A 918102-nucleotide genomic window follows, 5' to 3' on the forward strand; every position below is an offset into this window, starting at 1 on the left:
AAGCACTGGTCCGAAGAGGCTGGTCGATACTACGGCTGGCACCACCATGAAGGTCCCCACGGGTGCGACTGGGGGAACCATGACGGAGAATGCCCGTACTTGGTCAGCTTGGCCGGTCGCTAACGCACACCGTCACATCGGTGCAAATCCTGCGCATCGCGGCGTGTGTCGACCTGTACAGCGATACCTCCCGCCAACCTCTCAATCGACCCGGCTGCTACCCCAGGCAGCCGGAGCCCATCCGCCCCGATGGGCGGCTGCTACCACCCCAGCATCCGGTTAAAGCCCCAGGTCAGAAGCCCAATGACCCTCGATCTGACGCCCCTGGCAGACCTGTACAACCTACAGGTTGGTGGCCCTTCACAGATGAGCATGGGTAGGGGTCTTGCGCCACGGCCGGTGTCCGCCGGCGGCGAGCAGGGCGCGTAGGCGGTAGTTGTCGAAGTTCCGGAAGCCGCGGGCGACCCGGCGCATCGTCTCGATGACCCCGTTCACGGCCTCGGTGGGCCCGTTCGAGGCCCCGGCGGTGTCGAAGTAGGCCAGGATCGCGGCCTTCCACCGGCGTAAGGTCCGCCCGAGCCGGGCGATCTCCGGGATCGGGCAGGACGGGAAGGCGGCAAGGATCTCGGCGACCAGCCGGCGGCCGGTCTCGGGGCGGGCGTGGTAGACCGCGCGCAGCTTCTGGTAGCAATGCCAGGCAAGGGTGACCTCGTGGTGCGGGTCCCCGGCCTCGAGCTTGGTGTTGAGCCGGGTGATCTGTTTGGCGGTGAGGTGCTCGGCGCCGATCTGCAGGGTGCGGCGGATCCCGTAGAGCGGGTCCCCGGCCCGGCCCCGGTGGCCCAGAGTGTCCTGCTGCACCCGACGACGCACCTCGTCCACGACCTGCCCGCCGAGCTTGACCACATGGAAGGCGTCGAGAACGGTGATCGCCTCCGGGAGTTCGTCGCGGATGGCGTTGGCGTAACCGTGGAACGGATCCAGCGTCGCCGTGCGGATCCCGCTCGTGAACGCCGGCCCCTGCTCGGTGAGCCAGTCGCCGTAGGCCGCCCCCGTGCGCCCCTTGACCAGGTCCAGCAGTCGTGCCCGGGGCCGGCCGTCCTCGCCGCGGGAGTGGTCCACGATCCCGGTGACCAGCCCAGTGCCGGGTGGGCCCACGTGGCGCCAGACGTGCTCGTCCACGCCCAGGGCGTCCACCCCGGCCAGCCGATCCTCCGCGGCCAGCTGGGCCTCGATGACTGGAGTGATGGCGTCCCAGACGGTGTTCCAGGCGACCCCGAGCATCTCGGCCAGGGCGGAGACCGCGATGTCATGGCAGCGCAGCTGCGTCACCGCCCAAGCAATCGCGCGGGTGGTGAGCTTGGCCCGCGGCGCGGCCAGCTCGTGGACCTCACTGAACGTCACGACCTCGCAGGCGTCCTCCCGGCACCTGAAGATCCGCTTGCGCCACACCACCCGCACGGGCACCCCAGCGCAGGGCAGATCGTGGAGCACGACCTCCCGGCGGCCGTGGCCGGTGGCGAGCACCCCGCAGGACGGGCACCCCACCAGCGTCGGAGAAGTCTCCACCACCACGGTGAACGAGCGTGGTCCGCGTTCCACGGCCCTGACATGGACGTCGGGCAGGTCGAAGAGCGCGCACGCGGGCGCGCAGATAGCATGAGACACGTCGAGGCCTTCATGGATCGGGTTGCTTGGTCGCTACCCATCCTGGAGGCCTCGACCTCCACCCAGACCTCACAACACACCCCTCGAGACGCCCACGCGCACACCGCTACCCATGCTCATCTGTGAAGGGCCAGGTTGGTCCGTACCGGAATGCGGTGGAGTTCCGCTTCAACGTGTAGTCGCGTTCCGCCTCAACATCTGATTCGAGTGGCCGGATCTCCCTGTGGAGATCCGGGCACTTGATCTACGTGCGACCAGCAGGCGAGTCGCCGCAGCATGGGACTAGCGAAATGTTCGGCTGATCGCGCTGCCAGTCTGGAACAGGGTGATCCACACCAGGAACTTCTGGATGGGACGCAGCGGCCATGCGACAAGTCCTCGCCACCCTCGGCGTCGCGACCAAGACCTAGTGATCCGCAGCTGTGTGCCACCGATCGCGTTCGCCAAGGCGAATTCAGTCAGAACCGAATTGCTCTGCGCGACGTCGGGATAGCCGAAGCTCCATGCGATCCTGTCCGGTCGGTGAATTGCGATGAGCTCAACACTGCGTCGACGAAACTGAGGTTTGATCTTCACAGGCTTGCCGTCTGGATAGGTTGCGGGTGCCGTGCCCTCCCAGACCGTACCCGGCTTCGCTTCTTGACTGGTCTGGTCGAGAGTGCCGATGCTCGGCTCCCACTCGGGGATACGTGCGGGATCTGTGAGGAACGCCCACACTTCGTCCAGTGGTGCGGATATGAAACTCTCAGTCGTTCCCGTGGTCCGCCCCTTCACTTTCGCTGAGACGGGCATGGACTTCATAGAGGGCGAGTCAGCCCGATCGAGGCGTTCGATGAGCGCATCGGATGTCGTGCCAAGGCGGCCGAGGATACCGGTGATAAGGCCGCTGGGTTCTACGACGAGTTCCCGGAGAACGGCGGCAGCGTCGCCTGGCTTGCCTTTGCTGCTGGACTTCGCGATGAGGTCCCGAGCGCGACGAGTCCACTCGTACCCATCCGTCTCATGGAACACGATGCGCCCGGCCTCGGGGAACGACGCCTCGATGCCGAGTGAGGTCAGCTGTGCATCACGTTGTTCCTCCACGGCGAGACGGGCGCTATCAAGGTCGATACCCAGCTCGCGCAGTGCGCGGCCGGCGGATTGGTCGTTGATGACCAATGCGAGGAACAGGTGGTCGATGTCGGCTTCGCGGAGCCCGAGCCGGGATGCTTCCTTCATGGCGGCCAGGGAAAGCGCTTGGCTGGTCTGAGCGGCGCGGACGAGTCTGTTCATCTGTTCCTCCTGGGTGTCGAGATCGCGGGGTCAATTCTTTTGGAGTGCTTCTTGTGGGCGGCTTGTCGCGTCACTCCGAGCGCGTCGGCGATCTCCTGCCAACTCATGCCCGAACGCAACGCGGCCTCGACCTGCCGAAGTTCCAAGGTGTTCGCGAGCACGCGTAACGACGCTACGGCCCGCAATCCTGCTTTCGGGTCGCTGGTATCGGCTGCTACTGCTGCGATCCGTGGAGACTCCATGCCGTCAACCTATGTTGCTAAGTGACGAGTTGTCAACCTGGGTTGCTTCCTCGCTCGTCAGGCTTAGTATTCGCAGGGTCAGGAGAGGGACGACGCTTCGGGGGAGTCGCCGGGTTCTGAGAGGTTGGTATGTGCCGGAACTCGGTGGAGTTCCGGTTCAACGTGTAAGGGTCTTTTGTGGGCTTGGGGGCCTAGCTCTCTCAAACCGCAGATGCGCTACTTTGGGAGTGACCAATGATCTCGTTCTGGTTCTCTAGAAGTGACGTCGCCTGAGGGTGGTTCCTTGACCGACACCCTGGAGTTGAAATGAGCGAAACTAGCGACCTCTAATCGAAGGCCCACCGGGCCGGGCTGGAGGGTGCGCGTGATGGATGGGGAGTGATGTTCCGCTACGTGGTAACTATTTTCCTCACGTGTACTTTCCCTTTCCTCCTTTACGCTGTTGCTGCAAGCGTTAGAGTGTAGGTGGGAGAGGGGGTATTTTGAAGTCTGCGCGCAGGCTTATGTCGGCCTATATTGCCGCGGGGTCTGAGCTCGTCAGCAAGCCGGAGGAATCTAAGTTCTTGAATGGCGAGCGGAGCGGCAAATGAGCGCAGCGGATGGGATCAAACCGCTGAATTCACCTCACTTGTGAGGACAGTTTCGACGGTCGTGGCCATGTGCGCCACAGGCGCCGCACTTGCCAGCATTGGGCGGGACTTGGCAAGTTCGCTTGTCATGACCGGGGGTTCCACACCAGGAGCAGGTACGGGTTCCTGAAGTGCTCATAGGGGCTCCTAGAACTCGAAGGTGAGATGGATCTCCATCGTAGTGATCATCTCCCATGTACCAGAGAGTTGCTCGGTTCGAGGTTGACCGCAACGTGGTGGACGGCAGTAGCTGGCCATACTCGATCCTGCGCCTTGTGCTTCACGCTAAACGTCAACCCTGAGCTCCACCCTGGTTGGAGGCCAGTAGGTCCGCGACATCGACTTTCCGGGCTCCGCACCTCAAAACAGCGGCCAGGGCGCCGCCGGCGTTCGGCCTCCCCGGCTCGGAAACCGCCGGAGGGCGGACAACCGCTCGCCGCGTTCCGTGAGAGCGTCGATCTCGTCACTACGGAGCAGGTCCGTGAGCTGCCGCCCAGCTCTCCAGCGAGTCCCCCGAGAACCCGGCCGACGCCGTCGCGCTCCTCCTCGCTCAGCGCCTCACCGATCCATCCCTACAGCACGGTCCGCAGCTTGTCTTCCATATGGAAAGTCAGCCCGTGGTCCACCCTATTGCGGTGCCCGCTGGGCATGGCGAGGATGTGGGCCCCCTTGCAGTCGGCGTTGTTGACGAGCACGTCGAACTCCGCCATACGGCGCAGCGCAGGCGTGTCCTCGTGGGGCAGGACGAGCGTCCGCCCGTCCTCACCCTCCTCAACGTGTGAGGTCGGCGGGGAAGCAGGCCATCACCAGCCGTCCGACGTCGCGGGCGGTCGCGGTCAGGTCCTCTGCCGTACGGCGGATCGCTGTCGCCAAATCCTGGGGCCCGCGGCCAATGGGCACGATCGCGGTGATGCCCTCGTCGTAGAGGGTGTCCGCGTCTTGCCCCACGGAGCCGGCCAGGACGATCACCGGGATCGCACGGCCGGCTGCGCGCACGGCCTGGGCCACCCCGATCGGCACTTTCCCGGCCAAGGACTGGCCGTCGATGCGCCCCTCCCCGGTGATGACGAGGTCAGCGGTCTTCACGAGGTCGTGGAAACCCGCCGTCTCGAGGACGACGTCGATACCCGGCTTCAAGGTGGCCCCGATGAAGGCGTGCAGGCCACCGGCCAGACCCCCCGCCGCTCCCGCACCGGGGAGCGCATCGATCGCGACCCCGAGGTCTCGCTCGACGAGGCCCGCGAGATGGACCAGTCCGGTGTCCAGGCTCGCTACAGATGCAGGATCCGCCCCCTTCTGGGGGCCGAACACGTGGGCTGCGCCCTGCGATCCCGTGAGGGGGTTGCTGATGTCGCACATCACCTCCACATCGACGTCGCGGAGCCGGTCTCGTGCCGGGGTGGAGTCGATCCGCGCAATCCGGGTGAGGGTGTCGCCGGTCGGGACGAACTCCTCACCTACGGCGTCGAGGAACCGGACGCCGAGGGCCGCGGCGGCGCCCGTGCCGCCGTCCGTCGTGGCGCTCCCGCCGGCCCCGACGATGACTCTGCGCGCGCCAGCGGACACCGCGTCGAGGATCTGCTCGCCGACCCCGAACGTCGTGGCCCGTCCCGTGTCCTCGCGCCCGGAGGCGAGCGGGAGCCCGGCACATGAGGCTGTCTCCACCACCGCCACGTCCGGGTCGATCAGTCCGTAGTGGACGGGCACGCGTTCGCCGTAGAACACCCCGCAGACGGTTGCGGATCGCAAAACGCCCCCTGCGGCAGCGACGAAGGCCTCGACGGTGCCCTCCCCGCCGTCGGCGATGGGCACCACGAGGACCTCGGCATCGGTGACCGACGCGAGACCCGTCGCGATCGCGGAGCCCGCCTCCCGCGACGACAGGGCCCCCTTGAATGAGTCTGGGATGACGATGATGCGCTGCACGCGTGGATCTCCTAGGTCAGGTGACGGGATCAGATGAGGACGAGGCCGAGGATCCAGATGAACACGATGGAGGTGAGTCCCATCAGGAGCGTGACCATTGTCTGGGTGCGGTAACCCTGTGAGGCAGGGCGTGAGGAGCGAATCGGTGACAACTGATTGTTAGTGCCGGGAGGCGCTGACGGGGACGATGAATCGCTCCGGGTCTGGTGGAGGCTCTGATCCAACGGAAGGATGCAGAGCATGCCCGCACCACGGAAGTACCCCGACGAGCTCCGCGAACGCGCCACGCGGATGACCATCGAAGCCCGTCAAGACCCCGCCACGAGGTCTGGAGCGTTCCGCGGAGTCGGTGAGCAGCTCGGGATCAATCCCGAGACGCTGCGCAACTGGGTCCGCCAAGCCGAGATCGACCACGGCCACCGCCCCGGAATCACGACCAGCGAAGCCGCCCGGGTGGCCGAGCTGGAGAAGGAGAACCGTGAACTACGGCGGGCGAACGCGATCCTGCGCTCGGCGTCGGCTTTCTTCGCGGCGGATGCTCGAGACGCCCACAGCGCTGATCGTGGACTACATCGACGAACACAAGCACGAGTTCGGTGTCGAGCCGATCTGCGCCACGCTGTCCGCGGCAGGCACACAGATCGCACCGAGCACGTACTACGCGGCCAAGACGCGCCCTCCTTCAGTGCGTAGCCTGCGCGATGAGCAGGTGCTCGTGGAAATCCGGCGGGTGCATGAGGCCAACTACGGGGTCTACGGGGCCCGGAAGGTCCACGCGCAACTGCGGAGGGAGGGCCTGCAGGTGGCCAGGTGCACGGTGGAGCGGCTCATGCGAGCCGCAGGCCTGCGCGGGATCAGCCGCGCGAAGGGACCGAGGACCACGGTCCCAGGCCCCGGCCCGGATGAGCGTCAAGACCTGGTCCAGCGAGACTTCACCGCGGCGGCTCCGAACCAGCTGTGGGTCGCTGACATCACCTACTGCCGCACTTTCAGCGGATGGGTGTACGCCGCGTTCATCATCGACGTGTTCTCCCGACGGGTGCTGGGCTGGCAGCTGTCGAAGTCGCTGCGCACGGACCTGGCCCTGGACGCGTTGGAGATGGCGTTCTGGACGCGTCAGCGCGCAGGCCAAGACGTGGCCGGGCTACGGCATCACAGCGATAAAGGAGTCCAGTACGTCGCCGTGCGATACACCCAGCGGCTGGCCGAGGCCGGTGCAGTCGCCTCGGTCGGCTCGACGGGGGACTCGTATGACAATGCCCTCGCTGAGGCGTTCAACTCGCTGTTCAAGGCGGAGCTGATCCGGAACAAGGGGCCATTCAAGTCCATCGAGGACTTAGAGACCGCGGCCGCGGAGTACATCGACTGGTTCAACCATCGTCGTGTGCACGGCGAGATCGGGCTGGTCCCTCCGGTCGAGTTCGAGGACGTCTACCATCATGAGAATCTCGTGCCGGCGCCTGCCGGGGCGGCACTTGCGAGCCTCTAACAAACCCGGGGCGATTCACCTTGCCCGAGCTGGCCAAGCTCGGCCGAACACTGACGAAACGCGCAACCAACGTGCTGGCCTTCTTCGACCGACCGGGTGTCCCGCGTCAAGTAGTTGGCAGGTTTTCCTTGGTTTTGAATGTCGGGGTGGTGGGGTCGGCCAGGCCCAGGTGCACCTCCTTGGGCCGGTTCCATGAGACGGCCTCGTGGGGCCGGAGCTCGTTGTACTCGATCCGGTAGTCCTCGGCCCGCTCGGCGAGCACGATCGCGTCGTCTATCTCGTCCAGGTAGAGCCGCTCGTACTTCAGCGTGCCGAAGCCGCGTTCACGGGACCCGTTCTGCCCCGGGGTCTTCACTCGGGTACGCACGTGGTGTAGCTCGGGGTGGGCGGCGATGAAGGACTCGAAGCGGAAGGACCGGAACGGCCCGCCGTTGTCCGTCACGATGGTCACCACGGGCAACAGCTCACCGGTCTCGGGATCGACCGGGCAGGCCTCGACCAGCGGGTGACCGAACATAGCCTCGTAGTCGGCCAGGGCCAACTCGATCGCATCGATCGCGTCGTGCTGGTTCCCGGTGGGCGAAACGTGGAAGGGGTGCTCGTACTTGGACCAGTAGTCCCGGCACCCGGCCAGCCGCCGGGTCCCTCCGGTGGTGGTCTCGAACTCACTGAAGTCCAGCTGCCAGACTTGGTTCGGGCCTGAGGGCTTGGTGGCGAACGCGGCCTTGCGCCGCTCGGCCAGCTTCCGTCGCTCCCGTTGGTACTGCGCGGGCAGAATCAGCCCCTCGTCGCGCAGGATCCGCAGCACGGTCGCCTCGGAAACCACATGCCCGTCGTGGCGGACCATTGCCCAGATCTTCCGATGCCCCCACGCCGGATGGGCCAGCGCGTGCTTGACCACCAGTTCCCTGGCGGCCTGCCGTCCCGGTTGCGGCCACGGTCCCTTCACCGCCGTCCCGGTGCGGGCCTTGGCCTGCCAGCGGCGCCAGGTCCGCTCGGGCATGTCGAAGAGCTGGCAGAACCTCGCGGTCGACATGCCCGCTTCCACGCGGATCACCTCGAGGTCCTCGAAGGGCCCAGCCGGCCCTCCGCGGACTTCTTCCACACCCTGGCTTCCAGGTGTGCCTCGCCCAAGGCCTGGGTCAGCTCGGCGACCTCGGCCTCCAGCTGTTCCTCTCGGGAGGATGGTCCGGACCTGCCGGCCACCAGGGCGGTCTTGCCGGCTTCCAGGAACTCGGCCTTCCACCGTCCGATGGACTGCTCACTGACTTTCTCCTTGCGTGCCGCTTCGGCGATGGACATCTCGCCGGCCAGCACGCTCAGCACTATCCGGGTCTTCTTCTCCGCCGGAATCGAAGGTGGTCTACCCATGTCTGACTCTCCTTCAGGACCTACATAACGGCCCTGCCACTAAGTCTGACGCGCGACACGGGCACCAGCAACGGTCCGACAGAGGCGATCAACGGCCGGCTCGAACACCTCCGCGGCTCCGCCCTCGGGTTCCGCAACCTCACCCACTACATCGCCCGCAGCCTCCTCGAAGCAGGAGGCTTCAGACCCCACCTACACCCTCAAATGCGATGAGCCGGATTACGAGACTCGACACCCCGTATCATCCCAGGCCAGGAGCACCTTTCTCTATGACGCCCACCCGTCGAGACCACACCCCAGTGAAATCTCGAGGTCAGCGGGTGCTCGTGGTAGGGCCTGAACTGTGGTCCGTACACTCCTACTCATGGATGCGCTTGATATTGGACGGATCGTGGCCGGACTGGTGCTGCTGGTCTTGGGTGGGGAATTTTTGGTGCGTGGGGCGTCAGCACTGGCCGGACGTTTCGGGATTTCGTCATTGGTGATCGGTCTCACCGTAGTGTCAGCGGCGACGTCGGCACCCGAGTTCGCAGTGAGCGTCGGTGCTGTACTGCGTGATGAACCGGGGCTTGCCGTGGGCAATGCGGTTGGCAGCAACATCATTAATGTCCTGCTCATCCTGGGACTGTCCGCGCTGGTCGTTCCCCTCGCTGTAAAGCGGAGGCTGATCCGCTTTGACCTGCCCCTGATGGTCGTCTTGTCAGTTCTACTGCTCCTTGTGTCCCTGGATGGGAGGATCAGTGCGGTGGACGGGCTGATACTATTTTTCGGTGTGGTGGTCCACACCATAATGTCCGTGGTGGTTAGTCGGCGGGACGCCAAGACCGCGGTGAATGCCCGGGAAGGGACAGGAGATTCGGCAACCATCGATCCAGCCGACGAGGAAGGGGCTGCGCTAGGCGCCTCGGTCAGCAGGTCGCTCTTCTTTGTGCTGCTGGGGGTCGCGTTGCTGGTCGCCGGTGCCACGCTGCTCGTGGAAGGAGCAGTGAACATAGCCACCACGTTGGGCGTAAGCAGCCTCGTGGTCGGACTGACCGTTGTGGCTGTCGGGACATCGCTGCCCGAGCTGGCGACGTCCATCATTGCCGTGCGTCGCGGTGAACGGGACCTAGCGGTGGGCAACGTGGTCGGCAGCAATATCTTCAACATAGGGGTAGTGCTAGGACTAACCGCGCTCATCTCTCTTGAGGGCATTCCCGTATCCGGCGCCGCAGTGGCCTTCGATATCCCAGTAATGCTGGCGGCCGCAGTGGCACTACTGCCGATCGCGTTCACGGGCTTCGCGGTGGCGCGATGGGAGGGCGGCTTGTTCGTGGTTTTGTACGCCGCCTACACCGGATACCTTGTGCTGGCTGCCACAGCGCACGATGCACTGGAGGGATTCACCGTAGCCATGGCGTGGTTCGTGCTGCCGTTAATCGCACTGACGCTCATTTCCTTTACAGCCTACGAAATCGGGCTCCGCAAGGGACGCCGAGACCTGGACCAGACCACGACTTCGACGTAGACCGTCGAGTGCATTCGGCTGCTGGCTTCATTCAGGTCGTCGGCTGAATGTAAATCGGCAAGAGATGACTGTCGGTTGGTGGTGTCATAGCGTCGTAGCAACACTCCCGGTCCGTGGGGGCTCGAGGCGAGGAGGCCTGGGATGGTGCGGCGGCGACTCACGTTCACGGAGCGGATGGAGATCTCGACGGGATCGAAGGCCGGGTGGGGAGTCCGGAAGATCGCGTCTCACCTGGGTAGATGCCCTTCGGTGGTCTCCAGAGAGCTTCGACCGAACTCGACGAAGACGCGCGGCTATCAAGCCGTGACCGCGGACGTGAAAGCGCAACGCCAGCGCTCTCGCCCACAGGTCCGGAAAGTGGCAAAGGACCCGGTACTCGAGGCCCGCGTCAACGCCGACCTCGCAGCGTCATGGATGCCGAAGGGACTGGTGCACGTGTAGGTGACAGTTGTCTTCACGCCGGGTCTGCGGGCGTGTGGTCCATGATCAGCTCGTACTCGACGGGCGTCAATCGGCCCAGGCGCACCTGCCGGCGGCGGCGGTGGTAGGTCCGCTCGATCCAGGTGATGATCCCGGCCCGCAGCTCGTCCTGGGTGTCCCAGTCGCGTCGGTCCAGCACGTTCTTCTGCAGCAACGCGAAGAAGGACTCCATAGCCGCGTTGTCCCCGGCAGCACCGACCTGACCCATTGACCCGATCAGCCCGTGGGTGGTGAGGGCGTCCTGGAATAGGGCCGAGCGGAACTGGGCGGGTTCAACCGGTCGTTGCAACACCGTTCGTCGTGAGCGAGCTTAGCTGCTCGGCGAAGACCTCCGCTGGCGTCTTCCAGTCCAGGACCTTCCGGGGCCTGTTGTTCAGCGTGTACGCGACTGCTGCGAGGTCCTGGGCCGACCATCTCGACAGGTCCGTGCCCTTGGGGAAGTACTGCCGCAGCACCCCGTTCGTGTTCTCATTCGTCGGCCGCTGCCATGGTGAGTGCGGGTCAGCGAAGAACACTCTTGTGCCCGTGTCCATCGTGAACTGGACGTGCCCGGCCAGCTCCTTGCCCCGGTCCCACGTCAAGCTGCGCCGCAGCTGCTGCGGCACCGTCGCCATGGCCTTGATCAGGGCCGCGGTCATCGCCTCGGCCCCGTACCCGCCCAGCGAGGGCCCGTTCTTCACCGGCGGCAGCTCGCCCCAGCCGGCAAGACGGGGAAGATGGACCAGGATCGTGGCCCGGCTCTTGCGCTCGGTCAGAGTCCCGATCGCTGAACGCCCGGTCCCGATGATCAGGTCCCCTTCCCAGTGCCCGGGCACAGCACGATCAGCGGCCTCGGGTGGGCGCTTGCTGAACACGACATCCTCGGTGACATGTCCCTGGGGCTTGTTCCGGGTGCGTGCCCGCGGCTCGCGCAGAGCCCGCCCGGTACGCAGGCACGCGACGAGCTCACGTTTCAGAGCTCCCCGGCCTTCGATGAACAGCGACTGGTAGATCGCCTCGTGAGAGATCCGCATGGACTCATCATCCGGGAACTCCAGGCGCAGCCGGTGGCTGATCTGCTCCGGGCTCCACGCCGTGGACCACCGCCGGTCCGCCCGGCGCGGTTTCATCTTCCGCCCCTTGAAACCGGGCCCGACTGGTCCTGGTACGGCCACACCATCAGGGCCCAGGACCACCCCGTTCAGGCGTGCCTGGACGTAGTCATGCAGCCGCTGGTTCGTGGCCAGTTTCGCCGGCTTGGGCCGCCTGGCCGCCTCCTGTGCCTTCCACTGCGCCACCGTGGCCCGGTACTCCTTGCTCCCGGAACGTGTGGCGCAGTTACGGCGCAGTTCACGACTGATCGTGCCCGGGTCACGTCCCAGGGCACGCCCGATCTGGCGGACCCCGTGGCCCTGGGCGTGGAGGATCGCGATCTCTTCACGCTCAGCGAAGGACAGGTACCGGCCGGTGGGCTCGGCCAGGGACAGTGGGGCCATGCCGCCAGCGTGACGGAACCAGCGCGCCCCGACGGGCCAGGACACGCCCACACTCAGGGACGCCTCGACCGTGGTGACACCGGTGGCGATCACCCGCCAGAACTGGCGTTGGACCTCTCGTGAGGGCTGCGGCCTGCCAGGAGAGCGCATGGGGGCCCGCAAGGCCCGATCCGCTCTCCACTGACGCCGTGTCCCCTCGGGCACGTCACCGATCTTCCTCGCCCAGTCCTTGCTTGCCATCGCCCATGCCTCCAGTGATTCTGGGGGTGTTGCGACGACCGATTGAATCCACCCTGCGAGCCGCGGTCCGAGTGCACGATGCACCCGGCCACCGCATCGGTGCCTCCGCGGCGTGCCACGGCCTGCTCGAGGGCGTTCACGGCCAACGAGGCCTGCATACGCCCGGCCATGGAGTACCCCACGATCCGTCCGGCGTAGAGATCCTTGATCGCGCTTCAGGTAGAGCTTGCCCTCACTGGTGGGGTGCTCGGTGATGTCGGTCAGCCACAGCCGGTTCGGAGCTTCGGCAGAGAAGTCCCGGCGGACGTGGTCGTCGTGCACGGGTGGGCCTGGGCGGGTCCCGTTCTTGCCACGCTTGGCCCCGAACGCGCAGTGCCACCCGTTCTGGCGGCAGAGCCGCCAGGCAGTACGGGGGGCCATTCGCTCCCCGGCCGCCTCGGCATCGTCCCGCAGCAGCCGGTACCCGAACTCCGGATCGTTCAGGTGAGCGGCGTGCAGGGCGTTGGCCCGGTGGGCCTGCTCCACCTCAGAAACGGCGACGGGCTTCTCCCGCCAGCGGTAGTAGGGCTGGCGGGCGAGCTTGAGGACCCGCAAGGACACCGCGACCGGGATCTGGTCGGTGGCGAGCTCGGACACGAGCGGGTACATCATTTTTTCGGCTTACTTCGCCTGGGAGAGGTAGGCCGCGGCGCGGCGTAGGACTTCGTTCTCCTGCTCGAGGAGCCGGATCCTGCGGCGGGCTGCGCGGAGTTCTTCGGCCTCGGCCTTGGTGGTGCCTGGGATGTTGCCTGCTTCGATCTCGGCCTGGCGAATCCAGTTCGTCAGGCAGGACTCGGAGATGCCGAAGTCCTTCGCGATGTCTTTCAGATGGGTGCCGGGCTCACGGTTCTGCGCGACCCGGACGACATCATCGCGGAACTCTTTGGGGTAGGGGGCGGGCATGGTGCACATCCTTCCCTGTGGTGTGGGAACACCACAGATCGTATGTCACCTGTACGTGCGTCAGTCCCAAGCTTCTTGCCGAGCTTCGGCCACTCGTCGAGGATGACATTTCGGTCAACAGAGGGGCCTGGGGAAGCCGCGATACAGTCCGGTGTCTTCGGCGACTGTCTGCCTCGGCGCGGCACCGGGCCTCGGTGACCCGGTGCCACGCCGCCCTGCGTCTCAGCCGCCCAGGCGGTAGTGACGCTCGAGCGGGGTGCCGTTGACGGCCCGGTCGCCGAGCAGTCGGGCGCGGTAGATCAGCGGGTTGTGGCTGGCGAGCACCCGCGCATTGCGCCAATGCCGGTCCAGCCCACGCGTGCGCAGCGTCGCGGAGGCCCCGCCCACCTCGAACAGGCGGGTCGCCGCGTCGAGGGCGGCCCGTGCGATCACCTGCTGGGCGGCGTAGACGGCGGTGTACACCGCGTCCACCTCGGCCTCGGCCAGGGGCGCGCCCGCCGCCTCGGCCCGCAGCGCCCGATCCAGGGGCCCGACGACGGCGTCGAGCGCCGCCTGCGCCCCGAACGCGGCGGCCTCCAGCTCGCCCACCACCTGCAGCACCTGCGGATCGTCACCGGGCCGCCGGGCTGCCCCGTGGGAGAAGCCGCGCGTGCGTCCGGCCACATAGGCCGCCGCGTCGCGCACGACGGCGCGGGCGATGCCCGTCAGGCCCACCAGGTGGACGAACTGGAAGATCGCCTGCGAGGCGAAGATCGACGAACCGTCGTCCAAGGACTGGCCCACCGGCGTGAGCTCCTCCGGATCCACCACCACGTCCGTGAACTCCGTGGTCCCCGAGGCGGACAGCCGCTGACCGAATCCGTCCCAGTCGTCGTGCAGGGTCACCCCGGGGGCGTCCGAGCGCACGGTCGCCGCGCGCTCGGCGCCGTCCTCGTCCTCGACGACGACGATCGTCCAGTCCGCGTACAGCGTCCCGGTGGAATAGGCCTTGCGACCGTTGACCACCGCCGAGCCGTCCGGACGCGTCGTCAGGCGGGTCTCGTAGTGGCCGGTGCGGTTGCCGATCTCCGTGGTCGCGTTCGCGACCGTCTCGCCCGTGGCGAAGCGGTGCAGCCACCGCTCGCGGCGCGGCCCGGCCGGCGAACCGAGCACCGTCTCCACGTTCACCACGTGCACCCGCAGGGCCTGCAGCACGTTCGAGTCGGCCTCGGCGAGCTCCACGTACAGGCGCGCGGCCTCCGGGAACGTCAGGCCGGCCCCGCCCGCGTCCTCGGGCACGCGCAGCCCCGGGAAGCCGGCGGCGGCGAGGCGGTCCGTGGCCTCGCGATCGGTCACGCGTTCACGGTCCCGCTCGGCGGCGGTCTCGGCGAGCCAGGCGAACACGGGAGCCAGCCGTGCGCGGGCGGCGAGGAACTGGGGCCGGTCGGCCGGGTGCGCGGTGGTCGGCACCCCCGGGTCGGTGGTGCCGACGTCTGCGGGACGGGAGATCGTGTCGGTGCGGTCGGTGGTCGTCGTCATCTCACTGCTCCTTCGGGGCGGCGGGGGTCGAGGGGGACGGGGAGGCACTGTCGCGGGACGGATCGGCGCCGGCGGACGATGCGGTCTCGACCGCGTCCGCGCTGTGCGGGGCGGGGGTGCCGTGCAGCAGGCACTCCCCGATCTGGCGGCGGCGGTGCGGCAGGGGCGTGTGACTGGCCAGCACCCGGGCGTTGCGCCAGTGGCGGTCCAGTCCCGGGCCCGCGACGACGGCCGACGCCCCGGCGGTCTCGAACAGATCGGAGGTCAGGCGCAGCGTCAGGTCGGCCGCCACGGAGGACGCCGAGGCCGCGGCGACCCAGGCCTCCGTGTGGGCGGCCTCGAAGGCCTCCGCGGCGCCGTCGTCCGGGGACTCGCCCTCGGCCGCGCCGAGCGCGGGCGCCGCGCCGGCCGCGGCGGTGTACGCCGCCTCGAGGGCGGGGACCGCGCCGAGGACCACGGAGCGCAGCGCGCGGACCTGCGCGGCGGCGGCCCCGAGCTGGTGCTGCAGGACCGGGTCGTGGGCGGGGCTGGCGCTCGCGGCGTGCTGGTAGGAGCGGGAGCGGCGGCGGAGGATCTCGGCGAATTCGTCGAGCGCGCGCTGGGCGATGCCCGCCTGGGTGGCCGCGAGGATGAGCCACAGGAACGGGTAGCCGGGGGCGGCGGCGGGGCGCTCCAGGTCGAGGCGACGCCAGGCGGGGGCGGGCGCGTCGGTGTAGACGGTGGTGCCGGACGCCGTGCCGCGCTGGCCGATGCCGTCCCAGTCGTTGCGGGCCTCGACGCCCGGCCCGGTCACCTCGACGACGAGGGGCTGCAGCGCCCCGGCGTCGTCGTGGGCGGCGACCAGGGTCCAGTCCGCCAGCAGAGTGCCGGTGGAGTACTGCTTCGTGCCGGTCAGCAAGAACGCCGCCGGGTCGCGCGGGTCCCGGCGGGCCGTGACGCCCGGCAGGCCGGTCGCGGCCGGCGGGTCCACGAGTGCGTTGGCGAAGACCTTCCCGGCGGCCACCTCATCCAACCACCAGTCGGTCAGACGCGGGTGGACGTCGCGTGCGACCTGCTCCGTGAACATGAAGTGCCCGTGGAGGGCCTGGGGGAGGTTCGCGTCGGCCGCGGCGAGGTCCACGAGCAGGTCGAGGAGCTGCGTGAGGGTCGCGCCGGAGCCGCCGCGCTCCCGCGGCAGCCGGAGGGCGGTGAAGCCGGTCTCGGCGAGCAGGCGCACGGCCGCATGGGGCGCGACGGCCGTGTCCCGCCGCCTGGCCTCGTTCTCGGCGATCCGGGCGAAGACGGGGGCGAAGCGGGCTCGGAGTTCTGCGGTGTCGGGGGCGTCGGTGGCCGAGGCCGGCGCGGGACGGTCGAGGACGGGAATGGTCATGGGCGGTCCTTCCGTGTGCAGGTGAGCTGACCGTAGGCGTCCGCGCCGCGCTCGTCCCAGCCCGCCGTCGGGTGACGTCACGTGCCCGCCCCCACCATCGGGCGGCGGCATCGGCACCGCCGGCATGACGGGCACCGGCGGCAGGTCCGTCACAGCGGGTCACCCGGGCCCCGCCGGACCCGGAGGATCCGCCCGCCGGGACTTCCGACGCCACCGTCCAGGACAGAGCCGGCGAACGGCCGGTGCTCAGAACAGCGGCCAGGGCACCGCCGGCGTCAGCCCGCTCGGGGCAGGGAAGATCCCGTCGTCGAGCAACTGGGCACAGCGTTCGGCCAGGGCGTCGACTTCCTCGACACTGAGCAGCTCCGCCAGCCCCCGCCCCAGCTCACCGTCAAGCCCGTCGAGGACCCGGCCGACGCCGTCGCGCTCGTCCTCGCTCAGCTCCTCGCCGAGCCAGCCCCACAGCACGGTCCGCAGCTTGTCCGCCACATGGAACGTGAGCCCGTGGTCCACGCCGTGGCGGTGCCCGCCGGGCATGGTGAGGATGTGGGCGCCCTTGCGGTCGGCGTTGTTGACGATCAGGTCGAACACTGCCATGCGCCGCAGTGCCGGGGTGTCCTCATGGGCCAGGACGAGCCTCCGCCCCGCCTGGTCCTCGCCCTCCAGCACGGTCCGCCAACCGGCCGCGGGCACCTGGTCCGCCGGGAACAGGTCCACGGCGTCCTGGTCCGGATCCTGCTCCTGCCAGAGCTGCACCATGCCCTCGCCGAACGGGCCGTCACGCAGCCACGTGCGCGGCACGATGTCCCACCCCAGCGCCTCGGACACCAGGTGCGCGGCCACCTCGCGGCGGGCCAGGGTGCCGGCGGGGAAGTCCCAGAGCGGCGCCTCGCCCGCCACCGGCTTGTAGACCACCACCGTGTCCCCGATGCTGCTCAGGAACGTGGCGTTGGACGCCGTCGTGATGCGGCCGGTGAGCGTCAGCTCCCCGCCCACCAGGTCGTCGGCGCTCATCAGGCCTCGGGGAGGCCGCAGACGTGGCCGTCCGGGTCCATGGGGTGGCCGCAGTCCGAGCACATCGGACGCCCGGCGTCCACGACCTCCCGGGTGCGCCGGGTGAACGCGCGGGCGGCGCCCACCGGCATCCGCACCAGCACCGCCTCGGACTCCTGCTGGAGGAGCTGGTCGAACTCGTCCTCGACGAGAGGATGCACCTCCACGACCACCTGCGCCGTGCTGGGGTCCCAGCCGAGGCCGATGGCCCCGACCCGGAACCGCTCCTGCACGGGCTCCAACGGGTCGTTGTCCACGAGCTCGACGGGCGTACTGTCCGGGACGCTGTGGGGATTGCCGTCCAGGGCCATGAGCTCGTCGAGGATCTCGTCGATCTTCTCCGCCATGATGGCGGACTGCTCCTTCTCCAGGGCAACGCTCATCAGCCGCGACCCGGCTCGCACCTGCAGGTAGAACGTCCGGGCACCGGGGCGGCCGATCGTCCCGATGACCACTCGGTCCGGCCAGTCGAACTCATGGACATGGGCAGGCGCGTCACTCATGCGTCGATCCTAGGCGCCTGCCGGTCGCCGGCGTGGGTGCCCGCCGTCGTCGTCGGTGCGCCCGCCCCGCCGCCCACCGCGGCGTCGTCGGCCGGGGCGAGCGTCGCGAGCCAGGACAGGTCCCCGGCGTCGGTGTTGATGGCCAGGACGCGCGGCCGGCTGGGGCCGTAGCTCACGATGGACACGGAGGCGGGCCCCACCTCGAGCCGCTGGAACAGGTCCAGGTGCATGCCGAGCGCGTCGGCCAGGATCGACTTGATGACGTCCCCGTGGCTCACCGCCACCCACACCGCGCCCGGCCCGTGCTCGGCCTCGACCGCGGCGTCGTGCCGGCGGATCGCCGCCACCGCCCGGGCCTGCATCCCCGCCATGGACTCGCCGCCCGGGAAGACGACGGCGGACGGCTGGCTCTGCACCGTCGCCCATAGGGGCTCGGTGGCCAGGTCGCTGAGCTTCCGGCCCTGCCACTGGCCGTAGTCGCACTCGGTGAGATCGGCGTCGACCAGCGAGGGCGGCGCCGCCGGCTGGCGCTCGAGGATCGCGTGCGCGGTCTGCGCGCACCGCTCGAGGGGGCTGGCCACCACCGCGGCCACGGGCACGGCCGCGATCCGGTCCGCGGTGCGGGCCGCCTGGTCCCGGCCGTGGTCGTCCAGGCTGACCCCGGGGGTGCGGCCCGCCAGCAGTCCGGTCGCATTGGCCGTGGTGCGGCCGTGCCGCACGAGAAGTACCGTCGCCATCACTCCAGCCTAACGAAGGGGCTCCCCTGCCATACTTGTCCCATGACCATCACGCTGATGTTCGACCGTGCGGCCATCGCCCGCGCGGCACGGCAGCACGGTGTCGCTCGGCTGCAGGTCTTCGGCTCTGCTGCCGCGGGTGCGTTGCGGCCAAGCAGTGACGTCGACTTCCTCGTGGACTTCCTGCCCGGTCGGGCGGATGCCTTCGACGACTACACCGGACTGCAGCAGGAGCTCAGTCGGATCGTGAGTCGACCGGTGGACCTCGTGGTGCGCCGCGCCATCCGTAACCCCTACTTCCGGGCGAGCGCAGAGGAGCACGCGGAGGACGTCTATGTCCGGCAGGGGTGACGCCCACCTGTGGGACGCGCGGGAAGCCTGTTACTCGTCAGTCACTTTCATGGGCACACTGATCGAGGAAGAGTTCGCCGCCAGTGCACTGCACCGCTCTGCCGTAGAGCGTCAGCTGGAGATCCTGGGGGAGGCCCTGAACCGACTGCGGCGAGATGCGCCGGACCTCGCCCAGTGCATCGACGGCGTGGACCAGGCCGTAGGGATGAGGAACATTCTCGCTCACGAGTACGGCGTCGTGGACCATGCCATCGTGTGGTCGGTGGTGACCCGTCGGCTGCGACCCATGGCCGAGCAGCTGGATGCACAGCTCAGCGGCCAGTGAACCCTTACCCCATGCGCTTCACCCAGGCCGAGCTCCAGCAGTTCCGCGACCGCGCCGTCCCGGACCTGCTCCCGGACCCGTTGCGTCTCCTCTTCATCGGCATCAACCCGGGCCTGTGGACCACCGCCACCGGGGCCCACTTCGCCCGGCCCGGCAACCGGTACTACCCGGCGCTGCACCGGGCGGGGCTGATCTCCCACGTCTTCGACGCCTCCGCCGGCTACCAGCCCGAGGACCTCGCCGAGCTCCACGAGCGCGGCATCGGCGTCTCCAACCTCGTCCCGCGGGCCACCGCCCGCGCTGACGAGCTCACCCGGGAGGAGCTCGCCGCCGCCCCGGCCCGGCTGGACGCGCTGGTCGCCGCGCACGCCCCGACCGTCGTCGCCGTGCTGGGCGTGACCGCCTACCGCCAGGCGTTCGCGCAGCCCAAGGCGAAGCTGGGGGAGCAGGATTCGCCATGGCCGGGCACGCGGCTCTTCGTGGCGCCGAATCCGAGGGGCTCAATGCGCACGCGACCCTGGACTCGCTCGCCGAGGACTACCGGGCCATCGGGGAAGCGGCCGGGATCGTCCGCTGACCACCAGGCGTCAGCGCCTGTGTGGCAGGGTGGCTTCAGCCCCGCCCGGGGACGCACCGCCACAGAGGAGACGTCCATGACCGCCACCCTCGTCGCCTCCGCACTCGCCGGCGGCCATGGCCACCGCACGCTCTTCGACTCCCTCGACCTCACGGTCGCGCCGGGGGACGTCGTCGGCGTGGTGGGGGCCAACGGGGTGGGCAAGTCGACCCTGCTGCGCATCCTGGGCGGCGGCCTCGCCCCGCAGGCCGGCACGGTCAGCCTGGCCCCGGCGGACGCGTTCGTGGGCTGGCTGCCGCAGGAGCACGAGCGCGTGCCGGGGGAGACGGTGGCCGGGTACATCGCCCGCCGCACCGGCTGCGCCGCCGCGCAGGCGGAGATGGACGAGGCGGCCGAAGCCCTCGCGGATCCGGACGTCACCGACGCCGCCGCGGACCGCTACAACGCCGCCCTCACCCGCTGGCTCGCCTCCGGCGCCGCGGACCTGGACGAGCGCGTCCCCCAGGTCCTCGCCGACCTCGGCCTGGACATGGACGGCGACGCCGCCCAGCGCACCCTCATGACGTCGCTGTCCGGCGGGCAGGCGGCCCGCGTCGGCCTCGCGGCGCTGCTGCTGTCCCGCTTCGACGTCGTGCTTCTGGACGAGCCCACCAACGACCTCGACCTGGACGGCCTCGAACGCCTGGAGGCCTTCGTGCAGGAGCTGCGCGGCGGCGTCGTGCTGGTGAGCCACGACCGCGAGTTCCTGGCCCGCTGCGTCACCCGCGTCCTGGAGCTCGACCTCGCCCAGCGCACCAACCGCGTCTACGGCGGCGGCTACGAGGCCTACCTCGAGGAGCGGGCCACCCTGCGCCGCCAGGCCCGGGAGAAGTACGAAGAGTTCGCCGAGCAGAAGCAGGACCTCGTCTCCCGCGCCCGCACCCAGCGGGAGTGGTCCAGCCAGGGCGTGCGCAACGCGATGAAGAAGTCCCCGGACAACGACAAGCTGCGCCGCAAGGCCAACAGTGAGTTGAGCGAGAAGCAGGCCCAGAAGGTCCGGCAGATGGAGAGCCGCATCGCGCGCCTGGAGGAGGTGGAGGAGCCGCGCAAGGAATGGAGGCTGGAGTTCACCATCGGTGCGGCGCCGCGCTCCAGCTCCGTGGTCGCCACCCTCAACGACGCCGTGTTCCGGCAGGGCGGCTTCACGCTCGGCCCGGTGTCCCTCCAGGTGAACGCGGGGGAGCGGATCGGCATCACCGGGCCCAACGGGGCCGGCAAGTCAACCCTGCTGCGCGGGCTGCTCGGCCGCCAGGCCCCGGACGAGGGCATGGCCGCCCTGAGGTCCAGCGTGCAGATCGGGGAGATCGACCAGGCGCGCTCGCTGCTGGTCGGGACCGTCCCGCTCGCCGCGGTCTTCGAGGCGCTCGTGCCCGAGATGGCCTCCGGGGAGGTGCGCACCCTGCTGGCCAAGTTCGGCCTCAGGGCCGACCACGTGAACCGCCCCGTGGACGAGCTCTCGCCCGGCGAGCGCACCCGCGCCGGGCTGGCCCTGCTGCAGGCCCGCGGCGTGAACGTGCTCGTCCTGGACGAGCCCACCAACCACCTGGACCTGGAGGCCATCGAGCAGCTGGAGCAGGCCCTGGAGACCTACGACGGCGCACTGCTGCTGGTCACCCACGATCGACGCATGCTGGACACCGTCCGTACCGACCGCCGCTGGCAGGTCCAGGACGGGCGGGTGACGGAGCGCTGATGTCCCGGGCACGGCGGCCGCGGCGTGAGGCTGGTGGGCACCGTCACCCTTGCCCGAGATTCGGTTGTGTACGACCATGAGAGTTCCGTCCCCACCAACGAAAGGGCCCCAGACATGTCCCGCATCCTGATGATCCTCACCTCGCACGACCAGCTGGGCGACACCGGCCGCAAGACCGGGTTCTGGCTCGAGGAGTTCGCCTCGCCCTACTACGTCTTCACGGACGCCGGCCATGAGGTCACCCTCGCCTCGCCCCGCGGCGGCCAGCCGCCCATCGACCCGACGAGCTCGAAGCCGGAGATGCAGACCGAGGCCACTCGCCGGTTCGACCAGGACGAGGAGGCCAAGGCCGCCCTGGCCCATACCACGCCCCTGGCCCAGGTGGACGTGGACGGGTTCGACGCCGTCTTCTACCCGGGCGGTCACGGCCCGCTGTGGGACCTGGTGTCCGACGCCGACTCCACGCGGATCATCCTCGACAGTGACGCGGCCGGGCGCCCGCTCGGCCTCGTCTGCCACGCGCCCGGGATCCTGCACCCGATCACCGCCGCCGACGGCACCCCGTTCGTGCGCGGCCGTCAGGTCGCCGGCTTCACCAACGGCGAGGAGGACGCCGCCCAGCTGACGGACGTCGTCCCGTTCCTCGTCGAGGACTCGCTGATCGCCGCCGGCGCGGACTACCGCAAGGGCCCGGACGGGGAGAGCTTCGTGGTCACGGACGGCACCCTGGTGACCGGCCAGAACCCGGCCTCCTCCGCCGACACTGCCCGCCGCCTCCTGGACCTGCTCGCGCGCTGACTCTCCGCCGAGCCCGCCGTCCCGACCCCGAGGAGACCACGATGAGCACCCCCACCCGCACGCGCGAGATCCACCTCGCCTCCCGCCCCCACGGCGCCCCGACGCCGGAGAACTTCCGTCTCACGGAGGTCGAGCTCCCCGAGCTCGCCGAGGGCCAGGTCCTCGTGCGCAACACCGTGATGTCCGTGGACCCGTACATGCGCGGCCGCATGAACGACGTCGAGTCCTACGTGCCCCCGTTCCAGCTCGACGCCCCCCTCGACGGCGGCGCGGTGGGCACCGTGATCGCCTCGCGCCACGCGGACGTGCCGGAGGGCACGTCCGTGCTCCACGGCCTCGGCTGGCGCGAGCACGCCGTCCTCGACGGCGGCGCCGTCCAGGCCGTGGACACCTCCCAGTTCTCGGACAGCACCTACCTGGGCGTGCTGGGCATGACGGGTCTGACCGCCTACACCGGCCTCGTGCATGTGGCCGAGATGCAGGAGGGCGACGCCGTGTTCATCTCGGGCGCCGCGGGGGCCGTCGGCTCGGTCGCCGGCCAGATCGCCCGCCTGCTGGGCGCCTCGCGCGTGATCGGCTCGGCGGGCACGCCCGAGAAGGTGGCGCGGGTGAAGGAGCTGGGCTTCGACGCCGCGTTCGACTACCACGACGGCTCGCCCACCGATCTGCTGGCCGAGGCGGCGCCGGAGGGCATCGACGTCTACTTCGACAACGTGGGCGGCGACCACCTCGAGGCCGCCATCGCCGCCATGCGGGTCGACGGCCGCGTGGCGATGTGCGGCGCGATCGCCCAGTACAACTCGACGGAGCCGCCGGCCGCCCCGCGCAACCTCGCCCTGGCGATCGGCAAGCGACTGACCCTGCGCGGCTTCGTCCTGCAGAAGTACGCGTCGCAGGTCCGCCCCGAGTTCCTGGAGCGCGTGGGCCCGTGGGTCGCCGCCGGGACGATCCAGTGGGATGAGACCGTTCGGGAGGGTCTGGAGAACGCACCCCAGGCGTTCATCGACCTGCTCGAGGGCGCCAACACGGGGAAGATGCTCGTCCGGCTGTGACGAGCGACGGCGCACTCGGGGGCGGCATGGACACCTTCCGGCATCAGGGCCTGACCTTCGACGTCCGCGACGGCGGGCCGGCCGAGGGGGAGGTGGTCCTGCTGCTGCACGGCTTCCCGCAGGACGCCACGTCCTGGAGGCACGTCGAGCCGCTGCTGCACGCCGCGGGGCTGCGCACCCTCGCCCCGGATCAGCGCGGCTACTCCCCGGGGGCCGCTCCGCGGGCGACGGCGGCCTACCGCCTCCCGGCGCTCGTGGGGGACGCCGTCGCACTGGCGGACGCGGCGGGGGCGCGGCGCGTCCACATCGTCGGCCATGACTGGGGCGGCGCCGTCGCCTGGGCGCTGGCCACCGCCCACCCCGAGCGCGTCGCGTCCCTGACGGTCCTGTCCACGCCGCACCCGGCCGCCCTGGCCCGCGCCCTGCGCGGCCCGGACCAGCTGCGCCGCAGCTGGTACATCGCCGCCTTCCAGGCACCGGCCCTCCCCGAACGGATCCTCGCGCGACGGCTGGGCTCCCTGCTGCAGCGGGGGCAGGTCCCCGGGGCGGAGCACTACGCCCGCCGGTTCTCCACCCCGCAGAGCCTGCGCGGCCCGGTGAACTGGTATCGGGCGAACCCGGATCTGGTGACCACCACGCGCAACGCGCCCGTGTCGGTCCCCACCACGTATGTGTGGGGCACTCGGGATGCGGCCCTGGGGCCGCGGGCCGCCGAGCTCACGGCGGGGCAGGTGGCGGGGGAGTACCGGTTCGTGGCGCTCGACGCGGACCACTGGCTGCCTGAGCGCGAGGCGGACGCCGTCGCCCGGGCGATCCTGGACCGGGTGCGCTGACCCGCGCTCGGCGCGCGCGCCGCTCCCGCCGGCTCAGCGCGGCCCGACGGCCTCGGTGATCCGGTTCAGCAGATCCATGAGGACCTGGCGCTCGGTGGCGTCGAGGGGGATCCGGGTGAGGGCGTCCGCCGGGACCGTCCGGGCGGACGCCCGCAGCGCCCGTCCCTCGTCCGTCAGCCGCACCAGCACGCGCCGCTCGTCATGGAGGTCGCGCTCCCGCGTGACGAGCCCCATGCCGGCGAGGCGCCGCACCAGGGGTGTGATCGTCCCGTTGTCCATGCCGAGCCGGTCCCGCAGCGCGCCGACCCCCAGTGCGCCGGCGGCGTCCGACGTCGACGCCTCCGTCTCAGCCGAGGCGTCACTCTCCACCTGCCACAGGGTGAGCATCACGAGGTACTGCGGGTAGGTGAGGCCGAGGCGGGAGAGCAGGGGGCTGTAGCCGCGCGTGACGGCGCGCGTCGCCCGGTGCAGGGCGAAGCAGAGCTGGTCCTCGAGGGCGAGGCTGGGGGTCGGCGCGGCATCCATGGAAGCGATTCTAGTGGTCGCTGGGGAGCGACTTGGTTGCGCGCGACCTAACCGGGTGGCAGGCTGGAGCCGACTCGTCCCGCACGGGGCGGGCGGATGAAAGGACCTCCCATGGAGACCATCTACACCGCCGAGGCACTCAGCACCGGCGCCGGCCGCGACGGCCATGTCCGCACCACCGACGGGCGGGTCGACCTCGACCTCGCCGTGCCCACCGAGATGGGCGGCTCCGGCCAGGGCACCAACCCCGAGCAGCTGTTCGCCGCCGGCTACGCCGCGTGCTTCCACTCGGCCCTGCAGATGGTCGCCCGCGCCTCCCGTACCGACATCACCGACTCCTCCGTCGGCGCGCGCGTGGGCATCGGCCGCCAGGGTGAGGGCTTCGGCCTGGAGGTCACCCTCGAGGTCGTGCTGCCCCACGTCCCCGCGGACCAGGCCCGCGCCCTCATGGAGCAGGCGCATCAGGTGTGCCCCTATTCGAACGCCACCCGGGGCAACATCGACGTCGTCCTCGAGCTCGGGGAGGCGTGATGACGAAGCGCCGGCAGCCCGTCCCGCTCTCGCAGACCGCCGCCCGCCTCGGCCTCGGCGGATTCATGACTGCCGCGGGGATGTCCCACCTCACCGTGGCGCGCCGTGAGTTCCGCGCCCAGGTGCCCTCGTGGGTCCCGCTCCCGGCGGACCTCGTGGTGCTCGGATCCGGCGTGGCCGAGATCGGCCTCGGGGCCGCTCTGCTGGCGCTCCCCGGGCAGCGCCGCCTGACCGGCACCGCCCTGGCGGCCTTCTACACGGCGATCTACCCCGGGAACATCGGGCAGTACGCCGAGCGCAAGGACGGCTTCGGGCTGGACACGGACGGCCGCCGGCTGGCGCGGCTGTTCGGCCAGCCCGCCCTCATCGCGGCCGCCCTGTGGGCCGCGGGTATCCCTGAGCGGGAGCAGGGCGGGCGCCGCTGAGGTCGGCGTCCTCCGCCCGCCAGGTGCACCGGCAGGGCCCGGGTGAACGCCTCGTGGTGCTGGAACACCCCGCCGTGGCCGGAGTCCGGGACGGTGCCGGTCGTGCCGCTCACGCCCTCGAGCTCGAGGGCGACCACGCGGCACTGCTGCGCGAGGGCGTCCACGACTGCTCCCTCCCGTCCGCTCGCGGGCCCTCCCACGGGGCGTCGACCAGCGGCTACCGTCGGACCCATGACCGGTCCGCGCCCCCAGCACCCCATGCCCACCGATCCACCCCGGGAGGAGCGCGAGTTCGATCTCGTCCTGGTCGGCGCCACCGGCTTCGTCGGGCGGCTGACGGCCGCCCATCTTGCCCGGAGCGCCCCGGCAGGACTCCGCATCGCGCTCGCGGGCCGCAATGAGTCCAGGCTCGCCGACGTCCGCCGAACCCTGCCGGACGCGGCCGCGGACTGGCCGCTCGTCGTCGTCGACACCCTGGATGAGGTGGCGGTGCGCCGCCTGGCGCGGCGCACGCGCGCCGTCGTCACCACCGTGGGTCCCTACGCCGAATACGGCCGGCACCTGCTGGGCGCGTGCGCGGCCGCGGGCACGCACTACGCCGATCTCACGGGCGAGGTCCTGTTCGTGCGGGACATGATCGACCGCCACCACGCGATGGCGCAGGACACCGGGGCGCGGATCGTCACCTCCTGCGGGTTCGACTCCGTGCCCTCCGACCTGGGCGTGTTCCTGACCGCCCAGCGCGCCGCAGAGGACGGCGAGGGCACCCTCGAGGAGACCGTCCTGCACGTGCGCTCCATGCGGGGCGGGATGAGCGGCGGCACCGTGGACTCGATGCGCCGCCAGTTCGCCGAGATGGGTCAGGACAGGGAGCGGGCGGCCATCGTGGCGGACCCCTTCGGCCTCTCCCCGGACCGGGACGCCGAGCCGGACCGTCACGACGCCGGCCGACCCGCCTCGGGCGCCGCCGCGCCCACGGCGCAGGCCGCTGCGGGCCCGCTCGGCCGCCTGCGCCGCCTGGCGTCCGCCTCGCCCGTCCGCCGGGATGCCACGTCCGGCACCTGGCACGCCCCGTTCTTCATGGCCGGGTACAACACGCGCATCGTGCGCCGCAGCAACGCCCTGACCGACTGGTCCTACGGCCGCGGCCTCCGGTACCGCGAGGTCTCGGACACCGGCTCCGGCGCGCGCGGTGCACTCACCGCCGCCGCGCTGACCGCCGCGCTCGCGGGCGTCGCCGGGGGCATGCGGTTCGCGCCCACCCGGGCCCTCCTGGACCGCCGCCTGCCCAAGCCCGGCGAGGGCCCGTCCGAGGAGTCCATGGCCCGTGGCCGGTTCGTCATGGAGGTCGAGGCGACCACCACCACCGGCGCCCGCTACGTCACCCGCGTGGCCGCGGACAAGGACCCGGGCTACACGGGCACCGCGGTGATGCTGGGGGAGTCGGCGCTCGCCCTCGCCATGGAGGACGACGCTCTGCCGGACCGCGCCGGCGTCCTCACCCCCGCCACGGGGCTGGACCAGGCGCTGGTCGAGCGCCTGCGCGCCCACGGGTTCACCCTCACGACGGAACGCCGCGACGCCGGGTGAGCGGTCAGCGGGGCTCGTCGCCGCCGTCGTCGTCCGCCTCGATGGAGCGCACGACGCGCGGGGCCGTGATCAGCAGCAGCCCGCCCAGCATGTTCAGGGGGATGACCCACCACACCCAGCCCAGCCAGTCCAGGTAGGTGATGCCCTCGGCGCCGGACTGGATGGCGCCGAAGATGAGGATCGAGTCCATCACCGAGTGGAACAGCGAGCCGCCCGCCAGGACGACGGCGCCCGCCACCGAGGCGGCGATCGTGGCGCCGTCGCTGTCCGTCCCGGCCTGCATGCGGGTCATCAGCGTGATGGCCGTGCCCGCCAGGACCGCCAGCGCCGCCCCCTGCCAGCTGAACCCGATGTCCAGGAAATGGCGCGCCGACGTCGCCATGGTCTCGTGGAGCTTGGGGAAGGCCACCGTGACCAGCCCGATGGTCACCCACCCGCCCACCAGGTTGGTCAGCAGCGTCATGGACCACAGTCGCACGAGCTCCAGCATCGTGCCCCGGCCGGTGGTCACGGCCTTGATGGGGTAATAGAAGCCCTCGGTGAAGAGCTCCGAGTGCGCCAGGAAGAGCGCCACGAAGCCGATGGAGAAGGCCAGGCCGGCCAGCAGGTGGCTGTCCGTCTCGTGGAGGGTGAGCAGGTAGGCCAGCAGGCCGATGGTGATCTCCACGCCGCCGAGGAACCCGGTGGCCAGGAGCACGGGCCAGGAGCGGTGCAGGCGCTCCTCACCCTCCTGGACGGCCTCGTGGTGTGCCTTCTCGATGGGCTCTTCGACGTCCGTGTCCTGCCGGCCGTGGTCCGCGTGCTGCTCGCTCATCGGCCGATCATCCCACGCCGGCACTGCATGGGCCGGACGGCTGGGGCTGTAGACCCGATCTCGTGTCTCCGAAGCCATATAGCCTCCACCCATGGGTTACACGCAGGCGGAACTCCAGGCGTACCGGGACGCGACCGTCCCCGACCTCCTGCCGGACCCGCTGCGGCTGCTGTTCATCGGCATCAACCCGAGCCTGTGGTCCGCCGCCACCGGGGCGCACTTCGGCCGCCCCGGCAACCGCTTCTACCCGGCCCTGCACCGCGCCGGCCTGACCCGGCACCTCCTGGACGCCTCCGCGGGGTACCGGCCGCAGGACCACGCAGAACTCCACGAGCGCGGCATCGGGATCTCCAACCTCGTCCCGCGGGCCACCGCCCGGGCGGACGAGCTGACCCGTCAGGAGCTCAAGGCCGCCCCCGCGCGCCTGGACGCGATCGTGGCGGAGCACGCGCCCGCCGTCGTCGCGGTGCTGGGGGTGGGTCCCTACCGGCTGGCCACCGGCCAGCGCCGGGCGCAGGTCGGCGAGCAGGAGTCGCCATGGCCGGGCACCCGGCTGTTCGTGGCGCACAACCCCAGCGGCCTCAACGCGCACGCCACCGTGGACTCGCTGGGGGAGCAGTACCGCGAGATCGGACGGGCCGCGGGGATCGTCGACTGAGGGCGTGGGGCGCGGTCAGCGACGCCGACGCTCGCGCGGAGTGGGCAGCGGCTGGTTGTCCACGATGGTGCGCATGACGATGGTCGAGGTGACCTGCCCGACGCCCGGCAGCGCCGCGATCCGCTGATCCCGCAGGTCGGCGAAGTCCTCGATGTCCCGGGCGACGACGCGCAGCAGGTAGTCCGGGTCGCCGAACAGCCGCTCCGCGTGGCGCATCTCGGGGATCTGTGCCAGGGCCCGCTCGAACTCCGCCAGGGTGGCCGTGTCCTCGAGGTTCATGGTCACGTGCACGAGCGCCTCGAATCCCAGGCCGAGCGCCGCCGGGTCCACGTCCGCCCGGTAGCCGCGGATGGCGCCGGAGCGCTCGAGCTCCCGCACCCGCCGGCTCGTGGGGGCGCTCGTGAGGTTCACGCGCTCGGCGAGGTCGTTGATGCTGATGCGTCCCTCCCGCTGCAGGTGGGTCAGGATCTGGCGGTCGGTGGCGTCCATGCGCACCATTCTTGCGCGTTCTGTCCGGATGCCGCATGGAAGACGCGTCACGGGGCCGTCCGGGCCACGAGAACGACGGCGACCTGCGCACCCTCTGGGGGAGGGTTGCCGGGACCGACAAGGAGTCCCATGCCTCTCACCGCGCTCGTTCCCCTGCTCCCGCTGCTCGCGGGGGCCTTCGCCGTCCCGCAGTACCTGCCCCAGCTGCTGCGGGTGCGCCGCCTCGGCGCCGCGGCCGGCGTCTCCTGGTCCTGGGCTGCCCTCGCGGCCGTGAACAACCTGGCGTGGGCCGTCTACTTCGTGTGGTCCGGTGTGCCCTCCGGGCTGGTGGCCGTGCTCAGCTGCGCGCTCGTGGCGGGCCTGCTCACGCACGCCCTCACCCGCCTGGGCGGGGGCGTCGACCCTCGAGTCGTGGCCGGTGTGGCCGCGTGGGTGGTGGTCATGGCGCTCGCGGGCCTGCTGGGTGGACGCCTCGGGCTCGGCGCGGCCATGAACGTGGCGCTGATCGTCCAGGTGGCGCCCTCCGTGGTCACCGCGTGGCGCTCACGGGACGTCTCCGGCATCTCCGTGGGCACGTGGCTGCTGGTGATGGGCGAGCTGACCTGTTTCGGCCTCTTCGGCCTGGCCACGGGGGACCGCACCCTGCTGCTCCTGGGCGTGGTGGGGGACGCGGCCGGGCTGCTCATGCTCGCCCGCGTGGCGTGGGAGCGCGTGCGGCAGGAGCGGCCGACAGCGCATCCGGTGACGGCCCCGGTCCCCGTGACGGCCGGCATCCCGGGCTGATCGGCGCCGCGCGTCGGCGGTCCGGGGCGTTCCGGGGCCCGCCCCGAGCCGCAGCCACTGGACCCCGCCGACCATGGCCGAGTTCCGGCGGATCCCGAACCTCTTCGAGATCCTCAGCTGGGACTACTGGCGCCTGAACCACGGTGTGGAGCTCCCGGCTGACGCGCGGGCCCACCGGGACGCGTACCTCGCCTCGCCAGCGGGCCGGACGCACGTGCTCGCCGTCGTCGGGACGAAGTTGCGCGCGGCCGGCCGGAGCGCCGCCGAGGTGGAGGCGATGCCGGAGGAGCACCACCAGTTCCTCCGCTTCACCGCGGACGCGGCGCGGGAGCTGTACGCCGCCCACCCCGCCGTCGCGTACGTCTCCGTCTTCCAGAACTGGCTCAAGCCCGCCGGCGCGTCCTTCGACCACCTGCACAAGCAGCTCGTGGCCATCGACGAGCGCGGCGCCCAGAACGAGGCCGCCCTCGCCCGGCTGGCGGCGGAGCCGAACGTGTTCAACGACGTCGCCGTCAACGCGGCGCTCGATGCGGGCCTGGTGATCGCGGCCAACGACCATGCCGTGATGTTCGCCGGCTTCGGCCACCGCTACCCGACCGTGGAGGTGTGGTCCCGCAGCGCCGTCTCGGACCCGTGGGCCCTGCCGGAGGCCGAGCTGCGCGGCATGTCCGACCTGCTCCACGCCGCGCACGCCGCGACCGGGGCCGATGTGCCGTGCAACGAGGAGTGGCATACCCGCCCGGCCGGGCATGCTCCGGTACGCGGACTGACGGGTCGGCCCGCCCCGCCCGCTCCACGTGCCCCGCTCGCCTCCGTGAACGAGCCGCCACTTTCGGTCCCTTCCCGACGCCGGAGACGACGAAAAGTGGCGGCTCGTCCGAGGGGGGGGTGGTGCGGGTGGGGGACTCGTCGTGGTCGCCGGGTTCGGACGCCCCCGAACCATTCTGGTATGAGAAATGCGAGTATGATGACGGACATGGATCTCCCGCTCATCCCGGCGTACGGCCACTCCGTGGCGCAGGTCTCCGAGGCCGGGCGCCTCGAGTCCACGCGCACGGCCTGATCCTGTCGTGACCGACCCCAGCCCTGCCCCGCACCCGCCCGTCGGCGGCGCACCGGGAGGCCGCCCGCCCGGCCGTCCCCGCCGCAGCCCCCTGCGCGATTACACCGTCGTGCTGTGGTTCGTGGCCGCCGCCGTCGTCTCCCTGGTCCACCGCTGGGTGCCGGAGTCCACGTGGTTCATGGTCCACCTGGTGGTCCTCGGCGCGCTCACGCACTCGATGCTCGTGTGGAGCCGCCACTTCTCCCGCGCCCTGCTGAAGACCCGCCACGACGGGCGGGACGACCGCCGCCAGAACGCCCGCCTGCTCACGCTGCTGGTCGGCTCCGTCGCCGTGTTCGTCGGCGTCCCCACCTCCACCTGGCCGCTCGTCGTGGCGGGCGGGGCCGTCGTCGCGGCGGCGGTGCTCTGGCACGGCGCGAGCCTGCTGGCCCAGCTGCGCCGCGCCCTGCCCGGCCGGTTCCGCGGGACCATCCGCTACTACCTCGCCGCCGCGGCGTGGCTGCCCGTGGGCGTGACCTTCGGCGTGCTGCTGGCCCGGGGGCTGGGGGAGCAGTGGCACGCCCGCCTCCTCGTGGCGCACACGCTGACCATGCTCCTGGGCTGGGTGGGCCTGACGGTCGTCGGCACGCTCGTGACGTTCTGGCCCACGGTCCTGCGTGCCCGCATGGACGACCGCGCCGAGGGCGCCGCTGCCCGGGTGTTCGTGCCGCTGAACGTGGCCGTCGCCGTGATCGCGGCCGCCGCGCTCGCGGGCTGGACCGCCGTGGCCGTGACCGCGCTGGCGGTCTACCTCGTCCTGGTGCTGTGGTGGGGCCGCACCCTGCTCGCGCCGCTGCGCGCCAAGCCGCCGCGCGAGTTCGCGCCCGCCTCGATCGGCGCGGCCCTGGTCTGGTTCGTGGTCGCCGCCGCCCTGACGGGCTGGCTCGTGCTGACCTCCGACGACGGCTCGATCGCCCGGAACTACCCGGGCCTGGCCGTCTTCTGGGTGGGCGGATTCGTCCTCCAGCTGCTCACGGGCGCCCTGAGCTACCTGCTGCCCGCGGCCATCGGCGGCGGGCCCCGCGTCGTCCGCGCCTCGGCCCGCTGGTTCGACCGCTTCGCCGCGCTGCGCCTCACCGTGATCAACGGCGGCCTGCTGCTGTGGCTGCTGCCGCTGCCCAGCTGGGCGCGCGTGGTCCTCTCCTCCACGGTGATGCTCGCGTTCCTCGCGTTCGTCCTGCTCATGGTCCGGGGCATCCGCGCCGCCGTCGCCGAGCGCCGGCGGGCCGCGGCGGGGGAGCCGGCCGCCGCGTTCGAGCGGCCCCGCGCCCTCACCCGCGCGGGGCTCACGTCCGGCATCGCCGTGCTGGCGGTGGCGACCGCGCTCGGCCTCGCCGTCGCGCAGACGCTGGGCGCGTCCGGCGCCGCGGAGACGGGGACGAGCTCCGCCGTCGCCGCGACGGGCGAGACCGTGGAGGTGACCGTCCAGGCGAAGGACATGCGGTTCCTCCCGGACACCATCCACGCCGACGCCGGGGACCGCGTGGTCGTGACCGTGGAGAACGCGGACCCGGAGATGGTCCACGACCTCACCATCGCGGGCCAGACCACCCCGCGCCTGGACCCCGGTCAGTCCGCCGTGCTCGACCTCGGCGTGGTCGGCGCGTCCACGCAGGGGTGGTGCAGCATCGTCGGCCACCGGCAGCAGGGGATGGTGCTCGACCTCGTCGTCGCGGGCGCGGAGGGCGACGACGCCGGCCACGGCGCCCACCACGCGGCGGACGACCCGGCCGCGGACCCCGCCGCCGCGCGGACCGCCTACGACCCGCAGACCCCGCTCACCCGCACGGTGGACGCGACCGCGCCGGAGACCCCCGCGGAGGTCGACCACCGATTCACCATCACCACCCGCGACGAGGACGTGGAGGTCGCCCCGGGCGTGTGGCAGACGCGCTGGCCGTTCGAGGGCGGTCCCGACGGCGCCCCCGACCCCGGCGGCAGCCTCGGCCCCACGATCCGCGGCAAGGTGGGCGACACCTTCGAGGTGACGTTCGTGAACGAGGGCACGATGGCCCACTCGATCGACTTCCATGCCTCAGAGGTGGCCCCGGACGAGGCCATGCGCAGCATCGCCCCGGGCGAGCGCCTCGTCTACCGGTTCACGGCGAACCGCTCCGGGGCGTGGCTGTACCACTGCGGCACCATGCCCATGACCGCGCACATCGCCGCCGGCATGCACGGCGCGGTGATCATCGACCCGCCGGACCTCGAGCCCGTGGACCGCGAGTACGTGCTCGTGCAGTCCGAGGTCTATGTGCAGCCCGGCACAGGAGAGTCGGCCGACGCCGCCGCGCCCGTGGACGCCGCCGGCGCCCAGACCTGGGACCCGGACATGGTGGTGTGGAACGGGATCGCGGACCAATACGCGCAACGTCCGCTGACCGCGCGCACCGGCGAGCGCGTGCGCTTCTGGGTGGTGGCGGCCGGCCCGAACCAGGGCACGAGCTTCCACATCGTGGGCGCGCAGTTCGACACGGTCTACGCCGAGGGTGCCTACCGCCTCCGGCGGGGCCGGGACGCCTTCGGCACCGAGAACGGCGGGGCACAGGCGCTCGACGTCGCCGTCGCGCAGGGCGGCTTCGTCGAGACCGTGTTCGCCGAGCCGGGGCACTACGTGATGGTGGACCACGCCATGGTCAACGCCGAGCGCGGTGCCCGGGGGATCGTGGCCGTCACGGACTGAGCGTTCCCTGCGCACCCCCCGCGGGCCCGCGCGCGTGGTGCCGGCCCGCGGTCGGTAGCGTGGGGCCCATGGCCCTCCACCTGCAGCGGTACCGCGAGATCGCCCATGTCATGGCACGGAACGGCCTCATGGCCACGGCGGTGCAGGCGGGGCTGGGCCGCTGGCTGTCCCCCGAGGAGCGGGCGGTGCACCGCGGGATCGACGCCGGGGCGCGCCCCGAGCTCGTGGTCCGCACGTTCGAGGAGCTCGGCACCACCTTCGTCAAGCTCGGGCAGCTGATCTCCTCCCGGCCGGACCTGTTCCCGGAGTCCTACATCGCGGCGTTCGCCCGCCTGACGGACAACACCGCCGCCGTCCCGTTCGAGGCTGTGGCCCGCACGATCGAGGAGGACTTCGGCGCCGGCGTCGACGAGCTGTTCACCGAGTTCGACCGCCGCCCGCTGGCCACCGCCTCCGTGGGCCAGGTGCACGCGGCGCGGCTGCGGGACGGCCGCGACGTCGTCGTCAAGGTGCGCAAGCCCGGCGTGGTGGAGAAGGTGACCGCGGACCTGGAGATCCTGCGCACCCTCACCGGCAGGCTGACCCGCGCCTCGCACACCCTGGCCGACATGGACGTGCCGGCCATGGTGGACGAGTTCGACCGGTCGCTGCGCGCCGAGCTGGACTTCGTCGTGGAGGCCCGGGCGTGCGAGGAGATCGCCGCCGGCTTCACCGACACCCCCGGCGTGCGGTTCCCGTGGATCGACTGGGAGCTGACCACCTCCCGCGTGCTCACCATGCAGCGGCTGGCCGGGATGCGCGTGGACGACCTGCCCGCCCTGGACGCCGCCGGGATCGACCGCGAGGACCTCGCCTACCGCGCCGCCGACGTGCTGCTGCGCATGGTGTTCGAGCAGGGCGTGTTCCACGCGGACCCCCACGCCGGCAACCTGTTCATCGAGCCGGACGGGACCATCGGGTTCATCGACTTCGGCTCCGTGGGCCGCATCACCCCGGCCGTGCGGGACCGCTTCGGCGGGCTGGCCATGTCCCTGGCCCAGCAGGACGTGGACGGACTCGTGCGGGCGCTGCTGGAGATCGCCCCGCCGCGCCGGGCCGTGGACCGCCGCGTGCTCCGCTCCGAGGTCGCCCGGATCGTCATGCGCCTGGACGGGCGCGACCTGCAGGACATCCGCGTGCCGCAGCTGGTCTCCGAGATCTTCGCGATCGTCCGCCGGCACCGGCTGTCCATGCCGCCGGAGCTCGTGCAGCTGTTCCGCATGCTGATCATCGTGGACGGCCTCGGGCGCCGCCTGCACCCGGGCTTCGACTACACGCGGGTGCTGGACCCGTTCGTGCTGCGCCTGGTGGGGGAGCAGCTGGACCCCCGGAGGATCGCGGGCCGGTTCGGCCGCGCCACCCTCACCGCCGCCGAGCTGGGCCTGGACCTGCCCCGCTACCTGCGCACGCTCATGGAGCGCGTCGAGGACGGCGGGGTGGACATCAACGTGCGGACCAGCGAGCTGGAGCCCCTCGTCACGCGCGTCGAGCGCACCGGCGACCGCGTGGTGGCCGCCATGGTGGTGGCCGCCATGATCACGGGCGGCACCAACGTGCTCGTGGCCTACAAGGACCGGCTCGGCCCGTTCGCCGCGCCCGTGGTCGCCGCCGGCGGCGCCGCCCTCACCACCGGCAGCGCCTACCTGGCGTGGATCAGCCGGCCGCGGCGTCGGCCGCGCCGTTGAACAGCACCGGGCTCACACCCCGTAGGACCAGCCGTCCACCAGCCCGCGGGCGTAGGCGGCCTGGCCGAGGTGGATCGCGGCGTCGTCGATGATGCTCACGAGCCGCACCCCGCGGGTCACCGGGGGCGTGTAGGACGGGTCGACGACGTCGTCCAGCTCGTCGTCCGAGAGCGTGGCCACGTACGCTACGAGGGCCGCGACGCACGCCTCGAGGTGCGCGCCGAGCGCGGCGACGTCGGTGACGCGCAGCGCCCGGACGGCGTCGACGTCGTCCCCGAAGCCGAAGTCGTTCGACTCCCGGTCCACCCCGAGGCGCGCCGCCCAGTCTCCGGCGGCCCACACGGTCCGCTCGCCGCTGAGCGCGGAGGTCTGCACGTCCATCTGCCGGGCCGCGTGCCACAGCAGCCAGGCGATCGAGTTCGCGCGGTCCCCGGGCAGGGTGTGGGCGGCCTCGGGGGTGAGCCCGTCCAGCACGGGGCGGGCCAGGTCCAGGGGACGGCGGGCGGCGTCGGTCAGCAGAGCGCGGGTGTCCATGCCCCCATGCTCGCGCGCCGGCCGGGGGTCGGGCCAGCCCCCTTGCGGGGCGGGCACTAGGCTGGCCGGGTCCGCGGCGCCCGCACGTCCCCACGACGCCGGCCCGCGTCCGCCGTCCGGTGCCGCCGCCCCCACCCCGTCAGGAGTTCCCGCCGTGACCGACCAGCCCACCGCCGACGCCCTCCCGCTCTGCCCCGCGTGCGGTGAGGACTTCACGTACGAGTCCGGCGCCCTGCTGACCTGCCCGATGTGCGGACACGAGTGGTCCCCATCCGCTGACGGGGACGCCGCCGACGAGGCGGGCGCGGTCGCCGAGGTGCGCGACGCCGTCGGGAACGCGCTCGAGGACGGGTGTGACGTGACGATCGCCAAGGACCTCAAGGTGAAGGGTGGGGCCACCATCAAGTCCGGCACCAAGGTGCGTGGCATCCGCCTGCTGGAGTCGCCCGTGGACGGGCACGACATCAGCGCGAAGGTCCCCGGCCAGGGGCAGATGTACCTCAAGTCCTCCGTGGTGAAGCGGGCCTGATCGGAGCGCTCAGTCCCTGCCCGGGCGACGTCGGGCCTGCTTGACCTCGGACCGCTGCCGTTTGGCCTGCAGCCGTCGCCGCTGGGAGCCGCGGGTGGGCTTCGTCGCCCGCCGGGGGACCTCCGGCGTGAGCGCCTCCCGCAGCAGCGCGGCCAGACGCTCGCGGGCGGCCACCCGGTTGCGGCGCTGGGCGCGGTGCTCGGCGGCGTCCACCTGCAGCACGGTTCCCGCCAGGCGCGGGGCGAGGACGGCCAGGGCGCGGGCCCGCTGGGTGTCGGTGAGCGCCGTCGTCGTGCCGAGGTCCAGGCTCAGCTGGACCCGGGAATCGGCGGTGTTGACGCCCTGGCCGCCGGGGCCGGAGGCGTGGGAGAACCGCTCGGCGAGCTCGGCGGCGGGGACCGTCAGGCCGCGCGGCGCGCCGGGCCCGGGCGGGACACGCAGATCGCCCAGGTCAGCCATCCCGGCCGTCCTGCCGCCCGCTCATCCCGCGCCTCCCCCGTCCGCACCCGCCAGCAGGTCCGCGATCACCGCGCGGATCGAGGCCAGGTGGGGGATGACCGGACCCACGGTGACCCCGCCGGACGAGAGGGCCAGGCCGGGCGTGCCGGTCACCCCGGCGGCGCGGGCGTCCTCCGTGGCGGAGATCAGGGCCGGCTGGTGGTCGCCGGCCATGTCCTGGGCCCAGCGGTGCAGGTCCAGGCCGTCCACCTGCTGGGCCACGAGGGCCAGGTGCCGCGGGGTCACGTAGCCGGAGTTCTCCTCGCGCTGGGTCAGGAGGAACACCTGGACGAACTCCCAGAGCCGATCCTGCGCAGCGGCGGCCGCAGTGGCCGCGTGCTGGAGCACGAACACGTCCGGGTTCTCCGTGGTGGTGGCCAGGGGCCGGAACCGCACCGCCAGGGTCCCGGCGCGGACCTCCTCGGCCAGCAGGTCCTTGAGTGCGGTGAGGGCGAAGGCCTTCGAGGAGGGGCACTGCAGGTCGGCCCAGAAGGTCAGCGTGACGGGGGCGTCGGCGTCGCCGATCCGCTCCCCGTGCTGGTCCAGGCCGGCGGCGGTGGCGTCCAGATGGTCGGTGATCTCCTGCAGGGCCATGGGCCCCATTGTGCCCGCCGCGGCCTAGGCTGGCGGCCATGACCCAGACCACATCCGCCTCCGGCGCCCCCACCCGTCCGAGCCTCGAGCAGCTGCGGGACCTCGCCCCGTCCCTGTCCCGCTGGCTCGCCACCCAGGTGGAGGTGCGCCAGGTGCCCGGCGCGCAGGTGGCCGTGCGCCTCGGCGACGAGCTGGTGCTCTCCGAGGCGTTCGGCGAGGCGGACCAGGCCGTCGGGGAGGCGCTCACCACCGAGCACCTGTTCCGGGTGGCCAGCCACTCCAAGACCTTCACAGCGGTCGCCGTGCTGCAGCTCGTGGAGGCCGGCCGTCTCCGCCTGGACGACACCGTCGGCGACCTGCTCGAGGACTACGCGGACACCCCGCTGGCCGAGGCCACCGTCCGTGAGCTGCTCAGCCACACCTCCGGTGCGATCCGTGACGGCGTGGACGCCGACTTCTGGCAGCTGGACCGGCCCTTCCCGGACACCGAGGCCCTGCGGGAGGTGGTGGCCGAGCACGGCGCCACGTACGCCCCGCAGGAGCACTTCAAGTACTCGAACATCGGCTACGGCGTCCTGGGCGCGATCATCGAGCGCCTCACGGGCGCCGACGACGTCTCCCACGTGAGCACCGCGGTGCTCGAGCCGCTCGGCCTGGAGCGGACCAGCCCGGAGCTCGCCGACGCCCGGGACAGCGCCCCGGACGACGACGGCGCCGACGCGCCGCGCCTCGTCACCGGCCACTCGCGCCCGCACGGCCGGGACCGGGCCCGCGTCACCGTCGGCAACCCGACCACCGGCGCCCTGGCCGCGGCCACCGGGTTCGTCTCCACGGCGGAGGAGCTCAGCCGGTTCTTCGCCTCCCTCGCCCTGGGGCAGGGCGGGCTGCTCACCGACCGCGCTCTGCGCCTCATGCACCGGGCCGAGTCGAGCTTCCGGCGCGGGACCGGCACGGGCACGTACGGCCTCGGCCTGATCGGCATCACGGTGGGGGAGCGGCGTCTCGTGGGCCACTCCGGGGGCTTCCCGGGGCAGATCACCCGCACCCTCGTGGACCCGGACACGGCCCTCACCGTCTGCGTGCTCACCAACGCGGTGGACGGCCCCGCGGACGCGCTCGCCGTGGGCCTGGTGCAGCTGATCGACCTGCTCACCCGGCCCGCCGCGGACTGGCAGGCCCTGCCCGCCGGCGTCACCGAGGAGGACCTGCGGCGCCTGACCGGCCGCTACGGCAACCTCTGGGGCGAGACGGACATCGTGGCCGGCGGCGGCCGTCTGGTCATGCTCGACCCCGTCACCCCCGGACCGCTGGACGCGGCCCAGGAGCTGCGCGCCCTGGACGCCACCACGCTGCGCGTGGAGGACACGGACGGCTTCGGCGCCTCCGGCGAGCGGATCCCGTTCGAGGTCGACGACGACGGCCGGGTCACCCGGATGCGCGTCACCGGCGTCAGCAGCTGGCCCGAGGAACAGCACCGCGCCGGTGGCCGGGCCGACGGGAACTGACCCGCCGAGCACTCCCGTGTCCGGCTGCGGTCTACCGTAGGGGCATGGATCTCGTCGATCGGGGCGCACAGCCGCCCACGCCCGGACGGCTCGTCGTCGTGTGCGGACTGCCGGGCACCGGGAAGACGACCCTCGCCCGGGCCCTCGTGCGGGCGCGCGGCGGCGCCCACCTGCGGGTGGACGCCGTGGAGACGCCCTTCACGGCGGCGGGCGTCGACGTCGGGCCGCTCGGCTACGCCGCGGTGCGCGCGCTCGCGGCGGGCAACCTGCCACTGGGCACGGACGTCGTGGTGGACCTCGTGGACCCCCTTCCGGAGACCCGTCGTCTCTGGTCCTCGCTCGCAGCGGAGACGGGCGCGCCACTGACGGTCCTGGAGTGCGTCCTCCCGGGCGAGCCCGAGCACCGGCGGCGGGTCCAGGCCCGCGTCCCCGACCTCCCCGGACAGACCGTGCCCTCCTGGCCGGAGGTCGTCGGCCGGGAGTACGTGCCGTGGGACGAGGTCCGCGACGGGCCGCGCACCGAGGTGGAGACGACCGACGAAGGGCGTGCCCTGCGCGTCGCCCTGGAGGCCCTGCGATGAAGCGCCGCGCGCCGCTCCGCCGTGGGGGCGGCGACCCCCTCGACCTATCCACCGCCATCGTGGTGGTGACCGGCGCGAGTTCCGGCATCGGCGCGGCCTTCGCCCGGGCCCTGGCCGCCCGCGGTGCCGACCTGGTGCTCGTGGCCCGCCGCGCCGACCGCTTGGGGGCCCTGGCCGCGGACCTGCGGGCCGCCCACGGGGTCGCCGTCACCCCCGTGGCCCGGGACCTCGCCGCCCCCGACGCCGGCCGCGCCCTCCACACCGACCTCGCCGCCCGCGGTCTGCGTGTGACGGGCCTCGTGAACAACGCCGGGTTCGGCGCGTCCGGGCTGTTCACGGAGCAGCATCCGGACCGGCTGCAGGCGATGATCGCTCTGGACGTGGCCGCCGTCGTCGACCTCAGCCACGCCTTCCTGCCGGACCTGACCGCCGCGTCCGGCGGGTTCCTGGTGAACGTGGCGAGCGTGCTGGCGTACCAGCCCGCCCCGCGCATGGCCGTGTACGCGGCGGCCAAGGCGTTCGTGCTGAGCTTCACGGAGGCGCTGTGGGAGGAGCACCGGGCGACCGGGCCGCGCGTGCTGTGCGTGTCCCCGTCCAGCACGGACACGGAGTTCTTCGACGTCGCGGATCCGGACGGCATCTCCCGACGGCCACGAGCCGCCACGCCCGAGCGCGTGGTGGCCGCAGCGTTTGCGACACTGGAGCGGCGGAACCCGCCGCCGTCGATCGTCACGGACGACCGGTTCGTTCCCGTCCTCGCGCGCGCCCTGCCCCGCCGGGCGATGGTGCGCGCCGTGGGAGCGGTGCAGCGCGGGCTCAGCCGTCCGCGCGGCTGAGCAGCGCCACCAGGAAGTCCTCCGCCGGCGGGTGCAGCTGCCACGTGGAGAACCGGGCGTCCACGCGCCATCCGGTGGCCTCGGCGTCGGCGGCGAAGTCCTCGAACGGGTAGCCGCGGCCGGCGCCGAAGCCGGTGACCAGCCGACCGCCCGGGGCCAGGTGCGCCCGCATCCGCTCCAGGGCCGGTCGGCGCTCGGCCTCCGCGAGGAACGTGGGGACGTTGCCCGCGCACACGATCAGATCGAACGCCTCGGGGGTGCCGTCCTGGTCGGCGAGGGTGAACTCGGCCAGGTTCCCCACCTCCCAGCGCTGGGCCGGGAACCGCTCGCGCGCCACCGAGATCAGGTGCGGGTCCAGGTCCACGCCTGCCACCGAGTGGCCCAGCGCGGCCAGCCGGCCGCCGACCCGGCCGGTGCCGCAGCCGGCGTCCAGGATGCGGGCGCCGCGCTCGGCGAGGGCGTCCACCAGGCGGGCCTCGCCGTCGAGATCCCGGCCCATCTCCTCGAATCGATCCCACCGCTGCGCGTACCGGCGGGGGTGCTCCGGGTCCGCCCGGACCGCGGCGAGCCACACGTTCTCCTGCGGGGCGGGGACGGCGTCGGGCGTGGGGGCGGTGTGCGGGGTCATGCCAGTCAGTATGCGGGACGGCCCCGGCCGCCCGCCCCGCTACCGTGGACGCCCATGGAGCCCCTCTTCGGCGACGACGTCCTGGCCCGCCCCGCCGTGGCCCTGCCCGACGGCGCCCACCACCTCCCGGGGTTCCTCACCCTGGAGCAGCAGCGGTGGATCGTGGCCCGGTTCCACGAGTGGACGGCCGGGCCCGTGCCGCTGCGGGCCGCGCGGATCGGCGCGCACGAGATGAGCGTGCGCACCGTGTGCCTCGGCTGGCACTGGCGTCCCTACGCCTACTCCCGCGAGGCCGTGGACGTGAACGGCAACCGCGTCCTCGACGTGCCCGACTGGATGGTCCGCCTCGGCCGGTCCGCGCTCGCGGCGGCCACGGGGGACGAGGCGGCCACCGCGGCGTACACCCCGGACACCGCCCTGGTGAACCTCTACGAGGGCGACGCGCGGATGGGCATGCACCAGGACAAGGACGAGGTGTCCCGCACGCCCGTGGTGTCCCTGTCCATCGGGGACACGTGCCGCTTCCGGCTGGGGAACACCCGTACCCGCACGCGGCCCTGGCAGGACGTCGACCTGGCCTCGGGGGACCTGTTCGTCTTCGGCGGCCCCTCCCGCCTCGCGTATCACGGGGTGCCGAAGGTCTACCCGGGGACCGCGCCGGAAGGCTGCGGGCTGGCCTCCGGGCGGATCAACATCACCCTGCGGGAGACCGGCTTGGAGGGGTGAGCTGCTTGTTCAGAAGGACACGGTCGGCGGTCGCGGCCCGTCATACGCTGTGAGCATGACCACAGACAAGTCTGACCTTCAGGTGTTCCAGTCCGATGATGGACTGTTGGTGTGGGGACCTTCGGCCTCGATGGCGTTGTTCGACTCCAAGGCCGCGCGAACCGCGCGGCCTGTCCCACGTGACCTGCTGGGAAAAATGACTCTTGCAGCCGGTGTCATTGGTCTGGCACTCACAAGCGACGAGTACCGGGGCATCTACTTCCGACCCGACGATGAATCACTGGCATTCGCGCGCGAGCACGGAATCGACCTGAGGAACGTCACCAGTGGAGTCATGCGGGCCAAGGACATCGCCGGCGGCAAAGGCGGGGAGATTGCCAAGCATGTGGGCTTTGTCGCCGTTCCCCCCGATCCGACCCTCATGGTGCTGAGCGCCGTCCTGACAACGCAGATGTCGATCGTGGACCAGCTGGAGAAGATCCAGGACTACCTCAAAGAGATGGACCACAAGCTCGACCGCCTGATGAGGCAGCGGAAGCTCGAGGTCACAGGACTGCTCGGCGGGGTGGTCTTGGCCATCGACGAGGCAGAGACGGTCCAGTCCGCTACCGGGCACGTGTCCGAGGTCACGTGGTCCAAGGTGCAGGCCAACTCACTGGTGCTCCAGCAGATCCAGGCCGAGGCAGTCGCCCAGCTCGCTGCGATGGCGGACGAGATCATCGCGTGCAAGGACGACGTGGATGAGCTGGCTAAGGTTGTCCGCCGCGAGACGGAGGGCGTTCAGTTCTGGCTGGGTGTTCTGGCGCGAGCGGTTGCCACCCAGGACCGTCAACATCTTCTCGAACTGGCGCGTGTGGAGGGGCAGCACCCGGACCAACTGGAGGCACATAGACGTGGCCTCGTGGCGGCCCGGTCCCACCGCCTCGGCCGCATCACGGACGCGCTCCGACGCATTAACGAATCACTCGTCGGGGCCGGCACACTCACCAACTTCGGCTACGTTGCGAATCCGTTGTCCTCACGTGCTGTCACCCGTGGGTCTGAAGAGATCACCGGTCATGTCCTGACCTTCGCCGCCCATGCTGACGTCAATCTCGACGATCTGGGCCAGGTGGAGGGGAAGGCATGGCTGAGCGCGGTTCGCGGTCTCGCCGGGGATGTGAAGTCGGGCGTAGACGACACCGCATCGACCGCAGCCCGGCGTGTCGGACAGTTCAGCCGAGTCATCAAGACCGCAGGCGAGGAGCGTGCCCTGGCCCGCGCCGAGCGCATCCGCGCCCGCCGGGCCGCTGGTGCCGCCGTCGAGGATGCATCCGCCGATACGGATACGGAGGCCTGATCCGGCGCTGAGGTGCGGGGCGGGCTCACCGCCGGCCCCACACCCCGCCCTCCGTCTCAGCCCTCCCCGCGCGCGATCCGCACCGCGGACCGGATCATGGGGATCTGCAGCGGCAGCCGCCCGTAGGCGATGGCCTGCTTCGCCGCCGGGCGGTGCCGCCACCGCCACGCCATCCACATGTTGCCGGGCCACACGCCCACGAACAGGGCGGCGGCCGCGGCGCCTCCGGCCTGCCGCGTGGCCGGTGCCGCCAGCAGACCGGCCACGGCGAGTTCGGCCACCCCGGATCCGTACGTCCACGCACGGGCCGAGCCGGGCAGCGCCGGGGGGATGAGCTGGTCGAAGGGCTCGGGTCGCACGAAGTGCAGGACACCCATGCCGCCGAGGGCGGCGGCCATCACCGGGGCCTTCACGCGGCACCGCCCTCGGTGGAGGGGACCTCGATCGGCGGGACCATCATGGCGGGCCTGGGCCGCAGCGCCGGGACGTCCACCTCGATCATGGACGGCCCGCCCCGCTTGAGCGCCTTCTTCAGGGCCTTGTCGAAGCCCGTGGGACCGTCCACCTTCGTGTGGCGCAGGCCCACGGACTCGGCCAGCAGCGAGAAGTCCGGGGTCAGCAGGTCCACGGCCCGCTTCTTCGCCTTCCGCGCCTTCTGGATGTTGCGCAGCACGCCGTAGCCGCCGTCGTTGAACACCACCAGGACCACGTCCGGGGCTTCGGCCGCCAGCACGGCGAGCTCGCCCTGATGGACGGCCAGGCCGCCGTCGCCCACGATCGCCAGCACCGGGTCCTCGGGGCGTCCGACGCCGGCCCCGATCGCCATGGCCAGGCCCTGGCCGATGCCGCCGCCGGCGGCGAAGACGTTGTCCCGCGCGTCGTACACCTCGAGGAGCCGGTTGCCCCACGAGCTGCCGGGCACGGTGACGTCCCGGACGATGACGGCACGGCGGGGCAGGCGCCGGCGCATGGCGTCGCAGATCCCCGCGTAGGCGCCGATGTCCTTCCGGTGCGCCGCGCGCGCGGCGTGGGCGGCCCGGCGCACCCGCGTCGCCCAGCCGTCCTCGGTGGCGGTCTCCCCGAGCTCCTCCGTGAGGCCGGCGACGGCAGAGCGCGCGTCCGCCTGGAGGCCCACCGTGACGGGGAAGTTCTTGCCGATCACCTCGGCGTCCAGGTCGATCTGCACGTGCCGCTCCGGCAGCGGGAGGGCGAAGTTCTGCGTCTCGTTGCCGCGCAGGTGGGAGCCGATGGTCAGGAGGCAGTCCGCCTCCTCGTACAGAGGGAGCACCGCCTCGTCCGCGGGGAAGTTGCCGATCAGCAGGGGGTGGTCCTCCGGGACCGTGCCCCGGCCGTTGGTGCCCGTGAGCACGCCGGCGCCCCACGCCTCGGCGAGGGCCACCACGTCCGCTCCGGCCTGGCGAGCGCCGCCGCCGGCCCAGATGAGGGGACGGCGGGCCTCGCGCAGCGCCGCCGCGGCCCGCTCGATGTCCCGGCGGGCGCCCGTGCGCAGCGTCTCGGTCCGCTCGGTCGCCCTGTCCTGGTCGTCCGGCTTCGCCAGGTACTGCAGGTCGATGGGCCAGTCCACGCTCACCGGTCCGGAGGGGGCGGTGGCGGCCCGCTGCACGGCCTCGGTGAGCACGGCGCGGGCCTGGCGAGGGGTCTCCACCCGCAGGGCGTGGGCGCTGACGGCCTCGAGCATCTGCATCTGGCGCGGGACCTCGTGGTAGGCGCCCTTGCCCTCGCCGATCAGGTCCGCATTGATGTTGCCGGTGATGTGCAGGACCCGGCTGGAGGCGGCCATCGCCTCGAGCATGGAGCCGGCCGCGTTGCCCGCCCCCGTGCCCGTGGAGGTCAGCGCGACGCCGACCCCGCCCGTGGCGCGCGCGTAGCCGTCCGCGGCGTTGATCGCGGCGGCCTCGTGGCGCACGGGCACGAACCGCAGCTCGCGGTCCACGGCCTCCACCAGCGGGAGGTTGTGGATGCTGATCACGCCGAACGCCACGTCCACGCCGGCGTCCCGCATCACCTCCACGAGGACGTCGCCGCCGGTGCGCTCGTCCGGGACGAGGTCGCTCGTCGGGATCTCGTGGGCTTCGGTGCTGACATGGGACTTCTTCGCCATCATGGTCCTCTCGTTCCCGTGCGCCCGGATGCGGGCGGCGGCGCTGCCAGCCTAGGTTCACGGCCTCGGCCGGGTCGACGGGTCAGCCCCGTGCCCCCAGATCCTCCGCGACCGCGTCGGCCACGCGCGCGCCGGAGACCACGGCGCCCTGGATGGACGCGGTGTCCCGGTGGTCGCCGGCGGCGTAGACGCCCGGGGCCACCCCGGCGGGCCGGCGCAGCTGCAGGGGGACGGACTGCACGGGCAGGGCGTGGGCGACGTCGTCGCGCGCCAGCAGGTCCCACCCGGCGGCGTCCACACCCCAGATGCGGGCCGCGTGCAGGCGGGCGGCCTCATCCGTGACGCGGGCGGCGGCCGGGTCCAGCAGGGCCGTGGCCTGCACCAGCGGGGTCCCGTCCGGGGACAGGCCGGGCGCCACCGCACTCATCACGGCCGTGTGCACCAGCGGGCCGGAGCGGGTGCCGTCCACCGCCAGGAACCGCTCGTCCGGCGCGTTCGGGGCGCGGAACCACCACGTGGTCAGGCCGCGCGAGGGCACGTCCGCCTGACCCGTGACCGGGGCGAACGCCTCGGGTCCCACGGCCACCACGGCGGCCCGCGCGGTGAGCGCGCGCCCGTCCGCGGTGGCCACGCGGACGCCCGTGCCCTCCGGCGTCACCCGGTCCACGGCGACGCCGAGCTCCACCCGGGCGCCCGCGGCGCCGGCGCGGGCCGCCAGCTGGTCCGGCAGGGCCCGCACGCCGCGGGCGGGCACCCCCGGGGTGCCCAGGAGGAACATGCGCACCAGCAGCTGGACGAAGCGGTGCGAGGTGGTCAGGTGCGGGTCCGCGAGCACGCCCTGCAGGAACGGCTCGAGCACCGCCCGGCGCAGCGGCCCGGTCACGCCGGCCGCGTCCCACGCGGCGGTGAGCGGCGCGTCGTCGCCGTGCTTCGTCCGCCCCGGGGCGACGAGGGCGGGCCCCGCCCACCGCGCCAGTCCCGCGAGGGTCCGGGGCTCGAGAAGGCCGGTGCCGCGCGTCGTGCGCAGCATGCGGGCCACGGCGGCGGGCTCGCGCCGCGGATCGGCGAGCAGGGCCAGCCCGTCCGTGCCCCGCACGAGCACGCCAGCCCGGAACTGCTGGAGGTCAAGTGCCGCGAGGTCCGCGTGCTTCGGCAGGTCCGGGTAGGCGGGGTTGATCAGCTGGAAGCCCCGGTCCAGGACGAACCCGTCCACCGTCCGGGTGCGCTGCCGCCCGCCGACCTCGGCCTCCCGCTCCAGCACGAGCACGGACAGCCCGCGCTCGGCGAGGGTGCGGGCGGCCACCAGCCCGGCGAGGCCGGCTCCGACGACGATCACATCCTGATGCTCTGCCATGCGGCCAGTATGCCGGGGTCCTCCCCCGGCCGTCAGAGGCCGAGCGCCTCGCCGGGGGCCAGACGCACCGGTCCGCGCGCCGTGGCCACGTCCACGGCCTCTCCCTTCTGCGTCACGACGACGACGTCGGCCGCCGCCAGCTCGCCCGCCACCTCCCGGGCCACGGGCATCAGGTCCCGCCAGTCCTCCCCGCCGACCACGCGAGCCGCGTCCGAGGGGCAGATGGTCGTCCCCTCGCCGCGGTGGCGCAGCAGGGTGCGCATGGCGGCGGCGAGCCGCTCGCGCCGGCCCTGATCGGTGGGCTCCCACCACGGGTCCCCGCGCTCGCCGAGCGCCACCTTGGCGTCCTGGACGCGGAACCGGACGCCGTCGCCGCGGCTCTTCACCAGTCGCCGGGCCGTCATGAGCTCCTTGACCAGCTCCGCGTGCAGGGCCTCGGGGATGTGCGGGTCCGTGGCGCGCCACTTGCGGCCGTTCACGATGATGTGGTGCCCGTCGGGCGTCCTCTCGGGCCCGGGGCGGTCGGCAGTGGGGGTGTCCTGGTCCGTCATGGGGTCTCCTCGTCGGGGGTGGCAGGGGCGGGGGAGATGCGGCCGGGGTCGGAGGTCCCGGTGAGACGGTCCAGGGCGCGGCGCAGCTCCGGCCCCGCGTCCACGATCCGCACGTCGTTGCCGGTGCGCACGCCCTGGGTGGTGAACGCCCGCAGCACCGAGGCGATCACGGCGTCCTGGGCCTCGCGCGTCTCCATCTGGCGCGCCCCGGACCAGAAGCGCAGCTCGAGCTCCACCGTGGTCACGCCCACCGAGGTGAGCAGGGCCTGCGGCGCCGGGTCCGTGAGCACCGAGGGCAGGGCCGCCATGGTCTCCACGGCCACCGCGCGGGCGCGGTCCAGGTCCGTGGCGTCGTCGAGGTCCAGGGACACGGACGAGCGCACCGCGTTGAAGCCGGTCTGCACGGTGACCGCGTTCGAGTGCAGGATCTGGTTGGGCAGCAGCACGAGGCGCCCGTCGAAGGTCTTGATGCCGGTGGCGGACAGGCCCATCTCCACCACGGTGCCGGCGTGGTCGGCCACGGCGATCTGGTCGCCCACCCGGAAGCGGTCCCGGGCGAGGATCACCATGCCGGCGAACATGTTGCCCAGCACCGTCTGGAACGCGATGCCTGCCGCGATCGAGATGACACCGATCCCGCCGAAGACGTCCACGGGCTTGACGCTGGGGAAGACCACCGTGACGGCGGCGCCGAGGGCCAGGACGGTGAGGCCCCCCGCCACGAGGGAGCCGAACACGCGGGCGGCGCTGGGGCTGCGGCCGCCCCGCGTCAGCGCCCAGGTCACGCCGGAGCCCACGAGGCGCCCCAGGGCATAGCCGAGGACGGCGACGGCCAGGCCGACGCCGACCGCGGTCGGGGTGATCGGGGGCAGGTCCATCAGGCGTCCTCCAGACGTCGGGTCACGAGGGCACGCGTCCGCTCCAGGGCGGTGCGGTGCCGGTCCAGGGTCACGTCCTCGAGCTCGTCGAGGAGGGTCGCGAGCCGGCGCGGGATCTGCACGCCGCCCGCGCCGTAGTGCGCGATCTCCTCCACGCCCAGGGTCAGCAGCTCGGCCACGGTCGCCGGGCGGATCCGCAGCCGGGCCACGCCGTCGTCGTCGGCGACGTGCCGCGGGCGGTCGTGGCGGCGCACGGCCGTGCCGAGCACCCGGCGCAGCTCGAAGACCACCTGGGTGGCCGTCGTCGGATCGTTGATCCCGGGGGACAGGGCCCGCTCCGCCACGTCCACCAGCTGGCGGACGCCGAACCCCGGATCGTGGGTGGACCGCCGCTCGGCGGCCAGCACCACTGCATCCTCGACGGCGTCGCGGACGTCGTCGGTGACCTCGCCCCACACGCGGGCCAGCGGCGTCCCGGGCGCCAGGAACGCCCCCGGGGCGGGCAGGAGGTCGAGGTGCAGGTCCTTCTCGTGCGCCAGGGTCGTCAGGCGCTGCTCGTCCACCTCGACGACGTGGCCGTGGCGGTCGCCCACCCGGACGAGGGAGGGGGTGCCACGGGGCTCCCAGTCGGCCTGCTCGGGCAGCGTGTCCTCGTCCGGGAAGTACTCCGCCACAGCGGCGCACGTGGCGTCCCCGACCCGGCTGACGACCTGGGAGACCTGGATGAGGGACATGATCGTGCGGATGAACGCGGGGAACAGGATGAAGGCTGTGAGCACCAGGAGATAGGCCAGGGACACGGACAGCTGCGGCACGAACGCCTCGGCGTCGTCCGCCGCGCCGCGCACCTCCCGGAGCACCGTGAGCGCGTACACGAACGACGCCACGAAGACGCCGAGCGTCCACTGCGTGATGCGGGTGGACAGGAAATCCTGCAGGATCCGCGGGCTGAACTGGCTGGAGGCCAGCTGCATCACGACCATCGTGATCGAGAAGACCAGACCGGTCACGGAGATCATGGCGCTCGCGATGGTCCCCAGCACGCTGCGCGCCCCGGCCGGGCCGCCCGGGAAGGCGACCCCGATCTGGTGGTGGAGGGCGGCGTCGAGCAGGGGCAGGACGAAGCCGAGCGCCACTGCGGCGATCGTGACGAGGGCGGGGATCACCCAGAAGGGCTCGAAGAGGCGGCGCAGCGGGGACGCCCGGTGCACGGCATGGGGCTCCCGGACGACCGGCACCCGGGCGACGGCGTGGTTCATGGGGGACAGTCAACCAGGCGAGGCGTGGCCGAGGGCCGACGCGCCGCACGCACGGGCGGCAGACTGGGGGGATGCTCGTCCCCTCCCTCGACGCCCTGATGCGCATCCTCATCGTCACCCCGCTCATCTACCTGGCCGCGGTGGTCCTGCTGCGCGTCAGCGGCAAGCGGTCCCTCGCCAAGCTCAACGCCTTCGACCTGATCGTCACCGTGGCCCTCGGCTCCGTCCTGGCCAGCACCGTGACCTCCTCCAACACGGCCCTGCTCTCCGGAGTGGCCGGGTTCGGCCTGCTGCTCCTGCTGCAGATCCTGGTGTCCTGGCTGACCTCGCGACGCCACGTGACATCCTCCGTGGTGCGCTCCGAGCCCACGCTCGTGGTGCGTCACGGCGAGTTCCTCCCGGACGCCCTCGCCGAGGTGCGGCTCACCGAGGACGAGGTCCGCCAGGCGGTGCGCTTCCAGGGCGTCGGCGGCCTGGACCAGGTGGCGGCGGTCTGCCTGGAGTCCGACGGGTCCGTCTCCGTCATCACGGACTCGAGCGTGGGGGACGGCTCGGCGCTCACGGATGTGCGGGGGTGGCGGGCGGACTGACCCGCCGGCCGGTCGGACCCGCCGCTGCCCCGGGGCGCGCCCATGGGTAGGGTGAGCGGATGGAGACCGTCCCCGTCTCGCCCGAGCCCGCCGTCGACCTGCGCCCCGTGGCGGCCAAGGACGAGGAGTTCCTCTGGGGCTGGCTGCACGGGACGCCGGACCCGGAGTGGAAGCGCTGGGACGCCCCGTACTTCCACGCCGGGGACACGCCGGTCCCGGACCGGTCTGCGTTTGCCGTCACGCACGCCCGACACGTCGAGGACCGGCACCGGCGGATCGTCGCCGTGGACGGCGCCTCCGTGGGTCTGGTGACCCGGTACGAGGAGGCCCCCGCCGGCGGAGGCTGGTGGGAGCTGGGGATCTTGCTGTTCGACCCGTCACGCTGGGGGCGGGGGATCGGACGCCGTGCGCTGGCGGCGTGGACGGACGCGACCTTCGCGGAGACCGATGCGCACCTGATCACCCTGACCTCGTGGTCCGGCAACGAGCGCATGGTGGCCTGCGCCCAGCATGCGGGGTACACGTCCGTCGCCCGCGTCCCCGAGGCCCGCGCCTGGGACGGGCGGCGCTGGGACTCGGTCCGCCTGGGCCTGCTGCGCGCCGAGTGGCAGGCGGCCCGCACTCCCGCCGCCGACGACGCCGCCCCGCTCACGCCCCCGGATATCGCCTTCCGCGAGGGTGAGGTCCCGGCGGCCGAGGACCTTCGCCGGCTCTACGACGCGGTCGGCTGGAGCGCCTACACCCAGGACATGGAGACGCTCGCGGCGGGGGTCGCCGGGTCTTCCCGTGTGGTGACCGGGTGGGCGGGCGACGTCCTGGTGGGGCTGGCCCGGGTGGTCTCGGACGGCCACACCATCGCGTACCTGCAGGACCTGCTCGTGGACCCGGCGCACCAGCGGCGGGGGATCGCCTCGGAGCTGCTGCGCCGCGTGTTCGCCCCCTACGTCCATGTCCGCCAGCACGTGCTGATCACGGACGCCGAGCCCGGCCAGCGCGCCTTCTACGAGGCCGCCGGGTTCTGCGAGATCCGGGACGGCCGGTCCCCGGGTCGGGCGTTCGTGCGCTTCGCCGCCTGACGCGGCGGCGTCACGCCGTCTGCGCGGCCCCCGAGGCGGTGCCCGCCGTCCAGGTGCGGTAACCGCCGTCGAGGTTGCGGGCCCGGCGGCCGTGCGCGGCGAGGATGCGGGCGGCGATGTGCCCGCGCAGCCCCACGGCGCAGTGCACCACGAGCTCGCCCTCGGGGACGTCGGCGAGGCGGTCGCGGAGCTCGTCCACGGGGATGTTGACCGCACCCGGGATGGCCCCGGCCGCGAACTCCCCGGGGGAGCGCACGTCCACCACGGAGGCCCCGTCGGCGAGCGCGTCCTCCAGCTCGTGTCACTGCACGGTCTCGCTGACGCCGCCGGCCACGTTCTGGTCCACGTAGCCCAGCATGTTCACGGCGTCCTTGGCGGAGCCGAACGCCGGGGCGTAGGCGAGCTCGAGGTCGGCGAGGTCGGAGGCGGTGAGGCCGCCGGCGATCGCGGTGGCGATCACGTCGATCCGCTTGTCCACGCCCTCCTCGCCGACGCCCTGGGCGCCCAGGATCGCGTCCGTCTCCGGGTCCACGAGGAGCTTGAGCGCCATCGTGGCCGCCCCGGGGTAGTAGCCGGCGTGGGAGGCGGGGTGGGTGTGGATGATCCGGTGCGGGCGCCCGGCCGCGCCGAGCCGCAGGTCCACACCGCGCTCGCGCAGCCGCTCGTGCACCGGCGCGGCCATCTCGGGGTCCAGCGGCGCCATCACCTGAGAGGTCGCCTCCACGAGGGTCACCTGCAGGCCGCGGTGCACGAGGTTCTCGGCCGCCTCCACGCCGATGAACCCGCCGCCCACCACGACGGCGGTGCGCGCGTCCGCCACAGCGGCGGCCATCCGGTCGGTGTCCTCCACGTCCCGCAGGGGCAGGGCGCGCTCGATGCCCGGGATGGGCGGGAACACGGGCCGGGCGCCGGGGGAGAGGACGAGGTGGTCGTACCCGAGCTCCGTCTCCGCGCCCGCCGCCGTGCGGAGGGCGACGGTGCGGGCCGCGGCGTCGATCCCGGTGACCTCGGTGTCCACGAGCACGCGGATCCCGAAGCGGGCCGCGAGCGACTCGGGCGTCTGCAGCAGCAGGGAGGACCGCTCCTCGATCACGCCGCCCACGTCGTAGGGCAGGCCGCAGTTGGCGAAGGACACGTGGGCGCTGCGCTCGACCACGGTGATCTCGGCGGTCTCGTCCAGCCGACGCAGGCGCGTGGCGGTGGACATGCCGCCGGCCACGCCGCCGACGATCACATAGCGGGCGGGGGAGGCGGGGTGCGAGGTCTCGGTCATGTCTCCATCGTATACCCCGAGGGGTATCGACGTCGCGGGTGAGCGGCGTTCCCTCGCTCACTTCGCGTCGGCGTAGGACTCCGTCTGGGACACCGTCAACGGGAAGTCCACCGGCGCGGCGCCGAAGAGCAGCCGCCCCGCCTCCGCGGCGGCCTCCCGCACGACGCCGGCCACGGCCTCCGCCTCCTCCGCCGGCCCGTGCAGGACCACCTCGTCGTGCACGAAGAAGACCAGCTGCGTCCTCGCTCCGGCCGTCCGCAGACGCCGCCGGATCTCCCCCATCCAGCACAGGGCCCACTCGGCCGCGGTGCCCTGCACCACGTAGTTGCGGGTGAAGCGCCCGGCCGAGCGGCGCAGGGTGCCGGCCCGGGACTCCGCCTGGCGGGTGGAGCGGTCGGCGACGGCGCTGAGCCACCCCTCGTCCGCGGGCGGCGACCAGCGGCCCAGCCACGTCGACACGGGCCGTCCCGCCTCGCCGGCGGCGGCGGCCTGCTCCAGCAGGCCCAGGGCGTTCGGGTAGAGCCGACGCAGGTGCGGCAGCAGGGCGGCGGAGTCCCCGGTGGTGGCACCGTACATGGCCCCCAGGAGGGCCACCTTGGCGCGGGAGCGGTCGTCGAGGGCGGTGCCGGCCGAACGCCCCTGCTCCGCCACCTCGCGGTACAGGTCCGGGGTGGATCCCGCGGCGGCGAGGGCGGCGTCCTGCGCCATGGCCGCGAGGATCCGCGGCTCCACCTGGGAGGCGTCCGCCACGGTGAGGAGGTGGCCGTCGTCGGCCCGCACCGCGTCGCGCACCACCGCCGGCACCTGCATGGCCCCGCCGCCGTGGGCCGCCCACCGGCCGGTGACCACGCCGCCCACCAGGTAGGCGGCATGGAAGCGGCCGTCCCGCACCCAGGTGTCGAGCCAGTGCCAGCCGTTGGCGGTCCAGAGGCGGTAGAGCGCCTTGTACTCCAGAAGCGCGGCGATGCGCGCCGTCCGCGCCTCCGCCTCCGCTCCTCCGCGCGCGGCCCACGACTGCAGCTCGTGCTGGCGCGTGGAGTCCACCGTGACCCCGGCGGTCTGGAGGGCGCGCAGCAGGTCCTTCTGGGAGTCCGGGTTCAGCCCGGGGGCGCCGAGGTCGTCCGCCACCTGTTCGGCCAGTGCCTGCAGCCGTGCGGGCCGCTCACCCTCGGCCGGCCGGGGGCCCAGGCGTTCGGTCAGGCGTGCGTCGTGCAGGTCGGCGCGCCACGGCAGCCCCGCCCGGTGGATCTCGGCGGCCACGAGCGCACCCTGGGATTCCGCGGCCAGCAGCAGGCGGAGACGCGCCGGGTGGGCGGAGGAGGCCACGGCCCGGTGCTGGGCCGCGAGCTCCGCGGCCAGCCGGCGCACGTCGGGGGCGGCCTGCGCGGCGGGGGCGGGGAGCTCGAACATCGTCCCCTGCTGGAGGGCGGGCGCCGCCTCCCCGGCGGGGGCATCGCCCTCCGGCTCGTGCACGGCCAGCTCCACCGCCGGTCGGTACTCCACCGCCCCGGCCGCCGCGGCGCGCGTCAGGATGCGCTGACCGAGGGACAGGTCCCGGACGGCGTCCACGGGCACGCCCGCGCGCAGCCACCGCGGATACTCCTCGGCCACCGAGGCCAGCACCCAGCGCACGGCCCGCGCCTCCGTCCCGAGCCGTCGCGGGAGGTCGCGGACGACGTCGGATGCGGCCTCGCGCGGGAAGGTCACCGGGGTGGGCACCTCCGGCAGGCCCGCGGGCGCGTCCGGCTCCGCCGGGACCGCGCACCAGGTGCCGGAGCCGGCGTCGGGCGCGGGGCCGAGGACGATGTGCACCCGGCCATTGTCCCTGGTCCCCGGGATCAGTCCCGCGCGGTCTCCTCGGCCGTCGAGCGGTCCTCGATCCGGTCCCCGGCGATCCGGTCCATGACGAGGGCGATCGCACCGTCGCCGGTCACGTTGGTGGCGGTGCCGAAGGAGTCGATGGCGATGTAGGTGGCCACCATGAGCGCCACCATCGGCTCGGTGAACCCGAGCATGGTGGAGAGCAGGCCCGAGGCGGCGACGATCGCGCCGCCGGGGACGCCCGGGGCGGCCACCATGGTGATGCCGAGCATGAAGATGAAGCCCACCATGAGGGGCAGGTCCACCGTTCCCCCGGTGAGGAGGATGACGGCCGTGGAGAAGGCCACGATCTTCACGGTGGAGCCGGCCAGGTGGATCGTGGCGGCCAGCGGCACCACGAAGGAGGCGATCGGCTGCCGCACGCCGAGGGAGAGCACCTGCCGCAGCGTGACGGGGATGGTGGCCGCGGAGGAGGACGTGCCGAGCGCGGTGGCGTAGGCGGGGAGCATGGCCTTCAGGGCGTGGAAGGGGTTGCGCCTGCTGATCGCGCCGGCCACGAGGTATTGGAGCACGAGCAGGACGAGGGTCAGGGCGAAGACGATCAGGATGACGCCGAGGAAGGTCATGATCACCGTGAAGACCTCGCCGGCGGCCGCCATGGCCAGGAAGATGCCGAAGATGTAGAACGGCAGCAGCGGCACGATCAGGCCGGTGACCACGCGCTCGATGATCGTGCGCAGCTCCTCGAAGCCCTGCTGCATCACGCCCCGGGGGATGAGCGTCATGCCGATGCCCAGCACGAATGCCAGCAGCAGCGCGGTCATGACGCCGAACGGCGGGCCCATCTCGATCTCGAAGAACGGCGCGGCGGTGGCCTCGGAGGGGTCGGTGACGCCGGCGATCGAGCCCGGCGTGAGGATCCGGGGGAACAGGAGCGCGGCCACCGTCAGGCTGAGGAGGCCGCCGAGGAGCGTGGAGAGGTAGGCGATGCCGGCCGTGAGACCCAGCCACTTGCCGGCGCCGCGGCCGAGCTCGGCGATCGCGGGGGCGACGAGGGCCACGATCAGCACCGGGACGATGAACCCCAGGAAGGCGCTGAAGAGGGAGGTGAACGTCGCCGCCAGGCGCGCGAGCCAGTCGGGGGACACGAGGCCGACCGCCACACCCAGGGCGATGGCGACGAGGATGCGGGGCAGCAGCCCGAACCGGGGGCGACGGGCGGGTGAGGCGTCGTCGGCGTCGTGCGTCGACGACGCGGGGGAGACGGGGGGATGAGACGGGGGGACCGCGGAGGACATGCGCTCCACCTTAGGACCCGGTGGGGAGTGCCCCGGGTGGCGCTGCCGGCAAGGACGCGTCCGGGTTGCGCGATGCTCCAGGCGCCGTCCACACTCGGCGGACGGCGGCGCCCATCGGGGGACGCGCCGATCACACGAGACGGGAGCGCGGAGATGGCGGAGCAGCAGGGCACGGGGGACCGGTCGGTCCTCAAGGACAGGGTGACCGGACGGGTCGTGGGCATCAGCGTGGCCGCCGCTCTCGGCGGGTTCCTTTTCGGCTTCGACACCGCCGTCATCAACGGTGCCGTCGACGCCCTGGCGGGGGAGTTCGCGCTCGGCAAGGGCCTGACGGGCTTCGCCGTCGCCTCGGCGCTGCTCGGCTGCGCGCTCGGCGCGTGGTTCGCCGGACCGCTGGCCAACAAGCGCGGTCGCGTCCCGGTCATGGTCGTGGCCGCCGTCCTGTTCCTCGTCTCGGCCCTGGGGTCGGGCCTGGCCTTCGGCGTCGTGGACCTCATCCTCTGGCGCGTGGTGGGCGGCCTCGGCGTCGGCGCCGCCTCCGTGATCGCCCCCGCCTACATCGCCGAGGTGAGCCCCGCCCAGGTGCGCGGCCGGCTCGGGTCGATGCAGCAGCTGGCGATCGTGCTGGGCATCTTCGTGGCCCTGCTCTCCGATGCGATGTTCGCCGGCCTGGCCGGCGGCGCCTCCAACGAGTTCTGGCTCGGCCTCGAGGCGTGGCGTTGGATGTTCCTCGCGGAGGCCGTCCCCGCCATCGCCTACGGGCTGTTCTCCCTGCGTCTGCCGGAGTCCCCGCGCTTCCTCGTCGCCCGCGGCCGCCTCGACGAGGCCGCCCGCGTCCTGCACGACTTCACGGGTGTGGACCGGGTGAACCTGGTGATCGAGGACATCCGGCTCTCCGTGCAGTCGGAGCGCCGTGAGTCCCTGTCCGACCTGCGCGGCTCGGCCCTCGGCCTCAAGCCGATCGTGTGGGTCGGCATCCTGCTGTCCGTGTTCCAGCAGGCCGTGGGCATCAACGTGATCTTCTACTACTCCACGACCCTCTGGAAGTCCGTCGGGTTCGGCGAGTCGGACGCGTTGCTGATCACCGTGCTCACCTCCGTCACGAACATCGCGGTGACGATCGTGGCCATCATGCTCGTGGACAAGGTCGGGCGCCGGCCCATGCTCCTGGTCGGCTCCCTGGGCATGACCGTCTCGCTGGGGCTCATGGCCCTGTGCTTCTCCTTCTCCACGGTCACGGTGGCCGCCGACGGCATCGAGGCGGTGAGCCTGGGCGCCCCGTGGTCCACCCTCGCCCTGATCGCCGCCAACGCGTTCGTCGTCTTCTTCGGCGCCACGTGGGGCCCGCTGACCTGGGTCCTGCTGGGCGAGATGTTCCCCAACCGGATCCGCGCCAGCGCGCTCGCGGTGGCGGCCGCGGCCCAGTGGGCCGCGAACTTCGTCGTGTCCACCACGTTCCCGGCGCTGGCGGCGGTGGGCCTGACCTTCGCATATGGGCTGTACGCCCTGATGGCGTTGCTCTCGTTCCTGTTCGTGCGCACATACGTCGCCGAGACCAAAGGCAAGACCCTCGAGCAGATGAGCGACGCGGTGGAGGTCGCGCCGCGGCGTCGAGCCGCCGTGGCCCGCGAGGCAGGGGACGCCTGAGCGGCCCTGCCTGGACCACGACGTCGGCCCGCACGGGAGACGGCCCCGCGCCGCCTACCCTGGTGCGGTGACCTCACCGCAGCCGCACTTCACCCCCGCCCACGACGCCTCCCTCGCCTCCACCCGGGTGGGGGAGGGCCCGCGCCGCGTCGCCTTCCTGCACGGGCTCATGGGCCGGGGCCGCAACTTCACGGGGATCGCCAAGGACCTCGCGGACGACTTCACGTGCGAGCTGATCGACCTGCCGGACCACGGCCAGTCCCCGTGGACGGACCGCGTGGACTACCAGGAGATCGCGGACCGCGTGGCGGCGCACCTGCGGGCCGGGCTCGCCGCGGAGGGCCCCGTCCACCTCGTGGGCCACTCGATGGGCGGCAAGGTGTCCATGGCGCTCGCCCTGCGCCACCCGGACCTCGTGGACCGCCTCGTGGTGGTGGACATCGCCCCCCGCATGTCCGAGTCCGCTACGGACGAGTTCGTCCACCTGCTCGGGACCATGCGCCGCATGGACCTGGCCTCGTACGGCTCCCGTGCGGAGGCGGACGCGGCCATGGCCGAGCACGTCCACGACGAGCGCGTGCGCGGCTTCCTGCTGCAGAACCTCCGCCGGGAGTCGGGCCGGTTCTCCTGGCAGCCGAACATCGACATGCTCTTCGAGCACCTCGAGCAGGTGGGCCGCTTCCCCGACCCCGTGGTCCCCGAGGATCCGGAGCGCGTGTTCGACCGGCCCGTGCTGTGGCTCGGGGGTGCGGACTCCGACTACATCCGGGACGAGGACGTGCCGGGGATGAGGGCCCTGTTCCCGCGCGTCGTGCGGGTGACGGTGCGGGACGCGTCCCACTGGGTCCACGCGGACCAGCCGGAGGCGTTCGTCACCGCGCTGCGCACCTTCCTCACCGCGGACTGACGGCGCCGGCGTCAGTGCGCCAGGGTGTCCTTCTTCCCGCGCACGCGGTCCACCACCGCCATGATCCCCACCACGAGGGTGCCCCACAGCAGGCCCCACGCGGCGGAGGTGAGGGTCTCCACGAGCCAGGCGACGACGCCGCCGGCCGCCTCCACGGCGTGCACGACCTCGTGCTGGAGATCGTACGGCCAGGGCAGGCCCAGGGCGGAGAGCTCCATCAGCACGATGTGGCCGCCCACCCACAGCATCGCCACGGTGCCGATCGCGGTGATCACGCCGAGCACCACCGGCATGGCCTTGACCAGGCCGGCGCCGAACGAGCGGCCGCCCGAGGTGCGGGCGTTCTGATTCATGTGCAGGCCGATGTCGTCCATCTTCACGATCAGCGCCACGGCGCCGTAGACCACCACGGTGATCATCACGGCCACCACCGCCAGGATCGCGGCCTTGAGCCAGAAGGACTGGTCCGCCACCTCGTTCATGGAGATCACCATGATCTCCGCGGAGAGGATGAAGTCCGTGGTGATGGCCCCGCGCACCACCTTGTCCTCCGCCTCGGGGCCCTGCTCCACGGCCGGCGCCTCGTGCGACGCGTGGTGGCCGGTGAGCTTGCCCCACACCTTGTGCGCGCCCTCGTAGGAGAGGTACGTGCCGCCGGCGATCAGCAGCCACGGCAGCAGCCACGGGGCCAGCCAGTCGATGATCAGCAGCGCAGGCAGGATGAACACCAGCTTGTTTCGCAGCGAGCCCTTGGTGATGCGCCAGATCATGGGCAGCTCGCGCTTCGCTGCCGCGCCGGACATGTACTGCGGCGTCACCGCGGCGTCGTCCACCACCACGCCGGCGGCCTTCGCGCTCGCCTTGGCGGCACCGGCGGCGACGTCGTCCACGCTCGCCGCGGCCAGGCGCGCCAGGGCGGCGACGTCGTCGAGCAGGGCTACCAAACCACTCATGGGTGTGCTCCTCGGGGTGTGCGCTCCCGCGGCGGTCGCGGCGCGGTGTCGAGCATAACGGGACCAGCCCCGGCGGGTGCGCCCCGAGCGAGGGGTCCGGGCCCCGCGCGGCGGGCGTCTAGGGTGGGCTCTCGGGGCGCCCCGCCTCACAGACCCGAGCGTCCAGGAGAACCCCCCATGACCGTCGACGTCGGCCCCGCCCCCGGACGGACCCGTCCTGCTCCGCGCGGACCGGGTGGCCGCCGTGCCCTCGTGGGCCGCCCGGTGTTCGCCTCCGCGGCACTGCGCCGGGTGGTGTACGCCGTGGTATTCGAGGCGCTGGCGGTGCTCTTCACCACCGGCATCCTCGCGGCCCTGGGCAACGCCGGCGGCCCGTCCCTCATGGTGGCGGTGGTCTCCTCGACGGTGGCCCTCCTGTGGAACGTGCTGTTCAACACCCTGTTCGAGCGGTTCGAGCGCCGCGTGGGCGTCACCCACCGGCCGTGGTGGATGCGCGCGGCGCACGCCGTGGGCTTCGAGGGCGGCCTGCTGGTGTTCCTCGTGCCGGCCGTGGCCCTCGTGCTGGGCGTCGGGCTGGGGGAGGCCTTCCTGATCGAGGCCGGCCTGCTCGTGTTCTTCCTCGTCTACGCGGCCGTGTACGCCTACGCCTTCGACTCGGTGTTCGGGCTCCCCACCCAGTCCGTGCGGCCGCGCCCCGCGGCCGCCCGCTGACCGGGCCGTCCCGGTCCGGACGCGGGCGCCGTCGTCGGTTCAGAGGCCCAGGAACTCCCGGATGGCGGGCATCTCCCGCCGGGCCTGCGCCAGCCCCAGCTCGTGAGCGGCGGCCAGCTTCGCCACGGACCGCTCCCCGTTGGACACCGGCATGGTCTCGGGGACGAACAGGTAGGCGCTGCCCTCGCGCTCCATCTGGAACAGGCGCTCCCGCGTGGCGTTGTACCGCTCCCAGCGCGTGAGCAGCGCCTCGGCCACGGCGGGGTACTTCCGGAAGGCCCGCTGGTAGAACGCGGGGAAGCGCTCGGGCCCCTTGACGTAGGAGCGCTCGCGGGTCATCACCACGAACAGCCGCTCGAAGCCCGCCTCCTCGGCGGCGGTCACCGGGATGCCGCCGTCCACGCCGAGGGCGCCGTCCACGAACACCGTGCCCTCCGCGTGCACCGGGGGCATGAGGATGGGCATGGTCGAGGACGCCCGCACGCGCACCATGAGGTCCCGCAGGGTCCCCATGTCCTCGCGGGTCCACCAGCGGGTCTCGCCCGTGACCGCGTCGAAGCCGGCGAGCACCAGGCGCGCGGGGTTGGCCTCGAACGTGGCGAAGTCGTACGGCAGGTCCGCCTCCGGCAGGCCCGCGTGCTCGTAGATGTACTCCGCGTTGAACATGCCCTTGCCGCGCAGGAAGGTCCGCCAGTTGCCGAACCGCGGGTCGTCCGCGAAGTCCACGAACGCCTGCCGCGCGCGCTCGGGGGAACGGGCCAGGTAGTTCACGGAGTTGGAGGAGCCGGCGGAGATCCCCGCCACGAAGTCCACGTGCACGCCCGCGCGCAGCAGCTCGACCACCACGGCCGAGGTGTACGAGGCGCGCATGCCCCCGCCCTCGAACAGCAGTGCGGTGTCCGTGACGTTGGACGTCAGCGTCTCGTGCATCTCGTGTGGCCTCCCGTTCGCCCTGCGCCGAGTCCCGCGCGACACGCGCCCGCCCGGCCTCGCGCCATCCTAGGCTGTCCGCCATGGCCACCACCCACTTCCAGAGCACCCCCGTCCGCACCGTGGGCGAGCTGCCCGCGGTCGGCTCCGCCGCTCCCGCCTTCACCCTCACGGGACAGGACCTCGGGGCCGTCGGGCTCGCCGACCTGGCCGGGCGCACCGTGGTGCTGAACATCTTCCCGTCCCTGGACACCGGTGTGTGCGCGCAGTCCGTGCGCCGGTTCAACGAGGAGGCCGCCGGACTCGAGGGCACCTCCGTCCTCGCCGTGTCCGCCGACCTGCCGTTCGCCGCCGCCCGCTTCTGCTCGGCGGAGGGCATCGACGCCGTCACCCCCGCCTCCGTCTTCCGCTCGGACTTCGGCACGGACTACGGCGTGGAGCTCGCGGAGGGCCCCATGGCGGGGCTGCTCGCGCGCGCCGTCGTCGTGATCGACGCCGAGGGCCGCGTGGTGCACACCGAGCTGGAGGACGAGATCACCGCCGAGCCGGACTACGAGGCCGCCCTGGCCGCCGCGCGCGGCTGATCCCGGTGACCGGCGCCCCGTCCTCCTGGCCGCCCCCGGCCCCGCCGCCCGGGTGGCCGCAGCCCCCACGCCCGCGGCGACGCTCGCCGGTGACGGTCCTGATCAGCGTCCTCGGTGTGCTCGGCGCGGTGGTGCTGGCCGCGGGGCTGGCGCTGCTGGTCGCCGGGCGCATGGGGGATGTGGCCGCACGGCAGGGGACGGAGGCGGCGGCCCCCCGCGCGTCGAGCGAGGAGGTGCGGGCGCTCGCGGCCGGCCTCGAGGGTGCCCACGACGGCGTGGCCGTGGACTGGGACGGCGCGGTGGGGTCAGGCCCGGATCTCGCCGCCGGCGCCCGGGTGGACGACGCTCCGGGCGTGCTCCTCGTGGAGACCACGCTGGGCACCATGATGGGCACCGGGACCGGGATCGTGCTGTCCGAGGACGGGCTCGCGATCACCAACTACCACGTGGTGGAGGACTCCTCGGACGTCTTCGTCACCGTGGCGGACACGGGGCGGCGGTACACGGCCACGGTCCTGGGCAGGGACGCCGAGCACGACATCGCCGTCCTGGACGTGGAGGACGCCGCGGACCTGACCACCACGAGCGTGTCCCGGCAGCTCCCCGCCCGCGGAGACCAGGTGGCCGCCGTCGGGAACGGCTCCGGGCAGGGCCACCTGACGGCCGTGGGCGGCGAGGTGCTGCGGACCGACCAGTCGATCATGGCGGCCACCGAGGGGACGGACGACTTCGCCCGCCTCACCGGGCTCATCCAGACGGACGCGGACGTGGTCCCCGGCTACTCCGGCGGGCCGCTCGTGGACGCCGAGGGCCAGGTGGTGGGCGTGACCGTCGCCGCGAGCGAGGGGACCACCGCGGAGGAGGTGGACGGCTTCGCCATCCCCCTGGACGTGGCCTTCGACGTGGTGGCCCAGGTCCTCTCGGGGGAGGAGACGGACACCGTGAGCATCGGGGCGGACGGCTCGCTGGGGATCATGGTCTCCGGCTCGGGAGACGGCGTGGAGGTCCTCCGGGTGGACCCGGGCTCGGCCGGCGAGGAGATCGGCCTCGCGCCGGGCGACGTGATCACCGCCGTGGACGGCACGGAGGTGGGGGGCAATGCCTCGCGGATGTCCCGGCTGGTCAACGACCACAACGCGGGGGAGCGGATCGCCGTCGCGTGGCGGACCCCCGACGGGACCGAGCGTGAGGCCGAGGCGGTCCTCCAGGAGGCGCGCTACAACTGAGCCGCCGGCTTAGGCGAGCAGGTCGAGGGAGACCAGCATGACGGCGATCCCCGACAGCGCGCCCAGCAGCGCGGGGGTGCGTCCGCCGGCGCGCTGGGCCTCGGGGAGCAGGGCGTGCAGGCTCAGCGCCACCATGACGCCGGACACCAGGGCGTACACCGCACCGAGCACCGCGGGTGTCAGGAACGGGGCCAGCACCAGGTAGCCGACCAGGGCGCCCGCCGGCTCGGCGATGCCGGCCACGGCCGCCCACGTGAAGGCCCGGCGCCGCGAGCCCGTCGCCGTGCGCACGGGGACGGCGACGGCGATCCCCTCCGGGACGTTGTGCACCGCCATCGCGACGGCCAGGGCGAGCCCCACCGAGGGGTCCTCCAGCGCCCCGGCGAAGGTCACGAACCCCTCCGGCAGATTGTGGGCCGCGATCGCGACGGCGGTCACGGCACCGAGGCGGGCCATGCGTCGGGCGGCCACGCCCGTGCCGTCCGGGGCGGCCGGCCCGACGACGTCGCCCGGGACCGGGGGCGTGGGCTCCGGCACCAGGTGTTCCAGCAGCAGGTACGCCCCGGCTCCGGCCAGGAGCGCGGCGACCGCCGCGAGGCCCCCGGCCGAGCCCACCCCGGCGGCCAGCCCCTCACCCGCGGCGGGCATCATCTCCGCCAGGGAGACCGTCACCATCACTCCGGCGGCGAGCCCGAGGGCCACGGCCAGCCCGCGGCCGGAGATCGGCCGTCCGACGGCACCGAGGGCCCCGCCGAGGGCGGTCGAGGCCCCGGCGAGGGCGGTCAGTGACAGGGCCGTCCAGAACGGGTCCACGCGTCGGCCTCCTCCGGATCGGCGGTCGGCGCGGACAGGACGGTCCGCGGGGTCGTCCGCCATCCTAGGTGGACGGGCCGCCCCTGCCCGCCCCGACCACAGGAGCCCACCATGCCCCGCAGACCGTCCCCGCCCACCCGCCTGACCGGTCTCGCCGACCGCCTCGGCCTCCCCCTCGGCGCGGACCGCGCCGCCCCCGGCGAGGGGTTCGCCCTGCCGCGCGGGGCTGAGCCCGGACGCGCCGTCGTCGTGGGCTCGGGCCCCAACGGCCTGACCGCCGCCGCCCTGCTGGCCCGGGAGGGCTGGGAGGTGGACGTGTACGAACGGCACTGCGCGCCGGGCGGGGCGAGCGCCTCGGGCCCGGTGCTGGGGGAGGGGACCGTGGTGGACCTCGGTGCCGCCGCGCACCCGTTCGGCGTGGCGAGCCCGGTGTTCCGCGAGCTCGACCTCACCGGCCACGGACTGCGGTGGCTCCATCCGGAGCTGCCCATGGGGCATCCCCTGCCGGGCGGCCCCGCGGCGCTCCTGCACCGGGACCTGGACCGCACGGCCGAGGGCCTCGGCAGGGACGCCCGCGCGTGGCGGGCGGTGCACGGAGCCCTCGTGCGGCAGCCCGAGAAGCTCGTCGAGGACGTGCTCGGTCCCATGCTGCGGCCCTGGCCGCACCCCGTGGCCATGGCGCAGCTGGGCCTGCGCGCCCCGTGGCCGGCGGCGTGGACGGCCCGGGCCGCCTTCCGCACCGAGCAGGCCCGCGCCCTGTACACGGGCTCGGCCGTGCACGCGATCCTGCCCCCCGGCCGGCCCCTGACCAGCGCGTTCGGCGCCCTGTTCGGCGCGTTGGGCATGACCACCGGCTGGCCCGTCGCCGAGGGCGGCTCGGGTGCGATCGTCGCCGCGCTGGTCGCGGTGCTCGAGGACCACGGCGGCCGGCTGCACCTGGACCATGACGTGAGGGATCTGCGTGAGCTGCCCGCCGCGGACGCGGTCCTGCTGGACATGACGCCGCGCCAGGTGGCCGCACTGGCCGGGACGGACCTGCCCGCCGGCTACGCCCGGGCCCTGCGGCGCTGGCGCTACGGCGCGGCCGTGTCCAAGGTGGACTTCCTCCTGGACGGGCCCATCCCCTGGACGGATGCGGCCCTGACGGGCGCCGGCACGGTGCACCTCGGCGGCACGTCGGCGCAGATCCAGCACGCCGAGGCCGAGGCCGCCGCCGGCCGCATGCCCGAGCAGCCGTTCGTCATGCTCTGCCAGCAGCAGGCGGCGGACTCCTCGCGCGCCACGGGCGCGGCCGCGGGCCGCACCGTGGTGTGGTCCTACGCCCACGTCCCGCACGGCTGGGCCGGAGACGTGCGGCCGCTGATCGAGGAGCAGGTCGAGCGGTTCGCCCCCGGCTTCCGGGACCGGATCGTGCACGCCGAGGCCTCCCGGCCCGCCGACCTCGAGGCGTGGGACTCCAACCTGGTGGGCGGGGACATCGCCGGCGGTTCGATGGGCGGGCTGCAGCTGCTCCTGCGCCCTGCCCCGACCCCCGTGCCGCACCGCGCGGGCCGACCGGGCCTCTACCTGGCCTCCGCCTCCACGCCGCCCGGCGCCGGCGTCCACGGCATGGCCGGCGCCTGGGCCGTCCGCACCCTGCTGGCCGACCGCGTCGTCCGGTGAGAGCGCTTCAGGCGCCGTGCCCCAGAGGCCGGGCCTCGGAACGCCGCGCTGACGGGCTGCCGTGGCGGGGCGGGGAGGACGCGGCATGACACGCCCAGGGGGCGGCTTTCCGTTACACGGAGATACCCGCTACAGTGTGTCTCATCTCACGGAGTGGTCATGATCCACGCCACACCGGAGGTCGTCCCACGCAGGCGGATCCCCCTCCTGCCGGGTCGCCCTTGCACCTTCAGATGAACGGAAGATCCTTCCATGAAGCACACGAAGCTCTCCGCGGCCACGGCGCTCGCCTTCGGCTCCGCCCTCGTCCTGTCCGCCTGCGCCCCGGCCGGCCCGGCCTCCAACGACGGCGGCTCCTCGTCCGCCGCGAACGGCGGCTCCTCGTCCGCCGCGAACGGCGGCTCCTCCGCCGCTGAGGGCGGCTCCGCCTCGGGCGGCGCCGGCGAGGTGACCACGGGCGAGAACGGCCAGAAGCTCACCGCCCCCGTCGACGGCCCGGGGCTCGCCGACCTGGGCGACGTGCAGACCGAGGACGGCTCCATCGCGTACTCCGTGGGTGCCGACGAGTTCCTCTCCTACAACGGCCTCCAGGAGAACACGTACACCACGTACAACTCCGCCGTGGTGGACCGTCTGTTCTCGAGCTTCTGGTACTACGGCACCGACGGCACCCTGCTGCCCAACGAGGAGTTCGGCACGTACGAGAAGATCTCGGACGATCCGCTCACGGTGAAGTACACGATCGCCGAGGACGCGAAGTGGTCCGACGGCACCCCCGTGACCGCCGCGGACTACATCGTCCAGTGGGCCGTGGACAACCCGACCGTCCAGAACCCCGAGGGCGAGGCGGACCCGGAGACCGGTGACAAGCCGCCGCTGTTCGAGACGATCTCCACCGAGTTCGGCAAGCGCGTGCCCGAGGCCCCGGAGGGCGATCCCAAGGGCAAGGAGTTCACCATCACCTACGAGGAGCCCTACGCCGACTGGGAGATCCTCGTCTCCACCGCCCTGCCGGCCCACGTGATCGCCAAGGGCGCGGACATGGAGCTGGACGCCCTCGTGGAGGCGGCCAAGGCCAAGGATGTGGCGGCCCTGAAGCCGGCCGCCGAGTTCTGGAACAACGGCTGGGACTTCTCCCCGGGCGAGCTTCCCGAGCAGGACATGATCCCGTCCATGGGCCCGTACCGCATCAAGGACGGCAGCTGGCAGGCCGGCAACTCCATCACCCTGGAGGCCAACCCCGAGTACTGGGGCACGCCCGCCGCCACCAAGGAGCTGGTGATCAAGTTCGCCGCCCCGGAGACCCACGTGCAGGCGCTGCAGAACAAGGAGCTCGACGTCATCGAGCCCCAGGCCACCATCGACACCGTGAGCCAGCTGGACGGCCTGGGCGACCAGGTCAACGTCCAGAAGGGCGACGAGATGACCTGGGAGCACCTCGACTTCAACCGCGGCGAGGGCTCCGTGTTCGCGGACAGCCCGGAGCTGCGCGAGGCGTTCGCCCTGTGCGTGCCGCGCCAGCAGATCGTGGACAACCTGATCAAGCCGATCAACCCGGACGCGCAGGTCCTGAACGCCCGTGAGGTGTTCCCGTTCCAGGACAACTACCAGGAGGTCGTGGACGCGGCCTACCCGAAGGAGCTGGACCAGCCGAACCCGGAGAAGGCCAAGCAGCTCGTCGAGCAGTCCGGTGTGGACAAGCCCGTCGTGCGCCTCGGCTACCAGGCCGGCAACCAGCGTCGCACCGAGACCGTCGCGCTCATCAAGTCCGAGTGCGACAAGGCCGGCTTCGACATCCAGGACGCCAACAGCCAGGTGTTCTTCAAGGAGGTCATGCCGGCGGGCGACTACGATGTGGCGCTCTTCGCATGGGCGGGCTCCGGCCAGAAGGCCTCCGGCGCGAACATCTACCAGTCGGACGGCCAGCAGAACCAGCAGTCCTACTCCAACAAGACCGTCGACGAGGCGTGGGACAAGCTCTCCACCTCCCTCGACGAGAAGGAGCAGCTGGAGCAGACCAAGGCCATCGAGAAGGCCCTGTGGGAGGACTTCCAGGCCATCCCGCTGTACGCGCACCCGGGTGTGCTCGCCCACCAGGCGGACCTCGCCAACGTGCGCGCCACCTCCGTGCAGACCGGCGCCCTCTGGAACGTCGAGCAGTGGAAGCGCGTCGCCGAGTGACGATTGCCTGACCACTGATCGTGTGGCCGCCGGGACCCCCGGGTCCCGGCGGCCGTGCGTTGAGGACTGGGCCCGGCCGTCGCGGTCGGGCCCAGTCCCATGACGGAGCGAACTCCGACACTCCACCCACTTCCCAGTCCGCACGGAAGGCCACCCCCTGTTGTGCTGAAATTCATCCTGAGACGCCTGGGCAGCTCCCTGCTCGTCCTCTTCGGCGCGTCGATCCTCCTGTTCTTCCTCGTCGTCAACTCGGGCGACCCCCTCTCCGACCTCCGGGAGTCGCAGGCGAACAACCGCGATCAGCTGATCGCCACCCGCATCGCGAACATGGGGCTCGATCAGCCCTGGTACGTCCGGTACCTCGACTGGCTCAAGGGTCTGGGAGGCTACCTCGTGGGCCAGGGCACCCTGGGCATGAACCGCTCGGGGCAGCAGGTCGCCGACCTCCTGTCCAACGCCGCGAGCTCCACGCTGCGGCTCGTGGTCCTCGCCACCGTCCTGGCCATCATCATCGGCGTCGCCGTGGGCATCATCACCGCGATCCGCCAGTACTCCGGCCTCGACTACGCCGTGACGTTCCTGATCTTCCTGTTCTTCTCCCTGCCCGTCTTCTGGGCCGCCGTGCTGCTCAAGGAGTACATGGCCATCGGGTACAACAACTGGATCGCCGAACCGACCCTCAACTGGGGGCTCATCATCGGACTCGCGGTGATCCTGGGCCTCGCACTGCAGGCCGCCATGGGCGGTCCCCTGGCCCGCCGGGCGTTCACGTTCCTGGCCACCGCGGGCGTGATCGTGCTCGGGGCCTACCTGATGTTCGCGCTCGACATGTGGCGCAACCCCCGCATGGGCCCGATCGTCCAACTGGTGATCGGGCTGGCCGTGGCTGTCGGCGCCACCGCGCTCGTCACGGGCCTGCGCAACCGCTCCGTGCTGAAGGCGGGCCTCGTGACCGTGGCCCTGGGCATGGTGGGCTACTACGCCACCTACGGCATCCTGTACGCGAACCCCAACGGCTGGATCATCGCCGGCCTCGCCGTCATCACCGTGCTCGTGGGCGTCCTCGTGGGCCGTCTGCTGGGCGGCTTCTCCCAGGGGTCGGCCGTCACGGTCTCCGTGGTGACGGCGCTCGTCATGGGCACCGCCATCATCGCCGAGCACATGATGAACTATTGGCCCGCCCTCCTGCGGGTGAAGTCGCGCCCCATCTCCACGATCGGCTCCGAGACCCCCAATCTGAAGGCGGACTTCTGGGTCCTGTTCCTCGACAAGGGCACGCAGCTGCTGCTGCCGACCATCCTGCTGACCATCATCTCGGTCGCCACGTACTCGCGGTACACCCGCTCCTCCATGCTGGAGGTCTCCCGCCAGGACTACATGCGCACCGCCCGGGCCAAGGGCCTCGGCGAGCGGCAGGTCATCCTGAAGCACGCCTTCCGCAACTCCCTGATCCCGATCACCACCATCATGGCGTTCGACTTCGCCGGCCTGATCGGCGGCGCGGTCATCACCGAGCGCGTGTTCGGCTGGAAGGGCATGGGCGAGCTGTTCGCCACCGGCCTGAACCAGGTGGACCCCGCGCCGGTGATGGCGTTCTTCCTGGTGACCGGCACCGCGGCCGTCCTCATGAACCTCGTGGCGGACATCCTCTATGCCGTCCTCGACCCCCGGATTCGAGTGTGATCCCCGTGAGCTCCTCTGCACTGAACACCACGTCCGCCACGGACGCCACCACCGTCGTCGACCTCGCCGAGGCCGAGGACATCAAGCTCCGGGAGAACGCGGGCAAGTCCTACTCTCAGGGGGCGCTGGTCCGGAAGCGCTTCTTCCGGCACAAGGCGGCCATGGTCTCGTTGGTCGTGCTGATCCTCGTCACGATCCTGGCGTTCACCTCGATCGGCTTCGCCGGCATCCCGGGCTGGTGGGACAAGTCCTACACCTCGGCCGCCACCATCGTGAACGGGGGCAAGCCGACCCTCTCGCTCGTGCCGCAGTTCCTCGGCGGCGAGGGCCTGCGCTGGGGCGAGCACCCCTTCGGCCAGGAGTCCACGGGCAAGGACTACTTCGCGCTCGTCATGCGCGGCACGCAGCAGTCCATGATCATCGCGGCCATCGTGGGCCTGCTCTCCACCGTCATCGGTGCCGCCGTCGGCGCCATCTCCGCCTACTTCGGCGGGTGGGTGGACTCGGTGCTGATGCGCCTGACCGACCTGATCATCGTGATCCCGCTGCTGGTGCTGGCCGCCGTCCTGGGCCAGATGGCCTCGGGCCTCGAGCTGGGGATCATCCCGCTCGCCGTGGTGCTGGGCCTGGTCTCCTGGACCTCGCTGGCCCGCCTGGTGCGCGGTGAGATCCTCTCCCTGAGGGAGAAGGAGTTCGTGGCCGCGGCCGTGGCCATGGGCGCCAAGCCCGGGCGCATCATCGCCAAGCACCTGCTGCCGAACACCATCGGCGTGATCGTGGTCAACGCGACCTTCGCGATCGCGGGTGCCGTGCTCCTGGAGACCTCGCTCTCCTACCTGGGCTTCGGTGTGACGCCCCCGGACTCCTCCCTGGGCCTGCTGATCAGCCAGTACCAGAACGCGTTCACCACGCGTCCGTGGCTGTTCTGGTGGCCCGGCATGATGATCCTGGCGATCGCCCTGTCCGTGAACTTCCTCGGCGACGGCCTGCGCGACGCGTTCGACCCGCGCCAGTCCGGTGCCCACCGTCGCAAGCGCGGCTTCTTCAGCCGCCGTGCCGCCGCCACCGAGGCCGGCGCCACCACCGCGGGCGGCCTGGCCGCCGCGCCCACCGCCCGCGACGCGGGCTTGAACGACGCCCCGGTGGACGCGGACGGCCGCCCGAACCAGCCGCACAACACCAGCGGCTTCGGTGCCGGCGGCGGACAGGGAGGCCTGTGATGAACGCAAAGGCATTCGACGGGAAGGACCGTGACATGGTCGAGAACAACGCCGGCAGCCACGCCGCCTCCACCCCCGCGGCGGAGCAGGGCGGCCTCGTGCCGGGCCCGGTCACCGCGCCGCACCCGGTGACGGGGCCGGCCACCAGCGCGATCGGCGTGGTCCAGCGCCACGACGACCTCGGCGGCGATCCGATCCTGTCCTTCCGGGACGTGGACGTGCGCTTTGCCACCGAGTTCGGCTCGGTGCATGCGGTCAAGGGAGTCACGTTCGACGTCAAGCCCGGCGAGGTCGTCGCCCTGGTGGGCGAGTCCGGCTCGGGCAAGTCGGTCACCAGCTCCACGGCCATGGGCCTGCTGCCCCCCACGGCGGACATCACCGGTTCGGTGAAGCTCGCCGGCCGCGAGGTGCTCACCATGACCCCGGGCCAGCTGCGCGGAATCCGCGGCGACGACGTCGCCATGGTGTTCCAGGAGCCGATGACGGCGCTGAACCCGGTGCTGACGGTGGGCGACCAGCTCACCGAGGCGCTCCAGGTCCACGGCCTCGCCTACGGCACCGAGGCGGAGAAGCGCGCCGTCGAGCTGCTCACCATGGTGGGCATCCCCGACGCCGCGAGCCGCCTCAAGCAGTACCCGCACCAGTTCTCGGGCGGCCAGCGCCAGCGCATCGTGATCGCCATGGCCATCAGCTGCTCGCCCAAGGTGATCATCGCGGACGAGCCCACCACGGCGCTCGACGTCACGGTCCAGGCCGAGATCCTCGAGCTGCTCCGCTCCCTGAAGAACAAGATGAACACGGGCATCCTGCTCATCACGCACAACATGGGAGTGGTGGCGGACATGGCGGACCGCGTGTGCGTCATGCTCCACGGCGAGATGGTGGAGACCGGACCGGTGCACCAGGTGCTGCAGCACCCGCAGCACCCCTACACGCAGAAGCTGCTGGCGGCCGTGCCCCGCCTGGGCGCGGTCAAGGAGGTCGCCGAGCCGACGCCCGTGACGGCCACGCAGACCACGGCGAAGTACGCGATCGAGGCCGAGGACCTCTGCATCGAGTACAACCACCGCGGCAAGCGCAACCGTGTGGTGCACGACGTGAGCTTCTCGGTGGCCCCGGGCGAGATCCTGGGCCTTGTGGGCGAGTCCGGCTCGGGCAAGTCCACGATCGCCAAGTGCGTCCTCGGTCTGCTCCCGGTGGCCTCCGGCGCGCTGCGCATCTACGGCGACGACCTCGCCACGATGCGCGGGGCGGACCAGCGGGCGATGCGCAAGAGGGTGGGCGTGGTCTTCCAGGACCCGGCGGCCTCCCTCGACCCGCGCTTCCCCATCGGCGACGTCATCACCGAGCCGATGGTCGTGCACGGCGTGGGGGACCGGCGGTCCCGCCTGGCCCGCGCCGAGGAGCTGCTGGACGCGGTGAAGCTGCCGCGCTCGGTGGTCAACCGCTACCCGCACGAGCTCTCCGGCGGCCAGCGTCAGCGCGTGTCCATCGCGCGTGCGCTGACCCTCGACCCGGAGGTCCTGATCGCCGACGAGCCCACCTCGGCGCTCGACGTGTCCGTGCAGGCCGCCGTGCTCGACATGTTCGCCGAGCTCCAGCAGCGCTATGAGTTCGCGTGCCTCTTCGTGTCCCACGACCTCGCGGTGGTGGACATGCTGGCGCACAAGGTGCTCGTCCTCAAGGACGGCCGTCAGGTGGAGCAGGGACCGACCGGGGAGGTGCTCCACCATCCCCGGGAGGAGTACACCCGCCGGCTCCTGGCCGCGGCTCCCGTGCCGGACCCGGATCTGCAGGCCGAGCGCCGTCAGGAGCGTCGCGAGTTCCTCGCCTCGCTCGGCGAGGCCGCCTACTGACGGCCCCGCACCCCGCATCCCGACGGCGGCCCCGGCGCGTATGATCGTCCGGGGCCGCCGTCGTGCCGTGCCCGCACCCCTCCCCGAACCGGACAGGACCTCCATGACCTCGACCGACACCCGCCGCTCCGACCTGCGCAACGTGGCCATCGTGGCCCACGTGGACCACGGCAAGACCACCCTGGTGGACGCCATGCTCCGGCAGACCGGCGCCTTCTCGACCCACGGGGACGTCGCCGAGCGCGTCATGGACTCCGGGGACCTGGAGAAGGAGAAGGGCATCACGATCCTGGCCAAGAACACCACGGTCTTCTACTCGGGACCCTCCGCCCCCGAGGGCGAGACCGTGACCATCAACGTGATCGACACGCCCGGGCACGCCGACTTCGGCGGCGAGGTGGAGCGCGGCCTGTCCATGGTGGACGGCGTCGTCCTCCTCGTGGACGCCTCCGAGGGGCCGCTGCCGCAGACCCGCTTCGTCCTGCGCAAGGCGCTGGCCGCCAAGCTGCCCGTGGTGCTCGTGGTCAACAAGACCGACCGCCCGGACGCGCGCATCGACGGCGTCGTCTCCGACTCCATGGACCTGCTCCTGGGCCTGGCCTCGGACCTGGCCGAGGAGATCGAGGACCTGGACCTGGACTCCGTGCTGGACGTGCCCGTGGTGTACGCCTCCGGCAAGGCCGGCCGCGCCTCCCTGACCCAGCCCGCCGACGGCGGCCTGCCGGACTCCGAGGACCTGGAGCCGCTGTTCCAGGTCATCATGGACCGCGTCCCCGCCCCGCGCTACGACGAGTCCGAGGTCCTCCAGGCCCACGTCACCAACCTGGACGCCTCCCCGTTCCTGGGCCGTCTGGCCCTGCTGCGCATCTTCAACGGCACCCTCAAGAAGGGCCAGCAGGTGGCCTGGGCCCGCCAGGACGGCGAGCTGAAGACCGTGAAGATCACCGAGCTGCTCGCCACCAAGGGCCTCGAGCGCGTGCCCGCCGAGGAGGCGGGGCCGGGTGAGATCGTCGCCGTCGCCGGCATCGAGGACATCATGATCGGCGAGACCCTCACCGACCTGGAGAACCCCAGGCCGCTGCCGCTGATCACGGTGGACGACCCCGCCATCTCCATGACCGTGGGCATCAACACGTCCCCGCTGGCCGGCCGCGTCAAGGGCGCCAAGGTCACCGCCCGCCAGGTGAAGGACCGCCTGGACAAGGAGCTGATCGGCAACGTGTCCCTCAAGGTGCTCCCCACCGAGCGCCCGGACGCGTGGGAGGTGCAGGGCCGCGGCGAGCTGGCGCTGGCCATCCTCGTGGAGCAGATGCGCCGCGAGGGCTTCGAGCTGACCGTGGGCAAGCCGCAGGTGGTCACCAAGACGATCGACGGCAAGCTGCACGAGCCGATGGAGATGATGACCATCGACATCCCCGAGGAGTTCATGGGCGCGGTCACGCAGCTCATGGCCTCCCGCAAGGGGCGCATGCAGGAGATGTCCAACCACGGCACCGGCTGGATCCGCATGGACTTCCTGGTCCCGGCCCGCGGCCTGATCGGCTTCCGCACCCGCTTCCTCACGGACACGCGCGGCGCGGGCATCGCGGCCTCCTACGCGGCCGGCTACGAGCCGTGGACGGGCGAGATCGAGTACCGCACGAACGGCTCCCTCGTGGCGGACCGTGCGGGCACCGCCACGCCGTTCGCCATGATCAACCTGCAGGAGCGCGGCTCGTTCTTCATCCAGCCCGGCTCCGAGGTGTACGAGGGCATGATCGTCGGCGAGAACTCCCGCGCGGACGACATGGACGTGAACATCACCAAGGAGAAGAAGCTCACCAACATGCGTGCGGCCTCCTCCGACTCGTTCGAGGGCCTGACCCCGCCGCGCGTGCTGACCCTCGAGGAGTCCCTCGAGTTCGCCCGCGAGGACGAGTGCGTGGAGATCACCCCGGAGGACATCCGCATCCGCAAGGTCGTGCTGGACGCCAACGAGCGCCTCAAGGCTGCCCGTGCCCGCGCGCGGGCCTGAGCCGGTCCGTCCCCGGCACGCCACGACGGCGGCGCCCGCCCCCTCCGCGGGGGACGGCGCCGCCGTCGCGGCATCCACGCCCCCGACGGCACCCCGCCGCGGCCGCGGCGTGCTGCCCGGACTCATCCTCGGCGCCCTCGTCGGGGCCCTCGGCACCGTGACGCACCTGAACCTCGCCCCGGTGGCCGGCGCGGCCGTGCCGTGGGGCCTCGCGCTCGCCCTCCTGCTGGCGGGCTCCACCCAGCGGTGGTGGATGCGCGTCGCGGCCGCCTCCGGCGCGCACCCCGTACCGGCCGGCGGCGCCGTCGCGATCGGCGCGTTCACCGTGGTCCTGGCCCTGTACCGGCTGCCGGCCACCGACCGGCTCGGCCTGCCGTGGACCGCCCAGGTCGCGCAGGCCATGCCGACGGCGCTGCTCGCCTCGGTCGGCTGGGTCGTGGGCCTGCCCGTGCTCGGGGTCGTCCTGCTGGTGCTCGGCGCGCGGCGTCGTCGTCCGCGTCCCGCCCCGGGCGGCGGGGGCGGAGCGAGTACCCTGGGAGGAACCCCGAATCCCGTGCCCGTCAGAGAGGTGGATGGTCAGCCGTGACCTATGTGATCGCGTTGCCGTGTGTGGACGTCAAGGACAAGGCGTGCATCGACGAGTGCCCCGTGGACTGCATCTACGAGGGCGAGCGCTCCCTGTACATCCACCCGGACGAGTGCGTGGACTGCGGCGCGTGCGAGCCCGTGTGCCCGGTGGAGGCCATCTACTACGAGGACGACGTCCCGGAGGAGTGGGCCGACTACTACAAGGCGAACGTCGAGTTCTTCGACGACCTCGGCTCCCCGGGCGGCGCCGCCAAGCTGGGGCAGATCGCGAAGGACCACCCGCTGATCTCGGCGCTGCCGCCGCAGGGCGAGGGCGCCTGAGGCGCATGCTGACGCTGCCGGACTACCCCTGGGACACGCTCACCCCGTACCGGGAGCGCGCCGCGGCGCACCCCGAGGGCACGGTGGACCTGTCCATCGGCACCCCGGTGGACCCCACGCCCGCGCTGATCCGCGACGCGCTCACCTCCGCCGCGGACGCCCACGGCTACCCGACGACGCACGGCACCGACGCGCTGCGCCGCGCGGTGGCGGACTGGTTCGCCCGGCGTCGCGGGGTGGCCGGCCTGGATCCGCGGGCCGTCATCCCCACGGTGGGCTCGAAGGAGTTCATCGCGTGGCTGCCCACGCTGCTGGGGCTGGGGCCGGGCGACGTCGTGGTGTTCCCCGCCACCGCGTACCCCACCTACGCGATCGGCGCCCGGATCGCCGGGGCCGAGGCCGTGGCCGCGGACACCCTCGCCGATCTGGACGAGGACGTCCGGGCCCGCGTGCGCCTCGTGTGGACCAACTCCCCGGCGAACCCGACCGGCGCCGTCCTGGACACGCCCGCCCTGAAGGCGATCGTGGACGACGCCCGCGCGCTCGGCGCCGTGGTGTGCGGCGACGAGTGCTACGCCGAGCTCGGCTGGGACGACTGGGAGGGGCGCACGATCCCGTGCATCCTCGCACCGGAGGTCTCGGGGGGCGATCACACGGGGCTGCTGAGCGTCTACTCGCTCTCCAAGCAGTCCAACCTGGCCGGCTACCGCGCGGCGTTCGCCGCGGGGGACCCGGAGCTCGTGGCCGCGCTGGTCAACACGCGCAAGCACGCCGGCATGATCGTCCCGGCACCCGTGCAGCACGCCATGGTCGTGGCCCTGGCCGACGACGAGCACGTGGTCGCGCAGAAGGCGCTCTACCGCGCCCGTCGCGAGGCCCTGCTGCCGGCCCTGCGGGAGGCGGGGTGCGCCGTCGACCACTCCGAGGCCGGCCTCTACCTGTGGACGCGCCGCGCGGACCTCGACCCGGCCGCCGCCACGGAGCAGGACTCCTGGGACCTGCTGGGCGAGCTGGCGGACCTCGGGATCGTCGCCGGTCCCGGCGTGTTCTACGGCGAGGCGGGGCACGGCTACGTGCGCGTCGCACTGACCGCCTCCGACGAGGCGGTCGCGGCGGCGGCCCGGCGCCTGCGCGAGCGCGGCCCCCGGACCGACTGAGGCGTCGTCGCACCGCCCCCACCATGCCGCCCCGCCGGGCGTGACTTGGTAGCGTGGGCCGCAGTCGCTCCCGAGCGCGGGCTCCGCCATCCGCCGGTCCCGCCCGGACCCACCACCACAGGAAGACGAGGGAGACACCGTGACCGAGAACGAGTCCGCCCGGCTGACCGTCGGCGATCAGACCCTGGACCTCGGCGTCGAGCGCGCCGTGGCCGGCAACGACGGCATCAGCATCGCCCCGCTGCTCAAGGAGACCGGCAAGGTCACCTATGACCCGGGGTTCATGAACACGGCCAACGCCAAGTCCGCCATCACCTTCATCGACGGCGACCAGGGCATCCTGCGCTACCGCGGCTACGCGATCGAGGACCTGGCCGAGCACTCCACCTTCATGGACGTGGCCTACCTGCTGATCAACGGCGAGCTGCCGGACGCCCAGCAGTCGGAGGCGTGGGAGACGAACATCCTGCGCCACAACATGGTCCATGAGGACATCAAGTCGTTCTTCAACGGCTTCCCGCGGGATGCGCACCCCATGCCGGTGCTGTCCTCCTCCGTGTCCGCGCTGTCCACCTTCTACCCGGACTCGTTGGACCCGTTCGACGAGGAGCAGGTGCACATCTCCACCGTGCGCCTGATGGCGAAGCTGCCGGTGCTGGCGTCCTATGCCTTCAAGAAGTCCCTGGGCCAGCCCTTCATGTACCCGAAGAACGACCTGAACTACGTCGAGAACTTCATGCGGCTGTGCTTCGGCGTCCCCGCCGAGGACTACGAGATCGACCCGACCATGGCCAAGGCCCTGGACCTGCTGCTCATGCTGCACGCGGACCACGAGCAGAACTGCTCCACCTCCACGGTGCGCCTCGTGGGCTCGGCCCACGCCAACATGTTCGCCTCGGTCTCCGCCGGCATCAACGCCCTGTACGGCCCGCTGCACGGCGGCGCCAACGAGGCCGTCCTGAACATGCTCCGCCGGATCCAGGCCGAGGGCATGAAGCCCGAGGACTTCATGGAGAAGGTGAAGAACAAGGAGGACGGCGTCAAGCTGATGGGCTTCGGCCACCGGGTGTACAAGAACTACGACCCGCGCGCCAAGATCATCAAGAAGACCGCCGCGGACATCCTGGAGAAGCTCGGCGGCAACGACGAGCTGCTCGAGATCGCCCAGCGTCTCGAGGAGAAGGCCCTCGCGGACGACTACTTCGTGGAGCGCAAGCTCTACCCGAACGTGGACTTCTACACCGGCGTGATCTACAAGGCCATGGACTTCCCGGAGAAGATGTTCACCGTCCTCTTCGCGCTGGGTCGTCTGCCCGGCTGGATCGCCCAGTGGCGCGAGATGATCGAGGACCCCGCCACGAAGATCGGCCGCCCGCGCCAGATCTACGTGGGCCAGGACCTGCGCGAGTTCCCGCAGCGCTGATCCGCGCGCGGGGCACACGACGCCCCCGTCCCTCCGTCCGGAGGGTGCGGGGGCGTCGTCGTGTCCGGAGGGTCCGACGCCGGCGCGCAGATCGGTGGGCGCGCGGCCCTGCTCCGCGCCGACTGGTGAGGACACACCCTCTACGGGCCCGCCAGGGGGGCGGAGACGGTGTGTCCTCACCACGACGCGCCCGCGACGGGCACGGCGGTGCCTCCGCGGGACGGGGGGCGGGGACGTCAGTTCGCGTGCAGCGCGGCGTTCAGCTCCACGGTGCGGCCGCCGCGGGGGAGGGCCTCCACCGCGCCGGTGGCCGAGTTGCGGCGGAACAGCAGGTTCGGCACGCCGGAGAGCTCCACGGCCTTCACGGTGCGGGAGTCCTCGCCCGGGCGGACCACGGTCACCAGGGTGCCGGCGGTCACGTAGAGGCCGGCCTCCACCACGGAGTCGTCGCCGATCGAGATGCCGACGCCGGAGTTCGCCCCGAGCAGCACGTGCTCGCCGATCTCCACCCGCTGCTTCCCGCCGCCGGAGAGGGTGCCCATGATGGACACGCCCCCGCCGAGGTCGGAGCCGTCGCCCACCACCACGCCCGCGGAGATGCGCCCCTCGATCATCGAGTGGCCCAGCGTGCCGGCGTTGAAGTTCACGAACCCCTCGTGCATCACCGTGGTGCCCTCGGCCAGGTGGGCGCCGAGGCGCACGCGGTCGGCGTCGCCGATGCGCACGCCCGAGGGCACGACGTAGTCGGTCATGCGCGGGAACTTGTCGATCCCGTACACGTTCACGGTGCCGCGGGCGCGCAGCTTCGCGCGGGTCAGCTCGAAGCCGGCGACGGCGCAGGGGCCGACGTTGGTCCACACCACGTTGGTGAGCAGGCCGAAGACGCCGTCCAGGTTGAGCTCGTTCGGGCGGACCAGGCGGTGGGACAGGGCGTGCAGGCGCAGCCAGGCGTCCTCGGCGGAGGCGGGGGCGGCGTCGAGATCGGCCTCGACCTCGACGACCTCCTGGGAGGTGCCGCGGTCGGCGTCGTCGGCGGCGAGGCCGCGCAGGGTCTCGGCGAGGGACGCGTCCGCGGTGGCCAGGGGACCGGCCGCGGGCGCCGGGAACCACACGTCCAGGACGGCGCCGTCGGCGGCGCGGGTGGCCAGGCCGTGGCCGGAGACGAGGCGGGTGCTGGTGGTCTGAGAGGTCTCGGTCATGCACGTCAGCCTACCGACGCCGTCCCCGGAGCCCCGGGGCGCGCAGGCCGCGTCCGTAGGATGGACGCCATGACCGACGCCGTCGCCCCCGCCCTGCCCGACCTCGCCGACCCGGAGCTCGACGTCGCCGCGTTGACGGCGCTCCTGCTGGACATCCGCTCCGTCTCGGACGAGGAGGGTCCGCTCACCGATGCCGTGGAGGCGGCCCTGACCCCGCTGGACCGGCTGACGGTCCGCCGTTTCGGGGACGCCGTGGTGGCCCGCACGGACCTGGGTCTGGCCTCGCGCGTCGTGCTGGCCGGGCACCTGGACACCGTCCCGCTGCCCACCGTGCCCGGCTCACGCGGCACCGTCCCCAGCATGTGGGACGGGGATGTGCTGTACGGCCGCGGCGCCGTGGACATGAAGTCCGGCGTGGCCGTCCAGCTGGCCCTCGCGGGGCTCTTCGGGCACGACGCCGGCCCGCGCCCGGCGCACGACGTCACGTGGGTGTTCTACGACCACGAGGAGGTCGAGTCGGAGAAGTCGGGCCTGGGACGCGTGGCGCGGGAGGCCCCCGAGCTGCTCGAGGCGGACTTCGCGGTCCTGCTCGAGCCCACGGACGGCGTCGTCGAGGGCGGGTGCAACGGCACATGCCGCTACCGGGTGACGTTCTCCGGGGTCGCCGCCCACTCCGGCCGCGCGTGGCGCGGCGACAACGCGATCCACAAGCTCGGCGGGCTCCTGACGGTCCTGTCCCGCTACGAGCCGGCCACGGTGACGGTCGAGGGTCTGGACTACCGCGAGGGCCTGAACGCGATCCGCGTGTCCGGGGGCGTGGCCGGCAACGTCATCCCCGACGCGGCCGCCGTGGACGTCAACTACCGGTTCGCCCCGGACAAGACGCTCGAGGAGGCCCACGCCCACGTGCGCGAGGTCTTCGCCTCCGCCGGGGTGGACTGGGACTCGCAGGTGGAGGTCACCGACGCCTCCGCCGCCGCGCGGCCGGGCCTGGACCGCCCGGAGGCCGCGGGCTTCGTGGCGGCGGTGGGCGGGGAGCCCCAGCCCAAGTACGGCTGGACGGATGTGGCGCGGTTCTCCGCTCTCGGCGTCCCCGCGGTGAACTTCGGCCCGGGGGACGCGCTGCTGGCGCACACCGACGACGAGCACGTCACGCGCGCCGCCGTCGAGGCCTGCCGGGACGCCCTGCGGGTCTGGCTGCTGGGCTGACCGGACGGCGAAAGCCCGCCGTCCCCGGACTCCGGGGACGGCGGGCTCTGACGTGTGCGGGGAGGGTCAGGCCGCGGCCTTGCGCCCCACGGCCACCGCGGAGGGTCCAGCCGCCGGCTTCGTGCGGCCCGCCGTCCGGGAGGACAGGCGGCGGGAGAGCCGCGTGGCCACGAACGTCAGGATCATGTTGATGACGATGAAGATGACGGCGGCCACCACGAGGGTCTGCAGGATGTTGCCCTGGCCGGCGCCGAGCTGGCGCGCGTACTGCAGGAGCTCGAAGAACCCGATCAGGTAGCCCAGCGCGGAGTCCTTCAGGATCACCACGAACTGGCTCAGCAGCGAGGGGAGCATCGCCACGAGGGCCTGGGGCACCTCCACGAGGCGCAGCGACTGATTCGGCGTCATGCCGACGGCCGCGGCCGCCTCGCGCTGGCCCTTGGGCAGGGACCGGACGCCGGAGCGCACCAGCTCTGCGATGACCGCGCCGTTGTAGAGCGTCAGGGCCACGATCACGGCGTAGTACGGGCTGTCGGCCGCGTTGATGGCCCCGCTGCGGGCGACCAGGGCGAACGCCTGGTAGAAGAACACCATCATGATGAGCACGGGCACGGCGCGGAGGAACTCCACGATCACGCCCGCCACGGCTCGGACCGGCGCCAGCGGCGCGAGCCGCAGGAACCCGAACACGAGGCCGAACACCACGGAGGTCACCACGGCGATGCCCGCGGACTGGAGGGTGAACTGCAGGCCGGGCAGGTAGTAGTCCGACCACGCGGAGGCGTCCAGCGCGGCGGTCCACCGGCGCGGCTCGAGCTGGCCCCGCTCCTGGAGGCGCAGGAGCACGAGGGCCGCCCCGGCCAGCACGACGACGGCGGCCACGACGTTGGCGATCAGGATGCGCCGCCGGGCGGCGGGGCCCGGGGCGTCGAACAGGACGGATGCGCTCATCGGGCCACCGCCCACTTCTCGGAGGCCCACGTGGTCAGCAGGCCGATCGGGATGACGATCAGGCAGAAGCCGATCGCGAAGGTCAGGAAGATCGCCACCATGACGTCGGGGCGGAACTCGATCATGGTCTTCATGAGGCCGGAGGCCTCGGCCACGGAGGCGGCGGCCGCCACGGTGGTGTTCTTGGTCAGCGCGATGACCGTGTTCCCCAAGGGGGTGATGGCCCCGCGCAGGGCCTGCGGGAGGATGACGAGCCGCGCGGCCGGCAGGAAGCCCAGGCCGATCGCGCGGGCGGCCTCCGCCTGGCCGAGGGGCACCGTGTTGACGCCGGAGCGGACCGCCTCGCACATGAACGCGGCGTGGTACAGCGACAGCGCGATCACGGCGTAGATGAAGAAGTTGAGCTGGAAGTCGGGCGCGAAGGTGACCTTGAGCTGGCCCCACACGGCGAGCACGCCCAGGAGCATGAGGATGGTGAGCGGCGTGTTGCGCACCACGTGGACGTAGCCGGCGCCGAGGGCCCGCAGGGACGCCACGGGGGAGATGCGGCACAGGGCCAGCAGCACGCCCAGGACGAACGAGCCGATCGTGGCCAGGACGGCCAGACGGATGTTCATCCAGAACGCCTGGGGCACCTGGGAGCCGTACTGCTCGAGCAGGGTGGACAGGGATTCCATGTCGCTTCCGATGGTCGGTGGGATGTGCCGTCACCGCCGCGGCGGCGGCGACCCCGTGCGGGGCCGCCGCCGCCGGCGGGACGGGGGACGGGTCAGGAGCAGGACTCGAGCTCGGCGTCGTCGCCGGAGTTCAGCTCCTCGCTGTACTCGTAGCCGGTGCCCTCGGTGTTGGCCTGGAGGGCCTTCTCCCACTCGCCGGACTCCTTCATCTCGGAGATCGCGTCGTTGATCTCCTCGCACGTGTCGGAGCCCTTCGGGATGCCGACGCCGTAGCGCTCGGTGGTGAACGTGTTGCCCACCACCTTGAACTTGCCCTGATTGGCGTCCGTCGCAGCGAGGCCGGCGAGGATGATGTCGTCCGTGGTGACGGCGTCGACCTGGCCGGACTCGAGGTAGGTCACGCACTCGGCGTAGCCGCCCTGCTCCACGAGGTTCACGCCGGAGGCGAACTGGTCCTTGATCTTCTGGGCGGAGGTGGAGCCGGTGACCGAGCACAGGTTCTTGCCGTTGAGGGACTCGGGGCCGGTGATCGAGGTGTCGTCCGCGCGGACCAGGAGGTCCTGACCGGCCACGAAGTACGGGCCCGCGAAGCCCACGCGCTCCTTGCGGGCGTCGGTGATGGAGTAGGTGGCGAAGATCATGTCCACCTCGCCGTTCTCCAGGGCGTTCTCCCGGTTGGCGGAGGGGGTCTGGACCCAGGTGATCCTGTCCTCGGACACGCCCATCTTGTCGGCGACGTAGCGGGCGACGTCGGTGTCGAAGCCGGTGGGCTGGGCGTCCCCCTGGCGGAAGCCGAGGCCCGGCTGGTCGTACTTGATGCCGATGCGCAGGGTGTCCCCGCCGCCGGCCTGGGCGCTGCCGGAGGAGCCGGCCGCGGCGGAGGACTCGCCCGAGCCCCCGGAGGAGGACGGCGAGCAGGCGGAGAGGGACAGCGCCGCGGCGGCGGCCACGGCGGTCACGGAGAGGAACTTGCTGCGGATCATGGGGTGCTCCTGAGGACGGGGGTGGGGTGGGGTGCGGTGGACCGCGGGGGTCGGGGACGTCAGTGGACGAGGATCTTGCCCAGGAAGTCCTGGGCGCGCTCGTGCCGGGGGTTCGTGAAGAAGGACTCCGGGTCGGTGTCCTCGAGGACCTCGCCGTCGGCCATGAAGATGACACGGTCGCCGGCCTTGCGGGCGAAGCCCATCTCGTGCGTGACGACGACCATGGTCATGCCCTCCTTGGCGAGGCCCACCATGACGTCGAGCACCTCCTGGACCATCTCCGGGTCCAGCGCCGAGGTGGGCTCGTCGAACAGCAGGGCCTGCGGCTCCATGGCCAGCGCGCGGGCGATCGCGACGCGCTGCTGCTGGCCGCCGGAGAGCTGGGCGGGCATCTTCGTGGCCTGGTGGGCTACGCCCACGCGCTCGAGCAGCTCCATGGCATGACGCTCGGCCTCCGCCTTGGGCTTGCCCTTGACGCGGATGGGGCCGAGCGTGACGTTCTCGAGGATCGACTTGTGCGCGAAGAGGTTGAACGACTGGAAGACCATGCCCACCTCGGCGCGCAGCCGCGCCAGCTCGCGGCCCTCGGCGGGCAGCGGCTCACCGTGGATGAGGATGCGCCCGCCGTCGTCGTCGATGGTCTCGAGCCGGTTGATGGTCCGGCACAGCGTGGACTTGCCCGAGCCGGAGGGGCCCAGCACGATCGCGACCTGCCCGCGGGGGATCGCCAGGTCGATGTCCTTGAGCGCGTGGAACTCGCCGAAGTGCTTGTTCACGTGCTCGAGGCGGATGAGCGCGTCGGCGCCGGCCGGGGCGGCGGTCGAGCCGGTGTGGCCCGCCTCACCGGGGGGTGTGGTCTGCGTCATGGCGGGGAGCCTACCGCAGGCGGGGTCCGCCGTGCTTGCCGGTGACGGACCGCGCGGGCATGATCTCGGGCGGCTCGCCTAGGCTGGCGGCATGGCCACCGACGACTCCGCCGCCCCCGCCTCCACCGCCGGCCACGCCGGCGCGGACCGCCGCCGCGTGCACCGCGGCGGGCAGGTCCTCACGGGCCCCGCCGCCACGGCTCCGACCTTCGACCAGCTCCTGCTGGACGCGCGCGAGGCGCCCGCCGGGCAGGCCCGGGTGCCCTCCACCTCCTCCACGTCCGACGCGTGGCGCGTGCTGCGCATCCAGTCCGAGTTCGTGGAGGGGTTCGGCACCCTCGCCGACCTCGGTCCCGCCGTCTCCGTCTTCGGCTCCGCCCGCACGGGGGAGGGCACCGAGGAGTACGCCCTCGGCGTCGAGCTCGGCCGCCTCCTCGTGGCGGCGGGCTACGCCGTGATCACCGGCGGCGGCCCCGGCGCCATGGAGGCCGGCAACCGCGGCGCGCACGAGGCCGACGGCGTCTCGGTGGGCCTGGGGATCGAGCTGCCGTTCGAGACGGGGCTGAACCCCTACGTCGGCATCGGGGTCGACTTCCGCTACTTCTTCGCGCGCAAGGTCATGTTCCTGCGCTACGCCCAGGGGTTCGTGGTGCTGCCCGGGGGGTTCGGCACGCTGGACGAGCTGTTCGAGGCGCTCACCCTCGTACAGACCGGTACCGTCACCCGCTTCCCCGTGGTGCTCGTGGGCCGGGACTTCTGGGGACCGCTCGTGGACTGGATCCGCGGCACCCTCGCCGCCCGCGGGATGATCTCCCCGGAGGACGTCGACCTGCTCTGCGTCGTGGACACCGCCCAGGAGGCCGTGGACCGCATCCGCGCCACGTGCGGGGAGCCCCGCGCGTGACCACTCCCATCTGGATCGCCGCCGTCCTCGTCCTCGTCGTCGCCGTCGCCGCCCTGGCGGCCGCGGCCGTCGGCCGCGTGGCCCCCGCCCCGGGCGACCCGGCGGGGCGGGCGCCGGTGCACCCCGTCCTGCTGCCGCCCCGTCCGCGTGCCGCCGACGTCGACCGCGTGCGGCTGGCCACGACCGTCCCCGGATACCAGCGGGATCAGGTGGACGCCGTGCTCGCGCGCCTGCGCGAGGCTCTCGCGGAGGACGAGGGGCGCATCGCCGAGCTGGAGGACGAGCTGGCCCGCTGGGAGGGCGCCGACCGGGCCGATGGCACGCCCGCGGCGGATCCGCGATAAAATGGGTGTGCGACCGGTCACGTGCGCGCTGCGCGCGGGGGCCGGTCATACCGACGCGAGCGCCACCGACAGCACGTGTCAGCCGGGAACTCCATCAGAAGGGAAGTCACAGATGGCCGCCATGAAGCCCCGCACCGGGGACGGTCCCATGGAAGTGACCAAGGAGGGGCGCAGCCTCATCATGCGTGTCCCGATCGACGGCGGCGGACGCCTCGTCCTCGAGATCAACGCCGACGAGGCCAAGGAGCTCCAGCAGTGCCTCGAGGGCGTCACCCAGGGCTGACGCCCACGTCCTGACGCCGCGGCCCCGCACACCCTCCGGTGTGCGGGGCCGCGGCGCGTCCGGGGACGGGGCGTCCCGCCCGGGCGGCGGTCAGCGGCGGACGGCCAGCAGCACGCCCGTGCCCGTGGGGACCACCGCCGAGACCCACGCCTCGTCCTCGCGGACCAGCTTGTCCACGGCGCGGGCGGAGACCGTGGCGGGCTCGCGCACGGCGGCGCGCGGGACGCGGTCCGAGTCCAGGGCGTCCACCACCACGAGCAGACCCCCGGGGGCCAGCATGCGCGCGGCCTGCTCGACGTCGAACGCGCGGGAGGCGGGGTCGCCGTCCACCAGCACGAGCTCGTACGCGCCGGCGGTGAGGCGCGGCAGGACCAGGCGCGAGCGTCCCGTGATCATGCGCGTCCGGGACGAGGGCAGGCGGGCCTCGGAGAAGGCCTCGCGGGCCGCCCGCTGCGCCTCCGCGTCCGGGTCCATCGTGGTGAGGACGGTCCGCTCGGGCAGGCCCCGCATCAGGGCCAGGCCGGACACCCCCGCGCCCGTGCCGATCTCCACGACCGCCGACGGCGCGCGGGTGGCCGCCAGGACCGTCAGCAGGGCCGCGGTGCCCTCGCTGACGGCGCGCACGCCCTGCTCCGCGGACCGCTCGCGGGCGCGCAGGAGCACCTCGTCCTCGGCCGTGCGGGCCTCCGCCCACGCCCAGGCGGCGTGCTTGTCGGTGGGCTGGGGGTGCAGGGCGCTCATGAGGGGCTCCGGGGATCGGCGGGCCGGGGGGACGGGCGTCCCCTCGGGGGTCGGGGCCAGTGTACGGAGCGGGCGCGTCCGCGCGTCCGATCGTCAGCGCCCCAGGTTCCTCCCAGCCGGGCCGGTCATGATGGTCGAGGCCGCGACGCCGCGGCGCGTGTCCCCGCCGCGCCGTGCGCGGACGGTCGTGCCGCAGACCGTCGTGGGACCGGGAGGAGGCGTCATGGGGCACCGGCAGTGCGTGAGCCGCCTCGACGCCCATCTCGAGGGTGCCCTGCCGCGCCGCCTCGACCGCCGGGTGGAGCACCATCTGCGCCGCTGCCCGGAGTGCCGGGCCGTCGCGGACCAGCGGGCGCGGGTGCTCCTGGCCGCCCGCAGCATCCACTCCCGCCCGGCCGCCACCGCCGCCGTCATGCGCCCCCGCGGGGTCTCCGGCCGGCTGGTGGTGTCCGTCCTCGTCCTCACCCTCCTGGTCGGGGGCCTGCTCGCCGCCCTCTGGCTGGTCGGCGCGCCGGACCAGGGCCGGCAAGCGGCGGACGGGCCGGCGGGCGCCGGCCTGGAGGTGTCCCCGGCGGCCGCGGGGGAGGTGGAGGACGCCGTCGAGCACGTGGAGTGGCTCCGGGCGCACGGGTGGACGGCCCCGGCCCTGTACGCGGCGGGGCTGCGTCCGCTGTCCGTGGACGCGGCGCGCGAGGGGGAGACGGCCCGCGTCAGCGTGGCCTGGGGCCGCGGAGAACCCCTCGTCTCCGTCCGCGAGTGCCGTGGCGGGCAGGACCGCATGCGCACCGCCTGCGCGGAGCGCGGGGCCGTGGGCCTGGGGCCGGAGCGCACCCTGCCGGTGGGCGTGGCCTACCGCATCACGGAGGGCACGGACCGGCGGTGGACGGCCCTGCTGACCACTCCCGAGGCGGCGTACCGGGTGGACGCGGACGTGCCGCGCGGTCAGGCGGAGGCCCTGCTCACCCAGGTGGTGGTCGCGGAGCGCTCCGGACTCGCCGAGCCCCCGCACGAGGACGTCCTCGGCGAGCGGCTCGAGCGAGGCCTCGAGCGGCTCCTGGGGGAGGCCGGCGGCCCGACGGACTGAGGCGCGGTCGGGCCGGATCCTCTCTAGTAGAGTGCGGGGCGTGCTGGGAATCAACGGGTCTGAGCTGATCATCCTGATCGTCATCGCCCTCGTCGTGCTGGGACCCGAGAAGCTCCCCGAGTACACGCGGAGCCTGACGCAGTGGATCCGGCGCATGCGGGACATGGCCGAGGGCGCCAAGACCCAGTTCAAGGAGGAGACCGGCACGGACTTCGACGAGGTGGACTGGCGCAAGTACGACCCCCGTCAGTACGACCCCCGCCGGATCATCCGCGAGGCCCTCGCCGAGCCTGTCGGCGGGTCCTCGCCGGCCGCCCGCGCGCAGGAGCTCACGGGGGTCTCCGCCGAGGACGTCCACGGCGGCCTCACCCAGCAGGACCTGCGGGACATGGACCCGCGCACCCTCTTCCGCCGCCCCTCGGGGGATGGCAGCTCCGCGGCCCCGGCCGACGACGCCCCGGACACCTCGGCCGCCACCGCCCCCACCACGACGCCGGACGTCGCGACCTCCGTGTCGGCGGGGGGAGCCCTCGCGGGCGGGGCCGCTGCGGCCCTGCTGGCCTCCGGCCGCGCGCAGGACGTGCTCGACGTGCAGGAGCCCGAGGCGTCCCCGGCGGACCGCCCGTCCCCGGCGCCCGTGCGGGAGGACCGCACCGCGCCCGCCGGGCGGCCGCGCCGCCTGGAGACCGAGCCCCGCCCCCTGGACCTGCTCGGCCTGGCACCGGCGCCGTTCGACGTCGACGCCACCTGAAACGCCACGGCCGGCGGCCGCTCAGCGGGGACGGAGGGGCAGCCCGCGTCCCCGCAGGCTCTGCGATCGCACGGCCAGGCGCGCGGCGACGTCGGCCAGGGCGCGGGCGGCGGGGCTGTCGGGTGCGCCGAGCACCACCGGGTCCCCGGCGTCCCCGCCGCGGCGCAGCGCCGGGTCCAGCGGCACGCTCCCCAGCAGGGGGACGTCCGTGCCCAGCACCCCGGAGAGCCGCTTGGCGACCTCGGCGCCGCCGCCGGCGCCGAACACGTCCAGCACCGTGCCGTCCGGCAGGGTCATCGGGCCCATGTTCTCCACCACGCCGGCCACCGTCTGGCCGGTCTGCTCCGCCAGCTGACCCGCACGGGCGGCCACCTGGGCGGCCGCGTGCTGCGGGGTGGTGACCACCACGAGCTCGGAGGCCGGCAGCAGCTGCGCGGTGGAGATGGCGATGTCCCCGGTGCCCGGGGGCAGGTCCACGAGGAGCACGTCCAAGTCCCCCCAGTGCACGTCCGTCACGAACTGCTCGAGCGCCCGGTGCAGCATCGGGCCGCGCCAGGCCACCGGCCGGTCGGCGTCGAGGAACATCCCGATCGAGATGACCTTCACGCCCCGGCTGACCGGCGGCAGGATCAGCTCCCCCACCCGCGTGGGCGACCCGGAGATCCCCAGCAGGCCCGGGATGGAGTAGCCGTGCACGTCGGCGTCGATCAGGCCCACGGCGAGCCCGCGCGCGGCGAGCGCGACCGCGAGGTTGGCCGTGACGGAGGACTTGCCGACCCCGCCCTTGCCGGAGGCCACCGCGAGCACGCGGGTCAGCGAGTCCGGGCCGAAGGGGTTCGCCGGGCGGGAGGCACGCAGGGCCTCCTGCAGCGCGGCGCGCTCGGCGGGCGTCATCACCCCCAGGACCACCTCGGCCTCCACGACGCCGGGCACGCGGCGGGCCGCGGCGACGACGTCGGCCTGGATGGTCCCGCGCAGCGGGCACCCCTCGATGGTGAGCAGCACGGTCACCCGCACCGCCCCGGGGGCGGTCTCCTCGACCGCGCGCACCATGCCGAGCTCCGTGACGGGCCGCCGGATCTCCGGGTCCACGACGTCGTCGAGCGCCGCGAGGACCGCGCGGGCCAGGTCCGTGGTGACCTCCGGTCTCGGGAGTCCACGCGGGGCGGGGGCGCCGCTCATGCGTCCGGCCCCTCGCCGCGCGGCGCGGCGTGGGAGCCGCCGGGGGTGCCCTCCCCGGCCCGGTCGCGGGCGGCGGCCTCCTCGGCCGCCTCCTGCGCGGCGATGATCGCCAGGGTGGTGGTGCCCGTGTCCTCCGCCTCGGACCGCGTGCCGTCCCGGTCGCGGGACTTGGCCTTCTTCTTGGGCTTCTGCTTGGCCTTGGGGGCGGGCTCGGCCGCGGCCGGGCCGGCGGCCTCGGCGCGCAGCTCGGCCCGGACCTCCTCGCGGATCGCCTCCCGCAGCTCGTCGACCAGGTCCTCCTGCACGCCGCGCAGCTCGCCGCGCACGTAGTCGCGCGTGGCCACGTCCTGCAGCACGAGCCGCAGGCCGGAGATCTCCCGGGTGAGGTACTCGGTGTCCGCGAGGTTCCGCTCGGCGCGGTCGCGGTCCTCACGCAGGGCGACCTTGTCCCGGTCGTCCTGGCGGTTCTGCGCGAGCAGCAGCAGCGGAGCGGCGTAGGAGGCCTGGAGGGAGAGCATGAGGGTCAGCGCTGTGAAGCCCAACGCCGCGGAGTCGAAGCGCAGGTCCTCGGGGCCGTACGAGTTCCAGCCGACCCAGAACAGGCAGAACAGCGTCATCCACAGCAGGAACTGCGGGGTGCCCATGAAGCGGGCGATGCCCTCGGTCCACTCCCCGAAGGCGTCCGGGTTGGGGCTCAGCCGGGGGATCCGGCGCCGCCGCGCGCTCAGGGGTGTGTCCAGGCCGGTGGCCCGGGCCTCGCGGGGGTCACGGGGGGACGGGGACATGCTCACTCCTTCGGGACGGTCGGGGCGGGGTCAGGGGCGGGCCGGTGTCGCGCCATCGGGCTCGGGGGTCTCGTCCGGGTCCATGGCGCGCCAGTCCTCGGGGAGGATGTGGTCCAGCACGTCGTCCACGCTGACCGCGCCCACCACGCGGTGCTGGGCGTTGACCACCGGGATGGAGGTCAGGTTGTACGTGGCGAGCTCGCGGGTCACGTGGACCACGGAGTCCAGGTCGGACACCGGCTCGAGGTCCTTGTCCATGATGTTGCCGATCGCCTCGGGCGGCGGGTAGCGCAGCAGGCGCTGGAAGTGCACGACGCCCAGGTACCGCCCGGTGGGGGTCTCCAGCGGGGGGCGGGCCACGATCACCAGGGAGGCCAGGGCGGGGGAGATCTCCTGCTGGCGGATGGTGGCCATGGCCTCGGCCACCGTGGCCTCCGGGGGCAGGACCACGGGCACGGGCGTCATGACGGAGCCCACCGTGTCCTCCTCGTACTCCAGCAGCCGGCGCACGTCCTCCGCGTCCTCCGGCTCCATGAGCTCGAGCAGCAGCTCCTGCTGGGAGTCGGGCAGCTCGTGGAGGAGGTCCGCGGCGTCGTCGGGGTCCATCTCCTCGAGGACGTCCGCGGCGCGCTCGACGTCCAGGTGGGAGAGGATCTGGACCTGGTCGTCGTCGGGCAGCTCCTGGAGGACGTCGGCCAGGCGCTCGTCCTGGAGCTCGTTGGCCACCTCCACGCGACGCTTCTCCGTCATCTCGTGGAGCATGTCCGCGAGGTCGGCGGCCTTGAGGTCCTCATGGGCGGCCACGAAGCTCGTGGCGGCCTGCGGTGCGGAGGCCGTGCCCCAGAGGGCCTCGTCCCAGGCCACCAGCAGGTGTTCGCCCTTCGACCGGCCGAACGCGGTGCGGCCGGTGTCCCGGCGCACGTAGAGGTCGGAGACCAGCCAGTCGCCGTTGCGCTGACGCTCCAGGCCCAGGTCCTCGACGACGGCCTCGCCCGAGCCGTCCGTGAGGTGCACGCGCCGGTCGAAGAGGTCGCCGGCCACGGTCTGCTCCGCGCCGCGGCGGGAGAAGCGGCGCAGGTTGATCAGGCCGGTGGTGATGATCTGGCCCGAGTCCATCGACGTCACACGCGTCATGGGCACGAAGACGCGCTTCTTGCCGGGGACCTCGATGACGAGTCCGGTGGCGGCGGAACGGCCGGTGCGGCCGCGGTCGAGCACCACCACGTCCCGCAGGCGGCCGAGGCGGTCGCCGAGCGGGTCGAAGACGTCCAGGCCCAGCAGGCGGGCCACGAAGATCTTGGGGGAGTTCACCGGGCCAGCCTAGTGGCTGTGCCCCGCGCCTTCCGGGCCGGGCACAATGGGGTCATGTCCTTCATGATGACCTCCCCGTCCGGTCCTGCGGCCGGCGGCCTGCCCCAGGGCGAGCTGCTGGCCACCTACAGCACGTACGCGCAGGCGCGCGAGCAGGTGGACCGGCTGGCGGCCACGGACTTCCCCGTCAGCGCGGTCTCCATCGTCGGCAAGGACCTCCGGGTGGTGGAGCGGGTGCGCGGCCGCCTCGACTACGGGCAGGTGGCGCTCGGCGCTGCGCTGCGCGGGCTCCTGTTCGGCGCCCTGATCGGCGTCTTCCTGCTCATGTTCGACCCCAGCGGCGGCTGGATGCAGGTCCTCACCTCCGCCCTGCTGGGCGTGGCCGTGTGGATGATCTTCGGCGTCGTGGGCTTCGCCGCGCGCAAGGGCCGCCACGGGTTCGCCTCCACGCAGTACGTGGTCCCCGGCGGCTACGACCTGGTGGTGGCCTTCGAGCACGCCGCCCGGGCCCGCCAGGAGCTCGGCCTGACCGGCCGGCCCTCCGGGGTCGCGGACCAGGCGCCCGCTCCGGCCGTCGAGGACGGCGCTCCGGCGGAGCCGACCCCCGCCGTGCCCACGACGCCGATGCCCACGCAGGGCGGCTCCCACGCCGCCCCGGCACCCGGACAGGGACCGACGGATCCCGTCGACGCGTCGGCCTCCGCCGGTGCGACCGCGCCCGCCGACGCCGCCCCCACCGGCCTGGACCGCTCGTACGGCGTGTCGCTGCCGCCGGAGGAGGTCCAGCGGCTCATCGAGGCCCGTGGCGGCCGCCCCTCGCCCGTGCCCGGTCCCCAGGACGCCCCGCGCCCCGACCCGGACGCCCCGCAGCGCTGACCGAACCTCAGAGGGACCAGGAGCGCAGCCGGCGCAGCATGTCCCGCTTCTTGTCCGCGTGCCCGGCCATGCGCTCGAGGATGTCGGACAGGGCCTCCACGGCCTCGACGATGTAGGGGCCCTTGTTGAGCATGGCCGCCTCGGCGCGCTGGGCCATGGCGGCGTCGGTGATCTCCGCGCGCGAGGGCAGGCCGTCCTTGGCGAGCGACTCCAGCACCTGCGTCGCCCAGATGGCGGGCACGTGGGCGGCCTCGCACAGCCACAGGATCTCCTCCTGCAGCTCGGCCATCCGCTCGAACCCGGCCTCCACCGCGAGGTCGCCGCGCGCGATCATCACGCCCACGCCGTCCCAGCGCATCGCCTCCAGGAGCATGGCCGGCAGCCGCTCGAACGCCTCCACCGTCTCGATCTTCAGGGAGATCTCCACGTCCTGGGCGTCCTCGGCCTCGAGCGCGTCGATCAGCTGCGCCACGTCCTCCGCGGAGCGCACGAAGGACATGTTCACGACGTCCGCGTGGGCGGCGGCGAACGGCAGGCGGGAGCGGTCCTCCTCGGTCAGCGCCGGCAGGTCCAGGTACGTGTCCGGGAAGTTGACGCCCTTCTCGGCCTTGAGCTTCGCGCCGGAGGGTCCGGCCCCGATGACCGTCAGGGTGATGCGCTCGCCGTCGTTGGCGTCCACGCGTCCGGTGATCTTCCCGTCGTCGATCAGCACACGGTCTCCGGGGGACACGTCCCGGAACGCCTGGGGCAGGGAGCAGCCGATCACGTAGGGCGGCTCCGTGACCGCCGGCTGCGGCTCCATGGACCGGGTCAGCACGATCTGCTCGCCCCCGTGCACGCGCATGGCCCGTGCCGTGGTCGGCAGCTCCCCGGCCGTGAGCGTGCCGTGTGGGGTGTCCACCTCGGTGCCGGTGGCCCAGTAGACGGTCTTCTCGCACGTCAGGAGCACCCCCGCACCGGTGGCCGCCCGCACGGTCAGCACGCGGTCGGAGTCCCGCGCATCGGTGAGCATCGCCTGCTCGCCCGGGGCCAGCCGGCCCAGCACGTCCTCGGCCCCGGGGGCCAGGGGCACGACGACGGCGTCCTCGGCCTCAGGCGCGTCCGCCGCCCCCAGCCACACGCGGGAGGACACGAGCACCCGCCCGTCGACGTCGCGGCCGGGCTTGACCTTCCGCACCCGGGGGCCGGGCTCGAGCGGGCCGGTCCGGAGCTTGGGGCCCGCGAGGTCCATCGCCACCCGCGGGGCGGGGCGACCCTCGGCCGCGTCCGCTCGGACGTGGGCGATCATGCGCTCCCAGGCGGCCTCGTCGTCGTGCGCGCAGTTCACGCGGGCCAGGTCCATGCCCGCCGCGGCGAGGCGCCGGACCAGGTCCGGGTCGTCGGCGGCCTCCGAGGGCAGGGTGACCATGATGCGGGTGTCCCGCTCGGGGCGCACGGGGCCCAGCAGCTGCTCCGCCCGCTCCTCGAGGACGTCCCGGCCCGCGGCGGGGGTGAGGGGGGCCGCCTCCTCCGCGGGGGAGGGGACCGGGTCCCCGGGGCGGGGCGCGTGGCCGGCGAGCGCGTGCAGGGCCGTCAGGACGGCGTCCAGGTGGCCGAGCACGCCCGCCTCCATGCGGCCGAGCGAGGACAGCCCGACGGCGGAGAGCGCGTCCTGCAGGGGACGCAGGTCCTCCGCGCGCAGGGCCACGTAGTGCACGAGGTTCCGGGCGGAGGCCCGGTGGCGCTCGGCCACCCGGTCCAGGCGCGCGGACTGGTCCCGCTCGGCGCGCACGAGGCGGGCCCGGAGGGCCTCGACCTCCTCGATCAGGGCGTCGGGGGCGGGCGCGGTGTCGGCGAGGGAGGCCATGGACCCGACCCTAGCCAGCGGCCCGCCGGGGGACACGCCCTGGCGGGCCGCCGGCCGGGGAGGGGAGGCCTCAGCCCTGCAGGCGGGCCATCCAGGCCTCGATGTCCTCCGGCGTGCGGGGCAGGGCCGCGGAGAGGTTCTCGGCACCGTCCTCGGTGACCAGGACGTCGTCCTCGATGCGCACGCCGATGCCCCGGTACTCCTCGGGGACGGCGAGGTCCTCGGCCTTGAAGTACAGGCCCGGCTCGATGGTGAAGACCATGCCGGGCTCGAGCACGCCGTCCAGGTAGAGCTCCCGCTTCGCCTGGGCGCAGTCGTGCACGTCCAGGCCGAGGTGGTGGGAGGTGCCGTGCGGCATCCAGCGGCGGTGGTGCTGACCCTCCTCGGACAGCGCCTCCTCCGCGGACACCGGCAGCAGGCCCCACTCGTCCAGGTGCGCCACGAGCACGCGCATCGCCTCCGCGTGGATCTCCCGGAACCGGATGCCCGGGCGGACGATCGCGAAGGCAGCGTCGGCGGCCTCCAGCACGGCCCGGCAGATCCGGCGCTGCACGTCCGTGTAGGTCCCGTTCACCGGCAGGGTGCGGGTGATGTCCGCCGTGTAGAGCGAGTCGTCCTCCACGCCGGCGTCCAGCAGCAGCAGGTCCCCGTCCCGGACCTCGCCGGTGTTGCGGATCCAGTGCAGCACGGTGGCGTTGTTGCCGGCGGCGGCGATCGTGTCGTAGCCCAGGTCGTTGCCCTCCACACGGGCGCGGGCGAAGAAGGCGCCCTCCACCACGCGCTCGCCGCGGGCGTGGCCCACGGCGCGCGGCAGGGCGCGCACCACGTCCTCGAACCCGGCGATCGTGGCGGCCACGGAGGCCCGCATCCGCTCGACCTCCCACGCGTCCTTCACCAGGCGCAGCTCGGAGAGGGCCTCGGTGAGCGCGGCGTCCCCGGCCTCGGCGGCCTGCACGTCCACCTCCGCCTCCTGCCGTGCGCGCGCCACGAGGGCGTCCATGTCCTGGTCCGCCTCGCGCAGCAGGCGCACCCGCGTGGCCTCCAGGTCCTTGGTGACGGCCGTCTCGAGCTCCTCGAGGCCGGCGGTGCGCAGGCCCGTGCGCGCGGCCATCTCGGCCAGGGTGGGACGGGCCCCGACCCAGAACTCGCCCGCGCGGGGGTCGGAGTAGAACTGCTCGGAGTCCCGGCCGGCGAGGGGCCGGAAGTACAGGGTGGCGGCGTGGTCCGTGCCGTCGTCGCCGGTGGCGGCGTCCACGGGCTCGAGGACGAGCACGGCGTCCGGTTCGTGGTCCGCGCCGAGGCCCGTCAGGTGCGCGAAGGCCGAATGCGCCCGGAAACGGTAGTCCGTGTCGTTCGAGCGGACCTTCAGCCGGCCGGCGGGCACCACGATCCGCTCGCCGGGGAAGGCGGCCGAGACGGCGGCGCGACGGCGCGCGGCGTGCGGGGCCGAGGCGTCGGGGTCGGGCAGGGCGTCCGGGGCGGGGGCCCACTGCGAGCCCATGAAAGCACGGAACGCGTCCGAGGCGGGCTTCTGCGAGCGGTTCTCCACGCGCTCGGCCAGGGGTTGGGGCGAGACGGCGGGCGCGGTGGCGCCGCCCTCGGGGGAGAGGTCGTCGGGCTGCTGGGGCAGGGAGTCGGTCATGGCCCCCATGCTCTCACCGCCGCCGGTGCAGGCGCCGCCCCGTACGCTGGGGGCATGTCCGCGGCCCGCTACGACCTCCACACCCACTCCACCGAGTCGGACGGCACCGAGCCGCCCGCGGACGTGGTGCGCGCCGCCGCCCGCGCCGGACTGGACGGCCTCGCGCTCACGGACCACGACACCACCGCCGGCTGGGCCGCGGCGGCCGAGGCCGCGCGCGCCGAGGGCGTTCTCCTGGTGCCCGGCATGGAGATGTCCTGCATGGCCGCGGACGGCACCAGCGTGCACCTGCTCAGCTACCTGCACGACCCCGGGGATCCGGGCCTGCGCGCCGAGCTGGACACCTCCCGCGCGTCCCGGCTCACGCGCGCCCAGCGGATGACCGACCGCCTGGCCGAGGACTTCCCCATCACGTGGGACCTGGTGCGGGAACACGCGAGCGAGAACGCCACGATCGGCCGGCCGCACATCGCGGACGCCCTCGTCACCGCGGGGGTGGTGACGGACCGCTCCGCCGCGTTCGCCACGATCCTCACCGGCCGTTCCCGCTACTACGTCCCGCATCACGCCGCGGACCCGGTGGAGGCGGTGCGGCTGGTCCGCGCCGCCGGCGGGGTCCCGGTGTTCGCCCACCCCCGCGCGCTCATGCGTGGACGCGTGGTGGACCTGGAGGTGATGGAGGCGATGATCGAGGCGGGCCTCGCCGGCCTCGAGGCCGACCACCGGGACAACCCCGAGCCCGAGCGCACCTGGCTGCGCGAGCTCGCCGCCCGCCACGGCCTGTTCGTCACCGGCTCCTCCGACTACCACGGCACCGGCAAGCCCAACCTGATCGGCGAGTTCACCACCGACGCGGAGGTGCTGGCCGAGATCGAGCACCAGGCCACGGGCACGGCGGTCGTGCGCGGCTGACCGCGCGCGTCCCCCCGCCGGGACCCGGCACGACGACGGCGGCCCGTCCCCTCGCATCGAGGGGACGGGCCGCCGCGGCGTCGGGGGCCGGGGAGGGCTCAGCCGTCCAGGACCTCGCCGTTGCGGCGGCGGGTGCGCGAGCGACGACGGCGTCCGCCCTCGACCGGGGCCTGCTCCCGCGCGGGGGCCTCCGTGCGCTCCGTGCGGGGCGACCGCTCCTCACGCGGGGCGCGCTCCTCGCGAGGGGCGCGCTCACGGCGCTCCCCGCCGCGCTCGTTCCCCCGGCGGCCGCCACGGCCGCCCTCGCGCTCGCCGCGGCCGTCCCGGCGCCCGACGCGTCCGCCGTCGCGGGACCGGCCACCGCGGCCGCCGCGCTCGCGCTCCTTCGACTCGGGGCCGCCGAGGTCCTCGAGGAGCTCGGCGTCGAGGCCCTCGAGGGTGCGCTTCTCCTTCGGCAGCCGGCCCTTCGTGCCCTTCGGGATGCCGAGGTCCTCGAACAGGTGCGGGGAGGAGGAGTACGTCTCGCGAGGTTCCGGCTGGCCGAGGCCGAGGGCCTTGTCGATCAGGGACCAGCGCGGCATGTCCTCCCAGTCCACCAGGGTCACGGCGGTGCCCTTGTGGCCTGCGCGGCCGGTGCGGCCCACGCGGTGCACGTAGGTCTTCTCGTCCTCGGGGGCCTGGAAGTTGAACACGTGCGTGACGTCGTCGACGTCGATGCCGCGGGCGGCGACGTCGGTGGCCACGAGGATGTCCACCTTGCCGCTGCGGAACGCGCGGAGGGCCTGCTCGCGGGCGCCCTGGCCGAGGTCGCCGTGTAGGGGGCCGGCCGCGAAGCCGCGCTGGGTGAGCTCGTCCGCCACGCGGGCGGCGGTGCGCTTGGTGCGGGTGAACACGATGGTCCGGCCGCGGCCCTCGGCCTGCAGGGCGCGGGCCACGAGCTCGTCCTTGTCCATGTGGTGGGCGCGGTAGACGAGCTGACGGATGTCCTTCTTCGTCAGGCCCTCGTCCTCGGGGTCGTGCGCGCGGATGTGGGTGGGCCGGGTCATGTACCGGCGGGCCATCGCGACGACGGGACCGGGCATGGTGGCGGAGAAGAGCATGGTCTGACGGGCGGCGGGCACGGCGGACAGCAGGGTCTCGACGTCCGGGAGGAAGCCGAGGTCCAGCATCTCGTCGGCCTCGTCCAGCACCACGGTGGCCACGTGGTCCAGGCGCAGGTGCTTCTGCCGCATGAGGTCGATCAGGCGGCCGGGGGTGCCGACGACGATGTCGACGCCGCGCTGGAGCTCCTCGATCTGGGGCTCGTAGGCGCGGCCGCCGTAGATGGTGGCGATGCGCAGCGGGCGGTGCTTGGCGGCGGCCACGAGGTCGCCGGCCACCTGGACGGCGAGCTCGCGGGTGGGGGCCACGATCAGGGCCTGGGGGGCCCCGGCGCGGCCGTCGGCCTCGCGTTCGGCCCAGCCGTCCTCGCCCGGGCCCACGGCGCGCTGCAGCGCGGGGATGCCGAAGCCCAGGGTCTTGCCGGTGCCGGTCTTCGCGTGGCCGATGATGTCGTGGCCGCCGAGGGCCACGGGGAGGGTCATGGCCTGGATGGGGAAGGGGTGCTCGATGCCCTTCTCCGCCAGCGCGCGGACGATCGGCTCCTCGACGCCGAAGTCGGCGAAGGTCTGCTCGGGCTCGGCGGGGGCCGTCTCGGGGGTGACGGTGTCCGCGGCGACGTCGGCGACGTCCGGTTGGGTCTCGGGTGCGGGGGTGTTCTCGGTCATGGCGTCTCGCAGTTCGTCTCGTGCGCCGCGGCCTCCTCGAGGCCGTCCTCGGGCGAGCCGGGCGCGGTGGTGGAGAGCCGATCGCGGGGAACACGGGCGGGTCCGGGTCGGGCCCCGTGGAACCGGTCTGGGCCGCGGTGCGAGCGCGGGCCCGTGCCGGATCCGGCAGGTCGTGCGCCGTCGGCCGGAGTCGGCGGACGGCGAGGCGGGGTGATCAGATGCGACCGGTCATCCCGGGTCAGCGTGAGCTGTCCGGCCAGTCTACCCCCGAGGCGGTGACCGTCCCCGAGGCCACGTCCACGGCCTCGATCCGCACGGACACGTCCGTGCCGGGCTCCGCGCGGCCGGGCACGCGCAGCGCCACGGGCGGCTCGGTCAGCTGGACGTCCGTGCCGCGCTCTGTGGAGCGCACCGCGGATCCGGCCAAGACCGCGCCAACGTGCTCGGCCAGGACGGCGGCCTCCACGAGCTCCTCGGCGGCGCGGTCGGCCGCGGATGCGCGCCGGCCGGAGTCCGCCATCAGGGCGGGCAGCTCCGGGAGGGCGGCCCGTGCCCACTCCGGCGCCTCGGCGTCCGTGACGTGGGCGTGGCACAGGGCTAGGACGAACCGGTCCACGAGCCGGCGGAGAGGGGCGGTGGCGTGGGCGTACGGTGCGGCCAGGGCCGCCTGTTCGGGGTCCTCCGGCGGCGTGCGCAGGGCGGGGTCCTCCGCCCGCGCGTCGAACGCGGTGTACCCGGCGCCGCGGAAGAGGGAGGTGGCCGCGTGCATCACGGCCAGGCCCCGGGGGTCGGCCGGGTCCACCGAGCGCAGGTACGCCCCGTAGTCCGTGCCGGGCTCCCACGGCAGGCCGAGGGCGCGGGTGCGGGCGCGGAAGGCGTCCACCGCGTCCCGGTCCGGGGCGGGCATGGTGCGCAGGATCCCGACGCCGGCCTCCAGCATGATCTCCGCCGCCGCCATGCCGGTCATGAGGGACAGCTGGGCGTTGTGGTCCTCCGCGGGCAGGGGGACGCGGCGGGTGATCCGGTAACGGCCGTCCACCACCGCGATCTCCTGGTCCGGCATGCTCAGGGAGGCGCCGCCGCGCGCGGCCTCCTGCGCGGTGCGCCGCGCCCCGACCTCGGGGAGCAGGGCCAGGGAGGCGCGCACCTCCGCGGGCCAGTCGGCGGCGGCGGGGTCGGCGTCGTCGTCGAGGAACGCCTGGACCTCGGGGTAGGCCAGCTGGAGACGCGAGCGGACCCGGGCGCGGCTCAGGGCGGTGTCCGTGACCGTGCCGTCCTCGGCGAGCGTGAACGTCCAGACGAACGCCGGCCGGTCCTGCCCCGGGAGCAGGGACGCGGCGTCCTCGCTGAGCACGGCCGGGTGCAGGGGCACACGGCCGTCCGGCAGGTACACGGTCTGGCCGCGGCGGCGGGCCTCGGCGTCCACCGCGCCCTCGGGGGTCACGAACGCGGGGACGTCCGCGATCGCGTAGCGCACGGTCAGCCGCCCGGCTCCCGCCTCCTCGAGGTGTAGGGCCTGGTCCAGGTCCGTGGACCCGGCCGGGTCCACGGTCACGAACGGCACCGCCGTCAGGTCCTCGCGGTCGGGGTCCGTCGCGGCCTGCGACGGGACCACCGCCGCGGCGGCCTGCGCCTCGGCGAGCACCTCGGCGGGGAACTCCGCGGGCAGCTCGAGCTCGGTGCGCAGGGCGGCGAGACGGGCGCCGAGGGCGGCGTCCGCCTCACCGTGCACCGCGAGGGCGTGATGCGGCATGGGGGGCCGAGGTCAGACGGCGGCGAAGCCCAGGGGGCCGGACTTGCGGGCGCCGATCTCCACGAAGCCGATGCGGTCGCCCGGGACCACGACCTGGCGGCCCTTGGCGTCGGCCAGGGAGAGCACCGAGCCGTCGGCGATCGCGGCGTCCACGAGCGCGCGCACCTCCTCGGCGGTCTGCTCGCTCTCCAGGACGACCTCACGGCCGACATGCTGCACACCGATGCGGATCTCCATGGTCCTCACGTTCCTCTCGTGGGCGGGGTCTAGTGGTCAGCGGCCAGCCTACGGGAGGGGACCCGGGGGCGGGGCCGGGCGCGCACGCCGTTCACCCCGGGGCGTAACGGGGGTCTCAGCCCTCGACGGGGCGGTCCGGGATGGCCTCGAGGCCGCGCCACAGCACCTGCTCGACGGCCTCCGCGGTCTCCTGGGCCGTGGGGCGGCCGTCCTCGTGGACGTGGTCCGCCCAGTGGCGGGCGGCGCCCAGGACCATCTCGACGACGCCCCGCGCCACGACCTGCGCCAGCACGCCCTCCACCATGGTGTCGACGGAGAGGATCCGGGTGATCTGTGCCGCGATCGACTCCCGCACCGCCTCCACCCGGCATTGGACCTCGGGGTCGTGCTCGGCACCGGACTCGAAGATCAGGCGGTGCGAGCGCTCGGGCGTGTCCATGTAGGCGAACACCGCATGGACCGTGCTGTGGGAGCGCTCGCGGTTGTCGTCCGTGCGCTCGATCGCCGCGGTCAGCCGGCGGTCCAATTCGGCGACCTCCCCGTCCAGCAGGGCGAGGAACAGCTCGTGCTTGCCCGAGAAGTGCTGGTACAGCACGGGCTTGGACACCTGGGCGCGTTCGGCGATCTCGTCCATCGCCGCGCCGGTGTAGCCCTGCTCGGCGAACACGGCGCGGGCCACGTCCATCAGCTGGGCGCGGCGCTGCTCGCGCGGCATGCGGGGGGTGCGGGACACGGTCTCGGTCATGGTCAGGCGCTCCTGCGGGCGGCGTCGTCGTCTCCGGTCCCGTGGGCGGGGCAGCCGTCCGGCGGTGCGGTCTCGGCCCGCGCCGTCGCCGGTGCGGGGATCTCGAAGAGCACCTCGAGGGCGTGCTCGTACTCGTCCAGCCGGCCCTCGGCGGCGAGTTCGCGGGCGCGGACGCTGGGCGCGTGCAGGAGCTGGTTCACCATGCGGCGCAGGGCGAAGTGGACCTCCTCGGCGGCGGCCGTGCACCCGTGCCGGGTGCGCACCCGCTCCATCTCCCGGTCGAGGGCGGCGGTCGTGTGCCGGCGCAGGGCCTTGATCGCCTCGTCCGCGGTGCGGCCGCGGCGGGCGGCCGAGTACTCCGTCACGGCGCCCTCCACCAGCGCCCGGGCCTCCGCGACGGCGGCCTCCGCCTGCTCGGGCGCGGCCAGGCGCACCGACTCCAGGGTGATCAGGTCCACGCCGTCGAGCTCCGTGACGGCCGGGTCGAAGTCGCGGGACAGCGCGAGGTCCACCACGGTGAGCGGGCGGTCGGTCCCGGCGCGCAGCTCTGCCAGGCGCTCCGGGCTGATCTGCCGGTCTCCCCCGGAGGAGCCGATGATCACGTCCGCCTCCGCGGCCGCCCCCGCCACGTCCGCGCCGCCCAGGGCCAGGGCCCAGCCGCCGCGGTCGGCCACGAACTGGGCGGCCCGGCCCGAGGCGGAGTGGACGCCCACGGCCTCGGCCCCGCGCTCGGCGAGCTGGGCGAGCGTGGTGCCCGCGTACGCGCCCGTGCCGATCAGCAGGACGGCGGCGCCGGACCAGAACTCGCGGCGCGCGGCCTCGTCCATGAGCCCGCGCAGCTCCTCCGTGAGGTCGAGGGCCACCGAGACCACCGAGCGGCCCGTGGCGCCGAGCGCGGTGCGGGCCCCCACGTCCTTGGCGGTGCGCGTGGCGGACTCGAAGAGCCGCACAAGGGAGCCCGTGGCCGTGCCCTCGGCGCGGGCCTGGACGAGGGCGCGGCGCACCTGGCCGGCGATCTCCCGTTCGCCCACCACCGCGGAGTCCAGGCCGGCAGCCACCTCGAACAGGTGCCGGGCGGTGGCGTCGGCGTCGAGCACGCGGAAGGCGGAGCGGACGGACTCCGCGGGCAGCTCGCTGCGCTCGGCGATCGCGTCGACCAGCCGCTCACGGGCGGCGTCGACGTCCCCGTCGCGGGCCTCCGCGTAGACCTCCACGCGGTTGCACGTGGACAGCACGACGGCCCCGTCCGCCCGGTCGGCGGTCAGGGCGGCCCCGACGCCGGCGGCCCCCGCGCTCAGGCGGGCCACCGTGTCCAGGCTCAGGTCTTTGTGGGAGGCCACGAGGGAGAAGACAGTCACAGCGCCGTCCATCCTAGCGCCGTCGCGGGAGCGGTCGGGGGAGGTGACCTGCGGACTCCGGGTCCCGCCGCCACGCCGATGCCGCCCCGCGCCGCGATCGGTGGGAGAATGGGCCGCATGTCCGCTCAGACCACGTCCTCCGACGCGCCGACCGGCCTGCCGGCCGAGCACCCCCTGCGCACCGCCGACCCCGCCCGCTCCACCGCCCGGAGCCCGCTCGTCCGGGCCCTGCGGGGGCAGGAGCCCACCCGGAACCCCGTGTGGTTCATGCGGCAGGCGGGCCGTTCGCTGCCGGAGTACCGCCGCGTGCGCGAGGGGATCGGCATGCTCGAGTCGTGCCTCCAGCCGGAGCTCGCCGCCGAGATCACCCTCCAGCCCGTGCGCCGCCACGACGTGGACGCGGCCATCTTCTTCTCCGACATCGTGGTGCCCCTGCGCCTGGCGGGCGTGGACGTCGAGATCCAGCCCGGCGTCGGGCCCGTGCTGGGCCGCCCCGTGCGCACGGCCGAAGACGCCGCCGCCCTGCCTCCGCTCGAGGACGACGCACTGGACGTCATCCGCGAGGCCGTGACCCGCACGGTCGCCGAGCTCGGCGACCGCCCCCTGATCGGCTTCGCCGGAGCCCCGTTCACCCTGGCCGCCTACATGGTGGAGGGCCGCCCGTCCCGCGACCACATGGGCCCGCGCCGCATGATGCACGGGGATCCGGACACGTGGGCCGCCCTGGCCGGGTGGGCCGCCACGGTCTCCGGCCAGTTCCTGCGGGCCCAGCTCGAGGCGGGCGCGTCGGCCGCCCAGCTGTTCGACTCGTGGGCGGGTTCGCTCTCCGCGGAGGACTACCTCCGCCACGTCCAGCCGCACTCGGCGACGGCGTTCGCGCATGTGGCGGACATCGCCGGACCCGCCGTGGCGGACGGGGCCCCGCTGCTGCACTTCGGCACCGGCACGGGAGAGTTCCTGCACCACCTGCGCGACGCCGGCGCCACCGCGGTGGGCGTGGACCACCGCATCACCCTGGCGGAGGCGCACCGTCGACTCGCGGCGCACCCCGGCCCGGACGGCCGCGGCGCGGTACCGCTGCAGGGCAACATCGACCCCGCCCTGCTGGGCGCCCCGTGGCCGGTGCTCGAGGCGCACGTGCGCGACGTCGTCGCCTCCGGCACCGCCGCCCCGGGCCACGTGGTGAACCTCGCCCACGGCGTGCCGCCGGAGACCGATCCCGAGGTCCTGACCCGGGTGGTGGAGCTCATCCACGCCCTGCCCGTGGGGGAGGGGGGTCAGGCGTGACCGGCTCGGCCCTCGTGGTCGGCGGCGGGATCGCCGGCCTGCTCGCCGCCCGCCGGCTCCACGAGCAGGGCTGGGCGGTCACGCTGGCGGAGGCGACCTCCGTGCTGGGCGGCACGGTGTCCTCCCGGTTCCTGGACGTGCCGTCCGCGTCCGACTCGGGCACGCCGAAGACGCAGACCCTCGAGCTCGACGGCGGCGCCGAGTCCTACGCGGTGCGCGGCGCCGCGATGCAGGCCCTCGTGGACGAGCTGGGCCTGGACGAGCACGTGGTGGCCCCGGAGCCGCTGGGCTCGTGGCTGCACGGCCCGGACGGCGCCCACCCCGCGCCGCGCCTGGGCCTGGTGGGCATCCCCGGAGACCTGCACGCCCCCGACGTGGCGGCCGCCCTGAGCCCCGCGGGGCTGGAGCGGGCCCTCGAGGACGAGCGCGCCCCCATGGACCGCTGGGCGCGGGCGCTGGCCGAGGGCACGTCCGTCACCGTGGCGGAGCTGGTCTCGGACCGCCTCGGCGAGGAGGTCCTCCGGCGCCTCGTGAGCCCCGTGGTGGCCGGCGTGCACTCCGCCGACCCGGCCGTGGTGGACGTGGAGCGCGTGGCCCCGGGCCTGCTCCGCGCGGCCGTGGACGCGGGCTCGCTGTCCGCCGGCGTCGCCGCCCTGCGGGGCGGCGTCACCCCCGGGGCGGCCGTGGCCGGGATCGACGGCGGCATGGCCAAGGTCACTGGCCGGCTCGTGACCAGCCTGCGCGAGGCCGGCGTCACGGTGCTGCGCGGCGTGCGCGTGGCCGCCCTGTCCCGCATGGGCGAGGACGGGCGCTGGTGGGCGCAGATCTCCGACCGGGACGACGAGGTGGTGCGCGGCCTGGACGTGGACCGCGTGGTGCTCGCCGTGGACGGCGTCACCGCCTGGCACCTGCTGGCCCCGCTGAACCAGGACGTCCTGGATCCGGCCGCCGGCCCCCAGCTCGGCGAGGGGATCGCGCTGGCGGTCCTGGTGGTCGAGGCCCCCGGGCTCGACGACGCCCCGCGCGGCACCGGCGTCCTCGTGTCCCCGGGCACGGGGGTGCGCGCCAAGGCCCTCACCCACGCGACCGCCAAGTGGGCCTGGCTGCGCACGGTGGTGACCCGGCCCGGCCGGGACGGCGTGCCCCGCCATCCGCACCGCCATATGCTGCGCCTGTCCTACGGGCGGCAGGGCGGGGACGCGGACGAGCTGGGCTTCCGCAGCACGGACGAGCAGCTGCTGGCCGCGGCCCTCGAGGACGCCGCCGCGCTCACGGGCGTGCCGTTGGCGGAGGAGGACGTGCTGAACTCCACCGTGGTGCGCTGGCGCGCACCGATCCCGCCGCAGCACGGCCCGGACCGCGAGGCCATGGACGCCCTGGTCCGGTGGGCCACCGACGTGCCGGGGCTGGACCTGGTGGGCTCGTGGGTGCACGGCACCGGCCTGGCCGCCGTCGTGGCCGGCGTGGAGCGCACCGTGGGCCGCGGCGCGGGCCTCGCCGCCGCCGACTGACAGACACCCCGCATGACCGATCGAGAGAAGAGGAAGAGCACCATGGGCAAGGACAGGAACGCCGACCTCGTCGGCAAGGACTGGTTCACCACCTACACCGTGTTCGCCCGCCCGCAGGGCGAGCCGGGCTGGCTCGGGCTGGAGGGCCGGGACGTCAAGAAGGCCGTGAAGGAGTTCGACGACGTCGTGGCGGCCCTCGGCAAGGCCGGCGTCACCGTGCGCGGCGTCTACGACGTCTCGGGCATGCGCGAGGCCGGCGACGTGATGGTGTGGATGTACGCGCACACCCCGGAGGCGCTGCAGGCCGCCATCCGCGATCTGCGCCGTACGCGCCTGCTGGAGCGCACCCATCTGGTGCTCTCCGCGATGGGCTCGGACCGCATGGCGGAGTTCAACAAGGACCACATCCCCGCCTTCGCCATGGGCCGCAAGCCGCTGGACTGGCTGTGCTTCTACCCGTTCGTGCGCTCGTACGACTGGTACCTGCTCGACCCGAAGGAGCGCGCCCGCATGCTGCGCGAGCACGGCAAGCTGGGCCAGGACTTCCCCCAGGTGTGGGCCAACACCACGAGCGCCTTCGCGCTCAACGACTGGGAGTGGCTCCTGGGCCTCGAGGCCGCCGAGCTCAACGACCTGGTGGACATGATGCGCCACCTGCGCAACAACGAGACCCGCCTGCACGTGCGCGAGGAGGTCCCGTTCTACACGGGCCGCCGCCTCGAGACCGTCGAGCTGCCGGAGGTGCTGGCCTGATGAGCACCGAGCAGACCGTCCCGGTCCCCGTGCACCCCGTCCCCGAGGACGCCGTGCGTCCCGAGCACGCCCCCGAGGAGGCCGCCCCGGGCCTCGACTACGACGCCCGCGGCGTCATGGCCGCCAAGGACTACGACGCCGTGATCGTCGCGTCCTTCGGCGGGCCCGAGGGCCAGGAGGACGTGATCCCGTTCCTGCGCAACGTCACGCGCGGGCGCGGCATCCCGGACGAGCGCCTCGAGGAGGTGGCCACCCACTACCGCGCCAACGGGGGCGTGAGCCCCATCAACGCCCAGAACCGCGCGCTGATCGCCGCGCTGGAGGAGGAGTTCGCCTCCCGCGGCATCGACCTGCCCGTGTACTTCGGCAACCGCAACTGGGAGCCGTACCTGCCGGACACGCTCCAGCGGGCGTACGACGACGGCCACCGCCGGATCCTGACGGTCACCACGTCCGCCTACTCCTGCTACTCCTCCTGCCGCCAGTACCGCGAGGACATGGGCATGGCCCTGCGCTCCACCGGGTTGGAGGGGAAGCTGGACCTGGACAAGACCCGCCAGTACTTCAACCACCCCGGCTTCGTGGAGCCCTTCGCCGAGGGCCTGCGTTCGGACCTGATCTCGATCCGCGGCGAGGTGGGCGACGACGCCCGCCTCCACGTCCTGTTCGCCACGCACTCCATCCCCACCGCCGACGCCGAGGCGGCCGGCCCGCGCGGGCTGGCGGCGGACCTGCGTGAGCAGGCCGGCGGCGCCCCGGGCGAGGTCGAGGGCGCGGACGTCTACTCCGCCCAGCACCTCGACGTGATCCGCGAGATCATCGCCCGGGTGCCCGAGGCCGAGGGCGTCGACTGGTCCCTGGTGTACCAGTCCCGCTCCGGCGCCCCGCACGTGCCGTGGCTCGAACCGGACGTCAACGACGCCATGGAGGCCCTGGCCGGTCCGGACGCCCCTGCGGACGAGCAGGGTCGCCGGGTGGCGGGCTTCGTCGTCGTGCCGGTGGGCTTCGTCTCGGACCACATGGAGGTCCTGTGGGACCTGGACACCGAGGCGAAGGAGACTGCCGGCGAGCTCGGCGTGGCCTTCCGCCGCAGCCCCACCCCGGGCACGGACCCGCGGTTCGTGGCGGGCCTGGCCGACCTCGTCGAGGAGCGCCTGGGCCGCCGCGAGGGCCGTGCGTCGACCGGCTGCTTCCCGGCCTGGTACGACGTGTGCCGCCCGGACTGCTGCGTCAAGGTGATGCGGGACGGCTCCGTGCGACCCACCACCTCCGCGGTGGACGCCCCCGTGCGCGGCCTCGCCGAGCACGAGGCCGGCCAGGCCCAGGGCCCGGAGGGGGCCGACGCGCGGTGACCGCACAGGCGCAGCCCGGACCGGGCCCCGCGACCGCCGTCAGGGTGGGCACGCGGGGCTCGGCCCTGGCCACCACGCAGACCCGCCACGTGGCCGAGGCGCTCACCGAGCGCTCCGGCCTGGGCCACGAGCTCGTGGTCATCCGCACCGAGGGCGACGTCACCAAGGGCTCGCTCGCCTCGCTGGGGGGCACGGGCGTGTTCGCGTCCGCGCTGCGGGAGGCGGTGCTGGACGGACGCGTGGACATGGCGGTGCACTCGCTCAAGGACCTGCCCGCGGCCCAACCGCCGGGGCTGGAGATCGCCGCCGTGCCCCCGCGCGCGGACCTGCGGGACGCGCTGTGCGCCCGCGACGGCTTCACCCTGGCCACCCTCCCCGAGGGGGCGAAGGTGGGCACCGGCTCGCCGCGCCGCGTGGCGCAACTGAAGGCGCTGCGCCCGGACCTGGAGCTCGTGGACATCCGCGGCAACGTGCAGACGCGCCTGGCGCGCGTGCCCGGCCTCGAGCAGCACGACGACGGCGCGCCCGTCGCCGAGGGCGCCCCCCGCGGGGACCTCGACGCCGTGGTGCTCGCGTGCGCCGGACTCGACCGACTGGGCCTGCAGCACGTGATCACTGAGCGGATCGACCCCGAGGTGATGCTCCCGGCCCCCGGCCAGGGGGCGCTCGCGGTGGAGATCCGAGAGGAGGACGGGCCGCTGCTGGCGGAGTCGGTCCTGGACCCCGATTCGCATGCCGGCCGGCTGCGGGCCGCGCTCGAGCTGGTGGACGACCGGGACACGCACGTGGCCGTCACCGCCGAGCGGGCACTGCTGCTGCGCCTCGAGGCCGGCTGCGCCGCCCCGATCGGCGCCGTGACGCAGGTGGAGAAGGGCGTGGCCGAGGACGGCTCGCCCGCCCCGCGGATCGTGATGTCCGCGATGGTCGCCGCCATGGACGGCTCCCAGGTGCTGCGCCGGACTTCGTCCGTGCAGCTGGACGCCGTGCCCGCGGACGTGGCGGACGACCCGGCCGAGGCCGACGAGTGGCTCGAGGACACCCTGTTCCTGGCCGCCGGCGCGCTGGGCGTGCACCTGGCCGAGCAGTTCGTGGCCGAGGGCGCGGACCTGCTGCCGGGCACCGCCCGCGGGGCGGCGGAGGACGACCCGGAGCAGGTCACCTCGGACGTGCCCGGCACCGGCGTGGTCGGCGAGGAGCGGCCCGGACCCGCCGACGCCGGAGCCTGAGATGCGCCTGCTGCTGACCCGCCGCCCGGCCCAGGCGGGCGACCTCGAAGCGGGACTGCGGGCCATGACGGGACCGGACGGCGTCCCGTTCGAGGTCGGGTTCCTGCCGGCCACGGACACCGAGCTGCCCGACGACGACGGCCTCGCGCGCCTGCGCGGGGCCGTCGTCGCGCTCGGGGCCGGCGAGGTCGCGGTGCTGGTGGTGACCAGCCCGAACGGGGCCCGGGCCCTGGCGGCCGCCGGGTGGGACGGGAGTGTGCCCGCGGGTGTGCGGGTGGCCGCCACCGGGCCGGGGACCGTGCGGGTGCTGCGCGAGGTCGGCGTGCGAGGCGCGGTGTGGGTGCCGGAGGAGGACCGCTCCGCTGCGGGCATCCTGGCCGGGCTGCCGGGTCCGACGCGACCGGGGGACCGGCTGCTGCTCCCGCAGTCCGCGCGCGCCTCCGACGAGTTCGCCGTGAGGCTGCGGGAGCTCGGCTGGGCCGTGGACCGTGTGGCGGCCTACCGCACCGTGGCGTATCCGGGGGATCCCGCCCGACGGCTGCTGCCGGAGGACCCGGCCGGCGCGGATGTGGTCTCTCCGGCCGAGCTCGATGATCAGCCGGCGTCGACCGCCATCGTGCTCACCAGCCCCAGTGCGGTGGAGGAGCTGCTGGACACCGCGGCGGCGGAGATGCTGCGCTCGGGCGCGCTGCCGTGCATCGCGCTCGGGGCCCCCACGCGCCGGGCCATGGACGCGGCCGGCCTGCCCGTGGCCGCGCAGGCCACGACGCCGGACGCCCCCGGCGTCGCCGCGGCCGTCAGGCGGGCCATGGCCGCCTGACAGGAGGGGTCAGGCGGAGGCAGGACCGTCGTCGTCGGCGTCCGGAGCGACGACCGGGTGCGTGTGGTCCTCGTCCTCGGGCCGTGCGCCGAGCCCGCCGAGCACGTCCACCCGCGGTGGGCGCAGGATGGCCACGGACACGTTGTTGAAGCCCGTGTTCGCGAGCACGTGGGAGGCCTCTTCGTCCGTGAGGTCGTACGCATGCGCCAGCATGCGCACGTTCTCGGTGTAGAAGGCATGCAGGCGGTCGACGCCGCGGAGGAATTCGAGGGTGTTGGCCATGGGCCCACTGTGCCGGACGGAGGTGACGCGTGGGTGAACGTGTCAGCCGAGCACGCCGCGTTGCGCCAGGACGCCGACCCCCTGGACCGCCAGCACCACGCCGAGGATGCCGAGGATCCAGGCCGCGGTGGCGGCGCCGGAGAGGTTCGCCCAGCCGTCCACGCGGCGCAGCGCAGGGTCGATGCGCGCCGCTGCGGCCAGCCGCAGGCCCAGCAGGACGAGTGCCGGCAGCACCATGACGAGGCAGTATCCGGCCAGCAGTCCGACGGCGGCGCCCAGGGACGGTGCGTGGGCCGTGAGCAGTCCGATCGCGCCGAGGTAGGGCAGCATCGTGGCGACCTCGAGCGCCACGGCGGCCACCGCCACACCGACCACCGCCCCCGACGAGCCCGTGATCCGCTCGCGCCAGCCTCGGCGTCGGTGCGCGGCGGCGGACTCGGCCGTCCGCTCGGCCGAAGCACCGACCCGGGCGGCCCGGCGGGCGCGACGACGCGCGCCCCCGTCGGCGGGCTCGATCACGAAGCTCAGGACGAGCAGTCCCGCGCCGATCACGACCTGGGCGATGTACGCGGGGGTGGACTCCAGGGTGGCTCCGATCCCGTCGCCCGCTGTGGCGATGACGGCACCCGCGCCGAGGAGCACGGCGAGGCCGAGCAGGAAGTACAGAGCCGCGACGACGGCCAGGTAGAGGAGGAGGCGGCCGACCGGCGGGCGCCGTCCGGAGAGCAGGAGCCAGACCGGCACGATGAGCGTGCCGACGCTGGTGGAGTCGACGAGTGCGAGGAGCGCGAGCGTGCCGAGCAGGGCGACGGGCGTCATGGGTCCCCTCCGGAGGTCTGTGGCACGAGCGTGCCACGGACGACGTTAGCACGGGTGTGCCACGCACCGTAGGGTGGAGGGGTGACCCGTGCATTCGACCCCGAGGCGCGCCGCGCCGAACTCGCCGAGGCCGTGGGACGTGTCCTGCTCCGGGACGGGATTGGCGCGGTGTCCGTGCGCACGGTCGCTGCCGAGGCCGGCGTCGCGGTGGGATCCCTGCGCTATGTGTTCCCGAGCCGCACGGACCTGGTGGTCGGCGCGGCACGACACATGGTGGCGCAGTCCCGCGCGCGGCTGACGGCCCCGCGCCCGGGGACCACCGCGCGCGGGTACGCCGAGCAGCTGGCGCAGGGTCTGCTGCCGCTCATGGAGCAGACCCGCGCCGACCTGGAGATCAATGTCGCCCTCATCGCGGAGGCGCGAGCCGTGCCTGAGCTGCGGCCGGTGCGGGACGAGGTCCAGGCCGGGGTGCGGGAGGCCGTGGACGGGATCGTGCGACTGCTGCGCTGCGACCCGCCCGTGGCAGGTCCGATGACCGCGGCGGAGCATCACGCCGCGCTGCGGCTGCACGCGCTGCTGGACGGGCTCGCCCTCGGCCTGCTCCATCACGACGACGTCGGCCCGGGATGGCAGGCCCGGGCCGACGAGGCGTGGGGGGTGGTGCTCGCAGAACTCGACCGGATCGCGGCGGAGGCCGGGACCGTCAGCGGCGGCGGCGCTGCTTGAGCGAGACCTCCATGCTGCGGCCCTCCGTGCGGGTCTCCAGGTACGGCTGGTCGGCGACGAGCGTCGAGAGCTTCGCGTGGCCGAAGTCGCGCGGGTCGAAGTCCACGTGGGCGCGGGTCACGTGCTGGCCGATCAGGGAGAGCGAGGCCCAGCCGTCGTCGCCGGAGGTGGCGTTGACGGCCTTGACCAGTGCGGACTGGAGGTTGATGCGGGAGGCGGCCTCGTCGTCGTCCGCGCGCACGTCCGGGGGGGTGGGGTCCTCGGCGGGGGTGATGACCTCGTCCGACTCCACGTCCACCAGCACGGAGCCGCGGCCGGCGCCGCGGCCACGGCCGCGCACGGTGCGCTGCGGGGCGGCGGTGGCCTGGTCGGCCGGTGCGGCCGACTCGGCGGGACGGTCCGCGGCCGTGGCGTCATCGGTGATGGTCTCGGTGGACTCCGCGGGCTCGGTGGAGCGTGCGGCCGTCTTGGACTTGGACCGGCCGCCGGAGCGCCGGTTGCCCGTGGACGGGCCCTCCTTGGCCTCGCGGATGTCCTTGGGGGAGGGGTCGGCCTCGAGGGAGGGGGCCGGCTCGGCGTCGTCGACGTCGTCCGTGTGGGTGCCGAGCAGCTCGAGGTAGATGAACTGGTCCACGGCGTTGCGCAGGGAGGCGGGGGTCTTGCGGGCGCCCAGGCCGATCACGCGCTTGCCGGACTCGCGCAGGCGGGTGGCCAGGCGCGTGAAGTCGGAGTCGGAGGAGACCAGCGCGAACGCGTCCACGTTGCCCATCCAGAGCAGGTCCATCGCGTCGATGATCAGCGCCGAGTCCGAGGAGTTCTTGCCGATCGTGTACGCGAACTGCTGCACGGGCTGGATGGCGAGCTCGTTGAGCGCCTTCTTCCAGCCGTTGAGGTTCGTGGTGGTCCAGTCCCCGTAGGCGCGCTTGATGGTGGGCGTGCCGTACGTGGCCAGCTCCTCGAGGATCAGGCCGGCGTACTTGGGCGAGATGTTGTCGCAGTCCAGGAGCACGGCGATGCGCAGGGAGGCGGGGGTGGGTTCAGGCATGGGTCCCAGGGTACGCGGGTTGTAGGTTTGGATGGGAGTGATATTCTGCCGACCAGAGCGTGAAAATGAGGGAGTTGGAAAAGTTCGCTTTTCCAGAAGGGGCGTAGGTGTGACTGAAACTTCGTCGTTCTTCGAGGCCTATAACATCAGTGGCAACCCATTTGCATCGACAAACGCTGAGAATGAGGATCTCCTTTCGGAGTATTTTGTTGCCCCGCCGTATTTTGAGAGTGTAGTTGGTCTGGCGGAAACGCCGAAGTCCACCATTGTGTTTGCCCCGCGAGGTAGTGGAAAAACGGCCCAGCGCAAAATGATTGAAAATCGAGCCGCGTTGCCTGATTCCAATTTTGCTTGCATTAGCTACACCGACTTTACTGGTATCACCCCCGACACTGCTTCATTGGCGCAGCATAAATTGGCGATTTGTCGCCTCATGACGGTAGCCGCCCTGGGGCACATCGAAGCTCAGCCCGAGAGGGCCGACGGTCTTAGTAAGCACGAGAAGCTCGTTCTCACAACAGCATCGCAGCAGCTCCTCGGAGGGCTGAGCCAGAGCGAATTTCAGACTGCACTCGGTTCTGTGAAGTCACTCGGACAGAAGTGGAGTGATATCTGGAACAGGTACGGCGGCATCATGGCTGTAGTGGTTAACGCCGCTATGAAAAAGTTGGGCATGGATGACGTCAACATTGATGCCCCTGCGGGGTCGGAAGGCGCCCGGGGGGTTATTGATGGGCAGTATCTCTACAGTCAGCTGGCGAGCCTCTTTGCCACTCTCGGGTTTTCCGCGGTATATGTCCTTGTTGATAAGGTTGATGAGACCGTTTTCACGAACAATGATAAGAGCGCTACCTTTAATCTCATAAGTGCGTTGCTATTCGACCTGCCCACGCTCGAGCAGCCTGGGGTGGCGTATAAGTTTTTCCTGGGCGACTATCTCAAGATGGCGTTCCTTGATGGTGGTGGACGTGATGACCGAATTCTAGTTACGAACCTTCACTGGACTACCGACGAGCTCAGTACAATGCTATCTAGGCGCCTCATGGCGTACTCTGAGAACCAAGTAGATAGTTTTAATGCTTTTCTCGACAAGAATGTGGAGGTAGATCTCCACGAGTTGATTTGCCGCCTGAATCCTGAGTCCCCGCGGGATCTGATTAGGATGTGCGATCGAATTATTACGGAGCATACGCGTCGAGCGGGCTATCCAGTAACAATTGGTCGGTTTTCTATGCTGGCTGGCATTCACGAATTTAGCGCAAATTGGTGCGACAGTCGATTCAGCTCGATCATGAGCGAAATTCGCCGCGTGCCCCTTACCTCTTTTACAAACCGAGAACTTGCCAATAACACCTTTCGTATTGACGATACCTCGATGAGGAATAAAATCGCGAAGTGGGTTGACGCTGGTGCGGTATCTATCGTGGCCCAGCAGCCTGGAGTGCGACCCGGCCGCCCTAGTAATGTCTATGCGTTCGCCGACCCAAGGCTCGTGATCGCTAAAGAAGCTCGCGGCCGCCTGGCTGACTCGTTGAGCACTGGCGTCTTTGTGTGTCGCGAGTGCAATGAAATCGTGATCGCATCCGACGAAGCTGTTAAGTGTTTGTCATGTGGATCAGATTTCAATTCCTGGCATAGCCTCTGGGACTCTGTCACTCCTGGTGCGTGACAGGTCTCAACTGTGCGCGGCCACCTAGACTGGTCGGGTTCCCCAACCAGGAGTGTGTGACCCGTCATGTCCTTCCCGCTGCACCGTCCGCGCCGTCTGCGCCAGTCCGCCGCGATGCGCCGGCTGGTCGCCGAGACCCGCATCCACCCGAACCAGCTGATCCTGCCCGCCTTCATCAAGGAGGGCGTGAGCGAGCCGGTGGCCATCGAGTCCATGCCGGGCGTCGTCCAGCACACCGCGGACACCCTCAAGCGAGCCGCCGCGGAGGCGGCGGAGCTCGGCGTCGGCGGCATCATGCTCTTCGGCGTGCCCGCGCAGCGGGACGCCACCGGCTCCTGCTCCCTGGACCCCGAGGGCGTGCTGAACGGGGCCGTCCGGGACGTGAAGGGGGAGGTGGGGGACGCGCTCGTCGTGATGTCCGACCTCTGCCTGGACGAGTTCACCGACCACGGCCACTGCGGCGTGCTCCGCGAGGACGGGGCCGTGGACAACGACGCCACCCTGGAGATCTACGCGCAGATGGGCGTGGCGCAGGCCGAGGCCGGCGCGGACGTGCTCGGCCCCTCCGGGATGATGGACGGCCAGGTCCGCGTGATCCGCGAGGCCCTCGACGACGCCGGTCACCAGGACACCGCGATCCTCGCTTACGCCGCCAAGTACTCCTCCGCGTTCTACGGCCCGTTCCGCGACGCCGTCGACTCGGCACTGCAGGGCGACCGCAAGACCTACCAGATGGACCCCGCCAACCGGACCGAGGCGATCCACGAGGTCATGCTGGACCTCGAGGAGGGCGCGGACATGGTCATGGTCAAGCCGGCCATGAGCTACCTGGACGTGCTCCGCGAGGTCGCGGACCTGGCCGACGTCCCCGTCTCCGCGTACCAGATCTCCGGCGAGTACGCGATGATCGAGGCCGCCGCGGCCCACGGCTGGATCGACCGCAAGGCGTCCATCGTCGAGTCCGTGCTCTCCATCCGGCGCGCCGGCGCCGACACCGTGCTCACCTACTGGGCGGCCGAGCTCGCCCGCTGGATCAAGGAGGACTCGCTCTGATGACGACGACGACCAACGCCGCGGCCTTCGCGGCCGCCCAGCAGGTCATCCCCGGGGGCGTGGACTCGCCCGTGCGCGCGTTCGGCTCCGTGGGCGGCACGCCCCGGTTCATGGCCTCCGCGCGCGGGGCGTACCTGACCGACGTGGAGGGCGCCGAGTACGTGGACCTCGTGTGCTCGTGGGGCCCCATGCTGCTCGGCCACAACGACCCCCGCGTGGTCGAGGCCGTGCACGCCGCCGTGGACCGCGGCCTGTCCTTCGGCACCTCCGTGGAGGGGGAGACCGAGCTGGCCCGCCTGATCGCCTCCCGCGTGCCCGTGGAGCGCGTGCGCTTCGTGTCCACCGGCACCGAGGCCACCATGACCGCCCTGCGTCTGGCGCGCGGCGTGACCGGCCGGAACCTGATCGTGAAGTTCGCCGGCTGCTACCACGGCCACTCGGACGGCCTCCTCGCCGCCGCCGGCTCGGGCGTGGCCACGCAGGCCCTGCCCGGCTCGGCCGGCGTCACCGAGGCCGCGGCCTCCGAGACGATCGTGGTGGACTACAACGACCGCGCCGCCCTCGGGGCCGTCTTCGCCGAGAAGGGCGAGCGGATCGCCGCCGTCATCACCGAGGCCGTGCCCTGCAACATGGGCGTGGTGGAGCCCGCCGAGGGCTACAACGCGTTCCTGCGCGAGATCACCCGCCGGCACGGCGCGCTGCTGATCTGGGACGAGGTCCTCACCGGCTTCCGCGCCACCGCCACCGGCGGCTGGGGCCTGTCCGGGCAGCCCGAGGGCTGGACCCCGGACATCTGGTGCTTCGGCAAGGTGATCGGCGGCGGCATGCCCGCGGCCGCCCTGGCCGGCTCGGAGGAGATCATGAACCACCTGGCCCCGCTGGGCCCGGTGTACCAGGCAGGCACCCTCTCAGGGAACCCGGTGGCCATGGCCGCCGGCATCGCCACCCTGGGGGACGCGGACGAGTCCGTGTACGCCGCCGTGCAGCGCGCCTCCGACGCCCTGCGCGAGGGCGTGGTGTCGGCGTTCGATGCCGCGGGCCTGGACCACTCGATCCAGCGCGCCGGCACGCTGTTCTCCGTGGCGTTCGGCACGTCCGAGCGCGGCGTGCACGACTACGCCGACGCCCAGGGCCAGGAGGTCTTCCGCTACGCGCCGTTCTTCCAGTCCATGCTGGAGCAGGGCGTGTACCTGCCGCCCTCGGTGTTCGAGGCATGGTTCGTCTCCGCGGCCCACGACGACGCCGCGATCGGCCGCGTCCTCGACGCCCTGCCGGCCGCGGCACGCGCGGCGGCGGCCGCCACGCCGCAGGGCTGAGGCCCGGGCGGGCCGGCGCCCACCGGACCCACGACGACGGCGTCGTCACCTGCCGAGGTGACGTCGCCGTCGTCGCATGACCGCGCCGAGCTGCGGTGATACCGGGCTGATACCATTCTGCTCATGGCGATGACCCTGCGACTGACGGCGGATGACGAGAAGCTCCTGGCGGAGCTCGCCCAGGCCGAGGGTGTGAGCAAGCACGAGGCCACCCTCCGGGCCATCCGTGAAGCGGCCGAGCGCCGCGGGCACGAGACGGCGGTCGCGGCGGCATCGGCGGCCGCCCGTGAGCGCTACGCCGACCTTTTGGACCGTCTCGGACGATGACCGTCCACCTCACCACCGAGGACCTCCTCGCCCTGGCGGCCGACCTGAGGGTGGGGCCGCTGAGAGACCTCGGCCTGCTCGACAGCGCCGCCCACAGGCCCGCCAGCGTGGTGTACGGGCGGGAGGTCTATCCGGGGCTCGACGAGAAGGCTGCCGTCCTTCTCGAGTCCCTCGTCCGGAACCATCCGTTGGGAGACGGGAACAAGAGGCTCGGCTGGCTCGCCGTCGTCGTCTTCTACTCAGTGAACGGCGTCGTCCTCGACGCCCCCGACGACGATGCCTACGACCTGGTCGTCGGCGTCGCGGCGGGCGAACGGAGTGTGGCCGAGATCGGCGCCGCGCTGTCCGCCTGGCACTGACGCTGCCGATCCGTCCTGCCCAGCGGCTCAGGCAGGCGGCTCGACAGGCCAGGCGCGGGAGACCGTGGCCTGCGGGTCCTTGCGCCGCAGGTACTCCTCGAAGCTCTCCGCCTGCTCGGCCTTCCACCGGATCTGCTGGGCGTGGAGGTCGGGCAGGGGCATGTCCGCCTTCGGATGGCGCCGGACGAGCTCGTCCATGACCTGCACCGCTGCGAGCGCATCCGCGGCCGAGGTGTGCGCGTCCGTCAGGGACACGCCGTAGTGCTCGGAGACCGCGCCGAGGGTCCGCTTGCCCTTGCGGAAGCGGTCCAGCTGCTTGTCCACGACGAACGGGTCCACCACGGGCCGCGGCTCGAGCGGGGCGATCCCGTGGCGGCGGGCCTCGCGGTCCATCACGGTGAAGTCGTAGACGGCGTTGAAGGCCACCACCGGGATCCCCGCGACGAAGAGGTCACGCAGGGTCTCGGTGATCTCCGAGACGCCCTGCCGGGCGGGCATGCCCTCGGCCTGCGCCCTCTCCGTGGTGACCCCGTGCACGGCGGCGGCCTCCTCCGGGATGGGCACGCCGGGGTCCACGAGCCACTCCGCGGAGGAGACGGCGCGCCCCTGGGCGTCCACCATCACCACGGTGGCGGTGACGATCAGCGCCTGCTTCGGGTCGCGGCCGGTGGTCTCGAGGTCGAACCCCGCACGGATCTGCTGGTTCCAGGTCATGGCCTCCACCGTACCGACGGGCCGGACACGACAAGCCCGACCGGCCCTCGGCATCGCAGGATGGAGGCATGAGCACCCCGGAGCCGAACGCCGCCGCGCCCGTGCCCCCGGCGGGGCCGATCACCCTGGCCGAGGCGCTCGCGGCCCTGGCCGGTCGGATCCCGGCGGGGCGCGCGGTGTCCTACGGGGGACTGGCGGCCGTGCTGGGCGCGGGCGGGCCACGGCAGGCCGGCCGCGCGATGGCCGAGGCGGACCCGGGCACCCCGTGGTGGCGCGTGGTGCGCGCCGACGGCTCCCTCCCCGCCGACCTGGTGGGGCGGGCCGCGCCCCGGTGGGCGGACGAGGGGACGCCCCTGCGGGCCGGCGGGGTGCCGCGCGTCGACCTCTCCCGCGCCCGCTGGGAGCCCGACGACGCTGACCTGGCCGTCGCCGAGCACCTCGCCGCCCGTGTGGGGTGAGGCAGCCGCCTAACGTGTCCGGCCCGGTGGGAGGATGGGCGCATGACCGCACGGCCGACCCCGGACCCCACCCCGCGCGGCCCTGCCGCGCCCGCCTCAGGGGAGCACGGGCGCGCCGACGGACTCTCCGGCGAGGACCTGGCGCTCCTGATCGGGGAGCCGCCCGAGGAGCTCGCCCCCGCCGCGCCGGAGCACGCGCGCCTGGTCCGGGGGGAACGCTCCGCGGACACGCCGCTCGTCCTCACCGCCGAGCAGGAGGCCGTGGCCTCACTGTCGCCCGGTCACGGCGCCGTCCTGGTGCTGGGCGCCCCGGGCACGGGCCGCAGCACCGTGGCGGTGGAGCTGGCGGCGCGCCGGATCGAACAGGGCCTGGACCCCGAGGCGCTGCTGGTGCTGGCGCCCACGCGCGACGCCGCCGCGCGCCTGCGGGACGCCCTGACCGTCCGCCTGGCCGCCGCGGGCCACGGCACGCGAGCCGTCACGCCGGTGCGCACCTGGGCCGCCTACGCCTTCGACCTCATCCGCCGGGCCCGCGTCACCGGACCCCTGCGCCATCTGGCCCGGCCGCCGCGGCTGCTCTCCGGCGCGGAGCAGGACACGGTGATCGCCGAACTCCTGGACACGTACGCCGAGGGCCTGGCGGTGCCCCCGGCGTGGCCGGAGGAGATCGCCGAGGCCGTGGACACCCGCGGGTTCCGGCGCGAGGTCCGCGAGCTCGTGGACCGCATGAGCGAGTTCGGCGTCGAGCCCGGGCACCTGCAGGAACTGGGACGTCGCCACAGTCGTCCCGCCTGGACGGCGGCCGCCGAGCTGGTGCAGGACTACCGGGACCGGCTGGATCTGGGCATGGCCGAGGCCTTCGACGCGGCGGGCCTGATCTCGGCGGCCGTGCGGCTGCTGACCGAGCGCTTCCCGGAGGACCCCGAGCGGGACGCCGCCGCGGTGGCCTTCGCCGACGCCGAGCGCGCCCGGCTGCGCCTGGTGGTGGTGGACGACCTCCAGGAGGCCGGCCCGGCCGTGCACGACCTGCTCCGGCAGCTGGCCCGCGGCACGGACACCCTCCTGACCGCCTCCCCGGACACCACGGTGGAGGGCTTCCGCGGGGCCCGCCCGGACCTGGTGTCCCGGTACCCGGCCGTCCTCGACCCGGATCCCGTGCCCGGCGCACCGGCGGCCCCCGCCCTGGACGAGCGCATCCACGTCCTCACCCGTGGGCACCGGATGACGTCCGAGGTCCAGGAGGGCTACCTCCGCCTGGCCCGGCGTGTGCGCCAGCGGACGGTCGGCGTCGAGCGCACCCGCACCGCCACGGTGCCCGCCGGGGACGGCGGCCGGGTGCAGGCATGCCTCGTGCCCTCCCGTGCCCACGAGGACCAGCTGGTGCTCGAGCGGATCCTGCGCGTCCACCACGAGGAGGAGGTCCCGCTGGACGAGATCCTCGTGGTGGCCCGCTCCGGCGCGCGCGTGGCGGCCACCGCCCGGCACCTCGAGGCCGAGGGCGTGCCCGTGGTCCAGGACGCCGCGGGCGCCGTGCTCAAGGACGAGCCCGCCGTCGCGCCGCTGCTGACCCTGCTGCGCGCGGTCTCCGCGCAGGCGGAGGACGGCGAGGACGCGGCCGCGCTGGACGCGGACGAGGCCGTCGCGCTCCTGCGCGGTCGGTTCGGCATGGCCACCGCGCTGCACGTGCGCCGCCTGCGCCAGGACCTGCTGGCCGCCGAGCGCGCCCGCGGCGGAGCGCGCCCCTCGGACGAGCTGCTCGTGGCGGCGCTGGGAGACCCCTCCCTGGCCGGGGAGGAGAGGGACCGGCACCGGGCGCTGCGCCGCATCGCCTGGATGCACGGCGCCGGGCTCGCGGCGGCCCGGGAGCCGGGCGCCACCGCCGAGACCGTGCTGTGGGCGATGTGGGACGCCTCCGGCCGCGCCGACCACTGGCGCGCCACGGCCCTGGGTCGGGTGGAGGGCGCCGCCACGCGCCGCGAGGCCCGCCAGGCGGACGCGGACCTGGACGCCGTCGTCGCACTGTTCCGCGTGGCCGAGCGCTTCGTGGACCAGTTCCCGGGCGCGGCCCCGGCGGACTTCGCCGCGTACATGCAGTCCCAGGACCTGCCGATGGACTCCCTGGCCCGCCGGGCCGAGGGAGCCGACGCCGTCCACGTGCGCACGCCCGCCGCCGCGGCCGGCCGCCAGTGGCACACCGTGATCGTGGTGGGGCTGCAGGAGGGGCAGTGGCCCAACACCACCCTGCGCGGCCAGCTGCTCGGCGCCACGGACCTGGCGGACCTGCTCACCGCGCCCGAGGCCGCGGCGTGGCCCACCGACCACCGCACCCGCCTGGCCGAGGTCCGGCAGGACGAGCTGCGGATGCTCGCGGCGGCGGTGTCCCGCGCGCGGCACCGGGTGGTGGCCACGGCCGTGCGGAACGAGGACGAGTCGCCCTCGGACTTCCTGGACCTCCTGGACCCCGTGGCGGACCCGGCCGCGGGGCGGCCCCTCACCCCCGTCCCGCCACCGCTGACCGCTCCGGCCCTCGTGGCCCGGCTGCGGCGCCGCCTCGAGGTGCCGGACGAGCCCGCCGCGCTGGTGGGCCTGGAGGACCCGGCGGCCGCCGCGGGCCTGGCCGCCCTCGCCGCGGACGGGGTAGTGCCCGCCGACCCCGCGCACTGGTGGGGCCTGGCGGAGCTGTCCACCGCCGCCCCGCTGACGGACACCGCCACCGAGGCGGTGCGGCTCTCCCCCTCCCGCGCCCAGACGGCGCTCGAGAACCCCCTGAACTGGCTGCTGTACCACGTGGGCTCCCAGGCCGGCGGCACGCTCGCGCAGTCCGTGGGCACGCTCGTGCACTCCGTGGCCGAGCACCACCCCGACGGCGAGCCGGGCGCCGTCCGGGCCGAGCTGGAGCGCCGCCTGCCGGAGCTCGGCCTGCCGGACGGGTGGGCCGCGGACGTCGAGCACGCCCGCGCCCGCCGGCTGATGGAGGCCTACATCGGGTACTGGTCCGAGATGCGTGCGGCGGGCCGCCGACCGCTGGCCCAGGAGGTCGTGGTCCGTGCGTCGCTGCACTGGGACGACCTGGAGGTGGAGATCTCCGGAGTGATCGACCGGCTGGAGATGGACAGCCAGGGGCGCCCCTATGTCGTCGACCTCAAGACCGGCCGCCGTGCTCCCACCCAGGAGGAGCTGCTGCGCCTGCCGCAGCTGGCCGCGTACCAGGTGGCGCTGCGCGCCGAGGGCCTCGTCCGCCTCCTCGAGGCGGAGGAGACGGACCCCGCCCTGCGGGAGGCCCTCGCCGAGCTCGCCCGGCCGTCCTCACCGGGCGGGGCGGCGCTCGTCCAGCTCGGGGCCGGCACCCAGCGCACCAAGGTCCAGGAGCAGCCACCCCTGACGGACGAGGACGTGTGGGCGCTGCAGGACGTCTTCGCGGCGGCCCGCCGCACCGTGGGCCCCCGCTTCCTGGCCGTGCACGGGCCCGGGACGCGGTGCGCGCTCCCGTCCGTGTGCCCCCTCTGCTCCGAAGGAAGGCAGGTCACCGAGTGGCATCGCTGAGCTCCGAGGTCCCCGTCCCCGCCGCACCCGAGGTGGACGCCGCCGCCGTGGACGTGTCCGCCGCCGTGCACGCACCGGAGGACATCGCCGCGCGCCTGGGCGCGTTCCCGCCCACACCGGAGCAGGCGGAGGTCATCACCGCGCCGCTGACCCCCCGGCTCGTGGTGGCCGGCGCCGGCTCCGGCAAGACCGCCACCATGTCCGACCGCGTCGTGTGGCTCGTGGCCAACGGCTTCGTCCGCCCGGACCAGGTCCTCGGCGTGACCTTCACGCGCAAGGCCGCGGGCGAGCTCGCCCACCGAATCAACGCCAAGGTGGACGTCCTCCTGCGCTCCGGGCTGCCGATCCCCGGCTTCGAGGGACAGCCCGAGGACCTCGGGCGGGCCTCGGTGTCCACCTACCACTCGTACGCGCAGACGCTCGTGCGGGACCACGGCCTGCGGGTGGGGGTCGAGCCGGAGGCGGCCCTGATCGGCGAGGCGGACGCCCACCGGCTCATGGCCAGGGTGGCCGGGTCCCATCCGATCGTCGCCGACCGGCTCGGGGTCAGCCCCGCCACGCTCGTCTCCTCCGCCCTGCGGCTGGCCGGGGACCTGGCCGAGCACCTCGTCGAGCCCGGCCGCGTGCGCGCGTGGCTGCGCGAGCGGATCGCCGTGGGGGAGTCCCTCGAGCTGCCGCCGCGCATGAAGGAGCCCAGCGCGGAGATCCGCGCCTTCTTCACGGGCCTGGAGGACCGCATCCTCATGGCGGACCTCGTGGAGCGGTACACCGAGGCCAAGGCCGAGCGCGAGGTCATGGACTACGGCGACCTGCTCCGCCACGCCGCCCGCGTGGCGCGCACCGTCCCCGCGGCCGGCCGGATCGAGCGCGATCGCTTCCCCGTGGTGCTCCTGGACGAGTTCCAGGACACCTCCCACGCCCAGATGGAGATCTTCGCCGGCCTGTTCGGTCCCCAGGACACCGCCCTCGACGCCGAGGGGCTGGGCCACTGCGTCACCGCCGTGGGAGACCCCCACCAGTCCATCTACGGCTTCCGCGGCGCCTCCGCCGGGCAGCTCTTCTCCTTCCCCGGCGCGTTCCCGCGGCGCGGCGCGGGGGAGGACGGCCGTCCCGGCCGGGTGAACGCGGACGTCTCCCACCTCACCGTCGCCTGGCGCAACGACGCGGCCGTCCTGGCGCTCGCCAACCGCGTGGTAAAGCCCCTCAACGCCCACGCGGCCCAGGCCGGCCGGCCCGTCGAGCTCAAGACCCTGCGCACCCGCCCCGGGGCGGGGCCCGGGCAGGTGCGCGTGGACCGGCATGTGACCGCCGAGGAGGAGGCCGAGGCGCTCGTGGCCCGGCTCGCGGACCTCGGCCGGGACCCGGACACGGCCGGACTCAGCCGCGCCGTGCTGTGCCGGGCCCGCTCCCAGTTCGGGCCCGTCCTGGACGCCCTCGACGCCGCCGGCCTGCCGTACGAGGTCCTCGGGCTCTCCGGGCTGCTGTCCCTGCCCGAGGTCGCCGAGGTGCTCGCGGTCCTGCACGTGCTGGCCGACCCCGGACGCAACGACCACCTGGTGCGGATGCTCACCGGACCCCGGTTCCGGATCGGGCCCGCAGACCTGGAGCTGCTCCACGAGCGTGCCCGCTTCGTCAGCCGTCTGCGCCGCCGGGCCGCGGCCCACGAGCCGCTGCCGGGGCCCTCGGACGCCGCGCTGGCGGACGCGGACCCCGTCAGCGCCGAGGAGGACGCGGACGCGCCGGCCCTGCTCGAGGCGCTCGACTCCCTGCCAGGGGAGAGCACCGTGTGGACCGGCTCCCACGGCCGGCCCTTCTCCGCGGAGGGACTGCGGCGCCTGCGGGAGGCGAACGCCCAGCTGCGGCGCCTGTCCACCCGGGCGGCACTCGACCCCGCCGACCTGATCGCCGAGGTGGTCCGCGAGATCGGCCTGGACGTGGAGGTCACGCTGCGCCCCGGACCCTCGGCGGCGTCCGCCCGCCGGCATCTCGACGCGTTCCAGGACGCCGCCCGCGGCTTCGCGGCCGGCGAGGGAGCCGCCTCCGACCTGCCCGCGTTCCTCGCGTGGACCGCCTCCGTGGAGGAGCACGAGAAGGGGCTGGGGATCGACTCCTCGGACCCGGTGCCCGGCGTCGTCCAGGTGCTCACCGCGCACGCCTCCAAGGGGCTGGAGTGGGACGTGGTCGCCGTGCCGGGCCTCCAGGTCGGGACCTTCCCCTCGACCCGGGCGGACCGCTGGACGGGCGGCGGCACGGGCATGCTGCCGTGGCCCCTGCGCGGCGACCGCGGCTCCCTGCCCCAGTGGGAGGCGGACTGGGCCCAGGACCGCCGGGACTGGGTGCAGTCCGCCGGCACCGGGTACAGCAGCCAGGCCGCGGTGGCGGCCAACCCCGCGCCCTACCGCGAGGCGGTCGAGGAGCACGCCGCCCGGGAGGAGCGGCGACTGGCCTACGTGGCGTTCACCCGCGCCCGCAGCCGCCTCTGGCTGAGCACCTCCCACTGGAAGGGCACGGCCAAGAAGCCCGTGGACCCCTCGCCGTTCCTGGAGGAGGCGGCCGCCCTGGCCGACACCGTGCCGGGCGTCGTGCTCGGCCACGCCCCGGCCGAGGACGAGCTGGGCGAGGTCAACCCCGTGGCCGGCCGCACCCTGGCCGCGTGGTGGCCCTTCGATCCCCTCGACGGTCCGGAGGTCGTCGAGGTCGACCCCGAGGACCCGGAGGACGAAGCCGCATGGCGGCCCGTGCCCGCCCGGACCCGGCCTCGCCGCGCGCGGGTGGAGTCGGCCGCCCGGCAGGTGCGGGGGGCGGACTCCGCCGCGCTCGCCGAGGATCCCGACCTGGCACGGGAGGTGGATTGGGTGCTGCTGCGCCGCCGGGACGTCGCGGGCAGCGTGCCCGGGGTGGCGCTGCCCGAGCACCTCTCCGTCTCCCTCTACGGCGAGCTGGCCGCGGACCCGCAGGCCGTGGCCGAGCAGCTCCGCCGGCCCATGCCGCGGCCGCCGGCGCACGCCGCGCGTCGCGGCACCGCCTTCCACGCGTGGCTCGAGGAGCGCTTCGACGCCACGGGCCTGCTGGACCTGGACGAGCCCGACGACGCCGCGGACCGCTGGGTGGACGACGCGCTGGACCTCGGCGGGATGCAGGAGTGGTTCCTCGCCTCCCGGTGGGCGGACCGCAGGCCCGCGTTCGTGGAGACGGCGGTGGAGACCACGGTCGCGGGCATCACGCTCCGCGGGCGCATCGACGCCGTGTTCCGCTCCGGGGCGCGGGAGGGGATGCCGTTCGACCCCGAGGCGCACTGGGAGCTCGTCGACTGGAAGACCGGCCGGGTGCCCCGGGGGCGGGAGCTGGAGCGCAAGGCCCTGCAGCTGGCCGTGTACCGGCTGGCCTGGTCCCGCCTGCACCGCATCCCGCTCGAGCGGATCTCCGCGAGCTTCGTGTACGTGGCCGAGGGGCAGGAGCGCACCTTCGCAGACCTGCCGGGGGAGGCGGAGCTCGAGGCGATCGTGGCCGAGGCCCTCGACGGCGTCAGTCCCGGGGACGGACCACGGTGAGCGTGGTCGTCTCCCGGCCGGGCTCCTCCTCGTCGTCCTCCGCGAGGTCGCCGTCCTCCTGCTGCCAGTCGTCGTCCCAGCCGTCGTCCTCGGGGTCCGCGCCGGTCGGCACGGCGCCGGGAGCGGGGGACTCCGCCGCCCGCACCGCGTCCGCGAGCTCGGCCAGCAGCCCCTCCGCGTCGGCCACCATGTCCGCATCGTGCCGCTCCACGCCGCGCAGCAGCCACTGGCCGATCGCGAACTCCGCGAGCAGGGAGGCGCGGCGCAGCAGGTGGACGTCGCCGTCGTCGGCCGCCTCCTCCGCCACGCGCCGGGCGAGGTAGGCGTCCAGCACCCGCTCGGGGAAGTCGGGGTCCTCCGCCGCGGCGAGCCACGCGAAGTCCGTGGCCGGGTCGCCGACGTGCAGGTCCGTCCAGCCGGCCACGCCCACCACGCGGCCGCGCTCCACCAGGAGGGAGTCCTCGTGGAGGTCGCCGTGGACGGGCACGGGGGAGAACTGCCAGAGTTCGTCCTCCTCGAGCGCCTCCTCCCAGCGGCGCAGCAGAACCGGCGGCACCTTGCCCGTGGACGCCGCCTCGTCCAGGCCGGCCAGGTGCCGCTCCCGCACGTGGTCCGCGGTGTACACGGGCAGGTCCGTCTGCTCCACCACCGTCATCGGCAGCGTGTGGATCGCCGCGAGGATCCGGCCCAGGTCCTGCACGACCGGCTCGCCGAGGGTCACGATCTCCTCGAGGGGCACGGGGGCGCCGGGCAGGTCCTGGTGGACGAAGGTGCGCAGGCCGTCCACGCGCACGGCGCCCGCCACGGACGGCACGCGGAACGGCAGCCCCGCGCGCAGGTGGGCGTCGAACCCCGCCAGGACCTGCACCTCGGTCTCCAGGCGGATCCCCGCCTCGGCCGTGCGCGGGGAGCGCACGCGCCAGCGCTCGCCGGACGTGTCCACCACGACGGCGGTGGCGAAGTCGGCCGAGTCGTCCGGGCTGGGCTCCACGGCGGCGGGAGACAGTCCGGGCACGGCGGCGGCGGCGAGGGCGGCGAGGTGGAGGGGCTGACGGTGCACGGTCCCACCCTAGGCGTCGAACCCGGCGGACGCCCGGGGACTCACCGGCGCGCCCCGGTGGACGCCCCTGACGCCCGTCCGCGGATGCGCCTAGCGTGGGGGCATGCCCGAGCACCCCCGCCCAGCGACCCGCCCCGATCCGCGCCCCGCCGGCGGGGCCGCACCCCTGCCGCCCCTGCCCCTGCCGCTCGCCCGGGAGGCCGTGGACCGGGCGGGGCTGGAGCGGGAGGACCCCGGCCTCCTGGACCGGCTGTGGCAGGAGGCGGGCACCGGGGTGCTGCACCTGCGAGGGGGCCGCGCCCCCGTCCGGGACGGCGCTCTCGTGACCGTGCCGCCGGCCGGGCCCGTGCCGCCCGGGGCGGTCTTCCTGGGCCGGCGGGAGCGCGCGGACGGGGAGGCGTCGGCCGCCGTCGTCCTCGTGGCCCACGAGGACGGTGCGGGTGCCGGCAGCACCCCCGACACGGCTCCGGAGGGCCTGCCGACGGACGTGGCCTGGGTGGGCCTGAGGGACGTGGCCGCGGGGCTGTCCGACGCGGACGCCGGCCTGTTCACGGCCGCGGTGTCCGTCACCCACTGGCACGCCTCCCACGGGTTCTGCCCCCGCTGCGGCGGCCCCACCGCCGTGGAGTCCGCCGGCTGGGTGCGGCGCTGCACCGCGTGCTCCGTGCAGCACTTCCCGCGCACGGACCCGGCCGTGATCATGGCCGTCACCGACGACGACGACCGCCTCCTCCTCGGCTCCAACGCCGCCTGGCCCGCGGGCCGGCACTCGTGCCTGGCCGGCTTCGTGGAGCCGGGGGAGTCCCTCGAGCACGCCGTGGTCCGGGAGGTCGGGGAGGAGGCGGGGATCGTCGTCGTCGACCCCGTCTACCGGGGCTCCCAGCCGTGGCCGTTCCCGCGCTCGCTCATGGTGGGCTTCCGCGCCCGCGCCCCACGGGGGCAGACGGAGCGGGCCGACGGCGTCGAGATCCGCTCGCTGCGCTGGTTCAGCCGTACCGAGCTGGTGGCCGCCGTCCGGGACGGGGAGGTGACCCTGCCCGGGGCCGTGTCCATCGCGCGGGCGCTGATCGAGGATTGGTACGGTGGGACGCTGCCGGATGAGACGACGCTGATCTCGTGAGAGGAGGGGTGCACGCCCCATGAGCACTCCGGACGAGATCCTCCGCGGGCTCGACGCCGAACAGCGTCAGGCCGCCACCGCCCTGCACGGGCCGGTCTGCATCCTCGCGGGCGCGGGCACGGGCAAGACCCGTGCCATCACCCACCGGATCGCCTACGGCGTGGCCTCGGGCGTGTTCGACCCGCACCGCACCCTCGCCCTGACGTTCACCGCGCGCGCCGCCGCCGAGATGCGCACCCGCCTGCGGGACCTGGGCGTGGACGGCGTGCAGGCGCGCACGTTCCACTCCGCCGCCCTCCGCCAGCTGCAGTACTTCTGGCCGCAGGCGGTCGGCGGCCCCATGCCGAGCCTGATCGAGAACAAGGTCCGCCTGCTCACCGAGGTGGCCCAGCGCATGCGCATGACCGTGGACCGGGCCGGCCTGCGCGACCTCGCGGGGGAGATCGAGTGGGCGAAGGTGTCCCTCCACGCCCCCGAGGGCTACGCGGAGGCTGCCGCCGAGCGGGAGATGCCCGTCGGGTGGACGGCCACCACGGTCGCCCGGCTCTACGCCGGCTACGAGGAGGCCAAGACCGCCCGCAACATGATCGACTTCGAGGATGTCCTGCTGATCCTCGTGGGTGTGCTCACCTCCGAGCCGCGGATCGCCGCCACCGTGCGGGACCAGTACCGCGTGTTCGTGGTGGACGAGTACCAGGACGTCTCCCCGCTGCAGCACCGCCTGCTGGACCTGTGGCTCGGTGACCGCGCGGACCTGTGCGTGGTGGGCGACTCCTCCCAGACCATCTACTCGTTCACCGGCGCCACCTCCCGGTTCCTCACCGGATTCCGCGAGCGCCACCCGGAGGCCACCGTGGTCAAGCTGATCCGGGACTACCGCTCGAGCCCGCAGATCGTGGAGGCCGCCAACCGTCTCCTGGCGGACCGCACCCAGGCGGGCCTGCGGGACCGGACCCTGCCGCACTGGCCGGAGCCCCTGCAGCTGACCTCGCAGCGCCCGGCCGGGCCGGCGGTGGTGTTCGGGGAGTGCCAGGACGACGAGGCCGAGGCCGGCTGGGTGGCCCAGCGGATCGGCGAGCTCGTGGCCGAGGGCGTGGAGCCGGCGGAGATCGCGGTGCTGTTCCGCACCAACGGCCAGTCCGAGGCGTTCGAGACGGCGCTGTCCGCCGCGGGCATCGGATACCAGCTGCGCGGCGGTGAGCGGTTCTTCTCGCGCCGGGAGGTGCGGGACGGCATCCTGCAGCTGCGTGCCGCGGCCCGGGCCGCCCAGGACCTCACGGGCGAGGAGGTGGTCCAGCGGGCGCGGGACGTCCTCTCCTCGCTGGGCTACGCGGCCGAGCCCCCGTCAGCCTCGGGTGCCGCGCGGGAGCGGTGGGAGTCCCTGCACGCGCTGGTGAACCTCGCGGACCAGCTGGCCGGCGCGCGGGAGGACTTCACGCTCACGGACCTCGTGGCCGAGCTCGACGAGCGCGCCCAGGCCCAGCACGCCCCCACGGTGCAGGGCGTCACGCTGGCCTCCCTGCACTCGGCCAAGGGCCTCGAGTGGGACGCCGTGTTCCTCGTGGGCCTGTCCGAGGGGCTCATGCCCATCTCCTTCGCGGACACCCCCGCCGAGGTGGACGAGGAGCGCCGGCTGCTCTACGTGGGCATCACGCGCGCCCGGCAGCACCTGCACCTGACCTGGACGCTGGCCCGCGCCGGCGGCGGGCGGGCCCACCGTCGGCCCTCGCGCTTCCTGCGCGCGATCGACCCCACCCTCGGCGGCACCCGGGAGCACGCCCCCACCACGACGCCGGCCGCGCGCCGCCCTCGGCGCGGCGCCACGGTGGCCACGTGCCGCTCGTGCGGAAAGGCCCTCGAGACGGGCGCCGAGCGCAAGGTGGGCCGGTGCGTGGACTGTCCCGCGCAGTACGACGAGGCCGTGCTGGACTCCCTCAAGGACTGGCGCAGCGCCACCGCCAAGGCGGAGAAGGTGCCGGCGTTCGTGATCTTCACGGACGCCACCCTCGAGGTGATCGCCGAGACCATGCCGGCCACGCCCGTCGAGCTGATCAGGGTCAAGGGCGTCGGCAAGACGAAGCTGGACCGGTACGGTCCCGAGGTGCTCGAACTGCTGCACGGCACCGCCACGGCCTGAGCGGCCGCCGGCTCAGCCGGTGGCCGGCCACGGCAGCGCCCCCGCCCCGCACGCGCACCCCGGCCGCGGGGTCACCGGCCGGCGGGTGAGGCGCCCGGCCGGGTCCATGGCCAGGACGACCCCGTGGGCGTCCTGGACCCCGCGGAGCACGTCCGCCACGAGCACCGCCGCCCGCAGCGCGGCCACGGGGTCCGCCGACGCCGCCGCGTCGCCCGCGCCCTCGTCCCCGTCCGCCGGGTCCGGCTCGCACAGCACGCACCCCGGGACCACCACGCCCGTCCACGGCCCCACCCGGACCCCGTCCGCGCCGAGCCGGACGGGCAGCAGCGGGTGGTCGGCGGCGCGGGCCCGCGCGGCGAGCCCCGCCAGGTCCGGCACGTCCACCGCCACCGTCGTCTCGCCCAGCGGCCCCGGCCGGTGCGCGCGGTCCGCGTACACGTGCAGGCCGGGGAGCAGCTGGGCCAGCCGTGCCTCCAGGGCGAGCGCCCGCTCCCGCCCCAGGTCCGCCGCGAGCAGTCCGGTGCCCACGTCCCCGGGCCCCACCGGGGTCGGGTCCCACAGGGCGAGGGCCTCGACCGCGGCCGCCGCGGCGAGTCCGGCCACCGCCGCCCCCGCGCGCCCCAGCCCGGCCACCTGCAGCCGCCGCGGCCACGCCCCGGGCCCGGCCGTCACCGTGTGCGTCCCCGCCGATCCTGTCTCCGCCGTGCCTGTCCCTGTCATGGGCGTCCCCCTCCTCGTCCGTGTGCGCCCGCCGGCGCGCGGGGCGGCGCCCCGCACCACGCTCACACGTCCGCGGCCTCGGCGGGGGCGTCGTCCACAGGCGGACGGTCGGGACGGCGCGGCGCGGGGCGTCCGGGACAATGGGCGCATGGCCCCCACGCGCACCGCCGTCGACCTCGACTGGGAGGGCACCCCCGTGCGGCTCGTGCGCTCCGTCCGCCGGACCCGCACCGTCGCCGCGGTGTGGCGCGAGGGCCGGCTGCAGGTCAGCGTGCCCGCCCGCCTGTCCCCCGCGGAGGAGCGGCGGTGGATCGCCCGCATGATCCAGCGGGCACCGGCCGCGCCACGCCGTCCGGACCACGACGCCGCCCCGCCCTCGCCCCACGGCACCATCCCTCCGGCGCCCCGGGGAGGGGCGGACCCGGCGCTGGCCGCCCGGGCGGAGGCGATCGCGGCCGCGCACCTGGACGCAGCGGTCCCCGGGGGGCGCGTGCCGCGCCCGGTGTCCGTCACGTGGTCCGCGCGCCAGCGCCGGCGGTGGGGCTCCTGCACGCCCGCCCGCGGCACCATCCGCCTCTCCGCGCAGCTGCGGGGCATGCCCGACTGGGTGGTGGACGCCGTCCTGGGGCACGAGCTGGCGCACCTGGTGGAGTCCGGGCACGGTCCCCGCTTCCAGGCCCTCGTGGCGCGGCTGCCCCGCTACCGCGAGGCCATGGCGTTCCTGGCGGGCGTCACCCACGCCAGCTCCCGGGGCATCACCGCCGCTCACGCCCCCGCAGACGACGGCGTCGCCGCCCCCGCCGGCGCGTGGCCGGGCGGGGACGACGACGTCGTCGTGGAGTGAGGGGCGCTCAGGACTCCTTCGGCGCGTCCCCGTAGCCGCCGTCGAGGAGGCGGCGGAGCTCGTCGTCGAGGGCGTCCGTGGAGGCCTCCGCGGCCGAGCGGCGGCCGGCGTAGCCCGAGGGGTCGTCCAGGTCCTCGGCCGTGGGCTGGCGCTCGGGGGAGGTCCAGATGTCCTCGCGGTAGGCGGTGCCGTGCTCCGCCGTCACGTGCTCCCAGAAGGCGGCGGCCTCGCGCAGGCGCCGCGGGCGCAGCTCGAGACCCACGAGGGCCGCGAACGCCTCCTCGGCGGGACCGCCCGAGGCGCGGCGCCGGTTGATCGTCTCGCGCAGGGCCGCGGCGGACTCCAGCGGCTTCGCCGCCTCGGCCACCACGACGTCGACCCAGCCCTCCACGAGCGCGATCAGCAGCTCGAGCTGGTCGAGGGCGGCGCGCTGGGTGGCGTCCGGCTCGGCGATGAACGAGGAGCCGTCGAAGACGGCCTGCATGGACTCCGGGTCCATGGGGTCGACGGAGGCGGCGGCGCGTTCGATGCCCTCGGTGTCCAGGCGGATGCCCGCGGCGTACTGCTCGATGGCCGCGAAGAGGTCGCGCTCGAGCCACGGGGAGTGCAGGAACAGGCGCAGCCGGGCCACCTCGCGCAGGGCGAGGTAGAGGCGCAGCTGGTCGTCCGGGACGGAGAGGCCGTCCCCGAACTCCTCCACGTTCACGGGGATCATGGCGGGGCGATGGCCGGCCATCGGCAGCCCGATGTCGGTGCCGGAGAGCACCTCCTTGCCGAGCGTCCCCACGGCCCCGCCCAGCTGCAGGCCGAACATGGTGCCTCCCATGTTCTGCAGCATCGGCTGGAGGCCGCCGAGCAGGGACGCGTCCATGCCCTCCGGCAGCTGGCCGGGCAGCTGCTGCTCGATCGCGGCGGACATCGCCCGCGACAGGGACGTGGCCACGGGCTCGGTCACCCGGCGCCAGGCGTCGGCGGTGGCCTCCACCCACTCGGCCCGGGACCACGCCTGGCCCACCGCGCCGGTGGACTCGGTCTCGGTGACGCCGTCAAGCCACAGCTCGGCCAGGCGCAGGGCCTCGTCCACCTCCCTGCGCGCGAACGAGCCCACCGAGGGGTCCTCGCCGGCCACGGCCTGGCGGGCGGCCTGCTTCGCGAGCGTCCAGTTCACAGGGCCGTCGGACCCGGGGCCGGGGTTCATCATGGCCTGGAACTGGGCCATGGCCTGCTGCATCATCACCGGGTCCAGCCGGGAGGGGTCGAAGCCCATGCCGGGCATGCCGCCCATGCCTCCGGGGGTGCCCATGCCCTCCATGGCCTTGCGGATCTCGTCCGCGTCCGGGGCCTGGCCGCCGAACATCTGGCGGAGCATCTCCTCGAGCGGGTCGCGGCCGTCGTCGGGACCGGGGGTGCGCGGATCGTCAGTCATGCGCCCCAGCGTATCGGCGCACGCCCGGCGCCGCGCGGGTCGGACGGCCCGCAGGCGGAGCGGGTTCGCCCTCGGCGCAGGGCGGTCCCGTCCCGCCCGTGCCCGGACCGCCCCCGCTAGACTGGTCCGACCGCGGCGCCCGCGCCCCTCACGCCCGCGCGCCGCGGACATGGCCCCCCACCAGGACCACAGCAGGAAAGTCGGTGTCGCGTGCGCGCAATACCCCGTGTGTCTCGCCGCCGCCCGAGCGTGCCCGCCTCCGGGTGGCTCGCCGCCGGCTCCGCGGCCGCGGCCCTGCTCCTGCCCGCGCCCTACATCCTCGAGGGCCCCGGGCCGGCGATCGACGTCCTCGGCGAGCACGCCGGCCACCCGGTCATGACGGTCGACGGCGGCGCGCAGGATCCGGGGGAGGGGCGCCTGGACATGACCACCGTGCTCGTCTCGGGCCCGCCCGGCGGCACCACCACCGCGGCCGAGGTCGTCGCGGCGCTGGCCGATCCCACCACGGACGCGGTGCCGCGTGAGCTCGTCCATCCCACCGGGGTCAGCGCGGAGGAGGTCGGACGGGCCAACGAGGCCGCCATGACGAGCTCGCAGGACGTGGCCACCGTGGCCGCGCTGCGCTCGCTCGGGCGGGACGTGCCCGGCGAGCTGACGGTCCAGGCCTTCGCTCCGGAGAGCCCCGCGGCCGGAGTCCTGCGCGAGGGGGACGCGGTGCTGCGCGCGGGCGGCGAGCCGGTGCGGTCCGTCGACGACGTGCGGACCGCCGTCGAGGCCGCCGCCCCCGGCCCGGTGGCCCTGACCGTGCGCCGCGAGGGCCGCGAGCAGGACCTCGAGGTCCCCGTGGCGGCCGCCCCGGCCGGGTCCGAGCGGGCCTGGCAGATCGGGGTCCTGATGGACGAGCGGTTCGAGGTGCCCGTGGAGGTGGACTTCGCCCTCGAGGACGTGGGCGGCCCCTCGGCCGGCACGGTGTTCGCACTTGCCGTGATCGAACGGCTGACCCCCGGCGCCCTCACCGGCGGCGCGCACGTGGCCGTGACCGGCACGGTCACCGCCGACGGGCGGGTGGGCGCGATCGGCGGGCTCCCGCAGAAGGTGCGCGGGGCGGCCGACGCCGGCGCCACCGCCTTCCTGGCCCCCGCGGAGAACTGCGCGGAGCTCGTCGGCCGCGTGCCCGAGGGCATCGACGTCTACGCGGTGGACACCCTCGACACCGCCCGCCGCGCCCTCGAGGCGCTCGGGCGCGGACAGACCCCCGACGGCGTGCCGCCGTGCGGATGAGGCCGGCCCGCCCCTGCGGCCCGGCCCTGCAGACCCTGCGGTCCGTGACCCCACGGACCCCCGACGCGGAGGCCCCCCGTCTCCGCACCGCACCCCCGTCCGCGGGGGAGAACGAGGAGACACAGTGAGCTTCGGACAGTCCGGCGGGCCCTTCGGCGGGCCGCCTCGAGACCAGGGCCCCGGCGCAGGCGGCCCGTTCGGCGGGTTCGGCCCATGGGGCGGAGCCCCCGACGGCGGCGGAGGAGCCTCCGACGGCGGCGGGGGAGGCTCGTCCGCGCGCACCGCCCCGCGCGGGCCGGGCCGGCCCAGCGCCCTGCTGCTCACCGTCATCTCGGTGGCGGTCCTGACGGCCCTGTTCGTGCTGTTCACCCGCGTGTACACCGAGGTCCTCTGGTTCGACCAGCTCGGCTTCACCGAGGTGTTCTGGACCGAGGTCCTCACGAAGGCCGCCCTGTTCCTCGTGGCCGGAGCCCTCATGGCCCTGGCCGTGTGGCTGGCCATCCACCTGGCCTGGCGCCACCGGGCCGGGGAGGCCGGCCCCGAGGCGCGGGACTCCCTGAGCCGGGCCCAGCGCCAGCTCGAGCCGATGCGCCGTCTGGTGTTCGTGGCCGCCCCGATCATCCTGGGCCTGTTCGCCGGCTCGGCCGCCATGAACGGCTGGCAGACCGTCCAGCTGTTCCTGCACCAGGTGCCCTACGGCCGCACGGACCCGGAGTTCGGCCTGGACCTGATGTTCTTCATGGCCACGCTGCCGTTCCTGTCCATGGTGGTCGGCTACCTGATCTCCGTGGTGCTGATCGCGGGCCTGGCGGGCCTGGCGGTGCACTACCTGTACGGCTCCGTGGGGGTGCGGGAGGACGGCAGGCTGCACGTCGCCCGTCCCGCGCGCATCCACGTGGCCGTGACGGTGGGCCTGTTCCTGCTCCTCCAGGCCGTGACCTTCTGGCTCAACCGGTACCGCACCCTGCAGTCGCAGTCGGGCGGCTGGGCGGGCGCCATGTACACGGACGTCAACGCGGTGATCCCCACCTCGGCGATCCTCGCGGTCACGGCGGCGATCGTGGCCGTCCTGTTCGTGGTGGCCGCCTTCACCGGCCGCTTCCGGCTGCCGCTCGTGGGCACGGCGGTGCTGGTGATCACGGCGCTCGTGGTGGGCACGGCCTACCCGTACATCGTCCAGCAGTACCAGGTGAAGCCCTCCGAGCGGACCCTGGAGTCCGAGTACATCGCACGCAACATCGAGATGACGCGCGAGGCGTACGGCCTGGACGCCGTGCAGGTGGCCAACTACGAGGGCGCGACGGAGACCGAGGCGGGCGCCCTGGCGGGGGAGGAGGCCAACACGGCCAACGTGCGCCTCATGGACCCCAACCTGATCTCGCAGACGTTCGGCCAGCTGCAGCAGTTCCGCCCGTACTACGCCTTCCCGGGCACCCTGCACGTGGACCGCTACGAGGTGGACGGCCAGGTCCGGGACACGATCCTGGCGGCCCGCGACGTGAACGTGGACGACTCGCAGTCCTGGGTCAACCGGCACACCATCTACACGCACGGCTACGGCATGGTGGTGGCGGACGCCTCGGAGGTGGCCGCGGGCGGCCGTCCGCAGTGGCTGCTCTCCGAGATCCCGACGCGCGGACCCCTCGCCTCGGACCAGGACTACGAGCCCCGCATCTACTTCGGCCAGAACTCCCCGGCGTACTCCGTGGTCGGGGCGCCCGAGGGCGCCCCGCCGGTGGAGCGCGACCGCCCCCAGACCGCGGACTCCGAGGACGACACCGCCTACACCTTCCAGGGCGACGGCGGCCCCTCCGTCGGCGGCATCTTCAACCGCCTCGCGTACGCGGTGAAGTTCGGGGCCCCCGAGCTGGTGCTGTCCTCGGACGTCAACGAGGAGTCGCAGATCCTCTACGACCGCGACCCCATGGAGCGCGTGCGGAAGGTGGCCCCGTACCTGACGGTGGACACCTCGGCCTACCCGGCGATCGTGGACGGCCGCGTGAAGTGGATCGTGGACGCCTACACCACCTCGGACCAGTTCCCCTACTCCACGGCCGAGCAGCTGGGCGAGGCCACCCTGGACGCGCTGAGCCAGGGCCCGAACGCGGCCCTGCAGGGCCGGGTGAACTACATCCGCAACTCCGTGAAGGCCACCGTGGACGCCTACGACGGCTCCGTGGACCTCTACGCATGGGACACCGAGGACCCGCTGCTGCGGGCGTGGCAGGAGGTCTACCCGGCCTCCCTGCGCCCGTACACGGAGATGAGCGCCGCGCTCATGGACCACGTCCGCTACCCCGAGGACATGTTCAAGGTCCAGCGCGAGCTGCTGGGCCGGTACCACGTGACCGACCCGGACGACTTCTACGAGAACAACGACGCGTGGTCCGTGCCCTCGGACCCCACGCGGGACGACGACGTCAAGCAGCCCCCGTACTACATGACGCTGCAGATGCCCGGGCAGGAGGAGCCCGCCTTCTCCCTGACCAGCAACTACATCCCGCAGATCACGCAGAACGCCCAGCAGCGCAACGTGCTCTACGGGTTCCTGTCCGCGGCCGGTGACGCCGGCACGGGCGAGGACGGCGTGAAGGCGGAGGACTACGGCACGCTCCGTCTGCTCGAGCTGCCCCGCTCCACGACGGTGCCCGGCCCCGGCCAGGCGCAGGCGAACTTCGACTCGAACGCCACTGTCTCCCAGGAGCTGAACCTGCTGCGCCAGGGCGCCTCCGAGGTGCTCAACGGCAACATGATCACCCTGCCGGTGGCGGGCGGCATCCTGTACGTCCAGCCGGTGTACGTCCGGTCCTCGGGCGGCACCACCTACCCGACGCTGCGCAAGGTCCTCGTGTCCTTCGGCGACAAGGTGGGCTTCGCGGACACCCTGCAGGGCGCCCTGGACCAGGTGTTCGACGGCGACTCGGGGGCCGTCACCCCCGAGGAGGGCCAGGCCGGCGGCGAGAGCGGGCAGCCGGCCGAGCCGCAGGACACCGCCGAGCAGGAGCTGCAGTCCGCGCTGCAGGAGGCGCAGGACGCGCTGACGAAGGGCCAGGAGCGCCTGGCCGAGGGCGACTGGGCCGGCTACGGCGAGCAGCAGGACCGCCTCAACGAGGCCCTGCGCCGCGCCACGGCCGCGGATGACGCGCTCAACGGCGATGCCGGCGCGCCGGCCCCCGCGGAGGGCGCCCCGGCGCCGGCCGAGGGCGACGCAGCCCAGCCCGCTCCGCAGCCCGAGGGCTGAGCCGGCGGGCCGCACGCGACGGCGCCGAGCGGGGGAGCGATCCCCGGCCCGGCGCCGTCGTCGTCCGCGCAGGGGGTTCTGCGGCCTCGGTGACGAGCACATGGCCGTGTGATGACCGGCACGCGTCCATGATTTGGCGGGCGGGTGAGGGCCGTGTAGAGTCTTGTCCATCGCCGCGGGGTGGAGCAGTTCGGTAGCTCGCCGGGCTCATAACCCGGAGGTCGCAGGTTCAAATCCTGCCCCCGCAACGAGAACAAGGCCCCAGGACCTCGGTCCTGGGGCCTTCGTCGTGCCCGGCGCCTCCCTCGCGTCCGGGTCCGCGTGGGGGACTGCGCCGGAACGACGACGGGCCGGCACCTCCGCATGGCGGTGCCGGCCCGTCGTCGTGCGCGGGATGGTGGGGGTGGGGCCCGGTCGGCTCAGACCGAGGCGGGGGCGCGCCGCGCGGGGTCGGTCCGCACCAGCAGGACCGCCGCGGCGATCGCGGCCACCGCGATGGCGCCCCAGATGCCCACCACGGCCCACGAGAGGCCGGCGATCACCAGCAGCGGCACGAAGGACACGGCGGCGATCTCCACGGGCACCACGGGGATGTAGGCCACGCCGAACTGCTCCATGGTCCCGGACTTCAGCTTGGGGTCCACGATGCGCAGCATGGCCACGCCCGTGGCGACGGCGCCGGTGGCCCAGCCCCAGGTGAACAGCTGCTTCTCGAACCAGCCGTCCGTCATCACGCGCGGCGCCACCACGAGGCCGAGGAACAGGGACAGCGCCAGGCCCACCAGGAACAGGACCAGCAGCGGCTGCCAGAACTCCACGACCACCTGGGGGGCGATCGAGGCGATGCCGCAGACGATCAGGATGTCCGTGGCGGTGCCGGAGACGGAGTTCAGGGAGGGGGAGTCCAGAAACTTCGCGGTGCGGGTGGCCTGGAAGAGGACGCGGCCGATCAGGCCCAGCACGAACGCGACGGCGAAGGCGGGGATGATCAGCTCGGGGCCGTTCTCGCCCACCACGCGGGGCCACATGTCCTTGATCCACTCGACCACGCCGTACGCGGCGGCGCCGATCATGGCCACGATGCCCACCTGGAAGGCCAGCGACTCCACCGAGGCCGCGGAGAAGGTGTGCCGGCCGATCACGGGGCGCTCGGCGACCTGATCCAGCACGCCGGTGCGCAGGTCCTCCGGGATGGAGGTGAGACCCGCGTACTCCTTGGCGTGGCCGCGCTTGGCGCCGTGCTTGGCCTGGATGATGCCGCCCACCACGCCGATGATCATGCCGACGGTGGCGGAGGTGTAGGCCAGCGAGGCCACGGTCGGATCGCCGTTGGCCTCGTAGGCCTGGCCCACGGCGGCCGCGGAGCCGAATCCACCGGCCCACCCGGCGAAGAGCAGCACGGCGAACGAGTCGGGGGTGTCGAACAGCGGCTTCAGGACCAGCAGGGCCACGAGCGCGCCGATCGCCACCTGCGAGGCGTAGATCAGCACGCCGTAGGAGGCGAACGCACCCACCGGTCGGCCGATCTTGCGCACGTCGAAGTCGTCCGTCAACGCCAGGCAGACGAAGACGATCACGATCAGGATGGAGCCGTACGTGCCGAGCTGCGAGCTGAACGGCATGACGCCCAGGAACTGCGGGCCGAGGATCAGGCCGAGGATGCCCGCGATCACGGACGCGGGGATCATCAGGATCTGGAGCGGTGTGACGACGGCGCGGGCCAGCGTGCCGACGGCCAGCAGGGCGCCGATCAGGCCGGCGTCGACCAGCACGGACCAGGCCGTGAACTGTTCTTCCATGGGGTCTCCCGGGGTGCGAGGGGCACGCGCCGCCGTCCCTCTGGTGGGGTCGTGGCGCGCGGGTCCCCTCGGGACGCGAGGGGACCGGGGGACCCTAGCAGGGGGCGGTGTGGGCCGCCGAATCCGGGGTGGCCCGGGGCGGGACGCGCGACGGCGGCGTCGCCCCCGCGCAGGGGACGGCGCCGCCGTCGAGATGCCGCGGCGTCAGCTGACGCCGCGGTGGACCGGATCAGGCCTGGGTGCCGGTGCCGGTCTTCGTGCCGGACTGCTCGCCCGAGTAGTCGAGGGTCAGCTCATCGGAGCCGGCCTCGAGGGCGGCGGGGGCGCCGCCGGACTTCAGGGCCGCGAGGCGGGCCTCCACCTCGGTCTGCTCGCCGAGGTCCTCGAGGGACTCGAACTGGGAGTCCAGGGAGGACGCGGCGAGCTCCTGCTGGCCGCGCACCCGCGCCTCCTCGCGGCGGACCTTCTCCTCGTAGCGGGAGATCTCCGAGGTCGGATCCATGATGTCGATCGACTTCACGGCGTCCGCGACCTTGGTCTGGGCGTCGGCGGTGCGGGCGCGCGCGGTGAGCTCGTCGCGCTTGGACACCAGCTGCTGGCGCTTGACCTTCATCTGGTCCAGTCCGCTCTTGAGGCGGTCCACGATCTCGCGCTGCGAGGCGATCGTCGGCTCGGCGGTCTTCATCTGACGCTCGGCGTCCATCTGGCGCTCGATGGCGACCTTGGCGAGGTTGTCGAACTTGTCCGCGTTGGCGGCGTCGCCCTGGGAGCGGAAGTCGTCGGCCTTCTGGGAGGCGGCGAGGGCCTTCTGGCCCCAGCTGCGCGCGGCCTCCTCGTCCTCGCGGTAGTCCTCCTCCATCATGCGCAGGTTGCCGATGGTCTGCGCGACGGCCGCCTCGGCCTCCGCGATGTTGTTGGTGTAGTCCCGGACCATCTGGTCCAGCATCTTCTGGGGGTCCTCCGCCTTGTCCAGCATCGCGTTGATGTTGGCCTTGGCCAGGGTGCTGATACGGCCGAGGATGGACTGCTTGACCATGGTGTTCGCCTTTCGTGGGGGTGGTGATCGGTGTCGCCAGGCCGGTGACCTGCACGTCGTCGTCCCGCGGCGGGGTCCCGCCGGGGCCCCGGACGACGTCGGCCGTCCGGGCCGGTGCGCGCGGCACCGGTGGTCTGTGGTGGACGGGTCAGAAGCCTCCACCGCTGAAGTCGCCGAAGTCGCCGAAGTCGCCCCCACCGAGGCCACCGCCGTCGAAGCCGCCGAAGCCGCCGCCGCCCCAGTCGCCGCCGCTGTGGCCGCCACCGAGCATCGAGTTCATGAGGATGCCGCCGAGCAGCGCACCGCCGAGACCGCCGGCGAAGCCGCCGCCCATGCCGCCGCGCTGGACCACCACCGGACCTCCGAAGGGGGAGCCCCCGTAGCCGCCCATGCCGCCGTAGCCGCCCCCCATGCCGCCGTAGCCGAAGCCGGCCACGTCCTCCTGGGCGCGCTCGCTCGCCCGGTCCGCCAGCTGGGAGGCGCGCTGGGCGTGCTCGAGCGCGGCGACCGGATCGGACGAGCGCAGGGACATGGCGGTCTGCAGGGACCGGTCCGCCTCGGCCAGACGGGTGCGTGCCTCGGAGCCCACCGCGCCGCGGCGGGCGCCGATGAAGTCGGCGGTGCCGTCGATCTGCGCCTGAGCCTGGGAGATGGCCGCCGAGAGCATCTGCTCGGCCTGGCGGGCCTGCTCCCGCGCGTCGCGGACGCCGCTCAAGGGCGTGTTCAGCTGACGGTGCGCGGCCTCCAGGCGGTGGAGGAGGTCCAGCGGGTCCGGACGGCCGGACTGCAGCTCCGCGCGCACGGTGGACAGGGTCTGCCTCATGCCGCCCACGGGGCCGGCCAGTTCGGGGCTGCGGCCGGCGGCCAGGAGGGCCTCCGCCTCGGCCAGGTCCTGCTCCGACTGGGCGATGCCCGTCTGGACGTTGGCGGTGAGGGTGGACAGCGTCCCGCCGGCCTTGGCCACGGCCTCGGTGAGCGTCCGGACCTGCCCCAGCGCCTGCTCGGCGGCGCGCACGGCCAGGGCGGCCGTGGACCGGTCCCCGGACTCCAATGCCGTGCGGGCCTTGGCCTCCGCCGTCTTGACGAACTCGAGGCGCTCGCGCGCCTGCACGGCGTTGTCGTTCACCTCGGCCAGGGCGGAGTCCGCGTACCGGGCGTGCAGCTCCACGAGGTTCTCCTCCGCGCGTCGCACGGTGGTCTCGGCCTCGGGCAGGCGGCCCTCGAGCTCGGCGAGGGCCTCCGGAACGGAGTTCTCCAGGTCGCGGAGGGAGTCGAACTCCTTCTGGTGCACGGACAGCGCGGCGCCCACCTTGTCCGAGCGCGCGATGATCTCCTTCAGCCAGGCGCGCTGGTCCTCCTCGGTGTCCGGGATGTGGTCGTCCAGCTGGTGCTGCAGCTGGAAGGACGCCTTCATGTGCTCCTTGGCCGCGTCGATGTCCTCGCGGAACGTGCCCACGGCGCCCTCGCCGTAGGAGGCCATGGCGAAGCCCAGCTCCTGCTCGGAGGCGCGGATCGCGTCGTCGGCGGCCACCAGCTTGGCGCCGGCCCTGGTGCGCAGCTCCTCGACGCTGAGCGCGTCCAGCGGATCCTGCGGGCCCGCAGGGGCCTGCTCCGGCGCGGAGGCGTGCCCGTCCCCGCCCTTCTTCCTCCGGCTCCGGGCCACCAGGATGCCGCCGCCCACCGCGGCCGCCAGCGCCCCCGCGCCCAGGACGCCGGTGAGGGCGCCGCCGCCGTCTCCCGGGGCCTGGGCTGCGCCCGCGTCCCGCTGCTGTCCCGCGGCGCCGGGCAGCGTGCCGGCGGGCTCGTAGGTCTCGCCCGTGCGGCCGGCGCCGTCCATGCGGCCGTCCGCGGCGTCGTCGAGCCCCTCGACGGCGGCCACGGCGGGGGCGAGCCAGTCGTCCGTCTGACCCACCTGCTGGAACATCGGGTTGACGTAGGAGCCGTCGATGACGTCCTCGGCGGCGTCCAGGCGGTCGTTCGTGTTGAGCCCGTACCGGCGCTGCTCCACCTCGATCGCGAGGACGTTGTCGTTCGCGGCAAGGCCACGGGAGTTGGCGACGTCCTGCACGATCCCGCGGATGCCGTCCGGGTGCTCGTCGACGTACACCACGTACAGGTTCTGACCGGCCTGCGTGCGCAGGCGGGTGATGTCCTGGCTCAGCTGCTGCTCCTCGGCGGAGGAGAGCACCCCCGCCTCGTCCACCACGAACGTCCCCGGCGGCACGTCGACCACGGCGGACGCCCCCGGCGCCAGCACGAGCGCCGAGCCCACGGTGCCACCCACCAGGACGGCGCGGCTGAGCCGTGCGGGGGTCGCGCGTGCGGCGGGGTGGGCCATGGGGTGCTCCGATCGGTGACGTGGAGCGGGGCGGCGTCCGGTCGACCGGTGCGCCCCCCGCGGGATCCTGCGCCGAGTCTAGGTGGCGTCCGGCGTGGCGCACCAGGTCCGCACCACCGGACCTCGGGGCGCCGCGGTGGTCACGGATCGTCCGGCAGACGCCCAGCGAGCGTCCAGACAGCTCGGCCACGATGGGGGCGCACCCCGGGCCGTCGCCGGTCGGGGCCCGCCCCCCAGGGGAATCGGCCGCGACGGTCCTCCCCTCCGACCCGAATCGAGGAACCCCGTGGAGCAGTTCACCTCCTCCGGCGTCGTCCGCGGCGCCTCCGCCCGTCGTCCCCGTCGGCGTGCCGCCCGCGGCGTGCTGGCGGCCGCCGTCCTGACCCTCTCCGTGGCCGGGTGCGGCGTGGCCGGCGCGGGCCCGGACGCGTCCGCGCAGGGCAGCGCGTCCTCGACCTCGGCCGGACAGGGGTCGGGATCCGCCGCCGCGACCGTCGGCAGCCAGCCGGTCTCCGACAACGCCGTGGGGAAGGCGGCGGCCACGGCACTGCCCTCCGTGGTGACCATCTCCGCGACCTCCGGCCAGGGCTCCGGCTCGGGCTCGGGTTCGATCATCGACGACCAGGGCCACATCCTCACCAACACGCACGTGGTCACCCTGGGCGGGGCCACGGCGGACGCCGACATCACCGTGCGGACCGCGGACGGCGAGGTCTACGCCGCCACCGTGGTGGGCACGGACCCCGTGTCCGACCTGGCGGTCATCAAGGTGGACGCGCAGGGGCTGACGCCGATCGCCCTCGGCTCCTCGGCGGACCTCAGGGTGGGCGACGACGCCATCGCCATCGGTGCGCCGCTGGGCCTGCCGAACACCGTCACGGACGGCATCGTCTCCACCCTCGACCGGACGATCGCGGTCGCCTCGGCCGCCGCGCCCGAGGAGGCCGAGCCCTCCGCCGCCCCGGGCGGCGAGCGCTTCCGGTTCGAGGTCCCCGGCGCCCCCGCGACCACCCCGCAGCAGGACATCTACATCAACGTCCTGCAGACGGACGCGGCCATCAATCCCGGCAACTCCGGCGGCGCCCTCGTCAACGGCCGCGGCGAGCTGGTGGGCGTCAACGTGGCGATCGCCTCCGCCGGCGGCCCGGAGTCCGGGAACATCGGCGTGGGCTTCGCCATCCCGGTGGACTACGCCCGGCGGGTGGCCGAGGACCTGATCACGGAGGGGTCGGCGTCCCACGGCCAGCTCGGTGTGGCCGTGACGCCCCAGCCCGCGGACGTGCAGGGCGGCGACGAGGGCGCTCGCACCGTGTTCAGCGACGGCGCCCGGGTCGAGACCGTCACCGAGGGGTCCCCGGCGGCGGCCGCCGGCCTGGAGGAGGGGGACGTGATCACGGCCGTGGGCGACCGCACCGTCTCCGACACCGAGTCCCTCACCGCGGTGGTGCGGGAGCACCGCGCGCAGGACACCGTCACGGTGCACTACACCCGGGACGGCCAGGAGGCGTCCGCGGACGTCACCCTCGCAGCCATGGAGTCCGGTCGGTGACCGCCCACCACGCCGCCGCCGGGCCGCTGAGCATGCCGGCCGCCCTGGCGGCCGAGCACGGCTGGCGCACCGTCCTGGCCTTCGGCGCACATCCGGACGACCTCGACTTCGGGGCCGCCGCGACCCTCGCCGGGTTCGCCGCGGCGGGCCTGCGGGTGGAGCTGTGCGTGGTGACCGACGGGGACGCCGGCGGCTTCGACTCGGACGGGCCCGAGGCCATGACCGCGCGGCGGCACGCGGAGCAGCGGGCCGCCGCGGCCACCGTCGGCGCGGCCGAGGTGCACTTCCTGGGCGAGCGGGACGGCCACCTCGAGCCCGGCCACGACGTGCGCCGTCGGATCGTGGGGCTGATGCGGCGGGTGCGCCCCGACGTCGTGCTCAGCCCCCACCCGGAGCGGGACTGGGAGTCGATGCAGGCCGCCCACCCGGACCACCTGGCCTGCGGCGAGGCGGTGGTGCGGGCCGCGTACCCGGCCGTGGAGAACCCGTACGCGTACCCGGAGCTGGCCGCGGCCGGCCTGCCCGCGTTCCGGATCCGCCACCTCATGCTCTACGCGGCGCCGGCGGCCCGCCGGAACCTCGCCGTGGACGTGTCCGGTCTCGAGGACCTGAAGATCCGGGCCCTGGACGCGCACGTCTCCCAGCACCCGGACGCCCAGGGAATGCGGTCCGCCGTGCGGGCCATGATGCGGGAGCGCCACCGCACCGCGGCCGGCTCAGGCGCACCCGAGGGCTCGGCCGAGGCGTTCCATCTGGTCACCGTCAACGGCGAGGGGACCATCGCGGGCTTCTGAGCCGCTCCCGCCCCCCGCCTCCCGACGACGACGGGCCCCACCGCGGTGGGGCCCGTCGTCGTCGGGAGGGGCGGGTCAGTTCCCGGAGGGCTTGCCGCCGTACTGCGGCCCGAGGGTGGACGTCGGATGCAGGTCCAGGCCGAGCAGCACGTCCTCCGCGGTCGGCTCGTCGGAGCCGCCGGCGGGCTCCTCGGTCATGCTGACGGCCGCGAACCGGTCCAGCCCGCGGAAGGAGACGGGCTCGTCGAACTCGTCCGCGCGGTACGTGCCGAGGGAGGAGGGGGCCGATCCGTCCTGGGGGTAGATCCAGACCTGGTAGGTGCGGCCCTTCTCCAGTTGGGGCATCCCGTCCACCCGGACGAAGCCGCTGTTCTCCTCGGCGGAGAGGAAGCCCTGCATCACGCCGCCTCCGGTGGCCGGGTACTCACTCGTGGTGTAGAGGTCGTCCGCCTCGCGCACGCGGTGGGCGATGCCGTCCGCGGAGAACTGGCTCCATGCCGCGTAGACGCCCACGGCCAGCACGGCCAGGCCCAGCAGGGACAGCAGGGCGATCTTCACGGCGCGCAGGCGGTCCACGGGGTGGCGCGGGGCCCGCCGGTCCGCCACCAGGGCCAGACCCTCGTCCTGGGCGGGCAGTCGCGCGAGGAGCGTGTCCAGCAGGGCCGACGGCGGCTCGGCCACCACGTCCCGGAACGCCCACACCAGCGCGCGACGGCCGGCGTCGACGCGGGTCCGCCAGCGGGCCAGCTCGCCCGGGCCGCGGGTCTGCGCGGCCGCGGCGGCCGCGGTGTGGTCCGCGACGTCGAGGGTGTGCAGGGCCGAGAGGTCCGCGAGCTCCGCGCCCCGTCCGGCGTCCATGTCCTCGGCCACGGAGGAGCCCAGCGCAGGGCGGCCCGCGTCGGCGGGGGAGGCCGGCGTTCCGCCATCGGCGTGGGCCGTGCGACGCGCGGCCACCAGCTGCTGCACACCGTCCCGCAGCAGCGTGCGGGTCTCGTCCCGGGGACGGTCGAGCGCCTCGGCCACCTGCGCGTCCGTGAAGCCGCCCAGCCAGGCCAGGCGGACGGCCTCGAACGCGGCGGGGTCCACCGTCCCGACCAGCTCGGCCGGCGGCTCGGCGGGCCCGCCCACCCGGGACCGGGCGGCGTGGCGCCCGGAGGCGCGCAGGCGGCCCACCATGACGCGGTGGCCCAGGGCCCCGAGCCACGCGAACACACGGCGCTCGCGTTCGGCGGGGTCGTCCTGGTCGCTGAGGTCGAGCTCGGCCTCGCCGGCCTCCTCCCACGCCGTCAGGTACGTCTGCAGGGTGGCGTCCGCGGCGTCGTCCTCGGAGGGGGACATGGCGACGGCCATCCCGTGCACCCACGGCACGGTGGCGTCGTAGAACGCGGAGAACGCGGCCCGGTCGCCCCGGGCGCCGGCCTGCAGCAGGGCGTCGACGCCGGGGCGGTCCTCGGCCGGGGCGTCCGGGGTCGCGGCCTCGGGGGTCTCGTGGGGTTCGGGAGTCTGCATGGTGACCTCAGTGTAGGGAATCGGCGTCCACCGGCTGGGCGCCGGCGAAGCCGTGCTGACGCCACGCCTCGTAGAGCGCGATCGAGGCGGCGTTGGCGAGGTTGAGCGAGCGGCGGGACGGCTGCATGGGCAGTGCGGCGGTCTCGGTCACCCGCGGGTGGGCGAGGGCCTCGGGCGGCAGCCCGGTGGACTCACGCCCGAACAGGAGGATGTCGTCCGCGCGGTACTGCACGGCGTCGTGGCGGACCCGGCCGCGGGCGGTGAACGCGATCACCCGGCCCGGGCCCAGCGCCTCGAACGCGGCGTCCAGGTCCGGGTGGACGGTGACGACGGCCAGGTCGTGGTAGTCGAGTCCGGCCCGTCGCAGGTGCGCGTCCTCGAAGCCGAAGCCGAGCGGCTCCACGAGGTGCAGCTGCGCCCCCGTGATGGCGGCCAGGCGGATCGCGTTGCCCGTGTTGCCGGGGATCTCCGGGGTCAGGAAGAGCAGACGGAACCCCGGGGTCCCGGGGGCCGGCCCGGGCGCGGCGCGGTGGTGGGGGTTCTCGCGGGCGGCGGGGTTCTCGGGCACCCGTCCATGGTAGTTCGGTGTGCCCCCCGGACCGCTGAGGGGCCCGGCTCCTCCCGTCAGTGCAGGTGCTCGACGAGCGTCCGCAGCACCCGGCGGTCCACGACGAGGGGATCGGGACCGGTGCCGAGGAACAGCTGCAGCTCCCGCAGCAGCGCCTGGCCCGGCGCGGGCGGAGCCGTGAGCAGGTCCGTCTGGACCTCGGGACGGTCCGCCCCGCGGGCGTGGCGCACCACCGGGGCGTGCCGCGCGTCGCGGTCCGTCATGACCAGCACGAAACCGCCCACCGTGACCCCGGGCAGGGCGTGCTGCCACGCCTGCATGGCCGGACCGAGCAGCGGCGGCGCCACGGGGCGGGCCCGGGCTCCGGCCTGCAGGTCCCCACCGTCCCAGGTGTAGACCCCGTCCGGGACCATGACGGAGCCCACGAGGGCCAGCCGGCGACCGCACAGCACCGCGTGGTCCACGTCCAGGGAGCGGCCCCAGCGGCCGCCCAGGCGCAGGCCGGTGAGGATCCGGGCCGCCGGCAGCGCCTCCGGCAGCACCGAGGCGAGCAGCTGCAGGGTCCGCGCCTGCCGGAGGACGCGGTGCTCGTCCGGCAGCACGCCGCGCGGCCGCGGTGCGCCGTGCAGACGCTGGCTCGAGCGCACCAGGTCCAGCACCGAGGCGTCGTCCTCCCCCTCGCCCGGGGCCGGCTCGTAGACGACGTCGGCCGGCGAGGCGCCGCCCGCCCCGCCCCTCCGGCGGGGGGCGCGTCCGGCGTCGCCGGGGCGGGGTCCCCCGGGACGGCGGGGGGCCGGCTCCGACGGCAGGGACAGGTCGTAGCGGCGACGCGCCTCGGGGTCTCCGACCGCCTCCCAGGCGCGGACCACGGCGCGGAAGTCGCGGGCGTCCCCGCCGGCGTCGGGGTGGGTCCGGCGGGCGGCGGCGCGGTAGGCGCGGCGGAGCTCCTTCGCGGAGGCCGTCCGGGCCACGCCGAGCACCTCGTAGGCCGTGCGCGGGTCCCCGGCCGCCGCGCCCGGGCTCGTGTGCGGGGTCATGGGCCGGCCGGCCGGGGCGCGGTCCCGTCCCCGGTCCTCGACGGGTGCTCACTCAGAACGGGCATCCCGACACGGTAGCGCGGCCGGGGGCCGGCGGTGCGCCGGGTGGCGGGACGCGGTCCGTCCCAGCGCTGTGCACCGGCCGCATCCGGGAGTATGTTCTCCCTCCGTGCTCCCCTCCGCCGGCGGCCCCGCCCGCCTCGGCCGCCGCAGACTGCGTCCCGCCCAGCTGGAGGCCGCGTTCACCGCCACGAGCGCCACGACCGTCACCGGCCTGGGGGTGGTGGACACCCCCACGTTCTGGACGGGGTTCGGCCAGGCCGTGATCCTCGGGCTGATCAAGGTCGGCGGTCTCGGCGTCATGACCTTCACGGCGCTGCTGGGGCTGATCGTCCTGCACCGCATGGACCTGGCCCACCGCCTGGAGACCGCCGCGTCGACCCGCGCCCCGGGGCTGGGCGACCTGCGCTCGGTGCTGGCCACGGTGGTCGGGTTCTCCGCGCTCGTGGAGTCGCTCGTGGCCGTGGCCCTCACGCTGCGCCTCCTCCTCGGGTACGGCATGAGCCCCGGCAAGGCCCTCGCGAACGGGGTGTTCCATGCCGTGTCCGCGTTCAACAACGCCGGGTTCGCCCTGTTCTCCACCAACCTCATGGGCTTCGTCGGCGACCCCTTCGTGTGCCTGCCGATCGCCGCGGCGATCATCAGCGGCGGCCTGGGCCTGCCGGTGGTGGCCGCGCTCCGGCGACACGCCCGCCACCCCGAGCGGTGGTCGCTCACGGTGCGTCTCGTCCTGGTGGGGACGGCTGTGCTGCTCGCCGCGGGCACGGCCATGTACCTGCTGCTGGAGTGGGCCAACCCCGCGACCCTGGGCGCCCTGCCGCCCGCCGAGCGCGTCCTGGCGGCGTTCTTCCAGTCCGTCACCGTCCGCACCGCCGGGTTCAACTCCCTGGACTACGGGCGGATGCACCCCGTGACGCTGCTGGCCACGGACGCGCTCATGTTCATCGGCGCGGGCCCGGCGGGCACCGCCGGCGGCATCAAGATCACGACGGCGGGGGTCCTGTTCTTCATCGTCCTCACCGAGATCCGGGGCCAGGGCGCCGTCCACGCGTTCGGGCGGCGGCTCTCCCGCTCCACCCACCGCGAGGCCATCACCGTGGTCCTGCTCTCCGTGCTCGTGGTGGTGACGGCCACCGCGATGCTCATGGGGCTCAGTGCCTTCAGCACGGACCAGCTGGCGTTCGAGGCCGTCTCCGCGTTCGCCACGGTCGGCCTGTCCACCGGGATCACGGCCCAGCTGCCCCCGGCCGGGCAGACGGTCCTCATGGTCCTCATGCTCCTGGGGCGCGTCGGCCCGGCCACCGTGGCCGGCAGCCTCGCCCTCACCCCCCGCACCCGGCACGTCGAATACCCGAAGGAGAGGCCCCTCATCGGCTGATCACCCCCGTTCCCTGTTCCCCGCCGGCCGCCGCGGCGGCCGGCCCCGCACTCCCGTGGCCGTCCTCGGCCTGGGCCGGTTCGGCCGCGCCGTCGCCCTCGAGCTGATGGACTCCGGCGTCGAGGTCCTCGGCGTTGACGCGGACGAGCGCGCCGTCCAGGACCTCAACGGCCGGCTCACCCACGTCGTGCGGGCCGACGCCACGGACGAGGAGGCCCTGCGCCAGCTGTCCGTGCACGAGATGGAGCGCGTCGTCGTCGCGATCGGAGGGGACCTCGCCGACTCCATCCTGACCGTCTCCCTCATGATCCGGTTCGGGATCGACCACCTGTGGGCCAAGGCGAACGACGAGCGCCACGAGGAGATCCTCCGGCAGCTGGGGGTCGAGAACCTGATCCATCCCGAGCGGGACATGGGCCGGCGGGTGGCGCACCTCGTGAGCAACTCGGTCCAGGACTTCGTGGCCGTGGAGAACGGCTTCGCCATGGTCCGGGCCGCCGCCCCCCGCCGCTTCTACGGCCGCGACCTGCGCGGCCTGGGCCTGGCCGGGGAGGCCGGCGTGCGCGTCGCCGCGATGCGCGCCGGCGGGTCCTGGCGGTACCCGGCCGGACACGAGGTCGTCGGCCCCGAGGACACGCTCCTGCCGATCGGCTCCACCCGCGAGGTGGAGTCCTTCCTCGCCGAGGGCTGAGCCGGAGGGCGCAGGGCCCGCGCGCCGGCCGCCCTCCCTAGACTGGGGGGATGGCCCCGATCGACCGCGTGCCCCTGGACCACGCCGCCACCACGCCGGTGCGCCCGGCCGCGCTCGCGGCGTTCGCCGAGGCCGCCGCGCTGGCGGCCAACCCCGCCTCCCTCCACGCCGCCGGGCGCCGCGCCAAGCTGGTGCTCGAGCAGGCCCGCGAGCGCATCGCCGCGGCCGTGGGCGCCCACCCGTCCGAGGTGGTGTTCACCTCGGGCGGCACGGAGGCGGACAACCTGGCGGTGCAGGGGCTGTACCGGGCGACGCGCGGCGGGGACCTGGCGCGTACGCGGATCGTGCTGACGGGGATCGAGCACCACGCGGTCCTGGACGCGGTGGACTGGCTGGTGCGGCAGGAGGGTGCCGAGGCCGTGCTCGTGCCGGTCGACGCCGAGGGCCGGGTGGACCTGGCCGCGTGGGAGACGGTGCTGGCCCAGGCGCCGGAGCGGACGGCGCTGGCCACGCTCATGTGGGCCAACAACGAGGTGGGAACGGTGCAGCCGGTGCCCGAGGCCGCGCGCCTGGCCGCGGCCCACGGGGTGCCGTTCCACACGGACGCGGTGCAGGCCGTGGGGTCGCTGGACGTGGACGTCGCCGCCTCGGGGGCGGCCACGCTCGCACTGTCCGGCCACAAGCTCGGCGCGCCCGTCGGCGTGGGCGCGCTGCTGGTCCGTCGGGACGCCGTCCTCGAGCCGGTGACCCACGGCGGCGGGCAGGAGCGACGCCTGCGCCCCGGCACCGTGTCCGTGGCGCTGGCCGTCGCGCTCGCGGCCGCGGTCGAGGAGGCGGTGGCCGAACGCGCGGCCGAGGCGGAGCGCCTCGGTGCGCTTCGCGACCGGGTGCTGGCCGCCGTCGAGGGCCTGCCCGGGGTCCGCGTGACCGGGGCGCGTGACGTGGACCCGGTGACGGGGGAGCGCCTGCCGGCGGGGACGCGGCGTCTGCCGGGCAACGTGCACGTCACGGTGGACGGCCGCACCGCCGACGCCCTGCTGTTCGGCTTCGACACCGCGGGCGTCGACTCGTCGGCCGGGTCCGCCTGCACGGCCGGGGTCGCCGAGCCGTCCCACGTGCTCGAGGCCATGGGCCTGGGGGAGCGGGCCCGGTGGACGCAGCGCCTCACCCTGGGGCGCACCACCACCGAGGACGATGTCGAGAGCCTGCTCGCCGTGCTGCCGCAGGTGCTGCGGCCGGGCCGCTCGTCCGCCGGGCGAGGCGCGGAAGGGGAGGGTCGATGAGGGTCCTGGCCGCCATGAGCGGGGGAGTGGACTCCGCGGTCGCCGCCGCCCGGGCCGTGGACGCGGGGCACGACGTCGTCGGGGTGCACCTGGCGCTGTCGCGGATGCCCGGCACGCTGCGCACCGGGTCCCGGGGCTGCTGCACCATCGAGGACGCCTCGGACGCGTGGCGCGCGTGCGAGGTGCTCGGCATCCCCTTCTACACGTGGGACTTCTCCGAGCGGTTCCAGACGGACGTCGTCGAGGACTTCGTGGCCGAGTACGCCGCCGGCCGCACCCCCAACCCGTGCCTGCGCTGCAACGAGAAGATCAAGTTCGAGGCGCTGCTGGACAGGGCGATCGAGCTCGGGTTCGACGCGGTCGCCACCGGCCACTACGCGCGCGTGGACCGCGGACCGGACGGCCGGGTTCAGCTGCACCGCGCCGCCGACGACGCCAAGGACCAGTCCTACGTCCTCGCCGTGCTGCGCGAGGACCAGCTGGAGCACTGCCTCTTCCCCCTCGCGGACACCCCGTCGAAGGACCTGGTCCGCGCGGAGGCCGCGGAGCGGGGGCTGTCCGTGGCGCAGAAGCCCGACTCGCACGACATCTGCTTCATCCCCGACGGGGACACCCGCGGCTGGCTCGCCGAGCGCATCGCGCTGGAGCCGGGACCGATCGTGGACGCCGACGGCGTTGAGCTGGGCACGCACGCCGGCGCCCAGGCCTACACGGTGGGTCAGCGCAAGGGCCTGGCCATCGGCCGCCCGGCCCCGGACGGGAAGCCCCGGTTCGTGCTCGAGGTCCGCCCGAAGGAGAACACCGTGGTGGTCGGCGGGAGGGAGCTGCTCGATGTGGATCGCATCACGGCGATCCGCCCGTCCTGGGCCGGCGCCCCGCTGCCGGAGGACGCCACCGGCGCGTGGTTCGACTGCGATCTGCAGTTCCGCGCCCACGGGGAGATCGTCCCCGCTCGCGCGCGCGTCGTGCGCACCCCGGCCGACCGCACCTCCGCCGACCGGAGCCCCGCCGCCGAGGCGGGGGACGACGTCGTCGCCTGGGAGATCGAGCCGACGCACCCCCTGCGCGGGGTGGCGCCCGGCCAGTCCGCCGTGCTCTACCGGGACACGCGCGTGCTCGGCCAGGCCACCATCGACACCGCCCGCAACGCCCGCCTGGCCGCCGGGACCGGTGCGTAGGGTGAGGCCATGAGCCCGGACTACGACCCCCACGCCAGCTCCCTGGCCGGCACCGCCGACGCCGACGTCCTCGAGGAGCTCTACGCCATCCGCGGGAGCATCGACAACATCGACGCCTCCCTCGTGTACCTGCTGGCCGAGCGGTTCAAGTTCACCCAGCGGGTGGGCCGGCTCAAGGCGCGCCACGCCCTCCCGCCGTCCGACCCCGGGCGCGAGGCCGCGCAGATCGAGCGCCTCCAGGCCCTGGCCCGCGACGCCGACCTCGAGCCGGAGTTCGCCGAGAAGTTCCTGACCTTCATCATCGCCGAGGTCATCCGCCACCACCGGGCCATCGCCGCGGACAGGACGGGCGCAGACGCGGCCGACGCCGATGCCTGAGGCCGTCCTCCCGGAGAGGCCCCGTCCGCGCGCCCTCGGCGGCACCCCGTGGCGGGGGACGGACGCGGCCGAGGCCGTGACCACCGCCCTCGGCGAGCTGGGCGACGGACACCGGCCGCTGCTCCCGGAGCTGCCAGACCGCGGTCCGGGCGCCGACGCCGCGGGGCGGTCCGCGGCGCTGCTGGCCGAGCTGTCCGTGGACCTGCAGCCGCACGGGTGGCGCGTGAGCCCGCCGTCCGCCGTCGCCTCGGGCATGGACCGCCGCCGGGCGCAGTCCTTCTGGCGGGAGGACCTGCTGCGGTGGACGGACACCGCCGGCGCGGAGGGTCTGACCGCCGCGCCCCTGACGGTCCGGGTGCTGGGCCCGCTCAGCCTCCTCGGCTCCCTGTGGCTGCCCGGCGGGGAGCGCGTGCTGGTGGACTCGGGAGCGCGCCGGGACGTCGTCGGCTCCTACCGGGAGGGGCTGGCCTCCGCGGTCGACCGGTGGCGCTCGGCCACGGGCGCCGGGCAGGTGGGCGTGGTGGTGGACGAGCCGCTCGCCGCCGCCGTGCTCGCCGGAAAGCTGGCCACCGCCAGCGGCTACCGCACCGTGCGGTCGCTGCCCCGGGACGAGGCCCGCGCCGCCTGGCGGGACGCGCTCGCGGACCTGGCGGGAGTCGGTGCGAACTGGGTGTGGCTCGACCCGCACGCGGGGGAGGCCGACGTCGTCGACCTGGCGCTGCTGGCGGCCGAGTCCCTGCCGCCCTCCGCTGAGGACGACGCCGCCCCGCCCGTCCGCCTGACGGTGCCCGTGGGCGCCCTGGAGTCCGCCGCGCCGGGCGGGGACGGGCGCCTCCCCGCCGGATCGCCGGCCGCCACCCCGCGCGCGTGGGACGTGGTGGCGGGCTGGATCGACGCCGGCCGCGGCCTCGCCCTGCGCGGGGTGCGGCCGGCGGAGCTGCTGCGCACGTGGGACCGGCTGGGCCTGGACCCCGCCCTGGCCGCCGGCCTCGATCTGACCGTCGCCGGCCCGGCCACCGCCGCGGGCCTGCGGCGGCTGCGGCAGGACGCCGAGGAGCTGGAGGCGCGGGTCCGCGAGCTGCTCGGCTGAGCGCCGGGCGTCAGGGGACCTCGAGGACGTCCGGGCGGGGCGCCCCTGCCTCGGAGGCGAGGGTCACGAATCGATGACGAGATCCGCGGAACCCCGCGTCACGCGCCCCCGTCGGCCCCGTCGGGGACTACCATCCGGAGGTGTCCGGTCTGCCCGGACAGCCCTCCGTCCGGACGCGGGGGAGCGCCGTGCGGCCATGGAGGAGGAACACGGATGAGCAGGGCCAGGATCCTGGTGGTCGACGACGACGAGGCGCTCGCCGAGATGATCGGCATCGTGCTGCGCAGCGACGACTACGAGGTCTCGTTCGCCGCCGACGGCACGTCCGCCGTGCCCGCCTTCCGCTCGTCGCACCCCGACCTGGTGCTCCTGGACCTCATGCTCCCCGGCATCGACGGCCTCGAGGTCTGCCGTCAGATCCGCGCCGAGTCGGATGTGCCGATCGTCATGCTCACCGCGAAGTCGGACACCGAGGACGTGGTCCGCGGCCTGGAGTCCGGCGCCGACGACTACGTCCCCAAGCCCTTCAAGCCCGCCGAGCTCGTGGCCCGCGTGCGCGCGCGCCTGCGCGAGGGCGAGGTCCGCCCGGCCGAGAGCCTGCGCATCGGGGACGTGGAGATCGACGTCGCCGGCCATCAGGTGACCCGCGGCGGGGAGCCGATCGCCCTGACCCCCCTGGAGTTCGACCTCCTCGTGGCGCTCGCCCGGCGGCCCCGCCAGGTGTTCACCCGCGAGATGCTCCTGGAGGAGGTCTGGGGCTACCGTCACCAGGCGGACACGCGCCTCGTGAACGTGCACGTGCAGCGCCTTCGCTCCAAGGTCGAGCCGGATCCGGAGTCCCCCACGGTGGTGCTGACCGTCCGCGGCGTCGGCTACAAGGCCGGCCAGGGCTGAGGCGGTGACCGCCCCGCCCGACGCCCCTGCGCCGGCGGAGACGACGGCGCCAGCCGCTCCCGCCGCGGCCGCCCCGCCCGAGCCGTGGCACCGCCGGCTCCGCCGACGGTGGACGGGCTCGCTCCAGCTGCGCACCGCCGTCGTCGCGGGGCTGCTGTCGCTCCTGGCGAGCCTCGCGGTCTCCGGCCTGCTCACCCACCAGGTGGCGCAGGCCCTCTTCGACGCCCGCCACGCGCAGATCGAGGCGGAGGCCCGACGCGGCCTCTCGCTCGTGCAGGACACCTTCGCGTCCGCCGCCTCCACCGACGAGCAGACCACGGACGCGCTGGTGAGCCAGACCATGCGCGCCCTCGAGGGCGACACCGGCACCACCATCCGGCGGCGCTTCCACCTCGAGCCGCTGCCCGGCTCCGGCGCCACCTACGTGGGCACGGTCTCCTCCCAGGGCCTCGACCCGGACGTCATCCCCGAGGACCTGCGCGAGGCCGTGGCCTCCGGGCCCGGCGTCTTCGACGCCTCCGTCGCGCTGCCGAACGGGGGCGGCGCCACGCGACCGGGGCTCGTGTTCGCCACGCAGGTGGTGCTCCCGTCGGGCGCCTCGTACGCCCTCTACCTGGTGTACGACCTCTCGGACGTCCAGCAGTCCCTGGACTCGGTGCTCGGCGTGCTGCTGCTGTTCGGCAGCGGCTTCCTGGTGGTCAACGCCCTCGTGGCATGGTGGGCCTCGCGCAGCGTCGTCCGTCCGGTCCAGCAGGCCGCGACGGCGGCCGAGTCGCTCTCCGGGGGCAACCTCGCCGTGCGCATGCCGGTCCGCGGGGAGGACGAGATGGCCCGTCTGGGCACCTCGTTCAACCGGATGGCGGACAACATCCAGGAGCAGATCACCCAGCTGGCGCAGCTGTCCCGGATGCAGCAGCAGTTCGTGTCGGACGTCTCCCACGAGCTGCGCACGCCGTTGACCACGGTGCGCATGGCCGCCGACGTCCTCTACGGCTCGCGTGAGGACTTCGACCCGGTGAACCGCCGCTCCACCGAGCTCCTCTACCACCAGGTGGACCGCTTCCAGACGATGCTCGCGGACCTGCTGGAGATCACCCGGTTCGACGCCGGCGCCGCGCAGCTCGCCCTCGAGGACACGGACCTGCTCGAGCTCGCCCGGGACGTGGTCCTCACCGCCCAGCCCCTGGCCGAGCAGGCCGGCGTGCCGGTCTACCTCGTGCCGTTCGGCGCCGAGGACGGTGCGGGGCACCAGGCCAGCGTCGACCCGCGGCGGATCGAGCGCATCCTGCGCAACCTCGTGAACAACGCGATCGAGCACGCGGAGGGGGCGCCCGTCGACGTCCTCGTGGCCTCCGATCCCGAGGTGGTGTCCGTGGCGGTGGTGGATCGGGGCCTCGGCATGACTCCCGAGCAGGTCCAGCGCGTGTTCGACCGGTTCTGGCGCGCCGACCCCTCCCGGAAGCGGACCACGGGCGGCTCGGGACTGGGCCTGGCCATTGCCACGGAGGACACCCGGCTCCACGGCGGCCGCCTCGAGGCCTGGGGCGAGCTCGGTGTGGGCTCGGTGTTCATGGTCACGGTGCCCCGCATCCGGACCGCGGAGGAGGGCGGCGAGCCGGCGGCCGTGCGGCGCGCCGCGCTGCCCATCCCGCCGGAGTACGACCGCGCCGACCGCCGGCTGGCCACCGACCTGCACACCCCGGTGCCCGTGGACGACCAGGAGAAGCCGGCTCCTCGGCCGGCCCCCGCGGCGGGCGTCGTCGACCGCGTGCGTGAACAGGAGCTCGGATGACCCCTCCCGCCTCTCGTCCCGCCCTCCGTCGGGCCCGGTCCGTGGCGGCAGCCGTCCTAGCGCTGGCCCTGGCCCTGTCCGGCTGCGCCCAGGTGCCGCAGTCCTCGGCGGTGCGCAGCGGCGCCCCCCTGGACACCGGCGGCGGTCCGGAGAACGTGCCGCAGTTCCACCCGCCGGGCCCGGCGGAGGGCGCCTCCGCCGAGCAGGTGGTGCGGGGGTTCGTGCTGGCCGGGACGGCACCCGAAGACGGGTACGCGATCGCGCGGCAGCACCTGGCGGGCGAGGCCGTGGAGCGCTGGGACCCCGCCCGCACCACGGTCGTGTACTCCGGCGAGCCCACCCTGGTCCGGGGTCAGACCGAGGGGACGTGGGAGCTGCAGCTGGAGGTGGCCGCGGAGGTGGACGAGTACGGTCTGCGCACCGAGGCGCCGACCGGCACCACGCGCGGCTGGGAGGTCACCGTGGAGGAGGTGGCCGGCGAGCCGCGCATCACCTCCCTGCCGGACGGAACGCTGCTGTCCACCACGCAGTTCGCTCAGCTGTTCGCCCCCCAGACCCTGTACTTCTACGACCAGACCCGCACCTACGCGGTCCCGGACATCCGCTGGTTCGTCAACCGCCGCGGCACCGTCACCTCGCTCGCCCGCGCCCTGCTGCACGGCCCGGCGCCCTACCTCACGGGCGCCGTCGACACGGCATTCCCGCTGCGCACGGGCGGCGACCTCTCGAGCCCCTCCGTCCCGGTCTCCGAGGCCGGGGTCGCGACGGTCGACCTCGCCCCGGCCACCGCGGAGGGCGCGGACACCGAGCAGCTGTTCCGCATGCGCGAGCAGATGGAGCTCACCCTGACGGGCGTCGCGGGCGTGGACCGCGTGGAGGTGACGGTCGACGGACGCCCCCTGACGCCGGCGAGCGGCGGCACGGCGCCGCCGGCGGCGTTGACGGAGGCGTCCGTGGGCACGGTGCAGGTCGGCGTGGACGCCGCGACCGACGACCTGGTGCTGTTCCAGGGGCTGGCCGTCTCGCCCGCCGGGGGCGTCCCCGACGTCTCCGACCTGCGCCCCGTGGCGCCGACGATGGACCGGGACCGCACCCGTTTCGCCTTCCTGGACCCGTCCCGAACGGCGCTCCACCTCGCCGTCGCGGACGGCGGTCGGTCCACCGTGCTCCAGGGATCGGCCCTCACCTCTCCCAGCATGGACACGCACGGCTGGGCCTGGACGGTGGACCGCGGCGCCGACGCACGCGTCTACGCCGTGCCGGCGGACGCCTCCGGACCGCGGCGCGTGGTCAGCGTCCCGTGGCTCGAGGACGGGGAGAGCATCGTCGACCTGCACGTGGGCTTCAGCGGGACGCGGGCCGCCCTTGTCGTCGCCGACGGCAGCGGCGACCGCTCCCTGCGCGTCGCCGGGATCGTGCGCGGGGACGACGCCGTGCCCACCGCCCTCACGGAGCCGGTGCGGGTGCCCACCCAGGTGCCGCCCGACCTGGCGCTCTGGGCGGGCGAGGAGAGCATGGTGGTCACCCGCGTGGCGTCCGACGCGGAGGACCGGGTGCGGCCGGAGATCGTGTCCCTCGACGGGACCTCGCGTGTCCTGAACCCGCTGGCCGGGCTGCAGGGGATCTCCTCTGGCGACGACGGCGCGCTCTACGCCGAGACGCCGGACGACGTGTTCCTGCTCGTGGGCTCCTCGTGGCGCGCGCAGGAGCTCCAGCGGCCCGTCCGGGACCTGTCCTTCCCCGGCTGAGGCGCGCCCGTCCGCACGGCGGGGCGGCGCGGTCCTCGGTCCCGCCGCCTCCTGCACCGGCGACCGCCCCGCACAGAAGCGGTCCGCGGCGCACCCGGGCCTCCGTGCCGTGCTGGACTGCGGCCATGACAGGCACCGCCCGACCGGACCGGACCTCCCTGCTCGAGGGGATCGTGGACCTCGTGCTCCCCGCCGACTGCGCGGTGTGCGCCCGCCCCGGGACCCGGCTGTGCGCGGGGTGCGCGGCGGAGGTGGGGCGTCGGCTGGCCGTGCCCCGCCGGGCGGAGGAGGCGGCCCTGGCGCTGCCCCTGGGCCCGGACGGGACTCCGCTGCCGGTCACGGCGGCCGGGACGTACGCCGAGGAGCTGGCGACGGCGGTGCTCGCCTTCAAGGACCACCACGCCCTGGTGTTGCGCCCCCTGCTGGCCGACGCGCTCGCGCGCGCCGTCGCCGTGGCCCGGCTCGACCCGTCCGTGCCCCGGGCCGCGCACGCCCTGCTCGTGCCGGTGCCCGGCGGGGCGGCCGGGCACCGGAGGCGCGGCTACGACCCGCTCGGCGAGCTCACCGGTGCCCTGCCGCCGGCGTGGGTGCGGCGGGATCTCGTCGTGGCCCCACGGCTCGGCGTGCCGCGGCCGCCGTGGGCGGCCGGCGCAGCATCCGCCCACGCCGGTGCGGACGCGCGGCAGCGCCGGGGTCGGGACCGCGGCTGGCGGGCGCGCCCCGGGCGCGTGCGTCCGGGCACCCCCGTGCTCCTGGTGGACGACGTCCTCACCACGGGGGCGACCCTCGCTGCGCTGGCCGCCGCGGTGCGCGCGGCGGGAGCCGACCCGGTGGGCGCCGTGGTGCTCGCAGCCGTCGCACCCCCGCGTCACCCGCGCGGCGGGGCGGAGGGCTGAGGGCCCCGCCGGACCGTCCTGGTCCCCGGACGCGGAGCGGGGGTAGTGTGCCGGGCACGGAGCACGCGCCAGCTGCTCCCGTCCCGCCCACGGCCGGAAGGAGGATCGCCCCCTCTCACCCGGACCGCCCGCGCGGTGGTCCCGAGGACGGGGACCGCGACCTCCCGGCCCGCACGCGGGGCCCGAGTGAGTCGGATTCAGGAGGACACCATGACTCTGGACGTCAGCTACATCGCCCGAGGCCTCACCCTCACGGACCGCTTCCGTGACCACGTGGAGGAGCGCCGGGAGCGGATCGAACAGCTCGCGGAGGGCGCGGACACCCTCGAGGTCAAGGTCACCAAGTCCTCGCACCACCGCCACTCGGAGGAGACCGTGCGCGTGGAGCTCACCGTGCGCGGCGCCCGCGAGGTGGTGCGCTCCGAGGCGGACGCGGACGACAAGCTCGCGGCGTTCGACGCGGCGTCGGCGCGCCTGGCCGAGCGGCTGCGCCGGATGCGCGACCGCCGCAAGGACCGCCGCCACGGCAAGGGGAGCCCGGGATCGCGCGGCGCTGCCGAGGTGGCCTTCGTCCCGCCGCTGCCGGCCACCGGGGAGGACCTCGAGGCCAGCGCCCAGGAGGCCTCCGGCGTGCCGGCCAGCGGCACCCCCGTGAGCATCCGGGCCAAGTCCTTCCCCGCCACCCCCATGACGGTGGACCAGGCCGTGGACGCCATGGAGCTCGTGGGCCACGACTTCTACCTCTTCCAGGACGCGGAGACGTCCACCCCGTCCGTGGTGTACCGCCGCCGCGGCTGGAGCTACGGCGTCCTCACCCTCGACCCGGACCTGCCGGCGGACCACGGGGCGTCGGCCGGCGTCGCGGAGCGACCGTACCGGGCGGAGGCCGACGCGGATGCATGAGGCGTGAGCGGCACGTCCGCACACGGCGGGGCGGCGTCGTCCGGGCAGCACCCGGGCGACGCCGCCCCCGTGTGGTCCGCCTCGCGCGCCCGCCGCGTGGTGCTCGCCGCCCAGGGGCTGGCCGGACCGCGGCCGGCCGCCTCGGCGCGCCGCGTGCGGTCCGTCATGGACCGCCTGGGCGTCGTGCAGATCGACTCGGTGAACGTCCTGGCGCGCGCCCACCTCATGCCGTTCCACGCCCGGCTCGACGGCGTGGACCCGGCCGACGTCGACCGGCTCGTCTCGGCGCGGCCCCACCGATACACGGAGGCCTGGGCGCACGAGGCGTCGATCGTCCCCGCCGAGCGCAGATCCGCGCTCGTGGCCCTGCAGTCGCGCACGTGGCCGCTGGCCGCGGACCTCCCCGAGGACGAGCTGCGGGCGGCCCGGCAGCAGGTCCTGGCCCTGCTGGACCGCCACGGACCGCTCACGGCCCGGGAGGTCGAGGCCCGGGGCGTGGACGCGGGAGCGCGAGAGCAGGGCTGGGGATGGAACCGGTCCCGCGGCAAGCGCGTGCTGGAGCACCTGTTCGCCACCGGGGAGGTGGTGGCCGCCGGACGCACCGCCTCCTTCGAGCGGCGCTACGCGCTGCCCTCCCTGCTGTGGCCCGAGGGGCGCGGCGGGCTGACGCCGGTCCCGACGGATCCCCGTGCCGCGGGCGACCCCGCGCTGGCGGCGGCGCTCCCGCTGACCGCCGTTGCGGTGCGGGCCCTCGGGGTGGCCTCGACGGCGGCCGTGGCCGACTACCACCGGCTGCCCGTCACGCTCACGGCGCGGGCCCTGGGGGTGCTGCGGGACCGGGGGGAGGCCGCGCCCGTGCGGGTGCGGCTGGGTCCCGGCCGGCCGGTGCAGGCCTGGGCCGACCCGCGGGCGCGCACGCCGCGCACGGCCGAGGCCGTGGCGCTCGTGAACCCGTTCGACCCGCTCGTGTTCCACCGGCCCCGGGTCGAGCGGCTGTTCGGAGTGCGGTACCGGATCGGCATCTACACCCCGGCCGCCCGCCGCGACCGCGGCTACTACCCCCTGCTGCTCCTGCAGGGTGAGCGGCTCACCGCACAGGCCGACCTCACGGCGGACCGCCGCGCGGACCCGCCCGTCCTGCGGGTGCGCGGCGCCTGGGCGGAGGACCCGGCCGCGGTGCCCGGGCCTCGGGGCGCCGCTCCCACGGTGGAGGGGGTGGCCGCCGCGCTGGCGGCTGAGCTGCGGCGCCTGGCGTGCTGGGCCGGGCTGGCCGGCGTCGTGGTGGACGCGGACGCCCCCGGGGACCTCGTGGCACCCCTGCGCGCGCACCGGCGCGACGACGGCCCCGGGTGACCGGACCGTAGACTGTGCGGACGACCGCGTACCGGACCGGGCGGCCGCCGTCGTGCGCGACCTGAGCCCGGGCCTCACCGCAAGGGAGCAGAGAACCAGTGCCTTCGATCATCGACCGCGTCCTGAAGATCTCGGACAACCGCGTCCTGAACCGCATGCGGGGCACGGTGGACGCCGTGAACCTCCTCGAGGAGGACTTCCGCGCGCTCTCCGACGCCGAGCTGCGCGCGGAGACGGACACGCTCCGAGCCCGGGCAGCCGACGGGGAGTCGCTGGACCTGCTGCTGCCCGAAGCGTTCGCGGCGGTCCGCGAGGCGGCCGGCCGCACCCTCGGCCAGCGGCACTACGACGTGCAGCTGCTCGGCGGGATCGCCCTGCACCGGGGCAACATCGCGGAGATGAAGACCGGTGAGGGCAAGACGCTGGTGGCCACCGCGCCGGCCTATCTCAACGCGCTGACCGGCAAGGGCGTCCACGTGGTCACCACGAACGACTTCCTGGCCTCCTACCAGGCCGACCTCATGGGGCGCGTGTACCGGTTCCTGGGGATGGAGACCGGCGTGATCGTCTCGGGTCAGGACCCAGCCACGCGCCGTGCCCAGTACGCCGCGGACATCACCTACGGGACCAACAACGAGTTCGGCTTCGACTTCCTCCGGGACAACATGGCCTGGTCCCTCGAGGAGCTCGTCCAGCGCGGCCACCACTACGCGATCGTGGACGAGGTGGACTCGATCCTCATCGACGAGGCGCGGACCCCGCTGATCATCTCGGGGCCCGCGCAGGGAGCCACGAGCCGCTGGTACAGCGAGTTCGCCCGCCTCGCGCGGAAGCTGGACAAGGGCACCGACTACGAGGTGGACGAGAAGAAGCGCACCGTGGGCGTGCTCGAGCCCGGGATCGAGAAGGTCGAGGACCACCTGGGCATCGCGAACCTGTACGAGGCGCAGAACACCACCCTCATCCAGTACCTGAACAACGCGGTGAAGGCCAAGGAGCTGTTCCAGCGGGACAAGGACTACGTGGTCCTCGAGGGCGAGGTGCAGATCGTCGACGAGCACACCGGCCGCGTCCTGAAGGGCCGGCGCTACAACGAGGGGCTGCACCAGGCCATCGAGGCCAAGGAGGGCGTCGAGGTCAAGCCGGAGAACCAGACCCTGGCCACCGTCACCCTGCAGAACTACTTCCGCGGCTACGAGAAGCTCTCCGGCATGACCGGCACCGCCGAGACCGAGGCGGCGGAGTTCACGTCCACCTACGGCCTCGGCGTGGTCGTGATCCCGCCGAACAAGGAGAAGCGCCGCGTCGACCGCAACGACCTCGTCTACAAGAACGAGAAGGTCAAGTTCGACGCCGTGGTCGCGGACATCCAGGAGCGGCACGCCGCGGGCCAGCCCGTCCTGGTGGGCACCACGTCCGTGGAGAAGTCCGAGTACCTCTCCACCCTGCTGTCCAAGGCCGGCATCCGCCACGAGGTCCTCAACGCCAAGAACCACGCGCGCGAGGCCGCGATCGTGGCGCAGGCGGGCCGGTCGGGCGCCGTCACCGTGGCCACGAACATGGCCGGCCGCGGCACGGACATCATGCTCGGCGGCAACGCCGAGTTCTCCGCCGTCGCCCGCATGGCCGAGCTGGGCCTGGACGCGGCGGAGGACCCGGAGGCCTACGAGGCCCGCTGGCCCGAGGTGCTGGCCCAGGCCGAGGCGGCCGTGATCGACGACCGGGAGCGGGTGCGCGAGGCGGGTGGCCTCTACGTGCTGGGCACCGAGCGCCACGACTCCCGGCGCATCGACAACCAGCTGCGCGGCCGCTCCGGGCGCCAGGGCGATCCCGGCGAGTCCCGCTTCTACCTGTCCCTCACGGACGACCTGATGCGCAACTTCAACCCCGGCGCGGCCCAGCGGATCATGAACTCCGCCTCGATCCCGGACGACATGGCCCTCGAGTTCAAGATGGTCTCCTCGGCCATCCAGAATGCCCAGTCGCAGGTGGAGGGGCGCAACGCGGAGCAGCGCAAGAACGTCCTGAAGTACGACGACGTCATGAACCGTCAGCGCGAGGCCATCTACGCGGACCGCCGCTCGATCCTCGAGGGGGAGAACCTCGGGGAGAAGGTGCGCGGGTTCGTGGCGGAGGCCGTGGGCGCCGTCGTGGACGCCCACACGGAGGAGGGCGGACCCACCGACTGGGACCTCGACCAGCTGTGGGCCGATCTGGGGGACATCTACCCCGTGGGCATCACCCCGGAGGACGTGGTGGCGGAGGCCGGGGGGCGGGGGCGTCTGAAGGCCGCGGACCTGCGCCGCGAGCTCGTGTCCGACGCGCTGCTGGCCTATGACGACCGCGAGGAGCAGGTCGGGGCGGAGAACCTCCGCGAGGCCGAGCGTCGCGTGGTGCTGTCCGTGGTGGGCCGGAAGTGGCAGGAGCACCTCTACGAGATGGACTACCTCAAGGAGGGCATCGGCCTGCGGGCGATGGCCCAGCGCGAGCCGCTCGTGGAGTACCAGCGCGAGGGCTACACGATGTTCCAGGCCATGCTCGCGGCGATCCGCGAGGAGTCCGTGCGCATCCTGTTCCGCGCTCAGATCGCCGCCGCTCCGGCGCCCACGCAGCTGCCGGGCGTGAAGGACGCGCGGGCGGCCACGATGGCTCCCCAGATCTCGATCGAGGGCGTGGAGACTCCGCGCCAGCCCGCGCAGTTGCGCCTGATCGGCCCGTCCGAGGACGGGGATGCGGTGGAGGCGAAAGCCGTCACCGGTGACGGGCGCACGGTCGACGCGGGGACCAACCGGGCCTCGCGACGCCGCCAGGCCCGGCAGGAGCGCCGCCAGGACTGACCGGTCCCACGGAGCGACCACAGGCCTGGGCGGCCGCGCAGCGACGCGGCCGTCCGGGCCTGTGGCGCAGGGAGCGGGGTCAGCCGACCTCGACGGCCGTCACCTTCCAGCGGCTCAGGCGCCGCTCGATGCGCAGCGCCAGCGCCCTGGCCCGTCCGCCGACGACCACGGTGGCGCTGGCCTCGATGCGCCCGGGGGCCACCTCGCAGACCCGTGCCCCGGCCGGCCGAGGAGCGGTGCTGAGGGACGGGCGGGCGCCGGTGCGGTCGAGCAGGTCCACCCGGCGGCTCATCTTCTCGAAGGCCTCCGGATCGAGCCACCCGGCCAGATCGCGGAGCGGGCGGCGGCCCGCCTCCGTCTCCACGACCGCCACCGCGACGACGGCCGCGAGCGAGCGCACTCGGCGCAGCTCCTCCCGGTCCTGTTCACGGTCGACGCGACGCAGCAGGTCCGCGGCGCGCGGCAGGGTGGCCGTGCGTCGGGCCGTGCCGTGCAGGAGCGCAGATCCCTCGGAGGGGCGGGCTGCCGGGCGGGCATGCGGACGGGCGGGGGCGGTGGCGAGAGCGGTCATGGCGTCCTCCTGGTGGTGTGCGTGGGAAGCGTGCGGTGAGGGGGAGACGGCGCCGAGGGGGTCGGCGTGGGGTCGAGCGCCGCCGGGAGAGGCCCCGGCGACCCGTGGGGCGGGGCTCATGGCGCCGCGGCCTCGGTGACGGGCGCGGCATGCGGCGAGAAGACGGGCGCCGTGAGGACGGTGCCCGGCAGGAGCGTGTGGGGGTCCGGTCCGATGGTGTCCTCGTTCTCGCGGTACCAGTCCCGCCACCGGCGGTCCACCTCCCGCGGCGTGGCGTCGGGTCCGAGCTCCCGCGCGGCGATGTCCCAGAGGCAGTCGCCGGAGCGGACCGTCACGGTGGGGTGCTCCGCGGTGGGGCGGCCGGCCGGGGCCGCGCCGGGGGGCGGGGTCTGGGGGGATCGAGGCGTCCACGCCGCGCTGGGCGGGCGGTCGGCCTCCGCGCGGTCCGCGGTGTCCGCCGGGGCGGTGGAGCTCCAGGACGCGTCGACGGGGCCGGTCCGGACGGGCCCGGTGTCGGCGAGGGCCGCCGGTGCCGCGATCAGCTGGGCGCCGAGCACGGCAGCCCCGACCCGCTGCAGCATGCCCGGGGTCAGCCGCAGGCCGACGCGCTCCCAGCCCGCCCGCCCGGTGCGCCGCCCCGCCGCCTGGAGCGCGAGTCCCAGCAGGCCCACGGCCCACCAGGCCAGGAGGGCCAGCCCGGCGATCCCCGCGAGCAGTGCCAGGAGTCGCAGCACGGCGTCCTCCGTGGTGGCGGGAGCACTCCGCCACAGGCTCGCGGACGCGGTCAGGAGCGCCGGGCCCGCCACGGCCAGCAGTGCGGCCGCGACGAGATCGGGCGGCGTCGCCCGGTCCCACCGGGGCTGCGGGTGCGACGTGACTGCGGACATGATCCCCTCCGATCGTCGTCCGGACGGCTCCCGTGCCGCCCGTGAACGTTGTCGTGACCAGTGAAGCAGACGGCTCGATACGTTGTCAATGATGCACTTTGGTGCATTTTGATGACGTTCGGCGGTCTGCTTCGTTGTGCGTTGCACGCGTCCTAGGCTGTGCCCATGCGATGGGACGGACTCTTCGACGACCTGGAGGCGCAGTGGGCGGAGCTCGACCGCCGGGCGTTGCAGACGGAGGCGGCGGAGCTCACGCGGGGCGAGTGGTCGCGGCTGGGCCTGGCCGACCGGCTCCGGGGCGGGATCGGCCGGACGATGCGCCTGCACCTGATCTGGGGGGAGCACCGGGATGTACGGCTCGAGTCGGTGGGCGAGGGATGGATCGGCGGCGTGGTCGAGGCGGGCGGCGGGCTCCTGGTCCCGCTCGCGTCCCTGATGGCCGTCGAGGGGGACCTGGGGTCGGCCGCCGAGGCCCCGGACCGGCCCTCCGCCCGGGTGCCGTTCGCCGCCGCGCTCCGCCGCCTGGCGCGGGCCCGAGCGGCGGTGCGGCTGACCTCCCCGTCCGGCGCGGCGGTGGCCGAGGGCACGGTGGACCGGGTCGGAGCGGACCACCTCGACGTGGCCCGTCATCCCCGGGACGAGGCCCGGCGGCGGTCGGCGGTCCGAGGCCGGCTCACCGTGCCGTTCTCCGCCCTCGGTCTCGTGGCGGACGCCGGCGGCGTCTGAGGCGCCCGGTGCTCACCGGTCGGCGCCGGCGTCCTCCCGGGTCCACTGCTCCACGCGCTCACGCGTGACGGCGCGCTGACGCTCCACGAACTCGTCCAGCCAGGACTCCTCGATCCGCCACTGGCCCCGCCCGCCGACCTGGATGGCCTGCAGGTCCCCGGTGCGCACCAGGGCCCGGGCCTGGCTCACGGACACGTTCAGGACCTCGGCGACGTCGGTCAGGGTCAGAAAGCGCTGCACGGATCCTCCCGGAGATGGTGACGAGACGGTGCGGACGGGATCGCCTGCACTCCCATTGAAGCGTCCGCCGGACGGACCCGGGACACTTTTCCACACCTGGGGCGCGGATGCCCGCCGGGCCCGTCGCGGATGGCTACTGTGGGGCGTGCGCGGGGGCGCGGCGCTGACGGGGCGCCCGGCCCGCGCGGCCCGGTGACGGGCTCGTGCGAAGGGGGAACCGACCATGACCGTCGACCGCGCCACACCCGCCGAGGGCGCCCGTCTGCGCCGCCCGCGCTGGCGCGATCCCCGCCTGCTGGTGGGACTCGTGCTCGTGCTCGCCTCGGTGGCGGGCGTCGTCGCCCTGCTCACCGCGGCCCAGCGCACGCAGACGTATTGGGCCGCGGCCCGCGACCTCGCGCCCGGGTCCCCCGTGGACGCCGCGGCCTTCGTGCCCGCCGAGGCGCAGCTAGGTGACGTCGCCGGCCTGTACCTGTCCACGGATCGCCCCGCACCGGCCGGGCAGGTGGTGGGGGCCGTCGTGCGGCGGGGCGAGCTCGTGCCCGCCGGCGTGATGGCCCCCGTCGACCCGGCGCGCCGCCGCCCCGTCGGGGTGGCCCTGGCCGAGCCCCTGCCCACCGGCGTGGGCGTCGGAGACCGGGTGGACGTATGGGCGGCCGCACCGAAGAAGGACGGGCGCGGCCACCAGCCCCCCGAGCGGCTGGCCGCCGGCGTGGAGATCGCCGAGCGCTCCGAGGAGGCGGGGGGCCTCGGCGGCACCGCCACCACGAGGCTGCAGCTCATGGCCGACGAGGAGCTGCTGCCGCGGCTGCTCGACGCCAAGACGTCCGACGCGCGGATCACCGTCGTGCCCGCGCTCGGGGAGGGCTGAGCGTGCGCGTCTCGCTCGCGGTCGTCCTTCCCGAGGGGTCCGACCTGGTCGGCGCCCTCGAGCGTGCCCAGGGGGAGATCACCGTGGTGCGGCGGGCCGCCGACCTGGCCGAGCTGATCGCGGTGGCCCGCTCCGGCCTCGTGGACGCGGTGCTCGTCGCGCAGGGGGCGGACCAGCTGGGCCGCGGTGTGCTGGAGGAGATGGCCCGTGCCCCCCGCCCCGTGGGGGTCTCGGCGATGAGCGAGGTCCGCGAGGACCGGGAACGGCTGCGTGCCCTGGGCGTACCGTGTCTGCGGGCGGACGTGGAGCCCCTCGCGCTCGCGGCCGCGGTCCATGAGGCGGTCCGTGCGGCCCACACCGGCCGGACCGCGGACGTGCCCGTCGACGAGGAGGACCGGGACCCCGGGGACATGCCCGCCGAGCCCGTGGTCCAGGCGGGCCCGCCCGGTACTGAGCCGGACACGGGGGGAGGAGATGCGCCGGCGCACCGCCGGACGGCGGCGGCGGGCCGCGGTCCGGACCGGGAGCCCGAGCGGTCCTCGGCCGCCGGGGACCTCGCTGGGGAGGCCTCCGGCGCCGAGGAGGGAAACGGGGTCGCGGTCGTCGCGGACGAGGAGCTGGCCGGCCTGTTCGGCGATGCGCCGTGCCCCGCCCTGCCCTCCGCGGCCGGGACGGACGCCGCCCATCGGACGGCCGAGGCCCCGGGGGAGCGCAACGCGGTCGACGCCGAGGCGGGTGCCGGCGGGCACACCGGACCGCACGGAGCCGGGGCTCCGGAGGGGCGTGGGGGACCGGGCCGCCCCGGACCGGCCCTGGTGGCTGTCTGGGGCCCTGCCGGCGCCCCGGGGCGCACCACGGTCGCCGTGAACCTGGCGGCCGAGTACGCGGTGTCCGGGCTGCGGACGCTCGTGGTCGACCTGGACACCTACGGGCCGGCGGTCGGTGTGTACCTGGGCCTCACGGAGGAGACCGCGGGCGTCGCGCGCGCCGCCCACCGGGCAGACCGCGGCCCGCTCTCCACCGAGGACCTCGTGGACGCCGCGGTGGGTGTGCGGGTGGCCGGCGGGCGGCTCGACGTGCTCACCGGCCTGACCCGTCCCGAGCGGTGGCCAGAGCTTCGCCCCTCCGCGCTGCGTCAGGTCCTCGCGGAGGCGCGGCGCGGGTGGGACCGCGTGGTGGTGGACGTGGGCTTCAGTCTGGAACAGGATGAGGAGCTCTCCTTCGACGTCCCGGCCCCGCAGCGCAACGGCGCCGCCGTGCTGGCGCTGTCCCTCGCGGACCGCGTGATGGCCGTGGGCGGGGCGGACGCCGTGTCCCTGCCGCGTCTGCTGCGCGCCCTCGAGACGCTCCCCGAGGAGGTGCCGAGGGAACGGATCGAGGTCGTGATGAACCGCGTGCGGCCCCAGGCCTCCGGGGTCTCGCCGCAGGCCCAGGTGGCCGGCGTGTGGGCCCGGTACGGACCGGACCTGCCGCTGGTGGCCCAGCTGCCGTGGGATCCGCAGGCGGCGGACCGTGCCCTGTTCGGCGGTCAGGTGCTCGCCGAGGCCGCGCCGTCCGGTCCGCTGCGCCGCGCGCTGCGGGAGCTGGCGCGGCGGGATCCCGAGGTCGCCGCGCGCGCGACCGCGGGAGCCCAGGGCCGGGCCGGCCGACCGCGCCGTAGGGTGATCCCATGGCCAGCACCTTCGCGTCGGACCCCCTGAGCACCCACCCGGACCTGGCGCCCGAGGACCGGGCCTGGCTGCAGATGCTGGTGGGGGACTGGCAGCTGGTGGCGGACCTCGCCCTGGCCGACCTCGTGCTCTGGCACCCCGCGCCCGCCTCCCACGCGGGCGGCGGTCACATCGCGATGGCGCAGGTGCGCCCCTTCACCGCCCCCACCCTGTTCCACCGCGACATCGTCGGCTCCCGCGCCCGGGCCGACCTGCGCGCCCTGCTGGACCGGGTGTGGCGCGCGGGGCCGCCCGCGGACGGCGCGGGCCCGCTCGTGGAGCCGGGCGCGTCCTTCCAGGTGCGCCTGTGGCCGGTCGTGCGGGCGGGGCGCGTGGTCGGCGTCGTCAGCGCCCACGAGGACCCCCACTCGAGGCCGGCGCGCTCGGCGATCGAGGAGAACTACCTCGCCTCGGCCGGCACCCTCCTGGACATGGTCCAGCACGGCCGGTGGCCCGACCCCCACGATCCGCCGGCCTACTGGATCGGCGGCACCCCGCGCGTGGGGGACGGCCTCGTGATCCTGGGCCCCGATTCGGCCGCACGGTTCACGAGCCCCAACGCCGTCTCCGCGCTGCGGCGCCTCGGGGTGAACGCGAGCGTGCCCGGGCATTCGCTCACGGAGCTGCTCGCCGGCGCCGACGCCGTGCGCCGTCCCGTCGAGGAGGGCTCCTGGGCGGTGCTCAGCGGTCAGCGCGCCGGACGCACCGAGGTCCAGGCCCACGGGGCCACGCTCACGGTCCGCTGCGTGCCCCTCCGGGGCGCCGCGGGCTGGCGCGGCGCGCTCATGCTCCTCCGGGACGTCACCGAGCTGCGCCGACAGGAGCAACGGCTGATGAGCAAGGACGCCACCATCCGCGAGATCCACCACCGGGTGAAGAACAATCTGCAGACGGTGGGCTCCCTGCTGCGCATGCAGGCGCGCCGCACCGGCTCCCCGGAGACCCAGCGGGCCCTGCGGCAGGCCATGCAACGGGTGGACACGATCGCCCTCGTGCACCAGACGCTCAGCGAGCAGCTCGACTCCGAGGTCTCCGTGGACGCGCTCATGGCGCGACAGTTCCGCCTGGCCGTGGAGGTGGCCGGGGACGGCCGCCCGCTCGAGTCCGTGGTGGAGGCCGAGTTCGGGGTCCTGCCCTCGCACGTGGTCACCTCGCTCGCGCTCGCGGTCAACGAGCTCGCCACGAACGCGGTGGAGCACGGCACCGGTCCGGAGGGCGGGCGGGTCGCCCTCCGTGCGCATCGGGAGCGCACCCCCGCGGGGGACGTCCTGGCGCTCTCGGTGACGGACGGGATCGCCGGCCCCGAGGACGACGGCGAGGAGTTCGTGCCCGCGCCCTCACCCTCGGGGCTGGGACTGCGGATCGTGCAGACCCTGGTCACCGGTGACCTGCACGGCACCCTGCGCTGGCGGCGGCTGTCCGACGGCGGCACGCGGGCGTCGGTGCGGATCCCGGTGGAGTGAGCGGCGCCGCGGCCGGGGCGCGGTCAGGAGGAGCGTCGGGCGCGCGCGGCGCGGCGCTTCATGGCGCGGCGCTCGTCCTCGCTCATGCCGCCCCACACCCCGGAGTCCTGGCCGGACTCCATGGCCCACTTGAGGCACGTGTCCATCACCTCGCACGTGCGGCACACGGCCTTGGCCTCCTCGATCTGGAGGAGGGCGGGGCCGGTGTTGCCGACCGGGAAGAACAGCTCGGGGTCCTTGTCGAGGCAGGCGGCCTTGCTGCGCCAGTCCATGGTGATGCTCGCTTCCTGTGTCTGCTGCGGGGCTCGGGGCCGCCGGATGCTGGTCGTCACGGCCGCGGCGGGCACGGGGCGCGCGACGCGCCGCCGTCCCGGGATGCGGACGACCGGGTCAAATGCGACGGGGACCGCATCGGTCGAGACGGTCCCCGCGAGAAACTGATCGGTAGTGATCCTCCCACGCGCTTGCACCGTGAACAAGGGATGAATGGATCACATCGTGTGCCCCTCACTGAGGCCTTCGTCACAGCCGGAGCGCGCCGGTCGGCCGCGTAGCGTGGGCCATCATGACCGCAGCGGCGGGTGACGGCGACGACCTCGTCCCGCCCCTCGACCGCACCCCCGCTCCGACCGGAAGGCCGCCCATGACCCCGTCGCCCGTCCGCCCCTCCGCCCCGGATCGTGACCGCCGTCCCCGACGCCGCACGCCCGCCGCCGTCCTGGTGGCGGCGGGCGCGCTCGCGCTCGAGTCGGCGGCCCTGCTCCTCCTCGCCGGGGACGCGGTCCTGCAGTTCGGCTCCGGCGGTCTTCCGCCCGCCGCCCGGCTCTTCCTGGTGGCGATCTACCTCATCCTCGCCGCCTGGGTCGGCGCCGCCGCGGCGGGGATGCTGCGGGGCCGGGGCTGGAGCCGGGGGGCGGCGGTGGCGGTCCAGCTGTTCGGCGCGGTCCTCGGGTGGTGGCTGGTGAGCATGGGCGCGGCGCCCCTGGGTGTGGGACTGCTGCTGGTCTCCTCGATCGGCCTGCTGGCGGTCTTCACGCGCTCGGCGTCCGCCCACCTGCGGCAGGAGGACGCCGAGCGCTGAGCCGGGGCGACGTCGTCGCGTCAGCTGACGGGCCCGGTGAACTTCTCGCCCGGGCCCTTGCCCGGGGCGTCCGGGAACGGGGAGGCCTCACGGAAGGCGAGCTGCAGGGAGCGCAGGCCGTCGCGCAGCGGTCCGGCGTGCTGGCTGCCGATCTCGGGGGCCGCGGCGGTGACGAGTCCGGCCAGGGCCGTGATCAGCTTGCGGGCCTCGTCGAGGTCCACGAGCTCGCGGGCGTCCGGGCCGTCGGCCAGGCCGACCTTCACGGCGGACGCGGTCATCAGGTGGACGGCGGTGGTGGTGATCACCTCGGCTGCGGGCACCTCGTGGATCTCGCGGATCTGGGCGGGTGCCTCGGCGGCCTCGTGCGCATGGCTGTTCTCTGCGGTCATGGTGGTAAGCTTCCCACAGACCCTCTCCGGTCGGCGCGTCGTCGTGCTGTCCGGAGGGAGAGAAAGTGGAGGCCTCCTCCCACCCGCGTCAGCAGCATGCCCGGCAGCCCCGGGCCGAGTTGCCGGGTCACCGCGTGAGCGGCGGTCGTCCGGTGTCCTCGGGACACCGGCACGGCCGGCGCCCATGGCGAAGGGTCCCGTCCCGGGACCGTTTCGAGGCCTCCCGACTGCGCGACGCAGGGGGGGCCTTCTTCATGGAGGCCGCTCCGGCCCGCGCGGGACCCCATCGTCCAGCAAACAGGAGTGGCACCATCAGCGATCCCCGCATCAACGAGCGTATTCGCGTTCCGGAGGTCCGACTCGTCGGCCCGAACGGCGAGCAGGTCGGCATCGTCCGCATCGAGGACGCCCTGCGCCTCGCCGGAGAGGCCGATCTGGACCTCGTGGAGGTGGCCCCCACGGCCAAGCCTCCGGTGTGCAAGCTCATGGACTTCGGCAAGTTCAAGTACGAGGCGGCCGTCAAGGCCCGTGAGTCGCGCAAGAAGCAGGTGAACACGGTCCTCAAGGAGGTCCGCTTCCGTCTGAAGATCGACTCGCACGACTACGAGACCAAGACCGGCCACGCCAAGAAGTTCCTGAGCCAGGGTGACAAGGTCAAGGCCATCATCCAGTTCCGCGGCCGCGAGCAGCAGCGTCCCGAGCTCGGCATCCGCCTGCTCGAGAAGTTCGCCGCAGACGTGGCGGAGCTCGGCACGGTCGAGTCCCAGCCGCGGCAGGACGGCCGCAACATGGTGATGGTCATCGGGCCGGTGCGCACCAAGGCCGACGCCCGCGAGGACCAGGTCAAGGACACCGCCCCCCAGCGCGAGCGCAAGGGCGGCGGCTCCCGCCGCGACCAGGCGGCGCGGGAGGCCAGGGCCGCCGCGGCGGCCAAGGCCGAGGCCAACGCCGCGCCCGTGAAGAACTCCGTGGGCGACGCCTTCCCGGAGCAGCTGCGGTCCTTCGCGGCCGAGCGCGCCGAGGAGGCCGGACGTCAGTCCGCTGCTCCGGCGGAGTCGGAGCGGACCCCCGAGGCGCCGCAGCAGGCGGCCCCGGCGGAGAAGAGGGCCGCGCCGGCTCCCCGCCAGGCGGCTCCGAAGGCCCCGGCCGCCCCGAAGACGCCCGCCCCCCAGGCCCCGGCCGCGAAGCCTGCCGTGGCCCCCGGGTCCGCGCCGAAGCCCGCGGCGGCTCCCAAGCCGACCCCAGTGCCGAAGCCGATGCCCGCCCCGCCCAAGCCGGCCACCCCCCGCAGGGGGGCGCCCAAGCCCGGCCAGCGCGGCTGAACAACCCCGGCGCGCACCGCGCGTCGCGTCCCAGACCGGCCCGCCCCGCACGGGGCGGGCGAGAACAGCACTGACCTGCGCCCGTCGGGCGCGGGCAGCTGACGACGAAGGAGAACGGCTGCCATGCCGAAGATGAAGACCCACAGCGGCGCCAAGAAGCGCTTCCGCGTGACCGGCTCCGGCAAGATCATGCGCCAGCAGGCCAACCGTCGCCACTACCTGGAGCACAAGTCCTCCCGCTTGACGCGCCGTCTGGCCGGGGACAAGGCCGTCTCCAAGGGCAGCATCAAGACGATCAAGCGGATGCTCGGCATCTGATCCCCTCCGGCCCGCAGGGCCGGTCCCGACCTTCCTCCCGCCGCGGCGCGCGCAGTGCCGGCGGGGACCTCACAGATTGGAGAACACACGTGGCACGTGTGAAGCGGGCGGTCAACGCCCACAAGAAGCGCCGGACGATCCTGGACCGCGCCTCGGGCTACCGCGGTCAGCGTTCGCGCCTGTACCGCAAGGCGAAGGAGCAGCTGCTCCACTCGTTCGTCTACAACTACCAGCACCGTCACAAGCGCAAGGGCGACTTCCGTCGCCTGTGGATCACCCGCATCAACGCGGCCGCCCGCGCCAACGGCATGACCTACAACCGCTTCATGCAGGGCCTGAAGCTGGCCGGCATCGAGGTGGACCGCCGCATGCTCGCCGAGATCGCCGTCTCCGACGCCGCGACCTTCACGGCGCTCGTGCAGACCGCCCGCAAGGCCCTGCCGGCGGACGTCAACGCCCCGGCCGCCTCGCGCTGAGCCGCAGGCCGCGCGTGAGCGCGCCGTGACCGCAGGGGCGGGCCCGCACGGGCCCGCCCCTTCGTCATGCCCGGTGCGACGCCGCAGCGTCACCGGGCCCTCGCCGCCCCACCTCATCGCCCCGACCCTGGGAGGACCGCCATGCCCCGCGAGACCCGTTCCCCTGCACCGTCCGACGTCATGGACAATCCCCGGGCCGAGCGTGTGCGCGCCGTCGCCGCCCTGGCGGGCCGGGCTGCCCGGCGTCGGTCCGGGACCTTCCTCGTGGAGGGCCCGCAGGGCTGCCGCGAGGCTCTTCGCGCCCATCTCGGGGAGGGGCCGGAGCGGGCCCGGCGGCAGTGGCGTCCCGGCCACGTCCTGACGCAGGTGTTCGTGGCCCCGGACCTGGCCCGGCGGAACCCGGAGCTGGGGGATCTCGTGGTCCGCGTCCACGGCCTCGAGGGAGAGGACCGGCTCCTTGTCCGCGAGGCCGTGGACGAGGTGCTGACGGCCATGACGGACGCGGTGACGGCCCAGGGGATCGTGGCGGTGGCGCGGATCCCCGAGCCGGTGCCGGCCGAGGAGCTCTGGCGGGACGTCCGGCTGGCCGCGGTGCTCTGCCGTGTCCAGGACCCCGGCAACGCGGGCACCGTCCTCCGGGCGGCGGACGCCGCCGGGGCGGACGCGGTGGTGCTCACGTCGGGGTCGGTGGATCCGTTCGGGCCGAAGGCGGTGCGCTCCACGGCGGGGTCCCTGTTCCACCTGCCCGTGCTGACCGGGGCGGAGGTCGGCCGCACCGCGGACGACGCGCGGGCGGCGGGACTGCAGGTCTGGGCGGCGGACGGCTACGGGACGGACCGCCTCGACCGACTGGCGGGGGACGTCGTCGGCGCCCCCACCGCCTGGCTCTTCGGCAACGAGGCCCAGGGCCTCGACGACACGGAGCTCGCCCTGGCGGACCGGCGCGTCGCGGTGCCGCTCTACGGGGCGGCGGAGTCCCTCAACGTGGCCACCGCCGCCACGGTGTGCCTCTACGCCTCGGCCATGGCCGCACCGCGACGGGGGTGACCCCGCACCCGACGGTGGGCGCACGCGAAAGGGGCGGGACATCGGGTGATCCGATGTCCCGCCCCTCTGGCGTGCGGGTGGCCCCTCAAAGAGCCGGGCGCTGATCAGTCGATCAGACGCGGGTGCCGCGGCGGCCGGCGATGGCCTGCCAGATGGCGGCCACGATGACGCCGCCGAGGATCGCGAAGATCCAGGTGGTCAGGGAGAAGAACTCCTGGTTGGGGTTGAAGCCCAGCAGCTGGCCGATCCAGCCGCCGAGGAGGGCGCCGAGGACGCCGGTGATGAGGGCGCCGAGCCAGCCGGAGCCCTGCTGGCCCGGGAGGATCAGACGGGCGATGGCACCGGCGATGAGGCCGAGGATGATCCAGGCGATGAAGCCCATGGTGGAGTTCCTTTCGAGTGATGACAGGGTCGTTACTTGAACTTACCGGCCGGGCCTGGAGGGTGACAAGGGGGTTCCACGGGTGACGTCCGTCATGCGCGGCGGAGGAGCGCGACGGACAGCAGGACGCCCAGACCGGCGATCCCGGCGCCGAGCAGCGGGGGCGCCTGCAGGGACGCGCCGGCCCCGATGGCCGCCGCGCCGACCCAGGCGCCCATGGCATTGGCCATGTTGAGGGCCGAGTGGTTGAGCGCGCCGGAGAGCTGGGGCGCGCCGGGCGCGGCGTCCACCAGCAGCACCTGCAGGGCGGGAGCGATCCCCGATCCCGCGAGCGCCACCACGAGCATGCAGGTCAGCAGGGCGGGCCACCACGGCGCGGTCAGGCCGACGCCCAGGAGCCCCGCGCCACTCACCGCGAAGCTCAGGCGCAGCGTGGTCACGGGATCGCGGTCCGTGAGCGCGCCGCCCACGAGCGTGCCGATCACCATGCCGGTGCCGTAGAGCGCGAGCACGGCGGGCACCCAGCGCGCCTCGAGACCGGCCACGTCCGTCAGCAGCGGGGCGATGTACGTGTAGAGGGCGAACATCCCGGCGAAGCCGATCACTCCGATGGACACGGTGGCCCACAGGCGTCCCGAGGCCAGGCCGCGCAGTTCGCGGGCCACGGAGGAGCCCTCGGGTGCGGGGACCCGGGGCACGAGCAGCACGGTGGCCACGATGCAGGCCAGGGCGCAGCCGGCGACGATCACGAACATCCACCGCCATCCGGCGGTCTGGCCCAGGGCGGTGGCCGCGGGCACGCCGAGCACGTTGGCCACGGACAGGCCGGCCATGACCCACGCGACCGCCTGGCCCCTCCGGGCCGGGCCGGCCAGGTGGGCGGCCGCCAGGGCGGCCGCGGAGAAGTACGCGCCGTGGGGCAGGCCGGAGACGAACCGGGCGGCCATCATCGTCCCCAGCGTCGGGGCGAGCAGGGAGCCGGCGTGCCCCACGAGGAACAGCACCATCAGCAGGATGCTGGAGGTCCGGCGGTCCATGCGGGCCAGACCCGCGGCGAGCACGGGGGCGCCGACCACCACGCCCAGGGCATACATGGAGATGAGGACGCCGCCGGCCTGCATGTCCACGCCGAGGTCCGCCACGGCCTCGGGCAGCAGGCCCATGATGGCGAACTCGGTGGTCCCGATCGCGAAGCTGCCGAGGGCCAGCGCGAGGATGGCCGGCAGCAGCCGCGCGTCGCGGCCGTCGGTCGACGGGGCGGCGCCGCCCAGGGGGGAGGCGGGCACGGGGCGGGGATTCCTGTGAGGACTCGGCTGGGGCACCGCCCCAGCCTACGGAGCGCGGCGGGCTGCTCCCGCGCCGCTGACTAGGCTGACGGCATGACCTCCGACACACCGGCCCCCCGTGCGCCCCGCCTCGTGGTGGGCGTCGCGCTCCTGGACGCCCCGGCCGGGCCGACGTCGCTGCTGACGGCTCGACGGTCCGCCCCCGCGGCCCTGGCCGGGCTGTGGGAGTTCCCCGGCGGGAAGGTGGAGCCGGGGGAGGAGCCGCGCGACGCGCTGATCCGCGAGGTGCGTGAGGAGCTCGGCGTGGCGGTGCGTCTGGGCGCCGAGGTGACCGCCGCGGACCCCGAGGGGTGGGTGCTGGCCAACGGCGCCCGGATGCGCGTGTTCTTCGGGGCACTGGAAGACCCGGATGCCGAGCCGCGACCGCTCCAGGACCACGACCTCCTGGCGTGGACGGCGCTCACCCCCGAGGACCTGCATGCCCTGCGGTGGATCCCGGCCGACCGGCCGATCGTGGACGCCCTCCTCGCCTTCTTGGCGACGGGACGCACCGGCCTCTGAGCGGGACGGTGTCCCGCGGGGCCGGGGGCGGCGGCGGACGGGCGGGCCGACCGGCGTGCCGGACCCCGTCTGCGCGACTCCGCCCCCGGCCGCGGGTTCTGCGCTTCCCATCGCAGGGCTCCATTAGAACATGTGTTCGAACCGTCGGCAATCGCCGCGGCCACCGTGTCGTCGTGCCTACCCTGGCCCCATGACCGCATCCGCGCACGTGCTGCTCACGGGGTTCGAGCCCTTCGGCGGCGACCCCCACAATCCGTCGATCGTCGCCGCCCGCGACGCCGCCGTCCTGCTGGCGCGGCAGGGGGTGAAGGCCCGCGCCGTGGAGCTGCCGTGCACCTTCGCAGGGTCCGGGCCGGCCCTGCGCGCGGCCCTCGAGCAGGTGCGGCCGGAGGTGGTCGTCGCCGTCGGGCTCGCAGGCGGGACGGAGCGGGTGCGCCTCGAGCGCGTGGCGGTCAACCTGCAGGACGCCCGCATCCCGGACAACGCCGGAGCCCAGCCCGTGGACCGGCCCGTGCGCGCCGACGGGCCGGCGGCCCACGTCGCCACCCTGCCGGTCAAGCGGGCCCTCGCCCGGGCGCGGGCGGCCGGGGTGCCGGCCGAGCTGTCCCTGTCCGCCGGGACGTTCGTGTGCAACCACGTCATGTACGCGCTCCTGGACGCGCCCGGCGCCGCCCGCCGCGCCGGGTTCGTGCACGTCCCGTGGGACGAGGCGCACCGGCCGGACCCCGCGACGCCGTCGCTCCCGGCCGAGGCCCTCGCGCGGGCCGTGGCGGAGACGGCGCTCGCCGCCCTCGAGGACGGCCCCGACCTCGCCGTGCCCGGCGGCGCGCTCCACTGACGCTCGACCGGCGGGTCCGTCACGTGGCCCCGCCCGCGCCCCGGGCGGCCTGGGCCGCGTCCCGGCGGTCACCGAGGGCGGCCCGCACGCGGCCCCGGCCGGGGCCGCGGCGCACGGCCCGCTGCACGTAGCCGCCGCGCACCAGCCCGGCCCCGCGCTCGAAGGGGTTGCGGGACGCGGGATCGCCGGTGCGCCACGTGGACCACGCGGCCGCCAGCCCGTACAGCGGCAGGAACGGCAGGCCCAGGCACAGGGCGTACTGCGCGGCGTGCGCGCCCTCGTGCCGCCACAGCTCCTCGGTCACCTCGGGCCCCGGCCGGGTGAACACCACGTCGCCCACCGTGAACGCGGCCCCGCCCGGGAACGCATGCCGCCACCCCTCGGCCCGCATCAGCCCATGGGGACCGGGGCGCAGGGGGCACCCCGCGACGACGGCGCCCGCCACCCCCAGCGGCGTGGACAGGTTCACGAGGTTCCACAGGCCCCGCGCCCGCGCGGCGCTCACCGGGCGCCGTCCGAGGCGAAGTAGAGGTGGTCGTGCCGGGAGCATCCGGGGTTGAACCCGGTGCCGCACCGCGGGCACGCGGGTCGGTCCTCGGCCATGGCGGCCCGGTACTCGCGCACGGTCAGCTCCGCCCGGCAGGCGCCGCACAGCACGTGCGGGGTGTCGAAACCCGCCCGCGGCACGGGGACCGCGGGGTGGCCCGCGAGCGCGTCGTGGCAGTCGCGGCACGCCCAGTAGTGCTCGCAGCAGGCGAGCCGGAGGGCGACGACGTCGAGCGCGGTGTGCCAGTGGGCGCACCGGGTCTGCGGGTCCAGGTCGACGCCGCGCACGCGCAGACCGTCGGCGGCCGCGGCGCCCGACGGCCGAGGCGGGGGAGCGGAGGAGGGGGCCGTCATGCCGCACAGCCTACGGATCCGGCGTCCACGCCGGACACTAGACTGGCCCGCAGGCCGCCGCACGTGCGGGTGAGCGCGCGCCGCGCGTCGCCCCGGTGCCGGCGGCGCCCGACGTCCCCCACCGTGAAGGTCGTTGACCCATGACATCCAGCCCCGAGTCGGGCGCGTCCGTGGACGCGCCGCAGATCTCCCCCGTGGACGCCGCCGCCGTGGACGCGGCCGTGGAGGCCGCGCTCGCCGCGTTCGCCGCCGCCGCGGACCTCGACGAGCTCAAGGCCGCGCGCCTGGCGCACACCGGCGACCGCGCCCCGCTGACGCTGGCGAACAAGTCCATCGGCACCCTGCCGAAGGACCAGAAGGCCACCGCCGGCAAGACCATGGGCGCCGCCCGCGGCCGCATCACCCAGGCCCTCGCCGCCCGCACCGAGGTCCTCGAGGCCGAGCACGCCGAGCGCATGCTCCGCGAGGAGGCCGTGGACGTCACGGCGGCCGCCACGCGTCGCCTGACCGGCGCCCGCCACCCGCTGTCCCTGTTGCAGGAGCGCGTCTCGGACATCTTCGTGGGCATGGGCTGGGAGATCGTCGAGGGCCCCGAGCTGGAGCACGACTGGTTCAACTTCAACGCCCTGAACTTCCCGCCGGACCACCCGGCGCGGGAGATGCAGGACACCTTCTTCGTGGAGCCCCGCGAGTCCAACCTCCTGCTGCGCACCCACACCTCGCCCGTGCAGGTGCGCTCCATGCTCGAGCGCGGCGCCCCGGTGTACGTGCTCTGCCCGGGCCGCACCTTCCGCACGGACGAGCTGGACGCCACCCACACCCCGGTGTTCCACCAGTTCGAGGGCCTGGCCGTGGACCGAGGCCTCACCATGGCGGACCTGCGGGGCACCCTCGAGTCCTTCGCCCGGCAGATGTTCGGCCCCGAGGCGCGCATCCGCCTGCGTCCGAACTTCTTCCCGTTCACCGAGCCCTCGGCCGAGATGGACGTGTGGCAGCCCCAGGCCAAGGGCGGCCCGCAGTGGATCGAGTGGGGCGGCTGCGGCATGGTCCACCCGAACGTGCTGCGCTCGGCCGGCATCGACCCGGAGGAGTACTCCGGCTTCGCGTTCGGCATGGGCATCGAGCGCACGCTCATGTTCCGCAACGACGTCCCGGACATGCGGGACATGATCGAAGGCGACGTCCGCTTCTCCCAGCACTTCGGAATGGAGCTCTGATCTTCCCGTGCGTATCCCGCTTGACTGGCTGCGCGAGTTCGCGCAGGTCCCGGCCGACGCCACCGCCGAGGACGTCCTCGCCGACCTCGTGACGGTCGGCTTCGAGGAGGAGGACGTGCACCGTCCCGCGGACGGGCTCACGGGCCCGCTCGTCGTCGGCCAGGTGCTGTCCAAGGAGCCCGAGCCGCAGAAGAACGGCAAGACCATCAACTGGTGCCAGGTCCGCGTGGTGCCCGAGGGCGCCGAGCAGACGCTCACGGGCGAGGGCGTGGAGCCCTCCGGCGTGCAGGGCATCGTCTGCGGCGCGCAGAACTTCGAGGCCGGGGACAAGGTGGTCGTGTGCCTGCCCGGCGCCGTGCTGCCGGGCGACTTCCGGATCTCCCCGCGCAAGACCTACGGCCACGTGTCGGCCGGCATGATGGCCTCGATGCGCGAGCTCGGCCTCGGCGACGACCACGAGGGCATCATCGTGCTCTCCGACCTCGGCCTGGACGCGGAGGTCGGCACGGACGTGTTCGACCTCTTCGGGCTGCGCGAGCAGGCCGCCGAGGTCAACGTCACCCCGGACCGCTCGTACGGGTTCAGCATCCGCGGCATGGCCCGGGAGTACTCCCACGCCACCGGCACCGCGTTCACCGACCCGGCTGCCGGCGTCACCCCGCCCGCCGCGGACGACGCCGGCCCGTCCGTCACGCTCGCGGACGAGGCCCCGATCTACGGGACTGACGGGTGCGACAGGTTCGTGGCACGCGTGGTGGAGGGCGTGGACCCGGCCGCGGCCACGCCGCCGTGGATGGCCGCGCGCCTGCGCCTGGCCGGCATCCGTCCGCACTCCCTGGCCGTGGACGTCTCCAACTACGTGATGTGGGAGCTCGGCCAGCCGCTGCACTTCTACGATGCGGACCGCCTGACCGGCGGGATCACGGTGCGCCGCGCCGCCGCGGGGGAGACCCTGCGCACCCTGGACGACAAGGAGCGCACCCTCGACCCCGAGGACCTCGTGATCGCGGACGAGTCCGGCGCGATCGGGCTGGCCGGCGTCATGGGCGGCGCCGCCACCGAGGTCTCCGAGACCACCACGCGCGTGCTGATCGAGTCCGCGCACTTCGCCCCGGTGTCGATCGCCCGGACCCGGCGCCGCCACCGCCTGCCCTCCGAGGCCTCCAAGCGCAACGAGCGCGGCGTGGACTGGGAGATCGCGGACGAGGCCGCCGAGCGCGCCGTGCAGCTGCTCACCGAGCTGGCCGGTGGCACCGCCGCCGCGGGCGTCACCGACGTCGGCCGGCGACCCGAGCCGGTCGTCGTCGAGCTGGACCCGGAGTACCCCTCCCGGCGCATCGGCGTGGACTACCCGCGGGAGCGCGTCGTCGAGCTGCTCGAGATGCTCGGCGCGCAGGTCGAGGACGCCGGGGACGTGCTGCGGGTGACCGCGCCGTCGTGGCGGCACGACCTGCGCGTGCCGGAGGACCTCGTGGAGGAGGTCGCCCGCCTGGACGGCTTCGACCGCATCCCCTCGACCCTCCCCGTCGCCCCGCCCGGCCGCGGTCTGACCCGGGCGCAGGCCCAGCGCCGCCGCGTGGCGGACGTGCTGGCCGGCGGCGGCCTGACCGAGGTGCTGACCTACCCGTTCGTGTCCGAGGCCCAGAACCGGCTGTTCGGCTCCGCCACGGAGGCCGAGGGCGCGGCCCAGCGCATGGTGCGCCTGGCCAACCCCATCTCCTCCGAGTTCGGCTGGCTGCGGACCTCGCTGCTGCCGAACCTGCTGGAGGCCGTGCGGCGCAACGCCGCCCGCGGCTTCAAGGACGTGGCCCTGTACGAGGTCGGCGCCGTGTTCCTGCCGGGCGAGTCCCTCGGCTCGCCCTCGAACGAGCCGGTGGGCGTGCAGCCCTCGGCGGAGACCCTGGCCGCGCTGGACGCCGGCATCCCGGACCAGCCGCGCCACGTGGCCGGCGCCTTCGCCGGGCACGAGGCCGCCCCGGGCGCCGGGTTCGCCCCGCGCGCCTTCGACTGGCAGGACCCGATCGACGCGGCGCTCGCGGTCGGTCGCGCCGTGGGCGTGGAGCTCACGGTGTCCCAGGGCGCGCATCAGGCGTTCCACCCGGGCCGCACCGCGCAGCTGTCCCTGCTGGACGGCACCGCGGTGGGCGTGGCCGGCGAGCTGCTGCCCGCGTGGCTGGAGGACGCGGACATGCCCGCGCGCACGGGCGCCTTCGAGCTCGACCTCGACGCCGTGGTGGCCGCCTCGGCCGAGCGCGTGGTGGCCCGGCCGCTGTCCACGTACCCGGCCTCCACCCAGGACGTCGCGCTCGTGGTGGCGTCGGACGTGGTGGCCGGCGACGTCCGCGCCACCCTGGCCGAGGGCGCCGGGGACCTGCTCGAGGACGTCGCCCTGTTCGACGTCTACGAGGGGACCGGCGTGCCGGAGGGCCACAAGTCCCTCGCGTTCACGCTCCGCTTCCGCGCGCCGGACCGCACGCTCACCGCGGACGAGGCCTCCGAGGCCCGCTCGGCCGCCACCGCGCTCGCGGCCGAGCGCCACGGCGCGGTCCAGCGCTGAGCATGACCGCCCGCCCCGCGGCCGCCCTGCCGGGCGTGTGGGGCCTGACGACGGCCGTCCCCGCCTCTGCGGGGGCGGCCGTCGCCGTGTCCGGGGCCGGGAGCCCGGCGCGGCCGGACGACGCCGCCCTCCGGGAGCGGGTCCGGGCGGCCCTGTCCGCGGTGTGGGGCGAGGACCCCGGACCCCTCGGGCTGGCGCGGCGGTGCCCGGCGTGCGGCTCCGGGGAGCACGGCGCCCCGCGGCTCACCGGCCTGCCCGCGGGGCGGCGGGTCCTGGTGTCCCTGTCCGGTGTGGCCGACGACGACGGCGCGCCCCTGCGGGTGGCCGCCTGGTGGACGCCGGGCCCCGCCCCGGCGCCGCCGGGCTCGGGCCTCGGCCTCGACCTCGAGCGCATCGACGCCCCCGCCCTCGCCGCCCCGGACGGCCTGGGAGGGGTCGGCTTCTCCACCGCCGAGCGGACGTGGCTCGCCGGCCTCGCACCGGCCGACCGGCCCGCCGCGCGGGCGCGGCTGTGGACCCGCAAGGAGGCCCTGGTCAAGGCCGCGGGGACGGGCTTCACGGGCGATCCGGCGGACGTGCCGGCGCTCTCGCCGGGGCCGGGGGACGCCGTCGTCGACCTGGGTCAGGAGCTCCTCCGGGCCGCGGGGCTGCCGCCGGCCGTGCGCGGGGCGCTCGCCCTGCGCGTCCCGACCCGCTGAGCCCGGCCGGCGCTCCGTGCTCAGCCCGGGAAGGCGGGCAGCTCGGGGCGGAGGGTCCAGGCGTCGAGGACGGCGTCGAGGTCGCCGACCGGGACCCCGGCACGGGGCGCCCAGCCGTGGAGGTGGGCGCGCAGGCCCGTGGAGTCCACGGTGGCGAACGCGTGGCGGGCCACCCAGTCGCGCACCGCCTCGCCGAAGGCGGCGTCGCCCAGCAGCCGCCGCAGGGCCACCACGGTGAGGGCGCCGCGCTTGTACACGCGGTCGTCGAACATGTCCTCGGGCCCGGGGTCTGCGAGGACGAGGTCCTCCGGCTGCGCCTGCAGCCCCTGCCAGGCCCGCCGCGCCATGGACGTCACGGAGGACCGGCCGGTGGCCTCGGCCCACAGCCATTCGGAGTAGCAGGCGAAGCCCTCGTGCAGCCACAGGTCGGACCAGCGGCCCAGCGTGACGGCGTTGCCGAACCACTGGTGGGCCATCTCGTGGGCGATCAGCCGCTCCGACTCCCACGAGCCGTCCAGGTGGTTGGTGCCGAACAGGGAGAGCCCGGCCGCCTCGAGCGGGATCTCCAGGACCTCGTCCGCCACCACGGCCGCGTAGTCCTCGAACGGGTACGGCCCGTAGGCCGCCACGAACGTCTGCATCATGCGTCCCTGGGCGGCCATCGCCTGCTCGGCCCGCGCCTGGTGGCGGGGGGAGACCACGAGCCGCAGCGGCGGCACCCCCGGGGCGCCCGCGCTGCCCGGGGCGGTCACCTGGCGGTAGCGGCCGATCTGCACCGTCAGCAGGTAGGCGGGCACGGGGCGGTCCAGCACCCAGCGCCACGTCTCGCGCGAGCCCCGCGTGCGGACGCGGGTGCCGCGCCCGTTGGCCAGCGGGAGGTAGCCGGCGTCGGTGGTGAGGGTGATGTCCGCCGTCTGGCGCACGGCGGGGGAGTCGATGCACGGCACCCACGTGGACGCCCCGTGCGGCTGGCCGGCCACCAGCACCCCGTCCGTCAGCTCCTCCCAGCCGATCGTCCCCCACGGACTGCGCCGCGGGACCGGGTGGCCCGAGTAGCGCAGGGTCAGCTCCACCGCGGTGCCCGCCGGCAGGAATTCCCCGAGGGCCACCACCACCCGGTGCGGCCGGGGCCGCGGGCGGGTGGCCCGCACGCGCAGGGCGCGCCCGTCGACGGCGGCGCGGGCCTCGTCCACGGTCAGGCGGTGCAGGTCGAGCTCGACCTCGGCCGCCTGGCGCAGCAGGCGCAGGTGCAGGACCGCCGTGCCGGCCACGCGGTTCGCCGCCAGCCGCACGTCGAGGTCCACCCGCAGGTGCTCCACGGTCGCGGCATCGGTGCCGATGCCGGGCAGGTAGGGGTCGGTGCTCATCGCTCGGCTCCTTCGGTGGTGGGGTGGGGGGCGGAGGCGGGGGAGGGCCGCGTGTCCTCGGCGGCGGGCGGGGCCGCCGTGGAGCCGGTTCCCACGGGACGCGCGCCGGGCGTCCGGCCGGGGCGGCGCCACGGGGAGACGGGGTTGCCCAGCCACCACGTGCCGCCGGGCAGGTGCTCGCCGCGCATCACCAGCGAGCCGGCGCCCACGGTGGTGCCCGCGCCGAGGCGCGCGGCGGGCAGGACCACGGAGTTCGGACCCAGCGTGGCGCCGGCCTCGAGCACCACCTCGTCCAGGGCCATGACGCGGTCGTGGAACAGATGGGTCTGGACCACGCAGCCGCGGTTCACGGTGGCGCCGTCGCCCAGGGTCACGAGGTCCGCCTCCGGCAGCCAGTAGGACTCCACCCACGCCCCGCGGCCGATCCGCGCGCCCATGGCGCGCAGGAACCACACGAGGGCGGGCGTGCCGGCGGCGGCGCGGGAGAACCACGGGGCCGCCAGGAACTCGGTGAAGGTGTCCGCCACCTCGTTGCGCCAGATGAAGGAGGACCACAGGGGGTGCTCACCCGTGCGGATGCGGCCCACGAAGAGGCGCTTGGCCGCCACCGTGATCAGCGCCGCCACCGCGCCCGCGAGCAGCAGCACGGCGCCGCCGAGCAGCGCGGCCAGCCACCACGAGCCCAGGGCCGCGAGCCCGGTGAGGGCGCCGCCGACGGCGATGGTGAGGGCGACGTGCAGCCACACCGGGATCGCGCGCAGCGCCTCCCAGGCCGAGCGGGCGGCCTTGAGGCGGGCCGGCGGGGCATAGGTGAGAGAGGCGTCGGCGTCGACCTCGGTGCGGCGCAGGCGCACGGGTGGGGAGCCCATCCACGAACTGCCCCTCTGGGTCTTGGCCGGGGTGGTGGACAGCACGGCCACGAGCGAGTCGCGGCGCAGCGTGCGGCCGCCGGGCACCATGCCGGAGTTGCCGACGAACGACCGCTTGCCCACCTTGGCGGGCGCCACGTGCATCCAGCCGCCCTCGAGCGTGTAGGAGGAGATCATCGTGTCGTCCGCGAGGAACGCGCCGTCGCCCACCTGCGTCATGGTGGGCAGCAGCACCACCGTGGAGGCCTCGACGTCCCGGCCGATCCGCGCCCCGAGCAGGCGCAGCCAGGTGGGGGTCAGCCGGGAGGCGTAGATCGGGAAGAGCTGGTCCCGGGCGGTGTCGAGGACCCGTTCGATCGCCCAGATCTGCCACCCCACGCGCGAGCGCACGGGGTGCCGGCCGGCGGTGACGCCGAGGGAGAGCAGCCGCACCGCCGCGAGCACGAGCAGCAGCTGCGCCGCGAACCAGACGGCGGCGATCAGCGGGCTGGCCGCCAGGAGGCGGCCGGTGAGGGTCCCGACGGCCGCCGACGCGGACGTCCCGCCCGTCACCGGCGGCCACCACGTCAGCGACCACAGCCCCACGCCGCCGGCGGCCGCGGCGGCGACCAGGGGCAGGAGGGCCAGGACCGTCGACGCCAGGGCGGAGAGCACGCTCCACCCCGGGCTCCGGGGCGGGGCGGCCTCGATGGCCCGGTCCCGGCGGACCTTCCCGGTCCTGGCGGCGGGGGAGCCGCCGTGCCGCTGTCCGCCGCGCAGCCGCCCGACCACGGTGGAGCCGGCCTCCACGTGGGCACCCGCGCCCACCCGGGCGCCCGGCAGCAGTGTCGAGCGGGAACCCACCACGGCGCCCGCGCCGATGCGGATCCGGCCGATGCGCACGACGTCGCCGTCCACCCAGTAGCCGGAGAGGTCCACCTCGGGCTCGATCGAGGCGCCCTCGCCGACCGAGAGCAGCCCGGTCACCGGCGGGATCGTGTGCAGGTCCACGTCGCGGCCGATCTCGTTGCCGAGCAGGCGCGCGTACGCGGTGATCCACCCGGCCCCCGCGAGCGAATAGGGATCCACGAGGTCGGTGACCTGCTGGGCCAGCCACAGGCGCAGGTGCACGCGTCCGCCGCGCGGATGCACGCCGGGGCCCACGCCTCGCAGGAGCAGGCGGGCGGCCAGCGCGGCCAGGAGCATGCGCCCGGGGGCGGCGACCACGAGGAGACCGACCACCAGCAGGGCCCACCAGGACACCGTGGGCAGGCCGGGGATGAGCCCGGCCGACGCGATCAGGTTCACCGCCACGCCGGTCCACACCCCCAGCCGCAGCGCCGGCAGCACGAACACGGGCAGGCCGACCAGGGTCTGCGTCCACTGCGTCCGGCGGCGCGTGGAGGTCACCTCCCGCTCGTGCACCTCGAGGCGGGGGCTCCCGTCGTCGTCGTCCCCGAGGACGGCGGCCACGAGGCCGTCGGCGGTGGGGTGGCGGTACACGTCCTGGACGGTCACGGCGGGGTGGCGTCCGCGCAGGCGGGCCACGAGCTGGGCCGCGGCGAGGGAACCGCCTCCGGCGGAGAAGAAGTCGGTCCCGCCGGAGGCCGGGGCGGAGCCGAGCACGGCGGCCCACTGGGCCAGGATCCAGCCGTCCGGGGTCGACTCGTCGGGGGCGTCGGCCTCGTCCGCCGCGGTGCCTGGCAGGGGCCACGGCAGGGCGTGGCGGTCCACCTTGCCCGAGGTCTTGGTCGGCAGCGTGTCCACGAGGGCCAGTCGCGGGACGATCGCCGCGGGCAGCTCCTCGGTCAGCCGGTCGTGGGCGGCGTCCAGGTCGAAGTCCTCGAGGGGGCCGGTGGGCTTGAGGTAGCCGATCAGGAGCTGGTTGCCGGCCGGGGTGGTCCGCACCGCCGCGGCGCCGCCCTGCACGCCGGGCAGGTTCTGCAGGGCGGTGTCCACCTCGCCGAGCTCGATGCGCCGGCCGCCGACCTTCACCTGGTCGTCCGCCCGGCCGAGGAACACGAGCCCCGCGGGGTCGTGCACCACGAGGTCCCCGGAGCGGTAGGCGCGGTCCCAGCCCAGCGTGGGCATCGGGGCGTACTTCTCGGCGTCCTTCGCCGGGTCGAGGTAGCGGGCGAGCCCGACGCCGCCGATGATCAGCTCGCCGCTCTCCCCGGCCGCCACGGGCACACCCGTCGCGGGGTCGACGACGGCCAGGTCCCAGCCGTCCAGGGGCAGGCCGATGCGCACGGGGCCCTCCCCGGTCAGCGGGGCGGCGCACGCCACCACGGTGGCCTCCGTGGGGCCGTAGGTGTTCCACACCTCCCGCCCGGGCACGGCCAGGCGTGCCGCGAGCTCCGGGGGGCACGCCTCCCCGCCGAAGATCAGCAGGCGCACGTTGTCCAGGGCCTCCGTGGGCCACATGGCGGCCAGGGTGGGCACGGTGGAGACCGCGGAGATGCGCCGCTCGGCAAGCCACGGACCCAGGTCCATCCCGGAGCGCACGAGGGCGCGGGGGGCGGGCACGAGGCACGCGCCGTGCCGCCAGGCGAGCCACATCTCCTCGCACGAGGCGTCGAAGGCGACCGAGAGGCCGGCGAGGACGCGGTCGCCGGGCCCGAGCGGGTCCTCGGCGAGGAAGAGCCGCGCCTCGGCGTCCACGAACGCCGCGGCGGAGCGGTGGAAGACGGCCACGCCCTTGGGGGTGCCGGTCGAGCCGGAGGTGAAGATGATCCAGGCGTCGTCGTCCAGGCGGGGCGGCCGGGCCTCGGAGGGGCCGTCGTCGCCGCCCGTCGTCCCCGGCCCTCCGTCGGCGGCCGTCGGCGCCGCCAGGCGCCGCTCGCCCGTCAGGACACCGGCCACGCGGGCCTCGCCGAACACCAGGCGGGCGCGCTCGTCGGGGTCGTCCGCGTCCACGGGGACGTAGGCGGCCCCCACGGCCAGCACGGCGAGGATCGAGACGTAGAGGCCGGCCGTCCCCGAGGCGATCCGCACGCCGACGCGGTCGCCCGCGCCGATGCCGTGGTCGGCGAGGAAGCGGGCGGAGGCGAGGACGCGCTCCTGCAGGTCGGCGTAGGTCATCGACGCGGTGCCGTCGTCGAGGGCCGGCGCGTCCGGGTGGGCCCGGACGGTGGCCTCGAGGACGTCGATGAGGGTGCGCGGCGCGGGCGTGCGGTCGGATCCGGGGAGCTGGGGCGGATGGACGGGGGACGTCGGTGCGGTCACGGGACCTCCTCGGACGGATGGGCGAGGGGCGGGCGGAGGACGGGCACGCAGGTGTCGAGCCGGTCCAGTCTAGTTCACCTGCTGTTCACCTTGGCTCCCGCGACACCGCACGGGGTCAGTCCAGGGTGAGGAGCACCTTGCCCGTGGTGGCCCGGGACTCCAGCGCCGCGTGGGCCCGGGCGGCCTCGGCGAGCGGGATCCGCGCGCCGATGCGCACGTCGAGCCGGCCGTCCGCCCACGCGCCGAACAGCTCCCCGCCCCGCCAGCGGGTCTCCTCGGCGGTGCGCGTGTAGTGCGCGAGCGAGGGCCGGGTCACGAACAGGGCACCCCCGGAGTTCAGCCGCTGGAGGTCCAACGGCGGCACCTGGCCGGACGCGCCGCCGAAGAGCACCAGCATGCCGCGCACCCGCAGCACGGCCAGGGAGTCCTCGAAGGTGTCCTTGCCGACGCCGTCGAACACCGCGTGCGCGCCCGCCCCGTCCGTGGCCTCGGCCACGGCATCCCGCAGGTGGGCGTAGTCGACCGACGCCGCGGCGCCCGCCGCGCGGGACAGCTCCCGCTTGGCCTCCGTCGAGGCCGTCGTGATCACCCGCGCGCCGCGCGCGGCCGCCAGCTGGGTGAGGAGCAGGCCGACGCCGCCCGCGCCGGCGGTGACCACCACCGTCTGGCCCTCCTCCACGGGGAAGGTCGAGCGGCAGAGGTAGTGGGCGGTCATGCCCTGCAGCGGCAGGGCGGCCGCGTCCGCGAGGTCCACCGCCTCCGGCACCGCCAGCAGCCCGTCCACGGGGGCGAGGAAATGCTCGGCGTACGTGGCGCGCCCGGCCGCCGTCGCCACCCGCGTGCCGCGCAGGGAGGCGTCCACGCCGTCCCCGACCTCGACGACGGTGCCCGCGCCCTCCGTGCCGGGGGTGAACGGGCGCTCCACGTCGTACACGCCGGAGCGCTGGTACGTCTCGATGAAGTTGAGCCCCGCCGCAGCGGTCCGCACGAGGACCTCCCCGGGCCCCGGGCGGGGGACCTCCGCCTCCGTCCAGCGCAGGACCTCGGGGCCGCCCGTGGTCTCGGCGACGACGGCGTGATGGGTGCGGGGTGTCGGTGCGGGGGAGCTCATGCGTGCACTCTACGAGGCGGGGCCGGGCGCCGCGGGCGGCCCTCGTGTGCATACATATTCCGAGAACGGAATACATGGGCTAGGCTGGCCGGCATGACACACACCGTCGCCGTCTCCGGGGCCACCGGCTACGCCGGGGGAGAGGCCCTGCGCCTGCTCGCCGGCCATCCCGACGTCTCCGTCGGGGCCGTCACGGCCCATGCGAACGCCGGCGAGCGCCTCGGGGCGCTGCAGCCGCACCTGCACGCGCTCGCGGACCGGGTCCTGCAGGACACCACCGCGGACGTGCTCGCCGGGCACGACGTCGTGATCCTCGCCCTGCCCCACGGGGCCTCCGGCGCGCTCGCGGCCCAGATCGCCGAGCGCTCGCCCGAGACCCTCGTGATCGACGCCGGGGCGGACCACCGCCTCGAGTCCGCGGAGGCGTGGGAGCGCTTCTACGGATCGGAGCACGCCGGCACGTGGCCGTACGGCCTGCCCGAGCTGCCGGGCCAGCGCGAGCGCCTGGCCGGCACGCGGCGCATCGCCGTCCCCGGCTGCTACCCCACCACCTCGATCCTCGCTCTGGCCCCCGGCTTCGCGGCCGGGCTGCTGGAGCCGCAGGACGTGGTGATCGTCGCGGCCTCGGGCACCTCCGGCGCCGGCAAGGCCGCCAAGCCCCACCTGCTCGGCTCCGAGGTCATGGGCGGCATGAGCCCCTACGGCGTGGGCGGCGGCCACCGCCACACCCCCGAGATCGAGCAGGGGCTCTCCCAGACCGCGGGGGAGCGGGTGCAGATCAGCTTCACCCCGACCCTGGCCCCCATGGCCCGCGGCATCCTCGCCACGGCGACGGCGCGGCTGCGGCCCGGCGCGGACCCGGCGGCGGTGCGCGGCGCCTGGGAGCGGGCGTACGCGGACGAGCGGTTCGTCCACCTCCTGCCCGAGGGGCAGTGGCCGGCGACGAAGTCCGTCCTGGGCTCCAACCACGTGCAGATGCAGCTGGCCGTGGACGAGCGGGCCGGCCGCGTGATCGTCACCGCGGCCCTCGACAACCTCACCAAGGGCACCGCCGGAGGCGCCGTGCAGTCCATGAACATCGCCCTGGGCCTGCCGGAGCAGGCGGGGCTCGAGCAGCAGGGGGTCGCACCGTGAGCGTCACCGCAGCCCAGGGATTCCGCGCCGCCGGCGTCACCGCCGGCCTCAAGGCCTCCGGCACGCCGGACGTGGCCGTCGTCGTCAACGACGGCCCGCGCCGGGCGGCCGCCGCCGTCTTCACCGCCAACCGCGTGGCCGCCGCCCCTGTGCTGTGGTCGCGCCAGGCCGTCTCGGACGGCCGCGCGGACGCGGTGGTGCTCAACTCCGGCGGCGCGAACGCCGCCACCGGCGCCCCCGGCTTCCAGGACGCGCACGCGACCGCGGAGCACGCGGCCGAGGCCCTCGGCGTCTCCCCCGGGGACGTGCTCGTGTGCTCCACGGGGCTGATCGGCGAGCGCCTCGACCGCGAGCGGCTCTTCGCGGGCGTCGCCGCGGCGGCGGGCGCCCTGTCCGCGGACGGCGGCGAGGACGCCGCCGTGGCCATCAAGACCACGGACACCGTGGCCAAGACCGCCCAGGCCCGCGGCGAGGGCTTCACCGTGGGCGGCATGGCCAAGGGCGCGGGCATGCTCGCCCCCGGCATGGCCACCATGCTCTGCGTGATCACCACGGACGCGGACATGCCCGCGCCGGTCCTGCAGGAGGCCCTCGCCGAGGCCGTGCGCACCACCTTCAACCGGGTGGACTCGGACGGCTGCATGTCCACCAACGACACGGTGATCCTGCTGGCCTCGGGCGCCGCCGGCGTCGCCCCGGACCCCGAGGCCTTCGCCGCGACCCTGCACGAGGTGTGCGCGGACCTGTCCCGCCAGCTCGTCGCGGACGCCGAGGGTGCCGCGCACGACGTCGCCGTGCGCGTGCACGGGGCGCAGACGGAGGACTCCGCCGAGGCCGTGGCCCGGGCCGTCACCCGCTCCAACCTGTTCAAGGCCGCGATCTTCGGCCAGGACCCCAACTGGGGCCGCGTCATCGCCGCCGTCGGCACCGTCCCCGAGGAGGTCGCCGCCTTCGATCCCTATGCGCTGGACGTCTCCTTCAACGGCGTCCAGGTGTGCCGCGCCTCCGGCGTGGGGGAGGACCGCGCCCTCGTGGACCTGTCCGCGCGGGAGGTGCTCGTGGAGGTGGACCTGCACGCCGGCGACGCCGAGGCGACCGTCTGGACGAACGACCTGACGCACGACTACGTGCACGAGAACTCCGCCTACTCCACATGAGGACCGCCCCCATGAGCCAGTCATCGAGCCGTCAGCCCGACCCCGTCACGACGGCCGCCGCACCCGTCCTCTCCGCCGCCGACCGGCTCGACCGTGCCGAGTCCAAGGCCGAGGTCCTCATCGAGGCGCTGCCGTGGATCCAGCGCTTCGCCGGCTCGGTCATGGTGATCAAGTACGGCGGCAACGCGATGGTCTCGGACGAGCTGCGCCGGGCCTTCGCCGAGGACGTCGTCTTCCTGCACCACGTGGGCGTGCACCCCGTGGTGGTGCACGGCGGCGGCCCGCAGATCAACGCGATGCTGGACCGGCTCGGCATCGAGTCCGAGTTCCGCGGCGGGCTGCGCGTCACCACCGAGGAGGCCATGGACGTGGTCCGCATGGTCCTCACCGGCCAGGTGGGCCGCGAGCTCGTGGGCCTCGTGAACTCCCACGGCCCCTACGCCGTCGGATTCTCCGGCGAGGACGCGGGCCTGCTGCGCGCCCGCCGCACCGGTGCCGTGGTGGACGGGCAGGAGGTGGACCTCGGGCTGGTCGGCGAGGTCACCGGCGTGGACCCGACCGCGATCCTCGACGTGGTCCGCTCCGGGCGCATCCCCGTGGTCTCCTCGGTGGCACCGGAGATCGACGAGCACGGCGAGCCCACGGGCCAGGTGCTCAACGTCAACGCGGACACCGCGGCCGCCGCGCTCGCCTCCGCCCTCGGCGCCGCCAAGCTCGTGCTCCTCACGGACGTGGAGGGCCTCTACGCGGACTGGCCGGACCGCGAGTCGCTCATCAGCTCGCTGACGGCGGGCCAGCTGCGGGCGCTGCTGCCCTCCCTGGCCTCCGGGATGATCCCCAAGATGGCCGCCTGCCTGGCCGCCGTGGACGCCGGCGTGCAGCGCGCCCACGTGGTGGACGGGCGCCGCCCCCACTCGATGCTGCTGGAGGTCTTCACCTCGGCCGGCGTCGGCACCCAGGTGGTGCCCGACGCCGACACGGCCGGCCGCCCCGCCCCCACGACCGTGCAGGAGGACGCATGAGCACCACCCAGGACGCGCTGCTGACGCGCTACGCGGACTCCCTGACCGGGGTGTTCGGCCGTCCCGCCCGCGTGCTGGTGCGCGGGGAGGGCGTGCACGTGTGGGACGCCGACGGGCGCCGCTACACGGACCTGCTCGCCGGAATCGCCGTGAACTCCCTCGGGCACGCCCACCCGGCGGTGGTGCGCGCCGTGAGGGAGCAGATCGCCGGCCTCGGGCACGTGTCCAACCTGTTCACGTCCGAGCCCCAGATCCGGCTCGCCGAGGAGCTGCTCGCCGTCGCCGACGCCCCCGCCGGCTCCACCGTGTTCTTCGCGAACTCGGGCACGGAGGCCAACGAGGCCGCGTTCAAGCTCGCGCGGCGCCACGGCGGGCAGGACCCGTCCGGCAGCCGCACCCGCGTCATCGCCCTCGAGCGGGCCTTCCACGGGCGCACCATGGGCGCGCTCGCCCTCACCCACAAGAAGGCCTACCGGGCGCCCTTCGAGCCGCTGCCCGGGGGCGTCGAGCACGTGCCCGGCGGCGACGTCGACGCCCTGCGGGCCGCCCTCGCCCCGGACGCCTCCGGCGCCACCGTGGCCGCCGTGGTCCTCGAGCCCGTACAGGGCGAGGCCGGCGTGCACGGCTGGCCCGTCGGCTACCTGGCCCAGGTCCGCGCCCTCACCCGCGAGGCCGGGGCCCTCATGATCCTGGACGAGGTCCAGTCCGGCATGGGCCGCACCGGCACCTGGTTCGGCTTCCAGAACCCCTCCGTGACCGGCTCGGATGACCCCGTGCTGCCGGACGCCTTCACCCTGGCCAAGGGCCTGGGCGGCGGCGTGCCGATCGGCGCCCTGGTGTGCGTCGGCCCCGAGGTGTCCGGTCTGCTTTCGGCGGGCCAGCACGGCACCACCTTCGGCGGCAACCCGCTGGCCACCGCCGCGGGGCTGGCCGTCCTGGAGACGATCCGCTCCGAGGGCCTGCTCGAGCACGTGCGGGCCGCCGGCGAGCGCGCCGCGAAGCTGCTGGCCGACCTGCCCGAGGTGGCCGCCGTGCGCGCCCACGGGCTATGGATCGGCGTGGACCTCGCCGCGCCGCGCGGCCCCGTGCCCGATGGCGGACTGGCGCCCGCCGTCGTCGCCGCGGGCCTCGAGGCGGGCTGGATCCTCAACGCCACGGGCCCGGACACCCTGCGCCTGGCCCCGCCTCTCATCATCGCGGCCGAGGATCTGGAGCGGTTCGTCGAGCTGCTGCCCGCCCTCGTGGCCGCCGCCACCACCGAAGGAGACCCCTCGTGACCCCCGCCCCGACCCCCGCCCCCGCCGCCGTGCGCCACTTCCTCGTGGACACGGACCTCACCCCGGGGGAGCAGACCGAGGTCCTGGACCTGGCCGCGCAGATGAAGACCGACCGGTTCGCGCACCGGCCGCTGGCCGGCCCCCGCACGGGCGTGGTGTTCTTCGACAAGACCTCCACGCGCACGCGCGTCTCGTTCGCGGCCGGCATCGCCGAGCTCGGCGGCAGCCCCCTGATCGTGAACCCGGGGGAGTCGCAGCTGGGCCACAAGGAGTCCGTGGCGGACACCGCCCGCGTGCTCGAGCGCATGGTCGGGATCATCGTGTGGCGCACGTTCGCCCAGTCCGGCCTCGAGGAGATGGCCGCCCACTCCCGCGTGCCGGTCGTCAACGCCCTGAGCGACGACTACCACCCGTGCCAGATCCTCGCCGACCTGCTCACCGTCCGCGAGCACCTGGGCGGCACGCAGGGCCGCGTGCTGGCCTACCTCGGGGACGCCGCGAACAACATGGCCCACTCCTACCTGCTGGGCTGCGCCACGGCGGGCATGCACGTGCGCATCGCCGGGCCCGCCGGGCACCTGCCGGCCGAGCACGTGGTGGCGGCGGCGCGGGAGCGGGCCGCCGAGACCGGCGGCTCGGTCCTGGTGACCACGGACGCGGCGGAGGCGCTGGACGGCGCCGACGTCGTCGTGACGGACACGTGGGTCTCCATGGGCCAGGAGGACGAGAAGGAGGCGCGCCTGGCCCTGTTCCGGGACTACCAGGTGGACGCGGCCGCCATGGCCCGCGCGGGGAGCGACGCGATCTTCCTGCACTGCCTGCCTGCGTACCGCGGCTACGAGGTGAGCGCGGAGGTGATCGACGGCCCGCAGTCCGTGGTGTTCGACGAGGCCGAGAACCGCCTGCACGCCCAGAAGGCGCTGATGGCCTGGCTGCTCTACCGCTCCGGCCTCGCCGAGGATCCGCGCTGATGGCGGTCCCCACCACCAAGACGGCCCGGCAGGCGGCCATCCGGGAGATCCTGGCCACGCGCGGCATCCGGTCCCAGGCCGAGCTCTCGGACGCCCTGGGCGACCGCGGGCTCTCCGTCACGCAGGGCACGCTCTCGCGCGACCTCGTGGACCTCGGCGCCGTGCGGACGCGCGGGCCCGGGGGGATGGTCTACGCGCTGCCCGCCGAGGGCGACGACGGCGCCCTGCCCGGCCGCGGCTCCGACGCCCAGCTCAGCCGGCTGTCCAGCATGGCCCGGGAGCTGCTGATATCCGCCGAGCCCACGGAGAACCTCGTGGTGCTGCACACCCCGCCCGGGGCCGCGCAGTTCCTCGCCAGTGTCATCGACCAGGCGCGCGTGGAGAACGTCATGGGCACCATCGCGGGCGACGACACCATCCTCCTCATCGCCGCCGGCAGCGCGCACGCCCCGGGCGTGGCCGCCCACCTGCTGGCGCTCACCGGCTGACCCGGCCGCCGGCCGACAGGCGGGTCCACACGCTCCCCCGTGCGCACGGAACGGCCCCCGACCATCAGGTCGGGGGCCGTTCCAGGCGGTCAGGGGACCGCGGGAGGTGATCAGGCGACGGGGAGGACGAGCTCCTGGCCAATGTAGATGAGCGACGGATCGTCGATGATGTCCTGGTTGGCCTCGTAGAGGGCCTGCCAGCCGCCCTGCACGTCGTGCTTCTTGGCGAGCTTCCACAGCGAGTCGCCCGGCTTCACGAAGACGGTGTCCTCGGCCCGGTCCAGCTCGGCGGCGTTCTTCTTGTTGGCCTTCTCGGCGGCGGCCAGCTCGGCCTTGGAGACCTTGGCGGCGGCGGCGGCGCGCTGGGCCTCGGCACGCTCGGCGGCACGCTCCTCCTCGGCGCGCTGCTCGGCGGCCCAGTCGGTGGTGGACTGGCGCTCGACCTTGGCCGCCGGAGCGGCGGCGTAGGCGTCGGGGGCGTTGTCAGCGCCGGAGAGCCCGAGCTTCTTGGAGCACGCGGGCCAGGCGCCCCAGCCCTGCAGGTCCTGGAGGATCTCGGCACGCTTGATCTGCTCGGCCTTGGAGGCGTGGTGCGGGTAGCCCTCGCCGCCGACGGCCTTCCAGGACGACAGCGTGAACTGCAGGCCGCCGTAGAAGCCGTTGCCGGTGTTGATGTCCCAGCGGTTGGTGGACTCGCAGGACGCGATGGCGTCCCAGGTCTCGACGGAGGCGGCCTGGGCCGGGGCGGCGAAGGCGGCGGCGGCGCCGGCCAGGGTCATGCCGGTCACGACGGAGGCGGTGGCACGGCGGGAGGAGGAGGAGAAGAGAGTCATGATCGAAGAGAGGGGGTCGAGATCCCGTCTGCGGCCCACGCGGTGCGCGTTCCGTTCGGTCGTCCACTCCTTGGTCGGGTCAAAGTCTCCAGCGGGGCGGGACGACCCTAGACGGGCGCCCGATGGAGCTTCGGTTCGCGGTCCGATCGTCACGGGCCCTGAGGTGTCCTCGGCGCTCGGTAACGGTTGGGTCACGAATCGGCTACGGGAGAGTCAACGCCGCGGCCGGGGGATCCGTCAAATCGGGGTGTGGATGGCGCAGTGAAACCCCCGCGCCGGGGGCGGTGGATGCGATTGTGTCCAGCCTGGAGGACCACTGGGTGGACAGATCGCCACTGCCAATCAACACATGATGCATACCGTCCAGTACCGGTGTGGAGACGTGGCTGCTCGGGCCGTCGTGATCCGTCGTGACATCGGGTGAGAGTGACAAGAACAACCAATGAATTGACTGTGATGCCGGGGGCGAGGACGACGGTGCAGGAGTCGGTGGGGGTGTCGCGCGCCAGGGGCCCGGCCCGCCGATCGATATTCGGTGCTTTGCATAGATATGCAATGTTCGGCTAGGATCGACCTGACGCCCCCGCCGAAGTGGCCCGGTCGCCGCGCGAGCGGATCCCCGGCCTCACCGGCGCATCCGCACATAAGGAGAAGCTCGTGAAGGAACGCATCGTCCTCGCCTATTCCGGCGGTCTGGACACCTCCGTCGCCATCGGTTGGATCGGTGAGGCCACCGGCGCCGAGGTCGTCGCCGTCGCCGTCGACGTGGGCCAGGGCGGCGAGTCGCTCGAGACCGTGCGCCAGCGCGCCCTCGACTGCGGTGCGGTCGAGGCCTACGTGGCCGATGCGCGCGACGAGTTCGCCGAGCAGTACTGCATGCCCACCCTGAAGGCCAACGGCCTCTACATGGACGCGTACCCGCTGGTCTCCGCGATCTCCCGCCCCGTGATCTCCCGCCACCTCGTGGCGGCGGCCCGTCAGTTCGGCGCCTCGACCGTCGCCCACGGCTGCACGGGCAAGGGCAACGACCAGGTGCGCTTCGAGGTGTCCATCCAGACCCTCGGGCCCGACCTCAAGTGCATCGCCCCGGTGCGCGACCTGGCCCTGACCCGCGAGAAGGCCATCGAGTACGCGGAGCGCAACGACCTGCCGATCGCCACCACCAAGAAGAACCCGTTCTCCATCGACCAGAACGTGTGGGGCCGCGCCGTGGAGACCGGCTTCCTGGAGGACATCTGGAACGGCCCCACCAAGGACGTGTACGACTACACCGACGACCCGGCCTTCCCGCCGGCCCCGGACGTGGTCACCATCGCGTTCGAGCGGGGCGTGCCCACGGCGCTGGACGGTCGCACGCTCTCCCCGCTCGAGATCATCGAGGAGCTCAACCGCCGGGCCGGCGCCCAGGGCGTGGGGCGGATCGACATCGTGGAGGACCGCCTCGTGGGCATCAAGTCCCGGGAGATCTACGAGGCTCCGGGCGCGATGGCGCTGATCGCCGCGCACCGCGAGCTCGAGAACGTCACCCTCGAGCGCGAGCAGGCCCGCTTCAAGAAGCAGGTCGACCAGCGCTGGACCGAGCTGGTGTACGACGGCCAGTGGTACTCCCCGCTGAAGAAGAACCTGGACACCTTCATCGACGACACGCAGCAGTACGTCAACGGTGAGATCCGTCTCGAGCTGCACGGCGGCCGCGCCACCGTCCAGGGCCGCCGCTCCGAGACCGGCCTGTACGACTTCAACCTCGCCACGTACGACGAGGGCGACTCGTTCGACCAGTCGTCGGCCCGCGGATTCATCGACATCTACGGGCTCTCCGCGAAGACCGCGTCCGAGCGGGAGCAGCGCCTGGACGGCGGAGCGGACCTTGCCGACGTCGCCCGCCTGTCCAACGACTGACGCGCCGCCCCTCCACCGGACGACGGCGGCCCGGCCCCTCTCCGGGCCGGGCCGCCGTCGTCCGCCCGACCATCCGACCGAGGAGACCCACGTGACCGACAAGAGCACCGAGCACCACGGGACCAACGAGGGCGCGCTGTGGGGCGGCCGGTTCGCCGGCGGCCCGTCCGACGCCCTCGCGGCGCTCAGCAAGTCCACGCACTTCGACTGGCGGCTCGCCCCGTACGACATCGCGGGCTCCCGCGCCCACGCCCGTGTGCTGCACACGGCCGGCCTGCTCACCGACGCCGAGCTGGACGGCATGATCGACGCCCTGGACCGCCTGGAGGCCGACGTGCGCTCGGGGGCCTACGTCCCCTCCGCCACGGACGAGGACGTGCACGGCTCCCTCGAGCGCGGGCTGATCGAGCGCGCGGGTGCGGACCTGGGCGGCAAGCTGCGCGCCGGCCGCTCGCGCAACGACCAGGTGGCCACGCTCGGCCGCATGTTCCTGCGGGACCACGCCCGCGTCGTGGCGCGCGGGGTGCTCGCCACGGTGGACGCGCTGATCGCCCAGGCCGAGGCGCACCCGTACGCCCCGATGCCGGGCCGCACCCACCTGCAGCATGCGCAGCCGGTGCTCCTGTCCCACCACCTGCTCGCCCACGCCTGGGCCTTCGCCCGCGACCTGCAGCGGCTCGTGGACTGGGACGCGCGCGCCGCGGTGTCGCCGTACGGCTCCGGCGCGCTGGCCGGCTCCACGCTGGGCCTGGACCCGAACGCCGTCGCGGGCAAGCTCGGCTTCTCCTCCGCGGTGTGGAACTCGATCGACGGGACCGCCGCCCGGGACGTCTACGCCGAGTTCGCGTGGGTGGCCGCCATGATCGGCGTGGACCTCTCCCGCATCTCCGAGGAGGTCATCTTCTGGGCCACCAAGGAGGCCGGCTTCGTCCGCCTGGACGACGCCTACTCCACGGGGTCCTCGATCATGCCCCAGAAGAAGAACCCGGACGTCGCGGAGCTGGCGCGCGGCAAGTCCGGTCGCCTGATCGGCGACCTCACCGGCCTGCTGGCCACCCTCAAGGGCATGCCGCTGGCCTACAACCGGGACCTCCAGGAGGACAAGGAGCCGGTGTTCGACGCCGCGGACACCCTCGAGCTGCTGCTGCCGGCCGTCTCGGGGATGCTCGCCACGCTCACCTTCCACACGGACCGCATGGCGCAGCTGGCCCCGCAGGGCTTCGCGCTGGCCACGGACATCGCGGAGTGGCTGGTGCGGCAGGGGGTGCCGTTCCGCGTGGCCCACGAGCTCTCCGGCGAGGCGGTCCGGCTGGCCGAGGGCCGCGGCGTCGAGCTGTGGGACCTCACCGACGAGGAGTACGCCTCGATCTCCGAGCACCTCACCCCCGGTGTGCGCGAGGTCCTCAGCACGGAGGGCTCGCTGAACGCCCGTCGCGGTCAGGGCGGCACCGCCCCGGATGCGGTGGCCGAGCAGCTCTCGGCGCTGCAGGCCGCGCTCGAGCCGCTGCGCGACTTCGCGCGGACGCGCGGGTCGGTGGTGGACGCACGCTGACCGTGGCCCCGGTCCGGCCACCTGTCGGACACGCCGCGTTCATGTGACCGGATATACGATGGGTGGTCCCTTCCGCCCGGCGCGCCGCCTCCCAGGACGTGCCCCGATCCGCTCCCCGAGGTTCTCCCCGATGACCGACACCGTGTCCGCCCGTCAGTCGGAGCTCGAGCTGGAGCGGGAGCGCGTGGCCGTGCGGTACGCCCGCCTGGACGCGCTGCGGGCGGAGAAGGAGGAGCAGCTGCGCCGGGTCCGCCGGGACGGTCTGCAGGGGTCGGTGCAGAACCACTCGGAACGGGACGCCTTCGCCACGCTCTACGAGGACCGGCTGGCCCAGCTCACCGCGGTGGACGAGCGCCTCGTCTTCGGCCGTCTCGACCTCGACCCGGACGCCGAGGGCCACGTGGAGGAGCGCTACATCGGGCGCATCGGCCTCACGGACGAGCACCAGGACCGACTCCTCGTGGACTGGCGGGCGCAGGAGGCCGGCGCCTTCTACCAGGCGACGGCGGCGCACCGCCAGGGCGTGGGCCGGCGTCGTCACCTGCTGCTGCGCGGCCGCGAGGTGCGCGACTTCGAGGACGACGTCCTCGATCCGCGGCTGCTCGAGGGCGGCCACGCCAGCCCGCAGGCGCAGGGGGCGCTGCTGGCGGCCGTGACGGCCACCCGCACCGGGCGGATGGGGGACATCGTGGCCACCATCCAGGCCGAGCAGGACGAGGTGATCCGCGCGGACACCTCGGGCGCGCTCGTGGTGCAGGGCGGTCCGGGCACCGGCAAGACAGCCGTGGCGCTGCACCGCGCCGCCTACCTGCTCTACACCCACCGGGACCGGCTCGCGAAGTCGGGCGTGCTGGTGGTGGGACCCTCGGACGCGTTCATGCGGTACATCGAGCGCGTCCTGCCCTCCCTCGGCGAGACCGGCGTCGTGATGGCGTCCCTCGGCACCCTCATGCCCGGGGTGCACGCGACCCCGGAGCGCTCCGCCCGTGCGGCGGAGGTCAAGGGCCGGCGGGAGATGGCCGAGGTGGTGGCGCACGCCGTCGCCCAGCGCCAGCGTCTGCTCGTGGAGACGCGCCAGGTGGACATCGAGGGGACCACGGTCAAGCTCAAGCCGGCCATGGTGCGCCGGGCGCGGGATCGGGCCCGGGCCACGGGCAAGCCCCACAACGAGGCCCGCGTGACGTTCGTCAAGATCCTCGTCCGCGAGCTCGCGGACAAGCTCAAGAAGAAGCTGGAGATGTCCTCGGGCGTCCCGGTCCAGCGGGACCTGCTGCTGGAGGACGTGCGGACCTCCCGGGACGTGCGGATCGCGCTCAACCTCTGCTGGATGCCGCTCACCCCGCAGAAGCTGGTGGGGGACCTGCTGACCCGGGAGCCCCTGCTGCGGGCCGCCGCGCCGTGGCTGTCGGACGACGACGTGGCCGCCCTCCTGCGCACGGATCCCGACGCCTGGACCGAGGCCGACGTGCCGCTGCTGGACGAGGCGGCGGTGCTGCTCGGCGAGCTCGAGGCGCCGCGTCGCGTGGGCGAGTCCGACGCCCAGCACCAGCGCAACCTGGAGAACGCGCGGGCGTCCCTGGAGAACATGCACCAGACCCTGTTCGAGATGGGGGTGGACGGCGTGGTGGACGCGGAGCAGCTGGCCGCCGCGAACGAGGTGCGCGGGGTGCGCCGCAGCACCGCCGAGCAGGCCGCGCACGACCGCACCTGGACCTTCGGCCATGTGGTGGTGGACGAGGCGCAGGAGCTCTCCCCGATGCAGTGGCGCCTCCTGGCCCGGCGCTGCCCGCTGAAGTCGTTCACGGTGGTGGGGGACATCGCCCAGGCCTCCCGTCGGGCCGGCGCCCGCTCGTGGCAGGAGGTGCTGGCCCCGGAGTTCGGCGACCGCGTGCGTCTCGAGGAGCTCACGGTGAACTACCGCTCGCCGGCCCGGATCACCCGCTGGGCCGCGCAGGTGGCGCGGGCCGCCGGACTCGAGATCAGCACCCCGGAGGCCGTGCGCGAGGGCGAGCACGCCCCGGAGCTGACGGTCGTCCCGGGGGCGTCCGTCACCGAGCTCGCCGTGGCCGCCGTGGAGGCGGAGCGTGCCCGCGTGCCCGAGGGGCTCCTCGCGGTGATCGTCCCCGTGGACGACGTCGCCGCGCACCTGGACGCGCAACGCGCCCGCTGGGGGGAGCGCGCCGACCGCACGCCGGTGCCCGGGGTCGAGGTCGTCGTCGTCACGGCCCGGGAGACGAAGGGCCTCGAGTTCGACTGCGTGGTGCTCGTCTCCCCGGAGCGCATCGTGGCGGACGCCGAGGGCGTGGTGGGCGACCTCTACGTGGCCCTGACCCGCTGCACGCAGTCCGTCCGCGTGGTCAGCGCCGCCGCGGAGGCGGAGCTGCCCGCGGGCCTGGTGCCCGTCCCCGCCTGAGCGGCTGTGCCGGCGTCGTGCCGGAGAGGACGACGCCGGCCCGCGCGTCCTCGCGCGCCCGATGGTGGCGCTCGGTAGGCTGAGCGGGTGGCAGCTGAGACCGAACCCCGAGCAGAGCGCCTGCACGCGCAGGCGAACGACCCCTCCTTCGAGAACGTGTGGCAGGAGCTGACGTGGCGTGGCCTGGTCCACGTGTCCACCGATCCGGCCGCGCTCGAGGAGGCGCTGGCGGGGGAGCCGATCAGCTGCTACTGCGGCTTCGACCCGACCGCGCCGTCCCTGCACCTGGGGCACCTCGTCCAGCTGCTGCTCATGCGGCGCCTCCAGCTGGCCGGTCACCGACCGGTGGCGCTCGTCGGCGGGGCGACGGGACTGATCGGCGACCCGCGGCAGACCTCCGAGCGTGTGCTGAACTCCCGTGAGGTCGTGCAGGAGTGGGTCGACTCGCTGCGGGCACAGATCGAGCCCTACCTCTCCTTCGAGGGGGACAACGCCGCGCGGATGGTGAACAACCTGGACTGGACCGCCCAGATGTCCGCGCTCGACTTCCTCCGCGAGGTCGGGAAGAACTTCCGCGTGGGCACCATGGTGAAGAAGGAGATCGTCGCCAAGCGACTGCACTCGGAGGAGGGCATCTCCTACACCGAGTTTTCCTACCAGGTGCTGCAGGGCAACGACTACCTGGAGCTGTACCGGCGGCACGGCGTGACGCTGCAGTCCGGCGGCTCGGACCAGTGGGGCAACCTGACCTCCGGCACCGAGCTGGTGCGGAAGGTGGAGGGGGCGCACGTGCATGCGCTGGGGACGCCGCTGATCACCAATGCTGACGGCACCAAGTTCGGCAAGTCGGAGGGGAACGCGATCTGGCTGGACGCGGCCATGTGCTCGCCGTACGCCTTCTACCAGTTCTGGCTCAACACCGCCGACGCCGACGTGGTGGACCGGCTCAAGGTGTTCACCTTCCTGACCCGTGCCGAGATCGAGGAGTACGCACGGAAGGTGGCGGAGGAGCCCTTCCGCCGCGAGGCCCAGAAGCGCCTGGCGTGGGAGGTGACTTCCCTGGCCCACGGCGAGGAGGCCACCCGGAAGGTGATCGACGCGTCCGCGGCCGTGTTCGGCGGGGGAGACCTCGCCGAGGTCGACGGCGAGGTGCTGGCCGCCGTGCTCGCCGAGCTGCCCCAGGCGGACCGCACCCAGTGGTCGGGGGAGGGGGACGGCGTCAGCGCGATCGAGCTGCTCGTGTCCACGGGCCTGGTGTCCTCGAAGTCGGAGGCCCGTCGGACCGTCAAGGAGGGCGGCGCCTCGGTGAACAACGTGAAGGTGCAGGACCCGGAGAAGGTCTACACACGGGAGGACGCCCTGGCCGGCCGACACCTGCTGGTTCGCCGTGGCAAGAAGAACATGGCGGCCGCCGATCTGACGGGCCTGGGGGAGGACGAGGGCTGAGTGTGACCCACCTCATGGCGGTGTCCTGTCGGTGAACGCCGCCACCAGGTCCCTCTCGAGGCCGCGGGATCCGTGTGGACATGCGGATCTCGGGGCCGTCGTCGTCTGAGGGCACCCTCGATTTGGTGTGGCGGCCGGAGGGTGTGTAGAGTTCTTTCTCGTGCTGAGGCGCGGTCCGGTGACACGGGCGGCGCGGTGAGCAGCCCACAGGCTAGAGAATCTGGCGCATGATCGCAGTCCTTCTGGCAGGGTTCACCACGGCATCCGGTTCCTTCCTTTGGGATGGGAGCGGTATTCCTGAAGAGATGATCTGGTTCAACTGGCTGGGATCGTGTGGGAGGGTCTGATGGCCCACTGATGTGAACAGCTGGTGTCGACTGCGGAAACGGAGTTGACACGGATCGTGAACGTGGTAAGGTTATGAAGCCTTCCGATGACGGATCACGGTTCGAGATCGATCCCGGTGACGGGGTTGACAGTGTGAATCAGATGGTCTAGGCTGGAGAAGTTGCTCCGGAGCGAAACGCCGCGAATGAGCGGTGCTGAAGCCGGCAGCGTCTGCTGTTTGAGAACTCAATAGTGTGCCAAGTTTTTTGATGCCAATTGTTTTAACACATTGGTTGACCAGCGTGCCCGCACCCCCGTGCGATGTGCACCTGGTCCGCCAGGTAATCGAATGGATGTCCTGATGGTTATTTCCGGCCGTCGGGGTGTCGTTCTGTAATTTTTTACGGAGAGTTTGATCCTGGCTCAGGATGAACGCTGGCGGCGTGCTTAACACATGCAAGTCGAACGATGAAGCCCAGCTTGCTGGGCGGATTAGTGGCGAACGGGTGAGTAACACGTGAGTAACCTGCCCTTGACTCTGGGATAAGCCCGGGAAACTGGGTCTAATACCGGATAGGAGCGCCTGTCGCATGACGGGTGCTGGAAAGATCTTTCGGTCATGGATGGACTCGCGGCCTATCAGCTTGTTGGTGAGGTAACGGCTCACCAAGGCGACGACGGGTAGCCGGCCTGAGAGGGTGACCGGCCACACTGGGACTGAGACACGGCCCAGACTCCTACGGGAGGCAGCAGTGGGGAATATTGCACAATGGGCGAAAGCCTGATGCAGCGACGCCGCGTGAGGGATGACGGCCTTCGGGTTGTAAACCTCTTTCAGCAGGGAAGAAGCGAAAGTGACGGTACCTGCAGAAGAAGCACCGGCTAACTACGTGCCAGCAGCCGCGGTAATACGTAGGGTGCGAGCGTTATCCGGAATTATTGGGCGTAAAGAGCTCGTAGGCGGTTTGTCACGTCTGTCGTGAAAGTCCGGGGCTTAACCCCGGATCTGCGGTGGGTACGGGCAGACTAGAGTGCAGTAGGGGAGACTGGAATTCCTGGTGTAGCGGTGGAATGCGCAGATATCAGGAGGAACACCGATGGCGAAGGCAGGTCTCTGGGCTGTAACTGACGCTGAGGAGCGAAAGCATGGGGAGCGAACAGGATTAGATACCCTGGTAGTCCATGCCGTAAACGTTGGGCACTAGGTGTGGGGACCATTCCACGGTTTCCGCGCCGCAGCTAACGCATTAAGTGCCCCGCCTGGGGAGTACGGCCGCAAGGCTAAAACTCAAAGGAATTGACGGGGGCCCGCACAAGCGGCGGAGCATGCGGATTAATTCGATGCAACGCGAAGAACCTTACCAAGGCTTGACATGTTTTCGACCGCCGTGGAGACACGGTTTCCCCTTTGGGGCGGATTCACAGGTGGTGCATGGTTGTCGTCAGCTCGTGTCGTGAGATGTTGGGTTAAGTCCCGCAACGAGCGCAACCCTCGTTCCATGTTGCCAGCACGTAGTGGTGGGGACTCATGGGAGACTGCCGGGGTCAACTCGGAGGAAGGTGAGGACGACGTCAAATCATCATGCCCCTTATGTCTTGGGCTTCACGCATGCTACAATGGCCGGTACAATGGGTTGCGATACTGTGAGGTGGAGCTAATCCCAAAAAGCCGGTCTCAGTTCGGATTGGGGTCTGCAACTCGACCCCATGAAGTCGGAGTCGCTAGTAATCGCAGATCAGCAACGCTGCGGTGAATACGTTCCCGGGCCTTGTACACACCGCCCGTCAAGTCACGAAAGTCGGTAACACCCGAAGCCGGTGGCCTAACCCTTGTGGGGGGAGCCGTCGAAGGTGGGACCAGCGATTGGGACTAAGTCGTAACAAGGTAGCCGTACCGGAAGGTGCGGCTGGATCACCTCCTTTCTAAGGAGCATCAGTGCCCGTTGCATCACCGCGTGTGTGATGGCGGGTTGCTCATGGGTGGAACATCAGGAAATGGTGCCAGTGGTGGTGCCGGCTGGACGCGAGTACGCCCTTGTGGGGTTGGAATGCGTGTGGTTGGTGGCCGCGTGCTGGTGTTGGCACACTGTTGGGTCCTGGAACAGCAGGCGCCCTGCATCTTGTTGGGGTGTGGGGTGTGTTGTTTCTGTCTCCCTTGTGAAGCGTGCCCCGGTCGGGGTGCGTGGAGTGGGGTGAGGGCTGTTGTTTGAGAACTGTATAGTGGACGCGAGCATCTTATTTTGTCATCGCTGCGTGTGGTCATCCCCCTGGGTGGCCGCGTTGGACGTGGTGGTGACGCCGAGAATGACATCTTAGTTAGATAATTGCTCATTTGAGGACTTTCATGTGTGTGAAAGTTTCTAAGGGCGCATGGTGGATGCCTTGGCAACAGGAGCCGATGAAGGACGTGGGAATCTGCGATAAGCCTGGTGGAGTCGATAACCGGACGTTGAGACCAGGATTTCCGAATGGGGAAACCCCGCACGACGTGTCGTGTGACCCCCGGTTGAACACATAGACCGGGTGGAGGGAACGTGGGGAAGTGAAACATCTCAGTACCCACAGGAAGAGAAAACAAAAGTGATTCCGTGAGTAGTGGCGAGCGAAAGCGGATGGGGCTAAACCGTATGCGTGTGATACCCGGCAGGGGTTGCGTGTGCGGTGTTGTGGGCCCTCTCTTGTCACGTCTGCCGGCGTGGCGCAGTGAGGTGCGGGCATATAGACGAACCAGTGTGGATGCTGGGCCGTAGAGGGTGAGAGCCCCGTAGTCGTAATGTGTTCCGCCGCTGTTGAGGGGTCGCCCGAGTAGCACGGGGCCCGAGAAATCCCGTGTGAATCTGCCAGGACCACCTGGTAAGCCTGAATACTCCCTGTTGACCGATAGTGAATCAGTACCGTGAGGGAATGGTGAAAAGTACCCCGGGAGGGGAGTGAAATAGTACCTGAAACCATGTGCCTACAAACCGTTGGAGCCTCCTTGTTGGGGTGACAGCGTGCCTTTTGAAGAATGAGCCTGCGAGTTAGTGATACGTGGCGAGGTTAACCCGTGTGGGGAAGCCGTAGCGAAAGCGAGTCTGAATAGGGCGATTGAGTCGCGTGTCCTAGACCCGAAGCGGAGTGATCTACCCATGGCCAGGTTGAAGCGCGTGTAAGAGCGCGTGGAGGACCGAACCCACTTCAGTTGAAAATGGAGGGGATGAGCTGTGGGTAGGGGTGAAAGGCCAATCAAACTCCGTGATAGCTGGTTCTCCCCGAAATGCATTTAGGTGCAGCGTCACGTGTTTCTTCCCGGAGGTAGAGCTACTGGATGGACGATGGGCCCTACAAGGTTACTGACTTCAGCCAAACTCCGAATGCCGGGAAGTGAGAGCGTGGCAGTGAGACTGTGGGGGATAAGCTTCATAGTCGAGAGGGAAACAGCCCAGACCACCGGTTAAGGCCCCTAAGCGTGTGCTAAGTGGGAAAGGATGTGGAGTTGCTGAGACAACCAGGAGGTTGGCTTAGAAGCAGCCACCCTTGAAAGAGTGCGTAATAGCTCACTGGTCAAGTGATTCCGCGCCGACAATGTAGCGGGGCTCAAGTACACCGCCGAAACCGTGGCATTCAGTTTTCTGGATGGGTAGGGGAGCGTCGTTCACGAGGTGAAGCCAGCGGGTGACTTCTGGTGGATTGTGGACGAGTGAGAATGCAGGCATGAGTAGCGAAAGACGGGTGAGAAACCCGTCCGCCGGATGACTAAGGGTTCCAGGGTCAAGCTAATCTGCCCTGGGTGAGTCGGGACCTAAGGCGAGGCCGACAGGCGTAGTCGATGGACAACGGGTTGATATTCCCGTACCAGTGAAGAACCGTCCCTGCTGAACCGGTGATACTCACCGTCTGAAGCGCCCCTCACTGCCCCTTCGGGGGTGGATGGGTGCGTGGAGCACGGGACCTGAACCGGGGAGGCAAGCGTATTAACAGGTGTGACGCAGGAAGGTAGCCGGGCCAGGCAATGGAATCGTCCTGGTCTAAGGGTGTAGGGCTGTCGGTAGGTAAATCCGCCGGCTGCGTGCCTGAGACCTGATGGGCGCCCACGATGTGGGTGATCCGGTGATCCTATGCTGCCAAGAAAAGCATCGGCGCGAGGTTCCAACTGCCCGTACCCTAAACCGACACAGGTGGTCAGGTAGAGAATACTAAGGCGATCGAGAGAATCATGGTTAAGGAACTCGGCAAAATGCCCCCGTAACTTCGGGAGAAGGGGGGCCCCAACCTTGAGCACCACGCGCTGGTGTGAGGGGATCGGGGCCGCAGAGACCAGGGGGAAGCGACTGTTTATCAAAAACACAGGTCCGTGCGAAGTCGTAAGACGATGTATACGGACTGACTCCTGCCCGGTGCTGGAAGGTTAAGAGGACCCGTTAGCTTCGGCGAAGCGGAGAATTTAAGCCCCAGTAAACGGCGGTGGTAACTATAACCATCCTAAGGTAGCGAAATTCCTTGTCGGGTAAGTTCCGACCTGCACGAATGGAGTAACGACTTCCCCGCTGTCTCAACCGTGAACTCGGCGAAATTGCATTACGAGTAAAGATGCTCGTTACGCGCAGAAGGACGGAAAGACCCCGAGACCTTTACTATAGTTTGGTATTGGCGTTCGGTGTGGCTTGTGTAGGATAGGTGGGAGACTGTGAAGCGGGCACGCCAGTGTTCGTGGAGTCATCGTTGAAATACCACTCTGGTCATACTGGATGTCTAACTTCGGCCCGTGATCCGGGTCAGGGACAGTGCCTGATGGGTAGTTTAACTGGGGCGGTTGCCTCCCAAAATGTAACGGAGGCGCCCAAAGGTTCCCTCAGCCTGGTTGGCAATCAGGTGTCGAGTGCAAGTGCACAAGGGAGCTTGACTGTGAGAGTGGCAGCTCGAGCAGGGACGAAAGTCGGGACTAGTGATCCGGCGACTCGTTGTGGAACGGTCGTCGCTCAACGGATAAAAGGTACCTCGGGGATAACAGGCTGATCTTGCCCAAGAGTCCATATCGACGGCATGGTTTGGCACCTCGATGTCGGCTCGTCGCATCCTGGGGCTGGAGTAGGTCCCAAGGGTTGGGCTGTTCGCCCATTAAAGCGGTACGCGAGCTGGGTTCAGAACGTCGTGAGACAGTTCGGTCCCTATCCTCTGCGCGCGTTGGAAATTTGAGAAGGTCTGTCCTTAGTACGAGAGGACCGGGACGGACGAACCTCTGGTATGTCAGTTGTACCGCCAGGTGCATGGCTGATTAGCTACGTTCGGGATGGATAACCGCTGAAAGCATCTAAGCGGGAAGCCGGCTTCGAGATGAGATTTCCTTGCCCCTTTGAGGGTGTGAGGCCCCCAGCGAGATGACTGGGTTGATAGGCTGGATGTGGAAGCACGGACTGAAGACGTGTGGAGCTGACCAGTACTAATAGGCCGATGACTTTTACACACATCATTTCTTCTCACTGCCTCTGGTGGGAAGGGTTCGGGGTGTTCGCGTCCACTGTGCGGTTGTCTGATTGCAGCCCCACGCCAGGGTTACCGTGTGTGGTAGTGTTGGTGTGGTTGATAAGTGAATGAGTGTGCCACTTGTTGTGGCTCTCGCAGGTTTCCCGCGGGTCCTGGTGTTTTTGGGGTGTGGTTGGGGTGAGGGTTACGGCGGTCATAGCGTGGGGGAAACGCCCGGTTCCATTCCGAACCCGGAAGCTAAGGCCCACAGCGCCGATGGTACTGCAACCGGGAGGTTGTGGGAGAGTAGGTCGCCGCCGGACATTCTTTGATAGAGGGTTGAGGCCCCACACCGTTCTGGTGTGGGGCCTCCCCGCGTTGATGGGCCGTTTCGCGGATCTGCGGGTGTCAGCAGGTGGCCCGGTAGGCTGATCCGCGCATCTCCGTGCGGGCGTCTGTGGGAGCCACAGAGCCGCGAACCCCGTTCCCGATGGAAGGACACCATGGCAGAGGACTCTTCTCGAGACCGTCGCGACGATCGGCGCGGGGGACCGCGGAAGTCTTTCCGTGCCGGCGGCCCCCGGTCGGGTTCTCGTCCGGACTCCTCTCGCCACGACGACGGAGGCCGGGACAGGGGCCGTGGTGAGCGTGACGCCCCCCGTCGTGGGCAGGGCGGCGACCACGAGCGTCGACGCGGGGACTCCGCACACCGCAACCGCGAGGGGGATCGCCCGGCTCGCCCGGGGCGTCCGGATTCCGGCCGACGCGGTGGTCCCGCGGAGCGCGCCGAACGCGAGCGGCCCGCTCACAACCCGGCGGACCTGCGTGCCGCCAACCGGACCGACCAGCAGCGCTCTCCGGACATCGACGCGGACGTCACCGGGAAGGAGCTGGACCGCGGCACGTTGAAGGAGATCGGCGGGCTGGACGAGCGTCCCGGCACGTGGGTCGCCAAGCACCTCGTGATGGCGGGACGCTATCTGGAGGAGGACCCCGCGCTGGCGTTCCAGCACGCCCTCGCCGCCTCCCGCAAGGGAGGACGCCTGGCGCGGGTGCGGGAAGCCGTCGCGCTGACGGCCTACGCGGCGGGGGAGTACCAGGACGCCCTCCGGGAGTTCCGCACGTACCGCCGCATGACCGGCGATGACACACATGTGGCCGCCCAGGTGGACTGCGAGCGCGCCCTCGGCCGTCCGGAGAAGGCACTGCAGCTGGCGGAGGAGGTGGACCAGGAGCGTCTGGACCGGGCCGCCCGCGTCGAGCTGGCCATGGTGGTCTCGGGGATCCGCGAGGACCAGGGAGACCTGGCCGGCGCCCACGACGCCCTGCAGGTCCCCGAACTGGACCGTCGCCGCGGCTACCCGTTCTCTCCACGCCTCTTCCAGCGCCAGGCCGACGTGCTGGCCGCCCTGGGCAGGAGAGACGAGGCCGCACAGTGGCGCCGTTCCGTCCGGGTGGCCGAACGCGCCCTCGGACTGGGCGGGTTCGCCGAGCCGCAGATCATGGACATCGAGGTCGAGCCGGAGGAGGAGTCCCGTCCCCGCGACCGTGGCCGCGGTGAGCGCGGTGATCGCGTCCGAGCTGACCGCGGCTCCGCCGGGTCGCCCGCTCCGGCGGCGGAGGAGTCGTCCCCGTCCGAGGCCGAGCCGGACCCGAACCAGATGTCCCTGTTCGACGGCATCGCGGACGCGGACGTGGCGGATGCGGGGCGCCGCCGGGAGGAGCCGTGAGCCGGCCGACCTTCTTCGGCGGGCACGACGGCCTCCTCTGCGACCTCGACGGCGTGGTGTACGCCGGCGCCGGCCCGTTGCCGGGCGCCGTCGAGGCACTCGCCGAACTGCGCAGGCGCGGCGTGCCCGTCGGGTTCGTGACCAACAACGCGTCCCGCCCGCCGGGGAGGGTCGCCGCTCACCTGCAGGAGCTGGGCGTCCAGGCTGACCCGGGGGAGGTCTTCGGGTCCGCCCCGGCGGGCGCCGCCCTGCTCGAGGAGACCCTGCAGGACCGGCTCGGTCGGAGCACGGGCCGGGTGCTCGTCGTCGGCTCCGCCTACCTGAGGGGCCTGGTCGAACAGCGCGGCCACACTGTGGTCTCCTCGGCCGCCGAACGCCCGGACGCCGTCCTGCAGGGCTTCGACCCGGGCATCGGATGGTCGGAGCTGGCGGAGGCGGCGTACGCGGTCAACGCGGGAGCCGCCTGGGTGGCCACCAACCTGGACCTGTCCATCCCGCGGGCCGAGGGCGTGGCACCCGGCAACGGCGCCCTCGTGGCCGCCGTCGGCCATGCCACGGGCACCGCGCCGGTCGCGGCCGGGAAGCCCGAGCCGCAGCTGTTCCGCCTCGCCGCGCGCGAGCTCGGACTGGCCCGTCCGCTGATGGTCGGCGACCGGCTCGACACCGACATCCGCGGGGCCAACGCCGCGGGCATCGAGACCGCCCTCGTGCTCACGGGCGTGGACACCCGGGAGAGCGCCGGCCGGGCCCCGGCCGCAGACCGCCCGGCCTGGATCGTCCCGGACCTCACTGCCCTGCTCACCGACGCCCCGGCCCGCGAGGACGACTCCCGTGGCTGACGGCGTGCGCGCCGACGTCGCGCTGGCGGCCCGCGGCCTGGCCCGCTCCCGCACGGAGGGGGCGGCTCTCGTCCGGGCCGGGGCCGTCCTGCTGGACGGCGCCGTGGTGCGCCGTCCGTCCCAGGCCGTGCCCGACGGCGCCCGCCTCGAGCTCGCGGACGCCGGGCCGCGCTACGTCTCCCGCGCCGCGCACAAGCTGGTGAGCGCCCTCGAGGCCTTCCCCGTGCCGGTCACGGGCCGGCGCGCGCTCGACGCCGGCGCCTCCACCGGGGGCTTCACCCAGGTGCTCCTCGAGCGGGGGGCCGCGCAGGTGGCCGCGGTCGACGTCGGCCACGACCAGCTGGCACCGCGGATCCGGGAGGACCCCCGCGTGCTCGTGCGCGAGGGGCTGAACGTCCGCGAGCTCGCGGCCGAGGACGTCGGCGGGCCCGTGGACCTGGTCGTCTCGGACCTCTCCTTCATCTCCCTGCGGCTCGTGCTCGGTCCTCTGGCCGCCGTGTGCCGTCCCGGGGCGGACCTGCTGCTCATGGTCAAGCCCCAGTTCGAGGTGGGCAGGGCGGCCCTGCCGCGCACCGGCGTCGTGACGGACCCGCAGGCCCGGGCCGACGCGGTGGCGGGCGTGGCCGCGGCCGCACTGGAGGGGGGCCTCGAGGTCGCGGGCCTGGCCCGGTCGGGCCTGCCCGGCCAGGACGGCAACGTGGAGTTCTTCCTGCACCTGCGGGCCCGGGCGGACGGGGCGGGACCGGGGGAGGCGCCCGTCGGGGACGCCGACCCCGCCGCCCGAGCCGCGGACCTGGTGGCGGCCGCCGACGTCGACTGGTCCTGACCGCGGCGGAGGACCGCGCCGCCGGCGCGTCCGCCCCGTCGCTATCCTGGGGGAAGCTCCGTCACCGGAGCCCACCCCACCGCGGAAGGAACCATGTCCGAGACCCCCGCACGCCGCGTGCTCGTGCTCGCCCACACGGGGCGGCAGGACGCCATCGACGCGGCCCTGCAGGCCATCCGCATCCTCGACGAGGAGGGCCTGGACAGCGTCATGCCCGCCGCGGACGTGGCGGCCGTGCGCGCCGCAGTGGGGGAGGACCCCGGCTTCCGCCCCCTCTCGCTCGGCGAGGACTGCGCGCTGTCCGACGTGAGCCTCGGACTGGTCCTCGGCGGGGACGGCTCCGTCCTGCGCGCCGCCGACCTGGTGCGCGGCCACGGCATCCCGCTCCTGGCGGTCAACCTCGGCCACGTCGGGTTCCTCGCCGAGTCCGAGCGCACGGACCTGCACCGCACCGTCAAGGCGATCGCCGACGAGGCCTACGTGGTCATCGAACGGATGGCGCTCGACGTCGTGGTGCGCGTGGACGGCCGGGAGGCGGCCCGGACGTGGGCCCTGAACGAGGCCTCCGTGGAGAAGTCCAACCGGGAGCGCATGCTGGAGGTCGTGGTCTCCGTGGACGACTCGCCGCTGACCGCGTTCGGCTGCGACGGCGTGGTGCTGGGCACCCCCACGGGGTCCACCGCCTACGCGTTCTCCGCGGGCGGACCCGTGGTGTGGCCGGGGGTGGAGGCCCTGCTGTTCGTGCCCATCAGCGCGCACGCGCTGTTCGCCCGTCCCCTCGTGGTGGGACCGCACTCCACCATCGCCGTGGACATCATGACCCGCACCCGCGAGACGGGCGTGCTGTGGTGCGACGGGCGCCGCACGGTGGACCTCCCGCCGAACGCCCGCGTCGAAGTCACCCGCTCCACGGAGCCGGTCCGCCTGGCCCGCCTGAGCCCGGTCCCCTTCGCGGACCGCCTGGTGCGCAAGTTCCGCCTGCCCACGGAGGGCTGGCGCGGCCCCGTGACGGACGAGGACGTCCGCGCGCGGGAGGCCACCGCCGTGGCCGAGGTGGAGACCGTCGAGCCGCGGCACGCCGGCCCCCGGCCGGACGTGGTGCCGCCGCCCACCTCGGCGCTGCCCGTGCTCACCCCCGAGGACCTCGAGCGCTACCGCAGCCGCGACGGCCGGGGAGGGGATCGGACCTCATGATCGAGTACCTGCAGATCTCCGGCCTCGGCGTGATCGGCGAGGCCACCGTGGACCTGGACCCCGGCTTCACCGTGGTCACGGGCGAGACCGGCGCGGGCAAGACCATGGTGGTCACCGCTCTCGGCCTGCTGCTGGGCCGGCGGGCGGACGCCGGCGTGGTCCGGCGCGGCGCGCGTCGGGCGGTCGTCGACGCCGGCGTGCGCCTGCCGGCGGGGCACCGTGCCGTCACCCTCGCCGAGGAGGCGGGGGCCGTCGTGGAGGAGGCGGACACGGCCGGCGTGCGCGACCTGGTGCTCAGCCGCTCCGTGACGGCGTCCGGGGAGGGCACCCGGTCCCGGGCCGGGGTCGGCGGTCGGGCGGTGCCCGTGGCCGTGCTCTCCGAGGTGGGCGCGGCCCTGGTGGCCGTGCACGGACAGAACGACCAGGTCCGTCTGCAGAGTCCCGCCGCGCAGCGCCATGCCCTCGACGCGTTCGGCGGAGCCGAGCTGCAGGCCGCCCTCGCGGCCTACCGTGCCGAGCACGAGGCCTACACGCGGGCCCGGCACGAGCGGGACATGCTCGTGGAGCGGCAGCAGGAGCGCGCACGCGAGGCCGAGTCCCTGCAGCGCGGGCTCGAGGAGATCGACGAGGCCGACCCCCACGCCGGCGAGGACGAGGAGCTGCGCACCCGGATCCGTCGCCTCGAGGACGTGGAGGAGCTGCGCGCGGCCGCCGGGGGCGCGCATGCGCTGCTCGCCGGCCCGGACGTGGAGACCGGGGACGACACCCCCGGCGCCGTCACCCTCGTGGAGTCCGCCCGGGCCGCCGCGCTGGCCGCGCCCGGCCGCGACGAGGACCTGGAGGCCGCTGCCGCGCGTCTGGCCGAGGCCGCCGTGGTCCTCAACGACATCGCCGCCGACCTCGCCCGGTACGGGGCGGACCTGGACGCCGACGCGGCGGGAGACCTCGACGCGGCCCAGTCCCGCCTGGCCGAGCTGACCCGCCTGCAGCGCCTCTACGGCCCCGAGCTGAGCGACGTCGTGGCATGGGCGCAGACGCAGCGTCCGCGGCTCGAGGAGCTGCAGGGCGACTCCGGCCGCGTCGAGGAGCTGGAAGCCGAGCTGGTGCGGCTCGAGGGGAGCCGGCGGGAGCGCGCCGCGGAGCTGACCGCGCTGCGCACGACGGCGGCCCGGCGGCTCGAGGCGGCGGTCACCGCGGAGCTGCACGCCCTGTTCATGCCGGACGCCTCCTTCCACGTCACGCTGACCCCCGCCGCCGAGGGCGCCCTCGGTCCACACGGCGCCGAGGAGGTGGCCCTCGCCCTGCGCCCCCACGCCGGGGCGGAGCCCCGGGCCCTCGGCCGCGGGGCCTCCGGCGGCGAGCTCTCCCGCGTCATGCTGGCGCTCGAGGTGGTCCTCGCGGAGACCGACCCGGTGCCCACGTTCGTCTTCGACGAGGTGGACGCCGGCGTCGGCGGGGAGGCCGCCGTGAGCATCGGCGCCCGACTGGCCCGTCTGGCCCGGCACGTCCAGGTGATCGCCGTGACGCATCTGCCCCAGGTGGCCGCGTACGCCGACCGCCACGTGCGGGTGGAGAAGAACTCCGACCCCGCGGCCGGGGTGACCACGTCCGACGTCGTCACGCTCGGGGCGCAGGAGCGGGTGGAGGAGCTGGCCCGGATGCTCGCCGGACACGGGGACTCCGAGGCCGCCCGCGCCCACGCGCGCGAGCTCCTGCAGACCTCCCGCGACGCACGCTCCTGAGGCGGTCCGCTCACCGACTCGCGCGGAACCCGGTGTCACGTGTGTACGATCGAACTCCGTGGTGCAACGCGACCCTCGACTCCAGTCCTCCGGCACGGCCACCCGTCAGATCTTCGTGACGGGTGGCGTCGCCTCCTCCCTCGGCAAGGGGCTCACGGCCTCCTCCCTCGGCCACCTGCTTCGGGCTCGCGGCCTGCACGTGGTGATGCAGAAGCTCGACCCCTACCTCAACGTGGACCCCGGGACCATGAACCCGTTCCAGCACGGCGAGGTCTTCGTCACCGAGGACGGGGCCGAGACGGACTTGGACATCGGCCACTACGAGCGGTTCCTCGACGAGGACCTCGACGGCGTCAACAACGTGACCACCGGCCAGGTGTACTCCTCGGTGATCGCCCGGGAGCGGCGCGGCGAGTACCTCGGGGACACCGTCCAGGTCATCCCGCACATCACGGATGAGATCGGCCGCCGCATGCGGCTGCCCGCCACCCCGGCCGAGGGCCAGCCGACCCCGGACGTGATCATCACCGAGATCGGCGGCACGGTCGGCGACATCGAGTCCCAGCCGTTCCTCGAGGCCGCCCGTCAGGTGCGCCAGGACATCGGCCGCGACAACGTCTTCTTCCTGCACGTGTCCCTGGTCCCGTACATCGGGCCCTCGCACGAGCTGAAGACCAAGCCCACCCAGCACTCGGTGGCCACGCTGCGCTCGATCGGCATCCAGCCGGACGCGATCGTCGTCCGCTCCGACCGCGAGGTCCCCCAGGACGTGCGCTCCAAGATCGCCCGCATGTGCGACGTGGACGAGGACGCCGTGGTCAACTGCGCCGACGCGCCCTCGATCTACGACATCCCTCGCGTCATCCACGCCCAGCGCCTCGACGCCTACGCGGTCCAGGCCCTGGGCCTGAAGTTCAACGACGTCGACTGGTCCCGCTGGGACGTCGTCACCGAGGCCGTGCACCATCCCCGCCACGAGGTCGAGGTGGCGCTCGTGGGCAAGTACATCGACCTCCCCGACGCGTACCTCTCGGTGACGGAGGCCCTGCGGGCCGGCGGCTTCGCGCACCGCGCGAAGGTGAACCTGCGTTGGGTCCCCTCGGACGACTGTGAGACCCCGGAGGGCGCCGCCCGCGCCCTCGACGGCGTCGATGCGGTCTGCGTGCCCGGCGGGTTCGGCGTGCGCGGCGTGGACGGCAAGGTGGGCGCGCTGCGTCACGCCCGCGAGCACGGGATCCCGACGCTCGGCCTGTGCCTGGGCATGCAGTCCATGGTCATCGAGTTCGCCCGGAACGTCCTGGGCTGGGCCGACGCGCACTCCACCGAGTTCGACGCGGACACGGCGCACCCGGTGGTCGCCACCATGGCCGAGCAGCGGGACATCGTCTCCGGAGAGGGGGACTTGGGCGGCACCATGCGCCTGGGCTCCTACCCGGCCGTGCTGGCCCCCGGCTCCGTGACCGCCGAGGCCTACGGGACCACCGAGGTGACGGAGCGCCACCGGCACCGCTACGAGGTCGCCAACGACGTCCGCGCGGACCTCGAGGCCGCCGGACTGGTGATCTCTGGCACCTCCCCGGAGGGCGCCCTGGTCGAGTTCGTCGAGCTGCCGCGGGACGTCCACCCGTACTACGTGGCCACGCAGGCCCACCCCGAGTTCAAGTCGCGCCCCACCCAGGCCCACCCGCTGTTCGCAGGACTGGTCGGGGCCGCGCTCGCGGTCCGCGGCGCGGGCCCTGCGAGCCAGGCCGACACGTCCGTCGTCGTCGGGCACGGGCAGGCCTCCCGTGGCTGAGGCCTCGGCCCGAGAGGGCCGCTCCCCGCTGCGGGACCTGCACCGGCCCCGGAGGGTCAAGAAGGCCAAGACCGTCTTCGAGGGGCGGGTGTGGGACGTGGCCCGGGAGACGTTCCGCCTGGACCCACAGGACAAGGGTCAGGAGCCGCTCACGCGTGAGCTCATGGTCCACCCCGGCGCCGTGGCGGTGCTCGCGCTGCGCACGCAGCTGACCACGGTGGGTCCCCGGGACGAGGTCGCTCTCGTCCGCCAGTACCGGCACCCCGTGGGCATGGAGCTGTGGGAGGTCCCCGCGGGCCTGCGGGACGTGGACGCGGAGCCCCTGCACGAGACCGCCCGTCGCGAGCTGCACGAGGAGGCCGACCTGGCCGCCACGGAGTGGCACACCCTGGTGGACTTCTTCACCACCCCGGGCGGGTCCACCGAGGCAATCCGGGTGTTCCTCGCCCGGCAGGTCCGCCAGGCGCCCGAGGCGGAGCGCCACGTCCGCACGGGGGAGGAGGCGGCCATGCCGCTGGCGTGGATCGCGGTGGACGAGGTGCTCGACGCCGTCCTGGACGGGCGCGTGCACAACCCGTCCACCGCGATGGCGATCCTCGCCCTGCATGCGCACCGCGCGCAGGGCTGGCGTCGCCTGCGTCCCGTGGACGCCCCCTTCGTGCCCGACCGGCAGGCGCCCGCGGCGGACCCGCCGCGGTGACCGCCCCGGCCCTGGAGGGGGCGGTCCGGCGCCACCTCGACCACCTGGCCGTGGAGCGCGGCCTGGCGGAGAACACCCTCGCCGCGTACCGGCGGGACCTGGCCCGCTACGCGGCGTGGCTGGCCGCGTCCGGGGTCGGGGCGCCCGAGGAGGTCGACGCCGGCCACGTCACCGGGTTCGTCGCGGCCCTGGGCACCGGCGGGGACGGCGGCCGTCCGCTGGCCCCTCGGTCCGTCGCGCGCGTCCTGGCCGCCGTGCGGGGCCTCCACCGGTTCTGGGCGCTCGAGGGCCTCGCGCCGACGGACCCTGCCGCCGACGTCGCCCCGCCGGCGGCCCCCGAACGGCTCCCCCGGGCCTTGAGCGTGGACGCGGTCACCCGCCTGCTGGAGGCCGTCCCCGTGGACAGTCCCGCGGGCCTGCGGGACCGGGCGCTGGTGGAGTTCCTCTACGGCACCGGCGCGCGCGTGTCCGAGGCCGTCGGCCTGGACGTGGACGATGTCGTCGGGGTCACCGGGGAGCACGGGGACGACGTCCCCGTGGTGCGCCTGTTCGGCAAGGGCTCGAAGGAGCGGATCGTGCCCGTGGGGTCGTATGCCGCCGAGGCGGTCGCGGCCTGGCTGGTGCGCGGCCGCCCGGCCCTGGTGGCGGGCGCCCGTCCCGCACGCGGCACCCCGGCCCTGTTCCTCAACCTGCGCGGCGGACGGCTGTCTCGGCAGTCGGCGTGGTCCGTGATCACGGCGGCCGCGGACCGCGCGGGGCTGGCGGAGGAGGTCTCCCCGCACACGCTGCGCCACTCCTTCGCCACGCACCTGATGCAGGGCGGCGCGGACGTGCGCGTGGTCCAGGAGCTGCTCGGCCACGCCTCCGTGACCACCACGCAGGTCTACACGCGGGTCACGGCGGAGGCGCTGCGCGAGGTGTACGCCCAGGCCCACCCGCGGGCCCGGTGGGACGGGCGCTGAGGCGGCACCGTCGTCGTCCGCCCCCTCCTCCCACGCAAGCGGGGGCGATTCCCGTCGGCATGGACCTGCCACGCCGACGGGAATCGCCCCCGAATCGCGGGGCCTGGCGGCTCAGCCCGCCGGCAGCTCGCGCTGGTCCGGGCCGTCGTAGGCCGAGAGCGGGCGGATCAGGGCGTTGGCGGCGCGCTGCTCCATGATGTGCGCGGTCCAGCCGGTGATGCGGGACGCGATGAAGATGGGCGTGAACATCTCGGTGTCGAAGCCCATGAGGTGGTACGTCGGGCCGGCCGGGTAGTCGAGGTTCGGCTTGATCTGCTTGGCCTCGTCCATGGCCTGCTCGAGGCCGTCGTACAGGCCCAGCAACTCGTGGCGGCCATAGTGCTCGATCATGCGGTCCAGCGCGGCCTTCATGGTGGGCACGCGGGAGTCGCCGTTCTTGTACACGCGGTGGCCGAAGCCCATGACCTTCTTCTTCTGGGCCAGGGCGTCCTCCATCCAGGCCTTCGAGCGGGCGGCGGCGTCCTCGCGGGACTCCTCCTTGCGGATGCCGATCTCGTCGAAGGTGTGCATCACGGCCTCGTTCGCGCCGCCGTGCAGCGGGCCCTTGAGGGCGCCGATCGCGCCGGTCACGGCCGAGTGCAGGTCCGAGAGGGTGGAGGTGATCACGCGCGCCGTGAAGGTGGAGGCGTTGAAGGAGTGCTCGGCGTAGAGGACCATCGACACGCGGAACGCGTCGACGACCTCCTCCGGCTGCTCCTCGCCGAAGGTCATCCAGAGGAAGTTGGCCGAGTAGTCCAGGTCCGCGTTCGGCTCGACGACGTCCTGGCCGCGCCGGCGACGCTGGTCGTAGGCGACGACGGCCGGGAACGCCGCGAACAGGGCCTTCGCCTTCTCCAGCTCGGCCTCGGGGGAGGAGTCCTCCGCCTTCGGGTGGTTGGCGCCCAGCACGGACACCGCGGTGCGGCCCACGTCCATGGGGTGGCAGTCGGTCGGCAGCAGGTCGATGGCCTGCTTGACCTTCGGGTCGAGCGCACGGTGGGCGCGCTCGAACTGCTGGAACTCCGCCAGCTCCGCGTCGGTCGGCAGCTCGCCGGTCCACAGCAGCAGGGCGACGGCTTCGAACGGCAGGCTCGCCGCGAGGTCCTGCACGGGGTAGCCGCGGTACAGCAGGGAGTTGGTCTCGGGGTTGACCTTGGAGATCGCGGTGGTGTCCACCACGACGCCGGCCAGGCCCTTCTTGATCTCGGTGTCGGTCATGATGTCCCTCCTCAAGGGGGAGGCGGCCCGCCCCGGGCGGGGCGGGCCGCGGTGACGGGGTCAGAGGTTGGCGTTGTTGGAGTCGATGTCCAGGGTCGGCACGTCGAAGTTGAAGATGCCGGTGTCGAACGCGTTGTACGCCTCGTAGTCCACGAGCTCATAGAGGCGGGCACGGGTGAGCATCTGCTCCACCTGGGACTGCTGGGTGCCCTCCTCCTTGATGGCGTCGAGCACGCGCTCGGACGCGCCGAGGGAGGCGCGCAGCAGGGTGACCGGGTAGATCACCATGGACACGCCGGCGTCGGCCAGCTGGTCCCGGGTGAACAGCTCGGACTTGCCGAACTCGGTCATGTTCGCGAGCACGGGCACGCCGAGCGGCGCCAGCTCCCGGCACACGGTCTCGAACTCGCCGATGTCCTTGAGGGCCTCGGGGAAGATCGCGTCCGCCCCGGCCTCCACGAGCGCCTTCATGCGGGCGATCGCGGCGTCGAGGCCCTCCACGGCGCGCAGGTCGGTGCGCGCCATGATCAGGAAGTTCGGGTCCCGGCGGGCGTCCACGGCGGCGGCGATGCGCTTGACCGCGGTGTCCAGGTCCACCATGTTCTTGCCGTCGAGGTGGCCGCACCGCTTGGGGTTGAACTGGTCCTCGATGTGGCAGCCTGCCAGGCCGGCGTCCTCGAGCTCCTGCACCGTGCGGGCCACGTTCATCGGCTCGCCGAAGCCGGTGTCGGCGTCGATGATGCAGGGCAGCTCCGTCAGGCGGGCGATCTGCCCGCCGCGGACGGCCACCTCGGTGAGGGTGGTCAGGCCGACGTCGGGCAGGCCCAGCTCGTTGGCCAGGACGGCCCCCGAGATGTAGACCCCGGGGAAGCCCTTCTCCTCGATCAGCTTGGCCGAGAGCGGGGTGAAGGCGCCGGGGAACTGCTGCGCCCCGCCCTTCTTCAGGGTCTCCCGCAGGTCGATGCGCTTCTGCGCGGCGGTCTTCTTGGCGTACAGCATCAGAACAGGCCCTTCGGTGCGGCGGCGAGGTCGGCCTCGGAGAGGAAGGCAGGGTCGGCCTGGACGTTGAGCTGGTCCAGCTCGCCCGGGCCGAGCTCCGCGAGGCGCTGCACGGCGTCCAGGAAGCGGTCCTGCTCCTCGGCGGTGACGATGCCCCCGGCGAGGGTGCGGAACTTCTGGATGTACTGCTCGCGGGAGAACGGCCGGGCCCCCAGGGGGTGGGCGTCGGCCACCGCGATCTCGTCCGTGATCACGGTGCCGTCCGTCAGGGTGATCTCCACCGCGCCGCCGAACGCCTTCTCGGTGAGGTCGTTCGAGTGGTAGCGGCGGGTCCACTCCGGGTCCTCCACGGTGGTCACCTTGTGCCACAGGGCGACCGTGTCCTCGCGGCCCGCGCGCTCGGGGGCGTACGAGTCCACGTGGTGCCACGCGCCGTCCTGGAGGGCCACGGTGAAGATGTAGGGGATCGAGTGGTCGAGGGTCTCGCGCGAGGCGGTGGGGTCGTACTTCTGCGGGTCGTTGGCGCCCGAGCCGATCACGTAGTGCGTGTGGTGCGAGGTCTTGATGAGGACCTTCTCCACGTTCTCCGGGTCGGTGGCCTCGGGGTGCTCCGAGTGCAGCTTGCGGGCCAGGTCGATCCAGGCCTGCGCCTGGTACTCCGCGGAGTGCTCCTTGGTGTAGGTGTCCAGGATGCCGCGCTTGGCCTCGCCCTGCTCCGGCAGCGGCACCACGTAGTGGGCGTCCTTGCCGTCCAGCATCCAGGCGATCACGCCGTCCTCGCCCTCGTAGATCGGCACGGGGGAGGTCTGGCCGCGCATCGCGCGGTCCGCGGCCTCCACGGCCATCTTGCCGGCGAAGGCCGGGGCGTGGGCCTTCCACGTGGAGATCTCGCCCTTGCGGGACTGGCGGGTGGCGGTGGTGGTGTGCAGGCCCTGGCCGACGGCCTGGAACACGGTCTCGGCATCGAGGCCCAGGAGGGTGCCGATGCCGGCCGAGGCGGACGGGCCGATGTGGGCGACGTGGTCGATCTTGTGCTTGTGCAGGCAGATCGACTTCACGAGGTCCACCTGGATCTCGTAGCCGGTGGCGATGCCGCGGATGAGGTTGCGGCCGGAGCGGCCGGTGTGCTGGGCGACGGCGAGGATCGGCGGGATGTTGTCACCCGGGTGGGAGTACTCCTCAGCCAGGAACGTGTCGTGGTAGTCGAGCTCGCGCACGGCCACGCCGTTGGCCCACGCGGCCCACTCGGGGGAGACCTTGTGGTCCACGCCGAAGACGGTGGCGCCGGCGCCGCCGGTGGACACCGGGTGGGACAGCGCCTGGGCGCGGGCGGCCACGATCGGCCCGCGCTTCAGGGAGGCCACGGCCACGGAGGCGTTGTCGATGATGCGGTTGACGATCATCTCCTCGACCTCGGGGAGGACCTCCACCGGGTCGACGGCGACCTCGGCGATCTTCCAGGCGAGCTGGTCCTCGCGGGCCAGGTTGTCGGCGGAGGGGTGGACGCGGACGTCGTGGTTCTTCACGGGCGGTCTCCTTCGGTGGTGGTGAGCAGGGCGGTGGGGTCCTCGGCCCGGCCGTGCCGGGTGAGGTGGCTGAAGGCGTGGTGCAGGTGCACCCGCGTGGTGGCGTCGGCCAGGTCGGCCGCGCCCGAGGCCACGGCGGCGGCGATGTCGGCGTGCTCAGCCGCGGAGACGGCCAGGCGCCCCGGGTCGTGCGCGGCGAGCCGGCGCAGGCGGGCCAGGTGCAGTCGCAGCGTGCGCAGCGTGGAGACCAGGTAGGGGTTCTCGGCGGCCTCGTCCAGACCGGCGTCGAGCGCCGTGGTGAGGCGGTAGTAGTCGCGGGGGTCGCCGCCCGCCTCGAGGTGACCGACCGCCACGGTGAACCGGCCCGCCAGATCGGCCATGACGGCCGCCTGCTCGGCGGTGGCGCGCTGGGCGGCGCGGCGGGCCAGCAGCGACTCGAGTGCGATGCGCAGGTCGAAGAGGTGCTCGGCCTGCTCGAGCGACAGGTCCGAGACCACGACCCCCCGCCCGGGCGCCTGCTCGGCGAGGCCGTCCGAGACGAGGCGGGACAGGGCCTCGCGCACGGGCGTGCGCGAGATGCCGAGGCGTTCGGCGAGCTCGACCTCGCCGAGCACGGCTCCCGGGGGCAGGTCCCACTCGAGGATCTCCCCGCGCAGCACCTCGTAGGCGCGTTCACTGGCTCGCATGCCCTTACTGTATACATGTCACGGGGAAAGGGAAAGGATTTTGCGTCACGTCCGCGACAGGTCGGACGTCATGTATACACATCTCTTGCCTTCTGTGATGCAGGACACTAGGTTCACCCCATGGCCACTCATGACGCCCCCACCTCCTCCGGCCCCTACTCCGACGCCCACGCCCGCTCCCTGACGGACCGCGAGGGCTTCTGGCTCGACGCCGCCCGGGCGATCGACTGGACCGTCGCACCGACCCGCGCGCTGGACGACACGGACGCCCCCCTCTACCGCTGGTTCCCCGACGGCGTGCTCAACACCGCGCACAACTGCCTCGACCGCCACGTCGAGGCCGGACGCGGGGACGCGCCCGCCCTCGTGCACGACTCCGCCATGACCGGCGAGGTCACCCGCTTCACCTACGCGCAGCTGCGGGACGAGGTGGCCGCCCTCGCCGGCGCGCTGGCCGCCCGCGGCGTGGGCAAGGGGGACCGGGTGCTGGTCTACCTGCCGATGATCCCGCAGGCCCCGATCGCGATGCTCGCCTGCGCCCGCCTGGGCGCCGTGCACTCCGTGGTCTTCGGCGGCTTCGCCCCCCGCGAGCTGGCCGCGCGGATCGACGACGCGACCCCCGACGTCGTGCTGACCTGCACCGGCGGCATCGAGCCCAAGCGCCGCGTCGAGTACCTGCCCGCCGTGGCCGAGGCCCTCGAGACCGCCTCCCACCCGGTGCGCACCGTGCTGGTGCATGCGCGCGAGGGCTTCGAGACCGCGCTCGCGGACGTGTCCGCTCGCGGCGGCGCCGCGTGGGAGGACTGGGACGCCGCCGTCGCCGACGCCGAGCCGGCCGCGTGCGTGGACGTCGCCGCCACCGACCCGCTGTACGTGCTCTACACCTCGGGGACCACCGGCAAGCCCAAGGGCGTGGTCCGGGACAACGGCGGGCACGCCGTGGCCCTGCGCTGGACCATGGAGAACATCTACGACGTCGGCCCCGGCCAGGCCATGTGCACCGCCTCGGACGTGGGCTGGGTGGTGGGCCACTCCTACATCGTCTACGGCCCGCTCCTGGCCGGCGCCACCACCGTGATGTACGAGGGCAAGCCGGTCGGGACCCCGGACGCCGGCGCCTTCTGGCGCCTCGTGGAGGACCACGGGGTGCGCTCCTTCTTCACCGCCCCCACCGCGCTGCGCGCGATCCGCAAGGCCGACCCCGAGGGCGAGCTGCTCAGGGCCCACGACCTCTCCTCCCTGAAGCACTTCTTCGCCGCCGGCGAGCGGCTGGACCCCGAGACCCAGCGGTGGATCGAGGGGCTGCTGGAGATGCCCGTGATCGACCACTGGTGGCAGACCGAGACGGGCTGGGCGATCGCCGCCAACCCGGTGGGCCTGCAGGAGCTGCCGGTCAAGATCGGCTCCGCCTCGGTGCCCAGCCCGGGCTTCGACCTCGTGGTCCTGGACGGGCTCGGCGAGGAGGTGCCGGCGGGCACCGAGGGCAACATCGCCGTCCGCCTGCCCCTGCCCCCCGGCACCCTGCCCACCCTGTGGGGCGCCGACCAGCGGTACGTGGACTCCTACCTCTCGGCCTTCCCGGGCCACTACGCCACGGGGGACTCGGGCGTGGTGGACGAGGACGGGTACGTGTTCGTCCTCGGCCGCACCGACGACGTCATCAACGTCTCGGGCCACCGGCTCTCCACCGGCGTGCTCGAGGCGGCCCTGGCCGCCCACCCGGCCGTGGCCGAGTGCGCCGTCATCGGCGTCGCGGACCAGCTCAAGGGCCAGCGCCCCTCCGGGTACGTGGTGCTCACGTCGGGCGTCGAGGTGCCCGAGCCCGGCTCGGACGCGGAGACGGAGCTGCTCGACGCGCTGCGCCAGGCGGTCCGCCGCGAGGTGGGACCGGTGGCGGACTTCCGCGACGTCACCGTGGTGGACGCGTTGCCCAAGACCCGCTCCGGCAAGATCCTGCGCAAGACCATGCGCCAGATGGCCGACGGCGAGGACTACACGGTGCCCTCCACCATCGAGGACGCCTCGGTCCTGGAGCAGCTGCAGCCGCTGCTGCGGCCCGGCCGCTGACGCGCGTCGGGGGTGCGGGGGCCGCCCGTCAGCGGCGAGCGGCCCCCGCCCTCCACACGTACTCCTGCTCCGGCCGGCCTCGGCCGCCGTGGCGCGCCCGGCGGTCCACGCGGCCGATGGCCACGAGGTGCTCGAGGTACCGGCGCGCGGTGACCCGGGACATCCCGAGCCGCTCGCCGACCTCGCTCGCACTGAGCCCGGCGTCGGCGGCGCGCACGGCGTCCACCACGGTGCGCAGGGTGCCGTCCGTGAGGCCCTTGGGCAGCTCCTCCGCCCCGCGGTGCCGGCCCACGCGGAACACGTCGTCGATCTGGTCCTGTCCGCCCAGGCGGCCGTCCCCCGCCAGGAGCGCGTCGGCGGAGCGGAACCCGGTGAGTCGCGCGGCGAGCTCGTCGAAGCCGAACGGCTTGACGAGGTACTGCACCACCCCGAGCGCGAGCGCGCGGCGCACCACCGGCAGCTCGGTCGCCGCGGTCAGGGCGAGCACGCCGCCCTCGAACCCGGCCGCCCGCAGCTGCCCCAGCAGGTCCAGGCCGTGGCCGTCGGGCAGGTTCATGTCCAGGAGCACGACGTCGAAGGGGAAGCGCCCGTCCCGCCGCAGGGCCGCGGCCACGAGGCGACGGGCCTCGTCCACGGACGCGGCGCGGCCGGCCGGGGAGAATCCGGGCAGGCGGGAGACGTGGTCGGCGTAGAGGGCGGCGGTGACGTCCTCGTCCTCCACGATCAGGACGCGGTAGGCGCGGGCAGGGGCGAGGGGGCGTCGAGGCGGACCGCATGGTCGAGGGCCACGCCCCGCTCGGCAGCCTGGGCCTGCTTGGCCTCGAGGAGGGCGGTGACGACGTCGACCGCGTCCTCGTCCGGGCGGCGGTGCCGGGTCAGGACGCCCCGGGCGGCCTCGAGGCGGCCGGCGTCGACGAGGGCCAGGGCCGTGTGCAGCTGGTTGGCGTGCTCGTGGGTCTGGGCGCGCAGCGCCGCGGTCAGGGTGTGCGAGAGGGCCAGGTCGTCGCTCAGGCGCTGCAGGTCGGTGCGGTCGTGGAGCACGACCACCCGGGTGCCGACCGGCGCGGGGGCCACGCCCTCCCGGGCCGCCACCGCGAGCGCCCCGCCGCGCCGGGGGGCGCGCCGCTCGATCCGGCGCTGCTGGACCACCGCGAGCCGGCCGTCCAGCTCCACCGTGAACTCGCCCCGGGGATGCCGGTCCAGGGCGTCCGCGAGGGCGGCGGGCAGGTGGACGGCCTCCGTCGAGGAGCCCGCCTCCCCCCGTGGGGGCATCCCGAGGAGCCGGTCGGCGGCGGCGTCGTGCTGTCGCACCCGTCCGTCGGGGGAGAGGACCAGCACGCCCGCGCCCATCGAGTCCATGGCGGCCTCGGAGAGGAGGAAGGCCTCGGCGAGGTCCTCGGGGCCGCGGCCCAGGGTGACGCGGTGCAGGTAGCGGCCCACGGCGTAGGCGACGACGGCGCCGACCGCGGCGGTCAGCGCGAAGGTCAGCGCCAGGCGCGGCAGCTGGGCGGCGGCGACGATGTCCAGCTCGGAGACCTGCACGCCCATGGTGAGCACCCCGGCCACGGTGCCGGTGGCGGGGTCGCGCACGGGCACCACGGCACGGACGGACCGACCGGCGGCGCCCGTCGTCGAGACCTCGGTCCACGATCCCCCGGCCACCGCCCGGTCGACGGGCAGGGGATAGGGGACGCCGACCTGCTCCGGATGCCAGCTGGCGACCCGCATCCCGGTGGGGTCCATCACGGTCATCCAGGACACCCGCGCCTGGCCCATGATCTCGGGGATGCGCCGCTGCAGATCTCGCGCCGCGGCGGGCGAGACGGCCGCCCGCTGCACCTGGTCCTCCTGCGCCACGGGGGAGGCAACCCCCAGCACGTGCCGCTTCTCGACGTCGAGGGCGGTCTGCCGTGCCTGGAGGTAGGCGGCCCAGCCGGACAGGAGGGCGATCGCGGAGAGGAGCAGCAGGAGCGTGGCGGCGGTGCGGCGGGCGATCGACCACGGGTGGCGCATCGGCGGGGCTCCTTCCGGTCCGGAGAGGGGGTGAGGGGTGGTGGGGGAGAGGCCCCTCGATCGTGCCCCGGATCCGTGTCCGTGACCACGATGAACGCAAGGGTGACGTGCGCTACGGACGGCGGGAGAGTGGGCGCATCGCTGCCGTCCGTGGTGGCGTGCCCCCGTACCCATGAGAAGGAGCGTGCGATGGCGCACCCCGTCCCCGCGGACACCGCGACCCCGCCCGTGCGGCACACGAAGGACCGCACCCACTGGCTGTACATCATGGTCATCGCCTCGGTGATCCTCGGCGCGGCCGTCGGCCTGCTGTTCCCCGAGTTCGGCAAGTCCCTGAAGCCGCTCGGCGACGGCTTCGTCTCCCTGATCAAGATGATGATCGGCCCCGTCATCTTCTGCACGATCGTGCTGGGCATCGGCTCGATCGCCAAGGCCGCCACGGTCGGCAAGGTCGGCGGCATGGCCCTGCTGTACTTCCTCGCCATGTCCACGTTCGCCCTGGCGATCGGCCTCGTGGTGGGCAACCTCGTGCACCCGGGCGACGGCCTCAAGCTCACCCCGTACGACCCGAACAAGCCCAAGGCCGAGCTGAACTCGACCGTCCAGTTCCTGCTGGACATCATCCCGGGCTCCATGCCCGTGCTCCCGACCCTGTTCGTCGCCCTGCTGGTGGGCTTCGCCCTGCAGCAGATGGGTCCGGCCGGCGCTCCGCTGCTGCGCGGCCTCACGCTCGTCCAGGGCGTCGTCTTCCGCATCCTCATGATGATCATGTGGATCGCCCCGCTGGGCGCGTTCGGCGCGATCGCCGCCGTGGTGGGCTCCACCGGCTGGTCCGCGATCGGCGCCATGCTGCTGCTGATGGGCGCCTTCTACGCCACCTGCATCCTGTTCATCGTGCTGGTGCTCGGCACCCTGCTCAAGGTGGTCACCGGCCTGAGCGTCTTCTCCCTCATGAAGTACCTGGGCCGCGAGTACCTGCTGATCTTCGCCACCAGCTCCTCCGAGTCCGCCCTGCCCCGCCTGATCGCCAAGATGGAGCACGCCGGCGTGGACAAGTCCGTGGTGGGCGTGACCGTCCCCACCGGCTACTCCTTCAACCTGGACGGCACCGCCATCTACCTGACCATGGCCGCGCTGTTCGTCTCCAACGCCATGGGCATGGAGATGAACCTCGGCGAGCAGGTCGGCCTGCTGCTGTTCATGATCATCGCCTCCAAGGGCGCCGCCGGCGTCACCGGCGCCGGCCTGGCCACCCTGGCCGCGGGCCTGCAGGCGCACCGCCCCGAGCTGCTGGGCGGCATGGGCGTGATCGTGGGCATCGACAAGTTCATGTCCGAGGCCCGCGCCCTGACCAACTTCACCGGCAACGCGGTGGCCACCCTCCTGATCGGCAAGTGGGTCGGCGAGCTCGACGGCGCCCGCGCCCGCGAGGTCCTCTCCGGCCGCCTGAAGTTCGACGAGGCCATGGTGGTCGGCCACGGCGGGGAGGAGTTCGACTCCCACGCCTCCCCGACCGCGGCCGAGCAGGCGTTCGAGGGCCACCCCGGCTCGAGCCTGAACGTCAGCATGGCCGCCGACGGCCGCACCGAGGACAGCCGTCCCGTGGGGCGCTGACCCCGGACCGCACCGCGACTGCGCGTCGCACCCCGGCCGGGGCCGGGACGGAACGCCCTTCCGTCCCGGCCCCGGCCGGCGTCGTGCGGCACCCCTCCGCCGTCGGATGGCGCCCAGGTACTAGGGTGGGGCCCGAGCAGCGCGCCCCCGGCGGCGCCCCCGGCCCCGGGGGCGGTGCCCGCCGGACCGGGCGTGGGAGAACCAGCGTGGAAGGAGCCGGCGCCGCCGTGACCCCCCAGGACCCGATCCCCGTGATGACGATCCACGGCGAGCCCGTGCTCGGCCCCACGGGCCGCCCCAAGCACGACTTCCCCGAGCCCCCGCCGCTGTCCTCGCACGGTCCGGCCCGGATCATCTCGATGGTCAACCAGAAGGGCGGCGTCGGGAAGACGACCTCCACCATCAACCTGGGCGCCGCGCTCGCGGGCTACGGCCGCCGTGTGCTCATGGTGGACTTCGACCCCCAGGGCGCGCTGTCCGCCGGCCTGGGCGCGGACCCGTACGAGCTGGACACCACGGTCTACAACGTGCTCATGGAGCGCAAGGTCACCGCGCGGGACGCGATCGTGTCCACCGAGTTCGAGTACATGGACCTGCTCCCGGCCAACATCGACCTCTCCGCCGCGGAGGTGCAGCTGGTCAACGAGGTGGCCCGCGAGCAGGTCCTCGAGCGGGCGCTGCGCCAGGTCAAGGACGACTACGACGTCGTGCTCATCGACTGCCAGCCCTCCCTGGGCCTGTTGACCGTCAATGCGCTGACCGCCTCCGACGGCGTGATCATCCCGCTCACCGCGGAGTTCTTCGCCCTGCGCGCGGTGGCGCTGCTCGTGGAGACCATCGAGAAGGTCCAGGACCGCCTGAACCCGGACCTGGAGATCGACGGCGTCCTGGCCACCATGTTCGACCAGCGCACCCTCCACTCCAAGGAGGTGGTGGGATCGCTGGTGGACGGGTTCGGCGACCGCGTCTTCGAGACCGTGATCAAGCGCTCCATCAAGTTCGCCGACGCCACGGTGGCGGCCACGCCCATCACGATCTTCGCGGAGAACCACGACGGCGCGAAGGCCTACCGCCAGCTCGCCCGCGAGCTGATCAGCCGCGGCGGCGCCCCGTGACCGGACCCGCCTGAGCATCCCGGGCCGGGATCTGCGAGAATGGGCGGATGGGCGCGCCGACCGCCGCCCGGACGCGGCGCCACCAGGCCGCCGCCCCGATCCCAGCACACCGCCCCGTCCGGCCCGCGCCCGCGCGCGCCCGTCGGGGCGAGACCGGAAGGACCCCGTCACCATGGACAGCCGCAAGCCGCGAGGCTCCGGACGCACCCCCGCCGCAGGACGCCGCGGGGGACCGTTCGCGGAGCGAGACTTCCAGCGCAACCTCGGCCCGCGCCGTCGGCCCCGCCGCGATCGCGAGGAGCCGGCCTTCGACGAGGCCGCCGCCGACGCCGCCCCGCGGGGCCGCCGTGGCCGCGGTGCCGGCGAGGCCCGCGCCAAGGCCAAGCACCTCGACGAGATCCACGTGGCCGACGGCGAGCGCCTCCAGAAGGTGCTGGCCGCCGCCGGCGTCGCCTCGCGCCGCGTGTGCGAGGACCTGATCGCCGAGGGCCGCGTGGAGGTGGACGGCGTCGTCGTCACCGAGCCCGGCGTGCGCGTGGACCCCGCCACCGCGCGTATCCACGTGGACGGCATCTCCGTGCAGACGGACGTCACCAAGCAGTACTTCGTGTTCAACAAGCCCCGCGGCGTCATCTCCACGATGATCGACCCCGAGGGCCGCCCCTCGATCGCCACGTACCTCAAGCCAGGCCAGGAGAACCTCTTCCACGTGGGCCGCCTGGACAACGAGACCGAGGGCCTGCTGATCCTCACCAACGACGGCGAGCTCGCCAACCGCCTCACCCACCCCAGCTGGGAGGTCCCCAAGACCTACCTGGTGCAGACGCGCGGGCCGCTCGCCAAGGGCGTGTCCAACATGCTCCGCGAAGGCGTGGAGCTGGAGGACGGCGTGGCGAAGGTCGACTCCTTCAAGCTCGTGGACTCCACGCCGGGCCACGTGCTCGTGGAGGTCGTCCTGCACTCGGGCCGCAACCGGATCGTGCGCCGCATGTTCCGCGAGATCGGGCACCCCGTGGAGCGCCTCGTGCGCGTGAAGGTCGGCCCCATCCTCCTGGGCGACCAGAAGCAGGGCACCGTGCGCGCGCTCAGCGCGCAGGAGCTGGGCCACCTCAAGGCCCTGGTCGGCCTGTGAGCGGGGCCGGGGCGGGCGCCGGACCCGCGGGGGTGCCGCAGCCGGTGCTCGTGCGCGGCACGGGCCTGCTCGGGACCTCGATCGGCCTCGGCCTGCGCGCGGCGGGCGCGGAGGTGCTGCTCGCGGACCCCTCGCCCTCGGCGCAGGCCGTGGCCGAGGACATCGGGGCCGGCCGGGCCGTGGACCCGGAGGACGCGTCGCCGGCCCCGGGTCTCGTGGTGGTCGCGGCGCCGCCGGACGTCACCGCGGACGTGGTGGTGGACTCCCTGCGCCGGTGGCCCGCCGCGCTAGTCCTGGACATCGCCTCGATCAAGGGGCGGATTCTGGAGCAGGTGCGGGACGCCGCCGCTCGGGGCGTGGTCTCGGACGACGACGTCTCCCGCTATCTGCCCACGCACCCGATGGCCGGCTCGGAGCGCTCCGGGCCGGTCGCGGCGCGCGGGACGCTGTTCACGGCGAGCCCGTGGGTGCTGTGCCCGAGCCCGGACACCCGGCCCGAGGCCGTCGCCGCCGGAGAGGCCGTGGCCCGCGCCCTGCAGGCCACGGTGCACCGCATGGACGTGGCCGCCCACGACGCGTCCGTGGCCCTGATCTCCCACCTGCCGCAGATCGTCGCCTCCCTCGTGGCGGCGCGCCTGCAGGGCACCCCGGACGCCTCCCTGGCCCTGGCCGGCAACGGCCTGCGGGACACCACCCGCATCGCGGGCTCCGACCCGCAGCTGTGGGTGCAGATCCTGGCGGGCAACGCGGAGCACATCGTGCCCGCCCTCCACGGGCTGCGGGCGGACGTCGAGCGGCTGATCGCCACGCTCGAGGCGCCGACCGCCCCGGGGGCGCGCCTGGACGTGGCGCGGCTCATGGCCGAGGGCAACGCCGGACGGGCCCGCATCCCGGGCAAGCACGGCGCCCCGCCGCAGGCCTTCGCGCTCGTCACGGTCATCGTGGACGACACCCCGGGGCAGCTCGCCGCGCTCTTCGAGGAGATCGGCCGCGCGGGCGTGAACGTGGAGGACATGCGCCTGGACCACGCCTCCGGGTACCGCGTGGGCATGGTGGACGTCTCGGTGCTGCCGGGACGCAGAGACGAACTCGTGTCGGCCCTGACCGACGCCGGATGGAAGGTGGTCTGAGCGATGACCGAGAACACCGAGCAGCCGGCCGCCCTCGTGGTGGCCGTGGACGGGCCCTCCGGGTCCGGGAAGTCGTCCGTGTCCAAGGCCGTGGCGCGCCGCCTGCGCGCCGCATACCTGGACACGGGCGCCATGTACCGTGCCGTGGCCTGGCATGTGCTCCAGGAGGGCGTGGACCTCGCCGACGCCGACGCGATCGCGGCGGCGGCCCGCGCCATGGACCTGGACCAGTCCACGGACCCGGACGTCGAGCGCGTCGCCGTCGGCGGCGTCGACGTCACGGCGGCGATCCGCGAGGACCGGGTCACCGAGACCGTGTCCACGGTCGCCGTCGTCATCCCCGTGCGCGAGGAGCTCCAGCGGCGGCAGCGCGAGGCGATCGCCGCGGCCGGCCGCATGGTGGCCGAGGGCCGGGACATCACCACCGTCGTGGCCCCGGACGCCCACGCGCGCGTCCTGCTCACCGCCTCCGAGGAGGCGCGCCTGGCGCGACGCTCGGGCCAGCTGCGCCGGGCCGGCGCGGGGGAGCGCGACGCCGGCACCCTGCACCGCCAGGTGGCGGGCCGCGACGCGCGGGACTCCACCGTGTCCACATTCGACCGCCCCGCCGAGGGCGTGGCGCTCGTGGACTCCACCGAGCTCGACTTCGAGCAGACCGTGGCGGCCGTCCTGGCCGCCGTCGAGGACCAGGCCGGGATCCCGGCCGTGAAGGGACAGGGCCGATGAGCGAGACGACGCACCGCCCCGAGGACGAGGACTACACCCCCGCGGGGGAGGACCAGGTCGCCGAGCGCCTGGCCGCCATGACCGACGAGGAGGCGGAGGCCCGGGCGGCCTCGCTGCGCGCCGGCCTCGGCGACTACGACCTCGAGGAGGACGACGCCGCCCTCCTGGACGACTGGGAGGACGAGGACGGCCCCGGGGCCGACGCCCCCGCCCCGCCCGTGCTCGCCGTGGTGGGCCGGCCCAACGTGGGCAAGTCCACGCTGGTGAACCGCATCATCGGCCGCCGTGAGGCCGTGGTGGAGGACGTGCCGGGCGTGACCCGCGACCGCGTCTCCTACGAGGCGGAGTGGAACGGCCGGACGTTCACCGTGGTGGACACCGGCGGCTGGGAGCACGACGCCAAGGGCATCCACCGCCGGGTGGCCGACCAGGCCGAGCTGGCCGTGGACGTGGCCGACGTCGTGCTGTTCGTGGTGGATGCCACCGTGGGCATGACGGCGACGGACGAGGCCGTGGTGTCCATGCTGCGCCGCAAGGACCGCCCCGTGATCGTGGCCGCCAACAAGGTCGACGACGCGGTCCAGGAGGCCGACGCCGCCGCCCTGTGGTCCCTGGGCTTCGGCCACCCGTACCCGGTCTCCGGCGTGCACGGGCGCGGCGTGGCCGATCTGCTGGACGCCGTGCTGGCGGAGCTGCCCGAGGAGTCCGCCTTCGGCGGGCTCGTCCCGCGCGGCGGGCCGCGCCGTGTGGCCCTGGTCGGCCGGCCCAACGTCGGCAAGTCCTCGCTGCTGAACACGCTGGCCGGGTCCGACCGCGTGGTGGTGGACGACCTGGCCGGCACCACGCGCGACCCCGTGGACGAGCTCGTGGAGCTGGGCGGGCGGCTGTGGCGCTTCGTGGACACCGCCGGCATCCGGCGCCGTCAGCACATGGCGCACGGCGCGGACTACTACGCGTCCCTGCGCACCGCCGCGGCCATGGACCGCGCCGAGGTGGCCGTCGTGCTGCTGGAGGCGCCGCACGTGATCTCCGAGCAGGACGTGCGCATCATCCAGCTCGCCCTGGAGTCCGGTCGCGCCCTGGTGCTGGCCTACAACAAGTGGGACCAGGTGGACGAGGAGCGCCGCCACCAGCTGGAGAAGGAGATCGACCGGGACCTCGCGCACGTGGCGTGGGCGCCGCGCGTGAACATCTCCGCCCTCACCGGCTGGCACAAGGACCGCCTCGTCCCCGCGCTGGACACGGCCCTCGAGTCCTGGGACCGGCGCATCCCCACGGGCAAGCTCAACGCGTTCCTGGGCGAGCTCGTGGCGGCGCACCCGCACCCGCTGCGCGGCGGCAAGCAGCCGCGCATCCTGTTCGCGACGCAGGCCTCCACCCGCCCGCCGACGTTCGTGCTGTTCACCACGGGCTTCCTGGACCCGGGCTACCGCAGGTTCATCGTGCGCCGCCTGCGCGAGACCTTCGGCTTCGAGGGCACCCCGATCGAGATCGGCATGCGCATCCGGGAGAAGCGGGCCCGCCGGCGCTGAGGGCGGGACCCGGCGGGAGCCCGGACGGCGCCCGGGCGCCGTCCAGGTGCGGCGCCTACCCTGGGGGCATGACGACTCCGCACCGCCCCCGCACCGCCGCCTCCCTGACCGTCCTCGCCGCCGCCGCCCTGATGCTCGCGGGCTGCGGGTCGGACGAGGAGGCGCGCGAGCTGCGGGACTCCCTCAGCAGCGCGGAGGAGCGCCTCTCGAGCGCCGAGGCCCGGATCGACACCCTGGAGGACGAGGTGGACCGCATCCCGGACGTGGAGGCGATCCAGAGCCAGGCCGGCGCCGCCGTCGCCAGTGCGGCGCAGGACGTCCGGAGCTCCGTGGACGGACTCCGCGCCGGGGCCGAGGGCGCCGCCCGTGACGCCGTCGACTCCCTGCCTCAGCTGCCGGATGCGCAGTCCGTGGAGCAGGCGGCCGAGGACGGTCGGATGCTGGTCGAGTACGCGCAGGACGCCCTGCCGCAGGACCCCGCGGAGCTCGAGCGGGCCCTGCGGGACGCCGCGGACGCCGTCCGGGACAGCGTCCCCGGCCAGGGAGAGGTGGAGTTCCGCGTGGGCGACCGCTCGTTCACGTTCTGAGCGGTCCCCGGGCGGCGCCGGAGTGCCGGCGGGTCAGGAACGGGCGAGCGCGACCGCGGCGAGCGCCTGGATCTCCATCGCGGACCGCAGCCGGTCCCGGTCCACGTTCTGCTCCGGGAGGTCGTCGGCGGCGTGGAACTGCGGCTCGGACTGCATGGGCCCGCCGGTGGCGCGCCAGCCGAAGTTGCCGGCGGGGACGCCCATCGCGTCGTACTGGTGGTGGTCGGACTGGGCGTACGTCTCGACCTCGCTCACCGCGCTCTCCCGGCCCAGCTCCGCGGCGGCGGCGCGCACCGCGCGGTGCACCGCGTTCTCCTCGCCGTCGGCCGCAAGCATCCAGTAGCGGTCGGCGGAGGCCATCGTCGTGGCCACCATGTCGTTGTTCAGCACGCCGCGGATCCGCTGGCGCTGATCGGGGGTGAGCGCACGGCGGTGGGCGTCCGAGCCCTTCAGCCCGATCTCCTCGGCTCCCCACAGGACGAAGAGGAGGTCCGCCTCGGTGGGCACGTCCCGGAGCGCCGCGGCCAGCTCGAGGACGAGGGCCACCCCCGCCGCGTTGTCGTTGGCCCCGACGGTGCCGATCACCGTGTCGTAGTGCGCGCCGACGATCACGCACCCGCGGTCGTCGCCGCCGGTGCCGCGCCGCGTGGCCAGCACGTTGCGGCTCACGGCCTCCGGGATCGCCCAGGTCTGGACGGTCACCTCCGTGTCGAGGGCGTCCGCGCGCAGACGCGTCAGCTGCGTCCGGCCGACGCCGACGACGGGCAGGGGCGTCCAGTCGTCCAGCTCGGGCGGGAAGGCCTGGTTCCGTGCGCGGTCGTGCTCCGCCGACGCGCAGAGCAGCGCGGCCGCGCCGCGCTCCACGGCGGCGGTCGCCAGCGCCGTGACGTCCACCCCCTCGACCTCCGCCAGCAGGACGGCGCCGGCCAGGTCCGCGGGCAGGTCGGCGGCCGAGCCGCCGGCCACGGCGACGAGACGTCCGGTGACGGTGACGTCGTGGCGTCCGCGCGGCGCGGTCTCCGCCCCCCAGCAGAACCCGTCCCGCGTGAGCGAGGGACCGGAGAGCAGGGCGTGGCTGCGGTGCCCCACGGTGAACGGGGACTCCTCGACCTCGTAGCCCAGGTCCCGCAGGAGCCGCGCGATGAGGTCGGCCGCCGCGGCCTCGCCCGGCGTCCCGGCGGCCCGCTGGCCGACCTCCCGGGTGAGGCGCCGGACGACGTCGAGGGCACGGTCGACGTCGAGCCCGGCCAGAGGGTCGGTCTGCAGAGGGGTGGACGGTGTGGGGGCGGCGTCGGCGGACCGGGGATCCTCGGCCCCGGCGTCGCCCGCGCTCGTCGCGGCGCGGAGGGCCACCAGGCCGGCGCCGCCGGTGAGGGCGATCAGGCCGCCGAGGGCGAGCGCGGAGCGACGGGACGTCGGGGTGGTGGCCTGCATGGTCGTTCCTCTCCCCCTGTCGGGCGCCCGGGGGACGGCGACGGCGATCCGCGCGGGCCCTGGGAGGGTTCATCGGTGGTCGCTTCCATGGTACTCTCAGGCGGTATGCAGGGGAGTGTCTCGCCCCATCTCGGGGCGACGGTCCTCACACCCTGCCGACCTCCCGCTCCCGGCCCGTCCGGACAGTGTGGAAGCCGGGGCACTCTCGGTCGGGTCACCCCGGACACGGGATGAGGGGTTCGCGCCAGTGAAGAGGGCGCGGGCCCCTTGTTCTTCGCCCCGGCGGACGTCGGCCCCGGCGGGGAGCGATGGTGGGGCGCCGCCCGATTCGCCACCGGGTCCCACATGGGGTATGGTCGTCGGGTGCTGTGAGGCGGTCCGCCGCCGATCGCCACGGGCTATGGCGCAGGTTGGTAGCGCGCTTGACTGGGGGTCAAGAGGTCGTGGGTTCAAATCCCGCTAGCCCGACCATGGCCACGAGCCGGGCCGTCGTCCTCAGACGACGGCCCGGCTCGTGGCTTTCCTGCGGGTTCATCGCGTTCGGGGCTGCTGGCCCCGGGCGGGTGTTCCTTCCGCCCGACCATGGAACGCAGGGCCGGTCCCCGCGGGGGTCCGGCTCCGCGTGCGTCCAAGCCCCAGGACGTCGATGTGACCGACGTCATCGCATGTCAGACGCGACTTCGGACGTGCGGGGGAGCACAGTGGACCGGTGATCCGACAGACAGACAGCGGCGCCACGTCGGCGTCCCACGCAGCCCCCTCCACCCCAGACGGCACCGCGACGGTCGACACCGGCCGGCGGTTCCTGGGCCAGCCCGGCCCGCTCGCCAACCTCTTCTCCGTGGAGATGTGGGAGCGGTTCTCCTTCTACGGCATGCAGGTCATGCTCGTCTTCTACATGTACTGGGAGACGACCCGCGGCGGCCTGGGCATCGACCAGTCGGTGGCGACCGGCATCGTCGGGGCGTACGGCGGCATGGTCTACGTGTTCTGCATCCTGGGCGGCTGGGTGGCCGACCGGATCCTCGGCTCCGAGAAGACGATGTTCCTCTCCGGCCTGCTCATCATGGCCGGCCACATCGCGCTCGCCCTGGTGCCCGACGTGCCCGGCCTCGTCCTGGGCCTGGTGCTGGTGGCGGTCGGCTCGGGCGGCCTCAAGGCCAACGTGTCCAACCTCGTGGGCGCGCTCTACGCGCACGACGACCCCCGCCGGGACGCCGGCTTCTCGATCTTCTACATGGGCGTGAACATCGGCGCCCTGATCGGCCCCCTGCTGACCGGCGCCGCCCGACAGGCGTGGGGCTTCCACGTGGGCTTCGGCATCGCCGCCGTCGGCATGGCCGTGGGCCTCACCCAGTACGCCCTGACCCGTCATCGGCTGCCAGCCTCCGTGCACCGTGTGCCCGACCCGCTGCGTCCGGGCCAGCTCGGCCGCGTCGCCCTGGGGGCGGCCGTCGTCGTCGCCGTCGCCGTGGTCCTGTTCCTCACCGGCCTGGTGCACGTCGGCAACCTGGCGGACGCCGTCGTGGTGCTCTCCGCCGTGGCCGCCCTGGCGATCTTCGCCCTGCTGCTGACCTCCCCCAAGGTCTCCGCAGAGGAGCGTTCGCGCGTGCGCGCCTTCATCCCGCTGTTCGTGGGCTCGGCCGTGTTCTTCGCCCTGTTCCAGCAGCAGTTCACGGTGATCGCGATCTACTCCGAGACCCGCCTGGACCGCGACGTCGCCGGGTGGACCGTCCCCATGGAGTGGGTCAACTCCATCAACCCGGTGTTCATCATCCTGCTCGCCCCGCTGTTCGCCGTGCTGTGGACGCGTCTGGGCCGGCGCCAGCCGTCCACCCCGGTGAAGTTCGGCCTCGGCATCGTCCTGATCGGCCTGGCGTTCCTGCTGTTCATCCCGGTGGCGGACGTCCTGCGGGTGCCGCTGCTGTGGCTCACGCTGATCCTGCTCGTGGCCACCCTCGGCGAGCTCATGGTCTCCCCGGTCGGGCTGTCCCTGTCCACCAAGCTCGCCCCCGCGGCCTTCCCCGTCATGACGGTGGCCCTGTACAACCTCTCCGTGGCCCTGGGCTCCGCGGCGGCGGGCTCGCTCGCCGGCTCGTACTCCCAGGAGGACGAGGTGGCCTACTTCGGCACCCTCGGCGCCGTCACCGTGGGCGTCGGCCTCGTCATGCTGCTGATCTCCCGCCCGGTGCGCCGCGGCATGCGCGGCGTGCTGTGACGGGGCGACGGCCGGGCGCGGCCGCTGGCGCCGCACGCGCCCTGCTCGGTACCCTGCACTCCAGCACCATCCGTCCGACGACCGAGAAGGGGACCCACCCATGAGCAGTATCCCTGAGGGCCTGAAGTACTCCGCCGACCACGAGTGGCTCCAGAGCGCCGATGCCGACGGTGTCGTCCGCGTCGGCATCACCGACTTCGCCCAGGACGCCCTGGGCGACGTGGTCTACGTCGACCTCCCCGAGGTCGGCTCGGAGGTCTCGGCCGGCGCCGCCGTCGGCGAGGTGGAGTCGACGAAGTCCGTCTCGGACGTCATCTCCCCGGTCTCCGGCACCGTGGCCGCCGTCAACGACGACCTCGACGGCGAGCCCGGCCTGGTCAACACCGCCCCCTACGAGGGCGGCTGGCTGTTCGAGGTCACCCTCTCGGACGAGTCCGAGCTCGACTCCCTGATGGACGCCGAGGGCTACGCCTCGCACGTCAGCTGAACCACCCCTCCCACCGCCCCGTCGACCGTCGGCGGGGCGGTGCCGTCTGAGGCGCGCGCCCGGTGGGACCGGGCGCGCGTCCGCACCTGCACAGGAGCCCACCCCATGACGCAGCCCGGACACGAGCCGAGCCTCCACACCTCCTCGATCAGTCTCACCGACCTCGCCCCGGCCGGCGAGTCCGACCTCGGTCCGGAGGCCCTCGCGGCCGTCCGCGCCCTGCCGGCCGGCACGGCGCTGCTGGTGGCCCACGGCGGCCCCGACGCCGGCGCCCGGTTCCTCCTCGACACCCCCGTGGTGAGCGTGGGGCGCCACCCGGACGCGGACATCCTGCTCGACGACGTGACCGTCTCCCGCCGGCACGTCGAGCTGCGCGCCGTGGACGGCGGCCACCAGCTCGTGGACCTGGGATCCCTCAACGGGACCTACGTCAACGGGGACCGGGTCGACGACGTCCGGCTGCGCTCCGGCATGGAGCTGCGCATCGGGCGCTACCGCCTCACCTACCACGCGGCCGCGCAGGCCTGAGAGGGACCGTGGACCCCGCCGGGCATCGGCCCCCCGCGGCCGAGGGCGCCGTCCGGACCCTCGGCATCGGGGAGGTGGTCGCCGCCCTCGAACCGGCCTTCCCGGGCGTGAGCGCGTCCAAGGTGCGGTTCCTCGAGGACCGCGGACTGGTGACCCCGGAGCGCACGCCCGCCGGCTACCGGCGCTACCGCGCCGCGGACGTGGACCGCATACGCCTGGTCCTGACGCTCCAGCGGGACCGCTTCCTGCCGCTGCGGGTGATCCGCGAGCACCTCGAGGCCCTGGACCGCGGGGAGCGCCCCGCCGTCCTCGAGGCCGCGCCGTCCAGTGTCGAGGCCGAGCGCCTGGGCCGGAGGATGACGGACCCCGCCCGCAGGTGGACCCGTGCCGAGCTCGCCCAGGAGTCCGGCGCCTCGGAGGAGCTGATCGGCGAGCTGGACCAGTACGCGCTGCTGCCCCGGGACGCCGAGGGGCGGCACCCGGCGGCCGCGCTCGCGGTGGCCCGTGCCGCCGTCGCCCTCGCGGACCACGGGATCGAGCCCCGCCACCTGCGCCCCTTCCGTGCGGCCGCCGACCGGGAGCTCAGCCTCGTGGAGCGCGCCGTGGCGCCCCTGGCCTCGCGCCGGGACGCCGGGACCCGGGAGCGCACCGCGCAGACGGCGCGGGGGATCGCCGACGCCTGCCTGCGTCTGCACTCCGCACTCGTGCACGGGGGACTGGAGCAGGGGGATGACTGAGGCGAACGGCCACGGGAGCCCGGCGGACATCCCCCTGACGGTGCTGGGCGTGCGCGTGGAGCTGCCCGCCCAGCAGCACGTGGTGCTGCTCCTCGACCCGCCGGGGGACACCGTCGTCCCCCTGTGGGTCGGCGCGCCGGAGGCCGCCGCGGCGGCCCTGGCCCTCGAGGGGGTGCCGAGCCCGCGCCCCCTGACCCACGCCCTGCTGCTGGAGACGGTGGCGGCGCTCGGAGGGCGCCTGGAGGCCGTGCGCCTCACGGCGGTGGTGGAGGGGGTGGTCCACGCGTCCCTCGAGCTGCGCGGCGGCGCCCGCGTGGACGCGCGGGCCTCGGACGCCGTGGTCCTGGCCCTGCGGGCGCAGGCCCCGGTGCTGTGCGCCCCGGAGGTCCTCGCCGAGGCCGGCCTGCCCGCCCGGGGCGGGGACGGGGACCCCGAGGAGGACGAGGAGGCGGCGCTCCACGACTTCCGGGCGTTCCTGGACGACGTGGCACCCGAGGACTTCGCCTGAGCACCCCCGGCCCACGTCGTCGGCCACGACACGCCCGCGGCCTCCGGAGCCGACGTCGTTGACCCGGCCCCCTGCGGCCCGTACCTTCGACCAGAAGGCCCCGGCCGTGCTCGCCGACGCCCCTCCACGGTCACCGGAGGGGACGGGCGGAGACGGTCACCCCCATGGGGCCACCGACCAGGAGGTCTCCCCCGTGACACCGCATGCAGGACCTGGTCTGCCCCTCGGCATCGACGGCAGACAGGGACGTCTCTTCGACGACGACACCACCACCCCGGACGGCGACGTCGGGTACCGCGGCCCCACCGCGTGCAAGGCCGCCGGGATCACCTACCGCCAGCTGGACTACTGGGCGCGCACGGACCTCGTGGTGCCCACGGTCCGCGGCGCCGCCGGCTCTGGCACCCAGCGGCTGTACTCCTTCCGGGACATCCTCGTCCTCAAGGTGGTCAAGCGCCTGCTGGACACCGGGGTCTCCCTCCAGCAGATCCGCGCCGCCGTGGCCCACCTGCGCGAGCGGGGGGTCGACGACCTCGCCCAGATCACCCTGATGAGCGACGGCGCCTCGGTGTACGAGTGCACGTCCGCCGACGAGGTCGTGGACCTCGTCCAGGGCGGCCAGGGCGTCTTCGGGATCGCCGTGGGCCGCGTCTGGCGCGAGGTCGAGGGCAGCCTCGCCGAGCTGCCCAGCGAGCTGCTGGGCCCCTCCGCCGCCCAGGACGAGCTCTCCGCCCGTCGCCGCGGCCGTCAGGCGTCGCGCGCGGCCTCCTGAGCCCGCCCCCGCCCCGACGACGGCGCCCCCCGCCCGGGCGGCGCCGTCGTCGTGTCCGGCACGGAGGCGGGGAGGCGGCCCCGGTTCGTCATCGTGACGCCTCTCACCGTCGCCGGGCGCGGGATGTGCCACACTCGGGGCATGAGTCTCCCCCTGGATCCCGACACCCCCCGCAACGACGCGGGTCGTCCGGCCTCGACCGACACGACTCCCGTCTTCTCCAAGGTCCTGGTGGCCAACCGCGGTGAGATCGCCGTGCGCGCCTTCCGGGCCTGCAACGAGCTCGGTGCCCGCACTGTGGCCGTCTTCCCCTACGAGGACCGCAACTCCATCCATCGTCAGAAGGCCGACGAGGCGTACCGGATCGGCGAGGAGGGGCACCCCGTCCGGGCGTACCTGGACGTGGACGAGGTCATCCGGGTGGCCAAGGACGTCGGCGCCGACGCCATCTACCCCGGCTACGGCTTCCTCTCCGAGAACGCGGACCTCGCCCGCGCGGCCGCGGAGAACGGCATCACCTTCGTCGGCCCGCCGGCCGACGTCCTGGAGCTGACCGGCAACAAGGTGGAGGCCCTGCGCGCGGCCAAGCGGGCCGGGATCCCCACCCTGGACTCCTCCGAGCCCAGCGCGGACGTCGACTGGCTGATGGGGCAGGCCGAGGCCATCGGGTTCCCCATCTTCGTCAAGGCGGTGGCCGGCGGCGGCGGGCGCGGCATGCGCCGCGTCGAGCGCCCCGAGGACCTGCGCGACTCCCTCGAGGCCGCCATGCGCGAGGCGGACACCGCCTTCGGCGACCCCACCGTCTTCCTGGAGCAGGCCGTGCTCCGTCCGCGCCACATCGAGGTGCAGATCCTGGCCGACGCCCACGGGGACGTGGTCCACCTGTTCGAGCGGGACTGCTCGCTGCAGCGCCGCCACCAGAAGGTCATCGAGATGGCCCCCGCCCCGCACCTGGACGAGGAGATCCGCCAGGCCCTGCACCGGGACGCCGTCGCCTTCGCCAAGGAGATGGGCTACGTCAACGCGGGCACGGTGGAGTTCCTCGTGGACACCGCGGGCGACCGCGCCGGTCAGCACGTGTTCATCGAGATGAACCCCCGCATCCAGGTGGAGCACACCGTGACCGAGGAGGTCACGGACGTGGACCTCGTCGCGGCGCAGCTGCGCATCGCCGCCGGAGCCTCGCTGGCCGACCTGGGCATCTCGCAGGACACCCTGCAGGTGCGCGGCTTCGCCATGCAGTGCCGCATCACCACGGAGGACCCCGCCAACGGGTTCCGCCCGGACACCGGCACCATCACCGCCTACCGCTCCGCGGGCGGCTCGGGCGTCCGTCTGGACGGCGGCACCATCTACGCGGGCGCCGAGATCAGCCCCCACTTCGACTCCATGCTCGTGAAGCTCACGTGCCGCGGCCGCGACTACGAGACGGCCGTCCGCCGCGCCCGCCGCGCGCTCGCCGAATTCCGCGTGCGCGGCGTGACCACGAACATCCCGTTCCTCATGAACGTGCTGGACGACCCGCAGTTCCTCGCGGGCGACGTGGCCACGGACTTCATCGACGCGCACCCCGAGCTGGCGGCGGTGAACCGCTCCCAGGACCGCGGCTCCAAGGCCCTGCAGTACCTGGCGGACGTGACCGTCAACAAGCCGCACGGCGAGCGGATCGACGGCATCGACCCCCGTGACCGCCTGCCCGGCCATCCCTCGGACAAGCGCCACGAGCCGGACCGCTCGCCCTTCGACGGCCCGAGCCGCAACCCGGCCGCCGTCCCGCCGGACGGCTGGCGTCAGGTGCTCCTCGAGAAGGGCCCGGAGGGCTTCGCCGCCGCCCTTCGTGAGCAGACCGCGCTGGCCGTCACGGACACCACGTTCCGCGACGCCCATCAGTCGCTGCTGGCCACCCGCGTCCGCACGCGCGACCTCCTGGCGGCCGCGCCCGCCGTCGCGCACACCCTCCCGACCCTGCTGTCCGTGGAGGCCTGGGGCGGGGCGACCTACGACGTCGCCCTGCGCTTCCTGCACGAGGACCCGTGGGAGCGCCTGGCCCTGCTCCGCGCGGAGATGCCGAACATCCCGATCCAGATGCTGCTGCGCGGGCGCAACACGGTGGGGTACACGCCGTACCCCACCGCGGTGACGGACGCGTTCGTCGCCGAGGCCGCGGCCACGGGCGTGGACGTGTTCCGCATCTTCGACGCCCTCAACGACGTCGAGCAAATCACCCCCGCCATCGCCGCCGTGCGCGCCACGGGCACCGCGGTCGCCGAGGCGGCCCTGTGCTACACGGGCAACATGACGGACCCGGCCGAGTCCCTCTACACGCTGGACTACTACCTGGACCTCGCGCGCCGCATGGTCGACGCCGGCGCCCACGTGCTGGCCATCAAGGACATGGCCGGCCTGTTGCGCCCGGCGGCGGCCCGGGAACTCGTGGGAGCCCTGCGCGCCGAGTTCGACCTGCCGGTGCACCTGCACACGCACGACACGGCCGGCGGCCAGCTGGCCACCCTGCTGGCGGCCGCCGAGGCGGGCGTGGACGCGGTGGACGCCGCCACGGCCTCCATGGCCGGCACCACGAGCCAGGTGCCGCTGTCGGCACTCGTCGCAGCCCTCGAGCACACCGAGCGGGACACCGGACTCTCCCTCGAGGCGGCCACCGCGATGGAGCCGTACTGGGAGTCCGTGCGCTCGATCTACGCCCCCTTCGAGGCGGGCCTGAAGGCCCCCACGGGCCGCGTCTACCACCACGAGATCCCCGGCGGTCAGCTGTCCAACCTGCGCACGCAGGCGATCGCGCTGGGCCTGGGGGAGCGGTTCGAGCAGATCGAGTCCATGTACGCCGCCGCGGACGACATGCTGGGCCACCTCGTGAAGGTGACCCCGTCCTCCAAGGTGGTGGGCGACCTGGCCCTGCAGCTCGTGGGCGCCGGGGTGGACCCGGCCGAGTTCCAGGAGCGCCCGCAGGACTTCGACATCCCCGACTCGGTGGTCGGGTTCCTGCGCGGCGAGCTCGGCGACCCGCCCGGCGGCTGGCCCGAGCCCTTCCGCACGCGGGCCCTGCAGGGCCGCCGGGAGGGCGCCGGCATGGCCGAGGTCTCCGCGGAGGACGCCGCCGCCCTCGCGGAGCCCGGCGCGCCGCGCCGCGACGCGCTGAACCGGCTGCTCTTCCCCGGCCCGACGCGGGAGTTCCAGGCGCACCGCGAGGAGTTCGGCGACACCTCCACGCTGCACACCCGCGACTTCCTGTACGGGCTGGTGCCCGGCCGCGAGCACATCGTGTCCCTGGGGCGCGGCGTGCGTCTGATCGCAGCGCTGCAGTCGGTGTCCGAGCCGGACGAGAAGGGCGTGCGCATCGCGATGATCTCCCTGAACGGCCAGCTCCGCCAGGTGCAGGTGCGCGACCGCTCCGTCGAGTCCACGGTCCGCCAGGCGGAGAAGGCCGACCCCGCCGTCGCGGGCCAGGTCCCCGCCCCCTTCGCGGGCTCGGTGACCGTCCAGGTCGCCGAGGGCGACACGGTGGAGGCCGGCCAGCCCGTGGCCACCATCGAGGCCATGAAGATGGAGGCGGCCATCACCGCCCCCGTGGCGGGCACGGTCCGTCGCGTGGTGGTGAAGGGCGTGACCCCGGTCCAGGGCGGCGACCTGCTGCTCGAGCTCGGCTGACCCGCTCCCGCCGGACGACGGCCCGGACGCCTGCGGCGTCCGGGCCGTCTCCTATGCTGGGGCCATGGCCACCGCAGAGGACTTCGACCTGATCATCATCGGCTCCGGCTCCGGGAACTCGCTCGTCACCGAGCACTGGGAGGGTCGCAGGGTGGCCATCGTGGACGCGGGCGTCTTCGGCGGGACGTGCCTGAACCGCGGATGCATCCCCACCAAGATGTACGTCTACCCGGCCCAGCTGGCGGACGCCCCCGCCGAGGCCGGACGCCTCGGGGTGGACCTGCGGTTCGAGGGCGCGGACTTCCCGGCGATGCGGGACCGCATCTTCGGCCGGGTGGACGCCATCAGCGACGCCGGACTCCGCTACCGGCGGGACGAGCTCGACTGGACCGAGGTGGTGGCGGAGGAGGTCCGCTTCACGGGCGCCCGCGAGCTGACCACCGCCTCCGGGCGGCTCCTGCGTGGCGACCAGGTGGTGGTGGCAGCCGGATCGCGGCCCGCCCTCCCGGACGTCCCCGGCATGGACCTGCCCTCCGTCCACACCTCGGACACGATCATGCGCGTGTCCCGGCAGCCACGCCGCCTCGTGGTGGTCGGGGGCGGGTTCATCGGCGCCGAGTTCGCCTCCGTCTTCAGCGCGCTGGGCACCGAGGTCGTGCAGGTGAACCGGAGCCCACGCCTGCTGCGTCACCTCGATGCCGCGGTGGCGGACCGCTTCACGGAGATCGCGTCGCGCCGGTGGGACCTGCGCACGGGCTGGACGGTCGGGGCCGTCGAGCCGGTGGCGGATCCGGCCCGTGCCGAGGACGGCTGGGTGGCCGTGCGCCTTGAGCCCGCCCCGGGGCTCGGGCGGGACGGCGGCGGGGAGCCGTCGGTGATCGAGGCGGACGCAGTGCTCATGGCGACCGGTCGCGTGCCGAACACGGACCGCCTGCACCTGGCCGACGTCGGGTACGACGTCACCGCCGACGGGGTGCTCGCGGTGGACGGCTTCCAGCGGGCCCTCGCCGGCGGGGAGCCCGTGCCGGGCGTGTACGGGCTGGGGGATGCGGCGAACACGTGGCAGCTCAAGCACGTCGCCAACCACGAGGCCCGGGTGGTGGCGCACAACCTCGTGCACCCCGGCGCCCTGCGGCAGAACACGCTGGGTCCGGTGCCCGCCGCGGTGTTCACCCGTCCCCAGATCGCCTCCGTCGGCCTGACGGAGGAGGAGGCGGTCGAGCGGCTGGGCGAGGACGCGGTCACGGTGAAGGAGCAGGCGTTCGGGGACGTGGCCTACGGGTGGGCCATGGAGGACACGGAGGGCGTCTGCAAGGTGGTCGCCGAACGGGCGACCGGCCGCATCCTGGGCGCCCATGTGATGGGGCACGACGCAGCGAACCTCGTCCAGACCTTCGTCACGGGGATGTCCTTCGACATCGACGCCCACACCCTCGCCCGGGGCCAGTACTGGCCCCACCCGGCCCTCAGCGAGGTGGTGGAGAACGCCCTGCTGGGCCTCGACGTCCCCGACTCCGGACGTCTCTGACGCCGCGGCCCCGTGCCCGGCGGCCGGGGAGGTCGCCGGGCACGGGGCCGCACCGGGTCGTCCGGGTCAGGACGGGCCCGAGCCCGCGTAGATGTCCTCCACCACGGCGGCGAAGTCCTTGAGGATGGCGGCCCGGCGCATCTTCAGGGACGGCGTCATGTGACCCTCCTCCGCGGAGAAGTCCCGGTCGAGGATGCGGAACTCGCGGATGCCCTCGGCCTTCGACACCGCCGCATTGGCCCGGTCCACCACGGACTGCACGTGCTCGCGGACCTTCGGCTCCCGCGCCGCCGCCGCGACGTCGAGGTCGCGGTCCAGGCCGCGGGCGGCCAGCCATGCGGGCAGGGTGTCGGCGTCGAGGGTGACGATCGCCGCGATGAAGGGCTTCGCGTCGCCCACGACCATCACCTGCGAGATCAGGGCGTCCGAGCGGATCGCGTCCTCGAGCTGGGCGGGGGCCACGTTCTTGCCGCCGGCGGTGACGATGATCTCCTTCTTCCGGCCCGTGATGCGCAGGAAGCCGTCCTCGTCCAGGGAGCCGAGGTCGCCCGTGCGGAACCAGCCGTCCTCGGTGAAGGCCTCCTCGTCCGCCTCGGGGCGGTTGCGGTAGCCGCGGAACAGCGAGGTGCCGCGCGTGAGGATCTCGCCGTCGTCCTCGATCCGGATCTCGTTGCCGCCCAGGGGGCGGCCCACGGTGCCGATGCGGAGCTTCCCCGGGCGGCCGACGGTCACGGGGGCGGTGGTCTCGGTGAGGCCGTAGCCCTCGAGGATCGTGACGCCGACCCCCCGGAAGAAGTGCGCCAGGTCGGGGGAGAGGGGGCCGCCGCCGGAGACCGCGTACTGCAGGGCCCCGCCCATGGCCGCGCGGATGCGGCGGTAGATCAGCGCCGAGTAGAACGCCCGCTGGGCCCGCAGCGGCAGGGTCATCCGGCCGTCCTCCAGGGCCTTCGACCACCGGACCGCCACATCCGCCCCGCGCTCGAAGATCGCGCCCTTCCCGCCGGCCTGCGCCTTGAGCAGCGCCGCGTTGTAGATCTTCTCGAACACGCGCGGCACGGCGAGCAGGAAGGTCGGGCGGAAGCTCTCCATCGACTCGGAGAGGCGGGCGAGGTCCGTGACGTGGCCGCACCGGGCCCCGGCCTCGACGGTCAGTACGGACACGAAGCGGGCGAACACGTGCGCCAGGGGGATGAACAGCACGGTCGAGGAGCCGGGGTTGACCACCTGGCCGAGGGAGGAGGAGAGCGTCTGGTGGGCGAGCTCCGCGAAGTTCGCGTGCGTCAGCTCGCAGCCCTTCGGCCGGCCCGTGGTGCCGGAGGTGTAGATCACGGTGGCCAGCGAGTCGAGGGCGACGCCGGCCCGCCGCTCGGCGAGGACCTCGTCCCCGCCCTCCTCGCTGCTCAGCTCGGCCAGGCCCGCGCCGGGCTCGGCGTCGGCGGGGTCCATGGTCCACAGGCCGCGCAGGGGCGGCAGGCCCTCGCGGTGGACGGCGTCGCGCACGGTCTTGGCGCGCTCCGGGGTGTCCACGACGGCGGCGCACACGCCGGCGTCCTCGAAGATCCAGGCCACCTGGGACGGGGAGGAGGTCTCGTAGACGGGCACCGTCACAGCGCCGGCGGCCCAGATGGCGTAGTCCACGAGGGTCCACTCCAGGCGGGTCGCGGCCATGATGGCCACGCGGTCGCCCGGGCCCACACCGGCGGCCACGAGGCCGCGGGCGTAGCCCTGGACCCGGGACCAGGCCTCCGCGGCCGTGACGTCGCGCCAGGCGCCCGCACCCTCGCCGCCGGGCACGGGCGAGGCGAACAGCGCACGGTCCGGGTGCTCGGCCGCCTGGCGGGCGAGGGCGTCGGTCAGGGCGGCGTCGGGGGGGAGCGTCGGGTGGGCCGGCTCGGCGATGTGGCGCATGGGTCCTCCAGGGAGTCGGGCCTCGGCGGGAGCGGTGCGCGGGGACGGCGCGCCGTGACGGAGACCCGGTGTGATCGGTGTCACTCCCACCCTATAGGCAACAGCGGGGATCCCTGCCCCGCCCACACCGGGCCGTCGGCCCTCAATCCCTCCGCACGGCCCGGGCGACCGCGTCCCGGCTCGCTGCGATGAGCAGCGGCAGGTCGAGGTCCAGGGTGGCCACGTGCCGGCTGCGGGGCAGGGGCACCACCTCCACGGGCGCCCGCGTCAGCCCGCGCAGGAGGGCCCGGTGGCTCGCCTCCGGCACCACGGCGTCCTGCGCCGAGCGGAAGACGGTGACGGGTGCCGTGATCCGCCCCAGGCCCCGCTCGGCGGCCCGCTGGATCCGGCCCACCGCGGCCACCCCGCCCACGGGGGTGCGCTCATAGGCGATCTCCCGTGCCTCGGGGTCCGCGATGTCGCCGGCGATGGCCGGCAGCGAGGGGACCACGTGGCGCAGGAGGGGGGCGGCGTGGGCCAGCGGGTTGCCGAAGCGCAGCGCCGGGTTGACCACGAGGACCGCGGCCACCGGCCGGTGGGCGGCGGCGTCGAGGGCCAACGCCCCGCCCATCGAGATCCCGGCCACGACCACGTGGCGGTGCTCGGCGAGCGCGGCGTCCACCTCGGCGCGCACCGCGGCGCGGATCCGATCCGCGCCCGTGGCGGCCAGGTCCTCCCAGCGGGTGCCGTGTCCGGGCAGCAGGGGCACCCGGACGGCGCACCCGGCCCCGGCGACCCCCTCGGCCCACGCGCGCACCGACGCGGGGCCGGAGGTGAACCCGTGCAGGACCACGACGGCGACGTCGGGCCGGCCGGCGGCGGGCAGCCGGAACGGGCGCTGGGCCTCGGGGACGTCCACGGCCCGGGAGGGGGAGGCGGGGACGGGGCGGACGCGGGGGAACGGGGGGAGGCGCATGCGCATGAGCCTAGGCCCGCCCGCATAGGATGGGCGCGCACCGCCGACGTCGAGAGAGGCTCCTCCCCGTGTCCACGTTCTACTGGTCCGCCAAGACGTTCGTGGTGGCCCCCGCCACCCGGCTGCTGTTCCGCCCCTGGGTGAAGGGCCGGGCCCACGTCCCCGCCGAGGGGCCGGCGATCCTCGCCAGCAACCACCTGTCCGTCTCGGACTCCGTGTTCATGCCCGCCATGCTGGACCGTCAGGTGCACTTCCTGGCCAAGCAGGAGTACTTCACCGGTCCCGGCCCCAGGGGATGGGTGACGAAGAAGTTCTTCCAGGCCACCAACCAGCTGCCCATGGACCGCTCCGGGGGCCAGGCCTCGCTGCGCTCCCTCGAGTCCGGCCTGGAGTGCCTGCGCGAGGGGAAGCTGCTGGGCATCTACCCGGAGGGCACCCGCAGCCCCGATGGTCGGCTGCACCGCGGCAAGATCGGCGTGGCGAAGCTGGCACTCGCGTCCCAGGCCCCCGTGGTCCCCATCGCGATGATCGGCACGGACCGCGTCCAGCCGATCGGCCGCACCCTGCCCGCGCCGCGCCGGCTCGGGATGATCTTCGGCGAGCCCCTCGACTTCTCCGGTCGCACGGAGTCCGCGACCGACCACCGGGTCCTGCGGGAGGTCACGGACGAGATCATGGAGGCGATCCGCCGCCTCTCCGGCCAGGAGTACGTGGACGTCTACGCCGCGGACGTGAAGTCCGGCCGCGTGCCCGCGCCGCCGCGTCCCGGCCGGGACTGACGGCGGTCTCACCCTGCGGACCGCCCGGGTCATGTTCCGGACCGGCGGTCCGGCCGCACCTAGGCTGGTCGCATGCATGAGGACCCCCGCGACCAGATCCTGGCCTTCGGCACCGCCATCTCCGAGGGCGCCGCGCCCGACCCCGCCCTCGACGCCTGGCGCGACCTCGAGGTCCGGCAGGCGCCCGCCTGGGCGGACGAGGCCGACTTCCGCGCCGCCGTCGCCGAGCTGAGCCAGGTCCCGCCGCTCGTGTTCGCCGGCGAGGTGGACGTGCTGCGCACCCGCCTGGCCGACGTCGCCCGCGGCGAGGCGTTCCTGCTCCAGGGCGGGGACTGCGCCGAGACCTTCGCCGGGTCCACCGCCAACCGCATCTCGGCGCGCGTGAAGACCATCCTGCAGATGGCCGCCGTGCTCACCTACGGCGCCTCCATGCCCGTGGTGAAGATGGGCCGGATCGCCGGCCAGTACGCGAAGCCCCGCTCCTCGGACACCGAGACCCGCGACGGCGTGACGCTGCCGAGCTTCCGCGGGGAGATCGTCAACGGCTTCGAGTTCACGGAGGAGGCCCGCCGGCACGACGCGCGGCGGATGGTGACGGCGTACCACACGGCCGCCTCCACGCTGAACCTCGTCCGGGCCTTCACGCAGGGCGGCTTCGCCGACCTGCGCAGCGTCCACCAGTGGAACCGCGGCTTCATGGAGAACCCCGCCCACAAGAAGTACGAGCGGATCGCCGCCGAGATCGACCGGGCCGTGCGGTTCATGGCCGCCGCCGGTGCGGACTTCGAGGCCATGCGCCGCACCGAGTTCTACGCCGCGCACGAGGCCCTGCTGCTCGACTACGAGCGGGCCCTCACCCGACTCGACTCCCGGACCGGCACGCCCTACGCCACGAGTGCGCACTTCCTCTGGATCGGCGAGCGCACCCGCGAGGTCGACGGCGCCCACGTGGACTTCCTCTCCCGCGTGCGCAACCCGATCGGCGTCAAGCTCGGGCCGAGCACCACGGTGGACGACGTCCGCGCGCTCGCGGACCGGCTCGACCCCGAGCGCGAGCCGGGCCGGCTCACGTTCATCGCCCGGATGGGCGCCTCGAAGATCCGCGACGTGCTCCCCGGGATCGTCGAGGGCGTGCGGGGTGAGGGCCTGCAGCCCGTGTGGGTCACCGACCCGATGCACGGCAACACCATCACGGCCGCCAACGGCTACAAGACGCGCCGGTTCGAGGACGTCATGGACGAGGTGTCCGGCTTCTTCGAGGTCCACCGCGGCCTCGGCACCCACCCCGGCGGCATGCACGTGGAGCTCACCGGCGACGACGTCGCCGAGTGCGTCGGCGGCGCCGACCCGGTGGCGGAGGCGGACTTCGACGCCCGCTACGAGACCCTCTGCGATCCGCGACTGAACCACCAGCAGTCGCTCGAGCTGGCCTTCAAGGTCACTGACGCCCTGGCGCACCCGCACCGCGGCTGACCCCCGCCGGTCGGCACGTCGGCCCCGCGTCGGAGACGGTGCGGGGCCGACGTCGTCCGGGCGGCCGGTCAGCCCACGGCGATCCGCACGTGCGAGCCCTCCGGCAGGAGGGTCCCCGCCGGCGTCCCCTGGGCGGTGACACGGGCGGCGCCGTGCGAGGGGCCGTCCACGTGCGCCACGAGGCCCGCGTCCTCCAGGCGGGTGCGCGCCTCACCGGCCGTCAGGCCGACGACGGGCGGCATCGCGTGCGCCGCCGCGCCCGTGGAGACGATCACGGACAGCGCGGCGCCCGGCCGCAGGGGCGCCCCCGGGGCCGCGTCCTGGGCCGCCACGGAGCCGGCGGGCGTGGCACGGTCCGCGCGGCGCTCACGCACGTGGACGTCCAGCCCGGCCTCGTCCGCGGCACGGTGGGCCGCCGTCACCGTCAGCCCGGTCAGGTCCGGGGCCGGGACCGGCGCCGGGCCGGCGGACACCGTCAGGGCGACGGGGGAGCGGCCGTCGACGGCGGCGCCGGCCGCGGGCTCGGTGGCCAGCACCACCCCGTCGGACAGGCGCTCGTCGTGGCGCGTGGTGACCTGGGCGGTGAGACCGGCGTGGGCGAGGCGGGTGCGGGCGTCGGCCTGGTCCAGGCCGGTGAGGGGAGGGACCACCGTTCCGGCGGGCCCGCCGAGGCCGCCGGACCCGAGGGTGAACCCCAGGAGCAGGGCCACGCCGGTGAGCAGGAGCGTGACGGCCGCCCCGATCGCCACCGTCCGGCCGCCGCCGGCGCCCAGCCGTTCGAGGGGCTCCCGCGCGGACCGGCGGCGCGCACGGGCGCGCGGAGGGCGCCTCCGGGCGGGGCGGTCGGGCGCGCGGCCGCTGGCACCGTCCGCGGTCGGGACGGCGGCGCGGCGCGGCGCGGCGTCGGGGTCCGGTGCGGCCGGCGTCGCGACGATCCCGACGGGCAGGGTGCGGGTCGCGTCGTCGTCGAGGACGCCGGGGGGGCGCAGCGCGTGGCGGGGCACCGGCACGGTCTCCGAGGCCTCCGGCTCGTCGGCCGCGGCCACGGGGCCCGGGTCGACGGGCACGGGCACCGCGCCCGCCTCGGCCTCCCGGGCCCCGGACGGCGGCGCGTGGTCGAGCTCGGCGTCGGACAGGCCGGCCCGCACCCGCTCGAGCGCGTCGAGCAGGACCGTCGCGTCCTGGGGCCGGTCCCGGGGGTCCGGCTCGGTGCACCACAGCACGAGGTCGTCGAGGCGCTCGGGGAGTCCGGGCACCAGGGTGGAGGGCACCGGCACGCGCTCGTGCAGATGCCGGTAGGCCACCTGCAGGGGACCGGCCGCCGTGAAGGGCTGGCGGCCCGTGAGGAGCTCGAACAGGAGGATCCCGGCGGCGTACACGTCCGCCCGGGTGTCCGCCGGCTCCCCGGAGAGGTGCTCCGGCGCCAGGTAGGCGGGTGTGCCCAGCACGGCCTGGCCGGTGGAGGTGTGGCCCGTGGCTGCGCGGGAGAGGCCGAAGTCCGCCACCGTGACGCGGCCGTCCTCCCGGACGAGCACGTTCTCCGGCTTCACGTCCCGGTGGACGAGTCCGGCGCGGTGGGCGGCCGCGAGGCCGGCGAGGGTGGGCAGGAGCAGGTCCAGCGCGCGGCGCGGGGTCAGGGGCGCCTCGGCGCGGATCACCGAGCGCAGGGTGCGGCCCGGCACGAACTCCATCACCAGGTACGCGACCGTCTCCCCGGATGCGTCGACGGTGTGGCCCTGGTCCAGGACGGCGACCACGTGGGGGTGGGAGACGCGGGCGGCCGTCTTGGCCTCCCGCTCGAACCGGGCCACGAGCGCGGGGTCCTCCGCGAGGTGGGGGTGCATGACCTTGAGGGCCACCATCCGGTCCAGCCGGCGGTCCAGCGCGCGATAGACGGTGGACATGCCCCCGCGCGCCACCCGGTCCAGGACCTCGTACCGGTCCTCCACGGTGGTGCCCACCAGCGGGTCCCGGCGCGAGCTGCTCATGCCCCCAGGGTAGAGGACCGCCCCGTCCGTCCGCGGGTCGCCGGAGCCGGCGCCGCCCCCGTCCGGGGGAGGCCGGTGCGGGGCCGCGTACAGTGTCCGCGTGAGCACCGAGAACACCCCCGCGACCACCGCCGAGCCTCCCGCCGACGCGATCCCCGCCGACCTGGACGCCCTCGTGGGCGACTGGGTGACCCTGCCGGACGTGGCCGAGCACCTGGACATCCGCGTGACCCGCGTGCACAACCTGGTCTCCGAGCGCCGGCTGCTGGCGGTGCGCCGCCCGGCGCCGCCCGTGCGGTCCGTCCCGGCCGCGTTCCTCACCGAGACGGGGGTCCTGGAGCCCCTCCGCGGGACGCTCGTGCTCCTGCAGGACGCCGGGTTCGACGACGCAGAGGCCCTGCGCTGGCTCTTCACCGAGGACGAGTCCCTGCCGGGCCGCCCCGTGGACGCCCTGCGTGCGGGTCACAAGACCGAGGTGCGCCGGCGGGCTCAGGCGCTCGCCTGGTGACGCCTCCCGCGCCCGGGGCGCCGGACCGGCCTCAGGCCGCCCGCACCGTGTAGGCGCGGATGAGGTCCGCGAGCTCGTCGCGGACCGCAGCGGGCACGCCGTGCCCCGCGAGCGCGTCCAGGGCGTCCTCGGCCCGACGCGAGAGCCGGGCCACCTCGTCCGCCACGGCGGCCCGGGCGCCGACGGCCCCGAGCCGGTCCTGCCAGTGGCGCACCCGTTCGACGGTCATGCCCGGATCGCCCAGCTCGGCGTCCAGCCGGCGCCACTCCTCCGCGGGCAGCAGTGCGGAGGCGCGCGCGATCAGCACCGTCCGCTTGCCCTCGCGCAGGTCGTCGCCCGCCGGCTTGCCGGTGGTCCCCGGGTCGCCGAAGACGCCCAGCAGGTCGTCCTGCAGCTGGAACGCGATCCCGAACGGGAGGCTCACCCGCTCGAAGGCGGCCACGAGGGCGTCGTCCGCCCCGGCGAGCAGCCCGCCGAAGGCGAGGGGGTGCACGGCCGAGTACCGCGCGGCCTTGTACTCGACCACGGCCGCCGCCGCCTGCTCCGCCTCCCGGGCGTCGGCCGCGGCGGGGGCCATCTCGGCGGCCACGTCGAGGTACTGGCCGAGCATGACCTCCAGGCGCATCCGCTCCATCTCCGCCCGGGCCCGCTCGGGCCGTGCGCTGCCCTCGAGGGCGCGGGAGAAGGTCGCGTCGCTCAGGGCGAGGGCCACGTCCCCGGCCAGGATGGCGGCGGCCACCCCGAAGTGCTCGGCGTCGTGGCGCCACCCGAGCTCGCGGTGGCGGGCCTCGAACGCGCGGTGGACGCTCGGCATGCCGCGGCGCGTGTCCGAGCGGTCCAGGACGTCGTCGTGCACGAGGGCCGCGGCCTGGAAGAGCTCGAACGCCGCACCGGCCGTGACGGGGCGGGGGTCGTCCGCGGCGCCGCCGGCGGCCCGCCAGCCCAGCCAGACCAGCACGGCCCGCAGCCGCTTGCCGGCGCCGGTCAGGCGCGCCAGGGCCTCGACCGCCGGCGCGGCGGCCGGATGGATCCCCGCCGCATGGGCGCCGTGCTCGGCGAGGATCTCCCCGAGCCGGGCGGCGACGGCGGCGCGGTAGTCGGACTCGGACGGGGCGGGCTTGGTCGGCATGCGGCCACCCTAGCGGCCGGTGGGTAGGCTCGAGGGATGAGCGCCCCGATCCCGCCGAGCGGCCCGTCGGCCGCGGACCGGGCCGAGGCCAGCATCCTCCACGTGGACATGGACGCCTTCTTCCTGTCGGTCGAGCTGCGCGAGCGGCCCGAGCTGATCGGGGCCCCCGCCGCCGTCGCGGCCCCGCACGGGCGCTCCGTGGTGCTCTCCGCCTCCTACGCGGCGCGCGCGTACGGGGTGCGCTCGGCGATGCCGCTGGCGCACGCCCGCGCGCTGTGCCCGTCCCTCGTGGTGGTCCCGCCCCGCCAGGAGCTGTACCGGGAGGTCTCCGCCGAGGTCATGGCCCTGTTCGACCGGGTCACCGCGGTCCGGGAGCAGCTGAGCGTGGACGAGGCCTTCCTGGACGTGGCCGGCGCCCGACGCCGGCTCGGTCCGCCCGAGCGGATCGGGCGCCTCGTGCGGGAGCGGGTGCGCGCCGAGCTCGGCCTGCCGTGCACGGTGGGGGCGGCCGGGGTGAAGTTCGTGGCCAAGATGGCCTCCACCGCCGCCAAGCCGGACGGGCTGCTCGTGGTCCCGCCCGGGCGCACCCTGGAGTTCCTCCACCCGCGCCCCGTGGACCACCTCTGGGGCGTCGGCCCGCAGGCGGCCCGGCGGCTGCGGGACCGGGGCGTCGCCACCATCGGCGACCTGGCCGCCGTCGACCCCGCTCGGCTGCGCGGGTGGTTCGGCGCCGCGGGCGAGCAGTGGCACGCGCTCGCCTGGGGCCGGGACCCGCGGCCGGTCGCGCCGCGGGCGGAGGCCAAGACCATCGGCGCGGACCACACCTTCGACGTCGACCCCACGGACCCGGCCGACGTGGACCGCGAGGTGCTGCGCCTGAGCCTGCACGTGGCCGCCCGGCTGCGCGCGGCCGGCGTCGAGGCCCGGGCGGTGACGGTGCGCGTCAAGGACCCCGCGCAGCGGGTGCGCAGCCGCACGGGCCGGCTGCCCCGCCCCTCGGCCGCCGGCCACGTCCTCCACGAGCACGCGGGACCGCTGGTGGCCGCGCTGCTGCGGGAGCGGCCCCACCCGGTGCGGCTCGTCGGCGTGCGCGCCGAGCGGCTCGGGGCGCCGGGGGAGGGCGGCGCTGGCCAGGGGACGCTCTTCGAGCCGTCGGGCGGCGCGGAGGGCGGCCACGACGCCGCCGCCGAGGCCGGCTGGTCGCGGGCCGAGGAGGCGGCCGACGCCGTCGCCCGCCGGTTCCCGGGTCTGGACCTGCGCCCGGCGACGCTGATCGACCGACGCCCGCGGACGGGGCCGGAGGGGCCGCGCTGACATGGCGCCCCGCGGGGGCGACGACTACCCTGGTCACACCGGCGTGTCACGGCGCCGTCCACGGGGGGCGGGTCCGGCCCGCCCCGGATCGAAGGAGACCGAGTGCCCCTCTCGGACCACGAGCGGCGCGTCCTCGAGCAGCTCGAGCGCCAGCTGAACGACGACGACCCGCGCCTGGCCACCCGCCTGGCCGACTCCGGCCGCCCCGCCGTCCCGGTGCGGCGCATCGTGCTCGGCGCCGTCCTGGCCGTCATCGGGCTGGCCGTGGTCGTCACCGGGGTGAGCACGCAGCTCGTGCTCGTGGGCGTCCTCGGCACGGCCCTGCTCGGCGCGGGCATCCTCGTGGCCACCCTGCCGCACCGCGGGGAGGGCCCGGCCCCGCGCCCGGCGGCGTCCTCCGGTCTCCGCGCGCAGCGGTCCCGCTCACAGGGCTCGCTCATGGCGCGCCTGGAGCGCGACTGGGACGACCGCGGCCGCCCGCGCGCCTGACCCGTCCGCACCCCAGGGCCCCCGTTCCGCACCCCGGAGCGGGGGCCCTCGCCGTGCAGGCCGCCCCGCGGGCCCTCCCCCTCCCTCCACCCGTGCGCCTCGCGCGGTCCTCCTCCGTGTCACCTGGCGCGGCCCGGAGATTCGCACCGGATCCCGCCAGGACGGTGGTGCGGGGAGGGAAGTGGGGTAAAGTGGAGGACAGAAGAGAGCGGGCTCCGACCCTGGTCGGGCGGGGCCCTCGTCGAGCAGGGGGGTGCACGGTGTTCCTGGGCACCTACACCCCCCGGCTGGACGAGAAGCACCGGCTGATCCTGCCGGCGAAGTTCCGCGAGGAGCTGGCCGAGGGCCTGGTGCTCACCCGCGGGCAGGAGCGCTGCGTCTACGTGTTCAGCGCCGCCGAGTTCGCGCGGGTGCACGAGCAGCTGCGCGCCGCTCCGCTCTCCTCGCGGCAGGCGCGGGACTACATCCGCGTCTTCCTCTCCGGAGCCTCGGACGAGGTGCCGGACAAGCAGGGCCGCGTCACGGTGCCCGCGCCGCTGCGCCAGTACGCGGGGCTGGACCGGGACGTCACGGTGATCGGTGCGGGCAGCCGCGCGGAGATCTGGGACACCGCGGCCTGGACCGAGTACCTGGCCGCGCAGGAGGCGGCCTTCTCCGAGACGGACGAGGACGTCCTGGGCGGCATCCTCTGACCACCACCGCGCGAGACCTCCAGCCGGCGCCGGCGCACCTGACCCGACTTCCCCTGGGCCAGGCACGACGGCGGCGGACGGGGATCCCGTCCCGATGGCGGCACCACCACCACGAATGCGAGCAGGGAGGTCGGACGGTGGACACGCACCGACAGCGCCCCGAGGACCGCCACGCCCCCGTGATGCGGGACCGCGTGGTGGACCTGCTCGCCCCCGGAGTCCAGGCCGCCCTGGACGCGGGCCGCGCCCCGGTGGCGCTCGACGGCACCCTGGGCATGGGCGGGCACGCCGAGGCCCTCCTCACCCGCTTCCCGGAGCTGCGCGTCGTCGGCGTCGATCGCGACCCGAACGCCCTGGCCATGGCCGCCGAGCGGCTCGGCGCCCTCGCCGACCGCCTCGTCCCCTTCCACGGGACCTACGACCAGGTGCCCGAGGCCCTCGCGGCCGCCGGCGCGGAGCGCATGGACGCCGCGCTCTACGACCTCGGGGTGTCCTCCTACCAGCTCGACGCGCGGGAGCGCGGCTTCGCCTACTCCTACGACGCCCCGCTGGACATGCGCATGGACACCAGCGCGGGCCGCACGGCGGCCGACCTGGTGGCCGAGCTGGACGAGTCGGAGCTGCGGCACCTCATCCGCCGCGACGGCGAGGAGCGGTTCGCGGGCCCCATCGCCCGCGCGGTGGTGCGCGCCCGCCAGGAGGAGCCGATCCTCACCACCGGACGGCTCGTCGAGGTCATCCGCGGTGCCGTGCCCGTGGCGGCCGGCGCGAAGGGCGGCCACCCGGCCAAGCGCACCTTCCAGGCGCTGCGCATCGCGGTGAACGAGGAGCTCGACATCCTCGACCGCGCCGTCCCGGCCGCCCTCGAGGGCCTGGCGGTCGGCGGGCGCCTGGTGGTGATGAGCTACCACTCGCTCGAGGACCGGATCGCCAAGCGCCACCTCCAGGCGTGGGCGGCCTCCAGCGCGCCGCCCGGATTCCCGGTGGAGCTGCCGGAGCACCGGCCCGTGGTGCGGGTCCTCACCCGGGGCACGGAGAGGCCCACGGAGGAGGAAATCGAAGAGAATCGTCGTGCCTCCTCCGCGAAGGTGCGTGCGGTTGAGAAGATCAGGGCGTCAAGGACTTCGGCATGACGGCGTACGAGGAGACTGGGATGAGCGCACAGGCGCGGATGGACGGCGCGCAGACGGCGTGGCCGCAGACGGAGGCGGCCCCCGGGCGTCGCCCCTCCCCGCGCACCCCGCTGGCCGTGGTCCCCGCGCCCCTGCCCCGGTCGGGCTCGGGCGTGGCGGTGCTGTGCGCCGTCGTCCTCCTCGTGGCCCTGGCCCTGGTGCTCGTCATGAACATCAGCATGTCCAACCGCCAGTACGGCCTGATCGACCTGCGCGACCGCCTGGTGGAGGTCACCGAGGCCAACGAGCGCCTGGCGGAGCAGGTCGGGTACCTCGACGCGCCGCAGAACCTCGCCGCCCGCGCGGACGCCCTCGGGATGGTCCCCGCCGCCGGCGCGGGCATCGTGGACGCCGACGCCGGGGAGGTCGCCCCGGCCACCGCGCGTCGCGAGTCCGCCGACCTGGTCACGGGACACGTCGGGCCGCCGGCGGACGCGGACGAGGCCCGCCAGGGGCTGGCCGCCGCCGCGGACGCCGAGGCCGAGCTGGCCGGCCCGCGCACCCTGACCCCGGCGGAGGCCGCAGCGGCCGCGTCCGAGGCCGCCGCCGCGCCGACCGACGGGTCCGACGAGCACTGATGGCCGGTTCGGACCCCCACGGCTCGACCACCGTCCCCGCCCCCGGGAACCTCAGCCTCCGCAGCCGCGCCGCCCTGCTCGTGCTCGTGGCGCTGCTCCTGCTCCTCGGGCTGCGCCTGGTCTGGGTGCAGGGCGTGGACCCCACCGGCCAGGCCGCAGCGGCCATGGACGAGCGGCTCACCACGCAGGAGATCCGCCCTGAGCGCGGCGCCATCCTGGACCGTGACGGCGACGTGCTGGCCGAGAGCGTGCGGCGCTACGACATCGTGGCCGACCAGCGGATCGTCAAGGACTTCAAGGAGTACGACGTGGAGCGCCGCGAGCAGGTGCTCGTGGACGTCGGCTCCCGCCTGGCGACCCTGGCCGACGTGCTGGACATGCCGGAGGAGGAGGTCCGTGCTCGGACCCTCGGCTCGAGCCCCTACTCGGTGGTGAAGGCCTCGGTGACCCCGGAGGTCCGCGACCGCGTCATGGCGCTGAACCTCCCCGGCGTCCTCGCGGAGGCCGTGGACCGGCGGACGTACCCCAACGGGGCGGTGGCCGGCGGCGTCCTGGGGTTCATGGGCGGGGACGGCGTGCCGCTGGAGGGCCTGGAGAAGAGCCAGGACGAGGTCCTCTCCGGCACGCCCGGCGAGCGGAGCTTCGAGGTGGGTGCGGACGGGATCCGGATCCCCATCGCCGAGCAGGAGGTCACCCCCGCCGTGGACGGCGCCGACCTGCGGCTCACCCTGGACAAGGACGCCCAGTGGTACGCCCAGGAGGCGGTGGCGGCGCTCGCCGACGCGCACGATGCGGAGTGGGCGAACGCCGTGGTGATGGACGTGCGCACAGGGGAGCTGCTGGTGCTGGCCGACTCCACCACCGTGGACCCGGGCGACCCCTCGGCGACCCCGGCGGAGTTCCGCACGGCCACGGTGGTGCGCACCCCGTACGAGCCCGGCTCGACGGGCAAGGCGGTGACGATGGCCGCGGCGATCGACGCCACGGACCTCACTGCGCACTCGGGGTTCGAGGTGCCCGACCGTCTCGAGTTCCCGGGCCAGCCCCCGATCCGCGACGCCTCCTCGCATCCCACCTACGAGATGACCGTGGCGGGCATCTTCGCCCGCTCGTACAACACGGGCACCGTCAAGGTCGCCGAGAGGCTGTCGGACGAGCAGCGCTACGAGTACATGCGGGCCTTCGGGATCGGCGGCCCGATCGAGCTCGGCCTGCCGTACCCCGCCACCAGCGTCCTGCGCGAGCCGGAGGACTGGGACGGGCGCCAGCGGCTGGTGAACGCGTTCGGCCAGGGCTACACCGTGACCACCGTGCACACCGCCCAGCAGTTCCAGGCCCTGGCCAACGGCGGCGTCCTGGAGCCGGCCCGCCTGATCCGGTCCACGGTGGACGCCGACGGCGCGGAGCACCGCTGGCCGGCCGCGGCCGAGCCCCGCCGGGTGGTCTCGGAGGACACCGCCCGCCAGATGCTCCGCATGATGGAGACGGTGGTCACCCAGGGCACCGGCCGCACCGCCGCGATCCCCGGCTACCGGGTGGGCGGCAAGTCCTCGACCGCGCAGGTGGCGGGCCGCACCGGCACGTACGACGGCTACAACTACGGCTTCACCGCCGTGGCGCCCCTCGACGACCCGCGGTTCGTGGTCTCCGTCTCCATGAACCGCCCGTCCTCGGGCGGCAGCTCCGCCGTGGTGGCCACCACGGCCTCGCGCATCATGTCCCATCTGCTCGGCCAGGCCGGCGTGCCCGCCACCGGCGACGAGCCGCAGGACTACCACGTGTTCGTGGACGACCCGCAGGAGCGCCCGTGGTGACCACCGCAGCGACCGCACCGACCCCATCCGGCCCCCAGGAGGACCCCATGCCCCACACCGCCGACCCGTGCGGGACGCCGTCCCCGGCCGAGCAGGACCTCGCCTTCCGCCCGTCCGCGGTGGCGCCCGTCGCCTGGTCCGCCCTCGCCGAGGCCCTGGAGGCCGCCGGCCAGGCCGCGCGGGTCCGCGGCGGCGAGCCCGACCGTCCGGTGACGGGCGCCGCGCTGGACTCCCGGGTCGTGCGGGAGGGGGACCTGTACGTGGCGCTGCCGGGCGCCCGTGCGCACGGCGCGAGCTTCGCCCGCGCGGCGGTGGACGCGGGCGCGGCGGGCGTGCTGACCGACGCCGGGGGCGCGCGGATCCTCGCCGACCTGGGCCTGGAGGGCGTTCCGGTGCTCGAGGTCGACTCGGTGCGCGCCGCGGCGGGTGTGGCGGCCGCCCGCGTGTACGGGGGCGGCGCCGACGCGGGCCCCGTGCTGCTCGGCGTGACCGGCACGAACGGCAAGACCACCACGAGCTTCCTGGCCGCCTCGATCGTGGAGGCCCTGGGCGGGCGCTCGGGGATCATCGGGACCATCCTCACCCGCGCCGGGCAGCGGGAGGTGCCCTCCACCCTCACCACCCCGGAGTCCACCCAGCTGCACGCCCTCATGGCCCTCATGCGGGAGGAGGGGGTGGACACCGCCGTCATGGAGGTCTCCTCGCACGCCGTCGAGTACCGGCGGATCGCGGGCCTGCGCTACGCCGCGGCGGGGTTCACCAACCTGACCCAGGACCACCTGGACCTGCACGGGTCCATGGACGCGTACCTCGAGGCCAAGCTGGGGCTCTTCCACGCGGAGCGCTGCGACCGCGCCGTGATCACCCTCGACGGCGGCGAGGGCCCCCGTTGGGGTGTCGCGGCCGCCTCCCGGGCCCAGGCGCCCGTGACCACGCTCGCCCTGGGCCCGGCCGCGCCGCACCCGGGCGCCCTCGAGCGCGAGGCCCCGGACGTCCGGCCCGACTGGGCCGTGACGGAGATGGTGCCGGACGGCCTCGGCCACCGCTTCACGCTGACCGAGACCGCCACCGGTCGGACGCTGCGCGCGTCGGTGGGCCTGCCGGGCCGGTTCAACGTGGCCAACGCCGCGCTGGCCGTCCTCCTGGTGCTCGCCGCCGTCGGGGAGGAGCGCCGCGACGAACTCGCCGCCCTGCTCGACGTGCCCGCCGGGGAGGGCCCCCTGGCCGCCGCCGTGCCGGGCCGCATGGAGGTCGTCGGCCGGGAGCCGGACGCCGTCGTCGACTTCGCCCACAACCCCGACGGCATGGTCCAGGCCCTGCGCTCCCTCGCCGAGGCGCGCGCCGCGGCGGGGCGGTCCGGCCGGACCCTCCTCGTCGTCGGCGCGGCGGGGGACCGCGACGCCGCCAAGCGCCCCGTGATGGGGCGCATCGCCGCCGAGCACGCGGACGTGGTGATCATCACGGACGACACGCCCCACTCGGAGGACCCGGCCCCCATCCGCGCCCAGGTCCTCGAGGGCGCCCGGGCCGAGGCGGCGCGCGCCGCCGCGTCCGGGCGGCACGTCGTGGTCGAGGAGTACGACGACCGCGCGGCCGCCATCCGCCGCGCCGTGGAGCTCGCCCGGCCTGAGGACGGCATCCTCGTGGCCGGCCGCGGCCACGAGACGGAGATGGACTACGACGGGACACCGGTGCCGCTCGACGACCGGGTGGCCGTGCGCGAGGCCCTCGCCGAGGCGGCCCGTGCCGGGTCGGACCCGGTCGACGGGGGTAAGGTGCACGGGTCATGATCGCTCTCACCGCTTCCCAGGTCGCCGAGGCCGTCTCCGGCACGCTCTCCCCGACGCTCGATCCGCAGACCGTGCTGACCCACGTCACCCCCGACTCCCGGGAGGTGGCGGTGGAGGGCACGCTCTACGTCGCCAAGCCCGGCGAGCGCGCCGACGGCCACGACTTCATCGACGCGGCCCTGGCCGCGGGCGCCGCCGCCGTGCTGGCCGAGCGCGTGACCCACGCGCCGGACGGCGCCGAGCACCCGGCCGTGGTGGTCGAGGACGCCGTCCTGGCCATGGGCGCCCTGGCGCGCGAGGTCGTGCGCCGCGTGCGCGAGCACTCGCCGACCACGGTCGTCGGGATCACGGGCTCGGCCGGCAAGACGACCACCAAGGACCTGCTGGCCGCCCTGCTGTCCACGCAGGGGTCGACGGTCGCCCCCGTGGGTTCGTTCAACGGCGAGGTGGGCGTCCCGCTGACCGTCTTCCGCGCGGAGCTGGACACCCGGTACCTGATCGTCGAGATGGGTGCGGACCACGTCGGGAACATCGAGTACCTGTGCGACATCGTGCGGCCGGACATCGGCGTCGTGCTCATGGTGGGCACCGCCCACGCCGGCAGCTTCGGCGGCGTGGACAACATCGCGAAGACCAAGGGCGAGCTGGTCGAGGCCCTCGGGCCGGACGGCGTCGCCGTGCTGAACCGGGACGACCCCCGCGTGGCGGCCATGGCGGCCCGCACCCCGGCGCCCGTCACGTGGTTCTCCGCGGACGAGGCCACGGCGGTGGAGGTGGCCGCGGACGTCGCGGCCGGCCGCGCCGCCGGGGTGGTCCTGGCGCGCGGCCTCGCCGCCGACGCCGAGGAGCACCCGGTCCTGGACCTGCAGATCGGCACGGACCTGGACGCCCCGCGGCACCGCGTGGTCTCCGGGCTCACCGGCGTGCACCACGCCCACAACCTCCTGGCGGCCGCGGCGGCGGCCCACGCCGCGGGCATGGCGCCCGCCGAGATCGCCGCCGCCCTCGACGGGCTCGGGCCGACCAGCCGCCACCGCATGGAGCGCACCGACCGCGCGGACGGCGTGAGCATCATCAACGACGCGTACAACGCGAACCCGGAGTCGATGCGGGCCGCCCTGCGGACCCTGGCCACCCTCGGCCGGTCCTCCGGTCGGCGCACGTGGGCCGTGCTGGGCGAGATGCTCGAGCTCGGCGACGCGCGGGTGCGCGAGCACACGCTGGTCGGCGAGTCCGTGGTGCGCCTCAACATCTCCCAGCTGCTCGTGGTGGGCGCCGGCGCCCGCCCGCTGTACGTCGGTGCGGTCAACGAGGGCAGCTGGGGGGACGAGGCCCACTTCGTCGACGACGCCGCGCAGGCCGAGGAGTTCCTCGCCGGCCGCCTGGCGCCCGGCGACATCGTCCTCGTGAAGTCCTCCAACGGGGTCGGGCTCGCCGCCCTCGGCGAGCGCCTGGCGAGCGCCGACGACCTCACCTCCCCGTCCGACCCCGTGAAGGAGACGCGACCGTGATCGGCCTGCTCATCGGCGGCGCGCTCGGCCTGGTCCTCACCGGCCTGGGCACCCCGCTGTTCATCCGCTACCTCGTCAAGCAGGGCTACGGCCAGCAGGTGCGCGACGACGGCCCGCAGACGCACAAGTCCAAGCGCGGCACGCCCACGATGGGCGGATTCGTCATCATCTCCGCGCTGGTGGTCGGCTACCTGGCGACGCACCTGGTCCTGGCCCTGCTGGGCAGCGAGCTCGCGGGCCCGACGGCGTCGGGGTGGCTCGTCCTGCTCCTCACGGTGGGCATGGCGTTCGTCGGCTGGATCGACGACTACACCAAGATCGCGAAGCAGCGCTCCCTCGGCCTCACGCCGAAGGGCAAGATCATCCTGCAGGCGGCGATCGGCACGGCCTTCGCCGTGCTCGCGCTGCTGTTCCCCGACGGCCATGAGGGGCTCACGCCCGCCTCGACGGCGATCTCGTTCGTCCGCGACCTGCCGTGGCTCGAGCTGGCCTTCGCCGGCCCCGTGCTCGGGGCGGTCCTCTTCGTGGTCTGGTCCAACCTGATCACCACCGCCACCACCAACGCCGTCAACCTCACGGACGGCCTCGACGGCCTGGCGACCGGCGCGACCGCCATGGTCACCGGCGCCTACGTCCTGATCACGCTGTTCCAGGCGGGCCAGGACTGCGCCGGCGAGGCGGCCCCCGGCTGCTACGAGGTCCGCGACCCGATGGACCTCGGCCTGCTCGCCGCGGTGCTGACCGGCGCGCTGCTCGGCTTCCTCTGGTGGAACACCTCCCCGGCGAAGATCTTCATGGGGGACACCGGCTCCCTCGGCCTGGGCGGCGCCCTCGCGGGCCTGGCGATCCTCACCCGCACCGAGATGCTGGTGATCGTCCTGGCCGGGCTCATGGTGGCCATCACGCTGTCCGTGATCATCCAGGTGGGGTACTTCAAGGTGTCCGGCGGCAGGCGGGTGTTCCTCATGGCGCCGCTGCAGCACCACTTCGAGCTCAAGGGGTGGGCCGAGGTCACCGTCGTGGTCCGGTTCTGGCTCATCTCCCTGCTGTGCGTGAGCGCCGGCCTCTCGCTCTTCTACGGCGAGTGGCTGCTGCACCAGGGCGGTCTGGCGGGGGTGACCCCGTGAGCGGCGCGCCGACCCCCGTGACCCGTCCGATCGCGGACACCGACCGCACCCGTGACCTGTCCTCGTGGGACGACGCCGGCTGGCGCGGCCTGCGGGTCGTGGTCACGGGCCTCGGGGTGAGCGGCTTCGCCGCCGCGGACACCCTGGCCGAGCTGGGCGCCGTCGTCGTGGTGGTGGACGGGGCGGACACCCCGGAGAACCGGGCGAAGGCGGAGACCCTGCGCATCGTCGGCGTCGCCGACGTCCTGCTCTCGGAGGAGGCCACCCGGTCCCTGCCCGCCGTGGCCGGCGAGCCCGCCGATCTGGTGGTGACCTCCCCGGGCTGGCGCCCGGACCAGCCGCTGCTGATGGCGGCCCATGCCGCGGGCCTGCCCATCTGGTCGGACGTGGAGCTGGCGTGGCGCGTGCGCGAGCGCGCCGGCCGGCCCACGGCCGAGTGGGTCTGCCTGACCGGCACGAACGGCAAGACCACCACCGTGACCATGGTGGAGGCCATCCTGCGCGCCGACGGGCGCCGCGCCCTGGCGTGCGGCAACGTCGGCACCCCCGTGCTCGACGCCGTCCGCGACCCCGAGGGCTACGACACGCTGGCGCTCGAGCTCTCCAGCTTCCAGCTGCACTGGACGCACCGGATCGAGCCCGCCTCGTCCGCCGTCCTGAACCTCGCCGAGGACCATGTGGACTGGCACGGCTCCATGGAGGAGTACGCCGCGGCCAAGGGCAAGGTGTACGAGAACACCGCCGTCGCGTGCGTCTACAACCAGGCGGACGCGCTCACCCGCACGCTCGTGGAGCGTGCGGACGTCCAGGAGGGCTGCCGCGCCGTCGGGTTCACCACGGACAGCCCCGCCGTCTCCGACGTGGGCGTGGTGGACGGGATCCTGGTGGACCGGGCCTTCCTCGAGAACCGGCGCCACGAGGCCGTGGCCCTCGCGGAGCGGGCCGACCTGGGCCCCGTGGCCCCGCGCCACACCGTGGCGAACGCCGCCGCGGCCGCGGCGCTGACGCGCGCCGTGGGCGTCTCCCCGGAGGCCGTGGCGGAGGGGCTGCGCTCCTACGACCGCGGCGAGCACCGCATCCAGCTCGTCGCCACGTCCCGGGACGTCATGTGGGTCAACGACTCCAAGGCCACCAACCCGCACGCGGCGGGCGCGTCCCTGGCGGCGTTCTCCTCGATCGTCTGGCTCGCCGGCGGCCTGCCCAAGGGCGTGACCTACGAGGAGCTCGTGGCCGCCCACGCCCACCGGCTGCGCGCCGTGGTCCTGCTGGGCACGGACTCCTCGGCCCTGCGGCGCGCGCTCGCCGAGCACGCGCCGGACGTGCCGGTCCACGCGCCGCTCGCCGACGCCGAGGGCGCGGGCTCCCCGGACGGCCCGGCCGTCATGGCCGAGGCGGTCCGGACCGCCGACCGCCTCGCCCGCCCGGGGGACACCGTGCTCATGGCGCCCGCCGCCGCCTCGATGGACCAGTTCCGCTCCTACGCCCAGCGCGGGGAGGCGTTCATCGACGCCGTCGCCGCGCTCATGGCCGAGCACGGCTGGGACGTCGACGACGCCCCCGGGGCCTGACCCCCGCCGTCGCCCCCGCCCCGTCATCCGAGAGGAGCCGCCATGCCGGCCACCGCGACCCGCGCCGACCGCAGCCCCCGTGCGGCGGAGCCGTCACCCCGCGGGGGCCGGATGGGCGCCCTCTGGCGGGTGCTGGAGGGACCTCGCGCCCTCGACGTCGCCGCCCTCCTGATCGGGGTGTGCACGGCCGTCCTGACCGTGCTCGGCCTCGTGATGGTCCTCTCGTCCTCCTCCGTCGAGGCCATCGGCAGCACCGACGGCTCGTACGGGCTCTTCCGCCGCCAGGCGATGTGGGCCGTCGGCGGCCTGGCGGCGCTCCTGGTGCTGCGTCGTCTGCCCCTGCGGGTGCTCAAGGGCCTCGCCTGGCCGGCGTTCGGCCTCGCGTTCCTCCTGCTGAGCCTCGTGGCGTTCACGTCCCTCGGGCACTCGGTCGGCGGCAACACCAACTGGCTGCGCATCGGCGGGTTCACCATGCAGCCCTCGGAGGCGGCGAAGCTGGCCATGGCCCTGTGGGCGGCGGCCGTGCTGGAGCGCAAGGGCCGGCTGATCCGGCACGTGCACCACGCCCTCGTCCCGGTGCTCCCGTTCGGCCTGGTCCTGGTGGTCCTCGTCCTGCTGGGGCGCGACCTCGGCACCGCCATCATCCTCACGGGGATCCTCGCGACGATCCTCTTCATCGCCGGGACCAACCGCAAGGTCTTCATCGCCTTCGCGGCGCTGGCGGCCACGGTGGCGACCGCCATGGTCCTGCTCGCCAAGAACCGTCTGGTGCGCGTCCAGGCCTGGCTGTTCGGCTGCGAGGGACTGGAGACCTCGGGCGACCCCTGCTTCCAGCCCGACCACGGGATCTACGCGCTCGCGTCGGGCGGCTGGTGGGGGGTGGGCCTCGGCCAGTCGCGGCAGAAGTGGAGCTACATCCCCGAGGCGGAGAACGACTTCATCTTCACCATCCTGGGCGAGGAGCTGGGCCTCGTGGGCAGCCTCGCCGTGCTCGCCGCGTTCCTCGGCCTGGCCGTGGGGATGTACGCGCTCGCCGCCCGGACCACGTCCCCGTTCATCCGCCTGACCACGTGGGGGATCATGGCCTGGCTCGTGGGCCAGGCGTTCGTGAACATCGCCATGGTCACCGGGCTGCTGCCGGTGATCGGTGTGCCGCTGCCGTTCATCTCCTATGGTGGTTCCGCGCTCACCCTCGCCCTCGCCGGCGTGGGCGTCGTCCTCGCCTTCGCCCGGCACGAGCGCGAGGCGCTGCGCCGCGAGGGCGCCCCTGACGCGCCCACCCCCGACCCGTCCGTCCGTCCGCAGGAGACCCGATGACCACCTCGCCCGACGCCGACCGTCCGCTGCGGGTGGTGCTCGCCGGCGGCGGCACCGCCGGCCACATCTCGCCGATGCTCGCGATCGCCCGCGCCCTCCAGCGGCGCCCCGGGCCGGGGGCCGTGTGCACCATGGTGGGCACCGCCTCCGGCATGGAGACCCGCCTCGTCCCGGAGGCCGGATTCGAGCTGGACCTCGTGGACCGCGTCCCGCTGCCGCGCCGCCCCTCCATGGACCTGGTCCGCCTGCCCGGACGCCTGCGCGGCGCCGTGGCCGCCGGCGCCCGCATCCTCGCCGACCGGCAGGCCGACGTGCTGGTCGGCGTCGGCGGCTACGTGTCCACCCCGCTGTACCTGGCCGCCTTCCGGGCGGGCGTGCCCGTCGTCGTCCACGAGGCGAACGCGAAGCCGGGCCTGGCGAACCGCGTGGGCGCCCTCCGGGCCGCGGCCGTCGGGACGGCCCTGCCCGAGACCCGGCTGCGGGGCGCCCGGTGGGTGGGCATGCCCATGCGCCCGGAGATCTCCGGCCTGGACCGGTCCGCGACCCGCCCGGCGGCGCGCGCGGCCCTCGGCCTCGAGCCCGACCGGACCACCGTGGTGGTCACGGGCGGCAGCTCCGGCGCGCTCAACGTGAACCGCACCGTCGAGGAGTCCCTCGACGACCTCCTGGGCGCCGGCCTGCAGGTGCTGCACCTGACCGGCCGCGGCAAGGCGGTCACGGACCCCACGGGCGCGCCCCTGCGCCGGGACGGCTACGTCCAGCGCGAGTACCTGGACGGCATGGAGCAGGCGTACGCCGCGGCCGACCTGATCGTGGCGCGCTCCGGGGCGGGCACGGTGTGCGAGGTCGGCGCGGTGGGCCTGCCCGCCGTGTTCGTTCCCCTGCCCGTCGGCAACGGGGAGCAGGCGCTCAACGCGCGCCCCACGGTCGAGGCCGGCGGAGCCCTCCTGGTCCGGGACGAGGCCTTCCGCGCGGACTGGGTCCGGCGCGAGCTGGTCCCGCTGGCGACGGACCCGGCGCGCCTGCACGCCATGGGCGAGGCCGCCGGACGCCTGGGCGTGCGCGATGCGGACGAGAGGATGGCCGACCTCGTGCACGAGGCGGCCCGGGAAGGAGCACGCCGATGACCACCGAGGGCACCGCAGCGCGCGGGAGCGTGCGCGATCTGGGCCGCGTCCACTTCCTCGGCATCGGCGGCGTGGGCGTCTCCGGCGTCGCCCGGATCCTCCAGGACCAGGGGGTGCCGGTCTCCGGCACGGACGCGAAGGACCTGCCGGTGATGCACCGTCTCGCGGAGGGCGGGGCGCGGATCACCGTGGGCTACGCCGCGCAGAACGTGGGGGAGGACGTCACGTGCGTCATCGCCTCCTCGATCGCCGGCCCCGGCAACCCCGAGTACGACGCCGCGGCCGCGCGGGGCCTGCGCATGATGCACCGCTCCGAGGGGCTCGCGCTGGCCATGCGCGGGCACCGGGTGCTCGCCGTGGCGGGCACCCACGGCAAGACCACGACCTCCTCGATGGCGGCGATGGCCTTCACCGAGGTCGGCTGGGATCCCACGTTCGCCGTCGGCGCCGCCGTGGCGGGGCTCGGCACGAACGCCCGCGCGGGGCAGGGCGAGTGGTTCGTCGCCGAGGCCGACGAGTCCGACGGCACGCTCGTGGCCTACCCGAGCACCCTGGCGATCGTGACCACCGTGGAAGCCGACCACCTCGACCACTACGGCACCGAGGAGGCCGTCCACGAGGTGTTCCGCACCTTCGCCGGGCAGCTGCCGGCGGCGGACGAGGGCGGTGCCCTCGTGGCCTGCCTGGACGACGACGGAGCGGCCGGACTGGCCGCCTGGGCCCGGGAGAACGCGCGGGCCGCCGTGCTCACCTACGGCACGGCGGAGCGCGACGGCGTGGCGCCCGACCTGCTGGTGTCCGACCTCGAGGTGGAGCCGGGCGAGTCCGGCGTCGGGCAGCGGGCCCGCTTCACGCTCGCGGACGGGCCGTCCCTGACCGTGCGCCTGCAGGTGCCGGGCCGGCACAACGCGCTCAACGCCGCCGCCGTCGCCCTGGCGGCGGTCCGTGCGGGGATGCCGTTCGCGGACGCGGTGCGGGGGCTCGAGGCCTTCCGGGGGACCGCCCGCCGCTTCGAGTTCCGCGGCGCGGGCCGCGGCGTGCGGGTCTTCGACGACTACGCGCACCACCCGACCGAGGTGGCGGCCGCCGTCTCGGCCGCCCGTGCGGTGGCCGGGGAGCACCGCGTGCACGTCCTCTTCCAGCCGCACCTGTTCTCCCGCACCCGCGACTTCGCCGCGGAGTTCGCCCAGGCCCTGTCCGGGGCCGACCGCGTGCGGGTGCTGCCCGTGTACGCGGCGCGGGAGGAGCCGATGCCCGGCGTCGACGCCGGCCTGATCGCCTCCCGCCTCACCACCGCGGACCCGGCGGACCGCAAGGTCGCCGAGGACCGCGGGGCCGCGGTCCGTGAGCTCGCCGACGGCGCCGCCCCCGGGGACGTGGTCCTGACCATGGGTGCCGGCGACGTCACGGCCCTCGGGGCCGACCTCGTCGCCCGTCTGGCGGACGAGCCCTCCGCCGCCTCCGCGTGAGCCGCCGACGCGGCGCGACGGTCCCCCGTCGGGCCACCGCCCCGGCCGGCAGCACCGTGATGGCGTTCCCCGGGCTCAGCGCCCGCCAGCGCCGGGTGCGCCGGCTCACGGCCGTGCTGGCCGCCCTGCTGGTGGCCGCCGCGGCCGTCTGGGCGGTCTTCCTCTCCCCGCTGCTGGCGGTCGACCGGATCGAGGTCACCGGCACGTCCCTCGTCGACCGGGACGTGGTGCGGTCCCGGCTGGAGCCGCTGATGGGCACACCCCTGCCGCGGGTGGGCTCCGACGACGCCCGCGGGCTCCTGGAGGGCACCCCCGGCATCCGCGAGGTGACGTCCGTGGCGCTGCCGCCGACCGGGGTGGAGGTCCGCGTGGCGGAGCTGGCCCCCACCGCCCGGGCGGAGGACGTCGGGGACGGCGTGCTCCTGGCGGACGGGACCGTGCTGACCGGCGTCGCCGAGGAGACCCTCGTGCGGGCGCGGGAGGGGGAGGGCGCCCTGCCCCGCGCCTCGGCCGGCCTCCTCGCCGCGGGCCCGGACGTCCGCGCCGCCGCGGCGGCCGTGCTGACGGACCTGCCCCCGTCCGTGGCCGCCCGGGTGACCGGTGTGGACGCCCAGACCCCCGAGCAGGTGTCCCTGACCCTGGCGGATGGACCGGTGCTGGCGTGGGGCGACGCGTCCCGCCCCGCGGCCAAGGCCGCCGTCGTGGAGGCGTTCCTGGGCGGGGAGGGCGGATCCGTGCGCGGCGTGACCGAGCTCGACGTCTCCGTCCCGGAGCGGCCGCTGACCCGGTGACGGTGCACCAGGCCATGTCGGGTGCGATTCACCCTCCGGTCGAGGGTGAGACCGGGCTCCCCGTTCGTGACGGGGGCGAGCCTGAGCGGGCGGTCCTCAACCTTCACGTGAAGGTCGAAGAAAGGCCGGAGAACGGCGCGCCGTCGCGCCAATTCCTTTGCGCCGCGCGGCCCGCGCGCAGTACGGTGGGACCGAACGCGCGCGCGTGACCTCCTTCAAGCACGCCTTGAGACCGGAGGCGTGGATCGGCTCGGCGGGACCCTCGTCCCGCGGGTCGCGCGCGACAGAGCGAGCATCGTCGAACAAGGGAATGGACACCGTGGCTGCACCCCAGAACTACCTGGCCGTCATCAAGGTCGTCGGCATCGGCGGCGGCGGCGTCAACGCCGTCAACCGCATGATCGAGACGGGGCTCCGCGGCGTGGAGTTCATCGCCATCAACACGGACGCGCAGGCGCTCCTGATGTCCGACGCGGACGTGAAGCTGGACGTGGGCCGCGAGCTGACCCGCGGCCTCGGCGCCGGCGCCAACCCGGAGGTCGGCCGCCAGGCCGCGGAGGACCACGCCGAGGAGATCGAGGAGGTCCTGCGCGGGGCGGACATGGTCTTCGTCACCGCCGGCGAGGGCGGCGGCACCGGCACCGGCGGCGCGCCCGTCGTGGCCCGGATCGCCCGCTCGCTGGGCGCGCTGACCATCGGCGTCGTCACCCGCCCCTTCACCTTCGAGGGGCGCCGCCGCGCCGGGTCCGCGGAGTCCGGTATCGACGCGCTGCGCGACGAGGTCGACACCCTGATCGTCATCCCCAACGACCGCCTGCTGTCCATCTCGGACCGCAACGTGTCCGTCATGGACGCGTTCCGCCAGGCGGACCAGGTGCTGCTGTCCGGTGTGCAGGGCATCACCGACCTCATCACCACCCCGGGCCTGATCAACCTCGACTTCGCGGACGTGAAGTCCGTGATGCAGGGCGCCGGCTCGGCCCTGATGGGCATCGGCCACGCCCAGGGTGAGGACCGCGCCGTCAAGGCGGCGGAGCTGGCGATCGCGTCGCCCCTGCTCGAGGCCTCGATCGACGGCGCCTACGGCGTCCTCCTCTCCATCCAGGGCGGCTCCGACCTCGGCCTGTTCGAGATCAACGAGGCCGCCCGCCTCGTGCAGGAGGTCGCGCATCCGGAGGCCAACATCATCTTCGGCGCCGTCATCGACGACGCCCTGGGCGACGAGGTCCGTGTGACCGTCATCGCCGCGGGCTTCGACAAGGTGGACGTCACCTCCGCCCCGGCCGCCCCGCAGCAGCAGGCCGTGCCGCAGCAGGCGCCCCAGCAGCAGGCCGCTCCGCAGGCCGCCCCGCAGCGGGTCGCCGCGCCGCAGCAGGCGCCCCAGCAGCCGGCCGCCCCGCAGCGCACCCAGGTGCCGGGCACCATGCCGCTGTCCTCCCCGGCAGCCCATCAGCGGACGACCCCGCAGCAGCGCCGGCAGGACCTGCCGGCCGTGGTGGAGCCGGAGCTGGGCGCCGGCGACCTCGACGTCCCGGACTTCCTGAAGTGATCCTCGGCGAGGGGCCGGTCGGGACGCAGCCGGTCCCCTCCGGCCCCTTCGTCCACCGTGCCGACCTGCGCCCGGACTCCCGGGGCCGGGCGGCGCACGTGGCCTGGACCTCCGTGGACGCCGGCAGCCTGGCGCTGCACATCCTCGGGACAGACGACCCCTCGGGGCGGCGCGCGGTGGAGCGGTCGCGGGCGGCCGTGGAGGGCGCGATGGGCGTGGCGCGGGGCAGCACGTTCTACCTGGACCAGGTCCACTCCGCGGACGTCGTGACGGCGGACGGGATCGGCTGGGGCGGAGCCGAGGGACCCGTGGCTGATGCCTCGGTGAGCCCGGACGGCGAGCAGCCGCTGGCGGTGCTCGTGGCCGACTGCCTTCCGATCCTCCTCGTGGACGGCCTCACGGGAGCCACGGCGGCCGCCCATGCCGGACGCCGGGGCCTCCTGGACGGCGTCCTGGAGAACACGGTCGACGCCCTCGAGGCGCTGCGGCCCGCGGGCGCACGCGGCACCTTCGGCATGAAGGCGTGGATCGGCCCCGGTGCGTGCGGCCGATGCTACGAGGTGCCGGAGGAGATGCGGGCCGAGGCCGCGGCGAGGATCCCCGAGCTGCACTCCACCACGTCCTGGGGCACGCCCGCGCTCAACCTGCCCGCCGGCGCCCAGGCGGTGCTGCGGAGCCGCGGGGTGGCGGTCGAGCGCATCGACGTGTGCACCCTCGAGGACGAGCGCGTCTTCTCCCACCGGCGCGATCCCGGACGAGGGCGCTTCGCCGGTCTCGTGTGGACCACCGGCGCAGGGACGGACGAGCGTGGCTGAGTCCGCCCCCTCCGCCGCAGCCGACCCCCGGACGGCCGAGCTCGCCGCACGCCTCGACGCCGTGCGGGAGCGCATCTCCCGCGCCGCCGCGGCCGCCGGTCGCGCCGATCTCCCGCGCCTCGTCGTGGTCACCAAGACGCACCCGGCCGAGGACGTCCTGCGGCTCGCCGCCCTCGGCGTCACGGACGTCGGGGAGAACCGGGACCAGGAGGCGCGCCCCAAGGCCGCGGAGACCGCCGAGCGGCTCGGGTCGGACGCCCCGCGCTGGCACTTCATCGGCCAGCTCCAGACGAACAAGGCCAAGCACGTCGTCACGTACGCCGCGGCCGTGCACTCGGTGGACCGCGTGGAGCTCGTGGACGCCCTGTCCCGGGCCGTGGTCCTGCGCCGGGAGCGCGAGGGCGCCGACGCCGTCGCCGACCTGGACTGCCTCGTCCAGGTGGACGTGGACGAGCGGGCCGACGAGGACCGCCCCGAGGGGATCGGACCCCGCGGCGGGGCGCCGCTGGACCGGGTCGACGCCGTCGCGGCCCGTCTGGCCGCCGCCGAGGGGCTGCGGCTGCGCGGGCTGATGTGCGTGGCCCCGCGCGGCGTGGACCCGGCCGACGCGTTCGCCCGCCTGGCGGGGCTCGGGGAGCGACTGCGCGCCGAGCACCCGCAGGCCGACGTCCTGTCCATGGGCATGTCCGCCGACCTCGAGGCCGCGGTGGCCGCGGGGGCGACACACGTGCGGATCGGCTCGGACATCCTGGGGGCGCGCGGCCACGTGGGTTAGCGTGGTCCAGCGCGCCCCCGCCCGGGGCGCCCGACCCGACGACGAACGACGGCGGGTCCCGACGGGACCCCGACGACGCGGAGGAAGCACATGGCCGGCGGCCTGAAGAAGACGATGATCTACCTCGGCCTCGCCGACGGCGACGAGTACGAGGAGCAGCAGCGGGCGGAGGTCCGCGAGCCCGCCCCCCGGCGGGACGTCGTGGAGGCCCGGCGGGTCACCGAGGACACCCCCGCGCCCCCGGCCCCCGAGCCCGCCCCCGCCGTCACGTCGACCGGCGCCGGATCCTCGGCCGCCGAGCCCGCGCCCCGTCGGGCCGTCCGACCGGAGCCCGAGCCGGCGCCCCGACCGGCCCATGAGGCCGCCGACCAGGGGTATCGTGCCCCGGTCACCCCCATCAAGCGAGCTGCCGCGTCGTCGGCCGAAGGAGACTCCGTGCGCACCCTGTCCACCGTCCACCCGCGCTCCTACAACGACGCGAAGAGCATCGGTGAGGCGTTCCGCTCCGGGATGCCCGTGATCATGAACGTCACCGACCTGGGGGAGAATGAGGCCAAGCGTCTCGTGGACTTCGCCGCCGGCCTCGTCTTCGGCCTGCACGGCTCCATCTCCCGGATCACCAGCAAGGTGTTCCTGCTCACCCCCTCCACCGTCGAGGTGGTCGGCGAGGACTCGCCCTCCCCGCGCGACGCCGACGCCCCGTACGACAACGACTGACCGTGCAGCTCCTCCTGGCCCTGGCCTATCTGGTCCTCACGGTCGCCCTCGCGGCCCTCACGGTGCGGATCGTCCTGGACGTCACCCGCTCGTTCGCGCGGCAGTGGCGGCCCACCGGCCCCGTCCTCGTGGCGGCGAGCGCCGTGTACGCGGTGACCGACCCGCCGCTCGAGGCGCTGCGGCGCCGCATCCCGCCCGTGAACCTGGGCGGTGTGGGGCTGGACGTCGCCTTCCTCGTGCTGTTCCTCGTCGTCGTCCTGCTGCGCGTCCTGGTCCTCGTCCTGGCCTGAGGGCCCGTGCGGGGGCGATGATATCGTCAACCACCGACAGTCCGGCGTCCCGCGGCCGCCCGCCGTGACAGCGCATCACCGTCCCGGCTGCCGCGTGCGAAGAGAGGGTGGCCCGCCGATGGCCCTGACCTGGGAAGACGTGGTCAACAAGGAGTTCCAGCTCACGAAGTTCCGTGAGGGGTACGACCGCGAGGAGGTCGAGGACTTCCTGGACGAGGTGGTCGAGGAGCTCAAGCGCCTGACCGAGGTCAATGCGCGGCTCAGTGCGGAGCTCGAGGACTGCCGCGCCGGGGCCCCCGCGGTCGACCAGGCCGAGCCGGCGCAGGCCGCGCCCGCCGCCGCTCCGACGTCGGCCGCCGCCGCTCCGACGTCGGCCGCCGCCGGGGGCGACCCCGCGACCTCCGCCGCCGGCGTGCTGGCCATGGCCCAGCGCCTGCACGACGAGTACGTGGCCGAGGGCGAGCAGCGGCGTGACCAGATCATCGCCGAGGCCGAGAGCACCGCCGCCACCGTGGTCCGCGAGGCCGAGGAGACCCGGTCCCGCACGCTCGCGGAGCTCGAGACCCGCCGCACGGGCCTCGAGCACGACGTCCAGCGCCTGCGCGCCTTCGAGACCGACTACCGCGCCCGGCTGACCTCCTACATCGAGGGCCAGCTGCGCGAGATCACCGCCCAGGAGCGGGTCGAGCCCGCGCAGGGGACCGTGTGAGCGCTGCCGCCGCGCCCGAGGACGCCGCCCGCCCCACCCCGCCCGACCGGCGGACGGGGGTGCGGCGCGTCGTGCTCTCCGGGCTCGCCCTGGCGACGCTGGCCTACCTGCTCGACCAGGGCACCAAGCTGTGGGTCGAGCGGACCATGGTGCTCGGGGAGTCGATCGAGGTCGTCCCCGGGCTGCTGCGCTGGTTCTACATCCTCAACCCCGGGGCGGCGTTCTCCATCGGCACGGACGTCACGTGGGTGTTCACGCTCGTCCAGGCGGTCGTCGCCGTCGTCGCCCTGGTCGGCCTGCTGCGCGCGCGCTCGTGGGGATGGGGGCTCGCCCTGGGCGGCCTGCTGGGCGGGGTGCTGGGCAACCTGACGGACCGGCTGTTCCGGCCGCCGTCGTTCGGCCAGGGCCACGTGGTGGACATGATCTCCGTGCCCCACTTCGCGGTCTTCAACGTCGCCGACTCGTTCATCGTCTGCTCCATCGTCGGCCTGTGCCTGCTGATGGTGACCGGCCGGAACCTGGACGGCACCCGCGACGACGCCGCCGGGCGGGTCTGACCCGTGGGCCTGCGACCGGGGTCGACCGAGCGCCTCGAGGTGGACGACGCCGCGGCGGGCCGGCGCGCCGACGCCGTGCTGGCCGAGGCCTTCGGCGTGTCCCGCGCCTCGCTGGCCGACCTGTTCGCCCGGGGGCTCGTGCGGGCCGAGTCGCGCACCGGCCGCCGCGACCGCGTGCTGGCCAAGTCGGCGAAGGCGGTGGCGGGGGAGAGCCTCGTCGTCGACGTCCCGGACGACCCCGACCCCCTGGAAGTGAGGGCAGAGACCGTGGACGCCATGACGGTCCTCTACGAGGACGAGCACATGCTGGCGGTGGACAAGCCGACCGGCGTGGCCGCCCACCCCTCCCCGGGGTGGTTCGGTCCCACGGTGGTCGGCGGCCTGGCCGCGCTGGGCCATGACATCTCCACCTCCGGCGCCCCGGAGCGCCAGGGGATCGTGCACCGGCTCGACGTCGGCACGACCGGCGTCATGGCGGTCGCCAAGACGGAGCGGGCCTACACCGCGCTGAAGGACCAGTTCCGCGACCGGGTGCTGGAGAAGGTGTACCACGCGGTGGTGCAGGGCATGCCGGACCCGCTGGCGGGCACGATCGACGCGCCCATCGGGCGCGACCCGGGCCACCACTGGCGGTTCGCCGTGCTCGAGGGGGGCCGGCCCTCGGTGACCCACTACGAGACCCTCGAGGCGTTCGGGCGGGCCACCCTCCTGGAGATCCACCTGGAGACGGGCCGCACCCATCAGATCCGCGTCCACACCTCCGCCCTGCGCCACCCGTGCGTCGGCGACCTCACGTACGGGGCGGACCCGCGGCTGGCCGCCGAGCTCGGCCTGACCCGGCAGTGGCTCCACGCGCACCGGCTCGTCCTGCCGCACCCGGTCACGGGCGAGACGCTGCGGATCGAGTCACCGCACCCGCACGACCTGGTCCGCGCGCTCGCCGTCCTGCGGGGCGAGTGAGCCCCGACGCACCCCGTGCGGGGGCGGCCCCGCCCCCTAGACTGGTCCGGTCCCGCACCCCGCCGGCGGCCCGGCCGACGGACCGTCCGCGCGGGACGTCAGGGAGGATGGACGCGTCATGACCGTGCAGCAGGAGACCACCGCGGAGGCCACGAGGGACGGCGGGTTCGTCCACCTGCACACGCACACCGAGTACTCCATGCTCGACGGCGCCGCGAAGCTCGACGAGCTGTTCGCCGAGGCCAACCGCCTGGGCATGGACTCCCTGGCCATCACGGACCACGGCTACCTCTTCGGCGCGTTCGACTTCTGGAACAAGGCGAGGCAGGCCGGCGTCAAGCCGATCATCGGCCTGGAGGCGTACCTGACGCCGGGAACGCAGCACCGCACGGACAAGGCGAAGACCCGCTGGGGCGAGCCGCACCAGCGCGGGGACGACGTGTCCGGCGGCGGCGCGTACACCCACATGACGCTGCTGTCCGAGGACAACACGGGCATGCACAACCTGTTCAAGATGGGCTCGATCGCCTCCCTGGACTCGGTCTACGCGAAGTGGCCGCGCATCGACCGCGAGCTGCTGAGCACCTACGCCAAGGGCCTGATCGCCACCACCGGCTGCCCCTCCGGGGAGATCCAGACGCGGCTGCGCCTGGGGCACTACCGCGAGGCGATGCAGGCCGCCTCGGACTTCCGCGACATCTTCGGCAAGGACAACTTCTTCTGCGAGGTCATGCACCACGGCCTCGACATCGAGCGCCGGGTGATGGAGGACCTGCGCCGGCTTGCCAAGGACCTGGGCCTGCCGTTCGTGGCCACCAACGACCTCCACTACACGCACGAGCACGACGCCAAGGCCCACGAGGCGCTGCTGGCCATCCAGTCCGGCTCCAAGCTCAACGAGCCCACCTACGACCAGGGCGGCTCCCGCTTCGCCTTCTCCGGCACGGAGTACTACCTGAAGTCCCCCCGGCAGATGCGGGACCTGTTCAGGGAGCTCCCCGAGGCGTGCGACAACACGCTGCTGATCGCGGAGCGCTGCGACGTCTCCTTCGACACGGATGCCAACTACATGCCGCTGTTCCCCACCCCGGAGGGGGAGGACGAGACCAGCTGGCTGATCAAGGAGGTCGCCTCCGGGCTGGACTACCGCTACCCCGACGGCGTCCCGGACCACGTGCGCAAGCAGGCGGACTACGAGCTCGATGTCATCATCTCGATGGGCTTCCCGGGGTACTTCCTGGTGGTGGCCGACTTCATCACCTGGGCCAAGGACCACGGCATCCGGGTGGGGCCGGGACGCGGCTCGGGCGCCGGCTCGATGGTGGCCTACGCGCTGCGCATCACGGACCTGGACCCGCTCAAGCACGGCCTGATCTTCGAGCGCTTCCTCAACCCGGACCGCGTGTCCATGCCCGACTTCGACGTCGACTTCGATGACCGCCGCCGCTCGGAGGTGATCGACTACGTCACCCGCAAGTACGGCGACGAGCGTGTCACCATGATCGTCACGTACGGCACCATCAAGACCAAGCAGGCGCTGAAGGACTCCGCCCGCGTGATGGACCAGCCGTTCTCCATGGGGGAGGCGCTCACCAAGGCGCTGCCGCCGGCCGTGATGGCGAAGGACATCCCGCTCAAGGACATCGAGGATCCCGAGGCCAAGCGCTACGCCGAGGCCGCCGACTTCCGCCAGCTGGTGGCCACGGACCCCGTGGCCCAGGAGGTCTTCGAGACCGCCAAGGGCATCGAGGGCCTCAAGCGCCAGTGGGGCGTGCACGCCGCCGGCGTGATCATGTCCTCGCATCCGGTGATCGACGTCATCCCGATCATGCGCCGCCTGCAGGACGGCCAGGTCATCACCCAGTTCGACTACCCCACCGCCGAGGGGCTCGGGCTGATCAAGATGGACTTCCTGGGTCTGCGCAACCTCACGATCATCTCGGACGCGATCGAGAACGTGAAGGACAACAAGGGGATCGAGCTGGACCTGGAGACCCTCGACGTGGACGACCGGGCCTCGTACGAGCTGCTGGCCCGCGGCGACACCCTCGGCGTGTTCCAGCTCGACGGCGGCCCCATGCGCTCGCTGCTGAAGATGATGCGCCCGGACAACTTCGAGGACATCTCGGCGACGATCGCGCTGTACCGTCCGGGGCCGATGGGCGCGAACTCCCACACGAACTACGCCCTGCGCAAGAACGGGCAGCAGGAGATCACCCCGATCCACCCGGAGCTCGAGGAGCCGCTGAAGGAGATCCTCGACACGACCTACGGCCTGATCGTGTACCAGGAGCAGGTCATGGCGATCGCCCAGAAGGTGGCGGGGTACTCGCTCGGCCAGGCGGACATCCTGCGCCGCGCGATGGGCAAGAAGAAGAAGTCCGAGCTGGACAAGCAGTACGCCGCCTTCCAGCAGGGCATGCTGGACCGCGGCTACTCGCAGGCGGCCATCACCGCGCTGTGGGACATCCTGCTGCCCTTCTCGGACTACGCCTTCAACAAGGCGCACTCGGCCGCGTACGGGCTGGTCTCCTACTGGACCGCATACCTCAAGGCGCACCACCCGGCCGAGTACATGGCGGCGCTGCTCACCTCGGTGGGCGACGACAAGGACAAGCTCGCCATGTACCTCAACGAGTGCCGCCGCATGGGCATCACGGTGCTGCCGCCGGACGTGAACGAGTCCTTCCAGAACTTCACCCCGGTGGGCACGGACATCCGCTTCGGCATGGGTGCGGTGCGCAACGTCGGCACGAACGTGGTGAAGGGGATGGTGCAGGCACGCGAGGACAAGGGCGCCTTCACGGGCTTCGGCGACTTCCTGGCGAAGGTGCCCCTCGTGGTCTGCAACAAGCGGACGATCGAGTCCATGATCAAGGCCGGCGCCTTCGACTCGCTCGGCTACGCCCGCCGCGCGCTGCTGGCCGTGCACGAGGAGGCGGTGGACGCCACCGTCCAGCAGAAGCGCAAGGAGGACCACGGCGAGTTCACCTTCGACCTGTTCGCCCTCGGGGGTGCGGGCGAGGAGGACGCGTCGGACGCCTCCGACGGCGTCGCCGTGCCGGACCTGCCCGAGTGGCCCAAGAAGGAGAAGCTCACGTTCGAGCGCGAGATGCTCGGCCTCTACGTCTCCGACCACCCCCTGCAGGGCCTCGACGCGGTCCTCGGCCAGTTCGCGGACACCCAGATCACGCGCGTGCTCGACGACGACGGGCCCGCCGACGGCGCGCACGTCACCATCGCCGGGCTGATCACCACGCTCGAGCGCCGGATCGCCAAGAGCTCGGGCAACGCGTATGCCCGCTGCGAGATCGAGGACCTCGGGGGCTCGATGGACGTGATGTTCTTCGGCCAGGTGTACGCGCCGATCGCCATGATGCTGCAGGAGGACCTTGTCGTCGCCGTGAAGGGGCGCGTCCAGCGCCGCGACGACGGCTCCGTGGTGCTCTCCGCCATGGAGCTGACCATCCCGGAGCTGACGGACGCCACCGGCGGGCCGGTACGCCTCACGATGCCCGCGTTCAAGGCCACCGAGCGTGTGGTCGGCCAGCTCGCCGACGTGCTGCGCACCCACGAGGGCTCCTCCGAGGTGCGCCTGACCCTCGCGGGCCAGCGCGGGGTGCAGGAGTTCGCGCTGGGCCCGCAGTTCCGGGTGGCGCCCACGCCCGCCCTGTTCGGGGACCTGAAGATCCTGCTCGGCCCCGCCTGCCTGACCTGACCCCGCCGAGAGGACGCCGCCGTGCACTGCCCCTACTGCCGCCATGAGGACTCCCGCGTGGTGGACTCCCGCTCCCTGGAGGACGGCTCCGCCATCCGCCGGCGCCGGCAGTGCCGGGCGTGCGGCAAGCGCTTCACCACCATGGAGACCACGTCGCTGACCGTGGTCAAGCGCTCCGGGGTGGCCGAGCCGTTCGACCGGTCCAAGGTCATCAACGGGGTCCGCAAGGCCTGCCAGGGACGGCCCGTCTCGAGCGACGACCTCGCCGTCCTGGCCCAGGAGGTGGAGGAGGCCGTGCGCGCCTCGGGCCACGCCGAGGTGGACGCCCACGCCGTCGGCCTGGCGATCCTCGGGCCGCTGCGGCGCCTCGACCAGGTGGCCTACCTGCGCTTCGCCTCGGTCTACCAGGACTTCGAGTCCCTGGACGACTTCGCCGACGCCATCTCCGAGCTGCGCGCCCAGGAGGCGGCGACACGCGGGCGCACCGCGGTGCAGCCGCGCCTGCCCAGGCGCTAGAGTGTCTGTCGTGGCCGCGCAGGCGGCCCGCAGACGCCGAGGGCGGTTCCGGAGGGGAAGCCGGAACCGCCCTCGGTGCGTCCGGGGCCGGACGGCGTCAGGCCGCCGTGCGGTCCGCCGGGTCGGCGTGGGCCGCGAGCGCGGCGCCCACGATGCCCGCATTGTTCTTCAGCTGCGCGGGGACGATGGGGGTGTCCAGCGTCAGCAGCGGCAGGTAGTCGTCGGGGCGCTTGGAGATGCCGCCGCCCACGATGAACAGGTCGGGGGAGAGGATCCGCTCCACGTGGGAGAAGAACCGCTGCAGCCGGGTGGCGTACTCGGGCCAGGACAGGTCCTCGCGCTCGCGGGCCTTCGCGGACGCGCGGGTCTCGGCCATGACGCCGTCCAGCTCCAGGGAGCCCACCTCGAAGTTCGGGATCAGGACGCCGTCGTGGATCATGGCGCCGCCGATGCCGGTGCCGAGGGTGATGACCAGCACGAGCCCGTCCACGCCGCGGCCCGCGCCGTAGCGCGCCTCGGCCAGGCCGGCCGCGTCGGCGTCGTTGACCACGGCGACGGGGCGCTGGAGCGCGTCCTCGAAGGTCTCGCGCAGGTCGACGCCGATCCACGAGGGGTCGATGTTGTTCGCCGACCGGCAGACCCCGTGCTGGACAATCGAGGGGAAGCACACGCCGACCGGGGAGTCCGGATGGGGGGCCTTCGTGCGGGTGTCCAGCTCCGAGACGATCTGCGCGAGTGTGCATGCCATGGTCTCCGGCAGGGCCGGCTGCGGGGTGGGCAGCCGGAACCGGTCGCCGCGCAGGGAGCCGGACTTCGGCCCGGCCCCGAGGCGGACGATCCCGCCCTTCATGCCGGTGCCGCCGATGTCGACGCCGAGGACGGCGGGGTGCGTGGACGGGGACGGGGGAAGGTGCGCGATCGCACCGGTGTTCGGGAAGCTCACGGCCGCCAGTGTACGGACTCGGTCCGGGTCAGGGCAGGGTGAGGATCTCCGCGCCGTCCTCGGTGACCGCGATCGTGTGCTCGAACTGGGCCGTCCGGCGGCGGTCCCGGGTGACGACCGTCCAGCCGTCGTCCCACTGGTCCCACTCGATCGTGCCGAGGGTGATCATCGGCTCGATGGTGAACACCATGCCGGGCACGAGGAGGCGGTCGTGGGCGGGGGCGGCGTCGTAGTGGGGGATGACCAGGCCGGAGTGGAACTCCACGCCCACGCCGTGGCCGATGAAGTCGCGGACCACGCCGTAGCCGAAGCGCTTGGCGTACGACTCGATGGCCCGGCCGATCACGTTCACCTGGCGGCCGGGCTTGACGGCCCGGATGCCGCGGCGCAGGGCCTCCTCGGTGCGCTCGACGAGCAGGCGGGACTCCTCGTCCACGTCGCCCACGAGGTAGGTGCGGTTGTGGTCGCCGTGGACGCCGTCGAGGTAGGCCGTGATGTCCAGGTTCACGATGTCCCCGTCCTCCAGGACGGTGGAGTCCGGGATCCCGTGGCAGATGACCTCGTTCACCGACGTGCAGATGGACCGGGGGAACCCGCGGTAGCCCAGGCAGGAGGGGTAGGCGCCGGCGGCCACGAGGAACTCGTGGGCGATCCGGTCGAGCTCGTCCGTGGTGACGCCCGGGCGGATGTGGGCTGCGGTGTGCTCCATGGCCTGCGCCGCGATCCGGCCGGCCTCCCGGATCCGGGCGATCCCCTCGGCGTCGTAGACGTCCGAGGCGTTCCCCTCGTCAGCCGTGGCCTTGCCGACGTACTCGGGCCGGGGGATCGACGCCGGCACGGGCGGGGCCGCCGAGGCGGCGCCGGGGGAGAGCCGGCCGATGGGGGCGAGCGAGCCCGGCTCCGGGGCGGGCGGGCCCTCCGGGCGGGGTCCGTTGTGGCTGGCGGGGGCGGGGGAGGTCTGGACGGGCATGCCCTCCAGCGTATCGGGGGCGTCCGTCCCGGGTGTCCGCGCCCGCCCCGCCGGTCTAGGGTGTGGGCCATGACTGACACGCACGAGCCCGGCAGCGGGTACTGGTTCAACGTCCGCACCCACCAGGTGGAGGAGGGTCCCCAGTCCGACTGGAAGGACCTGCTCGGCCCCTACGGCTCCCGCGCCGAGGCCGAGGGCGCCCTCGCCAGGGTCCGGGCCCGCAACGAGGCCGCGGACCGCGCCGACGAGGCCGACGACGACTGGGACGCCAACCCGTTCAACGACGCGTCCTGACATCCCGGTCTCGCCCCCGGCGGGGCGGGCCGTCAGGCTTCGAAGCCGTGCTCGGGCGCGGGGAAGGACCCGTCCAGCACGTCCTCGCGGTACGCGCGCACCGCCTCGCCCACCACCTCGTGCAGCCGGGCGTACTGGCGCACGAACCGGGGGACGCGGCCCTCCCGCAGACCCAGCATGTCCTGCCACACGAGCACCTGTCCCGTGGTCGCGGGGCCGGCGCCGATGCCCACGGTCGGCACGCGCAGTGCGGCGTCCACGGCCTCCGCGACGGCGGAGGGGACCATCTCCATGAGGACGGCGAACGCCCCGGCCTCCTCGAGCGCGCGGGCCGAGGCGACCAGGCGCTCCGTGGCCCCGTCCCCGCGGCCCTGCACCCGGTAGCCGCCGAGGACGTGCTCGGACTGCGGGGTGAACCCGATGTGCGCCATGACCGGGACGCCGGCGGCCGTCATCGCGGCGACGTGCGGGGCGAACCGCTCGTCCCCCTCCGCCTTGACCGCGTGGACGCCCGCCTCCTTCATCAGCCGCACGCCGGCGGCGACCGCCTGCTCGGGGGACGCCTCGTAGGAGCCGAACGGCAGGTCCGCCACCACGAGGGCGCGCGAGGCGCCGCGCACCACGGCGCCGGAGAACAGGACCATCTGGTCCAGGGTCACGGGCAGCGTGGAGGAGTGGCCCAGGACGGTGTTGCCCACGGAGTCGCCCACCAGGAGGACCTCGACCCCGGCCTCGTCGAACAGGGCGGCCGTCATCGCGTCGTACGTGGTCAGCATCGCGAACCGGTGTCCCGCGTCCTTCGCCCGCTGCAGGTGCACGGTCCGGACGCGGGCCGGCGCGGCCGCCGTCCGCGCGGCGTCGGCCGGGGCCGGCGTCGGGGAGGCGTAGGGGGCGGCGGTCTCGGCGCCGGGGACGTCGGTCGCGGGGGTCTCGCTCATGGGCGGCAGTCTACGGGCGGGCCCCCGGCCGCCCGGCACCGGCGGGGGCCGTCGCGCCCGGCCCGCCGGGGCCGGGGGGCGTCTAGAGTGGCCGCATGGACCGTCAGAAGGATTTCGTGCTCCGCACCATCGAGGACCGGGACGTGCGCTTCGTGCGTCTGTGGTTCACCGACGTCATCGGCACCCTCAAGTCCGTCGCGCTGGCGCCCGCGGAGGTCGAGGCGGCGTTCTCCGAGGGGCTCGGGTTCGACGGCTCGTCGATCGACGGCTACACGCGCATCTCCGAGTCCGACATGCTGCTCCAGCCGGACCCCTCGACGTTCCAGATCCTCCCGTGGCGCGACGAGGCCGGGAACTCCTCCCGCATGTACTGCGACGTGCTCACCCCGGACCGGCGTCCCGCACCGGCCGACCCCCGCAACGTCCTGCGGCGCGTGCTGGACCGTGCGTCCGGGATGGGCTTCAGCTGCTACACGCACCCGGAGATCGAGTTCTACCTCCTCGCGTCGGACACCCCCGGCCCGGACGGCGAGCCGGTGCCCGTGGACCGGGCCGGCTACTTCGACCACGTCCCCGGCGGCGCGGCGCAGGACTTCCGCCGGGACGCCGTGATGATGCTCGAGGACATGGGCATCTCGGTGGAGTTCAGCCACCACGAGACCGGCCCCGGCCAGAACGAGATCGACCTGCGCGCCGCGGACGCGCTCACCACGGCGGACAATGTGCAGACGTTCCGCACGATCATGAAGGAGGTGGCGGCCCATCAGGGCATCTACGCCACCTTCATGCCCAAGCCGTTCGGCCGGCACCCCGGCTCCGGGATGCACACGCACTTCTCCCTCTTCGAGGGTGACGCCAACGCGTTCTACGACCCGGCGGACGAGTTCCGGCTCTCCGTCACCGGCCGCCGGTTCATCGCCGGGCTCCTGCGCCACTCGGTGGAGATGAGCCTCGTCACCCACCAGTTCGTGAACTCCTACAAGCGGCTGTGGGGCGCGGACGAGGCGCCCTCGTACGTGTCCTGGGGGCACAACAACCGCTCCGCCCTCGTGCGCGTCCCGCTGTACAAGCCGGACAAGGCGGGCTCCGCCCGCATCGAGTACCGCGGTCTCGACGCGTCGGCGAACCCGTACCTGGCCTACGCGCTGCTGATCGCGGCGGGCCTCAGGGGGATCGAGGAGGGCTACGACCTCCCGGAGCCGGCCTCCGAGGACGTCGGCGCGCTGTCCGCCCAGGAGCGGCGGGTGCTGGGCCACGACTCGCTGCCGGGCACCCTGCACGACGCCGTGCGGGCCGCGGAGGAGTCGGAGTTCATGGCCGAGGTGCTCGGCGAGCACGTCTATGAGGCCCTCCTGCGCAACAAACGCCAGGAGTGGGACGACTACCGCGTGGAGATCACCCCCTACGAGCTGCGCCGCTACCTGACGGGGCTCTGATCCCGTGAGCGCGCTGCCCCCGTCCCCCGCCGCCTCCGGGGGCCTTCGCCGCGCCCTCGGCCACGCCGGCGTCGTGGACCCCGCCCGCGCCGAGCACCTGCTGGAGTCCCCGGAACTGGCCGGCCAGGATCGGGACGCGCTGGTGGCCGGCCTGGCCCACGCCGCCGACCCCGACCGCGCCCTGCTGCTCTACATCCGCCTCGCCGAGCGTGAGCCCGGGGTGCACCGGGCCCTGGCCGACGCCGGCCGCACGGCCGCCCTGCTGCGGCTGCTGGGCGCCTCCGAGGCCCTCGGGGAGTTCCTCATCCGCCGGCCCGAGCACCTCGACCTCGTCCTGGCGCCGGACCGCGCCGCCGCCACGGCCCCGGCGCTCGCCCAGCCGGACCCGGCGGCCGGCGGGGCCGCGTGGTCGGACGAGCCCGCCGCGCTGCGCGCCCTGCTGCTGACCGCCGTCGGGGCCGACCCCGACGCCCCGCGGCCCGTGGCCGCCCTCACCGGGGCGGACGCCGCCGTCCCGCTGCGCCGTGCCTACCGGCGTCAGCTGACCGCCGTCGCCCTCGCGGACCTCGGCTCGGCCGACCCCACGGCCGTCCTGCCGGACGTCGGCCGCTGGCTCGCCGACCTCGCCGGGGCCGCGGTCGAGGCCGCGCTCGCGGTCTCGCGGGCCGAGCTCGCCGCCCGCGAGGGCGCGGCGGTGGACCACCTGGACCTCGCGGTGATCGGCATGGGCAAGTGCGGGGCCCGGGAGCTCAACTACATCTCCGACGTGGACGTCGTGTTCGTCCACGAGGTGGCCGACCCGTCCGCGGAGGACGCGCCCGACGACGCCGCGGCCGCCCGCCTGGCCGCGGACCTCGCCGCGGGCATCTCCCGCGTGCTCACCGGCCCCGCGCCCGAGCCCGGCCTGTGGGAGGTGGACGCCAACCTGCGTCCCGAGGGGAAGGACGGCGCGCTCTCCCGCACGCCGGCCTCCCACGTGGAGTACTACCGGCGCTGGGCGCACGGCTGGGAGTTCCAGGCGCTGCTCAAGGCGCGGCCGCTGGCCGGCGACGCGGAGCTGGGCCGCCGGTACGTGGACGCCGTGTGGCCGCGGGTGTGGGAGTCCGCCGCGCGGGAGGGCTTCGTGGAGGACGTGCGCCGCATGCGCACCCGCGTGATCGACACGATCGCGCGTGGGGAGCGGGATCGCGAGGTCAAGCTCGGCCCGGGCGGGCTCCGCGACGTCGAGTTCACGGCCCAGCTGCTGCAGCTGGTGCACGGGCGCGCGGACGAGAGCGTGCGCGTGCGCGCGACGCTGGACGCCCTCGACGCCCTGCATCGGGCCTCCTACATCTCCACCGCGGACACCGAGCGCTTCGCCGCGCACTACCGCTGGCTGCGCGCCCTCGAGCACCGCATCCAGCTGGTCCACCTGCGTCGCACGCACCTGATGCCTGCGAAGGAGGCCGCCCAGCGGGTGGTGGCCCGGTCCCTGCGGGGGGCCGCGGACACGGGCCCCGCCGCGGCCGAGGACCTGCAGGAGCGGTTCGACACGGTGCGCCGCGAGGTCCGGTCCCTGCACCGGACCGTGTTCTACCGGCCGCTGCTGTCCACCACCGCCGCCCTGTCCGAGGACGAGGTCCGGCTCACCGCGGACGCGGTCAAGGCGCGCCTGTCCGCCCTGGGCTACCGGGATCCGCGGTCCGCCCTGGGCCACATCGAGGCCCTCACCCGCGGCGTCTCCCGCCGCGCGGCGGTCCAGCGGCAGCTGCTGCCGGTCATGCTCGGCTGGTTCGCGGACGGCCCCGACCCCGACGCCGGGCTGCTGGCCTTCCGCCGGCTGTCGGAGTCCCTCGGGGCGTCCGCCTGGTTCCTGCGCATGCTCCGGGACTCCTCCGACGCCGCCCGACGGCTGTGCCTGGTCCTCGCCGGCTCCCGCCGGGTCGGAGACCTGCTCGAGCACTCCCCGGAGTCCGTCGCCTGGGTGGGGGACTCCCGGGACCTCGAGCCGCGGTCCCTCGAGACGCTGTGGGGCGAGGTGCAGGCGCGCCTCGACCGGCGCGGCGCGGACGAGGACGCGGCGCAGGTCATCCGCCACGTCCGGCAGATCCGCCAGCGCGAGGTCCTGCGGATCGCCCTGGCGGACATGACGGGGGTGTGCTCGCTCGAGCAGACGGCCGCCGCCCTCGCAGACGCGGACCAGGCCGCCGTCCTCGGCGCCCTGCGGGTGGCCGTGCACGCGACCGTGGGGGACGGGGAGCCGCTGACGGACCTGCTGGTGGTGGCCATGGGCCGTCAGGGCGGCCGCGAGATCACCTACGGCTCGGACCTGGACGCCATGGTGGTCCACCGGCCGCGGGAGGGGGCGGACCCGTCCGCGGCGGCGCAGGAGGCCGAGGCGGTCGCCCGGCGGCTCATCTCCCTGCTGAAGGGGCCGGCCCAGCCCCCGCTGCCCAGCGAGCACCCCCTCGAGGTGGACCTGGACCTGCGCCCGGAGGGCCGCCAGGGCCCCCTCGTGCGGACCCTCGACTCCTACCAGGAGTATTACGCCCGGTGGGCGGAGGTCTGGGAGCGGCAGGCGCTGCTGCGGGCCCGGCCCGTGGCCGGCGACGACGACCTGGCCGCCGCCTTCACCGCGTGGGCCGACGGGGTGCGCTACGGCACGGACCTCACCGCGGCGGACGCGCGCGAGATCCGACGCATCAAGGCCCGCGTGGAGGCCGAACGGCTGCCGCGCGGCGCGGACCCCGCCCGGCACGTCAAGCTCGGCCGCGGCGGCCTCTCGGACGTGGAGTGGCTCGTCCAGTCCCTGCAGCTGCGCCACGCCCACGAGGTCGAGGCCCTCCGCGTCACCGGGACGCTCCCGGCGCTGCGCGCCCTGGCCCGGCAGGAGATCCTCGGGTCCGCCGAGGCCGCGCTGCTGGAGGAGGCATGGCTGCTGGCCACGCGCGTCCGCGCCTCCCTGGTGCTGTGGACCGGCAAGGGCTCGGACGTCCTCCCCACCAACGCCCGCGACCTGGGCGCCCTCGCGCGGCTGGCGGGCGAGAACGACCACGGCGCCGCCTTCGAGGAGCGCTACCTGCGGGTGACCCGCCAGGCCCGTCAGGTGTTCGAGCACCGGTTCTACGGCCTCTGAGCCCGGGCCGCCGGGCCTCAGCCCCGGACCACGTGCTCCCCGAGCAGCTCGAGGGTGCGGATCCGCGCCGCCTGGTCCGGCGCCGCCGTCGTGACGATGAGCTCGTCGGCCTGCACCCGGTCCGCGAAGTCGCGCAGCCAGGTCCGCACCTCGGGCCCGGTGCCCACCGCGGAGCACTCGAGCATGCCGAGCACCTGCTGACCGGCGGGGGAGTCGAGGAGCATGTCCACCTCGTCGTCGGTGAGCGTGCGTCCGCGGCCGAGCATCATGCGGATCCGCTCGCGGCGGGTGAGCTCCCACTGCTCCTGCGCGGCGTCCGGGGAGTCCGCGGCGATCACGTTGGCCGCGGCGATGAAGTGGGGGCGGTCCAGGGCGTCGGAGGGCTCGAAGTGCTCGCGGTAGAGGCGCGCGGCGTGCTCGAGCATCTGCGGGGCGAAGTGGCTGGCGAACGCGTAGCCGAGGCCCAGCCGCGCGGCGAGCTGGGCGCCGAACGCGGAGGAGCCCAGGATGTACAGCGGCACGTCCGTGCCGGCGCCCGGGTACGCGGCGATGCCCGGCACCCGCGACTGCCCGCGCAGGTAGCCCTGCAGCTCGAGCACGTCCTGGGGGAACCGCTCGGCCGTCTCAGGGGAGCGGCGCAACGCCTGCAGGGTGCGCTGGTCGGTGCCGGGGGCGCGACCCAGCCCGAGGTCGATCCGGCCGGGGTGCAGCTCGGCCAGGGTGCCGAACTGCTCGGCGATCACCAGCGGGGAGTGGTTGGGGAGCATCACGCCGCCCGAGCCCACCCGGATGGTGCTCGTCTGCGCGGCCACGTGCGCGATCAGCACCGCCGTGGCGGAGGAGGCGATGCGCTCCATGTTGTGGTGCTCGGCGTACCAGACCCGGTGCAGGCCCTGCGCCTCGGCCACCTGCGCGAGCTCCACCGACTGCGCGATCGCCTCGCCGACGCCCTGGCCGGTGCGCACCGTGGCCAGGTCGAGCAGGGACAGGAGGGGGGTGGAGGTGTCGGCGGTCTCGGGGGAGGCGGTGGGGGTCTCGGTCATGCCGGGCACAGCGTCGGCGCTCGCGGGACTATTCCGGCCGTCGGACCGCGCCGACCGCCCGGGGGGACGACGACGCCGGCCCGCCCCGGGTGGGGCGGGCCGGCGTCGGACGCGAGCCACGGCTCAGGCCGCGACCGGGATCACACCGAGTAGTACAGCTCGAACTCGTAGGGGTTCGGGCGCAGCGACAGCGGGGCGATCTCCGTCTCCCGCTTGTAGTCGATCCAGGTGCGGATGATCTCCTCGGTGAAGACGTCGCCCTCGAGCAGGAACTCGTGGTCCTCCTCCAGGGCGCGCAGGGCCTCCTCGAGGGACGCCGGGGCCTTCTGGATGTCCGCAGCCTCCTCCGGCGGGAGCTCGTAGAGGTCCTTGTCGATTGGCTCGGCGGGCTCGATGCGGTTGCGGATGCCGTCCAGGCCGGCCATCAGCTGCGCAGCGAACGCCAGGTAGGGGTTGGACGAGGCGTCCGGGGCGCGGAACTCGATGCGCTTGGCCTTGGGGTTGGCGCCGGTGATCGGGATGCGGATGCCGGCGGAGCGGTTGCCCTGCGAGTACACCATGTTCACGGGGGCCTCGAAGCCCGGCACCAGGCGGCGGTAGGAGTTCACCGTGGGGTTGGTGAAGGCAAGCACGGCCGAGGCGTGCTTGAGCAGCCCGCCGATGTACCACCGGGCCGTGTCGGACAGGTTGGCGTAGCCCTGCTCGTCGAAGAACAGCGGCTCGCCGTCCCGCCACAGCGACTGGTGGCAGTGCATGCCGGAGCCGTTGTCGCCGAAGACCGGCTTGGGCATGAACGTCGCGCTCTTGCCGAACTGGTCCGCCACGTTCTTGACGACGTACTTGAACTTCTGCAGGTCGTCCGCCGAGTGGGTCAGCGTGTTGAACCGGTAGTTGATCTCGGCCTGGCCCGGTGCGGCGACCTCGTGATGGGAGCGCTCGACCTCGAGGCCCACCTCCGCGAGCACCGCGCACATCTCGTCCCGCAGGTCCGCCTGCTTGTCGGTCGGGGACACGGGGAAGTAGCCGCCCTTGACGGCGGTCTTGTACCCCTGGTTGCCGCCCTCGTCCCGGCGCCCGGTGTTCCACCATGCCTCGTCCGAGTCCACGGCGTAGAAGGAGCCCTTCGGGTGGGACTCGTAGCGCACGTCGTCGAAGACGAAGAACTCGGCCTCGGGGGCGAAGAAGGCCGTGTCCGCGATGCCGGTGGAGGTCAGGTACGCCTCGGCGCGCTGGGCGACGCCGCGCGGGTCGCGCAGGTACGGCTCGCCGGTGCGCGGGTTGACGATGGAGAAGTTCATCGTCAGCGTCTTGCGCATGCGGAACGGGTCCAGGAAGGCGGTCCCGACGTCCGGGATCAGCTGCATGTCGGATTCGGCGATCCCCGCGAAGCCGCGGATCGAGGACCCGTCGAACAGCTGGCCGTTGACGAAGAAGTCCTCGTCCACGGAGGAGGCGGGGACGTTGAAGTGGTGCTGCATGCCCGGCAGGTCGGTGAAGCGGATGTCGACGAACTCGACGCCCTCCTCCTTGATGTAGGCGAGCACTTCCTCGACGGAGGTGAACATGGTGCTGGTGGCCTTCCTGGAGACGGTTCGGACGTCCGCGCGCCGAGGCGCACGGCATGGGTCCACCGTAGCGATCCCGCGTGTGCCCGGCGTGACGTGCGTGTTTCGGGACTGTAACGTCCGGCCCTCGCACTATCCTGGTCGGGTGGCACACCGAGCATCTGACCCCCAGGACCGCCCCCGCGACGCAGGACCCTCTGCCGACGGCCGGCCGAGCGGCGGTGACGAGCCGCTGATCTCCCGCCAGGACCTCGGCGGGTGGATCGAGGGGCCGGGGGCAGGGAGCATCGGCGGACGATGGCCCGGTGATCTGCTCGGACTGCCCGAGCACGGACCCGCATCGATGGCCACGGCGGCCCGCCGCGCCGCCGCCCTCGTGATCGACTGGGCGCTCGCCCTCCTCGTGTCGGGCCTCGCCTTCGGGGGCGACCCGATCGCCACCCTCCTCGTCTTCGCGGCGATGCACGTGGTCGGCCTCAGCCTGCTCGCCACCACGGTGGGCAAGGCCCTGTGCCGGATCCAGGTGGTCGCCGTGGGCGGGCGCACGGCCCCGGTGCACCGCGTGCTGATCCGCACGGCGCTGCTGTGCCTGGTCCTGCCGGCCGTCGTGGTCGGCCCCGACGGCCGCGGCATGCACGATCGTGCCGCGGACACCGTCGAGCTGCGCATGTGACCGCACGGGCCGGGCGGGCGGCCGCCCCAGGACACGACGACGCCCCACCGGTCCACCGGTGGGGCGTCGTCGTCGGTGCCGGGTCAGCGGCCGCGCAGGCCGCGGCGATCGGGGCGGGCGCGCATCGGGTCCACGCCCTTGGGGATGGGCAGGCGCTGGGCGCCGAGCGCGTTCAGCCGCTTGTCCACGGCCGCGACCTCCTGGGCCGTGAGCTTCTTCGGGAGGGCCTTGAGCGTCTTGGGCACCTCGTGCAGCGGCGTCTGGCCCTCGCCGCGGCCGGTCTGCACCACGTGGACGGGCACGCCCGGCAGGAAGCGCTCCATCGCGCGCTCCTCCTTGGACAGGAGCTTGCCGACACGCTGGACGGGACCCTCCGTCACCAGCACCACGCCCGGGCGGCCGACGGCCCGGTACACCAGGTCCTGCGTCTTCGGGTTCATCGCCACGGGCTGCTCGGACACGATCCAGCCGCGGCCCAGCGAGGACAGCGTGGCCCCCGCGGCGCCGGTCTGGCCCTCGAGGCGCGAGTACATCGCCTTCTCGCCCAGGCGGTTCATCACGATCACCGCGGCGAGCACGCCGAACGGGAGGGCGATCAGCAGCCACGTGATCCAGTTCTCCAGCAGCAGGCCGATGAGCAGCCCCACCAGCAGCGCGGCGCCGAACGCCAGACCCATCCAGAGGAGCAGTCGCGGCTCGTGCTCCCTGGTGACGGCGTAGACCTGCTTCAGCTGCGTGACGATGCCCGGTCCGCCGGCGGAGCGCTTGCGGGCGCGGTCGGCCTTGGCGTCCGCCTTGAGCTGGCGGCGCCGATCGCGCTGCATCGCCTTGACCTCCTTGAGGGAGGCCGCGGTGGAGCCGGACGAGGACGCAGGGGTGGGGGTGTTCTTGGCCATGGTGGATCCAGTCTACCGGCGGGTCTCAGGACATCCGGGCGACGACGGCGGCCGCCTCCTGCGTGGCCGTGCGCTCGCCCATGAGGTGCTGGAGATGGGCGGGCACCTCCCGGCCGAGGCGCTCCATCGCCTGCGCGTAGAGCTTGCCCGCGCGGTACGAGGAGCGCACGAGGGGGCCGGCCATGACGCCGGCGAAGCCGATCTCCTCGGCCCGCTCGGACCACTGCACGAACTCCTGAGGGCGCACCCACCGGTCGATCGGGTGGTGCAGCTTGGAGGGTCGGACGTACTGGGTGACCGTGATGATGTCGCAGCCGGCCTCGTGGAGGTCCACGAGCGCCTGGTCGATCTCCTCGTCGGTCTCGCCCATCCCGAGGATCAGGTTGGACTTGGTGACGAGCTCCTGCTCCTTCGCCATGGTAAGCACGCGCAGCGACTTCTCGTAGGTGAAGGCCGGGCGGATCCGCTTGAAGATGCGCGGCACGGTCTCCAGGTTGTGCGCGAACACCTCGGGGCGGGCGTCGAACACCTGCTGCACGAGCTCGGGGACGGCGCCGAAGTCCGGGGGCAGGATCTCCACGCCCGTGCTGGGGTTCAGCTCGTGGATGCGGCGGATGGTCTCCCCGTAGAGCCAGGCCGCGCCGTCCTTCTGGTCGTCGCGGGCGACGCCGGTCACGGTGCAGTAGCGCAGGTCCATCTCGCGGATGTTCTCCGCGACCCGCCGGGGCTCGTCCCGGTCCAGCGGCAGCGGGCGGCCCGTCGCGATGTCGCAGAAGTCGCAGCGACGGGTGCAGATGTCGCCGCCGATCAGGAACGTGGCCTCCCGGTCCTCCCAGCACTCGAAGATGTTGGGGCAGCCGGCCTCCTCGCACACGGTGTGCAGGCCGGACTTCTTCACCGTGTTCTTGAGTCCCACGTATTCGGGTCCCATGTGGACCTTGGCCTTGATCCATTCGGGCTTGCGCTCGACGGGGACCTCGGCGTTGCGGGCCTCGACGCGGAGCAGGCGACGGCCCTCGGGTGCGGCGGTCATGCGGGCGTTCCTTCCGTGGGGGTCAGGGCGATGTGCTGGGGGCCCAGGTCCTCGACGTGGCGCACGAGGACGGGCAGGACGTCGGCCGGGGTCAGGGTGCGGCCGGCCTCCGCGGACAGGGTGGTGGTGGCGGCGTCGGCGATCCCGCACGCCACGATGGTCCCGTAGGGCTCCAGTGAGTTGGAGCAGTTCAGGGCGAAGCCGTGCATGGACACGCCCTCATGGATGGACAGCCCGATCGCGCCCAGCTTGCGGTCCGGGCGCGGGGTGCCGTCGGGGGCCTCGTCGGCGAGGATCCAGATCCCCGCGCGGCCGTCCACGCGCACGGCGGTGACGCCGTGGTCCGCCGCGGTGCGGATCAGCACCTCCTCGAGGAACCACACGTAGTCCTTGACGTGGGCGCGGTCCCGCAGGCGCACCACAGGGTAGCCGACCAGCTGGCCGGGGCCGTGCCACGTGATCTTGCCCCCGCGGTCCACGTCCACGACGCGGGACCCGTCCGTGGGCCGCTCCGCGTCCTCGGTGCGGCGCCCCGCGGTGTACACGGCCTCGTGCTCGAGCAGGAGGATCTCACCGGGGGACCGGCCGGCGACGACGTCGGCGTGCAGGCCCCGCTGCAGGTCCCACGCGTGCTCGTAGTCGACGAGGTCGGGGGCGAGGCCGAGGACACGGACGGGGGGCAGGTCGGACGCGGGCATGGCCTCCACTGTAGTCGCCGCCCCGACGGGCCTGTGGACGGCCGCCCCGTGGTCCGTGCGCCTGCGGCAGGCTGGTGCCGACACGACGCGAGGAGCGCCGGCCGAGACGCGGCCCGCGCGGGGAGCGGGGGAGGACCCGGGATGCGCACGGAGGACGGATGGGACCCGGAGGACGGGTCGGCGGCGGTTCCGGCCGCCGCGGAGCCGCCGCGGGTCGAGGGCTGGACGGCCCGCGCCCTGATCGGGGAGGGCGCCCAGGCGGAGGTGTGGCTGGTGCGCTCCCCGCAGGGGGAGGAGGCCGTGCTGAAGGTGGCCCGGGCGGGCGAGGACCCCGCGGCGGTGGCCGCCGAGGCCGAGGCCTACGGGCACCTGCACCACCCCCACCTGCTGCGCGTGCTGGGGACCGTGTCCACCGACCGGGGCACGGGCGTGCTCACCGAGCGGCTGCCCGCGGGGAACCTCGGGTCCATGGTCCAGGACGCCGGGCCGCTGCGGCCAGGACAGGCGGTGACGGTGCTGGTGCCCGTCGCGCAGGCCCTGGCGCACCTGCACGCGCACGGTGTCGTGCACGGGGACGTCGCCCCGGGCAACGTCCTGTTCGCCGTGGACGGACGTCCGGCGCTGTCGGATCTGGGCGTCGCGCGCGTCGTGGGCGGCCCGCGGGGCCGGGGCGGCACGCCCGGCTTCCTCGCCCCCGAACGCCGCGACGGGGACCAGGGCGCGCGAGTCGGCGACGGCGCCGCCGCGGACGTGTACGCGTGGGCCGCTCTGGGCTGGTACGCGCTGACGGGACGGGCCCCCGGAGCCCGGGAGCACCGGGCGCCGCTGCCCGTGCTCGTCCCGGACGTGCCGGTCGAGCTGGCGCTGCTGCTGGACGCCGCCCTGGACCCCGACCCCGCGCGGAGGCCGAGCGCGGCCGACGCCGCCGTGGCCGCCTACGACGCCGCCGCGCCGGAGCCGGTCCCCCTGCACGACTCGGCGCCGCCCGAGGTGGCCCATCTGCTGCCCACCCTCATCCCGCCGGAGCGGGCGGCGGGGGCCGCCCACGGGGCGCGCCCCCGACGGGGAGGGAGCAGGCGCGCCCGGACGAGCGCGGATGCGGTCCGGGGGGACGGCCGGCAGGTCGGCCGCGTGGGGACCGACGGTGGCCGCCGGAGCGGGCGGCCGGGGCGACGGGTGGCGCTGCTCGCTCTCGCCGGGGTCGTCGTCGCCGGCTTGGCCTCCGGGGCCGCCCTGCTCTCGCGGGGCGAGCCCGGTCCGGAGGCCCCCGGGATCGCCGCGCCGGCCGCGCCGACGGCGACCCCGACCGCCTCCTCCGACCCGACCGGCCCGACCCCGACCCCCGCGCCACGGGCGGAGGGGACTGCGGCGGCGGCACCGACGGCCGTCCCCGCGGGCGACGCGCTGCAGGACCTCCTCGACGGCCTGGCGGAGGCCCGCACCGCGGCGCTCGCCGACCCGCGCCCCGAGCGGCTCTCCGCCTACGCCGCCGCGGACGGGCCGGCGTGGCGGCGGGACCGGTCCATCCAGGAGGAGCTGGACGCCGGCGGCTACGCCTTCTCCGGTCTGGCGGTGGGGCTGGTCGCGGACGGGGCGGCGTCCCCGGCCGGGCCGGACCGGCTGAGAGTCCCAGCGCGCCTGACCCTCAGCGCGCACACCGTCCTGGACGAGGCCGGCGCCCCGGTGGACCAGGTGCCCGGATCCGACGAGGGCGTGGTGCTGACGCTGGTGCGGGGCGGCGACCGCTGGCTCGTCCACGGAGTCGACCCCCGCTAGGCGCGGGGCACCGGGTCCCCAGGCGTCCCCGACACGGAGGCGCCGTGGGCCCCGGGGACGCCGTGGGCCCCGGGGACGGATCCCCGGGGCCCACGGCGTGGGTGCCGCGCGGTGCGGCGGCGGTCAGCCGGTCACTGCCAGAGCGTGGCGACCAGGATGTTCACCAGGCCCAGGCCGCCGACGGCGTGGGCCAGGCCCGTGGGCACGACCTCGCCCCGGTTGGACCTGCGCCGGCCCAGGAGGGCGGCGACGAACACGATCACACCGATGAGGAACTTGATCCCCAGCTTCATGTGGTCCGGCTCGCCGGTCATGGCCCAGCCGAAGAGGGCGATGCCGGAGACGATCATCGCCACCGACCCCCACCACTGCGAGGCGGTCACGGTGGGGTTCCGGAAGTGGGCGAACCAGCCGCCCACGATCGCCGCGGCGGCGACGATGTGCACCGCAACGAGGACGCTGTGGAGGATCTCCATGCTCCGTCAGTCCCCCGTCAGAGGCCGAGCTCGGCCGCGAACTCGCCGCCCTCGAGGCGCTGCTTGAGCGACTGGAGGAAGCGACCGGCGTCCGCGCCGTCCACGAGGCGGTGGTCGTAGGTCAGGGACAGGTACATCATGTGGCGGATCGCGATGGTGTCGTTGCCGTCGGCGTCGGCCACGACCATCGGACGCTTCACGATCGCACCCGTGCCCAGGATGGCCACCTGCGGCTGGTTGATGATCGGCGTGTCGAACAGGGCGCCCACGGAGCCGATGTTCGTGATGGAGAACGTGCCGCCGGAGAGCTCGTCCGCCCCGATCTTGTTGGTGCGGGTGCGCTCGGCGACATCGGCGATCCTCTTCGCGATGCCGCCGAGGTTCAGCGAGCCCGCGTCCTTGATCACCGGCACCAGGAGACCGCGCTCGGTGTCCACCGCGATCGCGATGTCCTCCGTGGCGTGGTAGGTGATCTCCTTGTTGTCCTCGGAGAACGAGGCGTTGAGCTTGGGGTGCTGCTTGAGGGCCTCGGTGACGGCCTGCGTGATGAACGGGAGGTAGGTCAGCTTGACGCCGTTCTGCTCCTGGAAGGAGCCCTTGGCCTTGGACCGCAGCTGGACGATGCGGGTCATGTCGACCTCGTGCACCTGGGTCAGCTGGGTGGACAGGTCCAGGGACTCGCGCATGCGCTGGGCGATGACCTGGCGGATGCGCGGGGCCTTCTCGGTCTCACCGCGCGGCGCGGCGGGGGCCGGGGCGGAGGCCGGGGCGGAGGCCGAGGAGTCCTGACCGGCGTCGGCGGACGCGGCCGGAGCCTGATCCGAGGATCCGGTGGAGGCGGACTGGGCGGCCAGCGAGGCGGCCAGCACGTCCTGCTTGCGGATGCGGCCGCCGACGCCGGTGCCGCGCACGGTGGACAGGTCCACGCCGTGCTGCTTGGCCAGGCGGCGCACCAGCGGGGTCACGTAGCCCTGGCCCGGCTCGGTGGCCGTGGTCTCGGCGGACTCCTGGGCGGCGGACTCCCGGGCGGCGGACTCGGCCTTCGAGGACTCCTCGGAGGCGCTGGCCTCGGGCGCGTCGTCGGCCAGCACCTCGCCGGCGTCCTGGGCGGCCTCCTCGGTCTGCTCGCCGGTCGGGGCCTCGGTGGCCTCGTCCTCGATCTCCTCGGCGGAGGGCTCCCGGTCGTCGGAGCCGGCGGCCGGGGCGGAGCCGCCGGAGCCGGAGCCCACGCGGGCGAGGACGGCGCCGACCTCGACGGTCTCGTCCTCCTCGGCCAGGATCTCCTGCAGCACGCCGGCCACGGGGGAGGGGATCTCGGTGTCGACCTTGTCGGTGGACACCTCGAGCAGCGGCTCGTCCACGGCGACCTCGTCGCCCACGGCCTTGAGCCAGCGGGTCACGGTGCCCTCGGTGACGGACTCGCCCAGGGCGGGCAGGGTCACGTCGCTGGACTCCCCGGAGCCGGAGGCGGCGTCCGAGTCGGCGGACCCGGTGGAGGACAGCTCCTCCGGCTCGGGCTCGCCGGCGGGCTCCTCATCCTCGTCGTCGGCGGGGGCCTCCTCGGCCGCGTCCTCGTCCGCGGACTCCGCGGCGGGGGCGTCGCCGGCGTCGTCCGAGGCCTCGCCGTCGCCGATCACGGCCAGGGCGGCGCCGACCTCGATCGTCTCGTCCTCCTCGGCCAGGATCTCCTGCAGCACGCCGGCCACGGGGGAGGGGATCTCGGTGTCCACCTTGTCGGTGGACACCTCCACGAGCGGCTCGTCGACGGCGACCTCGTCGCCGACCGCCTTGAGCCAGCGGGTCACGGTCCCCTCGGTGACGGACTCACCGAGGGCGGGCAGGGTGACTTTCTCAGACATGTCCTGATGCTCCTCACGGGTGGCGGCGCCGCGGGCGCTCGCCGGGGGTCGGGTGTGGGTCCGACGCGCGGACCCGGGATGGTTGGGGGGATCAGCCGTGCAGGGGGTGGCCGAACAGGGCCATCGCGGCCTCGCCGAGCGACTCGTTCTGCGTCGGGTGGGCGTGGATGAACTGGGCGACGTCCTCGGGGTAGGCCTCCCAATTCACGATCAGCTGGGCCTCGCCGATCTGCTCCGAGATCCGCTTGCCCACGCCGTGCACGCCGACGATCGGGCCGTTCTTCTGCCGGACCATCTTGATGATGCCGCCGGTGCCCAGGATGGAGGACTTGCCGTTGCCGGCCAGGTTGTACTCGGCGACCTCGACGTTGTCCTTGCCGAACTTCTCCTCGGCCTTGGGCTGGGAGTAGCCCACGGACATGATCTCCGGGTCGGTGAAGGTCACCTTGGGGATGTTGACGTCCTCGACCACCATGGGGTTGTTGCCCGCGATCTCCTCGGCCACGAAGATGCCCTGCTGGTAGCCGCGGTGGGCCAGCTGCAGGCCCGGGACGATGTCGCCGACGGCGTAGATGTTGCCGACGCCGGTGTGGAGGCGCTCGTCCGTGATCACGAAGCCGCGGTCGAGGGTGATGCCCTGCTCCTCGTAGCCGAGGCCCTCGGTGTTCGGTCCGCGACCCACGGCCACGAGGCAGATCTCGGCCTCGAACTCCTTGCCGTCGGCCAGGGTCACCTTGACGCCCGAGTCGGTCTCCTCGACCTTCTCGAAGAAGGTGCCGAGGTTGGACGTGATGCCCTTCTTCTTGAACTCGCGCTCGACCACCTTGATGATCGAGGGGTCCTCGTTCGCCACGAGGTTGTTCAGGCCCTCGATGATGGTCACCTCGACGCCGAAGGAGTTCCACAGCGAGGCGAACTCGGAGCCGATGACGCCGCCGCCGAGCACGATGGCGGACTTGGGGGTGTAGTCCAGCTCGAGCGCCTCCGTGGAGGTCATGATCTTCTTGGAGATCGGCAGACCCATGGTCTTGGACACCGAGCCGGAGGCCAGGACGATGTTCTTGCCCTTGTAGCGGGTGCCGTCGACCTCGATCTCGTCCTGGGAGACGAGCTTGCCCTCGCCCTCGATGACCTGGACCTTCTTCATCTTCATGAGGCCGGTCAGACCCTTGTGCTTGCCGGCGACGATGCCGTCCTTGTACTCGCGCACCTTGGCCATGTCCACGGAGTCCAGGGTCGCGTTCACGCCGAACTTCTCGGCGTGGCGGGTCTCGTCCGCCACCTCGGCGGCGTGGAGGTAGGCCTTGGTGGGGATGCACCCCCAGTGGAGGCAGGTGCCGCCGAGCTTGGCCTTCTCGATGAGGCCCACGGTCATGCCATACTGCACGGCGCGCAGCGCGGCGGCGTACCCGGCGGAGCCCCCGCCGAGGACGAGGACGTCGAATTCCTGAGCGGTTGCCGAATCGGCCACGGTGATGCTCCTTGGTGTCGGGTGGGAGGGAGTCGTCGATGGGGTCCGCCGCGCCGACGTCGGCCCGGGATCGGCCGGGCCGCGTCGATCAGCGGCGTCGTCCGTTCACCTTACCCGGCACGTCCGGCGATGAGGCCCATGAGGGTGCGCACCATCACGCCGGTCGCGTCGCGGGGGGTGTAGCCGTAGGCGGAGGACTCGTTGAACGAGGGGCCGGCGATGTCGAGGTGCGCCCAGGGGGTCGGCGCGGCGGCGCGCTCGTCCTCGGCGCGGCCGGCGTCGACGAACTCGCGCAGGAACGCGGCGGCGGTCATCATGCCGCCGAACCGCTCGCCCATGTTGGAGATGTCCGCCACGCGGGAGTCCAGGGAGGGGCGCAGCTGCTCAGGGATCGGCATGGCCCAGGCGAGCTCGCCGGCCGCCTCGGCGGCGGCCACGACCTCGTCGCGCAGGGCCTCGTCGCCCATCACGCCGGCGTGTCGCACGCCCAGGGCCACCAGCTGGGCGCCGGTGAGCGTCGCGATGTCGAGGACGGCGTCGGGGCGCTCGTCCGTGGCGGCCACGAGGGCGTCGGCCATGACCACGCGGCCCTCGGCGTCGGTGTTCATCACCTCGACCGTCTTGCCGCCGTACATGGTGATCACGTCCGAGGGGCGGATGGCGGTGTGCGAGGGCATGTTCTCGGCCAGGGCGAGCCAGCCGGTGACCTTCACGGGCAGGCCGAGCTCGGCGGCGGCGCGCACGACGGCGAACACCGTGGCGGCCCCGGCCATGTCCGACTTCATGGTCATCATGGACGCGGCGGGCTTGAGGGAGATGCCGCCCGTGTCGAACGTGATGCCCTTGCCCACGAGGGCGATGTGCGTCCGCGCGTCGGCCGGGGCGTGCTCGATCCGCACGAGGCGGGGCGGCCGCGACGAGCCCTGGCCGATCGCCAGGATGCCGCCGAAGCCCTCGGCGGCGAGCGCGTCCTCGTCCCAGACCTGCACGCGCACGTCCGAGCCGGCCAGCTCCTCGCGCACCGCGTCCGCGAAGGAGGCGGGGTACAGGTGGGACGGGGCGGTGTTGACGAGGTCGCGCACGGCGCAGACGGCGTCACCGACGACGGCGGCGCGCGCCAGGACCGGGGAGGCCGCCTCCTCCCCGACGGTCGTGACGACCTCGATGCGGGAGACCGGTGCGGACGAGGAGGCGGCCTCGCGGGCGGCCTCGGACTTGAGCGCCGTGAACGTGTAGGCGCCCAGGGTCGCGCCCTCGGCGACCGCGGCGAGGCGCTCGGGCGTGTCGGCGGGCAGGGCCAGGGCGACGGCCTCGGTCCCGGCGAGGGAGCGCACGGCCGCGCCGGCGGCGTGGCGCAGGGCCTCGAGACCGGCGGCGCCGTCGTCGTCCAGCTCGCCCACGCCCACGAGGACGAGCAGCGGCCAGCGCGAGCCGGCGAGGCCGGGCAGGCGGTGCACCTCGTCGGCGCGCGCGCGCACGCCCAGCAGCTCGAAGGACTCCTCCAGGGCGGAGGCCGCGTCCTGCGGCAGGGCGTCGGTCAGGAGCACGGGGCCGTCGGGCCCGGCGCCGACGCCGACGATGACCGCCGGTGCGGTGACCTCCTCCAGGGCTCGGGGGGTCAGCGAGGGGCGGTCCTTCGAGATCACGGGGATCCTTCCATGGCGGGGGCTGGGGCTGCGTCGGCCGCGCGGGGGCGGACGGGCGCGTCCCGCGTCATCCTAGCCAGCCCGCCCCCGGGGACGGCAGACCGGGGCGGCATGGAATAGGGGGGCCGGTCTGCAGGGTTGACCCGGGACGACCCGTCGGCCTCCGCCGGGGGACAGGACCACCGGAAGGCGGCACTCGTGCTGGATCCCACGCAGCTCTACACCCGTGACGACGGCGAGGACGCCGTGCCCGCGGGCCTCGGCCTGCTGGTCACGCTCACGGGCCACCTCGACGCCGGCCACGTCGGCCGGCAGCTGCGCTCCGCCCTGCGGGAGCACCTGACCCACCGGACCGTGGCCTCGTTCGACCTGGACCAGCTGCACGACTACCGGGCCCGGCGTCCGCGGGTGCGGTTCGAGCACGACCGGTACACCGACCTGCGGCTGCCCGCCCTGACGGTGGACCTCGTGGAGGACCTCCTGGGCCGGCCGTTCCTGCTGCTGTCCGGACCCGAGCCGGACCTGCAGTGGCAGCGGTTCACGGCGGCGGTCCTGGGGCTCGCCCGGGAGTGGGGGGTGGACACGGTCACGTTCGTGGACGCCGCCCCGCTGCCGGTGCCGCACACGCGGCGGGTGGGGGTGACCACCCACGGCACGCGCACGGACGCCCTCGAGGGCCTGTCCACCTGGAGTCCGGAGGCCGACGTCGTCGCGGGCGCCCTCCAGATGCTCGAGCTGCGCGCGGGCGAGGCGGGCCTGGCCACCGCGGGGTACACGGTCCACGTGCCGCACTACGTGGCCGAGGCCGCCTATCCGCCCGGCGCCGTGGCGGCGCTCGAGTACGTGGGGGCCGCGATGGGCCTGATGATGCCGACGGACGAGCTGCGCGACGCCGCACGCGAGGTGGAGGCGGAGATCGAGCGCCAGGTGACGGCCTCCCCGGAGGTCCAGCAGATGATCGCAGGCCTGGAGAAGAACCACGACCAGAACGCGGAGGAGCAGGAGCGCTCCCTGCTGGAGTCCGCGGAGGGGCTGCCCGACGGGGAGGAGATCGCCTCCGCGGTGGAGGAGTACCTGGCCCGTCGCGACGAGTCGGTGCACCCCCGCACGCACGGGACCGGGCCGACCCCTCCTGCACAGGACGACGACGCGCCCGACCCGTCCACGGACCGGGCGGACTGAGGAGCCCACCGGGCCGTCGCGCGCGCAGGCTCGGAGGCATGGACCAGCTTCCCGGACCGACCGCCTCCCTCCCGCCGCACGGCCCGCGCTCCGTCGACGACCCCGCGGCCGGCCCCCCGCCGCCGACGTTGCGCGCGCGGGGCGTGGACGACCTCCTCGGCTACGCCGGGCACGTCCTCGGAGCGCTGCGGCCGGGCTCGCTCGTCCTGGTCGCCCTCCACGGCACCGTGCTGGGCGCCGTGGTGCGGGTGGACCTGCCGCCCCCGGGCGCGGGCGAGGGACCGGCCGGGGAGCGGTGGGCGGCGGCCGTGGCCGAGGTGCTGACCCGTGACCGGTCCGCGGACGCAGCCGTGGCCCTCGCGCTCGCGGAGGACGGTCCGCGGCTGCCCGGCCGGGCGGCGGCACCGGCATGGCTCGACCCGCTGGCGGCGGCCCTGGCCGTCCGGGGTCGACCCTTGCGGGAGGGCTGGACCGTGCGCACGGGACTCGCCCATCCGTGGTGGGGGCCCGCGGGCCGCGACCCCGGGGGAGCGGACGGCGGGGTCGCCGTGGCCGTCGACCCGGGCGCCTCGGAGCTGTCCCTGCACCTGATCGGCCGGGGCTCCGTCTGGGGGCTGCGGTCCGAGCACGTGCACGTGCCCCGGCACCGGCCGCCCGGTCCGGCCGCGGCTGCCGAGTGGAAGAGGTGCACCCCGGTGTCCGGCGCCCCCGCGTCCGGGTCCCTCGCGGGTTGGCTCGAGGCCTGGGACCACGTCCTGACCGAGGGGCGGACCTCAGCCGCCGCGCCGGCCCCCTCGGACGCGTGGCTGGGCGGGCCGCTCGTGCGGGCGACCTGGCGCGACGCCCTCCTGCTGCACGCCGCATCCTCCCCGGGTGCCAGACCGGCGGATCCCGTCGTGCGGGCCGCCGTGCTGACGGGCCGGGCGGCGCAGGCGCCCGACTGGCGCCGGCTGGACGTCCTGTGGAGCCGGCTCCGGGGGCTCTCCGTCCACGCCCCGGCCCGACACGCCGCGCAGGCGCTGACGCTCGCCGCCTGGGTGGCGTGGGCCCGGGGCGAGGGCTCCGCTGCGGGCGCCCACCTCGAGGCGGCCGCCGGGCTCGCGGCGCCGGACGGCCTGGGGAGGGTGCTCGAGCGCCTGGTGGGGTCCGGCGTCGTGTGCGAGTGGGCCGCCGACCCGCGGCGGTGCTGGCGGCCCTGAGGCGGGGCCCGTGGGAGGATGACGGGGCTCGACGTGGACCGCCCCCGGCGGTCGCGTCCGACTCCTCGGCAGCCTGGAATAGACCCCGGGGACGCGGTGTTGCGAGCACGTAAGACCCTGGCATCCGTGCGGGCCCCGGCATCAGCCGTGGCCCGGTGCGCGGACTTGACAGGGTCACACCTAGTTGCACTGCAGTGTTCCGCGCCGTCCGGGTGCGGACCCGAGGGAAAGGCCACGAGTGACCACGTCGACGACCAACGACGAGAAGGACGTCCGCACGGGCACCGCGTCGGGATCCGCACGGAGCACCGCCGCGGCCGAGAAGTCCACCGGGACGGCCCCGAAGAAGACGGCGGCGGCCAAGAAGCCCGCCGCCAAGAAGACCCCGACGACCGCGACGAGGAAGACCGCCGCCAAGAAGCCCGCGACCAAGAAGCCCGCCACCAAGGCCGCGGCCGAGAAGGCCGCGGCCACGACGTCGTCGGCCGCGAAGGCCGCCGCGGAGCCGGAGGAACAGCCGCTGCCCCGGGACGAGGAGCGCCTCGTGACCGACGACGCCGTCGAGGCGGCGTCCCAGGACTCGGACGACGACGACGCGGACGGCTCGGACGCGGCGGAGGCCCCCGCCGTCGTCGAGGAGGCCGTCACCGGCGAGACCGTGTTCGGGAAGGCGGCCACGAAGGGCGCCTTCGTGATGGACAACTCGGAGGACGACGCCCCGGTCCAGCAGGTCGTGGTGGCCGGCGCCACCGCCGATCCGGTGAAGGACTACCTCAAGCAGATCGGCAAGGTCGCCCTGCTGAACGCGGAGCAGGAGGTGGACCTCGCCATGCGGATCGAGGCCGGCCTCTACGCCGAGCACCACTTCGCCGAGAACCCCCCGGAGGACTACCGCCTGCGCCGCGACGTCGAGCTGATCATCGCCGACGGCCGCCGGGCGAAGAACCACCTGCTCGAGGCCAACCTGCGCCTCGTCGTCTCCCTGGCCAAGCGGTACACCGGCCGCGGCATGCTGTTCCTGGACCTCATCCAGGAGGGCAACCTCGGCCTCATCCGCGCCGTGGAGAAGTTCGACTACACCAAGGGTTTCAAGTTCTCCACCTACGCCACCTGGTGGATCCGCCAGGCCATCACCCGCGCCATGGCGGACCAGGCCCGTACCATCCGCATCCCGGTGCACATGGTCGAGGTGATCAACAAGCTCGCCCGCGTCCAGCGGCAGATGCTCCAGGACCTGGGCCGCGAGCCCACCCCGGAGGAACTGGCCAAGGAGCTGGACATGACCCCGGAGAAGGTCGTGGAGGTGCAGAAGTACGGCCGCGAGCCCATCTCCCTGCACACCCCGCTGGGCGAGGACGGCGACTCCGAGTTCGGCGACCTCATCGAGGACTCCGAGGCCGTCGTCCCGGCCGACGCCGTGTCCTTCACGCTCCTGCAGGAGCAGCTGCACTCGGTGCTGGACACGCTCTCCGAGCGCGAGGCCGGCGTCGTGGCCATGCGCTTCGGCCTCACGGACGGCCAGCCCAAGACGCTCGACGAGATCGGCAAGGTCTACGGCGTGACGCGCGAGCGCATCCGTCAGATCGAGTCCAAGACCATGTCCAAGCTGCGCCACCCGTCCCGGTCCCAGGTCCTCCGGGACTACCTAGACTGAGTCCGGGCGGCCCACGACGACGGCCCGCCGCCTCCCCGGGGGAGGCGACGGGCCGTCGTGGTGTCGAGGCGGGTCAGTCGTCCGCCGGCTCGGGGCGGGCGTGCAGGTCCTCGGTCTGGTCCTGCCACACGCTGGCCTGGGGACGCAGCGCGTCCTCCACGGCGCGGGCGTGGTGGCCGCAGAACAGCAGCTCGCCGCCGGAGGGCAGGATCGCGCGCACGAAGGCCTGGGCCCCGCAGCGGTCGCAGCGGTCGGAGAGGGTGAGGGCGGCCGGTTCGGCCACGGCGGTGATGGACATGCTGTCCTCCTGATCTGTCGGGTCGGTGGGGGGCAGGGCAGCGCGGCTCCTGCGCCTCGTGTCCCCTGGAACGGCCAGCATGGCACCGGTGCTTCCCGGCAGGGCGCCGGGGAGCGGCGGTTTCGCCACCCGCGTATGCGCCCCCCTGCGCCGTCCTGGGGGACCGCCCGCCCCCCGCTGTCGTGTCCGGGGCCCGGAGTAGTCTGGTCGGACGCCCGCCGCCCCCTGGAAGGATCCGTCCCCCGTGCCCGCCGCCTCCGAGTACTCCGCCCGCCATCTCTCCGTCCTGGAGGGGCTCGAGGCCGTGCGCAAGCGCCCGGGCATGTACATCGGCTCCACCGACTCCCGCGGCCTCATGCACTGCCTCTGGGAGATCATCGACAACTCCGTCGACGAGGCGCTCGCCGGCCACGGCCAGTCGATCGAGGTCACCCTGCACCCGGACGGTTCCGTCGAGGTCGCGGACAACGGGCGCGGCATCCCGGTGGACGTCGAGCCGCGGACCGGGCTGACCGGCGTCGAGGTGGTGTTCACCAAGCTCCACGCCGGCGGGAAGTTCGGCGGCGGCTCCTACGCGGCCTCCGGCGGCCTGCACGGCGTGGGCGCGTCCGTGGTCAACGCCCTGTCCTCTCGCCTGGACGTGGAGGTCATGCGAGGGGGCAAGGTGCATCGCCTCTCCTTCCGCCGCGGCGAGCCCGGGCGGTTCGAGGACGGGTCCCGGCCCACGCCGGAGGCGCCCTTCGTCCCCGCCGAGGAGGCCGCCCCGCTCGAGGTGGTGGGCAGGGCCAAGCGCGGACAGACCGGCACGCGGGTGCGGTACTGGGCGGACGAGCAGATCTTCACCCCGGACGCGCGGTTCTCCGCGCAGGACCTCCAGGCCCGCGCCCGGCAGACGGCGTACCTGATCCCCGGGCTGCGGATCACCGTCCGGGACCTGCGCCGCCTGCCCGGCACGCCGGGGGAGTCGGGCCCCGCCGAGGAGGTCTACCAGTACGACGGCGGCATCGCGGAGTTCGTCGAGCACCTCACCCCCGCCGCGCCCGTCACGGACGTGTGGCGGCTGCAGGGCTCGGGCACCTTCACCGAGCGCGTGCCCGTGCTGGGGGAGGACGGGCGCACCCAGATGCAGGAGGTCAAGCGCACCTGCGAGGTGGACGTCGCCCTGCGCTGGGACGTCGGCTACGAGACCGTCCTGCGCCCGTTCGTCAACATCATCGCCACCCCCAAGGGCGGCACCCACCAGTCCGGGTTCGAGTCGGCCCTGCTGAAGGTCTTCCGCGCCCAGGTGGAGGCCGGGGCGCGGCGCCTCAAGGCCGGCTCGGACCGCCCGGACAAGGACGACGTCCTCGCCGGCATGACCGCCGTGCTGACCGTCCGCCTGGCGGAGCCGCAGTTCGAGGGCCAGACCAAGGAGATCCTCGGCACCCCGGCGGTGCGGCGCATCGTGGCGCAGGTGGTGGAGAAGGAGCTCACCGCGCGGCTGACGGCCACGGCCCGCGCGCAGAAGCAGCAGGTCGCGGTGCTGCTGGAGAAGGTCGTGGCGGAGATGAAGTCCCGCATCTCGGCGCGCACCCACAAGGAGAACCAGCGCCGCAAGAACGCGCTGGAGACCTCCACCATGCCCGCCAAGCTGGCCGACTGCCGGACCGACGACGTCGCTTCCTCCGAGCTGTTCATCGTCGAGGGCGACTCCGCCCTGGGCACCGCCAAGCTGGCCCGGTCGTCGGACTTCCAGGCGCTGCTGCCCATCCGCGGCAAGATCCTCAACGTCCAGAAGGCCTCCGTCTCGGACATCCTCTCCAACGCCGAGTGCGCCGCCCTGATCCAGGTGGTCGGCGGCGGCGCCGGGCGCAGCTTCGACCTGGACGCCGCCCGCTACGGCAAGGTCATCCTCATGACGGACGCCGACGTGGACGGCGCCCACATCCGCACCCTGCTGCTCACGCTGTTCTTCCGCTACATGCGCCCCATGGTGGAGGCGGGCCGCGTGTACGCCGCCGTGCCCCCGCTGCACCGCATCGAGGCGGTGACCCGCGGGAGGAAGGAGCGGGAGGTCGTCTACACCTACTCCGAGCAGGAGCTGCACGCCACGCTGGCGCGCCTCGAGGCCGAGGGGCGCTCCTACAAGGAGCCCATCCAGCGGTACAAGGGTCTGGGCGAGATGGACGCGGACCAGCTGGCGGAGACCACCATGGACCCGCGGCACCGCATGCTCCGGCGCGTGACCATCTCCGAGGTGGAGGCCGCGGAGAAGGTGTTCGAGCTGCTCATGGGCTCCGCAGTGGCCCCGCGCAAGGCGTTCATCGTGTCCCATGCGGACGAGCTGGACCGGGAGCGGATCGACGCCTGAGCGTCCTCGGGCGTCCCCGGGGACGCCCGGCGGGGCTTGCTAGGGTCGGGCCATGGACACCGGCAGCCAGGACACCGCACATGCCGCCGTGGTCGACGCCGGCTCGGCAGCCTCGGCCCGGCCCGCGGACACCCCGCCCCGGGTGGACGCGCCCGCCTGGCGTGCGGCCGGCGTCGGGATGGCCTTCGGGATGGCCGCGGTCGTCTGGAGCCTGCACGCGCGGCTCCCCGACTGGGTGGCGGTCGGCGCCGTCGCCGGTCTCCTGGCCCTCGGCCTCCTCTGCATGGCAGGGCTGCGGTTCGTCGTGGACCAGGACAAGGCCCGCCGGACCGTGTTCTACACCGGCGAGGGGCAGGGCTCCTGGTTCGCCGTGAACGTCTTCGGGATGTTCCAGATCCCCTGGGTCTTCATCACCGGCATCACGGAGACCGTCCCGCTCGTCCTCAGCGCCTCCGGGCTCGGCATCGTGGTCGCCGTCGCGAACCAGACGATCGTCTCCCGGTGCATGACGCGCCGGCCCCAGCCCGCACCGGAGATCGTCCCCCTCGGCTGACGGGGGACGGGGCGGGACGGGCCCGGCGGTCCGGCTCACCGGTCGCGGTAGTACGCCGCCAGGCGGTGCAGACCCTCGTCGATCGACACGGTGGGGGTCCACTCGAGCACCTCGCGGGTGCGGCGCTGGTCGAACCAGTGCGCCGTGGAGAGCTGCTCGGCGAGGAACTCGGTGAGGGGCGGCTCGCCGTCGGCCGAGCCGATGCCCGCCGAGCGCACCCGGAACAGGTCCCGCTCCCACACCCTCTCGATCAGGGCGCCGGCGCGGCGGGCCAGGCCCGCGGGCACGGTGCGCTCGGGCTCGGGGGCCCCACCGGCCAGCGCGATGCCGCGCACGAGCTCGCCCACGGGGCGGGGCTCGCCGTTGGTCACCACGAGCGCCTCGCCGTGGGTGTGGTCCACGGCCGCGACGGCGGCCACCACGGCCTCCACCGCGTTGCCCGTGTAGAGCGTGTCGATCAGGGGCGCGCCCGTGCCCAGCACGGGCATGCGGCCCTCGCGGGAGCGCTGGACGATCCGGTCGGTGAGCTGCAGGTCTCCGGGTCCCCACATCAGATGGGGGCGCAGGACCAGCACCCGGAAGTCCTCGGTGTCCGCCTCCAGGGCGATCAGCTCCCCGGCGGCCTTGGTGCGCGCGTACGGGCCGCGGGCGCGCTCCGGGTCGGCCGGGCCCGCCCCCTCGCCGACGATGGAGGAGCCCGCGTGGGCGACGGAGGGGGAGGAGATGTGGACGAACCGGCGCACCCCCCGGCGGCGCGCGGCGTGCACGAGGATCCGCGTGCCCTCCACGTTGACCGCGCGGAACTCCTCCTCGGGTCCGGACATCGAGACCTTCGCGGCCACGTGCACCACGGTGTCCACGCTCTCGAGGGCGTCCTCCACGGCCGCGGGGTCCGTCACGGAGCCCAGGACGTCCCGCACGCCCGGCACGCCCGAGGGCCGGCGCTGGAGCGTCGTCACCTCCGTGCCGGACTCGGCCAGCACGCGGGCGGTGCCCGCGCCCAGCAGTCCGGAGGCCCCGGTCACGAGGGCGCGTCGGCTGACCACGCGCTCCACGAGCTGCGGCAGGCCGTCGTCGTCGACGTGGATCTCGATGCCCATGCCGCTCACAGCCCGCCCACCGATCCGCCGGCCAGCACGTCCGTGGCCCAGCGGGCCACGCGCGGACGGTCGATCTTCGAGTTGTGCCGGATGTCGGTGGGCACCTCGTCCGCCACGAGCACCGCCGCGACCGGCAGCGGGTCCAGGGCCGCGCGCACCGAGGCGGCCAGCGCGGTGGGGGCGAGCCCCTGCTTGGGCCGGCCGTCGCGATGGTGGCCGGCGCGGCGCGCGGGGCGGTTGGCCGGCACGGCGGCCTCCACCACGACGACGACCGCCTGGGTCCCGGCGGGGCCCGTGCCGACCACGGCGCTGCGGCGCACGGGGCCGAGAGCGTCCACGATCCGTTCGGGACCGCCCGGGGCCAGCGGGCCGTCCGGGGTGGTGAGCACGTGCTGGAGCCGCCCCTCGATCCACACGCGTCCCTCGGCGTCGAAGTGGCCGACGTCCGCGGTGCGGTGCCACACGCGTCCGTCGCGGCGGACGAGCCCGTCGCGCTTGGACTGCTGGTCCGTGGCCCACAGGGCGTCGTAGCGGTCCTTCAGGTGCGGCGCGGAGACCACGAACTCGCCGAGCACGCCGTGCCCGGTGGCGGCGTCGAGGGTGACCTCCTCGGCGGTGCCGTCCTCCAGCAGCGGGGCGATCCGGAACTCGACGCCGGGCAGCGGCCGGCCCACGCACACCCCGGCGTCCGGGGCGCGGCGCAGCCGCTGGATCTCCTCCCCGTCGATGTCGGAGAGCAGCAGGCCCTCGGTCATGCCGTAGGGGGTGTGGACCTCCGCGTGCGGCAGGACAGCCGAGAGCTGCCGCAGCAGGGCAGGGTGCACCGGGGCGCCCGCGGAGAGCAGCTGGCGCACCCCGGCCAGGGCGGCGCGCTGCTCACGGGTCAGGTCCCCGGCGGTCTGGACCACGTTGGCCAGGGCCGCGGGAGAGGCGAACATCACGGAGGACTGCCCGGCGATCGCGGCGTCCGCCAGCGCGGAGGCGGTGAGCGTGGCCGGCTTGGTGACGTCCATGACGGGGGTGACCGAGACCGCCCCCAGGGCCGGGCCCAGCAGGGCGAACGGTGCGAAGCCGGCCAGCAGCGACGCGCCGGGGCGGATGTCGAGGGTCCGGCCGATCATCTGGACGAGCCGGCCGAGGCGCTCATGGGTGTAGACCACGCCCTTGGCCGGGCCGGTGGAGCCGGAGGTGAACAGGACGGCAGCGTCCGCGGCGAGGGCCGGCTCGGCCAGGGGTGCGCCGGCGGCGTCGCGCGGCCCCGACGCGGCGGGGTCCCGGTGGCGCTCGACCATGGCGTACAGCGAGTCGGAGACGTCCAGCAGCGTCCGCTGGGGCGCGGCCAGGGTGGCCACGGAGATGCGGGTGCCCGGCCAGGACTGCGCACGGGCCAGGGTCAGGCCCGGGGTCTGCCCGATGATCCAGCGGGGCCGGGCCGACTTCATGGCGCGGGTCATCCCGGTGATGCCCAGGCCCTGGTCCGCGACGACGGCGACGCCGCCCACACGCAGGACCGCGTACAGCGCCGCGGAGAGGTCACGGCCCGGCGGCACGAGCATGGAGACACGGTCGCCGGGGCGCATGCCCGCCTCCCACAGGCCCGTGGCCATCGCCGAGACGGTCTCCTGGAACTCGCCCCAGCCGACGGCGACGGGACGCCGTCGGGCGCCCACGAGGGCGCGCGAGGACGCGGCGCCGGCCATGTCCACGAGCGCGGTGTACTCGCGCATCGCGGACCCGGGGGCGCCCCAGTCCTCGAGCCGGTCCCACAGCCGCGGCACGCCGCCGGCGGCCGGGGCCGTCGCCCCGTCGCCGCGGTCCGCGTCCGAGTCCGCGTCGGCGAGCTCGAGCTCCACCGCGCGTCCCGTGACGCCGAGCACCGGGTGGGAGGAGGTGGTGGGGGCGTCGTCGTCGGCGTGGGGCCGGGGTCCGGGCAGGCCCGAGGCCGGATCGTCCAGCTGGCCGGCGATGAGCAGCTGCGCCCAGGTCAGCAGGGGGGTGACGACGTCGCGGTCGTCGATCAGCAGGTGCCCGGCCTCCTCGTAGCGGTGGACGCGGGCGGCCGGGAGGCGGTCGCGGAGGTCGTCCAGGTAGCGGTCCAGGAAGACGGGGTCGTCGGCGCCCCACTGGATCAGCGCCGGCACGCCGGCCGCGCCGAGCGCACTGACGCCGTCGGACACGCGCGTGAGCTCGGCGTGGCTGCCGTGGGCGGGGTCGGCCGGGATGTCGGCCACGAACCCGCCGACGCCGCCGCGGCGGGCCGCGTCCGGGTAGGGAAGATGGTAGGCGGCGCGCACCTCGGGTGCCAGGGACGGCTTCGCCAGCGAGGTGGTGACGGCGATGAACGCATCGGTGGCCACCGTGGAGGCCGGCAGGACCGGACCGGCCAGCGCCGCCTGCAGGGGCGCGGGCAGGGAGGCCTGCGGGGGCTGGTGCACCGCGGTGTTGAGGGTGCTCACCCCCGCCACGACGTCGCGGTGACGGCCGGCCCAGCCGAGGGAGACCACGCCGCCCCAGTCGTGGCCGAGGGTGATGACCGGGTGCCCGGCCTCCGCCTGGGCGGTGATCCCGAGCTCGGCCAGCAGGGCCTCGAGGTCGTCCACGCGGTCCCGGAGCGCGCGGTATGTGCTGCGCGCCCGGCCCATCTCCGACGGCGTCGGGTTCGCCGGGTGCTCGAGGCGTTCGGAGAAGCCCATGTCCAGCTGGTCGGGGGCCACCACGCGCCAGGCCTGCTGCCCGCGGCGGGCGCGGCGGACCGTCTCGGTCAGCAGCGAGCGCCACAGGTAGGACCACGTCGGGTTGCCGTGGACGGCCACGATGGTGCCCACCACGTCCGCGCCGAGCGCGTCCAGGAGGGGCCCGGTGTCGGCCACGTGCAGGGTGCGGGAGACGCCGTCCGGGTCCGCGGCGGAGCGGACGGTGACGAGACGGGACCAGGCGGCGTCCCAGCCGGGCAGCTGCTCGTGCGGGGGGAGGGCGGCGGGGGCGGCGGGGATGTGCGGCATGGCGGTCTCTCGTCCTCCTACGTCAGTTCACCACTGGATCTCGAGCATGGCGGTGTTCAGGCCCGAGCCCACCCCCAGGCACACCACCCGGTCCCCCTCGGACAGGGATTCCTGCTCCCGGACCAGGGTGATGGGCAGGGAGGCCGGGCCCACGTTGCCCAGGACCGGGAACGTGGTGGGCAGCTTCTCCTTCGGCAGGCCCGCGGCCTCGGAGACCGCGTCCGTGTGCAGCTGGGAGACCTGGTGGGTGATGTAGCAGTCCGCGGAGTCCCACGCCCACGCGGCGGGGACGTCCCGCCACGCGTCCATGACCAGCTCGAGGCCGTCCTCGAGCAGGGCGGTGGAGTCGGTGAACATGCCGTTGTGGTCGCCCACGCACAGCTGGTGGTGGTCGGTGCCCGCGCGGGTGACCCCGCGCAGGATGCGGTGGCCCTCCGGGTGGTCCTCGATGCGGCCCACCACGGCCGCCGCGGCGCCGCAGCCCAGGGTCAGGGATGCGAACTGCTCCATGAAGTTGCCGCGCACGGTGGTCTCGGCGTGCAGGTTCTCCACGGTGGCCGCCTGGACCCTGGAGGCGTCCTCCGCGGCGACGACGACGGCGTAGTCGATCTGGCCGGCGTCGACCAGGGTGGAGGCCAGCATGAGCCCGTTGACGAACCCGAGGCACGCGTTGGTGATGTCGAAGTTCGTGGCGGAGGTCGGCAGGCCCATGAGGTCGTGGATGCGCACGGCCACGGACGGCTCGAGGGTGGCGCGGGTGACCGAGGTGTTCAGCAGCAGGCCGACCCGCTCCGGGGCCACGCCGGCCTGGGCGAGGGCGGCGGTCCCGGCCTCGGCCGCGGCCTGCTGGAAGTCCTTGGACTCGTCCCAGTTGCGGCGCACCTTGACCCCGGCCACGCGCTCGAGCAGGTGGTTCGGCAGGCGCAGGCGCGTGAGCACGTCCTCGAGCTGGGCGTCCAGGTCGTCGGAGGTGACCTCCAGCGGGGCCTCCACCTCGGTGACGGCGAGGAGGGCGGCGCGGGAGTACTCGAAGCTGGCGTTACCGGACACGTTCGGGACCTGGACCATTCTGCTGGGTGACGTGGGAGCCGTCTGCGGACGGACGGGTCCTCACTCTATCGGAGCGCCCTCCGTGGCCCCGGAGACGGGTGCCGCGTTCGCCCCGGGCGTGGCCCCCGGTCCCCCCGCGGGCGCACGGGGTGGGCGTCAGTCCGCGGAGACCTCCACGCCGGTGTCCTCGGCCGGGGCGGCCGCGACGAGCTCCGGGGACGCCCCCGCGCCGAGGGCCTCGACGTGCTGGTCCACCGGCACCCCCGAGCCGTCCCGGCGGCCGTACTCGACGGGCAGCGACCGGGCCACGCCGGCGCGGGAGGCGCCCAGCACGGGGGAGGCTCCCGCCCAGGCCCGGACGAGGTGCGTCTCGCCCTTGAGCAGCCGGTGCGCGCGGACACCGCCGGTGCCACGGCCCTTGGCGGGGTACTCCCCGAGCGGGGTGACCTTCACCGAGCCCCCGGGCGCGCCGAGCAGGTCGGCGTCCCCGTCCGTGACCGTCACCACCACCGCGGGGCGGGGGTGTGCGGCGGGGTCCTCGCCCTCGTCCGTGAGGGACGCCGCCGGGGCGACGCCGAAGGCCAGGACGACGTCGTCCTCCGCCACGCGCATGCCCGCCACGCCGCCGCCCGCCGGGCCCTGGGGGCGGACCGCCCCGGCCGGGTAGTGCAGCAGCTGTCCCGCCCGCGTGACGAACACCAGGTGGTCCTCGTCCGCCGGGGCCGGCGCCGCCCCGACGACGGCGTCCCCGTCCTTGAGGGCGATCGCCGACAGCTCGTCCCGGTTCAGCGGCCAGTCGGGACGGACGCGCTTGACCACGCCGCGGGCGGTGCCGACGGCGAGCACGGCGTCGAGCGGCACGAGCGCGACGAGCGTCTCGCCCTTCTCGAGGGCGACGAGGTCCTTGGCCGGGCGGGCCTCGGTGAGGGACGGCGCCGGCGAGGGCTCGGCCGCCCCCGGCAGCTCCACGGCGGGCAGCCGCAGCACGCGCCCGGCGCTCGTCAGGGCGCCGACCTCGCCGCGGGCGGTGGTGGCGACCACGGAGGTGAAGGCGTCGTGCTTGCGCCGGCGCCCCTGCGGGGCCAGCGGCGTGCGGTCCGCCGTGCGCAGCAGGCGGCCGCTCGTGGTCAGGACGGCCCAGCAGGCGGTGTCGGGGATCATCAGCTCGCCGCCGGCGGCGGCCGTGCCGGCCGCGGCGGAGGCGGGGGCGCCCGGCGCCACGGCCGGGGCCGCCTCGGCGTCCACCAGCCGGGTGCGGCGGTCGTCGCCGAACTCGTCCGCCACCGCCTGCAGCTCCGCCGAGACGACCTCGCGCAGGCGCGCCTCGGACGCCAGGATCGCCTCGAGCTCGGCGATGGCCCGGGCGAGCTCGTCCCGCTCCGCCTCCAGCTCGATCCGGGAGAACCGGGTGAGCTGGCGCAGGCGCAGCTCGAGGATGTGCTCGGCCTGCCGCTCCGAGAGGTCGAAGACCTGCATGAGCCGGGTGCGGGCCGCGGCCGTGTCGTCCGAGGTGCGGATGATCTCGATGACCTCGTCGATGTCCACCAGGGCCAGCAGCAGCCCCTCCACGAGGTGCAGACGGTCCCGCCGGCGGCCCAGCCGGTGCGCGGTGCGCCGGCGCACCACGGCCAGGCGGTGGTCCACGTACACCTGCAGCAGCGCGCGCAGGCCCAGGGTCTGCGGCTGGCCGTCCACGAGGGCCACGTTGTTGATGCCGAAGGTCTCCTCCATCGGCGTGTGCCGGTACAGCGCGGCCAGCACCGCCGGGGCGTTGAACCCGGACTTCAGCTCCACCACGAGGCGCAGGCCGTGCTTGCGGTCGGTCAGGTCCACCACGTCCGCGATGCCCTGCAGGCGGCCGGCGCGCACCCCGTCCTTGATCCGCTCGATGACCTTCTCCGGCCCCACCGCGTACGGCAGCTCCGTGATCACGATCCCCGTGCGCCGGGCGGAGACCTGCTCGATCGCGGCGGTCGCGCGCATGCGGAACGTGCCGCGTCCGCTCGTGTAGGCGTCCCGGATGCCGTCGAGCCCGACGATGCTGCCGCCGGAAGGCAGGTCCGGGCCGGGCACGTGCGCCATGAGCGCCTCCAGGTCCGCGTCCGGCTCGGCGAGCAGGTGCCGGGCCGCGGCCACGACCTCGCGCAGGTTGTGCGGGGCCATGTTCGTCGCCATGCCGACGGCGATCCCCGCCGCGCCGTTCACCAGCAGGTTCGGGTACGCCGCCGGCAGCACCGCGGGCTGCTGGAACTGGTTGTCGTAGTTCGGGACGAAGTCGACCGTGTCCTCGTCCAGGTCGGCGGTCAGCGCGAGGGCCGCCGGCGCCATCCGGGCCTCGGTGTACCGGGGCGCGGCCGGGCCGTCGTCGAGCGAGCCGAAGTTGCCGTGCCCGTCCACCATGGGCAGGCGCAGGGAGAACGGCTGGGCCAGGCGGACCATGGCGTCGTAGATCGCGGCGTCCCCGTGCGGGTGCAGCTTGCCCATCACCTCTCCCACCACGCGGGCGGACTTCACGTGGCCGCGGTCCGGGCGCAGGCCCATCTGGGACATCATGTAGAGGATGCGGCGCTGCACCGGCTTGAGCCCGTCCCGCGCGTCCGGCAGCGCCCGCGAGTAGATCACCGAGTACGCGTACTCGAGGAAGGACGTCTCCATCTCCAGCGAGACGTCGACGTCGACGATGTTCTCCTGCTCCGGCGGCAGGGGGCGGGCCCCCTCGGCACGAGCGGTGCGGGAGCGGGACGACTTGGCCATCATGGTGCTGGGGGGATCCTCACGGCTCGGTTCTTGTCTACGCTGAATCCTATGGCTGAGACCGACACGGCAAGCGCGTACCCGAGCCGCTGGGAGGCCGACGTGGTGCTCCGCGACGGCGCCACCGCCCGGCTGCGCCCCATCACCCCCGAGGACGCGGCCGGCCTGCAGGACATGCACTCCCGCCAGTCCGAGTCCTCCATCTACCTGCGCTACTTCACCTACAAGTCCGAGCTGTCCCAGAAGGACCTGGACCGGTTCACCCACGTGGACCACCGGGACCGCGTGGCCCTCGTGATCGTGCGCGGGGACCGGCTGCTCGGCGTGGGGCGCTACGACCGCTACGGGGACTCCGACGCCGCCGAGGTCGCCTTCAACATCTCGGACGCCTCCCAGGGCCAGGGCCTGGGCTCCATCCTCATGGAGCACCTCGCCGTGGCGGCCCGCGAGAACGGCATCCGGCGCTTCACCGCCGAGGTCCTCCCGGAGAACCGCAAGATGCTCTCCGTCTTCCAGGACTCCGGCTTCGAGGTGGCCCGTCACTTCGAGGACGGCGTGGTGGCCGTGGAGTTCCCCATCGACCCCACCGCCCGCTGGCGGGCCGTCGTGGAGTCGCGCGAGCACCGCGCCGAGGCCCGCTCCGTGGCCGAGCTCGTCGAGCCCGAGTCGGTCGCCGTCGTCGGCGCCTCCCGGGACCCCGGAGCCGTCGGCTCGATCGTCCTGCGCCACATCCTCGAGGGCGGCTTCACCGGCCGCGTGCACGCCGTCAACCGCGCCGCCGAGGACGTCCAGGGCCTCACGGCGCACGCCTCCCTCGCGGACATCGCGGAGCCCGTCGACCTCGTCGTCGTCGCCGTCCCCGTGGCGGAGGTGGACGAGGTCGTCGAGCAGGCCGGTGCCCTCGGGGCCCACGGCCTGCTCGTGCTCACCTCGGGCTACGCCGATGCGGGCGAGGAGGGCCTGCGCGCGCAGCGCCGCCTCGTGGCGCGCTCCCGGGCCCACGGCATGCGCGTGATCGGCCCCGCCTCCTCGGGGCTCGTGCGCACGGATCCCGCCGTGCGCCTCAACGCCTCCCCGTCCCCGGGCCTGGCCCACCGCGGGCCCATCGGCGTGTTCAGCCAGTCCGGCGCCGTGGGCGCCATGATCACGGCCGCCATGAAGCGCCGCGGGCTCGGGCTGTCCACCTCCCTCAGCGCGGGCAACCGGGCGGACGTCTCCGGCAACGACGCCATGCAGTTCTTCGAGGACGACCCCCAGACCGCCGCCGTGGGCGTGTACCTGGAGTCCTTCGGCAACCCCCGCAAGTTCACCCGCATCGCCCGGCGGCTCTCCCGCACCAAGCCCGTGGTGGTGGTCCGCTCCGACGTCACCGGGCGCGCCCTGCCGCCCGGCCACGAGGTCCGCACCACGCAGGCCCCGGCCGGTGCCGTGGACTCGATGCTGGACCAGACCGGCGTGCTCGAGGTCGCCACCCACGAGGACATGCTCGACCTGCTGATGGCCGTGGCCACCCAGCCGCTGCCCGCCGGACGCCGCGTCAGCCTGGTGGTGGACTCCCTGGCGCTCGACCGGATCGCCCGCGACGCCGCCGCCCAGGCCGGCCTCGAGGTCGTCGCCACCCTCGGCCTCGGCGACCGGGAGCAGGGCATCGCCCCGCCGGCCCGCGACCTCGTGGGCCACGTGGCCGCGGCGCTCGCGGCCGGGGACTCGGACGCCGTCGTGGTGGTGGGGCGCCTCGGCCTGCACCAGGACGAGGAGATCGCGGACCAGGTGGCCGCCGCCCTCGCCGAGGTGGCCCGGGACGCCCCGGTGCCGGTGCTCGCGAGCCTGCCCGACGCCGTGACCCCCCGGTACGCCGGCGCGCGCCTCGGCGGGGCGGGGGCGCCGGCCGACGACGCCGAGCCCGGCGCGCGCCAGCCCGGAGTGCCCCTCTACCCGTCGCCGCGGTCGGCGCTGTCCGTGCTCGGCCGGCTCGCCGAGTACGGCGCGTGGCGCCGACAGGACGCGGGCGAGCCGATCGAGCTGTCCGACGTGGACGTCCGCGCCGCGGAGGCCCTCGTGGAGTCCGCGTGCGGACGAGCCCGGGGGACCGAGCTCGTCCGGCTGACCGGGAAGGAGACCGAGCGGCTGCTGGGCCTCTACGGCATCTCCGTGCTGCCCTCGCGTCGGTTCACCACGGCGGACGAGGCCGTGGCCGCGGCCGAGGAGCTCGGCTTCCCGGTGGCCGTGAAGGCCGTGGACCCCTACCTGCGGCACCGGATCGACCTGGGCGGGGTGCGCCTGAACGTGGTGGACGCCGACTCGCTGCGGCGCAACGTGGAGCACATGCGCCAGGTGCTCGCCCCGTTCGGCGTGACGGAGCTCGAGGTGCAGTCCATGGCGCCCACCGGCCAGTCCTGCATGGTGACGGCCCTGGAGGACCCCCTGCTGGGCCCGGTGGTGTCCTTCGGCATGGCCGGCGACGCCACGGACCTGCTGGGGGACTGGGTGCACCGGGTGCCCCCGCTCACCGACCAGGACGTGGCGCGCATGGTGCGGGCGCCGCGGGCGGCGGTGAAGCTCGCGGGCGCCGGCGGCGTGCCCGCGGTGGACCTGCCGGCCCTGGAGGACCTGGTGGCCCGCGTCAGCTGCCTGAAGGACGACCTCGCCGCCGTGGCCCGGCTGCGCTTCGCGCCCGTGCTCGCCTCGGCGAGCGGGGTCACCGTGCTGGCCGCCGAGGTGGACGTGGCCAACGCCGCCGGCCGCACCGACTCGGCCCGTCGCGCCCTGCGCGCCAGCTGACCGGCGCCCTGCGCGTCAGCCGACGGTCCCCTGCGTGCCTAGCATGGTGGGCATGACCGCGCTGCGCTGGAACCACGACCACGGCTCCCTCGACGAGGCCCTGCGACGGGCCGGGTACTACCCGGAGCTCGTGGCGCACGCGATCGCCGTGGAGCTGGAGGGGCGCACCGCCCTGGCCCACCTCGTGCACGTGGACACCCACTTCGACTACGAGGAGATCCACCGGCACATCACGGTCCTGGTGGTGGCCGGGGACGTCCTGCTGGCCGTGCACCTGGACGACCACGCCGCCGACCCCGCGGGCCAGGCGGTGCTGGCGCAGGTGTCCACGGAGATGGTGCCCCTGCGGTCCATCGAGTCGGTGCTGCTGACCACGGGCCACGCCCACCCGGAGCGGTTCCGGCCGCAGGACCCGGTGGCGGAGATGACCCTGGGCGTGCAGTGGGCCGGCGGCCAGCGCGTGGACCTGCAGCCGGCCGGCTGCGCGGACCCCCGGTGCGACGCCGACCACGGCTACACGGGCACCACCGCCCGGGAGGACCTGGTGATCCGCGTGGCGGCCGACGCCGAGGGCCAGGGGGCCGTGGACGCGGCCCTGCACTTCGCCCGGGTGCTGCGCCGTGCCCACCTGGCGGTCGCGGCGTGAGCCCGGCCACGGATGCCACGGGCGGGGCGGTCGGGGCCCTCACCCCGGCCGGCGGGCCGGCCGCGCCGACGTCGTCCACGCCCCCCGAGCGGGCGCTGCGCTCCGTCCTGACCTCGGCCGCCGCGGCCCTGGGCGTGCCGGGTGTCGAGGACGTGCTGGGCCTGGGGTCCACCCGCAGCGTGCTCGTGGTCCTCGTGGACGGGCTGGGCCGGTCGGTCCTGAAGCGCCACGGCGGCCACGCGCCCACGCTGCGGGCGGCGATGGCCGACGGCGGCCGCGTCCTCGTCGCGGCCACGCCCACCACGACGGCGGCCTCCCTCACGAGCCTCGGCACGGGCCTGGACGTGGGGGAGCACGGCGTGGCCGGCTACGACGTCCTGGACCCCGAGCGCCGCGTCGTCGTGAACATGCTGGGCGGCTGGGACGAGGCCACCGACCCGGTGGCCTGGCAGCCGCACGCCACGGTGTTCGAGCGCGCCGAGGCGGCGGGCGTGGACGCGGTGACGGTGTCCCTGCCGGAGTTCGAGCACTCCGCGCTCACGCGGGCCGGCCTGCGCGGGGGGCGGTTCCTGTCCGGCCGGGGGCTGATCGCCCGCACCCAGCACGTGGCGCGGGTCCTGACCGAGGCCCGCGAGCCCACCCTGGTGTACTTCTACGCCAACGAGCTGGACAAGGCCGGGCATCGCCACGGCGTGGGCTCCGATGCGTGGCTGCACGCCCTCGAGGAGGTCGACGCCGCCGTGCGCCGCCTCGTGGCTCGGGTGCCGCAGGGGACCCTCGTGCTGGTCACGGGCGACCACGGCATGGTGGACGTCCCGGTCGCCCGGCGCGTGGACTACGCCGCTGTCGATGAGACCGGACGACTCGTGGACCCGGCGCTGCTCGAGGGGGTGGCGCACACCGCGGGGGAGCCGCGGATGGTGCAGCTGCACTTCACCGCCGACGCCGGCGACGCCGTGCGGGCCCGCACCCGCGCGGCGTGGCAGGAGCGGTTCGGCGCCCAGGCCTGGGTGGTCACCCGGGAGGAGGCCGTGGCCGCCGGATGGTTCGGGGACCGCGTGACGGAGCGCGTCCTGCCGCGCATCGGCGAGCTGCTCGTCGCGTGCCACGGGGACCTCGCGCTCTACGACGGCCGCCGGGTGTCCCCGCGGGCGTTCGCGATGGTGGGCCAGCACGGCTCGCCGACGCGCGCCGAGCGCGAGGTGCCGCTGCTGCTCTGGCGGCGCTGAGCCGGCCTCAGTCGCCCTTGCGGCCGAAGACGATGTCGTCCCAGCTGGGCACCGACGCGCGGCGCGCCGCCGAGCGGGCCCGGGGACGCGGCGTGGGCATCGCGGGGCGTTCGCGGCCGGGGCGCGGCGTCGGCTCGGCGGCGGGGTCCTCGTCCGTCCGCTCGACCGGGGTCGCCGGGGGTGCCGTCTCCGGCCCGTCGTCCGCGCGATCCTCCTGGGCGTCCGCCTCGGCGTCGTCCTCGGGGAGGGCGGGCAGACCGCGCAGCAGTCGCGCGGCGCGGCTGGGGGCCGGGGTGTCGGCGGCCTCCTCGGCGGGCGCGTCGCCCGGGGCCGCCGGGGACGGGCCCGCGGTCTCCTCCTCGGAGCGCTCGGCCGCCTCCCGGGCCTGGGCTCCACGGGCGATAAGGTGGGCGAGCGCGTCGTCGGACTCCTCGTCCTGGCCCACGCGGCGACCGCGACGGCTGCGCAGGATCTCCAGCAGGTCCGCGTCCCGGTCGGCGCTCGCGGACACCGCGCCCCGCGGGGTCACGGCGTCCTGCCCGGCGTCGACGGCCGCGGCGGACGCGCCGTCCTCCTCCGCGGGCTCCCCGTCCGCGGCGGGATGCCGCACGTCCCAGGCCTGGGCGTCCGAGAGGATGCGGGCCCACGCGTTCTGCGGGTCCAGGTGGCGGCCGGAGGGGCGGAAGGACCACCGCGCGGGCGGCTCCTCCCGGGTGGGCAGCGCCGTCCCCTCGGGCGCGGGGAAGGCGGCCACCACCGTCCAGTCGCCGGCGCCCGCACGCCATGCGTCCCACTCGAGGGCGCCGACGTCGACGCCCAGCTCCGCGAGCCGGTGGGCGGCCAGCTCGGCCAGCGTGGTGGGCCCTCCGTCGGTGACGGTGGAGGAGTACAGGTCGGGGCCGCCGACCCAGACCTCCACCCCCTGCGCCTGCTGGGCGATGTAGCCGCGCTCGGCGAGCACGGGGAAGCCGTACGTGCGGATGCGGGAGTAGGCGTTGCCGGACTCCCGCGCCACCTGCTCCACGGTGGCGCCGGCCCGGATGCGCGCCTGGATCTCGCGCGGGCTCAGCGGCACGGCGTCCGCCGTGGCGGCCGCGCGGACGTCCGCCTGGTCCGCCACGGGGGTGACGGGGGCGGTGGGCCCGGCGGATCCGGGCCGCTCCACGGTCGACACGGGCTCGGGACGCTCCGCGTCCGGCGAGCGGACGACGTCGAGGGCCAGCTCCTCGCCCGCCTCCCCGTCCGGCGCCGGCACCAGGCTGATGCGGGGCGTGAGGTCCACGTCGGCCGTGGCGACCGGGGCGGGGTCGCCCTCGGGCGCCGCCGTGGGCTCGTCGACCGCGGCGCCCTGCGGTGCGGCGGCCGGGGCCGGGTGCTCCGGCTGCGGACGGGCCTCGTCCTGCTCCTCACCCTGCTCCACCACGAGCCGCCGGAGGTACGGGGTCACCGGGAGCGTGTGCGCGGACCCGTCCGGGGTGGTCAGGCGCAGCGCGTCGCCGTCCTCGGTCGGACCGGTGAGTCGGAGCTCCGCCATGGGGACATCCCTTTCCATCGTGGTCTCGGCCCGGTGCGGCACGGGCGTCGCCGGTGCCCGGGCTGGTCCGATCCTAACGGGAGCCCCGCCCCGCCCCCGGTCGGGCGCGCAGCCCGGGACGGAGGGCGGGTGCGTCCCCCGTGGGGAGCATTTGGCGCCCCGGAGACCATGGTGCACAATCTACGCGCAACGGCGCTGGCCGGGGACGCCCCACGGGCGGATCCCGCATCCGGTGCCGCCCCAGGCACCGGCCCCGGTGCCGACCCCCACCAGCGGAGCGTGAGATCCCCACCATGGCCACCGACTACGACGCACCTCGCAAGAACGAGGAAGAGCTGAGCCAGAACTCGATCGAGGAGCTAAAGGCGCGGCGCACGGACACGCAGTCGGCCGTCGTGGACGAGGACGAGACGGAGGCCGCGGAGGGCTTCGAGCTGCCCGGTGCCGACCTCTCCGGCGAGGAGCTGATGGTGCGGGTGCTCCCCGCCCAGTCGGACGAGTTCACGTGCGCCTCGTGCTTCCTCGTGCGCCATCGCTCCCAGGCCGCCCGCGAGGAGGGCGAGCTGGTCTACTGCACCGACTGCGAGGGCTGAGCCCCGCTCAGGCGGCCTCGTCGGCCATGCGGCCGCCGAGGGCGGCCACGAGCTCCTCGGGACGGCGGGTGCTGGTCAGCCAGTAGGGCGTGCGGTCCCGCGCATCCGTGATCTGCACACGCACCACCGGGGCGATCCAGCCGCGCACCGTGACGTAGGCCCACCCGTGCAGCAGCGGGCCCTGCTGCGCTCGGGCCGACTCTCCGCGGTGTCCGGTCACCTCGCCCACGTGGCGGCGCTCGATCTGCGCCCGCCCCACCTGGAGCGAGGAGTCGGTGACCACGATGCGCGGCGTCGAGGTGATCAGCACGATCGCCTCGACCACGAAGAACCCGATGGCCGCCGCCACACCCAGCCACACGTCGATGGGGGCGAACACCAGGATGGTGAGCCCCGCGAGCATCGCGGCCACCACCCAGACGCCGGGCGAGGGGCTCAGCCGCTCCGCGAACAGCACCGCCCCCGCACCGGCCGGGGAGTGTGGGCCGTCGGCGGGGCGGTCGGGTCGGATCTCGGCCGTGCGGGTCTCCTCGTGCATGTCCTCCAGCTTCCCACATCGGCGCCGGTCGCCGCCCCGGCCGCGTGGCGGAGAGGTAGAGTCGGGGCCCGTGACCGACTCCGCCACGACCGACGTGCCCCTGCAGGCCCTCGACCCGGACCTGCCGCCGCCCTCGTACGCCCGCCCGGGGGACGCGGGCGCCGACCTGCGGACCACCGTGGACGTGAGCCTCGCTCCGGGGGAGCGCGCCCTGGTCCCCACGGGGGTCGCCCTGGCCCTGCCCGACGGCCACGCCGGCTTCATCCACCCCCGCTCCGGCCTGGCGGTCCGCCACGGCCTGAGCGTGGTCAACGCCCCGGGGACCGTCGACGCCGGCTACCGCGGCGAGATCATGGTGCCCCTGATCAATCTGGACCCGCGCACGCCCGTCACCCTGCGGCGGGGCGACCGGATCGCCCAGCTCGTGATCCAGCCCGTGGTGCGGGCGCGCTTCGTCCCCGTGGACGCGCTCCCCGACTCCGACCGCGGCACGGGCGGCTTCGGCTCCAGCGGCGGCTTCGGCGCCGCCGTCGACCCCCAGACCCCCACGTCGACCTCCGGGAGGACCGCATGATCTTCGGACGCAACCGCACCGTGCGCCACGAGCAGGTGGTGCTCCCCGACCAGCTCAAGGACGAGCGGGACCGCCAGGTCGAGGCCGAGGCGGGGGCCGCGGCGGTCTCCGGCGAGGGCGCCCGCGGGCCCCACGACGTCGCCGCCCGTCCCGGCACCTCCGGCTACGTGGACCTCGGCGGCCTGCGGGTGCCCGCGGTGCGCGGCATGAAGCTGCGCCTGGACCTCGAGGACGCCACCCAGCGGATCGTGGCCGTCACCGTGACCATGGGCCGCTCGGCGCTGCAGATCCAGGCGTTCTCCGCCCCCCGGGCCGCGGGGCTGTGGGACGAGCTGCGCGCCGAGCTGCTCGAGACCCTCTCGGCCACCCCCGGTGCCCAGGTGCAGGAGCAGCGCGGCGCGTTCGGCGCCGAGCTGCTCACGCGCGTGCCGGCATCCCTGCCGGACGGCTCGCCCGGGTGGAACGTGGCCCGGTTCGTCGGTGTGGACGGGCCGCGCTGGTTCGTGCGCGGCGTCTTCCACGGCGAGGCCGCCTACCAGCCGGACGCCGCCGCCGACCTCGAGCGGGTCCTCTCCGGCGTCGTGGTGGTGCGCGGCGACGGACCCCTGCCCCCGCGCGACCTGCTGCCCCTGCACCCGCCGGCGGACGCCCAGCCGGTGCGCCGGCGTCGTCCGACCGAGCCCGGGCGCGACGTGCTCGGCGCCGGGCGCGGGGACGCCCCCGCCGCCGAGGGCGGCGCCGCGGACCCGACCCTGCCCGGGCGGGGGCCGGAGATGACGGAGACCCGGTGAGCGTGCGGCGCGCGCCGGACGCGGGGGAGTGGCGCACCGGCGTCGTCATGGCCGTGACCTTCCACGGCGCGGACGACGCCACGGTGTTCCGGGCGCAGCTGGCGCCGGACCTGCCCCGTCCTGGCCGCGTGGAGCCGCAGGAGACCCTGAGCCTGGTGTGGCACGGCCGCGACCGGGTGACCGGTGTCATGCCGGGCGCGTGGCTGCGCCTGCGCGGCCGGGTGCACCACCTGGACGGGGACCCCACCGTCCACAACCCGGAGTTCCACCTCCTCGACGAGGCCCCGAGCCCGACCTGACCGCCCCGCCGGTCCCATCCCAGGAGAGCCCATGACCGCGCCCACGCCCACGCCGGACCCGACCGGTCCCGCGGACCCGTCCGACCCCGCCGTCGCGCCCGGCCCCGACGCCGTGCGCGGACCCCTGCCGTCCGGGCCCGCCCTCGACGGACGCGGCCGCCTGGATCCGCTCGCGAGCGTCGGCGGCGTGCGGGGCATCGTGGAGGCGTCCCTGCCGACCTTCGTGTTCCTCGTGGCGTCGCTGATCACGGGGCAGGTGTGGCCCGCGGGCGCGGCGGCACTCGTGGTGGCCGTGGTCCTGGGCGCCGTCCGGCTGGTGCAGCGCCAGTCGCCCATCCAGGTGGTGGCGGGCGTGGTCGTGGTGGGCCTGTCGGTCGCCCTCGCGCTCACCACGGGCCGCGCCGCGGACTTCTACGTGTGGGGCCTGCTGACCAACGCGCTCTATCTCGTGGCCATGGTCCTCTCCATCGTGCTGCGCTGGCCCCTGGCCGGCGTGCTGTTCGGCCTCATCCGCGGGGAGGGGACCGAGTGGCGCGCCGAGCCGGGCCGGCGCCGGCAGTATGCGGCGGCCACGTGGATCCTGGCCGGCGTGTTCGCGGCGCGCCTCGCCGTGCAGCTGCCCCTCTACCTCGCGGACGCGACCACGGGGCTGGGGATCGCCCGCGTGGTCATGGGCCTGCCGCTCTACGCGCTGGGGCTGTGGCTGGCCTGGTCCGTGTCCTCGCCGCGCGGCTCCGCCCCCGGGGCGCCGGCCTCCGCGCCGTCCACGGCGGCCCGGCGCGGCTGATCCGCCTCGGGGCCCACGAGCAGCCGGCGCAGGGCCGCCTCCGCCTCGGCGGCGGCCAGGAAGAACAGCTCGTCGGCCTCCTCGAGGACCTCGTCCGGGGCGGACGGGCGCGGTGCGCCGTCGCGCACCAGGGCCAGCAGCGGGGCCTCGAGCGGCCAGGAGACCGTGCCCACGCGTCGACCGCGCAGCCAGTGCCCGGCCGGGACGCGGAACTCGGTGAGCGCGGCGCCCCCGGCCTCGAGGCGGAGCAGCCGCACGAGGTCGCCGGACTCGACGGCCTCCTCCACGAGGGCGGTCATGATGGACGGCGTGGACACGGCCACGTCCACGCCCCACGACTCGTCGAAGAGCCAGTCGTTGCGCGGGTTGTTCACGCGCGCCACCGTGCGCCGCACGCCGAACTCGCTGCGGGCCAGCAGCGACGCCACGAGGTTCGCGCGGTCGTCGCCCGTGGCGGCCACCAGCACGTCCGCGCAGAGCGTCCCCGCCTCGCGGAGCACCCCCAGGTCGCAGGCGTCCCCCAGGACCATCGCGGCCCCGCCGACGTCCGTCTTCGCCGCCGCGTCGGGCCGGACCTCGACGACGGCCACCTCGTGGCCGTGCCGCTCCAGCTCCCGTGCGACCGAGGCGCCCACGGCGCCCGCCCCCGCGATCACGACCCTCATGCCCGGCCCTCCTCGTCGTCCTCGTCCTCGGCCCCGCGGGTGCGGGCCCGTGCGGCCTCGCCCTGGAGCAGCGTCTCCACGCGGTCCCGGTCCTCCACCGGGTACACGGCGTGCACCACGTCGCCCTCCTGCAGGACCCCGTCCGCGGGGGGCAGCACGCCCTCGCCGTAGCGGGTGAGGTAGGCGATCCGCAGGCCCGCCAGCTCCTCCACCCGGGTCAGCGGCAGTCCGCACCACGAGCGGTGCGGCATGGACTCGGTCATCAGCAGCCGCCCGGAGGGGTCCCGTCGCGTGGGGTCGGCCGTGCCCGCCGGCAGCAGCCGGTGCAGGACCTGGTCGGCCGTCCACTCCACGGAGGCCACCGTGGGGATGCCCAGGCGCTGGTAGACGCGGGCGCGCTCGGCGTCGTAGATGCGGGCCACCACGTGGAGCACGTGGAACGTCTCCCGGGCCACGCGCGCGGAGATGATGTTGGTGCTGTCGTCCGCGGTGACGGCGGCCAGGCCCTGGGCGTGCTCGATCCCGGCCCGGCGCAGCGCGTCCCGGTCGAAGCCGAGCCCCACGACGACCTCGGCCGGCGTCGTTGCCTCGACCGCATGGGCCGAGCGGTCCACGAGCGCCACGGAGTGCCCGGCGGCGTCCAGGTCGGACGCCAGGCGCCGGCCCACCCGGCCCGCGCCGACGATCACGTAGTGGGCCATGCCCGCTCCTTCCCGCTGCCGACGGCGCCCCGACGACGCCGGCCACCATCCTCCCACCCCGCCGGGGGTACCGTGGTCCGGTGAGCTCGCCGTCCTCGATCCTCCGCCGGGCGCTGCTGGGCCGGCCCGTGGCGTCCTCGGCGCACGACGCGCCCCGACTGGGCCGGTGGCGCGCGCTGCAGGCCACCTCCTCGAACGCCCTGTCCTCCCTCGCCTACGCCCCGGACGAGATCATCCTGACCCTCGTGGCCGCCGGGGGAGCCACCCTGTGGCTGGGCCCGTTCGTGGGCTGGGCCGTGGTGGCCGTGATGGTGCTCACGGTCCTGGCCTTCCGGGCGGCCGTGGTGGCCGTCCCGCAGGGTGGCATCCACCGCATGGCGCGCACCAAGCTCGGACCCCGCTCGGGCGTCCTCGCGGCCGCCGCGCTGCTGCTCGACTTCGTGTTCACCGCCGCCGTGTCCGTGGCGGCGTTCGCCCATCACCTCTCCGTGCTCGTGCCCGCGGTGGACGGGCTCACGTGGCTCGTGGCCGGGGCGGCGCTCGTCCTCGTCCTGCTGTCCGCGCTGCGCGGCGACGCCGGGCGCGGGCGGCTCATCCCCGTGGTGGTCACCGCCTTCGTCGTCCTGCTCGCCGCGCTCGTGGCCGTGGGCCTGTGGCAGGACGGCCAGGGACGGCTCGCGGCGGCGTCGACGGCCGGCCTCACGGTCGCGGACGCAGGCCTCGGCTCGGCCGGCGGACTCGCCACGGCCCTCCTCGCGCTGCGCGCCTTCAGCGCCGGCTCGGTCCTGCTCACCGGCGTGGAGGTGCCCCTGTCCGCCACGCACCGCATGGCCCGGCCCGCCGTGCGCACCGTGCGCTGGGTTCTGGCCGTCCTGGCGCTGGTGGTGGGCGCCCTCACCGTCGGCGTCATGCACCTGGCCCAGCGCACCGGCGCGGTCGTGGCCCTGGACCCGGCGGCGCTGCGCCACCCCGACGGCACGCCGCTCGCCCCGGGCGAGGAGCCCGGACCGGTCCTCGGGCAGCTCGCCGACGCGGTCTTCGGCGCCGGCTCCCCGGGAGCCACCGCCGTCATCGCCGTGACCTGCCTGCTGCTGCTCGTCGCGGCGCGGGGCTCCTTCCACTCCTTCCCCGCCCTGGCCTCCCGCCTCGCCGCCGAGGGGTACCTGCCGCGCCAGCTGCGGGTGCGCGGCGACCGCCTGGTGCACACGTGGGGCGTCCTCGCCCTGGGCGCCGGCACCCTCCTGCTCCTGGCGGTCTTCCGCGCCCGCACCGCTCTGCTCGTGCAGCTGTACGTGATCGGCGTGCTGCTCGCCTTCACCCTGGCGCTCATCGGCATGGTGCGCCTGTGGCGGGGCAAGCTCGCCCACACCCCGGGCGTGCGCGCCCGAGCCTCGGTGCGGCTGCGCTACCTCGTGACCGCCCTCGGCCTGGCCGTGACGGGCCTGGCCGCCGTCGTCGTCCTCGTGACCCGCTTCCGGCAGGGCGCGTGGGTCGCGCTACTGGCCATCCTCTTCGGCGCCCTGGTGATGGGCCGGATCCGCCGCCACTACCGGGCGGTCGAGGCCGAGCTCGCGCCGGACCCCCAGGACGACGCGCGGGCCCTGCCCTCCCGCGTGCACGTGGTCGTGGTGGTCTCCACCCTCAACCGACCCGCCCTGCGCGCCCTCGCCTACGCGCGCGCCACCCGGCCCTCCTCCCTGGAGGCCGTGGTGGTGGACACGGACCGGCAGGCCACCGAGCGGGTGGTCGAGGACTTCGCCCGGGCGGGCCTGCCCGTCCCGCTGACCGTGGTGGCCGCCCCCTACCGGGACACCGTCGTGCCCCTCGTGCGGCACGTGCGCTCGCGGCGCAGCCGCTCGCCGCGGGACCTGGTCATGGTCTTCCTGCCCGAGTACGTGGTCCGGCCCGGCTGGCGGACGCTCCTGCACAACCGCACCGCCACCCGGCAGACGCGCCGTCTGCAGAGGGAGGCCGGCGTGATGGTCGGGTCCGTGCCGTGGCAGATCCATGAGGGGGACCCCCGCACCGGGGACCGGACCCCGCCGGATGCGGTGGGTCACACCCGCCGTGGACCGCGGGATTCCGCGCCCTGAGGGCGTCCCTCGGGCACGGTTCGACGGCGTGCGGACGCTGCAGTGGACCGCGACGCCGTCTTCCACAAGGGTCGAGGCGCGCCCGTGCGGAGAGGAGCACAGCCATGACGGTCACGCAGACCACACCGGAGGCCACCGGCATCGGAGCGATCATCGAGGTGGAGACGGGGGCCATGGCCCACGGAGGCCACTGCGTCGCCCGCCACGAGGGGCGCGTCGTGTTCGTGCGCCACGCGATCCCCCGCGAGCAGGTGCGGGTCGTCCTCACCGAGGCCGAGCCGGGCGCGCGCTTCTGGCGCGGGGACGTCGTCGAGGTGCTGCGCGGATCCGAGTTCCGCCGCATCCACCAGTGGAAGCTGGCGGACTCGCTGCGGGCGCACGCCTCCGGACGCCTGCCCGTGGGCGGCGCCGAGTTCGGGCACATCGTCGTGCACCACCAGCGTCGCCTCAAGGCCCAGGTGTTCCGGGACACCGTGGCCCGGATCGCCGGGGCCGCCCTGGAGCCCGAGGTGCTGCGCGCCGGCCCGGAGGACGAGCCCACCGGTCAGCACTGGCGCACCCGCAACGCGTTCGCCGTGAACCCGCACGGGCACATCGCGATGCACGCCCACCGCTCGGCCGTGCTGCTGCCCGTGCGCAACATGCCGCTGGGCGTGCCTGCGCTGGACGCCCTCGCCCTGTGGGACTGGGACCTCACCGGCGCCGCCCGCGTGGACGTCGCCACCCCGGCCGACGGGTCCCGGCCGCTCGTGCTCGTCACGCCCACCCCGCAGACGCTCGCGGACGAGGCGCGCCTGGGCAGGCTGCGGTCGCGCGTGCGCCAGGCGGCCAACGCCACGGAGACGGAGATCTCGTCCGGCTTCGCCGTGCCGGGGCCCAAGCGGCACTCGCCCGCGCGCATCGAGCGCATCACCGGACGCACGTGGGTCCAGGAGTCGGTCGACCCGGAGCGGGGCGCCGCCCGCACCTTCCGTGTGACGGGGGACGGCTTCTGGCAGGTCCATCGCCACGCGCCGGCCACGCTCGTGGACGCGGTCCTCGAGGACGCCGACGCGCGGCCCGGCCAGATCGTGGCCGACCTCTACGCCGGAGCCGGCCTGTTCAGCGCGTTCCTCGCCGACGCCGTGGGGGAGCAGGGACGGGTCTACTCGGTCGAGGCCGCCCGTCAGGCCTCCAAGGACGCCCGCCGCAACCTCCTGTCCCTCCCGCAGGCCGGGGTCCTCAACGGCCCCACGGACAAGGTGCTCGGCAGCTGGCTGAAGGAGCCGGACCGGCCCGCCTCGGGCGGCGGCCTGGAGGGCCGCGCCCTCGACACGGTGGTCCTGGACCCGCCGCGGGCGGGCGCCGGCCGCCGCGTGGTGGAGCGCATCCTCGCGCTGGCCCCCGGACGCGTCGTGTACGTCTCGTGCGACCCCGCCTCCTTCGCCCGTGACCTCGCCTGGCTGCGCGAGGGCGGGTACGAGGTCGAGCGCAGCCGCGTGATCGACCTGTACCCGGACACCCACCACCTCGAGTCGGTCACGCTGCTGCGGCCGGCGGCCGAGGTCGCGACCGCCACCCGTTGAGCGTCACGAGGGGCCCCACAGGGCGACATGCGGCGTGATCCGGGGCCCCGCGCGGTAGGGTGGGGCGCAGCGCGGCCCCTGTGACCCCGCTGACATCCGGCCCCGGCCGGATGCGGACGGGACGCGGAGGCCGACCCCCGTCGGACCATGCGCCCGGGTGCCACCGGGCGGGAATGAGGAGTCCTCACATGACCACTGTCGACAGCTTCGGCTCCAAGGGCGTCCTGGACGTCCAGGGGACCGAGTACGAGATCTTCCGCCTCTCCGCGGTGGAGGGCGCCGAGAAGCTGCCCTACTCGCTCAAGGTGCTCCTGGAGAACCTGCTCCGCACCGAGGACGGCGCGAACGTCACCGCCGAGCAGATCCGGGCCCTGGCCTCGTGGGATCCCACGGCCGAGCCGGACACCGAGATCCAGTTCACGCCAGCGCGCGTGATCATGCAGGACTTCACCGGCGTGCCCTGCATCGTGGACCTCGCCACCATGCGCGAGGCCATCGCCGACCTCGGCGGCGACCCCGAGCGCGTCAACCCGCTCTCCCCGGCGGAGCTCGTCATCGACCACTCCGTGCAGATCGACCACTTCGGCAACGAGCAGGCGATCGAGCGCAACATGGAGATCGAGTACGAGCGCAACGGGGAGCGCTACAAGTTCCTCCGCTGGGGCCAGACCGCGTTCGACGACTTCAAGGTCGTCCCCCCGGGCATGGGCATCGTGCACCAGGTCAACATCGAGCACCTGGCCCGCACCGTCATGACCCGCGACGTCGACGGCGTCACCCGCGCCTACCCCGACTCCTGCGTCGGCACCGACTCGCACACCACCATGGTCAACGGCCTGGGCGTGCTGGGCTGGGGCGTCGGCGGCATCGAGGCCGAGGCCGCGATGCTCGGCCAGCCCGTGTCCATGCTGATCCCGCGCGTCGTGGGCTTCAAGCTGACCGGCTCCATCCCAGCCGGCGCCACCGCCACCGACGTCGTGCTGACCATCACCGAGATGCTCCGCCAGCACGGCGTGGTGGGCAAGTTCGTGGAGTTCTACGGCGAGGGCGTCGGCTCCGTGCCGCTGGCCAACCGCGCCACCATCGGCAACATGTCCCCGGAGTTCGGCTCCACCGCCGCCATGTTCCCGATCGACGACATCACCCTCGACTACCTGCGCCTGACGGGCCGCTCTGAGGAGCAGGTCGCCCTCGTGGAGGCCTACACCAAGGAGCAGGGCCTGTGGCACGATCCGTCGGCCGAGGTGGAGTACTCCGAGTACCTCGAGCTCGACCTGTCCACCGTGGTGCCCTCCATCTCCGGCCCGAAGCGGCCGCAGGACCGCATCGACCTGACCGACTCCAAGGCGCAGTTCCGCAAGGACCTGCACGACTACGCCGGTCAGGACGACCAGCTGGGCGACGTGGACGAGGCCTCCGCCGAGTCCTTCCCGGCCTCCGACGCCCCGAGCGCCACCCCCGGCGACACCTCCGACGCCGCCGACGCGCCGCGTCAGACCGACGCCACGACCGTGCAGGGTCGCCCGTCGAAGCGCGTGGACGTCCGGATGCCCGACGGCCGCGAGTTCCAGCTGGAACACGGTGCCGTGTCGATCGCCTCGATCACCTCCTGCACGAACACCTCGAACCCCTCCGTGATGATGGCCGCCGGCGTGCTCGCGCGCAACGCCCTGGCCAAGGGCCTGACGTCCAAGCCGTGGGTGAAGACCTCCGTGGCCCCGGGCTCCAAGGTGGTGACCGACTACTACGAGAAGTCCGGCCTGCGCGATTCGCTCAACCAGCTGGGCTTCAACGTGGTGGGCTACGGCTGCACCACCTGCATCGGCAACTCCGGCCCGCTGGAGTCCGAGATCTCCGAGGCGATCCAGGAGAACGACCTCTCCGTGACCGCGGTGCTCTCCGGCAACCGCAACTTCGAGGGCCGCATCAACCCGGACGTCAAGATGAACTACCTGGCCTCCCCGCCGCTCGTGGTGGCCTACGCCCTGGCCGGCACGATGGACTTCGACTTCGAGAACGAGCCGCTCGGCCAGGACTCGGACGGCCAGGACGTGTTCCTCAGGGACATCTGGCCGGACCCGGCTGAGGTGCAGGAGATCATCGACGCGTCGATCGACACGGAGATGTTCACCAAGGAGTACGGCGCCATCTTCGACGGCGACGAGCGCTGGCGGGCGCTCGACACCCCCACCGGCAAGACGTTCGAGTGGGACGAGGACTCCACCTATGTGCGCAAGCCCCCGTACTTCGAGGGCATGGGCGCCGAGCCGGAGCCGGTCCAGGACATCGAGGGCGCCCGCGTGCTGCTCAAGCTGGGCGACTCCGTGACCACGGACCACATCTCCCCGGCCGGCTCCTTCAAGTCGGACACCCCGGCGGGCCGCTACCTGCTGGAGAACGGCGTCGAGCGCAAGGACTTCAACTCCTACGGCTCGCGCCGCGGCAACCACGAGGTGATGATCCGCGGCACGTTCGCGAACATCCGCATCAAGAACCAGCTGCTGGACGGCGTCGAGGGCGGCTTCACCCGCGACTTCACCCAGGACGGCGGCCCGCAGGCCTACGTGTACGACGCCGCACAGAACTACGCGGCCGCCGGCACCCCGCTGGTGGTGCTCGGCGGCAAGGAGTACGGCTCCGGCTCGTCCCGCGACTGGGCCGCCAAGGGCACCGCGCTCCTGGGCGTCAAGGCCGTCATCACCGAGTCCTTCGAGCGCATCCACCGCTCGAACCTCATCGGCATGGGCGTCCTGCCGCTGCAGTTCCCCGCCGGTGAGAACGCCGACTCGCTCGGCCTGACGGGCACGGAGACCTTCGCGATCTCGGGCATCACCGAGCTCAACGAGGGCCGCACCCCGAAGACCGTGAAGGTCGCCGCCACCGCCGAGGACGGCTCCACCACCGAGTTCGACGCGGTCGTGCGCATCGACACCCCCGGTGAGGCCGACTACTACCGCAACGGCGGCATCCTGCAGTACGTCCTGCGCCAGATCGCGGCCAAGGCCTGATCCCACCGGCCCGGCCCGCGCCGCGCGCGTGGGCCGACCCTCGACGGCGGCCCGTCGCCCCTCCCGCACGGAGGGGCGACGGGCCGCCGTCGTGCGTGCGGAGTACCCTGGTACGACCATGTCCGAGAAGCCCCGCGCCGCCGGCGCCCCCCTGCTGCCCCAGATCACCCGGCCCGCCGACCTGGCCGCGCTCCCGGAGGATGCGCTGCCGGCCCTGGCCGCGGAGATCCGCGCGTTCCTCATCCGGCACGTCTCACAGACCGGCGGGCACCTCGGGCCGAACCTCGGCGTCGTGGAGCTCACGATGGCGATCCACCGCGTCTTCGACTCCCCGCGGGACGCCGTGGTCTTCGACACCGGCCACCAGTCGTACGTGCACAAGCTGCTCACCGGCCGCCAGGACTTCGCGACGCTGCGCCAGGAGGGCGGGCTCTCCGGCTACGGGGACCGCGCGGAGTCCGAGCACGACGTGGTGGAGTCCTCCCACGCGTCCTCGTCCCTGTCCTGGGCGGACGGCATCTCCCGGGCCTGGCAGCAGACGGGCCAGGGGGAGCGGACGGTCGTCGCCGTGATCGGGGACGGCGCCCTGACCGGTGGCATGGCGTGGGAGGCCGTGAACAACATCGCCGCGGACCGACGACGCCGCGTGGTGATCGTGGTCAACGACAACGGCCGCTCCTACGCGCCCACGGTGGGCGGGCTCGCGGACCACCTCGGCGGGCTGCGCCGCGGCGTGCTGGACAAGGTGCGCATCCATCGCCGCTACGAGCAGACCCTGGACCTGCTCAAGCGGCGGCTGCAGGCCGCCGGCACGGTCGGCGACTTCGTCTACCGTCCCCTGCACGCCGCGAAGAAGGGCCTCAAGGACCTGTGGGCGCCCCAGGGTCTGTTCGAGGACCTGGGCATGAAGTACATCGGCCCCGTGGACGGGCATGACCTGGCCGCGCTCGAGGCGGCGTTCGAGGACGCCCACGCCTACGGCGGGCCCGTGCTCGTGCACACCATCACGGAGAAGGGCCACGGGTACGCCCCCGCGGTGGCCCACGAGGACGACCAGTTCCACGCCATCGGGCGGATCGACCCGGAGACCGGCGAGCCGGTCTCGTCCTCGACGGCGCAGTCCTGGACGTCGGTGTTCGGGGAGGAGATGGTGGCCATCGCGGACGAGCGGCCCGACGTCGTCGCCATCACCGCCGCCATGCGCAACCCCGTGGGCCTGGCCCCGATGGCCGCCGCCCATCCGGACAGGGTGTTCGACGTCGGCATCGCCGAGCAGCACGCGGTCGCCTCCGCCGCGGGCATGGCCTTCGGCGGCCTGCACCCCGTGGTGGCCGTCTACGCCACCTTCCTGAACCGGGCGTACGACCAGGTCCTGATGGACGTGGGCCTGCACCGGGCGGGCGTGACGTTCGTGCTGGACCGCGCCGGCGTGACCGGCCCGGACGGGCCGAGCCATCACGGCATGTGGGACCTGGCCCTCCTGCAGTCCGTGCCGGGCCTGCGCATCGCCGCGCCCCGGGACGCGGACACGCTGCGCGAGGAGCTGCGGGAGGCCGTGGCCGTGGCCGACGCCCCCACCGTGGTGCGGTTCGCGAAGGGCTCGGTGGGCGAGCCGGTCCGCGCGCTCGAGCGCCTCGCCGACGGCACGGACGTCCTGGCGCGCCTCGGGGAGGCCACGGGTGCGGACGGCGCCGACCGCGACGTGCTGATCGTGGCCGTGGGCTCCTTCGCCGAGCTGGGCCTGGACGTGGCGCGCCGGCTCGGTCAGCACGGGATCTCCGCCACCGTGGTGGACCCGCGCTGGGTGCTCCCCGTCGCCGAGTCGGTGGTCGCCCTCGCCGCGCGGCACCGGATCGTGGTGTGCCTCGAGGACGGCGTGCGCGCCGGCGGCGTGGGCTCGCGGATCCGTCAGGAGATGCGCGCCGCGGGCGTGGACACCGCGCTCAACGAGGTGGGCCTGCCCGTGGAGTTCCTGGCCCACGGCACCCGGGAGCAGGTGCTCGAGCGCGTGGGCCTGACCGCCCAGCGCGTCACCCAGGACACCGTGGCCCAGGTCCTGGGCGCCAAGGTCCCCTACGCGCGTCCCGTCCCGGGGCGCGCCCCCGACACCGACGAGGCCCTCGACGCCGAGGCCCGGCACCGCACCCCCGGAGAGGACCGTTCGTGAGCATCGTCCGACTGCAGCGGGACACCACGGCCGAGGACGGCCGCCGCGTGTTCGAGTACCGGGAGGCCTGGCTCGAGCCGGACGCCTCCGTGTTCACCGTCCACCACGGCCGGGTCGGCCACCCGGGCACCGTGGGGGACCAGCCGGTCTCCGGCGAGGAGGAGGGCCGCGAGCTGCTCGCGGCGTTCCTGGCGCAGGGGCTCGAGGAGGGGTACGTCGAGGCGGACCCGGCGGGCTTCGACGTCGTGGAGGTGGGCCTGCGCCTGCGCGGCCGCGCCCCCACGGACATCGAGCGGCGCCACGCCGAGGCCCTGCGGCAGGAGCTCACCCATCAGCTGGCCTGGCGCGGGCTCGGCGAGGTCACGGACGTGGCCGACGGCGACGGTGAGCTCGTGCTCACGGTCCGCACCCCGCACGCGGCCAAGGCGGGCACCGAGGTGCCCGCGGCCGCCAGGCGCGCCCACGGCGTGCAGCCGAACAAGGTGACAGTCCGCACCGTGTCCCGCGGCGGGGGCCCCGCCGCCGGATCGGCCGGAGCGGACACCGCCGAGGAGAGGAACTGAGATCATGCGCAACGCACGGATGGGCCGCTCCGGCCTGAGCGTGTCCGTGGTGGGCCTGGGGTGCAACAACCTCGGCCGCCCCGGCACCGCCACCCTGGACCAGGCCGGCTCGGACGCGGTGGTGCACGCCGCGCTGGACGCCGGCATCACGTTCTTCGACGTCGCGGACATGTACGGCGCCGAGCCGGGGCTGTCCGAGACGCGCCTGGGCACGGCCCTGGGCGCCCGCCGGGACGAGGCGGTGATCGGCACCAAGTTCGGCATGGACATGGCCGGGGCCAACGGCCGGGACGACGGCGCCCGCGGCGCCCGCCGGTACATCGTGCGCGCCGTGGAGGCGTCCCTGCGGCGGCTCGGCACGGACCGGATCGACCTGTACCAGTTCCACACCCCGGACCCGCTGACCCCGATCGAGGAGACCCTCGCGGCCCTGGACGACCTCGTCCGCGCGGGCAAGGTGCTCTACGTGGGCCACTCGAACAGGGCCGGCTGGCAGATCGCGCAGGCCGAGCACGTGTCCCGCGAGCTGGGGACGGAGCGGTTCGTCTCCGCCCAGAACCACTACAACCTCCTGGACCGGCGCGCCGAGCTCGAGGTGCTGCCCGCGGCGGCGGAGTACGGCCTGGGCGTGCTGCCCTACTTCCCGCTGGCCAACGGCCTGCTCACGGGCAAGTACTCACAGGGCACCGCTCCGGAGGGCTCGCGCCTGTCCCACGTGCGGCAGCACATGGTGGCGGACGCGGACCTGGACCAGCTGGCCGCGTTCGGGGCGTTCGCCGCCGCCCGCGGGATCACCGAGGTGCAGGCGGCCATCGGGTGGCTCGCGGCCCAGGAGCCGGTGACCTCCGTGATCGCGGGGGCCACGCGCCCCGAGCAGGTCGCGGAGAACGCCCGCGCCGCGGACTGGGAGCCCACCGTCGCGGACCTCGCCGAGCTCGACGCGCTGTTCCCGGCGCCCGACCCGGTGGCGCTGTTCTGAGCGCCGGGCGGCCGTGCGGCGCGGGGCGCCCGGGGAGGGGGGCCTGATGGAGCCGTGGCTGGCCTGGCCCGTGTCCCTCGCGGTGGGCGCCCTGTGGGTGGCCGGCCTCGTGTCGCTGCTGCGCGGGCCCCTCGACGAGCGGCGCCGGCTGCCGTGGGCGCTGATGATGATGCTGCTGCCCGGACTGGGCGCGCTCATCTGGCTGTGGTGGCGCCACCGGCACTACCCTGCCCGCCGCGCCGCCCAGCCCGACTGGGATCCCAACCGTCGGGACCCCGTGGTGCTGCCGCCGCCGCGCACCGGCCGGGCGGTCCCCACCACGATCGGCCGCCCGGACCCGTACGCGGGGCACGCGCCCCATCCGGGGCGCCTGCCCGCGCGTCGCTACGGGGCGCCCGCGGAGCCGGGGGAGTGAGCCCGGTCAGAGCTTGACGACGATCCGCCCGTCCTGCACCGCGGCCTCGTAGTCCATGAGCGGCTGCCGGGCCGGGCCGCCGAAGGGCTCGCCGGTGACCGGGTCGAAGTTGGATCCGTGGCACGGGCAGGCGTACGCCGGGCCCTCGGCGCGGTCCACCGGCTGCACGAGGCAGCCCTGGTGGGTGCACACGTTGGAGTAGGCCGTGACGGTCTCTTCGTCCACGCGGTGCATCAGCAGGGTCCGCCCGTTCACCTCGACGGCCTGGGTGGCGCCCACCGGGAGGTCGTCGGCGGCCAGCGCGTCGGTGAGCGCGGAGCCCGCGTAGTGGTCCTGCGCGTTCTCCCGGTCCTTGATCTCCTGCGTGCAGCCGGCCAGCGCGAGCGAACCGGCGCCGGCGAGGGCCGCGAGCGAGCCGCGGCCGAGCACGGTGCGGCGGGAGGCGCCCCCGGGGTGGCCGGCGCAGCCGCCGCGGCAGGGGATGGGGGAGACGGGGTCGGGGGTGTCCTGCGAGGTCATCCGTCCAGTATGTCACCCGGTCGGGACGCGGATGGGATGATGCCGGGGACGCGACCGTCCGCCCCTCACGACCCCAGGAGTGCCCCGTGACCGCCCACCCCGCCTTCGACCTCACCCCGTTCGACCGCTGGGAGTCCGTGACCCTCGACGGGGAGCACGCCGGGTTCCTCCACCGTCATCTGGCGGCGGGGGTCCTGACCACGCGGATGGCCTTCCAGCCGACGGGCGCCCAGCGCCGGGCCCGCGCAGACCTGCCCGAGCGGTACCTCGCCCAGGCGCGCGTGGCCTTCACGGACGACGGCGCCACGTGGGCGTGGTGCGACCACGAGGACTCGGTGACCGCCCAGCGGGTCCGGATCGACCGCGAGCGCGTCGGCCTGGACCCGGATGTGGTGCCCTCGTGGGCCGAGCACCTGGTGATGCCCGCCGTCGCGGCGGCCGGGGGCGCCGAGCACGCCCGCCTGGAGGAGCCCTCCCCGCTGCAGGGCCCGCTGCGGATGCCGCGGGCGGTCCTGCGGGTGGGCGAGGCCCCGGCGGGCGGCGACGGCCCCGGCCGCCGGGTGGAGGTGGTCTCCGAGGGTCACGTGCTGGCCGTGCACATGGTGCGCGACGGCGTCGTGGTCGCCTCCGACTGGGGCGGCGGGACGACCTCGGCGCCGGTGGCCACCCGGGCCGCGGCGCTCGAGGGCCTGCCCGCGGACCTGCACACCTTCGCGGGCCTGCCGCTCTGAGCCCGGCCGGCCGGGCCGGCTCAGGCGTGGAAGCGCCGGCCCCGGACGCGCTCGGCGGCGCCGCAGTCGTCCAGGTACGGGGTGATGCCGCCGAGGTGCAGCGGCCAGCCGGCGCCGAGGATCATGCACAGGTCCACGTCCTCGGGGGCGGCGACGACGCCCTCGTCCAGGAGCAGGCCGATCTCCTCGGCCAGGGCGTCCTCGACGCGCATGCGCAGCTGCTCCGCGGTTTGCGGGTTGTCGCCCTGCTGGAGCACGGCCCGGGTGGCCTCGGGGATCGTCTCGCCCGTGGCGCCGGCGGCCTCCTCCTCGACGCGGTCCGTGCGGACGTCCTTGGCCCACAGGGCGGTCCTGCCGGCGTCGATCATCCGCTGCACGTTCGCGGAGACCGGGAAGCGCTCGGTGCCGAAGGCCGCGGCCAGGGACTCGGAGACGTGCTGGGCCACCGGCAGGCCCACCATCGCCGCGAGCGTGAACGGGGTCATGGGCAGGGCCAGCGGGTCGAGGGCGTGGTCGGCGGTGTGCGCGTCCGTGCCCTCGTCGAAGGAGGCCTGCACCTCGCCCATCAGGCGCAGCAGGACGCGGTTGACCACGAACGCGGCGGCGTCGTTGACCAGAACGCCGGTCTTGCGCAGGCGGCGGGCCAGCTCGAAGGCGGTGGCCACCGCCTCGTCCGACGTCTCGGCCACCCGGACGATCTCGATCAGCGGCATCTGCGCCACCGGGTTGAAGAAGTGGAACCCGACGAGGCGCTCGGGGTGCTCGAGCACCTCGGCCATCGCGGCCACGGAGAGCGAGGACGTGTTGGTGGCCAGGATCGCGTCCGGGCGGACGATGCCCTCCAGCTCACGGAACACCGTGCGCTTGACCTCGAGCTCCTCGAACACGGCCTCGATGACCATGTCCGCGTCCGCGTAGACGGACTTGTCGGTGTCCGCGGTGATCAGCCCGGCCAGGGCCTCGCCCTGCTCGGCGGTGAGGCGCCCGCGGGAGATCATCCTCTCCACCTGCGCGCGCACGCCGGCCAGGCCGCGGTCCACGCGCTCCTGGTCCATGTCCGTCATGACCACCGGCACCTGCAGGTGCTGGGCGAACACGAGCGCCAGCTGGCCCGCCATGAGGCCCGCGCCGACGACGCCGACCTTGCGCACCTCGCGCGCCAGCTCGGCGCCGGGGTGCCCGGCCGGGCGCTTGGCCCGGCCCTGCACGAGGCCCAGGAACGCGTAGACGGTGCGGCGGAACTCCGCGGAGGTGATCAGCCGGGACAGGGCCTCGGCCTCGGCCTCCGCGGACTCAGTGCGGGAGCGGGTGCGGGCGGCGGTGAACAGCTCCGCCAGCGCGCGGCGGGCGGGCAGCTCCCGGCCGGGGCGCGTGGACTGGAGCTTCTCGAGGGTCGCCAGGGCCCGGTCCCAGGCGGCGTCGGAGGTGTCGGGGGAGCGGTCGGCGACGCTCCCGCCGCCGGAGACGACGGCCGCGGCGTGCTCGAGTCCCTCGGCCAGCAGGTCGGACTCGGCCACGGCGTCCATGAGCCCGAGCCCGTGGGCGGCGCGGGCGTCGAGGGTCCGGTTGTTGTCCAGGGGGTTCTTCAGGACGACGTCGACGGCCGCCTCCGGGCCGATCAGGTGCGGGACGCGCCAGATGCCGGACCAGCCGGGCACGAGGCCGAGGCGCACCTCGGGCAGGCCGAAGCCCGTCGCGTCGGCCGCCACGATCCGGTGGTCCGCGGCGAGGGCGAGCTCGAGGCCGCCGCCCAGGGCGGTGCCGTTGACGAACGCGAACGTCGGGACCGGGAAGGCGTCGAGACGGTCGTACACGGCGTGGCCCAGCAGGGCCAGCGCGCGGCCGATCTCGGCGTCGGCGGGCAGGGAGGCGATGAGGGACAGGTCCGCGCCCGCGGCGAAGACGCCGTCCGTCCCGGTGACGGCCAGGGCCTGGATCCCGCCGGCCTCGGCGCGCGCGGCCTGGGCGTCGAGGACCTCACCGAGCCCGATCAGGGAGGCGGGGCCGAGCGTCGCGGGCCGGCGCGGGCCCTGCCCGTTGTCCAGGGTGATCAGGGCCAGCGTGCCGGCCTCGCCGGGCAGCGGGTGGTCGGTGACCTCGGCGCGGGTCACGACCTCGTCCGGGGCGAGCCGGACGAGGCGGTCGAAGTCGGACAGGGGGGCCGGACGGTGGCTCATGGTACTCCCGGGCGTGGCGGACGGATGTGATGCGCCTCTCACTGTACCCGGGACCGGCCGTCCCGGCATCGGGGGGGGGTGTGTCAGTCCTGGGCGGGGTCCGGGTCCAGCAGGGCCACCGTGACGATCGCGGCGGTGGCCTCCACCTGCCACGGGCGCGCCCCGTGTCCGGCGAGGGCCTCCGCCACGGACTCGGGGGTGAGGGGCTCCGGCGGGGCCCAGCAGACCCGCCGCAGCGTGTCCGGGGTGAGCAGGTTCTCCGTGGGCATGCCCAGCGCCTCGGCCCGGCGGGCGACGCGCGGCCGGGCCGTCTTCAGGCGGCGGTCCGCGAGCGGGTCGCGGTCCTTCCAGGACCGGTGCGGGGGCGGGCCGTCCGAGCCGCCCGGGGCGTGGCGCGGGGGCGCCTGGCCGGCGTCGGCGTCGTCGAGGCCGGCCCGGACCGCGGCGATCCAGCGGGGCGCCTCCTTGGAGGCGTGCCGCCCGTGGAAGCCGCGCGTGGCGCGCAGCTCGGGGACGGTGCGCGGCGCCGTGGCGGACGCCGCCACCAGCGCCGAGTCCGGCAGGAGCCGGCCGGGGGCGGTGTCCCGGTGCCGGGCCAGGTCCTCGCGGGCCTGCCAGAGCCGGCGCAGCACGGCCCGCTGGGCGGGCTTCGTGAGGGTCTGCGCCCCGGAGGTGCGCCGCCACGGGTCCTGGCGCGGGGCGGGTGGCGGCGCCGTGCGCACGTGCTCGAACTCCTGCTCGGCCCACGCCAGCTTGCCCTGCTCCTCGAGCAGCTCCGCGAGCGAGTCGCGCAGCTCGACCAGCAGCTCGACGTCGAGGGCGGCGTAGTTGAGCCACTGCTCGGGCAGCGGGCGGGTGGACCAGTCGGCCATGGAGTGCTCCTTGGCCAGCGTCAGGCCGAGGCGGGACTCGAGGACGGCGGCCAGGCCCACGCGGGGCAGGCCCGCCAGGCGCGCGGCGAGCTCGGTGTCGAACAGGCGGTCCGGGGTCATGCCCCGCTCGGCCAGGCACGGCAGGTCCTGGCTCGCCGCGTGCAGGATCCACTCGACGCCGGTCAGCGCCTCGTCCAGCTCCGTGAGGTCCGCGAAGGCCTCCGGGTCCACGAGCCAGATCCCGGCGCCCTGACGCTTGAGCTGCACGAGGAAGGCCCGCTGGCCGTAGCGGATCCCGGAGGCCCGCTCCGCGTCCACCGCCACCGGACCGGTGCCGGACCGCAGCGCGCGGGCGCAGGCGGTCAGGCCGGCGGGGGTGTCCGTCACGCGGGGGACGCCGCCCGCCGGCGCGGAGACCAGCTCCGGGGCGGGGACGTGCTCGGCGGAGGGGGACGGGGTGTCGGCGGGGGGCATGGGTCTCCTGGTCGGGGTGGGGGCGTCGGTCATCGTCCGGCGGGGTGGGGCGGCTCGGCGTCGGCCTCGGGGGGCAGGCCGGCGAACGCGCAGATCATGTCGGACCACGCCTCGAGGTGGGCGCCGAGGTCCCGCGGGGCGGGGGTCCACGAGGCGCGCAGCTCGATGTCGCTCCAGCCCGGCTCCTGGGCCAGGACGCCGAAGTGCTCGGCCAGCTGGCGTGTCGCGGTGCCCCCCGCGTGGGTGTGCTCGGCATGGCGCAGGTCCAGGGCCTCGGCCAGCCACGTCCACGCGACGGCCCCGGCCAGGTGGTCGGCGGCCGCCTCCGGCTCGAGGCTGGCGCGGATGTAGGTGACGACCCGGAATGAGCCGTGCCACACGGGGGAGCCGGCGGGGTCGTGCAGCAGCACGAACCGACCCGTGGCCAGCGCCGCGTCCCCTCCGCCCGCCGGGTCGAGGACCTCCGCCGCGAGCGCCACGGCGTGCGGGGCGAGCCCGGGCGGGGCCTCGATCGGGCGCAGGCGCACCTCGGGACGCGGCCGCGCGTCGCGCAGGTCCGCCAGGGCGTCCCGGAACGCCGCCGGCGGCGCGGCACGGACCGGCTCGCCGACGGCGCGCAGGGGACCGGGGGTGCTCATGCGCCCAGCCTAGGGCGGGCCGCCGCCGGCGGGCCGGGGGCGCGCCGCAGACCCGCGGCGCCCCCGTCAGCGGGCGGCGGCCTCGTCCAGGGCCTCGGCGAGGGCGGCCACGAAGGACTCCACGTCCCCCGGGGTGGTGTCCCAGGAGGTCATCCAGCGCACTTCGCGCGCGGCGGCGTCCCAGTCGTAGAAGGGGTGCCGGGCGCGCACCCGGTCCGCCACGGCGCGGTCCAGGCGGGCGAACACGGCGTTGGCCTCGGGTGCCCGCACGAGCTCGACGCCGTCGAGTCCCGCCACCCGGTCCGCGAGCTGCGCGGCCATGGCGTTGGCGCGCCCGGCCAGGCGCACGCCCAGGTCGTCGCTGAGCAGCGCCAGCAGCTGCGCCGCCAGGTAGCGGTGCTTCGAGGCCAGCTGCATGTCCTGCTTGCGCAGGTAGCCCAGCGCCTGGGCGGCGCGGGCGCCCGCGTCCTCGGGGTCCTGGCCGGGCAGGTCGGCGGGGCCGAGCAGCCGGGCGGCGACGATCGCCTCCGGGTTCAGCACCACCACGGCCTCGGCGCCCATCGCCCCGTTCTTCGTGGCGCCGTAGGAGACCACGTCCACGCCGGCGTCGGCGGTGAAGGCCCGCAGGGGGACGCCCAGGGCGGCGGCGGCGTTGGACAGGCGCGCCCCGTCCATGTACAGGCTCAGGCCGGCGTCGTGGGCGGCGTCGGCCAGGGCCCGCACCTGCTCGGGCGTGTACACGGTGCCCGCCTCGGTGGCCTGGGCGATCGCGACGACGGCGGGCTGGCTCGCGTGCACGTCGCCGCGGCGGTCGAGGTGGGCGGCGAGCATGTCCGGGGACAGGCGGCCGTCGTCGGTGTCCAGGGGGACCATCGGGGCCCGACCGATCCGCACGGGGGCGCCGCCCTCGTCGTGCAGCAGGTGCGACCCGGCGGCCGTGAGCACGGCGCCCCACGGCGGGGTCATGGCCTGCAGGGCCAGCACGTTGGCCGCCGTGCCGGTGAACACCGGGACGGCGAAGGCCTGCTCGCCGAACTGCTCCCGCACCCGCTCCTGCAGGCGGGCGCTCAGCGGGTCCGCGCCGTAGGAGACGGCGTGGTCCGCGTCCGCGTCGGCCAGGGCGGCCCACACGTCCGGGTGGACGCCGGCGTAGTTGTCCGAGGCGAACGCGCGCAGCCCCGGGGCGGTGCTCACGCCAGCCCCCGCCCCGGCGCGTCGACCTCGCCCGTCGCGTCCTCGGCCGCGGCCAGCGGGCGCGGGTCCAGGCGGAGGGAGATCGAGTTGATGCAGTAGCGCAGGTCCGTGGGGGTGCCGTAGCCCTCGCCGGCGAATACGTGCCCCATGTGGGACCCGCACCCGGCGCACCGCACCTCGATGCGCTCCATGCCCAGGGAGGCGTCCTTGATGTACTCCACGCGGTCCTCCGCCAGCGGGGCGAAGAAGGAGGGCCAGCCGCAGTGGGAGTCGAACTTCTCGGAGGAGCGGAACAGCTCCTGGCCGCAGGCCCGGCACGCGTACACGCCCTCGACGTGGGTGTCCCAGTACTCGCCCGTGTAGGGGCGCTCGGTGCCGGCACGGCGCAGGACGTCGAACTCCTGCGGGGTCAGGCGGCGGGCCCATTCCTCGTCGGTCAGGGGCGCGCGGTCCGCGGGGGCGTCCGCGCGCTCGGGGAGGGGGTCGGTGCGCGGCTCGGGCATGCTCGGCTCGGGGGTGGTGGGCTGGGGGGTGCTCATGTCCGGAGCCAACCGGCGGCGCCGCCCCGATGTTCCCGGCCGGTCCCGTACCGTCCCGTTTCCCGGCGTCGGCGGCCGTGCGACAGAATGACCGCCATGGCCACCTCCCGCCTCCGCCGCCGCGGCCCCCGCCGCGGAGGCCCTCTCGCGCGTCCCGTCCTGACTCCCTCCGCCCGGCCGGCCCACCCGTGGGCCGCCGCGCTGCGCCGTGCCATGCGGGAGGGGGTGCGGGGCACGGCCGCCGTCGCCAGCCCCGCCGCCCGCCTGGTCCCCACCGCGCTCTCCGTCGCCGTGTCCGGCGCGTTCGTGGTGGCCGGGGCCAGCTCCGCGCTCGCGGGCGTCTTCGCCCGCGCCGTGGTGACTCCGGTGCGGGGCCACGCCGAGGACACCGCGGTGCTCGCCGTCGTCGACGGCCCGGACGGGCTCGAGGTGATCCTGCCGGCGGACCGGCACACCACCGTGCCCGGCACGTACTCGCTGACGTTCGGGCAGGGCGAGCACGTGGCGCGGATCGGCGCGATCCGCTCCCATGACCCCCGGGACGGGACGGTGCAGCGCGTGGTGGAGGAGGTCTACTCGGGGGACCTGCGCGCCGCCACGCGCGGGAGGCTCACCGGGTACGTGTACCCGACGCCGGCCGCCGCGGGACTCGACGCGGCGGAGGTCGAGGTGCCCGTGCCCGGCGGCGTGGCCCCGGCGTGGCGGATTGACCCGAGGCCGTCCGCGGCGCCGCGTGCCGCCGAGGGTCTGTGGGCCGTCATGGTGCACGGCCGCGGCGCCCGCCGCACCGAGGGCCTCCGCGCCGTGCCCACGGCGCAGCGCCTCGGGATGACGTCCCTCCTGATCTCCTACCGCAACGACGGCGACGCCCCCGACGCCGAGGACGCCCGCTACGGGCTGGGCACCACCGAGTGGGAGGACGTGGCGGCCGCGGTGCAGTACGCGCTGGACCACGGGGCGCAGGACGTGGTCCTGTTCGGCTGGTCCATGGGAGGGGCGATCGTCCTGCAGTTCGCCGACCGCTCGGACCTGGCCGCCCGCGTGCGGGGGATCGTGCTCACCGGACCGGTGGTCGACTGGATGGACGTCCTGCGTCACCAGGCCCGCATGAACCGGATCCCCGAGGCCGTGGGGCTGCTGGGACAGTGGCTGCTGTCCAACCGCGCCGGCCGGTTCGTGACGGGCTTGGCCGCCCCCGTGGACCTGCAGGCGCTGGACTGGGTCACGCGCGCCGACCACGTCCGCGTGCCGACGCTGATCCTGCACTCCGAGGACGACGAGTACGTCCCGGTCGGCCCGTCCATGGCCCTGGCCGAGCGCAACCCCGACCTGGTGCGGTTCGTCCGGTTCACCCAGGCGGGCCACACCCGCGAGCAGAACGTGGACCCCGTGAAGTGGGACCGCACCGTGCGCGGCTTCCTGCGCGCCGTGCTGGCCGCGCCGCGGCCGGGGGCGCCGCGGCAGTGAGGCCGCGTCGGCGTCGCACAGGGGACCACGCACCGGCTGTGGGGCGCATCCGGGTGATGGAGGATCTCGTCGCCCACGTCCGGTCCGCGTGCGGCGATGCGGCGGCCGTCTCCCTCGAACGGGGTCAGGGCCCGGGGGCACGTCTGATGTTCCTGGGCGTGGAACCGCATCGTGCTGAGGCGGAGGGCCTCTCGATCGCCTTCGGGCTGGCGGACGAAGAGCACACCACGGTGGTCGAGCTGACCGTCCTCCTGGACGGGGGCGGGCGCTGGGAGATCGGAGTGGAAGACCGAGACCTGGCCTTTGCGCGCCAGGTGGTCGATGCCGTCGTCGCCGGACGTGTGACGGTGCAGGAGGGGAAGGGGCGGTCCGAGACCACCCTCATCTTGGCCGACGGCTCGAGGACCAGCTCCTCCGTCGGCTCGCTCCTCCCGCGGCCGGGGTGGAGGGCGCGCACCCCCGTTCGGCGATGCGCGCCCTACCGTCCGGTCTGAGGGACGCTCAGTCCGCCAGCAGCCCGCGGCGGCGCAGCAGCGGCTCGAGCTCGGCGTCCCGGCCGCGGAAGGCCCGGTAGGACTCCAGCAGGTCGCGGGTGTCGCCGCGGGAGAGCAGCTCCGCGGCGAACCGGCGCCCGTTCTCGCGGGTCATGCCGCCGTTCTCCCGGAACCACTCCACGGCGTCCGCGTCCAGCACCTCCGCCCAGATGTACGAGTAGTACCCGGCGGCGTAGTCGTTGCCGAAGATGTGCTTGAAGTAGCCCGTGCCGTAGCGCGGCGGCACCAGGTCCGGGTCGATCCCCGCGGCCTCGAGGGCGTGCCGTTCGAACGCGGCGGGGTCCGCCGTCGCCTCCTCCACCGTCTCCTCGGTGACCGTGTGCCACGCCCAGTCCACGATCGTGGCGCCCAGGTACTCCACCGTGCGGTAGCCCTCGCCCCACAGGTCCGCCGCCTCGAGCCGCTCCAGCGTGCCCTCCGGCAGCGGCTCGCCCGTCTCCACGTGCCGCGCGTACGCGTCCAGCAGCGACGGCTCGCGCAGCCAGTACTCGTTCACCTGACTCGGGAACTCGACGACGTCCCGCGGCACCGCGGTGCCGGTGAGCGACGCGTACTCGCCCTCGGCCAGCAGGCCGTGCAGCACGTGGCCGAACTCGTGGAACAGCGTCGTGGTCTCGTCCAGCGTCAGCAGGGCGGGCCGACCCGCCGCGGGGGACGGCACGTTCATGGTGCAGAACACCACCGGGCGCTCGCCGAGCGCCTCCGCCTTGTCCCGCACCGTGTGCATCCACGCCCCGCCCGACTTCGTGGCGCGCGCGAAGAAGTCGCCCACGAACAGCCCGACGACGGTGCCCGCCTCGTCCGCCACCTCCCACACCCGGATCCCGGGTCGGTAGAGGTGCGGCGCCAGCTCCGGGCGCTCGGTGAACGAGAGGCCGTACAGCGCCGTCGCCGCCGCGAACACGCCCTCGGTCAGCACCCGGTTCAGCTCGAAGTGCGGGCGCAGCGCTCCCGCGTCCACCGCGAACGCCTCCCGCGCATGCTCCGCCGCCACGTACGGCCAGTCCCACGGGGCCACGTCCGCACCGTCCCCGGCGACGACGGCCGCGTCCGCCCGGGCGTTCGCCATGGCCGGCCCCGCCAGGGCACCCAGCAGCTCCTCGACCGCGGCCACCGAGGGCGCGGCGCGGTCCTTCAGGGCGTGCTCCGCCCAGCACGACGCCCCGAGCAGCCGGGCCTTCTCCAGGCGCAGCCGCACGATCCGCATCGCCGTGGACAGCGTCTCGTGCTCCCCCTCCGAGCCGCGCGCCACCGAGGCGTCGAAGACGTCCCGCCGCAGGTCTGCGTCCGCCAGGTCCGCCAGCCACGGCTGCGAGGTGAACAGGGACAGGGTGAGCAGCCACGGGCCCGCCTCGGCGTCGCCGTCGCCATGACCGGCCTCGGCCGCGGCCGCGGCGGCCGCTGCCACCTCGTCCGCCCCCAGTCCGGCCAGGCGCTCGCGGCCCGTCACCAGGACCGCACGGGCCGCGGTGTCCGCGACGAGGCGGCGCGTGTAGGCGGCCTTCGCCGTGGCCAGCTCCCCGTTGAGCCGGCGCAGCTCGTCGCGCTCGGCGGGGGCCAGGTGCGCCCCGGCCAGCTCCAGGCGGACGCGCAGATGCTCGAGGAGGCGTGCATCCTCCCCGGTGAGGGCGGCGCCGTCGACGGCGGCCACCCGCTCGGCCAGGCGCGGATCCAGCAGGATCGCGTCCTCGTGGGCGGCGAGCTCGGGGGAGAGCTCCTCGGCGAGCGCCTGCCGGGCATCCGTGCCGTCGGAGCCGACGAGGGTGAAGAACATCGGGGCGACACGGCGCAGCAGCTGCCCGGACAGCTCCAGGGCGCGCACCGTGTTCTCGAAGGTGGGGTCCTCCGCCGAGGAGAGCAGCGCCTCCACCTCGGCGCGGTGCTCGGCCATGCCGTGGCGCAGGCCCGCGGCCAGCTCGGCGTCGCTCACGGCGGCGAAGTCGGGCAGCCCGAGGGGCAGGGGAGAGGGGCTCAGCAGGGGGTGATCCTCGGGCAACGTGACTGTGACTGGGGTCATGTGCCCCACCCTACTGATCAAGATCCGGGGTCTGGGCGAGGTCGGGGGCACGTTCCGGCGTCGTCACCCGGGGCCGTCCGGGCGGTGACTGTGGTTCCGTCAGGCAGGCGTCACCACCGGCGCACTCGCGGAGAGCAGGTCCTTCCACGCGTCGGCCCGGGCGATCTCGCCCTCGTAGGCGATGAGGTAGCCCCACCGCTGGTCCATGAACTCCTCCATGCCGATCAGCTCACGCACGATACGCTGGGCGGCCTCCCGCTTGAGCTGCACGGTCGCGTCCCCGGCGCCGGCGTCGTTCTTTCCCTCGATGATCCAGTGGGTGCCGTCGGCGTCCAGTGCCAGAAAGTCCGGGTAATAGGTGTCCCGCGGGGTGTAGGCGATGCCGGCCCCGGCGGCGGGCTCCAGACGCATCCACCAGGTGATGTCCGGGGAGATGTCCAGTAGCTCGGCCAGGGCGTACTCGCCGGTCCAGGAGTCGAAGCGGGCGGCGGTGAACACGCTGCGCTGCCAGCCCTCGTACCACCGGCGCACCACGAAGTCGCCCCGAGCCTCCGGTCGGGGATGGACGACCTCGCCGGCGGGCAGCAGGTGATGGTCGGTCCGCGGCACGGGCACAGGCGTCACGATGTCCGCTGTAGTGGCGGAGCGTTCGTGGTCCCGCACCGCCTGCTTGAGCATGTCCGTCAGCCGGTCGCAGGCCGACGCCAGGGACTTCACGGTCCACTCGGCGGTGTCGCTCTGACGGATGAATGTGGGAACCACGTACCGCTTGATCTGCGTCAGGTTTGTCGCGGTGCGCGGGAGCGAAGCCACGGCGAGCGCGGCCCTCTCAAGCTCACGGGCGACGTCGTCGGGCTCCACGGGCACGGACGCTACGTTGGCCTGGTCCACAGAGTGCAGCTGGAGCCGGGTCTTGAGCCGGTTCGCCAGCAGCTCCTGGCGATGCAGGACGTCACCCGCGTCGAGGACCTTGCGCGCGTGGGAACGGATGGTCTCGTCGGACAGACGCGCCAGATTCAGCGGCGCGATCACCCGCTCGCTCGTGACACGCGGGAAGAGCACCTGGAAGCCGCCGATGGCTTGGAACTTTGGCTGCAGGCCCACTCGCACCGGCTCCGGGCGGCTCACCTGCCGGTCCAAGTCCTTGGTGTCGCCGAACTCGCGCACGGCCACGGTAGGCCGCGGGTCGGGCGTCCGGGTCGACTCCGGCGGGTTCGTGGTTCCGTCCGGGCCGACGACGTCGACCCCCTCCTGCCCGGACGCATTGCCGTCGGCGCCGGTCCCCGGGTCCGTGGGCACGGGCGGCAGCGTACGATCCGCGTCCTGTGGGCGGACGGCCTCGACGAGCCCGAACTCCTGGAGGACCTTCTCCGAGCTCAGGTGCTTCTTCACGGAGGCGTGGCTGAGGATGTCCAGGGTGTCCACCTGTGGGTCCCCGGTCCGCTGGCCGAACGGCAGGCGCAGCCCACGGCCGATGGTCTGCTGAGTCAGCGTCTCGGAGGCCAGAGCACGCAGGGTCACCATCACGGCGATCGAGCGCACGTCCCAGCCCTCCTTGAGCTTGTTCACGCTCACCACGGCGCGCACCGTGGAGAACGGCTGGTCCAGGTCTTCGAGGCGCTGCTGGGTGACCACGTCGTCGTGGGCGTTGTCCACCTGGAGGACGGCGTCATCGGCACCGAAGTAGGCGGGGGTGCGCAGCAGCTGTGCCACCTCGGTGGCGTGCGCGACGTCCGCGCAGACCACGAACAGCACCGCGTTCACCGGCTTCGCGCCCAGGGTCTCCGAGGCATAGCCCTCGTAGGCGGCCTGCTTGGCGTTCAGCAGCACGAGGGCGTCCTGCAGCTGCAGCTCCTCGCCGCCGACCTCCGGGTAGCCGGAGGAGCGGTACGCGATCACCGGGGTCTTCACCATGCCGTCGGTGATCGCCTGGTGCAGCGGGTAGCGGAACACCACGTGGTCCTTCGCGCTCGCGGAGGCGGTCAGGCCCACGGTGGCGGCCGGCTCGAGGTCCCGGATGGCCTGGTGGAAGGCCTTGGCCTGGGTGCCGTAGAGGTGGGACTCGTCGGCGATGACCACCAGGTCGTCCTGCGCCCGCAGGTGATCGAACAGGTTGCCGGTGGATTCGTCGAACCGGCGGATGCGCCGCTGCGTGGCGGCCATCCCCTCGCCGGCGGTCTCGCCCTCGGCCTGCTTGGGGGCGATCAGCTGCTGGATGTTGAACACGAACAGCTGGGAGGCTCCCTCGCCGAACAGCTGCCCGCCGGGGGAGGCCTGCGCGGCCCGCCAGGCGGAGTAGTCCTGCGGGGTGGTGACCTGCGGGTGCACGGCGGCGCCGGTGATGTGGCGGCGGGAGCCGGGGGTGAAGTTCTGCACGGTCTTGGCCTGCACCACGGTGGAAGGGGTGACCACCATGACGTGGCGGTGGCCCTGTCGGCGCAGATACTCGATGAACGCGGCCATCAGGTATGTCTTGCCGGAGCCGGTGCACATGTCCATGACCTGCGGCACGGCGGGGTCGTAGTCCCCGGAGAGGGCGAACACGAGCTGACGGAGGCCGTCCGCGTTGTGCGCGCGGAGGCCGAACTCCCGGCTGAGTTGGTCGATCAGCGCCTGGTCCAGGGGAAGGTTCAGCGGTCGGGGGCTCATGCGGTCTCCTCCTCGGCAGCGGTCCCGCCGTGGCGGAAGAGGTCGTCGGGCACGTGCAGCACGCGCACGCCGCGGGCGGCGCGGCGCAGCGCCTCCTGCATGCCCTCCTCACGGCCCAGTGCGGCGATGGTCAGGCCCTCGCCCTCGGCGAGGTGGGCGGCGAGGTCCAAGGCGGTGGCCTCGGTGACGGTGCCCTCCACGACGACGAGCCGCATCCGGTTCTTCACGCCGTGGAAGTGCGGGTGCTCAGGGGTGAGGCGGAAGCCGAGGTTCGCGGCCACCGAGCGCACCAGGGTGGGGCCCGTGGCGTGCTCGGTGAGGGTGACCAGCTGCAGGTCCGGGTCGTAGTCGAAGACCGGCGGGGCGAGGGTGGCGGTGATGAACCCGCCGCCACCGCGCCAGTGCACGGCCGGCTTGGTCTTGACGGTCTTGGTCAGTGCCTTCAGCCGCTTCACCGCGGGGTCTGTGGCCAGAGTCCCGCCCGGGTCTGCCTTGACGACCTTGTTCAGCACAGACGTGAACGCCTGGGCGTCCTCGGCCGAGACGCCCTCAGGCAGTTCGACGCCGTCCGCCGCCACGCGCTCGCCGGCGACGGAGGTGACGCCGCCGGGGTCCTCTCCGCGCACCACCTTCTCCAGCCGCGGCCGGGTGAAGCGCACTAGCGTGTCCTCCACGAGTTCGCACGTCACCCAGCGGCGCCCCATCTTCTGGGCCACCGCCGCCGTGGTGCCAGAGCCGGCGAACACGTCCAGCACGACGTCCCCGGGGTTTGTGGCGATATGGATGACGCGTTCCAGCAGTTCCTCGGGTTTGGGCGTAGCAAAAGGAGAGACTTCGGGGAATAACTGTTTTAGCTGGTTCTTCGCTCGCAGATTTCCTCCGACGTCCACGCCCTTCCAGAGAGTTTCCGGGACACGGCCATCGTCAGCCAGGTGCTTCTTCCGCTGGAACTTCTCCTTGAGGCCCAACATGACGATTTCGGGCCAATTGCCGTGCTCATAGCGTGCCTGTGCCGCCGAGCGCGCGGATTTGAGATCCGTGGCGAGCGCAATCCCCAGGACGCCGCGGCGCACCTCGTCCGGGCGAACGCCACATATCCGCGCACGCTCGAAGTCATCGCCAAGGTCCTGCAATTCGTAAGGTGCATACTGGCGCATGTTTGCCAGCATCTGCTCCTGGCTCAGACCCCAGTGTCGCCCTGGGGTCGGGTAGATCATTTTTCCCGTGACCGGGTGCTGGATCCCGTAGACCATCCCTTGGTGCGTGGCGGCACCCGGTGCTGTTGCGTCACCATCACGCCACGGTACCGGGTCCCCGTCGCGAGACTTGTAGCGGCTTGTGTTTGAGGACTTGAGGCGCGCAACTCGATTTGGTGACCAGACGTCAGTCCGCGAGTACACCAGAATTACGTCATGGGATTTGGAGAACCCCGCCGCATCATTGCGTGGCGAGTCGGCCTTCTGCCAGACCACCTCAGCCACGAAGTTCCCCGCACCGAACACCTCGTCCATGAGGACGCGCATGCGGTGCACCTCGACGTCGTCCAGATGCACCCAGATGGAGCCGTCATTGCTGAGCAGCGTGCGCAGGTGGAGCAGGCGGTCCCGCATCATCGTCAGCCAGATGGAGTGCTCGAGGTTGTCCTCGTAGTTGGCGAAGGTCTGCGCCGTGTTGAACGGCGGATCGATGTACACGCACTTGACCTTGCCCACGTACTGCTCAGCCAGCTCCGGGACCAGGGTCAGGGCTTCCAGCACGTCCCCGGATTCCCCGTGGATGAGGAGGTTGTCCGACTGCGGGGCCAGGTCCGCCCGCTCGGTGTAGTGGCCGGCGTCGTCCTTGGAGGCCTGCTGCCCCGTCACCTGCTCGCCCAGCACCAGCGGGCGCACCTCGCAGTAGCGCGGGTCCCGTGGGTCCACCCACGTGTAGCCGTAGCGGCCGTGCTCCGTGGGGATTAGCGCCCTGTCCTTGTTGGCCCAGGTCAGTTCCAGACGGGTGCGTGCCACCGGCGGTCCTCCTCGTGTCCTCGGACGGGTCTGGCGTCATCTCGCCGCCGTTGCCCTCCGCACACAGTAACGGCCCGCAATGGCGCGCCCCGGGACCGGGCATGACGGGCGGCACTACATCCGCCACAAGAGGGGATCAGATGAGCGTCGGAGCCGCCGTTGGCGACTTGTACCGCCGCTACGCCCGGTTCGACGGGCGCTCCTGGCGGTCCGTTCTCATGGCGTTCGTTGGTCTCCCGTCACGCCATCTGCCGCACGGCCAGGTCAGGAGTCTCCTGCCGGCCGGCGGCGAGGATCTTCACGGTGCAGGCGTCGTAGGCGGTTTCGCCCCATGACGTACGTCGGCAGACCTGAGTCGATGTATCCCAGAAGTGTGAGCGATCCACGGAGACGAGCGGGGGTGTCCACCGAGAAGAGGTTCTCATGATGTGCCACGCGGTTTCGGAGGACCCGAAGGGTCTCAAGCCCCGCGCCCACCTCCGTCAGGCCCTGCAGGCCGGAGGGCGCTCCTGGGAATGCTCGGTGGAGGCAGGCCTCCCAGAGTTCTCGCTGAGCCGCCGTCGGCGCGGTCCACCCAGGCGATCGCAGCAGCTGGGTCCACGTCCCGAACATCAACTGCGCCACGACGTCGTCATGCTGGGGTGCGGCACCGTGGCGGGGATGCTCAGGCGGGCGCGCATCGGCAGTGCGCCGAGCGTCTCGCCGTGCCTGGATGATCTTGCGCCCGATCACCGTGTAGAGCAGGGGCGCCGCCCCCTGGTCGCGTGTCCAGTCAGCGCTCAAGGCGCGGCCATCCGCGGCAGTCTGTGAGACATTCCAGACGCGGAGTTCTCGATCCATGGCATTGCGGGCGGCGACTTCCACGTGACTGAGATGCGAGTGCCAGGCGCCTGCCAGGTCGACTCCCCAGAGATACAAGCGGGCTGCGAGATCGAGGTCGTGGACTGCGGCGGTCAAGTAGACCTGGGCGCGCGCCTCTCCCACCATGCGCGTGAAGGGAGAGATTGCCGCCATGAGGATGAGGTTATAGTCTTGTCCGCAGCGAGCGGCGGGCTAGGACCGCCGCATCTCACTCGGAGACCCCGCACCCCATGGGTGTGGGGTCTCTTGTGTCGTCCCCGACCACGCTGACTCGCCGCCGCCCGCCGGTAGGATGGGCGGTCGAATGTGCGGTGCGCCCCGGCGTGCCCACGAAGCGCAGGCCCGCCGGCCGTCGTCGGCGTGCCGCCCCGACGAGCAGGAGGAGACGCCCGTGTCCGGTCATTCCAAGTGGGCCACCACCAAGCACAAGAAGGCCGCCCTGGACGCCAAGCGCGCCAAGGCCTTCGCCAAGTACATCAAGGGCATCGAGGTCGCCGCCCGCGCCGGCGGCGCGGACCTGTCCGGCAATCCGGCCCTCGACCTGGCCGTCACCAAGGCCAAGAAGAACTCGGTGCCCAACGACAACATCGAGCGCGCCATCAAGCGCGGCGCCGGCCTGACCGGCGAGGTCATCGACTACACCGAGATCATGTACGAGGTCCGCGGGCCCCAGGGCTCGGCCCTGCTGGTGGAGTGCCTCACGGACAACAAGAACCGCGCCGCCGCGGACGTCCGCGCCGCGGTCACCCGCAACGGCGGCACCATGGCCGACTCCGGCTCCGTGTCCTTCCTCTTCAACCGCAAGGGCGTCGTGCGCCTGCCCGCCGAGGGCAACACAGAGGACGGCCTGCTCGAGGCCGTGCTCGAGGGCGGCGCGGACGCCGAGGAGGTCGTGGAGTCCGGCGAGGAGTTCGAGATCGTCTCCGAGCCCTCGGACCTGCGCGCCGTGGCCGGCGCCCTGGACGCCGCCGGCATCGCCTACGAGACCGACGAGCTCGAGTTCCTGCCGACCATGAAGACCGAGCTGGACGCCAAGGGCGCCCGCACCTTCATGAAGCTCGTGGACGCCCTCGAGGAGCTCGACGACGTGCAGTCGGTGTTCTCCAACGTGGACATCGCCCCCGAGGTCATGGCCGAGCTCGAGGAGGACTGAGCGCCATGGCGGCCGGGCCCGTCGACGTCGTCCGCGTGCTCGGGGTGGACCCCGGGCTCACCCGCTGCGGGATCGCCGTGGTGGACGTGGACGCCCGTCGGCGGGCCTCGCTCGTCCACGTCGAGGTCGTGGGGACCCCGGCGGACACCCCTCTGGACGCGCGCCTGCTGCGCATCGACGAGGCCGTGACCGCGGTGCTCGGCCGGTTCGCGCCGGCCCGGGCCGCCGTCGAGCGCATGTTCGCCAACAACAACACCCCCACCGTGCTCGGCACGGCGCAGGCCGCCGGCGTGGCGATCGCGGCGGCCGCCCGCGCGGGCGTCCCGGTGGGCCTGCACACCCCCTCCGAGGTGAAGGCCGCCGTCACCGGGGACGGCGACGCCGGCAAGGAGCAGGTCACCGCCATGGTCACCCGCATCCTGCGCCTGGACGCCCCGCCCCGCCCGGCCGACGCCGCCGACGCCCTCGCCCTGGCCATCGCCCACGCCTGGCGCGGCACCGCCCTCGGCGTGGCCGCCGGCCACACCGGGCTCGACACCGCGTCCCTGACCTCCCGCACCGGCGCCTCCCGCGGGGCCGGCGGCACCCGCGTCCGCCGCGCGCCGACGACGGCCCTCACCCCCGCGCAGCAGGCGTGGCTGGCCGCCGAGCGCTCGGCTTCGGCCCGCCCGGGCCGGCGCGCCTGACCGCGCCGGGCGGCGGCCTCGCGCGCGGCGTTCGATGATATGTTCGAATCCGTCCCACCCCCCTCGAGCCCGGAAGGCGGACCGAGTTGATCGCATCCCTGAGCGGCACCGTCGAGCATGTGAGCCTCGACCACGCCGTGATCACGGCCGGGGGAGTGGGCCTGGCGTTCGCGGCCACGCCGCAGACCCTGGCCACGTTGCACGAGGGGCGGGCGGCCACCGTCCAGACCCACCTCGTGGTGAAGGAGGACGCCCTGACCCTCTACGGCTTCGCGGACCGCGCCGAGCGCGAGGTCTTCGAGGTCCTGCTGGGCGCCAACGGGGTCGGCCCGCGCCTGGCCCTGGCGATTCTGGCCGTGCACCACCCCGAGCACGTCCGGCGCGCCGTGACGGAGGAGGACGAGAAGGCCCTCACGCTCGTGCCGGGCATCGGCCCGAAGATGGCCCGCAAGATCATCGTGGACCTCGCCGGCCGCCTGCCCCCCTCGGGGGATACGCCGGACGAGGAGGCCGTGCCGGCCGCGGACGTGCCCGAGGACGCGTGGCACGCCGACGTCGTGCAGGCCATGACCGGCCTGGGCTGGTCCGAGAAGGAGGCGGCCAAGGCCGTCGCCGCCACCGTGGCCGCCCACCCGGACGTGGCCGGCTCCGGGGACGTCGCCGCCCTGCTGCGCACCACGCTGCGCGACGTCGGCACCGCCGCCGCCGTGCGAGGGGGCCGGACCCGATGACCGAGCACCCCGTCTCCGCTCTCGAGGCCGACGCCGAGGAGCGCCGCCTCGAGGCGGCGCTGCGGCCCAGGCACCTCGACGAGTTCGTGGGGCAGCAGCGGGTCCGCGAGCAGCTGGACCTCATGCTCGCCGCCGCCCGGCTGCGCGGACGGACGGCCGACCACGTCCTGCTCTCGGGTCCTCCCGGGCTCGGCAAGACGACGCTGGCCATGATCGTGGCCGCGGAGATGAACGCGCCCCTGCGCCTGTCCTCCGGCCCGGCGATCCAGAACGCGGGCGACCTGGCCGCCATCCTCTCCTCGCTCACCGAGGGGGAGGTGCTGTTCCTCGACGAGATCCACCGCATGTCCCGGCCGGCGGAGGAGATGCTCTACATGGCCATGGAGGACTTCCGGGTGGACATCGTGGTCGGCAAGGGCGCCGGCGCCACGTCCATCCCGCTCGAGCTGCCGCCGTTCACCCTGGTGGGCGCCACCACGCGGGCTGGCCTGCTGCCCGGCCCCCTGCGGGACCGCTTCGGCTTCACCGGCCACCTCGAGTTCTACGCCGAGGAGGAGCTGGAGCGGGTGCTGCGCCGGTCCTCGGCGCTGCTGGACATGCGCGTGGACTCGGACGGCTACCGTCAGATCGCGTCCCGCTCCCGCGGCACCCCCCGCATCGCCAACCGCCTGCTGCGGCGCGTGCGGGACTGGGCGCTCGTCAAGGGCCTGGACACGGTCGACGCCGGGGCCGCCTCCGACGCGCTGACCATGTACGAGGTGGACGCCCGCGGCCTGGACCGCCTGGACCGCGGCGTGCTGACCGCCCTGTGCACCGTGTTCGGCGGCGGGCCGGTGGGCCTCACCACGCTGGCCACCGCCGTGGGGGAGGAGGCCGAGACCGTGGAGACCGTGGCCGAGCCGTTCCTCATCCGTGAGGGGATGGTGGCCCGCACCCCGCGCGGTCGCGTGGCCCTGCCGGCCGCCTGGGAGCACCTGGGCCTGACGGCCCCGGAGGTCGCGCCCGGCTGATCCCCCTAGACTGGCCCGGATCCCGATCCCGTCCAGACCCGAGGAGTGCGCCCCGTGCCGCTGTCCGAGACCTCCGCCCCCGTGATCGCCCAGCAGGCCGCCGGGGGTGCCGACGTGTTCATGCTCGTCATGTTCGCCGCCCTGGCGCTCATGCTCTTCCTCTCCTTCCGTCGCGCCAAGAAGGCGCAGCAGCAGGCCGCGGAGATGCGCAGCCGGCTGACCCCGGGCCTGGAGATCATGACCGCCGCGGGCATCTTCGGGACCGTGGTGGCCGTGGACGAGCCGAACCAGCGCGTCACCCTCGAGACCGCCCCGGGCACCCGCCTGGACGTGCACCTGCAGGGCGTGGCCAACATCGTCGAGCCCGCCGACGCCGTGGACGCGGCCCCCGCGGCGGACGCCCCGGCGCGGCACGCCGGCGGGTCCACCGCCGCGGCCGCCGCCGACGACGCCGACCCGCGCACCGACCGCGCCTGAGACCCCTTCGGCCGGGCCCGGCGCGCTCCGCCGGGCCTGAGCCGCGCACAGAGAGCACGTGACGCATGGCGAAGACCTCCCCCTCCCGCGCCGCCGGCCGCGCGCTGGCCTGGCTGGCCGCGCTCGTCGTGGGCCTGACCGCGATCCTCGGCATCGGCGTGGCCACCGGCCAGGCCGGCTGGGCCCCGAAGCTCGCCCTCGACCTCGAGGGCGGCACCCAGATGGTGCTGGCCCCGCAGACCGCCTCGGGTGAACAGGCCACCCCGGAGCAGCTCGCCCAGGCGGTCGAGATCATCCGCCAGCGCGTGGACGGCTCCGGCGTGGCGGAGGCGGAGGTCGCCACGCAGGGCGACCAGAACGTCGTCGTCTCCCTGCCCGGCGTCCCGGACGAGGACACCCGCCGCCTGATCCAGGCCTCGGCGGACCTGCAGTTCCGCCCCGTGCTCCAGTCCGCGCCCGGCGAGCCCACCCCCGAGGAGCAGCTCCTGCCCAAGGACCAGTTCCCGGCGCCCTCGGCCGAGCCGGTCGACGCCTACGACCCGAACTGGCTCACCCCGGATCTGGCGGACGAGTTCCAGCGTGCGGACTGCACCGTCCCGCGCGACCCCAACGCCCCGCGGATGCCGGAGGATCGTGCCGTGGTCGCCTGCCAGCCCGCGGAGGAGACCCCGGCCGGGACCGCGCCGGCCATCAAGTACGTCCTGGGCCCGGTGGTCCTGCCCGGCACCGAGGTGACGAACGCGCAGGCCGGGCTCTCCCAGGCCAGTGGCGGCGTCACCACCAACGAGTGGGGCGTGAACGTGGACTTCACTGCGGCCGGCTCCGCCGCGTTCCAGGACATCACCCGGCGCCTGGTGCAGTACCCGCGGGGTGACCCGCGCAAGCAGTTCGCCACCGTGCTGGACGGGAGCGTGGTCTCCGCCCCCCAGGTGACCCAGGTGATCACCGGCGGCAGCACCCGCATCTCCGGCGGCGGCTTCACCGAGCAGTCCGCGAACCAGCTCGCCGAGCAGCTCAACTACGGCTCCCTGCCCATCTCCTTCACCATTGAGTCGGAGCAGCAGATCTCCGCCACATTGGGACAGGACCAGCTGCGCTGGGGCCTGATCGCGGGCCTGATCGGCCTGGTCCTGGTGGCCGTGTACCAGTTCTTCCAGTACCGCGCGCTCGGCCTGCTGACGTTCGCCTCGATCCTCGTGATGGGCCTGCTGACGTACCTGGCCATCGTGATCCTCGGGTGGACGGACAACTACCGCCTGTCCCTGGCGGGCATCGCCGGTCTGATCGTGGCGATCGGCCTCACGGCGGACTCGTTCATCGTCTACTTCGAGCGCATCAAGGACGAGCTGCGCGCCGGCCGCCGCGTCGAGGCCGCGGTGCACGAGGGCTGGAAGCGCGCCCAGCGCACCGTCACCGCCTCCAAGGCCGTGAACCTGCTCGCCGCCCTCGTGCTCTTCTTCGTGGCCGTCGGCAACGTGCGCGGCTTCGCCTTCACCCTCGGACTCACCGCGGTCGCCGACCTGCTCGTGGTGTTCCTCTTCACCCACCCGCTCATGGTGCTGCTGGCCCAGGGCGACTTCGTGGGCCGCGGCCACCGCATGTCCGGGCTGGACCCCCGCCAGCTCGGCGTGGACTCGGCGCTGTACCGGGGCGCCGGGCAGGTCCACGAGCCGCGCCCCGCCCCCGCCGGGGACGACGCGCGGTCCGCCGGGTCCGCCCCCGAGGATGCCCCGCTCGCCCCTGAGGGCGTGCTCTCCGGCGCCACCGCGGCCGCCGCCGGGGGCCGTCCGGGTCGCCGACGCGGCCGGGGCGAGCCCGCCATGACCATCGCCGAACGTCGCCGCGCCGAGCGCGCCCGGGCCGCTGAGGCCGCCCGCCGCCCGGCCGACACCCAGGAGGACGCCTCGTGAACCGCTTCGCCGACTGGGGCAACGCCCTGTACACCGGCCGCCGCGCCTACCCGTTCGTCCGCCGGTGGCGGCTGTGGTTCGCGATCGCCGCGGCCCTGCTGGTCCTCGCCGGCGGTCTCACCGCCCTGCGCGGCGGGTTCAACCTCGGCATCGAGTTCCGCGGCGGCTCCGAGTTCACCGTCTCGGACGCGGCCACGGGAGATCTGGCCGCGGGCCGGGAGGCCGTGGCCGACGTCGTCCCCGGCGTGGAGCCGACCGTCACCGCGATCGCCCCGGGCACCATGCGGGTGCAGACCGAGCAGCTCGACGACGCCCAGACCCGCCAGGTCGCCCAGAACCTGCAGGAGGCCTACGGCGTCACGCAGGACGAGGTGACCTCCACCTTCGTGGGGCCCACGTGGGGTGAGGCGGTGTCCCAGCAGGCGCTGCTGGGCCTGGTGATCTTCGTGGTGCTCGTGACCCTGTTCATGGCCCTCTACTTCCGCACGTGGAAGATGTCGCTGGCCGCCGTCGTCGGGATGCTCTACGTGGTGGCGCTCACCGCCGGGATCTACGGGGCCACCGGTTTCGAGGTGACGCCGTCGGCGATCATCGGCTTCCTCACGATCCTCTCCTACGCCCTCTACGACACCGTGGTGGTGTTCGACAAGGTCCGCGAGAACACCCGGGGCCAGGAGGAGGACCCCGGCCGCACGTTCGAGCAGAACGTGGAGCTCGCGGTGAACCAGACCCTGGTGCGCTCCATCACCACCTCGATCGTGGGCCTGCTGCCGGTGGCCTCCATCCTGTTCATCGGCGCCGGCCTGCTCGGCGCGGGCACCCTGCGGGACATCTCCCTCGCCCTGTTCATCGGCATCATCGTGGGCACCCTGTCCACCCTCTTCCTCCAGGCCCCGCTGTACGCCCTGCTGCGCCGCGGCGACGCCGACGTCCGCGCCCAGGACGCCCGCGTGGGCCGGGAGCGGGACGGGCGCGGCCAGGAGGCGGACCTCGAGGACGCGCACGGCGCGGTGCTGTGACCGGCTGAGCCCGACCGCGGAGTAGACTGCCGCATCACCCCGGGCCGGGACGGCCCAGAAGGAGGCACCGTGACCGAGCAGGACCGCCGCCCCGTCGTCCCCGTCCGCCGCGGGCGGATCGCCCGGCTCACCGGCCGCCGCGCCACCGAGTACTCGCCGCTGCTCGAGCCGCTCATGCGCACCGTCCGTCAGAGCACGTCCCACGCCGAGCAGCAGCGGATCATCCAGGCGTTCGAGGTGGCCGAGCAGGCCCACGAGGGGCAGATGCGCCGCTCGGGGGACCCGTACATCACCCACCCCGTGGCGGTGGCGACCATCCTCGCCGAGCTCGGGGTCACCGGCCCCACGCTGCTGGCGGCGCTGCTGCACGACACCGTGGAGGACACCGACTACTCGCTCGAGCAGCTCACGGCCGACTTCGGCGCCGAGGTGGCCCTGCTGGTGGACGGCGTCACCAAGCTGGACAAGGTGACCTACGGCGCCGCCGCCCAGGCCGAGACGGTGCGCAAGATGGTCATCGCCATGGCGCAGGACGTCAACGTGCTGCTGATCAAGCTCGCCGACCGCCTGCACAACGCGCGCACCTGGCGGTACGTCTCGCCCGAGTCCAGTGCCCGGAAGGCGCGCGAGACCCTGGACATCTACGCGCCCCTGGCGCACCGCCTCGGCATGAACACCGTCAAGTGGGAGCTCGAGGACCTCTCCTTCGCCGCGCTCAAGCCCAAGGTCTACGCGGAGATCGTCCGCCTGGTGGGGGAGCGCAACCCGGAGCGGGAGAAGCACATCGCGGCCCTGCGCGGGGCGATCGAGGAGGAGCTGCGGGAGCACCGCGTGAAGGCCACCGTCACCGGCCGGCCCAAGCACTACTACTCGATCTACCAGAAGATGATCACGCGCGGGAAGGACTTCGACGACATCCACGACCTCACCGGGATCCGCGTCCTCGTGGACTCCGTGCGGGACTGCTACGGCGTGCTCGGCGTGGTGCACGCCCGGTGGCGCCCCATGCCGGGGCGGTTCAAGGACTACATCGCGGTCCCCAAGCTGAACATGTACCGCTCCCTGCACACCACGGTGATGGGCCCGGACGGCAAGCCCGTGGAGATCCAGATCCGCACGTGGGACATGCACCGCCAGGCCGAGTACGGCGTGGCCGCCCACTGGCGGTACAAGGCCGGCGCGCGCGGTGAGGCCGGCGAGGCCCCGGGCCAGGGGACCCCCGGGTGGCTGCGCTCGGTCATGGACTGGCAGGTCGAGACCAGCGACCCGGACGAGTTCCTCGCCTCCCTGCGCACCCAGATCGGCGCGGACGAGGTCTACGTGTTCACCCCCAAGGGGGAGATCCGCTCCCTGCCGGCCGGGTCCACGCCCGTGGACTTCGCCTACGCCATCCACACCGACGTCGGCCACCGCACCGTGGGCGCCCGCGTGGACGGCCGGCTCGTGCCGCTGTCCACCCCGCTGAACCAGGGCGAGACGGTGGAGGTCTTCACCTCCAAGGCCGAGGACGCCGGCCCCAGCCGCGACTGGCTGGGCTTCGTGGTGTCCCCGCGGGCCAAGTCGAAGATCCGCCACCACTTCGCCACCCGCCGCCGCGACGAGCAGATCGAGCGTGGCCGGGAGGCCTTCACCCGGCAGCTGCGCCGCGCCGGGATGTCCATGCAGAAGGTCCTCGGCGGCGAGGATCTCGACCGCCTCGCGGGGGACCTCGGCTACCACGACCCGGACGGGCTGTTCGCCGCGCTCGCGGACGGGCACGTGTCCCCGCAGGCCGCCGTCGAGCGGCTGGCCGCCCTGCAGGCCCCGCCGCCGGCCGCCGTCGCCGAGCCGCACCGGGAGCTCGCGGTGGGCGAGGTGGACCTCGAGGGCCTCGTGCCCGCGCAGTCCCGCCGGGCGCCGGCCCGGGCGACCAACGAGGCCGGGGTCCTGGTGGACGGGGACGGCGGCGTGCTCGCCAAGCTCGCCCGCTGCTGCAACCCCCTGCCCCCGGACGAGGTGGTCGGGTTCGTCACCCGCGGCTCCGGAGTGTCCGTGCACCGCCACGACTGCCGCAACCTCGCCACCATCCTGGAGAACGAGCCCGAGCGGCGGGTGTCCGTGACCTGGGCGCCGTCGCGGGACGCGGTGTACACGGTGGAGATCGAGGTGCAGGCCCTCGACCGGACCTCGCTGCTCTCGGACGTCACCCGGATCCTGGCCGAGAACCACGTCAACATCCTCTCGGCGTCCGTCAACACCACGCGGGACCGCGTGGCCATGAGCCGGTTCGTGTTCGAGATGGGCGACCCGCTGTTCCTCGAGCACGTGGTCAACGCCGTGCGCCGGATCGACGGCGTGTTCGAGGTCCGCCGCACCTGACCCGACCTCTCAGGCCGGTCGGGCCGGCCCCTCGAGGGCCTCCAGCAGCTGGGCGAGCCGACGCCGGGCGCCCACCGCCCCGGGCCGTCGGCTGGGTCGGGCCAGGCGCTCCCGGAGGCCCGCCGCGCCGTGGCGGGCGATGAGGCGTGCCGCCCGACGCGTGTGGTCCGGGTCCCCGGTGAGCAGCAGGTCCTCCACGGTGCGCGCGGGGGTGGTGACCCGCACCCCGGCCACGGGACGCACGTCCGCCTCCGCCGGGGCCGGCCCGCGGGGGCCCGCCGCGACGTCCGACTCCATGAGCGTGAACGGGACGCCGGGCCCGCCGGCGGGGTGCCGGTGGAAGTGGGGGACCGCCGCGTGCAGGCGTGCGGGGGGCGCACCGCCGGTGTGCACCCACGCCGCGGACGGCCCGATGGCGGTCCAGCCGGCGGCGAGCACGGGTGCGCAGAGCAGGGCCAGCGCCCGGGCGCGCTCGTCCGGCCCCGCGGGCCCCTCGACGGCCCGGAAGACGCCGGGCAAGACCTCCTCGACCGCCCCGTGGGCGGCCAGCACCCGCAGCTCCGCGGCGGTGAACACCTCACCGGCCAGCAGCAGGCCCGCCGTCAGCGGCCCGCCCGCCGACCCTCCGACGTCGTCCCGGCCCTGCGTGTGCGTCCCGTCCATGCGGGCATCCTGCCAGCACGGACGCGGCCTCCGCCGGGCGCCTGTGGACAGGCGCGCGACGGGGGCCGCGGGACGGGCTGGAGCCCGGAGGAGCAGGGGTCAGCGCAGCTCGGAGGCGGAGGCCTCGAGGGCGGACTTCCACTGCAGGCGGGCGTCCAGGGCGTCCTGGGCCTTGGCGATCGCCTTCTGGTCGCCCTTGGCCTTGGCCTTCTCGAGGTCGGCCTCGAGCCCGGCGATGGTCTCCTCGAGCTGTGTGAGGGCCGAGTTCGTGCGGGCCTTCGTCTCGGGGTCGGTGCGGCGCCAGTGGTCGTTCTCGGCCTGCTTGAGGGCGTCCTCGAGCTTTCGGAAGCCGTCCTCCATCCGGCGGATGTCGCCGCGGGGGACCTTGCCGGCCTCCTCCCACCGGCCGCGCAGCTCGTTGAGCGCGCGCCGGCCGGCCTTGACGTCCGTGAACGGCAGCAGCTTCTGGCCGTCCGCCAGGATCTGCTCCTTGACCTTGAGGTTCTCGCCGAACTCCTGGTCGATCTGCGCGTTCTCCGCCTTGCGGGCGGCGAAGAAGACGTCCTGCGCGGCGCGGAAGCGGGCCCACAGCGCGTCGTCCTCCTTGCGGGAGGCCCGCGGGGCGCGCTTCCACTCGTCCATCAGATCGCGGTACTTGCCCGCGGTGACGCCCCAGTCGGTCGAGGAGGAGAGCTCCTCGGCCCGGGCGATCAGGCGCTCCTTGACCTGCTTGGCCTCCGCGGACTTCGCGTCCAGCTGGGAGAAGTGGGCGCGGCGCGTCTTGTCGAACTGCGTGCGGGCACCGCGGAAGCGCTTCCACAGGCCGTCCTCGACCGACTTGGACAGGCGCGGGCCGGCCTTCTGCGCGGCCTTCCACTCGTCGAAGAGCTCCGCCATGCGGTGGGAGGCCTGCTTCCACGGCATGCGCTCGGCGGGCGTCTCGGCGTACTTCTCAGCCTCGGCCACGATCGTTTCGCGCGCCGCGAGCTGCTCGGCCTGGGCGGCCTGGCGCTTCTCCTGCTCGGCGGTGCGGTAGTCGCCCAGCAGGGTCTCCAGCGCGGCCAGCCGGGTGCGCAGCGCGGCGACGTCGCCCACCATGTGGCGCTCCTGGACCGCGGCGGTCATCTGGCCGAGGGCCTTGCCCAGCTCGGAGGAGGGGGCACCCGCGGCGATGCGCTGCTCGAACAGCGCCATCTGGGCGCGGACGTCGTCGTACTTGCGGACGAAGTAGGCCAGCGCGTCCTGCTCGGAGGCGTCCGGGACCTGGCCCACGGCCACCTCCTCCTCGCCGTCCAGGAGGGTGACGTGGCCGTCCTCGGACACACGGGCGAACGCGGCGGCCTCCTCCAGAGGGGTCGGCGGCACGGACGGCGCGGGGGCGACGGGCGCTGCGGCCTTGGCGGGGCGGGCCTTCGCCGGCGAGGGCTTCAGCGCGGCAGGGGAGGGGGCGGCGGGGGTGGGCGCAGCGGGGACGGAGGCCGGCTCCTCGGCCGGGGTCGCCTCGTTCGTGGGGGTCGTGTCCTCGGTCGGACCCGATGCGTTCTCCTCGCCGTGGGAGGTGGCGTCGGGCAGGATCTCGGGCACCGGGCGGGCCTCGGGCGGCAGGGTGGCAGCCGGCGTCGCCTCGTCGGCGGCGGGGGTCTGCTGGTCGTCGGACTGATGCTGGTGGGTCACCGCTGGAACTCTCCCTGACTGTGCGCCGCGCCGGGATGCGCGGCGGTGGGGATGGACACGAACAGGGCCAGCGTACCGGCCGGACCCCCGCCCCGCCCCTAGACTGTGCGGACCACGGCCCGGCCGCCGACGGGTCCCGAGCGCCCGCGCTCCGGCCGCGGTCCCGCACCGACGACGAAGGAGCCCCATGTCCCGCAAGCAGTCGCTGTCCGGCTTCCACGAGTGGCTCCCCGCCGAGCGCATCGTGGAGCAGCATGTGCTGGACACCCTGCGGCGGACCTTCGAGCTCCACGGCTTCGCCGGCATCGAGACCCGCGCCGTCGAGACCCTGGGCCAGCTGTTGCGCAAGGGCGAGGTGGACAAGGAGGTCTACGCGGTCTCCCGCCTGGCCGAGGACCAGGAGGTCGCCGAGGGCGTCCGCGAGCCCAAGGACCCCTCCGACCCCAAGCGTCTGGCGCTGCACTTCGACCTCACGGTGCCGTTCGCCCGATACGTCACGGAGAACGCCGGCCACCTGGCCTTCCCGTTCCGCCGCCACCAGATCCAGAAGGTGTGGCGCGGGGAGCGCCCGCAGGAGGGCCGTGCCCGCGAGTTCACGCAGGCGGACATCGACGTGGTCGGCGACGGCACGCTCTCCCCGCGGTACGACGCCGACGTCGCCCTCGTGATGGCCGAGGCCCTCGGCGCCCTGCCGATCGGCGACGTCCTCATCCGCGTCAACAACCGCAAGCTCGCCGAGGGGTTCCACCGCGGCATCGGCCTGGAGGACACGACCGGTGTCCTGCGCAATATCGACAAGCTCGAGAAGGTCGGGGTCGAGGAGGTGGCCCGCCTGCTGCAGGAGGAGGTCGGCGCGACCGAGGAGCAGGCCCGGCAGGCCCTCGCGCTGGCGGAGATCCGCACCCCGGACACGGCCTTTGTGGAGCAGGTCCGGGCCCTCGGCGTGGAGCACCCGCTGCTGGAGGAGGGCCTGACGGAGCTGGCCGACGTCGTCGACACCCTGCACCGGCGTGCGCCCGGGCGGGCCGTGGCGGACCTGTCCATCGCGCGCGGCCTCGACTACTACACCGGCACCGTCTACGAGACCGTGCTGGTGGGTCACGAGCAGCTCGGCTCGATCTGCTCCGGCGGCCGCTACGACGCGCTCGCCGCCAAGGGGAACCGCACGTTCCCCGGGGTGGGGCTGTCCATCGGCGTGACCCGCCTGGTGATGCGCATGCTCTCCCAGGAGATGGCCGCGGCCTCGCGCTCCGTGCCCACCGCGGTCTACGTCGCCCTGACCCACGACGACGACTGGGCCCGCGGCCAGGACGTCGCCGCGGCGCTGCGCGGGCGGGGGATCGCCGCCGAGGTGGCCGTGTCCGCCGAGAAGTTCGGCAGGCAGATCAAGCACGCCGACCGCCGCGGCATCCCCTACGTCTGGTTCCTCGGCGCGGACGGCGCGCCCGACGAGGTCAAGGACATCCGCTCGGGCGAGCAGGTCGAGGCCGACGCGGAGACCTGGGCCCCGCCGGCCGAGGACCTCGCCCCGCAGGTGACGCGCACGGGGGAGTGACCGGCGCAGTCGTGGTCCGTCGACTCGATCCGGACTCATGACGCCCGGCCCGTGCCGATCGGGTTGCTTCCGTCCGGGCGCACCACTGCCACGGAGGTTCCGGTCTACGTGGCAGTAGTGCGCCCGCGCGCGGAGGGGTGCCGCGTCCGGATGCGCGCGATCAGCGGCCGGGGCCGCGCGTCTGCAGGAACCACCGGCCGCCGACGCCGATCAGGAACACGCCCACCATCGCGCCGACGGACGCGGCTGGCAGGGTGAAGGCGATCACGAGGCACAGCACCAGGCCGAGGACGTTCGCGGCCCGGGGCACGCGCACCGCCCGCTGCTCCGGCCGCAGCGTGAGCGCCGAGAGGTTCGCCACCGCGTAGTACACGAGCACGCCGAACGAGCTGAAGCCGACGATCGTGAGCACGTCCGTGGCCAGCACCAGCAGGATCACGACGACGGCCACCGCCACCTGGCCGACCCACGGCGTCCCGGTGCGCTCGCCGACGGTCGCGAGGCGGCCGGGCAGGTCGCCTTCCCTCGCCATGGCCAGGGCCGTCCGGGAGATCCCGGCCAGCAGGTTCAGCATGGCGCCGGCGGAGGCCAGCACGGCACCCAGCACGGCGAGCCAGCCCCAGCCGGAGCCCAGGGTGGCCTCGAGCCCCGCCCGCACGGGGGCTCCCGCGGCGGCCAGGCCGTGCGATCCGAGTGCGCGCACGAGGGCCCACGTGAGCAGGCCGTACAGGACCACGATGAACCCCAGCGCCCCGAGCACGGCCCGCGGGATGGTCCGCTCCGGGTCCACGACCTCCTCGCCCATCGTGGCCACGCGGGCGTACCCGGCGAACGCGAAGAACAGCACGCCCGCGGCCCCGAGGATCCCGGCGAGGTCCACGGCCGCCGGGTCGACGCCGGGGGAGCGGCCCGGCTCGCCGAGTGCGAGGCCGGCGACGATCGCCACGGCCAGGATCAGCAGCACGGGGGCGAGGATCGCCACGGTCGCCTGCGCCGTGCGGGTGATGCCGCGCAGCGCCACGCCCGTCAGGACCACGACGGCGACCACGCCCGCCAGGCGTGCGCCGAGGGGGGAGTCGGGGAAGAGGTAGAGGCCCGCCGTCGTCGCCATGGCGGCCACGGAGGCCGTCTTGCCGGTGACGAAGCCCCAGCCGGCGACGAACCCGGCCAGGGGGCTCAGACGCCGGCGCCCACCATGGAGCCCACGCCGATGGCGAGGGCCCCGGGCAGGGTCAGGCGGCGCTGCAGGGCGGCGGTCATGGCGGGGCCTCTCGACGGCGGGCGGGTGAGGTGCGGGGACGGTCCGTGGCGTGACCGGGCGTCCCCGTAGACTGGGGCCGACGCGATCCGCGGCCCCCACACGGGTACCACACCGGATCGACCAGGACATGAACCCCGCACATCGTCCGTGACCCGGACGGAGAGGAAGCCTCGTGCTGCGCACCCACCATCTCGGCGAGCTCAACGCCTCGCTCATCGGCCAGACCGTCACCGTCACCGGCTGGGTGGCGAAGCGGCGCGACCACGGCGGCGTCGCCTTCGTGGACCTGCGCGACGCGTCGGGCCGCGCCCAGGTGGTCGTCCGCGACGAGGGCGACTTCGACCCGCTGCGCAACGAGTGGGTCCTGCAGGTGACCGGAACGGTGGAGCGCCGTCCGGAGGGCAACGAGAACCCGAACCTGCCGACGGGCGAGGTCGAGCTGATCGCGGACGAGGTCACCGTCCTCAACACCGCCGCCGCCCTGCCGTTCCAGATCGACGAGCACGTCGAGGTCGGCGAGGAGGCGCGCCTGCGCCACCGCTACCTGGACCTGCGCCGCCCGGAGCCGGGCCGGATCCTGCGCCTGCGCTCGGAGGCCAATCGCGTGGCCCGGCAGCTGCTGCACGAGGACGGCTTCATCGAGGTGGAGACCCCCACCCTCACGCGCTCCACTCCGGAGGGCGCCCGCGACTTCCTGGTGCCGGCCCGCCTGGCGCCGGGCTCCTGGTACGCGCTGCCGCAGTCCCCGCAGCTGTTCAAGCAGCTGCTGCAGGTGGGCGGCGTGGAGAAGTACTTCCAGATCGCCCGCTGCTACCGGGACGAGGACTTCCGCGCCGACCGCCAGCCGGAGTTCACCCAGCTGGACATCGAGGCCTCCTTCGTGGAGCAGGACGACATCATCGCCCTGGGCGAGCGCATCGTGCAGGCCCTGTGGGGCCTGGTGGGCGTCGAGGTCGAGACCCCGATCCGCCGCATGACGTACGCCGAGGCCATGGAGAAGTACGGCTCGGACAAGCCGGACCTGCGCTTCGGCCTCGAGCTGACCGACCTCACCGAGTACTTCAAGGACACCCCGTTCCGCGTGTTCCAGAACGAGTACGTCGGCGCCGTCGTGATGCCGGGTGGCGCCTCCCAGCCGCGCCGCACCCTGGACGCCTGGCAGGAGTGGGCCAAGCAGCGCGGCGCCAAGGGCCTCGCGTACGTGCTCATCCAGGAGGACGGCTCGCTCACCGGTCCGGTCTCCAAGAACATCACCGACGACGAGAAGGCCGGCCTGGCCGCCGCCGTGGGCGCGAACCCGGGCGACTGCGTGTTCTTCGCCGCGGGCAAGCCCAAGGAGTCCCGGGCGCTGCTCGGCGCCGCCCGCGTGGAGATCGGCCGCCGCTGCGAGCTGTTCACCGACGCCGGGAACGGCGTGGCCGCGAAGGACGCCGACTGGGCGTTCGTGTGGGTCGTGGACGCGCCCCTGTTCGAGCCGGCCGCGGATGCGGTGGCCTCCGGCGACGTCGCCGTGGGCTCCGGGAAGTGGACCGCCGTGCACCACGCGTTCACCTCCCCGAAGCCGGAGTTCGCGGACACCTTCGACACCGACCCCGGCTCCGCGCTGGCCTACGCCTACGACATCGTCTGCAACGGCAACGAGATCGGCGGCGGCTCCATCCGCATCCACCAGCAGGAGATGCAGAAGCGGGTCTTCGGCGTGATGGGCCTGTCCGAGGAGGACGCCCAGGAGAAGTTCGGCTTCCTGCTCGAGGGCTTCAAGTACGGCGCCCCGCCGCACGGCGGCATCGCCTTCGGCTGGGACCGCGTGGTGGCGCTGCTGGCCGGCACCGACTCCATCCGCGATGTCATCGCGTTCCCGAAGACCGGCGGCGGCTACGACCCGCTGACCGCCGCCCCGGCCCCCATCACGCCGCAGCAGCGCAAGGAGGCCGGCGTCGACGCGAAGCCCGAGCCGAAGAAGGGCGAGAAAGCCGAGGCCGCCGGGCAGCCGCAGGCGTGATCTCGACGGGGACCGGCCGCACGGCCGCCGACGCTCGGACTCCCCGAGCGCGGCGGCCGTGCGGCCGGTCTCCGCATCCGGGCGGGCGGACCCGGCCGCCCGCCGTCCTCCTCGGCCTGCTCGCCGCGGGGCTGCTCGCCCTGACCGGGTGCGCCGACCCCGCCCCCACGGCGCCGTCCCCCGGCACGGCCGCGTCCGTGGGCCCCGCGCACGAGAGCGAGGCGGCGCCCGGCGTGGACGAGCCGGACGATCGGCCGGTCGTGCCCTTCGCCGCCCTCGACGACGACGCCCGGCGGGCGCTGCTGCGGCTTCCCGCCTCGGACGCCGGCGGGGAGGGCGCCTGCGGGCCGGCGGACGTACGGGCGGCGCTGGTCTTCGAGGACGCGGCCCTGGGGCACCGCTACGGGACCATCACGATCACGAACGCCGGCGCCGAGCCGTGCTCCCTGCGCGGGTACCCCGGCCTCGGAGCCCGGGGCGCGTACGGCCACCGCTTCACCCCCGAGGTCCAGCAGCTGCCCTTCACCGAGGGGTTCCAGCACGGCGACGAGGGGGCCGTCGCCACGGACCTGCGGGTCCCGGCCGGCGGCGCGGCGCAGGTGCGGATCGAGTGGTCGGGGGCCCTCGGCGGGGCCGAGAGCGAGCCCCTGGGCGACCTCGTGCTGCAGCTGCACGCCGACCAGCCGCCCCTGCGCGTCGAGGACGCCGAGCGCGAGGCCGCCGACATCGGGGCGTTCACGAGCCTGCGGGTGGGGCCGTTCTCGCTCAGGTGAGCCCAGCGGACTGCAGGTCCGCGGCGATGCGCTCGGCCTGCGCGCGAGCCTCGGTCACCACCGTCCACCGCCGCCCGTCGCGCGTCCGGAGGACCACGGCGGCGGAGCCGCCCAGGGTCAGCCGCACCCCGCCGCGCGAGGCCACCCGCCCGGACACGGGCCAGTTGAGCCACCCGTGCTGCTGCCCGTCGTTGTCCCGGACCTCCACACGGGCCAGGCTCCGCCAGCGGGACCTCACGGGCATACAGGGGGCCGCGCAACCGCACGACGGCGGCGCTGGCGCGCCGCTCCGCGCGGGCCCGGGCGGCGGAGGGACGTGGGTCGCCGCTCATCCGCGCCGCGGCCCGGCGAGGTCGGAGGTGTCCACGACGAGCGTGAAGGGGCCGTCGTTGACGAGGGCGATGTCCATCTGCGCCCCGAACACCCCCCGCTCCACGCGCACGCCCTCCGCCTCGAGCCCCGCGGCGAACCGCTCGTACAGCGGCTCGGCGTGCTCCGGGCGGGCGGCGCCGGTCCAGGAGGGGCGACGGCCCTTGCGGACGTCCCCGTAGAGCGTGAACTGGCTGACCACGAGCGCGGGCGCACCGGCGCTGACGAGCGAGGCCTCGCCGTCGAGCATCCGCAGGGTGGCCACCTTGGCCGCCAGGGCGTCGGCCTCGGCGCCGGTGTCCTGCGTGCTCACCCCGAGCAGGATCACCAGCCCGGCGCCCTCGAAGGAGCCGACCACCTCCCCGGCGACGGTGACGGAGGCGGATCGGGCGCGCTGCAGGACGGCTCTCATGGCAGGATCCTCGCATGCTCACGATCACCCCCGCCGCGGCCGCGCCTGGAGGCCGGCCGCCGCGCGGGGCGGCGCGCTGGCTGCTCGCCTCCAACGGGCTCGACGCCGCCGGACGGTCGGCGACGGGGATCGTCGTGGAGGTGCTGGCCGTCCTCGTCCTGGGCGCCGGCGCGATGCAGATGGGCGTGCTCGGCATGCTGGGCACGCTCGGGTACCTCGTGTTCGGGATTCCGGTGGGCGTCCTCGTGGACCGGCACCTCAGCCCGCGCCTGCTCGTGGCGGCGGGCTTCGTCAAGGGCGGCCTGCTGGCCACGGTGCTCGTCGCGCTGGCCCTGGACGCGCTGACGTTCTGGCACCTGGCCGCGGCCTCGGCCCTGGTGGGCGTGGCTGCGGTGGTGTCCGAGACGGCACAGACGGCGCTCGTGCCCCGCACCGTCCCCCGGGACGCGGTGCCCCGGCAGATCGCGCGGCTGGAGTCGGCCGACTCGGCGCTGGGCATCATCGTCCCGGCCGGCACCGGCCTGCTCGTCGCGGCGGCGGGCGCCGGGCCCGCCCTGGCCGTGGCCGTCGTCTGCACGGCGGCGGCGGCGCTGGCCGCGCTGCGCGTCCGGATGGGTCCGCCCCCGTCGAGGGAGGAGCCCGCCGACGTCGAGGACGGCGCCGACGGCCCCTCGTCGGCCGGCGCCGCGTGGCGCGCGCTGTTCGCCGACGCGGGCGCCGGCTGGCGGGCGGTGCGGCGCACCCCGGTGCTGTGGTGGCTCAGCCTCGGCTCCATGACGGCGAACGCCGGCATGAGCGCCTTCGCGGCAATCGAGCCCCTGTTCGTGCTGGACACGCTCGGGCTCTCACCGGTGTTCCTGGGCATGGTGGCCGGGGTGGGCTCCGCGGCCGCGCTGGTCGGCTCGCTCCTCGTGACCCCGTTCGCCGCCCGCGTGGGCCAGCGCGGCGCCGTGCTGACGGCGCAGGCCGCATTGGTCGCGTCCGTGGCCCTGCACGTGGCGGCGTTCCTGGACCAGGGGCGCGCGGCCGCGTGGCTGCTGGCCGGCGGCGCGCTGTGGGGCGTGGCGATCGTGGTGAACAATGTCACCCAGCAGTCGGTGGCCGCCCGCGTCAGCTCTCCGGAGGTGCTCGGTCGGGTCATGGCGTTCCGGCGCACCCTGACCATGGGCGTCGTGCCCGGGGCCATGCTGGGCGGCGGCGCGCTCGGTGCGGTCGCCGGCCCGGGTGCGGTGCTCGCCGCGTGGCTGGGCCTCGCCGTCGTCGGGGCCGTCCTGGCCGCCGTCGCCGTGCGGAGCCTGCCCGCGGCGGGCGACGGGACTGCGCGCCGTCGTCGTGTCCGGGGCGGGGCCTAGGCTGGGGGCACCATGGCTGACCTCTTCTCCGCGGCGCACGAGTCCGACGACGACGCCCCCGCCGGCACGGTCGCTCGCCCGCACGCCTCGGCCCCGCTGGCGGTGCGGATGCGCCCGCGCACGCTGGACGAGGTCCTGGGCCAGGCGCACCTGAAGCGTCCCGGCTCCCCGCTGCGCAAGCTCACCGAGCCCTCCGCCGCCGGCCAGGCCGCGGGGCCGAGCTCGATCGTGCTCTACGGCCCGCCCGGCATCGGCAAGACCACGATCGCCCACGTGATCGCCCGCGCGGAGGGCCGCACCTTCCGGGAGCTGTCCGCCATCACCGCCGGCGTCAAGGACGTGCGCCAGGTGATGGAGCAGGCCCAGCGGGAGCGCGACCTCTACGACCGCACCACGGTCCTCTTCCTCGACGAGATCCACCGATTCTCCAAGGCCCAGCAGGACGCGCTGCTGCCGGGCGTGGAGAACAGGTGGGTGGTCCTCGTGGCCGCCACCACGGAGAACCCCTCCTTCTCCGTGATCGCGCCGCTGCTCTCCCGGTCCCTGCTGCTGACCCTGCGCCCCCTCGACGACGCCGACCTCGCCGCGCTCGTGGACCGCGCCGTCGCGGACGAGCGGGGGCTGAACGGGGCCGTGACCCTCACCCCCGGCGCCCGCGACTACGTGGTCCGGATGGCCGGTGGCGACGCGCGGCGGGCCCTCACCGTGCTCGAGGCCGCGGCCGGCGTCGGGCTGGACCGCGCGGCGGCCGCCGCGTCCGAAGCCGACGGGGGCTCCCCGGCGGGCCCGGTCGAGGTCACCGAGGAGGACGCCGCCCAGGCGATGGACCACCAGGTGCAGCGCTACGACAAGGACGGCGACCAGCACTACGACGTCATCAGCGCGTTCATCAAGTCCATCCGCGGCTCGGACGTGGACGCCTCGCTCCACTACCTGGCGCGCATGCTCGAGGCGGGGGAGGACCCCCGGTTCATCGCCCGGCGCCTGATCATCTCCGCCTCCGAGGACGTCGGCATGGCCGACCCCACGGCCCTGCAGACCGCCGTGGCCGCCGCGCAGGCGGTGCAGCTGATCGGCATGCCCGAGGGGCGGATCATCCTGGCGCAGGCCGTCACCCACCTGGCCACCGCGCCCAAGTCCAACGCCTCCTACACGGCGGTGGACGAGGCGATCGCCGACGTCCGTGCCGGCCGCGGCGGGCCCGTGCCGGCGCCTCTGCGGGACTCCCACTACCCCGGGGCGTCCGCCCTCGGCCACGGCGAGGGGTACGTCTACAGCCACGACGAGCCCCACGCCGTCGCGCGCCAGCAGTACGCACCGGACCCGCTGGTGGGCAAGGACTACTACCGCCCCAAGCCGATCGGCGCCGAGAAGCGCCTCGTGGACCAGGTGGCGGCGCTGCGCAGGATCACCCGCGGGGAGTGAGCCAGCGGCCGCGCACCGTGCGCGGCGCGGGGGAGTGAGGCGGGGCACAGTCCCGCCGGCGGGGAACACACAGGTCAGCGCCCGGGTTGTCCCAGGGGAGAGGACGGCGGAGCCGCTCCGCCGTCTCGACCATCCGAGACCGAAGGAGCCCCGCCATGTCCCAGCAGCAGCCCTACGCCCAGGACCCCCACAGCACCGCCCCCGCCACGACCGCCGACGCCGCCTACGCGGGCGGCCCGCTGGGCGCGGCCGACCACCGCGTCCTGGAGTCCGTGCCGGACTACGCCCGCGCGCAGGCGATCGTGGACCAGCTCTCCGACGCCGGCTTCCCCGTCGAGCACGTGCGGATCGTCGGCACGGGGCTGCGCACCGTGGAGCAGGTCCTCGGCCGGATGACCACCGGGAAGGCCGCCGGTCGCGGCGCCGTGCAGGGCCTCTGGTTCGGCCTGCTGCTCGGCCTGCTGTTCTCGATCTTCTCCCCGGGCTTCGGGTTCCTCTGGATCCTGCTCATCTCCCTGGGCCTCGGCGCCCTGTGGGGTGCCGTCTTCGGGGCGATCGGCCACGCCGCGACCCGCGGCCGCCGCGACTTCAGCTCCCTGCAGACCATGGACGCCGCCTCGTACGAGGTGCAGGTGGAGGCCGCCCACCTCGATCGGGCCCGCCAGACCCTGGGCGCCGGCCCGGCCGCCCCGCGCGCCTGACCCGTCCGCCGGCGGGGTCGGCCCGCGCCGTCCGGTCTGGACAGGCCCCGCACCCCGCCCCGGCCCCGAGCCGAGCGGCCCGCATCCCTCGTGTTGCGCTCACGACACGCCGTCGTCGTGCGCAGGCGGCGAGTCGTGAGCGCAACGGAGGAGGAGCAGCCCCGGACACGCCGCCCCCGTCCGTTTCGGGCCGACGCCGGCCGCTCTGGTAGGGTGGACCGGTCTGGCAGGCGCTGCGCCCCGGACGCATCCCCCTCGAACGGATCCCGCGGACACCCGCGTGCCCGGACGGGGGTCGCGCAGCGCATCAGTGGATGACGGGCGGCGGCACGCCCCTCAGCTCTCCTCAGGATCGCGGGGAGGCCAGGTTCGAGTCCCCTTGACCCGTGCGCGAGCACGGCGACGGACCCTCGAGACAAACCCCATCCGTGCCGCACGTCAAGGAAAGTGAGGACCACCATGAGTGGCAACCTTCGCACCCGCCGCACCGTCCGGCACTCGCGCGCCCTGGGCATCGCCCTGACCCCCAAGGCCGAGAAGTACATGGAGCGCCGCCCGTACGGCCCCGGCCAGCACGGCCGCGCCCGTCGCAAGCAGGACTCCGACTACGCGGTGCGCCTGAAGGAGAAGCAGCGTCTGCGCGCTCAGTACAACATCCGCGAGGCGCAGATGCGTCGCTACTTCGAGGAGGCCAAGCGCACCGCCGGCCTGACCGGTGAGAACCTGGTCGAGCTCCTCGAGATGCGCCTGGACGCCCTCGTGCTGCGCGCCGGCTTCGCCCGCACCATCCAGCAGGCCCGCCAGCTCGTCGTGCACCGCCACATCATGGTGGACGGCAAGCGCGTGGACATCCCCTCGTTCCGCGTGAAGGAGGGCCAGATGATCCACGTGCACGAGCGCTCGGAGAAGATGGTGCCCTTCCAGCTGGCCGCCGCCGGCGCCCACCAGCAGGTCCTGCCCGCCACCCCGGGCTACCTGACCGTGGAGATCGAGAAGCTCCGCGCCACCCTGACGCGTCGCCCGAAGCGCTCCGAGGTCCCCGTGACCTGCGAGGAGCAGCTCGTGGTCGAGTACTACGCGCGCTGATCCGTCCCGCCGGGGCTCGCCCCGGACGACGGCGCCGCGTGCGTCCCGCAGGCCCGGTCCCCTTCACGGGGGCCGGGCCTGCGGCCTGTCCGGCCGCCGCGGACCCGGTGTGCTCCGGGGGTCGATGCGCCCGCGCCGGTAGAGTGGGGCCCGTGCGCCCGCCGGGGCGCCCATGTCAGGAGGACACCGTGATCCGTTCGCTGCTGCTGCTCGGCGCCGGCACCGCCGCCGGGTGGCTCGCCCATCGCGCGACCGAGTCGGGCCGCCGCGCCGCCGAGCAGGAGGCCGGCCGCCGCGTCCGCGAGACCCTGGACCCCACCCGCCTGGGCCGATCCGCGGGCCAGGCCGTGGGGGACGCCGCCGCCGAGGCCGTCGCCCAGAGCGCCCAGGCCTTCACGGAGCGGCTGCGCGCCGACGCCCCGCCGTGGGTGTCCCAGCTGCTGGGCCCGGCGTCGTCGGCACGTACGACCATCCCCGGCGAGGCCGTCGACGCCCCCGCCGCCCCGACCACCCCGAAGGACCCGCACGCATGAAGTCCCACGAGATCGCCCGCCGCTGGACGGCCTACTTCGAGCAGCGCGGCCACCTGGCCGTGCCCTCGGCCTCCCTGGTCTCCCCGGACCCCTCGCTGCTGTTCACCGTGGCCGGCATGGTCCCGTTCATCCCGTACTTCCTGGGGGAGCAGACCCCTCCCGCGCCCCGCGCCGTGTCCGTGCAGAAGTGCATCCGCACCGCGGACATCGAGGAGGTCGGCAAGACCGTCCGCCACGGCACGTTCTTCCAGATGTGCGGCAACTTCTCCTTCGGTGACTACTTCAAGGAGAAGGCCATCCCGCTGGCCTGGGAGCTGCTGACCACTCCGGTGGCGGACGGCGGGTTCGGCCTGGACCCCGACCGCCTCTGGGTCACCGTGTACGAGGAGGACGACGAGGCCGCGCGCATCTGGCGTGAGGACGTCGGCGTGCCCGCCGAGCGCATCCAGCGCATGGGCACGGCGGACAACTACTGGAACACCGGCCAGCCCGGCCCCGGCGGCCCCTGCTCTGAGATCTTCTACGACCGCGGCCCGGAGTACGGCGCGGAGGGCGGGCCCGCGGCGGACGACACCCGCTACATCGAGATCTGGAACCTCGTGTTCATGCAGTACCGGCTCTCCCAGGTGCGCTCGAAGGACGACTTCGACGTGGCCGGCGAGCTGCAGAACAAGAACATCGACACGGGCCTCGGCCTCGAGCGCCTCGCCATGATCCTCCAGGGCGTGGAGAACATGTACGAGACGGACCAGGTCCGCCCCGTGCTCGACCGCGCCGCGGAGCTGGCCGGCCGCGAGTACTCCTCCACCGAGGACCCGTCCGACCCGCACTACGAGGACGACGTGCGCCTGCGCATGGTGGCCGACCACGTCCGCTCGGCCCTGATGCTGATCGGCGACGGCGTGACCCCCGGCAACGAGGGCCGCGGCTACGTGCTGCGCCGCCTGATCCGCCGCGTGGTGCGCGCCCTGCGCCTCATGGGCGTCACCGAGCCGGTGTTCCCCGAGCTGCTGCCGGTGTCCCGCGACGCGATGTCCGGCGCCTACCCCGTGGTGGCCGAGGAGTTCGACCGCATCTCCCGCATCGCGTATGCCGAGGAGAAGGCGTTCCTGCGCACGATCGCCGCGGGCACCGCCCGCCTCGACTCCGCCCTCGCCCAGGCCCGCGACGCCGGCGCGGGCGTGGCCGGCGCGGACGCGTTCGAGCTGCACGACACCTACGGCTTCCCGATCGAGCTGACCCTCGAGATCGCGGAGGAGGCCGGCGTCGCCGTGGACCAGGAGGGCTTCCGCGCCCTGATGGCCGAGCAGCGCGACCGCGCCCGCGCGGACGCCAAGGCCAAGAAGTCCGGCCACGGCGACACCGCCGTGTACCAGCGGCTGCGCGCCGAGGGCCAGACGCATTTCACCGGCTACACCGAGCACACCACCGAGTCCGTGGTCCGCGGCCTGCTGGCCGGCGGCGAGGAGGTCGTGTCCGCGGGGGCCGGCCAGGAGGTCGAGCTCATCCTGGACGCCACGCCGTTCTACGCCGAGTCCGGCGGCCAGGCCGCCGACACCGGCCTGATCACGGGCGACGGGTTCACCCTCGAGGTCCTCGACGTCCAGGCGCCGGTCAAGGGCCTGTCCGTGCACAGGGTGCGCGTGGCCGAGGGCGAGGTGCCCGTGGGCGCCGACGCCGTCGGCCGGATCGACCTGCAGCGCCGCCTGGACGGTGAGAAGGCGCACTCCGGCACGCACCTGGTGCACGCCGCGCTGCACCAGGTCCTCGGCCCGGAGGCCACGCAGTCCGGCTCCTTCAACAAGGAGGGCTACCTGCGCTTCGACTTCCGCTGGGCGGAGGCCGTGTCCGCCATGGCGCGCTCGGAGATCGAGGACGTCGTGAACATCGCCATTCGGGACGACCACCAGGTCCTCACCCAGGAGATGTCCCTGGACGAGGCCCGGAGGATGGGCGCGATGTCCCTGTTCGGCGAGAAGTACGGTGACCGGGTGCGCGTCGTGGAGATCGACGGCGCGTGGTCCCGCGAGCTCTGCGGCGGCACCCACGTGGGGCGCACCGCCCAGATCGGCTCACTGACCCTGCTGGGCGAGCAGTCCGTGGGCTCGGGCAACCGGCGCGTCGAGGCCCTCGTGGGCCTGGACTCCTTCCGCCACCTCGCCGCCGAACGGAGCCTGGTCTCCGACCTCTCGGAGATGTTCAAGGCGCCCGCGGACCAGCTCAAGGACCGCATCGCGGCCACCATGGACCGGCTCAAGGCCGCCGAGAAGCAGGTGGCCGAGCTCCAGGCGAAGGCCCTGCAGGCCCAGGCCGGCCAGCTGGCCGCCCAGGCGCGCCCGGAGACGACGACGTCCGGGACGTCCGTCTCCGTGCTCACCCACCACGTGGGCGAGGTGGCCGGCGACCAGCTCCGCTCCCTCGTGCTCGACCTGCGCGCCCGCCTCGAGAACGCCGCCGGGAACGCGGCCGGCACCGCCGTGCTCGTCGCCCTGACCGGCGAGGCCAAGGGGCGCCCGCTCGTCGTCGTCGCCACCAACGAGGCCGCGCGCGCCGCCGGCCTCAAGGCCGGCGCCATGGTCAAGACCGCCACCGGCGTGCTCGGCGGCGGCGGCGGCGGCAAGGACGACGTCGCCCAGGGCGGCGGCCAGGACGCCTCCGCCGTGCCGCAGGCCCTCGACGCCGTCCGCGCCGCCGTGCGGGACGCCTGAGGTCTTGCCCGACGTGGACGCCGCGCACGGCCGACCCGCCCCCGACCCGACCGGTCCCGCCGACGGGCCGGGGGCGGACGCCGTGGTCCGCGGGCGCATGCTCGCGGTGGACGTCGGACGTGCCCGGGTGGGGCTCGCGGCCTCCGACCCCGACGGGCTCGTGGCCACCCCCGTGGCCACGCTCCGCCGCGACGTGCGCGGCCGGCGCGACCTCGACGAGCTCGCCGGCCACGCCGCGGAGCTGGACGTCGTGGCCGTGGTGGTGGGCCTGCCGCTGAACCTGCGCGGGGAGCACACCCCGTCCACGGACGACGCCCTCGCCTACGCCGCGGCCGTCCGCGAGCGCCTGGCCCGGGACGGTCGGCACGTGCCCGTCCGGCTCGTGGACGAGCGCCTGAGCACGGTGACGGCCCAGGCGGGCCTGCACCGGGCCGGGCGCCGGGTCAAGGACAGCCGGGACGTGATCGACCAGGCCGCCGCCGTGGCCATCCTGCAGTCCGCGCTCGACGAGCAGCGGCGGACCGGCACGTGGGCCGGCGCGCCCGCCGAGGAGGAGACCGACCGATGAGCACCCCGCCCGAGACTCCGCACTGGCACGACGAGGAGCCCGACGACGACCTCGACGTGTTCTCCTTCGTGCACCACGACGACGAGGACGCGGACGGGGGCGACCCCGCGGACCGCACCGGGTCCGGACGTGGCGAGGCCGGCCGGGACGGGGGCGACGCCGTCGACGCGGACGGTGCCGCCGCGGGGGCCGCGCGTCCCCGCCGGGCGCTCGGCGTCGGCGGGCCGCGGGGGCGGCTGCGCGCCGGTCTGGCCGGGGCGTCCGCGCGCACCCGGGACGCGGTGGCCCGCGTGGCCCCGGCGCGCGGGCGGGCCTCCGGAGCGGCCCCCGCGGCCGGCCACGGGGCCTACGCCCGAGGCGGCCGCTCCGGCCGCGGGCTGCGCACCGCGCTCGTGCTGGGTCTGGTGGCCCTCGCCGTCGTGGTGGGGGCGGCGTGGCTGACGCGCGGGCTGTTCGCGCCGGCGGACCGTCCCGAGGCCTCGGGCGAGGACGTCACGTTCACCGTCCGCCCCGGGGAGGACCTGGGCTCGATCGCCGCCCGGCTCGACGAGCGCGGCATCGTGGCCTCGGACCGCGCGGTGCTGGCGGCCGCGGAGGAGGCCGGCGAGACCTCGGTCGGGGCGGGGGACTACGTCCTGCGCGAGCGGATGCCCGCGGCGGACGCGCTGGCGGTCCTGCAGGGCCGGGCCGACGGCGCCGCCCACTACGTGCTCGTGGGCCGCGGCCAGTGGCTCGACGAGGCCCTCGACGCCCTGGCCGAGTCCACCGGCATCCCGCGGGCGGAGTTCGACGCGGCCGCGGCGGACCCCACGGCGTACGGCGTGCCGGCCGAGGCCCCGAGCCTCGAGGGCTGGCTGGACCCCGGCGAGCACTATCCGCCCGTGGACGCGGGCGCCGAGGACATCCTGGCCGAACTGGTCAAGCCCCGCCTGGCGTTCCTCGAGCAGCACGGGGTGACGGACCCGGCCGAGCAGCAGCGGGTGGTCACCGTCGCCTCCATCCTGGAGGCCGAGGCCCTGCCGAAGGACTACCCCCGCGTGGCCGGCGTGATCGAGAACCGCCTGGCGGACGTGGACGCGGAGACCCGGGGCCTGCTCCAGGTGGACTCCACCGTCAACTACGGCCTCGGCCGCCGGAACCTGCAGTTCACCTCCGCCCAGCGCGCGGACGAGTCCAACCCGTACAACACCTACCAGCACCGGGGCCTGCCGCCCGGGCCCATCGGGATGCCCTCGGACGCCGCGGTGGAGGGCGCCCTGGACCCGGTGCCCTCGGAGGACCTCTACTGGGTGACCGTGGACATCGCCACCGGACGCACGGAGTTCTCCCAGACCTACGAGCAGCACCGGGAGTACCAGGAGCAGTTCCGCCGGTACTGCGCCCAGAACCCGGAGATCTGCTCGTGAGCCCGGCGGCCGCCCCCCGCCTGCGCGCGGCGGTCCTGGGCCGCCCGGTGGCCCACTCGCTCTCCCCGGTCCTGCACCGCGCCGCGTGCGCCGTGCTCGGCCTGGACGTGGACTACACCCGCGAGGACCTGGGCGAGGACGAGGTGGCCGGGTTCCTCGCGCACCGGCTGGGCGCGCCGGGTTGCGCCGCGGCGCCCGCCGCCCTCGGCGACGGCGAGGACTGGCTGGGCTGCTCCGTGACCATGCCCCTGAAGGCCGCCGTGGTGGCCGCCGCCGACGAGCGGACGGCCCGCGTGCGCGCCCTGGGCGTGGCCAACACGCTGGTGCGGGACCACCCCGACCACCCGGGGCGCATCCTCGCCCACAACACGGACGTGGACGGGATCGTCCGGGCCCTGGCCGACGGCGGCCTGGACGCCTCCGCCCGTGGCGGCACGGTGGGCGTCCTCGGGAACGGGGGCACGGCCTCGGCCGCCGTGGCCGCGGCCCACGCCCTCGGGGCGGACGCCGTGCGGTTCGGGGTGCGAGAGCCCGGGCGGGCCGCCGACGTCGTCCGGCTGGCCCGCGGCCTCGGGATGGAGGCCGTCGCGTGCGGGCAGGAGGAGCTCGTGGCCGGGGCGGGCCGGCTGCGCGCCGTGGTGGCCACCCTGCCGCCGCGCGCGGCGGATCCGCTGGCGGAGGCGGTCGCCGACGCCGCGCTGCCCCCGCTGCTGGACGCGGCCTACGACCCGTGGCCCTCCGCGCTCGCCCGCGCCTGGTCGGCGGCCGGGGGCACCGTGGTCTCCGGCGTGGCGATGCTCCTGCACCAGGGGGTGGAGCAGGTGCGCCTGTTCACCGAGCGGCCCCGCCGGGAGCGGGGCGTCGCCGAACCGGACTGGGCGGCCGTCACGCGCGCCGCCGCGCAGGCCCTCGGCCCCGCGGCCCTGCCGGGCGGGGTCACACGGCGCGGCGCGCGCGGGGGTGCGTGAGAGGATCGGGCGTATGGTGCGCTGGTTGACAGCGGGCGAGTCTCACGGCCCCGCGCTCACAGGAATCGTCGAAGGACTGCCCGCCGGGATCCCGGTGACGACGCAGGACGTGCAGGACGCGCTCGCGCGCCGCCGTCTCGGCTACGGCCGCGGCGCGCGCATGTCGTTCGAGCAGGATGCCGTGACCATCCTCGGCGGCGTCCGGCACGGCCTGACCCTCGGCTCCCCGGTGGCCATCCAGGTGGGCAACACGGAGTGGCCCAAGTGGGAGAAGGTCATGGCGGCGGACCCGGTCCCGGCGGAGGAGCTCGCCGGACTCGCCCGCAACGCCAGGCTCACGCGCCCGCGCCCCGGGCACGCGGACCTCGCCGGCATGCAGAAGTACGGCTTCGACGAGGCGCGCCCGCTGCTGGAGCGCGCCTCGGCGCGCGAGACCGCCGCCCGCGTGGCCCTCGGCACGGTGGCCCGCTCGTTCCTCGCCGAGCTGGGCGTGCGGATCGTCTCCCACACCGTGGCCTTCGGCACCGTCGCCCTGCCGGAGGACCACGCCTTCCCCCGGCCCGAGGACCAGGACCGGCTGGACGCGGACCCCGTGCGCTGCCTCGACCCCGAGGTGTCCGCCGCGATGGTCGCCGAGGTGGACGACGCCCACAAGGCGGGGGAGACCCTCGGCGGCGTCGTGGAGGTCCTGGCCTACGGCGTGCCCGTGGGGCTGGGTTCGCACGTGCACTGGGACCGTCGGCTGGACGCCCGCCTGGCGGGCGCCCTGATGGGCATCCAGGCCATCAAGGGCGTGCAGGTGGGGGACGGGTTCGCCACGGCCGCCCGCCGCGGGTCCCAGGCCCACGACGCCATCGCCCGGGGCCAGGACGGGCGGCCGCGGCGCGTGACCGAGCGTGCCGGCGGCATCGAGGCGGGCATGTCCACGGGCGAGGTGCTGCGCGTGTCCGCCGCCATGAAGCCGATCGCCACGGTCCCGCGGGCGCTGCCCACGGTGGACGTGGCCACCGGGGCCGAGACCACCGCGCACCACCAGCGCTCCGACGTCGCCGCCGTGCCCGCGGCCGGGATCGTGGCGGAGGCCATGGTGGCGCTCGTGCTGGCGGACGCGCTCTTGGAGAAGTTCGGCGGCGACTCGGTGGCCGAGACCCGCCGCAACCTCGAGGCGTTCACCACGTCCCTGCCGACCCTGCCGGACGCGCCGGCCGGGGGCGGGGGCGAGGGCCCCATGGGCGACCCGCTGTCGTGACGGACGCGCCCTCGCCCGCGGACCTCGCCCCCTCCTGGGAGGCCATGGTCCGGGGGCTGGACGCGCAGCTGGCCGCCGCCCGGGTGCGGCGGGACATCGCCGCCGGCGGGCCGGCGGCCCCGGCCGGCGTCGTCATCGTGGGTCCGATGGGCGCGGGCAAGACCACGGTGGGCCGGCTCGTGGCCGAGCGGCTGTCCCTGGCGTTCGTGGATGCGGACGACCTGTTCGTGCGCGCCCACGGTCCCATCCCGGCGTTCTTCGCCGAGCACGGGGAGCCGGCCTTCCGGCGGGAGGAGGAGCGCGTCGTCGCCCACGTCCTGGACCGGCCCGATCCCTGCGTGCTCGCGTGCGGGGGCGGGGTCGTGCTGAGCGCGGCCACCCGCCGGCGCCTGGCGGCGTCCCCCGCGCTCGTGGTGAGCCTCACCGTGGCGGAGGAGGAGGCCCTGCGCCGCGTGGGCGGCGGCGCGGGCCGGCCCGTGCTGGCGGGCGACCCTGCGGGCACGTGGCGCCGCATCCTCGCCGAGCGCGCCCCCCTGTACCGGGAGGTCGCGGGGGCGGAGGTGGACGGCACCGGCCGACCCCCGTCCGAGGCCGCCTCGCGTATCGTGGACCTGATGATCCCCCCGACCCCGAGGAGTCGAACGCGCCCATGACGGACATCCAGCCGGACCCGATCGAGACCGCCCCGCCCGCCGGCGCCGCACCCGCCGCGGCCCCGGCGGACGTCACCGTGATCCCCGTGTCCGGGGGCTCCGCCGCGGAGGCCTCGGGCGGCTACGACGTGGTGGTGGGCCGCGGCCTGCTCGCCCGGCTGCCCGCCATGCTCGGCCCCCACGTGCGCCGCGTCCTCGTGATCCACCCGCGCGCCCTGCGCGCCACGGGCGACGTGGTCAAGAACGACCTCGAGGCGGCTGGGCTGACGTCCCTCACCGCCGAGATCCCGGACGCCGAGGAGGGCAAGCACCTCCAGGTGGCCGGCTTCTGCTGGCAGGTCCTGGGGCAGAACGACTTCACCCGCTCGGATGCCGTGGTGTCCGTCGGCGGCGGCGCCGTCTCGGACCTGGCCGGCTTCGTGGCCGCCACGTGGCTGCGCGGCGTGCGCGTGGTGCACATGCCCACCACCCTGCTGGGCATGGTCGACGCCGCCGTGGGCGGCAAGACGGGCATCAACACGGCTGAGGGCAAGAACCTCGTGGGCGCGTTCCACCCGCCGGCCGGCGTGCTCGCCGACCTCGACACGCTGCTGACCCTGCCCGCGAACGAGCTGGTCTCTGGGCTGGCCGAGGTGGTCAAGTGCGGCTTCATCGCCGACCCGGAGATCCTCGACCTGATCGAGGCGGACCCGGTCCAGGCGCAGAACCCCCACTCGGCCGTGCTGCGCGAGCTGATCGAGCGCTCGATCGCCGTCAAGGCGCGCGTGGTGTCCGAGGACCTGCGCGAGTCCGGCCCCCGCGAGTCCCTGAACTACGGCCACACCCTGGGTCACGCGATCGAGCTGGCCGAGCGGTACCAGTGGCGTCACGGCGCCGCGGTCTCGGTGGGCCTGGTGTTCGCCGCGGAGCTGGCCCGCTCCCTGGGCCGGCTCGACGACGCGACGGCGGACCGCCACTGGTCCGTGCTGCAGGCCCTGGGCCTGCCCGTGTCCTACCGGGGGGACCGCTGGCAGTCCCTGCTGGACGGCATCCGTCGGGACAAGAAGAACCGGGGCGACCAGCTGCGCTTCGTGCTGCTCGAGGGGCTGGGCCGGCCGGTCACCGTGGACATCCCGGACGCGTCCCTGCTGTTCGCCGCCTACCAGGAGATCGCCGAATGAGCCTCGCCAGTACACTGGCAGGCGCACACTGACAGACAAGGACGCGGGCCCGGCGTGGCCCGCAGCAGATCGGGAGAGACCACGTGGCGACCACCAACGACATCAAGAACGGCTCCGTGCTGAACCTGGAGGGCCAGCTCTGGAACGTCATCGAGTTCCAGCACGTGAAGCCGGGCAAGGGCGGCGCGTTCGTGCGCACCAAGATGAAGAACATCACCACCGGCAAGGTCGTGGACAAGACCTTCAATGCCGGCACCAAGGTGGAGTTCGCCACCGTGGACCGCTCGGACTACCAGTACCTGTACCAGGACGGCGAGGACTACGTCTTCATGGACGTCAAGGACTACGACCAGATCACGGTGCCCGCCGCCGTCGTGGGCGACGCCGCCCGGTTCATGCTGGAGAACACCCAGGTGGTCATCGCCCTGAACGAGGGCACCCCGCTGTACCTCGAGATGCCGGCCTCCGTGGTCCTGGAGATCACCTACACCGAGCCGGGCCTGCAAGGGGACCGCTCCTCGGCCGGCACCAAGCCCGCCACCGTGGAGACCGGCGCCGAGATCCAGGTGCCGCTGTTCGTGGAGCAGGGCACCCGCGTCAAGGTGGACACCCGCTCCGGCGACTACCTGGGCCGCGTGAATGACTGACACCCCCTCCCCGTCCGCCGCGAAGCGGGGGACCACGGCCCGCAGCCGCTCCCGGCAGCGCGCCGTGGAGATCCTCTTCGAGGCCGAGGCCCGCGGGTCCAGCGTCCTCGAGGGCATCCGCACGCGCCGGGAGAGCACGGACCTGCAGGTCAACGAGTACACCCAGCGGCTCGTGGAGGGCGTGATCGCGGACCAGGAGCGCCTGGACGAGGCCCTGACCTCGTACTCGCGGGGCTGGCCCCTGGACCGCATGCCCGCCGTGGACCGTGCCATCCTCCGCGTCGGTGCGTGGGAGCTGCTGTTCCAGGACGATGTGCCGGACGGCGTCGCCGTATCCGAGGCCGTGGCCCTCGCCGCGGCGCTGTCCACCGACGACTCGCCCGAGTTCGTGAACGGCCTCCTGGGCCGGCTGCAGCAGGTCAAGCCCACTCTGCTCGCCTGAGCCCGCCCGCTCCCTCCCCACGGCCCGGGGCCGGCGTCATCCGCGACGCCGGCCCCGGGCCGCGCTGGTAGCCTCGGAGGAGCGCCCGAGCCCGGCCCCGCGCCGACGCGGCGGGCGCGCACCGCATCCTTTAACGACCGTCCTGTGAGGCGGGGAAGGAGGCGCCGGCATGGGTCAGACCCCGGCCGCACCTCGTGCTGCACGCACCGTCCTGACGTCCCCCGAGATCGACCGCGCCCTCACCCGCATCGCCCACGAGATCCTCGAGGCGAACAAGGGCCCGGCGGGCCTGGTGCTGATGGGCATCCCGCGCCGCGGCGTGCCCCTGGCCCGCCGCCTGGGCGCCGTCCTGCACCGGATCGACCCCGCGTTCGACGCCGGCGCGTCCGTGGGCGAGGTGGACGTCACCCTGTACCGCGACGACCTGCGCCGCGGCACCGCGCGCACCCCCGCCCCGACGCGGCTGCCGCGCACCCCGATCGACGGCGCCGTGGTGGTCCTCGTGGACGACGTCCTGTTCTCCGGCCGCACCGTCCGGGCCGCCCTCGACGCCCTCGCCGACCTCGGCCGCCCCGCCGCGGTCCGCCTGGCCGTCCTCGTGGACCGCGGGCACCGCGAGCTGCCGATCCGCGCCGACTTCGTGGGCAAGAACCTGCCGACCTCCACCGCCGAGCGCGTCCAGGTGCGCCTCGTGGAGGTGGACGGCCCCGCCGTCGGCGGGCACGACGGCCAGGACGCCGTCCGCATCGCGGACGCCGTGGCCCACACCGCCGCCGAGACCCCCCGGGAGGGCTGAGCCGTGCGCCACCTGCTCGACACCGCCGACCTGACCCGCGCCGAGGCCCTCGCGATCCTCGACACCGCCGAGGAGATGGCCGCCGTCAACGACCGCGAGGTCAAGAAGCTGCCCGCCCTGCGCGGGCGCACCGTGGTCAACCTCTTCCTCGAGGACTCCACCCGCACCCGGATCTCCTTCGAGGCCGCAGCCAAGCGCCTGTCCGCGGACGTGATCAACTTCTCCGCCAAGGGCTCCTCCGTCTCCAAGGGCGAGTCGCTCAAGGACACCGTGCAGACCCTCGAGGCGATCGGCGCGGACGCGATCGTCATGCGGCACTGGTCCTCGGGCGCGGCCCGCCAGCTGGCCGACTCCGGCTGGGTGCGCTCCGCCGTCGTCAACGCCGGCGACGGCACCCACGCCCACCCCACCCAGGCGCTGCTGGACGCGTTCACCCTGCGCCGCCACCTCGCCGCCGAGACCGGCCGCCGCCCCGAGGGGACGGACCTCGCCGGCCTCCACGTGGTGATCGTGGGGGACATCCTCCACTCGCGCGTGGCCCGCTCCAACGTGTGGCTGCTGGCGCTGCTGGGGGCGCGCGTGACCCTCGCCGCCCCGCCCACCCTCCTGCCCGTGGGCGTGGCCGCCTGGCCGGCCCGCGTGACGTACTCGCTGGACGACGCCCTCGAGGACGCCCCCGACGCCGTCATGATGCTCCGCGTGCAGGGCGAGCGCATGGGCGGGGCCTTCTTCCCCTCCGCGGGGGAGTACACCCGCACGTGGGGCCTCACCCCCGAGCGGTTCGCCCGCCTGTCCGCCCGCCCGGGCGGCGCCCTGGCCGCGCCGCTCGTGATGCACCCCGGCCCCATGAACCGCGGCCTGGAGATCTGCGACGCCGCCGCCGACTCCCCGCGCAACACCGTCCTGGAGCAGGTGGCCAACGGCGTGTCCGTGCGCATGGCCGTGCTGCACCTCGTGCTGAACCAGGACGCCGCCGCCCCCGCCCCGCCCGCCCCCGCCCAGGAGGACCGCCCGTGAGCACCCCCACCACCGCCCTGCCCGCCCTGCTCTTCCGCGGCGCCACCCTCGCCTCGGGCCGGACCGCCGACGTCCTCGTGGCCGACGGGCGTGTGGCCGCCGTCGGCGAGGTCGACGAGGCGCGCGCCCACGACGCCCGGCAGGTCCCGGCCGAGGGCCTCGTGCTCCTGCCCGGCCTCGTGGACCTGCACACCCACCTGCGCCAGCCCGGCAAGGAGGACGCCGAGACGGTCGAGACCGGCACCCGCGCCGCCGCCCTGGGCGGCTTCACCGCCGTGCACGCCATGGCCAACTCCACGCCCACGGCGGACACCGCCGGCGTCGTCGAGCAGGTGTGGCGTCTCGGCCGCGAGGCCGGCTGGTGCGACGTCCACCCGGTGGGCGCGGTGACCGTCGGCCTGGCGGGGGAGGCCCTCGCCGACCTCGGCGCGATGGCCGACTCGCAGGCATCCGTGCGCATGTTCTCCGACGACGGCATGTGCGTGCACGACGCCGTGATCATGCGCCGCGCCCTCGAGTACGTGAAGTCCTTCGACGGGTTCGTGGCCCAGCACGCGCAGGAGCCCAGGCTCACCGCCGGCGCCCAGATGAACGAGTCGGAGCTCTCCGGCGTCCTCGGTCTGGCCGGCTGGCCCGCCGTCGCGGAGGAGGCGATCATCGCCCGCGACGTCCTCCTCGCCCAGCACGTCGACTCCCGCCTGCACGTCTGCCACGTCTCCACCGCCGGCTCCGTCGAGCTCATCCGCTGGGCCAAGGAGCAGGGCGTCAAGGTCACCGCCGAGGTCACCCCCCACCACCTGCTGCTCACCGAGGAGCTCGTGCGCAGCTATGACCCCGTGTTCAAGGTCAACCCGCCCCTGCGCCGCGAGTCCGACGTGCTCGCCCTGCGGGAGGCGCTCGCGGACGGCACGATCGACACGGTGGGCACCGACCACGCCCCCCACACGGCGGAGTCCAAGCAGTGCGAGTGGACCGTGGCCGCGATGGGCATGACCGGCCTCGAGACCGCCCTGTCCGTGGTGCAGCAGGCCATGGTGGACACCGGCCTGATGGACTGGGCCGGCGTGGCCCGGGCGATGTCCGTGACGCCCGCCCGCATCGGCGGCCTCACCGAGCAGGGCCGGGCGGACGAGGACGGCGTGCCGCTCGTCGGCGCCCCGGCCAACCTGGTCCTGTGGGATCCCGCCGTGCGGCGCACCGTGGACCCGGGGACGCACGCCACGCGCTCGCGCAACAGCCCGTACCGCGGCATGGAACTGCCCGGCGCCGTGGTGCACACCGTGTACCGGGGCCGGCAGGTCGTCGTCGACGGCGCCCTCGGCGAGCCCGTGCGCCACCCGGCCGAGGGGAGCACGGCGTGAGCGTCCCGGCCCTGACGACGACGGCGGCCGCCCTGGCCGGGGTGCGCCCCGTGGCGCCCCGGGCGCCCATGAAGGACTACGCGGACGTGTGGCTGCCCATCACGCTCGGCACCCTCGCGGTCATCGCCCTCCTGCTCGCCCTGCTCTGGTGGGGCTGGCGGGGTCGGCGCCGCCGCCAGGCGGGCGTCCCGGCGCCCGCCCCGGTGCCGCCCGAGGTGCTCGAGCGCGAGCCCGCCGAGCGCTCGGAGGGCATGTTCGTGGGCACCGTGTCCGGGCAGGACCGCCTGGACCGGGTCGCCGTCCACGACCTCGGGATCCGTTCGGACGCGGTCGTGGAGGTCCACACCGCGGAAGACCGGCCCGGGCTCCTCGTGCTGCGCCCGCACGTGGCCCCGCTGTTCGTGCCCGCCGCGCACCTGGTGGAGGCCGGCCTCTCCGCCGGGATCGCCGGGAAGTTCACGGAGCCCGGCGGCCTGGTGGCGTGGGGCTGGCGCCTCGGCGACGCCGACCTCACCTCCGCCTTCCGCCCCCGCCGCCCCGAGGACCGGGCGCGCCTGCTGGCGGCCCTGCAGACCATCATCGACCGCGCGGCCCCCGTCCGCGCAGGACAGGAGGACGCCCGATGAGCACCCCGACCCCCGAGACCGCCGTGCTCGTGCTCGAGGACGGCACCGTGCACCGCGGCCGCCCCTACGGCGCGCGCGGCACCACCCTGGGCGAGGCCGTCTTCACCACCGGCATGACCGGGTACCAGGAGACCCTCACCGACCCCTCCTACGCCCGCCAGATCGTGGTGCAGACCGTCCCCCACATCGGCAACACCGGCGTCAACGACGAGGACGCCGAGTCCCGCGCCATCTGGGTGGCCGGCTACGTGGTCCGCGACGCCGCCCGCCGCCCGTCGAACTGGCGCTCCGAGCGCACCCTGGACGAGGAGCTCGCCGCCCACGGCGTGGTGGGCATCCAGGACGTGGACACCCGCGCGATCACCCGCGCGCTGCGCACCGAGGGGTCCATGAAGGCCGGCATCTTCTCCGGCGCGGACGCACAGCGCCCCGAGACCGAGCTGCTGGAGGAGGTCCGCAGCCAGCCCTCCATGGCCGGGGCCCGCCTGGCCGAGACCGTCACCGCGGAGGCGGCCTACGTCGTCGAGCCCGCCGACCACGGATGGGAGGGGGAGCCGATCGCCACGGTCGCCGCCCTGGACCTGGGCATCAAGGCCGCCACCCCGCGGCATCTGGCCGCCCGCGGCATCCGCGTGCACGTGCTGCCCGCGGACGCGGACTTCGCCGCGATCCAGGCCGTGCAGCCGGACGGCGTGTTCCTCTCCAACGGCCCGGGCGACCCCGCCACCGCGGACGAGCAGGTGGCCGTGCTGCGCCAGGTGCTCGATGCCGGCCTGCCGTACTTCGGCATCTGCTTCGGCAACCAGATCTTCGGCCGCGCCCTGGGCTTCGGCACCTACAAGCTGCCGTTCGGCCACCGCGGCCCCAACCAGCCCGTGATGGACAAGGCCACCGGCCGGGTGGAGATCACCTCGCAGAACCACGGGTTCGCCGTCGACGCGCCGATCGGCGAGGTCGTGGAGGCCCCCGAGGCGCGCTACGGCCGCGTGGAGGTCTCCCACTGGTCCCTCAACGACCAGGTGGTCGAGGGCCTGCGCCTGCTCGACCGCCCCGCCTTCTCCGTCCAGTTCCACCCCGAGGCCGCCGCCGGGCCGCACGACTCGCTCGGCCTGTTCGACCGCTTCGCGCAGGCGCTCTCCGAGCGCCGCGCCGGCACCGCCGCGTCCGCCACCACCGAAGGAGCCTGATCCATGCCCAAGCGCACCGACCTGAAGTCCGTCCTGGTCATCGGCTCCGGCCCCATCGTGATCGGCCAGGCCGCGGAGTTCGACTACTCCGGCACCCAGGCCCTCCGTGTGCTGAAGGAGGAGGGCGTGCGCGTCGTCCTCGTGAACTCCAACCCGGCCACGATCATGACCGACCCGGAGCTGGCCGACGCCACCTACGTGGAGCCCATCACCCCCGAGGTGGTCGCCAAGATCATCGAGAAGGAGCGCCCGGACGCGGTGCTGCCCACCCTCGGCGGCCAGACCGCGCTGAACACCGCGATCGCCCTGGACAAGGACGGCGTCCTCGAGCTGTTCGGCGTCGAGCTGATCGGCGCGAACATCGCCGCGATCGAGCTGGGCGAGAACCGGGAGAAGTTCAAGGGCGTCGTCGAGCGCGCCGGCGGCGAGTCCGCGCGCTCGCACATCGTGCACACCATGGACGAGGCCCTCGCCGCCGTCGAGGACCTGAAGTACCCCGTGGTGGTCCGCCCGTCCTTCACCATGGGCGGCCTCGGCTCCGGCATGGCCTACGACGAGGCCGACCTGCGCCGCATCTGCGGCGCCGGCCTGCAGTACTCGCCCACCTCGGAGGTGCTCCTCGAGGAGTCCATCCTCGGGTGGAAGGAGTACGAGCTCGAGATGATGCGGGACAAGAACGACAACGTCGTGGTGGTCTGCTCGATCGAGAACGTGGACCCCGTGGGCGTGCACACCGGCGACTCCATCACCGTGGCCCCGGCCATGACCCTGACGGACCGCGAGTACCAGAAGCTGCGCGACATCTCCATCAACGTCATCCGCGAGGTCGGCGTGGACACCGGCGGCTGCAACATCCAGTTCGCCGTGAACCCGGAGGACGGGCGCGTCGTCGTCATCGAGATGAACCCGCGCGTGTCCCGCTCCTCGGCGCTGGCCTCGAAGGCCACCGGCTTCGCGATCGCCAAGATCGCCACCAAGCTGGCCCTCGGCTACACGATGGACGAGATCCCCAACGACATCACGCGGAAGACCCCGGCCTCCTTCGAGCCGGTGCTCGACTACGTGGTGGTGAAGGTCCCGCGGTTCGCGTTCGAGAAGTTCCCCGCCGCCGACCCGACCCTGACCACCACCATGAAGTCGGTGGGCGAGGCCATGGCGATCGGCCGCAACTTCACCGAGGCCCTGCAGAAGGCGCTGCGCTCGCTCGAGCAGAAGGGCTCGGAGCTGGCCTTCGACCCCGACGCCGACCCGGTCGCCCTCCTGGAGCAGGCCCGCACCGCCACCACGCAGCGCCTCGCCCAGACCCAGCAGGCCCTGTACGCGGGCGCCACGCTCGAGCAGGCGTTCGAGGCCACGAGGATCGACCCGTGGTTCCTGGACCAGTTCATGCTCATCAACGAGATCGCCGACGAGGTCCGCACGGCGCCGGAGCTCGACGAGGCGGTCCTGCGCCGCGCCAAGCGCCACGGCTTCTCCGACGCCCAGATCGGCCGCCTGCGCCACATGGACCCGGCCGTGGTCCGCGGCGTCCGGCACGCGCTCGGCGTGCGCCCCGTGTTCAAGACCGTGGACACCTGCGCCGCCGAGTTCGAGGCGTTCACGCCCTACCGGTACTCGAGCTACGACCTCGAGACCGAGGTGCAGCCGCACGAGAAGGAGTCCGTGGTGATCCTCGGCTCCGGGCCCAACCGGATCGGCCAGGGCATCGAGTTCGACTACTCGTGCGTGCACGCCACGCTCGCCCTGCGCGAGGCCGGGTTCGAGACCGTCATGGTGAACTGCAACCCCGAGACGGTCTCCACCGACTACGACATCTCGGACCGCCTCTACTTCGAGCCGCTCACCCTCGAGGACGTCCTCGAGGTGATCGCCGCGGAGGAGGCCTCCGGCGGCGTGGCCGGCGTGTTCGTCCAGCTCGGCGGCCAGACCCCGCTCAAGCTGGCCCAGCAGCTCGAGGACGCCGGCGTCCCGATCCTCGGCACGTCGCCCGCGGCCATCGACCTCGCCGAGCACCGCGGCGAGTTCGCCCGCGTCCTGGACGACGCCGGCCTGATCGCCCCGAAGAACGGCACCGCCGTGTCCTTCGAGGATGCCAAGCGCGTGGCGGACGAGATCGGCTACCCCGTGCTGGTGCGCCCGTCGTACGTGCTGGGCGGCCGCGGCATGGAGATCGTGTACACGGAGGAGGCGCTGGCCCACTACGTGCGCCACGCCACGGAGATCACCCCGAGCCAGCCGATGCTCGTGGACCGGTTCCTCGAGGACGCGATCGAGATCGACGTGGACGCCCTCTACGACGGCACCGAGCTCTACCTGGGCGGCGTCATGGAGCACATCGAGGAGGCCGGCATCCACTCCGGCGACTCCGCGTGCGTGCTGCCGCCCGTCACGCTCGGCCCGGACGTGCTCGAGCGCGTCCGCGCCGCCACGGAGCGGATCGCGGCCGGCGTCGGCGTGCGCGGCCTGATCAACATCCAGTTCGCGCTGGCCTCGGACGTGCTCTACGTGATCGAGGCCAACCCGCGCGCCTCGCGCACGGTGCCCTTCGTCTCGAAGGCCACCGGCGTGCAGCTGGCCAAGGCCGCCGCGCTGATCGGCATGGGCAGCACGCTCGCGGACCTGCGCGCCGAGGGCCGGATCCCGTCGGACTACGACGGCGGGGCCCTCCCGCTGGGTGCGTCCGTGGCCGTCAAGGAGGCCGTGCTGCCCTTCACCCGGTTCCGCACCGCGGAGGGCCGCGTGGTCGACTCGCTGCTGGGTCCGGAGATGCGCTCGACCGGTGAGGTCATGGGCATCGACCGGCACTTCGACACGGCCTTCGCCAAGTCCCAGGCCGCGGCCGGCGGCCCCCTGCCCACCGAGGGCCGGGTGTTCGTGTCCGTGGCCAACCGGGACAAGCGCACCGTGGTGGGCCTGGCCAAGCGCCTGGTGGACCTCGGCTTCGAGATCGTCTCCACCGGCGGCACCGCCGAGGTGCTGCGCCGCAACGGCGTGCCCGCGGAGGTCGTGGCCAAGATCGCCGCCGCGACGGACGCCGACGGCGCCGGGACCGTGCTCGAGCAGCTCCATGACGGACGCGTGGACCTCGTGCTCAACACCCCCTCCGGGGGCGAGGCCCGCACGGACGGCTACGAGATCCGGGCGGCCGCCACCTCGCTCGGCGTCCCGGTGATCACCACCACGGCGGAGTTCGCGGCGTGCCTGCAGGCCATCGAGGCCATGCGGACCTACGCGTGGTCGGTCACCTCCCTCCAGGAGCACGAGGTCCGCCTCGCCGACGCCGTCGCCGAGGCCCGCGCATGAGCGCGACCGACGGCGCCCCCGCTCCCTTCGGCCGGCGCCTGGCCGAGGCCATGGCCGCGGCCGGGCCCCTGTGCCTGGGCGTGGACCCGCATCCGGGCCTGCTCGCCGACTGGGGTCTGGAGGACACCCCCGCCGGCCTCGAGGAGTTCTCGGTGCGGGCGCTCGCGGCCGCGGCGGGGGAGGGGACCCTCCGGGTGGCGGCCCTCAAGCCGCAGGTGGCCCTGTACGAGCGCCACGGATCGGCCGGTGTCGCGGCCCTCGAGCGGCTCCTGGCCCGGGCCCGGGACGCCGGCGTGCTGACGATCGCCGACGCGAAGCGCGGAGACATCGGCTCCACCATGGACGGCTACGCCGCCGCCTGGCTGGACCCGGCCTCCCCGCTGGCCGCGGACGCGGTCACCCTCAGCCCGTACCTCGGGTACGGGACGCTGTCGGCCACGGTCGAGCGCGCCCGCGCCGCCGGCCGGGGCGTGTTCGTCCTGGCTCTGACCTCGAACCCGGAGGGCGTCTCGGTGCAGCACGCGGGCGCGGCCGAGCCCGAGGGGGCCGTGGCGGCCCGGATCGTGGCGGCCGCCGCGGCCGACAACGCCCGCCTCGCCGAGGCGGGGGACTGGGGGCCCGTGGGGCTCGTCGTGGGCGCCACGGTGGCGGACCGGGCGGCGGCGCTGGGGGTGGACCTGGCGGGCCTGCGCGGGCCGCTGCTGGCCCCGGGCTACGGGGCCCAGGGGGCCACGGCGGCCGGGATGCGCGACGGGTTCGGTCGCGCGTGGCCGCAGGTGCTCGCCACCTCCTCGCGGGACATCCTCCGGCAGGGACCGGAGGTCGGAGCGCTCACCCGGGCGATCGAGGCCGCGCGGGCGGAGCTGACCGCCGCGTGACGGGTCGGCAAAGAAGATGACGCGTCAGATATTTGGTGGTATTTTCCCGTGGTGACCGAGCGGTATCCGGTTGATCGAAGGCATCACCGGTGACATGACCGCCCGGTCGGGACGAGGAAAGGCGAGTGACCGGATGGCGCTGCGGCAGCTGAGCACGGAGGAGCGGGCGCAGGCCCGGGCGAAGGCGCTGCGCGCCCGGCAGGAGCGCGCGGAGGTGAAGTCCGCGTTCGCCGCCGGCGAGGTCTCCCTCGGGGAGGTGCTCGACCGTGCGCACCGGGACCCGGCCATCGGCCGGCTGCGCACGGTGGACCTGCTGCAGGCGCTGCCGGGCGTCGGCGCGGTCCGGGCCACCGCCGTGATGGCGTCCTGCGAGATCTCCCCGGCGCGCCGGCTCAAGGGGCTCGGCCGCCGTCAGCGGGAGGCGCTGATCGCCTATATTGGCCGGTGACCATCCCACCCGCGGCGCGGGGCCGCTCCCGGCGGGCCGCCGTGCGCCCGTGACCCAGGAGACCGCGTGAGCACCCTCGACGACCTCGGCCCGGTTCCCCCCGTCCCCGGCGAGCGCGCCCCCTCCCGCCCCCCGGTCCCGGGGGCCGGCGTGACCGTCCTGGCCGGTCCCACCGCCGTCGGCAAGGGCACGGTGTCCGCCTACATCCGCGAGCACTACCCCCAGGCGTGGCTGTCCGTCTCCGCCACCACGCGGGCGGCGCGCCCGGGCGAGGAGGACGGGGTGCACTACTACTTCACCACCCCGGAGGAGTTCGACGGCCTCGTGGAGCGGGACGAGATGCTCGAGTGGGCGGTGGTGCACGGCGCCCACCGGTACGGCACGCGCCGCGACCGCGTCATGGACGCGGTGGCCGCCGGCCGCCACGTCCTGCTCGAGATCGACCTCCAGGGGGCCCGGCAGGTGCGCCGCACCCTGCCCGAGGCCACCTTCGTGTTCCTGGCCCCGCCCAGCTGGGAGGAGCTGGTCGCCCGTCTGGTCGGCCGCGGCACGGAGGGGCCCGCCGAACAGCGCCGTCGCCTGGAAACGGCTAGACTGGAACTCGCTGCCGAGCCGGAGTTCGACGCCGTCGTCGTCAACGACACGGTGGAGCGCGCCGCCGCCGAGCTCGTGAGGCTCATGGGCCTGGACCCCGCGTCCGGCGTGCCCGCCGCCTGAGCCGCCCGGCCCCGCGCGGGCCGAGCCCCTCACGCCGCAGCAGACCGACCGACCGCGAGACCCTCTGGAGACCCACGTGACCGACCAGTACGAAGGCATCGTCAACCCGCCCATCGACTCCCTCCTGGAGCGGGTGGACTCGAAGTACGCCCTGGTGCTGTTCGCGGCCAAGCGGGCCCGCCAGATCAACGCCTACTACTCGCAGCTCCACGAGGGCCTGTTCGAGTACGTCGGCCCGCTCGTCGACACCCACCTGAACGAGAAGCCGCTGTCCATCGCCCTGCGCGAGGTCGAGTCGGACGTCCTGGTGATGCGTGAGGAGCAGGCCCACCCGGGCGTCGCGGAGCTGGCCGACGAGGAGTTCGGCGACTTCCAGCTCCCCGGGGACGACGACCCGTTCGCCGCGGACCTGACCGTCGCGGAGCCGACGATCGAGGGCGTGGAGCCCGAGGCGTACGCGCCGTCGCGGGTGGAGCGCGAGGCGCAGGTGCAGGAGGACGTCACCGAGGGCGTCGACGTCGCCGACGAGGACGCCTGACCGTCCCATGGAGGTCGTCCTCGGCGTCGGCGGCGGGATCGCGGCCTACAAGGCCGCCCTGTTGCTGCGCCTGATGACGGAGGCCGGGCACGGCGTCACGGTCGTGCCCACGGAGAACGCCCTGCGCTTCGTGGGCGCCCCCACCTGGGAGGCGCTGTCCGGCCGGCCCGTGCGCACGGACACGTTCACGGACGTGGACCAGGTCCAGCACGTCCGCCTCGGCCGCCGCGCGGACCTCGTGGTGGTCGCGCCGGCCACCGCCGATCTGCTCGCCCGCACCGCGGCCGGCATGGCCCCCGACCTGCTGGGCAACGTCCTGCTCACCGCCACCTGCCCGGTGGTGCTCGCCCCGGCGATGCACACGGAGATGTGGCTCCACCCCGCGACCCGGGCGAACGTGGCCACGCTGCGCGGGCGCGGCGTCACCGTGGTGGAGCCCGCCTCCGGCCGCCTCACCGGGGCGGACTCCGGGCCCGGCCGCCTGCCGGAGCCCGCGGACATCTGGGCCGCGGCGCAGGCGGCGGCGGACGGCGGCGTCGACGGCGGCCACGCCCCGGATCCCGCCCTCGCGCCCCTGGCCGGGCGCACCGTGGTGATCACCGCCGGCGGGACGCGCGAGCCCCTCGACCCCGTCCGGTACCTGGGCAACCGCTCCTCGGGCAAACAGGGGGTGGCCCTCGCCGAGGTGGCCCTGGCCGCGGGGGCGCGCGTGCGGTTCGTCGCGGGCACCATGAGCGTGGATCCGCCCGCCGGCGCGGAGGTGACCCGCGTGGAGTCCACCCAGGAGATGCTGGAGGTCGTCCTGGACCGCGCCGCGGACGCGGACGCCCTCGTCATGGCCGCGGCGGTGGCGGACTTCCGCCCGGCGCAGGTGGCCGAGGACAAGATCAAGAAGACGGACGACGGCGGCGCCCCCACCCTCGTCCTCGAGCGGACCCCGGACGTGCTCGCCACGGCCGTGCGGGTCCGCGACTCCGGCGGGCCCATGGCGCCGGTCGTCGTCGGGTTCGCCGCGGAGACCGGGGACGCGGACACCACGCCCCTCGAGTACGGGAGAGCCAAGCTGGCCCGCAAGGGCTGCGACCTGCTGGTGGTCAACGAGGTCGGCCGCGGGCTCGTCTTCGGGCGGGACGAGACGGAGGTGACGGTCCTCTCCGCCGCGGGGGACCCGCCCGTCGTCCGGACCGGCACCAAGGCGGAGGCGGCCGAGACCGTGCTCGCGGCCCTGGCGGGCGTGCTGGCCCGGCGGGGCGCCGATGCGGCGTCCGGGCGCTGATCTAGACTGGGCGGCATGACCGAGACCGCCCCCTCGAGCCCCTCCACCGTCGCCGAGCCGTACCGCGGCGTGGGCGGCGGCGAGCTGCGCCTGTTCACCTCCGAGTCCGTCACCGCGGGCCACCCGGACAAGATGTGCGACCAGATCTCGGACGCCATCCTGGATGCCATCCTCGCCGCGGACCCCTCCGCCAAGGTCGCGGTGGAGACCCTCTCCACCACGGGCCTGGTGCAGGTGGCCGGCGAGGTGAACACGTCCGCGTACGTGGAGATCCCCAAGATCGTCCGCGAGACCATCCTGGACATCGGCTACGACTCCTCGGCCAACGGCTTCGACGGCGCCCAGTGCGGCGTCAATATCTCCATCGGCCAGCAGTCCTCGGACATCTTCGCGGGCGTCACCCGTTCCCTCGAGGCGCGCGAGCAGGGCTCCGCGGACACCGTGGACGAGCAGGGCGCGGGGGACCAGGGCATCATGTTCGGCTACGCCTCGGACGAGACGCCCACCCTGATGCCCACCCCCATCCACCTGGCCCACCGGCTCTCCGAGCGGCTCACGGCCGTGCGCCGCATGCAGAACTCGCCCCTGCCCTACCTGCTGCCGGACGGCAAGACGCAGGTCACCGTGGGCTACGACGCCGACCACCGCCCCCGCACCGTGGAGACCGTGGTGGTCTCCACGCAGCACCACGACGTGGTGTCCCAGGAGCAGCTGCGCCAGGACGTGGCCGAGCACGTGATCCGGCCCGTGCTCGAGCACTCCGGACTGGATGTCTCCGCCACCCGGTCCATCATCAACCCGGGCGGCAAGTTCGTGATCGGCGGGCCGGTGGGGGACGCCGGCCTGACCGGCCGCAAGATCATCGTGGACACGTACGGCGGCATGGCCCGGCACGGCGGAGGCGCCTTCTCCGGCAAGGACCCGTCCAAGGTGGACCGCTCCGCCGCCTACGCGCTGCGCTGGGTGGCCAAGAACGTGGTCGCCGCCGGCCTCGCGGCCCGCGCGGAGTTCCAGGTGGCCTACGCCATCGGCTCGGCCCGTCCCGTCGGGCTGTACGTGGACACCTTCGGCACCGCCACGGTCCCGGAGGACACCATCATCGCCGCCGTGAACGAGGTCTTCGACCTGCGTCCGGCCGCGATCGTGAAGGCGCTGAACCTGCTGCGGCCCATCTACCGCAAGACGGCCGCGAGCGGTCACTTCGGGCGCGAGGAGGCCGACTTCACGTGGGAGCGCACCGACCGGGTGGACGAGCTGCGCCGCGCCGCCGGGGTGTGAGCCGCCACGGACGCGCTGTTCAGCCTCCCCGAGGCCCAGGACGCCCCCCGGCTGCCTGAGTCCGCCGAGGGCTGGCCGGAGGACCCGGTGGCCCGGGTGCTGCTCGACACGCCCGTCCCGCACCTGGACCGCGAGTTCGACTACCTCGTCCCGCCCGCCCTCGACGCGCGGGCCGTGCCAGGCTCCCGCGTCACCGTGCGCTTCGGCGGGCGGGAGATGACCGGCTGGCTCGTGGCGCGCGTGGCGCAGCCGTCCACCGGCGCCCAGCTCACCGCGCTGTCCGCGGTGCCCACGGCGATCCCCCCGCTGACCGAGGAGGTCCTGGCGGCGGCACGGGCCGTGGCCGCGCGGCAGGCCGGCGTCGTCACGGACGTCCTGCGCTCCGCCGTGCCCGTGCGTGTGGCGGGTGTGGAGAGGGAGTTCCTCGCCGCCGCGGACACCGGACCCGTCACGGACCACCCGGTCTCCGAGGACGCCGCCTCGGACACCCCCGGCGCCGCGACCGCGCGGACCGCGCCGACGGTGTGGGAGTCGCTCGAGGGCGGCACCGCGTTCGTGGCGTCGGCCGTGGCCGGCGACGCCGTCCGGGCCGCCGCCGTCGTCCCGTCCCGGCTGGGCGAGTGGGACGAGGCCGCGGCCCTGGCCTCCCTGGCCGGCGTGGTGGCGGACGCGGGCGGCGGCGTCCTGCTGCTGGTCCCGGACCACCGGGACCTGGACCGGCTCTCCGCCGCGCTCGCGGCGGAGCTCGGACCGGAGGGGTTCGTGCGGATCGGCTCGGAGGACGGGAACACCCCGCGCTACCGGGCCCACCTGTCCCTCGTGACGGGGCGGGTGCGCGTGGCCGCGGGCACGCGGGCCGCGGCCTGGGCGCCCGTGCCGGACCTGCGCCTGGTGGTCCTGTGGGACGACGCCGACGACGCCTACGCCGAGCCGCGCGCCCCGTACTTCCACGCCCGGGAGGCGGTGCTCGAGCGGGCCCGCCAGGAGGGGGCCGCGGTGCTGTGCGCAGGGCCGTCCCGCTCCGTGCCCGTGCAGCGGCTCGTCGAGTCCGGGTGGCTGCTGGAGATGTCCGCCCTGCGCCCGGCCCGGCGGGAGGCCGGCCCGCGCGTGGTGGCCTCCGCGGACTCGTGGGAGGCGGCCCGGGATCCCTTCGCCCGCCGTGCCCGGCTGCCGCACGCGGCGTGGGAGGCGGCGCGCAGGGCGCTGACCGGGCCGGCTCCGGGCCCCGTGCTCGTGCAGGTGGCCCGGGCGGGCTTCATCCCCGCCGTGGTCTGCGACCGGTGCCGCACCCCCGCCCGGTGCCGGGCGTGCGCCGGGCCGCTGGCCTTCCGCGACCGCGCCGCGGCCGCCCGGGGCGAGCTTGCCTGCCGCTGGTGCGGCACCCGGGAGCGGGGCTTCCGCTGCACCGAGTGCGGCGCCGCGGGGGTGCGCGCCGGGGCGCGCGGCGTGGACCGCACCGCCGAGGAGCTGGGGCGGGCCTTCCCCCGGGTGCCGGTGCACTCCTCCTCGGCGGACCACCGGCTGGGCGCCGTGGGGGACGGGCCGGCGCTCGTGGTGGCCACGGTGGGCGCCGAGCCGCGCGCCGAGGGCGGCTACGCGGCGGCCCTGCTCCTGGACGGCGACGTCCAGCTGCAGCGGGAGGGACTGGACGTCCCCGCGCAGGTGCTCTCCCGCTGGCTGGCCGCGGCCGCGCTCGTGCGGCCGGCCCACCAGGGGGGCGTGGTGGTGGTCACCGCGGAGCACGAGGCGGTGGTGGGGGCCCTGGTCCGGCGCGATCCGCAGGGTTTCGCCGGCCGGCTCCTGGCCGAGCGCCGCGAGCTGCGCCTGCCGCCGGCCTGGCGGATCGCCGAGGTCGTGGGGACGGCCGCCGCCGTGGCCGAGTACCTCGCGCTCGTGGAGGCCGCCCGTCGCGAGCGCCGTGCCGCCGCAGGCGACGCCGGCGTCCCGGCTCCGGCGCTGCCGCCCCTGCCGTGGATCGGCCCCGTCCCGGACAGCGCGGACGAGACCCGCCACCGGGCACTGCTGCTGTTCCCGTACGCGGCCGCCGCGGAGACGGCCGTCGTGCTGCGGGCGGCCCGCGCCGCCGCGAGCGCCCGCCGGGAGCAGCCGCCGGTGCGCCTGCGCCTGGACCCGCCCGGCGTGCTCTGATCCGGCCGCCGTCGCTCCGGCTCAGGGGTCCGCTCGGGAGAGCCAGGTCCGGATCAGGGACGCGCATTCCGCCGGGCGCTCGTAGTGGAGGAGGTGGCCTACGCCGTCGAGCAGGTGGAGCACCGGAGACCCCCCGGCGAGCCGGATGTGCTCGGCCAGGGCGTGCTGGGCCGCGGGCGAGCCCATCGGGTCCTGGACGCCGCCGATCAGGAGGACGGGCAGGTCGAGGTGCGCGGCGGCGTCGAGCACGCTCCCCCTGCTCGAGCCGCGGTACGCCTCGGAGAGCATGCGCGCGGACGCGAAGGAGGAGAAGTGCCGCCGGTGCTGGTCGTGGGTGTACGCGAGCACGGCACGGTCCCGGGTCTGCGTCATGGCCGCCGTCGTGGCCCAGACGATCGGCGGCGCCCCCAGCAGCGCCCGCCCGGCACGCTCCGGCAGGCGGGCCGCCGCCTCGTACCAGGCCTGCGCGGCGGCCGAGAGCAGCCGCGCGGAGCGAGACCCCGAGGCGTCGAGCGCGGGCTCGGCGATGGGGTTGAGCAGGACGAGGGCGTCGGCGAGCGGGCCGCCCGCGGCCCGGGCGTCCGCCACCGCTCGTGCGGCCACCACGGACCCGTAGGAGTGGCCCACGAGGACGGCCGTTCCCGTCGGACGCGCCGCGGCCAGGACCTGGCGCAGAGCGTCGGCGTGGTGGGCCACCGAGTGCGCGGCGTGCGGGAAGGCGGGGGAGGCGCCGAACCCCGGCAGCTCCACCGAGAGCACGGCACGCTCGGGCAGACAGTCCGCCAGCAGCGCCAGACCGTGATGGTCGCCCCGGAACCCGTGGACGAACACGAGGTCCGGGGAGGGCTGCCCGGCGCGGGAGGCCACGGGCCCGTACGACCACACGGCGAGGGCCGTGCGCGCCCCGGACGAAGGGTCGGCGATCGTCACGTCCCGCCGCACAGGGACGCGCGCCGGCTGCCCCGTCAGCACGCGCGTGTCCCGGGGCGGGGCGGGCGGGCGCAGCAGGTCGCGCAGACGGACACGGTCCACGGGGCGCGGCGTCATCCTCACGGGCGGTCCCTCCTCGGCCTCCGGCGACACGGCCACCGCCCGAGCGGGGCCGCTCACGAGCCTAGTCCGGCAGCACGGGACTGATGCGCCCATAGGTGACAGTCGTCTTCCCGCCGCGTCTGCGGGCGTGTGGTCCATGATCAACTCGTACTCGACCGGCGTCAATCGGCCCAGGCGGGCCTGTCTGCGGCGGCGGTGGTAGGTCCGCTCGATCCAGGTGATGATCCCGGTCCGCAGCTCGTCCCGGGTGTCCCAGTCGCGTCGGTCCAGCACGTTCTTCTGCAGCAACGCGAAGAAGGACTCCATAGCCGCGTTGTCCCCGGCTGAGCCGACTTGGCCCATCGAGCCGATCAGCCCGTGGACGGTCAGGGCGTCCTGGAAGGCGGTCAATCGGAATTGCGAGCCGCGGTCCGAGTGCACGATGCACCCGGCCACCGCGTCGGTGCCTCCGCGGCGGGCCACGGCCTGCTCGAGGGCGTTCACGGCCAACGAGGCCTGCATCCGGCCGGTCATGGAGTACCCCACGATCCGTCCGGCGTCGAGATCCTTGATCGCGCTTCAGGTAGAGCTTGCCCTCACTGGTGGGGTGTTCGGTGATGTCGGTCAGCCAGAGCCTGTTCGGTGCTTCTGCGGCGAACTGACGGCGGACGTGGTCATCATGCACGGGCGGGCCTGGGCGGGCCTGGGCGGGTCCCGTTCTTGCCCCGCCTGGTCCCGAACGCGCTGTGCCACCCGTTCTGGTGGCAGAGCCGCCAGGCGGTACGGGCCGCCATCGGAGCGCCAGCATTCTCGGCCTCGTCCCGCAGCAGCCGGTACCCGAACTCCGGGTCGTTCAGGTGGGCGTCGTGCAGGGCGTTGGCACGGTGAGCGGCCTCCAGTTCAGCCTCAGTCACCGGGTTCTGGAGCCAGCGGTAGTAGGGCTGGCGGGCGAGCTTGAGGACCCGCAAGGACACCGCGACCGGGATCTGGTCGGCGGCGAGCTCGGACACGAGCGGGTACATCATTTTTTCGGCAGGCTCGCCTGAGACAAGTACGCCGCGGCGCGGCGTAGGACTTCGTTCTCCTGCTCCAGCAACCGGATCCTGCGGCGGGCTGCGCGGAGTTCTTCGGCCTCGGCCTTCGTGGTGCCGGGGGTGTTCCCGGCCTCGATCTCGGCCTGACGCATCCAGTTCGTCAGGCACGAGAAGCTGATCCCGAAGTCCTTCGCGATCTGCTTCAAGTGGGTGCCGGGCTCACGGTTCTGCGCGACCCGGACGACGTCCTCGCGGAACTCTTGGGAGTAGGGGGCGGGCATGGTGCACATCCTTCCCTGTGGTGTGGGAACACCACAGATTGTATGTCACCTACACGTGCATCAGTCCCCCCCCCTCTGGAACACCCGGCGCCGCACCTTCCGGCACCCGCCTATGCAGGATTTCGTGCACCACCGCCCCTCAAAGTCTCAGTAGGACGACAGCCCATCGTGTTACGGTCAAGCTATGCGTTCTTGATCCTTCGCCGTCCCGCGCCCGAGGCCACCGCCCGGCGGGAGCCCGCTTGGCGTGATAACAGCCCGCGCATTGAGGATCCCCATGACCGCGCCCACATCCCTCACCTCCGCACACCTGCGTGTGGACGGCGTCTCCCTGTCCTACGGCGACCGCCGGGTGCTCACCGACGTCTCCTTCACAGTCCCCGTCACCGGTCCCGTTGGCCTGATCGGGGAGAACGGTTCCGGCAAATCCTCTCTGCTGCGAGTGATCGCCGGGGTGATCGAGCCCGACGCCGGCACCATCATCGCAACCGCACCCGGCGGACCAGCCCGCATCGGCTTGCTCCATCAGGAACCGCCGTTCCGCCCCGAAGCCACCGTCTCCGACGCACTCGAGGAGGCGATCGCTCCTGTCCGCCGCGCAGCAGGCGCCGTCGACCGCGCCGCAGCCGCCCTTGCAGACACCCCCGACGAGGCGTTCCTCGCTGATGCCTACGTCCACACCCTGGAGACCGCCGAGCGCCTCCAAGCATGGGAAGTGGACTCCCGTGTGGAGGCGATGCTCCACGGGCTGGGCCTGGCCGCCATCCCGCGCGACCGCCCCACGGGGGATCTTTCGGGCGGGCAGCGCTCCCGCCTGGCGCTGGCCTGGCTGTTGCTGTCCCGGCCAGATGTTCTTCTGCTGGACGAACCGACCAACCATCTTGACGACGTCGCCACCGCCCACCTCCGCGGGGTGCTCGCAGAGTGGCGTGACCCCGTGCTGTTGGCCAGCCACGACCGCGCCTTCCTCGACGAAACCGTCGTGTCCCTTCTCGATCTCGACCCCTCGCCCGCCCCCCACGCGGTGACCTCGTCGCTGGTCGGCGACGGCACGGGCACGGGCATCGGGGTGACGCGCTTCTCCGGCACCTACATGGCCTACCTGCACTCCCAGCTCGACGCCCGCGACCGTTGGGAGCGGCAGTACCGAGACGAGCAGGAGGAACTCAGGCGACTCAGCGCACAGGTCGAACGCGACCAGACCGTCGGCAACCCCTCGCGCGGCGCCCCCAGCGAAGTCCGCACGGCCCGCAAGTTCTACGCGGATCGCAATGCCAAGGTTGTCTCGCGCCGGGTGAACGACGCCCGCGGCCGGCTGAAGGCGCTCAAGGACGCCCAGATCCGAAAGCCCCCAAGACAACTCCGCTTCGCCGGGCTGGCCGCGGCCTCCGACACCGGCCCCAACCGCCAGAACGAGACGACCCCGCCAGCGCAGGGGTACCTCACTGCGATCGAGGTCGGCCTCACCGGACGCTTGGCCCCGACATCGATCACCGTGGGCCCGGGAGAGAAGTGGCTCGTGACGGGACCCAATGGCTCCGGCAAGTCCACGCTGCTCGCGCTGCTCAACCGGTCCTGCACCCCTGACACCGGAACCGTCACCCGGCCACGCGGCCTACGCATCGGACTGCTCACCCAGGAAGTCGTCCTGCCCGACCCGGAGGAACGAGGTCGCGGACGCACGGTGCGGCAGACCTACCAAGACCTGGCCGGCCAGGAGCTGGCCGCCCGGGTTCCGCTGTCCACGTTCGAGCTGATCGAACCTCGGGACGAAGGCCGCCCCGTGGACGTGCTCAGTGTCGGCCAGCGACGCCGCCTCGCCCTGGCTGCGCTGTTGGCGGACCCTCCCGACGTATTGCTGCTCGACGAACCCACTAACCACCTGTCCCTCATGCTGGCGACCCAGCTGGAGGTGATGATCCCCAACTACCCCGGCGGCGTTGTCGTCGCCTCGCACGACCGGTGGCTGCGCCGCGGGTGGCGCGGCCACGTGCTCGAGCTCGACGATCCGCCAACCGATGCATGAACCGTTCGCTGGCGGCGCCCCGCCCCACCGACATCACATGAAGGAGACCCCGCCCATGAACACCCTCCACGGTCGTACCGCACTCGTGACCGGTGTCAGCCGTCGCCAAGGCATCGGTTTCGCCGTCGCCCGCAGGCTCGCCCGCGCTGGAGCGAGTCTGCGGCTCACCCACTACTCTGCCCACGATGCCCAGCAGCCGTGGGGTGCCGACCACATCGATGCCGTGATCGCAGAGCTGCGCCCGGATCTGCACCCCGGCGCGAGCCTGGAGCACACCGAGGCCAACTTCGGCGATCCCAAGGAGCCTGCCCGAGTGATGGACTGGGCCGGGCCGGTAGAGATCCTCGTGGCGAACCACGCACGGTCCGGGGGAGACGGAACCCTCGCTCAGATCACCCCCCAGATGCTCGAGGCGCACTGGCGGGTCGACGCGCAGTCGGTCATCCTCCTCACCCAGCACTTCGCGCACCGCTTCGCGGGGGGACCAGGCCGTGTCGTGTGGATGAGCTCCGGTCAGGCGGAGGGACCCATGCCCGGAGAGGTCGCGTACGCCGGGGCCAAGGCCATGCTGGCCGGGCTCGTCCGAACCGTGGCAGATGAGCTGGTGGATCAAGGAATCCTGCTCAACGCCGTCAACCCAGGACCCGTGAACACCGGCTACCTGGACGAGGCCACCACCTACCGCCCCGAGCAGCTCGACGCGATTCGCGCAGCCTTCCCCTTGGGCCGATTCGGGGAGCCCGACGACCCCGCCCGCCTGATCGAGTTCCTCGTCTCCGACGCGGGCGCCTGGGTAGTGGGACAGACCATCGCGTCAGAAGGAGGCTTCAGACGCTGGTGAACATCGTCGGAAGCCTGATGTGCCGTCAACCCGCATGAACGGCTTTCAGAATCGAATGACGGGGCGCGTTGCCGACTGCCGACGCCACATGGAGCACCCGCTGTGAAGTCCCAAACTTCTCGGGCCCTGCCTTTCATGCCGTTCTTCGAAGAGTTCGGCACGAGTTAGGCGCCGTCATCGGTGAACCTCGACGACAGGTGATCCGCTCCTGGGCGACGCGTGCACGTTCGTCAGCAGTCGGTGTGCCACGCTGACGCCATGCGTCGGCGCCCCATGGCCCTCCTGCCCTCGGGAACAATCACCCTCCGCGACACTCGCCGCTCGCAGACCCGCGACGTTGCCCTCGAGGCTTTCGAGATCGCCGTGAGCCCGGTCCATGCCCGGGACTCTGGGGTACCTCGGGTGCCGTTCTCATGGTTCGACGCCGTCGGGTACTGCAACGAGCTCTCCCGTACAGCCGGGATGTACGAGGCTGACACGGTCCAGGCGCGGGAGGTCGAATGGAACACCGCAGCCGACGGCTACCGCCTGCCCACCGAGGCCGAATGGGACTACTCCTGCCGCGCCGGGACCACGTCACCCACCTATGGCCCGCTCGAGGACATCGCCTGGACCAACCTCGATCATCTCGAGGGCCTCAACTCAGGGGCTATGGGAGTGGGACGCATGCGCCGGTTGGCGTCCACGTGCCATGCGGCGGCCCAGCGCGCCGGCGAGCAGGTCACCAGCTCCGTCGACGGCGCCACCGACACCCTGCAGAAGGATCACGGCGACGTGTTCGAGGTCTTCCCCGCCGAGGTGTCCCGCCAGGTGCCGCGCCCCATCACCGCGTGGGTCCGCGCCGTGTGGGAGGGCGCCGAGATCGGCCCCGACCGCGCCTCCGCGTACCTCACCGAGGACACCAAGGGCGGCCTGTTCTACCGCTGGACCGCCCCCGCGGGCGTCACCCTGCAGGCCGGCATCGCCTACGGCCAGGGCCTGTTCTTCACGCTGTCCCGCACCTCCGAGGGCGAGTTCCCGGGCGTCGTGGCGGACCAGGGCATGGTCGTCTACTACTCCTTCGCGGAGCAGACCATGACGCTCGTCGAGCACTGGGCCGTGGGCGGCTACGTCGACTCCCCGGACAACATCACGGTCTCCCCGTGGGGCGGCGTGGTCATCGCCGAGGACGGCTCCGACTCGAACCACCTGGTGGCCTTCACCGAGCGCACCGGCTCCGTGGCGCTCGCCAAGGACCTCGCCGAGCGCGGCGAGTGGGCCGGTCCCTGCTTCGGCACGGGCGGCACCCTCGTCGCGAACGTCCAGAGCGACTGCACCTACCTGATCACCGGACCGCTGGCGCGCCACCTGGCCCGCTGACGCACCACCCACCGGCGCCACGGCGCCCCCGTCCCGGGTGGGACGGGGGCGCCGTCGTCGTCCGGGTCCACTGCGGCGAACGGCCGCGCCGCCTCCGGCGGGGGCCGCGGGCCGGCACGTAGGATGGCGGGGTCCGCCCCGTGCCCGGGGCCGGGCGCCCCCACCCACCCCCTCGAGCAGCAAGGACACCGAACAGCGTGAGCGAGACGTCCCCGAACGCCACCCCGGCCACCCCGCAGATCCCCGCGGACGCCGAGTACTCCTTCGCCGACGTCGAGGACCGCTGGGCCGGCTGGTGGGAGCAGGCGGGGACCTTCACCCCGCGCGGCGACGGGACCGAGACCCGCACCGTCGTGGACATGTTCCCGTACCCCTCCGGCGACCTGCACATGGGCCACGCCGAGGCGTTCGCGATGGGCGACGTGATGGCCCGCTACTGGATGCAGCGCGGGTACGACGTCCTGCACCCGATCGGCTGGGACTCCTTCGGACTGCCGGCGGAGAACGCCGCGATCAAGCGCAACGCGCACCCGGCCGAGTGGACGTACGCGAACATCGAGACCCAGAAGGGCTCGTTCCAGCGGTACGGGATCGCCGTGGACTGGTCCCGGGAGCTGCACACCTCGGACCCGGAGTACTACCGGTGGACCCAATGGCTGTTCCAGCAGCTGCACAGGAAGGGCCTGGCGTACCGCAAGGACTCGCCCGTGAACTGGTGCCCGCAGGACCAGACCGTGCTGGCCAACGAGCAGGTCGTGGACGGGGCGTGCGAGCGCTGCGGCGCCGAGGTCACCAAGCGCACCCTGAACCAGTGGTACTTCCGCATCACCGAGTACGCCGACGCCCTGCTGGACGACATGGACCAGCTCACCGGCCACTGGCCCGAGCGCGTGCTGGCCATGCAGCGGAACTGGATCGGCCGCTCCGCGGGCGCCACCGTGGAGTTCCAGGTGGAGGACGGGCCCGTGGTGCCGGTGTTCACCACCCGCCCGGACACCCTGCACGGGGCCACCTTCATGGTGGTGGCCGCGGACGCCCCGCTCGCCCTCGAGCTGGTCGACGACGCCCACCGCGCCGACCTGGAGGCGTACCGGGAGGAGCTGAAGAAGGCCTCCGACATCGAGCGTCAGGCCACGGACCGCCCGAAGACCGGCGTGTTCCTGGGCCGGCACGCCGTGAACCCGCTGACCGGTGAGCGCCTGCCGATGTGGGCCTCGGACTACGTGCTGGCCGACTACGGCACCGGCGCCATCATGGCCGTGCCCGCGCACGACCAGCGCGACCTCGACTTCGCCCGTGCCATGGACCTGCCCGTGCGCGTGGTCCTGGACACCGGCGAGGAGGACCCGGCCGAGACCGGCGTCGCCACCACGGGCGAGGGCACCCTCGTGAACTCCGGCGAGCTGGACGGGCTGAGCAGGGCGGACGCGATCGCGCGCGCCGTGGAGATCGTCCAGGCCAGGGGCACCGGCCGGGGGACCACCACGTACCGTCTGCGCGACTGGCTCCTGTCCCGCCAGCGCTTCTGGGGCACCCCCATCCCCGTGATCCACTGCCCCGAGCACGGCGAGGTCCTCGTCCCCGAGGACCAGCTGCCCGTCACCCTGCCCACCGACCTCAAGGGCGAGCAGCTCGCCCCCAAGGGGCAGTCGCCGCTGGCGGCCGCCGAGGACTGGGTGGACGTGCCGTGCCCGGAGTGCGGGGCGCCGGCGAAGCGCGACTCGGACACCATGGACACCTTCGTGGACTCCTCGTGGTACTTCCTGCGCTACGCCTCCCCGTGGGACGAGGACCGGGTGTTCGACCCCGAGCTGGTGCGGACCTGGCTGCCGGTGGACCAGTACGTGGGCGGCGTGGAGCACGCCATCCTGCACCTGCTCTACGCCCGGTTCTTCACCAAGGCCCTGCACGACCTGGGCCTGGTGCCGTTCACCGAGCCCTTCCGCGCCCTGCTCAACCAGGGCCAGGTGCTCAACGGCGGCAAGGCGATGTCCAAGTCCCTCGGCAACGGCGTGGACCTGGGCCGGCAGCTGGACGAGTTCGGCGTGGACGCGGTGCGCACCACCATGGTGTTCGCCTCCCCGCCCGAGGACGACGTGGACTGGGCCGACGTCGCCCCCGCCGCCGCCGGCCGCTTCCTGGCGCGCGCCTGGCGTCTGGCCCGGGACGTGCGCGCGTCCGGGGGGCAGGCGGGCGATCCCGCCGACGGCGCCCTGGCGCTGCGCCGCGTCACACACCGCACCCTGCACGACGCCGCGAAGCTGGTGGAGGACCACAAGTTCAACGTGGTGGTGGCCAAGACCATGGAGCTCGTCAACGCGGCCCGCAAGGAGATCGACGCCGGCGCCGGCGCGGGCGACCCCGCCGTGCGCGAGGCCGCCGAGGCCGTGGCGATCCTGCTGTCCCTCGTGGCCCCGTACGCCGCCGAGGACATGTGGGTCATGCTCGGCCACGAGCCCTCGGTGGTGCGCGCCGGCTGGCCGGCCGTGGACGAGTCCCTCCTGGTGGAGGACACCGTCACCGCGGTAGTCCAGGTCAAGGGCAAGGTCCGCGACCAGCTGCAGGTCCCCGCGGACATCACCGCCGCGGACCTCGAGGAGCGCGCCCGGGCGTCGGAGAAGGTGCGGAACTTCATCGGGGACGCGGAGATCGTCAAGGTGATCGTGCGCGAGCCCAAGCTCGTGAACCTCGTGATCCGCTGACCCAGGCCCCCGACCGCGGAAGGAGACGGGCATGGCGAGCATCGAGGCCTGGCGGGACGACGCCGTCGAACGCCTGCGGGCGCGCCGCGGCCAGCTCGTGGGTCGCGCCCGCTACGGGCTGCGCCCCCCGCGCCGGGACCGCACCGCGATCGTCACCGACTCCTCCGCGGCCCTGCCGGACGCGGTGCTCGCCCACCCCTTCGCCGCGGGCATCCGGCAGGTCCCGCTGGCCGTGATGGTCGGGGACCAGATCCATACAGAGGGCGACGACGACCTCGCCCTCGACCTGCCGCTCGCCCTGGCCGCGGGCACGCCGGTGCGGACCTCCCGCCCCTCACCCGGGGCCTTCCGGGCCGTGTACGCCGACCTCGCCCGCGCCGGCTACGCACGGATCGTGTCCGTGCACCTGTCCGGGGAGCTCTCCGGCACGGTGGAGGCCGCGAGCCTGGCCGCGGTGGACGCGCCGTGCCCCGTCAGCGTGGTGGACTCCCGGACCGCGGGGCTCGCCCTGGGCATGGGGGTCATGGACGCCGCCGTCGAAGCCGGGTTCGGCCGCCCGGTCGACGAGGTCGTGGCGCGGGCGCGGGCGGCGGTCACCGGGTCCACCGTGCTGGTGACGATCCCCAGTCTCGAGCCGCTGCGCCGCGGCGGCCGCGTGGGCGCGGTGTCCTCCCTGCTCGGCACGCTCCTGCAGGTCCGGCCCGTGCTGTCCCTCGACGACGGCGCCCTGCACCTGGCGGACCGGCCCCGGACCACGGCGCGGGCGATCGACCGGATGGTGGAGCTCGTGGCCGACCGCGCGGCGCGCTCGCGGCTGCGCGTGGCCGTGCACACCTACGGCGACGAGGTCGGCGCGCAGACCCTCGTGGAGCGGCTCCAGCCGCACTCGGCCACCCCCGTGCCCGCCGTCCCGCTGCCGGCCGTGCTCGCCGCCCACGTGGGCCTCGGCGCGCTGGCCGTGGTGGCCGTGCCCCTCGACCCGGACACCGCTCCGGAGGGCTGACCACTCCTGCACAGGCGCCCCGCCCGGGCGGGGCGTCCACCGTGCCGGGTGCGGGAGGGGCGCAGGAGACGCACCGGAGCGCACGCTGGCTCCGTGAGCACCCCCCTCCTCGACCCGTCCCGCCCCGGCGCCCCCGCCGACCCGCCGGTCACCGCCGCCGACCTCCGTCCGGTCTCCCCGGACTGGGAGCGGCCCCCGGACCGTGCCCCACTACTGCGCTGGCGCGCCGCCGGCACGGCCCTGCTCCTCGTCCTGGTCGCCGCCGCGGCCTGGTGGGCGGTGCGCTGGCTGACCTCGCCCGTGCCGCCGTCCGTGGCGGGACCCTCCGCGGCGGCGCCGGCCGCGCCGGCCCCAGCATCACCCGGGGTTCCCGGTGTCCCGGCGGCGCCCTCCGCCGCGGCCGGCGCAGACGCCGGGGCCAGCGCAGGCACCGCAGCCTCGGCCGCGGGCTCCGACCCGGCGGCCGCAGACCCGAGCGGGCCCGCCGGTGGCCCGGGTGCGGCCACCGGTCCCGCGGTCCTCCGCGTCCACGTGGTCGGTCAGGTCCGCCGCCCCGGCGTCGTCGAGCTGACCCCCGGCGCCCGGGTGTCCGACGCGGTCGCCGCCGCCGGCGGAGCGAGCGGAGACGCACGCACCGACCGGATCAACCTGGCCGCCCCCGTGGCCGACGGCCAACAGGTGGTGGTCCCCGACGCGGACACCGACCTCACCCCCGACACCGCCGGCCCCGGTGCGGCCGCCGATGCCGCCGCCGGGCCCGGGAGCACCGACAGCTCCACAGCCGGGGGAACCGGAGGAGCCGCGGCGGCCCCCGGCGACGACCGGGTGGACCTCAACACGGCCGACGCCGCCGCCCTCGAGACCCTCCCCGGGGTCGGCCCCGCCACCGCGGAGAAGATCATCGACCACCGTCAGTCCGTGGGCCCCTACACCGGCCTGCAGGACCTCGACGCCGTCCCCGGGATCGGCCCCGCGACCCTGGACCGGCTGGCCGACCACGTCACGTGGTGAACGGCACCCATGGCCGCCCGCGCCCCCGCACCCGTCGACGCCCGATGGGTCCCCGCCCTGCTGACCTGCCTCCTCCTGGGGCAGGCCGCGCCGACGTGGCCGTCCGGGGCCTCCGCCGTCGTCTCGGTCGGGTGCCTGGCGCTCGCGGCGGCCGCCGGACTCCGCCTGGCCCTCGGCCGCCCCCACCCGGACGGGCGACGGCGCGGACTGCTCACCGCCTGCGTCCTGGCCGGGGCCGCCGGCGCCCTTCTCGTCCAGCACGTCTCCCTCGACCGCGCGGGAGCCGAACACGTGGGCTGGCCCCAGGCGGTGGCCGACGCCCGCGCCCTCCGTCTCGAAGTCGTGCCCACGGGGGAGCCCACCGCCTCCGACGCCCGCTTCGGGCCCCGCTGGCACCAGCCCGCTCGCGTGGAACGCCTCGGCCACCCGCCCCGAACCCTCGCCCCCGCCGTCGACGTCGTCCTCACCGGCCCCGGCACCGCCCCCACCCGCACCCCGCGCCTGTGCCTGGTCGGCGTGCCCGAGGCGCGCGACGGCACCGTGTTCGTCGCCGCACAGGCCACCCCCACCGCCGGCGCCTGCGGGACCACCGACCCCGGGACCGACACCCCCACGACCACCGGCCGGGACGCCCTGCGCGCCGCCCTGCGCCATGCCGCCGCCGACGGCGTGGGCACCGCGCCCCAGCTCATCCCCGGCCTCGTCCTCGGGGATCGCACCGCCCAGTCCCCGGAGCTCGACCAGGCCATGAAGGACGCCGGCCTCTCCCACCTCTCCGCCGTCTCCGGGGCCAACTGCGCCCTCCTCATGGGCGCCGTCACCCTGCTCCTGCGCACCCTCCGCCTGCCCCGCGCCGCCGTCACCGCCGCCGCCCTCGGCTCCCTGGCCGTGTTCGTCGTCATCGTGGGGCCCGAACCCTCCGTGCTCCGCGCCGCCGTCATGGGCGGGCTCGGCGCGCTCGCGGTGTTCCTGGGGCGGGGTCGGCAGGCGTTCTCCCTGCTCAGCGCGGGCGCCACCGTCCTGCTCGTGGCGGCACCCTCCCTGGCCGGCGAGGTCGCCTTTCACCTCTCGCTCGCGGCCACCGCCGGGATCGTCCTCGCCGCCGCGCCGGCCGACGGGTGGCTGCACGGCCACCTCGTCCGCGTCCTGCCCGACGTGCCGGCCCGCTGGCTCTCGTCCTCCCTCGCCGTGACCGTGGCGGCGCACTTGGCGTGCCAGCCGATCCTCCTGGCCATGACCGGCACCGTCAGCACATGGTCCGTCCCGGCGAACCTCGTCGCGGCCCCGGCCGTGGCGCCGGTGACGGTGCTGGGCACCCTCGCCGCCGCGGTCGTGCTGCCCGCTCCGGCGCTGGCCGGGGCGCTGGTGGCGGTCATCCAGTGGCCGGCGGCCTGGATCGGGGCGGTGGCCCTGACGGCCGCCGACGTTCCGGGGGCGGTCCGGCCATGGCCCGGGGGAGCCCTCGGCCTCTCCCTGGGCGTGCTGCTGACGGTGGCCACGCTGGCCGGGTTCCGGCTCGTGCTGGTCCTGGAGCGCACCCCGCGGGCCCCGGTCCGCCGGGTCGGCCGCTCCGCCCCGCCGGCGCGGGACCGGCTGCCCGCGGGGGGAGTGCTCACCGGAGTGCTGGTGACGGCCGCCCTGGGGACGGGCGCCGCCGTCGTGGTGCCGCGTCCGGCGGGGGCAACGCCGGAGGGCTGGGCACTGGCGTTCTGCGACGTCGGCCAGGGGGACATGGCGGTGTTCCGCTCGGGCCCGGCGTCGGCCGTGGTGGTGGATGCCGGCCCGGATCCCGACGCGGCGCGGCGGTGTTTGGAGGACCTGCACGTGGAACAGGTGGACGCCCTCCTGGTGACGCATCTGCACGCCGACCACGTCGCCGGGGCAGCCGGACTCTCGGGGGGCCTCGCGCCGGCGGAGGTGCGCCACGGGGCGTGGTCGGGCAGCGGCGGGGCCGGACGGGAGGAGCCGGGGATGCCGCCGCCGGTGGGGTCGGTGCCGCTGGCCACGGGACAGGCGGGTGCGGCGGGGCGGACCGGCTGGGAGGTGCGATGGGAGGTCCTGCTGGCAGACCCGCGGGCCGCCGAGCACAACGACGCCTCGGCCCAGCTGCTGGTCACGGTGGAGGGGGACGGGGGAGCGGTCCGCACGCTCGTCACGGGGGACATGGAGGAGGAGTCGAGCGCGGCGTGGGCGGCCGGGCGCCGGTCCGATGCCTCCCCGCCCCCGCGGGTGGACGTGCTCAAGGTGGCCCACCACGGGGCCCGCAACGGTGGCCTCGACGTCCCCGAGGCGGTGGGGGCGCGCCTGCATGTGGTGTCCGTGGGCGCGGACAACGACTACGGCCATCCCCACCCGGTGACGATCTCCGGTCTCGAGCGGCTCGGGCCGGTGGCGCGCACCGACCTCCACGGCACCCTCGCCCTGGTGCCCGCCTCGGACGGGTCCGTGCGTGCGGTGACCGTGCGGGCGCCGGCTGGAGCACCCTGACGCGCGGTGCGCGGGAAAACAACGTTCATTATTGACGAACAGTGTTCGGACAGCGGATGTAGGTCTTACCCATCTAGGATTACCACCACTACATCACCACCCCAGATCAGCCTCGAAGACGGGGGTCGGAGAGCCTCCGGCACAGCCCACCCACATCGAAGGACCGCCGGCCGCCCCGCCTAGGATGGAGACCATGTCCGCCGCACGCAGCTCTCGTCCCTCCCGCGGTGCCCGCGGCGCCGATCCGCTCGCCTGGCGCCAGGCCCAGCCGGGGCCGTTGATGCTGCTGCGGGGCCCCGAGGACTACGCGGCCCGCTGGGTCACGGACCGGGTCCTCGCCGCGCTGCACGAGCACCACGGGTCCCTGGAGACCCACACGTTCCGGGCGGGGGAGTACCAGTCCGGCCAGCTCGCTCAGGCCGCGAGTCCGTCCCTGTTCGCCGAGCCCACCCTCATCCGCGTGGACGGGCTCGAGTCGATGAACGACGCCTTCCTCGAGGACGCCCTCCGCCTGGTCGAGGCGGGCCCCGGCGCGGACGACGTCACCGTCCTGATGCGGCACGCCGGCGGCAACCGGGGCAAGAAGCTGATCGACGCCGTCGCGAAGGCCGGCACGGTGGTGGAGTGCCCGGCGCTGAAGCGGGACGAGGACCGCCTCGCCCTGCTGCAGGCCGAGTTCCGGGAGGCCCGGAAGCGGATCGACGAGGACGCCGCACGCGCCCTCCTGCGGGCCGCGGGGTCCTCCCTCACGGATCTGGCCTCGGCGTGCCGACAGCTGATCGAGGACGTGGAGGGACCCGTCACCGAGGAGGCGGTGGAGACGTACTACGGCGGTCGGGTGGAGGCCACGAGCTTCGCGGTCGCGGACGCGGCCCTGGACGGGCATGCGGCGCGGGCCGTCTCCCTCGTGCGCCACGCCCTCGCCACCGGCGTGCACCCCGTGCTGGTCACCTCCGCGCTGGCGCTCAAGGCCCGCCAGGTGGCGCGGATGATCGACGCGCGGGCCGGCCAGGACGAGCTGGCCTCGCTCCTGGGGGTCGCGCCGTTCCAGGTGCGGTTCGTCCAACAGACGGCGCGGCACTGGAGCCCGGCGGGCATCGCGCAGGCGGTCGAGTGGATCGCCCAGGCGGACGCGGAGGTCAAGGGCGGCTCGCGCAACCCGGACTTCGCGGTCGAGCGCGCGGTGATCCGCGTGGCCGCCGCGGTGCGCCGCTGACCCGGCCCGCGCCCGCAGGGGCGGCGCCACCGGTACGACAACGGCCCCCGACCGTGAGGTCGGGGGCCGTTGTCGCCTGCGCGGGAGGATCAGGCGGTGAGGGCCTTCACGCGCGCGGCGATGCCGGACTTGCGGTTCGCGGCGTTGTTCTTGTGGATGACGCCCTTGGAGGCGGCCTTGTCCAGCTTGCGGGAGGCGGTGCGCAGGGCGGCGACGGCGGCGTCGGCCTCGCCGGCGGCCACGGCCTTCTCGACGGCGCGGATGGCGGTCTTCAGCTCGGACTTCACCGCCACGTTGCGCTGGCGCGCCTTCTCGTTGGTGAGGATGCGCTTCTTCTGGGACTTGATGTTAGCCAAATCGGGTCCTTCGTCTGCAGGCACGCGGAGGGGTCCGCGCGCCGGATGAACAGGGGGTCGTGGAGGGTGCCCGGGTCCGTCGACTGAGCGGCGTGGGGAACACCAGGTGTGAACGCCCCGGGGGTGCCCGTCGACCGGCGGACACAATGCGTACAACCCTACCATCCGCGGCCCGTGGAGCCGGGAGGCGGACACGCGGGTCCGCGCCCGTGGCGCAGGGTCAGCGCTCCCAGCCCTGGACGCGGGCGAGCGCGTCGCCCACCGCCTTGAACCGGGCAGGGTCCAGCACGCCGCCCTCGCGGCGCACCCGGGCCGGGTCCACCCGGAGCACGCGGTCCAGCTTGACCTCGGAGGGGCGACCGCGGCGGTCCCAGGGGCCGGAGCCCACGTCCACGTAGTCCGCGTCCGTGCGCACGCCGTCGTTGCGGTCCCGCGTGGTGAGCATGAGGCCCAGGAGGTGCTCGCCCTCGCGGCCCACGAGGAGCACCGGACGGTCCTTGCCGCGGCCGTCCATCTCCTGGTACGGCACCCACGTCCACACGACCTCGCCGGGACCGGCGGCCGGGCCGGGCAGCGGCGCGTACTGCACGCGTGCACGGCCCGTGAAGTCGGGCAGCGGTGCGCCGCCGTCGTGCCGCCGGGGCGGTGCGGGACGGGCGGGGGAGTCGGGGCGGGCGCCGCGCACCTCCTGGACCGCCTTGAACAGGCGGTAGGCACGGCGGCCGAGGGACAGGGCGCGGTGGAAGTCGAAGGCCATGGCGCCGAATCTATCCGGCGCGCTCCCGCATGGAAGAATGGGCGGCCAGTGTCCCCCGCTCCCGAGTCACCACGAGGATGTGCCCGTGTCGCCCCTGGCGTCCCAGCCCCCGGTCCCCGCCGCCACCGACCCCTCGGTGATCCGCAACTTCTGCATCATCGCCCACATCGACCACGGCAAGTCGACCCTGGCCGACCGCATGCTGCAGGCCACCGGCGTCGTCCAGCCGCGCGAGATGAAGGCGCAGTACCTGGACCGCATGGACATCGAGCGTGAGCGCGGCATCACCATCAAGTCCCAGGCCGTGCGCATGCCGTGGGAGCGGGACGGGGTCAACTACGCCCTGAACATGATCGACACCCCCGGGCACGTGGACTTCACGTATGAGGTCTCCCGCTCGCTGGCCGCGTGCGAGGGCGCCATCCTGCTCGTGGACGCCGCGCAGGGCATCGAGGCGCAGACCCTGGCCAACCTCTACCTGGCCATGGAGAACGAGCTCGAGATCATCCCGGTGCTCAACAAGATCGATCTGCCGGCGGCGGACCCGGAGCGGTACGCGGCGGAGATCGCCAACCTCATCGGCTGCGAGCCCGACGACGTCCTGCGCGTCTCCGGCAAGACCGGCCAGGGGGTCGAGGCGCTGCTGGACCGCGTGGTCGAGCGCCTGCCCGCCCCCGTGGGGGACGCGGACGCCCCCGCCCGTGCCATGATCTTCGACTCCGTGTACGACACGTACCGCGGCGTCGTGACCTACGTGCGCGTGGTGGACGGCAAGCTGTCCCCGCGGGAGAAGATCAAGATGATGTCCACGGGGGCCACGCACGAGCTCCTGGAGATCGGCGTCTCCTCGCCGGAGCCGGTGCCCACGAACGGCCTCGCGGTGGGCGAGGTCGGCTACCTGATCACGGGTGTGAAGGACGTGCGCCAGTCCAAGGTGGGCGACACCGTCACCAACAACGCCCGCCCGGCGTCGGAGAACATCGGCGGCTACGAGGACCCCAAGCCCATGGTCTTCTCCGGCCTGTACCCGATCGACGGCTCCGACTACCCGGTGCTGCGCGACGCCCTGGACAAGCTCAAGCTCAACGACGCCGCCCTCGTCTACGAGCCGGAGACCTCCGTGGCGCTGGGCTTCGGGTTCCGCGTGGGCTTCCTGGGCCTGCTGCACCTGGAGATCGTGCGCGAGCGCCTCGAGCGCGAGTTCGACCTGGACCTCATCTCCACCGCGCCGAACGTGGTGTACGACGTGATGCGGGAGGACCGGGAGGTCGTCACGGTGACCAACCCCTCCGAGTTCCCCGAGGGCAAGATCCTGGAGGTCAAGGAGCCGATGGCCTCGGCCACCGTGATCGTGCCCAGCGAGTACATCGGCTCGGTCATGGAGCTCTGCCAGGCCAAGCGCGGGCACCTCAAGGGCATGGACTACCTGTCCGAGGAGCGCGTGGAGATCCGCTACTGGATCCCGCTGGCGGAGATCGTGTTCGACTTCTTCGACCAGCTCAAGTCCCGCACCAAGGGCTACGCCTCGCTGGATTGGAAGGCGGACGGGGACCAGGTGGCGGACCTCGTGAAGGTGGACATCCTGCTCCAGGGCGAGCAGGTGGACGCGTTCTCGGCCATCACCCACAAGGACAACGCCTACTCCTACGGGACCATGATGACGGGCAAGCTCAAGGAGCTCATCCCGCGCCAGCAGTACGAGGTGCCGATCCAGGCCGCCATCGGCTCGCGCATCATCGCCCGCGAGAACATCCGCGCGATCCGCAAGGACGTGCTCTCCAAGTGCTACGGCGGCGACATCTCCCGCAAGCGCAAGCTGCTCGAGAAGCAGAAGGAGGGCAAGAAGCGCATGAAGATGGTGGGCCGCGTCGAGGTGCCGCAGGAGGCGTTCATCGCCGCCCTGTCCTCGGACGGCGCCGAGCCGGCGAAGAAGTAAGTGCCCGCCGTCCTGCCGCTGGGCCAGCCCGTGCCCGACGACGGCACGTTGCCTCCCGAGGTCGCCGCGCGCGTGCGCGCCGCGGCGGAGGCGGGGGAGCCCCGCACGTTCAGCCTCTACGTGCACGTGCCCTTCTGCACCGTGCGATGCGGCTACTGCGACTTCAACACCTACACGGCGGAGACGTTCGGTCCGGGCGCCGGCCGCGGCGACTACTGGGAGTCCGCCGTGGCGGAGCTGGACCACGCCGTCGCCGCCCTGGAGCGCTCGGGGGTGCCCGCGCGCCCGCTGCACACCGTCTTCGTCGGCGGGGGCACGCCCACGCTCCTGCCGGCCTCCCACCTGGTGCGCATCCTGGCGGAGGCCCGCGAGCGCTTCGGCCTGGCCGAGGGCGCGGAGGTGACCACGGAGGCGAACCCGGACACGCTCACCCCGGAGTACGTGGCGGAGCTGGCCGAGGGCGGGTTCACGCGCCTGTCCGTGGGGATGCAGTCCGTCGTGCCACACGTGCTGTCCACGCTGGAGCGCACGCACACCCCGGCGAACGTGCCGGCCGCGGTGGCGGCGGCGCGGGCGGCGGGGCTGGAGGTGTCCCTGGACCTGATCTACGGCACGCCGGGGGAGTCCCTGGCGGACTGGCGCACCACGCTGGAGGCGGCGGTGGCCATGGCCCCGGACCACGTGAGCGCGTACTCACTGATCGTGGAGGAGGGCACCCGGTTCGGCGCGCAGGTGGCGCGCGGGCAGGTGCCGGACGTGGACCCGGACCTGCAGGCGGACGAGTACCTGCTGGCGGAGGAGCTGCTCTCCGCGGCCGGCTTCCGGTGGTACGAGGTGTCCAACTGGGCGCACGACCCGGAGGGCGCCGGTGTGCACCGGGCCCGGCACAACGTGGCGTACTGGCGGGACCAGGACTGGTGGGGCGTCGGCCCCGGCGCCCATTCGCACCTGGCCGGCGTGCGGTTCTGGAACGCCAAGCACCCGGCCGCCTACGCGCAGCGCCTGGCCACGGGCGTCACCCCCGCGGTGGGACGGGAGATCCCCGACGACGACGCGCGCCGCCTCGAGCGCATCATGCTCGCCGCGCGGACGGTGGAGGGCCTGCCCCTGGCCGAGGTGCGGGACGGGATGGACCCGGAGACGCTGCGCGCCCGGGTGGCGGCGCTGATCGCCGACGGGCTGGTGGACGGGCCGGCCGCGCTGGCCGGGACCGTGGTGCCCACGCTGGCCGGGCGGCTGCAGAACGACCGGATCGTGCGGGACCTGGCCGGGTTCTGAGCCGGCCTGCGCCCGGGCGCGTCAGCGCAGCAAGCGCAGGTTGAACGGGTACCGGAAGGGGCGGCCCTTGGCCACGTGGGAGGCGCCCATGACGCCGTAGAGCGCCAGGGCGATCCAGACGAGGCCGCCGAGGATCGCCAGGAGGTCCCCGATGTGGGGGATGCCGCTGAGGAAGAACAGCAGCAGCAGCACGAGGGTGGGGGCCAGGGAGAAGTTCAGCGCCTCCTTGGACTCCTGCGCGGTGAACGGTCCGCGGTCCCGGTAGAGCAGCCAGACCACGAGGGGACCCACGGCCGTCAGGGCCAGGGAGAGGTGGGCCAGGGCGGCGCGGTCCCGGTCCTGCTTGGCGGTCAGGGGCCCGCGGCGTCCGGCGGCGTCGCGCAGCCAGGCCGGGGCCTCGGGGCCGGCCCCGCGCGGCGGGGCGGCGGGGGCCGCGGCGTCGGGGGTGCGGCTGCTGTCGGTGGTGACCACGGTGCTCCTCGTCGGATCGGACGGCCCCGGCGCCTCGTGCGTGAGGGGACGCGCGCGGCGTCCGGGCCAGCCCAGTGTACCGACGGCGCCCGCCCGCTCCGGAGTGCCACCCGGAGCGGGGACGACGGTCAGGACCCCGGCGCGGTGAGGAAGTCGATCAACTCCTCGACCCGTCCCAGCAGCGCCGGCTCGAGGTCGGCGTAGGTGGAGACGTGGGAGAGGAGCCGCTTCCAGCCCAGGCCCGTCGCCTCCTTGGTGCCGTGCGGCCAGCCGAGGCCCCGCAGGACGCCGGTCTTCCAGTCCTGGCCCCTCGGCACCACGGGCCACGCCTCGACGCCGAGCACGGCCGGCTTGATGACCTGCCACACGTCCACGTACGGGTGGCCGAGGATCAGCACGTTGCCGGCGGCGCCGGGCACGCGCATGGCCTCCGCGGCGATCCGCTCCTCCTTGGACCCGGCCACGAGATGGTCCACGAGGATGCCGAGGCGACGGCCGGGGCCGGGGGAGAAGTCACGGATCGCCCCGGCGAGGTCGTCCACGCCGTGCAGGGGCTCCACCACGATCCCCTCCAGGCGCAGGTCCTCGCCCCAGACCTTCTCCACGAGCTCGGCGTCGTGCACGCCCTCCACCCAGATCCGGGAGGCGCGGGCCGTGCGGGCCCGCGCGCCGGCCACCCGGCGGGAGCCGGAGGCGGTGCGAGCGGGGGCGGCGGGCGCGGACGCGCGCGGGGGCACCAGCACCACGGGCTCGCCGTCGATCCAGAAGCCCGGGCCGAGCGGGAAGCCCCGGCGCACACCCCGGCGGTCCTCGAGCACCACCACGTGCGTCCCGCCGGAGCGCTCCAGGGCGACGACGGCGCCCACGAACCCGCTCGTGACGTCCTCCACCACGGTGCCCGGGCGGGCCTGGGCCTCGACGGCGGCGCGACCGGCCGGGCGGGTCAGGTCCTCGTGGGCCCCCGGCCCCCAGCTGCTCCAGTCCATGGGGACACACGCTAGCAATCGCCAGGAACCCGTCCGCTCGCCTGTGGGCGGAACGGGCGCGCCCGCCGCGACGCCGGACGGGGGCGGTCGCTAGCATTGGCACTTGTCCGCGCCGAGTGCCAGCGGACGTCCGTGCCCGTCCGCCCGTCAGCCCCGGAAGGAGACCCCCGTGACCGACCAGCCGCGCCGCCTGCAGGTGCTCCAGGCCATCGTGGAGGACTACGTCTCCCTGCGGGAGCCGGTGGGCTCGAAGGCGCTCGTGGAGCGGCACGGCCTGGGCGTGTCCTCGGCCACGGTGCGCAACGAGATGGCCGCGCTCGAGGAGGAGGGGCTGATCGTGGCCCCGCACACCTCGGCCGGCCGCGTGCCCACGGACAAGGGCTACCGCGTGTTCGTGAACCGGATCTCCGAGGTCAAGCCGCTCTCCGCCGCCGAGCGCCGCGCCGTGCGCACGCTCCTGGACTCGGAGGCGGACACCGAGCACATGATGGAGACCACCGTGCGGCTGCTCGCGCAGCTCACCCACCAGGTGGCCGTGGCCCAGTTCCCGCACGAGGACGGCTCCACCGTCCGGCACCTGGACCTCGTCTCGCTCGCCCCCACGCGCGCACTGGTGGTCCTCATCCTCTCCACCGGCCGTGTGGACCAGCGGCTCGTCACCTTCGACGAGCCCGTGGCGGACGAGGACCTCGCTGTGCTGCGGGCCCTGCTGCTCTCCCTGATCGACGGCCTCGGCCCCCTCCAGGCGGCGGCCGTCCTGGACGCGGCCGCGGACCGGGTGCCGCCGCCGCGGCGGGCGAGCGCCGACGTCGTGGTGGCGGCGGTGCGGAGCCTGCTCGAGGCGGGCCGGCAGGACCGGATCGTGCTGGCCGGCACGGCCAACCTGGCCCGCAGCCCCCAGGACTTCCGGTCCTCGATCGGCCCCATCCTGGAGGCCCTCGAGGAGCAGGTGGTGCTGCTGCGCCTGCTCACCGAGATGGAGCAGGACGCCCACGGGGTGTCCGTGCGGATCGGCGCGGAGAACGGCGCCTCCCTGGCGGACACCTCGGTGGTGGCCGCCGCCTACGGGCCCAGCGCCGTGGCCAAGGTCGGCGTGATCGGCCCCACCCGCATGGACTACCCCGGGACCATGGCCGCGGTCCGGGCGATCGCCCGCTACCTCTCGCGCATCCTCACCACCTGAGCGCGGCCCGCGCCGCCCCCCACCAGACCCGACCCGACCGAAGGGACCCCACCCCATGGCTGATCACTACGAGACCCTCGGCGTCGGCCGCGACGCCAGCGCCGAGGAGATCCGGCGCGCGTACCGCAAGCTCGCCCGCACCCACCACCCGGACGTGAACCCCGGCCCGGAGGCGGCCGAGGAGTTCAAGCGCATCTCCCACGCGTACGAGGTGCTCTCGGACGAGGACAAGCGCCGGATCTACGACGCCACGGGCAACGAGAACGGCACCGCCGGCGGGTTCGGCGGCGGAGGCTTCGGGGGCGCCGGGTTCGGCGGGTTCGCGGACATCTTCGAGACGTTCATGAACGCCGCGGGCGGCGCCGGACGCGGACCGGTGCCGCGCGCCCGGCGCGGCCAGGACGCGCTCGTCACGGCGCGGATCGAGCTCAAGGACGCCGTGTTCGGCGGGGAGACCACCCTGCAGCTGGACACCGCCGTGCCGTGCGAGCGCTGCCACGGCACGTGCTGCGAGCCGGGCACCCAGCCGGAGACCTGCTCCACGTGCCGCGGCCAGGGCATGACCCAGCGTCCCGTGCGCTCCATGCTCGGCACCGTCATGGCCACGGAGACCTGCCACATGTGCCAGGGCTTCGGCACCGTCCTGCCGCACCCGTGCACGGAGTGCTCCGGCCAGGGGCGCGTGCGCGCCGAGCGCCCGCTCACCCTGCGCATCCCCGCCGGCGTGGACGACGGCACCCGCATCCACCTGGCCGGCCGCGGCGAGGCCGGCCCCGGCGGCGGCCCCAACGGCGACCTCTACGTGGAGGTCCAGGTGCGCCCGGACCCGGTGTTCCGCCGCGAGGGGGACCATCTGGCCACCACCGTCACCGTGCCCATGGCGGCCGCCGCCCTCGGCACCTCGATCACGTTGGAGACCCTGGACGGCCCCCACGAGGTGGAGATCGAGCCGGGCACCCAGTCCGGGCACGTGGAGACCGTGCGCGGGCTCGGCGTCGGGCGGCTGCGCGGCACCGGCCGCGGCGACCTCAAGGTGGACGTCGTGGTGACCACCCCCACCGACCTCACCGCGGAGCAGCGCAAGCTGCTCGAGGCCCTCGCCACCTCGCGCGGGGAGCAGGTGGAGCACGGCGCGCCGCCGCAGTCCAAGGGGATGTTCGCCCGACTGCGCGAGAACCTGAAGAACCTGTGACCGCGCCGCTGTTCCTCCTGGCACCCGGTGCGCTCGACGGCGTCGGGCCCGGGGCCGAGGTCGTCCTCACCGGGGCCGAGGCCCGGCATGCGGGCGCGTCGATGCGCCTGGAGACGGGGGAGGCGGTCCTCGTGGCGGACGGGGCGGGGGCGCGGGCGCGCGGCACCGTGGTCTCCGCCGCCGCGGACGAGGTCCGCGTGCGGGTCGAGGAGTCGACCCCCGAGCCAGCGCCGGCCCCGCGCCTGGTGCTGGTCCAGGCCCTGTCCAAGGGGGACCGGGACCTGATGGCCGTCCAGGCCGCCACGGAGCTCGGCGTGGACGCCGTGGTGCCGTGGGAGGCCGAGCGGTCCATCGTGCGGTGGAAGGGCGCCAAGGCGGATCGCGCCCACCGCAAGTGGGAGGACACCGTGCGCGCCGCCGCCAAGCAGGCCCGCCGCGGGCGGGTCCCGGAGGTCCGCGCGGCTGTCTCCGGCGCCCGCGTCGCGGAGCTCGCCCGCACCCCCGCTCACGACGGCGGCGCCCGCCTCGTCCTGGTCCTCCACGAGGCCGCCGAGCAGGGCCTGTCCGCGGTGTCCGAGGCGGAGCTGGCAGGGGCCTCCGAGGTGCTGCTCGTCGTCGGCCCGGAGGGCGGGGTGTCCGAGGCGGAGCTGGCGGCCGCCGTCGACGCCGGGGCGCGCCCGGTCCTGCTGGGCCCGCACGTGCTGCGGGCCTCCACCGCGGGCCCGGCGGCCCTGGCCGTGCTGCAGCACCGGCTCGGCCGGTGGTGAACCCCGGCGGCGGCTCGCGGGACCGCCCCCGTGCGGAGCGGCACCGGCCCTAGACTGGGCGGGCCGGGCGGTGCGCCGACCGGCCCCACCCGTCCCCGGCACCGAAGGTGATCCGCCGCATCGTGAGCGTCCCGTCCGTCCCCCTCACCCCCACCGTGTCCGCGGAGGAGGTCGTCAGCTTCGAGTCCGCCGAGATCATGGTGCGGACCCTCGGCGCGCAGGACGCGCTGCTGCGCATCCTCGCCGGCGTGTTCCCGGCCGTCGACATCTCCGTCCGGGACCAGGCGCTGGGCCTGCGCGGCCCGGCCGAGGCCGTGGGCCAGGCCCGCCGCGTGGTGGAGGACCTGCGCTCGCTCGCCCGACGGGACGCCCCCGTCACCCCCGAGGTGATGGAGCAGGTGGTCACCCTGGTGCGCGGCGGCGCGGCCGGACGCGGGGCCGGCGCCCTGCACCTGGACTCGATCCTCTCCGGCCGGGGCCGCAAGATCCGCGCCAAGACGCTGCACCAGCAGGACTACGTGGAGGCGATCGACCGGTCCACCGTGGTGTTCGGCCTGGGCCCGGCCGGCACCGGCAAGACGTACCTGGCCATGGCCAAGGCCGTGCAGGCGCTGCAGGCCAAGGAGGTCAACCGGATCATCCTCACCCGCCCCGCGGTCGAGGCCGGCGAGCGCCTGGGCTTCCTGCCCGGCGGCCTGTCCGAGAAGATCGACCCGTACCTGCGCCCCCTGTACGACGCGCTGCACGACATGATCGAGCCGGAGTCCATCCCGCGCCTCATGGAGGCCGGGACCATCGAGGTGGCCCCGCTGGCGTACATGCGCGGGCGCACGCTCAACGACGCGTTCGTGATCCTGGACGAGGCGCAGAACACCACGCCCAAGCAGATGAAGATGTTCCTCACCCGCCTGGGCTTCGGCGCCCGCATGGTGGTCACGGGGGACACCTCCCAGGTGGACCTGCCGCGCGGCACGCAGTCCGGGCTGGCCCAGGCGGTGGAGGTCCTCGGGGGGATCGACGGGCTCGAGATGGTCCGGTTCGACTCCTCGGACGTGGTCCGCCACTCCCTGGTGAGCGCGATCGTCGACGCCTACGACCAGGCCCGCCCGGACGCCGCGCCCGCGCCGCGCCGGGGGAAGCCGGGGGCCGGCCGTGGCCGTTGAGATCGTCAACGAGTCCGGGATCGAGGTCCCGGAGCAGGAGCTGCTGCGCATGGCGCGGCACGTCTACGCGTCCCTGCACGTGCACGAGCTGTCCGAGACGGCGGTGACCGTGGTGGACGCCGAGCGCATGGCCGAGCTGCACGTGGAGTGGATGGGCCTCGAGGGCCCCACGGACGTGATGAGCCTGCCCATGGACGAGCTCGGCCCCGGACGGGAGGGCGCCCCGAGCGAGGGGGTGCTGGGCGACGTCGTCCTGTGCCCCGAGGTGGCCGCGGACCAGGCCGCCCGCGGCGGCCACAGCCGGGACGACGAACTGCTGCTGCTGCTCACCCACGGCATGCTCCACCTGCTCGGCTACCACCACATGGAGGCGGACGAGCGCGCGGAGATGTTCGCGCTGCAGGACCGCCTCGTCTCCGAGGTGCTGGGCCGTCCCGCGCCCGCGCCCACCATCGAGGACTGATCCCCACCCCATGCTGACCCCCGTCCTGCTGATCGCGCTCTTCCTGGTCTTCGTCATCTGCACGTGGGTGCTCGCGCTGGCCGAGTCCGCGTTCACGTACCTGCCCCGCCGGGACGCCGAGGACATCGCCCGCCAGCGCCCGGACACCCGCGTGCTGGACGTCACCGCGGACCTGGACAGCCACCTCGGCGCGCTGCGCCTGTGGCGGTTCGTCACGGAGGCCTTCGCCGCCATGTGCCTCGTGGCCGGCGTGCACCGGTTCACGGACCTGATCTGGCCGGAGCTGAACGACTCGGTCTGGCCGGCCCTGGGCGTGTCCGCCGTCGTGATCGTGGTGGTGGGCGCGGCACTGGGCGTGTGGAGTCCCCGGCCGATCGGCTCGCGCAACGAGGCCGCCGTCGCCGCCCGCACCGCGGGCCTGGTCTCGGGTCTGCGCCGCGCGCTCGGCCCGGTGGGCAGCCGCCTCGGCCAGGACCGCCGCCGCTCCGAGGACCAGGTGGCGGACGAGGACGACTTCCAGGAGCGCCACCTGCGCGAGGTGGTGGCCCGCGCCCATGACGCGGACGTGCTGGCCGACTCCGAGGCGGAGCTGATCGAGTCCGTGTTCGGCATGACGGACACCCTCGTGCGCTCCGTGATGGTGCCGCGCACGGACGTGGTGACCATCGACGCCGACCACACCCTCCGTCAGTCCATGGACCTGTTCCTGCGCTCGGGCAACTCCCGCATCCCCGTGATCGGCGAGGACTCGGACGACATCCGCGGCATGCTCTACCTCAAGGACGTCACGCGCGCCCTGCACCGGGACGGGGCCCTGCCCTCGGACCCGGTGACGGGCGCCATGCGGGACGTGCGCTTCGTGCCGGAGTCCAAGTCCGTGGCGTCCCTGCTGCAGGAGCTGCAGCGCGAGTCCACGCACGTGGCGATCGTGGTGGACGAGTACGGCGGCACCGCCGGCCTGGTCACGCTCGAGGACCTGATCGAGGAGATCGTCGGCGAGATCTACGACGAGGATGACCGCCCCGACCGCCCCGAGGTGGAGCAGCTCGAGCCCGGCGTGTTCTCCGTGGACGCCCGCATGGGCATCGGCGACTTCCGCGAGGAGTTCGAGCTCCCCGAGGAGGAGGACGAGGACGACGACGTCGAGACGGTCGGCGGCCTGCTCGCCAAGGAGCTGGGTCGCGTGCCGATCCAGGGCTCCGAGGTGACCGTCCACGGACTGGTGCTGCGCGCCGACACCCTCGAACCCCGACGCAACCGCGTGGCCCGCCTCCGCGTGGTGGAGACCGAGCACCGCCCCGCCCGCATGCGCACCACGACCCAGGAGACCGAATGACCTCGCTGATCGACCCCACCGCCCCCGAGGGGCACCGCTCCGGCTTCGCGTGCCTGGTGGGCCGGCCCAACGCCGGCAAGTCCACGCTGACCAACGCCCTGGTGGGGGAGAAGGTGGCCATCACCTCCTCCAAGCCGCAGACCACGCGGCACACCATCCGGGGCATCGTGCACCGGCCGGACTTCCAGCTGGTGCTGGTGGACACCCCCGGCCTGCACCGCCCGCGGACGCTGCTGGGCGAGCGGCTGAACGCCCTGGTGGCGGAGACGCTGTCCGAGGTGGACGTGGTGGGCTTCTGCCTCCCGGCGGACGAGAAGATCGGCCCGGGGGACCGGTTCATCGCCCAGCAGCTGGCCGCGCTGCGCCGCACGCCCGTGGTGGCGATCGTGACGAAGACGGACAAGACGGACCCGGCGCAGGTGGCCGAGCAGCTGCTGGCCGTCACCGCGCTGGGGGACGAGGTCCTCGGCCCGGACAACGGCGGGCGCGGGTTCGCCGCCGTGGTGCCGGTGTCGGCCGTGGCCGGGCGGCAGGTCGAGGACGTGGAGAGGGTCCTGGCCGAGCTGCTGCCGGAGGGCCCGCCCCTGTACCCGGACGGCGAGCTCACGGACGAGCCCGAGGTCATCATGGTGGCCGAGCTGATCCGCGAGGCCGCGCTCGAGGACGTCCGGGACGAGCTGCCGCACTCCGTGGCCGTGGTGGTGGACGAGATGAACGCCCGCGAGGGCCGGCCGAAGGACCGCCCGCTGCTGGACGTCTACGCCAACGTGTATGTGGAGCGGGACAGCCAGAAGGGGATCATCATCGGCAAGGGCGGCTCCCGCCTGCGGCAGATCGGCACCCAGGCGCGGCAGGGCATCGAGAAGATGCTGGGGACGCCCGTGCACCTGGACCTGCGGGTGAAGGTGGCCAAGGACTGGCAGCGCGACCCGCGGCACCTGAACCGGCTGGGGATGTGACCCGCTCCCGTGTCCGGTGGGTGAGACGGGGCGTCACCGGGCCACCGCAGACGACATGAGGGTGTGGAATGGGCAGAGGTCCGGGGCGTGCTCCGGGCCCGGCCCCGGCCGATCGGAAGCACGGTCACGCCCGCCCCGGCGCGACCGGACAGGAAGAGGTGACGCGCCCATGCGCAATCTGCAGCAGCCCTCCGGCATGAAGCACCACAAGTACGTGCCGTACCACGAGCAGATCCAGGTCCACCTGCCGGACCGCACGTGGCCGGACAAGGTGATCACCGAGGCGCCCCGCTGGTGCGCCGTGGACCTGCGGGACGGCAACCAGGCGCTGATCGACCCCATGGGCCCCGAGCGCAAGCTGCGCATGTTCCAGCTGCTCGTGCAGATGGGCTACAAGGAGATCGAGGTCGGCTTCCCCTCCGCCTCCCAGACCGACTTCGACTTCGTGCGCCAGCTGATCGAGGGCGATCACATCCCGGACGACGTCTCCATCCAGGTCCTGACCCAGGCCCGCGAGCACCTGATCGAGCGGACGTTCCAGTCCCTCGAGGGCGCGGACCGGGCCATCGTGCACCTCTACAACTCCACCTCGGTGCTGCAGCGCCGCGTGGTGTTCCGTCAGGACGAGGACGGGATCGTGGACATCGCCACCTCCGGCGCCCGCCTGGTGAAGAAGTTCGAGGAGCAGCTCTCCGGCACGGAGATCACCTACGAGTACTCGCCCGAGTCCTACACCGGCACCGAGCTCGAGTTCGCCCGCCGGATCTCGGACGAGGTCGCGGACGTCCTCGAGGCCTCCACGGACCGCAAGATGATCCTCAACCTGCCCGCCACCGTGGAGATGGCCACGCCCAACGTGTACGCCGACTCCATCGAGTGGATGCACCGTCACCTCGAGCACCGGGACGCGATCATCCTGTCCCTGCACCCCCACAACGACCGCGGCACCGGCGTCGCCGCCGCGGAGCTGGGCTACCTGGCCGGCGCGGATCGGATCGAGGGATGCCTCTTCGGCAACGGCGAGCGGACCGGCAACGTGGACCTCGTGACCCTGGGCATGAACCTCTACTCCCAGGGCATCGACCCGATGATCGACTTCTCGGACATGGACCACATCCGCCGCACCGTGGAGTACTGCAACCAGCTGCCCGTGCCCGAGCGCTCCCCGTGGGGCGGCGACCTGGTGTTCACCGCCTTCTCCGGCTCCCACCAGGACGCCATCAAGAAGGGCTTCGAGGCCATGGACGCGGCCGCGGCCGCCGCCGGCAAGCACATCGACGAGATCACGTGGGCCGTCCCGTACCTGCCGATCGACCCGAAGGACATCGGCCGCTCCTACGAGGCCGTGATCCGCGTGAACTCGCAGTCCGGCAAGGGGGGCGTGGCCTACCTGCTGAAGTCCGAACACAAGCTGGACCTGCCGCGCCGCGCGCAGATCGAGTTCTCCCACGTCATCCAGGAGATGGCCGACGCCCAGGGCGGCGAGGTCTCCGGCGCCGACCTGTGGTCCGTGTTCCGGGACGAGTACCTCCCGTCGGAGGACGAGGAGAAGGCGTGGGGCCGCTACCGCGTCCGCTCCGTGAGCTCGGAGTCCGCCGAGGACGGCGCGTTCCGCATGACCGCGGAGATCCTCGTGGCCGGCGAGCCGCAGACGCGCACCGCGGAGGGCAACGGCCCGATCGACGCGTTCCTCACGATCCTCGGGGAGGACGGCCAGGACGTGCGCGTGCTCGACTACACCGAGCACGCCCTGTCCGAGGGCGGCTCGGCCATGGCTGCCGCCTACGTGGAGGCCGCCGTCGGTGACCGTGTCCTGTGGGGCGTGGGCCTGGACCACAACACCACCACGGCGTCCCTCAAGGCCCTGGTGTCCGCGGTGAACCGCGCCCTGCGGGACTGACGGCCGCCCGTGCCCCCCGTCCCCGACGAGGCCGCCGCCCGCCCCCGCCGCTCCGGGGGCGGGCGGCATGGGGGCTACGCCGCGAACTCCTTCCGCACCGAGGGGATCGTGCTCCGCACCCATCGCCTGGGGGAGGCGGACCGGATCGTGGAGGTCATCACCCCGGAGCACGGGATCCTGCGCTGCGTGGCCAAGGGCGTGCGGAAGTCCTCCTCCCGGTTCGGCTCCGTGGTGGAGCCGTTCATGCACTCCACCCTCCAGATCGCGCACGGCCGCGGCGAGCTCAAGACCATCACGCAGGCCCAGCTCATCCACCCCTACGCCACCATGGTGGCGGAGGACTACGAGGCCTACACGGTAGCCGCCGCCCTCGCCGAGGGCGCGGAGCGCATCGTCGCGGTCGACGACGACGGCCGCCTCGCCCAGTGGCGCCTCTTCCACGGAGCACTGGCCGCCCTCGCCCGCCGGCGGCACGACCCGCGCATGATCCTGCACTCCTTCCTGCTCCGCTCCCTGGTCCAGGCGGGCTGGGCCCCGTCCTTCGACCGCTGCGCCCGGTGCGGGGCGCCCGGACCGCACACCTCGGTGAACGTGGCCCTCGGTGGGGCGGTCTGTCCGCAGCACCGGCCGCCGGGCTCCGCCAGCCCCGCGCCGGAGACGTTCGCCCTGCTGCACGCGCTGACGGCGGGGGACTGGGACGTGGTGGACGACGCCGGCGCCCTCGCCCGGCGGGAGGCGGCCGGTATCGTGTCCGCATACCTGCAGTTCCATGCCGAGCGGCGGCTCGTGGCCCTGTCCGTCCTGGACCAGGAGATCGCCCCGCCCGCCGCGCGCCCGGCCACGGCGGCGCCCCCCGGTCCCGCCGTGCCCGACGCCCCCGCCGAGAGGAGCCCCTGAGGCCATGTCCGACGTCGCCAAGGTGAGCCCGCCCCCGCACCCCTCGGGCGCCGTCGCCCCCGCCCTGGACCCCCGCTTCGTTCCGCGGCACGTGGCCGTGGTGATGGACGGCAACGGCCGGTGGGCCAACCAGCGCGGCCTGCCCCGCACCGAGGGGCACCGCGCGGGCGAGGCGGCGCTGCTCGAGGTGGTCGCCGGGGCGGTGGAGCTGGGGATCGGGCACGTGTCCGCGTACGCCTTCTCCACCGAGAACTGGTCCCGCTCGGCGGACGAGGTCCGCTTCCTCATGGGCTTCTCCCGGGACGTGCTGCGCCGCCAGCGGGACACCCTGGACTCCTGGAACGTGCGGATCCGCTGGAACGGGCGCGCCCCGCGTCTGTGGACCCCCGTGATCCGGGAGCTGCGCGAGGCCGAGGAGCTCACCCGCGACAACACCGGCACGACCCTGCATATGTGCGTCAACTACGGCTCCCGTGCCGAGATCCTCGACGGCGTGCAGGCGATCGCCGAGGAGGTCCGCGCCGGCCGGATGAAGCCGGGGGACATCTCCGAGGACACGATCACGCGCTGGCTGGACCGGGCGTACCGCTCGGGCGACAGGGACATCGACGTCACCCCGGACGTGGACCTGTTCCTGCGGACCTCGGGGGAGCAGCGCCTGTCCAACTACCTGCTCTGGCAGTCCGCCTACGCCGAGCTGCTGTTCCTCGACGTGCTCTGGCCGGACGTGGACCGGCGCACCCTCTACGCGGCCGTCGAGACCTACGCCCGCCGGGACCGGCGGTACGGGGGCGCGGTGGACGCGCCGCAGGCGGACGCGGCCGGGGGAGCAGCGGACGCCTGAGCCCGCCCGACGGCGGTCCCGCGCCTCAGTCCTCGCGGGGCGGGGCCACCGGCGCCAGCCACCGCAGGGTGTCGGCCATGGCCCGCGAGCGCACCGGCTCCGGGGAGGCGTAGACGTCGTGGAGGGCTCCGGCGTGCTGCTGCACGGTGACCTCGCGGCCCAGCCGGAGGGCGCGGCGGGCCATGGCCGAGGGGTTCAGGATGATGTCCGCGGCGAGCATGGCCTCGCCGTAGCGCAGGCCGCGGTGGCCCGTGTCGGAGACCAGGACGAGGACGGGCACGTCGATCGACAGGCCGCGTGCCACCCGTCGGTGTCCGGCCAGGACGGCGTCCAGCCAGGCGTGGGGGAGGTCGAAGGACCAGGGCGCCCGCCACGCGGGGACCAGGTCCCACTCGCCGTCCGCCTCGGCGGACAGGCTCCGCCAGTAGAAGTCGACGCGCGGCAGGCGCAGCGTGCCGTAGGGGCGGGCGCGGGCCAGCGGTCGGGTGGCGAGGCGGGCGACCGCGCGGGCCGGCGTGCCGCCGTGGGTCTGCAGCCACGGGCTGTTGAGGACCAGGGCGGCGAGGCGGCCGGGGTTCCGGTCCGCCCACAGGGAGGCCACGAGGCCGCCGGTCGAGTGGCCCAGCAACACGGGCGGCAGGGGATGGTCCCGGGCCGCAGCCGCGAGCGCCGCCGCGATGTCGGCGTCGTAGCGCCGCAGGTCGTCCGTCCAGCCCGGCGTCTGCCCCGGCCGCAGCGATCGCCCGTAGTGGCGCAGGTCCACGGCGTGGAAGGCGTAGCCGGCGTCGTCGAACGCCTCGGCGAGCGGGGCGTTGTAGAAGTAGTCGCTCCAGCCGTGGAGGGCGAGGACCGGACGTCGGTCGGGGTCGCGCTGGCCCTCGGGCGCACGCCGCCGGACCACTGTGACAATGTTCTGCCCTTGTTTGTCCTCCTCGAGACCGAGCGTGAGGCGCTCGAACCCGTCCATCCCGTCCGGGACCCACCCGCCGCCGGGGGCGTCGTCCACGAGCGGGGCACTCGCCTGATGCTGGTCTCCGGTGGTGGCCTCCGCGGCGGGACGGCGCGGCAGGCGCAGGTGGTCGCGCAGGGGCATGCCCGCCACTGTAGGCCGCCCATCGGGGCGGCGTGCGGTCGGCGGTCGGGGCGGGGCGGGGGAGCGGCCATGGGAAACTGGCCCCATGCAGCTGCCCGACCCCCGCGCCCGCGTCCAGTCCGTGCTCGACTCCTCCGCCCCCCGCCTGTACCCGCCCTTCTTCCGCGCCGTGTTCTCCGGCATGGACGCCGAGCGGGCGCACCACGTGGGCTTCGCCGGCATCCGCGCCGCCGAGCGCACCGGAGCCTCCCGGGCCCTGCGTGCCACGATGGCCCCGGACCTCGGCCTGGCCCGCACCGTCATGGGCCTGCGCTTCCCCTCGCCGTTCGGCCTGGCAGCGGGCTTCGACAAGACCGGGGTGGGCACCACCGCCCTGGCTGAGCTCGGCTTCGGGCACATCGAGGTCGGCACCATCACCGCGCAGGCCCAGCCCGGCAACCCGGCCCCGCGCCTCTTCCGCCTCCCCGCGGACCGCGCCCTGGTGAACCGGATGGGCTTCAACAACGACGGCGCCGCGGCCGTCGCCCCCCGCCTCGCCGCCACCCGGCGCACCCTCCAGGAGCGGTTCGGCGCCGTCCGTCCCGTGCTCGGGGTGAACATCGGCAAGACCAAGGTGGTCCCGCTCGAGGGAGCGGCCGAGGACTACCGGACCTCCACGCGGCTCCTCGCCCCCCACGCCGACTACCTGGCCGTCAACGTGTCCTCCCCGAACACCCCGGGGCTGCGCCAGCTGCAGGAGATCTCCGCCCTCGAGCCCATCCTGGCGGCCGTGCGGGAGGAGGCGGACCGCGTCGTCGCCGACCGCCGGGTGCCCCTGACGGTGAAGATCGCCCCGGATCTCGCGGACGAGGACGTGCGTGCCGTCGCCGCGCTGGCGGAGCGCATCGGTCTGGACGGCGTGATCGCCACGAACACCACGATCTCCCGCGAGGGTCTGACCACTCCCGCCGCCGAGGTCGAGGCCCTCGGCGCCGGCGGCCTCTCGGGCGCGCCGCTGAAGGAGCGCTCCACCGAGGTCCTCGCGGTGCTGCGTGCCGCGCTGCCGTCCGCCACCGCCCTGGTGAGCGTGGGCGGGGTGACCACCGCGGACGACGTCGCCGCCCGCCTGGACGCCGGCGCCGACCTGGTCCAGGGGTACACGGCGTTCCTGTACGAGGGACCGTTCTGGGCCGGGCGGGTCAACGCGGGCCTGGCCCGCCGCATGCGCGGCCGCTGAGCGGCGATCGGCGGACCCGGCGGATCAGGCGGGGAACTGGCCGCGCTTCACCTGGGGCTTGGGCAGACGCAGGCGCCGGAACTGCAGTGCACGCATCACGCCGTAGAAGCCGGTCCCCGGCTCGGCCGCGCCGAACTTCGCGGTGAGGCGCTTCCTGATCTGGCGGGAGAGGAAGAAGCTCTCGGCGATCACGAGGGCGACCAGGACGTAGAGCGAGATCATCAGCACGAGCTGGACCTGGGCGCCGGGGATGAACATGGCCACCACGTACAGGAGCACCACGGGCATGAGCCACTCGCCGATGCCCGTGCGCGCGTCCACGTAGTCGCGCACGAACCGCTTCTGGGGCCCGCGGTCGCGTGCCGGCAGGTTGCGCTCGTCGCCGGTCTCCAGGGCGTGGCGCTGGCGCATCCGCTCCTGGGCCGCGGCCTCCCGCTCCGCGCGGCGGGCGGCCTTGCGGTCCTCGGGCACCAGGGTGCGACGCCGTGCGGCCTCCTGGTCCTTGCGGCGCGGCGTGGGGGCGTTCTTCCCCTGGGAGCGGTCCCGGCGCGCCTCCGCCCGTCCCGAGGGGCGGGCGGCGGGCTCCCGGGAGGCCGGGCGGGTCGTGGCGTCCGGCGCGGCGGGCAGCGCAGTGGAGCCGTGGGTGGCCGGCGGGGCGTCGGTCTCGGTCTTCTTCCAGCGTTTCAGCACCGCATCAGTGTAGTGCGGGACACGTCGTAGGCTGAGGCCCATGACCGAGCACACCCCCCGCACCGCCCCCGCCGCCGCCCCGGATCCGGACCTGGTGGCCGCCGTCCGCGCCGCCGTGGACGCCCGCTTCCCGCAGATGCTGCAGACCCTCAAGGACCTCGTGGCCATCCCCGGCATGGCCTGGGACTCTGCCGACCGCTCCGTCCTGGAGCGCTCCGCCGAGACCGTGGCCGACCTGCTCCGCGAGACCGGCCTCGAGGACGTGGAGATCGCGGTCGAGGACCGCGAGGACGGCCAGCCCGGCGGTCCCGCCGTCATCGGCGGCCGGAGGGGTGGTTCCGACAAGCCCACCGTGTTGTTGTACGCCCATCACGATGTGCAGCCGATCGGTGACGAGGCCCTGTGGGACACCCCGCCGCTGGAGGCCACCGAGCGCGGGGGCCGCCTGTACGGCCGCGGCGCCGCCGACGACAAGGCGGGCATCATGGTCCACCTCGCCGCGCTGGCCGCGCTGGACGAGGTGGCTCCCGACGCCGGGCTCGGCGTCCGCGTGTTCATCGAGGGGGAGGAGGAGGCCGGCTCGCCGACCTTCCGCCCGTTCCTCGAGCGCCACCGGGACCGCCTGCAGGCCGACGCGATCGTGGTGGCCGACTCGTCCAACTGGGCCGTCGGCGAGCCCGCCCTGACCACGTCCCTGCGCGGGGTGACCAGCGGCACCGTCACCGTGCGGGTGCTGGACCACTCCGTCCACTCGGGGATGTTCGGCGGCCCGGTGCTGGACGCCGTCGTCCTGCTGTCCCGCCTGATCGCCACCCTCCACGACGCCGAGGGCGCCGTGGCCGTGCCCGGCCTCGAGCCGCGGCAGCACGCGGACGTGGCCTACGACGAGGACGTCTTCCGCGCCGACGCCGGCGTGCTGCCGGGCGTGCGCCTCGCGGGACGCGGCACGCTGGCCGACCGCCTGTGGAACGGGCCGGCGCTGAGCGTGATCGGCATCGACGTGCCCTCCGTGGACACCTCGTCGAACACCATCCAGTCCTCCGCCCGCGCCAAGATCTCGCTGCGCCTGGGCCCGGGCATGGACCCGGCTGAGGCCCAGGACGCCCTGCGCCGCCACCTCGAGGCGCAGACGGACGCCGTCCTGGGCGCGGAGATCACCTTCGAGCCGGGGGAGCAGGGCCAGCCCTTCGCCACGGACACCTCCGCGCCGGCCGCCGCGGCCATGATGGCCGCCCTCGGAGCCGCGTGGGACACCCCGGCCCGCGAGACCGGTCTCGGCGGGTCCATCCCGTTCACCGCGGACCTGCAGGAGCTGTTCCCCGACGCCACGATCCTGATCACCGGGGTGGAGGACCCCGACTCGCGGGCGCACTCCGCCAACGAGTCCCTCCACCTGGAGGACTTCCGCCGGGCGATCGTCGCCGAAGCCCTGTGGCTCGCCGGTCTGGCCGGGGTCACGGCGCCCGCCACCCGCTGACCCGCGGGCAGTCGGGGCCGGCGCCGGGGAATGATCCGGCGCCGGCCGCTGTTGACCCGGCAGACCACGCGCGGACCGCCCCGTCGGCCGCGCTCCGCACCACCCCCAGGAGGTCACGATGGCTCTGTCCGCAGAGGAGACCGGCGTCGAGATCGGCGCCACCGAGGACGCCGCCGGGCTGCCGCCCCACGAGGTCGAGCTGACCGACGTGGCGGCCGTCAAGGTCCGCGCACTGCTCGAGCAGGAGGGCCGCACCGACCTGCGCCTGCGCGTGGCCGTCCAGCCGGGCGGCTGCTCCGGCCTGATCTACCAGCTCTACTTCGACGAGCGCGTGCTCGACGGCGACACCGTCCGCGACTACGACGGCGTCGAGGTCATCGTGGACAAGATGAGCGTCCCCTACCTGATGGGCGCCACCATCGACTTCGAGGACACCATCTCGAAGCAGGGCTTCACGATCGACAACCCCAACGCCGTGGGCTCCTGCGCCTGCGGCGACTCGTTCCACTGAGCCGCCGGCCGGCGGCCGGGGCCCGGCTCTGAGGCCCCCGCCGCCCCGACGTCGGGCCGCACCCCCCGCCCGGGGGTGCGGCCCGACGTCGTCCCGGCGGCGGGCCCGTGCCGGCGGGACACGGCCGACCGTGTCACGGTGCGGCCAATCCGGCCTGATCGGCTTAGACTGGCTCCTGAATCATCAGGGCATACCCGTCCCTCCTGACAGGAACCTGCGAAACCTCGCAGGATCCTGGGGGCGGCGCCCACTCGCACACGAGATGAAGAGGAAGGCCGTCTGTGAGAGCACAGAATGACGCCGGACGTCGGACTCGCCGCCGCATCACCGCCGGGGCCCTCGGGGCCACGGCGATGGTCGTGCTGTCCGGCTGTTCGGCAGAGGCACAGCGTGGCTGGCTCCCGGGCACCCGGGAGACGACCAACCACAACGCGCAGCTCACCGACCTGTGGGTCAACTCCTGGATCGCGGCCCTGGCCGTCGGCCTGCTCGCCTGGGCGGCCATGATCTGGTGCATGGTGGCCTACCGCCGTCGGAAGAACGACCAGGGGTTCCCCAAGCAGACGGCCTACAACGTGCCGATCGAGACCATGTTCACGGTCCTGCCGATCCTCATGGTGTTCACCCTGTGGGGCTTCACCGACCGCGTGCAGACCTCCGTGGACACCCCGATCGACGACTCACCGCTGACCGTGCAGGTCCACGGCAAGCAGTGGTCCTGGGACTTCTCCTACTCGTACCAGCAGCCGAACGGCGAGGTGAAGGAGGCCCATTACCAGGGCATCCAGGCACAGCTCGACGGCGCCGAGGGCGTGCAGGACACCCTGCCCACGCTGTACCTCCCCGAGGACGTGCCGGTGCACTTCGAGCTGAAGTCCCGCGACGTCGCGCACTCCTTCTGGATCCCGCAGTTCCTCCAGAAGCGCGACATGCTCCCCGGCAAGACCAACCACCTGTACCTCACCCCGCAGGAGCAGGGCTCCTTCGACGGCAAGTGCGCCGAGCTCTGCGGCGAGTTCCACTCGGAGATGCTCTTCAACGTGGAGGTCGTCGACGAGGCGACCTTCGTGCAGAAGCTCGACGAGCTGGAGCCGGGTCTGGTGGGCGACGAGTACAACCGCAACCCCAACAACAACCCTGACGGCGCCCGGGAGATGGAGGTCGACCTCCAGACCCCCCGCGGTGGAGGTAGCCACTGATGACCACTTACGAGTACGCAACGGATGAGGTGCGCTCACAGGCGCAGCCTCGCGTGGTGCCCCGTTCCCTGGGCAAGATCGCCGTCAGCTGGCTGACGACGACCGACCACAAGGTCCTCGGGTACATGTACCTGATCGTGTCCTTCTTCTTCTTCTGCGTGGGCGGCGTCATGGCCCTCATGATCCGCGCGGAGCTCTTCGAGCCCGGCATGCAGATCCTGCAGACGAAGGAGCAGTACAACCAGCTCTTCACGATGCACGGCACGATCATGCTCCTCATGTTCGCGACGCCGCTGTTCGTGGGCTTCGCCAACGTGCTGGTGCCGCTCCAGATCGGCGCCCCGGACGTGTCCTTCCCGCGTCTGAACGCCCTGGCCTTCTGGTTCTTCCTCTTCGGCTCGCTGATCGCGTGCGCCGGCTTCCTCACCCCGCAGGGTGCGGCCTCGTTCGGCTGGTTCGCCTACGCTCCGCTGTCCGACACCACCTACTCGCCCGGCGTGGGCGGCGACCTCTGGGTCTTCGGCCTGGCCCTCCAGGGCTTCGGCACCATCATGGGCGGCGTCAACTTCATCACCACGATCCTGACCATGCGTGCCCCGGGCATGACGATGTGGCGCATGCCGATCTTCACCTGGAACACGCTGATCACGGCCATCCTGATCCTGATGGCGTTCCCGCCCCTGGCCTCCGCGCTCTTCGCGCTGGGTCTGGACCGTCGCTTCGGCGGCCACATCTTCAACCCGGAGAACGGCGGCGCCGTCCTCTGGCAGCACCTCTTCTGGTTCTTCGGCCACCCCGAGGTGTACGTGATCGCCCTGCCGTTCTTCGGCATCGTGTCCGAGATCGTCCCGGTGTTCTCCCGCAAGCCGATCTTCGGCTACAAGTCCATCGTGTTCGCGACGACGGCGATCGCCGCGCTCTCCATGACCGTGTGGGCGCACCACATGTACGTGACCGGCTCCGTCCTCCTGCCGTTCTTCTCCGTGATGACCATGCTCATCGCGGTCCCCACCGGCGTGAAGTTCGTGAACTGGATCGGCACCATGTGGCGCGGCTCCATCACCTTCGAGAACCCCATGCTGTGGACCCTCGGCTTCATGGTGACCTTCCTGTTCGGCGGCCTGACCGGCGTGATCCTGGCGTCCCCGCCGCTGGACTTCCACGTGTCCGACACCTACTTCGTGGTGGCGCACTTCCACTACGTCATCTTCGGCACCGTGGTGTTCGCGATGTTCGCGGGCTTCTTCTTCTGGTGGCCGAAGTTCACCGGCAAGATGCTGAACGAGCGTCTCGGCAAGGTGCAGTTCTGGCTCCTGTTCGTGGGCTTCCACGGCACGTTCCTCATCCAGCACTGGCTGGGCGTCATGGGCATGCCGCGCCGGTACGCGGACTACATGGTGGAGGACAACTTCGCCACCATGAACGCGTTCTCCACGGTCTTCTCCTTCATCCTCGGCGCCTCGCTGATCCCGTTCTTCTGGAACGTCTACGTCACGAGCCGCTACGGCAAGAAGGTCACCGTGGACGACCCGTGGGGCTTCGGCGCCTCCCTGGAGTGGGCCACCTCGTGCCCGCCGCCGCGTCACAACTTCCACGCGCTGCCGCGGATCCGGTCGGAGCGTCCCGCGCTGGACCTGCACCACCCGGAGCTGTCCCACTACTCGCCGCAGGCCGAGCCTGAGGCGTTCGGAGAGAAGGTGTCCTCGTGAAGGTCTCCGCCATCATCTTCTGGATCCTCGGCGTCTTCTTCGTCTTCGCCGCCACCCTCTACGCGTTCTGGGTGGACTGGACGGAGTGGGCCGGCATCCCCGCCATCTACGCCCTCGCCGCCATGTCATGGATGATCGCCTGGTACGTGCAGTCCACGGACAAGCGCCACGGCCTCGGCCCGTCGGATGACGTGGACGGCGAGATCACCGAGTACGCCGGGACGTACGGCACCTTCGCCCCGTCCAGCTGGTGGCCGCTGGGCGTGGCCACCGCCTGCGCCCTGATCGTCACTGGCCTGGCCATCGACTGGTGGATCCTGCTCCTCGGCGTCGTCGCCGGTGTGTACTTCACCTACGGCTGGGTCTACGAGTTCTCGCGCGGCAAGTACGCGCACTGATCCCTTCGGGACCATCCTCGACGCCGACGCCCGGCTCCCCTCGACGGGGAGCCGGGCGTCGGCGTCTGCGCGCCAGGGAGCAGATCGCCCGACCCACGGGTGCGCACGCCGTCCCCCGCAGCTGAAGCGGGATGCTGTCGCACCCGTCCAGGCTCAGGCCCCGGCAGGCGCTCTCCGGTGTGCAGCAGGGGAGGCCTGCATGATCCGAGGCGACGGGCCGAACGACCTCTCCCTCCGCGTGGCCACGGGCCGGGACCGGGGTGTCCGAGCGGCCGGACACCGGCGGCTCCGCCCCGCTGGCGCGCCCAACCGAGTCGGCGTCTGAGATGGGCGCGGTTCTGCGGGATCTGAGCACGAGGATGGGTGATGGGTCCCGGGCCACGCGTTCACGCCTGCGTCGGCGCCCTACGCCCTCCTGCGTCCGGACGTGAGGTGCCTCTGCCACGTCGCCGGGACACCGGGCACGGGGATGGATTCGGGGTGGCGGGTGCGGCCAGGCACGTCGCGCCGGGAGCGACGGCCCGCCAGGCCGTGGTCCGGGAGGCACCGGAGCGGCAGGGCGTCGACATCGCCTCCGAGGCCCTCGACCCGGTCGTGGTCACCCAGGGAGCGAACGCGGTCGCGCTGCCTCGGCAACAGCGCGTGGACCGGTGCTGGCCCTGACGAGAGGGGCCAGGGCAGCCGCGGGTCTGCGAGCCGGTCAAGCCCTCCGATCGGGGATGGTTCCCGTTCACCGACGGCACCGGTCGCCGACGGGCGCACCGGGGCGCGCCCATGGGGCCCCAGGGGCAGGAGGGCCGAGATGAACACGCCCTGGGCCGCCGACGCGGCCACTCACCTGAGCGGATTCGGGGAGAAGACCTGGTCCCCTCGGACGGGGGTCTCGACACCATCATCGGTGAGCCGGCCATCGACGCGCCCGGGACTGACCGCAGGGGACCCGGCATCAGCACGGCCAGATGCCGTCGCCGGACCTTCGACCCGGGAGATGCTCGTGGAAGGCAGCCGCCGGTGTCACCGGCCAGGGTCGCCTCGAGACCCTGAGCCTTCTCTCCCTCGAAGGAGCTCAGCAGGAGTGGCGCACCCGAACGCAACGACCGAGGCACGTGGTGAGCGTGGCGTACCAGGGCAGGATCACCGCAACGGCGACTACTGGCAGGATCGGAGCAACCTGGACGGCCCAGCAGACCCTGGTGGACAGGCGGAGGCGGCTGAGGAGGCGGCTGGCGACGTCGGCGGTTCAGGATCGCCATGGGGTGCCGTCGACCGTGGGCGACTCGTGCTCCCCGAGGCAGCGGGGCGCGACCCAGAACATGTACGGCCTGCCACCGACGTCCGATGCGTCATGAGGTGTGGCGCGGACCGCCTGCATCCCCGCCCGGGCGGTCCACCCGCTCCGAGGTGCGGATGACGCACCCGTAGCATGCCGGAGGGCCCCCGGCATCCATGGATGCCGAGGGCCCTCGTGGAGTCGCCACGTCTCAGATCAGCGGGCGATCTCCGGGTTCGAGCCGCCGTTGCGAGCACCGACGCCGACCGGCTCGGGGTGGTCGCCGTGACCGCCGTGCAGGCGGGACTCGACGAGCTCCTCGCGGGTCACGGGGGACACGCGCTCCTCGTAGAACATCCGGTTCAGGCCGGCACGGGCCTTCTCCAGACCGGAGATCTTCCCGTTGCGTCCCGGAGTCGCCGGGGTCGGACGAGTGTCCTCGAAGGACACGAGGCGGTAGAGCTCGAAGTCGTCCAGCTGACGGTGACGCTCGTGGAAGCCGCCCTCGGGCGACATCTCGATCACGCCGGCCTCGTGGCCGTGCAGGACCGTCTCACGGTCCCGGCGCTGCAGCGACAGGCAGATGCGGCGGGTGATGATGAACGCCAGCACCGGGCCGAGGAAGAACAGCGCACGCAGGGTGTACAGCACGTCGTTGAAGGCCACGTGGAAGTGCGTGGCGATGAGGTCCGACGACGCGGCGATCATCATCACGGAGTACCACACCACGGCCGCCACGCCGATCGCGGTCCGCGTGGGGGCGTTGCGCGGGCGGTCGAGCAGGTGGTGCTCGCGGTCGTCCTTGGTGATCCACCGCTCGATCCAGGGCCACGAGATCATGCTGATGATCAGGATGGTCACGGGGATGAGGGGGATGAGCACACCCAGCGGAAGGGACACGCTGGCGCCCCACGGCATCGGGATGTTCCACAGGAAGGAGAAGTCGCCGATCATGCCCGGCATGAGACGCAGGGCGCCGTCGAACACGCCGATGTACCAGTCGGGCTGGGTGCCGGCGGAGACGGGGGAGGGATCGTACGGGCCGTAGTTCCAGATCGCGTTGATGGTCACCGTCGAGGCGATGAGGGCCAGGATGCCGAAGACGATGAAGAAGAAGCCGCCGGCCTTGGCCGCGTACACCGGACCGACCGGGTAGCCGACCACGTTGTTCTCCGTGCGGCCCGGGCCCGGGTACTGGGTGTGCTTGTGCACGACCACCATGAACAGGTGGATGCCGATCAGCAGCAGGATCGCCGCGGGCACAATCATGATGTGCAGCGCGTAGAGGCGGCCGATCACGGAGTAGCCCGGGAACTCGCCGCCGAACAGGAACGCGGAGAGGTAGGAGCCGACGAGCGGCAGGGACTTCAGGATGCCGTCGATGATGCGCAGGCCGTTGCCGGACAGCACGTCGTCCGGCAGGGAGTAGCCGGTGAAGCCCGCGGCCCAGCCGGCCAGGAGCAGGAAGCAGCCCACGACCCAGTTCAGCTCACGCGGGCGACGGAACGCGCCCGTGAAGAAGATGCGGAGCATGTGCACCGACATTGCCATCACGAACACCAGGGCGGACCAGTGGTGCAGCTGTCGCATGAACAGGCCGCCACGGATGTCGAACGAGATGTCGAGCGACGAGGCGTACGCGGCGGACATCTCGATGCCACGCATCGGGGCGTAGGCCCCGTTGTACGTGACGTGGGACATGGACGGGTCGAAGAAGAAGGTGAGGAAGGCGCCGGACAGCAGCAGGATGATGAAGCTGTAGAGGGCGACCTCGCCGAACATGAACGTCCAGTGATCCGGGAAGATCTTCCGGGCGAAGAACTTGACGATCGGGGACATCCCCGTGCGTGTGTCGATGAAGTTCGCCAGGCGGCCAGTGCTGGTGGCCGGCTGGTACTGATTGACTGCAGTGCTCATGACTGTTCGCCACGCTCCCAGTAGACAGGCCCGACGGGCTCGGTGAAATCGCTGCGAGCGACGAGGTAGCCCTCGTCGTCCACAGTGATCGGCAGCTGCGGCAGCGCGTGGCTGGCAGGGCCGAAGATGACCTTGCACTCCTGCGTCAGGTCGAAGGTCGACTGGTGGCAGGGGCAGAGCAGGTGGTGGGTGTGCTGCTCGTAGAGGGCGATGGGGCAGCCCACATGCGTGCACACCTTGGAATAGGCGAAGATGCCGTCCACGTTCCAGTCCTCACGGCCCGGGGTGATGTCCACCTTGGACGGGTCGAGGCGCATGACCAGGACGACGGCCTTGGCCTTCTCGTTGAGCTTGCCGTGCTCCACGTCGTTGAGGCCGTCCGGGATGACGTGCAGGGCGGAGCCCAGGGTGACGTCCGAGGCCTTGATGGGGGAGCCGGTGGGGTCGCGTACGAGGCGCACGCCCTCGGCCCACATGGTGTGGCGCAGGCGCTCGGGGCCGAAGTTGTTCACGGCGCGGTCCGAGAAGTTGTCCGTGTTGTCCAGGTCGCGGAAGGCGAAGATGAACGGCAGCGGGGCCAGCAGGGCGGCGCCGATCAGAGTGTTGCGCAGCAGCGGGCGACGCTTGATCTGCGACTCGTCGAGGATGTCCGCGATCATGCCCTGGGCGGCGGCGCGGTCGGCCTCCGTGCGGATCTCGTGCCGTTCCTCGACCGTCTCATGGTCCGGCATCAGGGTCTTGGCCCAGTGGACCACGCCGATGCCGATGCCGAGCATCGCCAGGGCGACGCCCAGTCCGAGGAGCAGGTTCTGCAGGTAGAGCAGACCGAAGTCCTCGTCGTTGCCGATCTGTCCGACGCCGAAGTAGCCGATGAAGAACAGGACCGTGCCGATCACGGAGATCAGGAAGAAGACCGAGACCTGGCGCTCAGCGCGCTTCGCCGCCCGCGGATCCTCGTCTGCCAGACGCGGACGGTGCGGGGGGAGGCCCGGGTTCTCGATGGCGTACCGGGGCGTGTCCGCTCCGGCGTGCTCGAGGGCGGCCGAGTGTGCCCCGGACCCTTCGTAGCCCTTCTCGCCCATATGACCAGTTTCCTTTGCTCGAGTGATGGATGTCGTGTCGTGTGCGGGGCGCGCGGGGCCCCGGCGGGATCAGGAGGAGCGGCTCGTGAGCCAGACCATGAAACCGACGAGCAGCGCGAGACCGGCCGTCCAGACGAACAGACCCTCGGCCACCGGGCCGATGGAGCCCAGCGCGAGGCCGCCCGGCGACCCGTTGTTCTCGATGGTCTTGAGGTAGGCGATGATGTCGCGCTTGTCCTCGGGCTTGAGGTTGGCGTCGGAGAACACGGGCATGTTCTGCGGGCCGGTCTCCATGGCCTCGTAGATGTGCTTCTCCGAGACGTCCTGCAGGCTCGGGGCATACTTGCCGCGCGTCAGGGCTCCTCCGGCGGCGGCGGCGTTGTGGCACATGGCGCAGTTGATGCGGAAGAGGTCGCCACCCTTGGCGACGTTCACGCCTTCGGCGTTGACGTCCAGGTACTGCTCCTCCGGCACGCCGGGTCCGGCGCCGAGCGAGGCCACGTAGGCGGCGAGCTGCGCGGTCTGCTCCTCGGAGAACTGGTTGGGCTTGCGCTGGGCCTGAGGGCCGTTCATCTGCATCGGCATGCGGCCGGTGCCCACCTGGAAGTCGACGGAGGCGGCGCCGACACCTACAAGAGAGGGGCCCGCGGGGCCGCCGACGGCGCCCGTCCCGTGGCAGGACGCACAGTTCGCGTTGAACAGCTTCTCGCCCTCAGAGATGTCATCAGCCGAGGCGGCCGCGGTGACCTGCGTGGCCGCCTGCGCCTGGTTCACGGTGCTCGCGACGGAGTACAGTCCGCCGGTCACCAGGAGTCCCAGCAGGAGGAGCGCCAGCCCCATCAGGGGATGGCGTCGGTTCTGCGAAAGTGCCTTCACGGGGTTTCCTATCGTGTGTCTTCCGGGCGGGGGCGCTGGCGCCCCGTCAGTGCCCGTACCTCTGGTCGGTGCGGTGGGGGGCGTCTTACTTGAGGAAGTAGACGATGAAGAAGAGGGCGATCCAGACGACGTCGACGAAGTGCCAGTAATAGGACACGACGATCGCGGACGTGGCCTCGTGGTGGCCGAAGCGACGGGCAAGGAAGGCGCGTCCGATGATGAAGAGGAACGCGATGAGGCCGCCGGTCACGTGGATCGCGTGGAAGCCGGTGGTGATGTAGAACGCCGAGCCGTACGCGTGGGCGGCGATCGTCACGCCCTCGGTCACCAGGGTGGCGTACTCGAAGGCCTGCACGGCCACGAACACGGAGCCCATGATGAAGGTGAGGATGAACCACTCCACCATGCCCCAGCTCTTGAAGGAGAACAGGCCGCCGGTGCGGCGGGGCTGGAGGCGCTCGGCGGCGAGGACGCCGAACTGGGCGGTGAAGGAGGAGAGGACCAGGATCGCGGTGTTGACGGCCGCGAGGGGCACGTTGAGGATCGCGGTGTTCTCCGCCCACAGCTCCGGCGACGTGGAGCGCAGCGTGAAGTACATGGCGAAGAGCCCACCGAAGAACATGAGCTCGCTGGCAAGCCACACCATGGTTCCGACCTGGACCATGTTCGGCCGGCTCGGGAGCCCCGTGGTGGGCGTGTGGAGAGTGGAGGTTGCAGTGGTCACCCATCCATTATGGCCCCAAACACGTGCCATCGGGTAACCAGAACGTATCGTGTCGCGCCACGTCCGAAGCCTCCCAGCGACCATCTCGGGGAGAACCCGGGGCGGATGTCCAGCATGCGTCCAGGTCGGCCGCCATCCGTCGCACGCCCTGCGGTCCCGCCCCTCGGGGATAGGGTCCAGGGGTGAGCACTGCAGACGAGAACCGCGAGATCCCGGATGCCACATGGCCGGAGGTGTTCCGCCGGCTGACGCTGGGGGAGGATCTGGACGACCGCACGGCCGCCTGGGCCATGGGGGAGATGATGTCCGGCGATGCCACCGAGGCCCAGGTGGGGGCGTTCCTGCTGGCCCTGGCCGCCAAAGGCGAGACCGTCGCCGAGCTGCGCGGACTCACCGACGCCATGGTGGCCAGGGCTCGACCCGTCCACGTGCAGGGGGAGACGCTGGACATCGTGGGCACGGGCGGCGACCGTCTGGGCACGGTGAACCTGTCCACCATGTCCTCGCTCGTGGCCGCCGGCGCCGGGGCCCGCGTGGTCAAGCACGGCAACCGCGGGGCGTCCTCGACCGCGGGCGCCGCGGACGTGATCGAGGCGCTGGGCGTGGACCTGTCCATGCCCAGTGAGAAGGCCGAGGAGTGCGCAGAGGCGGTCGGCATCACCTTCCTCTTCGCGCAGAACTACCACCCGTCCATGAAGTACGTCGCCCCGGTGCGCAAGCAGCTCGGCGTGCCCACGGTGTTCAACTTCCTCGGCCCGCTCAGCAACCCCGCCCAGGTCACCGCTCAGGCGCTCGGGTGCTCGAACGAGGTCATGGTTCCGCTGCTGGCGCAGGTCCTCGCCGACCGCGGAGTGCGCGGCTTCGTCTTCCGGGGCTCGGACGGCCGCGACAAGATCACCACGTCCGGGCCCTCCACCGTCATGGAGGTGCGCGGCGGGGTCACGGCCCATGAGCTGGACCCCCGCGACCTCGGCGTGGGACTGACATCGGTCGAGGCCCTCGCGGGCCGGGACGGCGCGTACAACGCGACGATCGTCCGGGCACTGCTCGCGGGGGACAGGGGGCCGGTGCGGGACGCCGTGCTGCTCAACGCGGCTGCGGGGTTGACCGCATGGGACGGCGAGGCCGAGGGGCCGTTGATGGACCGCCTCGCCCGGAACATGGAGCGCGCCACCGAGTCGATCGACTCCGGCGCCGCGGCGGACGTCCTGGACCGCTGGGTCCGCTTCAGTCGCAGCTGACCGCGGCGCGGTCCACCACGACGCCGGCCCGGCCCGAGGATCGCACCTCGCCCGGGGCCGTCGTCGGGTCTGCGCAGGCGGTCAGCCGTCGAACCCCAGGGCCCAGCCCTCGCCGAGGTCCTCGGACGAGTACGTGCGGAACGCGAGCATCGTCTCCGTGTCCTGGATCCCCTCGACCTTGGAGAGCTGATCGGCGATGACGTCGCTCAGGTCCTCGTAGTGCTTCAGGCGGACCATGGCCACGAGGTCCCACGCGCCGGTGACCGAGTAGACGGAGCTCACTCCGTCCAGCGCGGCCAGCGTCTGCGCCGTCTCCGGGATGGAGGACTTGTCGGTCTTGATCATCACGATTGCCGTGACCATGAGGTGCCTTCCGTCGGGGCCGGGGTCACCTCGATCCTAGGGCGCGGGAGACCGCCCGACGGCCCAGGAGGACCAGCGCGAGCACTGAGGCCGCGACCAGGATGAAGGACAGCGGGGCACCGCCCAGGCCCCACCACACGCGCAGGAAGAGTCCGAGCCCGAGGGTGGTCAGCCACACGACGATGCCGTGGGGCCACAGGCGGTCCCAGGAACGGGGGAACCATGTCAGGAGCGAGCCGGCGAGGAGACCCACGAGGAAGGGTGAGGCGGTCATGAGGAGACCCGCGAGCCCGTCGGTGGTGCTGTGCTCCTGGCGGCCGACGGCCACGAATCCGACGACGAGGGCCAGGTCCACTCCGAACGCCAGCCAGGGCCGTGTCGACCGACGGGCCGGCGGTCGGCCGCTGCGCGGACGGGGATCAGGGTGGGGGTCTGGGGAGGAGGAAGACGTGGTGCGGGCGGTGTCCATGCGTCGATTCTCGGGCATCGCCGCGCAGCGCGGCCGAGCACCCTCTATGGTGGGCCCATAGGACAAGGCCCAGTCATTGTCATAGGAGGAGACGGTGTTCCACGTCGCGTTGTGCGGGCCGAAGGGGGAGAACGTCGCGCTGCTCGATGCATTGAACGGCAGGGGAGCGGCGGGCAGTACGACGGCCCCGTTCCGAACCGTCCAGGTCGACGGCATCGGCGGGGACGTCCTCGTCGGCCGCATGGCGGGAGGGGCGGATGCCGTCGGGGTGCTGCTGAGCGCCGTGCGGTCCCGGCGATGGATCGGCGCGCTCGTGGTCGTCGGGCGGACGGACACGGTCGGCGCGCCCCCCGACGGCAGCGCGGAGGCACCGTGCGAGACGGGGCACGCCCTGGTGCGCGCGGCCCGTCGCAGCGGACGCACCGCGGTGGCGCTGTCCGGCGCAGCAACGGAGAGGGCCGCCGGGGATGCCGGCCTGCAGTCGGACCTGCGGTCCGTGGAGGCCACCCTGGATCTGATCGCCGTGCTCGAGGCGCGGCGTTCGGCGCCGCAGCAGTCCGCGGGGCGGCTCGTCGACGCCGGCCTCAGCCAGCGGGAGGCGGCGGTCGAGCTGGGGGTGAGCCAGCAGGCCGTGCACTCACGGCTGCGGAACGGTCTGTGGAACGAGACGCGCCTGGCCCTGGATGGGCTCCTGCCGATCCTGGAACGACTGGGGCGCACGGGGGACTGACCCCCGTGCGCCCCGGTCGGGGTCCGTCAGCCCGTCACTGGGTGGTCGTGTCCGCCGCGTCGTCCTCGGGCAGCTGCTCGTGCTGCACCACCTGCTCCTCGGCCGGGCGGCCGTCCTCGGACTCCACCATGATCCGGGTGATCTCGGCAGCGATCTCCGGACCGGGCACGCCCCAGCCGTCCTCGTAGCCGTACACCTCGCGGAGGGAGACATGCGTGCGGGTGTGCTCCACGAAGTCGACGTCGTCGGGTCCGAGCAGGCCCGGATGGGGGACGCCCGCCGCCTCCGAGACCTTGAGCAGGTCTCGACGGAGGGTCTGGACGTAGCGGGCCAGTCGCGGCGCCTTGTCCTCGGGGACGAGACCCCGCGAGAGCCAAGGATTCTGCGTCGCGACTCCGGCCGGGCACTTGTCCGTCTGGCACTTCTGCGCCTGGATGCAGCCGATGGCCAGCATGGCCTCACGCGCCACGTGGATCATGTCCACGCCGAGGGCGAAGGCGACGATCGCGTTGTCCGGCAGACCGAGCTTGCCCGCGCCGATCCAGGTGACACGGTCCTGGAGGCCGCGCGAGGCGAAGATCGAGTAGACCTCGGTGAACGCCACCCGGAACGGGAAGGCCACGCTGTCGGAGAAGGTCAGGGGAGCGGCGCCGGTGCCGCCCTCGCCGCCGTCGATGGTGATGAAGTCGACCCCGCGGCTGCCGTCGGCCATCAGTTCCGCGAGCTCCACCCAGAAGTCACGCTCGCCCACGGCGGACTTGATGCCCACGGGGAGGCCGGTGCGGTCAGCGACCATCTCGACGAAGTCGAGCATCTCGTCCACGGACGAGAACGCGGAGTGCCGCGACGGGCTGGCGACGTCCTTGCCCTCCTCGACGCCGCGGATCCGCGCGATCTCCTCCGTCACCTTGGCGCCCGGCAGGTGCCCTCCGAGGCCCGGCTTGGCGCCCTGGCTGAGCTTGATCTCGATGGCGCGCACGGGGGCGGACTCGACGACGTCGGCGAGGCGGTCGAGGTCGAAGTTGCCCTGCGCGTCGCGGCAGCCGAAGTAGCCGGTGCCGATCTGCAGGATGAGCTCGCCGCCCTGGCGGTGGTGGTCGGAGAGGCCGCCTTCGCCCGTGTTGTGCAGGAAGCCGGCGAGGGCCGCGCCCTGGTTGATGGCGGAGATGGCCTGCGCGCTGAGCGAGCCGAAGGACATGGCGGACACGTTCACCACGGACGCCGGGCGGAACGCGTGGCGGCGACCCCGAGGACCCCCGAGCACCTTGGCGCTCGGCAGGGTCTGGGACGGGTCCAGCGCCAGGGCGGACAGCGGGGCCACGGTCGAGAACGTCCGGTGCTTGACCACCGGGTACGTGGTGTTCTCCACATCGTTGTCCGTGCCGAACCCGAAGTAGTTGTTGGCTCCCTTGGCGGACGAGTACACCCAGCTGCGCTGGTCGCGGCTGAACGGGCGTTCCTCGTTGTTGCTGGCCACGATGTACTGGCGCAGCTCGGGGCCGATGCGCTCAAGCGCGTAGCGGGCGCGCGCGAGCACCGGGAAGTTGCGGAGCAGCGTGTGCTGCTTCTGGAACACGTCGTTCACGGCGACGCCGGTGACTCCGGCGGCGAGGGTGGAGGCCGCCGCGGCGGCGAGGGTCTTCGGGTTCATGCGCCCACTCTGCGCCACAGCGGAGCGGTCAGCCAGTCGCGATGCGCGGGAGGAGTCGGGTCGGGGGAGCCGCCACGCGGCTTAGTTGACATAATGCCTATTATCGGCGAACTTGGCACCCTGCACGTGGGCGCGGATTCCGACGTGCCGCGCCCTTGGCCAGTCTGTAGGTCGGCCCGTCACCCGACGACGTCGTCCAGCCACCGGGCCGTGCGACGCGGCCAGTCCCGCGTGTCGTCCGGGGTGCGCGCCACCATCAGCTCACTGCCGCGGATGAGTGCCTGGAGCTGTTCGGCCGTGCTCAGCGGATGCGTGACGTCCTCCACCCAGGCCTGGATCAGCACCGGCATCTCCAGGGCCGCGAGGTCGGCCGGAGCTGGCAGGTCGCTCAGCGCCGCCCCGCGGTAGACGGACGGCAGCAGCCGCTCGGTGACCTCGGGTGTAGTGTCGTCCGGCCCGAGGGCCGCCGGCGCCCGCACGTGCGCGGCCTGCGCCGCACCGAGGAACCTGTGCAGACCATGTGTCTCCACGGCCCGGGCCGCCGCCTCGTACGTCCCGGCCTTCGCGGCACGCGTGGACCAGGCGGTCGGCGGCAGCGTCAGCACCAGCGCACGGAACCGCTCCGGCTCGCGCACGGCCAGGTGCATCAGCGTCCCGGACCCCATGGACACGCCCGCGCCGACCACCGACTCTCCGGGGGCGACGTCGTCGAGCAGCTCGGCGAGGTCGCTCGCCAGGGCGCTCCACCGGTAGTCCTCGGGCACGGGCCGCCCCGTGGACCGACCGTGCCCGCGGGCGTCGTACGCCAGCACCCGGCGATCCCCCAGCTCCCGGGTGACGTCCACCCCCAGCAGCGCGTCGCGTCGCCGGGAGGAGGTCAGCCCGTGCAGACGCACCACCGTGGGCCCGCGCATGCCGACCGTCGAGTGGTCCAGGACCGCCCCGGACGTCTCGAACCGTGCCATTCCGGGCCTCCTCGGTGCTCTCGCCAGCGCCCTAGACTAGCGCCATGCGCCTGACCAACGTGGCCCACCTGCGCCTGCCGTTCGGTCCCCTGTGGACGTATCGGCTCGAGGTCGGCTCCCCCGGCGCGGCACTCCCCCTGTCCGCGGACCAGGCCCGGCACGTCGGCGAGGGCCCGCGGGCGGGCTCCTGGATGGCCCTGGCCCTCCGGTTGCCCGCGCCCGTCCAGCGCGAGGTCCTCTCCCGCGCGTGGCACGCGGTGGTCGAGCGGCACGGCACCCTGCGCACGGTCGCCCTCCTCGACGACGACGGCGTGCCCTCCCTGCACGAGGTCCCCGTCCTCGGCGGGGCCTGGGTGGAGCACCCGGTGCGGGCGGGCCAGCCGATGCACGTGGCCGTCCGGCGCCTGCTCGACGAGGCCTGCTCACCCGAGCAGACCCCGTCCCATCGGCTCAGCGTCATCGAGACGATGGACGGGCCCGTGGTGCTGATCGCGTCGGACCACGCGCACGTGGACATGTGGAGCTTCCTCGTGCTGCTGCGGGACCTCCTGGACGCCGTGCAGGCCCTGCGGGAGGGACGGGACCCGGCACTGGGGACGGCGCCGTCCTTCGGGGAGCACACGGTCCTGCAGGCCGAGCGGCCCGCCCCGTCCCCGGAGGAGGCCGCCCGCTGGCACGGGATGCTCCAGGAGTGCGGGGGCCACTTCCCGGTGTTCCCCCTGCCGCTCGGGGCGGACTCCCCCGTCCCGGAGCGGGTGGAGGTGCGGGACGTGCTCGACGTGGTCGGCAACGAGGCGCTGGCCGACGCGGCGGCCGGCCAGGGCGTCTCCTCGCTCGCCCTCGTGGTCTCCGTGCTCGCCGAGGTCACCGGGCGCCTGGCCGGGTCCCCGCTGCGCGCCCTCTTCCCCGTGCACACGCGGCTGGATCCGCGCTGGCACGACTCGGTGGGCTGGTTCATCGCGAACTCCGTGCTCGCCCCCGCGTCCGCCTGCGCCGCGGACGCGGCCGCCGCCGTGCGGGAGGCCGTGCGCCTCGGACGTCCGCGCCTCGACCCGGTGCTGTCCCGCTACCCCGACGCCGGCGCCGTCCCCGGCATGTTCGCCCTCTCCTGGCTGGACCTGCGCCGGCTGCCGGTGGCGGTGGACTCGCGGCGGGTGCAGGCCGAGCTGGTGAGCGCGCGGATCCGGACGGACAACGTGATGGTGTGGTTCGTCTCGGACGGCACCGGGCTGCACCTGCGGTGCCGCTATCCGGACACGGACACCGCGCGCGCCTCGGTGGGCACCTGGCTCGACGCCGTGGTGGCCGGGGTGCGCGAGCGCGCCGTCGGCCCCGCCGCGCCGCCGGCAGGCCGCTGAACCCCCGGCCCCCCGGCCCCCCGGTCAGCCGGTCACCGCGCGCACGGCCGCGTCCATGGCCCGGTAGGCGTCCAGCTCCCGCGCGTCCTCCGCGCCCCCCACGGTGCGCACCGCCCCGGCCAGATAGCCGGCCGCCACGAGATCCCCGGCGAGGCCGGCCTCCGGCTCCTGGCCCGCGCACACCACCACGTCCGTCACGTCCAGCACGCGCGGCACGCGCTCGTCAGGTCCGTCTCCCGGAACGGTAATGTGCAACCCGTCCTCGGACAGCCGTTCGTACGCCACGCCGCTCATCCGCTCCACGCCGAGGGCGGCCAGCTCCGCGCGGTGCACCCACCCGGACGTGGGACGCAGTCGGGACCCGATCGGCTCGGGCGAGCGCTGCAGCAGCACGACCTCGCGGGCTGGGGTACGCGGCGCCCGCTCCGTCAGGCCACCGCGCACGGACGGGTCGTCCGTGACGCCCCAGCGCGCCCGCCACGCCGTGATCGGCTCGGGCTCCCCCGGCCGCTCCCCCTCCGGGGCGGCGAGCAGCTGCGCGACGTCCACCCCGACGCCGCCGGCGCCCACCACCGCCACGCGGGGCCCGCACGAGACACGGCCGGCGACGACGTCGTCGTAGGCGTGCACGGCCGGGACGCCCGGCTCCCCCATCCCCGGCAGGTCGACGGCTCGGGGCCGGACCCCGGCGGTCACCAGGACCTCGTCGAACGCGGGGGCGCCGTCATCGGTCAGGAGCGTGTCGACGGTGACCGCTGTCCCGGTGCGCAGGTCCACCCCGGCGGCGACCGCGCGGGCGCGCAGGTGCTCCAGGGCCGGGGCGAACTCCTCCTTGCCGGGGATCCGGCGGGCCAGGCGGAACTGCCCGCCCACCTCGTCCGCCGCCTCGTAGAGCACGACGTCGTGGCCGAAGCCGGCGGCTCGATGGGCCGCCGTCAGCCCCGCCGGCCCCGCTCCGACGACGGCGATGCGCCGCCGCCGCCCGAGCGCCACGGGGACGGGCCGGGCGTAGCGCGGATCGGTCTCCCGGCCGGCCCGCGGGTTCATCAGGCAGCTCACCGGCCGCCCGACCATGACGTGGTCGAGGCACGCCTGGTTGCAGGCGATGCACGGGGTGAGGTGCTCCGCGCCGGGCCGCCCGATGCTCCGCACCCAATCCGGGTCGGCCAGCAGCGGACGGGCGAGCCCCACGAGGTCGGCGGCGCCGGCGGTGAGGGCCGCCTCGGCGTCGGCGGGGGTGGTCAGCCGGTTGGCCGCGATGACGGGGATCCCGACGGCGGCGCGCACGCGGGCGGTGGCGTCCAGGAAGGCGGCCCGGGGCACGGACGTGAGCACGGTGGGCACCCGGGACTCATGCCAGCCCACGCCCGTCATCAGCAGGTCGGCCCCCGCGGCCTCGAAGGCGGCGGCCGCGGCCAGCACCTCCTCGCCGTCCTGGCCGTCGGCCACGAGGTCCGTCACCGAGGTCCGGACGGACAGCAGCCCGTCCTCCCCCAGCGCGCCGCGCACCGCCGCCACCACCTCCTGGGGGAACCGGCGCCGGCGCGCCGCGTCCCCGCCGTAGGCGTCCGTGCGGCGGTTGGTGGCCGGGGCCAGGAACTGGTTGAGCAGGTACCCCTCGGAGGCCATCACCTCGACGCCGTCGTAGCCGGCCGACCGGGCCAGCGCGGCGGACCGGGCGTACGCGGCCACCAGCTCCGCGATCTCCCCCACCGTCAGGGCATGCGCGGTGTGCCGGGAGATCGGGGCCCGCGTGGCGGAGGCGGACACCAGGTCCGCGCCGCGGGCATACCGGCCCGTGTGCAGCAGCTGGGCGAGGATCCGCCCGCCGGCCGCGTGGACGGCGTCCGTGACGGTCCGGTGCGCCCGGGCGTCCTCCTCCGTGGCGAGCAGGCCCGCTCCGGGCGCCACAGCCCCCTCCGGGGTGACGCCCAGACCGCCGGTGACGATCAGCCCGACCCCGCCGACGGCGCGCTCGGCGTAGAAGGCGGCGAGGGCTCCGAGGTCCTCCACGCGGTCCTCGAGGCCGAGGTGCATCGACGCCATGACGACGCGGTTGGGCAGGGTCGTCCCGCGCACGGTGATGGGCTCCAGGAGCGGGGAGGCGGGCGGGGCCGACGATGTCATGCCCATCACACTAGCGGCTCCGCGGGGAATGCCGCCGAGTGCGCCTCGCCCTGCCGTCTACCGGTCGGGCGGTCCCCTGCCGGGTGCGCCGGGGACCGATGTGGGGCAGGATGGGGTCATGGGCCGGTCCGGGGTCGCCCACGGGCGGCGCCCAGGCACCGGGCCCGACGGCATGCGCGTGGGCGACCCGCCCGCGGCGCCGCGACGGACGGGGAGGTCGATCGCGTGGAGTGGTTCGAGGCGAACGCGGGATGGCTGTGGTTCGCGGCCGCCGGCGTGCTGGCCGGGGTGGAGCTGCTGACCCTGGACCTCGTCCTCGTCATGCTCGCGGCCGGGGCCGCCGCGGCCGGGGCGGCCGCGCTCGCGGGCGCCGGCGTCGGGGTCCAGGTGGCCGTGTTCGCCGCCGCGAGCCTGCTCATGCTGGCCGCCGTGCGCCCCGTGGCCCTGCGCCATCTGCGCAAGGACACCGGCGCCTCCGCCTCCTACCTCGACGGCCTGATCGGCCGCCGCCTCACCGCCGACTCCCCCGTGACCGAGGAGCAGGGCGTCCTCACCGTGGACGGCGAGACCTGGTCCGCCCGGGTCGAGCCCGGCGCCCGCCCCGCCGCCCCCGGCCAGGAGGTCACCGTCCTCGCGGTGTCCGGCGCCCACCTGGTGGTCCGCGCCGCCCCCGTCATCGACTGGGACGCCCCGCAGCCCTGACCCGCCCTGACCCGCCCCTGACCACCCCATCGAAGGGAACCCCATGGAGACACTCATCGTGCTGGCGGTGCTGGCCGTCCTGGTCGTCGTCGTGCTGGCCTCGTCCGTCAAGATCATCCCGCAGGCCCGCACCGCGAACATCGAGCGCCTGGGCAAGTACCAGCGCACCGCCGGAGCCGGCCTCACGCTGATCATCCCGTTCATCGACCGGATGCTGCCCCAGGTGGACATGCGCGAGCAGGTGGTGTCGTTCCCGCCGCAGCCCGTGATCACCGAGGACAACCTCGTGGTCTCGATCGACACGGTGGTGTACTTCCAGGTGACAGACGCGAAGGCCGCCACCTACGAGATCGCCAACTACATCCAGGCCGTCGAGCAGCTCACCACCACCACCCTGCGCAACGTGGTGGGCGGCATGAACCTGGAGGAGGCGCTGACCTCCCGCGACTCGATCAACTCCCAGCTGCGCGGCGTCCTGGACGACGCGACCACCCGCTGGGGTCTGCGCGTCTCCCGGGTGGAGCTCAAGGCGATCGACCCGCCCATGTCCATCCAGGACTCCATGGAGAAGCAGATGCGCGCCGAGCGCGACCGCCGCGCCGCGATCCTCACCGCCGAGGGCACCAAGCAGGCCGCGATCCTCACCGCCGAGGGCGAGCGCCAGGCGCAGATCCTCGCCGCCGAGGGCGATGCCCAGGCCCGCGTGCTGCGCGCCAACGCGGAGGCGGAGGCCATCCAGGTGGTGTTCGACGCGATCCACGAGGGCGAGGCCGACTCCGAGGTCCTCGCCTATCAGTACCTGCAGCAGCTCCCCCGGATCGCCGAGGGCACGTCGAACACCATGTTCGTCGTCCCGGCCGAGCTCACCCGCGCCCTCGAGGGGCTCGGGGACGCGTTCGGCCCCGGCCGGGACGCCGGCTCCTCCTCCTCTCCGGCGTCCGATGACGGCGACGCGCGCCCGGCCCGCCGCACCGGGCGGGGCTCCTCCACCCGGGGCCAGGACCGGCCCCGCGGCCCGCGCGAGGGCCGACCGACCACCGCTGAGGCGCTCCGCGCCGCGGGCGTGCCCGAGGCCCTGACCGCGGGCACCGCGGTGCCGGAGGCGCTGCAGGACACCACGCTGGACGAGGCCCTGGCCACCCCGACCGGCCTCGAGGACCCCCTCCCCGCCGTCGACCCCGAGCGCCGCCGCGGCCCGGGAATGGCATGAGAGAATCGGTGGTTGCACCGAGGAGGAAGTGAGCCGCCGCGGCGGCCCGGGGGCGCCCCGCACGGGGCCCCGGCGCCGCGGCCCGAGGAGGAGGTCAGATGAGCGATCGCAGCCTGCGCGGCATGCGCCTGGGGGCGCAGTCCCTGGAGTCCGAGGCCGGCGTCGAGCCGGCGCCCCGCCAGCGGGTCGAGTACCGCACAGAGGACGGCGAGCAGGTGTTCGTGACCTTCGCCGTCGAGGCGGACGTCCCGGCGACGTGGACCTCGAAGACCGGCAAGGAGGCCCTCCGCGTGGACGGCGAGAAGCCGGAGCAGAGCGAGGGCAAGCCGGTCCGCACCCACTGGGACATGCTGCTCGAGCGCCGCTCCATGGAGGACCTCGAGGAGACCTTCCAGGTCCAGCTCACGAAGCTGCGCGCCACGCGCGGCGAGGACGACTGACCGCCCCGGGTCGACCGGCGGAGGTCTCCGCCCGGCCCGCACGACGACGGGGCCCGACCTGCCAGGTCGGGCCCCGTCGTCGTGCGGGCCGGGCCCGGTCAGCGGCGGCCGGAGCGGCCCGTGAGGGTCTCCCAGCGGGCCTGGGCCCCCCACTTGGTCACGTTGACCACGGCCTCACCGATGATGCCGCCGCTCATCTTGGACTCCCCCAGCTCACGCTCCACGAACGTGATGGGCACCTCCACGATGCGCAGGCCCAGCCGGGCCACCCGGAAGGTCATGTCCACCTGGAAGCCGTAGCCTTTGGACTGGACCGCGTCCAGGTCGATCTTCCGCAGGGTGTCCGCCCGGTAGGCGCGGTAGCCGGCCGTGACGTCCGTCAGCTTCAGGCCGAGCATGATGCGCGGGTACAGGGAGCCGGCGGCGGAGATGAGCTTGCGGGAGGCGGGCCAGTTGACCATCTTGCCGCCCGGGACGCGGCGGGAGCCGATCACCAGGTCCGCGGTGCGCACGGCCTCCAGCAGGCGCGGCAGCTGCTCCGGCTGGTGCGAGCCGTCCGCGTCCATCTCCACGAGGACGTCGTAGCCCCGCTCCAGCCCCCAGCGGAAGCCGGCGATGTAGGCCCCGCCCAGGCCGTTCTTCTCGGAGCGGTGCAGCACGTGCACGTTCGCATCCTGTGCCGCGCGCTCATCCGCCCAGGCACCGGTGCCGTCCGGGGAGGCGTCGTCCACCACGAGCACGTCCGAGTCCGGCACCGCGTCGCGGAGCCGGCCGAGGGTGATCGGCAGTGACTCGATCTCGTTGTAGGTGGGGATGATGGTGAGCACGTGCATGCGGTGGTCTCGCCTTCCGAGGTCGGGGAGGCCCACAGCACGACGCGGGGCCCAGGAATCCGTTCGAGTATAGGAACTCCGGCGGAGCGCCGCGCTCAGCCCGCCAGCGCCGTCCCGTCCACCCATGTGCCGGCCCACGTGGGCAGCGGCGTCTGGTCGTCCAGGGCGGGCAGCAGCGGCGTGCCGGCGCGGGTGTCCGTGCTCCACGCGGCCACGCGCCCGTCCGGGGACTGCACCGCCACGGCGTCCGTGCGCCACACGGCGAAGGTGGCCGGGCTGGACACGGCGAGGCGCGGGGCGGCCTGCACGGCGGCGGCGGGCACGTCCGGCAGGGCGCGCAGCGGGGTGCGCGTGGCCGCGGTGAACGCCGAGCGGGCGGAGATCCGCTCGGCCGCGTCAGGGTGGGACAGCGCGGCGCGGACGGCCGCCCACGGGCTCGCACCGCCGCGGGTGCTCAGGCACACCGGGACGGCGTCCGCCAGGAGGCTGCCCAGCGGCGCGCGCAGCACGCCGTCCGGGTCCGGGAGCACCGTCACGGCGACGGCGGCGGAGGCCAGGAACGCCCGGTCCTCCGCGGTGACCGGGCCGGTGAGCACGAGGCGGTGGCGGACGCGGCCCAGGGCGGCGAGGCCGAGCTCCTCGGCGGCCGCGCGCAGGGCCGCCAGGGCGTCCTGCTGGGCGGCGGCCCGGGCGTCCTCATCAGCGTCGACCGGGGGCACGAGGTACACCTGCTCCCCCACGCGCGTGGAGGCGACCACGAGGGCGGCGAGGGCCGGGCGCTCGGTCGCCCCCGCGGTGAGCCACACGCCGGCGGCCTCCGGGTCCACGGTCTCCGCGGCGCGGTACACCACGGCCTGCACGGCGGCGGGGCCGTCCGCCCGGGTGTCCGCGGCGGACCGGCCCGGCTCGGCCAGCACGGTGACCACGGCCGTGCCCCGCTCGACGGCGGCCCGCGCCTCGGCGGGGCGCGCGCACGGCTCCACGAAGGCGGGGGCGACCACGGCCCCCTCGAGGTCGACGCGCGGGACGCCGGCGTCCGCCACCCGGTCCGCCGAGGCGTCCTCCCCGAGCCAGGCGACGACCCCGTCCGCCACGAGCAGGGCGGTGGCGTAGGGGTCGGTGGCGGAATGGACGACGGCGCTGTGCAGGAGGGTGGTGGTCACCGCTCCACCCTAGCCGCCGCCGGGGTCACGCCTCGGGCTCGGCCGCCGCCCCGGGCAGGGAGGTGGCCACCACGCCGCGGGCCACGAGCCCGGCCGCGCGTCGGCAGCTCCGGGAGCGGTGGGCGTCCCCGGGCACCTGGGCGATCTGGTCCAGCACGTCGATCACCTGGCGCGCCCAGCGCACGAAGTCGCCGGCCGCCAGCTCGGCGCCCTGCAGGGTCTCCCGCAGGGTCCCCCCGCGCACCCAGCGGTGCACGGGTCCCACGAGCCCGAGGTCGGTGGACGGCGTGGGCTCGATCCGGGCGGCGGCCTCGTCCGCGCGCAGGCGCTCCTCGAGCTCCTCGACGGCCTCGGCCACCCGCTGGAGGCGGCCGTTGGGCATGGCCACGGGCAGCCCCTGGGACTCGCCCTTGCCCTGGTACACGAGCAGCGCGGCCACGCACGCCCAGTCCTCGGGGCCCAGGTGCGCGGTGGCGGGGTCGTGGAGCACGAGGGAGGTGAGCAGGTCCCGCTCCCCGTACACGCGGCGCAGGGTCTGACCCCGGTCCGAGAGCGCCTCGGCGGGCGCGTCCGGATCCGGACCCACGTACCCGTACCGGTTCAGCAGGTCCACCACGCGGTCGAACGTGCGGGCGATGGTGTTCGTCCGCCCGGCGATCCGCTCGCGGAGCAGCCCCACCTCCCGGCGCATCCCCCACCAGCGCTCGCCCCAGCGGGCGTGGTCCTCCCGGTCCGGGCACGCGTGGCACGGGTGCGCCTGCAGGCGGCGGCGCAGATCCTCCAGGCGCGGGGAGTCGGCCTCCTCGCGGAGGCGGAAGCCGGTCCCCCGCCGGGCGCCGCCGGTGGGCGGGCGGTGGGTGCGCACGGCCTCGCGCATCCGCGCGGCCACGTCCTTGCGCTGGGACGGGGTCTTGACCTGCACGGTCTGGCCCAGGTCCGCCCCGGCCACGGGCTCCACGGGGTCGGCCACGTCGTCCAGGGTGATGCGGCGCAGGTGCGCGGAGTCCGTCACGACCCCGACGCGCGGGTTCTGCGGATTGCCGGCGGGCATCACGACGACGGCCCGCCCGAGTCGCCGGCCGGCGTCGAGCTCGATCACGTCCCCCACGGCGAGGTCCGCGAGGGACTCCTTCACCGCCGCGATGTGGGCCCGACGACGGCCCTGCGAGCCGGACTTCTCCGCGCCGGCCACCTCCTTGCGCAGGGCGAGGTACTCGGCGAAGTCGCCGCGCTCGCAGGCCATGGCGGCCTCGTACTTCTCCAGGGTCCCCTGCTTGGAGCGCACCTCCCGGGCCAGGCCGACGACCGATCGGTCCGCCTGGAACTGCGCGAACGAGGACTCGAGGATGCCGCGGGCGCGCTCGGCGCCCACCTGGGCCAGCAGGTTCACGGACATGTTGTAGGTGGGCCGGAACGAGGACTTCAGCGGATAGGTGCGCCGCGAGGCCAGGCCGGCCACCGCAGCGGGGTCCAGGCCGGGGCGCCACATGACCACGGCGTGGCCCTCGACGTCGATCCCGCGGCGGCCGGCGCGGCCCGTCAGCTGGGTGTACTCCCCCGGGGTGACGTCCACGTGGGACTCCCCGTTGAACTTGACGAGCTTTTCCAGCACCACCGAGCGGGCCGGCATGTTCACCCCCAGGGCGAGGGTCTCGGTGGCGAACACGGTCTTGAGCACGCCGGCGGCGAAGAGGTCCTCCACGGCCTCCTTGAACGGCGGCAGCATCCCGGCGTGGTGGGCGGCGAAGCCCCGGGACAGCCCGTCCCGCCACGCCCAGAACCCGAGCACGTCCAGGTCCTCGGCCGGCAGGAGGCGGGCCGCCTCGTCCACGCGCGCGGCGATCCGCGCCTTCTCGTGGGCGGTGGTGAGGTCCAGCCCGGCCCGCAGGCACTGCTCCACGGCGCCGTCGCAGCCGGCCCGCGAGAAGATGAACGTGATGCCCGGCAGCAGGCCCTCGCGGTCCAGGACGCGGATCATCTCCGGTCGGGAGGTCATCAGGCCCGGGCCGCGGCCGTCCCGGTGATCCCGGCCGCCGCCGGAGGTCCCGAGGGAGGCGCTGGTGCCGCGGTTCCGGTCCCAGCCGGAGGAGCGTCCCGCGTCGGGACGGGTGTCCCGGCTGCCGCGACCCCGGTCCCGACCCCCGGAACGCCCGCCACGGCCCTTCGCGCCGCCGCGGCCGCCCTCGTCGCGGCGTCCCCGGCCGGGCCGGCCCCAGTCGGGGCGCTGGCCGCCGCGCTCGGCCTCGCGCGCGAGGCGTTCCAGCTCGGGGTTCAGCAGCGGCGTGCCGTCGGCGTCGGCGGTGTCCTCGAAGGCGACGTCCTCCGCGAACAGGTCGTAGAGGCGGCCGCCCGCCATGACGTGCTGCCACAGCGGCACGGGGCGGTGCTCGGAGACCACCACGGTCGTCGCCCCGCGCACGGTGTCCAGCCACGAGCCGAACTCCTCGGCGTTGGACACGGTGGCGGAGAGGGAGATCAGCTGCACATGCTCGGGCAGGTGGATGATGACCTCCTCCCACACCGGGCCGCGGAACCGATCGGCGAGATAGTGCACCTCGTCCATCACCACGTAGCCCAGATCCGTGAGGGCCTCGGAGTCCGCGTAGAGCATGTTGCGCAGGACCTCGGTGGTCATCACCACCACGGGCGCGTCCGCGTTCACGGACGTGTCGCCGGTCAGCAGTCCGACGTTCTCCGCGCCGTGCACGCGCCTCAGGTCCAGGAACTTCTGGTTCGAGAGCGCCTTGATGGGCGTGGTGTAGAACGCCTTCCGGCCGCGGGCGAGGGCCAGGTGCACGGCGAACTCCCCCACCACGGTCTTGCCCGCACCGGTGGGCGCCGCCACGAGTACGCCGTGGCCGTCCTCGACCTCCCGGCAGGCCTCGCGTTGGAAGTCGTCCAGCGGGAAGTCCAGCCGGGCGGCGAACGCGGACAGCTCGGAGCCGGCGTGGTGGCGCTCGCGGCGGGCCCGCGCGTAGCGCTCGGCGGGGCTCAGGCGCGGCTCCTCGGGCGGGCCGGCGGGGGTGTCGGTCGAGGGATGGGGGGCCATGGGCCCAGCGTACGGGCGCGCCGGACGCGACAGGGCCCGGACGCACCGCGCCCCGCTCCGGGCGAACGGGGCGGGGCGCGGGTGGCGTCGTCGGTGGGGCGGTGCGGCGTCAGATCTCGTTCAGGGGGCGGGGGCCGGCGGCGATCTCCGCCTCGAGGTCCACCGCGTGCTTCGCGGCCGTGCGGGCGCGCCGACGGTCGTTGACCCAGCACAGCAGGATCGCGAGGCCGAACAGCAGGAACAGCGGCGCCGCGAGGTAGAACATGGTGATCGCGTCGCCGCCGGGAGCGGCCAGGGCGGCGATGAGGGCGATGACGAACACGGTGATGCGCCAGTGCTTGAGGATCGTCGCGGCCGGCAGCACGCCCAGCATGTTGAGGCCCACCAGCACCACCGGAAGCAGCATGGCCACGCCGAAGGCGAGGAAGAGCCGCAGGAGGAAGTCGATGTAGGTCTGCGCGTCGGGGAAGTTCGCGAAGCCGTCCGGGGTGAAGCCGATGAAGAACAGGACCGCCTGCGGCATGACGAGCCAGCCCAGGGCGACGCCCAGCAGGAACAGGGGCACGGCGGCGGCGAGGAAGGCGACGGCGTACTTCTTCTCCGTGCGCTTCAGGCCGGGGGCGACGAACGCCCACGCCTGGTACAGCCAGATCGGGCTGGAGACGACCACACCGATGAACAGCGCCACCTTGAGCATCATGTCGAAGGGCGACGCGATCGTGGTGAAGGACACCGCCGCCAGGGCGCCGGCGTCGGCGGCCTCCTTGACGGGCCGCGTCAGGGCGGCCATGAGCGGCTGGTACAGGAAGAACCCCCCGACCGCCCCGAGGGCGACGGCGAGGAGGGACTTGACGATGCGGTTGCGCAGCTCCGCGAGGTGCTCGCGCAGCGGCATCTCGCCGTTCGGGTTCTTGGCCCGTCGGCTGCCGCGCCGCCGCCGGCGCGCCGTCTCCTCCACCGTGGTCATGGGGTCGGTCTCCCGGGCGTCAGCGGACGTCGCGGTCGTCGCGGTCGACGACGCGGCCCTCCACCGGCTCGACCGGCTCAGCGGGGTGGGAGCCGGCACCCGAGGTGTCGACGTCGGCCTTGCGCTCCTTGTCCTCGGTGCGCATCTGCTTCACCTCCGAGGAGAAGATGCGCATGGACTGGCCGAGGTTGCGGGCCATGGAGGGGAGCTTCGGGGCCGCGAAGAGCAGCACCACGAGCACGATGATGATGACGAGCTGCCATCCGTTCAGTCCAGCGAACATGGGTGGTCCTTTCGACGGGGGTCCTGCGGTCTAGGCTACCGCGCCGCGGGCACGCCGGGCGGCCCCCTCGAGGCGCGCCGCGACGGCGTCGCGGAGGTCCACGGGCTCGACCACCTCGACGCGTCCGCCGTGACGGGCGGCCAGGGCGACGGCAGCCTCCTCGTCCAGCAGCGTCAGCCGGGTCAGGGCGGTGCCGTCCTCCAGCGTGGCGGCCGCCGTGGGGCGGTAGGCCTCGGCGGCGTCGCGGACGGCGTGGTCCCAGCGCACCAGCGCGGAGACCCCCTCCCCCTCGGGATGCAGTCGCCAGCGGCCGGGGCGTGCGCGAGGCCGGAACGTCTCCCCCGTGCGCTGGACCGCGCCCACCCGGTCCGCGCGGAAGACGCGCAGCCCCTCGGCGCGGCGGCACCAGGCCTGCAGGTACAGGCGGGTGCGCTCCTGCACCACGGCGAGCGGCTCCACGTCCCGATCCGTCACCTCGTCCGTGCGTACCCCGTGGTACTGCACACGCAGCACGGCGCGCTCGGCGATGGCCGCGAGCAGCGTCCGCACGGTCTCCGGGTCCACGGCCACGTCCCAGTGGGCGACGACGGCGCCCTCGTCCGCGATCGATGCGCCGTCCCCGACCGAGGCCGCGGGGGCGTCGTCGGCCACGTCCTGGCCGGCGTCCGCGAGGGAGGCCCGGATCCGGCGCTGAGCGGAGCGGGCGGCGTCGCGGTCGGCGTCGGTCAGGACGGTCATCTCGGCCACCGTCTGCAGGGTGGCCACCAGGGTGTGGGCCTCCGGCAGGGTCAGCCGCACGGGGCCGGCGAGCTCCGCGGCCTGGTGGACGTACACCCGCCCGTCGGCCTCGTCCACGTCGAACTGGAACCCGGGGAACTCGCGCTCGGGCATGCCGCAGTAGCGCAGCACCTCCAGGTCCCGGCCCAGGTCCGCCTCGGACACGCCGAGCCGGTCCCGCAGCTCCGCGCGGTCGATGCCCTCGGAGCGGTTGGCCAGGCCCACGATGTCCAGGAGGCGGCCCACGAGGTCCTCGCTCGAGGTGCGCACGCGGCGCCGGACCGGCGCGCTCAGGCGGACGTCGGCGCACCCGGGGTCGGCGGGCCCGGCGTGCAGCTCCGCGGCGGCGGTGAGGGCCGCGGCCAGGCGGCGGGCCGGCTCGGGCTCCGAGGCGGGGAAGAGCACGTGCCCGGCGGCCGTGGCGGCCTCGGCCACCACGCCGTCCTCGGTGCGGCCGGTGGCGGCCTCCCACAGCTCCCAGCCCTCGCCGGGGGCGGATCCGTCGGCCGGGCGGGGATCCACCGGGCGGCCAGCCACCCGGAACCCCTGACCGCGTCCGGGGGCCAGCCACACGCGGACGGTCTCGGCCTCGGCGCGTCCGGCCAGGCGGGCGCGCAGGGCGGCGTGGTCCAGGTCCGCAGGGCGTCGGGGGGCGCGGCGGGCCGCCGCGGAGGGGGCCTGCTCGAGGACCACGGGGGCGGACTCGAGGCGGGAGAGCCGGAACGAGCGCTCGGCCTCCCGGTCCACGTCCCACCCGGTGAGGTACCACCGGCCGCGCACCAGGGTGAGCAGCCAGGCCCGCACGGTGCGCTCGGTCAGGGCGCCGGCGGCGTCCCGGTAGGCGAAGCGCACGAGGGCCTGCTCGGCGGCGGCCTCCGTCAGCGCCTCGAGGCGGGGATCGGCCCGGGGCATCACCGTGTGATAGCCCTCGAGCTCATCCTGGCCCGAGAGCTCGCCGGGGTGCAGGAGCACCCCCACGGCGCGGACCACCTCGTCCCGCAGCGGCGAGTCCCCCCAGAGCCGGCGGGCGCGCACGAGGGCGCGGCGCTCGTCGAGGGTGAGGTCCAGGTCCTGCAGCAGGAGGGAGTCGCGGTCCACCCGGTAGCGGGGGCCGTCGTCGTCGTCCGCGTCCTCGCCGCCGACCACGGTGAGCGGGACCCCGACGGCGCGCAGCGCGCGGCGGTCCCGCTGGAAGAGCTTCTCGAACGCGCCGTCGCTCAGCCCCTCGTACCCCACGACGAGCCGCCGGATCTGCTCCCGGGCGTAGCCGCGCGGCTCGTGGAGCAGCAGCCACAGCAGGGAGATGATCCGTTCGGCGGGCTCGTCCGCGGAGCGGGGCCGGGCGACGGTCATGCCACGTGCCGGGTCAGTCGACCGAGACCAGGTCGCACACGAAGATCAGGGTCTCGTTCGGCCCGATCGCCGAGCCGGCGCCCTGCGCCCCGTAGCCCAGGTGCGGCGGGATCTCGAGGCGACGGCGGCCGCCCACCTTCATCCCGAGCAGGCCCTGGTCCCAGCCGGCGATGACCTGGCCGACGCCCACCGTCAGCGGCAGCGGGGTGCCGCGGTTCCACGAGGCGTCGAACTCCTCGCCGGTGGACCAGGCCACGCCCACGTAGTGGACCTGGACGCGGGAGCCGCGCTCCACGGCGGGGCCGGAGCCCTCGATCAGGTCCTCGACGACGAGCTCCTCGGGCGGGGTGTCGCCGGGGAAGTCGATCTCGGGCTTGGTGCGGTCGTAGTCGCGCTGTCCGAAGGACATGGTGTCTCCTCCTGGGGTCGGGGTGGGTGGGTCAGTTCTGGGGGGCCGGGGCCTGGGCGTCGAGGATGTCGACGACGAACAGCAGGTCCTCGTTCGGCCCGATGTCCGGCGGGGAGCCCTGCTCGCCGTAGGCCTGCTCGGAGGGGATCGAGATCAGCACGCGGGAACCGACCTTCTGGCCCTCCAGGCCCTTCGACCAGCCCTCGATCACGCCGGAGAGCGGGAACGTCGTCGGGGCGCCGCGCTCCCACGACGAGTCGAAGGTGGCCCCCTCGGACCACGTCACGCCCGTGTAATGCACGGTCACGGCGTCCTCCGCGGCGACCTCGCGGCCCTCACCTTGGATGAGGGGCTGGACGACGAGCGTCTCCGGGGCCTCGCCCTCGGGCGTCGCGATGACGGGGCGGCCGTCCTGGACGGTGACCTCGGGCAGGCGCTCGTCGCGCTCGGCGACCTCCTCGCCCTGGGCCTGCGAAGGCACCTGCCCGGCGACCGAGTAGACGAACAGCTGGGCCGGCACGCTGGTGGTCGACGCCGACGCGCCCGCCGAGGCCGACGGCGCGGCCGGGGCGGGCACCTCCTGGGACGGCACGTAGGCGGCGATCTGCCCGCCCACGCCCACGCCCGTGAGCAGCTCGTACATCTCCGGGTTCGCCTGCTTCAGCTGGTCGTCCAGGACGACGGTCTGCGGGTCCTGCGTGAACGACTCCGCCTGGACGTCGCCCGTGGCCGGATCCGCGGACAGGTAGTGCAGCTTCGCGATCGAGCCGCGCCCGAGCTTCTGCTCCTCGCCGGCGTCCAGGACACGGGTGGTCGGCTGGTCCGTCTCCACGCCGTCGCCCACGGCGACGCTCGGCGTGCCGTCCTCGGCCACGGTGACGGACACCCCGTCCAGGGCCGCGGGATCGCCCTGGCCGGCGCCCTCGGTCGCGGGCGAGGTGGAGGACTGCTCGGCCGCGGACGACGACGCCGACCCCTGGCCCTCCGAGGACGAGGCGCCCTCCTCGGACTCGCCCGCGCTGCACGCGGTGGCCAGCAGTAGGCCGGCCGCGCCGAGGGTCAGGGCGGTCAGGGGACGGCGACGGCGGCGCGGAGCCGCGACGGAGGGAACGATGGAGGTCATGGCGCCCACCCTACCGACGCTGTCCAGACACCGCCTCAGCCGACGCGCGCGAACAGGGCGTCCACGGCGTCGAGGGCGGTGTCGAACGGGTCCTTGAGACTGATCGTGTGCAGGGGATGGTCGACGAGCTTGAGCGTGGTCCAGTCCACCGCGTAGTCCATCCCGCGCTCGCGGGCCCGGGCGATGAACTCCGCCCGCACCGCCGCGCGCGTGGTGGTCGGGGCCGCGTCGACGGCGGCCGCGGCCGCGCCCTCCGGCAGGACCCGGCGCACGGCGCCGCGCTCCCGCAGCATCGCGAAGAGCCCCTGGCCGGGGGCGATGTCGTGGAAGGCCAGGTCCAGCTGCGCGATCCGGGGGGCCGACCAGTCGAGGCCGTCGCGCTCGCGGAACCGCTCGAGCAGGCGCAGCTTGACCGCCCAGTCGATCGTGTCCTCGATCGGGCCGAAGTCCTGCGACCGGACGGCGTCGAGCACGGTGCCCCACAGGTCCAGGACCTCGGCCACCCGCTCGTGGTGCGCGCCCTCGGCGTCGACGAACCGGTGCGCCGCCTCGAGGTAGTGGCTCTGCAGGTCCAGGGCGCTGGCCTCGCCCTCGCGCAGGGCGATCCGGGCGGTGCCCGTCAGGTCGTGCGAGACCTGCCGCACGGCCAGCGTCGGGTGGGTGACGCGGTGGTCGCCCAGCGGGAAGCCCGCCTCGATCATGCGCAGCATCAGGTCCGTGGCCCCGAAGCGCAGCAGGTGCGTGGGCTCGGAGAGGTTGGTGTCCCCCACGATCACGTGCAGGCGCCGGTACAGGGAGGCGTCCGCGTGCGGCTCGTCGCGGGTGTTGATGATGGGGCGGGACCGGGTGGTCGAGGAGGACACGCCCTCCTGGACGAAGTCGGCGCGCTGGGAGAACGCGAAGTGCGCTTCCCCCGTGCCCTCGGGCCATGTCCCCGCCGGCACCACGCGCCCGGCGCCGACCAGGATCTGCCGGGAGACCAGGAACGGCACGAGCGCCTCGGTGAGGCGGCGGTACTCCGTGCGGCGGCGCAGCAGGTAGTTCTCATGGGAGCCGTACGAGCTGCCGGAGGAGTCGGCGTTGTTGCGGTAGAGGTGCAGGGACCCGCCGATCCCGTCCGCGGCCAGGGCGGCCTCGGCCCGGCCGATCAGGTCCTGCAGGATCCGGTCGCCCGCGGCGTCCGAGGCGATGAGCTCGTCCAGGGTGGAGCACTCCGCCGTGGCGTACTCCGGGTGCGAGCCCACGTCCAGGTACAGGCGCGAGCCGTTGGAGACGAACACGTTGGACGAGCGACCCCACTCGAGCACGGGGCGGAAGAGGTAGCGCACCACCTCCTCGGCGCTCAGGGGCCGGGCGGCGGGATTCCAGTGCTGGACCCCGTACTCGGTCTCCAGGCCCATGATCCGCCGTGCCTCGGGGGTCACTGGCCGCCCTTCTGCACGAAGCCCTTGACGAACTCCTCGGCGTTGGTCTCCAGCACCGCGTCGATCTCGTCCAGGAGGCCGTCCAGGCCGGTGTCCTGGGTCTGGGCCTTGACCTGGGCCTGGCCTGGGGCGGGGGCGTCGTCGTCGCCGCCGGCGGGACGGGGGCGGATCTGCTCCTGGGACATGGTGCTCCTCCTGGGGTCGGGACGGGCCGGGCGGACCCGCTGCTCCCCTCGACCCTACGCCGAGGCGGTCCCCGGGATGCCAGGATGGGGCCATGCGACTGTGGACCCTGCACCCGAGACTCCTCGACCGACAGGGCCTCACCGGCGCGTGGCGGGAGGCGCTTCTGGCCCAGGCCGCCCTCGCGCGCCGCACGAAGGGCTATCGGAACCACCCCCAGCTCGAGCGGTTCCGGGACCACGGGGACCCGGCGGCGGCGATCGGCGCGTTCCTGTCCGGGATCGTCCTCGAGGCGACCGCCCGCGGGTACCGGTTCGACGTCTCCCGCATCGACCGGCCCCTGGACGCCGCGCCCGACGCCGACGGCGCCCCCGGCGAGCTGGTCCTGCCCTTCCGGCTGGCCCCGATCCCGGCGTCCACCGGCCAGCGGGACCACGAGTGGGCCCATCTGCGGGCCAAGCTCGCCGACCGCAGCCCGGAGTGGCTGGCGCGCTGGGAGCACGTGGCGGTCCCGGACCTGCACCCCCTCTTCGAGCTCGAGGACGGCCCCGTCGCCTCGTGGGAGCGAGTCTGACCCGGGCGGACGCTCGGGCCGCGTGCCAGGATGGGCGCATGATCCGACACGAGAGCATCGAGGGATACCTGCAGCGCCTGGCCTCGGGGGACCCGACGCCCGGCGGAGGCGCCACGGGGGCGCTCGCCGTGGCCGAGGGCGCCGGCCTGGTCTCCATGGCCGCCCGCTACTCGGACCGAGACGACGTGTCCCGGCGGTGCGGCGACCTCATCCGGGTCTGCCTCGCGGTGGCCGACGAGGACGAACGGGGTTTCGGGGCGGTCGCCGAGGCCTTCGGCCTGTCGCGGGGGTCCGATCAGGAGCGGGCGGACCGGTCGGCGGCCATCCAGGAGGCCCTGGCCGAGGCGGTCCGCCCGCCCGTGGCGATCGTCGACGCGGTCGAGCGCCTCCTCCGGGAGGCCGAGGAGGTCCTCGAGGACGGCAACCCGAACACCCTCTCCGACGTCGGCACGGCACTGGGATGCGCGCGCGCCGGCCTGACGGCCGCCGTCGTGACCCTCGAGACGAACCTGGCGCCGCTGAAGGACGACGAGCGCTCCGCGGACCTGCGGGAGCGCATCGGCCGCGCCGAGGAACTCGCCGGCCGCGTCGACGCCCTCGTGGGACGCGTGCGCGAGCTCATCACGGGCTGACCGGCCGGGCCGGGGTCAGTGGGCCCCCTCCTGTCGCGCCCGGCGGACGGCCTCGGCGGCCCCGCCGTGCCAGGGTCCGCCATGCCCGGGGAGCAGCGTCCCCGCCCCCGTGGCGGCGATCGCGTCGAGGGAGTCCAGGTCGGCGGCGGTGTCGGCCGTCGCCGCGGAGGCCACGATCTGCGGGCCGGTCCGCGCGGTGTACGGGTCGAGGGTGACCAGGGCGTCGGCCGTGATGACGGCGTCGCGGTCCGGGAGGTGCAGGACCACGTGGCCGGCCGTGTGGCCCGGGGTGTGGATCACCTCGGGCCGGCCGGGGACCTCCGCCACCCGACCGGCCTCCAGACCGCGGGTGTCCCCCACCCCGCGGACCGTCAGGGCACCCGCGGCCGCCATCCCGCCGAGCACGGGCAGGGACCGCGGGTGGGTGAGCGGGTACAGGAGACGGTTGCGCTCCGGGCGGTAGCGGTAGGGGTGCCGGGCCAGCCGGCGGTCCCCCGGATGGACGTGGACGGGCACCCCCCATTCGCGGTGCGCGCGCCGGGCGAACCCGACGTGGTCGAAGTGCCCGTGGGTCAGCAGGAGGGCGGCGATCTCCTGGGGCCGTCGGCCGATCTGCTCGAGGGCCTCGCCCAGCATCGGCCACATGCTCGGCAGGCCGGCGTCCACGAGCGTGAGGCCGTCCTCGTCCTCGACGAGGTAGACGTTCACATGGGCGTGGGTGAGCAGGTGGACGCCGTCGGCGACGCGCGGGATGAACATGGGACTGCCTCTCTGACCTGGGATCCTCCGATCCACGGTCGCCTCCCCGGACGCCGGGGTCAACGTCCGCGGCCCCCCTGGGCCGGCCGACGGGCCCGCGCGGTCAGTCCCGGCGCAGCAACGGCACGAGGGTGGCGGCGAGCTCCCGTGCCGAGGGGCCCTCGCCGGCCCCGTCCCACCAGCCGGGCAGGTCCTCCGCCGCGCCCACGAGGGGCTCGGCGAGGTGCAGCCGGTGGATGCGGGCGTCCTCTCCCCCGGCGCGCAGGAGTACGGACTCCCACGCGGCGCCGGCCACGAGGTCCCCGTGGCGACGGACGAGGTTGCCGCGCGTCCACGCCCGGGTGCTCGCCGGCGGGGTCCTGACGGCGGCCGCGACCTCCTCCTCCGAGGCGAGCACACGCAGGGCGCCGGCGGCCACGAGGCGGGCGTGCAGGGACTTCGCCGGGCGCAGGTCCGCGTACTGCAGGTCCACCATCGCCAGGCGCGGGTCGTCCCAGGACAGCCCGCCCCGGGCGCGCAGACCCTCGAGGACACGCAGCTTCGCGGCCCAGTCGGCCCGGTCCGCCAGGGACAGCGGATCCTCGGCGGCGTCGGCCAGGTCCTGACCCCACGCCGCGAGCACGTCCGCGGTCTCGGTGTCGGTGACGCCGAAGCGCGCGCAGTGCTCCGCCGCGGCGCGATGGTAGGCGCCCAGGATCTCGAGCCCGGACATCTCCGTCCGGCGCGTGCCGTCGTCGTCGGTCGCCCATACGGGGACGCGCACCCGGAGCGTGGAATCGTGGCTGATGGCCTGGAGCGCGGCCACGGGGTCGGCCAGGCGCAGTCGCGGAGCGGTGCCCGCCTCCGCCAGCGCCAGGACGAGCGACGTCATCCCCAGGCGCAGCCACGTGGCGTGCTGGCTCAGGGTGGCGTCGCCGATGATCACGTGCAGGCGCCGGTAGGCGTGCGCGCTGGCGTGCGGCTCGTCGCGGGTGTTCACGATCGGCCGGCGGACGGTGGTCTCCAGGCCCACCTGCTCCTCGAAGAAGTCCGCGCGCTGGGAGAGCTGGAACCCGGCCCGCTTCCCCTCGGGGCCCAGGCCCACGCGCCCGGCGCCCACGAGCACCTGCCGGGCCGCGAAGAACGGCAGCAGCACCGCGGTCAGCTCCTCGAAGTCGAGGGCGCGCGCCACGAGGTAGTTCTCGTGGGTGCCGTACGAGCGGCCCTTGCCGTCCGTGTTGTTCTTGTACACCAGCACCTCGGGGGCGCCCTCGGCGGCGCCGATGTGCTCGGCGGCGGCCTGGGCGACCCGGTCCCCCGCCGCGTCCCACACCATGGCCTCGCGCGGGGAGGCGGTCTCCGGCGAGGAGTACTCCGGGTGGGCGTGGTCCACGTACCAGCGCGCTCCGTTGGGCAGCACGGTGGACAGCAGCAGGTGGACCGGCTCGCCGTCCGGGCCCACGAGGGCCTGGTCCGTGAGCTGCGAGGGGTGGGCCGCCGAGCGGGGCATGCGCCAACCGCGGGCGTCCACGAGCGGGGACTCCCCCGCGTAGTCCCACTCCGTGCCCGCCACGGCGCCGCCGCCGTGGGTCACCAGGTCCGCGTACGCGTTGACCAGCTCCACCGAGAGCACGCTGTGGTGCGCCCCCGGGTTGGCGGGCGCGTGGATCCCGAACTCGGTCTCGGTGCCCATGACGCGGTGCACGCCCCAGCCGGCGGCGTCCCGGCCGAGCGGAGGGGCGGTCACCTCCGGTGGGAACAGCCGGCGCTGGCCGTCGAAGGCGGGGGTGCCGGCCGGCGTCGTGCCGGAGGGGGCGGCGCCGATCCCGCCGGGCAGGCGTCCCGGGGCGCTCATGCGCCGGCCCCGGCCGCCGAGCCGGGCAGCATCCGCAGGCCCGCCAGGCGGGGGCCGCGCCAGCCCGAGGTGCGGGCCCACTCCCCCGGCGCCACCGTGGCCAGCAGGTCCGCCTGGTCGGCCAGCACCGCGTCCACCGCGTCCAGCAGATGGTTCTGCCGCAGGCCGCGGGCGTCGTCGGCCAGGTCCGCGGCCAGCAGGTCGCGCACGGCGGAGCGCTTGGCGCGGTCCACCACGTCCGCCACGACGGCGCCCGAGACCAGGTCCGCCAGGTGCAGCGTGTGCGCCGCGCCCGTGACGTCCGTGAGCTCGGCCAGCGCCGTGCGGGGCGAGCGCTCGTACAGCGCCGTCACGGCCGCGGCGATCAGGTCCTCGCGGGCCTGCTCGGCGTCCCCGGCGGCGGCCACCTCGTCCGCGTGCAGGGGGACGTCGTCCGTGAGGTGGCGCGCCATGATGTCCACCGCGCCCCGCGCGTCCGGGCGGTCCACCCGGATCTTCACGTCCAGGCGGCCCGGGCGCAGCACGGCCGGGTCGATCATGTCCTCGCGGTTGGACGCGCCGATCACGATGACGTTGTCGAGGGACTCGACGCCGTCGATCTCGGCCAGCAGCTGCGGGACGATCGTGGTCTCCACGTCCGAGGACACCCCCGAGCCGCGCGTGCGGAACAGGGACTCCATCTCGTCGAAGAACACCACCACGGGGAAACCGGCGGCGGCGCGCTCGCGGGCGCGGTCGAAGATGATCCGGATCTGCCGCTCGGTCTCGCCCACGTACTTGTTCAGCAGCTCGGGCCCCTTGATGTTGAGGAAGAAGGACCGGGAGCCGTCCGCGGAGCGCGCGGACAGGGCGTTGGCCACGGCCTTGGCGAGCATGGTCTTGCCGGTGCCGGGCGGGCCGTAGAGCATGATGCCCTTCGGCGCGCGCAGTCCGTGCTCGCGGTACACCTCGGGGTGCAGGAAGGGGATCTCCACGGCCTCGCGGATGCGCTCGATCTGCGGGCCGAGGCCGCCGATGTCCTCGAACGTCACGTCCGGGACCTCCTCGAGGAGGACGTCGTCCACCTCGGAGAGCTCCACACGGCGCAGCGCCCACTCGATCCGCGGGTCCACCGTGACGGCGTCCCCATGGCGCAGCGGCACGTCCTCGAGGGCGGGGGCCCGGCGCACCAGGCGCTCCTCGTCCGCGCTGCCGGCGAGCACGAGGTCGCCGGTGGCGAGGACCTCCTTCACGCGCAGCAGCTGTCCCGCGGGGCTGGCGTCCGCGACCCCGACGACGGTGCTCGACTCGTCCAGCAGGACCTCGGCGCCGGGGGTCAGACGCGCGGGGTCGAGCAGCGGGGACACGCCCACCCGGAGGCGCCGGCCGTTCTGGACCACGTCCGCGCCGCCGCGCACGACGGCACCCGTCTCCACGCCCTCCGCGGGCTCGCGCGGGACGAGCACCGCCTCGAGGCGGGCGAACGTGAAGGGCGGCTTCGTGGTGGCGTCGAGGGCGTCCTTGAGGGTGGTGATCTCGCCGCGGGTCGCCTCGAGCAGCTCCACCATGCGGCGGTTGTTGCGGGCGGCCGTGTCCAGCTGGGCCTTCGCCTCGCGGCGGCGCTCGGAGAGCTGCGCGCCGTGGCGCTGGGCGGCGTCGAGCTGGTGCTGCAGGCGCTCGGCCCGGGCCTGCTCCTGACGCAGCAGCTCGCGGGCCTCCTCGAGGCGGCGCCGCAGGGCGGACTCGTCCTGGCCGGCGGGGCCGGCGGGGTGCTCGGTCATGCTGCTCCTGTCATCGGCTCTGGTCGTCGGTGTCGTGGCCCACGGTGCGGGGGTCCACGCCCTGCTCCGCGGCGCGGGCGCGGCGGGCCTGCAGGCGCGCCTCCTTGGCCGCCTTGCGGGCCTTCTTGTCCGTCACGGGGCGCTCACCGAGGGCCTGCGGGGTCCAGCGGGACTCGTCCGAGGGCTGCCAGGCCTCCACGTCCTCGGGCTTGAACTCGGAGACCTTGGAGCGCTTCTTGAGCATCAGGGCCTCCTCGCCGGTGGCCAGGCGGCGCGCGGTGAGCAGGAAGCCGGTGTGGGCCACCATGCGGTGGTCGGGGCGTACGGCGAGCCCGTCCAGGTGCCAGCCCCGCACGAGCGTCTCGTTGGCCTGGACCGCGGTGAACGTCCCGGACTCCCGGATGGCCTCGGCCACGCGGGAGAGCTGCGTGGCGGTGGCCACGTAGTTCAGCCACACCCCACCCGGGGCCAGGACCGTGGCCACCGCGTCGAGGCACTCCCACGGCGCGAGCATGTCCAGGACCACGCGGTCCACGGAGTGCGGGGCGTGGACCCTGAGCATCTCCTCCTGGGCGTCGCCGAGGTGGATGGACCACGCGGGGTGCTCGCCGCCGAAGAAGGACTCGACGTTGCCGCGCGCCACCTCCGCGAACTCCGCGCGGCGCTCGTACGAGTGCAGCTCGCCGTGGTCCCCCACGGCGCGCAGCAGGGACATGGACAGCGCGCCGGAGCCGACGCCGGCCTCGACGACCACGGCGCCGGGGAAGATGTCCGCCTGCTGCACGATCTGCCCGGCGTCCTTGGGGTACACCACGGTGGCGCCGCGGGGCATCGAGAGGACGAAGTCGTTCAGCAGGGGGCGCAGCACCTGGTAGTCGTGCCCGGAGGAGTTCTGCACCACCACGCCCTCGGGGCCGCCGATCAGGTCGTCGTGGCGCAGCACGCCCTGGTAGCTGTGGAACTCGCCGCCGGGCAGCAGCGTGATGGTGTTCAGCCGGCCCTTGGCGTCCTTGATCTGCACGCGCTGGCCCGCGCGCAGCGGGCCGCGCCTGGCGGTGACGCCCGCGGGGACGTCCTGCACGTCGGACTCGTCGGGGGTGGGGGACGCGGGGGCGTCGGTCATGCTCGGTGCTCCTGGGGGTCGGTGGGCCGCGCGTCGGTGAGCGCGGTGAGGAGGGTCTCGCGGGGCAGCACCCCGCGCACGGTGCCGTGCGCGTCGGTGAGCACCCACACGGGGGTCTCGGTGAGGGCGGATCCGCCGGGGCGGCCATCCAGGGCGGCGAGGGCGGCGACGAGGTCGCCGCCGGCGGCGGGGAGCGCGTCGGCGTCGAGGACGGCCTCGGGGCCCACCGCGCGGCACACGGCGGTCACGGGCGTGGCGGCCGCGGCGGCCGGGTCGAGCGCCTGCACGGCGGTGAGGTCGACGACGCCGCGGGGCCGGCCGGCGTCGTCCACGGCCACGCGGGCGGCGGACGCGCCCCCGGCGGCGAGGGCCTCGGCCACGGACGCCGTCAGCGGCACCGGGACGGCGGGCAGGCGCAGCGCGTCCAGCCGGACGCGCTCGAGGCGCCGACCCCACCGGCCGCGCTCGACGGCCTCGGAGGCCCCGCGCCACAGGGTGAGGGCCACCCACACGAGCAGCACGGTCATCACGAGGTCGGGGCGCTCCCCGCGGAGCAGGGGTCCGACGAGGACGGCGAGGACCAGGCCGACGGCGACCGCCCGGCCGGCCCAGCCGGCGGCGGCCACGCCGCGGTCGCGGGAGCCGGTGGCGGCCCACACGGCCGACTCGACCATGCGGCCGCCGTCGAGCGGCGCGCCGGGCAGCGCGTTGAACGCGGCGAGCAGGAGGTTGGCCCACACCGTCACGTCCAGCAGGAGCCCGGTCACCCCGCGGGCGTCGAGCGCCTCCCCCGCCCCCCACGCGAGGGCCGCGAGGACCAGGTTCGCCGCGGGTCCGGCCAGGGCGGTGGCGACGGACCCGCCGGGACCGGCGTGGGCACCGCGGAACTGGGTGTGCCCGCCCCACAGGGTGAGCACGATCTCGTGGGGGCGCTGACCGAAGGCCCGGCCCACCACGGCGTGGGCGATCTCGTGGACCAGCACGGACAGCGCGAGGAGGACGGCGTACGCGCCGGCCACGAGCCACGCCCCGGCGCCCAGGCGGGGCAGCGCGCGTTCGACCTGGGGGCCGAACGCCAGGACCACGAACGCCGCCACGAGGGCCCAGGCGGGGGTCAGGACGACGGGGGCGCCGGCCACCCTTCCCAGTCTGATGCCGCGGGTGGCGCTCATCCGCGGCCGCCCGGCCGGATGGCGGCGAGGTCGGCCAGGGTGCGTCCGGCGAGGGTGTCCCACTGGACGGTGGCGGCGCCCGAGGCGAGGGGCAGCACGCTCGGCACGCCGACGGTGGGCAGACCCGCCGCCATGGCGGCGCCGACGCCCACCGGGGAGTCCTCCACGGCCACGCAGTCCGCGGCGGTGAGGCCGGGGAGGAGCCCCGCCAGGCGGGTGAGGGCCAGCCGGTAGGCCTCGGGGTCGGGCTTGCCCGCCCGCACCTCGTCGCCGGTGACGACGACGCGCAGGGCGCCCGCCGGGGCCTGCTCGGCGAGCACCCGGGCCAGGGGCGCGTGGGACATGGTCACGAGGGCGCCGGGCACGCCGGCGTCGGCCTGGGCGGTGAGGAGCTCCAGCGCCCCCGGGCGCCACGGCGGGGCGTCGGCGACGCCCCGGGCCACCTCGCCCATGGTGACCGCGATGATCTCCTCCACCGGGAGGTCGAGGCCCGCGTCCCGGAGTCGGCGGGCGCCCTCGTCGAGGGGACGGCCGACCAGGGAGGCGGCGAGGCCCTCGGACCAGCGGCCGCCGTGCTCCTCCACGAGCCGGCGCTGGACGGCGTTCCACAGCGGCTCGGTGTCCACGAGGGTCCCGTCCATGTCCCACAGCACGGCGGCGGGCAGGCGGGCGTGCACGTCAGAGGCGGACATGCCGGTCATCCTATCGAGCGCGGGGGCGGGCCGGGGCGTCGGGGCTGACCCGGCGACGCGGGCCCGCCTAGGGTGACGGCATGACCGATGCACCCGCCCCGGATCCGCGGGACCCCGCCGAGGGGCTCCCGGCCGACGCCGTCGAGGACCGCCTCGGCGCCCTGCGCACGCACCTGACGGCCACGGTGCCCGACCTCGAGGCGGGCCGCCGGCCGCCCACGGTCCTGCTGGTGGCCTTCGAGGGCTGGAACGACGCCGGCGAGGCCGCCACGGGCGCGCTCGCCGCCCTGCGCGCCCAGTGGGACGCGGCGGAGGCCGGCCGGGTGTGCGACGGGGACTACTACGACTACCAGGTGACCCGGCCCGTGGTCCGGCGGGATCCGGACGGACTGGGCTCGCTGCAGTGGCCGGCGCTGGACCTGCACGAGACGCACCTCGACGCGCGCGGCCGCCCCCTCGTGGACGAGCACGCCCCGGCCGACGGCCTGCGTGTGCTGCTGGCCTCGGGTGTGGAGCCGAACGTGCGGTGGCGCCCCTTCGTGGACGAGCTGCTGACCCTGGCCGCCGGCGAGGACGTGGACGCGGTGCTCACCCTCGGCGCGCTGCTGGCGGACGTCCCGCACACCCGCCCCCTGCGCGCGCGGCCCACCTCGCCGCTCGTCGACGTGCGCGTGGCCGTCGACGCGGGCCGGCCCGAGTACGAGGGGCCCACCGGGATCGTGGGGGTGGTGGCGGACGAGGCCGCGCGCCGCGGGTTCGCCTCGATCTCCCTGTGGGGCGCGGTCCCCCACTACGTGGCGCAGGCGCCGTCGCCGAAGACCCTGCTGGGACTCGTGGAGGCGGTCGAGGACCTGCTGCACGTGCCCCTCATGACGCACGAGCTGGCCGACGACGCGCGGGCCTGGCAGCGCGGCGTGGACGAGCTCGCCCGCGAAGACCCCGAGGTGGCCGCCTACGTGCGGCAGCTGGAGCGCAGCCAGGACGCCGCGGGGCTCCCCGCGGCCTCGGGCGAGGAGATCGCCCGGGAGTTCGAGCGCTACCTGCGCGGCCGAGGCGGGCACTGACCCCGCCCGGGAGGGCGGAGCCGGCTCAGCGCAGGACCAGGCCCAGCAGGGCGTCGGCCACCACGGCCAGGTCGAGCGGGTCCTCGCCGGACCCCTCCGCCTCCCCGGTCAGCTCGCCCGCGGCCCATGCGTCGAGCACGCGGAGGGCCGCGGGCGCGTCGAGGTCCTCGGACAGGGCCGCGTGCGCGGCGGCGAGGACGGCCCGGCCGGCGCCCGCGTGCGGGCCGTCGAGGGCGGCGCGCCAGCGGGCCACGCGCTCCTGGGCGGCGGCCAGCAGGTCCTCGGACCACTCCCAGTCGGAGCGGTAGTGGCGGTCCAGGAGGGCGGCGCGGATCGCCACCGGCTCGACGCCGCGGGCGCGCAGCCGGGAGACGAGCTCGAGGTTGCCGAGGGACTTGGACATCTTCTGCCCGTCCAGGGCGACCATGCCCGAGTGCAGGTAGGTGCGGGCCAGCGGACGCCCGTCGACGGCCGTGGCGTGCGCGGCGGAGAACTCGTGGTGCGGGAAGCGCAGGTCCGATCCGCCGCCCTGCACGGTGAAGGGGGCCGGGAGGTGCTCACGCGCGATCACCGAGCACTCGATGTGCCAGCCCGGTCGTCCCTGGCCGAGGGTGCGGCCGTCCCAGGCGGGCTCGCCGTCCCGGTGGACGCGCCACAGCAGCGGGTCGAGCGGGTCGCGCTTGCCCGGCCGGTCGGGGTCGCCGCCGCGCTCGGGGAACACCTCGGCCATCTCGGCCGGGCTCAGGGCGCCGATCTCCCCCAGGCGCCAGCCACCCCGGGCCTCGGCCGCGCGCACGTCGAAGTAGACGTCGCCGTCCGGCTCCCCGTCCCGGCCGGGGACGCGGTAGGCGGTGCCGTCCGCGAGCATCGCCTGCACGGCGTCCACCACCAGGCCGATCGCCTCGGTCGCGCCCACGTAGTGGTCCGGCGCGAGCACGTTCAATGCCGCCATGTCGGTCCGGAACAGCTCGGTCTGGTCCTCGGCGAGGGCGCGCCAGTCCACGCCGGTGGCCTCCGCCCGCTCCAGCAGCGGGTCGTCCACGTCCGTGACGTTCTGCGTGTAGGACACCTCGAGGCCCGCCGCCCGCCAGTACCGCTGGAGCAGGTCGAAGGAGACGTACGTGGTGGCGTGGCCCAGGTGGGTGGCGTCGTAGGGGGTGATCCCGCAGACGTACAGGGAGGCCTGCTCGGCCTCGTTGCCGGGATGCCGGAGGGACTGGGAGGCCGTGTCGAAGACCCGCAGGCGGTCCGGCTGCACGGGCAGGGGGGCGGGTGCGGGGGTGGACCAGGACTTCACGGTGCTCCTGTTCTGGGCGTCGGTGGGGCGAGGGCGGGCGGGCGCCGGGGCTGCGGGGCTCAGGCGGAGATCAGGCCGGCGCCGAGCAGGGCGTAGAGGCCCAGGCCGAGGGCGATCCGGTACCAGACGAACGGCATGTACGAGTTGGTGGTGATGAACCGCATAAGCCACGCGATCACGGCGAAGCCCACCACGAAGGCGATCACGGTGGCCAGGGCGGTCTCCCCCATGCCGTAGGGGCCCTCCTGCCCGGGCTCGGCGATCACCTGGGCCAGCTTGTAGAGGCCGGAGGCGAAGACCGCGGGCACGGCGAGCAGGAACGCGTAGCGGGCGGCGGCCTCACGGGTGTAGCCGAGGGCGAGTCCGGCGGTGATGGTGCCGCCGGAGCGAGACACGCCGGGGATGAGGGCCAGGGCCTGGGCGAAGCCGAAGAGGACGCCGTCCTTGACCGAGAGCTCTGTCAGGGGCTTGCTCTGGCGGCCGAGGCGGTCGGCGATGGCCAGGAGCACGCCGAACACGATCAGCATGGTGGCCGTGACCCAGAGCGAGCGGAACTCGGTGTCGATCCAGTCCTCGAGCAGCAGGCCGAGCACGCCGATCGGCACGGAGCCGATGATGATCAGCCAGCCCATCCGCACATCCGGGTCGGAGTGCGGGATCCGGCCGACCAGCGCCTGGAACCACCGCCCGACGATCCGGGTGATGTCCTTCCAGAAGTAGATGAGGACCGCCAGCTCGGTGCCGAGCTGGGTGATGGCGGTGAACGCCGCCCCGGGGTCGGCCGCCGAGGGCAGGAACTCCCCGACGATGCGCAGGTGCGCGGAGGAGGAGACGGGCAGGAACTCGGTCAGGCCCTGCACGAGGCCCAGGATAATTGCTTCGATCCACGTCACGAGGGGTCACTGTACGTCATGGCCCCGAGCGTCCCCCGGGGCCGTGACGCGCGTCTCGGACGTGGCCGGCGGGCCGCCGGGGCGCGACCCCGCGCGGCGGTCAGTCGTCGCCGGAGAGGTCCTCCTCCTCGTCGTCGAAGAGGTCCAGCGGGGTGACCTCCTCGGTCTCGGCGTAGAGCGCGTCCTCGTAGGCCTCGAAGGTGTCGGCGACGGCGAAGAACGCGGCCTCCACGGCCGGATCGTCCTCCCCGCGGCGGTTCTGGGCGGCGACGAGGTGCTCGTTGAGGGCGGAGGTGAGGGCCTCGAGGGCGGTGCGGGCGTCAGAGCTCATGGGTGCACCGTATCCCGCCCTCCCCGCCCCGACCAGGGCGGCCGTGCCGGGGCGGCGGCCGGGGCGGACGTCTGCCAGCATGGACGCCATGCGTGAGCAGCTGATGTCCTCGACCCTGGACTCCGTCACCCGCGGACAGAAGTGGGAGTACCTCGTCCTCACCGTGGCCCCCCACGAGTCCCTCGGCGAGGCCCGCCGCCGCCTCGTGGACCACGCCGAGTACGGCGGCTGGGAGCTGCAGCGCTCCGTGCACTACCGGGGCGGCGCCCGTCGGCACTGGATGCGCCGGCGGGTCATGCGCGTGGCGTCCACGCTCGAGCCGCGCTGAGCACGGGCGGAGGACGACGACGGCGGGGCGCGCCGTCGTCGTCCTCCGGTCAGCGCGGCTCGAGCATGCGCTCGAGGACCCGGCAGCCGAAGCGCAGGGCGTCCACGGGGACGCGCTCGTCGATGCCGTGGAACAGGGACGTGAAGGCGAGGTCGGGCGGCAGGCGCAGCGGGCTGAACCCGTAGCCGGTGATGCCGAGCCGGGCCAGGGACTTGTTGTCCGTGCCGCCGCCGAGCATGAACGGCAGCACCTCGGCGCCGGGGTCCTCGGCCTGGAGGGCGTCCACCATGAGCTCCACCAGGTCGCCGGAGAACGGCACCTCCAGGCCGATGTCCTGGTGCTCGGGGGAGAACGTCACGCCCTCCCCCGCCAGCTCGGCCAGCCGGCGCATCGTCTGCTCCTCCTCGCCGGGGATGAGCCGGACGTCCACCGTGCCGGTGGCCGAGGACGGGATCACGTTGTGCTTGTACCCGGCGCTCATGCCCGTGGGGTTGGAGGAGGTGCGCAGCGTGCCGGCCACCCAGGTGCGCGCGTGGCCGAGGGCCTCGAGCTGCGGCGTGGGGTCCGCCTCGTCGAACGTCGTGCCGGTGATCTCCGCGACCGACTCGAGCAGCTGGCGGGTGGTCTTGGTGTAGGAGAGGGGCCATTCGTGCCGGCCGATCCGGTCCAACGCTCCGGCCAGGCGGGTCACCGCGTTGTCCGGATGCGGCGCCGAGCCGTGGCCCGGGGCGCCCTCGGCGCGCAGGTTCAGCCACGCCAGGCCCTTCTCCGCGGTCTGCACGAGATAGGCACGGGTGCCGGCCACCTCCGTGGAGAAGCCGCCCACCTCGCTGATCGCCTCGGTGCAGCCGGCGAACACCTCGGGGTGGTGGTCCACGACCCAGCGGGCCCCGTAGACACCGCCGGCCTCCTCGTCGCCGAAGAAGGCCACGGTGAGCGGCCGGCGCGGGCGGCGACCCGTGCGGGCGAGGTGGAGCAGCACCGAGAGGACCATCGCGTCCATGCCCTTCATGTCCACGGCGCCGCGCCCCCAGACCATCCCGTCCTTCAGCTCCGCGCCGAAGGGGTCCATGGACCACTCCCCCGCCTCGGCCGGGACGACGTCCGTGTGCCCGTGCACCACGAGGCCCGGGGCCTCCGGGTCCCATCCGGCCAGGTGCCCGACCACGGAGACGCGGCCGGGCGAGGACTCGAACATCCGCGGCTCCATGCCGGCGCGACGCATCAGCTCCGCGCAGAGCTCGGCGGCCTCGGGCTCGCCGACGGAGACGTTGCCGCCGCGGTTGGTCGTGTCGATCCGGATCAGGTCCCGGCAGATCTGCACGACGTCGGCGTCGGGGGTGGACGGGGGCTCGGGGGCGTGGTCGACCATGGATTTGAGCCTACCGCCAGGATCGTGCTATTGTTCTCGAGTTGCCTTCCCGAGGACGCCGAGAGATCGGGGTCGGACGAAGGCGCTCGGATCGTCGTTCCGACGACGGTCCACCGATGAGCGCGAGTGGCGGAATTGGTAGACGCGCAGCGTTGAGGTCGCTGTGTCCCAAAAGGACGTGGGGGTTCAAGTCCCCCCTCGCGCACTGCACATCAGCACCACGGCCTCGGTCCCCAGCGGACCGGGGCCGTCGTCGTCCCCGGGCATGCCCGCTGGCACTCCCGGCGCACCGACCCGGGGTCGCGCCCCCGCCGGTGGACACCGTCCGCCACGGCGCGCAGGTCCGCCTACAGTGGAGGCATGTGTGCGCCGCTCGCCCCGGGGGGGCGCACACCCCGCGACGACGACGGAGGACTTCACGGACATGGCGGAGAACGCACGCACGCTCCTGCATCGGCTGGCCCGCGCGCACGGAGTGCAGACCCGGTACACGGGTCAGGACGGCTCGGAGCAGTCGGTCGGGGACGAGACGCTCATCCGCGTGCTGGCCGCGCTCGGCGTGGACGTCGACCCGCAGGGGGTGGCCGGCCTCACGACCGCTCTCGAGGACGCCGAGCTCGCCCCGTGGCGCCGCGTGCTGCCGCCCACCGTGGCCGTCCGCCGCGGCCACCGCGCCACCGTCCCGGTCCACGTCGCGCCCGGGACGGAGGTCACCGCGGTGGTCCGCCTGGAGGACGGCGGCGAGTGTGGGCTGTCGACGACGACCCCCCTCGGACAGCCCCGGCTGGTGGACGGCCAGGAACGCGTGCGCCTCGACCTGGAGATCCCGGACGACCTGCCGCTGGGCTGGCATCGGATCGAGGTCTGCAGCGGCGGCGGCTCCACCCACACCGCCACGCTGATCTGCGCCCCGAACCGCCTCACCACGGTGGCCCCCTTCCTCGCCCGCCGCGGCTGGGGCGTGGCCGCGCAGGGCTACTCCGTGACCTCCGAGGGCTCCTGGGGCGTGGGCGACGTGGTCGACGCCGCCGCCGTGGCGGAGCACGCGGCCGACCACGGGGCGGACTTCGTCCTGCTGCACCCCCTGCACGCGATCGAGCCGGGCCCGCATCCCACGGACTCGCCCTACTCCCCCGTGTCCCGGCGGTTCCTCTCCGCCCTGCTGATCCGGGTGACCGAGATCCCCGAGTTCGCCGCCCTGCCCGCACACGAGCAGGCGGAGCTGCGCGCCGCCGGCGCCCGCGCCCAGGAGGCCTTGCTCGAGAGCGGCCGCGTGGACCGCTCCGCCGCCGCGGCCGCGCTGTGGCCGGCCCTGCGCCGCGTGTGGCAGGCGCCCCGCACCCCGGAGCGGGAGGCCGACTACGCGGCGTTCCGCCGACGGCAGGGCACGGGACTGGACGACTTCGCCCTGTGGTCCGTCCTGCGGCTCGACGCGCAGGCCGCCGACCCCTCCTCCGCCGCCCCGCACCCGCAGGACCCGGACCGGGTCCCCGGCGGTCCCGAGGCCGAGCGCGTCCGCGCCGAACGGGCCGACGACGTCGACTTCCACCGATGGGTGCAGTGGGTCGCCGACGGGCAGCTGGCCGCCGCCCAGGACCGGGCCCGCGCGGCGGGGATGCGCCTGGGCGTCATGCTCGACCTGGCGGTGGGCGCGACGCGCGGGTCGGCCGACGCGTGGATGCTCGGCGACGTGCTCGTGCCCGGCATGTCCGTGGGGGCCCCGCCCGAGGTGTTCAACCAGCTGGGTCAGGACTGGTCCCAGCACCCCTGGCACCCGGTCCGTCTGGCCGAGACCGGCTACGCGGCGTTCCGGGACATGGTCCGCACCGTGATCGCCCACGCGGGCGGACTGCGCATGGACCACGTCCTCGGCCTGTTCCGCCTGTGGTGGATCCCGGAGGGCATGGGCGCGCCCGAGGGCGCGTACGTGGAGTACGACCACGAGGTCCTGCTGGCGGTGCTGACCCTCGAGGCCGAGCGGGCCGGCGTCGTGGTGATCGGCGAAGACCTCGGCACGTTCGAGCCGTGGGTGCAGCGCCGCCTGGCCGAGGCCGGGATCCTGGGCACCTCCATCCTGTGGTTCGAGCAGGAGGACGGGGCCCCCACGCCTCCGGAGCGCTACCGCCGCCTGTGCCTGGCCGCCGTGAACACCCACGACCTGCCGCCCACGGCCGGGTACCTCGAGGGCGTGCACCTCGACCTGCGCGAGCGGCTGGGGCTCTACACGGTGGATGTGGCGCAGGAGCGGAGGCGCTCCGCGGCCGAGGTGGAGGCCTTCCTGGACGCGGCGCGGGACCGGGGGCTGATGGCGGCCACCGGTCCGGACGGCGCGGAGACCCGCGAGGACCAGGTGGTGGGGCTGCACCGTCTGCTGGCGCAGGCCCCCTCCGCGCTGCACTGCGTGTCCCTCGTGGACGCGGTGGGCGAGCGGCGCATCCAGAACCAGCCCGGCACCCTGCAGGAGCAGTATCCGAACTGGACGGTCCCGCTGGGCGACCCCGAGGGGCGCACGCTCACCGTCGAGGACCTGCCGCGCACCCCGTCCGTGACGCGTCTCTACGACGCCGTGGAGGCGGAGCTGCGCGCGGCCGTGCCGGTCGGCGTGGTGGTGTCCCTGCACACCTTCCCGCTCGCCCAGCCCGGGCGCGGGGACGCCGGCGGCATGAACGTGTACGTGCGCCAGTCGGCCCGTGCCCTGGCCCGCCGCGGCCTGCGCATGCTCCTGCTGACCCGGGCGGAGGAGCCGGTGGACGGCGCCCGCGTCACCGAGGTGCCCGCCGAGGACGGAGCCCCTGCGGTCACCGTGGTGGAGCTCGCCGCCGGTCCCGCCGCGCCGGTCGCCAAGGAGGAGCTCGCCGGCCACCGTGACGCGTTCACCGCGGCTGCCCGCGCCTGGCTGTCCTCGGGCGCCGTCCCCGGCGGACCCCTGCTGGGCGACGACGGCGGGGCCGGCGACCGGGCGCGCCGGGTGGCCTTCGTCCACGGGCACTACTGGCTGTCCGCGGCCACGGCCCAGGCCCTCGCCGAGGAGCTCGCCGCGCCGCTGCTGCAGACCATGCACACGACGGGCGCCGTCAAGGTCGCCGAGGACGAGGGACACGCCGAGCCGCGCGAACGCCTCGAGACCGAGGCCGCGCTCGTGCACGCGGCCGACCTCCTGGTGGTGAACTCCCCCGCCGAGGCGCGCGAGCTGCACGACGTGTTCGACGTGGACCGCCGGCGGCTGCGCGTGCTGCCCCCCGGCGTCGACCTCGAGGTGTTCACCCCGGAGGGTCCCGCGGCCTGGCCGGGGCCGGACGTCCACGGCGGGGAGGACGGCCCGGACGCACGCCCGCTGCGCGTCCTGTTCGCCGGTCGCGTCCAGCGGCACAAGGGCCCGCACCTGCTGGTCAAGGCGCTCGCCGAGCTGCGCGAGCGGGCCGCGGGCGGGGACCCCGGCGTGCGCGTGCACGTCAACGGGGAGGCCTCGGGCCCCGCGACGCTGGACGTGACCGCCCTGGCCGCCGAGCTCGGCGTGTCCGACCTGGTCAGCGTGTCCGCGCCCGTTCCGCCGGCACTGCTGGCAGAGCAGATGCGGGGCGCCGACGCCGTGGCCCTGCCCAGCGCCTCGGAGACCTACGGCCTCGTGGCGGTGGAGGCGCAGGCGTGCGGCACCCCGGTCCTCGCCCACCGCGTGGGCGGGCTGGTGCACGCCGTCCATCACGGCGGCTCCGGCGTGCTCGTGCACCCGAACACCGCCGAGGCGTGGGCGGACGCGCTCGAGCGCGTCCGCGACGACCGCGCGGCCTGGGCCGCGATGGCCCCGGCGGCGGTCCGCCACGCCCGCGGCCATGCGTGGGACGTCTGGGCGGAGGGCCTGCTGGAGGCGCTCCGGGAGCTGCCGCGCGGCTGACCCCCGCGGCGGGGGTCAGCCGCCGATCGGCGACATCGAGCCGGTGAAGTGCCGCCGGCCGCGGCGGGGGTCCCACCCCGTGACCCGGGTGACGCCCCCGGCCTCCTCGGCGTAGCGGACGGCCACCCGTGCCGGCAGGACCACGGGCGCCTCGAACCCGATCTCCCACCGGAACCCGGCCTCGGCCGGCTCCCGGCGCTGAAGCATGCGGGCCGCCAGCAGCATCCCGTGGGCGATCGCCCCGCGCTGGCCGAACGCCTTGGCCGTGGGGCCGGAGAGGTGGATCGGGTTCCAGTCTCCCGAGACGCGCGCGTAGGACCGGCCGGCCCCGCCGCCGAGGGTCCACTGGGCGGTCGGGACCGGAGCGGTCCACTCGTCCCGGGCGGCCCGCTCCGGGCGCAGCGGGGACACGTGCACGCCGCGGGCGAGGTACCGGGAGACGCCCTCCCAGGCCGGGGCTGCCTCGTCGGCCGCATCCGCCTCCCGCACCTGGACCAGCAGGTCCACCGCGGTGCCCGCGTGGTGCGGGACCAGGCCCACCGCCTCGGCGGTCACGGTCAGCGGGCGCCCGGCGGCCACGGGGCGGCGGTGCGTCACCGCGTTGGTCAGGTGCACCATGCCCGGCAGGGGCAGGGGGAACTCCGGATCCGCCATGAGCTCCATGGCGACGCCGAACACCTGGGTATGCACCAGCACGGAGGGCAGCGCGTCCGGGTCCACGGGGCCGACGCCCTCGCGCCACCGCCGCAGCGCGTCCTCACCGATTCCGTGGTCGCCCACCACCAGGCGGGTGCCGGGCAGCTCGGCGGGCCGGGACCGGCGGGACAGGGCGTCGCGGCCGGCCTGGGCGGCGGCGCGGGCGTACAGCGGGGCCAGCGCGGGCATCGTGTCCAGGGTGCGGGTCTGCATGCTCATGCCCCCATCATCGCCTGGCCGCACACGCGCAGCGTGGTGCCGTTGACGCCGGAGGCGGCGGGCGAGGCGAGGAACGCCACGGCCTCGGCCACGTCCTCCGGGCGCCCGCCCTGCTGCAGGGAGCTCAGCCGCCGACCCAGCTCGCGGGTGAGCAGCGGGATCCGGGCGGTCATCTCGGTCTCGATGAACCCGGGCGCCACCGCCGTGATGCCGCCGCCGCGCGCGGCGAGCACCGGCGCGGTGGCGGCGGTGAGGCCCATGACGCCGGCCTTGGACGCGGCGTAGTTGGTCTGGCCGCGGTTGCCGGCGATCCCGGAGATGGACGCCAGGCCCACGATCCGCAGGTCCGCGGCCACGGTGTCGCGGGCGTCCTCGGCGAGCAGGACCTCGTTGATCGCCAGCTGGGAGGCGGTGTTGACCGCCAGGACGGCGTCCCACCGGGCGGCGTCCATGTTGGCCAGCATGCGGTCCTTGGTGATGCCGGCGTTGTGCACCACCACGTCCAGGCGGCCGTGCCGGGTCCGGGCGTGCTCGAGCAGGCGCCGGCCGGCGTCCGGGGCGGTGATGTCCAGCGCCAGCGCCGTGCCGCCGACCTCGTTGACCAGCCGCATCAGGTCCTCGCCCGCCGCGGGCAGGTCCACCCCGATCACGGTGGCCCCGTCCCGGGCCAGGGTGCGCAGGATGGCCGCGCCGATGCCCCGGGCCGCGCCCGTGACGACGGCGACCCGCCCCGCCAGCGGGGCGGTGGCCCCCGGGGACGCCGACGCCGTCGCCGGGGTGCCCGGGCCGGCCGGCAGCGGCTGGCCGGAGACGAACGCCGAGCGCGCGGAGAGCAGGAACGCCAGGGCCCCGGCGGGGCCGGCGTCCGAGAGCGCGGCCCCGTCCTGCAGCAGCAGGGCGTTGGCCGTGCCGCCGCGGCGCATCTCGTGCGCCAGGGACCGGGTCAGCCCGATCACGCCCGCGCGGGCGGCCCGCTCGGCCGGCGCCTCGGCCTGCTCGGGGTCCCGCGCCACGGTCACCACGTGCGCGCTGGGGCCCAGGGCGCGCAGCGCGCCGCCGAGCGCCAGGGCGGTGGCGGAGAGCTCGCCCGGGTGCGCCACGGCGTCGAAGCACGCCACGACGCCGGTCAGGCCGCCCTCGGCGGGCGGCTCGCCCACGGGGTGCGCGCCGACGGCGGCCACGAGAGTGCGGGCCTGCTCAGCGCCGGCTCCCTCACCGAGGACGAGCACAGTGCCGGTGATGTCCGGCGTGTCCGCCTCGTGACGGCGCAGCTGCGCGGGACGGGGCAGGCCGAGGGCGCCGGTGAGCCGGCTGCCCAGGGGGCTGCGGACGAGGTCGCCGTAGGGATCGGTGGAGGGCATGGTGTTCCTTTCACGGCCGGCGGCGGACCGCAGGCCAGGGCCGGGAGGAGAGGGTGCGGGTCGCTCAGCGCCCGCGCAGCAGGGCGACGATGCCCTGGCCGCCGGCGGCGCACACCGAGACCAGGCCGAGCGAGCCCTCGCCCGCCTCGTGGAGGGTCTTGGAGAGGAGCCCGACGATCCGGCCTCCGGTGGCGGCGAACGGGTGGCCGGCCGCCAACGAGGAGCCGTGCACGTTGAGCTTCGCGCGGTCCACGGTGCCCAGCGCGCCGGGCAGTCCGAGGCGCTCGCGGCAGAAGGAGGCGTCCTCCCACGCAGCCAGGGTGGCCAGGACGGTGCCGGCGAACGCCTCGTGGATCTCGACGAAGTCGAGGTCCTGCAGCGTCAGGCCGTGGCGGTCCAGCAGGCGCGGCACGGCGTACACCGGCGCCATGAGCAGGCCGTCGCGGCCGTCCACGAAGTCCACGGCGGCGTTCTCCACGTCCACCACCTCGGCGAGCACGGGCAGGCCGCGGTCGGCCGCCCAGCCCTCCGAGGAGAGCAGCACGGCGGAGGCGCCGTCGGTGAGGGGGGTGGAGTTGCCCGCGGTCATGGTGGCCTCGTCGCCGAGGTGCCGGCCGAAGGCGGGCTTGAGTTTCGCCAGCTTCTCCACCGAGGAGTCGGGGCGCAGGTTGTTGTCCCGGGTCAGGCCGCGGAACGGGGTGACGAGGTCGTCCATGACGCCGGCGTCGTAGGCCGCGGCGAGGCGCTGGTGGCTGGTGGCGGCCAGCTCGTCCTGGGCCTGGCGGGTGATGCCCCACTCGTGGGTGGTGAGGGCCTGGTGGTCGCCCATGGACAGGCCCGTGCGGGGCTCGCCGGCGCCGGAGGGCTGGGGCACCAGGTGGCCCGGGCGCAGCCGGGAGACGGCACGGACGCGGTCCTTGAGGGTCTTGGCGGCGTTGAGGTCGAACAGGACCCGGCGGGCGCCGTCGGTGTAGGTCACCGGGGAGTCGGAGATGGAGTCCACCCCGCCCCCGATCGCGGAGTCGATCCGACCCAGCCGGATCTTGTCCGCGAGGGTCCCGATGGCCTCCATGCCGGTGGCGCACGCGACCTGCGCGTCGGCGGCCGGCGTCTCGCTGGAGAGGGCGGAGCCGAGCACGCACTCCCGGGTCAGGTTGAAGTCGCGCGGGTGCTTGAGCACGGCGCCGGCGGTCACCTGCCCCAGGCGCTCCCCCTGCAGGCCGAGACGGGCGACGAGTCCGTCGAGCGCCGCCGTCAGCATCTCCTGGTTGGACACCTCGCGGTACGCGGTGTGCGCGCGGGCGAAGGGGATGCGGTTGGAGCCCACCACGACGGCGGGGCGCAGCGTGCCGCCGGCAAGGGCGGGACGCTCGGAGGCGGGGGTGCGGGGATCGGTGCTCATGGCGGTCCTTCCGTCGGGGCGGGGCCGGGACAGCGCGCAGGTCGCGGGAGGCCCTCGTGACTGATACCGAGCGTACCTGATACGGTGGGTCTTGTGAACCAGGACACAGTCGGCACCGGGGCCCGCGACGGCCGCAGCGCGCGATGGGACCGGCACCGCACCCGTCGACGCCGCGAGCTGGTCCGCGTCGCCCGCGAGGCGGTGCACGCGCTCGGCCCGGGCGCCTCCATGGAGGAGATCGCCGCCCACGCCGGCACGTCGAAGTCCGTCTTCTACCGGTACTTCGGCGACCGCGCCGGCCTGCGCCGTGCGGTCGCCGAGCGCGTCACCGAGCACGTCGAGCAGCGCCTGCGGGAGGCGGCGGACACCTCCCCGGACGGCGCCTCAGCGCTGCACCGCATGGTGGCCGAGTGCCTCGCCGTGGCCGCCTCCTCCCCCGCCGTGTACGCGTTCGCCATCACGGAGTCGGAGCAGGACGCCGGCGGCGCCCCCGTGCTCGGCCCGTTCTTCGAGCGCGTGTCCCGGGTCCTCGCCGACGGCCTCGCCCGGGCCCTGCCCGACGCGGACGCGAGCCCGTCCTCGCCGCTGTCCCTCTGGCCGCGCGGCGCCGTCGGCCTGGTCCGCGCCGCCGTCGAGGCCTGGCTGGGCGCCCCGGCGGACGCCCGGCCGGACCTGGACGAGACCGCCGACGCCGTCACCCGATGGCTGCTGCACGGCCTGATGACCTCCGCCCCCACCTCCCCGACCGCTGAGGAGCACTGAGATGACCACCACCCGACCCGACACCGACGAGGTCCTCGCGACCGCCCCGACGGCCGACACCCTGCCCACCGACGTCGCGCAGATCGCCCCCGAGCACCCCACCCCCGGCACCCTGGACGCCGGCGCGCTGCACGCCGCCCTGCTCGGCCGCTGGGCCGAGTCCCGCCACCGGGTCCGCGAGCTGATCCGCGACCCCCGCCTGCACCGCGATCCCCTGCTGGGCATGGACGAGCACCGGGAGCGGGTCCTCGGCCAGCTGCGCATCCTCGTGGAGGAGGGCACCGTCCACCGCGCCTTCCCCGCCGAGTTCGGCGGCGCCGACGACCACGGCGGCAACGTGGCGGCCTTCGCCGACCTGGTCTTCGCCGACCCCTCCCTCCAGATCAAGGCCGGCGTGCAGTGGGGGCTGTTCTCCTCCGCCATCCTCCATCTGGGCACCGAGGAGCACCACCGTGCGTGGCTGCCCGGCGCCATGGACCTGTCCGTGCCCGGCGCGTTCGCCATGACGGAGATCGGCCACGGCTCGGACGTGTCCTCCATCGCGACGACAGCCACGTACGACCCGGACACGCAGGAGTTCGTCATCCACACGCCGTTCAAGGCCGCGTGGAAGGACTACCTCGGCAATGCCGCCCTGCACGGCCGCGCCGCCACCGTGTTCGCCCAGCTGATCACCGGCGGCGTGAACCACGGCGTGCACTGCTTCTACGTCCCCATCCGTGACGAGGAGGGCCGCTTCCTGCCCGGCGTCGGCGGCGAGGACGACGGCCTCAAGGGCGGGCTCAACGGCATCGACAACGGCCGCCTGCACTTCACGCAGGTGCGCGTCCCCCGCACGAACCTGCTGAACCGCTACGGCGACGTCGCCGCGGACGGCACGTACTCCTCCCCGATCGCCTCCCCCGGCCGGCGCTTCTTCACCATGCTCGGCACCCTCGTGCAGGGCCGCGTCTCCCTGGCCCAGTCGGCCACCGGCGCCTCCTTCCTGGGCCTGCACGGGGCGATCGCGTACGCCGAGCAGCGCCGCCAGTTCACCGCCACCGACGACGAGCGCGAGGAGCTGCTGCTGGACTACCAGAACCACCAGCGCCGGCTCATCGACCGCCTGGCCCGCACCTACGCGGACCAGTTCTCCGCCAACGAGCTGCTCGAGAAGTTCGACCACGTCTTCTCCGGCGCGGACGCCACCGACGAGGACCGCCAGGAGCTGGAGACCCTCGCCGCGGCCATCAAGCCCCTCACCACGTGGCATGCCCTGGACACGCTCCAGGAGTGCCGCGAGGCCACGGGCGGCATGGGCTTCATGGCGCGCAACCGGCTCACCCAGATGCGCGCGGACCTGGACATCTACGTGACCTTCGAGGGTGACAACAACGTGCTGCTGCAGCTCGTGGGCAAGCGGCTGCTGACCGACTACTCCCGCGAGTTCGGCCGGCTCAACGTGGGCGCCGTCTCCCGGTACGTGGCGGCCGAGGCGGCGGACGCCCTCCAGCGGGTCGGGCTGCACAAGGCCGTGCAGTCCGTGCAGGACCGCGGGGACGAGCGCCGCTCCGCCAACTGGTTCAAGGACCCCGAGGTGCAGCGCTCCCTGCTGGAGGACCGCGTCCGCACCCGGGTGGCGGACATCGCCGACACGCTGTCCGGCGTGCGCGGGAAGGCGCGGGCCGAGCAGGCCGCGGCGTTCAACACCCGCCAGCACGAGCTCATCGAGGTGGCCCGCCAGCATGGCGAGCTGCTGCAGTGGGAGGCCTTCACGCGCGCGGTGGAGGGTCTCGGCGAGGGTCAGACCCGCACCGTCCTGACCTGGCTGCGCGACCTCTTCGCCCTGCGTCTGATCGAGGAGGACCTCGGCTGGCTGGTGGCCCACGGCCGCGTCTCCAGCCAGCGCGCGCGCTCGCTGCGCGGGTACGTCAACCGCCTGGCCGAGCGCCTGCGCCCCTTCGCCCTCGAGCTGACGCAGGCCTACGGGCTCCGGCCGGAGCACCTCCGCATGGAGATCGCCACCGACGCCGAGCGCGTGCGCCAGGACGAGGCGGCCGCCCACTGCGCGGCCCTGCGCGCCTCGGGCGAGGCCCCGGTGGAGGAGAAGGTCCTGCGGGACCGTCAGAAGGCCGCGCGGCGCTGAGCTTCCGGCACCCACGCACGAGGGCCCCCGCCGCACACCGCGGCGGGGGCCCTCGTCGTCGTCGGGTCAGCCGGCGACCGCGCGGTAGACCTCCAGGGTGCGGTCCGCGATGGTCTCCCACGAGAAGTGCTCGATAGCGCGCTCGCGGCCGGCGCGGCCCATCTCCTCGGCCCGGTCCGGGTCCTCGAGGACCCGGGTGAGCGCGTCGGCGAGGTCGGCGGCGAAGGCCTCCTCGTCCACGGGGGTGCCGGTGCCGTCGTCGACCTGCTCCACGGGCACGAGGAGGCCGGTCACGCCGTCGTCCACGACCTCCGGGATGCCGCCCACGGCGGACGCGACGACGGCGGTGCCGCACGCCATGGCCTCGAGGTTGACGATGCCCAGGGGCTCGTACACGGACGGGCAGGCGAACACGGTGGCGGCGGAGAGGATCTCCATGACCTCCGCGCGCGGGATCATGCCCTCCACCACCACGACGCCGTCCCGCTCCTCGCGGAGGCGGGCGATCAGACCGTTGACCTCGTGGGCCAGCTCCTTGGTGTCCGGGGCGCCGACGCACAGCACGAGCTGGACGCCCTCGGGCAGGCGCAGGGCGGCCCGCAGCAGGTGCGGCACGCCCTTCTGGCGCGTGATGCGCCCGACGAAGGCGACGGACGGGCGGGACGGGTCGATCCCGTACTTCTCCAGGGCGGTGGTCCCGGTCTGCGGCGTCCACAGCTGCGTGTCGATGCCGTTGTGCACGGTGTGCACCCTGGCCGGGTCCACGTCCGGGTAGCAGCGCAGGATGTCCCGGCGCATGCCCTCCGACACCGCGATCACGGCGGCCGCGCCGTGGTAGGCGGTGGACTCCGCCCAGGAGGACAGGGCGTAGCCGCCGCCGAGCTGCTCGGCCTTCCACGGGCGCAGCGGCTCGAGGGAGTGCGCGGAGAGCACGTGCGGGGTGTCGTGCATCAGTCCGCCGAGGTGGCCGGCGAGGTTCGCGTACCAGGTGTGGGAGTGGATCACGTCCGCGCCCTCGAGCGGCCCGAGGATGGACAGGTCCGTGGCGAGGGTCTGCACCGCGCCGTTGGCGGACTCGAAGTCGGCGGGCTGCTCGTACGTGAGGACCCGTGCGCCGTGGTAGTCGGGGTCACGGGGTCCGCCGAACGCGTGGACGCGCACGTCCGCGCGGGAGGCCAGGACGCGGGTCAGCTCTGCCACGTGGACGCCGGCGCCGCCGTAGACGGACGGGGGGAACTCTTTGGTCACGATGTCGATGCGCACGCCCCCAACCTAGTCCTCGCCCCGGGGTGCGGATAGTCTGGCGGCACCCGGTCCGGCCGGTCCCTGACCGGCACCGACGACGACGCCCAGTCACGAGGAAGTGGTCCCACGATGATGCAGAAGAAGGTCCTCTCGGTGGTGCTCGCGGGAGGTGAGGGCAAGCGCCTCATGCCGCTCACCGCGGACCGCGCCAAGCCCGCCGTCCCGTTCGGCGGCGACTACCGGCTCATCGACTTCGCCCTCTCGAACCTGGTCAACTCCCGGTACCGCGAGATCGTGGTGCTCACGCAGTACAAGTCGCACTCGCTCGACCGGCACATCTCCGAGACGTGGCGGATGTCCACGATGCTGAACAACTACGTCGCCACCGTCCCCGCCCAGCAGCGCCGCGGCAAGGACTGGTTCACGGGCAGCGCGAACGCCATCTTCCAGTCCATGAACCTCATCTCGGACGCCCGGCCGGACATCGTGGTGGTGATCGGCGCGGACCACGTCTACCACATGGACTTCCAGCAGATGGTGGACCAGCACGTCGCCTCCGGGGCCAAGGCCACGGTGGCCGCGGTGCGCCAGCCGCTGGAGCTCGCCGACCAGTTCGGCGTGATCGAGACCGAGCCGTCGGACCCGGGGCGCATCAAGGCGTTCGTGGAAAAGCCGGCGTCCACTGCGGGCCTGCCGGACGACCCGGACCGGTTCCTGGCGTCCATGGGCAACTACGTCTTCGACACGGACGCGCTGGTGGAGGCGCTCAACCAGGACGACGCCAACCCGGAGTCGAACAACGACATGGGCGGGGACATCGTCCCGTACTTCGTCGCCCGCGGGGAGGCCGGCGTGTACGACTTCACCACCAACGAGGTCCCGGGCGGGACGCCCGGCAAGCACTACTGGCGCGACGTCGGCACGCTCGACTCCTACTACGACGCGCACATGGACCTCGTGCAGCCGTGGCCGGAGTTCAACCTCTACAACCGTGAGTGGCCGCTGTACACCCGCCAGTCCGTGTCCCCGCCCGCCAAGCTCGTCCGCTCGGCCTCGCGCCGCCCCGGCACGGCCGGCGACTCGATCCTGTCCCAGGGCGTGGTCATCTCCGGTGGCACCGTGGCCCAGTCCGTGCTCTCCACGGACGTGCGCGTCCACAACGAGGCGTGGGTGGAGCAGTCCGTGCTGCTGGACTCCGTCGTCATCGGCGAGGGCGCCCACGTGCGCAACGCGATCCTGGACAAGAACGTCGTGGTGCCCCCCGGAGCGCGGATCGGGTTCGACCGCGCCGAGGACGAGGCCAACGGCTACACCGTCACGGACTCCGGCCTGACGGTCCTGTCCAAGGGCCAGAAGGTGCCGGACGGGCGCTGAGCCCTCCCACGCCCCGGAGTGCGCCCGGCCCCGTCCCCGACCCGAGGGCGGGGCCGGTGTGATGTGATGGTCGTCATGTCCGACACCCCGCACACTCCACCGTCGTCCGCGCCCGCCACCCCCGGGACGCTCGACGACGCCGCGCTCACCCGCGAGGACGCCCGCTCCCGCGCTGCCGCCGTCCGGCTGACCGCCGAGTCCGTCCACGTGGACCTCTCCGACGTCCGAGACGAGGACGCCCGCACATTCCCCGTGAGCGCCGTCCTCCACGTCGAGGTCCTCACCGACGGCACCGACCTGCGCGTGGACTTCCTCAACGACGCCGTCACGACCGTGGCCGTGGACGGACGGGCCCTCGACGCGTCCGCCGTCGCCGGCCGCGCGCGGATCCTGGTGCCGGACCTGTCCCCGGGCGCGCACGAGGTGCGGATCGAGGGCCGGGCGCTGTACTCCCGCTCCGGCGAGGGCCTGCACCGCTTCGTGGACCCGGCCGACGGCGAGGTCTACCTCTACACGCAGTACGAGCCGGCCGACGCGCGGCGGGTGTTCCCCACCCTCGAGCAGCCGGACCTGAAGACCGCGTTCACGTTCTCCCTCACCGGCCCGGAGGAGTGGATCCTCGCCTCCAACCGCCCGGAGGCGTCCCGCACGCCCGCCGGGGAAGGCCTCGTGAGGGTGGACTTCGAGCCCACCCTTCCCCAGTCCGGGTACATCACCGGCCTGCTCGCCGGCCCGTACGCCGTGTGGGAGGACGTGTGGGACGGGCACACCGCCACGGGCGCGCCCGCCGTCCCGCTGCGCCTGCTGTGCCGGCGGACGCTGGCGGAGCACCTGGACGCCGAAGCCCTGTTCGCCCTCACCCGCTCCGGCCTGGACCTGTTCCACGACCTGTTCGGCGTGGCCTACCCCTGGGGCAAGTACGACCAGGTGTTCGTGCCCGAGTACAACCTCGGGGCCATGGAGAACCCGGGCCTGGTGACGTTCACCGAGGACTACGTCTTCACGTCCCACGCCACCGAGGCCCAGCGAGAGGGCCGGGCCAACACCGTGCTGCACGAGATGGCGCACATGTGGTTCGGCGACCTGGTCACCATGCGCTGGTGGGACGACCTGTGGCTCAAGGAGTCCTTCGCAGACCTGATGGGCACCCTGGCCGTGGACGAGGCCACCGACTTCGATTCGAGCTGGGTCAGCTTCGCCTCCCGCCGCAAGGCCTGGGCCTACGTCCAGGACGCGCTGCCCACCACGCACCCGATCGTCGCGGACATCCCGGACCTCGAGGCCGCCCGCCAGAACTTCGACGGCATCACCTACGCCAAGGGCGCCTCCGTGCTCAAGCAGCTCATGGCCTACGCCGGGCGGGACGCGTTCCTGGCAGCCTCCCGCCTCTACTTCGAGCGCCACGCGTGGGGCAACGCCGAGCTCGCCGACTTCCTGGCCGTGCTCGGCGAGGCCTCGGGCCGGGACATGGGCTCCTGGGCGCAGGCCTGGCTGCACACCGCCGGCGTGCCCGTGCTGCGCGTGGACCTCGACGGCGACGTCCCCGCCCTCGTGCAGAGCGGCGTCGACCCCACCACCGGCGAGACCGTGCTCCGCCCCCACGCCGTGCGGGTGGGCGTCTACACGCCCGGGGCGGACGGCACGCTCGAGCGCACCGGGCAGGTGGCCGTGGACGTGGCCGACGGCGACGGCGGCGCCCGCACCCCCCTGCCGGGCCTCGAGGTGCCCGCCGACGGCCCCCGACTCGTGCTGCCCAACGACGACGACCTCACCTACGCGGCCCTCGACCTGGACGCCGCGTCCGTGGACGCCGTCCTGGCCCACCCGATCGCCGACCCCCTCGCCGAGGCCACCGTGTGGGCCGCCCTGTGGTCCATGGTCCGCGACGGCCGCCTGCCCGTGATCCGCTTCCTCGAGGCCGTCACCGGGCTCTCCGCCGGGATCGAGACCGTCGGCGTGCACACGCAGGTCCTCGCCCAGGCGGGCGCCGCCGTCGGGCTCTACGCCCGGGCCCAGGACCGCGCGGCCCTGCGCACCCGCCTCGGCGCCGCCCTCGAGGAGCAGGTCCGCACCCTGCCCCCCGGCTCCGACCGCCAGCGCACCGCCGCCCGCACCTGGGCCGTCCTCGCCCGACAGGACGCCGCCCAGGCCCTGCGCGTGGAGGAGGTCCTCCTCGGCGGCGAGGCCACCGCCCCCGGCCTCGCCGCCGACGCCGAGCTGCGGTGGCTCGTCCTCCAGGCCCTCGCCGCCGCCGGGCACGCCGACGCCGACCGCCTGGACCAGGCCCTCGCCGCCGAGCGCACCGCCCAGACCGTCACGTGGCACCGGCTGGCGCTCGCGGCCCGGCCGGAGGCGGATGTGAAGGTGCACGCGTGGGACGAGGTCATGGCCGGACGGACCGTGGAGGGACGGGTGCTGTCCAACGACCTGCTCTCCGCCACCGCCGCCGGCTTCGCCACGGGGCCCGCGGCCCTGACCGCCGGCTTCGAGCGGCGCTTCTGGCCCGAGCTGGAGCCGGTGTGGGCCTCCCGGTCCAACGGCCTGGCCTCGCGCACGATCAGCGGTCTGTTCCCCGGCCGGCAGGACGCCCTCGACGGCGACGCCGCCGCCCAGGAGGCCCACCCCGTGCTCGCCCGGGCACAGGCCTGGTTGGACGGCCACCCCGCGGCGCCGCGCGCGCTGCGCCGGCTCGTGGTGGAGGAGACGGACCAGCTGCGCCGCTCCCTGCGCGTGCAGGCGGCCCAGCCCGCAGCCTCCTCCTCCTGACCTTCGGGGGCGCTTCCTGGTGCCGTCAGGGCCTCACGGCGCCAGAAACCGCCCCCACAGCGCCGTCGGCGGCTCCCCCGGTGAAGGCCCCGCCCGGCTCACGGCACCCGCCGCAGCCACTCCTGGGTGCCGAACTTGGTGCGCGCCAGCTCCCGGGCCTCCTCGAGGGTGGCCTCGTCCAGCTCCACGCGGCGCGCGCCGTAGCGCTCCTCGAAGACCGCCGTCATGGTGTCCCAGATCTCGGGGCGGGTCAGGCCGGTCTGGCGGCGCAGCGGGTCCACGCGCTTCTTCGCGGAGGCCACGCCCTTGCCCTTGAGCTTCTCCCTGCCGATCCGCAGGACCTCGAGCATCCTGTCCGCGTCGATGTCGTAGCTCATGGTCACGTGGTGCAACAGTCCGTGCGCACCCACGCGCTTCTGCGCGGCACCGCCGATCTTCCCCTCGGGCGTGGCGATGTCGTTGAGCGGCTGGTAGAACGCCTGCACACCCATCCGGGAGAGCGCGTCCATCACCCATTCGTCGAGGAACGGGTAGGTCTCGGCGGTCTCGAGGCCGTCCACGAGGGACGCGGGCGCGTGCAGGGAGTACGTGACGCAGTTGTCCGCCTCCATGAACATGGCCCCGCCGCCGGAGATCCGGCGCACCACGGTGATCCCGTGCCGCCGCACGCCCTCCGAGTCCACCTCGTTCGCGAGGGACTGGAACGCCCCGATGACCACGGCGGGCTCCGTCCACTGCCACAGCCGCATCGTGGGGTTCCGTCGGCCCTCGGCCACCTGCCGGGTCAGCACCTCGTCGAGGGCCACGGTCAACGTGATGGGCAGCGGCTGCGGCGGGAGGATCTCCCACGCGTGGTCCTCCCACGTCGTCGCCTTCCCCAGCGCGCGGCGCACGGCGGAGGCGATCGCGGACGCGTCCACGCCGAACAGCTCGGCCTCGGGCCGCAGGCCCTGCGCGACGGCGTCGCGGATCGCCCGGTGCTCGGCGTCGGCGGACAGTCCCGTCACCGCCGCGTTGAGGTCCTCGAGGGCCTCGTCCGGCTCGAGGAAGAAGTCGCCGTTGATGCTGGCGGAGGCGATCCGGCCGTCATCGACGGTCAGGTCCGCGGCCACCAGCTTGCCGCCGACCACCTTGTACTCGCCGTGGTGTGTGCTCATGCCGTCCACCCTAGACGCGGACGCGACGAGGGGCCCGGCCCCGGTGCTCCCGGGTGCCGGACCCCTCGTGTGGATCGGACGAGCGGCTCAGGCCGCCTCAGATCACTTCTTGCCGCCGAAGCCCTTGAAGCGGGCGTTGAAGCGCTCGACGCGGCCGGCGGTGTCCATGATGCGCTGCTTGCCCGTGTAGAACGGGTGCGACGCGGCCGAGATCTCGACGTCGATGATCGGGTACTCGTTGCCGTCCTCCCACTGCGCGGTCTTGTCCGAGTTCGCGGTGGTGCGGGTGAGGATCTTCTCACCGGAGGCGAGGTCGTTGAAGATGACGTAGCGGTAGTCCGGGTGGATCTCGGTCTTCATGGTGTGTCCTTCGTTCCAGCCGCCTGATTGGGACCAGGGGCGCGAGAGGTGGTCTGGGAGGCGCCGCCGTCGGGCGGGCCAGCGGCCCACTCTACCGCATGGGCCCTGCCCGTCACCGATCGGCGCGGCGGGCCCGCAGCTCCCACAGGGCCACGGCCGCGGCGGCCGCCACGTTGAGCGAGTCCACGCCCTCCGGCATGGGGATCACCACGTGGGCGTCGACGGCGGCCAGCGTCTCCGGACGCACGCCCGGACCCTCCTGGCCCAGCACGAGAGCGAGCCGGTCCGCGGTGCGGATCGGCTCGAGCCCGGGGGCGTCCAGCCCGAGGGCGCGGTCCGTGACCTCGAGGGCGGCGGTGGCGAACCCGGCCGCCCGCAGGGACCGGAGCACGTCCTCGAGCGGCCCGTCGGTGCGCGCCCAGGACAGGCGGAACACGGTGCCCATCGACACGCGGATCGCCCGCCGGTACAGCGGGTCCGCGGCGCGCGGGGTCAGCAGCAGGGCGTCCCAGCCGAGCGCGACGGCGGAGCGCACCACCGCGCCGAGGTTGGTGTGGTCCACGAGGTCCTCGGCGATCAGCACGCGCCGTGCCCCCGCGAGGACGTCCGTCACGGACCGCGGGGCGGGGCGGTCCATCGCGGCGAGGGCGCCGCGGTGCAGGTGGAACCCGGTCAGGGCCGTGAGGACCTGGTCCGGACCGGTGAACACCGGCACGCCCGGGTGGGCGGCGATCACGTCCGCGAACGTCTCCCGGTAGCGGTCCCCCAGCAGGAACGAGCGCGGGGTGTGCCCGGCGTCGAGGGCGCGGCGCACCACGGGCGAGGACTCGGCCAGGAACACCCCGTGGGCGGCGTCCGCGTCCCGGCGCAGGGCCGCATCGGTGAGCGTGGTGTAGGGCGCCAGGCGGGGGTCGGCGAGGTCCGCCGTCGTGCGCAGCCGCACCTCCCCGGGGAACGGGGCGGGATCCTCGGCCGCGCCTGACCCGATCCCGCTCACGCGCCGACCTGCCGGGCGATCATCACCGCCAGTCCGGCCAGACCGACGACGACGATGGTCACGCGCAGCGCCACCGGCGAGATCCGCCGGCCGATCCGCGCGCCCACCGAGCCGCCCACCAGGGAGGACACGGCGATCAGCGCCACCGCGCGCCAGTCGATCCGGTCGAACGCGAAGAGCAGGTAGAAGGCGGCCGCGGTGAGGTTCACCACGAGGGACAGCCACGTCTTCACGGCGTTCGCGTGCACGAGCGTGCCGCCCACGAGCATGACGCCGAAGATCGCCATGAGCATGACGCCCTGGGCGGCCACGAAGTACCCGCCGTAGATGCCGGTGAGGAACACGAGGATCCACAGCCCCGGCGACGCCGGCCCCACGGGCACGGGCGAGTCGGCGCCGGGGACCTCACCGCCGTCGGCCGAGCGACGCCGCACCCACGCCTGGATGCGCGGCTGCAGCACCACGATGGTCAGGGCCAGCACCAGCAGCACGGGCGCCGCGTAGCCGAACACTTCAGGCGGCAGGAAGGTCAGCAGGGTCGCGCCGATCACCGCACCCAGGAAGGACGCCAGCGTCAGCCGCGGCAGCAGCGCGCGGGACTCGCCGAGCTCCCGGCGGTAGCCGTACGTGCCGGAAGACCCGGAGGCCACCAGGCCCATCGCGTTGGACACCTGCGCGGTGACCGGCGGGAAGCCCACGGCCACGAGCGTCGGGAACGTCACCAGGGTGCCCGAGCCGATGATCGAGTTGATCGTCCCCGCCCAGAACCCGGCGGCCAGCACCAGCAGGACCTGCCACAGGTCCATGCCGAGGACCTGAACCGTCAGCAGCTCGTTCACGCCGCGACGGCGGTGTAGCGCCCGTCGGCGCGGGTCACCTTCAGCGCCGTCCCGAAGGCCTCGGAGAGCCGCTCGGAGGTGAGGGTCTCCTCGAGCGGGCCGGCGGCCACCGCGGCGCCCTCGCTCAGGAGCAGGGCGTGGGTGAAGCCCGGCGGCACCTCCTCCACGTGGTGCGTGACCAGCACGGTGGCGGGGGCGGCCTCGTCCTCGGCCAGGGCGGTCAGCTGCGCCACGAGGGCCTCGCGCCCGGCCAGGTCCAGCCCGGCGGCGGGCTCGTCCAGGAGCAGGAGCTCCGGGTCCGTCATGAGGGCCCGGGCGATCAGCACGCGCTTGCGCTCCCCCTCGGACAGCGTCCCGAACCGGCGGTGCGCCAGGCGGGCGAGGCCCCACTCGGAGACGAGGCCGAGCGCGCGGGCGCGGTCCTCCAGCTCGTACTCCTCGCGCCATCGGCCGGTCATGCCGTAGGAGGCGGTGATCACCGCGTCCTGCACGGTCTCCTCCTCGCGCACCTGGTTCGCCAGCAGCGCGGAGGACAGGCCGATGCGCGGGCGCAGCTCGAACACGTCGACGGCCCCGAGCACCTCGTCGAGGATGCCCACCTCACCCGAGGTCGGGAACATCCGCGACGCCGCGATCTGCAGGAGGGTGGACTTGCCGGCCCCGTTCGGGCCCATCACGATCCACCGCTCCCCCGCGCGCACGGTCCAGTCGACCCCGGCCAGGATGTCCTTCGCGCCGCGGCGCACGGTCACGCCGTGCAGCTGCAGGACCGCGTCCTCGTCGGGCGTGAAGGGCTCCTCGAACGCGGCGGGCGAGGGGCGGGCGGCATCGTGGGGCGCGGTCATGGCGGCCAGCCTAGTGCGGGGCCGTGGCGCGTGCACCCGCGCCATGTGCCCGCACCTGCTCCGCCCCGCCCCTACGATCGGGGCATGAGCCGGCTTCGCCACCTGATCCACCGCGCCCTCTCCCCCGCCGACGCCGCCGCGCCGCGGGCGGACCGTCCCGCCGGGGTCCCCGCCGGGGCCGAGGCCCTGCACGCCGAGGGCCCGGACGGCACCGTGCTCCAGGGCTGGCGCTGGCGGGGGTCGGAGGAGGCGCCCGCGCCGGCGGGCTGGGCCGCAGCCGTCCTGCCCGGTGAGCTCGCCGACGCCGAGCGGCCCCTCGTGGTCACGGACGTGGACTCGACGCTCATCCGTCAGGAGGTCATCGAGCTCCTGGCCGCCCACGCCGGACGGGAGGCGGAGGTCGCCGCCGTCACCGAGCGGGCCATGCGCGGCGAGCTCGACTTCGCCCAGTCCCTCCACGCGCGCGTCGAGACCCTGGCGGGCCTGCCGGCGTCGGTGGTGGACGACGTCGTCGCGCGGGTGGAGCCGACCGACGGGGCCGTGGAGCTCGTGGCGGCCGTGGCCGCCGCGGGCGGGCGCGTGTGCGCCGTCTCCGGCGGCTTCACGCAGGTGCTCGAGCCGCTGGCCGAGCGGTGGGGCCTGCACGCCTCGGCGGCCAACACGCTCGAGGTGATCGACGGGCGCCTCACCGGGCGCATCCTCGGCCACGTGGTGGACCGCGCCGCGAAGGCGCGGATGCTGCGGCACTGGGCAGAGGAGGCCGGGACGGCGGCGGAGCTGACCGTGGCCCTGGGCGACGGCGCCAACGACATCGACCTGCTGGCCGCGGCCGGCTGCGGCATCGCCGTGTGCGCCAAGCCGGCGCTGCGGGAGCACGCGGACGTCCAGCTGGACGTCCCCTCCCTGACCCCCGTGCGCTGGCTGCTGGGGCTCTGACCCGCGCGCTCAGCCCTGCTGCTGGCGGGCCAGGAAGTCCTGCGCGCCGCCGACCAGCTCGGTGTGACCGACCTCGAGGTCGGTGCGGCCGACGATCGAGGCCACCTCCGCCGCGAACTCCTCCACCGAGTAGAGCCTCCCGACGGCCTCGCGGCGGGCCTCGATGGCCCCCGGCTCGGCGCGGTTGAGCAGCGTGGCCGTGATGGTGCCCTCGATCATGTCGCCGGACACCACCGCGAAGCCCACGCCCTTCTCGGTGAACGCGGGGATGCGCTCGCGCAGAGCGTCCTCGCCGGCGCGCTTGGAGCGGGCCACGGGCTCATAGGCGTCCATGGTCTCCACCTCGTCGATGAAGTGCGCCTGATGGGACGTGACGAACACGATCTGGCCGCCCGCGGACATCCGCTCGAGCGCCGCGTCGGCCAGCGCGGCCTGGGCGTCCCGGTTGAGGGTCATGGCGTAGTCCTCGCCGAACTGCGACTCCATGCCGCCGGACGCGTTGAGCACGAGCACGTCCAGCGAGCCGAAGTGCTCCACCGCGGCGTCGAGCAGCGCGGCGCGGTCCTCCGCCCTCGTCACGTCCCCGCCCACGGCCACGGCACGGCCACCGGCGGCCTCGATGCCCTGGACCACCCTGTTCGCACGCGGAGCCTTCTGCCGGTAGTTCACGACGACGCCGGCACCCCGGGCGGCCAGCAGCGCGGCGGTCTCCGCGCCGATGCCGCGGGAGGAGCCCGTGACGACGACGCCCTTGCCGGCGAGGTCCTGGGTGGTGTTCTCGGTCATGGGTGCCTCCTGGGCGGGGTCTGGGGGTGAACGGGGCGCGGAGCCGGGGGCGGGCGTCGGGCTCAGTGGCCCATGCCGAGGCCGCCGTCCACGGGGATCACGGCCCCGGAGACGTATGCGGCCTCGTCCGAGGCGAGCCAGCGCACGACGCCGGCCACCTCCGTCGGCTCGGCGAAGCGGCCGGCCGGGATGGACTTCTTGTACTGGGCCTTGAGGTCGTCGTCCAGGGCCTGGGTCATCTCGGTGTCGATGTACCCGGGCGCCACCACGTTGGCCGTCACCCCGCGGGCGCCGAGCTCTCGGGTGATGGAGCGGGCCATGCCCACGAGGCCTGACTTCGAGGCGGCGTAGTTCACCTGGCCGGGCGAGCCCAGGAGGCCCACCACGGAGGAGACCAGGACGATCCGCCCGCGCTTGAGGCGCATCATGCCCTTGGTGGCGCGCTGGACCACGCGGAAGGACCCGGTGAGGTTGGTGTCCACCACGGAGGTGAAGTCCTCCTCGGACATCCGCAGCAGCAGCTGGTCGTTGGTGATGCCCGCGTTCGCCACGAGCACCTCGACGGGACCGTGGGCCTCCTCGACCTGGCGGAACGCGGCGTCCACGGAGGCGGCGTCGGTGACGTCCGCGGCCACGGTGAGCGCACCCTCGGGGCCGCCCTCCCCGGAGCGGGAGGTCACGGCCACCCGGTCGCCCGCGGCGAGGAAGGCCTCGGCGATGGCCAGGCCGATGCCGCGGTTGCCTCCCGTGACGAGGACGCTGCGGCCCTGGGACTCGGACGCGGACTGCTCGGCCATGGCGACCACCTTCGCTCTTCGGGACTAGACTGGAGGGTCAACGGGCGACAGCGGTGATCCTCCCGGATCCCGCCCGTGCGCCCGCGGATGCAGCACCACTCTACGCACGGCTCGACGCCGCGGAGAGAACCTGACACCCCGGTGAGGAGCATTCCCATGACCACCGCCGACCCCGGGACACCCGCAGGCCGCGGCGCACGGCGCACGCCGGACGTCCAGGGCGTGACCACCGCCGCCGCCCCACGCAGTGCGGACCGCGACGCCCGCATGCGCGTGTACGTGGTGCAGATGGCCGTGCGCACGGCATGCTTCGTCGCCGCCCTGTTCACGCACGGCTGGTGGCAGCTGCTGTTCATCGCCGGCGCCGTGATCCTCCCCTACGTGGCCGTGGTGCGCGTGAACAACGCGGGGCCCCGCACCGGCGGGCAGATCCGCGCCACCGCGCCGGCCCGGCCCGCGCTGGCGGCCGAGCCCTCCCGGCCCGCCCCCACGCCCGCCGAGCCCGTGGTGCTCGTGGGCGAGGTGGTCGACGAGGACGACCCCGCCGCGCGTCGTGCCCTGCCCGCAGGCCGCGCCAGGGACGCCGCGTGACCGGCCCGGACCTGCTGGGCGCCCTGGCCGCCGGCCACGATCCGGGGGCCCCGTCCGCGTCGGCGTCCCGGCCCTCGGAGGAGGCACGCGCCGCGGACGGCTCCCCCGTGTGCTCGCGCCGCGGCTGCCCCGCCCCCGCGGTGTGGGCCCTGCACTGGAACAACCCGCGCGTCCACACCCCGGACCGGCGCAAGACGTGGACCGCGTGCGAGGCCCACCGCGCGCACCTGGAGGACTTCCTCGCCTCGCGGGGATTCCTGCAGGACGTCACCGCCCTGACCGACCCGACCCCCCGGGAGGAGACCGCATGAGCCCCGCCCCCACGCCCGCCGTCGAGGAGGCGCGCGGCGAGGACCTCCCGCCGCTGCGGTTCGGGTTCGTGCTGAGCCCCGGCTGGATCTTCGGGTTCGTGGTGTGCATCCTCTTCGCCCTCCTGTGCCACGGGCTCGCGCAGTGGCAGTGGGACCGACGGGTGGAGGTCATGCACCAGGTCAACCGGGTCCTGGAGAACTACGACGACGACCCCGTCCCCTTCTCCCAGGCGTCAGCGATGTTCACCGCCTTCGACACGGAGGACGAGTGGACCCCCGTGACCCTGACCGGCGAGTACCTCGAGGAGCAGACCCTCGTGGTGCGCAACCGGCCCCGCGCCGGCCGACCCGGCTACGAGGTGCTCGTGCCGTTCCGCACCCAGGAGGGCCCTGTGGTGATCGTGGACCGCGGCTGGCTGCCCATCGGCTCCCAGCCGGGCCGACCGGACGCGATCCCCGCCCCGCACCCGGAGGCGCGCGAGGTGCTCGTGCGCGTCAAGCCCGGCGAGCCCGCCCTCGACCGGGACGCCCCGGAGGGTCAGGTGCCGTCGATCGACCTGGCGCGGATCGCGGGGCTGGTGGACGGGCCCGTGGCGGACACCGCCTACGGGCTGATGGTGGAGGAGACCCCGGCGCCCGAGGTGCGGCCGAACGCCCTCGTGGAGCCGACCCTGGACGAGGGGCCGCACCTGTCCTACGCGATCCAGTGGTACATCTTCGCGGCCATGGGGTTCGGCGTGTGGGGCTACTCCGCGTGGATGCGCGCCCGCAACGACCGCGCCGACGCGCTGGAGGACGCCGAGGACGACGGCATGCTGGCCGCCCGGCGCGCGCCCCGGCCCCAGCAGCAGCGCCGTCGACGCGGGGGTCGGCCGTCCGACGAGGAGGTCGAGGACGCCCTGCAGGACGTCACGGCGCCCCGCGGCTGAGCGTCAGGCGAGCGAGATGAGGTCCAGGTAGTCCTCGCTCCAGAGGTCCTCGTCGCCGTCGGGCAGGAGCACCACGCGCTCGGGGTCGAGGGCCTCGACGGCGCCCTCGTCGTGCGTCACGAGGACCACGGCGCCCTCGTACTGGCGCAGCGCGTTGAGGATCTCCTCGCGGCTGGCCGGGTCGAGGTTGTTGGTGGGCTCGTCGAGCAGCAGGACGTTGGCGCTCGAGGCCACGAGCGTGGCCAGGGCCAGGCGGGTCTTCTCGCCGCCGGAGAGGACGCGCGCGGGCTTGTCGACGTCGTCGCCCTGGAAGAGGAAGCTGCCCAGGAGCGTGCGGCACTGCGTGTCCCCCAGCTGCGGAGCGGCGTGGCGCATGTTGTCCAGGACGGACGCGTCCTGGTCCAGGGTGTCGTGCTCCTGCGCGAAGTAGCCCAGCTTGAGGCCGTGGCCGGCGATCACCTCGCCGGTGTCCGGGATCTCGGTGCCGGCGAGCATCCGCAGCAGCGTGGTCTTGCCCGCGCCGTTGTAGCCGAGGATCACCACGCGCGAGCCGCGGTCGATCGCCAGGTCCACGCCGGTGAAGATCTCCAGGGACCCGTAGGACTTGGACAGGTTCTGGGCGCTGAGCGGCGTCTTGCCGGAGGCCTGCGGCGTGGGGAACCGGATCGCGGCCACGCGGTCCTGCGCCCGCTCGCCCTCGACGCCGCGCATCATGCGCTCGGCGCGCTTGATCATGTTCTGCGCCGCCACGGCCTTGGTGGCCTTCGCGCGCATCTTCTCGGCCTGCGCCATGAGGGCCGAGGCCTTCTTCTCCGCGTTGGCGAACTCCCGACGGCGGCGCGCCTCGTCCTGCTGGCGCTGCGCCTGGTAGTTCTTCCAGTTCATGTTGTAGACGTCGATCGTCTGGCGGTTCGCGTCCAGGTAGAGGACCTTGTTGACGGTCATCTCCATGAGCTCGACGTCGTGGCTGATCATCAGCAGCCCGCCCGAGTAGGTGCGCAGGTACTCGCGCAGCCACACGATCGAGTCGTGGTCCAGGTGGTTCGTGGGCTCGTCCAGGAGCATCGTGTCCGCGTCGGAGAACAGGATGCGAGCGAGCTCCACGCGGCGGCGCTGACCGCCGGAGAGAGTGTGCAGCGGCTGGTCCAGCACGCGGTCCGGCAGGCCGAGGTTGGACGTGATCCGCGCGGCCTCGGACTCCGCGGCGTACCCGCCGCGGGCCTCGAACTCCGCCTCGAGCCGCGAGTACCGGTCCATCGCCTTCTGGCGCTGGACGTCGTCGTCGGAGGCCATGCCCTCCTCCGCGGCGCGCATGCGGCGGATGGTCTGGTCGAGGTCGCGGGCGGAGAGGATCCGGTCCCGGCCGGACTGCTCCATGTCGTCGACCTTCGGGTCCTGGGGCAGGTACCCGATGCGGCCGGAGGCGGTCACGGTGCCGGCGGTGGGCTGGGTGCGGCCGGCGAGGACCTTGGTGAGGGTGGTCTTGCCGGCGCCGTTGCGGCCCACCAGGCCCACCTTGTCCCCCCGGTCCACGCGGAAGCTCACCTCGTCCATGAGGAGGCGGGCGCCGACGCGCAGTTCGAGATCGGTGACGGTGAGCATGGGAAGGGAGGGCTCCTGGAGACGGGGGGATGCGCCGACTGCGGCGCCGGGCCAGTCTAGTCCGTCTACACTCGGGCGCATGAGCTTCAACGAGAACGTGCAGATCAACGCCGGGCGCGCCCGCGGCGGCGGAGGCGGCCTGGGCGGCCGCGGCGCCGCGATCGGCGGCGGCGGCGGTCTGCTGGCTCTGCTCATCGCCGTGTTCTTCCCCCAGTACGCCGACGACCTCGGCATCGGCGGGGCGGGCGCGGACACCGGGTCCCCGTACGGGCAGTACCAGCAGCAGACCCCCGGCGGCGGCTCGCAGCCCGTCTCGGACGAGGAGTGCTCCACGGGCGCGGACGCCAACCGGAGCACCGACTGCCGCGTGATCGCCACCACCGAGTCCGCGGACGAGTTCTGGGGCGAGTACATGGGCCAGTTCGACACCATCGACTGGCGCCAGCCGGACCTGATGCTGTTCACCGGGAACGTGACCACCGGCGGCTGCGGCTCGGCCACCTCCGCCACCGGCCCCTTCTACTGCCCCGCCGACGAGTCGATGTACTTCGACACGGACTTCTTCGCCACCCTGAGCTCCGACTTCGGCGCCACGGGCGGCCCGCTGGCCGAGCAGTACATCGTGGCCCACGAGTACGGCCACCACGTGCAGAACGTGGTCGGCTGGCTGCGGTACGCCCAGGACGGGCAGACCGGCGTGGAGTCCAACATCGTGCGCTCCGAGCTGCAGGCCGACTGTCTCGCGGGCATGTGGGCCGGGCAGGCCACCCAGACCGTCGACCCCGAGTCCGGTGAGCCCTTCCTCAAGCCCATCACCCAGGACCAGCTGGCCCAGGCCATCGACGCCGCCGGCGCCGTGGGCGACGACCGCATCCAGGAGCAGTACCGGGGCCGCGTCAACCCGGAGGCCTTCACACACGGCTCCTCCGAGCAGCGCCAGGCCTGGTTCATGCGCGGCTACGAGACGGCCCGGCAGAACCCGGACATCAACCAGTGCAACACCTTCCAGGCGCGCAGCCTGGACATCTGAGCCGCTCGCTCTCCGGACCACGACGGCGCCCGCACCCTCGCGCGAGGGTGCGGGCGCCGTCGTCCGTCCGGCCGCGGGCCGGGTCCGCGCCGGTCAACGGCCGAGCATCTCCTCGGTCCGGCGCTGCACGTCCGCCAGCGTGACGGCCCCGTCCGGCAGGATGAACTCCCCGTCGCCGGGCACCATCACCGTGCTCAGCGTCCCGCCGGCATCGGGCCCGATCACGCCGGACCGGCTCACCGTCAACAGGGCGTCCGGTGTGTCCGCGGGCATCAGGTACCAGAGGTACGACTCGGTGGGCGGCTCCGCTGTCGGGGCAGGGCCGGCGACCCACACCCGGACGGTGTCCCCCGCCTCCCCGGTGATCCGCTCCTCCACCCGCACGGTGAGCAGGGAGGAGGTCTGGTCACCGTCGGCCGGGGCGGCGACGACGCGCCCGTCCACCTCCCGGACGCCGGTCGCCGCCATGACGAGACCGCGCACGATCACCGTCGACTTCTCCGTCAGGTCGTCGAAGCTCAACGCCGGGTCGACCTCGCTGACCATCGTGGCCTGGTAGCGCGCCCAGAAGGCCTCCTCCGCCGACGGGGAGGCGCCCGTCGAGGTCGGCGCCGGCGCGGCGGCGGAGTCCCCGTCGACGGGCCCGGCCGCCTCGGCGGCGCAGCCGGTCAGGGCGAGTGAGAGGGCCGTCGCCAGGGCGACCACGGGGCGGGCTGAGCGGGCGATCAGGACCATGCGGGGACCCCTGTCCAGGATGCACCCCTCCCGGTGAGGGGCCTGTGCCCCGATTATCCACCGACGGCCCGGCCAGCGCCACCACGCGCGTCCATCCGGACCTTCGGACCGGAATCCGGCGCCCATACCGGTCAGAAGGTCCGGATGGGCGGCAGGTGCGGGCGGGAGTCCCACCGGTCCCCCGGCATGACGACGCCGGCCCGCACCTGATCGGACAGGTGCGGGCCGGCGTCGGTCGCCAGGGGGATCAGATGTTGAAGCCCAGGGCCCGCATCTGGTCCTTGCCGTCCTCGGTGATCCGCTCGGGACCCCACGGCGGCATCCAGACCCAGTTCAGGCGCCACTCGTCCACGAAGGTGCCGATGGCGCGGGAGACCTGGTCCTCGATCTCGTCGGTGAGCGGGCAGGCGGCCGTGGTCAGGGTCATGTCCACGAGCAGCGCGCCGTCCTCGGCGTAGTGCAGCCCGTAGAGCAGGCCCAGATCCACGACGTTCACGCCGAGCTCGGGGTCGATCACGTCCTTGAGGGCCTCGCGGACGTCCTCGACCGGCGTCTGTGCAGCGGAGTCGGTCATGCTCAGACCCCCGCCGAGGCCTTCACGAAGCGCTCGTAGCCCTCGGCCTCGAGCTGGTCGGCCAGCTCGGGGCCGCCGGACTCGGCGACGCGGCCGTTCACGAGCACGTGCACGTGGTCGGGCTTGATGTAGTTGAGGATGCGCGTGTAGTGCGTGATGAGCAGGGTGCCCATCTCGTTCGCCTCCGCGGCACGGTTGACGCCCTCGGAGACGATGCGCAGGGCGTCCACGTCCAGGCCGGAGTCGGTCTCGTCGAGGATGGCGAACGTCGGCTTGAACAGCTCGAGCTGGAGGATCTCGGCGCGCTTCTTCTCGCCGCCGGAGAAGCCCTCGTTGACGTTGCGGTTCATGAACGCGGGGTCGATCTGCAGGGCCTCGAAGGCGCCCTTGACGTCCTTGGTCCACGTGCGCAGCGAGGGGGCCTCGCCGTCGATCGCGGTCTTGGCGGTGCGCAGGAAGTTGGTCATGGTGACGCCCGGGATCTCCACGGGGTACTGCATGGCCAGGAACAGGCCGGCCTGGGCGCGCTCGTCCACGGACATCTCCAGCACGTCCTCGCCGTCGAGGGTGATGGACCCGGAGGTCACCTCGTAGCGGGGGTGGCCGGCGATCGTGGAGGCGAGCGTCGACTTGCCGGAGCCGTTCGGCCCCATGATGGCGTGGGTCTCGCCGGTGTTGAGGGTCAGGGACAGGCCCTTGAGGATCTCCTTGGGGCCGTTCTCGGTCTCGATCTGCACGTGCAGGTCGGTGATCTGCAGGGTTGCCATGGGCGGTTCTCCTTGGGAAGGCGTGTGGTGTGGGGTGCGGGCGGGGCTCAGAGCGGGGTGACCTGGAGCTCCGCCTCCATGACGTCCGTGAGCTCCTGCTCGACGTCCGGGATCCGGATCTTCTGGATGATCTCGTTGAGGAAGCCGCGCACGATCAGCTGGCGCGCCTCGGCCTCCGGGATGCCGCGGGCCATGAGGTAGAAGAGCTGGGTCTCGTCGAAGCGGCCGGTGGCGGACGCGTGCCCCGCGCCCTCGATCACGCCGGTCTCGATCTCCAGGTTCGGCACGGAGTCGGCGCGGGCGCCGTCCGTGAGGAGCAGGTTCTCGTTCTTCTCGTACGAGTCCGTGCCCTCGGCCTCGGCGCGGATCAGGACGTCGCCCACCCACACGGTGCGTGCGTCCTGTCCCTGCAGGGCGCCCTTGTACAGCACGTTGGAGACGCAGTTCGGGCGGTTGTGGTCCACGAACAGGCGGTTCTCCAGGTGCTGGCCGGCGTCGGCGAAGTACAGGCCGTACATCTCGGCCTCGCCGCGCTCGCCCGCGAAGCGGGAGGTCGGGGTCAGGCGCACCAGCGAGCCGCCGTGGGACACGGTGACGTGCTTGAGGTGCGCGTTCTGCGCCACGGACGCCTGGTGGGCGCCCACGTGGACGGCGTCGTCCTCCCACGCCTGGACGGACACCACGTTGAGGCGGGCGTCCCGGCGCACGTCGAACTCGACATTCTGGGCCACCACGGCCGTGCCCCGGTGGGTGATCACGACGTCGGCGGCCGCGTTCTCCTCCACCACAACGGTCAGGTGGTGCGCGGCGGGCGCGGGCCCGGCGCCGGTGACGTCGATCCGCACGGGAGCCGAGACCTCCGTGCCGGCGGCCACGGTGACGACCGTGGCCTGCTCCAACGAGGCCCAGGCGGCGGCGGACACGCGGTCGTCCGGGGTGAGGACGGAGCCCACGCGGGCGTCCTCACGCCCCACGGTCTCCACGGTGACGCCCTCGTGCTCGGACACGGTCACGGTCGGGGCCGCGCCGGCGAGGCGGGCGTCGTCGCCCTCGGGCAGGTGCAGCCCCTGCAGACGGTCCAGCGGGGTGAAGCGCCAGTCCTCCTCGCGGCCGGTGAGGGCCGGGAAGTCGGCGAGGTCCTTCGAGGCCACGCGGTCGGCGCGGGACTGGCCGACGGCACGCGGCGGGCGCGTCACCTCCGCGTTCTGGCCGCGGGCGAGCTGCTCGCCCTCCTCCCCCATGCCGGGGATCAGGTTGCGCTCGATCACATCCATGGTCTCGGCCACTCAGCCCACCGACCCTTCCATCTGCAGTTCGATCAGCTTGTTCAGCTCGAGGGCGTATTCCATCGGCAGCTCCCGGGCAATCGGCTCGATGAAGCCGCGCACGATCATGGCCATGGCCTCGTCCTCGGAGAGGCCGCGGCTCATGAGGTAGAACAGCTGCTCCTCGGACACGCGGGACACGGTGGCCTCGTGGCCGAGGGTCACGTCGTCCTCGCGGATGTCGATGTACGGGTAGGTGTCCGAGCGGGAGACGGTGTCCACGAGCAGGGCGTCGCAGACCACGGAGTTCGCCGAGCCCTTGGCGCCCTCGCTCACCTGCACGAGGCCGCGGTAGGCGGCGCGGCCGCCGTTGCGGGCCACGGACTTCGAGACGATCGAGCTCGAGGTGTTCGGGGCCATGTGCACCATCTTGGAGCCGGTGTCCTGGTGCTGGTCCTTGCCGGCGAAGGCCACGGACAGGGTCTCGCCGGTGGCGTGCTCGCCCGTGAGGTACACGGCCGGGTACTTCATGGTGACCTTGGAGCCGATGTTGCCGTCGATCCACTCCATGGTGCCGCCGGCCTCGACCACGGCGCGCTTGGTCACCAGGTTGTACACGTTGGTGGACCAGTTCTGGATGGTGGTGTACCGCACGCGGGCGTTCTTCTTCACCACGATCTCCACGACCGCCGAGTGCAGCGAGTCGGAGTTGTAGATCGGGGCGGTGCAGCCCTCGATGTAGTGGACGTAGGAGTCCTCGTCCGCGATGATCAGCGTCCGCTCGAACTGGCCCATGTTCTCCGTGTTGATGCGGAAGTAGGCCTGGAGCGGGATCTCCACGTGCACGCCCTTGGGGACGTACACGAACGAGCCGCCGGACCACACGGCGGTGTTGAGGGAGGCGAACTTGTTGTCGCCCACCGGGATCACGGTGCCGAAGTACTCCTCGAAGATCTCGGGGTGCTCCTTGAGGGCGGTGTCCGTGTCCAGGAAGACCACGCCCTGCTCCTCCAGGTCCTCGCGGATCTGGTGGTAGACCACCTCGGACTCGTACTGGGCGGCCACGCCGGCCACCAGGCGGTCGCGCTCGGCCTCGGGGATGCCCAGGCGCTCGTAGGTGTTGCGGATGTCCTCGGGCAGGTCGTCCCACGTCTTGGCCTGGCCCTCGGTGGAGCGCACGAAGTACTTGATGTTGTCGAAGTCGATCCCGGACAGGTCCGGCCCCCATGCGGGCATCGGCTTGCGGTCGAAGTACTTCAAGGCCTTGAGGCGGAGCGTGGTCATCCACTCCGGCTCGTCCTTCTTCGCGGAGATGTCCTTGACGACGTCCTCGTTCAGGCCGCGGCGGGCGGTCTGCCCGGCGGTGTCGGAGTCGGCCCAGCCGTACTGGTAGGCGCCGATGGCGTTGAGCTCGGGGTTCTTCTCGAGGATCTCGTTGATCACGCCGGGGTCGACGGTCTGCGAGCTGTCCTGCTGGATGATCTGGTCGGTCATCTCAGCCTCTCTCTCGGTCGGGATGGACGGTGGGTGGTCGGTGGGGGCGGTCAGGGCCGCCCGAGCGGGACATGCGTGGTGCACACGTGCCCGCCGGAGGCGAGGGTGGAGAGCCGTCGCACGTCCACGCCCAGGAGGCGGGCGAACAGGGCGGTCTCCTCCTCGCAGAACTCGGGGTGACGGTCCGGCAGGCCCTGCAGGGGGCAGTGGCCCTGGCAGACCTGGTCCGCGCGCAGGGTGGGCGCCAGTCCAGCCCCCACGCGTCGGACGCTCGCGGCGAAGCCGGTCTCGTCGAGGACCTGGGTCAGCACGCGGGTGCGCTCGGCCAGCTCGAGGGTCCGGCCGGCGACGGCGGCCGTGTAGGCGTCCTCGACGTGGGCGAAGGCGCCGCGGGCCTGGCGGCGCAGCTCCTCCTCGCCGCCCAGCTCCACGAGCCGCTCGAGCGAGGCCAGGGCCACGTCGAGGTGGTCGCCGCCCAGCCGGCGCTGCGCCTGCGGTGTGACCACATAGCGCCGGGAGGGCCGGCCGGCGCCGCGGGCAGCGGACACGGTCTTGACGGCCACAAGGCCCTCGTCCTCGAGGGCGTCCAGGTGGCGGCGCACGGCGGCGGGGGTGAGCCCCAGGGCACGGCCGACCTCGGCCGCGGAGACCGGCCCCCGCGTGAGCACCCGGTCCAGGACACGCTCGCGCGTGCCCGGGGCGGGCGCGGCGGTCTCATGGGGCTCGGAATACACAAGGACACTATGACGTATTGATCTGGAACCGTTCAAGTCATGGCGCTCGTGGCGCGCGCCACCCGCCCCGGCCGCGCCGCGCCGCGGAGACGCCCAGGCCGCGCGCCTAGACTGGGGCGGTGCCTCAGACCCCTGCCCCCCGCCCCGGCGCGCCCGCCCTGCGCCTGACCGGGGTGCACCGCTCCCTGGGCCGCGGCCGAGCCCGCACCGAGGTGCTCCGCGGCGTCGACCTCACGGTCCGCGGCGGCGCCGTCACCGTGCTCCTCGGCCCGAACGGGGCGGGCAAGTCCACCACCCTCGGCGTGTGCCACGGCTCCGACCGCCCCGACGCCGGCACCGTCCGCGTGTTCGGCGAGGACCCCTGGCGGGCCTCCGCCGACCTGCGCGCCCGCATCGGCGTCATGTGGCAGGAGGGCGGGCTGCCGCCGTCGGTGACGGCACGGCGGTTCGTGCGGCACGTCGCCTCCCTGTACCGGGCGCCCCTGGACCCGGACGCCCTCCTGGACCGCCTGCGCATCGGCACGGTCGCCGACCGGCCGCTGCGGCGCCTCTCCGGAGGCCAGCGCCAGCGCGCGGCCCTGGCGGCTGCCGTCGTCGGGGCGCCCGACCTGCTGTTCCTCGACGAGCCCACCGCCGGCCTGGACCCCGAGACCCGCCCGGTGGTGCACGAGGTCATCCGCGAGCACACCGCCCGCGGCGCCGCGGTCCTGCTCACCACGCACCTGCTCGACGACGCCGAGCGTCTCGCGGACGAGGTCGCCATCCTCCGCGCGGGACGCGTGGTGCGGGCTGGGACCCTGGAGGACCTGACCCGGGTGGCCGACGGGGACGTCCTGGACGTCGACTTCGGGGACGCGTCCCCGGCCACCGTCGCCGCCTGGGCGGACGCGGTGGCCGGCGCCTTCCCCGTGACGGCCGACCGGGACGCGCCCACCGCCCGCGTGACCGGGGTGCGCTCCCCGGCCGATCTCGAGGCCCTGGCCGGCACATGGACGGCCCACGGCCTCTTCCCCGCCCGGATCGAACGGGCGACGCTGCGGCTCGAGCGGCTCCTCCAGGACACCGGCCACTCCGCCGAGGGCGGCCACGCCCGGACCGGTGCCGACCGCGCCGAGGGCGCCCCCACCCCGACCGCCGCGACCCCCGCCGGGAGCCGACCATGACCCCGACCGCCCCGACCGCCTCCCCCACGCCGCACGCCGGCGCCGCCCCCCTGGGTGCCCGGGTGGCCCGCCAGGCCGCCTACGAGACCGGCACCGCGCTGCGCAACGGCGAGCAGCTCCTCGTCACGCTGATCCTGCCGCTGCTGGCACTGGTGGGCATCCACGTCACCGGCCTGCTGGACACGCCCGCCCGGTCCGGCCTGGACGTCGCCGTGCCGGGCGTGCTCGCCCTGGCCGTGGTGAGCTCGGCCTTCACGGCCACGGCCATCTCCACCGGGTTCGAGCGCCGCTACGACGTCCTGGCCGCCCTGGCCGGCACCCCGCTGGGGACCCTGGGCCTCGTGGCCGGCAAGGCGCTGTCCGTGATCGCGGTGCTGGGCCTTCAGACCGTGGCGATCGGCGGCGTCGGGCTGCTGCTCGGGTGGCGGCCCGACCCGGCCGGGCTCGTCCCGGCGCTGCTCGCGCTCGCGCTGGGCGCGGCCGCGTTCACCGCCCTGGGCCTGCTGCTGGCCGGCACCGCGCGCCCCGAGGCGACTCTCGCCGTCGCCAACCTGGTGTGGGTGCTGCTCGGCGCCGTGGGCGGCACGGTCTTCCCGCCGCGCTGGGCCTGGCTCGAGCTGACCCCCTCCGGTGCCCTCGGCGCCGCCCTGCGCGCCGCCCTCCTGGACGGCGCCTGGGCCCCCGGCGCGCTCGTGGTCCTCCTCCTGTGGACCGCCGCCGCCGTCGCCGCCGCCCTGCGCTGGTTCCGCTGGCGTCCCTGACGCCCCCCGACTCCCCACCGCCCCGACCGACCCGGAAGGACGCCATGTCCCCCACTCCCACCGCCCCGCGGACCCCCGACGACGAGGGCGGTCTCGCCGCGCGGCTGCCCCGACGGATCTCCCCGCTGACCCGCCGCCTGGCCATCGCCTCGCTCGCGTCCGAGATCGGCATCATCGTCACCGGCGGGGCCGTGCGGCTCACCGGCTCCGGCCTGGGCTGCCCCACGTGGCCGCGCTGCACGCCGGAGTCCATCACCAACACCCCGGAGATGGGCATCCACGGGATCATCGAGTTCGGCAACCGCACGCTGACGTTCGTCCTGGTGATCATCGCCGCCGCCATGTTCCTCACCCTGTGGAACCTGCGCCGCACCCACCGCTCCCTGTTCTGGATGTCGGTCGGCCTGCTGGCCGGCATCCCCGCCCAGGCCGTGGTGGGCGGCATCACCGTCCTCACCCAGCTGAACCCGTGGGTGGTGGCGCTGCACTTCATCGTCTCCGCGGTGATGGTGGCCGTCGCCACCCTGATGGTCATCCGCGTGAATGCCGAGCTGCGGGCCGAGGAGCCCGGCGCCCCGGTCGTGGACGGGCGCACCACCCCCGTGACCCGCGCGGCGGGCTGGGCCGTCTTCGCGCTCACCTGGGTCGTGGTGTACCTCGGGACCGTGGTCACCGGCACGGGCCCGCACGGCGGCGACCCGGGCGCTCCGCGGCACGCCTTCGATCCGCTGCTCGTCACCCGCGTGCACGCCCTGCCCGTCTACCTGATCCTGGCCACCACGCTCGTGCTGCTGTTCACCGTGCACGGCGCCGCGGGGGCCTCGACGCGCCAGCGCGGCGCGGTGCTGCGCCTGCTGGCGATCCTCGTCGTCCAGGCCGGCATCGGCTACACGCAGCACTTCACCGGCCTGCCCGTCGGGCTGGTCATCCTCCACCTGCTCGGCTCGGCCCTGCTCGTGGCGGCCGCCACCGAGGTGTGGGACCGCCAGCGCTCCCGCTACCTCACGCACGGGACGGACCCGTTCGGCGTGATCTCCCCGTCCGCAGACGGCCCCTCGGCAACGCACGCGGCCGCTCCAGCGGGGCGCCGCTGACGCACCGACAGCGGGCTGGACCCGCCCCGACGGCGCCGCTCCCCTCCGCGAGGGGGGCGGCGCCGTCGTCGTCCCCTGCCCCGTGCCGGGACTCGTCCGCGTCCTGGTGAGGACACACCGTCAGGGGTGCCCGTTCCGGAGCCCGAGAGGGCGTGTCCTCACCAGTCGCGGCAGGCGGGGGCGTGGAGCGGCGGGGGCGCACGGTGGGACGCCGGGGCAGGGGCGGCTCCGGCACCCCGAGATGCAGAACGGCCCCGCACCGTCTCCGGTGCGGGGCCGAGGGGTCCGGGCGGGTCAGCGGCCGACGGCCACCTGCATGAGCGGCTCGCCCACGAAGGGGTCCACCGCGAGGGCGATGAACAGCAGCGTGAGGTACGTGATGGACAGGTGGAAGACCTTCATCGCCTTGCGGTCCTCGAAGTCGTCCCGCTGGGCCTCGCGCTGGAGGACGTGGGACTCCCAGACGAACCAGCCGCCCACGCCGAGGGCCACGGCCGTGTAGACGATGCCGGCCCAGCCCATGGGCACCAGCAGCAGCGAGCACACCACGGTGGCCCACGCGTAGAGGACCACCTGGTTGGACACCAGGCGAGCGGAGGCCACGGCGCCCAGCATGGGCACGTCCGCTTCCTGGTAGTCCCGCTTGTACTTCATGGACAGCGGCCAGTAGTGCGGCGGCGTCCACAGGAAGATCACGGTGAACAGGACGATCGCGGGCCACTCCACGGTGCCCCGCACCGCGGCCCAGCCGATCACCACGGGGAAGCAGCCGGCGATCCCGCCCCACACGATGTTCTGCTCCGTGCGGCGTTTGAGGATCAGCGAGTAGACCACCACGTAGAAGAAGATCGCCGCCACGCCGAGCGCCGCGGCGAGCCAGTTCGCGCCGAAGCCCAGGATGAGCACCGAGAGCACGGCGAGGGTCCAGGAGAACACGAGCGCCTCGCGGGGGGTCACCTCCCCGGTGACCAGAGGACGGCGCTCGGTGCGCTTCATGAGCCGGTCGATGTCCCGGTCGATGTAGCAGTTGAACGCGCCCGACGCGCCGGCGGCCAGTGCCCCGCCCACGAGGGTGGCGAGCATGGTGAGGACGTCCGGGAAGCCCCGCTGCGCGAAGATCATCGTGGGCAGCGTGGTGACCAGCAGCAGCTCGATCACGCGGGGCTTGGTCAGCTCGACGTAGGCGCGGATCTTGCGTCCCGCCGTCATGGGCGGACGGGACGCGACGGCGTCCGGGCCCGGGCTGACGGCGGGGACGGAGGAGGTGTACTCCACGGAGGATGACATCGGCTTCTCACGGGGGAGGGGACGGGGACGGCCCCGGGATCGTCCCGACGGGATCCCGTGGTCGGGGCGCGCAGGACGGAAGAGGCCTTCCCGCCATCTTACCCGTCCGGTCATGCGTTCGCGGGGGACGAACCCCACACCGGGCGGCGCCGCGCCGCGCGCACTAGGCTGGCCGAGAGGGCGCGCGCTCGACCCACGAGAGATCCGCCGCCGCCGCACGTCCGAGCACCAGCACCGAGGAGCCGCACATGACCGAGACCTCCCCCACCCCGCTCGACCGGACCCGCCCCGCCCGCGGGTTCGTGTACGACCAGCAGGACCGACGCATGGTGGACACGCTCAAGGTGCTGGCCGCGGACGCCGTCGAGAAGGCGGGCCACGGCCACCCCGGCACCGCCATCTCCCTGGCCCCGGTGGCCTGGCAGCTCTTCCAGAACGTCATGCACCTGGACCCGACCGACGATGCGTGGGCCGGCCGCGACCGGTTCATCCTCTCCGCCGGCCACTCCTCCCTGACGCTCTACCTCCAGCTGTTCGCGGCGGGGGCGGGCCTCGAGATCGAGGACATCGCCGCCCTCCGGACCGAGGGCTCCAAGACCCCGGGGCATCCCGAGCACGGCCACACCGCGCACGTGGAGATGACCACCGGGCCGCTGGGCCAGGGCCTGGCCTCGTCGGTGGGCTTCGCCTACGACCAGCGCCGGGTGCGCGGCCTGCTGGACCCCGACGCCGCCCCGGGCACCTCCCCCTTCGACCACCACGTGTTCGTGATCGCCTCGGACGGCGACGTCCAGGAGGGCGTCTCCGCCGAGGCCTGCGCGCTGGCCGGCCACCAGGAGCTCGGCAACCTGGTGGTGCTGTACGACGCGAACCGGATCTCCATCGAGGACGACACCGACATCTCCTTCACCGAGGACGTCTCCCAGCGGTACGAGTCCTACGGCTGGCACGTCCAGGAGGTGGACTGGACCAACGGGGCCCAGGGCCACGACGTCTCCGAGTACACCGAGGACGTCGAGAAGCTGTACGAGGCGATCGCCGCCGCGAAGGCGGAGACCGGGCGCCCGTCCCTGATCAAGCTGCGCACCGTGATCGGCTGGCCCTCCCCCGGCAAGCAGAACACCGGCGGCATCCACGGCTCCAAGCTCGGCGAGGACGAGGTGCGCGAGCTCAAGTCCCACCTCGGGTTCGACGTCGAGGAGCACTTCGCCGTCGACGAGGCCCTGCTGGCCCACGCCCGCCAGGTGGGCGAGCGTTCGGCCGCCTACCGCGCCGAGTGGGAGCGAGCCCTGGAGTCGTGGCGCGCGGCGAACCCGGAGCGCGCCCGCCTGTTCGACCGGCTGCGCGCGCAGGAGCTGCCGGAGGGCTTCGAGGCCGCCTTCCCCACGTGGGAGGCGGACGAGAAGGGCCTGGCCACCCGCGCCGCCTCGGGGAAGGTCCTGACGGCGCTCGCCCCGGTGATGCCCGAGCTGTGGGGCGGCTCCGCCGACCTGGCCGGGTCCAACAACACCACCATGGAGGGCGAGCCGTCCTTCATCCCCGCGCACCGCTCCACCGCCACGTGGCAGGGCGACCCCTACGGCCGCACCCTGCACTTCGGCATCCGCGAGTTCGCCGCCGGCGCGATCGTCAACGGCATCACCCTCGGCGGGCTCACCCGTGCCTACATGGGCACCTTCCTCACGTTCTCCGACTACATGCGCGGGGCCGTGCGGCTGGCCGCCCTGATGGGCACCCCGAGCGTGTACGTGTGGACCCACGACTCCGTGGGCCTCGGCGAGGACGGCCCCACCCACCAGCCGATCGAGCACCTGGCGTCCCTCCGCGCCATCCCGGGCCTCGACGTCGTCCGCCCCGCCGACGCCAACGAGACCGCGTGGGCGTGGCGGACGATCCTGGAGCGCCGGGACCACCCGGCGGGCCTGGTCCTGACCCGCCAGGGCGTGCCGACCCTGCCGCGCGAGGTCGACGGGTTCGCCCCGGCCTCCGGGACGGCCCGCGGCGCCTACGTCCTGGTGGACGCCACGGACGCCGACGGCGCCCCCGCCCCGGCCCGGGTCCTGCTGATCGCCACCGGGTCCGAGGTCGCGGTCGCGGTGGGCGCCCGGGAGCGGCTGCAGGCCGAGGGCGTGCCCACGCGCGTCGTCTCCGCCCCGTGCCTCGAGTGGTTCGCCGAGCAGGACGAGGCCTACCGCTCCTCCGTGCTCCCCGACGGCCCGGAGGCCCCCGTGCGCGTCTCGGTGGAGGCCGGCACCGCAATGCCGTGGTTCGAGCTGACCGTCACCGAGCGCTCCCGCGGCGCGCGCGTCAGCATCGAGCACTACGGCGAGTCCGCCGACGGGCCGCACCTGCTGCGCAAGTACGGCTTCACCCCCGAGCACGTGGCGGACGTGGCCCGCGGGCTGCTCTGACGCACCCGCCCGCACGCCCCAGGAGAGGAACGACCCCATGACCGACCTGCAGCGCACCGCCGACGAGGCCGTGCAGAGTCCGGCCACCACCGCCCTCGCGGAGGCCGGCGTGTCCATCTGGCTGGACGACCTGTCCCGCACCCGCCTGGACGAGGGCAGCCTCGAGAAGCTCCTCACCACGCGGACGGTGACGGGCGTGACCACCAACCCGTCCATCTTCGCCGCCGCCCTGAAGCACGCCGACGCGTACGAGGAGCAGCTGCGCGAACTCGCCGCGGAGGGGGCGGACGTGGACGCCGCGGTCACCGCCCTCACCACCACGGACGTCCGCCGGGCGTGCGACCTGCTGGCGCCGGTGCACGAGGCCACGGACGGACGGGACGGCTACGTGTCCATCGAGGTGGACCCGCGGCTGGCCCGGGACACCGCCGGCACCGTGGCCCAGGCGCGCGAGCTCGCCGACGCCGTGGACCGGCCCAACCTCATGGTGAAGATCCCGGCCACCGTGGAGGGGCTGCCCGCCATCACGGAGGTGCTGGGGGCCGGGATCAACGTCAACGTGACGCTGATCTTCTCCCTGCCCCGGTACCGCGAGGTGGTCAACGCCTGGCTGGCCGGCCTCGAGCAGGCCCGCGCGAACGGTCACGACATCTCCTGCATCCACTCGGTGGCCTCGTTCTTCGTGTCCCGCGTGGACACGGACGTGGACGCGCAGCTGCGGGACCTCGCCGCGGACGGCCACCCGGAGGCGGCGCAGCTCACCGGCCGCGCCGGGCTGGCGAACGCCCGCCTGGCGTACCGCGCGTTCGAGCAGGCTCTCGACTCGGAGCGCTGGCGCCTGCTCGAGGCCGCCGGGGCCCACGTCCAGCGCCCCCTGTGGGCCTCCACCGGGGTCAAGGACCCCGACCTGCCGGACACGCTGTACGTCACCGGCCTGGTGGCCCCCCACACCGTCAACACCATGCCGGAGAAGACCCTCGAGGCGTTCGCCGACCACGGCGAGGTCACCGGGGACACCGTCACCGGCGCCTACGACCGGGCCGACGCCGACCTCGACGCGATCGGCGAGCTGGGGGTCTCCTACCCCGAGCTCGTGGAACGCCTCGAGACGGAGGGCCTGCAGAAGTTCGAGGACGCGTGGGACGAGCTGCTGGCCTCCGTGCGCGCCGGCCTCGACGCCCACCACTGAGACCCCGCCGCACCGCCGCACGCCGCTGAAAGGACCCCAGATGAGCACCCTCGGCCTCATTGCCACCGGAGCCGCCCTCGAGGCGATCGACCGCCACGTCCCCGACCTCGTGGCGCAGCAGTTCGCCTCCCGCCTCGCCGACCAGGACGCCGGCCTGTGGGGTGAGGCCGCCCGGGACGAGGCCGCCCAGCGCCTGGGCTGGATCGACCTCTTCGACGACTCCCGCGCCGTCGCCGAGGACGTCGCGGGCCTCGCAGCACATCTGCGCGAGGAGGGCCTGACCCGCGTGGTGCTCGCGGGCATGGGCGGATCCTCCCTGGCCCCCGAGGTCATCGCGGCCACGGCCGGGCGGCCGCTCGAGGTGCTCGACTCCACCGACCCGGAGCAGGTCGCCGCCGTGCTCGGGCGCGACCTCGAGCGCACGGTGCTCGTGGTCTCCTCCAAGTCCGGCTCCACGGTGGAGACCGACTCGCAGCGCCGGGTGGTGGAGGCCGCGTTCACCGCCGAGGGGATCGACGCCGCCTCCCGGATCGTCGTGGTCACGGACCCGGGCTCCCCGCTGCAGGACGCCTCGATCAAGGCCGGCTACCGCGCGGTGTTCACCGCCGACCCCACCGTGGGCGGGCGCTACTCCGCGCTCACGGCCTTCGGGATCGTCCCGGCCGCCCTCGCGGGCGTGGACGTCGTCGCGCTCCTGGACGAGGCCGAGGAGGTGGTGGACCTGCTCACCGCGGACGAGGAGGACAATCCCGGCCTGCGCCTCGGCGCGGCCATCGGCGGCACCGCGCCGCTGCGGGACAAGCTCGTGGTCCAGGACCTCGGCTCCGGGATCGAGGGCTTCGGGGACTGGGTGGAGCAGCTGATCGCCGAGTCCACCGGCAAGGAGCGCACGGGCCTGCTGCCCGTCGTCGTCCGCGCCGGCGACCCGGAGACCGACTGGGACGCCCCCGACCTGCTGCAGGTGCGCCTCGTGGCGGAGGACGACGAGTCCGTCCCGCCGCCGCACGCCGTCCAGCTCCACGGCTCGCTCGGCGCGCTCATGCTGACCTGGGAGGTCGCCACGGCCGTGGCCGGCCGCCTGCTCCGGATCAACCCGTTCGACCAGCCCGATGTGGAGGCCGCGAAGGCCGCCGCCCGCGACCTGCTGGACTCCCCCGCCCCGGCCGCCGAGGCCGGCGCCGTGGTCCAGGGGGTCGAGGTGTCCGGGGACGATGAGGTCCTCGCCGCCGACGACCTCGCCGGCGTGCTCGCGGCCGTGGGCGCGCAGGTGCCGGAGAACGGCTACCTCGCCGTGCACGCCTACCTGGACCGCCACGCGGACGTGGACCTCGCGGAGATCCGCGCCGACCTGGCCCGCTCCCTCGGCCGTCCCGTGACGTTCGGCTGGGCCCCCCGGTTCCTGCACTCGACCGGCCAGTACCACAAGGGCGGACCCCGCACCGGCGTCTTCCTGCAGGTCACGGGCGAGGCGAGCACCGACGTCGAGGTGCCCGGCCGCCCGTTCTCCCTGGGCCAGCTCATCGCGGCCCAGGCGGCGGGCGACGCCGGCGTGCTGCGCCGCCTCGGCCGTCCGGTGACCACGCTGCGCCTGCGCGACCGCGGCGCCGGCGTGGCCGCACTGCGCACCGCCGCCCGACGGGCCGAGCTCCGTGGCGCCTGAGCCCCGCGGCGCGCGGCGGAACCCGCTGCGCGACCCCCGTGACCGACGGCTGACGCGCATCGCGGGTCCCTCGTCCCTCGTGCTGTTCGGCGTCACGGGCGACCTCGCCCGCAAGAAGCTGCTCCCGGCCATGTACGACCTGGCCCATCGGGGCCTGCTGCCGCCGTCGTTCTCCCTGGTCGGCTTCGGCCGCCGGGACTGGTCGGACGCCGCGTTCGCCGACTATGTGCGGGCGGCCGTGGAGTCCGGCTCGCGCACCCCGTTCGACGAGACCGTCTGGGAGCAGTTCCGCGGCGGACTGCGGTTCGTCTCCGGGGCGTTCGACGACGCCCCCGCCTACGAGCGCCTCGGCGAGGTCCTCGCGGAGCTGGAGACCTCGCGCGGCACCGGCGGCAACACGGCGTTCTACCTGTCCATCCCGCCGGACTGGTTCGAGGACGTCTCACGGCACCTCGCGGACCAGGGCCTGGCGGAGCGGGACCAGCCCGCGGACGGCCCGTGGCGGCGCGTGGTGATCGAGAAGCCCTTCGGCCACGACCTGGCCAGTGCCCGGGAGCTGAACGCCGTGATCGAGCGGGTGTTCCCCTCCGACGCGGTGTTCCGGATCGACCACTACCTCGGCAAGGAGACCGTCCAGAACATCCTCGCGTTCCGGTTCGCCAACCGGATCTTCGAGCCGCTCTGGAACGCCGAGCACGTCGACCACGTGCAGATCACCATGGCCGAGGACATCGGCATCGGCGGCCGCGCGGGCTACTACGACGGCGTGGGCGCGGCCCGCGACGTCATCCAGAACCACCTCCTCCAGCTGCTGGCCCTGACCGCCATGGAGGAGCCGCTGTCCTTCGACGCGGCGCACCTGCGCGCGGAGAAGGAGAAGGTCCTCGAGGCCGTCCGCGTCCCGGACACCCCGGAGGGCCTCGACGCCGCCTCCGCCCGCGGCCAGTACACCGGCGGGTGGCAGGGCGGTGAGGAGGTCACCGGGTTCCTCGACGAGGAGGGCTTCAACCCCGCGTCCACCACGGAGACCTTCGCGGCCCTCAAGGTCGGGATCCAGACCCGCCGCTGGCAGGGCGTGCCGTTCTACCTGCGCGCCGGCAAGCGCCTGGGCCGGCGGGTCACGGAGATCGCGGTGGTGTTCAAGGACCCCCCGCACCTGCTCTTCCCCGTGCATCCGGGGGACGGCTTCGGTGAGAACGTGATCGTCATCCGCGTCCAGCCGGACGAGGGCGTGACCATCCGCTTCGCCTCGAAGGTGCCGGGCACCCAGCAGGAGGTCCGGGACGTCACCATGGACTTCGGCTACGGGCACGCGTTCACCGAGGACTCCCCCGAGGCGTATGAGCGCCTCATCCTCGACGTGCTGCTCGGCGAGCCGCCGCTGTTCCCCCGGCAGGCCGAGGTGGAGCTGTCCTGGCGCATCGTGGACCCGTTCGAGGAGCACTGGGCCGCGCTGCCCGACCAGCCCGAGCCGTACGCGCCGGGCTCCTGGGGTCCGGCCTCCGCCGACGCCCTGATGGCCCGCGACGGCCGGACCTGGAGGCGACCGTGAAGATCCGCATGCACGACACCACCACCTCCCAGGTGGCCAAGCGGCTCACCGCGCTGCGCGAGGCCGGGGGCGTGGCGGCGCTCGGCCGCGTGCTCTCCCTCGTGATCAGCACGGACGACGCCGGCATCGAGCTCGCCCTGCAGGCCGCCAACGCCGCCTCGCTCGAGCATCCCTGCCGCATCGTGGTGCTCGCCCTCGGCGACCCGGACGCCCCGACCCGCCTGGACGCGGAGATCCGCGTGGGCGGCGACGCCGGCGCGTCCGACGTCGTGATCCTCTGGTGCCAGGGCGCCAACGCCCACGCGGGTGAGCCGCTCGTGGCGGCGCTGCTGCTGCCCGACGCCCCGATCGTCGTCTGGTGGCCGGGCGTGCCCCCGCAGGTCCCCGCGGACACCCCGCTGGGCCGTCTGGCGCACCGCCGCATTACGGACTCGGCGACGTGCCCGGATGCCGAGGCCGCGCTGCGCTCACTGGCCGAGGGGCACCGGGACGGGGACACCGACCTGGCGTGGACGCGTCTGACCCTCTGGCGCATCCAGGTGGCCGGCATCCTCGACCACCTGCCGCTGTCCCGGGTCCGCTCCGTCACCGTGGACGGGGCCCCGGACTCCCCCAGCACCATGCTGCTCGCCGCCTGGCTCACCCTGGGCCTTCGGCGGCCGGTGACCATCGCCCACTCGAAGGCCGGCCACGGCATCCGCGCCGTCCGCCTCCGCGGCCCCGAGGGGGACGTCGTGCTCTCCCGTTCCCAGTCCCAGGTGGCCCGCCTCTACCAGCAGGGGCGGCCCGTGCAGCGCATCTCCCTGCCCCGGCGCACGGACCAGGACTGCCTGGCGGAGGAGCTGCGCCGCCTGGACCCGGACGAGGTCTACGGCGAGGTCCTGCGCGTCGGCCTGGCGCGCACCGACCTCGCCGCCGTCGACGCCAGCGACCGCTGACCGTCCACGACGACGCCGGCCCCGCACCCTGTTCGAGGGTGCGGGGCCGGCGTGCTCGCCCGGAGGGCGGGGGCTCAGGAGTCGACGTTGAACCGGGCCAGCAGGCCCAGGGCCACGATGGCGGCGCCCCACAGGAGCGCGGAGGTCACCGTCACGCGGGTCAGCAGGCGCTGGGCCGAGCCGGAGGAGCTCATGGACGTGGTGACGCCGCCGCCGAACATGTCCGAGACGCCGCCGCCGCGGCCCTTGTGCAGCAGCACGAGCAGGATGATCAGCACGCTCAGCAGCACGACCGCGATCTGCAGCAGCAGGGTCAGGATATCCATGGGGCCTTCCCTCGTCGGGTGTGTTCCTCGGGGCGCCGAGCCGGCGACCGGCGGTCCTCAGCGGGCCGCGTCGAACCGGACGATCTTAGCAAACTCGTCCGCGTCGAGGCTGGCGCCGCCCACGAGGGCGCCGTCCACGTCCTCCTGCGCGAGCAGCTCCGGTGCCGAGGACGACTTCACAGAACCGCCGTACAGCAGGCGCATCCCGGACGCGACGTCCGCGCCGTGGGCTCCGGCGAGGTCCTTCCGCAGCACGGCGCACATCTCCTGGGCGTCCTCGGCGCTGGCCACCTCGCCGGTGCCGATCGCCCAGACGGGCTCGTAGGCCACGACGACGCGGGCCGTGTCCTCCGCGGACAGGCCCTCGAGCGATCCCCGCAGCTGCGCCACGGTGTGCTCGACGTGCTTCCCGGCCTGGCGCACGTCGAGGCCCTCGCCGACGCACACCACGGGGGTGAGCCCGTGGCGCAGGGCGGCGGCCGCCTTGCGGGCCACGAGGGCGTCGTCCTCCCCGTGGATCGTGCGGCGCTCCGAGTGGCCCACGATCACGTAGGAGCAGCCCAGGGCGGACAGGAACGCACCGGAGACGTCGCCGGTGTAGGCGCCGGAGTCCTCCGGGCTGAGGTCCTGGGCGCCGTACGCCAGCTCGATCCGGTCGCCCGTGACCAGGGTCTGCACCGCGCGCAGGTCGGTGAAGGGCGGGAACACCGCCACCTCCACGTCCTCCTGCTCGTGGTCCGCGTCCTGGAGCAGCCATGCCAGGCGCTGCACGAGGGTGACGGCCTCGCGGTGGTCCAGGTTCATCTTCCAGTTGCCCGCGATCAGCGGGGTGCGGGCCGCGACCATGCTCAGGCCTCCTGACGGGTCAGGGCGGTGACGCCGGGCAGCTCCTTGCCCTCGAGGTACTCGAGGGAGGCGCCGCCGCCGGTGGAGATGTGGCCGAACTGGGAGTCCTCGAAGCCGAGCGATCGCACGGCCGCCGCGGAGTCGCCGCCGCCGACCACGGACAGACCGCCGTCCGCGGTCGCCTCGGTGAGGGCCTGGGCCACGGCGCGGGTGCCCTCGGCGAACGCGGGGAACTCGAAGACGCCCATGGGACCGTTCCAGAACACGGTCTTCGCGCCGGCGATCCGGGCGGCGAAGTCCTTCGCCGTCTCCGGACCGATGTCCAGGCCGAGCGCCTCCGCGCCGTGGGCGCCGGTGGTGAGCGCGTCCACGGGGAGCACCTCGTGCTCGGCGTCCTTCGCGAATGCGGAGGCCATCACGATGTCGGTGGGCAGCACGATCTCGGCGGCGTCCTTGCCCGAGCGCTCGAGGTAGCCCTTGACCGTGTCCAGCTGGTCCTCCTCGAGCAGGGAGGCGCCGACCTCGTGGCCCTGGGCCTTGAGGAACGTGAAGAGCATGCCGCCGCCGATCAGGAGGGTGTCCGCCTTCTCGAGCAGGTTGTCGATCACGGCGAGCTTGTCCGAGACCTTGGATCCACCGAGGACCACCACGTACGGGCGCTCCGGGGACTCGGTGAGACGGGTGAGGACCTCGAGCTCGGTGGCCACCAGCGGGCCCTGATGGGCCGGCAGCAGGGCGGCGATGTCCGCCACGGAGGCGTGGGCGCGGTGCACGGCGCCGAAGGCGTCGCCCACGTAGGCGCCGTCCGCCCCCGCGAGGTCCGCCATCTCCCGGGCGAGCTCGCCGCGCTCGGCGGCGTCCTTCGAGGTCTCGCGGGCGTCGAAACGGACGTTCTCGAGCAGGAGGACCTGGCCGTCGGCCAGGGCCGCGGCCTTGGCGCGGGCGTCCTCGCCCGTGACGTCGGCAGCCAGCTGGACGTCGGTGCCGAGGACCTCGCCGAGGCGGGCGGCCACGGGGGCCAGGGAGTACTTCGGGTCCGGCTCGCCCTGGGGACGGCCGAGGTGGGCCATGACGACCACGCGGGCGCCGGCGTCGGCCAGCTCCTTGATGGCCGGCGCGGAGGCGCGGATGCGGCCGTCGTCGGTGACGGTCTGCCCGTCCAGCGGGACGTTGAGGTCCGAGCGGATCAGGACGGTGCGTCCGGCGACGCCGGCCTCGAGCAGGTCGGTCAGGGTCTGGGCGGTCATGGGGTGCCTCCTGGTGTCGGTCACGGTCGCTCGTCAGTCTAGGCAGACGGCCCGGGCCGGTGGAGGTCCACCGGCCCGGGCCGTCCGGGTCGCGCGCCGCTCAGAGCTGCGCGGCGATGTGCTTCGTCAGGTCCAGGAGCTGGCAGGTGTAGCCGTACTCGTTGTCATACCAGCCGATGATCTTCACGGTCTGGGCGATGGACTTGGTCAGCGGGGCGTCGAAGGTGCACGCGGCCGGGGAGGTCACGATGTCCGAGGAGACGATCGGGTCCTCGGAGTACACGAGGCGGCCGGCCATGGGGCCGGACTCCGCGGCCTTGCGGAAGGCGGCGTTGACCTCCTCGACCTCCACGTGGCGCGTGAGCTCGACCGTGAGATCCGTGGCGGAACCGGTGATGGTGGGCACGCGCATCGCGAAGCCGTCCAGCTTGCCCTTGAGCTCCGGGATGACCTCGCCGATCGCCTTGGCGGCGCCGGTGGAGGTCGGCACCATGTTCTGCGCGGCGGCGCGGGCGCGGCGGCGGTCCTTCTTGTGCACGTTGTCGTGCAGGTTCTGGTCGCCGGTGTACGCGTGGATCGTCGTCATGATGCCGTTGACGATGCCGAACTCGTCGTTGAGCACCTTGGCCATCGGCGCCAGGCAGTTCGTGGTGCAGGACGCGTTGGACACGATGTGCATCGACGCGGCGTCGTACGTCTCCTCGTTCACGCCCATCACGAAGGTGCCGTCGACCTCCTTGCCGGGGGCGGAGATGACGACCTTCTTGGCGCCCGCGTCCAGATGGGCCTTGGCCTTGGGGCCGGAGGTGAAGATGCCGGTGCAGTCGATCACGATGTCGACGCCGAGCTCACTCCACGGCAGCTGGGCCGGGTCGGTCTCGGAGAACAGGGCGACCTCGCGGCCGTCCACCACGAAGCCCTTGTCCGAGATCTCGAGCTCGCCGGGGTAGCGGCCGAGGATGGTGTCGTACTTGGAGAGCCAGAACAGGTCCTCCTTGTCCGCCAGGTCGTTCACGGCCACGAGCTCGAGGCCCTGGTCCTTGCGGTCCGCGAGCACGCGGAGGATGTTGCGGCCGATGCGGCCGAAGCCGTTGATGGCGATCTTGGTCATGATGCCTCGCTTCCTGGCGCCCGTCGCGGGGCGCGTCCATGGGCTGATGGGATGATCCGATGCATGCCCTCGCACGTCGTCGGACGAGGCCACGGTCGACGCGCGGGGCGCCGATCCGCGAGTCGACCGCCCGATCGGGCGGTCGACCCGCGGAGGGTGAGGGGGCAGGGTCAGGCCGGCAGCACGAGGCCCCGGGCGCCCTGGCGGGCCGCCTCGAAGCGCTGCTGGACGTCCGCCCAGTTCACGATGTTCCACACGGCCTTGACGTAGTCGGCCTTGACGTTCTGGTAGTCCAGGTAGAAGGCGTGCTCCCACATGTCCAGCTGGAACAGCGGGATGGTGGCCACCGGGACGCCGTTCTGCTGGTCGTAGAACTGCTCGATGACGAGGTTGCCGCCGATGGGCTCGTACGCGAGCACGGCCCAGCCGGAGCCCTGGATGCCCAAGGCGGCGGCGGTGAAGTGGGCCTGGAACTTGTCGAACGAGCCGAAGTACTCGTCGATCGCGGCGGCCAGCTCGCCGGTCGGCTTGTCGCCGCCCTCGGGCGAGAGGTTCTTCCAGAAGATGGAGTGGTTCGTGTGACCGCCCAGGTTGAAGGCGAGGTCCTTCGAGAGCTGGTTGACGGCGCCGAAGTCCTCGGCGTCGCGGGCCGCGGCGAGCTTCTCCAGGGCCGTGTTCGCGCCCTTCACGTACGTGGCGTGGTGCTTGGAGTGGTGCAGCTCCATGATGCGCGCGGAGATGTGCGGCTCCAGCGCGGCGTAGTCGTAGTCCAGCTCGGGGAGAGTGAATTCGGTCATGCTTCCTCCTTCAGTCGTCACCGCCGGGCCGCGGTTTGCCGACCGGCGGTGCTGTATGGGGGAACCCCGCACGGATGCGGGGTATTCCTGAACCCATTGTGGACGGCACGGGTCGCCGGGCGCCATGGACGGCGGCCTGCGGTCAGCGGCCGGCGTCCCCGGTGCCGGGGACGCCGAGCTCCGCGGCCCGTCGGTCCGCCGTGGACAGGAGGCGCCGGATGCGTCCGGCGATCGCGTCCTTGGTCATCGGCGGGTCGGCCAGGCGCCCCAGCTCGTCGAGGGAGGCCTGCTTGTTCTCGAGGCGCAGCCGGCCGGCGTAGAGCAGGTGCTCAGGGACGTCCTCCCCCAGGATCTCGAGGGCGCGCTCCACCCGGGCGCCGGCGGCCACCGCGGCCTGCGCGGAGCGGCGCAGGTTGGCGTCGTCGAAGTTGGCCAGGCGGTTGGCGGTGGCGCGGACCTCCTTGCGCTCGCGCCGCTCCTGCCACAGGGCCGCGGTCTGCGTGGCCCCGACGGCGGTGAGCAGAGTGGCGATGGCCTCGCCGTCGCGCACCACCACCCGGTCCGCCTGGCGGACCTCGCGGGCCTTCGCCGCGACGTGCAGGCGTCGGGCGGCCCCCACCAGGGCGAGGGCTGCCTGGGGACCGGGCGTGGTCACCTCCAGGGAGGAGGAGCGCCCGGGCTCGGTCAGGGACCCGTGCGCCAGCAGCGCCCCGCGCCACACCGCGGCCGTGCCCGCCGCACTGCCCTGCACGAGGGCCGGGGGCAGGCCGCGGACAGGGCGGCCACGCTGGTCGAGGAGCCCGGTCTGGCGCGCGAGGTCCTCTCCCCCGGCCACCACGCGGATCACGTACCGCTGACCGCGGCGCAGGTTGCCGCCGGACACCACCACGATCTCCGTGGCGTGGCCGTAGACCTCGGTGATCGCCGCGCGCAGGCGCCGGGCGCTGGCCCCGTGGTCGAGCTCGGCCTCGATCACGACGCGGCCGGACACCAGGTGCAGGCCGCCGGCGAACCGGAGCATCGTGGCCGCCTCGGCGCGCCGCTCGGGCGTGGACGCCGCCGGGACGCGGGCGAGCTCCTCCTTGAGGGTCATGGTCAGCGCCATGTCGGGCTCCTTCGGGGATGGACGACGGGTCGGACCGGGCGCGCGGACGCGCCGGACCGCGACGGACGTCAGGCGGTCATGGCCTCGTCGAGCGCCACGGCCAGGCGCAGGGGGTCGTGGACGAGGGGGTCGGCGGGGCTGCTCACTCTACTGAAGGCCGTCCTGGCCCCCAGGCGCGCCGCCTCGGCGACGACGGCGTCGCGGTCCCGGACGGCGTCCGCGTCCGCCACCACGACGTCGAGGCGCAGCCCGGGCGCGTGCGCGCGCAGGGCCTTGAGGTGGTCGGCGTGCGTCATGCCCGTGGTCTCCTGGGTCCCGGTGTCCGTGTTCAGCACGAAGACCCGCCCCGCGGAGGTGCCCTCGAGGGCCGCGCGGACATCCGGCAGCAGCAGGTGCGGCAGGACGGAGGTGTAGAGGGACCCCGGCCCGATCACCACCCAGTCGGCGCGGGCGATGGCCTCCAGCGCCTCGGGGGCGGCCGCGGCGTCGGCCGGGCTCAGGCGGACGTCCGTGACGCGTCCCTCCCGGGCGGCCAGGGCGAGGGCCACCTGCCCCTGCACGTGTCGGCGCACGAGGGCGCCGCCCTCCGCCTCCGAGAGCACCTCCCCGCCGATGGTCAGCGGGACGCGGGAGACCGGCAGCACCTCGCCGTGGGCGCGCAGCAGGGCGCCGGCCCAGCGGAGGCCGTCCACGGGGTCGCCCAGCAGCTCCCACAGGGCCACGATCAGCAGGTTCCCCAGCGCGTGCCCGTCGAGGGTGGCCTCCTCCGGGGCCACTTCGGTGGAGCGGAACCGGTGCTGCATGGCCTGGGCCCACGTCCGGCCCCAGTCCGTGTCGTCGCACAGCGCGGCCAGCGCCATGCGGAGGTCCCCCGGCGGCAGGACGTCCATCTCGCGACGGATGGTGCCAGAGGACCCGCCGTCGTCGGCCACCGTGACCACGGCGGTCAGGTGGCCCGCGATCAGGCGCAGGGCGGACAGCGAGGCGGACAGGCCGTGGCCACCGCCCAGGGCGGTCACCCGCAGGTCGGCGCGGGCCGCACCCAGGGGACCGCCCGAGGGGCGCGTGGCGGCTGCGGGCGGCAGGGGCAGCTGACCCGTCAGCGGGGTGTGGGACGGGTGGGTCATTCGCGGCCCATGTCCCGGTGCTGGACGTGGACGGTCACCCGGGGGCGCTGGGCGATCCGGCGGGCGAGCTCCTCGGCCACGGCCACGGAGCGGTGCTTGCCGCCCGTGCAGCCCACGGCCAGTGTGGCGTAGTGCTTGTTCTCCCGCCGGTACCCCTCGAACACGGGGTCCAGGGCCGCCAGGTAGGCGGTGAGGAACGCGTCGACCCCGGGCTGGCTCAGCACGTAGTCCGCGACCTGCGCCTCCACGCCGGTGTGCGGGCGCAGGGTCGGCACCCAGTGCGGATTCGGGATGAACCGCATGTCCGCCACGAAGTTGGCGTCCGCGGGGAGCCCGTACTTGAACCCGAAGCTCATGACGTTCAGCCGCAGGGTCACGGGACCGTCCTCGGAGAACAGCTCCGTGACCTCCGTGGCCAGGCCGTGCACGTTCAGCGCACTCGTGTCCACGACGACGTCGGCCGCCTCCTTGAGCTCGGAGACGATCTCCCGCTCGGCCTGGATGCCGTCCAGGAGGCGGGCGTTGCCCTGCAGCGGATGGGGACGCCGGCCGGCCTCGAACCGGCGGACGAGGACGTCGTCGGCCGCCTCGAGGAACAGCGTGCGGTACTCCACGCCCTCGCTCTCGAGCTGGTGCAGGGCCGAGCGCAGCTCGTGGAGGTAGGTGCGGGAGCGCACGTCCACGACGATCGCCAGGCGTGGGAACGCCTCGGGCGAACGGGCCACCAGGTCCGCCAGCGTGATGAACAGCTGCGGCGGCATGTTCTCCACCACGTACCAGCCGTGGTCCTGCAGGGCGTGGGCCGCCGTCGTCCGGCCCGCCCCCGACATGCCGGTGATGACGAGGACTTCGGAGGACGGGGGCTTCTCGGGCTGCAGCTGCAGGTCCAGGCTCATGCCCTCACTGTATCCCCGCCCCCGGACGCCGTCAGGGCCGCATGCACGGTCTGCGCGAGGGTCGGACCGATGCCCGCCACCTCGGTGAGCCGCTCCGGTCCCGCGGCGCGGATCTGCTCCACCGACCCGAAGTGGGTCAGTAGGGCCTGGCGCCGCGCGGGCCCCAGGCCGGGCACGGCGTCCAGGGCGGACGCCGTCATCGCCTTGGTCCTGCGTCCGCGGTGTCCGGCGATCGCGAACCGGTGCGACTCGTCGCGGATGCGCTGGAGCAGGTAGAGGCCCTCGGATGCCCGCGGCAGGACGACCGGGAACTCGTCACCGGGCACCCACACCTCCTCGAGGCGCTTCGCCAGGCCCACGACGGGCAGGTCGTCCAGGCCGAGCTCCTCGAGCACGGCGGCGGCCGCGGCCACCTGGGGCGGGCCGCCGTCGACCACCACGAGGGAGGGGGGATAGGCGAACCGGCGGTCGCCGGCGTCGGCCTCGTCGGCCTCCACCTGACCGGTCACCACGACGCCCTCCTGCCGCTCCTTCGCCATGCGGGCGAAGCGCCGGCGCAGCACGTCCTTCATGGAGGCCGTGTCGTCCCGGGCGGCCTCCCCCGTCACGTTGAACCGGCGGTAGTCCTTCTTCTTCGGCAGGCCGTCCTCCACGACCACCATGGAGCCGACGACGTTGGTGCCCTGGGAGTGCGAGATGTCGTAGCACTCGATCCGCAGCAGCGGGTCGTCGATCCCGAGGGCGTCCTGCAGCTCCCGCAGCGCGGCCGAGCGGGTGGTGAGGTCCCCCGAGCGACGGGTCTTGTGGAGCTTGAGGGCCATCTCGGCGTTCTCCCGGACGGTCTCCATGAGGTCGGCCTTGGCGCCCCGCTGCGGCACCCGCACCTGGACGCGGGCCCCGCGCAGCCCGGAGAGCCACGCGGTGAGCTGCTCGGCCTCGGACGGCTCCACCGGGACCAGGACCTCGTGCGGGATCCGCTCGGTGCCGCCCAGGTCGCCGTACACCTGCTTGAGCAGCTCCTCCACCATGACGTCCTGCCCGACGTCCTCCACGCGCTCCATGACCCACCCGCGCTGGCCCCGGATGCGGCCCTGGCGGACGTGGAACACCTGCACCGCGACCTCGAGCTCGTCCATGTGCAGGGCGAAGACGTCCGCCTCCGTGTTCTCCGGGAGCACGACGGCGTTGCGCTCGAACACCCGTCGCAGGGCCGTGATGTCGTCCCGCAGCCGGGCCGCCTCCTCGAAGCGCAGCTCCTCGACGGCGGCCGCCATGGCGCTCTCGAGCTCCTTGACGAACCGCTCGGCGTCCCCGGCCATGAAGTCGCAGAAGTCCTGGGCCAGGGCGCGGTGCTCCGCCGGGGAGATCCGTCCCACGCACGGCGCCGAGCACTTGCCGATGTAGCCGAGCAGGCAGGGACGGTCCTGGGCGCGGGCGCGCTTGAACACGCTCGCCGAGCACGTGCGCACCGGGAACACCCGCAGCATGAGGTCCACCGTCTCGCGGATGGCCTTGGCGGGGTGGAACGGCCCGAAGTACTTCACCCCGGGCTTGCGGTCCCCGCGCATCACGAGCACGCGGGGGAACTGCTCGTTCATGGTCACGGCCAGGTACGGGTAGGACTTGTCGTCCCGGTACATGATGTTGAACCGGGGCCGGTACTCCTTGATCCACGTGTACTCGAGCTGGAGGGCCTCGAGCTCGGAGCCCACCACGGTCCACTCCACGGCCGAGGCCGTGAAGACCATGGTGCGGGTCTTGGTGGCCAGCTTCGACGGATCCTGGAAGTAGGAGCTCAGCCGGGCCCGCAGGTTCTTCGCCTTGCCCACGTAGACGACCCGGCCGTCCGGGTCGCGGAACCGGTACACGCCGGGGGACGTGGAGATCTCCCCGGGCGCGGGGCGGTACGAGCGCGGGTCAGCCACGGGCGCCCGGGACCGTGTTGTACTCGTCCACCCGCTCCTGGCCGGACAGCGCGGCGATGGCGTCCATGACGTCGGCGGTCGCCTGGCGTCGCTCGGGCAGGCCGTGGCGGCGGCCGGGATGGCAGAACCGCAGCGGCTCCCCCGCCGCGAGGGTGAACCGGTGCGGGCGGAAGCCGCGTCCGCCCGGCGGCTGCAGCCGCTCGGTGCCGCGCAGGCCCACGGGGACCACCGGTGCGCCCGTGGTGAGGGCCAGCCAGCCCACGCCGGTGCGGCCCCGGTAGAGCCGGCCGTCCCGGCTGCGCGTGCCCTCGGGGTAGATGCCGACGCCCTGGCCGTCCTCGAGCAGGGAGACGAGCTCCTCGAGGGCCGCCACCGAGGCCGACTGGTCGCCCCGTTGGACGGGGATGGAGCCCACGGACTCGAAGAACAGCCGCTGCACCTGTCCGGTGAGACCGGGGGCGGTGAAGTACTCCGCCTTCGCGAAGAAGTGCACGGGCCGCGGACACAGGGCCTGCAGGAGGACGGAGTCCAGGAAGGACAGGTGGTTCGAGGCCAGGATGAACGGGCCTGAGGTCGGCACGTTCTCCAGGCCGGTGACGTGGGGCCGGCACGACAGCCGGAACATCCCGGCGAACGCGCGGCGGACGGGCTCGGAGGTCGCCATGGGGTCCTCGCCTGCCTCTCGTGGTGTGGGGGCCGGCGTCGCCGGGCGGGGACGACGCCGGCCGGGTGGGTCGGTCAGCCGAGCAGCTCGGCGAGGAAGCGGCCCGTGTGGCTCTCCGCCACCCGGGCGACGTCCTCGGGAGTGCCCGTGGCCACGATCGTGCCACCTCCCGAGCCGCCCTCGGGTCCGAGGTCGATCACGTGGTCGGCGCACTTCACCACGTCGAGGTTGTGCTCGATGGTGATCACGGTGTTGCCCTTGTCCACGAGCGACTGGAGCACCTGCAGCAGCTTGCGGATGTCCTCGAAGTGCAGGCCCGTGGTGGGCTCGTCCAGCACGTAGACCGTGCGGCCGTTGGAGCGCTTCTGCAGCTCCGCCGCCAGCTTCACGCGCTGGGCCTCGCCGCCGGACAGGGTGGTCGCCGGCTGGCCCAGGCGGACGTAGCCGAGGCCCACGTCCACGAGGGTGCGCAGGTACCGGGAGATCTTCGTGTAGGAGCTGAAGAACTCGGCGGCCTCCTCGATCGGCATGTCGAGGACCTCCGCGATGTTCCTCCCCTTGTACGTCACCTCGAGGGTCTCGCGGTTGTACCGGGCGCCGTGGCAGACCTCGCACGGCACGTACACGTCCGGCAGGAAGTTCATCTCGATCTTGAGCGTGCCGTCTCCCGAGCAGGCCTCGCAGCGGCCGCCCTTGATGTTGAAGGAGAACCGGCCCTGCTGGTAGCCGCGGACCTTCGCCTCCGGGGTCTCGGCGAACAGCTTGCGGATCGAGTCGAACACGCCGGTGTAGGTGGCCGGGTTGGAGCGGGGGGTGCGGCCGATGGGGCTCTGGTCCACGTGCACGACCTTGTCCAGGTGCTCCAGGCCCTCCACCGTCCGGTGCCGGCCCGGCACGAGCTTGGCGCCGTTGAGCCGGTCCGCCAGCACCTTGTAGAGGATCTCGTTGATCAGCGTGGACTTGCCCGAGCCGGACACACCCGTCACCGCCGTGAACACGCCGAGGGGGATGTCCACCGTCACGTTCTTCAGGTTGTTCTCGGTGGCGCCCCGGACGGTGAGCCTCCTGCCCTTCTCCAGCGGGCGGCGCTCGGCGGGCACGTCGATGCTGCGCCGGCCGGCCAGGTAGTCCCCCGTGATGGAGCGGGTGTTCGCCTTGAGCTCCTCGAGGGAGCCGGAGTGGACCACCTCGCCGCCGTGCTCACCGGCCAGCGGTCCGATGTCGACGATCCAGTCGGCCTCGGCGATCGTGTCCTCGTCGTGCTCGACGACGATCAGCGTGTTGCCCAGGTCCCGCAGGCGCAGGAGCGTCTCGATCAGGCGACGGTTGTCCCGCTGGTGCAGCCCGATCGACGGCTCGTCCAGGACGTAGAGGACGCCCACGAGCCCGGCGCCGATCTGGGTGGCCAGGCGGATGCGCTGGGCCTCTCCGCCGGAGAGCGTCCCGGCGTTGCGCTCGAGGTTCAGGTACTCCAGCCCCACGTCCAGCAGGAACGCCAGGCGGGCGCGGATCTCCTTGACCACCTGGTCCGCGATCGCGCGCTCGCGGGGGCTGAGGTCCAGCCCGTCGACGAACTCGAGGGCGTCCCGCATGGGCAGCGCCGTGGCCTCGGCGATGGACAGGCCGCCCACGCGCACGTTCAGCACGGTGGGGTTCAGGCGCGCGCCGTGGCACACCGGGCACGGGATCTCCCGCATGAAGGACTCGTAGCGCTCCCGCGCCGAGTCCGACTCGGTCTCCTCGTGCTTGCGCATCACGTACGGCACCACGCCCTCGAACCCCGTGGTGTAGCGGCGGGTGCGGCCGAAGCGGTTGCGGAACTCCACCTCCACCTTGAAGTCCTTGCCGTGGAGCACGGCCTCCCGGTGCTTCTTGGGGAGGTCCTTCCAGGGGGTCTTCAGCGAGAAACCGGTCTCCTTGGCGAGGCCCCCGAGCACCCGCATCCAGTAGTCCGAGGTGGACTTGCCGAGGGACCACGGGACGATGGCGCCGTCTTCGATGGACAGCTCGTCGTTGGGCACCACGAGGTCCGGGTCCACCTGCAGCCGAGAGCCGATGCCGGTGCACTCGGGGCACGCACCGAACGGGTTGTTGAAGGAGAAGGAGCGCGGCTCGATCTCGTCCACGGTCTGCGCGTGACCGTTGGGGCAGGACAGCTTCTCCGAGAACGTGCGGAAGCGCGGGTTCCCCTCGGCGTCCCGGCCGGCGAACTCGCCGGTGTTCTTCTTCCCGGACTCGTCCTCCACCCGGACGTCCACGAACTCGACCGCCACGAGGCCGTCGGCGAGCTTGAGCGCCGTCTCCACCGAGTCCGTGAGGCGCTGGCGGATGCCCTCCTTCATGGCGAGGCGGTCCACCACGACGGCGATCGTGTGCTTGTTCTGCTTCTTCAGCGCCGGCGGGTCCGAGAGCTGCACGGTCTCCCCGTCCACGAGCGCGCGCGCGTAGCCCTGCGTGGACAGGGAGGAGAACAGGTCCGCGAACTCGCCCTTGCGTCCCCGCACGACGGGGGCCAGGACCTGGAAGCGGGTGCGCTCGGGCAGCTCCTCGAGCTGGTCCACGATCTGCTGCGGCGTCTGGCGGCTGACCACCTCGCCGCACTCCGGGCAGTGCGCCACGCCGACGCGGGCCCACAGCAGGCGCATGTAGTCGTAGATCTCCGTGATGGTGCCGACCGTGGAGCGCGGGTTGCGGTTGGTGGACTTCTGGTCGATCGAGACCGCCGGGGACAGGCCCTCGATGAAGTCCACGTCCGGCTTGTCCACGCGCCCGAGGAACATGCGGGCGTAGGAGGAGAGGGACTCCACGTAGCGGCGCTGACCCTCCGCGAAGATCGTGTCGAACGCCAGGGAGGACTTGCCCGAACCGGACAGTCCGGTGAACACCACCATGGCGTCGCGCGGGAGGGAGACGTCCACGTCCTTCAGGTTGTGCTCGCGGGCGCCCTTGACCACGATCCGCTCGTGCTGGGCCGCGCCGCGGGCTCCGCGGCCCGGGCCCGAGGCGACGCCGTCGGGGCGGGGTGCGGTGGCGTCGTCGCGGGCGGCGGGGACGGTGGAGGCGGTGTTCTTCGGCACCGGGCCAGTCTAGGCGGGCGCCCGGACGCGGTACGGGCCGGACGGCCCCGGATCCGCCCCTGGCGGAGGCGGGCCCCGTCCGTAGACTGTCCCGCATGCCCGCCTCCGCCGAGATCCGTCTCCTCCATGACCTGCCCGCCGTGACCGTGCGCGCCGTCTCCGTGTCCGACATGGACAACAACGCGTATGCGATCACGTCCAAGACCACGGGAGCCCAGGTCCTGATCGACGCGGCGGACGCGCCGGAGACCCTGCGGGACCTGCTGGCCTCGGCGTCGGCGGACACCCCCTGCGAGCCGCACCTGGCCCTGATCGTGACCACCCACCGCCACTGGGACCACGTCCGCGCCCTGCCCGCGCTCGCCTCGGTGACCGGCACCCGCACGGCCGCCGGCGCGGACGACGCCGAGGCGATCGCGGCGGACACGGGGGTCGCCCCGGACGTGACGCTGCACCACGGCGAGACCGTGTCCGTGGACGGGATCGATCTCGAGGTGATCGCCCTGCGCGGCCACACCCCCGGGTCCGTGGCCCTCGCCTACCGTCCCGAGGCGGACGAGCCGGCCGTGCTCTTCACCGGCGACTCCCTCTTCCCGGGCGGCGTGGGCAACACCCAGGGCGACGCCGACCGCTTCGCCCGCCTCATCGACGACGTCGAGCACCGCCTCTTCGCGGCCTTCGACGACGACGTGGTGGTCCACCCCGGTCACGGTGCCTCCACCACGCTCGGTGCCGAGCGGCCCCACCTGGCGGGGTGGCGCGAGCGGGGCTGGTGAGCCCATCCCCCTCGTCGGGGCCTGCGGTGAGGGCCAGATCGTCAACAACGGCGGCCATATCCGCTGTCCGAACACCGTTCGATAGCAACGAACGCCGTTCATCCGTGACCCGTCCGGCGTCCGCATCCCCCGCTAGGGTGGGCCTATGACCGCCACGACCGACCCTCTGGACCCCCGCGACGCGGACGTCCCCGCCCCGCCCGGCGCCGTCCGGGACCTGCACCGGCGCGAGCGGCGCCGCCTGCTCACCGAGGAGGCGATCGTGGCGGCCGCCCTGCGCATCACGGCCGCCCAGGGGGTCGCGGCCGTCACCATGCGGCGCGTGGCCGAGGACCTCGGCGTCGCCGCGTCGAGCCTCTACCCCCACGTCGGCAGCCGCGAGAGGCTCATCGACCTGGCCGTCCGCGAGGTGCTGCGCGGGGTGGGCCCCCTCCCCGACTCGGGCGACTGGCGCGCGGACCTGCGCGGCCACGTCCTCGAGGTGCATGAACGCCTGTCCGCCCACGCCGACCTGGCCCAGCACGCCTTCTTCTCGGCGGTGGCCCCGAGTACCGCCGAGGACCTCGAGGCTCTCGAGCACCTGCTGGCCCGGCTCACCGGGGAGGGACTGGACGCGGATCTGGTGCTCACCGCCTACGACCGCATGATGCTGTGCACCGTGGCGGACGTGCATGAGCAGTGGCAGCGCCGCCACCGGGTGGACGACGCCGAGGTGTCGGCCTGGCTCGTGAGCTTCAGCGCCCATGTGGCCGAGCTGCCCGAGGACCGCTTCCCGCACCTGCGCACCCGCGCCCGCCGGCTCGTCGCCCCCGAGCCGACGGCGCGGTTCCTCGCCGGCATCGACCTCCTCCTGGACGGCCTGGCCGCCCGCTCCTGACCGGCGCCGCGGATACCCTGGGGGCGATGACCTCCTCCGCCCCCGCCTCCGTGCCCACCCCCGCCGCGCCCTCCCTCACCGGACGCCTCGACGCCCTCGGCCGCTCCCCCGACGGCGACGCGGTGTACGAGGCCTTCACCGCCTGGACGGACGCCCGCGGCATCCGCCTCTACCCCGCGCAGGAGGAGGCCGTCCTCGAGCTGGTGGCCGGCAACCACGTGATCCTGGCGACGCCGACCGGCTCGGGCAAGTCCCTCGTGGCCCTCGGCGCCCACGCCGACGCCCTGGCCCACGGGAAGGTCTCCTACTACACGGCCCCCATCAAGGCGCTCGTCTCCGAGAAGTTCTTCGCCCTGGTGGACGTCTTCGGCGCGGAGAACGTCGGCATGGTCACGGGCGACTCCTCGGTCAACGCGGACGCGCCCATCATCTGCTGCACCGCGGAGATCCTGGCGAACCGCGCGCTGCGCGAGGGCTCCGGCATGGAGATCGGCACCGTGGTGATGGACGAGTTCCACTACTACGCGGACCCCGCGCGGGGGTGGGCCTGGCAGCTGCCGCTGCTCGAGCTGCCGCAGGCGCGCTTCCTGCTCATGTCCGCCACCCTCGGGGACACCACCCGCCTCGAGGAGGACCTCGCCGAGCGCACCGGGCGCGAGGTCGCCGTCGTCGCCCACGCCGAGCGGCCCATCCCTCTGACCTTCGAGTGGTCCGAGGTGCCGCTGCAAGAGAAGGTGGAGGAGCTGGTCTCCACGCACCAGGCGCCGGTGTACATCGTGCACTTCTCGCAGCTGGACGCCGTGGAGACGGCGGTGGGCCTGGCCTCCGTGTCCGTCACCACGAAGGAGGAGAAGGAGGCGATCGCCGAGCGGATCGCCGGGTTCCGGTTCTCCGCGGGGTTCGGCAAGACCCTGAACCGGCTCGTCCGCGCCGGGATCGGCGTGCACCACGCCGGCATGCTGCCCAAGTACCGCCGGCTCGTGGAGAAGCTCGCCCAGGAGGGGCTGCTCAAGGTCATCTCCGGCACGGACACGCTCGGCGTGGGCATCAACGTGCCCATCCGCACCGTGCTGATCACTGCCCTGTCCAAGTTCGACGGCGAGCGGACGCGGATCCTGCAGTCCCGCGAGTTCCACCAGATCGCCGGCCGCGCCGGCCGCGCGGGGTTCGACACCTCCGGCACCGTGGTGGTCCAGGCCCCCGAGCACGTGATCGAGAACAGGGCGGCCGAGCGCAGGGCCGCCGCGAAGTTCGCCGGCGTCAAGGACGAGGCCGAGCGGGCCAAGCGCATGAAGCAGTCGGTCAAGGGGACCAAGAGGAAGACGCCACCGCAGGGGTTCGTCTCGTGGGGTCCCGCCACGTTCGAGAAGCTCGTGGCCTCCGAGCCGGAGCCCATGGTGTCCCGCATGCGGATCACCCACTCCATGCTGCTGAACATCCTGGACCGGCCGGGCGACCCCGTCCTCGCCGTCCGCCGCCTGCTGCGCGCCACCCACGAGACCCCTGCCCGCCAGGCCCAGCTGATGCGCCGCGCCCTGGGGATCTTCCGCGAGCTGCTGGCCACGGGCGTCGTCGAAGTGCTGCCCGTGCCCGACGCCGAGGGCCGCACCGTGGACCTCACGGTGGACCTGCAGCCGGACTTCGCGCTCAACCAGCCGCTCTCCCCCTTCGCCCTCGCGGCGCTGGACCTGCTGGACCCCGCCGAGCCGGACCACCACCTGGACGTCGTGTCCGTGATCGAGGCGACCCTCGACCCGCCCCGTCAGGTCCTCTCCGCCCAGGTCAAGAAGGCCAAGGGCGAGGCGGTGGCGGCCATGAAGGCCGAGGGCATGGACTACCAGGACCGCATGCGCGCCCTCGACGAGGTCACCCATCCGCAGCCGCTCGCCGAGCTGCTCGAGCAGCAGTTCGAGCTCTACCGCCAGGACGCCCCGTGGCTGGCCGAGTTCGAGCTCTCCCCCAAGTCCGTGGTCCGGGACATGTTCGAGCGCGCCATGGGCTTCGGCGACTACGTCCAGTTCTACGGCCTGGCCCGCTCCGAGGGCGTCCTGCTGCGCTACCTGACGGACGCGGTCAAGGCGCTGCGCCAGACGGTGCCGCAGGAGGACCGCACCGAGGACCTGCAGGTCCTCCTCGACTGGCTGGACGAGATGGTCAAGCAGACCGACTCCTCCCTGCTCGAGGAGTGGGAGGACCTCGTGGCCGGGGACATCGACGAGCTGCGCCGGGACATGGAGTCCCTCGAGCCCACCCCGCCGCCGCGCCTGACGGACAACGCGGCCGTGTTCCGCGTGATGATCCGCAACGCGATGTTCCAGCGCGTGCGCCTGTTCGGCGACGAGCAGGATGGCCGGCTCGCCGAACTCTCGGGCGACCTCTCCGCGGACGACTGGGCGGACGCCCTGGACGCCTACTTCGACGACCACGAGGACATCGACGACGGCCCCGCCGCGCGCGGGTCCGAGTTCTTCCGCGTGGCGGAGCGCCCCGAGGGACGCTGCCCCGTGGAGCTGGCGGGGACGCGCTGGTGGGCGGTGCGCCAGGTCCTCAAGGACCACGACGGCGACCACGACCACGGCATCAACGCGGTGGTGGACCTGGACGCCTCCGACGAGGCCGGGCACCCCGTGGTCCACGTCCTCTCCGTGGGGGCGCCCGTGCCCGGGTGGGATCTGTGACGGCGGGACACGTCCCCGGCGACCCCCGCGGCTTCACCCCCGTTGGCCCGGCCGAGCACCGGCCGGGGCCGGCGACGGTGCTCGTCGACGGCACGCCCGTGCTCGAGCACCGCTTCCTCGTGCCGATCGACCACGCCCTCACGCTCGAGCAGGCGCGCGTCCAGGACGCGGACGGGACGGGCGTCGGCCCGGGCGGCCGCGGCACCCTGGAGGTCCTGGCCCGCGAGGTCCGGGCCCCCGACGACCCGGACGGCGAGCGGCCGTGGCTGCTCTACCTCCAGGGCGGCCCCGGCTTCGGGGCGCCCCGGCCCGCCCGGCTGGGCGGCTGGCAGCGGGAGCTGGCGAAGGACTTCCGGCTGCTCCTGCTCGACCAGCGCGGCACCGGGGGCTCGACCCCGGCCACCGCCGCCACGCTGGCCGCCCTGCCCGACGACGCCGCCCGCGCGGCGTACCTCACGCACCTGCGCGCGCCGTCGATCGTGCAGGACGCCGAGATGATCCGGCGCGCCCTCGGCGCAGGCCCCTGGACGACCCTCGGCCAGAGCTTCGGCGGATTCTGCACCCTGAGCTACCTCTCGTGGCACCCGGCGGGGCTCGAGCGCTGCCTGATCACCGGCGGACTGGCGCCGCTCACCGGCCACGCGGACCGCGTCTACCGGGCCACGTACGCCCGGATGCGCGCCCGCGCCGAGGAGTTCTTCGCCCGACACCCCGGGGACCGCGCCAGGTGGGCCGAGGTGGTGGGCCTGGCGCGAGCGGCCGAGACCGCCGGCGACCCCGTCCGACTGCCGGACGGCTCTCCCCTCACGGCGGGCCGGGTGCAGCAGCTCGGCATGCTGCTGGGCGGGAACACCCGCGTGGACCAGCTGCACTGGGCCCTCGCGGACGCGGTGGACCGCACCGGGGCGGCGCCGCGGCTGTCGGAGGCGTTCGGGGCCGCCGTTGCCGCCCAGGTGGAGCGGGGCACGAACCCGCTGTACGCCGTGCTGCACGAGGCGATCTACGCCCAGCCCGCAGGGCTGGCGGACGGGCGTCCCGCCACGGACTGGTCGGCCGCCCGCACGCTCGCCCAGCACGTGGACTTCGACCCGGCCCGCTCCCCCGCGCCGCTGCCCACCGGCGAGCACGTCATGCCCTGGTCCTTCGAGACGGAGGCGGCGCTGCGGCCACTCGCGGGCACCGCCCGCCTGCTGGCCGCGAAGGAGGACTGGGGTCCGCTGTACGACCTCGACGTCCTCGCGGCGAACGACGTGCCCGTCGCTGCGGCCGTGTACATGCACGACGTCTACGTGGACCGGGACCTCTCCCTCGAGACCGCGGGACGCGTCCGGAACCTGCAGGTCTGGGAGACCGACGCGTTCCACCACGACGGCCTCGCCGACGACGGCCCGGCGATCGTCCGCCGCCTGCTCGACCTCACCCGCGGCGAGGACTGAGGGCCGCCCGACCCGGCTCCCGGAACCGACGACGAGGCCCCCTCCCGCGCGGGAGGGGGCCTCGTCGTCGTGTCCGGTCCCGGGGTCGGGAGACGGGTCAGACCGTCGGCCCGTCCTGGGCCACAATCTTCTGCGAGACACCGGCGGCGTCCGCGTCGCGCAGGTCCGCCAGGCGCGCCTCGTGGGCCTGGCGGATGATCGCCGACCACCGATCCTTGTGATCGATCAGCTGGTCATGCCACTTGCCGTCCACGCGCTCGGCGCGGCGGATCCACTCGTCCATCAGGGCGGCGGCCTTCTCGCGCTCGGCCGGGGTGGCGGCGTCGTCGAGCTCGGTGTAGCGGTGGGAGTACTTCTCCGCGTTCTGCAGGGCGCGCAGCGCCTGTCCCTTGGGCGAGGCGAGCGAGGCGATCACGGTGAGCACGAGGATGCCGACCACCACGAGGAGGGACAGGGTGGTGGGGATCTCCGTGACGGGGACGGGCTGCCCGTCGTTGATGAAGCCGAGGGTGTTCTCGTGGAGGGCGTGCAGCACCAGCTTGACGCCGATGAACGCGAGGATCGCGGCGAGGCCGTAGGAGAGGTACACGAGGCGGTCCAGCAGGCCGTCGATGAGGAAGAACAGCTGGCGCAGGCCCATGAGGGAGAAGGCGGTGGCCGCAAACACGATGTACGGCTCCTGGGTGACGCCGTAGATCGCCGGGATGGAGTCGAACGCGAAGAGGATGTCCGTCAGGCCGATCGCGATCATCACGAGCAGCATCGGCGTCATGACCTTCTTCCCGTTCTCCACGGTGAAGAGGCGGTCGCCGTCGTAGTGGTCCGAGGCGGGCAGGAACCTCTTCACGAAGCGGACCATGACGTTGTCCGCCTCCTCCTCTGCCTCGTCCGCGTCGCCCATCTCGCTCTTGAGCTGCAGGCCCGCGATCACGATCAGGGCGATGCCGAAGAGGTAGAAGACCCAGGAGAACGCGGAGATGGCCGCCGCGCCGATGAGGATGAACACGGTGCGCGAGATGATCGCGAAGGTGATGCCGAACAGCAGCACCTTCTGCTGGTAGTCCCGCGGCACTCCGAAGCTGGCCATGATCACCAGGAACACGAAGAGGTTGTCGACGCTGAGCGCCTTCTCGAGGATGTAGCCGGTGTAGTACTCGACGGCGTGCTGGGTGTCCCCGAAGAGGAAGAACACGAGGCCGAAGGCCAGGGCCAGTGCGATGTAGATCCCGGACCACACCGCCGCCTCGCGGATGGTGGGGGTGTGCGCCTTGCGCACGTGGGCGAAGTAGTCGAAGGCGAGGAGGCCGACGATCAGCGCGATCGTCAGGCCCCAGGTCAATCCGTTGATCTCCACGCGGGGAGCACCTTTCGGGAGGGGACTCGGTCAATGCTCGCAAGTCTCTCCGCCCCGCCCCGGCATGACCGACGGCGTGGGCCGCTGCGTCCGGCGGACGGGGCCGACGACCGGCCGCGCCGTCCACGTGGTGACGTCCGCAGTGTTCTGGATACTCCCCTACGACAGGATGACTCTACAGCATCGGGGCCGGTCGCCCGCGGGCGGCCGGCCCTATAGCCGTCGGGTCGGCGGACGCTCAGCGGTCGTCGCGGCGCGCGGCGTCGGACACCTGGCGCATGCGCTCCGCGGACTCGGCGCGCGGCACGTCGCCCTCGTGGGCGGCCTTGCCCCAGAGCAGGGAGGCCACCGTGGCCACCACGAGCGTGCCGACGATGACGCCGAGGGAGAGGAAGGTGGAGATCTCGGGCACGGGAACGGGCTGGCCGCCGTTGATGAACGGCAGCTCGTTCTCATGCAGCGCATGCAGGATGAGTTTGACACCGATGAACGCCAGGATGAACGCGAGGCCGTGCTTGAGGTACACGAGGCGGTCCATCAGCCCGCCGAGCAGGAAGTAGAGCTGGCGCAGGCCCATGAGGGCGAAGATGTTGGCCGTCAGGACGATGAACCCGTTCTGGGTGAGGCCGAAGATCGCCGGGATGGAGTCCACCGCGAACATGACGTCCGTCAGTCCGATCGTGATGAACACGACCACCATGGGGGTGAACATGCGCTTGCCGTTCACCGTGGTGCGCAGCTTGTTGCCGTCGTAGTCCTCCGCCACGTTGAGGCGGCGGGTCAGCTTGGCGACCAGGCCGGGCTCGGCCTCCTCGCCGTCGTCGTCGTCCTTGAGCTGGTGCCACGCGGTCCAGAGCAGGAACGCGCCGAAGATGTAGAACACCCAGGTGAGATGCTCGATGGCGACGGCGCCGATCGCGATGAAGACTACCCGCGCGATGAGGGCGATGATGATGCCCACCATCAAGACCTCCTGCTGGTACCGGCGCGGCACCTGGAACTCGGCCATGATGATGAGGAACACGAACAGGTTGTCCACCGAGAGGCTGTACTCCGTGACCCAGCCCGCCAGGAACTCGGTGCCGTGCTGGACGTCTCCCAGGACGAACAGCAGGCCCGCGAAGATCAGCGCCAGGGTGACGTAGAAGCCGATCCAGAGTCCGGCCTCCTTACGGAGGGCTCGTGCGGGCGCTTGACCACGTACAGCAGGTCGAAGAGCAGGATCAGGCCGAGGACCACGAGGGTGGTGGTTTGGAAGGCGGGACTGAGGACATCCATCGGGGCGTGGCCTCTCGTGGCAGGGACGCGTCATGGTACCTCGCAGGGCCTCGCCCGCCGTGCGGCCCCGTGGCCGGATCAGGCCAGGCCGAGGGCCAGGTGGACCAGCACGCCGGCTCCGGCGGCCAGGGTCCAGCTGGCGAGCGAGCCGATCAGGAACTCCTCGGCGCTGGCGCCCGCCGGCCCGCCCTTCGGGTCCTGGGCCCGGGCGTCCTGGGCGATCTCGGGGAACCGGACGATGCCCTTGGCCGCCATGATGGCCGCCACGACCTGCCATGCGGCCAGGAGCCCGAGAACCGTCATCAGCAGGCGCTCCATGGGGCCGATGAACCGCCCGCCGCGCAGTCCCGCCGCATCCCGCTCCCGGTCCGCCGGCGGGTCCGCCTCCCCCGACGGCCGGCCCGCGAGGGCGAGCACGTCCCGCGTCACGACGTTCGCGGTCTCCACGAGGACCAGGCCCGCGGCGAGCAGGACCAGCCCGACCGGGGCCGGGGGGACGACCGCCGCGCCCGTGTGCTCGGCCACGGCCAGCAGGACCACGACGCCGACGACGCCCGTCCGCCACACGGGGCGGCGGGCGGCGGCGAGGGCGTGCCAGACGCCGGCCACTCCCAGGGCCGTCGTCGCCGCGGCGAGGGGCCCCGGGCCCGGCCCTGCGGACGGGGACAGGACGAGGACGCCCAGGAGGATGGCCGCCACGGCCGCCGCGAGCCGCAGCCAGGGCCGGCGCGCCGCGGGCCCGGGGGTGACGGCGGCCAGGTCGTGCACGCCGAGGCCGAGCAGAATGAGGGCCGTCACGCCTGATCCCCTCCGGCAGGTGTGGCCGCCTCGAGTGCGGCGTCGAGGTCGAGCAGCTCCCGGATGCCGGAGCGGGACACGGCCTGGGAGACGGCGGACTGCGTGATGCGCTCGGCCCGGGCTGCCTGGGCCTGCGTCCGTCCGGCCAGCAGCGCGGCCGCCAGGCGGCGCTCGCGTGCGCGCAGGCGGCCCACGAGGTGATCCCGCAGCAGCAGCTGCCCGTCGAGGGCGAGGCTCAGCGCGGCGTCCTCCCCGACGAAGGCCGTGGCGGCGCCGGCGGCACGGTCGGCGGCCGTCTCGAGGGCGGCGCGGGCGCGGTGCCATGCTGAGCCGTCCAGGATCGGCCCGCCCTCGCCCTCGACGGGGGCGGCCACCTCCACGTGCTCCCCCTCGCCGATCCCGAAGCGGAGCTCGACGCCGCCGGGCAGGGCCAGGCCGACGCGCAGGACGCTGCGGGCCGCGGCCGCCCAGTGGGCGTGGAGGGACTGGAACTCGTCGCCGACGGTCGCCCAGGCGGGCACCACGGGCGGCACCTGACGCTCGGCCTCGGCGAAGGCCGCGAGGACGGCCGCCTGGGCCTCCGCCCGGTCGGACAGGCGGCGGGACCCGACGATGTCGGCGATGACGGCCGCGCGGGGGTCCGGCGTCGCGCCCGCGGGGGCGAGGGTGGTCTCCGCCTGCATCATGGTCCCGACGTTACACGAACAGTGATAATTATGAAATATCAGCGTTTTTGAGTCACGCGCCCGGCCCGCCGGGGACCGCCTGGACCAGGACGCGATCGGGGCCCCTGACGAGTTCGGACACGCGGGCGGAGCCGGCCACCGTGGCCGCGGACCACCCGAGGCCGAGGAGGACCAGGCCCACGGTGACCACGGGCACGGAGCCGCGTCCCGCCCCCGCCAGCAGGCAGGCGGCCACCAGTGTCCCCAGGCCGGCCGCCGTGAGCCGGACGCGCCCCCACCGGTCCGCCAGGTGGCCCATCACCGGGGAGAGCGCGTACATGCCCGCGATGTGCAGCGAGATGACGAGGCCGATCACCACGAAGGTGTCCGGGGCGGTGTCCAGGTGCGCGGCGTGCTCCTGCGCGGCGTGCGCGGCGTGCTCCTGCGCGGCGTGCGCCGCACCGGGGGCCTCGTCCGGGGACGCCGGGTCCTGGGCCACGCAGGCCAGGTGCACGGGCGTCATGGACATGACGGCCACCATCACCGCGTGCGCGGTCACCACGGCCGTCACGGCGAGAGCGACCGCCCGCTCCCGGCGCAGGACGGTGAGACCGTCGGCGAGCCGCGGGCGCGGGGCGGGGGGTCCGCCGCCGAGGCGCAGGGCGGTGGTGAGGGGGTCGGGGCGGAGGCCGACCTGGAGGATGGCGACGGCGAGCAGCATGCCCGCCAGGGACAGCAGGAACGGGCCGGACGTGTCCGGCAGCCCCAGCGGACGCGCCAGGGCGGCGCCGGGACCGATGAGGTTGGGGCCGGCGACGGCGCCGAGGGTGATGGACCAGACGACGAGGCCCAGGTCCCGGGCTCGCGTGACGTCGTCGGCCAGGTCCGTGGCGGCGAAGCGGGCCTGGAGGTTGCCGGCGGCGCCGAGTCCCACGAGGAGCGCGGCGGCGAGGAGCAGGGGGTAGCTGCCGAGCACGGGGGCGAGGACCATGCCGACGGTGCCGAGGGCGGCGAGGCCGTTGGCGGCGGTGAGCGCCGTGCGTCGGCCGTGGGCGAGCGCGAGGCGGGCCAGGGGCAGGGCGCTCAGCGCCCCGGCCAGGGACATGGCCATGCTGGTGGTCCCGCCCCAGCCGGCGTGGCCGCTGAGCTCGACGGCCATGACCGAGCCGACCGCGAGCGCGGACCCGTTGCCGAGGCCGGAGAAGACCTGGCTGGCGGCGAGGGCGCGGACGGTGCGGCGTTGGGCGGCGCGGCGGGGGGTGGTGTCGAGGAGCGCGGCGGGGGGTGGTGTCGAGGAGCGCGGCGGGGGCGGGGCCGGTGGGGGTCACTGTTCGCGCTCCATCTGGCGCAGCTCCTTCTTGAGCTCGCCGATCTCGTCGCGGAGGCGGGCGGCGAGTTCGAATTGGAGGTCGGCGGCGGCCTGGTGCATCTGGGCGGACATCTGGCCGATGAGGTCGGCGAGGTCCTTGGCGGGGAGGGTGGCGGGGTCGACGCCGGACCGGCCGGGGGCTCCGTCGGTGCCGGGCGCCTCCTTGTCGAGGGAGGAGAGCCCGCGTTGGCCCATGCCGTAGGTGAAGCCCGCCTTCACGCCGCCCATGCCCTTGAGGAAGTCGGCGGAGTCGGCGTCCTCGCGGGCGAGCTGGTCGGTGATGTCGGCGATCTTCTTGCGGAGGGGCTGGGGGTCGATCCCGTGCTCCTCGTTGTAGGCGATCTGCACGGCGCGGCGGCGCTCGGTCTCGTCGATGGCGCGGCGCATGGAGTCGGTGATGTTGTCGGCGTACATGTGGACCTCGCCGGAGACGTTGCGGGCGGCGCGGCCGATGGTCTGGATGAGGGAGGTGGTGGAGCGCAGGAAGCCCTCCTTGTCGGCGTCGAGGATGGCCACGAGGGACACCTCGGGCAGGTCGAGGCCCTCGCGGAGGAGGTTGATGCCGACGAGGACGTCGAAGGTGCCGAGGCGGAGTTCGCGGAGCAGTTCGACGCGGCGGAGGGTGTCGACGTCGGAGTGGAGGTATTCGACCTTGACGCCGGCGTCGAGGAGGTACTCGGTGAGGTCCTCGGCCATGCGCTTGGTGAGGGTGGTGACGAGCACGCGCTCGTCCCGGGCGGTGCGGACGCGGATCTGCTCGAGGAGGTCGTCGATCTGGCCCTCGGTGGGCTTGACCACGACCTGCGGGTCGACGAGGCCGGTGGGGCGGATGATCTGCTCGACGAACCCGTCGGCCTGGGAGAGCTCGTAGGCGCCGGGGGTGGCCGAGAGGTACACGGTCTGGCCGATGCGCTCGAGGAACTCGTCCCACTTCAGGGGGCGGTTGTCCATGGCGGAGGGCAGGCGGAAGCCGTGCTCCACGAGGGTGCGCTTGCGGGACATGTCGCCCTCGTACATGGCGCCGATCTGGGGGATGGTGACGTGGGACTCGTCGACGACGAGGAGGAAGTCGTCGGGGAAGTAGTCGAGGAGGCAGTGGGGTGCGGAGCCGGCGGGGCGGCCGTCGATGTGCCTCGAGTAGTTCTCGATGCCGTTGCAGTAGCCCATCTCCTGCATCATCTCGAGGTCGTAGGTGGTGCGCATGCGCAGGCGCTGGGCCTCGAGGAGCTTGTCCTGGGACTCGAGCTCCTGGAGGCGGGCGCGCAGCTCGTCCTCGATGGCGGTGATGGCCTTGCCCATGCGGGTGTCGCCGGCGACGTAGTGGGAGGCGGGGAAGATGTACATCTCCTCCTCCTCGCGGACGATCTGGCCGGTGAGGGGGTGCAGGGTCTGGATGGAGTCCACCTCGTCCCCGAAGAACTCGATGCGCACGGCGAGCTCCTCGTACATGGGGATGATCTCCACGGTGTCCCCGCGCACGCGGAAGGTGCCGCGGTGGAAGTCGACGTCGTTGCGGACGTACTGCATCTGCACGAACTGGCGCAGCAGCACGTCGCGGTCCAGCTCCTGTCCGCGCCGGAGGGTGACCATCTGCTCGATGTACTCCTCGGGGGTGCCGAGGCCGTAGATGCAGGAGACGGTGGCGACCACGACGACGTCCCGGCGGGTGAGCAGGGCGTTGGTAGCGGAGTGCCGGAGGCGTTCGACCTCCTCGTTGATGGAGGAGTCCTTCTCGATGAAGGTGTCCGTCTGAGGGACGTAGGCCTCGGGCTGGTAGTAGTCGTAGTAGGAGACGAAGTACTCGACGGCGTTGTTCGGCAGCAGCTCGCGGAACTCGTTGGCCAGCTGCGCGGCGAGGGTCTTGTTCTGGACCATGACCAGGGTGGGCCGCTGGAGCTGCTCGATCACCCAGGCCGTGGTGGCGGACTTGCCGGTGCCGGTGGCGCCGAGCAGGACCACGTCCTTCTCGCCGGCCTGGACGCGCTCGGTGATCTCCGCGATGGCCTTGGGCTGGTCGCCGGAGGGCTGGTACGGGGAGACGACCTCGAAGGGGGCGACGACGCGGTTGATCTGCTTGGCCAGGCTCATGCGGCCATCCCCCGCCACACGGCGCGGGTGAGCTCGCGCAGGCGCTCGAGGTCGCCGTCGTTGACGATCACGACGTCGGCCACCGCCGCCCGCTGCTCGTCCGTGGCCTGGGCGGCGATGCGGGCCTCGGCGTCTTCGACGCTCATGCCGCGGTCCTCGACCATGCGGCGGATGCGCTCCTCGCGGGGTGCCTGGACCACGAGGACCAGATCGAACGCGTCCGCCTGGCCCGTCTCCACCAGCAGGGGGACGTCCTGCACCACGACGACGTCGGGACCCGCCTGCGCCACGATCTCCCGGGCCATCCGCCGCACGCGCGGGTGCACGATCCGGTTGAGGCGCTCGCGCTGGCCGGCGTCGGCGAACACGATCGCGGCCAGCGCCGCGCGGTCCAGCAAGCCGTCGGCGGCGATCACCCGGTCGCCGAAGGCCTCCTGGACGGCCGCCAGCCCCTCCGTGCCGGGCTCGAGGACGAGCCGGGCGAGGGCGTCGGAGTCCACGAGCAGGGCGCCGCACCGCTCCAGCTCGGCCGCCACGGCGGACTTGCCGGCGGCGATGCCCCCGGTGAGGCCCACGTGCAGACGCGGGCGCAGGGTCGGGTCGGTCACGGTCATCGGGCGTCCTCCTCGGGTCGGGCCCGCACGGCGGGGTCCGCCGGGGCCGCGTCCAGCACCGGCTGGACCTTCTCGGCTCCCAGTATGCCCGGCCCGGCGGAACCCGCCCCAGCCGCGCGTGCGGACGGCGACGGGCGCCCGCCCCCGAGCGGGGTGCGGGCGCCCGTGGGGTGCCGGTGCGGTCAGCCGACCTTGCCGGCGGCGTGCGGGTCCAGGACGGGGAGGATGCGCTCGTCCCAGTACGCCCGCACGGCGGCCGCGAGGTCCTCGCGGGTGCCGTCGTTGGGGATCACGGTGTCGGCAATCTCGGCGCGGGCCCCGTCCGCCGCACCGCCGTCGATGACGGCCCACGCCTGCTCGCGGGACAGGCCGCGGTCGGCCATGAGGCGGTCCACGCGCTGCTCGGCCGGGGCGGTCACGGTGACCACCTGGTCGAAGTCCCTGTGGCTGCCGGTCTCGGCGAGCACGGCCAGGTCGACCACGAGGACCGCGTCCTCACCGGCGGCCTTCGCTCGCCGGTCCGCCTCAGCGCGGACCGCGGGAGTGACGACCTCGAGGTAGCGCTGGCGCGCGGCCTGGGACCGGTTCGTCAGCCGGTCGAGCGCACGCAGGTCGACCGAGCCGTCCGGTCGGACGATCTCCTCGCCGAAGACGTCGCGCAGCTCGTCCACCAGGGGCGAGCCCGACACGAGCAGGTCCTCCGCCACGTCGTCGAACTCCACGACGACGGCGCCGAGGCGCTCGAACTCCTCGCCCACCGCGGTGCGGCCGGAGGCGATCCCGCCGGTGAGGCCCACGGTGACGCGGGCCCGCTGGGCGACGGCCTGCTGCTGGTGCCACGTGTTGGGGGTGTGCGTGTCGAACTCGGGCTCGGTGCCCGGCTCGAACTCGGGGCGGATGACGTACGCGGAGACGTCGCCCTCCTCCTGGGCGCGGCGGTGGTACTCCTCCGCCGGGAGCACGCGCTTCCACTGGCGGGTGCGGATCGGGCGGGCGGCGCCGGCGTCCTCGCGCAGCGCCTGCACGAGCAGGCCGGCCTGCAGGACGGTGAGGATCATGACCGGGAAGCCGATCACGATGATGACCTCCTGGAGCGCGTCCAGGCCGCCGTCGCCGGACGTGATCAGGATCGCGGTGCACACCGCGCCGACGCTGAGCGCCCAGAACACGCGCTGACGACGGGAGACGACATCCTCCTGGCCGTTGGCCATGGCGTCCATCACCAGGGCGCCGGAGTCGATCGAAGTGATGAAGAAGATCACGATGATGATCAGCGCGAGCGTGGCGATCGGCAGGTAGAGCGGAAGCTCCTGCAGGTACTGGAACAGGGCCGCCTGGACGTTGCCCTCCTCCACGATTGTCCGGGTCAGGGCGCCGCCGGTGAGCGGGGCCCCCGCGGAGGCGCGGTCCATCGCGAACGCGGAGTTGCCGTAGATGCCGATCCAGATGATGACGAAGAGGGTCGGCAGCCCGATCGAGGCGCTCACGAACTCACGGATGGTGCGGCCCCGCGAGATCTTCGCGACGAACATGCCCACGAACGGCGCCCAGGTGACGGTCCACGCCCAGTAGAAGACGGTCCAGGCACCGGACCACTCACCCGAATGGAAGGTGTCGTTGAAGGTGCTCAACAGGGGAAGCGAGGAGACGTAGCGGCCGGCGGACTCCACGGTGCCGCGGACGACGTCCATCGACGAGGCGGCCCACATGAGGCAGTACACCATCAGGGCGATCGCCATGAGGATGTTGATGTAGGAGAGGCGCTTGACGCCCTTGTCCATGCCGGCGAGCACCGAGGTGATCGCGGCAGCCGTGATGACGGCCATGATCAGCGCCTGGATCCACCCGGCCACGGGGGTGCCGAACACGTAGTTCATGCCGGCGTTGATCTGCAGCGCACCGAGGCCGGTGGACACGGCCACGCCGAACACGGTGGACACGATGGAGATGGTGTCGATCGTCTTGCCGATGGGGCCGTGGATGCGGTCGCCGATCAGCGGGTAGAAGGCCGAGGACACCCGCGGCGGCAGCTTGCGCTTGTAGGTGAAGTAGCCGAAGGACAGACCCGGCACGATCAGGATCGCCCACATGTGGACGCCGAAGTGGAAATTCGCGATCGACAGCGCGTTGTGGGCGGCCTTGTCGCTGAACGGCGCGGTGTCCTCCAGAGGCGGCAGCGCGTAGTGGTACATCGGCTCGGCGATGCCCCAGAACATGAGGACGGCGCCCACGCCGGCGGCGAACATCATGCCGAACCAGGCGATGCCGGAGTACTCCGGCCGGGAGTCGTCGTCGCCCAGCTTGACGCGGCCGTACCTCGAGAACGCGAGGCCCAGGGCGAACACGACCAGGAGCGTCGCGCTCAGGGTGTAGAACCAGCCGATGTCGTAGCGGAGCCATGAGGCCCCGATCCCGAACAGGCCCTGGACCTGCGCGGGGAAGATGCTCATGGCGGCCGTGAACAGGACCACCACGAGGGCGGCCGGGAAGAAGATCGCCGGGGAGGTGCGCAGTCCCAGGCGGTCGTGGAGTTTCGTGAGGGGTGATGACATGGGTGTCTCATCCGGTCGTCGGAACCCCTGACGCGGCCGGTCCAATCGGCTCACGCCGGGGCTGGTGCACGGTGGGCACGAGCATCGACCCTACCGGTGGGTCAGTGGTCGACGCATCCCGGTGTCGACCGAGGGCGTCCCTGCCGCCCCGCCACCGGTGCTGCCCCCCCTAGGCTGGCGGGCATGCCCTCCCCCGTCCCGACCGATGCCGCGCCCCGCCCGTCCGGGCCCGTCGAGTGCACCGTCCCCGCGGCCGGCCTGATGCACGAATGCGGCTGGATCCGGCACGAGGAGGAGGTCCGCCGCAGCCGCTTCCTGGCGTACCTGGCCCGGACGCCGCACGAGGAGTCCGCGCGGGCCGTGGTGGCCGCGCTGCGCCGGCGGCACCACGACGCCCGCCACGTGTGCAGCGCCTGGATCCTCGGGGCGGACCGGGCCCGCAGGCGCTCCAGCGACGACGGCGAGCCCGCCGGCACCGCCGGCGTCCCGATGCTCGAGGCGCTCGCCCTGCGCGAGACCGCGCCCGGGCGCGCCGACCTCACCGACGTCACCGCCGTGGTGGTCCGGTACTTCGGCGGCGTCAAGCTCGGTGCCGGCGGGCTCGTGCGCGCGTACTCGGACGCCGTCAGCCGCGCCCTCGACGCCGCACCGCTCGTGGCCCGCCGTCGCCGCGCCCTGTTCGCCGTCGCCGCTCCCCACGGCGAGGCCGGCCGCTGGGCCCACGAGCTCGAGCTGGCGGGCGCGCCCGTGACGGGGATCCGGTGGGACGGCCCGGAGGCCGTGATCGAGCTGGGCGTCGCCGACAGCCCCCAGGCCGTCGGCGGCCTGCACACGGCCCTGGCCCGGATCACCGCGGGCCACGCGCGGGCAGAGCCGGCCGGGCACGCCTGGACCGACGACCCCGCGGCGCGTTCCTAGGATGGGCGCCATGGACGCCTCCCCCGACACCGCCCGCCTGGACGCGCGGTCCCTGACCACCCCCGACGTGGGCGGCCGCCCCCTGCCGCGGCACTGGAGCGCGGCGTTCGACCTCGGCCGTCTCGAGCGCTGGCCCCTGTCCGCATCCCGGGAGCGGCAGGCGCACGACGCCGCCGACGTCCTGCTCGTCGACACCCTGGCCGGCTGGGCCGCCGACGGACGCGACCCGGCCCCCGTGGCCGTGCTGCACGACCAGCACGGCGCCGTCTGCCTGCCGCTGCTGGCCCAGGGGCTGGACGTGCGCCTCGGCGTGGACGAGGCCTCGGCGGCCCGCTCGGTGCGGCACAACCTGGAGCAGTTCCAGGACGCCGACGGCCGCCTGCCCGCCGGCTGGGGCGAGCTGACCGTCGGGGGCGTGGACGGGACCACGCTGGCGGGCGCCCGCACCATGCTGCTCTCGCTGCCCCGCGCCCTGGACGCCCTGCACCTGACCGCCTCCGCGGTGGCCGTGCACGCCGCCGACGACGTCCTCGTCCTGGGCGCGGGGCGGGACAAGCACATGAGCCCGGCCATGAACGACGTCCTGGCCCGCTCCTTCCGCACCGTGGTGCCCGGCCGGGGCCGGTCGAAGTCGCGCGTGCTGACCGCGGCCCACCCGCGCCCGGACGCGGCGATCCCCGCCCCGCGCACCCGGGTCCACCGCCTGGCGGGGCTGGGCGAGGTGACGCTCGTGGGCGGCTGGGCCACCTTCGGCGGCGCCGCCGCGGACCCGGGGAGCCGGCTGCTGGCGCGCACGCTCGCCGAGCGCTCCCCCGCCCTGCCCGAGCCGCACGCCGGCAGGGTGCGCACCGCCTCCGGGCTGGAGGTGGACCTGCCCTGGCGTGCCCCGGCGAGCGTGCCGGACGTCGTCGACGCCGGCAGCGGCAACGGGCTGCTGGCGGTCGTCGCCGCCCGGGTGTGGCCCGAGGCGAGCGTCCTGGCCAGCGACCAGTCCGCCGACGCCGTGGCCTCCTCGGCGGCGACGGCCGCCGCGAACGGCCTGGCCGACCGGATCACGGCGGTCCAGGACGACGCCCTGGGCGGGGTGCCGGACGGCTCGGTGCGGGCCGTGGTACTCAACCCGCCCTTCCATGACGCCACCGCGGTGGACCCCACGGTGGCCCACCGCATGATCGAGGCCGCCGGCCGCGTCCTCGCCCCGGGCGGCCAGCTCTGGTGCGTGTGGAACTCCCACCTGCGGCATCGCCCGGTCCTGGAGGCCGTCGTCGGACCGACCCGCCAGGTCGCCCGGGACCGGACGTTCACGGTCACGGTGTCCACGCGGGCCTGAGGCGTCGAGCGCGGCCGGCTGCGCGGACGACGACGGGCCCCGTCCTCCCGGAGGAGGACGGGGCCCGTCGGTGTGCGGGCCGGGCGGCGCTCCGTGGAGCCCGCCCGGCCGGGGCGCTCAGTTGCCGGTGAGCTTCTCGCGCAGGGCGGCGAGGGCCTCGTCGGAGGCCAGGGTGCCGCCGTCGGAGGCCGGAGCCTCGGACGAGTAGGTGGAGCCGCCGGAAGCGGGCGCCTCGGCGACCGCCTGGGTCTCCTCCTCGAGGGAGCGGCGGACCTGCTCCTTGTGGGACTCCCAGCGCGACTGGGCGTCGGCGTACTGCTGCTCCCAGGCGCCGCGCTCGGCCTCGAAGCCCTCCATCCACTCGTTGGTCTCGACGTCGAAGCCCTCGGGGTACTTGTAGTTGCCCTCGTCGTCGTACTCGGCGGCCATGCCGTAGAGCGCCGGGTCGAACTCGGTGCCCTCGGGGTCCACGCCCTCGTTGGCCTGCTTGAGGGACAGCGAGATGCGGCGACGCTCGAGGTCGATGTCGATGACCTTGACGAACAGCTCGTCGTTGACCGACACGACCTGCTCGGCGGTGTCGATGTGGCGCGAGGCCAGCTCGGAGATGTGCACGAGGCCCTCGATGCCGTCCTCGACGCGCACGAACGCACCGAAGGGCACCAGCTTCGTGACCTTGCCCGGCACGACCTGACCCAGGGCGTGGGTGCGGGCGAAGAGCTGCCACGGGTCCTCCTGGGTCGCCTTCAGCGACAGGGAGACACGCTCGCGGTCCATGTCCACCTCGAGGACCTCGACGGTGACCTCGGTGCCCACCTCGACGACCTCGGACGGGTGGTCGATGTGCTTCCAGGACAGCTCGGAGACGTGCACGAGGCCGTCCACGCCGCCCAGGTCCACGAAGGCGCCGAAGTTGACGATGGAGGAGACGGTGCCGGAGCGGACCTGGCCCTTCTCCAGCTTGTGCAGGAAGTTCGAGCGGACCTCGGACTGGGTCTGCTCGAGCCAGGCGCGGCGGGACAGGACCACGTTGTTGCGGTTCTTGTCCAGCTCGATGATCTTCGCCTCGAGCTTCTGGCCGATGTACGGGGCCAGGTCGCGCACGCGGCGCATCTCCACGAGCGAGGCCGGGAGGAAGCCGCGCAGGCCGATGTCGATGATGAGGCCGCCCTTGACGACCTCGATGACGGTGCCCTCGACGACGCCGTCCTCTTCCTTGATCTTCTCGATGTCGCCCCAGGCGCGCTCGTACTGGGCGCGCTTCTTCGAGAGGATCAGGCGACCCTCCTTGTCCTCCTTGGTGAGGACCAGGGCCTCGACGGTGTCGCCCACGGCCACGACCTCGTCCGGGTCCACGTCGTGCTTGATGGACAGCTCGCGGGACGGGATGACGCCCTCGGTCTTATAGCCGATGTCGAGCAGGACCTCGTCGCGGTCCACCTTGACGACGATGCCCTCGACGAGGTCCCCATCGTTGAAGTACTTGATGGTCGCGTCGATGGCGGCGAGCAGGTCCTCGGCGGTGCCGATGTCGTTGATGGTGACCTGCGGGGCGTTGGAAGTGGTGGTCATGTAGGAGGGACTCCGTCGGGATCAGGGGACACACCGGGTACCGTGCCGTCCGCGGACGGCGTCCGGGCGCCTGAGGCGCCCCACCCGGCGTGGGTCGTGATGGACATGTTTCTGGTGCGCACGAATGTGCTCATCTAGCGTATCAGAAGCGCGTCAGCAGATGGACGGGCGCCGCGGGATGCAGGAGTGCGTCGAGTCGGGCGGCGGCACCGGGCGCCCGCTCCGCCACGACGCCGGCGCCCACGAGCGCCCCGACCCGCATCCCGCCGAGCCAGACGCCGGAGAGGTGCGCGACGTCGAGCTCGAGATCGGCCCGCGCGTCGTCCCCCAGCGGCTCGACCCGGCCGACGCCCCGGGCGACCTCCAGGCGCCAGGTGCCCGCGGCGTGGCCGGCGGCGTCGGCGACCCGCAGCACCACGGCGCCGGCGACCTCCGGGGCGTAGTCGCGCCCGCCCAGGCAGGCCGGCACGTCCAGGATGCGCAGGTACAGGTCGTCCCACACCGCCTTCGTGCTGACCCTGCGGCGGTCGGCGAGCAGCTGCTCCAGCCGCCCGTCGTCCGGGCAGCGGGTCAGGTGCAGCCGGTCGATCAGGTCCAGGTGGGCCAGGAAGCGCCACAGCTGCCGGGCCGCGGCGTCGGTGGCCGCCAGGAAGGCCTCGACGGACTCGGTGGTCGGCTCCTTCTCCCACCCGTCGAACCGGTAGAGCGCCACGCCCTGCACGGTCCCGTCACCGTCCCGGTGCACGGCGGCGAACAGCCCGGATCCCTTGCCGTCGTTCTTGGCCGCGCTGCGGTCCTCCCACCGCACCACGTGCCCCGAGGGGCGGTGCACGCTGCCGGGCGTGGTCCGCCGCACCCGGCCGTGGAGCTCCTCCACGACGCCCGGCATCGCCCGCGGATCCTCACGCAGCACCGTCCCGGGATCCTCCTCCCGGTGCCCGGCCGCGTCCGCCGCCAGGACGAGTCCGCCGCGCACGTCCACGCGGACCGTGCGGCCCGTGCAGGCGGCGCCGAAGCCGAACCGGCCGTAGATGGTGGACTCCGAGGCGGTGAGGGCGGCGACCGGCACCCCGGCCGCCGCCGCCTCGCCCAGGGAGGCCGTCATCATGGCCCGCAGGATCCCGCGCCGACGGTGGCCCGGCGAGACGGTGACGTTGGAGATCATCCAGACGGGCAGCTCCCTGCCCGGGGAGGTGGTCAGGCGCGAGGTCCAGTCCACGAACGTGCCCACGGGCTCGCGCTCGGCCGGGTCGTCCTGCGCGAGGTACACGCCACGCAGGATCTTGGCGTCGTCGGCGCTGACGCCGAGGTCCTGGTCCGCCGCCGCCCCGTCCGGGACCTCCTCGTAGAAGCCCTTCTCCACGGCCGCGGTGTGCCGCACGTGCGCGGGGTGTCCGGCGCGGGCGGGGTCCGCGCCGTCCGGGCCACGCTCCAGCGGGGCGAGGGTGCGCAGGACGAGGCCGTGGCGCGTGAGCACGTCGTCGGGGGAGGTCGGGGTCGTGCTCGTCGCGGTCATGGCTGCCTCTCGGATCGGGTCAGGAGCGGGGTCGGCCGGTTCAGAAGCCGGTCAGCGAGTAGGGCGGGCGCGGCTGGCGCAGCAGCGTGTCCAGGTCGGCGGCCGCGCCGGGGCGGTGCTCGGTGAGGATGCCGGCCGCGCGCATCATCTCCGCCTTCACCCCGCCCAGCAGGACCGAGCCCAGATCGGCGACGTCCAGGGTCAGCTCGGCGGCCTCGGGGGGCGCCGGCGTCACCCGCCCGACGCCGCCGGAGGCCGCGATCTCCCACGTGCCCGCCGCGTGGCCCAGGGCGTCCTCGACGGTGACCGTCACAGCGCCCTCGTGCAGGTACGGCCGGGCCTCGAAGCACGCGGCCACGTCGAGGATCCGGTGCCACAGGTGATGGTGGACCCCGCGGGTGTAGATGCGCGACTCGTCCAGGACGAGGAACTCGAGCAGCCGGTCGTTGGCGACGGCGGGCAGGCGCAGGCGCACCACGAGGTCCAGGTTCCCCAGGAACTCCAGCAGCGCCCGGTACGCCTCGGCGTCCGCGGCCCACAAGGAGACCACCGTGGCCGTCACGGGGTCCTCGGCGATCAGCTCGGCCGTGGAGCCGTCCACGCGGTACACCGCCACACCCCGGTCCACCCCGTCCGGGCCCGTGGAGACGACGGCGCGCAGGCCCTGCGGCCGGCCGCCGTCGACGCGCGGATCCCGGTCCGTCTCCCGGGCCGCGTGGAAGCGGATCCGCTCCACGGAGCCGGCCTGGGCCTCGAAGGCCCGACGCCACAGCCCGTCGATGAGCTCGGCGGACGCGGTCGGCTCCACGAACCGGAATGAGCCCTCCGGGCGTCCGCCGCGCAGCTGCAGGCCGCGGGTCGCGTCCAGCCACACCGAGCGGTGATAGGTGGAGACCCCGAAGCCGAAGCGCCGGTAGAGGGTGGCCTCGGTGGCCGTGAGCAGGGCGATGGGCACCCCGGCCGTGCGCGCACGGCGCAGCGACTCGCTCATCATGGCGCGCAGGATCCCGCGCCGCCGGTGGGTGGGCGAGACGGTGACCTCGGTGATGCACCAGGCAGGCAGAAGGCGTCCGCCGCCCATGTTCAGGCGCTTCGTGAAGTCGGCCAGGGTGCCCACGGGGTCCGTGCGTGCGGGGTCCGCCTGCCGCGGATACACGCCGCTGAGGCGACGCCGGTCGCCCTGCTCCACGCCGATGAACCGGTCCGCCAGGGCGAAGTCCGGGTCGCCGACCTCGTGGAAGTTGCGCTGCAGCACGGCGGTGTGGCGCCGCACGGCCGGGGCGTCCGCCCAGCGGCGGTCGTGGTCGAACGGGGCCTCGGGGTCCGCGTCGCCGGTCTCCCACGGGGAGGGCACACGCATCAGCTCCAGGCCGTGGGCGGCGAGCGCCTCCGCGGTGGCGGGGGCGGGGGCGGTCCAGGCGGACTCGGGGCGGGTCTCAGTGGGCGGCGTCATGCCAGCTCCTGCCGTGTCCGACGTGCACGTCGAGGGGCACGGACAGCTCGGCGGCCCGGCCCATGCGCTCCTTCAGCAGGGCGGTCGCCCGCTCCAGCTCGTGGCCGGGCACCTCCAGGATGAGCTCGTCGTGCACCTGCAGGAGCAATCGGGAGGCCAGCCCGTGCTCGACGAGGCCGGCCTGCACGTCCAGCATGGCGCGCTTGATGATGTCCGCCGCCGAGCCCTGGATGGGCGCGTTGAGCGCGGCCCGCTCGGCCATGTCCCGCAGCTGCCGGTTGTCCGAGCTGAGGTCCGGCAGGTACCGGCGGCGCCCCTCGATCGTGGAGGTGAAGCCGTCCTTCCGGGCCTGGGCGACGACGTCGCGCAGGTAGTCCCGCACGCCGCCGAAGCGGTCGAAGTAGCCCTTCATGAGGCCGCGCGCCTCGTCCACCGAGATCTTCAACTGCTTGGACAGGCCGAAGGAGGACAGCCCGTAGGCCAGGCCGTAGCTCATCGCCTTCACCTTGGCGCGCTGCTCGGCGGTGACGTCGTCCGGGTCCACCCCGAACACCTGCGAGCCGACGAACGAGTGCAGGTCCTCGCCGTCCCGGAAGGCCTGGATCAGCCCCTCGTCCTCGGACAGGTGCGCCATGATGCGCATCTCGATCTGGGAGTAGTCGGCCGAGAGGAGCACGGCCTCCTCCCCCTCGACCTCACCGGCGACGAACACCTCGCGGATGCGCCGGCCGGCCTCCGTGCGCACGGGGATGTTCTGCAGGTTGGGGTGCAGGGAGGACAGGCGCCCGGTGGCGGCGGCGGTCTGCGAGTACGTGGTGTGGATGCGCCCGTCGCCGGCCACGGTCTCGCGCAGGCCCTCGACGGTCTGCTTGAGCTTGGTGGCGTCGCGGTGCGCCATGAGGTTCTCGAGGAACGGGTGCTCGGTCTTCTCCAGCAGGTCCTGGAGGGAATCCACGTCCGTCGAGTACCCGGTCTTGGTCTTGCGGGTCCGGGGCATGTCGAGGTGCTCGAAGAGCACCTCCTGGAGCTGCTTGGGCGAGCCGAGGTTGACCTGCATGCCGCCGGTGGCCTCGGCCACGGACGCCCACGCGGAGTCCTTGGCGGCCTGGGCGCGCTCGGTGAAGTCGGCGTGGAGCCCGTCCAGGATGTCGCCGTCCACGGCGATGCCGGTCAGCTCCATGCGGGCCAGCAGCCGGGCGAGCGGGATCTCCATCTCCTGCAGGAGCCGCTGCGCGCCGCGGTCGAGGACCTGCGGGGTGGACTCGACGGAGAGCCGGCGGACGATCCACGCGGCGCGGGCGGTCCGGGCGGCGCGGGCCGCGCGCGCCGCGGTCTCCTGTCCGCCGTCGAGGTCGAACGCGCCCTGGGCGTCCTGCTCGGCCGGGGCCTCCTCGGGGGCCTCGAGGGGGGTGCCCAGGTGCGCCTGGGCCAGGGCGGCGAGGTCGACGTCCCGCCGGTCGGGCTGGATGAGGTACGCGGACAGGGCGACGTCGTCCACCACGCCCTCGAGGGCGGCGTCCGGGCCCAGGGCGGTGGGCCGGGTGGGGGCGGCGAGCGCCTTGAGGACCCGCTTGAGGTCGTGGACGGCCTTGTCCGTGCCGGCGTCGGCGAGGACGCCGCGCAGGGCGGTCATCAGCTCCTCGTCCGGGTCGGCGACGTCCAGGTCCACGTACACGGCGGCGTCCTCGGCGGCGAGCGCCACCCCGACGGGCGTACCGAAGGTGCCGGGCACGGGCACCTTGCGCTTGGGCAGCAGGTCGGGCCCGTCCACGGCCACGTGCAGGCCGAGCAGGGCGCCGGCGTGGGCGGCGAGGAAGTCGCGGAGCTGCGCCGCCGTCGTCGCGACGACCGGCTCGGGGGCGGCCTCCACCGCGGCGGCGGGGGCCTGGGAGCCGAGCCGCTCGGCGAACACCTCGAAGACGCGCTCGCGGATGCGGTTGAACTGGAGCGCGTCGAAGAGCTCCTCCACCGGCTCGCGCGCGGGCATGGTCAGCTCCATGGCCTCAAGGGCGACGTCCAGCTCGAGGTCGCGCACGAGCGCGTTCAGGCGGCGGTTGCGGCGGACGTCGTCGAGGTGGGCGCGCAGGGCCTCGCCCTTCTTGCCGGTGATCTCGTCCGCGTGGGCGAGGACGCCGTCCAGGTCCCCGTACCTGTCCAGCCACTTGGCGGCGAACCCGGGCCCGACGCCGGGCACGCCGGGCAGGTTGTCCGCGGACTCCCCCACGAGCGCGGCCAGCTCGGGGTACTGCGCGGGCCACACCCCGTACTTCGCCTTGACGGTCTCGGCCGTCATGGCGGGCACCTCCGAGACCCCTCGCGTGGGGTAGAGCACCGTGGTGGAGTCCGAGATCAGCTGGAAGGCGTCCCGGTCCCCCGAGACGACGCACACGTCCCAGCCGGCGGCCTCGGCCTGCGCGGACAGGGTGGCGACGATGTCGTCGGCCTCGTAGTCCTCCTTGGTGAGGGTGGGGATGCCGAGGGCGTCCAGCACCTTGACCGTGAGCTCGATCTGCCCGGCGAACTCCTCGGGGGTCTCGGAGCGGCCGGCCTTGTACTCCCCGTACTCGGCGGAGCGGAAGATGGGACCGGCGAGGTCGAACGCCACGGCCACGTGGGTGGGCGCCTGCTGGCGGATCATGGTCAGCAGCATGGACGTGAACCCGTACACCGCGTTCGTGTGCTGGCCGGTGTCCGTCGTGAAGTTCTCGGCCGGCAGCGCGTAGAACGCGCGGAAGGCCATCGAATGGCCGTCCAGCACCAGCAGGCGCGGACGGGGCTCGGCGATGCGGGTCTCACCCATGTGGTGTTGCTCCTCTCGACTCCGGATGTCAGCCTACTGGGCATGACCGACAGCCCTGAGCCGGACCTCTCGCCCGCCGACGTCCTCGGCGTCCTCGCCTTCCACCCGGGTGTCACGCCCGTGATGACGGAGGAGGAGCGCGACGCCGTCGCCTCCGCCTCCGGCCTGACCGCGGACCTGCGCGAGGCCCTCGGCGGCGCCGGCGTCAGCCCGCTGGCCCTGAAGATGGGCATCCGCTTCGTGGAGCTGTCCGCGCAGCGGGCGGTGGCCACGATGCCGGTGGCCGGCAACGAGCAGCCCATGGGCCTCCTGCACGGCGGCGCCCACCTGGTGCTCGCGGAGTCGCTCGGCTCGATGGCCGCGAAGATCCATGCCGGACCGGGCCGCGGCGCCGTGGGGACGGAGATCGGGGCCACCCACCACCGGGCGATCCGCTCGGGCCTGGTGACCGGCACGGCCACCGCGATCCACCTCGGCCGGACGCTGACCACCCACGAGATCGTCATGACGGACGAGCAGGGGCGGCGGCTGTCCACCGTGCGCATGACGAACATGGTGCTCAGCGGCCGCTGACCATGGCGTGGACGCACCGGGCCCGGGACGACGGCGTCGTCCCGGGCCCGGCGCGTGTCAGGGTCTCAGTCCATGTCCGGCAGGCGAGGGGCCGGCCGGCCGCCCTCGCGGCCGGGGGTGTCCTCGGCGAGCTCGTCGTAGTGGCCGGGACTCATGGGCACCCCGGTGAGGTAGGCCGAGCGGCCCAGGGCCATGGTGGCGACGGACGCCGACCCGAGCTGCAGCACCACGATCAGCGCGACCTTCACGAGCGCGGCGACGCCCGGGGCGAGCAGGAGGGCGCCCACCACGATGAGGATCATCCCGACGCCGCCGGCCGTGCCGACGGCGGAGATGCGGGTGTAGGGGTCGGGGAACCGGACCAGGCCCAGCCCCGCGGTGACGAACACCAGGGCTCCGATCACCACGAGCACGGATCCGACGACGGTCAGGATGGCGTCCACGGGTGCGACCTCCTCAACGCTTGCCGCGCGTCAGCGCGCGGGCCAGGGACATGCCGGACAGGAAGGCGACGATGGCCGCGATCAGCACCAGGTCGAACGTCCACCCGTTGTCCGTGCGCACGCCGAAGAGCACCAGCATGCCCAGCGCGCTGAACGTGAGCAGATCGCCGGACACGGCGCGGTCCGCGTCCAGCGGTCCCACCACGATCCGGTAGGCGGACACGAGCGCCGCCACGGTCAGCAGCCCGATGGCCAGGTCGATCCCCGCGAGGGACCAGTCGTAGGCGAACGGCATCACGCCACCCCCGTCTTCCGCATCGCGTGGAGCATGCGCCGCTCCATGTCGTGGATCTCCGCGCGCAGGGCGTCGGCGTCCTCGGCGTAGAGGCCGTGGACGTAGAGCAGACGGCGGGCGTCCGGGTCGCCGTCCTCCTCGCCGACGGCGCCGGCGCGCCGGGTGCCCAGCGTCAGCGTGCCCGGGGTCAGCGTGATGAGGGCGGACAGCAGGGTGACCTCGGCGTCCGTGCGGCAGTTGCTGCGCACCCGCGCGATGCCCGACCGGGCCTGGTCGCCGGGGGTCACGAGGTCCTTGATGACGGCTTCGGACGAGGTCACCAGGGCCCAGGCGTACCAGCACCAGAACACGAGCCAGCGCCAGGGCCAGGACAGGGCGGACGCCGTGCCCGCCGTCAGGTCGACGGTCCCGTCTCCGTGGGTGTGCGTGGCCATGCGGTCGGCTCCTTCCGGGTGCTGCGGGAGTGCGGGGCTCACGGGTGCAGCACCGCCTCGATGTAACGGCTCGGGTCCGTCAGCCCCTGCGCCGCGACGTCGGTGACCGTCCACAGGGCCTGGCCGCCCAGGCCCAGCGCCAGGGTGGCGAGCGCGAGGACCACCGCGGGCGCGGCCAGCCGGAACGGGATGCGCGACCGGGTCACGTCCTCGTCCGGGTCGACCGTCACGGGCAGGACCCCGGTCGGCGGGCCGAGGGTCTCGCCCGAGGCCCACGACTCGGTGCGCTCCTCGTCCGTGCTCGACCCACGGCCGGAGGGAGCGGGCGCGGTCGCTGCGGCGCCCACGATGGGCAGGGCCGCGGTGGCCAGTCGCTCGCGGTGGCCGTGCGGGGCCGTGGGCTCGCCCCAGAACCAGGCGTCCCACACGCGCAGGAGCGCCCACAGGCTCACGAGCGAGGCGGCGAGGACGAGCCCGACCGTGACGGTGCGCCCGGCGTCCAGGCCCGCGGTGACGAGCATCAGCTTGCCCACGAACCCCGAGAACGGCGGGATGCCCACGAGGGAGAGCAGCCCGACGAAGAACGCGGCGGCGACCAGGGGCTCCCGCCGGGCCAGGCCCTGCACGTCGGCGAGGCGCCCGGTGCCGTAGCGGACCTCGATCGCGCCGGTGGCCATGAGCAGGCAGCCCATCGCCACCATGTGGTGCACGAGGTAGAACAGGCCCGCCGCCAGGCCCAGGCGCGTGGACAGCCCGAGGCCCACCAGGATGCCGCCGATGCCGCTGACCATCTGCCACGACAGGATCGAGCGCACGCCGTGCTCGCCGACGGACGCGAGCGCGCCGATCACGAGGGTCGCCACGGCGAGCACCAGCAGCACCGGGAGGAGGCGGGGGTCGCCGTCGTAGAGGACGGAGTAGACGCGGTACAGGGCGTAGACGGCCACCTTCGTGTGGAGGGCGGCGAACAGCCCGGTCACCGCCGGGGACGTCGACGAGTAGGCCCAGGACAGCCAGCCGTGCAGCGGGACCACCGAGGCCTTGATGGACAGGGCGAACAGGACCATGCCCGCGGCGACGGCGACGCGGGTGTCCGCCACGGCCGCGCCGGCGAGCACGGCCAGGTTGACGGACCCGGTGAGCCCGTACACGAACCCGACGCCGACCACCAGGATCGTGGAGGTCAGCAGGTTCAGCGTCACGTACAGCCGCGCCCCGTCCACGCGGCGCAGGGGTTCGCGGCGGTTCGCGGAGAGGACGTAGAGGCCGTAGCTCGGGACCAGCATGACCTCGATGAACACGAACAGGTTGAACAGGTCCGCCGTCAGGAGCGCACCGTTGACCCCGCCGATGAGGATGAGCAGCAGCGGGGCGAAGTACTGCGAGTTCGCCACCCGCGAGCCGTACGCGAACGCCGCACCCACGATGGTGAGGGCGCTCGTCAGGACCAGCATCAGGGCCGACAGCATGTCCGCGGCGAAGCCGATGCCGATGCCGCCCGGCCAGCCGCCCAGGGAGGCGGCCAGCACGGACCCGTCGAGGCTGCGCACGCCCAGCGCGAGACCGCCCGCCGTCACGAGGCCGAGGGCGCCGAAGAGGACGGCGCGGTGCAGGCGGCGGCGGTCCCCCGCGATGACCAGGAGACCCGCGGAGAGGAGGGGGACGGCGATGAACAGGGGCAGCAGCTGCCCCAGGGCCGTGGCGCTCACGGGCGCACCCCCGTCCTGCGGCCGGCCCGGCCGCGCGCGATCCGGCCCGCGGCCGCGTGGCGCTCCGCGCGCGGGAAGCGCGCATCGGAGGCCGCCTGCTCCAGGGGGTCCCGTGCCTCGCCCGGGGTGGCGACCGCGTCGTCCGCCCGCCCCGTCACGGCGAGGGCCAGCAGCAGCACGGTGATCGCGAAGGCGATCACGATGGCCGTCAGGACGAACGCCTGCGGCAGCGGGTCGGCCTGCACCTCGACGTCGGCGGCGCCGACGAAGGGCAGGGCGCGGCGGTCGGTGCCGCCGGCGGCGATGATCGCGAGGTTCGCGGCATGGCCCAGCAGCACCATGCCCAGGATCACGCGCAGCAGCTCACGCTTGGAGAACAGGTAGAACGCGCCGAAGGTCAGCATCCCTACCGTGAGGGCGATGGTCATCGGGTCGCCTCCTCTCGTGCCGTCGGGGTGGTGCGGGCGGGCGCCTCGGCCTCGGAGGCTGCGGGCGAGTCCGGGTCCGGGCCGGGGACGGGACCGCCCTCGTCCGCCGGGTGCTCCGGGCCGAGCAGGGAGAAGGCGGCGACGATCAGGCCGATCACCGCCAGGTACACGCCCAGGTCGAACGCCAGGGTCGTGGACAGCCCGTAGCCGAAGACCTTCACCCCGGCTGCCCCGAGGAAGCCCTTGCCGGTCAGATACCCGGCGAGCCCGGTGACCGTGCCCAGGGCGATGCCGGACCCGATCAGGGCCAGGTACGGCCACCGCAGCTGCCGGGCGGTGTCCGAGTCCGCCGCCAGGTACAGCATCGCGTACCCGGCCCCGGCCACCAGCGCGGCGATGAACCCGCCGCCGGGCTCGTAGTGCCCGCGCAGCAGCAGGACCAGGGAGAGCAGGATGATCAGGACGCCGAAGATGCGCCCGAACACCCGGATGTGCACGAGGTTCTCGCGCACGTGCGCCAGAGGGGAGCGCATGTCCACCGCGGACGGCTGCGGCGGCGTGGGGCGCCGGTTCAGCAGGAGCGCGGCCACGGTGAGTCCCGTGGCGCCCAGCACCGTCATCTCGCCCCACGTGTCGAGTGCGCGGAAGTCCACGAGGATGACGTTGACGACGTTGGTGCCGCCGGCCTCCTTGTAGGAGTGGGTCAGGTAGTAGTGCGCGATCTCCGACATGCTCGTGCGCCCGGTGAACGCCAGCACGCCCACCGTGGCGGCGACGCCGGCCAGGGTGGCGGTGAGGACGGCCTGCGTCTTGCGCGGCGCGGGCTCGGTGCTGAAGCGCGCGGGCAGGCGGCGCAGCAGGAGCACCATGACGCACACGGTGAGCACCTCCACCAGCAGCTGGGTGAGAGCCACGTCCACGGCGCCCAGGGTGAAGAACCAGAGCGTCACGCCGAAGCCGACGACGCCGACCACCACCATCGCCGCGATGCGGGTCTTGGCGCGGATGGTGGCGACGACGCCGGCGCCCACGAGCGCGACGAGCACCCAGTCGTGCCAGCGGGAGGGCTGGCCGACGACCGCGGGCAGATCGCCCACCGTGGCCACGCCGACGGCGGCCAGCACGGCCAGCACGAGGGCGGGGATCAGCAGGTGCGTGCGGGGCGCCAGCGACCCGGAGGCCCGGGAGACCACCGCGCCGATGCCGATCAGACGGTGCCGCGCCTCGTCGACGACGTCCAGGGCCGAGAACGGCAGCCCCGCGTGGGAGGCCATCCGCTCGACCGGGCCGCGCAGCAGCACGAGGAGCACGCCGAGCGCGATCACGGCGGCCGACACCAGCAGGGCGGTGGTCACGCCGTGCCACAGGGCCAGGTGCGCGTGCACCTCCTCGCCGGAGGCGGCCTGGGCCGCGTGGGAGACGGGGGTGTCCAGGAGGCCGGGCATCAGGCCCAGGGCCACGGCGGCGGCCGCGGCGAGGACGGGGACGCCCCAGAACGTCGGCGGGGCCTCGTGGACCTCGTCGCCGCGGTCGGCCGTCCACCTGTGGGCGGCCCCGGCGGGGCTCGGGCCCCACACGCCCAGGGCGCCGAGCACGAGCCGGCCGGAGTACGCCACGGTGAACACCGAGGTGACCGCGATGCCGGCCGTCACGAGGACCGGCAGCCAGGCGGGGCCGGGGGTGTGGAGGGCGGCGTCGAGCAGGCCCTCCTTGGACACGAACCCGAACAGGGGCGGGATGCCGGCCATGGACAGTGCGGCCACGGCGATCGCGGTGCCGGTGACGGGCATGTGCACGCGGCGGGCGGCGAGCTCGCGCAGGTCGCGCGTGCCGGCCTCGTGGTCCACCACGCCGATCAGCATGAAGAGCGCGGACTTGAAGAGGGCGTGGGCCACGGTGTGCACGATCGCCGCCGTCAGCGCGACGGGGGTGCCGATGCCGATGGCCGTCACCAGCAGGCCCAGCTGGCTCATCGTGGAGTAGGCCAGCAGGCCCTTGAGGTCGTGGCGGCGGATCGCCGAGACGGCGCCCAGCAGGGCCGTGATCAGGCCGGAGCCGATCAGCAGCGCGGACCACGTGGGGGTGCCCGCCAGTACCGGGCTGAAGACCAGCAGCAGGAAGATGCCGGCCTTCACCATGGCGGCGGCGTGCAGGTACGCGGAGACCGGGGAGATGGCCACCATCGAGTCCGGCAGCCAGGCCTGGAAGGGGAACTGGGCGGACTTCGTGAAGGCGGCCGCCGCCAGCAGGACGGCCACCGTGGTGGTGAACGCGGGGTCGGCCCAGATGTCCGAGGCCAGCACGCCGGTCAGGGAGGTGGTGCCCGCGCGCACCCCCATGAGGGCGACGGCGGCCAGGAGGGCCAGCCCGCCTCCCACGGTCACCAGCAGGGTGCGGATCGCGGGATCGCGGGCATGGTCGCCCGAGCGCCCGATGAGGAAGAACGAGGCGAAGGACGTGAACTCCCACGCCACGAACAGGACCACCACGTTGTCCGTCAGGACCAGCAGCAGCATGGACGCGGCGAAGGCCGTCATCAGCAGGTAGAAGGTGTGCGGACGGGAGGACGCGCGGTCCGCGCCGAGGTAGCGGCTCGAGTAGGCCAGGATCCCGGCACCGATCACCAGCACAATCATCGCGAACACCAGGGCCAGCCCGTCGAGCCGGAGGTCCAGGTCCACGCCGATCGCCGGGATCCACGGATGGGTCTCGGTGCGCACGCCCCCGGTCCAGGCGGAGACCAGGACGCCCGCCGCGGCCAGCAGCGGCAGCGCGAGCACCCAGCCTGCGTCGCGGCCGAGCAGGCGCGCGAAAGGCCAGGACGCCCCGACGGCGGCGATGGCGAGCAGGAGGCTGAGCAGGAGCATGGACACCCCGGGTTCTCGTGGGATCAGGACGGCGGGCGCGGCGTCCGTGGCCGCGACGACGGCGGACGCGGGTCAGCGGCGGTGCGGCGGCTCGCCCGCCTGCAGACGACCCCATTCGGAGACCTGGCCGTTGGTCCCGACGGCGCGCACGGGGCACGCGGTGGCCAGCAGACTCACGGCGCGGGTCTGGGCTGCGCTCATGCCGGGCCTCCTGCCGGGTCGGGGCGTCCTCGGTGCCCGAAGTGGGACTCGAACCCACACGCCTCGCGGCACCGCATTTTGAGTGCGGCGTGTCTACCGGTTCCACCATTCGGGCGTGCCCGCCGACCGGCGGGACCCGCCCACAGTACCAGCCGGTCGTCCCCCGGTCCCGGACCGGCCGGTGGTGGGGCGCGCTGCCCGCGCGACGCGCCCGGACCGCCGCCGAGTAGGGTGGGCGCGTGCCGCCGTCGACGCCGGTCCGCCCGCCGCAGCGGGCGCCGTGCGGGACGCGGCCCGCCCTGTCCCCCCGCACCGCCGAGGAGCCCCGATGACCCCTTCCACTGAGACCCCCGGCCTCCGCGCCGTCGTCGCCGAGGACGAGGCGCTGATCCGCCTCGACGTCGTGGAGACCCTCACCGCGGCCGGACACACCGTGGTGGCCGAGGTGGGCGACGGCCAGGCGGCCGTGGCCGCGGCGCGGGAACACCGCCCGGACGTGGTGGTCATGGACGTGATGATGCCCGTCATGGACGGGATCGCCGCGGCGGGGGAGATCTCCGCCGAGCGCCTGACCCCGGTGGTGATGCTGACCGCGTTCTCCCAGCGCGACCTCGTGGAGCGCGCCGCCCAGGCCGGGGCCATGGCCTATGTGGTCAAGCCCTTCACGGAGAAGGACCTGCTGCCCGCGGTGGAGCTCGCGGTGGCGCGGTTCGACCAGATCCGGGGCCTCGAGGAGGAGGTCCGAGACCTGGGCGAACGGCTCGAGACCCGCAAGCTGGTCGACCGCGCGAAGGCGCTACTCCAGGCCCGGCTGGACCTCAGCGAGGCCGAGTCCTTCCGGTGGATCCAGAAGACCTCGATGGACCGCCGCCTGAGCATGCGCGAGGTGGCCCGGACCGTGGTGGACCAGATGGGGGCCTGAGCCCGGGCGCCCTCAGAGCACGGGGTCGTGCCAGAAGCCCACCGGCTCGCGCTCCTCGCGGGGCAGGGCGGTGGCGCCCTCGGCCACGCCGTCGCCCACCCGGTGCACGCGCAGGGTGTTCGTGGAGCCGACCTTGCCGGGAGGGGAGCCGGCGGCGATCACCACGAGGTCGCCGTGCTCGGCGATCCCCTCGCGCGTCAGGGACTCCTCCACCTGCGCGGTCATCTGGTCCGTGGTCTCCGCGAACGGGACCATCTTCGGGTAGACGCCCCACGTCAGGCACAGGATGTTGTGGGTGTGCTCCCGGTGGGTGTACGCGTAGATCGGCTGGCGGGGGCGCAGGCGGGAGAGCCGGCGCGCCGAGTCCCCGGACTCCGTGAACGTCGCCAGGAACGGGATGTCCAGCTGGACGGCCACCTCAACGGCGGCCCGGGTGATCGCGCCACCGCGGGTGCGGGGCTGGGAGGTCAGTGGAAGGATCCGCTCGAGGCCGTGGGTCTCCGTCGACTCGATGATCCGGGCCATCGTCTCCACGGTCGTCACCGGGTGGGCGCCCACGGAGGTCTCACCGGAGAGCATGACGGCATCCGCGCCGTCGAGCACGGCGTTGGCGCAGTCGGAGGCCTCGGCGCGCGTGGGGCGCGGGTTCTCGATCATGGACTCGAGCACCTGGGTCGCCACGATCACGGGCTTGGCCCAGCGGCGAGCCAGGTCGATCGCGCGCTTCTGCACCACGGGCACGTCCTCGAGCGGCAGCTCGACGCCGAGGTCGCCGCGGGCCACCATGATCGCGTCGAACGCGTCCACGATCGCCTCGAGGTTCTCCACGGCCTGCGGCTTCTCGATCTTCGCGATCACCGGGACGCGGCGCTCCTCCTCGTCCATGATCTGGTGCACGCGGTCCACGTCGGCGGCATCGCGGACGAAGGACAGCGCCACCATGTCGACGCCGGTGCGCAGGGCCCAGCGCAGATCGTCCTCGTCCTTCTCGGACAGGGCGGGGACGTTCACGGCGACGCCGGGCAGGTTGATGCCCTTGTTGTCCGAGACGGCCCCGGCCACCACGACCTCGGTGACGACGTCGGTGTCCGTCACCTCCACGGCGCGCAGGCGCACCTTGCCGTCGTCGATCAGCAGCGGATCCCCCACGTTCACGTCGCCGGGCAGGCCTTTGTGAGTGGTGCCGACGATCTCGCGGGTGCCCTCGACGTCGCGGACCGTGATGGTGAAGCGGTCCCCCTCGGCGAGCTCGTGCGGGCCGTCGGCGAAGCGTGCCAGGCGGATCTTGGGCCCCTGCAGGTCCGCGAAGATCGCCACGGGGCGCTGCTCCTCCACGCAGAGCCGGCGCACGCGCTCGTAGGTGGCGGCGTGCACCTCGTGGTCTCCGTGGCTCATGTTCATGCGCACCACGTCCACGCCCGCTCGGATAAGCGCGCGGGTGCTCTCGTCCGAAGCGGTGGCCGGGCCGAAGGTGGCGATGATCTTCGCGTGTCTCATGCGTCCCACCCTAAGCCGGACGCCCGCCTGCGACCGAGGGCGGGGGTCCGGCGCGTCATCGTGAGATGCATCGCTCAGCCGAGCACCAGTCCGCGGTCGGTCGGCTTGACCGGATGCGGCAGGCGGGACCACGACTCGAGGGACTCGTCCACGGCCTGCGCGCAGGCCCGGCCCTCGGCGATGGCCCAGACCACGAGCGAGGCGCCGCGACCGGCGTCGCCGCACACGAAGACCCCGGGCTCGTCCGTCTCGTACGTCCGCGAACGGGACACCACGCCGCGCTCCGTGCGCACGCCGATCTGACCCGTGAGGTGCTCCTCCTCCACGCCCGTGAAGCCCAGGGCCAGCAGGACGAGGTCCGCCTTCACCTCCCGCTCCGTGCCGGGCTTCGGTCCCCGCGTGCCGTCCTCCCGGATCTCGGTCTCCGCCACCCGGAGGGCGCGCACGCGGCCGTGTTCGTCGCCCAGGAACTCCAGCGTGGAGGCCAGGTGCTCGCGCGCGCCGCCCTCGGCGTCGGCCGTGGTCACCTGGTGCACCTTGGGCACGGTGGGCCAAGGCTGGTGGACGGGGCGCTCCACGGGCAGCTGCTGGCCGATGGCCAAGGTGGTGACGGAGGCGGCACCCTGGCGGTGCGCGGTGCCGATGCAGTCCGCACCGGTGTCCCCGCCGCCGAGGATCACGACGTGCCGCCCCTCCGCGCTGATCGGGTCGGTGACCTCGTCGCCGGCGGAGGCGTGGTTGGCCTGGACCAGGTAGTCCATGGCCAGGTGGATGCCGTCTAGGCTGCGACCGGGCACGGACAGCTCACGACCCACCGGAGCGCCGGTGGCCACGATCACGGCGTCGAAGCGGGCCTTGAGCGCGTCCCAGGTCAGGTCCGTGCCGATCTCCACGCCCGTGCGGAACCGGGTGCCCTCGGCCTCCATCTGGGCGATGCGCCGGTCCAGGATGTCCTTCTCCATCTTGAAGTCCGGGATGCCGTAGCGCAGGAGGCCGCCGAGGCGGTCGTCCCGCTCATACACGGCGACCGTGAAGCCGGCGCGCGTGAGCTGCTGGGCGGCGGCGAGGCCGGCCGGGCCGGACCCGACCACGGCCACGGTGTGGCCGTTGAGCCGCTCCGGGACCACCGGGTCGAGCCAGTCGTGCTCGAACACCTGCTCGGCGATCGCCACCTCGGTCTGCTTGATGGTCACGGCCGGCTGGTTGATCCCCAGCACGCACGAGTCCTCGCAGGGGGCCGGGCAGATCCGTCCGGTCACCTCGGGGAAGTTGTTGGTGGAGTGCAGGCGTGCCGCCGCCTCCTCCCAGTGGCCGCGGCGGACCAGGTCGTTCCACTCCGGGATGAGGTTGCCCAGCGGGCAGCCGGAGTGGCAGAACGGGACGCCGCAGTCCATGCAGCGGCTCGCCTGGGTCCGCACGACCGCCTCGTCCTGGCGCACGTACACGTCTTTGAAGTCCATGATGCGCACGGGCACGGGACGCGTGGGGCGCTCGACGCGCTCCCGGTTCTTCAGGAATCCGCGCGGGTCAGCCACGGGTCACCTCCAGCAGTCGGTTCCAGACGGTGTCTCCGTCCGGGTCGAGACCCTCCTCCACGGCGGCGGCCCGGGTGCGCCGCACCAGGTCGAACTGCCGCGGCAGCAGGGTGGTGAATCGGCCCCAGACGGCCTCGGCGGCCTCGCCGCCGGCCTCCAGGTCCGCCAAGAGCCGCTCGGCGACGGCGGAGCCCGTCTCCTCGCGATGCACGCGCAGGAGCTCGACGATCCACTCCCGGTCCTCCGTGGTGGGGGCCTCGATGATGAGGTCGTCGTTCCGCACGGCCAGCGGGTTCAGGTCCGTGCGGTCCAGGTCCAGCACCCAGGCGCGCCCACCGGACATCCCGGCCGCGAGGTTGCGCCCGGTCGGGCCCAGGATCAGCGCCTGGCCGCCCGTCATGTACTCGAGGCCGTGGTCGCCGATGCCCTCGACCACCGCGGCGGCGCCCGAGTTGCGCACCAGGAACCGCTCGCCCACCTGGCCGCGCAGCAGCAGCTCGCCGGAGGTGGCGCCGTAACCGATCACGTTGCCGGCCACGGTGTTCTCCTCCGCGGCGAACGGGGCTGCCTCGTCCGGGCGGACCACGATCCGGCCGCCGGACAAGCCCTTGCCCACGTAGTCGTTGGCGTCACCGGACAGGCGCAGTGTGACGCCGGCGGGCAAGAAGGCCCCGAACGACTGGCCGGCCTCCCCCGTGAGCACCACCGTGATCGTGTCCGCGGGCAGGTCGTCGGTGAGCCGGGCGCGGGTCACGTGGTAGCCGAGCAAGGTGCCCACGGAGCGGTCCGTGTTCACCACGGTGTCCGTCAGGGTCACCGGCTCGCCGGAGGTCAGGGTGTCCCCCAACCCGGCGAGGAAGCGGTTGTCGATGTGCGCGTCCAGTCCGTGGTCCTGGTAGGTGCCGCGTCGCATGGGCGCGTCGGCCTGCCCGGCGCGGCGTCCCACGGAGGGGTCGGACAGGATGCCGGAGAGATCTAGGCCCTCGGTCTTCCAGTGGTGCAGGGCGGCGTCGACGTCCAGCAGCTCGCGGTGGCCGATCGCCTCGTCCAGGGTGCGGAAGCCGAGCTCGGCCAGGAGCTCCCGGACCTCCTGGGCGATGAACTCGAAGAAGTTCACCACGAACTCCGGCTTGCCCGTGAACCGCGAGCGCAGCTCGGGGTTCTGGGTGGCCACGCCCACGGGACAGGTGTCCAGGTGGCACACGCGCATCATGATGCAGCCGGAGACCACGAGGGGGGCGGTGGCGAAGCCGAACTCCTCGGCGCCGAGGAGGGCGGCCACCACCACGTCGCGGCCGGTCTTGAGCTGGCCGTCCACCTGGACGGTGACGCGCTCGCGCAGGCCGTTGAGCATGAGGGTCTGCTGTGCCTCGGCGAGGCCGATCTCCCAGGGGGTGCCCGCGTGCTTGAGCGAGTTCAGCGGAGAGGCGCCGGTGCCGCCGTCGTGACCGGAGATGAGCACGACGTCGGCGCGCGCCTTGGCCACGCCGGCCGCCACGGTGCCCACGCCGGACTCGGAGACGAGCTTCACGTGCACGCGCGCCTCGGGGTTGGAGCGCTTGAGGTCGTAGATGAGCTGGGCGAGGTCCTCGATCGAGTAGATGTCGTGATGCGGGGGCGGGGAGACGAGCGAGACGCCGGGCGTGGAGTGCCGGGTCTGCGCCACCCACGGGTAGACCTTGGCGCCCATCAGCTGGCCGCCCTCGCCGGGCTTGGCGCCCTGGGCCATCTTGATCTGCAGGTCCGTGGCCGTGGCCAGGTACAGGCTGGTCACGCCGAAGCGGCCCGAGGCGATCTGCTTGATCTTCGAGCGGCGCTCCGGGTCGAGCAGGCGCTCCACGTCCTCGCCGCCCTCGCCGGAGTTGGAGCGGGCCCCGAGCCGGTTCATGGCGATCGCGAGGGTCTCATGGGCCTCCTGTGAGATGGACCCGTAGGACATGGCCCCGGTGGAGAACCGGGTGACGATCGAGGCGACGGACTCGACCTCGCGGATCGGCACGGGGGTCCGTCCCTCGGTGCGGAACCGCATCAGCCCGCGCAGGGTCATCAGGTCCGCGGCCTGGTCGTCCACGCGGCGGGTGTAGTCCTTGAACACGTCGTACCGGCGCTCGCGGGTGGAGTGCTGGAGACGGAACACAGTCTCGGGGTTGAACAGGTGGGGCGGGCCCTCGCGCCGCCACTGGTACTCCCCGCCCACCTCGAGCTCGCGGTACGGGTTGATGTCGTTGCCGTCCGGCGGGTAGGCGAACTCGTGGCGTGCCTGGATCTCGGCGGCGATCACCTCGAGGCCCACGCCGTCGAGCGGGCTCGTGGTCCCGGCGAAGTAGCGGTCCACGAAGCGGCGGGCCAGGCCGAGCGCCTCGAAGGTCTGCGCGCCGGTGTACGAGGAGACCGTGGAGATGCCCATCTTGGACATGATCTTCTGGACGCCCTTGCCGAGGGCGGTGATGAGGTTGGCCACGGCCTGTTCGGCGGTGACGCCGGTGATCTCCCCGGTGCGCACGAGCTCCTCGGCGGACTCCATGGCCAGGTAGGGGTTGACCGCGGAGGCGCCGTAGCCCAGGAGCGCGGCCACGTGGTGGACCTCCCGGACGTCGCCGGCCTCCACCACGAGCGAGGTCCTGGTGCGGTTGGCGCTGGCCAGCAGGTGGTGGTGGACCGCAGAGGTCAGCAGCAGGGAGGGAATGGGCGCCCACTGCGCGGTGGAGCCGCGGTCCGAGAGCACCACGTACTCCACCCCGCGGTTCACGGCGGCGGAGACCTGCTCGCAGATCTCCTTGAGGCGGGAGCGCAGCTCCTCCGCCCCGCCGGCCACGCGGTACGTGCCGGTGACCTTGAGCGTCAGGCGGGTGCCGTCGTCGTCCCTCAGGTGCTGGATCCGGGCCAGCTGGTCGTTGTCGATCACGGGGAAGGGGATGTCGATCTGCCGTGTGCGCACCTGCGCCGTGGACAGGACGTCGCCCTGCGGACCGATGCCGGTGCGCATGGAGGTGACCTGCTCCTCGCGGATCGCGTCCAGCGGCGGGTTGGTCACCTGGGCGAAGGACTGTGTGAAGTAGTCGAAGAGCAGGCGGGGGCGTGTCGACAGCACGGCGACGGGCGTGTCCGTGCCCATCGCGCCGAGCGGCTCGGCGCCCTTCTCGGCCATCGGTCCGACGAGCACGCGCAGCTCCTCGGCGGTGTAGCCGAAGATCCGCTGACGCTGCTGGATGGACTCCGCCGAGTGGCGCACGTGCTCGCGCTCAGGCAGCGCGTCCAGGTCCACGAGGTTCTCCTGGACCCAGCGCTCCCACGGACGGGCGGCGGCGACCTCGGCCTTGACCTCCTCGTCCGCCACGATCCGGCCCTGCGCGGTGTCCACGAGGAACATCCGGCCGGGGGCCACGCGGCCCTTGCGCACCACGCAGGACGGGTCCAGGGGCACGACGCCGACCTCCGAGGCCAGCACGACGAGTCCGTCCCGCGTCTCCCACCAGCGCGCCGGGCGCAGGCCGTTGCGGTCCAGGACGGCGCCCACCTGCGTGCCGTCGGAGAAGGAGACGGCCGCGGGGCCGTCCCACGGCTCCATGAGCATGGAGTGGTACTGGTAGAAGGCGCGGCGGGCCGGGTCCATGGTCGCGTGGTTCTCCCACGCCTCCGGGATCATCATCATGATCGCCTGCGTCAGCGGGCGGCCCGAGAGCATGAGCAGCTCGGCGACCTCGTCGAACGAGGCCGAGTCCGAGCCGATCGGGCTGATCAGCGGGTACAGCTCCTCGGGGACCTCACCCAGCATCGGGTGGGACAGCTGCGCCTGGCGGGCGCGCATCCAGTTGCGGTTGCCCTTGACCGTGTTGATCTCGCCGTTGTGGGCGATGGTCCGGAACGGCTGGGCCAGCGGCCAGGACGGGAACGTGTTGGTGGAGAATCGGGAGTGCACGATCCCCAGCAGCGTGGTGAAGCGCTCGTCGGAGAGGTCCGGGTAGAACGGCTCGAGCTGCGCGGTGGTCAGCATGCCCTTGTACACGATGGTCCGCGAGGACAGCGACGGGAAGTAGACCCCCGCCCGGTTCTGGGCCCGACGCCGCAGACGCCATGCGCGCACGTCCAACGACTGCCCCGGCTCGTCCCCGGCCTCCCCGTCCGCCAAGGAGAGGAAGACCTGCTCGAACGCGGGCATCGCGGCCCGGGAGCCCTCGCCCAGCACGGACGGGTCCGTGGGGACCTCCCGCCAGGCCAGGACGTTGAGCCCCTCGGCCCGGGCCAGGTCCTCGACGGCGGCGCGGGCCTGCTCGCGCTCGGCCCCCTCGCGGGGCAGGAACGCGGTGCCCGCGGCGTACTCCCCCGCCGGCGGCAGCTCGGCGTCCAGCACCGCACGGAACAGGGCGTCCGGGATCTGGGTCAGGAGGCCCGCGCCGTCGCCGGTGCCCTCGTCCGCCCCCACCGCGCCGCGGTGCTCGAGGGCGCGCAACGCCGTGAGTGCGTGCTGCACGACGTCGTGCCCCGGCTCGCCACGCAGCGTGGCGATCACGGCGAGGCCGCAGTTCTCCGTCTCCCGGGCGGGGTCGTACAGACCCTGGGCCTCAGGGAATGCGGAGAAGCGGGTGAAGGGGTCGACCGGCGCGCCCTGGGGCGTCACCGGCGCGGACAGGGAGGCATCGCTCACGGAGCCGTCCTTTCCGTTGGCGCGGTTGCTCGGACGGGGACGGCATCGGCCCCGGGTCGGAACGACGGTACACCGCTGTGTGGTGACGGCCACGGTCCGTTCCACAGGATGACGTGACCATGACAGGCGACGGCCCGAGACACGTCACGCCCCGCCCGGCGGAGCCGGGCGGGGCGTGGGAGAGGACATGCAGTGCGGCGCGCGCGTCAGCGGGTGCGGCGCCCGACGTCGTCGAGGGCGCGGGCGTCCGCGGTGCCGTCCCCGAGATCGGCGGACACGGGCCCCGCCGGCCCGTGGCCGGGCAGCCACACCGGATCGTGGGCCCGCGGCCCGACGGCCGCGCCGCGGTGCCGGGCCAGGATGAGGGCGAGCATCCCGACGGCGACGAGCAGCAGCAGGAGGGAGGTCCAGACGTTGAGCCGGGCGGTGACGCCGAACAGGGTGACCATCTCGGCGTCGTCGATGCGCAGCGCCTCGATCCACACCCGGCCCAGCGTGTACCAGGCCACGTAGGCCCACATCATGGCTCCGCGCCGCAGCCGCACGGTGCGGTCCAGGAGCAGCAGCAGCGCCACGCCCGCGAGGTTCCACAGGGACTCGTAGAGGAAGGTCGGGTGGAACAGCGTGTCCGCCGGCATGCCGGCGGGGAAGTTCGGGTGGTCCGGGTCGATCCGCAGGCCCCACGGGAGTGTGGTGGGCGCGCCGAAGAGCTCCTGGTTGAACCAGTTGCCCCAGCGACCGATCGCCTGGGCCAGCAGCACGCCGGGGGCCACGACGTCGGCGAACGCCGTCAGGCGCAGCCCGTACCGGCGGCACGCGATCCAGGCGCCCACCGCGCCCAGGGCCACCGCGCCCCAGATGCCCAGGCCGCCGTTCCACACGTGGAGGATCTTCACGGGGTCCCCCGTGCCGTCGAACCCGGGGCCGAAGTACCGGTCCGGCGAGGAGAACACGTGGTACAGCCGCCCGCCCACGAAGCCGAACGGGATGGCCCACAGCGCGATGTCCAGAATGCGACCCTCGGGCCCACCCCGCGCCGCCCAGCGGCGCTCGGACAGCCACAGGGCCGCCACGATGCCCGCGATGATGCACAGGGCGTACGCGTGGATCTTGAGTGGGCCGAGCTCGAACCCGTCCCAGGACGGCGAGGGGATGGCGGCCAGCGGGGCCAGTGCGAGGGGGACGCCCGACACGCTCAGGCCTCCCGCACGGTGCCGGTGGACAGCTCGCGGGCCAGCGCACCGACGGCGTCCGGGCCCCCGTCGCGCAGCGCCTTGACGAGGGCCGTGCCCACGATGGCGCCGTCGGCGTAGCGGCCGACCTCGGCGACGTGCTCGGGCCGGGAGATGCCCAGGCCCACGCACACGTGCTCGGTGCCGGCGGCCTTCGCGCGGGCCACGACCGACTCCGCGGCCGAGGACACCTGGTCGCGGGCGCCGGTGACGCCCATGACGGACACGCCGTAGACGAAGCCCCGGGAGGACTCCACGGTCAGCGCCACCCGTTCGTCCGAGGACGAGGGGGCGGTCAGGAAGATCCGGTCCAGGCCGTGGCGGTCGGAGGCCTCGAACCACGCGGCCGCCTCCTCGGGCACCAGGTCCGGGGTGACCAGTCCGGCGCCGCCGGCCTCGGCCAGGCGCCGGGCGAACTCGTCCACGCCCATCCGGTCCACGAGGTTCCAGTAGGTCATCACCACGACGGCGGCGTCCGTGCGCTCGGTGATCCGGCGCACCACCTCGAACACGTCGCGGGTGTGGAAGCCGTTGCGCAGGGCCACGCTGGTGGCCTCCTGGATGACGGGCCCGTCCATCACCGGGTCGGTGTACGGCAGGCCGATCTCGATCACGTCCGCGCCGTTGCGCCCGAGCTGCACGGCGGCCTCGACCGACTCGTCGACGGTGGGATAGCCCGCGGGCAGGTACCCCACGAGGGCGGTGCGGCCGGCGGCGCGGGCGGCGTCCAGGGCGGCGGCGGTCTTCGAGTGCGGGGTCATCTGCTCGCTCACTGCTCCACTCCGGGGTCCATCTCGTCCAGCGGGTCCTTCTCCTCGTGCCCCTCGCCGAGGCCGAACCAGGCCGCGGCCGTGGCCACGTCCTTGTCCCCGCGGCCGGAGAGGTTCACGATGATGATCCGCTCCTCGCCCTCGGGGGTGTCCTCCCCGACGAGGCCCTCGTCGGCCCAGCGGCGGGCCAGGCGCAGGGCACCGGCCAGGGCGTGGGCCGACTCGATCGCCGGCATGATCCCCTCGGTGCGGGTCAGACGGAGCAGGGCGTCCATGCACTCCGCGTCGGTGACCGGCTCGTAGGTCGCGCGGCCGGTGTCGTTGAGGAAGGCGTGCTCCGGGCCGACGGCCGGGTAGTCCAGGCCGGCCGAGATCGAGTGGGAGTCGATCGTCTGTCCGTCCTCGTCCTGCATCAGGTAGGTCCGCGCCCCGTGGAGCACGCCGGTCCGGCCCAGGGTGATGGACGCGGCGTGTCGGCCGGTCTCCACGCCGTCGCCGCCGGCCTCGAAGCCGTAGAGCTCGACCTCCGGATCGTCCATGAAGCCGTGGAACAGGCCCATGGCGTTCGAGCCGCCGCCCACGCACGCGGCGACCGCCGCGGGGAGCCGACCCGTCTGCTCGAGCACCTGCTGGCGCGCCTCCTCGCCGATCACCGAGTGGAACCAGCGGACCATCGCCGGGAAGGGGTGCGGGCCGGTGACGGTCCCGAGCAGGTAGTGGGTGGTCTCCACGGACGCCACCCAGTCGCGCAGCGCCTCGTTGATGGCGTCCTTGAGGGTGCGGGCGCCGACGGTCACCGGGATGACCTCCGCGCCGAGCATCTGCATGCGCGCCACGTTCAGGGCCTGCCGGCGGGTGTCCTCCTCGCCCATGTACACGGTGCACTCCATGCCGAACAGGGCCGCGGCGGTGGCCGTGGCCACGCCGTGCTGGCCGGCCCCGGTCTCGGCGATCAGACGGGTCTTGCCCATCCGGCGCGCCAGGAGCGCCTGGCCGATCACGTTGTTGATCTTGTGCGACCCGGTGTGGTTGAGGTCCTCGCGCTTGAGGAACACCCGCACGCCGGGGCTGTCCGCGGCGAACCGCGGGGCCTCGGTGAGCAGGGAGGGGCGGTTGACGTAGTCGCGGTACAGGCCCCGCAGCTCCTCGACGAACGCGGGGTCCTCCCGCGCGGCCTCGTACGTCTCCGTGACCTGCTGCAGGGCCGCCATGAGCGACTCCGGCATCCACTGGCCGCCGTAGCGCCCGAAGTACGGGCCGGTCTGGCCCTGGAACGGGCCCTCGAAGTCGATGGACGGCTGGCTGCTCATGGGTTCGCTCCTCAGGGGATCGGGACGGTCAGCGGGCGCTGAGGGATGCGGCACGGAAGGCGCGCAGCGCGTCGGCGGGGGTTCCGTGCTTCACGAGCGCCTCGCCCACCAGGACGGCGTCGGCGCCGGCGGCGGCGTACTGACGCACCTGCTCCTCGGACTCCACCCCGGACTCGGCGACGCGCACCACGTCCTCGGGAAGGTCTCCGGCGAGGGCCGCGTAGCGTGCCGGGTCGACGTCGAGGGTCTTCAGGTTGCGGACGTTCACGCCCAGGATCCGGGCGCCGGAGGCCACGCCGCGGGCGATCTCCTCCGGGGTGTGGGCCTCGACGAGCGCGTGCATGCCCAGCGACTCGGCGAGCTCGCGGAAGCCGCGCAGCTCGGCGTCGTCGAGGGAGGCGACGATGAGCAGGATCAGGTCGGCGCCGTGGGCGCGCGCCTCGAGGATCTGGTATTCGGTGACCATGAAGTCCTTGCGCAGGACCGGCAGCGTCACACGCTCGCGCACGGCGTCCAGGTCCGCGAGGCTGCCGCCGAAGCGGCGGCCCTCCGTCAGGACGGACACGGCGCTGGCGCCGCCGTCCTCGTAGGCGGCGGCGAGGTCGGCCGGGGCGTCGACGTCGGCCAGGACGCCCTTGGAGGGGCTGCGCCGCTTGACCTCGGAGATCACGCGCACACCGGCCGGGTCGGTCCGGCCGCCGGCGAGGGCTGCGAGGGCGTCACGGGGCGCGGGGGCCTGCTCGACGAGGCCGCGCAGGGCCGCGTCCGGCACGGCGGCCCGGCGCTCGGCCAGGTCCTCCCGCACCCCCTCGACGATGGACTCGAGGACGCTGGAGGTCATCAGTGGCCGGCGCGGCGGGCCTGCGCGGCGTCGACGTCGCTGGGGTCCTCGCTCACGCCGCGGCCGGAGAGGCGGCTGCCGAGCAGGCCGGCGATCGCGCCCAGCACGAGCAGGACGACGCCGATCCAGATGAGGATCTCCCACGAGGCCAGCAGTCCGATGCAGCCGAGGGCGAAGCCGACGATCGCGAGAATCGCCATGGCCCAGGCGGAAGGGGTGTTGCCGTGGTCCGGCTTCTGCGCGTGCGTCGGGTCGTTGAGGACGCGGCCGTCCTCCGTGATGACGACCTCGCCCGCCTGGGGGGCGGCGGTGTGCGCGCCGGCGCGGGGGGTGTGGTTCACGGTGGCCTCGGTGTGGCTCATGGGAGTCCCTCGTTCGGTTGTGCTCGTAAGGATGACGACGTCCGCTCATTGTGCCACGGACGGGCCCGGCGGGACCGGGGGTGACGCCCGGCGGGCGCGCCCCGGCCGCGCCGGCGGGGGGACTCTCAGGTGGGGTCCTCGCCCCGGGAGAGCTCGTCCCACGCGTCCATGCGGTCCACGGGCCCCCGCCGGCGGTCCTCCACGACGGCGTCGCCGACCGGCTCCGCCGACGGCGCCTCGTAGCGGCGGGACCGGGCCCATCCCCGGCCCGCCACCAGGGCGAGGACGCCCAGTGCGAGGGCCAGGAGGCCGCCGAGGGCGGACACCCACGGCCATGCGGACACGGCGTAGCCGGCCGCCGGGGCGGTGGTGCCGGTGACCTCGGCGACGGCGCCGGCCGCGGCGGCCGCGGGGTCGAGCGCCGCGGTGACCGCCGTCGAGGCGATCACGGCCCCGGAGACGGCCATGACGAGGCCGACGATCACGGTCCCCGCGCGGCGGGCGGTGGTGAGGGCCAGGGCGGCGGCCATCACCACGAGGGCCAGCGCCGTGCCCACCGGCGAGACCCGGCCTCCGGAGGCCGTGGCGCTGGGAACGACGGAGCCCTCCAGCCCCGTGGCGGTGACCCACGTCCGGCCGGTGGCCGCGAGGACCAGGACGCCGGCGGCCAACGCGGCCAGGACGACGGTGCGTCGGCGCATCAGGCGCTCCTCAGCTCACGGGCGGTGAGGGCCGCGCGCAGGGGGGCGGTGGCTTTCGTGACCGTCTCCGCGGTCTCCGCCTCCGGGTCCGAGTCCGCCACGATCCCCGCACCGGCCTGCACGTGGGCCCGGCCGCCGGCCAGCGTGACCGAGCGGATGTTGATGGCCATGTCCATGTTGCCGGCGAGGTCGAAGTACCCGACCACGCCGCCGTACGGCCCGCGCTCGGTGGGCTCCCACTCGTCCAGCAGCTGCAGGGCGCGCGGCTTGGGGGCGCCGGAGAGCGTGCCCGCGGGGAACGCGGAGCGCAGCACGTCCAGCGCGGTGACCCCGTCCCGGAGCCGGCCCTCGACGTGCGACACGAGATGCAGGATGTGGCTGAACGCCTCGAGCTCCATGAACTGCGTGACCTCCACGGACCCGGCCTCGCACACGCGGGAGAGGTCGTTGCGGGAGAGGTCCACGAGCATCAGGTGCTCGGCGCGCTCCTTCTCGTCCTCTTCCAGTTCCTTGCCCACGAGCCGGTCCCCCTCCGCGGATCCCGTGCGGCGGCGCGACCCGGCGATCGGATGGGTGACCACGTGCCGGTCCGCCACCGTGACCAGCGCCTCCGGCGAGGATCCCACGATCTCGTAGGGCTCGCCGTCGGGGGTCTCGAAGGAGAAGAGGTACATGTACGGGCTCGGGTTGACCATGCGCAGGACCCGGTAGACGTCCACGCCCGAGGCGGCCGTCTCCACGGACAGCCGGCGGGAGACGACCGCCTGGAACACCTCGCCGTCCCGGATGGCCTCCTGTGCCCTCCCGACGGCGGCCCGGAAGCCCGCCGCCCCCCAGCGGTCCTCGGCCTGGGCGGCCACCTCGTCGGCGTCGGCCTCCAGCCAGCGGCGGGGCACCTCGTCGACCGGGTCCTCGGCGCCCGAGCGCAGCCGGGCGAGCATCGCGTCCAGGCGGGCGACGGCGTCGTCGTAGGCCCGCTCCGCGCCGGTGGCCAGGCCGTTGCCGTTGATCGCGAGGGCGATCAGGGTGACCGTGCCGTCCGTGGCGTCGTGGACGGCGAGGTCCGAGATGAGGTTCATGGCCAGCATCGGCAGTCCCAGGTGGTCCTCGGGCGGGTGCGGCAGCCGCTCCCACGCCCGGACCACCGGCCAGCCGAGGAACCCCGCCAGGCCCGAGACCAGGTGCGGCAGGTCCGGGCCCACGCTCGCGCGGGCGTCCGTGCCCAGCAGGCGCAGCGTCTCGGCGAGGACCTCGAGCGCGTCCCCCTCGCGGGGCAGCCCCTGGGGCACCTCCCCCTGCCAGACGGCCTCGGTGCCGCGGGCCGTGAGCGTGGCGGCCGAGCCGGCGCCCACGAAGCTGTACCGGGACCACGCGGCACCCGGGGCGGCGGACTCCATGAGGAACGTGCCCGGACGGGATCCGGCCAGGCGGCGGTGCAGCGCCAGCGGGGTCAGCCCGTCCGCCAGCACGGTCCGGACCACGGGGATCACGCGGGAGCGGTCCGCCAGGCGCAGGAACTCCTCGCGCGTGGGCGTCAGGCCGGGGGCGACCGTCATCGGACCGTCTCCTGCTCCGGGGCGCGTCCGGCCGGGCCCGGCAGCTCCCGGCCGGTGAAGCACGAGGCCGTGCCCGTGTGGCAGGCGGGACCGGTCTGGTCCACGCGCAGCAGCAGCGTGTCGCCGTCGCAGTCGGCGGCCACGGAGACCACCCGCTGCAGATTCCCCGAGGTCTCCCCCTTGCGCCACAGCTCGCGGCGGGAGCGGGACCAGTAGGTGGCCCAGCCGGACTCCAGGGTCGTACGCAGCGCCTGCTCGTCCATCCACGCCATCATCAGCACCTCCCCCGTGTCGTGCTGCTGGGCGATCGCAGGGATCAGGCCACGGTCATCGAAGGTGAGGGGCGGCAGGTCGACGCCGGGCACGAAGGGGCTCATGGCAGTCCATTCTAGGGAGGCCGCGTGTACCGTGGTCGCATGCCCCACGCCCCCTCCGCGCCCGGCCGCGGGACGCCGGACTTCTCCGCCGCCTCCCGTGCCGCGCTGGTCGAGGCCCTGATCGCCGCGGGACCGGGGATGCCCACGCTCTGCGAGGGCTGGCGCACCGAGCACCTGGCCGCCCACGTCCACCTCCGCGAGACCGCCGCGGTCGCCGGCCTGCTCCTGCCCGGCCTGCGCGGGCGGCTCGAGCGCCGCACCCTCGAGCTGGGCGACGCCCACGCCACCGACCGCACCTTCGCGGACCTCGTGGACCGCGTGGAGCGAGGTCCCATCGACGAGCCCGAGACCGGCGGACGGCTGCGCCGTGGAGCGCTGCGCGTGGCCGGCCGGGTCCGCCGCTCCGCGCCCGTGCGCCGCGTGGCCGACCAGATGAACCTCCTCGAGTTTTTCGTCCACACTGAGGACGTGCGCCGGGCCCAGGGCCGCTGGGCGCCGCGCATCCTGGCCGACGACTACGCGGACACGCTGTGGACCCAGCTGGCCCAGCAGGCCGGTCAGCTCTATCACGACGAGGACACCGGCGTGCAGCTCGAACGGCGGGCCCGCCCTGCCTCCCGCACCGACAACACGGTGCTCACCCCACGGACCGCCCGCGACGGCGAGCCCACCGTGCGGATCGTCGGGCCCGTCGGGGAGTTGGCCCTCCACGCCTTCGGCCGGCGCTCCGCCGCGCTCGTGCTCGAGGACCGCCAGCCCGCCTGAGGTGCATCAACGCACCGGCCAGCCGGCGCGCGTCACCGCACGACGTGCCCGGCGGCGCGCAGGGCCTCCTTGATCCGGGTCAGCATGTCGTCCGGGCCGAAGTGCAGCATGGACGCGGCCAGCACGGCGTCGGCGCCGGCCTCGACCGCCGGTGGGAAGTGCTCGGGCTCACCCGCGCCGCCGGAGGCGATCAGCGGGACCGAGGTGGCCGCGCGAACGTCCCGGATCATCTCCAGGTCGAAGCCCGCGCGGGTGCCGTCGGCGTCGATCGAATTGAGCAGGATCTCCCCCACGCCTCGCTCCGAGGCCTCCCGGCACCACGCGACCGCGTCGATGCCCGTGCCCTTCCGCCCGCCGTGCGTGGTGACCTCGTAGCCCGAGGCGCAGCGCGGGTCCGCCGTGCGGCGGGCGTCGAGGGAGAGCACCAGGACCTGGTTGCCGAACCGCCGGGTGACCTCCTCGATCAGCTCCGGGCGGGCCACCGCCGCGGAGTTCACCGACGCCTTGTCCGCACCCGTGCGCAGCAGCCGGTCCACATCCTCCACAGAGCGGACCCCGCCGCCCACGGTCAGGGGGATGAACACCTGCTCGGCGGCGCGCGTGACGACGTCGAACATCGTGGCCCGCTCCCCCGTGGTGGCGGTGACGTCCAGGAAGGTCAGCTCGTCCGCACCGAGGGCGCCGTAGCGTGCGGCCAGCTCCACGGGGTCGCCGGCGTCGCGCAGGTTCTCGAAGTTCACGCCCTTGACCACACGCCCGGCGTCCACGTCGAGGCAGGGGATGACGCGCACGGCGACGCTCATGGGGACTCCTTCGCGGGGGTCGGGGCGGGGTGACAAGGCGGGTCAGAGGCGGATGGCGTGGATGGCGGAGACGAGGATGCCGCGAGCGCCGAGGTCGTACAGGTCGTCCATGACCCGGTTGGAGTCGGACTTGCGCACCATCGAGCGGACGGCCACCTGGGACTCGTCCCGCAGCGGGGAGATCGTGGGCGACTCCAGCCCGGGGGTGACGGCGACGGCCCGCTCGAGCAGGTCCCGGCTGATGTCGTAGTCGATCATCACCCAGCGGCGCGCCACGAGCACGCCGTTGAGGCGGCGCAGCAGCACGTCCAGGCCGGCGGGCCGCTCCCCCGCCCGGCCGATCATGATCGCCTCGGAGTCCAGGATGGGCTCGCCGAAGACCTCCATGCCGGCCGCGCGCAGGGTGTTTCCCGTCTCCACGACGTCGGCGATCGCGTCCGCCACGCCGAGCTTCACGGAGGACTCCACGGCCCCGTCGAGGTGGACCACCGTGGCGTCGAGGCCGGTCTGCTGGAGGTAGTCGGTCAGCAGTCCGTCGTAGCTGGTGGCGATCCGCCGCCCGGCCAGCTGGGAGGCGTCCGAGAAGGCGCCGACCGGGGCGGCGAGGCGGAACACGGACCGGCCGAAGCCGAGCGCCATGATCTCCTCGGCGGTGTCCCGCACCTGGGCGTCGCGGAAGAGGTCGCGGCCGGTGAGGCCGACGTCCAGGGTGCCCTGCCCCACGTACACGGCGATGTCGCGGGGGCGCAGGTAGAAGAACTCCACCTCGTTCTCGGGGTCCACGAGCACGAGCTCGCGGGAGTCGCGCCGCTGGCGGTAGCCGGCCTCCAGGAGGATCTCGCGGGCGGACTCGGACAGGGCGCCCTTGTTGGGCACGGCGATGCGCAGCACTGAAGTCTCCTGGACGGTGGGGCGGGCGAGGGGTCGGGCGGGACGGACGGCGCTCAGAGGTGCCGGTAGACGTCCTCGAGGCTGATGTCCTTGGCGATCATCAGGGTCTGCAGGTGGTACAGCAGCTGCGAGATCTCCTCGGCGGCCTCGTCCTTGGTCTCGTACTCGGCGGCCATCCACACCTCGGCGGCCTCCTCCACGATCTTCTTGCCGATCGCATGGACGCCGGCGTCCACCTGGGCGACGGTCCCGGAGCCCTCGGGGCGCTCCTGCACCTTGCGCGTCAGTTCCGCGTACAGCTCGTCGAAGGTCTTCACGGGACCACCCTAGCGACCCGGCCCCTCCAGCCCGGACCGCAGACGGTCATTGTGACGGGCGGGACGGCGGGGTCTTCGCCACGCGCTGCACCCGCGAGCCCACGTGGGACGCCCCGGCGACCCAGCATCCTCCCCTGACATGTCTGCACGCTCCTCCTATTCCATCGGGGGCTCGAGCGCGAAGCACCGCGGCTCCAGGACGAATCCAAGAGACTCGGTCATCCTCCGGGCGGCCGCCCGGGCCCACCGCGCCAGATCCATTCGGCGACGCACGCATCCATCTCGTCGACTTCCCGAGCCCCCCCAACCTAGGCTCCCGGGCATGGAGATCACCGCCGGGCGGCGCGGCCGCGCCTACGTCGCCGACTGGGAACAGGGATGCTGCGGCGAGCGGGTCCTCCTGGGAGAAATCGTCGACATGGTCCTCCTCCCCTTCTCGGATGAGGACCAGGATCCCCCGCTCGGACCCGTGGACTGGATCATGACCCACCACGATGACGGCGACCCATCCCGCCCCGCCCACCGAGTAAGCGCCCGGCTGCAGCGGGTGCAACAGATCCACTCCCGATGGCGGGTGGCATCGGGCAACGCGGTGGAAGGCGTGGAATGGGAGCGGGCTCCCGGTGCTGCGCAGCTCGTGGAGAGGGCGCGGCTGCCCGGCAGAGCCGATATGTTCAGCCAGGTCCCGGAGGAGCCCGGCGCCGCAGGCATGTCCCTTTTCCCCCTGGCCCCAGGGGCCCCGATGCTCTCCTCCGAGGCCAGTTACAGCCCCGTGCTCCCCGAGCCGCCCGGCCCTGACGGTTGGCTCCTGGACCTGGAGATCCTCGCGGACCTCGGCCCGCAAGCCGAATGACGGGCCGCCATGCTCGCCCAGACGCGAACCGGTGCACCGCCGTGCGGGGCGTCGGCCGACTCCCACCGGGGCTGACCTGCAGGTCCCCGTCAGACTGTCCCACCACGTCATAGACCCTCCGACACTTCTGTCCAATAGCCCGGGCCGGGACCGTGACTGACGTGATGGCCTTGTGGGCGGACAGGGTGTGTAACGGGGTATACCCGGCTGGACGCCTAGGGCGTGTCTGATAATGCTTCGAGGGTTTGGCTAAGGCCCTGGACCCATTCTCAGACACGCCCTAGGTCGCGGGCGAGTACCGCCGGGTAGCTCGGGCCCTCGAGGAGTGTCATGAGGATGCGGGGGCGGGTCGGGTCGGCCATCGCCCGGCCCAGCCGGTTCATCACGTCCAGCCGCGAAGCAATAGTCAGCATGCGCTGACCATACAGAACCTGCTGACCTCTCGTGTGTGGCTCCCGCTGCTGATATCTGCATAGGTGTATGGTCGTGGCATGAGTGTGACGCCGTCGGATTCGTGTCAGGTCACCGCCGTCCATCCGGAGAAGGTGGCGCTGACCCGGGAGAGGATCCCCGACGAGCGCGAGGCCGGCAGGTTGGCCGGGCTGTTCAAGCTCCTGGGGGACCCGCGCCGTGCCCGGGTGCTGTATGCGTTGCTGGAGGCCGGCGAGCTGTGCGTATGTGACCTGGCGGCGTCGGTCGATGTCGCGGAGGCGTCGGTGTCCCAGGTGCTGCGGGTGCTGCGTACCGCTGGGGTGGTCGAGAACCGCCGGGAGGGGCGGATGGTGTACTACCGCCTCGCTGACGGGCATGTGCGGATGCTGCTGGACGTCTCCCGTGAGCACGCCCGCCACGAGGGGCAGGGCTGATGGGGGCGGGACACAGCCATGCCCCGGCGACCGGGCATGCCGGTGGCCGCTACCGTCGGCGGCTGGCGGGGGCGTTCGCCCTGACGGCGGGCTTCTTCCTGATCGAGCTGGTCGCGGGGCTGGTGTCGGGGTCGTTGGCGCTGCTGTCGGATGCCGGGCACATGGCTGCCGATGTGGTGGTGCTGGGTGCGGCGCTGCTGGCGACGCGCATCGCGAGCCGGCCGGACTCCACGGGGCGACGCACCTATGGCTCCTACCGGGCCGAGGTGTTCGCCTCGGCGTTGGCGGTGCTGGCGATGCTCGCGGTCGGGGTGTACGTGGTGGTCGAGGCCATCAGCCGGCTGGGCGACGCGCCGGAGGTGGCCTCCGGCGCCATGCTCGCGGTCGGCTTCGCCGGCCTGGTGATCAACATCATCTCCATGCTGCTGCTGCGCAGCGGGGCCAAGGACAGCCTGAACGTCAAGGGCGCCTACTACGAGGTGATCGCCGACGCCGCCGGGTCGGTGGGTGTCATGGTCGCCGGCGTGCTGATCATCCTCACCGGCCAGCCGATCTGGGACGTCGTGGTCGCGGCGCTCATCGCGGTCTTCGTCATCATCCGGGCGGTGGTTCTGGGCAGGCAGGTGATCGCGGTGCTGGGCCAGCACGCCCCGGAAGGGGTGGACCCGGAGGACGTCGCCGGTGACCTGGACGCGGTCGAGGGGGTGGAGGAGGTCCACGACCTGCACCTGTGGACCCTGACGTCGGGGATGAACGTGGCCACGGCCCACCTGGTCGCTGACCAGGGCGCGGACCACGGCGCCGTGCTTGCCGGCGCGCGCCGGGTGCTGCGCGACCGTTACGGTATCGCCCATGCCACCTTGCAGGTGGAGGGCGCCGGCAGCGACGGCTGTCACGACCTGAGCTGGTAGCACTCGGCACGGAAGCCCGCTCGCGAGAGCCGCACATGCTTGAGCAACGTCTTAGGAGCGCGCGATGACCGCGAAGCACGGCAAGGGCCCCGGGCCGGACGAGGGCCAGCGGCCGGCCCGGCGCGGGGTGGTGCTCACCCTGCTGGGGATCGGTCTGGTCGCCGCGGCTTACGTGGTGACGATCGTGGTCATGGTGGTGCGGTGACGCGGCCCAAACGGACCGCGGCCTCATGGCGGCGCCGCAAGGCGGTCATCGCGTCGTCCAGTGCTGTCCTCGTCGGGTCGAGCACGTAGAGGTCGTGAAGACGTCCAGATATAGGCCTGGGACGGGAGTTCTTGCATCGACTGAACTCCCCGGTGGTTGCAGGTCCGATACGCAGGGGTGCCAGTAAGTAGGGCTGATCGGCGCCCATTTTCTTGTCTCGCGCCCCGGGGCGAGGCGGTCCCCTATCGGTGTCCCTGTGTGCGGGGCAGGTTCACGCCGCGCAGCAGGAGAGCTTGGCGATGTCGGTGGTGAAGGCCTGTGCGGTGAGCTTGAGGCCTTCGGCCATGGTCAGGTAGGGGCTCCAGAGGTTGGCGACCTGGCTGGTGGTCATGCCGGCCTCGAGCATGTAGACCCCGGCGGCGGCGAGGTCGCCGGCGTCCTGGGCCAGGGCGGTAATGCCGATGATGCGGCCGGTGTCGGCGTCGGTGACCATCTTGATGAACCCGCGGGTGTCGCGGTTGACGATCGCGCGTGGGACGTGCGCGAGTGACAGGACACGGCTGTCGTAGCGGATCCCGGCAGCGGAGGCCTGCCGTTCGGTCATCCCGACGGCGGCCAGGGCGGGGCTGGTGAACACGACCCGGGGCAGGTGGCGGTAGTCGACCTCGAGGCCGGCGCCGGTGAGGGCGTTGTCGGCGACGAGGGCGCCGTGGGCCGCGGCGACGTACACGAACTGACGGTGGGCGGTGACGTCACCGGCAGCCCAGACGCGCGGGTTGGTGCTGCGCAGATGGCTGTCGACGACCACCTCGCCGTGGTCGCCGGTGCGCACGTCGACGGTGTCGAGACCGAGCGTGGCGGTGACCGGGCGGCGCCCGGTGGCGACGAGTACCTCGGCCGCCCGGAGTTCCTGTGAGCCGTCAGTGGTGGTGGCAGTGACCGTGACCTCGCCGGTGGCCGGGTCGCGGCGGACCGCGCTGGGCACCGCGCCGCGGATGATCTGGATGCCTTCGTCCGTGAAGATCTCATCCAGGGCGGTGGACGCCTCGGGTTCTTCCTGGGACGCCAGCCGTGAGCGGACCAGCATGGTGACCCGGACGCCGAGCCGAGCGAAGAGCTGGGCCTGCTCCATCGCGACGTAGCCGCCGCCGATGACCAGCAGCGACTCCGGGACGTGGTCCAGTTCCATCGCGGTGGTCGAGGTCAGGTAACCGGCCTCCTGCAGGCCGGGGACCGGCGGCGCCCAGGGCCTGGAGCCGGTGGCGATGAGGTAGTGTGCGGCCCGGACCGTCTCCACCGTGCCGTCAGGGCCGGTGACGCGCAGTGCCGGCTCGCTGGGTGTGCCGACGAACGTGGCGTCCCCGGGGTGGAGATCCCATCCGTACTCGGTGGCCAGGTCCAGGTACTTCTCGCCACGCAGTGACCCGACGAGCCGATCCTTGCCGGCGATCAAGGCGGGCATGTCGACCGGCCGGACTTCGGGGAGCGGCAGGCCGGGGAACCGGGAGGCGTCGAGTGTGACGTGGCGGGCCTCGGCGGTCGCGAGCAAGGCCTTGGAGGGCACGCACCCGGTGTTCACGCAGGTACCGCCGACGGTGCCACGCTCGATCATCACCACCCGTCTGCCGAGGTTGGTGGCGCGGATCGCGGCCGCGAACGCCGCCCCACCGGACCCGATCATTGCCAGGTCATACGACCTGCTGTTAGCCGTTGCCGTCATGAACTCCTCCTTCATCGCCCTCAGGATCGACCTTCCAGTGCACTGGAAGGTCAAGGGGGAGAATGAGTGGCATGCGGATCGGTGAGGTGGCTCGGGCGTCGGGCACGACGAGCAAGACCCTGCGGTACTACGAGGAGGTCGGGCTGCTACCCGCCGCGGACCGCACCCCGGCGGGCTACCGGGACTACGGCGCCGAGGTGCTCGACCGGCTGGACTTCATCCGCCGGGGGCAAGCGGCCGGGCTGACCCTGGCCCAGATCGGTCAGGTGCTGGACATCCGCGACCGGGGGCAGGCCCCCTGCCGGCACGTCACCGACCTGCTCGACACCCGCCTTGATGTGATCGACCGGCAACTCGCCGAGCTCGCGCAGCTACGCACCACGATCGCCGACCTGCGCGAGGACGCCGCCGCCGGCGACCCGGCCACGTGCTCCCCCGAGGATGTCTGCCGCTACCTGTGACACCGAAGTTCACGGGCCCGTGGCAGCGCATGGCGGCCCACTCTGTTGCGTTGGGGTGTTAGACCTTTCGCAACGGTTCTGTTGCGCGGGGTGCACCCTATCGCGACGCCTATTCCTCCGGCCTGCCGTCGGCCGCTGTCCCGGTGAAGGATCGGCTTGCGGAACGTGAGCCTCACTCGCAGCGCCCTCTTGCCCGCGTGCTTGGAGGCCGCCACTGAGCTCCGACAGAACCCCGCCATATAGCGGCGCAAGCCACACCGAGAGACGCGCCCCCGCTAAGGACGGCGATGGGCCACTGCCTTTATCGGTCGTTTCTGGCGTGGTTCCCAGACGCCTCCGGCAGTCTCCCCAAGTTGCCTGCCAGACGGCCGAAGACTGGCCTCAATCAGTTCGCCACAACACCGGCCCCAGCAGGGTTTGTGGCAGACGTCTTTCAGCCTGCCCACGTTGCGCAGTGAACACGGGGCCGGCAACCAGGGCGCTCAGGGGTTCTCAGCCATGGAGGGGCAGGCGTCTCCGATGGCCTGGAGGATCAGCTCAGACCCTTCGGCCTGGCGCACCGGTCAGGGCATCAGGTGCGCGCGGACCAAGGCTTCAATGACCGCGGCCTGGCTGGGCGTTGCCGGGTTCGTTGCGGCCTCTCGACGCACCGCGTCGCGGATCGCTTCGGGCACCCGCACGTTCAGCGCCACGGTCGGCGCCCCCCGCCGGGCCAGGGGCGCATACCCGCCGGCCGGGTCCGAGGCTGTTGCCGGTGCTGCGGGGATCACCGCTCCGGGGGCCGGGGTCTGGGGGGCCGGGGTGGGCTTGCGTCGCTGTGCTCGCAGGCTCAGGTCGGGTTCGGACTGCTTCTCGTTCATGCGGTGATCCTTTCGAAGATGAGGCCGGCCAGGTCGGCGTAGGCGGTGGCGACGGGTTCGCCCTTCTCGTAGCGGCCCAGCCAGTCGCAGGCCAGACGTGCCTTGGGGACGATGGAGCGGGCCGGCACCAGGGGAGTGAGCAGCAACCCGGTCTCGCGCAGCTCCTCGACGGCCACGGTCTGGTCCTTGGGGGTGATGTGATCCTTGTAGTCCGAGACGACGATGCCCACCTCGGTGAGCCGGTCTACAGCTCCCAGCAGGGCCATGGACTGTTTGAACGCGGCCACGCTCTGGTGGTCGATGACGGGCCGTGGATGCCGCGAGCGAGACGAAAGGGCGGGGGCTTCGCGCTCCGCCTCTATCGTCGGGTCCCCGCGCCCTCCGGCCGACCCCATCCATGACGGCGAGCGGCTGCCGGCGTTCCGGACGGGCACGGCTGACAGGCCTGCGCTCACCCCCACCGGCCCCTGGGACAGGGCCCCATCAAGAGCAGCCGACTCGCCAGGCCGCCCCGCCCGGCCATCCTCAGTGCCGCGGCGTGACCGAGCGCAGCGCGATCTCGGTGAGCACGGCGGCCTCGAGGGCCTCCCGGCCCTTGTCCTCGCGGGAGCCGGGCAAGCCGGCGCGATCGCGGGCCTGCTGCTCGGTGTCCACGGTGAGCACGCCGAAGCCCACGGGCACGCCCGTGCGCACCGACACCTCGGTGACGCCCTGCGTGACGGACTGGCAGACGTACTCGAAGTGCGGGGTGCCGCCGCGCACCACCACGCCCAGGACCACGACGACGTCGAACGACCCCACCAGCCGGGCCGCGGCCACGGACAGCTCCACGGTGCCGGGCACACGGACCAGCGTGGGCTCCAGGCCGAGGTCGGCCGCGGCGGCCTGCGCCCCGGCGATCAGGCCGTCCATGATCTCGGTGTGCCACTGGGCGGCGACGATCGCGACGCGCAGCCCGGCGGCGGCCTGCGGGTCGAGGGTGACGGTGGGGGCTCCTGCTCCGCTCATGGGGTGTCCTCCTGGGTCGGGGTGGTGGGGGTGCTGGGGGCGGCTGGGGTCGCCGGGGAGGCGTCCCCGAGGTCGCGGCCGGCGAGGTCGTGGTCCATGCGGTCCCGCTTGGTGCGCAGGTAGCGCCCGTTGTGGGCCGTCACGGGGGTCGGGGCTGGGACGCGGTCGACGACGTCGATCCCCGCCGCCCGCAGGCCCTCCGCCTTGGCGGGGTTGTTGGTGACCAGGCGCACCCGGGTGATGCCGGCGTCGCGCAGGACGGCGGCGGCGCCGTCGTACTCGCGGGCCTCGGCGGGGAACCCGAGCGCGAGGTTGGCCTCGACCGTGTCCAGGCCCTCCTCCTGCAGCCGGTAGGCGCGGACCTTGTTGGCCAGGCCGATGCCGCGGCCCTCGTGTCCGCGCAGGTACAGCACGCCGCCGCCGTGGGCCGCCGCGTCCGCGAGCGCGGCGTGCAGCTGGGGGCCGCAATCGCAGCGCAGGGAGCCGAAGACGTCGCCGGTGAGGCACTCGGAGTGCAGGCGCAGGGTGACGGGGGCGTCGGGGTCGCCGCCGGGACCGGGGGCGAGGAGGAGCACGTGCTCGGCGCCGGTGGCGGGGTCGGGGTGGACGCTGACCCGGAAGTCGCCGTGGACGGTGGGCAGGGAGGCCTCGGCCGGTCCGGGGGTGGCGGCGGGCCGGTGGGCGTCCAGGTGGGCCACGAGGTCCTCGATGGAGATGAGGACGAGCCCGTGCTCGTCGGCGAAGTCGCGCAGGGCGGGCAGGCGCATCATGGTGCCGTCGTCGTGGACGAGCTCGGCGATCGCGGCGACGGGCGCGGTCCCGGCGAGCTCGCACAGCTCGACGCCGGCCTCGGTGTGCCCGCGGCGGGCGCGGACTCCCCCGGGCACGGCGCGCAGGGGGAAGACGTGGCCGGGGCGGGTGAGGGCGGCCGGCTCGGCGTCCGGGTCCGCGAGGGTGCGCAGGGTGACGGTCCGGTCGGCGGCGCTGATGCCGGTGGTGACGCCGGCGGCCGCATCCACGGAGACGGTGTAGGCGGTGCCCTTGGGGTCCTCGTTGACAGCAGTCATGGGCGGCAGGTCGAGCCGGTCGGCCAGCTCGGCGGGCAGGGGCGCGCAGATGACGCCGGAGGTGTGCCGCACGGTGAAGGCGGTGACGGCGTCGGTGGCCAGGGCCGCGGCGTAGATGAGGTCGCCCTCGTTCTCGCGGTCGGCGTCGTCCACGACGACGACGGGGCGGCCCGCGGCGATCGCGTCCACCGCGGCCTGGACCGGGTCCAGGCGGATGTCGTCGGGGTGATCGGTGAGGGGCTGTTCGGTGACGTTCACGCGCGGTCCTCCCGGGCGGCGGGGACGGCGGCGAGGCGCTCGGCGTAGCGGGCCATGACGTCGGTCTCCAGGTTGACGGGGTCTCCGGGGGCGAGGTCGGCCAGCGTGGTGGCCTGCAGGGTGGCCGGGATGAGGCCGACCTCGAACCAGTGCTCGACGGCGTCGGGGACGGACACGGCGGTGACCGTGAGGGACACCCCCTGCAGGGCGATGGCGCCCTGCGCGGCGACGTACCGGGCCAGCGCCACGTCGAGTCCGATGCGCAGCGTGGTCCACTCGCCGTGCTCGGTCACCTCGAGCACGGTGCCGACGCCGTCCACGTGCCCCTGGACGAGGTGCCCGTCGAGGTGGTCGGTGGGGCGCAGGCAGCGCTCGAGGTTGACGCGGTCGCCCGGGCGGCGCGCTCCGAGGCTGGTCATCCGCAGGGTCTGGCCCATCAGGTCGGCGCGGAAGCGGCCGTCAGCGGACTCCGGGCCGTTGAGGGCCGTGAGGCACACGCCGTCGACGGCGAGCGAGCCGCCGGCGGGCAGCCCGTCGAGGGCGCCTCCGGCGTCGAGGGTCAGGGTTGCGGTGTCCGCCTCCGGGTGCTCCTCGAGGGAGACGACGGTGCCAAGGTGGGTGATGATCCCGGTGAACATGTCAGTCCTTCGCGGTGGGGGCCAGATGGAACAGGACGTCGTCGCCGAGCGTGCGCACGGGACCGCCCTCGGACGGGTCGGGGGCCCAGCGCAGGCCCTCGGCGAGGGTGCCCACGGGCAGCCCGGCGACGGCGGGCAGGCCCGGCCCCAGCAGCAGCGGGGCGGTGTAGGCGAACACCTCGTCGACGAGTCCGGCCGCGAGCCATGCGCCGAGCACGTGGGGACCGCCCTCGATCAGCAGGTGTCCGGGGCGGGATCCGCCGTGGGGCCACGGACCCGGGTGGGCGGCCAGGGTGGCGAGGACCGCGTGCGGGTCGTGGGAGCGCACGTGGATCAGGTCCGCGCGGTCCGCGAGCGCGGCGCCGGCGGGAAGGTCGCGGCGGCCCTGGATCACGGGGACCGGCTGGACGGTCAGGTCGGCGCCCACGGCGTCGCGGGCGGTCAGGCGGGGGTCGTCGGCGGCGACGGTGCCGGTGCCCACGACGATCGCGTCGACCCGGGCGCGCACCTCGTGGGCGTGGGCGCGGGAGGCGGGCCCGGTGATCCAGCGGCTGGTGCCGTCGGCGGCGGCGGCCTGGCCGTCGAGGGACTGGGCGAGGTGCGCGGTGACCCAGGGGCGGCCGGCGTCGCGGACATGGCGCCAGCGGTCGGTGAGCGCGGCGGAAGCGGCATGGCCGGTGGGGCCGGTGACGCGCACCCCGGCCCGGGCCAGGCGGGCCGCTCCCCCGCCCTCGGCACCGGTGGCGTCGGCGACGGCGTAGCGGACGGCGCCGAGGCCGGCGTCCAGGATGGCGAGGGAACACGGACCGGTCGTTCCGGTGTGGTCGCACGGCTCGAGGGTGACGTGCATGGTGCAGGCGGCGGGATCGACGGCGGCGAGCGCCCGGTCCTGGGCGCGGGCGGCCCGCCAGCGGGTCAGGGCGTCGGCCTCGGCATGAGGGGCGCCGCGGCCGCGATGGTGGCCGACGGCGAGGACCGCGCCATCGGGGCCGCTGATCACGGCACCGACCAGCGGGTTGGCGCCGCGCACGCCCTCGAGGGCCGCGGCGGCGGCGAGGTCGAGCGGCTCGGCGGGGGACGGCGTCGTCGGGCAGGGCTGCGGGAGACTCACCGGGCGACCCCCTCGGCGGGGCCGTCCGGCAGGAGCGTCTCCACGGCGGGCTTCTCCCGGTCCTTGGCGCGCAGCCACACCACGAACCCGGTGAGGGTGAACAGGCCATAGACGGCGTACATGACGGCGGAGGCGTAGTAGCCGCTGCTCCAGAGCAGGGGGACGCCGACGACGTCGACCGCCACCCACACGAGCCAGAACTCGACCCAGCCGCGGGCCATGCCGTAGGTGGCCAGCAGGGAGCCGACGAAGGTCCAGGCGTCCGCCCACACCGGCTCCCAGGAACCGAGGGCGCGGAACACCGGGGTGAGCGCGAGGGTGCCGACCAGCATGCCCAGCGCGAGGAATGTGCGCCCGCCCCCGCCGGCCCACTCCGGGGTGATGGCGGGGGCGCTGGCCGCGCGGCCCCGGCGGGCGGCGTTCCAGCGGGCCCAGCCGTAGACGGAGACGGCGATGAACATGATCTGGCGGCCGGCCTGGCCCAGGAGGGTGGCGTGGTCCGCCCCGCCGAACAGGGACGCGAGGAAGACGGTGAGCAGGATCAGGTTGCCGAGGATGCCCACGGGCCAGGCCCAGACCTTGCGGGCCATGCCGCCGAGGGCCGAGGCGAGGCCGAAGACGTTGCCGACCACCTCGCGCATCAGCAGGCCGCCGCCGGCCACGGGGATGGTCCAGTTGAACAGGTCGACGAGCCAGTCCACGGGAGCGGGTCTCCTCCTCGGATCGGTCTCCGAGGGGTGCGCTCCGGGGCCCTGGCTGCGCCGGGGCGCGTGCAAGGGCTCGGCCGCGTGCCTCTCCCATCCCGACTGTACGGTCGGCACCGGAATTCCACCGGTCAGGCCGCGGACCCTGACCCTCGGGTGAGGGCGGGACGCGCGGTTAGCGGGCTGTCACCGCCGGTGCGGACTTCCACCGCATCTCGGAGCACGTTGCTTGCCAGCGAGTATGTCACGGCTCGGGATCGAGGCTGAGCCCGGCCACGCCGATCCGATCGAGACATGCGAGGAGCTCCTCCTCGTCCTGGGTGAGCCGGTCCAGGACGGCCTGGACCCTCTTCAGTGCCGGCCGTGTCCCGTAGGCCATGAACACGTTGGCCTCCCCATCCAGCTCCACCCGGCGCACCTCCGCCGGGAAGCCCAGCTCCAGGATCCGGTCCCAGGTGTGGCCCGCGTGCTCCAGGCCCCGGGACTCGAGCACTGGAGTGGCCGGCACCGGCTGCATCGGCATGGTCAGCACGTACGTGCGCTCCTCCAGCCTCTCGATCGAGGCCACGCTCGAGCCCGTCACCAGGCGGGACACCGGCACGACCGCCGGTCCGCCCCCGGCGAAGACCTCCCCGGCCAGGCCGGCCGAGACCAGCACGTCGACAACGCTCGCCAGCACCTCCGCCGAGGAGCACCACCACGCCAGCAGGGCCACGGCGTCCTCCACCGCCTCCCGCGGCCCACGCACCACCGTGGCGGAGTCCTCGCAGGCGATCCGCACCCCGGCCTCGGGCAGACACGGCCACCGCACGGAGAACAGCCCCGCCCAGAACACCCCCGGGTCCGTCACGCCCATCCGCTGCAGCAGGCCAGCGATCTCCTCGCTCGGGGCAGGCAGGACAGCGCGGACCACGTCGGCCGTGGCGTCCTCCGGTGTCACCGTGACCGCCTCCAGGGCGGCCACCCTGATGCGCTTAGCAGGCCGGGTCGTCTGCGTGTGCAGGGCGCGGGCGTCGCGCGGCCCACGAGCGGCCGGTCCGAGGGCAGCCTCCATGAGCCAGTGGTTCGCCTTGGGCTCGCCACCCCAGTTCACCTGCGCGATCCCCGCGGCCGCGTCCCACACCGCCTGCGGCAAGGGAACCTGACGGACATCGAAGACCTGCAGATCTTTGACGGGAGACGAGACCAGGAGCTCCTCCAGGGCCAGGCATTCGCGGACCCCGTCCACCATCACTTCCTCCAGGGCGGGGGCCTTCAGGCCATGGAGGCTCACAATCGGCAGCAGCGCCCAAGATACAGTCTTCACAGTCGGAAGTCTGGGCCAGACTGTGGCCGCTGGTAGGCCGGTTCCCTGCCACACCTGGAGATCCCGGATGTGGAATCTGGCCAACCCACCGATGTGCTCCGGCCGCGCGTAGCGCAACGTCAAAGACCTCAGTTTCCGCAGTCGCGCCCACTCATGGAGGTGCTCGCTGGTCCTGCCCTCGAGGCTCCACGTCCGCGGGAAGGTCCGATCCGAGGGGTGTGGACCGATCGGTCCCTCGAAGACGAGCATCCGCGCCCATGTCAGATCCCCGATCGGGACCCCGTCCCACGACCCCGACTTCTGGACCTGGATGTACCCGTCGGAGTCCGACCACGCGGTCATCTCAGCCTCCTCGTCACGCCGCATTGTGCTGGCGTCTCGCGCCGTCGACGCCGTCATTCTCGCGACTCAGCATCCTACTCGATGCGCAGGAGCGATCGGTGATAGAAGCGGTCAGTGATAGATGGGAAACAGGAGATACGAGACCCCATAGAACACCATCTTCTGCGGGAGATAACTGAGGAAGACTTCGTGGTAGTGCCGGGAATCAACGTCCGCCCTGTCCTTGTCGTATGTCAGCAGTTCCGCGCCACCCCGTGCGGCATCCGCGGCGCGGTCCACTCGGAAGAATGACGTGATCAGCACGAGGAGGGACATCCAGTTCAACCAGAGCAACCAGTCCAGCGTCTTCGAGGGGCGACCGAGCATCTCTGAGGCAGAGCCGCCCTGCCAGACACCGTCGACCGCCTCCCACGCGAGTTCGTCGATCATCGTCACGTTGTAGAGGAAGGAGAGCAGGTAGAACCCGCCGATGATCCAGAGGAGATCCGTCAGTCCGGCTGACCTCTTCAGGACCACCCAATTCAGCAGCACGAAGGTGGCGAGCAGGGCACAAGCGATCACGACGGTCACGTCGTCCTCGCCAAGGGCCGATCCTGATCTGCCATGTCATGGCTTCTCGCCCCGCCTCCACGCCCGTCGGCCTCGGCCGCGCTCATCGGATCCGCTCGAACTCGATGCCCTCGGGCCCTGAGAAGACCTCCGGAGGAGGCGCCGTCTCCAGAAGCCCCCGGTGCCGCGCGATGCACTCGAACAGGACCGTCACGAATCCGCCTGGTGACATGTCCCCCTCCTTGTCAGAGGTGTAGGTCACCGCGCTGTAGACGGCGTCCCCGCAGTGGATCTCGAACAACACCGCGTCCCCATAGGGGCCGTAGATGGCGGCACGCAGGTTCGGCCCCCACTCCACGACGAGGCCGTCACACCACTCCTCACCGAAGGTGTCGGCGAAGACCCCGGTGTACGCCGCAGTGACGCCGTCGACCTCAGAGGTGATCAGCTCGTGGAGCGGCTGACCACCGCCTGCCCCGCCCTTCGACTTCAGCACACGGGTCGAGGCCGCCCCTCCTTGGTAGCGGCTCCAAGGCCGACGGGACATCGCCATCCCGGCTCAGCCGGCGACGGCGTCGCGCGCCAGGGCGCGCAGCCCGGCGATCGCGGCGTCGGGGTCGTCGGCGCCGAACACGGCGGAGCCGGCCACGAAGACGTCCGCCCCGGCCTCGGCGGCGCGCAGGATCGTCTCCCGGTTCACGCCGCCGTCGACCTGGAGGGCGATCGGGGCGGGGGCGCCGTCGAGGGCCTGCCGGGCCCGGCGGATCTTGGGCAGGGTCACGTCCAGGAAGGACTGCCCGCCGAAGCCGGGCTCCACGGTCATCACCAGGAGCATGTCCAGCTCGGGCAGCAGGTCCAGGTACGGCTCGATCGGGGTGGCCGGGCGGACCGCCATGCCTGCCTTCGCCCCGGCCGACCGCAGGGTGCGGGCCAGCAGGACGGGCGCACGGGCGGCCTCGGCGTGGAAGGTGACCGACTCGGCGCCGGCCTCGGCGTAGTCCGGGGCCCAGCGGTCGGCGTCCTCGATCATCAGGTGGATGTCCAGGGGCAGGTCCGTGGCGGCCCGGATCGCCTGCACCACCGGCAGCCCGAGGGTGAGGTTCGGCACGAAGTGCCCGTCCATCACGTCCACGTGGACGGCGTCGGAGCCGGGGATGCGGGCGAGCTCCTCGGCCAGGCGGGCGAAGTCCGCCGAGAGGATCGAGGGGTGGATGCAGGCGCTCATGGGGCTCCTCCGGACGGTCGGGCGTGGGGTGCGGTCAGACGGGTCGGTCAGTCGATCGGGGCGCGGAACAGCGCCAGGAACATGGCGTCCGTGCCGTGCCGGTGCGGCCACAGCTGCGCGGTGTAGGCGGTGACCGGGTCCGTGCCCTCCGGCGCGGTGAGGCCGAGGTCCGCCAGCGCCACGTCCTGCAGGGCCGCGGCGGCGTCGAGTTGCTCGAGCTCCGGGTGGCGCCGGGCCAGGTCCTGGACCTGGACGATCGTCTCGGCGACGTGCGGGGAGCACGTCACGTACGCCAGCACGCCGCCGGGGGCCAGCACCCCCACGGCGGCGTCCAGCAGCTCCGCCTGTAGACCCGTCAGTTCCGCAAGATCCGCGGGCGTCCGCCGCCAGCGGGACTCCGGGCGACGGCGCAGCGCCCCCAGGCCCGTGCACGGGGCGTCCACGAGGATCCGGCCGAAGCCGCCGGCGGGGGCGTCGTCGGCGATCGTCCGGCCGTCCCCGGTGCGCACCTGCCACGCCGTCTCCGGTACGCCGGCCAGGGCGGAGCGGACGAGCTCGGCGCGGTGCGGGGCGACCTCGTTGGCCAGGACGGTGGCCCCGCGCTCGGCCGCGAGCGCCGCCAGGAGCGCGGCCTTGCCGCCGGGGCCCGCGCAGAGGTCGAGCCACCGGCCGTCGGCGTCCCCGGCGCGCGTCTCGACGGCGGCGAGGGCGCGGGCGGTGAGCTGGGAGCCGACGTCCTGCACACGCAGGACGCCCTCGCGCAGCCCGGCCAGGCGGCCGGCGTCGCCGCCGTGGTGCAGGGCGGAGCCGGGGGCCAGCGGGCCGGGCTCGGCGCCGTCGTCGATCGCGGCCTGCAGGGCCTCGGCGCCGCCGGGCACGGGCAGGCCCACGAGGTTGACCACGGGGGCGGCGTTGTCGGCGGCCAGCAGGGCCTCGAGCTCGGCGTCACGGTCCTCGGCGCCGGCCGTGGAGGGGTGTCCGGCCAGGGCCTGGCGCAGGGCGCGCACGATCCACGCCGGGTGCGAGTGGCGGACCGCGCGGGCGGCGTCGCCGCCGTCCTCCGGGGCGACGTCGGCGAGCCAGTCCTCGAGGGGCCGCTCGGAGACGCGGCGGAGCACGGCGTTGACGAACCCGGAGGGGCCGGCGCCGATCTCGGCGCGCACGAGCGCGACGGTCGCGTCGAGGGCGGCGTGGGCGGGCACGCGCATGTGCAGCAGCTGGTGGGCGCCGAGGCGCAGGGCGTCCAGGACGGGGGCGTCGATCGCGTCGAGCGGCCGGTCCACGCAGCGAGCCAGCACGGCGTCGTAGAGGCCGAGGCCGCGCAGGGTGCCGTAGGCGAGCTCGGTGGCGAAGCCGGCGTCGCGGCGGTCCAGGCGGGCCTCGCGGATGCGCCGGGGCAGGACGAGGTTGGCGTAGGCGTCCTCGGCGTGGACGGCGCGGACCACCCGGTAGGCGGTCAGGCGCGCGGGATCCGCCTGGCGGGTGCGCTGGGAGGGGGCCTGCGCGGTGCGGTGCCGGCCGGCGCCGGAGCGGCCGCGGTGGCGCTGGCGTCCGGCGGCGTCGCGGCGGTCCTCGTGGGGCCCCCCGCCCCTCGCCCCTCCGGACCGGCCGCCGCCTCGGCGTCGATCACGTCCTGCCGTGCCGTCCTGCGCGCTCATGCCTGCTCCCCTGTCCTGGTGTCCGTGGTGGCGGCCCGGCGGCGGGCGGCCTCCGCCTGCGCCTCCTGATGCTCCTGCAGGGCGTCCCCGCCGAGCAGGGCCATGGGGGCGGGCAGGCCGCGCAGCCAGTCGGCGGCGGCCATCTCCTTCTTGCCCGCCGGCTGCACGCGGCCGAGGCGGACCGCGCCGCCGCGGGTGCGCAGCCATCCGGAGCCACCGGTGGAGACCACGGCCCCGGGCGCGGATTCGGCCAGGTCCGCGGGCCATGCCTCGTCCCCCTCAGCCACGGGCAGCACCCCGGCGAGCTTGAGGCGGACGGGGGTGGCGTCGTCGTCGGTGTCCGCCAGAACGAGCCAGCCCCAGGCGCCGGGCTCAGGGGTGACCCCGTTGATCCGGGCGGCCACGGCGCGCACGTCCTGGGCGGGGTCCACGAGGCCGTCGGCGGCGGTGAGCTTGGCGGCGTGCGTCGGCTCGCCCTCCTGGGGGACGGCGACGGCGGTGCCGGCGGCGAGCTCGGCCAGGACCTGCAGCACGAGCGGGCCGCCGCGCTCGGCGAGGTCGGCGAGGACCTCGCCGGAGGTCTCCTCCGGGCCCACGGGACGCTCGATCCGCGCGAAGACGGGGCCGGTGTCGAGGCCCTCCTCGAGCCGGAAGACGTCCGCGCCGACCGAGTCCACGCCGTCCATCACCGCGCGCTGCACAGGGGCCGCGCCGCGGTAGGCGGGCAGCCGGGAGAAGTGCAGGTTGAGCCAGCCGTGCTCCGGGATGCCCAGCGCGTCCGCGGGCACGATCGCCCCGTAGGCGACGACGACGGCCACGTCCGGGGCGAGCGCACGGACCTGGTCCAGGACGGGGGCGCCGGCCTCGCCCCGCAGGCGGTCGGCCTTGAGGACGGGCACGCCGGCCTCCTCGGCAGCGCGGGCCACCGGGGACGGGGTGAGCACCCGCTTGCGACCCACGGGGGCGTCGGGGCGGGTGAGCACGCCCACGACCTCGTGCTCCGAGCCCAGCAGCGCGCGCAGCACGGGCACGGCGGTCTCGGGAGTGCCGGTGAAGAGCACGCGCAGGGGGCGGGCGTCGGCGCGCGGCTCGGGATCGGGGGTGGCGTCAGGGTGCGGATCGGTCACGGCTGAAGCCTATCGGCGCCGCCGAAGGCGGCGGCCCGGGCGGCCTCGAGGCCGCCGGCGGTCCCCGGCGATGACACCGGGGGCGGGCCGATCACACGCAGGGCGGGGCCGGCGTCGTCCACAGCCTGGGCATGGGTCCAGACCTGGCGGAGCGCCCAGAACTTGTGCCAGTGGCGGGGCAGCGCGTTCGGATTGGCCTGGTGGACGGCCACCTCCGTCTCCCCCAGCGCGACGCCGAGGAGCATCTGCGCGTCCCCATGGGCCCAGGGCTCCCACGTGCCGGCCTCGGCGTCCACGAGGGACTCCTCCGCCTTGAGCCCGGCCGTGAGCTGCATGACCACCTTCGGGTCCAGCGCCTTCACCCGCCCGTCCCGGCCCGTGCCCTTGGTCTTGTAGTCGATCAGGCACAGGCGACCGCCGATCCGCGCGACCAGGTCCAGGGTGCCGGCGTAGCCCACGGTGTGGTTCCACACGGTGATCTCGGCGGCCACGGGCTGGACGTCGTAGAGGTCCCACCACTCGTCGAACCGGTCCGCGTAGGCGCCCTCGCCGTGCTCGATCAGTCGTGCGCGGGCATCCGCCATGGTGTGCGGCCGCCCGAGGGCGCGCAGGGCGACCTGCTCGGCGTAGTCGTGGACGCGGTCCCCGCGCTCGGCCGCGGCGTCCCGGTAGCGGGCGGCGGCGTCCGCGCACTGGCGGGCCACCTGCCTCAGCCGTGCCGGCGAGCCCACCGACTCCGCCAGGCGCGGATCCTGGGCGACGGCGTTCGCGGCCATCCAGCCCACCCAGCCGTCCAGGTCCGTGCGCTCCATGCCGATCACCGTGGTGATGGAGGGGACCTCGGGCAGCCCGGACACCGAGCGCGCGTACATGCGGCCCTGCGGGGTCTGGTGGGCGAGGCGTGGCTGGGTCATGGGGCACCATTCTGGCAAACCCCGGGAGCCCGTCCGGGCCGTCCCGACGCGCGACGGGCCGGCCGATTTGGCACCCGGTGCGCGCATGGTCTAGAGTTCTTTCTCGTTGGAAATCGCGGAGAACGGTCCTGTGGCCGGTGCTGCGAAGCCCATCCTGCGGATGTAGCTCAGTTGGCTAGAGCGCCACCTTGCCAAGGTGGAGGTCGCGAGTTCGAATCTCGTCATCCGCTCGCAAGTCCCCCATCCCTGGTCGGGTGGCCGAGAGGCGAGGCAGCGGCCTGCAAAGCCGTATACGCGGGTTCGAATCCCGTCCCGACCTCGCAGGCCGTTCCTTCGGGAGTGGCGGCAAGCTTGCTTCAGTCCTCGGACTGAGGTCGAGCGCGATTGGCGCAGCGGTAGCGCGCTTCCCTGACACGGAAGAGGTCACTGGTTCGAACCCAGTATCGCGCACGGATGGATCCGTGAGGATCGCATCACGCGGATGTAGCTCAGTTGGCTAGAGCGCCACCTTGCCAAGGTGGAGGTCGCGAGTTCGAATCTCGTCATCCGCTCCACGAGAAGGGCCCCTCCTGACGGAGGGGCCCTTCTTACGTCCGGCCTGCGCTCCGCCCGACGGCGGCGACGCGCCCTCCCCGGGTGCGTCGCCGCCGTCGACGGAGGCCGTGCGGAGCTCCGGCTCAGCGGACTCCGGGGCTCACTTGGCCTCGGACTCGCCCGTCTGCCCCTCGCGCACGAGCGCGGTCATGCGGGAGACGGTGCGGAAGTACTTCTTCATGTACCCGCCGTGCATCATCTCCTGGGTGAACAGCTCGTCGAACGGCACGCCGGAGGCCACCACGGGGACGTCCTTGTCGTACAGGCGGTCCGCGAACACCACGAAGCGCAGCGCGGTGGCCTGCTCGGTGATGGTGCGCACGTCGTGGAAGGCGGCGACGTCCACGTCCTTGACCAGCTCCCGGTAGCGGGACGGGTGCACGCGGGAGAGCATCGCGGTGAGCTCGGAGAAGTCGTCCACGGACAGCACTCCGGCGTGCGGGAAGTTCGCCTCCGCCGTCGGGACGACCTGGTCGTCCGCGAGCGGGGCCGGGGCCGCCGCGAGGCCGCGGTGGCGGTAGTCCTCGCCGTCCACCCGGATGACCTCGAACTGCTCGGCGAGGACCTGGATCTCCCGCTGGAAGTCCTGGGCGGCGAACCGGCCCTCGCCCAAGGAGCCCGGCAGGGTGTTGGAGGTGGCCACCAGGCGCACGCCGGCGTCGGCCAGCTCTCGCATGAGGCGGGACATCAGGACGGTGTCCCCCGGGTCGTCCAGCTCGAACTCGTCGATGCACACCAGGGTGTATCCCTTGAGCACGTCCACGGCCTTGCGGAAGGAGAGGGCGCCCACGAGGTTCGTGTACTCCACGAACGTGCCGAACGCCTTGGGCCCGGGGGCGGCGTGCCACGTGGAGGCCAGCAGGTGGGTCTTGCCGACGCCGAAGCCGCCGTCGAGGTAGATGCCCGCCGGCTCCGCCACGGCCCGCTTGCGCCCGCCGCCGAACAGGCCGCCGAAGAGACCGCCGCCGCCGGACCCGGCGGCCGGGCCGCCGAGGGACGCCGCGAACCGACGCAGCCGCTCCACGGCCTCAGCCTGCGAGGGATGGGCCGGGTCCGGGATGTAGGAGTCGAAGGAGACCTCCCCGAACCGGTAGGAGGGCTGGAAGGCCTCGAGCAGCTGGTCCGCGGAGACCTGCGGGGAGCGCTCGGCGAGGTGGACGATCTGGGGCACGACGGCTCCATCCTGGGATCGACGGCGGGGACCTGCGTCATGCTACCGGGCGTGCGGACATGACCCCCCGTGTCCGGAGTGAGGCCACCCTGACCCAATACGTCCCACCGGTGTGGCGTAATCTGGGCGCCATGACCGACACCGCCGAGAAGTTCTCCCAGTACGCCCACCCCGAGAGGCTCGTGACCACCGACTGGGTGGCCGAGCACGTCGACGACGACGACGTGGTGGTCCTCGAGTCCAACGAGGACACCCTGCTGTACTCCACCGGCCACATCCCCGGCGCCGTGAAGATCGACTGGCACACCGAGCTCAACGACGAGGCCACCCGCGACTTCGTGGGTCCGGAGGCCTTCGCCGAGCTGGCGGCGTCCAAGGGCATCTCCCCCGACACCACCGTGGTGTTCTACGGCGACAAGTCCAACTGGTGGGCCGCCTACGCCCTGTGGGTGTTCACCCTGTACGGCCACGAGGACGTCCGCCTGATGGACGGCGGTCGGGACAAGTGGCTCGCCGAGGGGCGCGAGACCACCCGTGAGGTCCCCGAGGTGACCCGCGGCGACTACCCCGTGCGCGAGCGCGACGACGCCACCGACCGTGCCGCCCGCGAGGACGTCCTCGCCGCCCTGGGCACCACCCCGCTGATCGACGTGCGGTCCCCCAAGGAGTACACGGGCGAGACCACCCACATGGACGGCTACCCCCAGGAGGGCACCCTCCGCGGCGGCCACATCCCCACCGCCGCGTCCGTGCCGTGGGCCAGGGCCGCCAACGAGGACGGCACCTTCAAGACCCGCGCGGAGCTCGAGGCGATCTACCGCGACGAGGCCGGCCTCGGCGAGACCGACGCGGTGATCGCCTACTGCCGCATCGGCGAGCGCTCCTCCCACACCTGGTTCGTGCTCAAGCACCTGCTCGGCTACCGGGACGTGCGCAACTACGACGGCTCCTGGACCGAGTGGGGCAACGCCGTGCGCGTGCCCATCGTCCAGGGCGAGCAGCCCGGCGAGGCCCCCGCGCGCTGAGACCGGCCCGCTCCCCCGCACCCGGACCGACGACGGCGCCTCTCACCTCCGTGGAGGTGAGAGGCGCCGTCGTTCTGGCGGGAGGGCGGGGTCAGGCCCCGGTCACGGTGCGGACGACGCCGTAGACGATGCCGCTGACGGCCACGAGGCCGGCGATGGTGACGAACACGTTCGACAGGGCGCCGCGGTACGGGGCCAGCGCCGGGAGACGGCGGATCGCGTACATGGGCATGAGGTACAGGATGATCGCGATCACGGGGCCGGCGACGGTCTCGATGAGCCCCAGCACGCCCGGGTTCGCGATGGCCACCAGCCACGTGGTCACGAAGATGAACGCGGCGGTGCCCAGACGCAGGACCCGGTCGCTGATGCGGGTGCCGTCCGGGTCCACGGTGGAGCGGACGATGCCGGCCGCGCCCTCCGCGGTGCCCAGGTAGTGGCCGAAGAACGAGGACACGATCGCCAGGATCGCCACGATGGGCCCCAGCGCGGAGATCAGGGGCGCGTCGTGGACGTTGGCCAGGTGGGACAGCACCGGCAGGTTCGCCTCCTTGGCGGCCGCCATCCCGTCCGGGCCCAGGGCCAGCACGCAGGACCACACGAAGAACATGGTGAACACCACCAGCAGGCCCGTGGTGCGGGCCAGGACGGCGGAGGCGCGCGTGGCGGCGGCCGGACCGTACCGGCGCTGCAGGGCGAGCGAGAACTGGGAGATCGCCGGGGAGTGGTTGAAGGCGAACACCAGCACAGGGATCACGAGCCACAGGGACATGAGCACCTCGCCCACCCCCGGGGCGGGGCCTGCCGTCAGCGCGCCCAGGTCCCACGAGGGGATGAGGTACAGGCTGGTGCCGAACAGGATCAGGATCAGCGGGTAGACCAGCCAGCCGGTGACGGCGAGCATGATGCGCTGGCCGGCCACCATCACGGCCATTATGAGGGCGATCAGGACGAAGGACAGGAGCGCCCGCGGCGGGGAGGCCATGCCCAGCTGGTGGACCAGCAGCGAGTCCACGGTGTTGGTGATGGACACGCCGTAGATCAGGACGATCGGGTAGATGGCCAGGAAGTACAGGACCGTGATCGCCATCCCCGGGCCGCGGCCGAAGGACGCGCGGGCCACGGCCGTGATGTCGTCGCCGGCGTTCGGGGAGGCGCACACGAAGCGGGACAGGGCCCGATGCGAGAAGTACGTCATCGGCGCGATCAGCAGCGTGGCCAGGGCGAGCGGCCAGATCCCGCCCATGCCCGCGTTGATGGGCAGGAACAGCACGCCGGCGCCGACGGCGGTGCCGACCAGGGAGACCATCCAGTGGCGCTCGAACGCCCGGTCCGGGCGAGGATCGGCGGGGCTGGTTCCGGCGGGGGCGCCGGCGGTGTCGGACTGGCCTCTGACATGGGCGTTCGTCGCCGAAGGGGAACCGGAGGGAGGCATGCGCGCCAGTGGTAGGAGCATTCGCCGGTGACCCCGGACACGGCCCGGACCCGGCGCGGCGCCGGGCCCTAGACTGGGGCACCATGACCGACACCGCCGTGCCCGCGAACCTGGCCGAGATCATCGACGACTTCGCCGGGGTGCCCGACCCGCAGAAGCTCGAGCTGCTGCTCGAGTTCGCCGACGAGCTGCCCGCCCTGCCGTCCCGCTACGACGGGCACGAGGAGGAGATGGAGCAGGTGGTGGAGTGCCAGTCCCCGCTCTTCCTGGCCGTCGAGCTCGAGGACGGCGCCACCGGCGACGACGCCCCGGTCCGCCTGTTCATCACCGCCCCACCCGAGGCCCCCACCACGCGCGGCTTCGCCTCCGTGCTCTCCCAGGGCCTCGACGGCCTCACCGCGCGGCAGATCCTCGACGTCCCCGAGGACATCCCCTCCCGCCTGGGCCTGCAGAAGGCGCTGACCCCGTTGCGCCTGCGCGGGATGTCCGCGATGCTCGGCCGCATCAAGCGCAACGTGCGCGAGCAGGCCGGGATCGCCTGAGGCCCGTGGCCCGACGCTCCCCCGCCCCCTCCGGCGCCCCCACGCCCGCGGTCCAGGTCCTCCTGGACGCGGGCGTGGCGCATCGGGTGCTCTCCTTCGACGCCGGAGCCGACGCCGCAGGGCCCGGCCTCGGCGTTCAGGCCGCCGAGGCCCTCGGCGTGCCGCCCGAGCGCACCTTCAAGACGCTCATGGTGGCCCTGCCCGACGGCGACCTCGCCGCGTGCTGCATTCCCGTGAGCGGCCGGCTGGACCTGCGGGCCGCGGCGGCCGCCCTCGGGGTGAAGCGGGTGGCGCTGGCCGAGCTCGCCGTCGCCGAGCGGCGCACCGGCTACGTGCGCGGGGGCATCTCCCCGCTGGGCCAGCGGCGCCGCCACCGGGTGGTGGTGGACGCCTCCGCGCTCGCGGGCGGACGCATGTACGTCTCCGCCGGCCAGCGGGGCCTGGACCTCGAGCTGGACCCGGAGGACCTGGTGCGGCTCACCCAGGCCGTGGTGGCCGACGTCGTCGCCGCCTGAGCCGCGCAGGGGTCCGGCGGCCGGGCCGACGGGGCGTCGTCAGCGCAGCAGGGCCGCGATCTCCTCGCCCAGCTGCGGGGCCAGCGTGCGGGCGAACGTGGCGGTCAGGTGGTTGGAGTCGAAGAACACGACCGCCTCCCCCACCACGGGCGCGCACTCGCCCTCGCCGGGGCAGATCAGGTGGGTCAGGTCGATCACATCCCACTCGGGGTCCCGGCCGGCGGCCGCGGTGAGCTCGGGCGCCCCGGAGTCGGCGATCGCCTCCGCCCGGTCGTAGGCGCACGCGGCCGGGTCGTCCGGGTTCTGCTCGAGGCACCGCGGGACGTTGAGCCCTGCCCACGGGGAGTCCTGGACGACCGCGAGACGGCCGGCATGCGGGGCGAGACGACGCCAGGCCTCGGCCATGCCCTCCTCGTAGGAGGGCCCGGAGAGCGTGTCGTGGGAGGCGGCCGTGACGAGGACGAGGTCCGGCCGCAGCCGCTCGGCGACCCCGGGGAGGCGCTCGTTCCACTCGCCGCAGGCGGTGTACTCCTCGCCGTCGTGCTCGGTCACAGCCGTGGACACCCCGCAGGAGGCCTTCGTGTGGGAGACCACGCGCCAGTCGCGCTCCTCCGCGAGGACCTCCAGGGGCGCGGTCCACTGGCTGGCGTGGGAGTCGCCCAGCAGGAGGATCACCGTCTCGGCGTCCGGGTCGCCGAACTCGCACGCCTGCGGCTCGACGTCCGTGTAGCCCAGCTGGCAGCCCTCCAGGTGGGCCGGGGAGCGGTCATCGTCGGCGACGGCCGGGGCGGGGACCATGCGGCCGCCGCCCGCGAGCGCGGCCATGGGGTCCTCTCCGGAAGCCGGTGCCTGGGCGCCGGCGACCTGGACGTCCGTGCCCGGCCGCTGCGGGACGGCGGCGACGCCGGCGGTGAGGACGAGGGCCCCGAGGGCGGCGGAGGCGGCCATGCCCACGCCGCCGCGGGTGAGGGCCCGGCGTCGCCCGGCCAGGACGGGCCCGTGCAGGGCCGGCAGCTCGACGGCGCGACGCAGCAGCCAGGCCAGCCCCACGGAGGCCAGTGCGAGCGTCAGCCCCAGCCACAGGGGCAGGCGGGCGTCGGGGAAGCGCCACGCGGCGAGGGTCAGCACCGGCCAATGCACGAGGTACAGGGAGTAGGACAGGTCGCCGATCCACTGCATCGGCCGGGTGGCCAGCAGGCGGGCCGGATGCCAGGCGGTGGAGCCGTCCTCGTGGGCGCCGGCGAGGATGACCAACGCCGATCCCGCCACGGGGACGGCGGCCACGACGCCCGGGTAGGCGGCCTCACCGGAGATCGCGACCAGCGCCACGGCGATCATCGCCAGTCCGACCCAGCCGAGCCCGGCGCGGACGGCGGCGGGGATCACCGGCAGGACCACGAGGGCCGCGGCCAGGGCGGCGCCGAGGGCCAGCTCCCACACGCGCGTCGTGGTGACGAAGTAGGCCGCCCCCGGGTCGGTGGAGGAGTGGACGGCGGAGTGGACGAAGGACGCCAGCCCCAGCACGCCGGCCGTCAGGAGGACGCGCCGCGCGGCCACGGGCGCGCTGGGACGCCGTCGGACGGGGCCGGACGCGGCGGCGTCGGACCGGCGGCCGCGTCGGATCAGGGCGCCCGCACCGACGGTGACCAGGACCACGAGCAGGGGCCAGAAGAGGTAGAACTGCTCCTCCACGGCCAGCGACCAGTAGTGCTGGTAGGGGCTGGCAGCCTCCTCCTGCGCGAAGTAGTCGGTGCTCTCCGCGGCGAAGAGCCAGTTGACCACGCTCAGGGCGGAGGCGACGGCGGTGGCGCCCAGGCGCGCCCACTCTCCCGCGGGCATCACGAGCATCCCGGCGGCGAGCGTGAGCACCAGGACCACGAGCGCCGCGGGCAGGATGCGGCGGGCCCGGCGGGCGTAGAACTCGGTCAGGGCCACCCGGCCGGTCCGGTCCACCTCCTTGAGCAGCAGCCCGGTGATCAGGAAGCCGGAGATGACGAAGAAGACGTCCACCCCCACGAATCCGCCCGGCACGGCGGTGACGCCGGCGTGGAAGACCAGGACCGCCAGGACCGCCACGGCGCGCAGGCCCTGAATGTCCCCGCGGAAGCGGTGCAGGCCGAGCCCGGGGGTCAGCGGACGGGGTGCGGTGGGCGGGGCCATGGGTCTCCTGGTGGGTCGGCTCAGGGGGCGGGACGGGTCTGGCGGCGCACGGCCGCCACCCGCTGCAGGACGGTGATCAGGGAGGCGGCGGCGAGCAGGGCCAGGACGGCGGTGAGCACGACGGTCGGCAGACCCAGACCGGTCAGCCCGGCGAAGACCAGGGTCAGCACGAGCCGCTCGGCGCGCTCGGCCACGCCGCCGGACGCGGTCAGGCCCAGGGACTCCGCCTTGGCCCGGACGTAGGACACGAGCATCCCCAGGGCCAGGCACACCCCGGCCAGCACCCCCACAGGGGCCGCCTGCCCGGCGCCGAAGCCCCACCAGCACAGGGCCAGGAAGATGGATGCGTCCTGCACCCGGTCCAGGGTGGAGTCCAGGAAGGAACCCCAGGGCCCGGTGGTGCCGGCCTCGCGGGCCATGATCCCGTCCACGAGGTCCGAGAAGACGAACAGCGTGATCACGATCGTGCCCCAGAAGAGCTGGTCCATCGGGTAGAGGATCAGCGCCGCGGCGCTCACGCCCACCGTGCCCGCCACGGTCACCGCGTCCGGGCTCACCCCCGCACGCAGCAGGGCGCGGGCCACCGGGGTGAACAGGCGGGTGGTGGCCCCGCGGGCGTGGCGGTCCAGCATCAGGCGGACGCCCCCGGGGTGCGGGGGGCGTCCGTGCCGGTGGGCGCGGACGAGGCGGCCTGCGTGTTGCGCTCGCGCCGGGCGGCGTGCTCGGCGGCGGCCTGCGGCCAGACCCGCGCGAGGATCTCGCGGGTCTGCCCGAGTGTCTGGGACATGTTCTTGGTGTGGGCGATGATCGGCAGGAAGTTCCCGTCCCCCGTCCAGCGCGGCACCACGTGCTGGTGCAGGTGCGCGGCGATCCCCGCACCCCCGGCCACGCCCTGGTTCATGCCCAGGTTGTAGCCCTTGGGGCGGGTGGCGGCCTCGAAGGCGAGCATCGCGGTCTGCGCCAGGTCCGCCATCTCCCGCGTCTCCTCGGCGGTGGCGTCGGTGTACATGGGGATGTGGCGGTACGGGCACACCAGGAGGTGGCCCGGGTTGTACGGGTACAGGTTGAGGATCACGAAGCACGTGGCGCCCCGGTGGACGATCAGGGAGGACTCGTCGTCGCGGGCCGGGGCCGCGCAGAACGGGCACGTGTGTTCGTCCGTGACCTGGTCCGGGCCGGCCTGGATGTAGGCCATGCGGTGCGGGTTCCAGAGCCGCTCGAACGGGTCCGGCACGCCGGGCAGGGCGAAGGCGTCCGTGGTCGCGGCATCCCCCGCCGGGTCCCCGTACGGGGACCCGGCGGGACCGCCGGCGTGGGCGCCGTCGTCGTCGGGGCCGGTCACGGGGTCACCTCGCGGTCCCGCACCGCCTTCACGATGCGGGCCACGGCCTCGTCCACCGGGACGCCGTTGTCCTGCGTGCCGTCCCGGAAGCGGAAGGAGACCGCGCCGGCCTCGGCGTCCTCGCCGCCGGCGATCAGCACGAACGGCACCTTCTCCTTGGACGCGGAGCGGATCTTCTTCGGGAAGCGGTCCGAGGAGTCGTCCAGGCGCGCCCGGATCCCCTCGGCGCGCAGGCGCGCGACGACGTCGCCCAGGTAGTCGTTGAACGCCTCGGCCACCGGGATGGCCACGACCTGCTCGGGCGCGAGCCACGCCGGGAAGGCGCCCGCGTAGTGCTCGGTCAGGACGCCGAGGAAGCGCTCGATCGAGCCGAACAGGGCGCGGTGGATCATCACGGGACGCTGACGGGTGCCGTCGGCGGCCTGGTACTCGAGGTCGAAGCGCTCGGGCAGGTTGAAGTCCAGCTGGATGGTGGACATCTGCCACGTGCGGCCGATCGCGTCGCGGGCCTGCACGGAGATCTTCGGGCCGTAGAAGGCGGCGCCCCCCGGGTCCGGGACCAGCTGCAGGCCGGAGGCCTCGGCGACCTCGGCGAGGGTGCGCGTGGCCTCCTCCCAGATCTCGTCCGAGCCGACGGACTTCTCCGGGTCCTTGGTGGAGAGCTCCAGGTAGAAGTCGTCCAGGCCGTAGTCCTTGAGCAGGTCGAGGACGAAGGTCAGCGTGGTGGTGAGCTCCTCCTGCATCTGCTCGCGGGTGCAGTAGATGTGGGCGTCGTCCTGGGTCATGCCGCGCACGCGGGTGAGGCCGTGGACCACCCCGGACTTCTCGTACCGGTACACCTGCCCGAACTCGAACAGCCGCAGCGGCAGCTCGCGGTAGGAGCGCCCGCGGGAGCGGAACACCAGATTGTGCATGGGGCAGTTCATGGGCTTGAGGTAGTAGTTCTGCCCCTGCTTGGTGATCTGCCCGGTCTCCGGGTCGCGCTGCTCGTCGATCTGCATGGGCGGGAACATGCCGTCGGCGTACCAGTCGAGGTGCCCGGAGACCTCGTAGAGGTGCTGCTTGGTGATGTGCGGGGTGTACACGAACTCGTACCCGGCCTGCTCGTGGCGGGTCCGCGAGTAGTCCTCCATCTGCTTGCGGATCACGCCGCCGCGGGGATGGAAGACGGGCAGGCCCGAGCCGAGCTCGTCCGGGAAGGAGAACAGGTCCAGCTCGGCGCCGAGCTTGCGGTGGTCGCGACGCTCGGCCTCGGCCAGGCGCTCCTGGTAGGCCTTGAGGTCCTCCTTGGAGGCCCACGCGGTGCCGTAGATGCGCTGCAGCTGCTTGTTCTTCTCGTTGCCGAGCCAGTACGCGGCGGCGGAGCGGGTCAGGGCGAAGCCGTTGCCGATCAGCTTGGTGCTGGGCAGGTGGGGGCCGCGGCAGAGGTCGCACCACACGGCGTCGCCGGACTTGCGCTCCACGTTGTCGTAGATCGTGATCTCGCCGGCGCCGACCTCCACGGAGGCGCCCTCGCCGGCGTTCTCGGCGTCGTCCTTCTTGCCGAGCAGCTCGAGCTTGTACGGCTCGTCCGCCATCTCGGCGCGGGCCTCGTCCTCGGTGACCACGCGGCGGCGGAAGGTCTGGCCGGACTTGACGATGCGCTGCATCATCTTCTCCAGCTGCTTGAGGTCCTCCGGGGTGAAGGGCTCGGCCACGTCGAAGTCGAAGTAGAAGCCGTCCATGATGAACGGGCCGATGCCGAGCTTGGCGTCCGGACGCAGCTGCTGCACCGCCTGGGCCATGACGTGGGCGGTGGAGTGGCGCAGCACGTCCAGGCCGTCCGGCTCGGTGAGGTCCACCGACTCCACGGACTCGCCGCCGTGCAGCTCGCGGGAGAGGTCCCAGAGCCGCCCGTCCACGCGCATCACCACCGTGGTGGGCTGGTCCGCGAAGAGCTCGGTGCCGGTGATGCCGTGGGTCACCTCCCGCATCTGTCCGTCGACGGTCAGCAGGATGTTGTTCGGCTCGCTCACGAGTGCTCCTCAATCGGGTCAGGCTTCCGGGCGGGTGGCGTACGGGGGCCACCGCCAGCCGCGGTCCATTCTAGGCGGGCGGGACCAGGCGGGAGGCCGGGGCGGCCGCTCCCTGCGGTGCGGGCGCGGGGGCGGGTCCCGGCCGGGCCGCCACCCGGGCGGCCATGGGCACCGCGACGTCGGGACGCACCTTCACCGGCCACCCCCCGGTGCCGTGGTGCGGGATGTCCGGCACGGCGCCCGGGACCTCGACGCCGCGGCGGCGCAGGGCGGCGGAGCGGCGGTCCGCGGCGAGCCAGGCACGCCAGCGGTCACGGGTGGCGTCCAGGTAGTCCGGGTCCGGGAGCGTCTCGGGGCGGTGCAGATCCCACGCGCGGACCGCCTGCACGGACACCGCCCGGGCGCCGGTGCGGCGGACGGTGCCCTCGATCAGCAGCAGCCGCGCGGAGAAGAGCATCTCCCCCGAGGCGTGCTGGGCCTCGGTGAAGAAGGAGGCGTCCACGCAGCCGGTGCCGTCGTCCACCGAGAGGAACACCACGCGCTTGCCCGAGCGCATGGGCGGGGTCTGGGTGGCCACCCGCACCCCGGCCACGAGCACGCGGGACTGGGTGCGCCGGGACAGCAGGTCCTTCGCCCGCGTGACGCCGAGGGCGTCCAGGTAGGGGGCGTGGGAGTCCATGAGGTGGGCGGTCACGTCCAGGGCGGTGAGGTCCAGCTCGGTGCGCACCGCCGCGTCCCGGGACGGTTCGGGGAACAGCGGGGCCAGGGCCGTCAGCTCGGTGTCCGGCAGGTCCAGGGCGAGCTGCCCGTCCACCTGGCGCGGCCGGGATGGCCGCGAGCGCCGCGCGGCGCGGCCGGGGGCGTCGCTGCGCGTGGCGGAGTGCTGCAGCTCGAGGTGGTGGACGAGGTCGGTGCGGGAGGCGCCGCCGGGGGGCAGGAGGCAGTCGAGGGCCCCGAGCTGGGCGAGGCGTTCGAGGCTGCGGGCGGTGGGGCGGGCCCGGTCCCGGACGTCGGCGAGGCTCGCGTAGGGCCGTCCGGCGTCGAGACGGTCGATCTCGGCGTCGCTGAGCCCGGAGAGGGCGGTGAGGGGCAGGCGGATGCCCCAGCGGTCGGCGTCGGAGGGGGCGGCGTCGGGGACGCTCCGTCCTGTGGGGCGCCCGTCCACCTCGGGATGGGAGGGGATGCGCTCGACGCGGACGTGGCGGGTGGAGCGGTTGACGTCCACGGGCAGGACGGGGATGCCCATGCGGCGGGCCTCGGCGACCATGAGGCGGGCGGGGTACATGCCGGGGTCGTGCTCGAGGATCGCGGCCATGAAGGCGGCGGGGTGGTGCGTCTTGAGCCACGCGGAGTGGTAGGTGGGCACGGCGAAGGCGGCCCCGTGGGCCTTGCAGAAGCCGAAGGAGCCGAAGGCGTGGAGGGTGGCCCAGACCTCGTCGATCACGTCGAGGCCGTAGCCCTTCTCGAGGGCGGCGGAGCGGAAGAACGCCTCGACCCGCCGCTCCTCGGGGCCGCCGATGAGGCGGCGCAGCTCGTCGGCGCGGGCGAGGCCGCAGCCGGTCATCACGTCCATGGTGCGCAGGACCTGCTCGTGGAAGACGGTGACGCCGTGGGTCTCGGCGAGGACGGGCTCGAGGTCGGGGTGGGGATAGTGGGCGGGGGCCCACCCGTGGCGGTGCTCGAGGAAGGGCCGGACCATGTCGGACTGCATGGGGCCGGGGCGGAAGAGGGAGATGTCCACGGTGAGGTCGTTGAACTCCCGCGGCTCGAGCTTGCCGATCAGCTCGCGCTGGCCGGGCGACTCGATCTGGAAGCAGCCGAGGGTGTGGGTGGTGCGGATCATCTCGTAGGTGGCGCGGTCGTCCAGGGGGACCTGCTCGAGGTCGATCCGCTCCCCCGTGGTGCGCTCCACCTCCTGGAGGGTGTAGGCGATCGCGGACTGCATGCGCACGCCGAGGATGTCGAGCTTGAGGAAGCCCATCGGGTCCATGTCGTGCTTGTCGAACTGGCTCATGGGCAGGCCCATGCCGGAGGGCTGGACGGGGGTGCGGTCCAGCAGGTGCGCGTCGGAGAGGATGACGCCGCAGGGGTGCATGGAGATGTGGCGGGGCAGGCGGTCCAGTCGCTCGGTGAGGTCGACGAGCAGGTCGAGCTGGTGGCGCCCCTCGCGGCGGCCCGAGTCGATGCGCCCGGCGAGGTCGGAGAGCTCGGGCATGCGGGTGAGGGCGCCGCGGAAGTCGGAGGCGGAGAAGCGCCAGAGCTGCTTGGCGATCCCGTCCACCTCGTGCTCGTCCATGCCGAGGGCCAGGCCGGCGTCGCGGACGGCGCCGCGGGCGCGGTAGGCGTTCTGCATGCTCATCAGGGTGGTGCGCTCGGGCCCGAAGCGGGCGACGACGGCGTGGTAGATCTCGTGCCGGCGGGCGGACTCCACGTCGATGTCGATGTCCGGGAGGGTGGAGCGGTCGTCCGAGAGGAAGCGCTCCATGATCAGGCCGTTGGCCATGGGGTCCACGTGGGAGATCCGCAGGGCGTGGTTGACGAGGGAGGATGCGCCGGAGCCGCGGGCGGCCACGCGCACACCCATGCCCTCGATGAGGTCCACGACGGCGGCGACGGTGAGGAAGTACCCGGCGAAGCCCAGGCGGGTGATGATGCCGAGCTCGTGCTCGGCGCGGTCCTCGAGGTCCCGGGCGGCGCGGCTGGTCCCGAACCGGCCGGCCCCGGTGTGCAGCGCGGGGTAGCGGGCGGCGAGGCCCTCGAGGGTGCGGCGGCGCAGCACCGCGTCCGGGTCCCCCTCGATGCCGACGACGGCGGCCTCGGGCACGCGCGGCACGCCCCACCCGAGGTCGGCCTCGGGGTCGACGGCGCAGGCCTCGGCGAGGGCGCGGGTGGCGGCCAGGAGCGGTCCGGGGCGCTCGTCCGCGGCATCGGCCACCTCCCGGGCGATCCGGTGCATGGCCTCGGTGGGCTTCAGCCAGCCCTGGCCGTTGGGCTGGAGGTCGTGGACGGCGTCCAGGGAGGACAGGGCGCGGACGGCGTCCAGGACGTCCGCGGTGGCGGCGCCGTCCGGGGCGGCGTAGCGGACCGCATTGGCGAGCACGGCGGGGACGCGGGCGGCGCGGGCGGCGCGCAGCATCTTCACGGCGTGGCCGGTGTCCAGGCGCTGGCCGGGGGCGGAGAGGTGGCTGACGACCTCCACGTGCGGCGTCCCGGCGGGCAGGGCGGAGCGCCAGCGGCGCAGCGCGGCGGCCCCGGCGGCGGTGCGACGGTGGGCCAGGTGGCGGCCCACGTCCGAGTCGGGGCCCAGGAGCACGGCCAGCTCGGGCGTGGCGGGGCGGGAGGGGTCGGCCGCGTGGGGCACGGGCCCGGTCGCCGCGGCGGCGAGCTCGGCCACCGATGCCCACGGCTCGCCGCTGGCGGATCCCCCGGTGGTGCGGGCATGGGCGGCGGACACCACGCGGCACAGGGCGCGGTACCCGGTGCCCTGCCGGCCGCCCCGGGCCAGGACCACCACCCGCCCGGCGGGCTCGTCCTCGGCCCAGCGCACGGCGAGGTCCACGCCCACGATCGGGGTGATCCCGTGGCGCAGGCACGCGGCCACGTGCTTGGCGGTGCCGTAGAGGCCGTCCCGGTCCGTGCAGGCGAGCAGGTCCATGCCCGCGGCCGCGGCGGCGGCGGCGAGGTCCGCGGGCCAGCTCACTCCGTAGTGGGCGCTGAAGGCGGAGACCACGTGCAGGTGCGGGAAGGCGCTCATGCCGTGCGCCGCAGGGTCCCCGCCGCGGCGGGCTCGTGCACGCGCACGAGCCGCCAGCGTCCCGAGTCGAGGTGATGGGCGAGGTCCAGGGTCCGCACGGGGGCGTGCGCGGCCCGGGCCAGGCTCACCTGGAGCCGCCAGATCTCGTGGTCCACGAGACCGGGTCCGCGGCCCTTCTCGGCGCGGACCTCCTCGGCCCACCAGCGCCGGCGCTCGAACCAGCGCAGCGGTCGCTCGGCCAGGACGTACTCCCGGCCCTCCCAGCGCAGGCGGGCGGGTGCCCCGTCCTGCGCGCACTCCACGGCGACGGACTGCGTGAAGGTCCCCATGCTCTCTCCCTGGATGGCTCACGGTCGGAGCCCGCCGGCGGACTGCCGGCAGGCCTCGGGGTGCGGCCACCCGGCGGGAAGATCCGGGCGGGGGAAGAATGCGGGGAAGCAGGAGGGCTCGAGGTCCTCGGATGCCGCACACCCATCATACTCGAACACATGTTCGAATGCGATGCTCTCAACGTATGAAGCGGGGCGGACACGTTAAGGCCGGGAGCGGGCCCGCCCCCGCGCCGAGCGGGCGCGGGGGCGGACGGAGGACGGCGGGCGGCCGGCGGGCGCCGTCGTCGTGGGCGGCGGGACCGGGGCTCAGGCCTTCACGTAGGCCGGGAACGGCACGGGCTCGGCGAGGGGCTGGCCGGCCGAGTCCATGTCGATCCCGAGGTCGCGCGCCCACACCACGCGGGTGCCGCCGGCGTAGACGGCCGTGTTGCGCTCGTCGAGCTCGAACACGCGCGCGCCGCGGAGGGTGTGCTGGTCCCACGTGCCGTCGTTGAGGCCGTACGTGTCGAACCCGGTGCCGGGGGCGTAGCCGAGCTCGATGCCGAAGAAGTTCCCCTTGTAGGTGTTGATGTGGTCATGGCCGCAGTAGATGCCCTTGACCTCGCCGCGCTCCTTCACGGAGGCGTAGATGCCGGAGTTCACGAGGCCCATGTACACGTCCTCGTGCTTCACGCCCTCGATCCCGAAGCGGGCCACGGCCGAGGCGTGGTCCGAGGCCTCCTCGACGCTCTGCGCGGCATGCCACAGCTGGGCGTGCTCGTGCGTGGGGATGTGGAAGAACATGAGGCCGGGGTTCTGCTTGCCGAACCGGGACGCGGTGGCCTCGGACGTCTCCTCGTACCAGCGGACCTGCTGGGGGCGGATCCAGTCGTAGGACTTGAAGCCGCCCGTGGACTGGCCATGGGTGTCCGCCTCGGTGGCGTACCGGCCGGAGTCCAGCAGCCAGATCGCGAACGCCGGGGCGGCGCCGCGGGAGCCGCGCACCAGGATCTGCGCGTTGCTGTGACCGGGGACGCCCGGGACCGGCGCCGGGTTGAGGTTGTGCTTGTACTGGCGCACGAAGTCGAGGATGCGGGACTCCGTCATGGTGGTGCCGTGCCCCTCCACCGAGTCCTCGTCATGGTTGCCGAAGGTGATGGCCCACTTGACGCCGCGCGACTCCATGGGGGAAACGAAGTTGTTGTACGCCTGCTTGACCTCGAGGTCAGTCTTCGGCGAGCCGTCGATCACGTCGCCGTTGATGAGGGCGAAGTCGGGCCGCTCCCGGTCCAGGACCTTGCCCATGAACTCGAGGGTGCGGCGGTCCGAGTCGGCGCCACCCTGGGTGTCGTTGAACTGCACGATCCTCATGCGGCGGGACGGGCCGAAGGCGAGCGGCATGGCCGCGCTCGCGGAGTGGCCGCGACGGGGACCGCCCGCATGGGAGGGACGGGCGTGCGCGGGGGCGGCGGCGAGGGTGCCGGCCGCCGCCAGCGCGCCGGCGGTGAGCAGGCCGCGGCGACCGACGCCCGAGGTGGCGTCGGGGGTCGGCTCGGGGTGCGGGGCGAAGGTCTTCTCGGTCATGGCGGTCCCTCCTGGAGTTCGGCGACGCGCGGATCGCGGCGCCGACGCCGACGCTAGGAACCCCCGGTGGCCCGGGCGTGACACCGGGGAGAGGGGCCGGCGAACACCGTGGGAACGGCCCGACGTGGGCTCGGCGCGCTGCCGCGCCGGTGCCGCCCCGAGCCCGCGGAAGGGCCGCCGGAAGGGGCGCTCCGTCCTGTGGAAAGTTTGGGCTGGACGCGCCGGGACTGCCTAGACTGCGTGACGAGCACCACTCGACCGCCCTCGGCGGTGGCGCCGCGGGACCGGCGTCGGAGGTGCCCGCGGAACCGGACGTCTTCTCAGGAGGGGACCATGACGACCCTGCCCACGCCTCGGCGCACCCTGCGCCGCCACCGACTCACACGGACGAGCACCTTCGGGGCGGCGCTCCTGCTGGCCCTCGCCGCCTGCGGCGCCGACTCCCCCGATCCGGACGCCTCCCCGAGCGAGCCGTCCGCGTCCGTGACGCCCGGTCCGGCCACCACGACGACGGCGGCGGCCCCCGCCTCGGAGTCGGAGTCCTCGTCCGCGAGCGCCACCGCGGGCGGCTCGACGAGCGGGTCCCCCACCGACGACGGTGCGTACGTCCCCGCCTCTGAGAAGGGACCGGCGCGGAACGTGCCGAAGCCCGTGATGCCCGAGGCCGTGAAGGAGGACACCCCGGAGGGAGCGGAGGCCGCAGTCGAGTACTGGTGGGACGCCGTGTACTACCTGCAGCAGACGAACGACCCGGAGCCGCTCAAGGCGGTGTCAACCACGGAGTGCAAAATCTGCTCTTCCTACATCGACACGATCGACCAAATTTACACTTCAGGCGGATGGCACACTGGCACAGCACCCTCCATCGACTCGATCATTACTCAGGATCTGGAATACGCCAGCTCCTCGACAATGCTGATGACAATAGAGGCAGGACGCGCATATTCAGAGGATGGCGCTGTTGTAGCCGACACGGAAGTGCCGCGGGAATCCAAGCAGCCCTGGCGGGCAATTACTCGGTTCGACGACGCTAAATCTCGGTGGCTGGTCGAAGAAGCTACCTACGAGGGGGCAGACGAGTGAGACCGTCTCGCATTCTCGCGCTGGTGCTCGTATCGCCACTTTTAATGACAGGGCCCGCATTGGCACAAGACAGCTCGACCACTCGCTGCGCAGAGAGAAACAGGAACGCCTCCGTAAATGGTCAGTCCATTGCTGTGGAAGTTGGCTGCTCAGGAGACGCCACCGAAGAGGCTCTCCAAAGGGCCAGAAAACTGGCGGGGGGAGAGGTGCAGAGTGGCGACCAGACTTCTGCCACACCCCCACCCACCACGAAACGCACCACCCTCGTGAGCGGCTGCCTCGAGAGCCTCGCCGGTGAGCCCGGCATCGACGGCTGCTTGGGGCAGGAGGATGCCTTCTGCCCCGGTGAGGACAGCACGTGGGTGGTCCCCGAAACCACGGACACGGCCGCCCCCGGCGAACCGCCCACCTACGGCATGCGTCAGTGCACGCAGTCGGGTGCCGGACCGGACCCGGCCGCGGACGGGGTGGACGCCCGGCCGGCGGTCAGCATCGACGACGTCGCCGAGCTGTTCGCTCCGGAGCCGCGGATCCTCTCCGACGACGAGGGCCGCGGCGTCCGCAACGCCGAGACGAACTTCTACACCGAGGGCGAGGTCCGGACCCTGCGCACCACCATGAACGGCGAGGAGGTGGACCTGCGGCTCACTCCCATCCAGTACATCTGGGACTACGGGGACGGCTCCGCCCCGCACGTCACGTCGGTGCCCGGCAGTGCCCAGCCCGGCTTCGACGTCCCCACCGCCACCAGCCACGTCTACGAGGAGACCGGCGCCTACCCGGTGACCCTCACCACCGTCTACGTGGGCGAGGTCCGGTACGCGGGCGGGGACTGGCAGCGGATCGACGGGCAGATCACCCGCACCGCCGCCCCCGAGACCGCGGACATCTGGACCACGTCCACCCGCAACGTCGCCGAGGACTGCGCCGCCGACCCCGGAGCCTGGGGCTGCACAGGACCCGTCGAGAACCCCTGATCAGAGCAGTGTGCCCTGCTGCTCCCCCAGCTCCTCGATGAGTTCCGGGCCGTTGTTCCGCACACTGCCCACCGCGCGACCCACCGGGCGCAGGGCCCAGCCGCGGGCGATGTCGAACGCCTGGCCGGTGACCTCGGCCACCCGGGCCTCGGCCTCCTCGGCGGAGCCGAGCTTCACCGGCTCCAGCCAGGCGTCCATGGCCTCCGGGGACAGGGGCACCGGCAGGCGGTCGTGTAGGTCGCCGAGCTGGGCCAGCACGGGGTCGGCGTCGTCGTCGGACGGGGAGTCCATGGTGAGGATGGAGGCGGACAGCACCCACGGGTCCTGCCCGCGCGCGTCCGCCTCCGGGTCCTTCCACCACTCGTAGAGGCCCGCGAACCAGATCACCGGACCCTCGCCGTCGCCGGCACCGGCCGGGTGCACGTAGTACGGCTGCTTCTGGGCCGCCTTCCCGTCCGGACCCTTCGACCCCGGCTCCGGCGCCTTCCACTCGTAGTACCCCTGCACCGGCACGGCGCACCGGCGCGCCCGCACGGCCGAACGGAACGTCGGCTTGGACGTCACCGTCTCCGACCGCGCGTTGAAGGCCCGCGAGCCCACCGCCAGCTCCTTCGCCCACGGGGGCACCAGGCCCCACCGGGCCACATGCAGCTCCCGACGCACGGCCCCACCGCCGCCGGCCCCGGCGCCATCCAGCACACGCTCCACGAGGATCGGCACGTCCGCGGTGGGCGCCACGTTCCAGTTCGGGCGCAACTCCAGTCCCCCGTCCGGCAGCTCCCCGCCGCCGAGCGCCACGAGGTCACCGGCCGCGCGGGCCATCACATACCGTCCACACATGCGCCCGAGTCTAGGGACCCGTGGCCAGGCTCACGACGCCGGCACCGCCTCCCGCGCGCTGCCCCGCCCCGGGCGCGTGTGATGGGATGGACGGGCACGTCCGCGCCGCGGCTCGCGCCCCACGCGCCCGCGGCGACGGACCCACCGACCCCACATCCTCAGGAGGACACCGTGCCGCAGAAGGTGCGCGGCGTCGTCGCCACGGCGAAGGACGCCCCCGTCAGCATCGAGACCATCGTGATCCCCGACCCCGGTCCGGGCGAGGCCGTGGTGGACGTCAAGACCTGCGGCGTCTGCCACACGGACCTGCACTACGTCCAGGGCGGCATCGGGGACGAGTACCCCTACCTGCTCGGCCACGAGGCCACCGGCGTCGTCTCGGCGATCGGCGAGGGCGTCACCCACGTGGCGGTCGGCGACACCGTCATCCTGAACTGGCGCGCCGTGTGCGGCGAGTGCCGCGCGTGCAAGAAGGGTGAGCCGAAGTACTGCTTCAACACCCACAACGCCGCCCAGAGGATGACCCTGGAGGACGGCACGGAACTGTCCCCCGCCCTGGGCATCGGCGCGTTCGCGGAGAAGACCCTCGTGCACGCCAAGCAGTGCACCAGGGTCGAGGGCGTGGACACCACGCAGGAGCAGGCCGCCGTGGGCCTCCTGGGCTGCGGGATCATGGCCGGCATCGGCGCGGCCATCAACACCGGCGAGGTCAAGCGCGGCGAGTCCGTGGCTGTGATCGGCTGCGGCGGCGTCGGCGTGGCCTCGATCGCCGGGGCGAAGCTCGCCGGCGCCACCACGATCATCGCGGTGGACATCGATGCCAAGAAGCTCGCCAAGGCCAAGGAGCTCGGCGCCACCCACACCGTGAACTCGAAGGACGAGGACCCCGTGGAGGCCATCCGCGCGGCGACCGGCGGCTTCGGCGCCGACGTGGTCATCGAGGCGGTCGGCCGCCCGGAGACCTACGAGCAGGCGTTCTACGCCCGGGACCTGGCCGGCCGCGTCGTCCTGGTGGGCGTGCCCACCCCCGGCATGGAGCTGAAGCTGCCCCTGCCGGAGGTGTTCGGCCGCGGCGGCTCCCTGAAGTCCTCCTGGTACGGCGACTGCCTGCCGGAGCGCGACTTCCCCATGCTCGTGGACCAGTACCGCCTGGGCCGCCTGCCGCTGGACGCGTTCGTCACCGAGACCATCGCGCTGGACCAGGTCAACGAGGCGTTCGAGACCATGAAATCGGGCGACGTCCTGCGTTCGGTGGTGGTGCTCTGATGGCGCGCATCGACCACGTGGTCACCTCCGGCACCTTCTCCCTGGACGGGGAGACCCACGAGGTGGACAACAACGTGTGGATCGTCGGCGGCGCGGAGCAGTGCGTCGTGATCGATCCCGCCCATGACGCCTCCGCGGTGTGGCGCAAGGTCGAGGGCCGCCAGGTGCTGGCGATCCTGCTGACCCACGGGCACGACGACCACATCCGCCAGGTCCAGGAGTTCCGCCAGATGGTGGACGCCCCGGTGCTGATCCATGCGGACGACGCGATGCTCTGGGACGACGTCTTCCCGGACGAGGCCCCGGACGGGCACCTGGCCGAGGGGGACGTCTTCCGGATCGCCGGCACCGAGCTGCACGTCCTGCACACGCCGGGCCACTCGCCGGGATCGGTGTGCTTCCACGCTCCGTCCCTGGGTGAGGCCGGAGAGGACGGCGAACCGACCGGCGTGCTCTTCTCCGGCGACACCCTCTTCCAGGGCGGGCCCGGCGCCACCGGCCGCTCCTACTCGGACTTCGACACGATCATCGAGTCCATCCGCACGAAGCTCCTCACGTTGCCCGCGTCCACCGTGGTGCACACCGGGCATGGCGACTCCACGCGGATCGGCGAGGAGGCCCCGCACCTGCAGGAGTGGATCGACCGCGGCGAGTGAGCCGCGGCGCCGCCCCTGCGCGTGCTCCGACCGCAGCATTCCGTCAGGACCGCCTCATCCGGACGCGGTCCTGACGGAGAGCGGCGGTGGCACGGGATCGAGGTCCGGCGCGGATGCGGGAGAATGTCTCCCCGTGAGTGACTCCCCCGCCCCCGCCGTCCCTGGCCGTCCGCGCGTCGTCCTGCTCGGGGGCGCCTCGGGCGCCGGCAAGTCCTACCTGGCCCGGCGGTTCGGCCGGCCGCACCTGCCGCTGGACGCGTACTACCGGGAGATCGGCGAGGACCCGGAGCACGGCGGGTCCGGTCCGGCGCTGCCGCGCACGGACTACGGGGAGATCGACTGGGACCACCATCTGACCTGGAACGAGCAGGCGGCGGTGGACGGCATCGTGGAGCTGCTCGAGGAGGGCGCCACGCTGCTGCCGACCTACGAGATCAGCATCTCCTCCCGGACCGGCTCCACCCCGCTGGCCCTGGACGGGCCGGGCCCGATCATCGCGGAGGGCATCTTCGCGGACCGGATGATCGCCGCCCTGGACCGCGTGGGGGTGACCTACGCGGCCCTGTACATCGACTCCCCGCGCACGGTCACCGCCGTGCGCCGTTTCGGCCGGGACGTGGCCGAGCGTCGCAAGCCCGTCCCGTTCCTGGTCCAGCGGGGCTGGGCGCACTTCCGCTCGGACCGCCGGGACCGCGCCCGGGCCGTGGCCGCCGGCTTCACGCCGGTGCCCAAGGCCCGGCTCAAGCGGCTGCTGCGTGAGGCGGCAGCGGAGCCTCGGTGAGCGTCAGCCCACGCGAGCCCGCCCATCCGGCGTACTCCGTCTTCAGGGCCGCCACGAATCCCGGGACGTCGACGCCCGGGGCCACGTCCGTGGCGGCGCCGACCGTCCGGGGGTCCATCTCGAGCTCCAGCAGCCGGTAGACGTCCGTGAGCACGGCGCGCAGCGGGGCCGGGTCGGCCACCACCACGTGGGTGGAGAACAGGAAGGCCCCCTTGACCACGCGCTGGGCCGCGCCGGCCAGCTTGACCGGGTGCGCCGGCGCCGGACCCTGGATCGAGTACTCCCCCGGGCAGTACTCCCTCGGGATCTTCCCGATCGAGGACGCTACCCCAGCCCGCGCGAACGCGGCCACGAACAGCTCGGCGAACTCCGCGAACCGCGCCTGCTGGGTGAGGGCGGCGTCGTCCTGGAGGGCGAGGTGGTCCACCACCACACACCCCGGATGGTAGGCGGCGGCCCGGCCCCCGGCCCGCCGCACGGCGGGGACGAACCCGTGGTCCCGGCACGCCTGCGCGGCGGCCTCAAACCCGGGCAGGCGGGCGTCGCGCTGCCCGAACGCCACGGTGGGCCGGGGCACGTACACGCGGATGAGGTCCTCGCGGGGCTCGCCCGCGGCCGCGGCGGCCCGGTAGGCGCCGAGCTCCGTGGAGGCCCACTCGAGGTCCTCGGCGGCCCCGAACGACGCCGGCTGCTCGGCCCAGCGCAGCACCTCGCCGTCGTCGGCGGGCGCCTCGGCCGGCCCCGCCGACGTCGTCGCGCCAGCGCTCACAGACCGCCCTCGGTCGGCCAAGCCCGGACGGTCAGGGTCTGCTCGACGTGGGCGAAGGGGCCGTCATCGTCGTGGAGGACGGTGCTGGTCAGGCCCACGCCGTCCGGGCCCACGGTGACCTGGCCGGCGAGGCCGAGCCAGGACCCGGACGGCTGGCGGAACAGGTGGATCTGCAGGTCCACGTTGGGGAAGAACCAGCCGCCCGGCCGCGCGGGCAGGGCCGGGGCGATCCCGTTGGCGGCGTCCGTGAGGCCGATCAGGCGGACGAGGTCCGTCGTCGCCTCCCCGGCCACCATGTCCACGTCCGTGGTGAGCCACACGCGCCCGTGCCCGGCAGCGTGCCCCGCCACGGTCACCCCGGACAGCGAGGCGATGTAGCCGCCGTCCCAGCCGGACAGCGCGCCGTCCTGCACCGCCTCGGTACGCGGCGGCAGGGGCTCGTCCGGCAGCTGCGCCACAGCGGCGGTGTCCGAGGCGGAGAGCAGCCACGCGCGCAGGGTGAGCACGGCGCGGCCGCGGGCGTGCAGGACGGACTCGACCAGCTCGATGGTCCGACCCGGACGGATCGTGCGGGTGACCACCTCGAGCTCACCGGACCACAGCGTGCCGAGGATGTCGTAGCTCAGCCGCCCCACCCGCAGCCCCGCGGTGGTCTCATGGGCCTGCACCTCGTGCATCAGGAGCCCCGACACCGCGGCCATGTGCATCTCTTCAGCGCGCCACGCCCCCTGGGCGTGCACGGTGGAGCGCACGCGGGAGGTGCGGACGCCGTCGTCGTCGCTGACGGGATCGGCCAGGCGGATGTAGTACGCGCGCGGGTCGTCCGCGGGCTCGGGGCGGTCGGCGGCGGGGGCCTGGGTCTGCACGGTCATGGGCGGAAGTCTGCCAGAACGACGCCGGCCGGCGACCTCCACAGGGGAGGTCGCCGGCCGGCGGGGCAGGCGCGAGGCGCCGTCAGCGGCGCATCACCTTGCGGGCCGCCCAGTTGCCGATCAGCTGCAGGGCCTGGACGAAGAGGATCACCACGATCACGGCCATCCAGGTCACCTCGGGCCGGAACCGGTTGTAGCCCTCGACAATGGCGAAGTTGCCGATGCCTCCGCCGCCGATGATGCCGGCCAGCGCCGACATGTCCACAAGGGAGATGATCACGAACGTGTAGCCGAGGATCAGCGGGCCGAGGGCCTCGGGCAGCATCACGGAGGTGACGATCCGCCACCGCGAGGCGCCCATGGCCCGGGCCGCCTCGATCACGCCGGGGTCCAGCGAGACCAGATTCTGCTCCACGATGCGGGCGATGCCGAACGTGGAGGCCCAGATCATGCAGAACACCACGGCGGTGTTGCCGATGCCGGTGCCGACCACGGAGATGGTCAGCGGCTGCAGGGCCGCGATGAGGATGACGAACGGGATGGGGCGGATGAGGTTCACGACGAAGTTCACCACGAGGTTCACCGCGCGGTGCGCGAAGATCCCGCCCGGCCGGGTGGTGTAGAGGACGAAACCGAGGAGCAGTCCGAGCAGCCCGCCGATCAGGAACGCCCAGAACACCATGTAGATGGTGTCGCCCATGGCCATGAGCAGCTCGGGGCCGTAGTAGCCCCAGTCGAGATTCTGGACGTCCTGGATCATCGGTTCCCCACCTCCTGGACGGCGCCGGCGGCCGCCAGCTCACGCACGAACCCCTCGACGGCGGTCGGCTCCCCGGTCAGGGACACCGTCAGCACGCCGTAGGAGGAGTCCTTCGTGGCGGACATACCGCCGTGGACGATCTCGAAGGACACCCCGTGGGCGCCTGCGGAGCCGAGAACGGCGGAGACGGCGGCGGCATCCTTGAGGGACACCATGACGAGCCTTCCGTCCGTGCGTTCGCGGATGCGGGCGATCTCCTCTGCGTTGGGCCGGTCCTTGAGGGCCGTGGTCACGAACGAGGCGGCCTCGTCCGAGTGCTTGGGGTTGGAGAACAGGTCGTAGACCCGGCCCGACTCCACCACCCGACCGGTGTCCATGACGGCCACCCTGTCCGCGATGGAGCGGATGACCTCCATCTCATGGGTGATCGCCACGATGGTGACTCCCAGCTCCTCGTTCACGCGTCGCAGCACGGAGAGGACCTCGGAGGTCGTCGACGGATCGAGGGCGGAGGTCGCCTCGTCTGCGAGGAGGATCTCCGGCTCCGCGGCCAGCGCTCGGGCGATGCCGACGCGCTGCTTCTGTCCGCCGGAGAGCTGCTCGGGGTACTGCTTGGCCTTCGCGGACAGCCCGACGAAGTCGAGCAGCTCGGCCACCCGGGCCTTGCGCTGGCCCGAGGGCCAGCCGGCCGTGGCGAGCGCGTAGTTCACGTTCCCGGCCACGGTGCGGGAGTGCATCAGATTGAACTGCTGGAACACCATGCCGATGCGGGTCCGCAGGGGACGCAGCTTCGCCTCGGAGAGGTGGGACACCTGTTCCCCGAGCACCGTGACGGTGCCCGAGGTCGGCTTCTCCAGACCGTTGATCATGCGGATGAGGGTCGACTTGCCGGCTCCGGAGAAGCCGATCACGCCGAACACCTCCCCCCGGTTCACGGTCAGGGAGACGTCGTCCACGGCCTTGACGGCCCCGTCGCGCCCGTCGAAGACGCGGCTGACGTGGTCGAAGACGATCACCGGCTCGCCCGGGGCGCCCTCGACAGGGCGTCCCGGGCGAGCCTGACCCTGCTCAGGGGTGTGCGATCCTGCCACGGATCAGGCGCCCTGCTTCGCGATGACGTCCTGGTACTGCTTCAGGGTCTCCTCGATCTCCTCGGACTCCAGCTGCACCGGCACCGAGGTGCCCGAGGAGAGCTTGGCGGACTCGTCGAGGACGGCCTGCTCGTGGTACAGGTCGGCGATCTTCTTGTAGGTCTCGTTCTCCAGGTCCTCGCGACGCACCGCGAAGCCGTTGACGAACGGCTTGGCGGAGTCAGCCGAGGGGTCGTCCTTGTAGAGGGCCGTGTTGGTGTCGATCCCGGCGTCGGCGGAGAAGGTGTTGTTGATGACCGCGCCCTGCACGGACTCGAGCGCGTTCACGGTCTGCTGGGCCGCCACCGGCTGGACCTTCACCGTGGAGGCGGCCTCGTCGATGTCGCGGGGCTCGGGGCGAATGGTCTCCTTGTTGAGCGTGAGCAGACCGGCCTCCACCAGCACGTTGATGGCGCGCGCCTGGTTCACGGTGTCGTTCGGGATGGCGACGGTGTCGCCCTTCTGGAACTTGGACACGTCGTCGTACACCTTGGAGTACAGCGGTAGCGGGATGATCTCCGTGGTGCCGATGAGGGTGAGGTCCTTGCCCGCGGACTGGTTGTAGTCGGCCAGGTAGGCGATGTGCTGGAACCAGTTCATGTCGATGTCGCCGTTGTCCAGCGCCGGGTTCGGCTGGGTGTACTCGGTGAAGTTGCGGATCTCGACGTCGATCCCGTGCTTCTCCTTGGCCAGCTTCGCGAGGGCGCGGTGGGTCTCGTTCTCGGACACGACGCCGACGATGACCTTCTGGGAGTCGCCGGAGGCGGACGAGTCCTGGGCCTGCGAGTTGCACGCCGTGAGGGCGAACGCGCCGACGGCGGCCAGGGAGAGGCCGGCGAAGGAGCGGCGGGAGAGGTTCTGGGGCTGAGGCATGGGATGTCTCCTGTGGTGATGATGCCCCCGGGACGCAGGCGCGTCGGCAGGAGCTCGTGCAAGGACGGGGTCCGTCCGGACAGGACGGCGAAGGCGCTGGGCGCGGGGGGCCGGGCGACCGGCGCGGAGTTCCTTTCGACGCTGCTCTTGCCCTGCCTCCAGGCGTCGGGGCGCCCTGGGGGCGTCCACCCGACGGAGACGGGCCGCTTCTCGGTCCAGTACCACCCGTGAACATGGGGTTGGCGAGCGGCTCGTCCTGGGACCACGTGGACCCGCCGGGGCGCATCCGAAAGCCGCTTCTCTTGAAGCTGGTGACGAGCCTAGCGCAGCACCGTCCGCGCCATTCGGCTGATGAGATGCCCATCACATCGACAAGGGCCATGGGCACGTGGAGTACGTCGTCGCACCCGCGCGGCCCGCGTCATGTGTCGTCATGTGACAAACGCCTGCCATCCAGTGGCCGGTGGCACCCTCCCCACCACGACGCCGGCCCGCACCTTCGCGGGAAGGTGCGGGCCGGCGTCGTGGTGGCCTACGGGCGGCGGGGCCCGTCGGTGGCCTCAGGCGGGCGGGGTCAGAAGTTCCAGTCCTCGTCCTCGGTGGCCTCGGCCTTGCCGATCACGTAGGAGGAGCCGGAGCCGGAGAAGAAGTCGTGGTTCTCGTCCGAGTTCGGGGACAGCGCGGAGAGGATGGCCGGGTTCACGTTGGTGGTCTCGGCCGGGAACATGGCCTCGTAGCCGAGGTTCATCAGCGCCTTGTTGGCGTTGTAGTGCAGGAACTTCTTGACGTCCTCGGCCAGGCCCACCGCGTCGTAGAGCGTGTGGGTGTACTCGACCTCGTTCTCGTACAGCTCGAACATGAGCTCGAAGGTGAAGGCCTTGAGCTCCTCGCGCCTCTCCTCCGGCAGCGTCTCGATGTTCCGCTGGTACTTGTACCCGATGTAGTAGCCGTGGACGGCCTCGTCGCGGATGATCAGGCGGATCAGGTCCGCCGTGTTGGTCAGGCGCGCGTGCGAGGACAGGTACATGGGCCAGTAGAAGCCCGAGTAGAAGAGGAAGGACTCCAGCAGGGTGGAGGCGATCTTCTTCTTGTACGGGTCCTGGCCGTCGTAGCGCTCGAGGATCAGCTGGGCCTTGCGCTGCAGGTTCTCGTTCTCCCGGGACCAGCGGAAGGCCTCGTCGATCTCCTTGGTGGAGGCCAGCGTGGAGAAGATCGAGGAGTAGGACTTCGCGTGCACGGACTCCATGAACGCGATGTTCGTCAGGACGGCCTCCTCGTGCTGCGTCATGGCGTCCGGGATGAGGGACACGGCGCCCACGGTGCCCTGGATGGTGTCCAGCAGCGTCAGGCCGGTGAACACGCGCATGGACAGCAGGCGCTCCTCGTCGGTGAGCTGGTTCCAGGACTGGACGTCGTTGGACAGCGGCACCTTCTCGGGCAGCCAGAAGTTGTTCACGAGGCGCTGCCACACCTCGGTGTCCTTCTCGTCCTGGATGCGGTTCCAGTTGATGGCCTCGACGAGGTGGTCGTGGACGGTGGGGCCGTGCTCGGTGGTCGGCTCCTGGATCGCTGTCACGTCAGTTCACGTCCTTCTAGGGTGCGAGATCGGCGAAATCACGCCATTTTCGGGCGCGTCTCAAGGGGAGAGGCGGGCCGCGGTCGGATCCACCATTCTAGGCCGGGACCCGACATCGGCGGTGCCCTTCACCGGCGTGGCGTGAGGTGATCTTCATCGTGGCGAAGACGGCGCGCAGAGCAGCGAGGCGCCCCTGCAGGACAGGGGCGCCTCGGGACGGCCGAGCGCGGCCGCACTTGGTCTCAGCGGACGGCGAACAGGCGGCGGGCCCGCACGAGCACGCCCGCGGCCACCGCGACGCCGGCGAGCAGCCACCACCGGGCATCGTCACCGGTCTGCACCAGCTCCGGCATGCGGTGCTGGTCCTCGGCCTCCTCGGCGTCCCCACCGGCGGGGAGCTCCTCGTCCGAGCTCACGGGGGACGCCGGCGCCGGATCCTCGCCGTGCGGCTCGTCCGCCATGGCGCCGTCCAGGCCCCACTCCGCCAGGAGCGCGGGGTCGGTGACGAGCACGCGGGTAACGTTCTCCACCTCACCGTCCACGAGCAGCTCGATCCGCAGGTCCTCCTGCACCGCGAGCTCAGCCGGGGTCAGATCGGCACAGGGCGTGCGACCCACCACGAGCACCCAGTCGGTGGCCTCGACGAGGGACTCGTCCCACGCGTCGGCGTCGGGGCTGAAGAGGTCGGCGAGGGTGGCCACGAAGGCGTCCCCCACGTATGTGCAGGTGGTGTCCCCGTAGGTCCGCAGGGCCGAGAGCTGATCCTCGGTGAGGTACTCGGCGGGGTCCACGGGCTCATCGGACCAGCCGATCTTCTCGAGCAGCGCCTGCTGCTCCGCGGTGAGCTCGGCCTCAAGATCCTCCTCCAGCAGCGCCCAGATCTCCTCGAGCTGGGCCTCCTCCTCGTCGGTGAGTTCGGGCCACGGGTCCCCCCAGCCGGTCTTCTCCAGCAGCGCCTGCTGCTCGGCGCTGAGCTCGGCCTCGGGGTCCTCTTCCAGGAGCGCCCAGATCTCGTCGAGCGCGTCGATCTCCTCGTCGGTGAGGTCGGCCCACGGGTTGTCCAACCCCGCCTTGGTCAGCAGCGCCTCCTGCTCGGCGGTCAGCGGGGCGTTCGGGTCCTCGTCCCACAGCGCGAAGATCTCGTCGAGCTGAGCCTCCTCCTCGTCGGTGAGCTGAGGCCAGATGTCCTCGACGTCGCCGTCGCCCCACTCCCCCTCCCCTCCGAGGCCGAGGAGGGACCAGAACGGACCGCTCAGCTCGACCTCCTCGCCGTGGCGGTCGACGACGCGCAGCACGACCTCCGGGAACATCTCCTCCGGCGCATCCGACTCGTTCGAGGCGACGGACGGGGTGGACGCGTACGGCGCCGCCGGGGCGGCCTCCGCAGCGTGGGCCGGCAGGGCGCCGAGCCCCACGGTGAGGGACATGCCGAGGACGGCGGCGGCCAGACGGGGCGCGGTGACGGACATGAGGCTTCTCCATTGTTCGAGGAGGGGACTCCGGGCATCCCGGACGTCTGGTCTCGGCACAGTCGCCGGGTGACCTGAGACACAGGATAGACCTTGACGGTGGGGAAGATGGCGTGTCGCGCCCCGGTCGACCTCCCCGTCACCGCCGCGCCCCGGGAACGCGGCGACGCACCCTGCGGAGGGTGCGTCGCCGTCGTCGTGGGGAGGTGAGCGCAGGGCTCAGAGCATGCAGCTCACGCAGCCCTCCACCTCGGTGCCCTCGAGGGCGAGCTGGCGCAGACGGATGTAGTAGATCGTCTTGATGCCCTTCTTCCACGCGTAGATCTGGGCGCGGTTGAGGTCGCGCGTGGTGGCCGTGTCCTTGAAGAACAGGGTCAGGGACAGGCCCTGGTCCACGTGCTGCGTGGCGGCGGCGTACGTGTCGATGATCTTCTCGTAGCCGATCTCATAGGCGTCCTCGTAGTACTCGAGGTTCTCGTTGGAGAGGAACGGCGCCGGGTAGTACACGCGGCCGAGCTTGCCCTCCTTGCGGATCTCGATCTTCGAGGCCACGGGGTGGATCGAGGAGGTCGAGTTGTTGATGTAGGAGATCGAGCCGGTCGGCGGGACGGCCTGCAGGTTGCGGTTGAACAGGCCGTGCTCCTGGACCTTCGCCTTGAGCTCGCGCCAGTCGTCCTGCGTGGGGACGTGGATGCCGGCGTCGGCGAACAGGGCGGCCACGCGCTCGGTGGCGGGCTTCCACTCGGCGTCGGTGTACTTGTCGAAGAACTCCCCGGAGGCGTACTTCGAGTCCTCGAACCCGCCGAACCGCTGCCCCGTCTCCTGGGCGATCAGGTTGGAGGCGCGCAGGGCGTGGAAGAGCACCGTGTAGAAGTAGATGTTCGTGAAGTCGATGCCCTCCTCCGAGCCGTAGTGCACGCGCTCGCGGGCGAGGTAGCCGTGGAGGTTCATCTGGCCCAGGCCGATCGCGTGGGAGCGGTCGTTGCCCTTGGCGATCGACGGCACGGACTGGATGTCCGACATCACGGACACCGCGGTGAGCGCCCGGATCGCGGTCTCCACGGACAGCCCGAAGTCCGGGGAGTCCATGGTCTTGGCGATGTTCATGGAGCCGAGGTTGCAGGAGATGTCCTCGCCCACGTGCTCGTAGGTCAGGTCCTCGTGGTACGTGGAGGCGTCGGAGACCTGCAGGATTTCGGAGCAGAGGTTGGACATGGTGATCCGGCCCTTGATCGGGTTGGCGCGGTTCACGGTGTCCTCGAACACCACGTACGGGTAGCCGGACTCGAACTGGATCTCGGCGAGGGTCTGGAAGAACTCGCGCGCGTTGATCTTGGTCTTCTTGATCCGCGCGTCGTCCACCATCTCGTCGTACTTCTCCGTCACGGAGATCTCGGAGAAGGCCTTGCCGTACACGCGCTCCACGTCGTACGGGGAGAACAGGTACATGTCCTCGTTGCGCTTGGCCAGCTCGAACGTGATGTCCGGGATGACGACGCCGAGCGAGAGGGTCTTGATGCGGATCTTCTCGTCCGCGTTCTCCCGCTTGGTGTCCAGGAAGCGGTGGATGTCCGGGTGGTGCGCGTGCAGGTACACGGCACCGGCGCCCTGGCGCGCGCCCAGCTGGTTGGCGTAGGAGAAGGAGTCCTCGAGCAGCTTCATGACGGGCAGGACGCCGGAGGACTGGTTCTCGATGTGCTTGATGGGCGCGCCCTGCTCACGGATGTTCGTTAGGGACAGGGCCACGCCGCCGCCGCGCTTGGACAGCTGCAGGGCGGAGTTGATGCCGCGGGCGATCGACTCCATGTTGTCCTCGATGCGCAGCAGGAAGCAGGAGACGAGCTCACCGCGCTGCTTCTTGCCCGCGTTGAGGAACGTGGGGGTGGCCGGCTGGAAGCGGCCGGAGATCATCTCGTCCACCAGGTGGGTGGCCATGGCCTGGTCGCCCTGGGCCAGGTGGAGGGCGACGACGGCGACGCGGTCCTCGTAGCGCTCCAGGTAGCGCTGGCCGTCGAACGTCTTGAGCGCGTAGGAGGTGTAGAACTTGAACGCGCCGAGGAAGGTGGGGAAGCGGAACTTCGCCTTGTAGGCGCGGTCGAACGTGGCCCGGACGAACTCGAACGGGTACTGGTCGAACGTCTCCGTCTCGTAGTAGTCGTTCTTCTGCAGGTACTCGAGCTTCTCCTCGAGGTCGTGGAAGAACACCGTGTTGGTGTTCACGTGCTGCAGGAAGTACTGGCGGGCGGCGGCGTGGTCCGCCTCGAACTGGATCCGCCCGTCCGCGCCGTACAGGTTCAGCATGGCGTTGAGCTCGTGGTAGCCCAGGCCCTGCCAGGCCTCGGGCATGGTCTTGGCCTGCTGGATCAGGTCGGCCTCGGTGACGGTCATGGCTGCAGTCCTTCCAGGCGCTCCCGGACGGCGGTGACGTCCTCGGGGGTGCCCATCAGCTCGAATTTGTAGAGGAGGGGGACCTTGCACTTGCGGGCGATGATGTAGCCCGCGGCGCAGTAGTCCTCGTAGAAGTTGGTGTTGCCGGAGGCGAGCACGCCCCGGATCAGCGCCCGGTTGTCCGGGACGTTGAGGAACTTGATCACCTGCTTGGGGACCTCCCCGCCGTCGCTGCCTCCCCCGCCGTAGGTGGGGGTGAGGAGGACGAACGGGGCGGTGGCGCCCAGCGTGGGCTCCCGGGTGATCACGGGAAGGCGCGCGGCCCGCCCCGCGGGCAGGTCGAGCTTCTCGACGAAGCGGTGCGTGTACCCGGAGGCGGAGGAGAAGTAGATCAGTCCCGCGTCCGTGGGGACGAGTCCCTGCGCCTCCGCGCCCCGGACGTGGTTCGGGTCGGCGGTGGCTGCGGTCATCCGGGTGCTCAGGCCACCTGGGTGGCCGCGGCCTCGGCCAGCGCGTCGATCTTGTCCGGGCGGAAGCCAGACCAGGAGTCGGTCTCGGTGACCACGACCGGGGCCTGCATGAAGCCGAGGCCGCGGACGCGCTCGAGGGCCTCGGGGTCCTGGGACATGTCCACGACGTCGTAGGCGATGCCCTTCTTGTCCAGCGCGCGGTAGGTGGCGTTGCACTGGACGCAGGCGGGCTTGGTGTACACGGTGACGGTCATGGCGGGGCGTCCCTCTCGCTGAAGTGGTGGCGGCTGAATCGGCCCGGGGGCCGGGGGAAGTCTGGTGCGACGGGTGTCCACCCGGTGAACGGGAGGAGGCCTCGGTGCGCTGGATCGATACTACATCTGGGTGCCCGGAGGGTGGCTGAGCACTACATATAGTAGTTACACCCATGTGCTTCGAGTTGACATCGCGTCCACACCACGCTCCACAGGCGGGGGTGAATCACAACGGCGTAACCATGCGGGAGACGGTCGGTCGCAGGGACGATGTCCACAGCCGGCGGAGGGTGTGGACGGGGCCGTCCACACCCGGAAAGCGGCTCTCGACGCACCGGACGTCGGCGTGTCCGGGGGTGTCGCGGACACAAGATGTGGGCCGGGCGGGGCGTCGTGGCGCGGAATGCCCCGCCGCCTCCGCCGGTTCCCCTCCCCATGAACAGCTCGGACCACACCCTGACGGTCACCCGCAACGACGACGCCTCCCGCTACGAGCTGCACCGTGTCGAGGAGGACGGCCGCGCCACGCTGCTGGCCGCCCTCGACTACCGGGACAACGGCACCGCCGTGTCCCTCACGCGCGCCTTCACCGTGCCGACCTTCCGCGACCAGGGCCATGCGGCCACGCTGACCGCCGGCGCCGTCGAGGACATCGCCGAGCGCGGCGGGGCGGCCGGCGGCACGACCATCGTGCCCCAGTGCTGGTACGTGGCCGGCTGGTTCGAGGAGCACCCCGAACGGCAGGACCTGCTGGCCCGCGGCTGAGACCCCCCGGCAGGCCGGGCCGCCCCCTCGCCCCGACGGGCCGCGCTCAGCACGTCACTTCATGGCGGGCACCCGACGCACGGCACGCCCGGTCGTCTGGAGTGCGCGAGCCTCCGAGGCGGAGGCGGCGGCGCCGCCCCTCGGCGAAGAGTCCGCGGCCAGCATGGCCATGGCCAGGCGGACGGAGCGTGGGCACAGGCCGGGCTGGCGGCGGCGGGCGGCGGCGCGGGTGCGGGCCATGACGGTCCTCCGTTCTCGAGGGGCGCACCCTGAGGTGCTGCTCACACGCTAGGGACGCACCGGACCCCGGCCCAGCACGGGACGGACACGCTCAGGTGACGATCCCGTCACGGGCCCACACGCCGCGGGGCGGCCAGGGCGATGCCGCCGACGTCGAAGAACTCGGCGTCCAGGCGCGCGCCCATGCCGGCCCAGCCGCCGGCCCGGGACAGCGAGATCGGCAGCATCAGCAGGAACAGGCCCACGAAGACGGACGCGTAGGCGCCCGTCGACGTCGCCGCGAGCATGAGGGTGTAGGCGAGCATCACGACGGAGCACGACGGCGGCGATGATGACGATGTTGAGGGTGGCCATGGGCTCCTCCGAGCGGGATGGGGGGAGCCGGTGCTGACGAGGGTGTTGCACGTCACGTCCGGTGCGCTGAGGGTAAACTCGCGTTGACCTTGAGACAACTCGGGTCCATGCTGGAGGCGACTCTGAAGGAGCCATGAAGTCCCTGCCGCTGCACCCGACCCCGACCACCCCGCAGGTGGGCCGACGCCTCCGCGCGCTGCGTGAGCAGGCGCGGATCTCCCTGGCCGACCTCGCCGCCGTGACGGGGCTGTCCAAGGGCTTCCTCTCGCGCGTCGAACGCGACCTCACCAGCCCCTCGGTGACCTCCCTGGTGGCCGTGTGCCAGGCCCTGGGGACGAGCCCCGGCGATGTCCTGGACGCCCCCGAGGTCACGGTGGTCCGCGGTGGTGAGGCGCCCGCCGTCAGCCTGGGCGGCGAGGGGATCTCGGAGCACCTGCTCTCCCCGCCCGGCCTGCGGCCCCTGCAGGTGATCCGCGCGGAGATCGCCCCCGGCGGGACCGGCGAGGAGGAGCTGTACACCGTGGACTGCGAGGTGGAGTCCGTGCATGTGGTCTCCGGGCGCCTGACGCTGCGCACCGTGGACGGCGCCCACGCCCTGGAGGCCGGGGACACCGCCACGTTCAGCGGGCGGGAGCCGCACTCCTGGCGGAACCCGGACCCCGACTCCCCCGCACACGTCCTCTGGATCCTCGCCGGACGCACCTGACCTCCCCACCCCCGAGCCCCACCCCGACCCCATCGAAGGAGAACGCCATGCTGGAGATCCCCCGCGTCGAGGAGAACGACCGCCTCGGCCCCGTGAACTCGGCCCTCGTGCCCCGCTACGGCGGCGCCCCCACCTACGCCCTGCTGCCCCGCCTGGACGAGGCCGCCGCCCGCGGCCTCGCCCCGGAGATCAAGGTGGTCGGCGTGCCCTTCGACGCCGGCGTGTCCTACCGGCCCGGCGCCCGGTTCGGCTCCGGCCACGTCCGCCAGTCCTCCCGCCTGCTGCGCCCCTACAACCCGGCCACGGACACCTCCCCGTTCGCGCAGGCCCAGGTGGTGGACGCCGGGGACATGGCCGTGAACCCCTTCACCATCGGCGAGGCGATCGAGACGATCCAGCAGGACGCCCTCGACCTCACCGCGGACGGCTCGTCCCTGATGACCATCGGCGGCGACCACACCATCGCCCTGCCGCTGCTGCGCGCCGCCGCCGAGCGCGCCGGCCAGCCCGTGGCCCTGCTGCACTTCGACGCCCACCTGGACACGTGGGACACCTACTTCGGCGCCGAGTACACCCACGGCACCCCGTTCCGCCGCGCCGTGGAGGAGGGCATCCTCGACACCGAGGCCATCTCCCACGTCGGCACCCGCGGCCCGCTGTACGGCAAGAAGGACCTCGACGACGACCACCGCATGGGCTTCGGGATCGTCACCTCCGCGGACGTGTTCCGCAAGGGCGTGGACGAGATCGTGGACCAGCTCCGCACCCGCATCGGCGACCGCCCGCTGTACGTCTCCGTGGACATCGACGTCCTCGACCCGGCCCACGCCCCCGGCACCGGCACCCCGGAGGCCGGCGGGCTGACGTCCCGCGAGCTGCTCGAGATCCTCCGCGGCCTGCGTGGTCTGGACCTCGTGGGCGCCGACGTCGTGGAGGTCGCCCCCGCCTACGACCACGCCGAGCTCACCGGCGTGGCCGCCTCCCACGTGGCCTACGACCTGATCACCCTCATGGCGGACCGCCGCGCCGCCCGCGCCGAGGAGGCCTCAGCATGAGCGACACCGCCGCCACACCCCAGACCGCCGCGCCCGACGCCGCCGCCCCCCGCCGCAACGGCGGTGACCTCGCCGTCGAGACCCTGCACGCCCTCGGGGCGCGCACCGTGTTCGGCATCCCGGGCCAGCACGCCCTGGGCCTGTTCGACGCGCTCTCCCGCTCCCCGTTGGAGTTCGTCTCCAACCGCGTGGAGAACAACGCCGCGTTCGCCGCGGACGGCTACGCCCGCGCCACCGGCGAGGTGGGCGTGCTGTTCCTCTCCACCGGACCCGGCGCCCTGACCTCCCTGGCGGGCCTCCAGGAGGCGTACGCCACGGGCGTGCCCCTGGTGGTGATCGCCTCCCAGATCCCGCTGTCCGGCCTCGGCGCCCGCCGCAAGGGCATGCTCCACCAGCTGGACGACCAGAAGGCCTCCGCCCAGAACGTCACCAAGACCCAGCACACCGTGCACCACGCCTCCGGCATCCCCTCCGCCATCCAGGACGCGTGGGCCGAGGCCGTGACGGTGCCGCAGGGTCCGGTGTGGGTGGAGATCCCCCAGGATGTGCTCCTCGGCGGCGTCGAGGTGCCCCGGGTGCAGGACGCGCTGGCCGTCCCCTACGACCACCCGCCGCGCGCCGAGCTCGTCGACGAGTCGGTCCGCTGGCTGCGGGACGCCGAGCGCGTGGCGATCGTGGCCGGCGGCGGCGTGCGCCGCTCCGGCGAGGCCGCCCAGGAGTCCCTGCGCGAGGTCGCCGAGCTGCTGCAGGCCCCCGTGGTCTGCTCCCCCGGCGGCAACACCGCGTTCCCGTGGGAGCACCCGCTCTCCCTCGGCGGCTGGGTGGAGGACCGCCACGTCACGGACCTGCTCGAGGACGCCGAGGTGCTGCTCGTCGTCGGCTCCGCCCTGGGCGAGGTCACCTCCAACTACTTCACCCTCGAGCCCCGGGGCCGGCTCATCCAGATTGACGCCGAGCCGCGCGTCCTCGAGACCAACCACCCCACGCTCGGCGTGCGGGCCGACGCCGGCCAGGCCCTGGCCGCGCTCGTGGACGCGCTGCGGGCGGACGAGACCGCCCGGCCCGCGGAGCGCCCGTGGCACGGCCGCACCTCCGCGGACGTGGTGGCGGAGGTCAACGCCAAGGTCACCGCGCGCCTGGACGCGCAGGACCTCGGCCGCGAGCGCCGCCTCATGGCGGACATTCGCGCCGCCGTCCCCACGGACATGCAGACCTTCTGGGACATGACCATCGCCGCGTACTGGGGATGGAACTGCTGGGACGCCCAGGAGGGCGAGTTCCACTCGGCCCAGGGCGCCGGCGGGCTGGGCTACGGCTTCCCCGCGGCGTTCGGCGCGTCCGTGGGCCTGGCCTCGGCCGGGCGCGACGCGCGGGTGCTCGCCGTGGCCGGCGACGGCTCGGCGATGTACTCGATCGCCGAGCTCGCCGCGGCCCGCCAGCACGACGCGGACGTCACCTGGCTGATCGTCGACGACGGCGGCTACGGCATCCTCCGCGAGTACATGGAGGGCACGTTCGGCCAGGCCACCGCCACCGAGCTGGCCCGCCCGGACTTCGCCGCGCTCGCCGAGTCCTTCGGCGTGCCCGCCGAGACCGTGGAGGTCGAGCAGGTGGGCGAGGCGCTCGCCCGCGCCCTCGCCGGCTCCGGCCCCAACGTCGTCGTCGTGCGCACCCTGCTGCGCATGTGGGCGCCCAGTCACCTCGAGGAGGCCGTCCCCGTGGATGACGCCGGCCTCGACCCCGCCGAGACCACCCGACCGGAAGGACCCACGGCATGAGCACCCTCGTCCCCGCCGGCGCCCGCGCCCACCTGGCCCGCCGCGCCACCACCGTCCGGCAGTCGGCCGTGCGCGACGTCTTCGACATCGCGATGGACCCGGACCTCGTCTCCCTCGCCGGCGGCAACCCGTGGCTGTCCGGCCTGCCGCTCGAGGAGCTCGGCGCCACCGCGCAGCGGCTGATCGCGCAACAGGGGACCGCGTCCCTGCAGTACGGCCCCGGCCAGGGCCTGGCGTCCATGCGCGCGGCGGCCTGCACCGTGATGGCCGCGGACGGCATCCCGGACGCGGACCCCGAGCTGGTCGTCATCACCCCCGGCTCCCAGGCCGCGATCGACACCGCGTGCCGCGCCTTCGCGGACCCGGGCGACGTCGTCGTGGTGGAGGACCCCACCTTCGTGGGTGCGCTGACCTCGTTCCAGACCTGGGAGCTCGCCGCCGTGGCCACCCCCACGGACGAGCACGGCCTGGTGCCCGAGGAGCTGGACGCCACGCTCACGCGCCTGGCCGCGGAGGGCCGCCGCGTGGCGTTCCTCTACACGATCCCCTCCTTCGCCAACCCCTCGGGCCTGCTGCTGCCGGCCGAGCGCCGCGAGCGCGTGGCGGAGGTCTGCGCGCGGCACGACGTCCTGATCGTGGAGGACAACCCGTACGGGCAGATCGCGTTCGACGGGGAGCCGGTGGCCCCGATCGCCGCCGCGCACCGGGACCGCACCGTGTACCTGGGGACGATGTCCAAGATCTTCTCCCCCGGCGTGCGCGTGGGCTGGGCCCTGGTGCCGGAGGCGCTGCACCGCGAGTTCTACCTGTGCGCCGAGTCCGCGTTCATCCACGCCTCCACCACGTCGCAGATGCTCGCGACGGCGTTCGTCACCGAGTTCGACTGGCAGGGCCATGTCCGCGAGGTCACGGGCCTGTACCGGGCGCGCGCGGCCGCGCTGCAGGACGCGCTCACCGAGCACTGGGACCCCGCCTTCGAGTACACGCCCCCGGCCGGCGGGTTCTTCCTGTGGGGCTCGCTGCCGGCGGGGGTCGACACCGTGGAGCTGATGCGGGAGGGCATCGCCGCCGGTGCGGTGTTCGTGCCCGGCGCGGCGTTCACGCCGGTGGAGGGCGTGCACTCCACCCTGCGCCTGGCCTACTCGTTCGTGGACGAGGAGACCCTCGTGGAGGGCGTGCGGCGGCTGGCGCCCGTGGTCGACGGGGCGGTCGCCGGGCGCGGCTGAGCCCCGCCTCCCGCCGCCCACGACGCCGGCCCGCCACCTCCACTGGGAGGTGACGGGCCGGCGTCGTCCGCGGGGGCGTCAGTCGTGGACGAAGTAGAGCTGCTTGTTGACGAACTCGTCCATGCCGAGCGGGCCCAGCTCGCGGCCGAAGCCGGAGCGCTTCACGCCGCCGAACGGGATCTCCGCGCCCTCGCCGGCCGGCGTGTTCACGTTCGCCATGCCCACCTCCAGACGGCGGGCCACGCCCTCGGCGAGCTCCTGGTCCCGGGAGAAGACGGCGCCGCCGAGCCCGTACTGCGAGTCGTTCGCGAGCGCGAGCGCCTCCTCGGCGGAGTCCGCCCGATAGACGACGGCCACGGGGCCGAAGAGCTCCTCCCGGTAGGCGTCCATCTCGGCGGTGACGCCGGTGATCACGGTCGGGGAGAAGTAGGCGCCGGCGTCGTCGGTGAGCTCGCCGCCCACGTGGACGGTGGCGCCCTGCTCCCGGGCGCGGGCCACCTGCTCCGCGAGCGCCTCGGCGGCGGCACGGGAGGAGAGCGGGGTGTACACCGTCTCGTCCTCCGACGCGGACTCCCCCGGGCGCATGGCCTGGGCCAGGGAGACCAGCTCGGCCACGAACGCGTCGTGGAGGTCCGCGGACACGATCATGCGCTTGTTGGAGTTGCAGGCCTGGCCCATGTTGTACATGCGGGTGGCCCAGGCGGTGCGCGCGGCCTCGGCGACGTCGTCCGTGTCCAGGACGATGTACGGGTCCGAGCCGCCGAGCTCCAGCACGGCCTTCTTCAGGTGCTGCCCGGCCAGGGCGCCCACCACCGCGCCGGCGCGCTCCGAGCCCGTGAGGGAGACGCCCTGCACGCGCGGGTCCGCGATGATCGTGGCGATCTGCTCGTGCGTGGCGAACACGTTCGTGTAGACGCCCTCGGGCACACCGGCGTCGTCCATGATCCGCTGCACGGCCTGCGCGGAGCGGGGGCAGATCTCGGCGTGCTTGAGCACGATCGCGTTGCCGAGCATCAGGTTCGGCGCCGCGAAGCGGGCGATCTGGTAGTAGGGGAAGTTCCACGGCATGATGCCCAGCAGCACGCCCAGCGGCAGGTGCCGGATCATGGCCCTGCCGCCGCTGAACGTCTCGATGGGCCGGTCCGCGGCCAGGGCGGGGCCCTTCTCGGCGAAGTAGCCGAAGATCGCCTCGCAGAACTCGGCCTCCTCGACCCCCTCGGCGACGCGCTTGCCCATCTCCTCGGCGATGATGCGGGCGAGCTCGTCCTTCCGCTCGGCGAACAGGTCCGCGACCTTCCGCACGACCTCGCCGCGCTCCTCGATGGGTCGGGCGGCCCACGCACGCTGGGCCTCGGCGGCGCGGGCCAGCACGGGGTCGATCTCCGCGTCCTGCAGGGCGTCGAAGGTCTCCACCACCTGGTCGGTGGCCGGATCCTGGACGCGGTAGCCGGGATGGGTGCTCATGGGCGGGTCCTCTCGTTCGGGTCGGCGACGACGGCGGCGCCGTCGTCGTCCGGGCGGATGATCGGGATGGGTCGGGTGGAGTCGGTCCGGGGAAGGGTCTCCCCCCGGAAGTAGGCCGGGTGGCGCAGCCGGGTCCAGAGCATCAGGGCCACGCCGAGCAGCAGCACCCCCATGCCGAGGATGAACACGGTGCCGACACCCCCGACGCTCGAGCCGGAGCCGTAGTCCGGGTCGGTGGAGTCCACGGCGGTCACGGTGAACATCACCAGCAGAACGATGCCTCCCAGCAGCGGGAAGAGGAAGGTCGTGAGCGCGTTGCCCGCCGAGGTGAACCACTCGCGGCGGAAGTACCACACGCAGGCCAGCGCGGTGATGCCGTAGTAGAAGCAGATCATCAGGCCGAGGGCGGTGATGGTGTCCCACAGGGCGTTCTCTGAGACCAGCCGGGTGACGACGTAGAACGCCGCCGCGGCCGCCGCGCAGACCCACGTGGCGAACGCGGGGCTGTTGAAGCGCGGGCTGAGCTCGGCGAACTTCGGCGGGACGGCCCGGTAGAAGCCCATGGCGAGCAGCGTGCGGGCCGGGGAGATCATCGTGGACTGCAGCGACGCGAGCGAGCTGATGAGGATGGCGCTGGACATGATCACGGCGAAGGGACCGAGGACCGGGCCGGCGAGCACCGCGAAGATGGACTCCTGGTTCTCCTCGTTGCCGGCGCCCAGGCCCTCCGTGCCCACGCCCGCCCAGGCGATCACGCCCAGGGCGCTCAGCACGTACACCGCGATGATGACGAGCACGGTGACCGAGGCGGCCCGCCCGGGGGTGCGCTCCGGATCCTTCGTCTCCTCGTTCATGGTCAGGGTCACGTCCCAGCCCCAGAAGAGGAAGATGGACAGGGACACGCCTGCGGCGACCACGGAGAAGTCGCCCGCGGTGAAGGGGTTGAACCAGTCCAGCTCCACCGGAGTGGGGTCGAATCCGGCCCCGTTCGAGGCCTGGACCAGCGCGGCGACGGCGAAGGCGCCCAGGGCCACCAGCTGGAAGACCACGAGGACGTACTGCAGCTTCTTGGTGGCCTCCATGCCCCGGTGGGAGATCCACCCGGCCAGGGCCAGGTAGAGGACCGTCAGGGGGATGTTCACCCAGAGGTTCCCGGCCAGGTCGGCCAGGGCCTCGTCGCCCGTCACCTGGGCCAGGAGCAGGAACGTGAAGTCCACGCCCACGGCCGCCAGGTTGGACAGGACGATCACCGAGGCCGCGATGAGACCCCACCCGCCCATCCAGCCCACGTAGGGACCGAAGGCGTGCGTGGCCCAGGTGAAGGAGGTGCCGGAGTCCGGCACCCGTGTGTTCAGCGCCCGGTAGCCGAGGGCCACGAGCAGCATGGGCACGAAGCCCAGCAGCAGGATCGCCGGCACGTGCGTGCCCACCGTGCTGATGGTGGGGCCGAGTCCGGAGGTGAGCGTGTACGCCGGGGCGACCACGCTGATGCCGATCACGACGGCGCCGATGAGGCCGACCTTGCCGGCCTCGAGACCCTTGTTGCTGACGCCGGCCGGGTTCAGCAGCGAGACCTGCTCGACCTCGGCGGTGGACGGGTACACGTGCTCGTCGTGCCGCGGGGCGGCATGCGAGCCGGAGGGGGATGCGCTCATGGGCGGCTCCTTGTCTGCGGGCCGCGGCGTCAGCCGCGGCGCTCCTGGTCGACGATGGCCAGGGCGGCCGCCTCGCCCATCCGGACGGCGCCGTCGACGTGCTGGTAGCCCTCCGCGGCGATGTCCGAGCATGCGAAGTGGATCGGGCCCACGGGACGGTTCTGCAGGTGGCCCCAGCGGGAGAGGCCACCCAGGTCGTAGCTCGTGGCGTAGGCCCCGCGGGTCCACTCCTCCGCGGCCATGTCGGACAGGAAGAACGCCACCGGCTCCTTCGCCCGCGGGCCGAGGTACTCGGCCATGGCCTCCAGGATCTCCTCACGGCGGCGCTCGGCGGGCAGCTCCCAGATGCGCTCGGCGTGCACGTCGGACACGAAGCCGACCATCGTGCCGCACGTGTCCTCGACGCCGGGCTCGCCGCCGGCGTCGTTCGCCCCGCGGTTGGTGTTGTCGTAGAGCTCCTGGACCAGGCGCCCGCCGCCGAAGCAGGTGCCGGACAGGCCCTCCTCGCGCCAGAAGGGGGTCTCGTACACGGCGTGCACCTTGATCACCAGGCCCATGGACAGGTGCTGGTGGGCGACCATCTGCCGGCGCGGCAGCGGCGGGACGTAGGAGATGCGGGAGTAGAGGTTCGGCGGCACGGCGAGCACGGCGTAGCGCGCGCGGACCTCGTAGTCCTCGGTGACGGCGAGGACGTCGCCCGGGCCACCGTCCTGCGGGACGCCGTCGCGCACGTCCGCGGCGACCTCGTTGAGGGCGTCGGCGGTGGCGGCGTCCGGCTCGGCCCAGTGCAGGGTGCGCACCGGCTGGCCGAGGACCACGTCCTCCCCCAGCTCGGCGGCCATGGCGCGGGAGACCGACTGCATGCCGCCCTCCACGCGCGCGTCGAGGATGAAGTCCTCGTCCACCAGGTTCGAGAAGGAGCCGGCGGAGGCGGCCATCAGCACGGCCTGCAGCAGCGAGAACGTGGTGGAGGGCTTGGTCAGCATGCCCGAGGCCACGTAGATGGAGACGTTGTCGATGGCCTCCTGGTCCTCCGAGAGGGAGGTCAGCCAGGTGCGGAAGGGCACCGCGTCCAGCTCGGCGGCGCGGGGGTGGTCCCACGGGGCGGTGGCGCCGACCTCCGCGGCGAGCGCGTCCAGCTCGGCGATCAGCCGGTCCATCTCCGCCTGGGTCGTCTCGGACACGGGCATCTCGCCGTCGTACACGTGGCGGGTGCCGTCCGGGGAGAGGTACACGGAGGCGCCCTCGCGGTACCGCTGGAAGGTGGGCAGGCCGAGCTCCTCCACGAGCGCGGTGAGGCGGGTCTGGTCCGGGGAGATCCACTGGCCGCCGATCTCGATGAAGTGCTCCCGCCCGTCGGCGCCCTGGACCAGGCCGTTCCAGGTGCGCCCGCCCACGCGGTCCCGCGCCTCGAGGACGGTCACGCTCAGGCCGTGCCGTGTCAGGGTCCGTGCCGCCATGAGGCCGGCGGGGCCGGCGCCGATGACGACGACGTCGCAGTCGCGTGCGGTGCGGGGGGTCGCTTCGGCGGTGCTCGGATGTTCGGTGCTCACTGGTCTCTCCCGGGGGGCTGGGGGCGGGGATGTCGCCACGCTCTAATGAATGCCATTCATAAACTGTGGCGGCGCTCACTGTAGCGCCTGCCCGTCGCTCCGGGAACCCCCGTCGGCGGGTCCCCGACGTCCGGCCCTCTCGCCGCATGGGATCATGCGGGGAGCCCCCAGCCCAGGAGGAGCCCACCATGCCCACGCCACGCCGCCGCGGACGCCCGCTCAGCCCCGCCGTGACCCGGGAGGGGATCTGTCGGGCCGCCCTGGAGATCGCCGCGGAGAGCGGCTACGAGGCGCTCACCATGGCCCGCATCGCCCGCCGCCTCGCCGTCGCCCCCAGCGCGCTGTACAACCACATCCGCGGCAAGGACGAGCTGATGGCGCTCCTGCAGGACGCCGTGATGGATGGGGTGTCCACGGCGGAGCTCGAGCGCGCGGCCCGCGGCGAGATGGCGGTCTCGGAGGCCCTCCGGGCCTGGGCACGGTCCTATCGGGCCGTCTTCGCCGCCCATCCGCCGCTCATCCCGGTCATCGCCACCATGCCCATCGCGGGGGCGCCCCGCACACAGGAGGTCTACGAGGCCGTGTGCGCGGCCCTGGCCCGGACCGGGCTGCCCCCGGGCGCCCACCTGGCGCGGGTGATCGCGCTCGAGTCCTTCATCTACGGCTCGGCGTACGACGTGGGGGCGCCGGCGGACATCTTCGAGGTGGCCGACGCGGCCGAGGCGGTCCCCGCCCTGCAGCACGCGGTGTCCGCGTTCCGCGACGACGGGCACGCGGCGGCCCCCAGCGGGGCCAACCCCTACGCGGACGCCCCCTTCGAGGCCGGCCTGGACCTCCTGCTCGCCGGACTCGACACCGCCTCGCCTCAGCCGGGGCCGGCGTCGCCGTCCTCCGGGTAGCGCTCGCGGACGAAGGCCCGCAGTCGATCGGCCACGGCGGCGATCTGGTCCGCGGCGAAGTGGTCGTGACGCCACACCGCGTGCAGGTGGACCCCGAGCGTCTCCGTGCCGACCCGGATCCGCAGGGGCCGCAGCCCGAAGGCGGGGTCCTCGGTGACCACCGCCACCGCGGAGCCGTTGGCGGCCAGGGCCTGCGCCACCCGGCCCGAGTTCGCCTCCACGACGTCCCGGGGGCCGGCGCCGGCCACCTCGAGGGCGCCGTCCAGGACGCGTCGGGCCTTGAACGAGCGGGAGGGCAGCACGAGGCGGGCCCCGGCGAGCTCCGCGACGTCCACCTCCGCCCGTTCCGCCCACGGGTGCGCCGGGCCCACGCAGGCCCACACGGGCATGCGCCGCAGGGGCAGGGCGGCCACCTGCGCCGGCGGGGTCGAGGGCAGCACCACGAGGTCGTGCTGGGCCACGGACTGCAGCAGGGAGTCGTCCAACTGTGTCTCGGCGACGCGCACCACCGGGTCCTCCGGCCCGAGGACGGTGAGGAACGGGACGACGACGTCGATCAGCGTGGTCCCCGGGGCGCCGACCGCGAGCTCGGTGAGACGGCCGGCCGCCAGCACGGCGGCGGCCTGCCGCGCGTGGGCGTGGGCATCCAGGACGCCGCGGGCCACCGGCAGCCAGGCGTGCCCGGCGGGGGTGAGGCGCAGCCGGGCACCGGCCGGCGCGAACAGGGCCAGGCCCAGCTCGCGCTGCAGGCGCTGCAGGTGGCGTGTCAGTGCCGACTGCACCAGACGCAGGCGGCGCGCGGCCTCGGTGACCGTGCCCGCGTCGGCCACGGCCACGAAGGTGCGCAGCAGCACGGGGTCCAGGACGCGCGGGCCAGGATCCCCGCCCGCGGCGGGAGCGTCGGTCGAGGCGGCGACGGGTTCCTGCGAGGTCATGCTCCAGGAGCATAGGCGGCATCAGGGCTCATCATTGGACGTGATGCCGCAGGACCGCGCACGATGAACTCCGCACCGACGTCCCCACCGTCCCGACCCCAGGAGATCCCCCATGGCCGTCCCCACGCAGACCCGTCCCCCGCTCGAGCAGTCCCGCCACCTCACCGACGCCATGCCCGGCCCGCAGTCCCAGGCGCTCGCGGAGCGTCAGAAGGCCGCCGTCCCGGCGGGCGTGGCCGCCACCATGCCGGTGTTCGCCGCCCGTGCGGAGGGCGGGATCATCGAGGACGTGGACGGCAACCGCCTCATCGACCTCGGCGCCGGCATCGCCGTGACCTCGGTGGGCGCGTCCCACCCCAAGGTCGTCCAGGCCGTGCAGGAGCAGGTCGCCTCCTTCACCCACACCTGCTTCATGGTCACCCCGTACGAGGGCTACGTGGCGGTCGCCGAGAAGCTGGGCGAGAAGGCCCCCCTCTCCGGCGAGACCCGCACCGCCCTCTTCAACTCCGGCGCCGAGGCCGTGGAGAACGCCGTCAAGGTGGCCCGCGCCTTCACCGGCAAGCAGGCCGTCGCGGCCTTCGACCACGCCTACCACGGCCGCACCACGCTCACCATGGCGCTGACCGCCAAGTCCATGCCGTACAAGCACTCCTTCGGCCCGTTCGCCCCCGAGGTCTACCGCGTCCCCGGTTCGTACCCGCTGCGCGACGGGCTCGACGGCGCCACCGCGGCCCGCCACGCCATCAGCGCGCTGGAGAAGCAGATCGGCGCGGACAACCTGGCCGCCGTGATCATGGAGCCGATCCAGGGCGAGGGCGGGTTCATCGTCCCCGCCCAGGGGTTCCTGCCGGCGATCGTGGACTGGTGCCGGGCCAATGACGTGCTGTTCATCGCCGACGAGGTGCAGTCCGGCTTCGCCCGCACCGGCACGTGGTTCGCCTCCGAGACCGAGGGGATCGAGCCGGACCTGATGACCACCGCCAAGGGCATCGCCGGCGGGATGCCGCTGTCCGCGGTGACCGGCCGCGCCGAGATCATGGACGCGGTGCACCCGGGTGGCCTCGGCGGCACCTACGGCGGCAACCCGGTGGCGTGCGCCGCCGCCCTGGCCGTGCTCGAGGCGATCGAGGAGGACGGCCTGCTGGGACGGGCGCAGATGATCGAGCGCGTCATCCGCGAGCACTTCGAGCGCCACCTAGACGAGCGCATCGGCGAGATCCGCGGCCGTGGCGCCATGATGGCGCTCGAGTTCGTGGACCCGGCCACCGGCGAGCCGGACGCCGCTCTGACCGGCGCGGTCGCCGCGGCCGCCCGCCGGGCCGGCGTCGTGCTGCTCACGTGCGGCACGTACGGCAACGTGGTCCGCTTCCTTCCCCCGCTGGTGATCTCCGAGGAGCTGCTGCGTGAAGGGCTCGGCGTGGTCAGCGAGGCGCTCGCGGCCGCCTGAACGGTCCAGGGAGGGCCGGGGAATGGCGGCACGACCATCCCCGATAACGGGAGGGAATTCACTGATCGGAAGATATCCACTATCGTCTATCTCGACGGTATTCGAACAGTGAGGAACAATCATGGCCACCATTTCCACGATCGCCGACGACTTCGACGGCTCGACGCCGGCCGAGACCGTGTACTTCACCGTGAGCGGCAAGGAGTACGCGATCGACCTCAACGAGGAGCACCGCGCCGAGCTCGAGGAGGTCCTCGACGCCTTTGCCGAGCAGATGCGCCGGTACACCGACGCCGCCCGCCCCATGGGCAAGGCCACGTCCCCTCGCGCCACCTCCTCCCGCTCCGGCGGCGCCGGCCGCAAGTCGGGCACCGACACCAAGGCGGTGCGCGCGTGGGCCCAGGAGAACGGCTACGAGGTCGGCGACCGGGGACGCATCCCCGCCGAGATCGTCGAGGCCTACACGAACCGCGGCGCCAAGAAGGGCTGACCCGCCCCGGACACGCGACGACCCCCTCGCCAGGACGGCGAGGGGGTCGTTCCGCGTCCGGAACCGGACACGCGCTCCGCGGGCTCACTCGGAGGGGCTGGCAGAGGCCCCGGGGGACGGAGTCGGCCGGGCGGTGTCGGCGGGCGTGGGCGTCGGGCTCGGCGAGCCCTCCGCCGAGCCGGAGGCCGCGTCCGAGGGGGGCGGGGGCAGCCGGGACCAGAGTTCGTACAGGGCCGAGGGCGTGTAGTCCACGTTGGAGCCGTCGGCGCCCACGGCGCTCTCGATCACCACGGGTCCGGTGTACCCGGAGGGCGCCTCCGTCGGCGCGGGGTCGGCGCCGATCGCTCCACGACTGTTGAGCAGAAGGACGAGCTCCTCCATGCGGTCCTGGTGGTCCTCGATCAGCTGCTCAGCGAGGGCGCGGGTCTGCTCATCGGTGCCCTCGTCCCGCTCGGTGCCCGCCAGGGTGACGCCGCCCTGGTACAGGCGGTGCATGTGCAGCAGGTAGATGGTCTGGGCCGAGCCGTCGGCCGCCGTGACCAGCGCGTTCTTGTCCGAGTCCGTGAGCAGGCCGGCCACCATGTTCTGGGCCGCCTGCCGCTTCGCGGACACCTCGGCCTCACTGGCGTCCACCGTGGCCGCCGGGGCGGGGGCGGAGCTCGATGCCCCCAGAGGCTGCGGCGGCGCCGGCACCTCCTCGCCCCACGTCTCGAGCTGGGCGGTGAGGGTGCCGATGCGTCCCTGTGCGTCGGCCCGCACGGACTCGGCGACGCCCCGCACCTCGTCGCTAATCCCCTCGCGTCCGAGGATCTCGTCGGATTCCTGGACGATGTCGTAGTGGTTGAGCAGGAGCGTGGTCACGAACCGCACGTCCCCGGCCAGCGGGTCCGCCGAGGTGGCGCTCGGCGTGGCCAGGACGCCCTCCAGGTAGGTGTTGGAGCCCTCCGCCTGCCCGGGCCGGCCCGACTGGTCCGGGGTGGCCGCGGTGCCGCATCCGGTGAGCCCGAGGGTGAGGGCCAGCAGCCCTCCACCGGCGGCCGTGGTCCAGCGCGCGGGGCGGGCGGGGGCGGATCGGGTCATGACGGGCGGTCCTCTCGGGGTTCTCACGCGGCCCGGCGGGCGGACGCGACCGGCGGGCGCGGACGGCCACCGGCCCTCAGAACGGTAGTCGCTCGGCCGCGCGCGTGGGAAACGGCGCGCGGTCCGGCGGGAGGGTCAGGCCACGCGTGTGGCCTGCACGGCCCAGTTGTTCGTCGACGTGCCCACCGCTCCCGGGCCGCTGTCGGCGTCGCAGGTGATGAGCGTGAGCTTCGTGCCCTCCGTCGGCAGCTCCCACGCCCAGCCGTACGCGGGGTCGTGCGTGAGGGCGTCCTTGCCCATGGACACCGCGTCCGCGTCGGTGCGGAAGGCGGCCTGCGTGCCGTCGTCGTAGGTCACCACCACGAGCGCGCCGGCCGCCAGCCCCTGCAGGTTCCAGAAGACGTCCTTGCCGCCGTAGTTGCGCACGTGGCCGGTGAGGATCCCCGGGTGCCCCGACATCTCTCCCGGGGTGGTCCCCCACTGCGGCGGTCCATACCAGCCGACGGTCTCGGGGTCGGGGTTCAGCTCGCCGCCGTCCTGCATCTGCACGAGCTGGATCGGGGCACCGATGATCAGCTCGCCGTCCGCGTAGACGTCGATGTGCGCAGGGGCGGCGGTCACGTCCTCCCACGGCGCGGCCGGGCCCGTCATGCGGGCGGCCACCTCGTCCTCCGCGATGGGCTCCTCGGCCGGTGCGGGCGCGGCGGCGCCCGGGTCCGACGCGGACTCCTCGGGTGCGGTCTCGGCGGCCGTGGCCGTGTCCTCGGCCGCCCCATCCGAGGACGCGGCCGCCGTGGTGGCCGGGGCGGGCGCGGACGGCGGCTCCACAGCGTCGGACGTCGCCGCCGTCGTCGCGCTCGGTGAGGTCGCCGCCGGCGCGGCCTTCGTGGTGGAGAGCGCGGAGGCCGAGGAGCCGTTCGCGGACGAGGTCGCCGGCTGCGGACTCGAGGCGCTCGTGCCGGCCGCCGCGGGGGCGGGCGACGGAGTGGCCGGGGTGATGGGCGGCTCGCCGAACGCGAAGGCTCCACGCAGGGCGAACGCGCCCACAGCCAGGCAGATCAACAGCAGGGCGGCCCAGATGCCGCGCTTGAGTCCCGTGCTCACGGTGGTCCCTCCGATGATGGTGCGGGGTGGGGCCGACGACCCGGTATGGCTGTCCCGGAGCCCCACACTGAGCGTAGTGCGCGAGCAGGGCCCGAGACGCCCGTGAGCCCGGATCGGCCCTGACCTCAGCCGAGACCGGCGGCCGCCTTCATGGCCGCGTGGGCGTCCAGCGCCTCCTGGCGGGAGGCCTTCAGGTCCACCACCGGCTCGGGGTAGCCGCTGAGCGGCTGGTCCGCCTCGGGCACCCACCGCGCCACGTACCGTCCGTCGGCGTCGAACTTCACCGCCTGCGTGTCCGGGTTGAAGATGCGGAAGTACGGCGAGGCGTCGGCTCCTGAACCGGACACCCACTGCCAGGAGACGGGGTTGTTGGCCTCGTCCGCGTCCACGAGGGTGTCCCAGAACCAGGCCTCGCCGTCCTGCCAGGGCTGGAGCATGTTCTTGCAGAACAGGGACGCCGCGGCCATGCGCACGCGGTTGTGCATCCAGCCGCTCTTCCACAGCTGCCGCATGCCGGCATCCACGAGCCGCAGCCCCGTCTCGCCCCGTTGCCACGCCCGGGCGAGCGCCGGGTCCGGCCGGTACGGGAACGCGCCGAACTCGGGGCGGAGCGGCACCGAGTCCAAGTCCGCGTAGTGGTAGGCCAGGGACCAGCAGAACTCCCGCCAGTAGAGCTGGCGGGTCCACGCGCGGGCGTCCTGCACGGCCACGTCCGACTCCCCCGCGCGGCGCGCGGCGTGCCACAGGGTGCGCGGGGACAGCTCGCCCGACCGCAGCCGGGGTGAGAGCCGGGATGTGGAGTCCGGGTCGCCGGGCACGTCCCGGCTCTGCCCGTAGCCGTCCAGGGCGACCTCGAGGGCGTCCAGGGCGTCGAGGGCCGCCTCCTCCCCCGGCGTCCAGTGCTCCGCCACGGTGTCCCGCCACCATTCCGGCGTGCGGTCCAACAGCTCCAGCCCCTCGACGTCCGTGAGCACGCCCGCGTCCCGCAGGGCGGCGAGGGCGTCCCGCGTGCGTGCGGAGGGTCCGTCCAGGGCCTCGGGCACCGGGAGCACGGCGCTCACCGGGACGTCGGCGGCCGCCCGGTGGAAGGGCGTGAAGACGCGGTAGTTGCCTCCGGCACCCGTGGTCACCTCCCACGGTTCGGTGAGCAGCGCGCCGGGGTGGCTGTGGGCCTCCCGCCCCGCCTCGCCCAGCAGGGTCTTGACCTGGGCGTCCAGCGCCCGGGATCGCGGGGCGTACCGGCGCGACCACCGCACCACGGACGCGTCCAGTCCGGCGGCGACGTCGGGCACCACCGCGCGGGCGTCCCCGCGGGCGAACACCAACGGGATGCCCAGGTCCCGCAGCCGGACGTCGAGCGCTTCGAGGCTGCGGTGATACCACCAGCGCGTGGCGGCCCCGAGCGGCCGCGGACCGAGCCGGCCGGCGTCGTCGTCCTCCGCGCCCTCCTCCCGGATCCACAGCGCGACGACGTCGCCACGCCCCTCGTCCTGCCCCCGCGCCTCCGCTATCGCGGCGGTGAGCGCCTCATGGTCGAGGGTGCGGAGGTCGTCGCGGAGCCAGAGCAGGGTGGTCATGGGCTCCAGCATGCCCGGCGGTGCCGCCCCTGCGCGACGGTCCCACGGCTGCGGACCGGACGCGGCGAGGGCGGCCGTCATACCACGACGACCGCCCTCGCGGTGATGTGGGCCCGGACCAGCCGGACCCGCACTGCTCAGCGCAGGCCGAAGGAGCGGCGGAAGCGCACCATCGCGACGGCGCTCACGGCCGCCAGACCCGCCAGCCACCAGGCGGCGGTGTCGCCGGTCTCGACCTTCTCCGGCACGGTGTGGCCGTCCTCGTCCGCGACAGGCGCAGTCGGCTCCGGCTCAGGGGTCGGCTCCGGCTCAGGGGTCGGCTCCGGCTCAGGGGTCGGCTCCGGCTCAGGGGTCGGCTCCGGCTCAGGGGTCGGCTCAGGGGTCGGCTCCGGCTCAGGGGTCGGCTCCGGCTCAGGGGTCGGCTCCGGCTCAGGGGTCGGCTCCGGCTCAGGGGTCGGCTCCGGCTCAGGGGTCGGCTCCGGCTCGGCGGGCTCGATCGGGGTGGGGGTGGAGTCGCCCGGCAGGTCCAAGACGTCCACCACGAAGGTCACTGTGCGGGTCTCGCCCAGCTGGGTCATTTCCACCGTGAAGGAGTCCCGGCCCAGGAAGTCCTCGTCGGGGGTATAGCCGTAGGAGAACTCACCGATGGTCACCGTGCCGTTCTCGGGCTTCGTGACGAGGGTGGCCTTCATCGGGGCCGCAGCACCATCGCCGTCGGTGGTGAGGTAGGTGATGTGGGTCTCATTCTGGTCCGTCTGGACGTACCACGTGGCGTTGCGGGCCCATTCGTCATGGGGGAAGTAGTCCTCGTCCTCATAGGGGGTGAGGGTGCCCTCCGCGTCGACGGCGGCACCGAAGGCCAGCTGGCCCGCGCCGTAGACGTCGATCGAGTAGTCGTCGCCCTCGGACAGGGCTGCGGCCTCGAGGAGCGCGGTGGTGTCGATGAGCCCCGCGTCGGCCAGCGTCGAGTAGATGACGGGGGTCGGGAAGGCGGGGGCCACCTCCGCGTTCGGATCGAAGTCCCACGCGGAGACCTCGAGGTCCGTGGTGGTTCCGTCGGCGGCCGTGACCACGACGCGCACATCCGAGGCGTCGAAGTTGTCCTGCAGACCGAACTCGATCGGCGCGTACTGACCGGCGAAGCTGGAGAAGAACGTGCCGGCCGGCACGCCGTGCTCCTCGGTCCAGTCGGCGGCGGAGGCGGGCGCCGCGGCGCCGCCTGCCAGAACGGCAGCGCCGAGGACGGCGGCGGCGAGGCGGGGGGTGTGGAGGCGAACGGTGGTCATGGTGCTCCTCAGATCGGGAGGGGGCGGACAGCGCAATAGAGCGGTGACGTCGGTCATGCTGCTGTCAGCATACTGAGATCGGCCTGGAAAATTACCAAACGCCGTGACGTCACGGGCGACGCTCGGGTCGGGCCCGCGGGACGAGGCGCCCACAGACGCGGCGCTCCGCGTGACCGCTGGGAGCGTGTGCGGCTCGGACCTGCGGCCCTACCGCGGAGCCGGGAAGGTCGACCACGCGGCAATGGGTCACGACTACCTGGGCGAGGCCGTGAAACTCGGCTTCGCGGTGACCGGCTGTCCGTGGGCGGCCACGTCGTCGGCTCCTCCGTGGCCTCGTGCAACGCGTGGGCGATCGGCCGGGCCGGCTACCAGTGGCGCAGCGTGCGGGTCGGAGGGAGGGGCTCGGTGGGCGTGTAGGTCGAGCACGCCCGCATTCGATGCCCTCCGGAACCCTCGTGCGCATTCCGGGCGGCGCATGCTCCCGGACCCGATCCGGCGCATCCAGGAGTGCAGGATCGACCCCGGCGCGGCGTTCGACCCGGCCCTGCCGCTGGAGCGTCCTCACTGATGCACGAGCGCCGCGCCCCGGAGGCGCTGGTGACCACGTCCTGACCGTCGATCTGCACGACGAAGGCCCGGTCCGTGTGGACCGGGCCTTCGATCTTCCGTGGAGGTAAGGGGATTCGAACCCCTGACCTTCTGCATGCCATGCAGACGCGCTACCAACTGCGCCATACCCCCGAGATCGGGCGCCCCTCGCCGGCGGACCGGGCCGGAGCGACTCGAGAACACTAACCGAGCCGCGGGCCCCTGCGCAAATCGCCGGTGCGGAATGGTCTCGGGGATGCCGCTGACGTCCGAGCCGGTGACGATCCGCCGACGGCGGAGGCGGACAGGATTCCGGTGACCGCCACCAGGCCGGACGGTCATCCTGCCGCCACGGCACGCCCCCACCCCGGCCTGACGCGCGCCACGTTCCTGCCCTCGAATCAGGGGGAACGGCAGGCTGACATGCGAGAAGGGCCGGGACATCATGTGATGTCCCGGCCCTTCCACGCGGTGGACGCAATGGAACGCTGCGGGAACAGGCGACCACGGGTCGAGAGGCTGGTTTCCGCGTGGAATCGAGGAATTCGCCCTGATGCCGACGGTGAAGGCGAGGCGGATGACGCGCTGATCGGCGCGTCGGCGGAACCAAGTAAACGACCTCGACCACGGCTCACGGACAGCGAAGTGGACGCTATGCGAACAGCGCGCGAGCGTGGCGTGAGCGTGAAAGTGATCGCGATGCAGTTCGGCATACACAGGGGCACGGTGTGGGCGAAGACGCGATGACGGCGCGACTGGTGTCGCTGTGTGAATTGATGAGTTCTTCGGAGTGAAGGGTGCTCGGTGCGCGGGTTTCGTTGATGCTTCGGGTCTTCTCTTGGGGTGGGTTCAGGGTCCGAGCGTGGGCGGCTGCGGGCCGCGCGGTCGTCCCGAGCCTCGCCCGAACGCCTCTGACGGTGGGAGCTTGGAACGGCGCTCGGTGCTCTGCTGGGGCGGTCGCCGGTCGGTCTTCTGTGGCGCGGACTTCTGCTCTGCGCGGCGGGCTACGGAGCGCTGGGCGACGTCTTCCACGATGTAGCGGTGCCTGGGCAGGAGACGCCCGGTCGGGTAGGTGCTCGTCAGCAGCTCGATGCCTTGTTCGGCGGTGGTGTAGCCGAGGCGAAGGAACAGGGTTGCGGCGTCGTCGAGGTCGCGCTCATCGCGCGAGGCATGGAGCTTCATCGCCAGCAGGTACTCCGGTGAGGCGACTTGCACCAGCAGTGACTCGGATTCGAACACGGTGACCGGGTGCTCGTCCTGGCCGGGCAGGAAGCCCTTGGCTGCGTCGTTGAGCCAGTCCGGCTCCAGCCCGTGCGAGGCACCGATCATCTCGGCGGCCTCGCGGACCTCCGGTGCGGGGATGAACAGGGCGTCCACGTCGCGGGTAAGGCGGCCCTGGTCATAGGCCAGTGCCATGGCCGCCCCGCCCACGACGAACAGCTGCGCGTGCACCCCTGCCGCCCCGAGGCGGTCGGAGAGTTCCTGGAACAGGGCGCGGACGTGCGTGGCATCCAGTACGGCGCCGTGCTGGTTCATGCCCGGTTCAGCGACCGTCCGGTGATGAAGATGCCCCGCTGACGGAACGCCCGCGGGCTGTCCTGCTTGGCCTCGTCCCGGAAGATCGCGGGCACGGCCGGGAACCATCCCTCGGCACGGCGCGCGGGGTCGAGCGCCCAGGCAGGAGGCGTCCAGCCGTCGCGCTCGGCCAGGTGGTCGGCCAGCGCAGCGAACGCCGCGTCGAGCTGCACCGACCCGGTGGGTGCGGGCTCGGTGGCGAACACCTCGGCCGCGAGCTGCACACCGCCCCGGCGGAGGGTGGAGGTGTAGTCATCGAGGGTCTGGAGGATGCCGAACCGCCAGCCCACCTCCAGATCATCTCCGGCGCTCAGCAGGGCCGCGGCGAGTGTGGCGTTACCGGCCGCGGTGTGACGCACACCGACACGGGTTCTCGGCACCGCGCCAGGGGCGGTCTGGGCGCGCTCCAGCAGCGCACCAATCGACAGCACCTCACCCTGGAACACCATCACCGCCTCCTTCCCTCCGTCCCTATTCTCCCAGACCTGCCGCGGAAAGTCCCGAGCGCGACGGGGTGCTCAGCCAGCGAGGAGACCTGCGCGCGTATCGCTCAGTCTGCGATGGGACTTGCGAGGGCTTCCGGTTCCCCCGCCTCGGCAACGATGCGCAGCGCGCGTTCGAGCACCTGGAGGTCCTCAACGGTCTCGACGGAGGTCACCTCGCCCCAGGAAAGGGTGAGAAACTGGAACACCGTGTTCTCGTAGCGTCCGCCGTCCGGCAGGTCGCCCGCGACGAGCGACCGCACAGCAACGCGCGTGCGCCAGGGAACGCCGTTCACGAGCACGTCTTGGATATCAAACCGTGCGCTGGGCAGCAGTCGGAGCGTGCGCTGCCACCACCGGATCATCGCCTCCCTGCTGGTACGCCGACCGCCGAGGGCGTGGTCGCCGTGAAAGCGGTACTCGAACTCCGGGGCGAGCCCGTCGACCATGGCCATGTAGTCGCCGGCGTTGATGCGGTCGAACGTGGACCGGACCTTGGCGCGGACGATGCGCTTGTACATGCGGGCCTCCTCGTTCCGATCCTGACTTCCGTTACTATTAGTAACATCATGGTTCGTTCCGGTCGCCCGCGCAAGGATGACACCGACGAGCGCATCCTGGAGGCGTTCGCGGAGCTGGTGGTCGAACGCGGCTACGCGCGGGTCACTGTGGATGAGGTCGCCGCGAGGGCGGGCACGAACAAGCCCGCCTTCTACCGGCGCTTCCACAACCTCGCGGACCTCGTGCCCCGTCTGCTCGCGTCCCGTCACGGCACCGACGAGGACATCAACACCGGCACGCTCGTCGGTGACCTGATCGAGGTGCAGCACCGGCAGCGCCGTCTGTTCACCGATCCCGTCGTCATCCGGGGCTTCGCGGGCTGGATCGCGGAGGTGGATGCGAACCCGAGCGAGGGCGCACCGTTCCTGTCCGACTACCTCGGACCACGCCGGACGTACACGCGGGTGATCGTCGACCGTGCGGCCGAGCGCGGCGAGATAGTGGCATGCGCCGATTCCGGCTGGATCGCCGACCTGCTCACCGGCCCACTGCTGATGCGCGCGGTGCTGCCAGGACTTCCGTCGATCGATGAAACGTTCACGGCCCACACCATCCACGCCGCTCTCGACGCTCTCGATTACGCAGGCGACCGCAGCGCGATCCAGGTGCCGGGAGATGGGAAAGCGGCCAGGAAGCCGCCCTATGCTCTCCAGAACTGATCGCGCCGACCTACACCCCTGTCCCAACTCTGCCCAATGTGATCACTGGAGCTGTTCCCACCTCGCGAACCCCTGAACGACGGTGTAGATCATGTAGATCACGGCGGCGACGAAGACGATGATCGAGAGGATGAGTACTGTGAGTGCGAGCTTTCGCGCGGTTGTGGTCATGCTGCGGCGCGTCCCGACCCCGGCGAGGATTGCGGCACCGGCGGCGAGGATCACCGCGAGGTGCGGCAGGACGATCGCGATCACGATCGAGCAGGCCGAGGTGATGATCGCGGTCAGACCGTAGCCGCATCCTGAGCGTTTCCGGCCCGTGGCTTGCGCCTGCTCGATGGGGGCGTTCGTCGCGGTCGGCGTGTTCGCCCAGACAGAAGACGGAGAGTCCTTGGGCTGCGATGCACTGTTGGTGTGTGATTCGGACATGCTGTTCCTCCGGTGCGGGCGGGTTCAGGTGCGTGCGTCGCCGCGTTCGAGCACGGCGGTGTTGAGGGCAGTGGCTGCGGCGGTGAGCAGGACGGATGCGGCGGCGATCATGATGAGGATGCTCCCGGTGATCGTGCCGGTGTCGGCGAAGGCGGCGGTGCCGAGCTGGGTCGCGCGGGTCAGCGCGGCGTAGGGGCGAGGAACATCACCGGGTCGAGTTTCGCCACGAGCTGGAACGAGGAGAACCCGGAGCCGAGGAAGGCGACCGCGATCGGGGCGGCGAGGGAGCGCATCACCATCGATAGCCAGGATTGGAGTGCTGCGACCGGGATGCAGCCGAGCACGATCATCGCGAAGATGCCCCAGTACGTGGACGGCAGGAACCCCGGTAGCCCGAAGACGAGTTTGCCGAGCAGGATCACGATGGCCAGGGCGATGGTCTGCATGATCGCGGCGAGCAGAGCGACCGTCAGCGATTTCACGACGACGATCCGCAGCGACGGGGTGGGTCCGCTCATCAGCGCGTTCCAGTTGCTTCCGCGGTGCTCGGGTCGCCAGATGAGGGAGGCGAGGATCGCGATGCCGACGGGCAGCGGGAAGAGGCCGTAGAACACGAACGAGCGCATCCAAAGAGTGTTCCAGCCGTCGTCGAGGCCGGTGCCGTCGATGATCGTCATGATCGTGCCGAGCAGCACGAAGACGGCCGGCAGCAGGATCACGACGGCCCAGCTCATTGAGCGCTTGAGCTTGATGAACTCGGTGGCGATGGCGTGAATATCAGGCCTCCTGGCGGTCGAACCGGCTGGTGAAGATGCTGAACGCAACGATGGCGACGATGGCCAGTCCGGCGATGCTGAGGTACGACGGTGTGATGGCGACCAGCTCGGCGTCGTCGTAGCCGGTGACGGCCGCGAGCGTGTAGTACCCCCACGGGGTCAGGTGTACGAACCAGGCGGGCATGCTGCTGGCGATGAGGCCGAGCACGGTTCCGAGCAGGCCGATCCCGATGCCGACCAGCTGGTTCTCGACACGGGCGGCGATGATGACAGCGAGGGCGACGAGCACCAGGTTGACGATGAGAATCATGACGGTCAGCCCGATCCACCGCCCCGCGGGCCACGGCGCCTCGATCCCGGTGAGGAACCCCGTCGCGGCGACGAGCACACTGGCGGCCACGGTCGCGACGACGACGAGGACGGCAAGTGCGAGCATCTTCGCTCGGCACAGTGCGCCCGACGTAGCGCCTGAGACGGAGGACATGAGCCATCCGCCTCCGACGTGCTCGATATCGACAAGCCGGCTGGCCATGATCGCCAGCAGCAGAGGCGATACCAGTGGTGCGACTCCGCCGAAGGAGTTCAGCAGGGAGTTCCACGCGCCACCGGTTGCCCGGTCGAAGTCGGGGCTGAAGACGCCGGTGTAGAGCGCGAACCCGGTTGTCACGACCAGCAGGAGGGCGGCGATGAGCCAGACGTGGAGGTGGCGCATCTTCGCGAACTCATTCGTGACGATCTTCCCGTTCATAGTCCGCCGCCTGCGGTGAGGGTCATGAACACGTCCTCCAGCGACTGTTCATCCCGGCGCACGCCGTGCACGCCGATCCGTGCGCCGACGAGCGCTACGACCGCCCTGGCCGTGGTCTGGTCGTTGGCGCCGGGCATCCGGATCACGGCTTGGTTCTCCAGCGTGGTGCCGAACTTTCGGGCGAGCACCCTGTGTGCATGGCCGGGGTCGGTGGAGTCGATGAGCACATCCGGGGTGGCGGCAGAGAAGAGCTTCTGGCGGGTGCCTTGGAAGATCATGCGGCCCTGGCTGAGGATGCCGAGTACGGTCGCGGTCTTATCCACCTCGCCGAGCAGGTGCGAGGACATTATGACGGTGACGCCGCCGTCGGCGAGGCGCTTCAGCAGTACGCGTATCTCCTCGATCCCTGCAGGGTCCAGGCCGTTCGTCGGCTCGTCCAGGATCAAGAGCTTGGGCTGTCGGGCCAGGGCCATCGCGATCCCTAGACGCTACTTCATCCCGAGAGAGAACTCCCGGACCTTCTTGTCCATCTGGTTCTGCATCCGCACCATCTGCACCGCCGTCTCCACCTGCTGATCGTTCAGGCCCAGGAGTCGCTGCACGATGCGCACGTTCTCCCGACCCGTCAGGTGCGCGTATCCCGGCGGTGACTCGATCAGTGACCCGATCTGCCCGAGGAGCTGACGCCTCGTGGCGCGGGTCATTTCCTGCCCGAGGACCTCGGCATGCCCGGAGGTGGGACGGATGAGGGAGAGCAGCATCTTCATCGTGGTGGACTTGCCCGACCCGTTGGGGCCGAGGAACTGAAGCGCCCTAGGTTTCGTTCCGATCCAACTGAAGGAGAATCGGAACATGCCCAAGAAGTACAGCCCTTCAGCTGCGTGAACGCGCCGTGCGGATGGTCCTCGAGCGCCAAGCCACCCAGGGAGGGCCTCGCTCACACTCGATCCGGGCCATCGCCCCGCAAGTGGGCGTTGGCGAGGAGACCCTGCGGATGTGGTGCAACCGCCACGGCCACCAGGCAGCACCAGTGCCTGCCGGCGAGAGCATGCAGGAGGAAAACAAGCACCTCAAGCGTGAGCTCGCCGACGCCATCGACCTACCGACCCTGAAGCGGCACCAAGACCGCATCCGGGCGGGCCTGGCCGACGTGAACCAGCGCCTTGCCGAGCACGACGAGCACCACACCGGAGGGCGGGCGTTCCTGCACGACTCGCTGCGGTTGCTCACTGATGCGCACCGCGCGTACGCGCGATCGGGAGATGCCGACCGGCGGCTGGCGAACCAGGCGTTCTACACCCGCCTCGACATCACCGACGACGAACAACTCCGCCCCAGGCTCGCCGAACCCTTCGCGACCATCGTCCGCGAAAGCACCGGCACCAACGATGACGACGCGGACGCAGAGCATGAGTGCGAGGGCAGAAACGACTTACGGGAACACCCCACATCTTTCGATGTCGCGTGTTCCCGTAAGACAACTTGGGTGGAGGTAAGGGGATTCGAACCCCTGACCTTCTGCATGCCATGCAGACGCGCTACCAACTGCGCCATACCCCCGAGTGCGGGTGCCGCCGTCTGACTCGGATGTCTCCGAATGCGTTCAGGCAACTCGACAAGTATAGACCACGGCGCACCCGTCGTCCACTCCAGTGCCCGGTCCGCTGGGAGCGACCCGCTCAGATGCCGTAGCCGACCAGGCTCCAGCGGCCGGGGCCACCCGAGCCCCCCGCCCGCGTGAAGGCCCCCTCGAGGACGGCGGCGCGGGCGTTGTCGATGCGCGGGATCGCGGCGAACTCAGGACCCTCCCGGCCGAGGGCGAGCCCCACGGCGGCGCGGATGACGGCCCCGTGGGCGACCACGAGCAGCGTGCGCGGCCCGTCGTCCCCGGGGGCGTCGAGGTCGGACGCGGGCCACCCCGCCTCCGCGGCGTGTCTGGCCGCGGCCGCCAGGACGCGCTGCCCTCCCACCCGGAGCACCTCACCCCCGACCGGACCGGCGTCGAGATCCGGCACGGTGCGCCATGCGTGATGCTCCCGGGGCCACCGCTGCGCGATCGTGGCCATCTCCAGGCCCTCCCAGGCACCGCCGCCGAGCTCCCGCAGCTCGGGGTCCACGGTCAGGTCCGCGGCGCCCACCGAGTCCTCCAGGACGATCTCGGCGGTCCGGCGCGCGCGCACCAGGGGCGAGGTGACGGCCCTCAGGGCGCAGGCCTGCTGGAGGAGGTCACCGACCGGACCGGCGGCCGCCGCGCGCGCCTGCCGCTCACCGGTGCGGTTCAGCTCCACGTCCGAGCCGCCCTGGTAGCGGTCCAGGGCGTTCCACTCGGTCTGCCCGTGCCGCAGCAGGATCAGCCGCACGGGGTTCAGGAGCGCGGGGCGCCGGCCGCCTCGGCGTCGGCGTCGGTGTCCGGTCGGACGGCGTCGTCGGGCAGGCCCAGGTCGATCTGGGGGCTGTCCTTCCAGAGGCGGTCCAGCGCGTAGAACTCGCGGTCCTCCCGGTGCTGGACGTGCACCACGAAGTGGCCGTAGTCGAGGAGCACCCAGTGACCGTCCGACCGGCCCTCACGACGCAGCGGCTTGATCTGCTCCGCCACGAGGAGGCGCTCCTCGATCCCGTCCACGATGGCGTTGACCTGGCGCTCGGAGGCGCCGGAGGCGATCAGGAACGCGTCGGTCAGGCCGAGGCGCTCGGCCACGTCCACGGCGACGACGTGCGTGGCCACCTTCTCGACGGCCGCGGCGGCGGCCACCTTGAGGGCGTCCAGGGTGGTCTGGGGAACGGTCACGGTGCTCCTAAGGGTGGGGGTGTGCGGAGATCAGGTGAGGGCGGCCACGAGGACGGCCACGAGCAGGGCCAGGAGCACGAGAGCCCCCAGCAGGAGAAGGGCGCGGTTCCGTGAACCGGCGCCGGCGGGCTCCCCGTCGCGCGCCGGAGGCGCGGTCACCGGGGCGGCGGGCGCGACGGCGTCCCCCTGAGTCGCGGCGGCAGGCCGAGGCGACGGGACGAGGGACACGGAGTCGGCGTCGTCCTGCGGGGAGTGCAGACGGGTCCAGGGCGAGAACGCCTCGACCCGGCGGTCGATGCGCGCCTCCTCCGGGGCGGCCTCCGGCTCGGCCGGGGGTTCGGCGGCCGTGGCGGGCGTGCCGGCGAGGCGGGGGCGATGCCGCCATGTGCGTGCGAGATCGGGGGTCTCGGCGTCGGCGCCGATGAACACCTGGGCGGAGGACGTCGGCTCGGGCGCTGCGGCCTCGTCACCGATGACGGCACCCGGCGCGGTGGTCTCGGGCACGGACCGCGCCCGGTCCACCCTCCCGTCGACGTCGTCGACGCTGGGGCGCTGCCGTGGCGTGGGCGCCGCCGTGCCGGAGCGCAGCCGGGCACGGGCTGCCGGGCTGATGGGGTCGCGACGGCCGTGCTCCGCCTCGTCCGCGGCGGTCTCCTCCGCCAGGACGGCGCGCAGCAGCTCGTCCTCGCGGTCGGCCCCCTCGGACCCGTGGGGCGTGGTCATGGCCGGTCTCCCTCGGTGTCGTAGAGGTGGTGCTTGTTGATGTACTGGACGACGCCGTCCGGGACGAGGTACCAGACGGGCCGCCCGCGGGCCACGCGGTCGCGGCAGTCGGTCGACGAGATGGCCATGGCGGGGATCTCCATGAGCGAGATGTCGTCCTCGAGCCCGAGGTCGGCCAGGGCGTAGCCGGGGCGGGTGACGCCCACGAAGTGCGCCAGGTCCCACAGCTCCTCGACGTCCTTCCAGGTCAGGATCTGCCCCAGGGCGTCGGCCCCCGTGATGAAGAAGAGCTCGGAGTCGGGCCGGCGGGCCCGGATGTCCCGCAGGGTGTCCACGGTGTAGGTGTTGCCCGGGCGGTCGATGTCCACGCGGGACACCGTGAAGCGGGGGTTGGACGCGGTGGCCACCACCGTCATGAGATAGCGGTGCTCGGCCGGACTCACCTGCTTGTCGGACTTCTGCCAGGGCTGGCCGGTGGGGACGAACACGACCTCGTCCAGCTCGAACTCCGCGGCCACCTCGCTGGCGGCCACCAGGTGACCGTGGTGGATCGGGTCGAACGTGCCGCCCATGATCCCGAGGCGGTGACGGCGGGGCGCGGAGGCGCGAGTGGCGACGGTCATGCGGGGACGGGTCGGTCCGTTCCCTCACACGGGGCGCCGGGCGTCCGCCTGGCCACCCCGCGCGGGGGATCAGTGCCCGGCGCTGTGGGAGCCGGTGCCGTGGGACCCGCTGCGGGCGGTGCCGTGGTGCTGGACGGCCGTGGTGGGCGCCGGGTGGCGCAGGCCCACGGAGCGCATGGACAGCACGGCGAGCAGGGCTGCCATCAGGAGGACGAAGGTGATGACGCCGTACCAGATGGGGTCCATCGGCATCTCGTTGACGATGTGGTGGCCGCCCTCGGCCGCGGCCAGGATCAGGGAGGTGTTCAGCATGGGGTGCTCCTCGGTGCGTGGGTGCGGGGGCCGGGCGCGGTCCCGGCCCGGGTGGACTCGGGGTCGAGTCTAGCGGGCGTCAGCGCCGGACCTGGCCCGTGCCGCGCAGGACCCATTTGGTGGTGGTGAGCTCGTCGAGCCCCATGGGACCGCGGGCGTGCATGCGCTGCGTGGAGATCCCCACCTCCGCGCCCAGGCCGAGCTGGCCGCCGTCGGTGAAGCGGGTGGAGGCGTTGACGATCACCGCGGCGGCGTCCACCTCGGTGACGAACCGGTCCGCGCTCCCCAGGTCGTTGGTCACGATGGCCTCGGTGTGGCCGGTGGACCAGCGGCGGATGTGCTCCATGGCCTCGTCGATCGACGAGACCGTCCGCACCGCCATCTCCAGGTCCAGGTACTCCCGGCCCCAGTCCTCCTCGGTGGCGTCCACGGGATCACGGGGGTCGGGGCCGCGATCGTGCTCCGGCGGCAGCAGCGCGCGGGCCCCGGCGTCGAGGTGCAGCAGCACGCCGGCGCGCAGGAGCGCGCGGAGGACCTCCCGGCCCGCCTCCGCGGCATCCTCATGGATCAGGAGCGTCTCCGCGGCGTTGCACACGGACGTGCGGTGCGTCTTCGCGTTGACGGCGACGTCCACGGCCATCTCGACGGGCGCCGTCGCGTCGAGGTACAGGTGCACGTTGCCCTCACCCGTCTCGATCACCGGCACGCGGGCCTCGCGGACCACGCGCTGGATGAGCTCGCGCCCGCCCCGGGGCACCAGGACGTCCACGGACCCGCGGGTGGCCATCAACGCGGCGACGCCGGGCCGTCCCAGGTCGTCGATCCCCTGGATGAGGTTCGGGTCGAAGCCCTGGCCCCGGACGGCCTCGCGCAGGACCTGGATCAGGACGGTGTTGGTGCGCTCGGCCGCGGAGCCGCCGCGCAGGATGACCGCGTTGCCGGACTTCAGCGCGATGCCGGCGATGTCCACCGTGACGTTGGGACGCGCCTCGTAGACCGCTCCGACCACGCCCAGCGGCACGCGCACCTGCGTCATGTGGATGCCGTTGGGCAGGTCGCCGCCGCGCACCACCGAGCCGACCGGGTCCGGCAGTCCCGCGAGGGACTCCAGCGCCAGCGCCAGCGCCTCGAGACGGTCCTCGTCCAGCCGCAGCCGGTCCAGCAGGGCGCCCGAGGTGCCCGCCTCGTCCCCACGGACCATGTCCTCGCGGTTCGCCTCGAGCACGGAGACGGAGGCGGCGCGGACGGCGTCGGCCATCGCGCCCAGGGTGGCGTCCTTGCGGTCGCGACCGGCCCGGGCCAGCTCGGGGGCGGCCGCGCGCGCCCACGCCGAGCGCTCGAGGATCTGGTCCACGATCTCCTGGGAGGGGGCGTCCTCGTGTGCGGTGTCCGTGCTCTCGCTGCTCATGCCCGTCACTCTAGCGAGGCCGCGGGAGGGGCGTCAGAGGAAGGCGGAGTGGGTCGGGGCCAGGCGCACCCAGTCGTCCGCGTGGACCACCACGCCGTCGTACCCCTCGCCCAGGTCGGCCTTCAGCTCGGAGGTCGTGCGTCCGAGCATGACGGGCAGCTGGGAGGAGGAGTAGGCGGCCAGCCCGCGCGCCAGCACCCGCCCGGAGGCGTCGGCGATCTCCACGACGTCGCCCGCCGTGAAGTCGCCGACGGCGCCGGTGATGCCCGCGGCCAGCAGCGAGCGGCCCCGGTCGATGGCCCCGGCCACGGCGCCGTCGTCGATGGTGAGGCGGCCCCGCACCCGGGCCGTCAGCCCCAGCCACGCCGCACGCGCCGAGCGGCGGCGGCCGGCGGCGGAGAACCACGTGCCCACGTCCTCCCCGGCGAAGGCGTCGGCCGCCCGGCCGGCGGAGGTGAGCAGGGTGGGGATGCCCGTGGTGGCCGCGATCCCGGCGGCGTCCACCTTGGTCACCATGCCGCCCGTGCCCACGCCCGCGGAGCCGGGGGTGCGCACGTCCACCCCGGCCAGGTCCTCGTCCGAGGAGACGGTGCGGATCCGTCGGGAGTCCGGCAGGGAGGGGTGTCCGGTGTACAGCGCGTCCACGTCGGAGAGGAGGACCAGCAGGTCGGCCTTGACCAGGTTCGCTGTGAGGGCGGCGAGGCGGTCGTTGTCCCCGAAGCGGATCTCGCGCGTCGCCACGGCGTCGTTCTCGTTGACGATCGGCATGACGTCCAGCGTCAGGAGCCGCGCGAGGGCGCGGTGGGCGTTGATGTACTGGCCCCGCCGCATCAGCTCCTCGGCCGTGAGGAGCACCTGGGCGACCGTCGTGTCGTAGCGGGCGAACGACTGCGAGTAGTACGAGATGAGCCGGTTCTGACCCACGGCCGCGGAGGCCTGCTGTGTGGCCGTGTCCTTCGGCCGGCGGCTCAGGCCCAGGGCGGGGAACCCCGCGGCGATCGCGCCCGAGGACACCAGGACCACCTGGGTCCCCCGGGACCGCAGGCCCGCCACGAGGTCGACGAGGGCGTCGATCTCCTCCGTCCGGAGCCCGTGGGGGCCGGTCAGGGAGGAGGATCCGATCTTGATCACCACGCGCCGGGCGTCGGTCAGGTCCTCGCGGCCGACCACGGGGTTGGCGCGCGGGTCCCCGGCGGCCCCGGAGTAGCGGAAGACGGTGGTGCGGCGCTCGGCCATGGCGGGGCCTCCTCGTCGGCGACGGGTCAGTGCCGGACGGCGGGGCGTCCGGCCGGTGCGACGGCGGTGCCCTCCGTCGGCCCGGTGGGGTCAGCGTCCATCATCGCCCGGGTCGGCGACGGGGCCGTCCTCCGTGACCGTCCAGAGCCCCGAGCGGCGCTCGGCCTCCATCTCGGCCCGGGTGGCGGCGCGGGCGGCGCGGCGCTGGTCCTGCTCGGCGCGCTTCTCCGCACGTGTGGCCCGCGTGCGCTCCTCCATGCGGACGTCCGTGCCGCGGGGGCCGGCCAGCAGCTCGGCGCCGGCGGAGAGCGTGGGCTCCCAGTCGAAGACCACGCCGGTCTCGTCGTCGCCGATCACCACCGCGTCCCCCGGCACGGCCCCGGCCTTGAACAGGCCGTCCTCCACGCCGGCGCGGTGCAGGCGGTCGGCCAGGTAGCCCACGGCCTCGTCGTTCTGGAAGTCGGTCTGGGCGACCCACTTCTCCAGCTTGTCGCCGCGGACGCGGAACAGGGGGGCGAGGCCCCGCTCCTCTCGCTGGATCGTGAAGTCGGCGTCCTTGCCGCGGCGACGCCGGCGGGGCACCTCCACGGCCACGGGCGCCTCCTCGGGCTCGGGCTCACGCGCGCGGGCCTCCTCGACCAGCCCCGCCATCGCGTACTTCAGGGCCTCGAGGCCCTCGTGGGCGAGCGCGGAGACGTCGAAGACCCGCAGGCCCCGCTCCTCCAGCTGCGCGCGCACCAGGTCCGCCATCTCCCGGCCGTCGGGCAGGTCGGTCTTGTTCAGGGCCACCAGGCGCGGGCGCTCGTTCAGGGGCACAACCCCCTCCCCGCCCTGGGAGAAGACCGGCTCGACGGCGTAGGCCTCGAGCTCGGCCTCGATGGCCTCGAAGTCGGACAGCGGGTCCCGCTCGGGGTCCAGCGTGCCGCAGTCGAGCACGTGCACGAGGGCTGCGCAGCGCTCCACGTGGCGCAGGAACTCCAGGCCCAGGCCCTTGCCCTCCGACGCGCCGGGGATCAGTCCGGGCACGTCCGCCACCGTGTAGCGCACCTCCCCGGCCTGGACCACGCCCAGGTTGGGCACGAGCGTGGTGAACGGGTAGTCCGCCACCTTGGGGCGCGCGGCCGACATCGCCGCGATCAGCGAGGACTTGCCGGCCGAGGGGTAGCCGACCAGGGCCACGTCCGCCACGGTCTTGATCTCCAGGACCAGCTCGCGGCTCTCCCCCGGCAGGCCGAGGAGGGCGAAGCCGGGCGCCTTGCGCTTGACGGAGGACAGCGCGGCGTTGCCGAGCCCGCCCTGGCCGCCGGCCGCCGCGGTGAAGCTGGCGCCCTCCCCCACGAGGTCGGCCAGGATGTTGCCGTCCCGGTCCTTGACCACGGTGCCGTCCGGCACGGGCAGCACCAGATGCTCCCCGTCCTTGCCGGCGCGGTGGTCGCCCATGCCGGGCTGGCCGTTCTCCGCCGAGCGGTGCGGGGCGTGGTGGTAGTCGAGCAGCGTGGTGGTCTGGTGGTCCACCACCAGCGTGACGTCGCCGCCGTCGCCGCCCTGGCCGCCGTCGGGGCCACCCAGCGGCTTGAACTTCTCGCGCTTGACGGACACGCAGCCGTGCCCGCCGTCGCCGGCGGTGAGGTGGAGGACCACGCGGTCCACGAAGGCGGCCATGGGGGCTCCTGACGGGTGGGGCGAAAGAGGGGGATACGACGACGGCGGGGGCGGGTCCTGATGAACAGTGACCCGCCCCCGCCGGAGCGTCAGCGGAGGCGCGGACCGTCCGCCGTGCGGGCGGTCCGGGCGCTCATGCCGGGAGTGAGTGGATCACTCGGCGGCGGCGACGATGTCCACGACCTTGCGGCCACGGCGCTGGCCGAAGGCCACGGTGCCCGCGGAGAGCGCGAACAGGGTGTCGTCCTTGCCGCGACCGACGTTGCGGCCCGGGTGGAACTTGGTGCCGCGCTGGCGGACGATGATCTCGCCGGCGTTGACGTCCTCGCCGCCGTAGCGCTTGACGCCGAGGTACTGCGGGTTCGAGTCGCGGCCGTTCTTCGAGGAACTGCCGGCCTTCTTATGTGCCATTGCTGTTACCTGTCTTTCTGGATGCTGCGGGTGGCGCCGGTCGCGTCAGCGACTCAGGCGATCCCGGTGATCTTGACCGTGGACAGCTCAGAGCGGTGGCCCTGGCGCTTCTTGTAGCCGGTCTTGTTCTTGTACTTCTGGATGACGATCTTCTTGCCACGGGAGTGGGAGACGACCTCGGCGGTCACCTTCACACCGGCGGCGTCGGCCCCGGCCTTGACCTCGGACCCGTCCACCAGCATCAGAGCGGGCAGCTCGACGGAGCCACCGGTCTCAGCGGGGACGCGGTCGAGGGTAACGAGGTCTCCGACGGAGACCTTCTCCTGGCGGCCGCCAGCGCGGACAATCGCGTACACCACTTGGGACTCACTTCTCTCGACGTTGCATGGATACGTGTTTCAGGTCCACTCGCCCGCACCTCGACCGCAGTGCGTCCGGGTCCGGTGATCCCAGGAACGGGACATGCGGGAAGCCTGCGGGGTGGACACCGAGTGTCGATCATACTCGGTGGCCTACCTCCGGGCCAAACGAGGTGTGTCGGGCGTGGCGCCCACCCGATGAGCGGTGCGCGGCACGCGCCCGGCGATCGGAGTGCGCCGCCCGCGTACGGGCGGCGCACCCCTCCCCTCACTCGCCGCGGACGATGTCCTCGGCCTTGACGCCCACGCCCAGCATCACGGGGGCGGCGCCCTCGGCCTGCGGGCGCGCGGCGGCCGACGCCTGTGCGGTGAAGCGCGAGCCCCGGGCCTCGCCGGCAGTCTGCACGCTCACCTGCGCGCCGTCGGAGGACACGGCGCGGCGGGAGCGGCGCCGGGCCGGCCGCGCCGAGGGCGCGGCCCCTGCGGCGTCCGGGGCGACGGGCGCCCGGGGCGCCTCCGGCTGTGCAGGCTCGGCGGAGGCCGGCTCCGGGGCAGCCTCGGATGCGGATGCCGATGCGGGCGCGGCCGCGGGGGCGGGGGCGGCCCCCTCCGCGCCGATGCGGGGGGCGCCGCGGCCGTCCGAGGTGGCCCGCCGGGAGCGGCGACGGCGCGGCGGGGCGGGCTGCTCACCCGCAGCCCCCTCCGGCGCGGCCTCGGTGGCGCCGTCCACAGCGTCCCGGTCCGCGCCGCGCGCGGGCTCCGGCTCCACGGCCGGGGACTTCGCCGACCGCTGCGGCGCGACCGGCTCGACGACGGACGCACCCGACTCCTCGGCCGGCTGCGGCACCGGTGCGGCACCGGCGCCCTGCGGTGACTCGGCGCGGCGGCGCCGACCGCGCGTGCGGCGTCCGGGGGTCCCCTGCGCGGGGGCGTCCGGACCCGACTCGGGCGTGGACTCCGCGGCGGGCTCGGATGCGTCGCGGTCCCGGGCGGCCTTCGGGGCACGCGGATCCGTGCCGGACCCCTCGGACCCGGCGCGCTCCACAGCCTCGGTCCCGGCAGGGGCCTCCTCGGTCCGTGCGTCCTCCGGGTCGGCCGACCCGTCCTGCTCCTGCCCGGCGTCGCGGCCCGCGTCCTCGGCGTCGCGGCCCGCGTCCTCGGCGGCGCGACCGCGGCCGCGGCGACGGCCCCGACGCTTGCGGCGCCGACCCCCGGACTCGTCGGACTCGTCCTGCCCGTCCCGGTCCGCAGGGGCCTCCGCCGCCGCATCGGCCGGCGAGACCTCCGGCTCGGCGGCGGGCGCCACCGCCGCCGTCTCCTCGCGACGCTCCTCGGCGGGCGGCTGCGGCGCCTCCTCGGCGGCCTTGCCGGACGCCTTGGCGATGGACATCAGCGCGGTGCGCGCGGCGGCCGCGCGCTCGGCGCGCTGACGCTCCTCCTCCGCCGTCTCCTCCGGCGCGCCCTCGGCGGGCGTGCCGGCGTCGCCCTCGCCCGCGCCCCTGCGGCGCTTGCCGCGGCGGCGTCCCTCGGACTCCCCGCGCGGCTCGGCGGCCCACGTGGAGCGCTCCACCGGCGTGTCCTGGATGAGGATGCCGCGGCCGGCGCAGTGCTCGCAGACCTCGGAGAACACCTCGACGAGACCGGTGCCCATGCGCTTGCGGGTCATCTGCACCAGGCCCAGGGAGGTCACCTCGGCCACCTGGTGCTTGGTGCGGTCCCGCCCCAGGCACTCCACCAGGCGGCGCAGCACCAGATCCTGGTTGGCCTCCAGCACCATGTCGATGAAGTCGATCACGATGATGCCGCCGATGTCCCGCAGGCGCAGCTGACGGACGACCTCCTCGGCCGCCTCCAGGTTGTTCTTCGTGACGGTCTCCTCGAGGTTGCCCCCCGAGCCGGTGAACTTGCCCGTGTTGACGTCGACGACGGTCATCGCCTCGGTCCGGTCGATCACCAGGGAGCCGCCCGAGGGCAGGTAGACCTTCCGCTCGAGCGCCTTGTGCAGCTGCTCGTCCACCCGGTGCGTGGCGTAGAGGTCCTCGCCGTCGTGGTCCTCCGGCACCCAGTGGTGCAGACGGTCCAGCAGGTGCGGCGCCACGTAGGTCACGTACGCCTCGATGCCGTCCCAGGTGTCCTCGCCCTGGACGAGCATCGCGGAGAAGTCCTCGTTGAAGACGTCGCGGACGGTCTTGATGGTCAGGTCCGGCTCGGCGTAGAGCAGCTCGGGGGCCAGGGTCTTGGTGGAGCCGGCCCGCTCCTGGATGCCCTCCCACTGCACGCGCAGCCGGTTGATGTCGTTCTGCAGCTCCTGCTCGGAGGTGCCCTCGGCCGCCGTGCGGACGATCACGCCGGCGTCCTGGGGCAGGTGGTCCTTGAGGATCCGCTTCAGGCGTGCCCGCTCGACGTCGGGCAGCTTGCGGGAGATGCCCGTCATGGACCCGCCCGGGACGTACACGAGGTACCGGCCGGGCAGCGAGATCTGGCTTGTCAGGCGGGCGCCCTTGTGGCCCACCGGGTCCTTGGTGACCTGCACCAGCACGGTGTCGCCCGACTTCAGGGCGTTCTCGATCTTCTTGGCCTTGCCCTCCAGCTGGGCGGCGTCCCAGTCCACCTCGCCGGCGTAGAGCACGGCGTTGCGGCCGCGGCCGATGTCCACGAAGGCGGCCTCCATGGACGGGAGCACGTTCTGCACCTTGCCCACGTAGACGTTGCCGATCATGGAGTCCTGGGTGGTGTGGGAGACGAAGTGCTCCGCGAGCACGCCGTCCTCCAGGACCGCGATCTGGATCCGCTGGTCGCGCTGGCGCACGAGCATCTTGCGGTCCACGGACTCGCGGCGGGCCAGGAACTCGGCCTCGGTGATCACGGTGCGGCGGCGTCCGCCGGAGCGGGACTCGCGGCGTCGCTGGCGCTTGGCCTCGAGGCGCGTGGAGCCCTTGACGCCCTGCACGGCCTCGGGCCCCGTGCTCAGCGCCTGACGCGGCGCGCGCACGCGGGTGACGGTGCCCTCGGGGTCCCCGTCCTCCCCGCCGGCCAGCTCCATGTCCACGGCACCGCGGCGACGCCGGCGACGCCGCCGGGAGACGGCGGGACGCTCGTCGTCGGCCGCCTCCTCGTCCTGACCGTCCTCGGCCTCGGCGTCCCCGGGCTCGACGCTCCGGCGGGACCGGCGTCGCGAGGACGCGCTCTCCGCCTCCAGGAGGCTCAGCACCTCCGCCGGGACGGCGAACGGGTCCGTCGGATCGAAGCGGAGCCCGCCGGCCCCGTCCTCCGGCACGGTCTCCTCGTCCTCCTCCACCGCGGCGGCCGGCCCCTGCTCGGCGCCCTCGTCCTCGGCCTCGGCGGTCCCGTCGGCCTCGCCGCGGGCCTCGGCGACGTCCGCCGCCGCCTGGTCGGGGGCCCCGGTCCGGGGACGGGTCGACTCCTCGGCCGCGGTCACCTCGTCCTGGGGCGTCGTCGTGGTCTTCTCGTCTTTCTTCTCGGCCGCCATGGCAGCACCTCCCGCCGTCCGGCCGGCCCACACCGCCGGCCGTCCGGCGACTCGTGCCCGCCGCCGGCCGCGTTGCCCCACGGACGCCGTGCGTCCGGGGTGCGCCGGGAGACGGGCTCCGGGAAAGTCCTCGGGTGAACCGGGGCCGCCGCAGGGGCGGCCGCGCGGAACCGCTGCGACGCGCCGTGTCGGGCCGGCTCATCGGATCCTCGCCGGTCGGCGTCCGGGCCGTCCCGGGATCTCCGGGACCGGCGCCCTCCGGGGTCGTGCCCGGTCGGTCGCGTCGGCGGCGGCCTCCGTCGGGCGCGCAGCGGGCGGGGCCGCGGTGTGGGCGCGGCTCAGCCGAGGCTGATTCTCTCACACCCGCCCGCGGTCGGGGCCGCCCGGCCCGCCGGGGCGGTCCTAGACTGCTGTCATGGACGACACCATGACCCGGACCGTGCCCACCCGCGACGCCGCCGCGGACGACGGCTCCCACGCCATCGCGGACCCGTGCTGGAGCGCCCGCCCGACGGGCACGGCGGTGATGCTCATCGTCACCTCGCTGGTGTCCCTGGCCGCCACGATCATCATCATGGTGGAGCGGGCCATCCTCACGGCGGACCCCACGTACGTCACCAGCTGCGACATCAACCCGTGGCTCTCCTGCGGACGCGTGATGCAGTCCTGGCAGGCCATGACCTTCGGCTTTCCCAACCCCCTGATCGGCCTCGTGGCCTTCCCGATGCTGATCACGGTGGGCGCGGCCCTGCTCGCCGGCGGTCGCTTCGCCCGCTGGTTCTGGGTCCTGCTGAACATCGGGCTCGTGGGCGGCCTCGCCTTCGCCGCATGGCTCTGGTACGCGGCCGTCTACTCGATCGGCACCCTGTGCCTCTACTGCATGGTCGTGTGGGCCATGGTGATCGTCCAGACGGTGCTGGTCACCTCCCGCAACCTCCAGACCGGCGCCCTGCCCGTGGGCCCGCGGATCGCCGCGCTCGCCCGGGACCTGGCGTGGCCGGTGATCGTGCTCCTGTGGGTCCTCGTGGCCGCCTCCATCCTGATGGAGATGGGCCTGGGGGTCATCGGCCTCGGCTGATCCGCCCCTCGTGTCGACGACGACGGCCGCCCCCGGATCCGGGGGCGGCCGTCGTCGTCGTGCCGGGTGGGCGTCAGCCGAACCAGAGCTTGAGCTCGCGCTCAGCGGAGAGCGTGGAGTCGGAGCCGTGCACCAGGTTCTTCTGCACGCCCTCTCCCCAGTCGCGGCCGAAGTCGCCGCGGATGGTGCCCGGAGCGGCCGTGGTGGGCTCGGTGGCGCCGGCGAGGGAGCGGAACCCCTCGACCACGCGGGAGCCGCCGACGCGCAGGGCGACGACCGGGCCGGAGCCCATGAACTCCACGAGCGGCTCGAAGAACGGCTTGCCCTCGTGCTCCTCGTAGTGCTTGACCAGCAGATCGCGCGAGGGGGTGAACATGCGCAGGTCGACGATCTCGTAGCCCTTGCGCTCGATGCGGGCGATGATCTCGCCGGTCAGGCGCCGCCGGACGCCGTCGGGCTTGACGAGGACGAGGGTCTCTTCGGGGTGGTGGGTCACGACGCATCTCTCCTTGTGGTGGGGCGGTCCTGCTCCGGCCACCCTAGTGGGCTCCGCGCACCCCGAGGGCGGGCGGGCGGGTCAGTTCTCGGGGTGCGCGGCCTCCCACTCGGCCTGGGCGCGGGCCCGCTCCGCGTTCTCCCGGTCGATCTGTCCGCCCTTGGTGACGGCGTACCACCAGGTCAGGGCGAAGAGCGGCCCGATCAGGAACATCGAGTACTCCCACAGCGCGGAGAGGACCAGCACGGCCTGGACGGCCCAGCCGATCGCGATGCCCACGGGCCTGCGCACGAGGGCGCAGTCCAGGACCGCCACCACGGCCAGGGCGGAGAAGCCCACCACGAACCACAGCGCGTGCGGCTCCGCCCGGTTCAGGCCGAACAGGGTCATGCCCAGGAAGAACAGCAGCAGCGCCTCGAGGCACAGCACCGTGGACGTGAACATGGCCCGCACGGAGCGGGTCCGCCGGCGCTGCCCGGGCCGCCACTCCCGCTGGGCGCGGGTCTCGCGGGCCGGGCGCCAGTCCTCCCGGCCGAAGCCGGGGGCGGCGTCCTCGCGGGGGTCGTGCTGCGGAGTGCTCATCGGCGGTCCTCTCCCAGGTCGCGGTCGTCCAGCAGGTCCAGGACCTCGGGGTCCACGGCGTCGTCGTCCTCGTCCGCCAGGCCGACGGCGGCCAGGAGGTCCTCGGGTTCGATGCCGCGGGCGGCCACGGTGACGGGTCCGGCGTGGGCCGGCTCCCCCAGCAGGTCCCGGACCTCGGCGGCCAGGGTGATGGAGCCGAGGACGAGCACGCCGCCGCCGGTGCCCGAGGCCAGCGCGTCGGCGCTGGTCTCCACGGCCTCCGCGCGGCCGACCGCCCACTCGAGGGCGTCCGGCACGGACTCGGTGGCGAAGACGTCGTCCTCCCCCCAGCCGGCGTCCACCGCGAGCGCGGCGAGGTCCCCGGCGGGGATCGCCCGGGGCGAGGCCGACTGCGTGAGGGCCACGTCCTCGACGTCGTCGCCGAACTCCCGGTAGAGGACCTCGAGCATGGTGCGGGCGTCCTTGTCCTGGAGCACGCCGACCACGAGGACCAGGCGGGTGAAGCCGAAGGACTCCTGGACGGCGCGGGCGGTGACGCGCACGCCGTCGGGGTTGTGGGCGGCGTCCACGATCACGGTGGGCGCGGTGCGCAGCACCTCGAGCCGCCCGGGCGAGGTGACCTGGGCCAGGCCCTCGCGGAGCAGCTCCTCGTCCAGGGGGCGGGCGCCGCCGCCGAGGAACGCCTCGAGGGCCGCGACGGCCACGGCCAGGTTCTCGGCCTGGTGGGCGCCGTGCAGCGGCAGGAAGAGATCGGGGTAGTCGGCGGCGAGGCCGCGCACGTCCACCTGCTGGCCGCCGACGGCCAGGCGCCGGTCCGCCACGCCGAACTCCACGCCCTCGAAGCGGAACGGGACGTCCGCAGCGCGGGCGGCGTCCAGGAGCACCTGGGCCGCATCCGGGTCCTGCGCGGCGGAGACGAGGAAGCCGCCGGGCTTGACGATCCCGGCCTTCTCCTGCGCGATCTCCGCCTCGGTCTCCCCCAGCAGGTCCGTGTGGTCCAGGGAGATGGGGGTGACCACGGAGACCGCGCCGTCGGCCACGTTGGTGGCGTCCGTGATCCCGCCCAGGCCCACCTCGAGCACGACGACCTCGACGGGCTCGTCGGCGAACACCGCGAAGCCCAGGGTGGTCACCGCCTCGAAGTAGGTCAGGCGGGGCTGGCCGGCGGTCTCGAGCTCGGCGTCGACGACCTGCACGAGCGGCAGGATCTCCCCCCATACGCGGACGAACGTCTCGTCCGCCACGGGGGCGCCGTCGATGCTGATCCGTTCGGTGACCGAGCGCAGGTGCGGCGAGGTGTAGCGGCCGGTGCGCAGGCCGTAGGCGCGCAACACCGCCTCGATCATGCGTGCCGTGGAGGTCTTCCCGTTGGTGCCGGTCAGGTGGATCACCGGGGCGGCGTGCTGGGGGTCGCCGAGCAGCGCCAGGACCCGCCGCATCGGCTCGAGGCGCGGCTCCATCCTGTTCTCCGGGGCGCGGGCCAGCAGGTCCGCGTACACGCCCTCGACGGTGGTGGGGGCCCCGCTCATGCGTCCGCCTTCGCGACCGTCACGAACACGGTCTTCATGGCGTCCTCGGCCGGGTCCGTGCGCGGGTCCGCCGCGCCGGAGTCCACGAGCTCGAGGTCCAGGGTCAGGGTCTCCTCCGCCACGAGGTCACGGTGCGCCTCGAGGGCGGCGACGACGGTGCCCGGGCCCTCGATGCGCGTGCGGACCCGGTCGGAGACGTCCAGTCCGGCGTCCTTGCGGACGGCCTGGACGGCCCGCACCACGTCGCGGGCGGTGCCCTCGGCGGCCAGCTCCGCGGTGACCTGCGTGTCCAGCACGAGGAATCCCTTGCCGTCATCGAACACATGCACAGCATGGCCATTCGGAACGTTGGACGCCACATTCCGAGCCGTGTAGTGCTTCTCAAGGAGGTTTACGTCCTCCCCATTCGAAAGATGAAGGGGAATATTTGCACCAAATGGCCCAGGGAAATCCGCCAGCGCCTTCTTGATCAACGGCACGTTCTTGCCGAAGTCCTTACCAGCCTCGCGGAAATTTAGGACAACCTCGGTTCCAATTCCGAATTCATCGATGTCGTCGGCCTTCGGACCACGAACGTCAATGACTTTGATGTTGAGTTCGTCCTTCAGAATCTCGACGAGCTCGTCCCTCACCTTGTTGGCGTCAGGCCGCACGATTGTCAGACGGGCCAGCGGCAGGCGCACACGCCGCTTAGCCGCCTTGCGCAACGCCGACCCTGCAGAACTCACGATGCGCACGAGGTCCATCCGCTCGACAAGTGCCTCCGCCTCGGGCCCGTGCGGGAACTGGTCCGCGTCCGGGTAGTCGGTGAGGTGGACCGAGCGGCCGCCGGTGAGGCCGCGCCAGATCTCCTCCGCCACGAGCGGCATGAGCGGGGCGGCGGCGCGGGTGAAGGCCTCCAGAACCGTCCAGAGCACGTCCATGGCCACGGTGTCCTCGGCGAAGAACCGCTCACGCGAGCGCCGGATGTACCAGTTGGTCAGGGTGTCCATGAACGCGCGCAGGGCGTCCGTGGCTTCCGAGACCTCGTACGCGTCCAGCGCGGTCTTGACCTCGCGGAGCATGCGCCCGGTGGCCGCCAGGACGTACTGGTCCAGCGGGTCCTCCGAGGCGTGGCGCGCGGAGGCGCGGTACCCCTCGGGGCGCGCGCCGACGTCGTGCGCGGTGTTCGCGTACAGGGAGAAGAAGTGCCACGCGTTCCACGCCGGGAGGATCACCTGCCGGGCCGCCTCGCGGATGCCCTCCTCCGTGACGATCAGGTTGCCGCCGCGCAGGATGGGGCTGGCCATGAGGAACCAGCGCATGGCGTCGGAGCCGTCCCGGTCCAGGACCTCGGTGACGTCCGGGTAGTTGCGCAGGGACTTGGACATCTTCTGCCCGTCCGAGCCGAGGACGATGCCGTGGGAGATCACGTGGGAGAAGGCCGGGCGGTCGAAGAGCGCCGTGGCGAGGATGTGCATGGTGTAGAACCAGCCGCGCGTCTGGCCGATGTACTCGACGATGAAGTCCGCCGGGTTGTGCGTGGGGAACCAGTCGGCGCGCTCGAACGGGTAGTGCACCTGCGCGTAGGGCATGGAGCCGGAGTCGAACCAGACGTCCAGGACGTCCTCCACGCGGCGCAGGGTCGCGCCCGCCGCGGCGGCCTCGGGGTCCGGGTGGGGGCGGGTGAGGTCGTCGATCCAGGGGCGGTGCAGGTCCACCTCGCCCTCGGCGTTGCGCGGCAGGCGGCCGAAGGCCTCCTCGATCTCGGCGAGCGAGCCGTAGACCTCCTGGCGCGGGAAGTCCGGGTGGTCCGACTCCCACACCGGGATGGGCGAGCCCCAGTAGCGGTTGCGGGAGATGGACCAGTCGCGGGCGTTGGCCACCCATGTGCCGAACTGGCCGTGCTTCACGTTGCCGGGGATCCAGGTGATCTCCTCGTTCAGCTCCAGCATGCGGTCCTTGACCTTCGTGACCGCGACGTACCAGGACGTGATGGCCCGGTAGATCAGGGGCGTGCGGCAGCGCCAGCAGTGCGGGTAGGAGTGCTCGTAGGAGGCCTCGCGGGCCACGCGGCCGAGCGCGCGCAGGGCCCGGACGATCGTGGTGTTCGCCTCGAACACCTGCACGCCGGCGATGTCCCTCAGGTCGCCGCGCCCGAGGCCGTCCCTGGCGAACAGCGGCAGGAAGCGGGCGCCCTCGTCCACGGAGAGCAGCACGGGGATGCCGGCGGCCTCGCACACGCGCTGGTCGTCCTCGCCGTAGGCCGGGGCCTGGTGGACCACGCCCGTGCCGTCGTCGGTGGAGACGTAGTCGTCGACGAGGATGCGATGGACGCCGTCCAGGGTGAGGGTGCGGGCGCCGACGGTGAAGGTCTCCCCCGCATGCGCCTCGAACAGGTCGGTGAACAGCGGCGCATAGGCCAGGCCGCCGAGGCGAGCGCCCGGGACGGTCTCCGTGACGGCGGCGCGGGCGGCGTCGGCGTCGGCGTAGCCGAGCTCCTTGGCGTGCGCGCCCACGCGGTCCTGGGCGAGGAGGAAGCGCTCGGCACCCGGCACCGTGGCGCCTTCGGGGCCGGCCGGCACGAGGGCGTAGTCGATCTCCGGCCCGACGGCGAGGGCCGCGTTGGTCGGCAGGGTCCAGGGGGTGGTGGTCCAGGCGAGCACGTGCACGCCGGCCAGGTGCGCGGCGAGCTCGGCGTCGGCGCCGCCGTCGGGGATCAGGGCCGGGTCCTCGGGCAGGCCGCGGATCGGGAAGGACACCGTGACCGAGGGGTCCTGACGCATCTGATAGACGTCGTCGTCCATGCGCAGCTCGTGGTTGGACAGCGGGGTCTCGTCATGCCAGCAGTAGGGCAGCACGCGGAAGCCGCGGTAGGTCAGGCCCTTGCGGTGCAGCTCGGAGAACGCCCAGATCACGGACTCCATGAAGTCCGGGGTGAGCGTCTTGTAGTCGTTCTCGAAGTCCACCCACCGGGCCTGACGGGTGACGTAGTCCTGCCACTGGTCCGTGTACTTCAGGACGGAGGCGCGGCAGGCGTCGTTGAACGTGTCGATGCCCATCTGCTCGATCTCGGACTTGTCCGTCATCCCGAGCTGCTTCATGGCCTCGAGCTCGGCGGGCAGGCCGTGGGTGTCCCAGCCGAACCGGCGCTCCACGCGCCGCCCCTGCTGCGTCTGGTAGCGGGCCACCAGGTCCTTCACGTAGCCCGTGAGGAGGTGGCCGTAGTGCGGCAGGCCGTTGGCGAAGGGCGGGCCGTCGTAGAACACGAACTCGTTCTGCGAGCCGTCCTCGTTCTGGGCGGGGCGCTGGTCGATCGAGGCCTGGAAGGTGCCGTCCTCGGCCCAGTAGCGCAGCACGCGCTCCTCGAGCTCGGGCAGACGCGGCGAGGCCGGGGTGCGCTGGGAGGGGTCGGACGAGGCGAGGGGGTACACGGCGATCCTTGTCTTCGCTTGCGGACGGCGGGCTGGGGCTCTGTCTGCAAGGACGCCTCACGGCGCGGTACCACCCTGCTTGCCGCGCTCCCCCGGCGGGACCGGGGCGCGCGACCGCTCGTGACGGCTGTGACGGGCCTGCCCGTCCGGGTCTAGTGGGGCGTTCCGCCGTCGGCCACGGGGCCGGGGCGCGGAGGACGCCCGTTCTTCCGGAGGCTCGCCGGTGATGGCCGGGTCGACGCCTGTGGGCGACAGTCTAGCGCGTGGGCGACGGCCCCGCTCCGAGCCGTCCAGCGCCGCGGCGACATTCCAGCGCGGCGGTCCGCTCAGATCGAGGTGCGCTTGACGCTGTCGAGATCGCCGTCCACCGTCACGTGGACAGCCTCCCGGCCGTAGGCCCACAGCAGCAGCTCGCCGGCCTCGCCGGACACGGTCACGGGCGGGCGGGACGCCACGGCGCCACGGCTCACGACGACGGGTGCTCGGCCCGGCACCTGCAGGACCACCGGGGCCTCGGAGCGGCGGAGCATGAGGGGTGCCATGCGCCGGACCAGGCGGTACAGCTCCTCCTGGTCCGCCTCCGAGAGCTCGCGCGGTCCCGGCACGGCGCCGCCCTGCGCCGCCTCGCCGCGGCGGACGTCCTCGAGGTGCACGAAGTGCTCGGCGGCGTTGACCTGGGCGTCGACCAGGCGCATGGGGTTCAGCGCCGGGGCGCCGTCGGCCCACTCGCGGACCAGCTCGGCGTAGTCGCGGCCCTTGGCCCGTGCGGTGAGGGAGTCGAGGTGGCCCTGGAGGGGCTTCACGAACATCCCGGCCATGGCGTCCGGCCGGTGCTCGCGCAGCCAGAGGTGCGCGGCCATGTCGCGGGTGCTCCACCCCTCGCACAGGGTCGGGGCGTGCGGGCCCTTCTCGATCAGCAGGTCGGCCAGGCGGGCGCGTTCATCGGAGGCGAAGGTCATGCCCGCCACGCTAGTCAGGGCCGGGGCGCGGGCGCGAGGTCCACGGTGCCGATCCCGGCCCGCTCCCGGTCCGGGGGTGGACCGGGTCCCGGGGGTCATGCGCCCCGGCGGATCACCTTGTGCTGGGCCGCCTGGGCCACGGGCCGGAGCACGATCTGGTCCAGGTTCACGTGGTGCGGGACCTCCACGGCGTAGGCGCACACGTCCGCGACGTCGTCGGCGGTGAGCGGCTTCTCGACGCCGGCGTACACCTTCGCGGCGGTGGCCTCGTCCCCGTCGAATCGGACGAGGGCGAACTCGTCGGTGCGCACCATGCCCGGCAGCACCTCGACCACGCGCACGTTGTGCTCGGCCTCCTCCAGGCGCAGGGCGCCGGTGAGGCCGTGCTCGGCGAACTTGGCCGCGTTGTACCCGCCGCCGCCCTCGTAGGAGACCAGGCCGGCGGTGGAGGACAGGATGAGCACCGTCCCCTCCCCGTGGGCGCGGAGCATCGGCAGGAGCGCGCGGGTGAGCTTGAGGGTGGACATGACGTTGACCTGGAACATCCACTCCCAGTCCTCGTCCCGCGCCTCGGCCACGGGGTCGGCGCCGTGGGCCCCGCCGGCGATGTTCACGAGGGTGTCCACGCCCCCGGCGGCCTGAGCTGCGGCGAGGACGCGGGCGACGTCGTCGTCCCGGGTCAGGTCGGCGGCCACGCCCGTGATCGTGCCGGCCAGCTCGGCGGCCTCGGCCTCCAGCGACGCGAGGCGATCGGCACGGCGGGCCACCGCGAGCACGGACCAGCCGGTGCGGGCCAGGCGCAGCGCGGTGGCGCGGCCGATGCCGGAGGAGGCACCGGTGACGACGGCGGAGCGGCCGGCATGCGGGGCGTCGGCAGCGGACGGGACGGTGGCGGCGAGGTGCTCGGTCATGGCTTCAGACAACCACACGGGCACGCCTCGGGGACGCCCGGTCCGCCGCGTGTCGCATGGGAGGATGGGAGGCATGGCTGAGAACACGCAGGGCACAGACACGCCCACCGACGCATCGACCGCTCCGAGCACCGCCGCCGTGACGGTCCCGGACAAGCCGGCCCTGGAGGGCCTCGAGGAGAAGCTCACCGCCCGCTGGGCCGAGGAGGGCGTGTACGCCTTCGACGCGGACACGACGCGCGAGCAGGTCTACTCGATCGACACGCCCCCGCCCACGGCCTCCGGCTCCCTGCACGTGGGCCACGTGTTCTCCTACACGCAGACGGACGTGCTGGCCCGCTTCCAGCGCATGACCGGCAAGAACGTGTTCTACCCGATGGGCTGGGACGACAACGGCCTGCCCACCGAGCGCCGCGTGCAGAACTACTACGGCGTCCGCTGCGACCCCACGAAGCCGTACATCGAGGGCTACCGCCCGCCGGAGCCGCCCGCGAAGAACCAGCGCGACTGGGACGTCGTCTCCCGCAAGAACTTCATCGAGCTCTGCGAAGAGCTCGCGGTGCAGGATGAGAAGGTCTTCGAGGACCTCTTCACCCGCCTGGGCCTGTCCGTGGACTGGTCCATGACCTACCGCACCATCGACGACGTCTCCCGCGCCGTCTCGCAGCGCGCCTTCTTGAAAAACTTCGCCGACGGCGACGCCTACCTCTCCGAGGCCCCCACCATGTGGGACGTCACCTTCCGCACGGCCGTGGCCCAGGCCGAGCTCGAGGACCGCGAGGTCCCCGGCGCCTACCACCGCTACGCGTTCACCGCCGCGGACGGCGAGCAGGTGTTCATCGAGACCACGCGCCCCGAGCTGCTGGCCTCCTGCTCCGGCCTCGTGGCCCACCCGGACGACGCGCGCTACCAGCACCTGTTCGGCACCACCGTCACCTCCCCGCTGTACGGCGTCGAGGTGGAGGTGTTCCCCCACGCGCTGGCCAAGCCGGACAAGGGCTCGGGCATCGCCATGGTCTGCACCTTCGGCGACCTCAACGACGTCACGTGGTGGCGCGAGCTGCAGCTGCCCACCCGCACGCTGATCGGGCGGGACGGCCGGTTCGCTGCGGACGTGCCCGAGTGGATCACCTCGGAGGAGGGCCGGAGGGCCTACGAGGAGACCGTGGCCGGCAAGACCGTGTTCTCCGCCAAGCAGGGCGTGGTGGACGCGCTGGTGGCCGCCGACCTGCTGGACGGCGAGCCGAAGAAGATCATGCACGCGGTGAACTTCTACGAGAAGGGGGACAAGCCCCTCGAGGTGGTCACCTCCCGCCAGTGGTACATCCGCAACGGCGGCCGCGACGCCGACCGGCGCGAGGGCCTGATCGCCCGCGGCCGGGAGCTGGCCTGGCATCCGGAGCACATGCGCCACCGCTACGAGAACTGGGTGGAGGGCCTCAACGGGGACTGGCTGGTGTCCCGCCAGCGGTTCTTCGGCGTCCCGATCCCGGTCTGGTACCCCCTCGACGCCGAGGGCGAGCCCGTCTACGACTCCCCCATCGTCCCGGCGGACGAGTCGCTCCCGGTCGACCCGATCGCCGAGACCGCCCCGGGGTACGCGGAGGACCAGCGCGACGTGCCCGGCGGGTTCACCGGCGACCCGGACGTGCTCGACACATGGGCGACGTCGTCGCTCACCCCGCAGATCGTGGGCCGCTGGAGCCGCGACGAGCGGTTCTTCCAGAACGTGTTCCCGTTCGACCTGCGCCCGCAGGGCCACGACATCATCCGGACCTGGCTCTTCTCCACCGTGGTCCGCGCCGACGCGCTCAACGGCTCCGTGCCGTGGACGGACACCGCCCTCTCCGGCTGGATCCTGGACCCGGACCGCAAGAAGATGTCCAAGTCCAAGGGCAACGTGGTGGTCCCCACGGACATCCTGGACGAGTTCGGCGCCGACGCCGTGCGCTACTGGGCCTCTTCGGCCCGTCTCGGCGCGGACACCGCGTACGAGGTCGCGCAGATGAAGATCGGCCGTCGCCTGGCCATCAAGCTGCTCAACGCCGCCAAGTTCGTCCTCAACCTGGGCGCCACCCAGGACGCCGTGGTGCGCTCCGCCGAGGACGCCGCCGTCGTCGTCAACCGCCTGGACCAGGCGCTCCTGGCCCGGCTGGCGGAGACCGTGCGCCAGGCGACCGCCGCGTTCGAGGCCTACGACTACGCCCGCGCCCTCAACGTGACCGAGTCCTTCTTCTGGCAGTTCACGGACGACTACGTGGAGCTGATCAAGGACCGCGCGTACGGAGGCCACGGCGAGGACGAGCAGGCCTCCGTGGTGGCCACCCTGGCCACCACCCTGGCCACCCTGCTGCGTCTGCTGGCGCCGTTCCAGCCGTTCGCCACCGAGGAGGTCTGGAGCTGGTGGCGCACCGGCTCCGTCCACCGCGCGCCGTGGCCGGGGCTGCCGGAGGAGCTCTCCGGGCTGCAGGCGGCCTCCTCCGCCGGCGACCCGCTCGTGCTGGCCGTCGTGGCGCAGGCCCTGGGCGGCATCCGCAAGGCCAAGTCCGAGGCGAAGGTCAAGCAGCGCACCGCGGTGCGCACGGCCACCGTCACCGCTCCGGGGGCGCAGCTCGAGGCCCTGCGCGGCGGCGTGCAGGACCTCAAGGCGGCCGGCAACGTGGCCGAGCTGACCCTGGTCGAGGGCGGCGAGGAGCTCACCGTCTCCGACGTCGAGCTCGCCCCCGCCGAGGAGGCCTGAGGCCCCGCCTCCTCGACGACGACGGCCCCTCACCCGCGCGGGTGAGGGGCCGTCGCCCGCTCCGGGCCGCCTGGGCCATGGTGTGGCGGGCGGGCCGGACGTCTCAGATCGACGGCGCCACCAGCGTCGTGAGCGTGCGGGGACCCGGCTGCCACAGCAGGAGCCGGTCGGCGACGATCTCCCGGGGGGTCAGGGGCGCCACGAAGGCGAGCACTCCGCCCACGTCCTGTCTCGGGACCCGACGGGCCAGGCTGAGGTGCGGGATCCACGGCCGGAAGGCGGTGGGGTCCCGCTGCGCCGCGCGCCGCTCCACCGCCAGGGCCAGGTCCGCCTGAGCCTCCAGCAGCCAGGCCACGGTGGGCCGATCCCGACCGAAGAGCACGGTGCCGCCGACGCGCAGCGGTGCCGGCAGCAGCGGACCCACGACCGCGGCGGCGTCGGCGGCCTCGTCGCCCGTGATCATCCCGCCCGGTGCGGCCGGGGACGGCAGGGTGACATGGGGGGCGTTGGACGCGGACCGGTGGTCGGCCTGCGAGGGCAGCCCAGCGGCCCGCAGGGCCTCCCACACGTCGCGCACGAGGGCGTCGTCCGCGGCGGACAGGCGGAGCTCGAGGGCGTCGACGGGCATGGCGCTCAGGCCTCCGTCCCGGTGCCCGCCGGCAGCCACGGCGCGGCCGCCTCCCCGTGGGCCCTGCGGCGGTCCGGATCCATGCGCTCCCACTGCGCGACGATCATGGCGGTGCGGCGGTTGGCACGGAACAGCTCCAGGTGGTCGTCCACGAACGACCAGTAGAGCCCGTCCCAGGCGGCGGTCCAGGGGCCCGCGTCGATGTCCGACATGGATCGGAGGTAGCGGGATCCGGAGATGTAGGGCTTGGTGGTGGCGGCGTCGCCCGCCGCGAACTGGCTCATCGCGTACACGTTGGGCACCATCACCCAGTCGTAGGCGTCCACGAACATGGCCGCGAACCATGCGTACACCGCGTCCGGGCGCACCCGCTGCAGCAGCAGCACGTTCCCCAGCACCATGAGACGTTCGATGTGGTGGGCGTAGCCGTGTCCAGGACACGCCGGATCACGTGGTCCACGAGGTCGAGGCCCGTGGATCCGTCCCACCAGCCGGGAGGAAGATCCCGGGTGAAACCCAGCTGGTCGGCCGTCCGCAGCGCGCGCCCGCGCACGTGGTACAGCCCCCGCATGTACTCCCGCCACCCGATCAGCTGCCGCACGAACCCCTCGAGCGACGGCAGGTCCACCGGCTCGCGGGCATGCTCGGTGAGGACCGCGTCGAGCGCCTGGTCCGGCGTGAGCAGCCCTGCGTTCAGCGCGGGGGTGAGCACGGAGTGGTACACGAACGGGTGCGCCGTGGCGATCGCGTCCTCATACGGGCCGAAGGTGCGCAGGCGCTCCTCGACGAACTGGTCCAGCAGGGCGCGGGCCTCGTCGGGGGCCGTGGGCCAGCAGAACGTGGCCGGGTCGCCGGGGGCGTCCGGGAACTCCTCGCGCACCCACGCGATGGCGGCGACGACGTCGGGGTCCTCGGGCTCGACGAGCGTCACCGGGGGCGGCTGATGCCCCCGCGGCAGCCGCTTGCGGTTCTCCGTGTCGAAGGACCACCGCCCGCCCGCCGGGGAGCCGTCCGCCCCCACGAGCACACCGAGCCGGCGCCGCTGCCACCGGTAGAAATCCGCCATGCGCGGGGACGCGCCGCCGAGCTGCTCCCAGAGGCTGCTCCGGTCCGTGAGGAAGCCCGGCGATTCGAGGACGTCCCCGGGACGCAGGGTGATGCCGGCATCGACGAGGGCCGCGGTGATGTCCCGGGACATCCAGTCGTCCACCACGTCCACGCAGGTGACGCGCTCCACGCCGAGTCGGCGCAGCAGAGCGGTGAGCTGGCTCCGGCTGCTGCGATCGCCGCGCGAGTCGAGGACGTGGACCGTCCGCCCACGGCTGCGCGCCCGCCGGGCGAACCGGCGCAAGGACGCGCGGTGCAGGACGAGCTTGTGTGCGTGGAACGGCAGCTGCCGGATGAGCAGGTCGTGCTCGAGCAGGATCAGATCCGCCTCCGGCGCCGTGTCGAGCTGGGCGTCGAACAGCTGGTGGGGCAGCACGAGGTGAGCGGTGGCGGGCATGGCACCACGCTGGGCGGCGGGCCGGTGTGGGGGCACGCGCGGCCGGTCGCCGCGCACCGGCCGCCCGGCCCGCACCACCGTCGGCCCGCCGCTCAGTCGAACTGCGGGTCCGTAGTGCGGGCGCGCTTGATCTCGTAGAAGTACGGGAAGCGGGCCAGAGCAAGGGCGCCGTCGAAGATCTCCCCCGCGGTCTCCCCGCGCGGGATGCGGGTGAGGACGGGGCCGAAGAACGCGGTGCCCTCGAAGGCGACCACGGGCGTGCCGACGTCGTTGCCGACCAGTTCCTCGGCGGCGCGCTGCTTCGCACGCAGCTCGTCGTCGCCGGCGTCGGACCCGGTGGCGGCGAGGATCGGGGCCGGGTCCCAGCCGAGGCCCTCGGCGGCGGCGGTGATGGCCGTGGGGTAGTCCTTCACACCCTCGGTGTGGATCTTCGTGCCGAGGGCGGCGTACCAGTCCCCCAGCTGCTCGGGACGCTCCCGTCCCACGTGCAGGGTGGCGCGGGCCGGGACCAGGCCGCGGTCCGTGGCGGCGCGATAGTCCGGGTCCAGATCGCGGCCCTCGTTGAGCATGTAGAGGGACATCTGCCGGAAGCGCACCTCGACGTCCCGGACCTTCTCCACTTCGAGGATCCACCGGGAGGTGATCCAGGCGAACGGGCAGGTGGGGTCGAAGTAGAAGTCGACGGCGGGGGTGCCGGTGCTCTCGGCCATGGCGGCGTCCTCTCGGGTGGGGTCGTGGAGTCGGAGCGTGGATGCTCCTTGGCGGGGCCAACGTCCCCGCCGGGCGATCTATGCCGAGCGGGCGAGGATCACGCGGACCGGCGGCGGCGCTTGCGCTCCACCTCGGCCGGGATCAGGACCGGTTCGGCCTCCCCGCGGACCACGTCACCGGAGATGACCACGGTGCCGACGTCCTCGCGGGAGGGCAGCTCGAACATGACGGGCTTGAGCACGTCCTCCATGATGGAGCGCAGGCCGCGGGCGCCCGTGCCACGGGCCTCGGCCTGCTCCACGACGGCGTCCAGGGCGTCCGGCTCGAACTCGAGCTCCACGCCGTCCATGAGGAACAGCTTCTGGTACTGCTTGAGGAGGGCGTTCTGCGGCTCCGTGAGCACCCGGACGAGCTGCTCGTGGGAGAGGTCCTCGACCGTGGTGATCACGGGCAGGCGGCCGATGAACTCGGGGATGAGGCCGAACTTCAGCAGGTCCTCGGGGCGCACGTCCGCGTAGCTGACCTCCCCCGAGCCGAGGTGGTTCAGCGGGGCCCCGAAGCCGATGCCCTTGCGTCCGGCGCGGGAGCCGATGATCTCGTCCAGGCCTGCGAAGGCGCCGGCCACGATGAACAGCACGTGGGACGTGTCGATCTGCAGGAACTCCTGGTGCGGGTGCTTCCGCCCGCCCTGCGGCGGCACGGAGGCCACGGTGCCCTCGAGGATCTTCAGCAGGGCCTGCTGCACGCCCTCGCCGGAGACGTCCCGCGTGATGGAGGGGTTCTCCGACTTGCGGGAGATCTTGTCGATCTCGTCGATGTAGATGATCCCCTGCTCGGCCCGCTTGACGTCGTGGTCCGCGGCCTGGATCAGCTTGAGGAGGATGTTCTCCACGTCCTCGCCCACGTAGCCGGCCTCGGTCAGGCTGGTGGCGTCCGCGACCGCGAACGGCACGTTGAGCATGCGCGCGAGGGTCTGGGCGAGGTAGGTCTTGCCGGAGCCGGTGGGGCCGACCATGAGGATGTTGGACTTGCCGACCTCCACGTCCGCCAGGTCGTCCCGCTCCTCAAGGCGATCGGCGAGGTCTCCCCCGCGCAGCTGGTGTCCGCGCACGCGCTTGTAGTGGTTGTACACCGCGACGGCGAGCGAGCGCTTGGCGGCCTCCTGGCCGATCACGAACCGCTCGAGGTGGTCGAAGATCTCCTGCGGGGTGGGCAGGGTCAACTCGTCCGACTCGGTGGCCTCGCCGAGCTCCTCCTCGATGATCTCGTTGCACAGCTCGATGCACTCGTCGCAGATGTAGACCCCGGGTCCCGCGATGAGCTTGCGCACCTGCTTCTGGCTCTTTCCGCAGAACGAGCACTTCAACAGGTCAGCGCTCTCGCCGATGCGCGCCATGGTGTCTCCTCGAGGTCAGGGGGGCCGGGGCGGGCCGGGGTGGGGCGCCGCCGTCGGGTCAGGGATCCAGGATACGCACGGGTCAGGACAGGTTGACCGCGTGTCGCGGCCGCGACGCGGTCCGCCCCGGACGGCCGGGGCCCCGCCGGCCGACGACGGCGGACGGGGCCCCGGGACGGGCTCGATTCAGGAGGCCGGGCGGGTGATCTTGCGGGAGGCGAGGACCTCGTCCACGAGGCCGTACTCCTTGGCGCCCTCGGCGGAGAGGAACTTGTCCCGGTCGATGTCCCGGGAGACCTCCTCGGGCGTGCGGTTGGACAGGGACGCCAGGGTCTCCTCCATCCACACGCGCATGCGGTTGATCTCGTTCGCATGGATCTCCAGGTCCGTGGCCGTGCCGCGGTCGCCCTGCATGGCCGGCTGGTGGATCAGCACGCGGGCGTTCGGCAGGGCCAGGCGCTTGCCGGGCGCGCCGGCGGCCAGCAGCACGGCGGCGGCGGAGGCCGCCTGGCCGAGGCACACGGTCTGCACCTCGGGGCGGATGAACTGGATCGTGTCGTAGATCGCGGTCATGGCAGTGAAGGAGCCGCCGGGCGAGTTGATGTACAGCGTGATGTCACGCTCGGAGTCCATCGCCTCGAGGACCAGCAGCTGGGCCATGATGTCGTCCGCCGAGGCGTCGTCCACCTGGGCGCCGAGGAACACGATCCGGTCCTCGAACAGCTTGGCGTACGGGTCCTGGCGCTTGAAGCCGTAGGGGGTCCGCTCCTCGAACTGCGGGAGGATGTAGCGGGCGCCCGGGGTGGGCTGGGTCGGCGTGCCGACGGGCAGGCCGGTGGGGAACTGGGTCATTCTGCTCTCCTGGGAGGTTCGGTCGGGGCGCGGCGGAGGGGGCTCAGCCCTCGACGCCGCCGCCGCCGGTGACGGAGGCCGCGCTCTGCGCGATGTGGTCGATGAAGCCGTACTCGAGGGCCTCCTGCGCCGTGAACCACTTGTCACGCGCGTTGTCCTCGAGGATCGTGTCGACGTCCTGGCCGGTCTGCTCGGCGGTCAGCTCCGCCATCACGCGCTTCATGTGCAGGATCAGCTGGGCCTGGATGCGGATGTCCGACTCGGTGCCCCCGATGCCGCCCGAGGGCTGGTGCATCAGGATGCGGGCGTGCGGGGTGGCGTAGCGCTTGCCCTTGGCGCCGGAGGCCAGCAGGAACTGACCCATGGACGCCGCCAGGCCGGTGGCCACGGTCACCACGTCGTTCGGGATGTACTGCATGGTGTCGTAGATCGCCATGCCCGCCGTGACGGAGCCGCCCGGCGAGTTGATGTACAGGTAGATGTCCTTCTCCGCGTCCTCCGCGGAGAGCAGGAGCAGCTGCGAGCAGATCGCGTTGGCGTTGTCGTCGCGCACGTCCGACCCCAGCCAGATGATGCGCTCCTTGAGCAGCCGGTTGTAGAGGTAGTCCTCGCGGAGCGTCGGGTCCACCGACGTCATGCGGGGGGTGATGTCCGTCATCACTGCTGCCTTCCTGTCGATTCGCGGTGCGGGCCGCCGTCCTCCGCGCGGGCGGCGGACGGATCCCGGATCGTGCTCGAGACTAGCCGCCGGGCGCGCGCCGCGGGGGTGAGGCGCGGGCGTTTCGCTGACGGCGTCGCTCCCTGGTCCGCCCGGGACGACGACGCCCCACACCCCGTGCGGGGTGTGGGGCGTCGTCGACGTGGGCGTCGGAGTCGGATCAGGCCTCGTCGGTCTCCACGGCCGGCTCGCCGTCCTCGGCATCGGCCGTCTTCTTGGCCGGGGCCTTCTTGGCGGCCGGCTTCTTGGCGGCGGCCTTCTTCTTGGCCGGGGCCTTCTTCTCGGCCTCCTCCTCCTCGGCGGGGGCCTCGTCGGACTCGGCGGCGGCGTCGATGGCCTCCTGGCCGCCCGGGGTCACGAACGCGGTCAGGTCCACGGCGTTGCCCTCGGTGTCGGTGACCTCGGCGTGCTCGAGCACCTTGGCCAGGGCCTTGCGGCGGCGCACCTCGCCCATGATCATCGGGATCTGGCCGGCCTGGTCCAGCATCATCGCGAACTGGTTCGGGTCCATGCCGTACTCGGCCGAGGTGGCCATGATGTACTCGATCAGCTCGCCCTGGTCCACGGTCACGGACTCGGCCTCGGCGACCTCGTCGAGGATGACCTCGTTGGCGAACGCCTCGCGGGTGTTCTTCTCGAGCTCCTCGCGGTGCTCGGGGGTGTCGTGGTCGTCGCCGGCAGCGTGGCCGCCCTGGGAGAAGTGCTGCTCGAGCTGCTCGGCGATCACGTTCTCGGGGACCGGGACCTCCACGAGCTTGCCCAGCTCCTCGAGGACCTTGTCGCGGGCCTCGACGCCCTGGCGGTTCACGGCCTCCTCGGCGGCCTTCTTCTTCAGGTCCTCCTTGAGCTCGGCGATCGTGTCGAACTCGGAGGCCAGCTGGGCGAAGTCGTCGTCGGCCTCGGGCAGCTCGCGCTCCTTGACGGCCTGCAGGACGAGCTTGACCGTGGCGGTCTCGCCGTCGTGCTCGCCGCCGGAGAGGGTGGTCTCGAAGGTGGCGTCCTCGCCGGCGGACAGGCCCTCGAGCGCCTCGTCGATGCCGTCGAGCATGGTGCCGGCGCCGACCTGGTAGGACAGGCCCTGGGCCTGGTCCACCTGCTCGCCGTCCACGGAGGCGGTGAGGTCCATGGTCACGAAGTCGTCCTTCGCGGCCGGGCGGTCCACGTCCTTGAGGGTGCCGAAGCGGGAGCGCAGGGCGTCCAGCTGGGCCTGCTCGTCCTCGGCGGTGGCCGCGGCGGGCTCCACGGTGACCTTGAGGCCCTTGTAGTCGGGCAGCTCGATGGTGGGACGCACGTCGAACTCGGCGGTGAAGGCCACGGGGCCCTCGGCCTCGTCACCCACGGGGGCCTCGGTGACGTCCACCTCGGGGCGGGAGATCGGGGTGACCTCGGCCTCGGCGACGGCCTGGCCGAACCAGGTGTTCAGGCTGTCGTTGACGGCCTGGTCCACGACCGCTGCGCGGCCGAAGCGCTGCTCGATCAGACGCGCGGGGACCTTGCCCTGGCGGAAGCCGGGGATCTGGACCTGCTGGGCGATGTCCTTGTACGCCTTGTCCAGCGCGGGCTTCACCTCCTCGAACGGCACCTCGACGGTCAGCTTGACGCGGGTCGGGCTGAGGTTCTCTGCGGTGGACTTGACCACGGACGGCTCCTGTTGCACTGGGGTTGTCGGTTTACTGTGACGTCGAGTCGGGGTGACAGGATTTGAACCTGCGGCCTCACGCTCCCAAAGCGCGCGCTCTACCAAGCTGAGCTACACCCCGTGGCGGACTCCGCGCCGGGTCGGCTCCGGCCGCGGCGCTGCGGGCACCCGAGACGCTGCCCGGAGGCAGACTGGGGAAGCCTACCGCGCCGCGTCGCCCGGGCGGGAATCCGCCGTGTGGAGACCATCCGATCTCGTGCCGGCGCGTCCGGTGAACCCGTCCATGGTCCGGTTGACGCCCAGCAGGTCCATGGTCGCGTCGAACGCCCGCACGGGAAGCGCTCGCAGCGGTGCGATCAGGTGCACGGCGGCGGGCATCAGGAGGCGGCGGCGACCGTCCTCCACCGCGTCGAGCACCGCCTCCGCCACCGCCTCGGGCTCGAGGATCGGCAGCAGGGCGGGGACGCGGGTGCGCACGCCGTCGAACATCCCGGTGGAGATGTAGAAGGGGCACACGGTGAGGGTGCCGACACCGCTGCCGCGCTGACGCAGCTCGGCCTCGAGGGACTCGGTGAACCCGACGGCGGCATGCTTGGACGCGGAGTAGTCGGTCTGGCGGGCCACGCCCACCAGCCCTGCCGCGGAGGCCACCGTCACCACGGTGCCGCGGTCCCGCTCGAGCATGCCGGGCAGGAACGCGCGGGTGACCCAGTAGGGGGCCAACGCGTTGACCTCGTAGGTCCGGCGGATCCCTGCCTCGGTGGCCTCCAGCAGCGGGGCGCCAGTGACCACGCCCGCGTTGTTCACGACGACGTCGAGCTGCCCCGCCTCGCGGGCGGCCGCGGCGACGGCGACGGTGTCCGTGACGTCCACCGCGGCGGCCTCCGCCCGGGCGCCGAGGGCGCGTACCTCATCCGCCACGCGGGCGCCGGCGTCGGCGTCCAGGTCCCAGAGGACGATCCGGTCGGCCCCGCGCCGGGCGGCCCCGAGCGCCATCAGCCGGCCGATGCCGGATCCGCCGCCGGTGATGAGGACGCTTCGTCCGCGCAGCGGGAGTGCGCGCGGACGGGGGCGGCGGGGAAGGGGGATGCGCGGGGCCATGGGATGCTCCCTCGGGTCGGGCGGAGGCTCCGGATCCATCTCAGGACGGCGGCGGGCAGGCGCGGGACCTCCGCATGCTAGGGTGGTCGCCGCCGGTCTGCGCCCGACGCAGGCCCACGGGGATGTAGCTCAATGGTAGAGCCCCAGTCTTCCAAACTGGCTACGCGGGTTCGATTCCCGTCATCCCCTCCCCGGCGACGAAGGGTCCGACACCTCCGAGGTGTCGGGCCCTTCCTGCATCCCGGGTCAGTACTGCCTCAGGTCGACCGTGAACGTCATGCCGCTGATCACGACCGACGGCGCGATGCCGTTCGCCCTGACGCCGACATCGACGCGCGACGTGGGGCCGGCGTAGGTCACCGCCGTGGAGCCCGTGCCGTTCTGCGTCGGCACCGTGATGGGGTTCGTCCCCGTCGCGGCGCCGGAGTCGGCCACCGTGCTGGGTGCGGGGGTGAATGTGACGTATTCCTGGCCTCGGAGGTTGTCGTTGTTATCGGGGCCGGTGATGTCCGACACCGCGAAGGTCAGGTTCGTGACGCTGCGGCCGATCTGGACGGTCACGGTGTCGGCCTGATGGACGGTGAGCTGTGTGGCAGTGCGGGTGGTGTTGGGCGGCGCCGTGATGGTCACCGGAATGGTGGGGACGCCGGCAGGCACGTTCGCGCCGATCGGACGGGCCACACCTGCGGCGAAGTCCACCCGGTAGGTGTACGTGGGCGACGCCGCGGCGAGCGGTGCGGCCGCGACCGCGGCCACGACGGGGGCGCTCCAGGCGACCGAGCGGAGGATGGTGCCGCGGGAGACGGGACGGGCGAGCCGGGTCGGGCGGGGGCGGGGCGGCGGGCATGATGGATCCTCCAGCGGGGACGGGGCGGGGCGAGACGGCCACGGGCGGATCCGGGAGGGATCGGGAACGGGCCGGAGGGGAGCCGGCCGGAGACGTCGAGGACCATGCCACAGAGTCTCTGTGAAGATTTTGCGTGATGACTCATCTCTTCTTTTCCCGTGCAGGGCCGGGGGCCCGGAGTGGACCAGGTGGCCGGCGGCCTGAATCCGGTCGCACTCGGCCCCCCGGCATTGACCGACCCGCCCCGCACCCACGTACCGTCCGGGACATGTCGATCACCTCCCTCCTCACCGGTCGCGCGACGGCCCTCCTCCCCCTGCCCGCCCGTCTGGCCCTGACGTTCGGTCCCCGCGCCGTGCGTGCCTACGGCGACTGGCGCAGCAAGAAGGGCCGTGCGGCGGCCGCTTCGAAGCTCGGCGGCCGGGTCCCGCGCCGCGGCGCGCAGCAGCGCGGCCGTGCTGCCTCGCGTCGGAACGGCTTCCCGTGGGGCGTGGGCCTCGGGGGCGTCGCTCTCGGCGCTCTCAGCACCGCGGCGGCGCTCCTCGGCGGGAAGGCGCTGAAGGAGCACTCGTCCCGCGGCACCCGCACCGAGATCGGGTCCACCGGTCAGACCCTCGTGACCCGCGCGGACACCACCACGGCCGCCCCGGTCACGCGCACCGTGATCGAGCACCCCGGCCACTGACCGGTGGGGCGGCGGGCCGTACGCCCTGCGAAGAGCCCACTGTCACACCCGCCGTCCGATCCGGACCTCACCACTACTGAAACGAACTGGTGAGGACACACCCTCACCGGCCCCGCCGACGAGCGCGTGAGGGTGTGTCCTCACCAGTTGGTGTCCGCGAGAGGGAGGTGGGGGGTCAGTGCTGGCAGACCATGCAGCGGTAGAGCTTGCGGGCCGCCATCTCCTCCACCACGATCGTCTCGCGCCGGCACACGAGGCACGCCTGCCCCTGACGCTTGTACACGTAGTACGACGGCCTGCCACCCCCGGGGGCGGCGGCCCGGTGCTCCCGGGTCGTGCTGACGATCCGGCCCAGGCGCACCCCCATGCGCATCAGCTCGCCGTTGTCCCGGTAGAGGGCAGTCAGGCGCTGCTCCCCCACCTCCCGCGCCGGAGTCCACGGGTCCAGGCCCGCGCGGAACAGCGACTCGGCGCGGAAGATGTTGCCGACGCCCGCCACCATGGACTGGTCCATCAGCACCGCGCCGATGGGCCGCCTCGTCCGGGACGCACGGTCCACGAAGGCGTCCGGGGCGTCGTCGTTCAGGGGGTCCGGGCCGAGCCGTGCCAGGAGGACGTCGGCCTCCTGCCGCGTGAGCAGCTGGCACGCGGTGGCCCCGATCAGGTCCGCCCACCCGTGGACGGTCTGCAGGCGCAGCCGCACGGTGTCCCGCGGGGCGGGGGCCACCAGGGCGGGCACGCGCGCGGCGGAGACCCCGCACACGAGCTTCTCCTGACCCGAGCCCGGAGCCGGACGGGGATCGTCGTCGTCGGCGTCCCCGATCTCCACTCGGTCGCCCAGGCCGGGCAGCTCGCGCTCGCCGATCCGCCGGGGCGCGCCGATGGAGGAGGCCGCGGTGAACGTCCTGTCCCCGCCGAAGCTCACGGCCCCGTACAGGCCGAGGTGGATGTGCAGCACCCGCCCGCCCTCGATGTCGGCGAACAGGTGCTTGCCGTGCGCCCACGCGCGCTCCAGGACGCGGCCGTCGATGAGCGCGGCGCCCTCGGTGAAGCGGCCCTGCGGGCTCGACGCCCGCACGCGTCGCCCGCCGAAGACGTCGTCCACCTGCCGGGCCAGACGGTGCAGGGAGTGCCCCTCAGGCACTCACATCACCACCTCGCCGGTCTGCTCGTACGCGGCGATCTTGCCGATGCGGCGCACGTGGCGCTCGTCCTCGGAGAAGGGCTCGGCCAGGAACGCCTCGATGAGCGCGGTGGCCTCCTCGATCGAGTGCTGCCGGCCGCCGACGGCGACGACGTTCGCGTCGTTGTGCTCGCGGGCGAGCTTCGCGGTCTCCAGGTTCCAGGCGAGCGCCGCACGGATGCCCTTGACCTTGTTGGCGGCGATCTGCTCGCCGTTGCCGGAGCCGCCCAGGACGATGCCCAGGGAGTCCAGCCCCTCGGCACGCTCCGCGGCGACGGCGCGGGCGGCGTTGATGCAGAAGCCCGGGTAGTCGTCCAGGGCGTCGTACTCGGCGGGGCCGTGGTCCACCATCTCGTAGCCGGCGGCGGTCAGGTGCGCCACCAGATGGGCGGAGAGCTCCATCCCGGCGTGGTCGGTGGCGATGTGGACGCGCATGGGGGCTCCTGTCGGCGGGAGGTCGTGGGGTCCGGGCCAGTCTAGTGAGAGGCGCCCACGGGGATCGGACGGGCACCCTCGTCCTGGGGCCTGGGTGTGCCGGGTGGCACACTGGTGTCCACTGTGCCGTGGCCCCCATCACACGGGCCCGGCGCGCACCACCCGTCCAACACCCCAGGAGGAACGTCCCCGTGACCACCGCTGCCGCCATGAACATCACCCGCGAGGAGGCCGCCGCCCGCGCCGCGGCCCTGACCGTGGAGTCCTACCAGGTCGCCCTGGACCTCACCCGCGGCGCGGAGCACTTCGGCTCCACCACCACGGTGACCTTCACGGCCGCCCCCGAGGCGGTGGGCACCCGCACCTGGATCGACTTCGTCTCCTCGCAGGCCCCCGAGGTCACCCTCAACGGGGAGCCCGTGGAGATCACGGACTTCGACGGCGCCCGCCTGGAGATCGGCCCGCTCGCGGCGGAGAACATCCTGGTGGTGGACGGCCTGGCCGACTACACCACCACCGGCGAGGGCCTGCACCGGTTCGTGGACCCCGTGGACGACGAGGTGTACCTCTACTCCCAGTTCGAGGTGCCGGACTCCCGCCGCATGTTCGCGGTGTTCGAGCAGCCCGACCTCAAGGCCGCCTTCGCCTTCACCGTGACCGCGCCGGCGCACTGGGCCGTGGTGTCCAACCAGCCGACCCCCGAGCCGCGGACCCTCGGCGTCGTCGAGACCCCGGAGGTGCCCGCCGGCGTCGACGCCGCCGTGTGGGAGTTCACCCCCACCCCGCGCATCTCCTCCTACATCACGGCGCTCGTGGCCGGGCCGTACAAGTCCACGCACTCCGAGCTGACCAGCGCCGACGGTCGCACCATCGCGCTGGGCGCCTACTGCCGCGGCTCCCTGTTCGAGCATCTGGACGCGGACGAGGTCTTCGACCTCACCCGCCGCGGCTTCGAGTTCTTCGAGGCCCAGTACGGCCACCCGTACCCGTTCGAGAAGTACGACCAGCTGTTCGTGCCGGAGTTCAACGCGGGGGCCATGGAGAACGCCGGCTGCGTGACCTTCCTGGAGAACTACGTGTTCCGCGGCACCGTCACCGAAGCCGTCCGCGAGCGCCGCGCCATCACGATCCTCCACGAGCTGGCCCACATGTGGTTCGGCGATCTGGTGACCATGAAGTGGTGGAACGACCTGTGGCTCAACGAGTCCTTCGCGGAGTTCATGTCCACGCTGGCCGCGGCCGAGAACACGGAGTACGAGGGCGCGTGGACCACGTTCTCCTCGATGGAGAAGAACTGGGCCTACCGCCAGGACCAGCTCTCCTCGACGCACCCGATCAAGGCGCAGATCCGCGACCTGGACGACGTGCTCGTGAACTTCGACGGCATCACCTACGCCAAGGGCGCGTCCGTGCTGCGCCAGCTGGTGGCCTGGGTGGGCCAGGAGAACTTCATGGCGGGCGTGCGGGCCTACGTCGAGCAGCACGCCTGGCAGAACACCGAGCTGCCGGACCTGATGTCCCAGCTCGAGGCCGCCTCCGGCCGTGACCTGTCCGAGTGGACCCGGCTGTGGCTGGAGACCTCGGGCGTCAACACGCTCCGCGTGGAGGTGGACACGGACGACGCCGGCACGATCACCTCCCTGCGCCTGCGCCAGACCGCGCCGGACGGCTCCCCCGCCGCCCCCGGCGACGACGTGCTGCGACCGCACCGGATCGCCGTCGGCTTCTACGACGTGGACGAGTCCGCGGGCCGCCTCACCCGCACCGCGCGCTTCGAGCTCGACGCGGCGGGCGAGGTCACCGAGGTGGTCGAGGCCGCCGGGAAGGCCCGGCCCGCGCTGATCCTGCCCAACGACGACGACCTGGCCTATGCCAAGATCCGCCTCGACGACGCCTCGTGGGAGACCGCGGGCGCGCGCCTCGCGGACGTGGACTCCTCGCTGGCCCGTACCCTGCTGTGGGGCGCCGCCTGGGACACCGTGCGCGACGGGGAGGCCTCCGCGGCCTGGTTCACGGACCTCGTGCTGACGAACATCGGCGCCGAGCAGGACTCCACGGTGGTCCAGACGCTGCTGCGCCAGCTGGCCACAGCGATCTCCCAGTACCTGCCGGAGGAGCGGTCCGCCGAGGTCCGCGCCGACGCCGCGCGTCGCCTGGAGGCGCTGCTCGACGGCGCGGGGGCGGGCTCCGACCAGCAGCTGCAGTTCCTCAAGGCGTTCGCGCTGCACGCCCGTGAGGACGCGCAGCTGGACCGGCTGGCGGACGTGCACGGCCGCCGCGCCGAGGTGCCGGGCCTGGACCTGAACACCGACCTGCGCTGGGAGCTGCTCACCGCGCTCGTGGCCGCCGGCCGGGCCGGCGAGGAGGAGATCGCGGCGGCCGAGGCCGAGGACGCCACCGCCACCGGCGCGCTCGCCGCCGCGCAGGCCCGCGCCGCCGTCCCGACGGCGGAGGCCAAGCGGGCCGCGTGGGACCAGGTGGTGGCCGGGGAGCTGTCCAACATGACCCAGCGGCAGGTGCTGGTGGGCTTCCAGCGCGCCCACGACCCGGCGCTGCTCGCCCCGTTCGCGGACGCCTACTTCGACGTCATCGAGCAGGTGTGGGGCTCGCGCTCCCATGAGATGGCCGAGACCGTGGCCGTGCTCGGGTTCCCCGGCTCCCAGGTGAGCGAGGAGACCGCCGCCCGCGCCACGGAGCTGTCGGATCGCGTGCGGGAGTCGAACGCCGGCCTGGCCCGCACCGTGGCGGAGTCCCGCGACGAGATGGCCCGGGCACTCAAGGCCCGCGCCGCGGCCTGAGCCGGGCGGACCGGAGGGCTCACCACGGGTGGTCGTCGCTCCACCCGTGGTGAGCCGCTCCGCCGTGCCACGCCCGGCTGTGGGGCGGTGCCGCCATGCGTCCTGCCCGCTCCCGGTCCCCGTCGAACAGGGCCCTCGAGAGCCAGGAGACGGCGTTGCGCCATGCTCCGTCCTCGTCGAGTCCCTCCTCATGGGCTCGGGAGCTCCGCAGCTGCGCCACCTCGAAGCCGAGTGACGTGGTCTCCAGGGCCTCCCGCAGCTCGTCCAGGACGTCCGCCGGCATGCGGTCGGCGGCGTCCACGACGGCGTACGCCACGTGGGCCCGGTGCGTGGCCGCCAGACCCTCCCACCCGTGGTGGTGGTGCTCCACGACCTCCACCGGACGCACCGGGTCGGGCTGCAGCAGGGCCTTCCGCCAGTCGTGCTCCCCCGAGTCCAGCAGGTCACCGAGCCGGGACAGCGCCAGCTGGCCGGCCAGGTGGCGCTCGTGCGGCGGCAGGAGCATACGCGCCCGCTGGTGGATGCTCGACACGCCCCGGCCGATGCGCTCCGCCACGTGGACGGCCACGGTCGAGTCGACGACGGCCTCGGCCAGGGCCTCGAAGTCCGCCATGTCCCAGGGCAGCCCGTGGCGTGCGGGCCGCAGGGGCGACGCCGGGTGGGCGTCCGTCGTGATGGTCATCTCGTCCCCTCCTGACGTGGTGTGTGCGCCCCATCATGACCGCGTCCGAGGGGCGTCCCGCTGCCCGTCCACAGCTGGATCCCTGTGCAGGAGGGGACAGCGGCGTCGGCGGCTCCCCCTCGTTAGGCTGGCGGGCATGAAGCACACCTTCGCCCTGCGCGCCGAGTGGATCGGCGACCGCGGCACCGGCACCTCCGGGGTCCGCGACTTCGACCGGTCCGTCGTCCTCCAGCACCCCGCCGTCGGGGAGATCCAGGCCTCCGCGGCTCGGCCGTTCCGCGGGGACGAGACGAGGTGGAACCCGGAACTGCTCCTGCTCGGCGCCCTCGCGCAGTGCCACGTGCTCTCCTACCTCCACGCCGCTGCCACCGCCGGGATCGTGGTGACGGGCATGACGTGCGGCGCCGAGGGCACCCTCGAGGTGGACGCCGACGGCGCCGGCCGCTTCGCCTCGATCACCCTCACCCCCGCGGTGACGCTGCAGGACGAGGCCGACCGCGAGCGCGCCGATGCGCTGCACGCCGAGGCGCACCGCATGTGCTTCATCGCCAACTCGGTCAGCGCCCCCATCGAGGTCCGCACCCGGCCGGCGGATCCGGCCCCGCGCCGCTCCGCCGCCGATGACGCCGCCCGCTCCCTGCCCGACCACTCCGCCCGCCTCGGCGCCCCCCTGGCCGTGCTGCGGCCGCGCGTCGCCAACCCGCCCTCGACGGTCACCGGCCTGACGGACCGACCGACCGAGGTGGAGCCCGTGGTGGGCACGGCCGCGCCCGGCGCACCCGCCCCGGCCGCGCCGGGTCAGGCCACGAGCTTCTACGAGGCCGTCGGCGGACACGCCACGTTCGAGAAGCTCGTGCACACCTTCTACGCCGGCGTGCGTGAGGATCCGCTGCTGGCACCCATGTACCCGGCCGACGACTGGGAGGGCTCCGAGGAGCGCCTGCGGATGTTCCTCGAGCAGTACTGGGGCGGTCCGCGCACCTACGCGGAGCGGCGCGGCCACCCGCGGCTGCGGATGCGCCACCTGCCCTTCACCGTGGACCCGGCCGCCCGGGACGCGTGGCTGAGGCACATGCGCGCCGCCGTCGACGCCGTGGACCTGCCGCCGCTGCACGAGGCCGAGCTCTGGGACTACCTGGAGCGCGCGGCGCACTCCCTGGTCAACTCCGCCTGACGCGGCCCTCGCCGCTCCGCCCCGTCACAGGGCGACGGCGGAGCGCCCCAGGACGAATCCGCCCGGGGTGTCCAGGCGGGTCCACGGGCCGGCCGTGCTGAGACGCGCCCGGCCGCCGGGGCGCAGGAAGCCCAGGGCGTGCGCCCCGAAGGCCATCCCGGCGGGGAAGGCGATGTCGCCGCCGAGCGTCGGGCCCCACATCCGGGCCCGGACCTGGCGGACCACGGCCTCGCCCGCGTCCTGCGGCAGCGCGGCCCGCACCGCCTCCATCCCCTTCTCGGCCACCTCGATGAGCTCGTCGTCGGACACCTCGGCGCGCACCGTCCAGCCGGCCCGGGGCGGGGTCAGCGCCGTCCAGGCGGCCTGCTCGCGGGTGGGCGGGAGGGCGAGGTCGAGGGACACGGGGTCCTGCGCACGCATGCGGGCCGTGCGCTCCGTGATCGAGCCCAGCGGGACCACCACGTCCAGGTCCTCGACGCCCGCCGCCGTCGTCAGCCCCACGGTGCGCAGGCCGAGCACCACCGGCACCCCGTCCCCCAGCCCCTGCGGCTGGAGCACGGACACCCACTGGGCGAGCATGGGCGTGCCGCTGCGGCCGGCCCGCGGGACGACGTGCAGGCGCATCCCGGTGTCGGCCACGCGGCGGGCGCGCTGGGCGAGCTGGTCGAGGTCGCGGACGGCACGCTCGTCGGTGAGGCGGAGGACGAGGGCATCGGTGGAGGCGGGCTGCGCGGACATGCCACGATTGTCCCAGGTCCGGCACCGGCCGGCCCCGCCCCCGCGCGCGGCGGGGCGCCGTCGCAGCGAAGGACCCGCATGAGCCCCCAGACCCCGGAACGCCCCGCCACCGCCCCCGAGGACCCGACCGAGGCTCTCCGGGGCATCCTGGACCTGAAGGACGCCGGGACCGACCCGGTCACCGGCGAGCCCCGCTTCGAGGGCACCACGCCGCGCCAGGTCGGAGGGCGCGTGTTCGGCGGCCAGGTGCTGGGCCAGTCGCTCGCGGCCGCGGCCCGCACGGTGGACGACGGGCGACCGGTCCACTCCCTGCACGGGTACTTCATCCGCCCCGGCGATGCGCGGCGGCCCATCACCTTCACGGTCGAGGACCTGCGGGACGGCCGCTCGTTCTCCGTGCGCCGCGTCCTGGCCTCCCAGGAGGGCGAGGCCATCCTGGCGATGACCTGCTCCTTCCAGGATCCGGCCGAGGGCCTGGACCACCAGGTCGCCATGCCGGAGGGCGTCCCCGCCCCGGAGGACCTGCCCTCCACCGCGGACATCCTCGGGCACATCAAGCACCCCATGGCGGAGGAGTCGGCCTGGCACCGGCCCTTCGACATCCGCCACGTGACCCCGGCCCTGTACCTGGACCCGCCGGCCGAGGCGGAGAGCGTGAACATGGTCTGGATGCGCACGTTCACACCGCTGGCCGACGATCCGCGGCTGCACGTGGCCGCCCTGGCGTACGCCTCGGACTACACGCTCCTGGAGCCGGTCCTGCGCCGGCACCGCCTGGTCTGGACCCAGCCGGACATGTCCATCGCGTCCCTCGACCACGCCATGTGGTTCCACCGCCCCGCTCGCGTGGACGAGTGGCTGCTCTACGTGCAGGACTCCCCGAGCGCCCAGGGCGCCCGCGGCCTCGGCCGGGGGCACGTCTTCACCCGGGACGGGGTCCTCGTGGCCACCGTCGCCCAGGAGGGCATGCTGCGGCTGCCCACGGGACATGCCGCCACGGCCGCCCGGGCCAAGGACGTGGCCCAGCGCGCGGCTGTCAAGACCATCCTGCGCCGCACCTGGCGGCGCTGATGCGCCGGCCACGCCCTCGCCCCGGCACGACGACGGCCCGCCCCCTCGGAAGGGGACGGGCCGTCGTCGTGCGCCCGGGGGCACGCGGGGCGGGCTCAGTCGCGGGTGAGCTTGCGGTGCGTCACGCGGTGCGGGCGGGCGGCCTCCGGGCCGAGGCGCTCGACCTTGTTGGCCTCGTAGGACTCGAAGTTGCCCTCGTACCAGTACCAGTTGGCCGGGTCCTCCTCGGTGCCCTCGTACGCCAGCATGTGGGTGGCGGTCCGGTCGAGGAACCAGCGGTCGTGGGAGACGACGACGGCGCAGCCCGGGAACTCCAGCAGGGCATTCTCGAGGGAGGTCAGGGTCTCCACGTCGAGGTCGTTAGTGGGCTCGTCGAGCAGGATCAGGTTGCCACCCTCCTTGAGGGTGAGCGCCAGGTTCAGCCGGTTGCGCTCACCGCCGGAGAGCACGCCGGCCTTCTTCTGCTGGTCCGGGCCCTTGAAACCGAACGCGGACACGTACGCCCGCGAGGGCATCTCCACGTTGCCGACCTTGATGTAGTCCAGGCCGTCGGAGACGACCTCCCACAGGGACTTCTCCGGGTCGATGTTCGACCGGGACTGGTCCACGTAGGAGATCTTCACGGTCTCGCCGATCTTCAGCTCGCCGCCGTCGAGGGGCTCGAGGCCCACGATCGTCTTGAACAGCGTGGTCTTGCCGACACCGTTGGGACCGATCACGCCGACGATGCCGTTGCGGGGCAGGGAGAAGGACAGGCCGTCGATGAGCGTGCGGTCGCCGAAGCCCTTCTTCAGGTCCGTCGCCTCGATCACGACGTTGCCCAGGCGCGGACCCGGCGGGATCTGGATCTCCTCGAAGTCCAGCTTGCGGGTCTTCTCCGCCTCGGCGGCCATCTCCTCGTAGCGGGCCAGACGTGCCTTGGACTTGGCCTGGCGGCCCTTGGTGTTGGTGCGCACCCACTCGAGCTCCTCGGAGAGGCGCTTGGCGAGCTTGGCGTCCTTCTTGCCCTGCACCTCGAGGCGCTGGCGCTTGGTCTCGAGATACGTCGTGTAGTTGCCCTCGTACGGGTACAGGCGGCCCCGGTCGACCTCGCAGATCCAGCCGGCGACGTGGTCCAGGAAGTAGCGGTCGTGCGTCACGGCGACGACGGCGCCCGGGTAGGAGGCCAGGTGCTGCTCGAGCCACTGCACGGACTCGGCGTCGAGGTGGTTGGTGGGCTCGTCGAGCAGCAGCAGGTCCGGCTTGTTCAGGAGCAGCGCGCACAGGGCCACGCGGCGCTTCTCACCGCCCGAGAGGTGGGAGACCTGAGCGTCCGGCGGCGGGCAGCGCAGGGCGTCCATCGCCTGGTCCAGCTGGGAGTCGATGTCCCACGCGTCGGCGGCGTCGATGTCCGTCTGCAGGGAGCCCATCTCCTCCATCAGCGCGTCGAAGTCCGCGTCCGGGTTCGCCATCTCCTCGGAGATCGCGTTGTAGCGCTGGATCTTGCCGTAGATCTCCCCGACGCCCTGCTGGACGTTCTCGAGCACGGTCTTGTCCTCGTCCAGCTTCGGCTCCTGCATGAGGATGCCCACGGAGTAGCCCGGGGACAGCCGGGCCTCGCCGTTGGAAGGCTCATCGAGCCCGGCCATGATCTTGAGGATCGTGGACTTGCCGGCGCCGTTGGGGCCGACCATGCCGATCTTGGCCCCCGGGAAGAACGACATGGTGACGTCGTCCAGGATCAGTTTGTCGCCCACCTTCTTGCGGGCCTTGACCATCGTGTAGATGAATTCCGCCATGCGCCCCAGGCTAGTCGCTGGCCCCGGCAAACCGGTCATCGCGCCCCGTCGGCCGGGCCGGGCCCGCGGCGGACGGGGGCGCCGAGCGCCCCGGCGCCCCCTCGCTCACGCGGCGGCCGGCTGGACGGCCTCCTCCTCGACCGTCCCGCGGTCCCGTCCGCGGTCCGGATCCGCGCCGACCGCGGCCTCATGGGCGTCCCCGCCGCGGAACGCCTCCGGCAGCTCCCCGCCGAAGCCGTCGTCGCCCGGGCGGGCGGCGTCGTCCCGGTCCTCCGCGGCGGTCCCACCCTGCCCCGCCGGGCCCTGGCCCTCGGAGCGCCCGGGGCGCAGGTTGCGCATGAAGGCGGAGGACCCGTAGCCCAAGTCGAGGCCGACGGCGTCGGCGACCACGTCCACGGACGTGCCGGAGCGCTCCTCGGTGCTCCAGTCCCGCACGCGCAGCCGGCCCGTGACGATGACGGGGTTGCCCTTCTTCACGGACTGGGCGGTGTTGGCGCCCAGCTGGCCGAACGCGGAGACGCTGTACCAGTTGGTGTGGGCGTCCACCCACATGCCGGCGTCCTTGTCGAAGCGGCGCTCCGTGGTGGCCAGGCGGAAGCCGACCACGGCGGCCCCGGAGGCGGTGTGTCGGGTGGCCGGGTCCGTGGCCACGAACCCGCGGATGGTGATGGTGTCCTGCATGGCGGTCCCTCCCTCGCTCCGCCGCGGGCCCGTGCCCGGGCGGTCGGTCTCGGCGGATCGGGCGACCCGCCTGGTCCCATCCCACCCGCCCCGGCCCCTCACCGCGCCCGGATCCAGCCCCGCGGTGGACGGGTGGGCGCCGACGGTCGCCTGTGCAGGGGAGGCCGGCCGGTAGACTGGCGCGGCCCAGCCCCAGTAGCTCAGCTGGACAGAGCAGCGGCCTTCTAATCCGCCGGTCGGGGGTTCGAATCCCTCCTGGGGCACTCCCGCGCGTCGACGACGTCGACGACCCCGCCACCGAGGAGGCTCCCCTGGACCGCGTGCGCGCCTGGCTGAACCGGCCCCGTCCCGAGGTGCCGGCGGTGCGGGTCAGCCGTCGCCAGGGGCTCCAGCTGGGACTCGTGCTCGCGCTGTCCGCGGCGCTCAGCACCACCCACTCCTTCCTGCGCTACGCGACCTACGAGGCGAAGGGCTACGACCTCGGCATCTTCGACCAGGTGGTCCGCCAGTACGCCCTCCTGAACGCCCCGCTGAGCTCGGTGAAGGGCGTGGACTTCCACATCCTCGGCGACCACTTCCACCCGATCCTGGCCCTGCTGGCACCCGCCTACTGGATCTGGCCGGACCCCCGGATGCTGGGGATCATCATGGCCGCCGCCCTGTGCCTGGCCGCCGTCCCCGTCTACCTCTTCGCGCGCCGCCGCGTGGAGCACGGCTGGGCCCTGACGGCCGCGGCCGCGCTCCTGCTGTCCTGGCCCTTCCAGGCGATGGTGAACTGGGACTTCCACGAGGTCACCCTCGGCGTGCCGATCCTGGCCTGGCTGGTGTGGGCGATCGACGGCCGGCGTCCCTGGCTCGCGCTCGGCCTCGGGGTCCTGCTGCTGACCGTGCGCGAGGACATGGGCATCACGCTGTGCGCGGTGGGTCTGGTGTTCGCGCTGCGCCGGCACTGGGTGCAGGCCGGGCTCGCGGTGGTGCTCGGCCTGGCCGGCTACTGGTTCGCCACCTCCGTAGTGATCCCCCACTACTCCCCGACGGGCGGGTTCGGCTACTGGCAGTTCCAGGCCCTCGGCCCGGACATGGGCTCCTCGCTCCTGACGATCCTCACCCGGCCGTGGGAGGCCGTGGCCGCGCTCGTGGACCACCCCCTCAAGCTCGCGCTGTGGCTGCTGCACCTCGTTCCCCTGCTGCTCCTGCCGGTGCTGAGCCCGCTGACGCTCATGGCACTGCCGATCCTGCTCTCCCGCCTCTGGAACGACCGCCTCAACGTGTGGGCCCCCGTCTACCAGTACGACGCGATCCTGGCCCCCGTCCTCCTCATGGCGGCCCTCGAGGCGGCCGTGCGCCTGGCGGACCGCCTCCCCGCTCTCCGCCGCCTGCCGCAGGTCCTGGTGGCCTGGGCGCTCGCGGTGGCCGTCGTCGGCACGGCCTTCTTCCCCCAGGTGTTCCCGTACCACCGGACCCTCACCGGGGACATGACGGTCACGCAGCATGCGCGGGACCTGGCCCATGCGGTCTCTCTCGTCCCGGACGACGTGTGCGTGGAGGCCGCCGACAACGCCGTGCCGCACCTCACCGCGCGCACCCACGTGGGCCTGCACGGGGACATCGGGGACGAGCTGTCCACCTGGATGATCGTCGACACGTCGGTGGAGGAGCTCGGCGGCTGGGACCCGCTCACCCCCGCCCAGGCGCTGGAGCGCGCCGATCGGCTCGGGTTCGACGTCGTGTGGGCCGAGCGCGACGTCGTCGTGCTCCGCCACCCGACGCGGGGGGTCTCCCCCGTGTGCTCGACCTACCTCGAGCACCGCTGAGGCCGACCCCGCCCGGGGCTCAGGCCCGCTGCAGCCCGCGGCCGGCCGGCGGGAGCAGGAACCGGTCCTCCGCTCCCGTGAAGACGCCCGCGCCCGGGTCCTCGGCGACGCCGGAGGGCAGCGGATCGACGCCGTCCGCGAGCGCGGCGCGCCGCACCGGGTCGCGGGAGGGGTCCAGGATGTCCCGCACCACCGTGGCCATGATCCAGACGAGGGCCAGCACATGCGCCACGATGCCGGAGGCGTACCAGCCGGTGATCCACCAGGCGCCGTCCGCGAAGGCGCCGCCGGAGGTGATGCGCGCGGACTCCATCCACACGCCGCCCCAGTGGTAGACCTCGACCGCCTGCCAGATCCAGAACTGCCGCCACCGCGGGTTCGCCAGGACCACCAGCGGGATCAGCCACATCACGAACTGCGGGGAGTACACCTTCCCCCAGATCAGGAACGAGGCCACGATCAGCAGGCACAGCTGGGCCACCCGGGGCCGGTGCCGGGCGGCGACGCCCAGGTAGGCGATCGCGGCGCAGCACAGGGCGAACATCCCGTTCTGCAGGGTGGAGAACGTGGAGCCGGACCACCCGGTCCAGGACAGGGCCAGCCACGTGGAGGAGAAGGAGACCTCGCGGTCACCGGAGAAGGTGTAGAACCGCGACCACTGGTCGAACGCGGTGAGCATGAAGGGCACGTTCACGGCGAGCCACGCGGCCACGCCCGTGCCGAGCGCGGCGAGGAATCCGCGCCACCGGCCGGTCCGGACAGCCAGCACCAGCAGCGCCCCGTAGAAGAACAGCGGGTAGAGCTTCATGGCGGCGCCCAACCCGATCAGCAGGCCGGAGAGCACCGGCCGGTCCTCGGACCAGGCCCACAGCGCCAGGGCGGCCAGCATCACGGCCCACAGGTCCCAGTTCAGCAGGGACGTCAGGATGATCCCGGGGGCCACCGCCACCAGGAGGGCGTCCTTGGCGCGCCCGCGGGCCGTGTACGCCGTGGCCGCCACGGTGACCATCCAGCACAGGGTGACGCCGATCGCGTTGATGTCGAAGTACGCCACGGTGCGCTCGTGGAGGGAGCCGTCCGCGGGCACCAGCCAGGAGGTCACGCCCGCCACCACGGCGAGCAGGGCGGGGTACTCCATCCACTGCTCCTCCGGCAGGGGCGTGTAGAAGGGGAAGTACCCCTCGGCGAGCCCGCGCGTGGGGAACAGCTGCGCGAAGTCGGAGTAGCACATGTGCACGTGCACGTCCGGGGCGGCCCACCCGTTCAGGCGGCACCACTGCTTGGTGAGGAGGGCGACGACGGCGGCCACCGCCGTGACGGCGATCAGCAGGCCGATCCACCGCGGGGAGGGACGGCCGGTGGGGCGAAGTGCGGCGGTGCGGGGACGGGAGCTCACGGGTCTCACTCCTGGACGGTATCGGCGGGGCGGGCGGGGGCGGACATGGGCTCCCGGGGCTCGATGGTCTCATCCGGGGGCGCGCCCCGGCCGCGAGGGAACACGGCGGCGGTCGCGGGGTCGCCGCGCACGATCCAGGCTGCGGCGCCCAGTGCCGCGGCGGCGGCGACCGCCCGGACGAGCCACAGGGGCAGCCACTGCGCCACGGAGAGCTGGTCCACGACGCCCACCGCGGCCAGGACCAGGACGGCGGCCGCCGTCACCCACCCGAGCCACCGCGGGTGGTCGGCCGGGCCGGGCAGCGGGCGCGGGGCGCACGCCAGCAGGGGCAGCACCCACAGCAGATACCACGGCTGGACGATCGGGGCCGCCAGGATCGCCACCACGAGGACCGCCGCGGACGCGGCCAGCGGCTCGGGGGCGCGGCGCCGGAGGGCCAGCCCGGCGGTGAACGCCAGGGTCACGGCGGTCAGGGCCGTGTAGAACCAGCCGGCCACCTGCCGGGCCGGCAGCGGGGAGACGGCGTCGACCGCCCAGCCCAGGGCCAGGCCCACGAGGCCGGCCGGGGCGTACGGGAAGGCCGCGTCGCCGCTCGTGGTCATGGCGCGCACCCACCCGAACCACAGCCCGGAGAGCGCGCCGAGGACCGTCAGCACGGCGAGCGCCGCCGTCGCCGTGGTGATCCACGGCCCCAGCCGGCGGGTGCGCCGCATCCGCGGGGCGCCCGGCCGGAACGGCGCCGCCCCGGCGGGCAGGAGCAGGCCCACGAAGGGCAGCAGGAGCGCGGTCAGCGGCTTGATGGCCACGGACAGGGCCACCAGCACGATCCCCCACAGCGCCGTCACCCGGCGGCGCGGGGCCCGGACCATGAGGGCGAGCCCCGCCAGGAGCAGGCCCACCATCAGGGCGTCGTTGTGGGCGCCGGCCACCATGTAGAGCAGGAACAGCGGATTGGCCGCCACCACCCACACCGCCCACGGCCCGCACCGGCCGCCCGGCGCGGCCAGGCGCGGCAGGGCCCACACACACAGGCCCAGCCCCGCGAGCGCGAGCAGCCGGAACGCGGTGACGGACAGCTCGACCTGGCCGCCGGTGACGTGCCAGATGCCCTCGGCGAAGAGCAGGAACAGGGGCCCGTACGGGGACGGCGACTCGGCCCACAGCGAGTCGGCGCCCTGCATGAACCAGCCGGACAGACGGGACACGCCGCTCTGGTACGGGTCCAGGCCCAGGGAGAGCAGCCGGCCCTGCTGGAGGTAGGAGAACACGTCCCGGGAGAAGATCGGCAGCGCGAGCATCAGGGGCGCGGACCACAGCCACGCGGCCCGCGCCGGCAGTCCGGCGTGCTCCTCCCAGCGGCCGTCCAGTGCCCGGCCCAGCCGCAGCCACGCCCGCACCAGGCCGAACGTGCCCAGGGCCAGCAGCACCGCGCACGCGAGCACGCCCGGCAGTCCGGTACGCAGCGGCACCAGCAGGGTGGAGCCGGAGAACGCCGACGACGGCGTCATCGGCAGCCAGCCCACGCCCCACGAGGCCGCCATCACCGCCAGGGACGCCACGAGCCCCGCGCGCACGGTGCCGCGCGGGTCGGGCCGGGCCCGTCCCCGGGGCCGGGCCGTCGACCCGGCGCCCGACGGGCGGCTCATCGCGGCCCCGGTGCGCGGCCGGCGTCGTCGGCGTCCGTCACGCGGACCACCGGGTGGGGTCGGATGTGGACGGCGTCGTCGGCGGGGCGCCGGCGCAGGCGGCGGACGCCCTCGCGCAGGGCGGGACGCACGTGCCAGTGGTCCTTGATGAACCGGCTCGTGCGCCGGTCCACCACGAGGATCCACACGAGGCTCAGCGCGGAGACGGCCAGGGAGATCGCCTCCACCTCACCGGCCACATCCAGGAACTGCCACGTGAACAGCTGGTCGGAGGCGCCGAAGGCCAGGAAGTAGCCCACCGTGAACACGATCCACTTGACCTGCCAGTTGTCCCGGATGCCGAGCACGGCGAAGAAGGGCAGGAGCCACAGCAGGTACCACGGCTGGATGATCGGCGAGAGGACCACCAGCGCGGTGAACGCCCACGTCATGCGGGTCAGTACCCGGTTCTGGGGGCCCATGAACATGAGCACGAGGACGATCAGCACGGACAGCACGCGCCCGGCCGTCTTGTAGACCCCCTCGATCGCCTGGAGGTCGGGCTCGCCGCCGGTGAGGGCCACCAGGTTCTCGGTGGCCTTGGACAGCATGCCGATCGGCGCCCAGACCACGGTGCCGGATCCCGTCCCGGCCATGACGGCCACCCAGCCGAAGCCGAACCCGTTCAGCACGCCGACCACGGCCATCAGCCCGAAGGACACGGCCGCGGTCACACCCCAGAACACGAACCGTCGCGGCCAGTCCGCGTGCGGTCCGGCCCAGAGCAGGCCGATGAAGGGCAGCAGGACGAGGGTGATCGGCTTGACGCCCAGGGACGCCGTCACCAGCACGACGCCGGCCAGGCCCCACGCCGCGCACGCCCACGCCGGCTGCGGGCGGCGGGGGCGGCCGGCGCGCAGCGCGCACCACACGCCGGCCAGCGCCAGGCCCACCATGAGGGCGTCGTTGTGGCCGGAGGCCACGAAGGAGATGGTGAACAGCGGATTGGCCGCGGAGACCCACTGCGCCCAGGCCCCGTTGACGCCCAGGCGCCGGGCCAGCAGCGGCACGAACACCATGGTGAGGACGACCCCGGCCACCGCGACGAGCCGGAAGAGGAGGATCGCCAGGTCCGGGTCCGTGTCCCCGGAGATGCGCACGACCGCCTCCTCGATCCAGAGGAACACGGGGCCGTAGGGGGTCTCCGAGTCCGCCCACGTGGCGTCCGCGCCGAGCTGGAACCAGTTGGACAGGGAGGAGATGGCGTCCTCGTACGGGTCCTGGCCGGCGACCATCAGCCGTCCCTGGCCCACGTACGCGAAGATGTCCCGGCTGAAGATCGGCAGCGCGACCACCATGGGCAGACACCACAGGGCCGTCGCCAGGTTCACGAGCCGCAGCGCCCCGGGGCCGAACGGCCGCAGGGTCTGGCCGAGCCGCAGCCAGGCCCAGAACATCACCCAGCAGCCGAGGGTCAGCAGGACCGTCCCGGCGCGCACGCCGGACTCCTGTGTGCGCCACGGGATGAGCCACTCCCAGCGGTTGATGGGCGAGGCGGAGGCCAGCCAGCCGACGCTGAAGGAGCCGGCCACGAGCAGGAGGGAGCCGATCAGGCCCACCGCCACCGGCCAGCCGGGGCGGCCCGCGGTCTTCGGGTCGGTGCGCAGCCCGCCGACGCCGATGTACTCGAGGCGGGACGGCGTGGACCCGGACGGCGAAGAGGCCGGCACGCTCATGCGGCGGTGTCCTTCCATGGGCACGTCGGGGCCCCGTTCCGGGGCTCCCGGGAATCTACCACCGGTGCCCGCGAGTAGCCTGGGCGCCATGAGCGAGACGAGCACCCCCGCACAGGACGCCGCCCCCCTGGTCTGGATCGACTGCGAGATGACCGGCCTGGACCCGGACGTGGACGAGCTGGTGGAGGTGGCGGTGCTGATCACCGACGCGGAGCTGAACGTGCTGGACGAGGGCATCGACCTGGTGATCCGCCCCTCCGCCGCCGCGGTGGCGCAGATGGACCCCTTCGTGCGGGACATGCACACCTCCTCCGGCCTGATCGAGGAGTTCGAGGACGGCATGGCCCTCGACGACGCCGCCGCCCGCGTCCTCGCCTATCTCACTGAACGCGTCCCCGCCGGCAAGGCCCTGCTCGCGGGCAACTCGGTGGGCCAGGACAAGCTCTTCCTCTCCCGGTACATGCCGGAGGTGGTGGCGCACCTGCACTACCGGATCGTGGACGTCTCCACGGTCAAGGAGCTGGCCCGCCGGTGGTACCCGCGCGCCTACTACCAGGCCCCCGCCAAGACCGGCGGCCACCGCGCCCTCGGGGACATCAAGGACTCCATCACCGAGCTGCGCTACTACCGGGCCGCCGTCATGGTCCCCGCCCCCGGCCCCACCACGGACGAGGCCCGCGCCATCGCGGAGGTGGTGTCCGGGGCGCAGGCCTGAGCCGGCACCCCCGGCCCCGCCGCCCCGATTCGGCGCTGCGCGGGATCTCATGTACTGTGGACCCCGCTGCGTCGCGCGGATCCGTCCGTGTGAAGCAGGCGTGGTGGGCGTAGCTCAGTCGGCAGAGCGTCTGGTTGTGGTCCAGAAGGTCGCGGGTTCAATCCCCGTCGCTCACCCCAGATGGGTCAGGTTTGAACTTTCGACTAAGGGTCCGCCCTTAGTCGGGGTTCGGGCCTGGCCCAACTTTTTTGCCTCGGCGGCCCAGATGAGCGCGTCGGCTTGCAGCCCTTCGACGCTCAGCCCGTCGTACGGGGTCTTGTACCCGACTCGCACGTCGTTGTCCTCGTCAATGTAGATCGCCCTGAACAGAGCCTGGTTGCACAGCCGCCGGTTGGCATCGTCTCGGCGGTCGCGTAGAGATCGCCAGCGTTCGACAGCAGGGTCAGTGAGTCATCGAGGTTCGCCCGAGCGAACGCATACTCACCGTGGTGCGCGTCGATCCGGTTCTGGATCGTCTCCAACGAAGCAGTGATCCGATCCTACTCTCGCTTGAGCAACTCCAGCGAGACAGCGCCCGCGTAGTGAGCGCGGAGTAGTTTCTCCTGCTCGTCTTCGAGCTGGGTACGACGTGAGGCGAGGTCGGCAAGTTCCGCAGCACCCTCGGACATCATCTCGTCGAACCGGGCGTGCAACATCGACGACAGGGCGTGCTTGGTCTCTGCGCTGATCTGGACGTGTTCGTAGAACCGATCGACGAGGCGCTCAACCTGCTCGATCAGCATCGCCTGCCGGGTGCAGTCGCCCCGGCCCGCGTGCCTACTCGCGCACACGAAGTATGGATAGATCGTGCCCTGGCTGCTCTTCGCTTTGCATACGATCAGTCGCGAGCCGCACTGCCCGCAGAACACCGTGCCTTTCAAGTAGTGCTTGTGCACCTGGGTGGCGTCGGCCGCTGTCTGATGGGTGCCGAGAACGGTCTGCACCTGATCCCACACCTCGTTCGGCACGAGCGGATCGTGAGTTCCGGCGTAGGTGACACCCTGGTACCGGACACAGCCCTTGTAATACGGATTGGTAAGCATCCGGTGCACCTATGACTTTCCGATGGGCCGAGAAGGTCGCCGCGGTGACGGCGCCGTCGTCAGCCCGCGAGCCACCAACTCGTGTTGAAGCTGGCTCGTTGACCAGTCGCCCTCGCATCGGTACCGGACGATCCATCCTCGGCCACACCGAGACAGCCGACGTAGACGAAGCCATCGGATACGCCGTTCGACGCGGAGCGGAACGGATCGTGTTGTTCGGCTGGTCGATGGGCGCGGCCATCGCTCTCCAGCTCGCCGCCCGCCCGCGCCACGACGGGGTCATCACCGCCCTCGTCCTCGACTCACCCGTCCTCGACTGGACCGAGATTATCAAGGCCAACTGCGCCCGCAGCGGCTTACCGCCCGCAGCGGGGGTCCTCGCCATCCCTTGGCTCACCGTCGGCCCGTTCGCGAGCATGGTCGGGCTGCCCGAGTCGATTCCGCTCCGGCAGTTCGACTGGATCACCCGAGCTGCTGAGCTCACCACGCCCACACTGATCCTTCGCGGCGCACGAGACAGCTCGGCCCCGTTGCGACTCTCACGAGCGCTCCGGCAGCGGCGCCCCGAACTTGTGACGCTACAAACTTTCGATGCCGAACACACGCTCGCGTGGAACTCCGACCCTGCGCGCTGGCAGGCGGTCGTGAGCGGCTGGCTCACCTCGCAGCTACCGAGCTGACGAACACCGGAGCGCGCTGGTTCAGATCGGCCACGCCCGCACAAACCCGGTTCAAACCGTAGCCGCCCCGGTAGACTTCCTGTAGTCGCCCCGTCCGGGGTCGCACCGCGCAAGGGAGGATCGACGTGGCTGAACCGTGGCTGTCCGCAGACGACATCGCCGCCCACCTCGGGATCACCAAAGACACCGTCTATACCTGGATCGCCGAGAAAGCCATGCCCGCCCACAAGGTCGGTCGCCTCTGGAAGTTCCAGGCAAGCGAGATCGACGACTGGGTGCGCCGAGGCGGCGCAGCCGCCGACTCTCACCCATCGCCGCCAGGGTGATCTTTCCGCTCGATTTGAGCCGCTGCTGACACTTTGCCGGTGGTATCCCATATCCTGATCCACTGCCCAAAACCGGAAGGAGGCACCAGATGAATGACATCTCCCAACATCAGGACCGCTACGCGCTGTCGTTCACGAGTGGCGCCCTCCTGACCCGAGAAGCGGTGATCGCTGCGCCTCTCTACCTTGAAGCTCGTGACTGGGGAATCGTCCGAGAGCGGCTCCGTACTGAGAACCTGCTCCAGGCGCGAACCAGCTCGTCCGGGTTTCGGCTGGCGCGCGAGGTTGCGCAGCGCCTGGCTGCACTCACCGACGACGAGTTGGAGTTGCTGAGAGATACGAGCCCGAGCGAGCGCGGTCACTTGATGTGGGTGGCGGCTTGTCGCCACTATGCGCTCATCGGTGACTTCGCCGAGGAGGTCGTGCGGGAGCGGTTCCTCCTGTTCACGCCAGCGCTGGGCTACGGGGACTTCGACAGCTTCGTACATGGGAAGACGCTCTGGCACCCGGAACTCGCTGAGGTGAAGGACTCCACGTTGCAGAAGCTCCGATCGACGGTGTTCCGAATGCTGACGGAGGCGGGGCTGCTCGCTAACGGCGAGATCGTCCACGCCACCCTGTCCGAGCGCGTCCGCGAGGCGTTCGAAGCCCAGACACCGAGCGACGTTCGGTTCCTCCCGACCCGAGACAGCAAGGAGGGTGCGCTGTGACGCCGAGCGAACTCACTCACCAGGAAGAGCACCTGTTCGCGGTGCTCAGCGGCGAGCGCTTCCTCAAGATGGAAGGCCTGTCGAACGAGGTCCCGTTCTTCATCTACCCATACGAGCCCGAGCACGCCCTCGACGTAGCGAAAGCGAAGAAACGGGTCAAGAACCGACTCGCCAGCAAGGGCATCGAGGTCCGCGAGATCAACCTCTATGACCTGTCGGTCGACGTACTCAAAGAGCGCGGCGACTGGGACGAGGTTCTCGAAGTGGAGTCCGACCTCGACAAGGCGGAGTTCACCGAGATGCTGCAGGCAATGCTCAACCCACAGCAGCATCTCGCGCCCGCGATCCGAGACCGGCTCGCTGATGGTGGGTTCGACATCGTGTTCCTCACCGGGATCGGTGAGGTGTTCCCCTATATCCGTTCCCACAACGTGCTGAACAACTTGCAGAGCGTCGTTGTGGGCAAACCGATGCTCATGTTCTTCCCCGGCCGCTATGAGCAGTCCGACACTCTCGGCTCGTCGCTCGTGCTGTTCGGCAGGTTGAAGGACGACCAGTACTACCGCGCCAAGAACATTCTGGAACAGGAACCGTGACCGTCATGCACCTCACCGAGATTTTCGCCAAGGACGTCCAGCGGCCCATCGAGGGCGTCATCAAGGCTGACGACGTTGCACACCTGGGCACCGAGGTTGACGAGTACGTCCTGACCAATGAAGCCGCCAAGGGACTGGAACTGCTGCTTGAGGCATACACGAACTACACCAACGCGAACGGTGTCTGGATTTCAGGCTTCTTCGGCTCCGGCAAGTCCCACCTGTTGAAGATGCTCGCGCACCTCCTCGGCGATGTGGAGGGCGACGACTTCCCTCGCGAGCGCGTCTCGGAGAGCTTCCGCGCCAAGGCGACGGATGCCTTCCTCCCGCCCCTTCTCGACAAGGCCGACCGCATCCCAGCCAAGAGCCTGTTGTTCAACATCGATCAGAAGGCCACCCTGATCAGCAAGGATCAGACCGACGCCCTGCTGCGCGTATTCGTGAAGATCTTCGATGAGTCTCGCGGCTACTACGGAGACCAGGGACACATCGCCCGCTTCGAGCGCCAGCTCGACGACGAGGGGCAACTCGATGCGTTCAAGAGCGCGTTCCAAGCTGCGTCGGGCCGGGAGTGGATGGAGCGCCGGCCGAGCTTCGGCCTTCCAACCGTGCGCAAGCAAGTCAACGAGGCATACGCCCAGATCACCGGCCTCGACGCATCTGCCGCACCCGACATCTTGAAGACCTACCAGGACACCTACTCGGTCTCGATCGAGGACTTCGCCGACGAAGTTCGCGACTGGCTAGACAAGCAGCCCGCAGGGTACCGGTTGAACTTTTTCGTGGATGAGGTCGGTCAGTTCATCGGCTCGAACACGCATCTGATGCTGAACCTTCAGACGATCGCCGAGTCGCTGAACACTAAGTGCGGTGGCCGGGCCTGGGTGTTCGTGACCTCACAGGAGGACATGGACAAGGTCGTCGGTGACCGCACCAAGCAGCAGGGCAACGACTTCTCGAAGATTCAGGCCCGGTTTAAGACCCGAGTGAAGCTCACCTCCGCAGACGTGGAAGAGGTCATCCGCAAGCGACTGCTGGAGAAGAACGACAAGGGCACCCAGGTGCTCGAAGCCGTCTACGCGCAGGAGTCTGCGAACTTCAAGACACTGTTTGACTTCGTTGATGGAGCGAAGACCTACCGGAACTTCACCGACGAGGCCCACTTCGTCGGCACCTACCCGTTCGTCAGCTACCAGTTCCCTCTGTTCCAAGCCGCGATCGAGGGCATCTCTGACCACAACGTCTTCGAGGGCCGCAACAGTTCCGTTGGTGAGCGCTCCTTGCTCGGCGTCGTCCAGCAAGTCGCCAAGGACATCGGCAATGTCGAGATCGGCACGTTGGCCACCTTCGACGCCATGTTCGCAGGCATCCGCGCGTCGTTGAAGTCCGCGGCACAGCGCTCAATTGACCGCGCCGAGCGTGACCTGCCCGACAGCGGTTCACCGGTCACCAAGCTCGCCGTGCGACTGCTCAAGGCACTGTTCCTGGTGAAGTACGTCGAGAGCTTCCAGGCCACTCCGCGCAACCTAACCGTGCTGGTCTACAACCGGTTCGGACTCGACCTGCCCGCGTTGTCCAAGCAGGTTCAAGACGCGCTCACGCTCCTGGAAACCCAGACATACGTGCAGCGCAACGGCAACGTCTACGAGTACCTGACCAACGAAGAGCAGGTGATCGAGGAAGAGATCAAGAACGTCGAGATCGACTCATCTGAGGTCTCCACCCGGCTGAACAAGATTCTCTCCGGCGATGTGGTCAAGACCTCCAAGCTCCGGTATGCGAAGAACGGGCAAGACTTCCCGTTCGGGTACAAGCTCGATGACCAGGCGTTCGGTCAGCAGCGCGAGCTTTCGCTGCACTTCATCACTCCCGAGTACCCCTACGGGCCGGAGGAGATTCGCATGCACTCGGCGGGCAAGGACGAATTGCGCGTGGTCCTCGCCCCGGACGACCGGGTGCTGGCCGACCTGCGGCTGCTGATCAAGACCGAGAAGTACACCAAGCGGAAGCAGACCAGTTCGCTCTCGCCGGTCGAGGAGCAGATTCTGCGCGCCAAGGCCACCCAGAACGCGCAGCGCGAGAAGGAACTGGTAGAGCGAATCCGCCAGGCCGTCGGGCGAGCCGATCTGGTGATCAACACCGCAGACCTCACATCCGGGTCGCAGGAAGCAGTCGCGCGGATCACCGAGGGGTTCCAAGACCTCATCGCGCGCACCTACACGCAGCTCAGCCTGCTCGATGGACGCACTTACAGCGAGCAGCAGGTTGCCGGGTTCGCGAACCCCGACCAGGCCGCCATGATTGACGACTCCTCAATGCACGCGCCCGCGGCCCCGGCAGATGAGGTGCTGTCGTACGTCCTGCAGCGCGACCGTCTCGGGGAGCAGATCACCGTCAAGAAGATCGTCGATCACTTCCAGGCCAAGCCCTACGGCTGGGACCTCGCCTCCATCGAGTGCGTCGTCGCCTGGCTCGTCGGCACCTCGAAGATCACTCTGACGGTCGATTCCAACATCCTCAAGCGCAGCGAAGTGGCGGCGGCACTGCGCAACACACAGAAGCACTCCCATGCAGTCGTCGCACCTCAGAAGACCTTCGACCAGCGCAAGGTCGCCACGCTTCGTGCCTTCTGCACGGACTTCTTCGACGAGCCTGCCGTGTCGAAAGACCCGCTCGAATTGGCCCGGCACACAAGCGAGCGCCTCCGCGCCAAGAGTGAAGAACTCAAGGCGCGAGTCAGCGGCTCCAAGTACCCCTTCGTGACTCAGCTCGAAGCTCCGATCGCGCTGCTGGATTCTGTCGTGGGCAAGCCCGATGACTGGTACCTGAGCGACTTCGCCGCCGCCGACGATCTCCTTGACGCGAAGACCGACATCATCGACCCCATCCAAGCCTTCCTCGGCGGCGCCCAGCGCAAGATTTACGACGAGGCAAGCGAACTCCTCACTACCAACGCCAACAACCTCAACTATCTGCCATCTGGGAGCAGCCAAGAGGTGGCCGGACTCCTCGCAGACCCGCAAGCCTTCCGTGGTAACCGGATGACCAAGCTGAAAGCCGCCGCAGTTGAACTTGAGGCGCGCATCGACGAGGCGCTTGTCGCGAACCGCGACGGAGCACTTCTAGAGATCAACTCACGTTGGGCGCCCCTCCAGACCAGCACGATTTACCTCAATGCCACTGACGACGCCAAGCGCAACGCGACCCAGAAAGTCAACACGATCCTCGACAGGATCGGCCGTGAGAGCCAGATCGCCGTCGTCCGCGAGATCGCCAACACCTTCGAGGAACACACCTACCCGGCCATCCTCGACCAACTCGCCGAGAACCCCCGTCCTCGCAACGACGACACGGCGGTCTCGACGGCTCCTGTGAAGCAGACCGTCTCGGTCAAGAGCATCAGTGCCACCGGCATCCACGGCGTACTGGAGACCGAAGACGACGTAGACCGTTACCTCGATGCGCTCCGCACCGCGCTGGTCCAGGCCCTCAACGACGACAAGCGCATCGCGCTGTAGGAGACACCACCCATGGAAACCGCACCGCTGAAGAGCTTCGCCACCTGGGCCAGGCGCGAACTCATCACCCAGGTCAGCGCCCGGCTGACCGCAGTACTCGCCCCCTCCTCACCGGAACGAGTCGAGAACCAGCGTGCCGTGGCCATGCTCGAACGCGATATCGCGGCCGCGGGAGGCGGCGCCAAGGGCAAGGACGCGATCGCTGACAAGGTCGCGTACACCTGGTTCAACCGCATCATTGCGCTGCGCTTCATGGACGCCAACGGCTACACCGGCATCGGCGTCGTCTCACCCGCGCACGGCCAGCAAGTCGGACAGCCCGAGATACTCGCCGACGCCAAGCGCGGCAGCATCGATCCCGCCGTCATCACCAACAATCGCACCCTCGACGCGATCACCGGACTCCTCGACGGAACCCGCAACAGCGCGGACCCCCAGGGCGAGGCATACACCCTCCTGCTTGCCGAGTACTGCCGTTACTGGAACCGTTCGATGCCGTTCATGTTCGAGCGTGAAGGCGACTACACCGAACTCCTCATCCCCGCGAACCTCCTCGCAGCAGACTCGATCCTCACTCAGGCGACCGCGGCTCTCACCGAAGAGGTCTGCCGCGAAGTCGAAGTGATCGGATGGCTGTACCAGTTCTACATCTCCGAACGGAAGCAGGAGGTCTTCGACGGGTTCAGGAAGGGCAAGAAGGCAGGCGCGGCCGAGATTCCGGCAGCCACCCAGCTCTTCACTCCACACTGGATCGTCCGCTACCTCGTCGAGAATTCTGTTGGCCGCCTGTGGATGCTCAACCACCCTGCATCCGGACTCGTCGACCAGATGGACTACTACATCGCACCGATCGACAACGAGGGCGACTTCCTCAAGGTCGCCAGCCCCGAGGAACTGACGGTCATAGACCCGGCCTGCGGCTCCGGACACATGCTCACCTACGCGTTCGACCTGCTCTACGCGATCTACGAAGAGGAAGGCTACACGCCTTCCGAGATTCCCGAGCTGATCCTCACCCACAACCTCTACGGCACCGAGATCGACCCACGTGCCGGAGCGCTGGCAGCGTTCGCACTCACCATGAAGGCGCGCGCCAAGCAGCGCACGTTCTTCGACCAGCAGGTCCAGCCGAACATCTGCGTGCTTGAACCGATCTCGTTCAGCCCAGACGAGTTGGACTACATCATCACCGCGGATGGCGACAAGCGCGCAGAGGAACTGTTCTGGAACCAGTTCGCCGGAGCCGACACCCTCGGGTCACTCATCCAGCCCGATCCCGATCTGACCGTCCGACTCGGCCAACACCTCGCGACGCTCCACGACGAAGGCGACATCCTCCGCGCCGATTCGATCGAGCGGGCCCAGCGGACGATCCGACAGGCGGAGTTCTTGTCCGCTCGTTATTGCCTCCTCGTTGCGAATCCACCCTATATGGATGCTCGCAACATGGGCGGGGCTCTGTATGACTTCGTAGTAGAGCACTTCCCGAAAGCATTCACTGGGATAGACCTCGCCTTCGTGCTTCGGTCGCGTTCACTAGTACAGCCGAAGGGTTACCTTGCACTTCTGACCATGGATAGTTGGCTCGGGAACGTCGAATGTGCAGAGTTTCGAGATGTCGTCCGCGAGGCACTGTCTCCCCGAATACTTCTCCATCTCGGGCCGCGCGCATTCCCCGAGATCGCAGGTGGAGTCGTCCAGGTCTCTGCCACGCTCTTCCAAAATGCCGCTCCAGGCTCCGCGAAGAGCATCTTCATCGCCGCCACCGGAGGAGCTACCACGGATGCAAAGGTGGGGCAGTTCCGGGACGCGTCTCGGCACTACGGGCACACGCTTGACTGGTTCGATGTCTTTCCGGGCCGGGTTTTCACCCCGTATGCGGCATCCGAAAGCGCACATAGCACGTTTGCCTCAGCATCGGCTATGAGTTCGATCGCTGAGGTCCGCACAGGACTCCAGACCGGAGACAACTCCCGGTTCCTACGCCAATGGTTTGAGGTCTCCTATTCCAGCGTTCGTGTCGATGGTCTTGGCGACAACTCACGCTGGGTGCCGTACGTGAAGTCAAGTTCACCGACTCGATGGTTCGCACGCGAGGACCTGGTCGTTGACTGGCGGGGCGACGGTGCCGAGATTCGAGCGCATCCGAGTTCTGTGGTTCGAAACTCAACGTACTACTTTCAGCCTGGCCTTTCCTACGGTGGGCTCGCGGGGAATCTCAAGGCGCGCCTTGTTTCGACGGACACCATCTTCGATCAGAAGAACTCGATGGTATTCCCGGTTGGGGCAACCACGACCGAGCAACTGCTCGCGCTCATGAACAGCCCGGCCTTCGAGGTTTTGGCGCGGCTCGTCTCGCCAAAGGGTTTCGGCGTTGGTACGCTCTCTCAGCTCCCGATCCCGAAGGAGACGCTGGCAGCGCCGCGCATCGAAGCGATCGCGCAGCAAGCGATCGAGTTATCACGGGCAACTTTTGATCGGTCGGAGATATCTCGCGGGTTCGTCGGTCTCGACTCGATCTTCATGGGTGCTGAGAGGCATCCCTCACTTCGGTCCAGCGTGAGATCCATGCAGGAGATGGATACCCGGATTCAGAGCGAGCTGAGAGACATCGAGACCGAGAACGCTCGTATATTCCAAGTGGCCCTGCTCGCTGTCGCTGACTGGTCGCCAGCGGAGGTACCGCTCGCGCCGCCGTACTCAGAAGCGTCAGTCGTGCAGGACCTGGTCTCATATGCGATCGGCTGCATGTTCGGTCGGTACAGCCTCGACGAACCCGGCCTGATTCTCGCTGACCAGGGAGCGACAATGCAGGACTACCTCGCCAAGGTGCCACAGCCGACGTTCGAGCCTGATGCAGACAACGTTCTACCGATCGTGGACGGTGACTGGTTCGAGGACGATATTGTGGCGAGGTTCCGCCAGTTCCTGCGGGCGGCGTTCGGCGAGGAGCACTTCGAGGAGAATCTGCGGTTCGTTGAGGAGTCGCTCGGCGTCAAGGCTCTGCGGGAGTACTTCGTTACCCGTGCCGGACGATCCAAGTTCCACGACGATCACGTCAAGCGTTACAAGAAGCGCCCGATCTACTGGCTGTTCTCCAGCCCAAAAGGTTCGTTCAACGCGTTGATCTACATGCATCGCTACACCCCGTCCACGGTCTCGACGGTACTGAACGAGTACCTGCGCGAGTTCGAGTCGAAGCTGGAGGCGAACCTTCAGCACCAGGAGCGTCTCGCCGCCGGGGATGGCACGCCACGCGAGAAGGCCGCAGCGCTGAAGGAGTCCGAGCGGCTGCGCAAGGTGCTGCTGGAGCTCGATGAGTACGAGCACAACGTGCTCTACCCACTGGCGTCGCAACAGATCGCCATCGACCTCGACGACGGGGTAAAGGTGAACTACCCGAGGTTCTACCCGGCCCTCAAGAAGATCACTGGGTTGGAGGCTGCCGATGAATGAGAGCGCACGCAGCCAACGAGGAGCCGAACGGGAGTTGCTCGCGCGTGCCGCAGAGGTGATCGAGGAAGGCCAGGCTGCGGCGGCTCGTCAGACGAACCTCGCGCTCACGTTGACCTTCTGGCGGCTCGGGCGGCTTGTCGGCGAGGAAGTGCTCGGTTCGGAGCGCGCTGCCTACGGCGAGCAGATTGTCGTCTTACTGGGACGACAATTGGTGGAGCGGTACGGAAGTTCCTACGAGGAGAAGAACCTTCGCCGCATGGTCCAGTTCGCCCAGCAGTTCCCAGACGAGCAGATTGTCGTCTCGCTGGGACGACAATTGAGCTGGACCCACTTTCGAGCCCTGCTGCCGCTGAAGTCCCCAGAGGCCAGAGCCTTCTACGTGCAGGAGGCCATGGCTCAGGGGCTGAGCGTTCGAGGCTTGCGCCATCTGATCTCGCGGAAGGCGTTCGAGCGCCGTGAGATCGCTAACGCGCAGTTCGTGGGTGAGACTGGCGTCCCGCGCGACGTGTTCCGCGACCCGTACCTGCTGGACTTCCTCGGCCTGGAGGATACGTTCCTCGAACGCGACCTCGAAGCAGCGATCGTCCGAGACATGGAGGCGTTCCTGCTCGAAGCGGGCAACGGCTTCGCGTTCGTCGAGCGCCAGAAGCGGATAATCATCGACGATGACGACTACCACCTCGACCTGCTCTTCTTCAGCAGACCGCTGCGGCGCCTCGTCGCCGTTGAGTTGAAGATCGGCAAGTTCAAGGCCGCCTACGAGGGCCAGATGAAGCTCTATCTCAAGTGGCTTGACCGCTACGAACGGCAGGAGGGTGAGGAGTCACCGATCGAACTGATCCTGTGTACGGAGACGGGTCGCGAGCAGATCGAGCTGCTGGAGATGCACAAGGACGGGATCGTCGTCGCTGAGTGCTGGACCGCGCTACCGCCGAAGGCCGAGTTGCAGGCACGCATCCAGCAGATTTATCAGGCGGCCGCCGAGAGGGTTGCGAGGCGGGAGATCGAAGCGACATCGGGGCAGGAGGGCGCAGAATGAGCTCGCTCGGCGCGGTCCTTCCACATCTGGAGCGACGATTCGAGTCGCAACGGATCGTGTTCTGGCATGACACGGATGGCGAGTACGCCGCCGAGTTCGACACGCTTGACCTCGGCGAGGTCACGACGTTGCGCGTCGAGAACAACGAGTACGCGGTGAAGAACCGTGTGCTGCATGACGATCCGGCGGCCAAGTTCCTCATTTACAGGGCAGGTGGCGTACCCGTCGGCATCGGCAACTGGTTGCTCGACCTTGAGCTGGCCTACGGCGTGTTCACGGCCGACCGTCCGGCGCTCGTGCGACAGGACCTTGGGCTCAATGGCCCCCGAATCGACCAGGTTGTCCGCGACCAGGAGAAGTTCTTCCGGGCCGCCAAGCGAGTGCAGATCCTCAAGACCTTACTCGCGTCCGACGACGACGCGGACAGGTTGCGCGCCAAGATGTGCGCTGTCTTGTTTGGCCAGCGGGAGCACAGCATGCTGGAACTCACTCGCACGCTGCTGATCGAGAACGCACGTAGCGAGGCGAGCAAGTACGAAGCCTTGGTTGAGCAGGGGCTCGATGGGTTCCACTGGGCTGGGGTAGCCAAGATTTACGGCTATGAAGCAAACGAGCCCAGCGTCGATGACTTCGTGTTGTGGATGTTCCGCCAGGCCGCCAACGGGTTCGCATCGGAGGTCCCAGGTGCGCTGCGCAACGTCCAGCTTGACTTCGCGAGCCTGCGCAATGACCGGCGCAGCACCGACGCCCTCGCGATCTTGGCGCGGCGAGCGTCAGAGAGCCTGAGCTACGCGGACAGCATCGAGGACGCCGAACTCATCGACCTTGCTGGCAATGACCTCTTCGAGGATGTGGAACAGAAGGTCATCAGTCTGCTCGCCCAGGCCGTTGGTGAACGGACGATGAACGCGCGGGAGGTCTCAGAGACGATCCGCGCTCGCCAGAGCAGCATCTGGGTGGACGGGTATCGGGAGTTGTACACGGCGCTCGGTGCCGCCTCGGACCTGCTGAGCGAACTCTCAACCGCGCGGTTCGCGATCGCGTCGTTCGACGAGGGCCTGGACCGCTACCGCACGCAGTGGTTCCGCATCGACCAGCTCTATCGACAGTTCCACTTCGCAGCTCGCACTACCGAGTATGCGGGACCGCTGGAAGCTCTCCGCTTCGAGGTGGAGAAGCACTATGCGAACCGGTATCTGTATGAGCTAGGCAACTCTTGGCAGCAGCAGGTCGACGCTGTGCAGGACTGGCGATCCGTGACGCTACGACCGCAGACCAGGTTCTTCACCGATCACGTTGAGCCGATCATCCGCAAGGGCAACCGGAAGGCCGTCGTCATCATCTCCGATGCGCTGCGCTACGAGATCGCCGATGAACTGCGCTCACGCATCCGGCAGGAAGACCGCTTCGACGCGGAACTCGACGCGATGCTGGGTGTGCTGCCGAGCTACACCCAGCTCGGCATGGCGGCCCTGCTTCCACACAAGAGCCTGGCCCACTCCCATGGTGGCGATCCCGTGCTCGTTGACGGCCAGCGTTCCGACGGAACTGCGAACCGCAACAAGGTCTTGGCTCCAGTGGGTGGGTTCGCGATCCGGGCCGAGGAAGTGTTGTCGATGCCACGTGGTGAGCTGCGCGAACTCTACGGTGCACACCAGGTGTTGTACGTCTACCACGACCGGATCGACGCAATCGGCGACAAGGCGACCACCGAGCGGCAGGTGTTCGAGGCTGCCAACGACGCGCTGCGCGATCTGGTGGACCTGATCAAGCGGCTGACCAACGCGAACGCCACGAACATCCTCGTCACCGCCGACCACGGCTTCCTCTTCCAGGACACCGCACTAGCCGACGCCTCGTACCTATCGACCAAGCCGCAGGGCGATGACCTCGTGGTCACCAACCGTCGATACGTGCTCGGGCGGGGCCTCAAGGACGATCCGGCCTTCCGGACGTTTGAGCCCGAACAGGTGGGGCTCAGCAGCGACCTTGAGGTACAGATTCCCAAGTCAATCCACCGCCTCAAGCTCCCAGGAGCTGGCTCACGGTTCGTCCATGGCGGAGCCTCGCTCCAGGAAGTCGTGGTGCCGGTCGTCACGGTCAACAAGAAGCGCAAGAGCGACACCCGGCTCGTCAACGTCGAGGTACTGCCCGAGACAGACAAGATCACCACCGGGCAACTCGTCGTGAAGCTCTTCCAGTCCGAGCCAGTGAGCGAGAAGGTCCAGCCGCGCACCCTGCGCGCGGGCATCTACGTCGGCGAGACCCTGATCTCGAACCAGCCCGAGCTGATCTTCGACCAGCCCTCCGATGACAAGCGTGACCGCTACCAGAGCGCACGGATGCTGCTCAGCCAGGACGCCAACGAGTTCAACAACCGCACGGTCGAGTTCCGACTCGAAGAGCAGATACCCAACACCACACAGTGGCGCGTCTACCAGCGGGCTCAGTACCTGCTCAAGCGCTCGTTCACGTCGGACTTCGATTTCTAGGGGGAGCAGTAGCCATGACGGACACCCAGAACCATCCCGGCGACGAGCCAGACGCCACGACGAGTACACCGCAGCAGAGCGACCTCGACTACAAGATCAACCTGCTGTTCGGCGGCTCGGTCGTGCGCAAGGACCTCGTGAAGGCCGTCAAGGGCAACGCGATCGTTCCCTCCTACGTGCTAGAGTACTTGCTCGGCCAGTACGCCGCGTCCGACGACGAGGCGACGATCCAGGCCGGTATTGATGCGGTGCGGAAGATTCTTGCTGACCACTACGTGCACCGCAACGAGTCCGAACTGGTGAAGTCCACCATCCGCGAGAAGGGCCGCCACCGGATCATCGACAAGGTGACCGTGACCCTGAACGACAAGCAGGACGTGTACCAGGCATCGTTCGCCAACCTGGGCCTCAGCGGCGTGATCGTCGAACCGGCGACCGTGAAGGCGAACCCGAAGCTGCTCGTCGGTGGCGTGTGGTGTATCTGCGACATCGAGTACTTCCACAGCGACGACGCTCGCGTGGTGCCGTGGATTCTAGGAAGCCTGAAGCCGATCCAGATGTCGAGCTTCGACTACGAGGGCTACCTCGAATCACGCCTGGGGTTCAACACGGAAGAGTGGATCGACCTGCTGATCCAATCCATCGGGTTCAACCCCGAGATGTTCGGTCGCCGTGCGAAGCTCCTGCAGCTCGTGCGCCTCATCCCGTTCGTTGAGCGCAACTACAACCTGGTTGAACTCGGGCCGAAGGGTACCGGCAAGTCCCACATCTACTCCGAGTTCTCGCCCCACGGCATGCTGATCTCCGGTGGCGAGGTCACCGTCCCCAAGCTCTTCGTCAACAACGCCAACGGCCGTATCGGCCTGGTTGGCTACTGGGATGTCGTCGCGTTCGACGAGTTCGCAGGCAAGAAGAAGCGCACCGACAAAGCGCTCGTCGACATCATGAAGAACTACATGGCGAACAAGTCGTTCTCGCGCGGCGTCGAGACCCTCGGGGCCGAAGCATCGATGGTGTTCGTGGGCAACACCTCGCACAACGTGCCCTACATGCTCAAGCACTCCGACCTCTTCGACGAACTGCCCGAGTCGTACCACGACTCCGCCTACCTCGACCGGCTCCACTTCTACATCCCCGGCTGGGAGGTAGACACCATCCGCAGTGAGATGTTCTCCGCCGGCTACGGCTTCGTCGTCGACTACATCGCCGAAGTCCTGCGGTCGATGCGCAACACCGACTACTCCGACCGCTACCAGCAGCACTTCACCCTCGGCTCAGACATCTCCACCCGCGACCGCGACGGCATCCACAAGACCTTCTCCGGCCTGATGAAGCTGATCTACCCAGATGGCAAAGCAACCCCAGCCGAGATCGAGGAGCTGCTCCGGTTCGCCGTCGAAGGACGCAAGCGAGTCAAGGACCAAATCCTGCGGATCGACTCCACGATGGCCGCCGTCAACTTCGGCTACAGCGACAAGACCGGCACCTGGCACGGCGTCACCACGCTCGAACAAGACGAGTACCCCGACTACTACCAAGCGCGATCGCCCCGGACCGACGACGTGGTCTCGACCGATGAGGTGGATGCCACCGACGCAGAACCCACAGCGACGGTCCAGCCGTCGAACGCGCAGGCGCCTCAACTATTCGAGGGACATCGAGAGTTCCAGGAGAACCAGCGCGGAGTCTCCTACGAAGCGCTGCTCATGCCGTACCTCCGCGGTGCAAGCGACATCACCATCTTCGACCCCTACATCCGGCTGCCGCACCAAGGGCGCAACCTCGTCGACCTGCTCGCTCTGCTGGCAGCCTCCAAAGACCCCGCCGACGAAATCACCGTCACGCTCGTGACCAAGGAAGTCCGAGGCGAGTACGAGCAACAACACCTCCTCATGCTCAAGGACATCCAAGACAGCGCCGCCACCGCAGGCATCCAGTTCACGGTCACCTGGGACGACACCATCCACGACCGGTCAATCCGCACCGACCGCGGCTGGAAGCTCCTCCTCGGCCGAGGACTCGACATCTTCCAGAAGGGCTCCGGTAGCCCGTACGACCTCGGCTCCCGACGCCAAGAGTTCCGCCAGGTTTTCGCCTTCGGCATCACCTACATCAACGAAGGCGACGGTGACTCATGACCGATATCAGCATCAACGGGATTTCCCATAGGCCTGTATCGGGTATTTCCGAGGACAGCCTCAGTCCCGAGCGACTTCGCACTATTGTTCAGGAATCTTACCTGAACTTCCTGTTCGGCGCAGGAACTCCGTCGTCGTTCTTCGGCCTGTTAGGAAACGTGGAAGACGCGTTGACTGAACTCGCGGACTCACCCGCGGACGATGAAGTGAAGGTGCTCGTCCGCGCGTCGATTCACGCGTACTTCTTCGACTCAGTACTCGTTCCGAATCTAAAGATCATTGAGCGTCACGCTGACGCAGAACCCGTCCTTACCTCGTACGCCAAGTTTCTGCGCACCGTCAACCGCATTCTTCTCAAGCGCCACAGCTCAATACTTGCTAAGCAAGCCAACATCTTCACGACAAAGGGACTGGTGCGCGAAGAGGTGACATACGATCTGTGGTGTTCGCACACCACAGGGAAGGATGTGCACCATGCCCGCCCCCTACCCCCGAGAGTTCCGCGATGACGTCGTCCGCGTGGCCCAGAACCGCGAGCCCGGTACTCGGCTGCGCCAGATCGCCCAGGACTTCGGCATCTCCGAGTCTTACTTGACGAACTGGATGCGTCAGGCAGAGATCGAGGCCGGCAACAAACCCGGGACCACGAAGGCCGAAGCTGAAGAACTCCGCACTGCCCGGCGCAGGATCCGTCTGCTGGAGCAGGAGAACGAAGTCCTGCGCCGGGTAGCGGCCTACCTGTCCCAGGCGAACCTGCCGAAAAAATGATGTACCCGCTCGTGAAAGAGCTCGCCACTGACGGGATCCCCGTCGTGGTGTCCTTGCGGGTGCTCAAGCTCGCCCGCCAGCCTTACTACCGCTGGCTGGAGAACCCTCTCACGCGAACCGATCTCGACCAGGCCTACCGGGCCAACGCCCTGCACGCCGCTCACCAGAACGACCCGGAGTTCGGGTACCGGCTGCTGCGTGACGAGGCCGAGAACGCCGGGGAACCCATGGCCACCCGGACCGCCTGGCGGCTCTGCCAGGCCAACCGGTGGCACTCAGCGTTCGGGACCAAGCGAGGCAAGAACGGGCGCCGGCCCGGCCCGCCCGTGCACGATGACCGTGTCAAGCGCCAGTTCACCGCCCAAGGACTGAACCAGCTCTGGCTGACCGACATCACCGGGCACCCCACGGGCGAGGGCAAGCTCTACCTCTGCGCCATCAAGGACCTCTACGCCGGGCGGATCGTGGGGTACTCCATGGCCGGGCGCATGCAGGCCTCGTTGGCCGTGGACGCCCTTCACCAAGCCGTGGCGCGCCGAGGAGGCACGAGCGTGGTGGCCGGGTGCGTGGTGCACTCCGACCGCGGCTCGCAGTTCAGCTCGAACTTGTTCCAGGACGCCCTCACCCGGCACGGGCTGCTCGGTTCGATGGGACAGGTCGGCTCGGCCGGGGACAATGCGGCCATGGAGTCCTTCTTCGCGCTCCTGCAGAAGAACGTGCTCGATCGACGGCAATGGGCCACACGGGAGGAGTTACGCACGGCGATCGTGACGTGGATCGAGAAGACGTATCACCGGCGGCGCCGACAGGACCGGCTGGGTCGGTTGACCCCGGTCGAGTGCGAGATGATCATGGACCCCACGACCGCACACGCGGCGTGAGACAAACTGTCACCTATCCATGCACCAGTCCCTACCGTTCGGCCAGGGACTTGACACTCATCCCGCCCAGATAATCACCGACAAGCTGGTCCACCTCGGAGGCAGTGAGAAAAGTTTGAGCCGTCTCGATAGTCCTCACAACAGGCCCCCGACCATCACTCGGCGCGCTACTCTGGGGTCGTGCGGACACCTTGTAGACCCCGCGCAACAGGCGGTTGACCAAGGTTTTTGTCTTCGGGGCGGAGTTGCCGAACGTGCTACTTAGGCACCCCACACGAAGCCCCCGGAATCATGCAGATTCCGGGGGCTTCTTCGTGTGCTCAGCGAAGCCCGCCGTCAGCGCATCCACGGCGGCCCCCGTGTGCTCCCCGAGCGGGCCGAGCTTCCCCTGCGTGCGCAGCTGCGGGATCGTGGTGCCGGCCGAGTCCCGCGTGGCCGAGGCGAGCGAGTCGACCGCCGGGCCGGTGAGGCCGGCGTCGTCCAGGGCCGCGGGCAGCGTGGCGGCCAGGGCGGTGGAGATGATGGCCCCGGCGACCGCGGTGCCCAGCGCCGAGCCAGCCCGAGGCGTCCGGGCCCAGGAGCAGGGCGAGCACCACCACGCCGGCCACCTCCAGACCCAGCCCGATCAGCACGGTGCCCGGGGCGCCGAACCGGGCCGCCAGGTGACGGGCCGCGGCGCCCGAGAGGAACGCGCCCGCGGCCATCGCGGCCAGGACCAGGCCCGCCCCCATCACATCCAGGCCGAGCGCGTTGACGAGGTAGAGCGGCAGCACGAAGATGATGGCGAACTCGCCGACGGCGAGAGGGCCGATGGCCGCCGTGCCCACGGCTTAGACGGCCCGGGTCCCGATCAGCATGCCCCCGCTCGAGGAGGCTGCCGCGAGCGGGGCCGCCCGGGGCCGCCCGGCGGCCGATTCCGTCGCTCAGCTTCGCAGGGACGACACCGCCGGGCATCAACCGTTCGACGGACGCCCGGTCCGCTGCCGGGCGTAGAGTCGGCCGGTGAGGGCGTCGACCCGACGCCGCACCCCCGCCGACGAGGAGGTCTGCCCATGTCCGTCGTGAAGATCAACGCCATCAGCGTCCCCGAGGGCGCCGGCCCGGAGCTCGAGAAGCGGTTCGCCGCCCGCAAGCACGCGGTGGACCAGGAGCCGGGCTTCGAGGGCTTCCAGCTGCTCCGGCCCACGGCGGGCGAGGACCGCTACTTCGTGGTCACGACGTGGGCGTCGGAGGAGGACTTCCAGCGCTGGCGGGACGGGCGCATGCCCGCCGCTCACGCCGCCGAGCAGGGCGGCCGCCCAGCGCCGGTCGCCACGGGCGCCGACCTGCTCGAGTTCGAGGTCGTGGACCTGGGCTGATCGCGGCGCCGCAGCAGGCGCATCGCGTTCACGATGACCAGCAGCACGGACGCCTCGTGCACGAGCATGCCGACGGCCATCGTGACGCCGCCGGCGAAGACGCCGGCCAGCAGGGCCGCGACGGTCACGAGGGAGATCGCGATGTTCTGCCGCATCACCCGCACCGTGCGCCGGGCCAGATTGAGGGCCTGCGGCAGCCGCTCGAGCCGGTCGCCCATCAGGGCGATGTCCGCGGTCTCGATGGCCACACCGGAGCCGGCCGCGCCCATGGCCACGCCGATGTCCGCCGTCGCCAGGGCCGGGGCGTCGTTGACACCGTCACCGACCATCGCGACGACGCGGCCCTCGGCCTGCAGGGCCTCGATCGCCTCGAGCTTGTCCTGGGGCAGCAGGCCCGCCCGCACGTCGTCGACGCCCACCTGCCGGGCCACGGCCTGCGCGACGCCGGGCTGGTCGCCGGTCAGCATCACGACCTCGCGGACGCCGATCCCGTGCAGCGCTCGGATCATGCCCGCGGCCTCGGGCCGGAGGGTGTCTGCGACAGCGAGGACGCCGAGCGGGATGTCGTCGACGACGACCGCCACCGGGGTCCGGCCCGCCTCCGCGAGCTCGGCCGCGACGGTCTCGACCCGGTCGGTCGCGGCCGGATCCACGCCGCGCTCGCGCAGCAGCGCCGCGTTGCCCACGGCGACGACGCGGCCGTCCACCTCTCCGGTGAGCCCGCGGCCGAGGACGACGTCCACATCGGTGGCCAGCGGGCCGTCCAGCAGGCCGCGGTCCCGGCCCGCCGCGACGACCGGCGCGGCCAACGGGTGGTCCGAGGCCGCCTCGAGCCGTGCGGCCCAGCGCAGCACCTCGCCCTCGGCCCCGGGCTCGAACGCGACGACGTCTGTCAGCTCGGGGGTGCCCGAGGTGAGGGTGCCGGTCTTGTCGACGGCGACGGCGTCGACCTTCGCGGAGCGCTCGAGGAACTCCCCTCCCTTGATGAGCACGCCGTCCTTGGCGCCGCGGCCGATCCCCGCCACGATCGCGACCGGGATGGAGATCACGAGGGCGCCCGGGCAGCCGATGACCAGCAGGGTCAGGGCCAGGGGGACGTCCCGCGTGATCAGACCGGTCGCGAAGGCCAGCACCATGATCGCCGGGGTATACCAGCGGGAGAAGCGGTCCATGAACCGTTGGGTCCGAGCGCGGGCCTCCTGCGCCGCCTCGACGCGGTGGATGATGCGCGCCAGCGTGGTGTCGACGCCCACGCCCCGCGCCTCCACCTGCAGCAGGCCTGCCGTGGCCACGGTGCCCGCGTACACGGTGTCGCCGTCGGTCTTCTCCGCCGGGATGGACTCGCCCGTGATGGATGCCTCGTCCACGGCGCCGACCCCGGTGAGCACCACGCCGTCCACGGGCACCCGGGCGCCGGCCTTGACGAGGACGGTCGCGCCGGGGGCCACCTCGTGGGCGGACACGGTGCGCTGCGTCCCGTCTGCGTCCACGACGACGGCGGTCTCGGGCGCCGTGGACACGAGGTCCGCGAGCGCCGAACGAGTCTGAGACAGGGTCGCGTCCTCGAGGCCGTGGCCGAGGGCGAAGAGGAAGGTCACGGCGGCGGCCTCCCAGAAATTGCCGAGCAGGGACGCGCCGATCGCGGCGGTGGCGACGAGCAGGTCGATGCCGACGGTCTTCACCCGCAGGGCGGCGATCGCGTCGCGCGCGATCGGCAGGCCGGCCACGACGGCGGCGGCGAGCATCAGGCCCGCCGCCACGAGGTGTCCGGTCCCGTGGGCCAGCTGCTCGGGCGCCAGCACGAGCGAGACGGCGATCAGCAGGCCGGCCACCACGGGACGCCGCCAGCGGCGGGACAACGTGAACCGGGCACGAGGGCGGCCCGGACGTGTGACGGCGAGGGTGGACATGGCGGACTCCGTTCGTCGGGGGCGGGGCGGTGTCAGAAGGCCGACGGCCGGGCGGTGTAGCCGACCTTGGCGACGGCCTCGACGAGGTCCTGGGCAGTGGTGGTCTGCGGGTCGTGGTCGACCTCGATGCGCTGGGTCTCGAAGTGGACCTGCGCGCCGGTCACGCCGGGCAGGGCGTCGAGGGCCTTCTCGATCTTCCGGACGCACGAGGGGCAGCTGAAGCCCTCGGCGCGGAGCAGGGTGTGCGTGGTGGCGGTCATGGTCACTCCTGTGGGTCGTCACCGGCGCGGCCGCCGATGGGGCTGAGCGGACGGGGCGGGTGCCCGGTCCGATCCCCGTCCTCCGGGGATGTCACTGACGCTACGAAGGGGACGGCGGGCCCGCCTTGATCGCGGTCAAGCTGCCGTGTGGGAGGCTGATGGCGTGCGTATGGACCTGCCCCTCGCCCCCGTGGATGAACCAGAGCCGTGCGCGGCCCGGGTCCCGCTGTTCACCGGGCTGGATCTGGAGCAGCTGCGTCGGGTCTCCGCCCTGGCGCGGCCGCTCGTGCTCGAGGCCGGCGATGCCCTGCACCTGGCCGGTGACCGCACGGACCGCCTGTGCGTCGTGCACAGCGGCCGCCTGGCGCTGACGCTCGGCTCAGCGACCGGCCGGGAACGCGTGGTGCGGATGGTCGAGCCCGGGGACTCCGTGGGCGAGCACGAGTTCCTCACGGGCGAGCCGGCCCGGCACGGGGCGCGCGCCGTGGCCGCGACCCGCCTGTGCACCTTCTCCCACGCCGAGGTCGCCCGACTCCTGGCCGAGCATCCGGGCATCGGGGGACGCGTGATGCGGACGCTGGCCGTCCGCCTGGCCGAGGCTGAACAACGGCTGGCCCGGGAGCATCAGCCTGTCACCGCACGGATCGCCGGACATCTGCTCGGCCTGCCGGCCCTCCGGGACGAGGCCGACCTCGTCGTGGTGCTGACCGCGCCGAAGAAGGACGTCGCCTCGCTGCTGGGCACCACCCCCGAGGCGTTCAGCCGCGGGCTGCGCCGCCTCGCCGACGACGGCCTGATCGCCATGGAGGGCCCGCGGGTGGCGCTGCTGGACCCGGATGCGCTGGAGGCCCTCGCCGCGGAATGACGACCGTGGTCGTGATGTCCCCGGCGGTAGGCTGGGGACTCCCCCGTCCCCCTACCCACGCAGGCCCGTAGCCCGGGCCGGGAAGCGCAGCGCCATGGCCTCCATCCGTCCCATCACCGTCTACGGCGAGCCCGTGCTGCACAGGCGCGCGGCCGAGGTGGAGGTGATCGACGACGAGATCCGCGAGCTGATCGAGGACATGTACGTGACGCAGGACGCCGCCCGTGGCGTCGGGCTGGCCGCGCCGCAGGTGGGCGTGGGCCTGCGGATCTTCACGTGGACCTTCCCCGACACGCAGGACGCCCCGACCGTGGGCCACGTGATCAACCCGATCCTGACCTACCTCGCCAAGCCCGCCCAGGGCGACCCGGACCCCCACGAGGACACCGAGGGATGCCTCTCCGTCCCCGGCCACGGCTTCCCGCTGCTGCGCTCGGACCACGTGCGCGTCACCGGCCAGCGCGTGGACGGCGAGGCGATCGACTTCGAGGCCCGCGGCTGGTTCGCGCGCATCATGCAGCACGAGTACGACCACCTCAACGGCACCCTCTACGTCAACCGGCTCGAGGGCAAGTGGCAGCGGCGCTGGAAGCGCGCGCAGCGGGCCGAGCGTCTGAACGCGCCCGGCGTGACCTGGCTGCCGGGCTCCGACCCGGACCCGTTCGGCCACGACGCCGAGGACCACGAGCACGACCACGAGGACGACGCGCGGTGACCGGCCCCGCCGACCCCGGGGCGGTGCGCCTCACCGCCCCCGCGGCCGCCCTCCCGGCACCCCGGCGTGCGGCCCTCGAGCGCGCCGCGGCCCTGTTCCGTGCCGTGCCCGACTTCCCCGCCCCCGGCGTCGTCTTCCAGGACGTCACGCCCGTCCTCGCCGACCCGGCCGCCCTGCGCGCGGTGGTGGAGGAGATGATCGCCCCGTACGCCGGCCGGTTCGACGCCGTGGCCGGCCTGGACGCCCGCGGCTTCCTCCTGGCCGGCTTCGCGGCCGCGCTGACGGACACGGGCGTGCTCCCCCTGCGGAAGGCGGGCAAGCTCCCGGTGACCGCGGGGCACGTGGCCTACGAGCTGGAGTACGGCAGCGCCGCCCTCGAGGCGTCCCCCGAGCTGGCCGTGCCCGGCCTGCGCGTCCTGGTGCTCGACGACGTCCTCGCCACCGGGGGCACCCTCGCCGCCGCCCACGAGCTGATCGCCGCGTGCGGCGCCGAGGTCGCGGGCTCCGCCGTCGTGCTGGAGGTGGCCGGCCTGGACGGCCGCGACCGCGTGCCGGAGGCCCTGGCGCTGTTCGCCGCCTGACCCCGCCGCAGGTCCGCGCCCGACTCCGGACGCGCCGCGGCCCCGCCACCGGAGAGGCGACGGGGCCGCGGTGCGCCGGCTCCCCCTGGGGAGCCTGGCCCGGTCAGGCCTGCGGGAAGGCGGGGACCTGCTGGCCCGCCATCGTCTCCGCGACGCGGATCACCTGGTGGGAGTAGCCGTACTCGTTGTCGTACCAGACGTACAGGATGGCGTTGCGGCCCTCGTTGTTGACGAGGGTGGCGAGGCCGTCCACCACGCCGGCACGGTCGGAGCCGACGAAGTCGGTGGACACGACCTCCGGGGAGTCGACGTAGCCGACCTGGCCGCGCAGCGCGCCCGTGAGGGACTCCCGCTTGAGGCGGTCGTTCAGCTCCTCCACGGTGGCGGGCTTCTGCAGGGCCAGGTTGAGGATGGCCATGGACACGTCCGGGGTGGGGACGCGGATGGCGTTGCCGGAGAGCTTGCCCTTGAGCTCGGGCAGGGCCTTGGCCACGGCCTTGGCGGCGCCGGTCTCGGTGAGCACCATGTTCATCCCGGCGGCGCGGCCACGACGGGCGCCCTTGTGGAAGTTGTCCACGAGGTTCTGGTCGTTGGTGTAGGCGTGCACGGTCTCCACGTGGCCGTGGTCGATGCCGTAGTCATCCTGGATGACCTTGAGCACCGGGGTGATGCCGTTGGTGGTGCAGGAGGCCGCCGAGATGATGGTGTCCTGGGGCGTGATGTCGTCCGAGTTCACGCCGAACACGATGTTCTTCATCTCGCCCTTGCCCGGGGCGGTCAGCAGGACCTTCGCGGCGCCCTTGGCCTGCAGGTGCTGGGACAGGCCCTCGTCGTCGCGCCAGCGTCCGGTGTTGTCGATCACCAGGGCGTCCTGGATGCCGTAGGAGGTGTAGTCCACGGAGGTCGGGTCGGACGAGTAGATGACCTGGATCTCGGTGCCGTTGGCCGTGATGACCTCGCGCTCCTCGTCCACGGTGATGGTGCCCTCGAACGGGCCGTGGATGGAGTCGCGGCGCAGCAGCGAGGCGCGCTTGACCAGGTCGTCCTCGGAGTTCTTGCGCACGACGACGGCGCGCAGGCGCAGCTTGGACCCGCCCCCGGCGTGGTCCAGGAGGATGCGGGCCAGGAGGCGCCCGATGCGGCCGAAGCCGTAGAGCACCACGTCCTGCTGCTGGCCGAGCCCCTCGCCGGACTTGCCCGTGACGTCCCCCAGCTCGGCGTCGAGGAAGGCCTGCACGTCCTGGCCGGAGGCCGTGTGCTTCCTGGCCAGCTCGGCCAGGTCCACGCTCGCGGCGCCCAGATCCATGCCGGCCATGGCCTCCACGAGCGGGTAGGTGGCCTCCACGCTCAGCGGGCCGTCCTGCACGCGGCGGGCGTAGCGGTGCGCCTTGATGATGTCGATCACGCCGCGGTTCACGAGGGAGCGCCCGTAGATCGAGGTGACCACGTTGTGCTCGCGGTACAGGGTGCCCAGCAGGGGGACCATCTTCTCCGCGAGCTTCTGCTGCGTATTCCACTCGGGGGTCTGGGTCGGGGCGGTGTCTGCCACGGGAGTCCTTCCTGAAAGCCTGAGGGGCCCGTCCGGGGATGGCCCGTCCGGGACCTCGTCGTCCACGGACGGCGCCATTCTATGCGGAGCCCGTCCGGCGCGGGCGTGCGCGTCCGGCCCGGACGCGCGCGCCGCCCGCGTACACTGGCGGGCGGGACGGACCGGCGGACGGCCGCGTGCCCGCCCTTCACGGAGCGGGTGCGAGGAAAGTCCGGGCACCGCAGAGCAGGATGGTGGACAACATCCACCCGGGGTGACCCGCGGGCCAGTGCAACAGAGAGCAGACCGCCTCCGCGCCTCGTGCGCGGCGGTGAGGGTGAAACGGTGGTGTAAGAGACCACCAGCGGCCCCGGTGACGGGGCCGGCTCGGTAAACCCCATCCGGTGCAAGGCCGAACAGGACGCGTCATGAGGGCTGCTCGCCCCAGCGTCCGGGTTGGCCGCTCGAGCCCGTCAGTGATGGCGGGCCCAGATGGATGGCCGTCACCTCGTCCGCGGCGACGCGGCGAGGCACAGAACCCGGCTTACAGCCGGTCCGTCCCCTCGCCCGACGCCACCACACAGCCGCGCGGTGGCGGCCGGCGGTCTCAGAGGTCGTCGTCGTCCGCCCGCTCGAAGTCGAGGACGTAGACGTGGTCGGTCTCGTCCCGGGCCACGAGGCGGTACCCGTAGGACTCCCCGATCCGCACGAGGCGGGCCGGGGTGGGCCGGCGGCGGTCCTTCGGCCACTCGAGGCGCGCGCTCGGGGTCCCCGTGAACGTGCGCTCGCGCAGGCGGCGCTCGAGGTCCGACTCCTCGTGGTTCCGCCCGCTCGAGCGCACGCCCAGCCAGAAGGCCAGCCCCACCACCAGCAGGACCGCCGGGAACACCCAGGCGTACACGTCCATCGCGTCCATCTGCGGATCCTTCCGGTCGTCGGCGCCGGCCGGGTCGTCGGGGCGCACGGGTCCACCCTGCCAGGACCGCGCCCGGAGTGCACGACGGCCCGCCCTAGGGTGGAGGGATGCTGATCCTGCTCCCGCCCTCCGAGGGCAAGACCGCCCCCCGCTCCGGCGCGCTCCTGGACCTGGACGCGCTCTCCCTCGGCGGCGCCGAGGCCGTCACGGCCGCCCGCCGGGAGCTGCTGGCACGGCTGGCCGAGGTCTCGGCCCGGGTCGATGCGCCGGCCCTCCTGGGCGTGGGCGCCTCCCTCGCGGACGAGGTCGCGGCCAACACGCGTCTGGACTCGGCACCCGCCGCCCCGGGGCGCCGGGTCTACACGGGCGTGCTGTTCGAGGCGCTCGACTTCACCTCCCTGTCCCCCGCGGCCCGGCGCCGGGCGGGCACGGACGTCCTCATCTCCTCCGCGCTCTTCGGGGCGACGACGCCGGCCGACCGCATCCCCGCGTACCGCCTCCCCATCGGGGCGCGCCTGCCGGGGATGCCCGGCCTGGCCGCGTGGTGGCGGCCGGTCCTCACCCCGGTCCTGGACGCGTATGCCGAATCCCGCGGCGGCCCCGTGGTGGACTGCCGCTCGGGCGGGTACGCCGCACAGTGGCGGGCGCCGGCCGAGCGCACGCTCACGGTGGACGTGTTCCAGCTGCGCGGCGGCGAGCCCACCGTGGTCTCGCACCACGCCAAGCACACCCGCGGCCTCGTGGCGCGGGCGCTGCTCGATGCCGGACCCCGCGCGGCGGGCACGCTGGAGCGGGCGGCCGACGTCGTCGCCCGGGCCGGCGCCGCGGACGGGCCGCACCCGTGGGAGGTCGAGCTGGTCCCGCCCACCGGGCGCCGTCCGGGGTCCCTGCGCGTGATGCTGCCGGAGAGCTGACGGTCCGGGTCAGTCGCGCCCGGCCACCAGCTCCACCTCGAAGCCGTCCGCCGTCTCGAGGTAGGCGGCGTAGTGGTCCCGCCCGCCGGCGAACGGGTGGCGGTCGGCGAAGAGCAGCGAGAAGCCGCGCTCCTGCGCGCGCGCGGCGAGACGGTCCACCTCGGCGCGCGTCCCGGCGCGGAACGCCAGGTGGTTCAGGCCCGGGCGCAGCCGGTCGTGCCGGCCGGCGGCCACGTCCCGGCCGGACTCCAGGACCAGGTACTCGCCCGCCCCGCGGTAGGTGCACCCCTCCGCCCAGGCGTCCCCGGACGCGTAGCCCAGCTGCTCGAACAGCCACCCCAGCGAGGCCCGGGCCGCCTCGAGGTCCGCGACCCAGATCTCCACGTGGTGCAGCCGGCCCGTGGGGCGCTCCGTCCCGCCGGCCGGCTCCGGCTCCGGTGCGGCAGCCGGCGCATCGGCACCGGCGTCGGCGTCAGCGTCATGGTCCGCGGCCCTGCCGGGCCGGGGGGCGGTCACGGGCACCTCCGAGGCGCCCGCGTCCCACCGGCCGCCGCGGGCGCCGGCGTCCATGGCCTCGTTGGACAGGCGGTCGGCGTCCTTGTTCTGCGCCCGCGGGATCCACTCGTAGGTGACCTGCGCCGGCGGCAGGACGCCGCGGGCCGTCGCGGCGAGGCGGCGCATGTCCTCGTGCTTGATCTTCCAGCGTCCGGACATCTGCTCGACCACGAGCTTGGAGTCCATCTTCACGTGCACGCGTGCGTCCGGGTCGATCGCCTTGGCCATCTCGAGGCCCGCCACGAGCCCGGAGTACTCCGCCACGTTGTTGGACGCCCTCCCCAGCGGGGCCGCGTCGGTCATCAGGATCTCCCCCGTGGCGGGGTCGCGGACCAGCGCTCCGTACCCGGCGACGCCGGGGTTGCCGCGGGAGCCGCCGTCCGCCTCCACCTGCAGGACACGCTGGGCCATGCCGACCTCCCTCTCGAGCACCGCGTCCGGGGCCGTCCCGGACGCGGTGCCCCACTCTAGTGGCGGGGCGCGTCCCGGGACGGCGGCCGGTCAGGCCCGGACGACGACGACGCCCGTCTCCGGGTCCTGCGCCACCGCGTCCGGGGGCAGGCGGGTGATGGCGTCCAGGTCCGCCGGGGAGAGCTCCGTGCCGGACGCGCTGGTGCGCCGGCCCTCGAGACGCGCGGCGCCGACGCCGCCGTTGCGCTCCCGCGCCGCGTCGTACAGGGCCAGCAGCGCGGCGGGGACCCGCCCGGCCACGCCGGTGCGTCGGCCGGCCAGCTCCCGACCCTCCTGGGTGACGCGTGCGCCCTTGGCGCGCACGGCGGCGGTGCGCTCGGCCACGGCGCGGCGGGCGGCGTCCGCGGCGGCGCGCGCCTCGGCCACGGCGGCGTCCGCGGCGTCCGCGGCCTCCATCGCGGCGAGCGCGGCGTCGTCGTGCTCGGAGAGGAGGGACTCGAGCGTGGCGAGCTCGTGCTGCAGCCCCACGAGCTCCTTCGACGAGCCCTCCCCGGACTCCAGCCGGGCGCGCGTCCGGTCCCGCCGGGCCCGGGTGGTGGTGGCCTTCTCCGAGGCGTGGGCCGCGGCGGCGTCCACCTCCGCCTCGGCCGCCTCCCGCTCGGCCACGACCGCCTCGGCACCGGCGAGGGCCTCCCGCAGGCGGGCGAGCTCGGGGTCGGCGCGCAGCCCGGCGAGGGTCCGCCGCGCGCGGGCGATCTGGAGGTCCAGCTGCTGCAGCTCCAGCAGGCGCGACTGCTCGGCGGGGGTCGCGGTCACGGCGGTCACGGGCGACCACCGCCGCCGACGAGCAGGTCCCACGGGTCGGTGACGCGTGTGGAGACGACGGTCTCCACCGCGAACCCGTCCGCCTCGAGGGCCTCGCGCAGGGCGTGGGCGCCGTCCGCCAGCCACAGCCACTCGCTCGCGAAGTGCGCCACGTCCACGAGGGCCGGCCGGCCGTCCCCGACCAGCGCCGTCTCGCGCGCCTCCGAGGCCGGATGGTGGCGCAGGTCGGAGGTGACGTAGACGTCCGCGTCCGCGGCGCGGACGGCGTCGAACAGCCCGTCCCCCGCGCCGCCGCACACGGCCACCCGGCGCACCTCGGCGTCCGGGTCGCCGGCCACGCGGACGCCGCCCACGGTGGCGGGCACGACGCCGGCCACCCGTTCGGCGAACGCGCGGAGGCTCACCGGCGACTCCAGCTCCCCCACGCGTCCGATGCCCTGGGCGTCGCCGCCCCCGGCGGACGGGACGAGCGGGCGGGCGCCCGTCACCCCGAGCCGTCGAGCGACGGCGTCGGAGACGCCCCCGACCGCGGCGTCCGCGTTGGTGTGCGCGGCCACCAGCCCGATGCTGCGCTCGATCAGCGTGTGCACCACGGCGCCCTTCGCCGCACCCGCGTGCCCGCCGGCGGCCACGGACGTGGCCCCGCGCAGCAGCAGAGGGTGGTGGGTGAGGAGGAGATCCGCGCCGCGTTCCACGGCCTCGTCCGCGACGGCCTGGACCGGGTCCACCGCGAACAGGATCCGGCGCACGGGCGCCTCCGGGCGGCCGACGACGGGCCCGACGGCGTCCCAGGACTCCGCGAGCGAGGCGGGCCACAGGCGCTCGATCACGGTGAGCACCTGGGCGAGCGTGGGCGTGTCCGAGCGGTTCTCCGAGACGGAGCCCCCGCCCGGCGGGGAATGGTCCGGGACGGTCATGGGCACCATCATGCACCCCCCTCGGCCGCCGCACAGCACCGGGACACCTCCCCCTGCGGGAATGGATCCGGGGCGGGCGTTGCTGTCCCCGCCATGACCTCCGTGCCGCCCCCCGACGCGACCGACGCCCCACCCGCCGACGTCTGCGAGCTCACCCTCGCCGGCGGCTGCTTCTGGTGCCTGGACGCCGTCTACCGGAAAGTGCGCGGCGTCCTGGGCGTCGAGTCCGGCTACACCGGCGGGCGGACCGCCGCGCCGGACTACGAGTCGGTGTGCACCGGCACCACGGGCCACGCCGAGGCCGTGCGCGTGCGGTTCGACGCCGCCGTCGTCCCCGCCGAGGTCATCATGGACCTGTTCTTCACGGGCCACGACCCCACTTCCCTGAACCGGCAGGGCGCAGACGTGGGCACGCAGTACCGCTCGGCCGTGTTCGCCCGGGACGAGGCCGAGGCGGAGTTCTTCCGCGCGCAGATCGCGCGGGCGCAGGAGCTCTACGACCGGCCGATCGTCACCACAGTGGAGCCCGCGGGCCCCTGGCACCCGGCCGAGCCCGTCCATCAGGACTTCTACGCGCGGCAGCCGTTCAACGGCTACTGCCGCGTGGTGATCGACCCGAAGCTGGCGAAGGTCCGGCAACGCTACGCCGCATGGCTCACGCCCGGCGCCTGAGCCGCGGGCCCCACTAACCTGACCGGACCTCTTCCATCCCCCTCGAGCCCCCAGGAGGCAGCCCCATGGCGAAGATCCTCGATGACATCACCCAGGCCGTCGGGCGGACCCCGCTGGTCCGCCTGAACTCCCTCACCAAGGACCTGCCCGGCGACGTCGCCGTCAAGGTGGAGTTCTACAACCCGGCCAACTCGGTCAAGGACCGGATCGGCGTCGCCATCGTGGACGCCGCAGAGCGGTCCGGGAAGCTCGCCCCCGGCGGCACCATCGTGGAGGGCACCTCCGGCAACACCGGCATCGCGCTCGCCATGGTCGGCGCCGCGCGCGGCTACAAGGTGGTCCTGACCATGCCGGAGACCATGTCCGCCGAGCGCCGCGTGATGCTGCGCGCCTACGGCGCGGAGATCGTGCTGACCGCCGGCGCCGACGGCATGCGCGGCGCCCTCGAGCGCGCGCAGCAGATCGTGGCCGAGACCCCCAACTCCATCTGGGCCCAGCAGTTCGCCAACGAGGCCAACGTGCAGGCCCACTACACCACCACGGGCCCCGAGATCTGGGACGCCTCGGACGGCGCGGTGCACACCTTCGTGGCCGGCGTGGGCACCGGCGGCACCATCACCGGCGCCGGACGCTACCTCCGGGAGCAGAACCCGGACGTCCGCCTGGTGGCGGTCGAGCCGGCGGACTCCCCGATCCTCTCCGGCGGCCAGGCCGGCCCCCACAAGATCCAGGGCATCGGTGCGAACTTCGTGCCCGAGATCCTCGACACGGAGATCTACGACGAGGTCTACGCGGCCTCCCTCGAGGAGTCGCTGTCCACCGCCCGCGCCCTCGGGGCGCAGGAGGGGATTCTGGGCGGCATCTCCACCGGTGCGATCGTCTCGGCGGCGCTCCAGGAGGCCGCCAAGCCGGAGAACGAGGGCAAGCTGATCGTCGCGGTGGTCTGCGACTTCGGCGAGCGCTACATCTCCACCGCCCTGTTCGAGGACATCCGCGGCTGACGCCGCCACCGACGCACCACGACGGCGGCGCGCCCCCGGACCGGGGGCGCGCCGCCGTCACGATCGAAAGGCACGACCCCGTGGGCCTGCTCTCCCGCATGAAGGAAGACATCGACGCCGTCCGCAGCCACGACCCGGCCGCCCGCGGGGACGTGGAGGTAGCGCTGGCCTACTCGGGCCTGCACGCCGTGTGGGCCCACCGCGTGGCGCACCGGATGTGGCAGGTGGACCGGCTGCGGACGCCCGCGCGTCTGCTCTCCCAGGCGGCGCGCGCGGCCACCGGGATCGAGATCCACCCGGGCGCCACCATCGGGCGCCGCCTGTTCATCGACCACGGGATGGGCGTGGTGATCGGCGAGACCGCGGAGATCGGCGACGACGTGATGCTCTACCACGGCGTGACCCTCGGCGGCCGGTCCCTGGCCCGCACCAAGCGCCACCCCACCCTGCGCGACGGCGTGGTGGTCGGGGCGGGCGCCAAGATCCTCGGCCCCGTGGAGATCGGCGAGGGCACGGCGGTCGGCGCCAACGCCGTCGTCGTGAAGGACACCCCGGCCGGCTCCATCGCCACCGGTGTGCCGGCCACCTACCGCCTGCGCAAGGGACCCGCCGAGGACAAGCCGCTGGTGGACCCCGCCGAGTACGTCGACCCGGCGATCTGGATCTGAGCGGCCGGGAGTCCTGACGGGCCCCGGCGTCAGCGGGCGGTCTCCTCCGTGGGGTCGCCCTCGGCCGGCTGCGGCATGACGACCGGCGTGCCGTCGCCGTCCACCTCGGTGCGGTCGTCGGACCACAGCGTGTGGAACGAGCCGTCCCGGTCCGTGCGCCGGTAGGTGTGGGCGCCGAAGAAGTCGCGCTGCCCCTGGATGAGGGCGGCGGGCAGGCGGTCGGCACGCAGACCGTCGTAGTAGGCCAGGGCGGAGGAGAACACCGGCACGGGCACGCCCGCGGCCACGGCGGCGGCCACCACGCGGCGCCAGGCCGGCAGGGCCTCGGCGATCGCCCGGGTGAACTCGGGCGCGAAGAGCAGGTTCGCCGGCTGCCCCTCGGCGCGGGCGCCCGGCTCCGGGTGCCGCTCGGTGTCCCGGCCGCCGAAGGCGCGCATGATCACGTCCAGCAGGTCCGCACGGATGATGCAGCCGTCCCGCCACAGGGAGGCGATGGTGCCCAGGTCCAGGGACCAGCCGTACTCCTGCGCGGCGGCGGTGAGCATGTCGAGGCCCTGCGCGTAGGCCACGAGCTTGGAGGCGAACAGCGCCTGACGCACGTCCTCGACGAACGCGTCCCGGCCCTGGGCGTCCACCACGGGGGCGTCCGTCACGCCGGCGGCCAGGGTGCGGCGGGCCTCCTCGCGCACCGCGGTCTGGGAGGAGAGGGAGCGCGCGAACACGGACTCGGCGATCGCGGCCACGGGCGCGCCGACGTCGAGCCCGGAGATCGCGGTCCAGCGGCCGGTGCCCTTCTGGCCGGCCTCGTCCACGATCACGTCCACGAGCGGCCTGCCCGTGGCGGCGTCCACCTGCTGGAGCACCTCGGCGGTGATCTCGATGAGGTACGAGGCCAGGTCCGTCTGGTTCCAGGCCGAGAACACCTCGGCCTGCTCGGCCGGCTCGATCCCGGCGACCCGGCGCAGCAGGTCATAGGCCTCGCCGATGACCTGCATGTCCGCGTACTCGATGCCGTTGTGCACCATCTTGACGTAGTGGCCCGCGCCGTCCGTGCCGATCCAGGCGCAGCAGGGCTCGCCGTCGTACTGCGCGGCGATGGACTCGAGCAGAGGGCCGAGGGCCGCGTACGACTCCTTCGGTCCGCCGGGCATGATGGCCGGGCCGTTCAGCGCGCCCTCCTCGCCGCCGGACACGCCGACGCCCACGAAGTGCAGGCCCCGCTCCGCGAGCGCGGCCTCGCGGCGTCGGGTGTCCTCGTAGTGGGAGTTGCCGGCGTCGATCACGATGTCCCCGGGCTCGAGCAGCGGCACGAGCTGGTCGATCACGCCGTCGACGGGGGCGCCGGCCTTGACCATGATCAGCACGCGGCGGGGCACGGCCAGGGAGGCCACGAGCTCCTCGAGGGTCTCGGTGGCGATGAACGCGCCCTCGTGGCCGTGCTCGGCCACGAGGGCGTCCGTCCTGGCGCGGCTGCGGTTGTGCAGGGCCACGGTGTGGCCGCGGCGGGCGAAGTTCCGGGCGAGGTTGGCGCCCATGACGGCCAGGCCGGTCACGCCGATGTCGGCGGTCCCGGGGGCGGGGGCGGCAGGGGTGGTGGCGGTCATGATGGAGGTCTCCTCACGCGGCGGGCCGGGGTCGGATCCCACCCTAGCCGGGCGGGTCAGTCGCCGACGGCCTCGCGCCCCCGCTGGACGATCTTCGGGTCCGGGGTGCCGACGACGTCGTGGTCCTTTCCCTCGTACTCGAAGCGGGAGAGGAAGTAGCGCATCGCATTGAGGCGGGCGCGCTTCTTGTCGTTGGACTTGATGGACACCCACGGGGCGTGGTCGGTGTCCGTGTGGAGGAACATGGCCTCCTTGGCGTCCGTGTACGCCTCCCAGCGATCCAGGGACTCCAGGTCCATCGGGGAGAGCTTCCACTGGCGGACCGGGTCGATCTGGCGGATCGCGAAGCGGGTGCGCTGCTCGGTCTGGGTGACGGAGAACCAGAACTTGGTCAGGTGGATCCCGTCCTCCACCAGCATCTTCTCGAACACCGGCACCTGCTGCATGAACAGCTCGTACTGGCGGTCGGTGGAGAAGCCCATCACGCGCTCCACGCCGGACCGGTTGTACCACGAGCGGTCGAACAGGACGATCTCGCCCGCCGTGGGGAAGTGCTGGATGTAGCGCTGGAAGTACCACTGGCCCAGCTCGCGCTCGGTGGGCTTGCTCAGGGCCACCGTGCGCGCGGTGCGGGGATTCAGGTGCTCGGTGAAGCGCTTGATGGTGCCGCCCTTGCCGGCGGCGTCCCGGCCCTCGAACACGATGATGTGCCGCTGGCCGGTGTCCTCGCCCCAGTACTGCAGCTTCAGCAGCTCGATCTGCAGCCGGTACTTCTCCAGCTCGTACTCCTCGCGCGTCATGCGCTCCTCGTACGGGTAGTCCTCCTTCCACGTCTCCACGGCCCGGCCCTGGGGGTCGATGAGGTCCGGGTCGTTGGTGTGGCCGTCGGCGACGGTGTAGCCGCCGTCGCGCAGCTTGTCGATGAACTCGCGCAGGTTCTCGCGGGGGGCGTCCGGCTGCAGCAGCTCCATGGAGTCTCCTTCGGGGGCGGTGGGGGGGGATCCCGTCCATTATGGGCCGGTCCCGCGGACGGGCGCCGGGCGTCGGCCCCTGCGCCGGTGAACACGCGGTGAAGTCCGGGTGACCGCAGACCTCTCGGTTCAGGGGCGGGCGGCACCCACCAGCGCGTCCACGGCGGCGACGGCGGCGCGCGCGGCCGCCACGTCCACGAACTGGGCGATCGCGTCCCGGTGGCGGGGATGGCCCGGCAGCTTCAGGCCCACGGTGGCGCCGTCCGTGGACGGCAGCACCCACAGGCGCGCCTCCGGGTCCACGTCCCGCTGGGCGACGACGTCCTCCTCCTCGGGCTCGCGGTCGTAGCCGGCCCACTCCACTCCCGGGCGGTCGGTGTCCGCGCCGTCCAGGACGTCCGCGCCGCCCATGCGCAGATAGGTGCGCGCCTGCAGCAGCCGGTCCAGGGTGCGGGCGGTGGTCCGCCCGGCCAGCTCGTCCTCGAACAGGGCGAGCACGTGCCAGCCGTCCCCGTCCTGCAGGAACAGCATGGTCTGCCCGGCCTCCCCGCCCGTGATGACGGCCAGGTGGCGCGGGGCGTCACCGTCGGCGGCGGGCAGTTTCCAGAAGCCGTGGGGCGTGGCGGACATGCCCCCACCCTACTGGGGCCGGGGCGGGGACGCGGGGGCCGCCGTCGGCCCCGGCGTCAGCGGGCGAGCCGGTCCTGCGGCGTGGGGGCGCCGTGCCGCGCGCCGAACGACGGGTCGTGCGTCCCGACCTTCCGGGCGGCGGCGAGGTGGCCGCCGAGGAAGCCGGCCCCGCCGGTCACGCCCATGGCTCCCAGGCCCAGGAGGACGCCGAGACGATGCCGGCCCGTGACGCGGGCCGCGAGCGAGGCGGTCTGGAGGGTGACGCCGATGCCGTTCGCGGCGGCGTGCACCACGCCCACGCGCCGCTCGGGACGGCCGGAGGCGGCGTACTCCGCCCATCCGGTCAGGGCGGCGGGGACCGCCGAGGCGACGCCCAGGCCGGTGAGCAGGGCGGCGCTGCCGCGGGCGTCGTCGCCGCCGAGCAGGTCCAGGGCCGTGGCGCTCATCCAGGTGCCCATGGGCACCTCGATCACGAGCGGATGCAGCGCGTGGCCCAGCCAGGCCCCCTGGAGGGCGGCACGCCGCACGGGGCCGGCCACGAGGGCGGAGGAGAGCGCGTCGCCCGCCGTGACGGCGGGGTCCAGCACGCGGGCGCCCTCCAGGGCGTGCATCGCCCGGGAGAGGGGATTCCGGGTGCGGGCGGCGGTACGGGAGTCGAGACGACGGCGGCGGGGTGCGCGCATGGTTCCTCCGAGTCAGGGCGGATCGCGACCCGACGGCGGCGGGCCTGGGGTCCAGAGTAGCGGCTGTCCGCACCGGCGCGGCATGCTGGCCGGATGGGACTGGTGCGCCGACTGCCGACCCGCTCCGACGACGAGGGCGGGTGCCGGGACGTGCTGTCCGGCAGGCTGCACAACGCGCCGGCGATCGCGGCGGCGTCGCGCCGAGCGGGCGTCCCGCTCTCGGTCGCCGCGGCGTTGGCGGAGGTGGAGTCGGGCGGTCGCAACGTGTTCGGCAACGACCGCGGCGGGGTGTTCTCGCGCCCCGGACGCCCCGACGTCCCGGTGACGCCCGAGCGCGTGGCCGAGCTGCGGCGTCGGGTGGCGGCCGGGGAGACCTCCAACGGGATCGGCCCGGCGCAGATCACCTGGCCGCCGTTCTTCGACCGGGCGGACGCGGCGGGCCTGGACCTGGCCGACCCGGAGGACAACCTCACCCTGGGCCTGACGATCCTGGCCGAGCACGCCCGCGGCGACCTCTCCCCCGCCGGCCTCGAACGGGCCGGCACCCTCTACAACGCCGGGACCCTCGCCGGCGGGGTCACCGACTACGGTCGGCGGCTGGCCCGCGCGGCGGCCGCCTGGGAGGAGCGGCTCTCGGGACGGCCCCCGGCGCGGTCGGAGGCGGCCGGGCCGAGCGCGAGCCGGCACGACGGCGACCCGACGGGCACGGGGCGGACGCACCGCGTGCAGCCCGGCGAGACACTCTGGGGCATCGCCCGCGACCAGGGCACGGATGTGGCCACGCTGCGGCGGCTCAATCCCGGGATCGTGCCGGAGCGGATGGCCGTGGGCACGCCGGTGCGCCTGCCCTGACCGCCGGCTCGGAGGCACGGGGCCGGCCGGCGTCGGGGCGCCAGGGCGGGCCGTCAGAGCACGAGGTTGACCAGCAGGACGTACGCCAGGGTGCCCGTGCCGATGGAGAGCAGGGTCCGCCGGCCGCCCAACACGTGCACGAGGACCGTGAGGGCGGTGGCGACCAGCGCGCAGGCCACCCGCGGCCCGTCCACGGACGCTCCGGGGGACAGCGCGGCGGCCTCCAGGAGCATCACGATCGCGAGGATCGCGAGCACGCCCGCCGGCATCCAGACGGCCAGCCGGGCGGCGAGGGCGGACTCCCGCAGCGGGCGCAGCAGCGCGAAGGGGGCCGCGCGCAGGGTGAACGTCACCGCGCCCGCCACGACGGCCGCAGCCACCACGTGTCCGGGGTCCACGGGGGCGGTCATCCCGTCCTCCGTCCGGGGTCGTCGTCGTGCGCGCGGGCCGCCTCGGGGACCGCCGCCTCGGGGCCGCCCGCCTCGAGCACCGGCAGGGGGCCGGTCACCGGACCCTGCGCGGGCAGCGGCAGGCGGGCCCCGCGGGCGGCCGCCGCGTGGGCCGCGACCAGCACGCCCACGTAGACGAGGAAGGACGTGACCAGCAGCGCCCCGGGCGCCACGAGGAGCGACACGCCCACCGCGGCAGCGGCGGCCAGCACGAGCGGCAGGTGGCGGCGGGTGCGGGCGGCGTCGAGCGCGAGGACGGTGAACAGGGCGGTGAGGGCGAACTCCAGGCCCTCGACGGGCGCGGGCAGCAGCCCCGCGACCCCCACGCCGGCCACCCCGCCGAGCAGCCAGTACAGGTGCAGGCTGACCTGCATGGCCAGCAGACGCGGGGCGGTCCAGCCCCGGGGGTGGGCGGCGGCGATCGCATACGCCTCGTCGATCAGGGCACCCATCGAGTAGATGCGGGCCGCCCGCGACCGCACCACGTGCAGGGGGAAGCCGAACGCGTAGAACACGTGTCGGAAGTTCACGAGGAACACCGTGACGGCGATGGTCGCCAGCGGGGTCGCAGCGGCGATCAGGCCGACGAGCAGCAGTTCCACGGATCCCGCGAACACGACGGCGGAGAGCAGCGGTGCGGCCCACCCCGGGAGGCCCGCCTGGACCACGAGCATGCCGAAGGCCACGCCGAGCGGGAACAGGCCGAGACCGGCCGGTCCGGACAGGCGGATCCCGGTGAGCACCTCGCCCCGCCGGTCCCTGGCCCCGGAGGCGCCGGAGGACGGCGGTGCGGCGGCGTGGGAGGTGGCGTGCATGGTGGGGACAGCATGCCACCCACGGCGCGCAACGCGTGTCACATCCGCACCTCGAGAGGCGGGCGCGCCGTGGGGCGTGGAGCCCGTCCTGGAGACCGGCCCCCCGAGCAGGTGCTCCGGGGGCCGATCTGCGCGTGGACCCAGACGGACTCGAACCGCCGACACCCACGGTGTAAACGTGGTGCTCTGACCAGCTGAGCTATGGGTCCTGACGCGTTCCAGCCTACCGCCGGGCGGTCCCCGAATGCTCAGGCCAGCCGCGCGACGGCGTCGCGGTGGTCCTGCGGGGTCCGGGCGCCGCCGGGGGTCGAGGGGGCCACGCGCGCCCGTTCCGCGCCGTCCGCGTCCAGGAGGACGGAGACGCGGCGGGGGCGGCCGGTGGCCTCGTCGAGCAGGCCGCACGCGCGGGCCGCGGCCCCGTGGGGCCAGAAGTCAGAGAGCATCACGCACGCCCCGGGCAGGCGCATGCGCTCCGCCACCTCTCGCAACACGGGGGCCGCGTCGCAGGAGACCACCCGCACGCCGACACCGTCGGCCGCCAGCTCCTCCGCGAGCGCCCCGAGCCACTCCAGCTCCCCCGTGCACACGGGGGTGAAGGCCCCCGGCAGGAACACGAGCCAGACCGCCCGCTCCCCGGGCGCCACCGGCGGCCAGGGCCAGCCGGTGCCGTGCGCGTCCCGCAGGGCGGGGGTCTCAGCCACCGCGCTTCTGCTCGAGCCGGGAGGCCAGCCAGTCCTCGGAGCCCCCCGCGCTCGTGGTCACGTGCAGGCCGCCGGTGGAGGCGGCCTCGGCGACGTCCGCCGGGGTGACGTACCCGTCCCGGCCCTTGCGCGGGGTCATGACCCACACGGGGCCGCGGTCCAGGGATCGCTGGACGTCCACGAGCTGGTCCGTGAGGTCCGTGACGTCGCCGTCCTCGGCCCGCCACCACAGCAGCACGGCGTCCGCCGGCTCCTGGTCCTCCTCGGTGAGGAGCTCCTCCCCGAGCGCATCCTCCAGTGCGTCACGGAAGGCGAAGTCGATGTCGTCGTCGTAGCCCCACTCCTGGACGAGGTCGCCGGCCTTCAGGCCGTACGCGTCCAGCAGCTGCGTCTGCGACGAGGTCCTGTCCGACCCTGCCTCCATGTGTGCGCTCCTCCTCGGGATGGGGACGGGCGCGGGCCCCGGGCCCGGCCGTCCGGCGGTGTGGTGACACAGCCCACCTTACGCGGTGCGCCTGCCGACATCGGGGCCCGAGGCCGGGCGGGGAGCCGTCCGGCCCCAGTAGGCTGACCGGCAGACGCGCACGACGTCGGCCATCCGCCGACGGCGCGGCGAGGCGGCCGGCCGATCGCCGGACCCCGCAGGACATCGCGGAGCACCCCTCCGCACCGACACCAAGGAGGCACCGTGAGCGCAGCGGAAGAGAGCTCCCAGATCGTCAGCGGTCTGACCAGCCAGATCCCCGACAAGGACCCGCAGGAGACCGCGGAGTGGATCGAGTCCTTCGACGGGCTCGTGGACGAGCGCGGGACCGAGCGCGCGCAGTACATCATGCGCACGCTCATGCAGCGCGCGGGCGCGCAGTCCGTGGCCCTGCCGCACGTCACCACCACCGACTACGTCAACACGATCCCGGCGGACCAGGAGCCGGAGTACCCGGGCGACGAGGAGCTGGAGCGCCGCTACCGCAACTACCTGCGGTGGAACGCGATGGCCACGGTGCAGCGGGCGCAGCGCGACGGCGTCGGCGTGGGCGGCCACATCTCGTCCTACGCGGGCCAGGCCACCCTGTACGAGGTGGGCATGAACCACTTCTTCCGCGGCCAGGACCACCCGGGCGGCGGCGACCACATCTTCTTCCAGGGCCACTCCTCCCCCGGCAACTACGCGCGCGCGTTCCTCGAGGGCCGTCTCACCGAGGAGGACCTGGACGGCTTCCGCCAGGAGAAGTCCAAGAAGGGCCACGCCCTGTCCTCCTACCCGCACCCGCGGATGATGCCGCACTTCTGGCAGTTCCCCACCGTGTCCATGGGCCTGGGGCCGATGAACGCGATCTTCCAGGCGCAGACCAACCGCTACCTGCACAACAACGGGATCAAGGACACGTCCGAGCAGCATGTGTGGGCCTTCCTCGGCGACGGCGAGATGGACGAGCCGGAGTCGCGCGGCCAGCTGCACATCGCGGCCAACGACAAGCTCGACAACCTCACCTTCGTGATCAACTGCAACCTGCAGCGCCTCGACGGCCCCGTGCGCGGCAACGGCAAGATCGTCCAGGAGCTGGAGTCCTACTTCCGCGGCGCCGGTTGGAACGTCATCAAGGTCCTGTGGGGCCGCGAGTGGGACCCGCTGCTCGAGGCCGACGACGAGGGCGAGCTCGTCCGGATCATGAACGAGACCCTCGACGGCGACTTCCAGACCTACAAGGCCGAGTCCGGTGCGTTCGTGCGCGAGCACTTCTTCGGCCGGTCCTCCGTCACCAAGGAGATGGTGGCGGACATGTCGGACGACGAGATCTGGGGCCTGAAGCGCGGCGGCCACGACTACAAGAAGGTCTACGCCGCGTACAAGGCGGCCGTGGAGCACAAGGGCCAGCCCACCGTGATCCTGGCCCACACCATCAAGGGCTACGGCCTGGGCAAGTCCTTCGAGGGCCGGAACGCGACCCATCAGATGAAGAAGCTCACCGCGGACGACCTCAAGGTGTTCCGCGACCGCCACCGCATCCCGGTGACGGACGAGCAGATCGGCAACGACCCGTACGACATCCCGTACTACCACCCGGGCGCGGACGCCCCGGAGATCACGTACATGATGGAGCGCCGCAGGGAGCTCGGCGGGTTCGTGCCGGAGCGGCGCTCCACGCACCACGCCATCCCGCTGCCGCCGGAGTCCGCCTACAAGCAGGCCCGCAAGGGCTCGGGCAAGCAGCAGGCGGCCACCACCATGGCCTTCGTGCGACTGCTCAAGGACCTCATGCGGGACAAGAACATGGGATCGCGCTTCGTGCCGATCATCCCGGACGAGGCCCGCACCTTCGGCATGGACTCGTTCTTCCCCACGGCGAAGATCTACAACCCCAAGGGCCAGAACTACCTCTCCGTGGACCGGGACCTCTTCCTGTCCTACAAGGAGTCCCCGCAGGGCAAGATCTACCACGTGGGCATCAACGAGGACGGCGCCACCGCCGCCTTCAACGCGCTCGGCACCGCGTACTCCACGCACGGCGAGCCGATGATCCCGGTGTACATCTTCTACTCGATGTTCGGGTTCCAGCGGACCGCGGACAACATCTGGGCCGGGACGGACCAGCTGGCCCGCGGCTTCATGATCGGCGCGACGGCGGGGCGCACCACGCTCGCGGGCGAGGGCACCCAGCACATGGACGGGCACTCCCCGGTCCTGGCGGGCACCAACCCGGCCGTCAAGCACTACGACCCGGCCTACTCGTACGAGATCGCGCACATCGTGCGGCAGGGTCTCGAGGACATGTACGGAGAGCACGACCGCGGCGACGCCGTGCGCAACGTGATCTACTACCTCACGGTCTACAACGAGCCGATCTCGCACATCGACGAACCGGAGGACCTGGACGTGGAGGGCCTGCTCAAGGGTCTCTACCGTCTCTCCGAGGGCACCGGCTCGGGCCCCAAGGCCCAGCTGATGGGCTCGGGCGTCGCCGTGCCGTGGGCGCTGGAGGCGCAGCGCATCCTCGCCGAGGACTGGGGCGTGAGCGCGGACGTGTGGTCCGTGACCTCGTACAACGAGCTCTACCGCGACGCCGTGGCCGCGCAGAAGGAGTCCCTCGCGGACCCCGCCGCCCCGGTGCGCACCCCCTACGTGACGGAGAAGCTCGCGGGAGCCGAGGGGCCGATCGTGGCCACCTCGGACTACACGACCTCGTGGGCCAACCAGATCCACGCGTTCGTGCCGCATCCCGAGCGCTTCTCGGCCCTCGGCGCGGACGAGTTCGGCTTCGCGGACACCCGGGCCGCCGCGCGCCGCTACTTCCTCATCGACTCGCACTCGATGGTGGTGCGGACCCTGCAGCTCCTGGAGCGCGAGGGCGAGGTCGAGGCGGGCACCGCCGCGAAGGCGCACGAGAAGTACCGCCTGGACGACGTCACCGCGGGCACCACCGGCAACGCCGGCGGCGACGCGTGACCCGACGCCGCGGGCTCTGAGCCGCGGCCCACGATGACGGCCGGTCGCCTCCCCCGCGGAGGCGGCCGGCCGACGTCGTCCCCGGGCCCGCGGGGCCTTCGTGGGGATCCGACAACGCGGGCCTAGGATGTGGCCCATGCCCGAGCCCCGCACCGCCGCCCCCCGCCCGGTCAGCCCGGAGGGGCTGGCCCGGCTGCGCAGCCACCTGGGCGCGCTGAACACGGCCACCCTGCAGCGGCTGGACGCCACCCTGCCCTGGTACCGCGAGCTCACCCCGGACGAGCGCAGTGCGCTCGGCCTGGTGGCCCAGCGCGCGCTGCAGGGGTTCGTCTCCTGGTTCGAGCGGCCGGCCACCACCACCGTCCATGTGCTGCGCGACGTCTTCGGCCAGTCCCCCGCGGAGCTGACCCGGGCGATCTCCCTGCAGCGGGCGCTGCAGCTGATCCGGACCATGGTGGACGTCGTCGAGTCCCGCGTGCCCGAGGTGGTCCCCGAGCGCGACCAGGCCGTGCTGCGCGAGCACATCCTCCACTACTCCCGCGAGATCGCGTTCGCCCTTGCGGACGTGTACGCCCGTGCCGCCGAGCAGCGGGGGGCCATGGACTCCCGCCTGGAGGCGGTGCTGCTCGACGCCGTGCTGCGTGGCCAGGAGCCGGACGAGATCCAGCACCGCGCCACGGCCCTGGGCTGGAAGGGCGGGTGCGGCGTCGCGGTGATCGCCGGCCTGGCCCCGGGCGGGGCGCAGCCGTCCTTCATCCCCGCGCTGCGGCGCGCCGCGGCCCGCCTGGAGTGCGACCTGCTCGTGGGCGTGCAGGCCGAGCGGCTGGTGCTCGTGGTGGGCTCGGTGGCGGACGGCCCCACGGTGGCCGAGGCGCTGCTGCCGTGGTTCGCGGACGGCCCGGTGATCGTCGGCCCCGTGGTGGAGTCCCTCGTGGAGGCGCACCTGTCCGCCCGGCACGCCCTGGCCGGGCTCTCCTCAGCGCCGGCGCATCCCCGGGCCGCCCGCCCGACGTCGAGCGAGGACCTGCTGCCCGAGCGCGCCCTGCTGGGCGACCCCTCGGCCCGCGAGGCCCTCGTGGACGGGATCCACGCCCCCCTCGCCGACGCCGGCACCGCTCTGCTGGAGACCGTGGACGCGTTCACGGCCGGCGGACACTCCCTCGAGGGCACGGCGCGGGCGCTGTACATCCATGCGAACACGGTGCGCTACCGGCTCCGACGCGTCGCGGAGATCACCGGGTGGGACCCCCTGCAGCCCCGGGACGCCTACGTCCTGCAGACCGCGGTGGCGCTCGGCCGGCTCTCCCACGTGCGGGGCGGGGCCGCGCAGCACGGGTGAGCCGCCGGCCCCGGTTTGTAGGAATCCCACAGGATCCGAGCACGGGAATGGTCGCCCTGACGGGCAGGCCGCGGAGGAGCGACCTGCCACCATGGAGGACATGCTTGCGATCGTGTGCCCCGGACAGGGCTCCCAGACCCCCGGCTTCCTCACCCCGTGGCTCGAGCTGGACGGCGTCCGCGACCGCCTCGGCGAGCTCTCCGAGGCGGCCGGGACGGACCTGGTCCGGCACGGCACGGAGTCGGACGAGGAGGCCATCAAGGACACCGCCGTGGCCCAGCCGCTGATCGTGGCCGCCGGCCTCGTCTCCGGCTCCGCGCTCGAGGCGGAGGCCACCGCACCGGAGCACACGGTGCTGGCCGGCCACTCGGTCGGGGAGATCACGGCCGCCGCCCTGGCCGGCGTCCTCTCCCCCGCCCAGGCCCTCGGGCTCGTGCGCGTGCGCGCCGCCGGCATGGCCGAAGCGGCCGCCGCGACGCCCACGGGGATGGCCGCCGTCGTGGGCGGGGACCAGGACGAGGTCCTCGCCGCCATCCAGGGCGCCGGCCTGACGCCCGCGAACGTCAACGGCGGCGGCCAGGTGGTGGCCGCCGGCACGCAGGAGCAGCTGATGGCGCTGGCCGGTCGCCCCCCGGCCCGGGCGCGGGTGATCCCGCTGAAGGTGGCCGGCGCGTTCCACACCGAGCACATGGCCCCGGCCGTCGACGCCCTCCGGGAGCACGTGGCCGGGCTCGCCCCGCAGGATCCGCGCACGCCCCTGCTCTCCAACCGGGACGGCGCCGCCGTCGCGGACGGGCGGGACGCTGTGGGGCGCATCGTCGATCAGGTCACCCGCCCGGTCCGCTGGGACCTGTGCATGGCGGCCCTCGCCGCGCGGGGCGTCACCGGAGTCCTCGAACTCCTGCCCGGCGGTACCCTGACCGGACTCGCCAAGCGCGGCCTCAAGGGCACGGCCACGTGTGCGGTGAAGGCCCCCGAGGACCTCGAGGCGGCCCGAGCGTTCATCGCCGAGCACACGGCCTGACCCCGCCGACTCCCGCCCCCTGCAGAGATGAGCACCATGTCCGTCACCCTGAAGCAGCACAAGCCCCACACGGGCAGCCGGATCGCCGCGGTGGGCGCCTTCCGCCCGGCGCGACGGGTCCCCAACGAGGACATCGTCGGCCCCATCGACTCCTCCGACGAGTGGATCCGCCAGCGCACCGGGATTGTCACCCGCCAGCGCGCCGGTGACGGCGAGACCGTGGTGTCCATGGCCGTCGCGGCGGGCCGGGAGGCGCTCGAGCGCGCCGGGCTGACCGGCGCGGACCTGGGCGCCGTGATCGTGGCCACCGTGACCTTCCCCTACGCCACGCCCTCCGCGGCCGCCGCCGTGGCCCACGAGCTCGGTGCCACCCCCGCCCCCGCGTTCGACGTCTCCGCGGCCTGCGCGGGCTACTGCTACGGCGTGGCCCAGGCCGACGCCCTCGTCCGTTCCGGGGCCGCCCGCCACGTGCTCGTGGTCGGCGTGGAGCGGCTCTCCGACTTCATCGACCCCACGGACCGCTCCATCTCCTTCCTGCTGGGCGACGGCGCCGGCGCCGTCGTGGTCTCGGCCGCGGACGAGCCCGGCATCTCGCCCTCCGTGTGGGGCTCGGACGGGGAGCGGTGGGAGACGATCTCCATGACCCGGTCCTTGCTCGAGGTGCGCGACGAGGTGGAGGGCGCCCGCACCGGCGGCGACGCCTCGGCCATCACCGGCCAGGAGGAGATGCTCTGGCCCACCCTCCGCCAGGACGGGCCCTCCGTGTTCCGCTGGGCCGTGTGGTCCATGGCCAAGGTGGCCCGGGAGGCACTCGACACCGCGGGGGTCGCCCCCGAGGACCTCGCGGCCTTCATCCCCCACCAGGCCAACATGCGGATCATCGACGAGTTCGCCAAGCAGCTGAAGCTGCCGGACACCGTCACCGTGGCGCGGGACATCGTCGACGCCGGCAACACGTCGGCCGCGTCGATCCCGCTGGCCATGCACAGACTGCTGCAGGAGGACCCGTCGCTGTCCGGCGGGCTCGCCCTGCAGATCGGCTTCGGCGCCGGGCTGGTCTACGGCGCCCAGGTGGTGCGCCTCCCCTGAGGCCCCGCCGGTCTGATTCACTGACCACGTACACCCGTACACCCTGAAACCCCGAGAGAAGGAGACGCCCCATGGCTTCCAAGGAAGAGATCCTCGCCGGCCTCGCCGAGATCGTGAACGAGGAGACCGGCCTCGAGACCTCCGACGTCCAGCCGGAGAAGTCCTTCACCGACGACCTGGACATCGACTCGATCTCGATGATGACCATCGTCGTCAACGCCGAGGACCGCTTCGGCGTGAAGATCCCGGACGAGGAGGTCAAGAACCTCAAGACCGTCCAGGACGCCGTCGACTTCATCGACCAGGCCCAGGCCTGATCCACCCCGACGGCGCGCCCCGCACGTCGTCCCCGGCGCCGCGCCGGGGAGCACCGGGCGGCAGGAGACCCTCCCGCCGCCGCTCCCCGGCCCGCGCTGCCGATCCCCTCCGTGCCGGGGGCGTCCCCAAGGCGCCACGGCACGGACCCCGACCTCCCGCCGCCCCCGCCCGGGCGAGCGACGACCCCCCGGCCGCCCCGGGCCACGAAGGCAGGATCCATGACCCGCACCGCAGTGATCACCGGACTCGGCGCCACCACCCCCATCGGCGGCGACGTCCCCACGTTCTGGGAGAACGCCCTGAAGGGCGTCTCCGGCGCCGCCACCATGGAGCACGACTGGGTCGAGCGCTACGAGCTCCCCGTCACCTTCGCCGCCGAGCTGGCGGTGCCCACCTCCGAGGTCCTGACGAAGGTCGAGACCAAGCGCCAGGACCCGTCCACCCAGATGGCCACCGTGGCCGCCCGCGAGGCCTGGAAGGACGCCGGCCTCGACGCCGCCGACGTCGACGGCGACCGCTTCGCCGTCGCGTTCGGCACCGGCATCGGCGGCGTGTGGACCCTGCTGGACGGCTGGGACACCCTCCGCGAGCGCGGCCCCCGCCGCGTCATGCCCATGACGGTCCCCATGCTCATGCCCAACGGCGCCGCCGGCGCCCTGTCACTCGAGTTCGGCGCCCGGGCCGGCGCGCGGACCGCGGTGTCCGCGTGCGCCTCCGGCACCGAGGCCCTCGAGACGGCGCTCGAGCTGATCCGCTCCGGTCGCGCCGACGTCGTCATGTGCGGCTCCGCCGAGGCCGCCGTGCACCCGCTGCCGATGGCGGGCTTCTCCGCCATGCAGGCGCTGTCCAAGCGCAACGACGACCCGCAGGCCGCCTCCCGCCCCTACGACGTGGACCGGGACGGGTTCGTGCTCGGCGAGGGCGCGGGGGTGATGATCGTGGAGTCCGAGGAGCACGCCGCCGCCCGGGGCGCCCGCGTGTACGCCGAGCTGGTGGGCACGGGCGTCACGTCCGACTCGCACCACATCACGGCGCCCGAGCCCGAGGGGCTCGGGGCGACCCGCGCCATGCGTCGGGCGCTCGAGAACGCGGGCCTGCGCCCGGAGGACGTCACCCACGTGAATGCGCACGCCACTTCCACCCCCAAGGGCGACGCCCCCGAGTACCTCGCCATGCGCGCCGTGTTCGGCGACCACCTGGACGACGTGCAGGTCTCCGCCACCAAGTCGCAGACCGGCCACCTGCTGGGCGCCTCGGGCGCGATCGAGTCGGTCCTGGCGGTGCTGGCCGTGCACCACGGCCGCACCCCCGTGACCATCAACCTGGACAACCAGGACCCGGAGATCCCGCTCAACGTGGTCACCGGGACGCCCGGGGCGCTGCCCGAGGGCCGCCGCGTGGCGCTGAAGAACTCCTTCGGCTTCGGCGGGCACAACGCCGTGGCGGTGTTCGTGGGCCGCTGACGTCCCCGGGCCGCTGGGCCGCCGCGCCCGGATCACCCGGTGCGGTGGATCCAGCGGACGGGGGCGCCCTCGGCCGCGCGCCGGAACGGCTCGAGCTCCTCGTCCCAGGCCTCGCCGAGGGCGAGGGAGAGCTCATGGATCAGGACGGTGGGGTCGCCGTCGCCGGACTCGTAGGCGTACCGGATGCGGTCCTCCGAGACCATGATGTTGCCGGAGACATCCGTGGTGGCGTGGAAGATCCCCAGGCCGGGGGTGTGCGACCAGCGGGATCCGTCGGCGCCGGCGGAGGGCTCCTCCGTGATCTCGAAGCGCAGATGGGGCCAGCCACGCAGGGCCGAGGCCAGCCGCGCCCCCGTGCCCTGCTCCGCGGTCCAGTGGACCTCGGTGCGGTGCTGACCCGGCTCGGCGGGCTGGGCCACCCATCGCACGTCCGCCCCGGCGCCCAGGACCGAGCGCAGGGCCCACTCCACGTGCGGGCACAGCGCGGTGGGCGCGGAGAGCACGTGGACCATGCCGCGGGTGGTGACGGTGGACATCGGGACCTCTCGGAGGCGGGCGGTCGCGTCCCGCGGGACGCCCGCGGGACGCCCGCGGGACGACGCCGGACGGCGCGGCCCGCGGTGGGGCCATTGTCCCCCGGCGCGCGGGCCCGGGCAACGAGGCGGCCCGACGACACGCCGCGTCCGTGGGTCGGCGCGGGCCGTCGGGGGCCGCTCAGGCCCGCGGGTGGGCCTGCCGGTACCCCTCGCGGAGCCGATCGATGGAGACGTGCGTGTACACCTGCGTGGTCCGCAGGGAGGCGTGGCCGAGCATCTCCTGGACCGTGCGCAGGTCGGCGCCGCCGTCGAGCAGGTGGGTGGCGGCGGTGTGCCGGAGCGCGTGCGGCCCGCGCGCCGCGGTGTCGCCGAGGGCCTCGAGACCGGCGTCGACGACGGCGCGCACCTGGCGCACCCCCACTCGTCCGCCGCGCACGCCCAGGAACAGGGCGGCGCCGCTGCGCTCGGCGGCGAGGATCGGACGGGCCACCCGCAGCCAGCGGTCCAGGGCCGCGGCGGCCGGAGCGCCGAACGGGACGGTGCGCTGGCGGTCCCCCTTGCCCGTGAGCAGCGCCGTGCGCCGGTCCAGGTCCACGTCGTCCACGTCCAGGGCGGCGACCTCCGCGACGCGGGCACCGGTGGCGTACAGCAGCTCCAGGACGGCGACGTCCCGTGCCGCGACGGCCGCGGCGGGACGGTCGCGGGCGGCGCGGGCGGCGTGGACGCGCTCCTCCGCGAGGGCGATCAGCCGGTCGGCCTGGGCGCGGTGCAGCACGTGCGGCAGCCGGGCGTCCGGGGCGGGGGCGCTCAGCCGCAGCGCGGGGTCGGTGGGACGCAGGCCCTGCCGCACGAGCCAGGCCAGGAAGGTCCGGACCGCCGCCACCCGGCGCGCGAGGGTGGCGCGGGCCAGACCCTCCTCCCGCATGGCGGCCAGCCACCGCCGCAGGTCCTCCGTGTCCACCTCGGCGAACGCGTTCGCGGACGCGTCCTCCCCCGCCCCGGCGGCGTGGGCGGCCAGGTGGCGCAGGTCCGTGAGGTAGGCGGTGACCGTGCGCGGGCTGCGGCCGAGCCCGTGGCGCAGGTGCTCGGCGAAGGCCTCGAGCCAGGCCTCGTCCCGGGCGGAGGCCGGGGGCACGGCGCCGCGGCGGGGCGGGGAGGCGGAAGTCATCCCTCCACTCTGCCACCGGCCGCGGCGTGTCCGCTCCCGTCAGCCGGCCGTGCGCCGCCACCGGTCGTCCACGCGTTCGGCCAGTCCCCGCCGGGCCAGCCGGGTGAGCACGGCCAGGACGGTGGGCAGGGACAGGCCCGCGCTCACCGTGAGCGCGTCCACGTCCACGGCCCGGCGGACGGGCAGGGCCTCGCACACCAGCAGCTCCTCCACGCTCAGGCCGTCGGTGGGGCGCGCCGTCGACTCGTGCGCAGGCTCGGCCAAGGCGGCCGCCGGGGCATCGGCGACGGCGTCCGACCGGCCCGGGCCGCCGCCTGCGCCCCGATCCGGCGGCAGCAGGTCGAGGGCCTGGGCCGGGTCCGCCACCAGCCGCACGGGCGCCTCCTGGAGGAGCCGGTGGCACCCGGCGGAGGAGGGTGAGGTGATGGGCCCCGGCACCACGCCGACCTCCCTGCCGAGCGCCAGGGCGTGACCCGCCGTGTTCTGGGCGCCGGAACGCCACCGCGCCTCCACCACTACGACCGCACCCGACAGTGCGGCGATCAGGCGGTTGCGGTGCAGGAACCGGTAGCGGGTGGGCGAGGCGCCCGGCGGCATCTCGGACAGCAGCAGCCCCGCCTCCATGACGGCCCGCAGCATGTCCTCGTGGCCGGCGGGGTAGAACCGGTCCAGACCGCCGGCGAGCACGGCCACGGTGGGGACGGGCCCGGGCGCGCCGGCGTCCGCGTGCCCGGGCCGGAGGTCGCGAGCGGCGTCGAGGGCGGCACGGTGCGCGGCACCGTCGATCCCGTAGGCCCCGCCGGAGACCACGCACGCCCCGGCGCGCACGGCGCGGGAGGCGACGGCGGACGTGACCTGCCTGCCGTAGGCGGTGGCCTCGCGGCTGCCGACCACGGCGAGCGCCCGGGCGGCGGCGGGGAGCGTCCCGGCGCCGCGGAACCACAGGCCGAGGGGCGCGGCGGCGCCGAGGTCGTGCAGCGCCGCGGGCCACGCATCGTCCTCCGGGATGAGCAGCCCGCCGCCGATGCGGTGGAGGGCCACGAGGTCCCGGGCGGGGTCCAGCCGCTCGGCCCGCGGCGCCCACCGGGCGAGGCCCGCACTCCACCTCCGCCCCAGGGCGGGGCCGGAGCCGGCATGGTCGGACAGCAGGTCGCGTTCGGCGGGCTGGAGCCGGTCACGGCCCGTGAGCAGCGCCAGGGCGCGCTCGGGTCCCAGGGCGGCGACGGTCTGCACGGCGAGCTCGTCCCCGGGCTCCACGAGGCGGGTCAGGGCGGCGCGGGCCAGGCGGGCGCCGTCGGGGCGGGGGTGCGGGGCGGTCATCGGTCCTCCTCGTGGCGGGTGCGCAGCTGCAGGGCCGTCTCCACGTCCTGGTCCGCAGGCCGAGCGGCCCCGCGCAGGTCGGCGAGGGTCCAGGCCAGGCGCAGGACGCGGGCGTGTCCACGCGCGCTGAGCTCGCCGGCGTCCACGGCGGCGTCGGCCGCCCCCCGGGCGGCGGCGGGCACGGCATGCGGTCCGTGGCGCAACGCCGGCGCGGGGACGTGGGCGTTGCGCAGCACCCCCGGCGGGACCAGGCCGGCCGCGGCGGCGGCCTCCCAGCGCCCCCGCTGGCGCTCGACGGCGGCCCGCACGCGGGCGGCCACGGCGGCGGTGGGCTCGGCGGCGGGCGCCCCCGTGAGGTGGCGGGCCTCCACGGGCCGCACGGTCACCTGCACGTCCACGCGGTCCAGCAGCGGTCCGGAGAGGCGCTCGGCGTAGCGGCGGCGCTGCAGGGACGTGCAGCGGCAGCGGTGGCCGGTGCCGTCGTCGAGCCCGCACGGGCACGGATTGGCGGCGAGCACGAGCTGGAACCGGGCCGGATAGGTCACGGCGCCCTGCGCCCGGTGGAGCACCACCTCCCCCGCCTCGAGGGGCTGGCGCAGCGCCTCGAGGGCGCGGCGGTCGAACTCGGGCGCCTCGTCCAGGAACAGCACCCCGCCGTGGGCGAGGGACACCGCTCCGGGCCGGGCGAGTCCGGAGCCGCCGCCCACGAGCGCGGACATGGAGGCGGAGTGGTGCGGCGCCTCGAACGGCGGCGTGCGGTCCAGCGCCCCAGCTGCCGGACGCAGCCGGCGCAGGGAGCGCAGCGCCGCGGTCTCCAGCGCTGTCCGCCGGTCCAGGGGCGGCAGGATGCCGGGCAGACGTTCGGCGAGCATCGTCTTGCCCGCCCCGGGCGGGCCGCTCAGGAGCAGGTGGTGTCCCCCGGCGGCCGCCACCTCGAGGGCGAAGCGGGCCTGGGCCTGTCCGGCCACCTCGGACAGGTCCGGGGCGGCGCGGTGCGGGTCCGTCTCCTCGGCCTCCTGCGGGCCGTCTCCGGCACCGAGCACCCGGGCGGCGTCCGGGACGGGGGGAGGCCCCTCCGGCCGCCCGCCGAAGGCGAGGATGACCTCGTGCAGGTGCGCGAAGCCGCGCACCTCGGCGCCCGGTACCAGGCGCGCCTCCTCGACGGCCGCCGCGGCCACCACGACGCGCGGGTGCCCGGCGTCGACGGCGGCGAGCACCATGGCCACGGTCTCGGGGGTGCGGTGGAGCGTGCCGTCCAGGCCGAGCTCGGCGAGGAACACGGGCCCGTGCACGCCGCGCACCTGGCCCGCGGCCGCGTACGCCGCCAGGACGATGGCCAGGTCGTGGGCCGCGCCGCGCTTCTGCACGCCCGCCGGCAGCAGGTTGACGGTCAGGTGGCGCCGGGTCAGGGGCAGGCCGGCGTTGCGGGCCGCCGAGCGGATGCGGTCGCGGCTCTCCTGCAGGGCCTGGTCCGGCAGGCCCAGCAGGGTGAACCCGGGCAGGGACTGGGCGATGTCCGCCTCCACGTCCACCACGTCCCCGCGCAGCCCGGCCAGGGAGATGGAGCGCGTGCGCCCGATGCCCGTCACGGCCGCACGTCCGTCACCAGGTCGAACCGCACCCCGCCGGTGCGCGGAACGAGCACGGCGACGGCGTCCACGCGCCACGGCTCGCGGTGCACCGGGCGCTGGGCGGCGCGCGCGCGCTCGGCCACCCAGGCGCGGGTGAGCCGGTGCAGGCGCAGCAGCTTGCGGCGGCTGATGGCCTCCAGGGGGTCCCCGTAGGCCAGGGAGGAGCGGGTCTTCACCTCGATCCCCACCCACCAGCCGTCCTGGCGCGCCACCAGGTCCAGCTCCCCGCCCTCGCCGCGCCAGTTGCGGTCCACGATCTCGTAGCCGCGGGCGGCGAGCCATCGGGCCGCGGCGTCCTCCCCGTACCGGCCCAGCGCCGTGTGGGCCGTGCTGCCCCGCCGTCGCGTGCTCGTGCTCTCGTCCATGGGGACCACCTCCTGGACCCAGGGTGGTCGGGAGGGCGGGCGCCGCGGGCGCCGGCGGGCCGGATGTGGGGGGCGGTCCGCGCGGCGGCGCCCTGTGCAGGAGCCGTCCAGGCGGGAGGGCGGCCAGGCGGGAGGGCGGCCGGCGGTGCCCTCGCGGCCGGTTCAGCTTCCCAGCGCGTCGCCCTCGGGGACCTGCAGCTCGTCCCGCGGCAGCTCCTCGATGTTCACGTCCTTGAACGTCAGCACGCGCACGCGCTTGATGAACCGCTGCGTGCGGTACACGTCCCACACCCACGCGTCCTCGAGGGTCAGCTCGAAGAACACCTCGCCGTCGGTCTGGTGCGGCGTCAGCGTGACGGCGTTGGCCAGGTAGAACCGGCGCTCCGTCTCCACCACGTAGCGGAACAGGCCGACGACGTCCCGGTACTCCCGGTACAGGAGCAGCTCCGACTCGGCCTCGAAGTCCTCGACGTCGTCCGTGCTCATGCTCTGGCTCTCCTGTCCCGTGGGTGCGGCCCCGACGCTCGCCGGGGCACCGCACCATCCTGCCCCGCGCACGCCGCGGCGTCGAACGCGCAGCGCCGGCTCAGTCGAACAGCGTGGGCGGGGCGTCGTCGTCCCCGGCCGTCCGCTCCGGCGCGGGCAGGCCGAGGTTCCACGAGCGGCGGTGGTGCTCGGTGGCGCCGCGCTCGAGGATCGCGCGCCGGTGGGCGGCCGCGCCGTAGCCCTTGTTGCCCGCCCAGCCGTAGGCGGGGTGGTCCGCGTCGAGGGCGGTCATCGTGTCGTCCCGGCCCACCTTGGCCAGGATGGAGGCGGCCGCCACGGTGGCGCAGCGGTCCTCGGCCTTCACCATCAGGTGCGGCTCGGGCGGCACCGGGCCCGGGACGAGACCCGCCACCATCCCGGTGCGGGCGTGGCGCAGCCAGTCGTCGGACCCGTCCAGGATCAGGACGACGGGCGCCTCCCGCAGTTCCGCCACCAGCACCGCCCAGGCCCGCGCCCCGGCGAGCGCGAGCGCCCCGGTGATCCCGTGGCGGTCCACCTCGTCCGGACCGGCCTCGCCCAGGGCGTGCCCGGCGGCCCAGGCGCGGATCTCGGGCACCAGAAGGCGGCGGCGCCGGTCGGTGAGCGCCTTGGAGTCGCGCACGGCCGGGATCTCCCCAGCGGCGGGCACGCGCGCGGCGCAGACGCCCACGACGACGGGCCCCGCCAGCGCCCCGCGCCCCACCTCGTCCATGCCCGCGACGAGGACGGGGGCGGTCGGCTCTTCCTCGGCGGCGAGGGCGGCCTCGACGTCCAGCCCGGCGCGCACCGCCGGAGGCCGCGGGCTCACCGGCCCTCCTCGGTCACGTCCGGCATCGTGCCGATGCGGGCAGGTGGCCATACCACGGCCTCGACCCTGCCCACCACGTCGTCGACCGCCACGAAGCCGCCGCCCGGACCGTCCCCGTGCTGGCGGGAGTCCTGGGAGGCCTCCCGGTGGTCGCCGAGGACGAACAGGCGGCCCTCCGGCACGGTCACCTCGAACGCCTCCTGGGCGGGGGCGCCGGCCAGGTACGGCTCCGGCAGGGGCCGGCCGTCCACCTCCACGTGGTCCCAGCCGGGCCGCCACGCCACCGTGTCCCCGGGCAGTCCGACCACGCGCTTGACCAGGTGGCCCTCACCGGAGCCCGGGGAGACCACCTGCAGCGCGGCGTGCAGCGGGTCCGCCTGGACCGCCTCGGCCCCCGCCAGCCACGCCTGGGTGTCCTCGAAGACGACGACGTCCCCGCGCTCGAGCGCGAGCGGTCCGGGGGCCCACAGCCCGACGGCCACGCGGTCGCCCGGCTGCAGGGTCGGCTCCATCGAGGCCGACGGGACGTGGAACATGCGCACGAAGAACACCTGGGCCAGCACCAGGAGGGCGAGGGTGAGCGCCACGGCCAGGGCGGCCGCGCGCACCGGGTGGGGGCCGCCGTCGTCGCGGGGACGGGCGGCGCGGTCCGTGGGCGAGGGCACGGCGAGGTCGGCGTGGGAGCCTGCCCCGGACGGCACGGAGGACTCAGCCATCGGCGGGCTCCAGGTCCCGGCGCGCGCCGAGCGGCCACACCACCTGCTCCGCGGTGCCGATCACGGACTCCAGCGGGATGAGGCCGCCGCCCGGGGCGCCGAGCAGCGCCCGCGAGTCGCGGGAGGCGTCCCGATGGTCCCCGAGCACCACCATGCGTCCGGCGGGGACCTCGAACTCCCAGCGGGAGTCCGAGGCGGGGTCGGCGGCGGACACCGGCCGGCCGAGGTACGGCTCGTCCACGGGGGCGCCGTTGCGCACCAGCCGCCCGTCGGCGGCGCAGCACGTGAGGGTGTCCCCCGGCAGGGCCAGCACGCGCTTGACGAACACGTCCCCGGTGCCGCCCACGCCCCACCACGCCGCCACGTCCGTCAGGCCGCGCTCGAGGGAGCTCCGGGAGCGGTAGGGGGCGAGGCTGCCGGCGCCGTCGAAGACCACCACGTCCCCGTGCGTCAGGCCCGCACCGCCCGCGGCGGCCTCGTCCACGAGGAGGCGCTCGCCGGGGCGCAGCGTCGGCTCCATCGAGCCGGAGGGCACCAGCAGGACCGGCCCGGTGAGCGCCCGCAGCACGGCCGCGGCGACGACGGCGGCGGCCAGCGTGAGCAGCAGCCACGGCCACCAGCGCGGCCCGTCCTGGTCGGACCACCCGGGCGCGACGGAGCCCCGTGGCCTGCGGGGGTCACGGGGCTCCGGTGTGCGCATGGCGGTCAGCGGTCGGCGCAGGGCCGACCGGCGATCACTTGGCGTCGGCGCGCTTCTCGCGGATGCGAGCGGCCTTGCCGTGGCGGTCGCGCATGTAGTACAGCTTCGCGCGGCGGACGTCACCCTTGGTGACGACCTCGATCTTGTCGATCACCGGGGAGTGCACCGGGAAGACGCGCTCCACGCCCACGCCGAAGGACACCTTGCGGACGCGGAAGGTCTCGCGCACGCCGTGGCCCTGACGGCCCATGACGTAGCCCTGGAAGACCTGCACACGGGCGGTCTTGCCCTCGATGATGTTGACGTGCACCTTGACGGTGTCGCCGGGGCCGAAGTCCGGCACGTCGTCGCGCAGGGTGGCCTTGTCGAAGGAATCGAGGATGTGCATGCTCTGATCTCCTGGTGGACGCCACAGGTCATCCACGTGGTCGGCGGGCACGGCGGGCGCCGCCCGGCACGGGCGGAGCGGGACGCCGGGCCCCGAAGTGTGAGCCGGACACGGCCGCGAGCGCGGGGTCCGGTGGTCCGTGCCGTCGACGTGCGCCCCCTGTGGCAGGCCGCGCGTCCGGTGGACACGAGGGTCCATTGTGCCACATCCGGCGGAACGGCGGGGGTCAGGCCTCCTCGGCGCGCCCGGCGTGCGCGGCCCACAGGTCCGGGCGGCGGGCGCGGGTGCGCTCCTCCTGCTGCGCACGGCGCCACGCCGCCACACGGCCGTGGTCGCCGGAGAGGAGCACGGGCGGGACCTCGCGCTCCCGCCACACGGAGGGCTTGGTGTAGACGGGGTACTCCAGCAGGCCGTCCTCGTGGGACTCCTCCACGAGGGAGGCGGGGTTGCCGACCACGCCCGGCACCAGGCGCCCCACGGCCTCGATCACCGCCAGGGCGGCGACCTCGCCGCCGTTGAGGACGTAGTCGCCCAGGGAGAACAGCCGCACGTCGTACAGCTCCTCGGCCCAGCCGAACACGCGCTCGTCGATGCCCTCGTACCGTCCGCACGCGAAGACCACGTGCTCCTCCTGCGCCAGGGCCCGCGCCGTGGCCTGGGTGAACGGGGCACCGGAGGGGGTGGGGACCATCAGCACGGGGCGGGCGGCGGCGGGGCCGAGCCCGGCGACCGCCTCGAGGGCCAGGGCCCACGGCTCCGGCTTCATGACCATGCCCGCACCGCCGCCGTAGGGCGTGTCGTCCACCGTGCGGTGCCGGTCGGAGGTGAAGTCCCGCAGATCGTGCACGTGCACGTCCACGAGCCCCTCCCGCCGGGCGCGCCCCAGCAGGGACACGTCCAGCACGCCCATGTACTCCGGGAAGATGGTGACGACGTCGAAGCGCACCGCTCAGCGCCCCCCGCCCGCGCCCGTGGGGCGCCCGAGCACGTCGGGGCCGAGGTCCGCGGGGGTCTCCGGGCCCTCGGGGGCCCCGGGCTCGTCCGCGGCGAGCTCGAGCAGACCCGGCGGCGGGGTGAGGACCACGACGCCGGCCTCCTGGTCCACCTCGGGCACGATCTCCTCGACGAACGGGACGAGGGCGTCCTGCCCGCCGCCGTCCAGGCGCACCACGAGCAGGTCCTGGACCGTGCCGGTGGTCAGGCCGGCGACCTCGCCCACGCGGGCGCCGTCCACGTGGACGGCCAGGCCGAGCAGGTCGTCCTCGTACCAGGCGTCGTCGTCGGCGGGGGCGGAGGGGGCGGCGAACAGCTGGGCGCCGCGCAGGGCCTCGGCGGCGTTGCGGTCCGCCACGGACGCGAACGCCACCACCAGGACGGTCTTGTTCCACCGGCTGCGGGTCACGGTGAGCTCGGCGGGGGCGCCGGCCGGAGCCCCGCGCAGCTCGAGGGCCTCCCCCGGGGCGAAGCGCGCGTCGGGGTCGTCGGTGAACACCTGGACGGTGACCTCGCCGCGGATGCCGTGGGGCTTGCCGATCCGGGCGACACGGACGAGGCCCTCGGTCTCGGCGGGCTGGGGTGCAGGGCTCATGGGCTCTCCTGGGGTGGGGGCGGGACGGGAACGGCCCGCCGACCTGTGCGGGCGGCGGGCCGTTCTCGACGGGGTGCGCGGGGGTGACCGGCGGGCTCAGCGGCCGCGGTCGGTCTCCACGACGTCCACGCGGACGGGGTGGCCTGCCAGGGCGTCGAGCACCGTGCGCAGCGCGGTGGCCGTGCGGCCCTGGCGGCCGATCACACGGCCGAGGTCCTCGGGCGCCACCCGGACCTCCAGCATCTCCCCGCGCCGCTGGGGGCGCGAGTCGACGCGGACGGCGTCCGGGGTGTCCACGATGCCGCGGACGAGGTGCGCGAGGGCCTCGGCCAGCATGCTCACTCGGCCTTCTCGGCGTCCTCGGCCGGGGTCTCGGCCTCGGCGGTCTCCTCAGCGGACTCGGCCGGGGCCTCCTCCTTCTTCGGCTCCTCGGGCAGGATGACCGAGCCCTTGTCCGGGGCCACGAAGGCCTCCTTCTCGCCCTTGGTCTTCAGGGTGCCCTCGGCGCCGGCCTCGCCCGTGAACTTCTGCCAGTCGCCGGTGATCTTCAGGAGGGCGGCCACCTGCTCGGTCGGCTGGGCGCCGACGGACAGCCAGTACTGCGCGCGCTCCGAGTCGATCTCGATGAACGAGGGCTCCTCGGTGGGGTGGTACTTGCCGATCTCCTCGATGGCACGGCCATCGCGGCGGGTGCGCGAGTCCATGACGACGACGCGGTAGTAGGGGGCGCGGATCTTGCCGAAGCGCTTCAGACGGATCTTGACAGCCACGTGTGTGGTTCTCCTTCAGGGGATCAGGGGGTCGGGCGACGGCCACGCGTGGGGGCAGCGGGCCGGCAGTCCGACGAACGGAACGGAGCGCGCGGAGGATAGAGGGTCGTCCGGGCTCACGCTCAGTGCCCGCCCATTCTGCCAGACGGCCCCGCCCGCGCGCACCTCGGCGCGCGGGCGGGGCCGCCTCCGGCCCGGGCGTGGACGCCCGGAGAGCTCAGCGGTCCTTGAGGTACTTCTCGAACCCGGCCGGCAGGTCGAGCTGCGAGGGGTCGAAGTCGGCCAGGTCCGGCATGCCGCCGGGGCCGAAGACCCCGCCGCCGGCGCGGGACCGGCGCTCCTCGAGGGCCTGGCGCTCGGCGGACGCCTTCGCGGGGTTGCCGGACTTCACCTTGCCCTTCTTCGCGTTCTTGCCCTTGGCCTTGCGCGGGGTCCCGCCGTGGCCCATGCCCGGCATGCCGGGCATGCCTCCGCCGGCGGCGAGCTTCTTCATCATCTTCTGGGCCTCGGCGAAGCGCTCCAGGAGCTGGTTGACCTCGGTCACCTGCACGCCCGAGCCGCGGGCGATGCGCGCACGGCGGGAGCCGTTGATGATCTTCGGGGCCACGCGCTCGTGGGGTGTCATCGAGTGGATGATCGCCTCGACGCGGCCGATCGAGGACTCGTCGAACTGCTCGAGCTGCTGCCGCATCCCCTGGGCGCCCGGCATCATCATGAGCATCTTCTTCAGCGAGCCCATCTTCTTGAGCTGCTGCATCTGCTGGAGGAAGTCGTCGAGGGTGAAGTCCTCCTGGTCGGCGAACTTCCGCGCCATCTTCTCCGCGTCGGCGCGGTCCCAGCTCTGCTCCGCCTGCTCGATCAGGGACAGGACGTCGCCCATGTCGAGGATGCGGGAGGCCATGCGGTCCGGGTGGAAGACCTCGAAGTCCTTCAGGCCCTCGCCGGTGGACGCGAACATGATCGGCTTGCCGGTCACGTGGCGGACGGACAGGGCGGCGCCGCCGCGCGCGTCGCCGTCGAGCTTGGTGAGGACCACGCCCGTGAAGCCCACGCCCTCGTTGAACGCCTGCGCGGTGGCGACGGCGTCCTGGCCGATCATCGCGTCGATCACGAAGAGGACCTCGTCCGGCTGCACGGCCTGGCGGATGTCCGCGGCCTGCTGCATCAGCTCGTGGTCCACGCCGAGGCGGCCGGCCGTGTCGATGATGACCACGTCGTGGTACTTGGTGTTGGCCTCGCGGATGCCGGCCTGGGCCACCTCCACCGGGTCGCCCGTGGCGGCCTCGAACTCGGAGGACACGCCGGGGTGCGGGGCGAACACCGGCACGCCGGCGCGCTCACCGCCCACCTGCAGCTGCTTGACAGCGTTGGGACGCTGGAGGTCGCACGCCACGAGCAGCGGCGTGTGGCCCTGGGACTTCAGCAGGTGGGCGAGCTTGCCGGCCAGGGTCGTCTTGCCGGCGCCCTGCAGGCCCACCAGCATGATCACCGTGGTGCCGGTCTTGGCGTGGCGGATGCGCCGGGTCTCGCCGCCGAGGATCTCGACGAGCTCCTCGTTGACGATCTTGACCACCTGCTGGCCCGGGTTCAGGGCCTGCGAGACCTCCTCGCCGAGGGCGCGCTCCTTGATCCGCGCGATGAACTGGCGGACCACGGGCACGGCGACGTCCGCGTCGAGGAGGGCGCGGCGGATCTCGCGTGCGGTGGCGTCGATGTCCGCCTCGGTGAGCCGTCCCTTGCCCTTGAGGCTGCGGAAGGTGGCTGTGAGGCGGTCGGACAGGGAGGTGAACACGGCGGGTGGGATCCTTCGCGAAGAGGAAAGAGGAGGTCGCTGGGTCAGGCGCCGCCCCGGCTCGGACCCCCCGCAGGGACGTCCCGCCGGCGACGACGCCTGACCAGACTAGCAACCGACCGGTGCCGGCTCAGCGGACGGGCTGGGCCTCCCCCCGGTGCCGTTCCGCGTCCTGCGGCTCGTCGCCGTACGCGGTGCCGAGCCCGTAGTCGTACGCGGACTCCGCGTGGAGGGCGCGGTCCACACCGCGCAGCTCGTCCTGTGGCGAGACGCGCAGCCCCATGACCGCCTTCAGGACCAGGGCGATCAGCGCGGTGACGACGCCGGCGAAGACCACGGTGAAGACCGTCGCCACGACCTGGGCCACCAGCAGGCGGGGACCGCCGCCGTAGAACAGGCCGGCCATCCCCTCCTCGGTCACCAGCTCGGGGCGGCCGAACAGGCCGATCATCACGGTGCCCACCACGCCGGCCACGAGGTGCACGCCGACCACGTCGAGGGAGTCGTCGAAGCCGAGCTTGAACTTCAGGTTCACCGCCAAGGCGGCGGCCACGCCGGCGACGACGCCGATGGCCACGGAGCCCACGGGGTCCACGAAGGCGCAGGCCGGGGTGATGGCCACGAGACCGGCGACGATGCCGGAGGCCGTGCCGATCGAGGTGGGCCGTCCGTGGCGGACGACCTCCACGAGCATCCAGCCGAGCATGGCGGCGGCGGGTGCTGCCAGGGTGTTCACCCAGATCAGGCCGGCGGTCTCCACGTCCGAGGCCGCGCCGCCGTTGAAGCCGAACCAGCCGAACCACAGCAGGGCGGCGCCGAGCATGACGAAGGGGATGTTGTGCGGGCGGTGGCCCGGGTCCACACCGAAGCCCTCACGCTTGCCCATCATCACGGCGAGCACCAGGGCGGCGACGCCGGCGGCGATGTGGATGACCAGGCCGCCGGCGAAGTCCACGGCCTCGCCGACCACGGAGCCGATGGCGCCGTCCGCGGTGAGCAGGCCCCCGCCCCAGACCATGAACGCCATGGGGCAGTACACGAGGGTGATCCAGGCCGGGACGAACACGCACCAGGTGCTGAACTTCGCGCGGTCGGCCACGGCGCCGGAGATCAGCGCCACCGAGATGACGGCGAAGGTGGCACCGAAGCCGATCGTGGCCAAGTCCGTGGTGCCGACGGCCTGGAACAGCCCCGGATCCTGCAGGGGGTCCCCGACGACCCCGAGGATGCCGTCACCGCCGGTCATGCTGTACCCCCACAGCACCCACACCACGCCCACCAGACCCATGGCCACGAAGGACATCATCATCATGTTCACGGACGCCTTGGCCCGGGTCATGCCGCCGTAGAAGAAGGCCAGGCCGGGGGTCATCAGGAGGACGAGGCCGGCACAGACCATCGTCCACACCGCCCCGGGGTCCAGAGGTGTCAGCTGCGGGTCCATGGGGTGGTCCTCCACTCATCGGGACGCCCGCCCGGCACGGGGGCGTCGATGCGCCCGAGTCTGCCGAGGACGTGTTTCCCGTCACGGCACGGAGGTGTTTCCGGCGTGTGAACACGCGTTGCGGTCCCGTCACGCCTCCGCATTCCGACGACGAGGGGCCGCCCCCTCGTGCGAGGGGACGGCCCGTCGTCGTGCGGGTGCCGGGGCCCGGACGGGCCCGGCGGGGATCACTCGGCCAACAGCGCGTCCACGAAGCCCTCGGCGGAGAACGGGGCGAGGTCGTCGGCGCCCTCGCCCAGACCGATCAGCTTGACCGGCACGCCGAGCTGGCGCTGGATGGCCACCACGATGCCGCCCTTGGCGGTGCCGTCCAGCTTGGTCAGGACGATGCCGGTGACGTCCACGACCTCGGCGAACACCTTGGCCTGCATGAGGCCGTTCTGGCCGGTGGTGGCGTCGAGGACCAGCAGGACCTCCTCCACCGGGGCCTGCTTCTCGATCACGCGCTTGATCTTGCCCAGCTCGTCCATGAGGTTGGCCTTGTTCTGCAGGCGGCCGGCGGTGTCCACGAGGACCACGTCCGCCTCCTCCTCGATGCCGGTCTTCACGGCCTCGAAGGCCACCGACGCCGGGTCCGCGCCCTCCGTCTCGGAGCGGACGGTGACCACGCCCACGCGGGCGCCCCAGGTGGCGAGCTGCTCGGCGGCGGCGGCGCGGAAGGTGTCCGCGGCGCCGAGGACGACCTCGCGGTCCTCGGCCACGAGCACGCGGGCGAGCTTGCCCACGGTGGTGGTCTTGCCCACGCCGTTGACGCCCACCACGAGGGTGACGGCTGGCTTGCCGTCCTTGCGGGTGGCGGCCAGGCGGCGGTCCATGGACGGGTCCACCATGGCGAGCAGCTCCTCGCGCAGCAGCGCGCGCAGCGCGTCGGGGTCGCGGGTCCCGTCCACGGTGACGCGGGCCTTGAGGCGGTCCACGAGCTCCATGGTGGGCTCGGTGCCCAGGTCCGCCATGAGGAGGGTCTCCTCGATCTCGTCCCAGACGTCGTCGTCGATGCGGTCACGGGAGAGCAGGGCCAGCAGGCCCTGGCCGAACACGTTGTTGGACTTCAGCAGGCGCGCGCGCAGGCGCTGCAGGCGGGTGCCGGCGGCCTCGGGGCGGTCCAGCTGCGGGGCGGTCTCGACGACCTCCGCCTTCGGGGCCTCCTCCTCGACCGTCGGGGCCTCGGCGGCGTGGCGGGGCGCGGGGCGGGACGAGGGGGCGTCGGCGGAGGCCGGGTCGGCCACGAGGCCGCCCGGGGCGAGTGCCGGGTCGTCGTCGTCGCGCAGCTCGGTGTAGGTGCCCTTCGGCGGGGCGACGGGGCGGTCGAGCAGACCGACCAGCACGGCGCCGAGCAGCAGGGCCAGGACCAGGGAGATGATGAGCACGATTTCCACGCGCCCAGTCTCGCACACGGGTCATCACCGGCCCCGGGGGGATCCCCCGGGCCCGGCCCGGGGCTCACGGCAGCCGGGTCGGCGTCCCGTCCGCGTCGATCCCCACCCGCGCCGTGCCCTCGGCGCCGCGGACCACCAGGGTGAGCGTGCCGTCGTCGTGGTGCTCGACCTCGACGCCGACCTCGTCCTCGGACCCGGCCGGGATCAGGACCGAGACGATCCCGGCGGCGGGGCCCGGCGAGCCGAAGGCGACCTGGACGGTCTCCTCGCGCACCTGGCCGTCGGGGAAGTAGAACCCCCGGTGGCGGTGGCCCCCGGGCTCGGGGTCCAGCTCGCCGCGGTGCAGGGTGATCCCGTCCTCGGCGATCGCCGCGCCGTCGAGGCGGATCTGCACGAGGGTGGTGGCCTCCCCCGCCTCCTCGTCGACGGCGCGCACGGTGTCCGCGCCCAGGCGCTCGGCCTCGTAGGAGGTGGGCAGGTTCCACAGCGTCTCCACGCGGTGCCCGTCCCGGCCGTCCTGGACGCGGGTCCGGTCCACCACGACGGCGGCGTCCGGCTCACGCAGCAGCAGCGCGGTGCGGGCGCGTTCACCGCCGACCTCGAGCGGCTGGCTCATGGCGACGACGTCGGCGGCCCCGTCCGAGGACTCCACCAGCTCCTCCAGGACCGCCGGCCCCTCGCCGGGGAAGTCGTCCTCGAGGGTGGGGATGTGGATGACGTTGTGCGCCGTGGGTCCGAAGCCCCAGGGCCGCCAGGAGTCCTCGACCACGCCGGGATGGCTGCCGTCCACGACCACGGGCCGCCCGCGGGTGACGTAGAGCAGCTGCATCAGGTCGCCGCGGTGCGCCTTGGTCTCCTGCCCGGTGCCGCCGCGCATCATCCAGGACGCCTCCTCACGGAAGCCCTCCTCCCGCGTGCCCCACGAGGAGCGGCCGAACACCGGGCCGGCCTCGAACGCCCGGATGCGCTCGGCGGGCGCCGTCCCCTCGGCCCCGTCCGTCCCTGCATAGCGCATCTGCGGGGAGTGGTCCTCCCGCGGCTCGAGCCGGTACTCCGAGGTGTCCCCGTACTGCCAGAAGCGGCCGGTGGAGTCCACGGTGTGCGGGATGGCCCGGCCCATGAGATCGACCCGCTCGGAGAACGCGGCCGAGGGCACCCCGCAGGTGCGGGAGAGCTGGTCGATCTCGTGGAACAGCTCCCTGTTGAACCGGGCGTAGTGCGGCGAGGCCTCGTTGCTCAGCCCCTCGGCGTCCACCTGGTGCGGGACGTCCTCCTCCGCCCGGGCCATGGCGTGCGCCATCCAGTCCGGACGGTCCAGGACGCAGCCGGCCCCCAGCAGGCCCCGGTTCTCCATGGAGCCGTGGTTGTGCCGGGCCGAGTACCGGGCCATGTTCTGGTCCGCGTGGCGGCCGATCAGCTCGTCCACCCACGCGTACTCCTCCGGCACCGTCCCGCCCTCGCGCTGCAGGACCACGCTTCGGAAGCAGAGGAGCACGTTGAGCCGGTGCGTGTTCGCCTCGAGGTCGTCGTGGTCCTCCGCCCAGCCCTGCTCATGGTCGGCGGCCCAGTCCGCGATGAGTCGCTCGGCCACCGCGAAGGCCTCCTCATCCCCCTCGCGGGCGGCCTCGATGCTGGGGCCGATCCACCGCAGGGAGGCCAGCCACAGGCGCCACCCCTCGTCCTCGTAGGGGTCCGCGTCCCAGTCGACGTCGCCGTGCCCGTCGCCCACGGCCACCGGCTCGAAGACGTGCCAGGCGTACACGTCCCGGGCGTTGGACTCCACGGTGTTGTGCCGGGGCACCCGGCCGTAGCCCTGGCAGGGGTAGAGCTCGGCGCGGGCCAGCTCGGCGGTGCTCGCCGAGGCCGAGGCGGGATCGGCCGGCGCCGCGGCCCCCGAGGCCGTCGGCGCGGCCGACGGCGGCGCCGGGGACGCGGTCACCGTGGGGGGCTCCCGCGGCTCCTCGACCCCGTCGGGAGCCGTGCAGCCGGTCAGCACGAGACCGGCGCCCAGGGTGACCGCGAGCGCCGCGGACCGGGCACGCGCACGGGGGAGGACACGGAATCCACGGGGACGGCTCATGCCGCCATCCTGCCACTGCCGTGGATCGTGTGACGTGGGAGGATGGCGGCCATGCCCTCCTCCCCTCCGGCCGCACGCGTGCCCCTGCCGCCCGAGATCAAGGTGATGGTCGCGGCGGCGTTCGTGATCGCGATCGGCTTCGGCATCATCGCGCCCCTGCTGCCGCAGTACGCGGAGCTGTTCGCGTCCGACTTCGCCAATCCGGCCACCGCCGTCGCCGCCGTGGTCTCCGCGTTCGGGCTCACCCGCCTGCTGTTCGCCCCCGTCTCCGGACGGCTCACCAACCGGCTCGGCGAGACCCCCGTCTACATGACGGGCGTGCTGATCGTGGCGGCCTCCATGTTCCTCATCGCGTTCGCGCAGGACTACACGCAGCTGCTGCTCTACCGCGCCCTCGGCGGCATCGGCTCCACGCTGTTCACGGTCTCCGCCATGGCGTTCCTGGCCGCCAAGGCCCCGCCCACCATCCGCGGGCGGGTCTCGGGCGCCTACGCCTCTGCGTTCCTGATCGGCAACATCGTCGGGCCGATCGTGGGCTCCGTGCTGGCCGTGTTCGGCTTCCGGGTCCCGTTCCTGATCTACGGCACCTCACTGGTGATCGCCGCGGGCATCGTGTTCGTCATGCTGCGGGACACCCGCGTGCAGGACCGCGCCCGCGGCGAGTCCCGTCCGGTGATGCCGCTGCGGGAGGCGCTGGGCCACGGCGCCTACCGTGCCGCGCTGATCTCGATGTTCGCCAACGGGTGGGCGACCTTCGGCGTGCGCAACGCGATCACCCCCCTGTTCGCCGCGAGCGCGTTCACCGGGACGGCGCTGCTGGGGTGGGGCATCACAGAGGAGAACCGCCAGCTCATGGCCGGGCTCGCCCTGTCCGTGTTCGCCGCCGGCAACGTCCTGGCGGTGACCTTCAGCTCCCGACTCTCCGACGTCCACGGACGCAAGCCGCTGATCCTGATCGGCCTGGTCGTGATGGCCGTGTTCACGGGGGCCATCGGCTGGATGGAGTCGCCGCTGCTGTTCCTCGTCTCGTGCGCGCTGGCCGGCGCGGGCACCGGCACCCTCAACTCCCCCCAGCAGGCCGCCGTGGCGGACCTGGTGGGCCAGGGCCGCCGGGCCGGACCCGTGATGTCCACGGGCCAGATGTCGGGAGACCTGGGCGCCATCCTGGGCCCGCTGCTCGTGGGCCTCGTGGTGGACGCGGCCGGCTACGGCTGGGGCTTCGTGGTGACGGGGGCGGTGATCGCCGTCGGCGCCCTCGCCTGGGCCCGGGCCCCGGAGACCAACCTGCCGGTCGCCCCCGGCGGACCGCGGACCGGTTCCCTGCCAAAGGTCGACCCGGGCGTGGACTCGCGCCGGGTCGAGGGGCGCGAGCTCGGCTGAGCACCGGCGCCCACGGAACGACGACGTCCCCGGACCTGTCCAGGTCCGGGGACGTCGTCGTCGGGAGGCTCAGGCCGGCATCCAGTCCCAGCCATACCAGAGGTCAGCCACAGTCACACGCCACAAGTCCTTGGCATAGCGCCGCCGATCCATGCCGTCCGGCAGGGAGACGGATCCCGAAAGGGCCGTGGCAGCCACTGCGAAGAGCAATGGTTCCGGAAGGTGATCCTGTAGGACCTCCTGGTTCGGGCTCTCTACAAGGATCCGGCTGAGCTCCACCAGAGTTCGGGGTGAGTACTCACCAATTCGTGCCGGTCCGGTCCGTGGGGCTGGCTCGAGATCCGGCAGCGGAGCGGTCCGCTCGGCGTAGAAGGGTCCCGACCATGTGGGATCCGGGCCCTTCTGCTCGAAACCCCAGGAATTGTTGCCCAGCGGCACGGCCATCACCTCAGGCCAGATCCGCGCCAGAGCACCGAAGAGAGCTCGGTGGGACACCTTTTCCCCCATGGTCAGCGCGTCAGCCACGGCGGTCACCTCGGCGTCACCGAGTGGGTAGGCGATCGTTGCGTCCCGGCCGTAGTGGGCGATATGGGCGTGCAGGTACGTTCCTGAGCGGAACTGCCGAGCGTAGAGATACAACTTCTCTGCTCGGTCCTGGGCCGGCACCTCGTGGAACCAGCGCGTCAACGCCTCCTCGAGAGGTCGTCTGCGCGACTCCACCAGCAGGTCGGGGTTGGACCGCGCGCGCACCCGGCGCAGGGCATCGTCCGTGGTGTAGCGAAGCCTCTGGGCCATGCCGCCCTTGAGGAGCGGCCACTGTCCCAACATGATGCCCTCCCCCGGGGTGCGCGGGTTCGATCCCACATAGCGAGCGGTGTGGGCCTCTGACAGTGGCTGGCCACCCGACTGGAACAGGGTGGTCAGGATCCGCTCCCGTTCGCCGGTCGCATCAATGGGGGTGGGCTGGGTGACCGTCAGTGGCATCCCCAAACGGTCCGTCATCATGCGAGCTACGAGCGGATCCGGCTCGTGCTCCTCACCGAAGGTGACGGCATGAACCTCCATGTCTCTGCCCTTGAGCAGCGCCAACAGGGTGCGAGAGTCCTTGCCTCCGGACAGTCGCAGCTGCACCGGCCGACCGTCGAGTACGGCCTCCACCCGATCCATCGCCCCCAGCATCGCTTCGGCCGCCGCCTCAGCACCCTCCTCCGGCGTATGGTCCTCGGTCAGCGTCGATCGGAGCCCCGGCGGGACGACACCCAGCCGGGCCCGGCCTTGGACGATCTCCAACGACCGATCGACGGGCAGGCGGCTCACTCCCGCGAACGGACTGACCTCCTCGAGGCTGTACCCGGAATAGAGGTAGTGGGCGAGGTATCCCTCGTCGCGCCGCACCCCCGCCCGGCGGCCACCGGCCAGCGCCAGGGCCGGCAGTAACGGCCGGTTGGAGACGTACACGTGTTCCGAGTCCTGTGCCCAGTAGAGACCGTCGAAAGCGGGCACGGTGGCCCACGCGGTCACCCGGTCCACGTGGCGTTCCACCATCACGGCCGCGTACTGACCCCATACAGGGCGGTCGTACCCGAGGCGGGAGCCGACCCGGCGGACATTCCGGATCAGCTCATCCCACACGGGATGGCCGCCGGTGACGGCCCACCGGTCCGCCTCGGCAGCGGCAAGCGCTGGGCCACCAGTGCGCTGGAAAACGAGGGCGACTGTCGTGACGGAGGGCTCCAAGATCACAGGCTCCTGGTCGTAGGCCGGGCCCACGAACGGTGCGTAACCGTCAGCGACGGCGCGCAGGCGACTCCGGGTGAGGTCGAGGGTGAGATCCCGGCGGGGCCGACGCGGGACGGCGAGGAGGAACTCGGTCACGCCGGATCCCCCCCGTCGAAGGCCGACAGCCGCTCGCCCACGCCGAGCAGCTCGGCGATCGCCGAGACCGTGCGCTCCGCCGCGCGGCCGTCGCCGTAGGGGTTCACGGCCTGGGACATCGCGGTGTACGCGGCCTCCTCCGTGAGCAGGCGGGTGACCTCGTCGACCACCACCTGCTCGTCCGTGCCAATCAGGCGCACGGTGCCCGCGGTGACGGCCTCGGGGCGCTCGGTGTTCTCCCGCATCACCAGGACGGGCTTGCCGAGCGAGGGGGCCTCCTCCTGCACGCCGCCCGAGTCCGTGAGCACGACGTGCGCCACCGAGAGCAGGTGGGTGAACTCGCCGTACGCCAGGGGTTCGGTGACCAGGACGTTCCCGAGCCCCTCAAGGGCGGGCAGGACGGCCTCGCGGACCACCGGGTTGCGGTGCGCCGGGAGGACGAACGTGACGTCGTCGTGGGCCCGGGCCAGGCGGGCCAGCGCCCGTCCGACGCCGCGCATGGCGTCCCCCTGGTTCTCGCGCCGGTGGGTGGTCACCAGCACCACGCGACGGCCCGAGGCCTCCAGCGCGGCCAGGCGCTCGTCCTCGAAGGGCACCTGCGCGGCCACGGCCTCCAGCAGGGCGTCGATCACGGTGTTGCCCGTGACGTACACGTCCTCCGCGCGGACCGCCTCCCGCAGCAGGTTGTCCCGGCTGACCCGGGTGGGCGGAAGGTGCAGGGCGGCGATCTGGCTGGTGATCCTGCGGTTCGCCTCCTCAGGGAACGGAGAGAGGATGTCGAAGGAGCGCAGCCCGGCCTCGGCATGGACCACCTTGACGCCGCGGTTGAAGGCGGCGACGGCGGCCGCCGTCGAGGTGGTCGTGTCCCCCTGCACCACGACGGCGTCCGGCCGCTCCTGCTCGAGGACGGCGTCAAGCCCGTCGAGGGTGCGGGCGAAGACCCCGTTGAGCGTCTGCCGCGGCTGGATGATGTTGAGGTCATGCGCCGGGTCGATGCCGAACAGCTCGTTGACCTGGTCGAGCATCTCCCGATGCTGGCCCGTGACGGTGACGACGCACTCGAACCGGTCGTCGGCCTGGAGCGCCTTCACGATCGGGGCCACCTTGATGGCCTCCGGGCGTGTTCCGTAGATGGGCATGACCTTGGGCACGGTGCACTCCTGAAGGGTCTCATCGTCCAGCCGCGCCAGGACCCGGGCACGGCACTGACCGGGCGGGCCCCGGCCACCCCTACTCTACGCACGGGCCGGGCGCAGGGCCCGTCTCCACGGGACGCCTTGCTAGACTCCCGGGGCGCGACCGACACCGGCCGCCGACGTTCCCCTGACCCATCGAGAGAGGGTGGATCCGCATGGCCGAGTCCGCTGAGGCCGAGCAGCGCGGGGCGCCCGCCTCGGAAGTCCTGCGCGTCGACGGCACGGGCCTGGGCCGCGTGGGCGCCCGACCGGGCCTGGGCCGCTACGTGGCCTCGCTGTGGGACTACCGTTCCTTCATCCTCTTCGACTCGCGCTCCCGGATCGCGGGGGCCACCTCGACGAACGCCCTGGGGCGGATCTGGATGATCCTGAACCCGATCCTCGACGGCGGGGCGTACTTCCTGGTGTTCGGCCTCCTCCTGCAGACCGGCCGCGGGATCGAGAACTTCATCGCCTACCTGATCGTGGGCGTGTTCCTCTTCCGCTACACCTCCCAGGCCATCACGAACGGCTCCCGGTCGATCTCGTCGAACCTGTCCATCGTGCGGGCCTTCCAGTTCCCGCGGGCCACGCTGCCGATCGCCACCAATCTGCGCGAGCTCCTGCTCTTCCTCCCGACGCTGGCCGTGATGGTCGTCCTGATCCTGGCCATCCCGCCGCTGGAGGACATCACGTGGCGCTGGCTGCTGCTCCTCCCCCTCCTGGCCCTGCAGACCCTCTTCAACCTGGGCCTGTCCCTGCTGCTGGCCCGCGTGGTGGCCAGGTGGGCGGACGTCGCCAACCTGATCTCCTTCGGCACCCGCATCTGGCTGTACCTCTCGGCGGTGTTCTTCAGCGTCGAGCGCTTCGAGCACATCCCGCCGCTGGTGACCGCCATGCACCTCAACCCGATGTACTGCGTGCTGGACATCGCCCGGCAGTCGCTGCTGTACGGCACCGACGCCGACCCGCTGCGCTGGATCGTCCTGATCGCCTGGACCGTCGCCCTCCTGGCGCTGGGCACCCTGGTGTTCTGGGACGCCGAGGAGTCCTACGGGGAGGAGCGATGAGCATGCAGCCGCACGCCGACGCCCTCGAAGTGACGCGCCCGTCCGTGGTGGTGGACGAGGCGGCGATGACCTACACCGTCCGCTCGGCGGACGCCGTCCAGGGCGGCCGGAGGGCCTCCAGCGGCGTCCGGACCACCGTGGTGGAGGCCCTCAAGCCGCTGACCTTCGCGGTGGAGCGGGGCGAGTCCGTGGGCGTGATCGGCACCAACGGCTCCGGCAAGTCCACGCTGATGAAGCTGGTCACCGGCCAGCTGCAGCCCACCTCCGGACGCGTCTACGCCACCAGCACCCCCGTGATGCTGGGGGTGAACGCCGCCCTGGTGCGTCAGGTCTCCGGCGAGGACAACATCATGCTCGGGTGCCTGGCCATGGGGATGAGCCGCCGGCAGGCGCGGGAGAAGCGCGACGCCGTCGCCGCCCTCTCCGGCCTGGACGACAAGGCGCTCGAGATGCCCCTGAAGGCCTATTCCTCCGGCATGGCCTCGCGACTCCAGTTCGCCATCGCGACCTCGGTGGACCCGGACATCCTGGTGATCGACGAGGCCCTGAACACGGGCGACGCCCAGTTCCGGGCGCGCACGCGGGCCCGGCTGGACGAGCTGCGCGAGCAGGCCGGCTGCGTCTTCCTCGTGAGCCACTCCCTGAGCACCATCCAGGAGATGTGCTCGCGGGCGATCTGGATCGAGCGCGGCGTCCTGACGATGGACGGTGATCCTGAACGGGTGACGCGGACCTACCGGCGGTACACACGGCGCATGTCCGACGGGCGTGAGGACGAGGGCCGCGAGCTGCTCGCGGAGAAGCAGGCGGAGGTCGTCCGCCGCCGGATCGCCTGGGCGGACGGCACACCCCCGACAGGGACGACCCAGGGGTGAGCGGGACCGGGGCGGGAGCCCGGGGGCTCGGGCCGACCGTGCGACGCGGGGCCGGGCGCGCCCGCGTGGTCGGCCGCCGGGCCATGGACCGGGCCACCGCGGCGGGGAGGGGCGCCGCGCGGGCCGGTCGGGCGGCGCTCGGCGTCAGCACCCTGCCCGCTGTCGTCTGGACGGCGGCGTGGCGCGGGCCCGCCCCGAACGCCCGTCCGCCGGCGTGGCGCGTCCTGGTCCCCCTGCCGGCCCCGGCCGCGCTGCACCGGGCGCTGACAGGCCTTCCGCGCCCCTCCTTGGACGCGTGGGCCCCCCTGGGACCCCGGCCCGCCGACGAGCCGGGCGTGCTCCTGGTGCCCGTGGGACAGCTTGCAGCGGGGTCCTGGGAGCCCGACGCCGCAGCCGCACTGCTGGCCCGCCGCTCCCGGCGGCCGGGCGGAGACCTCCTGCACTCGGTGGTGCTCACGGTCCCCGGCGGCGAGCGGTCGCTCGCGCGGGCCGTGCGCCGAGCCGCGGGCGGGCGGGTTCCGGGCGTGCTGGTCGCCTCGGGCGCGGTGCCCCCGGACGGCTCCCCCGCCGCCGGGCGCCTGGCCGCCGCGCTGGGGCTCGCGGACGCCGTGCTGGTCCCCGACGCCTCCCGGTGCGAGCCGGCCCTGGCCCGGCTCGCGGCCGCCGCCGGCCGGGCCGTCGTCGGCCCGGCGGACGCGGACACCCCCGCGACCGAGCTCGCCGATCGCGGCCGGGCCGCCCGCCTCGACCTGGTCCGCGCGTCGGACGCCGTGCCGGGCGACTGGCCCGACGCACCCCGGGCGTCCCTGAGCGTGCGGCGGGAGCCGCGGCGCGTCGTCGTGGCCGGCCACGACCTGAAGTTCGCGGACGGGCTGATCGCCGAGCTGCGGGCCCAGGGCCACGAGGTCCGAGTGGACGCGTGGACCGGCCACGCCCGCCACGACGCCGAGGCGAGCCGCGCGCTGGCGGCGTGGGCCGACGTCGTGCACTGCGAGTGGTCCCTGGGGAACCTGGTGTGGCATTCGCGTCACCGCCGCCCGGGGACACGGCTGACGGCGCGCACCCACCTGCAGGAGGCCGCCACGGACTTCCCGGCACGGGTGCGCCGCGAGGCGGTGGACGCCTGGGTGTTCGTGGCCGAGCACGTGCGGGCCCAGCTCGTGCGGGACACCGGCCTGGACCCCGCCCGCACCCGCTGGATCCCCAATGCCGTTCGCCTGCCGGGGTCGGAGTGGTCCGCAGCCCACCCCGTGGATCCCACGCAGCGCTTCACCCTGGGCCTCGTGGGGGCCCTGCCGGAGCGCAAGGGGCTGGACCGCGCCCTGGACGTGCTGGCCCTGCTGCGCGCCGAGGACCCCCACTTCCGGCTCCGGATCCGCGGGCACCGCCCGGAGGACCTCGCCTGGGTGCGGGAGCGCCCCGCGGCCCGGGCGTACTACGCGGCCCAGCGGCGGCGGATGGCCGAGGACCCGCTGCTCGCGGGCGCGGTGGAGTGGGACCCGCACGGACCGGACATGGACCGCTGGTACGCGTCCGTCGGCACGGTGCTGTCCACCTCGGACTTCGAGTCCTTCCACTTCACCCTGCCCGACGGCGCCGCGCACGGCCGCCTGCCGCGCTCGTTGGCCTGGGCTGGCGCGGACCTGCTCTACCCGGCGGACTGGCTCGCCCCGGACACCGCGGGGCTTGCCGCCGCAGTCCGGGACGCGGTGCGGGACCCCGAGGCATGGACGGCGTCCGTGCACGCGGCCCGGTCCTTCGTCGCCCGCACCTACGCCGAGGACCTCGTCCTGCCCGCCCTCGCCGACGCCGTGCTCGGCGTCCGCTGACCGTTCCCCGTCCCCACTCCCCCGCACCCCGACCCGAGGAGCCGCCGTGCAGCCCGCGGGCGGTGGGACAGCGCCGCGACGACGGCACCGACCCGCACGGTCAGTCGGACTTCTCGAGCCCCACGGCTGCGCGCACCGCGGCCATGCGCATCCCCCAGGAATGGGCCCGCTGTGCCGCGGCCATCCCGGGTGCCCCCTCGGCGACCAGCCGCTGCAGGCCCGCCCGGACAGAGGCGACGTCACGCTCGACGGCCGTGCCGAGGCCCTCCCCTTGCACGAGATCGGCGATCGCCATGTCCGAGAAGCAGAGGATCGGGTGGCTGCGCTCCACGAGGCTCATCGTCTTGAACGGGAACGCCAGGGCCGCGTACCCGGAGCCCAGGAGGACCGATCCGACAACGGAGCGTGTCAGCGGCACGTGCCACTCGAGCGGCACGGTGGTGATCCGGACCCCAGATCGGTCGGCGAGCCCGTGCCGCTCCAACAGCTCCTCGAGGTGCGCGCGTTCGCCCACCCGCACCACGAAGTCCAGCCGCACGTCCGCCTCGAGACCCGCGGCGGCCTCGAGGTAGAGGTCCAGCCCGTAGACGCTGCTCACGCCGCCGGCGTACAGCAGGGTGACCCCGTCCTCGGCGGGGAAGGCGTCTGCGGCGTCGACCACCGCCCGCGGTTCGACGCCAGGCGGCACCGCAACCCAGGCGTGACCTCCGCGGCCGTGCCGACGGATCAGGTCATCGAACAGCATTCCGGACTCCGTCGAGGGGGCAGCCAGGGCGTCCGCCGCCCCGGCCATCAGCTCCAGCTCCCTCAACCCGGCCGAGCGCACCTGCTCGCGCTGTGCGTCGTCGTCCAGGTACCCCTCCAGGTCATCGAGCCAATGGAGGTCCCGAACGAACCACATGCTGCGCCCGCCCGCCGCACGCACGCGGCCCAGGAGGTCCGCGAGGCCCTCTGCCACGGTCGGATCCGCGATCGGGGAGGTCGAGTTCTCCCCGTACAACAGGCCCGCGGGCCGTCCGGCGTCGAGGGCTCGCCGCACCAGGGCCGCTCGCCTTGCGAACACGGCCGGCACGGAGGAGATCCGCACCGCAGGCGCCGACGCGTCCATGGCTTCGGCCATGGCACGCACCCGCAACGGGCGGGCACCGTCGGTGCGGTCCTCCAGCGGCGTGGTCGCGAAGAACACCTCGAGTGGGCCGTCATGCCGGAGGGCGGCGAGGTCCTCGTGGAGTGGCTCCACGGGACGCTGCATGGCCGCTGCATAAGCTCCCAGCAGGTCCGACGCCGGCTCCCGCACGAGCGCCGGGTGGGGTGCCGGCCCCGTGGCCGGCTCGCCCGCCAAGCAGGCGCGCAGCTCCGCCGCGAGGCGAAGGCCCCGTCCCGATCGCACATGCGGGTGCAGACGCAGCCAGTCGTGCATGCCGAGGACGTCCTCGATCACCAGACGGTCCGCATGGCCCGCGTCCACCAGAAGGTCGGCGACCGCCGCGTGGTCTCGGGAAGAGCCCACGAGGACCACGTGGCTGGCCCCCCGAAGCCGGGTGCGGGCCACGTGCCGCAGGTCGCGGTCAGCGAGAAGGTCCCGGGCACGCAGGAGCGAGGACGCCGAGGCACTGTCAATTCCGGCAGAGGGCAGATCCGTCACCGCGGCTCGCAACGCCCTCTCTTGGGCGGCCAGGCGGTCCAGGTCATGCCGCTCCGGGTGGAGGAGCAGCACCTGCGGCGCGGGCGCGGGGGTCTCCAACAACGGCGTGATGTCCTCACCGTCGCCGGCGAGCGCGACCGGGGCGGGCCGCGGGTGGAGCAAGTGCGCCGCGCGCGATCCCTTCGACAGCGCCTTGTCGAACTCCCACTCGTCCTCCAGGAACAACCGGTCCACGGAGGACGCCACGCGGAGGACGTCTGCAGTGGCGTGCTCACGGGCGGCAGTGAAGTCCAGATCCCCGCGCCACAGCAACGGGACGAACTCCTCCTCCACGAACCGGGAGGCGAAGGCGCAGGCGCCCAGACCGGAGGCCAGCACGATGTCGTACCGCCCCGCCGCCATCACCCGTCGCAGTGAGCGGGCGATCTGGTTGCCCGCCGCGTGCAGCGCAGGGGCACCGGTCCAGGAGTAGATCGGTGCCGACGGCAGGCCGGGCGTGCGGCGAAGCCACCGGTGTCCGCCGACGTCGAGGACGTCCACCTCGTGTCCGTGCAGCTCGGCGTCCTGCAGGAGTCGTCCCTCCGCGGGACCAGCCCCCGTGGTCATCAGCAGCGCCCTCATGCGCCCACCTCCCCCTCGGGCGTCAAGCCCATCATGCGCATCTCCCGTGCCACGGTGTGCTCGGGCGAGCTCTGCGTGCGAACGCGTGCGGCCGCGGCGGCCGACATCCGCGTGAACAGCGCAGGGTCGGCCATGAGGCGGACCATGCCGTCCGTCAGACCCCCGACGTCCTCATACCCGGCGACCACAGCGCAGCCCTCGTCCGTGAACTCGGGGATCGCAGCGGCGCGGTTGGTGACCGGCACCAGTCCCGACGCCATCGCCTCGTCACGGGAGACACCCTGGGAATCGGCGCGGGTGGGCACGAGGAAGATCCCGTACTCACGATGCAACCGGGCGATCTCGGCCTGATCCGCGAACCGGCGCTCGACCGCCACGTTGGCGTCCCCCGCGAACGCTTCTTCGAACAGCCCGAAGTGCTTGCCGTCACCGATGACGCGCACCTGGACCCGATCCCACCACGGGGTCTCGCGGAGCCGCTGCAGCGCGGCGACGGCCAAATCCGGCCCGTAGTTCAGGTTCGCGGCCGAGCGCACCCACAGCACCTTGAACCGCTGCTCGGCGTCTTTGGGCATGTAGCGGAACAGGTCCGTGTCGATCACGTTGTGCACGATCGCGGTGCGGCGGCCGGGGAACACGAGCTCCAGGTCCTCCTGGGCGGCGCGCCGCCACCACCGGGAGACGAAGACGAACCGCTCCGGCCCGTGGGGGTGTGCCAGGACCTCCCTCCAGAACCGCTGCAGCGTGATCGAGTGCTCCACGGCGTCGTCGAGCTGCTGCTGGGTCCGGTGGTTGCGCACGGTGCGGATCCAGCGCCGGGACTCGTAGCCGTGCATGAAGGCGAACAGCCGATGACCGGACACGTGGTCACGCATCCGCTCCCATTGGAACCGGTCCAGGAAGTGCACGCCCACGGAGGCATAGGACTGGGTGTCCAGCAGGTGACGCAGCTCCTCCCCCCGCCCGACGATCACGGGCACCCCCTCGTGGACGTAGGTGCCCGGCTCGGAGGAGGCCGACACCACCGCGACGTGCACTCGCACTCCGGCGCGGCGGAAGTACATGACCCGCCGGTGGACGAACCCGTTGCCGTAGGCGTTATCCGCGGAGGGGTACGCCGCCAGCACCACCAGGTGCAACGGGCCTTCCTCGCCTTGCTCCGACGTGGCCAAATCAAGGTAGCGGGCGACGCGCTCGGGAGCCTGGTCGCGGTCGTCGTCCTCGTGAGGGGTGGGCGGCAGGGGCTCCAGCGGCTCACGGAAGAGGCGCCGCTTCAGGACGGCGTTCTCCAGCTGGAGGAGGGTGACCGCCTCCCGCTCGGTGTAGGTGTCGCCGACATCCGCGATGTGCAGGAACCCTCGGTAGGCGTTCGGGGCAGCACTGCGACCTACGGTGGGCGCCGTCGGGGCCGGCACCTGGTCCCCGCTGGGAGAGGCCACCGATGCGTAGTCGGCCAGGATGCGGCGCAGCCGCGCCTTGCCCGGGGTGCTCTCCGGCAGCGCGCGGAACGCGCCGCCGATCGCGGCGCCGGCGGGGCCCGGGAGCCCCTGCGTCCAGCGGGCACCGTCCCGCAGGGTGTGCCGCACCTGCTGCTTCCAGGTCCGCTTCCGCCGCGCGCTCACAGCTCCACGTACTCCCCGCGCTCGCCCGAGGCGATCAGGGCCTCGGCCACGCGCAGCGTCGCCAGGCCCTCCTCGAGGGAGACGTGGTCCTGGCCCTCGCCGAGGATCGCGTCCCGGAAGGCCTCGTGCTCGGTGCGCAGGGGCTCCGCCTTCGGGAAGGCGTAGCGGATCACGTCGCCCTCGGACACGCCGCGGAAGCTGGCCACCTGGTCCCACTGCGTGGGCACGGAGCCGTTGGCGTGGAACACCAGGTCCGCCGTGACGGTGTCCGCCACGAGCGAGCCGCGCTCGCCGGTGACGGTGGTCCGGCGGATCTTCTCCGGGGAGAGCCAGTTCACGGCGTGGTGCGTGATGACGCCCGACTCGAGCCGGCCGGTGGCCACCACCATGTCCTCGTGCGGGCGGCCGGAGGCCGTGAGGGTCTCCGCGGCTACGCGCGCGTAGGGGCTGCGGGCTAGCCACGCGGTGAGGTCGATGTCGTGCGTGCCCAGGTCCTTGACCACGCCCACATCCGCGATCCGGGCCGGGAACCCGCCCTGGCGGAGGGTGGAGATCTGGTAGACCTCGCCGAGCTCGCCCGCCTGCAGGCGCTGGCGCAGCTGCTGCAGGGCCGGGTTGAAGCGCTCGATGTGGCCGACGGCGCCCACCAGGCCCGCCGCAGCGAACGCGTCCACGAGGCGCTGGCCGGCCTCGACCGAGTGGGCGATGGGCTTCTCGACCATCACGTGCACGCCGGCCTCGGCCAGCGCCAGGCCGACCTCCTCGTGCAGTCCGGTGGGCACGGCGCACACCACGGCGTCCATGCCGTGCTCGATCAGGCCCTGCACGGAGTCGTACAGGGGGAGGTCCCCGGCGGCGCCGTGCGGGTCGCCCATCGCGTCCGCCACGGCCACCAGCTCGGTGCCCTCGATCGAGCGCATCACGCGCGCGTGGTGGCGGCCCATCATCCCCAGGCCGATCAGTCCGGTGCGCAGGCTCATGCCGCGGCCTCCTCGACGACGGTGTTCACGGCCTCCACCACGCGGGCCACATCCTCGTCCGTGAGGGAGGGGTGCACCGGGAGGGAGAACACGGTGGCGGCGGCGGTCCGCGTGTTCGGCAGATCCGCCTCGATCCGGAACGAGGGCAGCTCATTGGTGGGCACCGGGTAGTACACGCCCGTGCCCACGCCGAACTCGTCCTTGAGGCGGTCGCGGATCGCGTCCCGCGCTCCGGCCAGGGTTTCGGGCAGGCGCACGGTGTACTGGTGGTACACGTGCTCGGCGCCCTCGGCCACCACGGGAACGGCCACTCCGCGCAGCTCGGCGTCGAAGCGGGCGGCGATCTGCCGGCGTCGCTCAGTCCAGTCCAGCACCTTCGTCAGCTGCACCCGGCCGATGGCGGCGTGGATGTCCGTCATGCGGTTGTTCAGGCCGACCAGCTCGTTCTGGTACTGCACTTTCATGCCCTGGTTGCGCAGCATGCGCATGCGCCGGCCGAGCTCCGGGTCCTTGACGGACACCATGCCGCCCTCGCCGGAGGTCATGTTCTTCGTGGGGTAGAGGCTGAACATGGCCCACGCCCCGAACGTGCCCACGCGGCGGCCGTGCAGCCGGGCGCCGTGCGCCTGGGCGGCGTCCTCGTAGATCTCCAGGCCGTACTCGTCGGCGATCTCCTGCAGCCGGTCCATCGGCGCCGGGTGCCCGTAGAGGTGCACCGGCATGATGCCGCGGGTGCGCTCGGTGACCTTGGCGCGCACGTCGTCGGGGTCCAGGGTGTAGGTGTCCAGGTCGATGTCCGCGAACACCGGGGTCGCTCCGGTCAGGGCGACGGCGTTGCCCGTGGCGGCGAAGGTGAAGGCGGGGACGATCACCTCGTCCCCGGGGCCGATCCCGGAGGCCAGCAACCCAAGGTGCTGCCCCGAGGTGCCGGAGTTCACGGCCACGCAGTCCCAGCCCTCCACGAGGACTCGGCCGAACTCCTCCTCGAAGGCCTTGACCTCCGGGCCCTGGGCGACCATGCCCGAGCGGAGCACGCGGTCGACGGCGGCGCGTTCCTCGTCGCCGATGATGGGCTTGGCGGGCGGGATGAACTCAGCCACGGGTGTCCTCCTGATCCTCGGCCGGGCGCAGCACGCCGTCGACCTCGATGAACGTCTCGGACGTGTCCGGGCAGACCCAGGCTCCGTCCTTCTCCTCGAGCCGGCGGCCGGTCCGGCCCACCCAGCCGATCCGACGCGCGGGGACCCCGGCCACGAGACCGAAGTCCGGCACGTCGCGGGTCACCACGGACCCGGCGGCCACGAGTGCCCACGCGCCGATGCGCACGGGGGCCACACACACGGAACGGGCGCCGATCGCGGCCCCGTCGCCGATGTCCACGCCCACCGCGTCCCAGTCCGAGGCGGACTTCTGGGACAGGTCCGGGTTGACGGCGCGGGGGTAGGTGTCGTTGGTCAGCACCACCGCGGGGCCGATGAACACGCCGCGGCCCAGCGTGGCCGGCTCGTACACGAGCGCGAGGTTCTGGACCTTGCAGTCGTCGCCCATCGTCACGCCGGTGCCGATGTAGGCCGAGCGCCCCACGATGGTCCGCTCCCCCAGCCGCGCGTCCTCGCGCACCTGTGCGAGGTGCCAGATCTTCGAGCCGGCCCCGATCCGGGCGGCGTCCGAGACGTCCGCCCCGGGGGCGACGAACACGTCCTGCCGCGTCATGGCGTCTTCCCTCAAGCCTCGGTGCTCGCGTGCGGCAGGCCGATGACACGGCGGGTCACGCCGTCCCAGGTCCGCGCGTCGGTGATGTTGCGCCCGTCCACGAGGGTGCGCACGCCCGGCAGGTCCGCCGGGGAGAGCGTGCGGTACTCGGCGTGGTCGGACTGGATGACCGCCGCGTCCACCTCCGTGCCGAGGTGGTACGGGGCGAAGCCCAGCGTCGCCAGCTCGGCGTCCTCGTACATCGGGTCGTGGACGGCGACGTCGGCGCCCGCCTCGGTCAGGGCCTGCACGGTGGCGAACACGCCGGAGAAGGCGGTCTCCTTCACCCCGCCGCGATAGGCGGCGCCGAGGACCACGACGCGCTGGCCGGCGAGGTCCCCGTGGGACTCGGCCAGCAGCTGGACGGCGTAGGAGGGCATGCCGGCGTTGACCGCGCGGGCCGTGCGGACGATGTCCGCCGCCGGGTCATTCCACAGGTACAGGCGCGGGTAGACCGGGATGCAGTGGCCGCCGACCGCGATGCCCGGGCGGTGGATGTGGCTGAACGGCTGGGAGTTGGAGGCCTCGATCACCTGGTAGATGTCGATCCCGTTCGCGCCGGCGTAGCGGGCGAACTCGTTGGCCAGGCCGATGTTCACGTCGCGGTAGGTGGTCTCGGCCAGCTTGGCCATCTCGGAGGCCTCGGCCGAGCCCAGGTCCCACACGCCGTTGGGGCGCTGCAGGTCCGGACGCTCATCGAAGTCCAGGACAGCCTCGTAGAACTCGCGCGCCCGCTCGGCGCCGGCGGCCGAGAGCCCGCCGATCAGCTTCGGGTACCGGCGCAGGTCCTCGAACACCCGGCCGGTCAGCACGCGCTCCGGGGAGAACACGAGATGGAAGTCCTCGCCCTCGGTCAGTCCCGAGCGCTCCTCCAGCATGGGCTTCCAGCGGGTGCGGGTGGTGCCCACGGGCAGGGTGGTCTCGTAGGAGACCAGCGTCCCGGGGGTCAGGTGCTTCGCGAGCTCCGCCGTGGCGCCGTCCATCCAGCCGAAGTCCGGACGCGCGTCATCGTCCACGAACAGCGGGACCACGAGCACCACGGCGTCGGCGCCCGGGATCGCGTCCCCGTACTCGGTGGTGGCGCGCAGCCGGCCGTCGGACACGGCCGTGGACAGCTTCTCCTGCAGGTGGGCCTCGCCCGGGAACGGCTCGGTCCCCGCGTTGACGAGGTCCACGACGGCGGCGTTGACATCCACCCCCACCACCTCGTGCCCCTTGCTCGCGAACTGCACCGCGAGCGGCAGGCCGATCTTCCCGAGGGCGACGACGGCGATCTTCATCCTGGGCCAGGATCCTTCCATGTGGCGGCGGGCCCGGGGCGGGCCGATGTCCGGACGTCCCCGCCGTCGATGATTGACGACATGAGGACGCCCGGCACAGACCCTACCGCGCTCGGCCCGGAATGCCCCGACCGCCGTCGGCGGCGGGGCGATCCCGACCGGGCTCAACCCAGGCCGAGCGCCTCCGCCCACGCGCGGGCCACGGAGCGCTCGTCGAACGCGAGCACGCGCTCGCGCATGCGCTCGGACCACTCCAGCCTCCGCTGAGCGTCCTGGGTCAACTCCAGGATCCACCGGGCGGCGGCCTCGCTGTCCGGATGGACGAGGTCCGCCCCGAACACGCCGGCGGCGCCCGGCCGGTCCCAGATCACCGGGATCGCCCCGGCGGCCATCCCCTCGGCCGGGGCCAGGTGGAAGCTCTCCACGGAGCTGGGCGAGAGGACCCACCCCATGCGCCGCAGCCACGTGCCCATGTCCGCGCCGAACGGCTCGAACGCCACGGACCGGTGGAGGTCCTCCGCCCCGAGCCGGGCGAACAGGTCCAGGTACCCCTCCCTCTGGAGGGGCTTGTGCCACTCGTGCCGGTACTCCCAGGGCATGCGGCCGCGCACGTGCAGGGTGAACCGATCGTCCTCCGCCCGCAGGGTGCGCAGCAGGTCCAGGGCACGGTCCAGGCGCTTGCGCAGGGGCACGATCCCCACCAGACCCAGGCGGAACTCCGCGCCCGCCAACGGCTCGCGGGACAGGTCCGCCACGGAGACGGCGTTGGGGATCACCCGCACGCGCGCCGGGTCCGCACCGAGAGCCGCCACGGTCAGGTCCCGGTAGTGGTCCGACACGGTGATCAGGGTGTCCACCGCGTCCAGGTCCAGATCCCGCAGCCATGCGCCGCGCAGCTCGAACATGTGGAGGCGGACCGCGAGGCGCTGCCCCGCGCGCTTGTGCCGGGCGTACCACACCGCGTTGGGTCCGGCCCACTCGCACAGCACCACGTCCGCCCACGCGACGTGCTCCCGGGAGGCGGACTCGTCATGCCGGTGCAGACCCGCCCACGCGTCGATCCTCAGCTCCACGCCCGGATGCGCGCGGAGCAGGTCGAGCAGCTCGCCGGCGAACTTGAGGTCGTGACCCGCCACCAGCACGCGCAGCGGGCGGCCCCCCGCCGCGCCTCGCGCCGCAGGAGCAGCGCCCGGCGCAGCACCCGGCACGACGCGCTCGAGGTAGCCTCGCAGCACCTCAGCGCGGGCCGAGACCCGGTACGGAGCGGCGGCGGCCACGGCACGCTCGGCGAGCGCGCCCAGGCGCGGCCGGGCCTGCGCCAGGAGCCGGGCCACGCCCTCGACGGAGTCGGTGTGCGGGTCCACGAACAGCGGCCAGTCCGCCCCGAGCAGGCGTTCGTGCGCCGCGGTGCGGTTGAGCACCGGGGGGACGCCGAGGGCGCAGGACTCCAGGACCTTGGTGGACATCTCGAGGCTCACGTCCAGGGCCGGGGACCGCCAGCTCAGGGCCACATCGGCCCGGGCGGTGCGGTCCAGCGCCTCTGCCCGCGGCACCCCGCCGGTCCAGGTCACGCCGGCGTCCGGAGCCTCCATGAGGGCGTGCATGCGTCCGTTGAACGTGGGGTCCGCCTTCTCATGGTGGACCTTGTCCCCCACCATCGTCAGGTGCGCGGGGACGCCGTGGCCCGCGAGGGCGGGCACGAGGGCCGGCATCAGATCGGTCCGCCAATCGCGGGCGAACTTGCCGGTGTAGACCAGCTGCAGGGGACGGCCGGCGTCGGAGTGCGCGGCGGCCTCGCCGTGGGCCCGGGCCTGGGCGGCGGAGGAGACGAGCGCGTCCGGGATCATCGGGGTGAGCACGAGCGTGCGCCCGGCCGCCTCCGGCACGAAGGCTTCCAGCACGGCGCGGGCGTCCTCGGTCTGGGCGAGCATCACACGGCTCGCGGCGGCGATCTCGCGGACGGTCTTCAATTTGACGGGGGCCGCGGACGTGGCCGGGTAGCCGAGCTCGGTGACGTAGGACCACAGCCGGCCCGGGAACGCGCCGCGTCGAGCGGCCTCGGCGCACAGGTGGATGCCGCGCACCATCACCACGTCCGGGTGCACCCGCTCGGCGAGCTCCTCGAGGACCTCGACGGCGCGGGGGCGGTCCATCTGGTCCTTCCCCGGTTCAGGGCGGGCCTCGTGCAGAGTGACCCCGGCGAGCGCACGCAGGCCCGCGGTCAGCACGTCGCGGCGCTCGTGCGCCTTGAGCTGGACGTGGACCTCGGCGCCGGCGGCCACCCAGGTCTCGGCCATCGAGCCCAGCCACACGGCGGAGCCGTCCAGGACGTTCAGGTCGACGTCCCCGTACAGGAGGACCACGGGGCCCTCCCCCGCACGCGGTGAGGACGGCGGACCCGTCTCGGCCGAGGCGTCCGGCGCCGTCTGGTCGTCCAGGGGGGTCGGGTCGAATGCGGTGCTCATGCGTGGTCCTCCCGGGTGGTGGGACGGAGGGCGGGCTCGGCGTCGTGGAGGACCGCCAGGACCACGTCCGCGACGCCCCGCGGCGCGTCCGTGGGGTCCTCGGTGTAGTGGATCGGCGGGGCCGGGTCCAGGACGTCGAGCGCCTGGACGTCGGGGTGCGCCAGCAGTGTCGGGGCGCCGAGGTGGCTGCGCCGACCCGTGCCGGCCGCCAGCCACGTGGTGACGCCGCGGGCGGCCCCCTCCTCGACGGCGGCCATCACCTCGCGCAGCAGCCCCACGCCCTCGGCGTCCAGGGCGCCGCCCCACACGCCGGTGAACCCCTCGAGGTCCAGGACGGCGACCTCCACGCGGCCCATCACGGCCCGCGCCGTGCCGGGCACGAGCGGCTCCACGGCGTGTCCGGCGGCGATGAGGGCCGCCTCGAGGGCGGGGCGCGCGAGGACCGCCACCCGCCGCCCCCCGCCGGCCGGACGGGACCGGTCCGGGTGCGCCCCGTGCAGGGCGCGGTCCAGGCGGGCGGCGGCGCCGGCGTCGTCCCGGACGCTCGCCGCGGCACGGCCGGCGACCTTCACGCCCTCGGCCTTGGCCTCGACCAGCAGGTCGAGCGGGTCCATGGCCGGCGCGGGCCGTCCCCGCCCGCGGCCTCGGCCCCGACCCCGGGGGGCGTTCGGGTTGCGCGGGGCGATGCGGGCGGCGGCCCGCACGCGCACGGAGACCGGCTCCGGGAGGGCGCGGACCGCGCGGGCCACGCGGCGGCGCACCTCCGGGCTCAGCTCGGGCTCCACGCGGCGGCGGGCGGCGCGCAGGACGCGCCCGCCGGCGCTCACGACACGGCGGGGCAGCGGCTTCTCAGGCATCGGTCACTCCCAGGGACGAGTACAGGTCGCGGTATCGGGCGGCGTTGCCGGTCCAGGTGCGGGTGGCCAGGGCCCAGTCCCGGCCGGCGCGGCCCAGGCGGTCGGCCTCCGCCGGCCGGGCCAGCAGGTCGGCCAGGACCTCGACGAGAGCGTCGAGGTCCTCGGCGCGGAACAGGCGGCCCGTGACGCCGTCCTCGACCAGCTCCGCGAGCGCGGGCAGGTCCGAGGCCACCACGGGACGGCCGACGGCGGAGGCCTCCACGGACTTCATGGGCGTCACCGTGCGGGTGACGGCGAGGTCCCGCCGCGGCACGCAGAACACGTCCAGCGCGGCGTGGTGCCACAGGACGTCCTCGCGCGCCACCCGTCCGGGGACGTCGCAGATCCCGGCGATCCCCAGGCGCTCGGCGAGCACGCGCAGGCCGGGGAGCGCGACGCCGTCGCCGGCGATCCGCAGGCGCAGCCGAGGGTGGTTCGGGGCGAGGCGGGCCACGGCGCGCAGGAGCAGGTCCAGGCCCTCGTAGTCGACGATCGAGGACACGGTGCCGACATACTGGGCGTCCGGGTCCAGACCGAGGCGCGCTCGGGCGTCCGCGCGGGAGGGCGGCTCCGCCTCGAAGCGGGCGTCCACTGCGTTGGGGGCCAGCACGATCCGCTCCCGGTCCACGCCCTCGGCGATCAGCGCGTCCCGCATGCCCTCACCCAGGGTGACGACGGCGTCCGCGGCGCGGGCGGCCTCGGCCTCCCGGGACGTGAAGGCGGCGTGGCGCGCGGACCCGGCCGCGGCCGGGCCCCGGGTGGAGGCCCACGTGTCGGCGAGCCGGCCGCGGACCTCGTAGACCCACGGGATGCCGCAGGCCTCGGCCACCGCGCGCACGGCCATCGCGTTCACGTAGTGCGTGGTGGTGTGCAGCAGCGCCGGCCGCTCCGCGCGCACCAGCTCCAGCAGCAGGTCCGCGTGCTGGCGCACCCGGGCCGCCTGGCCCTGGGCCAGACGGGACGGCGTCAGGCGTCGGTACGTGATCCCGTCCACGACGTCGACCGCCCGCGCCCACGGCACGCCCACCTGCACAGGGTAGCCGGGGCGGGTCACGGCGGACACGTGGAGTCCGGCGTCGGCCTGGGCGCGCAGGATCGCGTGGCTGCGCTGGGCATAGCCCGAACGGGTGTGGGGCAGGGAGTTGGTGAGCACGTGCAGCACGTGCCCGGGGCGGGGCAGGTATCCGGGCTCGCGGGGCAGCGTGGGCCAGTCGCCGATCAGGGCCTCCCGCTCCCCTGCCATGCGGGCGGCCAGCGCGCGGTTGCGGCGGTGGACGCGGGCGTGACGCACGGCGCCGTCGAGGTCCCCGGTGTGGTGCGCGAGACGGGCGGCCGCGGCGTGCCAGGCGGCGCCCCGGCGGGCCGGCGGGACCGCCTCCAGGACGGCGGCCGCGTCGTCGAACGCCGCCAGGTGCACGAGCACGTCCGCGCGTGCCGGCGCGGACCGGGGGCCGGACGCGGTCGCGAGGCGGTCATGGGCGGCCCGGGCGTCCCCCGCCATGTGCAGTCCCACGGCGGCCGGCACGCCGCCGGCCACGGGCCCCAGGGCCGCCAGTGCCCGCGCAGCCGGGGCGCTCAGCCGGTCCGGCAGACGCCGGGATCCCTGCAGCGCCAGCAGCACCGGGTCGTCCACGGCGTGCTCGGCCACGGTCTGGGCGAGCACGCCGAGGTTGGCCCGCCACGGGACGGGGGACGCGGCACCCACGGATCAGGACTCCGCGTCCGCGCGCCACTGCCCGCGGGTGTCCACCACGCGCTTGCCCTGCACCGCCGGGCCGAGGTGGGCGAAGGCGTCGTGGTCCACCAGCAGCAGGACGATGTCCGCACGCTCCACCGCCTCCTCGGCCGTGACCAGGCGGACGTTGGCGTTGCCCGCGAGCTTCGCCGGCAGCTCCTCGACGTGGGGCTCGACCACGAGCACGTCGGAGCCGGAGAACTGGTCCGCGAGGTCGTGGGCGATGGTCAGGGCCGGGGACTCGCGCAGGTCGTCGATGTTCGGCTTGAACGCCAGGCCCAGGGCGGCCACCACGGGGGCCCGGCCGGTCTGTTGCTGCACGTCGAAGGCGGCGGCCTTCACCTGGTTGATGACCCACTGCGGCTTGGCGTCGTTGATCTCACGGGCGGCGCGGATCAGGCGCGCGGTCTGCGGGGCGGCGTCCACGATGAACCACGGGTCCACGGCGATGCAGTGGCCGCCCACGCCCGGGCCGGGCTGGAGGATGTTCACGCGCGGATGGTGGTTGGCCAGCTCGATGAGCTCCCACACGTCGATGCCCTGCTCGGAGCAGATCACGGACAGCTCGTTGGCGAACGCGATGTTCACGTCCCGGAAGGAGTTCTCCACGAGCTTGGCCATCTCCGCGGTGCGGCAGTCGGTGAGCAGGATCTGGCCCTCGCAGAACGTGCGGTAGAGCCGCTCCGTGCGCGCGGCGGCCTCGGGGGTGGAGCCGCCGACGATGCGGTCGTTCGTCACCAGCTCGATCATCACGCGCCCCGGGAGCACGCGCTCCGGGCAGTGGGCGAAGTCCAGGCCGGCCTCCCGCAGGTCCGGGCGCTCGCCGTAGATCACCTCGGCCATGTGCTCGGTGGCGCCGGGGGGCGAGGTGGACTCGAGGATGACGAGCTCATCGCCGGTGAGCTGCGGGGCCAGGCCCCTCGCTGCGGCCTCGATGTAGGACAGGTCCGGGGCGTGGTCGTCCTTGAACGGGGTGGGCACGGCCACGATGTAGGCGTCGGCCTTCGGCGTCTCCTTGGACGCGGTCAGCAGACCCTTCCCCACGGCGCGCTCCACGAACTCCCCGAGGTCCGGCTCGACGAACGGCACCCGGCCGGCGTTGACGGCGTCCACCGTGCGGTCCGACACGTCCACGCCGTGGACGCGCACGCCGTTCTCCGCCAGGATCGCCGCGGTCGGCAGCCCGATGTAGCCCAGGCCGATCACGGCCACGCTCGAGATCTCGCTCATTCCGTTCCCTTCGCTCGCGGGGCCGGCCGCGGACGCGGCGTCCGTGCCGCGGCCGGGGCCGACCCGTCGTCCCGTCCAGTCTCGCATGTCAGCGCACGAGGGAGCGCAGCAGCGCCGCGTACCGTCGGGCGAGCGCAGGCAGATGGCCGTGCGCGGCCACCCAGGCCCGGCCCCCCTGGCCCACCCGGGTGCGGGCGGGGTCGGCGGCCAGCGCCGCCAGGTGCTCGGCGAGGTCGTCGGACCCGGGGCCCACGACGTCGGCCCCACCCGCGTCCTGGAGGATGCGCGCCGCCTCGCCGGCCACCTGTCCGGTGACGTGCCGGCCCGAGGCCAGGACCTCGTACGTCTTCGAGGGGACGGTGTGGCGGAAGCTCGCCCAGTCCGGGCGCAGGCACACCACGAGGGTGTCCGCCCACGCGTAGTGCTCGGACACGCCCGAGCCCGGCACGGCGTCGAGGAACTCCACGCCGGCGTCCAGCCGCGCGTCGAGGGCCTGCAGGGCGGTCTGTCGGGTGCCCCCGCCCACGATCCGCACGCGGACCCCCGGATGGGTGCGGCGCAGTCGGGCCGCGGCCGCCACGAGGCGCTCGAGGCCCTGGCTCTCCCCCAGGTTGCCCAGGTACAGCACGCGCAGCTCGCCGGGGGCGCGGTCCCGCGGCGGGGCCACGGGCACCCGGTGCACGTCCACGCCGTTGGCGAGCGCCACGACCCGGCGCATGCCCCGGCCGCGGAGGGTCTCAGCGAAGCCCTCCGTCACCGTCACGACGACGTCGGCCGCCCGCTGCCCGCCCGTCACCACGGCCTCCATCGCGGTGCCGAGCAGCCCCTGGTGGACCCCGGCCTCGTGGGCCAGGTCCGGCCACGCGTCCCGCATCTCCACCACGAGCGGGCGGCGGAGCAGCAGCGCCAGGGCGCGGCCGGCCACGATGGTGGGCAGTGCGGGCAGGGTGGCCACCACCACGTCCGGACGAGGCGCCGCCAGGCCGCGCGGGACGGCCAGGACGGCGTGGATCGCCGCGGCGGCGAACCGGCCGTTGCGGCCGCCCTCCCCGGGCAGCAGCGCGGGAGTCCGGCGCAGCCGCTCCCCGTCCTCGCCGAGCACGGTGCGCACCCCGCCCGGGGTGACCACGTCCACCTCCCAGCCGTCCGCGCGCAGGGCGGCCACCACGGCGGCCCAGCGCCGCGCCGGCGGGGTCCGGTCGGGGCGGTACGAGTGCGTGACCAGGAGCGCACGGGGGGCGCGACCGGTCCGTCGGGTCCCTGGGTCAGCCGTCACAGACGTCCTCCCCCAGCGCCGGCGCCGGTCCGTCGGATGCCTGCTCGGCGGGGTTCTGCTGCCCGGTGGCGGCGATCACGCCGGACACGGCGCGGGCGGGCAGGACGGCGGCGGGGACCACGGCCGTGCCGGGCGCCCCGGCGGCGGCCGGCTCCTCCTTGAGGCCCAGCGCCTCGGGGTCGTGCTCGCGCAGGTAGGAGGCGACGTCGTCGCGCGCCAGGGCGTCCACCAGGTCGCTCAGCTTCGCCTCGTCCAGGAGCACCACGTCCTCCCCGTTCGGGCCGGTGCCGAAGCCCTCCCGGGCGACCGTGGTCATGTACAGGTCCTCGGAGTCCACGCCGCGCAGCTGCCAGGCCAGGGACACGACCTCGCCGGAGGTGAGCGAGTCGTCCGCGCTCACGTGCTCGGACAGCGCCGTGACCACCTCGCCGGTGCGGGCGGGGTTGCCCAGGATGCCCGGGCTGAGGAACCGGTCCATCGCCGCGGCCACGAACCGCTGCTGGTTCTGCACCCGGACGACGTCCCCGGCGGCGAAGGCGTGCCGTTCGCGCACGTAGCGCAGCGCCGCGGTGTCCGTGAGCAGGATCGGACCCCGGGGATAGTAGGAGGGGTTGACCTGGCCGGAGGAGAAGGCCTGCGGATTGCACACCCGCACGCCCCCGAGCGCCTGGGTGAGGCCGCGGAAGCCCTGGAAGTCGATCTCCACCAGGTGGTTCACCTCGGCGCCCAGGAGCTGCTCCACGGTGTCCACCGCGAGCGGGTAGCCGCCGATGTCGAAGGCCGCGTTGACCTTGGTCCGTCCGTGGCCGGGGATGTCCACGAGCGAGTCCCGCAGGATGGAGATGACGAACACCTCCTGCCGGTCGGCGGGGATGTGCACCAGCATCATCGTGTCGGAGCGCTGGCCGATGTCCGCCTCACCCTCCCCCTCGCGGGAGTCGGAGCCCAGCAGCAGGACGTCGATCGGGCCGCCGTCGACCTCCGGGAGCGCCCCGGCGTCCACGGTCTGGCGGTTCTCGTCGTAGGTCTGGCCGAGGAACACCGCGTACATGGCGCCGAGTCCGAGCGCGATCACCAGCAGGGAGGCGAGGACCGCCGCCACGATCGGCCAGCGGCGGCGCCGGGGGCGGGCCGCGCGGCGCTCGCGACGGGAGCCGAGGCCGCCCTGCAGGCTCCCGGCGGGGTCGGGCGCGTCCGGGCGCTCCGGAGGGATCCACGGTGGATGCGGGGGCTGGGTCACGCGGAACTCCTGGTCGGTCGGTCCCGACCAGTGTAGGGATCGGGGCGGGGGCTTCCGACGCGGTTCAGCCGGTGACGGTCCGGGTCGAGCGGCGCGGGCGGGGCTGGCACCGTGGGCACAGGTGGGAGGCCCGGTTCATGAACGGCTCCCGGACGATCACGCCCTCCCGGCCCTCGGCGGCGCACCGCCGGCACGCTTGTCCGGTGCGGCCGTAGGCCTCGAGCGAGCGGGCGAAGTACCCGGAGCGCCCGTCCACGTTGACGTACAGGGCGTCGAAGCTGGTGCCGCCCACCGCCAGCGCCCGGCGCATGACGTCCTGGACGGCGGCGAGCACGGCGCGGGTCTGGGGACGGGTCATGCGCTCGGTGGGCCGCTCCGGGTGCAGGCGCGCGGCCCACAGTGCCTCGTCCGCGTAGATGTTGCCGATCCCGGAGACCAGCGTCTGGTCGAGCAGGGCCCGCTTGAGGGTGGAACGGCGTCGGACGAGGCGACGGTGGACCTCGTCGGCGTCGAAGAGCGGGTGCAGCGGGTCCAGGGCGATGTGCGCCGCGGAGGCGGGGACCGCGTCCCCCGAGGCCGGGTCCTGCACCACGGGGTCCAGCCACCAGCCGCCGAAGATCCGCTGGTCCACGAACCGCAGCTCGTGGGCCGAGCCGTCCGCGGAGCGCACGGGCAGCCGCAGGCGCAGGTGACGCTGGTCGGGCGCGCCGGGATCGTCCACCCGGACCTGCCCGGACATGCCCAGGTGCACCACCACGGCGTCCTCGCCCCCGGCCAGCGGCAGCCACAGGAACTTGCCACGCCGCGCGGGTTCGGCGAGCTCCGCGCCGGCCAGCCGCTCCCGCAGGGCGCCGGCACCGCCGGGGCTGCGGCGCACGGAGCGCGGATCCAGGACCGCGAGCTCGCCGGCGGTCGCCCCGGCGGCCCACCGGGCCATGCCGCGGCGGACCACCTCGGCCTCGGGCAGCTCGGGCACGGCGGCTCAGCCCCGCCGCACGGGCAGCGTGGCCTCGAGGGCGGGCCAGCCCTCGGCGGCGGCGTCCCGCTCGGCCTGCTTCTTCGAGCTGGACACGGCGGAGCCGTACGTGCGGCCGCCCACCGTGAGGGTCGCCTGGAAGCGGGGGTCGTGGGCGGGGCCGCGGCCCTCGATCACGTACCGGACCTCACCCAGGCCGTGCCGCGAGGCGGCCTCGGCCACCACGGTCTTCCAGTCGGTGCTCTCCCGCATCAGGTCCGGCTCGTCCAGCAGCGGCATCACGTGCCGGTGGACCAGAGCGGCCGCGGCGACGGACCCGTGGTCGCGGTACACGGCGCCGATCAGGGCCTCGAGGGTGTCCGCGAGGATCGAGTCCTTGTCCGCGCCGCCGCTGCGGGCCTCACCGGCGCCCAGGCGCACGAAGCGCCCCACCCCGATGCGGCGGGCGACCTTCGCCAGGGCCCGGGTGGACACGACGGCGGCGCGCCGACGGGCGAGGTCGCCCTCGCTCAGGTCCGGGTGCACGGAGAAGAGGTGGTCGGTGACCACGAAGCCCAGCACCGAGTCGCCGAGGAACTCGAGGCGTTCGTTGGTGGGCAGCCCCCCGTGCTCGTAGGCGTAGGAGCGATGGGTCAGAGCGCGCTCGAGCGTCCCGGGGGTGATGTGCACCCCGAGACGCTCGAACAGCTCGGCGGGCTCCGGCGAGGCCGGAGCCCGCCGGCTCTGGGAGGACGCCATCTCAGGCGTCGGCGACCTTGCGGCCCTTGTACTCGAAGAACAGGGGAGTGCCGGCGGCGTCGGTCTTCAGCTCCGCCTGGTGCGGCATGCGGTAGGACACGCGGCCGTTCTCCACGGTCTTGACGAGGGCGGGGGCCTCCGCCTTCCACTGGGAGCGGCGGGAACGGGTGTTGGAACGGGACATCTTCCGCTTCGGGACTGCCACGGTTATCTCTCTTCTGTCTCGGTGTTGGAGGTCTCTCGGGTGCCCGCGAGGCCGGCGAGCGCGGCCCAGCGCGGGTCCACCCGCTCGTGGCCGTGCCCGGCGGGCGCGTCCTCGAGCCGGATGCCGCAGTCGGCGCACAGCCCCTCGCAGTCCGGCCGGCACAGCGGACGGAACGGCAGGGCGGTCACCACGGCGTCCCGGAACACGGGTTCCAGGTCCACGGTCTCATGCTCCACGAGCGGCTGCTCGTCGGCCCCCTCGGCGGGCGGCGCGGCGAGGTACAGCTCCTGCAGGTCCACGGTGATCCCCTCGTGCAGCGGCAGCAGGCACCGGCTGCACTCGCCCGTCAGGTCCGCGTGCGCGGTGCCCGTGACGAGCACGCCCTCGTGGACGGCCTCGAGGCGCAGCTCGAGGTCCACGGGGTCGCCCTCGGGGATGCCCAGCAGGGGCAGGGACACGGCCGCCGGGGCGGGCAGCCGCGTGGTCAGCTCACGCTGGAGTCCCGCACCGCGCGCGAGGTCGCGCACGGAGAGCACCCATCCGGAGGTCCGGTCACGGGGCACGGTCGTGTCCATCACGGCTCCTCTTCGTCGGGCGGGCGGGGGTGGTCGTCCCGAGCGGGACGGTCGGTCGGCGGCGGGCACGGGTGTCCGCACGGCGGGACCGACGACCCATCCTACCGGGTCGCGGCCCGCTGTCCAATGCGGGCGGCGGGCCAGCGCGTCGCCTCAGAGTCCGGCCGCGAAGTCCTTGACCCAGGCGCGCAGGTCGGCACCGAGCTCGGGGTGCTCCACCCCGAGCTCCAGGACCGCCTGCAGGTACCCGAGCTTGTCGCCCGTGTCGTAGCGGCGGCCGTCGAACACCACGGCGTGCACGCCGTACCCCTCGCCCTCGCCCGTGGCGAGGGTCTGGAGGGCGTCCGTCAGCTGGATCTCCCCGCCGCGCCCGGGTGCCGTCCGCTCCAGGACGTCGAACACCTGCGGTGCCAGCACGTAGCGGCCGATGACCGCCAGGGTGGAGGGGGCGTCCTCCCGTGCGGGCTTCTCGACGAGGCCGGTCACGCGGACCACGGACGGGTCCTCGCCCGCCACGGGCTCGACGGCGGCCACGCCGTACGCCGAGACGGACTCCTCCGGCACCTCCATGAGGGCCACCACGGAGCCGCCCAGGCGCTGCTGGACGTCGATCATGTCCGAGAGCAGGCTCTCCTGCGCGCCGATGAGGTCGTCGCCGAGCAGCACCGCGAAGGGTTCGTCGCCCACGTGCCGACGCCCGCAGCTCACCGCGTGGCCCAGGCCCAGGGCCTCGCCCTGACGGACGTAGTGCAGGTGGCCCACCAGGTCCGACGCCCGGATGGCCTCGATCCGCCGGGTGTCGCCCTTGGCCGCCAGGGTCTGCTCGAGGCCGGGGTGCCGGTCGAAGTGGTCCTCGAGGGCCCGCTTGTTGCGGCCGGTGATCATGAGGACGTCGGTGAGGCCGGCATCCATGGCCTCGGTCACGACGTACTCGATGGCCGGCCGGTCCACGACCGGCAGCATCTCCTTCGGCATGGCCTTGGTGGCCGGCAGGAAACGGGTGCCGAGGCCGGCGGCGGGGACGACCGCCTTGCGGGTGCGGGGGCGCGGGGACTGCTCGCTCATCGGGTGGTGCTCCTGGGGGCGGGGACGGGGTGGTCGCAGGGGTGGGTCGAGGGACGGCCGGAGAGCGGTCACGGTCCGCCGGGGCCGGTGGCGCGCAGGGCGGAGAGCACGGCGGTGGGCACCATCTCCGAGATGTCGCCGCCGAGGCCGTGGACCTCCTTGATCAGGGAGGAGGACAGGTGGACGTAGCGGGCGTCGGCCGGCAGGAACACCGTCTCCACGCCGGTGAGGTGACGGTTCATCGCCGCCATCGGCGTCTCGAACTCGAGGTCCGGGCCGTTCCGCAGCCCCTTGACGATGGCGCCGGCACCCACCTCGCGGCAGAACTCGGCGAGCAGGCCCGGGCCCATGGCCTGCGCGCTCACGCCCGCCAGGCCGGAGACGGTGGCGCGGATCAGCTCCAGGCGGCGCTCGGTGCTGAACCGGTACCGCTTGGCGGGGTTGTCGGAGACCGCCACGATCACCTCGTCGAAGAGGTTGGCGGCGCGCGCGATCACCTCCAGGTGGCCCTTGTGGAGGGGGTCGAAGGAACCGGGACACACGGCACGGCGCATGGCGCGACCCTATCCCACCCCGGGCCTCCGCCGCCGTCCGGCCATGCCCCCTCACGGGGGCGGGGACCGCGCGGACACCGGCCTGCCCTGGCTACAGTGCGCCCATGGACGCCCCCACCCCCGCACCCGCCCGCCACGCCCCCGACGCCCGCCTCGCAGGCCCCTGGCGGGCGGCCTCGGCCGCCGCCGGCCTGCTGCGGGACGGCGAGCCGACCCCCACGGTCTTCGAGGAGACGACGGCGCGGGCGCTCCGCCACGACGCCGTGAACCTGGGCCAGGGCTTCCCCGACGCCGACGGGCCGGCGGCGCTCCTGTCCCTCGCCGCGGACGTCGTCCTGGCCGGGCCCCACCAGTACGCCCCCGGCTCAGGGCGTGCCGACCTGCGCGAGGCCGTCGCCGCCGACCGCGCACGCCGCCACGGGGTGCACGAGGACCCGGCCACCCAGGTGCTCGCCACCACGGGCGCCACCGAGGCGATCGCCGCCGTCGTGCTGGCGCTGGTCTCCCCCGGGGACGAGGTGGTGACCGTGGAGCCGTTCTACGACTCCCACGCCGCCACGATCGCGCTGGCCGGGGCGCGGCACGTCACGGTGCCCGTGCACGCCCCCGACTTCCTGCCGGACCCCGCGGTGGTGGCCGCGGCCCTGACGGACCGCACCCGCCTGCTGATCCTGAACACGCCGCACAACCCCTCCGGGGCGGTCTACCCCCGGGCCCTGCTCGAGGAGATCGTGGCCGCGTGCGCCGCCCGGGGCGTCCTGCTGCTCTCGGACGAGGTCTACGAGCACCTGGTCTACGACGGCGAGCACGTCACCCTGCGCTCCGTGGCGGGCGCTGAGGACATCGCCCTGACGACGTCGAGCGCGGGCAAGTCCTTCGCGGTGACCGGCTGGAAGGTGGGCTGGCTGACGGGCCCGGCGGACCTGGTGGCCGCGGTCCGCGGGGTCAAGCAGTTCCTGACCTACTCCTCCGGCCCCGCCTACCAGCAGGCCGTGGCCGCCTTCCTGCCCGACGCCGAGCCGCACCTGGCGGAGCAGCGGGAGCGGTACCGCACCTCGCGCGACGCGCTCGTGGCGGGGCTGCGCGGGGTGGGCCTGGACCCGGTGGTCCCGGCCGCGGGCTACTTCACGGTGGTGGACCTGGCCCCGTGGGGCGTGGCGGACGCCGCGCAGGCCGCCCGGGACTGGCCGCGCGAGGCCGGGGTGGCGGGCATCCCGGTCTCGGCGCTGTGCCGCCCCGACGGCGGGCACCTGCGCTCGTGGCTGCGGCTGGCCTTCTGCAAGTCCCCCGCCGAGATCGACCGGGCCGTGGAGCGCCTGGGGGCCCACGCCGACCGGCTGCGCGCCCGCTGAGCTCCGCCCTGCCGACCGGCGCCCCACCCGACACCGGACGGCGGGGTCGTCAGCGCTCGTCCTGCCACAGGTGCAGGGCGGTCTCCCCGTAGACGCGCACGTCCACCTCCTCGAGCCCGGCCGGACGGCGGGGGGCCGCGTCCCGCGCGGAGCGCTCGAGCACCATCAGGCCCCCCGGGACCAGCCTCGCCGCGGCCGCCGCCAGCACGGCGTGGAACGCCTCGCCGGACTCGGGATAGGGCGGGTCCGCCAGGATCAGGTCCACCGGCTCGCCGCCGGCCGCGAGCGCCTGCTCCACGGACGACGCGCGGACCTCCACCACGCGGGAGCCCAGCACGCGGTTGAGCGCGTCGGCGTTGGCCCGGCACGCCTCCACGGCGCGGCGGGCCCGCTCCACGAGGACGACGTGCGCGGCGCCGCGGCTAGCGGCCTCGCAGCCCAGCGCCCCGGACCCGGCGTAGAGGTCCAGCACGCGCGTGCCGTCCAGCCAGTCCCGCGCCTCGAGCCAGGAGAACAGGGCCTCCTTGGTGCGGTCGGTGGTCGGGCGGGTGCCGGTGCCGGGCACCGGGCGCAGGGGGCGGCCGGCGGCGGCGCCGGCGATGATCCGGGACATGGCTCAGCCCTTCTCGAGGTAGTCGGCGGCGGTCAGGTGCTCGGCCTCCCAGCGGGTCACCTCGGCCGCGAGCGCCGGGTGGGCCGAGAGCCCGTCGCCGGCGGCCATGACGTCCGCGACGACGTCGGCCGCGAGGGCGATCAGGGGCGCATCGGCGAGGACGTCCACGTGCGTGAGGCCGGAGGCCAGTCCCGATTGGGCGGCGCCGAGGACGTCGCCCACCCCGCGCTGGGCGAGGTCGGCCTGGGCGATCCGCATCCCGTCCTGCGTGGCCTCGAGGACCTCGAGCCGGCGCAGGGAGGGGTGCCCGTCCGGCAGGCGGGTGGCCAGCAGGCAGATCGCGGCACCGGGGCCGCGGCCCACGCGCCCGCGCAGCTGGTGGAGGGTGGACAGGCCGAAGTCGTCCGCGTCCAGCACCGCCATGACCGTGGCGTTGGGCACGTCCACGCCGACCTCCACCACGGTGGTGGCCACGAGGACGTCCAGCTCCCCGGCGGCGAAGGCGCGCATCGCGGCGTCCTGCTCGGCCTGGTCCATGCGCCCGTGGACCGTGCCGATCCGCAGGCCCGCCAGGCCGGGCAGCGCGCGCAGGCGGGGCGCCATCTCCTCGACGTTGGCGTGGCCGGGGTCGGCGTCGTCGGGGTCGATGCGCGGGCACACCACGAACGCCTGGTGCCCGGCGGCCACGTGCTCGGCGATCACCTCCCACACGCGGGCGATCACGCGCGGCCCGTGGGCCATGCGGGCCACGTGCGTGGCCACGGGCTGGCGGCCGGAGGGCAGGCCCTCGAGGACGGAGAGGTCCAGGTCCCCGAACACGGTCATCGCCACCGACCGTGGGATGGGGGTGGCGGACATGACCAGCAGATGCGTGCCGGGGTTGGCCCGGCGCAGCGCCTCGCGCTGGTCCACGCCGAACCGGTGCTGCTCGTCCACCACGGCCAGGGCCAGGTCGGCGAAGGCGACCTTCTCCGAGAGCAGCGCGTGGGTGCCGACGGCGATCCCGGCCTGCCCGGAGGCCAGCTTCAGCAGCGCCTCCCGACGCGCGGGCGTGCGCTGGGAGCCGGTCACCAGGACCACGTCCACCGCCGGCCCCTCCCCGGCCGCGGAGGACAGGATCCCGGCGTCCCGCGCGAGCGGGCCCAGCAGCGCCAGCAGCGCCCGGTGGTGCTGGGCGGCGAGCACCTCGGTGGGCGCCACGAGCGCCGCCTGGCCGCCGGCGTCCACGGCCTGGAGCATGGCCCGCAGCGCCACGAGGGTCTTGCCCGCGCCCACGTCCCCCTGCAGCAGCCGGCTCATGGGTGCGGTGCCGGCGAGCTCCGCGGCGAGCTCCTCGCCCACCGCCACCTGGCCGGGGGTGAGCGCGAACGGCAGGCGCGCGTCGAGCGCGTCCAGCAGCCCGCCGGCCAGGCGCGGGCGGGCGACGGCGGCCCGCTCCCGCTCCCGGGCGCGGCGCCAGGCCAGGGCCGCCTGGGCCACGAGGGCCTCGCGCAGGGCCAGGGCGGTGCGTGCCGGTCCGGTCTGTGCGAGGTCCTCCGGGGCGTGCAGGGACCGGTAGGCGTCCGCCGTGGAGGGCAGCGGCGCCGGCAGGTCCAGCACGCGGGCGGCGCGCTCCCGGATCGACGGGGTCAGCAGCTCCGGCACCGCGTCGAGGTCCACGTCCGCGAGGACGCGCGCGACGGCGGAGCGCACCGTCCAGCTGGGCAGCTTCCCCGTGGCCCGGTACAGCGGCACGGGGCGCACGTCGACCTCGCCGGGGGCGACGTCGTCGTCCAGCAGGGCGAAGTCCGGGTTGTTCAGGGTGACCGCACCGCGGTAGAGCGTGGTGCGCCCCTGGAACATCGCGGTGACCCCGGGGGCCAGGCGGCGCTTCGCGTCGTGGCCGTTGAAGAACGCCATGGACAGGCTCGCCCCCGCCACCCCCTCGACCGAGGGGTCCGCCACGGTGACGTCCACGATGAACCCGGCGCGGCTGCGCATGCGGCGCGTGCCCACCGACTCCACGCGGGCCACCACCGTGACCTCGGCGTCCACCGGCAACGCGGCGATCGGGGTGAGCTCGCCGCGCTCCACCCACCGACGCGGGGTGTGGTCCAGCAGCTCCCCCACCGTGGTCAGGGACAGCTCCGCGGCCAGCCGCGCCGGCAGCCGGCCGGAGAGCACCTCCTCCAGCGGGGTGTCCAGGACCGACTCAGCCGGCATGGCGCTCCGGGGAGCCGGGCCCCTCGCCGCAGGAGGGCTCCGCGGCGGACCGCTCCGGGTGGGCGTGGCCCGCGCGGAGGTCGGCCACGGTGACCCCGCGCGGCTCCGCGTCGGCGTGCAGCACGTCGAGGGCGTCCTCGGCCCGGCGCACGTGCACGTGCACGCGCCACGGCAGCCGCCCGGCGTCGTCCGGCGTGCGCGTCACCGGCGCGAGGATCACGGAGTCGCCCACCTCCTCGAGCCGCTGGCGGAGCAGCGCCGCCTGCAGCGGCGCGAGCTCCAGGGTGCACATCACCTCCACGGCGGCGCCCCCGGCCTCCGACGCCGGCGCCGGGGCCGCCGCGTCCGCGTCGCCCGGCCCGTCCGCGTAGCCGTGCAGGGCGGCGGCGATGTCCAGGTCCGCTCCCCCGCCCACGACCTCGGCGCGCAGCGCCTCCAGGACCCACAGGGCGCCCACGGCGCCGGCGTCCACCACGCGCGCCCGCGTCAGCGGCGCCAGGCGGCTCTCCGTCTCCTCGACGGCACGACGGGCGTCGCCCACCATGGCGGTGACGGCCGCGGACAGCCGCTCGGCCGGGTCCGGCTCCCGCGCCGGGGCGGCCGCGCTCGCCTCGAGCGAGTCGGCAGCGGCGGAGAGCACGGAGAGGATGGTGCCCTCGCGCGGATCGGACAGGGCGGCCCGGGCGGCCCGATCGGCGCCACGCATCGCCCGCGCGAGGGCCGCCGGGTGGGCCTGGGTGACTCCGCGCAGCGGCTCGGCGGCGCCCGTGAGCGCCACCGCGAGCAGGGTCCCCGAGTTGCCGCGGGCGGCGTCGAGGGCCGCGGTGCCCGCGTGGGCCACGGTCTCCGCCAGGTCGGCCCCGGGAGCCTCCGCCTCCACGGCCCGCAGGGCCGCCAGCAGGGTGGCGTGCATGTTGGTGCCCGTGTCCGCGTCGGGGACGGGGAACAGGTTGAGGGCGTCCAGACGCGGCGCCGCGGCCCCCAGGAGGGCCTCGGCGCGGGCCAGCCAGCGCACGACGGCGCCCCCGGCGGGGCTCACCGTCCCCCGCCCCCCTGACCGGTGCGGATCTGGCGGCCGACCTCGGCGATGCCGGCCCAGTCGGGCCACACGACGTCCTGCCCGTCCGGGGTGTCGCCGACGCCGGCCGTCGGGGCCGTGGACGTGCGGATGTCCCCGCCGCGCACGTCCCGCAGGGACCAGGCCAGGGCGGCCAGGTCAGCGGAGCCGAGGGAGTCGTCGAAGGTCAGGTACGGGGAGAAGCGCTCCACCGACTCCTGGACCCGGGCCGGGCTGGAGAGGGTGTCGAGGGAGAGCGCCTTGGCCACGATCGCCTTCACGAGGCGCTGCTGGTTCTCCACGCGGTCGAAGTCGCTGCGGGGCAGGTTGTAGCGCTCGCGGGCGTAGACGAGCGCGTCGGCGCCGTCCATCTCCACGGCCCCCTGCGGGAACTCCTGGCCGTTGCTCGCGGTGAACGCCACCGGGTTGTCCACGGTGACCCCGCCGAGTGCGTCCACGAGGCCCTGGAAGCCGGCCATGTCCACCGCCACCACGTGGTCCACGCGCGCCTGGAACATGTTCTCCACGGTGGCCACGGTCAGCGGGATGCCCCCGTACTGGTAGGCGGCGTTGACCTTCGCGTCCCCATGGCCGGGGATCGGCACCCAGGTGTCGCGCATGATGGACATGACCTGCACGTCCTGCCGGTCCCCCGGCACGTGCACCCACATGAGGGCGTCCGAGCGGCCCGAGGGGTCACGGCCCTCGGTGCCGGAGTCCTCACCGACGAGGAGGAAGTCCACCGCCTCGCCGTCCACGACCTCGTCCGCGGCGGGCGCCTGCGGTCCGGCGAGGGCGGCCTGCGGGTCCACGCCCGCCGGCACCGGGCCGGGCGGCGGGGCGGTGGGCGAGAAGACGGACCCGCGGCCGGCTCCGGCTGCGCCGGCGCCGGCGGCGGCCGCGCCCGGCTCGGCCGGACGGAGGCTCTCCTCGGGGAACGCGTTCTGGTCGAACCGCTGCACGCCCTGGTCCACGGAGCGGCCCAGGCCCATGATCCACACGGCCGCGGCCACGGCCAGGGCCAGCAGGAGGGCCAGCAGCACGGCGAGCACCACCAGGACGGGGCTTCGACGACGGCGGGGGCGGTGCGCGCGGGCGGCGGCACGGGACATGGGCATGACTCCTGGGACGGGGACGCGGCGCACGGGCCGACGGGGTCCCGCCCATGCTAGCCGCCGCGGGGCCCGCCTATCCTGGGACGATGCACTCCCCCGCCTCCCCTTCCCCGGCCCGGCGCGGCCCGGTTGCCGCGCTCCTGGGCGCCGCCGCCGTCCTCCTGACCGCCTGCGGTGTGGGCACCGTGACGGTGGAGGCCGCCCCGCACGCCGCGGACCCGGCCTGCGCCCCCGCCATGGTGGCGATGCCGGACGCGATCGGTGACCACGCCCTGCGCGCCACGGACAGCCAGGCCACGGCCGCGTGGGGCGAGCCGGCCGCCGTCGTGCTCCGGTGCGGCGTGCCGGTGCCGGGGCCCACCACGGACCGGTGCGTGTCCGTGGAGGGGGTGGACTGGGTGGTGCGGGACGAGGCGGAGAACTGGCGCCTGACCACCTACGGCCGCGACCCCGCCGTCGAGGTGCTGTTCACCAAGACCGGGACGAGCTCCGACACCGTGATGACGGCGCTCGGCTCGGCCGTGGAGCAGATCCCCGCCGAGCGCGGCTGCGTCAGCCTCGCCGACGCAACGCCCGTGGGCTGAGGCCCGCGGGCCGGGGCGCCGGCTCAGTGCAGGCCGACGCCCCGCTCGAGGGCGAGCTCGAGCAGCTCGGTGATCAGCTCGGGGTAGGCGATCCCGGTCCGCTCCCACATGGCCGGGTACATGCTGATGGGGGTGAACCCCGGCATGGTGTTGATCTCGTTGACCACCCAGCGCCCGTCCGGCGTGAAGAAGAAGTCGCAGCGGCCCAGGCCCGCGCCGTCCACCGCCTCGAACGCGCGCACCGCGAGGGAGCGCAGACGCTCGATCTCCTCCTCCGGCAGCTCCGCCGGGCAGGAGAGCTGGGCGGCCTCCCGGTCCTGGTACTTGGCCTCGAAGTCGTAGAACTGGTGGCCGGCGTCGGCCCCCTTCACCACGATCTCCCCGGGCAGGGACGCCCGCGGGGCGTCCCCGGCGCGGCCGTCCAGCACGGCGCACTCGATCTCCCGGCCGAGGATGCCGGCCTCCACCACGACCTTCGGGTCGAAGCGGCGGGCCTCCTCGACCGCGGCGCGCAGGTCCTCGGGGGACTCCACCTTGGTGATGCCGAAGGAGGAGCCGCCGCGGGCGGGCTTGACGAACAGCGGGTACGCGAGGGCGCCCGCGCGGGCGAGGGCCGCCTCGGGGTCGCGCCGCCACTGGCGGTCGGTGACGGTCTCCCACGGGCCCACCTCGAGGCCGGCGGCCTCGAACGCGACCTTCATGAAGTGCTTGTCCATGCCGACGGCGGAGGAGAGCACCCCGCACCCCACGTACGGCAGGCCGAGGGTCTCGAACATGCCCTGCAGCGTGCCGTCCTCGCCCCACGGGCCGTGCAGGAGCGGGAACACCACGTCCACCGCGCCCAGGTCCTCCCCGTCCCCGCCCACGAGCTCGACCGCGCCGTCCGGACGGGCGCGCAGCGACACCGGGCGCTCCGGCTCGGGCACGGCGGGGAGCTCGCCGCCGTCGAGGGCGAACGCGGCCGCGTCCACCTCGCCGTGGGACCACAGCCCGGAGGGGGCGACGCCGACGGGCACCACGTCCCAGCGCTCGGGGTCGGCGGCGTGCAGCACGCCCGCGGCCGTGATGCAGCTGATGGGGTGCTCGCTCGAGCGCCCGCCGAACAGCAGCAGCACACGGGGCCGGCGGCCCGCGGCGGTGGGGATGGTCCGGGTCATGCGTGTCGTCCTTCCGACTTCAGGTCACGGGCCAGGAGCAGGCCGGCCAGACGGTGCACGTCCAGCTCTCCGGCCACGAGGCGGTCCATGGCCTCGCTGATGGGCATCTCGACGCCGTGGGCCCGGGCGACGTGCACGACGGCGGACACGGACTTGATGCCCTCGGCGGTCTGGCTCATGGCGGCCACCGCCTCGTCCGCCGACAGGCCGGTGCCCATGAGGCGTCCGGCGGAGCGGTTGCGGGACAGCGGCGAGGCGCACGTGGCCACGAGGTCGCCCAGGCCCGCCAGTCCCGCGAGCGTGGCCGGCTCCGCGCCCAGGGCCACGGCCAGGCGGGTGGTCTCGGCGAGCCCGCGCGTGATGACGGAGGCCTTCGAGTTGTCCCCGAGGCCCTGGCCGTCGCAGATGCCCACGGCCAGGGCGATCACGTTCTTCACGATGCCGCCGATCTCCACGCCCACCACGTCCGTGTTGGTGTAGGGGCGGAACGTGCGGCCGGCCACGAGCGCGGCCACGCGCTCCGCGGTGGCCGCGGAGGCCGAGGCCACCACCGTGGCGGTGGGCTCGCCGCGCGCGATCTCGAGGGCGAGGTTGGGCCCGGAGACCACGGCGAAGCGGTCCGGAGTGAGCCCGAGCTCCTCGGTGCACACCTGCGAGGGGCGCGCGTCGGTGCCCCGCTCGAGGCCCTTCATCAGGGACACCACGACCGCATCCCGCGCCACGGCGTCCGCAAGCTCCCGCAGGGCCGCGCGGGCGTGCTGGGCGGGCAGGGCCACCACCACGACGCCGGCGCCGGCCACGGCCGCGCGGGCGTCGGTCACGGCGCGCACGCTCTCCGGGAGCACGATCCCCGGCAGGTACTGGGGGTTGGCGTGGTCGCGGTTGATCGCCTCCGCCACCTCGGGGCGACGGGACCACACCACGATGTCGCGGGCGCGGTCCTGCTCCTCCCCGGTGGCCGTGGCCATCACGCGGGCGAAGGCGGTGCCCCAGCTGCCGGCGCCGAGGACCGCCACGGTGCGCGGGTCGCTCATGACGACGCGCCCTCCCGACGCCCGGAGCGCGGGTCCCAGCGGCCGGCCGGGGCGGGCTCGCCGCGCAGCTCGGCGACCAGCTGCGTGATGGCGTCCATCATGCGGTCGGTGCCCGTGCGCAGCACGGAGGCCCTCATCGGCCGCGCGCGCAGATCGTCCAGGTCCACCGGATGCCCGACCCGCATCCGTGCCGTCGTGCGCGGGAACGGCTTCAGGGAGCGGCTCGGGTACGGCAGCAGCTCCTGGATGCCCCACTGGCCCACGGGGACCAGCGGGGCGCCCGTCTGCAGGGCCAAGCGCACGGCGCCGGTGCGCGCGGTCATCGGCCACCCCTCGGGGTCGCGCGTCACCGTCCCCTCGGGGTAGACGACGATCACGCGGCCCGAGGCCAGGGCCTGCCGGGCGGCCTCGAGCGAGCGGCCGCCGTCGCGGGTGCGCTCCACCGGGATCATGTGGGTGGCCTGGAGGGCCTGCCGGAGGACGGGCACCTTCCAGAGCTCGGCCTTGGCCATGATGGTGGGCAGCAGCCCCTGGTTGTAGACCATGTGGGCCACCGAGAGCGGGTCGATCTCGGAGATGTGGTTGACCGCCAGGATCGCGCCGTCCCGCGGCAGGCGCTCCGTGTGCTCCCACTCCTGCCGCACGAGCGCGCGCATCGCCGGACGGACCACCGCGGCGGGCGCCACGTAGCCGAGGCGCTCCGTCCGGGTCGGGCGGCCGGCGTCGGACCGGGGACCCACGGGTGTCACCGCTGCCGCTCGGTCAGCTCGACGTCGGCACCGAGCCCCTGCAGCTTGTCCATGAACTTCTCGTAGCCGCGGTTGATGATCTCCAGCCCCGTGGCGTGCGAGGTGCCCTCGGCCGCGAGCGCGGCGATGAGGTGGGAGAAGCCGCCGCGCAGGTCCGGGACGTCGAAGTCCACGCCGCTCAGCGGCGTCGGGCCCGAGATGACGGCCGAGTGCAGGAAGTTGCGCTGGCCGAAACGGCAGGGCACGGAGCCCAGGCACTCGCGGTGCAGCTGGATGGAGGCGCCCATGCGCACGAGTGCGTCCGTGAAGCCGAAGCGGTTCTCGTACACGGTCTCGTGGACGATCGACACGCCCTTGGCCTGGGTGAGGGCCACCACGAGCGGCTGCTGCCAGTCGGTCATGAAGCCCGGGTGCACGTCCGTCTCGAGCACGAGGGGGTTCAGGTCCCCGCCGGCGTGCCAGAACCGGATGCCCTCATCGGTGACGTCGAACTCGCCGCCGATCTTGCGGTACGTGTTCAGGAACGCGGTGAGGTCCCGCTGGGACGCGTTGCGCACGAAGATGTCGCCGCCGGTGGCCAGGGCCGCCGAGGCCCACGACGCGGACTCGTTGCGGTCCGGCAGGGCCACATGGGTGTAGCCGCGCATCTCGCTCACGCCCTCGATGCGGATGGTGCGGTCCGTCTGTACCGTGATGATGGCGCCCATCTTCTGGAGCACGTGGATGAGGTCGTGGATCTCCGGCTCCACGGCGGCGCCCTTGAGCTCGGTGATGCCCTCGGCCTTGACCGCGGTCAGGAGCACCTGCTCGGTGGCGCCCACGGACGGGTAGGGCAGCTCCAGCTTGGCGCCGTGCAGGCCCTTGGGGGCGGAGATGGAGATGCCGCCGGGACGCTTGTCCACCACGGCGCCGAAGTTGCGCAGCACGGCCAGGTGGTAGTCGATCGGGCGGTCGCCGATCTTGCAGCCGCCGAGATCGGGGATGAACGCCTCGCCGATGGCGTGCATGAGCGGACCGCAGAACAGGATCGGGATGCGGGAGTCACCGGCGTGGGCGTCGATCTCCGCGGTGAGGGCGGACTTCACCCCGGCCGGGTCCATGGTGATGGTGCCGGACTCCTTGTCCCAGTCCACGGTGACGCCGTGGATCTCGAGCAGCGAGCTGACGACGTCCACGTCCTTGATCTCCGGGATGCTGCGCAGCACGGAGGGGGTGGAGCCGAGGAGGGCCGCGACCATGGCCTTCGGGACCAGGTTCTTGGCGCCGCGGACGGTCACCTCGCCGTCCAGGGGCTTGCCTCCGTGGATCGTCAGCAGCTTCGCCATGTCTCGTGTCCTTCCTCGCGGGACGCGTCGAGCGCCCGTCGCGTCCGTCCCGGGCCGGGACGGGGGGGGGTGTCGGTGCGGACCCGGCCCGCCGCCCTGGAGGGCGGACGGGACGTCCCGCGAATCGCCCCCAGCATAGGGCGTCGGTTCCAGCCGCTCGCAACGCCGGCCGCCCGAGCCGGCCGCCGAGGAGACGACGGGCCGCGCAGGGGCTCAGTCGGCGGTGCGGGCCGGCAGCGTGGTGGGCTTGTGCGCCGGACGACGCGCCTCGTACGCGGCGATCTCGTCCGCGTGGTCCAGGGTGATGGCGATGTCGTCGAGCCCGTGCAGCAGCCGGTGCCGGGCGTCCTCGTCGATCGTGAACGGCGCCGTGACGTCGCCGCACACCACCGTGCGGGCCTCGAGGTCCACGGTCACGACGGCGCCCGGCTGGTTCTCCAGCTCCTTCCAGATGCGCTCGACGTCCTGCTGCTCCACCTGCGCGGCCACGAGGCCCTGCTTGGCCGAGTTGCCCCGGAAGATGTCCGCGAACCGGGACGACACCACGGCCCGGAACCCGTAGTCCTTGAGGGCCCACACCGCGTGTTCGCGGGAGGATCCGGTGCCGAAGTCGGCGCCGGCCACCAGCACCGAGCCGGCGCTGTAGGGCTCGATGTTGAGGACGAACTCCGGGTCCTGACGCCAGCCGGCGAACAGGGCGTCCTCGAAGCCGGTCCGCGAGATGCGCTTGAGGTACACGGCCGGGATGATCTGGTCGGTGTCCACGTTGGAGGCGCGCAGCGGCACGCCGATGCCCGTGTGGGTGGTGAACTTCTCCATGGCTCAGGCCTCCTGGGGCTCGAGGGCGGGCAGGTCGGAGGGGCTCGCCAGGCGGCCCAGCACGGCGGTGGCCGCGGCGACGACGGGCGAGACCAGGTGGGTGCGCCCGCCCTTGCCCTGGCGCCCCTCGAAGTTGCGGTTCGAGGTGGACGCGCAGCGCTCGCCCGGCACGAGCTGGTCCGGGTTCATGCCCAGGCACATGGAGCAGCCCGCGAACCGCCACTCCGCGCCGAAGTCCTCGAACACGCGGTCCAGGCCCTCCTCCATGGCCTGCAGGCGCACGCGGGCGGAGCCGGGCACCACCATCACGCGCACCCCCTCGGCCTTGCGGCGGCCCGCGATGACGGAGGCGAACGCCCGCAGGTCCTCGATGCGCGAGTTCGTGCACGAGCCCATGAAGACGGTGTCCACGGCCACCTCCTTCATGGGCGTGCCGGGCGTGAGGTCCATGTAGGCGAGCGCCTTGCGGGCCGACTCCTGGGCGGTGGGGTCGTCGAAGTCCTCCGGGGCCGGCACGGCCGCGTTCAGGGGCACGCCCTGGCCGGGGTTGGTGCCCCACGTGACGAACGGCTCGAGGGTGTCGGCGTCGATCACCACCTCGGCGTCGAACTCGGCGCCCTCGTCCGTGCGCAGGGTGCGCCAGTGCTCGAGCGCGGCGTCCCAGTCGGCGCCCTGCGGAGCGTGCGGGCGGCCCTTCAAGTACGCGAACGTGGTCTCGTCCGGGGCCACCATGCCGGCGCGGGCGCCGGCCTCGATGGACATGTTGCAGATGGTCATGCGGCCCTCCATGGAGAGCGCCCGGATGGCCTCGCCGCGGTACTCCAGGACGTACCCCTGGCCGCCGCCGGTGCCGATCTTCGCGATGACCGCCAGGATGATGTCCTTGGCCGTCACGCCCGGGCGCAGCGTGCCGTCCACGGTGACCGCCATGGTCTTGAACGGCTTGAGGCGCAGGGTCTGGGTGGCCAGCACGTGCTCCACCTCGGAGGTGCCGATGCCGAACGCGAGCGCGCCGAAGGCGCCGTGGGTGGAGGTGTGGGAGTCGCCGCAGACCACCGTGAGCCCGGGCTGGGTGAGGCCGAGCTGCGGGCCCACCACGTGGACGATGCCCTGCTCCTTGTCCCCGAGCGGGTGCAGGCGCACCCCGAACTCGGCGGCGTTGGCGCGCAGCGTCTCGATCTGGGTGCGACTGGTGGCGTCGGCGATCGGGAGGTCGATGTCCTGCGTGGGGGTGTTGTGATCCTCCGTGGCGATCGTCAGGTCCGGGCGGGCGACCGGTCGACCGGCCAGGCGCAGGCCCTCGAACGCCTGCGGGCTGGTGACCTCGTGGACCAGGTGCAGGTCGATGTACAGCAGGTCGGGCGTCCGGGTCTGCCCCTCGCCCGAGCCGCGGACCACCACGTGCTCGTCCCAGACCTTCTCGGCCAGCGTCCGGGGACGCGGGCCCGGCGTCTGCGTGCTCATGCGCCGTCCTCCCTCTTCGATCCTCGCGCCGCGCCGCCGATGCGGCCCGCGCGCTTCCTGCCACCACTGTGCCGCCGGGGCGGATGACCCACGATCCGCACCCCGCTTCGTCTCATGCAGTGAGACGCCGCCGCGGGTGTGCGCCCGCCGCCGCGCCCCCCGGCCGACCCCGGCCAGGCGCGTGGCCCCGCTGACGACGGGACCGGCGAACGCTACGATCTGCGCATGCGCACCTCTCACAGTCCGGACGCCGGGGAGCTCGCCCCCGCCCTGCACGCCCACCCGAGCGGGGTGGGGGTGGTGGACAAGTCCGTCGCCATCCTGGACGCACTCGAGTCCGGCCCCGCCACCCTCGCCCAGCTCGTCGCGGCCACCGGGATCGCCCGGCCGACGCTGCACCGGCTCGCCGCCGCGCTGACGCACCACCGCCTGGTGGCCAAGGACCTCCAGGGTCGCTACGTGCTCGGCTCGCGCCTGGCGGAGCTGGCCTCCGCGGCCGGGGAGGACCGGCTCACGTCCGCGGCCGGCCCCGTGCTGCAGTGGCTGCGCGACGCGTGCGGCGAGTCCGCGCAGGTGTTCCGACGCCAGGCGGACGCCCGCGTGTGCGTCGCGAGCGCCGAGCGCCCATGGGGCCTGCGGGACACCATCCCGGTGGGCACCCGCATGTCCATGAAGGCCGGCTCCGCCGCGCAGGTGCTGCTCGCATGGGAGGACCACGACCGGCTCGTCGAGGGCCTGGCCGGCGCCGTGTTCACCCCCACGGTCCTGGCGGCTGTCCGCCGCCGGGGCTGGGCCCAGTCCCTCGCGGAGCGCGAGTCCGGCGTCGCGTCCGTGTCCGCCCCGGTCCGCGGGCCCAACGGCCGCGTGATCGCCGCGGTGTCCATCTCGGGGCCCCTCGAGCGGCTGTCCCGCCAGCCCGGGCGGATGCACGCCGAGTCCGTGGTGGCCGCCGCGGGCCGCCTCACCGAGCTCATCCGCGCCGGTGATGCCTGAGCGGCCCGGCCGCCCGCCGCGGCGCGGCCACCCCGGGCACGCCGGGCACGGGCCGTCCGCCGGACGTCCGGCGGACGTTCACGCCCGTGCCCTAGCGTGGTGACCCGCACCTGCCCGTCCGCCGACCCTCCGAGGAGCCCGAAGTGACCGAGATCGCCGCCTCCCCCGCCACCCCGTCCGAGCAGGACGCCGCGTCCGCCGGATCCACCGGGGACGGTCGACCCCGCCTGTCGGTGATCGGCACGGGGTACCTGGGCGCCACGCACGCCGCCTGCATGGCGGAGCTCGGGTTCGAGGTCCTCGGCGTGGACGTGGACCCGGCGAAGATCGCGCGGCTCTCGCGCGGCGAGGTGCCCTTCCACGAGCCCGGGCTGCCGGAGCTGCTGCGGACCCACGTGGCCTCGGGCCGGCTGCGCTTCACCACGGACGTGGCCGAGGCCGCACGGTGGGCGGACGTGCACTTCATCGGCGTCGGCACGCCCCAGAAGGTGGGCGAGGCCGCGGCCGACCTGACCTACGTGGACGCCGCGGTCGAGTCCCTGGCGCGCGCGATCGACCGGGACGCGCTGATCGTGGGCAAGTCCACCGTGCCGGTGGGCACCGCGCGCCGGCTGTCCGGGCGCGTCGCGGAGATCCGAGCCGAGCAGGGCCTGCCCGGGCAGGTGGAGCTGGCCTGGAACCCGGAGTTCCTGCGGGAGGGCTTCGCCGTGCAGGACACCCTGACGCCGGACCGGCTCGTGGTGGGCGTGGCGGGGCCGCGGGCCGAGCCGCTGCTGCGCGAGGTCTACGCCGCCCAGCTGGCCGCCGACACCCCGTGGATCTGCACGGACCTGGAGACCGCCGAGCTGGTGAAAGTCGCCGCCAACGCGTTCCTGGCCACCAAGATCTCCTTCATCAACGCGTTCTCCGAGATCACCGAGACCGTGGGCGGGGACATCCGCACGCTCGCCGACGCGATCGGTCACGACACCCGCATCGGCCGCCGGTTCCTCAACGCCGGCGTCGGCTTCGGCGGCGGCTGCCTGCCCAAGGACATCCGCGCGCTGCAGGCCCGGGTCTCCGAGCTGGGCCTGGACCGCACCATGCGCTTCCTCGCCGAGGTGGACGACATCAACCTCCGCCGTCGGGACCGCGTGGTGGACCTCGCGGTGCAGATGCTCAGTGCGGCCCACGGGACGGAGGCGGACGCCCCGGCCCCCCGCGGCGGCAAGACGACGGGCCCGGACCGTCAGGTGCTCCAGGGCAAGCGGATCGCCGTGCTCGGGGTGACGTTCAAGCCCGACTCGGACGACGTCCGCGACTCCCCCGCCCTGGACGTGGCGAACCGGCTGTTCACCGCGGGCGCGGACGTGCGCGTCTACGACCCCGAGGGCAACGCCAACGCGGCCGCCCGCTTCCCCCGCCTGGAGTACGTGGGCTCGGCCGACGCCGCCCTCGAGGACGCCGAGCTCGTGCTGCTGCTCACGGAATGGGCCGAGTTCCGGGCGCTGGACCCGGAGGAGGCCGGGCGCCGGGTCGCCGCGCGCCTGCTGATCGACGGGCGCAACGTCCTCGACGTGGCGGCGTGGGGCGAGGCCGGCTGGACCGTGGTGGGCCTGGGCCACCGCTTCGACGCGGCGTCCCTGGCCTGACCGGCGCCCCTCAGCGGACGGCGCCGAAGTGGTCCCAGCCCCGTTCCGGCAGGGGACGGTGGCCGGCGGGACGGCGCCCCGCGGGCTCGAGCCGCCCGATGCGCTCGAACCCCGCGGGGACCGTCGCCCCGACCGCCACGAGGCCGAGGAGCCCGTAGTCCTCGCCGCCGGCCAGCACGAACTCCTCGGGCTCCCGTCGGCTCAGCGCGGCCACGCGGGCCAGCGGCGCGGCGGCCCGGGCCAGCCACGCCTCGTCCACCCACGGGGTGAGGGGGTCGTCCGGAGTGCCCGTGGCGCGGGCGAGCCGGTGCGCGTCGCGTCCGACGCCGTCGGACACGTCCATCATGGCGGCGATCCCCGACCCCGCCGCCGCAGGGCCGAGGGCCAGGGGCGGCCGGGGGCGCAGCTGCGCACGCACGGCGTGGGCCAGCTCACGGGCGCCCGGGCGGTCGGCGGGGTCCAGGGACGCGGCGCGCTCGAGCAGGCGCTTCCGGTCGGTCAGCAGCAGCGCCAGCCCCGCCGCCGCCCAGCCGGGTCCGGGCGTGCCCCAGCCGGACCCCTGCGGGCCCGAGGCGTGGACGAGCACGGCGCCCTCGGCGAGCATCCGCGCGCGCACCTGGGGGGCGGGCACGCGACGCACGACCCCGGCGGCCGGCGGGTCCCCGAGGGCGGTCACGGCCACGTGCACGCGGTCCCCCTCGCCGAGGTCCCCCCCGGCCACCCGGCAGTCGCCCGCACCGAGCACGCGGATGGCCGCGGTGAACCCGCCGGCGAGGGCGGTCACCCAGGTCACCGGGGTGTCCCGCGGCAGGGTGAGCGCGGTGACCAGCCCGCTGGGGGCGGCCCCCATGGCGTTGACGTCGGAGAGGTTCTGGGCGGCGGCCTTCCAGCCGACGTCGTGCCCGCGGGTGCGCACGCCCGCTGGCCAGGTCATCAGGAAGTCCGTGCCCTCCCCCATGGCGTCCGTGGACACGGCCACGGTGCCGCGCGGGGCGGGCAGCACGGCGGCATCGTCGCCGGGCGGGACGGTGCCCGCCGGCCACGCCGCGTCCCGGGCCACGGGGGCCAGGCGGGCCTGGATGAGCTCGAGGAGCTGCTCCTCGGCCAGGTCCCCGACGACGGCGCCCGCGGACGTCACCGCCGCGAGCGCGCCCGGACGCCGGCGCCCGTGGCCCGGGCGAGGGCGTCGCGGAAGCGCGCGTGACGCTCGATCTCGGCACGGACCGGATCCACCACGAGCTCGCGGCCGGCGGCGGTCGTCGACTCCTCGAGGCGGCGGCGCGCCCGCTTTCCCCGGGAGGCCGCCGTGAGGCGGGTGAGCGGGATCGCGAGCAGGGCCAGCAGCAGCCCGAGGGCCAGGCCGCCCACGAGCAGCAGGGTGGGGATCGGGAAGCCCTCCACGGCGGGGGCCGGCGGCAGGGGGAACTGCAGGTACGCGGCCAGGGCGAGCACACCGAGCCATCCGGCGCCGACCACGGCCGTGGCCAGCGCGAGCCACTGCAGCACGTCCAGCACGGGCCACCACCAGCTGCCCTTCGCGGCGCCCAGGTCGGTGCCGGCGATCGCGCGGTCGACGGCGGCGGGCAGCTCGTCCAGGTGCGCGCGGCCGGCCCGGCGCACCGAGGCCGCCCACGGCTCGGACGCGCCCGCCGACGCGGAGGTGACGAGGGTCCGGACAGCGCCCTCGACGACGGCGCGCTGGGTCTGCGTGCGCTCGGGCAGCGACGTGCGGTGCAGGTCGGGATCGCGCTGCACGGGGTCCCGGTCCCGGCGCCCGACGGCGCGCTCGGGCAGCAGGTGCAGCCGGCGCAGCGGGTCGGCGCGGAACGAGTGCATCCAGCGCAGCACGGGCCAGCTGGTCCGCTTGGCCGAGCGCAGCCGGTAGGAGCCCTCCACGGCCCGGACCACGGCGGGCACGCCGCCGGCCGTGGCGAGGTCGCGGCCGAGGCGGCGGGCGTCGTCGTCGCCCACGCCGGCGGGCCCACCCGGGCCGGAGGCCTCCTCGAGGGCCCGGGCGCGGGCCGTGACGTCCGCGCCGAGGCGCTCGGCGGCGGCCCCGCGGGAGGAGACGATCGCGGCGATCTGCCGCCCGACCTCCTCGAGGCCCTCCTCCGTGCGGGCGGAGACGGGCAGCACGCGCACGTCGCCGAGGCCGTGGCCGGAGAGCATGCGGCGCAGGGAGGCCAGGACGGAGTCGCGGTCCTGCACCGTGAGGCGGTCCACCTGATTCAGCAGCACGAGGGTCACCGCGGCATGGGAGGCCATGGTGGCGAGGAAGTCGCGGTGGATGACGGCGTCGGCGTACTTCTCCGGGTCCACCACCCACACGAGCACGTCCACGTGGCCGGCCAGGCGGGCGGTGACGTCCCGGTGGGAGCGCTGCACGGAGTCGATGTCCGGCAGGTCGAGCAGGATCAGGCCCGTGGCGTCCGCGCCGTCCGTGCGGCCGAAGCCCAGGAAGCCCCTGCGGCCGCCGTCGAGCACGGGCGCGTCGTCCAGCAGGTGCCGTCGGGGCACGCCCAGCCAGTCCAGCAGGGCGGCGGCGCCGCCGCCCTCGCCGTCGCGGCCCTCGCCGCGACCCACGCCCCACACCGCGGCCAGCGGCTCGGACGTGGTGGGGCGGGTCGCGGCGACACCGGCCAGCTCACGCCCGGTGAGGGCGTTGAACAGGGAGGACTTGCCGGAGCCGGTGGCGCCGAAGAAGCCCACCACGGTGTGCTCCGCCGAGAGGCTCTGGCGCTCCCCCGCGGCGCGGACGGCCGCGGCGGCGTCCGCCACCACGGGGTCCGGCAGGCGGTCCTGGGCGAGCTCGGCCGCGGTGCCGAGGGCATCGAGGCGCTCGGCGAGGGAGGGGGCGGCGGTGCGGCTCATCGGGTCTGCTCCTCGTCCTCGGTGCGGTCGGCGGGGCGGTCGGCGGCCGGGGCCGCGGGCTCCTGGGTCCGGGTCGGCTCGACCGGGCCGTCCAGGCCGGCGTCGACGCCGTGGCGCAGGACGGGCACGAGGCCGCGCAGGGCGGCGGTCTCCTCGGGCCCGCGCTCGAGGGACAGCAGGGGCAGGAAGCGGCCGCCGAGGACGTCCTCGAGCAGGGCGCGCACCCGCTCGTCGAGCAGCTCGCTCGCGCTGCGGGCCATGCGGCGCACCGCGTCCTCGCCGAAGATCGACTCGAGGAGCTTCTGCCCGACGACGGCGGTGCCGCCGGCGATCCCGACCTCGAGCCCGATGAGCCCGCCGGTGGAGGCGAAGGAGATCACCATGAGGGCCACCGCCGCGCCGTTGACGCCGAACGCGGCGAGGCGGGCCCGCGTGCGGCGGCCCTCGCCCTCCTCCTGGATCAGGGCGAGCACGTCCGACTGCCAGTCCCGCACGAGGGCGGCGGCGCGGTCCGAGGTGTCGGCGGGCAGGGAGCCCAGGTCACGCCCGGTGACGAGCACCCGGCCGGCGGGCTCGGCGCGCCAGCGGCGCTCGATCTGCTCCGCGGCGGACGCGGCGGACTCCACGAGCACGGCGTGCAGACCGGTCTCGAGGGCGTCCTCGACCTCCTCGGGCGGGGCCGGCCGGCCGCGCACGAGGGCGCCCACCCGGTCGCGCACCCGGCCGATCGCGGTCTCCAGGCCGCGGAAGAACTCCCCCGTGCCCACGAAGTCCTGCCAGCGGGCCAGGACCTCGCCGCGCAGCAGGGTGCCGTCCGAGGTGGACCGGTGCACCGTCTCCGCGGCGTGCTCGGTGGCGTCCGCCACGATCGCGGCCAGGCGGGCGGCGGTCTCCTGTTGGGCGCGCTCGGCCTCGGCGATCTGCTCCACGCGCCCGGCCAGCTGGGCCAGCACGCCGTCCACGGTGCGGCGGGCGACGGCGCCGCGCGCCTGGGCGTCCTCGCCCAGGGCCGTGAGCCACGTGCGCAGGCCGGCCACGTGCTCGTCGGGGAGCAGGCCGCGCTCGTCGAACCGGGTCTCCGGGATCACGTGGATGCGGGCGTCCGGCAGCCCGTGGGCGGTGAGCATGCGGCGCAGGTCCGGCTCGATGTCCTTCTCGGCGCCGTCCGGGACGCGGCCGAGGACCACGGCCACGGTGATGTCGCGGGCGGCGGCCTGGTCCAGCAGCTCCCACGGCACGGCGTCCGCATAGCGGTGGGCGGTGGTGGTGAAGATCCACAGGTCCGCAGCCTCCAGCAGCTGGCGGGACAGGGCGCGGTTGGCGTCCGCCACGGAGTCGATGTCCGGGGCGTCCACGATCGCGATGCCGGCGGGCAGGAACGGCTCGGCCACCAGCGCCACGGTGTCCATGGCGCCGGAGTCCGGCTCCACGGGGCCGGCGGCCTCGGTGCGGTGCACCGTGACGCGGGCGAGGTCCGGGAGCACGCGCGGGCCGGTGAACCAGTGGGCGTCATCGGGGTGGTGCAGCAGCAGCGGCTGGCGCGTGGTGGGGCGCAGGGCGGAGGAGCGGGACACCTCGTGCCCCACGAGGGCGTTCACCAGCGTGGACTTGCCGGCGCCGGTGGATCCGCCGACCACCGCGAGCAGCGGAGCGTCGAGGGAGTCCAGGCGGGGCAGGACGTAGTCGTCGATCTGGTGCCGGGTGCGCTCGCGCTCGGCCCGGTCCGCCTCGGCGGTGGGGGTGGCGAAGGGCAGCTCGACGGCGTCCAGGTGCGCGCGCACGCGGCGCACAGCGGTGTCGACGCCGATGCCCGTGACGGGCTCGGCCGGTGCGGTGTACGGGTCGGTGGATTCCACGGGGTCATCGTCTCACGGGCGGGCCGCGCGGATCGTGCGGGCGCCGCGGCTGCCGGGACCCCTCCGGGAGGTGAGCGCACGACCGTGCCCGGGGAGGACGAAGGCCCGGTCCGTGGTGGACCGGGCCTGCGTTCTCACTGTGACCCCAGCGGGATTCGAACCCGCGTTACCGCCGTGAGAGGGCGGCGTACTAGGCCGCTATACGATGGGGCCGTACTGCCGGAGCAGGTGTCGTTCCGGGATTCCCCGGTGGACGACTCGGAAAGCGTACCAGGGTTTATGGCACACTGCAACACGAGGGCCGTGACGCCCGTGGCGGGAGACGCCGCAGGCCCGGTCCGCGATGGACCGAGCCTGCGTTCTCACCGTGACCCCAGCGGGATTCGAACCCGCGTTACCGCCGTGAGAGGGCGGCGTACTAGGCCGCTATACGATGGGGCCGTCCCGGACGTCCGAGCGGACGCCCTGGATCACTCGTGCCGCCGCATGCGCGGCGAGGTGATCCGCTGGGGTACCAGGACTCGAACCTAGAATGACGGTACCAGAAACCGTTGTGTTGCCAATTACACCATACCCCACTGATGTGTCAAGAGATGATCTCGACGTCAGTGCTCTTCAGTTGTCGGTGTTCCCGGGTCTCCCCGGCAACGAGAAAGAACTCTACACGGCGTCCCCGGCAGACGCCAAATCCGTCCCCGCGGCCGGGAACCAGGCCGCCAGCGCGCCCAGACCGTCGATCCACCAGGTCCGCTCCGACGCGTCCCACGCCGGCCCCCGCACCGCCGCGTCCCCGGCCCCGGGGGTCTGCCCGTGTGCCGTCCGACGCAGCCACACGGGCACGAGCCCGGCCGCCTGCGCGCCGCGCACGTCGCTCTCGAGGCTGTCGCCCACGCACGCCACCCGCTCCGGGGCCAGGCCGAGCCGCCGGCACCCCTCCAGGAACGGCGCCGGGTCCGGCTTCGGAGCACCCGCGGTGTCCGAACCCACCAGCACGGCCACATCGGCCAGGCCGATCGCGTCCGCCTTGTCGCGCTGGTACGCCTCCACGTTGTTGGTCACGATCCCGACGCCGACGCCGGCCGCCCGCAGCCCCGCCAGGGCGGCGACGACGTCGTCGAACACGCGCCAGTGCGACCGCACCCGTTCCTCGTACCCGTCCGTCCAGAGGGCGGCGTCCGGTTCGGTGCGGCCCGCCGGAGCTCCGAGCAGGGCCAGGGCGTCCCGGGCGCGGGCCAGGCGCTGACCCGGGAAGTCCAGCTCCCCGGCCAGGTAGCGCGGATAGTGGCCGCCGAGGTCCGCGGCGAAGTGCTCGGCCGCGTCGCGGAACGCGGCGGACCCCTCCTCGGGCGCCTGCGGCCACTGGGCCCGCACGGTCTCAGCGAACGCGGGCAGCTGCGCTGCGCGCAGATCCAGGAGGGTGTCGTCGAGGTCGAACAGCACCCCCTCCACCGGGGCGTGGGAGGGGGCGCCGTCCACGGACTCGATCATGGCTGGACGGCTCAGGCCGCGGTCTGCTCGGCGGCGAAGCGGTCCAGGCGGGCCAGGGCCGAGTCCTTGCCGAGGATCTCGAGGGACTCGAACAGCGGCGGGGAGACCTTCTTGCCGGTCACGGCCACGCGCACGGGGCCGAACGCCTGGCGGGGCTTCAGGCCCAGGCCGTCGATGAGGGCGGCGCGCAGGGCCTCCTCGATCCTCTCCGTGGTGAACTCGTCCTCGCCCAGGCCCGCGAGGGCCTCGCGCGCGGCGGCGACGGCGCCTGGCAGGTCGGCGGGCATGCCCTTGAGGGCGCCCTCCGCCGTCGTGATCTGCCCGTCCGGGGTGAAGAGGAAGGCGAGCATGTCCACGGCCTCGCCCAGCAGGGCGACGCGCTCCTGCACCAGGGGCGCGGCGGCGTCGAGGATCGCGGACTCGCGCTCGGTCAGCTCCTCCCCCACCAGGCCGGCCTCGCGCAGGTACGGGACCAGGCGGTCGCGGAAGTCGGCCGGCTCGAGCAGGCGGATGTGCGTGCCGTTGATGGCGGTGGCCTTCTTCTCGTCGAACCGGGCCGGATTGGCGAGCACCTTGTGGATGTCGAAGTGCTCCACGAACTGCTCGGGCGTGAAGATGTCCTCGTCCGCGGAGAGGGACCAGCCCAGCAGCGCCAGGTAGTTCAGCAGGCCCTCCGGGATGAACCCGTGGTCGCGGTGCAGGAAGAGGTTGGCCTGCGGGTCGCGCTTGGAGAGCTTCTTGTTGCCCTCCCCCATGACGTAGGGCAGGTGGCCGAACACCGGCATGTACTGCGCGACGCCGACGGCGTGCAGGGCGCGGTAGAGGGCGATCTGACGCGGGGTGGAGGAGAGCAGGTCCTCCCCGCGCAGCACGTGGGTGATGCCCATGAGGGCGTCGTCCACCGGGTTCACCAGGGTGTAGAGCGGCGAGCCGTCCGCGCGGACCACCACGAAGTCCGGCACGGAGCCGGCCTTGAAGGTGATCTCCCCGCGCACCAGGTCGGTGAAGGTGATGTCCTCGTCCGGCATGCGTAGGCGCCAGACCGGCTGGCGGCCCTCGGCCTCGAACGCGGCGACCTGCTCGTCCGTCAGGTCCCGGTCGGCGCCGTCGTAGCCGAGCTTGGGGTCCCGACCGGCGGCCCGGTGGCGGGCCTCCGTCTCCTCCGGGGAGGAGTAGGACGGGTAGATGTGGCCGCCGGCCTTGAGCTTCTCGATGACCTCGGCGTAGATCTCCCCGCGCTGGGACTGCCGGTACGGCTCGTGCGGGCCGCCGACCTCGACGCCCTCGTCCCAGTCGATGCCGAGCCAGCGCATGGCCTCGAGCAGCTGCTGGTAGGACTCCTCCGAGTCGCGCTTGGCGTCCGTGTCCTCGATGCGGAACACGAGCGTCCCGCCGGTGTGCCGCGCCCAGCCCCAGTTGAACAGGGCGGTGCGGATCAGGCCCACGTGGGGGGTGCCGGTCGGCGAGGGGCAGAAGCGCACCCGCACCGGGGTGTCGGCGTCCACCTGGGGCACATCGGCGAAGGGGGCGGGGGCGTTCTCGGACACGGGAGAGGTGGCGTCAGTCATGGTGCCCCCGAGTCTACGCGGGGGGCGCCTCAGCGGCGCAGGTGCGTGAGCAGGGTGCCGATGCCCTCGACCTCGCACTCCACCCGCTGGCCGGCCTCCACCGTGCCGACGCCGGAGGGCGTGCCGGTGAGGATCACGTCGCCGGGCAGGAGGGTGAACGCCTCGGAGATTGCGGCGACCAGCTCCTTGACACCGAACACCATGTCCGCCGTGGTGCCGTCCTGGCGGAGCTCGCCGTCGAGGCGGGAGCGCACGGCCAGGCCGCCGGCGGCCTCCACGTCCAGCTCGGTCTCGATCCACGGGCCCAGCGGGCAGGCGCCGTCGAAGCCCTTGGCGCGGGCCCACTGCAGGTCGGTGCGCTGGGCGTCGCGGGCGGTGAGGTCGTTGGCCACGGTGTAGCCGAACACCACGTCGTCGACGCGGGAGACGGGCACGTCCTTGCAGATGGTGCCGATCACGACGGCGAGCTCGGCCTCGTAGGAGACCTCCTCCGACCAGCTGGGCAGGGTCACGGGCTCGTTCGGGCCGACCACCGAGGTGTTGGGCTTGAGGAAGAACTGCGGCGAGGTGGGGACCTCGTTGCCGAGCTCCTTCGCATGGTCCGCCCAGTTGCGTCCGACGCCCACGATCTTGGAGCGCGGGATGATCGGCGCCACGAGCCGCACGTCCTCGAGACGGTGGGTGGTGCCGGTGGGCTGGATCCCGTGGAAGAACGGGTCGCCCTGCAGGGCGGTGATGCTCAGCTCGGAGAGGTCAGCGTCCGCCGGGCCCTCCACGATGCCGTAGGTCGGTTCGGCCTGGTCCACGAAACGGGCGATGCGCATGGGGGCCAGCCTAGTGCCCGGGCACGACGACGGCCCGCCGCCCGCGGGGTGCGGGCGACGGGCCGTCGTCGGCGTCCTCAGCAGCAGCGGCTGCCGGGGTTGGCGTCCTGGCGGGCGTACTCGGCGCGCCAGAACTGCCGCTCCGTCAGGGGCTCCTCCCCCGGGTGGTGGGCCCGGTGGTGGGCCAGGTAGGCATCGTACTTGGCCTCCCCGTTCACGCCGCGCACCCACCACCGGACCGCGCCCCAGGCGCGGGCCAGCGGCGCGGCGGAGGCGCTCCGGGAGGCGCCGACGTCGGAGGTCACGTCAGTGACCCCGCACCGGCTGCCGGTCCGCCGGCAGCGCGTCCCACTGCCGCTGCAGCTCCTTCTCCTCGGCCGTGGCGAACAGCCCGGCCGGGGCGAAGCGCCGCGAGGGCACGTACGGGTCCTGGTGGTCGATGACCTCGGTGCCGCGGAAGGCGCGCACCGTGGCGAGCACCGACGTCGTGATGACGATCAGCGCCAGCGTCAGGAAGACCACGGACAGCGTGCCCTGGATGAAGGTGTTGCGGACCACGGCCTCCATGGCCGGCACAGACTTCGCTGCCCCGAAGCTCGTCTGCCCGGCGGCCAGCGCGTCCTTGAACGCGGTGTGCTGGGCCCAGTAGCCCACCGCGGGCACCGGGGAGAAGATCTTGTGGAAGCTGGCCACCGTGGTCACCACGGTGATGAACGCCAGCGGCAGCGCCACGATCCACAGCCCACCGAAGTGCCGGCGCTTGGCCACGATCGCCAGGACCACCGCGAGCGCGATCGAGGCCAGGAGCTGGTTGGCGATGCCGAACAGCGGGAACAGCGTGTTGATGCCGCCCAGCGGGTCGGTCACGCCCATGATCAGCACCGCACCCCACGCCGCCACCATGACTGCGGTGGCCAGCCAGGCGCCCGGCTTCCACTGGTGGTCCCGGAACTTCGGGATCACGTTGCCCAGGGAGTCCTGGAGCATGAAGCGGGCCACGCGCGTGCCGGCGTCCACCGCGGTGAGGATGAACAGCGCCTCGAACATGATGGCGAAGTGGTACCAGAAGCCCATCAGGGACTCCCCGCCGATCAGCTGCCCCATGATCATGGACAGTCCCACCGCGAGCGTGGGGGCGCCGCCGGTGCGGGACACCACGGACTCCTCCCCCACCAGGGCCGCCAGGCCCGTCAGGTCCTGGGCGGACACGTCGACGCCGGCCAGGCCCAGGGACATCACCCACGTGGCCGCGGACTCCGGGGTGCCTCCGGTGAGGGCCGCCGGGGAGTTCATGGCGAAGTAGATGCCGCGGTCCAGGGTGACGGCCGCCACGAGCGCCATGACGGCCACGAAGGCCTCCATGAGCATGCCGCCGTAGCCGATGAACCGGGTCTGCCGCTCCTTCTCCACCATCTTGGGGGTGGTGCCGGAGGAGATCAGCGCGTGGAAGCCGGAGAGGGCGCCGCAGGCGATGGTCACGAACAGGAACGGGAACAGCGAGCCGGGCCACACCGGGCCGGTCTGGCCGCCGGCGAACTCGGAGAACGCCGGGGCGGACACGCGCGGCTGCACGATCACGATGGCCACCGCGAGGCCGGCGATCACGCCGATCTTCATGAACGTGGAGAGGTAGTCGCGCGGGGCCAGCAGCAGCCACACCGGAAGGACGGCGGCCACGAAGCCGTACACGATGATCCCCCAGGCGATCGTGGTGCGGTCCAGGGTGAACATCGCCGCGCCCCACTCGGTCTCGGCGATCCAGCCGCCGCCGATGATGGCGGCCATCAGCAGCACGAAGCCGATGAGGGACACCTCGGCGATCCGGCCCGGGCGCAGCCAGCGCAGGTAGACCCCCATGAACAGGGCGATCGGGATGGTCATGGCCACGGAGAACACGCCCCACGGCGACTCGCCGAGGGCGTTGACGACGACGAGGGCCAGGATGGCCGTGATGATCACCATGATCAGCAGTGTGGCGATGATCGCGGCGGTGCCGCCCACGCGGCCCAGCTCGTCGCGGGCCATCTGGCCCAGGGAGCGGCCGCCGCGGCGCATGGAGAAGAACAGGACGAGGTAGTCCTGCACCGCGCCGGCGAGGATGACGCCCACGATGATCCAGACGGTGCCGGGCAGGTAGCCCATCTGCGCGGCGAGCACGGGCCCGACGAGCGGTCCGGCGCCGGCGATGGCCGCGAAGTGGTGCCCGTAGAGCACCCGGCGGTCGGTGGCCACGTAGTCGCGCCCGTCGGCCCGGTACTCCGCAGGGGTGGCGCGGGTGTCGTCCGGGCGGACGATCGTGCGCTCGACGTACTTCGAGTAGAAACGGTAGCCGATCAGGAACGTCGCCACGGCGGCGAATACGAACCAGATCGCGTTGATGGTCTCCCCGCGGTGCAGGGCCAGCATGGTCCAGGCGACGCCGCCGATCAGGGCGATCACCGCCCACACGGCGATCGTCAGGGTGTCCAGCGCGGGGTGTGGACCGCCTCAGTGGGGGGCAGGTCGTCGGGGTGCCCGACGGGCCGGTCGACCTGCGGGTCGACCGGCCCGTCCGCGGTCACCCGGGAGCGATGCGAGCTCACAGGGGTCTCCGTTCGGTAAGGGGGGATGAAGGGGTCAGACGAGGCGGCGCAGCCAGCCGTGCCGGTCCTCGACGGCGCCCGTCTGGATGCCGAGCAGCTCCCGGCGGATGCGCAGGGTGACCTCGGTGCCGCCGGCGGACTCGATGACGTCGTCGCCGTCCAGGAGGCGGCCGATGGGGGTGACCACGGCGGCCGTGCCGCACGCGAAGACCTCGGCGATCTCGCCGGAGCGCACGCCCTCGGCCCACTCGGCCAGGGTGATGCGCCGCTCCTCGACCGCCAGGCCCATGTCCCGGGCCAGCTGCAGGATGGAGGAGCGGGTGACGCCCTCGAGGATGGTGCCGGTGAGCTCCGGGGTGACGATCCGCCCGTCCCGGAACACGAAGAACACGTTCATGCCGCCAAGCTCCTCGACGGAGTCGTCGTGGTACTGGTCCAGGAACACCACCTGGTCTGCGCCCTGCTGGGCGGCCTGCAGCTGCGGCAGCAGCGAGGCGGCGTAGTTGCCGCCGGTCTTGGCCGCGCCCATGCCGCCGCGGCCGGCGCGCGCGTACTCGCGGGAGACCCAGATGCTCACCGGCTTGAGCTCGCCGCCGAAGTAGTTGCCGGCCGGCGAGGCGATCACCATGTACCGCACCTGCTTGGCGGGCCGCACCCCCAGGAACGCCTCGGAGGCGAACATGAACGGGCGCAGGTACAGGGACTGGCCGTCCCCGGAGGGCACCCAGTCCCGGTCCGCCGCCACGATCTCCCGCAGCGAGTCGAGGAACAGCTCCTCCGGCAGCTCGGGGAGCGCGAGACGCTGCGCGGAGCGGTTCAGGCGGGCGGCGTTGGCCTCCGGCCGGAACGTCCACACGGACCCGTCCGCGTGGCGGTAGGCCTTGAGGCCCTCGAAGATCTCCTGGCCGTAGTGCAGCACCGCGGCGGACGGGTCCAGGGAGAGCAGCCCGTACGGCTCGACCCGCGCGTCGTGCCAGCGGCCGCCGTCCTCGTCCCACGTCCAGTCGATCGAGACCATGTGGTCCGTGAACACGTCGCCGAAGCCCGGGTTCTCCAGGATCTCGGCGCGCTCGGCGTCGGACAGCGGGGACAGGTGCGGCTGACGCGTGAACACGGTCTCGGTCACGGGGCTCTCCTCAGGATGGGCGTGCGGGGCTGGGACCATGGTAGACCCGCCGCTGTGGCGCGCCTCTCAGAGCCGGGCGACGACGTCGGCCCCCACCTCGGCCGTGGACCCGCGCTCGGCGCCGCGCTCGGCCAGGTGCGCCCAGACGGCGCGGGTCAGGCGCTCCGCCGCGCCCTGCTCCCCCACGTGCTCGAGCAGCAGGCCCGCGGAGAGGATCGCGGCCACCGGGTCGGCGATCCCCTGCCCGGCGATGTCCGGGGCGGAGCCGTGGACGGGCTCGAACATGGAGGGGGCGGTGCGCTCGACGTTGATGTTGGCGGAGGCCGCCAGGCCGATGCCCCCGGTGATGGCGCCGGCGAGGTCCGTGAGGATGTCCCCGAACAGGTTGTCCGTGACGATCACGTCGAAGCGGGCGGGGTCCGTGGTGAGGAAGATCGTGGCGGCGTCCACGTGCATGTAGTCCGTGGTCACCTCGGGGAACTCGGCCGCGACCTCCTCGAACGTGCGCCGCCACAGGTGGCCGGCGTGGACGAGGACGTTGTGCTTGTGCACGAGGGTGAGGCGCTTGCGCTCCCCCGCCGCCGCGCGGCGGAAGGCGTCCCGCACCACGCGGCGCACGCCGTGGGCGGTGTTGACGGACACCTCGGTGGCGATCTCGTGATCGGTGCCGGTGCGGATGGCACCGCCGTTGCCCACGTACGGGCCCTCGGTGCCCTCGCGGACCACGGTGAACGCGACCTCACCCGGGTCGGCCAGGGGGCTCGTGGTGCCCGGGTAGAGCCGGGCCGGGCGCAGGTTCACGCCGTGGTCGAGCGCGAAGCGCAGCTTCAGCAGCATGCCGCGCTCGATCAGCCCGGAGGGGATCCGGGTGTCCCCCGGGGCGGCGCCGACGGCCCCGAAGAGGATCGCGTCGTGGCCCCGCAACGCCTCGAGCGTCTCGTCCGTGAGGGCCTCGCCGGTGGCGAGCCAGTGCTCCGCGCCGAGCGCGTACTCCGTCAGGCGGGGCGCGGGGCGGCCCTCGGCGGCCAGGGCGGCCTCGAGCACGGCCACGGCCTGCTCGGTGACCTCCGGGCCGATGCCGTCACCGCCGATCACGGCGATGTCCAGGGGCTCGGACGGGGACGCGGCGGGGGTGTTCGGCTGTGCGGGCATGCGAGCCAGGATAGGAGCGGCCCCCTCGCGCGGCCAGGATCCGGACGGTCGGTCTCGGATCCTGGACCGGGCCAGGGGGCCGGACCAGGTCGGGGCGGGCGGCTCAGCCCTCGGCGGGCTCCTCGTGGCGGGGGAACACGCCCACCGGCTTCGGCAGGGCCGTGCCGGGCACGAGGTCCTCGGCGAAGGCCGCGAAGGACCGCGCGCCGGTGCCCGAGGCGCCGGTGCGGCCGGCGTCGCCCTCGGCGGGCACGCCCACCAGGTCCAGCAGCCGGGAGGCGGAGGCGGGCATCACCGGCTGGACCAGCAGGGCGACTCGACGCACGGCCTGCAGGGTCACGTAGAGGACGGTGCGCATGCGGGACTCGTCGGTCTTCTTCAGCACCCACGGGGCCTGGTCCGCGAAGTACGCGTTGACCTCGCCCAGCACGCGCCACGTCTCCTCGAGCGCGTCGTGGAAGTCCTGCACCGCGTAGGCGGAGCGGGTGCGCTCGAGCAGCGCGTCCACCTGCGCGAGGATCGCTGCGTCGGCTTCGGTGAGCGCGCCCGGCTCCGGCACGGCGGCGTCGCAGTTCTTGGCCACCATGGAGAGGGAGCGCTGGGCGAGGTTGCCGAGGTTGTTGGCCAGGTCGGCGTTCTTGCGGCCCACGACGGCGTCGTGGCTGTAGGAGCCGTCCGCGCCGAACGGGAACTCGCGCAGCAGGAAGAAGCGCACGGCGTCCAGGCCGTAGCGGGCGACCCACTCCGCCGGGGCGACGACGTTGCCCAGGGACTTGGACATCTTCTCGCCGTCGTTGTTCAGGAAGCCGTGGATCATCACGCGCTTCGGCAGCTCCACCCCCGCGGACATCAGGAACGCGGGCCAGAAGACGCAGTGGAAGCGGGAGATGTCCTTGCCGATGATGTGGACGTCCGCGGGCCAGAAGCGTGCGAACGCGTCGGTGTCCTGCTCGGGCCAGCCGGCGCCGGTGAGGTAGTTGGTCAGGGCGTCCACCCAGACGTACATGACGTGATCGCCGCGGGACCCCGCGTCGTCGGCGCCCTCGGCGGCCGGCGGCAGGGCGATGCCCCAGTCGAACGAGGTGCGCGAGATGGACAGGTCCTCGAGCCCGCCCTCCACGAAGCGGATGACCTCGTTGAACCGCGAGCGCGGCGCGGCGAAGTCCGGGTGCTCCCGGTAGTGGGCCAGCAGCGGCTCCTGGTACTTCGAGAGGCGGAAGAAGTAGGACTCCTCCTCGGTCCACGTGACCTCGGTGCCGGTCTCCACCGCCACGCGCGTGCCGTCCTCGCGGACCTCGGTCTCGTCCTCGGCGAAGAAGCGCTCGTCGCGCACGGAGTACCAGCCGGCGTACCGGTCCAGGTAGATGTCCCCGTTGGCCTCCATCCGACGCCACAGCTCCTGGGCGGCGGCGTGGTGGTCGGCGTCCGTGGTGCGGATGAACCGGTCGTAGGAGACGTCCAGGACCTCGTCGTCCATCCGCTGGAACGCGGCGGAGTTGCGCGTGGCCAGCTCGAGCGGGGTCACGCCCTCGCGCTCGGCGGTCTGGGCCATCTTCTGGCCGTGCTCGTCCGTGCCGGTGAGGAAGCGGACGTCCCGGCCGTCCAGCCGGGCGAAGCGCGCCATCGCGTCCGCACCCACCATCTCGTAGGCGTGGCCGATGTGCGGCTCGCCGTTGGGGTAGTGGATCGCGGTGGTCAGGTAGTAGGGCGCACGCTCGTCAGTCACGGTCCCCGAGTCTACCGGTGGCCCCGGCGGCCGGGCGGGGCACGACGTCGGCCGCGGACGGGTCCGGGTGGGCGTCGGGGGCGCCGTCGGTGGTCACCAGGAGGCTGCCGGGAGCGCGACGCAGGTGCAGGTGCGCCCAGGGCGCCACGACCAGCAGGGAGGAGCCGATCATCTCCACGAGCTCCTCGGCGTGGGTCACGGCGTGGTACGTCCACGTGCTGCGTCCGATGCCGAACAGCAGGGGCAGGGACTCCAGGATGATCGCCCCGAGGAAGAACACCGTGATGCCGCTGACCGTCAGGGCGCGCGTGCAGCGCGGCAGGCGCACCGCGCTGAGGGCGAGCAGCCCGATCACCAGGACCGCCACGGGGGCGCCGAGGATGAGCCACTGGAAGGCGTGCAGCGGGTTCTCCCCCGTGAAGGGCAGCGTGTCCCACACGTCTCCGGCGCGCTCGTGGATCTGCGTGAACTCGTCCAGGCTCATGGCGGCCAGCAGCGCCGACGGGGTGAGCCAGGCCAGCAGTCCCCAGCGCCGGTCCGCCCGCAGCGACCGCCGGACCAGCCCGACGACGGTGAACCCGACGGCGCCGAGCAGCAGCAGCCCCGCGCTCCACCACGCCGCGAGGTTCACCTCGTGGTTGACCTCGAAGAAGCTGCGCCACCACGGCATCTGCCGCACACCGAAGCCGAAGACGAACGGGAGGGCCCAGGACCAGAGGGTGAGCAGCAGGCTCACCCCGATCAGCGTGGCCGCGACCCGGCGGGCCCACCGGCCCTGGACGGCGCGCGGCCGGCGGGCCGCCCCGTCGGCGTCGAGCACCGGGTCGGACGGCGGGAGGACCGGAGAGGACGGTGAAGCGGGCGTGGACACCATCTGAACACATCCAGGTGAGGCGCGCACGTGAGACCGGGCCGGCGGGGCATCCGCCCACGCCCGCCCGGCTCGGCCCAGGCTCAGCGGGACAGGTCCACCTCGGCGGCCCGCGAGGCGCCGATGGCCCCGCCCAGGGCCTCGGCGGTCCCGGGCTGGAGGCCGGCGTCGAGCGTCAGCACGGCCAGAGCGGTGCCGTCCTCGTCCCGGGAGACGTCCATGCCGGCGATGTTCACCTGCTGGGCGCCCAGCGCCTGGCCGAGCGAGCCGATCACGCCGGGACGGTCGGCGTAGGAGAAGATCAGCAGGTGGTCGGCCAGCGGCACCTCCACCTCGTGACGGTCCACGCCCACGAGCTTCTGCACCTGCCGGGGACCGGTCAGGGTGCCGGTCACGGAGGTCTGCCCGCCCTGGGCCGTGGCCGCGCGCACCGTGATGGTGTTCCGGTAGGACTCGGCCTGCTCAGTGGTGCTCAGGCGCGCCTCGACGCCGCGCTGCTCGGCGAGCAGCGGGGCGTTCACGTAGGACACCTGCTCCGAGACGATGTCCGTGAAGACCCCCTTGAGGGCGGCCAGGCGCAGTGCGGACACGTCGAGGGACGCGATCTCCCCGGCCACCTCGACCTCGACCGCGGACAGCGACTGCTCCCCCACGAGGGCGGAGAGGACGCGACCGAGCTTCTCCGCCAGCGGCAGGCCCGGGCGCACATCCTCGTGGATGACGCCGCCGGCCACGTTCACGGCGTCCGGCACGAGCTCGCCGGCCAGCGCGAGCCGCACGGACTTCGCCACGGACACGCCGGCCTTCTCCTGCGCCTCGGCGGTGGAGGCGCCCAGATGGGGGGTCACCACGGCGGAGTCGTGACGGAAGAACGGCAGGTCCGTGGCGGGCTCGGAGGAGAACACGTCCACGCCGGCACCGGCGATCGTGCCGGAGGCCAGCGCGCGGTCGAGGGCGTCCTCGTCGATCAGGCCGCCGCGGGCCACGTTGACGACGAACGCGGTGTCCTTCATGCGGGCGAGCTGCGCGTCCGAGATCATGCCGACCGTCTCGGGGGTCTTGGGCATGTGGATCGTCACGAAGTCCGCGCGCTCGAGCAGGGTGTCCAGGTCCACGAGCGTGGCGCCCAGCTGCTGGGCGCGGGCCGCGCTGATGTACGGGTCGTAGGCCAGGATCTCCATGCCGAACGCGCGCATGCGCTCGGCCACGAGCGCGCCGATCCGGCCGAGGCCGATCACGCCGAGGCGCTTCCCGAACAGCTCCACGCCGGCGTACTTGGAGCGCTTCCACTCCCCCGCCTTCAAGGCGCGGTTGGCCGGGGCGATGTTGCGCGCGGCGGAGAGGATGTGGCCGCAGGTCAGCTCGGCCGCCGAGATGATGTTGGACGTGGGCGCGTTGACCACCATGACGCCGGCCTCGGTGGCGGCGGCGACGTCCACGTTGTCCAGGCCCACGCCCGCGCGCGCGATCACCTTCAGGTCCGGGGCGGCGGCGATCGCCTCGGCGTCCATCTGCGTGGCGGAGCGGACGAGCACCGCGGAGGCGCCGGGCAGGTCCGCCAGCAGGCGGGCGCGGTCGGCGCCGTCGGTGTGGCGGATCTCGAAGTCGGGGCCCAGGGCCTCGACGGTGGCGGGAGAGAGCTCTTCGGCGATCAGGACGACGGGCTGGGCAGCGCTCACGGCACTTCCTTCGGTGAGGGGGCGGGGGCCAGGTCGGTGCTCCGAGCCTAGCCGCATGGATATGCAGGGGTGCGAATACGACGACGGCGCCGGTCACCTCGCGGGGTGACCGGCGCCGTCGGGGTCCGGGGGCTCCGCGCGGCGGGAGGGCGGGGCCGGGGTCCGGGTCAGCGGGCGGCGGTGCCCTCGGTGTAGTCGTCGTCGGAGTCCTTGAGCCAGGCGAACATCTGGCGCAGCTCGCGGCCGGTCTTCTCGATCGGGTGCTGCTCGCCCTTCGCGCGCAGCTCCGTGAACTCGGGGCCGCCGGCGGCCTGGTCCTCCATGAAGCGCTGCGCGAAGGCGCCGGACTGGATGTCGGCCAGCACGGCCTTCATGTTCTCCTTCACGTCGGGGGTGATGACGCGCGGGCCGGAGACGTAGTCGCCGTACTCGGCGGTGTCGGAGACGGACCAGCGCTGCTTGGCGATGCCGCCCTCGACCATGAGGTCGACGATGAGCTTCAGCTCGTGCAGCACCTCGAAGTAGGCGATCTCCGGCTGGTAGCCGGCCTCAGTGAGGGTCTCGAAGCCGTACTGCACCAGCTGGGAGGCGCCGCCGCAGAGCACGGCCTGCTCGCCGAACAGGTCGGTCTCGGTCTCCTCGGCGAAGGTGGTCTCGATGACGCCGGCGCGGGTGCCGCCGATGGCCTTGGCGTAGGACAGGGCGAGGGCATGGGCCTGGCCGGAGGCGTCCTGCTCCACGGCGATCAGCGCCGGCACGCCGCGGCCGGCCTCGAACTCGCGGCGGACCACGTGACCCGGGCCCTTGGGTGCCACCAGGGCGACGTCGACGCCCTCGGGGGCCTCGATGTAGCCGAACCGCACGTTGAACCCGTGAGCGAAGAACAGGGCGTCGCCCTCCTGCAGGTTCGGGGCGATGTGCTCCTGGTAGACCTGCGCCTGGACCTGGTCCGGGGTGAGGATCATGATCAGGTCCGCCTCGGCGGCCGCGGTGGCGACGTCCACCACGCGCAGGCCCTCGGCCTCGGCCTTGGCACGGGACACGGAGCCCTCGGCGAGACCGATGCGCACGTCCACGCCGGAGTCGCGCAGCGAGAGCGAGTGGGCGTGGCCCTGGGAGCCGTAGCCGATCACGGCCACGGTGCGGCCCTGGATGATCGAGAGGTCGGCGTCGTCGTCGTAGAACTTCTTCACGGGCATGGTGTTCTCCTTGGCGTGTCGGGGGTCGGGGGTCGGTCGGGTCCGCGGCTCAGCGCGCGAGGGCCCGGTCGGTCATGGAGCGCGGGCCGCGGGCCAGCGCGAGGGTGCCGGAGCGGACGAGCTCGCGGATGCCGTAGGGCTCCATCATCTCCAGGAACGCGGCGAGCTTGTCCCGGGTGCCGGTGGCCTCGAGCGTGAGCGAGTCCGGGGAGACGTCCACCACGTGCGCGCGGAACAGGTCGGCCGCCTGGACCACCTGGCCGCGCACGCTCGCGTCCGCGCGCACCTTGACCAGCAGGTGGTCCCGCTGGACGGAGGAGTCGGCGGTGAGCTCGACCACCTTGATGACGTTGATGAGCTTGTTCAGCTGCTTGGTCACCTGCTCCAGCAGGTGCGGGTCCGCGTCCACCACCACGGTCATCCGCGAGATGCCGGGCACCTCGGTGACGCCCACGGCGAGCGAGTGGATGTTGAAGGCGCGCCGGGCGAACAGGCCGGCCACGCGGGTCAGAGTGCCGGGCACGTCCTCGACGAGCACGGACAGGGTGTGGCGTTCCATCGTGGCCCTCCTCAGTCTTCCTGGTCCCAATCGGGGGTCATGCCCCGGGCGATCTGGATCGCGTCGTTGCTCACGCCGGCGGGCACCATGGGCCACACCATCGCATCGCGGGAGACCACGAAGTCGACGACGACGGGCCGGTCCCGGACCGCGAGGGCCTCCTGGATGGTGGCGTCCAGGTCCGCCTCCCGCTCGCAGCGCAGGCCGGCGGCCCCGTATGCGTCGGCGAGCTTGACGAAGTCGGGCACGCGACGGGTGCCGTGGCCGGTGTCCAGGTCCGTGTTGGAGTACCGCTGCTCGTAGAACAGCGTCTGCCACTGGCGGACCATGCCGAGGGAGGAGTTGTTGATCACGGCGACCTTGATCGGGATGCCGTTGATCACACAGGTGGCCAGCTCCTGGTTGGTCATCTGGAAGCAGCCGTCGCCGTCGATCGCCCACACGGTGCGCTGCGGCTCGGCGACCTGGGCGCCCATGGCGGCCGGCACGGCGAAGCCCATGGTGCCCAGGCCCGAGGAGTTCAGCCACTGGCGCGGACGCTCGTACTCGACGAAGTGGCTGGCCCACATCTGGTGCTGGCCCACGCCGGAGACGTAGGTGGCCTCCGGCCCGGACAGCGCCGAGATCCGCGAGATCACCTGCTGGGGGGCCATGAGCCCGTCCTCCGTGGGGGTGAACCCCAGCGGATAGGTCCTCCGCAGCCGGTCGAGGGTGGACCACCACGCGGACAGGTCCGGCAGCGGTGCCTGCCGCGACTGGGCGCGCAGCTCGGCCACGAGGTCCGGGATGATCTCCTTCACCGAGCCCACGATCGGCACGTCGGCGATCCGGTTCTTCGAGATCTCGGCGGGGTCGATGTCCGCGTGGATGACCTTGGCGCCCGGCGCGAAGGAGGCCAGGTGGCCGGTCACGCGGTCGTCGAAGCGGGCGCCCAGGGTGATGAGCAGGTCGGCCTGCTGCAGTGCGGCCACGGCGGGGACCCCGCCGTGCATGCCGGGCATGCCGAGGTTCTGCGGGTGCGAGTCCGGGAAGACGCCGCGGGCGGTGAGCGTGGTGACCACGGGTGCGCCCGTGAGCTCCGCCAGCTCGGCGAGCTCCTCGTGGGCGTCGCCGCGGGCCACGCCGCCGCCCACGTACAGCACGGGGCGCCGGGCCTCGCGGACGAGCCGGGCGGCCTCGCGCACCTGACGGGGGTGTCCGCGCAGCACCGGCCGGTAGCCGGGCAGGTCGATCCGCGGCGGCCAGGAGAACTCGAGCTCGGCCTGCTGCGCGTCCTTGGTGATGTCGACCAGCACGGGGCCGGGTCGGCCGGTGCCCGCGATGTGGAACGCCTCCGCCAGGGCGGCGGGGATGTCCTCGGCCCTCGTGACCAGGCGGGAGTGTTTGGTGATGGGCATCGTGATCCCCACGATGTCCGCCTCCTGGAAGGCGTCCGAGCCGATGGCCGCCGAGCTGACCTGGCCGGTGATGAACACGACCGCCTGGGAGTCCATGTGGGCGTCCGCGATCGCGGTCACGAGGTTCGTGGCGCCGGGGCCCGAGGTGGCGATCGCCACCCCGACCCGACCGGTGGCCAGGTGGTACCCCTGGGCGGCGTGGCCGGCGCCCTGCTCGTGGCGCACGAGGATGTGCCGGATCCGCTCGGAGTCCATCAGCGGGTCGTAGGTGGGCAGGATCGCGCCGCCCGGGAGCCCGAAGACGTCGGTGACACCGAGCTCCTCGAGTGAGCGGATGACGGCCGCGGAGCCGGCCATGACGGTGGGCGGGACCTCGGCGCGGGGGCCGGGCACGCGGGGCTCCACGGTCTCGGGGCGGGCGGGGCCGCGCTGGTCCCGTCCGGTGGGCGCCGCCGGAGCGGTGGCGCGGGGGGTCGTGCTCATGGTGCACCTCACTGCGTTCGCTGCTGGGCCGGCCGCCTCGGGGGCGGTCGACGTCGATGCCGGGGATCCGTCCGGGCCGGCGGGGTCGTGTGCCGCGGGGACGGATCGTCGGGCGTGGCCGGTCTGAGGTGGGAACGCGGACCGCCGGATCCTCGGGGGGTGCTCTCAGTATGGTCGCCGCCGACGCGGCCGCTCCATCCGCGTCCGCCCCGTCTCATCATGTGAGAGCGCTCACCAGATGGTGAGACCCCGCACCGCCGGCCGGGGCGCGGGGTCTTCCGTGCGCCTCAGCCGAGGTAGGCGCCCTCGGCGGCCGAGTGGACGAGCTTGGCGTACTTGCCGAGCACGCCGGTGGTGAACTTCGGCGCCACCGGCTCCCAGGCCGCGCGGCGGGCGGCGAGCTCGGCCTCGTCCACCAGCAGGTCCATCGTGCGGCGCGCGATGTCCACGCGGATGCGGTCGCCGTCCTGCACCAGCCCGATCGGGCCGCCCTCCGCGGCCTCCGGTGCGATGTGGCCGATGCACAGTCCCGTGGTGCCGCCGGAGAAGCGGCCGTCCGTGATCAGCAGGACGTCCCTGCCCAGGCCGGCCCCCTTGATGGCGCCGGTGATCGCCAGCATCTCGCGCATGCCCGGACCGCCCTTCGGGCCCTCGTAGCGGATCACGACGACGTCGCCCGCCCGGATGGTGCCGTCCTCGAGGGCGTCCATCGCGGCCCGCTCCCGGTCGAAGACGCGCGCGGTCCCCTCGAAGACGTCGGCGTCGAAGCCCGCGGACTTCACGACGGCGCCCTCGGGGGCCAGCGAGCCGTGCAGGATGGCGATGCCGCCGTTGGGGTGCAGGGGGTCGTGCATCTCCCGGATGACGGTGCCGTCCACCGGATCCGGGGCGAGGTCCGCCAGGTTCTCCGCGAGGGTCCTGCCGGTCACCGTGAGGGCGTCGCCGTGCAGCAGGCCCTCGTCCAGCAGGGCCTTCATCACCACCGGGACCCCGCCGACCCGGTCCACGTCCGTCATCACATACCGGCCGAAGGGCTTGAGGTCCGCGATGTGCGGGACCCGGTCCGCGATGCGGTTGAAGTCGGACAGCTGCAGGTCCACCCCGGCCTCGCGGGCGATGGCGAGCAGGTGGAGCACGGCGTTGGTCGAGCCGCCGAACGCCATGGTTACGGCGATCGCGTTCTCGAACGCCGGCTTGGTCATGACGTCCCGAGCCGTGATGCCCTGGCGCAGCATCCCGACCACGGCCTCGCCGGAGCGTCGGGCGAAGGCGTCACGACGACGGTCGGCCGAGGGGGCCGCGGCCGATCCCGGCAGGGACATGCCCAGGGCCTCGCCGATCGAGGCCATGGTGTTGGCGGTGTACATGCCGCCGCACGCGCCCTCGCCCGGGGCGATGGCCTTCTCGATGCGCAGCAGGTCCTCCTCGGACATCAGGCCGCGCGCGCACGCGCCGACCGCCTCGAACGCGTCGATGATGGTGACCTGCTTCTCCGTGCCGTCCGTCAGGCGGGCCACGCCCGGCATGATCGACCCGGCGTAGACGAACACGGAGGCCAGGTCCAGGCGTGCGGCGGCCATGAGCATGCCGGGGAGGGACTTGTCGCACCCGGCCAGCAGCACCGAGCCGTCGAGGCGCTCGGCCATCATGACGGTCTCCACGGAGTCCGCGATCACCTCGCGGGAGACGAGGGAGAAGTGCATCCCCTCATGCCCCATGGAGATGCCGTCCGAGACGGACACCGTGCCGAACTCGAGGGGGAAGCCCCCGGCAGCGTGCACGCCCTCCTTCGAGGCCTGGGCCAGCCGGTCCAGGGAGAGGTTGCACGGCGTGATCTCGTTCCAGGACGACGCGATGCCGATCTGCGGCTTGTCGAAGTCCTCGTCCCCCATGCCCACGGCACGCAGCATGCCGCGCGCGGCCGTGCGCTCCATCCCGTCGGTGACATCGCGCGAGCGCGGCTTCATGTCGGGTCCTGTGGTGGCGTCCTGGGCGGAGCGGTCAGCGGGGGGAGTCTGCATGGGGCGCAGTCTAGTGACCGGTCCTCACGCCGAGACCGGGACGACGGACCGTGACGGACCGCGGCCGCGCGCCCCCTGACAGCCGCCGGGGCCCGCCAGTACGTTGGAGGCATGGCCATGGACTCGCCCACCCTCCAGCGGCGCCTGCGCGGCGTGTTCGACGCGCGGGTGTTCAACCACGGCGACTACAACCTGGTCTACGCCCAGCCCTCCGGCGGCTCCCTGCCCCACGTGATCGGCTACCGTCACTCCCCGCTGGAGATGCTGCTGTGCCCCGTGGACCCGGTGGACGCCGTCGCCGCCGACCTGACGGAGGACGCGGCGGACGCGCTCGCGGACCCGGCCACCGGCACCCTGCCCGGCGTGGTGAGCGTGGCCCTGGCCAATGTGGCCACGGTCGCCGACACCGGCACCGGGTACCAGGTCGAGACGGTGACCGGATTCCGCACCTGGTTCGAGGTGGTCGACCACCCGCGGGTGCCGGTCGGCTCGGCCTCCGAGGACGGCACGGCCGAGCTCGACCAGGCCGGCGACGCCGCGGACTTCCACGGCTTCATGACGGCCTTCATGGACGAGCTGGACCGCCTCTACGAGGTCCGCCCCGACCCCGATTTGCACGGCCCCGGAGAGGGCGTGTAGAGTCTCACCTCGTTGCAACGGCCCGAGGAGCGATCCGGACGGCCACTGCGGCACCTGCACCTCTAGCTCAATTGGCAGAGCATCTGACTCTTAATCAGCAGGTTCCGGGTTCAAGTCCCGGGGGGTGCACAGCGCGGGCCCCGCCACCGACCGGTGGCGGGGCCTGATCCGTCTCCGGCGCCCGCCGGGTGGGGCGCGGCAGGACCGGAGCGACGGGCCGCCGCCTATCGTGGGGGCATGACCGAGAACACCGCCTCCCCCGCCCCGCGCCGCCTCGAGCCCGGAAACACGGCCCCCGAGTTCACCCTGCAGGACCAGGACGGGCGCCCCGTGTCCCTGCGCGACTCCGCGGGCAAGAGCACGATCGTGTACTTCTACCCGGCCGCCGCCACCCCCGGCTGCACCGCGCAGGCCTGCGACTTCCGCGACAGCCTGGCCTCCCTGACCGCCGCGGGGTACCGGGTCCTGGGGATCTCCCCCGACCCGATCGGCAAGATCATCCGGTTCGCCCAGAAGGAGTCCCTGACGTTCCCGCTCCTCTCCGACGAGGACCACGCCGTGGCCGAGGCCTACGGGGCCTGGGGTGAGAAGAAGAACTACGGCAAGACCTACGAGGGCCTCATCCGATCCACCGTGGTGGTCGGCCCGGACGGCCGCGTCACCCACGCCCAGTACAACGTCAAGGCCACCGGGCACGTCGCCCGGCTGCGCCGCACCCTGGGCCTGGAGGACTGAGCACCCGGACGCCCGGCGCGCGCGGGCGGTAGGATCGGGCACCGCCCCGGCCCACGGGGCGCGCGGGCGTGGCGGAACTGGCAGACGCGCTGGATTTAGGTTCCAGTGTCCACGGACGTGGGGGTTCGAGTCCCCCCGCCCGCACCCCTGCCGCCGGTCGCCCGCCGCACCCCCGTCCGCCCCCAGGAGGAGCCCTTGGACGCCAGCCGTCGCACGTTCCTGGCCCTCGGCCTGGCCGGGCTCGGCTCGGGGCTGTCCGCGTGCGGCGCGCCGCCCACCACGACCCCGGCGGCCCCATCCTCCACGGCCGTCTCCCCCTCGCCGTCGGCGGCCCCGCGGCCCCTCGTGGTCGGCGCGCCCTCCCGGGTGCTGACCCGCGACCCCGTCCGCGCCTGGGACTCGGAGACCTTCCGGGTGCTCCGCCAGGTGCTGGAGCCGCTGCTGGGCGTGGACCCGGACACCGGCGCGCCCACCCTCAAGCTCGCCGAGCACGCCCTGTCCGAGGACGCCCTGACCCACACGCTCACCCTGCAGCGCGGGCTGCGCTTCTCCGACGGCACTCCGTGCGACGCCGCCGCGGTGGTGGCCAACGTGGGGCGCTGGTCCGAGGCCGCCGACGGCGACCCGCTGCCCTCCGCGTTCGTCGCGGCCTTCGGCGGCGGCATCGCGGACCCCGACTCCGCGTTCGCCGCCGTGGAGGCCGACGACGACCGCACCGTCCGCATCCACCTGTCCCGGCCGCTGCGGCACCTGCCGGCCGCCCTCGGCTCCCCGGCCTTCGCGGTATCCTCGCCCGCCTCCTGGGCCGCCGCGGACGCGGACGGCGTCTCCCCCGCCGGCACCGGCCCGTACCGGTTCGCGGACGACGCGGAGGCGGCCGCCGTCGTCGAGGCCCTGCACATGCCCGGCGAGACCACCGTGCTGGCACCCAACCCGGAGCACCGCCGGAACCTGCCGGGCCTGCCCGTGGCGGCAGTGCCGGCGTGGGGCCGGGCGAGCACCCGGCTGCGGGAGCTGCGCCGCGGCCACGCGGACGTGATCGACGTGGTGGCCCCCGGCCAGCTGCGCCCGCTCGTGGAGGCCGGCACGCAGGTGCTGCCCCGCGACCCGTTCTCCGTGCTGTACCTCGGGTTCAACGTGGACCACCCGCTGATGTCCTCGCTCTACCTGCGCCAGGCCGTGGCCTTCGCGGTGGACCGTCCGCGGCTGGCCCGCTCGGACGTGTTCCTGCAGGGCACCGCGATCGCCGACGGCCTCGTCCCGCCGGCGCTGGGCGTGGGCGTCGAGGACGCGCCGCGGTACGAGATCAACCCCGAGCGGGCGGGCCGGCTGCTCGAGCAGGCCGGCTATGAGGACGAGCCGCTCGAGCTGATGCACCCCGCCGGCGTGGCCTGGCCCTGCCTGCCCGAGCCCGAGCGGGTGGCGGCGATGGTGGCCGAGGACCTGGGCGTCGTCGGGATCCACGTGCGCCCCGTGCCCGTGCCCCCGGACCAGGACTACCTGCGCGCCGTCGTCGAGCGCGGCTCGCGCGCGCTCCACCTGCGCGGCCGGGACGGCCTGTATCGGGACGCCCACGCCTTCCTCGAGCCGTTCGCCCGCTCGGGCCGCGCCGAGACCCGCTACCTGAATCCCCGGGTGGTCGAGGACGTCGACGCCGCCGCCTCCGAGCTCGACGACGAGCGCCGTCGCGAGCTGCACCGGCGGGCCCACCGGGCGCTGCTGCTGGACCTGCCCGCCCTGCCGCTCGTGCACCCCATCTCCGCACTGGCCACCGGCCCGCGCGTCGGGTCGTACCCCAGCTCCCCCCAGCTCGACGAACCCTTCGACCGCATCGATCTGCGGATCTGAGCGTCGCCGACCCGGCCGGGGACGCACGTCGTCCCGGCACATCGGGCACCGCACGCGCGGAGTAGAGTGGAGCCCCGAGGCACCGGCGTGCGAGACCCCGCCCGGACGGGATCCGCCGGTGCACCGCCCTCGCCGTCGAGCCCCAGGAGCAGACCGTGCCCACCCCCTCGTCCTCCACCCACGACGTCGTCCTGATCGGCGGCGGCGTCATGAGCGCCACCCTCGGCGTCATGCTCCAGAAGCTGGAGCCCACCTGGTCCATCGCCCTGTACGAGAACCTCGACCAGGCCGGCCTCGAGTCCTCCGACCCGTGGAACAACGCCGGCACCGGCCACGCGGCCCTGTGCGAGCTGAACTACTCGCCCATGGGCAAGGACGGCCGCGTGGACACCGCGAAGGCCAAGGGCATCAACGAGCAGTTCTGGGTCTCCCGCCAGTTCTGGTCCTCCCTCGTGACCGAGGGCGTGCTGAAGGACCCCAAGGGCTTCATCAACCCGCTGCCGCACATGTCCTTCGTGCGCGGGGACGACCACGCCGAGTACCTCCGCAAGCGCTACGAGGCGATGTCCGCCGAGCCGCTGTTCGCGGACATGGAGCACACCGAGGACCACGCCCGGATCAACGAGTGGGCCCCGCTGCTGATGGACGGCCGCGGCGCCGACGAGCGAGTGGCCGCCTCCCGCGTCGCCTCCGGCACGGACGTGGACTTCGGCGCCCTGACCCGCCAGCTGGTCACCGCCCTGTCCGCTGGCGGCGCCGACGTGCGCTTCGGCCACAAGGTGACCGGCCTGGCGCGCGGCACGGACGGCCGCTGGGAGGTCACCGTGAAGAACAAGGCGGCCGGCACCTCCGTGACCGACCGCGCCCGCTTCGTGTTCGTGGGCGCCGGCGGCGGCGCCCTGGGCCTGCTGCAGAACTCCGGCATCCCGGAGATCAAGGGCTTCGGCGGCTTCCCCGTCTCCGGCCAGTTCCTGCGCTGCACCGACGAGGCCGTGGTGGACCGCCACCTGGCCAAGGTCTACGGTCAGGCCGCCGTGGGCGCCCCGCCCATGTCCGTGCCGCACCTGGACACCCGCTTCGTCAACGGCAAGCGCTCCCTGCTCTTCGGCCCGTACGCCGGGTTCTCCACGAACTTCCTCAAGTCCGGCTCCTACCTGGACCTGCCGCTGTCCGTGCGCCCGCACAACCTGCCCACCATGCTGAACGTGGCCAAGGACAACATGGACCTGACCAAGTACCTGATCACCGAGGTGCTGAAGTCCAACGAGAAGAAGGTGGACACCCTGCAGGAGTTCTACCCGGCCGCCGACGGCTCGGAGTGGGAGCTCATCACCGCGGGCCAGCGCGTGCAGGTCATGAAGAAGAAGGGGAAGTTCGGCGGCGTGCTGCAGTTCGGCACCGAGGTCGTCAGCCACGCCGACGGATCGATCGCCGGCCTGCTCGGCGCCTCCCCGGGCGCCTCCACCGCGGCCCCGATCATGGTGACGCTGCTCGAGCGCTGCTTCCCGGCCAAGTCGGCCGCCTGGGAGCCCCGCCTGAAGGAGCTCATCCCCTCACTGGGCCGCACGCTCAACGACGATCCCCGGCTGCTCTCGGACGTGCGTGCCGCCACCGACGCCGCGCTCCAGCTCGGCTGAGCCCTCCATGGGTGCTCTCTCTCGGTCCTCCCTGTCCCGGCGGGCGCTCGTGGCGCTCGTCACCGTGTTCATCGCGGTGTTCGGCGTCCTCTCCGCCGGTCAGCTCAAGCGGGAGCTCATCCCCTCGCTCGAGCTGCCGGTGATCTCGGTGTCCACCACCTACCCGGGCGCGAGCCCGGAGGTGGTGGACGCCCAGGTCGGCGAGCCCCTCGAGACCGCCCTGCAGGCGGTCGAGGGGCTCGAGTCGTCCCGCTCCACCTCCGCGTCCTCGTTCAACAGCGTCACGCTCGAGTTCGAGTACGGCACCGACCTCACCCGCGCCCGGTCCCAGGTGGACCGCGTGATCTCCAACCTCCAGGCGCAGCTGCCGGAGGAGGCCGAGACGACGTCGTTCGCCGGCTCCGTCTCCGACTTCCCCGTGGTCTTCCTCGCCCTCTCCGGCGACGCCGACCTCAACGAGCTGCGCCGCCGCGCCGAGGACGTGCTCGTCCCCCGCCTGCAGAAGGTGGACGGGGTGCGCGGTGCCCAGGTGATCGGCGGCACCGAGGAGTTCGTCTCGGTGGTCCCGGACCAGGCGGCCCTGGCCGCCGCGGGCCTCACCGCCCAGGACATCACCACCGCGCTCGAGGAGAACGCGGGCCTGTTCCCCATCGGCCAGGTCACCGCGGACGAGGTCACCTACCCCGTCCAGGCGGGCGCGCCCGTCGAGGACCTGGACGACCTGCGCGCGGTGACGGTGGTCCCGGCCGAGGACGCCGCCTCGGCCCCGGCCGACGCCGGCGGGGGCGGTCCCGGGACGCCCGCGCCCGCGCCGCAGCGGCTCGGCGACGTCGCCGAGGTCTCCCTCGGCGCCGCCGACCCCGCCTCCGTGACCCGCACCGACGGCGTCGAGACGCTGTCGGTGAGCGTCACCGCGACCCCGGACGCGGACCTCGTGGCCGTCTCCACCGCCGTGCAGGAGATCCTGCCGGAGCTCGAGTCCCTGGCCGGGGACGGCGCCCGTCTCTCTGTGGTGTTCGACCAGGCCCCGTTCATCGAGCAGTCCATCGACACCCTCTTCGTGGAGGGCCTGCTGGGCCTGGGCATGGCGGTCCTCGTGATCGCGGTGTTCCTGCTCTCGGCCCGCTCCACCCTGGTGACCGCGGTGTCCATCCCGCTGTCCCTGCTCACCGCCCTGATCGGCGTTGCGGCCTTCGGCTACTCCCTCAACACGCTCACCCTGGGCGCGCTGACCATCTCGATCGGCCGCGTGGTGGACGACTCGATCGTGGTGGTCGAGAACATCCGCCGCCACATGGGGCTGGGCGAGGACAAGCGCACCGCCATCCTCACCGGCACCGGCGAGGTGGCCACGGCCATCACCGCCTCCACCCTCGTCTCGGTGGCGGTGTTCCTGCCGATCGCGTTCGTGGGCGGGCTCGCCGGCGAGCTGTTCCGGCCCTTCGCCGTGACCACTACGATCGCGCTGCTCGCGTCCCTGCTGGTGGCCCTGACCATCGTCCCGGTGCTGTGCTGGTGGTTCCTGCGCGCGCCGCGGACCGCCGAGCACGCCGTGGGCGAGGCCGACCGGCCGCGCGCGGCCGACGACCGCCTGGCGCGCGCCTACCGTCCGGTGCTGCGCTGGACCCAACGCCACGCCGTGGCCACCCTCGCGGCCTCCGTGGCCCTGCTGGCCGGCACCGCGGCGCTCATCCCGCTGATCCCGACCAACCTGCTCGGCGACTCCGGGCAGAACTCGTTCGTGGTGACGGCCCAGCAGCCCTCCGGCACGTCCCTCGAGACCACCTCGCGGGCCGCGGAGCGCATCGAGGAGGTGCTCCTGTCCACCGAGGGCGTGGATACGGTGCAGTTCACCGCGGGCAGCGCGGGCGGCTTCCTCGGCGGCTTCGGCGGCCAGTCCTCGGACGAGGCCCAGTTCACCGTGACCACGGACCCCGACGCCGACCAGGAGGCCCTGCGCGACGGCGTCCGCGGACGCCTCGAGGCCCTGCAGGACGTGGGGACCGTGGAGGTCTCCGCCCAGCAGGGCCCCAGCGGCGAGCAGGACGTGACCGTCCAGGTCACCGCCCCGGACCCGGAGTCGCTGGACGCCGCGGCGGAGTCCGTGGCGGCGCAGCTGCGCGGCGTCGAGGGCGCCCGTGAGGTCTCCACCGCGGCCGCGCGCACGCGTCCCACGTTCCAGGTGGACGTGGACACGCAGGCCGCCGCCGAGGCGGGCCTCACCGAGGAGGCGGTCTCCGGCCAGGTGGCCGCCGCCCTGCAGGCCGTGCCGATCGGGGACGTGCGCTTCGGCTTCGAGGAGTTCACCGTCCGCCTCGGCGACCCCTCCCCCGTGACCAGCCTGCAGCAGCTGCGGGAGGTCCCGGTCCAGACCCCGTCCGGTCCGGTGGCGCTCGAGACGCTGGCCGAGGTCAGCCAGGAGGACGTGCCGTCCCAGGTGACCTCCTCGAACGGCGAGCGCACCGCGGAGGTCACCGTGACCCCGGCCTCGGACGACCTGGGCGCGGTCGCCGGGCGGGTGTCCGACGTCGTCGAGGGCCTGGAGCTGCCGGACGGCGTGACCGCCACCGTGGGCGGCGCCGCCACCCAGCAGCAGGAGACGTTCCGCGACCTGGGCCTGGCGCTGCTGGCCGCGATCGCCGCGGTCTACGTGGTGATGGTGGCGACGTTCAACTCGCTGCGCCAGCCGTTCGTGCTGCTCGTGTCCATCCCGTTCGCCGCCACCGGCGTCTTCCTGGCGCTGCTGCTCACCGGCACGGCGCTGGGCGTGGCCACCCTGATCGGCGTGCTCATGCTGGTCGGCATCGTGGTGACCAACGCGATCGTGCTGATCGACCTGATCAACCAGTACCGGCGCCACCGCGGCCTGGGGCTGGACGAGGCGATCGAGCTGGGCGCCCTGAACCGCGTGCGCCCCGTGGTGATGACCGCGCTGGCCACCGTGCTGGCCATGCTGCCGATGGCCCTGGGTGTCACGGGTCAGGGTGGGTTCATCTCCCAGCCGCTGGCCGTGGCCGTGGTGGGCGGCCTGGTGTCCTCCACCCTCCTCACCCTGGTGCTCGTGCCGGTGCTGTACCGGCTCACCGAGGCCCGGGGGGAGCGTCGCCTCCAGGCCGAGCGCGAGGAGGCCGCCCGCGCGGAGCGGGAGCGGCTCGAGCGGGAGGCGGCCGAGCGCGCCGCGGCCGGTCCCTCCGCCGCGGTCCCCGAGTCGACGACGGGCACCGGGGCCGCCGCGGCGCGGCCCGTCCGATCCGGTCTGCGCGGCCGGATCTCCCGGGCGGGCACCGCGATGCGGAGCCGCCTCCGCCGCGCCTGAGCCGACGCGGCGGAGGGGGTCAGTCGCCGTCATGGACGGCCAGGGTGGAGCCACGGCGGTCCTTGGTGACGGCCAGGCGGGTGGGGACGTCGTTCCTCATGCGCTCCACGTGGCTGACCAGGCCGACGGTGCGGCCGCCGCTGCGCAGCGAGTCCACCACGCCCATGACCACGTCCAGGGTCTGCGAGTCCAGGGACCCGAAGCCCTCGTCCACGAAGAGCGTGTCCAGCTCGATGCCCCCGGACTCGGCCTGCACGGTGTCGGCGAGGCCGAGCGCGAGGGACAGCGAGGCCATGAAGGTCTCCCCGCCCGAGAGGCTGCTGGGGTGCCGCACCTCGTCCACGTAGTGGTCCCGGACGACGAGCTCCAGGCCCTTGGTGCCGCGTCCGCCCACCTCGTCCGCGTACTCCAGGGAGTAGCGGTCGTCGGTCATCCGCAGCAGTCGCTCGGTGGCCGCGGCGGCGACCTCCTCGAGCCGGCCGGCCAGCACGTAGCTGGTCAGCGGCATCCTCAGGCGGTTCTCCCCCGCGCCCCGCACCAGGGCGAGCAGGCCGGCGACCCGCTCGTGCTCGGCGATCAGGTCCGCGGCCCGGTCGAGGACCTCCCTCAGGGCGGCGGACTGGCGGCGCACCGCCGCCACGAGGGCGGCACGGGACCCGACGGCGGCGCCCCGCTCGCGGGCGAGGGCCTCGGCGGCCTCGAGCCGCCGCTCGGCCTCGGAGAGCCGCTCCTCGTCCGGGGCCGGGGTCTCCGCCTCGCGCAGGGCGCGCCCGTCCTGGACGAGCGCGGTCGCGGCGAGCGCGGCCAGGGCCGAGGCCTCGCGGTCGAAGGCCTGGACGGTCTCCTCCCGCGCGGCGACCTGCCCGGCCTCGAGCCGTGCGCCGCGGGCCGCGGCCACGTCCGGGAAGCCCTTCTCCGCGAGGGTGGCCTGCAGGGCCTCGTCGGCCTGGGCCGCCAGCGTCGCCGCGGAGGCGCGACGGGTGAGGGCCTCGTCCAGGGCCTCGAGGAGGGGGCGGGCGGCGTCGACGGCGTCCCGGCGGGCCTCCAGGTCCTCGGCCCCGCCGGCGGCCGCGGCGACGGCCTCCTCGAGCTCGGCGATGCGTTCGGCGCGCTGGACGGACTGCTCCTCGAGCCGGCCGTCCTCCGTGGTGAGTGCGGCCAGCCGTGCGGCGGCGGCCTCCTGCCGCGTCTGGGCGGCGGTGAGCCGACGGCGCGTGGCGGCCAGCTCCCGCTGCGCGCGGGCCAGCTCCGCCGTCGCCGCCTCGGCCGTCTCGACGGCGGCGGCGGCCTGCTCCGGGTCCAGGCCTCCGGCGGCGGTGCGGGCCTCCTGCAGGCGGGCCTGCCCCCCGCTCAGCTCGGCGGCGGCCGCGGCCGTGGCGGCGGCGGCCGTGTCCAGGGCCTTCTCCGCCCGCTGGACGGCGGCCTCGGTGACCTGCGCGTCCCCGTCCGCCGGTGCAGCCGGCCGCGGGTGCTCCACCGCGCCGCACACCGGGCACGGCTCGCCGTCCTCGAGCTGCGCGGCCAGCTCGGAGGCGGCCTGCTCGTAGCGGGCCCGGAGCAGGTCCAGCCGCTTCCGCACGGCCCTCTCCTCGGCGGCCCCGGCCTTCCGGTGGGCCTGCTCCGCCGCCTCGACCTCGGCCGCCCGGGCGGCGGCGGTCTCGGCGGCCGTCAGGCGGCCGCGTGCGGCGGCCAGCTCGGCCTCCACGGACTCCTGGGCGCCGAGACGGGCCGCTCCGGCCTCGACCTCCCCACGAAGCGCCGCCACCTCCTCGGCGCAGGCGGTGTGCTCCTCCTCGGCCGTCCGGCGCTCGCCCACGATGGCCGCCCGGCGCTGCGCGGCGGCCTGCTGCTGCGCCTGCAGCCCGGCGCTGCGGTCGCGGTCCCGCACGGCCGCGGCGATCGACTCCGCGGCCGAGCCCCCGGCCTGGAGCGCGGCACGGACGGCCCGCTGCTCGTCGGCGTGCTCGGCCAGGGCGGCGGTGAGCCACCCGGCGGCCGTGGTGTCGGCCTCGGTCCGGTCCCGCGCCCCGCGCGCGTCTCCCTCGGCGGCCGCGGCGGCGGCGGTCGCCTCCTCGGCCCGGACGGCGGCGGTCACCACGGCCTCGGCCCGGCGGTGGCCCTCCACCGCGGCACGGTCCGCGGCGGTGGCCTCGGCCGTGGCCCGGTGGGCGGTCTCGCGCTCGGCCCAGCCCGCGGCGGCCTGCAGCGCCTGCGCCGTCCGGTGCAGCTGCTCGAGCCCCGTCCGCGCCGCCGTCTCGGCGGCCTCGGCCTCGGCCTGCCGCGCCGTCGCGGCGGCGTGGGCGGCCTCGGCGCGGTCGACGACGAGGGCCAGGAGCGCCTCGTCCTCCTCGGGGTACGGGGCGGGCTCGTGCCAGTCCTCCCCGAGCTCCTCCCGGGCGGCCTCGCGCAGCTGGTCGCGGGCGCTCTGGGCGACGCGCGCGTCGGCGGCCACCCGCGTGTCCAGGCGGGCGGACTCGGCCTTGAGGTGCTCCTCGACGCCGTCGAAGCGCTGGGTGCCGAACAGGCGGCGCAGCAGCCGGCGCCGCTCCTCCGAGGACGCCGTCAGGAACCGGGCGAACTGGCCCTGGGGCAGCATGACGACCTGCATGAACTGCTCGGCATCCAGGTGCAGGACGTCGGCGATCTGCTGGCCGACCTCGTCGGCGCGGGTCAGCGGGGCGCCCCAGCCCCCGTCCTGCCGCTCGCGCAGGGACACGGCGGCCTGGGTGGTGGTGGTGCCCGCGCCCCGCTTCTTCGGACGGGCGTGGCGGGGCGAGCGGAGGACCTCGAAGCGGCGGCCCTGCACGGTGAACTCGACGAGCACCTCCGGCACCACCGAGCCGGGCGGCCGCAGCGTGGTCACGAGGGACTCCGGCGAGCGTCCGCCCGGCACGGAGCCGTAGAGGGCGTAGCAGAGCGCGGCGAGGACGGTAGACTTGCCGGCGCCGGTGGGTCCGTCCAGCAGGAACAGGCCCGCGCTGTTGAGCGCGTCGAAGTCGACGTCCTGGGTCTCGGCGTAGGGGCCGATGCCCGTCAGACGGATGCGGTGGATCCTCATGCCCGGGCCTCCTGCCCTCGGGCGGCGCTGAGGGCCTCGTCCAGCAGGGCGGCCTCCTCCTCGGTGGCGGCGCGCTCGCGCACGTGGTGCACGAAGCCGGTGGTGAGAGCCAGGTCGGACGGGGCCTCCCGCAGCGCCTGGGCGTAGGTCCGCTCCCGCTCCCTCCGGCCGCCGGCGGGCTCGTGCCGGAACACCAGGACGTGCGGGAACCGGGAGCGCAGGCGCTCGAGCGCCTTCTCCGGGCGCTCGTCGTCCGTGACGGTGACCTGGACCCAGCGGTCCTCCGCCCAGGCGTGCTCGGCGGACCCGAGCAGCTCGGCGATCGGGCCGGCCAGCACGGCGAGCTGCCGGCCGCCGGGCCAGTCGACCGCCTCCACCCCGGTCACCGCGCCGTCGGCGACGTGCACGAGCCAGCCGCCCTTCTCCTGCCGCCACTCCCCGAAGGAGTAGGGCAGCGGGGAGCCGGAGTAGCGGACGTACTCGGCCATGGTCTGCCGCCCGTGCAGGTGGCCCAGGGCCACGTAGTCCAGCCCGTCGAACACGCTCACCGGCACCTGCCCGAGGGTGCCCACGAGCGCCTCGGGGTCCTGCCCCGTGCCGTCGAGGTGCTCGCCCTCGCCGATGTCCCGCTCCCCCTCGCTCCCGGCGCCGCCGGCCGCGAAGAGGTGGGCCAGGACGATCGAGGCGAGGGGACCGGCGTCGGGATCCGCCCGCCGCGCGTCGAGGTCCTCCCGGACGCGGCGCACGGCCTCCCGCATCACCGGGGTGTGGTGCGGGTCCACGCCCCACGCCTGCCCCAGGTGGCGCGGCTCCAGGTAGGGGATGCCGTAGACCGCCGCGCGCTCCCCGTCCCGGCCCTCCAGGAGCACGGGCTCGGCGAGACGGTCCGGGTCCGTGCGCAGGTGCACGCCGGAGCCGGCCATCAGGGCGCCGCCGAATCCGAGGCGCACCGCGGAGTCGTGGTTGCCGCTGGTCATCACCACCTGCGCCCCCGCGGCCCGGATCGCGGCGAGGGTCCCGTCCAGCAGACGCACGGCGTCGGCCGGGGGCAGGGCGCGGTCGTAGACGTCCCCGGCCAGGAGGACGGCGTCCACACCGCGCTCGCGGACGGTGGCCACGAGCTGGTCCAGCACTGCGCGCTGGGACTCGAGCAGGCCGGTGCCGTGGAACGAGCGGCCGATGTGCCAGTCGGAGGTGTGCAGCAGGAGCATGGCCCCACTCTAGGAACACCCCGGACACGACAGGCGCGTCGGCCCACCCCGGTGCCGTGTCCGCGCCGTCCCTACGATGGTGCCCATGACCGACTCCCCCGCCCCCGCCGTCCCCTATCCTTCCCGCGTGGCGGGCCTGCTCGCGGCCGGCGCCGCGGGCGACGCCCTGGGCTACGCGGTGGAGTTCGACGACGACGCCGCGATCCGTGCCCGGCTGGGCGCCGACGGCGTCACGGACGCCGCCGCGCTGCTCGCCGCGACGGGTCTCGCCGACCTGCCCGTCTCGGACGACACCCAGATGACCCTCTTCGTCCTGGACGGGCTGCTCGAGTGGATCGAGTGGCAGAACGACGGCCAGGCCGCGGACCCGGCCGCGTGCGTGTGGCTGGCGTGCCTGCGCTGGCACCGGACGCAGACGGGCGTCCTGCCCGAGGGGGCCCCGCCGGCCCCGGACCGCTGGATCGACGCCCACGCGGAGCTGCACGCCCGCCGCGCCCCGGGGAACGCGTGCCTGTCCGGGCTGGCGAGCCCGGGCATGGGCCTGCCCGGCGACCCGAAGAACCCCGACTCCAAGGGCTGCGGCACCGTCATGCGCTCGGCGCCCTACGGGATGGTCCCCGGCCTGGAGGACCACCACGTGGTGTCTCTGGCCCGTCAGGGTGCCGTGCTCACCCACGGCCACCCCACCGCGTGGACGGCGGCCGCCGCGTACGCCCTGACCGTCTCCGCGGTGCTCCGCGGCCTCGGGCTGCCGGACGCCGTGGCCCATGCCCGGGCGTGGCTCGACACGGTCGGTGCGGACGGGGCGGAGACGGCCGCCGCCCTGGACGCGGCCCTGGCGGCGGCCGCCCAGGCCCCGGACGACGTCGGCGCCCCCGGCACGCTGCCGGCCGCCCTCGGCGAGGGCTGGGTGGCCGAGGAGGCCCTGGGGATCGCCGTGTACGCCGCGCTCGTGGGGCAGGCGCGGGCCGCGGACCCGACCGCGGCGCTGGCGCTGGCGCTGCGGATCGGCGCCAACCACCGCGGGGACTCCGACTCCACCGCCTCGCTGGCCGGGCAGCTGCTGGGCGCCCTCCACGGCATGGCGGTCCTCGGGGTCGACGCCGGGGACGCCGCGGAGGCCACCGCCGCCGTGCCGGCCTGGATCCGCGAGCGGGAGGTGCTGGCGGAGGCCGTGCGCCGCTGGGTGGGCGCCACGTCCTGAGCCGGGGCCCGCCGGCGGGCTCGGACTCAGTCGGCGGCCCCGGGCCCGGCACCGGCCGGGCCGTCGTCCCCCACCATCCGCAGGAACTCCTCCTCGGGCACCAGGGACAGCGCCTGCCCGCGCGCGCGGCGGGCCAGGGCCTCACGGGTCTTGCGGTGCGCCAGCGCGGAGCTGACCCACTCGGCGCGCGGCCCCGCCGCCCGGACCGCTCCGACCGACCCCGCTGGCTCCTGGCGCGCGGCCTCCGCCAGGTCCGCCGCGGAGAGCCCGTCCCCCACCACGAGCACGGTGGTGCGGGCGTTGACGCGGTTGGCGGTGCGGGCGCCTCGCGCCGCGGCCCGGAGCTTGGCCTCCTGGCGGGACATCCCGATCCCGCCGGTGAACACCACGGTCTGTCCGTACAGGGGGTGGGTGGGGTCGGCGTCGACGTCCGGTTCCGGGTTCACGCCCTCGTCGGGCCACCGCATGAGGTCCGGCAGGTCGCGCTCGTCCGCGAGCGGCACGGTGGCGTCGAACAGTCCCGGCTGCAGGCGGGCCTGCCGGGTGGCGCGGGACTCCCGTCCCTGTCCCGCGCCGCGTGCCGGCAGGGTGCTGCGGCGCATCCCCTGGACGGCCAGGACGGCGTCCACGGAGGCCTCACCAGGGGCGCAGGTCCGGGCCGCGATGTCGATCAGGATGGCGGCGCACGCCTCGGCGTCGGCCAGCGCGTCGTGGTGCCGCCCCGGCGTGAAGCCGGCCTCCCGCGCGGCGGACGGCAGGGCGTACGAGGCCAGGCGGTACACGCGGCGGGCGAGCGTGAGGCTGCAGGTGTAGTCGTAGGCGGGCACGTCCCGCCCGGAGACCTCCAGGCCGGACTCGATCACGCCGACGTCGAAGGCCGCGTTGTGCGCCACGAGCACGTCCGAGCCCACGAAGTCCGCGATCCGCTCGTGGACCTCCGCGAACCGCGGCGCGTCCGCCACCTGCTCGGCGCGGATGCCGTGGATGCGGGTGTTGCGCGGGTCGAACCGGTCGAACCCGGCCGGGGGACGCATCAGCCACACCGCCCGCTCCGCCATGCGCCCGTCCCGCACGCGCACTAGGCCCACCGCGCAGGCCGAGCCGCGGAAGCCGTTGGCGGTCTCGAAGTCGATCGCCGTGAAGTCCAGGCCCGGCTGCGCCGCCGGCCCCCACGGCGACGCCGGACCGGGCCCCGCGGTCACAGGCGCGACTCGAGCGCCGCCACGAGGTGGGGCAGCAGGGCTCGGAATGCCCGGCCCCGGTGGCTGATCGCGTTCTTCTCGGCCGCACTCAGCTGCGCGGTGGAGCGCTCCTCGCCCTCGGGCCGCAGGATCGGGTCGTAGCCGAACCCGCCCACGCCCACGGGCTCGCGCAGCAGGGTGCCGGGCATGCGGCCCAGCTCCACGTGCTCGCGCGCCGGGCCGGAGGCCCCCGCCGGGACCGCGAGCGCGGCGGCGCACACGAAGGCGGCCGAACGGTGCTCGTCCGGGACGTCCTGCAGCTGCGCGAGCAGCAGCTCGAGGTTGGCGTGGTCGTCACCGTGGCGCCCGGCCCAGCGGGCGGAGAAGATCCCGGGCGCGCCGCCCAGGACGTCCACGGCCAGGCCGGAGTCGTCGGCCACGGCCACCAGGCCGGTGTGCTCGGCGACCGCCCTCGCCTTCTTCAGCGCGTTGGCCTCGAAGGTGACGCCGTCCTCGACCACGTCCGGGGCGCCCACGGCGCCGGCGTCCACCACGGCCGTCTCCACGTCCAGGTCCGGCAGCGCGTCCGCGAGCAGGGCGCGCAGCTCGCGCACCTTGCCCTGGTTGTGCGTGGCCAGCACCACCCGGGCACCGGCCGGGATCCGGCCCCCGGCGCTCATGCGCGTCCCTCGGCGTCCCCCGCGAGGGTCTCGGCCTGGATGCGGGCGAGCTCGGCGGTGCCGGCCAGGGCGAGGTCCAGGAGGGCGTCCAGCTCGGCGCGGTCGAAGGGGGCGCCCTCGGCGGTGCCCTGCACCTCGACGAACCGACCGGAGCCGGTGACCACGACATTCATGTCCGTCTCGGCGCGCACGTCCTCCACATAGGGCAGGTCCAGCATGGCGACGCCGTCCACGATCCCCACGGACACGGCGGCCACCGAGTCGGTGAGCACCTGCGCGTCCTTCTTCAGCACGCTCTCGCGGCGGGCCCAGGCCACGGCCTCGGCGAGGGCCACGTAGGCGCCGGTGATGGAGGCGGTGCGGGTGCCGCCGTCGGCGTCCAGGACGTCGCAGTCCAGCACGATGGTGTTCTCCCCCAGCGCCGCGAGGTCGATCACGGCGCGCAGGGAGCGGCCGATCAGCCGGGAGATCTCGTGCGTGCGGCCGCCGATCCTCCCCTTCACGGACTCGCGCTGGTTCCGCTCGGAGGTGGCACGCGGGAGCATGGCGTACTCGGCGGTGACCCAGCCGGTGCCCTCGCCCTTGAGCCAGCGCGGGACGCCCTGCGTGAAGGAGGCGGTGCACAGCACGCGGGTCCCGCCGAACTCCACCAGGGCGGAGCCCTCGGCCTGGCGGGAGAACCCGCGGGTGACGGTGATGGGACGCAGCTCGTCGACGGCGCGGCCGTCCTGACGGGTCACGGGCGTGCGGGGGCTCAGCGAGGCGTCGGTCATGCCGCCAGTCTAGGCGTGGCCTCAGACGCCGTAGCTCAGCCCGGCCACGGCGACGGCGAGCGGCCCCTCGTACGCGCGGCGCGCCTCGAGGGCCGCCTGCTGGGGGTCGTTCCAGACCGGCAGGTGGGTCAGCAACAGCTTCCTCGCCCCCGCCTGCGCGGCCATCCGGCCGGCGCGCAGGCCGGTGAGGTGGACGCCGTCGATGTGGTCGTCCCGGCCCTCCTGGAAGGCGGCCTCGCAGAGGAACACGTCCGCCCCCCGGGCGGCCGCCACGAGGCCCTCGCACGTGTCCGTGTCCCCGGAGTAGGTCAGCACGCGCGGGACGGGGGCGCCGTCCTCCCCGGGCTCGTCCACCTCGAGGCGCAGCGCGTAGGCCTCGTCGATGGGGTGGCGCACGGAGTGGGGGGTGATCCGGAACGGGCCGAGCCGCTCCGTGCGGCCCGGCCGCCACGTGCGGAAGTCGAAGTCCGGGTGCATGCCGGGCTCGGGCTCCATCCCGTACGCCTCGGCGATCCGCGTGGCGGTGGCGGCGGGCCCGTACACGGGGATCCGGCCGGCGTGCCAGCCGGCGGGGTTCCACCGCACGGCCACGTGCAGGCCGCACAGGTCCATGCAGTGGTCCGGATGCAGGTGGGAGAGCAGGATCCCGTCGAGCTGCTCGAGGTCGATGTACCGCTGGAGCACGCCGAGCGATCCGTTGCCCAGGTCCAGCAGGACACGCCAGGGGCGGGTGCCGCCGTCGCCGTCCGGCCCGTCGGCGGTGACGAGGTAGCACGAGGCGGGCGAGCCCGGCCCGGGGAAGGAGCCCGAGGCCCCGATGACGGTCAGCTTCACTGGGCGCCCTCCTGCTCCATCTCGGCCCGCAGCCGGGCCAGCACGTCCGGGGTCAGCGCCGTCAGCGCCGCGGTGGGGTACCGCTCCCGCACCGTGTCGATCCGCTGCACCCGCCCGACCTCGGGTCCGAGGAACCGGCGGGCGAGCGCCTGGAAGTGCTCGGGGTCGCCCGTGGCGGCGAACCGGTGCTGCGGGGCCGCGGCGGACCCGGCGGCCGAGTGCGGGTGCTCCAGGCCGTGCCGCACGAGCGCCCGGTACAGGTCCTTCGCGGTCTCCTCGGCGGAGGAGACGAGGGTGACGTCGTCGCCCATCACCAGGGACAGGGCGCCGGTGAGCAGCGGATAGTGGGTGCAGCCCAGGACCAGGGTGTCCACGCCCGCCGCCTGGAGCGGGGCCACGTACTCCTCGGCGGTCTCCAGCAGCTCGGGGCCGGTGGTGATCCCGGCCTCCACGAACTCCACGAAGCGCGGGCACGCGGCGGAGACCACCTGCAGGTGCGGGGCCGCGGAGAACGAGTCCTCGTACGCGCGGGAGCCCACGGTGGCCTGGGTGCCGATCACGCCGATCCGCCCGTTGCGCGTGGCCGCCACGGCCCGGCGCACGGCCGGCTGGATGACCTCGACGACGGGGATGCCGAGCCGGCCGGTGTAGCGCTCCCGCGCGTCGCGCAGCACGGCCGCCGAGGCGGAGTTGCACGCGATCACGAGCGCCTTGACGCCGGCCTCCACGAGCTCGTCCATGATCCCGAGCGCGAGCGCCCGGACCTGGGCGATCGGGCGCGGCCCGTACGGTGCATGGGCGGTGTCCCCCACGTACATCACGGGCTCGTGGGGCAGCTGGTCCATGATCGCGCGCGCCACGGTGAGGCCGCCGACGCCGGAGTCGAAGATGCCGATCGGCGAGGCCGCCGTGGCCCCGGTGGCCGGGGGGGAGGTCGGGCCGCTCATGCGTCCGGCCCCTCCGCGCCCGTGTCCCGGGGGTCCTCGGGCAGCTCGGACAGCATCTCGTCCATCAGGGTCTCCTGCAGCCAGGTGGTGAAGTTGTACAGCAGCGCCATGGTGGTCTCCACGTCCTGCGCGTGGCGCCAGTCGTCCACCGCGTGCACGCGGCGGGCGTCGTCGTCCGTCTCGATCCCGAGGCGCACGGCCAGCACGAGGCGCACGTCGTTCAGGGCCCGCCCGAAGGAGGGGGCCTGGTCATGGGGCACGGTGACCCGCGTGGAGCGCAGCGCCTCCAGGGCGCGGCGGGCGTCGTCGAGCTTGGCCGCGGTGAGGGCGTCCTCGGTGAGGGCGCGCTGCCGGGCCCGCTCGTGCTCGTCCGCGTGGGGCATGGAGTCCGGCAGCAGCCGCGCCACCGCCGGGTCCTGCGGCGCCGGACGCTCCTCGGCGGACTCCGCGCCCAGCTCCATCCCGCCCACGAGGGCCCAGAACGCGGCGTCGTGGCCGTCCTCGGCCGGCGCGTCCGGGCGGGGGGCGACGTCGCCCTGCGGCTCCGACGCCGGGCCGACCGCGTCCTCGGCCGGCGCGGGCGTCTCCGGGAGGACCTCGTCCTGCCGGTTCTCCAGGAGGGTCACCACGTCCTTGACGAGGCCGCGCAGCAGGCGCACCTCGGCCTTCTCGAGCTCCGCCACATAGCCGCGCCGCGTCCAGCGGAATCGCTGTGCCATCCTCGGCCCCCTCAGTCCTCGGCCTGCTCGAGGGTGGCCCACAGGCCGTAGCCGTGCATCGCGTTCACGTGCCCCTCGGCCACCTCGCGCCCGCCGGTGAACACCACGGACCGGCCTCTCTCGTGCACCTCGAGCATGAGGGTCTTCGCGCGGGCGGCGGAGTAGCCGAAGTGGGAGCGGAACACGTACGCCACGTAGCTCATCAGGTTCACCGGGTCGTTCCACACCACCACGTGCCAGGGACGGGCGAGCCCGTGGTCCTCGCGCGGACGCTCCAGCAGGGCGGTGTCCGTGCCCCCGGACTCCTCCGCCCCGTGTGAGGCCAGGACGGTCCACGGACGGGCGGCTGCGCGGGCGGACGGGCGGGACATGCGGTCCAGCATACGGAAGCGGAGCGGGCCTGACGTCGCATGACCCGTCCGATAGCCTGGCGCGGTGACCGAGACCACCCCCCGCACCTCCCCCGCCGCGGACGCATGCGCCGACGACTGGCGCATCCCGACGGCGCTGATGACCGACCACTACGAGCTGACCATGCTGCAGGCGGCCCTGCGGGCGGGCACGGCCCGGCGGCGCAGCCGGTTCGAGCTGTTCACGCGGCGCCTGCCCGAGGGCCGCCGGTACGGCGTGGTGGCCGGGACGGGCCGCGCGCTCGAGGGCCTCTCCCGGTTCCGGTTCTCCACCCCGGAGATCGACTTCCTCGCCGACCACTCCGTGGTGGACGACGCCACGCTGCAGTGGCTCGCGGACTTCCGCTTCTCCGGGGACATCCTGGGCTACGCCGAGGGCGAGGCCTACTTCCCGCACTCCCCCGTCCTGCAGGTCGAGTCCACCTTCGCGGAGGCCTGCATCCTGGAGACGTACCTGCTCTCCATCCTCAACTATGACTCCGCCGTGGCCTCCGCGGCCTCCCGCATGACCTCCGCGGCGCAGGGCCGCCCGTGCATCGAGATGGGCGCCCGCCGCATCCACGAGGAGGCCGCCGTGGCCGCCGCCCGCGCCGCCGTCATCGCCGGGTTCGCCGCCACCTCCAACCTGGAGGCCGGCCGCCGGTACGGCGTGAAGACGGTCGGCACCGCCGCCCACTCCTTCACCCTCCTGCATGACTCCGAGCGCGCGGCGTTCGAGGCTCAGGTCGCCGCGCTGGGCCGGGACACCACCCTCCTCGTGGACACCTACGACATCGAGCAGGGCGTGCGCACCGCCGTCGAGGTGGCCGGCCCCGAGCTGCGCAACGTGCGCCTGGACTCCGGCGACCTCGTCCAGCAGGCCCACGAGGTCCGCGAGCTGCTCGACTCCCTGGGGAACACGGAGACCGGCATCATGGTCACCTCCGACCTGGACGAGTACGCGATCGCGTCCCTGCGCTCGGCCCCCGTGGCCTCCTACGGCGTGGGAACCCGTCTGGTCACCGGTTCCGGCGCCCCCACCGCCTCCATGGTCTACAAGCTCGTGGCCCGCCAGGGCGACGACGGCGCCTGGGTGGACGTGGCCAAGGCCTCTTCGGGCAAGACGTCCCACGGCGGCCGCAAGGACGCCGTCCGCCGCCGCGACGCCCGCGGGCGCGCCGTGGCCGAGCTGGTGGGCGTCAACCGCTCCCCCGAGGCCGACGCCGACGACCGCCCCCTGCTGCACACCTTCGTCCAGGACGGCGAGCTGCTGGAGGGCTGGACCGGACCGGAGGCCGTCACCCGCGCCGCGGAGCGCCACGCCGCCTCCCTGGCCGAGCTGCCGCGGGCCGCCGCCCGTCTGCAGCCCGGCGAGGCCCTCATCCCGACGATCTTCCAGGAGGACTGACATGACCGAGCAGAACCACGCCCTCGTGATCGTGGACGTGCAGAACGACTTCTGCGAGGGCGGCGCCCTCGCGGTGACCGGCGGCGCCGCCGTCGCCGCCGCGATCGCCGACCATGTCAACGAGGCCCGCGACCGGTACACCGCCGTGGTCGCCACGCGCGACTGGCACGTGGACCCGGCCGGGCACTTCGCCGCCGCCTCCCTCGAGGACCGCGACGCCGCGCCGGACTACGTGCGCTCCTGGCCCGTGCACTGCGTGGCCGGCACCCCGGGCGCCGAGCTGCACCCGGACCTGTCCGCGGAGGACCTCGAGATCGACGCGGAGTTCCTCAAGGGCCAGCACGCCGACGGCTACTCCGGCTTCGACGGCGCCGAGGGCGATCCGGACACCGTCCGCTCCGGCGAGGAGGACTCCGCTCCGGCCGGCCCGTACGGCGCCACCCGCGGGGCCGCGCACGCGGCCGACGACGGCGCCTCCCTGGACGACTGGCTGCGCGAGGCCGACGTGGACGCCCTCACCGTGGTGGGCCTGGCCACCGACCACTGCGTGCGCGCCACCGTGCTCGACGCCCTCGAGGCCGGCTACGAGGTGACCGTGCGCACGGACCTGGTGGCCGGCGTCGACGAGGCCGCCTCCCAGGCCGCCCTGCACGAGATGGAGGCCGCCGGCGCGCTGCTGCGCGCGGGCGACTGAGCCCGGCGGGCGCCGGACGGCCCGCCGCCCTCACCGGCGCCCGACGAACCACCCGCGCAGCGTCTCCAGGCGCTTCTCCAGCTGCTCCTTCGACGCCTGGGCCACGGCGGGGCCGCCGGAGACCTCGCGCAGCCGGTTGTGGATCACCCCGTGCGGCTGGCCGGAGCGCGCGGACCACGCGGAGACCGTCTTGGACAGCTCGGCCCGCAGCTCCTTCATGCGCCGGTGGTCGACGACGTCGCGGCCCTCCTGCGGGGCGGCGGCGGGCTTGCGACGGATCTGCTCGTCCTGGCGCTGGCGCAGCAGCTCCGAGACCTGCTCGGCGTCCAGCAGGCCGGGGATGCCGAGGAAGTCCAGCTCCTCGTCCGAGCCCACGTCCCCGCCGAGGCCGAACTCGCCACCGTCGAAGAGGACCTTGTCGAAGCTGGCGCGGGACTCGAGGGCCTCGAACGAGGCCCGCGTGAGGGTCTCCGATCCGCGCTCGGCCCGGTTGGCCTCCGCGATCAGGTCCTCCTCGGGGGCCTGCGAGAGGTCCTCGAGCTCCTCCACCGCGACCGCGCCCTCGCGGCGGTCCAGGGCGTGGTCCCGCTCGAGCTCCATCTCGTTGGCCAGCAGCATCAGCTGCGGCACGGAGGGCAGGAACATGGAGGCCACCTCGCCGCGCCGCCGCGAGCGCACGAAGCGTCCCACGGCCTGGGCGAAGAACAGCGGGGTGGAGGTGCTCGTGGCGTAGACGCCCACGCACAGCCGGGGCACGTCCACGCCCTCGGACACCATGCGCACCGCCACCATCCACCGCTCGTCCGAGGCGGCGAACTCCTCGATCCGGTCCGAGGCGCCCTTGTCGTCCGAGAGGATCACGGCCGGCGCCTGGCCCGTGAGCGCCTGCAGCTGGGCCGCGTAGGCGCGGGCGTCCTCGTGGTCGGAGGCGATGACGAGGGCGCCGGCGTCGGGGATGCCGCGGCGGATCTCGGTGAGCCGCCGGTCCGCGGCGCGCAGCACCGAGGGGATCCACTCGCCCGCCGGGTCCAGCGCGGTGCGCCAGGCCGAGGCGGTGATGTCCTTGGTGGCGGCCTCGCCGAGCTGGGCCTCCATGACCTCGCCGGTGGAGGTCTTCCACCGCATCTGGCCGGAGTAGGCCAGGAAGATGACGGGCCGCACCACGTGGTCCCGCAGGGCCGGGCCGTAACCGTACGTGTAGTCGGCCGTCGAGCGCTCGAAGCCGTCCTCGCCGCGCTCGTAGCGGACGAACGGGATGTAGGCGTCGTCCGAGCGGAACGGGGTGCCCGTGAGGGACAGCCGCCGCGTGGCCGGCTCGAACGCCTCGCGGATGCCCTCGCCCCAGCTGCGGGCGTCGCCGCCGTGGTGGATCTCGTCCAGGATCACGAGCGTCTTGGCGGCCTCGGTGCGGTTGCGGTGCAGCACGGGCTTGTTCGCCACCTGCGCGTACGTCAGGGCGACCCCGCGGTACTCTGCCCCGTGGCGCCCGTCGGCGTTCTTGAAGTTCGGGTCGATCGCCAGGCCCACGCGGGCGGCGTTGTCCGCCCACTGCCGCTTGAGGTGGTCCGTGGGGGCCACCACGGTGAGCCGCTGCACCACCCCGGAGTCCATCAGGATCTTCGCCACGCGCAGCGCGAAGGTGGTCTTGCCCGCGCCCGGGGTGGCCACCGCGAGGAAGTCCTGGGGGGCCTCCTGCAGGTACTTCTCCAGGGCCTCCTGCTGCCACTGCCGCAGCTTGGGGGCGGTGCCCCACGCGGCGCGCTCGGGCAACGCCGGCGGGAGGTCCTCGCCGACGTGGAACAGGTCCGGCTGGATGCCGTCCGGGGTGGGGGCGCCGCTCGTTTCGGAGCGGCCCTCAGCCACGACCGCGACCGAAGAACCCGCCGCGCCTGCCGCCGCCGGAGCCGGCGTCGTCGCCGTCCTGGGGGTCGCGCAGGCCGTCGTAGATCTCCTGGCACAGGGGGCAGACGGGGAACTTGTTCGGGTCCCGGCCCGGCACCCACACCTTGCCGCACAGGGCGATCACGGGCTCGCCGGACAGCGCCGACTCCATGATCTTCTCCTTGCGGACGTAGTGCGCGAAGCGCTCGTGGTCCCCGGGCTCGACGTCCTGGAGCTGCTCTGCGCGCTCCAGCACGGAGGTGCCCCCGCCGGAGGGGGACAGCGGATCGGCCTGGAGGGGATCGGAGATGCTCATGCCCCCGATCCTACCGACCCCTCACCACGCCTTCACGGCCTGCAGGGTCTCCGCCTGCACGCGGTCGTACCAGGCCGCGCCCCAACGGACGCCCAGCCCCAGGGCGAGCACGCCCCACGCCACGCCGACGACGAGGGTCACCCAGGACCACACGCTCGCCCGGGTGGCCAGGAAGGCGATGAGCGGCACGGCCATCGGCACGGCGAGCACGCCGGTGGCCACCAGGGAGACGCCCTGCACGATGGCCGTGCGCGCCGCGGCGCCCTGCGGGGTCTTCAGCGGGCTGTCGCCCGGCTTCGGCACGGGGTAGACCCACCGGGCCGAGATCAGGCTGGACAGCCCGGTGCACGCGCCGAGCAGGCCCAGCGAGGCGCCCAGCATCGCGGGCAGCAGCGCCCAGTCGCCGTCCGCGGCCAGGGTGGCCACGGTCACCACGACGACGAGCGGCAGCCCCCAGCCGAAGAGGCCGAGGACGCGGCCCCAGCGGTCGTCCGCGCCCCGGACACCGGCCAGCACGTGGTGGTGGAAGGCGGTGTGGTCGTAGCCGATGTCCGCCGAGAGCGAGTAGCCCAGGGCCCACGCGGTGACCGGGCCCATGAGCAGGAGCAGGCCCAGGCCGTCCCCGCCCACCGTGGTGGACATGAACCAGAACAGCACGAGGAGCAGCGGGATGATCATCAGGCTGGCCAGGTACCGCGGGTCGGCGAACCAGTAGTGCTGGCAGCGGGCCGCGATGGCCGTGCGGGCGCTGGTGGCCGGCCGGCCCAGCCACCGCAGGTCCGCCGGGCGCCCGCCGCGACGGGCCGGTGCGGCCGAGCCGGCCGCGGCCCGCGGCTCCACGGTGCGGCGGATCGCGAGGTGCCACAGGGCCAGGGCCAGGACGGCCCACACCGCGGCCACCGCGAGGCGCAGCAGCACCGTGCCCCACGCCCCCTCGGCCGCGGCCGCCCCGACGGCCAGGCCCGACCCGAACGGGCTCCACGCGGCGGCGCGGGCCAGGATCGGACCGAGCCAGAACAGGTCCTCGATCGACTCCATCACCTGCAGGAACGCCACGCCGCCGAGCATCAGGGGCACGAGCACCACGAGCGAGAGGGCCTCGCGCACCCGGCGTCGCCCCGTGAAGGAGCTCAGCAGGCCGGTCACGCCGTAGCCGAGCGCCACCGCCGTCACCGCGGACAGCACCGCCCCCACGGCTCCCACGGCGAACGCGGCGGGGGTGTCCCACCAGGAGGCGGCCGTGCCCAGCAGCACCAGCAGCGTGAGCGCGCCGACCGGCGTCGTGAAGGTGGACAGGAGCAGCCCCGCCACCAGCGTGCGCGCGGGCACGGGGAAGAGCACGAAGCTGGACGGGTCCAGGGTCGCGTCCACGCCGGTGACCAGGGACGGCAGCACCGTCCACAGGAGCACGACGGCGGAGCCGACGAGCACCGTGACGATCCCCCGCGTGGCGGTGTCCAGCTCGGGCAGGCCCATGACCAGGCCGGCGACGAGGAGGGCCGCCAGGGCGGCGAAGTACAGGGTGCCGATCACGGAGAACACGAGCGTCAGGGTGGACTTCCGCCACCCGTTGACGGTGAGCGCCCAGCGCAGGCGGGTGAGGATCAGAGCCATGCCAGCCCCTCCCCGGTGTGCCGGCCGCCGACGAGGTCCACGAAGCGCTCCTCGAGGTCGCGCCCGGCGCGGACCTCCTCGAGGGTGCCGGCGGCCCGCAGGACGCCGTCGGAGATGACGGCCACATGGGTGCACATGCGCTGGACCAGGTCCATCACGTGGCTCGAGACGATCACGGTGCCGCCGCGGCCCACGTAGTCGTGCAGGATGTCGCGGATGTTGGCGGCGGAGACGGGGTCCACGGCCTCGAACGGCTCGTCCAGGACCAGCACGTCCGGGGCGTGCACCATGGCGGCGGCCAGGGTGACCTTCTTGGTCATGCCGGCCGAGTAGTCGACCACGAGCTTCCGCCCGGCGTCCTCGAGGTCCATGACCCGCAGCAGGTCCGCGGTGCGCTCGTCCACCACGGCCCGGTCCAGCCCGTGCAGCAGGCCCGCGTAGGTGATCAGCTGGGCGCCGGTGAGCCGGTCGAAGGTGCGCACGCCGTCCGCGAGGACGCCGACGCGGGACTTCGCCGCCAGCGGGTCCGCCCACACGTCCACGCCGTGCAGCCACACGCGCCCGGCGTCGGGCCGGAGCATGCCGGTGGCCATGGACAGGGCCGTGGTCTTGCCGGCGCCGTTGGGGCCGACCACGCCGTAGAACGAGCCCGCGGGGACCTCGAGGTCGAGCCCGGCGAGGGCCACCTTCTCCCCGTAGCGCTTGGCGAGCCCGCGGGTGACGAGGGCGAGGTCCGGGTCCGGGGAGTCCTGTGCACGCATGGGCACCACGGTACAGAACCGGCTGTGCCGGGGCCTCCCCCGTGCGGGGGAGATCCGCGGTGGCCCGATCCCGCCGCGGGCGACCCGTCCCGCGCCTGCTCAGAACAGGGCGGCGGCGAGCTTCCGACGGGAGGCCTGCACGCGCGGGTCGTCCCCGCCCACCACGGTGTAGAGCTCCACCAGATGGGCGCGGGCGGCGTCGCGGTCCTCGCCCGGGTGCGCGGCCACGAACCGCACCAGACGGGCGAAGGCGTCCTCCACGTGGCCGCCGAGCACGTCCAGGTCCGCCACGGCAGTCTGGGCGGCGACGTCGTCCGGGGCCTCGGCCGCGGCGGTGCGCACGGCGGCGGCGTCCGCGTCCTGCGTCCGCAGCATCAGCTGGGCCGCCGCCAGGCCCTGCCGGGCGACGTCGTCCGCGGGGCTCTCGTCCAGGGCGGCCTGCCATGCGGCCACCGCGCCGGGCAGGTCGCCCGCCGCGAGCGCGTCGTGCGCGGGGCGGTGCCGGGCCGGCACAGTCGGGGCGGCGGGAGCGGCGTCGCCGCCGGCGGCACGGGCGGGGGCGACGGCGGGCACCTGGCCCGCCACCCCGTTCTGGCGCGCCACCTCGAACAGCTCCCCCAGGAGCCGGTCGAGGGTCTCGGCCGGCACCTCCTGGTTGACGAGCGGGACCGGCTGACCCGCGACCACCGCGACCACGGCGGGGCCGGCGCCGAGGCCGAACGCGGCCAGCACCTGGGGCTCGGCCGCCACGTCGAGCCGGGCCATCACGAGACGGCCGGCCTGCGCGTCCACGGCCTCGGCGAACTGCGTGGACAGGGCCTCGGAGACCTCGTCCCCGGGCACGTGCAGGTGGAACAGCACCGGCACCTGCGCCGAGAGCTGCACGAGCTGCTGCAGGAGCGACGGGTCGGCGTCGAGGATCACCCACGAGCCGCCCTCGGCGCCGTGCGGGGCCCCCGGAGCGTTCGACGCCGGAGCGCCCGCGGGCACGGCGGGGTCGGCGGCGGGCTGCGGCGTGCGCAGGGCGGACAGATCCACCGCGCCGCGCAGCGAGGGGGCCGAAGGGGGCTGAGTGGTCACGAGGAGCTCCTTGTCTCTCGGGAGGCGATGTCTCGGGCCCCGGGCGGGCGAGGCGCCCGCATGCGGGCCCGGTCCCAGGTCACCACGGTAGTCCCCCGCGCCGCCGGTCGCCCGCGGCGTGCGCGGGCCCCTCGCGTAGTCTGGCGCCGTGCAGCCAGGTCAGCGCCCCACCAGCCCCGCTTCGCGCTCCGCCGCGCCGTCCGAGGACACCGCCGCCCGCGCCCCCGGGTCGACGGCGGCCCCCCGCCCGGAGCCCGCGGCCCCGGACCCGGCGACCACGCAGGTCCCGCCGGCCCCGGTGTCGATGGACGGCCCGGCCTCGTCCCGCCCGGGCACCCGCCCGACGGGCCTGTCGGCGCGCCTGGGGCGACGGCTGCGCTGGGGCGGGCTCGTACGTCGTCGCGACACCACATGGCTGCCCGCCGAGCCCGCGGACGACCCCACGGCCCCACCGCCGGCCGAGGACACCCCCGTCGTGACCGTCCGCGCCCCCGTGGCGACGGGGTTCCTGCTGGCTACCGGGGTGATGCTTGCGCTGAGCGTGGTGTGGGTGCTGCAGACCAACGGCCAGCTGCTCGTGTGGATCGCCGCCGCCCTGTTCATCGCCCTCGGCCTCGACCCGGTGGTGCGGCGCATCGAGCGCTGGGGCGCGCCCCGATGGGCGGGGGTCCTCGCCGCGGCGCTGGGCCTGGCGGCCGTGGCCGGCGCGATCGTGGCCCTGCTCGTGCCGACGGTCGTGGAGCAGTCGACCCAGCTCGTGACCGGCCTGCCCGCGACGGTCGAGGACGTCATGGGGACCCCGTGGTTCCAGCAGCTCGACCGCCAGTTCCGGATCCGGGACGCCATGAACCAGCAGGTCGAGGGGATCACCTCGGACGGCGCCGCCCTGTTCAGCGACCTGGTCGCGCTCGGCCAGACGTTGCTGAACGGTGCGTTCTCGGTGCTGATCGTCGTCGTGCTCTCCCTGTACTTCCTCGCCTCCCTGCCGCAGGTGAAGTCCTGGGTGTACCGCATGGCGCCGCGCTCGAAGCGCGGGCGGGTCGAGGTGCTCGGCGAGGAGATCAGCTCGTCCGTGGGCTACTACGTGATGGGGCAGACGGTGGTGGCGGTGCTCAACGGCACGGTCGCCTTCCTGGCGATGTCGATCGCCGGCACGCCGTTCGCAGCGCTCCTGGCGTTCGCCGCCGCGATCCTCGCCTTCATCCCGCTCGTCGGCGCGGTCCTCGGCGGCACACTGTTGACCCTGATGAGCCTGCTGGAGTCGTGGCAGAGCGCGGCCGTGTTCGCCGCGATCTACTTCCTCTACCTGCAGGTCGAGGCGTACGTCGTCTCCCCCCGCGTCATGGCCCGCACCGTGGCGGTGCCCGCATCGGTGGCCGTGATCGCCGTGATCGCCGGCGGCGCACTGCTCGGCCCCCTGGGCGCCATCATGGGCATCCCGACGGCGGCGGCGATCCTGCTCCTGGTCCGCGAGGTCCTCATCCCGCGCCAGGACGAGCGCTGACCCCGGCCCCTCAGCGGGAGGCGCGGGTGCGCCAGCACACCGGATGCCAGTGGCGACGGTCCGCCCCGGCGTCCTCGTCGCCCATGATCCAGTCGGAGCGCCACGCCACCAGGTGCGCCTGGCCCTGGCGGATGGTCCGCCCGCAGCCCGGGCACGTGTAGTCCTTTACGGCTCGCCAGGCGGGGATGTCACGGACGTGCCAGCCGCCGTCGCCGCCCGTCTGGTGCGAGTACCCGCTGTCCCAGCCCAGGGCCTGCTCGAGCGGGTCGGCGCGGCCGGGACCGAGGCGGGACCGGCGCGGCGTGCCGCCGTCCGCGCGCCCCCCGCGGCGCGGGGCCGAGGGGCGGCGGGGGCGGTTCGAGCGGGGCATGCCACCCATGCTGGCACACGGGCCGCGCTGCACCCCGCCCCTAGATGTACTGACCGGGGATGTTGATCAATCGGGCCGGTGAAGGCGTCGAACGGATTCGACGTGGTCTGCCAGCTCGCCGTCGGTGAGAGGGGGCAGTCGGAGGAACCATCGGTACAGGAGGGGGGCCAGCAGAAGCTCTGTGGCTCGCTCGGGATTGTCGAGTCCGTCGGCAGCAACCACCCGCGCGAACTGCTGCTGCTGGCGCTGAAGAAGTGCGGTGTGGAACTGACGTGCGATCACCGCGTCGCTCTGGACTGCGGCGGCCAGCATCCGTAGCAGCGAGGCTCGCGGTTCTGACGCGAGTTCGGCGCTGGTCGCCTTCAGCGCCTCGACGAGCTCGGGGTAGTTGCTGGCGGGTTCGGACACGGCAGATTCCGTCGCCAGGGCGTCGAACAGGAGTGCATGGATCGATGGCCATGTGCGGTAGAGCGTTTGCTTGCCGACACCGGCTTCGGCCGCGACGCCTTCCATGGTGAGTGCGTTCGGGCCGCCGCGCTCTGCGAGGCGCAGGACGGCGGAAAGAACGCGAGCGGCGGTGGCAGGGCGGGCCATGCCAGCAGTATAGAAACGAGACGCACCGTCTCGTAACGTGCTTGAATGGGCCTATGACCACACCGAAGACCTGGTTCATCACCGGTGCGAGCAGCGGCCTCGGCCTTGCGTTGACCCGCCGGGTGCTGGCTGTGGGTGATCGCGTCGTTGCAACGAGCCGGCGGGGCGTGCTCCCTGTGCAGCACCCGTCTCTGAGCGTGGTGCGGCTCAACCCGGCCGACCGGGATGAGTGCCGGCGGGCCATTCTGAAAGGTCACGAGACCGCGGGCTGTCTAGACGTCTTGGTGAACAACGCGGGCTATGGCCTCGTCGGTGCCACTGAGGAAGTCAGCGAGGAGGAAGCGAGGGCCATCCTCAACGTCGACCTTCTCGGCCCCTTGTGGCTCACGCAGGCTGCTCTTCCGCTGATGCGTGCCCAGGGCAGTGGTCACATCGTTCAGATCTCGTCGACCGGCGGAGTCGGTGCCATGCCCCTGCTCGGGCTCTACAACGCCGCGAAGTGGGGTCTCGAGGGGTTTACCGAATCCTTGGCGGGCGAGGTGAGCTCGATGGGTGTGCGAGTCACCCTCGTTGAGGTCGGTGCTATGAATACCCAGTGGGCCACCTCGGGGATGCAGTTCAGTGCACCAATTCCCGCGTATGACGAGCTGCGCGAACGACTCTTCGGAACCGCTGTCGTGCCATGGCCAAGCGAGCCTGGGGCCACGGGCGGCGGGTCGTCGCCGGAGGCCATCGCCGAGGGGATCCTTGCCCACGTCACAGCATCGGAAGGACCCCTGCGGCTGGTCCTCGGTGAGGGGGCCGCCGACCAGATCCGCATGGTCCTCGATCAACGCCAGCAGGACTATGCAGGTCAGCCGGGATTTCAGGTCGACCACTGACCGGCGTCGAACAGTCGGCTGTGTTCATCGACTGGGCGGAGTCGTTCAGGCCAGCCCTCAGCGGCGGACCGCTCCACGTTCGCAGTCGCGTCATGAATTGCCCGGGATGCAGGCCACTTCGGGTGGCCTGCCTTCCCGCTCTGAGGAGGACTTATCAGCCACGCCAACGCGGCTCTGACACCACGTCACCGCCTGAAGGTCGCCCGTCTCGTTCTTGAGGACGGGTGGCCGATCAACGAGGTCGCCGCCCGCTTCCAGGTGTCCTGGCCGACCGTGAAGCGATGGGTCGACCGGTACCTGGCCGGCGAGTCGATGCAGGACCGGTCGTCACGCCCAAGAACGTCGCCGAACAAGACCGCGAAGACGGTGTCAAAGCGGTGCGTGAGCCTTCGAATGCGACTGCGGGAAGGGCCCGTTCAGATCGCTTCCCGACTCGACATCGCACCGTCCACCGTGCATCGCATCCTCACCACGGCGCGCCTGAACCGGTTGTCCTACGTGGATTGCACCACCGGTGAGCCCGTCCGCCGGTACGAGCACCCTCACCCCGGGTCGCTGGTTCACGTGGACGTGAAGAAGGTCGGGAACATCCCTGACGGTGGCGGTTGGCGCTACGTCGGCCGCCGCCAAGGCGAGAAGAACCGCGCCGCCACCCCAGGCAAGCCGCGCAACCAGTACGGCGGCCTGAAACTCGGGTACGCGTTCGTCCACACCGTCATCGACGACCACTCCCGCGTCGCATACACCGAGGTCCACGACGACGAGACCGCCATCACTGCCGTCGCCGTCCTTCGCCGGGCGGTGCAGTGGTTCGCCGGCCATGGCGTCACCATCGAGCGGGTGCTGTCGGACAACGGTGGGGCGTACCGCTCGCACCTGTGGCGCGATACCTGCCATGGCCTGTCGATCACGCCGAAACGGACCCGCCCGTACCGCCCGCAGACCAATGGGAAGGTGGAGCGCTTCCACCGGACGATGGCCGACGGGTGGGCCTACGCCCGCTGCTACACCAGCGAGCAAGAACGCCGCGACGCGCTCGAGCCGTGGCTGGGGCACTACAACGAAGTGCGACCGCATACCGCGTGCGGTAACCAGCCGCCACTCACCAAACTCAGAGCGGCTGGCTACTCTTCGGCGGCTTCGACGCCCACGCCGGGCGGCTCCTGGGTGAAGAACTCGGGGTCCGAGTAGGGAAGGATCGTCCAGTGGAGATCCCCCGCCGAGTCGATCCGGCTAGGAACGGAGGCGTCTTGTTGGCGGGTGTGGTCCTGGATCAGATGCATCTGAACTACCTTGGCCGCTCGACGAATCTGCTCCACGATCCCCCCGGCGGGTATGTCCAGCGGCGAGGAGATCCGGTCGGCTGCACGGTCGACATAGAAGCCAGCCTGCTTGTCGAGGTTCCGCTGCCGCGCCAACCCATGGAACGTCTCCAAGTCCGGCAACTGGTAGTACGCGATCCGACGGTCTGGGTCCCAGAAGCCACCCAGACCTGACGCAAACTGCTCCGCCACCTGCAGCTTTTCTGCATGTGGTGCGCGGGTGGTGCGTAGGCCGTCCGGAACCCGAACCAGGCCAGGTTCGTGAGGCTGCACCCCGTAGAGGCCCAAAGGTGCACTCCACTCCCACTCGGCGGCCTCGTAAAGCCAGCGTGCCTTCGCCACTTCCTCCATCGCGAGCACCAGGAGCGCCTGAGCCCGGCCGGCACTGCCCCGGGCCGCCAGGGCGTGGGCATCCTCCACAAGCGCCACCGCGTTCGCCATCAGGGACTTCCACCATCGGCGCGCGAAGTCTGCGCTGACCTCTTCAACCTGCAGCTCGCCCATGCAGCGAGTATCTCGCGTCACCGGCCGATCCTCGATCAACGTCTCCGGTCAGTACACCTAGACTGGGGCGGTGCGTCTCGTCATCGCCCGCTGCTCCGTCACCTATGAGGGCCGCCTCAACGCCCACCTGCCCACCGCCACGCGCCTGCTGATGGTCAAGGCGGACGGGTCCGTCCTCGTGCACTCGGACGGCGGCTCGTACAAGCCCCTGAACTGGATGTCCCCGCCCGCCACGCTGCACGTCGAGGAGCCCTCCGAGGAGCAGGCCGCGCAGGGCGTGGCGCAGGTGTGGCGGGTGCAGGCGAAGAAGTCGGACGACCGGCTCACCGTGCTCCTCGAGGAGGTCCTCTCGGACACCAGCCATGATCTCGGCGTGGACCCGGGCCTGGTGAAGGACGGCGTGGAGGCGGACCTGCAGCGCCTGCTCGCCGAGCAGATCGGCCTCCTCGGGGACGGCCACACCCTGGTCCGGCGCGAGTACATGACGGCGATCGGCCCCGTGGACATCCTCGCCAAGGGCCCGGGCGGGCACGCGGTGGCGGTGGAGCTCAAGCGCCGCGGAGACATCGACGGTGTCGAGCAGCTCACCCGGTACCTCGAGCTGATGAACCGGGACCCGCTGCTGGCGCCGGTCACCGGCGTGTTCGCCGCACAGCAGATCAAGCCGCAGGCCCGCACCCTGGCCGAGGACCGCGGGATCCGCTGCGTGACCCTCGACTACGACGCGATGCGCGGCGTCGACGATGCCGAGTCCCGCCTGTTCTGAGCCGCCGGACGGGCTGGTCGCCGCCACCGCGCCGCTCGTGGGCCCGGACCCCGGAGCCGACCCCGTCCCGTGGACGGCCGTGTGGGCGGAGGAGGACGGGGCCGAAGACGTCCTCGTGTGGTCCGGCCCGGCGGACCGTGCATCCCGCGCCCTGCTGGTCCGTGCCCGCCCCGTGCCCGCCCTGCGTCTGAGCTCCACCCTGATGGACCACCACGTCCACGGGGGCACAGGCGTGGACGCGGCCACCGCCGACCCGGACGCGGTGGTCCGATGGCTGCGGTCCCTGCGGTCCGCCGGCGTGGGCCGCACCCTGGCCTCGCTGCCCGCCCTGGGCCCGGAGGCGCTGGCCGAGGCCCTCGAGCGGCTGCGCGGACCCTGGGAGCGGGGGCTGCTGGCCGGGGCGCACCTCGAGGGCCCCTTCCTCTCCCCCGCCCGCGCGGGGGCCCACGCCCCGGAGGTCCTCTGCCCGCCCGACTCCGCGGCGGGCCGGCGGATCCAGGCCGTGATCGACGCCGTCCGAGGCGCGGGCGACCCCACCCCCGTGGTGACGCACCTGTTCAACGCGATGCGCCCCTTCCATCACCGCGACCCGGGACCCCTGCCCGCGCTCCTGGCCGCCGCCCGTCAGGGTCGGGCGCGCCTCGAGCTGATCGCCGACGGCGTGCACGTGGCCGACGAGGTGCTGGCGGAGCTCCTCGAGGACCCCGGGCTGGCGCCCCGCATCCTCCTGGTCTCCGCCGCCGTGGCGGCCACGGGTGCCCGTGCGCGCCGCGGCGGACGCGCCCCGCCTGGACGCCGGTGACTCCCCCGCCCTGGCCGGCGGCGCGGTCGGCCTGCCGCCGGCGGGCGGGTGCGGGTCCTCACCGTTCCGGAGGGGGCGCGGCGGGCCGGGTGACCCGTGGCCGGCTCGGCCCTCAGGCCCGGCCCGGCGGATGCCACCAGGAGTGCCCGGCCTGGGAGGGACCGGACTCGGACCATGCGCGCAGCGCGCCGGCGACGGCGTCCTCCACCTCGAGGGTCACCGCGGCGCCGGCGGTGCCGATCTCCAGGCGCGTGCGACCGGCGGTCTCCGCGGGCGCCCGGGTGATCTCGAGGTCCCAGCGACGCGCCGACCAGCACGTCCGCTCGGGCAGCCACCGGGACGCGAGGGACAGCCGGTCCTCCCCGTAGCGCCCCACCACCCGACGGCGTCGGCCGCCCTCGCCCACGACGACGCCGTCGAACGCCCCCGGAGACGACATGAGGGTCCGGTGCCGCATCCAGGCGGCCAGCGCCAGCAGTGCGAGCACTGCCGACGCCGCCACGAGAAGCAGCACCGGACCCTGCATGATCGAGCGGCCGGTCCGCGGCGTCAGGCCGCGGCACCGCCCAGCTGGGCGGCAGAGGCCGCGATCACCACGCGGTCGTGGTCCACGGAGAAGAAGCCTCCCTGGGCCTGCGCGGTGACGGTCCCGCCGTCGGTGGTGCGGACCACGACCTCGCCGTCGCCGAGCACGGCGAGCATCGGGGTGTGGCCGGGGAGGATGCCGATCTCGCCGTTGATCGTGCGCGCCGAGACGGCGGACGCCGACCCGGACCAGATGGCCTTCTCCTCGGAGACGATCTCCACTGCGAGCTCAGCCATGGATCAGCCCTCGGCCTGGATCTTGGCCCACTCGCGCTCGACGTCGTCCATGCCGCCGACGTTGTAGAAGGCCTGCTCGGCGATGTGGTCCACGTCGCCGTCGGCGATCGCCTTGAAGCCCTCCACCGTGTCCTTGATCGGCACGGTGGAGCCCTCCACGCCGGTGAACTGCTTGGCGGTGTAGGTGTTCTGCGAGAGGAACTGCTCGATCTTGCGGGCGCGGCCCACGGTGATCTTGTCCTCCTCGGAGAGCTCGTCCACGCCGAGGATCGCGATGATGTCCTGCAGCTCCTTGTTCTTCTGCAGGATCTGCTTCACGCGGATGGCGGTGTCGTAGTGGTCCTGGCCCACGTACTGCGGGTCGAGGATGCGCGAGGTCGACGCCAGCGGATCCACCGCCGGGTACAGACCGCGGGACGCGAGGTCACGGGTCAGGTTGGTCGTGGCGTCCAGGTGGGCGAACACGTTGGCCGGGGCCGGGTCCGTGTAGTCGTCCGCGGGGACGTAGACGGCCTGCATCGAGGTGATGGAGTGGCCGCGGGTCGAGGTGATGCGCTCCTGCAGGACGCCCATCTCGTCCGCCAGGTTCGGCTGGTAGCCCACCGCGGAGGGCATGCGGCCCAGCAGCGTGGAGACCTCGGAGCCGGCCTGCGAGAAGCGGAAGATGTTGTCGATGAACAGCAGCACGTCCTGGTTCTGCACATCGCGGAAGTACTCCGCCATGGTCAGCGCGGACAGGGCCACGCGCAGACGCGTTCCCGGCGGCTCGTCCATCTGGCCGAACACGAGGGCGGTGTCCTTGAGGACGTCCGCCTCGTCCATCTCGACCCACAGGTCGTTGCCCTCACGGGTGCGCTCGCCCACGCCGGCGAACACGGAGGTGCCGCCGAAGTTGCGGGCCACGCGGGTGATCATCTCCTGGATGAGCACGGTCTTGCCCACGCCGGCGCCGCCGAACAGGCCGATCTTGCCGCCCTTGATGTACGGGGTCAGCAGGTCGATCACCTTGATGCCGGTCTCCAGCATCTCGGTGGAGCCCTCCAGGGAGGCGAAGCTCGGGGCGGGCCGGTGGATCGGCCAGCGCTCCTGGACGCCCAGCTCGGAGATCGGCATGTCCAGGCTCTCGCCGAGCACGTTGAAGATGTGGCCCTTGACCACGTCGCCGACGGGCACGGAGATCGGGGCGCCGGTGTCCTGCACGTCGGCGCCGCGGACGAGGCCGTCGGTCGACTGCAGCGAGATGGCGCGCACCATGTTGTCGCCGAGGTGCTGGGCGACCTCGAAGGTGATGGTGCGGGTCTGGCCGGCGAGCGTGACCTGCGTGGTCAGCGCGTTGTAGACCTCCGGCATGGCGTTCGCCGGGAACTCGGCGTCGATCACGGGGCCGATGACGCGGGCGACGCGCCCGGTGGCGCCGGCGGTGGGTGCCGCGCCCTGGTCGGTGAAGGTGGCAGTCATCTCTCTCACTTCTATCGTGTGTGGATGGCGGGTCGGATGAGTCGAGGGGCTCAGGAGTTGTTGAGCGCGTCCGCGCCCGCGATGAGCTCGGTGAGCTCCTGGGTGATCTCCGCCTGACGGGCGTTGTTCATCAGGAGCGTGTACTCCTTGATGAGGCTCGTGGCGTTGTCACCGGCCGACTTCATGGCCCGCTGACGGTTGGCCAGCTCGGAGGCGGCCGACTGGAGCATGGCGTTGAAGATGCGCGACTCGATGTACTTCGGCAGGAGGGCGTCGAGGACCTCCTCGGCGTCCGGCTCGAACTCGTAGAGCGGGAGGACGTCCTCGGCGGTGGCCGAGACCTCCTCGACGACCTCGAGCGGCAGCAGCCGGATGACGCGCGGGGTCTGCTTCACGAGCGACTCGAACTCGGTGAAGACCACGTGGATCTCGTCCACGCCGCCCGCCGCGGTGTCCTTGAGGAAGGCGTCCACGAGGGTGCGGCCGATCTCCTTGGCGCGCTCGGCCTTGGGGGCGTCCGTCTGGCCCGTCCACAGCTCGACGTACTCGCGGCCGCGGAAGTCGAAGTACGTCTGCGCCTTGCGGCCCAGCACGTAGACGTCCACGTCCCTGCCCTGCTCGTGGAGGGCGGTGAGCAGCTGCTCGGCCTTGCGCAGGACGTTGGCCGAGTACGCGCCGGCCAGGCCGCGGTCGGAGGACATGATGAGCACGGCGGCCCGCGTGGGGTTCTCGCGCTCGGTGGTGAGCACGTGCTCGATGTCGTGCTGGCTGGAGACGGCGCTGACGGCCCGCGTGATCGCGTTCGCGTAGGGCAGCGACTGGTTGACCCGCTCGCGTGCCTTCGTGATGCGGGACGTGGCGATCAGCTCCATCGCCTTGAAGATCTTGCGCATCGACGTCGTCGAGGCGATCTTCTGGCGGTAGACCCGGATCTGGGCTCCCATGGTGGTCCTTTCCCTGGCGGGAGGGCGGCCCGGCGTCGTCCCCGTGGGGTCCGACGCCGGATCACTTCCTCACCGACCGTCGGTCAGCGCTTCTGCTTGGTGATCTGCTCCTGCGCGACCTGGTCCTGACCGATCGCGCGGTGCTCCTCGTGGCCGGGGACGACACCGTCGTGGCCGGTGGCCTGGAAGCCCTTCTTGAACGCCTCGATCTCGCGCTCCAGCGCGGCGACCGTGTCGTCCTCGAGCTTGCCGGTCGAGCCGATCGCCGCGAGGGCGACGTCCTTGCGGCGCAGGTGGTCGATGAACTCGCGCTCGAAGCGCAGCACGTCCTCCACCGAGACCTCGTCGAGGTGGCCCTTGGAGCCGGCCCAGATGGACACGACCTGCTCCTCGACCGGGTACGGCGAGTACTGCGGCTGCTTGAGCAGCTCCATCAGGCGCTCACCTCGGGCGAGCTGGCGGCGGGTGGCCGGGTCCAGGTCGGAGGCGAACATGGAGAACGCCTGCTGGTCGCGGTACTGCGCCAGGTCGAGCTTCAGCGTGCCGGAGACCTTCTTCATGGCCTTCACCTGCGCGGCGCCGCCCACGCGGGACACCGAGATGCCCACGTCCACGGCCGGACGCTGGTTGGCGTTGAACAGGTCCGACTGCAGGAAGATCTGGCCGTCGGTGATGGAGATGACGTTGGTCGGGATGTAGGCCGACACGTCGTTCGCCTTGGTCTCGATCAGCGGCAGGCCGGTCATCGAGCCCGCGCCCATCTCGTCCGAGAGCTTGGCGCAGCGCTCGAGGAGCCGGGAGTGGAGGTAGAAGACGTCGCCCGGGTAGGCCTCGCGTCCCGGGGGACGGCGCAGCAGCAGGGACACGGCGCGGTAGGCCTCGGCCTGCTTCGACAGGTCGTCGAAGATGATCAGGACGTGCTTGCCGCCGTACATCCAGTGCTGGCCGATGGCCGAGCCGGCGTAGGGGGCGAGGTACTTGAAGCCGGCCGGGTCGGAGGCCGGGGAGGCCACGATCGTGGTGTACTCCAGGGCGCCGTGCTCCTCGAGGGTCGCGCGGACGCCGGCGATCGTGGAGGCCTTCTGGCCCACGGCCACGTAGACGCAGCGGACCTGCTTGTCCACGTCGCCCGACTCCCAGTTCGCCTTCTGGTTCAGGATGGTGTCGACGGCGATGGCCGTCTTGCCGGTCTGGCGGTCACCGATGATCAGCTGGCGCTGGCCGCGGCCGATCGGGATCATGGCGTCGATCGCCTTGATGCCGGTCTGCAGCGGCTCGTGCACCGACTTGCGCTGGGTCACGGTGGGCGCCTGCAGCTCGAGGGCGCGGCGGCCCTCGGCCTCGATCGGGCCCATGTCGTCCAGCGGCTGGCCCAGCGGGTCCACGACGCGGCCCAGGAAGCCGTCGCCCACGGGCACGGAGAGGATCTCCCCCGTGCGCTGGACCTCCATGCCCTCGCGGATCTCCTGGAACTCGCCGAGCACCACGACGCCGATCTCACGGGCGTCGAGGTTCTGGGCCAGGCCGAGGATGCCGTTCTCGAAGCGCAGCAGCTCGTTCGCCATGACGGAGGGGAGGCCCTCCACCCGGGCGATGCCGTCCGCCGCGGAGATGACGCGGCCCACCTCGGTGCGCTCGGTGTCCGACGGTTCGTACGATGCCGCGAAGTCGTTCAAGGCATTGCGGACATCGTCGGCGTTGATGGTCAGTTCGGCCATCTGCAGTCCCTGCTCTCTGTGCTTGGTGATCATCGACGTGACGATGATGCGGATGTTCGTGGATGGGCCGTGGGCGGCCTGGCCGGCACGCGCCGGTCAGGCCGCCATGCGGCGCTGGAGGTCGTTGAGCCGGCTGGCCATGGACCCGTCGACGACGTCGTCCCCGACCTGCACGCGGATGCCCCCCACCACGGAGGGGTCCACGGTCACATCGAGCACGAGGTCCCGGCCGAAGGCCCGGCGCAGGCCCGCGGCGAGCCGCTCCTGCTGACCGGCGTCGAGCGGACGGGCGACCGTCACCTCGGCGATCCACTGGCGCTGGCGCTCCGCCACGACGTCCGCGTGCTGACGCACCGCGGCGAAGGGCTTGACGCCGCGCGGGGAGGCCACCGCGCGCTCGACGAGCAGACGGCCGGCCTCGGAGGCCTGCGGCCCCAGGAGGCGCGTGGCCAGCTGCGCCCGCGCGGAGGCGGGGGCGCGCTGGTCGGTCAGCGCGCGCTGCACGTCGTGCGACTCCTCGGCCACGCGGTTGAAGGCCAGGAGCTCCCCCGAGAGGGCGGCCAGGCCGTCGTGCCCGCCACGGGCCGCCTCGCCGGCGGCCGCGTGGGCGGCCGCCGTCTCGAGGGCGTCCCCGAAGTCACGCTCGGTCGACCAGCGCCGACCCGCGAGGTCCTTGAGGACCTGCAGCGCACCGGGGCCCACCCGACTGCCGAACAGGGAGTCCACGACGCCGGAACGGCGCTCGGTGCTCCAGGCGGGGTCCGTGAGGGCGCGCCGCAGCCCGCCCTGCTGGTCCACGACGTCCAGCGCCGCGAACAGCTCGCGTGCCAGGGCGACGCCGCCCTCGTCCAGCACCGTGCCGACCTCCTTCAGGGAGGCGGCCAGCGAGTCCCTCGATGCGCCCGTGGTCATTCGGACACACCTGCGCTCTGGTGCCGGTCGAGGTCAGCGAGGAAGCGGTCCACCACACGCTGGGAGCGGGCGTCGTCCTCGAGGGACTCGCCCACGATCTTGCTCGCGAGGGTGGTGGCCAGCGTGCCGACCTCACCCTTGAGCTGCGCGGCGGCCTGGGCGCGGTCCGCGGCGATCTGGGCCTGGGCCTGCTCCGTGATGCGCGCCGACTCGGACGCGGCGCGCTCGCGCGCCTCGGCCACGATCTGGGCGCCCTCGGTGCGGGCCTCCTCGCGGATGCGGTTGGCCTCCTGGCGGGCGTCCGCCAGCTGGCTCTCGTAGTCCGCCATCATCGCGTTCGCCTCGGCCTGGGCCTTCTCTGCCTTGGCGAGACCGCCCTCGATCGCCTCGACGCGGTCCGTGTAGGACTTCTCGAGGGCCGGGACGATGAACTTGACGACGATGAACATCAGCACGGCGAAGCCCACCGTGGTGACGAGGATCTCCCACGGGTTCGGGATCAGGGGGTTGGCCCCCTCCGCCGCCGCGAGGATCAGTCCGTTGCTGATCATCTTCTAACCATCCTTCGATCGGGTGTCCTGTCAGGCGTGGGCCGGGCCGCCGCGGACACGGCGGCCGGCCCTGGCACGGACAGGATCAGTTGATGACGAAGGCGAAGACCAGGCCGAGGATGGCGAGGGCCTCGGCGAGCGCGAAGCCCAGGAGGGCGATCGGCTGCAGGATGCGCTGGGCCTCGGGCTGACGGGCGACGCCGTTGATGTAGGCGGCGAAGATGAGGCCCACGCCGATCGCGGAGCCGATGGCGGCGAGGCCGTAGCCGATCATGTTGAGGGAGCCGGAGATTTCCATGGTGCTTCCTTTCACGGGGCCGGGTGGTCCGGCCGGGTTGGGGGGAGGAGGTCCTCCCGGAGTGGTTCCTCCGAGCGGAGGGCCGGGAAGTCTGGTGACGGCGGTGCCGTCGGACCCGTCACCGCCGACCGGGGCCGGCGGTGCGGGGAGATCAGTGGTCGTTCGCGTCGATCGCGCCCTGGATGTACAGGGCGGTCAGGAGCGTGAACACGAAGGCCTGCAGGTACATGAGCAGGATCTCGAGGAGGTAGAGGGCCACCGAGGCCAGGATCACGAGGACGCCGGTGCCCGCCAGGAGCGGGTTGCCCGTCTGGGTGATCAGGAACGCGGCGCCGGCGCCGGCGAGCATCACGATCATGTGGCCGGCGAGCATGACGGCCATCAGTCGAAGGGAGTGGGTCAGCGGACGCACGATGAAGTTGGAGATGATCTCCAGCGGCACGAGCAGCGGCAGGATCCAGCCGGGGACGCCGGAGGGCACGACGGCGAGCTTGAGGTACTTCGGTCCATGGTGCTTGAGGCCCACGCCGATCCAGATCGCGTACACGATCAGGGCGATCGCATAGGCGGAGCCCGCGTGCGAGAAGGACGGCAGCTGGAACCCCGGGATGGCCCCAAAGAGGTTGTTCACGAGGACGAAGAAGAAGATCGCGAACAGCAGGGGGACCCACTGCTTGAAGTTCCGCTCTCCCATGACGTCCCGGCCGATGCCGTTGCGCACGAACGCGTAGCCGGACTCGGCGAGCCACTGGGCCCGGCCGGGGACCAGCTGCGGGCGGCGCATGGCCCACGCGAAGAACGCCGTGATGAGCACGACGGAGAGCAGCACCAGCAGCATCTGCTTGCCGAAGCCCGTCCCGTAGTGGGCGCCCCACGGCAGGAGATCCGGCAGGTGGGCGTCCGAGACGGACGGGGGCACGAATTCTGCGTTGGCCAGCACGAGGGGTAGCACGCGGGTCCTCTCCGAAGTGGTGCGCCGACGACCGGGTGCCCCGGCTCGGACGCGCGCGGCCCCGCGGCGGTGCGGGGCGGGCGAGATGAGGTCACGGAGCGGCACGCGGTGCCGTGGATGTGTTCGCTGTAGACGATATCAAACGGGGGCGGCCCTCCGTGCCGCGCACATCCGCATGGCGCCGCGGTCGAGGCCGGGTCTCAGGGCCCGTACACGGCGCGGCGCGTCCGCGCGAACACGAGCACCTCCACGACCTGCCACACGGCCACCGCGACGAGCGCTCCGGCGGCGGTCGGGAGGACCTGGGCCCAGGACGGCGGCGGCACCGCCGCGAGCAGCACGGCGTACAGCGCCAGCTTCGCCACGAGTGCCCCCATGGCCAGCGGCAGGGCGAGCTCGCGGGCGTGGTCCCACGCGAGCGCCGTCGTCGCCCCCGTCAGGGCCGAGAGGACCAGGACCACTCCCCCGCCGAGGAGTGCCGAGAGCGCCGCGGCGGACCCGTGGAGCAGGCCGGCGGCGGCCGTCACCAGGAGCAGGGCCACCGCGGTCGCGCCCGCACTCCAGCGCAGGATCCCCCACCACCCGGCACGGTTCTCCCAGCGCCGACGACGGCGGCGCCCGGCGCCGACGGAGCCGGCGTCACGGGCGCCCATGCCGACCTCCCGATCCGGTCGCGGCCGGCCGTGCGTCCTGGCCCTCGTGTCGGCGGTGCCGCAGCAGCGGGCGCAGGGTGACCCAGGCCGCGATGACCAGCACGAGCGCCGCCACGGGCAGGGCCGCGGCCGTGTGCACGAAGTTCAGGGACAGCGTTCCCCACGCCACGATGAACGCCCACAGCCACAGCACCGCGACGGCCTGCGGCTGGGTGAAGCCGCCGTCCACGAGGCGGTGGTGCAGGTGGCCGCGGTCCGCCGTGAACGGGCTGGCGCCCCGGGCGGTGCGGCGCAGGACCGAGGTGACGAGGTCGGCGAGCGGCAGGGCCACCACCGCCACGGACAGCAGCACGGGCATGTAGGCCGGGACGTTGCGGAAGCGGAAGCCCTCGAGCGCGCTGAGGTCCGCGGTGACGGCCACCGCCGCCGTGGACAGCAGCAGCCCCAGCAGCAGTGCCCCGCACTCCCCCATGAACACCGTGGCCGGGTGGCGGTTGTACGGCAGGAACCCCGCGCACGCCCCGATCAGCAGCGCCATCAGCAGCGTGGCGAGGTTCGAGTAGTCGAACTGGTGGATGGTGCGGGTGAGCAGGTAGGTGTAGACGAAGAAGGCGGAGCCGCCGATCAGGGCGATGCCCGCCGCCAGGCCGTCCAGTCCGTCGACGAAGTTGATCGCGTTCATCGTCAGGACCACGACGAACACCGTCAGCAGGATCTGCACCGGCTCGCTGCCCACCGGGACCCACCCCACGGGCATGGCCTCGATGCGGATGCCCCCCAGTGCCACGGCGAGGGCGGCACCGCACTGGCCCACGAGCTTGGCCCACCACGGCAGGTCGACGAGGTCGTCCACGGCGCCCACCACGAGGATGACGACCAACGCCGTCAGGAGGCCGTGCACGGGTTTCAGGTCCGTGAAGATGCCCGAGAAGAAGGGCACCGTGCCCGCCAGGGCCAGCCCGATGAGGACGGCCGCCACCATCGCCACGCCGCCGAACTTGGGCACGGGCCGGCCGTGCACGTCCCGGTCGCGCAGCGGCGTCCACGCGCCGGCACGCCGGCCGACCTCCCGCAGGAGCGGGGTCAGCGACACGCAGGCGAGCGTCGTGACGAGCACGACCAGGAGGTAGGCGCGCATGGGGGGCCGGTCAGCGCTCCCCGGGGTCCGGGTCGGTCAGCGCCTCCGGCACCGGCGGCTCCTCCCCCTCGGCCAGCAGGTCCGGGACGACCTCGCGGAGCTCCTCGAGCGGCACCGCGCCCTGGCGCGCCACCCGGAACGGCGTGACGGTGCAGTCCACGATCGTGGAGGGCGCGCGCGAGGACCGCTCCCCGCCGTCGAGGTAGAGGGCCACGGACTCGCCGAGCATCTCCTCGGCCTCCCGGGCCGTGGTGGCGGCGGCCATGCCGGTGCGGTTGGCGCTGGAGACGGCCATGGGGCCCACGGCGTAGAGGAGCTCGCGCGTGGCCGGGTCGGCGGGCACGCGCAGGGCCACCGTGCCCCGCGTCTCGCCGAGGTCCCAGGTGAGGGTGGGCTGGGACTTGAGGATCAGCGTGAGCGCTCCGGGCCAGAAGCGGCGGGCGAGCTCCTCAGCCGCGTCCGGGACGTCGTAGGCCAGGCCCGCCATGACGGAGCGGTCGGAGATCAGCACGGGCGGGGGCATGGTCCGTCCGCGGCCCTTGGCCGCCAGCAGGACGGCCACGGCCAGCGGGGAGAACGCGTCCGCGCCGATGCCGTAGACGGTGTCCGTCGGCAGGACCACGCAGCCGCGGTCGGCCAGCACGGCGCGGGCGCGCTCGATCGCACCGCTCAGGTCGGAGGGGTCGGAGACGTCGATGAACTCACTCACGGGGACATTGTCCCATCCACCCCGGGCGCGTCCGCCGCCGGGGCCCGACGCGCCGCCAGGAACCGGTCACGGCCGGCGGGGTCGGGCAGGACGCGCACGTCCGCGAACGCCCCCGAGGCGCTGGCGGCTGCCGACAGCTCCTCCCCCTGCGTCTCGTGGTGCTCCATCAGCACGGAGCCGCCCGGGCGCAGCAGGACCGCGGCCCGCCGCAGGATCCCCAGCGGCACGTCCAGTCCGCGCTCGCCGCCCCCGTACAGGGCGAGGGACGGATCGCGACGCGCCTCCTCCTGCGGGGGCTCCTCGGCGTCGGGCACGTAGGGCGGATTGGACAGGACGAGGTCGACGGACCCTGCGAGATCCTCCCCCGCGACAAGGGCGTCTGCTTGTCGGAGTGCCACGCCGTGAGGGGTCAGGTTGCGCTCGGCCCAGCCGGCGGCGACGGGGTCGAGCTCCACCGCCGTCACCTGCGCCGGGATGCCCCGCTCCCGCAGCCCCACCGCCACGGCCGCGGCGATGGCCCCGGAACCGGTGCACAGGTCCAGGACGACGAGCGGCCTCCGCCCCTGCCGCGCCCGGACGGCTCCCCGCCGCAGGGCCTCGTCCACGAGCGTCTCGGTCTCCGGCCGCGGCACGAACACCCCGGGACCCACGGCCAGGTCGAGGCCGTGGAAGGGGGCGGCGCCGGTCACGTGCTGGAGCGGCTCCCGCGCCGCGCGTCGGCCCACGAGCGCCGCGAACTCCTCGGCCTCGCCCGGTCCCGGCCGGGCGCCGGCGAGGATCCGCGCCAGGGCGGAGCCCCGGTCCTGGCCGAGCACGTGGGCCGCGAGCAGCTCGGCGTCGACGCGGGGCGCCTCCACCCCGGCTTCGGCGAGGGTCCCGACGGCGGCGCGGACCAGCCGCGACCAGTCGGCCGGCTCCGGCCGGGCCGGGCTCGGCGCGCCGCTCACACCGGCTCCTCGCCGAGAGCGGCCAGCCGGCGCTGCTCGTCGAGCTCGGTGCAGGAGGCGATCACGGCGGAGAGGTCACCGTCGAGCACAGCGTCCAGGTTGTGGGCCTTGTAGCCGGTCCGATGGTCGGCCACCCGGTTCTCCGGGAAGTTGTAGGTGCGGATCCGCTCGGCCCGATCCATCGTCCTCACCTGGGCGTGCCGGGCCGCCGCGTCCTGGGCGTCCTGCTGCTCGCGCCGTCGTTGCAGCAGCCGCGAGCGCAGCACCCGCATCGCGGCCTCCCGGTTCTGGATCTGGGACTTCTCGTTCTGCATGGACACCACGATCCCCGTGGGCAGGTGCGTCAGGCGCACCGCCGAGTCCGTGGTGTTGACGGACTGCCCGCCCGGGCCCGAGGAGCGGAAGACATCCACCTTCACCTCGTTCGGGTCGAGGGGCACCTCGTCCGGCTCGTCCACCTCGGGGAGCACCAGGACGCCGGCCGCGGAGGTGTGGATGCGGCCCTGGGACTCGGTCACCGGCACGCGCTGGACGCGGTGCACGCCGCCCTCGTACTTCAGGGCCGCGTACACCCCCTGGGACGGGTCCGTGCCGGAGCCCCGGACCGCGACCTGCGCGTCCTTGACCCCGCCCAGGTCCGACGGCGTGCTCGAGAGCACCTCGGTGCGCCAGCCCCGCGACTCCGCGTAGCGCAGGTACATCCGCAGCAGGTCCCCGGCGAACAGTGCGGCCTCCTCACCGCCCTCCCCGCCCTTGACCTCGAGGATCACGTCCCGGCCGTCGTCGGGGTCGCGCGGGATGAGCACCCGGCGCAGGCGCTCGGCCGCCTGGTCCAACGCGGCCTCCAGGGCCGGCAGCTCGGCGGCGAACGCCTCTCCGTCCTCCCCCGGGGCGGCGGCGAGCTCGCGGGCGTCGTCGCGGTCGGCGACGGCGGCGGTCCACGCCTCGTGGGCGGCCACCACCTGCCCGAGCTCGGCGTAGCGCCGGCCGACCCGCCGCGCGCGGCCGGCGTCGGCGTGCACGGCGGGGTCGGAGAGCTGCCGGGCGAGATCCCGGTGCTCGGCGATCAGACGGTCGACCGAGTCGAACACGTCGGCACCTCCCTGGTGGTGAGTCTCAGACGGGAGCGGCCCCGCCCCCGGACCGTGGGGTCCGGCGGCGGGGCCGCGAGCGGGACGGGTCAGTCCTCGCCCTTGGCGCCCAGCGTGGTCTTGGAGACCAGCATGAGGAACTCCGCGTTGGAGGCGGTGTCCTTGATCTTGTTGGTCAGCAGCTCGAGCGCCTGCTGCGTGTCCAGGCCCGAGAGCACGCGACGCAGCTTCCACATGATCTTGACCTCCTCGGCGGAGAGCAGGACCTCCTCACGGCGGGTGCCGGACGCGTTGACGTCCACGGCCGGGAAGATGCGGCGCTCGGCGAGCTGCCGGGACAGGCGCAGCTCCATGTTGCCGGTGCCCTTGAACTCCTCGAAGATCACCTCGTCCATGCGCGAGCCGGTCTCCACGAGCGCCGTGGCGAGGATGGTCAGCGAGCCGCCGTTCTCGATGTTGCGGGCTGCTCCGAAGAACTTCTTCGGCGGGTACAGCGCCGCCGAGTCCACGCCGCCGGAGAGGATGCGGCCTGACGCCGGGGCGGCCAGGTTGTACGCGCGGCCCAGACGGGTCATGGAGTCCAGCAGCACGACGACGTCGCGCCCCATCTCCACGAGGCGCTTGGCGCGCTCGATGGCGAGCTCGGCCACCGTGGTGTGGTCGTCCGCGGGGCGGTCGAAGGTCGAGGCGATGACCTCGCCGGCCACCGAGCGCTGCATGTCGGTGACCTCCTCGGGGCGCTCGTCCACGAGCACCATCATGAGGTGGACCTCGGGGTTGTTCTGCGTGATCGCGTTGGCGATCGACTGCAGGATCATCGTCTTGCCCGCCTTGGGCGGGGAGACGATCAGGCCGCGCTGGCCCTTGCCGATCGGGCTGACCAGGTCGATCACGCGGGGGCCCACGAGCTTGTGGTCCGTCTCCAGGCGCAGGCGCTCCGTGGGGTACAGCGGCACGAGCTTGTTGAACTCGACGCGCTGCGGGCTCTCCTCGGCGGGCTGGCCGTTGACCGTGGTCACCTTGACCAGGGCATTGAACTTCTGGTTGCGGCCGGAGCCGGTGTGCGGCTTCTCGCCCTCGCGCGGGGCGCGGATGGCGCCGACGACGGCGTCGCCCTTGCGCAGGCCGAAGCGCTTCACCATGGCCAGGGAGACGTAGACGTCCTTCTCGCCGGGCAGGTATCCGGAGGTCCGCACGAAGGCGTAGTTGTCCAGCACGTCGAGGATGCCGGCCACGGGCTGCAGGACGTCGTCCTCGGTCAGCTCGGTGTCGTCCACCTCGGGACCGCGGGTGCGCCGGTTGCGCCCGCGCTCGTTGCGGTTGCGGCGGTTGCGACGGCCGCGGCCGCCCTCCTCGTCCCGGTCCTCGCGACGCTGGCGCCCGCCGCGGTCCCCGCGGTCGGACTTCTCACCGCGGTCGCCGCGGTCGGACCCGTCGCCACGGTCCGGACGGTCGTCCTCCCGGCCGCCACGGTCCTCGCCGCGCTCGCCGGAGCGTCCCCGCTGGCGGCTGCGTCCACGACCCTCGCCGGAGCGGTCGTCCTCGCCCGTGGCGTCATCGTCGGACCGCTCGGTCCGGGCCTCGGGGGCGGAGCCGTCCTGGGCGGAGTCCGTCTGGCCGCGCTCGGCCCGCGGGTCCTCGGACCGGTCCGCGCCCCGGCGGCGGCGCGAGCGGCCGGAGCCGGACTCGCCCTCGCCGGAGCGCTCGCCGCGGCCGCCGGAGCGGCGGTCCTGGCCGGAGTCCTCCTGGGTGCGCTCGGGCTCCTGCTCGGCGGCCGGGGCCTCCTGTCCGGCGGGGGCGGGCTGCTCGGCCACGGCCCCGTCGGAGTCGGCACGGCGGGAGCGCCGGCGGCCGCGGGGCTGCGACGCGTCCTCGGCGGGCGCGGCCTCCTCGGCCTGCGGGGCCGGGGCCTGACGGGCCGCGGCGTCGCGGTCGGCGACGGAGCCGCCGCGCTGGTGGTCCGAGATGGCCGCCACGAGGTCCGTCTTGCGCATGCGCGAGCCGCCCCGGATGCCGAGCTGGGCGGCGAGCGCCTGCAGCTGGGCCAGCTTGAGGGAGGCGAGGCCGCCCCCGGCCGTGGTGGGCTGTTCGGTGGATTCGGTCACGAAGGTTCCTTCTCCCTCGTCAGCAGCCCTGCGGCGCGTCACGCGCGGCGGGCTGGGATGTGCGCCCGGCCGGGACGCACAACGGCGTCCCTGAGGACCGGAAGGTCTGGTCTTCCCTGATGACTCGGCGCCTCCCCGGCTCGCGCGCAGTCACTGCGTGGCGGAGCGGAGGCCCCGGAACTCGACCGGGCCGGGAAGCGGTGACGCTCCGCGCGAGACGTGCCGCGTGCGGGTCACCGGGCCGACGGCGTGCGGGACGGGACCGGCTGGTCACCGTCCGTGCCGGTCCGCGAGGCGGTCCGGATCAGCCGTGGTGGAGCGAGTCCACCCTAGCACCCTCGGCGGCCACGCCCGGGGTGAGCACGCGCCAGGCCGTTCCGTCCCCGCCGGTGAGCCCGCCCACGGCGTCGACGGCGCGACGCGCGGCCTCCTCCCCCGGGGCGAGGACCAGCACGGTGGGACCGGCGCCGGAGACGACCGCGGCGTGCCCGGCCGCTCGGAGTCCGGCCACCAGCGCGGCGGAGGACGGCATGGCCTCGGCGCGCGCGTCCTGGTGGAGACGGTCCCGGGTGGCCGGCAGGAGCAGGTCCGGGCGCGCGGTGAGGGCGAGCGTGAGCAGCGCGGCGCGTCCGGCCTGCTCGGCCGCCACGGCGTGGGCGACGGACGCGGGCAGCACGGAGCGTGCGGTGCGCGTGGACAGGGTGGTGTCCGGGATCGCGACGACGGGGGTGACGTCCGGGTGCAGCGCCAGCGGGGCGGTGGCCCAGCCGCGACCGCCCTCACGGGCCCACGAGACGGTGGCGCCGCCGACGAGGGCGGGGGCGACGTTGTCCGGATGCCCCTCGCGCCGGGCGGTGGCGTCGAGCAGCTCCTCCGGGGCGAGCCGCTCCGCCACGGGCAGCAGGCCCTCGGCGCCGAGGACCGCGGTCACCACGGCCGCGGCGGAGGACCCGAGGCCGCGGGCGTGCGGGATGCGGTTCACCGCGCGCAGGGCCAGGCCCGGGGCGCGGAAGCCGCGGCGGGTGAGGTGGGCGTGCGCGAGCCGCAGGATCAGGTGGTCCCCGTCCGTGGGCAGGGCCTCCGCCCCCTCCCCCTCGACGCGGGCCGTGTCCGGTCCGTCGACGACGGCGAGCTCCACCTCGTCCCGCAGCTCGAGGGCCAGGCCCATGGCGTCGAAGCCGGGGCCGAGGTTCGCGGAGGTGGCCGGGGCCGCCACGCGCACGGCAGCCCCGGGGTTCAGGTCTCGGATCTCGCGCACAGGATCAGGCCAGCCCGAGGGCCTCGGCCACGGTCACCACGTCGAACGGCACCGAGCGCGGGGAGATCTCGTCGCCGTCGGCGTTCTTCAGGGCCCACTGGGGGTCCTTGAGGCCGTGGCCGGTGACGGTGATGACCCACGTCTTGCCCTCGGGCACGTTCCCGGCCGCGTGGTGCTTGATCAAGCCGGCGACGCCCGCGGCGGAGGCCGGCTCCACGAACACGCCCTCCTTCGAGGACAGCCAGCGGTGGGCCTCGAGGATCTCCTCGTCGGTGACGGAGTCGATCATGCCGCCGGAGGCGTCCCGGGCGGCCGTGGCCAGGTCCCAGGAGGCGGGGTTGCCGATGCGGATGGCGGTGGCGATGGTGTCCGGGTCCGTGACGGGGTGGCCGAGGACGATCGGCGCGGCGCCCGCGGCCTGGAAGCCCCACATGACCGGGGTCCTCGTGGCCACCGTCGGCAGCTCCTCGTCCGAGGTGCCCGGGTGCGGGTTCACATACGGCCGGGCGTACTCCTGGTAGCCCTTCCAGTAGCCGGTGATGTTGCCGGCGTTGCCCACGGGCAGCAGGTGGTAGTCCGGGGCGTCGCCGAGGGTGTCCACGACCTCGAACGCGCCGGTCTTCTGCCCCTCGATGCGGGCCGGGTTCACGGAGTTCACGAGGAACACGGGGTAGTTCTCGGAGAGCTTGCGCGCGATGTCGAGGCAGTCGTCGAAGTTGCCCTGCACCTGCAGGATCTCGGCGCCGTGGGCCACGGCCTGGGACATCTTCCCCAGCGAGATCTTGCCCTCGGGCACCAGCACGGCGCAGGTCAGCCCGGCCTGCGCGGCGTACGCGGCGGCGGAGGCGGAGGTGTTGCCCGTGGAGGCGCACACGACGGCCTCGGCGCCGTTCTCCACGGCGGCGGTGATGGCCATGGTCATGCCGCGGTCCTTGAAGGACCCGGTGGGGTTCATGCCCTCGAACTTGACGTGGACGTCCCCGCGGACCAGCTCGGACAGGTGCGGGGCGCGGATGAGGGGGGTGCCGCCCTCGCCGAGGGTGACCACGCGGGTGTCCTCGGTGACGGGCAGGCGGTCGGCGTACTCGCGGATGACGCCGCGCCAGACGTGGGCCATGGGTCAGTTCCCTTCGACTCGGAGGACGGACGCCACCTCGTGCACGGCGTCCAGGGCGGTGAGGTCGGCGACGACCGCGTCGAGGTCGCGCTGCCGGGCCCGGTGGGTGATCAGGCGCAGGGACGCTCCGGGGATCTCGGCGTCGTCGTCCCGGACCTGCCGCAGGGTCTCGATGGAGACGGCGTGCTGCTCGAACACGGCGGCCACGCGGCGCAGGACGCCGGGCTGGTCGGCGACGCGCAGGACCACCAGGGAGGAGGTGCGCGCCTCGGCCGGGTCGAGAGCGGGCAGGGCGGCGACCGGGGTGCGCAGGCGGGCGGGGCCGCCGCGGACGATGCGCTGGGCGATCGCGACGACGTCGCCCATCACGGCCGACGCGGTGGGGGCGCCGCCGGCGCCGGGGCCGTAGAACATCAGCTCGCCGGCGTTCTCGGCCTCGACGAACACGGCGTTGAACGCGCCGCGGACGGAGGCCAGCGGGTGCTCGCGCGGGATGAGCGTGGGGTGCACGCGCAGCACGGCGCCCTGCGTGCCGTCCTCGGCGGTGCCGCGCTCGGCGATCGCCAGCAGCTTGACGACGTACCCGGCGTCCGCGGCCGCGGCGTTGTCCTCGGCCGTGATCCCCGTGATGCCCTCCACGGACACCTGGTCCAGTGTGTAGGCGGAGCCGAAGGCCAGGGTGGCCAGGATGGCCGCCTTCGCGGCCGCGTCCAGGCCCCCGACGTCGGCGGTGGGGTCCGCCTCCGCGTAGCCCAGGCGCTGGGCCTCGGCCAGAGCCTCCTCGAAGGAGGCGCCCTCGGCGTCCATGCGGTCCAGGATGAAGTTGGTGGTGCCGTTGGCGATCCCCATGACGCGGTGCACGGTGTCACCGGAGAGGGAGTCGCGCAGCGGACGGAGGATCGGGATGGCCCCGGCCACGGAGGCCTCGAAGCTCAGCTGCGCCCCGGAGCGGGAGGCGGCCTCGTAGAGCTCGGCGCCGTGCGCGGCCAGCAGCGCCTTGTTGCCGGTGACCACGGCGGTGCCGGCCTCGAGGGCGCGCAGGATCAGGGAGCGGGCCGGCTCGATGCCGCCCATGAGCTCCACCACGATGTCCGCGCCGTCCACCAGCGCCTCGGCGTCCCGCGTGTAGCGGGCGGGGTCCGCCTGCCAGTCGCGCTCCGCGTCCAGGGTGCGCACGGCGATGCCGCCGAGCGTCAGGGGGGCTCCGACACGGTCGTGGAGGACGGCGGCGTCCTCGGTGAGGATCCGCGCCACCTGGGACCCCACGGTGCCGCCGCCGAGCAGCGCCACGGTGAGGCCCTCCGTGGCGGGGGCGACGTCCTGCGCTGCGGGTGCGGTGAGCTCGGGCATGGTCCTCCGTGGGGTCGGTGCTGGGGATGGTGCGGGCGACCTCCAATCTATCGGCCCGGCGCGGGACCGGGTCCCGGACGACGGGCCGTGACCGGCATGCGGGACGGTGGGCGTCCGGGGCCGCTCAGGAGGGGTTCTGCGGGTCGACCTCGCGGCGCAGCAGGTCCTCGACCGTCTCGCGGCGGATGATCACCCGCGCCTCCCCCTCCCGCACGGCGACGACGGCGGGCCGGGTCAGGGCGTTGTAGTTCGACGCCATCACGTGCGTGTAGGCCCCGGTGGCGGGCACGGCCAGCAGGTCGCCCCGCGTGACGTCCACGGGCAGCCACACGTCGCGGACCAGGATGTCCCCGGACTCGCAGTGCTTGCCCACCACGCGGGAGAGCGCGGGCGCCGCGTCCGAGGTGCGCGAGGCGAGCACGGCGGTGTAGTCCGCGTCGTACAGCACGGGGCGCGGGTTGTCCGACATGCCCCCGTCCACGGCCACGTAGCGGCGGGAAGCGGTGGAGCCGTCCGGGGCGTCCGCGTCCACGGTCTTGGTCACGCCCACGGTGTAGAGGGTAAGGCCGGCGGGCCCGGAGATCGCGCGACCGGGCTCGATCGAGATGCGCGGGCACGTCAGTCCCAGCCGCTCGACGGCCTTGCGGACGTCGGCCGCGAGAGCGGCGGCGATCTCGGCGGCCGGGCGCGGCTCGTCCACGGAGGTGTAGGCGATGCCGTGGCCGCCGCCGAGGTCCAGCTCGGGCAGCGCGACCCCGTGCTCGGCCTCGACCTCGGCGAGGAAGCCCAGGACGCGCTCGGCGGCCAGCCCGAAGCCGTCGGCCTCGAAGATCTGCGAGCCGATGTGGCAGTGCACGCCCAGCAGCTCGATCGAGTCCGCCTGAAGGGCAATCCGCACGGCCACGGCGGCCGGGGACACGCCCGCGATCCCGCCGTCGCGCCCCTCGGAGGACGGGGCGAGGGACAGGCCGAACTTCTGGTCCTCGTGCGCGGTGGCGATGAAGTCGTGGGTGTGCGCGTGCACGCCCGGGGTCAGGCGCAGCATCACGGGCGCCACCTGCCCGCGCTCGGCGGCGAACGCCGCCAGGAACACGAGCTCGTCCACGGAGTCCACGATGATCCGGCCGACGCCCGCATCGAGGGCGGCGGCGAGTTCGGCCACGGACTTGTTGTTGCCGTGCAGGCCGATGTGCGCCGGGTCGACGCCGGCGCGCAGGGCGACGGCCAGCTCGCCGCCGGAGGCGGTGTCCACGCGCAGCCCCTCCTCCGCGGCCCACCGGGCCGTGGACAGGGTGAGCATCGACTTGCCGGCGAAGTAGACGTCCGCGCCGCCGCAGAGGTCCCTGAACGTCGAGTCGAAGCCCTCCCGGAAGGACCGGGCCCGGGCGCGGAAGTCGTCCTCGTCCATCACGAGCAGCGGCGTGCCGAACTCGGCCGCGAGCGCGGCGGCGGAGACGCCCTGGACGGCGAGCCCGCCGTCGTCGGCGCGGGCCGTCCCGGCGGACCAGACCTTCGGGTCCAGGGCGTCCGGGTCCGTCGGCGCCGGCAGCCAGGCCGGGGCGAGCGGGGAGGCGGGGGTCGGCGTCGTCATGTCCGGCTCCCTCACATCTTCTCCGGAGCGGACACGCCCAGCAGGTCGAGGCCGTTGCGGAGCACCTGGGCCGCGGCGGTGTTCAGCCACAGGCGGGTGCGGTGCAGGTCCTCGACCGCGCCCGGGGCCCCGTCCTCGGCCGGCACGGGGGTGATGCGGCAGGCGGCGTACCAGGAGTGGTACGCGCCGGCGACGACCTCGAGGTGGCGGGCCACCCGGTGCGGCTCGCGCAGCCGGGCGGCGGAGGCCACGACGGAGGGGAACTCGGCCAGCTGGGCCAGCAGCTCGGACTCGGTGGGGTCGGTGAGCAGGGACCCGTCGAACGCGGAGCGGTCCACGCCGAAGGCCTCGGCCGTGCGGGCGGCGCCGCACGCCCGGGCGTGGGCGTACTGCACGTAGTAGACCGGGTTGTCGTTGGACTGCGAGCGCAGCAGCTCCGGGTCGATGGTGATGGGCGAGTCCGCGGGGTAGCGCGCCAGGTCGTAGCGCAGCGCGTCCTTGCCCAGCCACTGGACGAGGTCCTTGAGCTCGATGATGTTGCCGGCGCGCTTGGAGAGCTTCGCGCCGTTGACCGAGATGAGCTGGCCGATGAGGATCTCGATGTTCGTCGCCGGGTCGTCGCCGGCGGCGGCGGCGATCGCCTTGAGGCGGTTCACGTAGCCGTGGTGGTCGGCGCCGAGCAGGTACACCTTCTCCTCGAAGCCGCGGTCGCGCTTGTGGAGGTAGTAGGCGGCGTCGGCGGCGAAGTAGGTGGGCTCGCCGTTGGCGCGGACGAGCACGCGGTCCTTGTCGTCCCCGAAGTCGGTGGTCGTGAGCCACACGGCGCCGTCGCGGTCCGCCACATGACCCTGGTCCCGCAGGGTGTCCACGGCCTGCTGGATGGCGCCGGACTCGTGCAGGCGGGTCTCGGGGGTGAACACGTCGAAGTGCACGTCGAACGCGGCGAGGGTGTCCTTGATGTCCTGCATCTGGAGCCGGTACGCGGCCTCGCGGACCACCGGGCGGGCGGCCTCGTCCGTCAGCTCGCGCACGTCCGGGTGGTCCTTCTCCACCTGGTCGGCGAGCTCCTGGACGTAGGCACCCGGGTAGCCGCCCTCGGGGACGTCGCGGCCGTGGAGGCGGGCGAGGACGGAGTCGGCGAACACGTTCATCTGGTTGCCGGCGTCGTTGATGTAGTACTCGGCCGTGACCTGCGCCCCGGAGGCGCGCAGCAGGCGGGCGATCGCGTCGCCGAGGGCGGCCCAGCGGGTGTGGCCGATGTGCAGGGGGCCCGTGGGGTTGGCGGAGACGAACTCCATGTTCACGGTGCGGCCGGCCAGGGCGTCGTTGCGGCCGTAGGCCTCGCCGGCCTCCACGATGGTGCGGGCCAGCTCACCCGCGGCGGCGGCGTCCAGGGTGATGTTGAGGAACCCGGGCCCGGCGATGTCCACCTGCGCCACGCCCTCCTGCTCCCCCACGCGCGCGGTGAGCACGGCCGCGAACTCCCGCGGGTCCATGCCCGCCTTCTTGGCGAACTGCAGCGCCACGTTGGTGGCCCAGTCCCCGTGCTCGCGGCTGCGGGGTCGCTCCACTCGCACGCGGTCCGCGGTGAGCTCCTCGCGCAGGGCGGCGGGCAGCTCCCCGGCGTCGACGGCGGCCAGCAGCTGGGCATGGATGAGGGCGGAGAGTTCTTCGGGCTTCACCCGGGAGAGTCTACGGAACACGCGGGACGCGCCGCCTCCCCGCGGGCCCCCCACGCCCGCAGGCCCCCCGCGAGGGAGAGGACCCGCCCGGCCGCGGCCGGGGCCGCCGCCCGGACGGCGTCCCGCGCGCGCGCCGAGCGGACTCCGGCGGCGCACAGCACCACGAGCGTCATCCCCTCGTCCGGCGCCTGGGCGGCGGGGGCGGCCAGCAGGTCCAGCACGGCGCCGGCCGGGGTGGCGGCCACACCGTCCTCCCGCACGGTCGCGCCCACCACGAGGCCGCCGTCCGCCCGCGGCACGAGGTACACGGACCGGCCGTGCACGAGCGAGCGCACGGGGCCCGGCAGCAGGCGGTCCTCTCCGGGGCCCAGCAGCCGCGGCGGCACGTGCAGCCGGAGGATGTCCCCGTGGACCGGCCGCAGCGGCAGCGGCACGGCGGCCGGCGCCCCGCCCAGCGCCCCGTGGCCGAGCCCGGCGGCGAACGACCGCGCCGACGTCGCGGCCCTGGCCGGGACGGACGTGTTCCACGGGGGCCAGACGGACCTGACCACTGCGCAGATGCGCGCCCTGCTGGGCCCGGACGTCGTCCTCGGCCGCTCGTGCCACACGCCGGAGCAGGTGGACGCCGCGGCCGCGGACCCGGGACTGGACTACTTCTGCACCGGCCCAGTCTGGCCCACCCCCACGAAACCGGGGCGGGCCGCCGTCGGCCTCGACCTGCCCCGCCACGCCGCCGCCGTCACCGCCCCGGGGGCGCCGGCGGCCGGCCGGACGTGGTTCGCGATCGGCGGGATCGACGCCGAGCGCCTGCCCCGGGTCCGGGAGGCGGGCGCCGAGCGGATCGTGGTGGTGCGCGCAGTCACCGCGGCCGCCGACCCCGCGGCGGCCGCCCGGGCGCTGCGCGCGGGCCTGCCCCGCCCCTGACCGGGGCGGGCCGGTGCCGCCGCCGATGGTGTAGAGTCGTCGAGTCCGCCGGGGCTCCACCCCCGTCGGATCCCCGCCTCCGTAGCTCAGGGGATAGAGCGTCTGCCTCCGGAGCAGAAGGCCGCAGGTTCGAATCCTGCCGGGGGCACCACCGCTGGAGACAGCACCACGGCCGGCACGCCTCAGGCGCGCCGGCCGTCGTCGTCCGTGGGCACCCGCCAGTCGAGCGGACCGTGCCAGGTCGGCCGGGACCGGTCCCCGACCCCGAGGCCGTCGGCGCCCCGCAGGGCCCGCGTCAGCCACGGACGGGCGGCGCGCAGGGCCTCCTCCCAGGACCGGCCCCCGGCCGCGAGCACCGCGAGCGCGGAGGAGAGCGTGCACCCCGTGCCGTGGGTGGCCCGCGTCCCGACGCGCGGCGCCGTCACCGCCGTCTCCCCCTGCGGCCCCACGAGCACGTCCGTCAGGCATCCCTCGGCGTCCGCAGGCAGGTGGCCGCCCTTCACGAGGACGGTCCCACCGCGCCCGACCGGGCCGTCCGCGGCGACCAGGCCGCGTGCGGCGGCCACGGCGGCGGCCAGCGCCCGCGCCGGATCGTCCTCCTCGTCCAGGGTCCGCCCCGTCAGCGCCGCGAGCTCCGGCACGTTGGGCGTCACCAGGTCCGCGAGGGACAGCAGGCGGGCCCACGCCGCCTCAGCGTCCTCGCCGGCGGCGTCCGTGAGGCGGTCGCCGCTCGAGGCCACCATGACCGGGTCCAGCACGACGCGCGGCGGCCGGGCGGCCTCGAGCCAGTCCGCGACGGCGTGCATCACCGGGACGGAGCCGAGCATGCCGATCGTGACGGCGTCGACGCCGATGTCCGCCCCGACGGCCTCGAGCTGCGCGGTGACGACGTCGGCGGGCAGCACGTGCACCGCCTGCACACCCTGCGTGTTCTGCGCGGTCACGGCGGTGACGGCGGTCATGCCGTAGCCGCCCCAGGCGCCGATCGTGGCCAGGTCCGCCTGGATGCCGGCGCCGCCGCCGGAGTCGGACCCGGCGACGGCGAGGACGCGGGCGGGGGGACGGAGGGGCGTCACGGGGCTCATGCGCCCAGCGTGCCACCTCGGCCGCGCGGCCGGAACGACGGGGCGCGCCCGGGCCGCGGGGCCGGAGGGGTGAGGGTGCACGGGGACCGCTCGACACGGCCGGGGCGGGTGGGCTAGCGTCCGGGACATCCCACGGGGGCCCCTGGCGAAGGGGCTGAGACCGGACCGACGCCGTCCGACACCGTCCGAACCTGTCCGGGTCATGCCGGCGAAGGAAGAAGGAGCGCGGACACATGTCCCTGCCTGAGCACACCCCTGCCGTCCCCGTCGCGGAGGCGCCCGCCCCCCGGGAGGAGAACTACCCGACCCACCGCCTCGCCTGGCTCGAGGACGCCGAGCACGGCATCCGGGTGCCGGTGACCGAGGTGCACCAGGACGCCTCCCCGGACGGGTCGCCCAACGAGCCGTTCCGCGTGTACCGGACCATGGGGCCGGGGGCCGACCCCACCCGCGGCCTGCCGCCGCTGCGCGCGGACTGGATCCGGGCGCGCGGCGACGTCGAGGAGTACGAGGGCCGCGAGCGCGACCTGCTCGACGACGGCCGCTCGGCCGTGCGCCGCGGCGCGTCCACGCAGGACTGGCGGGGCGAGCGGCGCGCTCCGCTGCGCGCCGCGGACGGCGCGCGCGTGACCCAGATGCACTACGCCCGCCGCGGCGAGATCACGCCGGAGATGCGCTTCGTGGCGCTGCGCGAGGGCGTGGACGTGGAGCTGGTCCGCTCGGAGGTGGCCGCCGGGCGCGCCATCATCCCCGCGAACGTGAACCACCCCGAGGCGGAGCCGATGATCATCGGCCGGGCGTTCGCCGTGAAGGTCAACGCGAACATCGGCAACTCGGCGGTGACGAGCTCGATCGCCGAGGAGGTGGCCAAGCTGGAGTGGGCCACCCGGTGGGGCGCGGACACCGTCATGGACCTCTCGACGGGCGACGACATCCACACCACCCGTGAGTGGATCCTGCGCAACTCCCCCGTGCCGATCGGCACCGTGCCCATCTACCAGGCCCTGGAGAAGGTCGGCGGCGACCACCAGGCGCTGACCTGGGAGGTCTTCCGGGACACCGTGATCGAGCAGTGCGAGCAGGGCGTGGACTACATGACGGTCCACGCGGGCGTGCTGCTGCGCCACGTCCCCCTCTCCGCCGACCGCGTGACGGGCATCGTCTCCCGCGGCGGCTCGATCATGGCCGGCTGGTGCCTGGGGCACCATCAGGAGAACTTCCTCTACGAGCACTACGACGAGCTCTGCGAGATCTTCGCGCGCTACGACGTGGCGTTCTCCCTCGGCGACGGGCTCCGCCCGGGCTCCGTGGCGGA

General features: G+C 73.6%; 792 protein-coding genes, 21 tRNA genes, 3 rRNA genes, 1 other RNA gene, 15 pseudogenes and 2 riboswitches (1 of these 834 only partly in view). Of the genes and pseudogenes, 386 read left to right on the forward strand and 446 right to left on the reverse strand.

Annotation, left to right across the window (positions count from 1 at the left end; translation table 11 throughout):
- Positions 1-360: 360 nt before the first annotated feature.
- The 5 genes and pseudogenes from BJ976_RS02970 to BJ976_RS02990 all read right to left on the reverse strand — a co-directional run bounded on the left by BJ976_RS02970 (position 361) and on the right by BJ976_RS02990 (position 5734).
- Positions 361-1665, reverse strand: coding sequence for an ISL3 family transposase (locus tag BJ976_RS02970; protein WP_311768983.1), 1305 nt, complete (start codon positions 1663-1665; stop codon positions 361-363).
- Between the two features lie 282 nt (positions 1666-1947).
- Positions 1948-2937: an SRPBCC domain-containing protein gene (locus tag BJ976_RS02975; RefSeq protein ID WP_135030987.1), complete on the reverse strand. Its 990-nt coding sequence runs from the start codon at positions 2935-2937 to the stop codon at positions 1948-1950.
- Positions 2934-3179: a hypothetical protein gene (locus BJ976_RS02980; RefSeq protein WP_135030988.1), complete on the reverse strand. Its 246-nt coding sequence runs from the start codon at positions 3177-3179 to the stop codon at positions 2934-2936. Before BJ976_RS02980 ends, BJ976_RS02975 begins: the two co-directional genes overlap by 4 nt.
- A 989-nt stretch (positions 3180-4168) precedes the next feature.
- Positions 4169-4578, reverse strand: a pseudogene (locus BJ976_RS11960) (protein kinase family protein); the annotation flags it as partial.
- A gap of 1 nt (position 4579) precedes the next feature.
- A complete protein-coding gene (locus tag BJ976_RS02990) occupies positions 4580-5734 on the reverse strand; it encodes a glycerate kinase family protein (RefSeq protein WP_135030989.1) in 1155 nt (384 codons plus the stop codon).
- Positions 5735-5974: 240 nt separating this feature from the next.
- Here BJ976_RS02990 and BJ976_RS02995 point away from each other — a divergent pair.
- Positions 5975-7223, forward strand: a protein-coding gene (locus tag BJ976_RS02995; protein WP_135030991.1) for an IS3 family transposase whose coding sequence is annotated in 2 segments (ribosomal slippage) — positions 5975-6276 and positions 6275-7223 — 1251 coding nt in all. Because the reading frame shifts where the segments join, the coding sequence is not laid out codon by codon here.
- A 106-nt stretch (positions 7224-7329) separates the two neighbouring features.
- Here BJ976_RS02995 and BJ976_RS03000 read toward each other — a convergent pair.
- Both BJ976_RS03000 and BJ976_RS03005 read right to left on the reverse strand, forming a co-directional pair.
- The gene (locus BJ976_RS03000; protein WP_221419390.1) at positions 7330-8259 is read right to left on the reverse strand and encodes an IS3 family transposase; all 930 of its coding nucleotides are present in this window, start codon (positions 8257-8259) and stop codon (positions 7330-7332) included.
- 17 nt (positions 8260-8276) lie between these two features.
- A complete protein-coding gene (locus BJ976_RS03005; RefSeq protein ID WP_010080477.1) occupies positions 8277-8594 on the reverse strand; it encodes a transposase in 318 nt (105 codons plus the stop codon).
- A gap of 60 nt (positions 8595-8654) precedes the next feature.
- Between BJ976_RS03005 and BJ976_RS03010 the strand changes: the two are divergent.
- The 3 genes and pseudogenes from BJ976_RS03010 to BJ976_RS03020 form a co-directional block, all read left to right on the forward strand.
- Positions 8655-8807, forward strand: a pseudogene (locus BJ976_RS03010) (transposase); the annotation flags it as partial.
- A gap of 151 nt (positions 8808-8958) precedes the next feature.
- Entirely contained in the window at positions 8959-10101 is a 1143-nt protein-coding gene (locus BJ976_RS03015) for a calcium/sodium antiporter (protein WP_135031002.1), read from the forward strand.
- A 141-nt stretch (positions 10102-10242) separates the two neighbouring features.
- Positions 10243-10521, forward strand: a pseudogene (locus tag BJ976_RS03020) (helix-turn-helix domain-containing protein); the annotation flags it as partial.
- Positions 10522-10555: 34 nt separating this feature from the next.
- Here BJ976_RS03020 and BJ976_RS03025 read toward each other — a convergent pair.
- The 9 genes and pseudogenes from BJ976_RS03025 to BJ976_RS03060 form a co-directional block, all read right to left on the reverse strand.
- Positions 10556-10849 (reverse strand): annotated as a pseudogene (locus tag BJ976_RS03025) (integrase core domain-containing protein); the annotation flags it as partial.
- A gap of 4 nt (positions 10850-10853) precedes the next feature.
- Entirely contained in the window at positions 10854-12296 is a 1443-nt protein-coding gene (locus BJ976_RS03030) for an IS30 family transposase (RefSeq protein WP_425325787.1), read from the reverse strand.
- A gap of 53 nt (positions 12297-12349) precedes the next feature.
- A pseudogene (locus tag BJ976_RS12275) lies at positions 12350-12695 on the reverse strand (DDE-type integrase/transposase/recombinase); the annotation flags it as partial.
- 261 nt (positions 12696-12956) lie between these two features.
- Complete coding sequence (locus BJ976_RS03035; RefSeq protein ID WP_221419391.1) at positions 12957-13238, reverse strand: transposase; 282 nt, start codon at positions 13236-13238, stop codon at positions 12957-12959.
- Positions 13239-13460: 222 nt separating this feature from the next.
- Positions 13461-14756 (reverse strand): acyl-CoA dehydrogenase family protein, encoded by a 1296-nt coding sequence (locus tag BJ976_RS03040; RefSeq protein ID WP_135030634.1) that lies wholly within the window; start codon positions 14754-14756, stop codon positions 13461-13463.
- 1 nt (position 14757) lies between these two features.
- Positions 14758-16125: an acyl-CoA dehydrogenase family protein gene (locus BJ976_RS03045; RefSeq protein ID WP_135030635.1), complete on the reverse strand. Its 1368-nt coding sequence runs from the start codon at positions 16123-16125 to the stop codon at positions 14758-14760.
- Between the two features lie 246 nt (positions 16126-16371).
- Positions 16372-17139 (reverse strand): Rv2133c family protein, encoded by a 768-nt coding sequence (locus BJ976_RS03050; RefSeq protein WP_135030636.1) that lies wholly within the window; start codon positions 17137-17139, stop codon positions 16372-16374.
- Complete coding sequence (locus BJ976_RS03055) at positions 17139-17681, reverse strand: Rv2134c family protein (RefSeq protein ID WP_135030637.1); 543 nt, start codon at positions 17679-17681, stop codon at positions 17139-17141. The genes BJ976_RS03050 and BJ976_RS03055 overlap by 1 nt, the downstream gene beginning before the upstream one ends.
- Complete coding sequence (locus BJ976_RS03060) at positions 17678-18418, reverse strand: histidine phosphatase family protein (RefSeq protein ID WP_135030638.1); 741 nt, start codon at positions 18416-18418, stop codon at positions 17678-17680. Before BJ976_RS03060 ends, BJ976_RS03055 begins: the two co-directional genes overlap by 4 nt.
- 42 nt (positions 18419-18460) lie before the next feature.
- Between BJ976_RS03060 and BJ976_RS03065 the strand changes: the two genes are divergently transcribed.
- From BJ976_RS03065 to BJ976_RS03095, 7 genes and pseudogenes are all read left to right on the forward strand, one after another.
- Complete coding sequence (locus tag BJ976_RS03065) at positions 18461-18769, forward strand: nucleotidyltransferase family protein (protein ID WP_229667400.1); 309 nt, start codon at positions 18461-18463, stop codon at positions 18767-18769.
- A 49-nt stretch (positions 18770-18818) separates the two neighbouring features.
- On the forward strand, positions 18819-19094 hold the full coding sequence (locus BJ976_RS03070) for a HepT-like ribonuclease domain-containing protein (RefSeq protein WP_135030639.1): 276 nt from the start codon (positions 18819-18821) through the stop codon (positions 19092-19094).
- A gap of 11 nt (positions 19095-19105) precedes the next feature.
- Positions 19106-19549: pseudogene (locus tag BJ976_RS03075) on the forward strand (mismatch-specific DNA-glycosylase); the annotation flags it as partial.
- A 198-nt stretch (positions 19550-19747) separates the two neighbouring features.
- Positions 19748-21403 carry an ABC-F family ATP-binding cassette domain-containing protein gene (locus BJ976_RS03080; RefSeq protein WP_135030640.1) on the forward strand — a complete coding sequence of 552 codons (1656 nt, stop codon included), beginning with the start codon at positions 19748-19750 and terminating at the stop codon, positions 21401-21403.
- A gap of 114 nt (positions 21404-21517) precedes the next feature.
- The gene (locus BJ976_RS03085) at positions 21518-22201 is read left to right on the forward strand and encodes a type 1 glutamine amidotransferase domain-containing protein (protein ID WP_135030641.1); all 684 of its coding nucleotides are present in this window, start codon (positions 21518-21520) and stop codon (positions 22199-22201) included.
- Positions 22202-22242: 41 nt separating this feature from the next.
- The gene (locus BJ976_RS03090) at positions 22243-23253 is read left to right on the forward strand and encodes an NADP-dependent oxidoreductase (RefSeq protein WP_135030642.1); all 1011 of its coding nucleotides are present in this window, start codon (positions 22243-22245) and stop codon (positions 23251-23253) included.
- A gap of 26 nt (positions 23254-23279) precedes the next feature.
- Complete coding sequence (locus BJ976_RS03095; RefSeq protein ID WP_221419392.1) at positions 23280-24086, forward strand: alpha/beta fold hydrolase; 807 nt, start codon at positions 23280-23282, stop codon at positions 24084-24086.
- A gap of 33 nt (positions 24087-24119) precedes the next feature.
- Here BJ976_RS03095 and BJ976_RS03100 read toward each other — a convergent pair whose 3' ends face one another.
- Complete coding sequence (locus BJ976_RS03100) at positions 24120-24611, reverse strand: MarR family winged helix-turn-helix transcriptional regulator (protein WP_135030644.1); 492 nt, start codon at positions 24609-24611, stop codon at positions 24120-24122.
- Positions 24612-24722: 111 nt separating this feature from the next.
- Here BJ976_RS03100 and BJ976_RS03105 point away from each other — a divergent pair, with 111 nt between their 5' ends.
- From BJ976_RS03105 to BJ976_RS03115, 3 genes are all read left to right on the forward strand, one after another.
- The gene (locus BJ976_RS03105; protein ID WP_135030645.1) at positions 24723-25142 is read left to right on the forward strand and encodes an organic hydroperoxide resistance protein; all 420 of its coding nucleotides are present in this window, start codon (positions 24723-24725) and stop codon (positions 25140-25142) included.
- Complete coding sequence (locus tag BJ976_RS03110) at positions 25142-25567, forward strand: DoxX family protein (RefSeq protein WP_135030646.1); 426 nt, start codon at positions 25142-25144, stop codon at positions 25565-25567. Before BJ976_RS03105 ends, BJ976_RS03110 begins: the two co-directional genes overlap by 1 nt.
- A gap of 231 nt (positions 25568-25798) precedes the next feature.
- Complete coding sequence (locus BJ976_RS03115; RefSeq protein WP_229667398.1) at positions 25799-27157, forward strand: saccharopine dehydrogenase family protein; 1359 nt, start codon at positions 25799-25801, stop codon at positions 27155-27157.
- Between the two features lie 4 nt (positions 27158-27161).
- On the opposite strand, the gene BJ976_RS03120 is transcribed toward BJ976_RS03115, so the two are convergent.
- Entirely contained in the window at positions 27162-27971 is an 810-nt protein-coding gene (locus BJ976_RS03120) for a formate/nitrite transporter family protein (RefSeq protein ID WP_135030647.1), read from the reverse strand.
- A 91-nt stretch (positions 27972-28062) separates the two neighbouring features.
- On the opposite strand from BJ976_RS03120, the gene BJ976_RS03125 reads away from it, so the two are divergent.
- Positions 28063-28629: a mismatch-specific DNA-glycosylase gene (locus BJ976_RS03125; RefSeq protein WP_135030648.1), complete on the forward strand. Its 567-nt coding sequence runs from the start codon at positions 28063-28065 to the stop codon at positions 28627-28629.
- 15 nt (positions 28630-28644) lie between these two features.
- Here BJ976_RS03125 and BJ976_RS03130 read toward each other — a convergent pair whose 3' ends face one another.
- Positions 28645-29118: an Lrp/AsnC family transcriptional regulator gene (locus tag BJ976_RS03130; protein ID WP_135030649.1), complete on the reverse strand. Its 474-nt coding sequence runs from the start codon at positions 29116-29118 to the stop codon at positions 28645-28647.
- A gap of 129 nt (positions 29119-29247) precedes the next feature.
- Here BJ976_RS03130 and BJ976_RS03135 point away from each other — a divergent pair, with 129 nt between their 5' ends.
- The 4 genes from BJ976_RS03135 to BJ976_RS03150 all read left to right on the forward strand — a co-directional run bounded on the left by BJ976_RS03135 (position 29248) and on the right by BJ976_RS03150 (position 35410).
- Positions 29248-29901: a hypothetical protein gene (locus BJ976_RS03135; RefSeq protein ID WP_135030650.1), complete on the forward strand. Its 654-nt coding sequence runs from the start codon at positions 29248-29250 to the stop codon at positions 29899-29901.
- Between the two features lie 73 nt (positions 29902-29974).
- Positions 29975-30964 carry a DUF4921 family protein gene (locus BJ976_RS03140; protein ID WP_135030651.1) on the forward strand — a complete coding sequence of 330 codons (990 nt, stop codon included), beginning with the start codon at positions 29975-29977 and terminating at the stop codon, positions 30962-30964.
- Between the two features lie 109 nt (positions 30965-31073).
- Entirely contained in the window at positions 31074-33686 is a 2613-nt protein-coding gene (locus BJ976_RS03145; protein WP_239286759.1) for a multicopper oxidase domain-containing protein, read from the forward strand.
- A gap of 68 nt (positions 33687-33754) precedes the next feature.
- Positions 33755-35410 carry an ABC1 kinase family protein gene (locus BJ976_RS03150; RefSeq protein WP_135030653.1) on the forward strand — a complete coding sequence of 552 codons (1656 nt, stop codon included), beginning with the start codon at positions 33755-33757 and terminating at the stop codon, positions 35408-35410.
- A 12-nt stretch (positions 35411-35422) separates the two neighbouring features.
- Here BJ976_RS03150 and BJ976_RS03155 read toward each other — a convergent pair whose 3' ends face one another.
- On the reverse strand, positions 35423-35944 hold the full coding sequence (locus BJ976_RS03155) for a mycothiol transferase (protein WP_135030654.1): 522 nt from the start codon (positions 35942-35944) through the stop codon (positions 35423-35425).
- Between the two features lie 154 nt (positions 35945-36098).
- Here BJ976_RS03155 and BJ976_RS03160 point away from each other — a divergent pair, with 154 nt between their 5' ends.
- A complete protein-coding gene (locus tag BJ976_RS03160) occupies positions 36099-36473 on the forward strand; it encodes a zinc ribbon domain-containing protein YjdM (RefSeq protein WP_229667397.1) in 375 nt (124 codons plus the stop codon).
- A gap of 9 nt (positions 36474-36482) precedes the next feature.
- Here BJ976_RS03160 and arfB read toward each other — a convergent pair whose 3' ends face one another.
- Together arfB and BJ976_RS03170 are read right to left on the reverse strand one after the other, a co-directional pair.
- The gene (gene arfB / locus BJ976_RS03165) at positions 36483-36923 is read right to left on the reverse strand and encodes an alternative ribosome rescue aminoacyl-tRNA hydrolase ArfB (protein WP_135030678.1); all 441 of its coding nucleotides are present in this window, start codon (positions 36921-36923) and stop codon (positions 36483-36485) included.
- Positions 36924-36953: 30 nt separating this feature from the next.
- Positions 36954-37565 (reverse strand): DsbA family protein, encoded by a 612-nt coding sequence (locus tag BJ976_RS03170; protein ID WP_167736960.1) that lies wholly within the window; start codon positions 37563-37565, stop codon positions 36954-36956.
- A 38-nt stretch (positions 37566-37603) separates the two neighbouring features.
- Between BJ976_RS03170 and BJ976_RS03175 the strand changes: the two genes are divergently transcribed.
- From BJ976_RS03175 to BJ976_RS03185, 3 genes are all read left to right on the forward strand, one after another.
- A complete protein-coding gene (locus BJ976_RS03175; protein ID WP_135030656.1) occupies positions 37604-39070 on the forward strand; it encodes a serine hydrolase domain-containing protein in 1467 nt (488 codons plus the stop codon).
- Between the two features lie 44 nt (positions 39071-39114).
- Positions 39115-39651: a P-loop nucleotide/nucleoside kinase family protein gene (locus tag BJ976_RS03180; protein ID WP_135030657.1), complete on the forward strand. Its 537-nt coding sequence runs from the start codon at positions 39115-39117 to the stop codon at positions 39649-39651.
- 65 nt (positions 39652-39716) lie between these two features.
- Entirely contained in the window at positions 39717-40487 is a 771-nt protein-coding gene (locus BJ976_RS03185; RefSeq protein ID WP_221419393.1) for an SDR family NAD(P)-dependent oxidoreductase, read from the forward strand.
- Here BJ976_RS03185 and BJ976_RS03190 read toward each other — a convergent pair.
- A complete protein-coding gene (locus BJ976_RS03190) occupies positions 40468-41115 on the reverse strand; it encodes a class I SAM-dependent DNA methyltransferase (protein WP_135030659.1) in 648 nt (215 codons plus the stop codon). The genes BJ976_RS03185 and BJ976_RS03190 overlap by 20 nt on opposite strands.
- A 54-nt stretch (positions 41116-41169) precedes the next feature.
- On the opposite strand from BJ976_RS03190, the gene BJ976_RS03195 reads away from it, so the two are divergent.
- Together BJ976_RS03195 and BJ976_RS03200 are read left to right on the forward strand one after the other, a co-directional pair.
- Positions 41170-41841, forward strand: a complete 672-nt coding sequence (locus BJ976_RS03195) for an alpha-ketoglutarate-dependent dioxygenase AlkB family protein (RefSeq protein WP_135030660.1) — start codon at positions 41170-41172, stop codon at positions 41839-41841.
- A 55-nt stretch (positions 41842-41896) separates the two neighbouring features.
- Positions 41897-43180, forward strand: coding sequence for a hypothetical protein (locus tag BJ976_RS03200; protein ID WP_135030661.1), 1284 nt, complete (start codon positions 41897-41899; stop codon positions 43178-43180).
- Between the two features lie 56 nt (positions 43181-43236).
- On the opposite strand, the gene BJ976_RS03205 is transcribed toward BJ976_RS03200, so the two are convergent.
- From BJ976_RS03205 to BJ976_RS03230, 6 genes are all read right to left on the reverse strand, one after another.
- Entirely contained in the window at positions 43237-43578 is a 342-nt protein-coding gene (locus tag BJ976_RS03205; protein ID WP_135030679.1) for a DoxX family protein, read from the reverse strand.
- 11 nt (positions 43579-43589) lie between these two features.
- Positions 43590-45305 carry a thiamine pyrophosphate-binding protein gene (locus BJ976_RS03210; protein WP_229667395.1) on the reverse strand — a complete coding sequence of 572 codons (1716 nt, stop codon included), beginning with the start codon at positions 45303-45305 and terminating at the stop codon, positions 43590-43592.
- A 79-nt stretch (positions 45306-45384) separates the two neighbouring features.
- Complete coding sequence (locus tag BJ976_RS03215; RefSeq protein WP_135030662.1) at positions 45385-46656, reverse strand: NAD(P)/FAD-dependent oxidoreductase; 1272 nt, start codon at positions 46654-46656, stop codon at positions 45385-45387.
- A gap of 32 nt (positions 46657-46688) precedes the next feature.
- Positions 46689-47207, reverse strand: a complete 519-nt coding sequence (locus BJ976_RS03220) for a DUF3253 domain-containing protein (RefSeq protein WP_135030663.1) — start codon at positions 47205-47207, stop codon at positions 46689-46691.
- Entirely contained in the window at positions 47204-48085 is an 882-nt protein-coding gene (locus BJ976_RS03225) for a mechanosensitive ion channel family protein (RefSeq protein WP_135030664.1), read from the reverse strand. The genes BJ976_RS03220 and BJ976_RS03225 overlap by 4 nt, the downstream gene beginning before the upstream one ends.
- Positions 48085-49344, reverse strand: a complete 1260-nt coding sequence (locus BJ976_RS03230) for a DUF2254 domain-containing protein (protein WP_135030665.1) — start codon at positions 49342-49344, stop codon at positions 48085-48087. Before BJ976_RS03230 ends, BJ976_RS03225 begins: the two co-directional genes overlap by 1 nt.
- 71 nt (positions 49345-49415) lie before the next feature.
- Between BJ976_RS03230 and BJ976_RS03235 the strand changes: the two genes are divergently transcribed.
- Positions 49416-49934, forward strand: coding sequence for a DUF421 domain-containing protein (locus tag BJ976_RS03235; protein WP_135030666.1), 519 nt, complete (start codon positions 49416-49418; stop codon positions 49932-49934).
- A gap of 59 nt (positions 49935-49993) precedes the next feature.
- A complete protein-coding gene (locus BJ976_RS12220; protein ID WP_376698701.1) occupies positions 49994-51010 on the forward strand; it encodes a GNAT family N-acetyltransferase in 1017 nt (338 codons plus the stop codon).
- A gap of 10 nt (positions 51011-51020) precedes the next feature.
- On the opposite strand, the gene BJ976_RS12225 is transcribed toward BJ976_RS12220, so the two are convergent.
- Genes BJ976_RS12225 through BJ976_RS03255 form a run of 4 tightly spaced genes read right to left on the reverse strand, consistent with a single transcriptional unit; the run spans position 51021 to position 55402 of the window.
- Positions 51021-51305 (reverse strand): rhodanese-like domain-containing protein, encoded by a 285-nt coding sequence (locus BJ976_RS12225; RefSeq protein WP_376698721.1) that lies wholly within the window; start codon positions 51303-51305, stop codon positions 51021-51023.
- Positions 51306-51311: 6 nt separating this feature from the next.
- Positions 51312-52283 (reverse strand): FAD-dependent oxidoreductase, encoded by a 972-nt coding sequence (locus BJ976_RS03245; RefSeq protein ID WP_376698702.1) that lies wholly within the window; start codon positions 52281-52283, stop codon positions 51312-51314.
- 57 nt (positions 52284-52340) lie between these two features.
- Positions 52341-54095: a bifunctional 3'-5' exonuclease/DNA polymerase gene (locus BJ976_RS03250; RefSeq protein ID WP_135030667.1), complete on the reverse strand. Its 1755-nt coding sequence runs from the start codon at positions 54093-54095 to the stop codon at positions 52341-52343.
- A gap of 26 nt (positions 54096-54121) precedes the next feature.
- The gene (locus BJ976_RS03255; RefSeq protein ID WP_135030668.1) at positions 54122-55402 is read right to left on the reverse strand and encodes a dicarboxylate/amino acid:cation symporter; all 1281 of its coding nucleotides are present in this window, start codon (positions 55400-55402) and stop codon (positions 54122-54124) included.
- A gap of 153 nt (positions 55403-55555) precedes the next feature.
- On the opposite strand from BJ976_RS03255, the gene BJ976_RS03260 reads away from it, so the two are divergent.
- Positions 55556-57049: a sugar porter family MFS transporter gene (locus tag BJ976_RS03260; protein WP_184231813.1), complete on the forward strand. Its 1494-nt coding sequence runs from the start codon at positions 55556-55558 to the stop codon at positions 57047-57049.
- Positions 57050-57116: 67 nt separating this feature from the next.
- Positions 57117-57956: an alpha/beta fold hydrolase gene (locus BJ976_RS03265; RefSeq protein ID WP_135030669.1), complete on the forward strand. Its 840-nt coding sequence runs from the start codon at positions 57117-57119 to the stop codon at positions 57954-57956.
- A gap of 11 nt (positions 57957-57967) precedes the next feature.
- On the opposite strand, the gene BJ976_RS03270 is transcribed toward BJ976_RS03265, so the two are convergent.
- Positions 57968-58909, reverse strand: a complete 942-nt coding sequence (locus BJ976_RS03270) for a DUF808 domain-containing protein (RefSeq protein WP_135030670.1) — start codon at positions 58907-58909, stop codon at positions 57968-57970.
- A 177-nt stretch (positions 58910-59086) separates the two neighbouring features.
- Between BJ976_RS03270 and BJ976_RS03275 the strand changes: the two genes are divergently transcribed.
- Positions 59087-59620, forward strand: a complete 534-nt coding sequence (locus tag BJ976_RS03275) for a PACE efflux transporter (RefSeq protein WP_135030671.1) — start codon at positions 59087-59089, stop codon at positions 59618-59620.
- A 39-nt stretch (positions 59621-59659) separates the two neighbouring features.
- On the opposite strand, the gene BJ976_RS03280 is transcribed toward BJ976_RS03275, so the two are convergent.
- A complete protein-coding gene (locus tag BJ976_RS03280) occupies positions 59660-60550 on the reverse strand; it encodes a patatin-like phospholipase family protein (protein ID WP_135030672.1) in 891 nt (296 codons plus the stop codon).
- An 83-nt stretch (positions 60551-60633) separates the two neighbouring features.
- Between BJ976_RS03280 and tpx the strand changes: the two genes are divergently transcribed.
- A complete protein-coding gene (gene tpx, locus BJ976_RS03285; RefSeq protein WP_135030673.1) occupies positions 60634-61134 on the forward strand; it encodes a thiol peroxidase in 501 nt (166 codons plus the stop codon).
- Between the two features lie 89 nt (positions 61135-61223).
- Positions 61224-62360, forward strand: coding sequence for a S1C family serine protease (locus tag BJ976_RS03290; protein WP_229667393.1), 1137 nt, complete (start codon positions 61224-61226; stop codon positions 62358-62360).
- A gap of 9 nt (positions 62361-62369) precedes the next feature.
- On the opposite strand, the gene zupT is transcribed toward BJ976_RS03290, so the two are convergent.
- Complete coding sequence (gene zupT, locus BJ976_RS03295) at positions 62370-63173, reverse strand: zinc transporter ZupT (RefSeq protein WP_184231815.1); 804 nt, start codon at positions 63171-63173, stop codon at positions 62370-62372.
- Between the two features lie 111 nt (positions 63174-63284).
- Between zupT and BJ976_RS03300 the strand changes: the two genes are divergently transcribed.
- The 10 genes from BJ976_RS03300 to BJ976_RS03345 all read left to right on the forward strand — a co-directional run bounded on the left by BJ976_RS03300 (position 63285) and on the right by BJ976_RS03345 (position 77278).
- Positions 63285-64835, forward strand: a complete 1551-nt coding sequence (locus BJ976_RS03300) for a phytoene desaturase family protein (protein ID WP_135029683.1) — start codon at positions 63285-63287, stop codon at positions 64833-64835.
- 252 nt (positions 64836-65087) lie between these two features.
- On the forward strand, positions 65088-67016 hold the full coding sequence (locus tag BJ976_RS03305; RefSeq protein WP_184231816.1) for an ABC transporter family substrate-binding protein: 1929 nt from the start codon (positions 65088-65090) through the stop codon (positions 67014-67016).
- A 162-nt stretch (positions 67017-67178) separates the two neighbouring features.
- Entirely contained in the window at positions 67179-68699 is a 1521-nt protein-coding gene (locus BJ976_RS03310; RefSeq protein WP_135029680.1) for an ABC transporter permease, read from the forward strand.
- A 5-nt stretch (positions 68700-68704) separates the two neighbouring features.
- Positions 68705-69919 carry an ABC transporter permease gene (locus BJ976_RS03315; protein WP_135029678.1) on the forward strand — a complete coding sequence of 405 codons (1215 nt, stop codon included), beginning with the start codon at positions 68705-68707 and terminating at the stop codon, positions 69917-69919.
- Between the two features lie 35 nt (positions 69920-69954).
- Positions 69955-71775, forward strand: coding sequence for an ABC transporter ATP-binding protein (locus BJ976_RS03320; RefSeq protein WP_135029708.1), 1821 nt, complete (start codon positions 69955-69957; stop codon positions 71773-71775).
- A gap of 103 nt (positions 71776-71878) precedes the next feature.
- Complete coding sequence (gene typA / locus BJ976_RS03325) at positions 71879-73789, forward strand: translational GTPase TypA (RefSeq protein WP_135029676.1); 1911 nt, start codon at positions 71879-71881, stop codon at positions 73787-73789.
- Complete coding sequence (locus BJ976_RS03330) at positions 73770-74375, forward strand: hypothetical protein (RefSeq protein WP_135029674.1); 606 nt, start codon at positions 73770-73772, stop codon at positions 74373-74375. Before typA ends, BJ976_RS03330 begins: the two co-directional genes overlap by 20 nt.
- Entirely contained in the window at positions 74372-74698 is a 327-nt protein-coding gene (gene fdxA, locus BJ976_RS03335; protein ID WP_135029672.1) for a ferredoxin, read from the forward strand. Before BJ976_RS03330 ends, fdxA begins: the two co-directional genes overlap by 4 nt.
- A 5-nt stretch (positions 74699-74703) precedes the next feature.
- A complete protein-coding gene (dapC, locus tag BJ976_RS03340) occupies positions 74704-75855 on the forward strand; it encodes a succinyldiaminopimelate transaminase (RefSeq protein WP_135029670.1) in 1152 nt (383 codons plus the stop codon).
- 139 nt (positions 75856-75994) lie between these two features.
- Entirely contained in the window at positions 75995-77278 is a 1284-nt protein-coding gene (locus BJ976_RS03345) for a citrate synthase (RefSeq protein WP_135029668.1), read from the forward strand.
- Between the two features lie 236 nt (positions 77279-77514).
- On the opposite strand, the gene dapD is transcribed toward BJ976_RS03345, so the two are convergent.
- Positions 77515-78477, reverse strand: a complete 963-nt coding sequence (dapD, locus tag BJ976_RS03350; RefSeq protein ID WP_135029666.1) for a 2,3,4,5-tetrahydropyridine-2,6-dicarboxylate N-succinyltransferase — start codon at positions 78475-78477, stop codon at positions 77515-77517.
- A gap of 69 nt (positions 78478-78546) precedes the next feature.
- Between dapD and dapE the strand changes: the two genes are divergently transcribed.
- Complete coding sequence (gene dapE / locus BJ976_RS03355) at positions 78547-79686, forward strand: succinyl-diaminopimelate desuccinylase (RefSeq protein WP_135029664.1); 1140 nt, start codon at positions 78547-78549, stop codon at positions 79684-79686.
- A 66-nt stretch (positions 79687-79752) separates the two neighbouring features.
- Here dapE and BJ976_RS03360 read toward each other — a convergent pair whose 3' ends face one another.
- The 4 genes from BJ976_RS03360 to BJ976_RS03375 form a co-directional block, all read right to left on the reverse strand.
- Positions 79753-80637, reverse strand: a complete 885-nt coding sequence (locus tag BJ976_RS03360) for an amino acid ABC transporter permease (RefSeq protein ID WP_135029662.1) — start codon at positions 80635-80637, stop codon at positions 79753-79755.
- Positions 80634-81314, reverse strand: coding sequence for an amino acid ABC transporter permease (locus BJ976_RS03365; RefSeq protein WP_135029660.1), 681 nt, complete (start codon positions 81312-81314; stop codon positions 80634-80636). The genes BJ976_RS03360 and BJ976_RS03365 overlap by 4 nt, the downstream gene beginning before the upstream one ends.
- A gap of 92 nt (positions 81315-81406) precedes the next feature.
- On the reverse strand, positions 81407-82297 hold the full coding sequence (locus BJ976_RS03370) for a glutamate ABC transporter substrate-binding protein (protein WP_167736934.1): 891 nt from the start codon (positions 82295-82297) through the stop codon (positions 81407-81409).
- A 59-nt stretch (positions 82298-82356) separates the two neighbouring features.
- Positions 82357-83163, reverse strand: coding sequence for an amino acid ABC transporter ATP-binding protein (locus BJ976_RS03375; RefSeq protein WP_135029658.1), 807 nt, complete (start codon positions 83161-83163; stop codon positions 82357-82359).
- Positions 83164-83254: 91 nt separating this feature from the next.
- Here BJ976_RS03375 and BJ976_RS03380 point away from each other — a divergent pair, with 91 nt between their 5' ends.
- The 3 genes from BJ976_RS03380 to BJ976_RS03390 all read left to right on the forward strand — a co-directional run bounded on the left by BJ976_RS03380 (position 83255) and on the right by BJ976_RS03390 (position 84694).
- A complete protein-coding gene (locus BJ976_RS03380; RefSeq protein WP_135029656.1) occupies positions 83255-84067 on the forward strand; it encodes an LOG family protein in 813 nt (270 codons plus the stop codon).
- Positions 84064-84411, forward strand: coding sequence for a DivIVA domain-containing protein (locus tag BJ976_RS03385; RefSeq protein ID WP_135029654.1), 348 nt, complete (start codon positions 84064-84066; stop codon positions 84409-84411). The genes BJ976_RS03380 and BJ976_RS03385 overlap by 4 nt, the downstream gene beginning before the upstream one ends.
- Positions 84412-84523: 112 nt before the next feature.
- A complete protein-coding gene (locus BJ976_RS03390) occupies positions 84524-84694 on the forward strand; it encodes a DUF3117 domain-containing protein (RefSeq protein ID WP_135029652.1) in 171 nt (56 codons plus the stop codon).
- A 90-nt stretch (positions 84695-84784) separates the two neighbouring features.
- Here BJ976_RS03390 and BJ976_RS03395 read toward each other — a convergent pair whose 3' ends face one another.
- On the reverse strand, positions 84785-85435 hold the full coding sequence (locus BJ976_RS03395; RefSeq protein WP_135029650.1) for an O-methyltransferase: 651 nt from the start codon (positions 85433-85435) through the stop codon (positions 84785-84787).
- 223 nt (positions 85436-85658) lie between these two features.
- Between BJ976_RS03395 and BJ976_RS03400 the strand changes: the two genes are divergently transcribed.
- Both BJ976_RS03400 and tatB read left to right on the forward strand, forming a co-directional pair.
- Positions 85659-86519: a zf-HC2 domain-containing protein gene (locus tag BJ976_RS03400; protein ID WP_167736933.1), complete on the forward strand. Its 861-nt coding sequence runs from the start codon at positions 85659-85661 to the stop codon at positions 86517-86519.
- A 40-nt stretch (positions 86520-86559) separates the two neighbouring features.
- Positions 86560-87270 carry a Sec-independent protein translocase protein TatB gene (gene tatB, locus BJ976_RS03405; RefSeq protein ID WP_135029646.1) on the forward strand — a complete coding sequence of 237 codons (711 nt, stop codon included), beginning with the start codon at positions 86560-86562 and terminating at the stop codon, positions 87268-87270.
- A gap of 21 nt (positions 87271-87291) precedes the next feature.
- Here tatB and BJ976_RS03410 read toward each other — a convergent pair whose 3' ends face one another.
- The 3 genes from BJ976_RS03410 to BJ976_RS03420 are packed head-to-tail and all read right to left on the reverse strand — an operon-like array spanning position 87292 to position 90548.
- Positions 87292-88452: an Mrp/NBP35 family ATP-binding protein gene (locus tag BJ976_RS03410; RefSeq protein WP_135029644.1), complete on the reverse strand. Its 1161-nt coding sequence runs from the start codon at positions 88450-88452 to the stop codon at positions 87292-87294.
- On the reverse strand, positions 88449-89237 hold the full coding sequence (locus tag BJ976_RS03415; protein WP_184231817.1) for a DUF1003 domain-containing protein: 789 nt from the start codon (positions 89235-89237) through the stop codon (positions 88449-88451). The genes BJ976_RS03410 and BJ976_RS03415 overlap by 4 nt, the downstream gene beginning before the upstream one ends.
- Positions 89238-89267: 30 nt before the next feature.
- Positions 89268-90548 (reverse strand): magnesium transporter MgtE N-terminal domain-containing protein, encoded by a 1281-nt coding sequence (locus tag BJ976_RS03420; protein WP_135029642.1) that lies wholly within the window; start codon positions 90546-90548, stop codon positions 89268-89270.
- 54 nt (positions 90549-90602) lie between these two features.
- Between BJ976_RS03420 and BJ976_RS03425 the strand changes: the two genes are divergently transcribed.
- Entirely contained in the window at positions 90603-91424 is an 822-nt protein-coding gene (locus BJ976_RS03425; protein WP_135029639.1) for a YflT domain-containing protein, read from the forward strand.
- Positions 91425-91431: 7 nt separating this feature from the next.
- Here the strand turns inward: BJ976_RS03425 and BJ976_RS03430 are convergent, their stop codons facing one another.
- Positions 91432-93270 (reverse strand): pyruvate kinase, encoded by a 1839-nt coding sequence (locus BJ976_RS03430; RefSeq protein WP_135029637.1) that lies wholly within the window; start codon positions 93268-93270, stop codon positions 91432-91434.
- A gap of 70 nt (positions 93271-93340) precedes the next feature.
- A complete protein-coding gene (locus tag BJ976_RS03435) occupies positions 93341-94912 on the reverse strand; it encodes an aminopeptidase P family protein (RefSeq protein WP_229667389.1) in 1572 nt (523 codons plus the stop codon).
- Between the two features lie 54 nt (positions 94913-94966).
- Between BJ976_RS03435 and BJ976_RS03440 the strand changes: the two genes are divergently transcribed.
- Complete coding sequence (locus tag BJ976_RS03440; protein WP_135029633.1) at positions 94967-95824, forward strand: PHP domain-containing protein; 858 nt, start codon at positions 94967-94969, stop codon at positions 95822-95824.
- Between the two features lie 98 nt (positions 95825-95922).
- Here the strand turns inward: BJ976_RS03440 and BJ976_RS03445 are convergent, their stop codons facing one another.
- The 5 genes from BJ976_RS03445 to BJ976_RS03465 form a co-directional block, all read right to left on the reverse strand.
- Positions 95923-97590, reverse strand: coding sequence for a DEAD/DEAH box helicase (locus BJ976_RS03445; protein WP_135029631.1), 1668 nt, complete (start codon positions 97588-97590; stop codon positions 95923-95925).
- A 238-nt stretch (positions 97591-97828) separates the two neighbouring features.
- Complete coding sequence (locus tag BJ976_RS03450) at positions 97829-99343, reverse strand: RNB domain-containing ribonuclease (protein WP_135029629.1); 1515 nt, start codon at positions 99341-99343, stop codon at positions 97829-97831.
- A gap of 12 nt (positions 99344-99355) precedes the next feature.
- Entirely contained in the window at positions 99356-99580 is a 225-nt protein-coding gene (locus tag BJ976_RS03455) for a DUF3107 domain-containing protein (RefSeq protein WP_135029627.1), read from the reverse strand.
- A 115-nt stretch (positions 99581-99695) separates the two neighbouring features.
- Entirely contained in the window at positions 99696-100325 is a 630-nt protein-coding gene (locus tag BJ976_RS03460) for a TetR/AcrR family transcriptional regulator (RefSeq protein WP_135029625.1), read from the reverse strand.
- 2 nt (positions 100326-100327) lie between these two features.
- On the reverse strand, positions 100328-101683 hold the full coding sequence (locus BJ976_RS03465; protein WP_135029622.1) for a glutamyl-tRNA reductase: 1356 nt from the start codon (positions 101681-101683) through the stop codon (positions 100328-100330).
- Positions 101684-101800: 117 nt separating this feature from the next.
- On the opposite strand from BJ976_RS03465, the gene hemE reads away from it, so the two are divergent.
- The 6 genes from hemE to BJ976_RS03495 are packed head-to-tail and all read left to right on the forward strand — an operon-like array spanning position 101801 to position 108632.
- The gene (gene hemE / locus BJ976_RS03470) at positions 101801-102970 is read left to right on the forward strand and encodes a uroporphyrinogen decarboxylase (protein ID WP_229667387.1); all 1170 of its coding nucleotides are present in this window, start codon (positions 101801-101803) and stop codon (positions 102968-102970) included.
- Positions 102967-104481 (forward strand): protoporphyrinogen/coproporphyrinogen oxidase, encoded by a 1515-nt coding sequence (locus BJ976_RS03475; protein ID WP_135029618.1) that lies wholly within the window; start codon positions 102967-102969, stop codon positions 104479-104481. The genes hemE and BJ976_RS03475 overlap by 4 nt, the downstream gene beginning before the upstream one ends.
- 42 nt (positions 104482-104523) lie before the next feature.
- Positions 104524-105234 carry a hydrogen peroxide-dependent heme synthase gene (gene hemQ / locus BJ976_RS03480; protein ID WP_135029704.1) on the forward strand — a complete coding sequence of 237 codons (711 nt, stop codon included), beginning with the start codon at positions 104524-104526 and terminating at the stop codon, positions 105232-105234.
- Positions 105234-106586: a ferrochelatase gene (locus BJ976_RS03485; RefSeq protein WP_135029616.1), complete on the forward strand. Its 1353-nt coding sequence runs from the start codon at positions 105234-105236 to the stop codon at positions 106584-106586. Before hemQ ends, BJ976_RS03485 begins: the two co-directional genes overlap by 1 nt.
- Positions 106583-107812 (forward strand): hydroxymethylbilane synthase, encoded by a 1230-nt coding sequence (hemC, locus tag BJ976_RS03490; protein WP_135029614.1) that lies wholly within the window; start codon positions 106583-106585, stop codon positions 107810-107812. Before BJ976_RS03485 ends, hemC begins: the two co-directional genes overlap by 4 nt.
- A gap of 1 nt (position 107813) precedes the next feature.
- Positions 107814-108632 (forward strand): uroporphyrinogen-III synthase, encoded by an 819-nt coding sequence (locus BJ976_RS03495; RefSeq protein WP_135029612.1) that lies wholly within the window; start codon positions 107814-107816, stop codon positions 108630-108632.
- 9 nt (positions 108633-108641) lie between these two features.
- Here BJ976_RS03495 and BJ976_RS03500 read toward each other — a convergent pair whose 3' ends face one another.
- Both BJ976_RS03500 and BJ976_RS03505 read right to left on the reverse strand, forming a co-directional pair.
- A complete protein-coding gene (locus BJ976_RS03500) occupies positions 108642-108914 on the reverse strand; it encodes a hypothetical protein (protein ID WP_229667384.1) in 273 nt (90 codons plus the stop codon).
- 42 nt (positions 108915-108956) lie between these two features.
- Positions 108957-109733: a GAP family protein gene (locus BJ976_RS03505; protein ID WP_135029610.1), complete on the reverse strand. Its 777-nt coding sequence runs from the start codon at positions 109731-109733 to the stop codon at positions 108957-108959.
- Positions 109734-109814: 81 nt separating this feature from the next.
- Between BJ976_RS03505 and BJ976_RS03510 the strand changes: the two genes are divergently transcribed.
- Positions 109815-110459, forward strand: a complete 645-nt coding sequence (locus BJ976_RS03510; protein ID WP_135029608.1) for a TetR/AcrR family transcriptional regulator — start codon at positions 109815-109817, stop codon at positions 110457-110459.
- Here the strand turns inward: BJ976_RS03510 and BJ976_RS03515 are convergent.
- Entirely contained in the window at positions 110437-111504 is a 1068-nt protein-coding gene (locus BJ976_RS03515) for an NYN domain-containing protein (RefSeq protein ID WP_135029606.1), read from the reverse strand. The two genes, BJ976_RS03510 and BJ976_RS03515, sit on opposite strands and share 23 nt — an antisense overlap.
- Before the next feature lie 109 nt (positions 111505-111613).
- Between BJ976_RS03515 and BJ976_RS03520 the strand changes: the two genes are divergently transcribed.
- The 5 genes from BJ976_RS03520 (at position 111614) to BJ976_RS03540 (ending at position 116228) form a co-directional block, all read left to right on the forward strand.
- Positions 111614-113173, forward strand: coding sequence for an anti-phage protein (locus tag BJ976_RS03520; RefSeq protein WP_135029604.1), 1560 nt, complete (start codon positions 111614-111616; stop codon positions 113171-113173).
- Positions 113174-113239: 66 nt separating this feature from the next.
- Positions 113240-114226, forward strand: a complete 987-nt coding sequence (hemB, locus tag BJ976_RS03525; protein WP_135029602.1) for a porphobilinogen synthase — start codon at positions 113240-113242, stop codon at positions 114224-114226.
- Entirely contained in the window at positions 114226-115542 is a 1317-nt protein-coding gene (hemL, locus tag BJ976_RS03530) for a glutamate-1-semialdehyde 2,1-aminomutase (RefSeq protein ID WP_135029600.1), read from the forward strand. Before hemB ends, hemL begins: the two co-directional genes overlap by 1 nt.
- Positions 115543-115665: 123 nt before the next feature.
- Positions 115666-115869, forward strand: coding sequence for a ribbon-helix-helix protein, CopG family (locus BJ976_RS03535; protein WP_135029598.1), 204 nt, complete (start codon positions 115666-115668; stop codon positions 115867-115869).
- A complete protein-coding gene (locus BJ976_RS03540; protein WP_135029596.1) occupies positions 115866-116228 on the forward strand; it encodes a type II toxin-antitoxin system death-on-curing family toxin in 363 nt (120 codons plus the stop codon). The genes BJ976_RS03535 and BJ976_RS03540 overlap by 4 nt, the downstream gene beginning before the upstream one ends.
- A gap of 27 nt (positions 116229-116255) precedes the next feature.
- On the opposite strand, the gene BJ976_RS03545 is transcribed toward BJ976_RS03540, so the two are convergent.
- On the reverse strand, positions 116256-116942 hold the full coding sequence (locus BJ976_RS03545; protein ID WP_135029594.1) for a 3'-5' exonuclease: 687 nt from the start codon (positions 116940-116942) through the stop codon (positions 116256-116258).
- Positions 116943-117010: 68 nt separating this feature from the next.
- Between BJ976_RS03545 and BJ976_RS03550 the strand changes: the two genes are divergently transcribed.
- Genes BJ976_RS03550 through BJ976_RS03560 form a run of 3 tightly spaced genes read left to right on the forward strand, consistent with a single transcriptional unit; the run spans position 117011 to position 124494 of the window.
- On the forward strand, positions 117011-117400 hold the full coding sequence (locus BJ976_RS03550) for an MGMT family protein (protein ID WP_135029592.1): 390 nt from the start codon (positions 117011-117013) through the stop codon (positions 117398-117400).
- A gap of 42 nt (positions 117401-117442) precedes the next feature.
- The gene (locus BJ976_RS03555) at positions 117443-120943 is read left to right on the forward strand and encodes an ATP-dependent helicase (protein ID WP_135029590.1); all 3501 of its coding nucleotides are present in this window, start codon (positions 117443-117445) and stop codon (positions 120941-120943) included.
- Positions 120931-124494 (forward strand): ATP-dependent helicase, encoded by a 3564-nt coding sequence (locus BJ976_RS03560; protein WP_184231819.1) that lies wholly within the window; start codon positions 120931-120933, stop codon positions 124492-124494. The genes BJ976_RS03555 and BJ976_RS03560 overlap by 13 nt, the downstream gene beginning before the upstream one ends.
- Here the strand turns inward: BJ976_RS03560 and BJ976_RS03565 are convergent.
- Positions 124469-125554 (reverse strand): phosphotransferase, encoded by a 1086-nt coding sequence (locus BJ976_RS03565; protein ID WP_135029588.1) that lies wholly within the window; start codon positions 125552-125554, stop codon positions 124469-124471. The two genes, BJ976_RS03560 and BJ976_RS03565, sit on opposite strands and share 26 nt — an antisense overlap.
- A gap of 103 nt (positions 125555-125657) precedes the next feature.
- Between BJ976_RS03565 and nudC the strand changes: the two genes are divergently transcribed.
- Positions 125658-126674 (forward strand): NAD(+) diphosphatase, encoded by a 1017-nt coding sequence (gene nudC / locus BJ976_RS03570; RefSeq protein WP_135029586.1) that lies wholly within the window; start codon positions 125658-125660, stop codon positions 126672-126674.
- A 19-nt stretch (positions 126675-126693) separates the two neighbouring features.
- Positions 126694-128811, forward strand: coding sequence for an ATP-dependent DNA helicase UvrD2 (locus BJ976_RS03575; protein WP_135029584.1), 2118 nt, complete (start codon positions 126694-126696; stop codon positions 128809-128811).
- A gap of 12 nt (positions 128812-128823) precedes the next feature.
- Here the strand turns inward: BJ976_RS03575 and BJ976_RS12175 are convergent, their stop codons facing one another.
- A complete protein-coding gene (locus BJ976_RS12175) occupies positions 128824-129531 on the reverse strand; it encodes a dinucleotide-utilizing protein (protein WP_167736932.1) in 708 nt (235 codons plus the stop codon).
- A 148-nt stretch (positions 129532-129679) separates the two neighbouring features.
- On the opposite strand from BJ976_RS12175, the gene BJ976_RS03585 reads away from it, so the two are divergent.
- A complete protein-coding gene (locus tag BJ976_RS03585) occupies positions 129680-130375 on the forward strand; it encodes a M48 family metallopeptidase (protein WP_135029582.1) in 696 nt (231 codons plus the stop codon).
- 7 nt (positions 130376-130382) lie between these two features.
- Here BJ976_RS03585 and BJ976_RS03590 read toward each other — a convergent pair whose 3' ends face one another.
- Positions 130383-131801, reverse strand: a complete 1419-nt coding sequence (locus tag BJ976_RS03590; protein ID WP_135029580.1) for a zinc-dependent metalloprotease — start codon at positions 131799-131801, stop codon at positions 130383-130385.
- Positions 131802-132050: 249 nt separating this feature from the next.
- On the opposite strand from BJ976_RS03590, the gene BJ976_RS03595 reads away from it, so the two are divergent.
- The 3 genes from BJ976_RS03595 (at position 132051) to BJ976_RS03605 (ending at position 136571) form a co-directional block, all read left to right on the forward strand.
- Positions 132051-133082, forward strand: a complete 1032-nt coding sequence (locus BJ976_RS03595) for a YlbL family protein (RefSeq protein ID WP_229667382.1) — start codon at positions 132051-132053, stop codon at positions 133080-133082.
- 124 nt (positions 133083-133206) lie between these two features.
- Complete coding sequence (locus BJ976_RS03600; RefSeq protein ID WP_135029578.1) at positions 133207-136323, forward strand: UPF0182 family membrane protein; 3117 nt, start codon at positions 133207-133209, stop codon at positions 136321-136323.
- A gap of 174 nt (positions 136324-136497) precedes the next feature.
- A tRNA-Met gene (locus BJ976_RS03605) sits at positions 136498-136571 on the forward strand.
- Between the two features lie 171 nt (positions 136572-136742).
- On the opposite strand, the gene BJ976_RS03610 is transcribed toward BJ976_RS03605, so the two are convergent.
- The 3 genes from BJ976_RS03610 to BJ976_RS03620 form a co-directional block, all read right to left on the reverse strand.
- Positions 136743-138122, reverse strand: a complete 1380-nt coding sequence (locus tag BJ976_RS03610; protein WP_135029576.1) for a sodium/glutamate symporter — start codon at positions 138120-138122, stop codon at positions 136743-136745.
- A 229-nt stretch (positions 138123-138351) separates the two neighbouring features.
- Positions 138352-139158: a PspA/IM30 family protein gene (locus tag BJ976_RS03615; protein ID WP_135029574.1), complete on the reverse strand. Its 807-nt coding sequence runs from the start codon at positions 139156-139158 to the stop codon at positions 138352-138354.
- Positions 139159-139306: 148 nt separating this feature from the next.
- The gene (locus tag BJ976_RS03620; RefSeq protein ID WP_135029572.1) at positions 139307-141496 is read right to left on the reverse strand and encodes a TPM domain-containing protein; all 2190 of its coding nucleotides are present in this window, start codon (positions 141494-141496) and stop codon (positions 139307-139309) included.
- Between the two features lie 286 nt (positions 141497-141782).
- Here BJ976_RS03620 and BJ976_RS03625 point away from each other — a divergent pair, with 286 nt between their 5' ends.
- Together BJ976_RS03625 and BJ976_RS03630 are read left to right on the forward strand one after the other, a co-directional pair.
- Positions 141783-143045 (forward strand): S1C family serine protease, encoded by a 1263-nt coding sequence (locus BJ976_RS03625; protein ID WP_229667377.1) that lies wholly within the window; start codon positions 141783-141785, stop codon positions 143043-143045.
- A gap of 32 nt (positions 143046-143077) precedes the next feature.
- Complete coding sequence (locus BJ976_RS03630; protein WP_135029697.1) at positions 143078-143839, forward strand: PIG-L deacetylase family protein; 762 nt, start codon at positions 143078-143080, stop codon at positions 143837-143839.
- A 75-nt stretch (positions 143840-143914) separates the two neighbouring features.
- Here the strand turns inward: BJ976_RS03630 and BJ976_RS03635 are convergent, their stop codons facing one another.
- From BJ976_RS03635 to BJ976_RS03645, 3 genes are all read right to left on the reverse strand, one after another.
- On the reverse strand, positions 143915-145348 hold the full coding sequence (locus BJ976_RS03635) for an anti-sigma factor domain-containing protein (RefSeq protein ID WP_135029568.1): 1434 nt from the start codon (positions 145346-145348) through the stop codon (positions 143915-143917).
- 7 nt (positions 145349-145355) lie between these two features.
- Positions 145356-145835, reverse strand: coding sequence for a tRNA (cytidine(34)-2'-O)-methyltransferase (locus BJ976_RS03640; protein ID WP_221419518.1), 480 nt, complete (start codon positions 145833-145835; stop codon positions 145356-145358).
- Between the two features lie 137 nt (positions 145836-145972).
- Positions 145973-146953 (reverse strand): J domain-containing protein, encoded by a 981-nt coding sequence (locus BJ976_RS03645; RefSeq protein WP_135029565.1) that lies wholly within the window; start codon positions 146951-146953, stop codon positions 145973-145975.
- A gap of 169 nt (positions 146954-147122) precedes the next feature.
- Between BJ976_RS03645 and BJ976_RS03650 the strand changes: the two genes are divergently transcribed.
- The 13 genes from BJ976_RS03650 (at position 147123) to secA (ending at position 163434) form a co-directional block, all read left to right on the forward strand.
- Complete coding sequence (locus tag BJ976_RS03650; protein ID WP_229667375.1) at positions 147123-148391, forward strand: TrkH family potassium uptake protein; 1269 nt, start codon at positions 147123-147125, stop codon at positions 148389-148391.
- Between the two features lie 55 nt (positions 148392-148446).
- Positions 148447-149082, forward strand: coding sequence for a potassium channel family protein (locus BJ976_RS03655; protein ID WP_229667373.1), 636 nt, complete (start codon positions 148447-148449; stop codon positions 149080-149082).
- A gap of 50 nt (positions 149083-149132) precedes the next feature.
- Positions 149133-150365: a cysteine desulfurase family protein gene (locus BJ976_RS03660; RefSeq protein WP_135029563.1), complete on the forward strand. Its 1233-nt coding sequence runs from the start codon at positions 149133-149135 to the stop codon at positions 150363-150365.
- A complete protein-coding gene (gene mnmA / locus BJ976_RS03665) occupies positions 150362-151543 on the forward strand; it encodes a tRNA 2-thiouridine(34) synthase MnmA (protein WP_135029561.1) in 1182 nt (393 codons plus the stop codon). The genes BJ976_RS03660 and mnmA overlap by 4 nt, the downstream gene beginning before the upstream one ends.
- 9 nt (positions 151544-151552) lie before the next feature.
- Positions 151553-151921, forward strand: a complete 369-nt coding sequence (locus BJ976_RS03670; protein ID WP_135029559.1) for a chorismate mutase — start codon at positions 151553-151555, stop codon at positions 151919-151921.
- Complete coding sequence (locus BJ976_RS03675) at positions 151914-153011, forward strand: hypothetical protein (RefSeq protein WP_135029557.1); 1098 nt, start codon at positions 151914-151916, stop codon at positions 153009-153011. The genes BJ976_RS03670 and BJ976_RS03675 overlap by 8 nt, the downstream gene beginning before the upstream one ends.
- Positions 153012-153224: 213 nt before the next feature.
- A complete protein-coding gene (gene mtrA / locus BJ976_RS03680; RefSeq protein ID WP_135029555.1) occupies positions 153225-153905 on the forward strand; it encodes an MtrAB system response regulator MtrA in 681 nt (226 codons plus the stop codon).
- A gap of 4 nt (positions 153906-153909) precedes the next feature.
- Complete coding sequence (mtrB, locus tag BJ976_RS03685) at positions 153910-155697, forward strand: MtrAB system histidine kinase MtrB (protein WP_135029553.1); 1788 nt, start codon at positions 153910-153912, stop codon at positions 155695-155697.
- Positions 155694-157445 carry an LpqB family beta-propeller domain-containing protein gene (locus BJ976_RS03690; protein WP_135029552.1) on the forward strand — a complete coding sequence of 584 codons (1752 nt, stop codon included), beginning with the start codon at positions 155694-155696 and terminating at the stop codon, positions 157443-157445. Before mtrB ends, BJ976_RS03690 begins: the two co-directional genes overlap by 4 nt.
- A gap of 125 nt (positions 157446-157570) precedes the next feature.
- Positions 157571-158341 (forward strand): phosphoribosyltransferase family protein, encoded by a 771-nt coding sequence (locus BJ976_RS03695; protein ID WP_135029550.1) that lies wholly within the window; start codon positions 157571-157573, stop codon positions 158339-158341.
- A gap of 210 nt (positions 158342-158551) precedes the next feature.
- Complete coding sequence (hpf, locus tag BJ976_RS03700; RefSeq protein WP_135029548.1) at positions 158552-159244, forward strand: ribosome hibernation-promoting factor, HPF/YfiA family; 693 nt, start codon at positions 158552-158554, stop codon at positions 159242-159244.
- 3 nt (positions 159245-159247) lie between these two features.
- Positions 159248-160597 carry a winged helix-turn-helix domain-containing protein gene (locus tag BJ976_RS03705; protein ID WP_229667371.1) on the forward strand — a complete coding sequence of 450 codons (1350 nt, stop codon included), beginning with the start codon at positions 159248-159250 and terminating at the stop codon, positions 160595-160597.
- Between the two features lie 98 nt (positions 160598-160695).
- Entirely contained in the window at positions 160696-163434 is a 2739-nt protein-coding gene (gene secA / locus BJ976_RS03710) for a preprotein translocase subunit SecA (protein ID WP_135029546.1), read from the forward strand.
- Between the two features lie 79 nt (positions 163435-163513).
- Here the strand turns inward: secA and BJ976_RS03715 are convergent, their stop codons facing one another.
- Positions 163514-164005 carry an Rv3235 family protein gene (locus BJ976_RS03715; protein ID WP_135029544.1) on the reverse strand — a complete coding sequence of 164 codons (492 nt, stop codon included), beginning with the start codon at positions 164003-164005 and terminating at the stop codon, positions 163514-163516.
- A 116-nt stretch (positions 164006-164121) separates the two neighbouring features.
- Complete coding sequence (locus tag BJ976_RS03720) at positions 164122-164892, reverse strand: LysM peptidoglycan-binding domain-containing protein (RefSeq protein WP_135029542.1); 771 nt, start codon at positions 164890-164892, stop codon at positions 164122-164124.
- A 165-nt stretch (positions 164893-165057) separates the two neighbouring features.
- Here BJ976_RS03720 and BJ976_RS03725 point away from each other — a divergent pair, with 165 nt between their 5' ends.
- A complete protein-coding gene (locus tag BJ976_RS03725; RefSeq protein ID WP_135029540.1) occupies positions 165058-165618 on the forward strand; it encodes a hypothetical protein in 561 nt (186 codons plus the stop codon).
- 12 nt (positions 165619-165630) lie between these two features.
- Here the strand turns inward: BJ976_RS03725 and BJ976_RS11975 are convergent, their stop codons facing one another.
- Complete coding sequence (locus tag BJ976_RS11975) at positions 165631-165858, reverse strand: helix-turn-helix domain-containing protein (RefSeq protein WP_229667369.1); 228 nt, start codon at positions 165856-165858, stop codon at positions 165631-165633.
- A 223-nt stretch (positions 165859-166081) separates the two neighbouring features.
- Between BJ976_RS11975 and BJ976_RS03735 the strand changes: the two genes are divergently transcribed.
- From BJ976_RS03735 to BJ976_RS03745, 3 genes are read left to right on the forward strand one after another with little or no spacing between them, the layout of a single operon-like run.
- Positions 166082-166729 carry a flagellar biosynthesis protein FlgA gene (locus BJ976_RS03735; protein WP_135029537.1) on the forward strand — a complete coding sequence of 216 codons (648 nt, stop codon included), beginning with the start codon at positions 166082-166084 and terminating at the stop codon, positions 166727-166729.
- Positions 166730-166731: 2 nt separating this feature from the next.
- A complete protein-coding gene (locus tag BJ976_RS03740) occupies positions 166732-168429 on the forward strand; it encodes a CpaE/TadZ family protein (protein ID WP_229667368.1) in 1698 nt (565 codons plus the stop codon).
- Positions 168399-169901, forward strand: a complete 1503-nt coding sequence (locus BJ976_RS03745; protein WP_135029535.1) for a sensor histidine kinase — start codon at positions 168399-168401, stop codon at positions 169899-169901. Before BJ976_RS03740 ends, BJ976_RS03745 begins: the two co-directional genes overlap by 31 nt.
- Before the next feature lie 23 nt (positions 169902-169924).
- Here BJ976_RS03745 and BJ976_RS03750 read toward each other — a convergent pair whose 3' ends face one another.
- Complete coding sequence (locus BJ976_RS03750; protein WP_135029533.1) at positions 169925-170173, reverse strand: WhiB family transcriptional regulator; 249 nt, start codon at positions 170171-170173, stop codon at positions 169925-169927.
- Between the two features lie 371 nt (positions 170174-170544).
- Between BJ976_RS03750 and BJ976_RS03755 the strand changes: the two genes are divergently transcribed.
- Positions 170545-170982, forward strand: a complete 438-nt coding sequence (locus BJ976_RS03755) for a hypothetical protein (protein WP_135029531.1) — start codon at positions 170545-170547, stop codon at positions 170980-170982.
- A 20-nt stretch (positions 170983-171002) separates the two neighbouring features.
- Here the strand turns inward: BJ976_RS03755 and BJ976_RS03760 are convergent, their stop codons facing one another.
- Entirely contained in the window at positions 171003-171371 is a 369-nt protein-coding gene (locus tag BJ976_RS03760) for a DUF1844 domain-containing protein (RefSeq protein WP_135029529.1), read from the reverse strand.
- Between the two features lie 254 nt (positions 171372-171625).
- On the opposite strand from BJ976_RS03760, the gene infC reads away from it, so the two are divergent.
- The 4 genes from infC (at position 171626) to BJ976_RS03780 (ending at position 174534) form a co-directional block, all read left to right on the forward strand.
- On the forward strand, positions 171626-172693 hold the full coding sequence (gene infC, locus BJ976_RS03765) for a translation initiation factor IF-3 (protein ID WP_135029527.1): 1068 nt from the start codon (positions 171626-171628) through the stop codon (positions 172691-172693).
- 123 nt (positions 172694-172816) lie between these two features.
- On the forward strand, positions 172817-173011 hold the full coding sequence (gene rpmI / locus BJ976_RS03770; protein WP_135029525.1) for a 50S ribosomal protein L35: 195 nt from the start codon (positions 172817-172819) through the stop codon (positions 173009-173011).
- A gap of 89 nt (positions 173012-173100) precedes the next feature.
- Positions 173101-173487, forward strand: coding sequence for a 50S ribosomal protein L20 (rplT, locus tag BJ976_RS03775; protein ID WP_135029523.1), 387 nt, complete (start codon positions 173101-173103; stop codon positions 173485-173487).
- Between the two features lie 141 nt (positions 173488-173628).
- Positions 173629-174534, forward strand: coding sequence for a TrmH family RNA methyltransferase (locus BJ976_RS03780; RefSeq protein WP_135029521.1), 906 nt, complete (start codon positions 173629-173631; stop codon positions 174532-174534).
- Between the two features lie 112 nt (positions 174535-174646).
- Here BJ976_RS03780 and BJ976_RS03785 read toward each other — a convergent pair whose 3' ends face one another.
- Together BJ976_RS03785 and BJ976_RS03790 are read right to left on the reverse strand one after the other, a co-directional pair.
- On the reverse strand, positions 174647-174916 hold the full coding sequence (locus BJ976_RS03785) for a GlsB/YeaQ/YmgE family stress response membrane protein (protein ID WP_135029519.1): 270 nt from the start codon (positions 174914-174916) through the stop codon (positions 174647-174649).
- Positions 174917-175008: 92 nt separating this feature from the next.
- A complete protein-coding gene (locus BJ976_RS03790) occupies positions 175009-176202 on the reverse strand; it encodes an MFS transporter (protein ID WP_135029517.1) in 1194 nt (397 codons plus the stop codon).
- Between the two features lie 93 nt (positions 176203-176295).
- Here BJ976_RS03790 and BJ976_RS03795 point away from each other — a divergent pair, with 93 nt between their 5' ends.
- On the forward strand, positions 176296-176763 hold the full coding sequence (locus tag BJ976_RS03795; protein ID WP_135029515.1) for a (deoxy)nucleoside triphosphate pyrophosphohydrolase: 468 nt from the start codon (positions 176296-176298) through the stop codon (positions 176761-176763).
- A gap of 190 nt (positions 176764-176953) precedes the next feature.
- On the forward strand, positions 176954-177601 hold the full coding sequence (locus BJ976_RS03800) for a pyroglutamyl-peptidase I (protein WP_135029513.1): 648 nt from the start codon (positions 176954-176956) through the stop codon (positions 177599-177601).
- Between the two features lie 19 nt (positions 177602-177620).
- On the opposite strand, the gene BJ976_RS03805 is transcribed toward BJ976_RS03800, so the two are convergent.
- Together BJ976_RS03805 and BJ976_RS03810 are read right to left on the reverse strand one after the other, a co-directional pair.
- Positions 177621-178106 (reverse strand): hypothetical protein, encoded by a 486-nt coding sequence (locus BJ976_RS03805; protein WP_308421568.1) that lies wholly within the window; start codon positions 178104-178106, stop codon positions 177621-177623.
- Complete coding sequence (locus tag BJ976_RS03810) at positions 178103-178501, reverse strand: CHY zinc finger protein (RefSeq protein WP_135029511.1); 399 nt, start codon at positions 178499-178501, stop codon at positions 178103-178105. Before BJ976_RS03810 ends, BJ976_RS03805 begins: the two co-directional genes overlap by 4 nt.
- A 140-nt stretch (positions 178502-178641) precedes the next feature.
- Here BJ976_RS03810 and pheS point away from each other — a divergent pair, with 140 nt between their 5' ends.
- From pheS to BJ976_RS03825, 3 genes are read left to right on the forward strand one after another with little or no spacing between them, the layout of a single operon-like run.
- Positions 178642-179718, forward strand: a complete 1077-nt coding sequence (gene pheS, locus BJ976_RS03815) for a phenylalanine--tRNA ligase subunit alpha (RefSeq protein ID WP_135029508.1) — start codon at positions 178642-178644, stop codon at positions 179716-179718.
- 7 nt (positions 179719-179725) lie between these two features.
- The gene (gene pheT, locus BJ976_RS03820; protein WP_135029506.1) at positions 179726-182275 is read left to right on the forward strand and encodes a phenylalanine--tRNA ligase subunit beta; all 2550 of its coding nucleotides are present in this window, start codon (positions 179726-179728) and stop codon (positions 182273-182275) included.
- 2 nt (positions 182276-182277) lie between these two features.
- Positions 182278-182973 carry a 4'-phosphopantetheinyl transferase superfamily protein gene (locus BJ976_RS03825; protein ID WP_135029504.1) on the forward strand — a complete coding sequence of 232 codons (696 nt, stop codon included), beginning with the start codon at positions 182278-182280 and terminating at the stop codon, positions 182971-182973.
- 20 nt (positions 182974-182993) lie between these two features.
- Here BJ976_RS03825 and BJ976_RS03830 read toward each other — a convergent pair whose 3' ends face one another.
- The 3 genes from BJ976_RS03830 to BJ976_RS03840 all read right to left on the reverse strand — a co-directional run bounded on the left by BJ976_RS03830 (position 182994) and on the right by BJ976_RS03840 (position 189524).
- Positions 182994-184340 (reverse strand): M1 family metallopeptidase, encoded by a 1347-nt coding sequence (locus BJ976_RS03830; protein ID WP_135029502.1) that lies wholly within the window; start codon positions 184338-184340, stop codon positions 182994-182996.
- Positions 184337-188413 (reverse strand): Pls/PosA family non-ribosomal peptide synthetase, encoded by a 4077-nt coding sequence (locus BJ976_RS03835; protein WP_229667366.1) that lies wholly within the window; start codon positions 188411-188413, stop codon positions 184337-184339. The genes BJ976_RS03830 and BJ976_RS03835 overlap by 4 nt, the downstream gene beginning before the upstream one ends.
- A gap of 115 nt (positions 188414-188528) precedes the next feature.
- On the reverse strand, positions 188529-189524 hold the full coding sequence (locus BJ976_RS03840; protein ID WP_135029500.1) for a quinone oxidoreductase family protein: 996 nt from the start codon (positions 189522-189524) through the stop codon (positions 188529-188531).
- Positions 189525-189617: 93 nt separating this feature from the next.
- Between BJ976_RS03840 and argC the strand changes: the two genes are divergently transcribed.
- Genes argC through argR form a run of 6 tightly spaced genes read left to right on the forward strand, consistent with a single transcriptional unit; the run spans position 189618 to position 195573 of the window.
- Positions 189618-190658 carry an N-acetyl-gamma-glutamyl-phosphate reductase gene (argC, locus tag BJ976_RS03845; protein ID WP_135029498.1) on the forward strand — a complete coding sequence of 347 codons (1041 nt, stop codon included), beginning with the start codon at positions 189618-189620 and terminating at the stop codon, positions 190656-190658.
- The gene (argJ, locus tag BJ976_RS03850) at positions 190655-191815 is read left to right on the forward strand and encodes a bifunctional glutamate N-acetyltransferase/amino-acid acetyltransferase ArgJ (protein WP_135029496.1); all 1161 of its coding nucleotides are present in this window, start codon (positions 190655-190657) and stop codon (positions 191813-191815) included. Before argC ends, argJ begins: the two co-directional genes overlap by 4 nt.
- 11 nt (positions 191816-191826) lie before the next feature.
- A complete protein-coding gene (gene argB / locus BJ976_RS03855; protein ID WP_135029494.1) occupies positions 191827-192837 on the forward strand; it encodes an acetylglutamate kinase in 1011 nt (336 codons plus the stop codon).
- Positions 192834-194114 (forward strand): acetylornithine transaminase, encoded by a 1281-nt coding sequence (locus tag BJ976_RS03860; RefSeq protein ID WP_135029492.1) that lies wholly within the window; start codon positions 192834-192836, stop codon positions 194112-194114. Before argB ends, BJ976_RS03860 begins: the two co-directional genes overlap by 4 nt.
- The gene (gene argF / locus BJ976_RS03865; protein WP_135029490.1) at positions 194111-195085 is read left to right on the forward strand and encodes an ornithine carbamoyltransferase; all 975 of its coding nucleotides are present in this window, start codon (positions 194111-194113) and stop codon (positions 195083-195085) included. Before BJ976_RS03860 ends, argF begins: the two co-directional genes overlap by 4 nt.
- Complete coding sequence (gene argR, locus BJ976_RS03870) at positions 195085-195573, forward strand: arginine repressor (protein WP_135029488.1); 489 nt, start codon at positions 195085-195087, stop codon at positions 195571-195573. Before argF ends, argR begins: the two co-directional genes overlap by 1 nt.
- A 110-nt stretch (positions 195574-195683) precedes the next feature.
- Here argR and rpf read toward each other — a convergent pair whose 3' ends face one another.
- On the reverse strand, positions 195684-196406 hold the full coding sequence (gene rpf, locus BJ976_RS03875) for a resuscitation-promoting factor Rpf (protein WP_135029486.1): 723 nt from the start codon (positions 196404-196406) through the stop codon (positions 195684-195686).
- A 657-nt stretch (positions 196407-197063) separates the two neighbouring features.
- Between rpf and BJ976_RS03880 the strand changes: the two genes are divergently transcribed.
- From BJ976_RS03880 to BJ976_RS03950, 15 genes are all read left to right on the forward strand, one after another.
- Complete coding sequence (locus tag BJ976_RS03880; RefSeq protein ID WP_135029484.1) at positions 197064-198305, forward strand: argininosuccinate synthase; 1242 nt, start codon at positions 197064-197066, stop codon at positions 198303-198305.
- Between the two features lie 91 nt (positions 198306-198396).
- A complete protein-coding gene (gene argH, locus BJ976_RS03885; RefSeq protein ID WP_135029482.1) occupies positions 198397-199857 on the forward strand; it encodes an argininosuccinate lyase in 1461 nt (486 codons plus the stop codon).
- 130 nt (positions 199858-199987) lie between these two features.
- Complete coding sequence (locus BJ976_RS03890) at positions 199988-202270, forward strand: HelD family protein (RefSeq protein WP_135029480.1); 2283 nt, start codon at positions 199988-199990, stop codon at positions 202268-202270.
- An 87-nt stretch (positions 202271-202357) separates the two neighbouring features.
- A complete protein-coding gene (tyrS, locus tag BJ976_RS03895; RefSeq protein ID WP_135029478.1) occupies positions 202358-203716 on the forward strand; it encodes a tyrosine--tRNA ligase in 1359 nt (452 codons plus the stop codon).
- A gap of 727 nt (positions 203717-204443) precedes the next feature.
- A 16S ribosomal RNA gene (locus tag BJ976_RS03900) occupies positions 204444-205966 on the forward strand.
- A gap of 427 nt (positions 205967-206393) precedes the next feature.
- Positions 206394-209486, forward strand: a 23S ribosomal RNA gene (locus BJ976_RS03905).
- A 205-nt stretch (positions 209487-209691) separates the two neighbouring features.
- A 5S ribosomal RNA gene (gene rrf, locus BJ976_RS03910) occupies positions 209692-209808 on the forward strand.
- The 16S, 23S and 5S rRNA genes sit together here, the layout of an rRNA operon.
- Before the next feature lie 582 nt (positions 209809-210390).
- Complete coding sequence (locus BJ976_RS03915; protein WP_229667021.1) at positions 210391-211215, forward strand: tetratricopeptide repeat protein; 825 nt, start codon at positions 210391-210393, stop codon at positions 211213-211215.
- Positions 211212-212054, forward strand: coding sequence for an HAD-IIA family hydrolase (locus BJ976_RS03920; RefSeq protein ID WP_135030345.1), 843 nt, complete (start codon positions 211212-211214; stop codon positions 212052-212054). Before BJ976_RS03915 ends, BJ976_RS03920 begins: the two co-directional genes overlap by 4 nt.
- Positions 212047-212880 (forward strand): TlyA family RNA methyltransferase, encoded by an 834-nt coding sequence (locus BJ976_RS03925; RefSeq protein WP_135030346.1) that lies wholly within the window; start codon positions 212047-212049, stop codon positions 212878-212880. Before BJ976_RS03920 ends, BJ976_RS03925 begins: the two co-directional genes overlap by 8 nt.
- A gap of 93 nt (positions 212881-212973) precedes the next feature.
- A complete protein-coding gene (locus BJ976_RS03930) occupies positions 212974-214074 on the forward strand; it encodes an NAD kinase (RefSeq protein ID WP_135030347.1) in 1101 nt (366 codons plus the stop codon).
- Positions 214071-215816 carry a DNA repair protein RecN gene (gene recN, locus BJ976_RS03935; protein ID WP_135030348.1) on the forward strand — a complete coding sequence of 582 codons (1746 nt, stop codon included), beginning with the start codon at positions 214071-214073 and terminating at the stop codon, positions 215814-215816. The genes BJ976_RS03930 and recN overlap by 4 nt, the downstream gene beginning before the upstream one ends.
- Before the next feature lie 58 nt (positions 215817-215874).
- A complete protein-coding gene (pyrG, locus tag BJ976_RS03940; RefSeq protein ID WP_135030349.1) occupies positions 215875-217611 on the forward strand; it encodes a CTP synthase in 1737 nt (578 codons plus the stop codon).
- Entirely contained in the window at positions 217604-218311 is a 708-nt protein-coding gene (locus tag BJ976_RS03945; protein ID WP_135030350.1) for an NUDIX domain-containing protein, read from the forward strand. The genes pyrG and BJ976_RS03945 overlap by 8 nt, the downstream gene beginning before the upstream one ends.
- Positions 218308-219273: a site-specific tyrosine recombinase XerD gene (locus BJ976_RS03950; protein ID WP_184231820.1), complete on the forward strand. Its 966-nt coding sequence runs from the start codon at positions 218308-218310 to the stop codon at positions 219271-219273. Before BJ976_RS03945 ends, BJ976_RS03950 begins: the two co-directional genes overlap by 4 nt.
- A gap of 111 nt (positions 219274-219384) precedes the next feature.
- Here BJ976_RS03950 and BJ976_RS03955 read toward each other — a convergent pair whose 3' ends face one another.
- Genes BJ976_RS03955 through BJ976_RS03970 form a run of 4 tightly spaced genes read right to left on the reverse strand, consistent with a single transcriptional unit; the run spans position 219385 to position 223741 of the window.
- A complete protein-coding gene (locus BJ976_RS03955; protein WP_135030351.1) occupies positions 219385-220530 on the reverse strand; it encodes a bifunctional 2-methylcitrate synthase/citrate synthase in 1146 nt (381 codons plus the stop codon).
- Between the two features lie 60 nt (positions 220531-220590).
- The gene (gene prpB, locus BJ976_RS03960; protein ID WP_135030352.1) at positions 220591-221529 is read right to left on the reverse strand and encodes a methylisocitrate lyase; all 939 of its coding nucleotides are present in this window, start codon (positions 221527-221529) and stop codon (positions 220591-220593) included.
- Positions 221529-223055 carry an MmgE/PrpD family protein gene (locus tag BJ976_RS03965; RefSeq protein WP_135030353.1) on the reverse strand — a complete coding sequence of 509 codons (1527 nt, stop codon included), beginning with the start codon at positions 223053-223055 and terminating at the stop codon, positions 221529-221531. The genes prpB and BJ976_RS03965 overlap by 1 nt, the downstream gene beginning before the upstream one ends.
- Positions 223052-223741 (reverse strand): GntR family transcriptional regulator, encoded by a 690-nt coding sequence (locus BJ976_RS03970; protein WP_135030354.1) that lies wholly within the window; start codon positions 223739-223741, stop codon positions 223052-223054. Before BJ976_RS03970 ends, BJ976_RS03965 begins: the two co-directional genes overlap by 4 nt.
- Positions 223742-223861: 120 nt before the next feature.
- Between BJ976_RS03970 and BJ976_RS03975 the strand changes: the two genes are divergently transcribed.
- Positions 223862-225808, forward strand: a complete 1947-nt coding sequence (locus BJ976_RS03975; protein WP_135030355.1) for an AMP-binding protein — start codon at positions 223862-223864, stop codon at positions 225806-225808.
- A 28-nt stretch (positions 225809-225836) separates the two neighbouring features.
- Here BJ976_RS03975 and BJ976_RS03980 read toward each other — a convergent pair whose 3' ends face one another.
- Both BJ976_RS03980 and BJ976_RS03985 read right to left on the reverse strand, forming a co-directional pair.
- Positions 225837-226529, reverse strand: coding sequence for a response regulator (locus tag BJ976_RS03980; RefSeq protein WP_229667022.1), 693 nt, complete (start codon positions 226527-226529; stop codon positions 225837-225839).
- A gap of 2 nt (positions 226530-226531) precedes the next feature.
- Positions 226532-227821 (reverse strand): sensor histidine kinase, encoded by a 1290-nt coding sequence (locus tag BJ976_RS03985; RefSeq protein WP_135030356.1) that lies wholly within the window; start codon positions 227819-227821, stop codon positions 226532-226534.
- Between the two features lie 189 nt (positions 227822-228010).
- On the opposite strand from BJ976_RS03985, the gene BJ976_RS03990 reads away from it, so the two are divergent.
- From BJ976_RS03990 to BJ976_RS04020, 7 genes are all read left to right on the forward strand, one after another.
- On the forward strand, positions 228011-229435 hold the full coding sequence (locus BJ976_RS03990) for a cation:dicarboxylate symporter family transporter (protein ID WP_135030357.1): 1425 nt from the start codon (positions 228011-228013) through the stop codon (positions 229433-229435).
- 254 nt (positions 229436-229689) lie between these two features.
- The gene (locus BJ976_RS03995; RefSeq protein WP_135030386.1) at positions 229690-230550 is read left to right on the forward strand and encodes a ParA family protein; all 861 of its coding nucleotides are present in this window, start codon (positions 229690-229692) and stop codon (positions 230548-230550) included.
- A 172-nt stretch (positions 230551-230722) separates the two neighbouring features.
- Positions 230723-231682, forward strand: a complete 960-nt coding sequence (locus tag BJ976_RS04000; protein ID WP_135030358.1) for a pseudouridine synthase — start codon at positions 230723-230725, stop codon at positions 231680-231682.
- Between the two features lie 32 nt (positions 231683-231714).
- A complete protein-coding gene (locus BJ976_RS04005; protein ID WP_135030359.1) occupies positions 231715-232812 on the forward strand; it encodes a prephenate dehydrogenase in 1098 nt (365 codons plus the stop codon).
- A gap of 3 nt (positions 232813-232815) precedes the next feature.
- On the forward strand, positions 232816-233538 hold the full coding sequence (cmk, locus tag BJ976_RS04010; protein ID WP_135030360.1) for a (d)CMP kinase: 723 nt from the start codon (positions 232816-232818) through the stop codon (positions 233536-233538).
- The gene (gene der, locus BJ976_RS04015; RefSeq protein ID WP_135030361.1) at positions 233535-235070 is read left to right on the forward strand and encodes a ribosome biogenesis GTPase Der; all 1536 of its coding nucleotides are present in this window, start codon (positions 233535-233537) and stop codon (positions 235068-235070) included. The genes cmk and der overlap by 4 nt, the downstream gene beginning before the upstream one ends.
- Before the next feature lie 68 nt (positions 235071-235138).
- Positions 235139-235657: a hypothetical protein gene (locus BJ976_RS04020; protein ID WP_135030362.1), complete on the forward strand. Its 519-nt coding sequence runs from the start codon at positions 235139-235141 to the stop codon at positions 235655-235657.
- 33 nt (positions 235658-235690) lie between these two features.
- Here the strand turns inward: BJ976_RS04020 and BJ976_RS04025 are convergent, their stop codons facing one another.
- Complete coding sequence (locus tag BJ976_RS04025) at positions 235691-237091, reverse strand: M28 family peptidase (protein WP_135030363.1); 1401 nt, start codon at positions 237089-237091, stop codon at positions 235691-235693.
- Between the two features lie 394 nt (positions 237092-237485).
- Between BJ976_RS04025 and BJ976_RS04030 the strand changes: the two genes are divergently transcribed.
- The 9 genes from BJ976_RS04030 (at position 237486) to BJ976_RS04070 (ending at position 247535) form a co-directional block, all read left to right on the forward strand.
- Positions 237486-237562: transfer RNA gene (locus BJ976_RS04030), tRNA-Pro, on the forward strand.
- Between the two features lie 238 nt (positions 237563-237800).
- Positions 237801-239309: a peptide MFS transporter gene (locus BJ976_RS04035; RefSeq protein WP_209281009.1), complete on the forward strand. Its 1509-nt coding sequence runs from the start codon at positions 237801-237803 to the stop codon at positions 239307-239309.
- A gap of 100 nt (positions 239310-239409) precedes the next feature.
- Positions 239410-239796 carry a glycine cleavage system protein GcvH gene (gcvH, locus tag BJ976_RS04040; protein WP_135030364.1) on the forward strand — a complete coding sequence of 129 codons (387 nt, stop codon included), beginning with the start codon at positions 239410-239412 and terminating at the stop codon, positions 239794-239796.
- A gap of 105 nt (positions 239797-239901) precedes the next feature.
- Complete coding sequence (locus BJ976_RS04045; protein WP_135030365.1) at positions 239902-240324, forward strand: FHA domain-containing protein; 423 nt, start codon at positions 239902-239904, stop codon at positions 240322-240324.
- An 8-nt stretch (positions 240325-240332) separates the two neighbouring features.
- Positions 240333-241061, forward strand: coding sequence for a transcriptional regulator FtsR (gene ftsR, locus BJ976_RS04050; protein ID WP_135030366.1), 729 nt, complete (start codon positions 240333-240335; stop codon positions 241059-241061).
- Positions 241054-241569, forward strand: coding sequence for a bifunctional nuclease family protein (locus tag BJ976_RS04055; protein ID WP_135030367.1), 516 nt, complete (start codon positions 241054-241056; stop codon positions 241567-241569). The genes ftsR and BJ976_RS04055 overlap by 8 nt, the downstream gene beginning before the upstream one ends.
- Positions 241570-241762: 193 nt before the next feature.
- Positions 241763-242341 (forward strand): MerR family transcriptional regulator, encoded by a 579-nt coding sequence (locus BJ976_RS04060; protein ID WP_135030368.1) that lies wholly within the window; start codon positions 241763-241765, stop codon positions 242339-242341.
- Positions 242342-242482: 141 nt separating this feature from the next.
- Positions 242483-246007 carry a pyruvate carboxylase gene (locus tag BJ976_RS04065; protein ID WP_135030369.1) on the forward strand — a complete coding sequence of 1175 codons (3525 nt, stop codon included), beginning with the start codon at positions 242483-242485 and terminating at the stop codon, positions 246005-246007.
- Positions 246008-246071: 64 nt separating this feature from the next.
- Positions 246072-247535 carry a mycothione reductase gene (locus BJ976_RS04070; RefSeq protein WP_135030370.1) on the forward strand — a complete coding sequence of 488 codons (1464 nt, stop codon included), beginning with the start codon at positions 246072-246074 and terminating at the stop codon, positions 247533-247535.
- Positions 247536-247601: 66 nt separating this feature from the next.
- Here the strand turns inward: BJ976_RS04070 and BJ976_RS04075 are convergent, their stop codons facing one another.
- Positions 247602-249443 carry an AMP-dependent synthetase/ligase gene (locus BJ976_RS04075; protein ID WP_135030371.1) on the reverse strand — a complete coding sequence of 614 codons (1842 nt, stop codon included), beginning with the start codon at positions 249441-249443 and terminating at the stop codon, positions 247602-247604.
- 142 nt (positions 249444-249585) lie between these two features.
- Entirely contained in the window at positions 249586-250398 is an 813-nt protein-coding gene (locus BJ976_RS04080; RefSeq protein WP_135030372.1) for an alpha/beta hydrolase, read from the reverse strand.
- Between the two features lie 68 nt (positions 250399-250466).
- Between BJ976_RS04080 and BJ976_RS04085 the strand changes: the two genes are divergently transcribed.
- Complete coding sequence (locus BJ976_RS04085) at positions 250467-251177, forward strand: lysophospholipid acyltransferase family protein (RefSeq protein ID WP_135030373.1); 711 nt, start codon at positions 250467-250469, stop codon at positions 251175-251177.
- 72 nt (positions 251178-251249) lie between these two features.
- Positions 251250-252650 carry a class II 3-deoxy-7-phosphoheptulonate synthase gene (locus BJ976_RS04090; protein WP_135030374.1) on the forward strand — a complete coding sequence of 467 codons (1401 nt, stop codon included), beginning with the start codon at positions 251250-251252 and terminating at the stop codon, positions 252648-252650.
- A 68-nt stretch (positions 252651-252718) separates the two neighbouring features.
- Here the strand turns inward: BJ976_RS04090 and pknB are convergent, their stop codons facing one another.
- On the reverse strand, positions 252719-254638 hold the full coding sequence (gene pknB / locus BJ976_RS04095; protein ID WP_221419397.1) for a Stk1 family PASTA domain-containing Ser/Thr kinase: 1920 nt from the start codon (positions 254636-254638) through the stop codon (positions 252719-252721).
- Positions 254639-254789: 151 nt separating this feature from the next.
- On the opposite strand from pknB, the gene BJ976_RS04100 reads away from it, so the two are divergent.
- Positions 254790-255146, forward strand: a complete 357-nt coding sequence (locus tag BJ976_RS04100; RefSeq protein WP_135030389.1) for an Rv2175c family DNA-binding protein — start codon at positions 254790-254792, stop codon at positions 255144-255146.
- Between the two features lie 31 nt (positions 255147-255177).
- On the opposite strand, the gene BJ976_RS04105 is transcribed toward BJ976_RS04100, so the two are convergent.
- Positions 255178-256275, reverse strand: coding sequence for a polyprenyl synthetase family protein (locus tag BJ976_RS04105; RefSeq protein WP_135030375.1), 1098 nt, complete (start codon positions 256273-256275; stop codon positions 255178-255180).
- Between the two features lie 36 nt (positions 256276-256311).
- Between BJ976_RS04105 and dinB the strand changes: the two genes are divergently transcribed.
- The 24 genes from dinB (at position 256312) to nrdR (ending at position 283640) form a co-directional block, all read left to right on the forward strand.
- Complete coding sequence (gene dinB, locus BJ976_RS04110; RefSeq protein WP_135030376.1) at positions 256312-257589, forward strand: DNA polymerase IV; 1278 nt, start codon at positions 256312-256314, stop codon at positions 257587-257589.
- Between the two features lie 102 nt (positions 257590-257691).
- Entirely contained in the window at positions 257692-258078 is a 387-nt protein-coding gene (locus tag BJ976_RS04115; RefSeq protein ID WP_135030377.1) for an SCO2097 family morphological protein, read from the forward strand.
- A gap of 260 nt (positions 258079-258338) precedes the next feature.
- Complete coding sequence (mraZ, locus tag BJ976_RS04120; RefSeq protein ID WP_135030378.1) at positions 258339-258770, forward strand: division/cell wall cluster transcriptional repressor MraZ; 432 nt, start codon at positions 258339-258341, stop codon at positions 258768-258770.
- Positions 258771-258907: 137 nt separating this feature from the next.
- On the forward strand, positions 258908-259903 hold the full coding sequence (rsmH, locus tag BJ976_RS04125) for a 16S rRNA (cytosine(1402)-N(4))-methyltransferase RsmH (RefSeq protein ID WP_135030379.1): 996 nt from the start codon (positions 258908-258910) through the stop codon (positions 259901-259903).
- A 20-nt stretch (positions 259904-259923) separates the two neighbouring features.
- A complete protein-coding gene (gene ftsL, locus BJ976_RS04130) occupies positions 259924-260520 on the forward strand; it encodes a cell division protein FtsL (protein WP_229667024.1) in 597 nt (198 codons plus the stop codon).
- Positions 260520-262334 (forward strand): peptidoglycan D,D-transpeptidase FtsI family protein, encoded by a 1815-nt coding sequence (locus tag BJ976_RS04135; RefSeq protein ID WP_135030381.1) that lies wholly within the window; start codon positions 260520-260522, stop codon positions 262332-262334. The genes ftsL and BJ976_RS04135 overlap by 1 nt, the downstream gene beginning before the upstream one ends.
- Positions 262335-262381: 47 nt before the next feature.
- Positions 262382-264124: a Mur ligase family protein gene (locus tag BJ976_RS04140; protein WP_135030382.1), complete on the forward strand. Its 1743-nt coding sequence runs from the start codon at positions 262382-262384 to the stop codon at positions 264122-264124.
- On the forward strand, positions 264121-265635 hold the full coding sequence (locus tag BJ976_RS04145) for a UDP-N-acetylmuramoyl-tripeptide--D-alanyl-D-alanine ligase (protein WP_135030383.1): 1515 nt from the start codon (positions 264121-264123) through the stop codon (positions 265633-265635). Before BJ976_RS04140 ends, BJ976_RS04145 begins: the two co-directional genes overlap by 4 nt.
- Positions 265632-266762, forward strand: coding sequence for a phospho-N-acetylmuramoyl-pentapeptide-transferase (gene mraY, locus BJ976_RS04150; RefSeq protein WP_184231822.1), 1131 nt, complete (start codon positions 265632-265634; stop codon positions 266760-266762). Before BJ976_RS04145 ends, mraY begins: the two co-directional genes overlap by 4 nt.
- Complete coding sequence (gene murD, locus BJ976_RS04155) at positions 266759-268330, forward strand: UDP-N-acetylmuramoyl-L-alanine--D-glutamate ligase (RefSeq protein ID WP_135030806.1); 1572 nt, start codon at positions 266759-266761, stop codon at positions 268328-268330. The genes mraY and murD overlap by 4 nt, the downstream gene beginning before the upstream one ends.
- 42 nt (positions 268331-268372) lie before the next feature.
- Complete coding sequence (locus tag BJ976_RS04160) at positions 268373-269647, forward strand: FtsW/RodA/SpoVE family cell cycle protein (protein WP_135030805.1); 1275 nt, start codon at positions 268373-268375, stop codon at positions 269645-269647.
- Positions 269644-270774, forward strand: a complete 1131-nt coding sequence (gene murG, locus BJ976_RS04165) for an undecaprenyldiphospho-muramoylpentapeptide beta-N-acetylglucosaminyltransferase (protein WP_135030804.1) — start codon at positions 269644-269646, stop codon at positions 270772-270774. Before BJ976_RS04160 ends, murG begins: the two co-directional genes overlap by 4 nt.
- Complete coding sequence (gene murC, locus BJ976_RS04170) at positions 270771-272243, forward strand: UDP-N-acetylmuramate--L-alanine ligase (protein WP_135030803.1); 1473 nt, start codon at positions 270771-270773, stop codon at positions 272241-272243. Before murG ends, murC begins: the two co-directional genes overlap by 4 nt.
- Positions 272240-273034, forward strand: a complete 795-nt coding sequence (locus BJ976_RS04175; protein ID WP_229667026.1) for a cell division protein FtsQ/DivIB — start codon at positions 272240-272242, stop codon at positions 273032-273034. The genes murC and BJ976_RS04175 overlap by 4 nt, the downstream gene beginning before the upstream one ends.
- Positions 273035-273353: 319 nt before the next feature.
- On the forward strand, positions 273354-274583 hold the full coding sequence (gene ftsZ, locus BJ976_RS04180; RefSeq protein WP_135030802.1) for a cell division protein FtsZ: 1230 nt from the start codon (positions 273354-273356) through the stop codon (positions 274581-274583).
- Positions 274580-275398 (forward strand): purine nucleoside phosphorylase YfiH/LACC1 family protein, encoded by an 819-nt coding sequence (locus BJ976_RS04185; RefSeq protein WP_135030801.1) that lies wholly within the window; start codon positions 274580-274582, stop codon positions 275396-275398. Before ftsZ ends, BJ976_RS04185 begins: the two co-directional genes overlap by 4 nt.
- Complete coding sequence (locus tag BJ976_RS04190) at positions 275391-276173, forward strand: YggS family pyridoxal phosphate-dependent enzyme (RefSeq protein ID WP_184231823.1); 783 nt, start codon at positions 275391-275393, stop codon at positions 276171-276173. Before BJ976_RS04185 ends, BJ976_RS04190 begins: the two co-directional genes overlap by 8 nt.
- Before the next feature lie 90 nt (positions 276174-276263).
- Entirely contained in the window at positions 276264-276890 is a 627-nt protein-coding gene (locus BJ976_RS04195; protein WP_135030800.1) for a cell division protein SepF, read from the forward strand.
- 2 nt (positions 276891-276892) lie between these two features.
- On the forward strand, positions 276893-277180 hold the full coding sequence (locus BJ976_RS04200) for a YggT family protein (protein WP_135030799.1): 288 nt from the start codon (positions 276893-276895) through the stop codon (positions 277178-277180).
- A gap of 118 nt (positions 277181-277298) precedes the next feature.
- On the forward strand, positions 277299-277889 hold the full coding sequence (locus tag BJ976_RS04205; protein WP_135030798.1) for a DivIVA domain-containing protein: 591 nt from the start codon (positions 277299-277301) through the stop codon (positions 277887-277889).
- Between the two features lie 71 nt (positions 277890-277960).
- Positions 277961-278446, forward strand: coding sequence for a signal peptidase II (gene lspA / locus BJ976_RS04210; protein ID WP_135030808.1), 486 nt, complete (start codon positions 277961-277963; stop codon positions 278444-278446).
- Between the two features lie 3 nt (positions 278447-278449).
- Positions 278450-279406 carry an RluA family pseudouridine synthase gene (locus BJ976_RS04215; protein WP_135030797.1) on the forward strand — a complete coding sequence of 319 codons (957 nt, stop codon included), beginning with the start codon at positions 278450-278452 and terminating at the stop codon, positions 279404-279406.
- A gap of 118 nt (positions 279407-279524) precedes the next feature.
- Positions 279525-283124: a DNA polymerase III subunit alpha gene (gene dnaE / locus BJ976_RS04220; RefSeq protein ID WP_135030796.1), complete on the forward strand. Its 3600-nt coding sequence runs from the start codon at positions 279525-279527 to the stop codon at positions 283122-283124.
- A 21-nt stretch (positions 283125-283145) separates the two neighbouring features.
- Complete coding sequence (nrdR, locus tag BJ976_RS04225) at positions 283146-283640, forward strand: transcriptional regulator NrdR (protein ID WP_135030795.1); 495 nt, start codon at positions 283146-283148, stop codon at positions 283638-283640.
- A 97-nt stretch (positions 283641-283737) separates the two neighbouring features.
- Here nrdR and ppgK read toward each other — a convergent pair whose 3' ends face one another.
- Together ppgK and map are read right to left on the reverse strand one after the other, a co-directional pair.
- The gene (gene ppgK, locus BJ976_RS04230; RefSeq protein WP_229667144.1) at positions 283738-284559 is read right to left on the reverse strand and encodes a polyphosphate--glucose phosphotransferase; all 822 of its coding nucleotides are present in this window, start codon (positions 284557-284559) and stop codon (positions 283738-283740) included.
- Positions 284560-284611: 52 nt separating this feature from the next.
- The gene (gene map, locus BJ976_RS04235; RefSeq protein WP_135030794.1) at positions 284612-285553 is read right to left on the reverse strand and encodes a type I methionyl aminopeptidase; all 942 of its coding nucleotides are present in this window, start codon (positions 285551-285553) and stop codon (positions 284612-284614) included.
- 69 nt (positions 285554-285622) lie between these two features.
- Between map and BJ976_RS04240 the strand changes: the two genes are divergently transcribed.
- On the forward strand, positions 285623-285847 hold the full coding sequence (locus tag BJ976_RS04240) for an SPOR domain-containing protein (RefSeq protein WP_135030793.1): 225 nt from the start codon (positions 285623-285625) through the stop codon (positions 285845-285847).
- Positions 285848-285879: 32 nt separating this feature from the next.
- On the opposite strand, the gene panB is transcribed toward BJ976_RS04240, so the two are convergent.
- Complete coding sequence (panB, locus tag BJ976_RS04245; RefSeq protein ID WP_135030792.1) at positions 285880-286785, reverse strand: 3-methyl-2-oxobutanoate hydroxymethyltransferase; 906 nt, start codon at positions 286783-286785, stop codon at positions 285880-285882.
- 95 nt (positions 286786-286880) lie between these two features.
- Here panB and BJ976_RS04250 point away from each other — a divergent pair, with 95 nt between their 5' ends.
- Together BJ976_RS04250 and BJ976_RS04255 are read left to right on the forward strand one after the other, a co-directional pair.
- Entirely contained in the window at positions 286881-288221 is a 1341-nt protein-coding gene (locus BJ976_RS04250) for a glutamine synthetase family protein (RefSeq protein ID WP_135030791.1), read from the forward strand.
- A 4-nt stretch (positions 288222-288225) separates the two neighbouring features.
- Positions 288226-291336: a bifunctional [glutamine synthetase] adenylyltransferase/[glutamine synthetase]-adenylyl-L-tyrosine phosphorylase gene (locus BJ976_RS04255; protein WP_135030790.1), complete on the forward strand. Its 3111-nt coding sequence runs from the start codon at positions 288226-288228 to the stop codon at positions 291334-291336.
- A gap of 17 nt (positions 291337-291353) precedes the next feature.
- Here the strand turns inward: BJ976_RS04255 and BJ976_RS04260 are convergent, their stop codons facing one another.
- Together BJ976_RS04260 and glnA are read right to left on the reverse strand one after the other, a co-directional pair.
- The gene (locus BJ976_RS04260; RefSeq protein ID WP_135030789.1) at positions 291354-292379 is read right to left on the reverse strand and encodes an LLM class flavin-dependent oxidoreductase; all 1026 of its coding nucleotides are present in this window, start codon (positions 292377-292379) and stop codon (positions 291354-291356) included.
- Positions 292380-292519: 140 nt separating this feature from the next.
- Positions 292520-293944 (reverse strand): type I glutamate--ammonia ligase, encoded by a 1425-nt coding sequence (glnA, locus tag BJ976_RS04265; protein ID WP_135030788.1) that lies wholly within the window; start codon positions 293942-293944, stop codon positions 292520-292522.
- Between the two features lie 145 nt (positions 293945-294089).
- On the opposite strand from glnA, the gene BJ976_RS04270 reads away from it, so the two are divergent.
- Complete coding sequence (locus tag BJ976_RS04270) at positions 294090-294617, forward strand: RDD family protein (RefSeq protein WP_229667028.1); 528 nt, start codon at positions 294090-294092, stop codon at positions 294615-294617.
- Between the two features lie 83 nt (positions 294618-294700).
- On the opposite strand, the gene BJ976_RS04275 is transcribed toward BJ976_RS04270, so the two are convergent.
- From BJ976_RS04275 to lipB, 3 genes are read right to left on the reverse strand one after another with little or no spacing between them, the layout of a single operon-like run.
- Positions 294701-295513: a DUF4191 domain-containing protein gene (locus BJ976_RS04275; RefSeq protein WP_135030786.1), complete on the reverse strand. Its 813-nt coding sequence runs from the start codon at positions 295511-295513 to the stop codon at positions 294701-294703.
- A gap of 25 nt (positions 295514-295538) precedes the next feature.
- Positions 295539-296546 carry a lipoyl synthase gene (gene lipA, locus BJ976_RS04280; RefSeq protein ID WP_135030785.1) on the reverse strand — a complete coding sequence of 336 codons (1008 nt, stop codon included), beginning with the start codon at positions 296544-296546 and terminating at the stop codon, positions 295539-295541.
- On the reverse strand, positions 296543-297244 hold the full coding sequence (gene lipB, locus BJ976_RS04285; RefSeq protein WP_135030784.1) for a lipoyl(octanoyl) transferase LipB: 702 nt from the start codon (positions 297242-297244) through the stop codon (positions 296543-296545). The genes lipA and lipB overlap by 4 nt, the downstream gene beginning before the upstream one ends.
- A gap of 141 nt (positions 297245-297385) precedes the next feature.
- Between lipB and BJ976_RS04290 the strand changes: the two genes are divergently transcribed.
- Positions 297386-299020, forward strand: a complete 1635-nt coding sequence (locus BJ976_RS04290) for a protein kinase domain-containing protein (protein WP_135030783.1) — start codon at positions 297386-297388, stop codon at positions 299018-299020.
- A gap of 131 nt (positions 299021-299151) precedes the next feature.
- On the opposite strand, the gene BJ976_RS04295 is transcribed toward BJ976_RS04290, so the two are convergent.
- The 4 genes from BJ976_RS04295 to BJ976_RS04310 all read right to left on the reverse strand — a co-directional run bounded on the left by BJ976_RS04295 (position 299152) and on the right by BJ976_RS04310 (position 304472).
- On the reverse strand, positions 299152-299496 hold the full coding sequence (locus tag BJ976_RS04295) for a hypothetical protein (RefSeq protein WP_135030782.1): 345 nt from the start codon (positions 299494-299496) through the stop codon (positions 299152-299154).
- A 17-nt stretch (positions 299497-299513) separates the two neighbouring features.
- A complete protein-coding gene (sucB, locus tag BJ976_RS04300; RefSeq protein WP_184231824.1) occupies positions 299514-301355 on the reverse strand; it encodes a 2-oxoglutarate dehydrogenase, E2 component, dihydrolipoamide succinyltransferase in 1842 nt (613 codons plus the stop codon).
- A gap of 91 nt (positions 301356-301446) precedes the next feature.
- Positions 301447-302826: a dihydrolipoyl dehydrogenase gene (lpdA, locus tag BJ976_RS04305; RefSeq protein ID WP_135030228.1), complete on the reverse strand. Its 1380-nt coding sequence runs from the start codon at positions 302824-302826 to the stop codon at positions 301447-301449.
- Between the two features lie 110 nt (positions 302827-302936).
- Complete coding sequence (locus BJ976_RS04310; RefSeq protein ID WP_135030229.1) at positions 302937-304472, reverse strand: leucyl aminopeptidase; 1536 nt, start codon at positions 304470-304472, stop codon at positions 302937-302939.
- A 198-nt stretch (positions 304473-304670) separates the two neighbouring features.
- Between BJ976_RS04310 and BJ976_RS04315 the strand changes: the two genes are divergently transcribed.
- From BJ976_RS04315 to BJ976_RS04325, 3 genes are all read left to right on the forward strand, one after another.
- On the forward strand, positions 304671-305654 hold the full coding sequence (locus tag BJ976_RS04315) for a PAC2 family protein (protein ID WP_229667031.1): 984 nt from the start codon (positions 304671-304673) through the stop codon (positions 305652-305654).
- Positions 305655-305692: 38 nt separating this feature from the next.
- Positions 305693-306853 (forward strand): DUF4192 family protein, encoded by a 1161-nt coding sequence (locus BJ976_RS04320; protein WP_135030230.1) that lies wholly within the window; start codon positions 305693-305695, stop codon positions 306851-306853.
- A 184-nt stretch (positions 306854-307037) separates the two neighbouring features.
- The gene (locus BJ976_RS04325; protein WP_221419399.1) at positions 307038-308507 is read left to right on the forward strand and encodes an RNA polymerase sigma factor; all 1470 of its coding nucleotides are present in this window, start codon (positions 307038-307040) and stop codon (positions 308505-308507) included.
- Positions 308508-308580: 73 nt separating this feature from the next.
- Here the strand turns inward: BJ976_RS04325 and BJ976_RS04330 are convergent, their stop codons facing one another.
- Complete coding sequence (locus BJ976_RS04330; protein WP_135030232.1) at positions 308581-308805, reverse strand: DUF7455 domain-containing protein; 225 nt, start codon at positions 308803-308805, stop codon at positions 308581-308583.
- Between the two features lie 244 nt (positions 308806-309049).
- On the opposite strand from BJ976_RS04330, the gene BJ976_RS04335 reads away from it, so the two are divergent.
- Together BJ976_RS04335 and BJ976_RS04340 are read left to right on the forward strand one after the other, a co-directional pair.
- Complete coding sequence (locus tag BJ976_RS04335; RefSeq protein WP_135030233.1) at positions 309050-311155, forward strand: DNA gyrase/topoisomerase IV subunit B; 2106 nt, start codon at positions 309050-309052, stop codon at positions 311153-311155.
- A 52-nt stretch (positions 311156-311207) separates the two neighbouring features.
- On the forward strand, positions 311208-311708 hold the full coding sequence (locus BJ976_RS04340) for a hypothetical protein (RefSeq protein WP_135030234.1): 501 nt from the start codon (positions 311208-311210) through the stop codon (positions 311706-311708).
- Positions 311709-311743: 35 nt separating this feature from the next.
- On the opposite strand, the gene BJ976_RS04345 is transcribed toward BJ976_RS04340, so the two are convergent.
- The 4 genes from BJ976_RS04345 to BJ976_RS04360 all read right to left on the reverse strand — a co-directional run bounded on the left by BJ976_RS04345 (position 311744) and on the right by BJ976_RS04360 (position 319617).
- A complete protein-coding gene (locus tag BJ976_RS04345; RefSeq protein ID WP_221419400.1) occupies positions 311744-312808 on the reverse strand; it encodes an NAD-dependent epimerase/dehydratase family protein in 1065 nt (354 codons plus the stop codon).
- 5 nt (positions 312809-312813) lie between these two features.
- Positions 312814-315810 carry an alpha/beta fold hydrolase gene (locus tag BJ976_RS04350; protein ID WP_135030236.1) on the reverse strand — a complete coding sequence of 999 codons (2997 nt, stop codon included), beginning with the start codon at positions 315808-315810 and terminating at the stop codon, positions 312814-312816.
- 27 nt (positions 315811-315837) lie between these two features.
- Positions 315838-316878, reverse strand: a complete 1041-nt coding sequence (locus tag BJ976_RS04355) for a 3-oxoacyl-ACP synthase III (protein ID WP_135030237.1) — start codon at positions 316876-316878, stop codon at positions 315838-315840.
- A gap of 138 nt (positions 316879-317016) precedes the next feature.
- Positions 317017-319617, reverse strand: coding sequence for a DNA gyrase/topoisomerase IV subunit A (locus tag BJ976_RS04360; RefSeq protein ID WP_135030238.1), 2601 nt, complete (start codon positions 319615-319617; stop codon positions 317017-317019).
- 48 nt (positions 319618-319665) lie between these two features.
- On the opposite strand from BJ976_RS04360, the gene BJ976_RS04365 reads away from it, so the two are divergent.
- From BJ976_RS04365 to BJ976_RS04375, 3 genes are read left to right on the forward strand one after another with little or no spacing between them, the layout of a single operon-like run.
- Positions 319666-322395 carry a bifunctional acetate--CoA ligase family protein/GNAT family N-acetyltransferase gene (locus BJ976_RS04365; RefSeq protein WP_135030239.1) on the forward strand — a complete coding sequence of 910 codons (2730 nt, stop codon included), beginning with the start codon at positions 319666-319668 and terminating at the stop codon, positions 322393-322395.
- 52 nt (positions 322396-322447) lie between these two features.
- Positions 322448-323041, forward strand: a complete 594-nt coding sequence (locus BJ976_RS04370; protein WP_221419401.1) for a DUF5998 family protein — start codon at positions 322448-322450, stop codon at positions 323039-323041.
- Complete coding sequence (locus BJ976_RS04375) at positions 323038-324270, forward strand: alkaline phosphatase family protein (protein ID WP_135030240.1); 1233 nt, start codon at positions 323038-323040, stop codon at positions 324268-324270. The genes BJ976_RS04370 and BJ976_RS04375 overlap by 4 nt, the downstream gene beginning before the upstream one ends.
- 7 nt (positions 324271-324277) lie before the next feature.
- Here the strand turns inward: BJ976_RS04375 and sepH are convergent, their stop codons facing one another.
- Positions 324278-325804 (reverse strand): septation protein SepH, encoded by a 1527-nt coding sequence (gene sepH / locus BJ976_RS04380; RefSeq protein WP_135030241.1) that lies wholly within the window; start codon positions 325802-325804, stop codon positions 324278-324280.
- Between the two features lie 293 nt (positions 325805-326097).
- On the opposite strand from sepH, the gene BJ976_RS04385 reads away from it, so the two are divergent.
- Positions 326098-326397: a DUF4193 domain-containing protein gene (locus BJ976_RS04385; RefSeq protein WP_135030242.1), complete on the forward strand. Its 300-nt coding sequence runs from the start codon at positions 326098-326100 to the stop codon at positions 326395-326397.
- A 7-nt stretch (positions 326398-326404) separates the two neighbouring features.
- On the opposite strand, the gene BJ976_RS04390 is transcribed toward BJ976_RS04385, so the two are convergent.
- Complete coding sequence (locus BJ976_RS04390; protein WP_135030243.1) at positions 326405-326935, reverse strand: DUF3093 domain-containing protein; 531 nt, start codon at positions 326933-326935, stop codon at positions 326405-326407.
- 70 nt (positions 326936-327005) lie between these two features.
- On the opposite strand from BJ976_RS04390, the gene dut reads away from it, so the two are divergent.
- Genes dut through BJ976_RS04410 form a run of 4 tightly spaced genes read left to right on the forward strand, consistent with a single transcriptional unit; the run spans position 327006 to position 329386 of the window.
- Positions 327006-327509, forward strand: a complete 504-nt coding sequence (dut, locus tag BJ976_RS04395) for a dUTP diphosphatase (RefSeq protein WP_135030244.1) — start codon at positions 327006-327008, stop codon at positions 327507-327509.
- Positions 327506-328300 carry a DUF3710 domain-containing protein gene (locus BJ976_RS04400; RefSeq protein WP_135030245.1) on the forward strand — a complete coding sequence of 265 codons (795 nt, stop codon included), beginning with the start codon at positions 327506-327508 and terminating at the stop codon, positions 328298-328300. Before dut ends, BJ976_RS04400 begins: the two co-directional genes overlap by 4 nt.
- Positions 328297-328599, forward strand: coding sequence for a hypothetical protein (locus BJ976_RS04405; RefSeq protein ID WP_135030246.1), 303 nt, complete (start codon positions 328297-328299; stop codon positions 328597-328599). The genes BJ976_RS04400 and BJ976_RS04405 overlap by 4 nt, the downstream gene beginning before the upstream one ends.
- A gap of 31 nt (positions 328600-328630) precedes the next feature.
- Complete coding sequence (locus BJ976_RS04410; RefSeq protein WP_135030247.1) at positions 328631-329386, forward strand: DUF3159 domain-containing protein; 756 nt, start codon at positions 328631-328633, stop codon at positions 329384-329386.
- On the opposite strand, the gene BJ976_RS04415 is transcribed toward BJ976_RS04410, so the two are convergent.
- Positions 329284-330051 carry a potassium channel family protein gene (locus BJ976_RS04415; protein ID WP_135030248.1) on the reverse strand — a complete coding sequence of 256 codons (768 nt, stop codon included), beginning with the start codon at positions 330049-330051 and terminating at the stop codon, positions 329284-329286. The two genes, BJ976_RS04410 and BJ976_RS04415, sit on opposite strands and share 103 nt — an antisense overlap.
- A complete protein-coding gene (locus BJ976_RS04420) occupies positions 330048-330752 on the reverse strand; it encodes a potassium channel family protein (RefSeq protein WP_135030249.1) in 705 nt (234 codons plus the stop codon). The genes BJ976_RS04415 and BJ976_RS04420 overlap by 4 nt, the downstream gene beginning before the upstream one ends.
- An 80-nt stretch (positions 330753-330832) precedes the next feature.
- On the opposite strand from BJ976_RS04420, the gene BJ976_RS04425 reads away from it, so the two are divergent.
- The 7 genes from BJ976_RS04425 (at position 330833) to BJ976_RS04455 (ending at position 341542) form a co-directional block, all read left to right on the forward strand.
- Positions 330833-332845, forward strand: a complete 2013-nt coding sequence (locus BJ976_RS04425; protein ID WP_135030250.1) for an APC family permease — start codon at positions 330833-330835, stop codon at positions 332843-332845.
- A 104-nt stretch (positions 332846-332949) separates the two neighbouring features.
- A complete protein-coding gene (locus BJ976_RS04430; protein WP_135030251.1) occupies positions 332950-334410 on the forward strand; it encodes a class I SAM-dependent RNA methyltransferase in 1461 nt (486 codons plus the stop codon).
- Positions 334411-334598: 188 nt separating this feature from the next.
- Positions 334599-337418, forward strand: a complete 2820-nt coding sequence (locus tag BJ976_RS04435) for an aconitate hydratase (RefSeq protein ID WP_135030252.1) — start codon at positions 334599-334601, stop codon at positions 337416-337418.
- Between the two features lie 118 nt (positions 337419-337536).
- Positions 337537-339585: a 1-deoxy-D-xylulose-5-phosphate synthase gene (dxs, locus tag BJ976_RS04440; RefSeq protein WP_135030253.1), complete on the forward strand. Its 2049-nt coding sequence runs from the start codon at positions 337537-337539 to the stop codon at positions 339583-339585.
- Complete coding sequence (locus tag BJ976_RS04445) at positions 339582-340148, forward strand: hypothetical protein (RefSeq protein WP_135030254.1); 567 nt, start codon at positions 339582-339584, stop codon at positions 340146-340148. Before dxs ends, BJ976_RS04445 begins: the two co-directional genes overlap by 4 nt.
- A gap of 4 nt (positions 340149-340152) precedes the next feature.
- The gene (locus BJ976_RS04450; protein WP_135030255.1) at positions 340153-341127 is read left to right on the forward strand and encodes an aldo/keto reductase; all 975 of its coding nucleotides are present in this window, start codon (positions 340153-340155) and stop codon (positions 341125-341127) included.
- Positions 341128-341173: 46 nt separating this feature from the next.
- On the forward strand, positions 341174-341542 hold the full coding sequence (locus tag BJ976_RS04455) for a PLD nuclease N-terminal domain-containing protein (protein WP_135030256.1): 369 nt from the start codon (positions 341174-341176) through the stop codon (positions 341540-341542).
- 6 nt (positions 341543-341548) lie between these two features.
- Here BJ976_RS04455 and BJ976_RS04460 read toward each other — a convergent pair whose 3' ends face one another.
- Complete coding sequence (locus BJ976_RS04460; protein ID WP_135030257.1) at positions 341549-342061, reverse strand: Rieske (2Fe-2S) protein; 513 nt, start codon at positions 342059-342061, stop codon at positions 341549-341551.
- 86 nt (positions 342062-342147) lie between these two features.
- On the opposite strand from BJ976_RS04460, the gene BJ976_RS04465 reads away from it, so the two are divergent.
- Positions 342148-342792, forward strand: coding sequence for a hypothetical protein (locus tag BJ976_RS04465; protein WP_135030258.1), 645 nt, complete (start codon positions 342148-342150; stop codon positions 342790-342792).
- 20 nt (positions 342793-342812) lie between these two features.
- Here BJ976_RS04465 and BJ976_RS04470 read toward each other — a convergent pair whose 3' ends face one another.
- The 5 genes from BJ976_RS04470 to msrB all read right to left on the reverse strand — a co-directional run bounded on the left by BJ976_RS04470 (position 342813) and on the right by msrB (position 348686).
- A complete protein-coding gene (locus BJ976_RS04470; protein WP_135030259.1) occupies positions 342813-344969 on the reverse strand; it encodes a 3-hydroxyacyl-CoA dehydrogenase NAD-binding domain-containing protein in 2157 nt (718 codons plus the stop codon).
- Between the two features lie 83 nt (positions 344970-345052).
- Entirely contained in the window at positions 345053-346315 is a 1263-nt protein-coding gene (locus BJ976_RS04475) for a ribonuclease D (protein WP_135030260.1), read from the reverse strand.
- 29 nt (positions 346316-346344) lie between these two features.
- A complete protein-coding gene (locus BJ976_RS04480; protein WP_135030261.1) occupies positions 346345-346953 on the reverse strand; it encodes a DUF3000 domain-containing protein in 609 nt (202 codons plus the stop codon).
- A 66-nt stretch (positions 346954-347019) separates the two neighbouring features.
- Positions 347020-348147, reverse strand: coding sequence for a threonine aldolase family protein (locus BJ976_RS04485; protein ID WP_135030262.1), 1128 nt, complete (start codon positions 348145-348147; stop codon positions 347020-347022).
- Positions 348144-348686: a peptide-methionine (R)-S-oxide reductase MsrB gene (msrB, locus tag BJ976_RS04490; protein WP_135030263.1), complete on the reverse strand. Its 543-nt coding sequence runs from the start codon at positions 348684-348686 to the stop codon at positions 348144-348146. The genes BJ976_RS04485 and msrB overlap by 4 nt, the downstream gene beginning before the upstream one ends.
- Before the next feature lie 213 nt (positions 348687-348899).
- Here msrB and BJ976_RS04495 point away from each other — a divergent pair, with 213 nt between their 5' ends.
- Together BJ976_RS04495 and BJ976_RS04500 are read left to right on the forward strand one after the other, a co-directional pair.
- Complete coding sequence (locus tag BJ976_RS04495) at positions 348900-350153, forward strand: alpha/beta hydrolase family protein (protein ID WP_376698722.1); 1254 nt, start codon at positions 348900-348902, stop codon at positions 350151-350153.
- A gap of 158 nt (positions 350154-350311) precedes the next feature.
- The gene (locus BJ976_RS04500; protein ID WP_135030265.1) at positions 350312-350647 is read left to right on the forward strand and encodes a hypothetical protein; all 336 of its coding nucleotides are present in this window, start codon (positions 350312-350314) and stop codon (positions 350645-350647) included.
- A 7-nt stretch (positions 350648-350654) separates the two neighbouring features.
- Here BJ976_RS04500 and BJ976_RS04505 read toward each other — a convergent pair whose 3' ends face one another.
- The 4 genes from BJ976_RS04505 to BJ976_RS04520 form a co-directional block, all read right to left on the reverse strand.
- Positions 350655-352724 carry a M3 family metallopeptidase gene (locus BJ976_RS04505; protein ID WP_135030266.1) on the reverse strand — a complete coding sequence of 690 codons (2070 nt, stop codon included), beginning with the start codon at positions 352722-352724 and terminating at the stop codon, positions 350655-350657.
- 99 nt (positions 352725-352823) lie between these two features.
- Entirely contained in the window at positions 352824-355373 is a 2550-nt protein-coding gene (locus BJ976_RS04510) for a DEAD/DEAH box helicase (protein WP_135030267.1), read from the reverse strand.
- The gene (locus BJ976_RS04515) at positions 355370-357379 is read right to left on the reverse strand and encodes a site-specific DNA-methyltransferase (protein WP_135030268.1); all 2010 of its coding nucleotides are present in this window, start codon (positions 357377-357379) and stop codon (positions 355370-355372) included. Before BJ976_RS04515 ends, BJ976_RS04510 begins: the two co-directional genes overlap by 4 nt.
- A 264-nt stretch (positions 357380-357643) precedes the next feature.
- The gene (locus BJ976_RS04520) at positions 357644-358393 is read right to left on the reverse strand and encodes a hypothetical protein (RefSeq protein WP_135030269.1); all 750 of its coding nucleotides are present in this window, start codon (positions 358391-358393) and stop codon (positions 357644-357646) included.
- A gap of 238 nt (positions 358394-358631) precedes the next feature.
- Here BJ976_RS04520 and BJ976_RS04525 point away from each other — a divergent pair, with 238 nt between their 5' ends.
- The 8 genes from BJ976_RS04525 to BJ976_RS04560 all read left to right on the forward strand — a co-directional run bounded on the left by BJ976_RS04525 (position 358632) and on the right by BJ976_RS04560 (position 367584).
- A complete protein-coding gene (locus BJ976_RS04525; RefSeq protein WP_135030270.1) occupies positions 358632-359393 on the forward strand; it encodes a YebC/PmpR family DNA-binding transcriptional regulator in 762 nt (253 codons plus the stop codon).
- 5 nt (positions 359394-359398) lie between these two features.
- Positions 359399-360079: a crossover junction endodeoxyribonuclease RuvC gene (gene ruvC, locus BJ976_RS04530; protein WP_135030271.1), complete on the forward strand. Its 681-nt coding sequence runs from the start codon at positions 359399-359401 to the stop codon at positions 360077-360079.
- Positions 360080-360165: 86 nt separating this feature from the next.
- Positions 360166-360810: a Holliday junction branch migration protein RuvA gene (gene ruvA, locus BJ976_RS04535; RefSeq protein ID WP_135030272.1), complete on the forward strand. Its 645-nt coding sequence runs from the start codon at positions 360166-360168 to the stop codon at positions 360808-360810.
- A complete protein-coding gene (gene ruvB, locus BJ976_RS04540) occupies positions 360807-361820 on the forward strand; it encodes a Holliday junction branch migration DNA helicase RuvB (RefSeq protein ID WP_135030273.1) in 1014 nt (337 codons plus the stop codon). Before ruvA ends, ruvB begins: the two co-directional genes overlap by 4 nt.
- A gap of 54 nt (positions 361821-361874) precedes the next feature.
- Positions 361875-362297, forward strand: a complete 423-nt coding sequence (gene yajC / locus BJ976_RS04545) for a preprotein translocase subunit YajC (protein WP_229667033.1) — start codon at positions 361875-361877, stop codon at positions 362295-362297.
- Positions 362298-362362: 65 nt separating this feature from the next.
- Entirely contained in the window at positions 362363-364207 is a 1845-nt protein-coding gene (gene secD / locus BJ976_RS04550) for a protein translocase subunit SecD (protein ID WP_135030274.1), read from the forward strand.
- Positions 364204-365226: a protein translocase subunit SecF gene (gene secF / locus BJ976_RS04555; protein ID WP_135030275.1), complete on the forward strand. Its 1023-nt coding sequence runs from the start codon at positions 364204-364206 to the stop codon at positions 365224-365226. Before secD ends, secF begins: the two co-directional genes overlap by 4 nt.
- A gap of 69 nt (positions 365227-365295) precedes the next feature.
- A complete protein-coding gene (locus BJ976_RS04560; protein ID WP_135030276.1) occupies positions 365296-367584 on the forward strand; it encodes a RelA/SpoT family protein in 2289 nt (762 codons plus the stop codon).
- Positions 367585-367593: 9 nt separating this feature from the next.
- Here BJ976_RS04560 and BJ976_RS04565 read toward each other — a convergent pair whose 3' ends face one another.
- Complete coding sequence (locus BJ976_RS04565) at positions 367594-368247, reverse strand: hypothetical protein (RefSeq protein WP_229667034.1); 654 nt, start codon at positions 368245-368247, stop codon at positions 367594-367596.
- Positions 368248-368346: 99 nt separating this feature from the next.
- Positions 368347-369921, reverse strand: coding sequence for a DUF349 domain-containing protein (locus BJ976_RS04570; protein WP_135030277.1), 1575 nt, complete (start codon positions 369919-369921; stop codon positions 368347-368349).
- A gap of 187 nt (positions 369922-370108) precedes the next feature.
- On the opposite strand from BJ976_RS04570, the gene hisS reads away from it, so the two are divergent.
- Positions 370109-371476, forward strand: coding sequence for a histidine--tRNA ligase (hisS, locus tag BJ976_RS04575; protein ID WP_135030278.1), 1368 nt, complete (start codon positions 370109-370111; stop codon positions 371474-371476).
- 160 nt (positions 371477-371636) lie between these two features.
- Here hisS and BJ976_RS04580 read toward each other — a convergent pair whose 3' ends face one another.
- A complete protein-coding gene (locus BJ976_RS04580; RefSeq protein ID WP_308421528.1) occupies positions 371637-372953 on the reverse strand; it encodes an APC family permease in 1317 nt (438 codons plus the stop codon).
- Between BJ976_RS04580 and aspS the strand changes: the two genes are divergently transcribed.
- Complete coding sequence (aspS, locus tag BJ976_RS04585) at positions 372910-374739, forward strand: aspartate--tRNA ligase (protein ID WP_135030279.1); 1830 nt, start codon at positions 372910-372912, stop codon at positions 374737-374739. The two genes, BJ976_RS04580 and aspS, sit on opposite strands and share 44 nt — an antisense overlap.
- Before the next feature lie 233 nt (positions 374740-374972).
- On the forward strand, positions 374973-375512 hold the full coding sequence (locus BJ976_RS04590) for a DUF4232 domain-containing protein (protein ID WP_167736943.1): 540 nt from the start codon (positions 374973-374975) through the stop codon (positions 375510-375512).
- On the opposite strand, the gene BJ976_RS04595 is transcribed toward BJ976_RS04590, so the two are convergent.
- Positions 375505-375756, reverse strand: a complete 252-nt coding sequence (locus BJ976_RS04595; protein ID WP_135030281.1) for a hypothetical protein — start codon at positions 375754-375756, stop codon at positions 375505-375507. The two genes, BJ976_RS04590 and BJ976_RS04595, sit on opposite strands and share 8 nt — an antisense overlap.
- 84 nt (positions 375757-375840) lie before the next feature.
- Entirely contained in the window at positions 375841-376293 is a 453-nt protein-coding gene (dtd, locus tag BJ976_RS04600; RefSeq protein WP_135030282.1) for a D-aminoacyl-tRNA deacylase, read from the reverse strand.
- 14 nt (positions 376294-376307) lie between these two features.
- On the opposite strand from dtd, the gene BJ976_RS04605 reads away from it, so the two are divergent.
- From BJ976_RS04605 to BJ976_RS04735, 27 genes and pseudogenes are all read left to right on the forward strand, one after another.
- The gene (locus tag BJ976_RS04605; protein WP_135030283.1) at positions 376308-377645 is read left to right on the forward strand and encodes an MFS transporter; all 1338 of its coding nucleotides are present in this window, start codon (positions 376308-376310) and stop codon (positions 377643-377645) included.
- Positions 377646-377657: 12 nt separating this feature from the next.
- On the forward strand, positions 377658-379070 hold the full coding sequence (locus tag BJ976_RS04610; RefSeq protein ID WP_135030284.1) for a replication-associated recombination protein A: 1413 nt from the start codon (positions 377658-377660) through the stop codon (positions 379068-379070).
- 155 nt (positions 379071-379225) lie between these two features.
- Entirely contained in the window at positions 379226-379771 is a 546-nt protein-coding gene (locus BJ976_RS04615) for a YflT domain-containing protein (RefSeq protein WP_229667036.1), read from the forward strand.
- Between the two features lie 351 nt (positions 379772-380122).
- Entirely contained in the window at positions 380123-380857 is a 735-nt protein-coding gene (gene rpsD, locus BJ976_RS04620) for a 30S ribosomal protein S4 (protein WP_308421543.1), read from the forward strand.
- A gap of 188 nt (positions 380858-381045) precedes the next feature.
- Complete coding sequence (locus BJ976_RS04625) at positions 381046-381390, forward strand: hypothetical protein (protein ID WP_135030286.1); 345 nt, start codon at positions 381046-381048, stop codon at positions 381388-381390.
- Positions 381387-384098 carry an alanine--tRNA ligase gene (alaS, locus tag BJ976_RS04630; protein WP_135030287.1) on the forward strand — a complete coding sequence of 904 codons (2712 nt, stop codon included), beginning with the start codon at positions 381387-381389 and terminating at the stop codon, positions 384096-384098. The genes BJ976_RS04625 and alaS overlap by 4 nt, the downstream gene beginning before the upstream one ends.
- Before the next feature lie 13 nt (positions 384099-384111).
- Positions 384112-384666, forward strand: a complete 555-nt coding sequence (ruvX, locus tag BJ976_RS04635; RefSeq protein ID WP_376698705.1) for a Holliday junction resolvase RuvX — start codon at positions 384112-384114, stop codon at positions 384664-384666.
- Positions 384663-386072, forward strand: a complete 1410-nt coding sequence (locus BJ976_RS04640) for an endolytic transglycosylase MltG (protein WP_184231826.1) — start codon at positions 384663-384665, stop codon at positions 386070-386072. Before ruvX ends, BJ976_RS04640 begins: the two co-directional genes overlap by 4 nt.
- Positions 386069-387040, forward strand: a complete 972-nt coding sequence (locus BJ976_RS04645) for a shikimate dehydrogenase family protein (RefSeq protein ID WP_135030977.1) — start codon at positions 386069-386071, stop codon at positions 387038-387040. Before BJ976_RS04640 ends, BJ976_RS04645 begins: the two co-directional genes overlap by 4 nt.
- A gap of 13 nt (positions 387041-387053) precedes the next feature.
- Positions 387054-388289 (forward strand): chorismate synthase, encoded by a 1236-nt coding sequence (gene aroC, locus BJ976_RS04650; RefSeq protein ID WP_135030976.1) that lies wholly within the window; start codon positions 387054-387056, stop codon positions 388287-388289.
- Positions 388286-388942, forward strand: coding sequence for a shikimate kinase (locus tag BJ976_RS04655; protein ID WP_229667040.1), 657 nt, complete (start codon positions 388286-388288; stop codon positions 388940-388942). The genes aroC and BJ976_RS04655 overlap by 4 nt, the downstream gene beginning before the upstream one ends.
- Positions 388939-390102 carry a 3-dehydroquinate synthase gene (aroB, locus tag BJ976_RS04660; protein ID WP_135030975.1) on the forward strand — a complete coding sequence of 388 codons (1164 nt, stop codon included), beginning with the start codon at positions 388939-388941 and terminating at the stop codon, positions 390100-390102. The genes BJ976_RS04655 and aroB overlap by 4 nt, the downstream gene beginning before the upstream one ends.
- Before the next feature lie 83 nt (positions 390103-390185).
- The gene (gene efp, locus BJ976_RS04665) at positions 390186-390749 is read left to right on the forward strand and encodes an elongation factor P (protein WP_135030974.1); all 564 of its coding nucleotides are present in this window, start codon (positions 390186-390188) and stop codon (positions 390747-390749) included.
- Complete coding sequence (gene nusB, locus BJ976_RS04670; RefSeq protein ID WP_135030973.1) at positions 390742-391191, forward strand: transcription antitermination factor NusB; 450 nt, start codon at positions 390742-390744, stop codon at positions 391189-391191. The genes efp and nusB overlap by 8 nt, the downstream gene beginning before the upstream one ends.
- 169 nt (positions 391192-391360) lie before the next feature.
- On the forward strand, positions 391361-391987 hold the full coding sequence (pyrR, locus tag BJ976_RS04675; RefSeq protein ID WP_135030972.1) for a bifunctional pyr operon transcriptional regulator/uracil phosphoribosyltransferase PyrR: 627 nt from the start codon (positions 391361-391363) through the stop codon (positions 391985-391987).
- Between the two features lie 3 nt (positions 391988-391990).
- Entirely contained in the window at positions 391991-393004 is a 1014-nt protein-coding gene (locus BJ976_RS04680) for an aspartate carbamoyltransferase catalytic subunit (RefSeq protein ID WP_135030971.1), read from the forward strand.
- The gene (locus BJ976_RS04685; RefSeq protein WP_135030970.1) at positions 393001-394365 is read left to right on the forward strand and encodes a dihydroorotase; all 1365 of its coding nucleotides are present in this window, start codon (positions 393001-393003) and stop codon (positions 394363-394365) included. The genes BJ976_RS04680 and BJ976_RS04685 overlap by 4 nt, the downstream gene beginning before the upstream one ends.
- Positions 394362-394991, forward strand: coding sequence for a PH-like domain-containing protein (locus tag BJ976_RS04690; RefSeq protein WP_135030969.1), 630 nt, complete (start codon positions 394362-394364; stop codon positions 394989-394991). Before BJ976_RS04685 ends, BJ976_RS04690 begins: the two co-directional genes overlap by 4 nt.
- Positions 394988-396178 (forward strand): glutamine-hydrolyzing carbamoyl-phosphate synthase small subunit, encoded by a 1191-nt coding sequence (carA, locus tag BJ976_RS04695; RefSeq protein ID WP_184231827.1) that lies wholly within the window; start codon positions 394988-394990, stop codon positions 396176-396178. The genes BJ976_RS04690 and carA overlap by 4 nt, the downstream gene beginning before the upstream one ends.
- A gap of 3 nt (positions 396179-396181) precedes the next feature.
- The gene (gene carB, locus BJ976_RS04700) at positions 396182-399481 is read left to right on the forward strand and encodes a carbamoyl-phosphate synthase large subunit (RefSeq protein WP_135030923.1); all 3300 of its coding nucleotides are present in this window, start codon (positions 396182-396184) and stop codon (positions 399479-399481) included.
- Positions 399478-400359 carry an orotidine-5'-phosphate decarboxylase gene (gene pyrF / locus BJ976_RS04705; protein ID WP_135030922.1) on the forward strand — a complete coding sequence of 294 codons (882 nt, stop codon included), beginning with the start codon at positions 399478-399480 and terminating at the stop codon, positions 400357-400359. The genes carB and pyrF overlap by 4 nt, the downstream gene beginning before the upstream one ends.
- Before the next feature lie 133 nt (positions 400360-400492).
- Positions 400493-400807 (forward strand): integration host factor, actinobacterial type, encoded by a 315-nt coding sequence (gene mihF / locus BJ976_RS04710; RefSeq protein ID WP_135030921.1) that lies wholly within the window; start codon positions 400493-400495, stop codon positions 400805-400807.
- A 66-nt stretch (positions 400808-400873) separates the two neighbouring features.
- Positions 400874-401524, forward strand: coding sequence for a guanylate kinase (gene gmk, locus BJ976_RS04715; RefSeq protein ID WP_376698707.1), 651 nt, complete (start codon positions 400874-400876; stop codon positions 401522-401524).
- 76 nt (positions 401525-401600) lie between these two features.
- Positions 401601-401834 (forward strand): annotated as a pseudogene (rpoZ, locus tag BJ976_RS12230) (DNA-directed RNA polymerase subunit omega); the annotation flags it as partial.
- A gap of 235 nt (positions 401835-402069) precedes the next feature.
- Positions 402070-403338, forward strand: coding sequence for a bifunctional phosphopantothenoylcysteine decarboxylase/phosphopantothenate--cysteine ligase CoaBC (gene coaBC, locus BJ976_RS04725; protein WP_135030919.1), 1269 nt, complete (start codon positions 402070-402072; stop codon positions 403336-403338).
- 15 nt (positions 403339-403353) lie between these two features.
- Complete coding sequence (gene metK / locus BJ976_RS04730) at positions 403354-404616, forward strand: methionine adenosyltransferase (RefSeq protein ID WP_135030918.1); 1263 nt, start codon at positions 403354-403356, stop codon at positions 404614-404616.
- A 96-nt stretch (positions 404617-404712) separates the two neighbouring features.
- A complete protein-coding gene (locus BJ976_RS04735; RefSeq protein ID WP_239286752.1) occupies positions 404713-406764 on the forward strand; it encodes a primosomal protein N' family DNA-binding protein in 2052 nt (683 codons plus the stop codon).
- A 21-nt stretch (positions 406765-406785) separates the two neighbouring features.
- Here the strand turns inward: BJ976_RS04735 and BJ976_RS04740 are convergent, their stop codons facing one another.
- Positions 406786-407955 (reverse strand): alpha/beta fold hydrolase, encoded by a 1170-nt coding sequence (locus BJ976_RS04740; protein WP_308421544.1) that lies wholly within the window; start codon positions 407953-407955, stop codon positions 406786-406788.
- Positions 407929-409111 (reverse strand): annotated as a pseudogene (locus BJ976_RS04745) (IS3 family transposase); the annotation flags it as partial. The gene BJ976_RS04740 and the pseudogene BJ976_RS04745, both read right to left, overlap by 27 nt.
- Positions 409112-409388: 277 nt before the next feature.
- On the opposite strand from BJ976_RS04745, the gene BJ976_RS04750 reads away from it, so the two are divergent.
- The 8 genes from BJ976_RS04750 (at position 409389) to holA (ending at position 421756) form a co-directional block, all read left to right on the forward strand.
- Positions 409389-411137: an ABC-F family ATP-binding cassette domain-containing protein gene (locus tag BJ976_RS04750; RefSeq protein WP_135031003.1), complete on the forward strand. Its 1749-nt coding sequence runs from the start codon at positions 409389-409391 to the stop codon at positions 411135-411137.
- A gap of 55 nt (positions 411138-411192) precedes the next feature.
- Positions 411193-411978, forward strand: a complete 786-nt coding sequence (locus BJ976_RS04755) for an SDR family oxidoreductase (protein WP_135031004.1) — start codon at positions 411193-411195, stop codon at positions 411976-411978.
- 273 nt (positions 411979-412251) lie between these two features.
- Positions 412252-413337, forward strand: a complete 1086-nt coding sequence (locus BJ976_RS04760; RefSeq protein ID WP_260399272.1) for an alkaline phosphatase PhoX — start codon at positions 412252-412254, stop codon at positions 413335-413337.
- Positions 413338-413534: 197 nt separating this feature from the next.
- Positions 413535-416039 (forward strand): leucine--tRNA ligase, encoded by a 2505-nt coding sequence (leuS, locus tag BJ976_RS04765; protein WP_135030852.1) that lies wholly within the window; start codon positions 413535-413537, stop codon positions 416037-416039.
- A gap of 31 nt (positions 416040-416070) precedes the next feature.
- Positions 416071-417042 (forward strand): DegV family protein, encoded by a 972-nt coding sequence (locus BJ976_RS04770; RefSeq protein WP_135030853.1) that lies wholly within the window; start codon positions 416071-416073, stop codon positions 417040-417042.
- Positions 417043-417135: 93 nt separating this feature from the next.
- Positions 417136-418053 carry a ComEA family DNA-binding protein gene (locus BJ976_RS04775; protein ID WP_135030854.1) on the forward strand — a complete coding sequence of 306 codons (918 nt, stop codon included), beginning with the start codon at positions 417136-417138 and terminating at the stop codon, positions 418051-418053.
- Positions 418054-418062: 9 nt separating this feature from the next.
- Positions 418063-420540, forward strand: a complete 2478-nt coding sequence (locus BJ976_RS04780; protein ID WP_184231829.1) for a ComEC/Rec2 family competence protein — start codon at positions 418063-418065, stop codon at positions 420538-420540.
- 193 nt (positions 420541-420733) lie between these two features.
- Entirely contained in the window at positions 420734-421756 is a 1023-nt protein-coding gene (gene holA / locus BJ976_RS04785; RefSeq protein ID WP_135030855.1) for a DNA polymerase III subunit delta, read from the forward strand.
- 89 nt (positions 421757-421845) lie between these two features.
- On the opposite strand, the gene rpsT is transcribed toward holA, so the two are convergent.
- Positions 421846-422112, reverse strand: coding sequence for a 30S ribosomal protein S20 (rpsT, locus tag BJ976_RS04790; RefSeq protein WP_135030856.1), 267 nt, complete (start codon positions 422110-422112; stop codon positions 421846-421848).
- Positions 422113-422332: 220 nt separating this feature from the next.
- Positions 422333-422869 (reverse strand): type II toxin-antitoxin system PemK/MazF family toxin, encoded by a 537-nt coding sequence (locus BJ976_RS04795; RefSeq protein ID WP_135030857.1) that lies wholly within the window; start codon positions 422867-422869, stop codon positions 422333-422335.
- 85 nt (positions 422870-422954) lie between these two features.
- On the opposite strand from BJ976_RS04795, the gene lepA reads away from it, so the two are divergent.
- Together lepA and hemW are read left to right on the forward strand one after the other, a co-directional pair.
- Entirely contained in the window at positions 422955-424805 is a 1851-nt protein-coding gene (gene lepA / locus BJ976_RS04800; RefSeq protein WP_135030858.1) for a translation elongation factor 4, read from the forward strand.
- Entirely contained in the window at positions 424806-426083 is a 1278-nt protein-coding gene (gene hemW / locus BJ976_RS04805) for a radical SAM family heme chaperone HemW (RefSeq protein ID WP_135030859.1), read from the forward strand. It begins immediately after the preceding gene.
- A 21-nt stretch (positions 426084-426104) separates the two neighbouring features.
- Here hemW and BJ976_RS12180 read toward each other — a convergent pair whose 3' ends face one another.
- Both BJ976_RS12180 and BJ976_RS04815 read right to left on the reverse strand, forming a co-directional pair.
- A complete protein-coding gene (locus tag BJ976_RS12180) occupies positions 426105-426554 on the reverse strand; it encodes a DUF4870 domain-containing protein (RefSeq protein WP_135030860.1) in 450 nt (149 codons plus the stop codon).
- 128 nt (positions 426555-426682) lie between these two features.
- Positions 426683-427540, reverse strand: coding sequence for a DUF3097 family protein (locus BJ976_RS04815; RefSeq protein WP_135030861.1), 858 nt, complete (start codon positions 427538-427540; stop codon positions 426683-426685).
- Positions 427541-427709: 169 nt separating this feature from the next.
- Here BJ976_RS04815 and hrcA point away from each other — a divergent pair, with 169 nt between their 5' ends.
- The 10 genes from hrcA (at position 427710) to uppS (ending at position 438244) form a co-directional block, all read left to right on the forward strand.
- The gene (gene hrcA, locus BJ976_RS04820; protein WP_135030862.1) at positions 427710-428723 is read left to right on the forward strand and encodes a heat-inducible transcriptional repressor HrcA; all 1014 of its coding nucleotides are present in this window, start codon (positions 427710-427712) and stop codon (positions 428721-428723) included.
- Positions 428724-428778: 55 nt separating this feature from the next.
- On the forward strand, positions 428779-429915 hold the full coding sequence (dnaJ, locus tag BJ976_RS04825) for a molecular chaperone DnaJ (RefSeq protein ID WP_135030863.1): 1137 nt from the start codon (positions 428779-428781) through the stop codon (positions 429913-429915).
- Positions 429912-430682, forward strand: coding sequence for a 16S rRNA (uracil(1498)-N(3))-methyltransferase (locus BJ976_RS04830; RefSeq protein ID WP_135030864.1), 771 nt, complete (start codon positions 429912-429914; stop codon positions 430680-430682). The genes dnaJ and BJ976_RS04830 overlap by 4 nt, the downstream gene beginning before the upstream one ends.
- Positions 430683-430804: 122 nt before the next feature.
- Entirely contained in the window at positions 430805-431845 is a 1041-nt protein-coding gene (locus tag BJ976_RS04835) for a PhoH family protein (RefSeq protein ID WP_229667044.1), read from the forward strand.
- Positions 431835-432308 (forward strand): rRNA maturation RNase YbeY, encoded by a 474-nt coding sequence (ybeY, locus tag BJ976_RS04840; RefSeq protein WP_135030866.1) that lies wholly within the window; start codon positions 431835-431837, stop codon positions 432306-432308. The genes BJ976_RS04835 and ybeY overlap by 11 nt, the downstream gene beginning before the upstream one ends.
- Positions 432309-432318: 10 nt before the next feature.
- Positions 432319-433644 (forward strand): hemolysin family protein, encoded by a 1326-nt coding sequence (locus BJ976_RS04845; RefSeq protein WP_135030867.1) that lies wholly within the window; start codon positions 432319-432321, stop codon positions 433642-433644.
- Positions 433641-434603, forward strand: coding sequence for a GTPase Era (era, locus tag BJ976_RS04850; protein WP_135030960.1), 963 nt, complete (start codon positions 433641-433643; stop codon positions 434601-434603). Before BJ976_RS04845 ends, era begins: the two co-directional genes overlap by 4 nt.
- Before the next feature lie 169 nt (positions 434604-434772).
- On the forward strand, positions 434773-436503 hold the full coding sequence (leuA, locus tag BJ976_RS04855; RefSeq protein ID WP_135030961.1) for a 2-isopropylmalate synthase: 1731 nt from the start codon (positions 434773-434775) through the stop codon (positions 436501-436503).
- A 9-nt stretch (positions 436504-436512) separates the two neighbouring features.
- Positions 436513-437400 carry a DNA repair protein RecO gene (gene recO / locus BJ976_RS04860; protein WP_135030962.1) on the forward strand — a complete coding sequence of 296 codons (888 nt, stop codon included), beginning with the start codon at positions 436513-436515 and terminating at the stop codon, positions 437398-437400.
- Positions 437401-437404: 4 nt separating this feature from the next.
- Positions 437405-438244: a polyprenyl diphosphate synthase gene (gene uppS / locus BJ976_RS04865; RefSeq protein ID WP_135030963.1), complete on the forward strand. Its 840-nt coding sequence runs from the start codon at positions 437405-437407 to the stop codon at positions 438242-438244.
- A 25-nt stretch (positions 438245-438269) separates the two neighbouring features.
- Here the strand turns inward: uppS and BJ976_RS04870 are convergent, their stop codons facing one another.
- Complete coding sequence (locus BJ976_RS04870; RefSeq protein ID WP_135030964.1) at positions 438270-439337, reverse strand: alpha/beta hydrolase; 1068 nt, start codon at positions 439335-439337, stop codon at positions 438270-438272.
- Between the two features lie 85 nt (positions 439338-439422).
- Here BJ976_RS04870 and BJ976_RS04875 point away from each other — a divergent pair, with 85 nt between their 5' ends.
- On the forward strand, positions 439423-440553 hold the full coding sequence (locus tag BJ976_RS04875; protein ID WP_135030965.1) for a quinone-dependent dihydroorotate dehydrogenase: 1131 nt from the start codon (positions 439423-439425) through the stop codon (positions 440551-440553).
- A 24-nt stretch (positions 440554-440577) separates the two neighbouring features.
- On the opposite strand, the gene BJ976_RS04880 is transcribed toward BJ976_RS04875, so the two are convergent.
- Positions 440578-441243 carry a DUF3043 domain-containing protein gene (locus tag BJ976_RS04880; RefSeq protein ID WP_229667045.1) on the reverse strand — a complete coding sequence of 222 codons (666 nt, stop codon included), beginning with the start codon at positions 441241-441243 and terminating at the stop codon, positions 440578-440580.
- A 40-nt stretch (positions 441244-441283) separates the two neighbouring features.
- Between BJ976_RS04880 and BJ976_RS04885 the strand changes: the two genes are divergently transcribed.
- From BJ976_RS04885 to BJ976_RS04905, 5 genes are all read left to right on the forward strand, one after another.
- The gene (locus tag BJ976_RS04885) at positions 441284-442720 is read left to right on the forward strand and encodes a dipeptidase (RefSeq protein WP_135030967.1); all 1437 of its coding nucleotides are present in this window, start codon (positions 441284-441286) and stop codon (positions 442718-442720) included.
- Positions 442721-442838: 118 nt separating this feature from the next.
- Complete coding sequence (erpA, locus tag BJ976_RS04890; RefSeq protein ID WP_135030968.1) at positions 442839-443231, forward strand: iron-sulfur cluster insertion protein ErpA; 393 nt, start codon at positions 442839-442841, stop codon at positions 443229-443231.
- Between the two features lie 281 nt (positions 443232-443512).
- Positions 443513-444430: an aa3-type cytochrome oxidase subunit II gene (gene ctaC / locus BJ976_RS04895; RefSeq protein WP_376698709.1), complete on the forward strand. Its 918-nt coding sequence runs from the start codon at positions 443513-443515 to the stop codon at positions 444428-444430.
- A complete protein-coding gene (gene ctaD, locus BJ976_RS04900) occupies positions 444430-446139 on the forward strand; it encodes an aa3-type cytochrome oxidase subunit I (protein WP_135027383.1) in 1710 nt (569 codons plus the stop codon). The genes ctaC and ctaD overlap by 1 nt, the downstream gene beginning before the upstream one ends.
- A complete protein-coding gene (locus tag BJ976_RS04905; protein ID WP_135027386.1) occupies positions 446136-446537 on the forward strand; it encodes a cytochrome c oxidase subunit 4 in 402 nt (133 codons plus the stop codon). Before ctaD ends, BJ976_RS04905 begins: the two co-directional genes overlap by 4 nt.
- Positions 446538-448023: 1486 nt before the next feature.
- Here BJ976_RS04905 and qcrB read toward each other — a convergent pair.
- The 4 genes from qcrB to ctaE form a co-directional block, all read right to left on the reverse strand.
- Entirely contained in the window at positions 448024-449724 is a 1701-nt protein-coding gene (gene qcrB, locus BJ976_RS04910; protein ID WP_135027389.1) for a cytochrome bc1 complex cytochrome b subunit, read from the reverse strand.
- Positions 449721-450806, reverse strand: coding sequence for a cytochrome bc1 complex Rieske iron-sulfur subunit (gene qcrA / locus BJ976_RS04915; RefSeq protein ID WP_135027392.1), 1086 nt, complete (start codon positions 450804-450806; stop codon positions 449721-449723). Before qcrA ends, qcrB begins: the two co-directional genes overlap by 4 nt.
- Before the next feature lie 69 nt (positions 450807-450875).
- Positions 450876-451682 carry a cytochrome bc1 complex diheme cytochrome c subunit gene (qcrC, locus tag BJ976_RS04920; RefSeq protein WP_135027394.1) on the reverse strand — a complete coding sequence of 269 codons (807 nt, stop codon included), beginning with the start codon at positions 451680-451682 and terminating at the stop codon, positions 450876-450878.
- A gap of 85 nt (positions 451683-451767) precedes the next feature.
- On the reverse strand, positions 451768-452406 hold the full coding sequence (ctaE, locus tag BJ976_RS04925) for an aa3-type cytochrome oxidase subunit III (protein ID WP_438803590.1): 639 nt from the start codon (positions 452404-452406) through the stop codon (positions 451768-451770).
- Between the two features lie 182 nt (positions 452407-452588).
- Here ctaE and trpD point away from each other — a divergent pair, with 182 nt between their 5' ends.
- On the forward strand, positions 452589-453647 hold the full coding sequence (trpD, locus tag BJ976_RS04930; RefSeq protein WP_135027397.1) for an anthranilate phosphoribosyltransferase: 1059 nt from the start codon (positions 452589-452591) through the stop codon (positions 453645-453647).
- Positions 453648-453728: 81 nt separating this feature from the next.
- Here trpD and BJ976_RS04935 read toward each other — a convergent pair whose 3' ends face one another.
- Positions 453729-454010: an Lrp/AsnC family transcriptional regulator gene (locus BJ976_RS04935; RefSeq protein ID WP_135027401.1), complete on the reverse strand. Its 282-nt coding sequence runs from the start codon at positions 454008-454010 to the stop codon at positions 453729-453731.
- Positions 454011-454035: 25 nt separating this feature from the next.
- Positions 454036-454479: a DUF3054 domain-containing protein gene (locus tag BJ976_RS04940; protein ID WP_135027404.1), complete on the reverse strand. Its 444-nt coding sequence runs from the start codon at positions 454477-454479 to the stop codon at positions 454036-454038.
- A gap of 94 nt (positions 454480-454573) precedes the next feature.
- Between BJ976_RS04940 and BJ976_RS04945 the strand changes: the two genes are divergently transcribed.
- The gene (locus BJ976_RS04945) at positions 454574-455209 is read left to right on the forward strand and encodes a helix-turn-helix domain-containing protein (protein ID WP_135027407.1); all 636 of its coding nucleotides are present in this window, start codon (positions 454574-454576) and stop codon (positions 455207-455209) included.
- Between the two features lie 34 nt (positions 455210-455243).
- Here BJ976_RS04945 and BJ976_RS04950 read toward each other — a convergent pair whose 3' ends face one another.
- Both BJ976_RS04950 and BJ976_RS04955 read right to left on the reverse strand, forming a co-directional pair.
- Complete coding sequence (locus tag BJ976_RS04950) at positions 455244-456860, reverse strand: FMN-binding glutamate synthase family protein (protein ID WP_135027409.1); 1617 nt, start codon at positions 456858-456860, stop codon at positions 455244-455246.
- Between the two features lie 179 nt (positions 456861-457039).
- Complete coding sequence (locus tag BJ976_RS04955) at positions 457040-457825, reverse strand: alpha/beta fold hydrolase (protein ID WP_135027412.1); 786 nt, start codon at positions 457823-457825, stop codon at positions 457040-457042.
- 44 nt (positions 457826-457869) lie between these two features.
- On the opposite strand from BJ976_RS04955, the gene BJ976_RS04960 reads away from it, so the two are divergent.
- Positions 457870-459183, forward strand: a complete 1314-nt coding sequence (locus tag BJ976_RS04960; protein ID WP_135027415.1) for a condensation domain-containing protein — start codon at positions 457870-457872, stop codon at positions 459181-459183.
- Between the two features lie 24 nt (positions 459184-459207).
- On the opposite strand, the gene BJ976_RS04965 is transcribed toward BJ976_RS04960, so the two are convergent.
- Positions 459208-461310, reverse strand: a complete 2103-nt coding sequence (locus BJ976_RS04965) for an oxidoreductase (RefSeq protein WP_135027418.1) — start codon at positions 461308-461310, stop codon at positions 459208-459210.
- A 225-nt stretch (positions 461311-461535) separates the two neighbouring features.
- Here BJ976_RS04965 and BJ976_RS04970 point away from each other — a divergent pair, with 225 nt between their 5' ends.
- The 3 genes and pseudogenes from BJ976_RS04970 to BJ976_RS04980 all read left to right on the forward strand — a co-directional run bounded on the left by BJ976_RS04970 (position 461536) and on the right by BJ976_RS04980 (position 463662).
- Positions 461536-462012, forward strand: a complete 477-nt coding sequence (locus tag BJ976_RS04970; RefSeq protein ID WP_135027421.1) for an NfeD family protein — start codon at positions 461536-461538, stop codon at positions 462010-462012.
- 43 nt (positions 462013-462055) lie between these two features.
- Positions 462056-462973: pseudogene (locus BJ976_RS04975) on the forward strand (SPFH domain-containing protein); the annotation flags it as partial.
- A 347-nt stretch (positions 462974-463320) separates the two neighbouring features.
- Positions 463321-463662, forward strand: a complete 342-nt coding sequence (locus BJ976_RS04980; protein ID WP_135027427.1) for an RNA polymerase-binding protein RbpA — start codon at positions 463321-463323, stop codon at positions 463660-463662.
- Between the two features lie 98 nt (positions 463663-463760).
- Here the strand turns inward: BJ976_RS04980 and BJ976_RS04985 are convergent, their stop codons facing one another.
- The 10 genes from BJ976_RS04985 to BJ976_RS05030 form a co-directional block, all read right to left on the reverse strand.
- Positions 463761-464495: a polyprenol monophosphomannose synthase gene (locus tag BJ976_RS04985; RefSeq protein WP_135027430.1), complete on the reverse strand. Its 735-nt coding sequence runs from the start codon at positions 464493-464495 to the stop codon at positions 463761-463763.
- Positions 464496-464590: 95 nt separating this feature from the next.
- On the reverse strand, positions 464591-465658 hold the full coding sequence (locus BJ976_RS04990) for a hypothetical protein (RefSeq protein WP_135027432.1): 1068 nt from the start codon (positions 465656-465658) through the stop codon (positions 464591-464593).
- 25 nt (positions 465659-465683) lie between these two features.
- Positions 465684-468707 carry a DEAD/DEAH box helicase gene (locus BJ976_RS04995; RefSeq protein WP_135027434.1) on the reverse strand — a complete coding sequence of 1008 codons (3024 nt, stop codon included), beginning with the start codon at positions 468705-468707 and terminating at the stop codon, positions 465684-465686.
- A 109-nt stretch (positions 468708-468816) separates the two neighbouring features.
- Positions 468817-469674, reverse strand: coding sequence for a twin-arginine translocase subunit TatC (gene tatC / locus BJ976_RS05000; protein ID WP_135027436.1), 858 nt, complete (start codon positions 469672-469674; stop codon positions 468817-468819).
- A 19-nt stretch (positions 469675-469693) separates the two neighbouring features.
- Complete coding sequence (gene tatA / locus BJ976_RS05005) at positions 469694-469957, reverse strand: Sec-independent protein translocase subunit TatA (protein WP_135027438.1); 264 nt, start codon at positions 469955-469957, stop codon at positions 469694-469696.
- Between the two features lie 30 nt (positions 469958-469987).
- A complete protein-coding gene (locus BJ976_RS05010; RefSeq protein ID WP_135027440.1) occupies positions 469988-472087 on the reverse strand; it encodes a helix-turn-helix transcriptional regulator in 2100 nt (699 codons plus the stop codon).
- Positions 472088-472100: 13 nt separating this feature from the next.
- Entirely contained in the window at positions 472101-472496 is a 396-nt protein-coding gene (locus BJ976_RS05015; RefSeq protein WP_135027441.1) for an FKBP-type peptidyl-prolyl cis-trans isomerase, read from the reverse strand.
- Between the two features lie 31 nt (positions 472497-472527).
- Positions 472528-473619, reverse strand: a complete 1092-nt coding sequence (locus BJ976_RS05020) for an FKBP-type peptidyl-prolyl cis-trans isomerase (RefSeq protein WP_135027443.1) — start codon at positions 473617-473619, stop codon at positions 472528-472530.
- A 35-nt stretch (positions 473620-473654) separates the two neighbouring features.
- Positions 473655-475019: a Pup--protein ligase gene (gene pafA / locus BJ976_RS05025; protein WP_135028470.1), complete on the reverse strand. Its 1365-nt coding sequence runs from the start codon at positions 475017-475019 to the stop codon at positions 473655-473657.
- Between the two features lie 20 nt (positions 475020-475039).
- Positions 475040-475228 (reverse strand): ubiquitin-like protein Pup, encoded by a 189-nt coding sequence (locus tag BJ976_RS05030; protein WP_135027445.1) that lies wholly within the window; start codon positions 475226-475228, stop codon positions 475040-475042.
- 92 nt (positions 475229-475320) lie between these two features.
- Here BJ976_RS05030 and BJ976_RS05035 point away from each other — a divergent pair, with 92 nt between their 5' ends.
- Both BJ976_RS05035 and BJ976_RS05040 read left to right on the forward strand, forming a co-directional pair.
- Positions 475321-475800: a pyrimidine dimer DNA glycosylase/endonuclease V gene (locus tag BJ976_RS05035; protein ID WP_135027447.1), complete on the forward strand. Its 480-nt coding sequence runs from the start codon at positions 475321-475323 to the stop codon at positions 475798-475800.
- 38 nt (positions 475801-475838) lie between these two features.
- Positions 475839-476432 (forward strand): cyclodeaminase/cyclohydrolase family protein, encoded by a 594-nt coding sequence (locus BJ976_RS05040; protein ID WP_135027449.1) that lies wholly within the window; start codon positions 475839-475841, stop codon positions 476430-476432.
- A 15-nt stretch (positions 476433-476447) separates the two neighbouring features.
- Here BJ976_RS05040 and BJ976_RS05045 read toward each other — a convergent pair whose 3' ends face one another.
- The 6 genes from BJ976_RS05045 to BJ976_RS05070 form a co-directional block, all read right to left on the reverse strand.
- Positions 476448-477191, reverse strand: a complete 744-nt coding sequence (locus BJ976_RS05045) for an MBL fold metallo-hydrolase (RefSeq protein WP_135027451.1) — start codon at positions 477189-477191, stop codon at positions 476448-476450.
- A gap of 103 nt (positions 477192-477294) precedes the next feature.
- A complete protein-coding gene (gene dop / locus BJ976_RS05050; protein ID WP_135027453.1) occupies positions 477295-479025 on the reverse strand; it encodes a depupylase/deamidase Dop in 1731 nt (576 codons plus the stop codon).
- Positions 479022-480785, reverse strand: a complete 1764-nt coding sequence (gene arc / locus BJ976_RS05055) for a proteasome ATPase (protein ID WP_135027455.1) — start codon at positions 480783-480785, stop codon at positions 479022-479024. The genes dop and arc overlap by 4 nt, the downstream gene beginning before the upstream one ends.
- A 10-nt stretch (positions 480786-480795) precedes the next feature.
- Positions 480796-481908, reverse strand: a complete 1113-nt coding sequence (locus tag BJ976_RS05060) for a tRNA (adenine-N1)-methyltransferase (protein WP_135027457.1) — start codon at positions 481906-481908, stop codon at positions 480796-480798.
- Positions 481905-483047 carry a site-2 protease family protein gene (locus tag BJ976_RS05065; RefSeq protein WP_229667046.1) on the reverse strand — a complete coding sequence of 381 codons (1143 nt, stop codon included), beginning with the start codon at positions 483045-483047 and terminating at the stop codon, positions 481905-481907. The genes BJ976_RS05060 and BJ976_RS05065 overlap by 4 nt, the downstream gene beginning before the upstream one ends.
- Before the next feature lie 29 nt (positions 483048-483076).
- Positions 483077-483772 (reverse strand): HAD family hydrolase, encoded by a 696-nt coding sequence (locus BJ976_RS05070; protein WP_229667047.1) that lies wholly within the window; start codon positions 483770-483772, stop codon positions 483077-483079.
- Positions 483773-483852: 80 nt separating this feature from the next.
- Here BJ976_RS05070 and BJ976_RS05075 point away from each other — a divergent pair, with 80 nt between their 5' ends.
- Complete coding sequence (locus tag BJ976_RS05075; protein WP_135027462.1) at positions 483853-484836, forward strand: proteasome assembly chaperone family protein; 984 nt, start codon at positions 483853-483855, stop codon at positions 484834-484836.
- 25 nt (positions 484837-484861) lie between these two features.
- Here BJ976_RS05075 and mshC read toward each other — a convergent pair whose 3' ends face one another.
- From mshC to BJ976_RS05090, 3 genes are all read right to left on the reverse strand, one after another.
- On the reverse strand, positions 484862-486133 hold the full coding sequence (gene mshC, locus BJ976_RS05080) for a cysteine--1-D-myo-inosityl 2-amino-2-deoxy-alpha-D-glucopyranoside ligase (RefSeq protein ID WP_135027464.1): 1272 nt from the start codon (positions 486131-486133) through the stop codon (positions 484862-484864).
- A gap of 59 nt (positions 486134-486192) precedes the next feature.
- Positions 486193-487026, reverse strand: coding sequence for an undecaprenyl-diphosphate phosphatase (locus BJ976_RS05085; RefSeq protein WP_135027466.1), 834 nt, complete (start codon positions 487024-487026; stop codon positions 486193-486195).
- Positions 487027-487126: 100 nt separating this feature from the next.
- The gene (locus BJ976_RS05090; protein ID WP_135027469.1) at positions 487127-487357 is read right to left on the reverse strand and encodes a hypothetical protein; all 231 of its coding nucleotides are present in this window, start codon (positions 487355-487357) and stop codon (positions 487127-487129) included.
- Between the two features lie 88 nt (positions 487358-487445).
- On the opposite strand from BJ976_RS05090, the gene BJ976_RS05095 reads away from it, so the two are divergent.
- Entirely contained in the window at positions 487446-487685 is a 240-nt protein-coding gene (locus BJ976_RS05095; protein ID WP_135027472.1) for a DUF5703 family protein, read from the forward strand.
- A 49-nt stretch (positions 487686-487734) separates the two neighbouring features.
- Here BJ976_RS05095 and BJ976_RS05100 read toward each other — a convergent pair whose 3' ends face one another.
- Positions 487735-489057: a M20/M25/M40 family metallo-hydrolase gene (locus BJ976_RS05100; RefSeq protein ID WP_135027475.1), complete on the reverse strand. Its 1323-nt coding sequence runs from the start codon at positions 489055-489057 to the stop codon at positions 487735-487737.
- Between the two features lie 120 nt (positions 489058-489177).
- Here BJ976_RS05100 and BJ976_RS05105 point away from each other — a divergent pair.
- A tRNA-Leu gene (locus tag BJ976_RS05105) sits at positions 489178-489262 on the forward strand.
- 219 nt (positions 489263-489481) lie between these two features.
- Positions 489482-492949, forward strand: coding sequence for a 4-alpha-glucanotransferase (malQ, locus tag BJ976_RS05110; RefSeq protein ID WP_135027478.1), 3468 nt, complete (start codon positions 489482-489484; stop codon positions 492947-492949).
- Positions 492950-492964: 15 nt separating this feature from the next.
- Here the strand turns inward: malQ and BJ976_RS05115 are convergent, their stop codons facing one another.
- From BJ976_RS05115 to BJ976_RS05125, 3 genes are all read right to left on the reverse strand, one after another.
- A complete protein-coding gene (locus BJ976_RS05115; RefSeq protein ID WP_229667048.1) occupies positions 492965-493864 on the reverse strand; it encodes a MaoC/PaaZ C-terminal domain-containing protein in 900 nt (299 codons plus the stop codon).
- Positions 493861-495225: a 3-oxoacyl-ACP reductase gene (locus BJ976_RS05120; protein WP_135027481.1), complete on the reverse strand. Its 1365-nt coding sequence runs from the start codon at positions 495223-495225 to the stop codon at positions 493861-493863. The genes BJ976_RS05115 and BJ976_RS05120 overlap by 4 nt, the downstream gene beginning before the upstream one ends.
- 64 nt (positions 495226-495289) lie before the next feature.
- On the reverse strand, positions 495290-496627 hold the full coding sequence (locus BJ976_RS05125) for an acetyl-CoA C-acetyltransferase (RefSeq protein ID WP_135027484.1): 1338 nt from the start codon (positions 496625-496627) through the stop codon (positions 495290-495292).
- Positions 496628-496720: 93 nt separating this feature from the next.
- Here BJ976_RS05125 and BJ976_RS05130 point away from each other — a divergent pair, with 93 nt between their 5' ends.
- Together BJ976_RS05130 and BJ976_RS05135 are read left to right on the forward strand one after the other, a co-directional pair.
- Positions 496721-497389 (forward strand): TetR/AcrR family transcriptional regulator, encoded by a 669-nt coding sequence (locus BJ976_RS05130; protein WP_135027487.1) that lies wholly within the window; start codon positions 496721-496723, stop codon positions 497387-497389.
- Between the two features lies 1 nt (position 497390).
- On the forward strand, positions 497391-499514 hold the full coding sequence (locus BJ976_RS05135) for an acyl-CoA dehydrogenase family protein (RefSeq protein WP_135027490.1): 2124 nt from the start codon (positions 497391-497393) through the stop codon (positions 499512-499514).
- Between the two features lie 66 nt (positions 499515-499580).
- Here the strand turns inward: BJ976_RS05135 and glgA are convergent, their stop codons facing one another.
- Positions 499581-500777 (reverse strand): glycogen synthase, encoded by a 1197-nt coding sequence (gene glgA / locus BJ976_RS05140; RefSeq protein WP_135027493.1) that lies wholly within the window; start codon positions 500775-500777, stop codon positions 499581-499583.
- A 111-nt stretch (positions 500778-500888) separates the two neighbouring features.
- On the opposite strand from glgA, the gene glgC reads away from it, so the two are divergent.
- A complete protein-coding gene (gene glgC / locus BJ976_RS05145) occupies positions 500889-502133 on the forward strand; it encodes a glucose-1-phosphate adenylyltransferase (RefSeq protein WP_135027496.1) in 1245 nt (414 codons plus the stop codon).
- Positions 502134-502208: 75 nt separating this feature from the next.
- On the forward strand, positions 502209-504899 hold the full coding sequence (gene pepN / locus BJ976_RS05150; RefSeq protein WP_135027499.1) for an aminopeptidase N: 2691 nt from the start codon (positions 502209-502211) through the stop codon (positions 504897-504899).
- A 98-nt stretch (positions 504900-504997) separates the two neighbouring features.
- On the opposite strand, the gene lplB is transcribed toward pepN (BJ976_RS05150), so the two are convergent.
- The 5 genes from lplB to BJ976_RS05175 all read right to left on the reverse strand — a co-directional run bounded on the left by lplB (position 504998) and on the right by BJ976_RS05175 (position 509097).
- Positions 504998-506056 carry a lipoate-protein ligase small subunit gene (gene lplB, locus BJ976_RS05155; protein WP_135027502.1) on the reverse strand — a complete coding sequence of 353 codons (1059 nt, stop codon included), beginning with the start codon at positions 506054-506056 and terminating at the stop codon, positions 504998-505000.
- A 102-nt stretch (positions 506057-506158) separates the two neighbouring features.
- Positions 506159-506416, reverse strand: a complete 258-nt coding sequence (locus BJ976_RS05160) for a type B 50S ribosomal protein L31 (RefSeq protein ID WP_135027505.1) — start codon at positions 506414-506416, stop codon at positions 506159-506161.
- Positions 506417-506528: 112 nt separating this feature from the next.
- Positions 506529-507359 carry a TrmH family RNA methyltransferase gene (locus BJ976_RS05165; protein ID WP_135028474.1) on the reverse strand — a complete coding sequence of 277 codons (831 nt, stop codon included), beginning with the start codon at positions 507357-507359 and terminating at the stop codon, positions 506529-506531.
- A gap of 50 nt (positions 507360-507409) precedes the next feature.
- A complete protein-coding gene (locus tag BJ976_RS05170) occupies positions 507410-508252 on the reverse strand; it encodes a sulfite exporter TauE/SafE family protein (RefSeq protein WP_135027509.1) in 843 nt (280 codons plus the stop codon).
- Entirely contained in the window at positions 508249-509097 is an 849-nt protein-coding gene (locus BJ976_RS05175) for an ABC transporter ATP-binding protein (protein WP_135027512.1), read from the reverse strand. The genes BJ976_RS05170 and BJ976_RS05175 overlap by 4 nt, the downstream gene beginning before the upstream one ends.
- An 84-nt stretch (positions 509098-509181) precedes the next feature.
- Here BJ976_RS05175 and serB point away from each other — a divergent pair, with 84 nt between their 5' ends.
- Positions 509182-510033 carry a phosphoserine phosphatase SerB gene (serB, locus tag BJ976_RS05180; RefSeq protein WP_135027515.1) on the forward strand — a complete coding sequence of 284 codons (852 nt, stop codon included), beginning with the start codon at positions 509182-509184 and terminating at the stop codon, positions 510031-510033.
- 9 nt (positions 510034-510042) lie between these two features.
- On the opposite strand, the gene BJ976_RS05185 is transcribed toward serB, so the two are convergent.
- Both BJ976_RS05185 and fabG read right to left on the reverse strand, forming a co-directional pair.
- Positions 510043-510819: an SDR family oxidoreductase gene (locus BJ976_RS05185; protein ID WP_135027518.1), complete on the reverse strand. Its 777-nt coding sequence runs from the start codon at positions 510817-510819 to the stop codon at positions 510043-510045.
- Positions 510820-510881: 62 nt separating this feature from the next.
- Entirely contained in the window at positions 510882-511616 is a 735-nt protein-coding gene (gene fabG, locus BJ976_RS05190) for a 3-oxoacyl-ACP reductase FabG (RefSeq protein ID WP_135027521.1), read from the reverse strand.
- A gap of 156 nt (positions 511617-511772) precedes the next feature.
- Between fabG and BJ976_RS05195 the strand changes: the two genes are divergently transcribed.
- From BJ976_RS05195 to BJ976_RS05205, 3 genes are read left to right on the forward strand one after another with little or no spacing between them, the layout of a single operon-like run.
- Entirely contained in the window at positions 511773-512207 is a 435-nt protein-coding gene (locus tag BJ976_RS05195; protein WP_135027524.1) for a DUF3099 domain-containing protein, read from the forward strand.
- Positions 512204-512518, forward strand: a complete 315-nt coding sequence (locus tag BJ976_RS05200; RefSeq protein WP_229667049.1) for a hypothetical protein — start codon at positions 512204-512206, stop codon at positions 512516-512518. Before BJ976_RS05195 ends, BJ976_RS05200 begins: the two co-directional genes overlap by 4 nt.
- On the forward strand, positions 512515-513447 hold the full coding sequence (locus BJ976_RS05205) for an SURF1 family cytochrome oxidase biogenesis protein (protein ID WP_135027527.1): 933 nt from the start codon (positions 512515-512517) through the stop codon (positions 513445-513447). The genes BJ976_RS05200 and BJ976_RS05205 overlap by 4 nt, the downstream gene beginning before the upstream one ends.
- Positions 513448-513450: 3 nt before the next feature.
- Here BJ976_RS05205 and BJ976_RS05210 read toward each other — a convergent pair whose 3' ends face one another.
- The gene (locus BJ976_RS05210; RefSeq protein WP_135027531.1) at positions 513451-515049 is read right to left on the reverse strand and encodes an ABC-F family ATP-binding cassette domain-containing protein; all 1599 of its coding nucleotides are present in this window, start codon (positions 515047-515049) and stop codon (positions 513451-513453) included.
- Positions 515050-515128: 79 nt separating this feature from the next.
- Here BJ976_RS05210 and ypfJ point away from each other — a divergent pair, with 79 nt between their 5' ends.
- Positions 515129-516079, forward strand: a complete 951-nt coding sequence (ypfJ, locus tag BJ976_RS05215) for a KPN_02809 family neutral zinc metallopeptidase (protein WP_135027534.1) — start codon at positions 515129-515131, stop codon at positions 516077-516079.
- 93 nt (positions 516080-516172) lie between these two features.
- On the opposite strand, the gene BJ976_RS05220 is transcribed toward ypfJ, so the two are convergent.
- The 6 genes from BJ976_RS05220 to BJ976_RS05245 all read right to left on the reverse strand — a co-directional run bounded on the left by BJ976_RS05220 (position 516173) and on the right by BJ976_RS05245 (position 521648).
- Entirely contained in the window at positions 516173-516814 is a 642-nt protein-coding gene (locus BJ976_RS05220; protein WP_135027538.1) for a hypothetical protein, read from the reverse strand.
- Between the two features lie 247 nt (positions 516815-517061).
- Entirely contained in the window at positions 517062-517388 is a 327-nt protein-coding gene (locus tag BJ976_RS05225; RefSeq protein ID WP_135027541.1) for a metal-sulfur cluster assembly factor, read from the reverse strand.
- A 2-nt stretch (positions 517389-517390) separates the two neighbouring features.
- Entirely contained in the window at positions 517391-518155 is a 765-nt protein-coding gene (gene sufC, locus BJ976_RS05230) for a Fe-S cluster assembly ATPase SufC (RefSeq protein ID WP_135027544.1), read from the reverse strand.
- 47 nt (positions 518156-518202) lie between these two features.
- Positions 518203-519429: a Fe-S cluster assembly protein SufD gene (gene sufD, locus BJ976_RS05235; protein ID WP_167736891.1), complete on the reverse strand. Its 1227-nt coding sequence runs from the start codon at positions 519427-519429 to the stop codon at positions 518203-518205.
- 12 nt (positions 519430-519441) lie between these two features.
- Positions 519442-520914 carry a Fe-S cluster assembly protein SufB gene (gene sufB / locus BJ976_RS05240; RefSeq protein WP_135027550.1) on the reverse strand — a complete coding sequence of 491 codons (1473 nt, stop codon included), beginning with the start codon at positions 520912-520914 and terminating at the stop codon, positions 519442-519444.
- A 50-nt stretch (positions 520915-520964) separates the two neighbouring features.
- Positions 520965-521648, reverse strand: coding sequence for a helix-turn-helix transcriptional regulator (locus tag BJ976_RS05245; RefSeq protein ID WP_229667050.1), 684 nt, complete (start codon positions 521646-521648; stop codon positions 520965-520967).
- 119 nt (positions 521649-521767) lie between these two features.
- On the opposite strand from BJ976_RS05245, the gene BJ976_RS05250 reads away from it, so the two are divergent.
- The 3 genes from BJ976_RS05250 to BJ976_RS05260 are packed head-to-tail and all read left to right on the forward strand — an operon-like array spanning position 521768 to position 524666.
- Positions 521768-522811 carry an ABC transporter ATP-binding protein gene (locus tag BJ976_RS05250; protein ID WP_184231830.1) on the forward strand — a complete coding sequence of 348 codons (1044 nt, stop codon included), beginning with the start codon at positions 521768-521770 and terminating at the stop codon, positions 522809-522811.
- Positions 522808-523572: an ABC transporter permease gene (locus tag BJ976_RS05255; protein WP_135027555.1), complete on the forward strand. Its 765-nt coding sequence runs from the start codon at positions 522808-522810 to the stop codon at positions 523570-523572. The genes BJ976_RS05250 and BJ976_RS05255 overlap by 4 nt, the downstream gene beginning before the upstream one ends.
- Before the next feature lie 44 nt (positions 523573-523616).
- Positions 523617-524666, forward strand: a complete 1050-nt coding sequence (locus tag BJ976_RS05260; RefSeq protein ID WP_135027558.1) for a COX15/CtaA family protein — start codon at positions 523617-523619, stop codon at positions 524664-524666.
- A 294-nt stretch (positions 524667-524960) separates the two neighbouring features.
- On the opposite strand, the gene BJ976_RS05265 is transcribed toward BJ976_RS05260, so the two are convergent.
- Positions 524961-525953: a heme o synthase gene (locus BJ976_RS05265; protein ID WP_135027561.1), complete on the reverse strand. Its 993-nt coding sequence runs from the start codon at positions 525951-525953 to the stop codon at positions 524961-524963.
- 248 nt (positions 525954-526201) lie between these two features.
- Here BJ976_RS05265 and tkt point away from each other — a divergent pair, with 248 nt between their 5' ends.
- The 5 genes from tkt to BJ976_RS05290 are packed head-to-tail and all read left to right on the forward strand — an operon-like array spanning position 526202 to position 533703.
- Positions 526202-528364 carry a transketolase gene (gene tkt / locus BJ976_RS05270; RefSeq protein ID WP_135027564.1) on the forward strand — a complete coding sequence of 721 codons (2163 nt, stop codon included), beginning with the start codon at positions 526202-526204 and terminating at the stop codon, positions 528362-528364.
- Positions 528365-528401: 37 nt separating this feature from the next.
- Complete coding sequence (gene tal / locus BJ976_RS05275) at positions 528402-529553, forward strand: transaldolase (protein ID WP_135027566.1); 1152 nt, start codon at positions 528402-528404, stop codon at positions 529551-529553.
- 40 nt (positions 529554-529593) lie between these two features.
- On the forward strand, positions 529594-531213 hold the full coding sequence (locus tag BJ976_RS05280) for a phosphoglucose isomerase-related protein (protein WP_135027569.1): 1620 nt from the start codon (positions 529594-529596) through the stop codon (positions 531211-531213).
- Positions 531203-532765 carry a glucose-6-phosphate dehydrogenase gene (gene zwf / locus BJ976_RS05285; RefSeq protein WP_135027572.1) on the forward strand — a complete coding sequence of 521 codons (1563 nt, stop codon included), beginning with the start codon at positions 531203-531205 and terminating at the stop codon, positions 532763-532765. Before BJ976_RS05280 ends, zwf begins: the two co-directional genes overlap by 11 nt.
- The gene (locus BJ976_RS05290; protein WP_135027575.1) at positions 532762-533703 is read left to right on the forward strand and encodes a glucose-6-phosphate dehydrogenase assembly protein OpcA; all 942 of its coding nucleotides are present in this window, start codon (positions 532762-532764) and stop codon (positions 533701-533703) included. Before zwf ends, BJ976_RS05290 begins: the two co-directional genes overlap by 4 nt.
- Positions 533704-533777: 74 nt before the next feature.
- Here the strand turns inward: BJ976_RS05290 and secG are convergent, their stop codons facing one another.
- The 11 genes from secG to uvrA form a co-directional block, all read right to left on the reverse strand.
- Positions 533778-534029, reverse strand: a complete 252-nt coding sequence (gene secG, locus BJ976_RS05295; RefSeq protein ID WP_135027578.1) for a preprotein translocase subunit SecG — start codon at positions 534027-534029, stop codon at positions 533778-533780.
- Positions 534030-534086: 57 nt separating this feature from the next.
- Positions 534087-534875: a triose-phosphate isomerase gene (tpiA, locus tag BJ976_RS05300; RefSeq protein WP_135027581.1), complete on the reverse strand. Its 789-nt coding sequence runs from the start codon at positions 534873-534875 to the stop codon at positions 534087-534089.
- Positions 534876-534877: 2 nt separating this feature from the next.
- A complete protein-coding gene (locus tag BJ976_RS05305; protein ID WP_135027583.1) occupies positions 534878-536122 on the reverse strand; it encodes a phosphoglycerate kinase in 1245 nt (414 codons plus the stop codon).
- Between the two features lie 100 nt (positions 536123-536222).
- Positions 536223-537233, reverse strand: coding sequence for a type I glyceraldehyde-3-phosphate dehydrogenase (gene gap, locus BJ976_RS05310; protein ID WP_135027585.1), 1011 nt, complete (start codon positions 537231-537233; stop codon positions 536223-536225).
- Positions 537234-537403: 170 nt separating this feature from the next.
- The gene (locus BJ976_RS05315; protein ID WP_135027588.1) at positions 537404-538030 is read right to left on the reverse strand and encodes a superoxide dismutase; all 627 of its coding nucleotides are present in this window, start codon (positions 538028-538030) and stop codon (positions 537404-537406) included.
- Between the two features lie 142 nt (positions 538031-538172).
- Positions 538173-539135 carry a DNA-binding protein WhiA gene (whiA, locus tag BJ976_RS05320; RefSeq protein ID WP_135027591.1) on the reverse strand — a complete coding sequence of 321 codons (963 nt, stop codon included), beginning with the start codon at positions 539133-539135 and terminating at the stop codon, positions 538173-538175.
- Positions 539136-539203: 68 nt separating this feature from the next.
- Positions 539204-540262, reverse strand: coding sequence for a gluconeogenesis factor YvcK family protein (locus tag BJ976_RS05325; RefSeq protein ID WP_135027594.1), 1059 nt, complete (start codon positions 540260-540262; stop codon positions 539204-539206).
- Entirely contained in the window at positions 540259-541158 is a 900-nt protein-coding gene (rapZ, locus tag BJ976_RS05330) for an RNase adapter RapZ (RefSeq protein ID WP_135027597.1), read from the reverse strand. Before rapZ ends, BJ976_RS05325 begins: the two co-directional genes overlap by 4 nt.
- A complete protein-coding gene (gene uvrC / locus BJ976_RS05335) occupies positions 541155-543083 on the reverse strand; it encodes an excinuclease ABC subunit UvrC (protein WP_135027600.1) in 1929 nt (642 codons plus the stop codon). The genes rapZ and uvrC overlap by 4 nt, the downstream gene beginning before the upstream one ends.
- On the reverse strand, positions 543076-543747 hold the full coding sequence (locus BJ976_RS05340) for a lysophospholipid acyltransferase family protein (RefSeq protein ID WP_135027603.1): 672 nt from the start codon (positions 543745-543747) through the stop codon (positions 543076-543078). Before BJ976_RS05340 ends, uvrC begins: the two co-directional genes overlap by 8 nt.
- Before the next feature lie 74 nt (positions 543748-543821).
- Positions 543822-546824: an excinuclease ABC subunit UvrA gene (uvrA, locus tag BJ976_RS05345; RefSeq protein WP_135027605.1), complete on the reverse strand. Its 3003-nt coding sequence runs from the start codon at positions 546822-546824 to the stop codon at positions 543822-543824.
- A 95-nt stretch (positions 546825-546919) separates the two neighbouring features.
- Here uvrA and BJ976_RS05350 point away from each other — a divergent pair, with 95 nt between their 5' ends.
- From BJ976_RS05350 to BJ976_RS05365, 4 genes are all read left to right on the forward strand, one after another.
- Complete coding sequence (locus BJ976_RS05350) at positions 546920-547600, forward strand: MBL fold metallo-hydrolase (RefSeq protein ID WP_135027608.1); 681 nt, start codon at positions 546920-546922, stop codon at positions 547598-547600.
- A gap of 145 nt (positions 547601-547745) precedes the next feature.
- Positions 547746-548477 carry a TetR/AcrR family transcriptional regulator gene (locus tag BJ976_RS05355; RefSeq protein ID WP_135027611.1) on the forward strand — a complete coding sequence of 244 codons (732 nt, stop codon included), beginning with the start codon at positions 547746-547748 and terminating at the stop codon, positions 548475-548477.
- 26 nt (positions 548478-548503) lie between these two features.
- A complete protein-coding gene (locus tag BJ976_RS05360; protein WP_135027613.1) occupies positions 548504-551155 on the forward strand; it encodes a DEAD/DEAH box helicase in 2652 nt (883 codons plus the stop codon).
- Positions 551152-552591 carry an alpha/beta fold hydrolase gene (locus BJ976_RS05365; protein WP_135027616.1) on the forward strand — a complete coding sequence of 480 codons (1440 nt, stop codon included), beginning with the start codon at positions 551152-551154 and terminating at the stop codon, positions 552589-552591. Before BJ976_RS05360 ends, BJ976_RS05365 begins: the two co-directional genes overlap by 4 nt.
- 97 nt (positions 552592-552688) lie before the next feature.
- On the opposite strand, the gene BJ976_RS05370 is transcribed toward BJ976_RS05365, so the two are convergent.
- The 9 genes and pseudogenes from BJ976_RS05370 to coaE (BJ976_RS05405) form a co-directional block, all read right to left on the reverse strand.
- Positions 552689-553945: a TerC family protein gene (locus tag BJ976_RS05370; RefSeq protein ID WP_135027619.1), complete on the reverse strand. Its 1257-nt coding sequence runs from the start codon at positions 553943-553945 to the stop codon at positions 552689-552691.
- Positions 553946-554183: 238 nt separating this feature from the next.
- Positions 554184-555223: pseudogene (locus tag BJ976_RS05375) on the reverse strand (TerC family protein).
- A gap of 78 nt (positions 555224-555301) precedes the next feature.
- Positions 555302-556021 (reverse strand): hypothetical protein, encoded by a 720-nt coding sequence (locus tag BJ976_RS05380; protein WP_135027622.1) that lies wholly within the window; start codon positions 556019-556021, stop codon positions 555302-555304.
- The gene (locus BJ976_RS05385; RefSeq protein WP_229667052.1) at positions 556018-556707 is read right to left on the reverse strand and encodes a SatD family protein; all 690 of its coding nucleotides are present in this window, start codon (positions 556705-556707) and stop codon (positions 556018-556020) included. Before BJ976_RS05385 ends, BJ976_RS05380 begins: the two co-directional genes overlap by 4 nt.
- Positions 556708-556759: 52 nt before the next feature.
- On the reverse strand, positions 556760-557227 hold the full coding sequence (locus BJ976_RS12235; protein ID WP_338105814.1) for an MFS transporter: 468 nt from the start codon (positions 557225-557227) through the stop codon (positions 556760-556762).
- Positions 557207-557893, reverse strand: a pseudogene (locus BJ976_RS12240) (MFS transporter); the annotation flags it as partial. The gene BJ976_RS12235 and the pseudogene BJ976_RS12240, both read right to left, overlap by 21 nt.
- Positions 557894-558010: 117 nt before the next feature.
- Entirely contained in the window at positions 558011-560143 is a 2133-nt protein-coding gene (uvrB, locus tag BJ976_RS05395; protein ID WP_135027628.1) for an excinuclease ABC subunit UvrB, read from the reverse strand.
- The gene (gene coaE / locus BJ976_RS05400; protein ID WP_135027634.1) at positions 560140-560757 is read right to left on the reverse strand and encodes a dephospho-CoA kinase; all 618 of its coding nucleotides are present in this window, start codon (positions 560755-560757) and stop codon (positions 560140-560142) included. Before coaE (BJ976_RS05400) ends, uvrB begins: the two co-directional genes overlap by 4 nt.
- 182 nt (positions 560758-560939) lie before the next feature.
- On the reverse strand, positions 560940-563309 hold the full coding sequence (gene coaE / locus BJ976_RS05405; RefSeq protein WP_135027636.1) for a dephospho-CoA kinase: 2370 nt from the start codon (positions 563307-563309) through the stop codon (positions 560940-560942).
- Positions 563310-563492: 183 nt separating this feature from the next.
- Between coaE (BJ976_RS05405) and BJ976_RS05410 the strand changes: the two genes are divergently transcribed.
- Both BJ976_RS05410 and BJ976_RS05415 read left to right on the forward strand, forming a co-directional pair.
- The gene (locus BJ976_RS05410) at positions 563493-564227 is read left to right on the forward strand and encodes an IMPACT family protein (protein ID WP_376698710.1); all 735 of its coding nucleotides are present in this window, start codon (positions 563493-563495) and stop codon (positions 564225-564227) included.
- Between the two features lie 10 nt (positions 564228-564237).
- The gene (locus tag BJ976_RS05415; protein ID WP_167736873.1) at positions 564238-565557 is read left to right on the forward strand and encodes a class I SAM-dependent methyltransferase; all 1320 of its coding nucleotides are present in this window, start codon (positions 564238-564240) and stop codon (positions 565555-565557) included.
- A 117-nt stretch (positions 565558-565674) separates the two neighbouring features.
- On the opposite strand, the gene rpsA is transcribed toward BJ976_RS05415, so the two are convergent.
- From rpsA to polA, 4 genes are all read right to left on the reverse strand, one after another.
- On the reverse strand, positions 565675-567129 hold the full coding sequence (gene rpsA, locus BJ976_RS05420; protein WP_135027640.1) for a 30S ribosomal protein S1: 1455 nt from the start codon (positions 567127-567129) through the stop codon (positions 565675-565677).
- A 142-nt stretch (positions 567130-567271) separates the two neighbouring features.
- Positions 567272-568645: a GNAT family N-acetyltransferase gene (locus tag BJ976_RS05425; RefSeq protein WP_135027643.1), complete on the reverse strand. Its 1374-nt coding sequence runs from the start codon at positions 568643-568645 to the stop codon at positions 567272-567274.
- 40 nt (positions 568646-568685) lie between these two features.
- Positions 568686-570098, reverse strand: coding sequence for a GNAT family N-acetyltransferase (locus BJ976_RS05430; protein WP_135027645.1), 1413 nt, complete (start codon positions 570096-570098; stop codon positions 568686-568688).
- Positions 570082-572898: a DNA polymerase I gene (gene polA, locus BJ976_RS05435; protein WP_135027648.1), complete on the reverse strand. Its 2817-nt coding sequence runs from the start codon at positions 572896-572898 to the stop codon at positions 570082-570084. Before polA ends, BJ976_RS05430 begins: the two co-directional genes overlap by 17 nt.
- A 42-nt stretch (positions 572899-572940) precedes the next feature.
- On the opposite strand from polA, the gene BJ976_RS05440 reads away from it, so the two are divergent.
- Complete coding sequence (locus BJ976_RS05440) at positions 572941-573471, forward strand: hotdog fold thioesterase (RefSeq protein WP_135027650.1); 531 nt, start codon at positions 572941-572943, stop codon at positions 573469-573471.
- A gap of 65 nt (positions 573472-573536) precedes the next feature.
- Here BJ976_RS05440 and BJ976_RS05445 read toward each other — a convergent pair whose 3' ends face one another.
- The 8 genes from BJ976_RS05445 to BJ976_RS05475 all read right to left on the reverse strand — a co-directional run bounded on the left by BJ976_RS05445 (position 573537) and on the right by BJ976_RS05475 (position 579963).
- Positions 573537-573914, reverse strand: a complete 378-nt coding sequence (locus BJ976_RS05445; RefSeq protein ID WP_135027653.1) for a cation:proton antiporter — start codon at positions 573912-573914, stop codon at positions 573537-573539.
- Between the two features lie 13 nt (positions 573915-573927).
- Entirely contained in the window at positions 573928-574209 is a 282-nt protein-coding gene (locus tag BJ976_RS05450) for an MrpF/PhaF family protein (protein WP_184231894.1), read from the reverse strand.
- The gene (locus tag BJ976_RS05455; RefSeq protein WP_135027660.1) at positions 574209-574643 is read right to left on the reverse strand and encodes a Na+/H+ antiporter subunit E; all 435 of its coding nucleotides are present in this window, start codon (positions 574641-574643) and stop codon (positions 574209-574211) included. The genes BJ976_RS05450 and BJ976_RS05455 overlap by 1 nt, the downstream gene beginning before the upstream one ends.
- Positions 574644-574681: 38 nt before the next feature.
- Positions 574682-576352 (reverse strand): monovalent cation/H+ antiporter subunit D family protein, encoded by a 1671-nt coding sequence (locus BJ976_RS05460; RefSeq protein ID WP_135027663.1) that lies wholly within the window; start codon positions 576350-576352, stop codon positions 574682-574684.
- Positions 576349-576780 (reverse strand): cation:proton antiporter subunit C, encoded by a 432-nt coding sequence (locus BJ976_RS05465; RefSeq protein ID WP_135027666.1) that lies wholly within the window; start codon positions 576778-576780, stop codon positions 576349-576351. Before BJ976_RS05465 ends, BJ976_RS05460 begins: the two co-directional genes overlap by 4 nt.
- Positions 576777-579647 (reverse strand): DUF4040 family protein, encoded by a 2871-nt coding sequence (locus tag BJ976_RS05470; RefSeq protein ID WP_135027670.1) that lies wholly within the window; start codon positions 579645-579647, stop codon positions 576777-576779. The genes BJ976_RS05465 and BJ976_RS05470 overlap by 4 nt, the downstream gene beginning before the upstream one ends.
- Positions 579648-579719: 72 nt before the next feature.
- Positions 579720-579848: a hypothetical protein gene (locus BJ976_RS11985; protein ID WP_260399197.1), complete on the reverse strand. Its 129-nt coding sequence runs from the start codon at positions 579846-579848 to the stop codon at positions 579720-579722.
- Between the two features lie 33 nt (positions 579849-579881).
- Positions 579882-579963 (reverse strand) — tRNA-Leu (locus tag BJ976_RS05475).
- A 213-nt stretch (positions 579964-580176) separates the two neighbouring features.
- On the opposite strand from BJ976_RS05475, the gene BJ976_RS05480 reads away from it, so the two are divergent.
- The gene (locus tag BJ976_RS05480) at positions 580177-580770 is read left to right on the forward strand and encodes an ANTAR domain-containing response regulator (protein WP_135027672.1); all 594 of its coding nucleotides are present in this window, start codon (positions 580177-580179) and stop codon (positions 580768-580770) included.
- 12 nt (positions 580771-580782) lie between these two features.
- Here BJ976_RS05480 and pyk read toward each other — a convergent pair whose 3' ends face one another.
- The 11 genes from pyk to hisI all read right to left on the reverse strand — a co-directional run bounded on the left by pyk (position 580783) and on the right by hisI (position 595596).
- Positions 580783-582267, reverse strand: a complete 1485-nt coding sequence (gene pyk, locus BJ976_RS05485; RefSeq protein ID WP_135027675.1) for a pyruvate kinase — start codon at positions 582265-582267, stop codon at positions 580783-580785.
- A gap of 74 nt (positions 582268-582341) precedes the next feature.
- Positions 582342-583802 (reverse strand): glutamate synthase subunit beta, encoded by a 1461-nt coding sequence (locus BJ976_RS05490; protein ID WP_135027678.1) that lies wholly within the window; start codon positions 583800-583802, stop codon positions 582342-582344.
- Positions 583795-588447, reverse strand: coding sequence for a glutamate synthase large subunit (gene gltB, locus BJ976_RS05495; RefSeq protein ID WP_135027681.1), 4653 nt, complete (start codon positions 588445-588447; stop codon positions 583795-583797). Before gltB ends, BJ976_RS05490 begins: the two co-directional genes overlap by 8 nt.
- A 206-nt stretch (positions 588448-588653) precedes the next feature.
- Complete coding sequence (lgt, locus tag BJ976_RS05500; RefSeq protein ID WP_135027684.1) at positions 588654-589640, reverse strand: prolipoprotein diacylglyceryl transferase; 987 nt, start codon at positions 589638-589640, stop codon at positions 588654-588656.
- Positions 589641-589642: 2 nt separating this feature from the next.
- Complete coding sequence (trpA, locus tag BJ976_RS05505; protein ID WP_135028482.1) at positions 589643-590440, reverse strand: tryptophan synthase subunit alpha; 798 nt, start codon at positions 590438-590440, stop codon at positions 589643-589645.
- Positions 590441-590448: 8 nt separating this feature from the next.
- Positions 590449-591759 (reverse strand): tryptophan synthase subunit beta, encoded by a 1311-nt coding sequence (gene trpB, locus BJ976_RS05510; protein WP_135027687.1) that lies wholly within the window; start codon positions 591757-591759, stop codon positions 590449-590451.
- 28 nt (positions 591760-591787) lie between these two features.
- The gene (trpC, locus tag BJ976_RS05515; RefSeq protein WP_135027690.1) at positions 591788-592600 is read right to left on the reverse strand and encodes an indole-3-glycerol phosphate synthase TrpC; all 813 of its coding nucleotides are present in this window, start codon (positions 592598-592600) and stop codon (positions 591788-591790) included.
- On the reverse strand, positions 592600-592962 hold the full coding sequence (locus BJ976_RS05520) for an HGxxPAAW family protein (protein WP_135027692.1): 363 nt from the start codon (positions 592960-592962) through the stop codon (positions 592600-592602). Before BJ976_RS05520 ends, trpC begins: the two co-directional genes overlap by 1 nt.
- Before the next feature lie 125 nt (positions 592963-593087).
- Positions 593088-593663: a Trp biosynthesis-associated membrane protein gene (locus BJ976_RS05525; RefSeq protein WP_135027695.1), complete on the reverse strand. Its 576-nt coding sequence runs from the start codon at positions 593661-593663 to the stop codon at positions 593088-593090.
- Positions 593663-595219 carry a chorismate-binding protein gene (locus tag BJ976_RS05530; RefSeq protein WP_135027698.1) on the reverse strand — a complete coding sequence of 519 codons (1557 nt, stop codon included), beginning with the start codon at positions 595217-595219 and terminating at the stop codon, positions 593663-593665. Before BJ976_RS05530 ends, BJ976_RS05525 begins: the two co-directional genes overlap by 1 nt.
- The gene (gene hisI / locus BJ976_RS05535; RefSeq protein ID WP_135027701.1) at positions 595216-595596 is read right to left on the reverse strand and encodes a phosphoribosyl-AMP cyclohydrolase; all 381 of its coding nucleotides are present in this window, start codon (positions 595594-595596) and stop codon (positions 595216-595218) included. Before hisI ends, BJ976_RS05530 begins: the two co-directional genes overlap by 4 nt.
- Before the next feature lie 39 nt (positions 595597-595635).
- Between hisI and BJ976_RS05540 the strand changes: the two genes are divergently transcribed.
- Positions 595636-596361 carry a maleylpyruvate isomerase family mycothiol-dependent enzyme gene (locus BJ976_RS05540; protein WP_135027704.1) on the forward strand — a complete coding sequence of 242 codons (726 nt, stop codon included), beginning with the start codon at positions 595636-595638 and terminating at the stop codon, positions 596359-596361.
- Between the two features lie 32 nt (positions 596362-596393).
- Here BJ976_RS05540 and hisF read toward each other — a convergent pair whose 3' ends face one another.
- From hisF to BJ976_RS05555, 3 genes are read right to left on the reverse strand one after another with little or no spacing between them, the layout of a single operon-like run.
- On the reverse strand, positions 596394-597164 hold the full coding sequence (gene hisF, locus BJ976_RS05545; RefSeq protein WP_135027706.1) for an imidazole glycerol phosphate synthase subunit HisF: 771 nt from the start codon (positions 597162-597164) through the stop codon (positions 596394-596396).
- Between the two features lie 42 nt (positions 597165-597206).
- Positions 597207-598055 carry an ATP phosphoribosyltransferase gene (hisG, locus tag BJ976_RS05550; RefSeq protein WP_135027710.1) on the reverse strand — a complete coding sequence of 283 codons (849 nt, stop codon included), beginning with the start codon at positions 598053-598055 and terminating at the stop codon, positions 597207-597209.
- Positions 598056-598108: 53 nt separating this feature from the next.
- A complete protein-coding gene (locus BJ976_RS05555; protein ID WP_135027713.1) occupies positions 598109-598372 on the reverse strand; it encodes a phosphoribosyl-ATP diphosphatase in 264 nt (87 codons plus the stop codon).
- A 322-nt stretch (positions 598373-598694) separates the two neighbouring features.
- Between BJ976_RS05555 and BJ976_RS05560 the strand changes: the two genes are divergently transcribed.
- The gene (locus BJ976_RS05560) at positions 598695-599225 is read left to right on the forward strand and encodes a DUF6578 domain-containing protein (RefSeq protein ID WP_135027716.1); all 531 of its coding nucleotides are present in this window, start codon (positions 598695-598697) and stop codon (positions 599223-599225) included.
- Between the two features lie 281 nt (positions 599226-599506).
- Here the strand turns inward: BJ976_RS05560 and BJ976_RS11990 are convergent.
- Positions 599507-599638 (reverse strand): annotated as a pseudogene (locus tag BJ976_RS11990) (ArsR family transcriptional regulator); the annotation flags it as partial.
- Positions 599639-599716: 78 nt separating this feature from the next.
- Here BJ976_RS11990 and BJ976_RS05570 point away from each other — a divergent pair.
- From BJ976_RS05570 to BJ976_RS05580, 3 genes are all read left to right on the forward strand, one after another.
- Complete coding sequence (locus BJ976_RS05570) at positions 599717-600091, forward strand: ArsR/SmtB family transcription factor (protein ID WP_135027722.1); 375 nt, start codon at positions 599717-599719, stop codon at positions 600089-600091.
- On the forward strand, positions 600091-601002 hold the full coding sequence (locus BJ976_RS05575; RefSeq protein WP_002854089.1) for a cation diffusion facilitator family transporter: 912 nt from the start codon (positions 600091-600093) through the stop codon (positions 601000-601002). Before BJ976_RS05570 ends, BJ976_RS05575 begins: the two co-directional genes overlap by 1 nt.
- A gap of 64 nt (positions 601003-601066) precedes the next feature.
- Positions 601067-601207, forward strand: a complete 141-nt coding sequence (locus BJ976_RS05580; RefSeq protein WP_002854087.1) for a hypothetical protein — start codon at positions 601067-601069, stop codon at positions 601205-601207.
- 271 nt (positions 601208-601478) lie between these two features.
- Here BJ976_RS05580 and merA read toward each other — a convergent pair whose 3' ends face one another.
- Positions 601479-602942: a mercury(II) reductase gene (merA, locus tag BJ976_RS05585; RefSeq protein WP_052520066.1), complete on the reverse strand. Its 1464-nt coding sequence runs from the start codon at positions 602940-602942 to the stop codon at positions 601479-601481.
- Between the two features lie 56 nt (positions 602943-602998).
- On the opposite strand from merA, the gene BJ976_RS05590 reads away from it, so the two are divergent.
- Complete coding sequence (locus BJ976_RS05590; protein ID WP_036382791.1) at positions 602999-603388, forward strand: heavy metal-responsive transcriptional regulator; 390 nt, start codon at positions 602999-603001, stop codon at positions 603386-603388.
- A gap of 563 nt (positions 603389-603951) precedes the next feature.
- On the opposite strand, the gene BJ976_RS05595 is transcribed toward BJ976_RS05590, so the two are convergent.
- From BJ976_RS05595 to BJ976_RS05660, 14 genes are all read right to left on the reverse strand, one after another.
- Complete coding sequence (locus tag BJ976_RS05595) at positions 603952-604248, reverse strand: hypothetical protein (RefSeq protein WP_135027725.1); 297 nt, start codon at positions 604246-604248, stop codon at positions 603952-603954.
- Positions 604245-604535: a hypothetical protein gene (locus tag BJ976_RS05600; RefSeq protein ID WP_229667054.1), complete on the reverse strand. Its 291-nt coding sequence runs from the start codon at positions 604533-604535 to the stop codon at positions 604245-604247. The genes BJ976_RS05595 and BJ976_RS05600 overlap by 4 nt, the downstream gene beginning before the upstream one ends.
- Before the next feature lie 238 nt (positions 604536-604773).
- Entirely contained in the window at positions 604774-605256 is a 483-nt protein-coding gene (gene ribH, locus BJ976_RS05605) for a 6,7-dimethyl-8-ribityllumazine synthase (protein ID WP_135027728.1), read from the reverse strand.
- Positions 605253-606581, reverse strand: coding sequence for a 3,4-dihydroxy-2-butanone-4-phosphate synthase (ribB, locus tag BJ976_RS05610; protein ID WP_135027731.1), 1329 nt, complete (start codon positions 606579-606581; stop codon positions 605253-605255). The genes ribH and ribB overlap by 4 nt, the downstream gene beginning before the upstream one ends.
- Positions 606578-607219 (reverse strand): riboflavin synthase, encoded by a 642-nt coding sequence (locus tag BJ976_RS05615; RefSeq protein WP_135027734.1) that lies wholly within the window; start codon positions 607217-607219, stop codon positions 606578-606580. The genes ribB and BJ976_RS05615 overlap by 4 nt, the downstream gene beginning before the upstream one ends.
- A 1-nt stretch (position 607220) precedes the next feature.
- Positions 607221-608330 carry a bifunctional diaminohydroxyphosphoribosylaminopyrimidine deaminase/5-amino-6-(5-phosphoribosylamino)uracil reductase RibD gene (gene ribD / locus BJ976_RS05620; RefSeq protein WP_135027736.1) on the reverse strand — a complete coding sequence of 370 codons (1110 nt, stop codon included), beginning with the start codon at positions 608328-608330 and terminating at the stop codon, positions 607221-607223.
- Positions 608327-609031 (reverse strand): nicotinamide riboside transporter PnuC, encoded by a 705-nt coding sequence (gene pnuC, locus BJ976_RS05625; RefSeq protein ID WP_184231832.1) that lies wholly within the window; start codon positions 609029-609031, stop codon positions 608327-608329. Before pnuC ends, ribD begins: the two co-directional genes overlap by 4 nt.
- 84 nt (positions 609032-609115) lie before the next feature.
- Positions 609116-609261: riboswitch (FMN riboswitch) on the reverse strand.
- A gap of 17 nt (positions 609262-609278) precedes the next feature.
- The gene (locus BJ976_RS05630) at positions 609279-610340 is read right to left on the reverse strand and encodes a hypothetical protein (RefSeq protein ID WP_229667057.1); all 1062 of its coding nucleotides are present in this window, start codon (positions 610338-610340) and stop codon (positions 609279-609281) included.
- Positions 610341-610793: 453 nt separating this feature from the next.
- Positions 610794-611252 (reverse strand): hypothetical protein, encoded by a 459-nt coding sequence (locus BJ976_RS05635; RefSeq protein ID WP_135027741.1) that lies wholly within the window; start codon positions 611250-611252, stop codon positions 610794-610796.
- Positions 611253-611334: 82 nt separating this feature from the next.
- Positions 611335-611727: a hypothetical protein gene (locus tag BJ976_RS05640; protein ID WP_135027744.1), complete on the reverse strand. Its 393-nt coding sequence runs from the start codon at positions 611725-611727 to the stop codon at positions 611335-611337.
- A 63-nt stretch (positions 611728-611790) separates the two neighbouring features.
- Positions 611791-612456, reverse strand: a complete 666-nt coding sequence (gene rpe, locus BJ976_RS05645) for a ribulose-phosphate 3-epimerase (protein ID WP_135027748.1) — start codon at positions 612454-612456, stop codon at positions 611791-611793.
- A gap of 47 nt (positions 612457-612503) precedes the next feature.
- On the reverse strand, positions 612504-614114 hold the full coding sequence (locus BJ976_RS05650) for an RsmB/NOP family class I SAM-dependent RNA methyltransferase (protein ID WP_135027751.1): 1611 nt from the start codon (positions 614112-614114) through the stop codon (positions 612504-612506).
- Positions 614111-615181, reverse strand: coding sequence for a methionyl-tRNA formyltransferase (locus BJ976_RS05655; RefSeq protein ID WP_135028486.1), 1071 nt, complete (start codon positions 615179-615181; stop codon positions 614111-614113). The genes BJ976_RS05650 and BJ976_RS05655 overlap by 4 nt, the downstream gene beginning before the upstream one ends.
- Positions 615182-615237: 56 nt before the next feature.
- On the reverse strand, positions 615238-616155 hold the full coding sequence (locus tag BJ976_RS05660; protein WP_135027754.1) for a cytochrome: 918 nt from the start codon (positions 616153-616155) through the stop codon (positions 615238-615240).
- 156 nt (positions 616156-616311) lie between these two features.
- Between BJ976_RS05660 and BJ976_RS05665 the strand changes: the two genes are divergently transcribed.
- From BJ976_RS05665 to BJ976_RS05680, 4 genes are all read left to right on the forward strand, one after another.
- Positions 616312-616385 (forward strand) — tRNA-Gly (locus BJ976_RS05665).
- Positions 616386-616403: 18 nt separating this feature from the next.
- A tRNA-Cys gene (locus BJ976_RS05670) sits at positions 616404-616474 on the forward strand.
- A 59-nt stretch (positions 616475-616533) separates the two neighbouring features.
- Positions 616534-616605: transfer RNA gene (locus BJ976_RS05675), tRNA-Val, on the forward strand.
- 27 nt (positions 616606-616632) lie between these two features.
- A tRNA-Gly gene (locus BJ976_RS05680) sits at positions 616633-616709 on the forward strand.
- Between the two features lie 140 nt (positions 616710-616849).
- Here BJ976_RS05680 and zapE read toward each other — a convergent pair.
- On the reverse strand, positions 616850-617920 hold the full coding sequence (gene zapE, locus BJ976_RS05685) for a cell division protein ZapE (protein WP_135027755.1): 1071 nt from the start codon (positions 617918-617920) through the stop codon (positions 616850-616852).
- Positions 617921-618051: 131 nt separating this feature from the next.
- On the opposite strand from zapE, the gene BJ976_RS05690 reads away from it, so the two are divergent.
- On the forward strand, positions 618052-618945 hold the full coding sequence (locus BJ976_RS05690; protein ID WP_135027757.1) for a sulfurtransferase: 894 nt from the start codon (positions 618052-618054) through the stop codon (positions 618943-618945).
- Positions 618946-619036: 91 nt separating this feature from the next.
- Here BJ976_RS05690 and BJ976_RS05695 read toward each other — a convergent pair whose 3' ends face one another.
- On the reverse strand, positions 619037-620254 hold the full coding sequence (locus tag BJ976_RS05695) for an SLC5/6 family protein (RefSeq protein WP_135027758.1): 1218 nt from the start codon (positions 620252-620254) through the stop codon (positions 619037-619039).
- 209 nt (positions 620255-620463) lie between these two features.
- On the opposite strand from BJ976_RS05695, the gene BJ976_RS05700 reads away from it, so the two are divergent.
- Positions 620464-620922, forward strand: a complete 459-nt coding sequence (locus BJ976_RS05700; protein ID WP_135027760.1) for a SufE family protein — start codon at positions 620464-620466, stop codon at positions 620920-620922.
- Positions 620923-620927: 5 nt separating this feature from the next.
- On the forward strand, positions 620928-621437 hold the full coding sequence (locus tag BJ976_RS05705) for an aminoacyl-tRNA deacylase (protein ID WP_184231833.1): 510 nt from the start codon (positions 620928-620930) through the stop codon (positions 621435-621437).
- Positions 621438-621476: 39 nt separating this feature from the next.
- On the opposite strand, the gene BJ976_RS05710 is transcribed toward BJ976_RS05705, so the two are convergent.
- The 7 genes from BJ976_RS05710 to BJ976_RS05740 form a co-directional block, all read right to left on the reverse strand.
- Positions 621477-623597 carry an acyltransferase family protein gene (locus BJ976_RS05710; protein ID WP_135027762.1) on the reverse strand — a complete coding sequence of 707 codons (2121 nt, stop codon included), beginning with the start codon at positions 623595-623597 and terminating at the stop codon, positions 621477-621479.
- 20 nt (positions 623598-623617) lie between these two features.
- Complete coding sequence (gene pgsA / locus BJ976_RS05715) at positions 623618-624229, reverse strand: phosphatidylinositol phosphate synthase (protein ID WP_135027764.1); 612 nt, start codon at positions 624227-624229, stop codon at positions 623618-623620.
- Positions 624229-624939 carry an HIT family protein gene (locus tag BJ976_RS05720; protein WP_376698711.1) on the reverse strand — a complete coding sequence of 237 codons (711 nt, stop codon included), beginning with the start codon at positions 624937-624939 and terminating at the stop codon, positions 624229-624231. The genes pgsA and BJ976_RS05720 overlap by 1 nt, the downstream gene beginning before the upstream one ends.
- Positions 624936-626954 carry a threonine--tRNA ligase gene (gene thrS / locus BJ976_RS05725; protein ID WP_135027767.1) on the reverse strand — a complete coding sequence of 673 codons (2019 nt, stop codon included), beginning with the start codon at positions 626952-626954 and terminating at the stop codon, positions 624936-624938. Before thrS ends, BJ976_RS05720 begins: the two co-directional genes overlap by 4 nt.
- A 70-nt stretch (positions 626955-627024) precedes the next feature.
- Positions 627025-630708, reverse strand: coding sequence for a DNA polymerase III subunit alpha (locus BJ976_RS05730; protein WP_135027770.1), 3684 nt, complete (start codon positions 630706-630708; stop codon positions 627025-627027).
- Positions 630705-631037: a DUF6504 family protein gene (locus BJ976_RS05735; protein WP_135027773.1), complete on the reverse strand. Its 333-nt coding sequence runs from the start codon at positions 631035-631037 to the stop codon at positions 630705-630707. Before BJ976_RS05735 ends, BJ976_RS05730 begins: the two co-directional genes overlap by 4 nt.
- Positions 631038-631346: 309 nt before the next feature.
- A complete protein-coding gene (locus BJ976_RS05740) occupies positions 631347-632603 on the reverse strand; it encodes a metallophosphoesterase family protein (protein ID WP_135027777.1) in 1257 nt (418 codons plus the stop codon).
- Positions 632604-632936: 333 nt separating this feature from the next.
- On the opposite strand from BJ976_RS05740, the gene BJ976_RS05745 reads away from it, so the two are divergent.
- Positions 632937-633686, forward strand: coding sequence for a DUF6318 family protein (locus BJ976_RS05745; RefSeq protein WP_135027780.1), 750 nt, complete (start codon positions 632937-632939; stop codon positions 633684-633686).
- A gap of 266 nt (positions 633687-633952) precedes the next feature.
- The gene (locus BJ976_RS12185) at positions 633953-634663 is read left to right on the forward strand and encodes a PKD domain-containing protein (protein WP_229667062.1); all 711 of its coding nucleotides are present in this window, start codon (positions 633953-633955) and stop codon (positions 634661-634663) included.
- Here BJ976_RS12185 and BJ976_RS05755 read toward each other — a convergent pair whose 3' ends face one another.
- Positions 634664-635503, reverse strand: coding sequence for an SOS response-associated peptidase (locus BJ976_RS05755; protein WP_135027783.1), 840 nt, complete (start codon positions 635501-635503; stop codon positions 634664-634666). It abuts the gene before it with no gap.
- A 171-nt stretch (positions 635504-635674) separates the two neighbouring features.
- Here BJ976_RS05755 and BJ976_RS05760 point away from each other — a divergent pair, with 171 nt between their 5' ends.
- From BJ976_RS05760 to BJ976_RS05770, 3 genes are all read left to right on the forward strand, one after another.
- Positions 635675-636769 (forward strand): S-(hydroxymethyl)mycothiol dehydrogenase, encoded by a 1095-nt coding sequence (locus BJ976_RS05760; protein WP_135027786.1) that lies wholly within the window; start codon positions 635675-635677, stop codon positions 636767-636769.
- Entirely contained in the window at positions 636769-637425 is a 657-nt protein-coding gene (locus BJ976_RS05765; RefSeq protein WP_135027788.1) for an MBL fold metallo-hydrolase, read from the forward strand. Before BJ976_RS05760 ends, BJ976_RS05765 begins: the two co-directional genes overlap by 1 nt.
- Before the next feature lie 133 nt (positions 637426-637558).
- Positions 637559-638206 carry a uridine kinase family protein gene (locus BJ976_RS05770; RefSeq protein WP_135027791.1) on the forward strand — a complete coding sequence of 216 codons (648 nt, stop codon included), beginning with the start codon at positions 637559-637561 and terminating at the stop codon, positions 638204-638206.
- Here BJ976_RS05770 and BJ976_RS05775 read toward each other — a convergent pair.
- From BJ976_RS05775 to nrdH, 10 genes are all read right to left on the reverse strand, one after another.
- Positions 638166-638915, reverse strand: a complete 750-nt coding sequence (locus tag BJ976_RS05775; RefSeq protein ID WP_135028494.1) for a lipoate--protein ligase family protein — start codon at positions 638913-638915, stop codon at positions 638166-638168. The genes BJ976_RS05770 and BJ976_RS05775 overlap by 41 nt on opposite strands.
- A 56-nt stretch (positions 638916-638971) precedes the next feature.
- Positions 638972-639847, reverse strand: coding sequence for a thioesterase family protein (locus BJ976_RS05780; RefSeq protein WP_135027794.1), 876 nt, complete (start codon positions 639845-639847; stop codon positions 638972-638974).
- An 82-nt stretch (positions 639848-639929) separates the two neighbouring features.
- On the reverse strand, positions 639930-640607 hold the full coding sequence (locus BJ976_RS05785) for a methionine ABC transporter permease (RefSeq protein ID WP_135027797.1): 678 nt from the start codon (positions 640605-640607) through the stop codon (positions 639930-639932).
- On the reverse strand, positions 640604-641698 hold the full coding sequence (locus BJ976_RS05790; RefSeq protein ID WP_135027800.1) for a methionine ABC transporter ATP-binding protein: 1095 nt from the start codon (positions 641696-641698) through the stop codon (positions 640604-640606). The genes BJ976_RS05785 and BJ976_RS05790 overlap by 4 nt, the downstream gene beginning before the upstream one ends.
- Positions 641699-641701: 3 nt before the next feature.
- Positions 641702-642610 carry a MetQ/NlpA family ABC transporter substrate-binding protein gene (locus BJ976_RS05795; RefSeq protein WP_135027803.1) on the reverse strand — a complete coding sequence of 303 codons (909 nt, stop codon included), beginning with the start codon at positions 642608-642610 and terminating at the stop codon, positions 641702-641704.
- A 574-nt stretch (positions 642611-643184) separates the two neighbouring features.
- Positions 643185-644177, reverse strand: a complete 993-nt coding sequence (gene nrdF / locus BJ976_RS05800; RefSeq protein ID WP_135028496.1) for a class 1b ribonucleoside-diphosphate reductase subunit beta — start codon at positions 644175-644177, stop codon at positions 643185-643187.
- Between the two features lie 251 nt (positions 644178-644428).
- Entirely contained in the window at positions 644429-645655 is a 1227-nt protein-coding gene (locus BJ976_RS05805) for a hypothetical protein (protein ID WP_135027806.1), read from the reverse strand.
- Between the two features lie 219 nt (positions 645656-645874).
- Positions 645875-648043, reverse strand: coding sequence for a class 1b ribonucleoside-diphosphate reductase subunit alpha (gene nrdE, locus BJ976_RS05810; protein ID WP_135027809.1), 2169 nt, complete (start codon positions 648041-648043; stop codon positions 645875-645877).
- Entirely contained in the window at positions 648040-648513 is a 474-nt protein-coding gene (gene nrdI / locus BJ976_RS05815; protein ID WP_135027812.1) for a class Ib ribonucleoside-diphosphate reductase assembly flavoprotein NrdI, read from the reverse strand. Before nrdI ends, nrdE begins: the two co-directional genes overlap by 4 nt.
- An 8-nt stretch (positions 648514-648521) precedes the next feature.
- Positions 648522-648767 carry a glutaredoxin-like protein NrdH gene (nrdH, locus tag BJ976_RS05820; RefSeq protein WP_135027815.1) on the reverse strand — a complete coding sequence of 82 codons (246 nt, stop codon included), beginning with the start codon at positions 648765-648767 and terminating at the stop codon, positions 648522-648524.
- 435 nt (positions 648768-649202) lie between these two features.
- Here nrdH and BJ976_RS05825 point away from each other — a divergent pair, with 435 nt between their 5' ends.
- Complete coding sequence (locus tag BJ976_RS05825) at positions 649203-649532, forward strand: GNAT family N-acetyltransferase (protein ID WP_135027818.1); 330 nt, start codon at positions 649203-649205, stop codon at positions 649530-649532.
- A 54-nt stretch (positions 649533-649586) separates the two neighbouring features.
- Here BJ976_RS05825 and BJ976_RS05830 read toward each other — a convergent pair whose 3' ends face one another.
- Both BJ976_RS05830 and BJ976_RS05835 read right to left on the reverse strand, forming a co-directional pair.
- Positions 649587-649772, reverse strand: coding sequence for a hypothetical protein (locus BJ976_RS05830; RefSeq protein WP_135027821.1), 186 nt, complete (start codon positions 649770-649772; stop codon positions 649587-649589).
- Positions 649773-649879: 107 nt separating this feature from the next.
- Positions 649880-650077 (reverse strand): hypothetical protein, encoded by a 198-nt coding sequence (locus tag BJ976_RS05835; protein WP_376698712.1) that lies wholly within the window; start codon positions 650075-650077, stop codon positions 649880-649882.
- Positions 650078-650259: 182 nt separating this feature from the next.
- On the opposite strand from BJ976_RS05835, the gene BJ976_RS05840 reads away from it, so the two are divergent.
- Genes BJ976_RS05840 through BJ976_RS05855 form a run of 4 tightly spaced genes read left to right on the forward strand, consistent with a single transcriptional unit; the run spans position 650260 to position 654891 of the window.
- Complete coding sequence (locus BJ976_RS05840; protein ID WP_135027824.1) at positions 650260-650832, forward strand: helix-turn-helix domain-containing protein; 573 nt, start codon at positions 650260-650262, stop codon at positions 650830-650832.
- A 47-nt stretch (positions 650833-650879) separates the two neighbouring features.
- Complete coding sequence (gene speB, locus BJ976_RS05845) at positions 650880-651887, forward strand: agmatinase (RefSeq protein ID WP_135027827.1); 1008 nt, start codon at positions 650880-650882, stop codon at positions 651885-651887.
- Positions 651884-653665 (forward strand): thiamine pyrophosphate-binding protein, encoded by a 1782-nt coding sequence (locus BJ976_RS05850; protein ID WP_135027830.1) that lies wholly within the window; start codon positions 651884-651886, stop codon positions 653663-653665. Before speB ends, BJ976_RS05850 begins: the two co-directional genes overlap by 4 nt.
- A complete protein-coding gene (locus BJ976_RS05855; RefSeq protein ID WP_135027833.1) occupies positions 653662-654891 on the forward strand; it encodes an aminotransferase-like domain-containing protein in 1230 nt (409 codons plus the stop codon). Before BJ976_RS05850 ends, BJ976_RS05855 begins: the two co-directional genes overlap by 4 nt.
- Before the next feature lie 78 nt (positions 654892-654969).
- Here BJ976_RS05855 and BJ976_RS05860 read toward each other — a convergent pair whose 3' ends face one another.
- From BJ976_RS05860 to BJ976_RS05870, 3 genes are read right to left on the reverse strand one after another with little or no spacing between them, the layout of a single operon-like run.
- Positions 654970-656355 (reverse strand): NAD-dependent succinate-semialdehyde dehydrogenase, encoded by a 1386-nt coding sequence (locus BJ976_RS05860; protein WP_135027836.1) that lies wholly within the window; start codon positions 656353-656355, stop codon positions 654970-654972.
- Positions 656352-658010: an APC family permease gene (locus tag BJ976_RS05865; protein ID WP_135027839.1), complete on the reverse strand. Its 1659-nt coding sequence runs from the start codon at positions 658008-658010 to the stop codon at positions 656352-656354. Before BJ976_RS05865 ends, BJ976_RS05860 begins: the two co-directional genes overlap by 4 nt.
- Before the next feature lie 29 nt (positions 658011-658039).
- Positions 658040-659563, reverse strand: a complete 1524-nt coding sequence (locus BJ976_RS05870) for a flavin monoamine oxidase family protein (protein WP_268236463.1) — start codon at positions 659561-659563, stop codon at positions 658040-658042.
- Positions 659564-659751: 188 nt separating this feature from the next.
- Between BJ976_RS05870 and BJ976_RS05875 the strand changes: the two genes are divergently transcribed.
- Positions 659752-660462, forward strand: coding sequence for a TetR/AcrR family transcriptional regulator (locus BJ976_RS05875; protein WP_135027840.1), 711 nt, complete (start codon positions 659752-659754; stop codon positions 660460-660462).
- On the opposite strand, the gene BJ976_RS05880 is transcribed toward BJ976_RS05875, so the two are convergent.
- Entirely contained in the window at positions 660429-661397 is a 969-nt protein-coding gene (locus BJ976_RS05880) for a LysR family transcriptional regulator (protein WP_229667067.1), read from the reverse strand. The genes BJ976_RS05875 and BJ976_RS05880 overlap by 34 nt on opposite strands.
- A gap of 112 nt (positions 661398-661509) precedes the next feature.
- Here BJ976_RS05880 and gabT point away from each other — a divergent pair, with 112 nt between their 5' ends.
- Together gabT and BJ976_RS05890 are read left to right on the forward strand one after the other, a co-directional pair.
- Positions 661510-662844, forward strand: a complete 1335-nt coding sequence (gabT, locus tag BJ976_RS05885) for a 4-aminobutyrate--2-oxoglutarate transaminase (RefSeq protein WP_135027843.1) — start codon at positions 661510-661512, stop codon at positions 662842-662844.
- 121 nt (positions 662845-662965) lie between these two features.
- Positions 662966-663334, forward strand: a complete 369-nt coding sequence (locus BJ976_RS05890) for a histone-like nucleoid-structuring protein Lsr2 (RefSeq protein WP_135027846.1) — start codon at positions 662966-662968, stop codon at positions 663332-663334.
- A gap of 84 nt (positions 663335-663418) precedes the next feature.
- Here BJ976_RS05890 and BJ976_RS05895 read toward each other — a convergent pair whose 3' ends face one another.
- The 8 genes from BJ976_RS05895 to BJ976_RS05935 all read right to left on the reverse strand — a co-directional run bounded on the left by BJ976_RS05895 (position 663419) and on the right by BJ976_RS05935 (position 671547).
- Positions 663419-664414, reverse strand: coding sequence for a DUF305 domain-containing protein (locus BJ976_RS05895; RefSeq protein ID WP_135027849.1), 996 nt, complete (start codon positions 664412-664414; stop codon positions 663419-663421).
- Positions 664415-664549: 135 nt separating this feature from the next.
- Positions 664550-665518 carry a class F sortase gene (locus tag BJ976_RS05900; protein WP_135027852.1) on the reverse strand — a complete coding sequence of 323 codons (969 nt, stop codon included), beginning with the start codon at positions 665516-665518 and terminating at the stop codon, positions 664550-664552.
- A 125-nt stretch (positions 665519-665643) separates the two neighbouring features.
- Positions 665644-667095 (reverse strand): cryptochrome/photolyase family protein, encoded by a 1452-nt coding sequence (locus BJ976_RS05905; RefSeq protein ID WP_135027855.1) that lies wholly within the window; start codon positions 667093-667095, stop codon positions 665644-665646.
- Positions 667096-667232: 137 nt separating this feature from the next.
- On the reverse strand, positions 667233-668381 hold the full coding sequence (locus BJ976_RS05910) for an Ig-like domain-containing protein (RefSeq protein ID WP_184231834.1): 1149 nt from the start codon (positions 668379-668381) through the stop codon (positions 667233-667235).
- Between the two features lie 668 nt (positions 668382-669049).
- Positions 669050-669122 (reverse strand) — tRNA-Ala (locus BJ976_RS05920).
- 696 nt (positions 669123-669818) lie between these two features.
- Positions 669819-670505 carry a DUF6036 family nucleotidyltransferase gene (locus tag BJ976_RS05925; RefSeq protein ID WP_184231835.1) on the reverse strand — a complete coding sequence of 229 codons (687 nt, stop codon included), beginning with the start codon at positions 670503-670505 and terminating at the stop codon, positions 669819-669821.
- Positions 670502-670993 (reverse strand): hypothetical protein, encoded by a 492-nt coding sequence (locus BJ976_RS05930; RefSeq protein ID WP_135027860.1) that lies wholly within the window; start codon positions 670991-670993, stop codon positions 670502-670504. Before BJ976_RS05930 ends, BJ976_RS05925 begins: the two co-directional genes overlap by 4 nt.
- Before the next feature lie 101 nt (positions 670994-671094).
- On the reverse strand, positions 671095-671547 hold the full coding sequence (locus BJ976_RS05935; protein WP_135027863.1) for a nuclear transport factor 2 family protein: 453 nt from the start codon (positions 671545-671547) through the stop codon (positions 671095-671097).
- Between the two features lie 48 nt (positions 671548-671595).
- Between BJ976_RS05935 and BJ976_RS05940 the strand changes: the two genes are divergently transcribed.
- Complete coding sequence (locus tag BJ976_RS05940; RefSeq protein WP_135027866.1) at positions 671596-672246, forward strand: TetR/AcrR family transcriptional regulator; 651 nt, start codon at positions 671596-671598, stop codon at positions 672244-672246.
- A gap of 42 nt (positions 672247-672288) precedes the next feature.
- On the opposite strand, the gene BJ976_RS05945 is transcribed toward BJ976_RS05940, so the two are convergent.
- The 18 genes from BJ976_RS05945 to BJ976_RS06025 all read right to left on the reverse strand — a co-directional run bounded on the left by BJ976_RS05945 (position 672289) and on the right by BJ976_RS06025 (position 687211).
- Complete coding sequence (locus tag BJ976_RS05945; protein ID WP_135027869.1) at positions 672289-672675, reverse strand: hypothetical protein; 387 nt, start codon at positions 672673-672675, stop codon at positions 672289-672291.
- 179 nt (positions 672676-672854) lie between these two features.
- Complete coding sequence (locus BJ976_RS05950) at positions 672855-673409, reverse strand: ABC transporter permease (protein ID WP_209280993.1); 555 nt, start codon at positions 673407-673409, stop codon at positions 672855-672857.
- Positions 673410-673452: 43 nt separating this feature from the next.
- Positions 673453-674199, reverse strand: coding sequence for an ABC transporter permease (locus BJ976_RS05955; protein ID WP_135027872.1), 747 nt, complete (start codon positions 674197-674199; stop codon positions 673453-673455).
- Positions 674196-674672 carry an AAA family ATPase gene (locus tag BJ976_RS12000; protein WP_229667071.1) on the reverse strand — a complete coding sequence of 159 codons (477 nt, stop codon included), beginning with the start codon at positions 674670-674672 and terminating at the stop codon, positions 674196-674198. The genes BJ976_RS05955 and BJ976_RS12000 overlap by 4 nt, the downstream gene beginning before the upstream one ends.
- Positions 674673-674687: 15 nt before the next feature.
- Complete coding sequence (locus tag BJ976_RS12005; protein WP_229667073.1) at positions 674688-675053, reverse strand: ATP-binding cassette domain-containing protein; 366 nt, start codon at positions 675051-675053, stop codon at positions 674688-674690.
- Positions 675054-675298: 245 nt separating this feature from the next.
- Positions 675299-675610, reverse strand: a complete 312-nt coding sequence (locus BJ976_RS05965) for a hypothetical protein (RefSeq protein WP_167736879.1) — start codon at positions 675608-675610, stop codon at positions 675299-675301.
- 76 nt (positions 675611-675686) lie between these two features.
- Positions 675687-675759, reverse strand: a tRNA-Ala gene (locus tag BJ976_RS05970).
- 119 nt (positions 675760-675878) lie between these two features.
- Complete coding sequence (locus BJ976_RS05975; RefSeq protein WP_135027875.1) at positions 675879-676559, reverse strand: histidine phosphatase family protein; 681 nt, start codon at positions 676557-676559, stop codon at positions 675879-675881.
- A 5-nt stretch (positions 676560-676564) separates the two neighbouring features.
- Positions 676565-676987 (reverse strand): ribosome silencing factor, encoded by a 423-nt coding sequence (gene rsfS / locus BJ976_RS05980; protein WP_135027878.1) that lies wholly within the window; start codon positions 676985-676987, stop codon positions 676565-676567.
- 30 nt (positions 676988-677017) lie between these two features.
- On the reverse strand, positions 677018-677710 hold the full coding sequence (locus tag BJ976_RS05985) for a hypothetical protein (RefSeq protein WP_135027881.1): 693 nt from the start codon (positions 677708-677710) through the stop codon (positions 677018-677020).
- On the reverse strand, positions 677707-678282 hold the full coding sequence (gene nadD, locus BJ976_RS05990) for a nicotinate-nucleotide adenylyltransferase (RefSeq protein ID WP_229667174.1): 576 nt from the start codon (positions 678280-678282) through the stop codon (positions 677707-677709). The genes BJ976_RS05985 and nadD overlap by 4 nt, the downstream gene beginning before the upstream one ends.
- 120 nt (positions 678283-678402) lie before the next feature.
- Positions 678403-678645, reverse strand: coding sequence for a hypothetical protein (locus BJ976_RS05995; RefSeq protein ID WP_135027887.1), 243 nt, complete (start codon positions 678643-678645; stop codon positions 678403-678405).
- A gap of 79 nt (positions 678646-678724) precedes the next feature.
- Entirely contained in the window at positions 678725-680053 is a 1329-nt protein-coding gene (locus BJ976_RS06000) for a glutamate-5-semialdehyde dehydrogenase (RefSeq protein WP_135027890.1), read from the reverse strand.
- A 33-nt stretch (positions 680054-680086) separates the two neighbouring features.
- Entirely contained in the window at positions 680087-681289 is a 1203-nt protein-coding gene (proB, locus tag BJ976_RS06005) for a glutamate 5-kinase (RefSeq protein ID WP_135027893.1), read from the reverse strand.
- Between the two features lie 90 nt (positions 681290-681379).
- The gene (obgE, locus tag BJ976_RS06010) at positions 681380-682951 is read right to left on the reverse strand and encodes a GTPase ObgE (protein ID WP_135027895.1); all 1572 of its coding nucleotides are present in this window, start codon (positions 682949-682951) and stop codon (positions 681380-681382) included.
- Positions 682952-683104: 153 nt separating this feature from the next.
- Complete coding sequence (rpmA, locus tag BJ976_RS06015; protein ID WP_135027898.1) at positions 683105-683362, reverse strand: 50S ribosomal protein L27; 258 nt, start codon at positions 683360-683362, stop codon at positions 683105-683107.
- Between the two features lie 53 nt (positions 683363-683415).
- Positions 683416-683721: a 50S ribosomal protein L21 gene (rplU, locus tag BJ976_RS06020; RefSeq protein ID WP_135027900.1), complete on the reverse strand. Its 306-nt coding sequence runs from the start codon at positions 683719-683721 to the stop codon at positions 683416-683418.
- Between the two features lie 268 nt (positions 683722-683989).
- Complete coding sequence (locus tag BJ976_RS06025) at positions 683990-687211, reverse strand: Rne/Rng family ribonuclease (protein ID WP_135027902.1); 3222 nt, start codon at positions 687209-687211, stop codon at positions 683990-683992.
- Between the two features lie 415 nt (positions 687212-687626).
- On the opposite strand from BJ976_RS06025, the gene BJ976_RS06030 reads away from it, so the two are divergent.
- Positions 687627-688289 carry a vitamin K epoxide reductase family protein gene (locus BJ976_RS06030; protein WP_229667074.1) on the forward strand — a complete coding sequence of 221 codons (663 nt, stop codon included), beginning with the start codon at positions 687627-687629 and terminating at the stop codon, positions 688287-688289.
- Positions 688290-688362: 73 nt separating this feature from the next.
- Here the strand turns inward: BJ976_RS06030 and ndk are convergent, their stop codons facing one another.
- From ndk to BJ976_RS06060, 6 genes are all read right to left on the reverse strand, one after another.
- Entirely contained in the window at positions 688363-688785 is a 423-nt protein-coding gene (ndk, locus tag BJ976_RS06035) for a nucleoside-diphosphate kinase (protein ID WP_135027904.1), read from the reverse strand.
- Between the two features lie 81 nt (positions 688786-688866).
- Positions 688867-689367, reverse strand: coding sequence for a DUF4233 domain-containing protein (locus tag BJ976_RS06040; RefSeq protein ID WP_135027908.1), 501 nt, complete (start codon positions 689365-689367; stop codon positions 688867-688869).
- Positions 689364-690896, reverse strand: coding sequence for a bifunctional folylpolyglutamate synthase/dihydrofolate synthase (locus BJ976_RS06045; protein WP_135027911.1), 1533 nt, complete (start codon positions 690894-690896; stop codon positions 689364-689366). The genes BJ976_RS06040 and BJ976_RS06045 overlap by 4 nt, the downstream gene beginning before the upstream one ends.
- Positions 690893-694309, reverse strand: coding sequence for an isoleucine--tRNA ligase (gene ileS / locus BJ976_RS06050; RefSeq protein WP_135027914.1), 3417 nt, complete (start codon positions 694307-694309; stop codon positions 690893-690895). The genes BJ976_RS06045 and ileS overlap by 4 nt, the downstream gene beginning before the upstream one ends.
- A 326-nt stretch (positions 694310-694635) precedes the next feature.
- Positions 694636-695268: a TIGR03085 family metal-binding protein gene (locus BJ976_RS06055; RefSeq protein WP_135027917.1), complete on the reverse strand. Its 633-nt coding sequence runs from the start codon at positions 695266-695268 to the stop codon at positions 694636-694638.
- A gap of 95 nt (positions 695269-695363) precedes the next feature.
- The gene (locus tag BJ976_RS06060) at positions 695364-696179 is read right to left on the reverse strand and encodes an SDR family oxidoreductase (RefSeq protein WP_135027920.1); all 816 of its coding nucleotides are present in this window, start codon (positions 696177-696179) and stop codon (positions 695364-695366) included.
- A 73-nt stretch (positions 696180-696252) separates the two neighbouring features.
- Here BJ976_RS06060 and valS point away from each other — a divergent pair, with 73 nt between their 5' ends.
- The gene (gene valS, locus BJ976_RS06065; protein ID WP_135027923.1) at positions 696253-698919 is read left to right on the forward strand and encodes a valine--tRNA ligase; all 2667 of its coding nucleotides are present in this window, start codon (positions 696253-696255) and stop codon (positions 698917-698919) included.
- 103 nt (positions 698920-699022) lie between these two features.
- On the opposite strand, the gene BJ976_RS06070 is transcribed toward valS, so the two are convergent.
- The 10 genes from BJ976_RS06070 to BJ976_RS06110 form a co-directional block, all read right to left on the reverse strand.
- A complete protein-coding gene (locus tag BJ976_RS06070; protein WP_135027925.1) occupies positions 699023-699547 on the reverse strand; it encodes a 2'-5' RNA ligase family protein in 525 nt (174 codons plus the stop codon).
- 5 nt (positions 699548-699552) lie between these two features.
- Positions 699553-699933, reverse strand: coding sequence for a cryptochrome/photolyase family protein (locus BJ976_RS12010; protein ID WP_229667075.1), 381 nt, complete (start codon positions 699931-699933; stop codon positions 699553-699555).
- Positions 699852-701051, reverse strand: coding sequence for a cryptochrome/photolyase family protein (locus tag BJ976_RS06075; protein ID WP_229667076.1), 1200 nt, complete (start codon positions 701049-701051; stop codon positions 699852-699854). The genes BJ976_RS12010 and BJ976_RS06075 overlap by 82 nt, the downstream gene beginning before the upstream one ends.
- 92 nt (positions 701052-701143) lie before the next feature.
- Positions 701144-701761, reverse strand: coding sequence for a mycothiol-dependent nitroreductase Rv2466c family protein (locus BJ976_RS06080; protein WP_135027927.1), 618 nt, complete (start codon positions 701759-701761; stop codon positions 701144-701146).
- A gap of 98 nt (positions 701762-701859) precedes the next feature.
- A complete protein-coding gene (clpX, locus tag BJ976_RS06085; protein ID WP_135027929.1) occupies positions 701860-703158 on the reverse strand; it encodes an ATP-dependent Clp protease ATP-binding subunit ClpX in 1299 nt (432 codons plus the stop codon).
- A gap of 186 nt (positions 703159-703344) precedes the next feature.
- Complete coding sequence (locus BJ976_RS06090) at positions 703345-704010, reverse strand: ATP-dependent Clp protease proteolytic subunit (RefSeq protein ID WP_135027931.1); 666 nt, start codon at positions 704008-704010, stop codon at positions 703345-703347.
- Positions 704011-704053: 43 nt separating this feature from the next.
- Complete coding sequence (locus tag BJ976_RS06095; protein ID WP_135028504.1) at positions 704054-704647, reverse strand: ATP-dependent Clp protease proteolytic subunit; 594 nt, start codon at positions 704645-704647, stop codon at positions 704054-704056.
- A 241-nt stretch (positions 704648-704888) separates the two neighbouring features.
- Positions 704889-706367 (reverse strand): trigger factor, encoded by a 1479-nt coding sequence (gene tig / locus BJ976_RS06100; protein WP_135027933.1) that lies wholly within the window; start codon positions 706365-706367, stop codon positions 704889-704891.
- Positions 706368-706414: 47 nt separating this feature from the next.
- A tRNA-Pro gene (locus BJ976_RS06105) sits at positions 706415-706488 on the reverse strand.
- 80 nt (positions 706489-706568) lie between these two features.
- Positions 706569-707468, reverse strand: a complete 900-nt coding sequence (locus tag BJ976_RS06110) for an SDR family oxidoreductase (RefSeq protein WP_135027935.1) — start codon at positions 707466-707468, stop codon at positions 706569-706571.
- A 118-nt stretch (positions 707469-707586) separates the two neighbouring features.
- Between BJ976_RS06110 and BJ976_RS06115 the strand changes: the two genes are divergently transcribed.
- A tRNA-Gly gene (locus BJ976_RS06115) sits at positions 707587-707657 on the forward strand.
- A gap of 57 nt (positions 707658-707714) precedes the next feature.
- On the opposite strand, the gene BJ976_RS06120 is transcribed toward BJ976_RS06115, so the two are convergent.
- Entirely contained in the window at positions 707715-708224 is a 510-nt protein-coding gene (locus BJ976_RS06120; RefSeq protein WP_135027937.1) for a hypothetical protein, read from the reverse strand.
- A 359-nt stretch (positions 708225-708583) separates the two neighbouring features.
- On the opposite strand from BJ976_RS06120, the gene BJ976_RS06125 reads away from it, so the two are divergent.
- On the forward strand, positions 708584-709000 hold the full coding sequence (locus BJ976_RS06125; protein WP_135027939.1) for a hypothetical protein: 417 nt from the start codon (positions 708584-708586) through the stop codon (positions 708998-709000).
- 175 nt (positions 709001-709175) lie between these two features.
- Here BJ976_RS06125 and BJ976_RS06130 read toward each other — a convergent pair whose 3' ends face one another.
- Positions 709176-710144 (reverse strand): Fpg/Nei family DNA glycosylase, encoded by a 969-nt coding sequence (locus BJ976_RS06130; RefSeq protein ID WP_135027941.1) that lies wholly within the window; start codon positions 710142-710144, stop codon positions 709176-709178.
- A complete protein-coding gene (locus tag BJ976_RS06135; protein WP_135027943.1) occupies positions 710145-710618 on the reverse strand; it encodes a ribose-5-phosphate isomerase in 474 nt (157 codons plus the stop codon). It lies immediately after the preceding gene.
- A 209-nt stretch (positions 710619-710827) separates the two neighbouring features.
- Here BJ976_RS06135 and pepN (BJ976_RS06140) point away from each other — a divergent pair, with 209 nt between their 5' ends.
- Positions 710828-713416, forward strand: coding sequence for an aminopeptidase N (pepN, locus tag BJ976_RS06140; protein ID WP_167736893.1), 2589 nt, complete (start codon positions 710828-710830; stop codon positions 713414-713416).
- Between the two features lie 19 nt (positions 713417-713435).
- On the opposite strand, the gene BJ976_RS06145 is transcribed toward pepN (BJ976_RS06140), so the two are convergent.
- Positions 713436-714098: a hypothetical protein gene (locus tag BJ976_RS06145; protein ID WP_135027947.1), complete on the reverse strand. Its 663-nt coding sequence runs from the start codon at positions 714096-714098 to the stop codon at positions 713436-713438.
- 136 nt (positions 714099-714234) lie between these two features.
- Between BJ976_RS06145 and BJ976_RS12015 the strand changes: the two are divergent.
- Together BJ976_RS12015 and BJ976_RS06150 are read left to right on the forward strand one after the other, a co-directional pair.
- A pseudogene (locus tag BJ976_RS12015) lies at positions 714235-714669 on the forward strand (OsmC family protein); the annotation flags it as partial.
- Positions 714670-714852: 183 nt separating this feature from the next.
- The gene (locus BJ976_RS06150; protein WP_229667175.1) at positions 714853-715272 is read left to right on the forward strand and encodes a globin; all 420 of its coding nucleotides are present in this window, start codon (positions 714853-714855) and stop codon (positions 715270-715272) included.
- Between the two features lie 24 nt (positions 715273-715296).
- Here BJ976_RS06150 and BJ976_RS06155 read toward each other — a convergent pair whose 3' ends face one another.
- Complete coding sequence (locus tag BJ976_RS06155; protein ID WP_135027951.1) at positions 715297-716010, reverse strand: DUF8185 domain-containing protein; 714 nt, start codon at positions 716008-716010, stop codon at positions 715297-715299.
- Between the two features lie 78 nt (positions 716011-716088).
- Here BJ976_RS06155 and BJ976_RS06160 point away from each other — a divergent pair, with 78 nt between their 5' ends.
- Positions 716089-717081 carry an acyl-CoA thioesterase gene (locus BJ976_RS06160; RefSeq protein WP_135027953.1) on the forward strand — a complete coding sequence of 331 codons (993 nt, stop codon included), beginning with the start codon at positions 716089-716091 and terminating at the stop codon, positions 717079-717081.
- Positions 717082-717176: 95 nt separating this feature from the next.
- Here BJ976_RS06160 and ettA read toward each other — a convergent pair whose 3' ends face one another.
- Both ettA and BJ976_RS06170 read right to left on the reverse strand, forming a co-directional pair.
- On the reverse strand, positions 717177-718859 hold the full coding sequence (ettA, locus tag BJ976_RS06165) for an energy-dependent translational throttle protein EttA (RefSeq protein ID WP_135027955.1): 1683 nt from the start codon (positions 718857-718859) through the stop codon (positions 717177-717179).
- A gap of 105 nt (positions 718860-718964) precedes the next feature.
- Entirely contained in the window at positions 718965-719540 is a 576-nt protein-coding gene (locus BJ976_RS06170) for a single-stranded DNA-binding protein (RefSeq protein WP_135027957.1), read from the reverse strand.
- A 189-nt stretch (positions 719541-719729) separates the two neighbouring features.
- Here BJ976_RS06170 and BJ976_RS06175 point away from each other — a divergent pair.
- Together BJ976_RS06175 and BJ976_RS06180 are read left to right on the forward strand one after the other, a co-directional pair.
- Positions 719730-719803, forward strand: a tRNA-Arg gene (locus BJ976_RS06175).
- A gap of 57 nt (positions 719804-719860) precedes the next feature.
- The gene (locus tag BJ976_RS06180) at positions 719861-721354 is read left to right on the forward strand and encodes a DUF2079 domain-containing protein (RefSeq protein WP_229667077.1); all 1494 of its coding nucleotides are present in this window, start codon (positions 719861-719863) and stop codon (positions 721352-721354) included.
- Between the two features lie 19 nt (positions 721355-721373).
- Here BJ976_RS06180 and BJ976_RS06185 read toward each other — a convergent pair whose 3' ends face one another.
- From BJ976_RS06185 to mptB (BJ976_RS06195), 3 genes are read right to left on the reverse strand one after another with little or no spacing between them, the layout of a single operon-like run.
- The gene (locus BJ976_RS06185; protein ID WP_135027959.1) at positions 721374-722750 is read right to left on the reverse strand and encodes a glycosyltransferase family 87 protein; all 1377 of its coding nucleotides are present in this window, start codon (positions 722748-722750) and stop codon (positions 721374-721376) included.
- Positions 722751-722755: 5 nt separating this feature from the next.
- A complete protein-coding gene (gene mptB, locus BJ976_RS06190) occupies positions 722756-724396 on the reverse strand; it encodes a polyprenol phosphomannose-dependent alpha 1,6 mannosyltransferase MptB (protein WP_167736881.1) in 1641 nt (546 codons plus the stop codon).
- On the reverse strand, positions 724393-726111 hold the full coding sequence (gene mptB, locus BJ976_RS06195) for a polyprenol phosphomannose-dependent alpha 1,6 mannosyltransferase MptB (RefSeq protein WP_167736883.1): 1719 nt from the start codon (positions 726109-726111) through the stop codon (positions 724393-724395). The genes mptB (BJ976_RS06190) and mptB (BJ976_RS06195) overlap by 4 nt, the downstream gene beginning before the upstream one ends.
- 88 nt (positions 726112-726199) lie before the next feature.
- Between mptB (BJ976_RS06195) and orn the strand changes: the two genes are divergently transcribed.
- Together orn and BJ976_RS06205 are read left to right on the forward strand one after the other, a co-directional pair.
- A complete protein-coding gene (gene orn, locus BJ976_RS06200; protein WP_135027961.1) occupies positions 726200-726826 on the forward strand; it encodes an oligoribonuclease in 627 nt (208 codons plus the stop codon).
- 103 nt (positions 726827-726929) lie between these two features.
- Positions 726930-727005: transfer RNA gene (locus tag BJ976_RS06205), tRNA-His, on the forward strand.
- 360 nt (positions 727006-727365) lie between these two features.
- Here BJ976_RS06205 and BJ976_RS12020 read toward each other — a convergent pair.
- Positions 727366-727908, reverse strand: a complete 543-nt coding sequence (locus BJ976_RS12020) for a recombinase zinc beta ribbon domain-containing protein (protein ID WP_229667079.1) — start codon at positions 727906-727908, stop codon at positions 727366-727368.
- Positions 727909-727919: 11 nt separating this feature from the next.
- Here BJ976_RS12020 and BJ976_RS06215 point away from each other — a divergent pair, with 11 nt between their 5' ends.
- The 11 genes from BJ976_RS06215 to BJ976_RS06265 all read left to right on the forward strand — a co-directional run bounded on the left by BJ976_RS06215 (position 727920) and on the right by BJ976_RS06265 (position 744512).
- A complete protein-coding gene (locus tag BJ976_RS06215) occupies positions 727920-728588 on the forward strand; it encodes an alpha/beta hydrolase family protein (RefSeq protein ID WP_229667081.1) in 669 nt (222 codons plus the stop codon).
- A 125-nt stretch (positions 728589-728713) separates the two neighbouring features.
- Positions 728714-728914 carry a helix-turn-helix domain-containing protein gene (locus tag BJ976_RS06220; protein WP_135027965.1) on the forward strand — a complete coding sequence of 67 codons (201 nt, stop codon included), beginning with the start codon at positions 728714-728716 and terminating at the stop codon, positions 728912-728914.
- A gap of 89 nt (positions 728915-729003) precedes the next feature.
- A complete protein-coding gene (locus BJ976_RS06225; RefSeq protein ID WP_135027967.1) occupies positions 729004-729624 on the forward strand; it encodes a DUF1819 family protein in 621 nt (206 codons plus the stop codon).
- Complete coding sequence (locus BJ976_RS06230; RefSeq protein ID WP_135027969.1) at positions 729621-730220, forward strand: DUF1788 domain-containing protein; 600 nt, start codon at positions 729621-729623, stop codon at positions 730218-730220. Before BJ976_RS06225 ends, BJ976_RS06230 begins: the two co-directional genes overlap by 4 nt.
- 5 nt (positions 730221-730225) lie before the next feature.
- The gene (gene brxC / locus BJ976_RS06235) at positions 730226-733738 is read left to right on the forward strand and encodes a BREX system P-loop protein BrxC (protein WP_135027971.1); all 3513 of its coding nucleotides are present in this window, start codon (positions 730226-730228) and stop codon (positions 733736-733738) included.
- Positions 733739-733750: 12 nt separating this feature from the next.
- Positions 733751-737194, forward strand: coding sequence for a BREX-1 system adenine-specific DNA-methyltransferase PglX (gene pglX, locus BJ976_RS06240; protein ID WP_135027972.1), 3444 nt, complete (start codon positions 733751-733753; stop codon positions 737192-737194).
- A complete protein-coding gene (locus BJ976_RS06245) occupies positions 737187-738233 on the forward strand; it encodes a PDDEXK nuclease domain-containing protein (protein WP_135027974.1) in 1047 nt (348 codons plus the stop codon). The genes pglX and BJ976_RS06245 overlap by 8 nt, the downstream gene beginning before the upstream one ends.
- The gene (gene pglZ, locus BJ976_RS06250) at positions 738230-740725 is read left to right on the forward strand and encodes a BREX-1 system phosphatase PglZ type A (protein ID WP_135027976.1); all 2496 of its coding nucleotides are present in this window, start codon (positions 738230-738232) and stop codon (positions 740723-740725) included. The genes BJ976_RS06245 and pglZ overlap by 4 nt, the downstream gene beginning before the upstream one ends.
- A 14-nt stretch (positions 740726-740739) precedes the next feature.
- On the forward strand, positions 740740-742863 hold the full coding sequence (brxL, locus tag BJ976_RS06255; RefSeq protein ID WP_135027978.1) for a BREX system Lon protease-like protein BrxL: 2124 nt from the start codon (positions 740740-740742) through the stop codon (positions 742861-742863).
- Positions 742860-743372, forward strand: coding sequence for a hypothetical protein (locus BJ976_RS06260; protein WP_135027980.1), 513 nt, complete (start codon positions 742860-742862; stop codon positions 743370-743372). The genes brxL and BJ976_RS06260 overlap by 4 nt, the downstream gene beginning before the upstream one ends.
- A protein-coding gene (locus BJ976_RS06265; protein WP_135027982.1) for an IS3 family transposase occupies positions 743338-744512 on the forward strand; the annotation gives its coding sequence in 2 pieces (ribosomal slippage) (positions 743338-743622 and positions 743625-744512; 1173 coding nt in all). The genes BJ976_RS06260 and BJ976_RS06265 overlap by 35 nt, the downstream gene beginning before the upstream one ends.
- A 320-nt stretch (positions 744513-744832) precedes the next feature.
- Here the strand turns inward: BJ976_RS06265 and BJ976_RS06270 are convergent.
- Positions 744833-745339, reverse strand: a complete 507-nt coding sequence (locus tag BJ976_RS06270; RefSeq protein WP_229667083.1) for an MFS transporter — start codon at positions 745337-745339, stop codon at positions 744833-744835.
- 225 nt (positions 745340-745564) lie between these two features.
- On the opposite strand from BJ976_RS06270, the gene BJ976_RS06275 reads away from it, so the two are divergent.
- Positions 745565-745870 carry an antibiotic biosynthesis monooxygenase family protein gene (locus BJ976_RS06275; protein ID WP_010078879.1) on the forward strand — a complete coding sequence of 102 codons (306 nt, stop codon included), beginning with the start codon at positions 745565-745567 and terminating at the stop codon, positions 745868-745870.
- Here the strand turns inward: BJ976_RS06275 and BJ976_RS06280 are convergent.
- Both BJ976_RS06280 and BJ976_RS06285 read right to left on the reverse strand, forming a co-directional pair.
- The gene (locus BJ976_RS06280) at positions 745786-747780 is read right to left on the reverse strand and encodes a heavy metal translocating P-type ATPase (RefSeq protein ID WP_260399198.1); all 1995 of its coding nucleotides are present in this window, start codon (positions 747778-747780) and stop codon (positions 745786-745788) included. The genes BJ976_RS06275 and BJ976_RS06280 overlap by 85 nt on opposite strands.
- A gap of 32 nt (positions 747781-747812) precedes the next feature.
- Positions 747813-748040: a heavy-metal-associated domain-containing protein gene (locus tag BJ976_RS06285; protein ID WP_010078881.1), complete on the reverse strand. Its 228-nt coding sequence runs from the start codon at positions 748038-748040 to the stop codon at positions 747813-747815.
- A 169-nt stretch (positions 748041-748209) separates the two neighbouring features.
- Here BJ976_RS06285 and BJ976_RS06290 point away from each other — a divergent pair, with 169 nt between their 5' ends.
- The 3 genes from BJ976_RS06290 (at position 748210) to BJ976_RS06300 (ending at position 750201) form a co-directional block, all read left to right on the forward strand.
- Entirely contained in the window at positions 748210-748905 is a 696-nt protein-coding gene (locus tag BJ976_RS06290; RefSeq protein WP_135028510.1) for a Crp/Fnr family transcriptional regulator, read from the forward strand.
- A 94-nt stretch (positions 748906-748999) separates the two neighbouring features.
- Positions 749000-749620 (forward strand): peptide deformylase, encoded by a 621-nt coding sequence (def, locus tag BJ976_RS06295; protein ID WP_135027986.1) that lies wholly within the window; start codon positions 749000-749002, stop codon positions 749618-749620.
- Positions 749621-749643: 23 nt separating this feature from the next.
- Positions 749644-750201 carry an adenine phosphoribosyltransferase gene (locus tag BJ976_RS06300; protein WP_135028512.1) on the forward strand — a complete coding sequence of 186 codons (558 nt, stop codon included), beginning with the start codon at positions 749644-749646 and terminating at the stop codon, positions 750199-750201.
- 103 nt (positions 750202-750304) lie between these two features.
- Here the strand turns inward: BJ976_RS06300 and BJ976_RS06305 are convergent, their stop codons facing one another.
- Positions 750305-751750 (reverse strand): glyceraldehyde-3-phosphate dehydrogenase, encoded by a 1446-nt coding sequence (locus BJ976_RS06305; protein ID WP_167736885.1) that lies wholly within the window; start codon positions 751748-751750, stop codon positions 750305-750307.
- 156 nt (positions 751751-751906) lie between these two features.
- Between BJ976_RS06305 and rnpB the strand changes: the two genes are divergently transcribed.
- An RNA gene (rnpB, locus tag BJ976_RS06310) (RNase P RNA component class A) lies at positions 751907-752292 on the forward strand.
- A gap of 44 nt (positions 752293-752336) precedes the next feature.
- Here the strand turns inward: rnpB and BJ976_RS06315 are convergent.
- A complete protein-coding gene (locus BJ976_RS06315; RefSeq protein ID WP_229667088.1) occupies positions 752337-752693 on the reverse strand; it encodes a hypothetical protein in 357 nt (118 codons plus the stop codon).
- 59 nt (positions 752694-752752) lie between these two features.
- On the opposite strand from BJ976_RS06315, the gene BJ976_RS06320 reads away from it, so the two are divergent.
- Positions 752753-753559: a YaaA family protein gene (locus BJ976_RS06320; RefSeq protein WP_135027990.1), complete on the forward strand. Its 807-nt coding sequence runs from the start codon at positions 752753-752755 to the stop codon at positions 753557-753559.
- 9 nt (positions 753560-753568) lie between these two features.
- On the opposite strand, the gene BJ976_RS06325 is transcribed toward BJ976_RS06320, so the two are convergent.
- The 3 genes from BJ976_RS06325 to BJ976_RS06335 form a co-directional block, all read right to left on the reverse strand.
- The gene (locus tag BJ976_RS06325) at positions 753569-754525 is read right to left on the reverse strand and encodes a reverse transcriptase-like protein (protein ID WP_135027992.1); all 957 of its coding nucleotides are present in this window, start codon (positions 754523-754525) and stop codon (positions 753569-753571) included.
- 90 nt (positions 754526-754615) lie between these two features.
- Positions 754616-755350 carry a CT398-like coiled coil hairpin domain-containing protein gene (locus BJ976_RS06330; RefSeq protein WP_135027994.1) on the reverse strand — a complete coding sequence of 245 codons (735 nt, stop codon included), beginning with the start codon at positions 755348-755350 and terminating at the stop codon, positions 754616-754618.
- The gene (locus tag BJ976_RS06335; protein ID WP_209280994.1) at positions 755347-756267 is read right to left on the reverse strand and encodes a Nif3-like dinuclear metal center hexameric protein; all 921 of its coding nucleotides are present in this window, start codon (positions 756265-756267) and stop codon (positions 755347-755349) included. Before BJ976_RS06335 ends, BJ976_RS06330 begins: the two co-directional genes overlap by 4 nt.
- Before the next feature lie 93 nt (positions 756268-756360).
- On the opposite strand from BJ976_RS06335, the gene msrA reads away from it, so the two are divergent.
- The 3 genes from msrA to epsC all read left to right on the forward strand — a co-directional run bounded on the left by msrA (position 756361) and on the right by epsC (position 758608).
- Positions 756361-756939 (forward strand): peptide-methionine (S)-S-oxide reductase MsrA, encoded by a 579-nt coding sequence (msrA, locus tag BJ976_RS06340; RefSeq protein WP_135027999.1) that lies wholly within the window; start codon positions 756361-756363, stop codon positions 756937-756939.
- 65 nt (positions 756940-757004) lie between these two features.
- Positions 757005-757940, forward strand: coding sequence for a cysteine synthase A (gene cysK, locus BJ976_RS06345; protein ID WP_135028001.1), 936 nt, complete (start codon positions 757005-757007; stop codon positions 757938-757940).
- Between the two features lie 80 nt (positions 757941-758020).
- The gene (gene epsC / locus BJ976_RS06350) at positions 758021-758608 is read left to right on the forward strand and encodes a serine O-acetyltransferase EpsC (RefSeq protein ID WP_135028003.1); all 588 of its coding nucleotides are present in this window, start codon (positions 758021-758023) and stop codon (positions 758606-758608) included.
- Positions 758609-758637: 29 nt separating this feature from the next.
- On the opposite strand, the gene gnd is transcribed toward epsC, so the two are convergent.
- The 4 genes from gnd to BJ976_RS06370 all read right to left on the reverse strand — a co-directional run bounded on the left by gnd (position 758638) and on the right by BJ976_RS06370 (position 762496).
- The gene (gnd, locus tag BJ976_RS06355) at positions 758638-760212 is read right to left on the reverse strand and encodes an NADP-dependent phosphogluconate dehydrogenase (RefSeq protein WP_135028005.1); all 1575 of its coding nucleotides are present in this window, start codon (positions 760210-760212) and stop codon (positions 758638-758640) included.
- A 56-nt stretch (positions 760213-760268) separates the two neighbouring features.
- Positions 760269-761183 carry a polyphosphate kinase 2 gene (gene ppk2, locus BJ976_RS06360; protein WP_135028007.1) on the reverse strand — a complete coding sequence of 305 codons (915 nt, stop codon included), beginning with the start codon at positions 761181-761183 and terminating at the stop codon, positions 760269-760271.
- A 129-nt stretch (positions 761184-761312) separates the two neighbouring features.
- The gene (locus BJ976_RS06365; protein WP_135028009.1) at positions 761313-761813 is read right to left on the reverse strand and encodes a hypothetical protein; all 501 of its coding nucleotides are present in this window, start codon (positions 761811-761813) and stop codon (positions 761313-761315) included.
- A 56-nt stretch (positions 761814-761869) separates the two neighbouring features.
- On the reverse strand, positions 761870-762496 hold the full coding sequence (locus BJ976_RS06370; RefSeq protein ID WP_135028010.1) for a DUF2231 domain-containing protein: 627 nt from the start codon (positions 762494-762496) through the stop codon (positions 761870-761872).
- A 93-nt stretch (positions 762497-762589) separates the two neighbouring features.
- Here BJ976_RS06370 and BJ976_RS06375 point away from each other — a divergent pair, with 93 nt between their 5' ends.
- A complete protein-coding gene (locus tag BJ976_RS06375; RefSeq protein WP_135028012.1) occupies positions 762590-763348 on the forward strand; it encodes a LysM peptidoglycan-binding domain-containing protein in 759 nt (252 codons plus the stop codon).
- 53 nt (positions 763349-763401) lie between these two features.
- Here the strand turns inward: BJ976_RS06375 and BJ976_RS06380 are convergent, their stop codons facing one another.
- From BJ976_RS06380 to BJ976_RS06400, 5 genes are all read right to left on the reverse strand, one after another.
- Positions 763402-763758 (reverse strand): AzlD domain-containing protein, encoded by a 357-nt coding sequence (locus BJ976_RS06380; protein WP_135028014.1) that lies wholly within the window; start codon positions 763756-763758, stop codon positions 763402-763404.
- Positions 763755-764612: an AzlC family ABC transporter permease gene (locus BJ976_RS06385; RefSeq protein WP_135028016.1), complete on the reverse strand. Its 858-nt coding sequence runs from the start codon at positions 764610-764612 to the stop codon at positions 763755-763757. Before BJ976_RS06385 ends, BJ976_RS06380 begins: the two co-directional genes overlap by 4 nt.
- A 135-nt stretch (positions 764613-764747) precedes the next feature.
- Positions 764748-764821: transfer RNA gene (locus BJ976_RS06390), tRNA-Val, on the reverse strand.
- Positions 764822-764860: 39 nt separating this feature from the next.
- Complete coding sequence (locus tag BJ976_RS06395; protein ID WP_135028018.1) at positions 764861-765313, reverse strand: redoxin domain-containing protein; 453 nt, start codon at positions 765311-765313, stop codon at positions 764861-764863.
- Positions 765306-765737 carry a DUF3052 domain-containing protein gene (locus BJ976_RS06400; RefSeq protein WP_135028020.1) on the reverse strand — a complete coding sequence of 144 codons (432 nt, stop codon included), beginning with the start codon at positions 765735-765737 and terminating at the stop codon, positions 765306-765308. The genes BJ976_RS06395 and BJ976_RS06400 overlap by 8 nt, the downstream gene beginning before the upstream one ends.
- Before the next feature lie 264 nt (positions 765738-766001).
- Between BJ976_RS06400 and aceE the strand changes: the two genes are divergently transcribed.
- From aceE to fabF, 6 genes are all read left to right on the forward strand, one after another.
- Entirely contained in the window at positions 766002-768758 is a 2757-nt protein-coding gene (gene aceE / locus BJ976_RS06405; RefSeq protein WP_135028022.1) for a pyruvate dehydrogenase (acetyl-transferring), homodimeric type, read from the forward strand.
- Between the two features lie 136 nt (positions 768759-768894).
- The gene (locus tag BJ976_RS06410) at positions 768895-770097 is read left to right on the forward strand and encodes a PucR family transcriptional regulator (RefSeq protein ID WP_135028024.1); all 1203 of its coding nucleotides are present in this window, start codon (positions 768895-768897) and stop codon (positions 770095-770097) included.
- Between the two features lie 100 nt (positions 770098-770197).
- The gene (locus BJ976_RS06415) at positions 770198-771121 is read left to right on the forward strand and encodes an ACP S-malonyltransferase (protein WP_135028515.1); all 924 of its coding nucleotides are present in this window, start codon (positions 770198-770200) and stop codon (positions 771119-771121) included.
- Positions 771122-771157: 36 nt separating this feature from the next.
- A complete protein-coding gene (locus BJ976_RS06420; RefSeq protein WP_135028026.1) occupies positions 771158-772210 on the forward strand; it encodes a beta-ketoacyl-ACP synthase III in 1053 nt (350 codons plus the stop codon).
- 71 nt (positions 772211-772281) lie between these two features.
- Positions 772282-772527 (forward strand): acyl carrier protein, encoded by a 246-nt coding sequence (locus tag BJ976_RS06425; protein ID WP_135028028.1) that lies wholly within the window; start codon positions 772282-772284, stop codon positions 772525-772527.
- A gap of 219 nt (positions 772528-772746) precedes the next feature.
- Positions 772747-773991: a beta-ketoacyl-ACP synthase II gene (gene fabF / locus BJ976_RS06430; protein WP_135028030.1), complete on the forward strand. Its 1245-nt coding sequence runs from the start codon at positions 772747-772749 to the stop codon at positions 773989-773991.
- Positions 773992-774023: 32 nt separating this feature from the next.
- On the opposite strand, the gene BJ976_RS06435 is transcribed toward fabF, so the two are convergent.
- The 18 genes from BJ976_RS06435 to BJ976_RS06520 form a co-directional block, all read right to left on the reverse strand.
- Positions 774024-774527 carry a DUF3145 domain-containing protein gene (locus tag BJ976_RS06435; RefSeq protein ID WP_135028032.1) on the reverse strand — a complete coding sequence of 168 codons (504 nt, stop codon included), beginning with the start codon at positions 774525-774527 and terminating at the stop codon, positions 774024-774026.
- A gap of 178 nt (positions 774528-774705) precedes the next feature.
- Entirely contained in the window at positions 774706-775695 is a 990-nt protein-coding gene (locus BJ976_RS06440) for a tyrosine-type recombinase/integrase (protein WP_135028034.1), read from the reverse strand.
- A gap of 39 nt (positions 775696-775734) precedes the next feature.
- Positions 775735-777015 (reverse strand): DNA-processing protein DprA, encoded by a 1281-nt coding sequence (locus BJ976_RS06445; protein ID WP_135028036.1) that lies wholly within the window; start codon positions 777013-777015, stop codon positions 775735-775737.
- On the reverse strand, positions 777012-778604 hold the full coding sequence (locus tag BJ976_RS06450) for a YifB family Mg chelatase-like AAA ATPase (protein ID WP_135028038.1): 1593 nt from the start codon (positions 778602-778604) through the stop codon (positions 777012-777014). Before BJ976_RS06450 ends, BJ976_RS06445 begins: the two co-directional genes overlap by 4 nt.
- On the reverse strand, positions 778601-779011 hold the full coding sequence (locus BJ976_RS06455; protein ID WP_135028040.1) for a YraN family protein: 411 nt from the start codon (positions 779009-779011) through the stop codon (positions 778601-778603). Before BJ976_RS06455 ends, BJ976_RS06450 begins: the two co-directional genes overlap by 4 nt.
- 162 nt (positions 779012-779173) lie before the next feature.
- Positions 779174-779497: a DUF2469 domain-containing protein gene (locus BJ976_RS06460; protein WP_135028042.1), complete on the reverse strand. Its 324-nt coding sequence runs from the start codon at positions 779495-779497 to the stop codon at positions 779174-779176.
- 100 nt (positions 779498-779597) lie between these two features.
- A complete protein-coding gene (rnhB, locus tag BJ976_RS06465) occupies positions 779598-780344 on the reverse strand; it encodes a ribonuclease HII (protein ID WP_229667089.1) in 747 nt (248 codons plus the stop codon).
- On the reverse strand, positions 780341-781060 hold the full coding sequence (lepB, locus tag BJ976_RS06470) for a signal peptidase I (RefSeq protein WP_184231836.1): 720 nt from the start codon (positions 781058-781060) through the stop codon (positions 780341-780343). Before lepB (BJ976_RS06470) ends, rnhB begins: the two co-directional genes overlap by 4 nt.
- Entirely contained in the window at positions 781053-781760 is a 708-nt protein-coding gene (gene lepB / locus BJ976_RS06475; protein ID WP_135028048.1) for a signal peptidase I, read from the reverse strand. Before lepB (BJ976_RS06475) ends, lepB (BJ976_RS06470) begins: the two co-directional genes overlap by 8 nt.
- Before the next feature lie 34 nt (positions 781761-781794).
- Positions 781795-782148 (reverse strand): 50S ribosomal protein L19, encoded by a 354-nt coding sequence (gene rplS, locus BJ976_RS06480; protein WP_135028050.1) that lies wholly within the window; start codon positions 782146-782148, stop codon positions 781795-781797.
- Between the two features lie 226 nt (positions 782149-782374).
- Entirely contained in the window at positions 782375-783094 is a 720-nt protein-coding gene (gene trmD, locus BJ976_RS06485; protein WP_135028052.1) for a tRNA (guanosine(37)-N1)-methyltransferase TrmD, read from the reverse strand.
- Positions 783095-783097: 3 nt separating this feature from the next.
- Positions 783098-783736, reverse strand: coding sequence for a ribosome maturation factor RimM (gene rimM, locus BJ976_RS06490; RefSeq protein WP_135028053.1), 639 nt, complete (start codon positions 783734-783736; stop codon positions 783098-783100).
- Positions 783737-783832: 96 nt separating this feature from the next.
- The gene (locus BJ976_RS06495) at positions 783833-784072 is read right to left on the reverse strand and encodes an RNA-binding protein (protein ID WP_135028517.1); all 240 of its coding nucleotides are present in this window, start codon (positions 784070-784072) and stop codon (positions 783833-783835) included.
- Positions 784073-784074: 2 nt separating this feature from the next.
- Positions 784075-784506 (reverse strand): 30S ribosomal protein S16, encoded by a 432-nt coding sequence (gene rpsP / locus BJ976_RS06500; RefSeq protein WP_135028055.1) that lies wholly within the window; start codon positions 784504-784506, stop codon positions 784075-784077.
- Positions 784507-784723: 217 nt separating this feature from the next.
- A complete protein-coding gene (gene ffh, locus BJ976_RS06505) occupies positions 784724-786298 on the reverse strand; it encodes a signal recognition particle protein (RefSeq protein ID WP_135028057.1) in 1575 nt (524 codons plus the stop codon).
- 130 nt (positions 786299-786428) lie between these two features.
- Positions 786429-787742, reverse strand: a complete 1314-nt coding sequence (locus BJ976_RS06510; protein WP_229667092.1) for an ammonium transporter — start codon at positions 787740-787742, stop codon at positions 786429-786431.
- A 227-nt stretch (positions 787743-787969) separates the two neighbouring features.
- Positions 787970-789178 (reverse strand): signal recognition particle-docking protein FtsY, encoded by a 1209-nt coding sequence (ftsY, locus tag BJ976_RS06515; RefSeq protein WP_135028059.1) that lies wholly within the window; start codon positions 789176-789178, stop codon positions 787970-787972.
- Between the two features lie 64 nt (positions 789179-789242).
- Positions 789243-791258, reverse strand: a complete 2016-nt coding sequence (locus BJ976_RS06520) for a heparinase II/III family protein (RefSeq protein ID WP_135028061.1) — start codon at positions 791256-791258, stop codon at positions 789243-789245.
- Between the two features lie 51 nt (positions 791259-791309).
- On the opposite strand from BJ976_RS06520, the gene BJ976_RS06525 reads away from it, so the two are divergent.
- On the forward strand, positions 791310-792638 hold the full coding sequence (locus BJ976_RS06525; protein WP_135028063.1) for an MFS transporter: 1329 nt from the start codon (positions 791310-791312) through the stop codon (positions 792636-792638).
- Between the two features lie 69 nt (positions 792639-792707).
- Here BJ976_RS06525 and BJ976_RS06530 read toward each other — a convergent pair whose 3' ends face one another.
- Positions 792708-794513 carry an asparagine synthetase B family protein gene (locus BJ976_RS06530; RefSeq protein ID WP_135028065.1) on the reverse strand — a complete coding sequence of 602 codons (1806 nt, stop codon included), beginning with the start codon at positions 794511-794513 and terminating at the stop codon, positions 792708-792710.
- Positions 794510-795664, reverse strand: coding sequence for a non-hydrolyzing UDP-N-acetylglucosamine 2-epimerase (gene wecB / locus BJ976_RS06535; protein WP_135028067.1), 1155 nt, complete (start codon positions 795662-795664; stop codon positions 794510-794512). The genes BJ976_RS06530 and wecB overlap by 4 nt, the downstream gene beginning before the upstream one ends.
- A gap of 200 nt (positions 795665-795864) precedes the next feature.
- On the opposite strand from wecB, the gene BJ976_RS06540 reads away from it, so the two are divergent.
- The 3 genes from BJ976_RS06540 to BJ976_RS06550 are packed head-to-tail and all read left to right on the forward strand — an operon-like array spanning position 795865 to position 799462.
- Entirely contained in the window at positions 795865-796758 is an 894-nt protein-coding gene (locus BJ976_RS06540; protein ID WP_135028068.1) for an ABC transporter permease, read from the forward strand.
- 2 nt (positions 796759-796760) lie between these two features.
- On the forward strand, positions 796761-797633 hold the full coding sequence (locus tag BJ976_RS06545; RefSeq protein WP_135028070.1) for an ABC transporter ATP-binding protein: 873 nt from the start codon (positions 796761-796763) through the stop codon (positions 797631-797633).
- Positions 797630-799462 carry a glycosyltransferase family 4 protein gene (locus BJ976_RS06550; RefSeq protein WP_135028072.1) on the forward strand — a complete coding sequence of 611 codons (1833 nt, stop codon included), beginning with the start codon at positions 797630-797632 and terminating at the stop codon, positions 799460-799462. Before BJ976_RS06545 ends, BJ976_RS06550 begins: the two co-directional genes overlap by 4 nt.
- 100 nt (positions 799463-799562) lie before the next feature.
- Here the strand turns inward: BJ976_RS06550 and BJ976_RS06555 are convergent, their stop codons facing one another.
- The 18 genes from BJ976_RS06555 to coaD form a co-directional block, all read right to left on the reverse strand.
- A complete protein-coding gene (locus BJ976_RS06555) occupies positions 799563-801728 on the reverse strand; it encodes a hypothetical protein (RefSeq protein WP_135028074.1) in 2166 nt (721 codons plus the stop codon).
- Positions 801725-803350, reverse strand: a complete 1626-nt coding sequence (locus BJ976_RS06560; RefSeq protein ID WP_229667094.1) for a glycosyltransferase family 4 protein — start codon at positions 803348-803350, stop codon at positions 801725-801727. The genes BJ976_RS06555 and BJ976_RS06560 overlap by 4 nt, the downstream gene beginning before the upstream one ends.
- Entirely contained in the window at positions 803347-804330 is a 984-nt protein-coding gene (locus tag BJ976_RS06565; protein ID WP_135028076.1) for a Gfo/Idh/MocA family protein, read from the reverse strand. Before BJ976_RS06565 ends, BJ976_RS06560 begins: the two co-directional genes overlap by 4 nt.
- The gene (locus tag BJ976_RS06570; RefSeq protein WP_135028078.1) at positions 804327-805430 is read right to left on the reverse strand and encodes a DegT/DnrJ/EryC1/StrS family aminotransferase; all 1104 of its coding nucleotides are present in this window, start codon (positions 805428-805430) and stop codon (positions 804327-804329) included. The genes BJ976_RS06565 and BJ976_RS06570 overlap by 4 nt, the downstream gene beginning before the upstream one ends.
- Positions 805423-806043: an acyltransferase gene (locus BJ976_RS06575; protein WP_135028080.1), complete on the reverse strand. Its 621-nt coding sequence runs from the start codon at positions 806041-806043 to the stop codon at positions 805423-805425. The genes BJ976_RS06570 and BJ976_RS06575 overlap by 8 nt, the downstream gene beginning before the upstream one ends.
- Positions 806044-806054: 11 nt before the next feature.
- The gene (locus BJ976_RS06580; protein WP_135028082.1) at positions 806055-807362 is read right to left on the reverse strand and encodes a nucleotide sugar dehydrogenase; all 1308 of its coding nucleotides are present in this window, start codon (positions 807360-807362) and stop codon (positions 806055-806057) included.
- 164 nt (positions 807363-807526) lie between these two features.
- Positions 807527-809827, reverse strand: a complete 2301-nt coding sequence (locus tag BJ976_RS06585) for a glycosyltransferase (RefSeq protein WP_135028084.1) — start codon at positions 809825-809827, stop codon at positions 807527-807529.
- The gene (locus BJ976_RS06590; RefSeq protein WP_135028087.1) at positions 809824-810684 is read right to left on the reverse strand and encodes a hypothetical protein; all 861 of its coding nucleotides are present in this window, start codon (positions 810682-810684) and stop codon (positions 809824-809826) included. Before BJ976_RS06590 ends, BJ976_RS06585 begins: the two co-directional genes overlap by 4 nt.
- Complete coding sequence (locus tag BJ976_RS06595) at positions 810677-812428, reverse strand: glycosyltransferase family 4 protein (RefSeq protein WP_135028089.1); 1752 nt, start codon at positions 812426-812428, stop codon at positions 810677-810679. The genes BJ976_RS06590 and BJ976_RS06595 overlap by 8 nt, the downstream gene beginning before the upstream one ends.
- A gap of 3 nt (positions 812429-812431) precedes the next feature.
- Positions 812432-813688 carry a UDP-N-acetyl-D-mannosamine dehydrogenase gene (gene wecC, locus BJ976_RS06600; protein ID WP_135028090.1) on the reverse strand — a complete coding sequence of 419 codons (1257 nt, stop codon included), beginning with the start codon at positions 813686-813688 and terminating at the stop codon, positions 812432-812434.
- Between the two features lie 88 nt (positions 813689-813776).
- Positions 813777-814964, reverse strand: coding sequence for a glycosyltransferase (locus BJ976_RS06605; RefSeq protein WP_184231837.1), 1188 nt, complete (start codon positions 814962-814964; stop codon positions 813777-813779).
- Positions 814954-816204, reverse strand: coding sequence for an LCP family protein (locus tag BJ976_RS06610; RefSeq protein ID WP_229667095.1), 1251 nt, complete (start codon positions 816202-816204; stop codon positions 814954-814956). Before BJ976_RS06610 ends, BJ976_RS06605 begins: the two co-directional genes overlap by 11 nt.
- 64 nt (positions 816205-816268) lie before the next feature.
- Positions 816269-817180, reverse strand: coding sequence for a bifunctional DNA-formamidopyrimidine glycosylase/DNA-(apurinic or apyrimidinic site) lyase (mutM, locus tag BJ976_RS06615; protein WP_135028094.1), 912 nt, complete (start codon positions 817178-817180; stop codon positions 816269-816271).
- Positions 817181-817186: 6 nt separating this feature from the next.
- Positions 817187-817918: a ribonuclease III gene (rnc, locus tag BJ976_RS06620; protein ID WP_135028096.1), complete on the reverse strand. Its 732-nt coding sequence runs from the start codon at positions 817916-817918 to the stop codon at positions 817187-817189.
- A 1-nt stretch (position 817919) separates the two neighbouring features.
- The gene (rpmF, locus tag BJ976_RS06625; RefSeq protein WP_135028097.1) at positions 817920-818123 is read right to left on the reverse strand and encodes a 50S ribosomal protein L32; all 204 of its coding nucleotides are present in this window, start codon (positions 818121-818123) and stop codon (positions 817920-817922) included.
- Positions 818124-818125: 2 nt separating this feature from the next.
- Positions 818126-818698 (reverse strand): YceD family protein, encoded by a 573-nt coding sequence (locus BJ976_RS06630; protein ID WP_135028099.1) that lies wholly within the window; start codon positions 818696-818698, stop codon positions 818126-818128.
- A gap of 153 nt (positions 818699-818851) precedes the next feature.
- Positions 818852-819763 (reverse strand): UTP--glucose-1-phosphate uridylyltransferase GalU, encoded by a 912-nt coding sequence (gene galU, locus BJ976_RS06635; protein ID WP_135028101.1) that lies wholly within the window; start codon positions 819761-819763, stop codon positions 818852-818854.
- A 68-nt stretch (positions 819764-819831) separates the two neighbouring features.
- On the reverse strand, positions 819832-820317 hold the full coding sequence (coaD, locus tag BJ976_RS06640; protein ID WP_135028103.1) for a pantetheine-phosphate adenylyltransferase: 486 nt from the start codon (positions 820315-820317) through the stop codon (positions 819832-819834).
- 104 nt (positions 820318-820421) lie between these two features.
- Between coaD and BJ976_RS06645 the strand changes: the two genes are divergently transcribed.
- Complete coding sequence (locus BJ976_RS06645) at positions 820422-821669, forward strand: aminotransferase class I/II-fold pyridoxal phosphate-dependent enzyme (RefSeq protein WP_135028105.1); 1248 nt, start codon at positions 820422-820424, stop codon at positions 821667-821669.
- Positions 821670-821718: 49 nt separating this feature from the next.
- Here the strand turns inward: BJ976_RS06645 and rsmD are convergent, their stop codons facing one another.
- The 4 genes from rsmD to BJ976_RS06665 are packed head-to-tail and all read right to left on the reverse strand — an operon-like array spanning position 821719 to position 826653.
- A complete protein-coding gene (rsmD, locus tag BJ976_RS06650; protein WP_135028107.1) occupies positions 821719-822282 on the reverse strand; it encodes a 16S rRNA (guanine(966)-N(2))-methyltransferase RsmD in 564 nt (187 codons plus the stop codon).
- Positions 822283-822285: 3 nt separating this feature from the next.
- Positions 822286-824484 carry an ATP-dependent DNA helicase RecG gene (locus BJ976_RS06655; RefSeq protein ID WP_135028109.1) on the reverse strand — a complete coding sequence of 733 codons (2199 nt, stop codon included), beginning with the start codon at positions 824482-824484 and terminating at the stop codon, positions 822286-822288.
- A complete protein-coding gene (locus BJ976_RS06660) occupies positions 824474-825523 on the reverse strand; it encodes a DAK2 domain-containing protein (RefSeq protein ID WP_135028111.1) in 1050 nt (349 codons plus the stop codon). The genes BJ976_RS06655 and BJ976_RS06660 overlap by 11 nt, the downstream gene beginning before the upstream one ends.
- The gene (locus BJ976_RS06665; protein ID WP_229667098.1) at positions 825520-826653 is read right to left on the reverse strand and encodes an LCP family protein; all 1134 of its coding nucleotides are present in this window, start codon (positions 826651-826653) and stop codon (positions 825520-825522) included. The genes BJ976_RS06660 and BJ976_RS06665 overlap by 4 nt, the downstream gene beginning before the upstream one ends.
- Before the next feature lie 89 nt (positions 826654-826742).
- Here BJ976_RS06665 and BJ976_RS06670 point away from each other — a divergent pair, with 89 nt between their 5' ends.
- On the forward strand, positions 826743-827240 hold the full coding sequence (locus BJ976_RS06670; RefSeq protein WP_135028115.1) for a DUF3515 family protein: 498 nt from the start codon (positions 826743-826745) through the stop codon (positions 827238-827240).
- A 23-nt stretch (positions 827241-827263) separates the two neighbouring features.
- Here BJ976_RS06670 and BJ976_RS06675 read toward each other — a convergent pair whose 3' ends face one another.
- The 6 genes from BJ976_RS06675 to leuC all read right to left on the reverse strand — a co-directional run bounded on the left by BJ976_RS06675 (position 827264) and on the right by leuC (position 833788).
- Complete coding sequence (locus tag BJ976_RS06675; protein ID WP_135028117.1) at positions 827264-828397, reverse strand: D-alanine--D-alanine ligase family protein; 1134 nt, start codon at positions 828395-828397, stop codon at positions 827264-827266.
- A complete protein-coding gene (locus tag BJ976_RS06680) occupies positions 828394-829431 on the reverse strand; it encodes an NAD(P)H-dependent glycerol-3-phosphate dehydrogenase (protein WP_135028119.1) in 1038 nt (345 codons plus the stop codon). The genes BJ976_RS06675 and BJ976_RS06680 overlap by 4 nt, the downstream gene beginning before the upstream one ends.
- On the reverse strand, positions 829428-830171 hold the full coding sequence (locus BJ976_RS06685) for a lysophospholipid acyltransferase family protein (RefSeq protein ID WP_229667100.1): 744 nt from the start codon (positions 830169-830171) through the stop codon (positions 829428-829430). Before BJ976_RS06685 ends, BJ976_RS06680 begins: the two co-directional genes overlap by 4 nt.
- A 5-nt stretch (positions 830172-830176) precedes the next feature.
- Entirely contained in the window at positions 830177-831505 is a 1329-nt protein-coding gene (gene murA, locus BJ976_RS06690; protein ID WP_135028121.1) for a UDP-N-acetylglucosamine 1-carboxyvinyltransferase, read from the reverse strand.
- Between the two features lie 213 nt (positions 831506-831718).
- Positions 831719-832324, reverse strand: a complete 606-nt coding sequence (gene leuD / locus BJ976_RS06695) for a 3-isopropylmalate dehydratase small subunit (protein WP_135028123.1) — start codon at positions 832322-832324, stop codon at positions 831719-831721.
- Between the two features lie 3 nt (positions 832325-832327).
- Positions 832328-833788, reverse strand: coding sequence for a 3-isopropylmalate dehydratase large subunit (gene leuC, locus BJ976_RS06700; protein ID WP_135028125.1), 1461 nt, complete (start codon positions 833786-833788; stop codon positions 832328-832330).
- A 225-nt stretch (positions 833789-834013) separates the two neighbouring features.
- Here leuC and BJ976_RS06705 point away from each other — a divergent pair, with 225 nt between their 5' ends.
- Both BJ976_RS06705 and BJ976_RS06710 read left to right on the forward strand, forming a co-directional pair.
- Complete coding sequence (locus tag BJ976_RS06705; RefSeq protein WP_135028127.1) at positions 834014-834781, forward strand: IclR family transcriptional regulator; 768 nt, start codon at positions 834014-834016, stop codon at positions 834779-834781.
- A 143-nt stretch (positions 834782-834924) separates the two neighbouring features.
- On the forward strand, positions 834925-836412 hold the full coding sequence (locus BJ976_RS06710) for a UDP-glucose dehydrogenase family protein (protein ID WP_135028129.1): 1488 nt from the start codon (positions 834925-834927) through the stop codon (positions 836410-836412).
- Positions 836413-836422: 10 nt separating this feature from the next.
- Here the strand turns inward: BJ976_RS06710 and BJ976_RS06715 are convergent, their stop codons facing one another.
- The 20 genes and pseudogenes from BJ976_RS06715 to ilvD form a co-directional block, all read right to left on the reverse strand.
- On the reverse strand, positions 836423-837550 hold the full coding sequence (locus BJ976_RS06715; protein WP_135028131.1) for a thiamine-phosphate kinase: 1128 nt from the start codon (positions 837548-837550) through the stop codon (positions 836423-836425).
- The gene (locus tag BJ976_RS06720) at positions 837547-839283 is read right to left on the reverse strand and encodes a GTPase (RefSeq protein ID WP_135028133.1); all 1737 of its coding nucleotides are present in this window, start codon (positions 839281-839283) and stop codon (positions 837547-837549) included. Before BJ976_RS06720 ends, BJ976_RS06715 begins: the two co-directional genes overlap by 4 nt.
- The gene (locus tag BJ976_RS06725) at positions 839280-841139 is read right to left on the reverse strand and encodes a dynamin family protein (protein ID WP_229667102.1); all 1860 of its coding nucleotides are present in this window, start codon (positions 841137-841139) and stop codon (positions 839280-839282) included. The genes BJ976_RS06720 and BJ976_RS06725 overlap by 4 nt, the downstream gene beginning before the upstream one ends.
- Before the next feature lie 140 nt (positions 841140-841279).
- Positions 841280-841352, reverse strand: a tRNA-Glu gene (locus BJ976_RS06730).
- A 155-nt stretch (positions 841353-841507) separates the two neighbouring features.
- A tRNA-Glu gene (locus tag BJ976_RS06735) sits at positions 841508-841580 on the reverse strand.
- A gap of 65 nt (positions 841581-841645) precedes the next feature.
- A tRNA-Gln gene (locus tag BJ976_RS06740) sits at positions 841646-841717 on the reverse strand.
- An 82-nt stretch (positions 841718-841799) separates the two neighbouring features.
- Entirely contained in the window at positions 841800-842627 is an 828-nt protein-coding gene (locus BJ976_RS06745; RefSeq protein ID WP_135028135.1) for an HAD family hydrolase, read from the reverse strand.
- An 11-nt stretch (positions 842628-842638) separates the two neighbouring features.
- Positions 842639-844195, reverse strand: coding sequence for a glutamate--tRNA ligase (gene gltX / locus BJ976_RS06750; protein WP_135028137.1), 1557 nt, complete (start codon positions 844193-844195; stop codon positions 842639-842641).
- A 29-nt stretch (positions 844196-844224) separates the two neighbouring features.
- Positions 844225-845019, reverse strand: a complete 795-nt coding sequence (locus tag BJ976_RS06755) for a fumarylacetoacetate hydrolase family protein (RefSeq protein WP_135028139.1) — start codon at positions 845017-845019, stop codon at positions 844225-844227.
- Between the two features lie 77 nt (positions 845020-845096).
- Positions 845097-845324: a YbdD/YjiX family protein gene (locus BJ976_RS06760; RefSeq protein WP_135028141.1), complete on the reverse strand. Its 228-nt coding sequence runs from the start codon at positions 845322-845324 to the stop codon at positions 845097-845099.
- 1 nt (position 845325) lies between these two features.
- A pseudogene (locus tag BJ976_RS06765) lies at positions 845326-847520 on the reverse strand (carbon starvation CstA family protein).
- 115 nt (positions 847521-847635) lie between these two features.
- Positions 847636-848727, reverse strand: a complete 1092-nt coding sequence (locus BJ976_RS06770; RefSeq protein WP_229667104.1) for a branched-chain amino acid aminotransferase — start codon at positions 848725-848727, stop codon at positions 847636-847638.
- Positions 848728-848793: 66 nt separating this feature from the next.
- Positions 848794-849879 carry a 3-isopropylmalate dehydrogenase gene (locus tag BJ976_RS06775; protein WP_135028147.1) on the reverse strand — a complete coding sequence of 362 codons (1086 nt, stop codon included), beginning with the start codon at positions 849877-849879 and terminating at the stop codon, positions 848794-848796.
- Positions 849880-849982: 103 nt separating this feature from the next.
- Positions 849983-851605, reverse strand: coding sequence for a methionine--tRNA ligase (metG, locus tag BJ976_RS06780; protein ID WP_135028149.1), 1623 nt, complete (start codon positions 851603-851605; stop codon positions 849983-849985).
- Positions 851598-852479: a DUF8692 domain-containing protein gene (locus BJ976_RS06785; protein ID WP_229667106.1), complete on the reverse strand. Its 882-nt coding sequence runs from the start codon at positions 852477-852479 to the stop codon at positions 851598-851600. The genes metG and BJ976_RS06785 overlap by 8 nt, the downstream gene beginning before the upstream one ends.
- An 80-nt stretch (positions 852480-852559) precedes the next feature.
- A complete protein-coding gene (gene serA, locus BJ976_RS06790) occupies positions 852560-854155 on the reverse strand; it encodes a phosphoglycerate dehydrogenase (protein WP_135028151.1) in 1596 nt (531 codons plus the stop codon).
- A gap of 167 nt (positions 854156-854322) precedes the next feature.
- On the reverse strand, positions 854323-855354 hold the full coding sequence (gene ilvC / locus BJ976_RS06795) for a ketol-acid reductoisomerase (protein ID WP_135028153.1): 1032 nt from the start codon (positions 855352-855354) through the stop codon (positions 854323-854325).
- 49 nt (positions 855355-855403) lie between these two features.
- A complete protein-coding gene (gene ilvN, locus BJ976_RS06800; protein WP_135028155.1) occupies positions 855404-855913 on the reverse strand; it encodes an acetolactate synthase small subunit in 510 nt (169 codons plus the stop codon).
- A gap of 11 nt (positions 855914-855924) precedes the next feature.
- Entirely contained in the window at positions 855925-857793 is a 1869-nt protein-coding gene (locus tag BJ976_RS06805; RefSeq protein ID WP_135028157.1) for an acetolactate synthase large subunit, read from the reverse strand.
- A 287-nt stretch (positions 857794-858080) separates the two neighbouring features.
- A complete protein-coding gene (gene ilvD / locus BJ976_RS06810) occupies positions 858081-859814 on the reverse strand; it encodes a dihydroxy-acid dehydratase (protein WP_135028159.1) in 1734 nt (577 codons plus the stop codon).
- Positions 859815-859931: 117 nt separating this feature from the next.
- Between ilvD and BJ976_RS06815 the strand changes: the two genes are divergently transcribed.
- From BJ976_RS06815 to BJ976_RS06845, 7 genes are all read left to right on the forward strand, one after another.
- Positions 859932-860453: a hypothetical protein gene (locus tag BJ976_RS06815; protein WP_135028161.1), complete on the forward strand. Its 522-nt coding sequence runs from the start codon at positions 859932-859934 to the stop codon at positions 860451-860453.
- 56 nt (positions 860454-860509) lie between these two features.
- Positions 860510-860582 (forward strand) — tRNA-Lys (locus BJ976_RS06820).
- Positions 860583-860690: 108 nt separating this feature from the next.
- Positions 860691-861188, forward strand: coding sequence for a thioredoxin-dependent thiol peroxidase (bcp, locus tag BJ976_RS06825; protein ID WP_135028163.1), 498 nt, complete (start codon positions 860691-860693; stop codon positions 861186-861188).
- Positions 861189-861250: 62 nt separating this feature from the next.
- Positions 861251-861332: transfer RNA gene (locus BJ976_RS06830), tRNA-Leu, on the forward strand.
- A 51-nt stretch (positions 861333-861383) separates the two neighbouring features.
- Positions 861384-863036 (forward strand): ABC transporter substrate-binding protein, encoded by a 1653-nt coding sequence (locus BJ976_RS06835; protein WP_135028165.1) that lies wholly within the window; start codon positions 861384-861386, stop codon positions 863034-863036.
- A 155-nt stretch (positions 863037-863191) separates the two neighbouring features.
- Positions 863192-864673, forward strand: a complete 1482-nt coding sequence (locus BJ976_RS06840; RefSeq protein WP_135028167.1) for a malate:quinone oxidoreductase — start codon at positions 863192-863194, stop codon at positions 864671-864673.
- A 7-nt stretch (positions 864674-864680) separates the two neighbouring features.
- Positions 864681-867989: an efflux RND transporter permease subunit gene (locus BJ976_RS06845; RefSeq protein ID WP_135028169.1), complete on the forward strand. Its 3309-nt coding sequence runs from the start codon at positions 864681-864683 to the stop codon at positions 867987-867989.
- Positions 867990-868008: 19 nt separating this feature from the next.
- Here the strand turns inward: BJ976_RS06845 and BJ976_RS06850 are convergent, their stop codons facing one another.
- Together BJ976_RS06850 and BJ976_RS06855 are read right to left on the reverse strand one after the other, a co-directional pair.
- Positions 868009-871047 (reverse strand): AAA family ATPase, encoded by a 3039-nt coding sequence (locus tag BJ976_RS06850; protein ID WP_135028171.1) that lies wholly within the window; start codon positions 871045-871047, stop codon positions 868009-868011.
- Positions 871044-872258 (reverse strand): exonuclease SbcCD subunit D, encoded by a 1215-nt coding sequence (locus BJ976_RS06855; protein ID WP_135028173.1) that lies wholly within the window; start codon positions 872256-872258, stop codon positions 871044-871046. The genes BJ976_RS06850 and BJ976_RS06855 overlap by 4 nt, the downstream gene beginning before the upstream one ends.
- A gap of 85 nt (positions 872259-872343) precedes the next feature.
- Here BJ976_RS06855 and BJ976_RS06860 point away from each other — a divergent pair, with 85 nt between their 5' ends.
- Positions 872344-873462: an ADP-ribosylglycohydrolase family protein gene (locus tag BJ976_RS06860; protein WP_135028175.1), complete on the forward strand. Its 1119-nt coding sequence runs from the start codon at positions 872344-872346 to the stop codon at positions 873460-873462.
- A 26-nt stretch (positions 873463-873488) separates the two neighbouring features.
- On the opposite strand, the gene BJ976_RS06865 is transcribed toward BJ976_RS06860, so the two are convergent.
- Genes BJ976_RS06865 through clpS form a run of 7 tightly spaced genes read right to left on the reverse strand, consistent with a single transcriptional unit; the run spans position 873489 to position 878967 of the window.
- The gene (locus BJ976_RS06865; RefSeq protein ID WP_135028177.1) at positions 873489-874664 is read right to left on the reverse strand and encodes a 3'-5' exonuclease; all 1176 of its coding nucleotides are present in this window, start codon (positions 874662-874664) and stop codon (positions 873489-873491) included.
- Positions 874661-875323: an RdgB/HAM1 family non-canonical purine NTP pyrophosphatase gene (gene rdgB / locus BJ976_RS06870; RefSeq protein WP_135028179.1), complete on the reverse strand. Its 663-nt coding sequence runs from the start codon at positions 875321-875323 to the stop codon at positions 874661-874663. Before rdgB ends, BJ976_RS06865 begins: the two co-directional genes overlap by 4 nt.
- The gene (gene rph, locus BJ976_RS06875; RefSeq protein WP_135028181.1) at positions 875320-876096 is read right to left on the reverse strand and encodes a ribonuclease PH; all 777 of its coding nucleotides are present in this window, start codon (positions 876094-876096) and stop codon (positions 875320-875322) included. The genes rdgB and rph overlap by 4 nt, the downstream gene beginning before the upstream one ends.
- Positions 876097-876117: 21 nt before the next feature.
- Positions 876118-876930 (reverse strand): MBL fold metallo-hydrolase, encoded by an 813-nt coding sequence (locus BJ976_RS06880; RefSeq protein ID WP_135028183.1) that lies wholly within the window; start codon positions 876928-876930, stop codon positions 876118-876120.
- Positions 876927-877877 carry a glutamate racemase gene (gene murI, locus BJ976_RS06885; protein ID WP_135028185.1) on the reverse strand — a complete coding sequence of 317 codons (951 nt, stop codon included), beginning with the start codon at positions 877875-877877 and terminating at the stop codon, positions 876927-876929. The genes BJ976_RS06880 and murI overlap by 4 nt, the downstream gene beginning before the upstream one ends.
- On the reverse strand, positions 877874-878596 hold the full coding sequence (locus tag BJ976_RS06890; RefSeq protein WP_135028187.1) for a DUF2017 family protein: 723 nt from the start codon (positions 878594-878596) through the stop codon (positions 877874-877876). Before BJ976_RS06890 ends, murI begins: the two co-directional genes overlap by 4 nt.
- An 11-nt stretch (positions 878597-878607) precedes the next feature.
- Positions 878608-878967: an ATP-dependent Clp protease adapter ClpS gene (clpS, locus tag BJ976_RS06895; protein WP_376698713.1), complete on the reverse strand. Its 360-nt coding sequence runs from the start codon at positions 878965-878967 to the stop codon at positions 878608-878610.
- Between the two features lie 139 nt (positions 878968-879106).
- Between clpS and BJ976_RS06900 the strand changes: the two genes are divergently transcribed.
- Together BJ976_RS06900 and BJ976_RS06905 are read left to right on the forward strand one after the other, a co-directional pair.
- Entirely contained in the window at positions 879107-880393 is a 1287-nt protein-coding gene (locus tag BJ976_RS06900) for a nicotinate phosphoribosyltransferase (RefSeq protein WP_135028530.1), read from the forward strand.
- Between the two features lies 1 nt (position 880394).
- Positions 880395-881087: an isochorismatase family protein gene (locus tag BJ976_RS06905; protein ID WP_135028191.1), complete on the forward strand. Its 693-nt coding sequence runs from the start codon at positions 880395-880397 to the stop codon at positions 881085-881087.
- Positions 881088-881117: 30 nt separating this feature from the next.
- Here BJ976_RS06905 and BJ976_RS06910 read toward each other — a convergent pair whose 3' ends face one another.
- The 5 genes from BJ976_RS06910 to BJ976_RS06930 form a co-directional block, all read right to left on the reverse strand.
- Positions 881118-882950 carry a DEAD/DEAH box helicase gene (locus BJ976_RS06910; RefSeq protein ID WP_376698714.1) on the reverse strand — a complete coding sequence of 611 codons (1833 nt, stop codon included), beginning with the start codon at positions 882948-882950 and terminating at the stop codon, positions 881118-881120.
- On the reverse strand, positions 882943-883284 hold the full coding sequence (locus BJ976_RS06915; RefSeq protein ID WP_135028193.1) for a DUF3039 domain-containing protein: 342 nt from the start codon (positions 883282-883284) through the stop codon (positions 882943-882945). Before BJ976_RS06915 ends, BJ976_RS06910 begins: the two co-directional genes overlap by 8 nt.
- Before the next feature lie 21 nt (positions 883285-883305).
- Positions 883306-884898: a Tat (twin-arginine translocation) pathway signal sequence gene (locus BJ976_RS06920; protein ID WP_135028195.1), complete on the reverse strand. Its 1593-nt coding sequence runs from the start codon at positions 884896-884898 to the stop codon at positions 883306-883308.
- Complete coding sequence (locus BJ976_RS06925) at positions 884889-885659, reverse strand: ABC transporter ATP-binding protein (RefSeq protein ID WP_135028197.1); 771 nt, start codon at positions 885657-885659, stop codon at positions 884889-884891. The genes BJ976_RS06920 and BJ976_RS06925 overlap by 10 nt, the downstream gene beginning before the upstream one ends.
- 99 nt (positions 885660-885758) lie before the next feature.
- A complete protein-coding gene (locus BJ976_RS06930) occupies positions 885759-886739 on the reverse strand; it encodes a co-chaperone YbbN (RefSeq protein WP_229667108.1) in 981 nt (326 codons plus the stop codon).
- A gap of 148 nt (positions 886740-886887) precedes the next feature.
- Between BJ976_RS06930 and BJ976_RS06935 the strand changes: the two genes are divergently transcribed.
- A complete protein-coding gene (locus BJ976_RS06935) occupies positions 886888-888243 on the forward strand; it encodes an AI-2E family transporter (protein ID WP_229667110.1) in 1356 nt (451 codons plus the stop codon).
- A gap of 10 nt (positions 888244-888253) precedes the next feature.
- Here BJ976_RS06935 and BJ976_RS06940 read toward each other — a convergent pair whose 3' ends face one another.
- Together BJ976_RS06940 and BJ976_RS06945 are read right to left on the reverse strand one after the other, a co-directional pair.
- Positions 888254-888613, reverse strand: coding sequence for an Rv1322 family protein (locus tag BJ976_RS06940; RefSeq protein WP_135028199.1), 360 nt, complete (start codon positions 888611-888613; stop codon positions 888254-888256).
- Positions 888614-888679: 66 nt separating this feature from the next.
- Positions 888680-889207, reverse strand: coding sequence for a TetR/AcrR family transcriptional regulator (locus tag BJ976_RS06945; RefSeq protein WP_135028201.1), 528 nt, complete (start codon positions 889205-889207; stop codon positions 888680-888682).
- 53 nt (positions 889208-889260) lie between these two features.
- Between BJ976_RS06945 and BJ976_RS06950 the strand changes: the two genes are divergently transcribed.
- On the forward strand, positions 889261-890088 hold the full coding sequence (locus BJ976_RS06950) for an SDR family NAD(P)-dependent oxidoreductase (RefSeq protein WP_135028203.1): 828 nt from the start codon (positions 889261-889263) through the stop codon (positions 890086-890088).
- Positions 890089-890241: 153 nt separating this feature from the next.
- Positions 890242-891279 (forward strand): IS481 family transposase, encoded by a 1038-nt coding sequence (locus BJ976_RS06955; RefSeq protein ID WP_135028205.1) that lies wholly within the window; start codon positions 890242-890244, stop codon positions 891277-891279.
- Here the strand turns inward: BJ976_RS06955 and BJ976_RS06960 are convergent.
- Positions 891213-891914, reverse strand: coding sequence for an AbiV family abortive infection protein (locus BJ976_RS06960; protein ID WP_135028207.1), 702 nt, complete (start codon positions 891912-891914; stop codon positions 891213-891215). The genes BJ976_RS06955 and BJ976_RS06960 overlap by 67 nt on opposite strands.
- 70 nt (positions 891915-891984) lie before the next feature.
- Here BJ976_RS06960 and nucS point away from each other — a divergent pair, with 70 nt between their 5' ends.
- Entirely contained in the window at positions 891985-892680 is a 696-nt protein-coding gene (gene nucS, locus BJ976_RS06965; protein WP_135028209.1) for an endonuclease NucS, read from the forward strand.
- The gene (locus tag BJ976_RS06970) at positions 892658-893482 is read left to right on the forward strand and encodes a hypothetical protein (RefSeq protein WP_135028211.1); all 825 of its coding nucleotides are present in this window, start codon (positions 892658-892660) and stop codon (positions 893480-893482) included. The genes nucS and BJ976_RS06970 overlap by 23 nt, the downstream gene beginning before the upstream one ends.
- Positions 893483-893594: 112 nt before the next feature.
- Here BJ976_RS06970 and BJ976_RS06975 read toward each other — a convergent pair whose 3' ends face one another.
- The 21 genes from BJ976_RS06975 to BJ976_RS07075 all read right to left on the reverse strand — a co-directional run bounded on the left by BJ976_RS06975 (position 893595) and on the right by BJ976_RS07075 (position 915329).
- Positions 893595-893996 (reverse strand): DUF2550 family protein, encoded by a 402-nt coding sequence (locus BJ976_RS06975; protein WP_167736887.1) that lies wholly within the window; start codon positions 893994-893996, stop codon positions 893595-893597.
- Positions 893997-894031: 35 nt separating this feature from the next.
- Positions 894032-894304 (reverse strand): F0F1 ATP synthase subunit epsilon, encoded by a 273-nt coding sequence (locus BJ976_RS06980; protein WP_135028216.1) that lies wholly within the window; start codon positions 894302-894304, stop codon positions 894032-894034.
- Between the two features lie 3 nt (positions 894305-894307).
- Positions 894308-895762 (reverse strand): F0F1 ATP synthase subunit beta, encoded by a 1455-nt coding sequence (gene atpD / locus BJ976_RS06985; protein ID WP_135028217.1) that lies wholly within the window; start codon positions 895760-895762, stop codon positions 894308-894310.
- Between the two features lie 50 nt (positions 895763-895812).
- On the reverse strand, positions 895813-896706 hold the full coding sequence (locus tag BJ976_RS06990) for a F0F1 ATP synthase subunit gamma (protein ID WP_135028219.1): 894 nt from the start codon (positions 896704-896706) through the stop codon (positions 895813-895815).
- Between the two features lie 83 nt (positions 896707-896789).
- Positions 896790-898424, reverse strand: coding sequence for a F0F1 ATP synthase subunit alpha (gene atpA, locus BJ976_RS06995; RefSeq protein ID WP_135028538.1), 1635 nt, complete (start codon positions 898422-898424; stop codon positions 896790-896792).
- Between the two features lie 96 nt (positions 898425-898520).
- Entirely contained in the window at positions 898521-899336 is an 816-nt protein-coding gene (locus BJ976_RS07000) for a F0F1 ATP synthase subunit delta (RefSeq protein WP_135028221.1), read from the reverse strand.
- Positions 899333-899887, reverse strand: coding sequence for a F0F1 ATP synthase subunit B (locus BJ976_RS07005; RefSeq protein ID WP_135028223.1), 555 nt, complete (start codon positions 899885-899887; stop codon positions 899333-899335). Before BJ976_RS07005 ends, BJ976_RS07000 begins: the two co-directional genes overlap by 4 nt.
- An 85-nt stretch (positions 899888-899972) precedes the next feature.
- Positions 899973-900185 (reverse strand): ATP synthase subunit C-like protein, encoded by a 213-nt coding sequence (locus BJ976_RS07010; protein WP_135028225.1) that lies wholly within the window; start codon positions 900183-900185, stop codon positions 899973-899975.
- Positions 900186-900336: 151 nt separating this feature from the next.
- Positions 900337-901137, reverse strand: coding sequence for a F0F1 ATP synthase subunit A (atpB, locus tag BJ976_RS07015; RefSeq protein WP_135028227.1), 801 nt, complete (start codon positions 901135-901137; stop codon positions 900337-900339).
- Positions 901138-901337: 200 nt separating this feature from the next.
- On the reverse strand, positions 901338-901790 hold the full coding sequence (locus tag BJ976_RS07020; RefSeq protein WP_135028229.1) for a hypothetical protein: 453 nt from the start codon (positions 901788-901790) through the stop codon (positions 901338-901340).
- Positions 901777-902928 (reverse strand): MraY family glycosyltransferase, encoded by a 1152-nt coding sequence (locus BJ976_RS07025; RefSeq protein WP_135028231.1) that lies wholly within the window; start codon positions 902926-902928, stop codon positions 901777-901779. The genes BJ976_RS07020 and BJ976_RS07025 overlap by 14 nt, the downstream gene beginning before the upstream one ends.
- A 10-nt stretch (positions 902929-902938) precedes the next feature.
- Complete coding sequence (locus BJ976_RS07030) at positions 902939-903637, reverse strand: L-threonylcarbamoyladenylate synthase (RefSeq protein WP_135028233.1); 699 nt, start codon at positions 903635-903637, stop codon at positions 902939-902941.
- On the reverse strand, positions 903634-904584 hold the full coding sequence (gene prmC / locus BJ976_RS07035; RefSeq protein WP_135028235.1) for a peptide chain release factor N(5)-glutamine methyltransferase: 951 nt from the start codon (positions 904582-904584) through the stop codon (positions 903634-903636). Before prmC ends, BJ976_RS07030 begins: the two co-directional genes overlap by 4 nt.
- On the reverse strand, positions 904581-905675 hold the full coding sequence (gene prfA, locus BJ976_RS07040) for a peptide chain release factor 1 (protein WP_135028237.1): 1095 nt from the start codon (positions 905673-905675) through the stop codon (positions 904581-904583). The genes prmC and prfA overlap by 4 nt, the downstream gene beginning before the upstream one ends.
- An 89-nt stretch (positions 905676-905764) precedes the next feature.
- Entirely contained in the window at positions 905765-907780 is a 2016-nt protein-coding gene (gene rho / locus BJ976_RS07045; protein ID WP_135028239.1) for a transcription termination factor Rho, read from the reverse strand.
- Between the two features lie 304 nt (positions 907781-908084).
- Positions 908085-909038, reverse strand: a complete 954-nt coding sequence (gene thrB / locus BJ976_RS07050; RefSeq protein WP_135028241.1) for a homoserine kinase — start codon at positions 909036-909038, stop codon at positions 908085-908087.
- Positions 909039-909042: 4 nt separating this feature from the next.
- A complete protein-coding gene (gene thrC, locus BJ976_RS07055; RefSeq protein ID WP_135028243.1) occupies positions 909043-910155 on the reverse strand; it encodes a threonine synthase in 1113 nt (370 codons plus the stop codon).
- 3 nt (positions 910156-910158) lie between these two features.
- Entirely contained in the window at positions 910159-911505 is a 1347-nt protein-coding gene (locus BJ976_RS07060; protein ID WP_135028244.1) for a homoserine dehydrogenase, read from the reverse strand.
- Positions 911506-911629: 124 nt separating this feature from the next.
- On the reverse strand, positions 911630-913096 hold the full coding sequence (gene lysA, locus BJ976_RS07065) for a diaminopimelate decarboxylase (protein WP_135028246.1): 1467 nt from the start codon (positions 913094-913096) through the stop codon (positions 911630-911632).
- Positions 913097-913107: 11 nt separating this feature from the next.
- Positions 913108-914778: an arginine--tRNA ligase gene (gene argS, locus BJ976_RS07070; RefSeq protein ID WP_167736888.1), complete on the reverse strand. Its 1671-nt coding sequence runs from the start codon at positions 914776-914778 to the stop codon at positions 913108-913110.
- On the reverse strand, positions 914775-915329 hold the full coding sequence (locus BJ976_RS07075; RefSeq protein WP_376698715.1) for an FAD-dependent oxidoreductase: 555 nt from the start codon (positions 915327-915329) through the stop codon (positions 914775-914777). The genes argS and BJ976_RS07075 overlap by 4 nt, the downstream gene beginning before the upstream one ends.
- Here BJ976_RS07075 and BJ976_RS07080 point away from each other — a divergent pair.
- Both BJ976_RS07080 and BJ976_RS07085 read left to right on the forward strand, forming a co-directional pair.
- A pseudogene (locus BJ976_RS07080) lies at positions 915253-915702 on the forward strand (thiamine phosphate synthase); the annotation flags it as partial. The gene BJ976_RS07075 and the pseudogene BJ976_RS07080 overlap by 77 nt on opposite strands.
- A 75-nt stretch (positions 915703-915777) precedes the next feature.
- Positions 915778-915853 (forward strand) — tRNA-Arg (locus tag BJ976_RS07085).
- A 31-nt stretch (positions 915854-915884) separates the two neighbouring features.
- Here the strand turns inward: BJ976_RS07085 and thiD are convergent.
- Positions 915885-916787 (reverse strand): bifunctional hydroxymethylpyrimidine kinase/phosphomethylpyrimidine kinase, encoded by a 903-nt coding sequence (thiD, locus tag BJ976_RS07090; protein ID WP_135028252.1) that lies wholly within the window; start codon positions 916785-916787, stop codon positions 915885-915887.
- Between the two features lie 122 nt (positions 916788-916909).
- A riboswitch (TPP riboswitch) is annotated at positions 916910-917023 on the forward strand.
- Here thiD and thiC point away from each other — a divergent pair.
- Positions 917021-918102: the 5' portion of a phosphomethylpyrimidine synthase ThiC gene (gene thiC, locus BJ976_RS07095; RefSeq protein WP_135028254.1), read on the forward strand. 739 nt of this gene lie beyond the right edge of the window; the window shows 1082 of its 1821 coding nt (coding positions 1-1082); it begins with the start codon at positions 917021-917023; its stop codon lies off the right edge, out of view. It overlaps the preceding riboswitch by 3 nt.

It is taken from the genome of Micrococcus flavus (genome assembly GCF_014204815.1).
GTDB classification, from domain to species: Bacteria; Actinomycetota; Actinomycetes; order Actinomycetales; family Micrococcaceae; genus Micrococcus; species Micrococcus flavus.

Bases quoted from the DNA above. Each gene is read 5' to 3' on its own strand.
- BJ976_RS06675 (WP_135028117.1), bottom strand. From the start codon at position 828,397: ATGACCCGGACCATCCCCACCGCCGCGGGCCGCCGGCCCCGTGTGCTG.
- BJ976_RS05425 (WP_135027643.1), bottom strand. From the start codon at position 568,645: ATGACCGCGACGAGCACGACCCCGACCTCCCCCGACGACGTGCTCACG.
- BJ976_RS05895 (WP_135027849.1), bottom strand. From the start codon at position 664,414: ATGACCCGATCCGCCCCCGCCCGCCCCGCGCGCTGGACCACGGCCGCC.
- leuD (WP_135028123.1), bottom strand. From the start codon at position 832,324: ATGGAGAAGTTCACCACCCACACGGGCATCGGCGTGCCGCTGCGCGCC.
- BJ976_RS03860 (WP_135029492.1), top strand. From the start codon at position 192,834: ATGAGCACCACCCAGGACGCGCTGCTGACGCGCTACGCGGACTCCCTG.
- BJ976_RS03030 (WP_425325787.1), bottom strand. From the start codon at position 12,296: ATGGCAAGCAAGGACTGGGCGAGGAAGATCGGTGACGTGCCCGAGGGG.
- BJ976_RS06585 (WP_135028084.1), bottom strand. From the start codon at position 809,827: ATGAGCACCGCATTCGACCCGACCCCCCTGGACGACCAGACGGCGCCG.
- BJ976_RS06320 (WP_135027990.1), top strand. From the start codon at position 752,753: ATGCTGATCCTGCTCCCGCCCTCCGAGGGCAAGACCGCCCCCCGCTCC.
- BJ976_RS06655 (WP_135028109.1), bottom strand. From the start codon at position 824,484: ATGCCGGCTGAGTCGGTCCTGGACACCCCGCTGGAGGAGGTGCTCTCC.
- BJ976_RS06370 (WP_135028010.1), bottom strand. From the start codon at position 762,496: ATGCGCGCACCCCGCCGCCGTCGTCTCGACTCCCGTACCGCCGCCCGC.
- fabF (WP_135028030.1), top strand. From the start codon at position 772,747: ATGACCCGCACCGCAGTGATCACCGGACTCGGCGCCACCACCCCCATC.
- sufD (WP_167736891.1), bottom strand. From the start codon at position 519,429: ATGGATGTGATCGAGCGCAACCTGATCCCCGGCATGGGGGAGGAGGGC.
- BJ976_RS06665 (WP_229667098.1), bottom strand. From the start codon at position 826,653: ATGTCCCGTGCCGCCGCCCGCGCGCACCGCCCCCGCCGTCGTCGAAGC.
- BJ976_RS04275 (WP_135030786.1), bottom strand. From the start codon at position 295,513: ATGGCCAAGAACACCCCCACCCCTGCGTCCTCGTCCGGCTCCACCGCG.
- BJ976_RS03930 (WP_135030347.1), top strand. From the start codon at position 212,974: ATGTCCGAGACCCCCGCACGCCGCGTGCTCGTGCTCGCCCACACGGGG.
- BJ976_RS04595 (WP_135030281.1), bottom strand. From the start codon at position 375,756: ATGCCCGTGAGGTCCCGCTGGCGGAGCCTGGCCCGTGTGGAGGTCCGG.
- BJ976_RS05020 (WP_135027443.1), bottom strand. From the start codon at position 473,619: ATGACCTCCATCGTTCCCTCCGTCGCGGCTCCGCGCCGCCGTCGCCGT.
- gcvH (WP_135030364.1), top strand. From the start codon at position 239,410: ATGAGCAGTATCCCTGAGGGCCTGAAGTACTCCGCCGACCACGAGTGG.
- BJ976_RS06580 (WP_135028082.1), bottom strand. From the start codon at position 807,362: ATGAAGATCGCCGTCGTCGCCCTCGGGAAGATCGGCCTGCCGCTCGCG.
- BJ976_RS06455 (WP_135028040.1), bottom strand. From the start codon at position 779,011: ATGGACGAGAGCACGAGCACGCGACGGCGGGGCAGCACGGCCCACACG.
- dop (WP_135027453.1), bottom strand. From the start codon at position 479,025: ATGAGCGCCCCGGGACGCCTGCCCGGCGGGATCGGCGCCGCCCCCTCC.
- BJ976_RS03215 (WP_135030662.1), bottom strand. From the start codon at position 46,656: ATGGCAGAGCATCAGGATGTGATCGTCGTCGGAGCCGGCCTCGCCGGG.
- cmk (WP_135030360.1), top strand. From the start codon at position 232,816: ATGACCGAGAACACCGAGCAGCCGGCCGCCCTCGTGGTGGCCGTGGAC.
- BJ976_RS05730 (WP_135027770.1), bottom strand. From the start codon at position 630,708: ATGAGCGCCTTCCCGCACCTGCACGTGGTCTCCGCCTTCAGCGCCCAC.
- BJ976_RS04145 (WP_135030383.1), top strand. From the start codon at position 264,121: ATGATCGCTCTCACCGCTTCCCAGGTCGCCGAGGCCGTCTCCGGCACG.
- BJ976_RS04240 (WP_135030793.1), top strand. From the start codon at position 285,623: ATGACTGACACGCACGAGCCCGGCAGCGGGTACTGGTTCAACGTCCGC.
- BJ976_RS06890 (WP_135028187.1), bottom strand. From the start codon at position 878,596: ATGGCACAGCGATTCCGCTGGACGCGGCGCGGCTATGTGGCGGAGCTC.
- BJ976_RS03555 (WP_135029590.1), top strand. From the start codon at position 117,443: ATGACCGCACGGCCGACCCCGGACCCCACCCCGCGCGGCCCTGCCGCG.
- BJ976_RS06720 (WP_135028133.1), bottom strand. From the start codon at position 839,283: ATGAGCCGCACCGCCGCCCCCTCCCTCGCCGAGCGCCTCGATGCCCTC.
- BJ976_RS07005 (WP_135028223.1), bottom strand. From the start codon at position 899,887: ATGATCAGCAACGGACTGATCCTCGCGGCGGCGGAGGGGGCCAACCCC.
- BJ976_RS05175 (WP_135027512.1), bottom strand. From the start codon at position 509,097: ATGACCGCGCCCCACGATGCCGCCCGCCCCTCGCCCGCCGCGTTCGAG.
- BJ976_RS03460 (WP_135029625.1), bottom strand. From the start codon at position 100,325: ATGACCGAGACCGTGTCCCGCACCCCCCGCATGCCGCGCGAGCAGCGC.
- nusB (WP_135030973.1), top strand. From the start codon at position 390,742: ATGACTGACACCCCCTCCCCGTCCGCCGCGAAGCGGGGGACCACGGCC.
- hemQ (WP_135029704.1), top strand. From the start codon at position 104,524: ATGGGCAAGGACAGGAACGCCGACCTCGTCGGCAAGGACTGGTTCACC.
- BJ976_RS06915 (WP_135028193.1), bottom strand. From the start codon at position 883,284: ATGAGCATCTCCGATCCCCTCCAGGCCGATCCGCTGTCCCCCTCCGGC.
- BJ976_RS06380 (WP_135028014.1), bottom strand. From the start codon at position 763,758: ATGACCGCCCCCGTGGACCCCGGACACGTGGTGGCTGCGGCCGTCGTG.
- BJ976_RS05785 (WP_135027797.1), bottom strand. From the start codon at position 640,607: ATGATCCAGGACGTCCAGAATCTCGACTGGGGCTACTACGGCCCCGAG.
- BJ976_RS03635 (WP_135029568.1), bottom strand. From the start codon at position 145,348: ATGCAGACTCCCGAACCCCACGAGACCCCCGAGGCCGCGACCCCGGAC.
- BJ976_RS05950 (WP_209280993.1), bottom strand. From the start codon at position 673,409: ATGAGCTGGGCCGTCGTGATCCTGCTGCCGGCCGTCTTCGTGCTGCTC.
- BJ976_RS05905 (WP_135027855.1), bottom strand. From the start codon at position 667,095: ATGACCACCCTGCTCTGGCTCCGCGACGACCTCCGCACCCTCGACCAT.
- BJ976_RS04435 (WP_135030252.1), top strand. From the start codon at position 334,599: ATGACCACTGTCGACAGCTTCGGCTCCAAGGGCGTCCTGGACGTCCAG.
- BJ976_RS03415 (WP_184231817.1), bottom strand. From the start codon at position 89,237: ATGTCCCCGTCCCCCCGTGACCCCCGCGAGGCCCGGGCCACCGGCCTG.
- BJ976_RS04365 (WP_135030239.1), top strand. From the start codon at position 319,666: ATGGCTGAGACCGACACGGCAAGCGCGTACCCGAGCCGCTGGGAGGCC.
- BJ976_RS05195 (WP_135027524.1), top strand. From the start codon at position 511,773: ATGACCACCGCCGACCCCGGGACACCCGCAGGCCGCGGCGCACGGCGC.
- hemE (WP_229667387.1), top strand. From the start codon at position 101,801: ATGTCCGCTCAGACCACGTCCTCCGACGCGCCGACCGGCCTGCCGGCC.
- tpiA (WP_135027581.1), bottom strand. From the start codon at position 534,875: ATGGTCGCGGCCCGCACCCCGCTGATCGCGGGCAACTGGAAGATGAAC.
- rdgB (WP_135028179.1), bottom strand. From the start codon at position 875,323: ATGAGCGCCGGGGGCCGGATCCCGGCCGGTGCCCGGGTGGTGCTGGCC.
- BJ976_RS03275 (WP_135030671.1), top strand. From the start codon at position 59,087: ATGACCGTCGACGTCGGCCCCGCCCCCGGACGGACCCGTCCTGCTCCG.
- BJ976_RS06960 (WP_135028207.1), bottom strand. From the start codon at position 891,914: ATGGGCGAGCTGCAGGTTGAAGAGGTCAGCGCAGACTTCGCGCGCCGA.
- rpmI (WP_135029525.1), top strand. From the start codon at position 172,817: ATGCCGAAGATGAAGACCCACAGCGGCGCCAAGAAGCGCTTCCGCGTG.
- BJ976_RS05315 (WP_135027588.1), bottom strand. From the start codon at position 538,030: ATGACCGAATTCACTCTCCCCGAGCTGGACTACGACTACGCCGCGCTG.
- BJ976_RS06645 (WP_135028105.1), top strand. From the start codon at position 820,422: ATGGACGCCCCCACCCCCGCACCCGCCCGCCACGCCCCCGACGCCCGC.
- carB (WP_135030923.1), top strand. From the start codon at position 396,182: ATGCCCAAGCGCACCGACCTGAAGTCCGTCCTGGTCATCGGCTCCGGC.
- BJ976_RS05440 (WP_135027650.1), top strand. From the start codon at position 572,941: ATGACCGACAGCCCTGAGCCGGACCTCTCGCCCGCCGACGTCCTCGGC.
- BJ976_RS06525 (WP_135028063.1), top strand. From the start codon at position 791,310: ATGCCCTCCTCCCCTCCGGCCGCACGCGTGCCCCTGCCGCCCGAGATC.
- BJ976_RS06520 (WP_135028061.1), bottom strand. From the start codon at position 791,258: ATGAGCCGTCCCCGTGGATTCCGTGTCCTCCCCCGTGCGCGTGCCCGG.
- BJ976_RS06110 (WP_135027935.1), bottom strand. From the start codon at position 707,468: ATGGCCCCGCGCATCCCCCTTCCCCGCCGCCCCCGTCCGCGCGCACTC.
- BJ976_RS05575 (WP_002854089.1), top strand. From the start codon at position 600,091: ATGGGGGCGGGACACAGCCATGCCCCGGCGACCGGGCATGCCGGTGGC.
- BJ976_RS03610 (WP_135029576.1), bottom strand. From the start codon at position 138,122: ATGGAAGAACAGTTCACGGCCTGGTCCGTGCTGGTCGACGCCGGCCTG.
- BJ976_RS05095 (WP_135027472.1), top strand. From the start codon at position 487,446: ATGCGTGAGCAGCTGATGTCCTCGACCCTGGACTCCGTCACCCGCGGA.
- BJ976_RS05125 (WP_135027484.1), bottom strand. From the start codon at position 496,627: ATGAGCACCGATCCCCGCACCCCCGCCTCCGAGCGTCCCGCCCTTGCC.
- dnaJ (WP_135030863.1), top strand. From the start codon at position 428,779: ATGGCTGATCACTACGAGACCCTCGGCGTCGGCCGCGACGCCAGCGCC.
- BJ976_RS05910 (WP_184231834.1), bottom strand. From the start codon at position 668,381: ATGACCACCGTTCGCCTCCACACCCCCCGCCTCGCCGCCGCCGTCCTC.
- BJ976_RS04045 (WP_135030365.1), top strand. From the start codon at position 239,902: ATGACGCAGCCCGGACACGAGCCGAGCCTCCACACCTCCTCGATCAGT.
- BJ976_RS03150 (WP_135030653.1), top strand. From the start codon at position 33,755: ATGGCCCTCCACCTGCAGCGGTACCGCGAGATCGCCCATGTCATGGCA.
- gabT (WP_135027843.1), top strand. From the start codon at position 661,510: ATGGCCGTCCCCACGCAGACCCGTCCCCCGCTCGAGCAGTCCCGCCAC.
- BJ976_RS06670 (WP_135028115.1), top strand. From the start codon at position 826,743: ATGCACTCCCCCGCCTCCCCTTCCCCGGCCCGGCGCGGCCCGGTTGCC.
- BJ976_RS03000 (WP_221419390.1), bottom strand. From the start codon at position 8,259: ATGTCGACCGCGAGGTTCTGCCAGCTCTTCGACATGCCCGAGCGGACC.
- tkt (WP_135027564.1), top strand. From the start codon at position 526,202: ATGACCGAGACCTCCCCCACCCCGCTCGACCGGACCCGCCCCGCCCGC.
- bcp (WP_135028163.1), top strand. From the start codon at position 860,691: ATGACCGAGAACACCGCCTCCCCCGCCCCGCGCCGCCTCGAGCCCGGA.
- BJ976_RS04740 (WP_308421544.1), bottom strand. From the start codon at position 407,955: ATGGACCACACGCCCGCAGACGCGGCGGGAAGACGACTGTCACCTATG.
- BJ976_RS05700 (WP_135027760.1), top strand. From the start codon at position 620,464: ATGACCGACACCGCCGTGCCCGCGAACCTGGCCGAGATCATCGACGAC.
- BJ976_RS03210 (WP_229667395.1), bottom strand. From the start codon at position 45,305: ATGATGGCGAAGAAGTCCCATGTCAGCACCGAAGCCCACGAGATCCCG.
- BJ976_RS04455 (WP_135030256.1), top strand. From the start codon at position 341,174: ATGGAGCCGTGGCTGGCCTGGCCCGTGTCCCTCGCGGTGGGCGCCCTG.
- infC (WP_135029527.1), top strand. From the start codon at position 171,626: ATGGAGGCCGCTCCGGCCCGCGCGGGACCCCATCGTCCAGCAAACAGG.
- murI (WP_135028185.1), bottom strand. From the start codon at position 877,877: ATGAGCGGCCCGACCTCCCCCCCGGCCACCGGGGCCACGGCGGCCTCG.
- BJ976_RS06060 (WP_135027920.1), bottom strand. From the start codon at position 696,179: ATGACCGAGCACCTCGCCGCCACCGTCCCGTCCGCTGCCGACGCCCCG.
- BJ976_RS03320 (WP_135029708.1), top strand. From the start codon at position 69,955: ATGGTCGAGAACAACGCCGGCAGCCACGCCGCCTCCACCCCCGCGGCG.
- atpD (WP_135028217.1), bottom strand. From the start codon at position 895,762: ATGACTGCCACCTTCACCGACCAGGGCGCGGCACCCACCGCCGGCGCC.
- BJ976_RS05185 (WP_135027518.1), bottom strand. From the start codon at position 510,819: ATGACCGAGAACACCACCCAGGACCTCGCCGGCAAGGGCGTCGTCGTC.
- BJ976_RS06805 (WP_135028157.1), bottom strand. From the start codon at position 857,793: ATGAGCACGACCCCCCGCGCCACCGCTCCGGCGGCGCCCACCGGACGG.
- BJ976_RS04615 (WP_229667036.1), top strand. From the start codon at position 379,226: ATGTCCCAGCAGCAGCCCTACGCCCAGGACCCCCACAGCACCGCCCCC.
- BJ976_RS03505 (WP_135029610.1), bottom strand. From the start codon at position 109,733: ATGACGCCCGTCGCCCTGCTCGGCACGCTCGCGCTCCTCGCACTCGTC.
- BJ976_RS03990 (WP_135030357.1), top strand. From the start codon at position 228,011: ATGGCGCACCCCGTCCCCGCGGACACCGCGACCCCGCCCGTGCGGCAC.
- BJ976_RS03370 (WP_167736934.1), bottom strand. From the start codon at position 82,297: ATGATCCGCAGCAAGTTCCTCTCCGTGACCGCCGTGGCCGCCGCCGCG.
- BJ976_RS04135 (WP_135030381.1), top strand. From the start codon at position 260,520: ATGGCCGGTTCGGACCCCCACGGCTCGACCACCGTCCCCGCCCCCGGG.
- BJ976_RS03235 (WP_135030666.1), top strand. From the start codon at position 49,416: ATGCTCGTCCCCTCCCTCGACGCCCTGATGCGCATCCTCATCGTCACC.
- BJ976_RS05160 (WP_135027505.1), bottom strand. From the start codon at position 506,416: ATGAAGACCGAGATCCACCCGGACTACCGCTACGTCATCTTCAACGAC.
- BJ976_RS04350 (WP_135030236.1), bottom strand. From the start codon at position 315,810: ATGCCGCACATCCCCGCCGCCCCCGCCGCCCTCCCCCCGCACGAGCAG.
- rpsA (WP_135027640.1), bottom strand. From the start codon at position 567,129: ATGACCACCACTTCCAACGCCCCGCAGGTCACCATCAACGACATCGGC.
- BJ976_RS03045 (WP_135030635.1), bottom strand. From the start codon at position 16,125: ATGACCATTCCCGTCCTCGACCGTCCCGCGCCGGCCTCGGCCACCGAC.
- BJ976_RS03575 (WP_135029584.1), top strand. From the start codon at position 126,694: ATGAGCACTCCGGACGAGATCCTCCGCGGGCTCGACGCCGAACAGCGT.
- msrB (WP_135030263.1), bottom strand. From the start codon at position 348,686: ATGAGCACCCCCCAGCCCACCACCCCCGAGCCGAGCATGCCCGAGCCG.
- BJ976_RS07020 (WP_135028229.1), bottom strand. From the start codon at position 901,790: ATGGGCGCCCGTGACGCCGGCTCCGTCGGCGCCGGGCGCCGCCGTCGT.
- BJ976_RS05225 (WP_135027541.1), bottom strand. From the start codon at position 517,388: ATGACCGACTCCGCTGCACAGACGCCGGTCGAGGACGTCCGCGAGGCC.
- BJ976_RS05890 (WP_135027846.1), top strand. From the start codon at position 662,966: ATGGCCACCATTTCCACGATCGCCGACGACTTCGACGGCTCGACGCCG.
- BJ976_RS06280 (WP_260399198.1), bottom strand. From the start codon at position 747,780: ATGTCCACCCTCGCCGTCACACGTCCGGGCCGCCCTCGTGCCCGGTTC.
- BJ976_RS04995 (WP_135027434.1), bottom strand. From the start codon at position 468,707: ATGGCCCCCCATCCCTCGACCGACACCCCCGCCGGCCCGCCCGAGGAG.
- dapC (WP_135029670.1), top strand. From the start codon at position 74,704: ATGCTGACGCTGCCGGACTACCCCTGGGACACGCTCACCCCGTACCGG.
- proB (WP_135027893.1), bottom strand. From the start codon at position 681,289: ATGGCCGAGCGCCGCACCACCGTCTTCCGCTACTCCGGGGCCGCCGGG.
- BJ976_RS05710 (WP_135027762.1), bottom strand. From the start codon at position 623,597: ATGGCCCCGCCCACCGCACCCCGTCCGCTGACCCCCGGGCTCGGCCTG.
- BJ976_RS05220 (WP_135027538.1), bottom strand. From the start codon at position 516,814: ATGGTCCTGATCGCCCGCTCAGCCCGCCCCGTGGTCGCCCTGGCGACG.
- BJ976_RS03585 (WP_135029582.1), top strand. From the start codon at position 129,680: ATGGCCCCCACGCGCACCGCCGTCGACCTCGACTGGGAGGGCACCCCC.
- BJ976_RS03630 (WP_135029697.1), top strand. From the start codon at position 143,078: ATGCCGGCCGCCCTGGCGGCCGAGCACGGCTGGCGCACCGTCCTGGCC.
- glnA (WP_135030788.1), bottom strand. From the start codon at position 293,944: ATGTTCACCTCCGTCGAGGAAGTGCTCGCCTACATCAAGGAGGAGGGC.
- BJ976_RS03800 (WP_135029513.1), top strand. From the start codon at position 176,954: ATGACCGCATCCGCGCACGTGCTGCTCACGGGGTTCGAGCCCTTCGGC.
- BJ976_RS06160 (WP_135027953.1), top strand. From the start codon at position 716,089: ATGAGCCCCCAGACCCCGGAACGCCCCGCCACCGCCCCCGAGGACCCG.
- BJ976_RS04070 (WP_135030370.1), top strand. From the start codon at position 246,072: ATGGCCACCGCAGAGGACTTCGACCTGATCATCATCGGCTCCGGCTCC.
- BJ976_RS05650 (WP_135027751.1), bottom strand. From the start codon at position 614,114: ATGAGCGCGCAGGACGGCACGGCAGGACGTGATCGACGCCGAGGCGGC.
- rpf (WP_135029486.1), bottom strand. From the start codon at position 196,406: ATGACTCTCTTCTCCTCCTCCTCCCGCCGTGCCACCGCCTCCGTCGTG.
- lipA (WP_135030785.1), bottom strand. From the start codon at position 296,546: ATGACCGCCGCACCCGAGGGCCGTCGCCTGCTCCGCGTCGAGGCCCGC.
- BJ976_RS05935 (WP_135027863.1), bottom strand. From the start codon at position 671,547: ATGTACAAGCGCATCGTCCGCGCCAAGGTCCGGTCCACGTTCGACCGC.
- BJ976_RS03200 (WP_135030661.1), top strand. From the start codon at position 41,897: ATGACCACAGACAAGTCTGACCTTCAGGTGTTCCAGTCCGATGATGGA.
- BJ976_RS05940 (WP_135027866.1), top strand. From the start codon at position 671,596: ATGGTTCGTTCCGGTCGCCCGCGCAAGGATGACACCGACGAGCGCATC.
- BJ976_RS03445 (WP_135029631.1), bottom strand. From the start codon at position 97,590: ATGACCGAGAACACCCCCGCACCCGAGACCCAACCGGACGTCGCCGAC.
- gnd (WP_135028005.1), bottom strand. From the start codon at position 760,212: ATGACCGCCACCACCCCTGCCGCCCCCGCCCCCGGGACCGCCGACATC.
- BJ976_RS04105 (WP_135030375.1), bottom strand. From the start codon at position 256,275: ATGCCGACCAAGCCCGCCCCGTCCGAGTCCGACTACCGCGCCGCCGTC.
- BJ976_RS03985 (WP_135030356.1), bottom strand. From the start codon at position 227,821: ATGCGCCACCCGTGGTCGATCGCCCGCCGCACCGCCGCCACGCTCCTG.
- sucB (WP_184231824.1), bottom strand. From the start codon at position 301,355: ATGTCTGAGAAAGTCACCCTGCCCGCCCTCGGTGAGTCCGTCACCGAG.
- BJ976_RS04020 (WP_135030362.1), top strand. From the start codon at position 235,139: ATGACGACTCCGCACCGCCCCCGCACCGCCGCCTCCCTGACCGTCCTC.
- BJ976_RS12220 (WP_376698701.1), top strand. From the start codon at position 49,994: ATGGAGACCGTCCCCGTCTCGCCCGAGCCCGCCGTCGACCTGCGCCCC.
- BJ976_RS03100 (WP_135030644.1), bottom strand. From the start codon at position 24,611: ATGGATGCCGCGCCGACCCCCAGCCTCGCCCTCGAGGACCAGCTCTGC.
- pglX (WP_135027972.1), top strand. From the start codon at position 733,751: ATGGAAACCGCACCGCTGAAGAGCTTCGCCACCTGGGCCAGGCGCGAA.
- nudC (WP_135029586.1), top strand. From the start codon at position 125,658: ATGCCCGAGCACCCCCGCCCAGCGACCCGCCCCGATCCGCGCCCCGCC.
- argC (WP_135029498.1), top strand. From the start codon at position 189,618: ATGACACACACCGTCGCCGTCTCCGGGGCCACCGGCTACGCCGGGGGA.
- BJ976_RS04760 (WP_260399272.1), top strand. From the start codon at position 412,252: ATGGCCCTCCTGCCCTCGGGAACAATCACCCTCCGCGACACTCGCCGC.
- rimM (WP_135028053.1), bottom strand. From the start codon at position 783,736: ATGAGCCCTGCACCCCAGCCCGCCGAGACCGAGGGCCTCGTCCGTGTC.
- BJ976_RS04950 (WP_135027409.1), bottom strand. From the start codon at position 456,860: ATGAACCCGAAGACCCTCGCCGCCGCGGCGGCCTCCACCCTCGCCGCC.
- BJ976_RS05985 (WP_135027881.1), bottom strand. From the start codon at position 677,710: ATGACCACGCCCCACGGGTCCGAGGGGGCCGACCGCGAGGACGAGCTG.
- BJ976_RS03725 (WP_135029540.1), top strand. From the start codon at position 165,058: ATGCGATGGGACGGACTCTTCGACGACCTGGAGGCGCAGTGGGCGGAG.
- BJ976_RS03195 (WP_135030660.1), top strand. From the start codon at position 41,170: ATGGAGCCCCTCTTCGGCGACGACGTCCTGGCCCGCCCCGCCGTGGCC.
- BJ976_RS06095 (WP_135028504.1), bottom strand. From the start codon at position 704,647: ATGACGTCGGTGGACCCGACGCTCCGCGAGGACTACCTCTACAACCGG.
- pepN (WP_135027499.1), top strand. From the start codon at position 502,209: ATGTCCGACACCCCGCACACTCCACCGTCGTCCGCGCCCGCCACCCCC.
- carA (WP_184231827.1), top strand. From the start codon at position 394,988: ATGAGCACCCCGACCCCCGAGACCGCCGTGCTCGTGCTCGAGGACGGC.
- BJ976_RS03620 (WP_135029572.1), bottom strand. From the start codon at position 141,496: ATGGCCCACCCCGCCGCACGCGCGACCCCCGCACGGCTCAGCCGCGCC.
- BJ976_RS06145 (WP_135027947.1), bottom strand. From the start codon at position 714,098: ATGACCATCACGACGGACGCCCACCCGGCGTCGCCCCTGCGGCCCGCA.
- BJ976_RS06080 (WP_135027927.1), bottom strand. From the start codon at position 701,761: ATGGCCGAGAGCACCGGCACCCCCGCCGTCGACTTCTACTTCGACCCC.
- BJ976_RS05360 (WP_135027613.1), top strand. From the start codon at position 548,504: ATGACCTCCTCCGCCCCCGCCTCCGTGCCCACCCCCGCCGCGCCCTCC.
- pafA (WP_135028470.1), bottom strand. From the start codon at position 475,019: ATGGGCCTGGAGACCGAGTACGGGGTCCAGCACTGGAATCCCGCCGCC.
- BJ976_RS05410 (WP_376698710.1), top strand. From the start codon at position 563,493: ATGCCCTCCCCCGTCCCGACCGATGCCGCGCCCCGCCCGTCCGGGCCC.
- BJ976_RS03720 (WP_135029542.1), bottom strand. From the start codon at position 164,892: ATGTCCGCAGTCACGTCGCACCCGCAGCCCCGGTGGGACCGGGCGACG.
- murA (WP_135028121.1), bottom strand. From the start codon at position 831,505: ATGGCGAAGCTGCTGACGATCCACGGAGGCAAGCCCCTGGACGGCGAG.
- rpe (WP_135027748.1), bottom strand. From the start codon at position 612,456: ATGAGCGCCTGCATCCACCCCTCGATCCTCTCGGCGGACTTCGCCCGC.
- BJ976_RS04755 (WP_135031004.1), top strand. From the start codon at position 411,193: ATGAACACCCTCCACGGTCGTACCGCACTCGTGACCGGTGTCAGCCGT.
- BJ976_RS05580 (WP_002854087.1), top strand. From the start codon at position 601,067: ATGACCGCGAAGCACGGCAAGGGCCCCGGGCCGGACGAGGGCCAGCGG.
- pepN (WP_167736893.1), top strand. From the start codon at position 710,828: ATGAACATCACCCGCGAGGAGGCCGCCGCCCGCGCCGCGGCCCTGACC.
- trpC (WP_135027690.1), bottom strand. From the start codon at position 592,600: ATGACCTCCAGCGTCCTCGAGTCCATCGTCGAGGGGGTGCGGGAGGAC.
- BJ976_RS06460 (WP_135028042.1), bottom strand. From the start codon at position 779,497: ATGAGCACGGACGACGTCGAGGACTTCGAGGCCGAGTCGGAGCTGCTC.
- def (WP_135027986.1), top strand. From the start codon at position 749,000: ATGGCCTCCATCCGTCCCATCACCGTCTACGGCGAGCCCGTGCTGCAC.
- whiA (WP_135027591.1), bottom strand. From the start codon at position 539,135: ATGGCGCTGACCATGACCCTCAAGGAGGAGCTCGCCCGCGTCCCGGCG.
- BJ976_RS04470 (WP_135030259.1), bottom strand. From the start codon at position 344,969: ATGAGCCACCGTCCGGCCCCCCTGTCCGACTTCGACCGCCTCGTCCGG.
- BJ976_RS03535 (WP_135029598.1), top strand. From the start codon at position 115,666: ATGGCGATGACCCTGCGACTGACGGCGGATGACGAGAAGCTCCTGGCG.
- BJ976_RS05995 (WP_135027887.1), bottom strand. From the start codon at position 678,645: ATGCTGAACACCTCCCTGATCCTGGCCGCGGCCGAGGGCGGCCACCAC.
- BJ976_RS04870 (WP_135030964.1), bottom strand. From the start codon at position 439,337: ATGCCCCTGCGCGACCACCTGCGCCTGCCGCGCCGTCCCGCCGCGGAG.
- glgC (WP_135027496.1), top strand. From the start codon at position 500,889: ATGATGCAGAAGAAGGTCCTCTCGGTGGTGCTCGCGGGAGGTGAGGGC.
- BJ976_RS04845 (WP_135030867.1), top strand. From the start codon at position 432,319: ATGCTGACCCCCGTCCTGCTGATCGCGCTCTTCCTGGTCTTCGTCATC.
- BJ976_RS03430 (WP_135029637.1), bottom strand. From the start codon at position 93,270: ATGGCCTCCCTCGCCGACACCGCGCCCGCCCCCGACGCCCTGATCGAG.
- BJ976_RS06850 (WP_135028171.1), bottom strand. From the start codon at position 871,047: ATGAGGATCCACCGCATCCGTCTGACGGGCATCGGCCCCTACGCCGAG.
- pyk (WP_135027675.1), bottom strand. From the start codon at position 582,267: ATGAGACACGCGAAGATCATCGCCACCTTCGGCCCGGCCACCGCTTCG.
- BJ976_RS04400 (WP_135030245.1), top strand. From the start codon at position 327,506: ATGATCTTCGGACGCAACCGCACCGTGCGCCACGAGCAGGTGGTGCTC.
- BJ976_RS03545 (WP_135029594.1), bottom strand. From the start codon at position 116,942: ATGACCTGGAACCAGCAGATCCGTGCGGGGTTCGACCTCGAGACCACC.
- BJ976_RS07025 (WP_135028231.1), bottom strand. From the start codon at position 902,928: ATGCGCGCCTACCTCCTGGTCGTGCTCGTCACGACGCTCGCCTGCGTG.
- BJ976_RS04520 (WP_135030269.1), bottom strand. From the start codon at position 358,393: ATGGCGGCAATCTCTCCCTTCACGCGCATGGTGGGAGAGGCGCGCGCC.
- BJ976_RS06045 (WP_135027911.1), bottom strand. From the start codon at position 690,896: ATGAGCGGGGCCCCCACCACCGTCGAGGGCGTGTACGCGGACCTGCTG.
- BJ976_RS04505 (WP_135030266.1), bottom strand. From the start codon at position 352,724: ATGACCCCAGTCACAGTCACGTTGCCCGAGGATCACCCCCTGCTGAGC.
- wecC (WP_135028090.1), bottom strand. From the start codon at position 813,688: ATGAGCGAGATCTCGAGCGTGGCCGTGATCGGCCTGGGCTACATCGGG.
- BJ976_RS04580 (WP_308421528.1), bottom strand. From the start codon at position 372,953: ATGAGCGAGGCGTTGAGCTCGCCGAGATGGTGGGTGCGCAGCACGAGG.
- BJ976_RS03785 (WP_135029519.1), bottom strand. From the start codon at position 174,916: ATGGGCTTCATCGCCTGGATCATCCTCGGCCTCATCGCCGGTGCCATC.
- mihF (WP_135030921.1), top strand. From the start codon at position 400,493: ATGGCGCTGCGGCAGCTGAGCACGGAGGAGCGGGCGCAGGCCCGGGCG.
- BJ976_RS03715 (WP_135029544.1), bottom strand. From the start codon at position 164,005: ATGACCGCTCTCGCCACCGCCCCCGCCCGTCCGCATGCCCGCCCGGCA.
- BJ976_RS06155 (WP_135027951.1), bottom strand. From the start codon at position 716,010: ATGTCCGCGCAGCCCGCCTCCACCGATGCCCTCGTCCTCCGCCTCACC.
- BJ976_RS03125 (WP_135030648.1), top strand. From the start codon at position 28,063: ATGGGTTACACGCAGGCGGAACTCCAGGCGTACCGGGACGCGACCGTC.
- BJ976_RS05260 (WP_135027558.1), top strand. From the start codon at position 523,617: ATGTCCCCCACTCCCACCGCCCCGCGGACCCCCGACGACGAGGGCGGT.
- BJ976_RS05450 (WP_184231894.1), bottom strand. From the start codon at position 574,209: ATGCCGTTCGCCTACGACTGGTCCCTCGCGGGGATCGACCTGGCCATC.
- BJ976_RS05735 (WP_135027773.1), bottom strand. From the start codon at position 631,037: ATGGGGACCTTCACGCAGTCCGTCGCCGTGGAGTGCGCGCAGGACGGG.
- BJ976_RS06440 (WP_135028034.1), bottom strand. From the start codon at position 775,695: ATGACTTCCGCCTCCCCGCCCCGCCGCGGCGCCGTGCCCCCGGCCTCC.
- BJ976_RS05015 (WP_135027441.1), bottom strand. From the start codon at position 472,496: ATGTCCTTCGGACAGCGCGACTACGACCGCACCAAGCCCGAGATCGAC.
- BJ976_RS03190 (WP_135030659.1), bottom strand. From the start codon at position 41,115: ATGACCCCGCACACCGCCCCCACGCCCGACGCCGTCCCCGCCCCGCAG.
- BJ976_RS03095 (WP_221419392.1), top strand. From the start codon at position 23,280: ATGGACACCTTCCGGCATCAGGGCCTGACCTTCGACGTCCGCGACGGC.
- ppk2 (WP_135028007.1), bottom strand. From the start codon at position 761,183: ATGGAGCTGCTGCAGCCGGACGCCCCCCGCGAGAACCTGCGCGAGTTC.
- BJ976_RS03890 (WP_135029480.1), top strand. From the start codon at position 199,988: ATGACCGACACCGTGTCCGCCCGTCAGTCGGAGCTCGAGCTGGAGCGG.
- BJ976_RS06075 (WP_229667076.1), bottom strand. From the start codon at position 701,051: ATGCCCGCCACCGCTCACCTCGTGCTGCCCCACCAGCTGTTCGACGCC.
- BJ976_RS05955 (WP_135027872.1), bottom strand. From the start codon at position 674,199: ATGAACGGGAAGATCGTCACGAATGAGTTCGCGAAGATGCGCCACCTC.
- BJ976_RS06070 (WP_135027925.1), bottom strand. From the start codon at position 699,547: ATGCCCGTCGACGCCCTCGAGCTCCGCCTGTCCGCCGCGGACGACGCC.
- BJ976_RS05745 (WP_135027780.1), top strand. From the start codon at position 632,937: ATGACGACCCTGCCCACGCCTCGGCGCACCCTGCGCCGCCACCGACTC.
- BJ976_RS06445 (WP_135028036.1), bottom strand. From the start codon at position 777,015: ATGACCGCCCCGCACCCCCGCCCCGACGGCGCCCGCCTGGCCCGCGCC.
- BJ976_RS03810 (WP_135029511.1), bottom strand. From the start codon at position 178,501: ATGACGGCCCCCTCCTCCGCTCCCCCGCCTCGGCCGTCGGGCGCCGCG.
- galU (WP_135028101.1), bottom strand. From the start codon at position 819,763: ATGAGCGAGCAGTCCCCGCGCCCCCGCACCCGCAAGGCGGTCGTCCCC.
- typA (WP_135029676.1), top strand. From the start codon at position 71,879: ATGACCTCGACCGACACCCGCCGCTCCGACCTGCGCAACGTGGCCATC.
- serB (WP_135027515.1), top strand. From the start codon at position 509,182: ATGAGCCGGCTTCGCCACCTGATCCACCGCGCCCTCTCCCCCGCCGAC.
- BJ976_RS05830 (WP_135027821.1), bottom strand. From the start codon at position 649,772: ATGGCCCGCACCCGCGCCGCCGCCCGCCGCCGCCAGCCCGGCCTGTGC.
- rnc (WP_135028096.1), bottom strand. From the start codon at position 817,918: ATGGCGTCCTCCCAGAGCCGGCGGGCTCCGGCCTCGCCGGAGCCCGCC.
- BJ976_RS04780 (WP_184231829.1), top strand. From the start codon at position 418,063: ATGGCCGCCCGCGCCCCCGCACCCGTCGACGCCCGATGGGTCCCCGCC.
- nrdI (WP_135027812.1), bottom strand. From the start codon at position 648,513: ATGACCGCAGCCACCGCCGACCCGAACCACGTCCGGGGCGCGGAGGCG.
- dapD (WP_135029666.1), bottom strand. From the start codon at position 78,477: ATGACCGAGACCTCTCAGACCACCAGCACCCGCCTCGTCTCCGGCCAC.
- brxL (WP_135027978.1), top strand. From the start codon at position 740,740: ATGACGGACACCCAGAACCATCCCGGCGACGAGCCAGACGCCACGACG.
- BJ976_RS06970 (WP_135028211.1), top strand. From the start codon at position 892,658: ATGCCGAGTCCCGCCTGTTCTGAGCCGCCGGACGGGCTGGTCGCCGCC.
- BJ976_RS03825 (WP_135029504.1), top strand. From the start codon at position 182,278: ATGACCGCCCGCCCCGCGGCCGCCCTGCCGGGCGTGTGGGGCCTGACG.
- BJ976_RS03170 (WP_167736960.1), bottom strand. From the start codon at position 37,565: ATGGCCCTGCAGGAGATCACCGACCATCTGGACGCCACCGCCGCCGGC.
- mnmA (WP_135029561.1), top strand. From the start codon at position 150,362: ATGAGGGTCCTGGCCGCCATGAGCGGGGGAGTGGACTCCGCGGTCGCC.
- BJ976_RS05805 (WP_135027806.1), bottom strand. From the start codon at position 645,655: ATGTCCGTCACCGCGCCCCGTCTGGCCGCCGCCGTCCTCGGCATGTCC.
- coaE (WP_135027636.1), bottom strand. From the start codon at position 563,309: ATGTCATCACCCCTCACGAAACTCCACGACCGCCTGGGACTGCGCACC.
- BJ976_RS05305 (WP_135027583.1), bottom strand. From the start codon at position 536,122: ATGACCGCCCAGACCCTGACCGACCTGCTCGAGGCCGGCGTCGCCGGA.
- BJ976_RS06940 (WP_135028199.1), bottom strand. From the start codon at position 888,613: ATGCCCCGCTCGAACCGCCCCCGCCGCCCCTCGGCCCCGCGCCGCGGG.
- murG (WP_135030804.1), top strand. From the start codon at position 269,644: ATGACCACCTCGCCCGACGCCGACCGTCCGCTGCGGGTGGTGCTCGCC.
- sufC (WP_135027544.1), bottom strand. From the start codon at position 518,155: ATGGCAACCCTGCAGATCACCGACCTGCACGTGCAGATCGAGACCGAG.
- uppS (WP_135030963.1), top strand. From the start codon at position 437,405: ATGTCCGACGTCGCCAAGGTGAGCCCGCCCCCGCACCCCTCGGGCGCC.
- BJ976_RS04770 (WP_135030853.1), top strand. From the start codon at position 416,071: ATGGCGAGCATCGAGGCCTGGCGGGACGACGCCGTCGAACGCCTGCGG.
- BJ976_RS04955 (WP_135027412.1), bottom strand. From the start codon at position 457,825: ATGGCACGGTTCGAGACGTCCGGGGCGGTCCTGGACCACTCGACGGTC.
- BJ976_RS05415 (WP_167736873.1), top strand. From the start codon at position 564,238: ATGGACGCCTCCCCCGACACCGCCCGCCTGGACGCGCGGTCCCTGACC.
- gltX (WP_135028137.1), bottom strand. From the start codon at position 844,195: ATGACTGACGCCACCTCTCCCGTGTCCGAGAACGCCCCCGCCCCCTTC.
- BJ976_RS05875 (WP_135027840.1), top strand. From the start codon at position 659,752: ATGCCCACGCCACGCCGCCGCGGACGCCCGCTCAGCCCCGCCGTGACC.
- BJ976_RS04390 (WP_135030243.1), bottom strand. From the start codon at position 326,935: ATGCACGAGGAGACCCGCACGGCCGAGATCCGACCCGACCGCCCCGCC.
- BJ976_RS05010 (WP_135027440.1), bottom strand. From the start codon at position 472,087: ATGACCGTCGCCCGGCCCCGCTCCGCGGACGAGCCCGCCGAACGGATC.
- BJ976_RS03400 (WP_167736933.1), top strand. From the start codon at position 85,659: ATGGGGCACCGGCAGTGCGTGAGCCGCCTCGACGCCCATCTCGAGGGT.
- BJ976_RS04750 (WP_135031003.1), top strand. From the start codon at position 409,389: ATGACCGCGCCCACATCCCTCACCTCCGCACACCTGCGTGTGGACGGC.
- BJ976_RS06785 (WP_229667106.1), bottom strand. From the start codon at position 852,479: ATGGTGTCCACGCCCGCTTCACCGTCCTCTCCGGTCCTCCCGCCGTCC.
- BJ976_RS06420 (WP_135028026.1), top strand. From the start codon at position 771,158: ATGTCCGTCACCCTGAAGCAGCACAAGCCCCACACGGGCAGCCGGATC.
- BJ976_RS05115 (WP_229667048.1), bottom strand. From the start codon at position 493,864: ATGAGCATGCAGACCCGCACCCTGGACACGATGCCCGCGCTGGCCCCG.
- speB (WP_135027827.1), top strand. From the start codon at position 650,880: ATGCTGGAGATCCCCCGCGTCGAGGAGAACGACCGCCTCGGCCCCGTG.
- BJ976_RS03830 (WP_135029502.1), bottom strand. From the start codon at position 184,340: ATGAGCACCGACCCCTACCTGCCCGGCATCGGCACCGATGCCGCGACC.
- BJ976_RS03360 (WP_135029662.1), bottom strand. From the start codon at position 80,637: ATGAGCGCATCCGTCCTGTTCGACGCCCCGGGCCCCGCCGCCCGGCGG.
- BJ976_RS02975 (WP_135030987.1), bottom strand. From the start codon at position 2,937: ATGAACAGACTCGTCCGCGCCGCTCAGACCAGCCAAGCGCTTTCCCTG.
- BJ976_RS04460 (WP_135030257.1), bottom strand. From the start codon at position 342,061: ATGACCTCGCAGGACACCCCCGACCCCGTCTCCCCCATCCCCTGCCGC.
- BJ976_RS06410 (WP_135028024.1), top strand. From the start codon at position 768,895: ATGCCCGAGCCCCGCACCGCCGCCCCCCGCCCGGTCAGCCCGGAGGGG.
- BJ976_RS05850 (WP_135027830.1), top strand. From the start codon at position 651,884: ATGAGCGACACCGCCGCCACACCCCAGACCGCCGCGCCCGACGCCGCC.
- BJ976_RS03675 (WP_135029557.1), top strand. From the start codon at position 151,914: ATGCCTGAGGCCGTCCTCCCGGAGAGGCCCCGTCCGCGCGCCCTCGGC.
- BJ976_RS05965 (WP_167736879.1), bottom strand. From the start codon at position 675,610: ATGCTCTGCGTCCGCGTCGTCATCGTTGGTGCCGGTGCTTTCGCGGAC.
- gap (WP_135027585.1), bottom strand. From the start codon at position 537,233: ATGACCAAGATCGCCATCAACGGCTTCGGCCGCATCGGCCGCAACATC.
- pknB (WP_221419397.1), bottom strand. From the start codon at position 254,638: ATGAGCAGCTCGCGCCGGGACCCGCTGGTGGGCACCACCGTGGAGGAC.
- BJ976_RS04025 (WP_135030363.1), bottom strand. From the start codon at position 237,091: ATGCAGGCCACCACCCCGACGTCCCGTCGCTCCGCGCTCGCCCTCGGC.
- clpX (WP_135027929.1), bottom strand. From the start codon at position 703,158: ATGGCGCGCATCGGCGAGAGCGCTGACCTGTTGAAGTGCTCGTTCTGC.
- BJ976_RS06090 (WP_135027931.1), bottom strand. From the start codon at position 704,010: ATGACCCAGTTCCCCACCGGCCTGCCCGTCGGCACGCCGACCCAGCCC.
- BJ976_RS05350 (WP_135027608.1), top strand. From the start codon at position 546,920: ATGCCCGCCTCCGCCGAGATCCGTCTCCTCCATGACCTGCCCGCCGTG.
- BJ976_RS03450 (WP_135029629.1), bottom strand. From the start codon at position 99,343: ATGCCGCATCACGCCCTCGCGGTGCACGGTGAGGCGGACGCCGCCCTC.
- pgsA (WP_135027764.1), bottom strand. From the start codon at position 624,229: ATGCTGGACCGCCACGCCCGCGGGGCCACCACCCGCCTGTTCACCCCG.
- BJ976_RS03440 (WP_135029633.1), top strand. From the start codon at position 94,967: ATGTCCGCGGCCCGCTACGACCTCCACACCCACTCCACCGAGTCGGAC.
- BJ976_RS05690 (WP_135027757.1), top strand. From the start codon at position 618,052: ATGACCGACACCGCCGAGAAGTTCTCCCAGTACGCCCACCCCGAGAGG.
- BJ976_RS06385 (WP_135028016.1), bottom strand. From the start codon at position 764,612: ATGCACGCCACCTCCCACGCCGCCGCACCGCCGTCCTCCGGCGCCTCC.
- BJ976_RS03270 (WP_135030670.1), bottom strand. From the start codon at position 58,909: ATGAGTGGTTTGGTAGCCCTGCTCGACGACGTCGCCGCCCTGGCGCGC.
- BJ976_RS06905 (WP_135028191.1), top strand. From the start codon at position 880,395: ATGACCGAGCAGAACCACGCCCTCGTGATCGTGGACGTGCAGAACGAC.
- BJ976_RS04605 (WP_135030283.1), top strand. From the start codon at position 376,308: ATGCTCACGATCACCCCCGCCGCGGCCGCGCCTGGAGGCCGGCCGCCG.
- BJ976_RS03645 (WP_135029565.1), bottom strand. From the start codon at position 146,953: ATGACCCCGCACACGAGCCCGGGCGCGGCGGCCGGGGACCCGCGCACG.
- thrC (WP_135028243.1), bottom strand. From the start codon at position 910,155: ATGGCCCACGTCTGGCGCGGCGTCATCCGCGAGTACGCCGACCGCCTG.
- BJ976_RS03115 (WP_229667398.1), top strand. From the start codon at position 25,799: ATGACCGGTCCGCGCCCCCAGCACCCCATGCCCACCGATCCACCCCGG.
- nrdH (WP_135027815.1), bottom strand. From the start codon at position 648,767: ATGACCGTCACCGTGTACACCAAGCCCGCCTGCGTCCAGTGCAACGCC.
- BJ976_RS05860 (WP_135027836.1), bottom strand. From the start codon at position 656,355: ATGAGCACCCATCCCGGCTACCGCGTCCAGGATCCGGCCACCGACCAG.
- tpx (WP_135030673.1), top strand. From the start codon at position 60,634: ATGGCCACCACCCACTTCCAGAGCACCCCCGTCCGCACCGTGGGCGAG.
- BJ976_RS04250 (WP_135030791.1), top strand. From the start codon at position 286,881: ATGGACCGTCAGAAGGATTTCGTGCTCCGCACCATCGAGGACCGGGAC.
- BJ976_RS06705 (WP_135028127.1), top strand. From the start codon at position 834,014: ATGCGCACCTCTCACAGTCCGGACGCCGGGGAGCTCGCCCCCGCCCTG.
- msrA (WP_135027999.1), top strand. From the start codon at position 756,361: ATGACCTCCGTGCCGCCCCCCGACGCGACCGACGCCCCACCCGCCGAC.
- BJ976_RS06125 (WP_135027939.1), top strand. From the start codon at position 708,584: ATGTCGATCACCTCCCTCCTCACCGGTCGCGCGACGGCCCTCCTCCCC.
- coaE (WP_135027634.1), bottom strand. From the start codon at position 560,757: ATGACCGTGACCGACCCGACCCTGCGCCCGCGTCTGCACGTGGGCCTC.
- BJ976_RS03180 (WP_135030657.1), top strand. From the start codon at position 39,115: ATGGATCTCGTCGATCGGGGCGCACAGCCGCCCACGCCCGGACGGCTC.
- rph (WP_135028181.1), bottom strand. From the start codon at position 876,096: ATGACCGACGCCTCGCTGAGCCCCCGCACGCCCGTGACCCGTCAGGAC.
- BJ976_RS03670 (WP_135029559.1), top strand. From the start codon at position 151,553: ATGAGCCCGGACTACGACCCCCACGCCAGCTCCCTGGCCGGCACCGCC.
- BJ976_RS03485 (WP_135029616.1), top strand. From the start codon at position 105,234: ATGAGCACCGAGCAGACCGTCCCGGTCCCCGTGCACCCCGTCCCCGAG.
- BJ976_RS05880 (WP_229667067.1), bottom strand. From the start codon at position 661,397: ATGACCTCGCAGGAACCCGTCGCCGCCTCGACCGACGCTCCCGCCGCG.
- lipB (WP_135030784.1), bottom strand. From the start codon at position 297,244: ATGCCCGCGTCCGACCTGCCCCCCGTCCGTGTCCTCGGCCTCGCCCCC.
- malQ (WP_135027478.1), top strand. From the start codon at position 489,482: ATGGCGGAGAACGCACGCACGCTCCTGCATCGGCTGGCCCGCGCGCAC.
- BJ976_RS06335 (WP_209280994.1), bottom strand. From the start codon at position 756,267: ATGACCGTCCCGGACCATTCCCCGCCGGGCGGGGGCTCCGTCTCGGAG.
- BJ976_RS06565 (WP_135028076.1), bottom strand. From the start codon at position 804,330: ATGAGCCTGCGCACCGGACTGATCGGCCTGGGGATGATGGGCCGCCAC.
- rpmA (WP_135027898.1), bottom strand. From the start codon at position 683,362: ATGGCACATAAGAAGGCCGGCAGTTCCTCGAAGAACGGCCGCGACTCG.
- BJ976_RS03615 (WP_135029574.1), bottom strand. From the start codon at position 139,158: ATGGTCAAGCAGTCCATCCTCGGCCGTATCAGCACCCTGGCCAAGGCC.
- BJ976_RS03590 (WP_135029580.1), bottom strand. From the start codon at position 131,801: ATGACTGACGATCCGCGCACCCCCGGTCCCGACGACGGCCGCGACCCG.
- BJ976_RS06575 (WP_135028080.1), bottom strand. From the start codon at position 806,043: ATGACGCGGCAGGACGTGTTCGTCGCCCCCGGGGCGGACGTCTCGGAC.
- BJ976_RS03015 (WP_135031002.1), top strand. From the start codon at position 8,959: ATGGATGCGCTTGATATTGGACGGATCGTGGCCGGACTGGTGCTGCTG.
- BJ976_RS05615 (WP_135027734.1), bottom strand. From the start codon at position 607,219: ATGTTCACCGGGATCATCACCCACCTTGGCACCGTCGTCTCCCTCGAG.
- dxs (WP_135030253.1), top strand. From the start codon at position 337,537: ATGTCCGAGAAGCCCCGCGCCGCCGGCGCCCCCCTGCTGCCCCAGATC.
- ctaD (WP_135027383.1), top strand. From the start codon at position 444,430: ATGACCACTTACGAGTACGCAACGGATGAGGTGCGCTCACAGGCGCAG.
- mptB (WP_167736883.1), bottom strand. From the start codon at position 726,111: ATGAGCGTGCCGGCCTCTTCGCCGTCCGGGTCCACGCCGTCCCGCCTC.
- qcrB (WP_135027389.1), bottom strand. From the start codon at position 449,724: ATGAGCACTGCAGTCAATCAGTACCAGCCGGCCACCAGCACTGGCCGC.
- ruvB (WP_135030273.1), top strand. From the start codon at position 360,807: ATGACCGAGCACCCCGTCTCCGCTCTCGAGGCCGACGCCGAGGAGCGC.
- BJ976_RS06980 (WP_135028216.1), bottom strand. From the start codon at position 894,304: ATGGCTGAGCTCGCAGTGGAGATCGTCTCCGAGGAGAAGGCCATCTGG.
- BJ976_RS05470 (WP_135027670.1), bottom strand. From the start codon at position 579,647: ATGCTCCTGCTCAGCCTCCTGCTCGCCATCGCCGCCGTCGGGGCGTCC.
- rplS (WP_135028050.1), bottom strand. From the start codon at position 782,148: ATGCACATCCTCGATTCCTTCGACAAGGCCACCCTGCGCGACGACGTG.
- BJ976_RS05355 (WP_135027611.1), top strand. From the start codon at position 547,746: ATGACCGCCACGACCGACCCTCTGGACCCCCGCGACGCGGACGTCCCC.
- BJ976_RS03455 (WP_135029627.1), bottom strand. From the start codon at position 99,580: ATGGAGATCCGCATCGGTGTGCAGCATGTCGGCCGTGAGGTCGTCCTG.
- BJ976_RS06495 (WP_135028517.1), bottom strand. From the start codon at position 784,072: ATGCTGGCCGAGGCCCTCGCGCACCTCGTCCGCGGCATCGTGGACACC.
- BJ976_RS05035 (WP_135027447.1), top strand. From the start codon at position 475,321: ATGCGACTGTGGACCCTGCACCCGAGACTCCTCGACCGACAGGGCCTC.
- BJ976_RS12005 (WP_229667073.1), bottom strand. From the start codon at position 675,053: ATGTTCCGATTCTCCTTCAGTTGGATCGGAACGAAACCTAGGGCGCTT.
- BJ976_RS05740 (WP_135027777.1), bottom strand. From the start codon at position 632,603: ATGACCGAGAAGACCTTCGCCCCGCACCCCGAGCCGACCCCCGACGCC.
- BJ976_RS05045 (WP_135027451.1), bottom strand. From the start codon at position 477,191: ATGTTCATCCCGCGCGTCGCCGACGGCGTCCACCTGCTCACCCACGCC.
- BJ976_RS04430 (WP_135030251.1), top strand. From the start codon at position 332,950: ATGACGGTCACGCAGACCACACCGGAGGCCACCGGCATCGGAGCGATC.
- BJ976_RS05590 (WP_036382791.1), top strand. From the start codon at position 602,999: ATGCGGATCGGTGAGGTGGCTCGGGCGTCGGGCACGACGAGCAAGACC.
- BJ976_RS06745 (WP_135028135.1), bottom strand. From the start codon at position 842,627: ATGATCGAGTCCGTGGACGGCGCCCCCTCCCACGCCCCGGTGGAGGGG.
- alaS (WP_135030287.1), top strand. From the start codon at position 381,387: ATGAAGTCCCACGAGATCGCCCGCCGCTGGACGGCCTACTTCGAGCAG.
- BJ976_RS03080 (WP_135030640.1), top strand. From the start codon at position 19,748: ATGACCGCCACCCTCGTCGCCTCCGCACTCGCCGGCGGCCATGGCCAC.
- BJ976_RS03305 (WP_184231816.1), top strand. From the start codon at position 65,088: ATGAAGCACACGAAGCTCTCCGCGGCCACGGCGCTCGCCTTCGGCTCC.
- lepB (WP_135028048.1), bottom strand. From the start codon at position 781,760: ATGCGCACACCGGAGCCCCGTGACCCCCGCAGGCCACGGGGCTCCGTC.
- BJ976_RS06260 (WP_135027980.1), top strand. From the start codon at position 742,860: ATGACCGATATCAGCATCAACGGGATTTCCCATAGGCCTGTATCGGGT.
- BJ976_RS06925 (WP_135028197.1), bottom strand. From the start codon at position 885,659: ATGCGTGCACAGGACTCCCCGGACCCGGACCTCGCCCTCGTCACCCGC.
- der (WP_135030361.1), top strand. From the start codon at position 233,535: ATGAGCGAGACGACGCACCGCCCCGAGGACGAGGACTACACCCCCGCG.
- BJ976_RS03435 (WP_229667389.1), bottom strand. From the start codon at position 94,912: ATGACCGACTCCCTGCCCCAGCAGCCCGACGACCTCTCCCCCGAGGGC.
- BJ976_RS03515 (WP_135029606.1), bottom strand. From the start codon at position 111,504: ATGCCTGAACCCACCCCCGCCTCCCTGCGCATCGCCGTGCTCCTGGAC.
- BJ976_RS04075 (WP_135030371.1), bottom strand. From the start codon at position 249,443: ATGCGCCACATCGCCGAGCCGGCCCACCCGACGCTCCCCCCCGACGCC.
- BJ976_RS06245 (WP_135027974.1), top strand. From the start codon at position 737,187: ATGAATGAGAGCGCACGCAGCCAACGAGGAGCCGAACGGGAGTTGCTC.
- BJ976_RS04495 (WP_376698722.1), top strand. From the start codon at position 348,900: ATGCGGGAGGGGGTGCGGGGCACGGCCGCCGTCGCCAGCCCCGCCGCC.
- ribH (WP_135027728.1), bottom strand. From the start codon at position 605,256: ATGAGCGGAGCAGGAGCCCCCACCGTCACCCTCGACCCGCAGGCCGCC.
- sufB (WP_135027550.1), bottom strand. From the start codon at position 520,914: ATGACCGACCAGATCATCCAGCAGGACAGCTCGCAGACCGTCGACCCC.
- secG (WP_135027578.1), bottom strand. From the start codon at position 534,029: ATGGATATCCTGACCCTGCTGCTGCAGATCGCGGTCGTGCTGCTGAGC.
- coaD (WP_135028103.1), bottom strand. From the start codon at position 820,317: ATGCGCCGTGCCGTGTGTCCCGGTTCCTTCGACCCCCTCCACAAGGGC.
- BJ976_RS05930 (WP_135027860.1), bottom strand. From the start codon at position 670,993: ATGGTGTTCCAGGGTGAGGTGCTGTCGATTGGTGCGCTGCTGGAGCGC.
- BJ976_RS05340 (WP_135027603.1), bottom strand. From the start codon at position 543,747: ATGGCGACCTCCGAGCCCGTCCGCCGCGCGTTCGCCGGGATGTTCCGG.
- trpB (WP_135027687.1), bottom strand. From the start codon at position 591,759: ATGAGCAGCCAGCCGTCCATCGACTTCGAGGGCCCGTTCCAGGGCCAG.
- BJ976_RS05660 (WP_135027754.1), bottom strand. From the start codon at position 616,155: ATGACCCAGCCACGCCTCGCCCACCAGACCCCGCAGGGCCGCATGTAC.
- BJ976_RS03280 (WP_135030672.1), bottom strand. From the start codon at position 60,550: ATGCACGAGACGCTGACGTCCAACGTCACGGACACCGCACTGCTGTTC.
- BJ976_RS05945 (WP_135027869.1), bottom strand. From the start codon at position 672,675: ATGTCCGAATCACACACCAACAGTGCATCGCAGCCCAAGGACTCTCCG.
- BJ976_RS12020 (WP_229667079.1), bottom strand. From the start codon at position 727,908: ATGCTTACCAATCCGTATTACAAGGGCTGTGTCCGGTACCAGGGTGTC.
- BJ976_RS03975 (WP_135030355.1), top strand. From the start codon at position 223,862: ATGGCCACTCATGACGCCCCCACCTCCTCCGGCCCCTACTCCGACGCC.
- BJ976_RS06170 (WP_135027957.1), bottom strand. From the start codon at position 719,540: ATGCAGGACACCATCACCATCCGCGGGTTCGTGGCCACGGACCCGGCC.
- BJ976_RS06510 (WP_229667092.1), bottom strand. From the start codon at position 787,742: ATGGACCCGCAGCTGACACCTCTGGACCCCGGGGCGGTGTGGACGATG.
- orn (WP_135027961.1), top strand. From the start codon at position 726,200: ATGAGCGAGACGAGCACCCCCGCACAGGACGCCGCCCCCCTGGTCTGG.
- BJ976_RS05560 (WP_135027716.1), top strand. From the start codon at position 598,695: ATGGAGATCACCGCCGGGCGGCGCGGCCGCGCCTACGTCGCCGACTGG.
- BJ976_RS06375 (WP_135028012.1), top strand. From the start codon at position 762,590: ATGGGACTGGTGCGCCGACTGCCGACCCGCTCCGACGACGAGGGCGGG.
- BJ976_RS05205 (WP_135027527.1), top strand. From the start codon at position 512,515: ATGAGCCCCGCCCCCACGCCCGCCGTCGAGGAGGCGCGCGGCGAGGAC.
- BJ976_RS05480 (WP_135027672.1), top strand. From the start codon at position 580,177: ATGACCCCTTCCACTGAGACCCCCGGCCTCCGCGCCGTCGTCGCCGAG.
- BJ976_RS04000 (WP_135030358.1), top strand. From the start codon at position 230,723: ATGGACAGCCGCAAGCCGCGAGGCTCCGGACGCACCCCCGCCGCAGGA.
- BJ976_RS05840 (WP_135027824.1), top strand. From the start codon at position 650,260: ATGAAGTCCCTGCCGCTGCACCCGACCCCGACCACCCCGCAGGTGGGC.
- pglZ (WP_135027976.1), top strand. From the start codon at position 738,230: ATGAGCTCGCTCGGCGCGGTCCTTCCACATCTGGAGCGACGATTCGAG.
- BJ976_RS06365 (WP_135028009.1), bottom strand. From the start codon at position 761,813: ATGTCCGCCACGCCCCACGGCTTCTGGAAACTGCCCGCCGCCGACGGT.
- BJ976_RS04415 (WP_135030248.1), bottom strand. From the start codon at position 330,051: ATGAGGGTCGTGATCGCGGGGGCGGGCGCCGTGGGCGCCTCGGTCGCA.
- BJ976_RS04195 (WP_135030800.1), top strand. From the start codon at position 276,264: ATGGCCGGCGGCCTGAAGAAGACGATGATCTACCTCGGCCTCGCCGAC.
- BJ976_RS03110 (WP_135030646.1), top strand. From the start codon at position 25,142: ATGACGAAGCGCCGGCAGCCCGTCCCGCTCTCGCAGACCGCCGCCCGC.
- BJ976_RS04295 (WP_135030782.1), bottom strand. From the start codon at position 299,496: ATGGAGATCCTCCACAGCGTCCTCGTTGCGGTGCACATCGTCGCCGCC.
- clpS (WP_376698713.1), bottom strand. From the start codon at position 878,967: ATGTCCCGCCCGTCCGCCCGCGCAGCCGCCCGTCCGTGGACCGTCCTG.
- tatC (WP_135027436.1), bottom strand. From the start codon at position 469,674: ATGACCACGGTGGAGGAGACGGCGCGCCGGCGGCGGCGCGGCAGCCGA.
- nrdE (WP_135027809.1), bottom strand. From the start codon at position 648,043: ATGACCGTCACCGAGGCCGACCTGATCCAGCAGGCCAAGACCATGCCC.
- BJ976_RS06755 (WP_135028139.1), bottom strand. From the start codon at position 845,019: ATGCGCATCGCCCGTTTCGTGGACCAGGCCGAACCGACCTACGGCATC.
- BJ976_RS04340 (WP_135030234.1), top strand. From the start codon at position 311,208: ATGGACACCGGCAGCCAGGACACCGCACATGCCGCCGTGGTCGACGCC.
- BJ976_RS05570 (WP_135027722.1), top strand. From the start codon at position 599,717: ATGAGTGTGACGCCGTCGGATTCGTGTCAGGTCACCGCCGTCCATCCG.
- ettA (WP_135027955.1), bottom strand. From the start codon at position 718,859: ATGGCGGAATTCATCTACACGATGGTCAAGGCCCGCAAGAAGGTGGGC.
- mtrA (WP_135029555.1), top strand. From the start codon at position 153,225: ATGAGCAGGGCCAGGATCCTGGTGGTCGACGACGACGAGGCGCTCGCC.
- cysK (WP_135028001.1), top strand. From the start codon at position 757,005: ATGGCGAAGATCCTCGATGACATCACCCAGGCCGTCGGGCGGACCCCG.
- BJ976_RS04965 (WP_135027418.1), bottom strand. From the start codon at position 461,310: ATGACATCGTCGGCCCCGCCCGCCTCCCCGCTCCTGGAGCCCATCACC.
- ypfJ (WP_135027534.1), top strand. From the start codon at position 515,129: ATGAGCTTCAACGAGAACGTGCAGATCAACGCCGGGCGCGCCCGCGGC.
- BJ976_RS03795 (WP_135029515.1), top strand. From the start codon at position 176,296: ATGACCTCCGACACACCGGCCCCCCGTGCGCCCCGCCTCGTGGTGGGC.
- BJ976_RS04450 (WP_135030255.1), top strand. From the start codon at position 340,153: ATGCGCAACGCACGGATGGGCCGCTCCGGCCTGAGCGTGTCCGTGGTG.
- hisS (WP_135030278.1), top strand. From the start codon at position 370,109: ATGTCCCGCAAGCAGTCGCTGTCCGGCTTCCACGAGTGGCTCCCCGCC.
- BJ976_RS04370 (WP_221419401.1), top strand. From the start codon at position 322,448: ATGACCGCGCTGCGCTGGAACCACGACCACGGCTCCCTCGACGAGGCC.
- BJ976_RS04640 (WP_184231826.1), top strand. From the start codon at position 384,663: ATGAGCACCCCGCCCGAGACTCCGCACTGGCACGACGAGGAGCCCGAC.
- BJ976_RS05280 (WP_135027569.1), top strand. From the start codon at position 529,594: ATGAGCACCCTCGGCCTCATTGCCACCGGAGCCGCCCTCGAGGCGATC.
- BJ976_RS05465 (WP_135027666.1), bottom strand. From the start codon at position 576,780: ATGACCATCGCCCTCACGGTAGGGATGCTGACCTTCGGCGCGTTCTAC.
- ftsL (WP_229667024.1), top strand. From the start codon at position 259,924: ATGAGCGCACAGGCGCGGATGGACGGCGCGCAGACGGCGTGGCCGCAG.
- dnaE (WP_135030796.1), top strand. From the start codon at position 279,525: ATGACCGTGCAGCAGGAGACCACCGCGGAGGCCACGAGGGACGGCGGG.
- BJ976_RS04330 (WP_135030232.1), bottom strand. From the start codon at position 308,805: ATGTCCATCACCGCCGTGGCCGAACCGGCCGCCCTCACCCTCTCCGAC.
- BJ976_RS03205 (WP_135030679.1), bottom strand. From the start codon at position 43,578: ATGGCCGCCGCCCTCGGCGGCATGGGTGTCCTGCACTTCGTGCGACCC.
- BJ976_RS05530 (WP_135027698.1), bottom strand. From the start codon at position 595,219: ATGACGGTCGCCCCCGGCCTGACGCCCACGCGCGAGGAGTTCCTGCGC.
- BJ976_RS03300 (WP_135029683.1), top strand. From the start codon at position 63,285: ATGCCCCGCAGACCGTCCCCGCCCACCCGCCTGACCGGTCTCGCCGAC.
- BJ976_RS04160 (WP_135030805.1), top strand. From the start codon at position 268,373: ATGCCGGCCACCGCGACCCGCGCCGACCGCAGCCCCCGTGCGGCGGAG.
- BJ976_RS06945 (WP_135028201.1), bottom strand. From the start codon at position 889,207: ATGGCCCGCCCTGCCACCGCCGCTCGCGTTCTTTCCGCCGTCCTGCGC.
- BJ976_RS06400 (WP_135028020.1), bottom strand. From the start codon at position 765,737: ATGGAGGCAGGGTCGGACAGGACCTCGTCGCAGACGCAGCTGCTGGAC.
- trpA (WP_135028482.1), bottom strand. From the start codon at position 590,440: ATGACCCCGCACTCGAAGACCGCCGCCGCCCTGGACGCCGCCCGCGCC.
- BJ976_RS05430 (WP_135027645.1), bottom strand. From the start codon at position 570,098: ATGACGCCGCCCACTGAGACCCGCCCCGAGTCCGCCTGGACCGCCCCC.
- BJ976_RS03395 (WP_135029650.1), bottom strand. From the start codon at position 85,435: ATGAGCGCCCTGCACCCCCAGCCCACCGACAAGCACGCCGCCTGGGCG.
- BJ976_RS04410 (WP_135030247.1), top strand. From the start codon at position 328,631: ATGACCGCGCCCACGCCCACGCCGGACCCGACCGGTCCCGCGGACCCG.
- BJ976_RS05455 (WP_135027660.1), bottom strand. From the start codon at position 574,643: ATGGCCACGCACACCCACGGAGACGGGACCGTCGACCTGACGGCGGGC.
- panB (WP_135030792.1), bottom strand. From the start codon at position 286,785: ATGAGCGAGACCCCCGCGACCGACGTCCCCGGCGCCGAGACCGCCGCC.
- BJ976_RS12175 (WP_167736932.1), bottom strand. From the start codon at position 129,531: ATGACAGGGACAGGCACGGCGGAGACAGGATCGGCGGGGACGCACACG.
- BJ976_RS03390 (WP_135029652.1), top strand. From the start codon at position 84,524: ATGGCCGCCATGAAGCCCCGCACCGGGGACGGTCCCATGGAAGTGACC.
- BJ976_RS04320 (WP_135030230.1), top strand. From the start codon at position 305,693: ATGGACCAGCTTCCCGGACCGACCGCCTCCCTCCCGCCGCACGGCCCG.
- pyrR (WP_135030972.1), top strand. From the start codon at position 391,361: ATGGGTCAGACCCCGGCCGCACCTCGTGCTGCACGCACCGTCCTGACG.
- nadD (WP_229667174.1), bottom strand. From the start codon at position 678,282: ATGGGCGGCACGTTCGACCCGATCCACCACGGTCACCTGGTGGCCGCC.
- BJ976_RS04875 (WP_135030965.1), top strand. From the start codon at position 439,423: ATGCAGCTGCCCGACCCCCGCGCCCGCGTCCAGTCCGTGCTCGACTCC.
- BJ976_RS06325 (WP_135027992.1), bottom strand. From the start codon at position 754,525: ATGGCCCAGCGTGTCCTGCAGGTGGAGGCGGACGGCGGCTCCCGCGGC.
- BJ976_RS04610 (WP_135030284.1), top strand. From the start codon at position 377,658: ATGGCTGACCTCTTCTCCGCGGCGCACGAGTCCGACGACGACGCCCCC.
- rsmD (WP_135028107.1), bottom strand. From the start codon at position 822,282: ATGTCCCGGATCATCGCCGGCGCCGCCGCCGGCCGCCCCCTGCGCCCG.
- BJ976_RS06680 (WP_135028119.1), bottom strand. From the start codon at position 829,431: ATGAGCGACCCGCGCACCGTGGCGGTCCTCGGCGCCGGCAGCTGGGGC.
- BJ976_RS03220 (WP_135030663.1), bottom strand. From the start codon at position 47,207: ATGACGGACCAGGACACCCCCACTGCCGACCGCCCCGGGCCCGAGAGG.
- fabG (WP_135027521.1), bottom strand. From the start codon at position 511,616: ATGGCCGAGCAGTCCGCGTCCGAGTCCCAGGGCCGCAGCGTCCTCGTC.
- map (WP_135030794.1), bottom strand. From the start codon at position 285,553: ATGCCCGTCCAGACCTCCCCCGCCCCCGCCAGCCACAACGGACCCCGC.
- valS (WP_135027923.1), top strand. From the start codon at position 696,253: ATGGCTGAGAACACGCAGGGCACAGACACGCCCACCGACGCATCGACC.
- BJ976_RS03410 (WP_135029644.1), bottom strand. From the start codon at position 88,452: ATGAGCGGCGCCCCCGCCCCGCGTGGACTCCCGAGACCGGAGGTCACC.
- BJ976_RS04355 (WP_135030237.1), bottom strand. From the start codon at position 316,878: ATGGTCCAGGTCCCGAACGTGTCCGGTAACGCCAGCTTCGAGTACTCC.
- hpf (WP_135029548.1), top strand. From the start codon at position 158,552: ATGACTCTGGACGTCAGCTACATCGCCCGAGGCCTCACCCTCACGGAC.
- BJ976_RS03035 (WP_221419391.1), bottom strand. From the start codon at position 13,238: ATGCCCGCCCCCTACCCCAAAGAGTTCCGCGATGATGTCGTCCGGGTC.
- BJ976_RS03005 (WP_010080477.1), bottom strand. From the start codon at position 8,594: ATGGGTAGACCACCTTCGATTCCGGCGGAGAAGAAGACCCGGATAGTG.
- BJ976_RS06215 (WP_229667081.1), top strand. From the start codon at position 727,920: ATGACTTTCCGATGGGCCGAGAAGGTCGCCGCGGTGACGGCGCCGTCG.
- BJ976_RS03735 (WP_135029537.1), top strand. From the start codon at position 166,082: ATGACCGTCGACCGCGCCACACCCGCCGAGGGCGCCCGTCTGCGCCGC.
- hemB (WP_135029602.1), top strand. From the start codon at position 113,240: ATGTCCTTCCCGCTGCACCGTCCGCGCCGTCTGCGCCAGTCCGCCGCG.
- ilvN (WP_135028155.1), bottom strand. From the start codon at position 855,913: ATGGAACGCCACACCCTGTCCGTGCTCGTCGAGGACGTGCCCGGCACT.
- argR (WP_135029488.1), top strand. From the start codon at position 195,085: ATGGCGGTCCCCACCACCAAGACGGCCCGGCAGGCGGCCATCCGGGAG.
- BJ976_RS06775 (WP_135028147.1), bottom strand. From the start codon at position 849,879: ATGCCCGCACAGCCGAACACCCCCGCCGCGTCCCCGTCCGAGCCCCTG.
- ilvD (WP_135028159.1), bottom strand. From the start codon at position 859,814: ATGCAGACTCCCCCCGCTGACCGCTCCGCCCAGGACGCCACCACAGGA.
- BJ976_RS06285 (WP_010078881.1), bottom strand. From the start codon at position 748,040: ATGACCGCCACCACGCACACCCTGCTCCGCGCCGAGGGCTTCAGCTGC.
- BJ976_RS04940 (WP_135027404.1), bottom strand. From the start codon at position 454,479: ATGGACACCGCCCGCACCACGTCTTCCTCCTCCCCAGACCCCCACCCT.
- BJ976_RS05595 (WP_135027725.1), bottom strand. From the start codon at position 604,248: ATGAACGAGAAGCAGTCCGAACCCGACCTGAGCCTGCGAGCACAGCGA.
- BJ976_RS03175 (WP_135030656.1), top strand. From the start codon at position 37,604: ATGACCCAGACCACATCCGCCTCCGGCGCCCCCACCCGTCCGAGCCTC.
- ilvC (WP_135028153.1), bottom strand. From the start codon at position 855,354: ATGCCCGTGAAGAAGTTCTACGACGACGACGCCGACCTCTCGATCATC.
- lepB (WP_184231836.1), bottom strand. From the start codon at position 781,060: ATGGCTGAGTCCTCCGTGCCGTCCGGGGCAGGCTCCCACGCCGACCTC.
- argB (WP_135029494.1), top strand. From the start codon at position 191,827: ATGAGCCAGTCATCGAGCCGTCAGCCCGACCCCGTCACGACGGCCGCC.
- BJ976_RS03660 (WP_135029563.1), top strand. From the start codon at position 149,133: ATGGCCCCGATCGACCGCGTGCCCCTGGACCACGCCGCCACCACGCCG.
- BJ976_RS04090 (WP_135030374.1), top strand. From the start codon at position 251,250: ATGCATGAGGACCCCCGCGACCAGATCCTGGCCTTCGGCACCGCCATC.
- BJ976_RS04055 (WP_135030367.1), top strand. From the start codon at position 241,054: ATGACTGAGGCGAACGGCCACGGGAGCCCGGCGGACATCCCCCTGACG.
- BJ976_RS03695 (WP_135029550.1), top strand. From the start codon at position 157,571: ATGACAGGCACCGCCCGACCGGACCGGACCTCCCTGCTCGAGGGGATC.
- tal (WP_135027566.1), top strand. From the start codon at position 528,402: ATGACCGACCTGCAGCGCACCGCCGACGAGGCCGTGCAGAGTCCGGCC.
- merA (WP_052520066.1), bottom strand. From the start codon at position 602,942: ATGAAGGAGGAGTTCATGACGGCAACGGCTAACAGCAGGTCGTATGAC.
- BJ976_RS03550 (WP_135029592.1), top strand. From the start codon at position 117,011: ATGAGCACCCCGGAGCCGAACGCCGCCGCGCCCGTGCCCCCGGCGGGG.
- BJ976_RS04260 (WP_135030789.1), bottom strand. From the start codon at position 292,379: ATGACCGAGACCCCCACCGCCTCCCCCGAGACCGCCGACACCTCCACC.
- BJ976_RS06855 (WP_135028173.1), bottom strand. From the start codon at position 872,258: ATGCTCCTGCTGCACACCTCCGACTGGCACATCGGCCGCTCGTTCCAC.
- holA (WP_135030855.1), top strand. From the start codon at position 420,734: ATGTCCGCCGCACGCAGCTCTCGTCCCTCCCGCGGTGCCCGCGGCGCC.
- BJ976_RS12000 (WP_229667071.1), bottom strand. From the start codon at position 674,672: ATGGCCCTGGCCCGACAGCCCAAGCTCTTGATCCTGGACGAGCCGACG.
- BJ976_RS06030 (WP_229667074.1), top strand. From the start codon at position 687,627: ATGGACGACACCATGACCCGGACCGTGCCCACCCGCGACGCCGCCGCG.
- coaBC (WP_135030919.1), top strand. From the start codon at position 402,070: ATGGAGGTCGTCCTCGGCGTCGGCGGCGGGATCGCGGCCTACAAGGCC.
- BJ976_RS05040 (WP_135027449.1), top strand. From the start codon at position 475,839: ATGATCCGACACGAGAGCATCGAGGGATACCTGCAGCGCCTGGCCTCG.
- BJ976_RS05030 (WP_135027445.1), bottom strand. From the start codon at position 475,228: ATGTCCCAGGAGCAGATCCGCCCCCGTCCCGCCGGCGGCGACGACGAC.
- BJ976_RS03155 (WP_135030654.1), bottom strand. From the start codon at position 35,944: ATGGACACCCGCGCTCTGCTGACCGACGCCGCCCGCCGTCCCCTGGAC.
- BJ976_RS05825 (WP_135027818.1), top strand. From the start codon at position 649,203: ATGAACAGCTCGGACCACACCCTGACGGTCACCCGCAACGACGACGCC.
- atpA (WP_135028538.1), bottom strand. From the start codon at position 898,424: ATGGCCGAACTGACCATCAACGCCGACGATGTCCGCAATGCCTTGAAC.
- hisI (WP_135027701.1), bottom strand. From the start codon at position 595,596: ATGAGCCCCTTCGTGCCCGGCGTCGACCTGCCGCCCCTCACCTTCGAT.
- dinB (WP_135030376.1), top strand. From the start codon at position 256,312: ATGAGCGCCCCGATCCCGCCGAGCGGCCCGTCGGCCGCGGACCGGGCC.
- BJ976_RS04480 (WP_135030261.1), bottom strand. From the start codon at position 346,953: ATGAGCACCCCCGGTCCCCTGCGCGCCGTCGGCGAGCCGGTCCGTGCC.
- BJ976_RS06630 (WP_135028099.1), bottom strand. From the start codon at position 818,698: ATGGACACGACCGTGCCCCGTGACCGGACCTCCGGATGGGTGCTCTCC.
- BJ976_RS05090 (WP_135027469.1), bottom strand. From the start codon at position 487,357: ATGAGCTCTGACGCCCGCACCGCCCTCGAGGCCCTCACCTCCGCCCTC.
- BJ976_RS03955 (WP_135030351.1), bottom strand. From the start codon at position 220,530: ATGACCGACACCGAGATCAAGAAGGGCCTGGCCGGCGTCGTGGTGGAC.
- BJ976_RS03995 (WP_135030386.1), top strand. From the start codon at position 229,690: ATGACGATCCACGGCGAGCCCGTGCTCGGCCCCACGGGCCGCCCCAAG.
- lysA (WP_135028246.1), bottom strand. From the start codon at position 913,096: ATGACGACGCCGACCCCCGCCTCCCCGCTCGCCCCGGCCTGGCTGCCG.
- BJ976_RS06590 (WP_135028087.1), bottom strand. From the start codon at position 810,684: ATGCCTGAGAAGCCGCTGCCCCGCCGTGTCGTGAGCGCCGGCGGGCGC.
- BJ976_RS05855 (WP_135027833.1), top strand. From the start codon at position 653,662: ATGAGCACCCTCGTCCCCGCCGGCGCCCGCGCCCACCTGGCCCGCCGC.
- BJ976_RS03540 (WP_135029596.1), top strand. From the start codon at position 115,866: ATGACCGTCCACCTCACCACCGAGGACCTCCTCGCCCTGGCGGCCGAC.
- arc (WP_135027455.1), bottom strand. From the start codon at position 480,785: ATGACCGAGCACCCCGCCGGCCCCGCCGGCCAGGACGAGTCCGCCCTG.
- BJ976_RS05925 (WP_184231835.1), bottom strand. From the start codon at position 670,505: ATGAACCAGCACGGCGCCGTACTGGATGCCACGCACGTCCGCGCCCTG.
- BJ976_RS04290 (WP_135030783.1), top strand. From the start codon at position 297,386: ATGCGCACGGAGGACGGATGGGACCCGGAGGACGGGTCGGCGGCGGTT.
- BJ976_RS05780 (WP_135027794.1), bottom strand. From the start codon at position 639,847: ATGACCGTGCAGACCCAGGCCCCCGCCGCCGACCGCCCCGAGCCCGCG.
- BJ976_RS03760 (WP_135029529.1), bottom strand. From the start codon at position 171,371: ATGACCGCAGAGAACAGCCATGCGCACGAGGCCGCCGAGGCACCCGCC.
- BJ976_RS11985 (WP_260399197.1), bottom strand. From the start codon at position 579,848: ATGAGCGCAGCCCAGACCCGCGCCGTGAGTCTGCTGGCCACCGCGTGC.
- mptB (WP_167736881.1), bottom strand. From the start codon at position 724,396: ATGAGCCGCCCGTCGGGCGCCGGGTCGACGGCCCGGCCCCGGGGACGG.
- BJ976_RS02980 (WP_135030988.1), bottom strand. From the start codon at position 3,179: ATGGAGTCTCCACGGATCGCAGCAGTAGCAGCCGATACCAGCGACCCG.
- aroC (WP_135030976.1), top strand. From the start codon at position 387,054: ATGGTGCGCTGGTTGACAGCGGGCGAGTCTCACGGCCCCGCGCTCACA.
- BJ976_RS05525 (WP_135027695.1), bottom strand. From the start codon at position 593,663: ATGCGCCGACGCACCGTCGTCCTGGCCGCGTTGGCCGCCGGCGTCCTG.
- BJ976_RS03375 (WP_135029658.1), bottom strand. From the start codon at position 83,163: ATGACGCAGACCACACCCCCCGGTGAGGCGGGCCACACCGGCTCGACC.
- BJ976_RS06040 (WP_135027908.1), bottom strand. From the start codon at position 689,367: ATGAGCACTCCGCAGCACGACCCCCGCGAGGACGCCGCCCCCGGCTTC.
- BJ976_RS04065 (WP_135030369.1), top strand. From the start codon at position 242,483: ATGAGTCTCCCCCTGGATCCCGACACCCCCCGCAACGACGCGGGTCGT.
- BJ976_RS03105 (WP_135030645.1), top strand. From the start codon at position 24,723: ATGGAGACCATCTACACCGCCGAGGCACTCAGCACCGGCGCCGGCCGC.
- murC (WP_135030803.1), top strand. From the start codon at position 270,771: ATGACCACCGAGGGCACCGCAGCGCGCGGGAGCGTGCGCGATCTGGGC.
- rapZ (WP_135027597.1), bottom strand. From the start codon at position 541,158: ATGAGCCTGGACCTGCAGCTGCAGCCCGAGAAGCCCCCGTCCTCCGAA.
- BJ976_RS06545 (WP_135028070.1), top strand. From the start codon at position 796,761: ATGCAGCCGCACGCCGACGCCCTCGAAGTGACGCGCCCGTCCGTGGTG.
- BJ976_RS05075 (WP_135027462.1), top strand. From the start codon at position 483,853: ATGACCGATGCACCCGCCCCGGATCCGCGGGACCCCGCCGAGGGGCTC.
- BJ976_RS03690 (WP_135029552.1), top strand. From the start codon at position 155,694: ATGACCCCTCCCGCCTCTCGTCCCGCCCTCCGTCGGGCCCGGTCCGTG.
- BJ976_RS05100 (WP_135027475.1), bottom strand. From the start codon at position 489,057: ATGGTCGACCACGCCCCCGAGCCCCCGTCCACCCCCGACGCCGACGTC.
- pyrF (WP_135030922.1), top strand. From the start codon at position 399,478: ATGAGCGCGACCGACGGCGCCCCCGCTCCCTTCGGCCGGCGCCTGGCC.
- BJ976_RS04985 (WP_135027430.1), bottom strand. From the start codon at position 464,495: ATGCACGTGCTCACCATCATCCCCACCTACAACGAGATCGAGTCACTG.
- BJ976_RS04960 (WP_135027415.1), top strand. From the start codon at position 457,870: ATGCGCCTGACCAACGTGGCCCACCTGCGCCTGCCGTTCGGTCCCCTG.
- BJ976_RS05135 (WP_135027490.1), top strand. From the start codon at position 497,391: ATGACCACCACCCGACCCGACACCGACGAGGTCCTCGCGACCGCCCCG.
- BJ976_RS03255 (WP_135030668.1), bottom strand. From the start codon at position 55,402: ATGTCCTCCGCGGTCCCCCCGTCTCATCCCCCCGTCTCCCCCGCGTCG.
- erpA (WP_135030968.1), top strand. From the start codon at position 442,839: ATGGCTCTGTCCGCAGAGGAGACCGGCGTCGAGATCGGCGCCACCGAG.
- secD (WP_135030274.1), top strand. From the start codon at position 362,363: ATGGCGAAGACCTCCCCCTCCCGCGCCGCCGGCCGCGCGCTGGCCTGG.
- BJ976_RS05255 (WP_135027555.1), top strand. From the start codon at position 522,808: ATGACCCCGACCGCCCCGACCGCCTCCCCCACGCCGCACGCCGGCGCC.
- qcrA (WP_135027392.1), bottom strand. From the start codon at position 450,806: ATGGGCGAGAAGGGCTACGAAGGGTCCGGGGCACACTCGGCCGCCCTC.
- BJ976_RS04140 (WP_135030382.1), top strand. From the start codon at position 262,382: ATGCCCCACACCGCCGACCCGTGCGGGACGCCGTCCCCGGCCGAGCAG.
- leuA (WP_135030961.1), top strand. From the start codon at position 434,773: ATGCGCAATCTGCAGCAGCCCTCCGGCATGAAGCACCACAAGTACGTG.
- BJ976_RS03070 (WP_135030639.1), top strand. From the start codon at position 18,819: ATGGGCACACTGATCGAGGAAGAGTTCGCCGCCAGTGCACTGCACCGC.
- BJ976_RS05120 (WP_135027481.1), bottom strand. From the start codon at position 495,225: ATGCCCTCCACCGATCCCTACGGCGACCTCGTCCGCAGCCCCCTGGGC.
- brxC (WP_135027971.1), top strand. From the start codon at position 730,226: ATGCACCTCACCGAGATTTTCGCCAAGGACGTCCAGCGGCCCATCGAG.
- BJ976_RS03130 (WP_135030649.1), bottom strand. From the start codon at position 29,118: ATGGACGCCACCGACCGCCAGATCCTGACCCACCTGCAGCGGGAGGGA.
- BJ976_RS03090 (WP_135030642.1), top strand. From the start codon at position 22,243: ATGAGCACCCCCACCCGCACGCGCGAGATCCACCTCGCCTCCCGCCCC.
- BJ976_RS03750 (WP_135029533.1), bottom strand. From the start codon at position 170,173: ATGGACTGGCGCAGCAAGGCCGCCTGCCTCGACAAGGACCCCGAGCTG.
- BJ976_RS06815 (WP_135028161.1), top strand. From the start codon at position 859,932: ATGGACTCGCCCACCCTCCAGCGGCGCCTGCGCGGCGTGTTCGACGCG.
- dtd (WP_135030282.1), bottom strand. From the start codon at position 376,293: ATGAGAGCCGTCCTGCAGCGCGCCCGATCCGCCTCCGTCACCGTCGCC.
- BJ976_RS05325 (WP_135027594.1), bottom strand. From the start codon at position 540,262: ATGACCCACCCGTCCCACACCCCGCTGACGGGTCAGCTGCCCCTGCCG.
- BJ976_RS07000 (WP_135028221.1), bottom strand. From the start codon at position 899,336: ATGACCACGGGCGCATCGAGGGACTCGCTGGCCGCCTCCCTGAAGGAG.
- BJ976_RS06135 (WP_135027943.1), bottom strand. From the start codon at position 710,618: ATGCGCGTCCACATCGCCACCGACCACGCCGGGATGGAGCTCTCCGCC.
- BJ976_RS05695 (WP_135027758.1), bottom strand. From the start codon at position 620,254: ATGGTCTCCCTGGTCGGCACCGCCGTCGGCGCCGGCGTGCTGTTCCTG.
- BJ976_RS06055 (WP_135027917.1), bottom strand. From the start codon at position 695,268: ATGACCTTCGCCTCCGATGAACGCGCCCGCCTGGCCGACCTGCTGATC.
- BJ976_RS06845 (WP_135028169.1), top strand. From the start codon at position 864,681: ATGGGTGCTCTCTCTCGGTCCTCCCTGTCCCGGCGGGCGCTCGTGGCG.
- BJ976_RS06290 (WP_135028510.1), top strand. From the start codon at position 748,210: ATGGACCTGCCCCTCGCCCCCGTGGATGAACCAGAGCCGTGCGCGGCC.
- BJ976_RS03085 (WP_135030641.1), top strand. From the start codon at position 21,518: ATGTCCCGCATCCTGATGATCCTCACCTCGCACGACCAGCTGGGCGAC.
- BJ976_RS04205 (WP_135030798.1), top strand. From the start codon at position 277,299: ATGGCCCTGACCTGGGAAGACGTGGTCAACAAGGAGTTCCAGCTCACG.
- BJ976_RS05210 (WP_135027531.1), bottom strand. From the start codon at position 515,049: ATGCTCACCGTCACCGATCTCGAACTGCGCGTCGGCGCCCGCCTCCTC.
- polA (WP_135027648.1), bottom strand. From the start codon at position 572,898: ATGGGTGAGACCCGCATCGCCGAGCCCCGTCCGCGCCTGCTGGTGCTG.
- BJ976_RS03780 (WP_135029521.1), top strand. From the start codon at position 173,629: ATGCCCCGCGAGACCCGTTCCCCTGCACCGTCCGACGTCATGGACAAT.
- BJ976_RS03245 (WP_376698702.1), bottom strand. From the start codon at position 52,283: ATGACCGAGACCTCGCACCCCGCCTCCCCCGCCCGCTATGTGATCGTC.
- BJ976_RS03500 (WP_229667384.1), bottom strand. From the start codon at position 108,914: ATGGCCAACACCCTCGAATTCCTCCGCGGCGTCGACCGCCTGCATGCC.
- ruvC (WP_135030271.1), top strand. From the start codon at position 359,399: ATGGCGGCCGGGCCCGTCGACGTCGTCCGCGTGCTCGGGGTGGACCCC.
- BJ976_RS04475 (WP_135030260.1), bottom strand. From the start codon at position 346,315: ATGCCCCCCGCCGACACCCCGTCCCCCTCCGCCGAGCACGTCCCCGCC.
- BJ976_RS03495 (WP_135029612.1), top strand. From the start codon at position 107,814: ATGCGCCTGCTGCTGACCCGCCGCCCGGCCCAGGCGGGCGACCTCGAA.
- era (WP_135030960.1), top strand. From the start codon at position 433,641: ATGACCTCGCTGATCGACCCCACCGCCCCCGAGGGGCACCGCTCCGGC.
- BJ976_RS04080 (WP_135030372.1), bottom strand. From the start codon at position 250,398: ATGCGCCTCCCCCCGTTCCCCCGCGTCCGCCCCGTCCCCGCCTCCCCC.
- BJ976_RS04815 (WP_135030861.1), bottom strand. From the start codon at position 427,540: ATGGACTGGAGCAGCTGGGGGCCGGGGGCCCACGAGGACCTGACCCGC.
- BJ976_RS05835 (WP_376698712.1), bottom strand. From the start codon at position 650,077: ATGCTCGCCTACACCCTCATGCTCGCGGCGACGTCGACGGGCGCCTAC.
- prpB (WP_135030352.1), bottom strand. From the start codon at position 221,529: ATGCTGTACGCCAAGAAGACCGCCGCGCAGAAGCGCATCGACCTGCGG.
- BJ976_RS03365 (WP_135029660.1), bottom strand. From the start codon at position 81,314: ATGGAATCCCTGTCCACCCTGCTCGAGCAGTACGGCTCCCAGGTGCCC.
- BJ976_RS05795 (WP_135027803.1), bottom strand. From the start codon at position 642,610: ATGCCTCAGCCCCAGAACCTCTCCCGCCGCTCCTTCGCCGGCCTCTCC.
- BJ976_RS06275 (WP_010078879.1), top strand. From the start codon at position 745,565: ATGTCCGTCGTGAAGATCAACGCCATCAGCGTCCCCGAGGGCGCCGGC.
- BJ976_RS03970 (WP_135030354.1), bottom strand. From the start codon at position 223,741: ATGCGAGCCAGTGAACGCGCCTACGAGGTGCTGCGCGGGGAGATCCTC.
- BJ976_RS03050 (WP_135030636.1), bottom strand. From the start codon at position 17,139: ATGAGCGCCGACGACCTGGTGGGCGGGGAGCTGACGCTCACCGGCCGC.
- aroB (WP_135030975.1), top strand. From the start codon at position 388,939: ATGACGGACATCCAGCCGGACCCGATCGAGACCGCCCCGCCCGCCGGC.
- BJ976_RS06950 (WP_135028203.1), top strand. From the start codon at position 889,261: ATGACCACACCGAAGACCTGGTTCATCACCGGTGCGAGCAGCGGCCTC.
- hemL (WP_135029600.1), top strand. From the start codon at position 114,226: ATGACGACGACGACCAACGCCGCGGCCTTCGCGGCCGCCCAGCAGGTC.
- BJ976_RS06920 (WP_135028195.1), bottom strand. From the start codon at position 884,898: ATGGCTCTGATCCTCACCCGCCTGCGCTGGGCGCTCACCGTCAACGGG.
- BJ976_RS04565 (WP_229667034.1), bottom strand. From the start codon at position 368,247: ATGGACGGGACGCACACGCAGGGCCGGGACGACGTCGGAGGGTCGGCG.
- BJ976_RS03745 (WP_135029535.1), top strand. From the start codon at position 168,399: ATGGCCAGCACCTTCGCGTCGGACCCCCTGAGCACCCACCCGGACCTG.
- BJ976_RS04510 (WP_135030267.1), bottom strand. From the start codon at position 355,373: ATGAGCCCCCGACCGCTGAACCTTCCCCTGGACCAGGCGCTGATCGAC.
- BJ976_RS04385 (WP_135030242.1), top strand. From the start codon at position 326,098: ATGGCCACCGACTACGACGCACCTCGCAAGAACGAGGAAGAGCTGAGC.
- BJ976_RS05070 (WP_229667047.1), bottom strand. From the start codon at position 483,772: ATGTCCGCCTCTGACGTGCACGCCCGCCTGCCCGCCGCCGTGCTGTGG.
- dapE (WP_135029664.1), top strand. From the start codon at position 78,547: ATGACCGACGCCGTCGCCCCCGCCCTGCCCGACCTCGCCGACCCGGAG.
- BJ976_RS03060 (WP_135030638.1), bottom strand. From the start codon at position 18,418: ATGGCGACGGTACTTCTCGTGCGGCACGGCCGCACCACGGCCAATGCG.
- thiD (WP_135028252.1), bottom strand. From the start codon at position 916,787: ATGAGCCCCGTGACGCCCCTCCGTCCCCCCGCCCGCGTCCTCGCCGTC.
- uvrB (WP_135027628.1), bottom strand. From the start codon at position 560,143: ATGAGCCTGGCCAAGCAGATCAACCGCGTCGTCGCCCCCTTCGAGGTC.
- BJ976_RS06000 (WP_135027890.1), bottom strand. From the start codon at position 680,053: ATGAGCAGCGAGAGCACGGACACCGCACACGAGGACGCCCCCTCCCAG.
- lplB (WP_135027502.1), bottom strand. From the start codon at position 506,056: ATGAGCACACACCACGGCGAGTACAAGGTGGTCGGCGGCAAGCTGGTG.
- obgE (WP_135027895.1), bottom strand. From the start codon at position 682,951: ATGGCCGCCTTCGTGGACCGCGTGGTCCTCCACCTCACCGCCGGCGAC.
- BJ976_RS12235 (WP_338105814.1), bottom strand. From the start codon at position 557,227: ATGGTGGCCGTCATGTCCATGACGCCCGTGCACCTGGCCTGCGTGGCC.
- leuC (WP_135028125.1), bottom strand. From the start codon at position 833,788: ATGAGCACGCAGACGCCGGGCCCGCGTCCCCGGACGCTGGCCGAGAAG.
- BJ976_RS03140 (WP_135030651.1), top strand. From the start codon at position 29,975: ATGGCCGAGTTCCGGCGGATCCCGAACCTCTTCGAGATCCTCAGCTGG.
- BJ976_RS06425 (WP_135028028.1), top strand. From the start codon at position 772,282: ATGGCTTCCAAGGAAGAGATCCTCGCCGGCCTCGCCGAGATCGTGAAC.
- BJ976_RS03225 (WP_135030664.1), bottom strand. From the start codon at position 48,085: ATGGACCTGCCCCCGATCACCCCGACCGCGGTCGGCGTCGGCCTGGCC.
- BJ976_RS07010 (WP_135028225.1), bottom strand. From the start codon at position 900,185: ATGGAAATCTCCGGCTCCCTCAACATGATCGGCTACGGCCTCGCCGCC.
- BJ976_RS03040 (WP_135030634.1), bottom strand. From the start codon at position 14,756: ATGACGACGACCACCGACCGCACCGACACGATCTCCCGTCCCGCAGAC.
- recN (WP_135030348.1), top strand. From the start codon at position 214,071: ATGATCGAGTACCTGCAGATCTCCGGCCTCGGCGTGATCGGCGAGGCC.
- BJ976_RS06555 (WP_135028074.1), bottom strand. From the start codon at position 801,728: ATGAGGGCGCTGCTGATGACCACGGGGGCTGGTCCCGCGGAGGGACGA.
- pheS (WP_135029508.1), top strand. From the start codon at position 178,642: ATGACATCCAGCCCCGAGTCGGGCGCGTCCGTGGACGCGCCGCAGATC.
- BJ976_RS05865 (WP_135027839.1), bottom strand. From the start codon at position 658,010: ATGAGCGCATCCCCCTCCGGCTCGCATGCCGCCCCGCGGCACGACGAG.
- BJ976_RS05540 (WP_135027704.1), top strand. From the start codon at position 595,636: ATGCCCCACGCCCCCTCCGCGCCCGGCCGCGGGACGCCGGACTTCTCC.
- BJ976_RS05060 (WP_135027457.1), bottom strand. From the start codon at position 481,908: ATGACCGACGCCCCCGCGTCCCCCACCCCCGACGAGTCCGACGTGCAG.
- BJ976_RS07060 (WP_135028244.1), bottom strand. From the start codon at position 911,505: ATGCCCGAGCTCACCGCACCCGCAGCGCAGGACGTCGCCCCCGCCACG.
- metK (WP_135030918.1), top strand. From the start codon at position 403,354: ATGACCGAGACCGCCCCCTCGAGCCCCTCCACCGTCGCCGAGCCGTAC.
- BJ976_RS06900 (WP_135028530.1), top strand. From the start codon at position 879,107: ATGACCGACCACTACGAGCTGACCATGCTGCAGGCGGCCCTGCGGGCG.
- BJ976_RS05385 (WP_229667052.1), bottom strand. From the start codon at position 556,707: ATGATGCAGGCGGAGACCACCCTCGCCCCCGCGGGCGCGACGCCGGAC.
- BJ976_RS03755 (WP_135029531.1), top strand. From the start codon at position 170,545: ATGACCCCGTCGCCCGTCCGCCCCTCCGCCCCGGATCGTGACCGCCGT.
- tatA (WP_135027438.1), bottom strand. From the start codon at position 469,957: ATGTTCGCTGGACTGAACGGATGGCAGCTCGTCATCATCATCGTGCTC.
- BJ976_RS06025 (WP_135027902.1), bottom strand. From the start codon at position 687,211: ATGGCGGCCGAGAAGAAAGACGAGAAGACCACGACGACGCCCCAGGAC.
- BJ976_RS03055 (WP_135030637.1), bottom strand. From the start codon at position 17,681: ATGAGTGACGCGCCTGCCCATGTCCATGAGTTCGACTGGCCGGACCGA.
- BJ976_RS04360 (WP_135030238.1), bottom strand. From the start codon at position 319,617: ATGATGGCCAAGTCGTCCCGCTCCCGCACCGCTCGTGCCGAGGGGGCC.
- BJ976_RS06435 (WP_135028032.1), bottom strand. From the start codon at position 774,527: ATGTCCACCGTCACCACCCGCGGCATGGTCCACGTGCTCTCCGCGCCC.
- BJ976_RS05520 (WP_135027692.1), bottom strand. From the start codon at position 592,962: ATGAGCCACACCGAGGCCACCGTGAACCACACCCCCCGCGCCGGCGCG.
- hisF (WP_135027706.1), bottom strand. From the start codon at position 597,164: ATGAGCGTCGCCGTGCGCGTCATCCCCTGCCTCGACGTGGACGCCGGG.
- BJ976_RS05265 (WP_135027561.1), bottom strand. From the start codon at position 525,953: ATGTCATCCTCCGTGGAGTACACCTCCTCCGTCCCCGCCGTCAGCCCG.
- BJ976_RS03840 (WP_135029500.1), bottom strand. From the start codon at position 189,524: ATGAGCTCCCCCGCACCGACACCCCGCACCCATCACGCCGTCGTCGCC.
- BJ976_RS06415 (WP_135028515.1), top strand. From the start codon at position 770,198: ATGCTTGCGATCGTGTGCCCCGGACAGGGCTCCCAGACCCCCGGCTTC.
- BJ976_RS04980 (WP_135027427.1), top strand. From the start codon at position 463,321: ATGAGCGATCGCAGCCTGCGCGGCATGCGCCTGGGGGCGCAGTCCCTG.
- BJ976_RS06540 (WP_135028068.1), top strand. From the start codon at position 795,865: ATGGCCGAGTCCGCTGAGGCCGAGCAGCGCGGGGCGCCCGCCTCGGAA.
- sepH (WP_135030241.1), bottom strand. From the start codon at position 325,804: ATGGCGGAGCTCCGACTCACCGGTCCGACCGAGGACGGCGACGCGCTG.
- BJ976_RS03380 (WP_135029656.1), top strand. From the start codon at position 83,255: ATGGCCACCGACGACTCCGCCGCCCCCGCCTCCACCGCCGGCCACGCC.
- BJ976_RS03120 (WP_135030647.1), bottom strand. From the start codon at position 27,971: ATGAGCGAGCAGCACGCGGACCACGGCCGGCAGGACACGGACGTCGAA.
- BJ976_RS03260 (WP_184231813.1), top strand. From the start codon at position 55,556: ATGGCGGAGCAGCAGGGCACGGGGGACCGGTCGGTCCTCAAGGACAGG.
- BJ976_RS06225 (WP_135027967.1), top strand. From the start codon at position 729,004: ATGAATGACATCTCCCAACATCAGGACCGCTACGCGCTGTCGTTCACG.
- BJ976_RS04935 (WP_135027401.1), bottom strand. From the start codon at position 454,010: ATGGTCACGGCAATCGTGATGATCAAGACCGACAAGTCCTCCATCCCG.
- BJ976_RS04420 (WP_135030249.1), bottom strand. From the start codon at position 330,752: ATGGCCCACTACGTGATCGTCGGCGCGGGCCGGGTGGGCCGGCGCCTG.
- BJ976_RS04345 (WP_221419400.1), bottom strand. From the start codon at position 312,808: ATGGGCATCGAGATCCACGTCGACGACGACGGCCTGCCGCAGCTCGTG.
- BJ976_RS06990 (WP_135028219.1), bottom strand. From the start codon at position 896,706: ATGGGAGCCCAGATCCGGGTCTACCGCCAGAAGATCGCCTCGACGACG.
- BJ976_RS03230 (WP_135030665.1), bottom strand. From the start codon at position 49,344: ATGAACCACGCCGTCGCCCGGGTGCCGGTCGTCCGGGAGCCCCATGCC.
- BJ976_RS04795 (WP_135030857.1), bottom strand. From the start codon at position 422,869: ATGGCCTTCGACTTCCACCGCGCCCTGTCCCTCGGCCGCCGTGCCTAC.
- BJ976_RS03135 (WP_135030650.1), top strand. From the start codon at position 29,248: ATGCCTCTCACCGCGCTCGTTCCCCTGCTCCCGCTGCTCGCGGGGGCC.
- BJ976_RS05765 (WP_135027788.1), top strand. From the start codon at position 636,769: ATGGCGCGCATCGACCACGTGGTCACCTCCGGCACCTTCTCCCTGGAC.
- BJ976_RS03425 (WP_135029639.1), top strand. From the start codon at position 90,603: ATGTCCTTCATGATGACCTCCCCGTCCGGTCCTGCGGCCGGCGGCCTG.
- BJ976_RS04885 (WP_135030967.1), top strand. From the start codon at position 441,284: ATGACCGAGCACACCCCCCGCACCGCCCCCGCCGCCGCCCCGGATCCG.
- BJ976_RS03065 (WP_229667400.1), top strand. From the start codon at position 18,461: ATGACCATCACGCTGATGTTCGACCGTGCGGCCATCGCCCGCGCGGCA.
- BJ976_RS06860 (WP_135028175.1), top strand. From the start codon at position 872,344: ATGACCGACTCCCCCGCCCCCGCCGTCCCCTATCCTTCCCGCGTGGCG.
- BJ976_RS05755 (WP_135027783.1), bottom strand. From the start codon at position 635,503: ATGTGTGGACGGTATGTGATGGCCCGCGCGGCCGGTGACCTCGTGGCG.